This is a genomic window from Pseudomonas sp. FP597, from assembly GCF_030687435.1.
Taxonomy (GTDB): domain Bacteria; phylum Pseudomonadota; class Gammaproteobacteria; order Pseudomonadales; family Pseudomonadaceae; genus Aquipseudomonas; species Aquipseudomonas lactucae.
Genome location: NZ_CP117432.1, coordinates 180,172 through 1,102,917, shown reverse-complemented (window position 1 = coordinate 1,102,917; position 922,746 = coordinate 180,172). Strand labels below are relative to the sequence as shown.

Sequence of the window (922,746 nt, the reverse complement as noted above, 5' to 3'; positions counted from 1 at the left end):
GCCGCCAACTCATGATTGCCCTCGGCCGCCCTGGCCATCACAAAGCTCGCCGCAGCCGTCGGTGCGCCAAAGTACAAAAACAGAATCCCCAGTTCCGGCCCGCGAAAGCCCAGCAGCCAGGCACCCAGGGTGGCGACAACCGGCAACCAGACCATTTTCATCAAGCTCGCGCTCAAGGCCATGTTGCCGCTTTTGCGCAGCGCCGCCAGGGACAAGGTGCCGCCGATGCAGATCAAGGCCAGTGGCAAGGTGGTATCGGCCAAGTACGCCAAGGACTTTTCCAGCCAGCCGGGCAGGCCAATCTGAAAATAGGCGAACGGCGCCGCCACGATCACGCTGATGATCAACGGGTTGGCCACCACGCTCTTGAAAATGCTCCAGGGGTCGGACTTGATCACCGGGCTATACACCGCCAACACAATGGTCGACAGGGTGTTGTAGAACAAAATCACCAGCGCCGCGAGGACCGCGCCCAGCGAGATCCCATAGTCGCCGTACATGCTGGCCGCCAGCGCCAGGCCGATCACCCCGTTATTGCCGCGAAACGCGCCCTGGGTGTAAATGCCGCGGTCTTCACGCTTGCAACGAAAGATCGCCCAGCCCCAGGCCAGGGCAAAGCTCACCAACGTGGCGATTGAAAAATAAATCAGCAGCCCCGGCTTGAGCGCCGAATGCAGGTCGGCATGCAGGATGCCCAGGAACAGCAGCGCCGGCATGGTGACGTTGAACACCAGGGACGAAGCCGTGTGGATGAAGTTGTCGTTGATCCAGTTGATGCGCTTGAGCAGCACACCGAGAAACAGCATGGCAAACACCGGCGCGGTGATGGTGAGGGTGGTGAGGAAGATAACCAGCATGCCGGGAAGAACCTTGGTGAGCGTCGTTAGGTGGCTAATGATAAGCCAGTGTAGGCCGCTTCGTCTGGTCTAGATCCTTGTAATGAGCGGGCTTGCCCCGCGTTGGGTGGCGAAGCCGCCCCAAACCCAAGCGACTGAGTTCCAACTGGAGAAACTCAGTGCCGGAGATGGGGCGGCTTCGCCACCCAGTGCGGGGCAAGCCCGCTCACCACAGTCAGGTAATCGGCGCAGGGTTGAACAGGGTGATGTCGTTATGCAGCTTGTGATGCTCCGCCCAGGTCTGCTTCTTGCCGCTGGCCACATCCAGGTAGAAGTGGAACAACTCCCAGCCCAGCTCCTCGATAGTCGCCCGCCCGGTGGCGATGCGCCCGGCGTCGATATCGATGAGGTCCGGCCAGCGCTGCGCCAACTCCGTACGCGTCGAGACTTTCACCACCGGCGCCATCGCCAGACCGTAAGGCGTGCCACGCCCGGTGGTGAACACATGCAGGTTCATCCCCGCCGCCAGTTGCAAGGTGCCGCACACAAAATCACTGGCCGGCGTGGCGCAAAAGATCAAACCCTTGCCCTTGAACCGCTCGCCAGGGCCCAGCACGCCATTGATCGCGCTGCTGCCGGATTTGACGATGGAGCCCAAGGACTTCTCGACAATATTCGACAACCCACCCTTCTTGTTGCCCGGCGTGGTGTTGGCGCTGCGGTCCGCCTCGCCCTTGGCAAGGTAACGGTCGTACCAGTCCATTTCACGCACCAGCTCTTCGGCAACTTCCTTTGTCTGCGCACGAGAAGTCAGCAGGTAGATGGCATCGCGTACTTCGGTGACTTCGGAAAACATCACCGTCGCCCCGGCCCGCAGCAACAGGTCCGAGGCGTAGCCCAGCGCCGGGTTGGCGGTGATGCCGGAAAACGCATCACTGCCACCACATTGCATGCCCAAAATCAGCTCGGAGGCCGGCACGGTTTCGCGGCGGCGCTGGTCGAGTTTTTTCAGGCGGGTTTCAGCCAACGCCATGATCTGCTCGATCATTTCGGTAAAACCGTGGCTGGAATCCTGCAGCCGGTACAACCACGGCTCGCTCAGGTCGACCGAGCTGTCGTTGTCATGCATCACCTGCCCGGCCTGCAATTTCTCGCAGCCCAGGCTGATCACCAATGCTTCGCCTCCCAGGTTCGGGTTGCGCGCCAGATTGCGCACGGTGCGGATCGGAATGTAAGCGTCAGTGGCGGTGATCGCCACCCCGCAGCCATAGCTGTGGGTCAGCGCCACCACGTCATCGACATGCGGGTACTTGGGCAGCAGCTCGTCCTTGATGCGCTTGACCGCATGGTCCAGCACCCCGGTCACGCACTGCACCGTGGTGGTGATACCCAGGATATTGCGCGTGCCCACAGTACCGTCGGCGTTGCGATAGCCCTCGAACGTGAAGCCTTCCAGCGGCGCCTGGCGCTCCGGCACTTCGGTGGACAGTGGCAGGCTGTCCAGGGGTGGCGCGGTCGGCATGCGCAGTTGATCTTCCTGGACCCAACTGCCGCGTGGAATCGGCGCCAAGGCGTAACCAATGGTCTGGCCGTAGCGAATAATCTCTCCGCCTTCAGGGATATCTTCCAGGGTCACCTTGTGGCTCTGGGGGATGAAATCCACCGTCACCAGGCCGTCCGGGAACTCGGTCCCGGCCGGCACGCCCTGGTCATTCACCACGATCACTACGTTGTCGCGCTCGTGCAAACGAATGGAGCGTGGCGAGTCGGCATGTTCAATCAACTGCATCACGGTGCCTCTCAGGAATGCGCTTGGGTTAGGTTGTTCAACTCTGGCCCCTTGCTTGGCGGCTCTTTGAGTACTACACGCTTGATCGGGCCGACGATGACCAGGTAGCTGAACACCGCCACCAGCGCGTTGGTGCCGACGAACACCAGGGCCCACTTGAACGAGCCAGTGGTGCTGATGATGTAGCCGATCACGATCGGGGTGGTGATCGAGGCCAGGTTACCGAAGGTGTTGAACAGGCCGCCACTGAGGCCGGCGATTTGTTTCGGCGAGGTGTCGGACACCACCGCCCAACCGAGTGCGCCAACGCCCTTGCCGAAGAAGGCCAAGGCCATGAAACCCACCACCATCCACTCAACGTCGACGTAGTTACACGCAATGATGCTGCTGGACACCAGCAAACCGGCAATGATCGGCGCCTTGCGCGCGAAGGTCAGCGAATGGCCCTTGCGCAGCAGATAGTCGGAAATCACTCCGCCCAGCACGCCGCCGATAAACCCGCAAATCGCCGGTAAGGAGGCAATGAAACCGGCCTTGAGGATGGTCATGCCACGGTCCTGCACCAGGTACACCGGGAACCAGGTCAGGAAGAAGTAGGTGATGCCGTTGATGCAGTACTGGCCCAGGTAAACGCCCAGCATCATGCGGTTGGTCAGCAGTTGGCGGATGTAATCCCACTTCGGCCCGTCGGTTTTCTTACCCTTGCCCTTGTCCTGGTCCATATCGACCATCGCGCCATTGGCGGCGATATGATTGAACTCGGCTTCGTTGATCATCGGGTGCTGGCGCGGGCTGTGGATAACTTTCAGCCAGACCAGTGAAAACAGAATGCCAATCACGCCCATCACGATAAACACGTGCTGCCAGCCGAAGCGGTAGACGATCCAACCCATCAGCGGCGCGAACAACACCGTGGCGAAGTATTGCGCCGAGTTGAAGATCGCCGATGCCGTGCCGCGTTCAGCGGTGGGGAACCAGGCGGCGACAATTCGCGCATTACCCGGGAAGGACGGCGCTTCGGCCAGGCCCACCATGAAGCGCAGCATGAACAGCGCAACCACTGCGGTGGAGACACCGAACTCACCGACATAGCCTTGCAGCACGGTGAACAGTGACCAGGTGAAGATGCTCAGGGCATAGACTTTTTTCGAGCCGAAACGATCGAGCAGCCAGCCACCGGGAATTTGCCCGGCCACGTAGGCCCAACCGAATGCGGAGAAGATATAACCGAGGGTGACCGCGTCGATGCCGAGGTCTTTTTGCAGGCTGGAGCCCGCGATGGCGATGGTGGCCCGGTCGGCGTAGTTGATCGTGGTCACCAGGAACAGCATGAGCAGGATCAAATAGCGGACGTGGGTCGGCTTGGTCGCTTGCATGTAGATGTACTCCCACTAATTATTTTTTTTGCGGGTAATAGTTATGTGTGTTCAGTGTGGGAGCCGGCAGGCGTCCGGCTCCCACGGATACTGCGTGTTACGAACCGATGTAGCTGGTTTTCACCACGGTGTAGAACTCTTGCGCATAGCGACCTTGCTCACGCGACCCGTAGGACGAGCCCTTACGGCCACCGAATGGAACGTGATAGTCCACACCGGCGGTCGGCAGGTTGACCATTACCATCCCGGCCTGGGAGTGGCGCTTGAAGTGGTTGGCGTATTTCAGCGAAGTGGTGGCAATGCCCGCCGACAACCCGAACTCGGTGTCGTTGGCCATGGCCAGCGCCGCCTCGTAGTCCGCCACGCGCACTACGTTGGCCACCGGGCCGAAGATTTCTTCACGGCTGATGCGCATCTGGGCTTCGCTGTCGGCAAACAACGTCGGCGCCAGGTAGTAGCCTTCGGTGTCGCAGGTCACCAGGCCGCCACCGCTGACCAGCCGCGCACCTTCGCTTTGGCCGATGTCGATGTATTTCATGTCCTGGTCAAGCTGGGCCTGGGACACTACCGGGCCAATGTCGGTACCGCTTTTGAGCGCGTGGCCGACCTTGATTGACTTCATACGCTCAGCCATGGCTGCGACGAATTGGTCGTGAATACCGGCGGTGACAATCAAACGGCTCGATGCCGTGCAACGCTGGCCGGTGGAGTAGAACGCGCTCTGCACCGACAGCTCGACAGCCTGCTTGAGGTCGGCGTCGTCGAGAATGATCTGCGGGTTCTTGCCGCCCATTTCCAGTTGCACCTTGGCCTGGCGCGACACGCAGCTGACTGCGATCTGACGCCCCACACCGACGGAACCGGTGAAGCTGATGCCGTCGACTTTCGGGCTGTTGACCAGCACATCGCCGACCACACGGCCGCTGCCCATCACCAGGTTGAACACGCCGGCCGGGAAACCGGCGCGGGAAATAATTTCCGCCAGGGCCCAGGCACAGCCCGGCACCAGTTCGGCCGGCTTGATCACCACGCAGTTACCGTAGGCCAGGGCCGGGGCGATCTTCCACGCGGGGATGGCAATCGGGAAGTTCCACGGGGTGATCAAGCCGACCACGCCGAGGGCTTCGCGGGTCACTTCGACATTGACACCCGGACGCACCGACGGCACGTAGTCACCGGACAGACGCAGGCACTCGCCGGCGAAGAATTTAAAGATGTTACCGGCGCGGGTTACTTCGCCGATAGCCTCGGGCAGGGTCTTGCCCTCTTCACGGGCCAGCAGGGTGCCGAGTTCTTCGCGGCGCGCGAGAATTTCGCTGCCGACTTTATCCAACGCATCGTGGCGAGCCTGGATCCCGGAGGTGGACCAGGCCGGGAACGCGGCGCGGGCAGCATCGATAGCGGCGTTGACCTGAGCGACGTCGGCCTTGGCGTACTCGCCGATGACATCGGACAACTCCGATGGGTTGATATTGGCGCAATAGTCGGCGCCGGCCACCCACTGACCGTTGATATAGTTTTCATAACGCTTGGCTTGGGACACGAATCTTCTCCTGACGCAAAAGGCCGCTGATTGCTCAGCGGCCTTGTAGATAAGTTATTGCGGGCCTTGCTTGTCGATCAGCGCGGCCAGGGCTTCGTATTCTTCCGGCAGCAGGTCGGTCAACGGCGTGCGCACCGGGCCTGCGTCATAGCCGACGATTTTTGCACCGGCCTTGACGATGCTCACCGCATAACCGGCCTTGCGGTTACGGATGTCCAGGTACGGCAGGAAGAAGTCATCGATGATCTTGGCAACGGTGGCGTGATCGTCCTTGGCAATCGCGTGGTAGAAGTCCATCGCGGTTTTCGGGATGAAGTTGAACACCGCCGAGGAGTACACCGGCACGCCCAGAGCCTTGTAGGCAGCGGCGTAAACCTCTGCGGTCGGCAGGCCGCCGAGGTAGCTGAAACGGTCGCCGAGACGACGACGAATCGACACCATCAACTCGATGTCACCCAGGCCGTCCTTGTAGCCGATCAGGTTCGGGCAACGCTCGGCCAGGCGCTCCAGCAGCGGCGCGGTCAGGCGGCACACGTTGCGGTTGTAGACCACCACGCCGATGTTTACCGATTTGCAGACCGCTTCAACGTGGGCGGCAACGCCGTCCTGGCTGGCTTCGGTGAGGTAGTGCGGCAACAGCAGCAGGCCCTTGGCGCCGAGGCGTTCGGCTTCTTGCGCGTATTCGATCGCCTGGCGAGTAGCACCGCCGACACCCGCGAGGATCGGCACGCTGGTGGCGCAGGTGTCAACAGCGGTCTTTATCACTTGGGAATATTCGCTGGCGGCCAGGGAGAAAAACTCACCGGTGCCGCCGGCAGCGAACAGAGCAGTGGCGCCGTAAGGGGCCAGCCACTCAAGGCGCTTGATGTAGCCCGCCTGGTGGAAGTCACCCTGGGCATTGAAATCGGTCACGGGGAAAGACAGCAGACCGTGGGAAAGGATGGACTTCAGTTCTTGTGGATTCATTATTCGAACACCCTGGGTAAAGACTTTCTGTCGAAAGATTGTTGTCGGTTTTGGTGATGTCGTACGTCATCGTACAACTATAAAAAGATTCGTCAACTGCAATTCATCGACCTTCATCTTCAGGTTGGTCGATAAGTGCGCCCTTGACGTAGGAATTTCCCGATATATACTCGAATTAACTGTATATACATACAGCTATCAAGGAAGATTCCTACGACATAGCAAGGAGCTAACATGTCAGGTCTTGAACTCGCAGCCCCCGAAAAGAACCCACCTACCCTGCGTTTCGAAGGCGGCGAACACACCGCCATCGGCGACGATACCCTGTTGCGCTTCGCCAAGGACGCCCCGGCGATTCCCGCACGCCAAATCGAGCTGCACCTGCCCAACGGGCTGGCGCTGACCTACGGCCAAGTGATCGCTCTGGGTGGTGATTTCTATGGCATTCCCGGCCACCCCATCAGCGATGGCGCCTCCCCGGCTGAGCGGGTGCAACGCTTCAACGCCGCCTTCAACTCGCTGGCGGTATTGCCGGCATCACGGATGGAGGCCGGCAAGATTCTCGCCGTGATGCAAATGGAGATCAACGCGGTCAACCAGGCGATCAAGGATGGCAAACAACCCCACGAAGCCTACGATGCCCTCGGTGATACGTTGTCCGAGGAATGGAACCGCATCACCGGCGGCGGCAGCGCGGTTTCGGCGCTGATTCCCTTGGGGCGCTACCTGAAACTGGCGGCGGACAATGCCGACCACTTCGGTGAATGGGCCTTATCGGCGTACCTCGCCGGGCATACCGCAGCGCTGCAACAAGCGTTGGTGGCGCACCAGACCGGCACCGACCAGGCATTGGAGCTGGCTTACGCCATGAACGGCTTTGCTGATCACTTTTTGACCGACCTGTTTTCCGCAGGCCATCTGCGCGTGCCACGCAAGCAATTGGCTGCGGTGGTGACACCCAGCGAACTCGGTTCGCTGATCAGCCGCTTCATGCACGACGAAGACAGCAAGTTCGGGCTCAAGGTGCAAAATGCCATGGGCGATGAGTGGCACGCCTATGGGGACAAACGCTACTTCGACACCCTCGATGCGGCTAATCGGGCACAGGTCAAACGTGCGGTTCAAGCTTCCGCTGATGAAATCTTCGAAACCTTTATCAGCGGTGCAACGCCCTCCCCGGCCAATTTCAAGGCGCCGCTGTATGTACCGGACTTGAACGCCGCGCAAAATCCGGCGAACAATTTTTCGCCGTTGTTCAAAGTGGAGGATGACAAGGTGCTGCGTCGCAAGGACGTGAATGACTTGAACGACAAGCGCTGGACCAATGACTGGTGGGGGTGGAGTACGTATTTGTTGCTCAAGGACTATAAGCCAAACCACCCACAGCCCTGACGTAATCGGTCCCGTGTCGCCCTTGAGCAGCGCAGGGGACCGTCTGTCGTAACTGTAATTTCTAACAGTTACAGAACGCCTGGAAGAAGAAGGAGGATAACCCGCTGAAAGCTGAAGCCACGCTTCGGCGCTGATCAACAGCTACCGATGCAAACAAAAGGAGCGATCAACATGGAATACTCAAAACCAACTCTCGATGGAATTAAGCCAACAGGAGAACCGCCCGTTTATGAACTCGACTTCAAGGATTTGCCCGGTTTGACCCTGACGCTGCCTGATAACCCTGTCAGCGTTCGCGCAGTTTTATTGGAAACTGATCCAGAGGACACTCGTGATCTGGACAGCAAAGAGTACTTCGAAGCCCACGCGGGCAATGCGATCGAAATACCACGCATCGTCAGCTTCACCACGGCGCCGGATGACGAAACACAACAACGACTACCAGGCAAAACTGCGTGGCTGGCCTACGAGGTCCAAACCTACGGAGGACAGACTATCCTCTCCAAAAAAGTAGAAGTACGATTCAAAGGCTGAACGTGGTTATTACCCCCGCTGCGCCTGCGCCTCTTCATGCGCATGGCGCAGCCGCTCCCGGCTGTTGGTCAGGTGCAAACGCATCGCCGCACGCGCTGCATCCGAATCCTGACGGGCAATCGCTTCATAAATCTCTTCGTGTTCGCGGCTCAGACGCCCCATGTAATGCTGCTGGTCGTCATGAGCCAGGCGCGCCGAGTTCAGGCGGGTTCGCGGAATGATGCTGGTGCCCAGGTGAGTCATGATGTCGGTGAAATAGCGGTTGCCGGTGGACAGCGCAATTTCGAGGTGGAACGCGAAGTCGGAAGCGACCGCATCGCCCGCATGGGCGGCGCTTTCATTCAAGGCATCGAGCGCCGCGCGCATGGCCGCCAGTTGCTCGTCGCTGCGACGCAGTGCGGCCAGACCGGCCGACTCTACTTCCAGGCTGATGCGCAGCTCCAGGATCGCCAGCACATCACGCAGTGTGACCACCGTGGCCGGGTCGATGCGAAAACCGCTGGGGCTCGGCGTATCCAGTACAAAGGTGCCGATGCCGTGACGGGTTTCCACCTGCCCCGCCGCCTGCAGGCGCGAAATGGCTTCGCGTACCACCGTACGGCTTACACCGTGGGCTTGCATGATCGCCGATTCGGTGGGCAGTTTATCGCCCCGTTTAAGCTCGCCATCGCGGATCTGCTCGGACAACACCGTGACCAATTCCTGGGCAAGGCTGCGGCGCTTGCGGGGAAGACGAGGGGCGGTGTTGGCGTTTTCCATGATGGATCATCTTTCTCGGTGAACTTGAGCACGCATCATAGCCCATGGCGGTTGTACGATCACCGTCCGGGCACGACTTTCATCCATATCCTGCGCGCAAAAAAATGCCCCGACATCAATCGAGGCATTTTTCAGGCAGGTCTGACGGAAAAACCGCTTATTTGACCACTTTCAGACTCGGCCGGCCGCTTGGACGCGGTGGCTCGGAATCGGGCGGCGGCAGATCATCACCGTCTTCACTTTCGATCGTTTCGTCATCCTCGAAAGGCGACTCCAGATCGAACACCATGCCTTGGCCATTCTCCCGGGCGTAGATCCCGAGGATGGCGCCAATCGGTACGTACAGCGTGTGCGGCACACCGCCGAAACGCCCTTCGAAGCTGACTGCTTCATTGTCCATGTGCAGGTGGCGCACGGCACTGGGTGACACGTTCAGCACAATCTGCCCGTCACTGGCAAAACCCTGCGGTACCTGAACCGCAGGAAACTCGGAATTGACCAGCATGTGCGGGGTGCAATCGTTGTCCACAATCCACTCGTAGAGCGCGCGGACCAGGTAGGGTCGACTGGAGTTCATCAGCGGCTCCTTAAGCCTTAGCGCATATCGCGTTCGACACCAGACAGACTCGCCTGGAAAGCCTCACGCGCAAATTGGCGCTCCATGTAATCAAGCAACGGCTTGGCCGGCCGTGGCAGTTCAATGCCCAGGATCGGCAAACGCCAGAGTATCGGCAATAGGCAGCAATCCACCAAACTTTGTTCCTCACTGAGAAAAAAAGGTTTATCGGCGAACAACGGCGAAACGCCTGTCAGGCTTTCGCGCAATTCCTTACGCGCCACAACACGGGCCGCCTCTTTACTGCGCGAATCGAGTATCAGGTCCACCAGCCCACACCAGTCACGCTGGATCCGATGGATCAGCAGACGGCTGTTGGCACGCGCCACCGGATACACCGGCAGCAAAGGCGGATGCGGGTAACGCTCATCCAGGTATTCCATCACCACGGTCGACTCCCACAACGCCAAGTCACGATCGACCAGGGTGGGCAAGCTGCCGTAAGGGTTCACTTCGATCAGCTTCGGCGGATGACGACCCACCTCCACACTGATGATCTCGGCGCTGACACCCTTCTCTGCGAGCACGATACGTACCCGGTGGGAATAGTGGTCGGCGGGGTCGGAGTAACAGGCCAACCGATTGGTCACGCCCATGGCGGTCCTCCTCGCTTGTTGAAATTATTGAAAGCTCAAAAACGAGCGCGCCCAGAGAGCATCTCTGTAGTACCCGATAACCGGGTCGCTACGTGTTCAGAGATGCCGCTGGGCGCGCAAGATTAACAGCAATTGCTTACGGTTGGATCAATGCACATCCTTCCAGTATTCGCGCTTGAGCAGATAAGCGAATACGAAGAAGAAAGCCAGGTACAGCAAGACGTACGTACCGATGCGCTGATGTTGCAGTTTGACCGGGTTGGCCGAGTAGGCCAGGAAGGTCACCAGGTTCTTGACCTTCTCGTCAAACTGCTCTTCGTTCAGCGTACCGGTCTTGGGCACGATGGTCAGTTGATCGCATGCTTCATGAGTCAGAGGCGTACCGGTCAACGGATCATATTGCTTCTTGCCGTTATCAACGACCTGAACCTGCTTGCATCCTACCACTTGGCGACCCTGCAGGCCGACCAGAACGTTAGGCATGCCGACGTTCGGGAACACCTTGTTGTTCACACCCCAAGGGCGCGCCGGGTCTTCGTAGAAGGACTTGAGGTAGCCGTAGAGCCAGTCGGTGCCGCGCACGCGGGCTACCAGGGTCAGATCGGGCGGTGCAGCCCCGAACCAGGCCTTGGCGTCCGCCGGCTTCATGCCGATGTTCATGTGGTCGCCAATCTTGGCGCCGGTGAACACCAGTTTATCCAACATCAACTCGTGGGGGATGCCCAGGTCATCGGCCACGCGCTCATAACGCTGGAACTTGGCGCTATGGCAGCCCATGCAGTAGTTGGCGAAGGTGCGCGCGCCGTCTTGCAGGGCAGCCTTGTCAGACACGTCGATGTCGACTTTTTCCAGTTCCGGGCCACCGTGCTCGGCGGCGAAGGACAGTAGCGGCAGCGCCGCAAGCATCAATGCAACAAATAATTTTTTCATCAGCCAGTCACCCTTTCCGGAACCGGTTTGGTCTTCTCGAGCCGGGTGTAGAACGGCATCAGAATGAAGTAGGCGAAATACAGGAAGGTGCAGACCTGCGACAGCAACGTACGCTCAGGGGTTGGCGCCAGCACACCCAGCACGCCCAGGATCACGAATGCAATGCAGAACACCCACAGCCAGATCTTGCTCAGCCAGCCTTTGTAGCGCATGGACTTGACCGGGCTTCGGTCGAGCCAAGGCAGTACGAACAGCACCGCAATGGCCGCGCCCATGGCGATCACACCCATGAGCTTGTCGGGGATCGCCCGCAAGATCGCGTAGAACGGCGTGAAGTACCAGACCGGAGCAATGTGCTCAGGTGTCTTGAAGGCGTTGGCTTGTTCGAAGTTAGGCTTCTCCAGGAAATAACCGCCCATCTCCGGGAAAAAGAACACGATCGAGCAGAACACGAACAGGAACACTACGACGCCGACAATGTCTTTCACGGTGTAGTACGGGTGGAACGGAATGCCATCCAGCGGGATGCCGTTCTCGTCCTTGTGCTTCTTGATGTCCACGCCATCCGGGTTGTTGGAACCCACTTCGTGCAGCGCCAGGATGTGCAGCACCACCAGGCCCAGGATCACGATAGGCAGGGCCACGACGTGCAAGGCGAAAAAGCGGTTCAGGGTGATGCCCGAGATCAGGTAGTCACCGCGGATCCACTGGGTCAGGTCATTGCCGATCACCGGGATAGCACCGAACAGCGAGATGATCACCTGGGCGCCCCAGTACGACATCTGGCCCCATGGCAGCAGGTAACCCATGAAGGCTTCAGCCATCAGCGCCAGGTAGATCAGCATGCCGAAGACCCACACCAACTCACGCGGTTTCTGGTAGGAACCGTAGAGCAGACCACGGAACATGTGCAGATAGACCACGATGAAGAACGCCGAAGCGCCGGTGGAGTGCAGCAGGCGCAGGATCGAGCCGTACTCGACGTCACGCATGATGTATTCGACGGAGGCAAACGCCTCTTCCGCCGACGGGGTATAGCTCATTGTCAGCCAGACGCCGGTGACGATCTGGTTGACCAGCACCAGCAGGGCCAGGGAGCCGAAGAAGTAGAAGAAGTTGAAGTTTTTTGGCGCGTAATATTTGCTGAGATGGTCTTCCCACATTTTAGTGGCGGGAAAGCGCGCATCGACCCAATCCATGAACTTGCTCATCACGCGTTCTCCTTATCGAGGCCAATGACAATAAGGTCGTCAGTTTCGTAGGTATGTGGGGGCACGGGCAGGTTCAATGGAGCAGGCTGGGACTTGTAGACGCGACCGGCGAGGTCGTAGTGAGAACCGTGGCATGGGCAGAAATAACCGCCAACCCAGTCCTTGCCCAGGTCGACAGGCGCGACCTCCGGGCGAAACGTGGGCGAGCAACCCAGGTGGGTACACAGCCCGACCAGCAGCAGAATCTCTGGCTTGATCGAACGTGCTTCGTTTTTGGCGTAGGCGGGTTGGTCGGATTTCTCGGATTTCGGGTCGGACAACTGACCTTCGATCTTTTTCAGATTTCCCAGGATTTCCTCGGTACGACGAACAATGAATACCGGCTGGCCGCGCCATTCAGCAATCATTTGCTGGCCTGGCTCGATCTTGCTGACATTCACCTTCACCGGTGCACCTGCGGCTTTCGCCTTGGCACTGGGAAACCATGACCCCACGAACGGGACCGCAGCCCCCACCGCTCCTGCAGCACCCACCACGGATGTGGCTGCTACCAAGAAGCGACGCCGGCCTGCATTCACGCCGTCATTGCTCATTCAGTCCTCTCCCATCAGCTTTTTGGCCTGTTAAATCAGGCGTCTACTAAGTGTTGAATCTTTACTTATAAAAATTTTGACGGATGGTAATGAAAAGCCCCACGTATGACAAGGGAATTGCCCGGACCACTACCCCCAGGCCTTGTAGTATAGGGGGTCTACGGATGTGGCAAGTTGTCACGGTAAAAAATGTGCATAAATCGCAGGCAATAAAAAACGCCCAGCTCCGTGAGGTGGCTGGGCGTTTTTGTGGAACGTAAAGCGAATTAACGCTTCGAGTACTGCGGACGCTTACGCGCTTTACGCAGACCGACTTTCTTACGTTCAACTTCACGGGCATCGCGAGTCACGAAGCCAGCTTTGCGCAGAGCGCCACGCAGGGTTTCGTCGTACTGCATCAGAGCGCGAGTGATACCGTGGCGGATTGCGCCAGCTTGACCACTTACACCGCCACCGATAACGGTGACGTAGATGTCGAACTTTTCAACGGTCTCGGTCAATTCCAGCGGCTGACGAACTACCATGCGGGCAGTTTCGCGGCCGAAGAAGTTGTCCAGGGTGCGGTTGTTGATCGAGATGTTACCAGTGCCCGGACGCAGGAAAACGCGAGCGGTTGCGGTTTTGCGACGGCCAGTGCCGTAATTTTGAGTCGCCGACATAATGAACTATTCCGTTAAAACTTCAGTTCTTGGGGCTGCTGAGCAGCATGAGGGTGTACAGCGCCCGCATAGACTTTCAGCTTGCGAAACATATCGCGACCCAGAGGGCCCTTAGGCAGCATACCTTTGACCGCGATTTCGATCGGGGCTTCAGGCTTCTTGGAGATCAGGCCTTCAAAGTTCGAAGACTTGATACCGCCTGGGAAACCGGAGTGACGGTAGTACATTTTGTCTTGCGCTTTATTGCCGGTAACACGTACCTGCTCAGCGTTGATGATCACGATGTAGTCACCGGTGTCAACGTGAGGGGTGTACTCAGGCTTGTGCTTGCCACGCAGACGGCTGGCGACTTCAGTGGCCAGACGACCCAGGGTCTGACCAGCGGCGTCGACGACAAACCAGTCGCGCTGAACTGTTTCCGGTTTTGCAGTAAAAGTTGTCATTCTTTAATAGCCTCAGGGGCCGCCCTGTAAATTAGACGGCGGATCTTACTGAATAGTGCGTACTTTGACAAGTCAAAGGCAGCCGGATACAGACGCTATCGGGGGCTCGGGTCGGCGCGTCCGTTCAACGGCAAGATTCTTCGGCAGACGGCGCATCACTTCCACTGCAGAAAGAGGTGGGCAATTATGCAGATTGCGAAAAAAAATTCAACCTGCTTTTATGATTGTTTTCCCTGAAGGAGTACCCGATGGATTATCGACAGCTGGGCCGTACGGATCTGAACGTGAGCGCGATAGCCTTGGGCACCATGACCTGGGGCGAGCAGAACAGCGAGGCAGAGGCCTTCGCGCAGATCGAGCGGGCCAAGGCCGCGGGGATCAACTTCCTCGATACGGCGGAAATGTACCCGGTGCCGCCCAAGGCCGACACCTACGCCACCACCGAGCGCTACATCGGCAATTATTTCAAAAGCCGTGGCGATCGCGCCGACTGGATCCTCGCCAGCAAGATCGCGGGCCCTGGCAACACCATCGACTACATCCGTGACGGCTACCTGCGTCACAACCGCAAGCACATCGCCCAAGCCCTGGATGCCAGCCTCAAGCGCCTGCAAACCGACTGGATCGACCTCTACCAACTGCACTGGCCGGAGCGCAGCACCAACTTCTTCGGCCAACTGAGCTACAAGCACAAGGACGAAGACGACCTGACCCCGCTGGAGGAAACCCTCGAAGCGCTGGACGAGCAGGTCAAGGCCGGGAAAATCCGCCACATCGGCCTGTCCAACGAAACCCCGTGGGGCACCATGAAGTTCCTGGCCCTGGCCGAAGCCCGTGGCTGGCCGCGCGCGGTGTCGATCCAGAACCCCTACAACCTGCTCAACCGCAGCTTTGAAGTGGGCCTGGCGGAAGTTGCCATTCGCGAACAATGTGGTCTGTTGGCTTATTCGCCCCTGGCATTCGGTATGCTCAGTGGCAAGTACGAGGGCGGCGCACGTCCGGCCAAAGCACGCCTGACCGAATACAGCCGCTTCAGCCGCTATTTCAACCCGCAGTCGGAAACGGCCTGCAGCCGTTATGTGGCCCTGGCGCGCGAGCACGGTTTGGACCCGGCACAGATGGCGTTGGCGTTTGTGACGCAGCAGCCGTTCGTGACCAGCAATATCATTGGCGCCACATCGCTGGAGCAGTTGGACAGCAACATCGCCAGTGCCGAGCTGAAACTCTCGAAAGAGGTGCTGGAGGGGATCGAGGCGATTCAGAAGGATCATCCTAATCCGGCGCCTTGACTGACCTTTAGGCCGCCATCGGGAGCAAGTCGAATCGTCGCACCGCCCCTCCCACATTTGACTGGGTTCACAAGTTCAAGTGTGGGAGGAGCTTGCCCCCGACGAGGCCCTCAAGGGGCACCCCAAAATCAAAGCGCCCGCGCAATGATCTCCTTCATGATCTCATTGGTCCCCGCATAAATACGCTGCACCCGCGCATCCGCCCAGGCACGGGCAATCGGGTATTCCCACATGAAGCCGTAGCCGCCGTGCAGCTGCACGCACTCATCGAGCACCTTGCATTGCAGGTCCGTGGCCCAGTACTTGGCCATCGCCGCCGTGGGTACGTCCAGCTTGCCTTGCAGGTGCAACGCCATGCACTGGTCGATGAATACCCGGCCGATCTGAATTTCGGTGGCCATCTCCGCCAGCTTGAAGCGCGTGTTCTGAAAGTCGGCAATCGCCTTGCCGAACGCCTTGCGCTCGCGGGTATATTCCAAGGTCCATTGCAACGCGGCTTCGGCGGATGACAAGGCACCGATTGCCACCGTCAGACGCTCCTGCGGCAGCTCCTGCATCAAATACGCGAAGCCCATGCCTGCCTGGCCCAGCAGGTTCTCCTTGGGCACGCGTACGTCCTGAAAGAACAGCTCCGAGGTGTCCTGGGCCTTCATGCCTACCTTCTCCAGGCGTTTGCCCTTGGCGAAGCCCGGCGTATCGGCCTGTACCAGGAACAGGCTGGTGCCCTTGGCGCCCGCCTTGGGATCGGTCTTGGCCACCACGATCACCAGGTCAGCCAGATAGCCGTTGGTAATGAACGTCTTGGAGCCGTTGATCACATACTCATCGCCGTCCAGCACGGCGCTGGTCTTGACCCCTTGCAGGTCGGAGCCGGCACCCGGCTCGGTCATCGCAATGGCAGTGACCATGTCGCCGGCGATCAATTTGGGCAGGTACTTGTGCTTCAGCGCCTCGCTGCCGTAATGCAGGATGTAAGGCGCGACGATATCCGAATGCAGGGAAAAGCCGATGCCGGTCAGGCCCAGCCGACTGATCTCCTCGATCACCACCGCACTGTAGAGAAAGTCCGCCCCCAGGCCGCCATATTCCTCCGGCAGATGGGAGCACAGCATCCCGGCCTCCCCCGCCTTGCGCCACAGTTCGCGGTCGATATAACCCTGCTTTTCCCATTGCCCATGGAAAGGCGCGGCGTCTTTTTCGAGGAAGGTGCGCACGCTCTCGCGAAAGAGCTCGTGCTCCGGACTGAATAAAGTTCTGGGAATCATGGGTCACCTGTGTGGATTGTCGGACAAAGGCCAGCCAACAGAGCCTAGGCCGCGAAAGCGTCACGGGACACTGGACACATGCGACAAAAAATAAGACGATCCAGCCGTCTGGTGACCACTTTCCCCTATAAGAATAAATGAAATTATGTCTAACCAAATCTCCACGCCCTTGCGGCGCGTCAGCATTTTGGCCATTGATCGGGTATTCGCGTCCACCCTCATGCAAGCCAAGGATTTCTTCCATCTGGCCAGCCTGCGCCATGGCAAACAACTCGGCCAGGGCCTTACGCCCGCGTTCGAAACGCGCCTGGTCAGCCCCGACGGCAAGTCTGTGCGCAGTTTCAGCGACGTGATCATGCCGGTCGACGGTGGCCTGGAAGACGCCGACATCATCGTACTGCCGGCCTTCTGGGATGACTTTGACGCGCTCTGCGTGCGCTACCCACAAGTGCTGCCGTGGTTACGCGAACAACACGCCCGCGGCGCCGTACTCTGTGGCGAAGCGACCGGCGTGTTCTGGCTGGCCGAGGCGGGATTGCTCGATGGCAAGGAGGCGACCACCTACTGGCGCTTCTTCAACGCCTTCGCCGAACGTTTCCCCAAGGTACAACTCAACCAGGACAAGCACCTCACCGACGCCGACAACCTGTATTGCGCCGGCGGGACCACCTCGGCGTGCGACCTCTACATCTACCTGATCGAACGATTCTGCGGCGCCAACATCGCCCAGGCCGTGGCCCGCGATATTCTCTACGAAGTGCAGCGCAACTATGCGCCGGGGCGTATCGGGTTTGGCGGGCAGAAACTGCACCAGGATGTGATCATCCTGCAGATCCAGCATTGGCTCGAAGAGCATTTCGCCGACAAGTTCCGCTTCGAAGACGTCGCCCGCGAACACGGCATGAGCATCCGCAACTTCATGCGCCGCTTCCAGACCGCTACCGGCGACAAGCCGCTGCACTACCTGCAACGCCTGCGTATCGAGACAGCCAAGGGCCTGCTCTCGGGCAGCCGCAAGAGCATCAAGACCATCAGCTATGAGGTGGGTTACGACGATGCGAGCTTCTTTGCACGGCTGTTCAGGCAGCACACGGAGCTGTCGCCGAACCAGTATCGCCAGCAATTCCAGCAGGCCGCGTAGCCCCAGCCAAACACAGTAAAACAAGTGGGAGGGGGCTTGCTCCCGATAGCAGAGTGTCAGTCACTGAAGATGTTGACTGATCCACCGCTATCGGGAGCAAGCCCCCTCCCACATTTTGATCTGCATTTGACCTAGGGCTTGTGACCGCGCGACAGGAACTCGTGGGACTGCATTTCCAGCAAGCGGCTCAGGGTACGCTGGAACTCGAAGTTCAAGCGGCCACCGGTGTAAAGATCCTTGAGCTCAACTTCCGCCGAGATGATCAGCTTGACGTTGCGATCGTAGAACTCGTCGACCATGTTGATGAAGCGGCGCGCGATGTCGTCGGTGGTGACGCCCATCTGCTCGACGCCGCTCAAGATCACCGCGTGGAAAATCTTGCCCAGCTCGATGTAGTCGTTCTGGCTGCGCGGGCCGTCGCACAGTTGGCGGAATTCGAACCAGGCCACGTCATCACAGGTACGCAGCGCGATCATCTCGCGGTTCTCGATCATCAGCTTGTCGTTTTCCACCGCCTGGGTGCATTCCGGCGTGAGGGCACGGAAGCTTTTGCGCAGGCTGTCGTGGGCCGCTTCGTTCAGCGGATAGTGGTACAGCTCCGCTTGCTCGAGGTGACGCAGGCGATAGTCGACGCCGCTGTCGACGTTGACGATGTCGGTGTTCTGCTTGATCAGCGCGATGGCCGGCAGGAAGCGCGCGCGCTGCAGGCCGTCCTTGTACAGGCCGTCCGGCACGATGTTCGAGGTGGCCACCAGTGTCACGCCGTTCTTGAACAGCTCTTCCATCAACGTGCCGAGGATCATGGCGTCGGTGATGTCGGACACGAAGAACTCATCGAAGCAGATGACCCGCGCCTCGTCGGAAAAGCGCTTGGCGATGATGGTCAGCGGGTTTTTCTCGCCCGGCAAGGTCTTCATCTCTTCGTGCACGCGCTTCATGAAGCGGTGGAAGTGCGTGCGGACCTTTTCCTTGAACGGCAGCGCTTCAAAGAAGGTGTCGACCAGGTAGGTCTTGCCACGGCCCACGCCACCCCAGAAGTACAGGCCCTTGACCGGCGTGCGGTCTTTCTTGCCAAACAGCTTGCTGAGCATCCCTGGCTTGCTTTGCGAGGCCGCGACCAGGTCGTCATACAGGCGCTGCAGATGACGCACCGCCGTTTCCTGGGCCGCGTCATGGAAGAATTCAGGGCGTTTCAGATCAGCTTGATATCGTTCTAGGGGCGTCATAATTTCGTTAGCAAGGCAACAAAAACGGGCCGACACTGTAACGACGGCCCTGGATAATGGCAATCAACCCTTGGTCGGGTTAATCCTCGATGGGGGTCAACGCAGTGCGCAAGGCTTCAATGGCTGCGTCACGCGAGGCGCCGTCGGCGAACTCGGCACTGTCGGCCACCGCGGCGCCGTCCAGCCAGACGCTGAAGCTCAGGGCGTCGGAGCGTACATCCAAAGCATCACCGCTTTGCAGTTGCTTGGTCACCGCGCCCGCCGCTTTGCCGTCGGCAAAGTTGCGTGACAGCAGCAATTGCTCGCCGTCGGCCGCCAGCAGGCGGAAACGGAAGCTGCCGTCGTCTTCGCGAAAGCTCACAAAACGCGCGGCTTTCGCGGCTTTCTTTTTGCTGGCGACCGGCGCCGCAGCCTGGTTGACGAACGAACGCAGGCCCACCGCTTCACGCAGCTCGGCCAGGAACGGCGCGGCCACGGCACGGGCTTTTTTGGCGCCAACCAGCAACAGGTCTTCCATGTCCGATGGGCGCGACATCAGTTGATGGTAACGCTCGCGGGCTTCACCCAACTGGCCGTCGAGCAGTTGGAACAGACGATTCTTCGCCTCACCCCAGCCCAGACCTTGCAGGAGTTCGGCGCGGAATTCCTCTTCCTGGGCCTTGCTCGCAAACGCCTGGTACAGGGTGAACAGGTGTGAGTTATCCGGGTCCTTGGCTTCGCCGGGGGCGCGCGAGTCGGTGACGATGCGCGAGATCGCGTCCTTCATGTCCTTGGCGCTGGTGAACAACGGGATGGTGTTGTCGTAGCTCTTGGACATCTTGCGGCCGTCCAGGCCCGGCAAGGTGGCGACGCTTTCTTCGATCAATGCCTCAGGCATGGTGAAGAATTCTTTGCCATTGCCGAACAGGTGGTTGAAACGCTGGCCGATGTCACGGGCCATTTCCACGTGCTGGATCTGGTCGCGCCCCACCGGCACCTTGTGCGCGTTGAACATCAGGATGTCCGCCGCCATCAGTACCGGGTAGCTGTACAGCCCCATGGTGATGCCCGCGTCCGGGTCTTCGCCGGCTTCCACGTTCTTGTCCACCGAGGCCTTGTAGGCGTGGGCGCGGTTGAGCAGGCCCTTGGCGGCCACGCAGGTCAGCAACCAGGTCAGTTCGGGAATTTCCGGAATGTCGGACTGACGGTAGAAGGTCACCCGGTTCACATCCAGGCCACCGGCCAGCCAGGTCGCGGCGATTTCCATACGCGAGCGCTGGATGCGCTGCGGGTCATCGCATTTGATCAGGGCGTGGTAGTCGGCCAGGAAGTAGAAGGAGTCGGCATTCGCATCCTGGCTGGCAAGAATCGCGGGGCGGATCGCACCCGCGTAGTTGCCCAGGTGCGGCGTGCCGGTGGTGGTGATGCCGGTGAGGATACGGGTACGCGTCGTCATGGGGTAATCGCTTATCAGACTGCTATCAATTCGAGAGGCGCGGCAGCACCAGATCCTTCAGATCGGTGAGCTTGCCATGAAAAAAGTGCCCGCATTCTGCCACTTTCAGCAGCTCATGGGGGCGTTTCAGGGCCGCGGACCAGTCGTAGACGAGTTGCGGGTCGACCACTTCGTCGGTTTCCGGCTGGATCAGGGTCAACGGGCAGCCTTGAGGCAGCGCATCCGTGTCGCGCAGGCGCATCACGGCGGCGGCGACCATGAACAGGTGTGCGAGTTTTTCGCCCTTGGCTTCCAGACGGCCACCGAGGCTGGCGGCCACGTAGCCACCGAAGGAAAAACCGAGCAAGGTGATCGGCAGATTCGGGTGTTTTTCGCGCAACCAGGTGACGGCCGCTTCGGCATCGTCGACTTCGCCGGTGCTCATGTCGTGGCTGCCGGCACTTGCACCGACGCCACGGTAATTGAAACGCAAAGTAATCAAACCGGCATCGCGGGCGGTGCGTTGCAGGGTCGAAACGACTTTATTGAGCATGGTCCCGCCCTGCACCGGGTTGGGGTGGCAGATCAGCGCCAGGCCACGTGGCTCGGGGTGATCGAGGTACAAGGCTTCCAGTTGACCCACCGGGCCATCGATCAAAACGGGGGTTTCACGCATGAGCAAGGATGAACTCCGTGACCTCTCAAAGGGTCGACTCGTCTAGCTAAAAGTCTGTGCATGGCATCATTGCGAGCTTAATCGCGGTATACAGCGCAGGTCCGAGCCGTTAACGTAAAGCAAAGCCGTTTATAGAGGAAGGACTCGTGGAACACTCGCTCTTAGTTTGGTTGTTGCCGACTCTTGCCCTGGTTGCCGGTGTCGCCATTGGATTCCTGGTTGCTCGCCTGCTGCCGAATGCCGCGCCTAACCGCACGCAGCGTCAGCTGGATGACATTCAGGAACGTTTTGACAGTTATCAGAACGAGGTTGTTACCCACTTCAATAGCACCGCCACCCTGGTCAAGAAGCTCACCCAGAGCTACCAGGAAGTACAGGATCATCTCGCCGATGGCGCAAACCGCCTGGCCCTCGACGACATCACCCGTCAGCGCCTGCTGGCCGCGCTGCATTCCGATGCACCGCAAACCCCACGGGAACGCCTGACCCCACCCCGGGAAAACCAGGAGCCACCAAGGGACTACGCGCCAAAAACGCCAAACGCCCCTGGCATGCTCGATGAGCATTACGGCTTGAAGAAGTAAGTTATTTTCAAGCGACACAAAAAAGCCCGGCTGATCGATGATCAGCCGGGCTTTTTTTGTTGCCGCTCACTCGCGAAAACACTGAGGTCAAATGTGGGAGGAGCGGTGCGACGATTCGACTTGCACCCTCCCACATTGACCGAGCAAGGCTTTAAACCGGTTGCTCCTGAAGCCAGCCACCCTCAATCCGCACATGCCGCCCGTGGAAACGCTTGAGACTGCTGCGATGCCCGACGCTGACGATGCTCAGCCCCGGCAGTTCATCGATCAACGCCTGGTACAACGTCGCCTCATCCTCTTCATCCATGGCCGAGGTAGCCTCATCCATGTACAGCCATTGCGGCGCGTACAACAAGGCGCGGGCGAACGCCAGGCGCTGTTGCTCGCCCGGTGAGAGCATGCGCTGCCAGTGATTGGCTTCGTCCAGGCGTTCGACCAGATGTGGCAAGCGGCAAGTTTCCAGGACCTGTGCATAACGTTCTGCCGAGTAGACGCTGTCGTCCTGTGGATAACTCAACACGGCCTTGAGTGTGCCAATCGGCAGGTAGGGCTTCTGCGGCAGGAACAGGTAACGTTTGGCCGGCAGACGAATGCTGCCGTGACCTGCCGGCCAGAGATGGCCCATCGCGCGCAACAGCGTACTCTTGCCGCTGCCGGAACGGCCGCTGAGCATGACGCGCTCACCCGGCTCCACACTCATGTTGGCGTCCGTCAGCAAGTGGCGGCCATCGGCCAGATTCATGCCCAAGCCTTGCACCACCAGGCGTTCGCCCTGCGCACTCACATCGATGGCCGCCGGGCGCTGCTCGTTTTCGGTCATGGCCTGCTGGAAACTCAGCAGACGGTCGCTGGTCGCACGCCAGCCGGCCAGATCGGAGTAGGCGCTGATAAACCAGCTGAAGTTGCCCTGCACATTGCCGAACGCCGAGTTGATCTGCATCAGCTCGCCCAGTTCGATCTTGCCGGAAAAGTAACGTGGCGCTGCCACAATAAACGCAAAGACGGTCGCAATCTGCTCGTAGCCCGCGGTGAAGAACGTCAGACGCTTGGAGACTTTCATGATGTCCCAGTAGTTATGCCAGACCTTGCCGAAACGTGCGCTCAGACGCTGATTCTCGTTGGGCTCGCCGTTGTACAGGGCGATGCTCTCGGCATTCTCCCGCACTCGCACCATGGAAAAACGCAGGTCCGCTTCGAACCGTTGTTGCTGGTTGCTCAAGCCGATCAAACGACGGCCGATCAGGTGCGTCAGCCAACTGCCGACGGCGGCGTAGACCAGCGCACACCAGAACATGTAGCCGGGAATGGTGATACCGAACACTTCAATGCTGCCCGACACGCCCCACAGGATGACGGAAAACGACACCAGGCTGACGACATTGCGCAACAGCCCAAGGCCCAGGCTCAAGGTATTGGAAGTGAAGCTGTTAAGGTCTTCGGAGATCCGCTGGTCCGGGTTATCGGTATAGCCGCCCTGCTCCAGCTGATAGTAGTTCTTGTGCCCCAGCCAGCGCGCAAAGTGCTTTTCGGTGAGCCACGCCCGCCAGCGAATGGTCAGCATCTGGGTCAGGTACAGGCGGTACACCGCGCCGAGAATCGCCACCGCCGCAATGCCGCAGAAATAGAGGATCTGCTGCCAGAAGGCTGCGGTGTCCTTGTTCTCCAGCGCGTTGTAGAAGTCCTTGTACCAATGGTTGAGCCACACGGAAATGGCCACGCTGAACAGCGACAAGCCAATCACCACGGCCAGCAGCAACCAGGCCTTGCCCTTCTCTTCGCTGCGCCAGTACGGCGTGATCATCGCCCAGGTTCGACGGAAAAACTGCCCACGCACCGCGTCGTTGACCGCAGAGTACTCAGCGTTCTGATTCATTGTTCAGGCTCGGTAGGAAAAAGGTGACAGGCGTTTGAACCGATCATAGTTGATCGGTTCAGGGCTCCGTGCGGCCTGAGGCGGGTCGTTCAGCCTAGGTTCAGCGTCGTACCGGGCGCTTTTGCAACTTGCGTTGCAGGGTACGGCGGTGCATGCCCAGGGCGCGGGCGGTGGCGGAGATATTGCCTTCGTGCTCGGTCAGCACGCGCTGGATGTGTTCCCATTGCAGGCGGTCCACCGACATCGGGTTTTCCGGCACCAGGGTGTCGAGGTCGGCGTGCTCGGAGAGCAACGCCGCCAGCACGTCGTCGGCGTCCGCCGGCTTGCACAGGTAGTTGCAGGCGCCGCGCTTGATGGCCTCGACGGCGGTGGCGATGCTGGAGTAACCGGTGAGGATCACCACGCGCATCTCCGGGTCCAGTTCCAGCAGCTTGGGCAGCAGCACCAGGCCGGAATCGCCGTCCATTTTCAGGTCGAGCGCAGCGTAGTCCGGCAGGTCGGCCTGGGCAATGGTCAGGCCCTCCTCGGCGGAGCCCGCGGTGCTCACGCGGAAACCGCGACGGCTCATGGCGCGCGCCATCACGCGGGTAAAGGTAGCATCGTCGTCTACCAGCAACAGGTGCGGCAGTTCTTCGCCTTCGACTTGGATCTCATCACTCATCGATATCTCCTCGTGCGACACGGGGCAGGCGCAGCTCGGTGAGCGTGCCACCTTCCTCATGACTATAGAGCTTCACTGAGCCGCCCGCGCGGGTCACGCTGGCCTTGCTCAAGAACAGGCCCAGGCCGAAGCCTTTGCCCTTGGTGGTAAAGAAAGGTTTGCCGATCTGCTCGGCAATGGCCAGCGGCACGCCCGCGCCGTGGTCGCGAATACTGATGGTGACGTGCTCCAGATCCCAGTCCAACTGTACGCCCAGGCCTTCGGGGCAAGCGTCGGCGGCATTGTTGAGCAGGTTGAGCAGCGCCTGGGTCAGGTCCGGAGGCGGCGCCATGCGCGGCACGGTGCCCTGCCCCAGCAGATGGAAGCGGTAGCTGGCTTCGGGACGCATCAGGTGCCAGCGATTGAGGGCTTCATCGAGCCACTGGGTCACGTCCTGCATCTCCACCGCCAGGCGGCGATTGGCTTCGGCGGCGCGCACCAGTTGTTGCAAGGTCTGCTTGCACTGCTTGACCTGTTCACGCAGTACGCCGAGATCTTCCTGCAGTACCGGGTCGTGATGGTCCTGAGTCATTTCGTTGAGCAAAACGCTCATGGTCGCCAGCGGCGTGCCCAACTCATGGGCGGCACCGGCGGCCTGGGTGGCGACGGCCAGCAGTTGCTGGTCGCGCAGGCCTTCTTCACGGCGAATGGCGCGCAGCTCCTCTTGGCGGCGCAGCTCTTCGGCCATGCGCGCGGCGAAGAAGGTAATGACTGCGGCAGACAGTGCGAAACTCAGCCACATCCCGTAGATCTGCAGGTTTTCGCGGGCGATGGGAAAGGTCTGCAACGGGTAGAACTGCGCCAGCAGCAGGGTGTACAAGGTCAGCGCGATGCCCGACAGCACCACCGAGTAGCGCCACGGCAATGTCACTGCGGCGATGGTCAGCGGCACCAGGTAATAGGAAACGAACGGATTGGTGGAACCACCGGAGAAATACAGCAACACACTGTGGATAAACAGGTCGCAGGCCAGCTGCAGGGCGTATTCCAGCTCAGTCACCGGCCAGGTGGTGCGCAACCGGATCGCGGTAAACACGCAGAGTACGGTGGAGAACCCGAGAGTCACGCCCAGTGGCAACCAGGGCAGCGGCAACAGGTCGAACCAATAGGCAAGCCCCACCGAACCGGCCTGGGCGGCCAGGACCAGGGTACGAATGAACGTCAGGCGCCAGAGGTTCTGGCGGGTGGCGGAAGTCAGTTTTACGGCGGCGAGCATGAGCTCTCCCGGTGGGCGCTGCTGGCGGATCGGCAGGAGTATAAACGAAGCAGACACGCCGGCACGGCGCGTGTGGCTCTTTGACGCAGTCCGCGCAAATGACCGCTCGTCGGCACCACGACATTTTGTAGGTGATGTGTAAACCCGAAGAACCCGATCCCACCGTCTACAGTCATACCGATACGAATAACCTCAAGGAGCTTCCATGTCTCGTTTCACTCGCAGCGCGGCCGTTATCACCCTCAGCATCGGCACCCTGGCCAGCCTTCCGGCACTGGCCGCCGACGAGCTGCATTACAACCAGATCTCCCTGCGCGCCGAAGTCAGCCAGGAAGTGGCCCGCGACAAAATGATCGTCACCCTCTACACCGAGTCGCAAAACGCCGACCCGGCCAAGCTCGCCGCCGAAATCACCACCGCGATGAACCAGGCCCTGGGCCAGGCCCGTGAAGTCAAGGCCGTGACCTTGCGCCAGGGCAGCCGCAACAGCTATCCGATCTACGACAACAAGAGCCAAAAGATCACCGGCTGGCGTGAACGCGCCGAACTGCGCCTGGAAAGCGCAGACTTCCCGGCGCTGTCCAAACTGACCGGCGAACTGCTCAATACCCTGAAAATGGGCAGCATGGACTTTGCCATCGCCGACACCACGCGCAAGTCCAGCGAAGACGCCCTACTCAAAGAAGCAGTGGACGCGTTCAAGGCACGCGCCCAGTTGGCAACCGACGCGTTGGGCGGCAAGGGCTACAAGATCGTCAACCTCAACTTCAACACAAACGGCTACCCGCAGCCCTTTGAGCGCGGTGGGATGATGATGAAAGCGTCCATGGCGGATTCGGCGCCGACCCCCGAAGTGGAAGCCGGCACCAGCAAGGTCAACATGGTCGCTGATGGGGTGGTTGAAGTGCTGCAATAAGCGCTGGTGGATAAATGTCGGTGCGCCCTCAGGGCGCATCGTTTACCGCTAAGCATTACATGCTTTATCAATACACATTGTTTGTTACACACAACAATACTAACAACCACGCTGAAGGCATCTGTTTACCCAGCGAACACTATTCTCCCCCACAATAAGTATTGCAAAAGTTGCGCAAGGCAACATTAGCAAATGGGCCGATCTTCTTGAATCGGAACCCTAACGGTCACTTATCTCACGCAAGTAAAGGAAGCGTTCTACAAACTCCCTACCTGTTGAGGTAACTATCCAATGCTCACAACTACACCCACGCGTAATTTTTCTTCAACCAGCACCCCACCGAAACCTGCCATCAACGACACAAGCCCTGCCGAAACAACCACGACATACCGCCATCCGGTCTCCCGACAAAAGTCTCCAAAACGACGGAATCATCATCAGACGCTCATTCCAGGGCTCCCGCATAACCCGGCCGTTGATAAATTTATCGCGGCCTCAACCCAAGGTTTCAAAACACCCACCCAAAGCACCTCGGACATTATCCGTGCCGAATTGAAAAAACGCTGGGGCAAGGACATTGATCCAGACAATACATTTATCACCACCTTGAACTACGACCCCAAGAAACCAAAACCCGCGGACGGCAAAGTTCTCAATAAAATCTCACTGACCCAAGCCGCGCTTCACAACGTACAACGCGCCAATAAAACCGATGAACATCAGACGGCGGCCGAAAAAAACCGCTCGACCCTGCATACCTGGCTGAACCGCTTTGCACCGCTGGCTCCGCTGCCAGCACTGATTGATAGCATCGACATGCAAGTGCATGCAAAAAAGACTTACGAGGGCATCTTTACCGGTACAGACCCGGATATGCCGCAGCTTTACAACCAGAGGACATTGCTACCCGAAACGCCTGCACAGTTCCGGGACATTGTATGGAACACCGACCGGAGTAAACCGTATGTAGATTTCCTGAACACGTTCTGGCCTGCGCATGAACAAAAATACGCGCAAACGAGCAAGGCCTCGTTTATCGGCGCCGCCCTGGCTCAATTCAACAATGACAGCCTGAACGAGCACAATACCAACCTGGTGATGCGGGCCGCGGGCGTACCGCTGGACACCACCTGGTCGAGCTTGACCCTGGACGATTTGAAGAGCTCGCGCGTGAAAGACCCCAGCGTGGAGGTCGGGTTGCTCAAGATCAATGGTTTCCAGTCCACGGACCTGCTCTACATCACCGACAAAAAATCCAGGACCGCCGCTGACGGTAAAACGATCAACTCCACGCTGCTGTATATCCCGGGCAACTCGTCACCGATCCACAGCTTTGACAGCCCGGCGCAGATGAAGAACTGGTTGGCCGAGCAAGCCGCGGACCCCGTCAAGCGTGAAGCACTGTCGATGCACTTTCCGCTGCGCGACCAAGCCAATCGATACTTCTCCGACGGCGTGAACCAGACGTTGACCGGCCTGGGAGGATGGTCGAGGAAAGACGCCGACGACGCCGGCCCGCTTGAGCGCCTGAATGAATTCGACCCACAAACGTTCATCACCACCGAACCCTTGTCCGACGACCCGTTCAAGGTCATGACCCAGCGGCAAAAGGCACGCTCCTACGTCGACGCCGAAACAGAGATCACCACCGACGGCGATGTCACCAAGGCCACGATCCTTGAAGTCCTGGAAACCACCACCAAGATAGCCCTGCTGATGACGCCGCTTGCCCTGGTCATGCCTGAAGTCGCGGTGGCACTGGAGGTGTTTTACGTCGCGGCAGGCGCCGCCGAAGTTGGAATCGGTGCCGACGACCTCAAGCATGGCAAGCCAGGCGGCGCAGACCATATTGTGTTCGGCGTGCTCAATGCGCTGCCGGTAGTGGCCGGTGGCGCAACCCGGGCCCTCAACGGGGTCGAGACGGGGGAAGCCGCCGCCGGCGAATACCTGGAAACCTCAGAGCTGGCTGAGGAAAATACAACACCTGTCGCACCTGAACCGGCCAAGCCGGTCGGTGAGCCCATCGCAAACCGCCTTCAACCTTCACGAACCGCCGACATCAGTGCCTATGCCGTGCCCGATGGCGAAACCGTTCTTGAGCGTGCCACGCGCAATGCCAAAGGTATCCATCAACTTAAAGACAGTGCCCAGATCGATCACTGGTATATCCAGTACAAGGATGCAACAGGCGTTCTCAAGGTGTACGAAATCAAGAGCGACTTCAAACTGAGTCACGATTACGTACAGATCATTGACCCCGTGACCCGCAAACCGGTGATGACGGTGCATGCCGGCGCGGACGGCGAATGGGTACGCGGTATCGGTCCAGGCGGCGCACGCACATGGCCTTGGCAACGCAAGCCTTCGCCGACCCCCAGCAACGAACTCAAGACACCCGGCAAGTTTTCGGACACGTTTCTCGAACTGGACGGCAGCAAAATCCAGGCGGCTGAAAAATTTGATGACTACCTGCTGATGGATGATCGCATTCGCTATGAATCCTCCAGTGCATTCTTTGAAGAGAGTGGCGTGGTCAAAAGAAAACTCGGCGTGTCCTGGACGCTGGAGGACAAACCGTTCGCCGTCGCGCCCGCAGAAACGGCGCGCACGACACCTTTGGCCAATGGCGAATACTCCGACAGTTTCACCAAAGACATCCACCGCCTGCGATATACCGTGGTCACCAAGGAAAATGGCCGGGTGACTCAGACTGAACTGAGCAGCTCTGCAACGACCGAAGAGGGCCTCAAGCGAGACAGGCTCCAACAACTGGAGACGCTGATCCCCGATCCGGTGTTGCGGGCGCGTATCTCCGAAGTTGCCCACCAAGGCTCCCTGGCCGAAGGCACCACGCACATGAATCAGCCGGATTCCGGTCTCAGGGATGGTTACTATCTGACCGGTGGAGATACGCAGATCACCATTGAATACGACAAGGTGACGCAACAGGCGCAGGTGCACTTCACCTCGAAAAACCCCATTGCCAATCCAGACCAGGATGTCCAACGGGTACCGGGTGCGCTGATCACCACCAAGCGCACGTTCACGATCTCTCCCAGCAATGACATCAACAGCGACGGCGAACAGGTCTATGTCATCGACAAACAGGCACCTACCCAGATAGAGCTGTCTGTCGTAGTGGACCAAGAGCCGGCAACTCAATAAGCCCTACCTGACGCCACTGAACGGCGGTACCCTCGGGTACCGCCGTTTTCGTTTGGGCAGCTTTATACATGCCTGCCACTTCAGGGGTCTTTATGGAAAGAATCGCCTTAAAACCGCTCATCCTCGCTGCCGGCCTGTTGGCTTTCATGCCGATCGCCCAGGCGGCGAGTACCCTGGTCTACTGCTCCGAAGCCAGCCCCGCCGGCTTCGACCCCAGCCAGTACACCAGCGGCACCGACTTCGATGCCTCCGCCGAAACCGTGTTCAACCGCCTGACTCAGTTCAAGCGCGGCGGCACCGAGGTCGAGCCTGGCCTGGCGACACGCTGGGAGGTGTCCAAGGACGGCCTGACGTATACCTTCCACCTGCGCGAAGGCGTCAAGTTTCATACCACCGACTTCTTCACCCCCACGCGCGACTTCAACGCCGATGATGTGCTGTTCACCTTCAATCGCCTGCTCGATGCTCAAAGCCCGTTTCGCAAGGCCTACCCGTCCGAGTCGCCCTACTTCACCGACATGGGCCTGAACACTACGATCAAGAGCGTCGAAAAACTCGACGAGCACAGCGTGCGCTTCAACCTCAACAACGTGGATGCCTCGTTCGTGCAAAACCTGGCCATGAGCTTCGCTTCGGTACAGTCCGCCGAATACGCCGCCCAGTTACTGCAGCAGGGTAAAGCCGAAGACATCAACCAGAAGCCGGTGGGCACCGGACCCTTCGTGTTCAAGCGCTACCAGAAGGATTCGCAGATTCGCTACGTCGCCAATAAACAGTATTGGAAACCCGAGGATGTGAAACTCGACAACCTGGTGTTCGCCATCACCCCGGACGCCGCCTCGCGCCTGCAAAAACTCAAGGCTGGCGAGTGCCAGGTCAGCGGTTATCCACGCCCGGCCGACATCGAGGTGATGAAACAGGACCCCAACCTGCGCGTGCTGCAACAAGCCGGCTTCAACCTGGGCTTTTTGGCCTACAACGTGACCCACCCGCCGCTGGACCAGCTCAAGGTGCGCCAGGCCCTGGACATGGCCATCGATAAACCGGCGATTATCAAGGCGGTATACCAAGGCGCCGGACAATTGGCGCAGAACGCCCTGCCACCGGCGCAGTGGTCTTATGACCCCAGCATCAAGGACGCGCCCCACGACCCGACCAAGGCCAGGGCGCTACTAAAAGAAGCAGGGGTTGCACCGGGAACCACCATCAACCTGTGGGCAATGACCGTACAACGCGCGTCCAACCCGAATGCGCGCATGTCGGCGCAGATGATCCAGCAGGACTGGGAAAAGATTGGCATCAAGGCCAACATCGTCAGCTATGAGTGGGGCGAATACATCAAGCGCGCCAAAAACGGCGAGCATGACGCCATGATTTACGGCTGGACCGGCGACAACGGCGACCCGGATAACTGGCTCGGCGTGCTCTACAGTTGTGCCGCGGTCAAGGGCAGCAACTACGCCAAATGGTGTAACCCGGCCTACGACACACTGGTGCAGCAGGCCAAGCTCAGCAGCGACCGCGAGCAGCGCATCAAGTGGTATCAACAGGCGCAAAAAATCCTTAAGGAACAAGTGCCTATAACGCCTATTGCGAACTCGACGGTTTTCCAGCCGTTACGAAAAGAAGTACAAGATTTCAAAATCAGCCCCTTCGGACTGACGCCGTTCTATGGTGTGAGTCTGGAGAAGTAACAAGAACGCCCCAACCGAGTGCGCCAGACGCCTCGGCTGGGCCGCTTTGGTGCGACCTTTGCACCTAAAAAACCCTCAAAATATACGTAAATATGTCGAAAGTTTCATAATTGCGACATTCCTGTACGTTCGTACCACTCTTTGAGCCTTGCAGCGGTTCAGCATCTTGCAATGGGTATGGCGCCTGCATAAGTATCCGCAGGCCGACTCACGAGGTCGCCCTCACCACCAAAAATGACAACAAATCATGAGGCCAACATGCTTAAACACGCAGTCCTTCCGTTATTAGTGAGCGCGGGCCTTTTGGCCGCGGCCCCTTTTGCCCACGCGGCAACTAACCTGGTGTTCTGCTCCGAAGGGAGCCCGGCCGGTTTTGATCCAGGCCAGTACACCACCGGAACAGACTTCGATGCCTCGGCCGAAACCATGTTCAACCGCCTGAGCCAGTTCGAACGTGGCGGCACCGCCGTGGTTCCTGGCCTGGCCACCCGCTGGGACGTGTCCCCGGATGGCCTGACGTACACCTTCCATCTGCGCGAAGGCGTCAAGTTCCACACCACCCCGTATTTCAAGCCGACTCGTGAATTCTCGGCTGACGACGTGCTGTTCACCTTCAACCGAATGATCAACAAAGACGATCCATTCCGTAAGGCCTACCCCACCGAGTTCCCGTACTTCACGGACATGGGGATGGACACCAACATCAAGAACATCGAGAAAGTCGATGCCCACACCGTCAAGTTCACCCTTGGCACCGTGGACGCCGCGTTCATCCAGAACCTGGCCATGAGCTTCGCGTCGATCCAGTCGGCCGAATATGCCGCCCAGCTTCTGAAAAACGGCACGCCGCAGGACATCAACCAGAAGCCGATCGGCACCGGCCCGTTCGTGTTCAAGAGCTACCAGAAAGACTCCAATATTCGTTACACCGGCAACAAGGACTACTGGAAGCCTGAAGACGTGAAGATCGACAACCTGATCTTCGCCATCACCACGGACCCGTCGGTGCGCATCCAGAAGCTCAAGAAAAACGAATGCCAGATCACCCTGTTCCCACGTCCGGCCGACCTGAAGGCGCTGGGTGAGGACAAGGACCTGAAACTGCCGAACCAGGCCGGTTTCAACCTGGGCTACGTTGCCTACAACGTCATGGACAAGATCAAGGGCAGCGACCAGCCAAACCCACTGGCGGACCTGCGCGTACGCCAGGCGCTGGACATGTCGGTGAACAAGCAGCAGATCATCGACTCCGTGTACCAGGGCGCGGGCCAACTGGCCGTCAATGCCATGCCACCGACCCAATGGTCCTATGACACCACCATCAAGGACGCCAAGTACGACCCTGAAAAAGCCAAGGCGCTGCTCAAGGAAGCCGGCGTCAAGGAAGGCACCGAGATCGTGCTGTGGGCCATGCCGGTTCAGCGTCCGTACAACCCGAACGCCAAGCTGATGGCTGAAATGCTGCAGAACGACTGGTCCAAGATCGGCCTCAAGGTCAAGATCACCAGCTACGAATGGGGCGAGTACATCAAGCGCTCCAAAGGCGGCGAAAACCAGGCCATGATCATTGGCTGGAGCGGCGACAATGGTGACCCGGACAACTGGCTGAACGTGCTGTTCGGCTGCGACTCGCTGGCCGGTAACAACTTCTCCAAATGGTGCGACAAAAAATTCGACGGCATCGTGAAGGAAGCCAAGGCTACGTCGGATGTCGCCAAACGCACCGAGCTGTACAAGCAGGCGCAACATATCCTCAAAGATGCAGTCCCGATGACACCTATCGCGCACTCGACGGTGTATCAACCCATGCGTAACACCGTGCAGGACTTCAAGATCAGCCCGTTTGGCTTGAATTCTTTCTACGGCGTCAGCGTTAGCGGCAAGTAAGGATCATTGGCGGCGACGTTTCATAAACGTCGCCGTTATTGCATTCGCTTGACCCTAGGAAACGGACCACATTCGCAAGCGATGCTTCTTACAGCAACGAACTGCGATAAACGGTCCCGTTGCCTACAAGCTCAATCCATTTTGGCGCATTTACTGCGAAGTCCACGACTCCTAACGTTGTAGGACAGCAGAGGAGCCAACTTAGGAAAGGCACTTGCCGTGCGTGGGATCAGTGATGTCGCCCTGTCCGAAAGGCAGGGTGATTGCTCACTGATGACAACTACAAACAAGGATCGGGATCGTCATGCGCCATACCTCCGTTCTATCCGCTATTTTTGGCACCAGCCTGCTGGCCGTGGCCACCCTGGGCCAGGCCGCCGACAAGAAGAGCCTGGTGTTCTGCTCTGAAGGCAGCCCGGCGGGCTTTGATACCGCGCAATACACCACCGCCACCGATAACGACGCAGCCGAGCCGCTGTACAACCGCCTGGTTGAGTTTGAAAAGGGCGCGACCAATGTGGTGCCTGGCTTGGCGACCAAGTGGGATATCTCCGACGACGGCCTGACCTACACCTTCCACCTGCGTGAAGGAGTGAAGTTCCACAGCAACAAGGAATTCAAGCCGACGCGGGACTTCAATGCCGACGACGTGCTGTTCACCTTCAACCGCATGCTGGACCCCGACCATCCGTTTCGTAAGGCCTACCCCACCGAGTTTCCGTACTTCAACGGGATGAGCCTGAACAAGAACATCGCCAAGGTCGAGAAGACCGGCCCGTCCACCGTGGTGATGACCCTCAACACGGTGGACGCCGCGTTCGTGCAGAACATCGCCATGAGCTTTGCATCGATCCTGTCGGCTGAATATGCCGAACAGTTGCTCAAGGACGGCAAGCCCAGCGACATCAACCAGAAGCCGATCGGCACGGGGCCGTTCGTGTTCCAGCGCTACCAGAAAGACTCGCAGATCCGTTATGCGGGCAACAAACAGTACTGGGACCCGAGCCGAGTCCAGCTCGATCAGTTGATCTTCGCCATCAACACCGACGCGTCGGTGCGCGTGCAGAAACTCAAGGCCGGCGAATGCCAGATCACCCTGCATCCGCGCCCGGCTGACATCGACGCGCTCAAGGCCGACCCGAAGCTGCAACTGCTGACCAAGCCCGGCTTCAACCTTGGCTACATCGCCTACAACGTGCGCCACAAGCCTTTCGACCAACTCGAAGTGCGCCAGGCGCTGGACATGGCGGTGAACAAGCAAAGCATCCTCAATGCCGTGTACCAGGGCGCGGGGCAACTGGCGGTCAACGCCATGCCGCCGACCCAGTGGTCCTACGACGACACCATCAAGGACGCGGCCTACAACCCGGAAAAAGCCAAGGAACTGCTCAAGGCCGCCGGCGTGAAGGAAGGCACCGAAATCACCCTGTGGGCGATGCCGGTACAACGCCCCTACAACCCCAACGCCAAGCTGATGGCCGAGATGCTGCAGAACGATTGGGCCAAAATCGGCCTGAAAGTGAAGATCGTCAGCTACGAGTGGGGCGAGTACATCAAGCGCACCAAGAACGGTGAGCACGACATCAGCCTGATCGGTTGGACCGGCGACAATGGTGATCCGGACAACTGGCTGGGCACCCTCTACAGCTGCGACGCCATCGGCGGGAACAACTACTCCATGTGGTGTGACCCGGCGTACGACAAGCTGATCAAGCAAGCCAAGGTCGTCACCGACCGCGAACAACGGACTGTTCTCTACAAACAGGCGCAGCAATTGCTCAAACAGCAAGTGCCAATCACGCCTGTCGCCCACTCGACGGTCAACCAACCGTTAAGCGCCAAAGTCGAAGGGTTCAAAGTCAGCCCCTTCGGCCGCAACGTGTTCTCGGGCGTCAGTATCAACCCATAAGAAAATAACCGGATTGAGCAAGGCTTAACCGCCTTGCTGCAAACGCGCAGGCTTTTATTAGGATTTTTCTTACAGCAAACGTTTGCAACAGCTTGAACGAGTTACACACCCAATAGCCGGTTCACCTAAAAAGACCGGCATAAAAAAGAGAACCAAAGGAGCTCCACCCATGAAACTGAGCAGCAAAGCGCTTCTGGCCCTGGCCATCAGCAGCATCACGGCTACCGCCTATGCTGAGCCCGTCAGCCAGGACTTCGTTCCGACCACACTGGCCGGCGCCAGCGCCCAAAGCGAGGCCAAGGGCTTTATCGAAGATTTCAGCCTGGGCGGCACCACGCGTAACTGGTACTCCCACGAAAGCAAATACCGTGGCGGCACCTTTTCCTACACAAAACACGGTAAAACTGAAACCGACCGTAACCGCACCAACTGGGTACAGGGCACCATCATCAACGCCAGCTCGGGTTTCACCCAGGGCACTGTAGGCGTCAAGACCGAACTGGCGGTGTACAACGCCCTGGTTCTGGATCGTAGCAAGCGTGACATCAAGGGCGGCTCCAACCGCACACTGGCCGACTCGGATGGCAACGCCGTAGACCAGTGGAGCAAACTGGGCCTGGCCAACATGCAGTTCCGCGTGTCCAACACCACTCTGACCGCCGGTCGCCAGAACTTCAGCAGCGGCATCGTCGACACCATCGGCAACCGTGCTCTGCCATCGAGCTTCGAAGGTGTGAGCTTCAACAGCGAAGAGTTCAGCAACCTGTCGTTCCAGGGCGGTATCTTCGATCGCGTTTCGCCACGGACCGAGCAAAGTCTGACGAAATTCGTCTCCGAATACGGCAATGGCCAGAAAACCGACAAGGTCAAAACACTGGGCTTCAACTACCAGCCGTTCAAGAGCCTGAAAACCAGCGTATTCGCGGCTAACGTCGAAGACTTCTGGAACCAGTACTACTTCGGTGCCACCCACGAATTGGGTGATGCACAGACCCTGGCACTGACCACCGGCCTGAACTACTACAAGACCACCGACACCGGCAGCAAGAAGATGGGCAACATCGACAACGATACCTACTCGTTGTCCCTGGGACTGACTCACCAGGCTCACACCCTGACCTTCGCGTATCAGGAAGTGAATGGTGACGAGTACTTCGACTACCTGCACGAAACCAACGGCATCTACCTGGCCAACTCCCTGACGTCCGACTTCAACAGCCCGAACGAGAAGTCCTTCCAGGTGGCCTACGCCATCAACATGGCCGAATACGGCGTGCCTGGCCTGAAGTTCAACGTCTACTCGGCACGCGGCTGGGGCATCGACGGTACTCACTACAACGGCACCGCCTATGGCGAAGCTGGCAAGTCACGTAGCGACTTGCGCTTGATGGATGGCGAGAAACACCAGGAATACGGTGTAGGCGCGGCTTACGCCGTGCAGAGCGGGCCACTCAAGGCCACCGCGATTCGTGCGACTTACGTCGAACACCGTGGCAGCGCTCAACAGGCTGACGGCAACATCAAAGAGTTCCGTCTGGTCACCACCGTCCCATTCAACATTCTTTAACTAGCACCAGGTAAACGGCGGGCTCAGGACGAGCCCGCCGTCTACGTTTGTCTGGTCCCATCGATTGCAGAGGGCTATGAATGAAAATGCTCCCGCTACAAGCTGCCGTTACCGCTGCGCTGTTAAGCGTCGCTATCGGCGTATCGGCCAAACCGCTGGTGGTCTGCACCGAAGCCAGCCCGGAAGGTTTTGACCCGGTGCTGTACACCACCGCCGTCACCGCCGACGCCGCTGCAGAAACCATGTTCAACCGCCTGGTCGACTTCAAGCCCGGCACCACCGAAGTGGTACCGGCCTTGGCCAAGGATCTGCCGCAAATCAGCGCTGATGGGCTGACCTACACCTTCCATCTGCGCGATGACATCAAGTTCCACACCACCGACTATTTCAAACCCACGCGTAACCTGAATGCCGACGACGTGCTGTGGAGCTTCCAGCGCCAGCTGGACCCGAAACACCCGTGGCACGACAAGTCCCTCGTGGGCTATCCGTACTTTGAAAGCATGGGCTTCAAGGAACTGCTCAAGAGCGTGGAGAAGACCGACGATCACACCGTCGTCTTTACCCTGACCCGCCCTGAAGCACCGTTCCTGGCCGACCTGGGAATGGCATTCTCTTCAATCCATTCGAAGGAATACGCCGACCAGTTGCTCAAATCCGGCAAGACCGAAGACCTCAACGCCAAGCCCATCGGTACTGGCCCGTTCATCTTCACCCGTTATCAGAAAGACGCCCAGGCGCGGTTCAAGGCCAACCCCGACTACTTTCGCGGCAAGCCGGCAGTAGACCCGCTGATCCTGGCGATCAGCACCGATAACAACGTGCGCCTGCAGAAGCTCAAGGCCAACGAATGTCAGATTGCGTTGTTTCCCAAGCCGGATGACATTCCAAGCATCAAGAAAGACCCCAACCTGAAAGTCGATGAACTGGCCGCGATGACCACCAGTTACACCGCGCTAAACACCACCCACAAATACATGAGCGATGCACGGGTACGTCACGCGATCAACATCGCGTTCGACAAGGCCGGCTATACCGAAGCCCTGTTCGGCAAAGGCAATGCGGTGGTGGGTACCGGCCCTTATCCGCCGACCCTGCTGGGCTTCAGCGACAAGCTGAAGAACCCGCCACGCGACCTGGACAAGGCTCGTGCCCTGCTCAAGGAAGCCGGCGTGCCGGAAGGCACCGAGTTCACCCTGTTCACCCGTAACGGCGGCGGCCCGACCAATCCTAACCCGATGCTTGGCGCTCAGCGCATGCAGGCGGATTTGGCGCAGATCGGCCTGAAGGTCAATATCAAAGTCATGGAATGGGGCGAGATGCTCAAGCGTGCTAAAAACGGCGAGCACGACATGGTTTCGGCTGGCTGGGTAGGTGATAACGGCGACCCGGACAATTTCCTTACGCCAAACCTGAGTTGCGATGCTGCGAAAAACGGCGAAAACTACGCACGCTGGTGTAACAAAGAGTTTCAAGACTTGATCGACAAGGCGCGCGCCATCGCTGAACCCGCCCAGCGCGCTGCACTCTATGAACAAGCACAGGACGTTTTCGACAAGGACCAACCATGGCTTCCCATGGCTTACCCGAAACTGTTCACTGCCATGCGCAAAAACGTAGAAGGCTTTACCCAAAGCCCTCTGGGTACAAATAACTTCGCCACTACCCAGGTGAAGTAAATAAGAGAAACGCTCGGCACCGTCCACCAGGACGGTGCCGGACCTGCCTAACCGGCTGATTGAGGTACACACCAAGATGTTTAGTTTTATTGCCCGCCGACTGGGGTTATTGATCCCCACGTTTTTCGGCATCACGTTGCTCACGTTTGCGTTGATACGCATGATCCCTGGCGATCCCGTCGAAGTCATGATGGGCGAGCGGCGCGTCGACCCCGAGATGCACGCACAGGCAATGGAACGCCTTGGCCTTAACAAGCCGTTGTATGCGCAGTACCTGGACTATGTCGGCAAGCTCGCCCAGGGCGACCTTGGCGAATCGCTGCGCACCCGCACCAGCGTGTGGACCGAGTTCACCGCCCTCTTCCCCGCGACCCTGGAACTGTCCATGGCCGCCCTGTTGTTCGCCGGTATCCTGGGCCTGTTGGCCGGGGTGATCGCGGCCTTGAAGCGAGGATCCCTGTTCGACCATGGGGTGATGGGCATCTCCCTGGCGGGTTATTCGATGCCGATCTTCTGGTGGGGCCTGATCCTGATCATGTTCTTCTCGGTAAGCCTGGGCTGGACCCCTGTTTCCGGGCGTATCGACCTGCTCTACGACATCGAGCCGCGCACCGGCTTCATGCTCATCGACACGCTGCTGGCTGACGAGCCGGACGCATTCTGGGACGCGCTGCACCACCTGATCCTGCCGGCCATCGTGCTCGGCACCATCCCGCTGGCCGTGATCGCGCGGATGACCCGTTCATCGATGCTCGAAGTGCTGCGCGAAGACTACATCCGTACCGCCAAGGCCAAGGGCCTGTCGCCGGCCCGCGTGGTGTTCGTACACGGCCTGCGCAACGCGCTGATCCCGGTGCTCACCGTGGTCGGTCTGCAAGTCGGCACCCTGTTGGCCGGTGCGGTACTCACCGAAACCATCTTCTCGTGGCCCGGCATCGGCAAATGGCTGATCGAAGCCATTGGCGCGCGGGACTACCCGGTGGTGCAAAACGGCATTCTGCTGATCGCCTGCCTGGTGATCCTGGTGAACTTCGTGGTGGATATCCTCTACGGCTTCGCCAACCCACGCATCCGTCACCAGCGCTGAGATCATGACCATGACCACACCTACACAAGCGTCGGCAGTCGATCAAAGCCTGCTGTACCCGTCCCCGTACAAAGAATTCTGGCAAGCCTTCTCCAAGAACAAAGGCGCGGTTGCCGGCCTGCTGTTCATGTTGCTGATCGTGTTCTGCGCGATCTTTGCGCCCTGGGTGGCGCCGCATAACCCCAGCGAGCAATACCGCGACTTCCTGCTCACGCCGCCGTCGTGGCTCGAAGGCGGGCAGATCCAGTTCCTGCTTGGCACCGACGAACTGGGCCGTGACCTGCTCTCGCGCCTGATTCAGGGTTCGCGCCTGTCGTTGCTGATCGGTTTGTCGTCGGTGGTGATGTCGCTGATCCCGGGCATCCTGCTGGGCCTGTTCGCCGGGTTCTTCCCGCGCTTGCTCGGCCCGACCATCATGCGTCTGATGGACATCATGCTGGCCCTGCCGTCGCTGCTGCTGGCCGTTGCCATTGTCGCGATCCTCGGCCCTGGCCTGATCAACACCGTGATCGCCATTGCGATCGTGTCGCTGCCGTCCTATGTGCGCCTGACCCGTGCCGCAGTGATGGGCGAACTGAACCGCGACTACGTGACCGCCGCACGCCTGGCCGGTGCCGGCCTGCCGCGCCTGATGTTCGTCACCGTGCTGCCCAACTGCATGGCGCCGCTGATCGTACAGGCGACCCTGAGCTTCTCCTCGGCGATCCTCGACGCCGCGGCGCTGGGCTTCCTTGGCCTTGGCGTACAACCGCCAACGCCTGAGTGGGGCACCATGCTGGCTTCGGCCCGTGACTACATCGAACGCGCCTGGTGGGTTGTGAGCCTGCCGGGTCTGACCATTTTGCTCAGCGTGCTGGCAATCAACTTGATGGGTGACGGCCTGCGCGATGCGCTGGACCCGAAACTCAAGAACGCCGCCTGAGGAGATTCCCATGTCACTGTTAGAAATCAAGAATCTCAATGTGCGCTTCGGCGACAAGACCGCCGTGCCGGTGGTCGATGGCCTCGACATTTCTGTCGACAAAGGCGAAGTCCTGGCCATCGTTGGCGAGTCGGGTTCGGGTAAGTCCGTGACCATGATGGCGCTGATGGGCCTGATCGAGCACCCCGGCATCGTCACCGCCGACGCGCTGACCTTCGACGGCAAGGACATGCTCAAGCTGAGCAACCGCCAGCGTCGCCAGATTGTCGGCAAAGACCTGGCAATGGTGTTCCAGGACCCGATGACCGCGCTGAACCCCAGCTACACCGTGGGGTTCCAGATTGAAGAAGTGCTGCGCCTGCACCTGAAAATGTCCGGCAAGCAAGCGCGCAAGCGCGCCATCGAACTGTTGGAAAAAGTCGAGATCCCGGGCGCCGCCAGCCGTATGGACGCCTACCCGCACCAACTGTCCGGCGGTATGAGCCAGCGCGTGGCAATCGCCATGGCCATCGCCGGCGAGCCGAAACTGCTGATCGCCGATGAACCGACCACCGCGTTGGACGTGACGATTCAAGCGCAGATCATGGACCTGCTGCTGGCCCTGCAAAAAGAGCAGAACATGGGCCTGGTGCTGATCACCCATGACCTTGCCGTCGTCGCGGAAACCGCCCAGCGCGTGTGCGTGATGTACGCCGGCCAAGCCGTGGAAGTCGGCCAGGTGCCGCAGCTGTTCGACATTCCGGCGCACCCCTACAGCGAAGCGTTGCTCAAGGCGATTCCGGAGCACAGCCTGGGCGCCACGCGCCTGGCCACGTTGCCCGGCATCGTGCCCGGCCGTTATGACCGCCCGCAAGGCTGCCTGCTGTCGCCGCGTTGCCCGTATGTGCAGGAAAACTGCCGTCAGAGCCGTCCGGGTCTCGACCCTAAATCCAACAGCCTTGCGCGCTGCTTCTACCCCTTGAACCAGGAGGTGGCGTAATGGCCGTCGTTCTTACCGCCCGCGACCTGACCCGTCACTACGAAGTGTCCCGTGGCCTGTTCAAGGGCCATGCGCTGGTACGCGCGCTTAATGGTGTGTCATTTGAACTGGAAGCCGGCAAGACCCTCGCCGTGGTGGGCGAGTCGGGTTGCGGCAAATCCACCCTGGCCCGTGCGCTGACGCTGATTGAAGAACCGTCGTCGGGCTCACTGAAAATCGCCGGCCAGGAAGTCGCCGGTGCCGACAAGGCCCAGCGCAAGCAATTGCGCAAAGACGTGCAGATGGTGTTCCAGAGCCCGTATGCCTCGTTGAACCCGCGCCAGAAGGTCGGCGATCAGTTGGGCGAACCGCTGCTGATCAACACCAACCTGTCCGCCGCCGAACGCCGCGAGAAAGTGCAGGCGATGATGAAACAGGTGGGCCTGCGCCCCGAGCACTATCAGCGCTACCCGCACATGTTCTCCGGGGGACAGCGCCAGCGTATCGCCCTGGCCCGCGCCATGATGCTGCAACCGAAAGTGCTGGTGGCGGACGAACCGACCTCGGCGCTGGACGTGTCGATCCAGGCCCAGGTACTCAACCTGTTCATGGATTTGCAGCAGGAATTCAACACAGCCTACGTGTTCATCTCCCACAACCTGGCGGTGGTGCAGCACGTTGCCGACGACGTGATGGTGATGTACCTCGGCCGCCCGGTGGAAGTGGGCCCCAAGCAAGACATCTACGCCCGCCCGCTGCACCCCTACACCCAGGCGTTGCTGTCGGCGACGCCGACCATTCACCCGGACCCGAACAAACCGAAGATAAAAATCGTCGGCGAGTTGCCCAACCCCCTGAACCCGCCGCCCGGCTGTGCGTTCCACAAACGCTGCCCGTACGCGACGGCACGCTGCAGCACCGAGGAGCCGCAACTGCGGGCGCTGGATAACCGTCAGGTGGCTTGCCACTACGCGGAGCAGTTCGTGGCCTGACACCCCGCCCCGTAGCAGCTGCCTCGCTAAAGCTCGACAGCTGCTACGGGCATTACAGGGAAGTTTTACAGTGTTCTACAGCCCTTCCCGTCAGGTTGCGCATCAGCCTGGCGGGAGGGGTTTCTTTTTAGTAAAGCGTTGCCGCAGGGTTTTGCCCCAGGGCGAGGCCCCCTTGAGTTCACCCTTGCCCTTTATCCAAATCGCCGCTCCCTCAACAGTGACTTTGAAGTTGAAATCAATCACTGCGCGCCATTGATCGGGGTCAGGCGAAGAGAAATCCACCGTTTTGCGAGTGATGGAGCCGCTCTCCCACTCGAAACTCTTCCCGGCGAACTCGTAATAGGCCCCGGCCAGCGAACCATGGAGATAGACTTCGCCGTCCGGATAGCGCTCGGGAATGTAAAACGTCAATTCTCTTGCGCTGTTATCTGTCGTCCACTTGGCCTGAATCACAAAATCCTCGCTGTCAGCATCAGCCGTTAACGTCAACACCGTCGCTTCGAATTCGTCCTCTGCCAACCAACCACTCAAATGTCCCGTCGCCATGGCGATCTCCCGTCAGCAATGCGATAACCACGTCTTGGATAGTAAAAAGCCAACTGAACGAGCGTCTACTGTCAGATCCGACAGGTAGCCTCAGGATTGGCCGGCATCAACGGTTCGGGTTTACGTCAGGCTTCGGGTGTCGTCGTAGGGCTCGCAGTCTTCCTTCTGTGCAGGCTGGGATTGGGGTTACCCAATTGCCATAGTTGACTTCGTTCTGCTTTTTTCTAGATGACGGGGACGGTGACTTTCCATTAACGCGTACCTGAATCTGCCAGAAAGCCGAGAAAGCTCACTACTTAGTGTTATATAATTTAAAAAAAACGAAACAACCCACCAAAAAAAAGACCGGTCTGAAGGAGCTTTCCGAAAAACAAAAAAAAACAACATGAGCGCTTGTTTTTCGAACCGCTCCTTGACTATTGTATATATGAACAACACCCCTAAACGACAAAACACTATTTAATTAAACCCGACAACTAGCCTACACCACCCTCCATACTCGCTCGCAACATTATATTTAAGCCACACGTTTACTTTGGAAATCCGTGTTGATATAGGCCGCCGGAAAATAACATCATGAAAAAAGTGGATAGTTCTGTCCTGAAAAAATGGTACGACCGCGAATACAGCGCGTGCAATAACGGCACTTTATTTGGCGAGCCACGAGATGAGTTCAAGCATTTTCTATCGACCCTTCCCGATGGCCCCGGTAGCGCTCTTGAGCTCGGCTGCGGAGACGGTCGTAACCTTACTGCTTTAGCACGCAAGGGCTATAGCCTAAGTGGTGTAGATATGGTCGACAGTACTGTACACAGTCGAAAACTCAATCCTTGGTTAAAGAATCTGATATTCCAGCAGTCCGACATATTAACCTATACACCCGTACAGGAAGGCTATGATGTGCTTGTTTGCTCAGAAGTCCTACACTTTTTCAGCAAAGACGAACTTCAACGGGTAATGCCAAAAATAATCCACTCAGTAAAACCAGGCGGATATGTTTTTTTAGATCTTCTGTCAGACTTGACTCGCTTTTTTCAGGCGACTGGGGAACCTTTCATCTGGGACAAAGAGGCTGGATTCTCTATCCAAGACACCGAAGGTTTTTTCGACGCTTGGTTGGGTAATTTTGAGATATTTGCTTCCAATCATTTTTTTGACAGACAAAGTTGGCCACTGAGCAAAGCAGAAAATTTGCCAATTGAGCCCTATACATGGCAAGGGACTTATGTCTCCGTGTGCGCCAGAAAGCGCAAATAACTTTGTAAAGTTTTGCGTGAATGGAGATTGGACAATGCAACTTTTCCATCAGGTCATCGCCAACAACGCCGATAGATACCCGACTAAACCGGCCATCATTCTGGACGGGCAAGCAACTACATATAAGGAATTGCAACAGCGGGCGGACGACATCGCATCGGCGGTGTCAACGCTCGGGATCGTCGCCGGCGACCGTGTGGGTATGTATGCGCAAATTTCCATTGATTTGATCGCCGGCTACCTGGGCATGCTGAAAGCTGGCGTGATCACCGCAGCGACTCATCACACTCTAAGTCGCACCAAACTAATTCACCAACTCAGGCACTCTGACGCCCGGGTGCTAATTACTGACTGCGTTGATGACTTGCCGGGGCTAATTGCCGAGGCAGGTCTAGAGCTGGTTTTGCTCACTGTCCCAGTCCGGATAGCGGTGCCTAGGGCCATTCAACTCGCCGATGCCATCGCCGCATATAAAGATAAAACGGATGTCATTATCCCATCGTTGACCGATGATCCTGAACGGCCTACATCGATCTTCTACACCTCTGGCTCGACCTTCAACCCAAAAGGTGTACTAGTCAATCACCGCATCATGTTGGCTGCCTGCCGCCAAGTCACAGCTTACCTGCAAAACGTTCCTGACGACCGTATCCTCAGTTATTCCACATTGGCATCCGATTACGGCGTCTACAACGTGATGATGCCGCTTTATGCTGGGGCCACCAGTGTCATTGAGAGCCGGCCTGCCGGCAGCGCAGAGGACGTACTCACGGTCGTCGAGCGTGAGTCAGTTACGGCAATGCATGTGTTTCCCCCAGTGTTTTTTCTTCTGACCAATACAGGCCCCCACTGGCAGGCGCGTGTGCCAAGCTTGCGTTATATCTCCAGCAGCGGGCAGGCCCTTCACAGCCGTCACATCCAGCGAATTCGTCAAGCGCTGCCCCAGGCGCGGATCTTTTCCAACTATGGGCTTACTGAATGCAAACGCGTGAGCTACCTGCGTCCTGAAGAAATCGACCAGCGTCCGATGTCAGTAGGTAAGCCTTTACCCGGAGTCAGTGTGTACTTGGTGGACGAACAGGGCCGGGTTATCGACCAGCCCGGACAGGTTGGTGAACTGCTGGTGACTAGCGACTGGCTGATGCTTGAGTACTGGAACATGCCCGAAGCGAATGCCAGTGCCTTTGTTCATGATGCGTTCGGTCATTCACGGCTTTATCGCACAGGCGATCTGTTCAAGCGGGACGTCGAGGGCTATCTCTACTACGTCGCCCGCAAGGATGACGTGTTCGCGCGCAATATCTGGAACGTCAATCCGCGGGAAATTGAGCAATGTCTAGCCTCGCACCCGGCGGTCGCCGAGGTATTGGTGGTACCGGTCGCTGACGAGTCGGAAGGACATGTACCAAGAGCCTGCATCGTGCTTGATGTCGATCAAGTTCATACCAGCGGACAGACGCTCATCGACTACTGCAAGAGACATTTGGACTGGCACATGGTCCCGACCCAGTGTGTATTTCTCAAGGCCTTGCCAAAAACCGATTCGGGCAAGTTCACCGCTAAAGGCCTGATCTGATAGTAGGAGCTATGCCATGAAGACGCCCCTTCACACAATGGATGACGCTGCCCTAGACCGGGATCTGCAACAAAGCGCGATGCTGAAACTCGCCGGACACTTCCACAGCCTGGCGACAGGTAAAAGCCAGGTGCCATTGCAGTCCCTTGATAGTCACCTTCGGTCCGAGATCAACGACCCGCATGTCCTTGACTACCATGACCGATTGATCGAAGGGGCAGGACCGTTGTTCTCCCACTTCATGGCCAGCGTGCCATACATCCTCGAAGAATTATCCAGGGTCGGGGTAGCCTTAACCCGCTTGGCTCAGGTCATTACCAGAAACACAGGTCAAACCTTCAATCTGTTTGAAGTGGACGCCTTTGATGGCAGTAACGGCCGCGCTCTTGCTGGTCATTCTCAGGGCATGATCCGCAGCTTTACCTCGTCGCCGAACCAGGCCAATCAGATAGCTTTCGACCAACATGCCGAACCAGCGCTATCGTGGTTCTATCCTCAGTCAGTATTCAAGGTAACGCCGGCCCTGCTGCAATCCCCTAAATACGATAGTTTCAGCGAGGGTTTCGACTTCATTTATGAGATGGCCGCATTCCAATTCTATACCCGTGACCGCGATGGCCAAATCGCCCATATCAAGCAATTTCTCAAACCTGACGGGCTGGTGTTTTTCCTAGAAAAACTCAACCACCCCGATCCGAAGGAATACCTGCGGCGGGAGAGAGTCAAAGACGAGGAATTCAAGACCCGTTACTTCAGCGAGGAAGAAATCTGCTGGAAACGTCAGCAAATGCTCGAGCAAATGCAAAAAGGTCAAGTCACACTGGAAGAACTAGTGAGCGCCCTGTCAGCCCATTTCACATGTGTGCACCTTCTTTGGAACAGCAGCAACTTCTGTGAATTCGTTGCCTCGAACAACCCGGAACAGATGAAGCGATTTCTGAATATTCTGGGGCCAGTGGTTCAACCATCGAGTTTTTGCTTCGAAGGTTCGCGTCTTGGCGCCATAGTTTCTTCACACAACGGTGGTACGGAGCCAGGCAATGTTCAATATTTCTGAGCAGCCGTTCCACCACGACGCATTACCCTCAATGTGTCGGAGGGCAGCTCAATGCCTGCCCACGTGGCGCGAGCGAGCCGCTGCCGCCGTACTCGCTCGGCGTTTGAGTAGCAGCACATTCGATGAACTGTTTGCCGAAGGTTGGTTAGACCTGTTGTCACCACGTGCACCAGCCACAAGTTCCGGACACTGGCTCACACTCGTGGAAAGCGCGCGTATTGCCGCTAGGGCATGTGCTTCTACGGGCTGGGTGATGGCGGTAGTGGGCAGTCACGCCTCAATTGCCAGGCGTCTGCCCACTAGTTGCATAGACCAGTTGTACAACGACGGTCCACGACAACTATTCGCTTCAGCCTCCAGCAGTGCCAATAGCTTGCTGTCATTTGAGTCCGCTGGGGTACGGGTTGACGGACGGTGGCGCTTCAGCTCTGGTATCGAGGACGCCACCTGGTTGATGCTTCACGCTCCCTGCCTCAACCACCCGGATAATGCTCACACTCCGCGCTTTCTCGTTCTGATCGCCGCCAATGAAGTTGAAAGGCTCGACAGTTGGGATAGCTGTGCAATGGCAGCAACGGGTTCTCACGACGTGCTGACCCATCAGTTGTTAGTGCCCCATGATCGCGTGTTTGCGTTGCACAAGATATTTGCGCAGGACCCGCTTGCTATGACGTGCGATTACATAGACCGATTGCCGCTCGCTCCTTACCTCACCACCTCGATTATTGGGCCGCTATTGGGATGTGCCGAGGGTGCCTTTACCGAGTTTGTAGCTATGTTCAACGGGTCGTTAACGAAAAACGATCCTCGGATCGCCGAACAGGTGGCGCACTCGGCTGCGCAGCTAAATAGCGCCTCCCTGTTGTATGACTCGCTAATTACCCAGCTGCATGACGCAGGTGTCAATGACCGTGCGCTGGATGCGCAACAGTTGTTGCAGCTCAAGCGCGATCGCGCCTATCTGGCGAAACAGTGCGTTCAAGTTGTACGCCGGCTGGTGGAAAGGCTCGGGGCGTCGTCTTTGGTTGCAAGCAACCCGCTTCAGCGCCACTGGCGTGATATCCAGGCTATGGCCGCGCACCGAGACGTTGCCTGGAACGAAACGATGCTGGCCTTCGGCGATACCATCCTGCGCTCCCTCGCAGCCGACGCTCTTAAGGACTGATTTATTTCAATAGACTGTTCCAGAGAGGTTTCACATGTTTGTTCGCAACAAATCCGATGTCGAGAAAACCCCTTATTTCGTCGAATGGGGCGCTGGCACCAGCCACCGTTTGCTCACTGAACACGACGCTATGGGCTTTACGCTGTGCCACACCGTTGTCCGCGCAGGTACGGAGTCGCTGCTGCATTACCGAAATCATCTGGAGGCGTGCTACTGCATCGCCGGAGAAGGAGAAGTCGAAGACATGCAAGGGAATGTCTTTTCAATCCGACCTGGAGATCTGTATGTCCTCGATCAGCATGATCGGCATTTCCTGCGCGGCGGAAAGGAACAGGACCTGATTCTAGTCAGCGTCTTCAATCCGCCACTACGCGGAGACGAGCGGCACACTTTGAATAACAGCTCGGGATCGGCCTACTGATGTCTCCTATCACCGACACACCACGCCGCTCACTCACACGAGGCCTTTATGCGTAAGGACTACCTCGCCTTTTTCACCTCACTGTTTCTCTCGAGGCTGGCGGATCAAATCTTGTTGTTCATGGTTCCGCTGGTGGTGTTCCAGACCACCAACAGCGCCTCGTGGGCCGGGCTGGCGTTTTTCGTTGAATCACTGCCGCGGTTTCTCGCGTTTCCGTTGTGCGGCGCGCTGTGCGACAAGTACTCGCCGATCAGGATCCTGCATATCAGCCAGATCTATCGGGCATTGCTGTGTGTGCTGGCGATGGCGTGCTACGCAGCAGTGGGGGGCATCGCCTGGTTGGTGGTGCTGTCAGCCGTGTGCGGGGTGCTGACCACGCAAGGCATCATGGCTCGCGAAGTGCTGATGCCGTCTGTCTTCGAGCATTACAGCTACACCAAGACCCTGTCCTACTCTCAGATCGCTGACCAGACCGGATTGGTCCTCGGCCCCCTGGTGGCGGCGCTGATGCTGGAGGTGTGGGCCTGGCATTGGGTGGTGCTCTGGGTCGCCGGGCTGTTCCTGCTGGCAGACCTGAGCATGCTGGCGTGGCAGCGCCTCAGCCGTATGACGCTACCGGTGTTCGAGCAGCATCAGGACCTCTGGCTGCAGCCTTTGCGTATCGCTTTCGCGCATATCCGTGATTTGGCGCAGTTGAAAAAAATCATTGTTCTGGCGGTCGGCGTCAATCTGATCGTCGGCGTAACCCTGGCCACTTCGGCGGCCATGGTGATCGGCCAGTACAGCGCCGACAAGGATGCTTATGCAGGACTGCAAGCGGCCGGTGCCGTGACAACCATCCTGATCCTGTTTTTTCTCGCTCGGGTGGAGCTGCCGCTGCGGGTATTGGGTTGCGTTGGCTATTCATTGATTGCCATCGGCGCATTCATCAGCGCCCTGAGCCCGAATTTGGTCGGCTATGGGCTCGGTTTTTTGCTGATCGTTGGCTTCGATAAAATGTTCAACGTCTACATGCGTACGATTCGCCAGCGGGTGATTCCACCTCAAGACTTCGGCAAGACCGTGGGCGTGATGACGTTGCTGAACAACCTGTCACAGCCTTTGGCCGGTTTACTGGTGGCCTTGCTGGCAGCGCCTTTGGGCACGCAGCGGGTGATCCTGATGCTGGCCGTGCTGACAACCCTGCTTGGGGCCGCCACGCTGTGGTGGTTTGCAAGAAAAACCAAACCCACACCCGAACTCGAGTGTTGAACCTGACCAGGGAACGTATGGCTTCTTGAGGTGAAATTCACGCCAAAAAAAGGGCGAAGCCACCATCGCTTCGCCCTTCTCTGTACCGCTCAGACCTTAATGGTGCTCGCGGGTCGCGCGGAATTTCACATCCGGCCAGCGCTCTTCCATCAACGCCAGGTTCACCCGCGTCGGCGCCAGGTAGGTCAGGTGACCGCCGCCGTCCACTGCCAGGTTTTCCACAGCCTTGTTGGAGAACTCCTCCAGCTTCTTCTTATCGCTGCACTCGATCCAGCGCGCGGAATACACGGTGATCGGCTCGTAGGAGCATTCGACCTTGTATTCCTCTTTCAGGCGGCTGGCGACCACGTCGAACTGCAGCACACCGACGGCGCCGAGGATGATGTCGTTGCTGCGCTCGGGGAAGAACACCTGGGTGGCGCCCTCTTCCGCCAACTGCTGCAAGCCCTGGCGCAGTTGCTTGGACTTGAGCGGGTCGCGCAGGCGTACGCGGCGGAACAGTTCCGGGGCGAAGTGCGGGATACCGGTGAAGCCCAGCACTTCGCCCTCGGTGAAGGTGTCACCGATCTGGATGGTGCCGTGGTTATGCAGGCCGATGATGTCGCCGGCAAACGCCTCTTCCAGTTGCTCACGCTCGGAAGAGAAGAACGTCAGGGCGTCGCCGATGCGCACGTCCTTGCCGGTGCGCACGTGGCGCATCTTCATGCCTTTTTCGTATTTGCCCGAGCAGATGCGCATGAACGCGATACGGTCACGGTGCTTGGGGTCCATGTTCGCCTGGATCTTGAAGATGAAGCCCGAGAACTTCTCCTCCACCGGTTCCACGGTGCGTTCGTTGGCGACCCGAGCCAGGGGTTTCGGCGCCCAGTCCACAACGGCGTCGAGCACATGGTCGACACCGAAGTTGCCCAGGGCAGTCCCGAAGAACACCGGAGTCAGTTGACCGTCGAGGAATTCCTGCTGGTTGAATTCATGGCAGGCGCCCTGCACCAGTTCCAGCTGGTCGACGAAGCGGTCGTACTCGTCCCCCAGGTGAGCGCGGGCTTCATCCGAGTCGAGTTTCTCGATGATTTTCACATCGGTGCGTTCGTGGCCGTGGCCGGCGGTGTAGACAATGATGTAGTCGTCGGCCAGGTGGTACACGCCCTTGAAGTCGCGATAGCAACCAATCGGCCAGGTGATCGGCGCGGCCTTGATCTTCAGGACCGCTTCGATTTCATCCAGCAGTTCGATAGGGTCGCGAATGTCGCGGTCGAGTTTGTTGATGAAGCTGACGATGGGCGTGTCACGCAGGCGGCACACGTCCATCAGCGCGATGGTGCGTGGCTCGACGCCTTTACCGCCGTCGAGAACCATCAGGGCCGAGTCCACCGCGGTGAGGGTGCGGTAGGTGTCTTCGGAGAAGTCTTCGTGGCCTGGGGTGTCGAGCAGGTTGACCATGTGGTCGCGATACGGGAACTGCATGACCGACGTGGTAATGGAAATACCCCGTTGTTTTTCCATTTCCATCCAGTCGGAGGTGGCATGGCGGTCGGATTTGCGGGATTTCACCGTGCCGGCCACCGCGATCGCCTTGCCCATCAGCAACAGCTTCTCGGTGATGGTGGTCTTACCGGCATCGGGGTGGGAAATAATGGCGAAAGTGCGGCGTTTCGCGACTTCGGCGGCCTGGTGGGTCATGGGAAATCGCCTGGCAGGTGAGTCAAAAAAGGGCGGCGAGTATAGCGCAAACCGGGCGCACCGGACCACCATTCGCCCGGTTGGGGGTGGCTAAATAAGGCCAAGTGTGGAACCTTTTAAAAGGTGGAGACGTCCACTCCCCTGCCAACACACTCGTATCAGGGGCTGAAAAATCAGCAAGTTAGCCTGACGGGGCAGCGCTTATGGCTCGAACTCATGCCGCTTTTGACGGTATTGGCGAGCTGCATTTCGCGACCACATTCCGCTGACAGCCAGCAATGGCATGCCACGCGCAAATGTGTTCGCCGACAAAAGAAAAAAGGAGTCCGCCTGTGGCTATTCGCTATGGCAAAGGGCTGATAGGAGGCGCGGTTGTCGTCGCGCTCCTGGCCCTGCTGGTCCACTGGATCGGCATCAACACGATCGAACTGTACCGCGACGATTTGTTGTTTTACCTGCAAGCTCATCTGATCCTTGTTTTAGTCTCCATGCTGGCCGCCCTGATTGTGGGCATCCCCGCCGGTATCCTGCTCAGCCGACCGAATTGGGTCGGGCGCGCGGAACGCTTCATGCAGGTCTTCAACATCGGCAACACCGTCCCGCCCCTGGCCGTATTGGCCATCGCCCTCGGCGTCCTCGGCATCGGCAGCGGCCCGGCGATCTTTGCGCTGTTCCTCGCCTCCCTGCTGCCCATCGTGCGCAACACTTACGAAGGCCTGAAAAACGTACAGGGTTCCCTCAAGGAAGCCGCCACCGGCATCGGCATGACCCCGCGCCAGGTGCTGTTTCGCGTGGAATTGCCCAACGCCGTGCCGATCATCATCGGCGGTGTGCGCGTGGCCCTGGCGATCAACGTCGGCACCGCACCGCTGGCCTTTCTGATCGGCGCCAACAGCCTGGGCAGCCTGATCTTCCCCGGCATCGCCCTGAACAATCAGCCGCAATTGCTGCTTGGCGCCGCGTGCACAGCGCTGCTGGCCTTGCTGCTCGACGGTCTGGTGACCATGGCCAGCCGCCTCTGGCTGGAACGCGGAGTGCGTGCGTCTTAAGGCTGGGTAAAGGAATTCACATGAAAAAACTAAGCTTGATATTAGGCTGCGTCCTGCTGTTTGCAGGCATTGCGCAAGCCGCCGAGAAACCGGTAATTCGCATCGGCGCCCGGGTGTTCACCGAACAGACCCTGCTCGCCGAAATCACTTCCCAGTACCTGCGCACCAAGGGTTACGACACCCGTGTGACCGGCGGACTGGGCAGCAACCTGGCGCGCAGTGCCCAGGAAAGCGGGCAGCTGGATCTGCTCTGGGAATACACCGGGGTGTCGCTGGTCGCCTACAACCACATCGACGAGAAGCTCGACAGCGCGCAGTCCTACGCACGGGTGAAAGAACTCGACGCGAAAAAAGGCTTGGTCTGGCTGTCGCCGTCGCACTTCAGCAACACTTACGCCCTGGCACTGCCGGAAAAAGTGGCCAAGGAACACCCCGAGATAAACAGCATCAGCGACCTCACCAACGCCATGGCGCAAGACACCAAAGAGCACCGCCTGGTGGCTCTGGACACCGAGTTCGCCAACCGCTCCGACGGTCTGGCCGGCATGGTCAAGCTGTACGACATGAACCTCACCCGCAAGAACACCCGGCAGATGGATGCAGGCCTGGTCTACACCGCACTGCGTAACGGCCAAGTATTTGCCGGCCTGGTCTACACCACCGACGGGCGCCTGAACGCGTTCAAGTTGAAGCTGCTGGAAGACGACAAGCGCTACTTCCCGGACTACACCGCCGCGCCTGTTATCCGCCAGGAATACCTCGACCAGCACCCGCAACTGGCCGCTGAGCTCAAGCCACTGGCGGACCTGTTCGACGACGAAACCATGCGCCAACTGAATGCACGGGTCGACGTCGACCATGAAAGCCCGTCCGCGGTGGCCGCCGATTTCCTGCGCCAACACCCCATCCATTAAAGAGGAGAAGACATGGAATTCCTGAACGCCTTTTCCCATCTTGATTGGGCCCAAGTCCTGCACCTGACCTGGCAGCACATCACCCTGGTCGGCATCGCGGTGATTCTCGCGATCTTTGTCGGTGTGCCCCTGGGCATCCTGATGACGCGCTACCCGACCCTGGCCGGCCCGTTGCAGGCCAGCGCAACCGTGTTGCTGACCGTGCCATCCATCGCCCTGTTCGGCCTGCTGCTGCCGTTCTACTCCAAGTTCGGCCAGGGCCTGGGGCCGATGCCGGCGATTACCGCCGTGTTCCTCTACTCCCTGCTACCCATCATGCGTAACACCTACCTGGCCCTTACCGGCGTGGAGCCGGGCATTCGCGAAGCCGCCAAAGGCATCGGCATGACCTTCGGCCAGCGCCTGCGCATGGTCGAACTGCCGATTGCGGTGCCGGTGATCCTCGCCGGCGTGCGCACCGCCGTGGTGATGAACATCGGTGTGATGACCATCGCCGCCACCATCGGCGCCGGTGGCCTGGGTGTACTGATTCTGGCCTCCATCAGCCGCAGCGACATGTCGATGCTGATCGTCGGCGCCGTGCTGGTCAGTCTCCTGGCCATCTTCGCCGACCTGCTTCTGCAGTCGTTGCAACGCTCGCTGACTCCAAAAGGATTGCTCAAATGATCGAACTTCAAAATCTGTCCAAGACCTTTCAAAGCAACGGCAAGACCGTCACGGCCGTCAACGATGTCAGCCTGACCGTCAACGAAGGCGAAATTTGCGTATTCCTCGGCCCCTCGGGCTGCGGCAAGAGCACCACGCTGAAGATGATCAACCGCCTGATCAAGCCCTCCTCGGGCAAGATCCTGATCAACGGCGAAGACACCACTGGCCTCGACGAGGTGACCCTGCGTCGCAACATCGGCTACGTGATCCAGCAGATCGGCCTGTTTCCCAACATGACCATCGAGGAAAACATCGTGGTCGTGCCCAAGCTGCTCGGTTGGGACAAGCAAAAATGCCACGACCGCGCCCGCGAGTTGATGAGCATGATCAAGCTCGAACCCAAGCAGTATCTGCACCGCTACCCGCGTGAATTGTCCGGCGGCCAGCAACAGCGCATCGGCGTGATCCGCGCGCTGGCGGCCGACGCGCCGCTGTTGCTGATGGATGAGCCGTTCGGCGCGGTCGACCCGATCAACCGCGAGATGATCCAGAACGAGTTCTTCGAGATGCAGCGCGCGCTGAACAAGACCGTGATCATGGTCAGCCACGACATCGACGAAGCCATCAAGCTGGGTGACAAGATCGCGATCTTCCGCGCCGGCAAACTGCTGCAGATCGACCACCCGGACACGCTGCTGGCACACCCGGCCGACGAGTTCGTCAGCAACTTCGTGGGCCAGGACAGCACGCTCAAGCGCCTGCTGCTGGTGAAGGCCGAAGACGCGGCGGACAACGCCCCGTCGGTGAGCCCGGAAACCCCGGTGGCCGACGCCCTGGAGCTGATGGACGAACATGACCGCCGCTACGTGGTGGTCACCTGTGCCGAGAACAAGGCGCTGGGCTATGTGCGCCGTCGCGACCTGCACCGTCAGACCGGTACGTGCGGCCAGTACCTGCGCGAATTCAACGCCACGGCGGCGTATGACGAGCACTTGCGCATCCTGCTGTCGCGCATGTACGAGTTCAACCGTTCGTGGCTGCCGGTGATGGATGCCGAGCGGGTGTTTTTGGGTGAGGTGACCCAGGAGTCGATTGCCGAGTACCTGAGTTCCGGTAAGTCGCGTGGGGGCAAGACCAGTATTGTTTCGCCTGCCGAGACGGCACTGGCCTGATCTTATGTGGGAGGGGCGGTGCGACGATTCGACTTGCTCCCTCCCACATTTGGTCCGTGATCTGTCAGGGAAATACCTTCAATTATCCCCATCCGGGGAACATCAATCCGTCACACCGGTCGGTTACATAAGTAGTTGCACGCCATCGCGCGACGAACGCGTGCAAAAACGCGACATTTTTAGTTGATCCCACGCCCATCAAGCCCTAAAGTTCGCGCCGAACGTCCATGCTGGAAACGATCCATCCGGCTCAAGTACTGACGACGAGACAGCAAGGCCAAGGGAAGCGGTAATTCCCATGGCCTTTTTGCTTTCGGCGACATGCCTTGGGAAGTAGGCGAACCAAAGTGGGGATACGGAGGACGTTCATTTGCACCCATTGCTAATTTCAGTTTGCCCTTAGGAGTTCCCAGCATGTCGATCAACGTCGAAGACTATTTCGCACGCGCCACTTTTGACAAAATGAAGGCGTTTGCCGACAAGCAAGAAACCCCGTTCGTGGTGATCGACACCGCGATGATCAGCCAGGCCTACGACGACCTGCGCGCCGGTTTCGAATTCGCCAAAGTGTATTACGCGGTCAAGGCCAACCCGGCCGTCGAGATCATCGACCTGCTCAAGGACAAAGGCTCGAGCTTCGACATCGCCTCGATCTACGAGCTGGACAAAGTGATGGACCGTGGCGTCAGCGCCGACCGCATCAGCTACGGCAACACCATCAAGAAATCCAAAGACATCCGCTACTTCTACGAGAAGGGCGTGCGCCTGTTTTCCACCGACTCCGAAGCCGACCTGCGCAACATCGCCAAGGCCGCGCCGGGCTCGAAAGTGTACGTACGTATCCTCACCGAAGGCTCGACCACGGCTGACTGGCCTTTGTCGCGCAAATTCGGCTGCCAGACCGACATGGCCATGGACCTGCTGATCCTCGCCCGCGACCTGGGCCTGGTGCCGTACGGCATCTCGTTCCACGTCGGTTCGCAACAGCGCGACATCAGCGTGTGGGACGCAGCGATTGCCAAGGTCAAAGTGATCTTCGAACGTCTGAAGGAAGAAGACGGCATCCATCTGAAGCTGATCAACATGGGCGGCGGCTTCCCGGCCAACTACATCACCCGCACCAACAGCCTGGAAACCTACGCCGAAGAGATCATCCGTTTCCTCAAGGAAGACTTCGGCGACGACCTGCCGGAAATCATCCTGGAGCCGGGCCGTTCGTTGATCGCCAACGCCGGCATCCTGGTCAGCGAAGTGGTGCTGGTGGCGCGTAAATCCCGCACAGCCGTCGAGCGTTGGGTGTACACGGATGTGGGCAAGTTCTCCGGCCTGATCGAAACCATGGACGAAGCCATCAAGTTCCCGATCTGGACCGAGAAGAAAGGCGAGATGGAAGAAGTGGTCATCGCCGGCCCCACCTGCGACAGCGCCGACATCATGTACGAAAACTACAAGTACGGCCTGCCGCTGAACCTGGCGATCGGTGATCGTCTGTACTGGCTGTCGACCGGCGCGTACACCACCAGCTACAGCGCGGTTGAATTCAATGGCTTTCCACCGTTGAAGTCGTTTTATGTTTAACAGCAGCCGCAAGTTTTAAGCTGCAAGAAAAACCCATGACGTGTCATGGGTTTTTTTATGCGTGCGCCAGGCATGGCGCGTTGCGCGTAAGCGCAACCAGCTTGGCTGTGGTGGCCACGCTGGTGACTTGGAGGTGAAAGTCCTCTACACACCCGGCAAGGGGAAGTGTTAGCCAGAGGCAAGGGTGTCGCGGGTGACTGCGAATCTGAAGGAAGCCCGAGGCAAAATGCTGGCCTGACGAACAGGAAGCGGATAGAGGCGGCGTAGCGGGGTAAGACGGCGCAAATCGTTAAAGCCCAATACTTGCACGGAACGCTACGACGTAGATCCGACAGGCATAAGCAGGAAGGTCGCGCGAATTACCCTGGGAGATCTGTAGGTTTGCCACTGTGCTACCGGGCGTCGAGAGGCGACGGGATGAACCTGCAGAAGTCAGCCGAGGCCGTAGTAAGTGACGAATAACCACGTCATCAAGGGCTGAACAGGTTATGCCGCCGGTAGGCGTCAGAGTCTCGTTGAATACCGAAATGCAGAAATTTCTCCCAGAGAAAACTGTTACTCCGAGTTCCGGACAGTATCCGAGGATGACGGCTGACAGCGCAGAGGTATCGGCGGCGTCTGTGGCGCGGACGAAAGCGGAGCCGGACACGCTGATGGCGCGGGTGCTCGCACCCGTCAACCTCAAGCGTGCGTATCACCGTGTGGTCAGCAACAAGGGCGCGCCGGGTGCCGATGGCATGACGGTCGAGCAATTGGCGGACTACACGAATCAGTATTGGCCGATCCTCAAGGCTCGGTTGCTGGCCGGTGAGTATCACCCGCAAGGTGTACGCGCCGTTGAAATCCCCAAGCCCAAGGGAGGAACGCGACAGCTGGGCATTCCCAGTGTAGTGGACCGCCTGATCCAGCAGGCTTTGCTGCAACAGCTCACACCGATCTTCGACCCTCTGTTCTCGGATTACAGCTACGGCTTTCGTCCGGGCAGAAGCGCTCACCAAGCTATCGAAACAGCTCGCGCCCATGTGGCGGCGGGGAACCGCTGGTGCGTGGAGCTTGATCTTGAGAAGTTCTTTGATCGAGTCAACCACGATGTATTGATGGCCTGCATCGAACGTCAAGTCGAAGACAAGCGAGTGCTCAGGCTGATCCGTCGCTACCTCGAGGCTGGAGTCATGTCGGGTGGGATCGCCAGCCGACGGCAGGAGGGACGCCGCAAGGCGGTCCGCTCTCGCCGTTGTTGTCGAATATCCTGCTCAACGAACTCGACCGTGAACTGGAACGACGGGGCCACCGCTTTGTACGCTATGCCGACGACGCGAACATTTATGTGCGTAGTCGTCGCGCAGGCGAGCGTGTGCTGGCCGGGGTTGAACGCTTCCTGAATCAACACCTGAAATTGACGTTGAATCAGGAAAAGAGCCGTGTGGCACGGCCCTGGGCCTGTGACTACTTGGGTTATGGGATGAGCTGGCACCAACAGCCGAGACTAAGAGTGGCGACGATGAGCCTGGATCGCCTACGCGATCGGCTCAGAGCACTGCTGCGTAAAGCCCGGGGCCACAAGATGGCTAACGTCATTGAGCGGATCAACCCGGTGCTGCGTGGTTGGGCGGGTTACTTCAAGCTCAGCCAGAGCAGGAAACCACTCGAAGAATTGGACGGTTGGGTAAGACGTAAGCTTCGATGTGTCGTCTGGCGTCAATGGAAGCGGCCCTCTACGAGGGCGCGCAACCTGATGCGCCTGGGGATCCATGAAGGACGTGCTTGCACATCAGCGTTCAATGGCAGAGGTCCTTGGTGGAACTCGGGAGCGTCACATATGAATCAGGCGCTGCCGAAGAAACTGTGGAACCAGCTCGGACTGGTCTCGATACTCGATACGATCAACGGCTTATCCGCATGACCTGAACCGCCGTATACGGAACCGTACGTACGGTGGTGTGAGAGGACGGCGGATGTAAATCCGCCTCCTACTCGATCCGCCTGCAAAGTCAGCCGTCTTCACGGACATGCCATAAACGCAAAATATAGACGGTTGATTCTTGAATCTCGTACCGCATCTCGTAACTCCCAACCAACAGCCGTCTTACGTCTCGCGGCTCAAACTCTTCAACTCGTTCGCCGATGCGAGGGTTGCTCAACAAGCTGATAGGCGCCTGAGAAAGCGACTGCACCGTGCGTGCAGCCGCTTGGCGATTTACTACGGCAAGGAAGTCGAAAAGTCGAGCCAGGTCCGATAAGGCCCTACTCGTCCACTTCAACTCCATCAGAGTGGTACCGGAAGCGGGGAATCGGTGCTTAAGCTGTCCGCCCAGGCCTGAACCGCCCGTTGGTCAATCACGCGGCCGGCATCAACATCGGCCATGGCCTCCCGCGTAAGTCGGCTGCGCTCCTCCTCAAGATCGACCCAATCGGCGAGCGCTTGCTTGACGATCCAACCACGCGAACGATTCATTCGCGCCGCCATCTGATCCACTTTTTGCGCAAGTGCCGTGGGGACATGAGCTGTCAGAACTTTAGTGTCGGCGCCCATAAATGCTCTCTTCGCGATACTGCGAAACCAGTGATTAAAATTGAATCAGCCCTAATCAGAGTGATTTAGGTTTGAGCAGCAACCTCGACACCTTGCCGCTCATCGTTTAATTGAGCCAGGCGCTGCGCAAACTCTTTCGCCAAAGCTTTTATTTTGGGTTGTTTGGCATTTAAAAGGGCTGCGTATGCCACCCGCAAAAACTTCAGATTGCCGCCGGCAAGCGCTTTGTGCAGCCACTCCAGCGCCGTCTCGACCTGGCCTCTATCCGCCAGCACCGCCGCATAACTGAACTGCCCACGAAAATCCCCGCCTTCGGCCGAGCGGCGATACCAGTCCACGGCGGCCTGCGGGTCCCTCGGGCAATACTGACCGTCTTCCAGGTAGCGCCCCAGCAGGTTCATCGACTTGGCGTGGCCCTGCTCCGCCGCCCGACGATAGAAGGACAATGCTTGCGGCTGATCCTCAGCAACACCGCGACCGGTCGCCAGCAGGTTTGCGTAGTTGTATTGCCCCCAATCCAGCCCCGCCTCGGCGGCCAGACGGTATTGCTGCGCCGCCGCGGCTGCATCCGCCGGGCAGCCCCAGCCATGCTCCAGGCAACGCCCGGCCATATTGCGCGCCATCAGATGACCGCCCTGCGCCGCGATGCGGAACCAGCGCAACGCCAGCGCTTCATCGCGGGCAATGCCGCGCCCTTCCAGCAGGATTTGCCCGAGCAGGGCCTGGGCATCCACCACGCCTTCCTTGGCCGCGATCAGGATCGCTTGGGCGGCGCGCACCGGCGCGTCGTCGAGCATGCTCTGCAACTGTTCGACATTGAGCACTTCCTGGCGGCGTAACAAAAAGCCCATCTCAGACCTCGACCCAGCGACGCAACAGGTTGTGGTAGGTGCCGGTGAGCTGGATCAACGCAGGGTGGTCGGGCACATCCGCGGTCAATTGCCGGATCGCGCCGTCCATCTCGAACAGCAGGGTGCGCTGGCTGTCTTCGCGCACCAGGCTTTGGGTCCAGAAGAACGAAGCGTAGCGCGCGCCACGGGTCACGGCGTTGACTTTGTGCAGGCTTGAGCCGGGGTACAGCACCATGTCGCCGGCGGGCAATTTGACGCGTTGCAGGCCGAAGGTGTCCTGGATCTCCAATTCGCCGCCGTCGTATTCGTCGGGATCGCTGAAGAACAACGTGGATGACAGGTCGGTGCGCACGCGCTCGTGACTGCCTTTGGGCTGGCGCACCGCGTTGTCGATATGGAAGTCGAAACTGCCGCCTGCGGTGTAGCAGTTGAGCAGCGGCGGAAACACCTTGTGCGGTAACGCCGCCGACATAAACAGCGGGTTTTGCCACAAGCGTTCAAGCATCGCCGCGCCGATTTCCTTGGCCAATGGGTGGCCTTCGGGCAACTGCAGGTTGTGTTTGGCTTTGGCGGACTGGTGCCCGGCGGTGATTTTGCCGTCGGCCCAATCGGCGTCTTCAAGGGCCTGACGGATGCGCTGCACTTCCTCGCGAGAGAACAGGCCGGGAATATGCAGCAACATGAGGGCAACACCTGAAAACAAGGAGGCGCCAATGGTATTGATTCTTATCCGCCATGTAAAACGTGCAGGACGAATGAGAGGCTAAAAACCGTAACGCAGAAGTGTAAAGAATGTAAATTCAATGCAATTAGCAATGTATCGCAATTGATATGAAGTCTTGTTCACCCTATATTCCGCGGCCTCACATCCTTGGGGAAAGGACACGTCATGTCGCGCACTACGCTAAAAACAACGGCCGGTTCACCACGCTTGCTGGCCTCGGCCATCGGCGTTGCCATCGGTGCCAGCTCCGCCGCCCACATGGCGCAGGCAGCCGAAGACACTGAGCAGAAAGGCCAGCGCAACAGCATCTCCCTGGGGGCCACCAGTATCACCGGGGAAGAACAGGACAACACCTCCTACCAGGTCGAAAAAGCTTCATCGCAGAAGTACACCGCGCCACTGGTGGACACTCCGCGCTCGGTCACCGTGGTGCCACAACAAGTGCTCAAGGACACCGCCGCCACCTCGTTGCAGGATGCCTTGCGCACCGTGCCAGGCATCACTTTTGGTGCCGGTGAAGGCGGTAACCCGCAGGGCGATCGTCCGTTCATCCGTGGGTTTGACGCCCAGGGCGACACTTACCTGGACGGCGTGCGCGACACCGGCGGCCAGAGCCGTGAAATCTTCGACATCGAATCGATCGAAGTCAGCAAAGGCCCGAACTCCTCGTTCGGCGGTCGTGGCTCGGCCGGTGGCAGCCTCAACCTGGTGAGCAAGACCCCACAGGCGCGGGACTTCACCAACGGTGGCTTCACCTACGGCTCCGACCAGACCCGCCGCTACGTACTCGACGTGAACCGCCAGTTCCTCGACGACAGCGCCGCGTTCCGCCTGAACCTGATGAGCCACGAGCAGAACGTCGCCGGCCGCGATGCGGTGAACTACGACCGCTGGGGTGTGGCCCCATCGCTGACCTTCGGCCTGGGTACCCCGACCCGCGTCAACCTCAGTTACTACCACGTGGAAAGCAACGACCTGCCGGACTCGGGCATTCCCTACGGTTACGGTTCGGCGACCGCCACCGCCCACGTGCACGACAAACCCACCGACGGCGGTGACAGCAACAACTTCTACGGCCTCAAGGATCGTGACTTCCGCAAGACCCGCGCCGACATCAGCACCGTCTCTGTCGAGCACGACCTGAACGACAACATGACCCTGAAAAACACCCTGCGCCACGGCAGCACCGGCCAGGACTACGTACTCACCCAGCCGGATGACAGCAAGTTCAACGTCAACCGCTTCGGCACCGTGTGGCGCCGCGCCAACACCCGCGTGTCCACCACCACGACCACCACCAACCAGACCGACCTGTTCGGCAACTTCCAGGCCCTGGGTTTCAAGCACAGCTACTCCACCGGCCTGGAGTTCACCGGTGAAGAAACCCGCGTCAGCAGCTACACCGTCAGCCCGAACGCCAACCCGGTCTGCACCGTGGCCGGCGGCGGTCGCGGCGGCCAGTGCACCTCGCTGAGCAACCCGAACCCGGATGACGCCTGGGCCGGCAGCATCGCGCGCAACTACAACGGTACCAACACCAAGGCCACCAGCCGCGCCGCCTATGTGTTCGACACCATCGAGCTGGACCCGAAATGGCTGCTCAACGTCGGCCTGCGCTACGACACCTTCGACACCGAGGCCAACACCAACGCCGCCACCGGGCGCAGCAAAATCAAGGACGACAGCCAGTTCTTCAACTGGCAGGCCGGCCTGGTCTGGAAGCCTGTGGAGAACGCCAGCATCTATGCCTCCTATGCCACCTCGGCGTCGCCGGCCGGTGGCCTGGTGGGTGAAGGCGCCGACGGTAATCCGCTGTCGGCGGGCGCCGCATCGAGCGACCTGCAACCGGAAGAAACCGTCAACTACGAGTTGGGCACCAAGTGGGACCTGTTCCACGACCGCCTCTCGCTGACCGCTGCGGTGTTCCGTACCGAGAAGAAAAACACGCGCATCCTGGTCGACGCTCTCACCTACCAGAATGCCGGTGAATCCCAAGTCGATGGCGTCGAGCTGTCCGCCAGCGGCAAGATCACCGATCAATGGCAAGTATTCGCGGGCTACAGCTACCTGGACAGTGAACTGGTCAAGGCCGGCCGTAACGGTCGCAACGGGGTGATCAGCGCAGGTTCCAACGAAGGCAACCAAATGCCCAACACGCCGAAGAACAGCTTCAGCCTGTGGACCACCTATGACATCACCTCGAAGCTGACCGTCGGCGGTGGCGCGTTCTATGTCGACGACGTTTACGGTGATGTGGGCAACACTGTTTACGTGCCGTCCTACACCCGCTACGACGCCATGGCCAGCTACAAGTTGACCAAAAACGTCGACCTGCAACTGAACGTGCAGAACCTGACTGACAAGGTCTACTACGACAAGGCCTACAGTTCGCACTTCGCCAACCAGGCGGCGGGGCGCACGGCGCTGCTGACCACCAGTTTCCACTTCTAACCAACGGCGTCACCCGGCAAACGGCCCCACGCATCGGATGCGCGGGGCTTTTTTGTGTAAAACAGAATGTTTCTCGACAAGCCACGGCATAATGCGCGCCGTGCCCTACATATCCGGATAGACGAGGCGGTCAGACGTGTTGAAGAAAACCCTGTTCCAGTTGCACTGGTTCTTCGGCATCAGTGCCGGGCTGGTGCTGGCCTTGATGGGGATCACCGGGGCTGCGGTCTCGTTTCAGGATGAAATACTGCGGGCGCTCAACCCCAGCGTACTGAGCGTAGAAAAACGCGAAGCCGGCGTGCTGCCGCCCGCCGAACTGGTGCGCAAACTGGAAGCCACCGAAGGCAAGACCGTGGCCATGCTCTGGGTCGAACGCGACAGCGGCCTCGCCGCGCGCGTGGCCTTCACCCCGCCGCCAGGCGAGCGCCGGGGCCAGATGCGCTACTTCGATCCCTACACCGGCGACTACCGGGGTGAGGTGGTTGGACAGGACGTCTTCGGCTTTATCCTGCAGTTGCACCGCTTCCTCGCCATGGGCGAAACCGGCCGACAGATCACCGGCGCCTGCACCCTGATCCTGGTGTTTTTCTGTCTCTCTGGCTTGTACCTGCGCTGGCCGCGCCAGGTCGCGAACTGGCGTGCATGGCTGACCCTGGACTGGCGAAAAAAAGGTCGCAGTTTCAACTGGGACCTGCATTCGGTATTCGGCACCTGGTGTCTGCTGGCCTATCTGCTGGCGGCGTTGACGGGATTGTCCTGGTCCTACGACTGGTACAGCCAGGGTCTGACCAAACTGTTGTCCGACGCCCCGCAAAACGAGCGGGTACGCACACGTGGCCCCGCGCCCGCGGGCCCGGCGCCGATCGCCAATTACGATGCGATCTGGAGCAGCATCTACAGCAACGCCGGTCCCGGCTTGAGCGCCTACAACATCCGCATGCCAGCGGTTGCCGGCCAGCCCGCCACCGTTTATTACCTGCTGCAAAACTCGCCCCACGACCGCGCGCTGAACCAGATCAACCTCGACCCGGCCACCGGCGAGGTCAAATCCCATGATCAGTACGCCAACAAAAGCGTCAAGGCGCAGTTGCTGACCAGCATTTATGCACTGCACACCGGCAGCTACTTCGGCCTGATCGGGCGCATCATCCTCACGCTCAGCGCGGTGCTGATGCCGCTGTTCTTTATCACCGGCTGGCTGCTGTACCTGGACCGTCGCCGCAAAAAACGCCAGGTGCGCGATGCCCGCCAAAGCCTGGCCGCCAACCACAGCGATGCGCCCGCCTGGCTGATCGGCTTTGCCAGCCAGAGCGGCTTTGCCGAGCAACTGGCCTGGCAGACCGCCGGGCAATTGCAGGCGGCCGGCCTGCCGGTGAAGGTGCAGCCTCTGGGTAGCGTCAGCCAGGCCGACCTGCGTCAGTCGCACAATGCACTGTTTGTGGTGAGCACCTTCGGCGACGGCGAAGCCCCGGACAGCGCCCGTGGTTTCGAACGCAGCGTGCTCGGCCAAACCCTGTCCCTCAAGAGCCTGAACTACTCGGTACTGGCCCTGGGTGACCGCCAGTACGAACACTTCTGCGGCTTTGCCCGGCGCCTGCATTTCTGGCTGACCAACCAGGGCGGCAACCCGTTGTTCGCCCCGGTGGAAGTGGACAGCGGTGACACCGCCGCGCTGCTGCACTGGCAACAACAGCTGGGGCAACTGACCGGCCACGCGCCCGCAGCGGCATGGCCCGCCGCGCAATACGAACACTGGACACTCAGCCAGCGCCGCCTGCTCAACCCGGACAGCAGCGGCTCGGCCGTGTACCTGTTGGGCCTGACCCCGTCCTCGCCACACACCTGGCAAGCCGGCGACCTGGTGGAAGTGCTACCGCGCAATGGCCCCCGGGCCATCGAGCACTTCCTTGAAGGCCTGGGCCTGGCGGGCAACGACGATGTGCTGATCGACGGCCTGGCCCAACCCCTCAACCAGGCCCTGGCCAGTCGCCAATTGCCGGACAACCGCACTCATCTGGTCGGCCTGCACGCCCAGGCGCTGGTGAATGCCCTGGTGCCTCTGGGCATGCGCGAATACTCGATTGCCTCGATTGCCAGCGACGGTGTACTGGAACTGATCGTGCGTCAGGAATGCCACCCCGACGGCAGCCTGGGCCTGGGTTCGGGTTGGCTCACCGAGTACGCGTCCATCGGTTCGGGCATCAGCCTGCGGTTGCGCCGCAACAGCGGCTTCCACCTGCCGGACGCGCCGGTGCCGTTGATTCTGCTGGGCAACGGCACCGGCCTCGCCGGCCTGCGCAGCTTGCTCAAGGCGCGTATTGCAGACGGCCAACAGCGTAACTGGCTGTTGTTCGGCGAACGCAATATCGCCCACGACTATCTGTGCCAGGACGAACTGCAAAGCTGGCTGGCCAGTGGTGATCTGGCCTTGCTGGACCTGGCCTTCTCGCGGGATCAGGCAGAAAAGATCTACGTACAGGACCGACTGCGTGAATCGGCGGATGTATTGCGTAAATGGCTGGCCGATGGCGCGGCGATCTATGTGTGCGGCAGTTTGCAGGGCATGGCCGCGGGCGTGGATCAGGTGCTGCACGACGTCCTCGGACGTGAGACGGTGGAGCGCTTGATTGAGCAAGGCCGTTACCGTAGAGACGTGTACTGATGCGATCCAATGTGGGAGCAGCCCCTCCCACATTTGGACCGCATTTCAGGTCAGACTGGTTGTAGTTTTTGCTCAAATACTGAGACGCCATCCAAGTCCCGCAGGACCACCGTCAACTCCGCCGTCTGCCCATCAATATTCACCTCGCCAAAAAACTGAAACCCGGCAAACGGCGAGGTGTTCTGCGCAGGCGGTGCCTTCTCGAACACCACCTCTGGGCCAAAGGTCTTATCCAGCGGATTGGGTCCAAAGCTCCCCGCATTCAGGGGCCCGGCGACAAACTCCCAGAACGGCTCAAAGTCCTGGAACGCCGCGCGATCCGGATGGTAGTGATGCGCTGCGCAGTAATGCACATCCGCCGTCAGCCACAGATGATTGCGCACCTGCTGCGCCTTTAAAAAACCCAGCAGCTCGGCGATTTCCAGTTCGCGCCCTTGCGGCGCGCCCGGGTCGTTGTTGGCAATCGCCTCCCAACGCGCCACACCGGGGCTGACCTCACCGTCGGGCACACCAAGGCCAATCGGCATATCGGCGGCAATCACCTTCCACTGCGCCTTGGAGGCCTTGAGTTCGCGCTTGAGCCAGTCCAACTGCTCGCGGCCAAGGAAGGGTTTTTCGCCGCCCAGGTTGTCATCGTTGCCGCCGCGATAGCTGCGCATGTCGAGCACAAACACATCCAGCAGCGGGCCATAGCTGAGCTTGCGATAAATGCGGCCGCCACCGTCGGCGCTTTGCCGGCGCATGGGGGAATATTCCAGCCAGGCCTGACGCGCACGGCCCACCAGGGTGTTGATGTCCTTGGTCTGGTAGCGCTCATCGAGTTGCTTGCTCGGCGACCAGTTGTTCACCACCTCATGGTCATCCCACTGCCAGATCTGCGGCACCTCGGCATTGAAGCGGCGCACGTTTTCATCCATCAGGTTGTAGCGGTAATTGCCGCGATAGTCGTCGAGGGTTTCGGCGACTTTGCTCTTGGCCTCGGTGGTGATGTTGCGCCAGATGCGCCCGCCCTCGGTGGGCAGTTGCGCCGGCACCGGGCCGTCGGCATAGATGGTGTCGCCGCTGTGGATAAAGAAGTCCGGCAGGCGCAGGCGCATGGCTTCGTAGATGCGCATGCCGCCGATGTCGGGGTTGATGCCGAAACCTTGTCCGACAGTGTCGCCACTCCAGACAAAACGGATGTCGCGGCGCTGTTGCGGCACGCTGCGCAGGTGGCCGAACCAGGGCTCGCTGGCGATACCGGTCTGGGCATCTTCGAAGTGCACACGGTAGAAAATCGCTTGGTCGGCAGGCAGTCCGCTGAGTTCGACGCGCGCGGTAAAGTCGCTGCCTTTGTCGGCCAGCGGCGAGACGAAGCGACGCGGGTTGCTGAACACGCTGCGGGTGTCCCACTCCACCACCATGCGCGCCGGGCGGTCGCTGCGGCTCCAGATCATCGCACGGTCGCCGAGCAGGTCGCCGGACTGCACGCCATCGGTGAGTTGCGGCCGGTCCTTGACCGACGCGATCACTGCCGGCGCCAGACCCGGCAGCAACAGGCCGGCACCGACGACTTGCATCACACGGCGACGGCCGAGATCGAAGTGACTCATGCGAGTGCCCTCTTGAGAATCAAAAGGGCACTAAAGCATGGTGGGATGAAGCCCATGTGACACATCTAAAGACACCGTTTGAATGGCGTCAGACTTTGGCGGTGGTGACTGCCAGCTCCACCGCTTCCGGGCGCTTGATCAGTGCGTACACCACCCCGGTCAGCAGGCTGCCGGCCACAATCGCCAGCAGATACAACAGCGCATGGTTGATCGCATTCGGGATCACCAACACGAACAACCCACCATGGGGCGCCGCCAGCACGCAGCCGAAGTACATCGACAAGGCACCGGTCAATGCACCGCCGGCGATGCAGGCCGGGATTACGCGCAGCGGGTCTTTGGCGGCAAACGGGATCGCGCCCTCGGAGATAAAGCACAGGCCGAGGATCATCGCGGCCTTGCCGGCTTCGCGCTCGGTCTGGGCAAATTTGCGCCGCGCCAGGAACGTGGCGATGCCCATGCCAATCGGCGGCACCATGCCGGCAGCCATGGTCGCTGCCATCGGCGCGCCGCTGGACGCCGCCAGCAATCCCACCGAAAACGCATAGGCCGCCTTGTTGATAGGCCCACCCAGGTCCACGCACATCATGCCGCCCAGCAGGATACCCAGCAGCACCGCATTGGTGGTGCCCATGGTGCTGAGGAAGCCGGTCAGCCCGGTGAGCATGCGCGCCACCGGCGGCCCCACCAGGTAGATCATCGCAAGACCGGTGAACAGGCTCGCCAGCAACGGGATGATCAGGATCGGCTTGAGCGCCTCCATGCTTTGCGGCAAGCGCACGGCACGGCTGATCAGCTTGACGCTGTAACCCGCCAGGAAACCGGCCAGGATGCCGCCGATAAACCCCGCGCCCAACGTGCCGGCCAACAGGCCGCCGATCATGCCCGGCGCAATGCCGGGACGGTCGGCAATCGAGTAGGCGATATACCCCGCCAGTAGCGGCACCATCAGCGTGAAGGCACTGTTGCCGATGGTTTTCAACGCGGCTGCGAGGGTGCCTGGCTGTTCGAACGCATGAATGCCGAACGCGAACGACAGCGCGATCAACAGCCCGCCCGCTACCACCATCGGCAGCATGAACGACACACCGGTGAGCAGGTGTTTGTACACACCGGTTTTTTCTTGCTTGGCCACCGCGCCGCTGGCCGCGCTTTCCACGGCACCCTCGGCCAGGGCCTTGTTGAGGGTTGCTTCGGATTGCTTGAGAGCAATGCCGGTGCCACAGCGATAGATCTTCTTGCCGGCGAAGCGCTCGGTGGCGACTTCGATGTCGGCGGCCAACAACACCACGTCGGCATCGGCGATGGCCTGCGGGCTCAACGGCGTACGCGCGCCGACCGAACCCTGGGTTTCGACCTGCAGGTCATAGCCCAGGCGCTTGGCGGTTTGCTGCAAGGCTTCGGCGGCCATGAAGGTGTGGGCCACGCCGGTCGGGCAGGCGGTAATCGCGACGATGCGCGGAGCATTTTTCGCACCGGCGGATGCATCGCTTGCGACGAATACCTGGGCCTCTTCAGCCCCGCGCCGCAGCACCGCGTCGACATCCGCCAACGCCTGGGCCGGGGTACTCTGGAACACGCGTTTGCCGACAAACCGCTGCATGTCCACCGGGGTGCTGCTGACCAGCAATACCCACTCGGCATCGTTGAGGGTCGCCTCGGACAATTGGCGTTCCGGGTGCTGCACATCCACCACTTCGACGCTGGTGCTCCACCCTTGGCGCTGCGCGGCGGCATCCAACAAGCGGGCGCACAGCACACTGGTGACCATGCCGTTGGGGCAGGCAGTAACAATGGCTAACTTCATCACAAACCCTCTTATTGTTCTGTCAGCGTGCGTACGACAACGCCGCTTTCGAGGCGCGCCAACTGCGCGTCATCGCTGATGCCAAAACCGATCTGCGTCACCGCCATCGCGGCAATCGCGGTGGCGCGGCGCAGGGTCTGCTCGGGCGTGTCGCCGCTGAGCAGCCCGTGGAGCATGCCGGCCAGCAGCGAGTCGCCGGCGCCAACAGTGCTGGCTACCGTCACTTGAGGCGGCGTGGCATGCAGAGTCGCAGCCGAGCTGTACCAGGTCACGCCGGCGGCACCGTCGGAAACCACCACGTGTTCCACACCCTGTCGATGCAGTTGGCTGACGGCATCGGTGGCGTTATCCAGCGCTTCGGCCAGCTCTTCAGTATTGGGCTTGACCATCCATGGCCCCGCCTTCAAACCGGCGCGCAGCGCTTCGCCGCTGGTGTCCAGAACCACCTTCAGACCGAGCGCCTTCAGTTGCTCCAGCATGTTCTGAAACCACTGCGGGCTGACGCCACGCGGCAAACTGCCGGCCACCACCACCGCATCGAAGTCAGGGCCGACGGTTGTGATCAGTGTCAGCAAGTCTTGTTGTGCCTGCTCACTCACCAGTGGCCCCGGCGCATTGATATCGGTGACCCGGCCGTCCTGTTCGGCAATCTTGATATTGCTGCGGGTCTCGCCCGGTACGCGAATGAACGAGTCGCCAAATCCCCGGCTGGCGATCAACACATCGAACGCCTGGGGGTTGGCACGCCCGAGAAAACCGCCCACGTTGACCACGTGACCGAGATCGGCCAGCACCTGGGCGACATTCACCCCCTTGCCGGCGGCGTGGGTGAGCAGGGTTTCGCTGCGGTTGACTTCACCGGGCGTCAGGCGCGGCAGGCGCACCGTCAGGTCCAACGCCGGGTTCAGCGTCAGGGTTAGAATCCTTGCCATTTACACGGCCTCCACTAGGGCACGCACTTCGGCGGGGGAGCCCACCGCCAGTGCTTGTTGCGCCAGGCTCTGGGCCTCGCTCAGACTGAATTCACGCACGCGCGCCTTCACTTCGGGAATGCTGCGGGCCGACACGCTCAACTCATCCACACCCAGGCCGATCAGCACCGGCACCGCCAGCGGGTCCGCCGCCAGCTCGCCGCACACACCGACCCATTTGCCATGGGCATGGGCCGCGCGCACGGTGATGTCGATCAGTTGCAACACCGCCGGGTGCAGGCCATCGGCCTGGGCCGACAAGGTCGGGTGGCCACGGTCGATGGCCAGGGTGTATTGGGTCAGGTCGTTGGTGCCGACGCTGAAGAAGTCGACTTCCTTGGCCAGCACCGGCGCCAGCAACGCGGCCGACGGGACTTCGATCATGATGCCCAGTTGCAGGTCCGCCACCGGAATTTCCAGGCGCAGGCGCTCGGTCATGTCGCGGGCCGCACGCCACTCATCGACGCTGCCGACCATCGGGAACATGATGCGCAACGGGCGGCTGTCCGCAGAACGCAGCAACGCGCGTAATTGCGCTTCCATGATCTGTGGGCGTTGCAGGGTCAGGCGAATGCCGCGCACGCCGAGGAAGGGGTTTTCCTCCTCGGCAATCGGCCAGTAAGGCAAGGGTTTATCGCCACCCACATCCAGGGTCCGCACCACCAGCGGACGCCCGCCGAGGCCGTCGAGCACGCGGCGGTATTCGGCCTCCTGGGTGGCTTCGTCCGGCGCTTGGGGATGCGCCATGAAAATCAGTTCGGTACGCAGCAGGCCGATGCCTTCGGCGCCCTGCTCCACCGCACTCGCCACACCGGCGCTTTCGCCGATGTTGGCGAACACTTCCACGGCATGACCGTCGCGAGTCACGGCCGGTTCGTGGCGCTGGGCCGCAGCGGCTTGCAGGCGCTGTTCGCGGGTGTCGCGTTCGACGGTGGCGCGTTGCAGGGTCGCGGCGTCGGCGTCCACATGCAGGCGGCCGCGCTGACCATCGAGCAACAGCGGCGTGCCGGCGGCCAGCAGCAGCACGCCGGGGCCGGCGCCGACCAGCGCAGGGATGCCCAGAGCACGCGCGACGATGGCGCTGTGAGCGGTGGCGCCGCCACGGGCGGTGAGGATACCGGCGACGCGAGTCGGGTCCAGGCGCGCGACATCGGAGGGGCCGACTTCGTCCATCACCAGTATGTAAGGCTCACTCGGCTCCTGGGCGCTTTCGACGCCGCACAATTGCGCCAGCACACGCCGGCCGATATCCCGCAGGTCGGCGGCACGCTCGGCGAGCAAGGCGTCCTGCAATGACTCCTGCTGCCTGGCGGCGGCTTCGATCACGCTCATCCAGGCGGCTTCGGCGCTCTCGCCCTGCTTGAGGCGGGTGTCGACTTCGTCGGTCAGTTCCGGATCGTCGAGCATTTCCTGGTGAGTGATGAAAATCTCACGGATCGCCTTGGACGGATTGCGTTCGATCAGGCCCTGGATATCGCGGCGCACGTCCGCCAGGGCGGCTTGCAGGCGCTGGCGCTCAATGGCCGAGGACTCGCCGCGCAGGGGGTAGTCGAATACTTGCTGGATCTGAATGTGCGCAGGACCGATGGCAATACCCGGCGCGGCCGCAATCGCCTGCACCTGGCTGCCGGCTGGCGGCGCGCTGACCACCGGCTCGATATCGAGCACTTCGGGCTGGGCGCTCACCGTCGGCAACGCCTCGACCTCTTCGCCAAGACCCTCCTGCACCGCCGCCAACAGCGCGGGCAGCGCATCGCCGGCGATGCTCGGCTCGGCGACAAATTCCAGCACCTGCCCGCGACGCGCACCGAGGCTGAGCAGCTTGCTCAGGCTTTTCACCGACACAGCACCCACTGAGCCATCGACGATGCGCACACGCAGGTCGCCTTCAAAACTCTTGGCCAATTGGGCGAGGATCTTCGCCGGGCGCGCATGCAGGCCATGGGCGTTAGCCAGGGTAATACGGGCACTCGGCCAGTCCGGCGGCAGTTCGCCGCCCAGCACTTCGAGCACCGCACGGCTGCTGGTGGCACGGCCCAATTCCTGGCCGCGGCCTTCGATCAGCAATGCGCATAGGCGCTCCAGCAGGGCTTGATGGGCCTCCCCCAGACTGGCCAGGCAGAACAGACCATTGAGCGGCTGACCGAGGTAACGCATCGGTTTATCCGGGGTCACAAACGCCAGGCCCGGACGTTTTACCGTCTGCTCGCTGTGCAGCCACCACAGGCCATCACCCAGGGGCAGCGCATCGACCTGCTGCAACACGGCGGCGAACCCGTTGCTCACGCAGTCGGCCTGGCGCAACAGGCGCGCACCTCTCCAGACCAGCTCTTCGAAGTCGTCGGCAGACACGCCCAGGCTGATCATCTGCGCATCCAGCGCCAGTTCCTGCGGCGCGCCTTGCAGCAGTTTCAGCAAGGCTTCGGCACTGCCGGCACGGCGCAGCGCCTGGCCCAGGTCGGTTTCACCCAGGGCGCGGGTGAGCAATTGCAGCAGGCGCAGGTGTTCATCGGATTGCGCGGCGATGCCGATCGCCAGGTAGACGATCTGGCCGTCGCCCCAGTCCACCCCTTCGGGGAACTGCAGCAGGCGCACGCCGGTGGCAAACACCTGGTCGCGGGTTTCGGGGGTGCCGTGGGGGATGGCAATACCTTGGCCGAGAAAGGTCGAACCTTGGGCTTCACGGGCTTGCAAACCGCTGAGGTAACCCTCGGCGACCAGGCCATCGGCCACCAGTTTGTCAGCGAGCAAGTGCAAGGCAGCAGACTTATCCACAGCCACCTGGCCCATGGATATCTGCTCGTGGGTGAGCTCAAGCATGCCGTTCTCCTAGTTAGTGCGCTGGTGCACTAGGTATTGTTTTGAATAAAACAGTGTAAAGGTGTTCTGCGATAACTGACTGAGCAGTCAATTGGCAGTAGCCACTCAGTCGCGAACATCGTAAAAATACGCCTGCTGAAACGTTTAATCTAGATTTTATGGCAGATTACGCGTTAATTGGCCATCCTTGAAGACCCACTCGGCACTTGAGCTGGGACATGGGTCCCGGGCTGGAATCGGTTAGGATTGGACAAAATGTCGGGGCAAGCTCTAAAAAACAAGGAAATCCCGGTTTGAAACTCAGTGATATCGCGCGTCTCGCCGGTGTGTCCGTGACCACCGCCAGCTACGTCATCAACGGCAAGGCCGAACAGCAACGCATCAGCAATGCCACCGTCGAGCGGGTGCGTGCCGTTGTCGAGGCTCATGGCTTTACCCCAAACCCACAGGCCGCCGGGCTGCGCAGCCGGCATACGCGCACCCTGGGCTTTATTCTGCCCGACCTGGAAAACCCCAGTTACGCACGTATCGCCAAGCTATTGGAACAAGGCGCCCGAGCGCGCGGCTATCAGTTGTTGATCGCCAGTTCCGACGACGATGCGGACAGCGAGCGCCAGTTGCTGCAACTGTTCCGCGCCCGGCGTTGCGACGCGTTGTTCGTGGCCAGTTGCCTGCCCGCCGACGACGACAGTTACCGCGAGCTGCAAGCCAAGGGCCTGCCGGTGATCGCTATCGACCGGGTGATGGCGCCGGAACAGTTCTGCTCGGTGGTCAGCGACGACCGCCAGGCCTGCCAGCAATTGACGGCCAGCCTGCTGCAACCGCTGCCCAAGCAGATCGTGCTGATCGGCGCACGGCCCGAGTTGAGCATCAGCCAGGAGCGCGCCGCCGGTTTTCGCGAAGCGCTGCAGGGGTTCACCGGTGAAATCATCGTCGAACACGCCGAAGCCTTCAGTCGCGAGGGTGGCCGCCAGTTGATGCAGCAATTGCTCCAGCAACTGGGGCACCTGCCTGATGCGCTGGTGACCACGTCCTATGTGTTGTTACAGGGCGTGTTCGACGCACTGCATGACTATCCGCTCAAATCACGCCCGCTGCGCCTGGGCACGTTTGGTGACACCCAGTTACTGGACTTTTTGCCACTGCCGGTCAACGCCATGGCCCAGCAACACCAGTTGATCGCGGACGCCGCCCTGCGCCTGGCGCTGGCGGCGATTGAAGAAGAGCAGTACCAGCCGGGCGTACACGCCATCGGCCGGACCTTCAAGCAGCGCATTATCGAGGCGTAAGCGTGGAGCTGATCGACACCCACACTCACCTGGACTTCGCCGACTTCGACACGGATCGGCGCGAAGTCCTCGCCCATAGCCGTGAATTGGGCGTGCGGCGCATGGTGGTGTTGGGGGTGTATCAGCAGAACTGGCAGAGGCTGTGGGATCTGGTGCAGGCCGATGAAGGTTTGTTCGCGGCCTTCGGCCTGCATCCGGTGTACCTCGACGACCACCGCCCCGCCGACCTGACCACCTTGGCCGACTGGTTGTCACGCCTGCATAGCCATCGGCAACTGTGCGCGGTCGGCGAAATCGGCCTGGATTATTTCCTGCAAACGCTGGATCGCGAACGCCAGCAAGCACTGTTCGAGGCGCAGCTTCAGCTGGCGGTGGATTTCCAGCTCCCGGCGCTGCTGCATGTACGCCGCAGCCACGCGGCGGTCATCGCCACGCTCAAGCGCATCCGCCTGCCACGCGGCGGCATTATCCACGCCTTTGCCGGCAGCCGCGAAGAGGCACACGAGTACATCAAGCTGGGCTTCAAGCTCGGCCTGGGCGGCGCCGCCACCTGGCCGCAGGCCTTGCGCATGCACAAGGTGCTGGCGCACCTGCCGCTGGACGCCGTGGTGCTGGAAACCGACGCGCCGGACATGGCCCCCGCCATGTACCCAGGCCGGCGCAACAGCCCTGAGCACTTGCCGGCGATCTGCGGCGCCCTGGCCGAGCGCATGGGCACAAGCCCGCTAATGCTGGCCGAGGCGAGCACACGCAATGCGTGCGAGCTGTTCAACTGGTAACGGCGCGGCGGCGATTTGCAGTTGCAGCGTCATTCTCTGCCGGTAACGGGCATAGCGCAGCGTTAGAAAGTGCATCAGGATCACCACCAGCGACACATTGAGCTGCCCGACCAGACTGATCAGCCCCAGCCACTCCGCCGCCAGGGCCACAATCAACACCGCACAGGTCAGCATGGTCATGCTCGGGCGTACCAGGGCCCAGTGGCCCAGCGACTTGAATTGGCGCATCTGCCGCGGGCATCTCAACTGCAGGATCTGCTGGCAATACGGGCAATCGAAGGGCTCCTCGATCGCGATGGCATTCAATTGCCAGGGTTTGAGTACAAACGTGATGTCGCAATGGGCGCAGTGCCCTTTGATGCCGATTGCAGCGGTCATCGTCGTGCCTCCCTTGGACCGTTAATAAGGTGAAACAAATTCTCACCTACTTACGCGTTCAAAAAAGACACACCGTGAAATACAGAAAAACGCCACACCGCTCGAAGACCGTTCTTACTCCCGCGTCCTACACGCGAAACGCCCCGATCAAATGCTTCAATTCGACCACCAGCAATGACAACTGCCGGCTCGCCGCTTCGGTCTGATGCGCCCCGTCGGCAGCATGTTCACCGGCACGGTTGATTTCGACGATGTTCTGGTCGATATCGTGGGCAACCGCGGTCTGCTGTTCCACGGCGGCGGCGATCTGCTGGTTCTGATCGACGATCATGCCGACGGCACCGAGGATGTTTTCCAGGGCCTGCTGTACCTGCTCCGACTGGCCCACGGTGCCATTCGCCATTGCATGGCTGGAGCCCATGGCGGTGACCGCCGCCGCCACCCCGTCGTGCAGACGGCTGATCATCTGTTCGATTTCCTCGGTGGACTGCTGGGTCCGTCGAGCCAGGGTACGCACCTCGTCGGCCACCACCGCAAAACCGCGCCCTTGCTCCCCCGCACGGGCCGCTTCGATCGCCGCGTTGAGCGCCAGCAGGTTGGTCTGCTCGGCGATGCTCTTGATCACCTCCAATACGCTGCTGATGGCCTGGCTGTCGGTGGCCAATTGGTTGATGACCCGCACCGACTGGTCGATTTCCAAGGCCAGCCGCGCAATGCTGCCTTGCTGGGATTGCACCAGGCTACGGCCACTGACGGTCTCATCGTTGACACTGTGGGCGCTGCTGACCGCCGCTGCGGCATTGCGTGCGACTTCCTGGGCCGTCGACGACATCTGGTTCATGGCAGTCGCTACCTGTTCGATCTGGCTGCGCTGACCGGACACCGCCTGGTTGCTCTGCGCCGAGACCGCTTGCACCTGGCCAGCCTGGCGCTCGACCTGGCTGACCGTGTGCCCGACACGTTCGATCAAGTCATGGATTTTCGCCACGGTGCCGTTGAACACCTGGCCCAGGTCGCCCAGTTCATCGCGACTGCGGGCAACGAAGGTCACGGTCATGTCACCGGCCGCGACCTTGTCCATCATGGCCCCCAGGCGCCGCAGGGTGGTGCGGGTAGAGGCGTAGAAACCGGCGTAAAGATAGAAAATCAGCAAGAACACCGCCGTCAGGCCCGAGATCAGCACCAGCATGTGCGTGCGGTTCTGCGCCAGCCGCTGCTCCAGTTGCTGGCCCAGGAAGGCCAGCGTGGCTGCATCGAGTTCATAGGTAGTGGCCATCAATTGACTGACCTCGTCGTAGAAGGCCGGCCAGGGCGCGTCGAGAGTTTCGGCCATCACCACCTGCTCTTCAAAAACTGCGCTGCCTTGCTTGAGGCTCCCATTGCTGGCCTTGGCCAGGCCATCGAGGGCGGCATGCGCGGCGCTGCTGGAACCCAGGGCGTCCTGCAACTTCAAGGCGTATTCGGCGTGGAGTTTTTCCAGCTGCTGCAACAATTCATCAAAGCGGGTGCTGGACGATGAGTTGAGGAAACCCTGGCCCAGGGAATACGCGCCCATCGCACGACCTTCGCCCAAGGTCTGGGTGACTTGCGGGGTGACACTGGTGATCAGCTCACTGAGTTGGCGCAGGTCGCTCTGGGAATCGCGGCTCAGGCCGGATTGGCTGGCGATGATCTGGCTGAGCATTTGCGCCTTGTTCAGCAGTTTGCCGATCAGCGCGCTTTTACTCATCAGCGAGGTTTCCTGTTGCTGGGCCGTAAAGGCGGCGATCAGTTCGTCGCGCTTGCCTTCGAAAACGACTATTTGCTCAGGCTCGCCGGCCACTGCGTTGAGGGCTTGCAAGCGGCTGAGCAGACTCTGTTCGAGGGTGCCGATCTGGCTCTCCAGGTCACCGGCCTTGCCCGATTGGCCGAGGGTTGCGTTGATCTGTACCTGGTTGTTGAGGGTTTCCAGATCACGACGCAACGCCAGGCTGCCGCCAAGCAGATCGAGGCTTTGCAGCTCGACTCGGGTGCCTTGGAATTCACGCCAGGAATCGCGCACCAGGTAATAGTTGGTCGCCAGCATCGGCAGCAGGAACAGCACGCTGATCAGGCTGAACTTCATGCTGAAGGTCAGGCGATTCATCAATGCGACAGCGGGATAGAGCAAGCTCTTCACAGGTGAACTCCCTTGTTTTTATTTTTATTGAGGCGCAGGGCGGCGGCACAAAGCCACTATTTGGCGCTCTGCCTGTATAGCTCAATTTGAAGGGGAGTTTTGTAACTTAAGGTTAACGAGGGGGGGAGTCCAGGGGGCTGCTAAGCAGCCCGGCGCGGGGCAAGCCCGCTGATGACAAGGATCAAGGCAATACGGTCCAGATGGCAAACCCGGCGTACCACAGCACCGCCGCGCGCAGCAGCAGTTCCCACAGGCGATCGAGGCTGCTGATACCGTCGGCCCCCACCACCGGAGCCGGAATTTCGGCGGCCACCAAGCCGACCTTTTCCACCAGTTGAGCCGCGCTGATGTCCCAGCTCAGCAGCTCATGAAGCATCACGCGGCTGACCGCAACAAAGTTGCCCACCAGCGCAAAGCTGGCCGCCAGCAAGCGAACCGGCAACCAATCGAAGGCATGTCGCAGTTGCCCGGCGCGCTCGGCCACCAACGGGTTGCGACTGTGCTCGCTGGCCAGCGCCAACAGGCGGTAAGCCAGGGCGGCGACGGGACCCAACAGGAAGTACCAGAAAATCACCGCGAAAAAACTCTGGTACGCCTGCCACAACAGGTGGCCCTGAACGCGTTCCAGCAACTGCTCGCCGCTGTCCGCGCCCAGCGCCAGATCGCGCTCGGCCACATGCTCGGCAGCCTGCAAGTCACCACGCCGCCAGGCATCGCGGAACGGGCCGAGCCCGGCCAGTAGATCGCCGCGCCCCAGGCTGTAGATCACCACCAACAGATGCACCGGCAGTGCCAACAAGCCATACGCCACCGGCTCCAGCACCAGAAGCAACAACGCCAGCAACGCCACCGGCAGCAGCACCAACAGGGTCAGAATCAGCCACGGCTGTTTGCCCATGCGCGGGCTCGATTCCAGCTTGGCCAATTCGCGCAACCAGCCACCATCACGCTGCAAACGTTGACGCAGGGCCGAGAATTTCTCGATCCACACGGCCAGTACCAATACCAGGAAACTCATCGTGCGTGTCCTCCATCCTGCAGGGCGCTGCGAAAGCGCGTCCAATCAAAAGCGGGGCCGGGATCGGTCTTGCGTCCAGGCGCAATGTCACTGTGGCCACAGATACGTTGCGGGGTAATACCGGGGTAAGCGCCGAGCAACTGACGGGTCAACTCGATCAGCGCCTCATACTGAGCATCGGTGAATGGCAGTTCATCCGTGCCTTCCAGCTCGATTCCCAGGGAAAAGTCATTGCAGGTTTCCCGCCCTTCGAAGCACGAAATCCCGGCATGCCAGGCACGATCGAGGCACGACACAAACTGCGTCACGGCGCCGTCACGCTCAATCAGAAAATGTGCAGATACCCGTAGGTCGGCAATCCCTTCAAAGTAGGGATGTTCCGTGACATCCAGGCGATTCTGGAAAAATTCCTGCACTTTACCCGTGGCGAACTGCGCCGGTGGCAGGCTGATGTTATGCACCACCAACAGTGAGACTTCGCCTGCGGGGCGCTCGTTGAAGTTGGGCGAGGGGCAATGACGGATGCCCTGGCACCAACCGCTGATGGGGTCCAACTGCATACAGGTTCCCTGAGTGAGACAACGTGTGACCAGTATGCCGCGTTCGACCCTGTGGTTGCGATCACTTGCCGCGATTGAGTTGCTGCAATCTGTCCACCACGGCGGCCAGCGCCCGTTCGAACAGGGGGCCGTCGTCCAACGTCTGCAGCGCGCCGCGCTTGAACGCCAGTGCCAACTGACCGGCGCTTTGCTCCAGGACCTTGAGCCCGGTGCGACTGACGAATATATAGGTGTCGGCCGGCGCCATGATCGCCGTCAACTTGCAGCGCAGGGTGTTGGCCTGGTCCTGCTGGTACATCACCCAGCCGCCGATGCGCAATTGGTGAACCTTGAGCAGGTCGGGATCATCGGCCGGCAGGTGTTCGCCTGAATCGGCGGGCAAGGTGCTGAGCACGAACGGCTCGCGCACTTCGATTAACGCCTCCACGCCTTCGGGCGCCTGGACATGCAGGGCCTGCAGGCGAACAAAGAAATCGCGCGTGCTGAAGGGGTCGAAGGCGGCACTGGTCAAACCGTCACGCAAGGCCTTGAGCAAGCCCGGCAATTGCTCCATCAGGTGCCGACCTGCCTCGGTATCGTCCGGCAGACCGACGCTCCAGACCAACTCGTCCATGGTGCGCAGCGCGGCCTGCCATTGCACCGATTGCTCACCATGCTTGAGGCTGGCCAACAGCATCACCTGGCTCCAGGCCTGTTGCAGGAACTGCACGACCGCTACCGGCAACACCTTGCCCAACAACCGTTGATTGAGCACATCCGCGACCCGCTGGCGGGCCGCTTCGGTGCGCATGCGGCCTTGTTCGGCGTCGCGCGTGTGTTGTTCCAGCAGCTCGCTGCGGCGCCACTCATCGGCCGTAAACGCGCTGAACTCGGTGAGCAGCTGGGAAAAAATCGCCGGGTCTTCGATGAATTCGTTGAGCAAGCGCTGCACCACCTGCTCGATGCGCACATACAGGTTGTCACGCGAGCAATCATCCCTGGAGCTCCAACCCAGGGCCGCCGCCGCAATTTCATTCAACAGGCGCCGCGCCGGATGGCTGGCGCGGCTGAGAACACTCTTGTCCAGCACCGCCACTTTCAGCATGGGTATCTGCAAACGTGCGATCAACGCCTTGAAGGCGTCCGGCACGCTGCGGTCATTGAGGATGAACTCGAACAACAGGGCGACCAGGTTGATCACATCCTCGTCCGCAACTTCCACCACCCGTGACCTGCCACTCTTGACGCTGACACGCGTCAGTAGCTGCTCGAGCTGGTTGCGCAGGTCGAAATCGTCCTCGGCTTGCGGCTCCGGCACGTACTGCTGCAGATGCGACAGCAGACGCAGCAGATCACGGCTGGAAATGGGCACAGGCTCGGCACTGGCCTCCAGAGTCGGCGCCACACTGCCGCGCACGGCGACCAGCAATTGCTGCAAGGCCGCAAAGGCTTCCTGGCCGGTTTCGTCAATGGCCAGGTCGGCGGTCGGCAGTGCCGGTTCGCGCTGGCAGTCACGTCCATCACGCCCACCGGGACGACGGGAGGGCACCGCCTTGAGTTCGGGCAACACGCCTGTGGCGATCAGCAATTGATTGGCTTCGCCATACAGTTGGTCGGCGTCACTGAGTACGTACTTTTCAAACAGCTTGAGCATGATCAGCTTGACGCGGATTTCCACCCCGAGGCTACGGCCCGCGCGCAGGAAAAACTCGCACAGCAGCGCCGGACCCAGGGGGTTCTCATGCTCATCCAGGTGCTTGCCCAGCACCGCGCTCAAGCGTGCGGTGAGCTGCGACAAGGCAAGACCATCACGGTTATGCACACGGCCCAGCATGGCCTCAAGTGCCACGGTTTTTTCCTGATCATCCCTGGACGCGCCCGAGGCCGTGTCATAGGACACCACCGGCAACAGTTGCCGGTCACCCAGCCCCGCATGGCCCAGGCCGGAAAAGGCTTCGAACAATTGCTCCATGAACACGCGCTCGAAATTCTTGCGCTTGAGGCGCAGGTCACGCATGGCTTCAAAGAAAATATGATGGTCGACGTCGTTGCGGGCCCTGTCGGCCATTTCAAACAAGGTGTCGTCGGCGTTATCGAACAGGTCCTGCAGCCCTTGCTGCAACTGCTGCGCAGCCTTGTCGCGAACCTGCAGCAACACCACCGGCAGGCGCGCGAGCGGCGATGGCGTGGCGTAGGCCTTGTTGAAGGGCAGCACCTTTCCGTCATTGTGCATCCTGGCCTCCTGAAACGGCGGTATCGGCTGGGGAGAAATCGGGCACAGGCCGGGTCAGGTCCTGTGGATCACCGGTCATCACCATGACGTCAAAGCTATGACGCCAATTGCAAGGCGCAGGATTATCTGGCAATTGGAGGGGCTTACGCCAGTAAACTCTGTTATGTGCCGGTAAATGAGCGGGTCGCTGGGTTCGAACGCACACTGCCCCTATAATCGGGGCACTTTGTTTGTGGAGCCTGTTATGCCGAATCTCCGTCTTGCCGACCTCACCGCCGAAATCGAAGCCAACGTGCGCCGCGCACTGCTGGAAGACATCGGCAGCGGCGACATCACCGCCCAGTTGATCCCGGCCGAACGGCTGGCCACGGCCACTATCATTACCCGCGATGCCGCGGTTATCGCCGGTACGGCCTGGGTGGATGCGGTATTTCGCCAGCTGGACCCGCGCGTCGCCGTGCATTGGCAGGTCACCGATGGCGAGCGTGTCAGCCCCAACCAGGCACTGTTCCACCTCGAAGGCCCGGCGCGCTCGCTGCTCAGCGGCGAACGTTCGGCGCTGAATTTCCTGCAACTGTTGTCGGGGGTGGCCACACGCGCGCAATTCCTGGCGGATGTTGTCGCCAGCACCCAGGTCAAGCTGCTGGACACCCGCAAAACCTTGCCGGGCCTGCGTCTGGCGCAGAAATATGCAGTGACCTGCGGTGGCTGCCACAACCATCGCATCGGCTTGTATGACGCGTTCCTGATCAAGGAAAACCATATCGCCGCCTGCGGCGGTATTGCCCAGGCCATCACCGCCGCGCACAAAATCGCCCCCGGCAAACCGGTGGAAATTGAAGTGGAAAGCCTGGATGAACTGCGCGAAGCCCTGGCGGCGGGCGCCGACATCATCATGCTCGATGAGTTGAGCCTGGAGGATATGCGTGAAGCCGTGCGCCTGAACGGCGGCAAGGCGAAGCTGGAGGCCAGCGGCGGGATCAATGAAAGCACCCTGCTGCCCATCGCTGAAACCGGTGTGGACTACATCTCCATCGGCGCGATGACCAAGGATGTGAAGGCAGTGGATTTGTCGATGCGCCTCAGTATCTGAGGGCTGATCGTTGTAGTGAGCGGGCGGTGCGACGATTCGACAAGCCCGCTCACTACGGTGTACTCAGACGACCAGGTTATTCATCTCGCAATATTCGTCCCATTCGACACCCAGCACCTCGGCCGCTTCCTTGTGCAGAGCCAGCCTTGCTGCTTCGAACTCTTCCGGGGTCGAGGTGTATTTGAGGGTCAGTTCCCAAGGCTGGAGGCCCTGGCTCTCGGCCTCGTCCTCGAATGCCCACTGAATCTGGTCGCGCTGATCATCGGCGCTCAGGTCCTTGATCTCTTCTTTAAGCTGCGACGTTTCCTCAAGGTAGTTCTTGAGCGCTTGTTCGTGCCGAGCTTCCTGGGTCATCTCTTTAGTGGTCATGTCTGTTCTCTTAGATCAAGGAATGGGGATGCATCTGGGTCATCAAGGTTGCGCAGATACAAAAGAACAGGCACATGTGCCGGCTCGTCTGGCCTTCAGAACCATTCTGGGATCATCTGAAAACGTTGCCTTTGCAGCGGTGTTGCCTTTGTGCCCGAGACAGGAATCGAACCTGCGACCTTCGCGTTACGAGTGCGCTGCTCTACCGACTGAGCTACACGGGCGGTGGGCTAAAGCTAGCACCGCATCGGGCGTGCAGCAACTTGCGCGCGTCAGCGGGCAATCACGCCTTGGGCCCAGAAGCGTGGCTGCAAGTAATGGTCGTGGGTTTTCCTGTACTGCTGCTGGGCCTGGTCGATGTGCGGTACATCGCGCACCGCTATCCCGATCAGCAGACCAACGGCCAATACACTCAGCACATTCCACGCCCCCCACGCCAATGGCAGCGTTGCGGTCGCAGAGGATCGCCACACATGCAGGCCCATAAGCCAGCCGACGACCAGGGCCAACCAGACCTGGGAGTTGGGCATGACGATCACACCGTCGACCATGGACTGCACCAGCGCACCGACCAACGCCGCAAACAGGCATAACCGCACCAGGTCCGCACGTTCGCGGGACAGCGCTCGCTCGCGCAACACCGCCACCGTGGCCCACCCGCCCCGCCCCGCCAGGAACGCCACGCACAGCGCTGATGGCACGCCCCATTCACTGGCCCACTGCAAAACGGACTGGTGTGGATGAGCAGCGATCCCGTTGTCGATATCGGCAAAATGCATCGGACCGAAGCCAAGCCACGTGCGCTCCACGAGCATATGCCAGCCTTGCCACCAGATCGGGCCGCGCCCCGACAGCGACGTGGTGAGACGATCCGCGGCGGCATTGGACAAGTCGAGGTTCAAGTAATCCGCCAGCACCGTAAATGCCAGCCAATACAGCAATAGCCCGCCCAACACGGCGGCCAATTGCCAACCCAGCCAGCGCCGCCCCCACGGCCCGAGCACCGCCAGCACCATGCCCGCAGCCCCCATGCCCAGCCACGTACCGCGCGTGCCACCACTGATCGCGATCAGCCACCAAACGCACAGCAACGCGAACACCGCACCGCGAAGGGGGCGCGAGACCGTGGGTATCAGCAGGGGCAGTGCCAGCAGCGGCAGGGTGAACGTCTGGAACTGACCGTAGAAACGTTTGTTGGAAAAGCCGGACAGCAACAGGTCAGGATCGAGCATGCGCCCGCCACCGGTGAACGCATGCGCGGCGGCATAGAGGTATTGCGACGACTTGATCAGGCACAGCAACAGCACAATCAGGATCAACACACGATCCAACGACTCACCATTGCGACGGCGCAGCACGGCAAACGCCGCGGCAATCGCCGCGCAACCGACAAACAGCGCCACTTCGGTGAACGCCCAGAGCGGCTGGTGGGCCAGCGCCGAGGACACCAGGCCCAGCCCGGCAATCAGCGCCAGGCCCAAGGCCGTAGGCCGGTCCACCAACCGCTCCACCGGGACAACCGACAGCCCATACAGCACCGCACAAAAGCCGAGTGCGATTTGAATCACACGCTGCAGATCGTGCCCGCTGAACGGCGCGCAAATCCCAACCGTCAGCAGGCACACCGCTACCACCAGAAAAAGACTGCCACGCTGCTGTACGGTTATTGCCATCGGCCACCTCGTCGCAGGGTTCAGCAGTTACGCCCCGTCAGCACCGCAGCCCTTGGCGACATATTTTGCGTCGGCGTTGGTCGTGCATTTCCAGCCCGTGGTAGCGCTGCGCGTCAGAGTGATGATCTTGCCCAATACCGGCGCGGGTGCGTCGAGGATTTCGCAGTTGATGGCGCCTGCGCCGCTGGTTACGTCACCCGCTACATCGATCTTGCAGTTGGCGGTTGGGCTGGTACCACCGATCAGTGCCAATGTAGGGACGGTGCCTTCGTTGATGACGCTTTCGTACCCGGCCTTGAGCGCGGCGACCTCGGCCAGGCCGGCGGTGAACTTGGCCTTGGCCTGATGCGTGGTGTACATGGGCAAGCCGATGGTGGCCAAAATGCCGATGATTGCCACGACGATCAACAACTCGATCAAAGTAAAACCTTTCTGACGCATCACATTCACTCTCCAGAACAGAACTCATGACAAGGCGCGTCCTGCGCCCCGTAGTGTGCAACGGCGCCAGTGTACTCACCCGCAAGCGCTTGATCGCCTGCACGACGCACATTCTGACATTTTATCCGGCGCCACCGCCCGGCCCGGTGCCGTCACCTGACTAAGCTGTAAATCTTCGACGACCTGTGTGCGGAACCGTGACATGAACAACGCTTCGACCATTTACGCCTGGGAAGGCATCAACCGCAAAGGGCGCAGGGTGTCCGGGCAAACCACGGGGCACAACCCTGCCCTGGTCAAGGCGCAACTGCGCCAGCAAGGCATCAGCCCCGGCCGGGTGCGGAAGAAAACCGCCGTGTTGCCCAGCCTCGCCCCTTCGGTCAAAGCGGCCGAAATCACCCTGCTTACGCGCCAACTGGCGACACTGCTCAAAGCCGGAATCCCCCTTCTGCAAGCCTTCGACATCATCGGCGAAGGCTTCGACAATGCACCGGTTCGTGACCTGGCCCAGGGCCTTAAACAGCAGATCGCCGCCGGCAGCAGCCTGGCGGAGGCGTTGCACAAACATCCGCGCTATTTCGATGACCTGTACTGCAATCTGGTGGCTGCCGGCGAACAGGCCGGCGCACTGGAAACCTTGTTGGAACGCGTGGCGGTTCACCGGGAAAAAAGCGAACAGCTCAAGGCCAGGATCAAAAAGGCCATGACCTACCCGATCGCAGTGCTGGTGGTTGCCGGCCTTGTCACGGGGGTACTCCTGATACATGTGGTGCCGCAGTTCCAGAGCCTGTTTGCCGGGGTCGACGGGCAACTGCCAGGCTTTACCCTGCAGGTCATCGCCCTGTCCGAGTTCATGCAGCGCGCCTGGTGGGCAGTGATGCTGGGCCTGGGCGCAGGCGTGATGGGCCTGCGCCAGGCGTATCGTACTTCATCGGCTTTCCATTACTGGCTGGATGCCGGTTTGTTGAAAGCGCCGCTGGCAGGCAAACTGCTCACCAGATCGGCCGTAGCTCGCTACGCCCGCACACTTTCCACCACCTTCGCAGCCGGTGTCCCGCTGGTGCAGGCGCTGGATTCGGTGGCCGGCGCCACTGGCAGTCAGCCGTTCAAAAAGGCAATCGAACATATGCGTCGCGACGTATCCACAGGCATGCAGCTGAATCACTCCATGGCCAGCAGCGGCTTGTTCCCCGCCATGGCGATCCAGATGACAGCCATCGGCGAAGAATCGGGCACCCTGGAGCGAATGCTGGAAAAAGTCGCCAGCCACTATGAGGCCGATGTGGACAATCAGGTCGATAACCTCACCAGCCTGATGGAGCCCGTGATCATGGTGGTGCTCGGGGGCATTGTCGGCGCGCTGGTCATCGCCATGTACCTGCCGGTCTTCCAACTGGGGAATGCATTTTGAGCGTGCTGTTGAGTGAACATCCGTGGCTTTTTGTCGCGTTGGCGGGAGTACTGGGTTTGATCGTCGGCAGTTTTCTCAACGTGCTGACGTGGCGCCTGCCGAAAATGCTCGAACGGGAATGGCGTGCCCAGGCCCATGAGGTGCTGGGATTACCCGCCGAACCCACGGGCCCGACCTACAACCTCATGCACCCGAACTCCTGCTGCCCCCAGTGTGATCATCCGATACGCCCCTGGGAAAATATCCCGCTGCTCAGCTATCTGTTCCTCAGGGGCCGCTGCGCGCACTGCAAGGCCCCCATCAGCGCACGCTACCCGCTCACCGAACTCGCCTGCGCGCTGGTCTCGGCGTCGGTGGCCTGGCAATTCGGCTTCGGCTGGCAAGCGGGCGCGGTCATGCTGTTGAGCTGGGGGCTGCTGGCGATGAGCCTGATCGATGCGGATCATCAGTTGCTGCCGGATGTGCTGGTGTTGCCGCTGCTGTGGCTGGGGCTGATCGTCAACGGCTTCGGATGGCTGACGACGTTGTCCGACGCCCTGTGGGGCGCGGTGATCGGCTACATGAGCCTGTGGAGTGTGTTCTGGCTGTTCAAGCTGGTCACCGGCAAGGACGGCATGGGCCACGGTGATTTCAAATTACTGGCGCTCCTAGGTGCCTGGGGGGGCTGGCAAATATTGCCGATGACGCTGCTGATGTCGTCGCTGGTGGGGGTGTTCGTCGGCTTGATCCTGATGCGCCTGCGCAGGGCCCAGGCTTCGACGCCGATGCCGTTTGGTCCGTATCTGGCCATTGCCGGCTGGATTGCATTGCTCTGGGGTGGTCAAATAACCGACTTCTATTTGCAGTCTGTCGGTTTCAGATGACCACTTCTGTTGCAACTCCCTGGATTCTTGGCCTTACCGGCGGCATCGGCAGCGGTAAAAGCGCCGCAGCTCAACACTTTATCGACTTGGGCATCGACCTGATCGACGCCGACCATGCCGCCCGCTGGGTGGTCGAACCTGGCCGGCCGGCACTGGCGCGTATCGCCGAGCATTTTGGCGGTGGCGTACTGCAACCGGACGGCCAACTGGATCGCGCCGCGTTGCGCAAGTTGATCTTTGAAGTGCCCGAAGAGCGCCTGTGGCTGGAAAGCCTGTTGCACCCACTGATCGGCGAGGAAATCCGCAGCCACCTGGCGCGAGCGCGCTCGCCGTACGCGATCCTGGTGTCACCGTTGCTGATCGAATCCGGCCAGTACAGCATGACCCAGCGCATCCTGGTGATCGATGTGCCGCAATCGCTGCAGATACAGCGTACCCTGCAGCGCGACGGCATCAGCGAGCAACAGGTGCAGGCGATCCTCAAGGCCCAGTCAAGCCGCGAAGACCGCCTGAACCATGCCGATGACGTGCTGGTCAACGATAAGGACCTCGCCTGGCTGCACGGCGAGGTCGAGCGACTGCACCACTTTTACCTTACTTTGCGTGGAGGCCGATCATGAGCCAACCCTTGACCGTCGACTGCCCAACCTGCGGCGCCCCCGTGGAATGGAAAGCGACCAACCTCAACCGGCCGTTCTGCTCGGACCGTTGCAAACTCATCGACCTGGGTGCCTGGGCCGCTGAAGAACACAAGATTCCGGTGGCGCCGGACGCCGAAGACGAGCTGTTTTCCGAAGACCTGCCGCCGCGCCATTAAGGACGCATAAAGGCATACTCCTGCTGGTCGTCGAGGTTCTCTGCAAGGTATTGCAGCTCGTCGGCCAGGTCTTCGAAACTGCGCACGCCCTTGCTCTGCTGCACCACCGCGCTGAGCATCGCGCGCAGGGTCAAACCTGGGTCGAAACCGATTTCCTGTGCCGCATCCTGGCTTCTGCGTAGCTCCTGCCGTGCCCATTCATACACACTCATGATCCGCGCTCCCGCTTTGCTCATAGACAATTTGGCAGAGCATGGGCCTGCTTGGCCGCAGGGCATTTGACCTGGATCAACGCGGCGAATCGTCGTCTTTCCAAGGCGCCGAGAGGTAGCGCGTGCGGTTGAAGGTCTCCAGCCATTCCGGACAAAACACCACCAGCGCGCTGATCACCATGCCGTTGATAAAGGCCTCGGGGAAGATGATCAGCCACAGGTAGCCGACGAAATCTTCCAGCCATTGCGGCATGGCAAAACGCCCGTCGAACCACAGCAAGCCCAGCCCCAGCAACAGGCAGAACAAGGCCGACAGCGCGGCGGCAAAAAAACCGGAACAGAAGATATACACGAAGGGATTGCGCGGTTGCGCTCGCTCAACCAGCAGTGCGCAGCCTTCGGTGATCAATACCGGTAGCCCGATAAACAACAGGCCGTTGACGCCCAACGCGGCCAGGTCCTGGCGCCCCGACAGCATCAAGCCCAACTGGGCGGCGAAACCACCGACGACTGCCAGGGGCCAGTCGAGCAACAGGGTCACAGCGGTCATGCCGATAAAGTGGTAGGACACGCCGGTGTCGAAATCCCGCCGCACCAACCACAGCATGAACAGCGCGAACACCGTCCCGAACAGCAAATGTTGGCGCCGCCGGTCGGCAAACACCTCGACCCAGGGCGAGCGCAGGATCGCCCAGATGAGCACCGGGGTATAAAGCAGCCAGCCGATACCGAGCGTTCCCGGTGCCAGTACTGCTGCGCTGATCACGGTTGCAATCCCACTGCACAAAAACTCACCCGACACCTCTTCGCTGGCGTTGAAGTCGAATCGTCAGTCTACACCGACCTTTTGGAGCGGGACTTCCTGCGGTCATCATTTGAGCGCTAAGCTGCAAGCATGGATGACTCAGACTACCTGCGCCTGCTCACCGTAGCGGCCGAACAAGCCAACGCCTTTCTGTCCAATGCCCGCAAATGGGAGCGTGAGCGTTGGGTCTGCCAGCGCCTGCTGCAAGGCCTGAACGTGCCTTACCGCGCCGAAGAGTTCCACGCCGCCGGGCAAGAACCGCCGGACGTGCTGTTTCGTGATGCCAGTTTCGAAGTGTTTTTTGTGCTGGATGAAGGCCGGCGCCTCAACGATGAATGGCGCGATGAACTGCTGCGACGGCGCAGCGCCTTTTCCTTGAGCCAGTTGGTACGACGCGAAGCCAAGCCACGACGCATCCCTGCTCACGAATTCCTGCTGCGCCTGGCGCCCACGTTGCGTAAAAAGACGCGCAACTACAAAGAGCGCGGGATGGACCTGGGCGAGCTGGATATCGTCGCCTTCACCAGCCTCAAGCGCGAAGTGCTCGACCTCAACAGCCATTTCCCGCCCCCCACGGAATACCTGCGCCAGGGCTGGCGCTCACTGTCCCTGGTGGGGCCGACGTTTGCACGGGTGCTGTTCGCCCACCCGGACGCGCCGGATTTCTTGCGCAACAACCTGGGCCGCAGCATAGTGTTCGATGTAGGCATCAGCCTCTGATCCCTTGACTGTAACGTGGCGCCCTTTTGCAACGTCTACCCGACGAGGCCTTATATGACCAGCCGCCTGAAACCCGACGACCAACAGCGTGTCGAAGAGTACCTGCAACTCTCCCAGAACAGAGTCGAGCGCAAGCCTTTCCGGCCATGGCTGCTCCTCTGCGTAGTGCTGGTGGTGGTGATCGGGCTCGGCCTGCTGAGCCGCCTTTTGAGTTACCTGACGCTATGAGCTGCCTGGCGCTCGCGGGGGTAACTGCTCCGATTTCTTTTAGCCTTGCGAGATATCCCCATGACCCATCGTATTATTATCGTCGGCGGCGGCGCCGGCGGCCTGGAGTTGGCTACCCGCCTGGGTAAGACTCTGGGCAAGCGCGGTACCGCCAGCATCACGCTGGTGGACACCAACCTGACCCACATCTGGAAGCCCCTACTGCACGAAGTGGCGGCTGGCTCATTGAACTCGTCTGAAGACGAACTCAATTATGTTGCCCAGGCCAAATGGAACCACTTCGAGTTCCAGCTGGGGCGTATGAGCGGGCTGGACCGTGAACAGAAGAAAATCCAACTGGCCGCCACCCTCGACGAAGAAGGTCGCGAACTGGTGCCGGCGCGCGTGCTGGGCTATGACAGCCTGGTGATCGCGGTGGGCAGTACCACCAACGATTTCGGCACCGAGGGCGCGGCGCAGCACTGCCTGTTCCTCGACACCCGCAAGCAGGCCGAGCGCTTCCATCAACAACTGCTCAACCACTATCTGCGCGCTCATGCCGGGCAGACTGATGTGGTGGAGAAAATCAGCGTCGCCATCGTTGGCGCCGGTGCAACCGGGGTTGAACTGGCCGCCGAGCTGCATAACGCCGCCCATGAACTGGCGGCCTATGGCCTGGACCGCATCAAGCCGGAAAACATGCACATCACCCTGATCGAAGCCGGCCCACGGGTGCTGCCTGCCCTGCCGGAACGTATCGGCGGGCCTGTGCATAAAACCCTGGAGAAGCTCGGCGTGACCGTGCTGACGGACTCGGCGGTCAGTGAGGTAACGGCCGACGCGCTGATTACCAGCAGCGGCCAGGTGATTCCGGCCAGTTTGAAGGTATGGGCCGCCGGCATTCGCGCGCCGGCGTTCCTCAAGGACATTGATGGGCTGGAAACCAACCGCATCAATCAGTTGCAAGTACTGCAGACGCTGCAGACCACCCGTGATGAAAATATCTTTGCCTTCGGCGACTGCGCGGCCTGTCCGCAACCGGGCACGGACCGCAACGTGCCGCCTCGCGCACAAGCCGCTCACCAGCAGGCATCACTGCTGGCCAAGTCGCTGAAACTGCGGATTGAAGGCAAGGAGTTGCCGAACTACAAGTACACCGACTACGGCTCGCTGATCTCTCTGTCGCGTTTTTCGGCAGTGGGTAACTTGATGGGCAACCTGACCGGCAGCGTGATGCTGGAAGGCTGGCTGGCGCGGATGTTCTATGTGTCGCTGTACCGCATGCACCAGATGGCGTTGTATGGGTTCTTCCGCACGGCGATGTTGATGCTGGGCAGCAAGATCGGACGTGGGACTGAGCCGCGCCTCAAACTCCACTAAAAACGCATAACACCTGTGGGAGGGGCGGTGCGACGGTTCGACTTGCTCCCTCCCACACCTACCTCGCGGCGAGTTCAGGATTTGTGCACGCAAAAAAAATCCCCGTATGTTTCGATACGAGGATTTTTAATATGGTCGGGGTAGGGGGATTCGAACTCCCGACATCCTGCTCCCAAAGCAGGCGCGCTACCGGACTGCGCTATACCCCGGTAATAAAAAGGCGACCTTTCAGTCGCCTTCTTCGATCAGCGCTTTTGGCCTCTGATCTTAAGATTCGATTCCAGCGTTAACTGGTCTCAAAAATGGTGGGTCGTGTGGGATTCGAACCTACGACCAATTGGTTAAAAGACAATTGGTTTTAGCGGTTCAGAGCTCAGGATTGTGTTCGCTATAGAAAAATATTGCCGTGGCCTAGCAGCCTCTAATGAACCCACATTAGAGGCTCCAAACCATGAAAATCACTTCGGTCGTTTCGACCAAAGGCGGCGTTGGTAAAACCACCATAGAGGCCAACCTCGGCGCATTCTGCGCGGACGCAGGCCTTCGTACCCTCCTGATCGATCTGGATCCAGCCCAGCCTTCGCTCTCTTCGTATTACCAATTGGTCGAGGAAGCTCAGGGCGGCATCTATGATCTGCTCGCTTTCAATATCACCGACTCCCTCAAGATCATCTCCAGCACGACAATTCCCAATCTGTCCCTGGTGATCTCGAACGACGAAAATAACCAACTGAACAGCTTGCTCCTGCAGGCACCGGACGGAAGATTGCGCCTATCCAATCTGATGCCGGCATTCGAAGGTCATTTCGACCTGGTACTGATTGACACCCAAGGTGCTAGATCGGCCATGCTGGAAATGGTGGTTCTGGCGTCTGACCTGGTCATATCCCCTCTTCCACCCAACATGCTCGCCGCACGCGAATTTAGCCGCGGAACCATGCAGATGTTGGATGGGCTCCGCGCCTACGGGCGCCTGGGGATGAAAATCCCTCCCGTGCGGATCGCCATAAACAACCTCGATCAAACCACCGACGCGCAGGTGATCGAGCAGTCAGTGCGCGAAATATTCCAAGACAATGAAGAAATCAGCGTTTTGGACAGCATTATTCCTACTGCAGTGGTGTTTCGCAGCGCTGCATCCCTCGGCGTTCCAGCACATCGCCTGGAATATCGCCAGCCTTCCAACCGCAAATCCCCAGCAGCCCTAGTCGTCATCCGCCAATTGGCCATTGAAATCTTCCCTGAATGGCGCGAGCGCTTCGAGGCCATGACCGAAGAGAGGGTAGCCAAATTGGTGAGGGAGGATCGTTGAAATGGCAAAGCCTTCTATCACCGATGCTCGCAGCATTACTGCAGACGTCATCCTTGAGATTGGCAAGTACTACAGCGCCCAACAATTACGCAGCTTGCAAGCCAAACTAAGTGGGACTGCTCGTGACATCCACTCTCTGACGAGCGGTACACATCTACCCGGCCGCATTGGTGCCCATTTGAGCTTTGAACAGCGTCAGCTTTTGCAGGACGCCGCGAAGCTTATCGAGTCATTGAATTCGAACATAAAGCACGCAAAGGAGAAGCGCGGCCGCGACGAAAGCGTGGCCAAGCGGCGTCAACAAGCACGAGATGCAGAAGCGAAGCGACTGGTAGCTGATACATATCTGAAACCTTTTGTCCCTGATCCAGCTGCTCTGGAACCTCTCCTGGAGATTCTTAAAACCGCGCTGACGCTCAATCGCGCAGACGTTTTCAAGAATGGTTATTCCCCTGGTGAGTTCAATCTCAGGCTCCGTGACTACCTGTCGCCTGCCTGCACACGAAAGCTCATTGGCTGGACCAGCCCAAGTGCGTTCTGGGTAAACACGGTCCTCTCTCTGCGTAATGACGTTGTGCAAGCTATCGAGCAGGAAATTGCTTACGACGATGGTTCCAGCGTCCAGGACCGTCTCAATGTGCTGAAACAGAAGGTTTCGGACTGTCGCGCCCGGGTTTATCTCTCAGTGGATGAAGAGGAAACATTGCGTCTTTGGTCAGAGGCGCTCTCCCCTCGTGCCCAGCAGGAAGGGGATGAGTGATGGATAAGCAACGAGTTCTTGAAAAAGTTGCTAAATGCTTTGCACTGGCCAACTCCAACGGTGCATCGCCTAATGAAGTTGAAACAGCGCTTCGCCAAGCCCGAAACCTGATGAAACAGTACAACCTCGAAGCCATCGAAGTTGCGGCTCACACGGTTGATGAAGCGAGCGTTCCCACACATACCCGCCGAGCTCCCCAAGATTGGCTTCACCTGCTCGCTCAGACGTGTGCGCGAGCGTTCGATAGCCAACACATTGCCTACTACAACCCTTTACAGGGCTGGTCTTTCAAGTTCTTGGGCAAAGGTATTTCGCCAGAGCTCGCTGCGCATGCGTACTCCGCACTGCATCACCAATTGGTGGCAGCACGCCGTGAGCATGTAGCCCAACAAAAGCGATGCCAACTGAAAACCAAGCGCCGTAGAGGTGCCCTGTTCGTAGAAGGTTGGATAAACGCCGTGAGTTACAAAGTGGCTGAATTCGCCGGCTCAATGGACAGTGAAACAAGCAAAGCTATCAGCGCTTACTTGGAACACCACCATCCAATGCTGAAAACCTTCGAGATCCAGTCCCGCGAAGCCAAAGGCCACGATACCGGGTCGATGACCGCAGGTTGGAATCAAGGGCAAAACGTCCGGCTCCATCGCGGCGTAGGGAAAACAGGCCACCCCGCTCTTATTTCCGGAGGTGGGCAATGACACGTCAATGTCTGTCCCCTCTGGGTAAGGCTACCTTGGAGCATGCGCGCTCCCGATTGGGATTGGTGCCGATTCAAAAGCATCACATTTGGAGTGAGGCTGAGGAGCGCATGCTCGTTGCTCGCTACCCCAACGAAACTACCCAAGCACTGGCCGATGAAATCGGACTCAGCGTCTATCAGGTTTACGCAAAGGCCAAACGCCTTGGCTTATCCAAAAGCGCTGAATTTCTAAGCAGCAATCTCTGTGGCCGATTTGATGGCAGAACTGGCACTGAGCACCGCTTTGCCAAGGGCATGACCCCTTGGAACAAAGGCGTTAAGGGGCTCCCCTCAGTCGGCCGCATGGGAACAACACAGTTCAAGGCAGGAAACCGGCCCGAGAACTGGCTTCCGATTGGCAGCCTGCGCACAACACCAGATGGGTATCTGCAGCGAAAAATCACTGACACCGGTTACCCACCAGTTGACTGGCAAGGTGTGCACATTTTCCTGTGGGAGGAGCATTACGGTCCCGTCCCTATCAACCATTGCGTGTGCTTCAAGGACGGTAATAAGGCCCAAATCGCTATCGACAATCTTGAGCTGCTCAGTCGAGCGGAGCGTATGCGCCGCAACACCATCCATCGCTATCCGGAAGAGCTGAAGTCCGTAATCCGCGCCGTCGGCAAACTCAAGCGCACCATTCGTGAGGCTGAACATGAAAAACAAGATTGAGGATCTTCGCAATCACCTGTTCGTCGCCATTGAAGGCCTGCTGGATCCTGACAAGCCAATGGAAATCGATCGCGCCAAAGCCGTGGCCGAAGTTGCGCAGGTGATGATCAATTCGGCCAAGGTCGAAGTGGACATGGTCAAAGCTCTGGGTGCAGCTACCGGCAGCGGCTTTATGCAGATAGATCAGGGGCGGTTGAAATGAATCATCTCGACCTATCTCCACCACACTCCGTCGAGGCCGAACAAGGCGTATTAGGCGGGCTGCTTCTCGACAATAACGCCTGGGATCTCGTCGCGGACAAGCTGGAATACTCCGATTTTTTCCGGCACGACCACCGCTTGCTGTTCGGGACCATTGCCAGCCTGGCCGACAAGGCCATTCCGTTCGATATCGTCACCATACATGACGCATTGGAGAATCCCGAAGAAGCGGGTGGCCTCGCCTACCTCGCCGAACTTGCGAAAAATACTCCTTCAGTGGCCAACATAGAGCACTACGCATTCATCGTACGTAACCGCTCTCAGCTCAGGCAGCTCATGACCCTTGGCTACCAATGCTCTCGCGAAGCTACAGATCCGCAGGCAAATGCCACGGAGGTTCAGGAGTCCATCGAGCAGCAACTCTTCGCCCTGGGGGAAGGTAAAAGCGCATCGGAATTCGTCAACATCAACAAGTGCCTGACAGCGGTCGTCGAACAAATCGATGAGCACTTCAATGGTGATGTAGTGGTGACCGGTGTGCCTTCAGGCCTGGACGATCTAGACGATCTGACCTCGGGTTTTCAAGAAGCAGACCTGATCATCCTCGGTGCACGTCCGTCGATGGGTAAGACCTCCCTGGCATTGAACTTTGTGGATAAAGCGCTCCAGGCGAAGCTAGACCGGACAGTTCAGGTTTTCAGCATGGAAATGCCGGCAAAAGCGCTGCTCTATCGATTGATGGCCATCCTTGGCCATATCGATCTTGGGAAGCTGCTGAAGGGCAAGCTCGATGACGAAGACTGGCCGAAACTGACCGCAGCTGTTTCGCGTATCAACAGCTACGGCGAACGATTGGTCATTGACGACTCATCGGAACTAACACCTGCTGCGATCAGGGCCAAATCCCGTCGTGCAGCTCGCCGATTTGGCCACCCGAGCCTGATCCTGATTGATTACCTGCAGCTTATGCGCTGCGCGGGTCAGGAAAACAGAGCCAACGAAATCAGCGCAATCTCTCGGGCCCTTAAAGCCCTTGCCAAGGAAATGAACTGCCCAGTGGTAGCGCTATCGCAGCTCAATCGATCCCTAGAGCAACGTCCGAACAAGCGCCCGATCAACTCAGACTTACGGGAATCCGGAGCAATCGAACAGGACGCAGACGTCATCATGTTCGTTTACCGCGACGAGGTGTATCACCCGCAGACCGAATACAAAGGCGTTGCCGAGATCATCATCGGCAAGGCACGCAACGGCCCCACTGGGACCGTTCGAACCGCGTTCATCGCAAATCAGACTCGCTTTGCCAACCTGGCGCCTAGTTCCTGGCAAGGGGGTCAGCCATGAAAAATACTCCCGCTATCTCTCATTGGTGCCGTCATTGTGGCGGTCACCATCCGATACATCAGGTGAGTGGAGCTGTACCGGCCTCCCCTGACTGTGAAGCGGCGGTGCTGATTTGCCCAACCTGCAATAGCTATGACATCGAGGAGCTTCTGGAGGTGCCAGATGCACAGTAACGCCTCGCTTTTCCCAAGCATTCATGCCGGTGCAGGATTCGAATCTTCGGCCGTGGTTCACGCTCATAAAACGGGGATCAACCCCGTTGAACTGGACGCTCTTGCTCAAGCTATTAGTCGCCTTGCTCGTGACCACAGCACAGTGGTCCCGTTGAGTATGCGTGGCGATCTTCGTGAGTTTCAGGAGCTCGGCTACATCGAGGTATCAGAAACAGCAAGTTCAACGCTCACCGTCGAACTGCTCTGCGCAGGCGCGTTGCTCTCAAGCTACTTCTGGTCGGTTTGGGTCCCCCGTCATCTCCAAAGCTGCTCTTTGAAAGTGGCTGTGATGTCCCACCTGCAACATTCAGAGCCAGTTCAACACTGCAGCGTTGTGTTTCGCGTGCCAGGCGCACGTGAAGCAACACGTCATTTTATACATGAGCTGGGTACCAAGTTTCCTGGTGACCAGGCTGAAATCATTGCGATTCAGGCAGGCAACGTACTGGCAGACAAGGATGTTGATCAATGACTGTCAGCCGTTTACGTGGACAGCACGAGAACCTTCGCCAGTTGGTGGAGTTTGCTGAGGCAAACGGCTGGACCGTCTCTCGAACTCACGGTGGCCACATCAGGTTTTCCAAAGCCGGGCTTGGTTCGATCTACACCTCTTCGACCTCCAGTGATCGCCGGTCTGGCCTCAATGCAAAGGCACGGCTTCGTCGAGCCGAACGAACTCAAATTAACGTTACTCAGGAGGCAATTTAATGCCTATCCGTCATCGCATCGTTCACCTGATCGACAAAAAACCCGACGGCACACCCGCAATTCTTCACGCCCGCGATACGGAGCTGGGCGACAAGATCGAGTACGACGAGGCTTCCAGCACACTCACCATCAAAGGTTTGCCTACCCAGCTCAGTGATCAGTTGAAACGTCGCTGAAATCAACCCTGCCCGATAAGTAATGGAGAACGCCATGAGCAATGAAACCAAACGTCAACTCGAAGAAAAATTCGTAGTCCGCCTTCCGGACGGGATGCGCGAGCGAATCGCACTGCAGGCACGTGAAAACACCCGGTCAATGAACTCGGAAATCGTTCACCGCCTTGAAGCGACCGCAGAGCTTGAGGCCGCTTTGGATCGAGCCCACAAGATCATTGACCAACTGTTGGCTGCAGCTCCGGCCAATGAGCAAGCTGGGGCAAGAGTATGAAACCGTCATTGGCCCAGAGCATGAAAGAAAAGCTGCAGCTTCCTGGCTTTGAATCCAAGTCGCCAGCTGCCGCTCGCTTGAGCGACCCCATCGTCGACACACCGATGTTGCTGACATTGGACGAGACGCTGCCGTATGACGAAAACCCAAGGACCACGCGCAACCCAAAGTACGACGACATCAAAGAGTCGATCCGTCAGCGTGGCCTGGATACGCCACCGCCCGTGACCCGAAAGCCAGGTGAGGAGAAGTTCCGGATCAGGAACGGTGGTAACACTCGACTCGCGATTCTCAATGAATTGTATCGTGAGACCGGGGACGAGAAATTCTTCAGGTTCCACTGCCTGTTTCGTCCATGGGATGCAGTCCGTGGGGAGATTATTTCTCTCACCGGCCACTTGGCCGAAAACGATCTGCAGGGGCAGCTTCTTTTCATCGAGCGAGCCATAGGTGTCGACAGGGCAAGAGCTCTGTATGAGGAGGAGATTGGGGGTCCAATATCTCAAAGTGAGCTTTCTCGCCGATTGAAAGCAGATGGTTATCCGGTTTCACAACCTCATATCAGCCGCATGCAGGACACTATTCGGCACCTGCTACCCGCTATTCCTGCAACCCTTTATTCCGGGCTTGGGGTAGATCGCATCTCGAAGATACTTGCGCTACGGAAAACAGCTCAACAATGTTGGGATCGAAATTATTCAAGTACGGAACACGATCAGCTATTGGACTTCGACACAGTATTCCAAGATGTTCTGTCTCAGTTTGAGGGTGATGCCGAAGAGTTTCTGTTCCAGCGATTCCAAGACGAATTGATCGACCAGCTCAAACAGCCGCTGAATCTCGGGTACGAAAAAATTCTGCTGGAGATCACGCAAAACCAGGACCAACTACGTCGCTCAACGCCGATCTTGGAGATTCCTTCCTCTGTAGCGCAATTTGACGTAGAGCCTCAGCCTAGTTCAACAAATGGCAATCTGGTTGCCCCAGCCATAACCATCACTAACGCAGAAGGCACGCCGAAAACTACCCCTACATCTGCAACAACGCACCCACAAGGAAAAGGCCAACAGCAGTTGGCCCCTCCTCCACATGAGCAAATGACGCCTCAAGAAAAACAGAAACGCATTGATGGGCACGTGGCGAGCCCTGTGAAAACATCTCCCAAAGTCGACAAAATGAAACGAGAACTCGCTGCGCTGGACGGTGAGATTTTGCCTGACTTTGCATCCAATGCCTTGGTAGCAATCCCGGTTCAAGCGGGCGGGCTTAATCCTATTTCGGACCTCTGGTACATCGAGCGCGAGATAGATAACACCGCCACCCTTCGCAAGCACATTGCCCAATTAGCACGCGAAATAGCTAGTGCCGTGAAGGCACCTGGTGAGTTTATGGACATTGATGGGGGTGTTGGTTTCAGCTACTGGCACCCAGAAGTCGATGTTGAAATCACTGCCACAGCCCAACATACCTTGACGCTGCTCCAGTCTTTGAGTGGCTCGATGGCCATTGTCTTAAACATGATCCATCAGCAGCCCGAACTCCAGGCTGATGCTTTGGCCGACTTTGAATTTGCAGCTGGTCTGGGCCAGATCCTAATGGGCCAGCCCCGCACGAAAGACCAGTCCCCGGAAAATGTAGAGCGTCTTAGCGACGGTGCTTTGGTGAAGCTTTTTAGGATTATTCGTCTTGCCAGGCGGTTGATTGACCTGGAGGTCGAGTCAGTCGCCAACAACGGTCCGAACCCTGTCAGCTAACTCAGGACTACTACTAAGGGGAGTCGTCATGTCCAAAACACCGCTCAACGAAGCCATCTTGTCTCAGGTGCTTCATCACATGCGTAACGGCCAACTTAGGCGCTGTATCGAAATGGGGCTTGAACCCGAGATACTTGCCCAGTTGCAACAGCCGTCCGTATTGAGCCTGTTACTCAATACACCTGTTTCCTGGTGCAACGTCACCATTGATGGGGACATGGTGAAAAAACTTCTTACAGGTGCCCAACGCTCCGACGAAGAAGTGCGCATGATCGAACGCGCTTTGCGCCTGGGCGCAACGACTCAAATGCTGCAACAGTTCTTTGGGTTGTCCCCGCAGGACGTAGCCCTTCAACGTCTAATGATCGGTGTATCAGCGCGACGCGGGCGGTGGCGTGAGTTCAGTGAAGAGATGGACGCTCATCTTTGGCATCGATGGACGCACCTGATGCAGGAGCATCAGGTTGAGCTTGAAGACAGTCTCGCTCTACTAGACATCGCCATGCTTGTAGCTGAAGAGCTCAGCAGCCCACCTGATTCCAACCCAGACGAAAAGACTGAGAGCCTGAGCCTGGCCGTCATATGGCATCGAGTACAGTCCTGGATTAAAGAGGGGCTTTACCCCCCATCAAATGGTGGGACGCACAAAAGACTGCAACTGGTTTCCAATCAAAGGAAGGCTCAGCCTGCATCTTCTTCGTCAGAAGGTGACCCCGTGCTATGAGGTTGTCTCGGCTGCCATTGTCGACGCTTTTGGATTCGGCCTCAGGGCACCTTGAGGCTCACTTGCTTCAGAAAAAAGAGTCGGTACCTCCAGGGATCGAAGGTTCAGCACCTTTCTCTGGAATTATTTTCAGTGGGAACCCTCATGAAACGGTTCCTCGCAGGCTACTTCTGGATGACCGTCTGACACCGCTTGAACGAAACACATGGCAGGTATTCCGCCTACTTATAAACGACGACGGTCTAACGGCGTTCCCTACTTATGACCAACTGCGGCCATATCTAGGCATGCAACCCGGCAGGCCGGCTTCGCGTGAAACCGTGTCTAAAGCATTGGTCACTCTCCGCCTCACACGTTGGCTGAGTCTTGGTCGACGCGTTCGTAATGACCTTAGTGGGCAAGTCCAAGGCAACGTCTATCTGCTTCATGACGAGCCGGTAACACCTGCTGAGGCCATGGAGTTTGATAAGGATTATTTGCAGCTCTTAACTCAGTCAATGGAGCACCAAACAAAGGTCATTAGGGAAGTCGCAGAGGTTGCTTGGAAAGAGTTCGCTGCCGACCCAGACGTTGGCCAGCGTTTACCTAGCAGATTGGACGTAATTGAATCTCGTATTAACAGCCAAACCTGGGTGGCGGAACAGTCCTCCGGTGCATCACAAGCAGCTGAGTTCGGAGTCCGAACCCAGCAAATTTCCATGCTGCCGCCGCTTAGTTCGGCAACCGAACTAAGCAAAAAAGAAGGTAAGCGAAGCACTTCTGACCAGAGTTCGGATGCCGAACTCAGTCTGAAATCAATGAGTTCGGCCTCAGTTCGGCATCCGAACTCATATAGTACGTATACAGATACAAACCATGATGTTTGTAAAAGCTCTGTACATGTACCGCACACTCCAAACGATATCGAGGCTGAATTACTCGATGCGCTGCATCGCCTTCCAGGCGACCAAAAACAGAAAGCAGTGTTGGCACTGCAAAAGGTGCCAACTGATCTTAAATCCGCTCTCATCAAACAATGGGTACACCGTTGTGAAAAGGGATCAGTTAGAAATCCGCTTGGTTACCTTATGACGTTGGTGGGCATGGCAGTCCGTGGGGATTTCAACAGTGATTGGCTACCCGAAGGCCAAACTGCCGCGGAAACAGTACTGCAAATCGCGCTTAATCCGCACGAGAGCACAGGTAAGTCATCCAAACCTGAACCCCTAATCCGCAGTCCAGAATCGATGCAAACGGCACAGAAAACGCTCAGTGGGATGTTGCAATTGTTGAACCCCCAACGAGGAACACAGCCATGATGTCGAGCAATCAAGACAATATTCTTACAAGGACCAGCATTGGTAGTCGCTGCCTGCAGTATCGGGACACCCAGAGCTATGCGGCCCGCATAGATCAACCCAGTGCCAACATTTGTAGTGGCAGTCCAACTGTCTTGGTCGACTGCACCTATACGGCCCGCATAGCTCAACCCAATTCACCTAATTGTGATACCAGCCAAAGAGGGTGGGAGGGTCAACGCTATGCGGGCCGCATAGCTCTACGAAAAGAGGGTGTGACTTATATCAAGATGCCTATTAAAGCAGTGAGCAGAGTGGGCTTTGCCCGCTTCCACCTATAAACAGAAGTCTCAACAAATTCCCTTCCGTCGAACTATGGATTTAATGCTGCAGCTATAACGACCAACTCGCAGCATGGAGACGTCATCCTCTCTCCAAGGAAAAACTGCACCATGGCTGATAACTTCCGGCTCAACATCGGATCACTGCGCAGCGATGTGAAGCTCACACTTCACACTCACCACGCTGCGCGCATCTGGATGGGGCGCCCAAAAAATGACTTAAAGGTAGGCATCATCGGCTTGTCTGGTTTTTGCACAGTCGTCAATCGTATCTCGAGAGGTGCACAACAAGATGATCCATACTCTGATTGGTGGATGATTCTTCTTGAAGAAAAAATTAATGTTTCAAAGGAGGCGTTGAAAGCAATCGAAGAACGCCTGGACACAGCTATGGCTTCCCTCCCCCCGGCCATCAGCATCAGTGAGAATCTGTCCATCCAGCCTGTCAGCCTCCCTCTATATATCGCAAATCCACTCGGCTTCCAGGCCGTGTACCTGCTGACTAACTACGACGAAATTGTCAGGCGCATTTTGCTGGCCCAGCATGTCGGCCTGGTCGGCCGTCACGACATGGAAACTTGGATTGATGAAGGAGCAGCCGTACTGCGCAGACTCTTTGGTCTGGCCCAGATCTACAAATACTCCGGCGCTGCACGCGATGACTTCGCCGCCAACAATGCCAAGGCTGAAGCAGCCCGCAAAATGTACGAGCGCTACGGTGAACTGCCGCAGGACATCCTGGAAGGCACCCGCCGTTCGAACTTTGCTCCCCCCATCATTCGCGGCCAACAGCAGTCCGAGGTGAGTGATCACTTTGATGATACCGAAGAAGGCTGATGTTCATGGGCCAGAACACGTCAAAGGACAGCGTGCTGCAACAGACAGTCTTCCGACCACTGCAACAGGATGCCTTCCAGAGACTGCAACAGGCTGCCTCACTAAAAGGCCTTTTAAAACCTTTTAAAGGTAAGGGGGAGCTGAGCCAATTTGCCGATCTGTGCCGAGCCCAAGAATCGGACTTAAAAGCTCTAGCCCAGGAAGTGCTGAACCAGGCACGCCAATATCCATTCACCCTTGTTCCAGTGCGACTCACTGAACAGAACACCCAGGCCGGGACCCAGTTTCTGCGCTGGCAGAAAGTGACGGACCGTCGGATGGGCGTGGGAGTTTGGGCAGAGATGATGAGCTCACCCAGAACACCGGAATCCATGCTGCAGGACCTCTACGTGATGGAGCTGCAGCGCATCACCTTGAACATGCAAATGAGTTTGTTGCACTCGATTACCAAACAGGCCGACGAGTGCGCCGAGAAAATGGGCCAGGCAGAGGCCGTGTACACCGCTCGACTGCAGCAGCTCACCAATCAAACGCAACATCCCTAACGTCGGAGAACACTCATGTCCACACCCGTACAAGGCTGGGAAGGCAATATCGGCTCCACCCCGGAATTCAAAGAGTTCGCCAACGGCAACAAGGATCCACGGAGGCTCATGCGGGCCAACGTCTACTTCGACAACTCGATTCCGGACGGTAAAGGCGGATACGAAGATAGAGGGGGATTCTGGGCGAACGTCGAGTGGTGGCACAAAGACGCTGAACACTACTCACATCTGTTTCAGAAAGGTATGCGCGTAATCGTTTCCGGTCGAGCCGTAATGGATCGCTGGGAAAAAGACGGTGAGGAAAATGCGGCTCTGAAAGTTCAAGCCTCGCGGGTCGCCATCTTGCCGCACAGGATTGCGAGCGTGACCTTGTCACCGTCGCAGGGTCAAGGCAACCCGTCACGTGATCAATCCAGTCCGCAACCTGCCCCTGATTTCGACGACTACCCGGACCCCGACCGTCAGTTCTGATTGCAGGGGCTTAATTTCGGCCCCCCAATCGTGAAGCTCGTGGTGGAGGGAAAAACATCAACGTCTTTCCCTCCCCAATCGTGAAGCCTTAAGGTGTATGAAAATGCGGGACGATGATGAAGAGAGGTGTCCAGATGGCTGGCTTCTGGTAGCAGCGGATCACCCCACGTTGGGACGGCTGTACTGGCGGTACTGTGATGAGAGCGACGTAAACGCAGCAGACTTCTACGGTATTACCGATAACATTAAACTCGCCTCCTGGATAAAAGCTGGTTGGCGTGATAAAGACGTCTGGTCGAATGACTACAGTGACATGAGTTCATTCGTTGCACGAAGATTCATACAGGAGCTTTTAAATCCGGATCGCTACGACACCAACTACTTCGAACTTTTCAACTGGGATGATGAGTCTGAAGATCTGGAGCTTCATGGCGATTTACACGATTTTCAACGACGAAGTGGTCAATCTGTCGAGTTCTTCGTACATTGGCTAAGAGCCGCCGATTGGTTCGACGCCCCGGCATCTGACTGCAACAATTTCCCGTAAAAAATCGCGCCATGCACCGATCTGCTGGAAGATGAATTAGAGCATCGTGGAGCAACCGCCATGGGTGATAACGCTTTCTTGCCTAGGACCTCTGACAAGCGAAGTTGCAACAACCCTCACCTGACGGTTATTGCCACTGGTGCGGCCGCTGCGCGGAAAGGGCTACAGGTGTATGACTGCCCTTACCAACACCCGGCTATGCGTGCGTCGTGGCTAAAGGGCTTTGCCCAGGCACAGCAGCTATCGCTGGACCTATAGCCGCATAATGCCCTCCCCCTCGCATTGACCATTTCCTATTGAAGCCCAACCCGCCTGACGCAACAGTCCCAATCTGATTATTTGAGAGGGACACACCGTGAAGCTATTGATCATCGAGGCACCTGGTAAGCTGAAAAAGCTCCAGCCAATGATGAAGAAGCTACGCCCAGGCGAAGACTGGCAGGTGGTTGCCAGTGGTGGGCACATCCGTGACCTGCCGGCCAAAGGTCAGGACGACAGCATGATCACCACCGGAGTACGTAAAAACTACACACCGGTGTACGAGATCCTGGATAAGAGCGCCAGGGCCGTCAAAACGATCAAGTCAGCAGCGAAACAGGCCAGTGAAATTTACCTTGCAACCGACCCTGATCGTGAAGGTGAAAGCATCAGCTGGCACATCCAGCAGGTACTGGCGGTAAAAAACTACAAACGCATTACCTTCAACGAGATCACTCTCAAGCGCGTTGAAGAGGCGCTGGCCAATCCACGACAAATCGATCTGAACAGGGTTGCCTCACAGGAATGCCGGCGTGTGCTTGACCGCTTGGTGGGTTACCTGGTGACCCAAGAGTTGCGGCGCCTGATGGGCAAACCTACTTCCGCTGGCCGCGTTCAGTCACCCGCCGTGTTTCTTGTGGTCTTGCGCGAACGCGAGATCCGCAACTTTCAGGTGATCAATCACTTTGGCGTGCGTCTGTTCTTTGCCGATCTAAGTCGGGGCACCACTTGGTATGCCGAGTGGCAACCGGTACCGGATTTCGCAAGCAAGGACTTCCCCTATGTTCAGGATAGCAACCTGGCTCAGCACGTCGCCGGCACTCGAAATGTGGTCGTGGAGTCCTGCGAGGATCGCAAGGCCGAGCGTCATCCTCCCGCACCATTCATCTCATCCACTCTTCAACAGGCCGCCAGCAACGCGTTGAAATGGGATCCGGACAAAACTATGCAGGTGGCCCAGCGCTTGTACGAGCAAGGCGTGATCACTTATCACCGGACGGACAACCCCAATGTTCCGGATGAAGCCATGGCGGATATTCGAACAGTAGCCAATGCCCTTGACATGAAAGCCGTAGATGACCGGCGCACGTTCAAAGCGGCTGAGGGCGCGCAGGAAGGCCACCCTGCCATCACACCAACATATTGGTCCGAAAGATCCGCCGGTGAAAACGATGACGAACTGGCCCTGTACAAGTTGATCTGGATTCGGGCATTGGCCAGCCAGCTCGAAGCCGCTATCTACGACGTGCGTACTGCGAAACTGCTCGCCGTTGGTCCTGGCGGCAAAGCACTGCGGTTCACTGCATCGGGCAAAACACTCTGCCACCAGGGATGGCTGAAGGTGCTCAAGGGCGATGATACGGATGAGGAGGAAGACGCAGAAGCAAACAACCCCGTGCCAGCGCTCACTCCAAAACAGATTCTTTCGGTCCACAGCGGCGAACTGCTGAAGAAGAAGACACAACCACCGTCACGCTACACTAAGGCCAGTTTGATCAAGGAAATGGAACGACGCGGGATTGGTCGTCCCAGTACGTTCGCCTCGATCTTGAAGAACATCACCAGCAAAGGCCTGATCGAGGAAAAGAGCCGAAAACTGGTACCGGCGTCGCTGGGGGAGGAAACGATCGCGAAACTCGAAGGGTTCTTCAGTTTCGTTGAGCTGGATTTTACCAGGGAGCTGGAGCGCGACCTGGACAAAATCGCCCAGGGCCAAGACACCTATGGCGCCGTCGTTGAACGTCTGCATAGGCGCCTGGAAGAGGAACTGTCTCAGCAACGTGGAATGCCGAGTGTGCCAATGACCTCCGCTCCACGTGCAGCTGCATCTGGTGGCGCTTTCAGCTGTCCCAAATGCAATCAACCCCTCGCGAGGCGGCAGAAGAAAGGGGATGGTGGATATGACTTTTGGGGGTGCACGGGCTTCAAATCGAATGGTTGCAAGGTGAGTTTTCCAAACTTGAATGGCAAACCCGATCTTAATAAACCCAGAGGGGTTTGACCTCTGCCATTGTTGATACAAATCACCGTCAACGCCGTTACGCATTAACCCTGGAAGCCGACCCCGCCTATACCTGACATTCCTCTGCGAAATTGCAGAGGAGGTCATGGGTGAGCGAACAGAAGAGACAATCGGTAATGGGTCTGCGCCTCTTAGCGCCGAAACTGGAGAAGTTCTCTGACCGGCAAATTGAAGTAGCCCAGACCTGGGCTTTGCATTTTAGCGTGCCGCCCGCCCGACTGACCTCATTCATAGAAACCTACCTGAGTTCAACCGTTCACACTCGGTGCTGGTGCGTCACCCTACCTTCACCAAATGATCAAAAACGTCCAGTGTTGGCCAGAATCGGCGATCACCTCCAGTACTTCGATGGTCATCAGGTAAAGGCCTGCAAAATCACTGGCAAGGACCGCGTCCACAAGAAAAAACCCACCGCAATAGTGGCCCAACAGCTCTTGCTCAGATTTGAAAAACGCTGGTATGCAAACGTCCTCCTGACCTCTTTCTGCAGGTCGGCTGCAGATAGGGCGCAAGACCTATCGATTGAAGATCTCGGGAGCTTCAATCGCAGTCGCTACGATGCAACGGTGAGCAACAATCGGTACTTCAATCCTCGAAACCGATTTTACCTGAAGCAGATTGGCAGCACGCTGAAGCAGTTTTGCCAGTGCCTGGACCAGAAGCTTCTGTTCGCTATCCGTTCAGCGCAATGCCCTTCCCCAAAGCTCTATAACTGGCTGGCTCAAGGTGACCGGACACGCCGAATGCAGGCACTTAAAGCTCAACCGGTGCTGGTCCCCCTCTTATTGTTGGTAAATCAGTGGCCGTGGCCGTGGGATGGTCAGCAACAGGTGTTCCTAGACAGTCCCTGGGAACAACTCCAAGAGTTTAGACCCACCTGGTGCGACGACACCTACGTGGTGGAATCCAGAGAGTGCCTGGTAGGCCGCATCGCGGACGCTGGCCTCCCACTTATCGACATCTTGGCATGGCTCTTACAAGCGCCAAGAACATCAGTTCGGTACTTGGGCCAACAACGCGTTTTTGATACCGGTAGCGCATTGACGCGAATAAGCCGAGAAGGTCCGGAAACTCCGTGGCATCGATTGCTGCTTGGAGCATCAATTGGCAACCGCCGCCCCTCGACTAAGAAGCACTGGAAAACCTTTTTTGCATTATTGGATAAGATTCCCTATCAACTTTTGGAGCAGACAAAAGACTGGAGCAGGTTGTTATCAGGATGCCCGACAGAGTGGTCCAACCCTGATTGGCCTCAAATTGCTGATCAGTTGCAAGATCTTAATGATGTTTTTAATAGCATTGATGAAAGCGTAGGACCCGATGCCCGTGACGCACTGCAAAAACTCAAAAGCTTCATTGCTACTGCAACTTATCACCAGATCGCCAGCTTGGTAGATGCCTTCCACTTGGCATTGATAGACATACGTGAAGCTCTTGATGCCGCAGATCCACAAACAAAAGCAGACTCTTCAACACCCTGGAGGACGCTGCTTAATTCGAACGACACCCTTCTCGTAAGCCCGAATGGGCTGCAAATTGTCGAACTGAAATGCCCAGCGGACCTTGATGCTGAACATCGAGCGCTGGGCCATTGCATTGATGGTTACGATTACAGCGCTTATCGAGGCAACTGCCGTCTTTTTTCGGTGCGTGAAAACGGGCAATCATTGGCCTCTGCCGAAATTCAAATGGATGAGAGTGCCTGGGGCGAAACGCGAGAAAGACTGACTCCCAAACACCTGGTGACGACACAACTGCGAGGGCTACGCAATCGCACGCCAAAGTCGGGCTCCAGGGTTGACCGGGCTTATCAATGGTTTTGGGCACAGATCAAATCGGGTGAGCTCGCAGTCAACCTGGAATGGCCGGACCAAACTCTGACCATGTCTCGCTATACAAATCGAAACCGGAAAAAGCTGCATGCTCAAGCGTGCACAGAATGGATCAACCTGCGCCTGAGCAGAACATGAGCCGCCCGCGTCTCATGAACGGCCGGCAGGACTTGGTCGAAAAGGTGATTTACGACGGCTATGACTTCGGGATCCTGCTGCACTACGTCGAGGGGGCCAACCGACTGTTTCTTGAGCGTGATGGTTTCTACATCCGTCGTGCCGAGCATCCGCAGCATCGATATTGGCGATTGCCGAAAGGCAAGTTATTGGATGACCTGAATCTGCTCTTTCACCGACTGATGGAGTTAACCGAAAGCCGATTCAACGAGAGCTGGCAGACCTTCTCCGCAAAATTTGCAGCCGCGCAACAATCACCAGACCGGCAAGCATTCACCTGGGGTTTAACTTTCCGAATTGCCCCTCTGGCACAGGGCGGTGTTCTGCTGTCGGGCGATTATCACCCTGGCGCAGTCGCTGTATCACGGCGAATGCACGGCGTGTTCCTTGGTCAGTCCAAGTCTTGGCGCATTGATTCGACTGCCGAACTGGTGCGCTCAAACCTCATACTTGAGCTGGGGCTTTCTGAAGATCAGTTTGAGATCCTGGACACCGTGCAGGAGCTGCTAACCGACGGATCCATTGTTCCGGCCGATGAAGTCGCCCGAATCAGCCTCGGAGGTCCGCCGCAAGAGCGCGTAGCACCAGCCGGAAATGAAGACGTCTCAACAGACGTTTACCTTGCCGCTGTGCCATCCATCCAGCGAACCGAGTTCACTAGCGAGCAAATCGACCAGGCGTTGACGGGGCATTCATTGCTGGGCCATCAACCGGCAGGCATCCGGCATTTGCTGCAACGAACGAGCGCTTTACTCGCTGATGACATGGGCTTAGGAAAAACACGTCAGGCCATCATCGCCGCCGCTATTCGAGCGGGAGACGGCCCCATCCTCGTCATCACCTTGTCGACTCTGATTATCAACTGGCAACGTGAAATCCAGATGGTGTATCCCGAAGCCAGAATAGGCCAGCAGGTCTTCGATCCCTCGTTGCAGTGGACCATCGTTAACTACGAGCGCTTGGGCGAGTATGTCCTGCAGGCCGGCCATTTTGAAGTAATGATCATTGATGAGGCTCACCGCCTGAAAGAGCCCACCGCGGCGTGGACTCGCCATGGTTTCGACATTGCCGCCAAGGTACCCAATCGCTATTTGTTGACCGGTACACCCGTCCTGAATCGAGAGTCAGAACTTCACACGTTATTGCGGCTTTCAGGCCATCCCGTTGGAAAGCTGTCACTCAAGGAGTTCTGTGAACAGTTCGCCGGCAGTCCGGAATTTCGCAAGAACCTTCGAGAGGCGATTGGCGACTGGATGCTTAGGCGCCGCAAAGACGTGCTCACGGAGCTCAAGGGTAAGCAACGGCAGACTTTGTCGGTAGAGCTTTCAGTCGAGGAACGTCGTGAATACGACCGTATACGCCTTGAAGACAGACCAAGTCTTGCCAGGCTGGGATCGCTGCGCCAGTTGCTGGAGCAGGTGAAGGTTCGGGTCGTTATGGAGCTGCTGTGCGAACTGGATGTGGATGACAAAGTCATCTTGTTCTGTGAGTTCAGGGACACGGTCAGCACCCTGCGTACGCAGTGCGAGAAGGCCGGACACGGTTGCGTTACCGTGGTAGGCAGTGACTCCATAGGCAAACGCCAAAAGGCGATCGACCGATTTCAAAGTGATCCTGACACCAGAGTGTTCGCAGCGACCACCTCTGCCGCTGGTACCGGCAACAACCTGACGGCTGCCAACTATGTGATGTTCCTCGGGCTGCCATGGACGCCTGGATTACAGGATCAGGCTGAGGACAGAACCTACAGGAATGGGCAGCTACGGATGGTCGTTGTGAAAATTCCTCTGGTGGAAAACACTATTGATCAAATGCTCTGGCAAATGCTGCTGGATAAGCGACAAATAGCCAATGATCTTATAGAGCCCGATGCAGCCGCCAACAACAGACAAACGTTGGCGACCCATTTATGATTTGCAATGAATCGCTACTGAAAAGCCTTAATGTTTAAGACATATTTGGAACCATTGCTTTGACTCTCAGGAACTTGAATGGTCTCGCCGTTTGCAACCGTAGTATCGCTGGCTATTTGGAATACCTCCGTATGTGGCAAATCTAACTGGAGCTTTCCGACCTTAGTCGTGTTCATCTCAAGCAATCGAACATACTTTACATGGTAACGAATCAGAATCTTTCCATTGCTCATGACGGCTGGGGTTATAAAACCGATTGTGCCAATATCAACATTATCAACAACAGGCATACCGTTCTCCACGGACTTGTTGAAAGTAATAGTTTTCACATTCCGATATGGAAAAGTTACACGATCCATTGTGTCACCTGAAAACCTCGCGACACTTTCACCATTACGAGTCAACTCAGCAGTCAGATGTACTGCTTCAGCAGCTGAGGCGCCGGTTGCCAAGGTTGCTAATGCCATAAAAAGAATTCCCTTCATACAATTTTGCTCCGCTTCAATTTTTTCTGATTTTCTAAGAGATAACATACGACCTGGGCTTTTTTGACCCCGGCCAGATGCGTAGTCCGCGCCTTCTTTATACACCCTTGAAATACCTAGAGACGCGGCTTTCTATTTCCTACTGCGCCACCAATGACAGGCTGTCACTGTGCCTCCATCATCAAAGGGGGCCTTTTGGCACATGATCAGGCACTTCACCACTCTCTCCCTGCTCGCGCTCGTCGCCAGTTGCGCAACCCACACGCCACAGACGCCTAAGCCGGCGTTTGATAGCAGCCGTAACCCGGATATGTTGACACCGGACCTCTACCCAAGCGGCGCCGTGCCTGAAAAGGAACCGGTCGTGCGCTACGGTCGTTACACCTTGGTCAGTACCTTGCCTGACTCGGGTCAGCGTGACCTGATGGCTCAGATCATTGACATCAGCATTCCAGCCAACATGCACCCCAATGTGCGCGATGCCATGCAATACGTCGTGGATCGTTCAGGCTACACGCTGTGCTCGCCCGACACCGGTCACGTCAACATCCTTTACACGCGACCACTCCCAGCGGCCCAGTACAAGCTTGGACCAATGACACTGCGTAATACGCTGCAAGTACTCGCGGGGCCGGCCTGGCAGGTGAAGGTGGATGAAGTGAATCGCCAGGTGTGTTACGTGCTGCGCCCTGGTTACCAGCTCCCGGATTCATCGCGCACCGTGCCAACACAAATGGCAGCCACCTCCGCACCTTCCACTACATCGGTTTCAGCGGCTCCGAAAAGCACTCCTATCGGCGAAATGCCCAGTAACGTTGTCGTCGCCGCCGTACCGACACCGACGCCAATCAACACGGCTTCTGCGGCACCTACAGCTGCAACGCCAGTATCTACCCCAGCAGTGCCCGCCAAGGATGGCTCCATTACGACCTCGTCAGGTATGCCCACAGCGAGCCGGACGGTCACCTCCCCAACTCCTGCGTCCACTCAGCCCGCAAGCATTGGGAAATCTGGAAACGTTGCACCAAGTACCACCGTCGCGCCAAAACCTGCTCTCGCAGTGGTAACCGCTCCTAAGCCGCTGGCCCAGATATGGACGGCGACCACTGGCTCAACACTTCGGCAAACCGTAGAAGCCTGGGCGGCTAGGGCTAAGTGGACGCTGATCTGGAAGGTCGACGACTTGGATTACCCCATAGACGCTCCACTCCGATTCGAGGGCAGCTTTGAGGAGGCTATCAAAGAGATCTTTCCGCTGTACGACTCAGCCCCTCGCTCATTCGTCGTAGACGGAAGCCCAGCACAGTTGGTGCTTTACATCGCAGAGAGGAAAAAATGATGACTGCAGGCCTCTGGATCCGAGGCACAGCCTCATTACTGGTCATGGCTCTGATCAGCTCCTGCTCGCTGCTGCGCGTGAATGAGTCGGCCAGCCGTGCCGAAAACGACGCAGCGACCGCCTCCCAATACAGTCGTTTCCTTCGCAATCAGCAACAAGAGCCGGCACGCGAAACGGTAGTGTTCAGCGACAAGCCATGGGTTTCAAAACAACCCATGGTCGCCAAGCGCGGTTTGCCGCTGGCCATGGATTGCGACATTACTTATCGACCTTCATACAACGTTGGGATCGCAGAGGTCGCGAACTACATCACCAGCGAGTGTGGCGTTCCAGTCATCGTGGCTCCAGATGCGATCGATCCGAGCGTTCTATCCATTCGTAATCAAGGTAACGCAGGGGCTAAATCGCCACCGGTTATGGCTTCACCGGATAACCTATCCAGTTTCATGCCAGCCGGTGTCATCGGCACCATGCCGAGTAACGCCCGATCTTCGGGTATGGATGGGCTCTATGCCCCTCGTACATTCCCAGTTAAGTACAGCGGCAAGCTTTCTGGTTTGTTGAATCAGGTGACCGCTCAACAGGGCCTGGCATGGAACTATTTATCCGATGATCGCAGCGTGCACGTCACCTACTTCGATACCAAAACCTTCGACGTCTGGGCGTTTGGTGATGATCAGGTCATCGAAAGCACTGTGAAATCCGGTTTGCTGACATCCACTGGCAGCGGGAGCTCAGGAGGGGGCGGCGGATCTTCATCATCAGGCGCTTCCGGCGAGTCTGGCAGTAACCAGAGCACCACCATCTCAATCAACACATCATTGATCGGAGATATCGAAAAAAACGTCACGGCGATGCTCAGCCAACAACCACCAGGCCGGATGTTTCTCTCTCGGTCGACCGGCACCTTGACGGTTAGCGACCGACCAGAGGTCCTTTCCAACGTTTCGAAATACTTGAGCTCAATCAACCGCAGCATCACTCGCCAGGTGCTGTTCAACGTCAAAGTCTTCGAGGTGACCCTCAGCGATAAGGACCAGAATGGGCTGGACTGGACCGCGGTCTATACCAACCTGAACAACAAGTGGGGCTTTTCTCTAAAAAATGCCACCACCGGGATTGGCGCAAATGCGGTCTCAGGCTCTCTGAGCATCTTGGACACCTCCAAGTCGCCCTGGGCGGGATCTAACTTGATCATAAAGGCACTGTCGGAGCAGGGCAGAATTTCAAATGTCCGTTCACCGTCGGTGACTACGCTCAATTTGCAACCGGCCCCTATACAGATCGGCAACGTCCAAAGCTACATCGCCTCGAGTTCGACAACCACGACAGCCTCTGTCGGATCTTCAACCTCACTGACTCCGGCGACGATCACCAGCGGTTTCAACATGATGTTGCTTCCTCGGATTATTGATCAGGACAATCTGCTGCTGATGATCACCCTGAGCATGAGCAGCAAACCCACCTTCACCCCCTTCACCAGCAATGGTTCCAGCGTTCAAACCGCCGATTACGACACCAAGAACCTGTCTCCCAAAGTCAAATTGCGTAGCGGCCAAACCTTGGTTTTGACCGGGTTTGAGGAGAACAGTGAAAACGCGACCAAATCCGGTGTCGGTGATCCTGGATTCTTCGGCCTGGGCGGTAGTCGCATCCGCAACACCGAGCACAATGTGTTGGTCGTGCTGATTACACCTGTTGTTGATAGCGACACTGGCAGCCCGAGCGCCCTGAATTTTCCAGCCGCCAACGATCCGTGGGGCTCTTGCCCCAGCCCTTTGCTGCGTTGCAGCGCATTCAAGGGGTAAGCCATGGTCGCGGAGATCGCCAAAAGCCCTCGCTCGGCGCGCGTGCAGGTGCTGCAGCACAAAGGAAAATCGTTCGTCACAGGCCTACGCTGGCATCCATTGGGTAGTGTCACTGGACACATGAAGGAAGCGCGGCAGTACGGCCGTGAACACCAGTTAGATATCGTCGCCATTCGCAGAACACCGGCCATCATCCAGGCTGGTTTCGTTGCGCGCAGCGACGAAGTCACCAAAGGCATGTACTCCCTCGCAGCGACGCTCGCGGGTCAATTGGGAGACTCGTGGATTGCGGCCTGGAGAACGGACGCTGACCTCGACCAATATGCCCTTGTCGCGGTGTTTCAAGGCGGCGTGATATCCGGGTGCGACATGATCGGCACCGGTGCCGAAGTTCGTCGTAGAGTCGTTCAGCAACGCAGTCGCGGCATCAACTTCGAACAGGAGTACCTGCCCACAGATTTTGAAATGGGTGGTCAACCACTGGACGTGGAAGAGCTACTGCAACCCTCGCACCTGAGACGTGAATATCGGCTTCGACCACTTGTATTTGGGCTATCCAAAGCAGAACTGGTGCAACTGGTGATTGTTGGTGCGCTGATCGCTGCCGGCATCATCGGGTGGGTTCAATGGCAAAGTCATCAGGACCGGATTGCCAAAGAAGCAGCTTTCCAGGCCGAACAACTTCGCCTGGCAGAGTTAGCCAGGCTGCAGCAAGAATCTGGCGTGGAGCAGTTGCCTCAGGCGCTGGAGCACCCTTGGGCTAAACGCCCATCTGTCCAAGACTTCCTTGAGGGTTGCAGCAGCGGCATTTATCAGTCTCCCCTGTCCATTAAAGGATGGTTGTTCACAAGTGCCGCCTGCGACGGTGCAAAGGTCTTGTCTTCGTACAAACGCACGGGCAATAGCACAGCAGACGATCTGATACAGGCAACACAGGGCCACTATGCCGATCGGCCGGTCTTCTTTGACGACGGCAACTCGGCCACGTTGAAACTCGACATTTCCTTGCCAGCAGCCGGTGATGAACCACTCAAGGAAGCGATCGTCATGCTGGCGAATTTGTCTTCCTGGCTGCACAGCTTCGGCCAGAGCCCCGTTTTGAAAGAGGTGCCGGTCGTAGTGCCCATCCAGCCGGCACTTCCTGGTCAGCCTGCTCCACCACCCCCACCTCCTCCTCAATGGAAGCAATTCGAGCTGCGTTACACCACAGGTATTACACCAATCGACTCTTTATCCGGCGCTCCAAGTCAGGGGCTTCGTCTTACAGAAATCAAAGCGGATTACAAAGCCGACCATCTTGAGTGGTCAGTTATAGGTGACCTTTATGCGAAGTAAAATTCTGCAGTTTTTCTGCCTGGTTATTGCTGCCGGATCCTCTATTGGCTGGGCAGAGGAAAACAGTGTCTCCGGTGTAAACGTCGGCGAGCTAGCCATTGTTCAGAGTCAGACGATCCTCCTCAAAGCGCAGGCGGAAAGGGCTCAGGCTCAGCGGTCAATCAATGGCGATGACAACCATTCAACAGCTCAGTCTCCATCCTCATTCGTCCCTCAAGGCCTCCTTCCAGCCCCTATTACCGCCACACGCGCTACCGATACCCAGCAAGAACTGCCCGTCGTCAAAGCCATATTTGGCTCCGCAAAGCGGCTTCGTGCCACGTTGCTCTACAGCAGCGGATTTGAAGTTGAAGCTGACGCCTCTGCGCGGGAGCTACCTGGAGGCTACCGAGTAGCGAACCTCACCATGGACAGCGTGACACTGGAACGTGATGGCAAGCGCTTCCCCCTCGGGTTTTCCAATATTCCACCGGGAAGCGCCTCCAGCACCAACAACCCGGCCTCCAGCAGTATCCCGTCAGCCACCACGCTGCCCGGGTTTATCCAAGGACAGCGGTGAGGGTACGAGCCAATGACGACTTTGACTGAAATACAAACTGAAGCGGAACCAGTTCTCGATGAGGCCGCTGCCGCGCTGCTGAATTCGCATCAGCAATTGCTCACTGCGCCTGGCGGATCTTTCGAGCTGAAACCGGAGCTACGTCAGCTGTGCGCATTGACCAGCGATGGAATCCTGTATGTGTCCGCCCAGCACCAAACGGATGCCTATGTCATGGCCTTCGAGGATGAGTTGGAACACAAGAATCATCCGTTTGAAGTCAAGATCTGCCCGATGAGCACGATCAAGGCGCTCTACCAGGCGAATGACGACGCGAACGGTAGAGCCCTCTCGACCACAGAGACCAAACGCCAGGCGCAGGTGGTACAGCTGCTAGGCAAGGCCCATCGGGATAATGCAAGTGATGTTCACTTTGTGGTGGGCCACGACATCACCAGGATCTTCTTTCGCATCCACGGGCTCTTATGGGAGGCAGAGCAGCATCAAAGTCAGGTGGGTCTTGAGCTCTGCTCATCCCTCTACAACAGCATGTGTGATGTTGCGAAAGACCACTACCAGCCACAAGTCAGCCAGGACGCACGTATAAAACGATCCTACGTGGATCAACTTGGTCTGTTCGGTGCCCGGGTTGCCACCAGACCGCTCGTAGAGGGTCCTTTGATGGTTCTGCGTCTGCTGTATGACGACAAAACCAAAATGACCCTTGAGGCTCTCGGTTTTCTCCCCGAGCAAATTGAGGCGTTTAGCCGTATCCGCAGCTTTCCTTATGGCGTGAACTTGGTCACCGGCCCTACAGGTTCCGGCAAATCCAAGACTCAGCAGGTCAACCTGAACCTGCTCTATGAAGAGTGTGGTGGCACAAAACACATTTTGACCATGGAGGATCCGCCCGAATATCCAATCATGGCCAACCAGTCCCCTTTAGGCGCAGGAGAAACCTGGAGCGACGGCATCACCAACACGATGCGACTCGATCCGGACGTTTTGATGTATGGGGAAATCAGAGACCTGGCCTCGGCCCAAGCGGCTTTCCGTGGTGGGATGACCGGGCACCTGGTGTCCTCCACATTGCACACCAATAACTCAGTGGCAGGGCTTCAGCGGCTAATCGACATGGGGGTAGACCGCTACCTCGTGACAGATCCCGCACTGATGACCAGCATCGTCAATCAGTCCTTACTCCCCGTGCTATGCCCTCACTGTCGTGTACCTGCCGCAGCTCACCTGGACCAGCTCAACGGAGCATTGGTGCAACGCCTGCGCGGCCTGGACGCGGTCGACCTGACCTACCTCAAAGGTCCTGGATGCCCACACTGCAAAGGTTTGGGTGTCGTTGATCGTACAGTAGCCGCGGAAGCCCTCATCACCGACCTCAATTTCATGCACGTTTTCAATAAGAAAGGGGCCAGTGCAGCACGTCGTTACTGGGTGAAGGAAATGGGCGGCATCACCAAAACTGCCCACACAATCCTCAAGCTCAAACAAGGTTTGGTAGATCCACGTCACGCCGAAATGATGGTGGGGCCGTTGGACTTTGACCGGCAAACCCTGGAGCTCGCCCATGCTGAGTGACGTCAGAGCGGTGCTAAACCGCTGGGCAGAAACCTTCTACGCCAAACAGTTCGGCAAAAACGAGCGAATCCAATTCTATGAAAGCCTTATGGGCATCCACGGGGATGGCGTTTCACTTGAAGATGCCTTGAATACCGTTGCGCGGGCATTCAGTGATAACGGCCAGAAACGCCACCCTGTATCGATTGCCTGCCGTGAAATCGCGCAATCGGTCAAAGGAGGCAAGTCGTTCAGCGTGTCATGCGAAGGCTGGGTGCCTTATGACGAAAACTCTTTGATCGCTTCCGGGGAAGATACCGGCAACCTGGTGCAGGCCTTTAGAGATTGCGTGAGGATTATTGAAGTACGCCAGAGGATCGGCAAGCTGGTGGCCTCAGCCACGGTTTACCCTTCGGTGGTATGGAGCGTTATGGCAGCGCTGCTGTATGTGATCGCCGCGTGGATGGTGCCATCAATGACAAAGCGCTCCAATCCCGATGCCTGGACAGGTGTACCGGCGTTTCTTTACGCACTATCCAATTTCGTAACTCACTACGGGCTGGTGACGCTGATCGCGGTCGTCATCTTCATCCTCGTATCGATCTTCACCCTGCCTGTGTTTTGCGGACTTCAGATCACGGCCGCCAGCCCGTCATGGAAGCTACAGTTGAACAAATTGCTCCAGGTCCTGAGAGTCCGAGCAGAGCGCCTTCCCCCTTGGTCGGTCTACAAGGCTCTTCACGGTTCCATCTTTTTGCTCAACATGGCCGTGATGTTGCGCTCAGGCATCAACCAGCTCGACGCATTGAAGTCGCTGCAGCGCAACGCATCTCCGTGGCTCAAGGAACGGTTGAGCGCCATTCATTACGGCGTCAGTGCCGGCAAAAACTTCGGTACCGCCTTGAAACTTGCTGGCCATGAATTTCCAGATCCAATGGCCATGCATTTTCTTGAAGTGCTCGCCACCCGCAAAGGCTTCGCCGAGTCGATGGAAAGGTTTTCCAACCGTTGGCTGGAGCAAACGCTCCAGCGTGTCGAGGCCATCGCGAAGTCGCTTATTGGGGTGTCCTCGATGGCGATGGGAATCATGATGATTCTGGTGGTGATCGGCATCTTCCAGTTGGCCGGCAATGTGACAGAAACGCTTAAATAAACCCAAATGAGGTCGTAAAGATGAGAACTAATACCCGCCAAAACCAACGCGGATTTCTTTCCCTGGACGGGATGTTCTGGCTGATGCTGATCGCCGTGGCACTCGGTTTCATCGTGTTCATGGGGTACAGAACGTTCGGTAGCTCGGACGTCACCATTGAACAGAGCAACCTCGGAACATTGCTGAGCAATACCAAAAGGCTGAAAAGCACAACCGGGTACGCAACAGCCGGTACCAACCTGGCCCCGTCCTTGATCAACCTGGAGGCCACGGGCGGTATGAGCATTAACGGCAACGCCTTATCCAACCGTTGGAACGGAGCCGTGACTGTGACCAGTAATGGTATGACCTTCACCATCACAGAATCCAACCTTCCGAAGAATGCCTGCATCACGTTGGCTTCCAACATGGCCAAGGACAAACAGACCACGACGGCGATCAACGGCGGCACTGCAATTGCCGGCGAAATCACTGCGGTGGCCGCTGCGACCAGTTGCTCATCGGATGCCAATACCATTGCCTGGACTTCGTACTAAGGAGTCCAGTGTGAGCGTGATCTCCGAAGCAGAATTCGTCGACCTGTACCTTGGCGACGGTTTTGCCGACGCCAAAGGCCTGCCGGGACAGGCGCGAAGGGTTGAAGCACCTGTCGAGTGGCGAACAGCGCTTGAGCGCTTACGTATGCAATGTGAAGCGAAATACGCTGAGACAAAGGATCCTGAGTTCGCTCTGATCGAAGATGGAGTGGTCCTTCGTGTCACCCAGCTACAGGACTTGAACGGCAAGCCCGTTTTCGTCCTAAGCAAATCATCGGTTCAGATCCGCCCCCTGGACATGTTGGGCTTGCCAGATTACCTCCAGGACGAACTGATGAGAGACACAGTCCGTGGCCTGATTCTTATCTGCGGCGAAATGGACTCAGGGAAAACTTCCAGCGCGGCCTCGCTGGTAAAGGCGCGCCTTGAAACCTGGGGGGGGATCTGTGTCGCTGTAGAGGATCCACCGGAACCCTATTTGAACGGTCAACACGGCGATGGCCGCTGTATCCAAGTTCCTGTCTCACGCCGGATGGGCGGCTACGAGGAAGCATTGATATTGGCATTGCGCACCCGAGCCGATTTGTTGTTTGTCGGTGAGATTCGCGACAGTGCAACCGCCGCACAAGTTATCCAGGCGTCCATCAACGGGCATCTAATTATTTGCACCGGCCATGCCGGCAGCGTCACTCAAGGTATTGAGCGTATATCAGCCCTAGCTCAGCCCCTGCTGAATAACGCCCGTGAATTACTTTCCAAAGGGCTTGTAGCCGTCATTCACCAGGCTTTGTCGACGGGCAGTGAAGGCAGTCGTCGACTGACACTGCAGAGCCTGCTCTTCACGGGAGCTGACAGTGCCAGCATTCGAGAAAAAGTCCATGCAGGGAAGATCACACTGCTGGAACAAGATATCGCCCACCAATCATCAAGGAGCCTCTGGAATGACCAGTAAAAATAAACAGCGAGGCTTCCTAAGCCTGGATATGGCAATCGGATTGCTCGTATTTGGTGTCGTTGTGACCTTGGCGATGGTATGGCAAATCAAACAAATGGATGACCAGGATTATCGAATTGCGGCCGATCAACAGCGAACAATTTCAGAGGCCCAGGCCAAGTACCTGAAAGACAATTTCAACGTAGTGCTCGCCAACGCGTCGGCGACCGTGCCAGTGCAAATTACGGTGCCGATGCTCATCAACGCTAATTACCTGCCTGCCGGTTACAGTTCCACCAACGTTTTCGGGCAGACCATCCTAGGCCTTGCCCGAAAACCCAATCCCAATCAGCTAGAAGCGATTGTCGTCACCACGGGCGGACAGACGCTCCCAGAAATGGGCGTGCGCGCCATTGCTGAAAACCTAGGAGGACCTGGTGGTTTTATATCTACAACCAACCCGAACGTCGTTCAAGGCATCCGCGGTGGCTGGCAAGTCGCGCTGAGTAATTACTCCATTGCGCCTGGGCCAGGCCACACCGCCAGTGCACTGTTTCTCATGGACGGCGCCTTGGCCAACGACTACTTGTATCGAAATGCTGTGCCAAACCACCCTGAGCTCAACACGATGAATACTGACCTCGGTATGGGCAACCACAACATTAATAATGCGGGGAGCATCTCCGCCTCTGGCAACGTTACGACTGGTGCCGACGTGACAGCGCGCAACGTCACAGCCTCCGCGAATGTGAACGCGGCGACCGCAAACGTCACGGGCGAAACGTACACGGGTGGATGGTTCAGAACTCGGGGCGACACTGGCTGGTACAGCGAAAAATGGGGAGGTGGTATCTATCAGAACAGCCCCGATTGGGTCCAGGTGTACAACGACAAAAATTTCTCCACCGGCGGCCAGCTTTGGGGTGGAAAGATCACGTCAACAGGCAAGATAACAGCCTATGATCGGATCGCTACTAACGAATTCATCTCCGTCGGTGGTCTTGCTACAGAAGGATCGGCCTGCAGTGATCGCACGCTCATCGCCAAGAGTGCAGTGGGAATAGTGCTCTCTTGTCAGAACGGCGTATGGAAAGGCGTGGGCGGCGCAGGCAGATGGGGCGGTTCATTTTGGACAGCCACGCACACTGCAGGTGGCTGCCCAGGGCCAAATCCATATACAGGTTCTTGCAGTTGCCCAGTTGGCTACCGAACAAATACCCAGTTTGCCGTTGCCATCGGAGGCTGCAATCCGTGCGTCTCTTATTCTTGCTACAAAGAAGAATGAGCCATTTTCAGCCTTCTCATTCACGCTGATAAATCGTACGCCAAAGAGATCACCGATATGACATTGCAATGGGCTGTTTTGATGATTCTGATCATTGCAACGGGGATCTTGATGGAAACCCAACAGCAAGCGCAAACCGCTTCCGACTTCGCCACTATTGACTCGCTAGGACGCAACTTTCTGATTTACCGATCCGCCGCCGCTGGGTTCGCGCAGTCCAATCCAAGCTTCTCTGGAATACCTGATGACGCTGCGCTGAACCTGCCGACGTGGTTTGTAAAACCGCTCGGTATTGAGGTCTACATCAATGCCGGAACAACCTATACCTTTTACAACGGCACGGCGCCGGCAGGGATGCCATCGACGCTGGTCGATCTAACTCAGTCGACTACCGTTGGTGTAAATCGCGCGGGAGTTCTTGTCTCCCCGAAAGCTGGAGTGACCGGTATCCCCATTCCATCTGTTATACCTGACGGTGCCGTCACTGCAGTGAACTGACCAAAGCCCAGGTCAACACTGGCTATGTTGCATATCGCCCAGCCTAACAACATAATGCACGCAACAACGTTTCCACCCCGTTGGCTACTGGCGGTCATCAGTAGCGCCCGGGGATGAGGTTCGCCTCATCTCCATCCCCAAAGCACGCTGAGCTCCGGGAAGGGCGTGCGGACCTGGTACAAAGCTTTCCCTGTGTCTCCCTGTCCAAGCCAGACACGCAGCCGTCTAACTCGTGAATTGCGAGTTCATAGACACACAGGGCTTTGCCGAGGTTCGAAGCACAGTAATCCCAGGGCCACACTGGTGTTGTGGCCCAATCTTTTTTAAGCTCACACAATGGGTAGCCTGATCATCCTGTAAAGGATTATGAGGCTACCCATTGGTAGCGGCTTTTCCCTGCCGGTGGCCCGCCGGCGAAACGCAGGGCTCCTTTTGTGCGCGGATGCGTGCCTTATGATTGCTGGCCTCAACCACGATAATCGGCCAGGTGTAGGAAGTGAGACGTTCAGATCACAGCCCAGGGATCGATGACGCCTTTACACCACACAGGTGGTATTTTTTTCTGAAAGACGCTTTGTACTAAATCCGAGAGTGACTGTTGAACCAGCTACTCTCGGTAGCTTCTCCTGCAAAACTGGACCTGCTTTGACCTCCCCGAAATATCCCTCCCCGCTTGACACATCACTATCCCCCCTTCAATGATATGGACGTGTTTTGCTGACGTTGTCAGCATCATGCCCAGGCAACCAGGATCTTTAAGGTTGCGACACGTCAATCGTGTTGATTCGCCCAAGACCGCTGAGCTTCTGGTAGCGCGGTCGGTCGACAATCGTCGATAGAAGCATCTGATGTTACTCACCTCGCGGGGAATCACTTCCCCGACAGGGCCAGTGCTTTCTCCGCATCCCAACCTGCAGGAGAATCACCATGTCCAAACTCACTTATAACTTCGGTTTTGCACTCGGCGTTGTTACCCGAGAGTTTTTGCGCGCCATGAAGAAGTCGAACATACGTCCAGCAGATCAGCCACTGGCGAAGTCTCACGTCCAGCTTCCACCACCCTGCGTTTCTGACAGCATGGTGCGTGATATGGATCACTTGCCAGCGATGGTTCGTGCCAAGGGTGTTGATTTGAACCTGTGGTATGCAGCAAATACCCGAGTGATCGAAAAGACAACGCGCAAACCGCGCTCACGAGGCAAGGCTCAACAACTGACACCTGCTGCTTGCTAAACCTCCCTCATTCACCCCAGCAGGAAACCTCCCGCTGGGGAGGTTTCTCTGAAACCCTTCACCTGGGGCTTGACAATCAGCAACAGGATTTTCATGCTGTATCCATGTATAGCTGACGTCGTCAGCAACATGCCCGTGTAGTCTGGATCCGAAAGACTACGATGCGGTTTACCGCATTGATCCACTCCCAAGATCGCCATAGCTTCCGGTAGCGCGATCAGTCGACTCAGTCGATGGAAGCACCTTTCCCACCCATGACGGGCCTTTCCCGTCAGGGCAGGCCTCTCAATTTTCTGGAGGTCTGATGAAAACTGAACTGGCTCTCTACCAAGCGCTGATTTCGATCAACGTTACGGAACAGAAAGCAAATGCTGTTATTGAAGCTTTGGAGACCGACATGCTTTCACGTTTGGCTACCAAATCGGATTTAACCGCCCTGACTGCCGAGCTTAAAACTGAGATTTCTCAGCTTGAAGTCAAGCTCACAATTCGCATGGGTGTCATGTTGTCAGCTGCCGTCGGTGTGATGATTGCTGCAATGAAACTGATGCACTAACAAAACCTTTTAGCTCTACCACCCTCGCGGGGAATACTTTCCCCCAAGGGCGAAGTGTTTCTCCGCTTTCTGCTATTTCGAAATTGGAGAATCACCATGAGCACTACTCAAACCAACGAAATCAAATTCTTCGACCTGCACACTACTGGTATTGGTTATCTCAACCGTATCCGTGAAGTGAAACCTCGCGGCAAGGGCAAGCCATTCATGGCTGTCACTGTTGCTGCATTACGCGGTTCGTCTGACGATACCGAGTACTCCTACATCGACTGCAATGTCGTCGGCGCCGAAGCTGAAAAGCTGATTCGTCGTTGCCAGGAAGCCGTCGATGCCAAGAAGAAGGTTCTTGTCAGCTTTCGCATTGGTGACATCTGGACCGACTCATTTGTCTATGAGAGCGGCGATAAAAAGGGTCAACCTGGGGCAAGCCTCAAAGGACGTCTTCTTTTTATCGGCTGGATCAAGGTAGATGGCGATACTGTCTACCAAGCCAAACCGAAAGACTCTGCTGAAACCCTGCCAAACCAGGAGGGTAACGCTGAAGAAAATTCGGAAGATGACCAACAACAGCCTGACGCGCAAATGCGTGAGTCCGCATGATTGAGAACAAGGCATCCCTCGGGGTGCCTTTCAACTCTTATATTTCGAAGGGAACACCTCCCTTTGGGATAGGTGATTTCCGTACCTAGGAGATTCACCATGATGCACTTCGTCCCACGCCTGGAGCTGTTGATCGAGATCGGTCTACTTGCAGCTCAAGCTCGCACTTACACTGAGTTAGATAAACAACTTCGACTTGAAGTGGCTCTCGATTCACAGGATGGCCCAAGATACCTTGAGTCTCAATTTCTTTGGGATGAAGCGTCGTTCATGATCAGTATCCTGGCAGAGATCGACGTCCGAACAGGTGTCACTCCGAAAGCTAACCCAATGCTGTCGGAATTCGGGCTCCTCGAAGAGTACTGGAAAGCCCGCAGTCGTATTGATCTGCATCCAGATCCAGACGATTTCGACGATTGCTGACGACCGAAAACACCTGCTGCTTTACGCACTGGCTCTAATACACCCTAAACACACCCTACGGGAAATCACCTCCCGTACGGGCCAGGTGTTTTCTCACCTGGAGTAAACCATGCAAAACACCAATAACCTCGTGTCGTCTGACTTGCTCAAACTCCCGGTCGTTCTGACGCCCCGGGCCTGGCAAGAAGCGGTGCATATCGAAAACCCACAGGATGTATCAGTAATCAGTAACCGATTGGGCGATGTCGTCCTGGAGGCCTACCGAGAACTGCATATGCAGCCTGACTGTTCACAAATCCATTTCGGGCTCTATCGGTTGCTGCCTGCCGGCGACAATTCGGATCGAGTCTGGTTGGACCTGAAACTTGACCGCATAGAATCGCCGCCAGGTTCATTCTATCTATACATCTCACTCAAGGAAGAAACCCATACCTCCTGCCCATAAACCATTCTGAACTCACTGCACCACCCCAAGCCCGACACTGTCGGGCTTTTTTTATTGTGCGAGTCATGCACTCGTAGCCTTACACCCATGCAGTGTGGAGCTGCCCATGATCAACATCCCAGGCCAGTTGGCCATCCGCACTATCAGCGGCCGCAATGGCGACTTCAACGTCGGCCGGCTATCCACCTCAATCGGCGAGTTCGTTATCAAAGACGCGCTTCTCGACCAATACGATGAAGGCAAATACAGAGGCGATTTCCTCATCACTGAAATACGCCCCTCCTACTACTCAACCGCCGGCCGGTTAGTGGTTGAGATCCGGGCCAAGCTCGAAAGCATGAGTCTCGACGATGTGGACAACTTGACGGCGGAAGACGCTGCAAAGCTTTCACCGAGCGAGCCAGATCCCATAGATGAAGAGTCGTCTTCAACTCCAACAAGGCCTGCGCGACAGCGCAAAGCGCTGACCACCACAACAGCGGTAAACAACGTCGACAAAGCGTCATCACCAGAGGACGCCCCCTTTGGGATGCCATTACCCAGTTCGAAGAGCGCCATAGAGCAAGACGCGATTCTGTTTGGCACGATCTGGCCACTGGGGGATGCGGTCAAACTTGACACCACCGTTGACCGGCAGCGCTTACGTCAGCAATGCACTCGCCTCGGCGAGCTTGGCTACGTGCTGGACTTCAAACAACAAACCTGGAGCTGCCAATCTCCCACATTGCGGGAGCTCCACCACCAAGGAAACACTCCATGAATCCGATTTTCTCAGCCATCGGTGAGCACATCCTGCTGACCGTCGAAGACCAACTGACCAACAACGAAGTATCCGATGATGATGAAATGCACGAGCACTTCATCGAAATTGGACTGACAGAGGCACAAGCAGACGCTGCCTTGCAACTGCGGCCCCTGTACCGGCTCAACCTCTACATGATAGGTCAGTCGCCATTGTTCCAGGGCGACACGACCACTAGCTTCGATCCACACACCCGCTCATTCAAGCGCACTCAATAACACATCATCCATAAACCCAGATGGGCAGCGTCCTGCCCTTCTGGGACTGGAGCTGCCCTCCATTCCGGAGGCTGCAAAATGTCCACCCACTCATTCACACGACTCTATCAGGTCGACGAATGTCCTGATCTGTATGTCGATGCCTGTGCCTGCGACGAGCAGCGCAACTTAGTGTTTCTGTCGGCCTGGGGCCGTGACACAGCACTGCAGGAGTTCTTGGCCAGACTGACCCTCGACTCCGCAGAAAACGGCTTGGACCAGTTTCATATCGTCGTCGACGGCCGGAGTCATCCAGTCTTCCCCAACGTCGACATGCTGGAGAAACGAACCACCCGGCAATTCCGCGGGACGTTATTCGGCAGCCTGGTACACCTATGGCTGTTCGACCGGCGCTGCGCGCATCCCGACCGGGCCAATCATTTCTCCTACGCCCTTCTACAGAACGGGCAGTCTCCTCACCAAAAGCTTTGGCCCCTGGTCATGGACACATGCCCATTACCGCTGCTACCGCATTGGCATAACCATGTTATGGAAGTGCTCACCCAACACGACATGTTGCAGTCCTTACCGGGATCGTTAGGTGCTATCTCTGCCTGGCGTTTGTCGCTGCAGCTCGACGTACTTGAACCCGCCCTGGGTGATCTGATCCGCCAGGGGCATCTCTCAACCCACGCTCAGTTGTGAGCCTTGATTCAGGAGCCTCATCATGGCTTTGATGTTCCCACGCCTGGCGCGCAACTTCGCTCGCAATGGCTACTACCCTACCGACGAAACGACTCTGGAACGGACCCTGCAGGCATTGGCTCCCTCTCCAACCGGCAAGATGCGGATCTGCGATCCATGTGCCGGCGAAGGGGTCGCCCTGGCCGAAGCAGCTCATTTTCTTGGGCGAGACCGCACGGACACATTCGCAGTTGAATACGACAAAGAGCGTGCCGAGCATTGCAGGACGCTGCTGGATCGCGTGCTGCACAGCGACCTCATGGACACCATGATCAGTCGTCAGGCCTTCGGTCTACTCTGGCTCAATCCACCTTATGGAGATTTGGTCTCCGATCACTCTGGCGCGTCGCAGTACCAGGGCAACGGACGCCGACGCTTGGAGAAGATGTTCTATCAGCGAACGCTGCCGCTGCTGCAATACGGCGGCGTGTTGGTATTCATCGTTCCGCACTACGTCCTGGACGATGAGCTGTGCGGTTGGCTCTGCAATCACTTCACCGAACTGCGGATTTACAGCGCAGCGGATCCAACCTTCAAACAGGTGGTGATATTCGGTATTCGTATCCGACGACAGGATCTGGCTCGGCCAAAAGACGTGAAATATACACGTGCACGACTTCAGGCGATCGGCGCCGGGACGTTGAATGCAGAAGTGTTACCTGAATATTGGTCTTGGGAACCCTATAGGGTCCTGTCGTCGACCAGCGAACTGGAGCACTTCTATCGCACCAGCCTCGAACCGGAGCAGCTCAGCGCTGAAGTCAAACAGCTGCGCGGTATGTGGCCTGACTTCACCCTGCACTTTGGTCAAACGGGTGTTCAACCACGACCACCCGTACGAGAGCTGTCCCGGTGGCACTTGGCATTAGCCCTGGCTGCCGGCGCAATATCGGGCGTCGTTACCTCGAAGTCCGGGCGAGTGCTGGTGCTCAAAGGCGATACTTACAAAGACAAGGTTCGCAAGACCGAGTTTACCGAAGACCAGGACGGTAACGTTTCTGAGGTAAGGATCCTGACCGATCGTTTCGTGCCGATCATTCGGGCATGGGACATGACGCCGGGATCTGCCAACCAAGGACGCGTTATCACCATCACCTCTTCGGCGGATCGACAACCTGAACCTGTTGAAGTAAGTGCAACGGCGGTTCCGGACACCACCTCACGCCTGTCGTTTGAAGCTGGACAATTGGTACTGACCCAATCCGTGCACCACCTGGTGGAGCATGGACTCCTCGATCCGAGTACCTACTTGCGACGGCATTTCTCCGGCGACTGGGGGGAACTGCCCCAGGCAGACTGGAGCAGTAACCAACGAGCCCTGGCTACCGGAGAGCGACTGTTCTCAAGCTACGACATCAACGCCGGGGATGAAACCCGGCTCTGGATCATCACTGAAGCCGACCGAAGCGTAACAACCTTGTTGCTGCCATCGGACTACTGACCCACCAACCCAATAGGGAAATCCCCTATCCAACCCACAGGGTATTCACAATACCCGTGGGGGTGTCGTGCATGCCCTGTTTTATCCTTTTTAGGAGAAACAACCATGAACGATTTGGCACATGCTCCAATTTCACCTCTTTCCATCGGTTTGACCGAATTCATCGAAGAGTTCGGTGATGAGCTGCTGGACTCACTCAACCGATCAAACCCACCGGTCTACGCCTGTCACATCGACCCAGCCCGTCAACGGGTGATGGATGAACTCAAACGTCAGCCATTTTCCGCTCAGGCCGAAGTGGTACAAGCCGTTGCAGCGTTACTGCTGGATCGTAACGAGCAGGCTGCGGTGATCAACGCAGAGATGGGGACTGGCAAAACCATGATGGCCATCGCTGTAGCCGCCGTCATGCACAAAGCTGGCTATCGCCGTACGCTGGTCGTTTCTCCCCCACACCTGGTCTACAAGTGGCGGCGAGAGATTCTCGAAACCATCCCAGACGCCCGCGTCTGGGTACTCAATGGACCCGACAGCCTGGTCAAGCTACTCAAGATGCGCGACCAACTGGATGAGCCCTACGACGGGCGACAAGAGTTCTTCATCCTCGGGCGCGTGCGCATGCGGATGGGGTTTCATTGGCGCTCGGTGTGTTGGCCACGTCGTGCCGGTGGCGACCATCGCCTTGCAGGTTGTCCAGACTGCGGACGCCTACTGGAAGACCAGGAAGGCAACCGGATAACCGTCGAAGATTTTCACCAAGAGGAACGCCGTCGCAGCTGCCCTCACTGTCACAGCCCACTCTGGACGCTTATGCGCCCAGGCAAAGCTGAAAACGGAACACGCCGAGCAACCATTCTGAAGTCTATGTGCCGGATTCCGACCATTGGCCCAGTGCGCGCTGACAAACTACTGAACGATTTTGGAGAAGACTTCCTCGCCTCGATGCTGATCGATAACGTCAGCGAGTTCATCAACCTGATGGACGCTCAAGGCAATTTCATCTTCAACGACCGTCAGGCCAAGCGTATGGAGCGTGCGATGGCCAACATCGAGTTTGGTTTTGGTGAGGGCGGTTACCAACCCACTGAATTCATCAAGCGCTACTTGCCTGATGGGTATTTCGACCTGCTGGTGGTGGACGAAGGCCATGAATACAAAAACAGTGGTTCGGCTCAGGGCCAGGCCATGGGTGTACTGGCAGCCAAAGCACGCAAGTGTGTTTTGCTGACCGGTACGCTTATGGGCGGCTACGCCGACGACTTGTTCTATCTACTGTTTCGGATCCTTACCCGCCGCATGATCGAGGACGGTTATCGACCAAACGCACGAGGCAGCATGGCCCCTGCGGCCATGTCGTTCATGCGGGATCACGGCGTATTGAAGGATATCTACACCGAGAGAGACAACGAGTCACACAAAACCTCCAAGGGTAAAAAGCTATCAGTGCGTACGGTAAAGGCCCCGGGCTTTGGCCCTAAAGGTATTCACCGCTTCGTGCTGCCGTTCACCGTGTTCCTGAAACTCAAAGATATTGGTGGGAACGTGTTGCCGGCGTACCAAGAGGAGTTTATTGACATAGGCATGTCTGCTGAACAGGCTTCGGCCTATCAGCAGTTAGCAGGAAAACTTACTCAGGAGCTTCGCCAGGCATTGGCACGTCGAGATACGACCCTCCTGGGGGTTGTACTCAACGTACTGCTGGCCTGGCCGGACTGCTGTTTCCGGCCGGAGATTGTCAAACATCCACGCAGCAAGGACACGCTGGCTTTTGTGCCTTCGATCTTTGCAGATGAAAAACGTATGCCCAAGGAACAGGCACTGCTCGACCTCTGCCTCGCGGAAAAAGCCAAAGGCCGCAAAGTCCTGGCCTACACCGTTTACAGCGGCACTCGTGACACCACTTCACGTCTCAAACGGTTGCTGGAACAGGCCGGTTTGAAAGTGGGGGTGTTAAGGGCGTCAGTCGATACCGCCAGGCGCGAGGATTGGATTCTCGACCAGGTAGACCGAGGTATCGATGTGCTGATCACTAACCCGGAGCTGGTAAAGACTGGTCTGGATCTGCTCGACTTTCCGACCATCGTGTTCCTGCAGACGGGGTACAACGTGTACACCCTTCAACAGGCAGCTCGACGATCATGGCGGATAGGGCAGAAGCAAGCCGTGCGGGTTATTTTCTTTGGCTATGCCAACAGCTCTCAGATCACATGTCTGCAGTTGATGGCCAAAAAGATCGCCGTGGCGCAAAGCACATCGGGAGATGTGCCCGATTCGGGCCTTGATTCGTTAAACCAAGATGGGGATTCGGTTGAAATGGCACTCGCTAGGCAATTGATAGCTGCATGACTATATGGCCACCTCCGGGTGGCCTTTTTTTGACCAGGCAACAATCCAAAGATTGTGCACACACCGTCAATGCGCACCCAGGTCCTCTTATCCTCCAACATCGCTGATAAAAACTATTGAAGCTGAACACTAATTTCTTATTCAAATATGACCCCATGGCCACTACAATGCCACCCCACTTGAACGTGATCATGGACGCGAAGATGCAATTCAGGAAAAGTATAAATTCACTACGAGCACTGGCGGTTCTATCCGTAGTGTTTTTCCACTTCAAGATCAGTGGATTTGGTGGGGGGTTCATAGGGGTCGACGTTTTCTTTGTTATTTCCGGGTTCTTGATGACCGGAATTATATTCAACGGTTTGCAAGCACAGACCTTCTCGCTTCTTAGTTTTTATGTATCGAGAGCGCGGCGTATCATTCCGGCTCTCCTAACGTTGTGCGTGGCATTACTGATATTTGGATTCATATATCTCCCTTTAGATGACTACCGTGACGCTATCCGGTCGATCAAAAGCAGTCTTTTCTTCAACTCAAATTTTATGTTCGCCAAAACTGGGAACTACTTTGATGCTCCGCTGCATGAAAACTGGCTACTGCACACCTGGTCACTATCTGTCGAATGGCAATTCTACCTCGTATATCCACTGCTTTTGATGGGGCTTTACAAATTACTTGGAACTCAAAAAACCAAAGTATCTTTGATTGTTCTTGCCCTTGCATCTCTCGGAACTTCTATCTACCTTTCTAAAGCTGACCCAGTCCTCGCTTTTTATATGCTGCCTACTCGTGCCTGGGAGCTAATCGTCGGCGGATTGGTATTTTTGTACCCGCTGCACTTCAGTAGACGAATTGGATACGCGTGCGAAGGCCTTGGCCTGGCCGCTATTCTCTTAAGTATTTTTTGCTTTAACGAGCAAGACCTTTGGCCGGGTTATCTTGCCTTGGTTCCTGTTCTTGGTGCGGCCCTTGTAATTTCAGCAAATTCGCAATCGATCTTTGGCAATAATCAAGTATTACAGTATACAGGCACGGTTTCATATTCTGTATATATATGGCATTGGCCACTAGTTGTATTCCTGTACACCTGCGGATTGCTAAATAGCCCTCCCCATGTGGTAGCCGCAGTTATTCTTTCCTTTGCACTGGGCACACTCTCTTTTTACTATATCGAATCGAAAACAAATAAAAAAATATTGCCACGCAAAGCAGCAATACAATATGCATTTGCTGTTTTGGTCATGGTTGGTATCTCTGCAATCCTATCCTCCGTGGTCAAAGACCATCCTGGAGTACGGTTTGCTTACGTCGACTTAGGTAGACCGGAATACACCAGCAAGCTTTATGAGCGAGAATGCTACCCCAACCCTTATGGTGCAGCTGATTGCAAGCTTGGCTCAGGAGACATATCTGTCATATTGTTCGGTGACAGTCACGCAGAGTCCACTGCAGCAGCAGTGCAAATGGAGAATAAACAAGCGGCTTTGTCTTGGGCACGTGGCGGCTGCCCGATACTGCAAAATTTTGAGATGCATGACAAAGAGCTAGCTGATAAATGTCATGGCTTTATGCGCGAAAAAATGGATACGTTGGCTAAGTCCTACCACGGAATTCCAGTTGTCCTGTTTAGTCGGGCAGCGATGTACTTAGACTCAGACCGTGGAAACAGCTATCGCACCTATATTACTGGACAAGAGCATCTTAAAGGCCAGAATTTTGTCAGCGCCTATACAGCAGAATATGCGAACGCCGTATGTTCAATCTCTAAAAATCACCCTGTATATATCGTTAGGCCTATTCCAGAAATGCCATTTAGCGTTTATAAAGGTCTAAACCTGCATAAGCGAATATTCCGACATGAATCAGATATTTCGGTTCCTCTGCTGAGCTATCAGAAGCGCAATCACGATGCTAACACTGTGATAGATATTGTAGCTAAACAGTGCAATGCCACAGTTATTGATCCGACTCCTTACCTATGCCCAAACGGTCAATGCATGGGATCCAAAGATGGAGTAGCTTTGTACTATGATGACAACCATTTGGTTGACTCGGGCAATCAACTGCTGAAGGGCTTATTCAGCAATATCCCAAAAGTAGACGTCCAGAACAGCGGTCCAGCCCAGCTGTCATTAGGCAAATCATTTACAACGGGCAGGCCCTAAAAACAAAGCGGTCTGGAAAACGTATTTCCTACTGCACTCCACAAGCCCGTTTGAGAGGGTGTCTTCGCGCAACGCGAGGACGCCCATGAACCTACCACGACCGACTCGAACCACTGTGATACTCAGCCTCTGCATCGTCGCTCTGACGGGCATGCTGGGCTATGAGCATCATCAACTCTCCCAACTCAGTATCAGCATGTCTACGACCGCTGATAAAGAGTCGCTCGATGCAATGCTGACGCGACTGAGTAAGGTCGATGAACGGCTTGACGCAGTGGATGGCAAGCAGTGGGTCAACAACGATGACTTCCGCTCCGGACAACAAGCCTTGTCGAATCGGATCGATGCGGCACAAGCGTATGCCAAGCAGGCAACCGAATCGGTGCAAGAGCTCTCAAGAAATGCTGCCTCTTCAGGCGAACTGGTGGTACTCAAGGCCAGCGTCGAAACGCTCGATGGCCGTGTTCACGAGTTGAGCCAATCCCAGATCAAGCAAGTTGCCGTCCCTCCCTCCAAACCCAAAACCGTCGCTCGCAAACCTCGACCTGCCCAGAAGCCCAGTACCAGCGTTGTTACACCGCAAACACCGCCCTTCACTGTCGTCGGTATCGAGTACCGCGGAGGTGAACGCTTTTTGTCTGTAGCCCCTCCTGGCAGCACGCAGTTGAACCAGATCTACCTAATTCGACCAGGTGATGCCGTGGCTGACACCGCCTGGCGCCTCAACGCTTTGGACGGTAGGTCTGCACGTTTTGATGTGGCAGGAACACCGCAAACTGTAACCGTCGCTCAATAGGACATAGCATATGTGCATCCCCAGCACCCTCCACTTGAAAACGAATGCGACGATCATCTCGCGACTCATTGCAGGCTTGGCAACTCTAGCAATTGCTTTGGGCTGCCATGCAGCCCCAGGACAACCAACCTCCATTTCGGATACACAGAACAGCCAAACCCAAAACTCCTCCCAAGGAGCCAACCAGACAGAACTCTCCCGTGAATGGGGGCTAACTCCCCAAGAGTGGACTCGCTATAAAACTGTGATGGAAGGCCCTCGCGGGATCTATTCGCCTGGTCTGGATCCTCTCACGGCACTCGGTATCGAAGCCAAATCGGAAGATGAGCGGCGACGCTATGCCGAACTTCAAGTGCAAGCTGAACGGAAACGAATAGATAAGGAACTTGCTTACCAGCGAGCCTATGACCAGGCCTTTTCCCGTCTCTACCCCAATGAAAAAGTCATCCAAATTTCATCGAATCCAACAACTGCTCCAGGCTCGAGCACGATCACTGCATTGAAAGGCACAGGACGATTAGCCGTATTTGTGCAAGACAGTTGCACCAGGTGTATTGCTCGGGTGACCGACCTTCAGGCTCAGAAACAATCCTTCGATCTGTACTTCGTTGGTAGCCAAGGGGATGACGAGACTATCCGCCGCTGGGCCATCCTGGCTGGGATCGAGCCAGCAAGTGTGCGCAGCCGCCAGATAACACTGAATCACGACGCCGGCCGCTGGCTCGGGCTTGGGCTCGGCGGCGAGCTCCCAGCTGTGGTGCGCGAGGTGAATGGGCAATGGCAGCGTCAGTAGTACGCGCAGTAATGGCTAGCTCTCTTCTGCTGGGCGCGGCGTTGGCCAACAGTGCGGAAGTCCCCCCACCGGCCTACCAATTGATTGCCTTGCCTGCCGGAGTTCCGTCCGAGGTGCTGTATTCCGTCGCGCTGCAGGAAAGCGGTACGCGGCTACGCGGCCAAATTGTGCCCTGGCCCTGGACATTGAATGTCGCCGGCGCAGGCTACAGGTTTGCGACCCGAAGCGATGCCTGCAGGGCACTTATGCTTGCGCTTCAGACCGCTGGTCCCAGTCGGGTCGACGTCGGCCTAGGGCAAACCAATATTGGTGCCAACGGACATCGTTACAGCTATCCGTGCGAAGGGCTGGATCCTTACAAAAACCTTACTGTTACAGCCCAAATTCTGGCCGAGCAGAAGGCCAAAGGCGGGGATTGGATCACGGCCGCTGGCCGCTACCATCGCCCGGCCGGGGGCGAACCTGCTGCCCGCTACCGCCGAGCATTTGCCCAACATCTCAGCCGTGTAACCGGCATCAACCTGATGGCGAATAACCCATGAGTAGACTGTTGAATGTAATGCTATTGCTGGGTTTGACCTCGCCGATATTGGCGCATGGCAGCCCATTGATCGTGGTGGAAGACCGTGGCGGGGTTTCAGCGCTGCCCTACTACCAGGATCTCGCACCCGAACCTGATAGCCACACCACCCAGCCCGAAGATATAGGGGTACGAGGGGTGGGATCTTTCCCCGTGCGCTCTGACCAACTGACACCAGGTCAGATACAGGGTCGAGTAATCAATGCGCCAGGCCTGCAACCCTTGTTCCTTGTGGGTGACGATGAAAGCTCAAGGGTTTGGCTATCGCAACGCCTCGAACAGCTCCAGCACCTGAATGCCGTTGGCCTGGTGGTCAACGTGATCAGCGCCGAGCGATTTGCCGAAGTGCAACGTTGGGGAAGCGGCCTTCAAATGGTACCGGCCCCTTCGGATGACCTGGCGCAACGTCTTGGAATCAAGCACTACCCGCTGCTCATCACTGCTACAGCCATTCAGCAATAGGGGGCCAGGGATGCCACCACCTCAGTCACTCACCGTAGTGATCAGACAACCTGAAGACCCGAGAACATGCCAACTCATCCTGGAGCAAGTGAGGTATGTGGTCTGGCTTTATGGCGGTCGTGTGACCTCGACAGAACCAGGTGATGCCATAGCAATGCGCTTGAAATTAGCTGATCGATTGGCTTCACACGAGATATCCCAAGAAAGCCAGGAGCTGGACAAACAGTTCCCATTGAAAACCCCTTAGCTATAGAAGGTCCAACCATGGCCGGTTCTTTCACCATTGAGGCATTGCTCCGTCCTGCCGTCGAGCTTTACACGGTCTGTGTCTGTGCCGCAGCAGCTCTGCTCTGTATTTTCGCGCCCTGGGCCTTTGCGATGACACCCTTATTTGGAGTGATTTCAGCCCTTGGTTTTTTGGGTCTTGGATATGTTCGCCTGAGACAAGCTCTGGTGGTGCTGCGATACCGTCGCAATATTCGGCGGCTCCCCCACTACACCATGACCAGTAAAGACATTCCCGTTAGCAATGAGCGACTGTTCATTGGTAAAGGCTTTCGCTGGAGTCAAAAACATACCCAGCGGTTGATGGACACTTACCTCCCCAAATATGCCGAATATATCGAGCCAACATCGATCTACAACTGGGCGCGGCGTATCGAGGAACGATTGGAGTTCGCTCCCTTCCCGCTCAAATTAATCGCCAAGGCCACATCTTGGGACGTTGCGATCAACCCAGCACGCCCACTTCCACCTGTTGGGGGCTTACCGCGCTTGCACGGTATAGAACCGAACGAAGGTGACGTCAGCTTGCCGCTGGGGGAGCGCGTAGGGCACTCCCTGGTACTGGGTACGACGCGGGTGGGCAAAACCCGCCTGGCCGAACTGTTTATCACCCAAGACATCAGGCGAACCCGCAGACGGCCCCGGCGGCGCGTGCAGATGGGACGCCGTGTTCAGCCTGTTCATCGAAGCCAGCGCAGCGTAGATAAAATTGATGAGATGAACCTTGATCGCGAGGTGGTGATTGTCTTTGACCCCAAAGGCGACGCCGACCTACTGAAACGCATGTACATAGAGTGCAAGCGTGCCGGCCGATTGGATGAGTTTTACGTATTTCATTTGGGCTGGCCCGACCATTCAGCGCGCTACAACGCGGTTGGCCGCTTTGGGAGGATCTCCGAGGTGGCAACCCGGATCGCCGGTCAACTGTCAGGGGAAGGCAATTCCGCTGCGTTCCGTGAGTTCGCCTGGCGGTTCGTCAACATCATTGCACGCGCCCTCGTGGCCCTCGGACGTCGGCCGGACTATGAGCAGATCCTCAAGCATGTGACCAACATCGATGCGCTATTCATCGAGTATGCACAGAAGTACTTTGCTGAACATGACCCCCGGGCCTGGCTAGCTATCGTCGATCAGGAAGGGAAGATCGATCGCAAAAATCTCAGCTTCGCCATGAAGGATCGTCCGCTACGTGTGATCGCATTGGACCAGTACTTGACTCAAAAGCGTATCTCCGACCCTGTGATGGAGGGGCTGCGATCAGCAGTGCGCTATGACAAGACCTATTTCGACAAGATTGTTGCCAGCCTGTTGCCGCTGCTGGAGAAGCTGACCACTGGGCGAATCGCTGAACTGCTGTCACCTAACTACATGGACCTCGAAGACCCACGCCCAATCTTCGATTGGATGCAGGTCATCCGCAAACGGGCAGTTGTCTATGTGGGCCTGGACGCGCTGTCCGATACAGAGGTAGCGGCAGCCGTTGGTAACTCCATGTTCAGCGACCTGGTTTCGGTTGCGGGTCACATCTACAAATTCGGTATCGATGACGGGTTACCCGGAGCGGCCGTAGCCGGTACCAAGGTTGCGATAAACGTCCACGCTGACGAATTCAACGAACTGATGGGCGAAGAATTCATCCCGATGATCAACAAGGGTGGCGGCGCCGGCATGCAAGTAACCGCCTATACCCAGACAATGAGCGACATTGAAGCGAAGATCGGTAACCGGGCAAAAGCTGGCCAGGTCATCGGTAACTTCAACAACTTGTTTATGCTGCGTGTACGCGAGACCGCAACTGCCGAGCTGCTGACGAATCAATTACCCAAGGTTCAAGTGTTCACCAGCACACCGGCCAGCAGCGCCAATGATGCGATCAACGGCAAAACTGCCTTCACCTCTAACACCCATGACCAAATCCAAAGCGTCAGCGTGCCGATGATTGAACCGGCACACGTCGTTGCACTGCCCAAGGGCCAATGTTTTGCCCTAATCGAGGGCGGCAATCTTTGGAAGATTCGTATGCCGTTGCCTGCGAATGATCCCGATGAGGTCATGCCTAAAGACCTTCAAGCACTGGTCGAAGGGATGCGAGACGGCGCAGGAAACAACAACGAGTGGTGGCAGGCGCCAGGTTATCAAGCTTTGGGTGAATCTTTGCCGGACGACCTGATTGAAGACTTCCGGCAGATGGCCAATGACGGCAAAGCCGCATAGGCTTGGGGGAATAGGCCATGGCCGATATTGCGGAAAAAGCCCAACAGCAGCAGGAAGGGCAAAAGTCCTTTCTAGGCATGATGATCTCAGCGCCCTTTCACTTCCTGGGGATGATGTTTGGCTCACTACTGGGCGCCATTCTCGTTGAGTGGTTGTGCATGTACGTGTTCTGGCCGGATGCTGGATGGAAGCACGCCCAGCAGATGTTTGAGCATGAGTTGAGCTGGTTGTCCCAAGACTTGTTACATAGCGTTGTCATCAAAGAACCGGGGCGCACCGCAACCTGGCTGGCAAAAACGACCTATGACTGGCTGATGGTTAAAAGCGGCCTGCAAGACAGCATTAACACATTGACCGAATACGCACGCTCCACGTCGCCTCAGCAAGCCGGCACGTTCAATCTGCGCTACGAACTCGGTCGGGTGATGATCAAATTCCAGGACTATGGTTTGGCCACGCTTTATACCGTGCTCACTTTTTGCGTACGAATGGTCATCCTGACACTGACAATCCCACTGTTTGCACTGGCGGCTTTCACGGGCCTAGTGGATGGCCTGGTTCGACGTGATCTGCGCAAGTTCGGTTCCGGCCGCGAGTCGAGCTACCTGTATCACAAAGCACGCGGAACAATTATTCCGCTAGCCATCGTGCCATGGACGATCTATCTGGCCATCCCCATCAGTATCAGCCCACTTTTGATTCTCTTGCCCTGTGCGGTGCTTTTGGGCGTGTCCGTCTTCATCACCGTCTCAAGCTTCAAGAAATACCTTTAATTGAGGACATCACCATGGGCCATCAGAAATTTGAATACCACACCGAGTTCTCCCCGTTTCAGTACATCGTCCGAACCAAAAAACTTTTCATGTTCAAGTCCGAAGAACCCACCACTGAGCCCGATACTCAGGGGTTTCTGGAGGACCCTGAACGTCAGCAGCGCCTTTCGCAACTGGGCAGCGATGGCTGGGAACTGATCAGCGTTCAACCCGTAGTCAGGGGTGAAGTCCAGATTGGCAATCAAAACGCCCAGAGCTGGGCCTACGGCATGGCATTGCCAACCGGCTACCTTCTTTTCTTCAAACGCCCAATCTCCAGAGAATGAGGGTTTAGTTACCGCATGAAGAAATCCTAACACCCCGGAATATGGTTTTCTTGCGGCGACTCTAGATCGATCACGGCAAGCTGACGGCAACAGGAATGAATTGAGCCCAGCCGTGATCCAGACCCTGCGCCTCCCCGAACTTACTTGCCGACTTGTACTGACAGGACTGATCTCAATTTCCGGGATCGGCCTGTCAGCCTCCCAAGCGGTAGCTGCTTCTGCCTCCGAACAAGCCAACCTGGACGTGATGATCCGCCAGTTGAACGCCTTGGAGGACACAGCACGTCGTAGCGCTCAAGTAGCTGACGAACCGGGCAAACGGTACTTCTTCGACTACCAGCGTTTGGCGGGTGATATCGCCCGGATCCGACATGGTTTGGAGGGTTATTTGACCCCAAGCCGAGCCCAGCCTCGGGATCCAGCGGAGCTATCGGGTCAATACACCACCGAAGGTCGCAAGCCATGAGTATGAACGGCGCTCAGGCGTCTGCCTTTCAAGCTGCGAGTGGTTTTCCGGCCTCGTCGAGCTACCTATTTTTCGTCGGCGTGTCCGTGGCCATCATTTTCGTGTGGGGGGCCTGGGCCGTCTGGAGCTGCTACCGAGGATGGGCCACTGGCAACCTTGACCGGACGATTGCTTCAACCTCATTGGTTCGCATCCTGCTGCTTTGCATGATCCTCACCACCTTTGTACTCAGTTGATCGTATTGGAGACTCATCATGAATTTGCTTCAACAAACACGCTACATGCTGATTGGCATGCTTGCTCTTCCGCAACTGTCCATGGCTGCCCTTCCACAGTCCCAGCCTCCGACTCGAGGTGAGGGTTCTAACCTGATGCAGACCATGCAGAACTACGCCTTTGACGGCATGTCCCTGCTCGGCCTCATCATCTGCGCCGTTATCTTCTGTGGAGTTGCGTGGCATGCCTTCGGCGTTTACCACGAGATCCAACTCGGCAAAAAGAAATGGGGTGATCTAGGAGCAACGGCCGCTGTCGGTGTGGCCATCCTGGGTGTCGCCATCTTCCTGATCACTAAGGCAACTACCATTCTTTAAAGAGCCTTGGCCATGACAGAACTCTCTGACGACGGAACGCTTATATTCCTACCGGTACGATTGAACAATCAGCCAGTCATCATGGGCGGTCTCACCGCCGATGAGATGTGGGCCACCTTGGCGATCAGTTCCGGCACCGGGCTGATTGTAGGCGTTCTGGCAGCGATCCTGACCCATATCTGGGCGCTTATCATTGCCACTGCCATGCTCTTCACGATCCTCGGACTGACCCTATCCAGCCGTTTTTTACGGCGTTGGAAGCGCGGTCGACCTGACACCTGGCTATATCGCCAGATGCAACTGAACCTCGCACGATATCTTCCGACCTGGAACAAGGCCCACCTGATTACACGCACGGGTGCGTGGACCTGCCGTAGAACGGGGGCTCAATGACTTACCGAAAAAAAGTGGACGCACAACTGTCCCATATCAACAGCCTGCGCTTGGTCATTGGCCTGCTGATTGCCTTGGGTCTGTACATGGCATACGGCTGGCAGAGCGCACCGCGTGATTTGACTATCCATGTACCGCCAGACCTCCGGTCGGGCAGCACCCGTCAGTGGTGGGATATCCCTCCAGAGTCTGTCTATGCCTTCGGTCTGTATATCTTCCAGCAAATGAATCGTTGGCCCGTCGACGGTGAAACCGACTACGAAGACAACATCGCCCGTTTGGGTGGCTACCTGACGCCCAGTTGCAAAGCTTATCTGCAAAAAGACTTCGAACTGCGCCGCAACAGTGGGGAGCTGCGCAAGCGCGAACGTGGGGTCTTTGAAATACCAGGTCGAGGCATAAACGATACCTCCGAGCAGCATATCGAACAGCACAGCATTAATGACTGGACGGTGAACCTGGATATCACCGCTGACGAGCACTACGGCGGGGAACGCGTTAAGCGAGCGCTGGCTCGTTATCCCTTGCACATCATTCGTTCCGATGTTGACCCCGAAAAGAATCCCTTTGGCTTGGCTTGGGACTGCTACAGCGGCAACCCTCAGCGCATCGAAGTCTCCGCTGAACCTGTCCGGTCAGGAGGTAAATGATGATGCGCCGGCTGCTGATTATCGGACTGCTCATGCTCAACTTCTGCGGGACGGCCAGAGCCGTTGAGATTTTACGCTGGGACCGAATTCCACTGGCAGTGCCCTTGATCGTCGGCCAGGAACGCATTGTTTTTGTCGACCATAATGTTCGAGTGGGTCTGCCCCGGAACCTGGTCGATAAACTGCGCGTACAGAGCACTGGAGGCGCACTGTACCTGCTGGCCAAAGAACCCATACCTCCGACTCGCCTGCAGCTCCAAAATATGAGCAGTGGCGAAATCATGCTGGTGGACATCATTGCAACAGAAGGCAAACCAAATCAGGCCGCGGCCGAGCCTGTAAAAATTGTTTCCGGTGAAGGTCCCTCGCCTCGCTACGGTCAGGCCAGCTTAAAGCCGACGAGCAGCCGCGCTCCGGCCCCCACTTCGGAGCCCAACGTTCAAGACGAAGATCCGCCGACTCAGCGCCGTGAGACGCCTTTGCCTGTGGTCATTACACGCTATGCCGCGCAGATGCTCTACGCCCCTCTGCGCACCGTGGAGCCTGTGGACGGTATCGCCCAGGTCAATCTCAAGCGGGGCCTGAACCTCACCACGTTGCTGCCGACGTTGCCGGTCGAGACCTCTGCATTAGGAGCATGGCGCTTAGACGACTACTGGGTGACGGCAGTGAAACTGCGCAACACCAGCACCCAGCACCTTGCGCTGGACCCTCGGGAACTGATGGGAGACTTCATCACGGCGACGTTTCAGCACCCTTACCTCGGCACCAAGGGTGATGCAAGTGACACCACAACGGTCTATCTGGTGACACGCGGCCATGGCTTGGCCGAATCGTTACTGCCGGTGGCCGTCAGCCAGATTGATCCGAAAGGAGGTCGCCGTGAAGAGTAATCCCCTGGTCAAATTCCTGGTCATCCCTTTCGCGATCCTGGCGTTATTCATGGTGGTCAAACTATTCAGTAAGGACAGTTCTGAGAAAAAGGCCCAGGCTCCAGAAACGCTCGTGCTCAGTACGGGTGAAGCCAAAAAGCTTGGCGTTGACGGCGATACCCCCGGCGACACGCTGCGCACCATCGTAGTGGAAAGCAGACAGCTCAAAGACCAGGTCTCCAATGCGTTGAAGAACAATGATGAGCTGAAGCAACAAAACCAGGAGTTGCAAAGACGCCTTCAGTCGATCAACGACAATGTTGACAGCAAGCTGCAAAACGTCCAGCAAACAATGAAACAGGAGTCACAACAACAAAGCCAGACCATCCTGGATACGCTGCAGCAGCAATACAACACCCTAAGCAGCAAATCAGTTGGCAGCAATCCATCTGGATCGGATTTGCCGATCGGATTCGGCGTACAGCCAGGTGATGGGCAAGACTTCAAAGGAGCGCCTGGACCGGATGTTGTATGGATCGAGCCGCAGGACGCTACCCCTGTCGATATCAATGGGAAGCCTATTGCTGCCGGCTCCAATCAAACCGCCTCGAGATTCAACTTCCCAACCTCCTTCGGCGAGTCAGTAGACCGAGGGCAAAATGCTCTTCGTACGGGTGCCCAGAACGTCTCGAACGAGATCTCGCCACAGGAGGCCCGCAAACAGGTACGCAAGGTCTACACGCTGCCACAGAACTCCACATTGATGGGTTCGGTGGCCATGTCCGCGCTGATCGGCCGGGTACCCATCGACGGCACGGTCAACGACCCCTACCCCTTCAAAGTACTGATAGGCCCGGACAATCTGACCGCCAACGGTATTGATTTGCCCGACGTCGCCGGCGCCGTGGCCAGCGGAACAGCTTCCGGCGACTGGACCTTGTCTTGCGTACGCGGGCAGATCAAAAGCCTGACCTTTGTTTTCAACGACGGCACTGTGCGCACGCTGCCACAGCCCCAAGAGGAAACGAATGGCAGTCAGAACAGCAATAACCAGAACAATGGCTACCAGAACACCATACAGGGAGGCCTGGGCTGGATCAGCGATGCCTACGGTATTCCGTGCATAAGTGGCGATCGTAAGAGCAACGCCTCGCAATACATCGGTTCCCAGGTACTGATTACCGCGGCCGGAGCCGGCGCTGCCTCCCTCATCAAATCGGACGGAAACAGCAGTTCATTTATAAATCCGCAGTCCGGGACCATCGGTTCAGTTGGCGGCTCAGGCAGTGACGCAATGGGCAAGATCATTGGCCAAGGCGTCAATGATGTGTCCAGTTGGGTGAACAAGCTCTATGGGCAAGCCTTCGCGGCAGTGTACGTGCAGCCCGGGGCAAAGGTAGCGGTGCACCTGGATCAGCAGCTGACCATCGATTACGAACTCCAAGGCCGCAAGGTCAACTATCGCTCAGGAGCCCGTCATGCCTCGACTTCGCTTGACTAACTGCCGCCTCAAATTAGGTGCATACATCGTCATCTCACTCATTGCCTCGGGCTGCTCTACTAGCAAGGACGAGCTACTTCCCCATGGCGACAACACGATGATGGACGTTTGGGATCAAGGCGCCAGTGGTTCAGGCAATAGTACGAGTAGCCGCCAGTTGCTCGATGCGCGCCAAGACCTCCGTCGACCTCTAGAGGCGGGTGAAACAGACAACGCCAAATTCACCCGTACAGCCCAAAACGAGATCTACAGCCAGTTCAAGCGTCTGCCCAACCCCGACCTGGTGATGTATGTGTTTCCTCACCTGGCAGGCTCGGATCCAGCACCGATCCCTGGCTACACCACAGTATTTCCACTGTACCAACGCGTGCAATACGCCATGCCCGGTGAACGCACGGAGGCCTATTAATGAGGTTTTTTGAGCGGTTTAAAACACGACGTGGCTCAGACCGAGTCGAGCCGGATCTCGCCGCTAATGCTACCGAGCACGTCGACGTGCTGGCATCGGGGACTGAATCTTTTGAGGCGGCGACTGAACGCTATTTCGCACGCCTGGCTGCCATGGGTGTTCCCTCGCCGAGTGATTGGCGTAACCCAAAGAAAAAACCTGCCACTACCGCTGACGTCGACCGCATGTATGACGTGAATCCCTCATTTGTGGATCTTCTGCCGTGGGTGGACTATCTGCCGGCGGAAAAAGCCATGCTGCTGGAAGACGGCGTTTCTCGTGCCGCATTCTTCGAGCTGATACCAATTGGAACCGAAGGTCGAGATCCCGAATGGTTACGTAAAGCCAGGGATGCCCTGGAAAACGCCCTTCAAGACTCTTTCGATGAGCTGGAAACCTCTCCGTGGGTCGTGCAGTTGTACGCACAAGATGAAACCAGTTGGGACAATTACCTGCAGCAGTTGCACGACTATATCCAACCCCGGGCGCAAGGCAGTGACTTCACCGAGCTGTACTTGAAGCTGATCAAGCAGCACCTCGAAGCCATTTCCAAGCCAGGTGGGCTGTTTGAAGACACCAAGGTCAGCCAACTGCCTTGGAGGGGCCAGCAACGCCGTGTCCGCATTGTCATCTACCGACGCACTCAGGGGTCTCAGGCTGACGTGCGCGGACAAGCACCGGCCCCCTACCTGAAAATCATCTGCGATCGCCTGGTAGGCGGCCTGGCGAACGCCGGCATAAAGACCCATCGCATGGATGGTCACGCTATACGTCACTGGTTGATTCACTGGTTCAATCCACGGCCTGACCATCTCGGCCCTACAGACGCTGATATCCGCCGTTTCTATGAGGTGGTTTGCAAGCAAGTGCCGGCAACAGAGGAAGGCGAATTACCGCTGGCCAGCGGAACCGACTTTTCGCAAAACCTGTGTTACCGCGAACCGCTCTCGGACACTGAGAAAGGCTTGTGGTACTTCGACGGTCTGCCCCACCGCGTGGTGATGCTCGATCGCCTACGCGAAGCGCCCAAGACAGGACACCTGACCGGTGAAACACGCAAGGGTGGTGATGCGCTCAACGCGCTGTTCGATAAAATGCCAGAGGACACCATTCTCAGTATCACCCTCGTGATCACTCCGCAGGACATCCTTGAAGGCCACTTGGAACAGCTCTCACGCAAGGCCGTTGGTGATACCCAGGCGTCGATCCTGACCCGCGAAGACGTTGCTGTCGCACGCCAGTTGCTTGGCCGCAAGCACAAGCTGTATCGAGGCAGCGTAGCGTTTTACCTACGCGGGAAAGACGACTTGGAGTTGCAGGAGCGCAGTTTGCAACTGAGCAGTGCCTTGCTGGGAGCGGGTATGGAACCCGTGGAACCTCGGGATGAGGTAGCACCCTTAAACTCGTACCTCAGATGGTTGCCCGGCAATTTTGATCCCAATGAGCGCAAAGCCCTGGAGTGGTACGCGCAACTCATGTTCGCTCAACACATTGCGAACCTGGCTCCCGTCTGGGGACGTTCAACCGGAACCGGGCACCCAGGCATCACGCTGTTTAATCGTGGGGGAGCGCCGATAACCTTCGATCCGCTGAACAAGCTGGACCGCCAGATGAACGCGCATCTGTTCATCTTCGGCCCCACGGGTTCAGGAAAGTCAGCCAGCGCAACGAATATCCTTAGTCAGATCGTTGCCATCTATCGGCCGCGACTGTTCATCGTTGAAGCCGGCAACAGTTTTGGTCTGCTGGGTGACTTTGCCAAGAAGCTCGGTTTGACGGTTAACCGTGTCCGGCTTGCACCAGGATCAGGGGTTAGCTTAGCGCCCTTCGCCGATGCTGAAAAACTCATTGAGCCCACCGCAAACGTCAAAACTCTCAAGGCTGATGACATCGAGGCCTCGGACGAACACCTGGCAAGCCAAACCGAAGACGAACAGCGCGACATCCTGGGAGAGATGGAAATTACAGCCAGGCTGATGATCACTGGCGGTGAGGATAAAGAAGATGCGCGCCTTACCCGGGCTGATCGCAGCGCCATCCGCCAATGCATTCTCAATGCGGCACAGAAGTGTGTCGCTGAACAACGCATTGTGCTTCCCGAAGACATCCGTGAGGCACTGCGAGAGATGGGGCATGAACCGGGTATACCGGCTGCTCGAAGCTCACGCTTCCTGGAGATGGCTGAAGCGTTATCCATGTTCTGCATGGGCACCGAAGGCGACATGTTTAACCGCCCAGGTACACCATGGCCAGAAGCGGATATCACCATTGTGGACTTGGCCACCTATGCCCGAGAAGGCTACAGCGCACAGATGGCCATCGCCTACATTTCGCTGCTCAACACGGTCAACAACATCGCAGAGCGGGACCAATTCAAAGGCCGTCCCCTGATCTTCTTCACCGACGAAGGCCACATCCAGTTGAAGGTTCCACTGCTGTCCCCCTACTCCGTCAAGATCACAAAAATGTGGCGAAAGCTGGGAGCCTGGTTTTGGATGGCCACTCAAAACGTTGACGACGTGCCACCAGAGGCCTCGGCCCTGCTCAACATGATCGAGTGGTGGATCTGCTTGAATATGCCGCCTGATGAGGTGGAGAAGATCGCACGCTTTCGTGAACTGACCCCCGCTCAGAAGTCGATGATGCTGTCCGCACGCAAAGAAAGCGGGAAGTTTACCGAGGGGGTAGTGCTATCCAAAAGCATGGAAATGTTGTTCCGGGTGGTTCCGCCTAGTTTGTACCTGGCCCTGGCCATGACAGAACCGGAAGAGAAGAAACAACGCTACGACATCATGCAGGCCACAGGTTGCAACGAGCTCGACGCAGCCATTGAAGTTGCCGCAACGCTAGACCGCTATCGCGGTATCGAACCTCACATCATTACTTTTCCCGAGCAAGTAACGGCCTTGGAGCGCCACGTATGAGAACACTGAATTCTTTGACCCAGAACCTGATTGAAAGTCTGACCCAGTTGCTTGAACAACCTGGTGAGGATGCTCTACAGGCTCTGGAGGTTTGCGCCCCCGTCCTGATAGAAGAACTGCAACAGGTTTTGATACGTGCGGTAGATCGTCGTGACATCGAGCACCAGCTTCAAACAGCTTTAGCCAACTGGTTTCGACAGCACCCTCAGCCCGAGAGCGCTGAACACGCCCTCCTTGAAGCACTGCGTAAACAAGCACTATTGTCACCGAAGTCCGCGGCCGAGCGCCACACATGATTCGGTATATGGGGGTAGTGGGTTTTCTAGCATTATTTTTGTTTACTGTCGGTTTTGACGTCCTCAAAAGCGAGATGCAAACACGACAACATTCAGGCCCTTGGACGTTCGGGCAGATAAATGCTCGCTGGACTGTGACTGAGTTTGCGGATATGGAATGTCCGTACTGCAAGATCTATACACCAGCTCTGAAGGCCTGGGTCCAAAAGCAGAAGAACGTAAACCTGCAGTGGCACCACCTGCCACTGGATTTCCACGGTTCGGCCGCGATTCACGAAGCCAGAATCGTTGAATGCGCGGGAGAGTTGGGCGGCGTGTCAGCTTTCTGGCAAGCCGTCGACCAGGTCTTTGAGCAAACCCGTAGCAATGGCATAGGCTTCAATGGTCAGCTGGACATAAGCCATGTCAATCGCCAAGCGCTAATGGACTGTGCCGTTAACAATAAGCAGATTTCTCTGCGCATCAGCCGGCAGGCAGAAGAAGCCATAAAGTCCGGGGTCACAGCGACACCGACCGTGCTGATTAGAGACAACAAAACAGGCAGGTCTCTAAAACTGGAAGGTCCTGCCGATGATGTGATGTTGCTGTCGGCAATTGACTTGTTGATACAAAAAAATAACTAGCTCCGCACCATATTTGCACTACCGAGTAGCACGGCAGACGACGACACCTCGTGTCAGGTGTCAGGTGAATACCGTATCTGTACAAATTTTGCGATGACCTGCACGCCCGCTTCGATGGACTAGTACATTTGTACTATTGTTTGATAATCAAAGTTCGCAGAATGTAATCCACACCTATTTCAATAGGTAAGAGTCTGCAATCTCAACTCAAGATATATAAAATATGACATAGAGAATCTTCAATGCATTTTGGCGTGAAAAACCAAGAGGACTGAACAAGATGAAAATAATTTCCACGCTTGACCTGCTGTTCGTTGCGATCATGGGCACTTCGCCGGCTGCTTTCGCCGCCGACCTGGTCGATGTGTCCAAACCTCCCAGCCAGGTTGCCCAAGGCGCGACCGCGCCGGTTAGCCTGCAGGCGGAGCACGGTAGCGACTACGGTCCGCTGATCGCCTGCGGCACCGGGGGGTCATCCTCGGTCCGAGGGTTGGAGGAAGTGGGGGGTAGCTGCTCAACCTCCGTCCGAGGTTGAACGCGGCGGCACGACTCTGCGATATGTCCCTCGGGATTAAGTGTCTGCTCTGCGAGGATCAGTCACGCGCTTGCGAATTATTGGATTACTTTTAGGCAAGGTACGAGCAATTTCGCTCAGGGAGAGACTTATGAAACTGCGCTATGTCTTTTTTTCCGCTCTGTTAGCTTTTTGCTTCGGCGCTAATGCATCGGCTGCCGGCAAAAATCCTTTCACTCAGCCATGTCGTGCAGATGATGGCTGTACTATTCCTTATGTTCACTGGGAAGAGGGTTAATTTGCAAGGTATCTAACCCGTGCAGAATCCTGTCCCATCCAGCAGTTTTTTGCCTCGGCCAGCTCCGGCCGAGGCAACCCCTTGCAACCCCCCTTCACCAGGTTGGCCTGCGCTGATTGATCTGGCCCACTGCCGGCCGTTAACACACCTCCAATGCGGCGATGAACAGCGCGACCTGGAACAGCAACGCTGGCAGCACCAGGTACCGGAACCGGCACACGAACGCGCCCAGAGCAAATACGCGGAATGGGTCGCCGCTGAACACGCCGCAGGGCGCCCGGCCGGGCCGGAAGTTCGATGAACGAGCTGATCTCCCCGGCGCCGGCGAACGACGCCTGACCGCCACCGAGTTCCAGCCGCTGGCCGCTGTGCCGGCGGCCGTGGAATGGTTTGCCAATATCGACGCACCCGCCCGCCGATCAAAACGACCTGGAAGACTTCTGCAGCTTTGTCGGACTTACCGGCGCCGATGAGTTCCGCTTGGTCACGCGTGCGCACGTCCTCCCCTGGCGCGACCAGCTGGAAGCCAGAAACCTGGCCGGGGTCACGATCCGGCGCAGACTGGCGGCGCTGGCCAGCCTGTTCGACCACCTCCTGGAGCACAATGCCTTCGCCTGCGGCAACCCCGTGCACTGCGTCAAATGGCCCCCGGTCGAAACGATGAGGGCAAGACGCCGGCGCTGGCTGACCAACAGGCCAAGGCCCTGCTCGATACGCCGGATCCAGACACCCAGAAAGGTCGACGCGACCGGGCGATTTTGGCGGTACTGCTGTACCACGGCCTGCACCGTGAGGAAGCCGCGCAGCTGATGGTAGGGGATCTGCAGGAACGCCGAGGCATTAAGCACCTGCGGGTGAGAGGGAAAGGGGGAAGACGCGGTATTTACCGCTGCACCCGGTCGCCGCCGAGCGGATCTATGCGTACTTGGAGCGCGACACCGACCGCTCGGCGGGCAACGGCCCGCTGTTCCGCTCGATCCGGGGCAAAACCACCGGGGCCAGCGTAACGGGTAACGGGATTTACGCAGTCGTGGCTCAGTGGGCCAACGCCGTGGGGATCGAGGTGGACGGCCTGGGCGTGCATGGCCTGCGGGCCACGGCCGCGACCAATGCCCAGGAACATGACGCCGATATCGCCAAGGTCCAGGTGTGGTTAGCGCATGCCAATATCAGCACGATGCGGATCTATGATCGGCGCGACCAGCGTACGGAGGATTCACCCAGCTACAAGGCGAGGTACTGACAGCTCGGTGCGGGCTTGTGAAGCATGCCACCAAGGGGGGCAAGTCATCGAAGTCGCTTACCCTGGAACGTCTCCAATTCCAAGCTCGACGTGATAGTTAACCAGGGTACTGAATCGGTATTCGCGCTGCAGAACCATGGAAGCCGGATCTTCCGAGGCGTATTTGACGTACCGCTCGACATACTTACTGAACTGTTTTCCGATGATGTGCTCCTTATCTCGGAGTTTTTTGATCTCATCGTTTGGGATCTGAAACGGTACGTTGGAAACGTAATCCGCCTTAGCCAAGAGCACGGCCTTGCTGTAGTCCAGGCCCTTCCTATCTTTCGTTATAAAGCAGTGTTTGTTTCCCTTCCAAATATGCGACCTCAGGGGGATACCAAACGTTAGGCCATTCAACTCGATAATTACGATACCGTATCCGCGGGTCTTTCCTGAGGCGTCCCAATGCGCGCCTGTCTTGTCTAGAACCTCGACGAGATGAGTATTCTCATCGTAAAAAAGTGCTTCGAGTTTCCTAAGTAGCATGCTATTCATCTTTCCCTGGATAAAAAAAAGCCCTTCAAGGGAAGGGCTTTTATCGTGCTTTCTGTCTGGAGATTTCTTTTTTTAACGTGGGGATCATCCTTCCACCACAGCTTTCGGTTTGGAGATTTCTTTTTTTAACGTGGGGACTCTCCTTCCACCACTCACGGGGTAAAAGATACGGGCTAATTGACAATTTGTCAATTGTGTCCGGAGACCTCACTGACCCAGGAGACGAAACGCTGATGGCCACACTGGTCAGATCGGAGGCCAATCCGGCGTATACAACAACGCGAGCCATCCCGCGCCGGCCAAAAACGGACCAAAGGGGATAGGGGTTGTACGGTCGATTTTGCTCGATGCGATACCCGCGCAGACGACCAGAGTTACCGCGAGGGTAGACAGCATCAAAACGACTGGCAGTATCTGCAAACCACCCCAAGCGCCGAGCATGGCCATCAGTTTCAAATCGCCTTGGCCCATCCCTTCACTGCCGCTGATCATCTTGAACAGACCGCGTATGAACCACAGCAGCAGATAACCACCCACGGCCCCCCATACCGCATGGGACAGCGTAGTGAACAGTTCGAAGCTGTTCAGAATCAAACCCAGCCATAACAGCGGCAACATCAGCAGGTCTGGCAGCAACTGGTGATCGAAGTCAATCAAGCTCAGGGTCAGCAATCCGCTGGCCAGTACTAAGGCAGCAAATGTTACGGGACCATCCTCATAGTGCAGCGCTGCCCAGGTCGACAGTAGCCCCATAGCCAACATCGTAATGCAGGTCCGTAGAGTTATGGGTCTAGCGCGAAACAGCAGAAAGGAATTGGGCAGGCGTTCGGTGGCTGAGTCTTGTACAAGCATCTGATCGGCATCCAATCGCCATTGAGTTTCTAGATAAGCCGGAATACCTACAACGAGCGCGCTGATAGGTACTCCGGCTAGAAGGCCAACCACGGAAAGGCCGATCGTTCGTGAGTCGTACACCTGAATGTCCTTGATCATGTAACTGCATTGGTAAAGCGATCAGTGACTGTCCCCGGCCAGCTTAATAGTGCTGGTTACGTAGGGCTGCTTTCGAGGCATCCCGCTCGATAGCGTCCTGAGAATTGAGGATCGGGTACGAGCCGCTCAAGCCAGAATCGCTCACGACCGCTTTGCTGCACCTGGTGCATTCGTGAATGCAGTAACCAAGCTTGCCGTCAGGGTGGTCATGGGCGATTTGGAAGTTGTGTCGGCCTAGCATGCACAGAATCTTCATAGCGTTTTCCGTTAGCTGGTTGGGTCGATCGAAGGGCACTCAGGAAACCTCAACTGGCGGACGCGCCTTCCTTCGCAAACAAGGCGTGTATGTGGGCAAGGTTGATCGCCCGACAGAGATCAACAGCACGACCTTCTACACTGGTCACATCACCAGCTCGCACGCCCGGAAGCTTTTCACCGTCGATCCACTCCTCCTCCTCCACAATCGTCGTGTAGCGTGCCATGTAGTCCGCAATATCGCTGACGTCCAACTGGTGAGCCCCCGCATGGGCCACCGCATCGGCGTAGTGAATGAGGTTCCAGCCAAATCGTTCTTCAAATCCAGCCACGCGCACAGCTAATGGGTCAGCAATGGTCAAATGCGGGGCGTTATCGAGGATGAGCTTGCGTATCCACTCGGCAGTTTTCATCCCTGCGCTGATGGCGGCAAACTGTATACGCTGCGTCTCAAGTGCATTAAATCGTAGAGTTGGTTTGTACTCTGTTGACATATTCTCGTACCTCAGGCGGCTAGCCGGCAAATGCCGGCATCAATGCGTGAACAGTGCCGGCATTTGCCGGCGCTGTCAATGCCTGTTTTCCGGGTGGTTTTAACGCAAAAAAGTAAAGGAGTGGATCTGTCATGGACCTACGTTCGACCCGTATGCCTTGACGTCAAAAAACCGACTAGCGGCACTCATCAGTTAAGAAAAGCTCAGCATGCCGGGGAAAATTACGCCTGTCAGGAAATAGCTCCGTGACAAACGGAAAAGGTTTTTCCGGACCCGCAAGGGCAGTCTGCTGATCCATTCTCGACCACTACGCGTGGAAGAATCCCATCTATTCGAAATGCGTGAATCGTTTTGCAGTTATGGATGATTTTGAGCTGAGTCTGAATTTCTTGCCGTTGTCTTTCTGTGAACCCAGACGAATAGGGCATTAGTCTCGCCATCTCAGCGTCGGCAGCATCAAACTCTTCGCAATAGGCTAAGAACACAGCGTATTGGCTTCTCACGCCGATCGCTTGATCTACCATGCCGTGATCTCCCAATAACGGCAGCAGGGCCTTCTCAATCACTAGCTTGGCGTGGGTGAAGCGGCCTCGGGCGGAAAGATCATCCGCTAGGTCTTGGCCCACCCGGATCTGTGAGTCAATTGCGCCCACCATCTCGTAGAGTATCAACGCGCCATACCTGTAAACCAGTTGCTCAGGATCCGTGTCGCTAAATAGCTTTGCCCGAAGCTCTAATGCGTCAGCAAGGCGCTTGATATTATCGCTAGCATTCCGCTTCCCGACTCTTTCCCAGAGCTGTTTAGGATTGAGTTTACGAATGTCTGACAGGTCAAATCCCAGGATTGCGAAATATTCGTTTATGACAGGGTTCAGCATCCGTAACGTATCTTTGGTGTTTCCAAGCTGCCAGAATGAATTGGCTGCATTGTATTGCAGTACTCGCCTTTCAACTGGCTTGTCTGGAAGCAACTCCTTTACCCGGGCAAAGCTCTCAAGCGCCAAATCGCCACGGCCAAAGAGTGCGTGGTGTTGCATCAACTTCATGTGGTAAGTGACCTGAATTTCACTATCCAGCGCGTAATCCGAGATGAGCTTTTGCATTTGGTCGAATCGATCGGCGAGGTTTCCATGCCGCCCGTTTTTTACATCCGAGAAAACCAACCCATCCAAAGCCCAAAACCGTTGTGTGGGTTGAATTTCTGGGGAGAGCGCAATTTGGTCCAGGTATGTTAAAAACTCAATGTTTGGGCCCATCTCATGGAACAATTCTTCTCCAGCAAACTGGATGATGGTCTCTACATCCTCCAGCTGGAGTAATACAGAAATCAAGGTTGCTAAACGAGAGGGTTCTCGCCGTACGCTCAGGTACTCAAAAAGTATGCTTTTGAGATGTTGCAGGGCATTAGCTGTGACTGCTGGATCAAGCGTGTGCAAATGCCGGCGACCTAGCAGCCTCAGAGAGTCATGGATCTTTAACTGATCTGCATCGATAGACTGGAGAATCCCTTGAGCACGCAATGTTCTTAGCAGAGATAGCGTTTGCTGTTTGGTCGTGCCTACGCTGACGCTCATCAAATTGCAGACTTCTTCCCTGGTAAGGCCAACATCTACAAGGCTCCAAACTGCTAGGACGTTACGTGTCGCTTCGGAAAGGGAGTTGAATAACCTTGAGAGAATAATCTCTTGAGCGGTCTCGTCGACGTTGCTTTGTTCTGATACCTCTGAGCAAAGCTTTGCCAGATCGCCCCTGTAATGCGTCTTGGAGAGCCTTAGAGCGCTTTGTACATAGAGAGGAAGCCCTGCGGTAAGCGAGCTGAGTTTCCTGAAGGTGTTTGCACTTCCCTTCACGCCTAGGTGTTGGGCCTCCGCAGCGATTGAATCAACATCCCACCCTAGAAGGATTTCTTGACTAACCCCAAGTAAAGCCGCTATCTCTTGCACCGCAGGGCCAGGCTGGCAGAGCAAAATGAATTTCAAATGCTTGGTGCTTTCTACTAAAGCGCGAAGGCTGTCAACGGGAACGCGATGAGCGTTGTCCAGCACCACCAGGGCCGACAGATTCTGATGACCTATGTGTTCATCAAGCACTTGAAGCGATTCGTTCCCTGTACTGCCTATGGTGAGAACTTTTCTTATTGCCGGACTACTTGGATCGAGAACTAGTGGTGCCAACTCTCTAACAAGCGATGAAGCTATCGCGGGGCCAGGCAGATCCCCAACATCGTAGTAGGCACAAGTGCTAGTTGAGTGCATGGCTGATTCTGAAGCCCAGGATGTTTTCCCCGAGCCTGAAAAGGCGCAGATTATTCTGATGCGATCAGCGTTTTCGATGGGCGGCTCATTTCTTTGCGGGCGGTACACAGCCGGCGGGCTTGGAAATGCCTGCATTTTAACAATGAGCTGGTCGAACAAAGTCTTCAAATCAGCAGTTTTGAAAGTATGGGTCGAGTAAGGCGCGGTGCCACTGGACGCTAACTGCACACAGCCAGCCAACTTCCACACAAGTGATTCTGGTAAGATCAGGGTGTAGGGCAGTGTTGCTGCGAGCTGGGCGCACCACTCAGTCGCTTGATCAATACTGCTCCAAGCAGGAGGCAACGACTGCGGCACGCGACCCTCTAAACCTGGCCATATTAATTTCACATCCCCAGACATCTCGCCGGATTGGACGGTTTGAAGCAGCGCAGGGCCTGGTGGTTGATTCATTACAACAAAGAACTGGGCTTTGCCTCGTCTAAGGCCTGCATCATGATCTGCACGCAATGTATCGAATCGCTTTAGCGCATCTGCAATGTCGCTAGGAATTATCGGCTTAATTCGGGTTTTGACCTGGACGTAAGTCCGCCCCTCATGTTGAAGCTCGATATCTTCGTCTCGCTCAACAGAAACAGAGCTAATCCCATGTTTATCTGCAAGCAGGAGACAGCCAACGGCATAGAGGTGCTGGTAAAGGTAGCCACGATGGACTGCCTCAATTCGCGTGGTTTGCAGGGGATCAAGAGCAGGGGGTAGATTGTCAATCAAGTCCGTTTGAGGTGGCAATGCGTAATTCCTTTTTGATCAATTTGCGTGGCTGTCGACTTTGCGGAAAGGTGGCCTACAGACATCTCGATGATATCCCATGGACTGCGTTGGCAGTGTGCCACTATTGCCACCATGGGTCACCGCCGGCATGCCAATAAACAAGGCTGCGGGTGATTGCTTAATGTTGGCCTATGGTTAAAACCAAGCCCGGAACGAAATCTAATTGTTTTCTCGTTCTTTTAGTCAAGACACGGCTGTGGCGGGCACCCAGTGAATTTTTTTTACAATGCAGGTATGCGATGTGTCAGCCGATGTTGCGTGAGCATGTGGGCAATTGCATGAACTTGACCAGCCATTTGCATTCGACTTGACCAGTCGTTTGCATCCGACTTGACCAGTGCGCATGATGCCAGTGTGAATCCTGCCCGGGTGGCAATGACGGCTGCCGGGCTTCTGTCCTATCAAATAATCAGCACGCGCTTAGGAGAGGAACATGAAAGGTTTTCTGGTGACTTTCTTTACTCAACAGAATCGTCGCTATCAGGGAAAGATGCTCGGCGACTGGATCGTTGATTTGGCGAAAGAAATGGGACTGCGGGGTGCGACTCTGTCCACAGGTATCGAAGGCTTTGGGCATACCGGCCGGCTGCATTCCTCGCATTTTTTTGAACTAGCGGATCAGCCTACCGAAATTCGTATGGCCATTACCGAGGACGAATCTGTGCAGTTATTCAAGCGATTGGAGCTTGAAGATATCTCGTTATTTTACATAAAAACCCCAGTTGAGATGGGCTTCGCCGGAACAGAAGTCACCTAGTCTGGCCTGCTTTCATAAGCGGTGACTCGAAGACGCCTACGCTTGCCTCGTGCTCCGAAACACGATTTTACATTTTGGACAGAGCTCGCTAAGATCGGCTCATTGGAGATGGCATTCCTCCATTAACCAACCGCTGTGCCCGTAGCAGCTGATGATGCCTACAGAAACCTGATCAACCAGGTCTGTAGGCGTTCGCGCCCAGAATCCCCTTTTTGGTCAGGCCCACTTACATTTTTGTGGCTGGCCAAATGTCTAAATTTCGACGACCTGAACAACTCGACTTACTGCCCTATATTGCGAAATGGCTTGCGCTTGCTGGTCTTGTAGCTCTTTTGGCAGGCTCTGCCTCTGCGTTATTCCTCCTTTCTTTGGATCATGCCACCCAGTGGCGAGAAGCCCATCCCTGGGTGCTCTGGCTCCTGCCAGTTGCTGGCTTTGCCGTGGGACTTGCGTATCACCTGATAGGCAAACCAGTTGATGCCGGAAACAACCTGATCATCGATGAGATCCACGATCCTAAAAAGACTATTCCCTTGCGCATGGTGCCGATGGTGCTAATCGGAACCGTGGTTTCCCACCTCTTCGGTGCATCTGTGGGACGTGAGGGAACGGCGGTGCAGATGGGCGGCGCTCTTGCGGATCAATTGACGCATGTCTTTCGGCTACGCCGCGAAGATCGCCGGGTGATTCTCATGGCCGGTATCAGTGCTGGCTTTGCGTCCGTCTTCGGCACCCCTCTTGCCGGGGCTTTGTTCGGACTTGAAGTGTTGGCCATCGGACGCATGCGTTACGACGCGCTTTTCCCTTGCGTGGTTGCGGCAATCGTTGCTGACCAGGTGGGGAAAGCCTGGGGAGTGGTTCATACGCATTACGTCATTGGCGAAGTGGTTCCCGTGCAGCTCTGGAGCGTCATGGCTGTGGTCGCCGCTGGGATTATCTTCGGCCTCACTGGCCTGCTATTCGCGACGACCACCCATAAGCTAGGGGCTTTCGTTAAACGACTTATCTCCTATTCGCCATTACGACCATTCGCCGGCGGCCTTCTGATCGCAGTGGCAGTGTGGGCGCTTGGTAGCAACCATTACACCGATGTCGATAAGTACATCGGACTGGGGATTCCGAGCATCGTCCAATCCTTTCAAATGCCAATGGCTCCTTGGGACTGGCTTGGAAAGATGTTGTTCACCGTTGTCTCCCTGGGGACTGGATTCAAGGGCGGCGAAGTCACTCCGCTGTTTTACATTGGAGCCACCTTGGGGAACGCGCTAGCGCCCCTCTTACATCTTCCCTTCGGCATGCTGGCTGGTATCGGTTTTGTCGCTGTCTTCGCTGGTGCAGCTAATACGCCACTGGCAACCATTGTCATGGCCATGGAGCTCTTCGGGCCTGAAATTGCTCCGCTTGCAGCCATTGCCTGTATCGCAAGTTACCTCGTATCCGGGCATACCGGGATCTATCACGCCCAGCGCGTCGGTCACAGCAAGCATCACCGTCCTCTGCCGAAGGAAATCCGGCTCTCCGATATCAAGCAATTTCATGCTCAAAGTGAATCCGCCAGCGAGCGCAAAGTGACTTTTATTGGGGAAGAGAAATGACCGAACATCGCCAAGATCGCCTGACAGCTTTGCAGCTCTATTTCCCTGGCGCTAGTCGGGCTCGAGTTACAAATTTCTGGCATCACCTGAGTGCGCCCGCACTTGCCCAACACCTTCTTAAAGTCGCGCAGAAAGCCAAGATTGATCAGGTCATGCTCAAACCGATTTCTGCGGGCTATTTGACGGGCCATCGCATTTCCCATCATCACCCGGAGCTTGGTGATATGCGTCATCCGCAGTGTCTGGAATTGCTGGATACAGAGGTCAAGCTGCGCACCTTCCTGCGCGACCACGCTGACGAGTTGCGCAAGGTGCGAGCAGTTCTTCTCTTATGCGAGTTACCGCTCAGTGAAGCCTTGTAATTCAGTTCGAAGAAACAGTTCGCAAATGAAGAGGCATAGCCGACTAACCGTTGGTCGCTCTCGCCACATTAGAGGATGTTGCCATGAATGGCTTTCAACTGACGTTTTTCACTGAACAGAGTACCAACTACCAGCATCTTCCACTCGGGGAGTGGCTGGTTGAGTTCGCCAAACGAGAGGGCATGTTGGGAGCGACGCTGGTGAGCGGTACGGAAGGCCTGGATCATTTAGGACATTTGCATACCGCGCATTTCCTCAGCGGTGCTGATCATCCGGTCACAGTGACGATATCCACTGATGAGCCCGGGTGCGAGAAGTTGCTGGAAGCATTGGCCAAGGAGGCGTTTTCGCTGAGCTTTATCAAATTGCCCATCGAGTACGGTCGAGTGGGCCAGGCGAAAAGCTGAAAACCACGGTTTGTTGGACAACCAGTAAAAAGGATAAACGCCATGTACCGAATTTATAACCTGCGTCCACAGCCAGCCCCCGTCAACTGGGCTCGTGACAACAGGCCGCTCCTCGTAGGACTGGTTTTTTGGGCGCTTTTTTTGGCGGGCATTGCAGGCAGCCAAAAGGTATCGAGCGAGGGTTGGTACATCGTCACCTCGCTCGAAGGCGCCTTGGTCACGATGCGCATGCCCAGTGAGAAATCCTGCAAGGCAGACGTGACCATCACCTGCGTACCTGGCTACGAGCTGAGAGCACAGCAACGTTGAACGTTACGAGCGCGATGGTGGTGGGCAATCCAAAGATGAGATTGCGAAATGGAACTCACCGACGTCGGCTCATCAAAACCACTTTAGAGAAATGGGATACCACATGAGCGCAGTGATGCTGAGCATCGTATTCGGGCTTGTGATGGGCAGGCTTTTTACAGGATCCGTCTATGAATTCGTCGCGCTTTTCATCGTAAGCATTGGAGTGTCGTTGCTGACGTTTCATCTGCTAGATCAAAGGCGGGCCATGCTACAAGCCCAGACTGCGTACTGCTGTTCTGTGATGGTTGCGTCAAACCAAATGCTGGAGCTTTTCCAGATGGCAAAGGGAGGGCAATTCATGCCCTTGGTGGGAGAGATTCCTGAGCTAATTATTGGAGGCTTCTTGGTTCCCGCAATTGCGGTGTCGGCAGTGCAGCTGTTCAGAATACTCATGGAGAGCTGACTTCCGAAATCGAGGCCTCTCGACTTATTCACATGGTTAATGACGTTCCCGAATCGTCCCTTGGAGAAAATCAATGAAAACGCAAATCCAGGCTATTCATGCACGTGAAATTCTCGATTCACGCGGTAACCCTACCGTTGAAGTCGACGTCACCTTGGAGTGCGGAACACTGGGCCGGGCTTCAGTCCCGTCCGGTGCCTCTACAGGCGCTCACGAAGCTGTTGAGTTGCGTGACCATGATCCAAAGAGGTATTCCGGCAGAGGAGTGTTAAAGGCCGTTAGCAATGTGAATACCGAAATACTTGAGTCTCTGAGAGGCCAGGATGCAGTTGACCAGGAACAGATTGATCATCTGATGATTAAGCTGGATGGAACACCTGATAAGTCTAGGCTTGGAGGAAACGCCATCTTGGGCGTCAGCCTCGCCGTAGCCAGAGCGTCGGCTTCTGCGATGAAAGTGCCCTTGTTCCAATATCTGGGCGGCGAGCAAGCAGCAAGAATGCCCGTCCCAATGTTCAATATTCTCAATGGCGGTGTTCACGCAAACTGGCAAGGCCCTGACTTCCAAGAATTTATGATTGCACCTACAGGGGCTGGCAGTTTCAAGGAAGCCTTGCGTTGGGGCGCTGAGGTGTACCACGAGCTGAAAGCGGTGCTTAAGGACGCCGGCTACTCAACAGCGGTCGGAGATGAAGGCGGCTTTGCGCCGACGCTCAAGAAAAACTCAGATGCCATTGAGCTGATCATTAAGGCAATTGAAAGGGCCGGTTATACCCCTGGATCTCAGATCGAGATCGCTATCGACCCAGCATCCAGCGGTTTCTATGAGAACGGTCTTTACCATCTGCGCTCTGAAGGTCGTAAGGTCGATGCTCAAGAGCTGATTAGTCTCTATTCCTCCTGGGTCGACAAGTACCCGATTGCGGTACTGGAAGATGGCCTCGCGGAAGACGATTGGTCGGGCTGGAAGCAATTGAATGCTGCGCTGGGTAACCGGATCGAGTTGGTTGGAGATGACCTGTTTGTCACCAACGTCGAACGGATTCAACGAGGCATCAAAGAAAACGTCGCCAATGCTGTACTGATTAAACCCAATCAAATCGGAACCCTGACTGAGACCAAAGCCGCCATCGTAATGGCTTACGGGGCAAATTGGGGAGCTATGGTTTCTCATCGTAGCGGGGAGACTGTAGACAGCTTCATCGCAGATCTGACTGTTGCCATGGGTACTGGCCATCTCAAGACGGGCGCTCCATGTCGAGGGGAGCGGGTCGAGAAATACAATCAGTTTCTGAGAATAGAAGAGCATCTTGGCAGCCATGCGTTTTATGCAGGACATGATGCATTCGTGCGCTGACGGCCTATAGCCGGTAAACCTGTTGTACTGGTTACCGTAAAAAACGAACCACATATCGCTGTTGGCAAAAACGTCAGTGGCATTGGCCTTTCCTAGACGCTTGGAGATATGAGCATGAGCTACACGGATATTCCAGCTGGTAACGCGATCCCCGATGACTTCTTCACCGTTATCGAGATTCCTGCAAACCACTCGCCGATCAAGTACGAGGTGGACAAGCCGAGTGGACAAATTTTCGTAGACCGCTTCCTCAGCACGCCCATGTTCTATCCGGCCAACTACGGGTTCATTCCAAATACGTTGAGCGATGACGGAGACCCGTTGGACGTCTTGGTGATTTGCCCTTACCCGGTATCGCCTGGCGTTGTCATTCGTAGTCGCCCGGTTGGCGTGATGTACATGACGGACGAAGCTGGAGCGGATGCCAAGGTGATCGCGGTGCCTCATGAAAAACTAAGCTCTGTGTACAGCAACATAAAGGAATTCTCTGACCTCCCTGCATTACTCCTCGCACAGATCCAGCACTTCTTCGAAAGCTACAAGGCATTGGAGCCGGGTAAGTGGGTAAAGATGGGCCGTTGGGGGAGCGCAGATGAGGCCCGAGAAGAGATTCGCAAATCGGTAGCTACGTATAAACCAAAAAAGGGGGACCACTCGCCACATTAAAGGATGTGGCCACCTGTGTACCGAGCTACGCTCCAAGCACTGCAATAATGTCACTGATGGCGAAGTAACCCAAGGACTGCATTCCTGAACGGACTAGAGATTCCCGAGGCATTTAAAGGGTGTCAGTTCACTCAATGATAGCCTGCCTGATCGTTAACCTTTCCTCGGAACACGGAGTAGCTCCAAATGGTGTAGCCCAGAATGATCGGGATAATGAGCAGAGCACCTACAAGCATAAAACCTTGGCTTTGCGGGGGGGCTGCGGCATCCCAGATCGACGTCAACGGTGGGACGATGTTCGGCCACAGGCTGATGCCGAGGCCGCTGTAACCCAGAAAGATCAATACCAGGGTCAAGATAAAAGGCGCGTAGTGAGCACTGCTCGCCACGGCCCTGAACAACCCCCACATAGTCACCAACACTAGGACTGGCACCGGCAGGAACCAGAACAGGTTCGGTAGGCAGAACCAGCGTGCAGCGATATCGCCATGGGCGAGCGGCGTCCATAAGCTGACCACGGCGATCACAGCCAGCAGTGCCAACGTCAAAGGACGGGCCAGGTTATGCATGGCTTTTTGCAGCACGCCTTCAGTTTTCATGATCAGCCAGGTGCAGCCAAGCAAGGCATACGCAACTATCAGCGCAGCGCCGCAGAACAGACTGAACGGCGTCAGCCAGTCTAGGCCGCCCCCGGCGTACTGGCGATCGACCACCGGGAGGCCGTCGATGTAGGCGCCCAACGCCACGCCCTGGAAGAAGGTCGCCACCAGGGAGCCGCCGATAAAGGCCTTGTCCCAGATGTGGCGCTTCTCGTCAGTGGCCTTGAAACGGAACTCGAAGGCCACGCCGCGGAAAATCAGCCCGAACAGCATGAAAATCAGCGGCAGGTACAGGGCCGACAGGACCACCGAATAGGCCAGCGGGAAGGCGCCGAACAACGCCGCGCCGCCAAGCACGAGCCAGGTTTCGTTGCCGTCCCAGACAGGCGCGACCGTGTTCATCATTACGTCGCGATCGCCCGAGCCCTTCATGAAAGGAAAAAGAATGCCAATCCCTAGGTCAAAGCCGTCCATAATTACGTACATCATGATGCCGAAGATGATGATCACGGCCCAAATCAGCGGAAGATCAATGCCCATGAGTCAATGCCCCTTGTGATGGCTATCAGCATCGCCACCGTGGGCGGCAGATAGAGGACGGGCAGGTGTTCGCAGATGGCCAGGCCCACCGTGGCTAAGCGCGTCGCCTTCGTGATTTTGGGGTCCTTTACGTACCAGGCGCATCATGTAGCCCAAGCCGGTTCCGAAAAGCGCGAAATAAACCAGGACAAACAGCACTAAGGTAATGCTCATCTGCGCCACGCTATGGTTCGACGAAGCATCGGCAGTGCGCAGCAGTCCATACACTACCCAAGGCTGACGACCGATTTCAGTGGTAAACCAGCCGGCCAATAGGGCGATCAGCCCTGACGGCCCCATAAGCATCAGGAAGTATAAGAACGAGCGGCACCGGTAGAGCGTGCCGCGCTTTCGCAACCATAGACTCCACAGTCCAGTGAAAATCATCAGCATTCCCAAGCCAACCATGATACGGAACGACCAGAACACGATAGTCGAGTTGGGGCGATCCTCCGGCGCAAAGGATGCCAAGGCAGGAATCTGACGATCCAGGCTGTGGGTAAGGATCAAACTGCCCAAGTAGGGAATCTCGACGGAAAACCGGGTCTTCTCAGCCTTCATATCGGGCCAGCCAAACAGGATCAACGGCGTCGGCTCATTGCCCACGTTTTCCCAGTGGCCCTCTATTGCCGCAATTTTTGCCGGCTGATGCTCCAAAGTGTTCAACCCGTGAGCATCGCCCACCACGGCTTGTATCGGCGCCACAATCAACGCCATCCACATCGCCATTGATAACATTCGACGGACGGCCGGGTTATCGCGACCTCCCAACAGGTGCCAGGCTGCTGAAGCGCCGACAAAGAACGCCGTTGCCACGAAGGCAGCAATCGACATGTGCACCAGGCGGTAAGGAAAAGACGGATTGAAGATAATCTTCAGCCAGTCCATCGGAATCACTTGACCATGATCAATTTTGAAGCCCTGTGGGGTTTGCATCCAGCTATTAGAGGCGAGAATCCAGAACGAGGAAACCAAGGTGCCAACGGCCACCATCACGGTAGAAAAGAAATGTAGGCCACGGCCGACTCTACTCCAACCAAAAAGCATCACACCCAAGAATCCAGCTTCAAGAAAGAAAGCCGTCAGTACCTCGTAGGTCAGTAGGGTCCCCGTTATAGGGCCGGCGAAATACGAAAATCTGCTCCAATTGGTACCGAACTCATACGCCATGACCAATCCTGACACCACACCCATACCGAAGTTGACTGCGAAGATTTTGATCCAAAAGTGGTATAAGGTCCGATAGGTATTGTCATGCGTCCTCAACCAAAGACCTTCCAACACTGCTAGATAAGCAGCCAGCCCGACGGTAACTGCCGGGAACAGGATGTGGAATGAAACGGTGAAAGCGAACTGCATTCGCGCGAGGTCAAGAGCTTGAAGATCGAACATATCGTGGCCTCCTAATGGCAATTTCGTATCAATAGAGGAAGCGTCTTGTCAGTGTCGACTCACCAAGGCACCGCCCCCCTCGGGATTTCGCTTGAAGCGCGAGAAATTTTTCTGCTGATGCCGAACGTTGCGCAACTGACGCGCTGGGTGATTTCCCAGTCCACGGGCGACAAAACCTTGCCGTATTTCGATCCGTTGGATGGCGGCGTCTACGCCAAAATATTGATATTGCTAGAGTCACCCGCGCGAACGGTCAGTCGTGCACGGTATGTCTCACGAGACAATCCGGGGCCTGCACAACGCAACCTCAAAAGTTTCATGGAACAGGTTGGGTTGGAACGCCGAGAGACCGTTATCTGGAATCTATATCCTTGGCTGCCCGATCTTGAAAAGCCCAAGGCGTCGCTCCGCAGGGCGCAAATTGAGGAGGGAATTGAGAAGCTAATCACGCTGCTTCCGCATTTTCCTGATCTCGCGACTGTCGTATTTGCCGGACGTGTCGCTCAGCAGGCGATGCTGCGGGTTCGACACGCCTTTCCCGATATCTCATTGCTCGAGATGCCACACCCCAGCCCGCTTTCTGTTTGCACTCACCCGAGTGTTCGGCAACGCATCCTATCCACGCTGCGTGACGCCAAACAGTCGATTGAGTAGCCAAAGGTTCAGGGTTTGCTCATCTTGTTCAGCGAGGCGATGCAGGGCGAGATGAACAAGTTGCCGCGATACGCGCCTACCAAAGTTTTGGCCGCGACGATGATCCACATGATCGCAAGCAGCAATACCAGTACCACGCCCACAAAATTGAAGAACGCGAGGTGCAACATGGAGCCCAATTTAAGGGTAGTCACCGCATACACGCCTAGCGGAAAGGTGAAACCCCACCAGCCGAGGTTGAAAGGAATACCCTCCCTGAAGTAGCGACCGGTAATCAGCAGCGCCAAAACCATCCACCACAATCCAAGCCCCCAAAACAGCACACCACCGATCAAGCCAATGCCCTCGGCAACGCCTCCGATGCCGGCCATTCCATGAGCGGCGAAGATCGCCGGAGCGTCGCTGCCGAGTACCAGCATCCCCAACGCACCAGTACCAATGGGCCCTAATGAAAGCCAGCTCGATGCCGCCATGCTCTCATGAGGCAATTTATGCAATGCCATGCGCAGCAGCAGAATCACCAGAATACTCAAGGCAACGGGCACTGAGTATGCCCATAGCACGTAGCTGGTGATCAACAGGGTGAACTGTGCACTCGCATCAGCAAGGTGCGGCGCCAGTAGCCCACCACTGGCGGCGGCTACCTCGGCCGCAACCACAGGTAGCAGCCATACTGCTGTCATCTGGTCGATACTGTGCTGCTGGCGGGTAAACATCATGAACGGGATCAGAACCCCGCACGCCAACGCCATGGCGACATCGATCCACCACAGGACTTCAGCTAAAGCGACAACCCCATCCCCCCAGCGTGGCAAGCCATAAAGGAGAAATCCGTTGATGATTGTCGCCAGCCCCATGGGGATGGTTCCAAAAAACATCGACACGGTGGAGTGACCGAAGATCTGTTTGGCTTCATTAAAGAACAGGGCCCAGCGGCTTGCGTACAACACCGTAAAGAGGCAAAACAACGCGATATTGAAAAACCACAAGGCTTCACCTAACACTTTGGGCCACTGCGCGGCAAATGGCAGTTGGCCCAAAGCCAGAGCCAGAATCCCGGTGCCCATCGTGGCGGCGAACCAGTTAGGTGTGAACTGCCGGATCGCTTCTCGTGGATTGGACAATGCTGCCAGTGGATGGCTGCCGCCCATAATCGCTGCGAGTCGTGTATCACTCATTTTCGCGCTCCCGCTTCAGTGTTCATTCAATGTGACTTGCCTGAAGTATAGCTTGATGAGGTTAGCGGCTAAACGGATAGTATAGGTTTACGTTACCTGTTAAAGAGGTAGAAAATTGAAGTTAAGCCTACGTCAATTGCAGATCTTCTGCGCCATTGCGCAACAGGGCAGCACCACCAGCGCGGCCATCGCTGTGTCACTTTCGCAATCGGCCACCAGCGCCGCACTCAACGAGTTGGAAAGCGCCTTGGATACCCGGCTTTTCGATCGCGTAGGCAAACGCTTGGTGTTAAACAATAACGGCCAAGCATTACTGCCCCAGGCCAGAAGCATGCTTGAGAACGCGTTGCAGATAGAAAACAGCTTCCTTCCAGGGCATGCAGAGCTGAAGACTCGCTTGCGGGTAGGCTGTAGTACCACTATAGGCAACTATGTTTTGCCATTGATACTTGGCGAGTTACGCCAATCGGCTCCGCACCTGCGGGTCGATGTTGATATGGCCAACAGCATGGCTATCGCCCGGAAGGTCGCAGATTTCGAGATTGATATGGGACTGATTGAGGGACCGTGCCACTTGCCCGAACTGAGTGCCGAACCTTGGCTTGTAGATGAACTGCTCATTGTAGCGGGCCAACGTCACCCTTTAGCACTCAAGTCGCAGGTCACCCTTGATGACCTGCGTACTGCTGAGTGGCTTCTCCGCGAACCTGGCTCGGGCACTCGGGAGGAAGTCGAACAGTTGCTGTTGCGTCACCTGCACGACCTCGCTGAAACCCGCCAGATCGGCAGCTCAGAAGCCATCAAACACGTCCTTGCACAAGGCATCGGCATCAGTTGCCTGTCGAGCTGGGTCGTTCGGGATCTGCTGACTTCTCAAGACCTGATTGAACTGCCGCATGCGTTGCCTGGGCTGAGCCGGCGCTTTTTTCTGATCCGCCACCGGGAAAAATTCATCTCGTCCGGACTTGAACGGTTCTGGCAAAGTTGCACTCAGTTTGCGAGCCAAAGCTAACGAAATCTATTTGAAAAGTAGGTAACTACTACCACAACAACTTGTTTTCGGAATTTATCCCAAGCGCTTAAGGTCAACTCATTGTCTAGCAGCAATCAGCGAGCTGCATTTGCCAAGGCGCAATCTCACGCCTGGCTGCCCCTTGTGAGGAACCTCTGATGAATGTGATCAAGAAAACAGTGACTGCACTGGCGTTGGGTATCGCGCTCGCCGCATCAATGAGTGCGTCGGCAGCGGAAGATCGCTGGACCTTCGATGGTGATATTCATAACAACTCACTGGCTGTCAGCCCTGACGAATCGACAGCCGTAGTCTCCTACAGTCAGCGTCCTGACGTGGTGGTCTACGACTTGAAAACCGGCAAGGTTCGTCAGGTTCTCACCGGCTATATCACGCCACGCAACATTGTCTTTTCTCCAAACGGCGATGTGTTCTACCTTTCCGACAGCAGCTTAGGGGTCGTTCGTAAGATCGACACCAAAACATTAAAAGTCATCGCAGATCTTCCGTTAGGTGCAGGTGCTTTTGGTACCACGCTCAGCAAGGATGGGAGCCTGCTCTACGTCAACAACGAGGCCGCCAGCACCTTGTCGGTTATTGACCTTGATCACCAACGACCAGTAGCTGTGGTACCTGGCTTCTCCCAACCGCGCCAAGGCATCCGAGTAAGCCCTGACGGCAAAACCGTCTATGTCACCAACTTTCTTGGCGACAAAATCACCCTGGTCGACAGCAAGACCAATAAGATCGAAGGTGAGATCACTGGCTTCAACAAGTTGCGCGCCATCTCCATATCGGCCGACGGCAATACGCTGTACGCGGCTAACAGCGGCAGTAACAGCATCGCAGTTGTCGACACTCAAAAACGCGCTATCACAACCACCGTTATGGTGGGCAAAGACCCCTACGGTGCAGCCCTGACTCCAGACGGACTGCACGTCTACTCGGGTAACCTGGGTGACAACACCCTGTCAGTGATAGACACCAAAACGCTGAAAGTGACGACCACTGTGACCGGTTTGAAGGCACCCCGCCAGGCCATTGTCTTCACCAAAGACAAGTCGAAGGCTTATGTCCTCAACGAGGACCTGAGCATCTCCACCGTCGATCTCGCCAGCAACAAGGTGGTATCGACGCTCAAGGCTGACTGATCGAAACAACGCAGGCCTTCTCGAGGGCCTGCTGATACTCCACGACCTGGTGAATAATAATGAATGGAAGTGATGAGTTCTGGATGATGAATCGCCGTCGTTTACTCGGGTTGGCCACTAGCGCTGGTCTCGCTAGCCTGCTTCCGCGCCAAGCCCTTTCTGGAACGGACTTGGCGCAACTAGATAGGATCGAATCCGCAGAGTCCGAACGACGCCTTGTACGTTTTCCAGAGAAAACGGGACTGATTCTGATTACTGATCGTCCGCCGCAGTTGGAAACGCCGCTGCATTATTTTCGCCAGGACCTGACGCCTAACGAAGCCTATTTTGTTCGGTGGCATCTGTCGGGGTATCCAACTCAGGTCGATACGCGAACCTTTCGACTGCGTCTCGATGGCCAGGTTGCCAATCCTCAGTCTTTTTCTCTTGATGCCTTGGTCAACGAGTTCGAGCCCGTGACACTGGTGGCCATGAACCAATGTTCAGGCAATGCCAGAAGCTTGTTTGGTCCTAAACCTCCTGGTGGGCAATGGCAATTTGGCGCGATGGGAAATGCACAGTGGACAGGCGTTCGCCTCAAGGACCTCCTTGATCGTGCAGGTGTTAAAGCAGGAGCAGTCGAGGTGGCAATTTCTGGGCTGGATGAGTCGCCAATGCCAGGCTTGCCAAAGATCGTGAAGTCATTGAAGTTTGACCATGCCAATGATGGTGATGTGATGGTTGCATACGCAATGAATGGCGCACCACTGCCGATGCTCAATGGCTTTCCATTGCGCTTAGTGGTACCCGGTTGGTACGCGACTTACTGGATTAAATCATTGGCTCACATTGAGGTGCTAGATAAACCTTTAAGCAATATTTGGATGAACCAAGCCTACCGAATTCCTGATAATCCAGAGATCAACGAGGAGCCAGGAAACCTCTCCAAGAAAACGGTACCCATCAACCGCTTTGTCACTCACTCCGTATTCGTACGTCCAGAACCCGAAGAACTATTGCTTGTAAATCATCCATACATGCTAGAGGGCTTAGCCAATGATGGCGGCGATGGTATCGCTCGGGTTGAGGTTTCAGTTGACGGCGGGCGTACTTGGGCAGATGCGACGCTCGACCCCGAGATCGGCCGGTTCTCTTGGCGTCGGTGGCGCTTCGTATGGACCCCCCTTGACAAAGGCCGATACACGTTCAAGGTCCGCGCCACCAACCGCGCCGGGCAAGGTCAACTGACCACCCAGTGGAATCGGGGAGGCTATGCGCGCCGGGTTATCGAACAAACCACTGGAATGGTGGTGTGAGATGACGACATTTCTCCAGCCTAGAATGCTCTTTTTTGCCTTGATGTGTAGCCTACCTATTTGGATACCAAGCGCCTTTGCGGCCGAGGAACCGAAGGTCGATTTTGGTGCTCCCGTGCACTCAATCACTGTTCCCCACGACGAGCCCTACTTGCCGGACGGTCCGGGGCGCAGCGAATTTCTGGCACAATGCGTGATCTGCCATTCTCCTCGTTACGTTACCAACCAACCTGCATTTCCGCGTAAAACCTGGGCGGCTGAGGTCGCCAAAATGCGCGACGAATATGGAGCGCCCATCCCCGACGAAGCCGTACAACCAATCATCGATTATCTGATGTTCTTCAATGGCAAGGAGACACCATGAGTGATCCTGTTCGCGACACATCGGCCCATGGGATTTCCCGAACTGCATTGGCTATGTTGATTGGTGTATTGGCGCTCGGCACGTTGATATCTTGGAAGGTCATCGGCACCCACGGCGCCTCGGATATCACCCGACGAGGAGATGCTCTCCCGTCGCGAGTGGACTCAACAGATAAGGTCGAGTTGACCACTGCATTGGTCGGCGCAGGCGCAATTGTGGTCCAACAGCGTTGCGCAGGGTGTCATGACGCGACTCAACGTTCGGTAGGTCCTAGCTGGAATGCAGTCCTTGCACGATATAAATCTGTAATTGGGACGAAGCCGCTTAATCACGAAGCGTTGGCTGTCATGGTCGCTGCCATTTCCCATCCCCAACCAGGATGGGATGGTTATTCTGCAGGGCCTACGGACATAACACTGACGCCGGAGGAGCGATCAGGAACGGCAGCATGGATTCTAAGCCGCTCCAAAACCGTTTCGTTGAAGGAGCTAAGCCATGAGTAGACTGATAGCTGGAACAGAGCATGCTCTAGACGCGAATCAACCCTCGGATATTTTGCCGCGCATTGATTACGATCTTATCAAAGCCCACGGTTATGCAGCAGTGATCACACTGTTTCTATCAGCTCTTGCGGGCCTGCTTGTTGCTCTGAAGCTGACAATGCCCGATCTGCTGAGTAGCCACGCAGCGCTGACCTGGGGTCGCCTGAGGTTCGATCACACACAAGGTATTTTTTTTGGTTGGCTTGCCAATGCTTTCTTTGCGTTCTGTTACCACATGGTCCCGCGCCTGGCTGATCGCCCGGTGTTCAGTCGCAGATTGGGCTGGGTCATTTTCTATATTTGGAATCTTGGTGTCCTTTTGCCCGGATGGTTACTTATTTCCCTCGGGCTCGATAGCCCATGGTTCGCAATACAGTCTTTAGAATGGGCGGAGTTCCCAATGATCGTGGACCTAGTGGTAGTACTCGGTCTGATTTTGGTATGTGCCCAATTCGCGGGGCCTTTCTTGCTTAAGCGGCAACGAGGAGGCTTGTATATTTCGGCTTGGTACCTGATCGGCGGAGCCGTATTTACGCTGCTTGCATATCCAGTAGGAAATTTCGCGCCTGCATTTATCCCCGGCGCGCAAGGTGCTGCATTCAGCGGGCTTTGGATTCACGACGCAGTGGGTTTGTTCGTTACGCCATTTGTACTTGCGATCTCTTACTACATTATTCCGGCCGCCACCAATCGACCTATCTATAGCCACTTTTTGTCAATGATCGGTTTCTGGTTTCTATTCTTTTTTTATCCGCTCAATGGCACTCACCATTACGTCTATTCGGCTATCCCCATGGACGCGCAGAAGGCGGCCATTATCGCCTCCGTGTATTTGGGCATGGACGTGATACTAGTTGTATTCAACCAACTGATGTCACTGCGAGGCCAAGCTTCGACAGTCGCAAGCGATGTCCCTCTGAGGTTTGTCTGGACGGGCACGGTGTTCTATTTAATCGTCAGTTTGCAGGGCGCGTTCCAGGCTCTGATGCCGGTCAACCGATTGACTCACTTTTCCGATTGGGTAATTGGCCATTCGCATCTCGCGATGCTGGGTTTTGCAACCTTCGTTGCCGCTGGCGGGATTGCCCATGCCTGGCAGCGTATACCAAACAACCGCTACAGCGCAGCGGCGATGAATTGGGCTTACTGGCTGATAACTATCGGCCTACTGGCCATGTTCACCACACTAACGGCCGGCGGTTTGGTACAGGCACAAATATGGGAAACCACCGCGCCGTGGATGGACTCTGTACGCGCATCTCTGGCGTACTGGTGGATCAGAGACCTAAGCGGATTGCCGATTCTGGCAGGCTTCATCGCGTTTTTCCTGGGCCTAACTACAGGAGCCCGAAACAACGGTGCTGCCGTAAGTACCTCTCCCGTCATTCACCCTACGTTAGCGGGAGTTTAAGGTATGCAAACGGTTACCAAGCATCGCCTGTTCAATAGCGCCTATCTGATCATATTTGTAGCCGGTATCGGCTTCTTTATCTTGTCGTTTATGCTGCTCGGGATATTGCCTGGGAAGCAACTGCAAAAGGAAATCGAGGCCCGTGCACCTGCCAACATGCAACAGTATTCCGCGAAAGAAGAACGAGGGCGCATTGTATATGCCCGCGAAGGGTGCGGTTATTGTCATACTCAACAAGTACGATTCGTAGCTCAGGACGTCAGTCGCTGGGGGGCGCCCACTGAAGCATGGGAAACGAAATACGACTACCCACAACTCTGGGGGACTCGCCGCATTGGTCCTGATTTAGCTCGGGAAACCGAGGTACGAAGTAATGATTGGCATCTGACCCACCTATTCAATCCTCGATATGTCGTTCGTGACTCTGTAATGCCTGGCTATCCCTGGTTGTTTAAAGGTGATGCCAACAAACCGACATCGGATGGAATTGACCTCGTTGCCTACTTACAGACGCTTGGTAGAGCTAGAAAAGTTTCGGGTTATGACGATCCGCTTCAGGCGCAGGTTGAAGCTCAACAATCAACCCAGAAGAGCAGTAACGCGATGTCGCACGACAGCATGGCAGATGAAGAAATGTCGGCGTCACTCAATGTAAGCCAAGATGCAATCGCCGCGCGACCTCGCTTGGATGGGCCAGTGCCTGGCTTTGTGATACCTACTAACGCAAATGACCGCTCGATCGCATTACGTCTGGGACAAGCGGCTTTCGCGGAGAACTGCGCCGGGTGCCATGGTCCGAGTGGAACAGGTGATGGCTTAGCGGCGCCGACGTTGCTGCCACGTCCGGCTAACCTGCGCGATGCACAATTTACAACCCGGCATTTAGCCGATGTTTTGTGGAACGGCAGGCCCGGGACAGCAATGCCCGCTTGGAGAGACCTTGATAACTCAACGCTGGTGGCACTCACGCTTTATGTGCAAAGCCTGCATACAGCGGACGAGCGCGCCTTGCCGTCTAGCGACGTAGCGCTTGGGCAGTCTCTATTTTCCACCAATTGTGCTAGCTGCCACGGTGCCAGTGGCCAGGGCAATGGGCCTGCATCTCGCGGGCTCTCCCCACGCCCCGCGAACTTCTGGGAGAAGAAAGGCAACACGGCGTATCTGGAGAACGTCTTGCGTGAAGGCATACCAGGTACGGCAATGCCTCCCTGGAAAGCAGTGCTCTCGGACGAACAACGAACTGCTGTAGTTACCTATTTGCGTACGCTATACCAACCTACCGAGCAGGAGTGAATCATGTTTGCTTCAATGGTAATTGTGATGACCCTGATCGTTTCTGCATTCGTTGTAGCTTGGTGGGTCAGCCCTGAACTTCGGCTGTGGAGTGAGGCGCCCAAGCTCGTGATGCTTGAGCGTGAACGTCGTTTTGCTCAAATAAGAACGCCATTGGATCAACAGGGGGGGAAAGATCAGGGTTCCGGTAAAACATAATATTGGGAAGTTTTTTACGGAACTGGAATAGAACTGTCTGGCGTTCGTCTACTGTCTGGTCGCGTACTATTTCAAATAGCAGGCGAGCCTACAAAAATTCACAAAAACCAAAGGAATACGTATGTTCAAAAAAATGATCCTCACCGCTGCTGTTGCCGTCTGCTGCATATCTGGTTTTGCGTTCGCCGACGCGCCAGTCAAGGTTGCTGAAACAGACAAGGGAAAAGTACTCGTAGACGCGAAAGGAATGACTCTGTACACGTTCGGTAAGGACACCTCGGGCAAGTCGGTCTGCACTGGGCCATGCGCTGCAAACTGGCCACCTCTGGCAGTGTCGGCAAACGCCAAAGCGGATCATGATTATTCTGTCGTCACTCGAGACGATGGCACAAAACAATGGGCTTACAAAGGCATGCCACTTTACAGCTGGGTCAAAGATACCAAGCCAGGGGATACAACCGGCGACGGTGTCAACCAAGTCTGGCACGTTGCTAAACCGTAACCTCATTAATTAACAGGCTAGCATGCGCCCTGGCTTTGTCAGTGGCGCAAACTAGAAGTTTAACTACCTGATAGTTCCGCCAACGTGCGGCCGCTGCGCCTCACAAAGCATGATGGATCAGATCAACGTAAAATGGGGCCGAGGCACCGTACGCTCTTGAGATGTTCCCATAACGCCATACTGGGGTATGAAGCGCCAGATGCTAAGCCCCATTTGCACAACCCAGCTGGATCACCTCTGGACTGTTAAATTTAAATAGGGCTAGCACTGGGGCTGGGACTTACTAAAGGTTTCAACCCTCAGATCTGATTAAGGTAGGATGATTCAAAGAGCATAGCAAAAATCTTAATCCCGCCAATTATACATTATTGAAAAAACAGGTGATTGCGTTGCATTTGACCAACTGCTTGCATTCAATTTGACCAATTGCATTCGTATTGCCCACCTGGATAAACACCGGATCCTATTGCAACCGTTTGCGACTTTTGATCCTTCGCATTGATTCGCCTTTCAGTTCTATAACGTGGGACTTGTGAACGATACGGTCAAGAATTGCATCGGCAATCGTGGGGTCGGAGAACAGGTCATACCATTTTTCTTTAGGGTACTGACTTGTAATCAACAATGAGCCGTTCTGTGACTGCTCGTCGATAACGTCCAGGAGGAACGGGCCCAACTGGGCGTCAATGCCACCGATGCCCAAATCATCTATGACTAATAATTCTGCGCGGATCAAATGCCGACGTAGTTTAGGCGTGGTGTGGTCAGCGTAAGAAAGTGAGATTTCTTCAAAAAGCTTCGTGGCAGTGCGATACAGCGTCGCTCGCCCAAGGCGGCAGGCTTGGTTTCCGAGTGCGCAAGCGAGCCAGGTTTTGCCAGTGCCCGTAGCGCCCGTGATGATCACATTCTGACGTCGCGCTAACCACTCGCACTCACCAAGGGACATGACCGTATTGCGGTCTATGCCTCGAGACGCCTTGAATTCAATGCTGTCTATTGTGGCTTCATTCTCACGAAGCCTTGCGTTCTTTAGCAAACGTCCAACCTTTCTGCTCTCACGCTCGCTATTTTCGGCATCCATCATTAAACCAAGCCTTGTTTCGAATGGTTCTTTCAGCAGCGCCGGTGTTTCAAGCTGACGCTCGTAGGCTGCTGCCATCCCGTGCAGACCAAGAGACATAAGGTTTTGGGCAGTATCGAGGATTGACTTCATAGCGGCTCATCTCCCTGTGAGGCGTAGTATTCAGCACCACGTATGTTGGCGTGTTCGACCAAGGGGGCGGATCTTCGGTAGTTGGGGCGCAGGTCAGATTCGTTCCGAAGGATCGAACGCAGCCGCTCAGAACTTAGTATGTTCAAGCTATTCGCATAGCCGCACGCGGACTCAAGGCGTGACGGTGTGATTGCCCCTTTGCGAACGTCACGTTTCAGGCCAACAACGACCTTCAAACCGGTCGAGAAATCTTTCCGCAGGTTGAGGTTGTCCTTCACGAAACGGAGCGTTTCCGGCCCAATAGTCTCAGCCCAGACAATCAGAGCTTCCGGCTGGGAGTCCTGGAAATATCTGTGATTCGGGGCCAAGTGCTCTTTGAGAGTGCTAGTGCCCCGCTGACGATTGAGCTTGTGCGAGCCGATGAGACGGCGCTGATGAATGATTTCGAGCCAATCGTCTCGCACGCGCAAATCGACAAGAAGATTCGCGAAGTGGTAAGGAACCGAGTAGCTGTGCTCTTCAAATTGTACGTGGTAGTCGCTGCCTACCCTAACCTGATACACCCACTTGCTGTAGCTGTACTTATGTTCTGGGAGCGGCTTGAGGGCTGGATAGTCAAGCTCAAGGAAGCGGCTGGTTCGGCTCTTAGGGTACGTTCGAGTGATTCGACTGTTTAGCTCATCAACCCAGTAGCTGATTTTCTCGTTGAGCTCTTCTAAGGAAAAAAAGGTGCTCGCTCTCAGCCTTGCGAGAACGAATCTTTGTACCAGTTGAACAGCAATCTCACCTAGCGACTTGTCTTGCGGTTTACGCGGTCTGGCGGGGTAAATTTGAAATCCGTAGTGCTCAGAAAACTCGGCGTAGGCACGATTTAGGGTCACCACATCTCTCGTGTTTTTCGTCACTGCTGACTTCAAATTATCAGGCACAACGAACCGTGGAACCCCGTCGAAGAACTCCAGGGCCAGAATGTTGCATCTGAGCCAGTCTGGGATCGTTTGACTTCTCACGGCGGTGGCAAAAATGTATCCCGAGGCACCTAGCGTTGCCACGAACACCTGAGCTTGGCTGATTGCTCCAGTATCCGGGTTGGTCACAGGCATTGTCCTGCCACAAAAGTCCACGAAGCACTTGTCTCCGGGGAGGTGAGTCTGTCGCATGCTCAGCTTTTGCCTATTGACCCATTCACGATAAATCCGTGTGAACTGAGCATAAGACACGCCTTCTGGCTCGCTTGTACGAAACTCTTGCCATAGGAGTTCCAAGGTGATGTCAGGAAGTTTTAGCTGTTCATGGATGGCAGGCCATGACGGGTAAGCCTTCCTTTGAGATGAGACTTTTGGCTGGGTATGCAGACGCTCCGCCAGCGCTTTGTCGTCAAGGTGCTTCAGTTCTTCCCAGCTTTGTCCACACTGTGCCAACTGATCCCGAATGGTGCGAACAGTGTTATGGGACACTTTGGCTAATAGGCCAATAGCCCTATTCGACAGCTTGGGGTCGCTCGTAAGGCGTAGCACCTCGCGCTGCGTACTTATTGGCAGCCTCATATGTTCTCCTCGCGACAGGTGTGTGAACACCTCACAGGTCGCGCCGTGTGAAAATTGCAGACAAACGGAATGTGATCGACTTGACGCCGAACGCGAGGGAACACAGAATGACGGCGCGTAGGGCTGAAACCTAACACCATCAAAAAAGCCTAGGGCTCCACCCCTGGGCTTTTTTGTGCTCCAAATCCACCGGCTAGCTCCTATCCTGATCTCATTGTGATACTCCTCATATGCTTAGTTCATACGGCCTGCTGCCGTGCGCAGCGCTGCGTAGCAATCCACCAAGCGACCTCTTTGGACAGAGCAAAGAACCCCCGACGATTAGGCACTTCAAATAGCGGCACCTCAATTGTCCCTCGCTGTTTAGCTTTACGAAACGCGTCGTACGATGTGTAACCCAACTCTCTCCACAGCGCGCTGCCACCCACCATCAGGCCATATCGCTGTTTGAGGTCGAGCTCTAATTCGAATGACAGAAATTGGATTTCAAGGGGCTCGCGCATCGCACTTAATGTCCGGTTTGGTCACAGTTGATAGTAATAAACCGCCCCCTTGCGCTCCAGCCGTAAGACTTCTACATTTTTTACGGTACAAAGATCGTTCGGGGATTTTTAAGTGTCTGATTTTAAGAGAATTGCAAACATTTATTCGGAGTTCGCAGGCAGCTTGCGCGAACAAATTCCGGAAAATAGCCGCCCCCGAAGCAACACAGTGGAAATGCTCGCAGTGGGCTACTGGTTCGAAGGACTGAGGCAGCGGACAGGCCTCAAAACTGCCTATGCCCTTGAGCTGTATTTCGAAAAAGAGTCATTTCGAAGAAATACGAATGGCACGATCCGGCATTACCGAAGCAAGTGGTCTAGGTACGAACAGAAAATGATCTCCCCCAAGGCCAAGACCTTGAGTAGGGTGGAACTGCTAGCACCTGGATCGTCCCGCGACCTGAATCATCCCATATGGACTTTGATGAAGCTGATCTCCCGGCAACAGAAAATCAGCTTCGACAGCTACTTCCGTGCGTTAAATACCGATGTCCAACTGGTGCTTTATCGCAGCACCAGCAACATGATTTGGGACAGTGTTCAGCGCGAACCAATCACTCAAGTTCTACTCGAAAAACTCGAACGCAGGGCAAGCTTGGATGCCCTCGCTGCGTTGATCGCGATAGTGGTCGAAGCAGATCTCCTAGGTCGAAAAACCGTTGCTATCAAGGCAGCAGGCACCTTGCACAAAGTACTTCTGATGCTGGCAATGGAGCTTCAAGCGCGCGGTGTTGCCGTTGGCCTAATCGATTGGCTCGTGTTCAACGTCCTACCCCTTGGAGTGCCTGCCCATCTGCATATCTGGATGAGCAGCGCTGACTACATCCACGCGTCGGCGCATTTGAACACCATGGTTTACCAGCATCCGGAAAGGCGCGGAAAAGCCCTACCTTGGAAGCTTCGTAATAAGCTGATGTGCAAGCTGCTTGCCGGGGACATGGGAATTGACGTTTTGCACGCAATGCGCCCTCAGTTCGAGTTGCGGACGGACATAGGGGAAATTGCGGCCGAGCTGGTCGAGGAGTTTAAGAAGACGTCGGCACTGAGAACTTGGGGATGGATGTGCATCATCGATGGCGCGCCACAGACAGTGCCACCAGTACCGCTGCTTTAGCCTTTCAAATGACTCGCTAGGCGAGTGGTCAAGTCCAATGCAAATGCCTGGTCACTTCCGATGCAAACGACTGGTCAAGTCGAATGCAAACGACTGGTCAAATGGGTTGCAATTTCCCAAGCATGTGTAAATTTCCAAAATTGACGTAGCCGCGTCAAAATATTCCACGAACCGTTCGATGTGCGCTTTGGCAGTAGCATTTGGAGAATGATGATGCCTGAAGTACCTGTACCACTTACTCCGCTCGAGTTCAAAGCGGAGCTTAAGCGTCGAGGTTGGACAGGGCGTGCACTAGTATTGCGCAGGGGAAACCCGAAACCTGGATCAGCAAGCTGACCAACGAGCCAGAGCGCGGCGCTCATTGGGATGACGCCTTGAGGGGTCTTCCTACTGTCAAAAAACAGAAGAAAGCATAGGGCGATTCAAGGCCGGCTGATTTTTAAATGGATGACATAATGGCAGAGTTTCCTGAGCCGTTTTATGCAACTGGTCCTGCGCCGGAAGGGAAGGTCATGGTTGGTGAAAAACCTCCCGAGTTGGTCGCCAGTGATCTGGCTGCCGGTGTGGCTCGTATTGGGGGATTCTGGAGGCATCCCAACTACTTTGAAGCTTATCTGTATTCAGCGACACTGCTCATTGAGCAAGGCCAGATCAAAGGAACCCTGGATGAGATCGGCCTTCCAGCTTTTTACCTTCAACGGCACGCAGTTGAGCTATTGCTCAAAGACCTGCTTCATTGGCTCATCTATATCGCAGATCTCCGCACCCAGCTTCACGTGTCGACCTATGAGCCACCGCAAGGCGCTGTTAAGGCCCAGGCAACTAGCCATAACCTGAAGAAACTGCTCGAGTTCATAGTTCAGGTGAGCACAGAAATGGCGCTGCCGGCTCCGCCAGTCGAGCTCGGAATCTTGATCGCCGATATGTCACAGTTCGAGCTAACAGAAACCTGGGCGCGTTATAGCTCTTCCTACGTCCTGCAAAAAAGTGAGGTGGCCACCACCAAACTTCACGTTAAGCACGTAGAAGAGGTGATCGAGATCCCGATCGTGGCCTTCCAGCAGCGGCTTGTAGCTGTTGCCAAATTGGCAATATCGAGAGAGCCGGGTGGTGAAAGCTATGAGGACATTCTGTATGACGAGTGGTCCCCCCTTAATTCGGCATTGAACCATATACGGTTAGACGACTAACGCCGGCGACCGCCTACTTTGGTGATGGCTTATTATCGCGATCCTTTGAAAAAAGCTACAACCGCGTTCGCCGCATCAATCCCTCCCATCAAGACCACGCCACTCATTAGGCCTATTGCGAATAGGGCAATGAACATTGGGATGTTTACCATCCTCACCATCATTTTGAGCCTGCCACGAAGCCGAGCTCCCCTAATGCTTTCCCACCTCACGCGTGTTTGAAGGCGTCCCACCATTGCACGCTCCTTCTCAAGGTCCTGCCAACAATCTTGCAGAACCTCAAATCCGCTATTCGCAGTGATGTGAGGCCAGGTTCCGTGTGCTTGCAATTGAGCTACCGTGAGGTTCGGATCCGACCGGCCGCGCTCATCAATTAGCCCCTGGCTCCAGATAAACGTGATGCCGAAGTTTCCGTAAAATTTGTTCCTTCGAGCTTTGTTATCACTCGTCGCATCCGCCTCGGTCACGCTGATAGGGACAATTTTGAATGCCTGATCAAAACCGCGTGCCCAGTCAACGATTTTCCTGAACATGTACGAGCCTAAGCCCAAACCTCTTACCGCTGGATCTATCAGAACACTGCCGTTTGTAAGCCTAACCGACTGACTGTGGCTCGACATATTTCCGCCCATGGTGGAGATGTGCGCGCCTGCATTCATCGCCCCTCCAGAGAGGTAGGTTGCTCTTACTTCAATCGAGGCGCGGTCAAAAGTTGATGCACCTTGCGAAGTGGTGTGTGTTTTAGTTGTAACCTCGATCATCACCAAGTGCCTTGCACGTACCCCGGAGTCGGTTATGACCAGGATCTCAAAATTACACTGTTGATCTGAGGTACGGATATCAATCACGGGCAAAGTCATTTCAATGGTTCGCATTAATCTGATGAAGCACCACTTCTGTTTTGAGCAAAAGCGTTCATAAGGGTGCTGAAATGGGAAACGCCGGCTTCGAGCGTCGGCGTTGATTCGTATTGGTGTTCACTACCGCTGCAAGCCGGTGAGCTTTGTTATACCTCACGCGGTGGTGACCTATGATTCAGGCAATGGCGTTGTGTGGTCCCTTGGAGGTTTTCAATTCCAAATAGGGTACCCCTTCTCATTCACCGCAGCTTTGATGTTCAGCTCGAACCCGTTCTCAAGAAGTCAGGTTGCGGCTCTGCGGCATAAACCGTAACAGCATCAGGATTCACCTGCAGGTGCTGCTCCAACTGCTCCTGCAGCTATTTTCTGAGTTCTTCTTTGGTCATTCAATCGCTCTCATTTTTGTTTGCAGGCCATGGCGTGGCCTCTGTCCTGGACTACCTGGCTACAGCCATGCGGTCGGCCGGGTACTGACGCATGAACTCCATGCTTTCGCCTGCAGGAACTTCAAGCCAATCGCCGTACAGCCCCCGGGGCAGAATCACCACCATGCGTTTTTCATCCTCGGGCTTGTGGTAGTTGCGCATGAACGGGTGATCATCCGCATTGATGGTCAGCATGGTGAAGCTGTGCAGTTCCTCCCCGGTACCGGGATCGCGCCATTGCTCCCATAGGCCCGCTATGCCCATTAACTCACCGTCTGCCCGCACAATCCGCGTTGCAATCGGTTTACCCGTTCGCCAGTCAGGTTCATAAATGGCCTCGGCAGGGATAATGCAGTGCTGAGCCTTTCGCCAAGCTGTGCGGTACGACGGCTTTTGACTAGCCGTCTCCGAACGGCAGTTGTAGGTGCTGCGTACGATTTTGGTGTCCTTGCTCCAGGTTGGAATCAGCCCAAAGGCGCCTGACAGCACCTCCAGCAACGCAGGCGATTCTTCGTCGACGTGCTCCGCACGGCGAATGAAAGGCCCGGTATAGCCTGGGTACAGTTGCAACTTACCCTGCTCGAACGGCTCAACGCCGAATGTCTCGGCCACCCGCTCCGGCGACGGCGCTTCGTAATGGCTGCACATACACAAACTCCTTCCAGATCCTGACGCCTCAATTGGCGTTTACCGTCCATAACTGGTCGAGCCGAGTGGTGTAGCTCGGGCTTTTCAGCTCACGACGCATGCCCCAGGCCGGCGCCGCCGGCACCGCGGCCGTACGCAGCGTACCTCGGCCCCAGCGGTTATTGATTTCGTCCAGGACGCTCATCACCTTGTCAGCCGTAGCAGGCTGCGTGTGCGCAAACAGATCATCGGTGAACTCACCAGGTTGACGCAGATCCATCAGCAACACTTCGGCCTTGCTGTATCGGAACCCAGGACGGAAAAGGCGTTCCACCGCATGTGTTGCTTCGCGGGTGATCAAGCGCACATCATTGGTGGGGTAAGGCAGCTCGACCAAGACGCCGTTGGCGTAACGCGCCTCGTCAGGGTTAAACATGCCGGTGCGAATGCTCACGCGGATCTTCTTGCACAGCGAATGCTGGGCTCGTAGCTTCTCCGATGCCCGCTGCGCGTAGGTGGCCACCGCTTCCTTGATGGGCTCAATCGTCGTCAGCCGGGTACCAAACGCTCGGCTGCAGCAGATCTCCTGCTTGGCCGGTGCCGCATCTTCCAGGGCCAGGCACGACGTGCCGGCGAGTTCACGCACCGTCTTCTCCAGAACCACACTGAATTTACGGCCGAGCAACCCAGGGTCGGCCTTTGCCAGGTCCATGGCCGAGTGAATCCCCAAGGCGTGCATGTGCGCCGTCATACGTCGACCAATGCCCCACACCTCTTCAACGGCAGTATTGCGCAGCACCCAGTCGCGTTTAAAAGGGTCGCATAGATCCACGACGCCGCCGGTCTGCGCCTGCAGGCGCTTCGCGGTGTGGTTGGCCAGTTTGGCCAGGGTTTTGGTGTGGGCAATGCCCACACCGACAGGGATACCGGTGTGTTTTAGGACTTTAGACCGAATCGTCCGCCCAAACTCTGTGAGGTCGCCAGGCATCCCCGTGAGGTCGCAGAAAATTTCGTCAATAGAATACACTTCGCTGTCGCAAACCATTGATTCTATTAGGGTCATGACCCTTTCGGACATTTGGCCGTACAACGCGTAATTGCTGCTGAACGCCACAATTCCGTGCCGGCGCAGCGTGTCTTTGATCTGGAAATACGGCGCGCCCATTTTGACGTAAGGTTTGGCGTCGTAAGTACGGGCGATCACGCATCCGTCGTTGTTACTGAGAACCACAATGGGCGTTTGAGCCAAGTCCGGTCGAAACACCCGTTCAACGGCCCCGTAGAAATGATTGCAATCAACAAGGCCGAACACGGGCAAGCCCGCGTACAGCGCAGTTCTAACGTGCATGGTCGCGCACGCTGTAGTTCACCACACCCCATATCACAAGTTCATCTCCCTCCATGACGTACCTGGGCGGAAATTTGGAGTTTTCGGCCATCAACACCACTTGGCCATCGCGGCTGTGAAAACGCTTGCACACGCACTCGGTATTAAGCGCAGCAATGACGATATCGCCATGCCGCGCCGTTTTGCTTCGATCAACCACCACCAGGTCACCACTGAAAATCCCGGCACCTTGCATGCTGTCGCCTTGGATCTTGGCCAGGTACATGTGCGGGGCTCGGATTTCAAACAGCTCATCGAGCGAAATCAATTTTTCAAGGTGGTCCGCTGCCGGCGATGGAAAACCGGCAGACACCTGGGAGGAATACAGCGGGAGTGATACCCCACCTCCGGCAATGGGACCAAGAAGGGTCACGCTCATAAACCTGGCCTGAACAAATAACTGTATGGATACACAGTTAACGTTGCCGCTGAATGCGCGTCAATTTGAGCCGACCAAATGCCCTTCGCCCTAAATTCAGCCCTGCCGAAAACCCATACTACTCGAACTCCTATTTCTTACTGCAACGGACGCGGCCATCGGGTTTCCTGTACCTGAATTCACTTCAGGTACGGTGCGATGAACCATATCCATAAGCCTTCCCGCACGTCGAGGCATTGGCTTGCCGCCATAGCCTTAACGTTCCTGTCTGCCGCAGCACACGCGGAAACATGGGTCATCACTGATCAGGCACATCCTGTTTCCGCACCCACTGGCGTGCGCATCATTCGTCTCGACGACCAGCAACGCCTCGAGGAGCTGCTATCTCGACAGCTCCCTGCCGACCCGCGCCAGGCTGAAGCAACCATTCAACATTTCCTATCAAGCCCTGCCGGCAAACGTCTTCAAAGCGAGCTTGCTCAAGCCCAGCAGGGCGTCACAGATGCCTGGAGTGTGGGTGTAGCAAAGGTCCCTGCAGTCGTCGTCGACCGCCGATATGTTGTGTACGGGGAGACAGACGTGTCTAAAGCCGTCACGCAGATTGATCGAGCTCGGAGCTTGTCACGATGAGACGCTCACGCTTTGCGATCCGCCCACTGTCACTGGCCATCACCTTCAGTTTGTCTTTCAGCGCTTCAGCAGCGATAACCTCGGCGACAATCATCGCGTCGACGCTGTCACCTACGTGCCTAGAATACAGGGTAGTCGGCATTTGCTATTGGCTCCTCTGCACGCCTTTCGGTTGCAAGGTCAAAACGTCGACCAAGGTTCGTCACTACGTGCCGGACGCCGTGGTATCGGCCTACTCAAATACGGGAGCAAACCCGTGGATTGAGATGTCGCCTCTCGGCACGCCAAATCCTATGGCCCAAGCCGGTAATGACGGCACCACCAACCACGTTGCTGAAAACAACATCATCAAGTTCAAGGAGGCCGACGTTATTGGCCATCCTGGTGGTGCCACGTTAAGCCAATTCGCCAGCACCTCGGGTTATGTCTGCAAAGGCGCAACATTACCGCTCGTTCCTTATTTCCTCAGCACCCTGGACCCGATTGCATGGAGATATGGCGTCCCGGAGGCCGTCTACCCCGAAGCACTCATCCCAGGTCTGCGCGAGGTAGGCAGCCTGCTATCCGCAAGCAGTTGGGGAAACGTTTATCCCCGTAGCGGTTTTCTCAACCAGACAGATGACTACAAGACGGGTGCTGTCATCGCACAGCGCGCCGGCGACGTAGTTACTCGTCTCGGCCAAGCACATGTCTATTTGCCGATGCTCGCCCTTCCCTATCCCGGCTATTGGCCAGCGGGAGCGCTGCGTGAAGGTGACGCCTCGACAGGAAAGTGGCAAGAGCTTACCCCTGTGCTTAACCCCACCTGCGCGACATTCCCAACAATCCTACCCAACATCGACTCGCAGGATGGCGGATATGCATGGGCACTCTGGCGCCCTTACTCATGCTGTCAACGCCGTGGCCAAACCTTCCTCGGCAGCACTGACTTCCTATGAACCTAAGCGACCGGAGCACCACATGAAACTCACCCCTTTGGCGACCTTCTTCATTTGCTGTTTTAGCAGCGCAATAGCGCAATCTGCCGACCCAATCAACGTCTCGTCCTCCGGCAGCGTTATCGGTGACGACGTGCTCTACAACATCGGCGGAGGAAATGCCGTGACCATGGGGAGCGCCGGCAACATGGATAGTATTTCCGTCGGCGGTGGCTGGAATAACAACCTGGTCTGCGGAAACATGAGCATGAGCAACACCCTGCAAAACCAGTTGAACGGTGCCACCTCTGGATTCCAGAACATCATGAGCTCGGTGGTACAGAACGCCACCAGCGCCGTCGCCTCGCTGCCAGCCTTGATCCTCCAACGCGCTAATCCAGCGCTGTACAACCTCATCACGAATGGCATCTTGCAAGCCCGATTGGACTTTGACCGGTCCAAAGGCACCTGCCGGGCCATCGGCGAAAAAATGGCGGATATCGCCGGCAATCAAATGGGTTGGGGCAAGCTCGCAGAGGGCCAGGCGATGAGTCAGGCGCTGACCTCCAACACGGACGCAGTGTCGGCTGTGGAACAAGTCGAAAAGAAAGGCGGCAATGATGGCGTCACCTGGGTCGGGGGGGATCGAGCAGGCGGTTCCGGCCAAAAGCCTATTCGTATTGTGGGGGACGTCACCAAAGCAGGCTACAACCTGCTGAACAAACGTGCCGCCGGCGACACCTCATCGATCAATAAAGACAGCTGCAACAATGGAATGGTGTGCAACGTCTGGTCATCGCCGCAAGAGGCCACGACCTTCGCCAATCGCGTGCTGGGGGAACAGCAACAACAGACCTGTGACAGCTGCCCTAAAACGGTTACAGCCGCAGGCGTAGGCCTCACACCGCTGATCCAGGAAACATACGACACCAAGCTGAAGGCCCTGCAGGAGTTACTGAGCGGAGGCAAGACTCTGTCGGTCGACAATCTGGAAGCTGCAAGCAGCAATTCGCTGCCAATCACCCGGGGCGTCGTAGCGGCACTCAAGGATGAGCGGGATCAGGATGTACTGGCTCGCCGGCTTGCCTCCGAAGTCGCGCTGTCCGACGTTTTGGAGAAGGCCCTGACGCTCCAGCGCACCTTGATGGCGGGCAGTCGGGAACCGAACGTTGCAGCCAATGACCTCGCCGTCCAAGCGGTAGGCCAGCAAAGCTCATCACTGCAACAGGAAATTGGCAATCTGAAGATGGAACTGGACATGCGCCAGCAGCTCGCGAAGAACTCACCACTGACCATCATTGAACGTGGCAAAGCTCGGGCCGAAGACTCACGCGGCGTGTTTCCAGGAGATCCAGAAACGGATCGACTGAATCAGTTGCAATCACCTACCAAGAGCAAACAGTGAGGTGTAGGCCATGACTCACAATCAGGATCCTGTCGTCCCCCCCAACCATTCAATGACTCGCCGAATCGGGCGGGGACTTCTCGTGATGACGGGTATTTTACTCGCAACCACCTGCCTCGTAGTTCTACTCAGCAGCGTCCTGATGAGCATGTTCGACAGTGTCGAGGAATGGCAAGGATGGCGTGTCGACAACTACTGGCCGCTCTTCACCTGGCGACTGATGCTCTATATCGCACTGGCAGTTGCCTGGCTCAAGCTCAAGGCTCGATTGCCGCAGTCGAGGCGCAAAGGCCTGCTGAAGATCGAGGTCATGGTGGCTTTATTGTTTGCCATGGTTGAGATGAGCAAAGTGCTGTATCAGGCAGGAGGTGTCCAGTGACGCTCTACACCAATGACTATTTAGAGTACTACCTGACGCTGGTCGGCTGGATCATCAACAACGGTATCTGGGATATGGTTTCAGATACCGGCTTGTTCGCACTGCCCTTCTGCATAATCGTGATTCGGGAATGGATCAAGGTGCGTGGAGAAGGGGCTGACGAGGGTAATAAAGGCGTACTTTCACTGGCCCGGATCGAGACCAACATCTATGTTGGCTACGTCGTCGTAGCATTCTTCGCAGTCCCTGCCGTCAATGTAAGCTTCGATACCTTGGCGTTCGATCAAAGTAGAGCCCAGCAATGTCAGTACAACTTACCTAAACCAGCTGACACGGGTTGGAATACCACATTCAGCTCACTAGCAGGAAAAAGCGCACAGATGCCCATGTGGTGGGCCTTCATGCATGCGCTGTCAAAAGGATTAACAAACGGGGCTGTCGCAGCCATCCCTTGTGGGACCGACCTGCGTCAAGTCCGGATGGAGGTGAACAACACCAAGATCAACAACCCGCTACTGGCCCAGGAAATCGGCGACTTTACACACGACTGTTATGGCCCATCGCGTGCCCGGCTCTTCATGCGTCAACCAGACTTGGGCACAAAAGCCAATGATCCCCAGTTCTTACAGGACCTCAGTTGGATCGGCTCACACTTTTTGCTGAACACCTCGGGCTACTACGACACGGACTACTCCAAGACACCCAGATCGTCTTGGCCATACAACGCTTCGCGTGATGTGGGGTTGCCGCAGGTAAGCGGAGGTGGAGGATATCCAACGTGTAAACAATGGTGGTCCGATAGCGGGGTAGGCTTACGAGATCGTATTAAAGATCAGGTATCACCTGATCTTATGACAAAAATGCTTGGTTGGGCGAAGTGGCTGTCCCAGGACGAAGTGACCGACTCGCTTGTTAGACAACTGGTCTCGCCGTCGAACCAAGTGAAAGGGGATGTGTATACGGACTACGGGGGACAAATCAATGGAACAGTGTGGAATGGAGCAGCTCGCGCAGCCGGCACTCTAGGAGTTGCATTAGGATCAATGGCGTACTTCCCGGCAATGGACATGGTGCGGCAGGCACTGCCGATGGTCATGGCGTTCTTGAAGATGGCGATGGTGATTTGCATACCGCTGGTACTGATCGTCGGCGCTTATCAGTTGAAAGTGGCCATGACCATGACCGTGGTGTTTTTTGCGCTGATTTTCGTAGATTTTTGGTTTCAACTAGCCAGGTGGGTCGATACCACAATCTTGGATGCATTGTATGGTTCGGGTTCACCGCATTTATCATTTGACCCAATAATGGGTTTGAATGCCACAACTCAAGATGCAATCTTGAACTTCGTTATGGGAGCCATGTTCATCATCCTACCGATGTTTTGGATAGGCGCACTGGGATGGGCGGGAATAAGTGCAGGCAAGGCGCTGGAGGGTCTAACGCGTGGCACGCAACCAGTTGAAAAAGCAGGTTCAGGAGGAGGAGACATTATCAAGAAAGCAATATAATAAACTCAGGAAGTTACGGATCCATTCATTCTGGATAGATCCGTAAGCGAGTTTTATGCCCTGAATTAATGGGAAAAATTATCTTCATCAGAAATTTCACCCTCAACATTACCCCATGGATCTAATGGTTGACCAAATACGTTTCGCCCGTACGGCGCATCTCGATCTTCAGAATTGCCAAGGCCACGTAGCCGGGAAAAGTCTCCTACAACCAAGGCCAGCAAGATAAGACCAACAGTCAGGACAGCCATGAACGCATGAGCCAACCAGACCGAGGAATAAACCGCAATTGAAATCAGAGCCAGACGCTTAATCCAACGCATTGTGGGTTTCTGACTGAACCAAGCGGCGCGCACGATCACACCCAAGCCATAGCCCAAGCGGCTTGCAACTCCCGGAGTGGTGTGTGTAGTCATGATGCTCATCCTAGACTGCCTCATCACTAGAGGCGCTTTGATACTATTTATAGTCTTGATTTATCGCTGCTGCAAGCCATCTGACACATAACTACACAGGCGGCTCCTGTCACATACCCAACTTCAGAGCAAAAATGGCCCAAAAGGTAAAGGGGTCTGTAAGAGCGAATGGAATGGTTCACAAGGGTAAAAGCCCTACCCGAAAGGGCCGCCGGTAGCGGGAAGAAGCAAAAGGCTGCACGGCACGAATACGTCACTCCTGGAGAACATTCATCACCGCAAGGGCAAAAGGTGGCAAGTAGCCAAAGAAATACGTGCGACCACTAATGTTACTTTTACCTTGTTCGCTGCACCTCGGATAGGCGAAAAGCCCGCCCCATAGATCATTTATGGAGCAGGTGATGTTCTCTATTTTCCGTCGCAGAAAAGCGCTACCCGCCCAAGGCCCCTCTCCTAACGGTTTCATGCAGCCAGCCTCTAGCCAATCCCTGTTGGCATCGCCGCGCCGCCAGAAACTACTGGAGAACATCTGGCAGCGGGCCTCGTTATCCCGCACACAGTTTGCGGAACTCTATAAGCGTCCACTCGAGCGCTACGCTGAGTTGGTCCAGCAGCTCCCTGCATCGCAAAACCACCACCACGCACACCCTGGAGGCATGCTGGATCACGGGCTTGAAATCGTCGCCTACGCGTTAAAAATTCGGCAGACCTATCTGTTACCTGTAGGGGCGCCACCGGAGTCTCAATCGGCCCAAGCTGAGGCATGGACCGCAGCAGCAGCTTATGGCGCATTGATCCATGACCTCGGCAAAATTGCCGTCGACGTGCATGTCGAGCTGGAGGGAGGAAGAACATGGCACCCCTGGCATGGCCCGATCAACCGTCCCTATCGTTTTCGCTATGTGAAGGGACGTAACTATCAACTTCACGGTGCCGCTGCAGCACTGATCTACGCGCAGATCCTCACCGCAGATATTTTGGACTGGCTCAGTGAATTCCCAGAGGTCTGGTCAGAGCTTGTTTTCGTTTTAGCCGGACATTATGAGCACGCCGGTATTTTGGGCGAAATCGTGATCAAGGCCGACCAGGCCTCTGTCGCTCAAGAGCTTGGCGGAAACCCAGCTCGCGCAATCACGGCACCTAAACAATCACTGCAGCGGCAATTGGCCGACGGATTGCGACACCTGGTGCGTGACACGTTCAAGCTGAATCAGCCTGATGGCCCGTCAGATGGATGGCTGACACAGGATGCCTTGTGGCTAGTGAGCAAACCGATTGCTGACCAACTTCGAGCCTATTTGCTGACCCAGGGAGTTGAGGGTGTGCCGAGCTCAAATGCTCCCTTCTTCAACATGCTCCAGGACCAAGGCGTGATCCAGACCAACGCTCAGGACAAGGCGATCTGGAAAGTCACGATCGACAACGGCCGCGGCTGGCGAAACACCTTCACCCTACTCAAACTTTCACCGGCGTTGATTTGGACTGACCCAAACGATAGACCCGAAGTTTACGGAGGCACAGTTGAGTTGGAATCCAACGATCCGGTGAGTGAAGCGTCGCCGGTGAGTAACGTTGCAAATCCAATTTCCGCAGCTTTGAAAAAAGCTACATCTGACTTTCCCAAATCGGAGGTCGATCGGACAACGTCGCAGACTCCAGCAGCCGAACTCATGAAGAATTCTTCACACAATTCCGCAGAATTTGACGAGCTACTGGCGCTGCTTGGTAATATCAATGAGCCATCAGAAGACTTCAACAATAATCAAGTCTCAGCGGCACAAACCGCGCCCGTGCAACTGGATAATACCCAGCCCCCCCAGCCAGACATTCAAGTCGGCGCGCCTCAAGAAACGATCGAAGAAGTCGCCCAGATGCCAAGCAGCAACATGGAAATAGGCCAGGGATTTGTCGAATGGCTGAAGAAAGGCATCGCATCCCGAAAAATCATCATCAACGATGCCAAAGCGCAGGTTCATACCGTAGCAGGTACAGCGATGTTGGTGACACCTGGAATATTCAAGCGATACGTCCTTGAGTTCCCCCACATTGAACAACAAGCCAAAGTGCAGAACGTTAATGCCTGGCAACTTGTTCAGCGTAGTTTCGAGAAGCAAAAACTTCATCGAAAAACATTAAAAAGTTTAAATATATGGACGTGTGACGTGGTCGGACCGAGAAAATCAAAGCAGCTCAAGGGGTACTTGCTGCTGGATCCATTGACCATCTTCACCGAGGTTCCCTTCGATAACATCAGCCTCTCCTTGAAAGCAGAAGTGGCAGAAGTGAAGGTGACGCTACAATGACGACTCCCTTAACGCTGACGGAAGAGTACATTTTTGCTCATGATCTGCGCTCCTCCAGCGCGAAGATCTATCGCGCATCCACCAAGGCTTTGCTGAAACATTTCCGAGCGTCACCAATTGAGGAAATCGATCATCGTGCGGTACTCGGGTGGCGGAAAAAAGTTCTTGAAAATGGCTTATCAAAGCGTAGCTGGAACACTTATTCAAATCATCTACGTACTGTCTGGGGATATGCCATAGAACACGGCCTAGTCACTCACACCACCATCAACCCATTCAGGAAAACCAGCGTTATCCCTCCAAAGAGGGCTAGCAAGACCATCAATGGAGATTCCATACAGAGAGGACGCAACTGGCTGATATCTCTTGTTGGGCAGGAGCGCTGTACTCAAGAGCGAAGCAAAATCACACCTGCATGGTTCTGGCTCGCGGTGTTCGAAATGTTTTATTACACCGGTATTCGCTTAAACGCTTTGTTATGTCTCCGCTATAAGGATATTGACTGGGACAGCCAAATGATCCTGGTTCGAGGCGAAACAGAAAAAACCCACCGTGAGTTTTTCCTACCCATCATGGAGGGGCTCGCCCCTCACCTTTGCAGAATTCTTGGAGAGGCAGAAAAGATTGGTTTTTCACCGGATGACCAGTTGTTTAACGTCAACAGGTTCTCCCGGCATTTTCACGGCAAGGAAATGAACATCGACCAAGTAGAAGCGATGTACCGCAAACTCACCGACAAAGTCGGGGTACGTATGACTCCTCATCGCTTTAGACATACGCTCGCCACAGACCTGATGAAACAACCAGAGCGAAATATCCATCTCACCAAAAGCCTGCTGAACCACTCGAATATCGCTACAACACTGAGTTACATCGAAGTTGACTACGACCATATGCGTGCAGTGCTGCATGAGAGAAGTCTGGCTCAGGGTGCTTTGAGTCGCGTTAGGCGGGTTGACACAAGCGGTACGCCGCAGCTGCCACTCACAAAGGCAAGGCTACCTGCACCCGATATTGAAAAGCTGGAGCCCAAAAAGCTGTCAGCACCGAAACAATCAAGTCATTCGGTGGAAAGGGATAGCCGCCCTATCAGATCAACAGGTCCGAGCGCGCTACAGAAGGCCCTTGAGTATGCATCAGCACAACTGCGTCCGGAATCCATTCCGGATAATGCAACTGATCAGATCTCAGATCACTTAGATCAGAGTCTCTTGTTGACGTTGATGGCTGGAGGACTCGGCGCGGGAACATTCAGAAAGCACGCTTCATCTGATCGATCAATGGGAATAGCTCAATTTCCACAAGCATCCCCATAGCACCAGAAAGAATCACAGCGCCCTAAAAAAAATTCTGGCTTACCAGAGGCTTTCGGCTGCCCGTAAAAAATATTTATGAATGCCTGGGCCTTGGGTCACAGGTTACAAAGCGAGCCCCCCCCAAAAAAACACAAAAAAAAGGCGCCAAAAAGGCGCCTTTTTCTTCAAATATGGTCGGGGTAGGGGGATTCGAACTCCCGACATCCTGCTCCCAAAGCAGGCGCGCTACCGGACTGCGCTATACCCCGGAATGTGCAACGAAAAACGATGCACATTGACATCATGACGAAGCGAAACTACTGTTCGCCTCAGACGGCTGCATGTCTACGACAATTTCAAAGTGCGCTAACACTTTCCAAAATCGTAAAAACCGCCATGATCAGAGCTCAAACCTCTGATCCTAAGATTTGAGTCCAGCGCTAACTGGTCTCAAAAATGGTGGGTCGTGTGGGATTCGAACCTACGACCAATTGGTTAAAAGCCAACTGCTCTACCAACTGAGCTAACGACCCAAATATGGTCGGGGTAGGGGGATTCGAACTCCCGACATCCTGCTCCCAAAGCAGGCGCGCTACCGGACTGCGCTATACCCCGATTTGAAATTGGCTCCGTGACCAGGACTCGAACCTGGGACCCAATGATTAACAGTCATTTGCTCTACCGACTGAGCTATCACGGAACTACATATTTCAATTTTACTGCTGTGTAACCTTCCTCTTCGACCCTGTCCGTATCGCTACGTTAGCGTCTCTGAGGCGCGCTATTCTACAATCTTAAAAACCCCTGTCAACCCTTTAAATTGCTTTTAAGACAATGATTTGCGCTTCTTTCTGATTTCTTCTTGGGGAGAAGAAACCCGTGGGCTGACGTTGCTGCGGGGCGCACTTTACAAGCCTTTGCCTTACAGTTCAACGCCCTATCGAAAAAAAAGGCCCGGCGATGCAGGGCCTTCTCTTATAGCAGTGCAATCCAGACTTAGTGGAAGACGATTTCGTCGTTCTCCACAGTCGCCTCGACGCTGGTGCCAGGCATAAAGCTGCCCGACAGGATCAACTGCGCCAGCGGGTTCTCGATCCAGCGCTGGATCGCACGTTTCAAAGGCCGTGCGCCATACACAGGGTCGTAACCGACCGCGATCAGCTTGTCCAACGCCTCGCGGCTGAGTTCCAGCGACAGCTCGCGCTCAGCCAGGCGACCACGCAGACGGCCCAGCTGGATCTCGGTGATACCGGCGATCTGATCCCGCGCCAACGGTTCGAAGATCACCACTTCGTCGACCCGATTGATAAATTCCGGGCGGAAATGACTGGTGAGCGCATCCATGACAGCGGCACGCTGCGCCTCACGATCCCCTACCAGCTCCTGGATCTGCGCCGAACCCAGGTTGGAAGTCATCACGATCACCGTGTTGCGAAAGTCCACGGTACGCCCGTGGCTGTCCGTCAACCGGCCATCTTCCAACACTTGCAGCAAGATGTTGAACACATCCGGGTGCGCCTTCTCGACCTCATCCAGCAGGATCACCGAGTAAGGTTTGCGCCGCACGGCCTCGGTCAGGTAACCGCCCTCTTCATAGCCCACGTAGCCTGGTGGGGCACCGATGAGACGCGCCACCGAGTGTTTTTCCATGAATTCGGACATGTCGATCCGCACCATGGCCTCTTCGGTATCAAAGAGGAATTCGGCCAGGGCCTTGCACAACTCGGTCTTACCCACGCCGGTCGGGCCGAGGAACATGAACGAGCCGCTCGGACGGTTAGGATCGGACAAGCCGGCCCGGGAACGCCGCACCGCGTTGGACACGGCCACCACCGCCTCTTCCTGGCCGATCACACGTTGGTGCAACAGGTGCTCCATCTTCAGCAGCTTGTCACGCTCGCCTTCGAGCATTTTCGACACCGGAATGCCGGTCCACTTCGAGACGACTTCGGCGATTTCTTCCTCGGTCACCTTGCTGCGCAGCAGCTGGTTTTCAGCCTTGCCGTGCTGGTCGACCATTTGCAGGCTGCGCTCCAGGTCCGGGATGACCCCATACTGCAACTCGGCCATGCGGTTCAGGTCACCTTTACGGCGTGCGGCTTCCAGCTCCTGGCGCGACTGTTCGATCTTTTGCTGGATCTGAGCAGAGCCCTGCACTTCGGCTTTTTCCGAGGTCCAGATTTCTTCGAGGTCCGAATACTCACGCTCCAGACGCAGGATTTCTTCCTGAAGTTTTTCCAGGCGTTTCTTCGCCGCGTCGTCCTCTTCCTTTTTCAGCGCCTGGGATTCGACTTTCAGTTGAATCAGGCGCCGATCCAGACGATCGAGCACTTCCGGCTTGGAGTCGATCTCCATGCGAATACGGCTGGCCGCTTCGTCGATCAAGTCGATGGCCTTGTCGGGCAATTGACGGTCGGTGATGTAGCGATGGCTCAATTTGGCCGCCGCGATGATCGCGCCGTCGGTGATCGCCACCTTATGGTGGACCTCGTAGCGTTCTTTCAGGCCACGCAGGATCGCAATGGTGTCTTCTTCGCTCGGCTCTTCCACCAGTACTTTCTGGAACCGCCGCTCGAGGGCCGCGTCTTTTTCAATGTACTGGCGATACTCGTTGAGCGTGGTCGCACCGACGCAATGCAGCTCGCCTCGTGCCAGAGCGGGCTTGAGCATGTTGCCGGCGTCCATGGAGCCCTCGCCTTTACCGGCGCCGACCATGGTGTGCAGTTCGTCGATAAACAGAATGATCTGCCCTTCCTGCTTCGACAGTTCATTGAGCAGGGATTTCAGGCGTTCTTCGAACTCGCCACGGAACTTGGCGCCGGCAATCAACGCCCCCATGTCCAGGGACAGCAGGCGCTTGCCTTTGAGACCGTCCGGCACTTCACCATTGATGATGCGCTGGGCCAAACCCTCGGCAATCGCGGTTTTACCCACGCCAGGCTCACCGATCAGTACCGGGTTGTTCTTGGTGCGACGTTGCAGGACCTGGATGGTGCGACGGATTTCATCATCACGGCCGATCACCGGGTCGAGCTTGCCCTCTTCAGCCCGCTTGGTCAGGTCGACGGTGTATTTGTCCAGGGCCTGGCGCGACTCCTCGTGGTTGGGGTCGTTCACCGCGTCGCCGCCACGCAGGTTGTTGATGGCATTTTCCAGGGCTTTCTTGCTTACGCCCTGACCCAGCAGCAACTTGCCGAGCTTGCTGTTTTCGTCCATGGCGGCGAGCAGCACCAGTTCGCTGGAGATGAACTGGTCGCCTTTTTGCTGGGCGAGGCGGTCGGCCTGGTTAAGCACGCGCGCCAAGTCCTGCGACATGTTCACGTCGCCGGTCGGGTTCTGGATTTTCGGCAGTTGGTCGAGCTCTTTGCTCAACTCCTTGCGCAGGCTGTTGACGTCAAAGCCCACCTGCATCAGCAAAGGTTTGATAGAACCACCTTGCTGCTCCAGGAGCGCCTGCATCAAGTGCGCAGGCTCGATGGCCGGGTGGTCGAGGCCGACCGCCAAGGATTGGGAGTCCGATAAGGCCAACTGCAATTTGCTGGTTAAACGATCAATACGCATTAGTCACCTTCCTTTTGAGCAGGCCGGAGCTATAAAACATTCCTGAATGAAGAAACCTGCCAGATACCCTTATAGATGGGGTGGATTCTGGAGGATTCAAGCGGGCGATGCTTGATATGGATCAGGAGAGTCTAGCGTTCCAGCCAGATAAGGGAGGCAAACCGACCGGTGCGCGGGCTGCGGCGGTAAGAGAAGAAACGCGGGTCGGTCACCGTGCACAAACCGCCACCGTAGACAGCCGTGACACCCCGCGCGGCGAGGCGCAGGCGCCCCAGCTTATAGATGTCGGCCATGAACTTGCCAGGGTTGCGGCTCGGCACAAAGGCGTCGACGGTACCCGGCAGTTGCCCCATGAAGGCTTCACGCACCTCCGGGCCCACTTCGAAAGCCTGCGGACCGATTGCCGGGCCCAGCCAGACCAAAACATCGGCAGGCTTTGCGTCCAGGCTTTCAAAAGCAGCTTCCAATACACCCGCCGCCAGCCCGCGCCAACCGGCATGGGCCGCCGCGACGCGGGTACCCGCACGGTTGCAGAACAGCGCGGGCAGGCAATCAGCGGTCATCGCAGTGCAGGCGATGCCTGGGGTGCTGGTCCAACTGCCATCGGCTTCAGGCGTGCGGCCAGGGTCGGCTTCGACCACCGTCACGCCATGGACCTGGAGCAGCCAGGCCGGCTGAATACTAAAGGCTTCGGTAAGACGACGGCGGTTCTCGAGGACGGCCTCAAGGCTGTCCTCGACATGATCGCCAAGGTTGAGGCTGTCGAACGGCGCCTGACTGACGCCGCCCGCGCGCGTGGTGACGCAAGCTTTAACCCAAGCCGGCGCGGGCCAGTCAGGTATCAGCCATTCACTCATCCGACAAACGCCTCGCGATCCTGCTTGAGCAGCGACAGCAGCCAGACAAAATCGTCCGGCAGTGGCGATTCCCAGCTCATGCGCTGACCGCTCGTCGGATGATCCAGTTCCAGGAAGCGTGCATGCAATGCCTGGCGCGGGAACGTCTTGAGCGATTCAACCATGGTCTGGCTGGCCGCAGGCGGAATGCGGAAGCGACCACCGTAGGCAGGATCGCCGACCAACGGGAAGTTGATGTGGGCCATGTGCACGCGAATCTGGTGAGTACGACCGGTTTCCAGCTTGACCCGCACATGGGTATGGGAACGAAAACGCTCCAGTACCCGATAGTGGCTAACGGCCTGCTTGCCACCTTCCATCACCGCCATACGCTGGCGCTGCTGGCCGTGACGGCCGATCGGGGCGTTGATCTTGCCACCGGCCACGACCACGCCGATCACGATGCACTCGTAGATCCGGCTGACGCTGCGGCTCTGCAATTGGGTTACCAACTGCGTTTGTGCCTGAATGGTCTTGGCCACGACCATCAAGCCGGTGGTGTCCTTGTCCAGACGGTGCACGATGCCGCAACGCGGCACATTGATAATGTCGGGGATGTGGTGCAACAGGGCATTGAGCAAGGTGCCATCAGCGTGCCCGGCCGCCGGGTGAACCACCAGGCCTGCGGGTTTGTTGATGACCAGGATGTCGTCGTCTTCATAGACGATATCCAGCTCGATGTCCTGGGCGACCCATTCTCCCTGGGCTTCCTGCTCGGCAGTCAGCTCAAGAATCGCACCGCCATGGACTATGTCTCGCGGGCGGATAACCGCTCCATCCACAGTCAGGCGGCCGTCTTTGATCCAGGCGGAAAGGCGCGAGCGCGAGTGCTCAGCGAATAATTGTGCGGCGACTTGATCGAGGCGTTGGCCGCCCAATTCGGACGGCACCTCTGCGCGAAGTTCAATTTTATCGGACATGCTCAGACTAGGCGTGGCACAGCCTTTGGTTTCGGCTGCGCGCTTGTGGTTAAATACGGCGTCTTTTGCCCCGAGGCTTTCAACGGGGCGCTCATCATAACAGGACGGCCCCGCCCAAGACAGCGGCCGTCATAGGGACGCAAGCCGCCATGCAAGTGAAACACCTGCTGCTGATCGCCATCCTCGCCATGACTGCTGCTTGCTCGTCAACAAAGGAAGTCGTCGACGAAAACCTGAGCGAAGTCGAGCTGTACCAACTGGCTCAGAAAGACCTGGACAATAATAGCTACACCAGCGCCACAGCGAAGCTGAAGGCACTGGAGTCGCGCTATCCGTTCGGGCGCTACGCTGACCAGGCCCAGCTTGAGCTGATCTACGCCAACTACAAGAACGCCGAGCCGGAAGCCGCCAAGTCCGCCGCCGAGCGTTTTATCCGCCTGCACCCGCAGCATCCGAACGTCGACTACGCCTACTATATGAAAGGCCTGACTTCGTTCGACCAGGATGTTGGCCTGCTGGCGCGCTTCCTGCCGCTGGACATGACCAAGCGTGACCCGGGCGCTGCCCGCGACTCCTACAACGAGTTCGCCCAGCTGACCAGCCGCTACCCCAACAGCCGCTACGCACCGGACGCCAAGCAGCGCATGATCTACCTGCGCAACCTGCTGGCCTCCTATGAAATCCACGTGGCCCATTACTACCTGACCCGCCAGGCCTACGTCGCAGCCGCCAACCGTGGTCGCTACGTGGTCGAGAACTTCCAGGAAACCCCTTCGGTGGGTGACGGCCTGGCCGTGATGACCGAGGCTTACCAGCGCCTGCATCTGGACGAACTGGCCAGCACCAGCCTGGAAACCCTGAAGCTCAACTACCCCGATCACCCAAGCCTGAAAGACGGCCAGTTCGTGCCGCAGGTTGCCGAAGCGGACAACCGTTCGTGGCTGAGCAAATACACCCTTGGCCTGATCGAGTCCCGCCCACCGTTGCCGCCGGGCGAAACCCGCGCCAACCAGGATGTGATCAAGCAGTATCAGGACGCCAAGGAAGCCATCCCGGCCGATCTCAAACCGCATGATGAGAACGGCGACGTGATCGAAGAGCAAGAACCGCAAGCCCTGGGCAACAACCAGGACCGCTCGTGGTTCAGCTACATGACCTTCGGCGTGTTCGACTGATCAGTCGAGACCACGTAAAAAGGGAGCCCCTTGAGGCTCCCTTTTTTGTGGGTGAGCATTATTGCTCTGTGCGCCTGCCACGTCCTTGCTAAACTGGCGCATTCCTCGTCGAGAAACTGCTCATCATGCTTCGTCTTCTGTTCTGGATTGCCGTTATTGCTGCCGCGGTGTGGTTCTGGCGCAAGTTCAAAAGCCCTGCGGCTAAACAGCAACGCGCCAGCGAACCCGGTGCGGCATTGATGGTGCGTTGCGCCCATTGCGGGGTGCACCTGCCGCAGGATCGCGCCCTCAGCTTGCGCCAGGAGTGGTACTGCACCCAGGCGCATCTGGAACAAGGGCCCAAGTCTATCCAGCGTTGAGGCGACCTTCGGGCGCGTAAGGCGCCGGGTCGATGATTGGAGCACGGTCCAGCAACAAGTCGGCAAACAGCTGGCAGGACGCCGGCGCCAGCACCAGGCCATTACGGTAATGCCCGCAATTGAGCCACAGCCCCTTGAAGCCCGGCACCTGGCCGATATAGGGAATGCCCTCCGGCGAGCCGGGCCGCAAGCCGGCCCAATGCCCGACCACCTCTGCGTCCGCCAGAGCGGGAATCAACTCTACAGCCGAAGCCTTGAGGCTTTCCAGCGCGGTTTCAGTGGGGGTCTTGTCGAAGCCTTCATGCTCGAGGGTGCTGCCAATCAGGATATGCCCGTCGCGTCGCGGGATCGCATAACGCCCCTTGGCCAATACCATGCATGACAGGAAATCCGCAGCGCACTTGTACAGGATCATCTGCCCCTTGACCGGCTCTACCGGCAACAACAAGCCCAACGTGCCCAGCAACTCACCACTCCACGCACCTGCCGCCAGCACGACTTGATCGCCCAGGATCGGGCCATCGAGCGTATTCACCCCCACTACATTGCCATCGTCCAGGACAAAGCCGCTGACTTCGCACTGCTCATGAAGGGTCACGCCGGGCAGTGCCAGCAACGCGGCCTTGAGCGATTTGACCAGACGCGGGTTGCGCACATTGGCCACGTTGGCCATATGGATCGCCCGGGCATACCCGCCACCCAGCACCGGCACTGCGTCGTGGGCGGCAGACACGTCCACTTTGCTCAACGGGCGACCTTCCCGGGCCGCCCAGGCCAGTGCCTCGGCTTCGTCGTCCAGGTCCAACCAGTACAAGCCAGTGGTATGCACCTCTGGGTCGACGCCGGTGGCGGCAAACAGTCGCTCAGCCAGTTGCGGATAAAAATCCTGGGACCAGTGGGCCAGCGCGGTAACCGCCGGGCTGTAGCGCCACGGATACAGGGGCGAAACAATACCGCCACCCGCCCACGACGACTCCTGCCCCACACCCGCGCGCTCCAGCAGCACTACCGCCTGCCCCTGGGTTGCCAGGTTGTATGCCGTCAACAAACCGATGACTCCGCCACCGACGATCACCACTTGCTGTTGCTTAGCCATCATTCGATCCAGTCGATAAAAAGGAACAAGCGCACCCGGCGCCCAATGATCGAGCATCCTCATCATTGCCCCCAGCACGTGCGGCGCGACATTTCAGGCGCCGCACCCGGATTCTCCCGCGCACCGGTACTGGTCAGGCTGAAGTCACCACAGGGGTCGCCAACCATCATGGATCCAGCGACCGGTGTCGCCACCAGGAGGAAATCCAAAGGGTTCAATGCAACGGTGATTCTATAGCGATCATTGCCAGTACTGACGTTGCCTGCATCAATAAAAGTGCCGTTCCTCGTATAAAACCGCTCCAGATGCTGGGCCTGCTCCAACAGAAGGGCGACAATTTCTGCGCGATAAGCTTTTTTTACCTGGCCGGTATAACCGGGGTAAATAACCGCGGCCAACACCGTGATGATCGCCACGGCGATCAATAGCTCGATCAGGGTGAAACCCTGGCTGTCCCTGCCCATCCCATTGCTCCTTATTGAAGTTGCCGCCATGACACCCGTCGAAAACGCGGACCATCCTCCTCCACCTGCGCATACAGGCTCTCCAGCACCGTACGCGATTGACCACTGAGCCCGACCGCCGTCACCCGGTACAACCTCGCAGAAACGCGCGGCGGCAGATTCGCCACCCCGACGCCAGCGCCCAGGGATTGCACGGCGTAGACGCCGCCCTTGAAGGCAAACCAGGCAACCGTCGAAACAGGGTCCGTCCCGGCGCCAGTCACCGAAAACGCTTCCGGCGGCGGCGCACAGGCCACAATTGACGAACATTGCGGCCATGCGCCCCCCGCTCGCTGCGCGTCCCCCTCCCCCCGCCTCAAACCGCTTTCTGCCGCCTGAAGTGACTGGTTACGATGCCAGAAGCTGCCGCTGTTCTTTTGCTGCGCCACGGCGCCTTGCATCGACGACAGCCCGAGCAGTGATAACAGCAGCAGAAACACCAGACTGATCAGCAGTGCCATCCCCCTCTGCAACGAATGCAAATTATTGAAAAACTTCATGGACGCCCTACCCCAAACGGTTTCGTAGCGCCGCCACGACGCTGTAGGTTTGATCCTTTACCCGATCTGCCGGGTCCTGCAACGTCATGCGGATGCGCACGCTGCGTATCAGGGCCTCGTTGGCCGGGCGACTGTCATAGCGCACGACCTGCATGGAATCCATTTTGGCGGCCATGCCAAAACTGATGTCGAATGCCCGCACGTTATCCACCAACACCGCCTTGGCCGGCGCGGCAGGCGTGCTGACCTTCAACTGGCCCGTCTCAAAGGTGTAAGTGAGCTGACGTACGGCAAAACGAATCTGCCCAGGCGCAGGTGCAGGTGCGTTCCCGGCATAGGCTTGAGCCGTACCGACGCAATCGGACAACACCGTCCAGTCGGGCTTGTCGCCACCTTCACCCCGATCGGCGGTTATCAGCGTCAGCGACGTCGCACTGCCAGCGGCAGTCCAACCAATCGGCCGTTCGAACGCCGCCGGGGCATTCTCGATAAACGCCGTGGCCAGGCAGCCAAACATGCCCGCCTGGCGAATGTCCCGGATCATCTTGCCCAGCACGAACCGCGCGTCATCCTGCAATAACATGGCGGCTTGCTGGCTGGCATGGGTCGCCCGCGAGCTGATCAACACCTGGCCGATCCCCAGTACCAGCAACAGCCCGACAGCCAGGGCCAGCAGCAGCTCCACCAGGCTGAAACCTCGATTTGTGCTTCTCACTGCCCCACCTGCGACTGATCGCCGATACGGCTGGTGAGGGCGAAGGTTTCCCGCGCGCCAGGCCTGTTGGTACCTCGGCTGTCATCCCAACTGATGCTGACGGTCACCTCGTCAGCGCTGATCGCCACCGTGCCCTTGGCGCTCTCTCCGGCAAAGCCCAGGATATTGGTCTCGAAATCATGCAAGTCCAGGTCGCGCACGCTGGCGGCGGCGCTATCGGCCGGCGCGCGTTCGCCCCGTCTCCATGAGTAATCGGCCCCGGCGTTGGCGCGGATTCGGTCGAGCATGTCGTAGGCGATAAAACTGGCCTGGCTGGTCATTCTTGAGCTGTCGGTGTATTTGAGCGCATTGAGCTGGATCACCGCAGCGCCCAACAGGCCGATGGCAAGGATCAGCACCGCCACCAGCACTTCAATCAGCGTCATGCCGCCTTGAAGCCGAGGGAAAGTGCGCAGGGAAAACAGGTTCAGGCCGTCAAGCATTATCGTCGCCATCCATGTCGAAGGCCAAAAAGAAGCAGGTAAATTCTGCCGTGCGACCCAAGACTAGCGGCGGTTTTCCAGCCGTGCCGTCGGCGGAACAAAGGGAAATACTTTGGACATAAATGCCATCACTCGGCGCCAGCGGCTGGACGCTATACCTAGGGCTGTACTGAATATTGACTCACGTCCACGGAGGGACGGCCCATGCGACAACGTGGTTTTACCCTGATCGAACTGCTGCTCGGGCTACTCGTAAGCGGCATCCTCGCGCACTTGGCAGTGCCCAGTTTCAAGGGTTTGCTGGAGTCACAGCAGCGGTACAGCGCAGCACACTCATTGGCGAACGGCCTTCGCCTGGCACGTACTGAAGCCATTGCGCGCAATCGGGCGGTGGTGATCCATGCCCGGCACGACGATTGGAGCCGGGGCTGGCGGGTGATCGTGGATATCAGCGGGCGCGGCCCTCTGGACGAAGACAATCCGGTGCTGCTGGAGCATCAGGACAACGGGCGCATCCCGATAGTCGGCAACGGACCGGTCAAGCGCCAGGTACGCTTCAGCGGGTTGGGCGAACCGGTATTTGCAGGCGGGGGGTTCCGTGCGGGCACCTTGCACGTGTGCACAGTAGATTCGGCGCAGAGTCTGCACCAGGTGGTGCTGGCACCCAGCGGGCGCATCAGCCTGCGCAGCGATAGAGCTGAGCAGGCATTGTGCCGCGGCGACGGCACCGTGGCCGTCAGAGCAGCGAGCGCACCCGCAGCTCCTTGGGCATGGAGAAAGTAATGTTCTCTTCACGCCCAGCCAACTCATCAGCGCCGGTCGCGCCCCAGGCGTGCAGTTGCTGGATAACACCACGCACCAACACTTCCGGGGCCGAGGCACCGGCGGTAATGCCGATACGCTCGACGCCGTCGAACCAACCGCGCTGCAGGTCTTCTGCACCGTCGATCAGGTATGCCGGTGTCGCCATACGCTCGGCTAATTCGCGCAGTCGGTTGGAGTTGGAGCTGTTGGGGCTACCGACCACCAGCACCACATCGCACTCGTCGGCCAGTTGCTTGACTGCATCCTGGCGGTTTTGGGTGGCATAGCAGATGTCATCCTTGCGCGGCCCACCGATGGCCGGGAAGCGCGTGCGCAGGGCGTCGATCACACGGCTGGTGTCGTCCATGGACAAGGTGGTCTGCGTCACGAAGGCCAGGCGTTCGGGGTTGCGCACCTGCAGGGCGGCGACGTCTTTTTCGTCTTCCACCAGATAAATCGCGCCGCCATTACTGGCGTCGTACTGGCCCATGGTGCCTTCCACTTCCGGGTGGCCGGCATGGCCGATCAGGATGCACTCGCGGCCGTCGCGGCTGTAGCGGGCGACCTCGATATGCACCTTGGTGACCAGCGGGCAGGTTGCATCGAAGACTTTCAGGCCACGGCCTGCCGCTTCGGTACGCACAGCCTGGGACACGCCGTGGGCGCTGAAGATAACGATTACGTCGTCGGGCACCTGATCGAGCTCTTCGACGAAGATGGCACCACGTGCGCGCAGGTCTTCGACCACGAACTTGTTGTGGACGACCTCATGACGCACGTAAATCGGCGGCCCGAAGACTTCCAGGGCGCGATTGACGATTTCGATCGCCCGGTCCACGCCGGCGCAGAAGCCACGGGGGTTGGCGAGTTTGATTTGCATGCTGTGCCTCGTGTCTCGCAGCTACTATGGATCAGGATTGACGCTACTCAACTGATAATTAAGATCAAAGGTGGGAGGGGCGGTGCAACATTGACGTCGCACCGCCCCTCCCACACTTTTAATTGTGCGTCGTCAGTCAGAGCGCTTTAACGTCGATGATTTCAACGTCAAACGTCAAGGTTTTACCGGCCAACGGATGGTTGAAGTCGATGGTCACTTGCGCGTCATCAAATGCTTTCACCACGCCAGGCAATTCAGTATTCGCCGCATCGTTGAAAATCACCAGCAGGCCTTCCGACAGGTCCATGTTCTGGAACTGCGAACGCGGGATGATCTGTACGTTTTGCGGGTTGGGCTGGCCAAAGGCGTTTTCCGGCAGGATCTGCAAGGTGCGCTTGTCGCCGGCCTTGAAACCGAACAATGCCGCTTCGAAACCCGGCAGCAGGTTGCCGTCGCCGACCCTGAAGGTCGCCGGGGCTTTGTCGAACGTGCTGTCGACCGTGTCGCCATTTTCCAGGCGCAGTGCGAAATGCAAAGTGACTTCCGTGTTCTGGCCGATGCGTTGCTCAGCCAATACCTGATCAGTCATTGACGGTCTCTCCGGTTTTCTTACTTTTGAACATGTCCAGCGCCAGCATGATTGCACCGACGGTGATGGCACTGTCGGCAAAGTTGAACGCGGGGAAATAATGACGGTTCTGCCAATGCACCAGGATAAAGTCGATCACATGGCCCAGGGCAATGCGGTCGTACAGGTTACCCAGCGCGCCGCCCAGCACCAGGGCCAGGGCGATCGCCAGCCAGGTGTCATCGCGCCCAAGACGCTTGAGCCAGACCACCAGTATCGCGCTGACCACCAGCGCGATAACCGCGAACAACCAACGCTGCCAGCCACCGCCATCGGCGAGAAAGCTGAAGGCGGCGCCGGTGTTGTAGGCCAGGGTCCAGCTGAAGTAATCCGGGATCACCACGATTTGCTGGAACATTTCCAGGGAGCCTTCGAAGTGAGCCTTGCTGACCTGGTCAATGACCAGGACCAGCACGCTCAGTACGAGCCAGCCCAGACGTCCGAAACGACTGGCTGCATTAGGCATAGTGGCGAACCTCGCCTTCACCGCTGATGTTGTCGACGCAACGACCGCAGATTTCCGGGTGTTCCGGGTTCACGCCGACATCTTCACGGCAGTGCCAGCAACGGGCGCACTTGGGGAAGGCCGACTTGACCACTTTGAGCTTGAGACCCGGCACTTCAGTGGCCACGGCGTCCGCCGGGGCCTGGGCGAATGGGGCCAGGCTCGCAGTGGAGGTGATCAGCACGAAGCGCAGTTCGTTGCTCAGCTTGGACAGGTCAGCGGTCAGGCTTTCTTCGGCAAACAAGGTGACTTCGGCTTGCAGGTTGCCACCCACGGCCTTGGCCGCACGTTGAACCTCCAGCTCCTTGTTCACCGCGACTTTAACGGCCATCACGCCTTCCCAGTATTCGCGGCCCAGTTCGAAGTCGGCCGGCAGTTCGGTCAGGCCTTCATACCAGGTGTTGAGCATCACCGATTCGTTGCGCTCGCCCGGCAGGTATTCCCACAGTTCGTCGGCGGTGAACGCCAGGATCGGTGCGATCCAGCGTACCAGCGCTTCGCTGATGTGGTACAGCGCGGTCTGCGCCGAACGACGCGCCTTGCTGTTGGCGGCGGTGGTGTACTGGCGGTCCTTGATGATGTCCAGGTAGAAACCACCCAACTCCTGCACGCAGAAGTTGTGGATCTTCGAGTACACGTTCCAGAAACGGTATTCGCCGTAGTGTTCCTGCAACTCGCGCTGCAGCAACAGGGTACGGTCCACGGCCCAACGGTCCAGGGCGAGCATGTCCTCGGCCGGCAGGAGGTCGGTGGCCGGGTTGAAACCGGTCAGGTTCGACAGCAGGAAACGCGCGGTATTACGAATACGGCGGTAGGCATCGGCGCTGCGGGCCAGGATCTGGTCCGACACGGCGATTTCACCCGAGTAGTCGGTCGATGCCACCCACAGGCGCATGATGTCGGCGCCCAGGGTGTCGTTGATTTTTTTCGGTTCGATCACGTTCTTCAGCGACTTGGACATCTTGCGGCCCGTCTCGTCGACGGTGAAGCCGTGAGTCAGCAGTTCGCGGTACGGGGCGTGGTCGTCGATGGCGCAACCGGTCAGCAACGAGGAGTGGAACCAGCCACGGTGCTGGTCGGAGCCTTCCAGGTACAGGTCGGCGCGCGGACCGCTCTCGTGGCCCATCGGGTGCGAACCACGCAGCACGTGCCAGTGGGTGGTGCCCGAGTCGAACCACACGTCCAGGGTGTCGCTGATCTTGTCGTACTGCGGCGCTTCGTCGCCCAGCAGTTCGGCGGCGTCCAGCTTGAACCAGGCTTCGATACCCTCCTGTTCAACGCGCTGGGCCACAACTTCCATCAGCTCGACGGTGCGCGGGTGCAGCTCGCCGCTTTCCTTGTTGAGGAAGAACGGGATCGGCACGCCCCAGTTACGCTGGCGGGAGATGCACCAGTCCGGGCGGTTGGCGATCATCGAATGCAGGCGCGCCTGGCCCCAGGCCGGGACGAACTGGGTGTCTTCGATGGCTTTGAGCGAGCGCACGCGCAGGGTGTCGCCGCTGGTCGGCTCTTTGTCCATGCCGATGAACCACTGCGCGGTGGCGCGGTAGATCAGCGGGGTCTTGTGGCGCCAGCAGTGCATATAGCTGTGCTTGATGGTAGCGGTCTGCATCAACGCGCCGACTTCGCTCAGCTTGTCGATGATTGCCGGGTCGGCCTTGAAGATGAACTGGCCGCCAAAGAACTCCAAAGACGGCACGTAGACGCCGTTGCTCTGGACCGGATTGATGATGTCATCGTTGACCAGGCCGTACTTTTTGCAGATCACGAAGTCGTCGACGCCGTAGGCCGGCGAGCAGTGAACCACACCGGTGCCCGAGCCCAACTCGACGTAGTCGGCCAGGTACACCGGCGACAGGCGGTCATAGAACGGGTGACGGAAATTGATCAGCTCCAGCGCCGAGCCAGTGGTGGTGGCGATCACCGAACCTTGCAGCTCGTAACGGGCCAGGCACGACTCAACCATTTCTTCGGCCAGCACCAACAGACGGTCGCCGACGTCCACCAGGGCGTAGGTGAACTCAGGGTGCACGTTCAGCGCCTGGTTGGCCGGGATGGTCCACGGGGTGGTGGTCCAGATCACGATAGCCGCCGGTTTGCTCAGGCTGGCCAGGCCGAATGCCTGGGCCAGCTTGGCCTCGTCGGCCACCGGGAAGGCCACATCGATGGTCGAGGATTTCTTCTCTTCGTACTCGACTTCCGCTTCAGCCAGGGCCGAGCCGCAGTCGAAGCACCAGTTCACGGGCTTGAGGCCCTTGAACACGAAACCACCCTTGACGATTTCGGCCAAGGCGCGGATTTCACCGGCCTCGTTCTTGAAGTTCATGGTCTTGTACGGATTGTCCCAGTCACCCAGCACACCCAGGCGGATGAACTCGGACTTCTGCCCTTCGATCTGCTCGGTGGCGTAGGCACGGCACAGCTCGCGGGTTTTATCGGCGCCCAGGTTCTTGCCGTAGGTCACTTCGACCTTATGTTCGATCGGCAGGCCGTGGCAGTCCCAACCCGGGACATACGGTGCGTCGAAACCCGACAGGGTCTTGGAACGCAGAATCATGTCCTTGAGAATTTTGTTCAGCGCATGACCGATGTGAATCGTGCCGTTGGCATAAGGAGGGCCGTCGTGCAGGACGAATTTCGGACGATCCTTGCCAATTTCGCGCAACTTTCCGTACAGGCCAATACTGTCCCAGCGCTGCAGGATCTGCGGTTCGCGCTGTGGCAGGCCGGCCTTCATTGGGAAGGCGGTGTCCGGAAGGTTTAGCGTGGCTTTATAGTCGGTCATTTAAGGCTCTTCGGTTAGCGATGGGCGCTAGGTGCGGCTAGTGCACGGGCGGCGGCGACATCCGCATTGATCGCCGTTTTCAACGCCTCGAGGGAGGCGAAACGCTGCTCTTCACGCAGCTTTTGGTGGAAAACCACCGTCAAACGCCGGTCGTATAAATCACCGGCAAAATCCAAAAGGTGAACTTCCAGGTGGGCCTTGCCATCACCCGCAACCGTGGGTCTGACGCCTATATTGGCGACTCCCGGCCACGATTGGCCGTCGATGTCGACGCTCACCAGATAAACGCCGGTCAGCGGCACACGACGGCGCTTGAGTTGCACATTGGCGGTTGGCGTGCCCAGTTGGCGCGCCAGCTTCTGGCCGTGCAGGACCCGACCGGCAATGCGGAAGGGGCGGCCGAGCAAACGCTCGGCCAAGGCGAAGTCGGCAGCGGCCAGGGCGTTACGCACCTGGGTACTGCTCACGCGCAGGCCATCGAGTTCGACGGTTTGCGCGGCTTCGACGGTGAAGCCCTGTGCAATACCCGCGTGTTGCAGGAATTCGAAATCCCCGACCCGGTCGCAACCAAAACGGAAGTCGTCGCCGACCTCCAGGTGTTGTACGCCCAGGCCATCCACCAGGATACGGTCGACGAACTCGGCGGCGCTGAGGCTCTGCAAACGCTGGTTGAAAGCCAGGCAGAGGACGCGGTCCACACCTTCTTCAGCCAGCAGTTGCAGTTTGTCCCGCAAGCGGGCCAACCGGGCCGGCGCCGTTTCGGGGGCGAAATACTCCCGCGGCTGAGGCTCAAAAATCACCACGCAGCTGGGCACGCCCAACTCGACCGCACGCTCGCGCAGCCGGGCCAGGATAGCCTGGTGGCCACGGTGAACACCGTCAAAGTTGCCAATAGTGGCGACGCAGCCCCGATGCTCGGGGCGCAGGTTGTGGAGACCTCGAACCAGCTGCATAACGCGCTTCTTGCTCATAAAGTGGTCGATTATAACCACACCCGGCCCCGGACGACAGGCAACAGCGCAGGGCAAATGGATCGAATCGATAAAACAGCCGCTTTATCGCGGCAAACTCTCTAACTCAGCGACTTGCGATTGAAATCCCGCAGGCGGAAACCCTGCAGCAGCAACATCCCGAAGTACACCACCACGCCAGCGACGACCAGCACGCCCAGGCGCATGAAGCGCTCCAGCATACGGCCCTCGCTCCAGGCCGGCATCACATGCATCAGGCCGAGCAATACCGCCGACATCATTGCCACCGCCACCAGCAGCTTGAGGGCAAATACCCCCCAACCCGGCTGCGGCTGGAACATCTGCTGTTTGCGCAGTTGATAAAACAGCAGGCCGGCGTTGATGCAGGCACCGGCGCTGATCGCCAGGGCCAGACCGGCGTGGGCCAGCGGGCCGATAAACACCAGGTTGAGCAGTTGCGTGACGATCAGAGTGAAGATCGCGATTTTCACCGGCGTACGGATGTTCTGCTGCGCATAGAACCCTGGCGCCAGCACCTTGATCACGATAATGCCGAGCAGACCGACGGAATAGGCGACCAGCGCATGCTGGGTCATCAGGGCGTCATGGGCGTCGAATTGTCCATACTGAAACAGCGACACTGTCAGCGGCTCGGCGAGGATTCCCAGGGCCAAAGCACAGGGCAATACCAGGACGAAGCACAGCCGCAGGCCCCAATCAAGGATGCGTGAGTATTCCTGGCGATCCTTGCTGGCGTAGGTGCGCGCCAGGGTCGGCAGCAGAATCGTGCCGAGAGCCACGCCGAGCACGCCGGACGGCAGCTCCATCAGACGGTCGGCGTAGTACATCCACGACACCGAGCCCGACACCAGTAACGAGGCGAACGCAGTGTTGATGATCAGGGATATCTGACTGACCGACACGCCCAGGATCGCCGGCAGCATATTGCGCATCACGCGCCACACGCCGGTGTCCTTGAGGTTCAGGCGCGGCAGCACCAGCATGCCGATCTTTTTCAGGTGCGGCAGTTGGTAGAGCAATTGCGCCAGGCCACCGGCCAGCACGGCCCAGCCCAGGGCCATCACCGGCGGATCGAAATACGGCGTGAGGAACAGCGCAAAGATGATCATGCTGACGTTAAGCAAGGTCGGCACGAACGCCGGCACCGAAAAACGGTTCCAGGTGTTGAGGATGGCCCCGGCCAGGGACGACAGCGAGATCAGCAATATATAAGGAAAGGTTACGCGCAACAGGTCTGTGGTCAGCGCGAATTTTTCCGGGGTGTTGGCAAAACCGGGCGCCGTGGCCCAGATAACCCAGGGCGCCGCGAGCATGCCGGCAATCGTCACCAGCATCAGCACCAGGGTAAGCAGGCCCGAGACGTAGGCAATAAAGGTGCGGGTCGCCTCCTCGCCCTGCTGGGTTTTGTATTCCGCCAGGATCGGTACGAAAGCCTGGGAGAACGCCCCCTCGGCAAAAATCCGCCGCAGCAGGTTGGGCAATTTAAAGGCAATAAAGAAGGCATCCGTGGCCATACTGGCCCCAAAGATGCGCGCCAGCAGGGTGTCACGCACAAATCCCAAAACCCGGGAGATCATCGTGATAGAGCTGACGGCGGCCAACGATTTGAGCAGATTCATTGAAAGAGTTTGCGCCTATAGATAAACAGCAGGCGAACTAAGCGCCCACTTATGCGATACTGCGCGCCTGCAACAGCACAGAGCCAAAGCTCGCGAGTTTACAGGTCAAGCGCCGGAAATAAATCACCCGCCTCTTCAGATCGACCACTCAGCAGTTCGCATCAGCCGCCCTTGACAACCCGTCAAGTCATCGGCATGATTCGCGGCCTATTTTGTTTGCTATTTCCTAAAAAGTCTTTCGAGGAGCTCGACGGTGGCCAACACACCTTCCGCCAAAAAACGTGCAAAACAGGCTGAGAAGCGTCGCAGCCACAACGCCAGCCTGCGTTCCATGGTTCGTACCTACATCAAGAATGTAGTTAAAGCCATCGACACCAAAGACGCTGAAAAAGCTCAAGCAGCTTACGTTCTGGCTGTGCCTGTTATCGACCGTATGGCCGATAAAGGCATCATCCACAAGAACAAGGCCGCTCGCCATAAGAGCCGCCTGAATGGCCACATCAAGGCTCTGAACGTTGCTGCTGCAGCCTAAGTGGTAACAACTGCAACGCAACCCAGGTTGTGAAACAGTTAAGAAATGCCCCGTACCGAAAGGTCCGGGGCATTTTTGTTTTCTGGAATGCGGTGAATTTCAGATAAAAAAACGCCCCGAACCAGTCGGGGCGTTTTTGCTACCACCTGATCAAAATATCAATCAATGGTGGTGACCGCCTTCGCCATGGACGTGGCCGTGAGCCACTTCTTCCTGGGAGGCGTCGCGGATGGCCACGATCTTCACTTGGAAGTTCAGGCGCTGACCCGCCAGCGGGTGGTTGCCGTCGACCGTCACGTCGTCGCCGTCCAGATCGCGGATGGTGACGATCTGCATTTGGCCGTCCGGCGCCGAAGCGTGGAACTGCATGCCCACTTCCAGCTCATCAACACCTTCGAACATGCTACGGCTCAGGGTGCTGACCAGTTCGGCGGAGTATTCGCCGTAGGCATCTTCAGGTTCTACGGCAACGGTCAGTTCATCACCGACTGCTTTGCCTTCCAGCGCCTTTTCCAGGCCTGGGATGATGTTACCTGCGCCTTGCAGGTAGACCAGCGGCGCGCCGCCGGCTGAGCTGTCGATGACCTCACCAGCGTCGTTGGTCAGGGTATAGTCGATGGAGACAGCCTTGTTAGCGGCGATCGTCATGGGGCGAGACCTTTTGCATAAGAATGAAGAACGGACAAGTCTAAACAAGGATTTGCCCGAAAGCGAACAGAACCCGGACAAACGGGACCGACCAACGGTCTCGACGATCACCGGCTTCCATCAGGACGACGACCTTCATTGGGTAGCCGAGCTGTCTTGCGGTCATACCCAGCACCTGCGCCACCAGCCGCCCTGGCAATCGCGCGCCTGGGTGCTCGACCCCGCGCAGCGCCTGGAAAAAATAGGCCAACCCTTTGCCTGTGGCTGGTGTGCGCAGGGGCCGAATAACGATAACCTTGGCGCTTGATTCCCGGTAGGCACTCAGCCATAGAGCGCCACCGAAGCCATGCACCTCAAGAGAATTCGCATGCAGACTTTTTTTATCGCGCCCACCGATTTTGGTGTGGGCCTGACCTCCATCAGCCTTGGGCTGGTGCGTACCCTTGAGCGGGCCGGGCTGAAAGTCGGCTTTTTCAAGCCGATTGCCCAGCCGCACCCCGGCGACACCGGCCCCGAACGCTCCACCGAACTGGTGGCACGCACCCACGGCCTCAAACCGCCGCAGCCCTTGGGCCTGGCCCATGTCGAGCGGATGCTCGGCGACGGCCAGCTCGACGAATTGCTCGAAGAAATCATCACGCTGTATCAGCAGGCCGCGGTGGGCAAGGATGTGCTGATCGTCGAAGGCATGGTGCCGACGCGCAGCGCCAGCTATGCGGCACGGGTCAACCTGCACTTGGCCAAGAGCCTGGACGCCGAGGTGATCCTGGTCTCGGCGCCGGAAAACGAAGTGCTCACCGAACTCTCCGGCCGCGTGGAATTGCAGGCGCAACTGTTCGGCGGCCCTAAAGATCCGAAAGTCCTCGGCGTGATCCTTAACAAGGTGCGCACCGAAGAGAGCATGGAAGCCTTCTCGGCGCGCCTTAAAGAACATTCGCCGCTGTTGCGCAGTGGGGATTTCCGCCTGCTCGGCTGTATTCCCTACCAACCGGAACTCAATGCGCCACGCACCCGCGACGTGGCCGACCTGATGAGCGCGCAGATCCTCAACGCCGGCGACTATGAAACCCGGCGCATGACCAAAATCATCATCTGCGCGCGCACCATGCGCAACACTGTGGAGCTGCTCAAGCCCGGCGTGCTGGTGGTAACTCCCGGCGACCGCGACGACATCATCCTCGCCGTCAGCCTGGCCGCAATCAACGGCGTCCCCCTGGCCGGCCTGCTGCTGACCAGCGATACCCTGCCCGACCCGCGCATCATGGAGCTGTGCCGCGGCGCGTTCCAGGCTGGGTTGCCGGTTCTGTCGGTGAGCACCGGCTCCTACGAGACCGCCAATCTGCTCAACAACCTGAACAAGGAAATCCCGATCGACGACCGCGAGCGGGCCGAGATCATCACCGATTTCGTCGCCAGCCACCTCGACGCGCGCTGGCTGCACCAGCGGTGCGGCACGCCACGGGAAATGCGCCTGTCGCCGGCGGTGTTCCGCTATCAGTTGATCCAGCGCGCCCAGGCCGCCAACAAACGCATCGTACTGCCCGAAGGCAGCGAACCGCTGACCGTACAGGCTGCCGCCATCTGCCAGGCCCGGGGCATTGCCCGTTGTGTGCTGCTGGCCAAACCCGAGGATGTGCAAGCGGTGGCCCGCGCTCAGGGCATCGAGTTGCCTGAAGGCCTGGAAATCCTCGACCCGGACCTGATCCGCCAGCGCTATGTCGAGCCAATGGTGGCGCTGCGCAAGAGCAAGAGCCTCAACGCGCCGATGGCCGAGCAGCAACTGGAAGACACCGTGGTGATCGCCACCATGATGCTCGCGCTGGATGAAGTCGACGGTCTGGTGTCCGGGGTTATCCACTCCACCGCCAATACCATCCGCCCAGCCCTGCAACTGATTAAAACGGCGCCGGGCTGCACGCTGGTGTCGTCGGTGTTCTTCATGCTGTTCCCCGAGCAGGTGCTGGTGTATGGCGACTGCGTGATGAACCCGCACCCGAGCGCCGCGGAGCTCGCGGAAATCGCCCTGCAAAGCGCCGATTCGGCGTCGGCGTTCGGCATCACCCCGCGCGTGGCGATGATCAGCTATTCCAGCGGCGATTCGGCCAGTGGCGAGGAAGTGGAGAAAGTCCGCGAAGCCACCCTGCTCGCCCATGAACAGCAAAGCTCGCTGCTGATCGACGGCCCGCTGCAATATGACGCCGCCGCCAACGAACATGTGGCGCGGCAGTTGGCCCCCAACAGCCTGGTCGCCGGCAAGGCCACGGTGTTCGTGTTCCCCGACCTGAACACCGGCAACACCACCCACAAAGCCGTGCAACGCAGCGCCGATTGCGTAAGCCTGGGGCCGATGCTCCAGGGGCTGCGCAAACCGGTCAACGACCTGCCGCGCGGCGCGCAGGTGGACGACATCGTGTACACCATCGCCCTGACCGCGATCCAAGCCGCCAACCGACCTATGGATATCTAAATGCTGGATTTTCTACCTGCCGCCGTGCGCGGGGTAATCGCATCGCTGTTGTTGGCGCTGAACACGATCCTGTTGTGTTCGTTCCTGTTTATCGTCGCGCTGTTCAAGGCGCTGCCGTTTGCCAAACGCTTCAGCGAATGGCTGATGAATCACACTCACGAAGCCTGGGTGACCAACAACAAAGGCTGGATGAACCTGGTGCAACGCACTCGCTGGCACCTCAAAGGCCTTGAGGGCCTGGACTATCAGCACTCATACCTGGTGACCAGCAACCACCAGAGCTGGGTCGACATCATGGTGCTGCAATACGTGCTCAACCGCCGTATTCGCCCGCTGAAGTTCTTTCTCAAGCAGGAGCTGATCTGGGTCCCGGTGATTGGCCTGGCCTGGTGGGCGCTGGGCTTTCCGTTCATGAAGCGCTACACCAAGGCCTACCTGGAGAAGCACCCGGAGAAGAAGGGCAAGGACCTGGAAACTACGCGCAAGACCTGTGCGAAGTTTCGCGACAACCCGGTAGGCATCTTTAACTTTGCCGAAGGCACGCGGTTTACGCCGGGTAAGCACGCCCAACAGAACTCGCCGTTCCGTTATCTGCTCAAGCCAAAGGCCGGCGGTATCGCGTTTGTGCTGGATGCCATGGGGGAGCAGCTCAAATCACTGGTGAACGTGACCATTCACTACCCCGGCGGACGTCCAGGGTATTGGGATTTGCTCTGCGGCAAGGTGAAGGACGTGGTGGTGCAGTTTGAAGAGGTGCAGATTCCGGCTGAGTTTATCGGCAAGAACTATGAGCAGGATGGGGAGTATCGGTTGGCGTTCCAGGGCTGGATCAACCAGCTGTGGGAAGCAAAGGATGCGTTGCTGGATCAGCTTCACACCGAATTCCCAGACAAAAGATGATCAAAATGTGGGAGGGGGCTTGCCCCCGATTGCTGAGTGTCAGTCACTGCATCTTTTGACTGACACACCGCCATCGGGAGCAAGCCCCCTCCCACATTTGACTGCAGCGCGCTTTAGATCGCGCCGCGCTGACGCAACAGCTCCAGCACTTGCTTGACGCTTTCTTCCAGCGACAGGGCCTGGGTGTCGATTACCAGATCGGCATTCAACGGCACGTCGTACGGGAAGGATTCACCCGGAATGTTATCCCCGCCGGCAGCGTACAGACCTTGCGGATCACGCTCGGCACACACCAGCGGCGACGCCTGCACATACACGGTCAGCAGACGATCGGCACCAATCAGCGCCTTGGCCTGCTCACGGCCTTCGGCATCCGGGGCGACGAACGCGGCCAGGGTCAGCAGGCCCGCTTCGTTGAACTGACGCGCGACGTGAGCCGCACGACGCCAGTTCTCGGTGCGGCCGGCACGGTCCTGGGCCAAGCCTTTGTTCAGGTCGTGACGCAGGTTCTGGCCATCCAGGACGAACACCGCGCGGCCCATGTCGAACAGCTTGCGCTCAACCGCATAGGCCAGGGTGCTCTTGCCGGCACCCGACAAACCACTGAACAACACGGTGGCCGGCTGCTGACCGAAACGCTGGGCGCGCTCCTCGGTGGCGACATGGGCCAACTGGCCGTGATGCGCCGCACTGCCATGGGACACTGGCGACGCGATGATCATACCGGCGGCCACGGTGCCATTGGTCAAACGGTCGATGACGATAAACGCACCGGTGGTGCGGTTGCTGTCATAACCGTCCAGGGCGATGGCGGCGTCGAGGCTGACCTTGACCCGGCCGATCTCGTTCAACTGCAGCGAACTCGCCGGACCTTCGGCCAGGGTGTTCACGTCCACGCGATGCACGATGCTGGTGATGGAGCCCGGCACGTAGCTGGTGGCGCGCTTGATGTCGTATTTCTTGCCCGGCAACATCGGTTCTTCGGCCATCCACACCAGCATGGCGTCAAAGGCGTCGGTCACCTGCGGCACGTTGTCGGCATGTACCAGCAGGTCGCCACGGGAGATGTCGATCTCGTCTTCCATGGTCAGGGTCACGGCCTGGCCTGGGCCGGCGTGCTCCAGCTCACCGTCGAAGGTGACGATGGATTTGACGCGGCTGCTCTTGCCCGACGGCAATACCACGACTTCGTCGCCCTTGTGCACGATGCCGCTGGCCAGGGTGCCGGCAAAACCACGGAAGTTCAGGTTCGGACGGTTGACGTACTGCACTGGGAAACGCAGGTCGGTGTAGTTGCGGTCGTTGGCGATCTCGACGGTTTCGAGGATCTCCATCAGCGACTGGCCGGTGTACCAAGGCGAACGCTCGCTCTTGTTCACCACGTTGTCGCCCTTGAGCGCCGACATCGGCACGAACGCCATGGTGCTCGGCTTGAAGGCGATGCCTTCGGCGAACTTCAGGTAATCGGCCTTGATCGACTCGAACACGCTTTGGTCGAAGCCATTGATGTCCATCTTGTTGACGGCAATCACGATGTGCTTGATGCCCAGCAACGAGGCGATATAGCTGTGGCGACGGGTCTGGGTCTGCACGCCGTAGCGGGCGTCGATCAGGATGATCGCCAGGTCACAGGTGGACGCACCGGTGGCCATGTTACGGGTGTACTGCTCATGGCCGGGGGTGTCGGCGATGATGAATTTGCGCTTGGCGGTGGAGAAGTAGCGGTAGGCAACATCAATGGTAATGCCCTGCTCACGCTCGGCCTGCAGGCCGTCGACCAGCAACGCCAGGTCGATATCATCGCCCGTGGTGCCGGATTTTTTCGAATCACGGGTGATGGCTTCCAGGTGATCTTCGTAGATCATCTTGGAGTCGTGCAGCAGGCGCCCGATCAGGGTGCTCTTGCCGTCGTCGACATTGCCGCAGGTCAGAAAGCGCAACATCTCTTTGCGCTCGTGCTGGCCCAGGTAGGCGAGGATGTCCTCGCTGATCAAATCAGATACGTGCGACATGACAGCCCCTTAGAAATAGCCTTGACGTTTTTTATCTTCCATCGAGCCTGCGCCATCGTGGTCGATGACACGGCCCTGGCGCTCGGAAGTTCGCGTCAGGAGCATTTCCTGAATGATGTCCGTCAGCGTCTCGGCTTCGGACTCCACCGCGCCCGTCAATGGGTAGCAGCCAAGGGTGCGGAAACGTACTTTCTTTTTGACGATACGGGCTTTGTCTTCGTCGGACAGGTGTTCGAGGATGCGGTCGTCGTCGATCATGATCAACGTGCCGTTCTTCTCGATCACATCGCGCTCGGCGGCAAAGTACAGCGGCACAATCGGGATGCCTTCGAGGTAGATGTACTGCCAGATGTCCAGCTCTGTCCAGTTGGACAGCGGGAACACACGGATCGACTCACCCTTGTTGACGTTGCCGTTGTAGACGTTCCACAGCTCCGGGCGCTGGTTCTTCGGGTCCCAGCGGTGTTTGCTGTCACGGAACGAGTACACGCGCTCTTTGGCGCGGGACTTCTCTTCATCGCGACGGGCACCGCCGAAGGCGGCGTCGAAACCATGCTTGTCCAAGGCCTGCTTGAGGCCTTCGGTCTTCATGATGTCGGTGTGCTTGGCGCTGCCGTGGGTGAACGGGTTGATGTTCTGCGCCACGCCATCGGGGTTGATGTGGGTTATCAGGTCCAGGCCCAGCTCTTCGACCATTTTGTCGCGGAACTTGTACATCTCCTGGAATTTCCAGCGGGTGTCGACGTGCATCACCGGGAATGGCAACTTGCCCGGGAAGAAGGCCTTGCGTGCCAGATGCAGCATCACGGCGGAGTCTTTACCGATCGAGTAGAGCATCACCGGGTTGTCGAACTCGGCGGCGACCTCGCGGATGATGTGGATGCTTTCCGCCTCCAGCTGTTTCAGATGCGTCAGTTTGTCGACCATGGTTACTCACGGAAAAACGATCTTATGGACGGCCAAGCGGGCCGTGTTCGAGCGGGGCATGCTAGCACAGCACCTGCTTCTATTCAGGGAGCTGGCTAGATCGAAACGGTATATGAATATGCCCCTGAGTTTGGCCTGCAATGCAGGCAAGCCCCCTCCCAGATTGGGGTTAATTAGATCGGGTTGGGGCAGTCGATGAATAAATGCTCCAGGGCAAAGCGCCGCGCCAGGTAATCGCCCAGCGCCTGCACGCCGTAGCGCTCGGTAGCGTGATGGCCGGCGGCGATAAAGCTGATGTCATTTTCGCGGGCGCTGTGGAAGGTTTGCTCGGAGGCTTCACCACTGAGGAACAGGTCGACGCCGGCGGCAATCGCGTCGTCGATATAACCCTGGCCACCGCCGGTGCACCAGCCGACGCGGCGGATCATCTCGCTGCCTTCGATCAACAGCGGCTCACGCCCCATGACGTCCTGTACACGGCGGGCAAAATCGCGCGGCGACAGGGGCTCGGCGAGCGAGCCGACCAGGCCGACGATCTTGGGGTTGCCTGGGTCCAGCGGGCCTTCGACGGTGATATCCAATTGGCGGGCCAGTTGCACGTTATTGCCGACGTCGGGGTGCAGGTCCAGCGGCAGGTGGTAGGCCAGCAAACTGATGTCGTGCTTGAGCAACGTTTTCAGGCGGCGTTGCTTCATGCCGGTGATGCAGGGGTTTTCGCCTTTCCAGAAATAGCCATGGTGCACCAGGATCAGATCGGCCTCGGCTTCGACAGCGGCGTCCAGCAGGGCCTGGCTTGCGGTCACGCCGCTGACGATGCGCATCACCTGCGGACGACCTTCGACCTGCAGGCCATTGGGGCAATAATCGGCAATTTTTGCGCTGGCGAGGTAGCGGTCCGCTTCCTCAACGAGGGTGGTCAGGGGGACGGCCATAAAAGACTCCTAAATATCCGGTTCCGAGGTGCTCGCAGCCTCGTATAATGCGCGACATTATGGGCGCTCTCCCGCCCCCTGCAACCTGTCAGGACTTACTTGATGCTCAAGGCACTGCGTTTTTTTGGATGGCCATTGTTGGCTGGCGTGCTGATCGCGATGCTGATTATTCAGCGTTTCCCACAGTGGGTGGGCTTACCAAGCCTTGATGTATACCTGCAACAGGCCCCGCAAACCACTACGGTGGTACAAGGCCCGGTGACCTACGCGGATGCGGTGGTCATCGCCGCGCCGGCCGTGGTCAACCTGTACACCACCAAAGTTATCAACAAACCGGCGCACCCGTTGTTTGAAGACCCGCAGTTCCGCCGCTATTTCGGCGACAACGGTCCCAAGCAGCGACGCATGGAGTCCAGCCTGGGTTCCGGCGTGATCATGAGCCCTGAAGGCTACATCCTCACCAACAACCACGTAACCACCGGCGCCGACCAGATCGTGGTGGCCCTGCGCGACGGCCGCGAAACCCTGGCCCGCGTGGTGGGCAGCGATCCGGAAACCGACCTGGCCGTGTTGAAAATCGACTTGAAGAACCTGCCATCCATTACCCTCGGCCGCTCCGATGGCTTGCGGGTAGGTGACGTGGCGCTGGCCATCGGCAACCCGTTTGGCGTGGGCCAGACCGTCACCATGGGCATCATCAGCGCCACCGGGCGTAATCAGCTGGGGCTAAATAGCTACGAAGATTTCATCCAGACCGACGCCGCGATCAACCCCGGCAACTCCGGCGGCGCGCTGGTGGATGCCAATGGCAACCTGACCGGCATCAATACGGCGATTTTTTCCAAGTCAGGCGGCTCCCAGGGCATCGGTTTTGCCATCCCGGTGAAGCTGGCGATGGAGGTGATGAAGTCGATCATCGAGCACGGCCAGGTGATTCGCGGCTGGCTGGGGATCGAAGTCCAGCCGTTGACCAAGGAATTGGCCGAGTCGTTTGGCCTGACCGGGCGTCCTGGCATCGTGGTCGCAGGGATCTTCCGCGACGGTCCGGCGCAGAAAGCCGGTCTGCAACTGGGGGATGTGATCCTCAACATCAACGGCGAACCGGCCGGCGACGGACGCAAATCAATGAACCAGGTGGCACGGATCAAGCCAAGCGACAAGGTGGCGATCCTGGTGATGCGCAACGGTAAAGAGATCAAATTGTCAGCGGAAATCGGCCTGCGTCCGCCGCCGGCACCGGTGAAAGAAGAGGAATAAGCCGCGGTTCCAGGTGCTCCTGTGCGGGCACCTGATATTTCAAGGCAATTCATTCTCATTAGACATGTTATATTGTTTCAATATCGACATTGGAACGCTCTATCATGCCGTCTCGAAGAATTGCCCCCTTGGCTGGCCTTGCCCTGGGTTTGCTGCTGGACCCCGCCTTCGCCGAAGAAAACACCCTGGAACTCGATACCATCAGCGTCACCTCCGACGCTTATGAGTCCGCGACAGGCCCGGTCAACGGCTACCGCGCCACCCGCTCGGCCAGCGCGACAAAAACCGACACGGCTCTGCGCGATATCCCACAATCCATCAGCGTGATTCCCGCCACGGTACTCAAGGACCTGGGCAGTACCAATGTAGAACGCGCCCTGGAATTTGCCGGCGGCGTGTCCAAGCAAAACAACTTCGGCGGCCTGACACTCTACGAATACAGCGTGCGTGGCTTCACCACCTCGGAATTCTACCAGGACGGTTTCAGCGCCAACCGGGGCTACCCGAGCACGCCGGATGCGGCCAATATCGAGCGCATCGAAGTGCTCAAAGGCCCCGCCGCCAGCCTGTATGGGCGTGGCGATCCGGGCGGCACGGTGAATATCGTCACCAAGAAGCCCCAGCCGCAAGCCTTCACCACCCTGCAAACCAGTGCCGGTAGCTGGGACCGCTATCGCACCGCCCTCGACGTCAACACACCGCTGGACGCCGAGGGCAATGTGCTGTCACGGGTCAACCTGGCCGTGGAAGACAACCACAGCTTCCGCGATCACGTGCAGAGCAAACGTGTGTTCGTCGCGCCCTCGTTCAGTTGGCAACTGGACCCGGACACTCACCTGCTGGTGGAAAGCGAATTCGTGCGCCACAGCTCCACCTTTGATCGCGGCATCGTCGACGCCCCCGGCGTATCCCGCTCCACCTTCCTTGGCGAACCCAACGACGGCGACATCGACAACCACAACAACCGCATCCAGGCCACGCTGGAACATCACCTTAACGACGCCTGGAAACTGCGCCTGGCCAGCCACTACAAACAGGGCAGCCTGTGGGGCGACGCTTCGGAAAACCGTGCACTGAACGCAGACGGCCACACCCTCAACCGCCGCTACCGCGAACGCTCCACGGGCTGGCATGACAGCATCACGCAACTGGAACTGCGCGGCCTGTTTGATATCGGCAGTTGGCAGCACGAACTGCTGGTGGGTACCGAATACGAGGATTACCGCAAGAAGGAACGCGTAACCGCGATCGCGGGCAGCTACCCCATTGACCTCTACAACCCAGTCTATGGCCAGCCCAAGCCCAACGGCGCGCGCTCCGGCACCGACTTCTTCGAACAGACCAAAAGCCACGCGCTGAACCTGCAGGACCAGATTGTCTTCACCGAGCGCCTGCGTGGCATGGTCGGCGCGCGCCTGGAGCATTTCGAACAAAGCACCGACGATTTCACCCGCAACCACGCCAAGAGCCGACAAACCCACGACGCCCTCACCCAGCGCGCCGGCTTGCTTTACCAGCTCACGCCCGAAATCGGCGTGTTCGCCAATGCCTCGACCTCGTTCAAGCCCAACAGTGGCCTGGACGCGACCGGCAACACCTTCAAGCCCGAAGAAGGCGTGGGTTATGAGGTGGGGATCAAGAGCGAGCTGTTCGACGACCGCCTCAGCACCACCCTCGCCGCGTTCCATATCGAAAAGGAAAACGTACTGGCGCTGGATCCCGCCACCAACACCAACCGTGCCATGGGCAAGGCGCGCAGCCAGGGCGTTGACCTGCAACTGACCGGGCAACTCACCGACGCAGTACGTGTGATCGGCGCCTTCGCCTACATCGACGCCGAAGTGACCAAGGGGGACAAAACCATTCCAACGGGCAGCCGCATCCTCGGCGTGGCCAAGCGCAGCGGCAGTCTGTTGGGCGTGTATGAATTCCAGGATGGCGCGTTGCGCGGTTCAGACCTGGGCGCGGCGTTCACCTATGTGGGCGACCGCTCGGGCGAAGCAGGCGGCAGCTTTGAACTGCCGGCCTACCACACCGTGGACTTACTGGCTCATTACAAGGCCACCGAAAACGTGACCGTGGGCCTGAACCTCAACAACCTGTTTGATGAAAAATACTACGAGCGGTCCTACAGCAATTACTGGGTCAACCCCGGTGAACCGCGCAACTTCACGGTCAGCCTGACCCTCAATCTGTAACACGGATCAAAAATGTGGGAGGGGCGCCAGGCTCAATTACAGTGAAAGAGGCGCTCTTTCACACAGCGTATTGAGCGCCACCGCCCACTGCGGGTCATCATTCAAGCACGGCACCAACACCAACTCCTCGCCCCCCGCCTCACGGAACTGCTCACGACCACGATCGCCGATTTCCTCCAGGGTCTCGATGCAGTCGGCAACAAACGCCGGGCACATTACCAGCAGCTTTTTCACGCCTTGCCGAGCCAGTGCGTCCAGGCGCGCCTCGGTGTAGGGTTCGATCCACTTCGCACGGCCCAGGCGCGATTGGAAGGCCACCGACCATTTACCGTCCGGCAAGCCCAGACGCTTGGCAACGTCACGCGCAACGCTGAAGCATTGCGCCCGGTAGCATTTGGCAAGCACCTCGGCAGAGGCGTTCTTGCAGCAGTCGGCGTCCTTGAAACAATGCTGGCCGGTCGGGTCGAGCTTCGTCAGATGGCGCTCGGGCAAGCCGTGGAAACTCAGCAGCAAATGATCGTAATCCTGCTCGACGTACGACCGTGCGCTCGCCGCCAGGGCATCGAGGTATTCCGGCTGGTCGTAGAACGGCTGCAGGATCGAGAACTGCACAGGCAGTTTTTTCTCTTGCACCACGCGGCGCGCCTCTTCGATCACCGTGGTCACGGTGCTGTCGGCAAATTGCGGATACAACGGCGCCAAGGTGACTTTCTGAATACCCTGTGCGGCCAGGCGGGTGAGCGTGGTTTCCAGCGACGGCTCGCCGTAACGCATCGCCAACTCCACGGGCCCCTGGGTCCATCGAGTGGTCATCTGCTGTTGCAAGCGGCGACTGAGCACCACCAGCGGCGAGCCCTCGTCCCACCAGATCGATGCATAGGCATGGGCCGACTGCTCGGGGCGCTTGATCAGAATCAGCGACACCAGCAGGCGCCGCACCGGCCATGGCAGGTCAATCACGTAAGGGTCCATCAAAAACTGATTCAGGTAGCTGCGTACATCGGCCACCGAAGTGGACGCCGGTGAACCCAGGTTGACCAGTAACAACGCGTGATCCGTCATGCAACATCCTATGGCTAGAGGCGGCTGGACAAGTCGTCCAAGGCCGCACGCAACTCAGTGAACTGGAAAGTGAAACCGGCGGCCAGCAAGCGCTCGGGCACCGCCTTCTGCCCGCCCAGCAATAAACCGGACAACTCCCCCAAGCCAACCTTCAGCGCAAACGCCGGCATGGGCATGAACGCGGGGCGGTGCAACACCTGGCCCAGGGTCCTGGCGAACTCGCGGTTACGCACCGGGTGTGGCGCGCAGGCATTATAAGGACCGCTGGCATCATCCTTGTGCAGAAGAAAATCAATCAGGGCGATTTGATCCTTGATATGCACCCACGGCATCCACTGCCGACCCGTGCCTATCGGCCCGCCCAGCGCCAGTTTGAACGGCAGCAACAGCCGCGACAAAAAGCCGCCCTCGGCCGCCAGCACCAGGCCGGTACGCACCATCACCACACGCATCCCCAGGGCTTCGGCGCGCTGGGCGGTTTCTTCCCAGGCGATGCAGAGCTGGCTGGGGAAATCGTCCAGAACCGGGCCGCTGGCTTCGGTCAATTCACGCTCGCCGCCGTCGCCGTACCAACCCACCGCAGAACCGGAGATCAAAACCGCCGGTTTCTGTGCAAGGCCTTCCAGCCATGCCAACAGGGTTTCGGTGAGCCCGATACGGCTGCTCCACAACAACGCCTTGCGTTTGTGCGTCCAGGGGCGGTCGGCAATCGGCGCGCCGGCGAGGTTGACCACCGCATCCACCGTCCCGATCACTTCGCGCAGCTCGCCGATGCCAAGCACCTGGGCACCGCAGAGCCTGGCGACTGTTTCGGGGCGGCGGCTCCAGACCGTCAGGCGATGGCCCTGGGCGAGCCAGTGTTGGCAGAGCTGGCGACCGATCAAACCGGTACCGCCGGTCAGCAAAATATGCATGGGACACTCCTCATGTAACGTTCGCCGCCGATCACTGGTCTATTTTAATAAGCAGGGATCAATTTAATAATCGGGCGTAACGTTGGTTTTAGCCTTAGCTTTAACCATAGGTCACGCCACACGATCAGGTACGCAAAAACTTATACCAAAAAACGATATTGTACAGCTATTGGTGTCGGCGTAGTCTGTACCCAACGGTAAACGAGGCCTCCCATGACTGTCCCCATCGCGATCATCGGTACCGGCATCGCCGGTCTCTCCGCCGCCCGAGCGTTACAAGAAGCCGGGCACGTCGTACAACTTTTCGATAAAAGCCGCGGCAGTGGTGGCCGCATGTCCAGCAAGCGCAGTGATGCCGGCGCACTCGACATGGGCGCGCAATATTTCACTGCCCGCGACCGGCGCTTCGTCAACGAGGTGCAACGCTGGCAAAGCAACGGCTGGGCCGAGCAATGGAAGCCCCAGCTGTACAATTTCAAATCCGGCCAACTCACACCCTCTCCCGATGAGCAAATCCGCTGGGTCGGCACGCCGCGCATGAGCGCCATCACCCGCGCCCTGCTCGACGACCTGCCGGTCGAGTTCGGCTGCCGCATCACCGACGTATTCCAAGGCACGCAACATTGGAACCTGCTCGATGCCGACGGCGGGCATCACGGGCCCTTCAGCCATGTGGTCATTGCCACGCCGGCGCCGCAGGCCACCACGCTGCTGGCCGCCGCGCCGAAACTGGCGAGTGCCGCCGCCGGGGTGAAAATGGACCCCACCTGGGCCATCGCGCTGGCCTTCGACAAACCGCTGGAAACGCCCATGGAGGGCTGCTTCGTGCAAGACAGCCCGCTCGACTGGCTGGCGCGCAACCGCAGCAAGCCCGGACGCGACACCGCTCTGGACACGTGGGTACTGCACGCCACCAGCACCTGGAGCAAGGCGCACCTGGACCTGTCCAAGGAGGCCGTGATCGAACACCTGCACGGCGCTTTCGCCGAGCTGCTGCACAGCGCCATGCCCGCGCCGTCGTTCAGCCTGGCGCACCGCTGGCTCTATGCGCGACCGGCCAACGCCCATGAGTTTGGCGTACTCGCCGACGCCGACCTGGGCCTGTATGTGTGCGGCGACTGGTGCCTGTCCGGTCGAGTCGAAGGCGCGTGGCTCAGCGGCCAGGAAGCGGCGCGACGTTTGATCGAGCACCTGCAATGAATCGCATCAACCCGGCCAAGCTGCTGCTGTCGAAATGGACAGCCACGTCCCCGCAAAACAAAGAAAAACACTTTCTCGTCACGGAACTGTTTCGTGACGAGGAAAACACGGTACTGGAAATCGAACTGCAGGCTGTCATGACCCTTCGCACTGAGCGTATGGCGTGGCAAACCCTGCAAAACCCCGACTGCTGGAAAATGGGCTGGAAATAATCTGGCCGCAAAAACCTGTACAAATAATTTGACTTGTACAGCATCAAACCTATGATGCAATTAGTTGTACAGCCCCTTAAACCTGTACAGGAATTTTTGCAGAGGTTTGCCCATGTCCAGCACCGCAAAACCCAAGATCGGTATCAGCGCCTGCCTGCTGGGTGAGAATGTGCGGTTCAATGGCGGGCACAAACAATCGCTGTTGTGCAGCCAGACGCTCGTCGAGTATTTCGACTTCGTGCCACTGTGCCCCGAAGTCGCCATCGGCCTGGGCATCCCTCGCGAAACCATCCGCCTGGTGGGCGACCCCGTCCAACCGCAGGCGGTCGGCACCGTGCACCGTGAACTCAACGTCACCCAGCCGCTGGATGAATACGGCCAACAGATGGCACTTGAGCACACCGATCTGTGCGGTTACATCTTCATGCAGAAGTCGCCGTCGTGCGGCCTGGAGCGGGTCAAGGTCTACCGCGAAAACGGCGCCCCTGTGGATGGCGGTGGGCGTGGCATCTATGCCCAGGCGTTTTGCGCGCGCCACCCCAACCTGCCAGTGGAAGAAGACGGCCGGCTGAATGACCCGGTGCTGCGGGAAAATTTCCTCACTCGCGTGTTCGTGTATGCCAGCTGGCAACAGTTGCTGGCAGAAGGACTTACCCGTCACCGCCTGCTGGCCTTTCATTCCCGTTACAAATACCTGCTGATGGCCCACAGCCCGGCGCACTATAAAAGCCTCGGCCACGTATTGGGCGGCATGGACAAAAGCACCGACCTTGAAGCACTGGCCTCCTGCTACTTCAGCGACTTGATGACCGGCCTTACAAAGTGCGCCACACGCGGCACTCACACCAATGTGCTGCAACACATCAGCGGCTACCTCAAGCAAGCCATCAGCGCCGACGACAAGCAGGAAATGCAAACCGTGATCGGCCAGTACCGCCACGGTATCGTGCCGCTGGTGGTGCCGTTGACGCTGCTCAAGCATCACTTTCGCCAACACCCGGACCGCTACATCGCGCAGCAGGCGTACCTGCAGCCGCACCCGGAAAACCTCAGCCTGCGCAATGCGATCTAGACCATGAAGCCTGCCCCGCAAGACGAACCCGGCGAAGACATCGCCCAAGCCCTCCAGGATGGCTGGCTGCCGATCCGTGAAGTGGCGCGCCAGACCGGCGTCAACGCCGTGACCCTGCGCGCATGGGAACGCCGCTATGGCCTGGTCGTGCCGCAGCGCACGCCCAAGGGCCATCGGCTGTTCAGCGCCGAACATGTGCAACGTATCCATGCCATCCTCACCTGGCTCAACCGTGGCGTGCCGGTCAGCCAGGTCAGAGCCCTGATCGACTCGGCCCAGGCCAGCCCAGACGCCGTCGAAAATGAATGGCACGCGCTGCGCCAGACCTTGGTCACCGCCATCAGCGAACTGGCCGAGCGCCGGGTCGACGACGCCTTCAACCAGGCCATGGCGCTGTATCCGCCGCGCACCCTCTGCGAGCAACTGCTGCTGCCGTTGATCAACGAGCTTGAACAGCGTTGGCAAGGCCAGTTCGGAGCGCAAATGGAACGGGTGTTTTTCCTGTCCTGGCTGCGCAGCAAGTTCGGTGCGCGCATTTACCACAACAATCGCCAATTGCAGGGCACGCCATTGCTGCTGGTCAACCAGTCCGACCTGCCCCTGGAGCCGCACCTGTGGCTCAGCGCCTGGCTGGCCAGCAGCGCCGATTGCCCGGTGGAAGTCTTCGACTGGCCATTGCCCGCCGGCGAACTTGCCCTGGCGGTGGAGCACCTGCAACCGCGCGCGGTGCTGCTGTATTCGAGCAAGGCCCTGAACCTGCCGGCGTTGAACAAACTGCTGGGCGGCATCGACTGCCCAACCGTGCTGGTCGGGCCCGCGGTGTGCATCCACCAGACCGAGTTGGCCGTGTTAACCCATGACATCCCGCAATTGTTCGTCGCCGAAGATGCGTTGGCGGCCCACCAGCAACTGATCCAGCGTGGACTCCTGTAATGCATCTGATCTGGCTGCGCACCGACCTGCGCCTTCACGACAACACCGCCCTGGCCGCCGCGAGCCAGCGCGGCCCGGTAGCGGCCGTGTACCTGATCACGCCCGAGCAGTGGCGGGCCCATGACGATGCGCCGTGCAAAGTGGATTTCTGGCTGCGCAACCTGCAACGACTGAGCCTGGCCCTCGGCGAGTTGAACATTCCCCTGCTGATCCGCAGCGCTGCAACCTGGCAGCAGGTGCCCGCCGTAGTCAGCGAACTGTGCCGGGAACTGTCGGTGAAGTCGGTGCACGTCAACGAGGAATACGGCATCCACGAAAACCGTCGCGATGCGGCGGTAGCCCAGCAATTGGAAGCCTGCGGCGTGACTTTCCACCGCTATCTGGACCAACTGCTTTTCCAGCCGGGCAGCGTGCTGACCAAGACCGGCACCTATTTCCAGGTGTTCAGCCAGTTCCGCAAGGTCTGTTATTCGCGCCTGCACAGCGCCTTGCCGCGCATCGTGGCCACGCCCAAGGCCCAGCAAAAACTAGCCTTCAACAGTGACCCGGTACCGCAAACCGTCGACGGCTTCGAACCACCGAGCGACAGCCTGCGCGCGCTGTGGCCCGCAGGTGAAGACGAAGCCCGGCGGCGCCTGGACGCGTTTGCCGAGCAGCAGATCAGCTACTACAAAGACGAACGCGACTTCCCCGCCAAACCCGGCACCAGCCAGCTGTCGGCGTATCTCGCCGCCGGCGTGGTTTCGCCGCGCCAGTGCCTGCATGCCGCGCTGCAAAGCAACCAGGGTGAGTTCGAAAGCGGCGACATCGGCACTATCACCTGGATCAACGAACTGCTCTGGCGCGAGTTCTACAAACACATTCTGGTGGGCTACCCGCGGGTGTCGCGCCACCGTGCGTTCCGCCCCGAAACCGAGGCCGTGGCCTGGCGCCATGCGCCCAAGGACCTGGCGGCCTGGCAAGAAGCGCGCACCGGCCTGCCGATCATCGATGCCGCGATGCGCCAATTGCTGGAAACCGGCTGGATGCACAACCGCCTGCGCATGGTGGTGGCGATGTTCCTCACCAAGAACCTGCTGATCGACTGGCGCGAAGGCGAGCGCTTTTTCATGCGCCACCTGATCGACGGCGATCTGGCGGCCAACAACGGTGGCTGGCAGTGGAGTTCGTCCACCGGCACCGATTCGGCGCCGTACTTCCGGATTTTCAGCCCCTTGAGCCAATCGGAAAAATTCGACAGCGACGGCGTGTTCATCAAGCACTGGCTACCGGAGCTGGCCGCGTTGAATAAAAAGGACGTCCACAACCCCGAAGCGGTCGGCGGGCTGTTTGGCATGGCGGATTACCCGCGCGCCATCGTCGACTTGAAAAAATCCCGCGAGCGCGCATTGGCCGCCTTCCGCAGCCTGCCTTCACGCCAGGAGGTGGCCGAGCATGAGTGATTTCCTGCCGCGCTTCGCGCACACCTTCGCCACGCTGGACAAGCACAACCTGCGCCTGCTCGACAGCCTGTACAGCCGGGACATCGCGTTCACCGACCCGCTGCACGCGTTACACGGCCTGAACGCGCTGCACGGTTATTTCGAATCGTTGTACAGCAACGTCACACAGCTACGTTTCGATTTTCATGGCTTCGATCAGGTTGCCGAAGGCGAAGGCTACCTGCGCTGGAAAATGAGTTTTTGCCACCCACGCCTGGCCAACGGCCAAGTCATCCGGGTGGAGGGCTGCTCGCACCTGATGTGGCGCGACAACAAGGTGTACCACCATCGCGACTACTTCGATGCGGGCGCCCTGCTCTACGAACATTTGCCGGTATTGGGCCGGGTCGTCCGTTGGCTGAAAAGGAGAATGGGATGAACGCAACGTCGCCCCGCCGTTATTGGCTGACCGGCGCCAGCAGTGGCATCGGTGCCGCGCTGGCCGTGGAATTGCTCGACAGCGGTGCCCATGTGGCGCTGAGCTCGCGGTCGCGGGAGCCGCTTGAAGCCCTCGCCCAACGCTACCCCGGCCAAGTGCTGGTGGTAGCCGGCGACTTGACCAACAGCCAGACCGTGCGTGAAATCGGCGAGCAGATCCAGACCGCCTGGGGCGCGCTGGACACGGTGATCCTGAATGCCGGCACCTGCGAATACGTGGATGCGCGGCAGTTCGATGCCTCGATCATCGAGCATGTGGTGCGCACCAACCTGCTGGCCAGCAGTTATTGCATCGAAGCGGCGCTGCCGTTGTTACGCGCAGGGCTTACCCCGCATTTGGTGGGGGTCGCCAGCGCGGTGACCTACCTGCCGATGCCCCGCGCCGAAGCTTATGGCGCGTCCAAGGCCGGCCTGCGCTACCTGTTCGAATCCCTGCGCATCAGCCTGTCGCCGGAGAACATCGACGTCACCGTGATCAGCCCAGGCTTTGTCGACACCCCGCTGACCGAGCGCAATGATTTCCCGATGCCCCTGAGCTGGCCGGCCGACAAAGCCGCTCGGCACATCTTCGCCAAGCTGGAGAAACGTCCGCTGGAAATCGCCTTCCCCGCGATGTTCATCGCCACCCTGTGGCCGCTGTCGAAACTGCCCAACCGCGCCCAACTGATCATCGGCAAACGCATGCTGCGCAGCCCGCCGCCGAAGAAGGACGACCTGTGAAGATCGCCATCATCGGCAGCGGCATCGCCGGGCTTACCAGCGCCTATCTGCTTGATCGCCAGCACGACATCACGCTGTTTGAAGCGGGTGACCGCATCGGCGGGCATACCCATACGGTCAATGTCACGGTGGAAGGCAAAAGCTACGCGGTGGACACCGGTTTTATCGTGTTCAACGACTGGACCTACCCCAACTTTATCCGCCTGCTGGGGCAGATTGGCGTGCGATTCAAACCCACCGAGATGAGCTTTTCGGTGTGCGACGAAAGCACGCGGTTCGAGTACAACGGCAATAACCTCAACAGCCTGTTCGCCCAGCGGCGCAATATTCTGTCGCCAGGGTTCTGGGGCATGTTGCGCGACATTCTACGTTTTAACCGCGAGGCGCCAAGGGACTTGCAGGAGCAACGCATCAACGCCGAGATGACCCTGGGCGACTACCTCGCCGTCGGCGGTTACGGCGAGCGGTTTGTGCGGCATTACATCGTGCCGATGGGCGCGGCGATCTGGTCGATGTCCCTGGCGGACATGCTGGGTTTCCCGTTGCAGTTTTTTGTGCGTTTTTTCAAGAACCACGGTTTGCTGTCGGTGAACAACCGCCCGCAATGGTGCGTGATCGAAGGTGGCTCCTCCCGCTATATCGAGCCGCTGACACGCAGCTTTCGCCAGCATATCCGCCTCAATTGTCCCGTACACCGGGTGGAGCGCAACGCCGACGGCGTGATTATCCACAGCGCCGCCGGCACCGAGGCCTTCGACAAGGTGGTGTTCGCCTGCCATAGCGACCAGGCACTGGCGTTGCTCGTCGACCCGAGCCAGGCCGAACAGGAAATCCTCGGTGCCCTGCCCTACGCCGACAACGACGTGGTGCTGCACACCGACACCCGCCTGTTGCCCGACCGCAAACTGGCCTGGGCCAGCTGGAATTACCGACTGGGCAGCCATACGCAGACCCAGGCGGCCGTGACCTACGACATGAACATCCTGCAAGGCATCGACAGCGCCACCACGTTTTGCGTCAGCCTCAACCAGACGGCGATGATCAACCCGCTGAAAGTCCTGGCGCGCTATACCTACGCCCACCCGCAATACAGCCTGGCGGCGGTGGCCGCGCAAAGCCGTTGGGAAGAATTGGCCGGCGCACAACACACCTTTTATTGCGGCGCGTATTGGGCCAACGGTTTCCATGAAGACGGCGTAGTCAGCGCCTTGCGCGTGGCCCAGGCGTTTGGGGAAGCCCTGTGAACAGCGCCTTGTACAGCGGCTGGATCGCCCATCGTCGGTTTGCGCCCAAGGCTCACGCCTTTCGCTACCGCATCGGCCTGCTGTACCTGGATTTGAGCGAAGAAGACGCCGTGCTTGGGCTGTCCCCGCTGGCCGGACGCAGCCTGTTCGCGCCTTTCGGCTTTCGCCAGCAGGATTACCTGCGTGAATTGACGCGCCATGGCATGAGTTTGAGCGATGCCGTGCGCCAGGAAGTCGGCAAGGCCCTGGGCCATACACCCCAGGGCGTTATCTGCCTGCTGACCCAGGCCCGCAGTTGGGGCCTGGCTTTTAATCCGGTGAGTTTCTTCTACTGCTTCGAGGCCGATGGGCAACTGGCCGCGATCCTGTGTGAAGTGACCAACACCCCATGGCGCGAGCGCTACCACTATGTGCTGCCGGCCCAAGCCTCGGGCGCCGACGAGCACCAACACTTCGCCGTGGCCAAGGCTTTTCATGTGTCGCCATTTTTACCCCGCGACCTGGAATACCGCATGAGTTTCAGCCCGCCCGCTGCGCGACTTGGCGTGCACATGGCCGACTGGCAGGGCGATCTGAAAGTCTTCGACGCCACCCTGAGCCTGCAAAAAGAAGCATTGAATCGCGCCAGCCTGCATCGCTATTTGCGGCATTTCCCGTGGATGACCGCCAAGACCTGCCTGGCGATTTACTGGCAGGCCCTGCGTCTGCTGCTCAAGCGCACACCGATTTTTTCCCACCGGGCCGCCGATGGCGCCTCTCGCACAGCCGTCGGTTACACCAAGGATCGCCGCCATGAAATCCCCTAGCTTATCGGTCAAGGCCAACCGCCTGAACGTCAACAGTATGACCACCGCGCTGCTGCGCAAAGGTGTGCTGCGTCAACTCAGCCAATTGCGCCACGGGCAGTTGGTGGTGATCGAGGACGGCGAGCGGCAAGTTTTCGGCGCACGGGAAGCGCAGTTGCTGGGAGAAATCCAGATCGTCGATTCGGCAGTCTGGGGGCTGGTGGCGGCCAACGGTTCCATCGGCGCCGGCGAGGCGTTTATCCACGGGTACTGGAGCAGTCCGGATCTGACCGCCGTGGTCCGCGTGATGGTCAGCAACCTCGACGTACTCGACGCGTTGGAGGGTGGCCTGGCGCGCCTGGCTCGGCCACTCACCCAAGGGCTGCACTGGCTGAACCGCAACACGCGCAAGGGCTCGCAGAAAAACATCGCCGCCCACTACGACCTGGGCAACGACCTGTTCGAAGAATTCCTCGACCCGACGATGATGTATTCGGCCGCGCAATTCTTGAACGCCGACGACACCCTGGAACAAGCGCAACTGAACAAGCTGGAGCGCATCTGCCAGAAGCTCGCCCTCAAACCCACCGACCACCTGCTGGAAATCGGCACCGGCTGGGGCAGCATGGCGCTGTATGCGGCGCAGCATTACGGCTGCAAGGTCACCACCACGACCTTGTCCAAGGAGCAATTCGCCTACACCGAACGGCGCATCGAAGCCTTGGGCTTGCAGGGCAAGGTCACACTGTTGCTGCAGGACTATCGCGATCTGACCGGCCAGTACGACAAGCTGGTGTCCATCGAGATGATCGAAGCGGTGGGGCATCGCTTTCTGCCGACCTACTTCAAGCAATGCGCGCATCTGCTCAAGAGCGACGGCCTGATGCTGCTGCAGGCCATCACCATCCGTGAGCAACGCTTCGAACAGGCCAAAAACAACGTCGACTTCATCCAGCGCTATATCTTCCCCGGCGGCGCCCTGCCCAGTGTGCAGAACATGTTGAACATCGTCAGCCGCGACACCGACATGAACCTGCTGCACATGGAAGACTTCGGCCTGCACTACGCACGCACCCTGCGTCTGTGGCACGAGAACTTTCGCCGCGCCCACGGCCGCCTCGCCCAATTGGGCTACGACGAATACTTCCTGCGCTTGTGGGAGTTCTACCTGTGCTACTGCGAAGGCGGCTTCATGGAGCGCACCATTGGCACCGCGCAGTTATTGCTGGCCAAGCCCTCGGCGATCACCCCGCCGCTGCTGGGGCGTTTCAGTGCTTAAAACCCTGGCCAATGCCGCGCTGTTCCAGTGCGGCTGGTTTGCCTGTGTACTCGGCGGTGACAGCCCATGGCTGCTGGTCGCAGTGGCCGTGCTGATCATCCACCTGCTGTGGATAAGTTCGGCCGCCGAGGACGGTGTATTGATCATCGGCGTCACGCTGGCAGGCACGCTGTTGGATACGCTGCTACGCAGCCTGGGCGTCTTCCACTTCAGCGAACCGGGGCCGTTGATTCCTTTCTGGTTGATGTTGCTGTGGGCGTTGCTGGCGACCACGCTGCACCATTGTCTGGCCTGGAGCGCCAGGCCCTGGTGGCGCGCGGCGTTGTTGGGCGCTGTCGGCGGGCCGTTGTCCTATTACGCCGGGAGCCAGTTGGCTGGCGTAGAGTTCGGCTACGGGCTGGGGCCGACCATGGCCTTGCTGGCCGTGCTGTGGGCCGGGGTATTCGTCGGGCTTCATCGGCTGGCACGCTGACGTCCGTCAGAGCATTCATACGCATATCCCTGGCTTGCCTTACACTGCGCGCCTATGAACACCATACCCCACACCCAAATCACCGAACCCGCCGTCACCTGCTCAACGTGCGCGGCCTGCTGCTGCCAGCTGGAAGTGATGCTGATCACCGACACCGGCGTGCCGGAGCGCTATATCGACACGGATGATTGGGGCGGCGAAGTGATGCTGCGCCTGGACGACGGCTGGTGCGCGGCGCTGGATCGAGACACGATGATGTGCACGATTTATGAACGGCGGCCGCTGATTTGCCGGGAATTCGAGATGGGAGCGCCGGAGTGCCTGGACGAGCGCGAAGGAATCGCCACGGCCTACCGCTGATCTAAAGACTGATGAAGATCAAATGTGGGAGGGGGCTTGCTCCCGATATAGGTGTTTCAGCCAGCAATCCAGTGACTGAACCTCCGCTATCGGGAGCAAGCCCTCTCCCACAGGGGACCTGCAGTGTTCTGAGGAATTACAACGGCATGGTGTAGTGCAGCGAGTAGCTCTCTACGCCATCGTTGTTGCTGCTGATCCCGGCATTGGAGTAATGCGTGGCGCGAATGCCCACTTCATGTCCGCCAGTAAACCGCAGGCCGAAACCCAAGCGGTCTTCGAACTGGAAGGCCTGGCCGATGTTGTTGTCTTCCAGTTTGGTGCGGGAAAACACCGCCACCCCGATCCCGGCCTCGATGTAGGGTTTGACCGACTGCCCGGCAAACTCATATACAAAGACCGGCGAGAAGGACAGGCTGCTGGCGCCGGCCCGCTCGTCACCCTCCCAGTAGGTGTAGGCGCCGCTCCAATAGCCGGTCAAACGGCCCACGTCGCTCTGCCACCAGCTTTTATCCCAGTCTGAAGTCAAGCCAAGCCGGTACGTCATGGTGGAGTCGCTGGTGCTTCCCACGCCAAATTCCAGGCCGGCAGCCTGGGCCGAAACCGAGTGTCCCACCACGACGGCCGCAAACGCGGCCAAACAGAACAAGCGCTTCATAAGAAACAGTCCTTTGAAAACGGAAAAGGTGTGATTTTTTACAGGCAATCTCGCTATAGAAGCTGACTCACAACCAGAAGTTCAGCGAATTTTCACGAAATTTTCACGAGCCAAAGCTTCGCACAACTCCGGGATGTTTCCATAGTGTCGGTAGGATATTTCTGAGATGACACACATCCCCGCTGGTCCAGAACTGCGCAGGCGCTGGATTTGCGACGGCCAACAGGTCGCGCTCCCCCAGCAAACGCTTGAGTTGGCGGGCCACGGCGGCGCCGGTGTCGATGAGAGTGATGCTGGAGGGCAGCATTTGCGCCAGGAGCGGCTTGAGGAAGGGATAGTGGGTGCAACCGAGAATGATGGTGTCGCAGCCGGCGCTGAGCAGCGGGTCGATGTAACCCTGTAACAGCGTGCGCAAGGCAGGGTTGGTGAGGTCGCCGGTTTCAATCAATTCAACCAGGCCGGGGCACGGCTGGGTGATCACCCGCACATCGGTGGCGAAACGGTCGAGCAAGGCCGCGAACTTGGCGCTTTGCAGGGTGCCGGTGGTGGCCAGCACCCCAACGACGCCAGTGCGGGTGGCGGCGGCGGCGGGCTTGACGGCGGGTTCCATTCCAACCAGCGGCCAGTCGGGGAAATCCTGGCGCAGGTCGGCCACCGCCGCGACGGTCGCCGTGTTGCAGGCGATCACAAATGCCTTGGCGCCTTTTTCGCGGAAAAACTCGGCAACCCGCCGGGAGCGCTCAAGAATAAAGGCTGGGGTTTTCTCGCCGTAGGGGATATGCCCGCCATCGGCGACATACAACAGCGATTCGTGAGGCAGTAGCCGCTGGATTTCATCGAGCACCGACACACCGCCGACACCGGAATCGAACACACCGATCGGCGCGTCCTTAACCATGTGGCGTCCCGCAGACACTGCAGCCAGGGTCACGTTTGACGCGCAATTCGCGAAACCGCGTGGTCAAGGCATCGATCAGCAACAGGCGGCCCACCAGCGGTTCGCCGAAACCGGCCAGCAACTTCAAGGCCTCCAGCGCCTGCAGGCTACCCACCAGGCCCACCAACGGACCGACCACGCCGGCTTCGCTGCAGGTGAGTTCGGTGTCGCTGCCATGCCCATATAAACAGTGGTAGCACGGGCTATCGGCGCGGCGCGGGTCGAACACCGACAATTGCCCCTCAAGGCGAATCGCCGCGCCGCTGATCAACGGCTTGGCACCCGCAACACAGGCGGCGTTGACCGCTTCGCGGGTGGCGAAGTTGTCGCTGCAATCGAGCACCACGTCCACCGCCGCCACGGCCGCCGCCAGGGAGTCAGCATCCAGTGCACGGCGATGAGGAATCAGGCTGATATCAGGGTTGATCGCTGTCAGGCGGCGCATGGCCGAATCGACCTTGGTCTGCCCGACACTGTCGGTGTCATGGATGATCTGGCGTTGCAGGTTGGTCAGGTCGACGGTATCGAAGTCAGCCAAATGCAGCTCGCCCACGCCGGCGGCCGCCAGATACAGCGCCACTGGCGCGCCCAGGCCACCCAGGCCGACGATCAACGCGCGGGCCTTTTTCAGGCGCAACTGGCCGTCGATGTCGACATGCTGCAACAGTATCTGGCGGCTGTAGCGCAACAGCTCCTGATCGGTCAGCACGGGCGGCGTCCCAGGGTAATGCGTTCGTGACCGCCCAGGTCGATGCGGCTGTGAACATCCTCAAAACCTTGGGTCAGCAACAGGTCACGCACGGCCTCAGCCTGGTCATAACCGTGTTCGAGCAGCAACCAACCGCCGGCATTCAAGTGCGCCGGGGCCTCGTTGATGATCAAGCGCAGATCGTCCAGACCATCACGGCCTGCCACCAGCGCACTGGCCGGCTCGAAACGCACGTCGCCCGCCACCAGGTGCGGGTCGTTCTCGGCGATGTACGGCGGGTTGCTGATGATCAGGTCGTAGCGATGACCTTGCAGGGCGCTGAACCAATGGCTGTTCAGCACCATGGCGTTATGGAGGTGCAGGCGCTGGCGATTGCGTTCGGCCAAGGCCACGGCTTCGAGCACGCGATCGACGGCGGTGACGTGCCAGGCCGGGCGCTCGCTGGCCAAGGCCAGGGCGATGGCGCCGCTGCCGGTGCCCAGGTCGAGAACTCGAGTCGGCGTGGCCGGCAACAACTCCAGCGCGGCCTCCACCAGCAATTCGGTGTCCGGGCGCGGGATCAGCGTGTGCGGCGCGACCTCCAGGTCGAGTTTCCAGAAACCTTGCTGACCGAGAATGTAAGCCACCGGTTCACCGGCGCGACGGCGTTGCAGGTAGCCGGCGAAAGTCAGCGCGTCTTCACTGCTGACGATTTTTTCGGGCCAGGTGTGCAGATAGCTGCGCGACTTGCCCAGGGCAGCGGCCAGCAACAGTTCGGCATCCAGGCGCGCGGTGGGCGAGTCCGGCAGGTCCGCAGCGCGCAACAGACTGGCGATGATGGTCATTTATTCACCTATCGCTGCCAGTTGATCGGCCTGGTATTCGGCGAGCAACGGCTCGATGACCGCATCCACACCGCCGGCGAGAATTTCGTCGAGTGAGTACAGGGTCAGGTTGACCCGGTGGTCGGTGACCCGGCCCTGGGCGAAGTTGTAGGTACGAATACGCTCGGAACGATCGCCCGAGCCCACCAGCAATTTACGCTCGCTGGCAATCGCATTGGCGGCGGCGCTGGTCTGCTGGTCGTTGAGCTTGGCCGACAACCAGGACATGGCCCGCGCACGGTTCTTGTGCTGGGAACGCTCTTCCTGGCATTCCACCACGATGCCCGACGGCAAGTGGGTGATGCGGATCGCCGAGTCGGTCTTGTTGACGTGCTGACCACCGGCGCCCGACGAGCGGTAGGTGTCGACACGCAGGTCCGCCGGGTTGATCTCGATAGCTTCCTGCTCGTCCGGCTCGGGCAACACCGCCACGGTGCACGCCGAGGTGTGGATACGCCCTTGGGATTCGGTCGCCGGTACTCGCTGTACGCGGTGGGCGCCGGATTCGAACTTCAGCTTGCCGTAGACGTTCTCACCTTCGACCCGCGCGATGACTTCTTTATAGCCGCCATGCTCGCCTTCGTTCTCGGACAGGATCTCCACCCGCCAGCCACGCCGCTCGGCATAGCGCGAATACATGCGGAACAGATCGCCGGAAAAAATCGCCGCCTCGTCGCCACCGGTACCGGCGCGGATTTCGAGGAACACGTTGCGCCCGTCGTTGGGGTCCTTGGGCAACAGCATGCGTTGCAGGTCGCCTTCCAGCGCAATCAGCTTGTCCTTGGCTTCGCGGACTTCTTCCACGGCCATTTCACGCATGTCCGGGTCGCTGTCCTTGAGCAGCGCCTGGGCGCCTTCAAGGTCGGCGTGGGTTTTCAGCCATTGCCCGTAGGTGGTCACGACAGGCTCAACTTCCGCGTACTCCTTGGAATAGGCGCGGAACTTGGCCTGATCGGAGATGACTTCGCCGTCGCCAAGCAAGGCGGTCAGTTCTTCGAAACGGTCCTGGAGCACGTCCAGTTTATTGAGCAGTGACGCTTTCATTGCGGTTTTTTATCCGAAGAGCTTTCTGACGCGCCCTCACCGAGGGCAAAGAGTTCCTGGGCCATGGCCAGCGCATCGAGGCGGCCTTCGGCGGTAAGCTTTTTTAATTGTACGCTGGGCGCATGCAGCAGCTTGTTGGTGAGGCCACGGGCCAGTTGCATCAGCACTTCTTCGGCGCTGCTGCCGTTGGCCAGCAAGCGCTGGGCCTTGATCAGCTCCTCGTCACGCAGGCGTTCGCCCTGTTGACGATACGCCTTGAGCACATCCACCGCCGCCAGTTCACGCAGGCGCACCATGAAGTCTTCGGCGCCGGTACTGACCATCTCCTCGGCGGCCTGGGCAGCGCCCTGGCGGCTCTTGAGGTTTTCGGCGACCACTTCGTGCAAATCATCGACGCTATAGAGGTAAACGTCGTCCAACTCGCCGACTTCGGGCTCGATATCCCGCGGAACGGCGATATCCACCATAAAGATCGGTTTGTGTTTGCGCAGCTTCAACGCGCTTTCCACCGCGCCCTTGCCAAGGATAGGCAACTGGCTGGCGGTGGAGCTGATCACGATATCGCTGCGCACCAGTTCGGCCGGGATATCCGCCAGCAGCACGGCGTGGGCGCCAAACTGTTCGGCCAGGATGCTCGCGCGCTCCAGGGTGCGGTTGGCGACCACGATGCGCTTGACCCCCAGATCATGCAGATGGCGGGCAACCAGGGTGATGGTTTCACCGGCACCGATCAGCAAGGCCTGGCTGCGCTGCAAGTCGCTGAAAATCTGTTTGGCCAGGCTCACCGCGGCAAACGCCACGGACACCGGGTTTTCACCAATGGCAGTGTCAGTGCGCACCTGCTTGGCCGAATTGAACGTGGCCTGGAACAGGCGCCCCAACAGCGGGCCGACGGTACCGGCCTCGCGCGCTACGGCATAGGCGGATTTCATCTGGCCGAGGATCTGCGGCTCGCCAAGTACCAGCGAATCGAGACCGGCGGCCACACGCATCATGTGACGAACTGCCGCATCGTCTTCATGCACGTAAGCGCTCGCGCGCAGGTCATCGAGGCTCAAATGGTGGTAATCGGCCAGCCAACGCAGCACGACATCCGGCGAAAGATGTTCCTGCTCTATATAAAGCTCACTGCGATTGCAGGTTGAAAGGATCGCAGCTTCGCGGCTGTCGGTGAGCCGGCAGAGCTGCTGCAAGGCCTCAACCAACTGCTCTGGCGTAAACGCCACGCGCTCGCGCACGTCTACGGAGGCAGTCTTGTGGTTAATACCGAGTGCGAGGAAGGCCATTCAATATCGCTGATGATGTCGGGAAGCCGACAATTGTCCTACTTCGATAGATTCAGAACAACCACCGTCGTCTATTGTCCCTATACCTTGTGCCTATAAAAGGTATCCACTGAGTCTCGGTTATGTTTGGCCGAAGGCTTGTGTCATGATGATCCGACCGCAGGTTAGTCGTCCTCTTCCTATATGAATAGATCTTCCGCGTTGCTCCTTGCTTTTGTCTTTCTCAGCGGCTGCCAGGCCATGGCACCCGTGTCGCCGGACGGTACGCCGCCGGTAGAAGACAGCACCCCCGCCCCTGAAAAGCCCAAGGTTTACTCCTCGTTTACTGAAGAAACGGTGTTCAGCCTGCTGAGTGCGGAACTGGCCGGCCAGCGCAATCGCTTCGATATTGCGCTGGACAACTACGTGACCCAGGCCATCAACACCCAGGACCCGGGGATTTCCGAGCGGGCGTTTCGCATCGCCGAATACCTGGGCGCCGATCAGGCCGCGCTGGACACCTCGCTGATCTGGGCGAAGAACGCGCCGGACGATCTGGAAGCGCAGCGCGCGGCGGCCATTCAACTGGCGCGGGCCGGGCGTTACGACGACTCCATGGTTTATATGGAGAAGGTCCTGCAGGGCAAGGGCGACACGCATTTCGACTTCCTCGCGCTGTCGGCCGCCGACACCGACCAGGACACCCGCAACGGGCTGATGAAGAGTTTCGACCGCCTGCTGCAAAAGCATCCGAAGAACAGCCAGCTGATTTTCGGCAAGGCACTGCTGCTGCAACAGGATGACGAAGCCGAAGCAGCCCTGAAGCTGCTGGAGCAGAACCCGCCGGAAGAGGGCGAAGTTGCACCGATCCTGCTGCGCGCGCGCCTGCTGCAGAACCTCAATCGCGGCAAGGAAGCGATTCCGCTGCTGGAAAAAAGCATCAAGAAGTACCCGGACGACAAGCGCCTGCGCCTGACTTATGCGCGCATGCTGGTCGAACAGGACCGCATGGAGGATGCCAAAGTGCAGTTCGCCAATCTGGTCCAGCAGTACCCGGACGACGACGAACTGCGTTATTCCCTGGCGCTGGTGTGCCTGGAGGCCAAGGCCTGGGATGAGGCCAAGGGTTATCTGCAAGAGCTGATCGAACGCGAAAGCCATGTGGATTCGGCGCACCTGAACCTCGGCCGTATCGCCGAAGAGCGCAACGACCCGCAGGCCGCGCTGCTCGAATACGCTCAGGTCGGCCCCGGCAACGACTATCTGCCGGCCCAGTTGCGCCAGGCCGATATCCTGATGAGCAACGGCCGCACCGACGAGGCCGAAAAACGCCTGGCCGCGGCCCGCGACGCCGAGCCGGATTACGCAATCCAGTTGTACCTGATCCAGGCCGAAACCCTGTCGGCCAACAATCAGGGCGAGCGCGCCTGGAAACTGCTGCAGCAAGCCTTGCTGCAATTCCCCGACGATTTGAACCTGCTGTACACCCGCGCCATGCAGGCGGAAAAACGCAATGACCTGGCGCAGATGGAAAAAGACCTGCGCCTGATCATCAAGCGCGACCCGGACAACGCCATGGCGCTCAATGCCTTGGGCTATACCCTGTCCGACCGCACCACGCGCTATGACGAAGCCAAGGTGCTGATCGAACAGGCGCACAAGCTCAACCCCGAAGACCCGGCCGTGCTCGACAGCCTGGGCTGGGTGAATTACCGCCTGGGTAACCTGGATGAAGCGGAACGCTTGCTGCGCCAGGCGCTGGAACGCTTCCCCGACCAGGAGGTCGCCGCTCACCTGGGCGAAGTGCTGTGGGCCAATGGCAAGCAGCGCGAAGCACGCCAAATCTGGGAGAAGTTCCTCAAGGAACAACCCGAAAGCCCCATCCTGCGCGGCACCATCAAGCGCCTGACCGGTTCCGAGACTCTTTAAGCTTATGTTCTTTCGCCACATTGCAGTATTCAGCCTTATCGCCCTGCTCGCCGGATGCGCGGGCATCGGCAGCCGTGAATCCGTTGAAGGCCAGGGCAACCCGGCGCAATGGAAGCAGCACAAGGATCAGCTCGCCAGCATCGACGGCTGGCAGATCGAAGGCAAAGTCGGGGTTCGCGCCCCCAAGGACTCCGGCAGCGGCACCTTGTTCTGGCTGCAACGCCAGGACTACTACGATATTCGCTTGTCGGGCCCGTTGGGCCGTGGCGCGGCCCGCCTGACCGGTCGCCCGGGGCAAGTCAGCCTGGAGGTGGCCAATCAGGGCCGCTATGAAGCGACTTCGCCGGAAGCCTTGCTGGAAGAACAGATCGGCTGGAAACTGCCCGTCTCGCACCTGGTGTGGTGGGTGCGCGGCCTGCCTGCACCAGACAGCAAGAGCCGCCTGAGCCTCAATGGCGACAGCCGCCTGGCCACCCTGGAACAGGATGGTTGGCAGGTCGAATACCTCAGTTATGTGCAGCAAAGCGGCTATTGGCTGCCTGAGCGCATCAAGCTGCATGGCACCGACCTGGACGTCACGCTGGTGATCAAGGACTGGCAACCGCGCAAGCTGGGGCAATGACGTGAGCGTAGAAACACTGACCCTGCCCTCCCCGGCCAAATTGAACCTGATGCTGCACATCCTCGGACGCCGCGAAGACGGCTACCACGAGTTGCAGACGCTGTTTCAATTTCTCGACTATGGCGATGAGCTGACGTTCGCCGTGCGCGACGATGGCGTGATCCGGTTGCACACCGAATTCGAAGGCGTGCCCCACGACAGCAATCTGATCGTGCGGGCGGCAAGAAAACTCCAGGAACAATCCGGCTGCCCGCTCGGCATCGACATCTGGATCGATAAAATCCTGCCCATGGGGGGCGGGATCGGTGGTGGCAGTTCGAATGCCGCGACCACATTGCTGGGCTTGAATCACTTGTGGCAACTGGCCTGGGACCAGGATCGCCTGGCCGCGCTTGGCCTTACCCTGGGCGCCGACGTCCCGGTTTTCGTGCACGGACACGCGGCTTTTGCCGAGGGCGTCGGGGAGAAACTGTCCCCGGAATTCCCCGAAGAGCCGTGGTATGTCGTGCTTGTCCCGCAAGTATCTGTAAGTACAGCAGAAATTTTTTCAGATCCGTTGTTGACACGTAACTCTTCTCCCATTAAAGTGCGCCCCGTTCCCAAGGGAAACAGTCGAAATGACTGCTTACCGGTTGTAGCAAGGCGTTATCCAGAAGTACGTAACGCTTTGAATTTGTTAGGTAAATTTACCGAAGCAAAATTAACCGGAACTGGAAGTTGTGTGTTTGGGGGCTTCCCAAGCAAAGCTGAAGCTGATAAAGTCTCGGCCCTTCTTACAGAGACCCTTACAGGGTTTGTAGCAAAAGGAAGCAACGTTTCGATGTTGCATCGCAAGCTGCAAAATCTGCTCTAAAAGGAATCGAGTACTGGGTACTCGTTGCAACAGATACAGGGGCGTCGCCAAGCGGTAAGGCAGCAGGTTTTGATCCTGCCATGCGTTGGTTCGAATCCAGCCGCCCCTGCCATTTTCTATACTCATCCAGGTTACCCTCAGCCTCTAGGTACTGCGCGTGTCCAAGATGATGGTCTTTACGGGGAACGCCAACCCCGATCTGGCTCGACGTGTCGTACGTCAGCTGCATATCCCTCTCGGTGACATCTCTGTCGGTAAATTCTCCGACGGCGAAATTACAGCCGAGATCAATGAAAACGTTCGCGGTAAAGACGTCTTCATTATTCAGCCGACCTGCGCTCCGACCAACGATAACCTGATGGAACTCGTCGTGATGGCTGATGCCTTCCGCCGCTCCTCAGCGACTCGAATCACAGCTGTAATCCCTTACTTTGGTTATGCCCGTCAGGATCGCCGTCCGCGTTCCGCACGTGTAGCTATCAGCGCGAAAGTCGTGGCTGACATGCTCACCGTGGTAGGCATCGACCGTGTTCTCACGGTTGACCTGCACGCTGACCAAATCCAGGGGTTCTTCGATATTCCGGTAGATAACATCTACGGCTCCCCCGTATTGGTGGACGACATCGAAGATCAGCGCTTTGAAAACCTGATGATCGTGTCCCCGGACATTGGTGGCGTCGTGCGTGCACGGGCCGTTGCCAAATCCCTGGGCGTGGATCTCGGGATCATCGACAAACGCCGCGAGAAAGCCAATCACTCTGAAGTGATGCATATCATCGGTGATGTCGAAGGGCGTACCTGTATTCTGGTTGATGACATGGTCGACACCGCCGGCACCCTGTGCCACGCGGCTAAAGCCTTGAAAGAGCACGGTGCGGCTAAAGTCTTCGCCTACTGCACACACCCTGTGCTGTCGGGCCGAGCGATCGAGAACATCGAGAATTCCGTGCTGGACGAACTGGTGGTGACCAACACCATCCCGTTGTCCGCCGCAGCTCAAGCCTGTGCGCGTATCCGTCAACTGGATATCGCACCGGTCGTTGCCGAAGCGGTTCGCCGTATCAGCAATGAAGAATCGATCAGCGCGATGTTCCGTTAAGGGTCAAACCTTAGCGACATCAACCTGACGAAAAGCGCCCCGCCCCAGCACTCTGTTGGGGCGGGGCTTTTTTGCCCATATCGCCTTTAGCGCTGGTCGCAAACGCTGGGGCGAATGTGGTTAATTTGGAGATACAACATGAACAACTTTACTTTGAATGCTGAACTGCGTTCCGACCTGGGGAAAGGTGCGAGCCGCCGCCTGCGTCGTCTCGCAAGCCTGGTTCCAGCTGTAGTGTACGGTGGCGACAAAGCCCCTGAATCCATCAGCATGCTGGCTAAAGAAGTTGCCAAACTGCTCGAAAACGATGCTGCCTACAGCCACGTTATCGAACTGAACGTTGGCGGCAAAAAGCAGAACGTCATCATCAAGGCCCTGCAACGTCACCCGTCCAAGGGTCACGTACTGCACGCTGACTTCGTACGCGTCGTAGCAGGTCAGAAACTGACCGCTATCGTTCCAGTACACTTTGTTGGTGAAGAAGCTCCGGTCAAGAAAGGCGGCGAGATCTCTCACGTCCTGAACGAAATCGAAGTGACCTGCCTGCCGAAAGATCTGCCTGAGTTCATCGAAGTCGACCTGTCGGCTCTGGAAATCGGCGCAATCGTTCACCTGTCCGACCTCAAAGCCCCTAAAGGCGTTGAGTTCGTTGCACTGGCTCACGGTGACGACAAAGCTGTTGCAAACGTACACGCTCCACGCGTTGCACCGGAAGCTGAAGAAGGCGCTGCAGAGTAATTCACTCTGTATTGCCGGAGCTTGAGGCAACATCGCGGACCGGAACGTAGCGAGAAAGCGGGCGACAACGCGAAGTTTATCTCTGGATAAGTGAGCTCCTGTCATCCACTTTCGCCGCACCCAGGTCGGCGATGTTATCCACAACTCCAAAGGAAGGGCCCCTGTCGTGACTGCCATTAAACTGATCGTTGGCCTGGGAAATCCAGGCGCCGAATACGAACAGACCCGGCATAACGCGGGGGCCCTTTTTGTTGAGCGTATCGCCCATGCCCAGGGCGTAAACCTGGCGGCCGATCGCAAGTATTTTGGCCTGACCGGGCGCTTCTCGCACCAGGGTCAGGATGTTCGACTGCTGATTCCCACCACCTACATGAACCGCAGCGGCCAGGCTGTCGCGGCGCTTGCGGGCTTCTTCCGGATCAAACCCGAAGAAATCCTGGTGGCCCATGACGAACTGGACCTGCCGCCCGGCGTTGCCAAGCTCAAGCTGGGCGGCGGGCACGGTGGGCACAACGGCCTGCGCGACATCATCGCGCAGCTGGGTAATCAGAATAATTTCTACCGCCTGCGGCTCGGCATTGGCCACCCAGGCGTTGCCAGTATGGTTTCAAATTTCGTCCTGGGTCGTGCGCCACGCGCCGAACAGGAAAAACTCGATGCCAGCATCGACTTTGCCCTCGGCGTGCTGCCGGATATCTTCGCCGGTGAATGGAACCGCGCGATGAAAAACCTGCACAGCCAGAAGGCCTGACTCTTACCGAGGGGAAACACCATGGGATTCAATTGCGGCATCGTCGGCCTGCCCAACGTCGGCAAATCCACCTTGTTCAACGCTTTGACCAAGTCCGGTATTGCGGCGGAGAACTTCCCCTTCTGCACCATCGAACCCAACAGCGGTATTGTGCCGATGCCTGACCCGCGTCTTGACGCACTGGCGGCCATCGTGAACCCCAAGCGCATCCTGCCGACCACCATGGAGTTCGTCGACATCGCAGGCCTGGTCGCCGGCGCCTCGAAAGGTGAAGGCCTGGGCAACAAGTTCCTGGCCAACATTCGCGAAACCGATGCCATCGCCCACGTGGTCCGCTGCTTTGAAGACGAGAACGTGATCCACGTCTCCAACAGCGTCGATCCGAAACGCGACATCGAAATCATCGACCTGGAACTGATCTTCGCCGACCTCGACAGCTGCGAGAAACAACTGCAGAAAGTCGCGCGTAACGCCAAGGGCGGCGACAAGGATGCAGTGGTCCAGAAGGGCCTGCTGGAGCAGTTGATCGCTCACTTCACCGAAGGCAAGCCTGCGCGCAGCTTGATGAAGAACATGGGCGCTGATGAGAAGGCCGTGATCAAAGGTTTCCACCTGCTGACCACCAAGCCGGTGATGTACATCGCCAACGTCGCTGAAGACGGCTTCGAGAACAACCCGCTGCTGGATGTGGTCAAGGCCATCGCCGACGAAGAAGGCGCCATCGTGGTTCCGGTGTGCAACAAGATCGAAGCGGAAATCGCCGAGCTCGATGACGGCGAAGAGAAAGACATGTTCCTCGAGGCCCTGGGCCTGGAAGAGCCTGGCCTGAACCGCGTGATCCGCGCCGGCTACGAAATGCTCAACCTGCAGACCTACTTCACCGCCGGTGTCGAAGAAGTCCGCGCCTGGACCGTCAAGGTGGGTGCCACCGCACCGCAGGCAGCGGGCGTGATTCACACTGACTTCGAAAAGGGCTTTATCCGTGCCGAGGTGATTGCCTACAACGACTTTATCCAGTTCAAGGGTGAAGCAGGTGCCAAGGAAGCCGGTAAGTGGCGCTTGGAAGGTAAGGAATATATTGTTAAAGATGGCGATGTGATGCATTTCCGCTTTAACGTATAAGCTTTATTGACGGCCTCGTTCGCAAGCAAAAAGCCGATGCTCTGCATCGGCTTTTTTGTGGCTGTAGATTTTACAGTCCGTCGCCGCTTAATGCAGCAACGTCCATATAAAGACTAAAACATTAAGTACTTTCCTACATAAAAAAGTACAACCACAATAAAAATCCTATTAAAGATCTCACTCACGCATCCTACTCATTTTTCGTGCAACACTCTTCCACTTTAGATATGCAATTCGCGATGACAAGAACTCAAAAATACGTTTTACTGCCTCTTCCTGACTCCCGTAACCTCAAGCGATTGTGGAACAGTAGCTATGTCGGCCTTTTATTCTCATGAACACCAAACGGATATAGCAATCACTGAAGACCCTTATATTGAAGTAATGCTAAATACTACCGCCACACGAAATATTGACGTTCTATTAATGGGCGAGACCGGCACGGGCAAAGACACCCTGGCGCAACGGATTCATCGGTTGTCGGGCCGACGCGGGCACTTTGTCGCCGTAAACTGCGCCGCGATCCCCGACAGCCTCGCAGAAAGCCAACTTTTTGGTGTGAACAGCGGAGCTTACACCGGCGCCGTACAATCCCGGGCAGGCTTCATCGAAGCCGCGCACCTGGGCACCCTGTATTTGGATGAAATCGACAGTATGCCCCTGACCCTGCAGGCCAAGCTGCTGCGGGTCCTGGAGTCCCGAGGCGTGGAGCGACTAGGCTCGACGCGCTTCATTCCCGTAGACATGCGTGTCATCGCCTCAGCCCAGCAATCGTTGCACGACATGGTCGAACAAGGCGCTTTCAGACGCGATCTTTACTTTCGCCTGAACGTCGTCAGCATTCATCTGCCCGCACTGCGCAACCGTCCTGAACGAATCATTCCCTTGTTCCTGAATATGGTTCGAGAGGAAGCCGAATACTTCAAGTGCAGCATCACACGCCCTTCCGGAGCGCTGATACAACAACTGCTTTGCCACCCCTGGATGGGTAACGTTCGCGAGCTACGCTCCACGGCCAAACGTTTCGCCCTGGGGATTTCGCCGCTATCGTCCGCCTCGGTGACAACCCACCCCGACACCCAATTGAATTTGAAAACACGCCTTCAACAGTTTGAAAAAACATTGATTGAGGAGTCATTGCGTCGTCACGCTCGATGCGTGGATGAAGCCGCAGAAGAATTGGGCATGGCCAAGAGAACGCTTTACTACCGAATGAAACAACTGGGCATACCACTGGGTCCACTGCCACGGAAAAACTAAATATCCAGATCTTCTACAAAACATGGAACTCCATCGAGCGTCACGACCACACAAACTACGAGCTTGGGGCCTTTAGCGCAGGCCGTATGTTTCGGTGTGCAACAAGGCATCCACCAAGCCAAAAAGTCAAAACTCACTAATAACGGAGAGCCACTATGTCCGGTCCAGTTAGCTACAGCCCATATACTCCACCATCCTACTACGGTGGTATCGGTGACAATAACGAAGACTTGAAGCAAGAGAGGAAGTTGGAGGCTCGTGAGTCGCTGAAAGAAGGTATTGAGGCCTTCAGGATCAGCGAACAGAAAAAAAACATCGACGCCATACGCTAAGTGAAAAACCGTCCTTGTTTATAGACAAGGACGGCCTCCCCCCATTTCCAGCCTGAGGTCCTGTATGAAAATAGAACGTCCACTTCAGCAGGAAAATACAGACAGCCTTACGCGTCACAATGATCACAACCCGTCATCCTCCCGACACGAAGACGCGAATTTCTTTGCTTCACTGCTGGAGCCTTCCACGAGGCCGATCACCCCAGCGCCAGCATCGAGTGGTGTCGCGGCTGCCGCCCTGAACTATTTAGACAAATCATCGGATGAAATGAAAAAAAGCCTGAAAGCCTTCAACTCCGAACTCAGCGAAAAAAACCGACTCAGCTATTCATCTCACCTGTCAAACACGATGCTGATGACGCAAATGCTGGTCAAGAGCGTGGGAAAAGGTGCACAACTCGTCGAAAAAATCAGCAATTTGCAGTAGGTCACCATGATTCGCTTTTTGTCCACGGGGTTGGTTTTATCGCTGGTGTTATGGCTCTCGGGCTGCTCTGAAAGTGTTGAACTTCATCGCCAACTTTCCGAACAGGAAGCCAATGAGGTCATCGCGGAGCTGGCAGACAAGCACATACGTGCGCAAAAGGTTCCAGCCAAGGACGGTGTCGTTGTTCGTGTCAACGCACCTGACATCAGTCGCGCCGTTCGCACGCTGGAAGCTGCGGGACTTCCTCGGATGGCCCGCACAACAATGGGAGATACCTTTCGTAAAGAAGGCGTTATTTCCACACCAATGGAGGAGCGCGCTCGCTACATCTACGCATTGTCTCAAGAGTTGGAGGCCACCCTGTCCAATATCGATGGCGTTATCGTCGCCCGGGTCCACGTGGTGCTGCCCGAACGCGTTGCACCGGGCGAACCCGTCCAACCCGCGTCCGCTTCGGTGTTTATCAAACACGATCCTAGGCTTGAACCTGATAGCATCCGGGCACGTGTGCGCCGAATGGTTGCCAGCAGCATCCCCGGCATGACGAACGCAACCGAAAACTCACAAAAACTGACCGTCATCTTTGTTCCGGCAGCGGCTTATCAGGAGCAGCAACGGCTGAGCTATTTCGGCCCGTTCCTGCTTCCCGAGCAGGACCTCATGTTTTGGCGCGTCACTGCACTACTGGCCCTCCTCGCCGGTGTAATGAGCGTCTTGGCTGCGGTGTTCTGGTTCAGACGCAGGCAGCGCACGCAGGCGGTAACCAATGAGTGAGCCACTGGCATGGGCGCGTTGGTGGTTTTACCCTTGGAACCACGCGCATGACGGGTGGGAAGAACCTAAATCGGTCCGGGTGGATGCCCTGTGCCGCGCTGAGCATGTTCGGGCAAGCATCGCCTTGAACATCACCCCTTCTCCGCCGCCTCCCCCTCATCTCACGATTCTTCGACTGGCGCTTGCCTCCAACGAGCAACTGCAGCAGATGCTGGCACTACTGGGACATATTTGTCACAGCTCCTTCGATGGGGCTGTGAGCGAAGCCCAGCACTTATGGTGCATGCGCCTTTCCAAAGCGATAACGGTCGACGCCCTGCTACCCAGCGATGCCGATCCCTTGCACCTGATGCTGGTTTGGGTGGACCCGGCCGTTTGGCAGCGTCTTCGGCTGCGATTTGCCCCACAGCGCGTATTGCAGCTGGAAGCACAACGCCCTGCTCTGCACGAGACACACGGGCGACTGGATACGTTATGGAAAGCACTGGTCTGGCGGGTCACGTCGCCCATTGACGAAGACTACCGAACCCCATAAAGCAAGGCGCGATCATGCTCAGACGACGCAAGATTGAATTATACGAAGGTGCCTCTGGCTCCACTCAAGTGCTGGTAAAGCGCGAAATGCTTGACCAGAGTGCGCGAGCCAACGAACTGGTGGAACATGCCAAGGCACACGCCGACCAATTGGTCAGCGAGGCCTTGCAGCACCGTGACGCTCTCGCGGAACAGGCGCACATAGCATTTTGGCAACGAGCCAACCTCGTGCTGGCACAATGGGAACATCAGCGAAACAGTATGTGCGAACAACTGGAACGGTACGCGGCGGCAATCGCCAGCCAAGCGTTTCGCTGTTTGTTGGACGACGTTCCGCCCGCTGCACGCCTCACCGCGCTGGTCAGGCAACTGGCAGCCAATCAACTGCCCGTGGTCCAGGCCACCTTGTTGTGCCATCCAGCTGAGCGCAATGACCTGGAACACTGCCTTATCGCCCTGGACATCACGCTATGGGCTCTGCGGCCTGACGAAAGGATCAAGCAACAGACGCTGGTGTTGGAAACGGCTGATGGTGATTTTCACATCGACTGGTATTTGCTGCGTGACATGCTGTTGATACGTGAAGCACCGCAGTCAAGTCCGTAGCCTCTCGCGACCGACGTGTCAAAAATTCAGGCTCAGGTGGAACTGGTGGCAATCCATATGCCACACAGCACACACACATCTTGAGTAAATATCCATGGAAATTTTCGGTGCCCAGAGAAACCACCTGTTTAGACAAGCCACCCTTAAATCGGAGCGGCTGGATAAGCGTTTAGAGGATCCGAGCACCCTGGATGGGGACGTCGCTTTTTTTGAACAGGTCAAGAACCACCGCATGGCGTTGTTTGCTTATAACGAGCAAGTCCGTGCGGAACATATGCTGCTCAAAACTGCGCTTGACGGCGTTCAGTAATTTGAATGAGCTGATTGCAGGTTGGATGCCTCCCAGGGAGTTCAGCCTCAGCCATTTTCAGGACACTTGCGCCCAGGCTCCGGCCACTGGCGAACTATGGCGGGTTCGCGGCCTGCGGGGCGGACGGGACGCGAGTCTCGAGTTCAATGGCGTCACACCGTTGCTGAATCAACGTGATATCTGGCGCGCAACAGTGACGCGCCAGGCCGCTCCAGCCCTGAAACGCCCCTCCTCGCCGCTACGCTCGGTGGCGCTCTAAACAGAGAACTCAACATGTACAACAAGACTGACAAGCATTGTGGCTTGTGCCGCCCCTTGCCCATAAACCTGTCCAGACCAACACCCTGGCGCGGCCTCTTGATACTGCCCTGGTTGCTGGCGCCCACGGCAGGCAGCTTCGCCGCCATCCCACCCGAATGGAAAAACACCGCCTACGCCTATGAAGCCGAACACAAACCCTTGCGCGAAGTGCTCGAAGACTTTGCGCAGACCTTTGGCACGCAACTGCAGGTGGAGGGTCTGCTGGAAGGTAACGTCAACGGTAAGATACGCGCCAATACTCCGCAGTCGATGCTCGATCGGCTGGGCGTAGAGCACCGCTTTCAGTGGTACCTGTACAACAACACCCTGTATATCAGCACCCTGGACCAGCAAGAATCGGCACGCCTGGAGGTCTCTTCCGAAACCCTTGCAGACCTCAAGCAGGCACTGACCGATATCGGCCTGCTGGACAGCCGCTTCGGCTGGGGCGAGTTGCCCGAGGACGGGGTCGTCCTGGTTTCCGGTCCGCGGCGCTATATCGAACAGATCAAGCATTTCAGTACCCAGCGCCGTTCCTCGGATGAAAAGCAAAGCGTGCTGACCTACCCGTTGAAGTTCGCCAACGCCGCGGACCGTCAAATAGAGTACCGCAGCGAAAAGATCACCCTCCCAGGCGTTGCCACCATGCTGCGCGGCCTGCTGGAGCCACGCTCAACTTCGACGCTCTCGGGGCTGGCACAACATTCCGCCGCACAGTCCCAGCCCGCACCTGTAATGCCCGCTTTTCCACGCCTGGGTAACCCGCTGCTGGGGCAGATGCTGGGCACAAACGCCGGCACCGCGCCTGTCGACACCGGCATGGCGATCACGCCTCGGGCACAGGTCAACACCAGCCGGATCCGCGTAGAAGCCGATGTGCGCAACAATGCGGTGCTGATTTATGACGTTCCGGAACGCCAGGCCATGTACCGCGAACTGATCAGCCAGCTCGACGTCGCGCGCAAGCTGGTGGAAATCGATGCGATCATCCTCGATATCGAGCGCACGCAATTGCACGAATTCGGCATCAAGTGGGGCTTCCAGAACAGTCGCTTCCGTGGCGGCGTCAACATGGCGCCCGGCACCTCTTCGCAATTGTCGATCGAGCACCGCGACCGTTTCTACGCCGATGTGCGCGCATTGGAATCCCGCGGGCTGGCAACCATGGTGTCCAACCCCTCGGTCCTGACCCTGGAAAACCAGCCCGCGGTCATCGATTTCAACCGCACCCAGTACCTGACGGCCGGTCGCGAGAACGCGACCATTCTACCGATTACCGTGGGTACCAGTTTTCAGGTAGTGCCCAGGGTCATCACCAGCCGCGGCGGGCACCAGATCCATCTGGCGGTGGATATCGAGGACGGCAACTTTGACGAATCCAATCCGGACCGCCTGGGCCCGGATGTCCGTCGAGGCAAGGTCAGCACCCAGGCCGTCATGGCGGAAAAGCGCTCGCTGGTCGTCGGAGGGTTCCACGTCACGGAAAGTAGCGACAAACAGCGCAAGGTCCCGCTGCTGGGCGATATACCGCTGCTGGGCAAGGCGCTGTTCTCCTCGACCGAACGCCAGAACAACCGACGCGAACGGCTGTTCATTCTTACCCCGCGCGTCATCGGCGATCAGTCCGACCCCTCGCGCTACTTGCCGGCGGACGATCAAGTCGAGCTGCAGGCAGCGCTCGAGCCCTTGGCCAGACGCCTGGCGCCGCACCAACCGATCATCAGCCGCAGCGATATCACCAGCACCCTGGCACACCTGGTCAGCGGCGAAGTCCCCAGAGGCTTCAAGACCTCGCCGATGCCTCTGGAACTGGGCACCTTGTGCAACACCCGCAATTTGCTGGCGCTGAACAGCGAACGCAGCCAGTGGTATGCCGGCCCGCAGTACAACGTAGCGGTGGTGGTAGTGCGTAACCAGTTCATGCGCAATGTGCGTATCGATGAAAAGGAATGCAGCAATTCCCAGACGCTGGCAGTTGCCGTCTGGCCAAATGCCTGGCTCAAGCCGGGAGAGGAAGCGGAGGTGTTTATCGCCATGCGTCCGGTGGCGAAGGATGAACACCTCGACGTGCACCGCCCCTCCCTGATCACTCCACCCCAAAAGGCCGTGCGATGAAACACCGTTTGCTTTACGTCACCCTGATCGGCGCAGCGCTGCTTGCCGCCGGCTGTACACCGACCTGCAAGGGCGACTCCTGCTCTCGCCCACAGTCGAACAAGGACAAGCTGGTGATCTGGTGGCCGCCGCAGATGCGCGTCGAGCCTGGCCCCGCCGGGGAGCGAGCGGATTATCAGACGGTGTCGCTGGAACGTTGAGAACGCCGGGTGGGCGGCGCCGCCGCTCACCCAAGGCAGGTGCCTGGCCGACTGCCGCTTGGGGTGACTAACGTTGGTCAAGTTCCGGCAATTGGAGGGTCTCACGCTTGGCTTCATCATCCAGCTCACGCAAGGTTCGGTAGATCAACGCCACGGCCTGCAAGGTTTCACGGGGAATGTTGGCACCCCGTTTTTTCGTATACAGCGTCCTGGCGAGCCACACACACTGGATCACGGGCACGTCAGCCGCTTTTGCACGGGCAATCAACCGACGCGCGCCAGCGTCAGTCCCCTTATCCACCAGTAAAGGCAGCGGCGTTTTACCGGGGCGGTAATACAAGGCCACGGCAAAGTGCGTCGGGTTGACCACCAGCATGTCCGCCTCCTCCAGTTTGGGCAGCTTGACCTTCGGTTCCTCCTGCGCCAATTGATAAGCCAGCGAGCGGCGCTGGCCTTTCACATGAGGATCGCCCTCCATGTCCTTGTACTCTTTGACGACCTCGACTTGGGTCATGCGCATGCGCTTGGCGAAGAAATGTTTCTGCAACGCCAGGTCGATCAGCGCCAGCACCAGTAACAGCCCAAGGCAGGCATGCAGCAGATAGCGAAACAGCGCGATCAGCGCCAACACGTAGCTTTGCAGATCGCTGGTCGCCAGGTTGATCAGCGCTCCCAAGGAAGGCCAGACCACCAGGTAAACGACCAACCCCAGCAGAAACGCTTTGGCGATGCTCATCAGCAGGTTCATCAGCGACTGGGCAGAGAACATTTGCTTGAGTTGGCTGAGCGGATTAAGGCGTTTGAAATCGAGCTTCAAGGTCTCTGGGGCAAATAAGATTCCGAACTGCATCCAACTGCTGATCAGCTTAACCGTGATTGCCACCCCCACCATCAGCAGGGCAAATGAGAAAAATACCAGCAGGCCCTCCAACAGCACTTCTTCCAGCGTTCTTACAAAGGGCTGAGTCAGGCGCGCCATCGGCAGCACCATCAGTTGCTGGAAACGCTGCAAACTCGTCTCGGCGGTGAATAATGCAATTTCGCTGATGGCCGTGAGCACCAACAACTTGCCCACATCCTGGCTTTGAGCGACCTGGCCTTTTTTGCGTTGGTCACGCAGTTTCTTGGCGGACGCCGGGTGTTTTTTCTCGCCGGAGTCACTCATGGCATCGCCGCCCGGAACAACAGTCCCAGTGAGTGTTTAAGGTCGCTCAGTTGGCTCATCCTGCCGACGATCAAGTCCTGCAGCAGCGCGAAGTAGAGCAATAGAATCCCGATGCCCGCCAGGCACTTGACCGGTGGCGCCAGCGTACTCACCTGTAACTGTTGGCTGTAGACCCCCAGCAGTGCAATGCCGAACTCCAGTAACAGCAGGACCGCGATGAAGGGCGCTGCGTAGAGCATCATATGCGTGAAGGTGTCACCCAGCAGGTCGACAAACAGGCTCATCCCATTGGCCGCCGGAAGCGGAAACCACGCCGTGGGCGGCCATATGCGGTAGCTGTCCCAGATCACTTGGGTCAACGCCCCCAAGCCCAGGGTGACCATCAACAGAAAGATCGCCAACTGCTTGAACAAGTGCCCGACCGGTGTCGCGTCCGGCCCCAGTGAGGGATTAAGCTGCCCGCCGGCCAAGGCTCCGCGCTGGTTATCCAGCAATGCCCCCACCGACTCGAACATCCAGAACGGCATCGACAGCAGCACTCCCAGCAGCAACCCCAGGGCTATTTCCTTGAGCACCAGAGCGCTGAGCATCAGTGCCGAGTAGTCCAGCCCCTCCAGCGCCGCGTGAATTCCGGGGGCGGGTATCAGCGCCATGACCATCACAATCGTATGCCTGGGCATGCCGCGTATATGCTGAAAACAAAACGCGGCCACCAGAAAGGCGCAGGGGTAGATACGCGCCATGCCAACGACCAGGCTGGGCAGGAACTCAAGATACAGCAGCACAGGCAAGCCCTCAGTTCTGGCCCGAGCGGCCGATCATTTCGAAGGTCAGGTTGATCAGTTGAATCAACTCCACGCCAATCCAGCGACCGGTCATGATCAACGTGACGCCCACCGCTACCAGCTTGACGCCAAAGGGCAGCGTCTGGTCCTGCACCTGCATCAGCGCCTGCACCAGCGAGGTCAGCACGCCGACCACCACGGCCACAATCAGCGGCGGCGCCGACAACACCACCACCAGCAACATGCCCTGCTTGAACAGCACGATCGGTTCCATAGGCCACTCAGAGATAGGAAAGGAACAGGCTGTCGAGCAGCCGCGACCACCCGGACACCAGTACGAACAGGAGCAGTTTGAGCGGCAGGGAAATGGTCATCGGCGAGACCATTTGCATGCCCAGCGCCAGCAGCAGGTTGGAGACGATCAGGTCGATCACGATGAACGGGATGTAGATCAGGAAACCGATCTCGAACCCCGCCTGCAGTTGCGACAGTACAAAAGCAGGAATCAGCAGGATCAGGTCTTCGCGCTGCACCTCCTCGGCCATTTGCGCCGGCCAGAGACGCGCAGTGTTCTCCAGCAGATGCGTCAGCACATCCGGGTCGACATTGCGCAGCATGAATGCGCGCAGCGGCATGATGGCTTCGCCCCCCGTTTGCAACACCGTTTGCACATTGCTCAGGTCAAGCGGCGAAACCTTGATGCTCTCGGCGATTTCATAGCCCACCGGCGCCATGATAAACAGCGTTGCCGCCAACGCGATGCCATTGATGGCCATGCTGGGCGGCACCTGCTGCACACCGATGGCATTACGCGTAATCATCAGCACAATCACAATTTTCAGGAACGATGTGCAGATGATCAACAGCATGGGCATCAACGAGAGTGCCCCCAGAAACATCGCGAGTACGAGGGGATCAAGCCCCTGAAGCATCATCGACCGAACAACACGCGGGACACCTGCAACCCCAGGCGGCCGTCGACTTCAACCAACTGCCCCTGGCCAATCGGCCGGTCGCCGTAATAAAGACCGGCCACGCCAGGCGCGTAGCCCGTGATGCCCAGTACCGAGCCAGGCCCCAGGTTGCGTAACTCGCCCAGGGTAAGGTTCAGTGTTCCACAGCGAACCGTGAGCGCCATGCTCAACTCGTCGAACGGCTCGTGTCCGAATACATCGACCACGGGCTCATCCTCCACAGGCTCCGAGTAATCGGGCGCCGTAAAATGCTCGTCCACAAACGTTTCCTCGATAGAAGTAAGGGTCAGGCACGCCGTGCCGGTTTCATCGTCAATGTCGCCATGCAGCCGACGCCTGCCAACTTGCACATGACCGCGACCCTGCACCTGGAAAAGCGCCGCCTCCAACACCAGCACATCACCCGGGCGCAGGCTGAATGCCTGCGCAATCGTCAGTCGCAGGTGTCCCAGGGTTACGGCAATTGCCAATTGAAATTTCGCCGGCAGGGGAGCGGCGATGGAGCGCCAGGGTGCGGCCTCGCTCAACATCAGGAGGCTTTCGGGCGTCAGCCACACATAACCCACGACCCGTGAGGCATCCAGACTCACACTGACTCGGCAACCGAACCCCGCAGGGCAATCGGTCTGCAGCAGGCGAAAATAACCGAACAGGGTTCGCACCTCGGGGCTCAGATAGTGCTGGAATAACGCCCAGAACCAGGAATCCGGATCGTTGCCGGCCTGGGCCAAGGTGACCGGGCATTCCCCCATCAGGCTGAGCAATGGTCCGGCCTCTGCCAACGCCAACACACCGCATGCCGTTTCGAAACACAACACCTGCGCACCTGCCGGTTCACGGCCGGGTTCCAGACGCAACTCGCCTTTCTGTCCGGCCACACTGAATGGCAGGCGCAAGCCGCGTCCCAGTCGACGAAGCGCTGCTACCCTGTCTTCTCTAACCAGGGGTACTGTCAGCGGCGGCATCATCATGCCGAGCCGAAGACAGGCAGATGCAGACTGACCGACTGCCCCAGCGCCGCGGCCAATCGCTCCTGGCACGGTTGCCGCACGCCGCTGAGCCAGCGCGACGTCGCCTCGAGTTCGGCATCCAGGTCGATGGACCACGTACCTTGCTCACGCCGCACAACGCTGTTGATTCGCCCCAGCCGCGGCAGGTACAACACCGCGTGAAGCGGCCACTGAGCACCTGCCAGCACGCGCGGCGCCAGTTGCTCGGCGAGCGCCTCGATCATCGCGATACCGGCCGAAGCCATCTCTCCCGACGCAAAGGACTGCGCGCCCGCGCCTTCATCGCCAAGGGTAAACAGCTGCGCGAACAATCGTCCCTGCTCCCAAGGCACTTGGCCCAGGGCGCCCGGCTCGCGCTCCTCGTGCAGCTCACGCAAGCGTGCACGTTCAGTGGGTTTGTTTGAAACCTCAGTCATGTGGGCTCCTCAGCCAGCATCAGGGACAACTCCTGAAGTTTTTCCACCTGTCGCAGGCATTCGGTAGCCTGCTTTTGGGCACTGCCCACCTGGGCCTGTTTTTCCACCTGCTGGCGTTGCAACGCCTCCAGCTGCCCCTGGTCTCGCTGGGTACTGGCCGATAACGAGCGCTCCTGTGCCCCCCAGGACTTGAGCGCTTGCAGGCTCAGGACCTGGCCCTGGTACTGATCGAGCAGTTGGGCACTTTGTCGGATTTCTTCCTGCCGGGCTTTGTCCAGCGCTTGCTCGGCCAGCTGGATATGGGCGACCAGCGCCTGCTGGGCGCGCTTGACCTCGCGCAGGGCGCGCTCGGCACGGTCCGCTCGATGCCGACGCAAACGCCGCAGGGTCTCGATCTCCCCCAGTAGTTCTTCAGAATGGGACATGGGCGGTCAGCGTCTTGAGCTGGTCCAGCGTCGCCAGCATCGGTGACGGCTCACGCAAGTCCTGGCGCAGGAAACCATCGACCGCCTGGCGGCTGTCCACCGCCAGGTCGGTCAAGGCATCGCTGCCAGGCTGATACTCCCCCAGCTTGAGCATCAGCTCGATCTGCTGATACGCCGACAACAAACGTCGCAACGCGGTACCCGCCTGGATATCGGCCGATCGCGCGACGTTGCTCAAGATCCGTGAAAGGCTCGCCAGCACATCCACGGCCGGGTAGTGCCCACGCTCGGCCAGCTTGCGCGACAGTACGATATGCCCGTCAAGCAGCGAACGCACTTCATCGGCCACCGGGTCGTTCATCGAGTCCTGCTCGATCAGCACCGTATAGATCGCCGTGATTACGCCTTCACGCGTCAATCCGGCACGTTCCACCAAGCGCGGCAACAGGCTGTAGACCGAAGGCGGCAAGCCGCCGCGCCCCAGCGGCTCACCGGCGGCCAGGCCGATTTCGCGCTGGGCCCGGGCAAAACGGGTCAAGGAGTCGATCAGCAACAACACTCGCTGGCCCTTGCGCCGGAAACCTTCGGCCAAGGCCGTTGCCGTGAACGCGGCGCGCGCCCGTTCCATGCTGGAGCGATCGGAGGTGGCGCATACCAGCACGGCTTTGGCACGCAGCTGATCATCCAGTTCGTGATCAAGAAACTCGCGTAACTCCCGGCCCCGCTCACCAATCAAGCCGAACACGATCACATCGCACTCCACGTTACGCGCAATCTCGGCCAGCAAGGTGGTCTTGCCGCAGCCGGCGCCGGCAAACAGCCCGACGCGCTGGCCTTCGCCCAACGTGATCAGGCCATCAATCGAACGGACCCCGGTGGCCAACGCGCGGTTGATTCGTGGTCGCTCCGTGGGTAAAGGCGCCTCGCACAGCACTGGGGTCGCATCGGATGCCTGCGCGTCGGCGAACGCACTGGGACCGTCGCCCGCAATCGGACGCCCAAACCCATCCAATACCTGCCCCAACAGCTCGTCACTGACCTGCACCCGGTGTGGCACCCCCAGGCGCTCCACACTGGCACCGACACGCACGCCCTCCAGATTGCCCAGCGCGCTGAGCACCGCATCCTGCTGATCAAACCCGATGATTTCGGCCAGCATGTCATCGCCGGGATTTTTTTCGACTCGACACAGATCACCGATACGTGCCTGCGGCAGCCGGCATTGCAGCAACATGCCACTCACCCGCTGGATACGACCACGTGCCGTAACCGGCGCGAAGGCGATCAACGCCTGTGACTGCTTGCGTTGCCAGGCCTCAAGGCGCTCTTGCAGTGCGGGGGTCACCAGCGCACCTCATACCGATGTGCGCCATCAAAAATCACTTTGCCGTTATCGATCAAGACCAAACGCAGGCCATCCACTTCGTCGCCCACAAACAGTCGCGTGCCCTCCTCGAGTACGACGTGGCCGTTCGCTCCGCCAACGATCTGCAAGATCTTGAACGGCAGCGCGCCGTCGCGGACCCGGACCCGACTGATTACCGGCACAGTCGTGTCGAACCGCTCGGCAAAACGGTCGAGCATGCGCGCGACCAAGTCCACTTCCTCCTGGGAGACTTCGCCATTGAGGGCAACCTGTTCATTGATCACCTGCAAGCTGACACGCTGGACCAACTCGCGCTCGCCGAGCATCTTCAACAACTGCTGGCGCACCTCGAAGGGTGAGTCCAATCCAGGCCTTTTAATCACCACGGGCATCAGCGACGCCTGGGCTTGGCGCTCACCGGTAAAGGCAATGCCGGCCCCCACGATGATCACGGCACACACCAGCACAAGACTGATAATGCGCTTTTGTTGCAGCATCGAAATGGAGGACAACACCGGCGCCAACGGCGCGTGCTTCACGGAGACGGGAGCTGGCCCCGCACGCTCGGCGGCCGGGGATTGTGGCCAGGGCTGATCGGCCAACATGACACACAGGCGCACAGGGCCAATGAAAAAAGGCGTATTGAGCGCCAGGTCGCTGATCTGGGCCAACATAAGACCGTTACTGTCTTGCAGTAGCCCCGCTTCAGCCTGTACCGACCAGCGTCCTACGGCCAACCGCAGGCTCGCGTGATGCTCGGCGATACCTGGGTCCTTCAAGAGAAGATCGGCGTCCGCACTGGCCCCCAGGCTCCATTGTTCGCCAAACAAGGGCAACGCCGCGCCCTGGTGCAGGCCATCGAGTACTCGAAGCTCGAACATCAGCGCACCCTCCCCTGCGCGGTGGGCAGCACTACGCTCATGCCATGGCTCCGCGCATCAACTCATCCTGGCCCACGTCAAAACGCCCCAGCACCTTAACCTTGGAATGACTCCCAAGCTCTGCAAAGGACAACACCGGCACATGGTTGAACTCGTCCATCAATAAGGTGCGCAAGGGACTGCGCAGATCCTGCGCAACCAATATCACGCTCTTGCTTTTGGGACGCGCGGTGAACGCCTGGTTGAGCAAGTTGACCAACGCCGCGCTGTGATCAGTATCGAGGGCAAAGAACACCCCGGTCTGGGTCTGGCGCAAGGCATCACGCAAGATATTTTCGGTTTGCGGCGAGAGCAGCCAGGCATGCAGTCCATCGGCCTCGCTGTACTGGTGGTAGATCTGTGATTTGAGCGCGATGCGCGCGTAATCAGCCAATGCCTCCGGCTCGCGCTCATGCTGGCCGTACTCGATCAACGACTCGACAATCAAGCGTACGGCACGCAACGGCACCCCTTCACCGGCCAAGCGCTGCAGCACCGCCGAAAACCGCGAAAGCGGCATGATCCGCTGCAGCTCCTGCACCAGTTCCGGCTGGCTGTGCTCCAGCCAACTGAGAATGGCCTTGCTCTCCTGTATCCCGAGAAAACGCGGCCCGCTGAGCATCATCGCGCGTGTCATTCGCTCGACGATCAGGCTTTGCGCGGTGAAGCGCTCCACCTGCGGATCGTCAAGCAAGGGATGTTCGGGCGTCAGCCATAGCCAGCCTTCCTCATCGCGCTCAGGCAGCCCGTGCACGGCATCGTCCGGCGGTGACGCCAACGCGTCGTGCGCTACGGCGATGCGGTCGCTCAAGGTGGCTTGCATCACCGGTACCTCATGGACGCAAAAACGTATCTCGTCCGGCGCCAGCAACTCGATGAACTCAGCTTCAAACGGTGGCAACGTCAAGCCGATATTGGCTACCAGCGTATTCCGCGCCTGGCGGATTTTCTGGACGATCTCAATGACCTGAGGCGTTGCATACACAGAAGGATGAAACTGCAACACGTACGGCCGCGACGGATCAAACCCACGCAGGTCTTCTTCACCGTTCTCCTCCGGCCGCACCGCAGCAGGGGCTTCGGCTGACGGACGCTCCTGGCGCTCACGCTGCCGGGCCAGGTAGTAACCCAGTCCTCCGGTCATCATGGAAATAAAAATGAACACCATTGTCGGCATGCCAGGCACGGCCGCAAACGCGAGCATCCCCACCGAGGCAATCATCCAGCTCTTGGGTTCGCTGGTCATTTGCCGGGCAATTTCCGCCCCCATGTTACTGATGCCTTTGCGCCCGTCCGGCGCCACGCGGGTGATGATCATGCCGGCGGTCAGGGAGATCAGCAGCGCGGGTATCTGTGCAATCAGGCCGTCACCGATGGTCAGCACCGAATACAGCGCCATGGACTCACCGGCGCTCAAACCATGCTGGAACATGCCAGTGGAGAAACCGCCCAACAGGTTGACCACCACGATGATCAAACCGGCAATGGCATCGCCCTTGACGAACTTCATGGCGCCGTCCATGGCCCCGAACAACTGGCTTTCACGCGACAACTGCTCACGCTTGTCCCGCGCTTGCACACCGTCGATCAACCCGGCGCGCAGGTCGCTGTCGATGGACATCTGCTTGCCCGGCATCGCATCCAGGCTGAAACGCGCCGCCACTTCGGCGACCCGCTCCGAGCCCTTGGTGATCACCAGGAAATTGACCAGGGTCAGGATCAGGAAGATCACCATCCCCACCGCGAGGTTGCCCCCGACCACAAAATTGCCGAAGGCCTCGACGATATCACCGGCGTCCTGCTCCAGCAGAATAAGGCGCGTGGTCGCAATCGACAGCGCCAGGCGAAACATGGTGGTCAGCAGCAGAATCGAAGGGAAAGAAGAAAACGCCAACGGCCCGGGCAGGTAGAGCGCCAGCACGATCAACAGGCAGGAAATACAGATGTTCAGCGCAATCAGGATATCCACCAGCCAGGTGGGCAGCGGCACGATAAAGATGAACACGATGGCCAGGACCACCACGGCACCCAGCACCTCGGCGCGCCGCGCTATCGTGAGCAACACACCGTTGACGGCGGCCAACGCACTCACCCGTCGATCCTCGTCTTGTCGAAAAATTGCAGGCGCCCACGTTCGACGCGGGCAAACTCGTCCATCACCAGCAGAAAGCTACGCAGAGCCTCTTGACGACTGCGGCTGTCGTCCCACAACGCCAGGGGCAAACGTTGGATGACCGGATACAGGCTGTTGAGGCAAACCAGTTGATCGACCGCCAAATCGCCGCCCAGGTCATAGGCCAGACGCTGCACTTCAGCTGACTCGATGCCGCTGCCGGCGTAGCCCAGCAGGCGCTGCAGCAAACCGACCGGTTCCTCCTGCGCGCCAAGGCGCAGGATCAGTGCCTGGCAATTGGCCAACACCGCGCCCAGCTGACCGCAGCTCTGCAGCCCCCTGAGAAGCGCACGCAAGCGCACATCAGGCACCGACGGTGCATGTGCCGCGACATCATCGGCCAAGGCCCGGCGCATCACGTTGAGGCCGTCGACAAACCGCTCGCCCCCATACATGCCCAGCAGCGCGTGCATCATGGTCGACAGGGATTGGCGAGTGACCACACTGGCGTAATACAACGTGCGTATGGCCTGGCGCTCCTGCGGGTCATCCGTGGCCCGTTGCAGCGCCGCGGCAATGTTCAGGCCGGCCTGGATTTCCCGTTTGAAACGCATCTCCAGCCTGGCAATGGCATCCCTCGCCAGTGCCGCTTGCGCACCGCGGGTTTCGTCCTGCGCCTGCGCGGCCACCTGCTTGAGTACCACGAAGGTACGCGCCGGATCGCCCCCGCCGAGGTCCAGCAACTTGTCCAGAGCCGGTTGTTGCAATAACTGAATGCGCATGCGCCGAGCAACCACCGCCAGGCTCGCCTGGGCCGGATGTCCGAGCATGTCATAGAGCTGCGCGAGCTGCTCAACGGGAGGCACCCGTATCGGCATGAACCGCTTGGGGAAGGCGTTAGCGTCGGCCGCCACGTCCTGACTGAAGATCAGCGCAATGTCCTCGCTCCCCTTCGCAGGGGTTGGCGCTTCGACAGGGCCGATACGAGACGGGTCCAGGCGCTGAATCTGCTCCATATCGTTGCTGGATTCGACTTTCATGGTTAAGCCAGAACAGGAAGAGTGTGTCTCTGTGTGGCAAGCCCCGCCCACCTGGTTCCATCGAAATCAACAATCTCACCGCCTGTGAAAATACCCGCACAAACTCACGGCGCACTTTGCAAAGCGTTGCGCAAAAAACGCTTAATTCAAGATATTTATTTATACAAATCAATAAGTTGAACGATTTTTTCATTTGGCACAACCGGTGCAAAAGGGCTTCCCGTCGAAACCATTTCGACCGCGTCTACCCTAAGGAAAAAATCATGAATATCCCTATTGAAGCTTTAGCGCACCTAGTTGGCAGCTCGCCTCAATTCATGCTTCACCTGACAGACGACCAGCAAAAGAAACTACGCCGTTTCATTCACAAGCGTGTTCTGAACCCGGAAGATGCGGACGATCTTCTGCAATTGACTTACCTTGAAGCCTGGCGCAACCGCGAGCGTTTCAGTGGCACTGCCACGCTCAGTACCTGGATGTGCGGCATCGCGCAGAATCTGATCCGCAACCACTTCCGGCGCCTGTATGCCAAGCCGGTGCATTGTGAATTGATGAGTCGTTGTGGCATGGGCAAGAGGACAACCACAATCTGGACTGGGAATTCGAGGTCAACCGGCGTCTTGAAAAAACCCTGAACGCCATCGACCACCTGCCCACGGAAATGCGCAAAACGCTGTACGCCTCGCTGGAAACCGACGGCAGTTACCAGGACACGGCCGACGCACTGGACATTCCTATCGGCACGGTTCGCTCACGCCTGTCTCGGGCGCGTGAACAGCTCAAGCGCATCACCCACACCTCGCTGCATTCGTAAGGCAAGCCACGTGTTGGGCGGCAGGGATATCTGCCCAACTCGATCAGGCTCCCTCGCGCCGACATCAATCGATGCCCCAGTGGAACCCACGTCCACCCCGCCACTCGTCGCCGTTTAGCCAGGTTTGGGTTAAACAATTGAAAGCGTAGAAAAAATTCTCAACAAAACACTTGACGCATCGGCGCCCGAAGCGAATAATGCGCGCCACTTGGCTACATAGCTCAGTTGGTTAGAGCATAGCATTCATAATGCTGGGGTCCGGGGTTCAAGTCCCTGTGTAGCCACCAAGTACCGGTTTATAGAGATCCAAGGATGTCTGTAAATCACCTCAAGAAGCCCGCCTCGTGCGGGCTTTCTTGTATCTGGACATCCAAGCTGATCCACCCACATCCTTCACATCCTGTATGCCCCCATGTATGCTTCAATGAAAATTGAACTGGAGGCATACACGGGTGAAACGCAGCGATATTAAACGCCGTCCTCTCTCCGATACCGCACTAGTCAACCTCGCTCCTGAAGCGGGGGCCTACCGCGAGCTAGACAGCTCGGGGCTTTATTTCAGAGTAAAGCCTAACGGGCAGAAATCGTGGGAGTTGCGCTATAAGAAGCCCGACGGCAAATGGTCGTGGCTTGGCCTTGGTGGTTACCCAGAAGTCAGCGGCGCCGTTGCTCGGCAAAAAGCTGCCGAATTGAGATCGGATGCAGCAGAAGGCAAAAATCCGATAGCCGCCAAGAAAACTAGAAAAGCTGCGGAGGTAGCAGCAACAAACGAAACCTTTGAAGCCTTGGCTCGTGAATGGCATACGTCTCGCTTGGCTGGCTGGGATGCCGGCACAGCAAAAAGAGTCCTTGGAGCCTTGGAACGCCACGTGTTCCCTCTTGTCGGAAAACGTCCATATGTGTCCATCATGTCAATGGAGTGGATGGAGCTTTTGAGAGGGCTCGAACGTCAGGGAATCCTCGAGCAGATGAGTCGCGTGAGGGCATACTGCAAAGACATTTACGACCTGGCTCGCGTAACCGGTAGGGCGATGAACAACCCCTTAGAGGGGGTTCATAAATTTCTCTCATCGGGAAAGGCCGAGAACTACGCCCATGTCTCACTGGAAGAGCTTCCCGCACTGCTCAGAGCAATACGATCATACCCACACGCCAGGGATGTCCAGCTAGGCCTCCAACTGCTTACTCTCATGGCTGTCCGTCCCAGCGAGCTTCGAGAGGCATACTGGGCTGAGTTCGACTTTGACAAAAGGCTTTGGACCGTCCCCGTTGAACGCAAAGGCCGTAAAAAAGGGCGTGAACACCTTGTACCACTCTGCAAGCAGGCGCTAAGCGCTCTTACTGAACTACGAAAAATCACGGGAGCGTACCCATTGTTGTTCCCTGGTCGAAGCGATCGAACCAAGCCTCGCAGCGATACCGTTTTTCTGATGGCGCTAAGACGCCTTGGTTACGAAGGACGACAGACCGGACATGGCTTCCGTCACATTGCCAGCACGGTACTCAACGAGCACGGTTTTCCAGCGGACCACATTGAAGCCCAGCTCAGTCACAAGGCGTCAGGTGTACGCGGGATCTATAACAAGGCTCAGTATCTGGAGCAACGTACGACAATGATGCAGTGGTACGCCGATCATCTTGACGGGCTTGAAGCAGGAAATATCAGAGCCGTATAAAACTACGGCCTCTTAGCTTCTTGCCCAGTAAAGAGCGTCCTGATAGGCCTAGCTTGAAGTCGACCATTTAGGCTGCGGGATGCCACAGTTCGGTGAGCACTTATCCAAATGGAGCTGACTGTCAGCTTTAACACTTTCACGCCGCCTACGAATTAACGCTGCTGTTAACTCGTAATAATAAACGGTAGACGGCGCTGAGCATCGCAGGTAGTGCTCCAGAAACCATTTCAAGTGCTTGTCTCTCCAAGACCAGGGCGTCGCACATCCCCAGCGCTCCCGAATCGCCTCGTGCATCCTTTCTGCTTGCCTGATGTGCCGCTGCTGCGTGGCATGTGCACCTTTGAGCACGGGGCGCAGGAACAACGCTATGTCGAACTCGGCCGTCATCGCCGGCCTCCGATGTAGGCACTCACCACATCGATGCGGTTATGTCCCAACTCGCGGCTTATCTGCTTACGGGCTCGCTGATCGAGTGCTCGATCCTCTTGATGAACACGACCACCATTAACGGGTGCAGGAAAGCCTATTAGTTGCTCATAGCGCTCACAGGCGTAAGCCGCCCGCAGCTCATGAAAGCCTTTCAATCCATGTTCATGCAGGAGGTCCCGTGCCGGTCGCACAACTGATTGCGTAAACTCTTTGTAGCTCTCGTTGGGAGCCAACAGGTTCCGACTGCCGCTGGGTGAAGCCTCCCAGGCCCTATCCAAGGCGCCACGGATTTGATCAGTGACCGCGATCCAGCGCGGTGCTGACGCGCCTGATCGACCACCTTTGGTGCCGTCTTGGATGTTGATCTTGCCCAGTTGCCGAACCTCGCGCTGCAGTCGGGGCAGATCGGCCAGGATCGCTTCGCGCAGGCGCATACCAGTCTCACGGGCGAGGAGCACAATGGCACTCACCCTCGATTGCTGACGATCTGACAGCGCCCGTGCGATCAACTCGACCTGCGCACGGTCTTGGCCTTGCGGGGCCTCACTACGCACGCTTGAGCGCTGCATACCCAGCGCCTTGCTCGGACTGGGGATTTTGACGTACTGATCACCGCGCAGCGCAGCCATCGTTCGGTTCACGCTTGACAGTCGGTTCTGCGCGGTGGCGATGCCGACGTTGCCCTGGTCAACCTGCTGCCTCATATAGGCGGCGTACAGCATGAGGACCTCGCGGTCGATCTGACGCGCGTCATTGAGCCTCGGCCCTTCCTCGGATCGACACCAATTCACGAAGGCCTGCCACCGATCGCTATGGGCTTTGACGGTAGCAAAATGGCCGTCGCCAAACAGATCTTTCAGGGCTTGCGGTCCGGCATAGCTGAGCTGGCGACCGAAGCCGAAATTGCGCCCCGCTCGCTTACCGACGCGAGCCATTTTTCTGTTCCTGATCGACTGCAGCAAGCTCATGTAGAAGGGCTTGCCAGTGCGCACTTACAATCGTGAACTGAGCCCAATCAGTCGGGCGAAAACACAGCGTGTTGTCAGTAACGTAGAGATGCACGCCCTGCTCTTTCAACAACTGAATGATGGCTGTCGTCGAGGTGATAGTTTTACGGGTGGTGGCGACACCGGCGACAGCGGCGACATCCCTTGCCCTGCCTGGCTTTAAGCGTGGCGACAAAGTGGCGACAGTAGCGGCGACAAATCGCGCTTTCGGCTCCTTTTGGCGCTGAGCCAGATGGTTGCGTAGCGCTTCATCAATATTGAACATGGCGCACCTCGAAGGTGTGGCCGTCAGTGATGAGCCACTGATGATCAATCAATTCGACCAACAGCTTGGCGGTATGACGACTGCTCTTACGGGCAAAGCGGGGACCGTTGCGATTCAATTCACGAATACTGAAACGCTTCCAATCTTTGACCTGTAGCCATCGCAGCAACCGGTCCGCCTCTTCCTTTACCCGACACACTGGCTCCTGCTCAGTCAGGCGCTGGATCTCGGTGAGGTGGTAGCCGACTAAAGCGGAGGCCCGTTGGATATGGTCGACCTCCACGACGCTGCTCTCCTCCACAACTGCAAGAATGCCGGCGACGCGCAGCAGGTTATCGGCGGCCTTTGATCCGCTGGGCCGTACGCTGGCCAGCTCGCCAAACTCCCCCAGTTGAGCTTCGATAGCGTCATGCAGATCAATCCAGCGACGACGAGCCAATGCACTGAGGCTCAGCGTTGAAAGCAACAGAGCACCGTCAGCCGAAAGTGACCATGGCTGATGAAACAGTGCCGAAAGGCGGTGGTGATATCGCTTCAGGGCAGGATCTTTGGACAAGTCGACAGACTGATAGCTACGTTGTCCGGCAAGGCTGGTGGGCCAGGTGATGAGGCAGCGACCGAGAATGCCTTGCCCCTGCAGCAATGGGTCACTGAGTAACTGCATGGCTAGATACGGTTGCAGCATCAGGTGCAGGCTTAAGCGTCGATCGTAAGCTCGCAAGCTTTCACCCGCCATAGACCGCGCGCGATCTATCGGACTGCCGTCCCAGAGTGACGACAAGGTCGTGACCGCTTTCAAACGGTTATCCCGACTCATGGTGCTGCTACCGAGGAATTGTCCTCCTTCATCGCAGAACAGACCCATGCTGGGCAAGTCATGACAGAGCCCCTTGATCAGCGCCTCGATAGTCGGGTCCGTGGTGATCAGCCTCGGGGCTGAAGGCTCCGCTTCGCGTGGCACCCCGTTCGCGGGCTCAGAATCGGCAGGCTTGATACGCTGCGCTTCCCGCTGTGCAACACGGTGCCGTGCAAGCTGTTCTCGGTAACGCTGCCACTGCTCACGCTCCCATTGGCGTGCTGGCAGCAATGCAGATCGGTCTGTCGCTGTTTTGCGATCACCGGACGCAGCCACCGTGATCAGGTACAGCGACAGCGGATAACTGCGTCCGTCGAGCTGTAAGCCCGCATGGCCTTGAGTGGCCAGCGCCGAGGCAGCCAACACCGATTGCGCAGCAAGCGCCTGGGGCACGCCGATGACTTCGGCCATGCGCTCTACCGCAGGCCCAAGAATCCCACCCAGTGCCTGCACTGGATAAGGCTGGGCCACGGGATTCGACTCAATCAGCGGTCGAGGCGGTCGTGGTAGTTCAAGCTTCGGATCTAACTGCTGCATGGGCCCTCTCCTCGTCTATTGCAGGTTGTCCTCACGTAGTCCCGCCACGGCTGTTGAGTGTTATCAGGGATCAAGGCCCCTGCGGCCTGTGAGGTGTTCACTGACGCGGAACGAACGGCTCCTTACGACCGGGAGCGAGGGCATAGCCCCATGAATCTGGCCTCCTTAGACGCATCAGAAAATGCGGGCGGGTGGAGGCTGCGCCGACTGACAAGTTCGGCACCTGGAGATCCTGGGTGGGAGAAGGCAAAGACCTAGACACCTGGGGCATGCCTGACCGTCAGTCAGGTACAGCCTTTCCATAGGCTGCGGCACTGGTACCTGTGTCGTTGCGGATGGCGACGAATCGGATTTGTCAGGCCGATTGTCACGAGGAGAGATGCGGCAATGCCTTTTTCGACGTGGCTTGCAGCAGTGGTACGAGCGCCCGTCTCTTTCCGGGAGAAAGAGACGGGCGCAGTCTGGCGCAGCGAGATGTGCCGAAAGGTGAGGTTGCTGCAGCGCAGTGAGGAAGGTCCATCGTCTGCCGCAGTGGGCAGATTAAGTCGAGTGAGCACCCATCACTCTTGGGGAGTGACCGTGCGAGCCGCCGGATGCTAATCGCACTTTGGGAGAACCACCACAGAAGTGGCGTAGCCTTGAAGGTTCTGGCTACCTGGGCAGGTGCTGCCAACGACAGCGATCCGTGCGCCAATTTTTATACCCACTCGAAAAGGCGGTCAAGCGTCACGGCCAAAGCGCTCAGAAAGTGGCGACTGTCGCCACTTTTGTCGCCATGCTCTAGGCCATGTTCTACGTGGGTTGTCGCCGCTGTCGCCATACCTATATCCGTGTCCAACGAAAGGATCCACTTTGACACTGAAACGGCTCTGCGCCCGGTACAGATCACGAGCAACTGCTGACGGGTAAAAGAAGGCTGGCGCTGATCAAATTTGAAATGAAAGGGAGGAACGGCGGTGGCTGCGAGAAAAAGCGAGTGAACCCTCCGATCGGCGCGATCAAAGATCGCTGGATCGGAGGGTTGGGCGAGAAAAGCAACATGTCAAACGCCAAATATAGCCTCAAGCGCCAAAAGCAGGATGATTGAGAGACGACTGCTTGAGGACGCATGATCAGCGTATGAAAGCGAGCTTCGAACGCTTCTGGGGGCTCCCCCGGTGATGGCGTATTCGGTTCTGCGTCAGTGCATGAGTAATACACCCTGGAAGCAATTCGGTGCGACAGCCCCAGGCTCGGTGATCGTCTCGAATCCGAATAAAGAACACACAGGCAACTTAATTTTGTTTACTCCATCTTTAGTTAGCGGGTAACCGTATATAAAACAAGCACATGTCGTGTTGAGGTTGATTTAGTGAAGAGCCATGCACAGCATTGAAGCCGCGACGAACCAAAAAAGGGCACTCTGATAGCTTATTCAGTGATTGCGAATTTCATTTGCTTTGCTTTGAAGCGCTGGCGTAACGTCGTAACAAAATATTTCAGCGGAGGTTGAACACATCTCAGACGGATGCGAACCAAGCATAAGGAATGTATGGGCTCGCAAGCATCACCTCCTGTCAGTTGGCATGTAATGGCGACTTGAGAGCGAGTGACCTTGCGCAACGGAAATAAATAGTGTGAGTAAGGATGAGTGAAATGCAAGGAACGAAAGGTTTTGTAAGTTGGTGGAGGGATTTTCTTGCAGAGATTAGTACAACACCAAACGCGCAATGCGCACTGAACGTGGTGGAGGGAGAAGCTAGAGAGCTGGATTTTGATTTCTACTCTTATGCTGTTAAACAGGGCACTCCGTTTACACAGCCGAAAATGGAAATTAGAGGGAACTATCCTGCCGCCTGGCTGGATCGATACCAGTCCAAAAACTACGGTGCCACTGACCCAACCATTGCGATAGGAGTCAGTGCATCGACATTTGTCGTGTGGAGCCAGGACGTGAAGGAGAAGCACCCGATGCTCTTTCGCGAAGCAGAGGAGTGGGGACTAAAGTTTGGCGCAACGCTGACTATTATAGGGGTAGGGAATACTACCCGTATGCTATCGTTTGCCCGTAGAGACAAAGATATCCAGGATGCACATATAGCTGAGTTGGAACTACGAATGAATTGTGTTCTGGCTGCACTGACTCGCAGACTCAATACCCTGGAAAGCTCAGGGGAGCGGGCGCCGATAAGCTTGAGCTTCAGAGAGACAGAAATCTTGAAGTGGACTGCCGATGGAAAAAGTACTGATGAGGTCGCCATTATATTGTCGATTTCTATTAACACAGTAAACTTCCATATAAAAAATATTCAGAAGAAATTTGGCGCATGCAACAAACTGTCCGCCGCCGCACAGGCTGCAGCATGGAGGCTAATCTAGAAATTTTTACGGTGCCCTACCAAATTTAGTAGGTTGTGCGAAAACTTAGCCCTGATCATAGTGTAAGTGTACTGCTTGCGCCCAGCTGGCAGTTACGAATACTTACAGCTAAGTCGCACATGCGGAATAAAAAATCTCAGCTATTAATTTAGTTATATAGATCGGATCGCTCGAGGTTGTCCTTGCAGTTTTCGGACTGCTCTTGCCTGCAGTACCGGTACGTGTAAATAAATTTCCGTCAGCGCTAAGGAGTACCAAATGAAAAAGCAGACTGTTGCAGTGTTGACCAATGATCTTCAATACGACCTGGTGGAAAAGACCAACGAACGGGTCGCTGCAGTAAAAGAAGCCACTGGGAAGTTTCAAACGTTTCTTGGAGACATGAGGGACTTGGGTTGCCCTATATTTCATCTACAATTGATTAATATGCCGGACGACCCGAATATCGAGCTGCATCAAGGCCGGATGCTGGCGGCAAAAGGGTCGAAAGGGGCGGAAGTGATGGCAGAGTTTGTTGCCGAAGGTGACGTCATTGTCGAGAAAAACAAGGACAGCGGCTTTTATGAAACTGCTCTTGAAGGGTTGTTGAAAGAGCACGGCATCGAGACCGTGGTGATTACCGGCATGCAGACGCAAATCTGTGTGCAAACGACCGCAGCAGATGCCTTCTTCAGAGGTTACAACGTTTGGGTGCCCGAGGACTGTGTGGTTTCGGCTCGGTCAGAAGACAAGATCCGCTCTCTCGACTGGATGGCGGGCTACTGTGCCACTGTTGCTACCGGTCCAGAGATTGTAGCGAAATTAAGTAAAGGTGAGACGCTCCCCCGCATGTCCAGCGTGACGCCATAAATCGCTTTAAATAAAACCGCGCAAGGAGCCCTCTGTGAGCAAGATCATTAATAACTCGATCAATACCGCCGTTACGGCAGACGTTACTAAAATCCAATTGGACCATGGTACAGGAGCCAAGCTTAGCCGCGAATTAGTTGGTTTGATTGTGGATGAGTTGGGTGATGTATACATTGGAAAGATGGAAGACAGCGCGGTATTGGACCTTGATTGCACGCGGATTGCTATCACGACAGATTCTTTCGTCGTAGCCCCTTATCTTTTCGGTAATGGAGATATAGGAAAAATTGCGGTGTGTGGAACAGTTAATGATCTTGCCGTTGTTGGAGCGACACCGGTCTATTTAACACTGGCACTGATTCTTGAGGTCGGGTTCCCTATCGCGGACCTCAAGAAAATACTTCGTTCCATTCGATTGTCCGCATTAGAAGCAGGAGTCAAGATTGTCGCTGGTGATACAAAGGTTGTGGGTCAAGGAGAGGCTGACGGAATATTTATTAACACGACCGGCGTCGGTATTGTGAAGTCCCAAGCACTGCAAATGACTTCAGTGAAGTCGGGCGACAATATTATTGTGAGCGGCTTTTTGGGTAACCATAGCGTGCATCTTTTATCGATTCGCGAAGGCTTGGGGTTTGAAACACGAGTTCTAAGTGATTGTGCTGTATTGAGCAATGCTATTGCCTCTTTGATGTCGGCGACGAAGGTCGGGGCCGTCAGATCTATGCGAGATGTTACGCGAGGGGGGCTGTCAGCAGTTCTGCATGAGTATGCGGCGGTGCTGAGCAAAACTATAATTTTTGAAGAGCATTTATTACCGATACAACATGAAACGCTGATGGCTACCGATATGTTGGGTGTAAACCCACTAAATTTAGCAAATGAAGGTTGCTTGTGCATTTTTGTGAGCCCGGACGAAACTGACGCCGTTATGACAGTACTTAGAAACATTAAAGAAACTTGCCACGCGTCGGTAATAGGTCGTGTGTCTGATGTGAAGGGTGCCAAAGTCCAGATGATCACCCACAGTGGTGATCAAGTTGAAATAGAAGAGTTAGTGGGTGCGGAGTTACCTAGACTTTGCTAAGAGCGCTGTAAGTAAGAAGCGAATTTGGGTGTGCTCGATTCGATATGGACAACAACATGAATCTACAGCGTTGGGTCATTCGGGTAACAGGTATCGTTCAAGGAGTAGGATATCGGCCCTTTGTTTATAAATTGGCTGGCAACACTGGTGTTCTTGGATCTGTCTGGAACGATCAGGCAGGCGTAGTGATTGATGCCGTAGGCCTACCCGCTACATTGCAAGCCTTCAAGATTAGCTTGGAGTTCAGCGCGCCGCCTTTGGCGGTTATTAACTCGATATCACATGTTGAGTGTGCGCTTTATGAAATACCCGAATGTTTTAAGATTGCTGAGTCCGTCAAGTCCACGGAAGTCAGTTCTTGGGTCGCGCCGGACTATGATGTCTGTGAAGAATGTTTGCAGGAAATGCGTGATCCACGTGATCGCCGCTATCGATACCCATTTATAAACTGCACAAATTGTGGTCCAAGATATTCAATTATTCGGAGTATGCCCTACGATCGTATAAAGACGACCATGTGCACTTTTACTATGTGCTGCGATTGCGAGCAAGAGTACCTTGATCCAGCAAGCCGCCGATTTCACGCCCAGCCTATTGCTTGTCCAAACTGTGGGCCGGAAGTTGAACTGCTGGATGCCGGAGGGGCCCTGTTTCACAAAACCGAAGCCATTACTGAAGCCCGACGCTTGCTTTTTGGTGGGAAAATACTCGGTGTTAAAAGCATAGGCGGATTTCATCTGGCGGCTCGCGCCAACGATGAGGTGGCCATCAAGATATTAAGAAAAAGGAAAAAGCGGGACTCCAAGCCTTTTGCGGTGATGGTTCGGGATGTTGAGACTGCAAGAACATGGGCTGACGTCTCTGATCAAGAGGCGGCAGTTTTGACAAGTTCCGCACGGCCCATTGTATTGCTGCGAAAAAAAACGGGAACGGTGGCTGAGGCTATCGCGCCGAGAAACCCCATGATCGGCTTAATGTTGCCTTCCGCTCCCTTGCATTACCTTCTTTTAGAGGATCCCACGCTCGGTTCGCTAGTAATGACAAGTGCGAACCTTTCGGGAAGGCCTATTTGTTATGAAAACCATGAAGCACTTGGCTTGTTGAAGGGCATGGCGGACTGTCTCTTGGTTCATAACCGTGACATACAGCGTCGTGTCGACGATTCGGTCGTCAGAGTCACTCTGCTTAAAGGTTCGAATGAACCATTTTTGACCTTTGTCCGAAGATCTCGGGGGTACGCACCGTTTCCGGTATCCGTGGCGCTGGAAGGGAAAAACGTCCTGGCCTATGGCGCAGAACTGAAAACCACCATCGCAGTTTCCAAGCAACAACAGGTGTTTGTGAGCCAGCATATCGGCGATTTGAAGAACAACCTTACGCTAGCCGCTCACGAACAATGCGCGAAAGATCTTTGTCAGCTCAACGATGTGCGCCCTGCGGTTATTGCGTGTGATATGCATCCTCTTTTTAGTGCGACTCGAAGCGCGATGGCCAATACTGAGCTTCCAGTGGTGCAAGTTCAACATCATCATGCACACATGGCATCGTGTATGGCTGAAAACAATCTTGCGGGTTTGGTCCTAGGCGTCATTTTTGATGGGACCGGTTACGGCACTGACGGAACCATCTGGGGGGCTGAGTTCCTTTTAGGGGATTACACCGACGTACGCCGAGTTGCGACTATCAGGCCTTTGAAATTACTCGGTGGGGATGCGGCGATAAAAGACCCCAGTCGCGTTGCGGTGGCGTTGCTCTGTGATGCGTTTGAGAGCTTTGGGGACATTGCAAACTGCAATCTTTTTCAGCGCTTGGGTGCTGAAAAAATGAGGGTCTACGAGGTGATGTATCGGCGAAATGTAAATAGCGTTAGTTGTACCAGCATGGGGCGATTGTTTGATGGCATCGCCAGCCTGATCGGTGTATGTGATAACGCCGAGTACGAAGCGCAAGGCCCTATAGAACTGGAAGGTCTACTGGGGCGTGATCACTCCCTAGCGTGTATTTATAGCTACGGACTGGTTCAGTCAGAGACCGGCCTAATAACGATTGATTACAGAGCGATGGTTCGCCAGATAGTCACCGACCTTGCTGAAAGTATTTGCCGTGCAACCATCAGCCGGAAGTTTCATTCCACGATTGTTGACATGATACGAACTGTTTGTAGAGAGCTATCAGCGCGCTTTCAGGCCAACCAAATTGTATTAAGTGGAGGTGTTTTCATGAACGAGTTTCTACTGGTCAACGCATATCAACAGTTGAAGGCGCTAGGACTTAACCCTCACTTGCATAAAAATTTGCCATCCAATGACGCCGGAATTTCCTACGGGCAGATTGCAGTAGCCACAGCGTCTATGAAGCCATGATCGATCAAAGGTCAATTTTTTCTAAAATCAGGTGATGTCATGAAATCGATCGGCACTGTTTGGGATATCGTTGGCGTCGGCTTGGGCCCTTCAAACCTCAGTTTGAGTGCATTAATCAACGGGTCCACTCATGCTGTTAAATTGAAAGCAGTATTTTTTGAAAGACAGAACGACTTTCAGTGGCACTCAGGCATGATGCTGTCAGACGCGTCCATGCAAACCTCCTTCATGAAAGACCTGGTGACTCTGATAGACCCTTCGAATCGATATTCATTTCTTATGTATCTGCAGAGAATCGGAGCATTGTATCATTTCTTAAATACAGATAGAGGAAAGCTAACTCGGCAAGAGTTTAATCGGTATTGTAAATGGGTGGTGGAACAGTTGCCTTGGTGCAATTTTAGTGAGCATGTTGTTCGCATAAATCATGTAGAGCATGGGTTTAAGGTCGAAACAAATCGTCGTGCCATTCTTGCAAAAAACGTTGTTATTGGAACCGGCCGCATGGTCAATATTCCGGAATTATTCAAGCCTTATATGGGAGAAAAATTATTTCATTCATCAACTTACTCATTCCGTCGCGCATCGCTAGATTGTAGCGATTCGGTCTGCATTATTGGCGGGGGGCAAAGCGGAGCTGAAATTCTTCTTGATTTACTTAAAATGGAAAAGCCTCCTAAGGAGATTTACTGGTTATCGAGACGGAGTATATTTGCCCCTCTCGATGAATCTCCGTTCGTTAACGAATTATTTTCTCCCGGTTACGTGCGCTTTTTTTTCAACGCTCCGGAAAGCCAGCGCGACCGACTTTTATCAGAGCAAAAACTTGCAAGCGATGGTATTTCTCCCGACACTCTCAAGGATATATATAAGGCGATATACCTAAATAAATTCGTACAGCACAGTCGTAGCGAGGTACGCCTGATACCCTCCAGCACGCTGGATGAATTTTTACTAGAGCGGCAAAAGTATCGACTAACCTATCGTTACTCTAGCGGTGCAAAGGGGGCGCTTTTAGCCGATTATGTGGTGCTGGCGACCGGTTATAAACAATCGGACTTCGAGTTCTTGAAACCTGTTGATGCGTTGCTTGTCCGAGAGGTTTCGGGATACTGTGTCAATGATGATTACTCTATAAAGTCCCGTCGACCAATGAGCAACAAAATTTACTTGCAGAATGCCGCGAAACACACCCATGGCGTGGCCGATCCAAACTTGAGTCTTCTGGCGTGGCGCAGTGCGAATATTATCAATAGCATTGCTAGAGTTAGTGTTTTTGATACAACTACCGCTGAAAGTTTCATGACTTGGGATGAATTAGCCTTGCAGGAGGGTAGACGATCCCATGTTCAATAAAAAAGTCTTCTCCGCCATTTCTCTAGGTCGGAAACTTATTCGCGAAAATGGCATATTGATCGTTGAACACAAAATGAAAAACCGGTGCGGCGCGGGATTTTTTATCGTTTCATCAGGGCAAACGACGGGTATCGATACACATAAGGTTCGGGAACTTTGGATTGTGCTTTCAGGACAGGGGTGTTTGTCCAGAGGTACCGATGAATACGAAGTTTCGCCTGGATCCGTATTTGCTTTTTCACCTTTTCAAGAACACCAACTTTTTGCGTCTAAAGGCCAGGCCGTGACCGTCTTCAACATTTGGTGGCACGATGAGTAAAAAGTGGGATCTTATTGTTATTGGTGCGGGGATCATCGGTGTAACGACCGCATGGATGGCGCGAAAATTTCATCATAAAAATGTTTTGCTTATTGAGCAGAAATTTGCCAGTCGAGGGGCCACGGCTTATGCCCTAGCGCTGCGCACACCTTATTTTGAATCTGCCAATATGCAGGCGTTGGTGGCCAAGTCGAAAAAGATCTACGAAGAGAGGATTGACGTCCTGCCTGAAAGTGCCTCTGCTCGTATCCCTTCATTTTGGGTCATTCCGGAAGCTGCCCAGGACACGCTTAGACGCAGGCTCGCCAGCGATCAGTTGCAAGTAGCATCGCGTGCCACACAAAAGGAGTTACTCAGATATCTGCCGGGATTGCAAGTCAGTAAAGACGAACGATTGATGTACGATCCTGACGACAGAGTTGGCTCACCTATTAAAACCTCGGAAGCCCTTCTCCGTGACTTCCTACATGATGGAGGCACTATTATTGAAGGTGTACGGTACGCTTCATGTTTGGAAGATTCGCGGGGCGTGAATGTCGTACTTTCAGACGGCACATGCTTATCTGGAACCAATGTCGTCGTTGCCACTGGGCCGTGGATGGCCCGTGAATTTTCCTCTTATCTTCTGCCACCCGTACGCTCTAAGAAAATCATCGCATTTCATATTGATGAAGCTCTACGCCAGGGAAGTCCGATTGTTCAATGGTTGGAGGATGATGTATTTCTTGCTCCCGACTATGCCAGAAACAGATACCTGCTATCAATACGTAGCAATGAGTGGGATGTTGTCCCCGATGATTCCAGGCTGTCTATTTCTGAAACAGAAACTGCATATGCGCGGTGTTTTTTGAGTCAACACTTTCCGCGCTTTTTGAATGCAATCCGCGGTGGGCGAGTTTTCTGCGATGGTTATTCGCGAACTTCCGTCCCCTATGTTTCCCGCGATCCATTTACCAAGGGTGTCTATTACGCGGGGGCCGCAGGAGGGGCTGGCTATCGCTTGGCTCCTGCCATTGCCGATAATGTACTAATGCTGCTTGGGACAGGGAGCCTAATCACTAATGCCTAATCAATATCTTATTGTTCCAAGTCCGCCAACGCCCAACGGACGGCTTCACTTAGGGCACATGGCCGGCGTTTACCTACCACTTGACATTTTAACCCGAACGCTGCGGCAACACGGGAAAACTGTATTTTTTATCGGTAGTACCGATGCATATGACTCATATGTATCATTACTTCACGACGAAGAACAAGAACGTAAGCGGCGAGTGCTTGATCTACACGCTAGTATTACGCATGATTTGAAACTCTTGGCTATCGACATGGATGATTTTTCCTGTCCGGTGGACAAGGTATGGCATGAGCTCTATGTTCAGACTCAGACAAACGTATTCAATACCCTGGCGACCTTGGGTAAAATACAGGCTATTTCTGAGGCATATCTTGAAGATATTGAAACGGGGTCCATATGTAGTGGGAGGAGGATCAGTGGGAATTGTCCGCATTGTTTTTCCAGTCTACGGGGTTTTATCTGTGAAGAATGTGGAGCTATAAACTCTCCAGAGCATTTGATAAATCCCTCCGCAGTAAGTGGCAGGCCGACGCTTGAACGACAGCACATCTCCAAATTCCTTAAATTGTCTTACGATACTCTTAACTATTTAAGAAAGCGTATTGCCGAGCAATTTGCTTCCAGTGAGATCACCAATACGCCATTGTGGTTTCTTACGCAGCAAGATACACTTGTCAGATTGACCTACGCTGGTGAATACGGCTTAAGCTTGAAAGGATTTTCAGCGAACGAGAAAGTATTCAATTACTCCGGCTTCGCGGATTATATTTTTGCGGGTGAACTATATAAAAAACTGACTGGGGACAAGGTTAATCCATTTGAGCGTGCGTCTGATTTTGTGACAGTCGGGATGTGCGGATTCGATAATGTACTAAGCTCCCTAGTATTTGAATCCGCAGTCGCACTGGAATCGCAGATATGGAAATGTGTCGACTACCCGATCGTTTCCAAACTTTTAACTTTTGAAGGTTCAAAATTTTCAACAAGTAGAAAACATGGCATTTGGGCCTACGAACTACTGAGCTGCAATAAAGTTGATCGTGATATTTTAAGATACTACCTTGCGGATCTTTGCACGAAAGAAACCACATGTGATTTTTCGGTAGCTCGCTATATTGAATTTAGTAATACCGGGGCGGGGCGCTATTTCTATAACAGTATTCAGCGTACTCACGACTTTCTCACAACGGTGGAGCTCGTTACGTCCGTGCAGATTGATTGTCCACCCAGCCTGACTCAGCTATTTTCTGCGTGCTGGTTTAATACAGAACTTAACGATTTAAGCGTGTCTGCGGTTATAGAAGGAATTGAAAATTGGATGGCGCAGCAGGCAATGCTGATGGAAAATCAGGAAGGAGCATTGGTTTATCTGTACGGATTGGCGATACTTGCTTATCCGGTGCTGCCTGGTGTGGCTTTGGTTTTATGGACTAGTCTAGGACTCACGGGCCTGCCAACACTCACGCAATCTCCGCCCCCCCTCTGTTATCGCGGCGTTTTTTTGTCGTTGCCGCTGCTCGATAAAACTGATATAGCGTTTTCCATACACCAAATGCAGGATGCGGAATGAAAATTTCAGCTATAACCCAAGCAACATTGGCCATGGCGATTCTTTGTATGATGGACCCGTTGGTTAAGAGCCTTGCGACCCGATACCCGGTGATGGAAATTGCATTCTTCCGATTTGCCGGAGGATTGGTGGTCAGTGCGTTGCTCGCGCTGTATTTTCGTCCAGCGTGGCCCGACAAGAGGTCCTTTGTTACCAATGGCGCACGTTCGGTGTTGGTAGCGATTTCAGTGTTAACACTGTTCTACTCACTGAAGCTTCTTCCCATTGCTACGGCTGTTGCTGTGTCCTTTATCTCGCCGGTGGTTATTGTAGTCCTGGCGGTCTTGGTGCTTGGTGAGCGTTTGACTCTGCGAATTCTATTCGCACTGGTGCTCGGGATTTCTGGTTTGCTACTGATACTGGGCAACTCTGTTTTGGGTGTTGAGTCTACTACGGCGTCATGGATAGGAGTGGCGGCAGGGATTATTTCAGCGGTGGCTTATGCGGTTTCCATGATTATCCTGCGTTCAAGAGCGACCCAGGATCCCATCGTGACCATTATCATTTTTCAGAACCTCACACCGACCTTGCTGTTGCTGATTCCATGCCTAATTTTGGGTTGGATAATGCCCGACTATAAAGATCTTCTGATTTTTCTTTGTGTCGGGCTTCTCGGTGCTTCCGGCCACTATTTACTGGCCCAGGCTTTTAGCCGGGCGAATGCCTCGAAATTGGCGCCCGTTGAATACACGGCACTTGTTTGGGGCGTATTTTATGGTTTCGTTTTCTTTAATGAATGGCCGCAGATCATCACAATCATCGGGGCTGCAGCGATCTTGCTGGGAGTGATTACGCTAAATCACACCGCGCCCCAGTCTCTGCCAGTCAACTCGGGATCCCTTGACTAGCCTTTCTGCGTGTGAGAGTTATCGTTCAGTGGTTGGAGGAACCTCGTGTATGCCCATATGTATGCCCACTATTATATTTTCATATAAAATCGATTAAAAACATAGAATTAAAAACTCAGTTCAAATGACTGTGTAGCCACCAAGTACTAAAAACGGCTTACCGAAAGGTAGGCCGTTTTTTTATGCCTGCAGAAAAGGCTGGGGCATACTCGCATCGTTACGCCCCACCACCATCGACTCACGCCCTGCGCCCGCATGAACCTCAATGTGACAGAAGCGCTCAAAAAAACCGCCCATCTGTATTTTGACGCTCGCTTGACCCCGCTGTTAGTGTCCAGCCTCCCCACACACGGAGTGCACCACGGTGAAACTGGACATCTATCAAGTCGACGCCTTCAGCCAACACCCCTTCGGCGGCAACCCCGCGGCGGTGTGTCCGCTTACCGAGTGGCTGCCCGATGATCAGTTGCAAAACATCGCCGCTGAAAACAACCTCTCCGAAACCGCTTACTTCGTGCCTCGTGACGGGTTCTATGAGTTGCGCTGGTTTACCCCGCAAGTCGAGGTCGATCTGTGCGGTCATGCCACCTTGGCGGCAGCGTGGGTGTTGATTCACCGGTTGCAGAATGCGCCTGAAGTGCTGCGTTTCGCCACGCGCAGCGGTGAGCTGCGGGTCACGCGCGATGGCGATGAACTGGCGATGGATTTCCCGGTCAGGCAGCCCGAGCGCTGCGAGCCGCCGGCCGGGATGCTCGACGCCCTGGGGATTGAACACGCCGAAGTGTTCGGCACCGATGACTACATCGTGCTGGTGGACAGCGAAGCCCGGCTTGCGGCGCTGAAGCCGGATTTTTCGCGCCTCAAGGGCCTGCCTAAACGCGGCATTGCGGTGACAACCAAAGGCACACAGTTTGATTTTGTTTCGCGCTGGTTCGGGCCGAATGTGGGCATCGATGAAGACCCGGTCACCGGTTCGGCGCACACCTCGCTGGCGCCGTTCTGGGCCGGACGCCTGGGCAAGACAACACTCACGGCCGAGCAAGGCGGCAAACGGCGTGGCCAGTTGCGCTGCGAATTCAAGGGCGACCGCGTGATCATTTCCGGCAAGGCCGTGCTGTATCTGCAAGGCCAGATCTACCTGTAAAAGCAGCTCCCCAAGGACAACAGATCATTTTAGAAATGAACGGAGTTCAGCGCGTGTTTTCGATTTCCCGCCGTCACTTGTCCATCGCTGCCACAGCCCTGGCCCTTGCCGCCTGCCACACCCTGGTCAACGAACAGCCACCGGCACCGGAGCTGGGCTCAGGCTATCGCACCGATCTGACCACCCAGCACGCCACACGCCATATGGCCGCCGCCGCCAACCCGCTGGCCGCCGAAGCCGGGCGTGAGATGTTGCGCCAAGGCGGGTCGGCGATCGATGCAGCCATTGCGATGCAAGCGGTGTTGACGCTGGTGGAGCCGCAGTCCTCCGGCATCGGCGGCGGCGCGTTCATCATGCTGTGGGATGGGAACCAAGTGCACGCTTATGACGGCCGCGAAACGGCCCCGGCCGGGGCGACTGAGCGGTTGTTCCTGAACGCCGACGGCACGCCGATGGCCTTCAGCGATGCGCAGATTGGCGGGCGCTCGGTGGGCACGCCCGGCGTGTTGCGCGCGCTGGAAATGGCGCACAAGAAGACCGGCCATCTGCAATGGGCCACGCTGTTCGAGCCGGCGATTCGCTTGTCCGAGCAGGGCTTCGCGATCTCCCCGCGCTTGCACAGCTTGATCGCCGCCGACCGTTTTATCGCGCAGTCGCCAGAGATGGCCGCCTACTTTCTGAATGCCGATGGCACGCCCAAGGCCACCGGTACGCTGTTGAAAAACCCGGCGCTGGCCGCCGTGTTCAAGCGCATCGCCAAGGAAGGGCCGGACGCGCTGTACCACGGTGCGATTGCCGATGAGATCGCCCGCAAAGTGCAGGGCCACCGCAATACGGGCAGCCTGTCACAGGCGGACCTCAAGGGCTACGTCGCCAAGGAACGCGCGCCGCTGTGCACCGATTACAAACAATGGAAAGTCTGCGGCATGCCGCCGCCGTCGTCGGGAGGGATTGCCGTGGCGCAGATCCTGGGGACGTTGCAGGCGCTGGAAACCCGCGACCCACGCTTGGCCATCGCGCCGATGAAACCGCTGAAGAACGCCTCCCCTGCCGGGCTGGAACCCACCCCCGGCGCGGTGCATCTGATGGCCGAAGCCGGCCGCCTGGCCTTCGCCGACCGTGCGCTGTATGTGGCCGATTCGGACTTCACGCCAGTGCCGGTCGCCGGTCTGGTCGCGCCGGATTACCTGGCCCAGCGAGCCACCTTGATTGGCGAGCGCAGCATGGGCATTGCCAAACCCGGCCAGCCGGCCGGAATCCAAGTGGCGTACGCGCCGGACCGTTCGCCACTGCGCATCTCCACCTCGCAAGTGGTGGCGGTGGATGACCAGGGTGGCGCCGTGTCGATGACCACCACGGTGGAAGCCGCGTTTGGCGCCCATGTAATGGTCCAGGGCTTCTTGCTGAACAACCAGATGACCGACTTTTCGTTCATCCCTGAAGAAAACGGCCAACCAGTGGCCAACCGTGTCCAACCCGGCAAACGCCCGCGCTCGGCCATGGCGCCGACCCTGGTGTTCGACCGTCGGAGCGGTGAATTACTGGCGGCGGTCGGCTCGCCCGGCGGTTCGCAGATCATCGAGTACGTGAGCAAATCCCTGGTGGCGATGCTCGACTGGCACCTCGACCCACAAGCCGCTATCAGCCTGCCCAACTTCGGCAGCCGCAATGGGGCTACGGAGCTGGAGGCCGGTTTGTTCAGCCCAGGGTTGAAACAGGCGCTCAAGGATAAAGGCCACGCAATGAGCGAAATTGAGATGACCAGCGGTATCCAGGCGATTGTTCGTACGCGGGATGCGCAGGGGAAAGTATCGTTGAGCGGTGGTGCCGACCCACGACGTGAAGGCGAAGCGGTCGGCGACTGAGGTTATCGAGCGGAGGTATTCCCTTGCACCAGGCAAAAAATCTCGGCGCCATTGCAGGCGTCGATCACGGTTTCTGTTCGATCAACGATCCGCTGCGTCCGGATGACCTGTTCATTTGCAAGCAGGTGCACAGTGCCGCAGTGATTGAGTGGCAGGCAGGGCTGGTGGCCAATACGGTCGAAGCCGATGGGGTGCTTACGCACACCCATCAGCCGGTCGCAGTGATCACCGCAGATTGCCTGCCCGTTCTGCTCGCATCGCAAGACGGTCAGCATGTGGCGGCGATTCATGGCGGCTGGAAGGGACTGCAACGCGGGATCGTGGCGAATGCGCTGCAACGTTTTGCCGATGTAGGGGTTGCGGCCGACCAGCTGCAGGTTGCAATCGGGCCGTCGATCAAGCCCTGCTGCTATGAAGTGAGCGAAGGGTTTATTACCGAGTTCCAGATGGATCAAGGGCACGTGTGGCGTGACGGCGAAGCGCCATGGAGCGTTGCGCAACCCCAGCCGTTATTGTCACCGCAGATCACCCCACCGCATGCGCGGCAAGCACGAAGTGCCTGGTTTGACTTGAGCGGATATGGGCTCATGCTGCTGCAAGCGGCCGGGGTTCGACGGGAACAGATCGAGGTGAGTGAGGTGTGTACCTACTGCACTTCAACGATGTTTGCCAGCTACCGCCGAAGAACGCATCACCCGGAGGAGGCGAAGACGTTGTTGTATTCGTGGATTGGTCGTACTGCCCCGTGACATGACTCCTATAACCTTCGCTCTCAGGTCCGACGCAGAGCCCAAAATACAAAGTGCCATGTCATTTTTTGCGATAAAAAGCACCTTGAGCAGCAACTTTTCACCTGCGATTTTCTGGCTCGCACTTTCTTGCCAGAGGCTACGTCAAAGACGTAGAATTTCGCGTGTTAACGATCATAGAGTCTCCGCTATTCAGCAAGCTGTGGCCCGATTACTGGACCGAGGAAGAACGGGGCATTTTCATGGCGTTTCTAGCCAGCCATCCTGATGCGGGGACGGTTGTACCTGGCTCCGGCGGCTGCCGAAAAGTACGTTGGAACCTCGAGGGGCGAGGAAAAAGTGGGTCGGTGCGAATTGTCTATACCGCGCAGCTGATTTGCGGATCACTGGTAGCACTGCTGATTTATGGCAAAGGCGCCACCGAGAATATTCCAGCGCATGTCCTGTATAAAATCGCGAAGGAAATGAACCATGCCACTCACTGAGAAACAACTGAGAGAACGCGACGCCAAGCGCAATATTGGCGAGGAATTGCTCGCTGCCATCGTGGACGTAAAGGCGGGCCGTCATGGCGGCGTCCATCACGTAGAAACCACTCAAGCTGCCGAAGCAAGAAGTAAAACAGGCTTATCACAACCCAAATTCGCCGAGTTGCTGGGGGTTTCTGTAAGAACGCTTCAAGAATGGGAGCAAGGCCGGCGCTCACCCTCGGGCGCAGCACGTTCACTGCTGCACATTGCCACCATCCGACCAGATGTTTTTCGTGAGGTCCTCAGTAACGCCTGATGGCGTTACTGGCCTCTTCTTTAAGAATCAGCGACTGATCTTCAACCCCTTGCGCCCCGTATGCCGCTCAAGCGCCAGCTCGATCAAGCGGCTCACCAGCTCGCTGTAGCTCATTCCCGCCGCCTGCCACAGCTTGGGGTACATGCTGATACGGGTAAAACCGGGCAGTGAGTTGATTTCATTGATCAGTACTTCGCCGTCATCGGTGAGGAATACATCGACCCGCGCCAAACCTGCACAGCCCAGTACTTCAAACGCCTCAAGTGCCAGGCGACGAATTCGCTCGCTGGCCTCATGGCTGATATCCGCCGGCACCACCACCTGAGCCGCCTGGTCGTCGATGTATTTGCTGTCGTAGGAATAAAAGCCGTTGCTCACCACGATCTCACCGCAACCGCTGGCGATAGGGTTATCGTTGCCCAGCACCGCGCATTCGATTTCACGGCCCTGAACGGCGGACTCCACCAGCACTTTTTCATCGAAACCCAGGGCCAGCTCAACCGCGGCGTGGTACTCGGCCTCACTGGCGACTCTGCTCACGCCGACCGACGAGCCCTGGCTGGCCGGCTTGACGAACATCGGCAGGCCGAGCCTGTTCACGGCGGCCTCAAAAGAGGTGTGCGCGGCGTTGCGGCGGGTCAGGGTGATAAACGGAGTAACGGCAATGCCGGCGTCGCGCAGCAGGCGTTTGCTGATGTCTTTGTCCATGCACACGGCCGAGCCGAGTACGTCGGAGCCGACAAAAGGCAAGTCCGCCATGCGCAGCAGGCCTTGCAGGCAACCGTCTTCGCCGAGGGTGCCGTGGACGATGGGGAAGATCACGTCGATGTGTTCCAGCACGCCCTGGCCCGTGGTTTCCACCACTTGCTGGTTGGCTTTGCCGGGCACCACCGCCAGTTCGCGGTTGGATTGGTTGAGGGCAATGAGCGCCGGGTTTTCGCTGTTGAGCAGGAAGTTCGAGGTGTCGTTGAGGTGCCAGTGGCCGGCCTTGTCGATACCGATCAACACCGGCTCGAAGCGCGAACGGTCCAGCGCATCGACGATATTGCGCGCCGACTGCAACGAGACTTCATGTTCCGCCGAACGGCCCCCGAAAATAATCCCTACCCGCACCTTACTCATGACCCAGCCTCACTATTGAACGTAAGGCTTCTTACCACGGGCCGTCAGCGATTCGCTACCAGATGTGCGCCGAACAGCATGTAGCAACCGCCGGCAAAGCGATCGAGCCACTTGCGCGAACGGCTGTACACGTTGGCCATGCGCTGGCTGGAAAAAACCAGGGCCACACTGGAATACCAGCTGAACGACAAAGTGGCCATGATGATCACCGCCAGGGTGAGCAACATCGGCGAGGGCGACGGCGGCATGGTGGAGGCGAAGATGGTGGCAACGAACAACGCAGCCTTGGGATTCGACAGGTTGCCCAGTAAACCCAGGCGCCAGGCAGAGAACAACGACCGCGTGGGTTCATCCGGCAACAGGCGCTGCCCCATGGCCGGGGCCGAGCGTTTGAACAGCTTCAGCCCCAGGTAGATCAGGTAGCAACCGCCGATGATCTTGAACGCCAGGTACAACATCGGCGCGGCGGTAAACAGCGACTTGATCCCCAGGCCGCCCGCCAGCCCCCACATGATCGTGCCCGTAGCCACTCCGGCCGACGCCACCACGCCATGGCGACGCGAACAGCTCACGGCCAGTTGCGCGGTATTGAAGAAGTTGGGGCCGGGTGTGACCACCGCCACCGTCCATAGAAGGGCCAGCGAGACCAGCGGTGCCACATAAGCAGGGTTGAGAAATTCCACGGCAGTCAGCTCCATCAGCGCAGCGCACGAGCCAGAATCATAGGCCTCGCCCAGCGCCTGCACAATCGTACAAGACCCCGGCAGACAAGGCCCTGCAGACTGGGTTAACGTGTTTCCACCTCTTTTTGTGACAAGTCACCATGGGCAACCCGACCCACACGCTCGACTGGCTGCACCGCGCCCCGCACGCCAGCGGCCTGGACCGTATCGAGGCGTACTTTGCCGGTTTCGCCTTCGACCCGCATCGCCATGACACCTACGCCATCGGGCGTACGCTGTTCGGCGTGCAGAGTTTTCACTATCGCGGCGGCACGACCCACAGCCTGCCGGGCACGACCATGGTGATTCATCCCGACGAAATCCACGATGGCCGTGCGGGCAGCGAGGAAGGCTTCAAGTACCGGATGATTTATGTGGAGCCGGCGCTGATCCAGCAGATCCTCGGCGGCAAGCCGTTGCCGTTTGTCCCTGGCGGTTTATCCACCGACCCAAGGCTGTTCCGCGCCAGCGAAGTACTGCTGCAGAGCCTGGATTGCCCGATCGATTCGTTGCAGGAGCAGGACGCCCTGTTCGACCTGGCCCAGGCGCTCAGCGCTGCCTCGGGAGCGATCGTGAGCCGCAAGAGCTTCGATTACCTGGCGGCCGAGCGTGCCCGGGAATTTATCCACAGCGCCCTGGGCCGCAGCATCACCCTGGATGAAATGGCCGACCACGCCGGCCGCGACCGCTGGGCCTTGTCGCGGGATTTTCGTGTGCTGTTCGGTACCAGCCCCTACCGCTACCTGACCATGCGCCGGCTCGACCTGGTGCGCAGCCTGCTGGCCCAGGGTCATTCATTGGTGGATGCGGCAATGACCGCCGGCTTTAGCGACCAGAGCCATATGACCCGACAGTTTCGCAGCACGTACGGCATGCCGCCGTCACGCTGGGTGAAGATGCTCGGGCGCTGATAGTCCCAACGTAGATGTTCAGACACCTATGCCATCGCAGGCAAATCTGCACCCACATGTCTGAGAGTACAGAGCGACTGCCCGACATTAACTGCCATGGTTGCGGCATAAGCCCATCACTTGATATTGCAGGGTAATGAGCTTGCCGCTGGAGTCTTCGTAAGTCATGCGCGAAGGCACCGCGTTGCATGCGCGAATCGGCGGCGTCACGTTGACCACCTTGGCAATGTCCAACTCCATGCCATAGCGGTACGTCTGTACCACGGGCGCCGGCTTGCCTTGTTTCTCGGCGTACGCGGCCATGGCTTTTTCGTTGCGTTCCATCATCAGCGCGAAGGTACGATCCCCTCCGCCTTCGGCCATCGCGGCGAATGACAGGATGGCGGTTAATATGCCCAAGGCAACTTTATAAATAATCATGGTGAGTTCCTGATTGAAAAGTTCAATACGGAGACTAACCCGCCCATCCTTTCACTATATTCACCACAAGATTACTTATTTGTCAGGTGGGCGAAAGTTTCCAACATTGTAATGTTCGCGCCATGTCGTTGTTATTCGCCGTTTGCAACTATCAGTCCGGGCCAGATCAATAAGAACGCCCACCTCCATAGACGCTGATAACTGCCAACACTGAGGAGCGACCCCATGAGCATCCGTAGCCTGACCTTCCCTCTTTCATTGTGTGCGGCACTGCCGCTGTCCGCTGTGGCGGTGGAGCAGCGGCCTGAAGGTTTTGTCGAAGGCAGTCGCATGAATGTGCTGATGCGCAATTTTTATTTCAATCGCGATGACCGCAAGGGTCAGTCCAGCCCCACCGGCAATGGCTATTCAGAGGCCTGGGCGCAGGGCCTGATCGGCACCTTCGAATCCGGCTTTACCCAAGGCCGTGTGGGGTTTGGCCTGGATGCCTTTGCCATGGTCGGGTTGAAGCTGGATTCGGGCAGCGGCCGCAGCGGCGGCAAAGGCTCGTTCAGCGTGATGCCGGTGGACAGCGACAACCATCCCGAAAGCCGCTACAGCAAAGTCGGCGGCGCCGTAAAAATGCGCGTGCTGGACACGGTGATCAAGGCCGGTGACGTGTTCCCGACCACACCGGTGGTAGCCTACGGCGACTCGCGGGTATTGCCGGAGAGTTTTCGCGGGGTGACCGCGCAGAACACCAGCCTGGCCGGGCTGACCCTGCAGGGTGGGCGCCTGAGTGGCATGAGCCAGCCCAGCCAAAGCGGCATGAACAAAGGGTTCGTGACGTTTTATGCCGGCCCGGTGGATGCGCCCTGGTTCGGTTATGCCGGCGGCGATTACCAGCTCAACCAGCACCTGAGCGTCAGCCTGTACGGCAGCCGTCTGAAGGACGCCTGGAACCAGTACTATTTCGGCAGCGCCGCCACTTACCCGCTGAATGACGAGGTTTCGTTGTTCGGCGATTTCAACTACTACAACGTGTCGGACGACGGCAGGAAACTGCGTGGAGCGCTGAACAACAACATCTGGAGCGCAAGGCTCGGGGTGAAGCTTGGCGCCCACAGCCTGGCCGTGTCGCACCAGCGCAACAACGGCGATAACGACTTCGATTACCTGCGCCAGTCAGATTCGATCCTGCTCAATAACTCAATCCAGTACAGCGACTTCAACGCCCCCAAGGAACGCTCGTGGATGCTGCGCTACGATCTGGACATGCAAGCCTTCGGCATTCCCGGCCTGTCGTTCATGACCCGCTACGGCAAAGGCACCGGGGCCGACTACAGCAATGCGAATGCGGTGTATATGCGCCGCGATGCGGCCGGTAACCCGCTGGCCGATCAGCGTCGCTGGGAGCGAGATATCGAAGCCAAGTACGTGGTGCAAAGTGGCAACTTGAAAGATCTTTCGCTCAGGTTGCGCCAAGCCACCGTGCGTTCAAGTGCATTTGAGTCAGACCTGGAAGAAGTTCGCGTCATTATCGAATACCCATTGGCTGTGCTCTAAGTCGTGCGCTTACATTCATTTGCCAATGCGCTACATCTCTTCACAGGTTGAAGTCTTTCAGAACTGTAATATCCGCTTCACCTTCTTGTTAAGTTGCACTTTCTAGACTGCTCAATCTACACACTTCATCTCTGCGGCTTTTGTGTAGCTCCTTTGGAACAGAGATGAGCTTTATGCGCCCCGTTATCGGGGCGTTTTTTTGGGCGCTGGCCTGGCGACGAATCGTCGCACCTTTCCTACATGGCTTGACCCTAAAGCTACTTTAGGCTTCAGGGTTTTCCGACAGCATCGCCGGACGCATCTATGAGGCCATGCCCCTTTCGTTTGATTTGAAGGTAAATCCCCATGCGTATCCTTGTGGTTGAGGACGAGCAAAAAACTGCCGACTATGTGCAACAAGGCCTGTCCGAAAGCGGTTACGTCGTCGACTGTGCCCCCAGTGGCGTCGACGGTCTGCACCTGGCCAGGCAACACCGTTATGAACTGGTGATACTCGACGTGAACCTGCCCAACACCGACGGCTGGGAGGTGCTGGAGCAGTTGCGCCGAGACGGTGATCAGCGCGTGATGATGCTGACCGCACGCGGCCGTCTGGCCGACAAGATCAAGGGCCTGGACATGGGCGCCGATGATTACCTGGTCAAGCCCTTCGAATTCCCCGAGTTGCTCGCTCGCGTGCGCACCCTGCTGCGCCGCAGCGAACATATCCCGTTGCCGGAGGTGCTGCGCGTCGCGGACCTGGAACTGGACCCGCGCCGCCATCGCGCCTATCGCGGCAACCGGCGCATCGACCTGACCACCAAGGAATTCGCCCTGCTGCATGTGTTGATGCGCCAGACCGGTGAAGTGATGACGCGCACCCAGATCATTTCCCTGGTGTGGGACATGAACTTCGACTGCGACACCAACGTGGTGGAGGTCTCTATCAGCCGCCTGCGGGCCAAGGTCGATGACCAGAGCGAGGTCAAGTTGATCCACACCATTCGCGGCGTGGGGTATGTGTTGGAAGCGCGTCAATGAAGACCAGCAGCCTGTCGATGCGCCTGGGCTTGACGGTCAGCCTGATGGGCGCCGGGCTGGTGCTGCTGCTGGCCACCCTGGCGTACCTGGCCCTGACCCACGAGCTGGAGAATCTGGCGCGCAAGGGCCTGGAGAACAAACTGCAACAGTTGGAGCACAGCCTGCGCCAGGACCTCACGCCCCTCGACATCGCCGCCCGCCCCCATTCGCTGCTGGACCTGGTGATGGGCCACGACAATATTTACCTGACCATCACCGGCATCCAGCCCGACGCACCGGTGCTGCTCAGCGTCGGTGCCAAACCGCAGCAGCCGTTGTTGCGCGACGCCCCCGCCAGCACAACCCTGACTTACCTGAACTGGACGGACAGCAGCGGCAATCGCATCCTCAGCGCCACGCACCTGATGCCCTTGCGCGGCGGCGAGCCGGTGCGAGTGTTGCTGTCGCTGGACCGCTCCGACGATGACGCATTGCTGAGCGCCTACCTGCGCTCCACGATCATCGCCGTGCCGTTGCTGCTGATCCTGATCGGCATCGGCGCCTGGTGGCTGGTACAACGTGGCTTGGCGCCGTTGAAACAGTTCAGCCAGGTGGCGGCGCAAGTGACCACCCAAGACCTGACCCATCGCTTGTCCGTGGATAACCTGCCCAAGGAACTGGCCGAGCTGGCCCAGGGCTTCAACGTGATGCTCAAGCGCCTGGATGCGGGGGTGCAACAGCTGTCGCAGTTCTCCGATGACCTGGCCCACGAACTGCGTGCGCCACTGACCAACCTGATGGGCAAGGCCCAGGTGACCCTGTCTCGCGAACGTCCCTTGGAGCAATACAAGGCCGGGCTGGAATCCTGTACGGAGGAAATGGAGCGCTTGTCGCGCATCGTTTCCGACATGCTGTTTCTGGCCCAGGTCAGCCATCCGGCGGCGCGGGCCGGGTTCACTGCGGTGTCGCTGGGTGAAGAAGCACAGCGGGTAATGGCGCTGTTTGCCCTGAGTGCCGAGGACAAGCAGGTGACCCTCAATCTGCGCGGCGACGCCCGGGTGAAGGGTGATCGCCTGATGATCCAGCGTGCCATTTCCAACCTGCTGTCCAACGCGATTCGCCATACGCCCAGTGGCGCCAGTGTGTTGTTGCTGGTGGAAACCTACGACCAGAACGTCACGCTGTCGGTGGGCAACCCCGGCCGGGGCATTGAAGCGCAGCACCTGCCGCACCTGTTCGAACGGTTTTACCGCGCCGACAGCAGCCGCACCCGCGCCGAAGGCGGCACCGGGCTGGGGCTGGCCATCGTCCAGTCGATCATGCATTTGCATCAGGGGCACGCCGACGTCAACAGCCAGCCCGGACGTTTCACACGGTTCAACCTGGTGTTTCCCCGGAACCTGCAAACAGCGCCGGATCAGGGTGGGAGGAACGGCGCGGCGTTTTCAGAGGTCAGGCCGCCTCCTCTTCACGACGATGCGCCCATTGATACAACGCCGGCAGCACCAGCAGGGTCAACAGCGTCGAGGAAATAATCCCGCCAATCACCACCGTCGCCAGCGGCCGCTGCACCTCGGCACCGGTGCCGGTGGCCAGGGCCATGGGAATAAAACCCAGGGACGCCACCAACGCAGTCATCAACACCGGGCGTAATCGGGTCAGCGCGCCTTCGTTGATCGCCATCGCCAGCGAGCGCCCTTCCTCGCGCAGGTTGCGGATGAATGCAATCATCACCAGGCCGTTGAGCACCGCCACGCCGGACAACGCAATAAAGCCCACCCCCGCCGAGATCGACAGCGGGATATCCCGCAGCCACAGGGCCATGATCCCACCGGTCAACGCGAACGGAATCCCGGTGAACACCAGCAGGCCGTCCTTGAGATTATTGAACATCATGAACAGCAACCCGAACACCAGCAGCAGCGCCACCGGCACCACGATGCGCAAACGTTCGCAGGCCTCCTTGAGCTGTTCGAACTGGCCGCCCCAGGTGGTCCAGTAGCCGGCCGGCACATTCACTTGGGCATTGATCGCCGCTTCGGCTTGCGCCACAAACGAGCCGATATCACGTCCGCGCACGTTGGCGCTGACGATCACCAGGCGCTTGCCGTTCTCACGGCTGATCTGGTTGGGGCCGAGCATCAGGTCCAGGCTGGCGACCTCGGACAAGGCAATAAAGCCCAACCGCCCGGACGTACTCCCGGCCAGCGCCGGCACCGGAATCAACAGCCGCGACAGCCCGTCGATATCGGTGCGCAGCGCGTCGGACAAACGCACGACCATATCGAAACGCCGGTCGCCTTCGTACAACGTACCGGCCCGCCGACCACCGACGGCCACGGCAATGGTGTCCTGCACATCGCCGACATTCAGGCCAAAGCGAGCCGCCTTGTCGCGGTCGATATTGATCGTCAGCACCGGCAGGCCGGAGGTCTGTTCCACCTTCACTTCCGAGGCGCCATTGAGCGTTTGCAGCGTCTCGGCAATTTCCCCGGCGGTGCTGTTGAGCACCGCCATATCATCACCAAACACCTTCACCGCTACATCGCTGCGCACCCCGGAAATCAGCTCGTTGAAGCGCAACTGGATCGGTTGCGAGAGCTCATACGCGCTGCCCGGCATGATCGCACTGGCGCGCTGGATATCGGCGATCAGCGCTTCGCGGGATTTGTTCGGATCAGGCCATTGGTCCTTGGGTTTGAGCATCACGTAGCTGTCGGAAATATTCGGCGGCATCGGATCGGAGGCGATCTCCGCGGTGCCCGTGCGTGCAAACACACGCTCGATTTCCGGCACTTGAGCCAGCAATATTTTTTCAAGCTGCTGCTGCATCTGCACCGATTGCGTAAGGCTGGTGCCAGGCACGCGCAGGGCTTGCTGGGCAAAGTCGCCTTCGCTGAGGCTGGGGATGAATTCACTGCCCATGCGGCTGGCCACCACGCCCGACGCGACGATGGTCAACATGGCCAGGCCGAAGACCAGCGGCCGGCGGGTCATCACCCAATCCAGCACCGGGGCGTACACGCGCCGCGCGCCACGCATCACCGCGTTTTCTTCCTCCTTGACCTTGCCGGTGACAAACAACGCAATGGCCGCGGGCACGAAGGTCACTGAGAGAATCATCGCCCCCAACAAGGCGATCACCACCGTGAACGCCATGGGGTGGAACATTTTTCCGGCCACCCCGGTGAGCGCAAAGATCGGCACGTAAACGACCATGATGATCAGTTGCCCGAAGATCAGCGCACGCCGCGCTTCCTTGGCGGCGGCGAACACTTCATGCAGGCGTTCGCTGCGGCTGAGCAGGCGGCCATGGCGTCGTTGCGCGTGGGCCAGGCGGCGGATCGCGTTCTCGACGATCACCACCGCACCGTCGACGATAATGCCGAAATCCAGTGCGCCGAGGCTCATCAGGTTGGCGCTGACCTTGTTGGTGAACATGCCGGTAAAGGTGAACAGCATCGCCAGGGGGATCACCATCGCCGTGATCAACGCCGCACGGATATTGCCCAGGAACAGAAACAGAATCGCCACCACCAGCAGCGCACCTTCGAAGAGGTTCTTCTTCACGGTGGCGATGGCTTTTTCCACCAGGTGGGTGCGGTCGTAAACGGTGACGGCCACCACACCTTCCGGCAGCGAACGGTTGATGGCTTCGAGTTTTTCCGCCACTGCCTGGGACACCGTGCGGCTGTTTTCGCCGATCAACATGAACACCGTGCCGAGTACCACCTCACGGCCGTTTTCGGTGGCGGCGCCGCTGCGCAGTTCACGACCGATCTCGACCTGCGCCACATTGCGCACACGGATCGGCGTGCCATCGGCAGAGGTGATGACAATATTGGCAATGTCGTCGATGGACGCCACCTGCCCCGGTGCGCGAATCAGTAGTTGCTCGCCGCTGCGCTCGATAAAGCCGGCGCCGACGTTGGCATTGTTGCGCTCCAGAGCCGTGACCAGATCGGTCAACGTCAGGTTGTAGGCCGCCAGGCGCTTGGGGTCGGGGGCGATCTGGTATTCCTTGGCGAAGCCGCCAATCGTATTGATCTCGGCCACGCCCGGCACGTTGCGCAGTTGCGGCTTGATGATCCAGTCCTGGATCACCCGCAGATCCGTCGCCGTATAGGCCGTGCCGTCCTCCTTGCGCGCGCCGTCCGTGGCTTCCACGGTCCACAGGAAAATTTCCCCGAGGCCGGTGGAGATCGGTCCCATGGCCGTTTCGATGCCGGTGGGCAATTGTTCTCGGGCCACTTGCAGGCGTTCGTTGACCAGTTGGCGGGCGAAGAACAGGTCGGTGCCGTCTTTGAATATCACCGTGACCTGGGAAAGACCCGAGCGTGACAGCGAACGCGTCTGTTGCAGGCCCGGCAAACCGGCCATCGCGGTCTCGATGGGAAAGGTGATGCGCTGCTCGGTTTCCAGCGGCGAAAAACCGGGCGCCGCCGAATTGATCTGTACCTGCACATTGGTGATGTCAGGCACCGCGTCGATGGGCAATTTCTGATAGCTGGCGATGCCGACACCGGCCATCAACAGCACCGCCAGCAGCACGACGATGCGTTGCTCGATGGCGAATTGGATAAGGCGCTCAAACATGAGAACTCACTCGCAGGATCAATGGGCGTGCTCGGCCGAGCCTTTGCCCAACTCGGACTTGAGGATGAAACTGCCAACCGTCGCCACCTGCTCGCCGGCGTCCAGGCCCTGGCGCACTTCGACATAGCCGTTTTCACTGACGCCCAGTTCAAGATGACGGGTGATAAAACCCGCTGGGGTGCGCACGAACACCGAGGGTTTGTCCTCGACAGTCTGGATAGCGGCCTGCGGCACGGTGACCTTCGCTTGCGTGGTGTCGGTAGCCAATTGCACGCTGACAAACAGCCCTGGACGCCAGACAGCGTGCGGGTTGGGCACGCTGACGCGCACGGTGGCGGTGCGCGCCTGCTCGCCGAGCAAACTGCCGACATAGGCCACAGTGCCGCGTACCTCGGTGCCCATTTCCGTGGAGCTGACAGTCACCGGTTTGCCGACGCGAACCTGGTTCAGGTCCTTGGGAAACACGCCGAACGTGACCCACACCTGGGACAGATCCGAGAGGGTCAAGGCATTGCTGGTTTCACTCACCACTTCGCCGACGCCCAGGTGTTTTTCCACCACCACACCGGCGAAGGGCGCACGCAGCTCATAGCGATTGCCGCCCACCCGCACGCGGCTGCCGCCGAGGGCAGCAATCTTTTGGCGGGCATTGTTCAGGGCGATTTCGGCTTCTTGCAGGGCCTGGCGCGCCAGCAGGTAATCCTGCTCGGCGGAAATTCCGTCCTGCCACAACTGACGCTCGCGCTGGAAGGTGGTACGCGCCAGTTCAAGCCGCCGCTCGCTGGCGGCCAGTTCGCTGCGCTGATCGGAAATCTGCTGGCTGGCGATCACTGCCAACAGCTGACCTTTTTCCACTGATTGACCGAGGTTGACCGTCACCGCCTCCACGACACCGGCCGCACGCGGCACGATATGCGAGGTGCGGTCCTCGTCGAAACGCACCTCGCCCGGCAGTGTCAGCAGCGTGTTGATCGGCCGCGGTCGGGCCTGATCCAGTTGTATGCCGGCGGCCTCGATTTGCTGCGCGGTGAGTTCGATTGCGCGCTCGTCTTCGTCCGCGTGTGCAACGCTCGAAAGCAGCAGGCCCAGGACGACGGCAACCATCACGCCGTGTTTGTTGTGCATGTAGAACTCCCGAAAAATCAAAAAAGGGTGAGGTCGCCGTAAATACGTTCGAGGCGCAACCAGGCGTCAGTGGCCTGGGCCGTGGCGGCCAGGTATTGGGTGCGCGCGGCGATCAGCGTGCGTTGGGCGTCGAGCACATCGAGGAAGTTGAACTTGCCCATCTCGAAGCCACGGCTGGCGGCGTCCACCGCGCGTTGAGCGGCGGGCAGGATCTGCTGGTTGAAGGCGCGCACTTCGCTCTCGGCGGTTTGCCACAGGTCCAGGGCCTGGCGGGTTTCGGTGCGCAGACGCAGTTCGGTGGCGTTGCGCAGGTCACGGGCCTGGTCCGCACGGCGCGTGGCAGCAAGCACATTGCCCTGGTTGCGGTTGAACAGCGGGATCGGCAGGGATACGCCGACCAGGTTCACCCGCTCGCGCACGCTGGCGTCGTATTGGCTGCCGATGGACACGTCTACATCGGGAATACGTTGGGCTTTTTCCAGGCCCACATTGGCTTCGCTTTGCATGATCTGCAGCTCGGCCAGGCGCAGTTCAGCGGTTTGTTCAAGGCGCGCGAGCAATTGCGCTGCGGACGGCAACGCCGGTGCGGATTGGCTTGGCGGGGCAACGGACTCGAAGTCGGTGGCGGCGTTACCGGTGCTGGCCGCCACGCGTCGATAAGCGTCGGTGAGGTCGATGCGCGCGCGGTTGAATTCCAGGCGAATTTCCGCCACCTGCACCTGGGCGCGGGTGGCTTCCACCGGGGATGACTTGCCGGCGGCGACGCGGCTGTCAGCGACCACCAGGCCGCGTTTGGCCAGGGCCAGGGAGCGTTGTGCGAGGTCGAGGCGTTCCTGGGCGCGAAGGGCGAGGTAATAGCTGTCGATCACATCGGCGCGCAACGTGTTGCGACGCTGTTGCAGGGTCAATCCTGCGGCGTCCTGGGCGCGAGAGGCCACGTCGATGCGCGCGCCGCGTTTGCCGCCCAGTTCCAGGGTTTGGCTGAGGGTGACGGTGGTGGTGCGGCTGTTGCGCCGGGTGTCTTCGGCCTCCCAGGAGGCGACCGGGTTGGGGATCAGCCCGGCCTGTTGGCGACCGCCGGCGGCGATGTCGATTTCCCATTGCTCGGCGGCCAGGTCCGGGTTGTTGGCGAAAGCGGTTTGCAGGGCGGCATCGAGCGTCAGGGGTTGCGCCTGGGCAGCGCCGATGGCCGCCCACAGCAGCGTCGCCCCTATGAGTTTTTTAACGAAAATTGCCATAACGAGAGTTCCACGACCATAAAGTCCAAGCCCGGAAAAGGTAGCGGTCGCGACTTATCAGGGCGGTGGAGCAACGATTACAAAGTCGACAGCAAGGGCTCTGTGTCAGGCGTTATCAGGTATGCTTTTCAACCAAGAAATATAAAGAAACAATTTCCCTAACCTGTTCGATAAGGAGTCCCATCTTGGAGTTATCGACTGTCGCGTGGATGGTTCACGACACCCGCTTGATGTTCTGCGTACTGTTGGCCATCGCCAGCATCATCGTGCTGATCAGTGCGACCAAGTTGCCGCCGTTCCTGTCGATCCTGATCGGCACCTTTATCGCCGGGGTCGGCGCCGGGCTGCCGCCGGAGGAAGTGGCCAAGGCCTTCAGCAAAGGCGCCGGGGCGATCCTGGGTGAAGCCGGGATCATCATCGCCCTGGGCGCGATGCTCGGCGCGCTGATGGCCGAGTCTGGCGCAGCCGACCGCATCGCCACGACCCTGCTGGGGTTGGGCAAGGGCAAGTCATTACCGTGGGTGATGGCGCTGGTGGCGATGGTGATCGGTTTGCCGCTGTTTTTTGAAGTGGGCCTGGTGATGATGGTGCCGATCATCTTCGTGATGGCCAAACGTTCGAACCAGCCGTTGCTGAAAATCGCCATCCCGGCGCTGGCGGGCATGACCACCCTGCACGCCTTGATGCCGCCGCATCCGGGGCCGCTGATCGCGGTGGGCGCATTGCACGCCGACCTGGGCCTGACCATGTTGCTGGGCTTTTGCCTGGCGGTGCCGGCGGTGATACTTGCCGGCCCGATCTATGGCAATTGGCTGTCCAAGCGCCTGCTAGTGGATGAACCGGCGGACATTGGCGCACTGTTCAGCGCCCCGCCCAAGGCCCCGCGCCAGCCAAGTTTTGGCGTGTCGTTGCTGATCATTCTGTTGCCGGTGATCTTGATGCTGGGCAGCACCTTGGCCAAAGTCGCGCTGCCGGCGGAAAATCCCGTCGGCCTGACCCTGAAGTTCCTCGGCGAACCGCTGATCGCCCTCGGCCTGGCGGTAATCGCCGCCGTGATCTGCCTGGGCTGGGCCGCCGGCATGCCGCGCACCGACGTCGGCAACACCCTGCGCAAGGCCCTCGCGCCCATCGCCGTGCTGCTGCTGACCATCGGCGCCGGCGGCGGCCTCAAGCAAACCCTGCTTGACGCCGGCGTGAGCCAGACCATCAGCAAAGTCGCCGAAGGCGCACACATGCCGTACCTGCTGCTGGCCTGGCTGATCGCCGTTGCACTGCGCCAGGCCACCGGCTCGGCGACCGTCGCGACCACCACCACGGCCGGTATCCTCGCACCGATGATGGCCGGGTTGGCGGCCACCCAAAGCTCACTGGTGGCGCTGGCAATTGGCGCAGGCTCGGTGTTCTTCTGCCATGTCAACGACGCCGGGTTCTGGATGGTGCGCGAGTACTTTGGCTTGCAGTTGAAACAGACGATCTGGGTGTGGTCGGTGTTGCAGACGATTGTGTCGGTGGTCGGGTTGGTGGGGACGTTGGTGCTTTGGCATTTTCTGACTTGACTACCCCTAGGCAGCCAACGCGTGGCGCTTGCCAAACAGCGCCACACTCCCCACCCCCACCGCCCCCATCACCACGCAATACCCCACGCAAATCCACGGGCTGGTGGGCATCAGCGCGATCAGCATCAGCGGCGTGGTGCTCGCCCACAGCGCATAGGCAATGTTGTAGGTGAAGGAGATCCCCGACACCCTTACCTGCGCCGGAAACAGCCCGACCATCACCGACGGCACCGCGCCCACCACGCCGCAACTCAAGCCCGCCACGGCATAGGCCGCGCCCAACCAGACGCCGCCGCTGATCAGGCTGGCGTACAGGATAAACACCCCCACCGGCAGCAACAGGCTGTAGACCAGTACCGCGCGCCAGGCACCGATGCGGTCCACCAGCAGGCCGGCGAGCACGCAGCCGATGTTCAGGAACACGATGCCCAAGGCGCTCAAGGCGAAGGTGCGGCTGGGGCTCATGCCGAAGGTTTTTTGCATCATGGTCGGGGTGATGACGACGAGGACCACCACGGCAGAGGTGAGCACGCAGGTGAGAATCATCGCCGGCAACAACACCGCGCGGTGGTCGCGCAGTACGGTGCGCAGCGGCAGCTCAGCGGCTGCCTGGCGGCGCGCCTGCATTTCGAGGAACACCGGGGTTTCGCTGAGCCAGCGGCGCAGCCACACGCCGATCACGCCGAACACACCGCCGAGCAGGAAGGGAAAACGCCAGGCGTAGTCGAGGATTTCGGCGGGGGTGAAGATTTGCGCCAGGCATGTTGCCGTCAGTGCGCCGAGCAGGTAGCCAAATGTCAGGCCGGCTTGCAGGAACCCCAAGGCATAACCCCGATGATGGCGTGGTGCGTGCTCGGCCACGAAGGTCCAGGCGCTGGGCACTTCGCCGCCCACCGCGGCGCCTTGCAGCACGCGCAGCGCCAGCAGGATCAGCGGTGCGAAATAACCGATTTGCGCGTAGGTCGGCATGATCCCGATCAGCAGGCAGGGCAACGCCATCATCAGGATGCTGAGGCTGAACACGCGCTTGCGTCCCAAGTGATCGGCAAAGTGCGCCATCAGGATGCCGCCCAACGGGCGCGCCAGGTAGCCGGTGACGAAGATGCCGAAGCTTTGCAGCAGGCGCAGCCACTCGGGCATTTCGGGCGGGAAGAACAGTTGGCTGAGGGTCAGCGCGAAAAACACGAAAATAATGAAGTCGTAGATTTCCAGGGCCCCGCCCAGGGCGGCCAGGCCCAGGGTTTTGTAGTCGGAGCGAGAGAAACGCTGCGCCTGCGGGGAAAAGGTGGCAGTCATGGCAAGGCTCGGCAGACAAACAAAAATAGCGTGCAGGTTATGAGCTGAGCCGGGTGATGGCAATCGCGGCAGATATATTTGTTTTCCTCATGGATCGATGAAGATAACTGCATTCCCATATCAATTGACGTGGAGGAACATGCGCGAAAACTGCCGCCACCCTAATAATTACAAGAGGTATATCTCGTGGCCGACGCTATCGAAGAAAGCCGCTATGCCCGTTTTGCTCTGCGCTGCTCCAATTTCGCCGAGCGCTGGTTCCCTGACTCCTGGGTATTCGCCGCGCTTGCGGTGATCATCGTCGCCGTGGCGACCCTGGGCATGGGCGCCGCACCGACCGACGCCGCCAAGGCGTTTGGCGATGGGTTCTGGAGCCTGATCCCGTTCACCATGCAGATGGCCTTTGTGGTGATCGGTGGATACGTGGTCGCCAGCTCGCCGCCGGCAGTGAAGCTGATTGACCGCCTGGCGCGCATCCCGAAAAACGGCCGCTCCGCCGTGGCATGGGTAGCGTTGATTTCCATGGTCGCCTCCCTGCTCAATTGGGGCCTGTCCCTGGTGTTCGGCGGCTTGCTGGTACGTGCGCTGGCCCGCCGTACCGATTTGCGCATGGACTACCGCGCGGCCGGTGCCGCGGCTTATCTGGGCCTCGGTGCCGTGTGGGCGCTGGGCTTGTCGTCGTCGGCCGCGCAGTTGCAAGCCAACCCGGGCAGTTTGCCGCCGTCGATCTTGTCGATCACCGGGATGATCCCCTTCACCGAGACCATCTTCCTGTGGCAATCCGGCGTACTGCTGCTGGCGTTGATCGTGGTGTCGCTGATCATCGCCTATGCCACCGCGCCCGGCCCGAACAGCGCCCGAGACGCCAAGGCTTGCGGTGTCGACCCGGCCTTCAACCTGCCCAAGCCACAAGCGCCGAGCCGCCCCGGCGAATGGCTGGAACACAGCCCGCTGCTGACGATTTTGCTGGCGCTGCTGGCGGCCGGTTGGCTGTTCCATGAGTTCTCGACCAAGCCGGCAATCAGCGCGATTTCGGGGCTCAATACCTATAATTTCCTGTTCATCATGGTCGGCGCACTGCTGCACTGGCGCCCGCGCAGCTTCCTCGATGCCGTGGCCCGTGCGGTGCCGACCACCACCGGTGTGCTGATCCAGTTCCCACTGTACGGCTCGATCGCCGCACTGATGACCGTGGTCAAGGGCGGCGACGGCCAGACCCTGGCGCACCATATCTCGACCTTCTTCACCTCCATCGCATCACACGATACCTACGCGCTGCTGATGGGCGTGTACTCGGCGGTGCTGGGCTTCTTTATCCCGTCGGGCGGCGGCAAGTGGATCATCGAAGCGCCATACGTGATGCAAGTGGCCAATGACCTGCAATACCACCTGGGCTGGTCGGTACAGATCTACAACGCCGCCGAAGCGCTGCCGAATTTGATCAACCCTTTCTATATGCTGCCGCTGCTGGGCGTGCTGGGGCTGAAAGCGCGGGACTTGATCGGATTTTCGTTTGTGCAGTTGCTGGTGCACACGCCGTTGGTGCTGTTTTTGTTGTGGGCGCTGGGGACGACGTTGAAGTATTTGCCGCCGGTGATGCCTTAGAAGCAGCGAAAAGCTTCAAGTTGTCAGCTTCAAGCTTGCCGCTTGAAGCTCGGGACTTGAAGCTGCCTTAATTCCGTCACATTGCATTGCTACCGTCCTGCGAAATATCTTGCAACAACTCGCCAAGGACTCTCCGCAATGAGTGATGAGCACGAAGACCGCCCTTCCTCCGATTCCGCCATCCAACCGGCGGTAGACACCAGCCGTCGACGCTTCCTCGGAGGCGCGGCGGTGCTGGGGGTTGGCGCGACCTTGAGTGCCTGCGGCAATACCAGCGAAACACCGGGCAAACCGGTGACGCGGCCGCTGACCCCACAAGAATTGGACAAAGCCCTGCGCGACCAGGTGAAAACCGTGGTGGTGATCTATGCCGAGAACCGCAGTTTCAATAATTTATTTGCTGACTTCCCAGGCGTTGAGAAACCACTGTCGGCCCTTAAGGCCAACGATTACCAGCAACGCGACCGCGATGGCAGCGTCTTGTCCACCCTGCCCCCGTCCTGGGGCGGCGTACTGCAGGTCGGCCCGCAAACGGTGGACGGGGTCACGTACCCCAGCGAAGTGCAATTTCAGGACAACCTGCCCAACGCGCCCTATGCCCTCAAAGGCCCGAATGGTGAAGACCTGCCCTTGAGCCTGGTCACCCGCGACCTATGGCACGTGTTTTACCAGAACCAGATGCAGATCAACGGCGGCAAGAACGACGGTTTTGTCGCCTGGGCCGATTCCGGCGGCCTGGTGATGGGCCATTACGCCCAGAGCCGTTACGCCCTGCGCCTGTGGGACGTGGCCAAGGAATTTGTGCTCTGCGATAACTTCTTCCAGGGTGCGTTCGGCGGCTCGTTCCTGAACCATCAATACCTGATCAGCGCCACCGCACCGGTCTACCCGAATGCCGCGCAATCGGTGGCCAAGGCGCAGATCGCCACGCTGCAAAGCGACGACCCGACCGACACGCGCCTCAAGCCTCTGGAAAAATCCCCGGCCAGCGCCATGGCCGGCCCGCCGCAGTTCGGCCCCAGCGCGTTGACCCCGGACGGTTACGCCGTGAATACCCTGGCCCCGCCGTACTGGCCGACCTGGATTCGCGACCCGGAAAAACCGGACTACGCCAAGGCCGACCTGCCCAACGTGCTGGTGCCGCAAACCCACGAGCACATCGGCGACAAGCTGTCGAAAAAGAACGTGGACTGGGCCTGGTACGCGGGCGCCTGGCAGGCGACGCTGGATCAATTCAAGGACTCGGGCGGCATCCCGAAAATCCCGAATTTCCAGTACCACCATCAGCCGTTCAACTATTTCAAGCAACAGGGGCCCGAGAACCGCGCCGAGCGTAACAAGCGCCTGCGCGACGCCGGCCTGGGCGATGAGTCCAGCACCAACAAATTCTTTGCCGACGCACAGGCGGGCAAGCTGCCGGCCGTGACCTTCTACAAACCCCAGGGCAACCTGAACATGCACGCCGGTTACGCCGACGTGGCCTCGGGCGACCGCCATATCGCGCGCGCCTTGAAAGTGCTGCAGGAAAGCCCACAGTGGAAAAACATGGTGGTGGTGGTGACGGTCGATGAAAACGGCGGCTGGTGGGACCACGTGGCGCCGCCCAAAGGCGACCGCTGGGGCCCAGGCACACGGGTTCCGGCGCTGGTGGTGTCGCCGTTCGCGCGAAAAGGCACGGTGGACCATACGGTGTACGACACTGCGTCGATCCTGCGTTTGATCACCCGGGTATTCGGGCTGGAGACCCTGGATGGCCTCAAGCAGCGCGATGATGCCATGACTGCACGCGGACAGAAGCCCATGGGCGATTTGACTAATGCGCTGCTGTTTAACCTATAGGACGCTTATCCAATAGCGACATGCCCGGCGATTTAGCACGCGGTTTTCCTGGTCAACCGCTACTGTGTGGGAGGTGGGCCTTCAACCCGCGCAGACGGGCTTTCGCTGACAAGGAATCAATTATGTTCAAACCGACCAGGCTGTCCCTAGCCCTGGCCGCACTGATGGCCAGTGCGGTCGTACAGGCGGACGTCGAAGTACCCCTGGGCAGCACGCAACGCGTCACCCAGTTGTTCGCTTATCCCAATAATTGCAACGTGATCTGTTTTCGGCCCTGGACGCTGGAGCAGACTGCCGAGCATTACCTGAACCAGAGTGTGCAGCGCGACGGCTACAGCCGAGCCAAGGTCAGCGTCAAGGTCCATGAGGGACAGGTAACGGCCACCTTCAGCGGCGTGCCCGACAATTATGGCCAGCCCCTGACGATGCTGCTCGATACCGCCGACCTCGCCTACCAGGGCGCCAGCAAACTCAACAGCGATGGCAAATGGGCCTATAACTGGTACCTGTTCCTGCCGTTGGGCATGGCCCTGGAAAATCGCAAGAGTATTGAGTTGCTGCACTTCCCACCGGACTACTCGCTGACCCAGGCCCAGGATTATCTGGAATCCAAAACCACCGACCGCTGGGCCGCGTTGCTCACCGACAACGGCGTACCGATGGCCGAGACAGCGGCCTACCAGACCATCATCGATATCGCTCCCATCGCGGCGCCGTCCAACGCGGGCAAAGACCTGGAGGGTGTCTACAGCTATTTCACCGATTACCAGACGCGCATGGTCAAGGAACTGAGCCTGCGCCCCACCGGCTCGTTGCCGATGGTGGCGTTCGGCGCGCCGGTGCGCAACTGGATCAAACAGCAATACGGGCAAACCGTAGGCGTACTGGGCCTGGCGCAGATCAGCCCGGAAACCGGCAGAAGCGTTTCGGTATTGGGCTCTAACCATCCCAGCTATATCTGGTATGCCGCCGACCCCGCGACCTATGAAGGCAACGAGCAAAAGGCCGACGATGCCGGCTTGAAGGTGATGGGCCAGGATTTGAGCGCCGCTTGCTGGCAGGCGGGAATGGGCCAGAAGCCGGCGAGCGACCCGAATGTACTGCTCAAGGCCTGCATGAACACCTGGCAAGTCACGCGCAAGGAGCAGACCTGCGAGTTGTTCTACACCTCGGTGCGCGAGCTGAGCCCGGAGCAGGCGAATGCCAAATGCGCTACGCCAGCGATCAAAACTCAGTTGAAACAGCTGAAGAACGCAGCGCCAACCCCCACAATCACGGTTCCAGCGCTATAAGCCGCACAAAAAACGATCGACTTCTACTGTCATATTTGACAGTAGAAATCGGATCCAAGTTAAGCGAGTCTTGAGCTGAGTCCATCCGCTGCAAGACTGGAAGTCAAGCACCACTCGCAGGTCGATGCAGCCTAACCAAGGAGAGTTATGAAGACTCGCCCCCTGGATAAGGCCAATACCGCTGTCAGTGACTGTCTTTACCCCTTCAAGACGCTGTTGATTGAACACGGCTACCCGTCGACCGAGTTATTTCGGGTCGTGCCGACCGCGGCTGACAAGGAGGGTGGCATCAAGGCTCGCCGAGCCCTGGACGGGCGTATACGCATCGCCAAAGTCTCCGGCTATGCCGTGGGCGAACGCCGTCTGCACACGCTGCAGCTATCGCCACGCATCCACTTGTACGATTGTTGGTTCTGCGGCCGGTTGCAGCATTCCTGCAACCCGAATGTATTCTTCGACACCACCTACCTGGAGCTTTGGACCCTGGTGCCCATCGCCGCCGGCGCCCTGCTGACCCTGGACTACGCCAGCACCGAGGACGCCCTGTTCCGGCAGTTCGCCTGCCAATGCGGCGAGCTGAACTGCCGGGGCTGGATCACCGGCAGCCAGGAGCCGTTGAACGCCGAGGGGCAGGCGTTCATGGCTCAGTGGCGGATGCGCAAACGGCCTTAGGCTTCGCCCAACGGGCGCAGGCGATATTGCGGCGGCAATTGCTCGAAGCCACTGATGGTCGTGTTCAAGCTCTTCCAGCGACCATCCTTGATGCCGTAGATGCAGCCATGGATCGACAGGCTCTGCCCACGGTGCCAGGCGTTTTGCACAATGCTGGTATGACCGACGTTGGCCACCTGCTGAATCACGTTCAGCTCGCACATGCGGTCCACGCGCTCCTCTTCGGTTGGCAACTGAGCCAGCACGTCGCGGTTTTCGTAGTAGAGGTCACGGATGGTACGCAGCCAGCCGTCGATCAGGCCGAACTGGCGGTCCTGCATCGAGGCCCGCACGCCGCCGCAGCCGTAGTGGCCGGTCACGAGGATGTGTTTGACCTTGAGTACATCGACCGCGTACTGGATCACCGACAGGCAGTTGAGGTCGGTGTGCAGCACGACGTTGGCGACGTTGCGGTGTACGAACAGATCACCCGGCAGCATGCCGACGATCTCGTTGGCCGGTACGCGGGCATCGGAGCAGCCAATCCACAGGTATTCCGGGGTTTGCTGGCGGGCGAGCTTGGCGAAGAATTCGGGATCTTCCTGTTTGATCGCATCCGCCCAGCGTTCGTTGTTATCAAGCAGGTCTTGTAGTTCGTTCATCAGGAAAGCCTCAGGAATGATGCGCAGGTGTGTGACTGACGACCCGTCGTCCGGGTCACGCCGAACGCCAATCAGCTTGAATCTTTGGGTAGCTGTGCCTGTCCACACACTATATGCCCCACAGTATGAGGATTGGCCATGACTGAATCACGACGTCCCTACGGCGCTACCCAGCCCGAACCGATTGATGACAATGAAGACCGCATGGGTGAGATGCGTGAGCTGGATTTTGACGAGCAGGACCAGACAGCGGAAATCGGCGACGAACTGCCGCGCCGCGAACGCGACCATCTGATGCCCGGCGAACGGGTACGCGAGGCTGGGCTGACCGGGGCGTCGACGGATGACCATGAGTCGACCGATGACGATATGAGCCCGGAAACGCTGATCCATGAGGACGGTGCGCGGGATGCGCGGGAGGAAGGTGAAGATAACGCGGCGGACTATGACTTGAGCGTCGTTGGTGAAGATGACATCGGCGGCGGAAACGGATTGGATGAGGCCGAGCTGGCCGATCTGGACCCGCTCAACTGCAAGCGCTGATTGAAATGTGGGAGGGGCTTGCTCCCGATAGCAGGGGTCAGGGACTGATAGGTCACTGATACACCGCTATCGGGAGCAAGCCCCCTTCCCACATTGGCGCTGTGTTTAATCGACGAGCGTGCAAGCCATGACCACCGCATCTTCGCGGCCACCGACCGCGGGGTAATAGTCCCGCCGACGGCCAATCTCGTTGAAGCCATAGCGCTCATACAGGCGAAACGCGCCGGTATTGCTGTCACGCACCTCCAGGAAGCACTCCCGAGCGTTCGCTGCGTAAGCGCGGGACATCAGGTGCTCCAAAAGCGCCAGCCCCAGACCACGCCCCTGGTTTTCCGGTTTGACGGTGATGTTCAGCAGGTGCGCCTCATCGAGGATGATCTGCACCACGCCGTGCCCCACCTGCTGCTCACCTTCGAACATCAGCCAGATCTGGTACTTGCCCAGCCCGTCGAGAAAGATCCCGCGCGTCCAGGGATGGCTGAACGCCGCGTATTCGATTTTCAGCACGGCATCGAGGTCGGCCTCGGTCATCGGGCGGAAAGATAAAGCCTCACTCATCGGTTGTTTTCCAGCGCGCCATCAGCCGGCGCATGGCTTGCCAGACATCAGCCTTACGCTGTGGCTCTTCCATTAATAATTCCAGGCCCGGCAGGGCCCACACCGAACCCAGGCCTTCGACCTGCAGCTCGCGGTACCAGGCTTCGGCATTCGCCTCGCCGGCAAACCGTACGGCGGGCAGGCCGATCAGCCACAGGCACACACAGGGTTCGTCTTCCAGGCGCGCCGAAACAAAACCCTGTACAAAATCTCGCGCCGCTTCGGGGCCCTGGTCCATGTTGCCGCGTACCAGCAGCGGCCAGCGCACCGGGTCGCCGACAATTTGCGGGCTGTCGGGCAGGCCGGCGGCGCGCAACATGTCTTTGAGCAGCATGTAGGCAGGGTCGCGGGTCTGGAAACGCTCGCCGGTGGGCAATTCCACCAACAGCAGGCAGCGACCGGCGCGCAGCAATTGCAGGGCAAAGCGCGGCGGCGGCACGACGGGCGCCTTGACCACCGTGACAGCCTCTTCGGCAACCACAGGCTTGGCCACGGCGGACGGGCGCGGCACCTCGATCCTGGCCCGCTCGACCACCGGGCGCGCCTGGGGCTCAGGCTTGACCAGCGCCACCGGCGCGGCGGCCTCCTCGCCCGACGACTCGAACGCCTCATAGGGCTCAAGCGCCTGCAGCAGCTGCGGCCGCGACGGCGCGGCAAACGGCAGTTCAGTGCGGGGCAGCCAGTTGACCACCTGCATGGCGGTCAAGTAAGCGCGACGTCGGGACTCGATAAGCACAGCTCGGCCACTTGTGGATAAGTTAAGAGCGAGGATTCTACCGCTGTTCGGTAACAATCGCCCACTGCGCACTGACCGGCTGTGGATAAATCCCGCGCCTGATGCAGTACAATCGCGATTTTTAATCGCCAACCAGCCGGCCATTCCCATGATCGAACCCAAGCGCGTCCTGCGCGCCCTCGCCGAACACTGGGCCTTACTTGAGCCACTGTGCGAACACTTCGACCAAGGCACCCTGAGCCTCGGCGAGCTGCGCGCGCAACTGGCCGCCCAACAATTGGACAGCACGCCCCAGGACATCACCAGCCTGCTGGACGTGTGGATCCGCCTGGATATCCTGGTGCCCGTCGCCAAGAGCCCGAACCGTTTCGAGCTCAACGCGCAAATCCACGACTTCCTGGCGTACCTGCGCAAGGAGCACCGGCTCGGCCTGTGCCTGGAGATTGAAGCCTACCTGCGCCACCTCGAGCGCCTGGCCGGTTATATCCAGGATGCCTTCGACATCCGCGACGGCCACGACCTGGCCCGTCAACTGCGCCTGTTGGACATGCGCGTGCGCGATGTACTGAAAAAGCTCGCCAACGACGAACAGGCCCTCGCCGCCGTGGCCGACCGCGCCAAGACCAGCGACCGCCAGATCCCATTGCGCCAGCGTTACGCCGAAGTCCTGGCAACCTGGGACGAATACGTCGAACCAATGATCCAACTGGTGAACGCCGACGGCGCCTTCGAGCAAGGCGTGCGCAAGGTGGAAAACGTACTGCTGCGCATGCTCACCGAGCAGCAGCGCCTCGGCCACCTGGTGGATGACGACATGCTGCTGCGCACCCACGCGCGCATCCTCGAAATGCAGACCAGCGCCCAGTTGACGTTGCGCCATGCGCGGGAGCTGCTGCTGCCACTGCGTGAAGAGGCGCGCCGGCACAATGCCGTCACCCGTGGCGCAGCGCTCGCCTTATCGGCCATCCGCCGTAAAGGGCTGGATGCGGTCCCACAGGCCGCGATGCCGATGTTCACCCGACCGCAAAGTACGTTCCTCGGCAGTGCCAGCCAGGTCGAAGCCTATGTGTATGCACTGGCGAATTTCGAGCCGAAACCGGCGCGTTTTCCCAAGGCGCACAAATCCCACAAGGGCGAAGCCCAGCGCGCGCCGCGCACGGTCAAGGAAATGCTCGAGCGCTGCGAAGACGCGCTGCCAATGCCGGACCTGATGACCTGGCTGCTGGAGCAGGAACCGGACGGCGCCACCGACGAATTGCTGTACTGGTTCTCGCGCCTCTCGCGGGAAAAACGCTTCAAACGCGAACGCCTGGAACGCCGCGACTACCACACACACGAGCATCAGGTCAGCCTGCGCTCATTCGCCCTGCTCCCGGCCAGCCCTGATGCGGCCGAGACTTCTGCGAGCACCCCTTATGCATCTTGATCTTTCCGAACTGTCCCAGCTGGCGCCGATCTTTCGCGAGCTGTTCAAGGGTTACCACGTCAGCCGCCGTGATCCGGAGCTGTACACGCAACTGTCGAACTTCCAGGACCAGTACCGCACGCTGTTCAAAGCTCTGGGCTTTGAGCTGGTCTGCGATACCCGTGGTTTCTACTATTTCGTGCCGGACTCCGCCATCGCCAGCGCGCAGGTGAACAAGACCGCCCAGCGCCTGGCGCTGTTCACCTTCATCATCGTCGAGCACCTGGCCGATCAGGGCCGTGACCCGATCGCCGTGCTCGACGGTGGCAGCCTGGGCCGCGATGAGTTGCCGTCCCTGCTGGAAAAATACCGCGACCTGTTTATCCAGGCCGAAGTGCAGACCCAGGAAGAACTCGAAGAAAAAATCATGCGCCGCATGACCCAACTGGGTTTTGCCAGCGAAGACAGCGGCATCTATCGCTTCCTGCCGCCCATGCACCGTTTCCTCGACGTGTGCCTGTCGGTGCAGCAGGACCGTGACCTGGCGGCCAGCGTGCACAGTGTGTTGCCGTTGCCTGCGCCAGTGATCATCGACGAAGACAGCGATGAAAAACTGCTGAAGACCGATGACCCGCTCGACTTGAGCGACTTTGCAGACGAAAGCGAAGAAGACGCCCTGGCCCGCGCCATTGCCGAAGAACAGGAGACCGATGCATGAGCAAGGAACGCTACGGCATCCGCCGCTTCGCCCTATTGAATACCGCCGGTTACAGCCTGGGTTTGTTCCCGCTGGAAGAACCGTTGTCGGTGTATGGCGCCAACAACCTGGGTAAATCCGCGTCGATCAACGCCTTGCAGTTCCCGATCCTGGCGCGCATGTCGGACATGAGTTTCGGCAAGTACACCCTGGAACAATCGCGGCGCTTCTACTTTGCCACCGACACCAGCTACATCCTGGTGGAAGTCTCCCTGCCACACGGCCCGCATGTCATTGGCGTGGTCGGTCGCGGGCCGGGCGGCGGTTTCGGTCACCAGTTCTTTGCCTACGCGGGCAAGCTGGACCTGGCTCACTACCAGAAGAACGACACCTGCCTGCGTCAGAAAGAGCTGTTCACCAACCTTGAGCGCGAAGGCCTGAAAGCCTACGAACTCAAGCCCGATGAACTGCGCCGTTTGCTGGTCGGCGGCCACACGTCAATCCCGCTGGACCTGACACTGATCCCGTTGCGTTCCACCAGCGAACAGAGCCTTAAGACCTTCCGCGCGCTGTTTATCAACCTGCTGCACATGCGCGAAATCACCGCGGCCAAGCTCAAGCAATTGTTTCTGGATGCCTTCGAACACAGCCTGCGTTCCGGCAGCGTGGATTACATCGCCGCATGTGAAGAAGCCTTCCGCGATGTACGACGCATGGAACAGGACTACAACTCACTGGTCGCCGCCGGCCCGTTGGTCGAAGCACTGGCCAATGGCGTGAAACAGCGCGACATCCTGCGCGGCAAACTGCATCGCCTGTCGCCGCTGCTGGATTCGCTGCTGGGCACCTGGTCGGACTACGCAAGTGCACGCAAGGAGGAGCTGACTATCCAGGCCGAGCACTACCGCAACGAGCAGGACGCGCTGCAGAACGACCAGCGTGGCGGTACCCAGGAGCTGATGCGCCTGGAGCGCGAAATCAGCGGCATCCAGCGCTGGCTGGGCGAGCTGTCGGTGCTCAAGCATCGCTTTGCCCTGGTCGATGACGTGAAAGTGCTGGAACAGCAATTGCTGGCGGCCAAGGATGCTCACGATGAACTCGCGGGTGCTCTGGCACAGTCGCGGCAGTTCAGCGCCGAAGATCTGGACGAGCGTCTGCGCGACCTGGAAAAACGGTTGAAGTCGGTCAGGCAGCAACTCGATCACGCGGATAACAACAGTTACGCCAAGCTGCGCGAAGAATTCTCGCAGCAGGATGTCGAGCGCCTGATGCGCCTGTTCAACAGCGCGTTGTTCAGCCTGCCGTTGGGCGAGCATGGCATCACGCTGGATGAGGACGGCCAGTGGGTCAAATCCCTGGAGCAGATCCTCGATGGCTTCAAGGGTGAGCGTTTTGAAGTGCCGGGGCTGTCCATCGACATCTCGCACATCGAGCCGCCGGCATTGCAGGCTCTGGCGGACCGCGCGGCCTTGCGTGACCAGAAGGAACGTCTGGAGAAAGAACTCAAGCAGCTCAAGACGCAGCAGGCGGTAGCGTCTGACCGCGCGGCGAGCAAGACCCAGACCGAAGCGCTGTATCAGCAAGTGCTGGATGCGCAAAAGGCCCTGGAAGACTTCCGTCGCGCGCAAACCCTGAGCGCCGAAGAAGGCGAGAAGCTGGAAAACCTGGCGCAGATGGAAGCGGCGCAGGATGAATTGAAGCGCTCCAGCGACGCCTTCACCGAACGCGTCCAGCAATTGTCGGCCAAGCTGCAACTGGTCGGTCGCCAGATCGGTGATATGGAAGCCAAGCAACGAACGCTGGATGACGCCTTGCGCCGTCGCCAGTTGCTGCCGGCGGACCTGCCGTTCGGCACGCCGTTCATGGACCCGGTCGACGATTCCATGGACAACCTGCTGCCGCTGCTCAACGACTATCAGGACAGTTGGCAGGGCCTGCTGCGCGCCGATGGCCAGATCGAGGCGCTGTATGCTCAGGTGCGTCTCAAGGGGGTGGCCAAGTTCGACAGCGAGGACGACGTCGAGCGCCGCCTGCAACTGCTGATCAACGCCTATGCACACCGTACCGACGAGGCGCTGACGCTGGGCAAGGCACGCCGCGCAGCCGTCACCGATATCGCACGGACCTTGCGCAATATCCGCAGCGACTACGACAGCCTGGAACACCAGTTGGCGTTGTTCAACCGCGAGATCAACAAGCGCCAGGTGTCCAACCTGCAAAGCTTCCGCATCGTACTGGCGCCGAACAAGGAAGCGCTCAAGCATATCGACCAGATTATCCACAGTGCCGGTCAGTATGAAGAAGGCGAAACCCTGTCGGTATTCGACCTCAGCCAGAGCGCCGAACAGGACAACAAGAACGAAGAAGCCAAGGAATACCTTGCTCGCCTGGTAGCCGCCAACCATAACCAGTTGGGCCTCAAGGACTTGTTCGAGTTGGCGTTCGAAATCACCAAGGTCCACGGCCAACCAGTGATCCATACCGACATCGACGGCGCGGCCTCCAACGGCACCACCATGACCATCAAGGCGCTGACCAACATGTACTTGTTGCTGCACTTGATGGACCGCGACCAGGCCGGGCGCGTGCGTTTGCCGTACTACCTCGATGAAGCGGCAGACATCGATGAAAAGAACCAGGCAGCGCTGTTGGAAACCAGCCTGCAACTGGGCTTTGTGCCGATTCTGGCCAGTGTGAAGCCACAGGTGTCCGCCCAGGTGGCGATCGACCTGGAAGGCGGCAGCGGGCCGAACGGGATCTACATCGATGAGGCGGACTGGAAGTACATCCGTCGTCACGATGTGGTGAAGGCCACTGTGAATGTGCAGGCGGATGAACCGGAGCTGGATGAGGTTTAATTTTTTCCGCTGAAACGCAAAGGCCCCTGGGGAGAATCCAGGGGCCTTTTTTGTGTCTGTGCCGGTCCCATCGGGAGCAAGCCCCCGATGGCGGCGCCTGGGTCTACTTACCGAGCGGAATTTTAGGCGCCCAGGTCAGCCATTCATCTTCAAACTTGTCGAACAGCGGGAAGGTCTGCTGCGGTCGCGCAGCATTGCCCATGCGCTCGCCGTCCGGGGTGGCAAAGGCAATGCCACCGGCGACCAGGGTTTCCAGAGACTCAGTGCGTACGGTCGCGCCTTTGAATAAGCCGAAGTCCAGGCCAAACCCACTGGTGTTCCAGAAGCGGCTACCGCTGCGCACCAGCGGCGCGTATTTGGGCTCGATCAGGATGTGCACCAACACGCGGTCGGCGGTCTGGCCCAACTCGTAGCCGGTGACTTTGCCCACGGTGACTTCGCGGTAGGTGACCGGTACGCCCTCTTTCAGCGATCCACGCCGCGCGGCGCTGAGGACCAGGCTCAAGCCTTGTTCCTGATGGACGGCTTCGGGCGGTTGGTCCAGGGCGACGAAACTCTTTTGTGGGCCTGCACTTTTCGCTGCTGGCTGCACTTCGATGTACTGACCGGTGACCAGGGTTTCCAGGTTGGAAGTCTTCATCAAGCCCAACTCAGGCTTGACGACCCAGAACTGAGTGCCGACGCGCGCAATACGGTCCGCCACTTGGGTAATACGTGCACTGAGCAGCACCGATTGCATGTCGGCACTGAGGTCGACGCTTTCGATCTTGCCCACATCCAGGCCTTTAAAACGCACGGCAGTGCCAGGGCGCAGACCATCAGCGCGGTCAACCTTGAGAGTGATCAGCGTACCGTGTTGATTCGCGGCCTCGCGGTCAGCAAACAGGCGGAAACGCGGGATGCGCTTTTTCAGCGGTACGTTTGGCTCCGGCGTTTCAAAGGCGATGCCCCCGGCCATCAGGCTGGCCAGGGATTCACTCTTGACCTGGATGCCACCAGTAAGACCTCCGGTCAGCGTGACACCGCTGGCATTCCAGAACCGCGTTGAGCCGTTCACCAGGTTTTCGTATTCCTTCTCGATGTGAACACCGATCACCAGTTGCTTGTTCTTACGCGAGAACTGGTAGCTCTGCACCGAGCCGACCTTGACCTGTTTGTAGAGGATCGGACTGCCGACATCCAAAGACCCGAGGCTGTCGGTGAACAGCACCATGTGCAGGCCCGGGGAGCGCAGATCCAGCGGTGGCGCCTTGGCGCGGGCCACATATTCGCGCTGGGGTGCAGTCCCTTTGTCACCCGGACGAACAGCGATGTAGTTACCTTTTACCAGCGCTTCCAGGCCTGTGATGCCGGCCAGGGAGATGGAAGGCTTGACCACCCAGAATTGGGTGTCCTGTACCAGATAGTCTTCGGCCAAGGGGTCGAGGGTCAGCTCCGCGTTGGCGCTGGAGAGGTCCGGGTCTATCTTCAGGGTTTTGAGGGTACCGACCTGGATGCCTTTGTACATCACCGGCGTACGTCCAGCCTGCAAGCCCTCGAAGTCGGTGAGCTTGACCTTGACGCGGATGCCGGCGGCGGCGGCATCGAAGTCTTCGTACAGACGGAAGGGCAGGCTCGGATCGGTGGGTGGGCTGTCTTTGCGGTTTTCGGGTGTGGCGAAAGCGATACCGCCAGCGACGATGCTGGAGAGTGATTCGCTGCGCACTTTTACGCCGGACAGGTTGGCGTCGATGCTGATGCCGCTGGCGTTCCAGAAGCGCGTGTGTTTACGCACCAGGCTGGCGTAGGTCGGCTCGATGTAGACCTTGATTTCGACGGTGCTCTGGTCCTCGGACAGCAGGTAGCTTTTGACCTGGCCGACCTGGATCTGTTTGTAGAACACGGGACTGCCACGGTTCAACGAACCGAGACGGTCGGCCTTGATGGTCAGGTGCAGACCGGGTTTGGCGTCCGATAACGGCGGTTCCTCGGACAGCGCCTTGAACTTGCGTGTCGGCTCGCCATCGCCAGGGCTGGCGGCGATGTAGTTACCCGAAACCAGGGTTTCCAGACCGGTGATGCCGGCAAGGCTGACACTGGGCTTGACCAACCAGAAGCGCGTGTTGGTCTTGAGGTATTGATCGACATCCTTGTTCATCTCGATGGTGGCGATCACCCCGCGATTGTTGCCTTCGTCGTCCAGGGCCAGCGCCTTGACCTTGCCCACCGGCATGCCTTTGTAGACCACTTCAGTCTTGTTGACCTGAATACCTTCGCCGCTTTCGAAGCGCACCTGGATCTCGATGCCCTGTTGTGAATAGGCGCGCCATCCCAGCCAGCCACCGATGATCAAGGCGATCAGGGGCAACACCCAAATGGCCGACCAGTTGGAAGCTGGGCGTGTTTTAGCTTTAGGCAAATCACTCATGGTCGTCGTCCGACTCCGTGTTATCCCAAATCAGTCGGGGATCGAAAGTTACTGCGGCAAGCATCGTCAAGATCACCACACTGGCGAACGCCGCCGCACCGAGGTTAGCCTCGACGCTGGCAAGCCGTCCAAAGTTTACGACCGCCACCAGAATGGCGATCACGAAGATGTCCAACATGGACCAACGTCCAATGAACTCGATAAAACGGTACATCACAATACGTTGTTGCGCGGACAGCGGTTGGTGACGCTGCACCGAAAACAGTAGCAGACCAATGCCCACCAGCTTGAATGTCGGTACCAGGATACTGGCGATAAATACGACAGCGGCGATGGGAAACATACCGTGCTGAACCAGTTCTATCACCCCGGACATGATGGTGCTGGGGCTGCCCTGGCCGAGTGAATTGATGGTCATGATCGGTAACAGGTTGGCGGGGATATACAGAATCGCGGCGGTGATCAGCAGGGCCCAGGTACGCGTGAGGCTATTGGGGCGACGTGCATGCACGAGCGCACCGCAACGGGTGCAGGTCTGCTCGTCCGCATCCGGTTCTTGTTTGTTCAATTCATGGCATTCGGCACAAATCAGAATGCCTGCATCAATCGCCCGCATGATCATCCTCTCCTGAAAGCGCTTGCCAGATTTGGTGGGGCGACATCACCACCTCAAGCAGAACTTGAACCATTAATAAACTGACGAAGCAGACCAGACCCAGGCCTATCGTAATGGAGGCCATGTCGGCGAGTTTGACGATCGCCACCAGCACTCCCATGAGGTAGACCTCCAACATCCCCCAATCTTTCATGTGATGGTAAATGCGGTATAGCAGCAGACCGTAACTTCGCCCGATCTTCCAACGGATGCTGAGTAGCACGGCCAATTGACACAGGAGCTTGAGCAAAGGAATCGCCATGCTGCACAGGAATACGACGGCTGCAACGCCTTGCATGCCGGTATCGAACAAGCCGACTACGCCGCTCCAGACGGTGTCCTCCGAGGACTGCCCGAGTAGATTGAGCTGCATGATCGGAAGAAAGTTCGCAGGGATGTACAACAACAACGCGGCGAGCACCAAGGCGAGACTGCGCTCCACGACATTGTGGCGGTGAGCGTACAACTCGTAACCACAACGTGGGCATTGGGCTTTTTCACCGAGGGCGAGCGCGGGTTTACGCATCAGCAAGTCGCACTCATGGCATGCCACCAGATCGTCCAGTGGTAGATCCGATACCTCAATGGCATCAACTGGATCGGGCATAGATAGGGCTCGTACTCTAAAAAAGGTTAGGTGCCTATTCTAGTGGTCTGTTTCAGAAATAACTGTGCAAATTTGTCGGGGATAATCGTCGTGCAGGCCGACGAGCGAACCTCTCAATACTTTCCGAGCGCCCAAAACAAAACCCCACCTGCTTTCGCAAATGGGGTTTCGGAATTTAATCTTGACGATGACCTACTCTCACATGGGGAAACCCCACACTACCATCGGCGATGCATCGTTTCACTTCTGAGTTCGGGATGGGATCAGGTGGTTCCAATGCTCTATGGTCGTCAAGAAATTCGGGTACTGAGTCGTGACCTGATGGCCTCGCTTCAGCAAATTGGGTATGTGATAGCAATTGGTGTTTTGTGAGCGTCGAACTTTCGGTTCATCTCGTCTTCACACACCGCAATCTGGCGCCTTCTCAGGTCAGCAAATTGCTTGGGTGTTATATGGTCAAGCCTCACGGGCAATTAGTATTGGTTAGCTCAACGCCTCACAGCGCTTACACACCCAACCTATCAACGTCGTAGTCTTCGACGGCCCTTCAGGGGACTCAAGGTCCCAGTGAGATCTCATCTTGAGGCTAGTTTCCCGCTTAGATGCTTTCAGCGGTTATCTATTCCGAACATAGCTACCCGGCAATGCCACTGGCGTGACAACCGGAACACCAGAGGTTCGTCCACTCCGGTCCTCTCGTACTAGGAGCAGCCCCTCTCAAATCTCAAACGTCCACGGCAGATAGGGACCGAACTGTCTCACGACGTTCTAAACCCAGCTCGCGTACCACTTTAAATGGCGAACAGCCATACCCTTGGGACCGGCTTCAGCCCCAGGATGTGATGAGCCGACATCGAGGTGCCAAACACCGCCGTCGATATGAACTCTTGGGCGGTATCAGCCTGTTATCCCCGGAGTACCTTTTATCCGTTGAGCGATGGCCCTTCCATACAGAACCACCGGATCACTAAGACCTACTTTCGTACCTGCTCGACGTGTCTGTCTCGCAGTCAAGCGCGCTTTTGCCTTTATACTCTACGACCGATTTCCGACCGGTCTGAGCGCACCTTCGTACTCCTCCGTTACTCTTTAGGAGGAGACCGCCCCAGTCAAACTACCCACCATACACTGTCCTCGATCCGGATAACGGACCTGAGTTAGAACCTCAAAGTTGCCAGGGTGGTATTTCAAGGTTGGCTCCACGCGAACTGGCGTCCACGCTTCAAAGCCTCCCACCTATCCTACACAAGCAAATTCAAAGTCCAGTGCAAAGCTATAGTAAAGGTTCACGGGGTCTTTCCGTCTAGCCGCGGATACACTGCATCTTCACAGCGATTTCAATTTCACTGAGTCTCGGGTGGAGACAGCGCCGCCATCGTTACGCCATTCGTGCAGGTCGGAACTTACCCGACAAGGAATTTCGCTACCTTAGGACCGTTATAGTTACGCCGCCGTTTACCGGGGCTTCGATCAAGAGCTTCGCGTTAGCTAACCCCATCAATTAACCTTCCGGCACCGGGCAGGCGTCACACCCTATACGTCCACTTTCGTGTTTGCAGAGTGCTGTGTTTTTAATAAACAGTCGCAGCGGCCTGGTATCTTCGACCGGCATGGGCTTACGGAGCAAGTCCTTCACCCTCACCGGCGCACCTTCTCCCGAAGTTACGGTGCCATTTTGCCTAGTTCCTTCACCCGAGTTCTCTCAAGCGCCTTGGTATTCTCTACCCAACCACCTGTGTCGGTTTGGGGTACGGTTCCTGGTTACCTGAAGCTTAGAAGCTTTTCTTGGAAGCATGGCATCAACCACTTCGTCGTCTAAAAGACGACTCGTCATCAGCTCTCGGCCTTAAGATCCCGGATTTACCTAAGATCTCAGCCACCTACCACCTTAACTTGGACAACCAACGCCAAGCTGGCCTAGCCTTCTCCGTCCCTCCATCGCAATAACCAGAAGTACAGGAATATTAACCTGTTTTCCATCGACTACGCTTTTCAGCCTCGCCTTAGGGACCGACTAACCCTGCGTCGATTAACGTTGCGCAGGAAACCTTGGTCTTTCGGCGTGGGTGTTTTTCACACCCATTGTCGTTACTCATGTCAGCATTCGCACTTCTGATACCTCCAGCAAGCTTCTCAACTCACCTTCACAGGCTTACAGAACGCTCCTCTACCGCATCACTTACGTGATACCCGTAGCTTCGGTGTATGGTTTGAGCCCCGTTACATCTTCCGCGCAGGCCGACTCGACTAGTGAGCTATTACGCTTTCTTTAAAGGGTGGCTGCTTCTAAGCCAACCTCCTAGCTGTCTAAGCCTTCCCACATCGTTTCCCACTTAACCATAACTTTGGGACCTTAGCTGACGGTCTGGGTTGTTTCCCTTTTCACGACGGACGTTAGCACCCGCCGTGTGTCTCCCATGCTCGGCACTTGTAGGTATTCGGAGTTTGCATCGGTTTGGTAAGTCGGGATGACCCCCTAGCCGAAACAGTGCTCTACCCCCTACAGTGATACATGAGGCGCTACCTAAATAGCTTTCGAGGAGAACCAGCTATCTCCGAGCTTGATTAGCCTTTCACTCCGATCCACAGGTCATCCGCTAACTTTTCAACGGTAGTCGGTTCGGTCCTCCAGTTAGTGTTACCCAACCTTCAACCTGCCCATGGATAGATCGCCCGGTTTCGGGTCTATTCCCAGCGACTAGACGCCCTATTAAGACTCGCTTTCGCTACGCCTCCCCTATTCGGTTAAGCTCGCCACTGAAAATAAGTCGCTGACCCATTATACAAAAGGTACGCAGTCACCCAACAAAGTGGGCTCCCACTGCTTGTACGCATACGGTTTCAGGATCTATTTCACTCCCCTCTCCGGGGTTCTTTTCGCCTTTCCCTCACGGTACTAGTTCACTATCGGTCAGTCAGTAGTATTTAGCCTTGGAGGATGGTCCCCCCATATTCAGACAAAGTTTCTCGTGCTCCGTCCTACTCGATTTCATGACTAAGAGATTTTCGCGTACAGGGCTATCACCCACTATGGCCGCACTTTCCAGAGCGTTCCGCTAATCTCAAAGCCACTTAAGGGCTAGTCCCCGTTCGCTCGCCACTACTAAGGGAATCTCGGTTGATTTCTTTTCCTCAGGGTACTTAGATGTTTCAGTTCCCCTGGTTCGCCTCTTGCACCTATGTATTCAGTACAAGATAACCATCTTATGATGGCTGGGTTCCCCCATTCAGACATCTCCGGATCAAAGTCTGTTTGCCGACTCCCCGAAGCTTTTCGCAGGCTACCACGTCTTTCATCGCCTCTGACTGCCAAGGCATCCACCGTATGCGCTTCTTCACTTGACCATATAACCCCAAGCAATCTGGTTATACTGTGAAGACAACATTCGCCGAAAATTCGAATTTCTCGTTAAGAGAACTCACAAATTTTACCTTAGCCTGATCCATTACCAGTGAAAGTAACGGTCAGTCTATCTTTCTATCACATACCCAAATTTTTAAAGAACGATCTAATCAAAGACTAGAAATCAATATTCATCAACGAATATTCATTTCTAAACTCTAACAGCAGAAACAGTTAATGGTGGAGCCAAACGGGATCGAACCGTTGACCTCCTGCGTGCAAGGCAGGCGCTCTCCCAGCTGAGCTATGGCCCCATAACAAAATTGGTGGGTCTGGGCAGATTCGAACTGCCGACCTCACCCTTATCAGGGGTGCGCTCTAACCAACTGAGCTACAGACCCAATTTCGAGCGCAACTGATTAGCTAAGAGCTATCAGCTTGGAGCTTAAAGCTGCTTCTATCGTCTTCTTCAATGAATCAAGCAATTCGTGTGGGAACTTATGGAGCAGCTGATGTCGTCGATTAAGGAGGTGATCCAGCCGCAGGTTCCCATCCCCTACGGCTACCTTGTTACGACTTCACCCCAGTCATGAATCACACCGTGGTAACCGTCCTCCCGAAGGTTAGACTAGCTACTTCTGGTGCAACCCACTCCCATGGTGTGACGGGCGGTGTGTACAAGGCCCGGGAACGTATTCACCGCGACATTCTGATTCGCGATTACTAGCGATTCCGACTTCACGCAGTCGAGTTGCAGACTGCGATCCGGACTACGATCGGTTTTGTGGGATTAGCTCCACCTCGCGGCTTGGCAACCCTCTGTACCGACCATTGTAGCACGTGTGTAGCCCAGGCCGTAAGGGCCATGATGACTTGACGTCATCCCCACCTTCCTCCGGTTTGTCACCGGCAGTCTCCTTAGAGTGCCCACCATAACGTGCTGGTAACTAAGGACAAGGGTTGCGCTCGTTACGGGACTTAACCCAACATCTCACGACACGAGCTGACGACAGCCATGCAGCACCTGTCTCAATGTTCCCGAAGGCACCAATCTATCTCTAGAAAGTTCATTGGATGTCAAGGCCTGGTAAGGTTCTTCGCGTTGCTTCGAATTAAACCACATGCTCCACCGCTTGTGCGGGCCCCCGTCAATTCATTTGAGTTTTAACCTTGCGGCCGTACTCCCCAGGCGGTCAACTTAATGCGTTAGCTGCGCCACTAAGAGCTCAAGGCTCCCAACGGCTAGTTGACATCGTTTACGGCGTGGACTACCAGGGTATCTAATCCTGTTTGCTCCCCACGCTTTCGCACCTCAGTGTCAGTGTTGGTCCAGGTGGTCGCCTTCGCCACTGGTGTTCCTTCCTATATCTACGCATTTCACCGCTACACAGGAAATTCCACCACCCTCTACCACACTCTAGTCAGTCAGTTTTGAATGCAGTTCCCAGGTTGAGCCCGGGGATTTCACATCCAACTTAACAAACCACCTACGCGCGCTTTACGCCCAGTAATTCCGATTAACGCTTGCACCCTCTGTATTACCGCGGCTGCTGGCACAGAGTTAGCCGGTGCTTATTCTGTCGGTAACGTCAAAATTGCAGAGTATTAATCTACAACCCTTCCTCCCAACTTAAAGTGCTTTACAATCCGAAGACCTTCTTCACACACGCGGCATGGCTGGATCAGGCTTTCGCCCATTGTCCAATATTCCCCACTGCTGCCTCCCGTAGGAGTCTGGACCGTGTCTCAGTTCCAGTGTGACTGATCATCCTCTCAGACCAGTTACGGATCGTCGCCTTGGTGAGCCATTACCTCACCAACTAGCTAATCCGACCTAGGCTCATCTGATAGCGCAAGGCCCGAAGGTCCCCTGCTTTCTCCCGTAGGACGTATGCGGTATTAGCGTCCGTTTCCGAACGTTATCCCCCACTACCAGGCAGATTCCTAGGCTTTACTCACCCGTCCGCCGCTCTCAAGAGAAGCAAGCTTCTCTCTACCGCTCGACTTGCATGTGTTAGGCCTGCCGCCAGCGTTCAATCTGAGCCATGATCAAACTCTTCAGTTCAAACATCTTTGGGTTTTTAAGAAACCCTAAACTTGGCTCAGCAATCGTTGGTTACATCTTTGATTTCTCGCGGAGCAACTTGTGATGCTGATAATCTTGTTGACTATCAGTCTGACCCCACAAGCACCCACACGAATTGCTTGATTCAGTTGTTAAAGAGCGGTTGGTTAAGAGCTTTCGTCTCAACCGAGGCGCGCATTCTACAGCAGCCTCATTTGCTGTCAAGCGGTTATTTTCAGAAGCTTTCGAAGATTTCTTCAACAACTTCAACCACTTGCGCTTCAGATCTCTCGTCAGCGGGAGGCGAATTCTACAGCGTTACACGCTGCTGTCAACACCTCTTTTTCAACTTCCTTTTGGCTTCGATGAACTGAAGCGACTTGCTGTCGAAAACCACTTAACTCATTGTTTACCAAGGAGTTTTCCGTTTCGACTGCGCCGGAAGTGGGGCGAATTATAGGCTTCCAGAATCTGCCGTCAACCTTCTTTTTCATATTTCTGTCATATAGGTCAAAAACGCCCAGAAACGCGAAAGCCGGCCCCAAGGGGCCGGCTTTGCGTTTACCGAGCCTTACAAGCTGGGAAATGCGAACTGCGATGCTTCATGGCTGGCCCGTTGCGGCCAACGCTGGGTAATCGCCTTGCGACGGGTATAGAAACGCACCCCATCCGGCCCATACGCATGCAGATCGCCGAACAGCGAGCGCTTCCAGCCGCCAAAGCTGTGATAGGCCACAGGCACCGGCAAAGGAACGTTCACGCCCACCATGCCCACTTCAATCTCGTCACAGAACAGACGCGCCGCTTCACCATCGCGAGTGAAGATACAGGTACCGTTGCCATATTCATGATCATTGATCAATTGCATCGCCGCTTCCAGGCTGTCCACCCGTACCACGCACAACACCGGGCCGAAGATTTCCTCTTTGTAGATGCGCATCTCAGGCGTCACACGATCAAACAAGCTGCCGCCCAAGAAGAACCCTTCCTCATGCCCCGCAACACTCAAGCCACGACCGTCGACGACCAGTTCCGCCCCCGCAGCCACACCGTCTTCTATATAACCGCTGACCTTATCCCGCGCCTGCCCCGTCACCAAAGGCCCCATATCCAGGCCGCAGGACGTACCCGCCCCGATCTTCAGCGCCTTGACCTGCGGCACCAGCTTGGCGATTAACGCATCCGCCACCTGATCACCCACACACACAGCCACCGAAATCGCCATGCAGCGCTCGCCGCAGGAACCATATGCCGCGCCCATCAAGGCACTGACCGCATTGTCCAGATCCGCATCCGGCATCAGCACGGCATGGTTCTTCGCCCCACCCAGCGCCTGAACGCGCTTGCCGCGCTTGGTCGCCTCGGAATAGATGTACTCGGCAATCGGCGTTGAGCCCACAAAGCTCAGCGCTTTCACTTCCGGCGCTTGGATCAATGCATCTACCGCGCCCTTGTCGCCGTGCACCACACTCAGCACGCCTTTAGGCAGACCGGCTTCCTGCAACAGTTGTGCGATCAGCAGCGTTGAGCTCGGATCACGCTCCGAAGGTTTGAGGATGAAGCAGTTGCCGCACACAATCGCCAGCGGGTACATCCACAGCGGCACCATCGCCGGGAAGTTGAACGGGGTAATACCCGCCACCACACCCAACGGCTGGAAATCTGACCAGGCATCAATGTTCGGCCCGACGTTACGGCTGTACTCGCCCTTGAGAATCTCCGGTGCCGAGCATGCGTACTCCACGTTCTCGATCCCGCGCTTCAACTCGCCAGCAGCATCTTCCAAGGTCTTGCCGTGTTCCTCGCTGATCAATTGCGAGATACGCGCTTCGTTCTGCTCCAGCAACTGCTTGAAACGAAACATCACCTGGGCACGCTTGGCCGCCGGCGTATTGCGCCACGCGGGGAAAGCTGCCTTGGCCGAGTCAATTGCACGCTGGATAGTTTCACGACTGGCCAACGGCACCTGGTGAATCACCTGACCGGTGGACGGGTTGTATACGTCGGCACTACGGCCGCTGTCGTCGACCAGCTCGCCGTTGATCAAATGCTGGATAAGGCTCATGCAGGGCTCCTGAGAAATTGTTCTATATAGAAGGAGAAATCAGTCGATTTTGTTCAGCACTTCGCCGACCGCATCGAACAGGCGATCCAGGTCTTGCGGTTTGCTGTTGAAGGTTGGCCCGAACTGCAGGGTGTCGCCGCCAAAGCGCACGTAGAACCCGGCCTTCCATAAGGCCATGCCAGCCTCGAATGGGCGCACGATGGGGTCGCCGTCGCGTGTGGCGATCTGGATCGCACCGGCCAGGCCGTAGTTGCGAATGTCGATCACATTCTTGCTGCCCTTCAAACCATGCAGTGCATTCTCAAAGTGCGGCGCGACTTCGGCCACGCTCTGCACCAGGTTTTCCTTCTGCAACAGATCCAACGCCGCCAGACCGGCAGCGCACGCCACCGGGTGTGCCGAGTAGGTATAGCCGTGGGGGAATTCCACCGCGTACTCCGGCGTCGCCTGGTTCATGAAGGTCTGATAAATCTCGCTGCTGGCAATCACCGCGCCCATTGGGATCGCGCCGTTGGTGACTTGCTTGGCAATGCACATCAGGTCCGGGGTCACGCCGAAGCTGTCGGCGCCGAACATCGAGCCGGTACGGCCGAAACCGGTGATCACTTCGTCAAACACCAGCAGGATGTTGTGCTGGTCGCAAATCTCACGCAGACGCTTGAGGTAACCCTGCGGCGGCACCAGTACACCGGCGGAACCGGCCATCGGCTCGACAAATACGGCGGCAATATTGGAAGCGTCATGCAGTTCGATCAGCTTGAGCAGCTCATCGGCCAGCGCAATACCGCCCTGCTCCGGCATGCCACGGGAAAACGCATTGCTCGCCAGCAAGGTGTGCGGCAGATGGTCAACATCCATCATCGCCTGACCAAACATCTTACGGTTACCATTAACACCGCCCAGGCTGGTACCGGCGATGTTCACGCCGTGGTAGCCACGGGCACGGCCGATCATCTTGGTCTTGGTCGCCTGGCCTTTCAGGCGCCAGTAGGCACGCACCATCTTCACCGCGGTATCGGCGCACTCGGAACCGGAGTCGGTGAAGAACACATGATTCAGGTTGCCTGGGGTCAGGTCGGTAATCTTTTCCGCCAGTTGGAAGGACAACGGATGACCGTACTGGAAGCCCGGAGAGTAGTCCAAGGTGCCCAGTTGCTTGGCCACCGCCTCCTGGATTTCCTTACGCGTATGCCCGGCGCCGCAAGTCCACAGGCCCGACAACGAGTCGTAGACCTTGCGCCCCTTGTCATCCGTCAACCAGCTGCCTTCGGCGGCCACGATCAGGCGCGGGTCACGCTGGAAGTTACGGTTAGCGGTGTAGGGCATCCAGTGAGCATCAAGCTTCAGTTGGCTGGCCAGGGACGATGGGGCGTTTTCGGGCATGTTCATCAGCAAAACCTCGCAGGGCAAACGACGGCGTCGGGATTGAAAAGCATTGTTGCAGCTAAATTGCCACGGGGATAAAGTTGATGAAATCCAACTTTTCTAACCTTCAGTCAGACCACGACTAAACTATGAGCCTGCGTCGACCCGATCCCCTGGCCCAAGTCAGCGACTTCGATATCCGCCTGCTGCGCATCTTTCGCAGTGTAGTGGAGTGCGGCGGTTTCTCCGCGGCGGAAACGGTACTCGGTATCGGTCGTTCAGCCATCAGCCAACAGATGAGCGACCTTGAGCAGCGCCTCGGTCTAAGGCTTTGCCAACGGGGCCGCGCCGGGTTCTCCCTGACCGAAGAAGGCCGGGAGGTCTACCAATCTGCTCTGCAACTACTGAGTGCGTTGGAAAGTTTCCGCACCGAGGTCAACGGCCTGCACCAGCATTTGCGCGGCGAATTGATCATCGGCCTCACCGACAATCTCGTCACCCTGCCGCACATGCGCATCACCCACGCCTTGGCGCAGTTGAAGGAGCGCGGCCCGGATGTGCAGATCCAGATCCGCATGATCGCGCCCAATGAAGTCGAACAGGGCGTGCTCGACGGGCGCCTGCATGTCGGCGTGGTCCCTCAGGCCAGCGCCCTCTCGGGGCTGGAGTACCAACCGCTGTACAGCGAACGCTCCCTGCTCTACTGCGCGGTCGGTCATCCACTGTTTTATGCCGACGACAAGCAACTGGACGACGAACGCATCGACAGCCAGGACGCCATCGCCCCCACCTTCCGCCTGCCTGCCGAGATCCAGGCCCACTACCAGGCGCTCAACTGCACGGCCAGCGCCTCGGACCGCGAAGGCATGGCCTTCCTGATCCTCACCGGCCGCTATATCGGCTACCTGCCCGATCACTACGCCAGCCTATGGGTGCAACAAGGCCGACTGCGCGCGCTGAAATCGGCTACGCGTTTTTACGATTTAAGCCTGGCATCGGTCACGCGCAAGGGCCGTCGCCCTCATTTGGTGCTGGAAAGCTTCCTGGACAGCCTGGCCGCAACACGTTGACGCGGGCCTCGCGCAAAAAGCTGAGCAATTGGACAGCTTTTTGCAAGAGCACTTGGACCTAGAATCGTCCGCCTCGAGTTAGCCCGCCATGCCACCAGAATCCTCCAGCCCCAGCGACCTGATCTACGGCCTCAACGACCGTCCGAAACCCGCCCCGGCCTTTTTGGCCGCACTGCAACATGTGCTGGCCGCTTTTGTAGGCATCATCACCCCGCCACTGATCATCGGCTCCACCCTGGGCCTGACCGCGCATTTGCCCTACCTGATCAGCATGGCGTTGATGGTGTCCGGGGTCGGCACCTTCATCCAGGCGCGCAGGCCGTTTGGCATCGGCGCCGGGATGATCTGCCTGCAAGGCACCAGCTTCGCCTTTCTCGGCGCGGTACTTTCAGCCGGTTTCCTGGTGAAACAACGCGGTGGCAGCCCGGAAGACATCATGGCGATGATCTTCGGCGTGTGCTTTTTCGGCGCAGCGGTGCAGATCGTGCTGAGCCGTTTCATTGGCCAACTGCGCCGCGTAATCACGCCACTGGTCACCGGCATCGTGATCACCTTGATCGGTATCAGCCTGATCAAAGTCGGCATCACCGACCTCGGCGGCGGCTTCAATGCCCCTGACTTCGGTGCCCCCACCAATCTGGCGCTGGGCCTGTTCGTGGTGTTGACGATCATCCTGCTCAACCGCTCGAACACGGCCTGGGTGCGCCTCTCGGCCATCATCATCGGTCTGATACTCGGCAGTCTGGCCGCCTGGCTCAGCGGTAAACTGGTACCCCAGGCACTTGCGGACTTGCCCTGGATCAGCGTGCCGATACCGTTTCGCTTTGGCTTCAATTTCGACTGGAGCGCCTTCCTACCGATCGCGCTGATTTATCTGATCAGCAGCATCGAAACGGTCGGCGACCTCACCGCCAACTGCATGATCGCGCGCCAACCTATCAGCGGCCCTTCTTATATAGGCCGACTCAAGGGTGGCGTGCTGGGTGATGGTGTCAGTTGCATGATCGCCGCTACGTTCAGTGCCTTCCCCAATACCACCTTCGCGCAGAACAACGGTGTGATCCAACTCACCGGCGTGGCCAGCCGTTACGTCGGCTTATATATCGGTGTGGTGCTGTTTTGCCTCGGTTTGTTTCCGTTGATTGGCGCCGTGTTGCAGCAACTTCCCAAACCGGTCCTGGGCGGCGCGACCCTGGTGATGTTCGGCAGTGTGGCCGCCGCCGGCGTGCGCATCCTCGCCCAGGCACCGCTGGATCGACGTAGCATGCTGATCATCGCCACATCGTTTGGCGTCGGCCTGGGCATCGCCGCCCAGCCAAACCTGTTGCACCAGATGCCGACATTGGTGCAGAACCTGTTCGACTCCGCCATCACCAGCGGTGGCCTGACCGCCATTGTATTGTGCCTCTTGTTACCGGAAGCCAAAGCGACCCACACAGGCGCAAACCACTCGCCCGAAAGCGACACACTGGAATCGCTTTGACGGTTTTATTGCATCGGGACTTGTCTGGGGCTTGAGGGTGGGTTATCTGTGCACACGTCGTCTCTCTCGATCAGCACGGTACTCTCCATGAGCCTCGAAGTTCCCGCCCACAGCAACCACGCCGGTAAACCCGCCAGCCGCATTCGGCAAAAGAATGAACAAGCGATTCTCCAGGCTGCTGAGGATGAGTTCGCGCGCCATGGCTACAAGGGCACCAGCATGAACACCATTGCTGCGAGTGCGGGGCTGCCCAAAGCCAACCTGCATTATTACTTCACCAACAAGCTGGGCCTGTATATCGCGGTGCTCAGCAATATCCTCGAACTGTGGGACAGCACGTTCAATACGCTGACCGCCGAAGACGACCCGGCCGTGGCCCTCTCTCGCTACATCCGCACCAAGATGGAGTTCTCGCGGCGCCAGCCCCAGGCCTCGCGGATCTTTGCCATGGAGATCATCAGCGGCGGCGAATGCCTCACCGAATATTTCAGCCAGGACTACCGCGCCTGGTTCAGTGGCCGTGCGGCGGTGTTCCAGGCCTGGATCGACGCGGGCAAGATGGACGCCGTCGACCCGGTGCACCTGATCTTCCTGCTGTGGGGCAGCACCCAGCATTACGCCGACTTCGCCACCCAGATCTGCCGCGTGACCGGTCGCAGCAAGCTGACCAAGCAGGACATGGAAGACGCCGGCACCAACCTGATCCACATCATTCTCAAAGGTTGCGGCATCAAGCCCGCCCTCTAGACGAAGCCACTCATGCCTTTCACGCTCACAGGCCTGTGCGAATTTCGCGAAGAAATACGCAAAAGCCGCTTTATCACCCTCGCCGTGCCGATTACCAGCCCGCAGGACGCCCAGGCGTTTTTCGAGCAGCACAGCGATCTGAACGCCACGCACAATTGCTGGGCCTGGAAGCTGGCCGATCAATACCGCAGCAATGACGACGGCGAACCCGGCGGCACCGCCGGGCGGCCAATTCTGGCGGCCATCGAGGCCCAGGGTTTCGATCAAGTCGCAGTGCTGGTGATTCGCTGGTACGGCGGCATCCAACTGGGCACCGGTGGCCTGGCCCGTGCCTACGGTGGCGGCGCAAATAAATGTCTGCAAACAGCCGAGCGCATCGAACTGATCAGCCGCGTAGCGCTGAGCTGCGCCTGTGGCTTCTCCGAGTTGAACCTGGTGAAGCTGCGCGTTGCCGAACTGGACGGATTGGTTATAGAGGAAACCTTCACCGCCAACGGTGTAGAACTGCAACTGGCCCTGGGCGAAGCCCACATCGATACCCTGCAAACCCAGCTCGCCGACCTGAGCCGTGGGCGTATCCTGCTGCAACGCTGAAACTGCTACTGTTGTTCCGCGCCATTCCCTGAACCGCGACTCCCAAGGAAGCTATTCATGTCTACGCCAAAAACCGCACTGATCATCGGCGCCTCGCGCGGGCTGGGCCTTGGCCTGGTCAAGCAATTGTTCCAGGACGGCTGGGACGTGACCGCCACCGTGCGTGACCCGAGCAAGGCCGATGCGCTGAAAGCCGTGGGCCCGGTGCAGATCGAAAAACTCGACATGGACGATCAGCAAGCCGTGATTGCCCTGGCCCAACGCCTCAAGGAGCGGACTTTCGACTTGCTGTTCGTCAATGCCGGTGTCAAAGGCCCGGCCAACCAGGAGCCTGGTCACGTCACATTGGCCGAAGTCGGCCAACTGTTTTTCACCAACGCCGTGGCACCGATCAACCTGGCACAGCGCTTTGTCGGGCAGATCCGCAAGGACAGCGGCGTACTGGCCTTCATGAGTTCGGTGCTGGGTAGCGTGACTATCCCCGACGGCTCAGACCTGGCGCTGTACAAGGCCAGCAAAGCCGCGCTCAACTCCATGACCAACAGTTTCATCACCCAGCTGGGCGACCACAAACTCACCGTACTGTCGATGCACCCGGGCTGGGTCAAGACCGACATGGGCGGAGAAAACGCGCATATCGATGTCGACACCAGCGTGCGCGGCCTGGTCGACCAGGTGAACGCCTACACCGGCAGAGGCGGCCATCACTTCGTGGACTACAAAGGCGACACCATCGCCTGGTAAACACCACGGATCGAAATGTGGGAGGGGGCTTGCTCTCTCTCACATTGATAGCGTCTATTTTCCTACAGCTAGACCAGCCCCAGAACTACACGTAATCTAAGCACTTCGCCCTCACCGGCGACCCTGGATCAGCAGACAGGGCAACACTGAGCTGGCAAACCTGAACCCATCATTCAGAGGAGCCGGCCAATGCCTGCGACCCGTATCTGGTTAAAAAACCCCCTCGCGATTTTTACTGCCAATGGCCTCGACGCCCGTGGCGGCCTGGTGCTGCAGGACGGTGTGATCACCGAAATGCTGGCCCTGGGGCAAGCACCTGCACAGCCCTGTGCACAGGTGTTCGACGCTCATGAACATGTGGTCCTTCCCGGGCTGATCAACACCCACCACCACTTCTACCAAACCCTGACCCGCGCCTGGGCACCGGTGGTCAACCAGCCCTTGTTCCCTTGGCTCAAAACCCTGTACCCGGTCTGGGCGCGGCTGACGCCGGAGAAACTCGCCCTGGCCAGCAAAGTCGCGCTGGCCGAGTTGCTGCTCTCAGGCTGCACCACCGCAGCCGATCACCACTACCTGTTCCCCGATGGGCTGGAAAACGCCATCGATGTACAAGTCGACAGCGTGCGTGAACTGGGCATGCGCGCCATGCTCACCCGGGGCTCCATGAGCCTGGGCGAAGCGGACGGCGGCTTGCCACCGCAGCAGACGGTGCAACAAGGCCAGGTGATTCTCGACGATAGCCAACGTCTGATCCGCAACTACCATGAGCGAGGCGAAGGGGCACAGATCCAGATCGCCCTGGCGCCCTGCTCACCGTTTTCCGTCACGCCGCAAATCATGCGAGCCAGCGCCGAGATGGCCAACAGCCTCGACGTGCGCCTGCACACCCACTTGGCGGAAACCCTCGATGAGGAAGACTTTTGCCTGCAGCGCTTCGGCCTGCGCACCGTGGACTACCTCGACAGCGTCGGCTGGCTCGGCCCGCGTACCTGGCTGGCTCATGGCATTCACTTCAATCCGGATGAAATCGCGCGCCTGGGCGCCGCCGGTACCGGCATCTGCCACTGCCCAAGCTCGAACATGCGCCTGGCCTCCGGCATCTGCCCGACCCTGGATTTGCTCGCCGCCGGCGCGCCTATCGGTCTTGGCGTGGATGGCTCCGCATCCAACGATGCGTCGAACATGATCCTCGAAGCGCGCCAGGCGCTGTATATCCAGCGCCTGCGTTACGGCGCCGAAAAAATCACTCCCGAAGGCGTGCTCGGCTGGGCCACCAAAGGCTCGGCGCAATTGCTGGGACGTACGGATATCGGCGAATTGGCCGTCGGCAAACAGGCCGACCTGGCGTTGTTCAAGCTTGATGAGCTGCGCTTCTCCGGTAGCCATGATCCGATTTCGGCGCTGCTGTTGTGCGGCGCCGACCGAGCGGACCGGGTGATGATCGCAGGCAAGTGGCGAGTGATCGACGGGCAGGTCGAAGGCCTGGATCTGAAGGGCTTGATCGCCGATCACACCCAGGCCGCACGGCAGTTGATCGCCGGCACCTAAGCAAACACAGTTCAAATCCTGCAGTGCTTATAGGCCTAGCAGAGACAACATGATAAAGGTCGCAAACAGCACAAAATGGGTCATCCCTTCGATGGCGTTGGTTTCGCCATCGTTGAGGTTGATCGCACTCACGATCAACGTAATAAACACCATCACCGTCTGCACCGGGGTCATCGCCATCTGGAACGGTTGGCCGGTGTAAAGCGCCACGGCCTCCATCACCGGCACCGTCAGAATCACCGTCGACAAGGAAGCACCCAGCGCGATGTTGACCACCGACTGCATGCGGTTGGCCAACGCTGCGCGCAACGCGGTCAGAATTTCCGGCGCCGCCGAAATAGCGGCCACTACAATCGCCGTGATCACCGGCGGTGCGCCCGTGCCTTCCAGGCCCAGGTCGAGTGTCTTGGACATCACCTCGGCCAGTGCGCCAATCACGATTACACCAAACACCAGGGTACCGATGGAGAACGCCAGGTTCACCGGCGTTTCCTGCTCTTCTTCGGGCAGTTTCCTGCGACGTTTTTCCGGGTAGCTGTAGCTGAAGAAGTAACTGTGCGGCCCCACCTGCATACGCAGGAACAAGGTGTAGAGCACCACCATCGCGCCGATGGTGAAGGCCGAGTAAATTTTCCAGTCAGCTTCGGGGATAAATTCCGGCACCACCATCGACACGCCCATGGCGGTAAGAATCATCACGCTGTAGGTGCGTGCTGAATCATCGTTGTAGGACTGCTCGCCATGCTTGATGCCGCCCATCAACGCGGCCAGGCCGAGGATGCCGTTGATATCGAGCATTACAGCGGAGTAGATCGTATCGCGCACCAGGGTCGGCGATGGTTCGTTACTCATCATGATCGCCAGGATCACCACCTCTACCAACACCGCCGCGAGGGTCAGGATCATGGTGCCGTAGGGGTCGCCGACTTTTTCCGCCAATTGCTCGGCGTGGTGGGCCACACGCATCGACGCCAACACGATGAAAGCGATCAGCGCCACACCGGCCAACAGCGCCACCATTTGCCCGCTGTGCAGCATCCAATGCTCCAACGGGTACGCAGCAATGGCAGCAATCAGCGCCAGCAGCATGAATTTTTCTTGCTTGAGGAGTGTAAGCATTACGGGCCTTTTCAAACGGCAAATCAGTCATTGATGGGGTACAGACTGCGCCACGCTGCTAACGTTTCGTTACATCTTAGTTGACGCCGCCCTTGTACGAATAAAACGAATACTCTCCTGCCGGTCAGGTTTTACCGATTATTTCGGCCATGCCCTGTAGAATGCCGCCATTGCACCTGATGAGATTTTAAAAATGTACGATTGGCTCAACGCCCTGCCCAAGGCAGAACTGCACCTGCATCTGGAAGGCTCGCTGGAGCCTGAATTGCTGTTCGCCCTGGCCGAACGCAACAAAATCGCGCTGCCGTGGAACGACGTTGAAACCCTGCGCAAGGCCTACGCCTTTAACAACCTGCAGGAATTTCTCGATCTGTACTACAAAGGCGCCGACGTGCTGCGCACCTCCCAGGATTTCTACGACCTGACCTGGGCTTACCTGCTGCGCTGCAAAGCGCAGAACGTGATCCATACCGAACCTTTCTTCGACCCGCAAACCCACACCGACCGTGGCGTGCCGTTCGAAGTGGTGCTTAACGGCATCGCCGCTGCGCTCAAAGATGGCGAACAGCAACTGGGCATCACCAGCGGCCTGATCCTTAGCTTCCTGCGCCACCTGAGTGAAGACGAAGCGCAGAAAACCCTCGACCAGGCGCTGCCGTTCCGTGACGCGTTCGTCGCCGTCGGCCTGGACAGTTCGGAAATGGGCCACCCGCCGAGCAAGTTTCAGCGCGTGTTCGACCGTGCCCGCCACGAAGGCTTCCTCACCGTCGCCCACGCCGGCGAAGAAGGCCCACCGGAGTACATATGGGAAGCCATCGACCTGCTGAAAATCCAGCGTATCGACCATGGCGTGCGCGCCATCGAAGATGAGCGTCTGATGCAACGCATCATCGACGAGCAGATCCCGCTCACCGTGTGCCCGCTGTCCAACACTAAGCTCTGCGTATTCGACGACATGGCCCAGCACAACATTCTCGACATGCTTGAGCGTGGCGTGAAGGTAACGGTGAACTCCGACGATCCGGCGTACTTCGGTGGTTATGTGACCGAGAACTTCCACGCGCTGTACACCTCGCTGGGCATGACCCAGGATCAGGCCAAACGCTTGGCGCAGAACAGCCTGGACGCTCGGCTCGTAAAACCGTAACTGGATAACACAGGCCAAAACTGTTAGCGGGCTTGCCGTGGCGAGCCCGCATTTACCTTGTATTGACTGCTTGAACAGCGAAAGGCATCTACGACAGGGCCAATCGGGCGATTTCCACCAGCCCGAGATCGCTCACCTCTAGCGCCTGGGACTCATTGATCAAACTCACCCAGTTCGACTGCAAAAACAGTTGACAGCCCCGTACCCAACGTCCCCCCCAGATGCGGTTGCTGCCGACTCCAATCAAAACAATCGCACACCAGCGGCGACGCCAGCGCCTGGATGAAAATGCCCAGGTCCGCCAACTGCTGCGCGCCCTTGACCGTGACCTCGATACGCTGCTCAAGGCGTTCAATCCAACCCGCCGCCATCATCCGTTCGTAGAGCGCCGCCGCCAACTCGCCGCCGAGGTGGCCATGGCACAGGCGGGCATGCCGCAATGAAAGTGGCGCCAGCAGCAGCGGTGGTGAAGTTCCCGACGCTCGGCGTGCCGCACTGGCGAAGGTGGTGTTTGCCAATGCATCGATGGCAACCCTCACATCCGGGGCCGCCACGCGGAACAAACGCCCGCCGCGGCGCGCCTCAATGCGAAGCAAGCCACTGCCGGTCAACCGCGCCAGATGCGCATTGGCCGAGGCCGGTGACAGCCCGGCCAGCGTTGCCAGCTCCTGCGACGATCGGGCCGAACCGTCCATCAACGCCCAGAGCATGGCCGTGCGTTTTGGCTCGGCGAGCAAACTGGCGATCTGGCTGATGCAAGGTGCTTCTTCCATCGATTCACTCCCTGTCGAATTATTTTTGTGCTGCGGTTGGCGCCAAAGTATAGGTGCGCCGACCGCCAGTTCCGCGGCGTCTGACAGCGCGGATAGGGACAGGCTCTGAGTGAAACTTCCTGCTGTGATGAAGGTTATTGCCCCGTGCCCACGCGCGCCGGCAACTGCGCGGTCAATGTCGCACAACGGGACACGAGCATTTCGCGCAGCAGGTTGATGGGTTTGCTCAACTGGGCGCGGTGGGCGCACAGCAGATTGAGCGGCGTACGCTCGCCACGCAGCTCCGGCAGGATCAGGCGCAAGCGCCCGGCCAGCACGTCGGTACTCACATCCAGCCAGGACTTGTAGGCAATGCCCACACCCGCCACCGCCCAGCGGCGCACCACATCGGCATCATCACTGAAGCGGTCGCCGCCAACCGTCAGGCTGACGTCACGTTTGCCGTCATGAAACGCCCAGTGGTCATGCACGCGACTGCCGAGCATATACAGCAGGCAATTGTGCTGGGCCAACTGCTCCAGGTGTCGAGGTTCGCCGTGCCGCGCCAGATAGACGGGGGCCGCGCACAATACGCGGATATTGTCCGGGGCCACAGGCAGCGCGATAAGGCTGGAATCCTCCGGCTCGCCATAGCGCAGGGCGATGTCCACCGGCTGACGGAACAGGTCGGCAATCCGATCGCCCAACAACAGGCGCACGGTGAGCTGCGGGTATTCGCGCTGGAACTCATCCAGCCACGGCAACAACTGGTTGCGGCCAAAATCGGAGGGCGCCGACAGTTGCAACACGCCGCTGACATGGTCCTGGCCACTGGCCAATAACCGCCGCCCCTCATCCAGCGAACTCAGCGCAGCGCGTGCATAGTCCAGGAAGCCTTCACCTTCGGCGGTCAAACGCAGACTGCGAGTGGAGCGCGCCAGCAAGCGCGCACCCAGTTGCTGTTCGATGCGTTTAAGCGCAGCGCTGGCCACGGCGGGCGACAGTTCCATCACCCGCGCCGCCGCCGACAGGCTGCCCAAGTCGGCCGCGCGCACAAACAACTGCAAATCATCAAAGCGCAGCATCTATCTGCCCATTATCAAAATTTTATTGAAACAGCCTAGTGTTTTAGCGGCTTTTATCTTCGTAGGAAATAGCCAATTATCTGCCCATCCCATTTATCACGTGTCTGGAGTCGACTATGTCCACCGCCTTTAACGTCATTGCCACGCTGATCGCCAAACCCGGCCAACAAGCCACTCTGGAAACCCTGCTGCGAGGCCTGCTGGAACCCACCCGCCTCGAAGCCGGCTGCGAGCAGTACGACCTGCACCAGGACCTGCAACACCCAGAGACCTTCTACATGCTTGAACGCTGGAGCGATGACGCCGCACTGGCCGATCACGACCAGAGCGCGCATATCCAGGATTTTCGCGCCAAGGCTGCCGACGTGCTCGAACATTTCGAACTCAAGCGCCTGACATTTCTTGCCTGATCACCATCCTTTTTCCGGAGTCCCCATGAAAGCCATTGCCTACTACGCCTCTCTGCCCATCAACGACGAACAATCGCTGCAAGACATCGAACTGCCAGCGCCGGTCGCCGGCCCGCGCGATCTGCTGGTGGAAGTCAAAGCCATTTCGGTCAACCCGGTGGATACCAAGGTGCGCCAGAACGTCGCCCCGGAAAACGGCGCCGCCAAAGTGCTGGGCTGGGACGTGGCCGGTGTGGTCAAGGCGGTCGGCAGTGACGTGACCCTGTTCAAGGCCGGCGACAAGGTGTTCTATGCCGGCTCCCTGTTGCGCCCAGGCGGCAACAGCGAACTGCACAGCGTGGACGAGCGCATCGTCGGCCATATGCCCAAGAGCTTGAGTTTTGCCGAAGCCGCCGCGCTGCCGCTGACCGCCATCACCGCCTGGGAACTGCTGTTCGAACGCCTGCAAGTGCGTGAGGGTAAACAGGATGAAGGCCAGAGCCTGCTGATCGTCGGCGCCGCCGGTGGCGTGGGTTCGATCCTGACCCAACTGGCCAGCCAGCTCACCGCCCTGAAAGTGATCGGCACCGCCTCGCGTCCGGAAACCCAGGCATGGGCCAAGGCACTCGGCGCCGACCTGGTGATCGACCACAGCCAACCGCTGAGCGAAGCGCTGGAACAGGCCGGCCACCCGCAAGTGACCCACGTCGCCAGCCTGACCCAGACCGACCATCACCTGGACCAACTGGTCGAAGCGCTGCAGCCTCAGGGCAAACTGGCGTTGATTGACGATCCCAAGGCATTGGACGTGAGCAAGCTCAAGCGCAAGAGCCTGTCACTGCACTGGGAGTTCATGTACACGCGCTCGATGTTCGAAACCCCGGACATGATCGAGCAGCACAACCTGCTCAACCGCGTGGCCGAACTGATCGATGCCGGCACCCTGGAAACCACGGTGGGCGAGCACTTTGGCCTGATCAATGCGGCGAATCTGCGCCGGGCCCATGCACTGCTGGAAAGCGGCAAGGCCAAGGGCAAGATCGTGTTGGAAGGGTTCTAGGAAGCGTCTGTCGGTGTCGTCCATTATTCACGTGAGTCATGGACGACACCGCTAGTCAGAGACTTGATCCTTGTCACATTTGTGAGCGTATTCAGGTTTATATTGGCCGCCTTTGCCACGATTCTTTTACGTGAGGAAGTCAGCAATGAAAATCCTGATAAAAGCGTTAGCAAAATCCCAGTGGGAGGTCCGGCTGGATCAGAAAGCCATTATTTTCCACACCGAAGCCGAGGCTCGCGCCTTTGCCGATACCCTGCAGGCGCGCATCCAGGCGCCCCATCGCTTTCCTGTCAGCCAGCCACAGTCCGCCGCTGGCTGAACCGCCCTTCAGACCTGCGCCTGCAAGGCTCTGGTTCGTTGCAGGCGCTGGGTCGATACGGCCACCGTCACCGCCAACACACCGCACAAGCTGATGACCATCGCCATCGGCATGGCGGTGCCATCGTGCAACAGTCCCACCAACGACGCCGCGCCCGCCGCCACGCCGAACTGGATGCAGCCGAGCAACGCCGACGCGCTTCCCGCTCGGGCGCCCTGCCCGCTCATGGCGCAGGCCGAGGTGTTGGGCAAAATGCAGCCCAGGCTGGCAATGCAGATAAACAACGGCACCAGCAATGGCCACAATGCGTCAGTGTGCAGCGCCGAAATGCCCAGCAGCGTCATGCCTGCCAACGCATAGAGCCACACCGTGCGCGACAGCAAAAACGCCGGGCCACGCTTGGCCAGCAAGCGCGCGTTGAGCTGTGCCACCAGAATAAAACCGGCGGCGTTGGAACCGAACACCCAGCCGTAATGCTCGGCGGGCACGCCATAGAGCTTGATAAACACGAACGGTGAACCGGCGATGTAGGCAAACATCCCGGCAATCGACAGCGCGCCGGTCAGCGCGTAACCGAGATAAACCCGGTCCGACAGCAGCCCCAAGTAGCGGCGCAGCGAGCCGGACAACGGCTGGCGCGGCTGATGGGCCGGGAAGGTTTCCGGCAAACCGACCGCCACGGCGACCGCCGCCATCACACTGAAGATCGACAACGCCAGGAAGATCGACTGCCAGCCCCAGAGTCCTACCATCAGGCCACCGGCCAGTGGCGCAAGGATCGGCGCCAGGCCGGTCACCAGCATCAGTTGGGAAAACACTTTGGCCGAACCCACCGCATCACACTTGTCGCTCACCACCGCACGGGAGATCACCATGCCTGCGCAGCCGCCCAGCGCCTGCACGAAGCGCGCGCCGATCAGCCAGTCCAGGGAAGGAGCATAGGCACAGGCGAAAGACGCCAGGGTAAACAGGGTCACGCCGCTGAGCAGCGGCCCGCGTCGACCAAAACGGTCCGCCAGCGGGCCGTAGATCAATTGGCCGATGGCCAGGCCGGCAAAATACACAGCCAGGGTCAGCTGGATATGTTTTTCATCGGTGGCGAACGCCGTGGCCATTGCCGGAAAGCCCGGCAGGTAAAAATCGATCGCCAGCGGCGCGAAGGCGCTCAAGGCGCCCAGGATCAGAATTATGCGAAGGTTCATCAGGCACCCAAGTGAGTCGGCAGCCCCACAGTCTAGCCGGGCCAGGGTGCCTTGAACATAAAGATAGCTCGCTAACTATTAAAATCAGGCGAGCTTGGCTTTATAGCCTTCTTCTGTAATGAGGTTGATCACTTGGTCGGCAGACAAACGGCTTTCCACGCCCACTTCCCTGGCGGCCAGATCAACCTTCACACTGGCCGCCGGGTCCTGGCTCTGCACCGCCTGGGTCACCGCCTTGACGCAATGGCCGCAGGTCATTCCTTCAACGCTGAATACTTGCATGACATGACTCCTTTGATGAGGTTGACGCCAGTCTCGACCTTGCCACGATGGCAAGGTCAAGTTTTGAAAACTTTGGCCGGGCTGGTATTCGACGCCACTGTCGGCCAAGCTTGACGCATCGTTGATTCAACCCTCGGAGCATTCGCCATGCGCTGGTCGTTTTTTGGCCTTGTCGGCCTGATGAGCTTGTCTGCCGCTGCGCCCCTGGCCAGCGCCGCCGAAGACTATGCGGTCCTGATTATTTCCCGCGAACGCCTGGAAGTACTGACCAACTGTGAGATCGGCCTGTACCTCAATGACCAGTTGGCAGGGCGGCTGTTCCAGGAGCAGGCCACCTCGTTCAACTTGCCGGCGGGCGATCTGTCGTTGCGCTTGAAGCTCCTGCCGGGCCAGGCACGCGGATGCCTTCCAGGCCTGCTGGCGCCGCCGGCGCAAAACATCAAGCTCAAGGTCGGTGAAGTACGCAAGTTACGTATCGCCCAAGGCCCGGACGGCATGTACCTCAAGCCCGCTGCACTGGAATACTGAAGGCGCTTGACCTTCCCCACAGGTCAAGGTTGATCCTAGGCGCAACTTCTTCTGGAGGACCGCCCCATGAATGGATCCACCACCTTTGACCTGCCCATCAGCGGCATGACTTGCGCCAGCTGTGCCGGGCGTGTCGAGCGCGCATTGGGCAAGGTGCCGGGGGTGCAAAGCGTCAGCGTCAACCTGGCCAACGAACGCGCCTATGTTGAAGTACTCGGCCAGATGGACCCCGCGGTGTTGATCGCTGCCGTCGACAAAGCCGGCTACACCGCCACCCTGCCCCAAAGCGAAATTGTCACCGACGCCCACCAGGCCCAGCACCTGCACCGCGAGCGTTGGGCGCTATTGTTGGCCATTGCGCTGGCACTGCCGCTGGTATTGCCGATGCTGGTGCAACCCTTCGGCGTGCATTGGATGTTGCCCGCCTGGGTGCAATTCGCCCTGGCCACCCCCGTGCAATTCATCTTCGGTGCGCGCTTTTATATAGCGGCCTGGAAAGCCGTGCGCGCCGGTGCCGGCAATATGGACTTGCTGGTGGCCATCGGCACCAGCGCCGGTTACGGCCTGAGTATCTATGAATGGCTCACCGCCCCCACCGACAGCATGCCGCACCTGTACTTTGAAGCCTCGGCCGTGGTGATCGCCCTGGTGCTGCTGGGCAAATACCTGGAAAGCCGCGCCAAACGCCAGACCGCCAGCGCTATCCGTGCGCTGGAAGCCCTGCGTCCTGAACGCGCGATTCGCGTGCAGGACGGTCACGAAGAAGAGGTCGCCATCAGCGCGCTGAAGCTGGATGACCGGGTACTGGTCAAACCCGGCGAACGCTTCCCGGTGGACGGTGAAGTGATCGAAGGCCAAAGCCATGCCGATGAAGCGTTGATCAGCGGCGAAAGCCTGCCGGTGCCCAAACAACCGGGCGATAAGGTCACTGGCGGCGCCATCAATGGCGAAGGTCGCCTGCTGGTGCGCACCACCGCGCTGGGTGCCGAAAGCGTATTGGCGCGGATCATTCGCCTGGTGGAAGATGCCCAGGCCGCCAAGGCGCCGATCCAGAAACTGGTGGATAAAGTCAGCCAGGTGTTCGTACCGGCGGTGCTGGTGCTGGCATTGATCACTCTGGTCGGCTGGTGGTTGTACGGCGCCCCGCTGGAAACCGCGATCATCAATGCCGTGGCGGTCCTGGTGATCGCCTGTCCTTGCGCCCTCGGGCTGGCCACCCCGACTGCGATCATGGCCGGCACCGGCGTTGCCGCCCGCTACGGCATCCTGATTAAAGACGCCGAAGCCCTGGAGCGCGCCCATGAAGTGAGCGCCGTGGTATTCGACAAGACCGGCACCCTCACCTCCGGCGCGCCGAAAATCGCCCATTTGGCCGCAGTGGATGGCAATGAAGCCCTGCTGCTGCAACAGGCCGGTGCGCTGCAACGTGGCAGCGAACACCCGCTGGCCAAGGCTGTACTGGACGCCTGCGACGAACGAGGGCTGACGGTCGCGGATGTGAGCGCCAGCCAATCCCTGACCGGACGCGGCATCGCCGGCACCTTCGACGGCCGGCGCCTGGCCCTGGGCAACCACCGCTTGTTGCAAGAGAGCGGCTTGAGCGCCGGCGACCTGGCTACCCGCGCCCAAGACTGGGAGGCCGAAGGCCGCACTCTGTCGTGGCTGCTTGAACAAGGCGCGCAGCCCAAGGTGCTGGGGCTGTTCGCGTTTGGCGACACCCTCAAGCCCGGCGCGCTGCAAGCGGTGACTCAACTCAAGGCACGCAATATCAGCAGCCACTTGCTCACCGGCGATAATCGCGGCAGCGCCCGAGTGGTCGCGCAGGCGCTGGGCATAGACGATGTACACGCCGAAGTGCTGCCCGCCGACAAAGCCGCTACCGTCGCCGAACTGAAAAAAACCGCTGTGGTGGCCATGGTCGGCGACGGCATCAACGACGCCCCGGCCCTGGCCGCCGCCGATATCGGCATCGCCATGGGCGGCGGCACCGATGTGGCCATGCACGCGGCCGGGATTACCTTGATGCGCGGCGACCCTCGTTTGGTGCCGGCCGCGTTGGAGATCAGCCGCAAGACCTACGCAAAAATCCGCCAGAACCTGTTCTGGGCCTTTGTGTATAACTTGATCGGCATTCCTCTGGCCGCGTTCGGCCTGCTCAACCCAGTACTCGCGGGCGCGGCCATGGCCTTGTCCAGCGTCAGCGTGGTGAGCAATGCATTGCTGCTAAAAACCTGGAAGCCCAAGAACCTGGAGGATCAACGCCCATGAACATCGGCCAAGCCGCCCGACAGAGCGGGCTGAGCGCAAAGATGATTCGCTACTATGAGTCCATCGGCCTGCTCAAGGCCGCCCACCGTACCGACAGCGGTTACCGCGTGTACGGCGCGGAAGACCTGCACACCCTGGCGTTTATCAAGCGATCGCGGGATCTGGGCTTTTCATTGGAAGAGGTCGGCAAACTGCTGACCCTGTGGCAGGACCGGCAACGGGCCAGCGCCGACGTAAAAGCCCTGGCGCGTCAGCATATCGAAGAGTTGAATCAGAAAATTGTGGAACTGGGGCAGCTGCGCGACACGTTGCAGGACCTGGTGGACCACTGCCACGGCGATGATCGGCCGGATTGCCCGATTCTCAAGGAGTTGGCGTCCGGTAGCTGCTGCGCCTGAGGGGTGTAACTGACCACACAAAACCGCCCCTCCCACATTTTTCAGATCTCGATTAGCTGGGAGATCACTGCATCCAAGGCGGAGGCGGTGGCTCTTCGGACGCTTTGCTCGCCGGCGCATCATCCGCAGCCCGAATCGCCTGACGACGCTCTTCATCCAAACGCGCCGCTTCGATCTCGCGGATCACACCGCCCACATCCGCCAACTCTTCCGGCTCATCGAACTCGCCGGTCAATAGGCTGGCCGGGTGCAAGGTGCCGGCTTCGTACAGCGCCCACATTTCCTTGGCGTACTTGGTCTTCTTCAACTCCGGGGCAAAACGCCCGAAGTAGGAGGCCATGTTGCCCACATCCCGCTCCAGCATGCTGAATGCGTGGTTGTTGCCGGCCGCATCCACCGCCTGGGGCAGGTCGATGATCACCGGGCCCGTGGGCGTGAGCAGCACGTTGAACTCGGACAAGTCACCGTGCACCAGGCCGGTACACAGCATCAGCACGATCTGCGAGATCAGGAAGGCGTGGTATTCACGCGCCTGATCCGGATCCAAGGTCACGTCATTCAGACGCGGCGCTGCGTCGCCGTACTCGTCGGCCACCAGTTCCATCAGCAGCACGCCTTCAAGGAAGTCGTAGGGCTTGGGCACGCGAACGCCCGCACCCGCCAGGCGGAACAACGCCGCGACTTCAGCGTTCTGCCAGGCATCCTCGGTTTCTTTCTTGCCGAACTTGGAACCCTTGGCCATGGCACGGGCCTGACGGCTGTTGCGGACCTTGCGGCCTTCCTGGTATTCGGACGCCTGACGAAAACTTCGTTTGTTCGCCTCCTTGTAAACCTTGGCGCAACGCAGTTCGTTGCCGCAGCGCACCACATAAACAGCTGCTTCTTTACCACTCATGAGTGGGCGCAGCACTTCGTCGACCAGACCGTCTTCGATCAGGGGTTCAATGCGTTTAGGAGTCTTCATCAGCTTTTATTGTGGGTCCTTTATTACCAAATACGCGTATGGCACTCGTTATACGGCAATCGGCCCGCCGGGGGGAGAGGCGACCGACCTTTGACCACTCAAGAATGCATCCTATATGCCAGTTTCACGGGTAATCAACGCTCAATGATTGCCGTGACGCCCTGCCCACCGGCGGCGCAGATCGAAATCAACCCGCGCCCTTTGCCCGCCACGTCCAGCAGCTTGGCCAGACTGGCGACGATACGCCCACCCGTGGCCGCGAAAGGATGCCCGGCGGCCAGGGAACTGCCCTTCACATTCAAGCGGCGCCGATCAATGGCACCCAGCGGCGCGTCCAGCCCCAGGCGGGTCTTGCAGTAGTCCGCATCTTCCCATGCCTGGAGCGTGCACAACACTTGGGCAGCGAAGGCTTCATGAATCTCATAGTAATCGAAGTCCTGCAGCGTCAGACCATTCCTCGCCAGCAGGCGCGGCACGGCGTACACCGGCGCCATCAGCAGGCCTTCGGCACCGTTGACGAAATCCACCGCCGCCGCTTCGCCATCGCGCAGATAGGCCAGGATCGGCAAACCACGCGCCTTGGCCCAGGCTTCGCTGCCCAGCAGCACCAGGGATGCACCATCGGTGAGCGGCGTGGAGTTGCCGGCGGTGAGGGTGCCCTTTTCACTGCGTTCGAACGCGGGTTTGAGCGCGGCGAGTTTTTCCAGGGTCAGGTCGGGACGCAGGTTGTTGTCACGGGTCAGGCCCAGGAACGGTGTGAGCAGATCGTTGTGCCAGCCCTCGGCGTAGGACGCGGCCATTTTCTGGTGGCTCTCAAGTGCAAGCTGGTCCTGCTCGGCACGCGGGATCTGCCAGGTCTGCGCCATCAATTCACAATGCTGGCCCATGGACAACCCGGTACGCGGCTCGCCATTGCGCGGCAGTTCGGGCTTGAGGTGATGGGGACGAAGTTGTAACAGGAGTTTTAATTTATCCGCCATGGATTTGCTGCGATTGGCTTGCAGCAGAATCTTGCGCAGCCCTTCATTCACGCCGATCGGCGCGTCGGACGTGGTGTCCACCCCACCCGCGATGCCGCATTCGATCTGGCCTAACGCAATCTTGTTGGCCACCAGCAACGCCGCCTCCAGCCCGGTGCCGCACGCCTGCTGAATGTCATAGGCCGGGGTTTGCGGCGACAGGCGCGAGCCCAGCACGCATTCGCGGGTGAGGTTGAAGTCACGCGAGTGCTTGAGCACGGCGCCGGCGGCCACTTCGCCCATGCGCAGGCCGTGCAGGTTGTAGCGTTCGATCAGGCCCTCCAGCGCCGCCGTCAGCATCGCCTGGTTGCTCGCCGTGGCATAGGGGCCATTGGAGCGGGCGAACGGAATGCGGTTACCGCCAATGATCGCCACACGGCGCAATTGAGTCATGGAAAGCTCCCTTTGTCTGTTATGGACCTGATCACTGAGCCTAGTCGAACGACTGCTACCCTGGGATTGTCAACCCTTTGAACCCCAGCCTTCGGAGAGCGTTCCATGTCTGACCGTTATATCGACTTCGCCAATTCAAGCCTCGGCCATCGTCTGGTCGCCGCCCTTGGCCTGCCGTCACCGGTACGCCTGGAGCGCTGGCAAGCCGGGCGCCTGCGCCCGGTGGACGGTGCGCTGCTGCTGGGCGGCGGCGCGCTGGCAAACCGGGTGCAGGCGTTTGCCAACAAACTCACCGATGCCATTTACAGCTATGGCACCGAGACGTCGACATGGATTCCCGGGCACGGTCCCAAGCTCAAGGCCGTGGTGTTCGACGCCAGCCACTTGCAGCACACCGACCAACTCAAGCAACTGCGAGAGTTCTTCCAACCGCTGCTGAAAAACCTGGATAACAGCGCGCACCTGGTGATCCTCGGCCGCGCTCCGGAAAGCCTCGGCGATCCGTTTGCCGCCAGCGCCCAGCGCGCCCTTGAAGGCTTCAGCCGCTCGCTGGCCAAGGAGCTGCGCCACGGTGGGGTGTTGCAATTGCTCTATGTCGGCAACGGCGCCGAAGACCAGTTGGAAGGCGCGCTGCGCTTCTTCCTCTCGCCCAAAAGTGCGTACATCTCTGGCCAAGTGATTCGCCTGCAGGCCTGCGCTACGCCTGTCGAGGACTGGACTCGCCCCTTGGCCGGTCGCAAAGCGCTGGTTACCGGTGCGGCCCGTGGCATCGGCGCGTCCATCGCCGAAACCCTGGCCCGCGATGGCGCCGAGGTCATCCTGCTGGATGTGCCCCAGGCCAAGGCCGATCTCGAAGCGTTGGCCGCGCGACTGGGGGCGCGCACGGTGGTGCTGGATATCTGCGCCGAAGACGCCGCCGGCCAATTGATCGAACACCTGCCCGATGGCCTGGACATCCTGGTGCACAACGCCGGGATCACTCGCGACAAGACCTTGGCCAACATGACGCCGGAATACTGGGACGCGGTGCTGGCGGTGAACCTCAACGCCCCCCAAGTGCTGACCCAGGCCCTGCTCGACAGTGGTGCCCTGCACGACAACGCCCGCGTGGTGCTGCTCGCGTCCATCAGCGGCATCGCCGGTAACCGTGGGCAAACCAACTATGCCGCGAGCAAGGCGGGCTTGATTGGCCTGGCCCAGGCATGGGCACCGCTGTTGGCGGAACGCGGGATCAGCATCAACGCCGTGGCCCCAGGCTTTATCGAAACGCAGATGACCGCGCACATTCCATTCGCGCTGCGTGAGGCCGGGCGGCGCATGAGTTCGCTGGGCCAGGGCGGTGTGCCGCAGGACGTCGCCGAGGCCGTGGCGTGGCTGGCCCAGCCGGGCTCCGGTGCGGTCAGCGGGCAAGCGCTGCGGGTGTGTGGGCAAAGTCTGCTGGGAGCATAAGCATGCATTGGCAAACCTTAGGCAGTACCCCGTTTCTGCCGCCGCTGTATTGGCGCGCGGCGCTCAAACGCAAGATCACTGGCAGCACCTTGCCTGAACAGGGCTTGCGCTGCAGGGTCAGCGTCAACCCCAGGGACGTGGCGGCCTATTGCAAGGTCTGCGGGTTTATCGACAGCCCGATGTTGCCACCCACTTACCCGCACATCCTGGCGTTCGGTTTGCAGATGAAATGGCTCACCGACACGCGCTTCCCCTTTCCCCTGCTGGGGTTGATCCACCTGAGCAATCGCATCCGCATTCATCGGCCGATGGGCAGCGTCAGTGACCTGTCCATTGGCGTGCACGCGCAAAACCTGCTGCCTCACGCCAAGGGCGCGACCTTTGACCTGGTGACCACCGTTGAAGATTCCCTCGGCCTGCTGTGGGAAGCCGAGAGTCGCATGCTGTGCCGAGGTGTGAAGCTCGAAGGCGAAGCAACGGATGATTCGCAAGCCACATCCGCACAGGTCAGCGAACTGGCCCGCTGGAATGCCCCTGCCGATATCGGCCGCCGCTATGCCCGTGTCTCGGGCGACTACAACCCGATTCACCTCAGCGCCTTGAGCGCAAAATTGTTCGGTTTCCCCCAGGCCATCGCCCATGGGCTGTGGAACAAGGCGCGCACGCTCGCCGCCCTGGCTGAGCATCTGCCCGCCGCCAATATCGAAATAGCGGTCGAATTCAAGAAGCCGGTGCGCCTGCCCGGCGACGTGGTGTTGTTCGCCAGCGCTGCGGGCTCCAGCGGTGATTTGTGCTTGAAAGGCGCGGGCAATATTGAACATATGGTGGGTCGGTGGCGGCCAATCAGCCCATGAATGACTGACAGAGCCCCCTCCCACAGGTTTTGCAGTGAGCTTCAGTGTGGAGGGTAGGCAGAGAGTATCCGGGTGACCGTCGTGCGAACGGCGTTGCTGCGCTCCTGGGGGTTGGGCGTACTGCTCATCAGTTGTTCGTCGCTGCCGCGCCACACCAGTTTGCCGTCCTTGCCGTCGAGCAGGTCGATCTGCAGGGTGGCGACCTTATAGGTGATGTTGCGCGTTTCGTTGTACATCGGCGCGCCCCAGTAGCCGTTCCACGGGCCGCCCCAGGCGCCGCCGTAGTTGGTGGTGACTTGTTGCTGACGGTCTTCGACGATCAGGTAGGCCTGCACGTTCACATCAGCCCGGGTGCCGGCCGCCGCCGGGCGCAGGCCGCGCTGGTCGAGTTGTTCGCCAACGGCCTGGCGGATGCGTTGTTCGGTGAGGTCACTCTTGATACGCGGATCATCGGGGCGGTATTGCAACGCCGGGTCTTTCCAGGCCCAACTGCGGTAGGCGCCGAAATCTCGGCTGGCATCAAAATCGTGGTTGACCTGGCTGGTCTGACAACCGCCCAGCAGCACGACAACGGCAAGCATAGCGATGCGACGAAACATGATGATCTCCAAAACGACCCAGGCTTTAAATGAGAATAGCGGTTAACGCGGAGGATACGCCGCCATCGCCTTTTGCACCGCCTGGCGCAGTGCATCCGCACGTTCGCCGAGGCTGCCCTGGCTGGCGGTTTCAGCACTGGTGCTCCACACCGGTTGGCCAGTGCGCGCGTCGAACAGATTGACCCGCACCACGGCCACCGTCACCTCATAGGTGCGCACGATCGGCGCCGAGTTGTACATGCCGTAGCCGTTGCCATAGCGGTTATAGCCGCCGTAGCCGTAGCCATAGTCGTCCTGGACTTGTCTGAGGCGCTTCTCCAGACGCACATCGGCGCTCACCAACAGGTCGGGCGCGCGCGCGTCATGCAACGGGCGCAAGCCGCGCTGGTCGAGGGCACCGCTGACCGCTTCGGCGATTTGCGCCGAATCCGCCCACGCCGTGCCCGCCGGCAACTGGCCGTTGCGCCAGGCCCAATTGCGATAGGCGCCGTAATCGCGCACCGGCGCCGGGTAGGCGCTGGCATCAAAGGTGCTGGCCGCCTGGGCCGGCGCCGGCGGCATCGGGGCCGAGGCTGCGACATAGGGATTGGGGCTTGAGCAAGCGCCCAGGCCGAGGGATAACAGGATCAAACAGAGACGACGCATTTCGACCTCCGCAGACTGGGCCGCTTAAACCGGACGGCAGATCCAGTGCAAATAACGCCCAAGCCCGGCAAAGCTTGGATGACGACGGTGAGCGAGTTCCATCTCTACAAGGTCCTGAAGATTGGCGCGGGCCTGGAATTCAACCGGCATATAATCGTGGAACACCCGCACCCCACTTTGGCTTTCGACCTGCCACAGTCCCTGGAGTTGCGCCGCCAATTCGCGTGGGTCGAGGGGTTGTTGCGGGGTGAGGCTTTGCTTCTCGCCGGCCATATCGTTCTTGCGCATTTTGCGGAAGTGGCCTTTGAGCAGATTGCGGTAAATCAGCGCATCGCGGTTGTAGAACGCCAGGGACAGCCAACCACCGGGCACCGTCAGCTGATGCAGCACCGGCAGGATCGCATGGGGTTCGGCCAGCCATTCCAGCACGGCGTGGCACAGCACCAGGTCGTAGGGTTCGGTGAGTTGGCCGAGCAGGTCTTGCCAGGGCGCATGGATAAAGGTCGCGGTCTGCCCGGCGTCGGCAAACCGCTGGCGCGCGCCGTCGAGCATCGGCTCGGCGGGTTCGGCCAGGGTCACCTGGTGCCCGCGCTCGGCCAGCCACAGCGACATATGCCCCAGGCCTGCGCCAATATCCAGCACGTGCAAGGGGCGGTCCGGCAGCGCTTCGGCCAGGTCGGCCTGCAACACCGCCAGGCGGATCGCGCCTTTGGCGCCACCGTAGATTTTCTCGGCAAAGCGCGTGGCCAACAGGTCGAAATGACGGTCACTCATGGGTAAACCGCCGCTCGCTGTCGGCCAGTTTGGCGCGCACCACTTCGTTCATGTCCAGGCCCAGTTCGCTGCACAGCAACAGCAGGTACAGCACGATATCGCCGACTTCCTGCCCGGCGTGGGCAAGTTTATCGGCAGGCAACTGGCGCGATTGGTCTTCGGTCAGCCATTGGAAGATTTCCACCAGTTCGGCCATTTCCACACTGGCCGCCATGGCCAGGTTTTTCGGGCTGTGAAACGGCTTCCAGTCGTTGGTATCGCGGATGCGGTGCAGGCGTTCGGTGAGGTGTTCGAGGTTCATGCTGGGCTCCTGAAGGTGTGTAGCTTCGGGGGGATGCGCCTTGAAGGCAAGTGAATCACTTGGAGTGACCTTCAGGCCCCCATCGGGAGGGGCGGTGCGACGGTTCGACTTGCTCCCGACGGCTATTTAATCAACAACGCTGAATTCCAAGCGGGCAGTTTGGCCAGCCTCGTCAAGGACACTGAGCTGATAACGCCCCAACCGCTCGAAACTGGTATTGATAAAGTCCTGATTGGCACTGTCCCCCAGCGGCTCACCGTTGAGAAACCACCAGCGTCGGCCGCTGCCGCCCAGGGCGGAGAGTTTCAGGCGCAGGACTTGCTGGCTGCCGGCGGGCAGGCGTAGCTGGTCGCCTTCGCGGATACCGACAATCGACAACGGCGAAGAGGCCGCCAAGGCCGGCGGCGGGCAGTCCGGGTCGGCCGCCGGGATGCGCGCTTCCCGGCGCTCCGCCCTGGGCAGCCAGGGTTCCAGTGGCGCCGGCCACAAGGCGATATTCCGGGCGACCGCGCCTGGGCAATGGGCATCCACCCGCAGCCCCTTGGCATTGACCCAGACATTGTCCATCAACCCCACGCTCAGCGGTTGGTCCAACGCCTGCAAGGTCGGCGGCGTGGTGTTGTCCAGCGTCCAGGCGAAGCGTTGGCGGCGGCAATTGGGATCGCTGCGGCTCATGGGCTGGCCCAGCGGCCAGCAGATCGCCGCCACGCCGACATTTGCCGGCACCGGTTTCACGGGGGCGCTGATGCCGCGCTGGCTGTCGCGGTTGGTCAGCACGTCGTGCACCTGCAGCATCAGCGGCGCCGCCGAAGCCAGGCCGAACTGACCCGGCACCGGCGTGCCGTCCGGTCGGCCGATCCATACGCCGATCAAATAGCGCGGCCCCACGCCAATTGCCCAGGCATCGCGAAAGCCATAGCTGGTGCCGGTTTTCCAGGCCAGCACCGGGCGCTGTACCAGCTCGGCACGCGGATCGCGGTCCGGTCGCGCCTGGCCACTGAGGATACGCCGCACAATCCAGGCCGACCCTGGCGACAGTAACGGCCGTTCTCTAAGCGTGTCGTCCGGTTGAAATCGCAGGGTCGCGCTCTTGCCGTCGCGGGCGAAGGCGCTATAGCCGCTCACCAGGTCTTCCAGCCGACTGCCCGCGCCGCCGAGGATCAAGGCCAGATTGGGCTCGGCCAACGCCGGCAATACCAACGGCACACCGCCGATGCGCATCTGCGCGGCAAAGCGCTTGGGCCCGTAAGCCTCCAGCAACTGCACCGCCGGCAGGTTGAGTGAACTGGACAACGCCGTACTCGCCGGCACCGCGCCGGTAAAGCCCATCGAGAAGTTGCCCGGCCGGTAGTCGCCGTAACGCCGGGGTACGTCCTGCAACAGCGATTCGGAGTGAATCAGCCCTTCATCCAGCGCCATGCCGTACAGGAAGGGTTTCAAGGTGGAACCGGGCGAGCGCAGCGCGCTGATCATATCCACATGGCCGAAACGTTTGGCGTCGCTGATATCCACCGAGCCCAGGTAGGCGCGCACGGCCATGCTCTCTTCCTCGACCACCAGGATGGCGGCGGAGGTGTGTTCCGGCAACCGCGCACGCCAGCCGAGCAGCAGGTCTTCGAGGCGGCGTTGCAGGGTAGCGTCCACGGTGGTGCGAATCAGCGGCGGGCTGTCGGGGCGGTTCAGGCGGCGCGCGAGCAACGGGGCAAGGCTCGGCTCCAGGCGCGGGGCGAGCAGCAGCGGTTCTTCCAGGGCTTCATCCACGGCCGGTTGCGGCCATACCTGAAACTCGCCCAGGCGGCGCAGCACTTTGTCCCGGGCGGCCTGGGCGCGTTGCGGGTGACGGTCCGGGCGCAGGCGGCTCGGCGCCTGGGGCAACACCGCGAGCAAGGCGGCTTCGGCATGGGTCAGTTGCGCCGGGGACTTGCCCAGGTAGGCCCAACTGGCCGCCGCTACACCCTGCAAGGTGCCGCCAAACGGGGCACGGTTCAGGTACAGGTTGAGAATCTGTGCCTTGGACAGGTGCCACTCCAACTGCGCGGTGCGCCACAGCTGGCGCAGCTTGCCAAGGAAGGTGCGCGGGTGCGGATCGAGCAAGCGCGCCACCTGCATCGACAAGGTGCTGCCACCCGACACCACCCGCGCGCCGGTGAGGTTCTGCCAGGTCGCACGGGCCAGCGCCAGCGGGTTTACGCCGGGGTGCTGGTAAAACCAGCGGTCCTCATAGGTGAGCAGTGCGTCCAGGTAGTACGGCGAGACCTCGCTGGTTTGCACGGGGTAACGCCACACGCCATTGGCATCGGCAAACCGCCACAACGGCGTGCCATCCTCGGCCAGCACTACCCGCGCCAGGTCGTCCTGAGGCAGGGGCAAGGGCCAGATGCGGTCGGCCAGCCACACCAGCGCAGTCACCAACACCACAAAACCTAAAGCCCAGCGCAGTAAACGCCCTTGGATGATTAATCGAAACCTCAAACCGGCAAACCTCTATGCTTGTAGGGAACTAGCCCGTCGCAATAACAACCAAAGGCACAGACACGCCCACCCTCTCATCAGGACACACACATGCAGGTAGAAAGCTTTTTCGAATGGTTGGGCCAGGCGCTCGGTTCCATCATCCGTTTTATCGTCGATGGCCTCAGCGGACTGTTCGGTGCCCTGACCCATGCCGGTGGCAACTTTATCGAAGGCCTGTCCCGCACCCTGGGCATGGATACATCGATCATCAGCATCCTCACCCTGATCATCGGCCTGATGCTGCTGTACTCGGCAGTACGTGCGTTCATGCGGGCGTCGGTGATCATGGGGATTATCTGGTTGATGCTGGGCCTGTGGCTGCTCAGTTGGGTCGTGCACTGATCCTGAACGTGCCACAGTCCCCTGTGGGAGTGGGCTTGCCCCCTCCCACATTCATCTTCATTCCAAACTGAATTATCAGCGGCCCTTGATCACCAGGTCCGCCGGCGTTTCCCCCACCGCCTGCCAGTTCGGCCGGTACATCGACTCCACCTGCGGCGGCGGCACGCGGTAAGTGCCTGGCGTCACAGCACGCGCCAGGTACAGCAGGTGCGTGGTGCCATCGCTCTCCAGGTTGATCGCCGCCACATAACGGTCATCGCGGAACTCCTGATGCTTGAGCGCCGCGTTCTGCATCGACTCGCGCCACTCCTTCACTTGGCTGCTGGCGTTTTCCAGGCTGGCGGCGCTTTGCGCCAGGTTCTGGTTTTCCAGTTCCAGGCCGGCGGGCAGCAGGTCGACCACCAAGGCATCTGGCACACGCTGCTTGGCACTGACCGCCAGATGCACCAGTACCAGGTCACCGCTGTTGAGGTTGCGCAGGTTCAGCGGCTGGCCGTTCATGCCCAGGTATTCGCGGCGGATGCTCAGGTTGTCGCCACCCGGTGCCGGGGGCACCTGCGGGTAGCCCGAGATCGTCAGTTGTTGGTATACCGGCGTATCGCCTTGATTGCCCAGGCTCAAGTCGCTGGACAGCAGTTTGTCGTCCAGTTGCAGCGTCGATTGCTGGTTGTTCAACTCACGCACGCCGCCGCTGCCAGTCAGCGACACCTGCCAGCTCGCCTCAGGCTGGGCAAACCCAAGCCGCCCGGCAAGGAACAGCGAATTGCGTTCCTGGGTCGACAGGTACGGGCTGGCCGCCAACTGGTCCGACAGGCTGAACAAACGTTCCTCGCGCTTGCCCTTGGCCAAGTCATTCTCTTCCAGCAAGGCCAGGATCATCGCCTGGTCCCGCAGCGGGCTGCCATAGTCGGCCAGCCATTCCTTGGCGCTGCGCTGCGCCGCCAGACCGGCCTGCAACGCTTGGTCCGCGCGTGGCTGGTCGCCCATCTTTTGCAGGGCGATCGCCAACTGCACCAGTGGCAACCCGGAACGCGCGTCGCTGCGCCGCTCGAAAATACTGCGCAACGCGCCCAACGGCGCCTGCTGACTGCGCGCCAACACCATGCCTGCATAGGCCTGCACGGCAAAGCGCGTGTGTTCGGCGTTGTCGCTGTAATCAACCTCGATCAGGTTGCGCTCCTGCACATACCGCAACAGGCGTTCGCTGGCCTTCTTCAGCGCTTCAGGCGGCACGGCGAAGCCCTGGTCGCGGGCGCGCAACAGGAAGTCGGTGACATAGGCGCTCAGCCAATACTCTTCTTCGCCATCGGCGCCCCACAAACCGAAGCTGCCGTTGTAGCGCTGCATGCCCAACAGGCGTTCGATGCCCAGCTCGATCTTGCGTTTACGCTCGGCATCCGGCTCGCCCTTGATGCTCAGGCGCTTGAGCAACGCGTCATCGGCATACAAGGAGGGATAGAGGCCGCTGGCGGTCTGCTCCAGGCAACCGTAAGGGTACGCCTTGAGCGCTTTGATCTGTGCCCCGAGATTCAGCGGCGGCCGGCTCGACAGACTCAACAGCGCTTCGCGCCCCGAGGTATCGAATTGATCAAGGGTTCCGGCAGGCAAGTTCCACGGTTCGCTTTTAAGCACCGCGCGGTAATGCTTGAGCAGCGCCGGGTAGGCAGGGCGCACGCCCAAGGTCCATTCACGGCTGAACGGCGGCAGGTTTTCACCCGGCAGGTCCAGCCCGTTAACTGTCACCTTCACCTTGCCCTGGCCCAAACCGCCCCAGGCTTTGACCGGGATGCGCAACGTGGTGCGCTGGCCTTGCTTGAGTTCAACGGTTTGCGCGGCACTGTTGACCAGCTCCAACTGGCCGTCGGCACTCAGTTGTACCTCCAGTTTCTGCGCCTTGCCCGACAGGTTGGACAGGTCCAGCGCCAGGGTGGTCTGGTCTCCGCCCGCCAGGAAGCGCGGCGCCGACAGCTCGGCGATCAGCGGCGCGGCGATCACCGTCTTGGCTTCGGCCATGCCATAGCGATCATCGCTCCAAGCCTGGGCCATCAGGCGCAGTTCGCCGTTGAAGTCAGGGATATTGACGCTGACTTCGCCCTCGCCTTTGTCGTTCAGGGTCACCGGCGCGCTTTGCAGGGCGACGATGGTCACGCTGGTGTCCGGGCGCTTGCCGCCCTTGGCCAATGCCGCGTCACCACCGAAGGCCAGGCTGGCCAGGCGGCCCTGACCGGCTTCGATCAACTGGCCGTAGATATCGAACTGGTCCACACCATAGGCCTTGCGGCCGAACAGGCTGGAGTAGGGATCGGGCGTCGGGTACTCGGTGATATTGAGGATGCCCACGTCCACTGCCGCGACCAGCACATGCACCTGCTTGGGTACGCTGCCGTCGGCATTTTTGGCCGCCACTTTCACCGTCAACGGTTGTTTGGGGCGCATTTTTTCCGGCGCAGTGAGGGTCACGCCGAGCTTGCGCTGGGTACGGTCCAACGGCAGATGCAGCAGGCCCACCGCCCGTTTGGGGGTGATATTGGCTTTGCGCTCGCCGGGACGAATCACCAGCGCACTCACGTACAAGTCATGGCGTGACCATTTCGGGTCGAGCTTGACCGCAAAGCTTTTGCCTTCGGCCGGCACGTCGATTTCCTGCCACCACAACGGCCCTTCGGCGGACTCCACCAGCAGGTAGCCTTTACCGGCGGCGGGCGGCGTGACGGTGACGTTGGCGGTATCGCCGTCGCCATACGCCGGTTTATCCAGCGCCAGCTTGACCTGATCGGGGCGCATGGCACCGCCTTCGGTGTTGTCCTGGGCCTGGTAACCGGCCCAGAAACGCAGGCTGCTGACCAAACCGGTCTGCGGGTCCTCGACTTCCACGCGGTACGGCCCCCACTCCACCTGGAAGCTGACCTTGGCGGTGTCGCCGGCCTTGATGTTCAAGGTCTGCTCGTCGAGGTTGAGGAATTTCTCGTTGTAGTGATAGCTCCAGCCGTCGCTGTCCGAGTAGTTCCAGTAGTAATCGCGACGCTCACGAACCAGGCGCACCTTGAGGTTCTGCGCGGCGAGTTTCTGCCCGTCCGGGTTGGCCAGCAGCACTTCGAATTCCGCCGGGCCATCGCCATTGGTTTCAGTGCCGTCAAACAGCCCACGCAGGCCCGGCAACCGCTCGGCCGGCCAGATCGGCTGCACCAGGCGCCGAGTGATCGGCCGCCCGCCTGACTCCTGCAGGCTGGCCTGCACGATCAGTTGCAGCGGCGACTTGGCCTCGGTCCATTTGCTTTCCAGGGTCAGCTTTTCCTGGCCCTTGGCGTCCAGTACGCTCTCGTCCAGTTCGAAATCCTGGCTCAGCTCCTCTTCGGTGACTGAACCAAACTGGTAACCCGGCAAGGCCTTGACCGCCTCACGTAACGGCCGCACATACACTTGCCCGCTGACCCGATTGCCGGAAGCCGGCGCGCCGTACAGGTAGCGCCCGTTGACCTGAATCACTGGGTTATCCGCCGGGCTCAGCGGCGTGTCGCTGCCCTTGAGTTCCAGCGCCAGACGCTCGGGCAGGAAGTCTTCGACGAGGAATTCATACAGCTGCGGCTTGCCATCGCCCAGGTCAAACACCAGCTGCCAGCGCCCGGTCGGTGCTTCGCCGGCCAGTTGCAGTGAGTATTGATAGAGGCCGGACGCGTCGGCGTCCCACACGAACTTGCGGCTGACCTGTTCGTCCGGGCGGCGCACTTCGACACTCACCGGTTGCGGCTTGACCGCCTTGCCGTCCTTGTCGCGCAGCAGCGCATTGAGCAGCACGGTTTCGCCGGGGCGATACAGGTCTCGTGGACCGAACACAAAAAATTGCAGCGGGTGCGACGGCTGGCCGCCGATATCGAACTCAGCCAGGTCCAACGCGGCGCTGTCGAGGCGCAACAGGCTGGTCTGCTCGCCCTGCTTGGCCAACAGCACCTGGGCTTTTTTCGGCAACGGCAACTCGGCGTGGCCGCCCTTCTCGGTCTTGCCCTGGCCCACGACGCGGCCGTCGGCATCTAGCACTTCCAGGTCCACGCCATCCAGCGCCTTGCCGCCGTCCAGGGCCTGGGTAAACACATCCAGGCGATTGGCGTAGCGGTGCACCGACAGGCCGATATCACTCAAGGTAAACAGCGTGGCCGGTTGCGAATAGTTGTAGGTGCCCGAGGCGCGCATCACCGCCAGATACACGCCCGGCTGCTGCAGTTGCTTGAGGCCGGCGATGGGCAGCAACAGGGTTTCGCGGGTGTTGCGTGCCGGGTTCAGGTCGAAACGGCCGCCGTAGACCAGATCGGCCAGCGGCAGCAATTCGCGGGACTCATAACTTTGCAAGCTGGTATTGCGCCCCCATTGCGCCAGGAATGACGGCAGCGATTCGGGCTTGATGCGGAAGAATTCGACGTCGATCTTGTCGACGTTCAGCGCGATCACCGGCAGCCCTTCGGCCAGGCGCGTGGGCAACAGCGTGCCACGGCTGGCGAAGCCGACGGTGGCTTGCAGGTCGCGGGTTTCCAGGCGGGCGGTGTACTCGGCGGCGAGCTTGTTATCGTTGACCGCCTTGACCCCGGCGTCCACCGTCAGCACCAGTTTGCGCTGCGGTTCGAGATGGCGCAGGCGCAGTTCCATCAGGTTATCGGACAGTTCCCAGGCGCCGTCGACCTTGCCGGACTTGCTGTCCACCAGATGCAGTTTGTCGGCGAATTTCTGATCAGGGTCCAGGGGAATGGAAAAACTCACCGACAAGGTGCTGGCGCCGTCCAACTGCACCTCGGACACGTCCACCACGCTCAACTCACGCCCGGCGTAACGCTGCTTCAACGCCGCCACATCCACCGCCGCCTTGACCGGTTTCGGTGTGGCGGTCGTGGCCGCCGCAGGCGCTGTGGGGGCAGCCGGTTTGTCGGAAGAATCGCAGGCACTCAGCATGGCCAGCGCGCAGGCGAGAAACAGTCCTTTGTTAAGCATGGGGCACTCATCGTCAGAGGGAACCGGGGGGGTGAACTATATATCAGCGCCGGCACAGCCGATGTGGCGCTGGTCACATTGACCGACGGAGGGTGGTTTTGTTCTGGATGAGCCTGAAGCCAAGACAAATCCCACAGCCTCTGAAGATCAAAATGAGGGAGGGGGACTTGCCCCTCCCACATTGGTTCTACTGCGTAGCTGATGGACAGTTACAATGCCGCTCCCCCGAAGGAGCCCGCATGCCCACCTTACTCACCGACTGGCGCCATCGCCCCACCCACCGCCGTGTATGGGCGTTGGCTGCGCCGATGATCCTGTCGAATATCTCGGTGCCGCTGGTGGCCCTGGTCGACAGCATGGTCATCGGTCACCTGCCTCATGCCCATCAGCTGGGCGCGGTGGCCGTCGGGGCCAGCCTGTATACCTTTCTCGCCTGGGCCATGGGGTTTCTGCGCATGGGCTCCACCGGTTTCGCCGCCCAGGCCGCCGGGCGCAACGACGGCGCGGCATTGCGGCAAATCCTGCTGCAAGGTTTGCTGTTGGCGCTGGGCCTGGCGCTGCTGCTCGGCACCGTGGGCATTCCCCTGAGCCACCTGGCCCTGGAATGGATGCAGCCTTCGCCTGCACTGAACCTGCTGACCCGCGACTTCTTCCACACTCGCCTGTTTGGCCTGCCCGCGGCGCTGGCCAGCTATGCCCTGGTCGGCTGGTTCCTCGGCACGCAGAACGCCCGCGCGCCGCTGGCGATCCTGCTGACGACCAACCTGGTCAACATCGCCCTGAACCTGTGGTTCGTCCTCGGACTGGACTGGGGCGTGGTCGGCTCCGCCCGCGCCTCGGTGATCGCCGAATGGACCGGCGCCCTGCTCGGCCTGGCCCTCACGCAAAACGCCCTGCGCGCCTATCCCGGACACATCGCCTGGGTTGCGCTGAAGCGGTGGCAAAGCTGGCGCCCGCTGCTGGCGGTGAACCGCGATATTTTTATCCGCAGCCTGGCATTGCAGTCGGTGTTTTTCATGATCACGGTGCAGGGCACGCGGCTGGGGGATGCCACCGTCGCCGCCAATGCGCTGTTGCTCAACGGCCTGTTGCTGACCGCGCATGCACTGGACGGCTTGGCCCACGCAGTTGAAGCGCTGTGCGGTCACGCCATCGGCGCACATGATCGCCACGCGTTAAGGCGATCATTGGTAGTGGCTTGTGGTTGGTCACTGATCGCCAGCCTCGGTTTCGCCCTGCTGTTCACCTTTGGCGGGCACCTGTTTATCGCCATGCAAACCGATATTCCCAGCGTGCGCGAAACGGCGGACATTTACCTGCCTTACCTCGCGGTACTGCCGTTGATTGCGGTGTGGAGTTATTTGCTCGATGGCTTGTTTATCGGCGCAACGCGCGCACGGGAAATGCGCAATGGGATGGTGCTGACGGTGCTGTTGGTGTTGCCGGTTGCGTGGGGGTTGCAGGGGCTGGGTAACCACGGGCTGTGGATAACCTTCCTGCTGTTCATGGCGGTACGCAGCCTGACCCTGTGGGCGATTGCCTGGCGCCTGAATCGGCAGGGGCTTTGGCTGGGCGTTAACTGAAGAAATGCAATCCAAATGTGGGAGGGGGCTTGCTCCCGATTGCGGTACATCAGCAACAATTAGTTGTCTGACACACCGCTATCGGGGGCAAGCCCCCTCCCACATTTTTAGACCTGCATCAGCTGATGTTATGAGGACAGGTAGGACGAACGCGTCAGGCCCAAACGCAAGGCGTCGAGGAACTGCGTGCGCTCAGACGCGCTGATCTTCGCGCTCGCGCACTTATCACGGTAGTGAGTCATCAACTCCTCCGGCGACAAGTGCACGTAGCGCAGCATGTCTTCGATGGTGTCGTGGGTCTCGATCCCGGCGCTGTACACCGAACCGTCTTCACGCTGGTAGATGTTCACCGAGTCGGTGTCACCGAACAGGTTGTGCATGTCGCCCAGAATCTCCTGGTAGGCGCCCACCAGGAAGATGCCCAGCAGGTAGTCTTCGCCCTCGTTCAAGGCGTGTACCGGCAGGCTGGTTTCGATGCTCTGCTCGTCGACGTATTGCTTGATCTTGCCGTCGGAGTCGCAGGTCAGGTCTTGCAGCACGGCACGACGCAGCGGTTCTTCGTCGAGGCGGTGCAACGGCAGAATCGGCAGCACCTGGCCGATCGCCCAGGTGTCGGGCAGGCTCTGGAACACCGAGAAGTTGCAGATGTACTTGTCGGCCAACTTGTCATTGAGTTCGTCCAGCACCTGGCGGTGCGAGCGCTGGCGGGCTTTCAACGAGTTATGCAGGCGGCGGCATACCGCGAAGTAACACTGCTCGGCCAGGGCTTTTTCGGCCAGGGTCAGCTTGCCGTCGGCGTACTGGGTAGCCACGTCGCTCATGTAGTGGGTGGCGCGCCAGTAGGTTTCGGTGACCATTTCGATGTCGGTCGGGCCGAGCAGGTCCACCAGCCACTGCACGGTTTCAGGCAGGCTTTCCTTGTTTTCGATCTTTGGGATTTCGTCGTTGTGTTTCTCGACGTCGGTAACCTGCACCACCAGCATGGCGTGGTGGGCAGTCAGCGAACGACCGCTTTCGGAGAAGATATTCGGGTGCGGCAGGCTCTGCGCATCGCAGAACTCCTTGAGCATGCCCACGACCACACCGGCGTAGTCGTCCATGTCGTAGTTGATCGAGCTGGCGTTGCGCGAGTGAGTCCCGTCGTAGTCCACGCCCAGGCCGCCACCGACGTCGATGTGGTCCACCGGCAGGCCGAGGTTGCGCAGCTCGCCGTAGTAACGGATGGCTTCCTTGAACCCGTGCTGGTAGTCGGCCAGGTTGGCGATCTGCGAGCCCATGTGGAAGTGCAGCAGGCGGATGCCCTGGTCCAGGCCGGCAGCGCGGAAGCGCTCGACCACCGACAGCAACTGCGCCGCCGACAGGCCGAACTTGGATTTCTCGCCACCGGTGTCCGCCCACTTGCTCGACGCCAGGGACGACAAACGCACGCGCAGGCCGACCTGCGGCTTGACCTTGAGGCTCGCGGCCTCTTCGATCACCAGGCCGACTTCGGATTCTTTCTCGATCACGATAAACACGTTGTGGCCGAGCTTCTGGCCCATCAGCGCCAGGCGGATGAATTCACGGTCCTTGTAACCGTTGCACACAATGGTGCCGCCCTTCGGCGCCAGGGCCAGCACGGCCAGCAGCTCAGGCTTGGAACCGGCTTCCAGGCCGATGGACACGTTCTGGGTAGCGATGATGTTTTCGATCACCGCTTCCTGTTGGTTCACTTTGATCGGGTACAGCGCGGTGTACTTGCTCTGGTATTCCAGGCGCTCGATGTTCGAATCGAAGGCGCCGGTCAGCTGGCGTACACGGTCTTGCAGGATGTCGGGAAAGCGCACCAGCAGCGGCAGCGACAGGCCGCTTTTACGCAGTTGGTCGACTTGCTCGTACAGATCGACCGGCGTGCTGTTCGGGCCGTTCGGACGGACTTCAACGCGACCGGCTTCATTGATCGCAAAATACCCGGCCCCCCAATGGCGAATCCCGTAAACACTGCGGCTGTCCGCAACTGTCCATTGGCTGCCATCGTCTTTGCGTGTGCGTCGTACGGACATCGAAGTCCCCTATAAATGAAGGCGAAGGCGCCACCTCTCGTTCGAGGCTGGCGCAGTCTAAAGAATGAAAATGACGATTTGCCTGTAAGAAGGTGAGACCCCACTTGCAGGACAGAGTTTAGACACAGGTTGGGAAGAGGCCTTCAGCCGCCGGACTTCTTGGCCTTGTAACCGAGCTTGATCAGCTCGGCCAACAGCAGTTCGACGTGATCGCCCTGGATCTCGATGACACCATCTTTCAACGCGCCACCGGTGCCACAGCGCTTTTTCAGCGTGGTGGCCAATTCCTTGAGCGCGTCCTCTGGCAGCGGCACGCCGGTGATGGTGGTCACCGTCTTGCCGCCACGGCCCTTGCTCTCGCGTCGCACGCGGGCAATACCGTCGCCTTCGGGGATCAGGGTCTGTTTGCAGGTGCACGAATCCACGGGCTGACGGCAGTCCGGGCAGTGTCGACCTGCGTCAGTGGAAAATACCAGGCCACCAAGGGCGGCGAAGGATGCGGCTTTCTTGGCCACCGGCAATCCTCTAGGGGGATGAAAAGTGGCGCAGTGTAACGGCAAAAAGCGAAGTTGCTAAGGGCCAAATGGCGCCATTTCATGCAACTTTAGCGACGTAACGCCAGATAGCGTCGCAAGCCCTCTTGAGCGTCCGGGCAGTAAGGCTTTTGCCGCGCCTCGCTCAAGATCGTTTCAATCGGTAAAAAGCGCGCCTCCATGACTTCTTCCGGTTGCAGGCACAGTAGCCCGTCCCATACGGCAGAGTAAGACTTGCACCACAGCCTGCTGTCGCCGTCTTCAAAGAAGAAGTGGTCATGTTCGTTCAATACCACCCCGCTGACGCCTAGTTCTTCTTCAAGCTCACGGGCCGCCGACTCGGCGTAGCTCTCCCCCGCCGCCACCATCCCGCCGGCCGCCGTATCCCAGAAACCGGGATACAACGCCTTGCTCAAGGTGCGCCGATGCACACACAGCTCACCCTTGGAGTTGAACAGGAAGATAAAGGTGCAACGGCCAATCAGGCCGCGCCGGCGCAGGTCGGACCTGACAAGGTGCCCGAGCAGGTTGTCCTGAGCGTCGACCCAGCAGATCAGTTCAGCATCGGAGGCCGCGCGGTGGGCGGCCTCCCGTTGAGTAGCGTCCATCATCAACCCTGGTTGAGGAGCTGACGCAAATCGATCACTGCAGCGTTGGCCCGGGAAATATAATTGGCCATCACCAGCGAGTGGTTCGCCAGTACACCGAAGCCACTGCCATTCAGAATCATAGGACTCCACACCGGCTCCTGCGAGGCCTCCAGCTCACGAATGATCTGGCGCACGCTGACCGTGGCGTTTTTCTTGGCCAGTACGTCGGCAAAGTCGACTTCGATGGCACGCAGCAGGTGCGACAGGGCCCACGCCTGGCCACGGGCTTCGTAGAACACGTTGTCGATCTGCATCCATGGGGTTTCCACCACTTCTTCGTCGACCTGCGGCACTTCACCCGGCGCCAGGGCTTCGGTTTTCAGGGCGGTGTTCAACTTGACCCGACCAACACTGGCCGAAAGACGTTGCGACAGCGAGCCCAAGCGGGTGGCCACATCGCCCAGCCAGTTGTTCAGGTTGTCGGCGCGTGCATAGAACAGCGCGCCGCGCTGGTTCGGGTCGGACAGGCGCGCTTCGTAGCGGCTCAGGGAGTTGATGCCTTCCTGGTATTCCGACTCGCTGGAGGGCAGCACCCAGCTCTTGTTGTCGAAGTTGAAACGCGGCTCGGCCTTGGCCAAATCGGCGTCTTCGGCCGACTGCGACTGGGAGCGGGCAAAGTCTTTACGCAGGGCGCGGGTCAGGTCGCGGACCTGCACCAGCACGCCGTATTCCCAGCTCGGCATGTTGTCCATCCACAGGCCTGGCGGGAAACGGTCGTTGGAGATATAGCCACCGGGTTTGTTCAGCAAGGTGCCGACCACGGTCTTGAGGGTTTCGACGGTGGTGTAGCCCACCACCATTTGCTTGCCTTCCTTCTCGGCCGCAATTTGCGCGTTTTGCTGGACCGGGAACAGCGCCGGTTCTTCGCTCCAGTACCAGCCCAGGGCGCCGGTGACCAACAGGTACAGGCCGAGGACGCTGAGCACCGCTCGGCTCATCAGCAGAGTACGAAAATAGCTGCGGTTGGCCGACTTGGGCTCAGGGGCGGGGCCTTTGGTACTGCCTGCGCGGTTTTTCCAGTCCAGCATGGCGATATCCTTTCAATCACTTGAGTTCATGCACTTCAACGGGCGGCGTGCGTTCACACACTCCGACAGCAACCCTACCCCATCGTGCCAGCCAATGCGGGGCTTTTCATCAAACTGGCGCGTGCGGGAAGTTCGACTATAAAGGATGCACGCTTTTTACGCTGCGTGACCATCAGGTCATTAACTGAATGCCAGGGCCTCACAGTTAATTGATGTATGACACTCATACGATCGAAAAGAGGTGCTAGCATAGAGCCATCAGTTCGACCTCTGCATGCACCCTCACTAGTAGTCAGGATATGACCGAGCCAGAAGACCCCAGCCGCGAGCGCCTCAAGCAGCATTTTGCCCAGCGGGTAATTCATCAGGCACGTCAAATTCTTGAGATCTGGCAGCGCCTGCAACGCAGCGAATGGTCGAACACCGACCTTTGCGAACTCAGCGAAGCCAATCTGCGCCTGCTGCGCTTTGCCGAGCGTTTCGAACAACCCGAGCACGGCCAGCTGGCGCGCCATATCGGTGAATCGCTCAAGGCCGTGGACGAAAATCGCGGGCGCCTGAGCAGCCAACTGATCACCGAACTCAACCGCTTGATGCAGCGCCTGTCCCGTACCGGCCTGCGTCAGGGCGACCAGCTGGAACAAACCTTCCTGCCGCCGATGCGCAAGCCGATCTACGTGATGCTGGCCGATCACGACCGCGCCGAGCGCCTGGCCAAGCAACTGGAATTCTTTGGCATGAGCGCCCAGTCGCTGGACAGCGTGGCGGCGTTTCGCGCGTCGATGGCCGAGCGCCTGCCCTCGGTGATTGTGATGGATGTGGACTTCTGCGGTGCGGGCCTGGGCCTCAAGCTTGCCGCCGAAGCCCAGGAAGGCCTGGAACACAAGCTGCCGCTGCTGTTTTTCAGCCTGCATGAAACCGACACCCCGACCCGCCTGGCCGCCGTGCGCGCGGGCGGCCAGGAGTTCCTTACTGGCACATTGGAAGCCTCCAGCCTGCTGGAAAAGATCGAGGTGCTGACCTGCATCGCCCAGTACGAACCCTATAAAGTATTGATCATCGACGACTCGCGGGCCCAGGCGCTGCACACCGAGCGGCTGCTCAACAGCGCCGGCATCGTCACCCGCACCCTGATCGAGCCGATCCAGGCCATGGCCGAGCTGGCGGATTTCCAGCCCGACCTGATCATCCTCGACATGTATATGCCGGCGTGTACCGGTACCGAGTTGGCCAAAGTGATTCGGCACAATGATCGCTATGTGAGCGTGCCGATCATCTATCTGTCGGCCGAAGATGACCTGGATAAACAACTGGACGCCATGAGTGAGGGCGGCGACGACTTCCTCACCAAGCCCATCAAGCCGCGCCATCTGATCACCACCGTGCGCAACCGCGCGGCCCGCGCCCGCCATCTCAAGGCGCGCATGGTGCGCGACAGCCTGACCGGGTTGTACAACCACACCCATATCCTGCAACTGCTCGAAGACTGCAGCTTCCGCGCACGCCGCGAGAACAAGCCGCTGAGCTTTGCCATGCTCGATATCGATCACTTCAAGCGCGTCAATGACAGCCACGGCCACCCCATGGGCGACCGCGTGATCAAGAGCCTGGCGCTGTTCCTCAAGCAGCGGCTGCGCAAGACCGACTACATCGGGCGCTACGGCGGCGAAGAATTCGCCATCGTGATGCCCGACACCGACTTGGAGTCGGCCTGCAAGGTACTGGATGAGATTCGTGGGCGCTTCGCCGAAATTCATTACCCGGCCCAGCCCCAGGATTTGTGGTGCACCTTCAGCGCCGGGCTGGTGGAGCTGTGCGATGACTCCGATAGCTTGATGATGGCCGCTCAGGCGGACGAAGCGCTGTACCGCGCCAAGGGCGCCGGACGCAATCGCGTACAAGCCGCACGCACATCAAGGCAGAGTGCCACCTTTTCACCAGAATCCACTGACTCCGTCATAACGCTGTAATGGAAACGCAATAACTTCAGGCACTTATCTTTTGCTGTCGGTTGAAACCACGCATGCGCCTGAAGCTGCTGACCAATCTCAATACCCTTCTGCTGGTGGCCGTGTGCCTGGCACTCGGGGCGACGCTGTGGTGGTCGCAACGCGCGCTGGAACGCCCGTATTTGTTGATGGAGCGCTACCTGGGGCTGTCGCAGAGTTTCCAGAACCAGGCCGCGCGCAATATCGACGACTACCTGGCCAGCGGCGACGCCCTGCGCTTGAGCGGCGCCAGCCAAAGCCTGGAAAGCCTGCTGCAGCACCTGAATGAATTGCCCGCCGAGCTGACGCAAAACCTGCGCCCCAGCCTGGTGGACCTGGATGCCTTCAGCAAAACCGACCTGCTCGCCGCCGGCAAGTTGGCCGGCGACCCGCAAGCCCTGTTGCTGCAAGCCGAACGTGAGCTGAGCGCGAACCTGGAGCAATTGAGCCAATACGCCATGGGCGTGAACACCCCCGAAGCAGCGCGTTATCTGCCGCCGTTGTTGGTCGCGTCCCAGCATCTGGGCAAGCTGTCCCTGGCCCGCGACAAACTGGTGAGCAGCGGACGCGCGGAACTGGCCGCCGACGTGGAGCGCGAAGTCGGCAGTATCCGCAGCCAGGCTGACCTGCTGGAGCAACTGCCTTTGCTCGGCGTCAAAGCCAGTACCGAATCCAACACCGACGATTTTTCCGCCCTGATGGGCCTGGAAAACAGCGAAAAAGCCGAAACCCAGGACACCGGCGTCGATCTCAAGCGCGAACTCAACAGCTTGCTGACCCGCTACCCCGCCGAACTCAAGCGTACTCGCGAGCAGATCCAAAAACGCGCCGACCTGGCCGCCGCCACCCATCTGAAAATCAACGCGGTGCAGCAGGCCATCGCCGCTCTTGAGCCGGTGGTGCGTGCACAACACGCCATTATCCAGGGCGAAGTGCGCCTGATGCAGGGCGTGATGATCGGCCTGATCCTATTGATTGCGCTGTTGATCGACACCTTGCAACGGCGCCTGGCGCGCGTGCTGACCAACCTGGCGCCGGCCTTGTCGACCTGGGGTGAAGGCAACTTCAGCCAGCCGATCGCCCTGGGCAAGACCAACCGCGAACTGCACGACATCGAAGCCTCCCTCAACCGCTTGCGTGCCTATCTGGTGGATCTGGTGGGCACCATTCGCGGCAACGCCCAGGAAGTGGCCGGCAGCAGTCGCGCCCTCGCCGAACTGAGCAGTGGCTTGCACGACGGCGCCGAGCGCCAGGCCGGGGATACCGCGCAGATTCGCGACTCCCTGGGCGAACTGGAAGCCACCATCCAGCAAGTGGCCGGCGATGCCAGTCAGGCCGCCGGTGCCAGCCGTAGCGCGGGCCAGGCCGTGGAACAAGGCCAACGGGTGATCGGCTTGAGCCTTACCGGCCTGCATGCACTGGTGGGCGAAGTGCAGCAAAACGCACAGATGATCGAGAAACTCGCCGCCGAGTCCGCCACCATCGGCGGCGTGCTCACGGTGATTCGCTCGATTGCCGACCAGACCAACCTGCTGGCACTCAATGCGGCGATTGAAGCCGCGCGCGCCGGTGAAGCGGGACGCGGCTTTGCCGTGGTCGCCGACGAAGTACGCACACTGGCCCAACGCACCGCTGGCGCCACCGCCGAAATCCAGGGGTTGATCACGGGTTTGCAAACCGCTGCCCACCAATCGGTGGAAGGCATGCGCGCCCAGGTCGAACACGCCGAGGCCACCGCCCAGCAAGCCCAGGCGGCGGACGGCGCGCTGGACGAAATTGTCGGGGCCATCCAGACGATTTCCGACACGGCAGTGCGGATTGCCGACGTGACCGCACAGCAGAGCGGCGCCGTGAGCGAAATTCGCGACAACAGCGAACGGATTCACCAGCTGGGTGAGGATAATTTGCTGCGCATCGGCGAGGGGCGCCGCCAGGGCGAGCACCTGTTGGTGCTGGGTGGGCAGCTCAATACGGCGGTGCAGGCATTCCGCGTCTGACCTGCCCCCATGCCAGATACAGTTCAAAATGTGGGAGGGGGCTTGCTCCCGATATCGGTGGATCAGTTACAGATATTGAGACTGACACGCTGCAATCGGGAGCAAGCCCCCTCCCGCATTTGATCTCCACGGGACTCAAGGGCGTATTACCCATGACCGGATCCCGCCCCCTAGTCACAAATTTCGCGCAATCCTCGCTAATCGTGCGGCCTACTGCATAGAACTGGACAGTCACAAAGGCTTTGCGGCATAGTCGCCGGGTTCTGCCGTACTCCCATCAATAACAAGGAACAGCCGATGGCGACCTTACTGGTTCTTCACGGACCCAACCTGAACCTGCTCGGCACCCGTGAACCGGGCGTCTACGGGGCAGTGACCCTGGATCAGATCAACCTCGATCTGGAACGACGGGCGCGTGAAGCCGGCCACCATCTGCTCTATCTGCAAAGTAACGCCGAGTACGAATTGATTGATCGCATCCATGCCGCGCGCGGCGAAGGCGTGGACTTTATCCTGATCAATCCCGCCGCTTTTACACACACAAGCGTTGCATTACGTGACGCGCTGCTGGCGGTGAGCATCCCATTCATCGAAGTGCATTTATCGAACGTGCACAAACGCGAACCTTTCCGCCATCACTCTTACTTCTCCGACGTAGCGGTAGGAGTGATCTGCGGCCTTGGCGCCAGCGGTTACCGACTGGCCCTGGAGGCCGCCCTGGAACAGCTTGAAGAACAGGCTAAACGCCCCTGACCGACCCTTGGGAGTTGATGATTCATGGATATCCGTAAAGTTAAGAAATTGATCGAACTGCTGGAAGAATCCGGTATCGACGAGCTGGAAATCAAGGAAGGCGAAGAGTCCGTACGGATCAGCCGTCACAGCAAGACCCCGGCCCAACAGTTCTACGCACCGCAGATGCAAGCACCGGCGCCAGCCCCTGCCGCGCCTGCCGCCGCCGCTCCAGCTGCCGCGGCGCCTGCCGCTCCAGCAGCGCCTGTGCTGAACGGCTTCGTGGTCAAGTCGCCAATGGTCGGTACTTTCTACCGCACCCCGGCACCGACTTCGCCAGCCTTCGTTGAAGTGGGCAAGACCGTGAAAGTGGGCGACACCATCTGCATCGTTGAAGCGATGAAAATGATGAACCACATCACCGCAGAAAAAGCCGGCATCATTGAATCCATCCTGGTAGAAAACGGTCAGCCGGTTGAGTACGACCAGCCGCTGTTCACCATCGTTTGAACCGCGGAGCGCCTTCGATGTTGAAACCTGCGAAGAAACTGCAAAAAGTCCTGATCGCCAACCGCGGCGAGATCGCGCTGCGTATCCTGCGCGCCTGTAAGGAAGAGGGCATCAAGACCGTCGCTGTTTACTCGACGGCCGATACCGAATTGATGCACGTGAAACTGGCGGACGAAAGCATCTGCATCGGCCCGCCACTGGCCACGAACTCGTACCTGAAAGTCTCGAACATCATCGCCGCGGCAGAAGTGACCGGCGCCGATGGCATCCACCCGGGCTACGGCTTCCTCGCGGAAAACGCCGATTTCGCCGAACAGGTGGAAAAATCCGGGTTTGCCTTCATCGGCCCGAAAGCCGAGACCATTCGCCTGATGGGCGACAAGGTCTCGGCCAAGGACGCCATGATCGCCGCCGGCGTGCCGACCGTTCCAGGTTCCGACGGCCCACTGCCTGAAGACGAGGAAACCGCGCTGCGCATTGGTCGCGAAGTCGGCTACCCGGTGATCATCAAGGCTGCCGGTGGCGGTGGTGGTCGCGGTATGCGCGTGGTGCACAAGGAAGAAGACCTGATCGAAGCCGCCAAGCAGACCCGTTCCGAAGCGGGCGCCTGGTTCGGCAACCCGATGGTCTATCTCGAGAAATACCTGACCAACCCGCGTCACGTGGAAGTGCAGGTATTGTCCGACGGCCAGGGCCACGCCATCCACCTGGGCGACCGCGATTGCTCGCTGCAACGCCGTCACCAGAAGGTCCTGGAAGAAGCGCCGGCACCGGGTCTGGACGAAAAGGCCCGCCAGGAAGTCCTCGCGCGCTGCGTCAAGGCGTGCATCGACATCAACTACCGTGGCGCCGGTACCTTCGAGTTCCTCTACGAGAACGGTCGTTTCTACTTCATCGAGATGAACACTCGTGTGCAGGTAGAGCATCCGGTTTCGGAGATGGTCACCGGTATCGACATCGTCAAGGAGATGCTCAGCATCGCCGCCGGCAACGTGCTGTCCTTCACCCAGGACGACGTGAAGATTCACGGCCACTCCCTGGAGTGCCGGATCAACGCCGAAGACCCGAAAACCTTTATGCCGAGCCCAGGCCTGGTCAAGCATTTCCATGCCCCGGGCGGCAACGGCGTTCGCGTCGATTCGCACCTGTACAGCGGCTATAAGGTACCGTCCAACTACGACTCGCTGATCGGCAAGCTGATCACCTGGGGCGCCACTCGCGACGAGGCCATGGCCCGCATGCGCAACGCCCTGGACGAAATCGTGGTCGACGGCATCAAGACCAACGTCCCGCTGCACAGGGACCTGGTTCGTGATGAAGGCTTCTGCGAAGGTGGTGTGAACATTCACTACCTGGAACACAAGCTGGCCAATCAGTAAGTGCTCCACCCAACAAAGCCGCCTTCGGGCGGTTTTGTTGTTTGTGGGTAGCGTTTTTTATGAATGTATACGGTCCAAATGTGGGAGGGGGCTTGCTCCCTATAGCGGTGTGTCAGACAGCAGATGTATTGACCGACACCCAGCAATCGGGAGCAAGCCCCCTCCCACATTTGACGGGCGTGCAGTCAGCAGTGTCGTCTTCTGCCGTTCGCTCGCGTAAACTTGCGCCCTTTCGCAGCCCCTCCCCGCTGCAGACTCATTCTTTTCAAAGGTGCCCGCCATGCCTTGGCTGCAAGTCCGTCTCGCCATCAGCCCAGAACAAGCCGAAACCTACGAAGACGCGTTCCTCGAAGTGGGCGCTGTTTCAGTGACCTTCATGGACGCTGAAGACCAGCCGATTTTCGAACCCGAACTCAATACCACCCCGCTGTGGTCCCACACCCACCTGCTGGCCCTGTTCGAAGACGGCACCGACGCCGCCGCCGTGCTGGCCCATATGGAGTTGCTCACCGGCGGCCCGCTGCCCGAGCATCACAGCGAAGTGATCGAAGACCAGGACTGGGAACGCAGCTGGATGGACAATTTCCAACCGATGCGTTTCGGCCAGCGCCTGTGGATCGTGCCGAGCTGGCACGCTGCTCCCGAGCCAAACGCAGTCAACCTGCTGCTCGACCCGGGCCTGGCGTTCGGCACCGGCACCCACCCCACCACCGCACTGTGCCTGGAATGGCTGGACGGCCAGGACCTGACCGACAGCCACGTGCTGGATTTCGGCTGCGGCTCGGGGATCCTGGCGATTGCTGCGCTGTTGTTGGGCGCCAAGGAAGCCGTGGGCACCGATATCGACGTGCAGGCGCTGGAAGCCTCCCGCGACAACGCCGGGCGCAACCACATCCCCGAAGGAAAATTCCCACTCTACCTGCCTGAGGACCTGCCCCAGGTACAGGCTGATGTGCTGGTGGCCAATATCCTCGCCGGGCCGCTGGTCTCCCTGGCGCCGCAGTTGTCGAGCCTGGTCAAGCCGGGCGGCCGTCTGGCGCTGTCGGGCATTCTCGCCGAGCAAGGTGAAGAGGTTGCCGCCGCCTATGCCAGGGATTTCGAGCTGGACCCGATCGCCAACCGCGATGGCTGGGTACGCATCAGCGGTCGTCGGCGCTAGAATGAGCGCTTGCCTGAATCGGATGGCCGCATGACCGACAGTTTCGTCACCCAGTGCCCGCATTGCCAAGCCCGTTTCCGCGTCAACCATGCCCAGTTGAGCGTGGCCCGCGGCGTGGTGCGTTGCGGCTCGTGCCTGCAAGTGTTCAATGCCGCTCGCCAGTTGCTGGAGCAGCGCGCCCACGCGCCCGCACCCGAGCAGCCGGCGGCGGCTGAACCTGCGCCCGAGACGGCGCCCCAGGCACAGCGGGCGATCAGCCAGAAACAGTGGACTGCCGAAGAACTGGACCTGGACAACCTGGACCTGGACGTAGAACTTGCCAAGCTGGAGCGCCGCGAGATCCAGCATACGCAGCCGGCCGGCACAGAGCGTCGCCAAGCGGGTTCCGACCGTCGACAGAAGGAAGATGCCCTCAGCGCCAGCCGCGATACGGTCAAGGCCGAAGAGGAAAAATGGGCCGCCAGCCTGTTCAGCGAACCGCCTGAAGAACGCACCCACGTAGTCGAAGACGAGCCGGAACCGACCAAGGCCCCTGCGACACGGCAGCGCACCGAACCGTCCATGTCGCTTCACGTCGACGATATCGACGACGAACCGCCGATGCGGGCAACCCTTGGCGATGAACCCGTCGACCCGCCCGTCACCCCCGTGACGGTAGACGCGGACGACACGGAGCCCGAAGAACACCCCCAGCAGCGCCGCAAGCGATTGCGCGCGCCTGCCAGCGAACACGACGACCTGCTGCAGGACCTGGAAGACGATCCGCTGCACCTTTACGCGCAAAAGCGCCCGTCGAGCTGGGGTCGCCGCCTGATCTGGCTATTACTGGTACTGATCGCCGCCGCCGGCCTGGCAGGTCAGTATATTGCCTATCAATTCGACGACCTGGCTCGCCAGGACGCCTATCGCCCGTGGTTCCAGCAACTGTGCCCCACGCTGGGCTGCACCGTGCCATCGCGGGTCGATATCGCCCACATAAAGAGCAGTAACCTGGTGGTGCGCAGCCACCCGGAGTTTGCCGGGGCGCTGGTGGTGGACGCGATCATCTATAACCGCGCGACGTTCTCCCAGCCCTTCCCGTTGCTGGAGCTGCGTTTTGCCGACATCAACGGCGGGCTGATCGCCAGTCGTCGCTTCAAGCCGGCCGAATACCTCAGCGGCGAGCTGGCCGGAGTCAGCGAAATGCCATCACAAACGCCGATCCATATTTCCCTGGACATCCTCGACCCAGGCAATAAGGCCGTGAATTACAGCCTGACCTTCCACTCGCCCGAGTGAATCGGCTTATGTACAAGGGTTTGGCGGCAGATTGTTGACTGCGCGCGGCACAACCAAACCAGCGGCGATAAAGAAATAACTGTTCAGATTTTATCCAATTCAGCCTTTATCCAGTCATCGAGAGCGGGTATCATGCCAACCCTTTTTCGAACTCTAATGATCCGGCCCCACAACAGGGAAGTCCTATGTCGGCGGTACGCATCGGCCCATACACATTGCAGAACGGCTTGATTCTCGCCCCGATGGCGGGCGTCACCGACCAGCCCTTTCGTCAGCTGTGCAAACGTTTGGGCGCGGGTCTTGTAGTCTCGGAAATGGTCACCAGCGACATGAGCTTGTGGAACACCCGCAAATCGCGGATGCGCATGATCCACGAAGGCGATCCCGAGCCCCGCTCGGTACAGATCGCCGGCGGTGATGCGCAAATGCTGGCGGATGCGGCGCGGGCCAACGTGGCGTTGGGCGCGCAGATTATCGACATCAACATGGGCTGCCCGGCCAAGAAGGTCTGCAACAAGGCCGCCGGTTCCGCCCTGTTGAAGGATGAGCAGTTGGTTGCCGAGATCCTGCAGGCCGTTGTCGCCGCAGTGGATGTGCCGGTCACCCTGAAGATTCGTACCGGCTGGGACCGGGACAACAAGAACGGCCTGACGGTGGCGAAGATCGCCGAACAGGCAGGCATTACAGCGCTGGCAGTGCATGGCCGCACTCGCGCCGATCTGTACACAGGTGAAGCCGAATACGACACCATTGCCGCCATCAAGCAGGCCGTGTCGATGCCGGTATTTGCCAATGGCGATATCGATTCAGCTGAAAAAGCCCGGCGCGTGCTGCACGCCACCGGTGCCGATGGCCTGTTGATCGGCCGGGCCGCTCAAGGGCGACCGTGGATTTTTCGTGAGATCGAGCACTTTCTGCGTACCGGTGAAACCCTGCCGGCACCGGAGCTGTTCGAGGTGGAACGTATTCTGCTTGAGCATCTGGCTGCCCTTCACACTTTCTATGGGGATGTGATGGGCGTGCGCATTGCTCGCAAGCATGTGGGTTGGTATCTCGCAACCCTGCCGGGCGCCAGGGAGTTTCGCGCCGGGTTCAATCGTTTGGATGAAACGCAAGCACAGGTCGCCGCCGTTCGTGAGTTCTTTGCCGAACGAGACAAGAGCCTGAGAGCAGGGGACGGACAAGGGGTGGCCGCATGACGATGATGACCGAGACTTTAGTGAGTGGAACAACACCCGTGAGCGACAACGTCAATTTGAAACAGCACCTGAACACGCCGAGCGAAGAAGGCCAGACCCTTCGCGGGAGTGTCGAGAAGGCGCTGCACAATTATTTCGCCCACCTTGAGGGCGCTTCCGTCACGGACGTGTACAACCTGGTGCTCTCCGAAGTCGAGGCGCCCCTGCTCGAAAGCGTGATGAACTACGTCAAGGGCAACCAGACCAAAGCCAGTGAGCTGCTGGGCCTCAACCGTGGCACGTTGCGCAAAAAGCTCAAGCAATACGATTTGCTGTAAGCATTCAATCAAACCAGAAAGGCGCCCGCGTAAAACCGGTCGCCTTTTTTGCTGACTCCTTTGCTTTTGATGGAAATTGAAATGACCGACCAGACTACCCGCCTGCCGATCCGCCGCGCCTTGATCAGCGTTTCCGACAAGACCGGCATCCTCGAATTTGCCCGGGAGCTGGAAGCCCTGGGTGTGGAAATCCTCTCCACGGGCGGGACCTTCAAACTGCTGCAGGACAACGGCGTGGCCGCAGTAGAAGTCGCGGACTACACCGGTTTCGCAGAAATGATGGACGGTCGGGTCAAGACCCTGCACCCGAAAATCCACGGCGGCATCCTCGGTCGTCGCGGTATCGACGACGCCATCATGAACGAGCACGGCATCAAGCCGATCGACCTGGTGGCCGTCAACCTGTACCCGTTCGAAGCCACCATCAACAAGCCAGGCTGTGACCTGCCGACCGCCATCGAAAACATCGATATCGGCGGCCCGACCATGGTTCGCTCGGCAGCCAAGAACCACAAAGACGTGGCCATCGTGGTCAACGCCAGCGACTACACCCAAGTGCTCGAAAGCCTGAAAGCCGGCGGCCTGACCTACGCCCAGCGCTTCGACCTGATGCTCAAGGCGTTCGAACACACTGCCGCCTACGACGGCATGATCGCCAACTACATGGGCACCGTGAACCAGGCCGCCGAAACCCTGAGCACGGAAGGCCGCAGCCAGTTCCCGCGCACTTTCAACAGCCAGTTCGTCAAGGCCCAGGAAATGCGCTACGGCGAGAACCCGCACCAGAGCGCGGCGTTCTATGTGGAGGCAAAACCGGCCGAAGTCGGCATCGCCACCGCGACCCAACTGCAAGGCAAGGAACTGTCCTACAACAACGTAGCCGACACCGACGCCGCACTGGAATGCGTGAAGAGCTTCGTCAAGCCGGCCTGCGTGATCGTCAAGCACGCCAACCCGTGTGGCGTGGCCGTGAGCCCGGACGCTGAAGGCGGCATTCGCCAGGCCTACGAACTGGCCTACGCCACCGATACCGAATCGGCCTTCGGCGGCATCATTGCCTTCAACCGTGAGCTGGATGCCGAAACCGCCAAGGCCATCGTCGACCGTCAATTCGTTGAAGTGATCATCGCACCGAGCGTGAGTGAAGAAGCCCGCGCCATCGTTGCCGCAAAAGCCAACGTGCGTCTGCTGGCCTGCGGCGAATGGTCGGCTGACCGCGCCGCTGCCTGGGACTACAAACGCGTCAATGGCGGCTTGCTGGTACAGAGCCGCGACATCGGCATGATCGGCAGTGAAGACCTGAAAGTCGTGACCCGGCGCGCTCCGACCGAGCAAGAGATCCACGACCTGATCTTCGCCTGGAAAGTGGCCAAATACGTTAAATCCAACGCCATCGTCTACGCCAAGAACCGCCAGACCATCGGTGTCGGCGCCGGCCAGATGAGCCGCGTGAATTCGGCGCGTATCGCCGCGATCAAGGCTGAGCACGCCGGTTTGCAGGTGGCGGGTTCGGTGATGGCGTCCGACGCCTTCTTCCCGTTCCGTGATGGCCTGGACAACGCCGCCAAGGCCGGTGTGACTGCCGTGATCCAACCGGGCGGCTCGATGCGCGATGCTGAAGTGATTGCTGCTGCTGATGAAGCCGGCATCGCCATGGTCTTCACCGGCATGCGCCATTTCCGCCACTGATCCGACGCAATAGAAATGTGGGACCCGGTTTTTGTGGCGAGGGAGCTTGCTCCCGCTGGGGTGCGAAGCGCCCCCAAAAGCTGGCGACCGCTACGCGGTCGAACGGGAGCAAGCTCCCTCGCCACAGCAAGCCCCCTCCCACATAAAGCGCCCTAGCAGCGCCTACAGAATTTGAGGTTTTTGAAATGAATGTTTTGATTATTGGCAGCGGTGGCCGTGAACACGCCCTGGCCTGGAAAGTTGCCCAGGACCCGCGCGTCCAAAAAGTTTTCGTCGCCCCCGGCAACGCTGGTACCGCGATTGAAGCCAAGTGCGAAAACGTCGCCATCGACGTATTGGCTCTGGAGCAGCTTGCGGATTTTGCCGAGAAAAACGTTTCCCTGACCATCGTCGGTCCGGAAGTGCCGTTGGTAGCCGGCGTCGTGGACCTGTTCCGCAGCCGCGGCCTGGACTGCTTCGGCCCAACCGCCGGTGCCGCGCAGCTGGAAGGCTCCAAAGCATTCACCAAGGACTTCCTGGCACGCCACAAGATCCCGACCGCCGACTACCAGAACTTCACCGAGATCGAGCCGGCCCTGGCTTACCTGCGTGAAAAAGGTGCGCCGATTGTGATCAAGGCCGATGGCCTGGCCGCCGGTAAAGGCGTGATCGTCGCGATGACCTTGCAGGAAGCCGAAGACGCCGTGCGCGACATGCTCGCCGGCAATGCCTTTGGCGATGCCGGTTCGCGCGTGGTGATCGAGGAGTTCCTCGACGGCGAAGAAGCCAGCTTTATCGTGATGGTCGACGGCAAGAACGTCCTGCCGATGGCCACCAGCCAGGACCACAAGCGCGTCGGCAACGGCGACAGCGGCCCGAACACCGGCGGCATGGGCGCCTACTCCCCTGCCCCGGTGGTCACCAGCGAAGTGCATCAACGCGTAATGGACCTGGTGATCTGGCCAACCGTGCGCGGCATGGCCGATGAAGGCAATGTGTACACCGGTTTCCTCTATGCCGGCCTGATGATCGACAAGGCCGGTAACCCGAAGGTCATCGAGTTCAACTGCCGCTTCGGCGACCCGGAAACCCAACCGGTGATGCTGCGCCTGCAATCGAGCCTGGTGCTGCTGGTGGAAGCCGCCCTGGCCCAGGCCCTGGACAAAGTCGAAGCGCAGTGGGACCCGCGTCCGAGCGTTGGCATCGTGCTGGCGGCCGGCGGTTACCCTGCCGACTACGCCAAGGGCGATGTGATTGAAGGCCTGGACGCGGCGGCGTCGCTGGAAGGCAAAGTGTTCCATGCGGGCACCGCGCTCAAGGATGGTAAGGTCGTGACCGCCGGTGGCCGTGTGCTGTGCGCCACCGCCATGGGCGCCAGTGTCGACGCTGCGCAACAACAGGCGTACGCACTGGCCGCGAAAATCGATTGGAAAGGCTGCTTCTATCGCACCGACATCGGCTACCGCGCCATTGCCCGTGAACGTGGCGAGAACCAGTAACCTGCTATCCGTTCGGTCAGGCAAGGGCCTCAGGCCCTTGCCGTACACCGGCTACCCCGCGCATAGTTAACCCGTGCATCAACCTACGAAGGGATTTCGCCGTGCGCTGGCTCAGGATCGCCATAGGTTTCACTGTCAGTCTGCTGACGCTGCTCTGCCTGTTCCCGGCCCAAGCCGCCGCGCAAGGCAGTGGCTGGGCAGTATTGCTTGATGAGCAGGCAGACCTGCAACTGAGCGATATTCGCTCCTCGCGCTACACCAACCAATTCAGCCCCATCGAACTGGACCGTATCACGGCGGCACCGCCGGACGGTGCGTTGTGGGTACGTTTCAAACTGCAACCGGGCAAGCACGAGCAAGTGCTGCGGGTATTCGCCCCGGACCTGTCGCACCTGAGCCTGTACGTCCTGGACGGCGACACGCTGGTGGAGCAAACAAGCACCGGCGCCCGCCAGCCACAGGAACAACGTCCGCTGCCCAGCAGTGATTTCATGCTACCGATGCCCCAGAGCCAGCAGCCCCTCGAGGTCTACCTGCGCCTGGTGTCGGAACACGAGCTGCGCCCCTATATCACCCTTGAGCCGGCCGTGCTGGCCGCCGCCGACCAGACCCAGACACTGATCTACGGCCTGCTGTTCGGCTGCCTGCTGATGCTGATCCTGCACAACGTTTCACGCTTTGCCTACCATCGCTCACGCAGCAGCCTGTGGCTGGCGGCGTGCGAAATACTGTTGCTGCTCAGCCTGGCGCTGCTGCTCAACCTGCCAGGTCCCTGGTTGCCGAACTGGCATGCGTTGCAAACGCCGGGCGCCTACCTGGCCTTGCTGCTGACCGCGCCGTGCGGACTGATGTTTGCCTATCGCTTCTTCATGCCACTGGGCCCGCACCCGCTGAACAAACTGTTGATGGCCGACATCCTGTTTATCGTGCTGTGCGGCCTGCTGCTGTTGTTCGTCAACACCCTGCCGCTGAACATCATTACCTACGCCCTGGTGGCCCTCGCCGGCCTGAGCATGCTGTTTGTCTCGGCCTATCACTGGCAGAAGGGCTACCGGCCGGCACGGTTGTTCGTGGCGGGCATGGTGGTGTTCAACATTGGCACACTGATCATCCTGCCGGCGTTGCTGGGCCTGACGATGGTGTCGCCGCAGGGGTTGATCGTCACCCTGCTGGCGTTCATCTGTCTCAGTGGCCTGTTGATGAGCCTGGCCCTGGGCGAGCGCCAGCGTGCAATTGTCGAGGCGCGCTTCAGCCTCAGCCGCGACCTGGCCGCCAGCAATGCCGAAATCGCCGCCAAGGCCGAGTTCCTGGCCAAGATCAGCCACGAAATCCGCACCCCCATGAACGGCGTACTGGGCATGACCGAACTGCTGCTGGGCACGCCGCTGTCGGTGAAGCAGCGCGATTACGTGCAGACCATCCACAGCGCCGGCAACGAACTGCTGACGCTGATCAACGAGATCCTCGACATCTCCAAGCTCGAATCCGGGCAGATCGAGCTGGACGATGTGCAGTTCGACCTCAACGCGCTGCTCGAAGACTGCCTGAGCATCTTCCGCGCCAAGGCCGAGCAGCAGAACGTCGAGTTGATCAGCTTTATCCAGCCCCAGGTGCCACGCGTCATCAGTGGTGACCCGACCCGCCTGCGCCAGGCACTGCTGAGCCTGCTGGAAAACGCCCTGCATAAGACCGATGAAGGCGAAGTGCTGATCGTCGTCGCCCTGGACGACCGCAGCACCAAGCCGCGCCTGCGCATCGCCGTGCAAGACAGCGGCCTGCCGATGGAAGCCGTCGAGCGCGAGGCCCTGTTGCACAGCGAACTGCACAGCAAGAACTTCCTCTCGGCCACGCGCTTGAGCGGCCACCTTGGCCTGGTCATCGCCCGTCAGTTGATCCTGTTGATGAACGGCGAGTTCGGCATCAAGAGCGGCAGCCATCAAGGCAGTACCCTATGGCTGACGCTGCCGCTGGACCCGGAACGCCTGGAGCACCCGACCTCCGACCTGGACGGCCCGCTCAAGGACGCACGGGTGCTGGTGGTGGACGACAACGACACCTGCCGCAAAGTGCTGGTGCAGCAATGCACGGCCTGGGGCCTGAACGTCAGCGCCGTCCCCTCCGGCAAGGAAGCCCTGGCGTTGCTGCGTACCAAGGCGCACCTGCGCGACTACTTCGATGTGGTGTTGCTGGACCAGAACATGCCCGGTATGACCGGCATGCAACTGGCGGCGAAGATCAAGGAAGACCCGAGCCTGAACCACGACATCCTGCTGATCATGCTCACCGGCATCAGCAACGCGCCGAGCAAGATCATTGCACGCAACTGCGGGATCAAGCGCATCCTCGCCAAGCCGGTGGCCGGTTATACCCTCAAGACCACCCTGGCCGACGAACTGACCCAGCGCAACAAAGGCGGTCTGCCGTCTCGCCCGGCGCTCAGCGCACCACCCGTGGTGACGGTGCCCGGTGACTTCAAGATCCTGGTGGCCGAAGACAACAGCATTTCCACCAAAGTTATTCGCGGCATGCTCGGCAAACTCAACCTCGACCCGGACACCGCCAGCAACGGCGAAGAAGCGCTGGAGGCGATGAAAGCCCAGCGCTACGACCTGGTGTTGATGGACTGTGAAATGCCGATTCTCGATGGCTTCTCCGCCACCCAGCAACTGCGTGCATGGGAAGTCAGCCACCAACGCATCCGCACGCCGGTGGTGGCGCTGACGGCGCATATCCTGTCGGAACACAAGGAACGCGCGCGCCAGGCCGGCATGGACGGGCACATGGCCAAGCCGGTGGAGTTGTCGCAGTTGCGCGAGCTGGTGGAGTTCTGGGTGGCGCAGCGTCAGCAACGCCCCGAGCACGAACCCTCCTGATCTGAAATACACTTCCAAAGTGGGGGGGACTTGGCCCCTCCCACATTTGATCTCTATCGCCTGATAGACTCTGCACACTTTCCCCTCCCGCGAGCCACCCCCATGCTCCACGTGTTGTTCAGCGTTTACCTGAAGATGCTGGTGCTCTACAGCCCGTTCTTCGTGCTGTCCTGCTTTATCAGCCTGACCCGTGGCTACTCCAGCAAAGAACGGCGGCGCCTGGCCTGGAAAGTGGCGCTGGCGACCCTGGTGTCGAGCGTGCTGCTCTACCTGTTCGGCCGCGTCATTTTCAGCGTGTTCGGCATCACCGTGGATGCGTTCCGCATCGGCGCAGGCAGTGTGCTGTTTATCTCGGCGCTGGGCATGGCACAGGGCAAGTCGGCGGTGCAGACCGACAACGTGCAGCAGGACGTGACCATCGTGCCGCTGACCATCCCCCTCACTGTCGGCCCCGGCACCATCGGTGCGCTGCTGGTGATGGGGGTCAGCCAGCCTCACTGGGATGACAAGCTCACCGCCATCCTCAGCATCGCCCTGGCCAGCCTCACGGTGGGCGTGGTGCTGTACCTGTCCAACCGTATCGAACGCATTCTCGGTGACCAGGGCCTGCAAATTGTCAGCCGGCTGATGGGCCTGTTTGTGTGCGCCCTCGCCGCGCAAATCATCTTTACCGGCGTGCGCGGTTATCTGGTGCCTTAGATACGGTACTTGGCGATCGCCAGTTGCACCTTGTCGCCCGCGCTTTCGCGCATCATCTGGACGGTTTTTTCGTTGACCAGCGAGGTATTCAGCACCAGGCAGGTCTGCCCGCTGAAAGCCTCGACCGAGGCGCTGTCCCATTCCAGGAACGGCAACCCCACCTGTTTATTCACGCCCTGGGTGCTGTAGGTCACCAGCACCATCATCAATTCCCCATCCGCTTCGACGCAGGACGCCAGGCCAAAATCACCGCCCTGGTGCAGCGTCGTGTTGCGCTTGAACAACGCCAGAGACGCCGGCTGCTGTTTCAACGCCTCCAGCGCATCGGCCGCCAGTTTAGGCAACGCATTGACCAGCGGCCCGGCCCATGAGGACGACGCCAACAGCGCCGCGATGATGTTCAATGCCGCCACCTGTACCGTCAGGCCCTTGTCCGAACGCGAGACCCGCTCGAAACGGCTGCGCAGCGGCAGCCAGCCCAGGCTGAGCATCACGTTGATAAACGCGTCGTACCAGGCCTCGGTACCGCGCTTAACATTCAACACATCGCTGACATAACTGCTGGCCAGCAAATAGCTTTTGCGAATGTATTCCCGGTGCAGGCCCGACACCCCCTCGGCAAACGACATGACACTGTTGTTGACCACGGCCGCATTGCTGTCGTCGGTGTCAGCCGGCACAGCGGCCGACGCACCCGGCGGCTTGTGCGCGGCAATCAGTTTTCGCCTTTTCGTGTTGTTGATCCTTCTGTGACGTCGCTCCATGTTCAGTTCTCCACAAACACCCCACATGGGGCTGCTTTCCACACTAGTCCACGGGCAGTCGAGCTTTCCAGGCGACAAACATGCCTTGGCCGACCACGCCGGATCGCGCCCTCCAGCAATCACGCGGGGTCGCTGCAAGCGTTCGGGTTTTCATCGCGCAAAAAAGAAAAAGCCCCGAACACGCGCAGCACAATCACTGCGTCATTCGGAGCTTTCCAGCGGTCGCCGGGGCGTATTCAGGACGCGGGTTTTTCGCCGTACCAGCGTGGCGTATACACCCACTCACCGCCACCGGCACGCGGGAACGTGCAGGTGGTGGACGAGCCGATCAGCACCATGGTGCGCATGTCCACCTGTTCCGGGGTCAGTTGCCCCAGCGTGGTGACACGCAGGGTCTGGCCCGGGCGACCGATATCACGGCCCAGCACCACCGGTGTCCGCGGCTCGCGGTGCAGCGCGACGATTTCCAGGGCGCGCCCCAACTGCCAAGGTCGCGCGCGTGAGATCGGGTTGTAGAACGCCAGGGCCAGGTCGGCCTGGGAGGCGAGATCCAGGCGTTTTTCGATGATTGACCAGGGCTTGAGGTTGTCCGACAGCGACATCACGCAGAAGTCATGCCCCAACGGCGCACCCGCCTGGGCAGCAGTGGCCAGCGAGGCCGAGACGCCCGGCAGGATTTGCAGATCAACCTGATGCCAGGCCGGGTCGCTGGACTCGTGAAGCGCCTCGATCACCGCCGCCGCCATGGCGAACACGCCAGGGTCACCGGACGACACCACCACCACCGAACGGCCCGTGGCGGCCAGTTCGAAGGCATGGCGCGCGCGCTGCATTTCTTCGCGGTTATCGGTGCAATGCTGCACTTGATCGTCACGGAACGGCCCGGCCATGCGCACGTAGGTCTCATAACCCAGCACATCGGTGCAGCGCGCCAGTTCGGCCTTGACCGCCGGCACCATCAATTCCGCCGCGCCAGGCCCCAGGCCGATCACGGCGAGGCGGCCACGCGGGCGCCCTACCTGGGACAGGTCCAGCGGTTGCTCGGCAACGTGAATCACGATGTCGGCGTCTTGGCTGATGCGGGCAAAACGCAGCGGCACCGCCAGCGCCGATGCCGCGTCATGCAGCGACGCATCGGCCATTTGCGTATCACTGGCAAGCAGGCACGCCAGGGACTGCACAGCGATGCCCGCGTCATGCAACGCCGCCCGCACGCGCTCGGCCAAATCCGCGCCCGGCTTGCAGGTCACACTCACGTTCTTCGGGTAGATCAGCAACTCATTGGCCACCGGCACGCGCTCGGCGCTGCCCACATGAATCGCCAACCGTGCGTGCCGGTCCTGCGGCAGATTCGCTTGCTCCAACCATGGCGCCGCGCCTTCGATGCGCACGCTTTCGCCGGCCAGCAAGTCGGAAACGAAACGCTTGCCCAGCTCCAGGTCGGCCAGTTCATAGCCCGTGGGTGGGTTGAGCAGGCAGGTGCCAAAACGCAGCTCGCCGCTGGTGGTGATCGCAGCGGATACATTCAGCGCAGCGCCGATTTCCCGCGCCATCCGGTTAACGCCGCCCAGGCCACCGAGCAGCGGCACCACGGCGCTGCCGTCTTCGGCCACGGCCAGCACGGCGGGCTCTTCACCTTTTTCCAGCAGCAACGGCGCCAGGGTGCGGATCACAATGCCGGCGGCGCACAAGGCAACCAGCGGCGTGCCTTGTTGATACAACCGGCGCAGGGTAGCGCCGAATTCGTTGTAGGCCTGGTCCGCACCTTCAACTCGCCCGGCCAAACCGTAAATCACCGCACCGGGATACACCTGCTGGATTTTGCGCGCCGTCGCCAGGCTGCCCTGGCCCAGGATGACAATCGCTGCAGTCATCACCCTTGCCACCGTTCACCGGGCACGATGATCAGCGAGAAGTACGGCGACGACATCGGCTCCACCTGATCCAGCGGCACGATCTTCTGGTTGGCCATGGTGGCGCGCTCCACATACAGCGCCCGCTCGGCCAGGCCGAGTTCTTCCAGCACCTGACGCACCTTGGTGAAGTTGCGGCCCAGTTTCATGATCACTGCGGCGTCGGCATCCCCCAGGCGGCGCTTGAGGTCGTCATGGGGCAATACCCCCGACAACACCGACAGGCTCTGGTTGCGATACACCAACGGCGCGCCGAGCACCGACGCGCCGCCGAGCATCGAACACACGCCGGGGATGACCTGGGCGTCGTAACGCTCGGCCAGACGGTCATGCAGGTACATGTAGGAGCCGTAGAAGAACGGGTCGCCTTCGCAGATCACCGCCACATCGCGGCCGGCGTCCAGGTGCGCGGCCACGTTGACGCTGGCGGTGTCGTAGAAATCGCTGATCACCTGCTCGTACGACAGCGGCGCCGGCAGCGCTTCGGTGGTCACCGGGTACACCAGCGGCATCAGGGTCTGTTGCGGCACCAGGTGATCTTCGATGATGCCGAACGCATTGCCCTTCTTGCCCTTGGCCACGAAGTACGCCACCACCGGCGACTCGCGCAGCAGGCGCAGGGCCTTGAGGGTAATCAGCTCCGGGTCGCCGGGGCCCACGCCCAGGCCGATCAAACGTCCGCGTGCAGGCATTATTCGACCTCCGTGGCGAGTGCATTGACTGCCGCCGCGGCCATGGCGCTGCCGCCCAGGCGGCCTTGCATGATCACGAACGGCACGCCACGGCTATCGGCCGCCAGCATCGCCTTGGATTCGGCGGCGCCGACAAAACCCACCGGGAAGCCAAGGATCAACGCCGGTTTCGGCGCACCGGCGTCGAGCATTTCCAGCAGGTAAAACAAGGCGGTCGGCGCATTGCCGATCACCACCACACTGCCTGCCAAATGCGGGCGCCACAACTCCAGGGCGGCAGCGGAGCGGGTGTTGCCCAACTCCCGCGCCAACTCAGGCACGCTGTCGTCACGCAGGGTGCAGATCACCGGGTTATTGGCCGGCAGGCGTGCGCGGGTCACGCCCTCGGAGACCATCCGCGCATCACACAGGATCGGCGCGCCCGCCGCCAAAGCATCGCGTCCAGCCTTGCCGGCGCCTTCGGAGAACTGCAGGCCGTCGATGGCATCCACCATGCCGCATGCGTGAATCACCCGCACCGCGAGTTTTTCCAGGTCGGCCGGAATACGCTCCAACCTGGCTTCCGCGCGAATAATGGCGAAGGAGTTGCGGTAGATCTCCTGACCGTCGCGGATGTAATCAATCATTGGTGTTGCTCCGTGGACGAGCGCGCAACAGGGCGCCCGCCGCTTCAATGGAAAGGTTGCGCGCGTGCAGCCGGCCGAAACCGGGCTGGGCTGCCTCGCGAAAATAGAGGTCGTAGTGACCAGGGCTCACCGCCAACAAGGTGACCGGCGCGGTGTGCGCGGCGGCGCAGGAGCGCGGGCAGCCGGACAGGTGGACGTCGAAGCCCGTGTGCAACGCAGCCAGTTGCACCGCATCGGCCTTGGTATCGGCCAGCGCTTTGGCGCAGCCGCTCGAACCGGTGCAGGCGGTCATGCGCGCCAGGGGTTGGTCGATTGAACAGAGAAAGCCCAGTTGCGCCAAGCGTTCCGTCACGCCGTGGGGTTTTTCGACATTGGGCAGCAGCACGCCTTGCCAAGGGGTGAAGCGCAAGGTGCCGTCACCGTAATCGCTGGCAAGCTGTGCGGCGCCCTTGAGCATCATCGAATCCAGGCGGCCCAAGGGGGCGACGGCGGCGACATAGAATTGATTTTTTTGTTCCTGTGGATAAGTGCCGAGGTGAAGCAAAGCGCCGCTGGGCGGGCGTTTGAAACCTTCGATCGGCAGCAGCGGCAGGCTCAGGCGGCCCAGCATGTTATCCACAGGTAAATGCCGCATGCGGGTTTGCTCTGGGGTGGCGAGTTCAAGGAACGCGTCGAGGACAGCCACCACCAACGCGTGCCCCTGGTCCAATCGCACGGCGGCCAATGGCGCATCCAGGCCCGGACAACCCGCCAGGCCAAACGCGAGCAACGTCTGGCCATTGCGCACGAATGCCGACAGCCACAGGTCATGATGATGTTCGAGCATCGCCAGGGCCTCGCCGCCATCCAGTTGCACGGCGAACTTGGCCGACAGCGCATGAAAGCGCGGATGATTTTCCAGCGTGGCGAGGATCTGCCCGGCCAATGGACGGGTGTCGAACAGCATCTGCGGGTCGATACCGGCGCTGGGGCTGAGCATCAGGTTGCGCACGTCGTCGCCGGCGGCGTTGTTCGGGCCCAGGCCCGCAGCGAGCAACATCGCGATCAACGCGTCCTGCTCGGCGCCGATCCCACGGATCTGCAGGTTGGCGCGGTTGGTCGCCTCGATCACCCCGCCGGCATAGGCTTGGGCAGCATCGGCCACGGCGTTCGCCTGCGCGGCGGTGATCGAACCACCGGCCAGTTTGATCCGGCAAATGCCGCCGTCCAACGCCTGGACGATACGCAGCAACCCCGGACAAGCCGAGGGGCGCAAGGTATTCAGAGCGGGCGTTGGGTTCACGGGGCTACCGGTTGACGGGTAAAGGCGCGGTATTATGCCTGCTTTGTCCGGCGGCATGAAAAGCCTGCCCGTCGGATGTCGCTCAAGGAATTGCTATGTCGCCCTGGCTGACGGTTGTAGGCATCGGTGAAGACGGCTTCAAGGGGCTGGGCAGGAATGCCCGGCACGCCCTGTTGCGCGCCACGCGGATTATAGGTGCTCAGCGCCAGTTGGACCTGTTGCCGGTGTGTATTCGTGGCGAGCGCCAGCTGTGGCCGAGCCCGTTTTCCCTGGAACCGGTGCTGGCAAAGCGTGGCGAACCGGTGTGTGTGCTGGCCAGTGGCGACCCGATGTTCTATGGCGTGGGCGCCAGCTTGGCGCGGCAGATCGCGGCTGAAGAGTTGCTGATCTTGCCGGCGCCGTCATCGGTGTCCCTGGCCGCCGCGCGTTTGGGCTGGCCGTTACAGGACGTGGTGACATTATCCGTGGTGGCGCGGCCCTTCGCGGCAATCAATGCGCACCTGGCCAGCGGTGTGCGCTTGTTAGTGCTGAGCAATGACGGTGGCAGCCCCGCGTTGATTGCCGCGTTATTGACGGAGGCCGGGTTTGGACCCAGCCAGTTAACGGTGTTTGAACACTTGGGCGGCGCGAACGAGCGGCGCCTCGACGGCCTGGCCGCCGACTGGCAACACTTGAGCACGGCCGATCTGAACCTGGTTGCCATCGACTGCCTGGCCTCCAGCGACACCCCACGCCTGTCGCGTCTGGCCGGCCTGCCGGACTCCGCCTTCCGGCACGACGGCCAACTGACCAAACGCGATGTGCGCGCCATGACCCTCGCCCGCCTCGCGCCGATGCCGGGCGAACTACTGTGGGACGTGGGCGCGGGCAGCGGCTCCATCGGTATCGAGTGGATGCGCACGCATCCCAGTTGCCGAGCGCTGGCGATTGAAGCCGACGAAGGCCGCCAAGGCCTGATCGAACACAACCGCGACGCCCTCGGCGTGCCCGGCCTGCATCTGGTTCGCGGCACAGCCCCGGACGCGTTGCACGGGCTGCCGACACCCGACGCCATCTTCATCGGCGGCGGCGTCACCCGCGACGGCGTGCTCGACGCCTGCTGGCAACAATTGCGGCCCGGTGGACGGTTGGTCGCCAATGCCGTGACCCTGCAAAGCGAAATGACCTTGATGAACTGGCGCGCTCAACATGGCGGCGAACTGACCCGCATCCACGTGGCCCAGGCGCAGCCGTTGGGGGAGTTTGATACGTGGCGCCAGGCGTTGCCGATTACGTTGTTGGACGTGGTCAAGCCGCTATGAAACGGATTCTGTTGCTGGGGGGCGTGACTGAAGCGTTGGCCATCGCCCGCACATTAGGCCCGCAACATATCTACAGCCTGGCCGGGGTCGGCCGTGTGCCGACTGACCTCACCTGCCAGGTGCGTGTCGGTGGTTATGGCGGTGCCGAGGGGTTGGCGCAGTTCGTTGGCGATGAAGGTATCAGCTTGATTCTCGACGCGACCCATCCGTATGCCGCGCAGATCAGCCGCAATGCCGCCGAGGCTGCACAGTTGAGCGGTGTGCCGTGCTGGGCATTGCGTCGCCCGGCGTGGCAACCGCAGGCCGGTGACGATTGGCGGGAGGTCGCTGACTGGGCTGAGCTGAACGAAGCACTGAAACCCTTCAAGCGGCCACTGTTCACCTTGGGCCGCGAACCGTTGCAGCATCTCCATGAAGTCCCCGTCGAGCAGTTCTGGACATTGCGGGCGCTGGACGTGTATCCGGGCAATGAACGGTGTGAAGTGATAGGGGCGCGTGGGCCGTTTCTGATTGAGGACGAACGGGCGTTGTTTGAACGACGAAAGATTGATGTGTTGATCAGCAAAAACAGCGGCAGCACGGCCACCGAACCCAAGCTGGAAGTGGCACGGGAGCGTGGTGTGCCGGTGTTGGTGTTGAAGCGGCCGGTGTTGGCGCGCGTAGACCGGGAGTTCCCAACGGTCGCGTCGGCATTACAGGCAATCACCCTTCTTTAAACACCACCGATCCAATGTGGGAGGGGCTTGCCCCCTCCCACATTTAAAACTGCGTCATCCAGCTACTGCTGCCGTCTGCACGCGATCCGCCAGCAACTGCGCCAGCTCGATCAACTGCGCAACGCCGAGCAACTCCTCTCGTTTCGGGCCCTCCAAATCAAACGCCAGGTCACAGCTAAGCGCGTTGGCCGATGCCAGTGTTTCGCTAAGGTTGACCAGCAGGTCTTCGGCGCTGATGCCGTCGGCAATGGTGAACAGGCGGATGGGCGGATTGGGGGTGTGTTTAATCATTGTGAAGTTCCATTGGTAAGTGGAGCTGCCACTGATCGCCGCGACGCGATAGGGGGTGGCAGCTGTACGCAGGTTCGCGGACCGGTTACCAATGAACCCGGCATACCCGAAGGTATCCCGCGCACAGCCACCATAACGCCGCACAGTAGACGATAAAAAAGCGCCAACTGAAAGCGGACAATGGCGCATAGGCGCATTGGTAAACCGGGCCGCGACGCCCGACCGCTGCGCTTGCAGCGGTGTACGGAGACTAGAGATCGAGTGTCCTAGGGACAACCTCAAAACCTTGTCGGAAATTTCTGTTTATACGAATAACCAGCCGAACGGCCGGCTCTCAGGCTTGACCGTAGAAAGCCGAATCCCCCTACAAACACTTCCGAACAAGCTGGCTGGCTCAGCCAAAAGCTCCCGCCCTAACCTCCCCTCTCGCGGTTTTGCTCCGGCGCCCGCGATGGGGATGCACTGCTTTTGCAGCGCGTCACAACTTGCCAATATGTATCCCAAGGAATACGATCCTAGATGATTCACTTCAAGAGATCTGATGAGTTTCAGGAATGGCTTTATTCGCTACGCAGTAAACCCGCCCATGGACGCGTACTGACAAGATTGGATAACGCAAGAATGGGCAATTTTGGAGACTGCGTAAACGTCGGAAATGGCGTATCCGAAATGCGCATCCACTACGGCCCTGGATACCGGGTGTACTTCAAGCGTATAGGTGAGGTGGTTTACCTACTGTTGATAGGTGGCGATAAATCAACGCAAAAACGCGACATCGAGCGCGCTAAAGAAATTGCCGATGAATTTGAGAAAAAGGAGTGACCCATGACTCAATTTAAAGATTTCGATATAGCCGAGCATCTGACGACCCCTGAGGACATGGCGGAGTATCTCGAAGCTTCTTTCGAGGAGGACGCCGGTGACGGATTGCTGATTCGCTCAGCGCTCAACAATATCGCCCGCGCCCAAGGCATGACCCAAATAGCCCGCGACGCCGGCCTCGGACGAGAAAGTCTGTACAAAGCCCTCTCCAGCACTGGCAATCCCGAATTCGCGACTATCATGAAAGTTATGAAAGCTCTGGGCCTCAAGCTTCACGCCAAGGCGGTCTGAGCCACTGCGACACCAAACCACACCGCCCCTTTTTACTTATCCCCTGCGATCAGGCTAAATACCCGCCTGCTCCTTTAACCCTACGGATTGTCCGCCATGGCCCGTCAACGCTTTGCAATTGCCTGGATCGCCTGCCTTGCAGTGCTGTTCAACGCCTTTGCCATGCCGCTGGCCAGTGCGATGCAGCAGACGGACGATCCGCTCAAGCAGCTGATGTGGGGCGGGTTCTGCTCTTCCAATGGCGCAAGCCTGAAGACGATTGCCCTGGGCAAACTGGAAATTCCGGCGCCGCAACAGGACGATCATTCCACCATGCAGCATTGCTGGTGTTGCTCCGGCGGGGCGCCGTTGGTGGCGTTGCCGGGGCATGTGCCGCAGTTGTATGTCACGCGGTTCGAGGCGGTCCAGAGCCTGCCGCCACCGTCAACGGCGCCGCCAACCCCGCGCCAGCAATGGCCGAGCCTCAACCCACGCGCCTCTCCAACGGTCTGATCTTCTTCGCAAGTGAACTGCGTTTAGAACCGTTCTGGAGAACTGCCATGCTTAAATCTTCCCTGCTTCTGGCCGCATTGCTGCTGCCGGTGTTCAGTGCCGCCAATGCCGAAGACTACAAGACCGGCGACCTGCTGATCAGCGATCCCTGGTCCCAGGCGTTGCCGCCCAATGCGCCCACCGTCGCGGCGTACTTTGTGATTCATAACACCGGCGCCACCCCGGATCGCCTGCTCGGCGCCGACACCTCCTTGGCGGAAAAAGCAGAGCTGCATGAGCATGTGATGCAGGGTGACCTGATGAAAATGCAACAGGTGCCGAATGTCGCCGTACCGGCCAAAGGCGAGTTGACCTTCGCGCCCATGGCCTACCACGTGATGTTGCTGGGCATCAAAGACCGCAGCCTGTTGGCCGACGGCAAACAATTCCCACTGACCCTGACCTTCGAAAAAGCCGGCAAGGTCGAGGTGCAAGTGTCGGTACAAAAGATGCCGCCGATGGCCACTCACGAGCATAAGCACGCTCAATAGGCCAACACCCAATGGGCGCCCCTCGCGCCAGGCTCTCTCCACACCACCGCGTGAAGCGCGGCAGTTGGATCAGCCTGTTCGCCATGCTGATGATCTTTATCGGTCCGCTGATTTCCCAAGCGATGCCGATGGACCATCACGCCGGTATGTCGATGCCGATGAGCATGTCCATGGACATGCCGGGCGAACATGGCGAATCCCATCACCCTAAAGCCCCGGCCGAACATCACGCCCTGTGGGCCAAGTGCGGTTATTGCGACCTGCTGTTCAGTTGCCCCGCCCTGCCCGGCAGCGTGTCATTCGTGGCCCTCGGCACCCCGCCGCCGGCCAATGCCCTCACCCCCGCCACGCGCCTGGGCCATGCCCGGCGGAGCATCTTCCCCGGCGCCCGCAGCCGCGCGCCGCCCATCGCCGCGTAAGCACCTGACACCGTTACTTCACCCCGGCCGACTTTAGACAGACAGCCATAGGCTGCTGGCCGTGTTGTTTACGATTTGATTGATGGAATTTGTCATGTCCAGGTTTTCTGCCGACACCCGATTGGGATGTACCCCCGTGCTCGCCGTTTTATGCGGCGCGTTGCTGACGCCCCAGGTCCATGCCGACGAGCATGAGCACGAACTGAGCCCCACCGTGATCACCGCGATCGCTCCCAGCTCGCCGCTGACCGTGATCACAAACCCCAAGGACCCGCGCCAACCGGTGCCCGCCAGCGATGGCGGCGACTACCTCAAGACCATCCCCGGCTTCGCCCTGGTGCGCAACGGCGGTACCAATGGCGACCCGGTGCTGCGCGGCATGTTCGGCTCGCGCCTGAATATCCTCACCAACGGCAGCATGATGCTCGGCGCCTGCCCCGGCCGCATGGATGCGCCCACCTCGTACATTTCCCCGGAAACCTACGACACCCTCACGGTGATCAAGGGCCCGCAAACCGTACTCTGGGGCCCCGGCGCCTCGGCCGGCACGATCCTGTTCGAGCGTGAGCCGGAACACTTCGGTGAGCTGGGGACACGGCTCAATGCGAGTGTGCTGGCCGCCTCCAACGGACGTTTCGACAAGGTCATCGACGCCGCCGCCGGCGGGCCGCTGGGCTATGTGCGGGTGATCGGCAACCAGGCCCACGCCGACGATTACAAGGACGGCAACAATGACACCGTCGCCTCGCGCTACGACAAGTGGAACGGCGACGTGGCGGTGGGGTTCACCCCGGACGCCGACACCCTGCTGGAACTCACCGCCGGCCGTGGCGACGGCGAAGCGCGCTACGCCGGGCGCGGTATGGACGGCTCGCAGTTCCTGCGCGAAAGCCTCGGCCTGCGCTTCGAAAAATCCAATATCGGCGAGGTGCTGGACAAGGTAGAAGCCCAGATCTACTACAACTACGCCGACCATGTGATGGACAACTACAGCCTGCGCACGCCCTCGGGCACCGGGATGATGGCGGGGCCGATGGCCTCCAACGTCGACCGCCGCACCCTCGGTGCGCGGGTCAAGGCCACCTGGCGCTGGGCCGACCTGCAATTGATCGGCGGCCTGGATGCACAGACCAACGAACACCGCGCACGCAGCAGCATGGGCATCGACACCTACAAGGACCTGCCGCGCACCAAGGACGCCAACTTCCACAACTATGGCGTGTTCGGCGAACTGACCTGGTACGCCGCCGACCGCGACCGCCTGATCAGCGGCGCGCGCCTGGACCGCGCCTCGGCCAAGGATTTTCGTCAACGCACGGGCTCGGGAATGATGTCACGCCCTAATCCGACCGCCGACGACACCCGCGCCGACACCCTGCCCTCGGGTTTTGTGCGCTACGAACACGACCTGGCCGACAGCCCCACCACCCTCTACGCCGGCCTGGGCCACGCCGAACGTTTCCCGGATTATTGGGAGCTGTTCTCCCCCAACACTGGCGCCGCCGGCTCAGTGAATGCCTTCGACGGCGTGAAGCCGGAGAAGACCACCCAACTGGACTTCGGCGCGCAGTACAAAACCGACAACCTCGAAGCCTGGGCCTCGGGCTATGTCGGCCAGGTGCGCGATTTCATCCTGTTCGACTACCGACCGGGAATGATGGGCACCACCTCCCAGGCGCGCAATGTCGACGCGCGCATCATGGGCGGCGAACTCGGTGCAGCGTACACGCTGACCCGCCACTGGAAAGCCGACGCCACCCTCGCCTACGCCTGGGGCAAGAACAGCAGCGACGGCAAGCCCCTGCCGCAAATGCCGCCGTTGGATGCACGCCTGGGCCTCACCTACAGCGAAGACGACTGGAGCGCCGGTGCCCTGTGGCGCGTGGTGGCCGCGCAAAACCGTATCGACCCGAACAAGGGCAACGTGGTCGGCAAGGACTACGACAAGAGCGGCGGTTTTGGCGTGTTCTCGCTGAACGCGGCGTACCGCATCAATAAAAACTTCAAGGTCAGCACCGGCGTCGACAACCTGTTCGGCAAAGCCTACGCCGAGCACCTGAACCTGGCGGGCAATGCAGGGTTCGGCTACCCGGCCAACGACCCGCAGGCCATCAAGGAGCCGGGGCGGACCCTTTGGACCAAGGTGGACATGAGCTTCTAAAAGCATCGGGAGCAAGTCGAATCGTCGCACCGCCCCTCCCACATTTTGATATGTGAACGCATTCAAATGTGGGAAGAGGCTTGCTCCCGATGGCGGCCTGAGTCACTACAAAAATTTAAGCTTTGCGGAGCATCCTTGATGAACAAGCAAAAAATCTCCTTCTACAACCTGGCCTGGCGCTGGCACTTCTACGCCGGCCTCTTCGTCGCCCCCTTCATGGTGCTGCTGGCAATCACCGGCATCATCTACCTGTTCAAACCGCAGCTCGACCCACTGATGTACGGCCACCTGCTGACCGTCCCCGCCGCCGAACACGCACTGAGCGCCGACGAACAACTGCAACGCGCCAAGGCGACCTACCCCCAAGGCGCAATCAGCAAATACCTGCCACCCGCCGACGCCACCAGCAGCGCGCAATTTGTGATGCACAACGGCGGCCGCGAAATCACGGTGTTCGTCGATCCCTACCGCGGCACCGTGCTCGGCGAGCAGGACGCGAAATACAACCTGCAAGCCATCGCCCGCGCACTGCACGGTGAGCTGATGATTGGCACCGTCGGCGACCGACTGGTGGAACTCGCCGCCGGTTGGGGCGTGATGCTCGTCGTGTCGGGCCTGTACCTGTGGTGGCCGCGCGGCAAGTCTTCGGGGGGGGTGTTGTGGCCACGTTTTAACAGCCGTGGCCGGCTGTTCTGGCGCGATATGCATGCCGTCGCCGGCTTCTGGGGCGCGGCGTTCTTGCTGGTGATGCTGCTCAGCGGCATGACCTGGACCGGCTTCTGGGGCAAGCAATACGCCGACCTGTGGAACCGCTTTCCGGCCGCCATGTGGAACGACGTGCCACAGTCCGATCAGCAGGCCCGCGTCCTCAACACCGCAACGCAACAGACCGTGCCCTGGGCCATGGAAAACACGCCGATGCCGATGTCCGGCGACCATGCCGAACACATGAACCACGGCGCGATGCACTCGGCCCCCGCCGCGCCCACCCTACGCCTGCAACAGGTGGTGGACCTGGCCACCGCCCGCAAGGTCGAGCCCGGCTACAGCATCACCTTCCCCACCACCGCCGACGGCGTATTCACCATTGCCGTGTTCGCCGACGACCCGCGCTTTGATGCCACCCTGCACGTGGACCAGTACACCGGCAAGGTCCTGGCCGACGTGCGCTGGGAACACTACAACCTCGTCGCCCGCGCCACCGAGACCGGCGTGATGCTGCACGAAGGCAAGATGTTCGGCTGGGTCAACCAACTGATCGTGCTGGTGGTCTGCCTGATGATCCTGCTCAGCGCGGTCAGTGGCGTGGTGATCTGGTGGAAGCGCCGGCCCCAGGGTGGCCTGGGCGTTCCGCCGTTGCGTCATGACGTGCCGAAGTGGAAAACCGCGATGGTCATCATGCTGGGCTTGGCGATTATGTTCCCTCTGGTCGGCGCTTCATTGATCCTGATTTGGGTTCTGGACCGCCTGGTATTGGCGCGGTTGTTCAGCCAAAGGGATAGCACACCTGCTTAGCGTTCATCAGCGCCGCACCCTCCACGCACCGTGACGGTGCCGCCCACGCACCGCCGTGCATTTGTGGCGCCATTTCGGTGCTTGCTCGCATATCACCAGGCGCTCAAAGCGGCGCCGCACACGCCTGCCACGGAGCAGGCACAACCCTTGCAAACGCCCTGATCAACCTCGCGCTACTCAACAACAACACCGGGTTCACGGAGAACACACCAATGAAGCGTCGCAGCTTGATCAAGGCTTTCACCCTGTCGGCATCCATCGTCGCCATGGGCCTGACCTGGACCGTACAGGCCGCCGAGACCATCAAGGTCGGCATCCTGCACTCGTTGTCCGGCACCATGGCCATCTCCGAAACGTCCCTCAAGGACATGGCGTTGATGACCATCGACGAGATCAACGCCAAGGGCGGGGTGAATGGCAAGATGCTTGAACCGGTGGTGGTCGACCCGGCGTCCAACTGGCCGCTGTTCGCCGAAAAAGGCCGGCAGTTGCTGACCCAGGACAAGGTCGCCGTGGTGTTCGGCTGCTGGACCTCGGTGTCGCGCAAATCCGTGTTGCCGGTGTTCGAAGAACTCAACGGCCTGTTGTTCTACCCGGTGCAATACGAAGGCGAAGAGATGTCGCCGAACGTGTTCTACACCGGTGCGGCGCCGAACCAGCAGGCGATCCCGGCGGTGGAGTACCTGATGAGCGAAGAAGGCGGCGGCGCCAAGCGCTTCTTCCTGCTGGGCACTGACTATGTGTACCCACGCACCACCAACAAGATCCTGCGTTCGTTCCTGCATTCCAAAGGCGTGGCGGACAAAGACATCGAAGAGGTCTACACCCCGTTCGGCCATGCGGACTACCAGACCATCGTCGCCAACATCAAGAAGTTCTCCGCCGGCGGCAAGACCGCGGTGATCTCCACCGTGAACGGCGACTCCAACGTGCCGTTCTACAAAGAGCTGGCCAACCAGGGCTTGAAGGCCACCGACGTACCGGTAGTGGCGTTCTCCGTGGGCGAAGAAGAACTGCGCGGCATCGACACCAAACCGCTGGTGGGCAACCTCGCCGCGTGGAACTACTTCCAGTCGGTGGAGAACCCAGTGAACAAGAAATTCGTCGCCGACTGGAAAGCCTACGCCAAGCAACACAACCTGCCGGGCGCCGACAAAGCGGTGACCAACGACCCGATGGAAGCCACCTACGTGGGCATCCATATGTGGGCGCAGGCGGCGGAAAAAGCCAAGTCCACCGACGTCGACAAAGTGCGTGAAGCGCTGGCCGGCCAGACCTTCGCCGCGCCGTCGGGGTTCACCCTGACCATGGACAAGACCAATCACCACCTGCACAAGCCGGTGATGATCGGTGAAATCCAGGCCGACGGGCAGTTCTCGGTGGTGTGGCAGACCCAGGAGCCGATCCGCGCGCAGCCGTGGAGCCCGTACATTCCGGGTAATGACAAAAAGCCGGACTACGCGGTGAAGAGCAACTAAGTCTCACGACAGATCAAAAATGTGCGAGGGGGATTGCCCCCGATAGCTGAGTGTCAGGCACTGCATGTGCTGACTGATGCACCGCCATCGGGGGCAAGTCGAATCGTCGCACCGCCCCTCCCACACTGTCCCCCGCAAGATCAGGACAACCTGTTATGCCCACTGCCCTGCACCGTTTCATCCTCACGGCCCTGCTATTGCTGCCTTTGGCGGTACATGCCGGCGACGCCGAAGACTTCCTGGCCGCCAACCCGACGCAACAAGCCAAGCTGCTCCAGGACTGGGCCGCCCAGCCCGACCCGGCGCGCATCGAGTTGGTGGACGCCCTGCAACAAGGTCAGCTCACGCTCAACGGTGAAACCAAGACCGTACGCCTGAACAACCGCCTGCGTGGCTTGATCGACAACGTACAAGCCAGCCAGCAATTGCTCGCCGCTGACCCCAAGGTGCGCCTGGCGGCTGCGCAAACCCTGCAAAAGAGCGCGCAACCGGCGCAACTTAAATTCCTCGACCAGCAAGTCGCCGCTGAAACCGATGAAGGCGTGCACACGGCCCTGAGCCTGGCCCTGGCCAACCTGCAACTGGTCGATCCCGACCCCGTGGTGCGCCTGGCCGCTGTACGCTTGCTCGGCAGCACCGGCGACCCGCTGGCGCGCACGCGCCTGGAAGCCCTGCTCGCCCCCGGTGTCGAAACCGATGCCGGCGTGCACACCGCCGCCGAGACCAGCCTGGCCCAGGTCAAACGCAAACTGATGCTGGGCGAGATCCTCGGCCAGGCCTTCAGCGGCATGTCGCTGGGTTCGATCCTGTTGCTCGCGGCGCTGGGGCTGGCGATCACCTTCGGCCTGCTCGGCGTGATCAATATGGCCCACGGCGAGATGCTGATGCTCGGCGCCTACTCGACCTATGTGGTGCAGTTGCTGATGCAGCGCTACGTACCCGCGGCCATCGAGTTCTACCCGCTGATTGCGCTGCCGGTGGCGTTTTTTGTCACCGCCGCCATCGGCATGGCGCTGGAGCGCACGGTGATTCGTCACCTGTACGGCCGCCCCCTGGAAACCCTGCTGGCTACCTGGGGCATCAGCCTGATGCTGATCCAACTGGTGCGCCTGGTGTTCGGCGCACAGAACGTTGAAGTGGCCAACCCGCAATGGCTGTCCGGCGGCATCCAGGTGCTGCCCAACCTGGTGCTGCCGTACAACCGCATCGTGATCATCGCCTTCGCGCTGTTCGTGGTGGTGCTGACCTGGCTGCTGCTGAACAAGACGCGCCTGGGCCTCAACGTGCGCGCGGTCACGCAGAACCGCAACATGGCGGCCTGCTGCGGCGTGCCTACCGGGCGCGTGGACATGCTCGCCTTTGGCCTCGGCTCCGGCATCGCAGGCCTGGGCGGCGTGGCGCTGAGCCAGATCGGCAACGTCGGCCCGGACCTGGGCCAGAGCTACATCATCGACTCGTTCCTGGTGGTGGTGCTCGGCGGTGTCGGCCAGTTGGCCGGCAGCGTCACGGCGGCCTTCGGTCTGGGCATCGCCAACAAGATTCTTGAGCCGCAGATCGGTGCCGTGCTCGGCAAGATCCTGATCCTCGCGCTGATCATTCTGTTTATCCAGAAACGCCCGCAGGGACTCTTCGCACTGAAAGGACGGGTGATCGACTGATGAACCAGCCATTGATGCTTACGGCCGCTCGAAAGGCCGGCCCCAAGGCGACGATTGCCGTCGGCACGGTCATCCTGGCCCTGCTGCTGGCCTTGCCGTTGTGCTCGCTGCTGTCGCCGGAAAACCCGCTGCACGTATCAGCGTACACCCTGACATTGGTGGGCAAGATCCTCTGCTACGCCATCGTCGCGCTGGCCCTGGACCTGGTGTGGGGCTACGCCGGGATGCTGTCGCTCGGCCACGGTTTGTTTTTTGCCCTCGGCGGTTATGCGATGGGCATGTACCTGATGCGCCAGGCCGCCGGCAGTGAGCTGCCGGCGTTCATGACGTTTCTGTCGTGGACCGAACTGCCCTGGTATTGGGCCGGCACCGATCACTTCCTCTGGGCCTTGTGCCTGGTGGTCTTGGCGCCGGGGTTGCTGGCGTTGGTGTTCGGGTTCTTCGCCTTCCGCTCGCGGATCAAGGGCGTGTATTTCTCGATCATGACCCAGGCCCTGACCTTCGCCGGGATGCTGTTGTTCTTTCGCAACGAAACCGGCTTTGGCGGTAATAACGGCTTCACCAACTTTCGCAGCATCCTGGGCTTCGGCATCACCGAACCGGGCACCCGCGCGGTGCTGTTTACCGCCACGGTACTGCTGTTGGTGGCCAGCCTGTATATCGGCTGGCGCCTGGCGCAAAGCAAGTTCGGCCGCGTGCTGACCGCGCTGCGCGATGCCGAGAACCGCCTGATGTTCTGCGGCTACGACCCGCGTGGTTTCAAGCTGTTCGTGTGGGTGTTGAGCGCCGTGCTGTGCGGTTTGGCCGGGGCGTTGTATGTGCCGCAGGTGGGCATCATCAACCCCAGCGAGATGTCGCCGACCAACTCCATCGAAGCCGCCGTGTGGGTGGCCTTGGGCGGGCGCGGCACGCTGATCGGCCCGTTGCTCGGCGCCGGAGTGGTCAATGGCATGAAGAGCTGGTTCACCGTGGCCTTCCCGGAGTACTGGCTGTTCTTCCTCGGGGCGCTGTTCATCATCGTCACCCTGTACCTGCCCAAGGGCGTTATCGGCCTGCTGAAGAAATGAGGAACGTCATGCTTGAACCTATCTTCGATGCAGGCAGCGGCCGCGATGCGATCGGCATCGGCCAGGCCGCGGGCAAGGGCCTCAACACGCGTCACGGCACGATCCTGACCCTGGAAGACATCAGCGTCAGCTTCGACGGTTTCAAGGCGCTCAACGACCTCAACCTGTATATCGGCGTGGGTGAGTTGCGCTGCATCATCGGCCCCAACGGCGCGGGCAAGACCACGCTGATGGACGTGATCACCGGCAAGACCCGGCCCAGCCACGGCAATGCCTGGTTTGGCGAAACCCTGGACTTGACCGGCATGAGCGAAGTGCAGATCGCCCAGGCCGGCATCGGCCGCAAGTTCCAGAAACCCACGGTGTTCGAAGCCCTCAGCGTGTTCGAAAACCTGGAGCTGGCGCAGAAGACCGACAAGTCGGTATGGGCCAGCCTGCGTGCACGCCTGAGCGGCGAACAGAAAGACCGTATCGATGAAGTGCTCGACACCATCCGTCTTACCGCGTCGGTGCATCGCCCGGCCGGCCTGCTGTCCCACGGCCAGAAGCAGTTCCTGGAAATCGGCATGCTGCTGATGCAGGACCCGCAACTGTTGCTGCTGGACGAACCGGTGGCGGGCATGACCGACGCCGAAACCGAATTCACCGCCGAACTGTTCAAGCGCCTGGCGGGCAAGCATTCGTTGATGGTGGTGGAACACGACATGGGCTTTGTCGGCTCGATTGCCGACCATGTGACGGTGTTGCATCAGGGCAGCGTGCTGGCTGAAGGCTCGCTTGCGCAGGTGCAGGAAAACGAGCGCGTGATCGAGGTGTACCTCGGCCGCTGAATAAGCTTTATGTAGGCGCCGGCTTTTGTGGTGAGCGGGCTTGCCCCGCGCAGGGCAAGCCTGCTCACCACAAAAGCCTGGATACTTGCACGATTTGAGGAGGTTTTGAGAATGCTGCAAGTCGACAAGCTGCACCAATACTACGGCGGTAGTCACATCCTGCGCGGGCTGTCGTTTGACGCGAAGATTGGCGAAGTGACCTGCCTGCTCGGCCGTAACGGCGTGGGCAAGACCACCCTGCTCAAGTGCCTGATGGGTTTGCTGCCGGCCAAGGAAGGCGCGGTGAATTGGGAAGGTCGCGCCATCACCGGTTTCAAGCCGCACCAGCGCGTGCACGCGGGCATCGCCTACGTGCCCCAGGGCCGCGAGATTTTCGGGCGGCTGACGGTGGAAGAAAACCTGTTGATGGGCCTGTCGCGTTTCCCTGCCTCCGAAGCCAAGGAAGTGCCGGCGTTCATCTACGATCTGTTTCCGGTGTTGCTGCAGATGAAGCATCGGCGCGGCGGCGACTTGTCCGGCGGCCAGCAGCAACAGTTGGCCATCGGCCGCGCCTTGGCCAGCCGCCCACGCCTGTTGATCCTCGATGAACCCACCGAAGGCATCCAGCCCTCGGTGATCAAGGAAATCGGCGCGGTGATCAAGAAGCTCGCGGCACGCGGTGACATGGCGATTCTATTGGTGGAGCAGTTCTATGACTTCGCCGCCGAACTGGCCGACCAGTACCTGGTGATGTCGCGGGGTGAAATCGTGCAGCAGGGCCGTGGCGAAAATATGCACAGCGACGGTGTACGCGGCCTCGTAACGATCTAATCTGTAGCGTCCTGACGATAAGCCCATAACCATGAACCTGCCCGTTTCCCCTGCCCTGTTCACCCCCAGCTGGCACGCCGCGCTGGAACTCGGCTACGCACGTTTCGGCGACACCACGCGCCCGGTAATGCGCCGCCACCTCGGCCCGCTGCGCGTGCAAAAGCACCTGTACGCCGAAGGCCCCGAGGTGTGCCAGCACATCATCGTGCACCCACCCGGCGGCATTGCCGGCGGGGATCGCCTGGACATCAGCGCCGATGTCGCCGAGGGTGCCTGGGTCCAATTGACCAGCCCCGGCGCGGCCAAGTGGTACCGCGCCGGCGGCCCGGCGTATCAGCAACTCGAGCTGAGCGTCGCAGCGGGCGCCACGCTGGAGTGGCTACCCCAGGAAACCATCGTGTTCAGCGCCGCCCAGGCCGAACTCACCACACGCATCGACCTGCACGGCGACGCCCGCCTGTTCTACTGGGACGTGGTCGCCCTGGGTCGCCCAGCCAGTGGCGAGCGCTTCGACCTTGGCCATTTTCAATCCCATCTGGATATCCGCCGCGACGGCCAGTTGCTCTGGCACGAACGCCAGCGCATTGTCGGCGGCGACGGCTTGCTGGATTCGCCGATCGGCCTGGATGGGCAGCCGGTGTTTGCCACGCTATTGGTGACCGGCGAAATCGCCCCTGAATTGCTTGAACAATGCCGCTCGCTGCCGAACACCGTGCGCGGCGATTTGACCCAACTGCCGGGCTTGCTGGTCGCGCGCTGCCTGGCCGGTGAAGCACTGCTGGCGCGGGGCTGGTTGATTGATTTATGGCGGCTGTTGCGGCCGGCAGTGTTAGGCCGGGAAGCTGTTTCACCACGAATCTGGAGCACATGAAGATCAAAATGTGGGAGGGGCAAGCCCCCTCCCACAGGGATCTCCATTGTATTTAAGAATGCATTTAAAGGACCTTGAACCATGGACCTCACCCCACGGGAAAAAGACAAACTGCTGATCTTCACCGCAGGCTTAGTCGCCGAGCGCCGCCTGGCGCGTGGTGTGAAGCTCAACTACCCGGAAACCATCGCCTACATCTCCGCGGCGCTGATGGAAGGCGCCCGCGATGGCCGCACGGTGGCCGACCTGATGCACTACGGCACCACCCTGCTCAGCCGCGAGCAGGTGATGGAAGGCATCCCGGAAATGATCCCGGACATCCAGGTGGAAGCCACCTTTCCCGACGGCACCAAGCTGGTCACCGTCCACCAACCGATTGCCTGAGGCCCGGCCATGATTCGTGATGCAACCGAAAAGGACCTTCCCGCCATTCGCGATATCTACAACGATGCGGTGCGCAACACTACGGCGATCTGGAACGAACAACCGGTGGACCTGGCCAACCGCCTGGCATGGTTCAACGCGCGCCAGGCCCTGGGCTACCCGATCCTGGTGGCGGTGGAAAACGATGCAGTCACCGGCTACGCCTCGTTCGGCGATTGGCGGCCCTTCGAAGGTTTTCGCTACAGCGTCGAGCACTCGGTGTACGTGCGCAATGACCAACGCGGCAAGGGCCTGGGCCCGCGCTTGATGCAGGTGTTGATCGAGCGCGCGCGCAGCGGCGGCAAATACGTGATGGTCGCCGCCATCGAAAGCGGCAACCAGGCCTCGATCCGCCTGCATGAGCGCCTGGGGTTCATCACCACCGGGCAGATGCCGCAAGTGGGCATCAAGTTCGGCCGCTGGCTGGACCTGACCTTTATGCAACTGGCCCTGAACCCGGGCGCCGAACCGCCCCAGGAGTAACAGCGATGAGCACTGCGCAACTGCGTCGAGTCAATGCCGAGAGCTTTGCCCATTACCGCCAGGGGTTGATCGAGCTGTTGCTGGACGCGGTCAAGCATGGCGCCTCGGTGGGTTTCATGGCCGACTTCGATGAAGCCCAGGCCCGCGCCTACTTGAGCGGCGTGCAGGCGAGTCTCGAAGACGCCAGCCTGTTGCTGTGGGTGGTGGTGCGTAACGAGCAGGTGCAAGCCAGCGTGCAATTGGCGCTGTGCCAGAAAGCCAATGGCCTGAACCGCGCCGAAGTGCAAAAACTGCTGGTGCACAGCAGCGCCCGTCGCCATGGCCTGGGCCAGCAATTGATGCACACCCTGGAACTCGCCGCGCGCCAGCACAAGCGCGGCCTGCTGTACCTGGACACCGAAGCCGGCTCCGGCGCCGAAGCTTTCTACCAGGCGCTGCGCTACACCAAGATCGGTGAACTGCCCGATTACTGCCAAAGCCCGGACGGGCGCTACAGCCCGACCGCCATCTACTTCAAGACCCTGGGGCAACCTGCATGATTCCTGGCGAATATCGGATCCAGCCTGGCGAGATCGAACTCAACGTCGGCCGCCGTACCCTCACCCTCAGCGTGGCCAACAGCGGCGACCGGCCGATCCAGGTGGGTTCGCATTACCATTTTTTCGAGACCAATGACGCACTGGAGTTTGACCGTGCCGCCAGCCGGGGCATGCGCCTGAATATTCCGGCGGGGACGGCGGTGCGGTTTGAGCCGGGGCAGGCGAGGACTGTCGAGCTCGTCGACCTGAGCGGGTTGCGGCGAGTTTATGGGTTTGCGGGAAGAGTCATGGGCGAGCTTTAGGTCGACTGCAAGCTATCAGCCGCAAGCTGCAAGAAAAAGCGGCTCGCGGCGCCCCATTTGCTTTTACTTGAAGCTTGCAGCTAATAACTTGCAGCTCATATCCGAGGACCGAGGTTATGAAAATCACCCGTCAGGCATATGCCGACATGTACGGCCCCACCGTCGGCGACAAGGTGCGCCTGGCCGACACCGAGCTGTTCGTCGAAGTCGAGCAGGACTTCACCGTCTACGGTGAAGAAGTCAAATTCGGCGGCGGCAAGGTGATCCGCGATGGCCAGGGCCAGAGCCAGTTGCTCGCCCACGAAGTGGTCGACACCCTGATCACCAACGCGCTGATCATCGACCATTGGGGCATCGTCAAGGCCGACGTCGGCTTGAAGAACGGGCGCATCCACGCGATCGGCAAGGCCGGCAACCCGGACATTCAACCGGGCGTGACCATGGCCATCGGCGCCAGCACCGAAGTGATTGCCGGTGAAGGCATGATCCTCACCGCCGGTGGCATCGACAGCCATGTGCATTTCATCTGCCCACAGCAGATCGAAGAAGCGCTGACCAGCGGCGTCACCACCATGATCGGCGGCGGCACCGGGCCCGCCACCGGCACCAACGCCACCACCTGCACCTCAGGCCCATGGCACCTGGCGCGCATGCTCCAGGCCAGCGATGCATTCGCGATGAACATCGGTTTTACCGGCAAAGGCAACGCCAGCCTGCCCGAGCCGTTGATCGAACAGGTCAAGGCCGGTGCCATTGGCCTGAAACTGCATGAAGACTGGGGCACCACGCCGGCCAGCATCGACAACTGCCTGAGCGTCGCCGACGAATACGACGTGCAGGTTGCGATCCACAGCGACACGCTCAACGAGTCCGGTTTCGTCGAAACCACCCTCGCCGCGCTCAAGGGCCGCACCATCCACACCTACCATACCGAGGGCGCCGGTGGCGGCCACGCGCCGGACATCATCAAAGCCTGCGGCTTCCCCAATGTGCTGCCCAGCTCCACCAACCCGACGCGGCCGTTCACGCGCAACACCATCGACGAGCACCTGGACATGTTGATGGTCTGCCATCACCTGGACCCGAGCATCGCCGAGGACGTGGCCTTCGCCGAAAGCCGCATCCGCCGCGAGACCATCGCCGCCGAAGACATCCTGCACGACCTCGGCGCGTTCTCGATGATCAGCTCGGACAGCCAGGCCATGGGGCGCGTGGGCGAGGTGATCACGCGCACCTGGCAGACCGCCGACAAAATGAAGAAACAGCGCGGCGCCCTGCCCGGCGACGGCCCCGGCAATGACAATTTCCGCGCCAAGCGCTACATCGCCAAGTACACCATCAACCCGGCGATCACCCACGGTGTGAGCCATATCGTCGGCTCCATCGAAGTGGGCAAATGGGCCGACCTGGTGCTGTGGCGTCCGGCATTTTTCGGCATCAAGCCGACCCTGATCCTCAAGGGCGGCGCGATTGCTTCAAGCCTGATGGGCGACGCCAACGCCTCGATCCCGACGCCGCAACCGGTGCACTACCGCCCGATGTTCGCCAGCTTCGGCGGTTCGCTGCACGCCACCAGCCTGACCTTTATCAGCCAGGCCGCAGCGGACGCGGGCCTGCCCGAAGCCCTGGGTTTGAAAAAGCAGATCGCGGTGGTCAAAGGCTGTCGCGACGTGCAGAAAACCGACTTGATCCACAACGATTATTTGCCGGATATCGAGGTGGACCCGCAGACGTATCAGGTCAAGGCCGACGGCGTGTTGCTGTGGTGCGAACCGGCCGAGGTATTACCGATGGCGCAGCGGTACTTTTTGTTCTGACGAGGTGAATGAAGCTCAAAAGCTTATTCACCGCCCGTTTGCGGCAGGGCCTATCTGCCGCACGCGGGAGGCTGCCGGGCAATTAGTGGTTCCAGGCCTCGCGGGGATCGAACGCGGCCTTTTTGGCCAGTTCCTGCCACAGCGCCTTGACTTCTTCATCGCTGTTTTTCGGCATCACCGCCTTGAGCTGCACGAACAGAAACCCGCGCTCGCCTTGCTTGTTCAGCAAGCCGTGGCCCTTGGCGCGCATGCGTTGGCCGTTCTGGCTGCCGGCCGGCACTTTGAGGTTGATCTTGCCGGTCAGGGTCGGCACGGCCACTTCGGTGCCCAGGGCCAATTCCCAGGGTGCCAGCGGCAGGTTGATGATCAGGTTTTCGCCGTCCACTTCGAATTTTGGGTGCGGCGCAAACTTGATGATCAGGTACAGGTCGCCATTCGCGCCGCCACCGATGCCCGGTGCGCCCTGGGCCTTGAGGCGAATGCGTTCGCCGTCGGCCACGCCGGCGGGGATCTTCACGTTCAGGCTCTTGGTGGTGTTGCTGACATGCCGGCCCGAGGCATCGTATTGCGGCACCTGGAAGGTCACCTGCTTGGACTCGCTCGACAGCGTCTCTTCGAGAAACACCGACAGCTGCATCTCCACGTCCTGGCCTTTACGCCCGGCAGGACGGCGCTGACCGCCACCAAAGGCATCGCCGCGCGCACCGAAGATCGAGCTGAAGAAGTCCGAGAAATCCTCACCGCCGCCACCGCCACCAAAGCCGCCACGGCTCTGCCAGCCCGGTGGTCCCTGAAACGGCTGACCGTGCTGACCGTATTTGCGCAGTTCGTCGTACTCGGCGCGCTTGTCGGCGCTTTTAAGCGCTTCGTAGGCTTCGGACGCGTCCTTGAACTTGGCTTCGGCGTCTTTTTCCTTGCTGACATCCGGGTGATATTTGCGCGCCAACTTGCGGTAGGCCGCTTTGATTTCCTTGTCGTCGGCCGATGGCTCGACGCCAAGTATCTTGTAGTAATCTTTGAAATCCATCGGGGTTTCACCTTCCTTTATCAAGATCGCAGAGCCCTGGGCACAAGGTGCGATGGTTTGCACCTGTTGAATCTTGTGGCCGGAGGGGATACGTCAAAGTGTTATCGGCGCTCGCCGTATGCACCAGATGTGGGGGCGAATCCTGCGCTTTCAAGCACGATTTAACGGATGGTCGGCCTACGCATCCGCCCTCGACTGACATACACTGCGCGGCCGTTTTTCGACCGGAACCCGATAGACATGAAAAACCCATCCCCGGCCCGTGCCTGCGGCATCGACTTCGGCACGTCCAACTCCACCGTCGGCTGGATCCGCCCCGGCCAGGAGACGCTTATTGCGTTGGAGGACGACAAGATCACCTTGCCGTCAGTGGTGTTCTTCAACTTCGAGGAGCGTCGCCCGGTGTACGGTCGCCTGGCGCTGCACGAGTACCTGGAAAACTACGAAGGCCGCTTGATGCGCTCGCTCAAGAGCCTGCTGGGTTCCAAGCTGATCAAGCACGACACCAGCGTACTGGGTACGGCGATGCCGTTCACCGACCTGCTGGCGTTGTTTATCGGCCAGCTCAAGAGCCGCGCCGAAGCCAACGCCGGCCGTGAGTTCGAGGAAGTGGTACTGGGCCGCCCGGTGTTTTTCGTCGATGACGACCCGATGGCCGACCAGGAAGCGGAAAACACCCTGGTCGACGTGGCGCGCAAGATCGGCTTCAAGGACATCTCGTTCCAGTACGAACCGATTGCCGCGGCGTTCGACTATGAGTCCACCATCGAAAAAGAAGAGCTGGTACTGATCGTCGACATCGGCGGCGGCACCTCCGACTTCTCGCTGGTGCGCCTGTCGCCGGACCGCCGTCACAACGACAACCGCCAGAGCGACATCCTCGCCACCGGCGGCGTACACATCGGCGGCACCGACTTCGATAAACAGCTCAGCCTGCAAGGCATGATGCCGCTGTTCGGCTACGGCAGCCGCATGAAAAGCGGCGCCTACATGCCCACCAGCCACCACATGAACCTGGCCACCTGGCACACCATCAACTCGGTGTACTCGCAAAAATCCCAGCTGGCCCTGGGCAGCATGCGCTACGACATCGAAGACACCGGCGGCATCGATCGCCTGTTCAAGCTGATCGAACAACGCGCCGGGCACTGGCTGGCCATGGAAGTTGAAGAAACCAAGATCCAGCTGACCCACGAAGACAATCGTCATGTGCCACTGGACCGTATCGAAAAAGGCCTGAGCGTGGATTTGAGCCGGGCGTTGTTCGAGTCGTCCATCGACGCCTTGCTCGAACGCGTGCGCAACAGCGTGACGCAGTTGCTCAACGACGCTTCGGTGAGCGTGGCGCAGGTGGACACGGTGTTCTTTACCGGCGGCTCCAGCGGCATCCCGGCGCTGCGTCATAGCATCGCGGCGATGCTGCCGAATGCGCGGCATGTGGAAGGGAATATCTTTGGCAGTATTGGTAGCGGGTTGGCGATTGAAGCGAGCAAGCGCTACGGCTGCTGACGTCCAAACACCATAAATCAAATGTGGGAGCTGGCTTGCCTGCTCCCACATTTTTGACGTGTGTACACCAAATCCTGAGTCACCACCGTCCCCCTTTGTGGCGAGGGAGCTTGCTCCCGTTGGGCTGCGCAGCAGCCCCAAAACCTGCCTGCACAGAACTTACTTTGGAATGTTGTAACCAACACGCCCTGCGCCTTGCACGATTTCCATGATGAAGCTTATAGTCCGGTCGTCGCCCTCACGGCGACCAGGTTTGGCGACCTGCATCCACGCTCAAAAATGCCTGCTTCGTTGGCAGGCGTTTTTGTACCCGCAAAGCCGTATTTATGGCGGCTGTGCGCGGGAGACCTTCGGGTCTGCCGTCCCCGTGGACCGGTTCGCCAACCTGCGTACAGCTGCCACCCTATTGTTTGGCGACAATGAGTGGGGGCTCCTCTTAGTCCACGGAGTTTCACGTATGAATCGCTACATGCCCCTAACCGGCCACGACTGCACCATCCCCGCTCTAACCATCGACACCCAAGCCCCAGTCGATGTCCTTCTCGACGCCGCTGCCTACCGCATTCGTGCGGTAACTCAATTGCTGGAAAACATCGCCTTTAGAGAAGAATTCAGCAGTGATGCCGTCGTGCTCCACGACTTCGCACAACTGCTGGCCATTCCCTTGCGGGATGGGTGCGATTTGATGGATGTGATTGGCCGCAAGCTAAGTTCGCAAGCGGCCTAAGCGCAAACAGGGTGGCTTTTCAGCCGCCCTGCCTGAACACGATCAAACCATCCCACCCAGCTTCAACTCACTCTTCAAATACGCATAATAAATCGGCCCCGCCACCACTCCCGGCAAGCCGAATGCGGCTTCGAACACCAGCATCGCCAACAACAACTCCCACGACTTGGCACTGATCTGCCCGCCGACAATGCGTGCGTTGAGGAAGTACTCGACTTTGTGGATCACGATCAAATACCCCAATGCCGCCACCGCCACCCAGATCGACAGCGACAGCGCGACGATGGTGATGAGGGTGTTGGACATCAGGTTGCCGATCACCGGCAGCAGGCCGAGCAGGAAGGTCAGTACGATCAGGGTTTTGGTCAGGGGCAGGTGGATGCCGCACAGCGGCAGCACCACGGCGAGGAATATCGCAGTGAATGCGGTGTTGAGCGCGGCGATCTTGATTTGCGCAAAGACGATGTTACGAAAGGCCTGGACCAGCAGGTGCAGACGGTCGAACAGCGCGGCGGCCAGGGGCTTGCGTTTGGTCAGGTCGGGGATGCGTTGCAGGGCGATGATCGCACCGAGCACCATGCCGATCAGCAGGGTGACGAACATGTGCGCGGCGTCTTTGCCGACCAATTGCAGTTCACTCAGGTGCTTGCTCAGCCACTCGCCGATGGCCACGCGAAATTCCGCGGCACTGGCGGGCAGGTAGGCGTCGAGGAACGGCGGCAACTGGCCGCGGGCGCGGTCGACCACACCCATGAACTTATCGAGGGAGGCGCCAGGGTTTTCCGCTTCGTGGAGCAGGAAGCTGATGGCACCGGCGAAGATCAGGGCCAGCACACTGACAATCAGGGTACCGAGCAACGCCACCGCCAGCCAGCGCGCGCGGCGGCCTTCGATCAGCCGTTGCAGTTGGGGGGTGAGCATGTTGACCAGTTCATAGACCAACAGGCCGGCCAGCAGGCTGGGCAGTAGTTTGAGCGGCAGGACCAGCAGCAATCCGCCGAAGATAATGATGTAGCTGGCCAGCAACAACACATGACGCTGAGGAAACGTTGGCATACAGCCTCAAAACGAACGGCGTTAAAGGATGGGCAGTCTGCCAGCGTTCCAGAAATCAAGCGAGAGCTGAAGGTGCGAATGCGATCAAGTGTGGGAGGGGAGGGGCGGTGCGACGATTCGACTTGCTCCCACACTTGTTTTCCAGCGCCTGCTAAATCGGGGTCAGCCCTTGAGGCAGGTGCTCATGAATGTCTTGCGCGCATCGCCGGCCAACGCCTTGGTTTTCGCCGACGCGTTGCAATCCTTCATTTTCTGCTGCTGCGGCGTCAGGGTCTTGGCGTCATTGGCCGCCGGGGCCGACAGGCAGGTCTTCATGAAGGCCTTGCGCTCGTCGCCTTTGAGCGTCTTGGTGGTGGCTTCGGCATTACAGGTGGTCATTTTGTTTTGCTGGGCGGTGGCGGCGAAGCCTTGGGAACACAGCAACAGGCCCATCATCAACAACGGTATACGCAGCATCTTCATGGAGTTTTCTCCCGGTTACCACGCCGAGGGGCGTGGCCTTTCGAGAGTGTAGCCAAATCCTGTTACACCTTCCCGCGAAGAGAGGATAATCCCCGCTCATTCCTCTGTATGGCGATGTCATGCAATACGCGTATCCCTTGCTGGCCATTTTTATCTGGGCCGGCAACACCGTGGTCAACAAACTGGCCGTGGGCTCGATCTTCCCCTCGGAGATCGGTTTTTATCGCTGGCTGCTGGCAGCATTGCTGTTCACGCCATTCATGCTCAAGCCGGTGATCGCCCATTGGGCGCAGATTCGCCCGAACCTGGGCAGGATCGTCATCCTCGGCGTGCTGGGCATGGCCGTTTACCAAAGCCTGGCGTATTACGCCGCGTCGCTGACCAGCGCCACCAACATGGGCATCATCCTGTCACTGATGCCGTTGATGGCGCTGACGTCGGCGATCATCAGCCTCGGCCAGCGCCTGACCTTCGGCGCCCTCACCGGTGCCGTGCTGTCGTTTGCCGGCGTGACCGTGGTGGTGTCAGCCGGCAGCCTGGGCGGGTTGCTGCAACATGGGGTGAACCTGGGTGACGGCATGATGCTGGTGGCAACCCTCGCCTACGCGGTCTACAGCACCCTGCTGAAAAAATGGCAACTGCGCCTGCCGCCGCTGGTGCTGCTGTATCTGCAGATACTGGTGGCGGTGGTGGTGCTGTTTCCGCTGTTCCTGTTTTCGGCCAAAGCCGGTCTGGGCTGGGCGAATATCCCGCTGGTGCTGTACGCCTGCCTGCTGGCCTCGATGCTCGCGCCGTTGGCCTGGATGCATTCGGTGAAGACGTTGGGACCAAGCCGCACCACATTGTTTTTCAACTTGCTGCCGTTGATAACCGCACTGATTGCGGCGGTCGTGTTGAAAGAAGCGTTAGCGTTGTATCACCTGGTGGGCGGTTTGCTGACCCTGGGCGGGGTGATTCTGTCGGAGCGCTGGACGACGCCGGTTGGCCGCAAGGTCAGGCGTGCCTGCGATGAATGATGACACGGTGTTCCTGCTACACCCCGGCGGCCTTTAACCTCTGCGCATGCTCCACAAACAGGCGAATCGGCTCGGCGCCCTTGCCCACCAGCCCCAAGGACTGGTTGACGATATCGAAATGGTCCAGCGCATAGTCATCACCAATCACCCGCCCCAGGTGTGAGCTATAGCGCCCGACCATGCCGTCGCACTGGCCTTTTTCGCGCACAAAACTGCGCGCGAACAAACGGCAGCTGCGGTTGGTCCCGTCGAACAGGTTGCGGCCACTGTCGGTGATGCCCGGCTGCAACGTGCCGGACCAGGAGTAATAGCGCACGCCATTGACCAGCTCGGCGCCCTGCCCGCCCCACGTCTCGGGCAAGCCCTGGGGGTACTGGCGATTGAACAGCGCCACGCCTTCGCGCGTCAGCGACAGGTGCGAGGCGCGCAGGTCAGCCTTGAAACGCGGCCCCCGATAGCCGGTTTCCAGCACGCCCATCACCCAGGCGACCAGATGAAACAGCGCGCTCATGAGGCGACCCTTGGCGCCGTCGACGGGGTAATGGGCATGGATATGGTCCGCCAACTCAGAACCGTGGTTGGGTCCGGCCACCGACGTCACCGACGCCACCCACTCCGGGCGTCTGGCCGCCGCGTAACGCGCGGTGAGCGCGCCCTGGCTATGCCCGATCAGGTTGACCTTGTCGGCGCCGGTCTCAAGGCGAATGCGCTCGATCTGCACCAATAACTGCTCACCGCGCACTTCGCTGGAATCCAGCGGCGCCACCTGCACGGGAAACACTTGCGCCCCACCCGCTCGCAGCGCCGGGACAATGCCGTACCAATAGGGAAACCACCCCAGGCGCACGAAGCCGAGCATGCCGGGCACCAGCACCAGGGGATAACGCGTGGCTGACAACTGCGCCATGAAGCGAACGTCCTTGATCACAAAAGGATGAGTGCAGCGTAGCCGCCGCGCACGACGCGCTTATGACACATGCGGCTAAATCCAATAAAACTTTTTGCTGTGCGCAAGACTCACAACCTGGAGCGATCACGCCGGCAGAGCGTGGCGTAAAACCGGATTAGCCCCAGGAGATTGAAATGACTCAAGCCCAATTGACCGACGTTGCTACCCTGCGCAGCCGCGCCCGCCAGAACGTCGAAAATGGCGCCGTGACCGAAGGTTACGACGCCGACCGCCAGGAAATCATCCGCTTGCTCAACGAGTCGCTGGCCACCGAGCTGGTCTGCGTGCTGCGCTACAAGCGTCACTACTTCATGGCCAACGGCCTCAAGGCAGGCATCGCCGCAGATGAGTTCCTGGAACACGCGACCCAGGAAGCCGAGCACGCCGACAAACTGGCCGAGCGCATCGTGCAACTGGGCGGTGAACCGGAATTCAACCCCGACCTGCTGTCGAAGAACTCCCACGCGCAGTACGTCGCGGGCAATACCTTGAAGGAAATGGTCTACGAAGACCTGGTGGCCGAGCGCATCGCGGTGGACAGCTACCGCGAGATCATCCAGTACATCGGTGACAAAGACCCGACCACCCGTCGCATCTTCGAAGACATCCTGGCCCAGGAAGAAGAACACGCCGATGACATGGCGGACATCCTGCAGGATCTGTAACACCTGAGGTGGGAGGGGCCTTGCCCCTCCCACAGTTGAATCTGTGTTTCGTCAGTCAGCCCTTCACGGTTTTCGGCGCCTTGCCTTCCTTCATCTGTTGCAGCAGCGGCGCGCATTCGTTGGGCTCTCCACCGCTGGGCGCGACCAGTGCAAGCAAGCCAGCGGCAGGCCCGGCAATCACGCCCAGCGCCACCATGCCTGCGCCTCGCAGCGCCAATGGAATGGCTTTGACCCCGGCATTGGGCTTGATGAACGGCCCGTTCACGTACAGCGGCGAGCGCAGCGAAAAAAGGCGAAAGCCCTTGGACTCCGGGTTAATGGTCAGGTCCAGTTGCTCGGTGGCCAGGTTCGCCGTGCCATCGATGTAGATGATGGCGTTCTCGGTATCGAACACAAACAGCCGCGTGGTTGCCAGGCCGGTCTTGATGCCGAAGTCCGCGGCGGCGCAGTTGATCTTCACTTCCTTGTCGCCGAACAGGCGGCCCACCACGTAGTTGCCCACGTTGAGACCGGCGATTTCCATCAGCCCCCGGCTTATCGCGCCGTCGTTGATCAGCATCTTCAGGTCACCGTTGGAGCTGCCCAGCAGCGCCGCGACGGAGTTGCCGCGCCCGGCAATATCGGCGTCGCCGTTGAGTTCACCGAAGCTGGTCTTCATGGGCTCGAAGGTCGGGAACAGTTGCTTGAGCTTGAAGTTACGCGCGGTGAGTTTGGCGCGGCCCTCCATCGGTGTGATGCGGCCGTTCAAGCGAATCTGCGCATCGAGCTTGCCACCGGCCACGCCGAAGCGCAGGGGCACAAGGCTCAGCTCACCGTCGTTGAGCACCAAGTGCGTGTAGAGATCGGTGAAGGGCAAGTCGGCGCTGTGCACAATGCGCTTGCCGGTGAATTCCACGTCGGCATCCATGTCACGCCAACGCTCGGTGCGGAACTCTTCCACCGGCAGTACTTTGGTCGCCGGTTGTTTGCTTGCTCCGCCACGGGCCTTTTGCTTGGCGTTGGAATCGGCACCGATCAGGGGCGCAAGGTCAGCCATCAGCAACTGGTTGGACACCAGCGCGCCGCTGAGTTTGGGCCGTGGCTGGCTGGCGACATAGGCGAGGTTGCCGTGGATGTCGCTGTTGCCGATCTTGCCGTTGAAATTCTCATAGCGAAATGACGCGCCATCGGCTTCGTGCAATTTGGCGATCAGGTGACCATCGGTGGAATACGCCGGCGAATCCGGCAGGGTCACGCCGGTCAGCGGGTACAGGTTGCCCAGGCTTGCGCCTGCCAGTTTCAGGCGCAGGTCAAGGGCGCCAAGGTTGCGGGGGTCGGTCAGGGTGCCGGCCAGAGCGATGCGGGTGTCAGCGATGTTCACCTGGGCCTGCAGCGGGAATGGCTTGGCCGCGTCCTGCAGGGCCAGCAGGCCGCCGATCTTGCCGGCGCCGTCGAGTTTCTGGCCGTGGTACTGGCCTTTGACCTTGAGACCAAACGCGTAGTCCTGCGGCGCGGCGCCTTTTTCCAAGGCCTTTTTGGCATCGGCGTCGCCGACGATCTCACCGAAGGGGATGGGTTTGCCCAACGGGTCGACGATCACATCGAGTTGGGTCTTGAGGGTTTGGTCGTCGAGCGTCACATGCCCCTTGTCGAAGCCGATGGCACCAATGTCCACCACCCAGCTGGAAGGCTCGGCGTCCGGGTCCTTGGGATCGAACTCAAAGGTCCAGTTGGCGCGGCCGTCGGCCAGGCGCTGCAACTCGGCGCTCGGCTCGGTGAGGTCGATACGCGGGATGACCACGCGCTGCACCAGCAGGGCCAGGGGTGAAATACGCAGTTCGACTTTCTTGAGCGTGACCATCTGCGGTTTTTTCGACCAGTCGGGGTTGCCCAGGGTCAGGTCTTGCGCAATCACGTGAGGCCACGGCACCCAGGCGCGCCAGCCGCCTTCATCGGGCTCGCGCCGCCACACCACGGCGAGGTCGCCATTGATAGCGAACGGACGATGCAGCTCTTCGGAGACTTTGGCGTTGAGGGGCGGCTTGATGCGATTCCAATCAAAAAACACCAGGAACAACACGGCGACAGCGATTAACAGAACGAAGCTGGCGCAGATCCAGGCAACGATTTTACGGGTGCGCGTCATTGCACAAAGCTCCTCAACACGGCTAGCAGAACGACTGTTCATAAGGGTACGACTGGCAAACCGCCTGGGGGTTTAGCCCTGCGGTCAATTTAATCGCAAAAAGCCATTTTCCTGATCGACCAGACACATTCAATCATCAACGGCGCACCATTGTTACCCGGGCACGTGTCGAAAATACCCACCCCGGTGCAAAACCGCGTGCTTGAGAGGCGCGTGCTAGAGCCTCCGGCGGGAACAATCAATTCTGTTGATTATTACCATTGTGTTTATGAACTTTTATATCGACTTATCGAGAGTAGCATTAGCCCCGTACCCACTTTATCGCCCTCCCAAGGAGCAACCCATCATGAAACGCCAAGTACTCGCTACCGTTCTACTGTCCATCCTGGCTTCCAGTGCCTTTGCCCTGCCAGCCGCCGAACAAGTCACCCCACAAGTCAAAGCCGACGCCGCGCACTTCAACCAGACCCTGGCTCGCAGCGGCTCGCAAGAAGATGAGAACCGTGACTACGCCAAAGGCGCCGTCGCTGAAAGTGGTTCGGACCGCGCCAACAAACGTGCTTATGCCGAAGGCGTGACCGAAAACGGCCGTAACCGCCTGGAACAGAAAGGCCTGGTTGAAGGTGGCGCTGATCGCCTGCAAGAACGCAACACTGTCGCCGAGGGTGGTGCCGACCGTCTGCAAGAACGCAACACTGTCGCCGAAGGGGGTGCCGACCGTCTGCAAGAACGCAACACTGTCGCCGAAGGGGGTGCCGATCGTCTGCTGGAACGCAATGCCGTTGCCGAAGGTGGTGCCGACCGCCTGGAAGAAATGCATCAAGCACAGAGCTAACCCTGTGGTGGCCCAGAAAAAAGCCCGATCAGTCGATCGGGCTTTTGACTTTTTGCAGTAAGCGTCACGTCTCCCCCCGCCAAGTTCGACGCCAGCGAAGCGGTTTTGCTAGAGTGCGTCGCTGTACTTGACCACAAAGCTCGCCCGCCCATGCTGCCCCGCGCCGAACAAAAGCAACAGACCCGCCTCGCCCTGATGGACGCAGCCCGCCATTTGATGGAGTGTGGCCGTGGGTTTGGCAGCTTGAGCCTGCGTGAAGTGGCGAAGACGGCCGGCATCGTTCCCACCGGGTTTTACCGACACTTTGCCGATATGGACCAGCTTGGCCTGGTATTGGTGAGTGAGGTCGGGCAGACCTTCCGCGCCACGATTCGCCTGGTGCGCCACAACGAATTCGTGATGGGCGGCATTATCGACGCCTCGGTGCGGATCTTTCTCGATGTGGTGTCGGCCAACCGCTCCCAGTTCCTGTTCCTGGCCCGCGAGCAATACGGCGGCTGCCTGGCCGTGCGCCAGGCCATCGCCGCCTTGCGCGAGGACATCACCCGCGACCTCGCCGCCGACCTGACGTTGATGCCCAAGCTGCAGCACCTGAATGCCGACGGCCTGCACGTGATGGCCGACCTGATCGTCAAAAGCGTGTTCGCCACCCTCCCCGACATCATCGACCCACCGCCTCACGCCCTGCCTGCCCACCTCACGCCCCAGGCAAAAATCACCCAGCAACTGCGGTTTATCTTCATCGGCCTCAAGCATTGGCAGGGCCTGGGCAGCACCGAATAGTCGATCAGCCCTGCGTATGAAAACGCTTGGCGGTGGTGTAGTGCTTGTTCCAGTAACTATTGCTCAGTGAATCGATACGCACGTTTTTGCCGGTACGCGGCGAATGGATGAATTTACCCTCGCCAATATAAAGGCCGACATGGCTGACCTGACCGCGTCCGTTCCCCTTGAAAAACACCGCATCGCCGGGCTTGAGCGCGCTGCGCTTGATGGTGGCGGCCGTTGACCGGTGCATTGCCGCCGTGGTTCGCGGGATTTTGATATTGGCCTGGGTCTTGAACAGGTAGACCAGCAAGCTGCTGCAATCGAACCCTTGCTCCACCGAATTGCCGCCCCACTTGTAAGGCGTGCCCAGCAACTCGTGCGCGCGGTCGATCACGTCGTCGATGGAAGACGACGGCAGGCTGTGCAGCGAGGAGCCGAAGTCGGCGCGAGGTTGATAGGTAGCCGACGCCGAGGTAACGACGAAAGACAGGCTGGCCAGGATGAGATAGAGAAATGACTTGATCATGATGAACGTCGCAGTGGGTTAAACACGGCGCACAGACTAATGATCGGCTGGGCAAGGGCTTGAACGCGAAATCCTGAGCAGGTGTAGGAAATATCCGAAATGCCCACAGGGAGTGCATCGCAGGCCTTGGCGCACCAATCTGGTTCACGTCAGAAATTTCCCGCGCCCTGTTTGGTGGCATCAACGCGCTTATCCACAGGCGTTTGCGGTACCCCGGCACGGTTGGCAAGCCCCTTGCTCTAGCTGTTTCATCGCTCATAGCTGGAAGCTTCCTGATGCTGGTGATCCACCGCCGAATCGCCCCCCAACCCCTCTGGGCCGCTGAGTTGCTGCTGAATTTCGAGGCCCGCAGCAAAAGCCGCCTGCGCTGTTTCAGTGCCGACGGTGAAGACGTCGGTCTGTTCCTGGAACGCGGTCAGCCACCGCTGCATGATGGTGAATTCCTACAAGCTGAAGACGGACGTGTCGTACGCGTGTGCGCCCGGCCTGAACAACTGCTGCACGTCACCTGCGCCAGCGCCTTTGAACTGACCCGTGCGGCCTATCACTTGGGCAACCGCCATGTGGCGTTGCAGGTCGGGGATGGCTGGTTGCGCCTGCTCGATGATTACGTGCTCAAAGCCATGCTCGAACAGCTGGGCGCCCATACCGAAACCCTCGAAGCGCCATTCCAGCCGGAACACGGCGCCTATGGCGGCGGTCATCATCATTCGCGCCATGGCGATGAAGACTTCAACTATCCGCCCAAGCTGCATCAGTTCGGCGTGCGGGTATGAACCCAGCCTGGGCGCTGCTGCGTCTGGCCAGCCCGCAATTGCCGATTGGCGGCTACAGCTATTCCCAGGGCCTGGAAATGGCGGTGGACGATGGCCGCGTGAATGATGCGGCCAGTGCCCGCCGCTGGATCAGCGACCAGCTGCTGCTCAACCTTGCGCGTTTCGAGGCGCCGTTGTTGCTTGCCCATTGCCGCGCCGCGGCGGAGCAGGATTGGCCGGCGCTGGCGCAACTGTGCCAAGCGCATCAAGCCAGCCGCGAAACCCGCGAGCTGTATCAGGAGAGCCGCCAGATGGGCTATTCCCTGCAGCAGTTGCTCAATGGTTTGCCGGAACTGGACGACGCAGCCCGCAGCTTTCTTGAACAACGCCATGAGCCGCATCTCGCCTTGGGCTGGGCCCTGGCCGCGCGTGCCTGGGCCATCAGTCCCGATGACGCCCTTGCCGCCTGGTTGTGGAGCTGGCTGGAAAACCAATTGGCCGTGCTGATGAAAACCCTGCCCCTGGGCCAGCAGGCCGCCCAGCGGCTGACCAGCGAACTGCTGCCGCTGCTGCAACAAGCCCAGCAGGATGCCGCTCGCATCGACCCTCAGCATCTGGGCAGCGCCGCTTTCGGTCTGTCCCTGGCGTGCATGGCCCATGAGCGCCAGTACAGCCGCCTGTTCCGTTCCTAAGACCTTTTTGGAGAAGCACATGAACACACAACCTCTGCGCGTCGGCATCGGCGGCCCGGTCGGCTCCGGCAAGACCGCACTGACCCTGGCCCTGTGCCTGGCCTTGCGCGACCGCTACAACCTGGCGGTGGTGACCAACGACATCTATACCCGCGAAGACGCCGACTTCCTGGTGCGCAACGAGGCCCTGGCGCCGGAGCGCATCATCGGCGTGGAAACCGGCGGCTGCCCGCACACAGCGATCCGTGAAGACGCCTCGATCAACCTGGAGGCGGTGGACCAGCTCAACCGCCGCTTCCCCGGCCTGGACCTGATCCTGGTGGAGTCTGGTGGTGACAACCTGTCGGCGACCTTCAGCCCGGAACTGTCCGACCTGACCATCTATGTGATCGATGTGTCGGCCGGTGACAAGCTACCGCGCAAGGGCGGCCCGGGAATCTGCAAATCCGACCTGCTGGTGATCAACAAGATCGATCTCGCGCCGTTGGTCGGCGCCTCGCTGGAACTGATGAACAGCGACACCCAGCGCATGCGCAACGGCAAACCCTTTGTGTTCAGTAACCAGAAAACCGGCGTAGGACTGGATGACATCGTCGCCTTTATCGAACGCCAGGGCTTGCTGACCGCCGCATAAATCAACCCATAAGGAATCTGCTCATGAGCCTCAAAAAACTCTTCGCAGCCGCTGCCTTGCTGCTCACCCCGGCCCTGGCCTTCGCTCATCCGGGCCACGGCGACAACGGCCTGGTGGCCGGTATCAGCCATCCACTGGGCGGCATCGACCACTTGCTGGCCATGCTCGCGGTCGGCCTGTGGGCGGCGCAGCAAAAAGGCGCTGCCCGCTGGGTGCTGCCGTGTACCTTTGTCGGCACCCTGCTGATCGGCGGCATGCTGGGCTTTGAAGGCCTGGCGTTGCCGGCGCTGGAAAGCGGGATTGCCGCCTCGGTGCTGGCCCTGGGCCTGGCCGTGGCGCTGGCGGTGCGCCCGCCATTGTTCATGGCGGTGGGCGCGACGGCGTTGTTTGCGCTGTTCCACGGTGTGGCGCATGGCTTGGAACTGCCGGACATGACCAGCCCTTGGACGTATGCGGCGGGGTTTGTCGGTGCGACTGCGGTATTGCACGCGGCGGGTTATGCGCTGGTGCGTTGGCTGCCGGCTGCTGCGGCGCCGCTGGTGCGGGTGGCTGGGGCGGCTTCGGCGGTGACTGGGGCTTGGTTGCTGGCGGGCTGATTCGCGGCGCAGTGGAGGGCCTCATCGGGGGCAAGCCCCTCCCACATTTGAACTGTGTTCACAAGTCTGAATGTGGGAGGGGGCTTGCTCCCGATAGCGGTCACACAGACACCACTGTTCCCAAGCCTGCTACCATGCGCGGCAAACACCCCTGCCGTGACGACGCCAGCCAATGCCCATCGCTTCCCCGCCTGCCTTGAATACCGTGCTCACGCACTTCCACACGCTGATCGTGCCGCTCTGGCAGGGCCCGGGCTGGAATGCCGACCTGGCACTGCCCTACGAGGCGCTGGATGCCGATCACCGGCCATTGCCCCCACAACGCTACCGCGCGATGGCCTGCGCACGGCAGTTGTACCTGTTCGCCAGCCTGATCGGCGAGCCGGGGGCCGCGTTCGCCGAAGAACGCGCCGCAGCACTGTTCCGTTCCCTGCAACGGCACTTCCATGACGCCGAGCACGGCGGCTGGTTCTACAGCATCGACCCGGCCGGGCAGCCGCAGGACAAACGCAAAGACCTCTACACCCACGCCTTCATCATCTTTGCCTGCGCTCATTACTGGGCCAAGGTGCGTGAGCCATTGGTAGAGTCGGTGCTCAATGCCGCCCTGGAAGTGGTGGCCCAGCGTTTCGCCACCGGCGATGGCCTGTACGAGGCCGTGCTGGAGCGCAATTGGTCGTCCCTCAAGTCGGGCCCGCTGCAAAACCCATTAATGCACCTGGCCGAAGGTTTCCTCGCCACCCTCGCCGTACGGGAAGACGCCGACGTGCAGGCCGCCCTGCTCAACCTGGCGACGGCCATGCAGCAGCGCTTCATTGATCGCCAGCACGGCGTGATGATGGAGAAACCGCTGGGCGCTGTGGATAACTGGTTTGAACCGGGGCATCAGTTCGAGTGGTTCTTTTTGCTGGAATCGTCGGCGGTGCTGCGCGGCACAGCGCTGCATGCCTCGCTGACACGGGCGTTTGCCTACGCCGAGGAAACGGGCGTGGATAAGTCAAGCGGTGCGGTCAGCGGCATGCTCGCCCTCGATGGCAGCATGCGCGACGGTACTCAACGGATCTGGGCTCAGGCCGAATACCTGCGGGCGTTGACCTTGCGGCCTGGCAGTGAGGCGGTGTTGCAACGCCAATTGCTCGCGCTGCAACAGCATTTCCTGCATGAGCAAGGCTGGCATGAATGCCTGGATGCCAATGGCAAGGTGAGTCGGCGGGATATGCCGTCGACCACGCCGTATCATTTGGCGACCTGCTATCAGGGGCTGATCCGGCATCTCGGGTGATCTTCAGGGCCTCATCGGGGGCAAGCCCCCGATGGCAACGATTCGATCTAAAGCCCTACTTGGCCCCACGTTCGATGGCGAACCCAGCCCAGGTCTGGCTCACCGGCATCAGCTCCAAGCGGTTGATATTCACATGCGCCGGCGTGTTCATGACCCAGAATATCGTGTCGGCAATGTCCTGCGGCTGGATCGGCTCGGCACCGGCATAAGTGGCGTCATAGCGCGCCTGGTCACCACCAAAGCGCACCAGCGAAAACTCGCTCTCGCACAGGCCCGGCTCGATGTTGGTCACGCGCACGCCGGTGCCTTGCAGGTCACACCGCAGGTTCAGCGAAAATTGCTTCACGAACGCCTTGGAGCCGCCATACACATGGCTGCCCGGGTACGGGTAGCTGCCGGCGATGGAGCCCAGGTTGATGATGCCGGCACCACGGCCGTGGGCGATCAAGCGCGGCAGCAGCAGATGGGTGGTGGTCAGCAGGCCCTTGATGTTGGTGTCGACCATGGTCTCCCAATCGTCGAGGCTGCACTTGGGCGCCGGGTCAGTGCCCACGGCCAGGCCGGCATTGTTGATCAGCCCGCGCAGGGTGGCGAACGACGGCGGCAGGTTGGCGATGGCGTCTTCCATGCCCTTGCGGTCACGCACGTCCACCACCAGGCCATGCACTTCGGTCTGCTTGGAAAGCTCTTCGACCAGCGCATTCAAGCGTTCGGCACGACGGCCGGTGAGCACCAGTTTCCAGCCGGCCTCGGCAAATCGACGGGCGCAGGCTTCGCCGAAACCTGAAGTGGCGCCAGTAATAAACAGCGTGTTGGACATGGTGTTCTCCTTGCGGGCATCGGGAAAAAAGTTGCCAGCAGAATGCCCTTACCCCGCCGTCGCGGCAACCGCTGTGCGCACTTCTTTACGCCCGACTGATCACTTTTTAACCATGCCGGGCAAAGCCATATAAACCGTGGTGTGTAGCGATATGCACGCAGGTTATCCACAACTGCGCCCACAGTCTTTGGGGGCAAGTGCAAAACCACACAGGCCTCTATTCACAAGGCTTGCAGGCGATTTTAGAAAGTTTTTTGCTTGACCTTGGCGGGGGCGTATGTAGGCCCATCGATGGCGTGGAAATCCAGACGATGGCTCCAGGCCAGTCATTCCGGCCTCTGCGGCGGTCTTTCCAGAGTTTAGTCACAGACTTATCCACAGGCTGAACAGACATATTCCGGTCATATACCTGTGTCTTTAAACAGGTTGACAAACCCCTTGGACGGTCGCGAAAAAGTCGCTGATCAAAAAACAACCGTCGCGCTGTAAGCCACGGTTTTAAAGGCGTTCAGCCAGCTACTCCCACGTTACCCACAGCCGGTTCCACAGCGGATGGGGACAAGTCAAAACGGTGACAAAACAGGGATTTGCGGCGGCTATATGTCGCGCTTTGGGAGGTAGCCGGATTTGTTTTCCACAATTTGGGATCGCACTTGTGGGCACCCTAAAACCCAATGTGGGAGGGGGCTTGCTCCCGATGGCGGTAGGTCAGTATCAGATGTGCTGACTGATACACCGCTATCGGGAGCAAGCCCCCTCCCACAGGGGTATTGCGTTGTTATTTAGGCTAGTGGCCGCCGAGGTAGGCGTTGCGCACGTCCTCGTTTACCAGCAATTCCTTACCGGTGCCCGTCAGGCGAATCTCGCCGTTGACCATCACATATGCCCGATCCGACAGGCGCAGCGCGTGGTTGGCGTTCTGTTCCACCAGGAAGATGGTCATGCCGGTGGATGCCAGTTCGCGCAGGGTGGCGAAGATCTGTTTCACCACGATCGGCGCCAACCCCAGGCTCGGTTCGTCCAGCAACAACAGCTTGGGTCGGCTCATCAGCGCGCGGGCGATGGCGAGCATTTGCTGCTCGCCGCCGGACATGGTCATGGCGCGCTGGTTACGCCGTTCCTTGAGGCGCGGGAACAGCTCGAACATGCGCTGCATGTCTTCGCTGGCAAACTTGTCGCCAATCGGGATGGTGCCCATCAGCAGGTTTTCCTCGACGGTCATGTCGGGGAACACCCGCCGCCCTTCCGGCGACTGCGCAATACCGTTGGAGGCGATGTAGTGGGATGACTTGTGGGTAATGTCGACGCCGTTGTAGATGATTTGCCCCGACTCGGCCCGCGGCTGGCCGAAGATCGACATCAGCAAGGTGGATTTGCCCGCGCCGTTGGAGCCGATCAGGCTGACGGTTTCGCCTTCGTTGATCTGCAGCGAGACTTTTTTCAGGGCCTGGATCGGGCCGTAGAACACGTCCAGGTCCTTGATTTCGAGGATAGGTGCGCTCATACCAGCTCCTCTTCGTCCGCGCCCAGGTAGGCGGCGATCACTTTCGGGTCGTTGCGGATTGCATCCGGCCCGCCTTCGGCGATCACGTTGCCGTGGTCCAGCACCACGATGTGGTCGGAAATACTCATTACCATGCCCATGTCGTGTTCGATCAGCACCACCGTGAGGTCGTGTTCGTCGCGCAGCAGGCGAATCATCGCGCTGAGGGCTTCGGTTTCCTGGGGGTTGAGGCCGGCAGCGGGCTCGTCGAGGCAGATGATCTGCGGCCGCGTGCACATGGCGCGGGCGATTTCCAGGCGGCGCTGCTGGCCGTAGGAAAGCTCACCGGCCAGGCGGTTGGCGCAGTCCACCAGGTCGACCACTTCGAGCCAGTAGAACGCGCAGTCCAGCGCGTCGCTCTCGGCCTTGCGATAGCCCTTGGTGTTGAGGATGCCGGCCAGCATGTTGCGGTTGACCCACATGTGCTGGGCCACCAGCAGGTTTTCCAGCACCGACATTTCCTTGAACAGGCGAATGTTCTGGAACGTGCGCGCCAGGCCGGCGCGGTTGACCAGGTGGGTGCCACCGAACATCTTGTAGTACACGCGGCTGAGAAAGCTTTTCGGCGACACGAAGTCGGTGGCCCGGAAGCGTTCGCCAAGCAGTTGGATCACATTGGTCTGCTTGCCGCGCACGTTGAGTTCGATCTTGCCGCCACTGGCTTTGTAGAAGCCGGTAAGGCAGTTGAATACGGTGGTCTTGCCGGCGCCGTTGGGGCCGATCAGGGCGAAGATCGAGTTGCGTTCGACCTTGAGGCTCACATCGCTCAGGGCCTTGATGCCACCGAAGTGCATCATCAGGTGTTCCACGGACAGCACGATTTCCTTGCTCATGGTGCCACTCCTTTACGTGGGGTCACACCCGTCCGGCTGATCCGTATCAGGCCGCGTGGCCGCCAGATCATCATCACCACCATCAGCACGCCAAACAGCAGCACACGGTATTCGCTGAAGCTGCGCAGCAGTTCCGGCGCCACGGTCAACACGAACGCCGCAATCACCACACCGACGGTCGATCCCATGCCACCCAGTACCACAATGGCCAGGATCAGCGCCGACTCGAAGAAGGTGAATGACGACGGGTTGACGAACCCCTGGTAGCTGGCAAAGAACACCCCGGCCAAACCGGCGGTGGAGGCACCGATGGTGAACGCCGAGAGCTTGACCAGTACGTGGTTCAGGCCCATGGAACGGCAGGCGATTTCATCTTCACGCAGGGCTTCCCAGGCGCGGCCGACCGGCATGCGCGTCAGGCGGTGCTTGATGTACAGCACGGCCAGCACCACCAGGAACAGCACGATATAGATGAACATGAACTTGATGTTGGGGTTGTAATCGATACCGAAGAACTCATGGAAAGGAATGCCACCATCCTTGGCACGCTTGCCGAACTCCAGCCCGAGGAAGGTCGGCGAGGGCACCGGCATACCGTTCGGCCCGCCGGTGAACGACAGCCAGTTGTTGAGCACCAGGCGGATGATTTCACCGAAGCCCAGGGTCACGATGGCCAGGTAGTCACCGTGCATTCGCAACACCGGGAACCCGAGTATGCACCCCGCCAGCGCCGCCGCGATGGCCGCCAATGGCAGCACCGTCCAGAAGCCCAGTCCCAGATATTGGTAGCCCAGCGCCAGGCCATAGGCGCCGATGGCATAGAACGCCACGTAACCCAGGTCGAGCAGGCCCGCCAGGCCGACCACGATGTTCAGGCCCAGGCCCAGCAGTACGTAGATCAGGCCGAGGATGACCACGGTGAGCAGGTACTTGTTGGCGAAGATCGGAAACACGATGGCGATCACGATCAGCGCCGGGATGATCCAGCGCAGCCGCGATTTGTAGTCCGGTGCCAGCACGTGCACGCCGGAGCCACTGCTCTCGAAGCCCTGCAGGATCTTCACGCCCTTGGGGGTTTGCAGGAACAGGCTCATGGCAAAGCGGCCGACCATCACGATGGCGACCAGCAGGCCCACGCGGGCCGGTTCCAGGTTGAAGCTGTAGCCGTCGAGGACCACGCCGACGATCGGACCGAACACGATCAACGAAATCAGCCCGGCAAGGATCGTATCGACGACACTTTTCTTGATATCGATAGGTTTGGCAGCAGACATGTTTTACACCTTCGCCACGAGTGGGCGACCAAGCAGGCCCTGGGGACGGAAAATCAGAATCACCACCAACAGGGAGAAACTGAACACGTCTTTGTAGTCAGAGTTGATCAACCCCGAGAACAACGACTCGGAGATACCGAGGATGATCCCGCCCAACATAGCCCCAGGCAGGGAGCCGATGCCGCCGAGTACCGCTGCGGTAAATGCCTTGATGCCGATGATGAAGCCGGCATAGAAGTCGAAGGTGCCGTAGTTGAGAGTGATCAGCACGCCGGCCAACGCGGCCATGGCGGCACCGATGACGAACACGTAGGAAATGACGCGGTCGGTGTTGATCCCCAGGATCGAAGCCATCTTGCGGTCTTGCTGGGTGGCGCGGCACATGCGGCCGAGCTTGGTGTACTTGATGACGTAGGTGAGCAAGGCCATGCCGGCGAACGCCGCCACGAGAATGAACACCTTGGTGTAGGTGAGCTGGACGAACCCGCTGCCGATATCGACACGCCAGGCCCCGGCCAGCAGGGTCGGGATGCCTTGTTGCTTGGCGCCCTGGGCGATCTGTGCGTAGTTCTGCAGGATCAGCGAGATACCGATGGCGCTGATCAGCGGTGCCAGTCGGGTGGAGTTGCGCAGCGGTTTGTAGGCGACCCGTTCAATGACCCAACCGTACACGCCGGTGACGACCACGGTGAAGATCAGGGTGCCGAGTATGAGCAGCGGGAAGGATTCGATGCCGAAGTAAGCCAGCAGTGCCAGACTGATCGCCGCGAGGTAAGCGGAAATCATATAAACCTCGCCGTGGGCGAAGTTGATCATGCCAATGATGCCATAGACCATTGTGTAGCCGATGGCGATCAGGCCATAGACCGACCCGAGGGTCAGGCCGTTGACCAGTTGCTGCAGGAAAATACCATCCATAACGCAATCTCACGCGGTGAGCACCTGCACACCGGTGGGTGTGCGGCGCTTCTGGAGGAAAAGACAGATCTCAATAACCACACTGTCCCAATATGGGAGGGGGGCAAGCCCCCTCTCACATTGGATCTCTAGTGCTTGTGCTTACTTCTGCTTTTCCAACTGGTGGTATTTGCCTTCTTTATCCCACTGGTAAACCACGTAGTCGGACACTTTCAGGTCACCCTTGGCGTCCCAGGTCTTCTCGCCCATCACGGTCTTGACCGGGTGAGCCTTCAGCCATTTGGCGGCGTCTTCGCCCTTGTTGGACTTGGCGCCGTTGAAACCGGCGGCCAAGGCCTGCAACGAGGCGTAGGCATACAGGGTGTAGCCTTCAGGCTCGTAACCGGCCTTGCGGAACTCTTCCACCACGGCCTTGCTGTCCGGCAGCAGGCGCGGGTCGGCGCCGAAGGTCATGTACACACCATCGACGTACTGCGCGCCGCCGGCGGTGGCCACCAGTTCGTCGGTCACGACACCGTCGTCGGACATGAACTTGACGTCCTTGAGGCCTGCTTCACGGATCTGGCGGACCAGTGGACCGGCTTCCGGGTGCAGGCCACCGAAGTACACCACGTCGGCGCCCAGGGAGCGGATCTTGGTGACCAGGGCACTGAAGTCTTTCTCGCCACGGGTCAGGCCTTCTTCCAGCACCGGCTTGACGCCGCGCTTGGTCAACTGGGCAGCGGTGGCGTCGGCCAGGCCTTTGCCGTAGGTGTCCTTGTCGTTGATGACCGCGACTTTCTTGCCCTTGAGCACGTCGACGATGTAGTCGCCGGCGACGATGCCTTGCTGGTCGTCACGCCCGCACATGCGGAACATGGCGCCGAGGCCGCGCTCGGTCACTTGTGGGTTGGTGGAGCCTGGGGTGATCGCGATGATGCCCGCCTCGTCGTAGACCTCGGAGGCCGGGATGGTGTTGGACGAGCAGAAGTGCCCGACCACGCCGATCACTTTGTCCTGGTCGGCCAGACGGTTGGCCACGGCCACGGCCTGCTTGGGTTCGCAGGCGTCGTCGCCGGCCACCAGCACGACTTTCTCACCGTTGATGCCGCCGGCCTTGTTGATGACTTCGGCTGCCGCCTGGGCACCCTTCATGTACTGCTCACCGAACGACGCGTTGGCGCCCGTCATGGGCCCCGCCACGCCAATCTTCACATCAGCTTGAACAAACGTAGAAACACCCAGCGCCGCTGCAACGGCGAGGGCCAGAAAACCTTTCTTGTAAAACGTCTGGGACATGAGTGGTGCTCCGATATTTTTGATTTTTGGCACGACAACTTGCATTCAAACCTTTCACCGAAAGCTCAGAGCAAGCGTCGTGCCAGTACGTTTTTATTCTTCAAAAAGACACGGTGTCATTGTTATTACAGGCGTTTCGCTGCCGCTTGCCAGTACGTGCAACCCTCTAGCTCACAGAGGTGCAACCGGCAGCCATAAAAAGTACAACCCTTGCGGGTCGCACCTGCAACCGGATGCATAAACGACTGTTCCTGCACTTGTTACAACATGCGTAACGGAACTGCACATTTACAGTGCGCGACTGCTACGACTTGCACCAATACAGATTAGGCGCCCGCGCACGGGATGCGGTCTTTTGCGCGGTATTTCGCTGATCAGATCACGATTCGCAGGCATTGCCCGGCGTGATACAGCGAGAATCCCGCCTCATACAAACAGCTACGCAGACCCACGCCGGCCAAAGGTTGCATGGGCGCGAACGGAATCGGCAACGCCTGGGGATTCTGGTGACACAGATAGTCGGCAAACGCCTTGCCGACCACACTGCCGGTGGTCACGCCCCGCCCGTTATAACCGGTGACCGCCACAAGGCCCGGCGCCGGCTCGAACAGACGCATCAAGTGATCGGGGGTGAAGGCAATGCAACCGGTCCAGGTGTATTCCCACTGCACCGATTTGAGATACGGGAAATAGTGCTGCTGCACCCGATCGGCCCACGCCTTGAGGAACCAGGCCGGCTTCTGGTTGCCGTTGCCCAGGCTGCCGAGCAACAAACGACCATCGGCGTCGCGGCGGATGCTGCTCAATACCTGACGCGTGTCCCACGATCCCTGGCCGCCAGGCAGGATTTGTCTGGCGGCGTCGTCGGTCAGCGGTGCCGACGCGACCTGATAGTAATAACCGGGGAAAAAGTTACGCCGCAGGTCGGTCCATTCGCCTTCGGTGTAGGCGTTGGAAGCGATGACTACCTGTGCGGCCCGCACTGCCCCCTGGGCAGTCTGCACCGACCAGTTCGAACCCTGGCGTTCGAGTTGAGTGACGGGGGAATGGTCGAACAGTTGCCCGCCAAGGCCGACGGCGGCCGTGGCCAGCCCCGAGGTGTAGGCCATTGGATTCAACGTGCCCGCACGTCGATCCAGCAAGGCGGCGGCGATCTTTTTCGTGCCGGTGGCCTGCTCGCAGGCCTGGCCGGTGAGCAGTTCCACCGGTGCGCCACGGCGTTTCCATTGTTCTTCACGGCTGCGCAAATCCGCCTCGCCACGGGCGTTGTGCGCCATGTGCAACGTGCCCTCGCGGCGCAATTGGCAATCGATGTTGTACTTGTCGATCAGGCTGAACACCAACGACGGCGCCGCGCCCAACATGCGGTTGAGCTGGCTGCCCACCGCTTCGCCGAAACCGGCTTCGATGTCATCCGGCGGGATCCACAGCCCGGCGTTCACCAGCCCGACGTTGCGCCCCGAGCCACCATGGCCGGTGCGATGGGCTTCGAGCACGGCGACGCTTTTACCCTGTTCCAGCAAATGAATGGCCGCCGACAAACCGGTGATGCCGGCGCCGATCACGCACACATCCACGTTGACCTCACCCTTGAGCGCGGTACGGTCCGGCCGGCTGGGGGTAAGATGTTCCCACAAACATGTTTCGCGTAGTGCCATTGCCAGACTCCGATGAGACCCAACAAACAACAATCCTGATGTGTAATGCGATCGTATGTGAGAGGGAGCAAGTCGAATCGTCGCACCGCCCCTCCCACATTTTGATCTCACTCCGACTTGAGGGATCAGTCGAAAGTGATGCCCTGCGCCAGCGGCAACTCCAACGAGTAATTCACGGTATTGGTCTGCCGACGCATATACCCACGCCACGCATCCGAGCCCGACTCACGCCCGCCGCCGGTATCTTTCTCACCGCCAAACGCGCCGCCGATTTCCGCGCCACTCGGGCCGATATTGACGTTGGCGATGCCGCAATCACTGCCCACCGCCGACATGAACTGCTCGGCTTCACGCACATCCGTGGTGAAGATGCACGATGACAAGCCTTGCGGTACAGCGTTGTTCAGGCGCAGGGCTTCGGCGAAGTCGGTGTAGCCGACCACGTACAGGATCGGCGCGAAGGTCTCGGTACACACCACGTCGCTTTGCTCGGGCATTTCCACAATCGCCGGCGACACGTAGTAGGCATTGGGGAAGGTGTCTTCCAGTTGGCGCTTGCCGCCGAACACCTTGCCGCCTTCGCTCAAGGCTTGCGCCAGGGCGTCCTGCATGTTGTCGAAGCCGTGTTTGTCGATCAGCGGGCCGATCAGGTTGCCTTCCAGCGGGTGGCCGATGCGCACTTTGGCGTAGGCCGCCTTGAGGCGCGTGACGATTTCTTCCTTGACCGACTCATGGGCGATCAGGCGGCGCAAGGTGGTGCAGCGCTGGCCGGCGGTGCCGACGGCGCTGAACAGAATGGCGCGTACGGCCATGTCCAGGTCGGCGCTTGGGCCGAGGATCATCGCGTTGTTGCCGCCCAGTTCGAGGATGCTGCGGGCGAAACGCGCGGCGACTTTCGGTGCGACTTCGCGGCCCATGCGGGTGCTGCCGGTGGCGCTGATCAACGCTACGCGTGGGTCATCCACCAGCGCAGCGCCGGCATCGCGACCACCAATGATCACCTGACTGAGGTACTGCGGGGCATCGTTAAAGTTCTTCAGCACGCGCTCGAACAGCGCCTGGCACGCCAGGGCGGTGAGCGGGGTCTTTTCCGACGGTTTCCAGATCACGGCGTTGCCGCACACCAGGGCCAGGGCGGTGTTCCACGCCCACACCGCGACCGGGAAGTTGAAGGCGCTGATCACGCCGACCACGCCCAGCGGGTGCCAGGTTTCACGCATGTGGTGGCCCGGGCGCTCGGAGGCGATGGTCAAGCCGTACAACTGGCGCGACAGGCCGACGGCGAAGTCGCAGATGTCGATCATTTCCTGTACTTCACCCAGACCTTCCTGGGTGATCTTGCCGGCTTCCCAGGACACCAGCTCGCCCAGGTCGGCCTTGTATTCACGCAGCATGTCGCCCAATTGCCGTACCAACTCGCCACGACGTGGGGCCGGCACTTTGCGCCAGGCCTCGAATGCATGCTCGGCGCGACTGACCTGTTGCTCCACCTCGGCGGCGCCTTCCCAGTGCACGCTGCCGATCCGGCTGCCGTCAATCGGCGAATGCACGGGCTGTTTACCCGCCTGGTACAGGGCCGGGTTTACCCCGAGACGATCAAGCAATGCGGCAACCATGGGTCACTCCTTCAAATCTGCGTACAAAAAATCGCGCCGCAACACGCACGGCGATCCAGACCTTATTTGTAGCTGGCCCAAGACTTGCCAACAAACGACGATTAGGCGAGATATCATTCCGTTTATTCATGCAAAGCATAAAAAGAGGCACGCCGTGCTGAACAAAAGACATTTGCCCTCGATCACCGCCCTGCAGTGTTTCGAAGCCGCCACCCGCCACCTGAGCTTCACCCGCGCCGCCGAGGAGCTGAACCTCACGCAGAGCGCGGTGAGCAAACAAGTGGCGCAGTTGGAGGAGTTGCTGCAACACCTGTTGTTTCGCCGCGTGCGTCGCCGCCTGCAAATGACTCCGGCGGGCGATTTGTACCTGGTGGAAGTGCGCAAGATCCTCACCCAGGTGGAGATGTCCACCCATTACCTGCGCTCCTACGGCGGCGAAACCGAAGTGCTGCGCGTGTCCACGCCCTACACCTTCGGCGCACGCTGGCTGGTGCCGCGGCTCAAGGGCTGGCGCCTGCGCCACCCACAGATCCACCTGGACCTGTGTAACGAGCAGGAACCGGACGAATTGCTGCAGGGCAAGGCCGACCTGGCCTTCTATTTTGGCCAGGGGTCACGCCCCGGCACCGAGAGCTTGAAGCTGTTCAGCGAAGAACTGGTGCCGGTGTGCGCACCGGAAAGCCTGCCGGCCAAGCCGCTGACGGACCCCACGCAGCTGAGCGAGTTGGTGTTGCTGCAAAACGCCTCGCGCCCCCAGGGCTGGCACGACTGGTTCGCCAGCCAGGGTTACCAGACCGAACACAGCTACCATGGGCCGCGTTTCGATACGTTCTATATGTGCATTCGTGCGGCACAGGTGGGGTGTGGCGTGGCGCTGCTGCCGCGCTTCCTGGTGGAAGAAGAACTGGCCGACGGCAAGTTGGTGATCCCTTGGCAGCATGCGATGCCGAGCCAGGATGCCTACTACCTGGCGTATCCGGAGCATTCGGCGGAAGTGCCCAAGGTGCGCGATTTTGTGAAGTGGATGATGGCTCAGGTTATTTAGTGCCCGATAGCGTCAGTAGCTTTGGCGAAAAAATCACTGGCAAAAACCCACAGGTCTATGCGCCACTAGCCACCTTCCTCAATTGCGCGTAAAGGCCGGCGCCATCGCCGACCCGTCTGGAGATTCCCGTTATGAGCGAGAGTGTGTTTGCCGATCGCATCGTGCAGAACCTGCTCGACACCGACTTCTACAAGCTGACCATGATGCAGGCGGTGCTGCACAACTACCCCAACGTGGAAGTTGAATGGGAGTTTCGTTGCCGTAACAGCGAAGACCTGCGCCCGTACCTGGCGGAGATCCGCTACCAGATCGAGCGCCTCGCCGAGCTGAGCCTGAGCCCGGACCAGCTGGGGTTCCTGGAACGCATCAGTTTTATGAAGCCGGATTTTCTGCGCTTTCTGGGGCTGTTTCGCTTCAACCTGCGCTATGTGCAGACCGGCATCGAGAACGGCGAGCTGTTTATCCGCCTGCGTGGGCCGTGGCTGCATGTGATCCTGTTCGAAGTACCGCTGCTGGCCATCGTCAGCGAAGTGCGCAACCGCTACCGCTACCAGACCGTGATCCTCGAACAGGCCCGCGAGCAGTTGTACCGCAAGTTCGACTGGCTGACCGCGAATGCCGGCAGCGATGAACTATCGGAACTGCAAGTGGCCGACTTCGGCACGCGCCGGCGCTTTTCGTACCGGGTGCAGGAGGAGGTGGTCAATGTGCTCAAGCACGACTTCCCCGGGCGCTTTGTCGGCACCAGCAACGTACACCTGGCCCGCGAGCTGAACATGAAACCCCTGGGCACCATGGCCCATGAGTGGATCATGGCCCACCAGCAACTCGGCCCGCGCCTGATCGACAGCCAGATCGCCGCCCTCGACTGCTGGGTCCGCGAATACCGTGGCCTGCTGGGCATCGCCCTGACCGATTGCATCACCACCGATGCGTTCCTCGGCGATTTCGACTTGTACTTCGCCAAGCTGTTCGACGGCCTGCGCCACGACTCCGGCGACCCGGTGCAGTGGGCCGAAAAAGCCATCGCCCATTACCACAAGCTCGGTATCGAACCAATGAGCAAGACGTTGGTGTTTTCCGACAGCCTGTCGTTGCCCAAGGCCCTGGAGATTTTCCGCGCGTTGCGTGGCCGCATTAATGTGAGCTTCGGCATCGGCACCAACCTGACCTGCGATATTCCAGGGGTGGAACCGATGAGCATCGTGCTTAAAATGACCGCCTGCAATGGCCAGCCCGTCGCGAAAATCTCTGATGAAGCGGGCAAGACCCACTGCACCGACCCGAATTTTGTCGCCTATTTACGTCACGTTTTCAAAGTACCTGCCATTTCCAGCAAGGAGTGAATCATGCAAGCCGTACAGCGTGAGATTGCGCAGCAGCTCAAGGTGCAAGCGCCATTCAAAGACCAGGCCGCCCTTGAAGCCGAGGTGGCCCGGCGCGTGACCTTTATCCAGGACTGCCTGCGCAATTCGGGCCTCAAGGCCCTGGTACTGGGCATCAGCGGCGGTGTCGACTCCCTCACCGCCGGCCTGTTGGCCCAGCGCGCCATGCAGGAACTGCGCGCCCGTACCGGTGATGCGGCGTATAAATTCATCGCCGTGCGCCTGCCCTACGAAACCCAGTTCGACGAAATCGACGCCCAGGCCTCGGTGGACTTTATCGACCCGGACGAGCGTCACACCGTGAATATCGGCCCGGCGGTGAAATCCCTGGCCAATGAAGTGGCGGCGTTTGAAGGCAAGGCCGCAGTGTCCCGTGACTTCGTGCTGGGCAACACCAAGGCGCGCATGCGCATGGTGGCGCAGTACACCATTGCCGGCGCCGCCGGTGGGCTGGTGATCGGGACTGATCATGCGGCGGAAGCGGTGATGGGTTTTTTCACCAAGTTCGGTGATGGCGCGTGCGACCTGGCGCCCCTGAGCGGGCTGGTGAAGAACCAGGTGCGCGCAATCGCACGCCACTTTGGCGCGCCGGAGTCGTTGGTGGAGAAGGTGCCGACGGCCGACCTCGAAGACCTGTCGCCGGGAAAGCCGGACGAAGCGTCACATGGCGTGACTTATGCCGAGATCGATGCGTTCTTGCAGGGTGAACCGGTGCGTGAGGAAGCGTTCAGGATCATTTGCGACACGTATCGCAAGACCGAGCACAAGCGGGTGATGCCGTTTGCGCCGTGAGGTGAGTCAGACAGCTTTGCAGTGACTGTCAGATAGCTATCGGGGGCAAGCCCCCTCCCACACTTGGCCGAGTTCCAGCATGTGAATGCGGTCGAATGTGGGAGGGGGCTTGCCCCCGATAAACGATAACGCGGTCTTATTTGACGACCACAGTGCCTTTCATCATCGAGATGTGGCCTGGGAACGAGCAGAAGAACGCATAGTCCGTCCCGGCGGCCAGTTTCGCTACATCGAAGGTCACCGAATCTTTCTCGCCGGCACCGATGATCTTGGTGTGGGCGATGATGCGGGCGTCACCTTCTTTCAGGTAGTTCTTGTCGATACCGGCGGCCATGCCGTCAGTGGCCACAGGCTGCATGTCGGCAGCGCTGGTCAGCACCCAGTTATGCCCCATGACATTTTTCGGCAAGCTGCCGGAGTGAGTCAGCTCAACGGTGAACGTCTTGCAGCTTTTGTCGATTTCAATGGCTTTGGTGTTAAAGGACATCTGGTCAGTGGAGTCGACGGTGACCTTGCACTCTGCAGCAAGCAACTGGCCACTCGCCAGAGTCAGCAGGGAAACAGCAAAGATTTTCGCAAACATGTGAATCTCCAAGGCAGGGTTTAAAAACGCGGATTGCGGTAAGGGTGCCTCATACGGGCTTGAGTTCTTATGATCTGAATCAACAAATTGTATACAACTTTAGGCTATCAGACTTATCAACACAATCTACCAGCCAAAGTCGCAGCACCCGCCTATGATCGGCCCCATCACCCACTGGAGCCCGAGCCATGCCCTTCAATCAATTCTTCAACGGCCTGTTGGCCGCGTATGCCTGCGGTAAGTGAAGGCCAAGCGCGCTGCTAAGCTGCTACCATAGCGACCCAAGGCAGCCGCGCGCCGCCACCCTCACCTTCGACCCTAGAGGATCGCCCATGGCCAAACCCAATTACTCCTTCGCCAAACGTCAGAGAGACCTGGCCAAGGAACAGAAGAAAGAGGAAAAGCTGCAACGCAAGAAAGCCGCTGCCGATGAAGAAGCCGGCGCACTGAACCCGGACGTCGACGCAGAAGAAACGAGCGACGAGACTGAAGCACCAAAAGATCCGGCTGAATAATTTCCTTTGTGGTGAGCAGGCGCGCCCTGCTCACCACAATCCACCGCTACTCCAGCGGCATCACCGTCACCCGCACTTCCGGGTCATGGCTCCCTCCCCCCAGAATCACCCCCCGCAACGGCGACACATCGGAAAAATCCCGGCCCCAGGCCAGGGTGATGTGCTCCAGTGCCGGCTGTACGTTGTTCGTCGGGTCAAAATCCACCCAGCCCGCCACCGGGCAAAACACCGAAACCCACGCATGGGACGCATCGGCGCCGATCAGTCGTGGCTGGCCGGGCGGTGGCTGGGTGAGCAGGTAGCCGCTGATATAACGCGCCGCCAGGCCTCGCGAACGCAGGCAGGCGAGCATCAGGTGGGCGAAGTCCTGGCACACGCCGCGGCGGCGTTCCAGCACTTCCACCAACGGCGTGGCGACTTGGGTGGCTTCGGCATCAAAGGTAAATTCACTGAAGATTTTTTCCATCAGTGCCTGCACGCCAAGCAACAACGGCTCGCCGGGCGGGAAACAACTTTCGGAGAACTCGACGAAGGTTTTCTTCAGGTGCACGTAGGGGGATTCGAAGCGATAGCGGCACGCTTCGATCCGCTCAGGGGTCATTGCCTGGCTGCTGTAGGTCAGGCTGTCTCGCGTCCGGTCCCAGGGCGGCGACTGTTGGAAGTCCAGCAGCGGCCGTGCCAGCACTTCCACGGTCAACCCGGCATTGACCAACAACTCATCGTGGGGCCGCTCGAAGGCCAGGCGCGTGATCGGGTTGCCGAACACATCCAGCTCATCGCGTCGCGACGATGGCTGCGGGCTGATCTCCAGCTGTTGCGAGGTGCAGCGCTGCCAGGCACATGGCCGTGGCCACAAATGCGCCAGCTGCTGGGCCAGGGACACCGGGCTGTCGTAGTGGTAATGGGTATCGTGAAAAATCTGGTAGCGCGCGCTCATTACACCGACACCGTTTGCTGGCTGACATCATCCACGTGGGCAAAATGGCGCAGCGCCAGGCGATCCGACACTTGCCCGCTTTCATCGGCCACCGCTTGCAGCAGGTCGGCCAGGCCATCCAGTGCGGCACGCACGCTGGTTTCGCCGAACAGTCCGTTCTCCAGGCAACCCAGGTCGAAACGCGCCAGGCGCTCCACCAAGGGCGCCAGGCCAGTCTCGCGGGGCACGCCGAAGTCATCGTTGAGACGACGCAGGGTACGGCTCACCAGCTTGAGCTGGAACAGCACCGCATGGGGGTTCTGCTCGTCGAGCAGCAACAGGTCGAGCACCGGAATCAACTGCGGCACCGCCAGGTAGCGCGAGCGATAGGTGATGCTGCTGTTGCCCAGCTCCAGCAACCAGTCCAGCCCCGCCTGATCGAATACCGCCACGCCGCGCAGGAACGCCGCGAGGCTGCCGCTCAGAAATTGCAGGCGCTCGATACGCCGGCCCATCATCAGGAAACGCCAGCCTTCGTCGCGGGTCATGTCGTCCAGGGCAAAGCCGGACAACGCCGCGAGGGACATCACCAGGCGGTTGAGGAAATCCAGCAACTCGCCAAAGTCCGGGCTTTCACGCTCCAGCTCCATGGCTTCGCGTTGCAGCTCGACCAGGGCCTGCCAGTTCTCTCGGGACAACTTGCCCCGCACCTGGGACGCCGCCCATTGCAAGCGCTGCAGGTTGGCGCGCAGGCTTTGCGGCCAGTCATCGCCGAGCAACGCCGCCATCAGGCGTTCGGGCAGCTCGTCTTCCTCCGGCAACAGACGCAGGTTTTCACCCAACTCCACCGCCGCCTGCAACGCCAATGGGTCGTCACCATCGACATAGCGCGCCAGCACGATACGCAGCCAACGTGCGCTGTCATCACAGCGCTCGCAATAACGGCCGAACCAGAACAGGTTCTCTACCACGCGCGACGGCAGATAAGGATCGCGGCGCACCAGGTCATGGGCACCAATCGTGCGCTGCGCGCGCCACTGCTCGCTGCCCGGTGCGCGTTCGCCGAGCACCCAGGTGTCTTTGCTTGCGCCACCGCGTTGCATCGACACCACTTCGGCATCGGCCTCGGCCGCCACGCGGGTCAGGCCGCCGGGCAGCACGCGGTAGCCCTCGGCGCTGGCCACGGCGTACACGCGCATGCCGATGGCGCGGTGTTGCAGGTGGTCATCCACGGTGTGCCACACCGGCGCCTGGGACAGTTGCGCCAATTCCTGGGCGACGTAGGCGTAGGGCCGCGCACGCATGCGTTCGGCCAGGGCCTGGCGTTGCTCATCGTTCAAATCGCGGCCAAACACCGGGGCGAAACTCTGCGACGGGAATGCCGGCTTGATCAGCAGCTCAGGCAGTTTCTCCAGGGCTTCGGCGAGCACCGGCGCTTCACCGCACCACCAGGTGGCGATGGACGGCAGGATCAGTGCTTCACCGAACAGGAATTCATTGATCTTGGGCAGAAAGCCCAGCAGGCCCGGGGACTCCAGCACGCCGCTGCCCAGGGCATTGGCTACCAGCACATTGCCCTGGCGCACGGCATCGAGCAGGCCGGGCACGCCCAGGGCCGAGTCGGTGCGCAGCTCCAGCGGGTCGCAGAAATCGTCGTCCAGGCGCCGCATGATCGCGTGCACCCGGCGCAGGCCGCTGAGGGTCTTGAGGAATACGGTGCTGTCGCGCACGGTCAGGTCGCCGCCCTCCACCAGTGGGTAGCCGAGCTGGCGGGCGAGGTAGAGGTGTTCGAAGTAGCTTTCGTTGAAGCGGCCAGGGGTGAGCAGCACGATCAGCGGCGGCTGGTTGTCGCTCGGCGCCTGGCGGGCCAGGGTTTCCTGGAGTGTGCGAAAGAACCCGGTGAGGTGCTGCACCTGCAAGTCGCGGTACAGGTCCGGGAAGGCACGGGACACGATGGTACGGTTTTCCAGCGCATAACCGGCGCCCGACGGCGCCTGGGTGCGGTCGGCGGTGACCCACCAACGACCATCCGGGGTGCGCGCCAGGTCCACGGCGTACAGGTGCAGAAAAGTACCGTCGGGCGGTTGGATGCCCTGGCACGGCCACAGGAAATTGTTATGCCCGAACACCAGTTCCGCCGGCAGCAAGCCTTCCTTGATCAGGCGCTGCGGGCCATAGAGATCGGCGAGCACGGCATTGAGCAGGCGCGCACGCTGGGCGATCCCGGCGGACAACTGCTGCCATTCATCGGCGGCCAGCACGTGGGGCAGCAAATCCAGCTCCCACGGGCGGTCGGCGCCCTTGGGGTCGGCGTAGACGTTGTAGGTCACGCCGTTTTCCTGGATCTGCCGCGTCAGCAGCGCCTGGCGCTGGGCCAGTTGCGCCGGGGTGCTGCGCTGCAGGTGATCGAGCAGGCGCCGCCAATGGGCACGCACGGCGCCGCTGTCGTCCAGCAGTTCGTGATAAGTCCCCGTGGTCAGCGGGTAACGGTCGAGCAAGTCGGACATGGAACGCTCGGCAGAGGCAAAGGGGCTCAGATTAACTCAACAAACACTGCAAATCCCCTGTGGTCGCCGGGCTTTTGTGTTGAGCGGGCTTGCCCCGCGCGAGGCAAGCTCGCTCACCACAAAAGCCCAGGGGCCCAGTGAAATCGCATTCAGTCTTTTTTATTGGAGAAACGTCGTAGATCCAGAGTCATCGGCAGCTCGTCATTAATCTCCAGGTTTGGCACCGGCAGTTTTCCAGGCGTATGCCCCAAGCGGAAAAACCGCTCCTGCCGCCGGCTCTCAGCGCCGTTGGCGTTCACCGGCAAGCTGTCGTAGTTGCGCCCGCCCGGATGCGCCACGTGGTACTGACAGCCGCCCAGCGAACGTTGCATCCAGGTGTCCAGCAGGTCGAACACCAACGGCGCGTGCACCGCAATGGTCGGTTGCAGGCAGTTGGCCGGTTGCCACGCGCGGTAGCGCACACCGGCGACAAACTCACCCACGCGACCGGTCGGTTGCAGCGGCACTGCAATGCCGTTGCAGGTCAGCAGGTAGCGCTGCGGCGGCAGGCCGCTGAGTTTGACTTGCAAGCGTTCCAGCGACGAGTCCACATACCGCACGGTACCGCCCACCGCGCCCTCCTCGCCCAGTACATGCCAAGGCTCCAAAGCCTGGCGCAGTTCCAGTTCGATACCGTTGACGGCGTAGTCGCCCACCTTGGGGAAACGGAACTCCAGGTGCGCGGCAAACCATTCTGCGCGCAGCGGGTAGCCGGCGGCGTTGAGTTCGACGATGACGTCGGCGAAATCCTGCTCGATAAAGTGCGGCAGCAGGAAGCGGTCATGCAGTTCGGTGCCCCAGCGCGCCAGTTTTGGCGGTGCATAGGGTTCACGCCAGAAACGCGCGACCAGCGCCCGCAGCAGCAGTTGCTGGGTCAGGCTCATACGCGCGTGGGGCGGCATTTCAAAGGCGCGCAGCTCCAGCAGGCCCAGGCGGCCTGTGGCACCGTCGGGCGAGTAGAGCTTGTCGATGCAGAATTCGGCGCGATGGGTGTTGCCCGTCACGTCGATCAGCAGGTTGCGCAACAGGCGGTCTACCAGCCACGGCGGGCATTCTTCGCCGGGGGCGGGCATCTGTGCGAAGGCGATTTCCAGCTCATATAACGCATCGTTACGTGCTTCATCCACCCGTGGCGCCTGGGAGGTCGGGCCGATAAACAGGCCGGAAAACAGGTAGGACAGCGATGGGTGGTTATGCCAGTAGCTGATCAAACTGCGCAGCAAGTCGGGGCGACGCAGAAACGGCGAATCCTTCGGCGTGGCGCCCCCGAGCACAAAGTGGTTACCGCCACCGGTACCGGTGTGGCGCCCGTCGATCATGAATTTTTCAGTGGTCAGGCGGGTTTGCCGGGCCTCTTCGTAGAGGAATTCGGTGCGCTCGACCAACTCGTCCCAGGTCGCGGACGGCTGCACGTTGACCTCGATCACACCTGGGTCCGGGGTAATCCGGAAGTTGCTCAGGCGCATATCGAACGGCGGCTCATAGCCTTCCAGCAACACCGGGCAATGCAACTCTTCGGCGGTGGCCTCAATGGCGGCCACCAGTTCCAGGTAATCCTCAACGCGCTCCAGAGGCGGCATGAACAAGTACAGCCGGCCCTCACGTGTTTCGGCGCACAACGCGGTACGGGTCAGCCAATCGGCGGATTCGTCCACCTGCGGCACGCGGTCTTCACTGGGAGCAGGCTCACCGTGGCTTTGCAGTTGCGCGGTGGTGGGCAGCTCCGGCTGCTCCTGATTCGGGTCGGTGGGGTGCACGAACGGATATTCCGCCGCCGTCACCCACGGTTGCGAGGCCAGCGGCAGGCGATAGCCCAGCGGCGAATCTCCCGGCACCAGGCGGCAGTGGTTGTCGCGCAGGTACCAGCGGCCGCTTTGCCAACGGTCATTGGCCGCCGTGCGCGCCAGCGGCAGTACCTGGCCGATGACCTTATCCAGGCCCTGGCTGAATACTTTGCGCAGGCGCGCGCGCTCCAGATCGTCGCTCAGGCGCGGGTCCTGGGCGGTGACGTTTTGCGCCAGCGCGCCTTCACGCCACAGGTAGTAGAAATTATCTTCGAACGCGGGGAATACAAAGCGCGCCGGCAGCTTGAGGCGCTCGGCGACGCTGGCCAGGAAACGCCCGGCCATCACGCCATCGGCGCCGTAGTCCTGCTGTTCATCGGCGATCAACGCGCTGTTGTGCCAGATCGGCACGCCGTCGCGGCGCCAATAGCAGTTGAGCGACCAACGCGGCAGTTGTTCGCCGGGGTACCACTTGCCCTGGCCGAAATGCACCAGGCCCTTGGGCGCATAGTGCTGGCGCATGCGCTGGAACAGCTCGGCCGACAGGCGACGCTTGTCCGGGCCGAGGGCGGCGGTGTTCCACTCGGCGCCGTCGGGGTCGTCGATGGACACGAAGGTCGGTTCGCCGCCCATGGTCAGGCGTACGTCGTCCTTGAGCAGGTCGCCATCGATCTGTCGGCCCAGGGCCTGGATCGCCAGCCATTGTTCCTCGGTGTAGGGCTTGGTCACCCGAGGGGCTTCCCAGATCCGCTCCACCGACATTTCGTGAGTAAATTCGCACTCGCACGGTTCCACCAGCCCACTGATCGGTGCGGCGGACGATGGGTCAGGACTACAGGCCAACGGGATATGCCCTTCACCGGCAAACAAGCCGGACGTGGCGTCCAGGCCGATCCAGCCGGCGCCGGGCAAATACACTTCGCACCAGGCGTGCAGGTCGGTGAAGTCCACCTCAGTGCCGGATGGGCCGTCGAGGGCTTTGACGTCGGCGGTCAGCTGAATCAAGTAGCCGGACACAAACCGCGCCGCCAAGCCCAGGTTGCGCAACAGTTGCACCAGCAACCACGCCGAATCGCGGCACGAGCCGGAGGCGTTTTCCAGCGTGAACTCCGGGGTTTGCACGCCCGGCTCCATGCGGATCAAGTAGCCGATATCGGCGGCCAGGCGCTGGTTGAGACCCACCAGGAAATCCACGGCGGGCAACGGCGTACGGTCGATACCGGCCAGGTAGGCGGCGAATTTAGGCGTCAGCGGCAGGGTTTCCAGGTACGGCGCCAGCTCGCGCTGCTCATCGGCGGCGTAGCTGAAGGGGATTTTCTCGGCGTAGGGCTCGAGGAAAAAGTCGAACGGGTTGAACACCGCCATCTCGGCGACCAGGTCGACTTCGATACGCAGTTCATCGGTCTTTTCCGGAAACACCAGGCGCGCCAGGTAATTGCCCTGGGGGTCTTGCTGCCAATTGATGAAGTGCTGTTCGGGCAGCACTTTGAGTGCGTAGGACAAAATCCGCGTACGGCTATGGGCCGCCGGGCGTAAACGCACGATCTGTGGGCCGAGTTCAACAGCGCGGTCGTAGCGGTAATGCGTAACGTGGTGCAACGCGACATGAATCGACACGGCGGCCTCCTGCGAGCCAGGGCATGGACACAACGTGCGCAAGACTTATGCCAGAGCGGAGGTCATTGCGCTTTATCGTAAGACCCGGTGCAGTAGAGCACCAAAACGGCGCCAATGTACGTACCGTGGTGCAAGAGCTGCACATATTTGTGGCGCAGGGTGGCGAATCTACCCACCTAGCGTGCTTTGTGTGTTGCGATGATGGCTTGGCGCAGCCGCCTCACTTCAACGAGTTTCTGGCGCATTTCGCGGTGACGTTTACTGTTGAGCAGCAGCAACCCCAGCAGCGGGAACAGCAGGCTCAAGCCATAGGAAAGCGGATGCGGACCAAACGCGATGGTGGGCAGCACCACCAGAACACAGAGCGCAAGCAATATCACCAGCGGCCATACCCATTGCGGCCGCCCGCGCGCGATCATGAAATTGCACTGCACGATGCCCCACGTCAGCGCGAGGCCACCCAGAAAGGAATATTTGAGGTTGTCGTCCATCGGCAAGCGCGGGAAATAACTGTCGAAAATCAGTGGCACCGCAAACACCAGGCTGAACACCGCCGCGAAAATCGCGCCCATGAAGACCGGAAAGTACTGCGCCAGAAAACTGCGAATACCGGGTAGCTCATTCATTGCTCATTTCCTCATACAGTCCCACGGCAATGGTGCGCACATTCCCCGAGATTGCACTGCCGGTGAATCCGATGGCCGCGCCCAGGGCATCCTGTATCTGGGTCACCGTTGCATGCTTGACCTGGGCGGGGGTGAAACGCTTGGTCGCCTCGCCGGACAGTTGCTTCAACTTGAGCATTTTGGCGGTCATGCGCGGGTCCTGGATGCTGAGCAGCTCCTTCGTGAGCTTGGCGCGCTCTTGCCGGGTCAAGCCTCGCAATACGTCCCGCACGCTTTTGCCCGTGGCGGCCTGGTTCATCCGCACCAGCTTTACCGTGGTCAACGTCGATGCGCCGACCCCGATCAACGACGCCGCATCCAGCGCGATCATCGTGTACTGATACCAATCCGAGCTGTCGAGCTTGTCGTTTTTGGAGGGGTCACTGATCTCATTGCTGACGCGATAGCCACTGGCAAAACACTGCAGTGTGCTGGCCGTGGCGGCGGTATAGCCGATGGCCGTGATCACGCTGCTGGCGCCCGCCGTGAACGGCACGGCGACGGTACCGCTGAGCACGACGATCCAACCGATGATCGCGCCTGCGCAGGACAGGGACGTGTTGATCGCCTCTCCCACCAGGCGCGATTCGCGAGGGTTGTCCTGGACCTGTTGCGCAAACTGCGCCGGGGCAATGTACTTCTGCGCTTCACGCAAAATAATGCGTTTGGGGGCAATGCTGCAGATCGGCTGGAACTCACGCAGCGTGACCACGTTGAACTCGGCATCGATATACACGACGCCCGCCCCTACGATGGCCGGATCGGCATCAATGGCCGCAAACAGGCGCGGCAGGTTGATCTGGCTTTCGATGCGCTGGCGCGCCAGGAACTGGGAGCGGTTGGAGTCCATGCCGATATTGAGCAGGGGGTTGCTCATTGGGGTGCTCTTCCTTGAAGGGGGTGGTGACTGGACTGACGCTATCGGGAGCAAGCCCCCGATAGCGATCTAATGGGCGCCACATTAGCAAACAGGCAACCCACTCGCCACACAGCAAAACGCCAGCTCAAGGCTGGCGTTCTGCATATTCAAGCGACGATCAACGCGGCACAACCGGCTTGCGCGCTGGCTTGCCGCCCTTGCCCTTGGCCGCATCGCTGCGCTCTTTGGCCGCCTGCTTGTTACGCGCCTGCGCGGCGGCCTTGGCTTGTTCGCGCTTGTCCCACGGGTTGCTGCCATCGCTGCCACGGGGTGGCAGGCCGGTGTGCTGGGTGAGGATTTTGGTCGTCGTTTCCTTGGCGACCTTGTGGCTGCCGGCCGGCGTCGAGTTCTTGCGACGGGCGCTCTGGTAGCTGTCGGTGCTCGGCTGATGCAGCGGGATCAATTGGTCTTTGCCCGGCCCGATCAGGTCGGCGCGGCCCATGCGGGTCAGTGCTTCACGCAGCATCGGCCAGCCTTTCGGGTCGTGGTAACGCAGGAACGCCTTGTGCAGACGGCGCTGCTCCTCGCTCTTGACGATGGTCACCGCGTCACTCTTGTAGGTGACCTTGCGCAGCGGGTTCTTGCCCGAGTGATACATCGCGGTGGCGGTGGCCATCGGCGACGGGTAGAACGCCTGCACCTGGTCGGCGCGGAAGCCGTTGCCCTTGAGCCACAGGGCCAGGTTCATCATGTCTTCATCGGTGGTGCCGGGGTGGGCGGCGATGAAGTACGGGATCAGGTACTGCTCCTTGCCCGCTTCCTTGGTGTACTTCTCGAACATGCGCTTGAACTTGTCATAGCTGCCGATGCCCGGTTTCATCATCTGGTTGAGCGGACCTTCCTCGGTGTGTTCCGGGGCGATCTTGAGGTAGCCACCGACGTGGTGGGTGACCAGCTCTTTGACGTATTCCGGCGACTCCACGGCGAGGTCGTAGCGCAGGCCGGACGCGATCAGGATCTTCTTCACACCCGGCAATGCACGGGCGCTGCGGTACAGCTGGATCAGCGACGAGTGGTCGGTGTTCAGGTTCGGGCAAATGCCGGGGAACACGCACGACGGCTTGCGACACGCCGACTCGATCTCAGGGCTCTTGCAGGCGATGCGGTACATGTTCGCGGTCGGGCCGCCGAGGTCGGAAATCACGCCGGTAAACCCGGGCACTTTGTCACGGATCTCTTCGATTTCGCGAATGATCGACTCTTCGGAACGGTTCTGGATGATGCGGCCTTCGTGCTCGGTGATCGAGCAGAAAGTGCAGCCGCCGAAGCAGCCGCGCATGATGTTCACCGAGAAACGGATCATGTCGTAGGCCGGGATTTTCTCCTTGCCGTACACCGGGTGCGGGACTCGCGCGTAGGGCATGCCGAACACGTAGTCCATTTCTTCGGTGGTCATGGGAATGGGTGGCGGGTTGAACCACACGTCCACTTCACCGTGCTTCTGCACCAGGGCGCGGGCGTTGCCTGGGTTGGTTTCCAGGTGCAACACGCGGTTGGCGTGGGCGTAGAGCACCGCGTCACCGCGGACTTTTTCCACCGACGGCAAGCGGATCACGGTCTTGTCGCGGGTCATGCGCGGGCTGGCCAGGATCTGTACGACCTTGGCTTCTTCCGGATCATCGACCGGTCCCTTTTCCTGCTCGATGGCGCAGGCCTGGGTGTCCTGGGTGTTCACGTACGGGTTGATGATCTTGTCGATCTTGCCCGGACGGTCGATGCGCGTGGAGTCCACTTCGTACCAGCCCGCCGGCGTGTCACGGCGAATGAACGCAGTACCGCGCACGTCGGTGATGTCTTCGATCTTGTGGCCCCACGACAGGCGTTGGGCGACTTCGACGATGGCCCGCTCGGCGTTGCCGTACAGCAGGATATCGGCGGTGGCGTCGATCAGGATCGAGTTGCGCACACGGTCCTGCCAGTAGTCGTAGTGGGCAATACGGCGCAGCGAGGCTTCGATGCCGCCAAGCACGATCGGCACGTTCTTGTAGGCTTCCTTGCAACGCTGGCTGTACACCAGGCTCGCACGGTCCGGGCGTTTGCCGGCCATGCCGCCAGGGGTGTAGGCGTCGTCGGAGCGGATTTTCTTGTCGGCGGTGTAGCGGTTGATCATCGAGTCCATGTTGCCGGCCGCGACGCCGAAAAACAGGTTCGGCTCGCCAAGCTTCATGAAGTCGTCTTTGGACTGCCAGTTCGGCTGCGCAATGATCCCGACGCGAAAGCCCTGGGACTCCAGCAGCCGACCGATGATCGCCATGCCGAACGACGGATGGTCAACGTAGGCATCACCGGTGACGATAATGATGTCGCATGAATCCCAGCCAAGCTGATCCATCTCCTCCCTGCTCATCGGCAGGAATGGTGCAGGGCCGAAACATTCGGCCCAGTACTTGGGATAGTCAAATAACGGCTTGGCTGTTTGCATGACGGTGACCGGTGTTGAGATGAAAAATCGCGGGCGCGAAATATAGCACAAAATTTGACCAATTCCGACGGTGGTGGTGGGTTTCTATTTTCAGCGCACTCAGGGGCTACCGGGCTAGGCATTGTTCAAAAAAATCGTGAGTAGGCTACCGACGATCGATCACTGCTCTGCATGGCCCACTCATGAATCACCCAGACACACAGGTTGCAACACCCACCCTTAGCCTTCACAAAGACTTCATCGACACGCAATTGCCGTACTGGCTCAGCGAAGCGTCGTTGGAATCTCGCCAGCAATTGCGTCGACAACTGATTGCCAGCAACCAGGCCCGGCACACGCTCAAAGCGCTCATGGACGAACTGAAAAGCCCCGAAGCTTACGCTCGTCCATTGATACGCGATCTCATCGACACACAATTCTCCTTGTTCCTGAAGGATGAAACATCCCTGTTAGTGCGCGAATGGAAGAACAGTCATTTACTGGGCCTGATAAAAAACCACGCGAGGACCACTGAACAAAACTTGCTGGAAGCAGCCCTGCAAAATTTTGAAGCCTCTGAAGCCGAAAAAGAGGGCATGGAACAAGGCTCCGGTCTTTATAACCTTACTGAAAGCGGCCGAACACTGAGCATGCTTGCACCAACGGATTTCGCCACTGCGTGTCGCGAACTGGATATCGGTGGCAAGTACCTGAAACACCTGACTGACGTGCTTGAACCCGCCCCCACGCCTGGCAGCAAGCGCACCGCCGCAACGGTGCTTGGCTTGTTCAGTGAGAATGACCGGCTGGCCTTCGGCGTCGCACTGAACATCAGTTATATGAAGGGGCATTTAAACACCCGACTCTACGCACACCTGCAGAGCCTGCAACAGACAGGCAATCACGTGGATCTGCCGTGCAGCCACCTGACCCTCGGTGGTGTGGTGCTGCCCAATGTGCTGATGATCCATGCAAGCAAGCACGTCAACGAATACCTGCTATAAGTCCCGGAAGATCCGATTACGCCCTTTCTTGCGTACCGTTCACTGCACGAGGTCGAGCAAACATTGGTTTCGCGCTTGAGCGATCCCGAGTACCTGGTGTTTTTCAATCGCCTGGTCCCCTTGCAGCATCAAGGCACGTTGCTGGCCCTGAAGCAGGGAGGGATTGACTGGATCGACAAAGGGCAACTGATCGGAAAGCCAGTGGTCTGCGCGTGCGCCCGCCTGAATGAACCGGTGACGCTCACGCCCATCCAGGGCAACGTGTTCCAGGCCATGGCCCGTCAGCGTATCGCACAGATCAAAAACGATGCGCGCATCCTGGCAGTCTCCACCGCCGATATCGATATCCTCAGCCGGCAAAAGCGTTTGCAACGCTGGAAAGACTTGGGCCAGTCACTGCTGTTGTTCGCGGCTTCATTTATCCCCATCGTCGGGGAAGTGTTGCTGGTCGTCACGGCCGGCCAACTGATTCATAGCGTTTATAACGGTTTTGCCGCCTGGAGCCGCGGCGACAGCGACGAGGCCTTGAATGACCTTCTGGATGTGGTGGACACCGTCGCCCAGGCCGTGGTCACGGCCGGCGCCATCAAAGCCACGGGGTTTACCGCAGGGCTGGTGAAAGTCCACTTGCGCAATAAAGGCTATCGTCTCTGGAAACCTGACCTGGCCCCCTACCTGCACCCGACGACGCTTCCGGAGGGGCTTGCCGCCGATAGCCAGGGCATCTACCGGCATAAACAACAGCAGTTTCTAAAAATCGATGATGGCATTCACGCCGTACAACAAACCGCTAAGGGCGGCCAGTGGGAATTGCCTCACCCTACCGACCCGCAAGCTTACAAGCCGCCATTGCTCAGCAACGGTGTTGGCGGCTGGCGCCATGCCCACGAAACCTCGCAGGACTGGGACGACCTCAAGCTGATAAAACGGCTGGGCCCCGACGCCGCGAATATCAAGCAGCCCATGGTCGAGCCGATTTTGTTGATTGGCGGCGTCGACACGACTGCCCTGCGCGAGGTCCATCAGGATGTCCTACGCCCCCCGCCGGCGCTGCGTACCACCGTCAAGCACTTCAACCTGCAACAGGAAATCCAGGATTTCGATCTGAACCGCGCCGAAGGTACGAGCGTGACGCCACACTCACCTTTCATTCAGCTCTACCTGGTGTGTTCACTGCGTGACTGGCCAACGAATCGCACGCTGAAAATCGTCGATGAACAGCAAAACGTGCTGATCAGTCAGGGCACCGGCCCGATTGAAATACGGATCCCAGAAGCACGCTTCAGAAAAGGCGAACTGCTGCACGCCTTGGAACAACAGTTGTCACAATCCGAATTCAACCGGCTGATGCCCAGTCTCTACCTGACATACCTGACCAAAGTGGAGAACCTGGCGAGGAACCTTCAGGCCACTGCGCAGACCCGGCATCAACCCTTGTTTACTTGGCTCAAGTCGATCAATGACAAGACAAACGACCCGATTCAAACCGATATTCGCGCACTCGTTCCCGAGCTTTCGAAAAGCCATCTTGAGGAGATGGCTGCCGTGCTGGCTCCACAAGAGCGAGCCCGTCTGCACCGCGAAAAAACGCTGAGCCCCTTGCAGCGCTGGGAAGCCGAGCAGTACGTTGGCAATGCTCGCAACCGTGCGACCTACGAAGGCGTCTATTTGGACTCGATGAACAATCCCGACAGCCTGCCGCTGATATTGCATAGTCTGGAGCAGTTGCCCGGCTGGCCGCCGTTTCGGCAGATCGAGGTCAACCAGAGCAACGGCCAGTTGCTGTACCGCATCGGCGACAAAGGCGCTGCTACCCACCACATTCTGGTCATGGAGCGGGGCCTTTACGCGACCTACGACGGCGCAACCAAAAACCGCCTGCACGAACCGGCGACGCTCTTTGACGCCGTTGATCAAACATTGTCCGACACCGAACGCGAGAATCTGCTCAAGCAATCTGGGGCTAAAGACTTGCGTGAAGCCGTGCGCAAAGCCTGCTCGCAGTCGCAGGTCAAAGCCCCACCTTTGCGTGCAGCGATCAACCGCCCGCAAGCGGTCGCCAGCGAGGGTCGGCCTTTCGATCCGCTTTTCGCAGACTCCGCCCCACCCCAGGGTTTGGCACTGCGCGCTGACGGGACCTATCAAAGCCCCGCGCAACCGGACGGCAGCTATCGTTATTACGTACAGGAACAGGGCGCTTACTTTCAAATCAAACCCGATGGATCAGACTGGCGATTGATCGACGCCCGCAGCCGATTCAGGGCTTACCAGCCTTATGTGCGCCGCAAACCCGGCGGCGGCTGGGAAATAGATCCGGTCAACGGTGCGCTGCTGGGAGGCCTGAAAGAACTGCCGTCCTCCCCGGACGAATCCATGGATACCGGTAGCAATGACTTCATCTCCGCCGAGTCCTCTGCCAGCGAGTATGAGTCCGCTACAGAGGGTACGGTGGAACCGCGCTACAGCGCCGCTGAGTCAGCGTATATGCGCTCGATGCGTGGCTATCAGTACAGTCAGAACCACCGCCGCCTCTACGACCGCGCCAACAATGGGCGCTACCCGCTGCGTGATGAACAGGGCCTTCCCATGCGCATCAGACAAATACAAAGCCACTCGAGATCGTTGAGCACTGGCGAGGTGCGAAAGAGCGACGTACTTCGGCCTTATATCCGCTGGGAAGGTTTTGAAGACGTCGCACGCCTTTATGAAGACAAGTTGGAGCTCGTGACCTTCACCGCGGCTCATCAAAAATTTGCACCGGAGGCCGTCATGATCGGCGAGGCTACCGTGGTCAGCAGACGCCCGATCAGCAAAGGCGAGCCTCTGGGTGTTTATGGTGGAGGGGTGTTGCCATTTCAGATTGCCCGAGCACGGCAAGACCCTTATTTGATGCAGATCAAAATCATGCAACCAATCACACCCCACGCCCCGAGCATGCAACCCGTGCTATCGGGAGACAACATCCTGTCCAGAATCAATACGATTTTTGAATATGAAAACGGGCAGCCGGTCAGGCAGGCGGCCACCGGTTACAACGCCGAGGCGGCGCAATTTTGGGTAATGACCCAGGTCGGCCAAAACCCTCAGGAAAAGGCGATTCTGACCGCGCTGTTCGCCACTGAAGATATACCCGCCGCCACCGAGCTGCGTTGGAACTACCAATACGACGAAGCAACGATCAGAGCGATTTTTCCGCGCTGAGCAGCTTATTCGTCGTCATCAAAGTTGTAACTACCCGGCGCCAGGTTCTCGAAGCGTGTGTATTTACCGATGAACGCCAGCCGGATAAAGCCGATCGGGCCGTTCCGCTGCTTGCCGATGATGATCTCGGCAATGCCCTTGTGTTCGGTTTCGGGGTGGTACACCTCGTCGCGGTACACGAACATGATCACGTCGGCGTCCTGCTCGATCGCGCCGGATTCACGCAAGTCGGAGTTCACCGGGCGCTTGTTCGGGCGCTGTTCCAGAGAGCGGTTGAGCTGGGAAAGCGCCACCACCGGACAGTTGAATTCCTTGGCCAGGGCCTTGAGGGAACGCGAGATCTCGGAAATCTCGTTGGTACGGTTGTCGCCGCTGGAGCCGGGGATCTGCATCAATTGCAGGTAGTCGATCATGATCAGCGCGATCTCGCCGTGCTCACGCACCAGGCGGCGGGTACGCGCACGCATTTCCGACGGGCTGATGCCGGCGGTGTCATCGATAAACAGCTTGCGATCGTTGAGCAGGTTGACCGCCGAGGTCAGGCGCGGCCAATCGTCGTCTTCCAGCTGGCCGGAACGCACCTTGGTCTGGTCGATTCGCCCGAGGGACGAGAGCATACGCATGATCAGCGACTCACCTGGCATCTCAAGGGAGTACACCAGTACCGCCTTGTCGCTGCGCAACACGGCGTTTTCCACCAGGTTCATTGCAAAGGTGGTCTTACCCATGGACGGACGGCCGGCGACGATGATCAAGTCAGAAGGCTGCAAGCCGCTGGTCTTCTCGTCGAGGTCGGTGTAGCCGGTGGAAATACCCGTAATGGCGGCGTCGGTATTGAACAGCGTGTCGATGCGGTCGATGGCCTTGGTCAACAGGTCGTTGACGCTGACCGGGCCGCCGGTTTTCGGACGCGCTTCGGCGATCTGGAAAATCTGGCGTTCGGCCTCGTCAAGGATCTCGGCAGCGGTGCGGCCTTCGGGGTTGAAGGCACTGTCGGCGATTTCGGTGCTGATGCCGATCAACTGGCGCAGGGTGGCGCGCTCACGAACGATCTGGGCATAGGCCTTGATGTTGGCGACGGAGGGCGTATTTTTCGCCAGCTCGCCGAGGTAGCCCAGGCCGCCGACTTGGGAGGTTTGACCCTCTTTGTCCAACTGCTCGGCCAGTGTCACTACGTCGATCGGCGAGTTCTGGTCGGCCAGTTTGGCGATGGCGCGGAAGATCAGGCGGTGGTCATGGCGATAGAAGTCACCGTCCGAGACTTGATCCAGCACGCGCTCCCAGGCGTTGTTGTCCAGCATCAAGCCACCGAGCACGGCCTGTTCGGCCTCGATGGAGTGCGGCGGCACCTTCAGGGCAGCGGTTTGCAGATCGTATTGCTCAGGAGCTGAAATATCGTTCATGGCCACTTGGAATTTGGGGGTTGTAGAAAAACAAAAGGCACGACCTGTAAACAGGATCGTGCCCGATGTTAACCGCCTGGCACACGAGGTGCCAGTCAGTTAGGTGCTGCTTAAGCTGCTACCACGACAACGCGTACGGTGGCTTCAACTTCGGCGTGCAGGTGCACGGCTACGTCGAATTCGCCTACGTTGCGGATGGTGCCGTTCGGCAGACGAACTTCGCTCTTCTGCACTTCAACGCCGGAGGCGGTCAGTGCATCAGCGATGTCGTGAGTACCGATCGAACCGAACAGCTTGCCTTCGTCACCGGCGGTGGCAGTGATAGTCACTTCCAGCTCAGCCAGTTGGGCAGCGCGCGTTTCAGCCGAGGCTTTCTTGTCTGCTGCGGCTTTTTCCAGCTCGGCACGACGCTCTTCAAACGCAGCCAGGTTGGCAGCGGTTGCAGCGGTGGCTTTGCCGTATGGCAGCAGGTAGTTACGACCGTAGCCGGCCTTAACGTTTACTTTGTCGCCCAGGTTGCCCAGGTTGGCGACTTTTTCCAGAAGGATCAGTTGCATGTGAAAATCCTCTAACTTTTAACCTTCACCGTTCGCGCCATCGGCATCTTTCGACGCCAGACGTCCGCGAAAATCAATCAGGCCGTCGACAATGGCAATCACCACGAGTAACGGATAAATCAGCTGCATGAACGGCAGTATCGTGACGTACAACCCCACCAGCCAGAACTTGGCCAGGCGCTTCTGCGCGACCAGCCCATGAATCAGGGCCAATCCGGCAAACACCAGCGGTACGCTGCAAAACAGCATCAAAAAGGCCATCTGTGGACCGAGATTCGGTCCGACAACCATCAATGCCAGCAGCAACATCGCCGGGCCCACGGGGATTCTGATACTGCGAAATTCGCGACCAAAACCACCCGGGTTGTACAACAACGCCTGCCAATAACGCCCAAGTATCAGGCTCAGCACGCTGACGACCTGCATTATTGCCGCCATAAGGCCGGTCAGGACCGGTGCAATCAGTGTTGCCAGACGCGCTCGCTCATCTACCGAAAGCTGCTGGTAGAGTTCCCCGAGGGCCAGCGGCAGGACCTTGACGATCTCCTGCGCCACCACCTCGATTTGCGGGCGGAAAGCCGCGTCAATCAACAGCGAAAACACCAACCCCAATGCCACGCTGACCAGCAGCGTACGGACCCAGGACTCACTTGCGCGCAGAACCAACGCAAGGCTCGATGACCCCAGCAGTACCAGAAGTACCTTGGGCTCATCCAGCTTCAGCCACCAGAACAAAGCGGCCAGCAATCCCAGGGCGAGGACACCAACGGCGTCCTGCAAACCGCGCCGCAGCAGCACAAGGCAACCTGCGGCAGCACCCAACCAATAAAGCAACGGCAATGCCGCACAGCCAGCCACTACCAGAGTGGCCTGCATACGACCGCGCATGATGAACTCAGCTAAGGCGCGCATGCATTCAATCCTTTACTACTTGTCGACTGCCCGGTCTCAGCGGCCGTGGCTGTCGGTGTAGGCCAGCAGGGCCAGGAAGCGGGCGCGCTTGATAGCGGTGGCCAGCTGACGCTGATAACGAGCTTTGGTACCGGTGATGCGGCTTGGAACAATTTTGCCGGTCTCGGATACGTAGGCTTTCAGAGTGTTGAGATCTTTGTAGTCGATCTCCTTCACTTCTTCAGCGGTGAAGCGGCAAAACTTACGACGACGGAAGAAACGTGCCATTTGATAGGCTCCTTAATAAGGTCCGTGGATTACTCGTCAGCGTTATCGCTGCTGTCGCTGTCATCACTGTCAGCGCTATCAGCGCCTTCGTGCTCAGGACGGTCGCGACGCTCACGGCGCTCACTGCGGTTTTCTTCAGCCTTGAGCATCTCGGATTGGCCGGTAACGGCTTCTTCGCGACGGATGACCAGGTTACGGATCACTGCATCGTTGTAGCGGAAGTTGTCTTCCAGCTCGGCCAGGGCCTTGCCAGTGCACTCAACGTTCAGCATCACGTAGTGAGCCTTGTGAACATTGTTGATTGCGTAGGCCAGTTGACGACGGCCCCAATCTTCCAGACGGTGGATTTTGCCGCCGTCTTCTTCGATCAGCTTGGTGTAACGCTCAACCATGCCGCCGACTTGCTCGCTTTGATCCGGGTGGACCAAAAAGATGATTTCGTAATGACGCATGAATGCTCCTTACGGGTTGTAGCCTGCCGCTCAAAAACGGTCAGACAAGGAGTGAATGACACTTATGGATCTTGCCGCAGGGGAGGCACATGCGTGCCTGCCAGGTGGGCAAGGGGCGCAATTGTAGAGAAGGGGAAGAAAGGGCGCAAGGTGATTGGTGATTATTTGAACAATCTCCACACACCACAAAAACAAATGTGGGAGGGGGCTTGCTCCCGATAGCAGTGGCTCATTCAACACAGTTGTTGAATGACATGCCGCTATCGGGGCAAGCCCCCTCCCACATTTTGGTTCTATGCCAGCTCAGAATTACTTCTTGGCCTTGGCCTTGGCGCCACGCTGACGCTGGGCCTCGAACAAGCACACGCCGGTCGCCACCGACACGTTCAGGCTGCTGACGCTACCGGCCATCGGCAGGTGCACCAGGTAATCGCAATGCTCACGGGTCAGACGGCGCATGCCTTTGCCTTCAGCGCCCATGATCAGGATGGTCGGGCCGGTGAGGTCCTGGTCATAAATGCTGACCTCGGCCTCTCCCGCCGTGCCCACAATCCACAGGCCGCGCTGCTGGAGTTTCTCCAACGTGCGCGCCAGGTTGGTCACGGCCACCAGCGGAATCACTTCCGCCGCACCGCAGGCCACTTTACGTACCACTGGCGTCAAGGTAGCCGACTTGTCCTTCGGCACGATCACCGCCAGCGCACCGGCCGCATCGGCCGAGCGCAGGCAGGCGCCGAGGTTGTGCGGGTCGGTGACGCCGTCCAGCACCAGCAACAGTGGCGCGCCTTCGGTACGGTCGAGCAGCTCGTCGAGCATGGCTTCGCCCCAGACCTGGCTCGGGCTGACATCCGCGACCACGCCCTGGTGAACACCTTCGACCCATACGTCCATTTCACGACGCTCGGCCTGGCCGATGGCAACCTTGTTTTGGGTGGCCAGTTCAACCAGCGCTTGCACGCGCGGCTCGCTGCGACCTTCCGCCAACCACACTTGCTTGACGCGTTTAGGGTGGTGACGCAGCAGTGCTTCTACGGCGTGTACGCCGTAGATTTTTTCCAGACTCATGGCTTGGCCTTAGGTTTGCGCGACCCGCCGCTTTTCGCGGGAGCCGAACCCGCTTTGGGCGGGCCTTTACGGTGTTTACTTGGCTTGCTCGACGGCTTTTCCGCCCCGTGGGACTTTCCCCCAGACGCCGCTTTACCACCGCTTTTGGCTTCGTTGAGCAACTGCTGCTTCAACTCGCGACTCTTGCGCAGCTCGGCATTTTTTGCCGCGGCATCGCTTGGTCGGTAGGCTTCGGGCGCCTTGTCTTTGGCAGACGAGCGGCGAGCGGCCTTGGCGGGTTCAGGCTCTGCGGTTTTTGCAGGCGTACCTTTGCCCTTGGTCGCCGGCGCGGCGGTTTCGCTGCCACGTTTTTTTCGGCTATTGGGCGATTCAGCGGGTTTGTCAGGCATGCCGAAGTCGATCTTGCGCTCGTCGAGATCGACGCGCATGACCTGCACTTCCACCGTGTCGCCCAGACGGAAGCTGCGACCGCTGCGCTCGCCCGCCAGACGGTGATGCACAGGGTCGAAGTGGTAGTAATCGCCTGGCAATGCGGTGACATGCACCAGGCCTTCGACGTAAATGTCGGTCAATTCGACAAACAGGCCAAAGCCGGTCACGGCGGTAATCACGCCTGGGAACGATTCGCCGACACGGTCCTTCATGAATTCGCACTTGAGCCAGTTCACCACGTCGCGGGTGGCTTCGTCGGCGCGGCGCTCGCTCATGGAGCACTGCTCGCCCAGCTGTTCCAGGGCCGCTTCGTCGTACGGATAGATCCGTGCCTTCGGAATGGTCATGGCACCGGCGCGCTTGACGTGCGGGGTGTTCTGCTTGGAATGGATCACGCTGCGGATCGCGCGGTGCGTGAGCAGGTCCGGGTAACGACGGATCGGAGAGGTGAAGTGAGTGTACGCTTCGTAATTGAGGCCGAAGTGGCCCTGGTTGTCGGCGCTGTACACCGCCTGGCTCAGGGAACGCAGCATCACGGTCTGGATCACGTGGTAATCCGGACGGTCCTTGATGCTGGCCAGCAGTGCCTGGTAGTCCTTCGGCGTCGGACCTTCCTTGCCTTTATGCAGGGACAGGCCAAGCTCACCGAGGAAGGCGCGCAGTTTTTCCAGGCGCTCCGGCGGCGGGCCGTCGTGCACACGGTACAAGGCAGGAATCTCGTGTTTCTTGAGAAATTCCGCAGTGGCCACGTTGGCCGCCAGCATGCATTCTTCGATCAGCTTGTGCGCATCGTTGCGGGTCGTCGGGGTGATCGCGGCGATCTTGCGCTCGGAACCGAAGACAATCCGGGTTTCCTGGGTCTCGAAGTCGATCGCGCCACGCACGTGACGAGCCCCCAGCAACACCTTGTACAGCGAGTACAGTTGCTTGAGGTGCGGCACCACGCCAGCATATTCGGTACGCAGGGCCTTGGCTTCGCTGGTCTTCGGCGTTTCCAGGATGGTGCTGACCTTGTTGTAGGTCAGGCGCGCCTGGGAGTGGATCACCGCTTCGTAGAACTGGTAATCGGTCATTTCGCCGGTTTTGGAGATGGTCATCTCGCAGACCATGGCCAAACGGTCGACTTTCGGGTTCAGCGAGCACAGGCCGTTGGACAGCTGCTCAGGCAGCATCGGGATCACGCGCTCAGGGAAGTACACGGAGTTGCCGCGCACCTGGGCTTCGTTATCCAGGGCCGAACCGATCTTCACATAGCTGGAGACGTCGGCAATCGCCACGTACAACTTCCAGCCGCCGGAGAACAGGCGCAGCTTGCCGGGCCTGGCTTCGCAGTAGACCGCATCGTCGAAGTCGCGAGCATCTTCGCCGTCAATAGTGACGAACGGCAGATGACGCAGGTCGATGCGTTTTTCTTTGTCCTTCTCTTCGACTTCCGGCTTGAGCTTGGCGGCTTCCTTGAGCACGGCATCAGGCCAGACGTGAGGAATATCGTAGGTGCGCAGCGCCACGTCGATTTCCATGCCCGGCGCCATGTAGTTGCCGACCACTTCAACGATATCGCCCTGCGGCTGGAAGCGCGCGGTTGGCCAGTGGGTGATTTTCACCTCGACGAACTGACCGACCTTGGCGGCGCCATTGCGGCCCGGGGTGATCAGCACCTCCTGCTGCACCTTCGGGTTATCCGGGACCACAAAGCCGATGCCGCCTTCTTCGAAGTACCGACCGACGATGGACTCGTGGGCACGGGACACCACTTCAACGATCACGCCTTCACGGCGACCGCGACGGTCCAGGCCGGAAACGCGTGCCAGGGCACGGTCGCCATCGAACACCAGGCGCATTTGCGCCGGGCTCATGAACAGGTCGTCACTGCCGTCGTCCGGGATCAGGAAGCCGAAGCCGTCACGATGGCCGGCAATGCGGCCGAGGATCAGATCAAGCTTGTCCACCGGCGCATAGGTGCCACGACGGGTGTAGATCAGCTGAGCGTCGCGCTCCATGGCACGCAAACGGCGGCGCAGGGCTTCGAGTTGGTCTTCGGTGGTCAGACCGAACTCTTCAACCAACTGCTCGCGGCTAGCAGGCGAGCCCCGATCGGCGAGATGCGCCAGGATCAGTTCGCGGCTAGGAATAGGGTTTTCATATTTTTCCGCTTCACGAGCGGCCTCGGGATCGAGGGACTGCCAATCGGCCATTAGAGAGTTTTCACCTTGTCTATATGCGGGTTAGTTTGGCATACGCGTATTGAAACGGGAAATTTCAGGTATCAACAAGCGTTTAAAAGCCCTTTATCGCCCTCGGCGCGCACCTTGCGCGACCATTGGCGAAATTTTCCAGGCTTTTTTAATGCCAGGGGTTTACAGCCAAAATTCCACTCCGTATAGTGCGCGCCATCGACGACGGCAACGTTGAAGATACTGCCCAGATGGTGAAATTGGTAGACACGCCAGCTTCAGGTGCTGGTGGCCGCAAGGCCGTGGAAGTTCGAGTCTTCTTCTGGGCACCATATTCAGATCAAACCCGCGAAAGCGGGTTTTTTCGTTTCAGGCCTTTGATTTTTAACGGGAATCTCGATTTATTTTTTTGAATCAGGGGTTTACAGATCAAAAAGCCCGCCGTATAGTTCGCCCCATCAACAGCGGCAACGTTGCTTGATAATGCCCAGGTGGTGAAATTGGTAGACACGCCAGCTTCAGGTGCTGGTGATCGCAAGGTCGTGGAAGTTCGAGTCTTCTCCTGGGCACCAAATTCAGATCAAACCCGCGAAAGCGGGTTTTTTCGTTTCCGAGGGTTTAAAAACCCTACCCGCATCGGCCGCCATACCGCACCTGAGAAACTTTATCGTTTATCCTTGCAATGATTTGTTGCATCTCAAGTGAGGAAAACCCCGGATGATGATCCGCGACCCCCATCTCAAGACCTCCGTTCTGCGCGGCCTGACCATCACTCTGCTGGGCCTGATCCTGCTCTCGCCCGCCGCCTATTCTGCCGACAAGGTTTCCCTGACCTTGTACAACGGCCAACACAAAGAGGTCGGCGACGAACTCGCCAAGGCCTTCGAAGCCAGGACCGGCATCCACGTCAATGTGCGCAAAGGCAGCAGCAACCAGTTGGCCAGCCAAGTCGTCGAAGAAGGTGATCGCTCGCCCGCCGACGTGATCTATACCGAAGAATCGCCACCGCTGAACAAACTCGGCGAACAAGGCCTGCTCGCCAGGATCGACGCCGGCACCCTCGATGTACTGCCCAAGGATTACGTCGGCCGCAACGGTGACTGGATGGGCGTGACCGCACGCACTCGCGTGGTGGCGTTCAACCCGAAACTGATTGCCGAGAAAGACCTGCCCAAGTCGGTGCTGGATTTCGCCGCCCCCGAGTGGCAAGGCAAAGTCGGCTTCGTCCCGACCAGCGGTGCATTCCAGGAACAAGCCGTGGCAATCATCAAGCTGCACGGCCGTGACGCCGCAGAAGAATGGCTCACCGGTCTGCGCGCGTTCGGCAAGGTGTACAGCAACAACATGGTGGCCCTAAAAGCCGTGGAGAACGGTGAAGTGGCCACCGTGCTGGTGAACAACTATTACTGGTTCGCCCTGAAGAAAGAAAAAACCAACCTGGACTCGCAACTGCACTACTTCAGCGACGGCGACGCTGGCGGCCTGATCACGGTGTCGTCCGCCGCCGCACTGAAATCCACCAAGCACCCCAAGGAAGCCCAGCAACTGCTGGCGTTCATGACCAGCGAAGAAGGCCAGCGCGTAATCACCAACACCTCGGCGGAATACCCGCTGCGCAAAGGCATGGAATCCAGCCGTGGCCTCAAGCCGTTCAGCGAGCTGCAGCCGCCAAACGTTACGCCTGCGGACCTGGGCAACGCCGAAGAAGCGCTGGATCTGGAACGTGACGTTGGCTTGAACTGATGACCACATCGCTGCCCGCCCTCGCCCTGCGCGGAAGTTTTAGCCTTCGGCGCAAACGTCCTTCCATCTGGCTGCTGCTTCCGGTCCTGTTCCTGGTGGGCTTGAGCCTGCTGCCGCTGGTCTATGTCGGGCTCAAAGCCTGGCAGGCCGGCTGGGCAGAGGCGGTGCATTTGTTGTGGCGGCCTTATGTATTCGGGCTGCTGCGCAACACCCTGGCGCTGATGATCGGCGTAACGGTGGCCTGCTGCGTGATCGGGCTATCACTGGCCTGGCTGCTGGAGCGCAGCAACCTGCCGGGGCGGCGTATCTGGGGCGTGATCCTGTGCCTGCCGTTTGCGGTACCGGCGTTTGTCAGCAGCTTTACCTGGGTGTCGCTGAGCGCCCATTTCGAAGGGCTGGGCGGCGCGATCCTGGTGATGAGCCTGTCCAAATACCCGCTGGTGTTTTTGCCGGTGGCGGCGACATTGCGCAATCTTGACCCTTCCCTTGAAGAATCCGCCCGCACGCTGGGTCTGAACCGCTGGGGCGTGTTCTGGCGCATCACACTGCCATTGCTGTGGCCGTCGCTGTTGGCCGGGGCATTGCTGATAGCCCTGCACATGCTGGTCGAGTTCGGCGCCTTGTCGATCATCGGCCTGCAAACCTTCACCACAGCGATCTATCAGCAATTCGAACTGGAATTCAGCAATGCCAATGCCGCGATGCTCTCGGCGGTATTGCTGGTGATGTGCCTGACCCTGCTGTGGCTGGAGCTGCGCCTGCGCGGCAAGGGCCGCCATGTACGTATCGGCCAGGGCGCGGCGCGGCATGCCGGGCAGGTCAAACTGGGCAAGTGGGCGTTATTGGGTCAGATGTATTGCCTTGCACTGGCAATCATTGGCAGCGGCGTCCCCCTGGGGATGCTCGCTTACTGGTTGGCGGTCGGTTCGTCGGCGGCGTTCCCGGTGGCCGAGATCAGCGAGGCGCTGCTTTCCTCATTGGCATTGTCACTCGGCGGGGCGGCGTTGTGCCTGGTACTGGCGGTGCCGGTCGGGCTGCTGGTGGTGCGTTACAAAGGCCAATTGGCGATCTGGGCCGAGCGCCTGCCGTATCTGCTGCATGCCCTGCCCGGCCTGGTGATTGCATTGACGCTGGTGTATTTCGCGCTGCATTACGTGCCGGCGCTGTACCAGACCTCGACGCTGTTGCTGATTGCCTATGCGCTGCTGTTTTTGCCGCTGGCCCAGGCGCCGATTCGTACGGCGCTGAACAAGGCGGCACCGCAGCTGGAAGAGGCGGCACGCACGCTGGGGGCAACGTCGTTCAGTGCGTTTTGCCGAGTGACCTTGCCGATTATCTTCCCGGCGCTGGGCGCGGCGTTTGCGCTGGTGTTTCTGGATGCGATGAAGGAGCTGACCGCCACGCTGCTGCTCAGCCCGACCGGGCTGAACACCCTGGCGACGGCGGTGTGGGCGCACACGTCGAATGTGGAATTTGCGGCGGCAGCGCCTTATGCGGCGTTGTTGATTCTGGTGTCGGGGTTGCCGGTCTATCTGTTAACAACTCGGATGTATCTGAGTCGCTGACATCGCTATCGGGAGCAAGCCTCCTCCCACATTTGTGGGAGGGGGCTTGCTCCCAATGAGGCCAGACAGACAACGCTAAGCCCGAAACTGCCCCAAACTCGCCTTCAACTGCGCCGCCAAGCCATCGAGCACCTTGCCACTGGCGGTCGTCTCGACCACCGCCTGCGCAGCGCGCTCAGCCTGGGCATGGATCACCTCGACCCGCCCACGCACCGCATGTGCGCCCTGGGCTTGATGCTCGGCCGCTCGCGTCGCCAGGCCGATTGCGGCATGAACCTGCTCCACCGACGCCTGTACCGTCTGCTGCAAGCGCACGCTGTCGCGCAGCACCAACAAGCCCTCGCTGGCCTGGCGCCCGGCTTTGCCGATGGTCTCCACCGCCTCACGCGCGCCCTGCTGCAACGCGACGATATGCGCCTGGATATCACCCGTGGAACTTTGAGTCTTGCTGGCCAGCGCTCGCACCTCGTCCGCCACCACCGCGAAGCCGCGCCCGGTTTCACCGGCGCGTGCCGCCTCGATGGCGGCGTTGAGGGCCAACAAGTTGGTTTGCTCGGCGATGCCGTGAATCACCGTCAACACTACCTCGATCTGTTCGCTCTGCTGAGCCAGACGCTCGATCACCTGCGAACCCGCCTGGACCTGCCCCGCCAATGCCTCGATCAAACTGCCGACCTCGGCCGAGGTACGCGCGTTCTCATCCGTGGCCTGGCGAATATCAACCACCTGCTGCAAGGCCGCCTGCATGGCATGACTTTCAGCCTGGGCTTCGTCGGCCATTTGCGAGAGTGCACGCAAGCTTTCCGCCACTTCATCACGCTGCAGGCCTGCCGCCGCATCGGCGCCGGCATTGCGCAACGTCATGGCGCCGATCTCTACGCCGGTACGCTGGGCCACATCGCCCGCCTCACGCACGATCGGTTGTAACTTATCCACAAAGCGATTGACCGCCGAGGCCATGTCGCCGATTTCATCCTTGCTGCTGATCTGCACACGCTTAGTGAGATCGCCCTCGCCCGCCGCCAGGTCGTCCATGGCGGCAATCAGCAGTTTCAGGCGATTGACCACACGACGACCCAGCACAACGGCGATCAGCAGCAACACACCAAAACCGACGGCCGCCAGGCCCATGCCGATACGCCAGCGCAAAGTGCCGGCGGCCTCTTGCACGGCGCCAGTGGTGTTGGCGGTCATCTGAGTGGCGGTGGCTTGCGCCGATTGCAGGCGGGCGCCCATGGCGGCAGCACTGTCCGCGGCGGCGCCTTTGAGGCTGTCGCCCACCAGTTGATCACCGCTGGCGATCAGCGCGGCAAAACGCTTGTCCAGCGCCTGCAGGTCAGCCTCGACCGATGCGGTCGACACGCCCATGAGCACTTTGCCGATTTCTACGCCATTGGGGCTGATGGATGCCTCGACGTAGAACACCGAGGGATCATGCCTCGCGGCATTCAGGACCTTGTCCAAGGCGCGGTCGCCCTGGCCTTTTTCCAGCAGCGCCTTGTTGATCGGGTTTTCGCGGTTCAGGTAACGGGTCAAGTGCTCACCCGCAGCGTCGTCGTAGACCACAAACAGCACGTTGGGATTGCGCTGGGCACGCCGGGCAAACTCAGACAGCGTCGGTACATCGCTATCCCACATGGCGCGCGGTGCCACCGAGGCGAGCAGTTGCGCCATATCGTTGGCGGAGTCTTGCAGGTCTTTTTCCAGGGTCGCGCGCAGTTGTTTCTGCTCTTCCTGCAAACGCGAGGAAAGCCCGGCGGTCAGACGCTGGCGTGTGCTGGCGGACAAGTTGTCCAGGCTCGACGTGACCTCCTTGCCGGCCTGCGCCAACTCGCCAGACAGTTTCTGGCTATCCACACCCAGACGCGCGCCTAAATCGGCTTCCAGCGCAGTGACCGTGCTCCGGGTCAGCGCGACCGCCACCAGCACTTGCACCAAAAGGGCGATACCAAGGGTAACGAACACCGGCCGCAACAGACGGCTTTGTAACAATGAGAGAACGGCAGACATCGGTAATCCCTCCACCACGGGTGCCAGTAATTTGATAGCACCGCGAAAGAAGGAAACACAGCAAGGGTCGTGCCGCTTGGCGAATACAAACGAAAAAGGACTCCCGAAGGAGTCCTTTTCTTTTTACATCAACAGCTTATTAAGCGAACGGATGACGCAGAACGATAGTTTCGTTGCGGTCCGGCCCCGTCGAAATAATGTCAATCGGCGCACCGATCAGCTCTTCAACGCGCTTGATGTAAGCACGAGCGTTGGCAGGCAGCTCTTCCAGGGTCTTGGCACCCACGGTCGATTCGGTCCAGCCCGGCACTTCTTCGTATACCGGCTGCAGGCCCACGTAGCTGTCAGCGTCGGTCGGCGCAACAGCGTTGCCTTGTGCATCTTTGTAGCCGGTGCAGATGTTGATGGCTTCAAGGCCGTCGAGCACGTCCAGCTTGGTCAGGCAGATACCCGAGATGCTGTTCACGTCGATAGCGCGACGCAGGATAACGGCGTCAAACCAACCACAACGACGAGCACGGCCAGTGGTCGCACCGAATTCGTGGCCTTGTTTAGCCAGGTGCGCACCGACGTCGTCGAACAGTTCAGTCGGGAATGGACCCGAACCGACACGAGTGGTGTAAGCCTTGGTGATGCCCAGGATGTAGTCCAGGAACATCGGGCCCACACCCGAACCGGTCGCCACGCCACCAGCGGTGGTGTTGGAGCTGGTCACGTACGGGTAGGTGCCATGGTCGATGTCCAGCAACGAACCTTGGGCGCCTTCGAACATGATGTCCTTGCCGGCGCGACGCAGGTCGTGCAGCTCGGCGGTCACGTCCAGCATCAGCGGCTTGAGCAGCTCAGCGTATTCCTTGCACTCGGCCAGGGTCTTGTCGAATTCGATGGCCGGCTCTTTGTAGTAACCGACCAGCATGAAATTGTGGTAATCCACCAGTTCACGCAGCTTGTCTTCAAAACGCGGCATGTTGAGCAGGTCGCCCACACGCAGGCCACGACGCGCAACCTTGTCTTCGTAGGCCGGGCCGATGCCACGACCGGTGGTGCCGATCTTCAACTCGCCACGCGCCTTTTCACGAGCCTGGTCCAGCGCCACGTGGAAGGACAGGATCAGCGGGCAGGACGGGCTGATACGCAGGCGCTCGCGCACCGGCACACCTTTCTCTTCCAGCTTGGTGATCTCGCGCAGCAGGGCATCCGGCGCAACCACCACGCCGTTGCCGATCAGGCACTGCACGCCTTCGCGCAGGACACCCGACGGGATCAGGTGCAAGACAGTTTTTTCGCCATCGATGACCAGGGTGTGGCCAGCGTTGTGGCCACCTTGGTAGCGCACTACGGCGGCAGCATGTTCGGTCAGCAGATCAACGATCTTGCCTTTGCCCTCATCACCCCATTGGGTGCCCAGGACTACGACATTCTTACCCATAACACTTGTCCTCATTCGCGCAAACTTGGTGCCGGCGATGGCCGGCAGGAAAACTCAAGAAGCCAGTGGCGATACTTGCCAAAGCCCGTTCTGCAGAATCAATTGCCGGTCGCAGTCCGCTTCACGGGCGGCGGCCAATGGCTGGCCAGGCAAAGCCTGGACAACACGCTGACCCTCACTGCGCAACTGGCACACCTGCTGCCAGAGTGCTGCGTCCGTACTGTCGGGCATCCAGATGCCACCAGACGGCAGCTCGACCTCAGCACGCCCCAGGGTCACCAGGGTTTTCAAATCGGTGGAGAAACCAGTGGCCGGACGCGCACGACCGAAGTCGGCACCGATATCGTCATAACGACCACCTTGGGCGATGGCCTGGCCAACACCCGGAACGAACACCGCGAACACCACACCCGTGTGGTAGTGGTAACCGCGCAGCTCGCCCAAATCAAAGTACAACGGCAGCTGCGGGAAACGCGCGGACAACCGCTCGGCAATCGCCAGCACGTCGTCCAATGCCGCCAACACTGGCGCAGGCGCATTCGCCAGGCGCTCACGGGCAGCGACCAGCACCTCAGGACCACCGCACAGGTTGACCAGCGCCCGCAGCATGCCGGCCAGGTCGGCAGGCACGCCCTCGGTCAGGGCAATGACTTCATCGATCGCCTTGCGTTGCAGGGCATCGAATAACTGTTGCTCCACTTCACCGGACAAACCGGCGGCGCGCGCCAGGCCACGGTAAATGCCGACGTGACCCAGATCCATGTGAACATCCGGTACATCAGCCAGTTGCAGCATGGCCAGCATCAAGCTGATCACTTCAACGTCGCTGCTCGGGCTGGCGTCGCCGTACAACTCCGCACCCAACTGGATCGGGCTACGGGACGACGACAAGGCACGCGGCTGGGCGTGCAGTACGCTGCCGGCGTAGCACAGGCGGCTCGGGCCTTCGCGACGCAGGGTGTGCGCATCGATACGCGCCACTTGCGGCGTGATGTCGGCACGAAAACCCATTTGCCGGCCCGATTGCGGGTCGATGACCTTGAAGGTGCGCAGATCCAGGTCCTGGCCCGCACCGGTCAGCAGGGATTCCAGGTACTCGATATGGGGGGTCACGACAAACTCGTAACCCCAGCTCTGGAACAGATCCAACACCTGGCGACGCGCTACTTCAATGCGCGCAGCCTCCGGTGGCAGTACTTCTTCGATGCCATCTGGCAGCAGCCAGCGGTCTACCGTTGCCATTACGCCATTCCCCTATGATCCGGGCGGCCAGCCCTCGGCCGAGCCTTGAGTGAAGCAGAAAATACCCGCAGCCTGCATAAACCACGCGCAAGAGCGACGTGACGAACGACCTGTCACCGGCCTCGTCGGGCACTTTCCTCGAAAAACCTGTCACGCCTGCCGAATCAAACATGCAGACGCAAAAAAGCCGGGAATTTCCCGGCTGCCGCATCATACACCCGTTTTCTGAAAGGATCACCCCGCCAAGCGTTTTAGCCGCCCGACGGAGTGTGTCCTACACAGTGACGAGCTGATTACTTGGATTTTTCCAGGTAGCGGAAGAAATCGCTACTTGGGTCCAGCACCATGACGTCGGTTTTGTTCGCGAAGCTTTCACGGTAGGCACGCAGGCTACGGTAGAACGCGTAGAACTCCTGGTCCTGGCCGTAGGCCTTGGAGTAGATCGCCGCCGCCTGAGCATCACCATCACCACGGGTCTCTTCAGACTCGCGATACGCTTCTGCCAGCAGTACACGACGCTGACGGTCGGCATCCGCGCGGATACCTTCAGCCAACTCGTTACCCTTGGCGCGATGCTCGCGGGCCTCACGTTCACGCTCGGTGCTCATACGCTCGAACACGCTGCGGTTCACTTCCTTGGGCAGGTCGATGGCCTTGACCCGAACATCGACCACTTCGATGCCCAGCTCTTTTTCCGCCATCGTGTTCAGCGAGCGGGTGATATCCGCCATCAGCGCATCACGCTCACCGGAGACCACTTCGTGCAGGGTGCGCTTACCAAACTGGTCGCGCAGGCCCGACTCGAGACGACGCGACAAGCGATCGTCGGCAAGCTGCTTGAGACCGGAGGTCGCGGTGTAGAAGCGCTCGGCATCCTTGACGCGCCACTTGGCGTAGGCGTCAACCATCACGGCTTTCTTTTCTAGGGTCAGGAAACGCTGTGTCGGTGCATCCAGGGTCATCAGGCGGGCGTCGAACTTGCGCACCTGGTTGACGTAGGGGACTTTCACATGCAGGCCCGGCTGGACGTCCGCCTGGACCACGCGACCGAATTGCAGCAGCACCGCGCGCTCGGTCTGAGCCACGATGTAGAAGCAGTTCCAGGCAGCGATGACCACGACGACGCCCACAATCAGGGCGGTCAGCGATTTATTGCTCATCAACGACTCTCCCTGGTACGTGTTTGCTGTTGCAGCAAGTCAGCGGCCGCACGGGCGCTCGCTTCGTTGGCAGCGGCATTGGAGCCGGCGGACGGTGCGCTGGAGCTGCTACGACCACCTTCGATCATCTTGTCCAGCGGCAGGTACAGCAGGTTGTTCTGCCCACCCTTGCTGCCGGTCACGAGGACCTTGCTGGTGTTGCTGAAGACTTCCTGCATGGTGTCCAGGTACAGACGCTCACGAGTCACTTCAGGGGCCTTGCGATACTCGGCTACCAGCTTGGTGAAACGATCCGCCTCACCCTTGGCGCGGGAGACCACTTCGTCGCGGTAACCGTTGGCATCTTCAAGGATGCGCTGGGCCTGACCACGCGCTTCCGGCACGACGCCGTTGGCGTAGGTTTCCGCCTGGTTGCGCGAACGCTGCTCGTCTTCACGGGCGCGGATCACGTCGTCGAAGGCTTCCTGCACTTCACGCGGTGCCGCTGCGCTCTGTACGTTTACCTGGGTGACGGTGATACCGGTGCGATAGGTATCGAGGAACCGTTGCAGGCGCTCCTTGATTTCGCTGGCCATCAATTCACGACCTTCGGTCAGCACCTGGTCCATGGCGGTGGAACCCACCACGTGGCGCAGGGCGCTTTCGGTTGCGTGTTGCAAGCTGATTTCCGGCTGATCAACGTTCAGCACGAAGTCCTGCAGGTTGCTGATTTTGTACTGCACGGTCAGCGGCACTTCGACGATGTTCTCGTCTTCGGTCAGCATCTGGCCCTGCTTGGTGTAGGCACGCTCACGCGTGACGTTCTCCATGTACTTCTTGTCGATCGGCGGGAAGTAGATGTTCAGGCCCGGACCGACCGTCTCGTAGTACTTGCCGAAGCGCAGCACCACGGCCTGCTCCTGTTCGTCGACTACGTAGACAGCGCTGTACAGCCAGACGGCCGCCAGCACGACAAGACCCAGGCCCAGCAGGCCGTAGCCGCCGCCCTTGCTTGTGCGACCGCCGTCGTCACCACCGCGTTTTTTCCCACCACCGAACAACCCATTCAGGCTTTCCTGCAGCTTTCGGAAGGCCTCGTCGAGATCTGGTGGCCCCTTGCGGTCGCCATTATTGCGGCGTTTACCACCCCAAGGATCCTGATTATTCGAGTTGCCACCCGGCTCATTCCAAGCCATAGCGCTCTCCATCTGATAAAGCAAAGACGCACCCACGGCGCGCCGACCAATGCTACAGAATGCCTGCTACTGCGGCACAACCGCTTTCGGAGGCTTTTATTGCAAAGTGTGTTGTTCGATGAACTCTGCCGGAACCACACCTTCACGGCTGACCAGCCGATTCAGTTCCGAGCGCGGCAATCGAACGGCCAGCAAGCTGACACCTTCTTCGTCGTGTTCTTCTTTCTGTACCGCGCCCAGCTCGAAAAACTGTGCACGCAGTCGAGCAAAACGCTGAGGCAAGCGCAAGGTGCCGACGAACAAATCGCTGCCGAGCAGTTCGGCAATGGCTTGTTCAAGCAGCTCCAAACCACTGCCATCGCGCGCCGACAGCCATACCCGCTGGGGCTTGCCGTTCTCGTCGCGCTGGATTTGTGGCTCAACGCCTTCAAGCAAATCGAGTTTGTTATAGACCTCGAGGATCGGCAAGTCCTGGGCCCCAATCTCGCCCAGCACCACCATCACCTGCTCGATCTGCAACATGCGATCCGGCTCAGCCGCATCGATCACGTGCAACAGCAGGTCGGAATTGCTCGACTCTTCGAGCGTAGACCGAAATGCCTCGACCAGCTTGTGGGGCAGATGACGGATGAAGCCCACGGTATCGGCCAGGACAATCGGCCCCAGGTCGTCGATGTCCAGACGGCGCAAGGTCGGATCGAGGGTGGCGAACAATTGGTCGGCCGCATACACATCGGACTTGGTCACGTTGTTGAACAGCGTGGACTTGCCGGCGTTGGTGTAGCCCACCAGGGACACGGTCGGGATATCCGCACGCGAACGGCCGCGTCGCGATTGCTCGCGCTGGCTGCGTACTTTTTCGAGGCGGCCCTTGATCTGGCGCAGGCGAACCCGCAGCAGGCGCCGGTCGGTTTCAAGCTGGGTTTCACCCGGGCCGCGCATGCCGATACCGCCACCTTGACGTTCAAGGTGAGTCCAGCCGCGAACCAGCCGGGTGCTCATGTGGTCAAGCTGGGCCAGTTCAACCTGGAGCTTGCCTTCATGGGTACGGGCGCGCTGGGCGAAAATATCGAGGATCAGGCCGGTACGGTCGATCACGCGACACTCGAAAACACGTTCGAGGTTACGTTCCTGACTGGGCGTGAGGGTGTGATTGAAGATCACCAGATCGGCTTCTTCGGCGTGGACCAGGTCGCGCAATTCCTCGACCTTGCCGCTGCCAATCAGAAATTTGGCGGTTGGCCGATGACGCGGCACGTTAAAAAACGCAACGGTCTCGGCGCCGGCCGAATTTGCCAACTCCTGAAACTCCTGCGGATCTTCGCGCGCCTCAGGGTCCTGTCCATCCAAGTGAACGAGGATCACTCGCTCACCACCACCGTGGCGCTCAAAGAACAAAGGAGACTCCTATCAGGCGTTACCTGGCTCAGCGTCAGCTGCATCATCACCTGCTGCGCTAGGCAGACGGATTGGACGAACAGGGACGACTGTCGAGATAGCGTGCTTGTAGACCATCTGGCTGACGGTGTTTTTCAGCAGGATCACGAACTGGTCGAACGACTCGATCGTGCCTTGCAGCTTGATACCGTTGACCAGATAGATGGAAACCCCCACTTTCTCTTTACGTAAAGTATTCAAGTAAGGGTCTTGTAGCGAATGCCCTTTTGACATGTGCCGCACTCCTTTAAGGATCAATAATAAAAAATCGGAAAATAGGTAGCTCAGGGCCGTCACACCCCTAAGGATAGACGGCAATTGCAAGGACTCAGCTCAATATGGAGACCGTTCCCAAGTATTTCAAGGCGCGTGACAGATTGTCGCTGTCCAGGCTGTCCAACCAGTGCAAATCGCTCCAGCTGCGCAGCCAGGTGAACTGGCGCTTTGCCAATTGGCGCGTGGCAATGATGCCGCGCTCCTGCATTTCGGCTGACGTCAGCTTGCCATCCAGATGATCCCAGACTTGGCGGTAGCCTACAGCACGTATCGAAGGCAGCCCTGGATGCAGGTCACCTCGTGAACGCAGTGCTACGACCTCGTCGATAAACCCCTGTTCCAACATAATTGTGAATCTTTGTGCAATTCGTTCGTGCAGCACCTGGCGATTTGCCGGAGCAATCGCCAGATTTGCCACAGTATAGGGCAATTGTGACTGTCCAGATGCGCCTGCGTCAGCACTTTGCGCAGTTTGTTTCAGGCGTAGTTCAGTCATGGTCTGACCGCTGACACGCCAGACTTCCAGCGCGCGACTGAGACGCTGGGGGTCATTGGGGTGAATGCGCGCCGCCGATACCGGGTCCACCGCCGCTAATTGGTCGTGCAGGGCTTGCCAGCCAAGGCGTGCAGCCTCTTCTTCGAGTTCGGCGCGCACCTGGGCATCGGCGGCAGGCATGTCGGCCAAGCCTTCCTGCAAAGCCTTGTAGTAGAGCATCGTGCCGCCCACCAGCAGCGGGATATTGCCCCGCGCGGTGATTTCGGCCATGGCGGCCAGGGCGTCGCTGCGAAAATCCGCGGCGCTATAGCTCTCGGCCGGGTCGATGATGTCGATCAGGCGGTGCGGATGCTGGGCCAGCAGTGCTCTGGAAGGCTTGGCCGTGCCGATGTCCATGCCCCGGTAAACCAGGGCAGAGTCGACACTGATCAGCTCGCACGGCAGCACCTTGGTCAGTTCGATGGCCAGGTCGGTCTTGCCCGCGGCCGTGGGGCCCATCAGGAAGATCGCGGGGGGCGAGGCACTCATCAACGGCCGCGCAAGAACAGTTTGTCCAGATCGTCCAGGCCCATCTGGGTCCAGGTTGGTCGACCATGGTTGCATTGGCCGCTGCGCTCGGTGTTCTCCATGTCTCGCAGCAAACCGTTCATTTCCGGCAGGGCCAGGCGGCGATTGGCGCGAACGGCACCGTGGCAGGCCATGGTGCCGAGCAATTCGTTGATATGCGCCTGGATACGGTCACTGGTGCCGTACTCCATCAGGTCCGCCAGCACATCAGCCACCAGCCGGTTGGCTTCGGCTTGCTTGAGCAAGGCGGGAATCTGGCGAATCGCCAGGGTTTCCGGGCCGAGGCGTTGCAGTTCGAAGCCCAGTTTCTGGAATACGTCGTGGTGTTCTTCGGCGCAATCGGCTTCACGCTGGCTGACCGCCAGGGATTCCGGCACCAGCAGCGGTTGGCCGCTGAGACCTTCGCTGGCCATGGCGATCTTCAGGCGCTCGTACATGATTCGCTCGTGGGCGGCATGCATATCCACCAACACCAGGCCGTGGGCGTTTTCCGCGAGGATATAAATGCCCTTGAGCTGCGCCAGCGCATAACCCAACGGCGGAATGTCCCCACCGCCTTCCGGCAAGGACACCGCCGCACCTGGCTCAGCCCCTGGCAGCGGCGCGAAGAACTCCCGATAGGCCGCCTGGGCCTCGGCTACCGGTACGGTCGATTGCGGACGCGGAGTGTATTGGTATTGATAACCCGCACCCGAGCCGGAGCCCGGCGTAGACGAGTAGGAAGGCTGTGGCGCTGGTGATTGCAGCAGGTTGCCCGCCAGGCTCATTTCACCCTGGGGGCCGAACTCTCCGGCCTCGGGGCCGCTGGGGCGCACCACCGCGGTCACGATCGGCGCCGACAACTGATCATCCGGGCGCACATCTCCAAGAGCGCGATGCAAGGTGCCATACAGGAAGTCGTGCACCATGCGCCCATCACGAAAGCGCACTTCGTGCTTGGTCGGGTGCACGTTGACGTCGACCACGGCAGGGTCGACCTCGAAAAACAGTACGAACGTCGGATGCCGCCCATTGAACAGCACATCGCGATACGCCTGGCGCACCGCGTGGGCCACCAGTTTGTCGCGCACCGCGCGGCCGTTCACGAAGAAGTACTGCAAATCCGCCTGGCTTCGGGAGAACGTCGGCAACCCGACCCACCCCCACAGACGCAGGCCATTGCGTTCGATCTCGATCGGCAGCGCCTGCTCCAGGAAGCCCGCGCCGCAGATCGCCGACACACGACGTGCCCGCGCGGCCTCGTCATGGGCTTCGTGCAGGCTGAGGATAGTCTTGCCGTTATGGCGCAGGTGGAACGCCACGTCGAAACGCGCCAGGGCCAGGCGCTTGATGACTTCTTGCAGATGATCGAATTCGGTTTTTTCGGCCTTGAGGAATTTACGCCGCGCCGGCGTATTGAAGAACAGGTCGCGCACTTCCACCGAGGTGCCCACCGGGTGCGCCGCCGGCTGGACCCGAGGCGCCATGTCACGGCCCTCGGTTTCCACTTGCCAGGCCTGCTCGGCGTTGCGCGTGCGCGAGGTGAGGGTCAGGCGCGCCACGGAGCTGATCGACGCCAGAGCTTCACCGCGAAAACCCAGGCTCATCACCCGCTCAAGGTCTTCCAGGTCGCGGATCTTGCTGGTGGCGTGGCGGGCCAGGGCCAGCGGCAGGTCATCGGAAGAGATGCCGCTGCCGTCGTCGCGCACGCGCAACAGCTTGACGCCGCCCTGCTCCACGTCGACATCGATGCGCTTGGCGCCGGAGTCGATACTGTTTTCCAGCAGCTCCTTGATCACCGATGCGGGACGCTCGACCACCTCACCCGCAGCGATCTGGTTAGCCAGGCGCGGGCTGAGCAATTCGATGCGCGACCCGCTATCCAAGGTTGATTCGCTCATTACTGTGCCGCCAATTCAGTGCCAGGGATGGTCAATACCTGTCCGACTTTCAATTCATCGGTTTGCAGATTGTTGGCGCTGCGCAAGGTCGCCGCCGACACCTGGAAGCGCACCGCCAGCATCGCCAGGGTATCGCCGGGCTGGACGCGATGGTCACGCGAGCCCTGGGCGATTTTGCCGGAATCACGCAGCCAGGCGATGTAAGTGCCCGGCGGCGGGTTCTGCTGGAAGAACTGGCGCACGCCGGCGCTGATGGAGCGCGCCAACGCCTGCTGGTGGCTGGCGCTGGCCAGCTTGGAGGCTTCGTTGGCGTTGGAGATAAAGCCGGTTTCCACCAGGATCGACGGGATGTCCGGCGATTTCAGCACCATAAACCCGGCCTGCTCCACACGCTGTTTGTGCAACGACGTCACGCGGCCGATATTGCTCAAGACCTTCTGTCCCACGTTCAGGCTGGAGGTCAGCGAGGCGGTCATCGACAGATCGAGTAATACCCCGGCGAGCATCTTGTCCTTGTCATCGAGGGACACGTTACCGGCGCCGCCGATCAAGTCGGAACGGTTTTCGCTGTCGGCCAGCCAACGGGCGGTCTCGGACGTCGCGCCGCGATCCGACAGGGCAAACACCGAGGCACCGAACGCAGCGCTGGAGGGCGCGGCATCGGCGTGGATCGACACGAACAGGTCGGCGCCCTTCTTGCGCGCAATTTCGGTACGGCCGCGCAACGGAATGAAGTAGTCGCCGGTACGGGTCAGTTCGGCGCGGTAGCCTTTCATACCGTTGACCTGGCGCTGCAGCTCGCGGGCGATGGCCAGCACCACGTCTTTTTCATGCTGGCCGCGCGAGCCGGAGGCGCCCGGGTCTTCACCGCCATGGCCGGCGTCGATCACTACGATGATGTCGCGCTTGCCGGCCGGCGCCGGTGGCGGCGGCGGCAATTTGACCTGGGGCTGCGACGGGTTGACCGGCACGGCCGGCACCGTCGCCACGCTCGGAGTCGGCGCAGGCGGCGGTGCGGCATCGGCGGCGTTGTCGAACAGGTCGACCACCAGGCGGTTTCCGTACTGGGCATTCGGGGCCAGGGAGAAGCTTTTCGGCGTCACCACCTTTTTCAGGTCGATGACCACCCGCAAGTCGGTCGGCGTGCGCTGGGCCGAGCGCATAGAGGTGATCGGGGTGTTGGCCGTGGACACCTTCAACGGCGCGGCCAGGGTCGCGCCGTTAATGTCGATGACCAGGCGATCAGGCGCCGTGAGGGTAAAAACACTGTGCTGGACCGGGCCAGACAGGTCGAACACCAGTCGCGTGTTATCCGGTGCTCGCCACAGGCGCACACTTTTCACCTGTGAAGCAGCCAGAGCATTGACAGTCATTGCCGCAAGCAACACCCCTACGACAGCAACCAACGCGCGAAAGCGCATACCTAACCCCACCAATTATTTGAATTCCAATGCCAGAGCCACACACCACGTTTCACCGCGCGAGCTCTGGGGCAACAACTTCAGCTGACGTCCGTGCTCATGCGGCGTAATGGTAATGGTCAGGTCCGGCTTTGGCAAAAAGCCTGTGCCTTTATTTGGCCACTCGATCAGGCACAGCGTATCGTCCTCGAAATAATCACGGATGCCCATGAACTCCAGTTCTTCGGGGTCGACCAGCCGATAGAGGTCAAAGTGAAAAGCGCGCAGGTCGCCGATCTCATAGGGTTCGACCAAGGTAAATGTCGGACTTTTCACCGCCCCGGCATGGCCCAACCCGCGGATGATCCCGCGTGACAGCGTGGTCTTGCCCGCCCCCAAATCGCCTTCGAGAAAGATCAGCCCCCGCCCCTGTGCGGCCCACGCAAGACGATGACCAAACGCCACCATGGCGTCTTCATCGGCCAGGAAAAGGATTACTTCAGACACGGAGACTGCTCCTCCAACAATTGACGAATGGCAGGTATCAGGTCACTGGCCGCCAAGCCGCGACCCAAGGTGCCCTGGCGCTCTCCCGCCGTGGCATGCACCCAAACCGCCAGGCAGCTTGCCTCATAGGCGGGCATGCCCTGGGCCAGCAACGCACCCACCAGGCCGGCCAGCACATCGCCCAGCCCCGCCGTCGCCATCGCCGGGTGGCCTTGATCACACCGCGAAACGCGTCCATCCGGGCTTGCAATCAAACTGCCAGCCCCCTTGAGAATAGCCACTGCATTAAATGCCTGGCTCAACGCGCGCGCCACCTTAAGACGGTCAGCCTGAACCTCGGCTGTCGAAATGCCCAGCAAGCGCGCGGCCTCGCCCGGATGCGGTGTAATCACACAATTGGCTGGAAGGCTCACGCTGCCGGTTGCCAGCTGATTCAACGCATCGGCGTCCCACACTTGCGGCTGACGCGCATTGGCGGCGACTGACAACAGGCTTTTACCCCAGGACGCCTCGCCCAGGCCTGGACCAATGACGATGACCGAGATTTTTTCCAGCAGGCCCATCAATTGGTTGGCCGAGCTCACGCCGACCGTCATGACTTCCGGCAGTCTTGCCAGTGCCCCCGACACGTTTTCGGGCCGGGTCGCCAACGAGACCATGCCGGCACCGCTGCGCAAGGCGCTTTCGGCGCTTAGCAATGCCGCGCCGCCAAAACCATGGTCACCGCCGACCACCAGCAGGTGGCCGAATTGGCCTTTATGGGCACTGGGGGAACGTGCAGCCAGTTGCGGCAAATGGCCGAACAACAGCGGCTGAACGTCAGTTATTGGGTGTTTTGTCTGAGGCATGCGTCTTCAAGCTCCGATGTCTGGCAGAATTATACGCATCTAACCTGTGGTTTCCCCTGTCTCATGCCCGCTATTACCTTCGATCTGCCCGCCCTCGCCCAATCGATCAAAGACTGGGGCCGCGAGCTGGGCTTTCAACAAGTCGGCATCAGCGGCCTTGACCTGGCTGAGCATGAACAGCACCTGCAACGCTGGCTCGACGCGGGTTACCACGGCGAGATGGATTACATGGGCGCCCACGGCAGCAAACGCTCCCACCCCGAAGAACTGGTGCCGGGCACCTTGCGCGTGGTGTCGCTGCGCATGGACTACCTGCCCGGCGACACGCACATGGCGCAATTGTTGGCCCAGCCGGAAAAAGCCTATATCTCTCGCTACGCCTTGGGCCGCGATTACCACAAGCTCATCCGCAAGCGCGTGCAGCAACTGGCCGACCGCATCCAGGCGCAAATCGGCCCGTTTGGCTTTCGTGCCTTTGTCGACAGCGCGCCCGTGCTGGAAAAAGCCATTGCCGAACAGGCGGGCCTTGGCTGGATCGGTAAAAACACCCTGGTACTCAATCGCAAGGCCGGCAGTTATTTCTTCCTGAGTGAACTGTTTGTCGATTTACCGCTGCCGCTTGATGAGCCCCACCGCACTGAACATTGCGGCCGCTGCACCGCGTGCCTGGACATCTGCCCGACCAACGCCTTCGTCGGCCCCTACGTGCTGGACGCCCGGCGCTGTATTTCCTACCTGACCATCGAATTGAAGAGCGCGATCCCTGAAGACCTGCGCGCCCTGATCGGCAACCGTGTATTCGGTTGTGATGACTGTCAGATCGTTTGCCCGTGGAATCGTTTCGCCCGATCCACCGCCGAGGGCGATTTCAAGCCACGGCATAACCTGGATAACGCGGAACTGGCCGAATTGTTTATGTGGGACGAGGATAAATTCCTCAGCAGCACCGAAGGCTCGCCCTTGCGCCGTGCCGGCTACGAGCGCTGGCTGCGCAACCTGGCGGTGGGCCTGGGCAATGCACCGTCGAGCATTGTGGTGCTGGAAGCCTTGAAGGCGCGCCGGGATTACCCGTCGGAGCTGGTACGCGAACATGTGGAGTGGGCGCTGAACCAGCACGCCACGCGCTAGTGCACGTCGTCGTTGTAGACGAACTTGGGCATTTCCCAGTGGAAACGGATCGCCAGCAGGCGCAATAGAAAGCCGCTGAACAAGGTCAGCAGAATCGCTTGCTCACTGGGCAGTTCCAGATAAAGACAGAGCAAATAGAACCACGCCGCGAGGAACGACACGCTGGCGTACAGCTCACGCCGGAAGATCAACGGAATGTCGTTGCAGAAGATATCCCGCAGAATCCCGCCGAACACCCCGGTGATCACGCCGCTGACCGATGCCACCAGCATGCCGTGGCCCATTTCCAGGGCAGTCATGCAGCCGATCAGGGTAAAGGCCACCAGACCAACGGCGTCCAGCGCCAGAAACAGCGAGCGCAGGTGGCGCATCAGCGGCGCGGCAAAGATCGTCACCAGCGCCGCAACCGAGGTCAGCACCAGGTATTCAGGGTGTTTGACCCACGTCAGCGGGTAATGCCCCAGCAACACGTCGCGCACCGAACCGCCCCCCAAAGCCGTCACACAGGCGATCAGCACCACGCCGAACCAGTCCATGCCGCGACGCCCCGCAGAGAGGGCACCGGTCATGGCTTCAGCGGTGATGGCGATGAGGTAGAGCATCAGCAACATGATGGCGATCCTTGTAGTGAGCGGGCTTGCCCCGCGCTGGGCTGCGCAGCAGCCCCAAATACTTGGCGATGATATCTATAGGGAGAAATGCGGCAACGGCAGTGGGGCCGCTACGCAGCCCAGCGCGGGGCAAGCCCGCTCACCACAGGAAGCCCGGACACGGTAAGAAACCGTTTCAAGCCTTGATGAAATGCTTGCGGTAATGCTGCAGCTCGGCAATCGACTCGCGAATATCATCCAGCGCCAAGTGAGTGCTGCCTTTATGGAAGCTGTCTTTGACCTCAGGCGCCCAGCGTGCGGCCAGCTCCTTAAGCGTCGACACATCCAGGTTGCGGTAGTGGAAGTAGCTTTCCAGCCCCTTCATGTGGGTATAAAGGAAGCGACGATCCTGGCAGATGCTGTTGCCGCAGATTGGCGATTTGCCCTTGGGCACCCACTTTTCCAGGAAGGCGATGGTTTCGGCTTCGGCCTCGGCCATGCTGATACGGCTGTCGCGCACACGCTGGGTCAGGCCGGAATTGCCGTGGGTGCGGGTGTTCCACTCGTCCATGGTGGCCAGCACCGCGTCGCTGTGGTGGATCGCGATCACCGGACCTTCAGCCAAGGTGTTGAGGTTGCTGTCGGTGACAATGGTCGCCATCTCGATGATGACGTCGGTGTCGGGGTTCAGACCGGTCATTTCCAGATCGATCCAAATCAGGTTCTGTGGGTTTTGCATGGTTTGATTCTCTTGGCACCTTGGCGTAGCTGCGCAGTTTAGCAGGCGGGGCCGTGCTAGACTCGCGACCGTTTTACCCAAACCTTTGCATTATCGACACGGAACACCAATGGCCAAACGCCAGCTCAATCGTCGCCAAAACTGGCGCATCGAAAAGATTCAAGGTGAACGCGCCGCGCGCGCCGCCAAACGTGAATCCTCCGCCGTGGAAGCGCTTGAAGGCGGCGACCTGGGCCCCGAACAGACGGGCCTGGTGATCGCGCACTTCGGGGTGCAGGTCGAAGTCGAGGCACTGGAAGGCGAACTCGCGGGCTCAGTGTCCCGTTGCCACCTGCGCGCCAACCTGCCTGCGCTGGTGACCGGCGACAAAGTGGTATGGCGTGCCGGCAACCAGGGCATCGGCGTGATCGTCGCCCAGTTGCCGCGCACCACCGAACTGCGCCGGCCCGACAGCCGCGGCCAGCTCAAGCCGGTGGCGGCCAACGTCGACATGATCGTGATCGTGTTCGCGCCACTGCCCGAGCCGCACGCCAACCTGATCGACCGCTACCTGGTGGCCGCCGAGCATGCCGGCATCCGCCCGTTGTTGCTGCTGAACAAATTCGACCTGATCGACGAGCAGAACGCTCCGGCGCTAAATGCGCTGCTGGCGGTCTACCGCACCCTCGGCTACCCGGTGCTGGAAGTCTCGGCCCATCACGGCAATGGCATGGAACAACTGCAACAGCAGCTCGACGGGCGTATCAGCGTGTTTGTCGGCCAGTCCGGCGTGGGCAAATCGTCGCTGGTCAACAGCCTGCTGCCGGAAGTCGACACCCGCGTAGGCCCGCTGTCGGAACTGTCCGGCCAGGGCACCCACACCACGACCACGGCGCGGTTGTTCCACTTCCCCGGCGGCGGCGAGCTGATCGACTCCCCGGGCATTCGTGAATTCGGCCTCGGCCACGTCAGCCGCAGCGATGTGGAGGCGGGCTTCATCGAGTTCAACGACCTGATCGGCACCTGCCGCTTCCGCGACTGCAAACACGACCGCGAACCGGGCTGTGCCTTGCTCAAGGCCCTGGAAGACGGCCGCGTGCAGCAGCAGCGGATGAACAGCTATCGGTCGATTATTGCGAGTTTGCCGGAGAGCAGTTACTGACAGGGCATCTCTTGATACCTATAAATTACAGTGCAAAGCGCCCTACTCCATTGAATTAATGGGAGTTGGCATCAAGAATTCAGCACAACTGGGTGGCTCGTCGACACAAGCCCGCTTGAATTCGGAATTTCTGATGCTCATAATCACTCCGTCACCAGCGAAAGCTGGCAGGAGTCTGGGTCCCTTTCGGGGTTGATCCAGCGGCGCAGAAGGGGCGAAGCAAGCTCAACTGCGTGTCGAATGAAGCCGCCTTCGGGCGGCTTTGCTTTTTGTGGGACATTCACGATTGGCTCTCTACTATCACCCCAAACAAGGCGACGTTCTTCTCTGCGACTTCACCCGAGGCTTCGTGGCACCGGAGATGCTGAAGATACGTAAAGTCGTCGTGATTTCTCCTACCGCAACTCACAATCGCAAACTCTGCACCGTGGTGCCCATCTCATCTACCGCCCCTGACATCCAGCATGACTGGCATCATTTGCTACGTACCAATCCACTTCAATCCGATGGTTATAAAGAGCTGTGGGTGAAGTGCGACATGATTTACACGGTCAGCTTCGAGCGTCTCGATAAACTCCACAGAAAAACCCGGTCCAAAGGACGAGAGTATTTCGTGCCCCGCCTGTGCACCAATGACATGCAGGGTGTGATCAGTGGTGTTAAGGCCTACCTTCCGCTTTGACCAAAAAAAACGCCCCGATCAGTCGGGGCGTTTTTGTTGAAGAAGTGCGGAGATGATGACTTAAGAACCTGTCCCAGGCACCGTAGGGTCTTTCACCCCACCATCATCAAACAGGTTCAGCTTCTGCCGCAGCTCGTGGGCCGGCAACGGCTCCTGCCCCGGCGGGATCGCGTTCGGGTCGGCAGGCACTTCGCCTGGCGCACCGGCACCTGGGGTTGGCTGCGGTGGCGGCGGCTGATCGCCTTCAATCGCGCGCTGGGCCTTTTTGGTCAGCACGACAATGTCGATGCGCCGGTTGGCCGGGTTGAACGGATCCTTGTGATCGAACAGCTGCGAGGAGGCAAAACCCACCACGCGAGCGACCTGCGGGTCCGGGTAGCTACCGGCCACCAGTGCACGGCGCGCAGCGTTGGCGCGGTTGGCCGAAAGCTCCCAATTGCCGAAGTCGCCCTGGCCTGCATACGGCTTGGCGTCGGTGTGGCCGCTGATGCTGATCTTGTTCGGCACCGTCTTGATGGTGTCGGCCATGGCCAGCAGGATGTCTTCGAAGTACGGTTTCAAGCGGGCGCTGCCAGAGTCGAACATCGGCCGGTTGGCGGCGTCGGTGATCTGGATGCGCAAGCCTTCCGGAGTGATTTCGAACGAAATCTGATCCTTGAACTTCATCATCTGCGGATTTTCTTCGACCTTGTTCTGCAACTCTTGCAGCAGCAGCTCAAGGCGCTCCTGCTCGACCTGCTCGGCCATGGTCTCGACGGTATCGCGTTCGATCGGGATTTTTTCCTGGGGCGCTTCGGTCTTGACCTCGGGGTTGATGGTGCGCTCAGGCGCCAATTCAGGCGAGCCGCCCAGGTCGATCACAAAGGGCGTGCCGCTTTCCGAAAAGCCAATCGGGTCTTTGAAGTAGCCGGCAATGGCGATCTTCTGTTCAGGCGTGGCCGTAGACATCAGCCACAGCACCAGGAAGAACGCCATCATCGCCGTGGCAAAGTCGGCGAAGGCGATCTTCCAGGCGCCACCGTGGTGCCCCGCAGCGAAGCGCTTGACGCGCTTGATGATTATCGGCTGGTTGTTTTCCATGGCTTAGCGACCGCGAACCGCTTGTTCCAGCTCGGCGAAGCTTGGGCGATGCTTCGGGTACAGGACCTTGCGACCGAACTCCACCGCCAGCGACGGCGGCATGCCGGAAGCGGATGCCACCAGGCTGGCCTTGATCGACTCGTACAGATTGATTTCTTCCTTGGCGTCGTGGGCCAGGGAGGTCGCCAGCGGGCCGAAGAAGCCGTAGGCCGCGAGAATACCGAAGAAGGTCCCCACCAGGGCCGCACCGACGTGCATGCCGATGGCCGCCTGGTCACCCTCGCCCAGGGAAGCCATGGTCACCACGATACCGAGTACCGCCGCAACGATACCGAAACCGGGCATGCCGTCAGCGACGCCGGTCACGGCGTGGGACGGATGCTCCAGTTCCTCTTTAAGACTGAACAGCTCCATGTCGAACAGGCCTTCAAGCTCATGGGGAGCCATGTTGCCGGACGACATGATGCGCAGGTAATCACAGATATAAGCGGTCATGCGCTCGTCTTTGAGCACCGCCGGGTACTTGGCGAAAATCGGGCTGGCCGCAGCGTCTTCGATGTCGGCCTCAATGGCCATCATGCCTTCGCGGCGGCTCTTGTTGAGGATCTCGTACACCAGGCCCAGCACTTCCAGGTAGAAGGTGTGGGTGAAGCGCGAGCCGAACATGCTCAGCGATTTTTTGATCACGTGCATGGTCATGTAGCCGGGGTTGGCCTGCAGGAAAGCACCCAACGCCGCACCACCAATAATCATCACCTCAAAAGGTTGGATCAGTGCCGCAATTTTACCGTGGGACAGGACGTACCCGCCGAGCACGCTCGCGAAGACGACGATGATGCCGATAATTTTAGCCATAGGAGATGAGTACTTGCGCCGTCGGGTTCATGGACATATTTGGGGGAACTGAAAAACTCTTGTTCTACTTATCGGCAAAACTGCGCCAGACTATAGGCCGTTAAGGCGAAAAGCCAGTTCGGCCCGCTCCGGGCGTGTTGACCGCAAGTGATGATCGCGCCCCAATCATGGCAAATGAAACGACAGTCCCACCTGTAAGACCTTTCTCTCTCGCCGCTTGGATCAAGCGCCTGGACGAGGTGTTGCTGCCTGTTCCCCAGGCCAGCCACGACCGCGTGTGCAAGGCAATCCGCGACAGCCGTAGTTCGTTGCGAGATATTGCCGAACTGATGCAAAACAGCCCGGCCTTGGTGCTCAGTGTGATGCGCGAGGCCAACAGCCACACCCATGGCAGCCTGGCGGAACCGGCTGAAAACCTCGAAGTGGCGCTCAACCGCCTGGGCCTCAAGCGCGCCGAAGAACTGTTGGCGCGCCTGCCCTCGGTGCCGGCCCATGAGATTCCCGTGGCGCTGCGCCAGTTATTGCTGGTGAGCCAACACGCGTCACAGCAAGCCAATGGTTTGTTCGGCAACCGCCTGGCGCGACTCTGGCAGGACATTCATTGGGGCAGCCTGCTGTTTCTGTCGCCGCTGTGGCCGATGGCCGTGGCTTATCCCAAGTTGCTGGAAGAATGGGAGCTGCGCGTCATCCACAAGGGCGAGTCGGCACGCAAGGTCGAGCAGGAGCTGTTCGGCGTGCGTCTGCTGGACCTGTGCCTGGGCATGAGCGACGCCTGGCACCTGCCGATCTGGGTCTCGCAAGGCTATACGCTGATGCAGAGCGAACAGCGTTTGTTGGTCAAGGCGCTGCATATCGCCCGCGAGGACGACGCCCTGCGCCACCAGCAACTGCTCGACGCCGAACCCAACCTGCGCCGCTGGCTGAACCAGCCGGCCAATACCGTGCTGCTGGCCAACGGCCTGGCGATGTCCGCCCAGGAATCCTGGACCTGCCCGCACACCCAGCGCTGGCAGTACCTGACCGCTTTGTACCTGCAACAGCCCTTGGCCGAGGTGCAGCAACATTCCCATCAACAAGCCGTGACCAGCGCCCGCACCACCCTGATGCCCGACCTCTGGCACCCGGCGCTGTCGTTGATCTGGCCATGGCATGTACAGAAGATTCATCGCGGCCTGCTGCCGGCAGCACCACCTACCGCCGAGGCACTGGCGATCTGGCGCAAGCGCTGCACCGAACTGCTGGTAGAGCCAAGCCGCTTTGCCAACGCCATGCACCTGACTACTTGCGCCAAGGAAGCCCTGGTGGCCAGCGGCATGCAGCGGGTCATGCTGCTGATGACCGACCGCGCCCAGAGCACCTTGCGTGTGCATCAGGTCGACGGCCTGCCGAAGGACGCCGCCAACCTGAGCCTGGACGCGGTCAACAGCACGCTGTTGCAGCGGCTGCTGGAAAAGTCCGCCCAGGTACGCCTCACCCCGGATAACCATGCCCAGTTCTCGGCCTTACTGCCGCCGATCCTGCGTCGCCTGTTCAACGGTGAACACCTGCTGCTGCGCTCGCTGAGCTGCAACGGCAAGGTAGTCATGCTGATGGTGGCCGACCAGGGCGGCGGACCGTTCTCGGAAACCACCGTGCAGGCCTTCGGCAAAACCGCCCAATGCATCGAAAAAGCCCTGCACTGCTTTACCAACCGCAGCGTCTGATGCTTGCGCTACAATCGCCCTCCTTTATCGCCAACATTTGTGCCCAGGAGACCTCACATGCCTGACTTCTCTGGCTTGCCGCTGGTGATCGAATCCAGCGACCTGATCGGTCGCCTTGATGCCGAACACCTGATTCTGGTGGACCTCACCAGCGCCGCCCGCTACGCCGAAGGACATATCCCCGGCGCGCATTTCGTTGACCCCAAACGCACCCAGCTGGGCCAGCCGCCGGCACCCGGCCTGCTGCCCCACAAGGCCGACCTGGAAAAACTCTTCGGCGAACTGGGCCACACACCCGACGCCACGTACGTGGTCTACGACGACGAAGGCGGCGGCTGGGCCGGGCGTTTTATCTGGATGCTCGACGTGATCGGTCACCAGAAATACCACTACCTCGACGGTGGCCTGCTGGCCTGGCTGGACGCTGAGCATCCCGTGTCGACCGACGTACCGGCCGCGCACGGCGGCCCGGTCAGCCTCACGCTGCACGACGGCCCCACCGCCACCCGCGAATACCTGCAAAGCCGTCTCGGCGCCGCCGACCTGGGCATCTGGGACGCACGCGGCCCGCTGGAATACTCCGGTGAGAAGGTGCTTGCCGCCAAGGGCGGGCACATCCCCGGCGCCGTGAACTTCGAATGGACCGCCGGCATGGACAAGGCGCGCAGCCTGCGCATCCGTCGCGACATGCCGCAGATCCTCGAAAACCTCGGGCTGACCCGCGACAAAGAAATCATCACCCACTGCCAGACTCACCACCGCTCTGGCTTCACCTACCTAGTGGCCAAGGCGCTCGGTTATCCGCGAGTCAAAGGTTATGCCGGTTCCTGGGGCGAATGGGGCAACCACCCCGATACCCCCGTTGAGATTTAAGGTTTAAGGACAGTTATGAAAAAGCAGTTGTTTATCCTCAGCCAGTACTTGCTGCCGCACCATTTGCTGTCGCGCCTGGCCGGCTGCATTGCCGAGTGCCGCGTACGCTGGTTCAAGAACGCGTTCACCACCTGGTTCGCCAAGCGCTATCAAGTGGACATGTCCCAGGCCCTGGTGGAAGACGTGACCGCGTACGAGCACTTCAACGCCTTCTTCACCCGCGCCCTCAAGGACGGCGCGCGCCCGCTGGATCAAACCCCAGGCGCGGTGCTGAGCCCTGCCGATGGCGCGGTCAGCCAGCTGGGTCCGATTGAGCACGGGCGTGTGTTCCAGGCCAAGGGCCACAGTTTCAGCGTGCTGGAATTGCTGGGTGGCGATGCGGCCGTGGCGGCACCGTTCATGGGCGGCGATTTTGCCACCATCTACCTGTCACCGAAGGACTATCACCGCGTGCACATGCCATTGGCCGGCACCTTGCGCGAAATGGTCTACGTGCCAGGACGGATTTTCTCGGTCAACCAGACCACCGCCGAAAACGTACCGGAACTGTTTGCGCGCAATGAGCGTGTTGTCTGCCTGTTCGACACCGAACGCGGCCCAATGGCCGTGGTGCTGGTGGGTGCGATGATTGTGGCGTCGATTGAAACCGTGTGGGCTGGCCTGGTCACGCCGCCGAAACGCGAGCTGAAAACCTTCCGTTACGACGAAGCCGCGCGTGCGCCGATTCATCTGGAAAAGGGTGCAGAGTTGGGACGCTTCAAGCTGGGTTCGACCGCAATCGTGCTGTTCGGGCCGGATCAGGTGAAGTGGGCCGAAGAACTGGTGGCCGGTTCGCCTGTGCAGATGGGCCAGGGTATCGCGTTGCCTAAAGCCTGATCTGAAAACTGCAAGGATCAAATGTGGGAGGAGGCTTGCTCCCACATTTTTTTACTGCATTTCTTCAGTTACAACTGACCGTCGCGGTCGCGAAAGCCCAGCAGGTAAAGCACGCCATCCAGCCCCAGGGTTGAAATCGCCTGCTTCGCCGATTGCTTGACCAGTGGCTTGGCGCGAAACGCCACGCCCAACCCGGCAATCGCCAGCATCGGCAAGTCATTCGCTCCGTCGCCGACCGCAATGGTCTGCTCCAGACGCAAGCCTTCCTTGTGAGCCAATTCCTTCAGCAGGTCCGCCTTGCGCTGGGCGTCGACAATCGGCTCCACCGCTACGCCAGTCACTTTGCCGTCCACCACTTCGAGTTCGTTGGCGAACACATAGTCGATACCCAGCTTGGCCTGCAATTGCTTGGCGAAGTAGGTGAAGCCACCGGACAGGATCGCGGTCTTGTAGCCCAGGCGCTTGAGTTCGGCGAACAGGGTTTCGGCGCCTTCGGTCAGGCGCAGGGATGCACCGATGGAATCCAGCACGCTCACATCCAGGCCCTTGAGCAACGCCAGGCGCTCCTTGAAGCTGGCGCGAAAATCCAGCTCGCCGGCCATGGCGCGTTCGGTGATCGCCGACACCTGCTCGCCCACCCCGGCGGCCTTGGCCAGTTCGTCGATGACTTCGGCTTCGATCAGCGTGGAATCCATGTCGAACACCGCCAGGCGACGGTTACGGCGGAACAGCGAGTCTTCCTGGAAGGCGATATCGACGTTCAGCTCCTGGGCCACGCTGAGAAACTCGGCGCGCAGGGCTTGCGGATCGGCCGGTTCACCGCGCACGGAGAACTCGATGCAGCCCTTGCCTTGATCAGCCGGTGTGTCCAGCGGCATGCGGCCCGACAGACGGTCGATATGGTCGATATTCAAACCGTAGTGCGCGGTGATCGAGCTGACGCGCTGCAGCTGTTCAGCCGTGACCTTGCGCGTCAGCAGGGTGACGATGTGGCGTTTCTTGCCCTGACCGGCCACCCAATGCCGATAATCCTGTTCGGACACCGGGGTGAAACGCACCTGCTGATCGAGTTTGTACGCGGTAAACAGAATGTCCTTGAGCACGGACGAGGCCTGCTCGGTGCTGGGAATTTCCACCAGGATGCCGAACGATAGCGTGTCGTGGATCACGGCCTGGCCGATGTCGAGAATGTTCACACCACCCTGGGCCAGGACACCGGTAATGGCGGCGGTAAGACCCGGGCGGTCCTCCCCGGTGATGTTAATCAGGACAATTTCGCGCAAGGCGCACCCCCAGGCTGGAAAAAAACCGCATTCTACCCACTTTCAGTGACCATCGGGCACAGCCAGCGCTTTGCCGGTGTTAGGCCTGTCGCTATACTGCGCGTCAACTTCACGGACCAAGAGCCGAGCTCAAGTGAACCGGCCCACGCCAGTAAAAACCGATAACTTCTTCCTGCTGATCTTCCGGGCACTGCGCCACCGCCGTGTACCGATCGCATTACGCATCGCCAGCCATAACGTGATCCTGGTCGCCCTGGCCCTGGTGATCTACGCCTGTGTGATGGGTTTGCAGTTCAAGCAGGCCATGCATGAGCAAGCCGACGCCCTGGGCGAGAGCCTGACCACCCAGACTGCCACCTCGGCGACTGAGTTGCTGGTGTCCAATGACATCCTCAGCCTCAACGTGCTGCTCAATAACCTGACCAAGAACCCGCTGGTGGCCCACGCCGCCATCTACAGCGTGGACAACCGCATCATGGCCGAAGCCGGGCAGCGCCCGAAGAATGGCCTGCTGGGTGAAGCCGAAGGGTTGTATCAGAGCAACATTACCTTCCAGGATGTTAAAGCCGGTCAACTGCGCATCAGCCTCGACATGCAGCAGTTCCAGCAGCCGATGACCATCAGCCTGCAGAGCATGGGCATCCTCAGCGCGATCCTGCTGGCATTGGCCCTGGCCTTGAGCCTGCGCCTGGGCCGGCATATCTCCACGCCATTGATGCAGCTGCGCATCTGGCTGCGGGATATCGACGAACACACCCCGGCCACCGATCGCCAGGATGAAATCGGCGACCTCGCCCGCCAGCTCCATGCCAGTTTCGCTCCGGAGCCGGTGGTGCCTGAGGTAGAACCCGAGCCCGAGTTCGATGACGGCGACTACGACGAAGCGTTTGAGGTAGAGGACGCTCCGGTGGCCGGCTTGAAGCCCGCTACGCGCAAGGCGTTCAAGGCCGAAGAGGACGAGCCGGACGATGAAGACCCGTTCGCCGACCTGCGCGACACCTCGGCCAGCGCGCCGGCTGTCGCCCCCAAACCGCTGCCGGTCAAGAGCACCGAACCCCAGTACAGTGCCGTACTGGCTGTGCAACTGGGGGCCCAGGACCAACTGCGGCGCCTGCCCCGCGCCCGCCTGACCGAATTGCTCGAGCGCTACCGCGATTGCCTCGACCAGGCCGCCTCGCTGTACCAGAGCGAACTGCATACCCTCAACGATGGCAGCACGCTGATGCTGTTCCACAGTGAAGACAGCGGTGAGGACTACCTGACCAACGCCATCTGCTGTGGCGAACTGCTGCGCGCCCTGGGCCATGCCCTGCAGATTGAAGTGGCCGACAGCGGCATCACCTTGCAATTGCAGCTTGGGCTGACCGTGGGCGATGACCTGTTTGGCATGAGCCAGATAGACCTGCTGCTCACCGAGATCGCCCAGGACGCCCTGGCCCTGTCCCAGCACAGCCGCAATCTGCTACTGGTAGAGCGCAAGATCAGCGAAGACACGCTGATCCGCCAACGCGCGCGCATCCGCCCGATTGCCAGCCCTGAAGGCGCCAGCTGTGTGGAGCGTTTGATGGAACCGTATCCGTCGATGCTGGAGCGGCAGTTGGCGCGGATGCATGAGACCCGCAAGCCCTGAAGCGCAATGAAGGACCAATGTGGGAGGGAGCAAGTCGAATCGTCGCACCGCACCTCCCACCTTTGGATTCCACAAGCCTTAAGTAAATCGTACACAAACAAAAGGCCCGCTGAGTCAGCGGGCCTTTTTTTGTCTGCGTTTCAGGTCAGAACCTGAACACTTCCATATCCGTACGAATCGGTGCAGCCATTGGCATTTTTGGCCTTTGCGGTGCGGCCGGCTTGGCCTGCGCCGGGGCTTGCTTGCGCGGCGCCTCGGCAATCGGCGGCTGGTTGGCCAGTGGCTTGAGGGCCACCGACAACTGTTGCGCCAGATGCTGCAACAGCACGCCCTGGGCCTGGACCTGGGACGCGGTAGTCCCGGCATGCTCTTCCTGCAGGTGCACGATGCGGTTATCACGCACCTGGCCGCGACGGTCGATCAGGCGCCACTGCGCGTCGAGGATCGCCGGTTGCGACTTGCCGGAATCGAGCCGGGTGATGGTCAACAGCACCTGCACATCCGGGCTGAAACCAGTCGGTGCGGGCGCGAGGACGACGCGCTGGCTATCGAGATGGCCAGCGACCTGGCGCAAGACCAACTGGTTGATATCGGACGACAAACTGCCCGCCCAACGGCCATCGGTTGAACCTTGCAGGCTGCCGTCACTCTGACGCTGCAGCAGGGTTTCGCGTTGCAGGTAGTCCGCGACGACCACCGGTCCCAGCAGGACGGCCATGCCGGCAGCTTGTTCTGGCTGTGCCGGACTTCCGCTGTCCAGCTGGTACAGCGACACCGGTTGGTGCGTGCTGCAACCCGCCAGCCCCAGTAGGCCAGCGAGCATGAAAATAAAAGGAAGGCGTGGAGCAGTCATCATCCCATCCAGGTGGCTGCCACAAGGCGAACCACAATGTAATACTAAAAATAACCTAAATACGCTCGGCCACGCCGGCGCTGGAAAGGCCATATCATCCGTGAATATGCGCCATGACTCCAGCGCCAAAGCGTCGATCTACGGGTTAAATCGTAGATCGAGCCCTCTAGTACGCCTTAAACCGGCGTTTCCACCAACAAGGCATCCACCCGCTGGAAGCCCCGAGGCAGTTTGTTACCGCGCCGGCCACGCTCGCCCTTGTAGTGTTCAAGGTCATCCGGGCGCAATGACAGCGTGCGCTTGCCGGCCTGGAGCACCAGGGTCGCGCCTTCCGGGATCACCGCAATGTCGGTCACGTACTCTTCGCGACTGGCCACGCGCTCACCAGGGATACCAATAATCTTGTTGCCCTTGCCTTTGCCCAGTTGCGGCAAGTCACTGATCTTGAACACCAGCAGCCGCCCTTCGGTGGTCACCGACGCCAGCCAATTGCTCTCACGGTCGTCCACCGGCCGTGGCAGGATCACCTTGGCGTTGTTCGGCAGGCTCAACAACGCCTTGCCCGCCTTGTTCTTGGCCTGCAGGTCTTCACCCTTGACCACAAAGCCGTAGCCCGCGTCAGACGCGATCACGTACAGCGAATCATCGTCGGGCAGTAACACACATTCAAAATTCGCCCCCGGCGGCGGCGTGAGCCGCCCGGTCAGGGGTTCGCCCTGCCCTCGTGCAGACGGCAGCGTATGCGCCGGCACCGAATAGCTGCGTCCAGTTGAATCGATAAACACCGCAAACTGGTTGGAACGCCCGGCCGCTGCGGTCTTGAAGCCATCGCCGGCCTTATAGGAAAGGCCGGTGGCGTCAATATCATGCCCTTTGGCGGAGCGAACCCAACCCTTTTCCGACAGAACGACGGTAATTTTCTCGTTCGGTAGCAGCTCGGTTTCCGTCAGCGCTTTCGCCTCTGCACGCTGAACGATAGGCGAACGGCGATCATCACCGTAGGTTTCGGCATCTTTGATCAGCTCGCTGCGCACCAGCTTTTTCAGCTTGGCCTCGCTGCCCAGCAGGGCTTGCAGCTTGGCTTGTTCCTTGAGCAGCGCGTCCTGTTCGTCGCGCAGTTTCATTTCTTCCAGCCGCGCCAACTGACGCAGACGGGTGTCGAGGATGTAGTCAGCCTGGATCTCGCTCAGCTCGAAACGCGCGATCAGTTCGGCTTTCGGGTGCTCGGCGGTGCGGATGATGTGAATCACTTCATCCAGGTTGAGGTAGGCGATCAGCAAACCGTCCAACAGGTGCAGGCGGCGCTCGACCTTGTCCAAACGGAATTGCAGGCGGCGACGAACGGTCTGCACCCGGAACGCCAGCCATTCCACCAGCAGGTTGCGCAAGTTCTTCAACTGCGGCTTGCCGTCGAGCCCGATGATGTTGATGTTGACTCGGTAGCTGGACTCAAGATCCGTGCTGGCAAACAGGTGCTGCATCAGCACTTCGTGGTCGACCCGGCTGTTGGTCGGGATGATCACGATACGGCAGGGGTTTTCGTGGTCGGACTCGTCACGCAGGTCGGCGACCTGCGGCAGTTTCGACGGTTTGGCCTGCATCAACGCGGCGATCTGCTCCAGCACCTTGGCACCGGACACCTGGTGCGGCAGTGCGGTAACGATAATGTCGCCATCCTCGACGTGGTACACGGCGCGCATGCGCACCGAGCCCTTGCCGGTCTCGTACATTTTCAGCAGGTCGGCGCGCGGCGTGATGATTTCCGCTTCGGTCGGATAGTCCGGGCCCTGGATATGCTCGCACAGCTGTTCGACGGTGGCCTTTGGCTCATCGAGCAGGCGCACGCAGGCCGTGGCGACTTCGCGCAAGTTGTGCGGTGGCACGTCAGTCGCCATGCCGACAGCGATGCCGGTGGTGCCATTGAGCAGGATATTCGGCAAACGTGCAGGCAACACCAGGGGTTCGTCGAGCGTGCCGTCGAAGTTCGGGCCCCAGTCGGCGGTGCCCTGTCCCAACTCGCTCAGCAGAACTTCCGAATAACGCGACAGGCGCGCCTCGGTATAGCGCATGGCGGCGAAGGACTTCGGATCATCCGGCGCACCCCAGTTGCCCTGGCCATCCACCAGCGTGTAGCGGTAGCTGAACGGCTGGGCCATCAGCACCATGGCTTCGTAGCACGCCGAGTCGCCGTGGGGGTGGAATTTACCCAGCACGTCACCGACGGTACGCGCCGACTTCTTGTGCTTGGAATCGGCGTCCAGGCCCAACTCACTCATGGCGTAGATGATGCGCCGTTGCACGGGTTTGAGGCCGTCGCCGATATGCGGCAGGGCACGGTCCATGATCACGTACATGGAGTAGTTGAGGTAGGCATTTTCGGTGAAGTCAGCCAGCGACCGGCGCTCTACGCCATCTAAGCTGTCTGCGAGGATGTCACTCATGCGGGCCTCATCAATGTTTGGTCAGGCGCAGCGCAAATGCCGCTGTGCCGGGTCGTGTCAAAAAAGGGATGGCTCATGGCTGGGCGCCCCAGCCACCGGCCGGGGCGGCAAAACGGTAGACCATTGGACGTTTTTCACCATCGGCGCGTGGGCCGAAGTTGTTGTCCAGGCCGATCCAGGCACCGCCGTCATCAATGACCAGCGCCTCGGCCAGGCCGTAGGGCTGATCATATTGGCGTTGGGGTGCGAGCATGTCGGCGGCAAACGACCAGCACCGCTCCACCGCAGCGGTCACGGCATCGCGGCGACACAGTTGGTACTGGCTGCTCTCAAGGGTGAACAACTTGCCCTTGAACAGCGCTACATCGGAGAAATTCCTGGAGATGGCCTTGGCCTTGGGCATCTGGCCAGGCTGCATTTCAATCCCTGCCTCGCTCAGCAACACGCATGGACCGTCGCAATCCCACAGGCTTTGCGGGCGCTTGATCGAGACGAGCCCGCGCCGCTCACGTTCGGCCGCCAGCCAGATCTGGTTACCCTCAGGGTTGATCGCCACGCCTTCGAACAACGCGTTGAAGTGCAATAACAGGCCACTGGCGCGGGCTTCACGCACCATGCCCGGGGCGATTTTCAGCCACTGCGGCGCGCCGGCCATCGGTACCTGCAGCACCGCCGCATGGGCTTCGCTGACGATGTAGCGGTTACCCACGGCATCACAGGTGATGCCTTCAAAATCCAGGTCCCCGCCTCGAACGAACGAGGCAGCCTTGGTGCGCGAGCGCAAGCCCCAGGGCAGCCCGGACTCCGGCACCGGCGGCACATCGATGTTCAGTGCCTGGGCCTGCCAGGTTGCTGTACGGGTATCCAGAAGGTAAATCTGATCGTCATCACGATCAGAAACCGCCCACAACTCATCACCGCACAAGGCCAGGCCCGACAGGTTACCGCCACGCATGCCCTCCACCGGGTGCTCGGCGATCAAGCTGAGCTCGGTCTTGGGCTCGGCGACAACCGGGGCGGTCTCCAAGGCGCAGAACAACAGTATCGCCAGGGCGAAACCGCTGCGCATCAACCCAGCACCTCGGCCAGGTTGCCTTTGGACTCCAGCCAGGACTTGCGGTCAGGCGCGCGTTTCTTCGCCAGCAGCATGTCCATCATTTCCGAAGTGGCGGCAAAGTCCTCCAGTGTCAGCTGCACCAGGCGCCGAGTGTTCGGGTCCATGGTGGTTTCACGCAGCTGCGGTGGGTTCATCTCGCCCAGGCCCTTGAATCGCGTGACTTGCGGCTTGCCGCGTTTCTTCTCGGCCACCAGGCGGTCGAGGATGCCATCGCGCTCGGCTTCGTCCAGGGCGTAGAAAATCTCCTTGCCCAGGTCGATGCGGTACAGCGGCGGCATGGCGACGTAGACGTGACCGGCATCCACCAGCGGACGGAAGTGCTGCACGAACAGCGCGCACAGCAAAGTCGCGATGTGCAGGCCGTCGGAGTCGGCGTCGGCGAGGATGCAGATCTTGCCGTAGCGCAGTTGCGTCATGTCCGCCGCGCCAGGGTCGACGCCGATGGCCACGGCGATATTGTGCACTTCCTGGCTGGCCAGCACTTCGCTGCCATCGACTTCCCAGGTGTTGAGGATCTTGCCGCGCAACGGCAGGATCGCCTGGAATTCCTTGTCCCGCGCTTGCTTGGCGGAACCACCGGCAGAGTCACCCTCCACCAGGAACAGTTCGGAACGCATCGGATCCTGTCCGGCGCAGTCAGCCAGCTTGCCGGGCAGTGCCGGGCCCTGGGTGATGCGTTTGCGCTCGACCTTTTTGCTGGCCTTGAGACGACGGCCGGCGTTGTTGATCGCCAGCTCCGCCAGGGCCAGGCCCAGTTCCGGGTGCTCGTTAAGCCACAGGCTGAAGGCGTCCTTGACCACACCGGACACAAACGCGGCGGCCTCGCGGGACGACAGGCGCTCCTTGGTCTGGCCGGAGAACTGCGGCTCCTGCATCTTCATCGACAGCACGAACGCAATGCGCTCCCACACGTCTTCCGGCGCCAGCTTCACGCCACGCGGCAACAGGCTGCGGTATTCGCAGAATTCGCGCATGGCATCCAGCAGCCCCTGGCGCAAACCGTTGACGTGGGTACCGCCCTGGGCCGTGGGGATCAGGTTGACGTAGCTTTCCTGCACGCTGTCGCCGCCCTCGGGCAACCACAGCAGCGCCCAGTCGACGGCTTCTTTATTACCGGCCAGGCTGCCGCAGAACGGTTCGTTGGGCAGGCGTTCGAAGTCACTGACCGAATCTTCCAGGTAAGAGCGCAGGCCGTCTTCGTAATGCCACTCGACCTTTTCGCCAGTGCCTTTGTCTTCAAAGGTGACCAGCAGGCCCGGGCACAACACGGCCTTGGCCTTGAGCACGTGCTTGAGGCGGCTGATGGAGAATTTCGGCGAATCGAAGTATTTCGGGTCCGGTGCGAAGTACACGCTGGTGCCGGTGTTGCGCTTGCCAACGGTGCCGATCACCTGCAGGTCGGTGGCTTTGTAGCCATCGGCGAAGGTCATCTCGTACTCGTTGCCGTCGCGCTTGACCTTGACTCGCACCAGGGTGGACAGGGCGTTGACCACCGAAATACCCACGCCGTGCAAACCGCCGGAGAACTGGTAGTTCTTGTTGGAGAACTTGCCGCCGGCGTGCAGCTTGGTGAGGATCAGCTCGACGCCCGACACACCCTCTTCCGGGTGAATGTCCACCGGCATGCCGCGACCGTCGTCGGACACTTCCAGGGAGTGGTCAGCGTGAAGAATGACATGCACCGACTTGGCGTGCCCGGCCAAGGCTTCGTCGACGCTGTTGTCGATGACTTCCTGGGCGAGGTGGTTCGGCCGACTGGTGTCGGTGTACATGCCGGGGCGTTTACGCACCGGGTCGAGGCCCGAGAGGACTTCGATGGCGTCGGCGTTATAAGAGCTAGCGCTGGGAGTGGCCATGGGGTCTCGTCGTGAGTCGTTCGATTAAAAAGTGACCTGCGATTTTCAAGGCAATTACAGTGCCGAAAAATCGAAGGATTGGTACTGATCCGCGCCAATGCCGGCAAAGCTCAGAAGCGCCGGCAATTGCTGGGCGAACCCCTGGTAACCATGGTCGCCACCGGCCTGGATACGCAAGGCACAGGCCCGGTAATACTGCTGGGCGAGGCGATAATCCAGGGTTTCATCCCCGGTCTGCAACCACACCTGATAACGCGCGGCATCCTGGGGGGCCGGCACTTCCAGCTCGGCCAGCGCCGTCACATGATCATGCGTCAGCTCCCAGCTTTCATCGGTGTAGAGGTTCTTCTGGGTGCCCAGGTAACCGTCGAACATCCGATGGGGGCTCACCGCCGGGTTGACCAGCAGCGCCTTGAGGCCATGGCGTTCGGCAAGATGGGTTGCATAGTAGCCGCCGAGCGAGCTGCCGACCAGCAGTGGCCGGCCCAGTTGCGCAATCGCGTCTTCCAACTGAGGAATCGCCTGACGGGGATGGTGATGCAGGGCCGGCACACGCAGTTGGTCGGCCAGGCCGAGGGCGTCCATCACGCGGATCAACTGGCTGGCCTTGTTGGACGCCGGCGCGCTGTTGAAACCATGGATGTACAGGATCGAAGCGGACATGCCGGGCTCTCCGTGCTTGCGCCAAAAGGGCGCAGTTTACAGGGATCGGAGCCCTGTGTGACTGATACAACGCCATCGGGGGCAAGCCCCTCCCACATTAATAGCCGTTGCTGCCGTAATCCACGGTGAAGGCGAAGCCTTGGACCCGCTCCACGCCCGTCTCCAACCGCCCGTCGGCATGCAAACGCAACCAGCGATACCCCGGCGCCTGCTCGCTGACCTTGAAGTCTTCACTGCCCGGCGCGAACTGGATGCAGGTCGATGGCGACGCCAGCAGGCGCACGCCGTTGCGTTCGCGGTCGATTTCCTGGTGCACATGGCCCCAGAGCACTGCCCTCACCTGGGGAAAACGGTCGAGTACGGCAAACAAAGCATCCGGATTGCGTAGGCCGATGGGTTCCATCCATGCGCAGCCGATGGACACCGGATGATGGTGAAAACACACCAGATGATGGCGAGCAGGCGCTTCGCTCAACGCCTGGGCCAGCAATTGCAACTGTGAATCCTGCAGGTAGCCCGGCACCGAGCCCGGCACAGCGGAGTCGAGCAGGGTAATGCGCCAGTTGCCCACATCCACCACCGGCTCCAGCAGGTCGCTGTGCACGGCGGCCTGCGCCATGATCTGCGGCTCATCGTGATTGCCGGGAATCCAGCGTACCGGGGCGTCGAGCAGCGCGGTCATCTCGCGAAACCGCTGATAGGAAGCCAGCGTACCGTCTTGGGACAAATCGCCCGTAGCCAGCACCAGGTCGATCTGCGGCTGCTGCTCGCGCACCAACTCGACCGCCCGTCGCAGGCTCTCACGGGTATTCATGCCCAACAGCACAGCGTCGGCCTCGGCAAACAAATGGCTGTCGGACAGTTGCACCAGCAATACCGGTGCATCGGGGTTCACGACGGATACGCTCGGCAAGGCGTTCTCCCAAGGCAATCACAAAATGGAGGTGTGGCGTGATTATGCTGGGGCAGGACACAAAGAGGAAACCCAGAGAAGCAAACGCAGTTCACATCTAGCGCACGACTTCAAACTCATGGCCCAAGGCCAGGCAGTGGCTCAACCATTCACCGAGGAACACATTGAGCTGTGCTTTCTCATCGGGCTGGTGCATGAACACATTCGGGTAAGGATAGATGCTGCGAAAGCGCCGCGCATGTTCGGCGCTGATCACCTCGGCCATGCGCGCGTCGTGATACACCTGCACTTCCAGTTGCGGCACCGGCAGCCACGGCAGGCTGTGCTCCTGGCGCACGCGCAAGGTGGTGGTGTACGGGCAATTGACGATGACTTCCAGGGCCAGCACGCCGAGCATCTGATCGCCGTGGGTCACTCCGATGCGCCGCGCCTCGGGCGCGTGGCGCATGTCGGGCAGCAGGCGCATCAGCCGCGCATAGTTGGCCTCGCAGGCCGCTTGCAGCCCGATCAGGTCGACTCGATAACGTTCCCGTGCCTTTACTGCCATAACCCCCTCACTTCCGCGCGATTAAGCGCAAGCCATTGCAGGGCGATAATGCTGGCTGCGTTGGAAATCCTGCCGTCGCGCACAGCTTGCAGGGCGTCTTCGAATGCCCAGACCGTCACGCGGATGTCTTCAGCCTCTTCTTCCAACCCATGGACGCCACCTGCCCCCGAGCTGTCGCAACGACCCAGGAACAAATGCACGAATTCGGTACTGCCGCCGGGCGACGGGAAATACTTGGTGATCGGCCACAGCGCGGAGAAGGTCAGCCCAGCTTCCTCCTCGGCTTCGCGGTGTGCAACCTCCTCCGGTTCTTCGTCCTTGTCGATCAGGCCGGCGACCATTTCCACCAGCCACGGATTATCGGTACGGCCCATGGCGCCTATGCGGAACTGCTCGATCAACACCACTTCATCACGCTGCGGGTCGTAGGGCAGCACGCACACGGCGTCATGACGGACGAAGACTTCACGGTTGATCACCCGGCTCATGCCACCGTCGAATTTCTCGTGACGCAGTTGCACGCGATCAAGCTTGTAGAAGCCCTTGTAGGCATTTTCGCGCTGAACGATTTCAATCGTGCTCGGCGTCGACTTTGCAAAGTCCGTCATATCCCTTCCTCGTTATGCCTGGGCAATTCGCGCCATCCTAACGCGCTCCTGCCCCTTGGCGCAGCCCCTTTCCGGTTGCCGGGATAGACGGCGGGCGTCAAATTCACTCTAATGAGCTTAGTGGCGAACTGACTGCCTTGCCGGTAGTCGAAGCTGCACAATTTCGCTCTTATCGATAGACGAAGGACTTCCATGTCGCTGTTAAAAATCGCCTCCGTGACCTGCATCGCCCTAACCCTCGGCGCCTGTCAAAGCCTGTTCCAACCCAGCTGGCGCACCCCGCTGGAGGCCACCCGTGACACCACCGAACAAACTCGGCCGGGTTGTGCCAGCGCCGATTGCGCGCTGGTAAATATCGACACCGTGCACTTTGCCAAGGAACCCAAGCTGGACGCGCTGATCGAACAGCGCCTGCTGGAAATGACCGGCGCCAACCCGCTGCCGACCAGCCTGGAGACGTATCGCGAGCAATTCCTGAAAACCGCCGCGCCGAACAACAGCATGTACTTGCAGGCCAAAGTACGTGAGCAGCATGACGGCTTGGTGATCATCGAGTTGTCCAGCTATCTGGACCAGGGCGCCACCCATGGCGAGCCGGGCCGCGCGTTCATCAACTATTCGCGCCAGCAGCAAAAGGCCCTGTCACTCACCGACATGCTGCTGCCGGGCAAGGAAGACGCGTTCTGGAAAGCCGCCCAGGTGGCGCATAACAGCTGGCTGATCAGCACCCGCCTGAGCCTGGAAGCGGAATTCGTCAAAAAATACCCCTTCCAGAAAACCCCGAACGTGGCGCTGACCTACGGTGGCGTGATCCTCAAGTACCCCACCACCACCATCGCGCCGTACGCCCTGGGCCATGTCGAGTTGCAGATCCCCTACTCGCGCCTCGACGGCATCCTCAGGCCTGAGCTGGTGCCCGCACGCCGCTGAAGGCCCGACCCAGGATGAACTGCAACAGCCCTGCCAGCACCAGCGCCGGCAGGGTTGCGCCAACATCCGGGTAGAGGTTGGCCAGCAGATGATAGGTGGCGATGCCTCCCAACCAGGCCAGCAGCGCCGGCCAACGCAGGCCGGTGAGCACGCCCTGGCCACGGCGGCGCAGGACGAAATGATCCATCAGCACCACGCCGAACAGCGGCGCGAACACCGAACCGATCAACAGCAGGAAGTTCTGGTACTGCGCCAACGGGGCAAAACAGGCGATCAAGGTGCAGATCACGCCAATTGCCAATGCCAGGTGCTCGACCTTCAAGCGCAATAGAATCCCGCTGGACACCGCCGCCGAGTGGATATCGGCAAACGCGTTCTCCGACTCATCCAGCAGGATCAGCAACAGCGGAATCCCCAGGCCCGCGCCGGCCAGCGCCAGCAACAGCGCATTCACCTCACCGCTCGGCGCAAACGCCAGGGTATAGGCCACGCCCAGGCTCATCAGCCAGAAATTACCGATAAAGAACCCCAGCGCGGTGCCGCCGAACACGCTTTTGGCGCGTTTGCCGAAACGTGAGTAGTCGGCGATCAACGGCAACCACGACAGCGGCATGGCGATGGCAATATCAAAGCCCACCGCAAACGGCATCGAACCGTCACCGGCCTGGGCCCAGAGCGCGGCCAGGTCAGCCTTGGCGAACAGGTTCCAGGTCAACCACAGGCACGCGCCGAGCAGCAGCCAGATGCCCCATTTGCGCAAAATCTGGCGCACGAAGGTCAGTGGGCCACTGACCGCCAACAACGTCGCCAAGCCACCGAAAAACAGCGTCCACACCAACGGGCTGGCCATCAGGCTGGCATCGCTGAACGCCCGCGCGCCCAGGAGGCTGGCGGCATCGCGCATGACGATGATTTCAAACGAGCCCCAGCCGATCAGTTGCAGCAGGTTCAGCAGCGCCGGCAGGCTGGCACCCTTTGCGCCGAGGCTGAGCTTGAGCGCGGCCATGGCGGACAGGCCGGTGTCACTGCCGATCACGCCGACGGCGGCCAGCAACAGCACGCCCACCAGCGTGCCGAGGAAAATCGCCAGCAAGGCGCCGGACAGGCCCAGGCCCGGCGCGAGCAAAGCGCCGGTTTGCAGGACCATCAGGCCGATGCCGAGGGAAAACCACAGGGAGAACAGGTCGCGGGCGCCGAAGACGCGTTTGTCAGCAGGCACCGCGATGTCGGGGGAGTAGGTGCTGGGTTGAATGTTCAAGGGTGTTGTCTCTGAGGAACATTTGTTGTTTGGGAGATAGCAATCGGGGGCAAGGCCCCTCCCACACTTGAATGTGTTCGCAATTCAAAATGTGGGAGGGGCGGTGCGACGATTCGACTTGCCCCCGATGACGGCGGTACAGGCACCGCCTGTCTCTGGATCAGACCTTCTTGTACAGCTGACTACCTTCCTGCTTGAACCGCTGCGCCTGCTCCGCCAAGCCCTTGGCCACGTCCACATCCACCGCATCAATGCGCTGGTTGGCCGCGTACTCGCGCACTTCCTGGGTGATTTTCATCGAGCAGAACTTCGGCCCGCACATGGAGCAGAAGTGCGCGACCTTGGCCGAATCCTTCGGCAGGGTTTCATCGTGATAGGAACGCGCGGTGTCCGGGTCCAGGCCGAGGTTGAACTGGTCTTCCCAGCGGAACTCGAAGCGCGCCTTGCTCAAGGCGTTGTCGCGGATCTGCGCGCCTGGGTGGCCTTTGGCAAGGTCGGCGGCATGGGCGGCGATCTTGTAGGTGATGATGCCGGTCTTTACGTCATCCTTGTTCGGCAGGCCCAGGTGTTCCTTGGGCGTGACGTAGCAGAGCATGGCGCAGCCGAACCAGCCGATCATCGCCGCACCGATACCGGAGGTGATGTGGTCGTAGCCCGGCGCGATGTCGGTGGTCAGCGGGCCGAGGGTGTAGAACGGCGCCTCGTCGCAGCACTCCAGTTGCTTGTCCATGTTCTCCTTGATCAGTTGCATCGGCACGTGGCCGGGGCCTTCGATCATGGTTTGCACGTCGTGCTTCCAGGCGGTCTTGGTCAGCTCGCCGAGAGTTTCCAGCTCGCCGAATTGCGCGGCGTCGTTGGCGTCGGCAATCGAACCGGGGCGCAGGCCGTCGCCGAGGGAGAAGCTGACGTCATAGGCCTTCATGATTTCGCAGATTTCGTCGAAATGCGTGTAGGTGAAATTCTCTTTATGGTGCGCCAGGCACCACTTGGCCATGATCGAACCGCCACGAGAAACAATACCGGTGACGCGCTTGGCCGTCAGCGGCACGTAGCGCAGCAGGACCCCGGCGTGGATGGTGAAGTAGTCGACGCCCTGCTCGGCCTGTTCGATCAGGGTGTCGCGGAACAGCTCCCAGGTCAGGTCTTCGGCGGCACCGCCAACCTTTTCCAGGGCCTGGTAGATCGGCACGGTACCGATCGGCACCGGCGAGTTGCGGATGATCCACTCGCGGGTTTCGTGGATGTGCTTGCCGGTGGACAGGTCCATCACCGTGTCCGAGCCCCAGCGAATGCCCCAGGTGAGTTTCGCCACTTCTTCTTCGATGGACGAACCCAGGGCGCTGTTGCCGATGTTGCCGTTGATCTTCACCAGGAAGTTACGGCCGATGATCATCGGTTCCAGTTCGGTGTGGTTGATGTTGGCCGGGATGATCGCGCGGCCGCGGGCGATTTCTTCGCGTACGAATTCGGGGGTGATGATTTTCGGCACGCTGGCGCCGAAGCTGTAGCCAGCGTGTTGCTGGTCGAGCAGGCCGCTGGCGCGGGCTTCTTCAAGCTTCATGTTTTCGCGGATGGCGACGTATTCCATCTCGGCGGTGATGATGCCTTTGCGCGCGTAATGCATCTGGGTGACGTTGGCACCGGCCTTGGCGCGGCGCGGGTTTTTCACGTGGGCGAAACGCAAGGCGGTCAGTTCGGCATCGCTCAGGCGCTGTTGGCCGAAGTGCGAAGTGAGGCCAGGCAGGCGCTCGGTGTCGCCACGCACTTCGATCCAGGGTGAGCGCACATCGGCCAGGCCTTTGCGCACGTCAATGATCACGTTGGGGTCGGTGTAGGGGCCGGAGGTGTCATACACCACCACTGGCGCGTTGATCTCACCGCCAAAATCGGTAGGCGTCACATCCAGGCTGATTTCGCGCATCGGCACGCGGATATCCGGGCGAGTGCCCTGTACGTAGATTTTTTGCGAGCGGGTAAAGGGTTGCACAGAGCCTGCGTCGACCTTGGCCGACTCACTCAAATGCACGGTGTTTTTTGGTTTTGTGCTCATCACGGGCTCTCCAACTTATCCAGGCGGTGGATTGTTGTCGGAGCGAACCTGAGACGGACGGACGCACTGGAAGCAGTGCTGTGCTCAATACAAGAGGACTGTTCGATTGTCGAACAGCATCCCGGACGAAGCACAAGAGGACTCGCCGGGTGACGAGAAATCTTGTTCCCTACGCAGGCGCTAACCTGATCAGGTTCAACGGGATCCGGTATTTACCGATCTCAGCCTTCCAACAAGGCACCCCGACAAGAACCCGGCCAGTCTAGACCAGGGTGGGGGCAAATTGCCAACGGCGGTGCGTTCAGCGTGATGAATGGCGTGATTACAGGATTGTTGCGCCGGGATCTCACCACTACACTCGTGTGCTGCCTCAATGCTTGACGCCAGGATTGGCCAGCCGTAGCCTTGAGCGCTAAATTATCATCGTAATATTCATACTAGGGATCGCCTCATGCTGCGCAAACTCTCACTGGCTGTTGCCGTGTCTTGTGCGACCAACGGAATGGTCTGGGCAGCTGAAGCGCCCTTGTCCGCCAGAACCGATCTGGTCAGCGTCTACCAGGAGGCCGTCGACAACAACGCCGACCTGGCCGCCGCGCGCGCCCAGTACGGCGCGCAAAAGGAAGTAGTGCCCCAGGCCCGGGCCGGCTTGCTGCCGAATCTATCGGGGGGGGCCGATATCAACAATGTGCGTACCCAGATCGACACACCCGCGGCCACCGCCAACCGCGATGCGCACTCCTGGCGCGCCACCCTGAGCCAGCCGCTGTTTCGCGCCGACCGCTGGTTCCAGCTGCAAGCCGCCGAAGCCGTCAACGAACAGGCCGCGCTGCAACTGTCGGCCACCGAACAGAACCTGATCCTGCAAAGCGCCGAAAATTACTTCGCCGTGCTGCGCGCCCAGGACAACCTGGCCTCTACCAAGGCCGAAGAAAATGCCTTCAAGCGTCAATTGGACCAATCCAACGAACGCTTCGACGTGGGCCTGTCGGACAAGACCGACGTGCTGCAATCCCAGGCCAGCTACGACACCGCACGGGCCAACCGCATCCTTGCGCAGCGTCAGGTGGAAGACGCCTTCGAAGCGCTGATCACCCTGACCAACCGGCAATACAATTCGATTCAGGGCATTGTCCATACGCTGCCGGTATTGCCACCGCTGCCGAACGACGCCAAGGCCTGGGTTGAAACCGCCGGCCGCCAGAACCTGAACCTGCTCGCCAGCAACTACGCCGTGACCGCCGCCGAAGAAACCCTCAAGCAGCGCAAGGCCGGGCATGCGCCGACCCTGGACGCGGTGGCGCAGTATGAAAAAGGCGATAACGATGCCCTCGGCTTCAGCAACCCGAATGCCTTCGGCACGCCGTATCGTGGCGATGTGGAACAACGCACCATCGGCTTGCGCCTGAGCATCCCGATCTACAGCGGCGGGCTGACCAGTTCGCAGGTGCGTGAATCCTACTCGCGCCTGGGCCAGACCGAGCAGCAACGCGAAGGCCTGCGCCGCCAGGTGGTGGAAAACACCCGCAACCTGCACCGCGCGGTGAACACCGATGTGGAGCAGGTGCAGGCGCGCCGGCAGTCGATCATCTCCAACCAGAGCGCGGTGGAAGCCACGGAAATCGGTTACCAGGTGGGCACGCGCAACATCGTCGACGTGCTCGACTCCCAGCGCCAGCTGTACGCGTCGGTGCGCAACTACAACAACAGCCGCTACGACTACATCCTCGATAACCTGCGCTTGAAGCAGGCGGCGGGTACGTTGAATCCGGGGGACCTGCAGGATCTGGCACGCTACCTCAAGGCCGACTACAACCCGGACAAGGACTTCCTGCCACCGGACCTGGCCAAAGCCGCGGCCGAACAGCTCAAGGCTCGCCCAGGCTACTGAACACCCTCCCACAGTCAGCGACTTAGCAGTCTGCCCAGCCCATCCAACAACCGCTTCAGCGCGCCCTGGTTCGCCTGCATCACCTTAAGCCCCGCCTGCGCCATCCTGCGGGCGTCCTGCGGCAGCTCGAACAGCTGCCGCACGGCTTCGGCCAGCCCGTCGGCGTCATCCACTTCGCGCAACGCCCCGGCGTCACGCAGCATTGCGGTGATTTCGAGGAAGTTGAATACATGCGGCCCCATGATCACCGGCTTGGCCAGTGCCGCCGGCTCCAATGGGTTATGCCCGCCGGTTGCGACCAGGCTGCCGCCGACGAAGGCGCTGTCTGCCAGGGCGTACAGAAACAGCAGTTCGCCCATGGTATCGCCAAGCAACACTGAGGTGCCCGCGTTCACAGGCTCACCCGTGGAACGGCGCACCGTGGCAAAACCCTGCTGCTCGCACAACTCGAACATCGGCCCGAAGCGCTCTTGGTGACGCGGCACCAGAATCAGCAACGCATTGGGATAGTTGGCGAGCAGCTGACGATGCGCCGCCAACACCACCTCATCTTCACCTTCGTGCGTACTCGCGGCGATCCACACCGGACGCTCGCTGGCGCCCCACTGCTCGCGCAAGGCGGCGGCCCGCTCCAGTAGTTGCGGGTCGATGGTCAGGTCGAACTTGATCGAGCCCGTCACCTCCACCGTTTCCGGCCGGGCGCCCAGGCTCAGGAAACGCTCGGCCTCGGTCTGCGTCTGCACGGCGAACAAACTCATTTGCGCCAGCATCGGCGCCGTCAGCCTGGCAAACCGCCCATACCCCTTGGCCGAACGCGCCGACAGCCGCGCATTGGCCAGCGCCACCGGAATGTTGCGCCGGGCACAGGCGTGGATATGGTTGGGCCACAGCTCGGTCTCCATGATCACTGCAAGCCTGGGCTGCACGTGGTCGAGAAAACGCTTGGCGGCGCAAGGCAAGTCATAGGGTAAATAGCAGTGCTGGATACGCGGCTCATTGGCGAACAACGCCTGGATACGCTCCGAACCGGTGGGCGTCATGCAGGTGACGGTTACTGGAAGCTGTGGATACCGTTCCAGTAGCCCACGGATCATGGGCGCTGCGGCAATGCTTTCGCCCACTGACACGGCATGCACCCAGATCCCGCCAGGCTGCATGGCCGGCAAGCCGTAGGAAAACCGCTCACCGACACGCTTGGCATAAGCCGGTGCCTTGCGCGCACGCAGCCATAGACGTAAAGCCACCAACGGCAGCGCCAGGTAAAACAGACAGCTGTAGAGAGTTCTATTCATGGCGGCGGAGTTTATCGGCTTTTTCAGTCAATGGCCCGCAGGCACTCGGCAAAACGTTGGGCGAGAAATTGTGCGGCGGGGCCGAGGGGCTCGTCGCGGCGCCACACCAACTCGACCACCAGCGCCGGCGGCGTCCATTCGCTGTCGAGTTCGACCATGTGGTCTTGATAGGCGGGGTACTGCACCACATGCCGAGGCAACCAGGCCCAGCCCAGGCCGCGCATCAACCATTCGGCCAGTACATAGAAGCTGTCGGCACGCCACACCTGTGGGCTGGCGGCTTCGCTACCGGGGTAAACGCTGGTCTGGGTCGACATCAGCAACTGCCGAAACTGCGCCAGGCGCTGGCAATCCACGGTATTTCGCGCCGCCAAGGGGTGGTTGCGCCCGCACACGGTGACCATCTCGACACTGCCCACCACCCTGCGCTCCAGCGCTTCCGGGATCTGGTCGTGATAGAACAACATGCCCAGGTCAGCCTTGCGCTCCACCAGCTTGCGGGCGACATCGCCCTGTGCGGCGCTGGAAAGCTGCACCTCCAGGTTCGGAAATTTCCCGGCCAGGGCATCCAGGCTGTCGAGTACCGGCTGGTACAGCATCGCCTCGTCCTGGGCCAGGCGCAGGCAGGCTTCTTCGCCGCGCATCAACGACAGCGCCCGGCCGTTGAGGCGCTCGCATTGGCGCAACACTTCTCTGGCCTCTTCGAGCAGCACGGCTCCGGCTTCGGTAAGGCGGGGCTGACGGCCGCTGCTACGGTCAAACAGGCTCACGCCCAAGTCGGCCTCCAGCAAGGCAATCCCATTGCTCACCGCCGATTGGGCCTTGTGCTGCCCGCGCGCCACCGCCGAAAACGAGCGCTGCTCGGCAACACTCACAAACAGCCGCATCTGCTCCAGGTTCCACTGTACGCTCATGCCACAACCTATCTTCAATTCGGATAGGTAATGACTTTACCGCATCTGAGCAACCTCTAGAATAGCGGCCATATCAAAGCGCTCTACACCGAGGAACAACGCCATGAACATCGCTTACTACTACCTGGCCATTGCCATTTGCTCGGAAGTGATCGCCACCGTTTCCATGAAAGCCATCAAAGGCTGGAGCACACCCATCCCGCTGCTGTTGGTGATCGTCGGCTACGGCGTGGCCTTCTGGATGCTGACGCTGGTGGTCCGTACCGTGCCGGTGGGCGTGGCCTACGCGGTGTGGGCCGGGATGGGGATCGTGATGGTCAGCATCGCGGCGCTGTTTATCTACGGGCAAAAGCTCGACGTGCCGGCAATGCTGGGGATGGGCCTGATTGTGCTGGGCGTTGTGGTGATTCAGCTGTTCTCGAAAACCGCCGGGCACTAGAAAAGCAGCGCGCTATACTAGCGTCCCTTTTTCTACGCCAGAGGTCCCGCGCGCATGTCTATTTCCACCGACGTTCTGATTGTCGGCGCCGGGGTTGCCGGCCTTTGGCTGAATGCGCGCCTGCGCCGCCAGGGCTTTTCCACGGTAGTGGTGGAAAGCGCCACCTTGGGTGGCGGGCAGAGCGTGAAGTCCCAGGGCATCATTCACGGTGGCGCGAAATACGCCCTGCATGGCGCCCTCACCGGCGCCTCCGAAGCGATTGCCGATATGCCGCGCCGCTGGCGCGAAGCCCTGGCCGGTACCGGCGAGCTGGACCTGTCCGGCGTGCGCGTGCTGTCCCAGGCCCATTACCTGTGGTCCCCTGGCACGCTCGCCGGCAACCTCACCAGCTTTTTCGCGAGCAAGGCCGTGCGCGGCCGGGTCGACCAGGTCAAGGGCGACGATTTGCCGCCGGCACTGCAGGACCGCCGCTTCAAGGGCAAGGTGTATCGCCTGGCGGAACTGGTGGTGGATGTGCCCAGCGTGATCAACCGCCTGGCGCAATTGGCCGGTGACGGCCTGCTCGCCGGGCAACACATCGAACCGCTGCGCGAAGGCGACACCTTGGTAGGCTTGAAGGTCGATGGCCGCGAGATCCGCGCCCAACGCATCGTACTGAGCGCCGGCGGCGGCACCGCCGACGTGTTGGCCGCCCTGGGCCTGAGCCAGCCGGCCATGCAGACCCGCCCACTGCACATGATCATCGCCAAAGGCCCAGGCCTGAAGCCGTTGTACGCTCACTGCCTGGGTGGCGGCACCAAACCGCGCCTGACCGTGACCACTCACCCCGCGGCCGATGGCAACTGGGTGTGGTACATGGGCGGCGATATCGCCGAGGCCGACGGTGTGGCGCGCACCCCCGACGAACAAATCGCCACCGCGCGCAGAGAACTGGCGCAACTGCTGCCGTGGATCGACATGAGCCAGACTCAGTGGACCACCCTGCGCGTCGAACGGGCCGAACCGCTGCAGTCGGGCCTGAGCCGTCCCGACAACGCTTTCCTCGCTGAAAACGACCGCCTGCTGGTGGGCTGGCCGACCAAGCTGGCCCTGGCGCCGGACTTCGCCGATCGAGTAATCAACAGCCTCGAACGTGACGGCATCCACCCAAGCGTAACAACACCGCTACCCGACCTGCCAAAACCCACCATCGGCGTACCGGCTTGGGAGCAACTGTTGCCATGAGCCTGCCGACCTTGCACGACCTGCATCGCCCCCTGGGCAGTACCGGCCTGCTGGTTTCGCCACTCGGCCTGGGCACCGTGAAGCTGGGCCGCGACCAAGGGGTGAAGTACCCCAGCGGCTTCCAGATTCCCGACGACGATGAAGCGCGGATGCTGCTGCGCCAGGCACGTCAACTGGGCATCAACCTGATCGACACTGCGCCTGCCTACGGGCGCAGCGAAGAACGCTTGGGGCCGCTGTTACGCGGCCAGCGCAAGGACTGGGTGATCGTCAGCAAGGTCGGCGAAGAGTTCGACGATGGCGTGTCCCGCCACGATTTCAGCGCTGCCCATACACGCCTGTCGATCGAGCGCAGCCTGAAACGATTGGAAACGGATTTTATCGACCTGGTGCTCGTGCATTCCGACGGCAACGACCTGCATATCCTCAACGACTGCGAGGTTTACCAAACCCTGGCGCAGTTGAAGCAAGAGGGTAAGATTCGTGGTTTCGGTTTCTCCGGCAAAACCGTCGAAGGCGGCGTGAAGGCGCTGGAGCAGGGTGATTGCGCGATGGTCACCTACAATTTGAACGAACAGGCCGAGAAAGCCGTCATTGATTACGCGGCGGCCCATGGCAAGGGCATCCTGGTCAAAAAGGCGCTGGCCAGCGGCCATGTCTGCCTGGAGCCTGGAATGGATCCAATACACGCCAGTTTCATGCTGTTGTTTGCGCAAACGGGCGTTGCCAGTGCTATTGTCGGGACCATCAATCCGCTGCACCTGGCCCATAACGTGGCAACCGCCGCCAAGGTCATTCGTCAACTCTGATGCCGCCGACGCGGCCGACCCCGTCGCACAAAGGAGCCGACATGCCGCGAACGCTCATTAGAAAAAACCCGAGCAACTTTAAAACACTGCCGCTGCACGTCGAAGCCACACCCGAAGGCCTGAGCTACCAAAGCGTGGGCATGCCGCTCAACTTCGCCCAGACCCTGCAACGACGCAAGCCGGTCGACGTGCCAGACCCTGAACGCTTCGCCGTTGAACTGGCAAACCTCGGCGTGTCGGTGCGACTGACCCTGCACTGGCAAAATCGCGACTACTGGGTACTGGTGCGCCAGCGTCGCCAGGACCGTGGCGATGTGGTGCTCAAGCTGATCTCCGGCTACGTCCCGGCCCATGAACTGAACCTGCCGCTGCACACCGCCATTCAGGAAATTGCCGAGGAGTGTCTGCTGGAAACGCCCGAAGGTTGGCTTGGCGGACGCTTCAATGACACCTGGCTACCCGCGCCCTACTCCGCCGCGCTGCATTACCGCGAAGCGCTGCCGTTTCGCTTGAGCCCGCTGTCTGGCGCGGCCCGCCCGGTGCGTTGCGCCACCACCCAATTGATCGAGCGGCCACGGGCCTACGTGCATTTGCCCACGGCATCGCTGCAACTGATTTATGACCTGCGCCTGGAAGTGCCCAAGGAAGCCAAATCCTTGAGCCTGTTCCATGTGGACGAACGCTTGGAGGGCGACCAGTTGGTAGCGCGCCTTGATCGCAAGCGGCCGGACCTGTACCTGATGCCGCTCAAAGATGGCCAGCCCCTGCCGGAGCTTTACACCGTCAAGAAAGACCAGCTGTACCCGGCCAGCACACGGGGCCTGTATCTGGCAGAAAGCTTCGCCCAGCAGGAAGGCTGGCTGGTACGCGAGGAACGTATTCGCTGGAAGGATTGGCTGAGGCAGCAAGGGCTGGCGGAGCCTGAGAAAGAATCGAAATTGAAGGGTTTGGCACGGCGGGTACTGCGCAAGATTGTGCCGAAGAAAAAGGCCAAGGGCTAAAGACTGATGGACCAGGACCCAACTGTGGGAGGTGGCGTGCCCCTCCCACAGTTGGATCGCGGTCAGCCGTTAAGCAATCGTTCCAGCCCGACCTTCAACGGCGTAGGTTCCGGCAACGTGAAGCTCGCCAACAACCGCTGGTTGTTCGCTCGCGAATGCCGGATGTCCCCCGAACGCGCAGCCCCGTAGGTCACGACAGGCAGCGCGCCCAGCGCGTCTTCCAAGGCCTGCAACACCTGCTTGAGCGTGGTGGTGCGGTTCCAGCCTACGTTGATCGCGCCCAAAGGTGCATCCGGCGCTTCGATGGCCTGCACCAATACGTCCACCAGGTCTTCCACGTACATGAAGTCACGGGTCTGCTCGCCATCGCCAAACACGGCAATCGGCAAGCCCTGCCGGGCCCGCTCGCAGAAGATGCTGATCACACCGGAGTACGGCGATGACGGGTCCTGGCGCGGCCCGAAGATATTGAAGAAGCGGAAGATCACCGGCTCCAGAGCATGCTGGCGGCGGTAGAAATCAAAGTAGTGCTCACCGGCCAGTTTGTCCGACGCATAGGGCGTCAACGGTGCCTTGGTGGTCTCTTCATCGATGGAAGCACCTTCGCCATTGTTGCCGTACACCGCTGCGCTGGACGCATACACCACGCGCTTGACGCCCGCCTTGCGCATGGCTTCGCAGACATTCAGGGTGCCGACGAAATTGCTCTGGTGCGTGCTGACCGGGTCATCCACCGACGCCTGCACCGACGCCACCGCCGCCAGGTGCACCACGGCCATCGCGCCGACGGCGGCACGCGCCACCAGCTCGGCATCGGCCACGTCACCTTCGATCAGCTCGACACGCGGGTTATCCAACGCCAGGTTGCCGCGCTTGCCCGTCGACAGGTTGTCCAGCACACGCACGGCATAGCCATTGGCGAGCAACGCGTCGACCAGGTGCGAGCCAATAAAGCCCGCGCCGCCGGTGATCAGAACCCGTGGTTCAGCCTTACTCATTGTTGCGGATCTTCTCGACAATCGCCGTGGTCGAGCTGTTCTCAACCAGGCCCAGCACTTTGACCGTTCCGCCGTAGGCGCTGACGATATCGGCGCCGACCACTTGGTCGACGGAGTAGTCGCCGCCTTTGACCAGCACGTCCGGCTTGACCTGGGCCAGCAGGTTTTCCGGCGTGCCTTCAGGGAAACTGATCACCCAGTCCACCGCCCCCAACCCGGCCAGCACGGCCATGCGCCGGTCGACGCTGTTGATCGGACGGCCCGGCCCTTTCAGGCGGCTGACCGATGCGTCGTCGTTGACCGCAACGATCAGGCGATCGCCTTGGGCGCGAGCCTGCTCCAGGTACGTCACGTGCCCGGCGTGCAGGATGTCGAAGCAACCATTGGTGAACACAATGCTTTCGTTGTGTGCGCGCGCATCGTCAATCGCCAGCAGCAGTTGCTCGATGGTCAGCACACCGCGCTCCGAGCCTTCGGAGCGCTGGATGGCCCGTCGCAGTTCGGGCGCGCTGATGGCCGCAGTACCCAACTTGCCGACCACGATGCCCGCCGCCAGGTTGGCCAGGGCCACGGCGTGGGGCAGTTCTTCGCCGGCCGCGATGGAGGCGGCCAGGGTGGAAATCACGGTGTCGCCGGCGCCGGTGACGTCGAACACTTCACGGGCACGTGCCGGCAGGTGCATCGCCGGGTGACCGGGACGCAGCAGGGTCATGCCGTGTTCGCCACGGGTCACCAGCAGGGCGCCGAGGTCGAGATCGGCCATCAACGCGGCACCTTTGCTCACCAGCTCATGCTCGTCGGCACACCCGCCAACGATGGCTTCGAACTCGCTGAGGTTCGGCGTGATCAAGCTGGCGCCTCGATAAATCGAGAAGTCCTTGCCCTTGGGATCGGCCAGCACCGGAATGCCCTTGGCCTTGGCGGCCTGGATGAGCATCTGGTGATTCTTCAACGCGCCCTTGCCGTAATCGGACAGCACCAGCACCTTGACGCCTTCGAGCAGCTCGTCGACCTGCTCACTGAGGACCAGGGCGTCGGTGGCGAAAGGTTCTTCGAAATCGATACGCAGCAATTGCTGGTGGCGACTCATGACCCGCAGCTTGACGATGGTCGGCTGGTGCGCAATGCGCTGGAACAGCGCACGCACGCCGGCACCGCGCAGGCTGTTGGCCAGGCTATCGGCGGCTTCGTCGTCGCCGGTCACCCCCACCAGGGAGGCCGGGGCACCGAGAGCGGCGATGTTGAGGGCAACGTTGGCAGCGCCGCCTGGACGGTCTTCGATTTGCTCGACCTTGACTACCGGTACCGGCGCCTCAGGGGAAATCCGTGAGGTACCACCATGCCAGTAACGGTCGAGCATGACATCGCCGACCACCAAGACAGGGGCTTGATCGAATCGCGGCATGGACAACTTCATGGAGCAACCCACTACAAAAAATGAACAGGGGCGCGATATTAGCACAGGGTGAGCGCCGCCCAACTCCGGCGCGTTCACCCTGTTTTCAGAAACACGGGGCGCGTTGCACGCCCCGGCGCGTCAAGTGATGTTTTGGGTGGCCGGTTCATCCAGCCCCATGGCGTGCAGGCGCGAGTAATAGCCGCCCATGGCCAGCAATTGGACGTGTGTCCCACGCTCGACAATTTCGCCGTGGTCCATCACCAGAATCAGGTCGGCCTTCTCGATGGTCGACAAGCGATGCGCGATCACCAGGGTGGTACGCCCTTTCATGACCTTGTCCAACGCCGCCTGGATATGCCGCTCGGACTCGGTATCCAGCGCCGACGTCGCCTCATCGAGGATCAGCAGCGGCGCGTTTTTGAGCAGGGCGCGGGCGATTGCCAGGCGCTGGCGCTGGCCACCGGAGAGCAACACACCGTTCTCACCGACTTCGGTGTCCAGGCCTTTGGGCAACTCGGCGATGAAGTCCATGGCGTAGGCATCGGCGGCGGCTTTTTCGATGTCGGCACGCGGTGCGTCGGCCAGGTCGCCGTAGGCGATGTTGTTGGCCACGGTATCGTTGAACAGGGTGACATGCTGGGTCACCTGGGCCACATGCCGACGCAGGTTGCGCAGGCGATAGTCTTCGATTTCCACCTCATCGAGCAGGATTTCGCCTGCTTCGTGGTGATAGAAACGCGGGATCAGGCTGGCCAGTGTCGACTTGCCGCTGCCCGAGCGCCCGACCAGGGCGATCATCTGCCCCGGCTCCGCGCTGAAGGAGATGTTCTTGAGCACCTCGCGTTCGGTTCCCGGGTAAGTGAAGCTCAGGTTGCGCACGTCAAGGCGGCCGCTGACGCGGTCACGCTCAACTGTGCCGGTGTCGACCTCAGGCTCTTCATCCAACTGCTCGAAGATGCTCTCGGCACCCGCCACGCCTTTCTGGATCGTCGAGCTGACTTCGGACAGCTGGCGGATCGGCTTGGGCAACAGGCCCGCCGCGGTGATGTAGGCCACCAGGTCACCGGCCGTGGCGTCGCCGCGCAGCAGCAATACCAGGAACATCAGCGTGGCCATGGCGGTGTAGATCACCAGTTGCAGCATCGGGGTGTAGACCGCGCCGGTCTTGTTCATGCGCAGTTGCTTGTCGGTGTTGCCTTGGCTGGCGGCGGCAAAGCGGCGCTCTTCATAGCCTTCGCCACCGAAGCTGCGCACCACGCGGTAACCCTGAATGGTTTCCGAGGCCACGTGTGTCACGTCACCCATCGCCACCTGGATTTTCTTGCTCTGCTTGCGAAATTTCTTGCTGGTGCTGCCGACCATGATCGCGATCAGCGGCAGGATCGCCAGCATCACCAGGGTGAGTTTCCAGTTCATCCACAGCAGGTAGCCGAACAGGAACACCACCGTCAGGCCCTCGCGGATCACGACCTTGATCGCATCCGTGGCCGCGCCGGTGACCATGGTCACGTTGAAGGTGATACGGGAAATCAGATGCCCCGAGTTATGGGTATCGAAATAACGGTTGGGCAGCACCAGCAGCTTGTTGAACAACTGCACGCGCAAGTCATGCACCAGGCCCAGGGACACCTTGGCCAGGTAGTAGTTGCCCAGGAAGGAACCCAGCCCTTGCCACGCAGCGATCAGGATGATCAGCAACGGCACGGCCATCAGCAGTTTCAAGTCCTTGAACAACGGGACCTTGGGCATGAACACCACGTCGGGATTGCTCAGGCCATCCACGAAGTATTTGAGGATCCCGGCGAGCATCGGCTGGGTGGACGCAAAGATCACGAAGCCCACGATACTCAGCAAGAACATGCCGATGTAGGGTTTCACATAGCCCAGCAGCCTGAGATAGATTTTCAGGCTGGACTCCTGGTCCGCTTTGGGCGGGGCGTCACTCATGGTCAAGCTCACTGATGGGATGGGACGCGAACTTTATCACAAGCGTCGGGTTTGGCCCGAGCCCAGACCAAAACACTGGCCAGCGCGATCGGCAGCCAGGAGATGAACCACTCGGCCCGTGGCGTACCGGTCAGGCTGGCGGCATCGAACTGCATGGCCAGGAACGAGAACACCCAGACGCCGATCACGCCCTTGCCGTAAAGCGTGTCGCGCGCCTTCCAGGCCTGCCACAGCACGCCGAACCACAGGCAGCACCACAGCAGCAGGCCCGGCAGGCCCAGCTCGATCGTCACATGGGTGAACAGGTTGTGGGAGTGATCGAAATAGAGGTTATCGGCAAACACCCTGTACTCGCCGCCCAGGCCCAGCCCGGTCCAGGGACGCTCGCTGATCATCTGCATGGCCGCCATGAAGATCTGTGGCCGGTAGGACACGCCACGGGACAGCATCAACGACTGCATGGCGAAGAACACCGCCAGCGCCGCCACCGCCGCACCAATGGCAATCACGCTGGAGCGACGGTCGCGGCACCAGGCGGGCATGGCGACGATGGTCAACAACAACGCCAGTGCCGCGCCGCGGCTTTGGCTCAGCACCACGAACAGCCCAAGAAGCCCGATGGCCAGCGCCCAGCCCACCTGCATCCAGCGGCCACGCGGCATCCAATGCAGCAGCCAGACCGCCGCCACGCCAATCACATAGGCGCCCAGGATCGGATGGGACAACTCACCCAGGCCTTCGAGGCGGGCGTACCAGACGTTGTGCTCCAGGCCGTAGAACTTGATGATCGCCACCAATGACGACAACGCCAGGCCAGCACCGCCCCATTGCATCACGCGGATGACCTGCTCGGTTCGGCCACAGGCAAACACCGGGAAAAACAGCAGGAACACGCCGATATACAACAGGCGCTTGGCCTCGCGCGAAGGGTCGTGGGCGTTGGTCCATGTCAGGCTGATCATGCCCCAGGCCGCCAGCAACACCACCATCACGCACAGCCAGCGCTGTTCACGCCAGACCTCCTTGAGTCGTTCTCGCGCCGCCCAGGCAAACACCATGGCCGGCAACCAGAGAAACAGTGTCAGCCCTTGTTGATAAAGCTTGTTGGTCGGTGCGAAGGCAATTGCCAGCAAAAACCAAAGCAGCCCCAAAATCATCCATACCTGCGCCCCACGACTTGCCTGCATCACCCGCTCCTGAATACGTTCAACCTGCCACCCCGGCATGGTTAAAACCCAAAACTTTCGGCATTATTGCCGATCACTGTGCCCGCGACTCCCACAAGGCTTTCCGACGATGCAATGTTCAAGGCTTCCCCAAGCCGATTTAAACGCGATGATTGACGGTGCCAAAATCCTCGAAAAGGACAGCTACGGCCCCAAAGTCTACCTGCTGACCGACGGGAATATCCTTAAACTGTTTCGCCGCAAGCGTCTGTTTTCGTCCGCGCTGTTTCGCCCCTACTCCAAACGGTTCATCGACAACGTGGCGCAATTGCAGCAGCGCGGCATTCCAACCTTGACCGTACTGGCGTTCTACCAATTGACAGCTCCCGGCATGACGGCCGTGCTGTATCGCCCGTTGCCAGGGGAAACGTTGCGCCAGATTTCCAACCAGGAAGGTTTTGACTGGCAGACGAACCTCGACCCGCTGGTGGCGCTTATTCGCCGCCTGCACGGCGCGGGGATCTACTTTCGCTCCCTGCATCTGGGCAACATCGTGGTCACGCCCGATAACGAGATGGGCCTGATCGACGTGGCTGACATGCGTTTTCTGCGCGCGCCGCTGAACCCGGAACTCGCGCGGCGCAACCTGCAACACTTCGCACGCTATATTGCTCGTGAGAAGCTGAACGAACGCTTTCCAATGCAAGCATTGGAGCAAGCGCTGCTAGCGGCATGAGAACAGCCGCCGGGTAGTCTGTGTGAACTCGTCCCAGGCCTGGTCCGGTGCCAGCACCCGCGACTGAGCCTCGACGACCTGCGCACCGGACGTCGCGAACGCACGCGCCATAAGGTCGCCCCACGCGGCTGCATCATCGGCGGGGGCGTACCAGCCGGCGTCCCCCAGTTGCTCGCGGAACACCGCCAGTTCACTGGTCAGCACGGGAACGCCGGCCATCACCGCTTCCTGCAGGATCAGTCCCAAGCCCTCTTCGGTTGACGGAATCGCCACCCAGTCAAACGCCCGGTAAAGGGTCGCCGCCTCAGGCAGGTGTCCCGCAAGCGTCACCTTGCCCTGCAAACCAAGCTGCTCGATACGCGCCTCAAGCGCTTCCCGAGCCGGCCCTTCGCCAATGATCACCAAGCGTGCGTGCGGTTTATCGGCCGACACACCGGCAAAGGCCTCCAGCAAACACGCAAACCCCTTGCCCTCGACCAACCGACCGACCGCGCCCAGCACCGGCGAGCCCGTCAACGGCAACTCCAGACGCGTTCGCGCCTGTTCGCGGGACAACGCCGCCGCTCGGAAAGCGGCAGGGTCGAAGGCACTGCGCAACACCGCCACCGGCCGCTGCAGATGACGCTCAAGTGCGTCGGCCAGGGTCTGCGACACTGCGGCCAGCGTGAGTTGCGACGCGGGAAACTGCGCCACCAGTTGTTGATCAGCGCGGCGCAAACGCGTGGCGCCATGAAAGATCACCACAGCGCGCACGTGCGGCAAACGCTTGAGTACCGGTAAGAGCACGCGTGCGACACCGATGCCGTCAAGCAGTACAACCTGCACGTCCTCAGGCAAGGCCTTCTGGAAACGTGCGCGCATCCAGGGCATCAGCAACTTCCACAGGTGCCGCCCCTTGAGCCTCGCAGAGGAAAGGTTCCACTCCACGGCCTGTTCGACCAGGCCCTCACTGTCGGTCGCGCGGCCTTGAAGCAACCAGGTGTGCACAGGTACGCCGCTGTCTGCGTGGGACAGTATTTGCTGATGAACCTTCTGCACCGAAGCAAATGCAGTACCACCAGCCCACATGACGTTGAGGATACTCATCAAAAAAACCTTATGCGGCGTGGGTATGACTAATCGGGTCTACAGATGGATCAACCAACCGATGCCGACCCCAAGGACCAGCATGACCGCCAGCTTGATCCGCTCTCGCCGCTTGCGTCGCGCTTTGGTCAAGCGCTCTTCCGCCGTCGACACATGCAAACCGAAACCGGTATGCAGGACCGCATCGCCTTCCAGGGTCACGGCCGCCAGGTTCAACTGTGCGTAACGCTTGGAAAGCCCCTTCTCGCCCGCGAACCCCGCATAGGGCGCGCACAAGCGGTACTCCTTGATCCGCCGCAGGCCAGGGTTCAGCGAGAACCCCTGCCACTCGGGCTTGTCGGACAGCAACGGATAACACGGCACCCCGCCGATCACTTCGCGCGGCCCCAGATGAATATAGGGGCTGTGCACCTGCAAGTCGTACACATAGTTGCGCAACCAGACCTGGAGAATATCGGGACGCTGCTCCAGTACCGTCTTGGAGTCCTCGACAAAACCCGGTCGATAAAACGCCCAGTCATCCTCGCAATGGAAGATGTAGGGCGTCTTGACCGACGCGTAAGCCAGGTCGATGGATGCCAGTTGCCCAAGCTTTGGCCGGTTGACGAAAAAAGTACAATGACTGCGCCAGTGTTCGGGAATCGCCAGACGTACCGCGTCGTCACCGGCGTCTTCGGTAATCAGGACTTCACGGATATCCGCCGTGTTGAACAGGTCGAAGCTCTCAAGCGTGCGCTTCAACAAATCGAAACGGCCGCAACTGGTGACGACAAGCGTTATGTCGCTCTGATCTGAGAATTGCATCCAAGCCTCGATAATATTATATGGCCGTCATTTGGCCTTAATCACATGCCCAGTTTCAGGCGCAGCCTTTCCATCAAGCTCAATGGAGCACGCGCCCGCAGCGGGGGAGCAAGTGCCTCGACAATGCGCTGGCCAATACGTGCAAAACTGAACTCGCTCACAGCCAGCGTTTGCCCGCTGCGCGCAATGTCCGCGGCCAACTGCGGATTGGCGCGCAAGATCGCGAGCTTTTCCTGCAATTGAGGGATGTCCTTGTAGAACACCACATTGACCATGTCTTTGAAACCCAGCGCCGCGTTTTCCGCCGCGCCCTGGTCAAATGCCAGCAACACGCAGCCGCAGGCCATGGCCTCGAAATTCTTGATCATGTATTCGCCCATGCCCACATCGGCACTGACGAAAAAACGGATGCGGTTGAGGGTCGCGCAGTATTCCTCACCGGATTTGGTGCGCGTCACCACCAAAGGTTCAACCTTGGCCAGCTCATCGAGCAACGCCTTGCGACCACTGTAGGCCACGCTGTTGGTACTGCCGACAAACGCCAGTTCGATGTCCCGCTCACGATCCTGTGGCTGCAGCAGTGCCTGGTCGTAGCCCTTGGGCACGAACACCGCGTCGAAGCCTTCGGCGCGCAGGCGCTCGGTGACCATGTACCCCGAGCTGATCACCCGCGCCCAGGGCAAGCGGCGGTAGTGCGCACTGAACTTGCCGGTGTATTTGCACGGGATGTAGTTCTGATAGGCATCGTGTTCGAGGATCACCAGGTTCGGGATGGTGCGGATAAAACCGGCCTGGCGAATCTCCTGTTTGAAGCGCAGGAAGAACACAATGCGGTCATAGCGGCTCACATCGACTTCACGCCGGAAATATCCGCGCAGGTTGCGTTGCTCGTCACTGCTCAACCAGCGGGTATCGCATTCGCAGTGTTCGGCAATGCCGTCGTACAAGCGATCCAGAATGGCGCGCTGTTCTTTCTGGACCAGAAACAAAACTCTCATGACTTTTCCTTTCACAAACGCCAGAACAACTCATGCCGTCGTACGGCCTTGCGGAAAAACTCGTTCTCACCATACGGCGACCGCGACCGCCCCGCCAATACGCGCTGCAGCCAGCGCCGCACACGGCGCTTGAACGGCGCTGGGGGTTGCAGGTCGTGCATCATGCCAAGCGCCATGGCCTTGTCGCGCTGCTGCGCCAGCGACAGCGGCAGGCTGCACGGACGTAACTCAAGCGCGTCGTCGAACTGCGGCGGCAAGGCGATACCGGTGCCGGCGTCGCCCATGGGCCAGCGGTCGTTGTCATGCAGGTGATTGGCGTAACCCAGGACAGTCGCCGGTTGCCACTCCAACCCCGCCAATGCCTCCATCACGGCCTGCTGCGCGCAGATGTGATCCGGATGTGGGTCGAGGATCGGATGAGGCAATACGATCACCTCGGGGCGTGCGGTCAACAGTAACTGGCGAAGATCGGCCAGCAGGTTGTTCCAGGTCGGCAAACCGTCTTGATCCGCCGGCAAGGGGAACGGATTGAACTGGCGAAACAAACGAATATCCGTCAGGTCGGCTTCCCGTGAAGCAACCGGCTGATCCGGCGTAGCGCGCATCGCCGGCAGTTGCAGGCAGAAGTAGCCCAACTGCACACACTGCGCCTCGGGCACCCCGGCCCAACGCGGCACGGCGATGCTGTCCCAGGCACGCAAGCGACCTTTGAGCCGCGAGGCTTCGACCGGGTCCAGGCCCATGTGCCGATAGTGCTCGGCTTCGATTTCACCGGCCGTGAGGGTCACGATCCACGGCGCTTGCGCCTGGCTGTAAAAACCGAACGCGGCCAGTTCCGCATCGTCGGCATGGGGCGCGATCACCATCACGCGCTGCGCCGAGTAATCCGGATGGCGCCAGGCCCATAGCCTTGGTGTGCCCTGCACGCTGCAGAACCGCCCGCGCAACCGCAGCTCACCCGCCATCAGCACAGGCGCCAAGCCACTGAGGTTAAGGTAACGCACACCGTTCACGCCGCGCTCGAATGCCTGGCGATCCGGGCTGTCGCCTCCCGAAACCTCAACGACGGGGTCGAAAAAACGCCCCAGCCAGCCGCCCTTGATTTTAACGGCCAGCACCAGAGTCGCATCGGCCGCCAAGGGCTGGTCCGCCAGCAGTCGCCCGCCTTCAAAGCGAACCCCGGCCACCTCGGCGTCCGCCGCAAACCGGTATTGATAGTCTTCGCCAGGGGCATAAAACAGGTGGTCGGCAAACCAGGCCTCATGGGCGACCCAGGCCAGCACGCCAAGGACAAACGGCAACCACCAGGCCACCCAGACACCGATGATCACCAGCAGCAACAGACCGATCAGCAGGCCAACCCGCTTATTACGCCGATGGCGCTTGAGCAACTGCTGTTTGCGGCTCATACGCTCAGCACCGGTACAGCGTTGCACCAACGGTCCTTGTATTCACGGTCGGCGCGCCCGAAGGAAAAGCGCAGCGGTTTGCCGACTTCGCGGGCCTGTTCCCAAGCGCTCTGCGTATTGAGGAAGCTCAACACGCTGCCCGGACTGAACGCACGGGTCTCGGGGTCGACGCCACCGTTGACGTACTCCACGCTGATCCACTCGGGCGACTCGACCCGGTACACCAACTGCACCGCAATAGGTGCGTCGTTGAGGAAGATGACCGAACCGATCAGCCACTCGCGCAGCAGCTCGATTACCTCGGCCATGTGCTCGGCGCCCGTGGCGACAAAGCCCCAGCGGCGCAGGAACAGATCGCAATAGATGGCCGCCAGCTCGGTACTGGAAAACTCGCTCACCGGCCGCACCACACCGCCGGCCTCTTCCAGCAGGCGCAGTTCGCGGCGCTGGTTGTAGCGAAACTTCTTCGACAGCTCTTCCGGAGTGCGGGCCATGGCCAACTGCTCGGCCTGGGGCCTGAGACCGCTGAAACGGCCTTCGTTCAAGGTCGACAGGTAGCGCGCCCGATGCCGCAACGGCACCTGGGCATTGGCGGCGGCCGGCAGGATCAACTCGGCATTACCCAGGTCGAACAGGCCTTTCTTGCCGTTTTTCTTGAGGACATCCTTGGACAGCGCCAGGTCGCGGCCCCAGGTGGCGATGCAGGCCTGGCGTTCCCCGCCCGACTCCCAGGCCAGGTAACGCACCGGGATATCGGCCAGCCCGGCCAGGCGCTCGATCACCTGCGGATGGGTCGCGACGCTGCCGCCAAAACGCTGCCATGCCTCGCTGTAGGCCGGTGCGTCGACGACGGACCAGCCCCGCTCGCGCCAGCCTTGGAATCGATTGAGCATCAAGCCCCCGCGGTCAGTTCAATAACGTGCGGCAGTTGCCAGAAGGTATCGCGTACCGCCTGATCCGAGAACTGCGTGCGCAGGCGCTCCAGCATCATCTCGGCGCACTGGCGTTGCTGCTGCCGATCCATGGCCGCCAGGTGCCGCAGCCCCTGGGCGAGGTGCTCGGCGTCGCCGAAGGGAAACAGGATACCCACGCCTTCGACCACTTCTTTCGCCCCGCCACAGGCCGTAGCCAGCAACGGCACGCCGGCCGCCATGGCTTCGAGCAGCACCATGCCGAACGGTTCATGGTCGGAACTCAGGGCAAACACATCGAACGCGCGGAAATAGCGGCGCGCATCCGGCACCTGGCCAAGGAACAGCACCTTGTCGGCTATCCCCAACTCACGCGCCTGGTCCTTGAGCGCTTGTTCAAGACGCCCGGTGCCGAGGATCGCCAGGCGGCTTTGCGCCGGCAAATGCGGCAACGCCAGGGCAAAGCCCTTGAGCAGCGTGGACTGGTCCTTGTCCGGGTGCAAGCGGCCGACATTGCCGATCACCCATTCATCCGGCGACAGCCCCAAGGCATCACGCGCTTGGTCCACAGGTGCCTGGATGGCCTGTAACGCGTCAACATCGATACGGTTGTACAAGGTCTGGATACGCGCCGCAGGCCACGCCGGCAGGCAGCGGCGCATGTCGTCACGCACCGCGTCGGATACGCCCAGCAGGCTCAGGCGCTTGCGGAAAATCCCGGCAAACAGCCTGCGGCTGCCGCGTTGATAATCACCAAAGGCGTGATGCACACCGATCACCGGCAGGCGCGTGCCGAGCAAGGCGATGTAGATCGGCTTGAAGCGGTGAGCGATACACAGACTGAAATTGCGCGATGCGGCGATCCTGCGCAGTTCACGGATGGCGCCCAGCTTCAGGCCACGAATGGCCTTGGAGCTGAATTCCATGAACAACACCTCGTCCGAGGCACAGCCGGCGGCGACACGCGGATCGGCGACCCCGGTGAGAAACACCGTGGTCACCTTGTAGCCTGTGCCTGCGAACAAACTGGCGTATTGCCGCGCGCAGTCCAGGAACGGCCCGTCATAACCGTGGCAGAACTGCAGGACGTGGCGGTCAGCCGAGCGCGTCATAAGGGTCCACGCCGTCTTTGACGACCAGGATGTCTTCCATGATCAGGTATTGCAGGTCGGAACCAAAGAACATGTCCAGCGCGTCTTTCGGCGAGCAGATCATCGCTTCGCCACGACGGTTGAGCGAGGTGTTCAGCGACACGCCGTTGCCGGTCAGCACTTCGAGCTCTTTCATCATGTCGTAGTAACGCGGGTTGTATTCGCGCTTGAGCACCTGGGCGCGGGAGGTGCCATCTTCATGGACCACTTCCGGCACACGGGCCTTCCATTCTTCGGCGACTTCAAAGGTGAAGGTCATGAACGGCGCAGGGTGATCGACCTTGATCATCTGCGGGGCCACGGTGTCGAGCATCGACGGGCAGAAAGGCCTCCAGCGCTCGCGGAACTTGATCTGGTGGTTGATGCGATCCGCAACGCCGGTTGCGCTCGGGCACCCGATGATCGAACGACCGCCCAACGCACGCGGGCCAAACTCCATGCGGCCCTGGAACCAGGCCACCGGGTTGCCGTCGACCATGATCTTGGCGATGCGCTGGGGCATGTTCTCGATCTTGCGCCAGTTCGGCTTGCTCTCGTGCCTGGCGCACGCGGCGATCACATCCTCGTTGCTGTAGGACGGGCCGAGATAGACGTGTTCCATCTTCTCCACCGGTACACCACGGGCATGCGACACATAGGCAGCCGCACCGACGGCGGTGCCGGCATCACCGGACGCCGGCTGCACGAACAGCTCCTTGACGTCGTCGCGGGCAATGATCTTCTGGTTCAACTTGACGTTCAGCGCGCAGCCGCCAGCGAAGGCGAGTTTGCCGGTGTCCTTGAGGATGTCGCCCAGGTAGTGGTCGATCATCTGCAGGGCCAGCTTCTCGAACAAGGCTTGCATGCTGGCGGCATAATGGATGTAGGGTTCGTCGGCGATATCGCCTTCGCGCTTGGGCCCCAGCCACTCGATCAGTTTTGGTGAGAAGTAGAAACCCTTGCCCTTTTCTTTATAGCGGCGCAGGCCGATGACGTTGGCGTAGTCGGTGTTGATCACCAGTTCGCCGTTTTCAAACGAAGCCAGGCGCGAGAAATCGTATTTGCTGGCGTCGCCGTACGGCGCCATGCCCATGACCTTGAACTCACCGTCGAGCATCTCGAAACCGAGGAACTCGGTGATCGCGCCGTACAGGCCGCCGAGGGAGTCCGGGTCGTAGAATTCCTTGATCTTGTGGATCTTGCCGTTTTCGCCGTAGCCGAAGAACGTGGTGGCGTACTCACCCTTACCGTCGATACCGAGGATCGCGGTTTTTTCCTGGAAGCCCGAGCAGTGGTAAGCACTGGAGGCGTGGGCCAGGTGGTGCTCAACCGGTTCGATCTTGATTTTCTTCGGATCGAAGCCCAGTTGCTCCAGGCACCAGACGATCTTGTTGCGGTAGCGCTTGTAGCGACGGTTGCCCATCAGGATCGCGTCGAGGGCGCGGTCCGGGGCATACCAGTAACGCTTGGCGTAGTGCCAGCGCGCCTCGCCGAACAGGCTGATCGGGGCGAACGGGATCGCCACCACGTCAACGTCGGAAGGCTTGATGCCGGCCTGTTCCAGGCAGAACTTCGCCGACTCGTAGGGCATGCGGTTCTTTGCATGTTTGTCGCGTACGAAGCGCTCTTCTTCGGCGGCCGCGATCAGCTTGCCGTCGATATACAGGGCTGCGGAAGGATCATGGCTAAGGGCGCCGGACAGGCCAAGAATCGTCAATGCCACAGGGGTCTAGCCTCTTTTAGTCTGCATGCAGGCGGGTCGCGCCTGAAAAAAGTGTGCTTCCCGCCTGGGCAGGAAACAGCTAAAGGGCGGGATTATAGCTTAAAAGCAGACGAAAGCTGTTAGCGGCAAGCGGCAAGCCATTAGGAACTCGCGGAGTTCAAGGCTGCCGTGGGCACTTTGCCGTTAGATCGTATAGGGGAGAATGAGCGTGTCGAGGACGCCGGAGACAGGCAAGTCGAGAACGGCCCAGGGCACGCCGGGAATGAATCCGGTAATACGATCGTTCCCACGCGCGCGTGGGAACGATCAATACAGGCCTCTCACGTGAAGCACGGGGAACCATCACACTTGCCTGGGCAACCGCTGATCAATCAGTTGGTACAACGCACTGTCCTGCGGCCAGTTACGCATGAACCGCGCCCGATCCCTGGCATACGCCGGTGCGAAACTGGCGGCTGAGCTGTGCTGACAGACCGAATCCAGATCAATCAGCGCCCAGCGGTCCTCGTGCCAGAACAGGTTGTGGCCCTTGAAATCCCCATGGCTGATGCGCTCGCCAATAAGTTGGGCAAACAGGTGGTCCAGGGCCAGCAATTCGTTTTCCGGCACGTCACCGTTGTCGATGTAGGGCGCAAAGCGCTCGATGATGTCCGGGCCCGGCAGGTATTCGGTGATCAGGTAGGCACGGCTGCGCAGCCAGAAAACGCGCTTTTCCAATACGGCCAGTGGCTTGGGCGTGGCGATACCCAGGAACGCCAGGCGGTTGCCTTCACGCCAGGAGTGCCAGGCGCGGCTTGGGCGCCAGAAGCGTTTGAGCCAATGGGCGAACCCCTTGATGTTGTAACGCTTGATCACCAACGGACGACCGGCCACCTCGACCTTGGCCACGCTGGCGGCACCGCCGGTCTTGTACAGGTGGCCGCGGTCGAGCAGCGCATCGGCCTGTTCCAGCACCGGCAGCATCGCAGGCTCTTCTTCGCGACGAATCGCGCGCAAACCAAACGCACCGCGCACTACGCTGAACAGCGTGCATTCACGGCCGACCTTGTTCAAAAAGTCCTTCAAGCGCCAGGCACTGACCTTGCGCACCTGTTTTTCCAGCGCTTGCAGCGGCAACGCGTGCTCACTGTTGCCGAGCAGGTAATACACCAGCAGCTCCTCGGTAAACGGCTCGAGGTTTTTCGGCAATTGGGCGAAAAACACACCGAGGTTTTCCAGTACTCGGTTGCGCGACAGCGGTTTACCAGCTTCTTCGACACGGATGCCCGCACCGTCGATCAAGTACAGCTTGCCGTCCTGGCGCAGCAGGTTGTCCAGATGCAGGTCTTCCTGCCACAGCCCTTTGCTGTGCATCTGCGCGATCGCACCCAGCGCTTCGGCGAGCACCGCGGTTTGTTCGTCGGCCAGCGGCGGCAGCGCTTCGACGGCCTGCCAGGCATCGGCCAGGCTTTCGGCGCCTTCGAGGAACTCGAACAGCAACCAACCGCCCTCGCCGTCCTGCAAGCCATCGGCGAGCAACCGGGGGGTGGTCAGGCCGTGTTCGGCCAGCAGGCGCACGCCCGTGAGTTCACGCTGAAAATGCCGCGCGGCCTTGCTGCCCACCAATAACTTGGCCAGCACCGCACGCCCGCGCCAGACCGCCGCGCCCACGTAACGCTCGCCCGGCAATACACGCAACAGGCTCAGCAGTTGCAACTGGCCGGGGCCGACGGCGTCCGCAAGATCGAGGGTCAGGGGCAGGCTCAGGGTGCGGCCGGCCTTTTTCAGCTCGGACAGGCGCATCAGCGGTTCTCCTTGTGGCTACGCCGCTTCGTCAGGCGCTGCAGCCAGGTGGCGACCAGCGGACTGTCTTCAGGCTGGTCGAGATAAGCCGCCAGCAATTGGCGCACCTGCGCGTTCGACCACTGCGGTGCGCGGCGCAACAGCGGCTCCAGGTCCTTGACCCGGTCACGCCAGCCGAACAGCAACGGGCGGGTTTTCTCCAGGTCGATCAACTGCGCGGCGTAACCGTCACCGGTCGCCTGCAAAAAAATATGCTTGGGGTAAAAACAGCCATGCACCTGGCCCACGCCATGCAGCCGGCGCGCCAGCCGGCCACAGGCCAGCAGGATGGCCCGGTGTTGGGCGTCGCTCAGTTGCGGCCATTGCTCCAGCACCGAATCCAGGTCGTTCCAGCCATCCAGGGCACGGGTCAGCAACATCGCGCGGTGTTCGCCAGCCACCTTGCGTTCGCCATAGAACGCCGCCTGCAACGCCGGGATGCCCAGCGTGCGATAACGGCTGATATTGCGAAACTCGCGGGAGAAACTCGGCTCGCCCAACGGCCGGTGCAGACTGCGGGTGAGGTAGTTGCTCTGGCGCTTGAGGTAATACCCGTGGCCCTCTATCTCCAGGCGGAACACACTGCTCCAACCGCCGCGACTGGTGTTCGGCTCGTCGACGGCGTCCAGTTGCTTGGCCCACAGCGCGTCGAATGTCGCCAGGCCGTTACGCTCCAGCACGGCACGGTCTTCAGCCGCCAGAAAATCACTCATTCGCGCCCCTCGAAAAACTTCACCACGTGGCGAATCCGCCGTTTGTCCGAATCACTCAGGTGCCGACTGCCACGGTACTGCAAGTAAAAACGCAGGCGCTGGGTGGCCGACAGGTGATACTTGGCCACTTTGTCCAGGCAAGCCAGATCCTTGGTGATGCGGTATTTGAGCCAGAAACCACGCCAGAAATCGCCGTTGGGGCAGTCGATCAAATACAGAGTCGACTGATCATCGACCAGCAGGTTGCGCCACTTCAAATCGTTATGGGTGAAGCGATGATCGTGCATGGTGCGCGTGTATTCGGCGAGCTGGCGGCTGACCGCATCGACCCATTTGGGATCGCGCAGGCGCGCATCGCGGTGCTCGGCCAGCACCGAGAGGTCTTCGGTGCGTGGCAACTCGCGGGTGATCATCGCGCCACGGTCATAGGCCAGGCCGTTACGCTCCAGGCCCCAGGCCACCACGTCGGCGGTGGGTATGCCCCACTTGGCGAAGCGCTTGAGGTTCTGCCATTCGGACTTGACCCGCGGCTTGCCCAGGTAGCGTCGCAGGCCCTTGCCGGCGCCGACGTAGCGCTTGACGTAGTAATTGACCCCACCGCGCTGCACCCGGATCACCTCCGACAACGGGTCGCGGGTCAGGCGCTCGCCTTGCAGGGCGAACACCGCTTCGAGGCTGCCGAAATCATCCGCCAGGTTGGCGTACGCAGGTTCCAGGATCCAACCCGCCATCAGAGCGCATCTCCATATCGCTGCTTGCGTGCGTAGAGCTTGTCGGCCTTGGCTTGCAGCCACTGCAACAACGCGCTTTCTTCGGCCAGGATCTGGCGCAACGGCTGCTGGAAGTAGCCCTTGAGAAAGCGCAGCTTGTCACGGCGGGTCAGGCCGATGTCCAGCGCCGAGAAGTACAGCGCGGCCAGGTCCTTGTCGCGCCAGCGATGACTGATCTTGTCGCGGGTCTGGGCGCGGTGCAGGTCGATCACCGAAAGTTTGAAGTGGTCGGCGGTCACCGGCGTGTCAGTGTGCAACAGGAAATGGCAGATGTAGCAGTCGCGATGGTTGACCCCGCCGCGATGCATCATGCCGGTCATGCGCGCCACTTCGGCGATCAGCGCACGCTTGAGACGTGGCTCGGGCGGCTGTTTGCGCCAGTCGATGCTGAAATCTTCCAGACTGACGGTGGGCGCCAACTCCTCGGTGACGATGAACGAATGCTGATCGGCCGGGTTGCTGCCGCGCTCGCCATAAGCCACCGCGGTCATGGTCGGCACACCCAATGCCTGCAAGCGCTGGATCGCCAGCCATTCCTGGCCGGCGCCCAATACCGGGAGTTTGGCGGTGACCAGGTTCTTGACGATCTCGCCCCAGCCGATGCCACGGTGAATCTTCACGAAATAGCCACGGCCATCCACCTCGGTACGCAAGGTGCGACGCGCTTCGAGTTCACGGTACACCTCGCCTTCCAGCGCCTCGACGGCGGCGAACGCATCGCGCCCGGCCCAGAGGGTCTTGAACGGTTCGGCAAGCATCAACTTCATGGTTTTGGCTCCGCCAGAATCACATCCGCAGCGTGCTGCGGCATGCTGTAGAGGTCGGCCGTCTCGGCGAAGGCCAACCCATTGCGGCTCCAGGCCGCGCGCTGTGCAGCGTCACTCAACATACGTACCAGGTAGCCGTTGAGCTGCGCTTGTTCAAACGGCTCATCCAGCACCAGGCCGCTGTCGGCCTCATTGATGTAATGGGCATAACCACACACCGCCGAGACCAGCACCGGCAGGCCGGCCACCAGGGCTTCGAGCAACACGGTGCCGGTATTTTCGTTGTACGCCGGGTGGATCAACAGGTCGGCGCCCAGCAGGAAACGCGGAATGTCGCTGCGTCCCTTGAGGAACTGCACGTTATCGCCCAAGCCCAACGTGGCGCTCTGCAATTGGAATACTTTGGGGTCGTCCTGGCCGATTACAAACAGACGGGTGCGTTTCTTCAGTTCCGCGGGCAAGGCGGCCACAGCCTTGAGGCTGCGGTCGACGCCCTTGGTCTTGAAGCCCGAGCCGATTTGCACCAGCAACAGGTCGTCATCGCCGAGGTTGAATTCCTTGCGAAACCCTTCGCGGATCTCGGCCGCGTTCGGCGGTGCGCGACGGTCCTGGGCGATACCCGGCGGCAGCAGGTGGAAGCGTTCCAGCGGGGTGTCGTAGTGTTTGATGAACAGCGGCTGCTGCACTTCGGAAATCATCAGGACTTCGGTCTTGGCGTCTTTGGCGAACACTGCGCGTTCGTAGTCGGCAAAGTGCTTGTAGCGGCCAAAATAGCGGTACAGCGAATGCCGCAGGTTTTGCGCCTTGTCTTCAAAGCAGCCATCGGCGGCGTAGTACACGTCCAGGCCGGGCATTTTGTTGAAGCCGATCAGACGATCCACCGGGCGCTTGGCCAGGTCGGCTTCCATCCAGGCACTGAGTTTCTCGTTGCGCCGATGATTGAGGAACGCCTTGACCGGCGCCACCAGCACTTCGAAACCGGGCGGGATATCGCCCTCCCAGATCAGCGTGTACACACGAATCTGATGGCCGCGCTGCTGACACTCCAGGGCGATGCGCATGAAGTCACGCTGCAGGCCACCGAAGGGAAAGTATTTGTACAGAACAAAAGCCAGTTGCATCAGTGCAGCTCCTCAGCCAATAACAACGTGCTCAGTCGGCTGGCCACACGCTCAGGATTCAGGCGCGTGAAGCACAGGGGCGACTCGCGCTTGATGTCGAACCGACGCAGGTCGTCGGCCGTCGGTTGATAGGTACAGTGCTTTTGCAGGCACGGCGCGCACGACCAGTCGCTGGCCAAGTGAATCTGGCCCTTGCCGTAGGCACCGGTCAGGCCGGGATTGGTGGGGCCGAACAGGGAAATGGTCGGCACATCCAATGCGGCGGCCAAATGACCAAGACCCGTGTCCACCGCTACGCAGGCACGGGCACCGGCCAGTACGCGGGCCACACCGGCCAGGTTGAGCTTGGGCAACACTTCGGCATTGTCCAGGCCTTGGGCCAGGCGTTCGGCGCGGGCCTTTTCGGCGGAGTTACCCCAGGGCAATTTTACGTCCACGCCCAGCCGCCCCATGCGCTCGGCCAGCTCGCGCCAGTAGGCTTCGGGCCAGTGCTTGGTGTCCCAGGTGGTGCCGTGCAATAGCAGCACAAATGGTTTTTTGGGCGGCAGGCCGAGCAGCTTGTCGGTGCTCAAGCCGTAGTCGCCCAGGCCTTTGGGCAAGTCATACCCCAGCGCCACGGCGAACAATTGGCGCAGACGCTCCACCGCATGCTGCCCACGGGCCACGGCCAGGCGTCGCGAATAGAAACGCGCAGCGAGCGGTTCACGGGCGGAGCTTTTGTCGAAACCCGCCACCGGCGCGCGCACGTAGCGAGTCAGCCAGGCGCTTTTGAGCAGGCCCTGGGCATCGATCACCAGATCGTATTTGGTCGACTGGACTTGCTGCTTGAAGCGCCGCCACTCACCGTTCTTGAGGGTTTGCCAGAGGTTCTTGCGCCAGCGGCGAATCGCCACCGGGATCACTTTGTCCACCGCCGGGTGCCAGGTGGGAATTTCGGCAAAGCCCTCTTCCACCACCCAGTCGAATTGAATGCCGGGGATCGCCCGCGCCGCGTCGGTGAGTGCCGGCAATGCATGGATCACATCGCCCAGGGATGAGGTCTTGATTACCAGTACCCGCAACTCAGTTAACCTCGACCACAGTGCCCTGCAACCGCTGCAAAGCCTCGTTCACCGGCTGCGGCAACAGCTGGCGCATGCAATTGTAGTGGCCGAAACGGCAGGTACGGTCAAAGCACGGGCTGCAATCGAGGCCCAGGCGCACCACTTCGACCTGGTCGGCCAACGGCGGGGTAAAGCCTGGCGAGGTGGAGCCATATACCGCCACCAGCGGGCGATTCAGCGCCGCTGCCACGTGCATCAGGCCGGAGTCGTTGGACACTACCGCATCAGCGCAGGACAGCAAATCGATGGCCTCGGCCAGCGACGTGTCGCCACTGAGGTTGACGGCCTCTTCGCGCAGGCCGGGGATCAGGCGCTGACGAATGTCTTCACCCACCGGATGATCTTTTTTCGAGCCGAACAGCCACACCTGCCAGCCTTCGCGAATCTTCGTCTCGGCGACTTTGGCATAGTGCTCCGCCGGCCAGCGCTTGGACTCGCCGAACTCGGCACCGGGGCACAACGCCAACACCGGGCGATCCAGGCTCAGGCCGAACTTGGCCAGCGCCGCATCGCGGGTCAGCGGGTCGATCTGCAAACTCGGGCGTGGGTACGGCTTGGGCAACTCGGCACCCGGCGCGTAGGCCAGGGCCATGAAGCGCTCGATCATCAGCGGGTAGCGCGCTTTGTCGAGCGTGCGCACATCGTTGAGCAGCACGTAGCGGAACTCGCCGCGCCAGCCGGTGCGCTTGGGGATGCCGGCAAAATACGGCACCAGCGCCGACTTGAGCGAGTTGGGCAGCAGGATCGCCTGGTCGTACTGGCCGGCCAGGGATTTGCCGATGCGACGGCGCGTTGCCAGCTCCAGGGCGCCGTGGCCGAGCGGGAAGCTCAAGGCCTTGCGCACTTGCGGCATGCGCTCAAGGATCGGCCGGCTCCACTCGGGGGCGAGCACGTCGATCTGGCAGTCTGGATGGCGTTGGCGCAGGCACTGGAACAGTGTCTGTGCCATCACCATGTCACCGACCCAACTGGGCCCAACGATCAGAATATTCATGTAGTTTCCACAAACGATGCGGGGAGGCTTATGCCTCCCCGCCCTAATAGTGTTTCAGCTCAACCCCAGCGTCTGCCAGATACGCATCACTTGTCGCCGTTCGTCAGCGAACTGATCACCGGGCACCGTACCGGCCTCGTTTTGCAAAGCCTGTCGATGCGCGGCGGAACGGTAGGCCTTATACACCTCGCGCAGCAGATGGGCATCGGCGGCGGGCATCAACCCCACCTGCTCCAGGCCTTCCAGAATGCGAATATTGTCGGTGTAGCGCAGCAACGATGGATGTTGCGCAGACCACGCCAAAGCGGCGTATTGCACCATAAATTCAATATCGACGATACCTCCGGCGTCCTGCTTGAGGTCGAACACCGTCGTCGCTTCGAAGGCATTGGCGCCGGTACCGGCCGCCGTGCCCTTGGTACCCAGGTTGTCACGCATCTTGGCGCGCATCTCGCTGACCTCCTGGCGCAGCTTCGCCAGGTCGCGTTCACGCCCCAACACCTTGGCCCGAACCTGCTCGAAGGCCTGGCCCACATCCTGACTGCCGACCAACACCCGCGCACGGATCAGGGCCTGATGCTCCCAGGTCCAGGCTTCGTTTTCCTGATACCGCTCAAAGGCGCCAAGGGAACTCACCAGCAAACCGGAAGCACCGGATGGTCGCAGGCGCATGTCGACTTCGTACAACTGGCCCGAGTTGGTCTGAGTGGTCAGCAAATGAATGATGCGCTGGCCCAGACGGGTGAAGAATTGCGCGCCATCGATGGGCTTGGCCCCATCGGTTTCAGCATGGGGATCGCCATCGTGGATAAACACCAGGTCCAGGTCCGAACCATGCCCCAGTTCGATCCCGCCGACTTTCCCATAACCGACAATGACGAATCCAGGATCGCACAGGGTGCCGTCCAGGCGTTGCGGCGAGCCATGGCGCGCCACGGTCTGGCGCCAGGCCAGGGCCAGCACTTGTTCGAGGATGGCTTCGGCAAGCCAGGTCAGGTAATCGCTGACCTTCATCAACGGCAGGCTGCCGGCGATTTCCGAGGCGGCCACGCGCAGGCGGTGGGCGAGCTTGAAGTGACGCAACGCTTCCATCTGCTGCTCAAGGTCATCCTCGGGGATGCGTGTAAGGCGTTCGCGCAGTTCGGCGGCCAGTTCCGGGGCCAGCGGCGGCTTGAACAGGCGGCCTTCGTTGAGCAGTTCGTCGAGCAGCAATGGGAAACGCGTGATCTGCTCGGCGATCCACGGGCTGGCGGCGCACAGGGTCAACAGGCGACGCAGGGCGTCCGGGTTTTCGGTGAGCAGCACCAGGTAAGCGGAACGACGGGCGACGGCCTCGACCAAGGGTAATACGCGCTCCAGCACCAGGTCCGGATCGGCATGCTCAACCGCCTGGGCCAGCAGGCGCGGGATAAACGCGTCCAGCCGCTCGCGCCCCAGGCGTTGCATGGCGCGCAACTGCGGGCTGCCACGCAAACCGGCCAGGGCCTTGAGGGCCTTGGGCGCATCGCTGAACCCCCCTTCGGTCAATTGACGACAGGCGGCGTCTTCATCCTGCGACTCTTCCCACAGCGGCAACCACTCGCCGCCCACGACCAATTCGCTCTCCTCGCCCTCTTCTTCATCGGGGTCGGCAATCACTTGGCGGAAGTGCCAGTCCACCCGACCGCGCCAGTACATCAGGCGCTCATGGAATGCCGACCAATCGGCAAAGCCCAGCATAAAGGCAATGCGCGCCTGGTCTTGCGGGCCGTCCGGGAGCATCTGCGTCTGTCGGTCGGCAATCGCCTGGATCGCGTGTTCGGTGTAACGCAGGAATTCATAGCCGTTGCGCAGCTCGGCGATCACCGCGGGCGGCAGGTAGCCCTGGCCTTCGAGGGTGCCGAGCACGTTGAGCAATGGCCGCTGCTGCAGGCTGAGGTCGCGGCCGCCGTGGATCAGCTGGAACGCCTGGGCAATGAACTCCACCTCGCGAATGCCGCCCGCGCCCAGCTTGATGTTGTCGGCCATGCCTTTGCGCCGCACTTCCTGCTGGATCAGCTGCTTCATGGTGCGCAGCGCTTCGATGGCGGAGAAATCCAGATAGCGGCGATAGACGAACGGCCGCAGCATGTCCAGCAACTGCGCACCGGCTACCTGATCACCGGCAACCACGCGCGCCTTGATCATGGCGTAGCGTTCCCAGTCGCGGCCCTGGTCCTGGTAGTACTGCTCCAGTGCATTGAAGCTGAGCACCAGCGCACCGGCCGAACCGTAGGGACGCAGGCGCATATCGACGCGGAACACGAAGCCGTCGACGGTCATCGGATCGAGGGCCTTGATCAGTTTTTGACCAAGGCGAATGAAAAATTCCTGGTTATCCAGCGAGCGTTTCACACCCACCGTTTCACCGCCCTCGGGGTAGGCGAAGATCAGGTCGATATCCGATGACAGGTTCAGCTCCATCGCACCGAGCTTGCCCATGCCGAGGACGACCATGTGCTGCGGCTCGCCGCTGCGCCGGCCGGTGGGCGTGCCGAACTGCACGCAGTGGCGCTGGTACAGCCAGTGGTAGGCCTGGTCGATGCAGGCGTCGGCCATGTCGGAGAGGTCACGACAGGTTTGCACCAGGTCGGCCTGACGCGTCAGGTCGCGCCAGATGATGCGCACCTGCTGGCGAGTACGCTGGCGCCGCAAGAGGCGACCCAGTTGCTCTTCTGTTTCAGCCTGTTGCACGGCACCGGCGATTTGCCCGCACAGTTCGCCCGGGGCGAAGCCACGGTCCAGTTCGCCCCAGGCGACCAGTTCGAGCAACATCAAAGGGTCACGAACACTCTGTTCAATGACGAAATCACTGGCGCCGCACACGCGGGCGAAGTCGGCCCACCGTTGCGGCGTCCACGCAGAAAGGCCATGATCGTCGTCCAGCGTGGCCACGGCGTCACGAAATGACTGCTCGGCACGCTGGGCAATGGGAAGAAGAATGGCAGGCAAGTCGGCCAGCGTTGGAAGGCTCATGGTCTATCCTTGTTCGGCGCGTAGATGGCGTGTAGCTGTGAACGCGGGAACCACGTTCGGTGACGGACTGTCGAACAAAGGTTATAAATAGCTGAAAATTCATAATTTTTGGCAGGCAACATTAAATCCATACCTTTTCTTGTTCGCAAAAGATCAACAATAACGATTATGCTCACCAGCCAGACCGAGCAATCCGCTCAGTCTTGTGTAGTTTTACTACTCGTATATACATTCGAAAGGCTGAAATGGCCGACGATTTGTAGTAAAACTACAGGACGCCGAAGCAACCTTCGGCCATCCAAGAATTTATGTCGTCTGCCCACAAGGCCAGTCGCAAACTTCAGGCAACCGATTCTGGTAGCCTTTCCGCCCTGGAGCAAGCCATGCAAGACCTCGATCCCGTCGAAACCCAGGAATGGCTGGACGCCCTGGAATCGGTTCTCGACAAAGAAGGCGAAGACCGTGCTCACTACCTGATGACCCGTATGGGCGAACTCGCGACCCGCAGCGGCTCGCAACTGCCCTACGCCATCACCACGCCATACCGCAACACCATCCCCGTTACCCACGAAGCACGCATGCCTGGCGACCTGTTCATGGAACGCCGCATTCGCTCGCTGGTACGTTGGAACGCCATGGCGATGGTAATGCGCACGAACTTGAAAGATTCTGACCTGGGCGGTCACATCTCCAGCTTCGCCTCCAGCGCAACCCTGTATGACATCGGCTTCAACTACTTCTTCCAGGCCCCGACCGACGAACACGGCGGCGACCTGATCTACTTCCAGGGCCACACCTCGCCAGGCGTCTACGCCCGTGCGTTCATGGAAGGTCGCATCAGCGAAGAACAAATGAACAACTTCCGCCAGGAAGTCGACGGTCAGGGCCTGTCGTCCTATCCGCACCCTTGGCTGATGCCTGATTTCTGGCAGTTCCCGACCGTATCCATGGGTCTGGGTCCAATTCAAGCGATCTACCAGGCACGCTTCATGAAGTACCTGGAAGCCCGTGGTTTCATTCCTGAAGGCAAGCAGAAAGTCTGGTGCTTCCTGGGCGACGGCGAGTGCGACGAGCCGGAATCCCTGGGTGCCATCTCCCTGGCTGGCCGCGAGAAGCTGGACAACCTGATCTTCGTCATCAACTGCAACCTGCAGCGCCTCGACGGCCCGGTTCGCGGCAACGGCAAGATCATCCAGGAACTCGAAGGCGTGTTCCGCGGCGCGCAATGGAACGTGACCAAAGTCATCTGGGGCCGTTTCTGGGACCCACTGCTGGCCAAGGATGTCGACGGTATCCTGCAACGCCGGATGGACGCAGTCATCGACGGCGAGTACCAGAACTACAAAGCCAAAGACGGCGCGTTCGTGCGTGAACACTTCTTCAACACGCCTGAACTCAAGGCGATGGTTGCCGACCTGTCCGACGACGAGATCTGGAAGCTCAACCGTGGCGGCCACGACCCGTACAAGGTCTACGCGGCGTACCACGAAGCGGTCAACCACAAGGAACAACCGACCGTTATCCTGGCCAAGACCATCAAGGGTTATGGCACCGGTGCCGGCGAAGCGAAGAACACCGCGCACAACACCAAGAAAGTCGACGTCGACAGCCTGAAGTTGTTCCGCGACCGCTTCGACATCCCGGTCAAGGACGAAGAGCTGGAGAACCTGCCGTTCTTCAAGCCGGAGCCAAACAGCGCCGAAGCCCGCTACCTGAGCGAGCGTCGTACCGCACTGGGCGGTTTCGTGCCACAGCGCCGCGCCAACAGCTTCAGCGTACCGACCCCGGACCTGAGCACGCTCAAGGCCATCCTGGACGGCTCGGGCGACCGCGAAATCTCTACCACCATGGCCTTCGTGCGGATCCTCGCGCAGTTGGTCAAGGACAAGGACATCGGCCCGCGCATCGTCCCGATCATCCCGGACGAAGCCCGTACCTTCGGTATGGAAGGCATGTTCCGCCAGTTGGGCATCTACTCCTCCGTCGGCCAGCTCTACGAGCCAGTCGATAAAGACCAGGTGATGTTCTACAAGGAAGACAAGAAGGGCCAGATCCTCGAAGAAGGCATCAACGAAGCGGGCGCCATGAGCTCCTTCATCGCAGCCGGTACGTCGTACTCCAGCCACAACCAGCCGATGCTGCCGTTCTACATTTTCTACTCGATGTTCGGTTTCCAGCGTATCGGCGACCTGGCATGGGCAGCCGGCGACAGCCGTACCCGTGGCTTCCTGATCGGCGGTACCGCAGGCAGAACCACGCTGAACGGCGAAGGCCTGCAACACGAAGACGGTCACAGCCACATCCTGGCTGCCACCATCCCGAACTGCCGCACCTTTGATCCAACCTACGGCTACGAGCTGGCGGTGATCATCCAGGACGGCATGAAGAAGATGACCGAAGAGCAGCAGGACGTTTTCTACTACATCACCGTGATGAACGAGTCCTACCAGCAGCCAGCCATGCCGGCCGGCGTGGAAGAAGGCATCATCAAGGGCATGTACCTGCTCGAGGAAGACACCAAGGAAGCGGCGCACCACGTACAGCTGATGGGCTCCGGCACCATCCTGCGCGAAGTGCGTGAAGCGGCGAAGATCCTGCGCGACGAGTTCAATGTCGGCGCCGACGTGTGGAGCGTTACCAGCTTCAACGAACTGCGTCGCGACGGCCTGGCCGTGGAGCGCAACAACCGCCTGCACCCTGGTCAGAAGCCACAACTGAGCTATGTCGAAGAATGCCTGAACGGCCGTAAAGGTCCGGTCATTGCTTCCACCGACTACATGAAACTGTTTGCTGAACAAATTCGCCAGTGGGTCCCGTCCAAGGAATTCAAAGTCCTGGGCACCGACGGTTTCGGCCGCAGTGACAGCCGCAAGAAGCTGCGTCACTTCTTCGAAGTCGACCGTCACTTTGTGGTGTTGGCAGCCCTGGAAGCCTTGGCTGACCGTGGTGAGATCGAACCCAAGGTGGTGGCTGACGCTATCGTCAAGTTCGGGATCAACCCGGAAAAACGCAACCCACTGGACTGCTGAGGAGACTTTTTGTGAGCGAACTCATTCGCGTACCTGACATCGGCAGCGGTGAAGGTGAAGTAATCGAGCTGTTTGTGAAGGTCGGCGACAAAGTCGAAGCCGACCAGAGCATCCTGACCCTGGAATCGGACAAGGCGAGCATGGAAATCCCTGCTCCCAAGGCCGGCGTGGTCAAGAGCCTGAAAGTGAAGCTGGGCGACCGCCTGAAAGAAGGCGACGAATTGCTGGAGCTGGAAATCGAAGGTGCCGCCGATGCGGCGCCTGCGGCCGCCGCTCCTGCTGCCGCACCAGCACCTGTTGCTGAAAAACCTGCTGCCGAGGCCCCAGCCCCGGCCGCCGCACCTGCCGCCGCCACCGTCCAGGACATTCACGTCCCGGACATCGGTTCGTCAGGCAAGGCCAAGATCATCGAGTTGCTGGTCAAGGTCGGCGACACCGTCGAAGCCGACCAGTCGCTGATCACCCTGGAGTCCGACAAGGCCTCCATGGAAATCCCATCGCCGGCTGCCGGCGTGGTGGAAAGCATTGCAGTCAAGCTGGAAGACGAAGTCGGCACCGGTGACTTCATTCTCAAGCTGAAAGTACAAGGCGCTGCGCCTGCCGCGGCTCCCGCTCCGGCGGCGGCCAAGGCTGAAGCGGCGCCAGCGGCTCCAGCCGCTGCCGCCCCTGCGCCTGCTGCAAAAACCGAAGCCGCACCGGCCCCTGCCGCTCCAGCACCAAGCGGTGCCAAGGTTCACGCCGGCCCGGCTGTACGCCAACTGGCGCGTGAATTCGGCGTCGAGCTCAACGCTGTATCGGCCACTGGCCCACACGGTCGCGTGCTGAAAGAAGACGTGCAGGTCTACGTCAAAGCCATGATGCAGAAAGCCAAGGAAGCCCCGGCGGCCGGCGCTGCAACCGGCGGCTCGGGTATTCCGCCGATCCGCACCGTGGATTTCAGCCGCTTCGGCGAAACCGAAGAAGTGCCGATGACCCGCCTGATGCAAATCGGCGCGGCAGGCCTGCACGCCAGCTGGCTGAACATCCCGCACGTGACTCAGTTCGACCAGGCCGACATTACCGACCTGGAAGCTTTCCGCGTTGCGCAGAAAGCCGTGGCCGAAAAGGCTGGCGTGAAACTGACCGTACTGCCGCTGCTGCTCAAAGCCTGTGCGCACCTGCTCAAGGAGCTGCCGGACTTCAACAGTTCGCTGGCGCCAAGCGGCAAAGCGATCATTCGCAAGAAGTACGTGCACATCGGCTTTGCCGTCGACACCCCGGATGGCCTGCTGGTCCCGGTCATCAAGAACGTTGACCAGAAGAACCTGCTGCAACTGGCTGCCGAAGCGGCTGCGCTGGCTGCCAAGGCCCGCGACAAGAAGCTCACCCCGGACGACATGCAGGGCGCTTGCTTCACCATCTCCAGCCTCGGTCACATTGGCGGCACTGGCTTCACACCAATCGTCAACGCGCCGGAAGTGGCAATCCTGGGTGTATCCAAGGCCACCATCCAGCCTGTCTGGGACGGTAAAGCGTTCCAGCCGAAGCTGATGCTGCCTCTGTCGCTGTCCTACGATCACCGTGTGATCAACGGTGCGGCGGCTGCGCGCTTTACCCAGCGCCTGAGCCAACTGCTGAACGACATCCGCACCATCCTGCTGTAAGCAACTACGGGCCTCCCTTTCACCGGGGAGGCCCGGTTGCATCGATTTCCGAGCGCCACGCTCGTACCTCAACCCCGCCAATTGGCGGGGCTTTTTTTACTCTTTCAGCCACCAGAAACTGGACAAACCGAACAGGTTTGTACACCTTCTGTCAGCGCACCTACAGAAATCCCCCACGCGGCCGATAACACCCTTATAGCACTTAGCCTTCATCCTCTCTTGTCAGTCCGCGCTGCATGATGCAACCTTGCCGCAGGCAGCAGAAAAGAGGGCGTGAGCCCGGCGCCGTGCGCGTTATTTCAAGTGAGTTCCCCCCCATGAAAAGCCAGCCCGATGTCGCCCGAATGGCGGCCGAGGTAGTGACGCAGTTACCGGTGCCTTCGCGCCTCGGTATGCTGCGCTTCGAGCGGCTTAATGAGGCGAGCTGGGCCCTTCTTTACCTGGACCCCAATTGCGAGCGCCAATTCGGCCTGTCGGCGGTGGAGCTGTGCGCGCTGCTGGGCACACCCTACGCCAGCCTGATGGAGCCCCAGGCGCGCTATCAACTGCACGACACCATCCAGCAGCAACTGACCCAGAGCCCTCACTACCTGGTGCGCTACACCCTGCACACCAACGACGGCCCCCTGAGCCTGCTGGAAATGGGCGAGGCCTACAAACAACACAATCGCCATCTGCTGCGCGGCTACCTGATGGTGGTCGACGGCCTGTTCAGCGAATTGCCCTCGCCAGCTCCCACCGCGGACCTGGAGAACCAGAACAGCCGCCTGCAAATTGCCCTCGAACTCAACCAGCGCGCCCAGCGGGAACAGTTGCAGCACCTGGAACGGGTGCGCGCGCAGCAGGAGTTGATCCTCCTGCTGGCCCGCCAGCGCTACACCATAAACAATTCGCTGCAGGAAGCCGCCGAGCTGATTACCCGCAGCGCCTGCGACATCTACCAGATTGACTGCGCCAGCATCTGGAACCTCGAAGGCCAGCACCTGGTGCCGATCTCGGCGTACCACCGCGCCGACCAGAAATACCATCTGCCCGACGCCATCGATGCCAGCTGCTTCCCGGACTATCTGGAAGCCCTGCACGCCAGCCGCGCCATCGACGCCAACCATGCCCTGCGCGATCCGCGCACCCGGGAAATGGCCGAACACCTACGCGCAAAAGGCATCCACGCCGTGCTCGACGCGAGTATCCGCGTGGACGGCCATGTGGTCGGCGTGCTGTGCCTGGAACAAGCCGGCAGCCCACGCGACTGGCAGGCAGATGAAATTGCCTTTGCCGGCGAGCTGGCAGACCAGTTTGCGCAGGTGATCAACAATCACAACCGGCGCACCGCCACCAGCGCCCTGCACCTGTTCCAGCGTGCGGTGGAGCAAAGCGCCAACGCCTTTCTGCTGGTCAATTGCGACGGCGTGGTGGAGTACGTCAACCCGAGTTTCACCGCGATCACCCAGTACAGCGCCGAAGAAGTCCACGGCCACCGCCTGGCGCAATTACCGGCGCTGGAGAATCTCAGCGAACTGCTGTTCGACGCGCCGTCGAGCCTGGCCAAAAGCAACAGTTGGCAGGGTGAGTTCAAGAGTCGGCGTAAAAATCTGGAACCTTACTGGGGCCAGCTGTCGATCTCCAAGGTGTATGGCGATAACCGCGAGCTGACGCACTACATCGGCATCTACGAAGACATCACCCAGACCAAGCTGGCCCAGCAGCGCATAGAGCGTCTGGCCTATACCGACAACCTGACCAACCTGGGCAACCGTCCGGCGTTTATCCGCAACCTCGACGAACGCTTTGCCCGCGACAGCGACAGCCCGATCAGCCTGCTGCTGGTGGACATCGACAACTTCAAGCGCATCAACGACAGCCTCGGCCACCAGACCGGCGACAAGCTGCTGATCAGCCTGGCCCGACGCCTGCGCAACAGCCTGAGTACCGGCGGCAGCCTGGCGCGCTTTGCCAGTAATGAGTTTGCGGTGTTGCTCGACGACACCGACCTGGAAAGTGGCCAGCAAGTCGCCAGTCAACTGCTGGCGACCCTCGACAAGCCAATGTTCGTCGACAACCAATTGATCAGCGTCACCGGTTCCGTGGGCCTGGCCTGCGCACCGCTGCATGGCCGCGACCCGCAAACCCTGATGCGCAACGCCGGCCTGGCGCTGCATAAGGCCAAGGCCAACGGCAAACACCAGGTACAGGTGTTTACCGAAGCGCTGAACGCCGAGGCCAGCTACAAGCTGTTCGTGGAAAACAACCTGCGCCGCGCCCTCACCCAGAACGAGTTGGACGTGTTCTACCAGCCCAAGCTGTGCCTGCGCAGCGGCCGCTTGCTGGGCATGGAGGCGCTGCTGCGCTGGAACCACCCGGAGAAGGGCATGATCCGCCCCGACCAGTTCATCAGCGTGGCCGAAGAAACGGGCTTGATCATCCCCATCGGCAAATGGATCGCGCGCCAGGCCTGCCGCATGAGCAAGCGGCTAAGCGCCGCCGGCATGGGCAACCTGCAGGTGGCAATCAATCTGTCGCCCAAGCAGTTCTCCGACCCGGACCTGGTGGCGTCGATTGCCGCGATCCTCAAGGAAGAAGACCTGCCGGCGAACCTGCTCGAGCTGGAACTCACCGAAGGCCTGCTGCTGGAAGCCACGGAAGACACGCGCCTGCAACTGGACCAGTTGAAGAGCTTTGGCCTGACCCTGGCCATGGACGACTTCGGCACCGGTTACTCGTCGCTGAGCTACTTGAAAAAATTCCCCATCGACATCATTAAGATCGATCGAAGCTTTATCCATGAGATCCCGGACAACCAGGACGACATGGAAATCACCTCGGCCGTAATCGCCATGGCTCACAACCTCAAGCTCAAGGTCGTGGCCGAAGGCATTGAGACCGCCGAACAACTGGCGTTCCTGCGCCGGCATCGCTGTGATGTAGGCCAGGGCTACCTGTTCGACAGGCCAATCCCCGGCGCGGAGCTGCTGAAAATGCTCAAACGTTACCCGCGCGGGCCAATCGCCTGACAGCGCTGTAACACTCGGGCACACTGGTTGTCTGACTTTTACTGCTAACTCAACCTGACGAGAGGACTGATCATGGTCTTGCGCTCGGAAATTCTGGTGAACAAAAACGTGCTACCTACTCAAGAACAAGCGCTGCCTGGGCGTGAAACGCCGATGACCCTGCCCGAAACGCACTTCGTCAACGGCAACCCGCTGCTGGGCCCGTTCCTCGACGACGTCGGTTTTGCGATCTTCGGCCTGGGCTGCTTCTGGGGCGCTGAGCGCAAATTCTGGGAGCGCGATGGCGTGGTCAGCACCGTGGTGGGTTACGCCGGCGGCTTCACGCCGAACCCGACCTACGAAGAAGTCTGCTCCGGCCTGACCGGTCATAGCGAAGTGGTGCTGGTGGTGTATGACCAGGCCAAGGTGAAATACGAAGACCTGTTGAAAATGTTCTGGGAACTGCACAACCCGACCCAGGGCATGCGCCAGGGCAACGATATCGGCAGCCAGTACCGCTCAGTGATTTATGCCACCACGCCGGAACAGTTGGCGGCGGCGAAGGCCAGTGCCGAGGCTTACCAGCAAGAACTGAGCAAGGCTGGCCTGGGCGAGATCACCACTGAAATAGACGAAGCACCGACGGTGTACTTCGCCGAGGCGTACCACCAGCAGTACCTGGCGAAGAATCCGCAGGGCTACTGCGGGATCGGCGGTACTGGCGTGACGTGCCCGATCTAAAGCCGACGCAAATCAAAATGTGGGAGGGGCGCCAGGCGTTATTCAGCGATCAACCAATCCATCTGCCACCCACCCTGGGTCTGGCCCAGCTTCCTGGACAGCCACGGCAGCAGCTCACGCAACTCCTCCTCCAGGCCCCACGGCGGGTTGGCAATCGCCAGGCCCGAGCCGGTCAGGGTGTTGGGCGTGTCCAGTGGATGCACCAGCAATTCCACCCTCAGCAATTTCGGCGCGCCGGTACCGGCCAGGTCCTGGTAGAAGCGGCGCAGCATGCGCTGGTCCTTCACCGGGTACCAGATCGCCGCGACGGTCTGGCGCATACGACTGACAGCCTCCTTGAGGGACGCGGCGCAACGCTGCATTTCGTCGAGCTTTTCGAACGGCGGGTCGATCAGCATCAACGCGCGTTTTTCCGGCACCGGCAACAAGGCGCGCGGCACATGCCAGCCTTCGCCCAGGTGCACCTTGACCCGGCGGTCGCCCTTCATGTTGTCCTTGAGCAGCACGCCGTCTTCGGGGTGTTTTTCATTGAGCAACACACGGTCTTGAGGACGCGTGAGGCGCCGCGCCAGCTCCGGCGAACCTGGGTAGTAGCGCAACAGGCCATCCGGGTTCATCTCGTGCAGCACGCGCATGTAGTCGGCGGTCAACGGCGGCAGGTCGTCCTGATCCCACAGACGGGCGATGCCTTCGAGGTATTCACCCGTGCGGTTGGCCTGGTCGCCTTTCAGGTCATACAGACCGATCCCGGCATGGGTGTCGAGATAGGCGAACGGCTGCTCCTTGCGCGACATCAAGGCGATGAGGCGGGTCAAGGTCAGGTGTTTGAAGACATCGGCGTGGTTGCCGGCGTGAAAGGCGTGACGATAATTCATGGTTGCTCCTGCGCAGGGGGCGAAGTTTACCTTCTACACGGGCAAAGGTGCAGGGCTGCGTGTCGGGCGGTGCTTATGCCCTAAACACAGAAAGCCGGCTGAAAAAAATCTAAATGGCGGTGCCTGGGCGGATTTATTGTGGCCATCCATTCTCCAGGGAGGTCAACAACCATCATGAAAGACGCCACCATCGCGCTGCACCACGGCTTCAAGTCGGACCCGACCACCAAGGCCGTCGCGGTGCCGATCTACCAGAACGTCGCCTTCGAATTCGATAACGCCCAGCACGGTGCCGACCTGTTCAACCTCGACGTGCCCGGGAATATCTACACGCGCATCATGAACCCCACCAACGATGTGCTGGAGCAGCGCCTCGCCGCCCTCGAAGGCGGTATAGCAGGCCTGGCCGTGTCAGCCGGCAGCGCGGCGATCCACTATGCGATCCAGACCCTCACCCGGGCCGGCGACAACATCGTCACCACCCCGCAGCTCTACGGCGGCACCTACACCCTGTTCGCCCACCTGCTGCCCAGTTTTGGTGTGGATGTGCGTTTCGCCCGCGACGACTCGGCCGAGGCCATCGCTGAACTGATCGACGACAACACCAAGCTGGTGTACTGCGAAAGCATCGGCAACCCGGCGGGTAATATCGTCGACCTCGAAGCCTTGGCCAATGTAGCCCACGACCGTGGTGTGCCGTTGATGGTGGACAACACCGTGGCCACGCCGATCCTGTGCAAGCCGATCCAGTTCGGCGCCGACATCGTGGTGCATTCGGTGACCAAATACATCGGCGGCCATGGCAACTCCCTGGGCGGCGTGATCGTCGACAGCGGCACTTTCCCATGGGCCCAATACCCGGAGAAATTCCCCGGCCTCAACACCCCGGAGCCGGCCTATCACGGCGTGGTCTACACCGAAAAATTCGGCCCTGCCGCTTTCATCGCCCGTGCCCGCACCGTGCCGCTGCGCAACACGGGCGCGGCGCTGGCGCCGATGAATGCGTTCCTGCTGCTGCAAGGCCTGGAAACCCTGGCCCTGCGCATGGAACGCCACACCGAGAACGCGTTGAAGGTCGCGCAGTTCCTGCAAGGCCATACGGCCGTGGAATGGGTCAGCTACGCCGGGCTGCCGGACCACCCGCATCACGCACTGGCGCAAAAATATCTGCAGGGTAAACCCTCGGCGATCCTCTCCTTTGGCTTGAAGGGCGGCTTTGATGCCGGCGTGCGCTTCTACGATGCGCTGCAAATCTTCAAGCGCCTGGTGAATATCGGCGATGCCAAATCCCTGGCCTGCCACCCGGCGTCCACGACCCACCGGCAAATGAACGAGCAAGAGCAAGCCAAGGCCGGCGTGAAACCGGAGATGATTCGCCTCTCGGTGGGCATCGAGGCAATTGAAGACCTGATCGATGACCTGCAGCAGGCACTGGGCTCAACTCGACTCTGAGGCGAGGTAGTCGGCCAGGGTTCCATGACTGATAGCCGGCCTGCGCACAAAGTAGGCGACCTTATGCTGCAAGGTCGCCGGCGTGAACGCGGTGTACAGGTCGGGACGCTGCTCTTGCAGCCATTGCAGCAGATTGTCGATCAGGGTTTGCGGTGATTGCTCTGCCAGGTGTTCGAGTAACGATACGGGCACGTGCCACCAAGGGCTGGCCTTGGCCGCAGTGACTGGCGCCGTCGCCACCGTGAGTGGCCGGCCATTGATCAGGTAGCGTTGGAACACCGGCAACAACTCACCCGCCTCGTCGCCCAGGTGTTGCACGATCGGCAGAAATTGAGCCCCATCCCAGAAGCGTAAAAACACATCCTGTCCATCGGGAAGCAGCACCTTGGTCAGGCCTTGCAGGTGAGCAACGACGGTTTCCAGCGGACTGGACGATACCGCCAGCCAGCCCCAATCCGTGGCTTCAGTGGCTGCGACCCAGTCAAGGACGGCACTGCCGGGCTCGACGATCCCCACGTAAGGCATCACCTCATCCCATTGTGCATAAGCTGTATCGGCCCAGATCGATTGAGGTGGCATTCCCGTTTCCGTGGTTTGCCAGGCGGCAAGCGGTGTGGCGTCGCTGGCACCGCTCAGCACCACAAAGAGCTTTTGATTGGGCAGCAAAGGCGACTGTGCAAGCCAGGCGCCGGGGGACAAGGGCTGAGACATCAAAGTAAATTCCTTTTAGGGTTGAATGGAATGGGGGAGATAGCACTGCCCGTTCTTACAGCGCTCACATTCTTCGCAAAACGGCGCACTGCGCTTGAGGCTGGCCACCTGCACCCCACTCAACGGGGCAGGAATGACCGCCAGCAATTTTTCCTTCACTCCCGGCATCAACGGGGACGCGACTGGAGCCGGTGCGCTGCCCAGCTGAATCGGCACGCTGCTGAAGATCCCACCCGCCGACAGCGTGATCGACTGACCGCCAGCCTGAACCGTCACGCTGGCGCCCGCATCGATCACCACGCTTTGCCCGGCGCCGATCCGAATGGTCCGCCCGGCGCGCATCTGCTGCGAACCACCTACTACAAGGTGATCGTCCTGCTTGAGTTCGGTCAGGCGATTGCCATGGGTGATGCGCTGTTCTTCGCCCTGCAGTTCATGATGCGATTCACCGCCGACCCTCACCCGCCGCTGGTTATCGACCTGCACCTGCTGGTCACGCAACACATGCTGAGTCCAATCGCGCTGAGCACGCAGGTAGATTTCCTCAGCACCCTTACGATCTTCAATACGCAGCTCGTTATAGCCGCCACCACCGGGGCTGCTCTGACTGCGGAAAATGCTGCGGGTCTTGTCCGCCGGCAGATCGAGTGGCACGGCAGTGGCCGCGTTGGGCAGGCAACCCATCACCAGCGGCATGTCCAGGTCGCCATTGACGAAGCCCACCAATACCTCCATGCCGACCCGGGGAAGCAACACTGCGCCGTAACGATCATGCGCCCAACCGCTGGCAACTCTCAGCCAGCAACTGGAATGGTCGTTGCGCTCCCCGGCACGGTCCCAGGCCAATTGCACCTTGACCCGCCCGTACTCGTCGCAATGAATCTCGCTGCCCTGAGGCCCGGTGACCACCGCATTCTGATAACCCGAAAGGGTCGGTCGCGCCTGCTCGGGCATGGATGGACGAAAGATCACATCCCACGGCGCTGCGACGAACTCATTGCGATAGCCTTGACGAGAATCCCCACCGGCAACCTCGGTGACCGCCTCTTCCAATACCTGGGGTTGCCGGCCCTCGTGAGCAACATGGGTCACCAGCCACACGTCATTCCATTGCTCGCGCGGGTGCCCGGCCAGCCTGAGGAACCGCCCGCTGCTCAATGCAGGCTCATCACCGTTGCCACGGGCGATTCGATAGTCACTCCGACGTCGCTCCAGCCCCCGTTGCGCGAGATATTTACCATGGGCGCGATCAGAAAAATGACCGGGGTACACCTGCTCTTCAAGCCGTGGCAACGGGTCGCCGGCAACGCCGCTCTCCAGCACCAGGTCAGGTTTACGAAAGTCGTAATCGCGCAGGCTGACGGCGGTCGCACGGGTTTCCAACTGCACCGCAAAACGTTTGATTGCCGGGGTATCCGCCACCATCCCGGAACCCGGCATGTAAGGGGTGGGCTGATCGGCCTGGGCAAATACCGTCTGGTCGTCCCCGAACACCAACCGGTGCCCATCGGGCGAATGCTGAAAGTGGTAATGAATGCCCAGCTCGGCACACAGCCGTTGAATGAACGCCAGATCGGTCTCGCCGAACTGCACGCAATATTCGCGCTCGGGGTAAGTACCGCTCAGGCGGAAATCGAATTGGTCACTCAGAATCCCCTGCTGCACCAGCACCTGCGCAACGATCTGCGGCACCGTCTTGTGCTGGAAAATCCGCTGGTGACTGCTGTGCATCAGGTACGCCAGCTGCGGCACAAGGCTGATCTGATAGCGGGTCAGGCGCCGCCCCGAGTCGCCCTGCGCTACGCGGTGGACCAGGCCATGCACACCATGGCCCTGATTATCGAAACCCAGGTAGACCTGGCGATGCAGCAAGCCGTCCAGATCAAGGTCAGGCTGTTCGCTGACCAGCTCCAGGTCAAAACGATAGGGTTGGCTGATGGCTTCGGTGCCTTGGAACTCAAAGACCTTGAGTTCGCTTGGCACACCGTCGAGGGTCAGGGTAAAGGCGCTTTGATTGGCAGGAGCGAACATCCGGTGTTTCTCTGCGAGGGGTGGGCGACAGATTCTGCCTCACGGCCGCGCCCCGCTGAGCACACCCCAGACAAATCAGTAAAACCCTACACGCAGGCGCCTGAATCTTCTTCAAGTCATCCCCAAATCACACCCAAAAAAAGGCCCGCCATCCGTAGGACGCGGGCCTTCTTTCAACTCAACCGGCACTTAACGCCCGGCGAATTACTTATTGAGGTTGTAGTCTTTTTCCGCAGCATCAAAGCGCTCGACCATACCGGCCGTCGGTGCGCCCATCTTGCTCACGAAGTAGATCGCCAGGCTGGCGAAGATGAAGCCTGGGATGATTTCGTACAGGCCCAGCAGCGAGAAGTGTTTCCACACGATCACAGTGATCGCACCCACCAGGATACCGGCCAGCGCGCCGTTACGGGTCATGCCTTTCCAGATCACCGAGATCAGCACCACAGGGCCGAACGCAGCGCCGAAACCGGCCCAGGCGTAACTCACCAGGCCCAGCACGCGGTTTTCCGGGTTGGCGGCCATGGCGATGGCAATCAGGGCAACCACCAGCACCATCAGACGACCGACCCACACCAGCTCAAGCTGGGAGGCGTTCTTACGCAGGAAGGCTTTGTAGAAGTCTTCGGTCAGAGCGCTGGAGCACACCAGCAACTGGCAGCTCAGGGTACTCATGACAGCCGCGAGGATGGCCGACAGCAGCACACCGGCGATCCATGGGTTGAAGAGGATTTTGGCCAGTTCGATAAACACACGCTCAGGGTTTTCGGTCACGGGACCTGCCACTTCCGGGTGCGCCGAGAAATAGGCGATACCGAAGAAACCTACCGCCACGGTACCGGCCAGGCACAAGATCATCCAGGTCATGGAGATACGACGCGCGTTGGCGATCGACTTGACCGAATCCGCCGCCATGAAACGCGCGAGGATATGCGGCTGGCCGAAGTAACCCAGGCCCCAACCCATCAGCGAGATGACGCCGATGAAGGTGGTGTTTTTCAGCATGTCGAAGCTGGTCGGGTCCTTGGCTTCAATCGCCAGGAACGTGGTGTCCACACCGCCGGTGGCCAGCAATACGATGATCGGCGTCAGGATCAGCGCGAAGATCATCAGCGTGGCTTGTACGGTGTCGGTCCAGCTCACGGCCAGGAAACCACCGATAAAGGTGTAGGCAATGGTCGCCGCAGCCCCCGCCCACAGCGCGGTCTCGTAGGACATGCCGAAGGTGCTTTCGAACAGGCGGGCGCCGGCCACGATGCCGGAAGCGCAGTAGATGGTGAAGAACACCAGGATCACGATGGCCGAAATGATCCGCAGCAGGCCGCTTTTATCTTCGAAACGGCTGGAGAAGTAGTCAGGCAGCGTCAGGGCGTCGCCGTTGTGCTCGGTCTGTACCCGCAGGCGACCGGCCACGAACAGCCAGTTGAGGTAGGCGCCGGCGATCAGGCCAATGGCGATCCAGCTTTCCGACAGGCCGGACATGTAGATCGCGCCCGGCAAGCCCATCAACAACCAGCCGCTCATGTCGGAAGCACCGGCGGACAAGGCTGTCACCACGCTACCGAGGCTGCGACCGCCAAGGATGTAATCGGAAAGGTTGTTGGTGGAGCGATAGGCCATCAAGCCGATCAACACCATTGCTGCGATATAGATCACGAACGTGATCAGGGTTGGGTTACTAACGCTCATAAGAGTGACGCCCTGGCATTGTTTTTATGTGGCAGCGGTCTGTCGGACGCTACCCACTGTATAGCTGGGTAAACGAACCTGCGTGCCGCGCATTTATGACTGACGTTTCCCCAGGAAAGCCGTCAGCCGATGAACCCCCCGGCTTTCAGGATGGTTGCACCTTGGGCACGAATGCTATTCAACAAAGCAAATAAGGTGCAACCTGTTTCTTGCGAATAAGTTGCACCCGGATGTGAATTCGACCAAACGCTGTGTTTTTGCTCCTTTTCGGAGCAAGAACAGCCGATCTCAGAAGCAAACGCACCAGCGCAAAGCGTATTCCGCTGGCGGGAAATTTTTTTCGGATGAACGTCGAAAATTTCATGCATAAAAAAGGTTGCACCCGGTTGCACCTCTTCATGGGCAAAGCTAATCTTGCCGCCAGCTAATGCCACTCGGTAGTGGCACCCATGAGGATAAGAAAATGGCGACGACCACCCTTGGGGTCAAACTCGACGACCCGACCCGCGAACGCCTGAAGGCTGCCGCGACCTCCATTGATCGCACGCCGCACTGGCTGATCAAGCAGGCGATTTTCAATTACCTGGAGAAACTCGAGGGTGGTGCAACCCTGAACGAGCTCAATGGCTTGAGCAGCAAGGACGCCGACGATGCGGGCGAGGTCCAGGCCGACCATGCACACCAGTGCTTCCTTGAGTTCGCCGAGAGCATCCTGCCGCAATCGGTGCTCCGCGCCTCGATCACCGCCGCTTACCGCCGCCCGGAACCGGAAGTGGTGCCGATGCTGATCGAGCAGGCCCGCCTGCCGGCTCCAATGGCCGAAGCCACCAACAAGCTGGCCGCCACCATTGCCGAAAAACTGCGCAACCAGAAGAGCGCCGGCGGCCGTGCCGGTATTGTTCAGGGCCTGCTGCAGGAATTTTCCCTGTCATCCCAGGAAGGCGTAGCGCTGATGTGCCTGGCCGAAGCGCTGTTGCGCATCCCGGACAAGGGCACCCGCGACGCGCTGATCCGCGACAAGATCAGCACCGGCAACTGGCAGCCGCACCTGGGCAACAGCCCGTCGCTGTTCGTCAATGCCGCCACCTGGGGCCTGCTGCTGACCGGCAAACTGGTCGCCACGCACAACGAAGCAGGCTTGACCTCGTCCTTGAGCCGCATCATCGGCAAGAGCGGAGAGCCGATGATCCGCAAGGGCGTCGACATGGCCATGCGCCTGATGGGCGAGCAGTTCGTCACCGGCGAAACCATCGCCGAAGCCCTGGCCAATGCCAGCAAGTTTGAAGCCAAGGGCTTCCGCTATTCCTACGACATGCTCGGTGAAGCCGCGCTCACCGAACACGACGCCCAGAAGTACCTGGCCTCGTACGAACAAGCCATTCACTCCATCGGCAAAGCCTCCAATGGCCGTGGGATTTATGAAGGCCCGGGCATCTCCATCAAACTCTCGGCCCTGCACCCGCGTTACAGCCGCGCACAGTACGAACGCGTGATGGATGAGTTGTACCCGCGCCTGCTGTCCCTGACCCTGCTGGCCAAGCAATACGACATCGGCCTGAACATCGACGCCGAAGAAGCCGACCGCCTGGAACTGTCCCTGGACCTGCTCGAACGCCTGTGCTTCGAGCCGCAACTGACCGGCTGGAACGGCATCGGTTTCGTGATCCAGGCATACCAGAAGCGTTGCCCGTACGTGATCGACTATGTGATCGACCTGGCTCGCCGCAGCCGCCACCGCCTGATGATCCGCCTGGTAAAGGGCGCGTACTGGGACAGCGAAATCAAGCGCGCCCAGGTCGAAGGCCTGGAAGGCTACCCGGTCTATACCCGCAAGGTGTACACCGACGTGTCCTACATCGCCTGCGCACGCAAGCTGCTGTCGGTGCCGGAAGTCATCTACCCGCAGTTCGCCACGCACAACGCCCATACCCTGTCGGCCATCTACCATATCGCCGGTCAGAACTATTACCCCGGCCAGTACGAATTCCAATGCCTGCACGGCATGGGTGAGCCGTTGTACGAGCAGGTTGTAGGCAAGGTTTCCGAAGGTAAGCTGAACCGTCCGTGCCGCGTGTACGCACCGGTCGGCACCCACGAAACGCTGCTGGCGTACCTGGTACGTCGCCTGCTGGAAAACGGCGCCAACACCTCGTTCGTCAATCGTATCGCCGACCAATCCATCTCGATCCAGGAACTGGTGGCCGACCCGGTAGCCAGCATCGAGCAAATGGCCACGCAGGAAGGCGGCTTCGGCTTGCCACACCCGCGCATCCCATTGCCGCGCGACCTGTACGGCAGCGACCGCGCCAACTCGGCCGGTATCGACCTGGCCAACGAACACCGCTTGGCGTCGCTGTCCTGCGCCCTGCTGGCCACCGCTCACAACCACTGGAAAGCCGCGCCGATGCTTGGTTGCGACGCCAGCGAACAAGCGGCGACGCCAGTGCTGAACCCATCCGACCTGCGTGATGTGGTCGGCCAGGTACAGGAAGCCACCGTCGAAGACGTCGACAACGCGATCCAGTGCGCCATCAATGCGGGCCCGATCTGGCAGGCCACCCCGCCCGCCGAACGCGCCGCGATCCTGGAACGCGCCGCCGACCTGATGGAAGGCGAGATCCAGCCACTGATGGGCCTGTTGGCTCGCGAAGCCGGCAAGACCTTCGCCAACGCCATCGCCGAAGTGCGTGAAGCCGTGGACTTCCTGCGCTACTACGCGGTACAGGCACGCAACGATTTCACCAACGATGCCCACCGCCCGTTGGGCCCGGTGGTCTGCATCAGCCCGTGGAACTTCCCACTGGCGATTTTCAGCGGCCAGGTGGCGGCTGCGCTGGCGGCCGGCAACCCGGTATTGGCCAAGCCTGCCGAGCAAACCCCGCTGGTAGCGGCCCAGGCCGTGCGCATCCTGCTGGAAGCCGGCATTCCGGAAGGCGTGCTGCAACTGCTGCCGGGCCAGGGCGAAACCGTCGGTGCCCGCCTGGTGGGTGATGACCGCGTCAAAGGTGTGATGTTCACCGGCTCCACCGAGGTGGCGCGCCTGCTGCAACGCAATGTCGCCGGCCGCCTGGATGCACAGGGCCGTCCGATCCCGCTGATCGCCGAAACCGGCGGCCAGAACGCCATGATCGTGGACTCCTCGGCACTCACCGAACAAGTGGTCATCGACGTGGTGTCGTCGGCCTTCGACAGCGCCGGCCAGCGTTGCTCGGCCCTGCGTGTGCTGTGCCTGCAGGAAGATTCGGCCGACCGCGTCATCGAAATGCTCAAGGGCGCCATGGCTGAATGCCGCCTGGGCAACCCGGAGCGCCTGTCGGTAGACATCGGCCCGGTGATCGACGCCGAAGCCAAGGCCGGCATCGAGAAACACATCCAGGCCATGCGCGACAAAGGCCGCAACGTTTACCAAGTGGCGATTGCCGACGGTGAAGAGATCAAGCGCGGCACCTTCGTCATGCCAACCCTGATCGAACTGGAAAGCTTCGACGAGCTGCAACGCGAGATCTTCGGCCCGGTGCTGCACGTGGTGCGCTACAAGCGTAAAGAGATCGACCAGTTGATCGGCCAGATCAATGCGTCCGGCTATGGCCTGACCCTGGGCGTGCATACCCGCATCGACGAGACCATCGCCAAGGTGATCGACAACGTCAATGCCGGCAACGTCTACGTCAACCGCAACATTGTTGGGGCCGTGGTCGGCGTGCAGCCGTTCGGCGGCGAAGGCCTGTCGGGCACGGGTCCGAAAGCCGGTGGTCCGCTGTACCTGTACCGCCTGCTGTCGACCCGTCCTACCGATGCGATCGAGCAATCCTTCGTACGCGGCGACAAACTGGCCGCTCCGGACGTGCGCCTGCGCGACGCCATGAGCCAACCGCTGACCGCCCTGAAAACCTGGGCCGACAGCAATAAGTTCAGCGAGCTGAGCGCCCTGTGCACTCAATTCGCCGCGCAATCGCAAAGCGGTATCACCCGCCAACTGGCCGGCCCGACCGGCGAGCGCAACAGCTACGCCATCCTGCCCCGCGAGCACGTGCTGTGCCTGGCGGAAGTGGAAGGCGACCTGTTGACCCAACTGGCCGCGGTGTTGGCGGTCGGTGGCTCAGCGGTATGGCCGGAAACCGACCTGACCAAGGCAGTGTTCCCACGCCTGCCGAAGGAGATTCAGGCGAAGATCCAGCGCGTGGCCGATTGGACCAAGGACGAGGTGGTGTTCGACGCCGTCCTGCACCACGGCGATTCCGACCAACTGCGCGCGGTGTGCAAACAAGTGGCCCAGCGTGGCGGTGCGATTGTTGGCGTGCATGGTTTGTCGCAAGGTGAGACGGCGATTGCACTGGAGCGCCTGGTGATTGAGCGGGCGTTGAGTGTTAACACGGCGGCAGCGGGTGGTAACGCCAGCCTGATGACCATCGGTTAAGCAGCAGCGGCAAGTTTTAGGCTACAAGCTGCAAGTAAAAGCATCGCGCTCTTACTTGTAGCTTGAAGCTTGCAACTTGTGCCGCCCCATCACCCCCATCTATCTTCCTTCCCCGTTTTTATTAGCGCTCCTAGACTGCGGCATACTTTTCTAAAGGTAATCCGCCATGTCCGAGACGCTGCTCAGTTCCCGCAATCTGGCTTTCGAGCTGTACGAAGTCCTCGATGCCGAGGGCCTGACCCAGCGCGAACGGTTTGCCGAGCACAACCGCGAAACCTTCGATGCGGCCATCAGCACCGCGCGCTCCATCGCCGAAAAGTACTTCGCGCCGCACAACCGCAAGAACGACGAAAATGAACCGCGCTACGAGGACGGCAAGGCCCTTCTGATTCCTGAGGTCAAGCCGGCCGTGGATGCGTTTCTGGAAGCGGGTTTCCTCAACGCTGCGCGCAGTTTCGACGCGGGCGGCATGCAGTTGCCCACCCTGCTGTCCCAGGCGTGTTTCGCACACTTCCAATCAGCCAACGCGGCGTCCACGTCCTACCCGTTCCTGACCATGGGCGCGGCCAACCTGATCGAAAGCTTCGGCACCGAAGAGCAGAAACAGCGCTTCCTGCAACCGATGATCGACGGTCGCTTCTTCGGCACCATGGCCCTGACCGAGCCCCACGCGGGCTCATCCCTGTCGGATATTCGTACACGCGCGGAACCTGCGGCTGACGGCACCTATCGGCTCAAGGGCAACAAGATCTTCATCTCCGGCGGCGACCATCCGCTATCGGAAAACATCGTGCACATGGTGTTGGCCAAACTGCCGGATGCACCGGCCGGGGTGAAGGGTATCTCGCTGTTTATCGTGCCCAAGTTTCTGGTCAATGATGACGGCAGCCTCGGCGCGCGCAACGATGTGCTGCTGGCCGGGCTGTTTCACAAGATGGGCTGGCGGGGCACCACGTCCACCGCGCTGAATTTCGGCGATAACGGTAACTGCGTCGGCTATCTGGTGGGCAAGCCGCATCAGGGCCTGAGCTGCATGTTCCAGATGATGAACGAGGCACGTATCGGCGTCGGCATGGGTGCGGTGATGCTCGGTTATGCCGGCTATCTGTATTCTTTGGAATACGCCCGCGAACGCCCGCAAGGCCGCCTGCCCGACAGCAAGGACCCCACCACCGCGCCGGTGTCGATCATCCAGCACGCCGATATCAAACGCATGCTGCTCATGCAAAAAGCCTACGTGGAGGGCGCCTTCGACCTGGGCCTGTACGCCGCACGGCTGTTCGACGACACCACCACGCTGGACACCGAAACCGAGCGCAAGCAGGCCCACGAACTGCTCGACCTGCTCACGCCCATCGTCAAATCCTGGCCGTCCGAGTTCTGCCTCAAGGCCAACGAACTGGCGATCCAGATCCTCGGCGGCCACGGCTACACCCGAGAATACCCGGTGGAGCAGTACTACCGTGACAACCGCCTGAACCCCATTCATGAAGGCACTCACGGCATCCAGTCCCTGGATTTGCTCGGGCGCAAACTGGCGCAGAACGGCGGCGCGGGGCTCAAGCAACTGATCCGCCTGATCGCCGAAACCGCTGCGCGGGCACAGAAATACCCATCACTCACAGCCTTGAGAACACCTCTGGAACAGTTGGTGGCGCGCCTGCAGGACGTCACACTGGGACTGCTGACGGATCTCGCCCAAGGCCAGGTCAACAGCAGCCTGGCGAACTCGGCGCTGTACCTGAAGGTGTTCGGGCACACTGTGATTGGCTGGCGCTGGCTGGAACAGGCAATTCACGCCGAAGAAGGGCTGGCCTTGGGCAATGCGGCGGATGTGGCCTTTTATAAAGGCAAACTCCAGGCCGCCCGTTACTTCCTGACCTGGGAAGTACCGGGCTGCCATCATGAACTGGCGATTCTGGAGGCACGTGATGATACGTGCCTGGGGATGCAGGATGCGTGGTTCTAAGGCTGGATCGCCTTGGAAATCACTTCGACCGTGGCGCTGACTTGCTCTTGGTAACGGTCGAGTTCCTGTTGATGGGCCTGCTGCATTTCGATCTGCTCGGCGCACAGGTTCAGCGCCGCCAGCACCAGTAATTTGTCACCGATCAGGGTCGGGTACTTTTTCTTGGTGGTGGCCAGGGAAGCCTTGAGCATGGTCACGGCGTGCATCAGGGTTTTATCTTCCCCGACCGGCGCCTTGATCGAGTAATCCTCTCCGAGAATCGAAACGACCTTTATCCCTTCATTCATGCGCTGACAGGACCTGCGCTCACGCGCTCAACCAACGCCTGAATACGCGCCGCGGTGGCGCCGTGCTTCTCTTCCTGTTCCATCAGGCTCAGTTGCAGGCTGTCGTTCTCATCCTTGGCGCTGGCGAGTTCGGCCTTGAGGGATTGATTGGCGCCCAACAGGTCCTGGTTTTGCTGTACCAGGTCGTTGACCAGTTGTTCCAATTGGCTGAGGGATGCTTCTAACATTTTGATTTCTCTGGCTTTTTCAAAGGGCGGTGACGATAAAGAAAAATCACCTCGGATGCCAGGGTTATCCCCGGCGCGCGGCCCGCTTTTTAAGGGCCGGGCCACACTTTCGAGCCTTAGTGACTGCATTTCCCCCATCTGGTTCCTGAAACCGTAAAACCCCTGGTCGGGCGCTTGCGTCTCCAACTGACTGTACTCAGTTAAAAATGTGCCAGAGGGCCTTGCCCCTCCCACATTTGGGTCCATGCGAATCAGGAAAAGCTTTTTGACAGCGCAGCAATTCAACAGGTTAGAATCGCTGGCACGCAGACTGCATGGTCAGCCTGCGCCCTGTCTTGTTTGCTTATGGAGTACTGCCTTTGAATGCGACTACCATCAACAGCCTGTTCTTGATCGGCGCGTTGCTGGTGAGTGCGAGCATTCTGGTGAGTTCTCTTTCGTCGCGCCTGGGCATCCCGATCCTGGTGATCATCCTGGGCGTGGGCATGCTGGCCGGTGTCGATGGTGGCGGCATCATCTTCGATAACTACCCGACCGCTTACCTGGTGGGCAACCTGGCACTGGCCGTGATTTTGCTCGACGGCGGCTTGCGCACCCGGGTAGCGAGTTTTCGCGTGGCGCTCTGGCCGGCGTTGTCGCTGGCCACGGTGGGGGTGTTGATTACCACCGGCCTCACCGGCATGGCGGCGGCGTGGCTGTTTAATCTCAACATCATCCAGGGTTTGCTGATCGGCGCCATCGTCGGCTCCACCGACGCCGCGGCGGTGTTCTCGCTGCTCGGCGGCAAGGGCCTGAACGAACGGGTCAGCGCCAGCCTGGAAATTGAATCCGGCAGCAACGACCCGATGGCGGTGTTCCTCACCGTGACCCTGATCGACATGCTCGCCAGCGGCCAGACCGGCCTGCACTGGAGCCTGCTGACCCATCTGGTGCGCGAATTCGGCATCGGCGGCATCGTCGGCCTCGGCGGCGGCTGGTTGATGCTGCAGATGGTCAACCGCATCAATCTGGCCAACGGTCTCTACCCGATCCTGGTGATCGCCGGCGGCCTGTTCGTGTTCGCCCTGACCAACGCCCTGCACGGCAGCGGCTTCCTCGCCGTGTACCTATGCGGCCTGGTGATCGGCAACCGCCCGGTGCGCAGCCGTCATGGCATTTTGCATATGCTCGACGGCATGGCCTGGCTCGCGCAGATCGGCATGTTCCTGGTGCTGGGCCTGCTGGTCACCCCCCATGATTTGCTGCCAATCGCCCTGCCGGCGCTGGGCCTGGCGCTGTGGATGATTCTGTTTGCGCGACCGCTGTCGGTACTGGTCGGCCTGCTGCCATTCAAAGCGTTCCACGGCCGCGAAAAAGCCTTTATCGCCTGGGTCGGCCTGCGCGGCGCGGTGCCGATCATTCTGGCAGTGTTCCCGCTGATGGCCGGGCTGCCCCATGCACAGCTGTATTTCAACCTGGCATTCTTTATCGTGCTGGTGTCACTGCTGGTGCAGGGCACAAGCCTGCCGTGGGTGGCGAAGTTGTTGAAGGTCACGGTACCGCCGGACCCCGCGCCGATCTCCCGCTCTGCCCTGGAAGTGCATGTCACCAGTGAGTGGGAACTGTTCGTCTACCGCCTGGGCGCGGAAAAATGGTGCATCGGCGCGGCCCTGCGTGAGCTGAAAATGCCCGAAGGCACGCGTATCGCCGCCCTGTTCCGTGGTCAGCAACTGCTCCATCCGTCGGGTAGTACGGTGCTGGAAGTCGACGATCTGCTCTGCGTGATCGGCCACGAACACAACCTGCCGGCCCTGGGCAAACTGTTCAGCCAGGCACCGCAACGCGGCCTCGACCTGCGCTTCTTCGGCGACTTCGTCCTCGAAGGCGACGCCCAGCTGGGCGCGGTGTCGGCGTTGTATGGCCTCAAGCTCGAAGGGATCGACCCGGACATGCCGTTGAGCCGTTTCATCACCCAGAAAGTTGGCGGCGCGCCGGTGGTCGGCGACCAGGTGGAGTGGAACAACACCATCTGGACCGTCGCGGTCATGGACGGGAACAAGATCGGCAAAGTGGGCGTCAGATTCCCCGAAGGAAGTCGCCCGGGCCCCGGACTCTTCCTCTAAACTGCGGAGCGACGCCACGCTCCCGACTCTTCACCTTGCTCAATCGGTCTCTATGCCAACCCTGCGCACATTTCTCGCCACCGCCCTGCTGGGCCTGACTCTCTGTGTCGGCAACGTCTACGCCGCCGACCCGCCCAGCGCCGACGCCATCCAGCAAACCCTGGACAAGCTGCCCGACCGCAAACTGCCCGACGCCGACATGAAGGCGCTGCAAACCATCCTGCAGCAGACCCTGACGTACCTGGGCAACCAGCAGGATTACGAACAGCGTCTCGCCGACGTCAAGCGCCAGCTGGAAGATGCCCCGCGCCAGACCAGCGAAAACCAGCGCGAGCTGACCCGGCTCAAGGCCACCAAAGTCATCCCGGTAGCCCAGCGTTACGCGACGCTGCCTATACCGCAGCTGGAACAACTGCTGGTGCAGCGCAGCACCCAGCAAGGCGACCTGCAAAAAGAGCTGGCCGACGCCAACAGCATGACCATCGCCGCGCAGACCCGCCCCGAGCGTGCGCAGACCGAAATCAGCAGCAGCCAGGCGCGCATCCTGCAGATCAACGCGACCCTCAAGGCCGGCAAGGACAATGGCAAAACCCTCAGCGGCGACCAACGCAACCAGTTGAACGCCGAGCTGGCAGCCCTCAACGCCTTGATCCCGCTGCGCCGCCAGGAACTGGCCGGCAACAGTCAACTGCAAGACCTGGGCAACAGCCAGCACGACCTGATCCAGGAAAAAGCCGCGCGCCTGGAACAAGAGATCCAGGACCTGCAAAACCTGATCAACCAGAAACGCCTGGCCCAGTCCCAGCAGACAGTCACGCAGCAGTCCATCGAGGCGCAGAAGTCCGGCGGCAGCGCCATCCTGGCCACGGAAAGCGCAGAGAACCTGAAGCTCTCCGACTACCTGCTCAAAAGCACCGACCGGCTCAACGAGCTGACCCAGAAAAACCTGCAGACCAAGCAGCAACTGGACACGGTGACCCAGAACGACGCGGCACTGGACGACCAGATCAACGTGCTCAGGGGCAGCCTGCTGCTCTCCAAGATTCTGTATAAGCAAAAACAGGCACTGCCGCGCCTCACGGTGGATCGCGACCTGGCCGACGACATCGCCAACATTCGCCTGTACCAGTTCGAGGTCAACCAGAAACGCGAGTTGATCAGCTCCCCCAGCGCTTATGTGGATAACCTGCTGGCCAACCAGCCGCCGGATGACGTGACCCCGCAACTGCGCCGCACCTTGCTGGAACTGGCGATTACCCGCAGTGACTTGCTGGAGCGCCTGAGCCGTGAGCTGAGCGCGCTGCTCAACGAATCCATCACCCTGCAACTGAACCAGAAACAACTGCTGAGCACCGCCACCACCCTGCGCGCGACGCTCGATGAACAGATGTTCTGGATCCCCAGCAACAAGCCGCTGGACACAGAATGGCTGGAAACGGTGCCGGCGCATCTGAGCAAGCAAGTCACCAGCCTGCCGTGGGCCTCCAGCGTCAGCGAACTGTATGACGGCCTCACCCAGCGCCCGCTGCTGTTCCTGCCGTTGCTGCTGTTGATCGGCGCCCTGCTGTGGCGACGCAAGGCGCTGTACCAGCGGTTGAGCAAGGTTCACCTGGACATCGGCCACTTCAAGCGCGACAGCCAGTGGCACACGCCGCAGGCCATCCTGATCAATATCCTGCTGGCCCTGCCGGTGTCCCTGGGCCTGGCCTTGTGCGGCTATGCGCTGCAGATCGACGCCCGCGGGCAAAACGCCAACCTGGGTTCCGCCCTGCTGCAACTGGCCCAGGCGTGGCTGGTGTTCTACACCGCCTACCGGATTCTCGCCCCAGGTGGCGTGGCCGAACTGCATTTTCGCTGGGAAAAACCCCAGGTTGAATTCCTCCAGGGCTGGGTGCGCAAGCTCGGGCTGGTGGTACTGGCCCTGGTCGCCGTGGTGGCGGTTGCCGAGCATCAGCCGGCGGCGCTGGCCGATGACGTGCTGGGCATCGGCGTGGTGCTGACCTGTTATGCGCTGATGGCTTGGCTGCTGGGCCGCCTGTTGCTGAACAGCCCTACCCACGAAAAAGCCTCACTGTTTCGTAAAGCCATGGGCCTGCTGTTTACCGCGCTGCCCGTCGCACTGTTTATCGCCGTGTGCTTCGGCTACTACTACACCGCCCTCAAGCTCAGCGACCGTCTGATCAACACCCTGTACCTGCTGATGTTCTGGCTGGTGGCCGAAGCCACCTTCGTGCGCTGGCTGAGCGTCGCCGCACGGCGCCTGGCCTACGCGCGCGCCCTGGCCAAACGCCAGGCAGCCAAGGAAGCCGGTGAAGGTGAAGCGGTGGTTGAAGAACCGACCCTGGACATCGAAAAGGTCAATGAACAATCCTTGCGCCTGATCCGCCTGGCCCTGCTCGGCGGTTTTATCGCCGCGCTGTACTGGGTGTGGTCGGACCTGATCTCAGTGTTTTCCTACCTGGATAACGTCACGCTGTACGAATACACCAGCGGTACCGGTGCGAATATCAGCATGGTGCCCATCAGCATCGGCGACTTTCTGGGCGCGCTGATCATTATCGGCATCACCTTCGCCCTGGCGCGCAACCTGCCCGGCTTGCTGGAAGTGCTGGTGCTGTCCAAGCTCGACCTGGCCCAGGGCAGCGCCTACGCCACCACCACGTTGCTGTCCTACGTGATTGCCGGCGTGGGTTTTGTGTCCACGCTGTCCACCCTCGGCGTGAGCTGGGACAAGTTGCAATGGCTGGTGGCCGCGCTGTCGGTGGGCCTGGGCTTCGGCATGCAGGAGATCTTCGCCAACTTCATCTCCGGCATCATGATCCTGTTCGAACGCCCGGTGCGTATCGGCGACACCATCACCATCGGCAACCTGTCGGGCACGGTGAGCAAGATCCGCATCCGCGCCACCACCATCACCGACTTCGACCGCAAGGACATTATTGTCCCGAACAAGACGTTCATTACCGGGCAACTGATCAACTGGTCGCTGACCGACACCATCACCCGCGTCACCCTCAAACTCGGCGTGGACTACGGCTCCGACCTGGACCTGGTGAAGGAATTGTTGCTCAAGGCTGCCAGGGAAAACCCACGGGTGCTCAAAGACCCCGAGCCTCACGTGTACTTCCTCAACTTCGGCGAAAGCACCCTCGACCACGAACTGCGCATGCACGTACGTGACCTGGGTGACCGCAACCCGGTGCTGGACGAGGTCAACCGCTACATCAACCGTGAATTCAAGAAGCAGCACATCAACATCTCGTTCCGACAGATGGAGGTGTACCTCAAGAACATGCACGGCCAGGAGTACAAACTGGTCCCGGTCGAGGATGATCGCAAGACCATCGCCGGCCCCACCCAGGAGCAGGACGCACCCGAACCGCCTGCCGGAAAAGTCGCGGATGCACCGGAGCCACCACCGAGCAAACTCGACTAACGCGCCTATCCCCAGCAGAATGCTCGGACATTCTGCTGGAGATGGCCGGTGAAAGCCCTCGACGAACTGACCTTCGACAACCGCTTCGCACGCCTGGGCGACGCGTTCTCAACCCACGTCCTGCCCGACCCCCTCGATGAGCCGCGCCTTGTCGTGGCGAGCGAGGCCGCCATGGCCCTGCTCGACCTCGACCCGGCGGTGGCTGAAACGCCGGTATTCGCCGAGCTGTTTGGCGGTCACAAACTGTGGGCCGAAGCCGAGCCGCGCGCGATGGTCTATTCCGGGCATCAATTCGGCGGCTACACGCCGCAACTCGGCGATGGCCGTGGGTTGCTGCTGGGCGAGGTGTATAACGAAGCCGGCGAACATTGGGACCTGCACCTCAAGGGCGCCGGGATGACCCCGTACTCGCGGATGGGCGATGGCCGCGCGGTGTTGCGCTCTTCGATTCGTGAATTCCTCGCCTCCGAAGCGCTGCATGCGCTGGGTATTCCCACCAGCCGCGCCTTGTGCGTGATCGGCTCCAGCACGCCGGTATGGCGCGAGAAACAGGAGCGCGGCGCGATGGTGTTGCGCCTGGCGCCCAGCCATATCCGCTTCGGACATTTCGAATATTTTTACTACACCAAGAAATCCGAACAGCAGGCCGAACTGGCCGAACACGTCTTGAACCTGCATTACCCCGAATGCCGCGAACAGCCCGAGCCGTATCTGGCGATGTTCCGCGAAATCGTCGAGCGCAACGCCGAACTGATCGCCAAGTGGCAGGCCTACGGTTTCTGCCATGGCGTGATGAACACCGACAACATGTCGATCCTCGGCATCACCTTCGACTACGGGCCGTATGCGTTTCTGGATGATTTCGACGCGCACTTCATCTGCAACCATTCGGATCACGAGGGGCGTTACTCCTTCAGCAACCAGGTGCCCATCGGCCAATGGAACCTCAGCGCGTTGGCCCAGGCGCTCACGCCGTTTATCAGCGTCGACGCCTTGAAGGACGCCCTTGGCCTGTACCTGCCGTTCTACCAGGCCCACTACCTGGACCTGATGCGCCGCCGCCTGGGGCTGACCACGGCCGAAGAAGACGACCAGAAATTGGTGGAGCGCCTGCTCAAGCTGATGCAGAACAGTGGCGTGGATTACACGCTGTTCTTCCGCCGTTTGGGGGATGAATCGGCGGCGTTGGCCGTGGCACGGCTGCGCGATGACTTTGTCGATAGGGCCGGGTTTGATGCCTGGGCCGAGCAGTACAAGGAACGTGTCGCACGGGACGGGGAATACAGCGAAGTGCAGCGCCGTGAGCGGATGCACGCGGTCAACCCGTTGTACATCCTGCGCAACTACCTGGCACAGAACGCTATCACCGCTGCTGAGTCAGGCGATTACAGCGAAGTGCGGCGGTTGCATGAGGTCCTTTCCAAGCCGTTTGAGGAACAAGCGGGAATGGAGCAATACGCACAGCGGCCGCCGGATTGGGGCAAGCATTTGGAGATTAGTTGTTCGTCGTGACGGGAAATATCCAGAAATAAAAACCGGACGCGCCTGACATCATTGAACATCGCTTCGCCTTAAGGTCGCCTTGTTGCAACCACGCAACAAACCTTAAGCAGATATGAAATACGGAGGTGCGTCATGGGCGTCGATGTTCCGAACCTGGAATCGGTGTGCGATCACGCTACACCCGATAAATATTCCGCTGTTCGTCTACATATGGACCTGTCCTTTCCTCATCGCGAGCTGTCCCAAGTCAACCATTGGCTGGAGCAGCGCGCTTGGAAGGAACTTGAGCTGTTTTTGATCGAGCGATACCCACAGCACAGGGAAGTGATAACGCTATGGCTCGAAGGCAGCCAGGCCAGAGCTGAGGCTAACGAGCCAATCACTACTCTACGCGCAGTGAACACGTAGCAATGACACGGAGGGATTGGAGCATCACCCAGTGACAACAGCCCTTAAAGTAGTAATGGCCAGAACACTGATCAGCGCTGTTGTATTCGATGCTTTGGTCCCTCTTTCCCCGTTTATAGCCCAAGACCTGAATGTGTCGGCGGCTTACTTTCAAAGCATGCTCGCTCTTTGCCTCGCTGTTTTCGCCTTGAGTCAGTGGCTCTCAACGCCTTTAATCAACCGAGCAGGCGCCTCACTCAGTCTAGCCACCGGCTCAACACTGGTTGCGCTTTTATGCTTGGCGACGACTTTCACCGCAAGCCGCTCGATGCTTTCAATCGCCCTTATTGCAATGTTTGCGGCCAACGCCCTGGCAACTACAGCCTCGCGCTTATGGCTTCACCAGCACCTGGGTCAGACGAAATTTCAAAGTACGACGGCTTACCTGTACGCCGGCATCAGCGTACTTGCTGCGTTGGGTCCGCTGGTACTGATGCTTTCAGCCTCAGCCTGGGGTTGGAGAGGGGTAATGGGCACGCTGGCGGGAGGGCTTCTAGTTGTCAGCCTCTGGCTTTTCTTCCAGCGCACAGAAGAGCCCAGGAATCCACTCGGCTCAACTGCAGCTACCGCCCTTTGGAGGCAGTCGAGGTTCGTCAGCGCATTGCTGATGGGCATATTGATTCAAAGCGCCTTTACCCCGTTAAACCTCAGCAAGGCATTCATCCTTGACGGTGTATTTCAGTTATCTACATCGACCATTGGGGCGATCCTTTCAGCCTGGGCAGCGCTGGTTGCTTCGGCATTTTTTGCCGCAGGCAAAGCGGTCGCGTATTTTACCGAGGCGCAGCGTCTCAAAGTGGGCTTGCTCGTTCAGGGCCTAGGTGCCATAGGAATGGTTGCGGCATGGTTTCAATACGATTTGAGCCTGTACCTGTTTGCCGCTGCGTCGACCAGTTTCGCCTTTTGCATTCTGCTGCCGTTAACCATTGCCCGTGCACTAGACGTAGCACCTTCGCAGCAAGCTGGAGCCTCGGCTGTGTTTGGAAGCGTCACAGTCGCCACCGCTGGATTGACCACAGGGTTGGGTGCTCAGATGCATGCGTCATTATTTTTTATATTGATGCTTGTCCTGGGTGTATGCGCACTGGGGCTCCTACTGCTCAATTTTATTCACCCCGGTGTATCGAATTGTCCTTCGCAAGGAGCCGCACCATGAAATGTTCCGACATCCCGACAAAACTAATAAGCGACACCCGCTTGCGCCTCCTGGCGCCGGTGCTGGATAAAGCCGCTGACATGCACCGGCTGATCGTCTACTTCAGCCAGCCCCATACCGACTTTCTGGCGTGGGCCAACGGCAGCAACCGCTTGGAAGATGCCCGCGCCAATATGCAAACGGCTGTGGATAACTTTAAAACCGTTCAAGGTGGCGCAACGTTGCGGTTTTGAGTACGAGGCGGTGCTTTCCAATACACAGATCGATAACGCAGGGGTAGTGGACGACGCCTGTGTTTATTTATTCACAGGCGCCTCATCTAGATAAAGGTTTCCACTGACACTCCAAAGCGCTCAGCCAGCCAGTGAATCTGATGCAGGTTGAGTCGACGTTTACCGCTAAGGATTTCAGAAACAGCAGACTGCGGAGCAACTCCCGGCAAATCGCTCTGGGTCAGACCGTGCTCTCGCATCATTGAACGCAACACATCGACACCACTGGCAACCGGCATCGGCCAGTGCTCATGATCGTAGCCTTCAATCCAGTCACCAATAATATCCACCAGACCCATTAGTGGGTGAGCTTCGTCTTCGCCCACGATATCCAGTAATTTATCGAGTGCCGCGACCAAAGCGTCATAGTCGTGCTCAGTTCGAGGCCTGCTTAACAACGGAGAAACAAAGGGCCAGTATTCAATAGCCAGTTTTAGATCGTCGTTCATGCTTCATCCTTTTGATCTGATCTTGATAAATCTTGTTGTCGACTCCAGATTGAATCCATTGGCCACCCCCAGGAGCCCCGGATGTCCGAACCTCTTGTAATCCCCTGCCCTCACTGCAACGGCCTCAACCGCATCCCCGACGAACGTTTGGGTGACGCGCCCAAGTGCGGGCGTTGCAAGCAACCCGTGTTGCTGAACAAACCTTTTGAATTGAAACAAGGCGACTACGCCAGCCAGATCAAGGGCGACCTGCCGTTGCTGGTGGATGTGTGGGCCGACTGGTGCGGGCCGTGCAAGTCGTTTGCCCCAGTGTTTGAACAGGCGGCTGGGCAGCTTGCGGGCAAGTGCCGGCTGGCCAAGCTCGACAGTGAGGCCAACCAGCAGTTGTCGGCGCAGTTGGGGATTCGGTCGATCCCGAGTTTGATTCTGTTCAAGAATGGCCGCGAAGTGGCACGCCAGAGCGGGGCGTTTCCGTTGCCGCAGTTGATGAGTTGGTTGCGTAGCCAGGGCGTGTAACCGATCAGGAAAGCACCACCGGACAGTGTGGGAGGGGGCTTGCTCCCGATGGCGGTGTATCAGTGACACATAAGTGCCTGACACTCTGCCATCGGGAGCAAGCCCCCTCCCACATTTTTAACCGCGTTTTACCGTGGGGATAGCGGCGTTTCGCGGTCCATCACCTGGCCGACGAGCATGATGCCCAGCTCACTCAATTGGTGGATGGCCAAGGCCACATCGCGGTGTTCACCGGTGAGGTCGTTGGACAGGCGGAGCAAGAGGGTGCGGACGGAGGAGAAGGTTTCGTAACTGTTGAGGATGAGGGTTTCGGTGGGGAGGTTGGGTGTAACGGTATAAATATTAACCATGAATCGTCTCCGAGTAAGGGAGCCGCAACCAGCCCGCTACTAAACGGAGGGTGGCAGCTGTACGCAGGTTAGTAGACCGGGGAGACGCAACCGGCGCGCTCGAAAGCGCCCTCCGTACAGCCACCATCAATTACCGATGATTTGCTGTACGTCTCACCACGGGCTACTAAACCCGATCACTGAACATTCAGTGACCGGAGAACCTTAAGAGAAGCCCATCCGGACGCACAAGCCGGCCGATTCTGGCTTAGCTGTAGGCATAGAGACAAGGCACAAGGTCCATTGCCAGACCCTTCCTACAGCTTCTGTGGGACAAATCCATTTCCCCTGCTGGAACGCCATACAAGCCCCCCCCCACAGTTTTTTGTGTCGTCGGCAAAATCAGCCGTTTTCCAGCAAGTTATGCAATTCGACAAACTGCTGCGTCAGCTTGTGTCGCGGGTCCAGGTGAATCAGCGGCTTGCTCTCCTGGTGCGACTCGCGCATGCGCACCGAACTGGCCAGGTACACCGGCAACACCGGCAGGCCTTCGGCAATCAGTTCATCGAGTATCTGTTGCGGCAGGCTCGCACGGGCCTGGAACTGGTTGACCACGATGCCTTCCACTTCCAGGCCTTCGTTATGGTCGTCCTTCAACTCTTCGATTTCCGCCAGCAGGCCATACAGCGCCTGGCGCGAGAAACTGTCGCAATCAAAGGGGATCAACACGCGATCAGCGGCAATCAACGCCGAAACCGCATAAAAATTCAACGCTGGAGGCGTGTCCAGATAGATTCGGTCGTAATCCTCGCCCAGCTCATCGAGCAGCTTTCGCAGCTTGTTGATCTTGTGCTTGGCCTCAAGCTTGGGTTGCAGGTCGGCCAATTCCGCCGTGGCGGTAATCACATGCAGGTTATCGAACGGCGTTTCGTAGATATCCACCTTGTTCTTCTTCGAAAACGGCCCGGAAGACAGGGTTTGCTTGAAAAAATCCGCGATCCCCATGGGGATGTCGTCGCCGGTCAACCCGGTGAGGTACTGGGTAGAATTGGCTTGTGCATCGAGGTCCACCAACAGGGTTCGATAGCCTTCGCTGGCGCTGACCGCCGCCAGGTTGCAGGCGATGCTGGACTTGCCCACGCCGCCTTTCTGATTGAACACCACACGCCGCATGGAAAAACCTCCGTGTATCAATAATTATCCGAGTGTAGAGGGCAAAAGCGCCTGTTAGCTACCTCGTTCATCGATGCATCGCTGCAATAAAGTCAGGTCACGTACAGGTGAACAGGAACGGTCCGACAATCCAACCCGACCTTGGGTAAAGGACAATCTGTAAATTCCTCCCACTATTTTGTAATCAGCCGTGAACAATTATTTACCAAAGTTTGCTAGAACCCCACGGCACCGGGATAATGCGCGCCATTCGGCGATTGCTCCCTGTCCCGGTATTCGGGGCCAAACGCTGCACATGGAAGCCCGCAGGGGCGGGATAACTTCTCAGTGATCAACTTCAACATCGCCCAATGGCGCGCCTGGGCCCCTGGCCTGGAGAGTGCGGACGACTGGCACGCCTGGTGCCAGGCCCCGGTGTCGCTGCCCGCCAGCGAAGCCTCGCCCGACGTGTCGTTCTTGCCAGCCATGCAGCGCCGCCGCCTGAGCCGTCTGGCGCGCATGGCCTTCAGCGTGGGCTGGCCGCTGGCCGAGGGCTTGGCGGATCTGCCGCTGGTGTTTATTTCCCGGCATGGCGAAACCCCGCGCACCCTCGACATCCTCAGCGATCTGGCCAACGACCAGCCGTTGTCGCCGACCCAGTTCAGCCTGTCGGTGCACAACGCGGTGATTGGCCTGTGGTCGATCCTGCGCAATGAAACCAGCGAAATGACCGCCCTCGCCGCCGCCGGCGACGGCCTGGAACACGGCGTGCTTGAGGCCGCGGCGCTGCTCAACGAAGGCGCGCCCGCGGTATTGCTGGTGATCACCGAAGAACAACCACCCGAAGCCTATGCCAACTGGATCGTCGATGTGCCCTTTCCCTACGCCCTTGGCCTGCTGCTGACATCAGGCGACGAGTGGCAACTGGAACTCACCCCCGGCACTGTCCAACCCACTCGAACCCAGTGGCCCCACGCCCTGAACCTGCTGCGCACCCTGCTCACCGAACAGGGCGCCTGCCAACATGCCTGGAAGAACCGCGTATGGAACTGGCAACGCAAGGCCTGACCGACAAACCACGGGACGCCTATTACTGGCGCCTGTTCGCCACCGCCGCCAGCTTCACGCTGTTCGGCTTCGGTGGGCTGTGCCTGCGTTTGCTGGTATTTCCATTACTCAGTTGCCTGCCGGGCAGCGCGGAAAAACATCAACGGCGTGTCCGCCACACCATCAGCAAACTGTTCTGGTTCTTTATCCGCATGATGTTTCGTGCCGGTGTGCTGACCTACAGCGTTGAAGGCGCGCAAAAGCTCGGTCGCCCCGGCCAGATGATCATCGCCAACCATCCATCGCTGATCGACGTCGTGTTCCTGATCGGCCTGATGCGCCAGACCAACTGCGTGGTCAAGCAGAGCCTGTTTCAAAACCCATTCATGCGTGGCCCGGTGCGCGACGCAGGCTACATCAGCAATGACGGCAGCGCGGACATGCTCGATGCCGCTGCAGACGCCCTGCGCGCGGGCCAGACCTTGATCATTTTCCCCGAAGGCACTCGCACCACACCCGGCGCGGCGCCTGCCTTTCATCGCGGTGGCGCCGCCATTGCACTGCGGGGTGCGACAATCATCACCCCCGTGGTGATCAAGGTCAGCCCCACCACGCTGACCAAGGCCGAACCCTGGTATCGCATCCCCAAACGCCGTTTTCACTTCAGTTTGCGCGTGGGTGCCGATATAGAACCACAGGCGTTCGCAACACTGGGGCCCGCGCCCCAGGCCTCACGCAAGCTCAACGATTACCTGCATGACTATTTTATTAAGGAGCTCGCCGAAGATGAGCGACCAACACTGCCTTGAGCACGACATAAAGACGCTGATCATCGAGGCCCTGGGCCTGGAGGACATCAGCCCCGACGACATCGGCAGCGAGCAGACCCTGTTCGGCGAAGGCCTGGGCCTGGATTCGGTAGACGCCCTGGAACTGGGCCTGGCAATCCAGAAAACGTACGGCATCAAGATCGATGCCGACGCCAAGGACACACGCAATCACTTCACCAACGTGGCCAGCCTTGCGGCGTTCGTCACGGCCAGACAGGCAGCTTGAGACCGGACCATGCAAACTCGTGACGATATTTTCAACACCCTGCGCGATGCCTTGGTGGAACTGTTTGAACTGCCCCAGGAGCGCGTCACCCTTGACGCCAACCTGTACCAGGACCTGGAAATCGACAGCATCGATGCCGTGGACCTGATCGACCATATCAAGCGCCAGACCGGCAAGAAAATCGCCGCCGAAGAGTTCAAGGCGGTGCGCACTGTGAACGACGTGGTTGAGGCGGTGTACCGTCTGGTCCAGCCCGCCGCATGAGCCGGCTGATCGGCCTTGGCCTGTTGTTGGCGGGGCTGTTGTACCCCTTTGCGGTGTATTACGGCACCGAACACTTTGCGCCATGGCAATTCGGCCTGTTGCTGGGCAGCCTGTGGCTGTTGCGCGCCTTCACCGGCGCACGCCGCCCCGGCAGCCGCTGGATGGCGTTGGCGGTGATCGTGTTCTGCCTGTTGCTGGCCTGGTTCGATAACCCGCATCTGCTGCGCTGGTACCCGAGCCTGGTCAGTGCGTTCATGTTGGCGCTGTTTGGGCTGAGCCTGAAATACGGCCCGCCGATGGTCGAACGCCTGGCCCGCATGACTGAACCGAACCTGCCTGCGAATGCGGTGGTGTATACGCGCCGGGTCACCGTGGTGTGGAGCGTATTTTTTCTGTGTAATGGCCTGCTCGCCGCCGCCCTGACCCTGTGGGCGCCGCTGAGCTGGTGGACGTTGTACAACGGCCTGATCGCCTACGGGCTGATGGGGCTGTTGTTTGCCGTGGAATGGCTGGTACGACAAAGGGTTCGAGGCCGCGTATGAATGGGTTGAAACTTGAGCACCTGCTGCTTGAGCCGCTGCAACAACGCAGGGTCACGACCGAGCCTGCGATGAATCACGCCCAGCTGTGGGAATATTCCCTGAGCCTGGCGGCCGGCCTGCAAGCGCGCGGCATTCAGCGCCTGGCGGTGTACCTGGAAGATGCCGGCAGCCTGGCGATCGCCCTGCTGGGGGCCTGGCGGGCCGGGGTCAGCGTGCTGCTGCCCGCCGATTTGCAAGCGCAAACCCGCCAACGCTGGGCCGATGCCGTCGACGCCTGGTTGACGGAAACGGCAGACCTGGAGGTGTTGTATCAAGCCCCCTTGAGCCCGGCCGCGCTCGACCTCGACACTTGCCAACTAAGCCTGTGTACGTCCGGCTCCAGCGGCGAACCCAAGCGCATCGACAAGACCCTGCGCCAGTTGGCCAACGAAGTTCAAGCCCTTGAGACGCTGTGGGGCGCCGACCTCAAGGATGCGTGCATCATCGGCAGTGTCGCCACCCAGCATATCTATGGTCTGCTGTTCCGCGTGCTGTGGCCGCTATGTGCCGGGCGCACCTTCGTGCGCAAGCAACTGGCCTTCCCCGAAGATTTGCAACGCGCCAGCCGCGAGCACGCGCAGTTCGCCTGGGTGGCGAGCCCGGCGCTGCTCAAGCGCATGGGCGACAACCTCGACTGGCCCGCGCTGAGCCAGGTGTCACGGGTGTTTTCCTCCGGTGGCGCGCTGCCGATCGAAGCGGCCGGCAGCTTGTATGATCGCTTGCACCAATGGCCGACGGAAATCCTCGGCAGCTCGGAAACTGGCGGTATCGCCTGGCGCCAAGGCGCGCAACCCTGGCAGCCGTTTGCCGATGTGCAACTGAGCCAGGATGCCGACGGCGCCCTGCGCATCGCTTCGCCCTACCTGCCCGCCGGGCATATCGAGCACACTGCCGATGCGGCGCGCATCCATGCCGATGGCCGCTTCGAACTGCTCGGCCGCCTGGATCGCATCGTCAAGCTGGAAGAAAAACGCATCTCCCTGCCCATGCTCGAACAGGCGCTGATGACTCACCCGTGGGTCGCTGAAACGCGCCTGGGCGTGGTGCAGGAAAACCGCGCCTCCCTCGGTGCGCTGGTGGTATTGAGCGCCGCAGGCCTGCATGCGCTGCGCAACCAGGGCCGGCGCAGCCTCACCCAGTCCCTGCGCCAGCACCTGAGCCAACATTGCGAAGCCCTGGCGCTGCCGCGTCGCTGGCGTCTGCTGCGCCAACTGCCGCTGAATGCCCAGGGCAAACTGCCCCAGGCCGATATCGAAGCCCTGTTGCTGGCACCACGGCCCAAGGCGCCGGAAGTGCTGGAGCAGGCCGAAACCGATGGCGAATGGACCTTGCAACTCAGCGTTCCGCCGGACCTGGCCTACTTCAGCGGGCACTTCCCGGTCACCCCGGTGCTGCCGGGCGTGGTGCAGGTGGAATGGGCGTTCAACCTGGGCCAGCAACTGCTTGATCTGCCCACGACCTTTGCCGGCATGGAAGTGCTCAAGTTCCAGCAACTGGTGCGCCCCGGCGACACCGTTGAACTGCACCTGCGCTTCGACCGCGAACGCGGCAAGTTGTATTTCGCCTACCGCAACGGCGTTGCCGCCTGCTCCAGTGGCCGGATCCAATTGGTGACCGCGCATGCATAAGCTCTTGTGGCGAGGGAGCTTGCTCCCGCTGGAGTGCGCAGCACTCCCAACCCAGGCACTGCATCTTCCCAAGAGTATTTCGGTCGCCTGCATGGGGGCTGCTGCGCAGCCCGGCGGGAGCAAGCTGCCTCGCCACAAGGTGAGCGGTAATCTTGAGAAGGTCCATCATGCATAACCCCTGCGCCCTGATCCCGGTCTACAACCACGAGGCCGCCGTGCCCGCCGTGGTCAGCAGCCTGTTGACCAGTGGCTTGCCGTGCCTGCTGGTGGACGACGGCAGCAGCCCGGCGTGCGCGGCGGTGTTGGCGCAACTGGCAACCCTGGATAACGTCACCCTGCTGACCCTGCCCCACAACCAAGGCAAGGGCGCCGCCGTAATGGCCGGTTTTCGCGAAGCGGCGCGCCTGGGCTACAGCCATGCCTTGCAAGTGGACGCCGACGGCCAGCATGACCTGCGCGAAGTCGAGACCTTTATCGACACCTCGCGCCGGCACGCCGACGCGATCATCTGCGGCTATCCCGAATACGACGACAGCGTGCCCAAAGGCCGCCTGTACGCGCGCTACCTGACCCACGTGTGGGTGTGGATCAACACGCTTTCGCTGCAGATCCGCGACTCGATGTGCGGCTTTCGCGTGTACCCGCTGGTGCCGGTGCTGGCGCTGATGGACTCGGCCTACATCGGCACGCGCATGGACTTCGACTCGGACATTCTGGTACGCCTGGCCTGGCGCAATCAGCCGATGCGCTGGCTGCCGACGCAGGTGCACTACCCCGCCGACGGCCTGTCGCATTTCCGGCTGTTGCGCGACAACGTACGCATCTCGGCCATGCACACTCGGCTGTTCTTCGGCATGCTGATCCGCGCGCCGATGATCCTGTGGCGACGGTGGCAGGCATGAACGACAGCACCAAGCACTGGGCCGACCGCGAAGAACGCGGCAGCTACCTGCTGATGAAGCTCACCGCCGTGGCCGCCAAGGTCCTCGGCCGCCGGCTGCTGAGCCCGGTGCTGTATGGCATCGTGCTGTACTTTTTCCTGTTCGGCCGTGCCGCGCGCCAGAGCGCCTGGGACTACCAGCGGCGCCTGGCCGAGTGGAGCGGGCGCGACGAGCTGCGCCCGAACCAGCGCAAAGTCTTCGGCCAGTTCATGGCCTTCGCCGACACCCTGCTCGACAAGCTCGACGTATGGAACGGCAAGCTGCGCATCGAGCAGATCGAAATCAACGACCCGGCCAAATTGCGCGGGCAACTGCGTGGCGGGCGCGGGCAGATGCTGGTCGGCGCACACCTGGGCAATCTCGAAGTGTGTCGTGCGCTGGCGGAGATCGGCGAACAAGTGACCATGAATGTGTTGGTGCACACCAAGCATGCCGAACGGTTCAACCGCTTGCTCGGTGAAGCCGGCGCGACCCATTTACGCCTGATCCAGGTCAGCGAGCTGGACCCGGCCACCATGCTGCTGCTCAGCCAGCGCCTGGACGACGGCGAATGGCTGGCGATTGCCGGTGACCGCGTGCCGCTGCATGGCGGTCGCACGGTGCGCGTGGATTTCCTCGGGCATGCTGCGGCGTTCCCCCAAGGGCCGTGGCTGCTCGCCGGCCTGCTCAAATGCCCGGTGAACCTGCTGATGTGCCTCAAGCGGCAGGGCCGTTATCACCTGACCATCGAGCCGTTTGCCGAATCGATCGAATGGAAGCGCAGCACCCGCGAACAGGTGATCGCTCAGTGGACCGCGCGCTACGCCGCTCGCCTGGGCCAGTTCTGCCTGCAAGCGCCTCAACAATGGTTCAACTTTTACCCTTTCTGGAAGACCGATGACGACGCATCTTGAGCCGGTAACCTTTGGCGAACGCCCTCTGCGCATCGAAGACGTGCTGGCCCTGGCCAACCGTCAGGCGCCCACGCAGTTGCAGGGCGATGCCGCGTATCGCCAGCGCATTGCCAAGGGCGCGCAGTTCCTCGACTCACTGCTGGACAAGGAAGGCGTGATCTACGGCGTGACCACCGGCTACGGCGACTCGTGCGTGGTGGCGGTGCCGTTGCAGCACGTCGAAGCGTTGCCGCGTCACCTGTACACCTTCCACGGCTGCGGGTTGGGCAAGCTGCTCGATGCCCAAGCCACCCGCGCCGTGCTCGCCGCGCGGTTGCAGTCGCTGTGCCACGGCGTGTCCGGGGTGCGCGTGGAACTGCTGGAGCGTCTGCATGCCTTCCTTGAGCATGATGTACTGCCGCTGATCCCGGAAGAGGGCTCGGTGGGTGCCAGCGGTGATTTGACGCCGCTGTCCTATGTGGCCGCGACACTGTCCGGCGAGCGCGAAGTGATGTTCCGTGGCGAGCGCCGCCAAGCCGCGGATGTGCACCGTGAACTCGGCTGGACGCCGCTGGTATTGCGCCCCAAGGAAGCCCTCGCGCTGATGAATGGCACCGCCGTAATGACCGGCCTCGCCTGCCTGGCCTTCGCCCGCGCCGATTACCTGCTGCAACTGGCCACACGCATCACCGCGCTCAACGTGGTGGCGCTGCAAGGCAACCCGGAACATTTCGACGAACGCCTGTTCGCCGCCAAGCCGCACCCGGGGCAGATGCAAGTCGCCGCGTGGCTGCGCCAGGACCTGGCCATCGACGCGCCCACCGCGCCGCTGCACCGCTTGCAGGACCGCTACTCGCTGCGCTGCGCGCCCCACGTGCTCGGTGTGCTGGCTGACAGCCTGAACTGGCTGCGGTCCTTCATTGAGATCGAATTGAACAGCGCCAACGACAACCCGATCATCGACGCTGAAGAAGAGCGCGTGCTGCACGGCGGGCACTTCTACGGTGGGCATATCGCCTTTGCCATGGACAGCCTCAAGACCCTGGTGGCGAACGTCGCCGACCTGCTGGATCGCCAGCTCGCGCTGCTGGTGGACGTGCGCTACAACCACGGCCTGCCGAGCAACCTGTCGGGCGCCCCGGCCGACCGCGCAATGATCAACCACGGCTTCAAGGCCGTGCAGATCGGCACCAGTGCCTGGACTGCCGAAGCCCTTAAAAACACCATGCCGGCCAGCGTGTTCTCGCGCTCCACCGAGTGCCATAACCAGGACAAAGTCAGCATGGGCACCATCGCCGCCCGCGATGCGATCCGCGTGCTGGAGTTGACCGAGCAGGTCGCCGCCGCCACCTTGCTCGCCGCCAACCAGGGTGTGTGGCTACGCGCCCAGGCCGAGGACGCGCGCCCGTTACCGCCCGCACTGGCCGCAATGCACGCAGCACTGGCCAAGGATTTCCCACCGGTGATCGAAGACCGCGCCCTGGAAGGCGAACTGCGCCTGTGCCTGCAACGCATCGCCGACCAACACTGGAGGCTGCATGCGTAGCCAAGGCGTATTGCACAGCGACACCGAAATCCTCGTGCCGTTTTTTGATATCGACACCATGAACGTGGTGTGGCACGGGCATTACGTGAAATACCTGGAAGTGGCGCGCTGCGCGCTGCTGGACAAGATCGGCCACAACTACACGGCGATGCTCGAAGCCGGCTACGCCTGGCCGGTGATCGACATGCAACTGCGCTACGTGCGCGGCGCCACCTTCGGCCAGACGATCAACGTGCGCGCCAGTCTGGTGGAGTGGGAGAACCGCTTGAAGGTCAACTACCTGATTACGGACCTGGCCAGCGGCGAACGCTTGACCCGCGCCAGCACCGTGCAAGTGGCGGTCGAGATCGCCAGCCGCGAGATGCAGTTGGCCTCGCCCAAAGTGTTCATCGATGCCGTCGAAAGGGCCTTGTCATGAAATTGATCACCTTCCTCGGCGCACTGCTGCTGTCACTTCAAGCCCAGGCTTTCGACCTGCAACAACTGAGCGACCAGTTAGCCAAACCCAGCGTCATCCACGGCAGCTTCACCCAGGAAAAACACCTGCGCGCGCTACCGCAGCCGCTGGTCAGCAAGGGCACCTTTGTCCTCGCCAAGGACCACGGCCTGCTGTGGTTGCTCAAGACACCGTTGCAACAGGACTACCGCATCAGCGCCCAGGGTATCGCCCGCCGTGACGCCAACGGCTGGCAACTGCTGCCGAACAAGAGCGCCGGGGCCGAGCAGAATCGTTTGTTCCTCGCCGTGCTGCAGGGCGACAGCAGCGGCTTGCAGCGTGACTTCGAACTGCAACTGCAGGGCGAGGCCACGCAGTGGAAGCTCACGCTGATCCCGCGTTCGATGTTGCTCAAACAGGTGTTCAACCAGATCAATATCGACGGTGGCGCGCTGGTGCACAGTATCGAACTGCTGGAAACCCAGGGCGACAGCACCCTGTTGCGCATGCAGGACAGCACCGCCGAGCAACCGTTAAGTGAAGCGGAGCAACACGACTTTGCCCAGTGAGCGCTTGTTGCCGCGCCTGTTTCTGATCCTGCTGGTGGCGGTGCTGGCCCTGGCCGGCTGGCAATGGCGCCATGGCGCGCCGCTGTCGGCCAACCTGATGGAGCTGGTGCCGGGCAGCACGCCGGATGCCCTGGAGCTGCTGGCCGAACAGCGCATGCAGGAGCCGCTCAACCGCGAGATGCTGGTGCTGGTGGGGCACACCGACCGCCAGCAAGCGGTGGCCGTGGCGCAACAACTGGGTGAGCGCTGGCAGGCCAGTGGCGTGTTTGAAAAGGTGCAGTGGAACCTGCAGGCCGACCTGCCGGCACTGCGCGAACAATTGCTGCGCGGCCGCCTGGCAATGCTCTCGGCCAAGGACCGCGAGCAACTGATCGAACAGCCCGACGCGTTTATCCAGCAACGCGTACAGTCATTGTTCGACCCCTTCACCGGCTTCAGCCTGGTGCCGAGCCAGGAGGACTGGCTGGGCCTGACCGGGCGCATCCAGAACAGCCAGCCGCAACGCGGCGCGGTGCAGTTGGATATCGGCAGCGGTGCATTGATCGCCGATGCCGACGGCAAAAGCTGGGTGCTGTTGCGCGCGCGCACCACCGGCAATGCCTTCGATATGAAACTGCCGCTGCAGGTGGCGGATTTGCTTCAGGCCAGTCGCGAACAAGCCGGCCAGCAAGGCGCACAGCTGCTGGCGGCCAGCGGTTTGCTCTACGCGGCCAACGGTCAGCGGCAGGCGACCCGGGAAATGACCTGGGTCGGCGGCGGCGCGACCGTGGGCATCCTGGTATTGCTGCTGCTGGCGTTCCGCCGCTGGCGGGTGTTGCTGGCCTTCGTGCCGGTGCTGGTGGGCATGCTGTTTGGCGCGGTGGCCTGCGTGGCGCTGTTCGGCCATATGCATGTGATGACCCTGGTGCTGGGTTCCAGCCTGATCGGCGTGGCGGTGGATTACCCGCTGCACTACCTGTCGAAAAGCTGGAGCCTCAAGCCGTGGCGCAGTTGGCCGGCGTTGCGCCTGACCCTGCCGGGGCTGAGCCTGAGCCTGGCCACCAGTTGCATCGGTTACCTGGCGCTGGCCTGGACGCCGTTCCCGGCGCTGACACAAATCGCCGTGTTCTCCGCCGCCGGCCTGGCCGGTGCCTACCTGTGCGCCGTGTGCCTGTTGCCGGCGCTGCTCAAGGGTGTCGAACTGCGCCCGGCACAATGGCCGTTGCGTATCGCCGAATGCCTGTGGTTGCTGCGTGAGGCCTTACTCAAGCGCGTCCCCAGCCCGGTGTTGCTGGCGCTGGTGCTGCTGTTCTGCGCCGGTGGCCTGTGGCAGTTGAACAGCAAAAACGATATCCGCCAGTGGATCGGCGCACCGCCGCAATTGCTGCAAGAAGCCCAGGCCGTGGCGCGCATTACCGGGTTCCAGCCCACCAGCCAGTTCTTCCTGGTGCGCGCCGAGAACCCGCAACAGTTGCTGGAGCGCCAACGTGCCTTGGGCCAGCGCCTGGATCAATTGGTGAACATGGATAAGCTCCAGGGTTACCTGGCGCTCACTCAACTGGTCAACCTGCCGGCCGAGCAGCAACAGCTGCGCGATGCCCTGAACACACTCGCGCCGCATTGGCAGCCGTTGCTGGACCTCGGCGTACCGGCCAGCGCCCTGCAAGCCGAAGTCGCACATCTGCAAGCGTTGCCCACCGAAGACATCGACGCCGCGCTGGCAGGTCCGTTGGCCGAACCCTGGCGCACGCTGTGGCTCGGCCCGGTGGACGGCGGCGTGGCGGCAATGGTCAGCCTGCAAGGTTTGAACAACCCGGCGCTGCTGCGCGTGCAGGCGGTGGACTTGCCCGGCGTGCAGTTGGTCGATCGCCTCGGTGATTTGAACCGCGTCTTCGCCGCCACGCAGATCAGCGCCGCCGAATTGAAACTGATGTCGTGTGGGTTGATCGTGCTGCTGTTGATTCTGCCGTTTGGCTTCAGCGGCGCCTTGCGCATCGTTGCCCTGCCCTTGCTGGCCGCGCTGTGCAGCCTGGCGAGCCTGGGTTGGCTGGGCCAGCCGCTGACGTTGTTCAGCCTGTTCGGTTTACTGCTGGTCACGGCGATCAGCGTCGACTACGCGATCCTGATGCGTGAACAGATTGGCGGCGCTGCTGTCAGCCTGTTGGGGACGCTGCTGGCGGCGCTGACGACGTGGTTGTCGTTCGGCCTGCTGGCGGTGTCCACTACCCCGGCGGTGAGTAACTTCGGTTTATCGGTGAGCCTGGGCCTGGCGTTCAGCTTTATGCTGGCGCCCTGGGCCGGTCATCGCAAACACGCCTTATGAATCTGATTATCGCCCATGCGGCAAGGAGCCCTCGTGCCCATAGTTGAAATGGAACGCCGCCAGGTCGTGGTGATCGGTGCCGGTCCGTCCGGCGCCATCGCCGCCGCGCTGCTCAAGCGTAAAGGGCATGATGTATTGATCATCGAGCGCCAGCATTTCCCGCGTTTCTCGATCGGCGAAAGCCTGCTGTCCCACTGCATCGACTTTATCGAAGAAGCGGGCATGCTCGACGCTGTGCAGGCGGCGGGCTTCCAGGTAAAAACCGGCGCGGCGTTCGCCTGGGGCGAGCGTTACAACGCCTTTGATTTCAGCGACACCTTCAGTAACGGCAAGCCGACGACCTTCCAGGTGCAGCGCGGTGAGTTCGACAAGTTGCTGGCCGACCAGGCCGCGCTGCAAGGCGTGGAGATTCGCTACGGCCAGACCATCGTCGGCGTGGACCTCAAGGGCGAAACCCGCTACCTGCACGTGCGCCGTGAGAACGGCAGCGAGTACCACCTCAAGGCCAAGTTCGTGCTCGACGCCAGCGGTTACGGCCGCGTGCTGCCGCGCCTGCTGGACCTGGAAGCGCCGTCGAACTTCCCGGTACGCCAGGCGGTGTTCACCCACATTGAAGACCGCATCGAACACCCGGGCTTCGATCGCAGCAAGATTCTTGTCACCACTCACCCGACGAAGCGCGATATCTGGTTCTGGACCATCCCGTTCAGCAACGGCCGCTGCTCGGTGGGGGTGGTCGCGGCCAAGGAGCATTTCGACGGTCGTGACACCGACCTCGACGCCTGCCTGCGCGGTTTTATCGACGAAACCCCGAGCCTGGCCGGCGTGCTGCAAAATGCTGTGTGGGACACCCCGGCGCGCACCATCGGCGGCTACTCGGCCAACGTCAAAACCCTGCATGGCCCGGGCTTCGCGCTGCTGGGCAATGCGGCGGAATTCCTCGACCCGGTGTTCTCGTCCGGCGTGACCATCGCCATGCGTTCGGCGAGCATGGCCGCGGGCCTGCTGGACCGTCAGCTCAAAGGCGAAACCGTGGACTGGCAAACCGAGTTTGCCGAGCCGTTGAAACGCGGCGTCGACACCTTCCGCTGCTACGTCGAAGGCTGGTACGCGGGCACCTTCCAGGACGTGATTTTCCATATAGGCGGCTCACCAGAGATCAAGACCATGATCAGCTCGATCCTCGCCGGCTACGCCTGGGACGAACGCAATCCGTTCGTCAGCGAGCCCAAGCGGCGGCTGCGGATGTTGTCGCAGATTTGTGCGAGTGAACCGGTATGACGTCCCGGTACCTGAGTAAAAACTACGTCGAAGAAACCCGATTCGGATTCTGGTTCCTGCGCAGCCACACCTGGCAGCATCATGTGTTGCGCGTGGCGATCAACGACCTGCGCAGCCTGTTCAGCGAGCCCCTGCCAGACGCGCCGGTGCTGCTGGACGCCGGATGCGGCCAGGGCAAGTCCTTCAAGCTGCTGCAGCAGGTGTTCGCGCCTGGGCGCCTGATCGGCGTGGACGCCGACCCGCACAGCCTGGAGATGAGCCGGGAGGAAGCGACCCGCCAACACCTGGCCGTCGAGCTGATCGGCAGCGATTGCGCCACCTTGGACCTGCCCGATGCCAGCGTCGACATTGTGTTCTGTCACCAGACCTTCCACCACCTGGTCGAGCAGCACCGCGCATTGCAGGAGTTCTACCGGGTGCTCAAGCCCGGCGGCTACTTGCTGTTTGCCGAGTCCACCGAAGCCTATATCGACACCTGGGTGATTCGCTGGCTGTTCCGTCACCCCATGCATGTGCAGAAAAGCGCCGAAGCGTACCTGCAGATGCTCCGCGAGCAGGGCTTTGAGTTCGCCGCGCAGAACGTCTCATACCCGTATCTGTGGTGGAGCCGCGCCACCGATTTCGGCCTGCTCGAGCGCTGGGGCCTGCGTCAGCCAAAACCGGTGGGCCAGCGTGAGGAAACCCTGGTCAACTGCGTAGCGCGCAAACCCCTGCGGAGCGCCGCACCATGACTCGCGGGTTGCTGCTCGGTTGCCTGTTGCTGCTGAGCGCCTGCGCCAGCCAGCCGCCTCTGCCGCAAAGAACACCGGCCCTGGCCTTGCCGATGCAATTGCATGTGCAGCGCCTGGCGGACGGCCAGAGCCAGGACTGGCTGCTGGTGATCCAGCGCGAAGATGGCGCGGTCCGCTGGTCGATGATGGACCCGTTGGGCATCCCCCAGGCCCGGCAGAAGCTGGTCGATGGCCAGTGGCAAGCAGACGGTTTGCTGCCGCCCAACCCCCAGGCACGCGAGCTGTTCGCCGCGCTGCTGTTTGCCCTGACCTCGGCGGATGAGGTACGCGCGCTTTACCCCAGCGCCCAGGCGATGGACCTGACGCGTACGTTGCCGGGCCATTGGCAGATCGTTTACCAATCCTCAGAAGTGTTCAGCGTGAACATGACCGGGCAGCCCTTGCGCTATCGCATTACACCGCTTGGGGCCAGCCGATGACCGCGTACCTCAATGCCCTTGGGGTGATCTGCGCACTCGGCCGTGGCCAGGCGGATGTCAGCCGCAGCCTGTTTGCCGGCGATTGCTCGGGCATGCGCGCCGAAAGTGGCTGGGTGCCGGAGCGCGTGCTGCCGGTGGCCGGCGTGCACGGCAAACTGGCGACCATCCCGCCGGAGCTTGGCCAGCAGAGCAGCCGCAATAACCAGTTGCTGCTGGAGGCTGCGCTGCAGATCGAGGGCCAGATTCGCCAGGCCATCCACACCTACGGTGCCTCGCGGGTCGGCGTCGTATTGGGCACCAGCACCTCGGGCATCGACGAAGCCAGTCGCGGCATCGCCCAGTACCTGCGGGAACAGCGGTTCCCTGGCGGCTACGATTACCAGCAACAGGAACTCAGCGCCCCGGCGAACTTCCTCGCCGACTGGCTGCAACTGAGCGGTCCGGCCTATGTGATCTCCACCGCCTGCACCTCCAGCGCCCGTGCCTTGATGAGCGCCCAGCGCCTGCTCGACCTGGGCGTGTGCGACGCGGTGATCTGCGGCGGCGTCGACAGCCTGTGCAAGCTCACGCTGAACGGGTTTACCGCACTGGATGCGGTCTCTAACACGCGCTGCAATCCATTTTCGGCGAACCGCGATGGCATCAATATCGGCGAAGCGGCGGTCCTGTTTCTGATGAGCCGCGAGCCGGCGCCCGTGGCCTTGCTGGGCGGTGGCGCCAGCTGTGACGCTCACCATATTTCCGCGCCCGAGCCCACCGGCAAGGGCGCGTTGCAGGCGATGCGCAAGGCCTTGGCCTGCGCGAACCGGGTGCCTGGGCAGATCGGCTACCTGAACCTGCACGGTACCGCCACCCAGCACAACGACGCCATGGAAAGCCTGGCCGTCGCCAGCCTGTTCCCCGACGGCGTGGCCTGCTCATCGACCAAACCCATGAGCGGCCATACCCTGGGCGCGGCCGGTGCCTTGGAGGCGGCGTTCTGCTGGCTGAGCCTGGCCCACGGCCGGGTGCCGCCCCACGTGTGGGACGGCGAGCCCGACCCTGCGCTGCCCGCCTTGCACTGGGCGCGCCTGGGCGACACCCTGGAAAAACCCTGCCTGATGAGCAACTCGTTTGCCTTCGGCGGCAATAATGTCAGCCTGATTATCGGAGAGGCCCCATGATCGATTGGCCACTCGCCGAACTGCTGCCCCATGCGGGCGACATGATCCTGATCGACCAGGTGCTGTCGTTCGATGAAGAGCAGATCCGCACCCGCACCACCATCAAGCCCGGCGGCCTGTTCAACGCCGCCGACGGCAGCCTGCCGGCATGGGTCGGCATCGAGTTGATGGCGCAAAGTGTCGCCGCCTACGCCGGTTGCCATGCGCGCCGCAAAGGCGAAGCCGTGGCACTGGGCTTCCTGCTGGGCACCCGCAAGTTCGAGTGCAACGTGGCGCACTTTCCCGCCGGCGCCGAGCTGACCATCCACGGCCTGCGCTCCCTGGAAGACGACAACGGCATGGGTGTGTTCGAATGCCACCTCACCGGCAGCGGTATCCAGGCCAGTGCGCGCTTGAACGTATTTCGACCGCCCCAGGCGGCCAACTATTTAGCTGAATCGAAGGACCAAACGTCATGACTGAATCCGTACTGGTCACCGGCTCCAGCCGTGGCATCGGCCGCGCCATCGCACTGCGCCTGGCCCAGGCCGGGCATGACATCGTGCTGCACTGCCGCAGTGGGCGCGCCGAAGCCGACGCGGTACAGGTCGAAATCGAGGCCCTGGGACGCCAGGCGCGGGTGCTGCAATTCGACGTGGCGGATCGCGCCCTTTGCAGAGAAATCCTTGAGGCTGATGTGGAGCAACATGGCGCCTACTACGGCGTAGTGCTCAACGCCGGCCTGACCCGCGACGGCGCGTTCCCGGCCTTGTCGGACGACGATTGGGACGTGGTGATGCGCACCAACCTGGACGGTTTCTACAACGTACTGCACCCGGTGATGATGCCGATGATTCGGCGTCGTGCCGCAGGGCGTATCGTGTGCATCACGTCGGTTTCCGGGCTGATCGGCAACCGTGGCCAGGTCAACTACAGCGCCTCCAAAGCCGGCCTGATCGGCGCCGCCAAGGCCCTGGCCATCGAACTGGGCAAGCGCAAGATCACCGTCAACTGCGTAGCACCCGGCTTGATCGATACCGCGATGCTGGATGAAAACGTACCGGTGGAAGAACTGATGAAGATGATCCCGGCGCAGCGCATGGGCACCCCGGAAGAAGTCGCCGGTGCGGTGAATTTCCTGATGTCGGCCGAAGCCGGCTATATCACTCGCCAGGTGTTGGCGGTGAATGGGGGCCTGTGCTGATGAAACGCGTGGTCGTCACCGGCATGGCCGGCATCACCTCCCTGGGCGGCGATTGGGCCACCATCTCGGCCAACTTTCGCGCCAACCGCAGTGGCATTCGACGCATGGACGAGTGGGACCGGTTTACCGAGCTGAACACGCGCCTGGCCGGGCCGATCGATGATTTCGTGGTGCCCGCGCACTGGACGCGCAAGCAACTGCGCAGCATGGGCCGTGTCTCGCGCTTGGCGGTGTGGGCGGCGGAGCGGGCGTTGCAGGACGCCGGCTTGCTCGGTGACGAGTCGATCAAGGACGGGCGCATGGGCGTGGCCTGTGGTTCGTCCACCGGCAGCACCGACGAGATCAAGGCCTTCGGCAATATGTTGCTCAACTCGGTGGCCGAGGGGCTCAACGCCAACTCGTATGTGCGCATGATGCCGCACACCACGGCGGCGAATATCAGCATCTTTTTTGGCCTGACCGGACGTTTGATCCCCACCTCCAGCGCCTGCACCAGCGGCAGCCAGGGCATCGGTTACGCCTACGAGGCGATCAAGTTCGGCCGCCTGCCGCTGATGCTCGCCGGTGGCGCCGAGGAACTGTGCCCCACCGAAGCCATGGTGTTCGACGCGCTCTACGCCACCAGCCTGAAAAACGACGCACCGCAGACCAGCCCACGCCCCTACGACAGCGGCCGCGATGGCCTGGTGATCGGCGAAGGCGGCGGCATGCTGGTGCTGGAAGAGTTGGAGCATGCCCTGGCCCGTGGTGCGCATATCCACGCAGAGCTTGTCGGCTTCGGCAGCAACGCCGATGGCCAACACACCACCCGTCCGGAACAGAAAACCATGCGCCGCGCCATGGAGCTGGCCCTCGAAGATGCCGGGCTTGAGCCGTCCGCCATCGGCTACGTGAATGGCCACGGCACCGCCACCGACCAGGGCGACATCGCCGAAACCCTGGCCACCAGCAGTCTGTTCGGCCCCCGTATGCCGATCAGCTCGCAAAAAAGTTTCCTCGGCCACACCCTGGGCGCATGCGGGGCGTTGGAGTCGTGGTTCAGCATCGAGATGATGAACCGCGACCAGTACGTGCACACCTTCAACCTGGACTCAGTCGACCCGCAATGCGGTGAGCTGGATTACCTGCAAGGTGGGTTTCGCCAGATGCACCACGATTACGTGATGAACAACAACTTTGCCTTTGGCGGCGTCAACACCTCGTTGATTTTCCGCCGCTGGTCCTGACTTTTTAATCGATTGGAGAATACGGAATGTCTTCCTTGCTACGCGCCACCCTGATCACCCTGGCCCTGCTGACCGCCGCCGGTTGCACCAGCAAACCCGTGCTCAACACCCAGCACGACCTGCAGGCCGACACCCAGGTCAGCGAAGAAAAAATGAAACAGGTCATCGTCAACGCCCTGCAAAAACGCGAGTGGACCGTACAGCGCCTGAGCCCACAACTGGTGCAGGCCGAAATCACCGTGCGTAACCAGTACTACGCGGCCATCGACATCCGCTATACCCGCAGCAGCTATGCCATCACCTACCGCGACAGCCGTGCGCTGGGCTACAAGGACGGCAAGATCCATCGCAACTACAACCGCTGGGTGAACAACCTGGACAGCGACATCATGGCCGGCTTGCGCAGCAATGGCGTGAGTGGCGAGCAGGGCTCGGCGGCGCAATTGTTTGAGCAGACCGGGACGTCCAAGCAGAACTGAGGCGTTCAATCCTTCAGAAACGACAAAGGGCGCCTTTCGGCGCCCTCTTCACAAACAGGTTGGCTTGTCATCGCCGCCTCCTGCCTGGCTCTGCGACGGCTGGTTGCCCAGGATCCTCAGAGTCTCACAAGCCCCTTTCGGGAACTCGGGCAGTATGCCTGAAATCAGCTCTCCTGCAACACGTGGCAAAGTGCCGTTCGTGCACCGCTCAGCTCATCACACCCCCAAAGCACTACGTACTGCCACCTTTACGGCTGAAAACTGCTCATGGGAAAGCTCCGCAATTTTGTAAGTTCGTTTGCCCTGCCGGTCTTTGCTTTTAATTCTATCGAGTCGCCCCAGACTAACGGTCGCTACGATGTCGCATTTCGCCCAACAGATCGGGCTCGCGCCTTGAAGATGACTGTCGAGCTGTAAATGATGCGCCAGCACCGTTTGCGGAGCAGTCGTACTCAGAGGAACAACCGTCACCAGCAACTTATTGGTTCGGTGCTTACGTATCACAATAACCGGCCGGATCTTGATGATTTCCGGGACCTCATAGCCTCGGAAATCACATATCAACACGCTGCCCTCCTTGGGCTGATACAGAAGTGCCACCCCTATCACTCGCTTGAAAAAAGCGATTCTGCGCAAGTTTCCGGCGAATAGCTAAGCCCGTTGCGTTACCTGATATGTGACAGGGCCTACACCACCGTCTTACGCGTCAACAGCTCCACAAACGCATTCGCCATCGGCGTCTGCGCACCCTTGCGCTGTACCAGCCACACCGACGTCACCGCCTCCGGGTCGAGCAAGGTGCGATACACCACTCCATCGATGCGAATGCGCTGGTAAGACGCCGGCAATACCGATACGCCCAATCCCGCCGCCACCAGGCCGATGATGGTCATCGCCTCTGCTGCTTCCTGGGCGACGTGCGGGCTGAAGCCGGCGTCGCGGCACAGGCTGAGCAGTTGGGCATAAAGGCCGCTACCGTAGCTACGTGGGAAAAACACAAAAGGCTCGTCAGCCAACTGCCGCAGACACAGGCCACCGTCGCTGCCTTCCACCAGCGGGTGACCGGCGTTCAATACGGCGACCAAGGGTTCGCGCATCAGCTCGATCACACTTAACGAATCCGGCAGCGGCAATGGCCGCATCAACCCGACCTGGATCGACTCATCCACCAGCGACTCGGCCACTTCGGTGCTGCTCATTTCCTGCAGGTTCAGATGCACCGCCGGAAAGGCCTGGCGAAATGCGAAGATCGCCTGGGGAATACTGGCGTTGAACGGTGCGGAAGAGGTGAAGCCAATCTTCAACTCCCCCAACTCACCCAACTGTGCGCGCCGCGCTACATCCGACGCCTTATCCACTTGGGCCAGCACCAACCGCGCTTCGTGCAGGAACAGGCGCCCTGCCTCACTCAGCTCAACCCGACGATTGGTGCGCTCGAACAACCGCGCGCCCACCTCCTGCTCCAGCGCCTGGATCTGCTGGCTCAGTGGCGGTTGCGAGATGCCCAGCACCTGCGCGGCGCGGCCAAAGTGCAGCTCTTCGGCGACGGCGATGAAGTACCGCAGATGACGCAATTCCATGTAAACCCCATTAGGTCGCAAAAGCTATCAAACAGGTCGAACAATATATTGGAAAGAATCATTAGCCAGCTATATTCTTTTTTGCATTGCCAGCACTGCCAGGCTTTGCTCCCGAGGTCCCCGTGAAATCTGCCGCCGCTTCACTTGCTCAAGAAGTCCCGCCCACCGCACTGGATGAGGTGGTGGCTCAGCTCAATGACGAGTTCATCGAAAAAGGCACGCCGATGTTCATGCGTACCGTGCTGGCGCTGTTCTCCGGCGGTTTTGCCACCTTTGCCCTGCTGTATTGCGTGCAGCCGATGATGCCCGCGCTGTCCCACGAGTTTGCCATCAATGCGGCGCAAAGCAGCCTGATTCTGTCGGTGGCCACTGCGATGCTGGCCCTGGGCTTGCTGATCACCGGGCCGATTTCCGACACCTTGGGGCGCAAACCGGTGATGGTCGCTGCGCTGTTCTGCGCAGCGCTGGCCACGATTGCCAGCGGCCTGATGCCGTCCTGGGAAGGAATCCTGCTGATGCGTGCACTGGTGGGCCTGTCGCTCAGCGGCCTGGCTGCCGTGGCGATGACCTATCTCAGCGAAGAGATCCACCCGCAACACATCGGCCTGGCCATGGGCCTGTACATCGGCGGCAACGCGATTGGCGGCATGAGCGGCCGCCTGATCATCGGTGTATTGATCGACTTCGTCAGCTGGCACACCGCAATGCTGATCATCGGCGCGCTGGCGCTGATCGCGGCCACGGTGTTCTGGAAGATCCTCCCCGAATCGCGCAACTTCCGCGCTCGCAGCCTCAAGCCGCGCAGCCTGCTGGACGGCTTTGTCATGCACTTCAAGGACGCGGGCCTGCCGTGGCTGTTCCTCGAAGCCTTCCTGCTGATGGGCGCGTTCGTGACCCTGTTCAACTACATCGGCTATCGCCTGTTGGCCGCCCCCTACGACCTGAGCCAGGCCGCGGTCGGCCTGCTGTCGTTGGTGTACCTGTCGGGCATCTACAGCTCAGCCAAGATCGGCTCCCTCGCCGACCGCCTAGGCCGCCGTCGCGTGCTGTGGGCGACCATCGTGCTGATGCTCGGCGGTATGGCGCTGACCCTCTTCACGCCGTTGTGGCTGGTGATACCCGGCATGCTGGTGTTCACCTTCGGCTTCTTCGGCGCCCACTCGGTAGCCAGCAGCTGGATCGGCCGCCGTGCGCTGAAAGCCAAGGGGCAGGCGTCATCGTTGTACCTGTTCAGCTATTACGCGGGGTCGAGTATTGCCGGGACGGCGGGCGGATTTTTCTGGCACTTGGCCGGGTGGAATGGGATTGGCGGGTTTATCGTGGCGTTGTTGATTGGCGCGTTGATGGTGGCGTTGAGACTGGCGAAGTTGCCGCCGTTGGGGCATGTGAAGGCCTGACGCGATTTTGCTTTTGATGTGGGAGGGGGCAAGTCCCTCCCACATTTTTGATCAGTGTTTTATTCGTGATATTGCGCGGACAGTTCGTGCACCGCACGCAGGAACGCGCCCGCATGCTCCGGGTTCACTTCCGGCGTAATGCCATGACCCAGGTTGAACACATGCCCGGTGCCCTTGCCATAGCTGGCCAGGATGCGCCCGACTTCGGCGCGGATCGCTTCCGGCTTGGCATAGAGCACGGTCGGGTCCATGTTGCCTTGCAGCGCAACCTGGTTGCCGACACGACGGCGGGCCTCACCCAGATCGCAGGTCCAATCCAGGCCCAGTGCATCGGCACCCGCGTCGGCAATGCTCTCCAGCCACAGGCCACCGCCCTTGGTGAACAGGATGACCGGCACTTTGCGGCCTTCGTGTTCGCGGATCAGGCCGCTGACGATCTTGCGCATGTAGGCCAGGGAAAACTCCTGGTACGCTGCCGCCGACAGGTTGCCGCCCCAGGTGTCGAATATCTGCACGGCTTGCGCGCCGGCCATGATCTGGCCGTTGAGGTAAGCGGTGACCGACTGGGCCAGTTTGTCGAGCAGCAGGTGCATGGCTTGGGGGTTGTCGTAGAGCATGGCCTTGGTCTTGCGGAAGTCTTTCGACGAGCCGCCTTCGACCATGTAGGTGGCCAGGGTCCAGGGGCTGCCGGAGAAACCGATCAGCGGCACGCGGCCGTTCAGCTCGCGGCGAATGGTGCTCACGGCGTCCATCACGTAGCCGAGGTCTTTGTGCGGATCGGGGATCGGCAGGGCTTCGATATCGGCCAGGGTGCTGACGACCTTCTTGAAACGCGGGCCTTCGCCGGTCTCGAAGTACAGGCCTTGGCCCATGGCGTCAGGGATGGTGAGGATATCGGAGAAGAGGATGGCCGCGTCCAGCTGCGGGTAGCGGTCCAGCGGCTGCAGGGTGACTTCGCAGGCGAACTCCGGGTTCATGCACAGGCTCATGAAATCGCCGGCGTGGGCGCGACTGGCGCGGTATTCCGGCAGGTAGCGACCGGCCTGACGCATCATCCATACGGGCGTGACGTCTACGGGTTGCTTGAGCAGGGCACGAAGGAAACGGTCGTTCTTGAGGGCAGTCATGTCGGCATCCGCAAAAAAAGTGCGGGCATTTTCTCAGAGCGCGACGCAAAAGGCACGGAGTGAGCCGTGCCTTTTGTCTATCGGGTCAATTTGTAGCGGACATGAAAGCGCTGCAAATCAAATGTGGGAGGGGCGGTGCGACGATTCGACTTGCCCCCGATTGCAGTGTGTCAGTCTCAGTATCTTTAACTGAACCACCGCTATCGGGCCAAGCCCCCTCCCACACTTTAAACCCATTTCAACCCGGGATCGGGGTCAGACTTGCAGATAGTCCAGGATCCCTTCGGCGGCATTGCGGCCTTCGAAGATCGCCGTCACCACCAGGTCAGAGCCGCGCACCATGTCGCCACCGGCGAAGATTTTCGGGTTGCTGGTCTGGTGCTTGTACTGGCCTTGTTCCGGGGCGACGACGCGGCCCTGGCTGTCGGTCTGGATTTCGAATTGCTCGAACCACGGCGCCGGGCTTGGGCGGAAACCGAAGGCGATGACCACGGCGTCGGCCGGGATGATCTCTTCGGAACCCGGGATCGGCTCGGGGCTGCGACGGCCACGGGCATCCGGTTCGCCGAGACGGGTCTCGACCACCTTCACGCCTTCGACGCGGTCTTCACCCACAATCGCGATCGGCTGGCGGTTGTAGAGGAATTTCACGCCTTCTTCCTTGGCGTTCTTCACCTCTTTACGCGAGCCGGGCATGTTGGCTTCGTCACGACGGTAGGCACAGGTCACCGACTTGGCACCCTGGCGGATCGAGGTGCGGTTGCAGTCCATCGCGGTGTCGCCACCGCCGAGCACCACGACCTTCTTGCCTTTCATGTCGACGAAATCTTCCGGCGACTTTTCAAAGCCCAGGTTGCGGTTGACGTTGGCGATCAGGAAGTCGAGCGCGTCATACACGCCCGGCAGGTCCTCACCGGCAAAACCGCCTTTCATGTAGGTGTAGGTGCCCATGCCCATGAACACGGCATCGTATTCGGCGAGCAGTTGTTCCATGGTGATGTCCTTGCCGATTTCGGTATTGAGACGGAACTCGATACCCATGCCGGTGAACACTTCACGACGGTTGCTCAGTACGGTTTTTTCCAGCTTGAACTCGGGGATGCCGAAGGTCAGCAGGCCGCCGATTTCCGGGTTCTTGTCGAACACCACCGGGGTCACGCCGCCGCGCACCAGCACGTCGGCACAACCCAGGCCGGCAGGGCCTGCGCCGATGATTGCGACACGCTTGCCGGTCGGTTTGACCTTGGACATGTCCGGGCGCCAGCCCATGGCGAACGCGGTGTCGGTGATGTACTTCTCCACCGAACCGATGGTCACCGCGCCGAAGCCGTCGTTGAGGGTGCACGCACCCTCGCACAGACGGTCCTGGGGACAAACCCTGCCGCAGACTTCCGGCAGGGTGTTGGTCTGGTGCGACAGCTCGGCGGCCGCGAGGATGTTGCCCTCGGCCACCAACTTGAGCCAGTTGGGAATGAAGTTGTGCACCGGGCACTTCCATTCGCAATACGGGTTACCGCACCCCAGGCAGCGGTGGGCCTGGTCGGCCGAGTGCTGGGGTTTGAAGGGTTCGTAGATTTCCACGAACTCTTTCTTGCGTTGACGCAACAGTTTCTTCTTCGGATCTTTGCGCCCGACATCGATGAACTGGAAGTCGTTATTCAGACGTTCAGCCATGTTAAAACCTCATCAAACTCTTCAGGCGCATATCACTGCGGGTTGGCACGGATGCTGGAAAGCAACGATTTCAGGTTGGCAGCCTTGGGCTTGACCAGCCAGAAACGACGCAGGTAATCATCGAGGTTCTCGGCGAGGTTACGACCCCATTCGCTGCCGGTTTCCTCGACGTACTCGTCCAGCACGTGCTGCAAGTGGTTCCGGTAGGACTCCATGGCTTCGCCGCTGATGCGCTGGATCTCGACCAACTCGTGGTTGACCTTGTCGACGAAGGTGTTGTCCTGGTCGAGCACGTAGGCGAAACCGCCGGTCATGCCCGAGCCGAAGTTGTAGCCGGTCTTGCCCAGTACCGCGACAAAGCCCCCGGTCATGTACTCGCAGCAGTGATCGCCAGTGCCTTCCACCACGGTGTGGGCACCGGAGTTACGCACGGCGAAACGCTCACCGGCGGTACCGGCGGCGAACAGCTTGCCGCCGGTGGCGCCGTACAGGCAGGTGTTGCCGATGATGGCACTGTCCTGGGTCTTGTACACGCTGCCTTTAGGCGGAACGATCACCAGCTTGCCGCCGGTCATGCCCTTGCCCACGTAGTCGTTGGCGTCGCCTTCCAGGTACATGTGCAGGCCGCCGGCGTTCCACACGCCAAAGCTCTGGCCCGCAGTGCCCTTGAAGCGGAAGATGATCGGTGCCTTGGCCATGCCTTGGTTACCGTGCTTGCGCGCGATTTCGCCGGAGACGCGTGCGCCGATGGAACGGTCGCAGTTGCAGATATCCAGGGCGAATTCACCACCGCTGGCGTCGCTGATCGAGGAACCGGCCATCGCGACCATCTTCTCGGCCAGCAGGCCTTTGTCGAACGGCGGGTTGCGCTCAACGCCACAGAACTGCGGCTTGTCGGCAGGGATGTGATCGCTGCCCAACAGCGGCGTCAGGTCCAGGTGATGCTGCTTGGCGGTCTGGCCTTCGAGGATTTCCAGCAGATCGGTACGCCCGATCAGCTCTTCCAGCGAACGCACACCCAGCTTGGCCAGCCACTCACGGGTCTCTTCGGCGACGTAGGTGAAGAAATTCACCACCATGTCGACGGTGCCGATGTAGTGATCTTTACGCAGCTTTTCGTTCTGAGTCGCAACGCCCGTCGCGCAGTTGTTCAGGTGGCAGATGCGCAGGTATTTGCAGCCCAGGGCGATCATCGGCGCGGTGCCGAAGCCGAAGCTTTCGGCGCCGAGGATCGCAGCCTTGATCACGTCGAGGCCGGTTTTCAGGCCGCCGTCGGTCTGTACCCGCACCTTGCCGCGCAGGTCGTTGCCGCGCAGGGTCTGGTGGGTCTCGGCCAGGCCGAGTTCCCATGGCGCACCGGCGTACTTGATCGAGGTCAGCGGCGAAGCGCCGGTGCCGCCGTCGTAGCCGGAGATGGTGATCAGGTCGGCATAGGCCTTGGCCACACCGGCGGCAATGGTGCCCACGCCAGCTTCCGCCACCAGTTTCACCGAGACCAGCGCCTGCGGGTTGACTTGCTTGAGGTCGAAAATCAGCTGCGACAAGTCTTCGATCGAATAGATGTCGTGGTGCGGCGGTGGCGAAATCAGGGTCACGCCCGGCACCGCATAACGCAGCTTGGCGATCAGGCCGTTGACCTTGCCGCCTGGCAGCTGGCCGCCTTCACCGGGCTTGGCGCCCTGGGCGACCTTGATCTGCAGCACTTCGGCGTTGACCAGGTATTCCGGGGTCACACCGAAACGACCGGTGGCGACCTGCTTGATTTTCGAGCTCTTGATGGTGCCGTAGCGCGCCGGGTCTTCGCCGCCTTCGCCGGAGTTGGAACGCGCACCCAGGCGGTTCATGGCTTCGGCCAGGGCTTCGTGTGCCTCCGGCGACAGGGCACCCAGGGAAATACCGGCGGAGTCGAAGCGCTTGAGGATCGATTCCAGCGGTTCGATTTCGCTGATGGCCAACGGTGTGTCCAAGGTCTTGACCTTGAACAGGTCGCGGATCATCGACACCGGGCGGTTATCCACCAGCGCGGTGTATTCCTTGAACTTGGCGTAGTCGCCCTGCTGCACAGCAGCTTGCAGGGTGCTGACCACATCCGGGTTGTAGGCGTGGTATTCGCCACCGTGCACGAATTTGAGCAGGCCGCCTTGCTGGATCGGCTTGCGCGCGCTCCAGGCTTCGGCTGCCAGGGCTTTCTGTTCGGCTTCGATGTCGACGAAACGCGCGCCCTTGATGCGGCTTGGCACGCCACGGAAGCTCAGGTCGCAGACTTCTTCGGACAGGCCGATGGCTTCGAACAGTTGCGCACCGCGATACGAGGTAACGGTAGAGATGCCCATCTTCGACAGGATCTTCAGCAGGCCCTTGGTGATGCCCTTGCGGTAGTTCTTGAACACCTCGTAGAGGTCGCCCAGTACTTCACCGGTACGGATCAGGTCACCCAGCACTTCGTACGCGAGGAACGGGTACACCGCCGAAGCGCCGAAGCCGATCAACACCGCAAAGTGGTGCGGGTCGCGGGCAGTGGCGGTTTCGACGAGGATGTTGGAGTCGCAGCGCAGGCCTTTTTCGGTCAGGCGGTGGTGCACCGCGCCAGTGGCGAGCGACGCGTGGATCGGCAGCTTGCCCGGCGCGATGTGGCGGTCGGTCAGCACGATCTGGGTACGCCCGGCGCGCACGGCTTCTTCGGCCTGGTCGGCGACGTTGCGCACCGCGGCCTCAAGGCCGAGGCTCTCGTCGTAGTTCAGGTCGATGATCTGGCGGTCGAAGCCTGGGCGATCCAGGTTCATCAACGAGCGCCACTTGGCCGGGGAAACCACTGGCGAGCTGAGGATCACGCGGGAAGCATGCTCAGGCGATTCCTGGAAGATGTTGCGCTCGGCACCGAGGCACACTTCCAGGGACATCACGATGGCTTCGCGCAGCGGGTCGATCGGTGGGTTGGTCACCTGGGCGAACTGCTGGCGGAAATAGTCGTACGGCGTGCGCACGCGCTGGGACAGCACGGCCATCGGCGTGTCGTCGCCCATGGAGCCGACCGCCTCGTAGCCTTGCTCGCCAAGCGGACGCAGCACCTGGTCGCGCTCTTCGAACGTGACCTGGTACATCTTCATGTACTGCTTGAGCTGGTCGATGTCGTAGAAGGCCGAACCGTGGTCGTTGTCTTCCATGGTTGCCTGGATGCGCAGGGCGTTCTTGCGCAGCCATTGCTTGTACGGGTGACGTGACTTCAAACGGTTGTCGATGGCGTCGGTGTCGAGGATCTGCCCGGTTTCGGTGTCCACGGCAAGGATCTGGCCTGGGCCGACACGGCCTTTGGCAATCACGTCTTCGGGCTGGTAGTTCCACACGCCGATTTCCGACGCGAGGGTGATGAAGCCGTTGGTGGTGGTGACCCAGCGCGCCGGGCGCAGGCCGTTACGGTCGAGCAGGCACACCGCGTAGCGACCGTCGGTCATGACCACGCCGGCCGGGCCGTCCCACGGCTCCATGTGCATCGAGTTGTACTCGTAGAAGGCACGCAGGTCCGGGTCCATGGTCTCGACGTTCTGCCACGCAGGCGGAATGATCATGCGCACGCCACGGAACAGGTCGATGCCGCCGGTGACCATCAGTTCGAGCATGTTGTCCATGCTGGAGGAGTCGGAGCCCACGCGGTTGACCAGCGGGCCGAGTTCTTCCAGGTCCATCAGATCGTTGGCGAACTTGGTGCGACGGGCCACGGCCCAGTTGCGGTTGCCGGTGATGGTGTTGATCTCGCCGTTGTGGGCGAGGAAGCGGAACGGCTGGGCCAGCGGCCATTTCGGCAGGGTATTGGTGGAGAAGCGCTGGTGGAACACGCAGATCGCGGTTTGCAGGCGCTCATCGCTCAGGTCCGGATAGAAGGCGGTGAGGTCCGCCGGCATCATCAGGCCTTTGTAAATGATGGTCTTGTGGGAAAAGCTGCAGATGTAGTGGTCGGTGTCGGCGGCGTTGGCCACGGACGAGCGACGACGCGAAGTGAACAGCTTGATCGCCATGTCCTGATCGCTCAGGCCGTCGCCCGCGATGAACACTTGTTCGATCTGCGGCAGGCGCTCCAGGGCCAGGCGGCCGAGGACGCTGGTGTCGATCGGCACTTTGCGCCAGCCGACGAGTTGCAGGCCGGCAGCGATGATCTCGCGGTTCATGTTCTCGCGAGCGGCTTCGGCCTTGACCGGGTCCTGGTTGAAAAACACCATGCCCACGGCGTACTGCTTGGGCAGGTCGATCGCGAAATGCTCTTTGGCGACTGCGCGCAGGAACAGGTCGGGCTTTTGAATCAGCAAGCCGCAGCCGTCACCGGTCTTGCCGTCGGCGTTGATCCCACCGCGGTGGGTCATGCAGGTCAGGGCCTCGATGGCCGTTTGCAAAAGGGTATGACTGGGCTCGCCCTGCATATGGGCTATCAGGCCGAAACCGCAGTTATCCTTGAATTCATCGGGTTGGTACAGACCTGCTTTCATAGACACTTTCTCACCAGGCTGCCTCTTATACCGAGGCAAATTTCTTTTCAATTCAACCGGTTACCTTCCACGCCGAACGTACGCCGGCTTAGCGGGGGCAAAAGGGAGGTCATTGTACACACCGACACAGAGGCTCACAAATTTAGCGACGAAATGTCGCAAATCTATGTCGCATTTATGAAAGGTTTAAAGCGATATGCTGTGCTAGTCAAAACTTTTTTAATTCTGACCGCTACGACTCAAAAGCTACTATGACGCAGACACCACAAAGCGCGCGGCCTGTAGAGGTCGCACGCACTTGCGGTTTTAATTTTGAGGTGCCGGGAGGGCGGCCTGGGTAAGGCCGCCGGATCTTCAGCGAGTTGTCGCGAGTTCTTGTTGAACGCTGGCGACAGTGCGAGGCCAAGGTTTACCAGCCTGAACCTTCGCTGGCAAGGCTTTGATCGCAGAATCGGCGGCGGCGCGGCTTGCGAAGTTGCCGTAGGTGATCACGTAGAGAGGCTTGCCGTTGAGCACTTTCTTGAAATAACGGTACTCGCCGCCCTGCTCTTTCACGAACGCCTGGGCGTTGGCTTCGGAGCTGGTGCCGAGGATCTGCACCACGAAGTTGCCGCTTGGCTGGCTGGCGTACCAGCTACCGCCAGCAGCGCCGGCCTTGGCGACGGTGACCGGTTTTTCCGCAGGCTTGGCCGCAGGCGCCGGTTTGGCGGCAGGAGCCGGTGCCACAGGCTTGGCAACCGGTGCCGGCTTGGCGGTCGCGACCGTCGGTGCAGGTGTCTGCGCCGGCACTGGCTTGGCGGCCGGTTGACCCGCTGGCACGCCCGCAGGCGGCGCGGTGGTGGTCACGGTCGGCGGGGTGGCGCTGGAGCCTTCCACCGGCACGCCGTCGTCGCCCTCGGCGATGCCACCGGCTTCTTCGGCGAGCGGGCCGCGCATCACCGGCTGGCCGACCATTGGCAGGTTGGTGGGTTGGCCGGAGTTGGCGAACTCAACGTTAGGAGTAGGCTTGCCCAGTGGCAACTGCGCCTGTTCGGTTGGCGCGCCGGCGGTGGTCGGTGCCTTGTTGCGACCCGGGATCAACCAGGCAGCGGCTACAGCGACCACGACAACAGCGGAAATCGCCAATACGTGCTTCTTAGGCATAGTGAACCCCATCTTTGGACGCTTGACCGCAGAGCGGCTGGCAATCATGGCTTCGATCATCGCATCGCGGGCAACCTGGTTGATGGTGCCGGGCCAGCCGCCTGCGCTGTCGTGAATATCAGAGATCTGTTGAGCGGAGAAAAGTTCGATACCGGCCCCGGCGCCTTCGAGGCGTTGAGCCAGGTATTCGCGGGTTTCGTCCTCTTCGTACGGCTGCAATTCGATGACGTGGAACAGCTCCTGATCGCCGCTCAATTGCTCAAGATCGGCGATCAGCGATGATTCACCGAACAGGAATACGTGCGGACGGCCTTCGGGCGTACCCGCCGCCAGCGCCAGCAGCGCTTCCAGGGCCGATTCGTCGAGCTGCTCGGCGTCATCCACCAGCAGGTAGACTTCCTGGCCGGTCAGGCCCAGTTGCACCACTTGCTTGAGGATCGCATTCGGCTCGGCATTGGCCACATCCAGAGCCTGGGCAACCTGGCCCAATACGCCCGCCGCATCACCGACGCCACGGGCCGACACCACCACGCTCTGTACTGACTGCTTGTTGGTGCTGGCCACCAGGGCCTGGCGCAGCAAGGTCTTGCCGCTGCCCAGCGGACCGGTCACAACCAGCAGCAATTGGCTGTAGCGCGCCAGGTGATGCAGTTGCCCCAGCACTGGCTTGCGCTGGGCCGGGAAAAATTTGAAGCCAGGCACCCGTGGCGCAAAAGGGTCGTGGCTCAGGTGGTAATGGCCGAGGAACGCCTCGTCGGCATGCAAACTAGTCATCGCGATCTTATTAACCTTTAAGCTGGGCCAGGGCGCGGTAATCCGCTCCCAGCGTGGCCTGTAAAATCTCTTTCGGATAATCGTCGGTCACCACCGCTTCGCCCATGTGGCGCAGCAACACCAGTCGCAGTCGACCGTCGATCACTTTCTTGTCTATCGCCATATGCTCGAGGAAGTCCGCCTCGGTCATCTCCTGCGGCGGAATAACCGGCAAGCCGGCGCGCTGGAACAGGCGGATACCACGATCACGCTCCTGGGCACTGATCCAGCCCAGGCGGTGCGACATCTCCAATGCCATCACCGTGCCAGCCGCCACGGCCTCACCATGCAACCACACACCATAGCCCATGTGCGTTTCGATCGCATGGCCGAAGGTATGCCCCAGGTTCAGGGTAGCCCGCACGCCGGACTCCCGTTCGTCTGCATTCACCACCAGCGCCTTGGCGGCGCAGGAGCGGGAAATGGCTTCGGTCAGCGCCGCCTGGTCGAGGTTGCGCAGCGCATCCACGTGCTCTTCGAGCCAGGTCAGGAACGGCTCATCGCAGATCAGCCCGTACTTGATGACTTCCGCCAGACCGGCCGACAGCTCGCGCGGTGGCAGGGTGTTGAGGGTCGCGGTGTCGATCAGCACGGCCTGCGGCTGGTAGAACGCACCGACCATGTTCTTGCCCAGCGGGTGGTTGATGCCGGTCTTGCCGCCCACCGACGAATCGACCTGGGACAGCAGGGTGGTCGGCACCTGGATAAAGTCTACGCCACGCTGGTAGCAAGCCGCCGCAAAACCGGCCATGTCGCCGATCACACCGCCGCCTAGGGCGATCACAGTGGTACGCCGGTCATGACGTGCCGTCAGCAGGCCATCAAAAATCAGTTGCAGGGTTTCCCAGTTCTTGTGGGCTTCGCCGTCGGGCAAAATCACGGAGATCACCGAGTAGGCCGCCAGGCTGCGACTCAAACGCTCAAGATACAGTGGCGCGACCGTTTCATTGGAAATGATCGCCACTTGTCGCCCGGCAATGTGCGGCGCCAACAACTCGGGCTGGTCCAGCAGACCTTCGCCAATGTGGATCGGGTAGCTACGCTCGCCTAGATCGACCTTAAGTGTCTGCATGTGTCCCCGCGTTAGAGATAGTTGACGGTCGGCAACGTCCGCTGCCTGATGGCTCTACGCCACACCTCACAGGGTCATGGCGCGCCGCCGAGAATAGCGCATTTCGGGCCTGGCTTTAACGGGGTGGCAGCCGTTGCAGACGCTCGAGGATATCGAGAACCACCATCCGGGGCGGCCGCTCATCGGTTTCCACCACCAGATCGGCGATTTCCCGATACAGCGGATCGCGCAACGCCAGCAGGTCGCGCAAGGTTTTTTCCGGGTTGGCCGTGCGCAACAACGGGCGATTGCGATCACGGGCGGTGCGGCCCACCTGTTGTTCGACCGACGCATGCAGGTAGACCACCCGTCCGCCGGCATGCAGCGCCCGACGGTTTTCATCGCGCATTACCGCGCCACCGCCAGTGGCCAATACTACGCCGTCGCAGCCGCACAGCTCGGCGATCATCGCCTGCTCGCGGTCACGAAAGCCCAGTTCGCCTTCTTTATCGAAGATCCATGGGATATTGGCACCCGTGCGCAATTCAATTTCCTTGTCGGAATCTTTGAACGGCAGGCGCAACTCTTTGGCCAGCAAACGGCCGATGGTGCTTTTTCCAGCCCCCATCGGCCCTACAAGAATCAAATTTCGCACAGAATCAACGACTCACAGCAATCGCCTGGTTATTCATGATACGCGGAGTCAGGAATACCAGCAGCTCGGATTTTTTCTCCGCCAGCACATTGCGCCGGAAAAGGCGGCCAAGATACGGCACATCGCCCAAAAATGGCACTTTATCTACCACTTTGCTCTGGGTATTGGAGAAAACCCCGCCGATGACGATGGTTTCGCCATCCTTGACCAGCACCTTGGCGTTGACCTCGTTTTTCTTGATCGGCGGCACATCGTTGAGTTTGTTCAGGTAGTCAGGCTCATCCTTGGTGACTTTGACCACCATGATCACATGGTTGTCTGGGGTGATTTGCGGGGTAACCTCCAGGGACAGCGAGGCCTCCTTGAACGACACGGAGGTGGCGCCCTGGGAGGTGGACTCCTGATAGGGAATTTCGGTGCCCTTGAGGATGCGTGCGGTCTCCTTGTCGGAGGTGACCACCTTGGGCTGCGAGACGATTTCACCGTTGCCGGTTTTCTCCATGGCCGTCAGTTCCAAGTCCAGCAGCAGGTTGTCAGTGATGTAGGCAATGCCCAGGCCGGAGGTGCCGGTGAGCGAACCCAGGTCGACAAACGGCGAGCTGGGCAGGTTTTCCGGCGGCGCCTCACCGTCCGGCACAGGCTTGCGGATACCGCCGGCGGCCCAGTTGCCACGGTTGATCGCGCCGCCCCAGCGTGCGCCCAGGCTTTTGTCATAGTCGACATTGGCCTCGACGATCCGCGCCTCGATCATCACCTGGCGCACGGGGATATCCAGTTGCGCCACTATCCGCCGCAGCTCCTCAAGCCGCTCACTGGTCTGGTAGGCGATGATGTTGTTGGTGCGGTCATCCACCGCCACCGAGCCGCGTTCGTCGGTGGCGCCTTCAAACCCTGTCATCGACTGAAACAGCTTGGCCAGGTCCGCCGCCTTGGCGTAGTTGACCTGCAACAGCTCCCGGCGCAACGGCGCCAGGTCGGCCATCTGCTTGCGTGCTTCCAATGTCAGCAGTTCGCGAGCGGCCAGTTCCTCGGCGGGCGCCACCAGCAAGACACCGGCCTTCACCCGTTTATCCAGGCCCTTGGCCTGCAGCACCAGATCCAGCGCCTGGTCCCAGGGCACGTCCTTCAGACGCAAGGTGATCGTCCCCTGCACATCATCGCTGGCCACCAGGTTGAGGCCCGCGACATCGGCAATCTGTTGCAATACGGCGCGCAACTCGATGTTCTGGAAATTGAGATTCAATGTGTCGCCGGTATAGCCGTCCGACATCGCACGGCCGGGGGCCGGCAGTTGGATCAGATCCACACGATTGGGCACAGCGGCAGCCATCGGTGCCGTGAACGCTATCCATAGCGCCACACCGAAGGACAGGAAAGTCCTTTTCATTTGCTTGATTCCGTTAAGAGTTGACGTTTAACACGAGGATTCGCGAGCGCTCCAGCCATGCGCCCTGTTCATCGGGAAACGATTCGACCAGTTCGATATGGCCATCATGAATGGCGGTGACGCGGCCATGATCAGGCCCCAGATAATCACCGACCGCCAGGCGGTGTACCGTTGATGCCGCGCGCAACAGTGCATAGGCGCGCGCCCCACGTGACAGCGTGCCGACCATTTGGAAACGGTCCACCGCCAGGTTTTCCAGGGCTCCACGCGTACGCGAGAGATCCGGCGCGCGGGCCGGCCGCCCAAGGGCATGCACCACCTGCAGGGCAAGTGGCTGGAACGGGTCACGCAGACCGCCAGCCGCATAGACAAAGCGCTGCCCCTGCATGGCCGGCTCGCCCAGCCGGGCAACCGGTTGCGTATGCCAATAGGTCTTGGCCACCAGTTCAAGCCGAAGCAACGTGCCCTCAGTGCGCAGGGCAACGTCATGCACCGTGGCGATCCGGGAAAGACCACCCAGGCCGCTGACGAACATTGCCAGGTCGTGATAGGAGCCGGTAGCGTTGACCTGCACGGGTTGCTCGACGTACAGCGCCCGAGGCTGCTCATCCAGCGGCGTGACACTTTCGACCACTACGCCATTGGCCAACGCCAACCGCGCGATGTCTTCGAGCAGACGAGGCATTTCGGACCTGCCGGGCAACTGCTGCAACAGCCCGTCGGACTTCCCCTGCATCAGCTGTAGCTGACGAGTCAGCGCCTCCAGACCCGCCGCCTGGAGCGTTTTTTCCGCGAGTTGGCGCTGCAGCGTCATTTCCCGCGCTTGTGCCTGGTGCAAGCGCTCGCGCGCAGGGCTCAGGTACGCCAGATCACCCACCAGCAGCACCAGGCCGGCCAGCGCACAGCCGGCCAGAACCTTGCCGGGCAAGGGCCATTGTGCAGCGTTGTGAGCAAGCGCGGAAAAGTAGAGCCTGGGCAGGCTCATGGCTGGGCCTCGGCGGATTCTCCATGGCGCACCATCAGTTGGAATTCATTGCCGCCGCGCGCCGCTTCGGTTCGGACATGCCGCAGCTGGGCGGCACCTGGCCCCTGCGCAGTTTCCAGGCGGCGCATCAGCTGCGCGATATCCTGGCTGGATTCGGCACTGCCGCTGATACTCAGCGTGTCGCCCTTGGCCACCACTTCGTGCAGATGCACGCCATCGGGTACCGCTCGCGCCAATTGATCCAACAGCTGGGCACCGGAGGAGCGGGCATCGTGCAGATCCTGCACGACCTTCATGCGCTCGGCCAGTTGCTGGCTCTGCTCCTGCAAGTCATCGATGGTCTTGATGCGCTGGTCCTGCGTGGCGACCCCTCTGTCCAAATGGTCGTTGCGCGTCACTTGCCGGTCAATCGCCCGATCGATCACCTGGTCCGCCAGCCACACCGCCGCCAGCGCCACACAGGCGAACGCCAGCAACAACGCCAGAAAGTACTTGCGCCGCCGCTCCGCCAGCGCCTGGCGCCAGGGCAAAAGATTGATTCGTGTCTTCAAGCGAAACTCCTCAGGGCCAGCCCGCACGCAACTCCCATCCCTTGTATATCCACGGCCCACTGTGCGCTATCAACTCGACGGCCCGGCGTGAAGCTGACGAAATCCTGACCGCTCGCGCGCGCCAATGCAAACGCTTCAATGTCGACCACCCGCGGCACCAGCCCCGCCAGCGCCAAAACCGCCTCGCGGGATTCGACCTGTGCCTTCAGGCAGGCCGCCAGCAATACCTCGACCCGCGCCGGGTTTTGGGCGCAGCGTCCTTGTACCTGGAAGTCGATGGCCACGTCATCCAACGCGTAAGGAATGTATTGCTCAGCCTCCATCTGGATCACCCAGGCCATCTCGTCGTCATTGAGCCCAGCCTGCAGTTCGACCACTCGCGTGATGACCGAAGGCCCCGTTACCGCTACCGCCGCACCACGCGCCGGGCTTTGCAGCCTCGACAAAGCAGCGGTCAGCGCGCGCGCCACCCCGTCGATGTCGAGCACTGCGCCGTCGACCACCGCATGGGCCGGCAGATCCTGCGTCGCATAGGCCTGGATGCTGTAACCCGCAGCTGAACGCCCGAGTTCGACCAGTTTGAGGCTGGTGTCATTGATGTCGATACCCAGCAAGGTATCGGCTTTTCGCCTGAAAAATCCCTTTACCATAAAACTCCCTAACCCTTTCCCTGTCATACCGCCTGATTGCCGCCGGCACCGTGCATTCGGTCGACATGTCGGGGAGCCATGCATGACGCCCCGAGCCGAAAATGCTTTAATGCCCAGCGTTTTTTCCCGCTTTTTATCTGCAGCTCGGGTTGATCCATCGTTCGCCATGCATGCCCCGACGCCTAACCCATTCTTTTCTCTGGAAATCCAAAAGCCTTGATTCGTCTGCTGAAGTTTTTCGGGTACTCCATTGTCGCCATCGTCTGCGGGCTGCTGCTCGTGCTCAGCGGGGCCTACCTCTACCTTAGTCCGGGTTTGCCCTCGGTAGAGGCCCTTAGAAGTATCCAGTTGCAGATTCCTTTGCGGGTCTACAGCAGCGATGAAAAGCTGATCGCGGAGTTCGGCGAAATGCGCCGCACACCGATCCGTTTTGCCGACATTCCGCCCAATTTCATCAGCGCCCTGCTGTCGGCCGAAGATGATAATTTCGCCAACCACTATGGCGTCGACCCCAGCAGCCTGGTGCGCGCCGCCACGCAGTTGGTAAAGAGCGGACACATCCAGTCCGGTGGCAGCACCATCACCATGCAGGTGGCGAAGAACTTCTTCCTCACCAGCGAGCGCAGTTTTTCGCGCAAAGCCACCGAGATCCTGCTGGCCCTGCAGATCGAACGCCAGCTGACCAAGGACGAGATCCTTGAGCTGTACGTCAACAAGATCTACCTGGGTAACCGCGCCTATGGCATCGAAGCCGCATCCCAGGTGTACTACGGCAAGTCCATTCGCGACGCCAGCCTGGCGCAGATGGCGATGATCGCCGGCCTGCCCAAGGCCCCTTCGCGCTTCAACCCCCTGGCCAACCCGGCGCGCAGCAAAGAGCGGCGCGACTGGATCCTGGGGCGCATGTACAAGCTGGGCAAGATCGACCAGGCCGCCTATGAAAGTGCCGTGGCCGAGCCGTTGAATGCCAGCTATCACGTTCCGACGCCGGAAGTGAACGCGCCGTATATCGCTGAAATGGCCCGCGCCGAAATGGTCGGCCGCTATGGCAGCGACGCCTACACCGAAGGCTTCCGTGTGACCACCACCGTTCCGAGCAACCTGCAGGAAATCGCCAATGAATCGGTGCATTCCGGCCTGATCGCCTACGATCAGCGTCACGGTTATCGCGGCCCGGAATCACGCCTGCCGGGCAAGACCCTCAGCGCCTGGACCGCCGAACTGGGCAAGCAGCGCGCAATCAGTGGCCTGGAGCCGGCCATCGTGACCCAGGTGAACAAAGACGGCGTGCAAGTACTCACCCGCACCGGCGAAGCCCGTGTGGCCTGGGACAGCATGAAGTGGGCCCGCCCCTTCCTGAACACCAACAGCATGGGCCCGATGCCCAAGCAGCCGGCTGACGTCGCCCAAGTGGGTGACTTGATCCGCGTGCAACGCCAGAAGGACGACAGCCTCAAATTCAGCCAGGTGCCAATGGCCCAGAGCGCACTGGTCTCCCTCGACCCGCAAAATGGTGCGATCCGTGCCCTGGTCGGCGGCTTCGCTTTCGAGCAGAGCAACTACAACCGCGCCACCCAGGCCAAGCGCCAGCCGGGTTCGAGCTTCAAGCCGTTCATTTACAGCGCGGCGCTGGATAACGGCTACACCGCCGCCAGCCTGGTCAACGATGCACCCATCGTGTTTGTCGATGAGTACCTGGACAAGGTCTGGCGTCCGAAGAACGACACCAACACCTTCCTCGGCCCGATCCGCATCCGCGAGGCGCTGTACAAGTCGCGTAACCTGGTGTCGATCCGCCTGCTGCAAGCGATGGGCGTAGGCAAGACCATCGACTACATCACGCGCTTTGGCTTCGCCAAGTCGGACCTGCCGCCGAACCTGTCGCTGGCCCTGGGCACCGCGACGCTCACGCCGATGGAAATCGCCACCGGCTGGAGCACCTTTGCCAACGGCGGCTACAAGATCTCGCCGTACCTGATCGACAAGATCGAAAGCCGCAACGGCGATACCCTGTTCACCGCCAACCCGCCACGGGTGCCGGGCGATGTGGTCAACGGCATGGCGGCCACCGATGGCCTGGCGGCGCCGAGCAATGGCGGCATTACCATTGAGCCGACGCCAGGTACCGCGCCGACCACAGCGGCCGCCCCGACCGAACCGCAAGCACCGGCCGTTGCCGAGCGCATTGTGGATGGCCGCACGACGTATATCCTCAACAGCATCCTTGAAGACGTGATCAAGAAAGGCACCGGCCGCCGCGCCCTGGCCCTTGGCCGCGCGGATATCGCAGGCAAGACCGGTACCACCAACGAATCCAAGGACGCCTGGTTCTCCGGCTACAACGCCGACTACGTGACCACCGTGTGGACCGGTTACGACCAGCCGGAAAGCCTCGGCCGCCGTGAATTCGGTGGCACCGTCGCACTGCCGATCTGGATGAGCTACATGGGCGCAGCCCTGAAGGACAAGCCGCTGCACACTCAGCCGGAGCCGGAAGGCATCCTCAGCCTGCGAATCGACCCGGTGAGTGGCCGTGCAGCCTCTCCAAGCACGCCGAACGCGTACTTCGAACTGTTCAAGAGCGAAGACACGCCGCCGTCGGTCAATGAATTGGGCAATGGCGCGGTACCGGGCAGCCCGTTGCCGGCGGACGAGGCCGCGCCGATCGATCTCTTTTAGAGAGCGGCAAGCTGTCAGCTACAAGCGGCAAGTTGAGAGCGGTGATGTGCTGCTCTTGAACTTGCCGCTTGCAGCTTGAAACTCCCCATAAAAAAACCCGGCGTTCCGAGCCGGGTTTTTTTATGGGTCTACGGCTTAGCCGTTGAACACATCATCCACGCTTTGCAGCGGGTAGTTCTTCGGATACGGCAGGGTGGCCACACCGGTCTCGATCGCGGCTTTGGCCACGGCGTCGGAGATCAGGGTGATCAGGCGCTTATCCATCGGTTTCGGAATAATGTACTCACGACCGAATTCCAGCTTGGCGCCACCGTAGGCGTCGCACACGTCCTGTGGCACCGGCAGCTTGGCCAGTTCGCGCAGGGCATTGGCGGCAGCGACTTTCATCTCTTCGTTGATACGCTTGGCGCGAACGTCCAGGGCACCACGGAAGATGAACGGGAAGCCCAGAACGTTGTTGACCTGGTTCGGGTAGTCCGAGCGGCCGGTGGCCATGATCACGTCGTCGCGGGTGGCGTGGGCCAGTTCCGGGGCGATTTCCGGATCAGGGTTGGAGCAGGCGAACACGATCGGGTTGGCCGCCATGGACTTCAGGCCTTCGGCGCTGAGCAGGTTCGGGCCGGACAGGCCGACGAACACGTCTGCACCGTTGAGGGCATCAGCCAGGGTGCGCTTGGACGACGGGTGGGCAAACATCGCCTTGTACTGGTTCAGATCGGTACGCTCGGACTGGATCACGCCCTTGCTGTCGACCATGTAGATGTTCTCAAGCTTGGCGCCCATGCTCACGATCAGCTTCATGCAGGAGATCGCGGCAGCACCGGCGCCCAGGCAGACGATCTTGGCGTCAGCCAGGGTTTTGCCGGCGATTTCCAGTGCGTTGATCATGCCGGCGGCGGTAACGATTGCAGTACCGTGCTGGTCATCGTGGAATACCGGAATGTCGCACTGCTCGATCAGGGCCTTTTCGATCTCAAAGCACTCAGGTGCCTTGATGTCTTCCAGGTTGATGCCACCGAAGGTGATGGAGATGCGCTTGACGGTGTCGATGAAAGCCTGTGGGCTTTCGGAGTCGACTTCGATGTCGAAAACGTCAATGCCGGCGAAGCGCTTGAACAGCACGCCTTTACCTTCCATGACTGGCTTGGACGCCAATGGGCCGAGGTTGCCCAGGCCGAGAATCGCGGTGCCATCGGAAATCACTGCAACCAGGTTGCCTTTGCCGGTGTACTTGTACGCCAGTTCTGGATCGCGGGCGATTTCGCGTACGGGCTCGGCAACACCAGGGCTGTAGGCCAGCGACAGGTCGCGAGCAGTGGCAGTGGCTTTGGTGAGCTCTACACTCAGCTTACCTGGACGAGGATGGGCATGATATTCGAGAGCGGCAGTTTTCAAATCAGACATATCGGCATTCCGCTTTTACTGTTGGTCGACGGACCGCCGAGGATACGCGTGTCGTAAAGCCCCTACAAGACTGGGCAGTCACAGGTGTCAAGGCCCCGCAGCGCCGTACTTTGGTCTAAGGCCACGGGATACAAGGGCTCAACTGTTCACAATCGAATAAAAAAATGTCTACAATTTTTTATTCATCTATCGATTTGAGCATGCCGGGATCCGTCAGCGGCAGCAACCAACGCGCCTGGTCGCTTTTGCGGCCACCGCGTTTGGCGCGATCTTGCACCCAGCCACGCGCCTCGACTTTCTTGCCTTGCAGACCATTGAGCAGGCTGCTATCGAATTGACGGGCCAGGTCGGGCGCAATGCGCAATACCACTGCGCCCTGCAATTCGATCCAGATTCCGCCGCGATTACGTTCGATACGGCTCACACGGCCGCTGACCAGGGCAAAGCCGGATTGGCGCAACTGCGCCACGGATTGCACCGGCGATTGCCGCCATACGCCCAGGCGCGCCGAGCGGGCGCTGTCTTCAGCGGCCTGCTGGCAGGTGGCGAGGTCGACATTGGGAGCGACGCCGACCTGGAATCCCAGGCCTTCGGCCAGCAATTGCGCCTCCAGGTTCTCGCCATCGGCGCCATAAAGGTGGGCCAGGGTGCGCCCGTAGTGATCCTGGCGCTCCCGCCCCGGCAACAATCCCACGCGACCGCCGCTGGCCTGCACCAACGCCTGCAGACGCTGGCGGGCGGCGACGGCAAAAGGCTCGTCGGTACGGCCTTTCTTGCCGGTTTCCGGCGCATTGAGCCCGATCATGCGCACACTGCGGCCATCCTTGAGGCGCACCGTGTCGCCATCCACCACCCGCTGCACCTCGACCTGGGCCAGGCCAGCAGGCGCGGGGCAAAATACTTCGGCCTGGGCGGCCGACAGCCAAATCGCGGATCGAGTAGGAGGCGGATTTACATCCGCCGTCCTCTCACACCACCGTACGTACGGTTCCGTATACGGCGGTTCAGGTCATGCGGATAAGCCGTTGATCGTATCGAGTATCGAGACCAGTCCGAGCTGGTTCCACAGTTTCTTCGGCAGCGCCTGATTCATATGTGACGCTCCCGAGTTCCACCAAGGACCTCTGCCATTGAACGCTGATGTGCAAGCACGTCCTTCATGGATCCCCAGGCGCATCAGGTTGCGCGCCCTCGTAGAGGGCCGCTTCCATTGACGCCAGACGACACATCGAAGCTTACGTCTTACCCAACCGTCCAATTCTTCGAGTGGTTTCCTGCTCTGGCTGAGCTTGAAGTAACCCGCCCAACCACGCAGCACCGGGTTGATCCGCTCAATGACGTTAGCCATCTTGTGGCCCCGGGCTTTACGCAGCAGTGCTCTGAGCCGATCGCGTAGGCGATCCAGGCTCATCGTCGCCACTCTTAGTCTCGGCTGTTGGTGCCAGCTCATCCCATAACCCAAGTAGTCACAGGCCCAGGGCCGTGCCACACGGCTCTTTTCCTGATTCAACGTCAATTTCAGGTGTTGATTCAGGAAGCGTTCAACCCCGGCCAGCACACGCTCGCCTGCGCGACGACTACGCACATAAATGTTCGCGTCGTCGGCATAGCGTACAAAGCGGTGGCCCCGTCGTTCCAGTTCACGGTCGAGTTCGTTGAGCAGGATATTCGACAACAACGGCGAGAGCGGACCGCCTTGCGGCGTCCCCTCCTGCCGTCGGCTGGCGATCCCACCCGACATGACTCCAGCCTCGAGGTAGCGACGGATCAGCCTGAGCACTCGCTTGTCTTCGACTTGACGTTCGATGCAGGCCATCAATACATCGTGGTTGACTCGATCAAAGAACTTCTCAAGATCAAGCTCCACGCACCAGCGGTTCCCCGCCGCCACATGGGCGCGAGCTGTTTCGATAGCTTGGTGAGCGCTTCTGCCCGGACGAAAGCCGTAGCTGTAATCCGAGAACAGAGGGTCGAAGATCGGTGTGAGCTGTTGCAGCAAAGCCTGCTGGATCAGGCGGTCCACTACACTGGGAATGCCCAGCTGTCGCGTTCCTCCCTTGGGCTTGGGGATTTCAACGGCGCGTACACCTTGCGGGTGATACTCACCGGCCAGCAACCGAGCCTTGAGGATCGGCCAATACTGATTCGTGTAGTCCGCCAATTGCTCGACCGTCATGCCATCGGCACCCGGCGCGCCCTTGTTGCTGACCACACGGTGATACGCACGCTTGAGGTTGACGGGTGCGAGCACCCGCGCCATCAGCGTGTCCGGCTCCGCTTTCGTCCGCGCCACAGACGCCGCCGATACCTCTGCGCTGTCAGCCGTCATCCTCGGATACTGTCCGGAACTCGGAGTAACAGTTTTCTCTGGGAGAAATTTCTGCATTTCGGTATTCAACGAGACTCTGACGCCTACCGGCGGCATAACCTGTTCAGCCCTTGATGACGTGGTTATTCGTCACTTACTACGGCCTCGGCTGACTTCTGCAGGTTCATCCCGTCGCCTCTCGACGCCCGGTAGCACAGTGGCAAACCTACAGATCTCCCAGGGTAATTCGCGCGACCTTCCTGCTTATGCCTGTCGGATCTACGTCGTAGCGTTCCGTGCAAGTATTGGGCTTTAACGATTTGCGCCGTCTTACCCCGCTACGCCGCCTCTATCCGCTTCCTGTTCGTCAGGCCAGCATTTTGCCTCGGGCTTCCTTCAGATTCGCAGTCACCCGCGACACCCTTGCCTCTGGCTAACACTTCCCCTTGCCGGGTGTGTAGAGGACTTTCACCTCCAAGTCACCAGCGTGGCCACCACAGCCAAGCTGGTTGCGCTTACGCGCAACGCGCCATGCCTGGCGCACGCACAAAAAAGGCGCCCGCAAGGGACGCCTTTTTTAACAGCTGGCAAAAGCCCATAAGGCTTTCGAGCCTTACTCTGCTGGAGTAGCAGCAGCCGGCTTCTTGCCGAAAGCACCGAAGCGATCTGCGAAGCGCTGTACGCGGCCGCCGGTGTCCAGAGTCTTCTGCTTACCGGTGTAGAACGGGTGGCACTCGTTGCATACGTCAGTACCCAGTGGCTTGCACAGGTTCGAGCGAGTTTCGAACTTGTTGCCGCAGCTGCAGGTAACTTCGATGGTTTCGTACGCTGGATGGATATCGGCTTTCATGGCACTTCCTCGGGCTAGCGTGCCGCCACTCGACACTATTGTCGAATACCGCACGTAATTAGGCCGCGGATTCTACCAGACCTTTTCAATCGCGCAAGCGGCGACACCTCTCTCGTATCCACATAAAAGCACCTTTCATCAGAAAACCGTGGCATACCCAACACTCCCCTCGTCTGCTAGTCTCGCGCCCCTGCGCCACCCCTGTCTTTACTATGAGATCTCCCCGCGTGCCCGACGCCATTTTGCGCCTAGCCCTGCCTTCGCCCCTGCGCCGCCTGTTCGATTACCGGGCCCCGGCCGGCGTGCTGCGGGCGCAATTGCAGCCGGGCATGCGCGTGCGCGTGCCGTTTGGCCGACGGGAAATGATCGGCATCCTGATCGAAGTCGCCGACCACAGCGAAGTGCCCGCCGATAAACTCAAGCCCGCCCTGGCCATGCTCGACGCCACGCCCCCCCTGCCGCCCGCGCTGTTCAAGCTGTGCCTGTGGACGGCTCAGTATTACCAGCACAGCCTCGGCGACACCTTGAGCTGGGCCCTGCCGGTACTGCTGCGCCAGGGCGAGCTGGCCGAAGCGCGTCAGGAACGGTTCTGGTCGAGCGTGCCCGGCGCCAGCCTCGATGACCCGCGCATCGCCCGTGCCCCGCGCCAGCGTGAAGCCCTGGCCACCCTGGCCCAGCACCCTCACGGCGTGGCGCATCAGCTGTTGAGCAAGCTGATGCTGAGCAAAGACAGCCTCGACCTGCTGCTGGCCAAGGGCTTGGTACAGGTTGAAATTCGCAAGCATGCTCCCGATCCGCGCCACGAACATTGGCTGGCCCAGCCGGAGTTACCGCTGAACCCCGAGCAACGCGCCGCGTATGAGGCGATTCGCGCAGGTTTCGACAGTTTCCACGCGTTCCTGCTGGCGGGCGTCACCGGCAGCGGCAAGACCGAAGTGTATTTGCAGTTGATCCGCGAAACCTTGCAGGCCGGCAAACAGGCGCTGGTGCTGATCCCCGAGATCAACCTCGGCCCGCAAACCCTGGCGCGCTTCGAGCAGCGCTTCAATGCGCGCATCGCGCTGGTGCACTCGGCGGTCAACGACCGCGAGCGCCTGGAGTCGTGGTTGGCGGCACGCGATGGCGAGGCCGACATTATTATCGGCACCCGCTCGGCGCTGTTCACCCCGATGAAAAATCCCGGGCTGATCATCATCGATGAAGAACACGACGGTTCTTATAAGCAGCAGGAAGGCCTGCGCTACCATGCCCGCGACCTGGCGCTGGTGCGCGCCCGCCAGGAAGACATCCCGATTGTGCTGGGTTCGGCCACGCCATCCCTGGAGAGCCTGCACAACGCCTACACCGGCCGTTACGGGCTCCTACGCCTGAATGAGCGCGCCGGCGGCGCCAAACAACCTCGCTTCCTGCGCCTGGACGTAAAAAGCCGTCCGCTGGACAGCGGTATTTCCGGGCCGATGCAACAGGCCATCGGCCAGACCCTCGCCGCCGGCCAGCAAGTCCTGGTATTTCTCAACCGTCGCGGCTTTGCGCCGACGCTGCTGTGCCATGACTGTGGCTGGATGTCCGAATGCGAGCGCTGCGACGCGCGCATGACCGTGCACCAACGCTACGGCGAGTTGCGCTGCCATCACTGTGGCCATGTGGAGCGCGTGCCCCGCCACTGCCCGCAGTGCGGCAAGGTCGACCTGCGCCCGGTTGGCGCGGGCACCGAGCGCGCCGAAGAGCGCCTGGGCATTCTGTTTCCGGATTACCCGGTGCTGCGGGTCGACCGCGACAGCACTTCGCGCAAGGATGCGATGAACCAACTGTTCGCCACTATCCAGAAAGGCCAACCGTGCATATTGGTGGGCACGCAGATGCTCGCCAAAGGGCACCACTTTCCCCGGGTGACGCTGGTGTCGATCCTGGATGCCGACGGCGGCCTGTTCTCCGGCGACTTCCGCGCCAGCGAGCGCATGGCGCAGTTGATCGTGCAAGTCGCCGGGCGTGCCGGGCGTGCCGAAGAGCCGGGCAAGGTGATTATCCAGACGCACCTGGCCGACCACCCGCTGCTGATCCAACTGACCGAACAGGGCTACTTTGCCTTCGCCGAACAGGCATTGAGCGAACGCCGTGCCGCGGGCCTGCCACCCTTTTCCCACCTGGCCTTGCTGCGCGCCGAAGCCCATAAACCCGGGCAAGCCGAAGCGTTCCTGGATGAAGCATGCAGCGCCGCCGAACGTTTGCTCGGCGAACTGGGTCTGAGCGGCATCGAACTCCTCGGCCCGGTACCCGCGCCCATGGAACGCCGCGCCGGGCGCTACCGCGCTCAGCTACTTTTACAAGCCACCTCGCGTGCGCCGCTGCATCGGTTATTAAGTAGCTGGTTGCTTGCTCTGGAGCAAATGCCCAGCGGGCGACAGGTGCGATGGTCGTTGGATGTGGACCCGGTAGATTTGTATTGAATTTCCCTGTGGCGAGGGAGCTTGCTCCCGCTGGGCTGCGTAGCGGCCCCAAGTTTTTGGGAGCGCTTCGCACTCCAGCGGGAGCAAGCTCCCTCGCCACAGGTTAATCGTCTGTAGAGATCCGACGAAGGTTGGCAAGCCCGCCCTCGCCACGGATAATGCCCAGTTTTTCCACCTGCGCATCGCGCGCCGCCGCTTGCGGTCGAAAGAGAACACCATGAAAGACACCATTCGCCAGCTGATCCAACAAGCCCTCACCCATCTCGTCAACGAAGGTGTGTTGCCTGAAGGCCTGACGCCGGCGATCCAGGTGGAAAACACCCGCGACAAGACCCACGGTGACTTCGCCAGCAATATCGCGATGATGCTGTCCAAGCCGGCCGGCATGAAGCCGCGCGACCTGGCGGAAAAAATCATTGCCGCACTGCCGGCCGACGAGAGTGTGACCAAGGCCGAAATCGCCGGCCCTGGCTTTATCAACTTCTTCCAGAACACCCAGGCCCTGGCGTCGCGCCTGGACGCCGCCCTGGCCGACGCCAAAATCGGCGCGCGCAAGGCCGGCGAAGCGCAGCGCGTGGTCGTCGACCTGTCGGCGCCGAACCTGGCCAAAGAGATGCACGTGGGTCACCTGCGTTCCACCATCATCGGCGACGGCGTGGCGCGGGTGCTGGAGTTTCTCGGCGACAGCGTGATCCGCCAGAACCACGTCGGCGACTGGGGCACCCAGTTCGGCATGCTGATGGCGTACCTGCAAGAGAACCCGATCACCAGCAACGAGCTGTCGGACCTGGAGAACTTCTACCGCGCCGCCAAGAAGCGCTTTGACGAATCCGAAGACTTCGCCGACCGCGCCCGTGGCCTGGTGGTCAAGCTGCAAGCCGGCGACGCCGAATGCCTGGCGCTGTGGAACCGCTTCCGCGATATCTCGCTGTCCCATTGCCAGGAAATCTACGAGCTGCTCAACGTTAAATTGACCATGGCCGACGTAATGGGCGAAAGCGCCTACAACGACGACCTGATCAATGTGGTCAACGACCTCAAGGCCAAGGGCCTGCTGGTCGAGAGCAACGGCGCGCAGTGCGTGTTCCTCGAAGAATTCAAGACTGCCGACGGCGAACCGCTGCCGGTGATCATCGTCAAGGCCGATGGCGGCTACCTCTACGCCACCACCGACCTGGCCGCCGTGCGTTACCGCAGCGGCGTGCTCAAGGCCGATCGTGCGTTGTACTTCGTCGACCAGCGCCAGGCCCTGCACTTCCAGCAAGTGTTCGAAGTGGCGCGCCGTGCGGGCTTCGTCACCCACCCGATGCACATGGAGCACATGGGCTTCGGCACCATGAACGGCGCCGACGGCCGCCCGTTCAAGACCCGCGACGGTGGCACGGTCAAACTGATCGACCTGCTCAACGAAGCCCAGGACCGCGCCTACAACCTGGTGAAGGAAAAGAACCCGGAACTGGCCGAGGCCGACCTGCGCAACATCGCCCGCGTGGTGGGCATCGGCGCAGTCAAATACGCTGACCTGTCCAAGCACCGCACCAGCGACTACAGCTTCAACTTCGAACTGATGCTCAACTTCGAAGGCAACACCGCGCCGTACCTGCTGTACGCCTACACCCGCGTGGCCGGTGTGTTCCGCAAGCTGGGCAAGGACTTCAGCGAAGTCGAAGGCCGGATCGTGCTGGATGCGCCCCACGAACAGGAATTGGCCGCCAAACTGGCGCAATTGGGCGAAGTGTTGAACAGCGTCGGCGAGAAAGGCACGCCGCATATCCTGTGCACCTACCTGTATGAAGTCGCCGGCCTGTTCTCCAGCTTCTACGAGAACTGCCCGATCCTCACTGCCGACGACGAAGCCCAAAAGCAGAGTCGCCTGCGCCTCGCCGCACTGGCCGGACGGACCCTCAAGCAAGGCCTGGAACTGTTGGGCCTGGAAACTCTGGAGCGTATGTAAGTTGGCTGCCAAGAAAAAACCTGCACCCAAGCGCGGCGCCAGCCGCTACCAGGCCCCGGCGAAGAAGCCGATCCCAGGCTGGTTGTGGATGGCTATCGGCCTCACGGTCGGTGCGTTTGTGGTGTTTCTGATGAAGCTGGATCCGGGCCAGGGCGATGACGTCAAACGGGTCAAGCAGGAACAGCAGAAAGCCAGCAAAATTGCCGAAGCCAACAAGACTGCGCCAAGCCCGACCGCACCGGTGAAGCCGAAATATGACTTCTACACGCTGCTGCCGGAATCGGAAGTGATCGTGCCGCCCGACGCCGTGCCGGAGAAAACCCTGCCGACGCCGCAGGTACCGACCACCCCGGTGACGCCGGCGGAAGCGGCGAAAATCGACACCGCCCGCGCCCAGGCGGCGCTGGCCGGGATTACCCCGCCGCCAGCACCACCGGTGGCAGAGACCAAGGCGGCGCCGGTGACCAAGTTCTTCCTGCAGGCGGGCTCGTTCCCCAAACAGGCGGACGCAGATCGAGTGCGGGCGCAGATCATTCTGCTGGGGCAGTCGGTGACGGTGGAGTCCGGCACGGTCAAGGATGCGACGTGGTATCGCGTGCTGGTGGGACCGTTCAGCAACCGTGAACAACTGACCGTGGCGCAGAAACAATTGGCCGGTGCCGGGTTTAGCAACCTTTTGCTACAACAACGCCAGAGCCGCTGATTTAGAAGACACAGCAGGACTAATGTGGGAGGGGGCTTGCCCCGATAGCGGTGGGTCAGTCAGCTTATCTGTAGCTGACCCAATGCAATCGGGAGCAAGCCCCCTCCCACATTTGGTTTTGTAGTGTTCTTAAATAGGTGTCGGACCGATAAACACCACTCGTCCGCCATAACCCTCTACGCTTGAAATCACCCCCACTACCCCCATATCAGTTTCCATCAGGGCATTTTCGCCCCGCTGCGTGGAGACTCTCCTCTTGACCACCATCGTTTCAGTACGTCGCCACGGCAAAGTCGTCATGGGCGGCGACGGCCAGGTTTCCCTGGGTAATACCGTGATGAAAGGCAACGCGAAAAAAGTGCGCCGCCTGTACCACGGCCAGGTACTCGCCGGCTTCGCAGGCGCCACCGCCGACGCCTTCACCCTCTTCGAGCGTTTCGAAGGCCAGCTTGAGAAACACCAGGGCCACCTCGTGCGCGCCGCCGTCGAACTCGCCAAGGAATGGCGCACCGATCGCTCCCTCAGCCGCCTGGAAGCCATGCTGGCCGTGGCCAACAAAGACGCGTCCCTGATCATCACCGGTAACGGCGATGTGGTTGAGCCCGAGCATGGCCTGATCGCCATGGGCTCCGGCGGCGGCTACGCACAGGCGGCGGCCAGCGCGTTGTTGAAGAAAACCGACCTGTCGGCCCGTGAAATCGTCGAGACCGCCCTGGGCATCGCCGGCGATATCTGCGTGTTCACCAACCACAACCAGACCATTGAGGAGCAGGACCTCGCCGAATAAGCCGTAGGCTTATTCCCGCTTGAGGCCGCCAAACACTATGTCCATGACTCCCCGCGAAATCGTCCACGAACTCAACCGCCATATCATCGGCCAGGACGATGCCAAGCGCGCCGTTGCCATCGCCCTGCGAAACCGCTGGCGCCGGATGCAACTGCCCGAAGAACTGCGCGTTGAAGTGACGCCCAAGAACATCCTGATGATCGGCCCGACCGGTGTCGGTAAAACCGAGATCGCCCGGCGCCTGGCCAAACTGGCCAATGCCCCGTTCATCAAGGTCGAAGCGACCAAGTTCACCGAAGTCGGCTATGTGGGCCGTGACGTCGAGTCGATCATCCGCGACCTGGCCGACGCCGCCCTGAAGATGCTGCGCGAACAGGAAGTGACCAAGGTCAGCCACCGCGCCGAAGACGCCGCCGAGGAACGCATCCTCGACGCCCTGCTGCCACCGGCACGCATGGGCTTTAACGAAGACGCCGCGCCGTCGTCGGACTCCAACACCCGCCAGCTGTTCCGCAAGCGCCTGCGTGAAGGCCAGCTGGATGACAAGGAAATCGAGATCGAAGTCGCCGAAGTATCTGGCGTGGACATCTCCGCGCCGCCCGGCATGGAAGAAATGACCAGCCAGTTGCAGAACCTGTTCGCCAACATGGGCAAGGGCAAGAAGAAAAGCCGCAAGCTCAAGGTGAAAGAGGCGCTGAAGCTGGTGCGCGACGAAGAAGCCGGGCGCCTGGTCAACGAGGAAGAACTCAAGGCCAAGGCCCTGGAAGCGGTCGAGCAGCATGGCATCGTGTTTATCGATGAGATCGACAAGGTGGCCAAGCGCGGCAATTCCGGCGGCGTCGACGTGTCCCGTGAAGGTGTGCAGCGTGACCTGTTGCCGCTGATCGAAGGCTGCACCGTGAACACTAAACTGGGCATGGTCAAGACCGACCATATCCTGTTCATCGCCTCCGGTGCGTTCCACCTGAGCAAGCCAAGCGACCTGGTGCCGGAGCTGCAAGGCCGCCTGCCGATCCGCGTGGAGCTCAAGGCGCTGACGCCGGGCGACTTCGAACGCATCCTCAGCGAGCCGCATGCATCGCTCACCGAGCAATACCGCGAGTTGCTGAAAACCGAAGGCCTGGGGATAGAGTTCCAGGCGGACGGCATCAAGCGCCTGGCGGAGATCGCCTGGCAGGTCAACGAAAAGACCGAGAACATCGGGGCCCGTCGCCTGCACACGCTGCTTGAGCGTTTGCTTGAGGAAGTGTCCTTCAGCGCCGGCGACATGGCCGGGGCGCAGAATGGCGAAGCGATCAAGATCGACGCCGACTACGTCAACAGCCACCTGGGTGAATTGGCGCAGAACGAAGACTTGTCGCGGTATATCCTGTAAGCCTCACACCGAACTGCTTTGCTTCAATGTGGGAGGGGCGGTGCGACGATTCGACTTGCTCCCGATGGCGGTGTATCAGTATCAGATGTGCTGACTGACACACTGTAATCGGGAGCAAGTCGAATCGTTGCACCGCCCCTCCCACATTTTTAAGCCGGTTTATTCAGGAGCACCTCATATGGCCAAGTTTCCTACCGCAGTAAACCTGCACAAAACCTCCAATACCCTCGGCCTCACCTACGGGCCCGAAGAAACCTACCAACTACCCGCCGAATTCCTGCGGGTGCACTCCCCCTCCGCCGAGGTCCAGGGCCACGGCAAACCCATCCTGCAATTGGGCAAGCTCAACGTTAAATTGACCAAGGTAGAACCGGCCGGTCAGTACGCACTGAAATTGACCTTCGACGACGGGCATGACAGCGGCCTGTTCACCTGGGACTACCTCTACCAACTGGCCGTGCGTCAGGAAGCGCTGTGGGCCGATTACCTTGCCGAGCTCAAGGCGGCCGGAAAAACCCGCGACCCGAGTCAGTCGGTCGTGCGGCTGATGCTCTAGCCAAGGCTTCTTGCGCTTTAGAGGGCATTTTCTAATTTCATTTGCTTGAATGCCCTGTCGCGTGGTCAACGATTGGCCCGCTTGCGAAAAAAATTAAACTCGGGTAACCAATGGAACTGGCAAGTTCCCTGCATTTGACGATGCGGTATCAACGGTCACCCGAGTCGCAGTACCTGAGGTGTGTTGTGTATCGAAACTGGGTGCGCAGCGCCAGCCGGTACTCGTCTTCCGGACAATGGAGCGTCGTAGATGAGTAACAAGAACAACGATGACTTGAAACGCCAGGCCTCGGAAAACACCCTGGGGCTGAACCCGATCATCGCGTTACGCAAAAAGGATTTACTCGCCTCGGCGAAGATGGTGCTGACCCAAGCCATCAAGCAACCGTTGCACAGCGTCAAACACGTCGCGCATTTTGGCGTCGAGTTAAAGAATGTGATGTTCGGCAAATCCGCGCTGGTGCCAGAGAGCGACGACCGTCGCTTCCATGACCCGGCCTGGAGCCAGAACCCGCTCTACAAACGCTACCTGCAAACCTACCTGGCGTGGCGCAAGGAACTGCACGACTGGATTGGCGACAGCAACCTGTCTGCACAGGACATCAGCCGCGGCCACTTCGTGATCAACCTGATGACCGAAGCCATGGCCCCCACCAACAGCGCGGCCAACCCGGCGGCGGTCAAACGCTTTTTTGAAACCGGCGGCAAGAGCCTGCTCGACGGTCTGTCGCACCTGGCCAAGGACATGGTGCACAACGGCGGCATGCCGAGCCAGGTCAACATGGGCGCCTTTGAAGTAGGCAAGACCCTGGGTACCACCGAAGGCGCCGTGGTGTTTCGCAATGACGTGCTGGAGCTGATCCAGTACAAGCCAATCACCGAGCAGGTGCATGAGCGCCCATTGCTGGTGGTGCCGCCGCAGATCAACAAATTCTATGTCTTCGACCTGAGCCCGGAGAAGAGCCTGGCGCGCTTCTGCCTGCGCAACGGCCAGCAGACGTTTATCGTCAGCTGGCGCAACCCGACCAAGGCCCAGCGCGAGTGGGGCCTGTCGACCTATATCGAAGCGCTCAAGGAAGCGGTGGACGTGGTCACGGCGATCACCGGCAGCAAGGACATCAACATGCTCGGCGCCTGCTCCGGCGGCATCACTTGCACCGCGCTGCTCGGCCACTACGCGGCGCTGGGAGAGAAGAAGGTCAACGCCCTGACCCTGCTGGTGAGCGTGCTGGACACCACCCTGGACACCCAGGTGGCGCTGTTCGTCGACGAGCAGACCCTGGAAGCGGCCAAGCGCCATTCCTACCAGGCCGGCGTGCTGGAAGGCCGCGACATGGCCAAGGTGTTCGCCTGGATGCGCCCCAACGACCTGATCTGGAATTACTGGGTCAACAACTACCTGCTGGGCAACGAGCCGCCGGTGTTCGACATCCTGTTCTGGAACAACGACACCACGCGCCTGCCGGCGGCGTTCCACGGCGACCTGATCGAACTGTTCAAGAACAACCCACTGGTACGCGCCAACGCCCTGGAAGTGTGCGGCACGCCCATCGACCTCAAACAGGTCACGGCCGATATCTACTCCCTGGCCGGCACCAACGACCACATCACGCCGTGGCAGTCATGCTACAAGTCGGCACAGCTGTTTGGCGGCAAGGTAGAGTTCGTGCTGTCCAGCAGCGGGCATATCCAGAGCATCCTCAACCCGCCGGGCAACCCCAAGGCACGCTACCAGACCAGCGACAGCCTGGCGGGCAAGCCGCTTGAGTGGCAGGAGAATGCGACCAAGCACACTGACTCGTGGTGGTTGCACTGGCAGGCGTGGCAGGCGGAGCGGGCAGGGAAATTGAAGAAGGCACCGACGGCTTTAGGTAACAAAACCTACGCAGCAGCGGAAGCAGCCCCAGGAACTTACGTACACGAACGCTAGATTGAAATGGGGTCAAGTGTGGGAAGGGGCTTGCCCCGATAGCAGTGTGTCAGTCAGCTGATCCATTGGCTGATCAATTGCAATCGGGAGCAAGCCCCCTCCCACATTTGGCCTGCATTCCAACCGTCACATCTCACAGGGCTTGAGCATGCCGCAACCGTTCATCTTCCGTACCATCGACCTGGATGGCCAGACCATCCGCACGGCGGTACGCCCGGGCAAGCCTCACTTGACGCCGCTGCTGATTTTCAACGGTATCGGCGCCAACCTTGAGTTGGTGTTTCCGTTCGTCCAGGCCCTGGACCCGGACCTGGAAGTGATCGCCTTCGATGTGCCCGGTGTGGGCGGTTCATCCACACCCAACCGGCCCTACCGCTTTCCCGGCCTGGCCAAACTCACCGCGCGCATGCTCGATTACCTGGATTATGGCCAGGTGAATGCGGTGGGGGTTTCCTGGGGCGGCGCGCTGGCGCAGCAGTTTGCCTATGACTACCCGGAGCGCTGCAAAAAGCTGATCCTGGCGGCGACCGCCGCCGGCGCCTTTATGGTGCCGGGCAAGCCAAAGGTGCTATGGCTGATGGCCAGCCCCCGGCGTTATATCCAACCGTCCCACGTGGTGCGCATCGCGCCGATGATTTATGGCGGCTCGTTCCGCCGCGATTCCAAACTGGCCGCCGAGCATGCCAGCAAAGTGCGCTCGGCCGGCAAGCTCGGCTATTACTGGCAGCTGTTCGCGGGGCTTGGCTGGACCAGCATCCACTGGCTGCACAAGATCCGCCAGCCGACCCTGGTGCTGGCCGGGGACGATGATCCGCTGATCCCGCTGGTCAATATGCGCATGCTCGCCTGGCGCATTCCCAACGCACAGTTGCACATCATCGATGACGGCCACCTGTTCCTGATCACCCGGGCCGAAGCCGTGGCGCCGATCATCATGAAATTTCTGGAGGAGGAGCGCCTGCGCGCCGTGATTCACCCAAGACCTGCGGTGTAAGGACCACACCGCCGCGCAACTTGCCAGGAACCGACTATGGTTCTGAATTGGCGTGCCTGTTGAAGGCTTGACGAAGGAGTGTTGGCTCATGCGAGAAAGACCCGTGACGAACCCGGCGCCCACCCCGGCCGCGTTCATCAATGCGCAAAACGCGATCACCGGCCTGCGCGGTCGGGATTTGCTGTCCACGCTGCGCAGCGTCGCCGCCCACGGCCTGCGCAATCCGGTGCATACCGCCCGGCATGCCCTGGCCCTGGGCGGCCAGCTGGGTCGCGTGCTGCTCGGGGAGACGGTGCATGAACCCAACCCCCGCGACAGCCGTTTCGGCGACCCGACCTGGGCGCTCAACCCGTTCTACCGGCGCAGCCTGCAAGCCTATTTGAGCTGGCAGAAACAAACCCGCCACTGGATCGACGACAGCAGCTTGAGCGACGACGACCGCGCCCGAGCGCACTTTGCGTTTGCGCTGTTCAACGACGCGGTTTCGCCGTCCAACACCTTGCTCAACCCACTGGCCGTCAAGGAGCTGCTCAACTCCGGCGGCAACAGCGTGGTGCGCGGCGTGAGCAACCTGTTCGAAGACCTGCTGCACAACAACGGCCTGCCGCGCCAGGTGAGCAAGCACGCGTTCGAAGTCGGCAAGACCGTCGCCACCACGCCCGGCTCAGTGGTGTTTCGCAACGAGCTGCTGGAGCTGATCCAGTACCGGCCCATGAGCGAAAAACAGTACGCCAGGCCGTTGCTGATCGTGCCGCCGCAGATCAACAAGTACTACATTTTCGACCTGAGCCCGGCCAACAGCTTTGTGCAGTACGCCCTGAAAAACGGCCTGCAGACCTTTATGGTCAGCTGGCGCAACCCGGACGTGCGCCATCGCGAATGGGGCCTGTCCACCTATGTGGCGGCGCTGGAGGAAGCGCTCAACGTGTGCAGGGCAATCACCGGCGCTCGCGAGGTCAACCTGATGGGCGCCTGCGCCGGTGGCCTGACCATCGCCGCGCTGCAAGGCCATTTGCAAGCCAAGCGTCAGCTGCGCCGCATCTCCAGCGCCAGCTACCTGGTGAGCCTGCTCGACAGCCAGATCGACGGCCCCGCCATGCTGTTCGCCGATGAACAGACCCTGGAAGCCGCCAAGCGCCGCTCCTACCAGCAAGGCGTGCTGGACGGCCGCGACATGGCCAAGGTGTTCGCCTGGATGCGCCCCAACGACCTGATCTGGAACTACTGGATCAACAACTACCTGCTGGGCAAGGAACCGCCGGCCTTCGACATTCTGTACTGGAACAACGACAACACGCGCCTGCCCGCCGCGCTGCATGGTGACCTGCTGGACTTCTTCAAGCACAACCCGCTGAGCCATCCCGGCGGCCTTGAGGTGTGCGGCACGCCCATCGATTTGCAGAAGGTCACAGTGGACAGCTTCAGCGTGGCCGGGATCAACGACCACATCACGCCATGGGACGCGGTGTATCGCTCCACGCAATTGCTCGGCGGTGACCGGCGCTTCGTGTTGTCCAACAGCGGGCATATCCAGAGCATCCTCAACCCGCCAGGCAACCCCAAGGCTAACTACGTCGAGAACCCCAGGCTGAGCAGCGACCCGCGCGCCTGGTACTACGACGCCAACCACGTCGAGGGCAGTTGGTGGCCGCAGTGGCTGGAGTGGATCCAGCAGCGCTCGGGCACGCAACGCGAAACCCTCACCGCCCTGGGCAACCAGAATTACCCACCGATGGAAGCCGCGCCGGGCACCTACGTGCGCGTGCGCTGAGCTCAGCGATCAGATTAAGAAGACTGGATGAAGACCCGCGACCGTATCCTTGAATGTGCCCTGCAGTTATTCAACCAGAAGGGCGAACCGAATGTGTCGACCATGGAGGTGGCCAATGAAATGGGGATCAGCCCCGGCAACCTCTACTACCACTTCCATGGCAAGGAGCCGTTGGTACTCGGGTTGTTCGAACGTTTTCAGCATGAGCTCACCCCCTTGCTCGACCCGCCGGCGGATGCGCAACTGGAGCCACAGGATTACTGGCTGTTCTTGCACCTGATCATCGAGCGCATGGCCCACTACCGGTTTCTGTTCCAGGACCTGTCGAACCTGGCCGGGCGGTTGCCGAAACTGGCCAAGGGCATTCGCCACCTGCTCACGGCACTCAAGCGCACCCTGGCGTCATTGCTGGCACGGCTGAAGGCGGCGGGGCAGTTGACCAGTGGTACGCAGGCGCTGGGCCAACTTGTGGAACAGATCACCCTGACCCTGCTGTTTTCCCTCGACTACCAGCGGATTCTCGACCGCGCGGGCGAGGTACAGGTGGTGGTTTATCAGATCATGATGTTGGTGGCGCCACACCTGTTGCCGCCGGCGCGGGAGGCGACCGAACGGTTGGCGCTGCGTTATCTGGACAATCCAGTTTAATACTCGATTTTTGATAGTTGCTGCGTCATCCCGCGCCTCTAAAGTGCTGGGTAAATTTGAAAAGCTCACTATCGGTTTTAATACCCAGCTTTCGATATGCCGATTGTTTTTGCGTACTAATGGTACTGGTACTGCGCGAAAACTTTGCCGCAATTGAACTCACGGACATACCATCGAGAAAACATCGCAATACTTCCCGCTCTTTGGGCGTGAGGCATGCGCTCAATTGTAACGGCGTAGAAACCTCAACTTTCGACTTTAGGTTTTTCACCTCACACACCGACTGCGGCCCTTGCAGTACCGACAACATGCACGACTGCAGGTAAACTCGGCCCTGCGCGGCCGTTCGAATAGCCGTAATCAATTCACTCAACTTTTCGTTCTTTCCCAACACCCCCCAACTTCCGGCTTTCAATGCCAATGAAACAATCGCGGGGGTGTAGTGTGAACACACGACGATAGGCCGGCATTGTTTGAAACGTCGATTCAGCGCCTGGATCAGGCTAAGGCCGTCAATATCCGACGAGCCCAGCGCAAAGTCCATCACCACCACATCCGCCAGCCGCACGGCAAGCGTCTCAAGCAACTCCCTGCCGCTGCCGAAGGAGCCGATCACTTCAATGTCGGCCTCCTTGTTAAGGCCCAACTCAATACCCTGCCGCACCATCTCGTGGTTATCTAACAGCATGACGGTATACCGGGTGGAATGTGAAGTAAGCATCAAAAAACCCGCATAAGTGAGTGGCGCTCATTACCAGCAATGCCTAGTTGCTCCGAGCACGGTATATCGCAGCCACCCCCGAGGATCAACACCGAAAAACAACCAGCCACTCTTTCAGAGCTTTCCTACAGTCATAACTTACAAGAAAAACTCAATACAATTACTTTTAAAAACCATGGCAAAGTTAGACGCTTTTCGAATAATCACGAGACAAAATTCGTTATCCATCTATAGGCGTCAATGTGTTTTAGAGACACATTACGTCGCCCGCCAAATTTGGCTTTTCAACAAATACAAGTGCAGCGCTTAACTTGCGGCGGGAACCGCCAACCTCACGATAAGGAATACTATGAAAATCAATGCCCTCTCCGCCGTAGCGGCCGCTGTCGTACTGACCGCCGGTGTTTCACAACCGACCTACGCCGCCCCCGACGGCACCATCAACTTCAGCGGTCAGGTCAACGACGTGACCTGCACCATTGAAGGCTCCCCGCCAGGGTCGGGCTCTGTGGTCAAGAACGTCAACCTGGGCGGCGTCTCTGCCGCACGCCTGGCCAAACCCGGCGATCGTGCCAACCTGACCGGTTTCACCATTCGTATTGGTGCGCCGGGCGAGGGCAGTTGCAGCAACGGCCGTACCGCGATGGTTGCGTTCGACCCCACCAGCGCGGCGATCGATGTGGCCACCGGGCGCTTGAACATCGACGGTTACGATGACCCGAACGACACCACCAACGCGAAGAATGTCCAGGTTGAAGTGACTAACCGCGATGGCACGCCGATCAACGTCTACACCGAAAAATCCGAAGGTGTGGTGATCGCCGACAACCAGGCCGTCATCCCGCTGGCAGCGCAAATGTATGCCAGCGGAGCCTCCACCGAAGGTGCGGTGAAAACCCGTGTCGGCTTCATGGTCCAGTACACCGACTAAAGGGAGCGACGGCCCGCACTGGCGGGCCCCGCCTGCAAAGACCTGCACCCGGCGTGCAGGTCCCTCTCCCGGACTCGAAGAACACTGAAGACGATGAAAAGTATGGCCTGCCTCGCTTTCGCTACCCGCGCCCTTGGGTTGTTGCTGATGTACGCGCTGCCCGCCCATGCCGGCGTGATCATTTACGGCACACGTGTGATCTACCCCGCTGAACAGCAGGAAGTGGTCGTGCGCCTGGAGAATAAAGGTGACCGCCCCGCCCTGGTTCAGACCTGGCTGGATACGGGCAACCTGGACTCGACACCGGCGACCGCGCAAACGCCCTTTACCCTGTCACCGCCGATCTTTCGCATCGAGCCGAATCAGCAACAGGCAGTGCGTCTGCGCCATATCGGCGGTTCGTCCCCCACCGACCGCGAAAGCCTGTACTGGCTGAATGTGCTGGAAGTGCCCCCACGCTCAGCCGATGCAGCACAAAACAACCAGCTCGAATTGGCCTTCCGTACCCGCCTGCGCGTCTATCTGCGTCCGCAAACCCTGCCCTATTCGGTGAGCAGCGCCCCGGCGAAAGTGCAATGGAAACTGGTACCCCACGACCAAGGGTTTGCCCTGCAAGCGACCAACCCCACGCCGTACCACATCTCCCTGACGTCGGTTGATCTGGTCAGTGACGGCAGACGCTTCAGCAAGACGCCGAACAAGGCGGCCAACGACAGCCTGTTGATGCCGGCCGGCGACGTCAAACGCTTTGCGCTGCCCCTGCTGCGTGATCGCCCGGTCCGCGCGGCCAAAGTCGAGTTCACCACCGTCAGCGACTTCGGTGCCCGCGTGCGCCATTCGGTTGACCTGCCCTTTTCAGACGCACGATGAGCCTCCCATGAACGCCGCCTCGATTTCACACCTGCCCGCCAAGCTCATCGCATTGACGCTTGCGCTGTTCGTCAGCGCCTCAGTCCACGCGAGCGTCGTCATCAACAGCACCCGGATCGTCTACCCGCAGAACGCCAAGGAAGTGACGGTGCGCCTGGAAAGCAAGAACCAGTCGCCGGTGCTGATCCAGGCCTGGCTGGACGACGGCAACGAGCACTCGACGCCGGAACTGGGCGGGATCCCTTTTGTTGCGACGCCGCCGATCTTCCGCATGGAACCGGGCAAGCAACAAGTGGTGCGCCTGGCCTATACGGGCGAGGCCCTGCCGTCGACGCAGGAAAGCCTGTTCTGGTTCAACGTGCTGGAGGTGCCTTCACAATCGCAAGGGGCTCAGGAACGCAACCAGTTGCAGCTCGCCTTCCGCTCGCGGATCAAACTGTTTTTGCGTCCGCCAAACCTGCCGTACGCCGTCGAGGATGCGCCTGCAAAACTGCAATGGCGTCGCATCGCCACAGAGCAGGGCCAGGCGCTTGAAGTCTATAACCCCACGCCTTACCACGTGACCTTCGAGCAGATCGACGTGGTGGACGCAGGGCAGCGCCATACACGCAAGAACGGCGCGGCCGACGGCGACAACATGGTGATGCCCGGCAGCCGCAACCGCTTTGAGCTGCCCAGCCTCAAATCGCCGCCCAACAGCGCAACGACCGTGGAGTTCCACACGCTCGACGATTTCGGCCTCAAGGTTGCCCACAGCGCGAAGGTCTCGTCATGACCGTCCGGATGCGCGACCACCCGTCCTAGCGTTGCGCCACTCGACCGGCACGTGGCCAAGCCGGCGGAGCGAGTCAATCACTGCATGACACCCGTTCGATCGATGCCTTTTTATCGAGGCAGGGCCCCTGTTCGCCCGCATTCGGACAGTACCTATTTGGAAAACGGTAAACATGAGTCTGAACATCCGCGTCAGCGCAAGAAACTGGTCCCTGATACGTGGTCGCCTGACGCTGACGACGCGCTGCCTTTTGCTGCTCGGCGTCGCGCAGGTCGCGGGCGTCCAGGCCGCCGAGGACGTCGAGTTCAACCCGGCCTTCTTTCCTGATGGCGCGGGCGGCCTGCAGGTCGATGTTTCAAAGTTCAGTCGGGGCAATATCGTACTGCCCGGCAGCTACCGTGCCGAGGTTTACCTCAATGGCCAGTGGATCGGCCGTGAAAGTCTGACCTTCGTCGCAGTGAACGGCCAGGACTCCGCGCAACTGTGCCTGGAACGCGAGGCGTTGCTCAGGTTCGGCGTTGACCTGGACGCCGTCGAACGACGCTCCGTCGAAGCCGACACTACCCCGGCGTTACCCTTCGACAGCTGCGCCGATATCGCCACTTACCTGCCCGGTGCCATCAGCCTGTTCGACAACGGCGAGAACCGCCTGGACCTGCAGATTCCGCAGCTCTTCCTGTCACGCAAGGTGCGCGGCTACGTCGACCCACGCCACTGGGACAGCGGCATCGACGCCGCCTTCGTGCGCTACAACGCCAATACCTTTACCACGCGCACCAGCGGTCGCTCGCTCGACTCGCATTACCTGGGCCTCAATGCCGGCCTCAACCTGGGCGACTGGCACTGGCGCCACAACGGCAGCTACAGCCAAGCCGAAACCAGTGCGGGTTATCAAGGCAGCTCGACCTATGTGCAGCGCGAATTGGGCATGCTCAAATCCCAGCTGATGGCGGGCGAAATCTACACCGGCGGCGAGCTGTTCGACAGCGTGCGCCTGCGCGGGGCCAGCCTGTTCAGCGATGACCGCATGCTGCCCGACTCCCAGACCGGTTTTGCGCCGGTGGTGCGCGGCATCGCCGAGACCAACGCCCGGGTCACCGTGCGCCAGCGCGGCGTGCTGCTGGATGAGGTGTCGGTACCGCCGGGCCCGTTCGTGCTCAACGACTTGTTCCCAACCGGTTACGGCGGCGACCTGAACGTCACCGTCACCGAGGCCGACGGGCGCCAGCGCGAATTTATCGTGCCGTTCGCCGCCAACGCCAATCTGCTGCGCCCCGGCAACCGCCGCTATGCGCTGAGTGTCGGCCAACTGGATGAAATCGGCCTGCGCCATCCGCCCACGCTGATGCAAGCGACTTACCAGCACGGCCTGAGCAACCTGCTGACCGGCTACACCGGCACGGTCGTGGGCCAGGATTACAACTCGCAACTGCTGGGGGCCGCGTTCAATACGCCGCTGGGCGCGCTGTCGTTTGACCTGACCCGCTCCAGCGCTCACCTTCCGGGGCATGGCTCGCGTGACGGGCAAAGCGTGCAACTGCGCTACAGCAAGAACTTCGCCGATACCGGCACCCACTTTGCCCTCGGTGCCTACCGCTACTCCACCGAAGGCTTCCTGAGCGTCGCCGACGCCGCACGCGTACGCGACCTCGCCCTCGACGGGCGCAGCCTGGATAACGTCTCACGCCTGCGCGACAGGATGGACATCAGCCTCAACCAAAGCCTGGGCAACGGTTCGGTCTACCTCACCGGTTCATCGCAAAATTACTGGAACCGCAAAGGCGGCAACCTGACCTTCACCACGGGGTACGCCGCGTCCTGGAAGGGCCTGCACTACACCGTCAGCGCCCAGCGTACCCATGATTTGCTCAGTGGCCAGGTCGACAAACAAATCGATCTGACCCTCAGCCTGCCCCTGGGCAGCACGCCACGTTCGCCCACCCTGACGACCAGTGCCTATCGCGGCAACCAGAGCAGCGGTGAACGCGTAAGCCTGGGTGGCAGCCTGGGCGAGCGCAGCGAGTTCACCTACGGCGTGGATACCAGCCGCAGCCAGGGCAATGGCAACGCCACCAGCGCCGACGTGAAATACCAGGCCAGTGTCGGCGTGCTATCGGCCAGTTATGGTCAGAGCAATGCTTACCGCTCGACCTCCCTGGGCATGACCGGCGGCATCGTCGCCCATGCCGGCGGCGTGACCTTCGCCCCGGAGCTGGGCGACACCCTCGGCATTGTCCAGGCCCCCGATGCCCAGGGCGCACGCATCAACGGCAACCACAGCGCGCAAGTAGGCAAAAGCGGCTTCGCCGTGGTGCCTCACCTCACGCCGTACCGCCAGAACGTGGTCGAGCTGGACCCCAAGGACCTTTCCGTCGATGTGGAGCTCAAGAGCGCCGCACAAAACGTCGCACCGCGCGCCGGCTCGGTGGTGAAGCTGCAATTCGAAACCGTCAGCGGCCAGGCCCTGTTGATCACCGCGCTGCGCGAAGACGGTAGCCCGCTGCCGTTTGGGTCGGATGTGTTCGATGAAGACGGTGCCAGCGTTGGGGTCGTCGGGCAGGGCGGGAAAGCGTTTGTGCGCGTGGCCCGGTCCCAGGGGCACCTGATGGTCCAGTGGGGGCCGCATGCCGATGCCAAATGTCGGGTGAGTTATGACTTAAGTACGAAGCCTTCCTCGGAGACCGCCAAACGGTTGCTTCAGTTGGATGCAGGGACGTGCAGGGCGTATAGCGCCAACGCGCCTGCCTGAAAAACCCAATCGGCACCGACGTCGCCATACTTATTTATGCGCTTGTTTTTTTACGGGGAAAACACATGAAGCAATCCACTACGTTGATGTTGACGCTGCTGATTTTAACTCTGCCTATCACCGCTCAGGCGGCTTGCAGTCCATACCCCAATTTTTCCAACGGGGTCTCGTTTCCGACCACCGTCAGCGTGCCGAGCTCTCTGCCCGTTGGGGGCCTGATTACAAGCGCGGTGTTTAACGGACCTTTCCCAATTTTTCAGATGAACTGCCCCACACCGACCCTGAGAACGATCATCGGCAGATATGGCGGCGCGGGAGGTGGAGCACTCCCAAATATGCCCTACCTTTATAAAACCAACGTGCCTGGCATCGGCATGCAAATCCAGGTGACGTTGCCTAGCGGGCAAATTGGGAATGCGACGCTGGCGAGCATGGATTGGACAATGCACCCCGGGAACTTTCCCTATGGTTATCGCAGCCTACAGTTGCAATTTTATAAAATAGGTCCGGTTACCACGGGTACCGTTCCCAGCGGGAACCTTCATGACCATCGATGGGATAGCATCCAAGGGCGCCACCAGATGCTGCTCAACAACTCGATACGCTTCGTTAACCCGACCGCCACCTGCGACCTGGCCACCGGCGACGTCAACCGTTCCATCACCCTCGACACCGTCAAAGTCAGCGCATTTGAGAACGCAAGTTCCGCAGGCGCCCGCGAGTTCGAGTTAACGGCCAACTGCACCAACGCCTCCAATGTCACCTTTCGCTTCTCCGGCACACCCGCCGTGGCGGATACCTGGCGTTTCGCCAATACCGGCACGGCCGGGGGGATCTCGCTGTGGCTGTATTCACGCATTGGCGGAACGAACCAAACCATTCGTGCCGACGGCACCGACAGCGCTCGCGCCGTCACGGTATCGAGTAACCGCGCGGTCCTGCCCCTGGGCGCCGCGTACTTCAAAACCGGTACGGTCAGCCAAGGCACGCTCGCCAGTACCGCCACCGTCAACATCACCTATAACTGAAACCCCGAGGACGCTCCGATGCGAATTCCAATGCTCTCCCTGTTGCTGGCAACCACTGCGGCACTGGCCGCCCAACCCGCCCAGGCGGCAACCACCGGCACCTTGAAATTTGCCGGCCAGGTCAACGCCGGCACCTGCAACCTTGCCGCTGGCGACGTAAACCGCACCATCACGCTGCCGCCCGTCAAGATTTCCGACTTCGATGCCAACACCAGCGCAGGCGCGCATGATTTCGAACTCACCGCTGATTGCGAATCGGATCTGCGCAACGTCATTTTCCTGTTCGCTGGTACGGCATCCGCCGGCAATCCCGCACTGTTTTCCAATACCGGCACCTCGGGTGGCATCGCCCTTTACTTGGCGCATCGCTCATCCCCGCTCTACGTTATCCCGGCAAACGGCACCGCCGCCCAGCGCAGTCGAACGATTGCCACGACTAACAAAAAGGCCGTGATCCCCCTCAGAGGGGCGTATCACAAAACCGGTGCAGCCATTACCCAAGGCACCCTGGCCAGCACCGTCACCGTTGCGATCACTTACAACTGAGGAAGAAGGGGGGTTACTCCTCGTTCGGCACTGAAATGAAACACGTCATTACACTCATTTCAACACTGACGGTCTTCTGCCTGCCTATCACGGCTCAAGCGGCCTGTGACAGGTATCAGAACGCCACGCTTACTCTCAACCTACCCAGCACGATAACCGTGCCGGACAGTATCCCGGTGAACGGTGAAATCATCAGCCGTTCATTCAGCGGTACGGCCCCCGCCTTCTTTATGGACTGCTCCACTTGGACGCAAAGAATTATCACCGGGCGCTACCAGACAACCCAGCCAGGCACACTGATCTATCGCACCGAGGTCCAAGGTGTCGGTGTACGCCTCAACCTCACGGATGCCCGGGGGATAAGCAATTTCTATGCAATGCATAATCAACAAGCCCCGTTCACCGGGATAATTCCCAGCTTCATCGCCGGGCAGTTGAGGTTTTACAAAATCGGGCCCGTAACCGACGGAGTGGTACCTGCTGGAACCCTGCGCGTGGACGGAATGGACAATCACATTCGCCCAGAGCGTTTCACCCTGCTGCTTGGAAACTCAGTACGTTTTATCAGACCCTCCGCTACCTGCGATCTGGCTGCCGGCGACGTCAACCGCACCATTACACTGGATCCTGTAAAAGTCAGCGCATTTGAAAATGCCCAATCCGCAGGCGCACGCGACTTTGAATTAACGGCGAACTGCACCGACGCCTCCACTACCACCTTCCGCTTTACCGGTACACCTGCCGTGGGCGATGCCTGGCGCTTCGCCAATACCGGCAATGCCGAGGGTATCGCGTTGTGGTTGTACTCACGCATTGGCGGGGCGAATCAGACCATTCGCGCAGACGGCACCGACAGCGCTCGCACCGTTGCGGTGTCCAACAACCGTGCGGTATTGCCGCTGGGCGCCGCGTATTTCAAGAACGGTACGGTTCGCCAAGGCACGCTGGCCAGTACCGCCACCGTCAATATCACTTATAACTAAAAACCTGAGGACTCTTTGATGAGCATTCGAACGCTACCTCTGTTGTTGGCAATCACTGCGACCCTGGCCGCCACCACGACCCAAGCCGCCACCACCGGCATCCTGACGTTTGCCGGCCGGATCGACGCGGGCACGTGCAACCTGGCTGCCGGCGATGTGAACCGCACCATTAACCTGCCGACCGTCAAGGTGTCGGACTTCGATTCGGCCACCATCGCCGGCGCGTTTGATTTCGAGATTTCCGCCGAGTGCGAATCGGATCTGCGCAACGTTATCTTTCGGTTCACGGGCACACCTGACCCGATCAGCAACTGGCGTTTCGCCAACACCGGCACCGCTAATGGCATAGCGTTGACGTTGTATTCGCGCATTGGCGGGGTGAACGAGACCATTCGGGCCAACAACACCAACAACACGCGCACGATTGCGACGTCCAGCAATCGCGCGATATTACCGCTGGGCGCCGCGTATTTCAAAACCGCGGCCGTGAGCCAGGGCACGCTGGTCAGTACTGCCACTGTTTCGATTACTTATAACTAGGAGGATTGGCGCGACCGCCAAGGCAGGTACATCGCGAGCGAACAAACGCCCTGTTTTCATGGAGCCACAGATGCAGCATTCCACCCTGAAATTGATAACCGCACTGCTGACCACCGGCCTGCCGATCAGCGCCAAGGCGTTATGCAATGCCTACCCGAATGTCCAATACGGCGTGTCCTTTCCCAACACCATCACCGTACAGAAATCCCTTCCGGTCGGCGGGCTGATCACCAGCCAGGCGTTCAACGGTCCTTTTCCAAACCTTGTATTCAGATGCGGCACTGGCATGTATCAGGTCTGGACCGGACGTTTTTCAACCAGCATGTCCGCGCCGGGCGGAGAGATCTATCACACGAATGTGCCCGGCATCGGCATGAGGATCATACAAAGCGACAACTATGAGCCGGCCTACAGCGTGTCATTGCGCAATGGCAGTCGAACCTGGCCCTCAAACAGTACCTACACTCACTTCATCACAACGTTACGGGCGGAGTTCTACAAAACCGGCCCCGTCACCACCGGAACATTGCCTGGCGGAAGGCTTCAGGACTCGATGCTGGATGGGAGTCGGGGGCGTATTCTGAAACAGCTCAATAACGCGATACGCTTCTTCGATCCGGCCGCTACGTGCGATCTGGCGGCCGGTGACGTCAGCCGTACCATTACGCTCGACTCCGTGAAGGCCAGCGCCTTTCAAAATGCCACTTCCGCCGGTGCGCGTAATTTTGACTTAACCGCCAACTGCAGCAATGCCTCCAGTGTCACCTTCCGTTTTACCGGCACCCCTGCCGTGGGCGATACCTGGCGCTTCGCCAATACCGGTACGGCTGCAGGTATCGCCCTGTGGCTGTACTCACGCATTGGCGGAGCGAACCAGACCCTGCGCGCAGACGGCACCGACAGCGCTCGCACCGTTGCGGTTTACAACGACCGTGCGGTGTTGCCGCTGGGGGCTGCGTATTTCAAGACCGGCACGGTGCGCCAAGGCTCACTGGCCAGTACTACCACCGTGAACATTACCTATAACTGAGTGGTTCACGCTGGCAAAAAAATGCCCGACCTTCACAGGCCGGGCGTTTTTTTGTGCGTCCTGAAAGGATCAGGACTGACTGGATGGCGTCGGGGTTACCGGCGTTGCAGTCGGGGTGACAGCAGCAGGCGTCGGCGCGGACACCGAGTTGGCGCTCGAAGCGACCGGGGTCGCTGGCTTGGCCGTGGCAGCAGGCTTGGAGGCCGCTGGTTTTTTCGCGACGGCCGGTTTCTTCGCGGCAGCAGGTTTGGCTGCTGGTTTCGCGGCGGACTTGGCAGCCGGCTTGGCGGCAGCTGGCTTGGCCGCAGGTTTCGCCGCCGCCTTGGCCACCGGCTTGGCAGCCGCTTTAGCGGCTACAGGCTTGGCGGCAGTCTTGGTGGCGGGTTTGGCCGCTGCGGTTTTCGCTGCTGGCTTGGTCGCAGGTTTAGCGGCGGCTTTGGCAGGGGCCTTGGCCGCTGGTTTTGCAGCCGGCTTGGCCGCCGCTTTCACCAGGGGTTTGGCAGCGGTTTTCGCAGCGGGCTTGGCGGCTGCGGTTTTAGCGGCGGGCTTGGCCGCCGGTTTGGCCGCTGCGGTTTTCGCCGGAGCCACTTTGGCGCCGGTGAGTTTTTCGATTTGCCTGGTCAGCGTATCGACCTTGCTGTGCAGCGTTTTCAATTCAGCTTTGCTGGGCACGCCCAATCGCGAAATGGCACTGTTGAGGCGCTTGTCGAAAGTTTCTTCCAACTTGCCCCAAGTGTCAGAAATGCTCGACTTGGCGGAACCGGCAGTGGCCTTGGCCGCTTCAACTTTTTTACCGACTGTGCTTTTGGTCAACTTCTCGGCCTTCTCGCCGTCCTTGACCAAAGTCTCGAAGTATTTACCGCCGTCACTGCTCACCTTCGAATACACGCCTAAACCAGCCAGCCAGATCTTGCGGGAATATTTTTCAACTTCCCCGACCCACGAGCTGCCTTCTTTTTGAGTAGTCTTTTTAACAGCCATCCCGATGTCTCCTTAGTGTTTGCGCGCGACACGTTCGAGCAATGCCGTCAGCTCTTCGAGCTTAGCAGAGAGTGTCTCCACGTCATGTTTAGACGCAATGCCGATTCGATTCAAGGCACTTGCAACACGCGTGTCAAAAGCTTTTTCAACTTTATCCAACTGAACTTCTACCAGACCTTTGACGTTGGAGACATTACTCTTTACTTGGTCAATCTGACTGTTGGCGGCATCGAGTTGTTCAATGGCAACTTTTTTACCTTTACTTTCAACATGTTGACCGCTCTTGACCAGCTCTCTGAAGTACTCGCCGCCCTCGCTGCCGACCTTGGCATAAGCCCCCAGACCGGCCAGCCAGATCTTGCGGGCATAGCGTTTAACGTCACTCAAGGCAGTGGTTTGAGCGTCGATTTTTTTCTTCAAAATAACGTTGGCCATGGTGCACCTCACGCAGGATAGGGTGGAGGAACGGCCCGCAGGAGTTGAGGGCTTGGGCACAAAGTAGGGTTAAAAATTAGAATCGGCACCCTAACGACCTTCAGTTCAAGCCAATGCCTTGTCCAGTGCCTTCTCGATTTCGGACTTGATCGTGCCACTCATGGCCGACATCAACAGGCCCAGTTCCACATCGATGCGCAGCGAATCATCGGCCACTGTTACCGTGCCTTTAACCCCGGAGCGCTTGAGGTTCAAGGTATCGCCGGACCACGACGGTTCAAGGCCATATTGATCCTTGAGTTTTTGCGCCAACTTGTCGGCCTTCGCCCGAGCGCCTTCTTTACCCAGGGAATGTGCACGCTCAACGGTAATACGGGCCATTGCAATGGCTCCTCTTTAAAGGGACGTGGAAACCTTCGATGCGGCAAAAGGTCTCGATAAGCACCTATCTTACCTGCAGCCTTGCCAAGACAAAGCAGGCCCTGGGGATTATCATGTCCCGCATTCTCTTTTGGTGACAGCGATATGACTGATCAGCGCAAAGGCAGCGATGCCGAACCCACCACTCACTTCGGTTTCAAGAACGTCCCGGAAAGCCAAAAGGCGGAAAAAGTCGCTGAGGTGTTCCACTCCGTCGCGGCCAAGTACGACCTGATGAACGACGTACTCTCGGGCGGCATGCACCGCCTGTGGAAGCGCTTCACTATCGAGTTGTCGGGCGTACGCACCGGCAACCGCGTGCTCGACATCGCCGGTGGCACCGGTGACCTGGCGGCCAAGTTCTCCAAGCTCGTTGGCCCCACCGGCCAGGTGGTGCTGGCGGACATCAACGGCTCGATGCTCAAGGTCGGCCGCGACCGCCTGCTCGACAAAGGCGTGGCCGGCAATATCGAATTCGTGCAGGCCGACGCGGAAAAGCTGCCGTTCCCCGACAACCATTTCGACTGCGTGACCATCGCCTTCGGCCTGCGCAACGTCACCCACAAGGAAGACGCGATCCGCTCGATGCTGCGCGTGCTCAAGCCGGGTGGCCGCCTGTTGGTGCTGGAGTTCTCCAAGCCGACCAATGCGCTGATGTCCAAGGTCTACGACACCTACTCCTTCGCGTTCATGCCGCTGATGGGCAAGCTGATCACCAACGATGCCGAGAGCTACCGCTACCTGGCCGAATCGATCCGCATGCACCCCGATCAGGAAACCCTGAAGTCGATGATGGTAGAGGCCGGTTTCGACCGCGTGACCTACCACAACATGACCTCCGGCATCGTCGCCCTGCACCGCGGCATCAAGCCCTGATGCTGCTGCAAGGCCTGCTCGCCAGCGTCGAACACGGCCTCAACCGTGCGCTGCGCCTGGACAGTACCGCCCTGGCGCGGCTCGCGCACTTGAACGGCAAGATCATTGTTGTCGACTGCACCAGCCCCGCCTTGCAGCTGTTTATCCTGCCCAGCGATGAAGGCCTGCTGCTCGCCAGCCATTGGGCCGCCGACGCCGACTGCACCCTGCGCGCGCCGGCATCGAACCTGTTGCACCTGGCCTTGAGCCGCAACAAGAGCGCGATCCTGCACAGCCCGGAAGTGGAACTGGAAGGCGACAGCGCGGTGCTGATGGACCTGGCCGCCGTGCTGCAGGACCTGGAGCTGGATTGGGAATACGAGCTGTCACGCTGGATCGGCCCCGTCGCCACTCAGTTGATCAGCGGGCACCTGCGCAGCCGCTCGCGCTGGTACCAGCAAGGGTTCGCCAGCCTCAACCAGAACCTCGCCGAATACCTGAGCGAAGAATCGCGCACCCTGGTCGGGCAGCGGGAAGCGCAAGCGCGCTTTCGTGAACTCGACAAGGCCAAAATCGACCTGGAACGCCTTGAGGCGCGCTTCGAGCGCCTGAGCCGTTCCCTTGATCCAAGCGATAACGCATGAAGCTGCTCGCCGTCCGCCGTTTGTTTCGTATCCAGCGCGTCGTAATCCGCTACCGTCTCGATGACCTGCTGTTCGCCCTGCCCCTGCCGTGGTTCCTGCTCGCGGTACGCTACGTACTGCCGTGGCGCTGGTTCCCCCGCAAACAACTGGAGCTGAGCCGTGGCGCGCGCCTGCGCCTGGCGCTACAGGACCTGGGACCGATCTTCATCAAGTTCGGGCAGATTCTGTCCACCCGCCGCGACCTGCTGCCCGAAGACATCGCCGACGAACTGATGCTGTTGCAGGACCGCGTACCGCCGTTCGATTCCAAGCAGTCGATGGCGTTGATCGAAGCACAGTTGGGCAAGCCGATCAGCGAAGTGTTCAGTCGCTTCGACGTCGAGCCGCTGGCCTCGGCCTCGGTGGCGCAAGTGCACGCCGCGCAGCTCAAGAGCGGCGAAGAAGTGGTGGTGAAGGTGATCCGCCCCGGCCTCAAGCCGATCATCGGCCAGGACCTGGCGTGGCTGTTCATCCTCGCCCGCGCCGCCGAGCGCTTCAGCGCCGATGCACGCCTGCTGCACCCGGTGGACGTGGTCGCCGACTACGAAAAAACCATCTATGACGAACTCGACCTGCTGCGTGAAGCGGCCAACGCCAGCCAGCTCAAGCGCAACTTCGAAGACTCGCCGCTGCTGTACGTGCCGCAGGTGTATTGGGACTGGTGCCGCCCCAAGGTACTGGTGATGGAGCGCATCTACGGCGTGCAGGTCACCGACCTCGCGACCCTGGCCGACCAGCGCACCGACATGAAGATGCTCGCCGAACGTGGCGTGGAGATCTTCTTCACCCAGGTGTTCCGCGACAGTTTCTTCCACGCCGACATGCACCCCGGCAACATCTTCGTCAGCACCGTCAACCCGTGGAGCCCGCAGTATATTGCGATCGACTGCGGCATCGTCGGCAGCCTCACCCCCGAAGACCAGGATTACCTGGCGCGCAACCTGTTCGCTTTTTTCAAGCGTGACTACCGCCGTGTCGCGCAGCTGCACATCGACTCGGGCTGGGTGCCGGCGGAAACCAAGCTCAACGAATTCGAAGCGGCGATACGCACCGTGTGCGAGCCGATCTTTGAAAAGCCGTTAAAAGATATTTCATTTGGCCAGGTTCTGATGCGCCTGTTCCAGACCGCGCGGCGCTTCAATATGGAAGTGCAACCGCAGCTGGTGCTTTTGCAGAAAACCCTGCTCAACATCGAAGGCCTGGGCCGCCAGCTGTACCCGGACCTCGACCTGTGGAACACCGCGCAGCCGTTCCTGGAACGCTGGATGCGCGAGCGCATGAGCCCCAAGACCGTGCTGGGCAACCTGCACAGCCAGATGGAACAACTGCCGCACCTGGCCAACATGACCCGCGACCTGCTCGAGCGCATGTCCCAGCCGCACGCCAAGGACCCGGAACCACCGTGGCGCAGGCGCAAGGACGATTGGTTCCTGCGCCTGCTCGGCGCCGCGCACCTGGTGGGCGGGGTCATGCTGGCGATTGGCGGCCCGTTGAATCAGCTGGGCCACTGGCCGGCTGGCATCATGGTCGCCGTGGGTATTTATCTGATCGTGCGTCGATAGCCAATCCGGTTATACACTGTCGCAAATTGCCGGAGCCGAACATGAAAGACTGGCTGGACGAAATCAAATGGGACAGTGACGGCCTGGTGCCGGCCATTGCCCAGGACCACAAGACCGGGCGCGTGCTGATGATGGCCTGGATGAACCGCGAGGCCCTGAGCCTCACTGCCGCTGAGCAGCGCGCCATTTACTGGTCACGTTCGCGTGGCAAACTGTGGCGCAAGGGCGAAGAGTCCGGGCATGTGCAGACCCTGCATGAGATACGCCTGGACTGCGACGCCGACGTGGTGATCCTGATGGTCGAACAGATCGGCGGCATCGCTTGCCACACCGGTCGTCACAGCTGCTTCTATCGCGTGTTCGAGAACGGCGAATGGAAGATCGTGGAGCCGGTGCTCAAAGACCCGCACGCCATTTATTCGGCAGGACACTGACCATGAGCGATACCCTGAACCGTGTGGCCCAGGTGCTGGAAGACCGCAAAGGCGCGGACGCCGACAGCTCCTATGTCGCCAGCCTCTACCACAAGGGCCTGAACAAGATTCTGGAAAAGCTTGGCGAAGAATCCATCGAGACCATCATCGCCGCCAAGGACGCGCAAATCAGCGGCGACTGCAGCGATGTGATCTACGAAACCGCCGACCTGTGGTTCCACAGCCTGGTCATGCTCGCCCAACTGGGGCAGCATCCCCAGGCTGTACTGGATGAACTGGACCGTCGCTTCGGCTTGTCCGGGCACGCTGAAAAGGCCTCGCGCCCGTCCGCCTGAATAACTTTTATCGAGGATTTGCAGCATGGGCATTTTTGACTGGAAACACTGGATCGTCATTCTGGTGGTGGTGGTACTGGTGTTCGGCACCAAGAAACTCAAGAACCTGGGCACCGACGTGGGCGAGTCGATCAAGGGCTTTCGCAAAGCCATGAACGATGACGAAAAACCCGCCGACCCTGCGGCCAATCCTGTACCGCCGGCTCAGCCTGTGCACCCTCAGGCCACTCAGCCGATCACCGAGCGTCGTACCTTCGACGTGCAGGCTGAGAAAGTCGAAGAGCCGACCCGCAAAGACTCGTGAGCACTGACTAATGTTTGGTATCAGCTTCTCTGAACTGCTGCTCGTCGGCCTCGTGGCCCTGCTGGTACTGGGGCCGGAACGCCTGCCCGGTGCCGCGCGCACCGCCGGCCTGTGGATCGGGCGCCTGAAACGCAGTTTCAATGCGATCAAACAGGAAGTTGAACGTGAAATTGGCGCCGACGAGATCCGCCGGCAATTGCACAACGAACATATCCTGTCGTTGGAGCAGGAGGCGCGCAAGATTCTCTCGCCGGTGCAGGAGCCGGCCAAGCCGGTGGCGCCGGTGCCCGAGCAGAGCATCGCACCGGCCATCGACGCCACGCCAGCCACGCCGCCCCCAACCGAGCCTGCGCCGACGTCCGTTGCGTCGCCCGCGCCCCATGACCCTACATTGCCGCCGCGAGCCCCATGAGCGCTGATAAACCGGAAAACGACCAGCACATGCCACTGGTCTCGCACCTCACCGAGCTGCGTACCCGCCTGCTGCGTTGCGTAGCGGCCATCTTCATCATCTTTGCCGGGCTGTTCGCCTTTACCCAGCAGATCTACACCTTCGTCTCCACGCCGCTGCGCCAGTATTTGCCGGCCGGCGCGACGATGATCGCCACCGACGTGTCGTCACCGTTCCTGACGCCGTTGAAGCTGACCATGATGGTCTCGCTGTTCCTGGCAATCCCGGTGATCCTGCATCAGATCTGGGGCTTTATCGCACCTGGCCTGTACAAGCACGAGAAGCGCATTGCGGTGCCGTTGCTGGTGTCGAGCATCCTGCTGTTCTACACCGGCATGGCGTTCGCCTACTTCCTGGTGTTCCCGTTGATCTTCAAGTTCTTCGCCGCCGCCACCCCGGCCGGCGTCGAGATGATGACCGACATCACCAGCTACCTCGACTTCGTGATGACGCTGTTCTTCGCCTTTGGCGTAGCCTTCGAAATCCCGGTGGCCGTGGTGTTGCTGGTGTGGATCGGCGTGGTCAACGTGCAGTACCTGAAGAAGATCCGCCCGTACGTGATCATCGGCTGCTTCGTTGTAGGCATGATCCTCACCCCGCCGGACATCTTCTCCCAGACCCTGCTGGCCGTGCCGATGTGGATGCTGTTCGAGATCGGCATCCTGTTCAGCAGCCTGATCAGCAAGCGCGGCGAACACCCGGATGACCAACCCGCCGACGACGACCAGCCGCCAGCGACCCAGCCGTGAACCTGCTGCTGCTTGAGGAGGCCGACTTTATCGCGGCCGACCGTGTGGTGCTGCGTGATCGGCGCCTGGTGCATATGCAGGAAGTCCACCGCGCCAGCGTGGGCGACAGCCTGCGCGTCGGCCGCATTGGCGGTTTGATGGGCAATGCACACTTGCTGCGCCTGGAAGCCCGTGAAGCCGAGCTGCAAGTGAGCTTCGACCAACCGCCGCCGGCCAAACTGCCGCTGACCCTGCTGCTGGCCCTGCCGCGCCCGAAAATGCTGCGCAGGGTGCTGCAAACCGTGGCGGCCATGGGCGTGCCGAAGGTGGTGCTGGTCAACAGCTACCGGGTCGAAAAAAGCTTCTGGCAAACCCCGCTCCTGGAGCCCGAGGCGGTTCGCGAGCAACTGATCCTCGGCCTGGAACAGGCACGGGACACGGTGCTGCCCGAGATCATCATCGAGAAGCGCTTCAAACCGTTCGTCGAAGACCGCCTGCCGGCGATGACCCAAGGCACCCTGGGCCTGATCGGTCACCCCGGCGATTACCCGCCCTGCCCTCGCGGCCTGGATGAACCGGTCACGCTGGCGATCGGCCCCGAAGGCGGCTGGATTCCCTACGAAGTCGACCTGCTGACCAAGGCCGGCCTGCAACCGGTGCAGCTCGGCGCACGCATCCTGCGGGTTGAAACCGCCGTCACCGCCCTGCTCGCCCGACTCTTCTAAACGCCGCGGTCTCCTGTGGGAGGGGCGGTGCGACGATTCGACTTGCTCCCTCCCACACTTGACTTGTGTGGCTATAGAATCCTGCGCTCATGCCGATAACCCCTGCAATAAGTCCAAGCCGTGCTCCAGGGGAGTTGTAACATGTACCGTGCGTTAGCCGAAAAGCTGGGTAATGTCAGCGTCAAGACCAAGCTGGGCGTAGGCTTTGGCCTGGTACTGCTGTTGACGTTGATGACGACGTTCACCGGCTGGACCGGGCTCTCCGGCGTGATCAGCCGTGGCGACAAGCTGGGCTATATCGCCAGCCTCAACGACCTGACCAAGGACCTGCGCATCGCGCGCCTGGACTTCGAGATGCGTCGCGGCGAACAGGGCCCGACGGCGGTCAATGGCTTCCTAGGCCAGCTGGAAAGCGGCCTGAAAAACGCGCGCACGCTGATCGAGCAACCCGCCGACATCGCCTTGATCGATGACCAACTCGCCGCTGTCGACCAATACAAGCGTGCATTCGACGCCATGGTCCAGGCCGGGGCCAACCGCGAAAACGCCCGCAGCAAACTGGGCGACACCGCCGACAATGCGGTACTCAAGGTCGGCGAAGTGGAAAAAACCCTGTTGCAGGGCGACAGCGTCAGCCAGTTCAACAGCATCGTCAGCCTGAGCAAACTGATCCAGCAGGCGCGCTTCCAGGTGCGCGGCTACACCTACAGCGGCAAGGTCGAGGCTGAACAGCCCGCACTGGACGCCATCGACAACGCCTTGAAGAAAATCGCCGAACTGACCGGCCAACTGCCTGAGCAGTTTTCGTCCAACCTGCAACAGGCCGGCGTTTCTCTGCAAGCCTACCGCGCAGCCGTCAGCCAGTATCGCGACTCCCAGGTGGCAAGCACCGCCGCCCTGAAAATCATGAGCGCCCAGGGCGACATCCTGTTGGACCGCAGCGAAAAGCTCACCAAGTCACAAACGGTAGTGCGCGATACCGACGCCGCGCACGCAAGACAACTGTTGCTGATCGCCACCATCTTGGCGCTGATCTTCGGCCTGGTGGCCGCCTGGGCAATTACCCGCCAGATCATCATCCCGCTGAACCAGACCCTGCAAGTGGCCGAGCGCGTCGCCTCGGGCGACCTGAGCCACAACCTGACGTCCTTGCGCCAGGACGAACTGGGCCAACTGCAACGGGCCATGCAAAGCATGACCCTGGGCCTGCGCGAGCTGATCGGGGGCATCAGTGAAGGCGTCACCCAGATCGCCAGCGCCGCCGAGCAATTGTCGGCCGTGACCGAGCAGACCAGCGCCGGGGTCAACAGCCAGAAGGTCGAGACCGACCAGGTGGCCACCGCCATGAACGAGATGGCCGCCACCGTACAGGAAGTGGCGCGCAACGCCGAGGAAGCATCCGAGGCAGCCGTGGCCGCCGACCAACAGGCCCGCGAAGGCGACAAAGTGGTCGGCGAAGCCATCGCCCAGATCGAACGCCTGGCCACCGAAGTGGGAAATTCCACCGCGGCCATGGGCGACCTCAAGCGCGAAAGCGACAAGATCGGCAGCGTGCTCGACGTGATCAAATCCGTGGCCCAGCAAACCAACCTGCTGGCGCTCAACGCGGCCATTGAAGCAGCCCGTGCCGGTGAAGCCGGGCGTGGTTTCGCGGTAGTGGCCGATGAAGTGCGCAGCCTGGCGCAGCGCACCCAGAAGTCCACCGAGGAGATCGCGGAACTGATCGTCGGTCTGCAGAACGGCACCCAGCAGGTGGCGACCATCATGGACAACAGTCGCGGCCTCACCGACAGCAGCGTCGAGCTGACCCGTCGCGCCGGCAGCGCCCTGGAGAACATCACCCGCACGGTCTCGACCATCCAGGCAATGAACTCGCAGATTGCCACCGCCGCCGAACAGCAAAGCGCCGTAGCCGAAGAGATCAACCGCAGCGTGTTGAATGTGCGCGACGTGTCGGAACAGACCTCCGCCGCCAGCGAAGAAACCGCCGCCTCCAGTGCCGAGCTGGCGCGCCTGGGCAACTACTTGCAGACCCTGGTCGGACGCTTCCGGATCTGACCCGCGCTTCACGGCGGCCAGACGTGGCCGTCGTACGCCAGCAACTTGTGAAATTTCCTACGCAGTTATCAGCCCGCCGTCACTCCGAATCGATTTAGCGTTGGTTTAAGCGCTGTTCGGATTCGGAGGTTCATCATGTTTTCTCAACTGACCCGTCTACTGGTCAATGCCAGCATCCGCGTCAAGCTCGCCCTGGGGTTTGGCCAAGTGTTGATCCTCAGCCTCGTCATCGCCATGACCGGCTGGCAAGCCCTCAACGCCGTGCTTTCGCGCTCAACCAACCTGACGACGCTGGGCCAACTGACCGCCGACGCCGAGGCCATGCGCGCTGATCGCATCGTGTATCGCACCCTGACGGACCCTGGCAGTCGCGGCAAAATCACCCTGCAGATCGAAAAAATCGAACAGCACCTGGCCGATCTTTCAACCCGAATGAACGCACCTGCCGACCGGCGACGCCTGGAAGAGGCCACACAGCTGGCGGCAGGTTTTCGAGAGGCGCTCGCCCAGTTGCCGGCCTTGATCGAAAACCGTGAGACCGCCCGACGCCTCCTTGAACAACTCGCCCTGCAGGCCAGCGACACCCTGGCGCAACTGGCCAGCGACTTGCCCGACCAGAACGACCAGCCTGCCCTTGATGCCATCGAAAACCTGCGCCGGGCGATAGCACAGGTAGACGATCGCACCCAGAACCCCGCCTGGGCCGCCGACACACTCCAGGCCTATGCCGAAGGGGTGAGCACCGCGCTCGATGCACTGGCCGTTGCCCAGTCGCCGGTGATGCGCCTGCCGGTGAATGCGGACCGGTTCGACAGTGACCTGGTCAATTATCGCGAGCAGTCGATCACACTCAAGGAGGCGCAACTCAATACGGAAGCCGTGCAGAATCGGTTCGAACAGCAACTCGATCAGCTCCTGGAGCACAGCGACCTGTTAAGCCAGGCGCAAATAACCCAGCGTGACCGCGAAGCCAGCCAGACCCGCACCCTGCTGGTCAGCGTGACCTTGGGGGCGCTGGTGCTCGGCGCCCTGGCCGCCGGGTGGATCACGCGGCAAATCACCGTGCCACTGCGCCAGGCCCTGGCAGCCGCCAACCGCATCGCCCAGGGCGACCTGAGCCACGACATCCAGACCCGGCGCCGTGACGAACTGGGCTTGTTGCAGCACAGCATTGGCGACATGACCCGTCATCTGCGCACGCTGATCAGCGGCATCGGTGAAAGCGCCCGGCAGATCGCCAGCGCCGCCACCCAGTTGTCGGCCGTGACCGAACAGACCCGCACGGGGGCCAGGCACCAGCAGGAAGAAACCGATCAGGTCGCCACCGCGATGAATGAAATGCTCGCCACCGCCCAGACGGTGGCGCGTCACGCCGAACAGTCTTGCATCGCGGCGGCAGAGGCCGGTGAGCAAGCCAATTGCGGGGATCAGGTGGTGACACAAGCCGTTGAGCACATCGGCCACCTGGCTCATGAAATGGCACGCTCCAGCCAGTCAATGCTGGCGTTGCAGCGCGAAAGCGAAAAAATCGGCGGCGTGCTGGAAGTGATCAAGTCGGTGTCCCAGCAAACCAACCTGCTGGCGCTCAACGCCGCCATCGAAGCCGCGCGCGCGGGCAGCGCCGGCGAAGGGTTTGCGGTGGTGGCCGACGAAGTGCGCAGCCTGGCCCAGCGCACGCAGGAATCGGCAGAGGAGATTGAAGGGTTGATCAGCGACCTCAACAAGGGTACGCAGCAGGTAGCTGATATCCTGGACGGCAGTTGCGCGCTCACCGACGTCAGCGTGGACCTGACCCGCGATGCGGGTGATGCCTTGGCGGCGATTGCGCGCACCGTCTCGATCATCCAAGACATGAACCCGCAAATCGCCGCTGCCGCCGAAGAACAAAGCGCGGTCGCCGAAGAGATCAATCGCAGTGTGTTGAAGGTGCGCGATGTCTGCGAACAAACCGCCGCCGCCAGTGAGGAAACGGCGGCCGCGAGTGTTCATCTGGAGCGCTTGAGCCTGGATCTACAGACGCTGGTCGGCAAGTTCAGGTTTTGAGGCTTACACCCCATAAACCATTCAGCGGTTTTTACAGGACCTGACGCAGAAACGCCTGGGCGCGCGGGTCCTTCGGCGCCTCGAAGAACTCGGCCGGGGCCGCGTCTTCCAGCAGTTTGCCATGGTCGAAGAACAGCACCCGGTCGGCCACTTCGCGGGCAAAACCCATTTCGTGGGTAACGCAGACCATGGTCATGCCTTCCAGGGCCAGGGTCTTCATCACGTCCAGCACTTCGCCGACCATTTCCGGGTCCAGCGCCGAGGTGGGTTCGTCGAACAGCATCACCTTGGGCTCCATCGCCAGTGCCCGGGCAATCGCGACCCGCTGCTGCTGGCCGCCGGACAGCCGCGAAGGAAACTCGTTGGCCTTCTGCGCAATGCCGACCTTCTCCAGCAGCGCCAGGGCCTTGGCTTCGCGCTCCTGCTTGCCGCGCTTGCGCACGACCTTTTGCGCCAGGCACAGGTTTTCCAGCACGGTCATGTGCGGGAACAGGTTGAAATGCTGGAACACCATGCCGACTTCGCGGCGATAGGCGTTCACATCGGTCTTCGGATCAGCCAGTTGCAGACCGTCGATGCTCACCGAGCCCGAGTCGAATGCTTCCAGGCCATTGAGGCAGCGCAGGAAAGTGGACTTGCCCGAGCCGGATGGGCCGATCACCACCAGCACCTCGCCCTTGGCCACCTGGGTGGTCACGTGGTCCACCGCGCGCACCACCTGGCCACGGGTCTCGAAGACTTTTACCAGATCGCGGACTTCAATCACTTTGCGCGAGCCTCCGCTCAAGCCGGCTGGCCATCTTCGACAGCGGCAGGTTGATCAACAGGTACAGGCCTGCGACGCAGAACAGGATTTCAAACGGCGAGAACGAGGTGGTGATCACTTCGCGACCGCTCTTGAGCAGTTCGGTAATCGCGATCACCGACACCAGCGAGGTGTCCTTCACCAGGCTGATAAATTGCCCGGCCAACGGCGGCAGTACGCGCTTGAACGCTTGTGGCAGCACCACATGGCGCATCGACTGGCCGGCACTCAGGCCCAGGGAGCGTGCGGCTTCGTTCTGGCCACGGGTGATCGACTGCACGCCGGCGCGGACGATTTCCGCCACATAAGCCCCCGTGAACAACGACAACGCGGCGATCCCGGCAAATTCCCGGGACAGGTTGAGCACCGTACCGATAAAGAAATAGAAAATGAAGATCTGCACCAGCAACGGTGTGCCGCGCACCAGTTCGACGTAGATCGTCGACAGATCGCGCAAGGTCGGGTTGCTGGACAGCCGGCACAGCCCCGTGGCCAGGCCGATCGCCAAGCCGAGGATGCCCGACACCGCCGACAGCCATAGCGTGGTCCACAAGCCCCACATCAGCGGGCCCAACGCCCAATGACGATTGACACCGATGACATCGCCTTCGGCCACATCATCGCCACGCGCGACTTGCAGGCTGTTGTCGGCGACCGTCACCTTTTGCTCGGTGCCTGCGTCATTGCGCAGGGTCACTTCGGCCACGTCGCCTTTGCGGGCCAGCTCGATGACGGTGGAGATATCGGCCGCCCGCTGGGCTTCTTCGGCCTGGTAGGCGAAATATTGCGGCACGCGGTTCCAGCGCCATTCATAGGACATCAGCGACGTGGCGTAGTACAAGGCGCCCGCCAGGCCAACCAGCACGACCACAGTCAGCAGGTGCCAGGGCCATTGGGCTTTTTTCTGTTTCATTACTCAACATCCAAAAAAGTCGAAGGCAAGCACCTTTGTGTAGTGAGCGGGCTTGCCCCTAAATCCAGGCACCGCAGTGTTTTAGAAAGACCGAGGCGTATGGTTTTGGGGCGGCTACGCCACCCAGCGCGGGGCAAGCCCGCTCACTACAAGTCAGCCTTATTCCATGTCCTTGAGCCACTCGGAGCTCTTGAACCACTTGTCATGGATGCGATCGTAGGTGCCGTCGTTCTTGATCTGGTGCAGGAAATTGTTGATGAAGTTGATGCTGTCGTAATCACCTTTCTTCAGGCCGAACGCCAATGGCTCAAAGGTGAAGGGCTCGTCGAGGAACACCAGCTTGCCGTTGCCGACTTTCTTCTCGGCCACTACGTTGTACGGTGCGTCATACACAAAGGCGTCGGCCTTGCCGTTGACCACGTCCAGCACACCTTCCTGCTCGTTGTCATAGCCGTGGTACTTGGCTTTGGCGATCAGTTTCTTGGCGACCATCTCACCGGTGGTGCCGAGCTTGGAGGTCAGGCGGTATTTCTCGTCGTTCAGGTCTTTGTAGGACTTGATGGTGCCTTCCAATTCCTTACGGATCAGCAGGGTCTGGCCGACCACGATGAAGGGTTCGCTGAAGTTCAGGCGCAGGTTGCGTTCCTGGGTCAGGGTCATGCCGCTGCCGATCATGTCGAACTTGCCGGTGAGGAAGGCCGGGATGATGCCGTCGTAACCGGTGGACACCAGTTCCAGCTTGACGCCCATGGACTTGGCCATGGCCTTGAGGATGTCGACTTCAAAACCGATGATGTCGCCGCGTTTGTCGGTCATTTCGAACGGCATGTAGGTCGGGTCCATGCCGACTTTCAACGTGCCGCGCTTGACCGCATCATCGATGGCGCCGGCCTGGGCCGCAGTGGCCGCAACCAGCGCGGTGACGCCGAGCAGCAGCATCGAAAGATACTTTTTCATCATCAAGTCCCCTGAACCATTCTTATAAGGTCGGTGCGCAAAAGGGCTGCACCATTTCGGGGTGCGATCCTAACCCACTCGCTGCCCGTCACAAAGGTTTCAGGGGGAATTGTTGTCGGGGTATGTCAGAAAAACCCTACAGCGTTGCGCACAAGCACAGGGATAGACGCGTGCGCGGAACGCAGTTGCAAAGGATTGATGTGTAAGCAGTTATGACTTTCAGTCGATTTCCGCCAGCCAGGCGGTGTCCCGGAACCACTTGTCGTGCAGGCGATCATAGGTGCCGTCCTGGGCGATCTGGCTGAGGAAATGGTTGATCCAGTTGAGGCTGTCGAAATCGCCTTTTTTCACGCCAAACGCCAGGGGTTCGAAGGTGAACGGCTGCTCCAGCGCCAGCAGCTCGCTGTTCTCCGGCCGGCTCAGGGCGATCAGGTTGTAGGGCGCGTCGTAAATAAACGCATCAGCCTGGCCCCGCACCACTTGGCGCACGCCTTCTTCCGGTGTGGCAAAGCTCAACAGACGCGCCGCGCCGAGCAGCCGCTGCGCCACCGCCTCGCCGGTCGTGCCTTCGGTGACGGCGATGCGGTAGCCGGCATCGTCGAGGTCTTCCACGCTGGAAACCTTGCCAAGCAGGCTGGGGTGCAGCAGCACGGTCTGGCCCACCACGATAAAGGAGTCGCTGAAGTTCAGCTTCAGGTTGCGCTCCTGGGTGACGGTCATGCCGCTGCCGATCAGGTCGAATTTTTTCGCCATCAACCCCGGCAACAGCTCCGTGTAGGGCACTGAAACCAGTTCAAGCTTTACGCCCAGCGCCTGGCTCATGCTCGCCAGCAAGTCGATCTCAAAGCCGACGATGCGCCCTTGTTTATCCGTCATTTCGAAAGGTACGTAGGTGGGTGTGGTGCCGACTCTCAGCACGCCGCGCCGCGCCGCATCATCAATTGCGCCCGCGTGCGCCAGGTTGTGTTGAATTAATGCGGCAACGCAGATCAGCGCTGCCAGACAATACCTCTTGATCATGAAACTCCCCTGTGACCGAGACAAATTCGGGGGGCGATCCTAACCCAGTCGCGGGCACGCCAATACGCCTCGAAAGAGGGTATTTTGTTTCGAAATAACCAGGGATTGGAACAACAGGGAAGAGGCGAAAAACGCTGTAGGACCAGCGTTTGAAACACCCCCGAGGTGAGCCCTCGGGGGTGTCTGAATCAGGCCGGTTGGGCCTGGGACGACAGTGGTTGCAGCGGCAGCAACGGCGCGTGCGGGTCGGACTTGATCGAGTCACGCCAGGCGGCCAGCCACTCGGCATGCCCTTCGCTCCAGACCTGCTCGTGCAGGCGGCCCAGGGCCACCGGATCACTGAGCAAGGCGACGCGTTCGGCGTTGTTGAGGCCGGTCGGGCCAACCTTCAACGCATGACGCACGCGTTCGGTACGCAGGTACTCGATCGGCTCCGCTTCACGGTGACGCGAAGTCGCCAGGGCACAAGCCAGGGCGTTCTGCTGCGGGTCGACCACCGAACGCACGAACCCGTCGTGCAGGGCGTGCCAGCGGTTTTCGTGGGTGTACTTCTCGGTCGACTGCAGCGCTTGCGGCGGGTTGTATTCCTCGGGGATGAGAAACAGGCTCTCGTCGCGGGACTTGAGGCCCAGGTTCACGCGGCTGGAGATCACCGAGACCGGGATCGACAGCATCAGCGAACCGACGATCGGCACCAACCACCACAGAAAGCTGGGATTCAACCACACCACCAGCAGGGCCCACAGGAAGCCCAGCAAGGTCTGGGTACCATGACGCTTGAACGCTTCGCCCCAGGTGGTCGAGTCGTCGTCACGCTTGGGTGAGTTCCAGGTCGCGGCCCAGCCGAGGAACGCGGCGAGCACGAAACGGGTGTGGAAGATCATCCGCACTGGCGCCAGCAGCATGGAGAACAGCATCTCCAGCAGCATCGACATCGTCACCTTGAACTTGCCGCCGAACTCTTTCGCGCCCTTGGCCCAGATCAGGATGATGCTCAGTAGTTTAGGCAGGAACAGCAACACGATGGTGGTGGAGAACAGCGCCACCGCCTTGTCCGGGTGCCATTGCGGCCACAGCGGGTACAGCTGGCGCGGAGCCATGAAGTACTGCGGCTCCATCAGCGTGTTCACCGCCAGCAACGCGGTGGACAGCACCAGGAACAGGAACCACAACGGCGCCGACAGGTAGGACATCACACCGGTCAGGAACACCGCACGGTGCACCGGGTGCATACCCTTGACCAGAAACAGGCGGAAGTTCATCAGGTTACCGTGGCACCAGCGACGGTCACGCTTGAGTTCGTCCAGCAGGTTCGGCGGCAGTTCTTCGTAGCTGCCCGGCAGGTCATAGGCAATCCACACGCCCCAGCCGGCACGGCGCATCAGCGCTGCTTCAACGAAGTCGTGGGACAGGATGGAACCGGCGAACGCGCCTTTGCCCGGCAACGGCGCCAGGGCGCAGTGCTCGATAAACGGCTTCATGCGGATGATTGCGTTGTGGCCCCAATAGTGGGACTCACCCAGCTGCCAGAAGTGCAGGCCGGCGGTGAACAGCGGGCCGTACACACGCGTGGCGAACTGCTGCATGCGCGCATACAGGGTGTCCATGCCCGACGCGCGCGGCGCGGTCTGGATAATCCCGGCATCCGGCGTGGCTTCCATCAAGCGCACCAGGCTGGTCAGACATTCGCCGCTCATCACGGAGTCCGCGTCGAGCACGACCATGTACTTGTAGTCACCGCCCCAACGACGACAGAAGTCATCAAGGTTGCCGCTCTTGCGTTTGACGCGACGGCGACGGCGGCGATAGAAGATCTTGCCGAAACCACCGGCTTCGCGGCACACATCGAGCCAGGCTTGCTGCTCGGCCACGCAAATGTCGGCGTCGTTACTGTCGCTGAGTACGAAGAAGTCGAAACGGTCAAGGTCACCGGTGGCGGCCACCGACTCGAACGTCGCGCGCAGGCCTGCGAACACACGCGGCACGTCTTCATTGCAGATCGGCATCACCAGCGCGGTGCGGGCGTTTTGCGGAATCGGCTCGTCGCCGGCACTTTTACCGGAGATGCGGTATTTGTCGTGACCGGTCAGCAGTTCCAGAAAGCCCATCAGCGCCGTCCAGAAACCCGCCGACACCCAGCAGAACAAGATCCCGAACATGATCAGGATGCTGGTCTGCAGCGCGTAAGGCAGTACCTGGGTGGCGGTTTGCAGCAGGGTCTGGTTGCGGATCTCGTCGAAGTCGACCAGCGACCAACCCTGGTACGGCATGATGCCTTTCATGTACCAGCCGGCCACGATGGTCTGGCCGAGCATCAGCACCAGCAGGATGTAACGACGGATCGAACCCACGGTACGCCAGCGCGCGGCCGGCAATACACGTTCATCCTTGGGCGGTGTCGGCGGATTGCTGCGCCCGGTGATACGGCGCCAGCCGCGCACCAGGATATTGGTGCGCCACGGCTCCGGTACCACGCGGGTACGCCGGATCGGCGGCGTGGCCTTGAGGCACACGCGGCCGCTGGCGTCGAGCGCGAGCATTTCGGCGTCTTGCAGCTCTTCGGCCGTGTTGAGGGTCAACCGACGGCCAACCGACGCCTGGGCGGCGTCGATGGGCGCGTCGAAGGTCTTGGACGACAACCGCTCGTGCAACTCGGTGAAGGATGCGCAGCCTGCCAGTTCGGCACGCTGCTCAGCGGTCATCGGTAGGTGCGCCAGGTACTCGGACAGAGTCTCTGGCCGGGCTTGAGAATTACTCATCGGCAGGCAACTGATAGCTCCAGGTTTCGGTCAGGACTTGCTCGGTCTTGATCGGCTCCGGTGTGGCTGGGGCAGCTTCTGGCTGCTTGGCTTCCTTGTCTTTCGCGTCTTTCTTGGCCTGTTTCTCGTGCTGCTTGGCCAGGACCTTGTCGGCCTTGAGCACCTGGGTGGACACATGCTCAGGCTCGGCCTGAGGAATGTCCTGCACCAGCGCCGCACGCATCTCGGTCGGCTTGCTCGCGTCCTTGATCTTCATGCGCAGGGTCAGGCGCCAGCCTTTGGTGTGCTCGTTGTAACGCACGCTGTTCTCGACCAGCTCAGCATTGTCACCCACGCTCACCTGGCTGCGCACCGGGGCGTCCGGCAGCAGTTTTTTCAGGGACGGACCTTCGAAGTCCACCAGGTACGCAACGCTGCCATCGGGCTGACGGATCAGGTTGGATTGCTTCACGTCACCGGTGGAACGCAGGGTCTGCTTGACCCAGGCGCTGTCCGGCGAGTGGAACGCGGCGTCGTCCAGGGTCCAGTGCAGGCGGTAGGCCACGTCCAGTGGCTGGCCGACTTCCGGCAGTTTTTCCGGGCTCCAGAAGGCAACGATGTTGTCGTTGGTTTCATCGGCGGTCGGGATCTCGACCAGATCGACGGAACCCTTGCCCCAGTCGCCTTCAGGCTCGATCCAGGCGCTTGGGCGCTTGTCGTAGTTGTCGTCCAGGTCTTCGTAGTGGCTGAAGTTGCGACCGCGTTGCAGCAGGCCGAAACCGCGTGGGTTTTCTACGCTGAAGTTGCTGACCGACAGGTGTTTGGGATTGTTCAGCGGGCGCCAGATCCACTCGCCATTGCCGGCATGGATCGACAGGCCGCTGGAGTCATGCAGTTCGCGACGGTAGTTGAGGACCTTGGAAGGCTGGTTCGCACCGAACAGGAACATGCTGGTCAACGGGGCAACGCCCAGCTTGCTGACCTTGTCACGCAGGAACATCTGGGATTTCACATCGACCACCGTGTCGGTGCCCGGACGCAGGATCAGGCGATAGGCGCCGGTCGCACGTGGGGAATCGAGCAGGGCGAAGATCACCAGGTGCTTGTCACCCGGCTTCGGACGCTCGATCCAGAACTCGGTGAAACGCGGGAATTCTTCGCCGGACGGCAGCGCGGTATCGATCGCCATGCCACGGGCCGACAGGCCATACACCTGGTCCTTGCCGACGACGCGGAAATAGCTGGCGCCGAGCATGGTCATGATTTCGTCTTGCTTGTCACCCTTGTTGATCGGGAACAGCACACGGAAACCGGCATAACCGAGCTGTTCGGTGGCCTTGGGATCGAACTTGACGTCGCCGAAATCGAAGCGCGACGGGTCGTATTTGATTTCCTGAACGCTGTCAGCCGTCACTTCGTTGATTTTCACCGGTGTATCGAAGTGCATACCCTGGTGATAGAAGGACAGCTTGAATGGGGTGTTCTGGTCGGCCCACTCGGCTTTTTCGTTGCGGAAACGAATCTTCTGGTAGTCCGCGAATTTCATTTCACGGAATTCGTTCGGCAGATTGCTGCGCGGAGCTTCGTACTTCTGCCCGGCCAGCTCTTTTGCCTTGGCCGACACATCGTCCAGACTGAATGCCCACAGTTGACCCGCGCCGAACAGGCAAAACAGGGCAGAGCCCGTCACCAGTGCGTTTCGTAACCGTTTGGCAGACAATTTTGGTGCATTACAGGGACTAACAATCACGAGCAACCCTCGCCGAAAACAGATCAAAAAACCAACGGCCAGCTATCTATATGCCAGGTTGGCGAGCATTGTTCCGACTCCCCTGGGTCAAAATGATTCCCCAATAGATATCGGACAAGTCTCTACCTAAATCAAAAATGGACCAAACAACGCTGATCCCCGTAGCGCGCGATTATCTAGTAGCCCGCGAGACAACGCATCAGGGGCAACGAAGTATTTGTAGCGAAAACCTGCGTTTTTAGGCATTAAAAGTCGTTTTTAATACATTCACGTCTGCAACAGAAAGGTCACAGGGCCATCATTGACCAAATGCACCTGCATATCGGCGCCAAAACGCCCCGAAGCCACCTTGCCATGTAATTGTTGCGCTTGTAACAACAGGTGGTCAAAAAGCGCCGCTCCCAGGACCGGCGGGGCCGCTGTCGAGAAGCTCGGCCGCAGCCCGCTCCGGGTATCCGCCGCCAGGGTGAACTGCGACACCAGCAGCAAACCGCCGCCAATGTCCTTGAGCGACAGGTTCATCTTGCCCTCGTCGTCACTGAAAACCCGATAGTTGAGCAATTTGTGCAGCAACTTATCGGCGCTTTGCGGCGTATCTGAAGGCTCGACCGCTACCAGCACCAGCAAACCCTGGTCAATCGAGCCGACAATTTCACCCGCCACCTCGACCCGGGCGCCACGCACCCGTTGCAACAGGCCCTTCATGCTTCTTCAGGCGGCAAATCAAGCAGGCGCCGTGCCATCTCGCCGGTCGCGCGCACCAATGCATCGGTGATGCCGGGCTCGGACGCCGCATGGCCCGCTTCGCGGATGACCTGCAGCTCGCTGTTCGGCCAGGCTTGGTGCAGCTCCCAGGCATTATCCAGCGTGCAGATCATATCGTAGCGGCCATGGATGATTACGCCAGGCAGGTGAGCGATCTTGTGCATGTCGCGGATCAGCTGGTTGGGTTCCAGGAAGGAGTTGTTGGTGAAGTAATGGCACTCGATCCGTGCAATGGACAGGGCGCGTTGCGGCTCGGAAAACCGCTCCACGTGCTGCGGGCTCGGACACAGGCCCAGCATGCGACCTTCCCAGCCGGACCAGGCCTTGGCGGCGTGCATCTGGGCGATCTGGTCGTTGCCGGTGAGGCGCTTGTGGTAGGCCGCGATCATGTCGTGGCGCTCGTCCGCGGGAATCGGCGCGAGGTAGTCCTGCCAGTAATCCGGGAAAAGGCGGCTGGCGCCGGCCTGGTAGAACCATTCGATATCCTGCGGGCGCGCCAGGAAAATGCCGCGAACGATCAACCCCAGCACACGCTCGGGGTGGGTTTGCGCGTAGGCCAGGGCCAGGGTGGAGCCCCAGGAACCACCGAACAGCACCCATTTGTCGATGCCCAGGTGCTCGCGAATGCGCTCCATATCGGCGACGAGGTCCCAGGTGGTGTTGTTTTCCAGGCTGGCCCGGGGGGTGGAGCGCCCGCAACCGCGCTGGTCGAAGGTGACGATGCGGTACAGGTTTGGATCAAAATAGCAGCGACTCTGAGCATCGCAACCCGCGCCGGGGCCACCGTGGATGAAGACGACGGGCAAGCCTTCGGGGGAGCCACTTTCATCGACGTACAGCGTATGGGTGTCATCGACAGCCAGATCGTGCCGGGCGTAGGGTTTGATCTGCGGGTACCAAGTCTGCATTGCGCGCTCCGTAGGGGGTCGGGTTCATCCCTGGGGGGACGTCTTTTATTCTGCCGTCTGGCACTATAAACCCGAATGGTGCAATGAGCATGCCCTTGAGCGCTTGGACTTGTGTCAACGCGTCCCCCGGCCGTACCCGCAGAGACGCTCTATCGCGAACGACGTACATGCCCAAACGGTATAAACGACTGTCACATATGACAGTAGATGTCCGGCGTCATCCTCCTCCTAATGAATATTGGCCAGGGACACCCGCGACAAGGACGATCTTATGAACACTTCATCCGCTCAACGCTACGTTGAAACGTTTACCGCAACGCTGAATTTCGCCAATAAAGTGGAGCCATTCAAGGCAAACCGCGTAGAGATACAAGAAAGCACTGACATTGCAGGTATCCGTTGCTGGACCATCAAAGCGTTCGAAGACAGGCTCAACAGCGCAACCGCCACCTGGACAATCAATACCTTGCGCATTTATTTGGCCAAGGGTCATACAACCGGCCGCTCCGAACTGGCCCCCGCACTGCGCCCTCCTGACCTGCGTGCCGACAGCGCGGGCTACTATAAGCTGGACAGCCCGGCAAACAATGACGATGAGATCGACACAACCCTTCAATTCCCGAGCCTGGACGGCAGCATTATCTACACGTGGACGCCCGGTAATAAAAACCTCAGTGCGGTGTTCATCTTCCGCGCCGCACACCCTGACAAGACCTCCTTCAGGGTCTGCGGAAACTTCAGCATCAACAACAATGGATCGCACTCGATTTAAAAGACGAGCGCGCCGCCCTTACTTTCCATGTCGTTGCTCGCCCCACTGCAATAGAGCTTTGAGCAGCGCTTGTAGTACGGCCCGTGTCGGCTCGGCCAGGTCGGGTCGGTAATTGAAGGGTTCGAACTCCTCCATATACGTGCTCTGGCACAACTCCAGCTGCACCGCATGAATATCCTGCGCCGGGTTGCCGTAGTGCCGGGTGATATGACCGCCCTTGAAGCGCCCATTGAGTACATGGGTGTACCGCGGATGCTGGGCGCAGATGGCCTCCAGTTGGCCGGCCAGCTCCGGATCGCAGGCAGCGCCATTGAAGGTGCCGAGGTTGAAGTCCGGTAGTTTGCCGTCGAACAGGTGCGCAATCACCGAGCGGATCGAGTGGGCATCGAACAACAATGCGTAACCGAACTCGGCCTTGAGACGCGCGAGTTCCTCTTGCAACTGCCGGTGATACGGGCCCCAGATTTTTTGCAGGTAGGTGACGCGCTCCTCTTCGGACGGCACCTGGCCTTCGCGAAACAGCGGGACCCCATCGAACAACGTCTCCGGGTAGAGACCGGTGGTGGCGCCGGCATAGAGCGGCTTGTTATCGGAGGGTCGGTTCAAGTCGATGACAAACCGCGAGTACTCCGCCGATAGGGTGCTGGCGCCCAGTTCCTCGGCAAAGTCATACAGCGTCGGGATGTGCCAGTCGGTATCCGGCAGGCTTTGTGCCTCGGGAATCAACCCGGCCTCGACCGCAGGCGTGAGACGCAGCCCGGCATGGGGCATGCTGATCAGCAGCGGCACACGGCCTTGTTTGAAGTTCAGAACCTTATCCACAACGGTACTCCTTTAAACAGTGACGTCGACGCCATGGCGCACGACGCGTTTATCCAACTCACCGCCCAGCCAGTAAGCCAGGTCGGCCGGGCGATCGATCTGCCAGGCGACAAAATCGGCGACCTTGCCCACTTCCAGCGAACCATGGGTGGCGCCCATGCCCAGGGCGGTGGCCGCATGTTGCGTGGCGCCGGCCAGGGCCTCTTCCGGGGTCATGCGAAACAGGGTGCAGGCCATGTTCAACATCAGGCGTACCGACAGTGCTGGCGAGGTGCCGGGGTTGAGGTCGCTGGCAATGGCGATCTTCACGCCGTGTCTGCGCAGCGCGTCCATCGGCGGCAATTGGGTTTCGCGCAGGAAGTAGAACGCACCCGGCAGCAGTACCGCGACGGTGCCCGAGGCAGCCATGGCGATGGCGTCTTCTTCGGTCATGAATTCCAGGTGGTCCGCCGACAACGCCTGGTAGCGTGCCGCCAGGCTGGAGCCGTGCAGCGACGACAGTTGCTCGGCGTGCAGCTTCACCGGCAGGTCGAGTTGCTGGGCGACCTTGAACACACGTTCCACTTGCTCGGTGGAAAACGCCAGGTATTCGCAGAACGCGTCCACTGCATCCACCAGCCCTTCGGCCGCCAGCGCCGGCAGCATTTCGGTGCAGATGTGCTCGATGTAATCGTCGGCACGGTCCTTGTACTCCGGCGGCAACGCATGGGCCGCCAGGCAGGTGGCGCGCACGCTGACCGGCAGCGCTTCACCCAGGCGACGGGCCACGCGCAGCATCTTGCGTTCGTTGGCCAGGTCCAGGCCGTAGCCGGACTTGATTTCCACCGTGGTCACGCCGTCACGCAACAGACTGCGCAGGCGCGTTTCAGCACTGGCAAACAGTTCATCTTCGGTCGCGGCGCGGGTGGCGCGCACGGTGCTGGCAATACCGCCGCCCTGGGCGGCGATCTCGGCGTAGCTCACGCCCTGCAGACGTTGCTCGAATTCGCCGCTGCGATTGCCACCGAACACCGTGTGCGTGTGGCAGTCGATCAGCCCGGGGGTGACCCACGCGCCTTGCAGGTCCTGCACCTGGGCGTAGTCCGCCGTCGGCACTTCGCTGCGCGGGCCGATCCACTCGATGAGCACACCGGCGGTGACCATGGCGGCATCCTCGATGATCGAGTAATTACCGTTGGCCATGGTTGCAATGTGGCAGTGCTGCCAAAGCGTTTTCATCAACGCCTCCCTAAGTTATCGATGAGACACAGCCGGTTCGTAATGGACCCTGGCGGCTTGCCCGGCGGCGGGTTTGACCCACAGCAGGTAGGCAACCACCAGCAGCCCGATCCACACGGCGCCGACCAGCAAGGCTGCCTGAGTGTCCGGGAAGTAGCCCAGCACACCAAATACAAACAGCATGAACACGATGGCCGCCGCAGGCGCGTAAGGCCAGAACGGCACCGGGAATTTAAGCTCGGCTACCTGCTCGCGGGTCATGGAGCGACGCATCGCGACCTGGGTGAACAGGATCATCAACCACACCCACACGGTGGCGAAGGTAGCAATCGAGGCGATCAGCAGGAATACGTTTTCCGGAATCAGGTAGTTGAGCACCACGCCGCCGAGCAACGCTGCGCCCATCACCAGCACCGTCATCCACGGCACGCCTTGTTTGGACAGTTGCGCAAACCCTTTGGGCGCCTGCCCTTGCTGCGCAAGGCCGTACATCATGCGGCCGGCACCGAAGATGTCGCTGTTGATGGCCGACACCGCCGCCGAGATCACCACGATATTCAGGATAGTGGCGGCCGAACCAATGCCGAGGTTGCTGAATATCTGCACGAACGGGCTGCCCTGGCTGCCGATCTGCGGCCAGGGGTAGATGGCCATCAGCACAAACAGGGTCAGCACATAGAACAGCAGGATGCGCAGCGGCACCGCATTGATCGCCTTGGGGATCACACGCTGTGGGTCCTTGGCTTCACCGGCGGTGATGCCGATGATTTCGATGCCGCCGAACGCGAACATCACCACCGCGAACGAGGCGATCAGGCCGCCGATACCGTTGGGCATGAAGCCGCCATGGGCCCACAGGTTGCTCAGGCCACTGGCCTGGGTTTCACCGGCCGAATGGATGCCGAACAGCATGATGCCGAAACCGCCGAGGATCATCGCGACAATCGCGCCGACCTTGAGCAGCGACAGCCAGAACTCCATTTCGCCAAACACTTTGACGTTGCACAGGTTCAGGCCGCCGATCAGGAACACAATGCCAAGCACCCAGACCCAGCGCGCGACCTCGGGAAACCAGAAGCCCATGTAGATACCGAACGCGGTGACGTCGGCGAGGCAGACGATGATCATTTCAAAGGCGTAGGTCCAACCGAGGATAAACCCGGCCATCGGGCCCAGGTAGGTGCTGGCGTAATGGCCGAAGGAACCGGCCACCGGGTTGTGCACGGCCATCTCGCCAAGGGCGCGCATCACCATGAACACTGCCGCGCCGCCGATCAGGTAGGCCAGCAGCACGGCGGGGCCGGCCATCTGGATAGCCGAGGCAGAGCCATAGAACAGCCCGGTGCCGATCGCGGAACCGAGTGCCATGAAGCGAATATGTCGGGCGGTTAGCCCGCGTTTCAAGCCCTTTTCTTGCTGATGCATTTCTCGTCCCTATTATTTTTATCCTGAGAAAAACGAAGCCCTGAGACAGGTGGTTTTTTTGTGGCGAGGGAGCTTGCTCCCGCTGGGCTGCGCAGCAGCGCCAAAACCGTGCGAGCGCTTCGCACTCGAGCGGGAGCAAGCTCCCTCGCCACAAGAGCATCCAATCTCAAACAGCCTTACAGACTCGGCAACAACTTCGCCGACACCAGCTCATTCAGGCAGCGGCTGGCGAGCAGTTCGCTGGCGGCGATGATGTCCGGGGCGAAGAAGCGGTCCTTGTCGTAGAACGCCACTTTGTCGCGCAGAAGGCCGCGGGCCTTTTCCAGTTTCGGCGAGGTCTTCAGGCCTTCGCGCAGGTCCAGGCCCTGGCAGGCGGCCAGCCATTCCACCGCCAGAATCCCACGGGTGTTCTCGGCCATTTCCCACAGACGCTTGCCCGCAGCCGGAGCCATGGACACGTGATCTTCCTGGTTGGCCGAGGTCGGCAGGCTGTCGACGCTATGGGGATGCGCCAACGCCTTGTTTTCGCTGGCCAGCGCGGCGGCGGTGACCTGGGCGATCATGAAACCGGAGTTCACGCCGCCATTGCCGACCAAGAACGGCGGCAGTTGCGACATGTGTTTGTCCATCATCAGCGAAATACGGCGCTCGCTCAGGGAGCCGATTTCAGCGATGGCCAGCGCCATGTTGTCGGCGGCCATGGCTACCGGTTCGGCGTGGAAGTTGCCGCCGGAGATCACATCGCCTTCGGCGGCGAAGACCAGCGGGTTATCCGACACGGCGTTGGCTTCGACCACCAGCACCTCGGCAGCCTGGCGGAACTGGGTCAGGCACGCGCCCATCACTTGTGGCTGGCAACGCAGGGAGTACGGGTCTTGCACCTTGTCGCAGTTCTGGTGCGACTGCGAAACCTGGCTGCTGTCGCCGAGCAGGTCGCGGTAGGCGGCAGCCGAATCGATCTGCCCACGCTGGCCACGAGCGGCATGAATGCGTGCGTCGAACGGCGAGCGCGAACCCAGCACCGCTTCCACGGTGAGGCCACCACAGGCCAGGGCGCCGGCAAACAGGTCTTCGCCTTCGAACAGACCACGCAGGGCATAGGCCGTGGAGACCTGGGTGCCGTTGAGCAACGCCAGGCCTTCCTTGGCGGCCAGGGTCAGCGGCGTAAGGCCGGCGACTTTCAGCGCATCGCTCGCCTCCAGCCATTCACCTTTGTAGCGCGCCTTGCCTTCACCGAGCAGCACCAGGGACATGTGGGCCAATGGCGCCAGGTCGCCGGAAGCGCCAACGGAACCTTTCAGCGGAATATGCGGATACACCTCGGCGTTGATCAGCGCGATCAACGCATCGATCACCTGCCGACGAATCCCGGAGAAGCCACGGCTGAGGCTGTTGACCTTGAGCACCATGACCAGCCGCACCAGCGCATCGCTGATCGGCTCACCGACGCCGGCGGCATGGGACAGCACCAGGGAACGCTGCAGGTTTTCCAGATCTTCGCTGGCGATGCGGGTCGAGGCCAGCAGCCCGAAACCGGTGTTGATGCCATAGGCGGTGCGGTTCTCGGCGAGAATCTGCTCGACGCAGGCCACGCTGGCTTCAATCTGGGCCGAGGCACTGTCATCCAGGCTGAGGGTTACCGGCTGCTGGTAGATGGCACGCAGTTGGGCGAGGCTCAGTTGGCCTGGAATCAGGTTTAGCGCAGTCACATTCGTTCTCCTTGTGAATTATTCTTGGTGTTCAGTGCAAATTCGGCAGTGCGGTGTCTTTGAGCAATGCAGCGGCGGCCGCGATGTCCGGCGCCAGCCAGCGGTCCTGCTCATACGCGGGGACCACTTCGCGCAGCAAACGCCAGGCGCGGTCGGTGCCGGCGCCGAAGCGCTGGCCCTTGAGGAACTCGAAGGCCTGGGCCGCCAGCAGGTACTCGATGGCGAGGATCTGAGTCACGTTGGCCAATACCTGGTGCAACTTGAGCGCAGCATTGGTGCCCATGCTCAGGTGGTCTTCCTGCAAGCCCGAGGTGACGAAATTGTCGAGCACCGCCGGCTGCGCCAACTGGCGGTTTTGCCCGCACAAGGACGCGGCGACGTACTGCACGATCATCATCCCGGAGTTCACCCCAGGGTTGCTCACCAGAAACGCCGGCAATCCGCTGACATGCGGGTTGATCAAGCGGTCCAGGCGACGTTCGGCCACCGAGCCGATTTCGGCCATGGCGATGGCGAGCAGGTCGGCGGCCAGCGCCACGGATTGGCCGTGGGGGTTGGCCTGGGACACTACCCGGTAATGCTCCGGAGTGCCGAGCAGCAGCGGGTTGTCGGTGGCGCTGTTGAGTTCGGTCTCGATCTGACGTGTGGCGTGCGCCACCTGGTCACGCGCGGCGCCGTGGATCTGCGGGATCGAGCGGATGCTCAAGGCGTCCTGGGTGCGAATGCCTTTGCTGCCGGCGATCACTTCACTGCCATCGAGCAGCGCACGCAGGTTGATGCCGACGTGTTGCATGCCGGGGTGTGGCTTGAGGGCGATGATCTCAGCATCGAACGCGTCGATCTGGCCGCGCAGGGCCTCGAAACTCATGGCGCCGATCACGTCGGCCCATTGCAGCAAATGATGCGCGTCGGCCAGGGCCAGGCAGCTCAGGCCAGTCATGCACGGCGTGCCATTGACCAGGCACAGGCCGTCCTTGGCGCCGAGTACCACCGGCTGCAAACCTTCTTCGTCCAGGGCCTGTTGCGCCGGGACGATCTGGCCGCGATAGCTCACATGACCGACACCCAGCAGCGCCACGCCGACATGGGCCATATGCGTCAGATAACCCACCGAGCCCTGGGACGGCACTTGCGGCGTGATGCCGTGGTTAAGCAGCGCCAGCAACGCCTGCACCACCTGCGGATGCAGGCCGGATTTGCCGTGGCTGTAGTTGATTACCGCCGCGCAAATGATCGCGCGGGTCTGCTCATCGCTGAGTACCGGGCCGACGCCGCAGGCATGGCTGAGCAAGGTATTGCGCGACAGCTGGCTGAGTTGCTCACCTTCGAGCGAGACATTGCACAGCGCGCCCAGGCCGGTGTTCACGCCATAGGCGCGTTCGCCGCTGGTGACGATGCGTTGCACGATGGCTTGGGCATTGTCGATGCGCGCCCAGGCCTGGCCCGAGAGTTCGAGCGCAGCGCCGTGGCGGGCGACGGCGACTACGTCCTGCCAGTGCAAGGGTGTATCGGCGATGATGATTTTTGCTGCCTGGGACATTGTTGACCTCTTCATATTCTCTACAGCTTTGCCAGCCCCACCACAAAACCTGGATCAGACCACCGCCGCCCGTCGCTGAACAAACCGGTCCACATACTCATCCGCCGGCGAATGCAGGATCTCCCGAGGCGTGCCGACCTGGATCAGCCTGCCGTCCTTGAGGATCGCAATGCGGTTGCCGATACGCACCGCCTCGTCGAGGTCATGGGTGATAAACACGATGGTCTTGTGCAGGGTCTTCTGCAGCTCCAGCAACTGGTCCTGCATCTCGGCACGGATCAGCGGGTCGAGGGCGCTGAAGGCTTCATCCATCAGGATGATGTCAGTGTCGGCGGCCAAGGCGCGGGCCAGGCCGACGCGCTGGCGCATGCCGCCGGACAGCTGGTGCGGGTATTTGTTTTCGTAGCCCTTGAGGCCCACGGTTTCGATCCAGTGCAGCGCACGCTCGGCGCACACCTGCTTGGTTTCGCCACGCACCTTGAGGCCGTAGGCGACGTTGTCGAGCACGCTCTTGTGGGGCAACAGGCCGAAGCTCTGGAACACCATGCTGATCTTGTGGCGACGGAATTGGCGCAGGGCGTCCATGTCCAGTTGCAGGATGTCTTCGCCGTCCACCAGGATCGCGCCGCTGGTGGGGTCGATCAGGCGGTTGAAGTGGCGCACCAGGGTCGACTTGCCGGAACCCGACAACCCCATGATCACAAAGATCTCGCCGGTGCCGATGCTCAGGGACAGGTCGTTCACGCCGACCACGCAGCCGGTCTCGGCCAGGACCTGATCCTTGGTCTTGCCCTGGCCGACCAGCGCCAGGGCTTCTTTGGAGCGGTTGCCAAAAATTTTGAAGACGTTTTTGACTTCGATTTTGCTGACAGTAGTCATTTGCTCGCCTCATGCCGTGGACGACCGTAGGCCTGGGTAATGCGGTCGATGACCACAGCGAGAATTACAATCGCCAGCCCGGCTTCAAGGCCACGGCCGACGTTGAGGGTCTGGATGCCGACCAGAACGTCTTCACCCAAGCCACGGGCGCCGATCATCGAGGCGATCACCACCATCGACAACGCCATCATGGTGGTCTGGTTGATGCCGGCCATGATGCTTGGCAGCGCCAGCGGCAGTTGCACGCCGAACAGTTGCTGCCAGCGGTTGGCACCGAAGGCGTTGATGGCTTCCATGACTTCGCCGTCGACCTGGCGAATGCCCAGGTCGGTGAGGCGAATCAAGGGCGGTGCGGCGTAGATCACCGTGGCGAAAATCGCCGGGACTTTGCCCAGGCCGAACAGCATCAGCACCGGGATCAGGTACACGAAGCTAGGCATGGTTTGCATGATGTCGAGCAGCGGCATCAGCACCGAACGCAAGCGATTGCTGCGCGCCGACAGGATGCCCAACGGAATACCGATCAGCACCGAGATCACCGTGGCGACCATCATCAGCGCCAGGGTTTGCATCAATTTGTCCCACAGGCCAACCGCGCCCACCAGGAACAGCAGACCGACGATCACCGTGGTGGTGACCACCTTGCGCGTGGCGTGCCAGGCGACAGCGCCGACAATCGCCAGCATCAGCCACCAGGGCGCCGCGCGCAGCAGGCCTTCCAGGTTGACGATGGCCCACAGCAGAGTGTCGGAGATCTGCCGAAATACATCGCCGTAATTGGTGACAAGTGAATCCACCCAACCGTTGACCCAGTCGGCAATGGAAAACGTAAAACTCTCAGGAAACATAGCGTGCTCTCGATCCAGTGGGTTGCAGCCGGTCGCCCGGCCACCCCTCAGGGTAGCCGGGCTCACTTGGCCTACAAGGCCGCGTCGATTTTCTTGGCTGCGTCGTCGCTCACCCAGGCGTGCCAGACTTCAGGATGTTCCTTGAGGAAGATCTTCGCCAGTTTCGGCGACTCAATGCGTTCCTTGGCCATGCGCCCCAGGTTCTGGTTAAGCAGGTCGATCGGCAGGTTGACCTTCTCCAGCACGGCCACCAGTTCCGGGGCTTGCTCATGGAAGGTCTTGGACAGACCGACCTTGATGCTAACGGTCTTGTCCACACCGGGTTTTTCTTCGAGCTTGACCAGGTCGACCTGGCCCATCAGCGGGGTTGGCGACCAGTAGTAGAACAGGATCGGCTCGCCGCGCTTGTAGCTCGACAACACCGCCGCATCCAGCGCCGGGCCGGTGCCTGGACGGAAGTTGGTGTAGGTGCTTTCCAGGCCGTAGCTCTTGAGCATTTCGCTGTTGTCCAGCTCGCAGGTCCAGCCGGCCGGGCAGTTGTAGAAACGGCCCTTGGACGGTTCTTCCGGGTCCTTGAACACAGCGGCGTACTTGGTCAGGTCAGCGATGTTTTTCAGGTCCGGGGCCTTGGCCGCAAGCTTGCGCTTGGCGTCGCCTTCGATCACATAGCGCGGCACGTACCAGCCTTCGATCGCACCGACGATCGGCGCACCGACGCCGACGACTTTGCCGGCCTTCTCGGCCTTGTTCCAGACTTCACTGCGGCCGACCCACTCTTCGGCAAACACTTGGATGTCATTGCTGCTCAGGGCGTTTTCCATGGTGATGGAATTGCCCGGCAGGCTGTCGGTTTTGCAGTCGTAGCCTTTTTCCAGCACGGTTTGCAGGATGTCAGTGAGCAACATGCCGCTTTCCCAATTCAGGCCGGCGAACTTCACCGGTTTGCCCGATTCGCACCAACCGGCCGCATAGGCGCCGCTGCTTGCCAGTAAGCCCGCAGAGAACAACGTGGTCAGCAGGGTCTTATTCATTTTCATTGTGTGACGCTCCCAATCATGAAATGGATTACGGCAGTCAAAAGGCATCCTGCCCTGTCCACGTCCCGTCAGGCCTGCGCCGCAGCGCGACCGGCTCCGCTTTTTTCAGTGGCTACAACGCTGTCCCGCTCGACCGGCAGGATCAGTTGATCGGGCACGCTGCCGTGCCATTTTTTTGCGCACAGGTAATACAGGGCGGCGGGCAATACCAGGCCGATGATCCAGGAGATATCCACATCCCCCAGGGTGCTCACCAGCGGGCCGGTGTAGAACTTGGTAGAGATAAACGGCAACTGCACCAGCACGCCGAATACATAGACGCTGATACCCAGCGGGTTCCAACGACCGTAGCGCCCGTTTGGATCGGACAGCGCCGGCACGTCATAGCGCTCGCGGGTGATGCAGTAGTAGTCCACCAGGTTGATCGCGCTCCACGGCGTAAAGAAGGCGAGCAGAAACAGGATGAAGGACTTGAACGCGCCCAGGAACGAATGCTGGCCGAGCAAGGCGATCAAGGTCGCGGTGCCGACAATCGCCAGTACGAACACCAAGCGTTGCAAGCGCGTGACCTCCAGGCGGCCACGGAAGCCGCTGATGATGGTCGCGATGCACATGAAGCTGCCGTAGGAGTTCAGCGTGGAGATGGTGACCTTGCCAAACGCGATGCTGAAATACAGCAGCGCCGCAGTGGCACCCGTACCACTCAAGCCGACGATGTAGGCCACTTCGTGACCGGCGAATTGCCCGTTGGACATGGCCGCGGCAAACACGCCGAGGACCATCGCCACCTGCGCGCCGATCACCGAACCGGCACCGGCGGCGAGAAAGGTTTTTACCGAAGAGGTCTTGCTCGGCAAATAGCGCGAGTAGTCCGCCACATACGGCCCGAAAGCGATCTGCCAGGAAGCCGCGAGCGACACCGCCAGCAGGAAGCTGCTCCAGCTGAAGTGGCGGATCTGCAGGAGTGCGCCAACGTCGGTCTGGCTCATCAGACGGCTGAACAGGTAGACAAAGGCGATCACGCCAATGACGCTGGCAACGCGACCGATGAAGTGGATCACCCGATAACCGAGCACCGTGACCAGCACGATGACACTGGCGAAAATCAAGATGCCGGTGCTGTCGCTGACCCCGAACAACTGGCCCAGCGCCTGACCGGACAATACCGTGCCGGTGGCGGTGAAGCCGAGGTACATCAGGCACACCAGCACGATCGGAATCGCCGCGCCGTACACGCCAAACTGCACCCGGCTGGAGATCATCTGCGGCAGGCCCAGCTTGGGCCCTTGCGCCGCATGCAACGCCATCACGCCGCCACCGATCAGTTGACCGACCAACAGGCCGATCAACGACCAGAACACATCACCGCCCAGCACCACGGCCAAGGCCCCGGTGACAATCGCGGTGATCTGCAGGTTGGCACCCATCCACAGGGTGAACTGGCTCAATAGACGACCGTGTCTTTCCGCTTCCGGGATGTAGTCGATCGAACGCCTTTCGATCAACGGGGTGGTGTCGTTTGCAGCCATGGGTGTTCAACCTCTGATGGATTGTTTTCAGGGGGGTGCTGGCTTACTTGATCATCGGCAGGTTCAAGCCCTGCTCCTTGGCGCAATCAATCGCGATCTGGTAGCCGGCGTCTGCGTGACGCATCACCCCGGTGGCCGGGTCGTTGTGCAGTACGCGGGCAATACGCTCAGCCGCTTCGTCGGTACCATCGCAGACGATGACCATGCCGGAGTGCTGGGAAAAGCCCATGCCCACGCCGCCACCATGGTGCAGCGAGACCCAGGTCGCGCCGCTGGCGGTGTTGAGCAAGGCGTTGAGCAACGGCCAATCGGACACGGCGTCGGAGCCGTCCTGCATGGATTCGGTTTCGCGGTTGGGGCTGGCAACCGAGCCGGAGTCGAGGTGATCACGACCGATCACCACCGGTGCCGACAGCTCGCCGCTGCGCACCATTTCGTTGAATGCCAGGCCGAGCTTGGCGCGCTGGCCCAGGCCGACCCAGCAGATACGTGCCGGCAGACCCTGGAAGCTGATGCGCTCGCGGGCCATGTCCAGCCAGTTGTGCAGGTGGGCGTCGTCGGGGATCAGTTCCTTGACCTTGGCGTCGGTCTTGTAGATGTCCTGCGGATCACCGGACAGCGCCGCCCAACGGAACGGGCCAATGCCACGGCAGAACAGTGGGCGGATATACGCCGGTACGAATCCCGGGAAATCAAAGGCGTTTTCCACACCTTCTTCCTGGGCCATCTGGCGGATGTTGTTGCCGTAGTCGAAGGTCGGGATGCCTTGTTTCTGGAATTCCAGCATGGCTTTGACGTGCACGGCCATCGACTGCTTGGCGGCCTTGATCACGGCAGCCGGCTCGGTCTTGGCGCGAGCGCGGTATTCGTCCCAGGTCCAGCCGGCCGGCAGGTAACCGTTGAGAGGGTCGTGGGCGCTGGTCTGGTCGGTGACCATGTCCGGACGCACGCCGCGCTTGACCAGTTCCGGCAGAATTTCCGCGGCGTTACCCAACAGGGCGATGGAGATGGCCTTGCCTTCCTTGGTGTACTTGGCGATACGCGCCAGGGCGTCGTCGAGGTCGGTGGCTTGCTCGTCGACATAGCGGCTGTTCAGGCGGAAGTCGATGCTGACCTGCTGGCACTCAATGTTCAGCGAGCACGCGCCGGCGAGGGTCGCGGCCAACGGTTGCGCGCCGCCCATGCCGCCGAGACCGGCGGTGAGTACCCAACGGCCCGTCAGGTCGCTGTTGTAATGCTGGCGACCGGCTTCGACGAAGGTTTCGTAAGTGCCCTGAACGATGCCCTGGCTGCCGATATAGATCCAGCTGCCGGCGGTCATCTGGCCGTACATGGCCAGGCCCTTGGCATCCAGTTCGTTGAAGTGTTCCCAACTGGCCCAGTGCGGCACCAGGTTGGAGTTGGCGATCAGCACGCGCGGTGCGTTGCTGTGGGTCTTGAACACGCCGACCGGCTTGCCCGATTGCACCAGCAGGGTTTCGTCGTCGTTCAGGTTCGTGAGGCTTTCGACGATCTGGTCGTAGCACTCCCAGTTGCGCGCCGCACGGCCGATACCGCCGTACACCACCAGTTCTTTCGGGTTCTCGGCCACTTGCGGGTCGAGGTTGTTCATCAGCATGCGCAGCGGCGCTTCGGTCAGCCAGCTTTTGGCGGTGAGCTTGTTACCGCGGGCGGCGCGGATTTCGACGTCACGGTATTTTGTAGGCTTGGTCACAACTCAGACTCCTCGGCGATCGATGCGCGAACAGGGATGGTGCGAAGCAGGGTCTTACGCACACATCTTTACTTGTATGTACAAGCATATGCAATCGAGCGGCCAACTTGAGGAGTGGGATGTTGAAGTTTTTTTGAAGCGCAGCTGTAAGCCTTGGAAATTAAGGCTTCGGGACGTGATGAAATTTCTTGCGGAAGGGTTTTGCAGTCAAAGGGATTTGTGATGACAGCGTGACGTTGCGCCACACTGGGGCATTCGGTAACACGTTGGTGCGCGAGCCGGAAACAGATCGCAAGAACAATGGGAAACAAATATGGGAGGGGCTTGCCCCTCCCACATTTTTTACCCGCGCGGGGTCAGTTCGATGATGCAGCAGCGGCCAGTGACGCAGACGTCCAGCAGCTCGCTGTTACCGTCCACTTGCAGACAATCATGATGACCGAGCTTCTCGCCCAGCACCTTCACTTCATCCGCCACGCTGAACACCAGCACGGTCTGCGCCGTACTGAAAAACCGCTGATCACCGTCAACCCACTGCAACCGCGCATGGTAATGCTGGGGCGAATAGATCAGGTTGAAGTCGCGGATCGGCCCGGTGATCAAGCGGCACGACACTTGGCTGTCGCCGTTGAACGCGAATGGCTGCAGCGGTAACAGGCCGCGCTGCTCTTCGCCATCCACGGTCAACACCATGCCGGCACCCTGGATTACCGTGATCACGCGCTGGTAGCCGGCGAAGGTGGAGAACCCACCCGACTCGCCAATATCGGCAATCGACAGGCGCCAGCCAAAACCATCCAGGCCGGCGCCTGCGTCACGGGAAATTTCTTCGGTGCTGCCGCCGCCGTTTTTCCATGGCATGCGCACGTAATCGGCAGCGCGCCAGATATTGACTGCACTCATTTGCTGAAACGTCCTTCCAGGCTATGACGGGAACCTGGGTGGATCAATCGCGCGGCGGTCACCGGCTGGCGACCCGACCAGGTACGCCGACGAATCAGCAGGCACGGCTCGCCAGGCTCGATCTGCAGCAGCTTGCACTCGGAGGCGTCGGCGAGAATCGCTTCTACGACGTGCTCGCCTTCCGTCAAGGGTGCAACCTGGTTCAGGTAGGCATACGGCGTTTGCTGGGTGAAATCCTGCTGCAAGTAGTCCGGTGCGACCAGGGCGTTGACGAACCGGTCTTCAATTTGCACGGGAATATCGTTTTCGTAATGCACGATCAACGAGTGGAACACCCGCCCGCCTTCGCGCATTTCCAGGGCCACGGCACGTTCGGAACCGGCGGCCTCTTCGCCCAGGTGGATGACCTGGCAGGTATGCCGATGACCGCGGGAGGCGATCTCATCGGCAATGTTGTGCACCTCGAACAGCGCCGACTGGCTCTTGGGCTCGGCGACAAAGGTGCCGACGCCTTGCATGCGCACCAGCAAACCTTCAGCGGTGAGCTCGCGCAGGGCGCGGTTGATGGTCATGCGGCTGAAGCCCAGTTGGCTGACCAGTTCGCTCTCGGACGGCACGCGGTAATGGGGCGGCCAGTTGCCGGTGAGGATCTGCTGGCTGATCATCTGTTTGACGCGGGCATACAAGGGCGCCGGACTTTCGTCCATGTGGGCAGCCAGCGAAGAGTTGGCGGGCGGAGTCGGCACAGGGAATCCTTGCAGGGGGAAAAGATGCATAGATTGCCGGAGTTTACCGAGCAGGCAAACGTCTGTATATGTATATACAAATAAACACACGACCGGAGTGCTCTGATCATGTCCGCTTTCTTTGCCGAACGCGCGCTGCTGCCTAGTGGATGGGCCAACGATGTACGTCTTGAAGTCAGCGCTGACGGGCTGCTGACACACGTCACGGCCAATGCCAGCTCCGATGCCGCCGAACGGCTGAGAGGCCCGGTTTTGGCGGGCATGCCGAACCTGCACTCCCACGCCTTCCAGCGCGCCATGGCGGGTTTGGCCGAAGTGGCCGGCAACCCCAATGACAGTTTCTGGACCTGGCGCGAGCTGATGTACCGCATGGTCGGCAAGATCAGCCCGGAGCAATTGCAGATCATCGCGCGTCAGCTGTATATCGAGATGCTCAAAGCCGGTTACACCTCGGTGGCCGAGTTTCACTACGTGCATCACGATGTCAGCGGCCAGCCGTATAGCGATCGCACCGAGCTGTCGCGGCAGATCAGCCAGGCGGCGGCCAGCAGTGGGATGGGGCTGACGTTGCTGCCGGTGCTTTATACCCATTCAGGCTTCGGCGGCCAGGCGCCCAATGAAGGCCAGCGACGGTTTATCAACAGCACCGAACACTATCTGGAGTTACAGGCGCGTTTGCAGCCGATTCTCGCGGCCCAACCGGCGCAGCAACTGGGCCTGTGTTTCCACTCCCTGCGCGCGGTTACACCGCAACAGATCAGTGACGTGCTGGCCGCCAGCGACAAGAGGTGCCCGGTGCATATCCACATTGCCGAGCAGCAAAAGGAAGTCGACGACTGCCTGGCCTGGAGCGGCAAGCGTCCGCTGCAATGGCTGTATGACAACGTGGAAGTCGATGAGCGCTGGTGCCTGGTGCACGCAACGCATGCCGACGCGGACGAGGTCACACGCATGGCCAGGAGCCGCGCGATTGCCGGCTTGTGCCTGACCACCGAAGCCAATTTGGGCGATGGAATTTTCCCGGCGGTGGACTTCCTCGCCCAAGGTGGGCGCCTGGGCATTGGCTCCGACAGCCATGTATCGCTGAGCGTGGTGGAAGAACTGCGGTGGCTGGAATACGGCCAGCGCCTGCGCGATCAACGGCGCAACCGTTTGTATCGCAGCGATCAACCGATGGTCGGGCGGACGCTGTTCGATGCCGCGCTGGAGGGCGGCGCGCAGGCACTGGGGCAGCCGATTGGTCGGTTGGAAGTGGGTAAACGTGCGGATTGGATTGTGCTGGACGGTAACGATCCCTACCTGGCGACTGCCAGCGAGGATGGGATTCTCAACCGCTGGCTGTTCGCCGGCGGTGATCGGCAAGTGCGCGATGTGCTGGTAAACGGCAAGTGGGTGGTGCGCGATGGGCGGCATGCCGGCGAGGAAGAAAGCAACCGGGCGTTTACGCAGGTACTGAAGGATTTACTCGGTTAAAAAATGTGGGAGGAGCTTGCCCCCTCCCACAATGGATCTGTGGTGATTCTGGGTTACTGCGAAGTCTTGGCCATCTGCTTGTCCGACGTACGCCAGATCAACCGAGTGGTGTCATAGCCCTGCTGCCGCGCCCGGCTCAGCAGGTCTTCGCGGGTATCGGCGCTCACTGTAGGCGTGCGCGACAAAATCCACATGTAGCGCCGGCTCGGGCTGCCGACGATGGCGGTCTTGTAGTCATCGCTGACGTACAGCACCCAGTAATCGCCCTTGGCCACGCCCGGTAACAAGGCGGTAAACCAGTTATTGAATTCCACCCAGAGCTTGTCGGTCTTGCCGGGCACTTGCGGCGTCGCTGTGCCCTTGGCTTCTTCCCACTTCCATTCGCTGGTCAGGCAGCGGTTGAACACCGACACGTCGCCGTCAGGCAACAGGGTGTAGCGAGCTTCGGATTGCGCGCAATTGCGCTGGAAGTACATCGGCAGTCGGGCCAGCTCATACCAGGTGCCCTGGTAACGCTTGAGGTTGACGCTGCCGGCAGTCTTGGGTTGCAGATCATCGCCAGAATGGCTGGCGCAGCCCGCCAAAAACAGGCTGGCGCAAAGGAACACAACAAAACGCATCATTCTTCTTCTCCCGCAGGCTTGCGCCCCGGTTTACTTCAGGCCTTGCCCGGAAAACATCAGAACCTTGTCACCGGCATATTGAACGCTGATAAAGCTGGTTTTATCGCCCCAGGTGCAACTGGACATGCCCAGTGCGCCGGAACAGTCAGTAGGCTTGCCCAGCAACGACTCGACCTCAGCCTTGGGCATTCCGGCCGACAGTTTTGCGTAATTCTCTTGATTGACCTTGCTGCAGGCGGCCAACAGCACGCAGAAAGTCAGCAGGGCAAGACGGCGTAACGACATGGAATAACTCCTGGAGGGACAAGGCAGCGTGGGTATCTGCCAGAAGCTTAGAAGGGAAAACAGGTGTCTGGTTCCCGATGCGGGGTGGTATTTCTTTTTTCTGCACAGGGACTGCGCTGTCCTGCCAAAATCGCAAAGTTTGCACTTGGATGAGGACTCCAGCTCATGAGTGAAGAAAGCAAATTCGAGCTATACGCTTCAGAAACAAAAGTGATGTTGGAACGACTCGCTTCAGGCGCGCAGGAAATCGAGTCAGGACTTTATCAGGACCTCGACGACGTCTTCATAGAGCTGGACCAGAGCCAAACCGCTGATACCCGCAAAAATGAAAAAGCCCCGAAACGCTGAAACGTTTCGGGGCTGTTTCAAAATGTAGGAGCGAGCGTGCTCCTACAGTTAGACCTTACTTCTTGTGATAAGCCGTCACACGCTCAACTTCTTCCTTCGAACCCAGGAACACCGCCACACGCTGGTGCAGGCCTTCGGGCTGGATGTCGAGGATGCGCTGGTGGCCGTCGGTGGACGCGCCGCCCGCCTGCTCGACCAGGAAGGACATCGGGTTGGCTTCGTACATCAAGCGCAGTTTGCCCGGTTTGGACGGCTCGCGGCTGTCGCGTGGGTACATGAACAGGCCACCACGGGTCAGGATACGGTGCACGTCGGCCACCATGGCAGCGACCCAACGCATGTTGAAGTTCTTCTTCAACGGGCCTTCTTCGCCTTCCATCAATTCGTTGACGTAGCGCTTGACCGGTTCTTCCCAGTGACGCTGGTTGGACATGTTGATCGCAAATTCCTGGGTGGATGCAGGAATGGTGATGTCTTCGTGGGTCAGCACGAAGCTGCCCATTTCGCGGTCCAGGGTGAAACCCTTGACGCCGTCGCCCAGGGTCAGCACCAGCATGGTCTGTGGGCCGTAGATCGCGTAACCCGCAGCCACCTGCTCAGTGCCTGGCTGCAGGAAGGCCTTTTCGTTCAGGGCTTCGTTCTGGCTCAGGTATTCGTTCGGGCAGCGCAACACGGAGAAGATGGTGCCGACCGGTGCGTTGATGTCGATGTTGGACGAACCGTCCAATGGGTCGAATACCAACAGGTAGGCGCCTTTAGGGTATTTGCCCGGGATCTGGTAGGCATTGTCCATTTCTTCGGACGCCATGCCGGCCAGGTGACCGCCCCATTCGTTGGCTTCAAGCAGGATCTCGTTGGACAGCACGTCGAGCTTCTTCTGCACTTCGCCCTGCACGTTTTCTGTGCCCATGCTGCCCAGGACACCACCCAGTGCGCCTTTGGAGACGGCGTGGCTGATTTCCTTGCAAGCACGCGCCACCACTTCGATAAGGAAGCGCAGATCGGCAGGCGTGTTGTTGCTGCGGGTCTGCTCAATCAAATAGCGACTCAAGGTAACGCGGGACATGTAAGGCTCCGGAGAATGGGGGGCTTGAAAACCCGCGCAGTTTAACGCGAGTCGGGGCGTATTTCCTCCTATCAGAGGATTAAAACCCAATAGAGTTCATGGACTTTATCTAACCTGCCGCCGGCGGCTTGCGCAGCAAACTGTAGGCCATGGCGCCCAGCGCGGCCACGCCGAGCAATAATACGGCCCAGAGGGCGTACTTTTTCCAATTCGGCCCGCTCTCGACAGCCGTCACAACCGCAGGCGGCGTGGCGGCGATCTGCCCGGCTATTTTGGCTTGTCCCAGTGCCTTGAGGCGCTCGGCGCTGTAGTCCGGGATCAGCGTCGACAGTGGCAGGTTCGCGGCCTTCACCGAGGCATTGCCCAACGCCAGGCTGAACGGCGGCTCTCCACGGGCCAGGAACACCAGTTGGGTCGTGCGCACCGCCAAGCGCAAGGCTGGCGCTTGAGCACCCAGGCCACCGCCGCGCTCATCCACCTGCAACCTGAGCTGGTTGACCACCTGGCCGGGCAACTGCAACTCATCCTGCACCACGTCCTGGCCGTTCTGGGTCAGGCGGTACAACAGGCCACTGCTCAAGGGCTGCCACGCTTGCTTGGCATCACTTCGCCCCGACAACGTCACCGGCGCCAGCGTATTGGGCTGCTGCAGCTCAATACGCAAGCGCTCCGCATTCAGCCCCGTGGGCAGCTGCCAGCTGTATTCGCCGGCACTGAGTCGCGTGCCGGCCAACGGCTGCGACCACACCAGCGGCATCGGCAGACTGCTGCTGGTGGCGCTGGTCAGTTTGGCCGAAGTCAACAGCGGCGCCGCCTGGCCTTGCCATACCAGGCGCAGGTAACGCGCCGATTGCCCCGGCAAGCTGACGTCATGCTGCTCGACCCGCTCGTCGGCAAACGACAAGCGCGCCACTTGCCCATCGCCCCAGGATTCCCAATGTTGCAGGTCGTCGCTGGCTTCCATGCTGAAACGCTGGAAGCCGTCCCGCTCGCGACTCCAATCGAGACTCAGCTGCTGCAAGGGCGCCTTGATCGCGCTGGCGTCCAGCACCCAGCCGCGCAGGACCTGCTTGCCCGGTTTCGCGGCGGTGCTCGGTTTGATTTCCACCAGGGTGCCTTCGGCGGTGGTTTTCATCACCACACCGGGCAAGGCCTGCTGGGTGTCGGCGGCGTACAGCGGGAACCACTTCACGTCGGTGACGTTGCGGCTTTCGGTGCGCAGGGACGACTGGCGCGACAGCGCATACGCCTGAGGCTCACCGGCAGCGTTGAAGACGCGCACATCACCGAGGTCCGCCTGACGCGCATTCAATTGCACGTCCAATGGCAACTCAAGACGATACCAGGGGCCGTTGCCGCTGACGCTCAGCGGCACCCGGCTGGCGAAATCCGCCGGGACTTCCTGAGCCCACGCCGACACCGCCGCACACAGGCCCACCAGGGCCACGCTCAACTTACCGATCAAGAGGCTGCTCCTTCAGTTTCCAGCACAGGTTCGACACGTTTGGGCGGCAGCGGCGCGAAGTAGCCCACCACCAGCAACAACCCGCCCACGCCGATAAACGACACGATTCGCGCCAGGCCGCCGCGATTGCTCAGCTCGACAAAGAACAACTTGGCCACCACCAGCGCAATCAGCGCCGCGCCGATCAGCCACACTTCGCGACGATGGCGCAAATGGCCACCGATCATCAGGCCCAGGGCGATCAACGTCCAGACGATCGACAGGCCGGCTTGCACCAGCATCGATTCAAGCAACGCGTCCAGCTGGAAGGGGACGCCGCCCCAATGGTGAGCCGTGCGCATCACCAGTGCGGTGAAGAACGCAAACAGTGAAAGCCCCGCGACACCCTGGGCGAGCAACTCGGCCCTTGGCCCGCGTTGCGGCGCGACGCCGCGCGACCACACGTACACACCCAGCAACGCGAACAACAGGCCAAGGTCCAGCGGGTTGAGCAGCGGTACATAGGGCAACGGCTCAGCCGTGCCGTCGCTGAAGCTGTTCGCCAGCCAGAACCAGCCGAGCATCAGCAACGCCAATGGCAATGCCGCGAGCACGCGATACTCTCGTGGATACGCCGACACCGGCCACGGCCAGTTGCGCGGCGCAGCCGCCAGCACCAGATAAAGGCTTGGCAGCACCGCCCAGCCCAACCAGCGCCAGGCGTTGTATTCGGCCGAGAAACGCAGCAGACCGTAGCGCAGTTCCAACGCCAGCACGCCGATCAGCATCCAGCAGCCCACTACATGGGCGATGCTCAGCGCCCTGCCCGGCACTACCGCCGCCAAGCGCCGCAGCGAGATGAAATGCACCGCAAACACCGCCAGCCACGCCAACCATCCGTACTGCGCCGCCGGGTGGTAATAGGTGTGCGCCGAGGCCAGCAGCACGATGCCCGCCGCCGGCATCAGCAAGGTGCAGAGCATGCCCAACGACGCCCAGCGCAGGCGTGTCGCCAGCAGCGTCCAGATCGCCACGCTGATGGCAGCGATGCCGAGCAGGAAGGCGCCTTGCAGCTCGCCGGGAACAAAACGCAGTACTTCGCCGGCCAGGGCCATCGTCCACCAGGCCGCGCCCCACACCAGCAGCAAATCGGACAAACGTTGCAATTTGAGCACCGAAAACACGGGTGCATGGGGCTCACGCTGCAAGCGCCAGGCGCCGACCATGGCGGCCAGCCCCAGCACCATGGGTGTCCAGAAACCGCTGTGGGCCAGTGGGCTCAATGCGTCGCGGCTCAAAGACCCGAGCAGGTCCGGCACCGCCAGCAGGAACGAGCCACCGCCGATCAGTTGCAGCAGCAAGCCGAAGATAAAACTCACGCGCTGTTGCAGATACAGGCTCAACCAGATGATCAACAACCCACTGGCCGCCCAGACGCCACTGGCGCTTTCCCACGGCAGCACGAACAGCACGGCGAGGTTGATCAGCACCAGTCCGGCCAGCAGCACCACCGACAGGCCGCGCAACAGGCGCACATCGTTGCGCACCATGTCGTCACGCGCCGCCAGCAGCATGCCGCCGATCAAGGCCAGGCCGATCAGCGAGGCCGTGAGCAAGCCGCTCCAGCCGGCATCGAATACCGCCGCGCCCTCACCGCCCTGCAAACGCAGCAGGAACAACGCGCCACCCAACAACTGCACGGCAAACGCAGCGAACAGGAAGGTGCGCGAGCCAATGCGCAGACCGATGAACAGCGTCACCAACCCGGCGATGGCCCAACTGACAGCGGTGCCTTGGGTCAGCAACAGCAACGGCGCCAGCAGGTACAAGAAACCCAGGCCCAGGCTCGCCAGGACCGGCAGGCCGCGGCGCTCCCAATCCGCCGCCTGCTCGCCGGGCGCCTGGCGCAACTGCTGGAAGCTGAACAGCAACGCCGCGCCCAGCAGCAAGGCTCCCAGTGGCGCGCCATCAAGCAAGGTGTGCTCGCCGATGCGCAACTCGCTGAGGAACGCCAGTGCCGAGCCCAACTGCAGCAACAAGCCAAAGGCTCGCGCCAACGGTCGTTGTTGGCGCAGACCCAGCCAGAAGATCCCGGCGCCTTCCACTGCCCAGGCTGCAGCGGTCCAGCGCGCATCGAGGCCCAGCGGAATCGCCAGGCTGGCAAAGATCACGCCCAGGGCCAGGCAGGTTTCCGCCAGCAGCAAGGCACGCCCGCCGCTCAACAACCGCGCCAGGCCCATATAGATAATGCCCAGGCCCAACGCGCTGAACGCAGCGGCAAACTCCAAGTGCTGCACCAATGCGAATTGCAAGCCAAAGCCCACCAGCGGCGGGCCGAACAGCATACTGCCGTCGACATAATCGCCCTTGGCCGCCGACCAGCGCAGCAAGGCATCACGGCCCTCGGGCGCGTCGCCCATTTCCTGCAATTTGCGCCGGGCGAACAACAGGCCGATGGCCAGGTACATCAGGAAAAACACCATCAGGAACGGTTCGGTGCTCCACAGCAGCTCCGGCGTGTAGGAGCGCATGCCCCAGGCGAAGCCGATGCCGAACGTGCCGACAAAACCGATCAGGTTGAGCAAACGCCAGGCCTTGAACCAGGCAATGGCGAGGATGCCGGTATTGAGCAGGGCAAAATAGCTGAACAGCGCCACATGGTTGCCGGCACCGGTGGACGTGAGGATCGGCGCGGCAAAACCACCGAGTGCCGCCGCACAGGCCAACCCCAGCGCGTCCTGGGTAACCGCCAGGATCGCCGAGAACACCGTGACCGCCACCAGCAGGCCCAGGGCCGCGCCGGGGTCGATCAGCGGGTGCAGGCGCATCGCCGCAAATACCGTCAGGTACAACACCGCGATGCCGGTGCCCTGGAGCATCAACCCGTAATTGCTGTTACGCAGCCGCAGCCACCAACCCAGGCCCAACAGGCCGAGGGCGGCGGCGGCCACACCGGCGTAACGCAGCTCGATCGGCACCACCATGCCTTCCGTGGCATAGCGCAGCAGGAACGCCAGGCCGAGGAACAACAGCACCACACCGACCCGCAGCACAGTGTTGCCGCCAAACAGCCAATTGCGCGCACCGCTGATGGCGCGTTCGATCAGGTTGGGGCCACGCGGGGCGGCAGGTTCCTGGAGACGTGGGGTGGCGACCCAGACATCATCCGGCAGCGGTTGGCTCGGTTCGGCAACGGCGGCAACGGGCGCCAATTCGGCCGGCAACTCCCAGACAAGCTCGGGGGCCTGGGCGACAGGTGCGGGTTCGGGGGTAAATTGCGGGACGGGAGCTTCGACAATGGCGCTGCCAGGTGGCGCGGGGACTTCCAATTGCCGCAGCCGCTCGCCCAGCGCGATCAGGGCCTTTTGCGTGGTTTCCAACTGGAGCGCTTGTTGATTTGCCTTGGATGACAGCTTCGACAGGCCAATCGCCTGGCCAATGCCCAACCCCAGCAGCGCACCGATGCCCGCATCATAGAACGACTCATCGAGCGTCCAGCCGAGCACCAGGCCAATCAGCATGAAAATCCATTGCATCGTCGATATTCCCTGAGCAGCCCGAGGTGGGCAAACCGGGGCCTAGTATATCGACGCGCAGCCAATGTGGGAGGGGGCTTGCTCCCGATAGCGGTGGACCAGTCGACATATCTGCAAACTGACACTCCGCCATCGGGTTCAATCCCCCTCCCACATGTTGTATTGCGGTGTTTAGTCGAGCGCTTTCCAGATCTCCGTAGCGTACTCGCGGATCGTGCGGTCGGACGAGAACCAGCCCATCCGCGCCGTATTGAGCACTGCCGAACGCCACCACGCCTTGGAGTCGTGCCAATGCGCTTCGACCTTGGCCTGGGCGTCCCAGTACGAGTCAAAGTCGGCGCAGACCAGGAAGCGGTCGTAGTCGATCAAGCCGTCGATCAAGCCCACGTAGCGGCCCGGATCGTCCGGCGAGAACACCCCGCCACGGATCGCCTGCAGCACATCGCTCAGACGATGGGACGCAGCAATATCGGGCCCGGCGCTGAATTCACCGGCATGTTTACGCGCCTCGACCTGTTGAGCACTGAGACCGAAGATAAACATGTGCTCGGCGCCCACGCGCTCGTGCATCTCCACGTTGGCGCCGTCCATGGTGCCGATGGTCAACGCGCCGTTGAGGCCGAACTTCATGTTACTGGTGCCCGATGCCTCGAAACCGGCGGTGGAGATCTGCTCCGACAGGTCCGCCGCCGGAATGATGCTCTCGGCCAGGCTGACGTTGTAGTTGGGCAGGAACACCACCTTGAGCAAGCCGCGTACGGTCGGATCGTTGTTGACGGTGCGGGCGATGTCGTTGGTCAGCTTGATGATCAGCTTGGCCTGGTGATAACTCGCTGCAGCCTTGCCGGCAAAGATTTTCACACGCGGCACCCAGTCGGTTTCGGGCTCGGCACGGATCGCCTGGTACAACGCCACGGTGTGCAGCAGGTTGAGCAACTGGCGTTTGTACTCGTGGATCCGCTTGACCTGCACATCGAACATCGCCGCCGGGTTCACCGAAATGCCCAGGCGCTCGTGGATGATCTCGGCCAGCGCCCGCTTGCTGTGCAGGCGCTGCTCGGCGAAGGCTTTGCGGAATGCCTGTTTCTCGGCGAAGGTTTCCAGCTCGCCCAGGCGCGTTTCCATATTGTCGAGGATGTCCGGCCCCAGGGCGTCCACCAGCATCGACGTGAGCTTGGGGTTGGCCTGGTACAGCCAGCGGCGGAAGGTGATGCCGTTGGTTTTGTTGTTGATGCGCTCCGGGTAGAGCTTGTGCAGTTCGGAAAACACTGTGCTGCGCATCAGCTGGGTGTGCAGGCCGGACACGCCGTTGACGCTGTGGGAACCGAGGAACGCCAGGTTCCCCATGCGCACGCGGCGGCCGTTGTCCTCTTCGATCAGAGACACGGCGCGCAGCACGTCGAAATCGTGGATACCCTTGGCTCGCAGCGAATCAATGTGCTGGGCGTTGATCAGGTAGATGATCTGCATATGCCGGGGCAACATGCGCTCCATCAAGCCGACCGGCCAGGTTTCCAATGCCTCGGGCAACAAGGTGTGGTTGGTGTAGGAAAGCGTTTCAACGGTGACGTCCCACGCGGCTTCCCACGGGATGTCGTGCAAGTCCACCAATTGACGCATCAGTTCGGCCACGGCGATGGACGGGTGAGTGTCATTGAGCTGGATGGCGGCGTGTTCGCCCAGGCTCAGGACCGAGCCATGCATGTTCTTGTGGCGGCGCAGCAAGTCTTGCAGGGAAGCGGAGACGAAGAAGTATTCCTGGCGCAGGCGCAGTTCCTGCCCCGCTTCGGTGCTGTCGGCCGGGTAAAGCACGCGGGAGATGCTTTCGGCGCGGGCCACTTCGGCAACTGCGCCCAGGTGGTCACCGGCGTTGAAGCGTTCCAGGTGCAGGTCTTCCACCGCTCGTGCGCGCCACAGGCGCAGGGTATTGACGCTGGCGCCGCGCCAGCCGACTACCGGGGTGTCGTAGGCCACGGCACGTACAGTTTCGTTGGGCGACCACACCTGGATCATCTTGCCCGAGGCGTCCGCCACGGTTTCGACGCTGCCGCCAAAGCCGATCGGGTAAATCACCTCGGCGCGCTCGAATTCCCAGGGGTTACCGAAATCCAGCCAGCGTTCGGTCTGCTCCTGTTGCCAGCCATCGACAACCGCCTGGCGGAACAAGCCGTGCTCATAACGAATGCCATAGCCGTGGCCGGCGATGCCCAGGGTCGACATGCTTTCCATGAAGCACGCCGCCAGACGACCCAGGCCACCGTTGCCGAGCGCCGCATCGGGCTCCAGCAGGCGGATGCGCTCCAGGTCGACGCCCAGCTCCGCCAGCGCATCGCGAGCGATCTCCAACACCCCAAGGTTACTGAGGCTGTCGTAGAGCAAGCGGCCGATCAGGAATTCCAGGGACAGGTAATAGACCCGCTTCTGGCCTTTGCGGTAGATACGCCGGGTGTGGTCCATCCAGTGATCGACCATCTGGTCACGGGCGGCCAGGGCGATGGCTTCGAACCAGTCGTGGTCGAAGGCGTGATCGGGGTCCTTGCCCACCGCGTAGGTGAGTTTGGTCAAGACGGCATCGCGAAATGCGGCTACCTCTGCTTCTCGTGCAAGTGGTTCCTGAGACATCAATTGCGACCTCGGGCGAGATAGAAGGAGTTGCTAGAGCCTAGACGGTCTGACAAACGGTAGAGGCTGCGGTTCGTCAGTTTTTTAACTCATTCATCAATGCGTGAATTAGATGCAGGGGCCGTGCCCGATCATGACTGGAGATGAAATCTTGAAAATATTGTTCAAAAAACCACCAATCCCGGTATGATCGCGCGCCCTGATACCGCCTCACCCTGGAACCTTGATGAAGCCTCAACTGATCGCCGCCGCGGAACTCGACCGCCTCGAAACCTGGCAGAAATACTCCGCCCACATGTGCGGTGGCTGCGTATCCAGCTGCTGCACGCTGCCGGTTGAGGTGAAGATCAAGGACCTGATCCGCATTGGCATCGTCGATGAATTCGAGCGCGGCGACCCGCCGAAGAACATCGCCAAGCGGCTGCAAAAGGAAGGCATCGTCGAGCGCTACAACTCCAAGTCGGAAATTTTTACCCTGCAGCGCATGAGCAACAACGATTGCCTGTATCTGGATCGTAAGACGCGCTTCTGCACTATTTATGACAAGCGCCCGGATACTTGCCGCAACCACCCCAAGATCGGGCCGCGGCCGGGGTATTGCGCGTACAAGCCCAAGGAAGTGGTGCGCGAGACCAAGTTCAAGACCCTCGACAAGTTCTGATCCAGGGTTTGTAGTGTTTTGAAGGGCCTCATCGGGAGCAAGCCCCCTCCCACATTTTGATTTGTGAACACATTCAAGTGTGGGAGGGGGCTTGCTCCCGATGAGGCCGGTACAGGCACCATAAAACCAGCAGGCATAAAAAAACGCCCCCGGCCTTTCGACCGGGGGCGTTTTTCATTCAGCCTGAGTTAACTCAGTTCTTGGCTTTCTTGGCAGCGCGGGTACGCTCGCCTTCATCCAGGATCTTCTTACGCAGGCGGATCGACTTAGGCGTGACTTCGCACAGCTCGTCGTCCTGGATGAATTCCAGGGCCTGTTCCAGGGTGAAGCGAACAGGTGGAACCAGAGCGATGGTTTCGTCTTTACCCGAAGCACGCATGTTGTCGAGCTTCTTGCCTTTGGTTGGGTTGACGCCCATGTCGTTGTCACGGCTGTTCAGACCAACGATCTGACCGTTGTAGATCTCTTGACCGTGTTCAACGAACAGCTTGCCACGCGCCTGGAGGGTTTCCAGGGAGTAGGTCAGCGCCTTGCCGGTTTCTACCGATACCAGTACACCGTTCTGACGGCCGGACATGTCGCCGGACTTCATGGTGTCGTAGCGATCGAAGATCGAGGTCAGGATGCCGGCACCGTTGGTCAGGGTCAGGAACTGGTTACGGAAACCGATCAGACCACGAGCAGGGATGTTGTATTCCAGACGTACACGGCCCTTGCCATCCGGCACCATGTTGGTCAGGTCGCCCTTACGCAGGCCCATCTCTTCCATGACCTTGCCCTGGGATTCTTCAGGGGTGTCGATGGTGACGTTTTCGAACGGTTCCTGCTTCACGCCGTCAACGGTACGGATGATCACTTCCGGACGACCAACACCCATTTCGAAGCCTTCGCGACGCATGGTTTCGATCAGTACCGAGAGGTGCAGCTCACCACGGCCGGAGACCTTGAACTTGTCAGCCGAGTCGCCTTCTTCAACGCGCAGAGCAACGTTGTACAGCAGCTCTTTGTCCAGACGCTCCTTGATGTTACGGGAGGTCACGAACTTGCCTTCTTTACCGCAGAACGGCGAGTCGTTTACCTGGAAGGTCATGGAAACGGTTGGCTCGTCAACGGTCAGAGGCTTCATCGCCTCGACGTTGTCTGGCTGGCACAGGGTGTCGGAGATGAACAGCGAGTCCATACCGCTGACGCACACGATGTCGCCGGCGAAGGCCTCTTCGACGTCGATGCGGTGCAGGCCGTGGTGCCCCATCAGCTTCAGGATACGACCGTTACGCTTCTTGCCGTCGGCGCCGATAGCCACAACCGGGGTGTTCGGCTTGACGCTGCCGCGAGCGATACGGCCAACGCCGATAACACCCAGGAAGCTGTTGTAGTCCAGTGCCGAGATTTGCATCTGGAACGGACCTTCACGGTCAACTTTCGGCGCAGGTACGTTGTCGACGATCGACTGGTACAGCGGGGTCATGTCTTCAGCCATGTCGGTGTGGTCAAGACCGGCAATACCGTTCAGGGCCGAGGCGTAGACGACTTTGAAGTCCAGCTGTTCTTCGGTGGCACCCAGGTTGTCGAACAGGTCGAAGATCTGGTCCAGAACCCAGTCCGGACGCGCGCCTGGACGGTCAACCTTGTTGATGCACACGATCGGACGCAGGCCGGCTTCGAAAGCCTTCTTGGTCACGAAACGGGTTTGCGGCATAGGGCCGTCTTGAGCGTCAACCAGCAGCAGAACGGAGTCGACCATCGACATTACGCGTTCTACTTCGCCGCCGAAGTCGGCGTGGCCCGGGGTATCCACGATGTTGATGTGGTAGCCGTTCCAGTTGATGGCGGTGTTTTTTGCCAGGATGGTAATACCGCGCTCTTTTTCCTGGTCGTTGGAGTCCATCACGCGCTCGTCGTTGAGCTCGTTGCGCTCCAGGGTGCCGGATTGACGCAGGAGTTTGTCTACCAGGGTGGTTTTACCATGGTCAACGTGAGCAATGATGGCGATGTTACGTAGATTTTCGATCACTTGTGTATCTCGATCAGAGGATTCGGTGTGCTGACAGGTCGTGGCAGCGATTAACAGTAGAGTCAGGCCTTGCCGTTACAGCTTGACGGCAGAGTCGGGGGGCCGGTGACGCAGGCCACAGGCAAACAGCCCCGGGCTCTTAGCTCGGTCGATAAACGCGCACATTGGCATGCCCCTCACTGAGCAAATGGTGGGCATGCAGGCGACTCATCACGCCTTTGTCGCAATACAGCAGGTACTGACGGCTGTTATCCAGTTCCTTGAAACGCGCGTTCAGTGCATAGAACGGCAGCGTTTGTACGTCGATGCCGGCGATGTCCAGCGGCTCGTCCTCAGCGGCATCCGGGTGACGGATGTCGATGACGATCTGGCCGGCCAGGGCTTCGCTGACTTCTTCGATCTGCACATCCTGGCCCAACTCATCGATCACGCGATCGATCGGGACCAGTTTGGCGTTCTCGAGCGCACGCTCCAGAATCGCCATGTCGAACTGTTGTTCTTCGTACTCCACGCGGTGACGCTTGGCGTGGGTCTTGGGGTTCACCGAGATGACCCCGCAATATTCAGGCATATGCTTGGCGAAGTCGGCGGTGCCGATTTGTTCTGCCAGGTCGATGATGTCCTGCTTGTGGCTGGCGATCAGCGGGCGCAATACCAGCTTCTCGGTCACGCAGTCGATCAGCGACAGGTTTGGCAGCGTCTGACTGGACACCTGGGAAATCGCTTCGCCAGTCACCAGCGCGTCGATCTGCAGTTGATCGGCAATACGGGACGCAGCGCGCAACATCATACGCTTCAATACTACGCCCATATGACTGTTATCGACTTTACCGAGAATTTCGCCCAGCACTTCCTCGAACGGGACGCTCACAAATAGCACGCGCTGGGAGCTGCCGTACTTCTTCCAGATAAAGTGCGCGACTTCCATCACGCCCAATTCATGTGCACGCCCGCCCAGATTAAAGAAGCAGAAGTGGCTCATCAGGCCGCGGCGCATGATCTGGTAGGCCGCCACCGTGGAATCGAAACCGCCGGACATCAGCACCAGGGTCTGTTCCAGGGCACCCAGCGGGTAGCCGCCGATGCTGTTGTGCTGGCTGTGGATCACAAACAACCGTTGGTCGCGAATTTCCATGCGCACTTCAATTTGCGGCGCTTTCAGGGAAATTCCAGCGGCGCCACACTCGCGACGCAGCTTGCTGCCGACATATTTTTCCACATCCATGGAGCTGAACGGGTGCTTGCCGGCACGCTTGCAGCGCACCGAAAAAATCTTGCCGGCAAGCGAGTTGCCGAAGTGCAGCTTGCATTTTTCAGTGATGTCGTCGAAGTCGCCCAACGGGTACTCGTCGACCTGCAGGAAATGCGCGATGCCCGGCATGCAGCTCAGGCGCTCGGTCATGTCCTTCAAGGCTTTGGCGTCGGTCAGGCGGGTTTCCAGCTCGAGGTTGTCCCACACGCCATTCACCACCACAGCCGGGTCCAGATCGCGGAGCACGGCACGGATGTTCTTGGCCAACTGACGGATGAAACGCATCCGTACCGGTCGGCTCTTGATGGTGATTTCGGGGAAGACTTTAACGATTAATTTCATGGAAACAGCGCGCGCCGGGCCTGCTGAAAAAGGGGGGCGCGGATTATAGCGGAAATCGCTCAAGGTTTAACCAGTTAATATGCACGTCAGTCGCAACGCACTAAAGAGGTGCATTTGCAGGCGACCGCGCCACATTGCGGTGCGCTATTTTCAGGCATTTGTCGCTACGCACCTTTATAGGGTCGCTTTTGGCGCAAAAAACCCATGTTGGCGCACTGGCATGCAATTTGCTCTCTTGTGAGGCAGGTTGCCATGGCGGACTATCCGCGCCGGCATCACCCACATTCTAAGGGCTAACTCCACTACCCCAGCCCGAAGCCACCCGGAGGACACTATGTCGAAGTCGGTTCAACTCATCAAAGATCATGACGTTAAATGGATTGATCTGCGCTTCACGGACACCAAAGGCACTCAGCACCACGTGACCATGCCGGCTCGCGACGCGCTGGATGATGCTTTCTTCGAAGAAGGCAAAATGTTCGACGGTTCCTCCATCGCCGGCTGGAAAGGCATCGAAGCCTCCGACATGATCCTGATGCCGGATGACAGCACTGCCGTGCTGGATCCGTTCACCGAAGAACCGACCCTGATCATCGTCTGCGACGTGATCGAGCCTTCGACCATGCAAGGCTACGACCGCGACCCACGTGCGATCGCCAAGCGTGCCGAGGAATACCTGAAGTCGACCGGTATCGGCGACACCGTATTCGTAGGCCCGGAGCCAGAGTTCTTCATCTTCGATCAAGTGAAGTTCAAGTCCGATATCTCCGGTTCCATGTTCAAGATCTACTCCGAACAAGGTTCGTGGATGTCCGACCAGGACGTGGAAGGCGGCAACCATGGCCACCGTCCAGGTATCAAAGGCGGCTACTTCCCGGTTCCACCGTTCGACCACGACCACGAAATCCGTACCTCCATGTGCAACGCCATGGAAGACATGGGCCTGGTCATCGAAGTGCACCACCACGAAGTGGCGACTGCCGGCCAGAACGAAATCGGCGTGAAGTTCAACACCCTGGTGGCCAAGGCTGACGAAGTTCAGACCCTGAAGTACTGCGTACACAACACTGCCGTAGCCTACGGCCGTACCGCGACCTTCATGCCTAAGCCACTGTACGGCGATAACGGTTCGGGCATGCACGTTCACTTGTCCATCGCCAAAGATGGCAAGAACACCTTCGCTGGCGAAGGTTATGCCGGCCTGTCCGACACCGCCCTGTACTTCATCGGCGGCATCATCAAGCACGGTAAGGCCCTGAACGGCTTCACCAACCCGTCGACCAACTCCTACAAGCGTCTGGTTCCAGGTTTCGAAGCACCGGTGATGCTGGCCTACTCGGCTCGCAACCGTTCCGCCTCGATCCGTATTCCTTACGTGTCCAGCCCTCGCGCTCGCCGTATCGAAGCACGTTTCCCGGACCCGGCAGCCAACCCATACCTGGCCTTCGCGGCTCTGGTCATGGCCGGCCTGGACGGTATCCAGAACAAGATCCACCCTGGCGACGCCGCCGACAAAAACTTGTACGACCTGCCGCCTGAAGAGGCCAAAGAGATCCCACAAGTGTGCGGCAGCCTGAAAGAAGCCCTGGAAGAGCTGGACAAGGGCCGTGCGTTCCTGACCAAAGGCGGCGTGTTCAGCGACGACTTCATTGACGCATACATCGAGCTCAAAAGCGCAGAAGAAATCAAAGTACGCACCTTCGTACACCCACTGGAATACGAGCTGTACTACAGCTGCTGATCCGGTAGCGCTGCTTAAGGTGGCGTGATGAAAAAGACCTCCTGTTCGGGAGGTCTTTTTTTTGCCTGGGAATTATCAGCTGGCTACTTGGCGGTCGAGCATACGGCTGACCATCAATGCGCCCAATGCACTCAGTTGGTGAATGGCCAGCGCGACATCGCGGTGTTTGCCATCCAGATCTTCAGAAAGGTCCAGCAACAAGGTGCTGACCGAGGAGAAGGTTTCGAAACTGTTGACCATCAGGGCTTCGTCGTCGATATCGGCGGCGATGGTGAAGATGCAGGGGGGTGGATTTGGGGTTGGCTTGAACATTTTCTACATTCCTCGAATGAGGCCGCTTTCATTTCGCTACTAAACGAAGTGGAGGCAGCTGTGCGCAGGTTAGTAGACCGGTGAATGTAGAAGCCCGGCGCATCCGAAGATGCCCTGCGCACAACCGCCATCAAGCGTGATGGAAAATGCACGACCTACAATTCGAGTCCAGGCTACTAAACCTGATCGCTGATGAGCAGCGACCGAGCAACCTTAGAGACGACAAGCCAGCCGTACAAGCCGGCGGATTCTGGCGCACCTGTAGGCAACCGCGCAAGATAAGGTAGCCTGAAACTGACACAGCTCTAAACCTGCAAACCCAATCAAAAACTGTGGGAGGGGGCTTGCTCCCGATAGCTGTATATCAGTCAGCCTATTTCCAGCTGACCCACCGCTATCGGGAGCAAGCCCCCTCCCACAAGGAGATCACCCTTGAAACATCGATTTGTGTTCGCTCTGTTGTTTATCAGCGCCACCGCCACCGCCGCGCCGCCCACGCTGCAACCACTGCTCAACAGCATCGCCGAACGCCTGGCGATTGCCGACCAGGTGGCCTTAAGCAAATGGGACAGCCACAAAGCCGTGGAAGACAAAAAACGCGAGCAAGAAGTGATTGCCAGCGTCGTCGCCCAGGCGCCGAGCTACAAGCTGGACCCCGCAGCGGCCGAGCAATTTTTTGCGGCGCAGATCGAGGCCAACAAGCTGGTGCAGTACAACCGCCTGAACGATTGGCAGCAGATGGGCAAAGCGCCTGACCTGCCGCGTCCGGACCTCAGCGGCCAGATCCGTCCCCAACTCGACCAACTGCAAAAGCGCCTGCTGCAGCAATTGGCCGACTTCACTCCGTATCGAAAAGACCCGAAGTGCCCACACTGGGTCGCCCTGGCCACTCTGGAACCCATGCACGAGCCGCTGATGCAGATTGCGATGGCCCGCGCCACTGGCGAGCTGTGCGTTTACCCGTAGTGAAACGCGCACAGAGCGGTTATGCACGGTGAATTGAGCAAATGTCCGATACCCACCGGGCAGCCGAGCGACCAGAATGCAGCATTCGGCAGCCACTTACGACGAATCTCGCAATGAACCGCACCTGCAAGCCCCTATGCTCAATGATGCTGATGCTCGCAGTATTGGGTCAGGCACACGCCACCCCGCCGCCCCCAAAACCCTACATCTGGACGGTCGATGCCCTGCATCCAGACAGTCCGACGTGGGTGGCCAACCTCAATGGCGTAGCCGTCCATGGAGACAAAACCGGTAAGGCGATGCTGCAGGTCATGTGCAATCACTCCGAGGGGAGCGCCTCGATCTCGCTGTTGGCCCCCACCGATCGGCTGCACTTCAAAACCGACATTTATGAAGGCAAGGAAGCCTCGTCAACCGGACCGCTCAGCATCACTACCGATAACCGTCCCACTCGTCACTACGCTATAAATGGCTATCACATCGGCGGATCTCTCGCGCTGTTCACGTTTATCACACAGGTCAATCAGCAGGCGTTAAGTGAGTGGGCAACTGAGAACAGGGGCGGTCAGCTAATCAGGATGAAGCTGACTTCGGCGATCCCCGACGATGGACCATTGACCGCTGAGTTTGTGTTGCCACACGACAGCGCCGCGCTACGCGAAGTCATCGATCCCTGTCTCACCGCGCGAAAAAAATCATCACACGACACACTCTAAAAACGCACAGCGAACAGCACCGCCCGGCAATCCCGCCACCGGCTAAGGCCGTCGCCCCGTCCACGTCCGGCAACTTGGCCACTCTCAGGATAGCCTTTGAGCGTTCCTGAACAGCTCGCGCAAATTCGCACTATATTGGTGCAACATACTGCACCCTACCCACCTCACCAACCCATTTTGGTTCGAAACTTCCCGCAAGGGCTGGCTAAACGCCACAGTTTCGAGCCTTAAACCCCTATTTCAGGGCTTTAACGCTTCTTTTCGGAGCCTTGGTTTGGTTTTTGCATTTTCCTTGTATCAGCGTGTGCCTCAAGCCCGCGCCTTGCTCCAAAAGAGGTCCTGATGACCATCAGCGATGCACTGCACCGTTTGCTACTCGACAACCTGACCACCGCGACCATCCTGCTCAATGACGACCTGCGTCTTGAGTACATGAACCCGGCGGCGGAGATGCTGCTGGCCATCAGCGGCCAGCGCAGCCATGGGCAGTTCATCAGCGAATTGTTCACCGAGTCGGCCGAGGCCTTGAGCTCGTTGCGCCAGGCCGTGGAGCAGGCTCACCCGTTCACCAAGCGCGAAGCGATGCTCACCGCCCTCACCGGCCAAACGCTGACCGTCGACTACGCCGTGACCCCGATCCTGAGCAACGGCGCCACCCTGCTGCTGCTCGAAGTGCACCCCCGCGACCGCCTGCTGCGCATTACCAAAGAGGAAGCGCAGCTGTCCAAGCAGGAAACCAGCAAGATGCTGGTGCGCGGCCTGGCCCATGAGATCAAGAACCCGCTGGGCGGTATTCGCGGCGCCGCGCAGTTGCTGGCCCGCGAGCTGCCGGAGGAGCATCTCAAGGACTACACCAACGTCATCATCGAAGAAGCCGACCGCCTGCGTAACCTGGTGGACCGCATGCTCGGTTCCAACAAGCTGCCGTCCCTGGCGATGACCAACGTGCACGAAGTGCTCGAGCGCGTCAGCCAGTTGGTCGAGGCAGAAAGCCAGGGCTGCATCACCCTGGTGCGCGACTACGACCCAAGCATTCCCGATGTGTTGATCGACCGCGAGCAGATGATCCAGGCGGTGCTCAACATTGTGCGCAACGCCATGCAGGCCATCAGCAGCCAGAACGAGCTGCGCCTTGGCCGCATCAGCCTGCGCACCCGCGCCCTGCGCCAGTTCACCATCGGCCATGTGCGCCATCGCCTGGTGACCAAGGTCGAGATCATCGACAACGGTCCGGGCATTCCCGCGGAACTGCAGGAAACCATTTTCTTTCCCATGGTCAGCGGCCGCCCGGACGGTACCGGGCTGGGCCTGGCCATTACCCAGAACATCATCAGCCAGCATCAGGGCCTGATCGAGTGTGAGAGCCATCCGGGTCACACCACGTTCTCGATCTTTCTGCCACTGGAACAAGGAGCCCCTTCGACATGAGCCGTAGTGAAACCGTCTGGATCGTCGATGACGACCGTTCCATCCGCTGGGTCCTCGAGAAAGCCTTGCAACAGGAAGGCATGACCACCCAGAGCTTCGACAGCGCCGACGGCGTGATGAGCCGCCTGGCACGTCAGCAGCCGGACGTGATCATCTCCGACATCCGCATGCCCGGCGCCAGCGGCCTGGACCTGTTGGCGCGCATTCGCGAGCAGCACCCGCGCCTGCCGGTGATCATCATGACCGCGCACTCGGACCTGGACAGCGCTGTGGCGTCCTACCAGGGTGGTGCGTTTGAATACCTGCCCAAGCCGTTCGACGTGGACGAGGCCGTGGCGCTGGTCAAGCGCGCCAACCAGCACGCCCAGGAACAGCAGAACCAGGAAGCCCCACCGGCCCTGACCCGCACCCCGGAGATCATTGGCGAAGCGCCGGCGATGCAGGAAGTGTTTCGCGCCATCGGGCGGTTGAGCCATTCCAACATCACCGTGCTGATCAACGGCGAGTCGGGTACCGGTAAAGAGCTGGTGGCCCACGCGCTGCACCGTCACAGCCCACGGGCGGCCTCGCCGTTTATCGCGCTGAACATGGCGGCGATTCCGAAGGACTTGATGGAGTCCGAGCTGTTCGGCCACGAGAAAGGCGCGTTCACCGGCGCGGCCAACCTGCGTCGCGGACGCTTTGAACAGGCCGACGGCGGCACGCTGTTCCTCGATGAGATCGGCGACATGCCGGCCGACACCCAGACCCGCCTGCTGCGCGTACTGGCGGACGGCGAGTTCTACCGCGTGGGCGGGCACACACCGGTCAAGGTCGATGTGCGTATCATCGCTGCGACCCACCAGAACCTGGAAACCCTGGTGCACGCGGGCAAGTTCCGGGAAGACTTGTTCCACCGTCTCAACGTGATCCGCATCCACATCCCGCGCATGTCGGACCGTCGCGAAGACATCCCGACCCTCGCCCGCCACTTCCTCAGCCGCGCCGCCCAGGAACTGGCCGTCGAGCCGAAGCTGCTCAAAAGCGAAACCGAGGAGTACCTCAAGAACCTGCCGTGGCCCGGCAACGTGCGCCAGCTGGAGAACACCTGCCGCTGGATCACCGTAATGGCGTCCGGGCGTGAAGTGCATATCAGCGACCTGCCACCGGAGCTGTTGAGCCTGCCGCAGGACTCGGCCCCCGTGACCAACTGGGAACAGGCGCTGCGCCAATGGGCTGACCAGGCGCTGGCACGCGGCCAGTCGAACCTGCTGGACAGTGCCGTGCCTGCCTTTGAACGGATCATGATCGAGACCGCGCTGAAGCACACCGCCGGCCGCCGTCGCGATGCCGCGGTGTTGCTGGGCTGGGGCCGCAATACCCTGACGCGCAAGATCAAGGAGCTGGGGATGAAGGTCGACGGTGGGGATGACGATGAAAGCGACGACGCCTGAATCTCAGCTCCACTGAAAGCCCCCTCCCACATTTGGATCTTCACAAGATTTCAGGGCTGTGCACCGCTTCAATGCACCATGAACCGGCATCGGGCATGGACCCAACGCCTGAAATCTCAGAGCCTCTGAAAAAATCCTGGGGCCCAAAAACACCAAAGCCCCGTATTCCGGGGCTTTGCGCTTTCTGAAAATTTTTTTGGCACATCTCGACGAATCTGGCACGCGCCCTGCAATAACCCCAGTACTACCCAGTTTTGGGGACCTTGGTACAGGCAGGCCGAGAATCCCCCTCTTTACACCCGGGGTGCTTGATGCGAACCGCGTCGCGCTCCACACCGCTTTGGGGAACCTCGGTACAGGCAGGCCGGGAATTCCCTCTTTAACACCGAAGCCCTTGGCTTCACCCCGTTTTGGGAGCCCTGGTACAGGCAGGCCGGGAACTCCCTCTTTTATTGCTCCTGGAGATGGATCTCCAACCGCCAACGGTCATCGACCTCCTCGCCTTTCCACGCCCCGCGCAATGGCCGAGCCGCCACCAGGTTCAGCAGCAAGCCACCATCGGTCTTGCGAATGCGCCAGTTCACGTCCTTGTCATTGACCTTGAGTTGCCCACTGGCGGCCTTGCCCTGGGCGTCGAACAGCAGCGCCACCGTGCCGTCGATGTGTTCGCCGTGCAGTTCAGGCTCGCGGCTGAACCACACCACCACGCCGTCCGTCACCGCCTCCAGTTGTTGCAGCTCCACGGGGTCGGGGATGGTCAGGCGGCCGATCATCAAGCCCACCATCAGGCCGACAATTGCCAAGGAGCCCATGACCTTGGGCAATAGCTTCGGCCTTGGGTCGTCTTCAGGGGTAGAATGCAGCGCATCTTTGCCTTCGGAGCCGTGCATGTTTCACGTCATCCTTTTTCAACCAGAAATTCCGCCGAATACCGGCAACGTTATCAGGCTGTGCGCCAACAGTGGCTGCCACCTGCACTTGATCGAGCCCTTGGGCTTTGACATGGACGACAAGCGCCTGCGCCGCGCCGGGCTCGACTACCACGAGTACGCCACGCTCAAGCGCCACGCCGACCTGGCCAGTTGCCTGGAAAGCCTGGGCCACCCGCGCCTGTTCGCCTTCACCACCAAGGGTTCGCGGCCGTTCCATGATGCCAGCTTTGCCGAGGGCGACGCCTTCCTGTTCGGCCCCGAGAGCCGCGGACTGCCGGCCGAAGTGCTCGACGCCCTGCCCGATGGGCATCGCCTGCGCTTGCCCATGCGCGAGGGTTGTCGCAGCCTGAACCTGTCCAACACCGTGGCCGTCGCAGTCTACGAAGGCTGGCGCCAACTCGGTTTCAAATAACGCACATAGCAAAATGTGGAAGGGGGCTTGCGCCCGATGAGGGGTTGCCAGCCGACACTGACGTGACTGGTACACCGCTATCGGGAGCGAGCCCCCTCCCACATTTTTACCGCATCGACTTACTGAACCGTCGACGAACCTTCCTGTTGCATGCGCTGCAGCTCTTGCGCGTACAGGGCATCGAAGTTCACCGGCGCCAGCATCAATGCCGGGAACGAGCCACGGGTGACCAGGCTGTCCAGGGTCTCGCGGGCATACGGGAACAGGATGTTCGGGCAGAACGCGCCCAGGGTGTGGCTCATGGAGGCTTCGTCCAGGCCCTGGATCAGGAAGATACCGGCCTGTTGTACTTCAGCGATGAAGGCCACTTCTTCGCCATTCTTGACGGTGACCGACAGGGTCAGCACGACTTCGTGGAAGTCGCCTTCCAGGGCTTTTTGGCGGGTGTTCAGGTCCAGCGCAACGCTTGGGGTCCATTCCTGGCGGAAGATGGCCGGGCTTTTCGGCGCTTCGAACGACAGGTCACGCACATAGATGCGCTGCAGCGAGAACTGTGGGCCTTGGTCTTGCGCTGCTTCGGTGTTCTGTTGATCAGTCATCGCAGATCCTTCTTTATCTTGGGGTCTTTAAGGGGTTAGGCGGACAGCAGCGCATCCAGTTTACCGGCGCGCTCCAGGGCGAACAGGTCATCGCAACCACCGATATGCCGAGTGCCGATCCAGATCTGCGGCACCGACGTGCGGCCAGCCTTCTGGGCCATTTCGGCGCGCACCTGGGGTTTGCCGTCGACCTTGATCTCTTCAAAGGCGACCTTCTTGCTCTGGAGCAACTGCTTGGCTCGAATGCAATAAGGGCAGTAATCGCTGGAATACACGACGACCTGGCTCATATCACTTCACCAGCGGCAGGTTATCGGCGCGCCAGCTGCTGATGCCACCGGACAGCTTGGCGGCGGTGAAACCGGTCTTGAGCATTTCGCGGGCGTGGGTACCCGCGTGCTGGCCTTGGGCGTCAACCAGAATGATGGTCTTGGCCTTGTGCTTTTCCAGCTCGGGCAAGCGCGCGATCAGCTTGTCCTGGGGAATGTTCAGCGCACCGACGATATGGCCGGTGGCGAAATCCTTGGCGGGGCGGATGTCCACGACAATGGCCTCATCCTTGTTGACCAGCGCGGTCAGCTCCGATGTGCTCAGGCTGCGGCCACCACGGCTCATCTCGTGAGCGATCAGCAGCGCCAGCAGGATGACGAAGGCACCCACGAGCAGATAGTGGGCAGTGGCAAATGCAATCAGGTGATCAACCATCAAGGAGGTTCCAGGGCGTTAAAATGGCGGTAAGTATACACAGCCGTCAGGGGGGGCCAACCCCCGTAAAGCGGTGACGTGGTCGGAACTTCGCTTTAAACTGCCACTCCCTTTTCAATTGCCTTCCTTTATTACCGCCGCGAGAGGATCTATGACTACTACGCCTAAACCTTTGGTCCTGATAATTCTCGATGGCTTCGGACACAGTGAAAGCCACCACGACAACGCGATCTACGCGGCGCGCAAGCCGGTACTGGACCGTTTGACGGCCACCGTGCCCAACGGGCTGATCTCAGGTTCCGGCATGGACGTAGGCCTGCCGGACGGCCAGATGGGCAACTCGGAAGTCGGCCATATGAACCTCGGCGCCGGACGAGTGGTGTATCAAGACTTCACCCGCGTGACCAAAGCGATCCGCGATGGCGAGTTCTTCGAGAACCCGACCATTTGCGCGGCGGTGGATAAAGCCGTGGCCGCCGGCAAGGCCGTGCACTTCATGGGCCTGCTGTCGGACGGCGGCGTACACAGTCACCAGGACCATCTGGTGGCCATGGCCGAACTGGCCTTCAAGCGCGGTGCCGATAAAATTTACCTGCACGCCTTTCTCGATGGCCGCGACACGCCGCCCAAAAGCGCGCAATCGTCCATCGAACTGCTCGACGCGACCTTCGCCGCCCTGGGCAAAGGCCGCATCGCCAGCATCGTGGGCCGCTACTTCGCAATGGACCGCGACAACCGCTGGGACCGCGTATCCCAAGCCTACAACCTGATCGTCGACGGCCAGGCCGAATTCAACGCCGCTACCGCCCAGGAAGGCCTGGAAGCCGCCTATGCCCGCGGCGAGAGCGATGAATTCGTCAAGGCGACCACCATCGGCGAGCCGGTAAGAGTCGAAGACGGCGACGCCGTGGTGTTCATGAACTTCCGCGCCGACCGTGCCCGCGAGCTGAGCCGCGTGTTTGTCGAAGACGGCTTCAAGGAGTTCGAGCGCGCGCGCCAGCCAAAAGTCCAATACGTAGGCCTGACCCAATACGCCGCCAGCATCCCGGCGCCTGCCGCGTTCGCAGCCGGCAGCCTGGACAACGTGCTGGGCGATTACCTGGCGAAAAACGGCAAGACCCAACTGCGCATCGCCGAAACCGAAAAATACGCCCACGTGACCTTCTTCTTCTCAGGCGGGCGTGAAGAACCGTTCCCGGGCGAAGAACGCATCCTGATCCCGTCGCCAAAAGTCGCCACCTACGATTTGCAGCCGGAAATGAGCGCCCCGGAGGTTACCGACAAGATCGTCGATGCCATTGAGCACCAGCGTTATGACGTGATCGTGGTCAACTACGCCAACGGCGACATGGTCGGCCACAGCGGCAACCTGGAAGCCGCGATCAAGGCCGTGGAGTGCCTGGACCTGTGCGTCGGCCGCATCGCCGACGCCCTGGAAAAAGTCGGCGGCGAAGCGCTGATCACCGCTGACCATGGCAACTGCGAGCAGATGTCCGACGAATCCACAGGCCAGGCCCACACCGCCCACACCACCGAGCCGGTGCCGTTCATCTATGTCGGCAAGCGCGATTTCAAAGTGCGTGACGGCGGCGTGCTGGCGGATGTGGCGCCGACCATGTTGATGCTGATGGGGTTGGAGAAGCCGGTGGAAATGACGGGTACTTCGATTCTGGTCTAAATCCAAAACACACCATAAAACAGTGTGGGAGGGGGCTTGCTCCCGATGGCAGTGTGTCAGTCACTGATGAAGTTGACTGATCAGCCGCTATGGGGGCAAGCCCTCTCCCACACTGGAGCTCAGTGTTTGATAGATGTCTTTTTGCCATACCTGCGCCACTCGGCACCTAACTTGCCCGCCAGCCCCAATTGGGCGTTTTTTTTGCCGCGCTTGGCGGGCATACTAGGCCGTCCCTTTCCCTGGTGTCGCCCGCCTCTATGCTTCGCGCCTTGATTACCCTTGCTCTTGTCTGCCTGCTTCAACCGGCGTTTGCCGATGAGCGCGCACAAACCCAACAACAGTTGGACGCTACGCGTCAGGACATTACCGAGCTGAAAAAACTGCTCGGCAAGCTCCAGGAAGAAAAATCCGGGGTGCAGAAAGACCTGCGCGGCACGGAAACCGAAATGGGCAAGCTGGAGAAGCAGGTCCAGGAGCTGCAAAAAGAACTAAAGAAGAGCGAGTCGGAACTGGAGCGACTCGACGCTGAGAAAAAAAAACTCCAGAGCGCACGCGTTGAACAGCAACGCCTGATCGCGATCCAGGCCCGCGCCGCCTACCAGAGCGGCCGCCAGGAATACCTCAAGCTGCTGCTCAACCAGCAGAACCCAGAAAAATTCGCGCGCACCCTGACCTACTACGACTACCTGAGCAAGGCCCGTCTGGAGCAACTCAAAAGCTTCAACGAGACGCTGCGCCAGTTGGTCAATGTCGAGCAGGAGATCGCCAACCAGCAATCGCAGTTGCAGGACCAGAAAAGCGCCCTCGACACCCAGCGCGACGAACTCGACAAGGTCCGCAAGGAACGTCAGCTGGCCCTGGCCAAGCTCAACGATGACGTAAAAGCCCGCGACGCCAAGCTCCAGGCCCGCGAGCAGGACCAGGCCGACCTGGCCAAAGTGCTCAAGACCATCGAAGAAACCCTGGCGCGCCAGGCACGTGAGGCAGAAGAAGCGCGACAAAAAGCGCTGATCGCCCAGCAGGAAGCCGAAAAAAAGCGCCAGCGTGAGGCCGAACTGGCAGCCACCACGGATGCTCCGGCACCGCGTAAACCGGCACATTCAGCCCCTGGCCCGCTGGTTTCCAGCGCTGGCGAGTCCTTCGGCGGCCCATTTGCTTCAGCGCGAGGCAAACTTCCATGGCCAGTTGATGGTCGATTGCTGGCACGCTTTGGGGAAACCCGTGGCGATGACACCCGCGCCAAGTGGGATGGGGTGATGATCAGCGCCTCCGCCGGCAGCCAGGTGCATGCCGTCCACGGTGGGCGCGTGGTATTTGCCGATTGGCTGCGGGGCGCCGGTTTGTTGGTGATTCTCGACCACGGTAATGGCTATTTGAGCCTTTATGGCCACAATCAGACATTGCTCAAGTCGGCAGGTGATGTTGTAAAAGCCGGTGAATCCATCTCCACTGTCGGTAACAGTGGCGGCCAGGACACCCCGGCGCTGTACTTCGCTATTCGTCAGCAGGGCCGCCCGAGCGACCCTGCACAATGGTGCAGATCCCAAGGATAGGGTCTCATCTACATTAGGAGTTCGTTCGACATGCTGCATTTGTCCCGCCTCACTTCGCTGGCCCTGACGATCGCCCTGGTGATCGGCGCGCCGCTGGCTTTTGCCGATCAGGCCGCCCCGGCTGCAGCCGCCTCTGCCGCGACCACCAAGGCACCGTTGCCGCTGGACGAACTGCGCACCTTTGCCGAGGTCATGGACCGGATCAAGGCAGCTTATGTCGAACCCGTAGACGACAAGACCCTGCTGGAAAATGCCATCAAGGGCATGCTCAGCAACCTCGACCCGCACTCCGCCTACCTGGGCCCGGAAGACTTCGCCGAGCTGCAGGAAAGCACCAGCGGTGAATTCGGCGGCCTGGGCATTGAAGTCGGCGCCGAAGACGGCAACATCAAGGTCGTGTCGCCGATCGACGATACTCCGGCGTCGAAGGCCGGCATCCAGGCCGGTGACTTTATCGTCAAGATCAACGGCCAGCCGACCCGCGGCCAGACCATGACCGAAGCCGTCGACAAGATGCGCGGCAAGATCGGCCAGAAAATCACCCTGACCCTGGTGCGCGACGGCGGAAACCCGTTTGACGTGACGCTGACCCGCGCGACCATCGTGGTCAAGAGCGTGAAGAGCCAACTGCTGGAGTCGGGCTACGGCTACATCCGCATTACCCAGTTCCAGGTCAAGACCGGCGACGAAGTGGCCAAGGCCCTGGCCAAGCTGCGCAAGGACAACGGCAAGAAACTCAGCGGCCTGGTGCTTGACCTGCGTAACAACCCAGGCGGCGTACTGCAATCGGCGGTGGAAGTGGTTGACCATTTCATCACCAAAGGCCTGATCGTCTACACCAAGGGCCGTATCGCCAACTCCGAGCTGCGCTTCTCGGCCACCGGCAACGACCTCAGCGAAAACGTGCCATTGGCGGTGCTGATCAACGGCGGCAGCGCCTCGGCCTCGGAAATCGTCGCCGGCGCACTGCAGGATCAAAAACGCGGCGTGCTGATGGGCACCACCAGCTTCGGCAAAGGCTCGGTGCAAACCGTGTTGCCGCTGAACAACGAGCGTGCGCTGAAGATCACCACCGCCTTGTACTACACGCCGAATGGCCGCTCGATCCAGGCCCAGGGCATCGTGCCGGACATCGAAGTACGCAAGGCCAAGATCACCAACGAGATCGACAGCGAATACTACAAAGAGGCGGACCTGCAAGGTCACCTGGGCAATGGCAACGGCGGCGCCGACCAGCCGACCGGCAGCGGCGCGAAAGCCAAGCCGATGCCGCAGGACGATGACTATCAGTTGGCCCAGGCGCTGAGCCTGCTCAAGGGCCTGAGCATCACGCGCAGCCGTTGATATGCGCGTTGCCCTGATCATCGCTGTGCTGTGCAGCCTGGCCGGAGTCGCCCACGCGACCCCGGCCGGCGAGCCTCATAAAGCCTACCTCACCTTGATCATCGACGACCTGGGGCAAAACCTGCCACGGGACCGGCGCGTGCTGGCCCTGCCCGGGCCTGTCACCACCGCGATCATGCCCGACACACCCCACGCCGCCGAATTCGCCCGCGAAGCCCACAAGGCCGGCAAGATCGTGATCCTGCACATGCCCATGGACCCGGCCACCGGGCCGTTCGCCTGGCACCCCGAGCTGTCTGTCGAAGAACTGGGCAAACGCCTGGACGCCGCCTTCACCGCGGTGCCCTACACCGCCGGCATCAACAACCACATGGGCAGCCGCATGACGGCACAACCGGCTGCCATGGCCTGGTTGATGGCCGAGCTGCAACGACGCCACAAATTCTTCGTCGACAGCCGCACCAGCGCACAAACCGTGGCCGCCGCCGAGGCACAGAAGATCGGCCTGGCCAGTGTCTCGCGAGATGTGTTCCTGGACGACGAACGTACCGAAGCGGCAATCACCACGCAGTTGCAGACGGCGATCAAGCTCGCCCACAAGCAGGGCTCGGCCGTGATGATCGGCCACCCCTACCCGCAAACCCTGGCGGTACTGGAGCGCGAGTTGCCCAAACTCAAGGCGCAGGGCGTGGAGTGGATTGATATCAAGCTGATGATCAGTGTGCGCAGCAATCAGGCCATGACCGCACACGGTAAAAATGGCGCGTATCGCTGACCAACCACTGTGGCGAGGGAGCTTGCTCCCGTTGGGCTGCGTAGCGGCCCCCAAGAATGTTGGGAGCGCTGCGCACTCCAGCGGGAGCAAGCGCCCTCACCACAGTGGTTCGCGTTTACAGGTAGTTAGCCACGATCTCCTCTACCCGACCGTCCTTGCGTAACTCATCCAGCGCAGCCTGAAGCTTGGTCACCAATTCGTCCGGTACCTCTTTGTTCAACGCGAGGTAAAGCTCGGCACTGTTGAACCGCAACACCGTCCTGAGCCCCGTCACACCCACCTGCCGCGCCAGGTAACGCCCGGCAGGATCGCCCGTGGCCCACAAGTCGATCTGGCCATCCTGCAGCTTTTGCGCATTGTCCTGGTCGCGCAACACCACTATCGGGTTGAGGCCCTGTTTCTCCAGGCTCTCGGCGATGGCATCGCCCTTGTAGGCGCCGATCTTGTAACCCCTCGCGTGCTCCAGGTCATCGAGTTTGAGCGTGCTGTCGGCCTTGGCCAGCAGCACCCAGTCATCCGGACCGATGGGGCCGACCCACTTGAACAGCGCTTCACGATCCGGCAGACGCGCCATCACGAATACGCCATAGCCGGGTTTCTCCAGGGCGAGCTTGTAGATTCGCTCCCAGGGGAAACGCAGGGTGAGGTTGTAGGAAATGCCGGCACGCTTGAAGGTCTCGCGCACGATGTCCACGGCGATGCCTTCGATATTCTCGTCCTTGGCGAAGTTCTTGCCGTTTTTTGCCATGTTGTAGGGCGGGAAATTTTCCGTCAGCAACACCAGGGTGGTGTCAGACGGTTCTTCGGCGTGGGCAGTACCGGCCATGAGCACGGAGGTACTGGCGAGGGCGAGCAGCAGCTGTTTGAACATGAAAAGTTACCGGAATCCATGGCAAGCGCAGAGAGTGCCGCGCACTTGCCATGGTGTCCAGCGGCGTTTAGCGCACGACGATACCGCGCGCCGCCATATAGGCTTTTGCCTCGGGAACGGTGTATTCGCCAAAGTGGAAAATACTCGCCGCCAGCACCGCGCTGGCGTGGCCTTCGATGACGCCATCGGCCAGGTGCTGCAGATTACCGACACCCCCGGAGGCGATCACCGGAATGCCCAGCGCATCGCTGATAGCGCGGGTCACGCCCAGGTCGAAGCCGTTCTTCATGCCGTCCTGGTCCATGCTGGTCAGCAGGATTTCACCGGCGCCCAGGCCTTCCATCTTCATCGCCCACTCCACTGCGTCCAGGCCGGTGGGTTTGCGCCCGCCGTGGGTGAAGATTTCCCAGCGCGGGGTTTCACCCGGACCCGAGACTTTCTTGGCGTCGATGGCCACCACGATGCACTGCGAGCCGAAGTGCTGCGCGGCTTCGCCAACAAACTCCGGGTTGAATACAGCGGCCGTGTTGATCGAGACCTTGTCCGCGCCGGCATTGAGCAGGTTGCGGATGTCTTGCACGGTGCGCACGCCACCGCCCACGGTCAGCGGGATAAACACCTGGCTGGCCATGCGCTCGACGGTATGCAACGTGGTATCGCGGCCGTCGACGCTGGCGGTAATGTCGAGAAAGGTAATCTCGTCGGCGCCTTGCTCATCGTAGCGACGGGCGATTTCCACCGGATCGCCGGCGTCACGGATGTTCTCGAACTTGACGCCCTTGACCACGCGACCGTTGTCGACGTCCAGGCAAGGGATGATGCGTTTGGCCAGCGCCATGGTCAGTCCTCAGCCGTTGTAGGCATCGCAGTAAGCCTGGGCTTGCGCGACGTCCAGGGTACCTTCGTAGATCGCGCGGCCGGTGATGGCGCCGATGATGCCGGGTGCCTTGGCGTCCAGCAGCGACTTGATGTCGCCCAGGTTGTGGATGCCGCCGGAAGCGATCACCGGAATCTTCGTCGCCGCCGCCAGCGCAGCGGTGAACGGTACGTTGCAGCCCTGCATCATGCCGTCTTTGGCGATGTCGGTATAAACGATGGCGGACACGCCGTCGGCTTCGAACTGCCTGGCCAGGTCGATGACCTGCACGGTGCTGATTTCAGCCCAACCGTCGGTGGCGACGAAACCGTCTTTGGCGTCCAGGCCGACAATCACTTTGCCTGGGAATGCACGGCACGCCTCGGCGACAAAGGCAGGGTCTTTCACCGCCTTGGTGCCGATGATCACGTAGCTCACGCCCGCTTTCACGTAGTGCTCGATGGTTTCCAGGGAGCGGATACCGCCACCGATCTGGATCGGCAGGTTCGGGTAGCGCTTGGCAATCGCGGTGACCACTTCGCCATTGACCGGCTGGCCTTCGAAAGCGCCGTTCAGGTCCACCAGATGCAGGCGACGGCAGCCCCCTTCCACCCATTTGGCGGCCATGCTCACCGGGTCATCGGAGAACACCGTGGAATCTTCCATACGGCCCTGGCGCAGACGTACGCAGGCGCCGTCCTTGAGATCGATAGCGGGGATAATCAGCATCTGGCAAACCTTATTCGATATTCAGCAATGCTTGGAAAATCAGGGTTTCTCAAGCGACCACAGGTCGCTTTCGATGCTTTCGAACCTTTCTTTAAGGAGCGTCTGCGTATCGAAAATCGCCCTGTTGTAATAATGCGGCGCCACTTCGTGGGTGAACAGGTCGAGAATCTCCGCGACCTCGAACGAGCCCAACTTGAGTTCGAAGCGGTCTTCCATGAAACGCTTGATCTTGAGGGTAGCCTCACTCTCCTGTTCGGGGGTGAGGCGCAAGATCGGCTGCTTCGGTTTGCGGGCCATTTACCAGCGACCATCCCAGGCGGCGAAGTTCTGCAGTAATTGCAGGCCATGGGTATGGCTCTTCTCCGGGTGGAACTGCACGGCGAAGCGCGAACCGTCGGCCAGCGCGGCGGCAAAGTCGACGCCGTAGTGCCCGCCACCCACCACTTGGCGCGGATTACCGGCGGCGATGTAGTAGCTGTGTACGAAATAGAAGCGCGCCAGGTCCGGAATATCGTGCCACAGCGGATGGTCCACTGTCTGACTGACCTCGTTCCAGCCCATGTGCGGGACTTTCAGGTGTTCGCCGTCTTCATGCAGGTCCTTGCCGAAAAACTTCACCTGGCCCGGAAACAGGCCGATGCATTCGACGCCGGCGTTCTCTTCACTGCTGTCGAGCAGGGCCTGCATGCCCACGCAGATACCGAGGAACGGGCGGTCCTGGCTGACTTCGCGCACCAGGCTGTCAAAGCCCAGGCGGCGGATCTCGGCCATGCAATCGCGAATCGCGCCAACGCCCGGGAATACCACGCGATCGGCTTCGCGAATCACCTTGGCATCGCTGGTGATCAGCACCTTGCCGGCACCTACGTGCTCGAGGGCCTTGGCCACCGAGTGCAGGTTACCCATGCCGTAATCGATAACCGCGACCGTCTGCATTACAGAACGCCCTTGGTCGAGGGCATTTGCCCGGCCATGCGGTCATCCAGCTCCACAGCCATGCGCAGGGCGCGGCCGAAAGCCTTGAACACGGTTTCGATCTGGTGGTGGGTGTTGGTGCCGCGCAGGTTGTCGATGTGCAGGCTGACGAGTGCGTGGTTGACGAAACCCTGGAAGAATTCCTGGAACAGGTCGACGTCGAAGCCGCCCACGGTGGCGCGGGTGTAGGGCACGTGCATCTGCAGGCCTGGACGGCCGGAGAAGTCGATGACCACACGCGACAGCGCTTCGTCCAGCGGGACATAGGCGTGGCCGTAGCGACGGATGCCTTTTTTGTCGCCGATGGCCTTGGCAAATGCCTGGCCGAGGGTGATGCCCACGTCTTCCACCGTGTGGTGGTCGTCGATGTGCAGGTCGCCCTTGCTGACGATATCCAGGTCGATCAGCCCGTGACGGGCGATCTGGTCCAGCATGTGCTCAAGAAAAGGAACACCGATATCAAATCGGGCCTTTCCGGTGCCATCCAGGTTGATCGAGGCTTTGATCTGGGTTTCCAGAGTGTCGCGCTCGACGGACGCCTTACGTTCGGCCATCACCAGCTCCGCAAAATCATTGGGCGAAAAAGGCAGCCATTATAGGGGCGCGGGCGCTAAACAGAAACATCGAAGGGGATAAGACTGATGGAGTGTCGGGGATAGACATGTGCATACAGGTGGGACCGACTGATGAAAACTCCACACATCCAAGGTGGGAGGGGGGCAAGCCCCTCCCACTCTTGATGTCAGTGGAACAGTACCGCGGTCTTCTGCAGGGTCACCCACACACCCCACGCCAACGGAATACCCACCACCAGCCAGGCGGCAATCGCCAAAGGCTTGCTGCCGGCAGAGGCTTTCCACTCCAGCACGGTAGTGGCGTCAGCCCCTTTGTCATGGCCCAGCGCTTGCTCGGCGGCCAGTTCCGCATCGGTCATGAAGTACTTGTCGGCCACCGGGCGCACCAGCAGGTTGCAGATGAAACCCAGCACCAGCAGGCCGGCGAGGATGTACAAGGTGATGTCATAGGCCGCGGCGCGTTCGACGCCGATGCTCAATTGATATTCACGCAGGTAGTTCACCAGCACCGGGCCCAGCACACCCGCCGCGGCCCATGCCGTCAGCAGGCGGCCGTGGATCGCGCCCACCATCTGGGTACCGAACAGGTCGGCCAGGTAGGCCGGGACGGTCGCAAAACCACCGCCGTACATCGACAGGATGATGCAGAACGCCGCCACGAACAGCGCTACGTTGCCCAGGTGACCGAGGTTCGGGATCAGCGCGTACAGGGCAAAGCCCAGGGCGAAGAACACAAAGTAGGTGTTTTTACGCCCCAGGTAGTCGGAGAACGACGCCCAGAAGAACCGGCCACCGATGTTGAACAGGCTCAACAGACCGGTGAACCCCGCCGCGATGGCAGCAATGGATGCAAGCTGCCCGGCGTCCAGTTGGCCGAACGGCACATCCACACCCAGCAGCTTGCCGCCGAACACTTCCTGCAGCAGCGGCGAAGCCATGCCGAGGATACCGATACCGGCCGACACGTTCAGACACAACACCAGCCAAACCAGGCGGAACTGCGGGGTTTTCCAGGCCACGTTCACGTGCACGTGACGGTGAGTGATCATCGCGTTGCTGGCTTTTTTCGCCGGCGCGCTCCAGCCCTCAGGCTTCCAGCCGGTCGGTGGCACGCGGTAGGACAGCGCGCCGCCGATCATGAACACGAAGTAGATCGCCGCCATCACCAGGAAGCTCTGCCATACGCCCACGCTGGTCGGCGAAGCGAAGTGCCCCATCAGCGCCGCAGCCAGGGGCGCGCCTACCATTGCGCCGCCGCCGAAGCCCATGATCGCCATGCCGGTGGCCATGCCGCGCTTGTCCGGAAACCACTTGATCAGGGTCGACACCGGCGAGATATAGCCCAGGCCCAGACCGATACCGCCGATCACGCCGGAGCCGATCCACATCAGCCAGATCTGGTGGGTATAGATCCCCAACGCCGAGATCAGCAGGCCGCCGCACCAGCAAAGCGCCGACACAACACCGGCCTTGCGTGGTCCGGCATGTTCCAGCCAGCCGCCCCAGATCGCTGCCGAGCAGCCCAGGAAGATGAAGAACAGGGTGTAGATCCAGCCCAGCATGGAGATGGGCCAGTCGCATTGGGACGAAAAAACCTGCGCGATAAAACCCATGTCCGGCGCGCAGGCCACGGGCGCGGTGATACCCAGTGCCTTGGACAGCGGCAACCAGAACACCGAGAAACCGTAGGCCATGCCGATGCACAGATGGATGGCCAGGGCGGCCGGTGGAACCAGCCAGCGGTTGAACCCTGGCTTGGCGATAATGCGCTCCTTGGACAGGAACGCAGGCTGCTCGGCGGTGTGACCCGTCGCAGTGCTGGTGCTCATTGATGTTTCCCCCAGTTATTAGTCGTTGTTCGTCAGGCGCTCTCTCCCTCGGCCTTGCACGCAAAGCGTGGCCGTTTTTTTGAGTGAAACTCCATTTTGGCGCGACGATAGGTCGCAGAAGGCGGACGAACGCGCAGAGATTAGCATTTGAGAACGCCAAAAAAACCAAAACGCCATCACCTTTCCGGTTTTTTTGTTTTTATTGACGTCAAATTCCCGTTCCGCCTGGCGTGGATACAATGTAACGATCGGTGAACTGACGAAGGCCGTCGGGCGTTATACTCTGCGGCTAATTTTTGAAATCGACATACAAGGACTCGCCCATGAAAGCGTTCGGCAAAATCCTGGGTCTGGTACTTCTCGGGCTGTTGCTGATCATCGTGGCTCTCGGCTTTGCCCTGACCCACCTGTTCGATCCCAACGACTACAAAGAAGAGATTCGCCAGATTGCCCGCGACAAGGCCCACATCGAGCTGACGCTCAATGGCGACATCGGCTGGAGCCTGTTCCCCTGGCTCGGCCTCGAGCTGCATGAAGCCAGCGTGGCCACCCTGACCGCCCCGACCCAACCTTTCGCAGACCTGCAAATGCTCGGCCTTTCAGTGCGCGTACTGCCACTGCTACGCCGCGAAGTGCAGATGAGCGACGTGCGCGTCGAAGGCCTGAACCTGCGCCTCACCCGCGACAAGCAGGGTCATGGCAACTGGGAAGACATCGGCAAGAACGTACCCGACGCCACGGCGGGTGCCCCCGCGCCAGCTCCTGCGGAACCGGTTGCTGAAACCAAGCCGGAAAAGCCCGCCCAGCCGATCCGCCTGGATATCGACAGCCTGACGATCAACAACGCCCGCATCGAATACAACGACGAGCAGACCGGCAAGCAGTTCAGCGCCGAAAGCATCCAGCTGAGCGCAGGCGCCGTGCATGAAGGCGCAAGCATCCCGGTGAAACTCACCGCCTTCTTCGGCAGCAACCAGCCGGTCATGCGCGTCAAGACCGAGCTCAACGGCAACCTGCGCATCCAGCGTGCCCTCAAGCGTTACCAGTTCGAAGACATGCGCATCAGTGGTGAAGCCACCGGCGAGCCGCTGCAAGGCAAGACCGTCACCTTCTCCACCCAGGGCCAGTTGCTGGTGGACCAGGCGGCCAATATCGCCGAATGGACCAACATGAAGCTCTCGGCCAACCAACTGCGCGCATTGGGTGAACTGAAGGTCAACGACCTGGACAAGACCCCGCAGCTCAGCGGCGCCCTGTCCATTGCCCAGTTCGACCTGGCCAAGTTCCTCGACAGCATCGGCAGCCCATTGCCGCCGATGGCCGAGGGCAGCCTGAGCAAGGTCGAACTGGTCAGCCGCCTCAAGGGCACGCCGACCAGCGTGGCCCTGGAGGACCTGAACCTGAAACTCGACGGCAGCACCTTCACCGGCCGCGTGGCCGTGGACGACTTTGCCAAGCAGTCATTGCGCGTGCAGCTCAAGGGCGACACGTTCAACGCCGACAACTATCTGCCGGCGCAATCCGAATCCGCCAAGGGCGCAACCGCTGCGCGCCAGGCCGAAGTGCAGAACAGCGAAGCCGGCGCCATGGCGGCCGGCGGCACCACACCGCTGCCGGATGCACCGACCAAAAGCGCCTGGAGCACCGACAAACTGCTACCGCTGGCGCACCTGCGCAAGCTGGACGTAGACGCCGATCTGGCCTTCGGCCAACTGACGCTGAGCAAACTGCCGATCCAGAATGCGGTGCTCAAAGCATCCGGCATCAATGGCCAGCTCAAGCTCGACACGCTCAGCGGCGGGCTCTACGACGGTACGTTCCAGGCCAACGGCACGCTCGATGTGCGCCAGGACGTACCGGTACTGGCGCTGCAAAGCCGCATCAGGCAAGTACCGATCGAGCGCATCCTGCAAGCCCAGGGGCAAACGCCGCCGGTCAAAGGCCAGGTCACGCTCGACAGCAACCTGACCGGCCGTGGCAATAGTCAAAAGGCACTGATCGACAGCCTCAACGGCACCGCCAGTTTTGCGATCAACAACGGCGTGTTGCTCAACGCCAACCTTGAGCAGCAACTGTGCACTGGCATCGCCATGCTCAACCGCAAGACCTTGAGCGGCGAACAGCGCGGCAAAGACACGCCATTCCAGGAGTTGAAGGGCAACCTGACGTTGCGCAACGGCGTGGCCAACAACCCCGACCTGAAAGTGCGCATCCCAGGGCTGGCGGTCAATGGCAACGGTGACGTCGACCTGCGCGTGCTGGGCATGGACTACCGCGTCGGCATCATCGTCGAAGGCGACCAGCGCGAAGTGCCGGACCCGGCCTGTGAAGTGGGCGCCAACTTCCGCGACATCGAAGTACCGCTGCGCTGCCGCGGCCCGTTGGAGCTGGGCGCCAAGGCCTGCCGCCTGGATAAGGACGGCTTGAGCCAGGTGGCGCTCAAGGCCGCCGGCAACAAGCTCAGCGACAAGCTGGAAGAGAAGCTCGACAAGGTCAACCCACAGCTCAAAGATGCTTTGAAAGGCCTGTTCAAACGATGAGAAACGAGCAGTTTTCAACGGCGGTGCTGGACTGGTACGACCGCCATGGCCGCCACGACCTGCCTTGGCAACAGGGCATCACGCCTTATCGGGTGTGGGTGTCGGAGATCATGTTGCAACAGACCCAGGTCAGCACCGTGCTCAATTACTTCGACCGCTTCATGGCCTCGCTGCCAACGGTCGAAGCCCTGGCCGCCGCACCGGAAGACGAAGTGCTGCACCTATGGACCGGCCTGGGCTACTACACCCGGGCGCGCAACCTGCAAAAGACCGCAAAAATCATCGTGGCCGAATACGGCGGCGAGTTTCCCCGTGATGTGGAAAAGCTCACCGAATTACCCGGCATCGGCCTGTCCACCGCCGGCGCGATCGCCAGCCTGAGCATGGGCCTGCGCGCGCCGATCCTCGACGGCAACGTCAAGCGCGTACTGGCGCGCTTTACCGCGCAAGAAGGCTACCCAGGCGAGCCCAAGGTGGCCAAACAGCTGTGGGCCACCGCAGAACGCTTCACGCCCCATGATCGGGTCAACGCCTACACCCAGGCGATGATGGACATGGGCGCCACGCTCTGCACCCGCAGCAAACCCAGCTGCCTGCTGTGCCCGCTGGAAAAAGGCTGTGAAGCCCACATGCTCGGCCTGGAGACGCGCTACCCGATCCCCAAGCCGCGCAAGACCATCCCGCAGAAACGCACGCTGATGCCGATGCTGGCCAATGCCGACGGCGAGATCCTGCTTTATCGGCGCCCGTCCACGGGGCTGTGGGGCGGTTTGTGGAGCCTGCCCGAACTGGACGACCTGGCAGACCTCGATCACCTCGCCGACCAGCACGCGCTCGAACTGGGCAAGCACCAGGAGCTGCCGGGGCTGATCCATACCTTCAGCCACTTCCAACTGGCCATCGAACCCTGGCTGGTGCGGGTCGAGGAAACCGCCCTTCACGTGGCCGAGGCCGACTGGCTCTGGTATAACCTCGCCACCCCGCCGCGCCTGGGCCTTGCCGCCCCGGTCAAGAAACTGCTGAAGCGCGCGGCCGACGTATTGAATGCAGGAGAGTCGTCATGACCCGCACCGTAATGTGCCGCAAGTACAAAGAAGAACTGCCAGCTCTGGAGCGCCCTCCGTATCCGGGCGCCAAGGGCCAGGACATTTACGAGCACGTCTCCGCCAAAGCCTGGGCCGACTGGCAAAAACACCAGACCCTGCTGATCAACGAAAAACGCCTGAACATGATGAACGCCGAAGACCGCAAATACCTGCAGGGCGAGATGGACAAGTTCTTTTCCGGCAAGGAATACGCCCAAGCCGAAGGTTACGTGCCACCTGCTCAATAATTGATCAAAAACCGGGGTCGGCACGTAAGCGACGGTAATAATTAAATATTTTTTGAAAACTTGCTTGACGACCCCCTGAAAAACCCGTTTAATGCGCCCCGTTGCCCAGATAGCTCAGTCGGTAGAGCAGGGGATTGAAAATCCCCGTGTCGGCGGTTCGATTCCGTCTCTGGGCACCACCTTTCGTTTTCAGGTGATGCCAAGCCCACCTGAAAGCACACAAGAAACCCGCCTAGTGCGGGTTTTTTGTTGTCCGGGATTTGACTTATCCAAGCGGCGATTTTGAGATAATGAATTCACTTCCCATCCTCTCGTGCCTTATGCCGCAAGGGCTGCGGCATCGGCTTTTTGAGATAACGCTCCGCGCAGTTAGAGATACTCATCGCTTACTCAAGCAAAAACACCATCAGCGGATTGTCGTTCAACCGCCCTTCAAAACTTGGCACCAGATGCTCAACGGGCGTGCCCTTCAACAGCGCGGTCTCCTTGCGCGCCACAATCACCCAGGCCGGCCGCGGCACAGCGTCCAATCGCTCAAGCTGGTTGCCGCCGACAAACAGCGGCTGCTCATCATGGTCCAGGTTCATCATGTAGCGCACCGCCCAGGTATCGCGACCGAGGTTGATAAACACCAGGGGCCCCGGCTGTGCCTGGCGCAACGTCTCCACCTGGCTGACAAAGGTGCGGGTGTCGAACTGTAGATCCTTGGCCGGCTCGACCACGCTCACCAGCAGCAGCCATTGCGCCACCAATGCGATCAAGCTGAGCCACACCAGCCGCCCCGCCCGGCGCCAGGCAATCAACGCCAACACTTGCAACACCACCAGTACGCCAATCAACAACGGCAGCGAAACGTCCGGCCAGTAACCGTGCTTTTGCCACCCGTGCCGACACACAAACACCACAACCACGCACAACGCCGGCAGCGCCGCGACAAGGCCCTCGTAGCAGCGACGCACGCCCACGAGCCAGCCTTGCGCTTGCAGCAGCCCATAGGCGGCGACAGCGGCAAACAGCGGCACCATCGGCAGGATGTAATAAGCGCGCTTGAAGTGTGGCACCGACAGACCGAGCAAGATCATCAAGCCGCAGGCGCCAAGCCTGACCACCCGTTGCACATCGTCATCGCTGTGTCGCACGGACCAGCGATGGCGCAAGGCAACCAGCGTGGCCAGTGCCAGGGGCACCACGGGGAAATAGCGATACAGACTCAACTGAAAGTAAAAGTAGAAGGGCTCGCCGCTTTCATCCAGGCGCCCGCCGACCTGCATCTTGAACACCTCATCGGCAAACGCCTCGCCGCCGCTGATGCGCGCCAGCTTCACCAACAACCACCAACACGCCGCCAGCAACACCAGGCCGACGACACCGTGGATCAGCACCTGCCTGACTCGCTCCCCCGGCTTGCCCAGCGCCCAATACACGCACACCACGCCGCAGACCTCGATCAACCCCAACGGCCCGCGTATCGCAAAGCCGAGGATGAACAGCGGGAACACCGCCAACCGCCGGAGCCGCGAACCCAGGCGCTCACCACTGTGCAGCAGGTAGAAACTGCCGACACACAGCAACGCCACCATCTGGTCCAGGCATACCGAACGCGACTTTTCCAGCAGTTGAGTGGTGAGCAGGGTCAGCAACACAGTGAGCAGCGCCCACTGCCGACTTGACGGGACCAGCAGGCGATACATCAATGCGACGACCCCGGCGGACGCCAGGGCGGTGGGCAGCACGTTCGCCAGATGGTTGGGCGCGCCGAACAAGCGGGCACATATAAAACTGAGGAAGGTCGCGGTGCCAGGGTAGTCCGCGTAAGGCTGCCCATAGGTGGTGGGGAAAAGACTCGCGCCATGGCGAAACATTTCCTGCATGAACAGCGCCCAGCGCCCGTCAAATCCCTGGGGCTGCTGATCCCAGATGCCCAAGGTAAACAGCAACAAGGCAAACAGGAAAATGCCCAGGGATTCGAGGCGAAAACGGTTGTGGTGACCCATCGATTGACCTGCCAGGTGGAGAACGCCGACGTATGTTGCCGACCACGTCCCTGAACAGCGCCTGAACAGGCTTGAACATTTACCGGTTCAGCGTTTTAAGGGCCACACCACTACCGGGATCAGGCGGATGTAGATCAATTCGGCCACCAGCTCGACCAGGGTTTGCAGGATCACCGCCGTCGCCGCCAGCCCGCGCACGTCTTCGGGCAGCGCCAGCGCCAAGGGCAACACCACCAGCGAGTTGCGTGTCGATGCACTGAACGTCACCGCACGCGCCGTGGGCGCCGGCAACGCCAACAGTCGCGCAGCCAGCATTCCCACCAATGGCGCCAGCAGCACAAAGGCCACATAAATCGGGATCACCGGCATCAGTAAGCCGATATCACGCACCACCGAGGTGATTTGCGAGCCGATCACCACGAACAGCACCAGCGCCATCGCGGGCACGGGCAACCAGGCCCACGCGTCATTCCAGGCATTGATAACCGTCGAGCGTCGTGCCAGAGCAGTGGTCAGCACCGCGAGCACCATCGGCAGCAAAATCAGCGCCACGAATGCCTCGATAAACGGTCCCGCCTGCACCACTACCTGCGACTGCGTCCCCAGCATCAAACCCAGGTACACCGGCAACAACGCCAACTGCAGCAACAACAGCAACGGCGTGGCCGCCAGCATTAATCGCGAGTCGCCCTTACCGATGTGAGTGAACACCACCACGTAGTCGATGCACGGCGTCAGCAACACCAGCAACGCCCCCACCAGCAACGCCGGGCGAGCCACCAGGCCACGGGTCAATACCCACACCAGCACCGGCACCAGAATGAAATTGGCGAGCAACAACGCCGACAGGAAGCGCTTGTTGCTCAAGCCTGTACGCAGGTCCAGAAAGGGAATTTGCAGGAACATCGCGTACATCAGTATCGCAATGGCGGGCGTGATCCATACGCTGAGAGTGTGAGCCGATAGAGGCGCGAGCAGGCCAACGACGGCAGCCAGGAGGACGGTGACGAAGTAGAGGGGGATCTGGTGGTGTTCGAGGGTGTCGCGGGTCATGGAGTGGGCTCTGGCGTATCGCAAAAGTGCGAGGCTATGTGCCTACTGACTTAAGGTCGAGCGAAATAGTCGACAAAGCCAGAAGGATCTCCCGGAGTTCAGCCCGCGCCTCGGGCCGCCAAACAACTTGCATCACGCTCTTTACGCTTGGATTCGATCAGCGCGCGCATCTCAGCCATAACCTGATCATGCGGAATACTCGGACGAGGATCATCAATTGACGCCTGCACCTTGGCCCTAAACCAACGGTCGTAGCTTGCGGCCTGCTCTTCTGTTTCAAATTCCGAAACGATAGGAGAAAGTGGGATGCTCATAGAGACCTCCGTAATGGATGCCTGCAAGTCTAATCTGTCCATGGTTTGCTGTCGTTTCTCTCAGATGTAAGGTTTTGCCAAAGCCGTGCGCCGGAACGATCCACGGCCCGCCAACGAGTGGCGCGAGCGTCGAAGGTTAATGACCCTGCCAAAGCCCGGACAAGTGCTGGCAAACCGCTTAACTGGTACTAAAAATAAAACCAAAACACAGGGCTGCGTGTGACGAAACACACCCGCAACCCTTGGGATTTGCCCCAACCTGCGCTTCAATACCCCACCCAGATCCTTCACCCCAGGACGCAAGCCCATGGCCTCGCCGAACAAGCAGCAAAAACGTGCCCAACGGGCCAAGACCAAGGCCAAGCAGAACCGCACCCAACGCGCCGTTGCGCCCAAACCGGATGCCTTCGCGGGCGATGACAGCCGCATTGACCTTGAGTCGGTGGATTTGACCGAGCTGTTCGTGGAGATGCGCGCCGCGGGCGAGATCAGCCAACAGGCGTTGTGCGCGGCATTCCTGGCCCACCCGCTGCTGGCGCTGGTGCTGGAACAGGAAGGCGAAGAAGAAGCCACCGACTTTATCCTGGCGGCGCTGATCGAGTATCGGCAATGGGCCACGGACAGTGATGATGAAGCGGCGGCGCTGGCGTGGATTGAATCGCCAGCGTTCCAGGCGGACTACGTGGCGGCGTCCCAGGCACTGACCAACTCGCCAGACTGATGCAAAACAAATTGTGGGAGGGGCAAGTCGAATCGTCGCACCGCCCCTCCCACATTTTTACCGCATTTCGTCAGTTGAGTACCGCAGCCCCCGCTCGCTGCGCCTTGCGGCGACTCGACACAAACAGCCCCGCCATCACCACCAGCAAGCTCAAGATCCCCGTCGCAATGATCTCGACCCGGTGCGCTTCCTGGAACAGCATGAAGGTCAACGTCCCCACGATGAACACCATCACCGCGTAGGTCAGGCCGGGGAACAGCCACATCTTGAAGACGATCTTCTCGCCCGCCGCCGTACGCTTCTGGCGCATGCGCAGTTGCGATACGGCGATCACCAGGTACACCAGCAACGCAATGGCGCCGGAGCTGGCCAGCAGGAATTCGAACACCGCCGCCGGTGCCACGTAGTTGGCAAACACGGCCAGGAACGCCGCGCCGGTGGACAGCATCACCGCCCAATACGGCGTGCCGCTTTTATTGGTGCGCTTGGCCACAGCGGGTGCATCACCACGACGGCTAAGGGAGAACAGCATGCGCGACGCGGTGTACAGCGCCGAGTTCAGGCAGCTGGTCACAGCAACCAACACCACCAGGTCGACGATCAGCTTGGCGTTCGGGATGCCCATGCGTTCCAGCACGGTCTGGTAGGAACCTACCGCCGCCAGGGTCGGATCGTTCCACGGCACCAGGGACACGACGATGAAGATCGACAGCAGGTAGAACAAGCCAATCCGCCAGATCACCGAGTTGGTGGCCTTGGTGATTTGCTGACCCGGGTTCTTCGATTCGGCCGCGGCGATGGTGACGATCTCGGTACCCATGAACGAGAACATGGTGGTCAGGATCGCCGCCAATACCGCACCCATGCCATTGGGCATAAAGCCCTGGGTGTCAAACAGGTGCGACACGCCACTGACCTGGCTGGTGGGCAAAAAGCCGAAAATCGCCGCCAGGCCGAGGATCACAAAGCCCACGATCGCAACGACTTTAATCAGCGCAAACCAGAACTCGAACTCACCGTAGTTCTTCACGCTGAACAGGTTGGTCGCCGTCAACAGCAGGGTGATGACCAGCGTGAACGCCCAGATCGCCACATCCGGGAACCAGGCATGCAGGATGGTCGCGGCGGCGTTGGCCTCCAAGGGAATCACCAGCACCCAGAACCACCAGTACAGCCAGCCAATGGTAAAACCGGCCCAGTGACCGATCGCACGGTCGGCGTAAGTGGAGAACGAACCGGTGTCCGGCGACGCCACGGCCATTTCGGCCAACATGCGCATGACCAAGACCACCAGCGTCCCCGCAGCGGCATAAGCCAGCAGCACGGCAGGGCCGGCGGCGGCAATCGCGTGGCCGGAGCCGACAAACAAGCCGGCACCGATAACGCCGGCAATCGAGAGCATGGTGACATGACGCGGTTTGAGCCCCTGTTCGAGGTCATTGGAGCTTTGCGTACTACTCATTGACACACCTTTGCGAGGAATTGCGAAAACGGTCCACCCTGCGTGGAACCCTCATCGTGAAAAGAAACCAACAGGGCGTTCTTTATTTTTTACGCAAGTTTTGCGCCAAAATGTTACAAACTCCCAATTGACGAGGCTTGTAGGACATTTCAGCAGTCATCGCAAGTCATTGAGAACAATGGCATTCTGCTATTTCGTTACCGGGCGACCCACATTCAACACGCACAAGCGCACCATAAACACACACAAAGCGTGCGCGACGCCCCACAAAAGGGCCGATAGGTACCGTTTGCCCGTTTAACCCTTCCAACACCCGGCCAAAGCTGGCACCATCGCGCCCTTTTTTACGCGAAGCCTGCGGTTTCTCGGGTTCAAACGGTTGTTCGGTTGTTGATGGCGCGACACCCTGCTGTATCGATGCGACACCCCGCCGCACACCGTCTGTTTACCGTCCGCGGCGCTGTTGGTGTCATCCGGACGCTATGCTAGCTTGGCGCCTCGCCAGGAAGGCGCCCCAACAGCGCAGATCGCAACGAACACAAGAGGTACGCACATGGCCGAGGCCACGCCCGCGCTTGAAATCCGCAACTTGCATAAACGCTATGGTGAGCTGGAGGTACTCAAGGGTATCTCGCTGACCGCTCGCGACGGCGATGTGATCTCGATCCTGGGTTCCTCCGGTTCCGGCAAGTCCACGTTCCTGCGCTGCATCAACCTGCTGGAAAACCCGCACCAGGGCGAGATCCTGGTGGCCGGCGAAGCGCTCAAGCTCAAGGCCGCGAAAAACGGCGAGCTGATGGCCGCCGACGGCAAGCAGATCAACCGCCTGCGCAGCGAAATCGGTTTTGTGTTTCAAAACTTTAACCTGTGGCCGCACATGAGCATCCTCGACAACATCATCGAGGCCCCTCGCCGTGTGCTCGGCCAGAGCAAGGCCGAGGCGATAGAAGTGGCCGAAGCCCTGCTGGCCAAGGTCGGCATCGCCGACAAGCGCCACGCCTATCCCGCTCAACTGTCCGGTGGGCAGCAGCAACGCGCGGCCATCGCGCGCACCCTGGCGATGCAACCCAAGGTCATCCTGTTCGACGAACCGACTTCAGCCCTTGACCCCGAAATGGTCCAGGAAGTACTTAATGTGATCCGCGCGCTGGCCGAAGAAGGCCGCACCATGCTGCTGGTCACTCACGAAATGGGCTTTGCCCGCCAGGTGTCCAGTGAAGTGGTGTTCCTTCACCAAGGCTTGGTCGAGGAGCAAGGATCGCCACAGCAGGTGTTTGAAAACCCGCTTTCGGCGCGCTGCAAACAATTCATGTCCAGCAACCGCTAACGGAGCAACATGCATGCAGAACTATAAAAAATTCCTTCTGGCCGCGGCCGTCTCGATGGCGTTCAGCGCCACGGCCATGGCAGAAACGTTGAAGATGGGGATCGAAGCGGCCTACCCGCCGTTCAATAACAAAGACGCCAGCGGCAACGTCGTGGGCTTCGACAAGGACATCGGCGACGCCCTGTGCGCCAAGATGAAAGTCGAGAAGTGCGAAGTGTATGTGTCGGACTGGGACGGCATTATCCCGGCCCTGAACGCCAAGAAGTTCGACTTTCTGGTGTCCTCGCTGTCGATCACCGAGGAGCGCAAACAGGCCGTTGACTTCACCGACCCGTACTACTCCAACAAGCTCCAGTTCATCGCACCTAAAGCCACAGCGGACTTCAAGACCGACGCTGCTTACCTGAAGGGCAAAGTCATCGGCGCACAACGTGCGACGCTGGCCGGTAGCTACCTGGAAGACAAGCTGCCGGACACTGAAGCCAAGCTGTACGACACCCAGGAAAACGCCTACCTCGACCTGACGTCCGGCCGCCTCGACGGGATCCTCGCCGACAAGTACGTGCAGTACGAATGGCTCAAGAGCAAAGACGGTTCCGCCTACGAGTTCAAGGGCGACCCGGTTGTAGAAAGCGACAAGATCGGTATCGCCGTACGCAAGGGCGACCCGCTGCGCGAGCGCCTGAACAAAGCCCTGGCAGAGATCAAGGCAGACGGCACCTACAAGAAAATCAACGACAAGTACTTCCCGTTCAGCATCGAATGACCTGAGCGACCTGACCGGCGCGCTCCCTTGGGCGCGCCGGTTTTATGCAATGCCTGCCGCGATATGAAAACACCATGAATTTCGATCTCTACGGATTCGGCCCCGCGCTTGCCGCCGGCGCGCTGATGACCGTCAAACTGGCGCTCACGGCCCTGTGCCTGGGGCTGGTATTGGGCCTGGCCGGCGCCTTGGCCAAGACTTCGCCGTACAAGCCGCTGCAATGGCTGGGCGGCACTTATTCGACCATCGTTCGCGGCGTGCCGGAGCTGTTGTGGGTGTTGTTGATTTACTTCGGCACCATCAACGCCATGCGCGGGCTGGGCGAACTGCTCGACATTCCCGACCTCTCGCTCAGCGCCTTCGCCGCTGGCGTGATCGCGCTGGGCCTGTGTTTCGGCGCCTACGCCACAGAAGTACTGCGCGGCGCGATCATCTCCATCCCCAAAGGCCACCGCGAAGCCGGCGTGGCGTTGGGCCTGTCGAAGGTGCGAATCTTTACCCGGTTGATCATGCCGCAGATGTGGCGCATCGCCCTGCCAGGGCTGGGCAATCTGTTCCTGATCCTGATGAAGGACACCGCACTGGTCACGGTGATCGGCCTCGAAGAAATCATGCGCCATGCGCAAATTGCCGTCACCGTGACCAAACAGCCGTTCACCTTCTATATGGTCGCCGCGCTCATTTACCTGGGCCTGACGTCACTGTCGATGGTGGCGATGCACTTCCTGGAAAAACGCGCCGCACGCGGCTTCGTGAGGACGACGTAATGGAATGGGAAGTCATCATCAAGTGGCTGCCGAAGTTTATCCAGGGCGCCATCCTGACCCTGGAACTGGTGGGCATTGCCGTGATTCTTGGCCTGATCCTGGCCATCCCACTGGGTATCGCGCGCTCGTCCAAGCGCTGGTACGTGCGCTCGCTGCCCTACGCCTATATCTTTTTCTTTCGGGGCACGCCGCTGCTGGTGCAGCTGTTCCTGGTCTACTACGGCCTGGCGCAATTCGACAGCATCCGCTCAAGCTTCATGTGGACGTACCTGCGCGACCCGTTCTGGTGTGCCACTGCCACCATGACGCTGCACACCGCGGCCTATATCGCCGAGATCCTGCGGGGCGCCATCCAGGCCATTCCCCCTGGCGAAATCGAAGCAGCCCGTGCGCTGGGCATGTCCAGGCCCAAGACGCTGCTCTACATCATCCTGCCCCGCGCCGCGCGCATCGGGCTGCCGGCGTACAGCAACGAAGTGATCCTGATGCTCAAGGCCAGCTCGCTGGCAAGCACCGTGACCCTGCTGGAACTGACCGGCATGGCCCGCACGATCATTGCGCGCAACTACCTGACCGTGGAAATGTTCTTCACCGCCGGCGTGTTCTACCTGCTGATCTCCTACCTGTTGGTACAGGGCTTCAAACTGTTGGAACGCTGGCTGCGCGTCGATGCCTGCCAGGGACGTTGAAGCGCGCTTTGCCGCGCTCGATGCGTTCCTGATCGAGCATCAAAGGCTGTGGCGACCACGGCCTTTTACTCATCAACGGTTACCTTGGGAAAGCGAGCTGCCTGAGCTCGCCCAATGGCTGCGCCAACGCACCTTGACCGAGGCCGAAACCAGCCACAACCAACCTTACCAACTGCCCGCACCCGCGCCTTTCCCGGCATTGGCCGCCGAGGCCGTGCGTCTCAGTGCTGTGGATAAGTTACCGGCCCAGCCCCTGCAACCCGCCGCGCACCGCCTGAACGTCGACGTACCGGGGCGCAAATGGCAACAGATCGAAGCCTTCGGCGCAGCCCTGCACTTTGCGCAAACGCCGAACCATTGGCTGGACTGGTGCGCCGGCAAGGGCCACCTTGGCCGGCGCCTGCTAGGCACAGGCCAGCAACTGACCTGCCTGGAACACGACCCGGCCCTGATCGCAGCCGGCCAAGCCTTGAGCGACCACCATCGACTGCCCGCTACCCATCGCCTGCAAGATGTGATGGCGCCGCTGACGCTCAGCTCCGAACACACGCCGGTCGCCCTGCACGCCTGCGGTGACCTGCACGCCCGCCTGCTGCAACTGGCCAGCGTCGCCGGTTGCAAACAACTGGCGCTGGCCCCTTGCTGCTACAACCGCATCAGCGCAGACGCCTACCAGCCGCTGTCCGAAGCGGCTCGCGCGTCATCCCTGCAACTGTCGCTTGACGATCTCGGCCTGCCCCTCAGCGAAACCGTCACCGCCGGCAAACGCGTCCGCCTGCAGCGCGACACATCCATGGCCCGTCGCCTGGCTTTCGATCAGTTGCAACGCCGGTTACGTGGCCTCGATGAATACCTGCCCACGCCCTCCCTGCCCGCCAGCTGGCTGGACAAACCCTTCGCCGACTACTGCCAGGCATTGGCACACCTCAAAGGGTTATCCACAGGTGAACAGGACCGGACGACACTGGAGGCAGACGGTTGGCGTCGCCTCGCCGAGGTCAGAAACCTGGAATTGCTGCGTGGTCTGTTTCGGCGCCCGCTGGAGCTGTGGCTGGTGCTGGATCGGGCACTCTTTCTGGCAGAGCGCGGCTACAGGGTTGAGGTGGGCAGTTTCTGCGAGCCCGCCCTGACGCCGCGCAACCTGATGGTGCTTGCCGAGCGCGATTAAGGGGCAAAATTGTCGCACCCCGCCCTGTGGATAACTCTGTTGATGGATTCTTTGCGAGACCTTTAACTACCTACGTTTCACCGCAAAAGCGGCGCTGGTCATTTTTTGTTCACAAAATAAAACGCCCGTAAAACAGGCAGTTGCGGGGTGATGAGAACGGCTCCGCCAAATGGCTGTTTCGAGCCGGCCCCATCCATCCGATTGTGCATAAGCATCTGGCGTTAGCGTCTAAACCGCGCTTTGCAAGGTGCGTTTTCGGCTGATCAACAACCGGCACAGGTCGTTGATATCGTCTGCCGCCAGGCTTGGCGCCGTGCGTTCCAGCGGGTCCGTGGCAAAGGCCAGCGCCTCGCTGATCGCCGGATCGCGGTGCACAACCTTCAACGGAGACTCGCCCCGGCGCAGCGTGAAGGCTTTGAGCATATCCAGGTCAAACGCCGAGCTTTCATCCAGCTGATTGATCACCCAGTGACAACGGGCCGCACGCTCTCGCTCAAGATGAGGCGCCAGCAGCTCATCCAATTGATCCAACGTACCGAGGCAGGCGGCATTCGGCTGGGCAACCACCAGCACAATGTCGGCCACGCCGAGGGCTTGATTGAGATAGACGTTGTTACCCGCGGGCGTATCGACGATCACCATATGCCCTTCGCTCAGCCCCAGCGCCGACAGATGCCGCGCCAGCCACTGGGGCTCGCCTGCGAGCCAGCGCTGCAGGTTTTCCTTCTGTCGGGTATCGGTATCCCCAAAAGGCAGCACCTGGCAACCGCAAAAGCCCGCTTGCAGAACTGTCGTCCACGGCGCCTTGAGCAGGCTGCTGCGACCCACGCCGAGTCGCTCATGTTCGACCCCAAAGTGCTGGCGCAAAGCGTTTTGTGGGTCCAGGTCCAATGCCACCACCGACTCCCCAAGACGCTGCAAGCCGCTGCTCAACGCCGTGGCGAGGGTGCTGCGGCCAACGCCGCCATTGATGGATATCAACGCCACCACGGTCGGGCGCAGCACGAACCGTTGATGACTCGGGGGTGCGTCATCGGCGCAGGACGGCTGGCCCCCTGCGCGCACACCATTTTTTGGGTTCGCGCGGGTGCCATCATCAAACGGGAGGGTGCCGAAAAAGTGCAGTCGAGCTTTTTTCCCGCTGGGATCACGGGTGACGCGCTGGCCGGACACGGCAAACAGGTCATCGGTGCGACTCATGGCCGGGACTCCTACGAGGCGTCCGATAAAGACCTCAAAGGTCGGTAAGACAAGGATTTACCGCAGTCTTTTTGTAGGCGCTCAGGTCGCTACATTCTGTGACAGCGGGGGGGATGTGTCATTATTTTGATGAAATAGCCACAACTGTTTCGGACGAGCGGAAAATAGCCAATTTACTGACGATTAAGTTCACGCACTTCCAGCGCCGATGATTTCATCGTGCCATTGTTTTTTGCCGGCTATCACCGCACCATTGCCGCACCTTCTATGCTGCAAGCTCTGGTAATCGCAGTGGCGATACGCTTTAAACTCCCGCGCATTCTGTACAGCGTCGCCATCGCGTTGTTGCTGGGTGGCGGCCTGCTGGGCGATTTGCTCGCCGATTGGGATTTCAGCCAGATCAGCCGCCGCGCCGAATCGCTTTACGGACCGCTCGGCCCCGGTCGTCAGCGCATCGACGCCTGGCAACAATTGCTGGCGACACAAAGGCAGGTCAGCGAGAGCGAGCAGCTCAAAGTGGTCAACTTGTTCTTCAACCGTCAGCTGCACTATGAAGAAGACATCGATCTGTGGCACGAGATTGATTATTGGGCGACCCCCATTCAATCCCTCTGGAAAGGCGCCGGCGACTGTGAAGACTATGCCATCGCCAAATACTTCAGCCTGCGACACTTGGGTGTGCCGGCCGAAAAGCTGCGCATCACCTACGTCAAGGCCTTGCGCCAGAACCGCGCGCACATGGTGCTGACGTATTATGCAAGCCCAGAAGCCATGCCCCTGGTGCTGGACAGCCTGATGGACCCCATTCTGCCGGCCAGCCAACGCACAGACCTGCTGCCCGTATATGCGTTCAACGGCGAGGGGCTGTGGCTGACCGGCGCGGCGGGCAATAAAAAAGTCGGTGACACCAAGCGCCTGTCACGCTGGCAGGATGTCTTGAAAAAAATGACCGCTGAAGGGTTTCCGGCCAGTTCGGACAATTAACAGGAGCTACGATGTCACTGTTCAAACAATTGCTGATCGCTATCTGCGTGTTCCTGGTGGTCGCATTCAGCGGTAGCTTCATGGTCAGCCTGGAAAGCTCGCGTACGCAGTACGTCAATCAACTGCGCTCCCACGCCCAGGACGCAGCCACCGCGCTGGCGCTGTCGCTGACCCCGAACATCGATGACCCGGCGATGACCGAGCTGATGGTCAGTTCGATCTTTGACAGTGGCTACTACGCGAGCATCCGCGTGATAGACCTGAGCAATAACCAGGTTCTGGTAGAACGCGCCGCCGAGCCGGACGCGAGCGGCGTACCGGCCTGGTTCGTGAAAATGATCGGTCTGGAGCCGGCCGGCGGCGATGCCATTGTCAGCCGCGGCTGGCAACAGGCGGCGCGGGTTGAAGTGGTCAGTCACCCGATGTTTGCCTTGGCCAAGCTGTGGCGCAGCGCATTGGGCAGCCTGGGCTGGCTGTTGGCCTGCGGTGCCGTGAGCGCGATATTGGGGGCGCTGTTGCTGCGCCGTCAACTGAAGCCGCTGGACTATATGGTCGAGCAGTCACACGCCATCGCCCGTCGCGAGTTCCTGAGCTTGCCTGACCTGCCCCACACCCCCGAATTGCGTCGGGTGGTGCAGGCCATGAACCAGATGGTGGAGAAGCTCAAGGCGCTGTTCCATGAGCAGACCGAGCGCAGCGAGCGGCTGCGTGTGGAGTCCTATCAGGACAGCCTGACAGGCCTGGCCAACCGTCGCTATTTCGAGATGCAACTGCACTCCCGGGTCAGCAATCTGGAAGAGTCCAGTTCAGGCTACCTGCTGATGTTGCGGGTCAACGATCTGAGCGGCCTCAACCAGCGCCTTGGCGGGCAGCGTACCGACCAACTGCTGCAAGCCGTCAGCCAGCAACTGGTGCGCACCTGCGCCAAATATCCCGAGACCCAAAACCTGATCACTCGCAGCCGTGGCGGCGAGTTCGCGGTGCTCGCCCCTGGCCTGGTACGCGACGAAGCGGTGCAACTGGCACAGGCCCTGGAAAGCACCCTGCAAAGCCTGTACGAAACGGGCGCCACCGACATGCCGATCGTGGCCTACATCGGGCTTGCGCCGTACAACCCCGGCGATGCCTCGGCAGACCTGCTGATGCTGGCCGACCAAGCGCTGACCCAGGCCGAGGCCAGCGCAGGTCAAACCTGGGTGTGCCTGGAGCACCGGGTCCCTGGCACGGTCAGCGATGACCCGCACAGCTGGCATACCTTGCTCGACGACGCCTTGAATCAAGGTCGCTTCCGCTTGTTTTTCCAACCCGTGCTCAGCAGCAGCGACATCCGGCAGGTGCTGCATTACAAAGTGTTGTCACGCTTGCTCGACAACCAGGACCAGACCATTGCAGCGGGCCAGTTCCTGCCCTGGCTGGAGCGCTTTGGCTGGACCGCGCGGCTCGATCAACTGATGCTCGACCTGGTGATCAAACACCTGACACAGCACAACCACTCGGTGGCGCTGAACCTGTCCGCCGCCACCTTGAACGACCCGCAAGCGTTGGAGCGTGTATTCGAACGCCTGGCCCAACACCCGGCACTGGGGCCGCGCCTGACGCTGGAAATCGGTGAAGAGCAAGTGCCCGAGCAAACCCAGCTGGAGCGCCTCACCCGGCGCATGCGCAGCCTCGGCTACAGCCTGGGCCTGCAACGTTTCGGCGGACGTTTCAGCATGATCGGCAACCTGGCGAACCTTGGCCTGGCCTACCTCAAAGTCGACGGCAGTTACATCCGTGCAATCGATCAGGAAAGCCACAAGCGCTTTTTTATCGAGGCAATCCAGCGTGCCGCCCACAGCATTGATCTGCCGTTGATTGCCGAGCGGGTGGAAACCGAAGGTGAGTTGCGGGTGATCCGCGAGATGGGTATCGAAGGGGTACAAGGCCAACTGGTCGGCGAACCGGCGCCCTGGCAGTAAAGCACTGAACGCTCATGCCTCCCTGACGGTCTTGCCGTGAAGGAGGTGTGCCGTGTCAGATCAAACCGGTTTCATCGTCATTGATCAGCTCGCTCAAGCCGCCCAACGTCGCCCTCGCCTTGGTACGCTCCAAAAACTTGGCCTGCGCCGCCGGCGGCAAGTCAGTGATGCTCATCACGTTCTTGGTGATCAGCACCTGGATCAAGTCATCAAGCACTCGAATCATCTCAAGGTCGCTTTGCTTGAGCTGTTTGAGGCTGCTATCGACCGCATCGTCGGCAAACCACGCCAGAATCTCATGATCGCCGGACGGTAGCGTCTCGGTGGCGCCGGCGAAGGCCTGCGCCTCGACGCGAACCAAAGCGTTGTGTTGATCGCGTTGCACGTAGAACATCAGCCCTCTCCCAATAAAAAATCCCTGCAGGCGCCGCACACGGCTCCCACAGAGATTACACACATTTCCCTGACGCTGATGCCCATGCAGCGCCAATCCCGAAAGATTGACGCCGCCAGAGTGATCAGTCGTGGTGCTTGACGGTCAAGTCGCCACCGGCGATCAGGTTGTTGATCGCGGTACTGCCATTGCCCCAGTTGGCGCCATCGATCTTGATCGTGACATCGGCCGTACCGCCCTGGGCGGTGAACGAACCGGTGCTGCTCACGCTCAGCGTCGAGTTGCCGGATGCGTCGGTGGTCAACTTCAAGTAGCTGGACAAGTTGGTGTCGTTGTTGCCTTGCAGCAAGTCGGACAGGTCCAGCTTGTCACCATCGCCATGCTTGAAGTCGGTGATGCGATCAAAGCCACCGCTGGTGTTGGTGTCGCCTTTGAGCCATACAAAGGTATCGGCACCCGCGCCGCCGGTGAGGACGTCATTGCCCCTGCCGCCCACCAGGATGTCGTTGCCTGCACCGCCGTTGAGCGTGTCGTTACCGCCCTGGCCGAACAGGATGTCATCGCCGGCGTTGCCGATCAGGGTGTCGCCGCCATCCTTGGTACCGTAAATGTTCGACGCGCTGGCCAGTGCACCGATGTCCTGCACATGCTCGGTGATGTACTGATGCAGCGTACGGTCATCGATGTGATCGACCGTGGTGGACAGCTTCTCGGCAGCGAACGCCTTGAGTGCGGCATTGCCTTCCTGGCCGTTGTAGCTGATCAGGTCACCGAACAGGATGTCGTTGCCCGAGCCGCCGGAAACGTTGTCTGCACCGGTATCGGCGGTGTGGCCGGTGATGGTGTCCGCCAGCTTCGCGGTATCGATGGTGCTGACGGTCTTGTCGGAATCGAAGTACTTCTGAAGCATGTCTTTGTCGACGTTGCTGCCCAGGCCGATGGCCTGTACTTCCACGCCGCCTGGAACCGAAGTCGTCAGCGCGGTGTAAGCCGCCTTGGCGTTGTCCAACGCATAGTCATAGCGACTGCTGCTGGCAGCCCCCGCTACGTCGAAACCACCATGGCCGTCGGACACGACGTAACCTTGCAGGATCCGGGTGCCGGACGAGTCATACGAGTAGACCTTGCCGTCAGTGTCGACGATGACCCGTGTCTGGTCATAGACGGTTGCGGTGAGTGCGGTGGTCTGGCCCAAGGTGTAGGTGTTGCCGTTGACCTTGCTGTCGAAGTCGACGTTACCGCCCCACCAGTAGCTGGCAGACCCCAGGCTGACGCTGGCATACGTATAGTTGTAGACATTCGGCTCACCGTCGGTAATGAAATACGTCAGGTTTTTCGCGCCGATGTTGCTGGTGGCGTCAGTGCTCTTGAACCAGGCCGTTGCCGCATTGAAGGCGTCCTGGTAGTTGGTCATGTCGTTCGGGTTGGAAGCCATGTTATTCAACACGACCTGCAGAGCGGCCTTGGCGGCGGCCTGGTCCGCCAGGTTGACCGACACCAGCGACTCGACCTTGGTATCGAAATCGACCAGCAACACCTTCACTACACCCGACCCCGTCAGCTTCGCGTTAGCGATCAGCGTGTCGAAAATGCTGGAGAGCTGGCCTTTGATCGAGTTCATCGCCGACGACCCGATACTGCCCGAGGTATCGACGACAAAGGCGATGTTGTAGTTGGAGCCTGGCGTGGTGATACCACCCTTGTCGCCCACCACGATGTTATTGGCTGAGCTTGTGCCCAGATCGATGGTGTCCGCCGCCGCGCCGCCTTCGGCGACAGTGTTGTAGACCTGGGACTTGACCGTGATGGTGGTCGTTGCCACGGACGAACTCAGGCTGTTGCCACCCTCGTTGTCAGTCACGGAGACATCAATGGAGCGATCACCGATGGCGGGATACTTGCTGGTGCTGGAGTACTGGAACGACTCAAGCAGCGCCTTATACGTAGCCGCATCCGCCGCACCCGACAGGGTCAGCACGATCTTGCCGCTGACGTCAGTGCCGACGCTGGTCAGGGTAATGCCTTTGTAGGTGCCGCCTACGGTCACCAGGCTGGAGCTGAGCTGATCACCCGCACTGGCGTTTTTCAGGGTGATGGTCGCACTTTGCATCTGGGTGCTGTCGACATCAGCGATGGCCACGCTGCCGGCAATCGCCACACCGGTTTTGCTGCGCTCGGTGTACGAGGTGTTGTAGCCGGTGGCAATGGCACCGTCGACGGTGCTGAGGTCCAGGGTCGGCGCGTCGTTGACCGCGGTGACCACGATGGTGATTTTGCCGGTCGTAACCTCTTCAACCCCAGTGCTCAACTCTTTGGCCGTCGCTTTGACGGTGATATCGAAGCTGGCGGTCGAATCCTTGAACGGCGTGACCGTCAGGGTTTTCAGGTTCCAGTTGCTGACATCGTAGAGCGCGGTGGTGCCGGTGGAGGTGTAGCTGTGGCCAGTGGCGCCATCGGTAATCACGGTGCCTTTTGGCAAGCCGCTGATTTCGACCTTATGGGATTCGGAGCCGTCGTTGTCGACAAACGTGGTGGTGATCGGAGCGACCTTGATGGCGGTGTCTTCCAGCCCACGGTTGTAGACGTAGCCGGTGTAATAGCCTTCGCCATTGACCACGTGGCTATCGCCCAGCACCGCGCCGGCGGCTTTCAACGCGTCCACGCTGGTGTAGGTCTGCACGCCGCTGTTGCCCAGCGACATCGACGGGCCGTTGTTGATCGACAGATTGACGTCGTAGTTACCGCCGCCTGCCTGGTTGTAGTGGTAAATATCGAGGGTGTAGTAACCCGATTCGGTCGGCGTATAAGCCGAGCCGGTAATCGCGCTGCCTTTGCTCCAGGTTTCGGAAGCAACCAACTTGCCGCCCACGGTGATCGCCAGGCTGTCGTCAGCCGTACCGGTGAAGGTATAGCTCTTGCCGGCTTCGAGGTAGATCAGGCCAGAGACTTTGGTCGCCGTGCCCTCCGCCACACCACCGTTGCTGACACTGCTGATCACACCTGTAGAGACCGCGCTGGCGGCGGTCTTGGCGTCGATCACCTTGATCAGGTCGCTGGACTGCGCAACACCGTTACCGTTGGTGCCCAGGTCTTTAGCGAGCGTGCCACCGGTCCAGGTCTGAATGACCAGCCCTGTCGGCACTGCGCTGAATTGGCCAACGGTCACAACCGGCACATCCGTCACCGGGTGGATATCCACCGTGATGGTTTTGGTGTCGCTGTAGGAGTTGCCATCGGTAGCCTGGAACTTCAGCTCAGTGTAATCACCCTGCTTGTTACCCACGCCAGTGCCGCCGAAGCTGTTATCGCCCGACTCGTTGGCCGCCGGGGTGTAACGCACATTGTGGTTATCGAAGTCAGCCTGGCTGAACGACTTACCAGCCGAGGTATCGGTTTTCAGATCCGCCGAGGTCAGCGCGAACCACTGGCCGTTGACTTTGTACTCGATGGAACCGGCAGGCAGGCTGGTGAACACCACTTTCGGGTTCGCGGAGTCTTCATCCTTGACACCGAAGTTTGCCCAGGCCAGTTCGACCGAGGTGTCTTCGTTGCTCTGGATGCTGCTACCGGTGGCGGTCGGGGTGTCGTCGACCAGGGTTACGGTTGGCGTGGCACTGTTGTGCGAAGTGGCGTTGTCGGCGTCGGTAACGGTCAGGTCGATTTTCGGCAGTTGATTGCCGGCGTTGACCCAATCGGCGCCTTTCTGCGTCAGGACTACGTTGGTACCCGAGAGGGTGTAGTAAGCATCGACGTTAGTGCCTGTGGTGAACGCAACTTTCAGGTTCGCAACCGGGGTCTCTTCGTCGGACGCGGTGAAGGTACCGGCGACGGTGCCCACCTTGGCGCTGTTCTCGACAAGGGTGTTGGCAGCCACGGTGATGACCGGGATGTCGTTGACCAGGGTGACCGTTGGTGTCGCTTCGCTGTGCGAAGTGGCGTTGTCCGCGTCGGTAACGGTCAGGTCGATCTTCGGCAGTTGATTACCGGCGTTGACCCAGTCGGCGCCTTTCTGCGTCAGGACTACGTTGGTACCGGAAATCACGTAGTAACCATCGGCGTTAGCGCCTGTGGTGAACGCAACCTTCAGGTTGGCAACCGGGGTCTCTTCGTCGGACGCGGTGAAGGTACCGGCGACGGTGCCCACCTTGGCGCTGTTCTCGACAATGGTGTTGGCAGCCACGGTGATGACCGGGATGTCGTTGACCAGGGTGACCGTTGGCGTCGCTTCGCTGTGCGAAGTGGCGTTGTCCGCGTCGGTGACGGTCAGGTCGATTTTCGGCAGTTGATTGCCGGCGTTGACCCAATCGGCGCCTTTCTGCGTCAGGACTACGTTGGTACCGGAAATCACGTAGTAACCATCGGCGTTAGCGCCTGTGGTGAACGCAACTTTCAGGTTCGCAACCGGGGTCTCTTCGTCGGACGCGGTGAAGGTACCGGCAACGGTGCCGACTTTCGCGGTGTTTTCGACGATGGTGTTGGCAGCCACGGTGATGACCGGGATGTCGTTGACCAAGGTGACCGTTGGCGTCGCTTCGCTGTGCGAAGTGGCGTTATCGGCATCAGTCACGGTCAGGTCTATCTTCGGCAGTTGATTACCGGCGTTGACCCAGTCGGCGCCTTTCTGCGTCAGGACTACGTTGGTACCGGAAATCACGTAGTAACCATCGGCGTTAGCGCCTGTGGTGAACGCAACTTTCAGGTTGGCAACCGGGGTCTCTTCGTCAGACGCGGTGAAGGTACCGGCAACGGTGCCGACTTTCGCGGTGTTCTCGACGATGGTGTTGGCAGCCACGGTGATAACCGGGATGTCGTTGACCAAGGTGACCGTTGGCGTCGCTTCGCTGTGCGAAGTGGCGTTATCAGCATCGGTAACGGTCAGGTCGATCTTCGGCAGTTGATTACCGGCGTTGACCCAATCGGCGCCCTTCTGCGTGAGGACCACATTGGTACCGGAAATCACGTAGTAACCATCGGCGTTAGCGCCTGTGGTGAACGCAACCTTCAGGTTGGCAACTGGGGTTTCTTCGTCGGTCGCAGTGAAGGTACCGGCGACAGTGCCGACTTTTGCGGTGTTCTCGACGATGGTGTTGGCAGCCACGGTGATAACCGGGATGTCGTTGACCAAGGTGACCGTTGGCGTCGCTTCGCTGTGCGAAGTGGCGTTATCGGCATCAGTCACGGTCAGGTCTATCTTCGGCAGTTGATTACCGGCGTTGACCCAGTCGGCGCCTTTCTGTGTCAGGACTACGTTGGTACCGGAAATCACGTAGTAACCATCGGCGTTAGCGCCTGTGGTGAACGCAACTTTCAGGTTGGCAACTGGGGTTTCTTCGTCGGTCGCAGTGAAGGTACCGGCAACGGTGCCGACTTTCGCGGTGTTCTCGACGATGGTGTTGGCCGCTACGGTGATAACCGGGATGTCGTTGACCAGGGTGACCGTTGGCGTCGCTTCGCTGTGCGAAGTGGCGTTGTCCGCGTCGGTAACGGTCAGGTCGATCTTCGGCAGCTGATTACCGGCGTTGACCCAATCGGCGCCTTTCTGCGTCAGGACTACGTTGGTACCCGAGAGGGTGTAGTAAGCATCGACGTTAGTGCCTGTGGTGAACGCAACTTTCAGGTTCGCAACCGGGGTCTCTTCGTCAGACGCAGTGAAGGTACCGGCAACGGTGCCGACTTTCGCGGTGTTTTCGACGATGGTGTTGGCAGCCACGGTGATGACCGGGATGTCGTTCACCAGCGTGACCGTTGGCGTCGCTTCGCTGTGCGAAGTGGCGTTGTCAGCATCGGTAACAGTCAGGTCGATTTTCGGCAACTGGTTACCGGCGTTGACCCAATCGGCGCCCTTCTGCGTGAGAACTACGTTGGTACCCGAGAGGGTGTAGTAAGCATCGACGTTAGTGCCTGTGGTGAACGCAACTTTCAGGTTCGCAACCGGGGTCTCTTCGTCGGACGCGGTGAAGGTACCGGCAACGGTGCCGACTTTCGCGGTGTTTTCGACGATGGTGTTGGCAGCCACGGTGATGACCGGAATATCGTTCACCAGCGTCACGGCTGGCTGAGCATCAGCGTGCGAAGTGGCGTTGTCAGCATCAGTAACGGTCAGGTCGATTTTCGGCAGTTGATTGCCTGCGTTGACCCAATCGGCGCCTTTCTGCGTCAGCACAACATCGGTGCCCGAGAGGGTGTAGTAACCGTCTTTATTGCTCTCGCCGGTGAATGCGACTTTCAGATTGGCAACCGGAGTTTCTTCGTCGGACGCGGTGAAGGTACCGGCGACGGTGCCGACTTTCGCGGTGTTTTCGACGATGGTGTTGGCAGCTACGGTGATAACCGGGATGTCGTTCACCAGCGTCACGGCAGGCTGAGCATCAGCGTGCGAGGTGGCGTTGTCAGCATCGGTAACGGTCAGGTCTATCTTCGGCAGTTGATTACCGGCGTTGACCCAATCGGCGCCCTTCTGCGTGAGGACCACATTGGTACCGGAAATCACGTAGTAACCATCGGCGTTAGCGCCTGTGGTGAACGCAACCTTCAGGTTGGCAACTGGGGTTTCTTCGTCGGTCGCAGTGAAGGTACCGGCGACAGTGCCGACTTTTGCGGTGTTCTCGACGATGGTGTTGGCAGCCACGGTGATAACCGGGATGTCGTTGACCAAGGTGACCGTTGGCGTCGCTTCGCTGTGCGAAGTGGCGTTATCAGCATCGGTAACGGTCAGGTCGATCTTCGGCAGCTGATTACCGGCGTTGACCCAATCGGCGCCTTTCTGCGTCAGCACAACATCGGTGCCCGAGAGGGTGTAGTAACCGTCTTTATTGCTCTCGCCGGTGAATGCGACTTTCAGATTGGCAACCGGAGTTTCTTCGTCGGACGCGGTGAAGGTACCGGCGACGGTGCCGACTTTCGCGGTGTTTTCGACGATGGTGTTGGCAGCCACGGTGATGACCGGGATGTCGTTGACCAGGGTGACCGTTGGCGTCGCTTCGCTGTGCGAAGTGGCGTTATCGGCATCAGTCACGGTCAGGTCTATCTTCGGCAGTTGATTACCGGCGTTGACCCAGTCGGCGCCTTTCTGCGTCAGCACAACATCGGTGCCCGAGAGGGTGTAGTAGCCGTCTTTATTGCTTTCGCCAGTGAAAGCGACTTTCAGGCTCGCAACCGGAGTTTCTTCGTCAGACGCAGTGAAGGTACCGGCAACGGTGCCGACTTTCGCGGTGTTCTCGACGATGGTGTTGGCAGCCACGGTGATAACCGGGATGTCGTTGACCAAGGTGACCGTTGGCGTCGCTTCGCTGTGCGAAGTGGCGTTATCAGCATCGGTAACGGTCAGGTCGATCTTCGGCAGCTGATTACCGGCGTTGACCCAATCGGCGCCTTTCTGCGTCAGCACAACATCGGTGCCCGAGAGGGTGTAGTAACCGTCTTTATTGCTCTCGCCGGTGAATGCGACTTTCAGATTGGCAACCGGAGTTTCTTCGTCGGACGCGGTGAAGGTACCGGCGACGGTGCCGACTTTCGCGGTGTTTTCGACGATGGTGTTGGCAGCTACGGTGATAACCGGGATGTCGTTCACCAGCGTCACGGCTGGCTGAGCGTCAGCGTGCGAAGTGGCGTTGTCGGCATCAGTAACGGTCAGGTCGATTTTCGGCAGTTGATTGCCGGCGTTGACCCAATCGGCGCCCTTCTGCGTCAGCACCACGTCGGTGCCGGAGATCGCGTAGTAGCCGTCCTTATTGCTTTCGCCAGTGAAAGCGACTTTCAGATCGGCAACCGAAGTCTCTTCGTCAGTCGCGGTGAAGCGGCCGGCAACAGTACCTTCTTTGGCGTCATTTTCTGTCAGCGTGTTGGCTTCAACGGTGATGACCGGAATATCGTTCACCAGCGTCACGGCTGGCTGAGCATCAGCGTGCGAAGTGGCGTTGTCGGCATCAGTAACGGTCAGGTCGATTTTCGGCAGTTGATTGCCGGCGTTGACCCAATCGGCGCCCTTCTGCGTCAGCACCACGTCGGTGCCCGAGAGGGTGTAGTAGCCGTCTTTATTGCTTTCGCCGGTGAAGGCAACCTTCAAGTCAGCAACCGAAGTTTCTTCGTCAGTCGCAGTGAAGCGACCAGCGACTGTACCTTCTTTCGCATCGTTTTCAGTCAGCGTGTTGGCTTCAACGGTGATGACCGGCACGTCGTTCACCAGCGTCACGGCTGGCTGAGCATCAGCGTGCGAAGTGGCGTTGTCGGCATCAGTAACGGTCAGGTCGATTTTCGGCAGTTGATTGCCGGCGTTGACCCAATCGGCGCCCTTCTGCGTCAGCACCACGTCGGTGCCCGAGAGGGTGTAGTAGCCGTCTTTATTGCTTTCGCCGGTGAAGGCAACCTTCAAGTCAGCAACCGAAGTTTCTTCGTCAGTCGCAGTGAAGCGACCAGCGACTGTACCTTCTTTCGCATCGTTTTCAGTCAGCGTGTTGGCTTCAACGGTGATGACCGGCACGTCGTTCACCAGCGTCACGGCTGGCTGAGCATCAGCGTGCGAAGTGGCGTTGTCGGCATCAGTAACGGTCAGGTCGATTTTCGGCAGTTGATTGCCGGCGTTGACCCAATCGGCGCCCTTCTGCGTCAGCACCACGTCGGTGCCGGAGATCGCGTAGTAGCCGTCCTTATTGCTTTCGCCAGTGAAAGCGACTTTCAGATCGGCAACCGAAGTCTCTTCGTCAGTCGCGGTGAAGCGGCCGGCAACAGTACCTTCTTTCGCATCGTTTTCAGTCAGCGTGTTGGCTTCAACGGTGATCACCGGAACGTCGTTGACCAGGGTGACCGTAGGAGTCGCTTCGCTGTGCGAAGTGGCGTTGTCAGCATCGGTAACAGTCAGGTCGATTTTCGGCAACTGGTTACCGGCGTTGACCCAATCGGCGCCCTTCTGCGTCAGCACAACGTCGGTGCCGGAGATGGCGTAGTAGCCGTCTTTATTGCTTTCGCCGGTGAAGGCAACCTTCAAGTCAGCAACCGAAGTTTCTTCGTCAGTCGCAGTGAAGCGACCAGCGACTGTACCTTCTTTCGCATCGTTTTCAGTCAGCGTGTTGGCTTCAACGGTGATCACCGGAATATCGTTCACCAGCGTCACGGCTGGCTGAGCGTCAGCGTGCGAAGTGGCGTTGTCGGCATCAGTAACGGTCAGGTCGATTTTCGGCAGTTGATTGCCGGCGTTGACCCAATCGGCGCCCTTCTGCGTCAGCACCACGTCGGTGCCGGAGATCGCGTAGTAGCCGTCCTTATTGCTTTCGCCAGTGAAAGCGACTTTCAGATCGGCAACCGAAGTCTCTTCGTCAGTCGCGGTGAAGCGGCCGGCAACAGTACCTTCTTTGGCGTCATTTTCTGTCAGCGTGTTGGCTTCAACGGTGATGACCGGAATATCGTTCACCAGCGTCACGGCTGGCTGAGCATCAGCGTGCGAAGTGGCGTTGTCGGCATCAGTAACGGTCAGGTCGATTTTCGGCAGTTGATTGCCGGCGTTGACCCAATCGGCGCCCTTCTGCGTCAGCACCACGTCGGTGCCGGAGATCGCGTAGTAGCCGTCCTTATTGCTCTCGCCAGTGAAAGCGACTTTCAGATCGGCAACCGAAGTCTCTTCGTCAGTCGCGGTGAAGCGGCCGGCAACAGTGCCTTCTTTCGCGTCGTTTTCAGTCAGCGTGTTGGCTTCAACGGTGATGACCGGAATATCGTTCACCAGCGTCACGGCTGGCTGAGCGTCAGCGTGCGAAGTAGCGTTATCGGCATCAGTAACGGTCAGGTCGATCTTCGGCAGTTGATTGCCAGCGTTGACCCAATCGGCGCCCTTCTGCGTCAACACCACGTCGGTACCCGAGATAGCGTAGTAGCCGTCTTTATTGCTTTCTCCGGTGAAAGCGACTTTCAGGTTCGCAACCGGAGTTTCTTCGTCGGACGCGGTGAAGGTACCGGCGACGGTGCCGACTTTCGCGGTGTTTTCGACGATGGTGTTGGCAGCCACGGTGATAACCGGGATGTCGTTCACCAGCGTCACGGCAGGCTGAGCATCAGCGTGCGAGGTGGCGTTGTCAGCATCGGTAACGGTCAGGTCGATCTTCGGCAGTTGATTGCCTGCGTTGACCCAATCGGCGCCCTTCTGCGTCAGCACAACGTCGGTGCCCGAGATAGCGTAGTAGCCGTCTTTATTGCTTTCGCCGGTGAAGGCAACCTTCAAGTCAGCAACCGAAGTTTCTTCGTCAGTCGCGGTGAAGCGACCAGCAACAGTGCCTTCTTTGGCGTCGTTTTCAGTCAGCGTGTTGGCTTCAACGGTGATGACCGGAACGTCATTGACCAGGGTGACCGTTGGCGTGGCCGCATCGTGCGCGCTGCCTTTGTCTGTGTCCGTCACGGTCAAATCAATCGCGGGCAGCTTATTGCCTGCGTTAACGAAGTTTGCGCCCGCCAATGTCAACACCACGGCGTTGGCAACAATGGCGTAGTAGCCATCTTTGTTGCTATCGCCTGTGAAGGTGACCTTCAGATCGGCGACCGGCGTCTCGACATCGCTGATGGTAAAGGTGCCAGCAACGGTCCCTTCCGCGACGCTGCCTTCCACCAGAGGATTGGCGACGACATCGATGACCGGCAGGTCGTTGACCGCAATCACATTGATCGGCAGGGTAATCGACTCAGACTTCGGCGCCGCATCGCCATCTTGCGCGATGGCGGTCACGGTGAGGTTCACCAGGCCGTTGGCGTTTGGCGCCGGGTTGAAGACCAGTGTGGCCTTGTTCCAGTCGCTGATATCGATGCTTTGGCTGCCGGCCGTCGCGGTGAAGGTATGGCCCGCGCCGTCGGAGAGGGTCGCGCCGTCCGGAATACCGCTGATCTGCAGCTTGAGCGTCTCGGAGCCATCCTTGTCGGTGGCGTAGGCGTCAATCGCGGACAGCTTGATCGCGTGGTCTTCCAGGCCCGTGTTCAGTACCTGGGTAACGCTGATGTTATCCAGCACACCGCCCAGCGAGTTGCTGGTCGGGGCCTTGAATTCGAGTTTGGCGTCACCGTCAGCGGTGACCGGCACCACGAAGGTGTAGGTCTTCATGCCAACGGTGGTTGCGTCCAGGGTGCCGACTTTGACGCCGCCCCAGAACACATCGATCACCGAATTGTTTTCGGCGCCCGCACGCGGCGAGTAGTCGACACTGATGCTGTACGCCGTGCCGGATTCGGCCTTGATGACGGTGTACAGGCTGGCGTCGTCGCCGGTGTTTTTCTCAAGCTCGATGACTTGGCTGTTGCCTGGAGTCGTTACGCCGTAGACGCTGCTTTGGCCGATTTCGACTTTGCCGTCGCTGTTACCGGTCAACCACTGGGTGGTCGGGGTGGTGCCGGCGGCATTATTGGCAGCGCCGACCGCGACCGTGCTCCACGAACCGTTGAGGGCTGCGCCGTCGAAGTTGATCGAACTCACCACGCCGCCCCCGAGCAAGCCCAGGTGTGGGGTATCGGTCACTGGTGCGATGGTGACTGCAGCGGTGGTTTCGCCACTGGTTTTACCGCCATTGTCGACCGCGGTGAAGGTGAGCGAGGTGCTGCCGCTCCAGTCGCCGGTTGGCGAGAAGTAGACCGACGCCTTGCCGTCAGCGCCTGCCGGCACTGAATCACCGATCTTGAGCTCGGTTGTCAGGGTGGCGTCGCTGTACAGCTTGCCGTTTTCCGGCAAGGTGGTAATGACGAAATTGGCGACAGTACCGTCCACATCGGTGCCGCTCAGTACGATCGTGGCCGCGTGGTCTTCATCGGCGCCGGCAGGGGTAGCCGCTGCGGTCGGTGCGTCGTTGAACAGGTCAATGGCGACCTTGCCGGTGGCGCTGCCAGTTTGCGCTGGCTCACGGTCAAGGTTGCCACCGCCGATATCGGTCACGGCGATGGTGACGCTGCGATCCGTACCGACCGGGTTGTTGCCCGGGCTCTGGAAGGTGATCGCTTCAACCACTTTGATGAAGTCAGCCGCGCTGTTGCCGGCTGGCGAATCGCTGGTGAGGGTGTAGACGATTTTACCGTCGGCGGCACTGCCGCTTTGGGTGATGGTGATACCGGCAACGGCCAGGGCCTTGAGCACATCGGCGCTGCTGAGCAGGTCACCGGACGCCAACTGGTCAACGGTGACCACCACTTTGCTGTAGGTGGTGTTGTCGACGTCGCTGATGCTCAGGTTTTCGACCAATGCCACCGCCGCTTTTTGCTCGACGAACGTGGTGCTGTCGAAGCTGACCACGGGTGCATCGTTGACCGGAACCACGTTGACCACGGAGGTCACAGGCGCCGAGTTCAGTTGGCCATCGTTCACGGTGATGGTCAGGGTGCGGTCGGTAGCGACCGGGTTCTGGCTTTCGCTGGCGAAGTGCACCGAACGCAGCACTTCCTGGTATTCGGCCTTGGTGGCTTCGCCGGACAGGGTCAGTACACCGGTGTCCTTGTCATAGCTGACTGTGATCTTGGCGTTGCTGGCATCTGCGATCAAAACGTCATCGGCCAGGTGGTTGACCAGCGTGACTTTGGCACTTTGCAGGGTGTCGTTGTCGACATCACTGATCGTCAGGTTCGCTGCGACGTAGCCGCCTGGCTTGCCTTCGATGTAGGTGTCGCCGAAGGCGTTGGTCGAGGCGTTGCCGAGTACCGGGGCGTCGTTGACCGGCGTGATAGTCAGTGTGAGGGTGCTGCTGGAGCCGGTATTGGTGGTGTAGCCGATCTGCGGCACCGCACCGTTGTAATCCTTGGCCGGAGTGAAGGTGTATTCGCCAGTGCTGGCGATGGTGAGGGTACCGACATTGGCGATAATCGCCTGCTGGCCCGCATCGTACGTGACGTTATCCACGGTGAACGACTTGACCGTCAGAAGGTTGTCTTCATCAGTGTCGTTGTTCAGCACGTTGCCGGTGACGTTGTTGTCTTCCAAGGCGCTGCCCGTGTCCGGGAGCAGTACGCTCGGGTCGTCTACCAAGGTGACGTCCGGCGTAGCAGCGGCGTTGGCGCTGCCTTTATCGGCGTCGGTCACGGTCAGGTCGAACGCAGGCAGCTTGTTGCCTGCGTTGACGAAGTCGGCACCGGCTTGGGTCAGGACCACGTTATTGCCGGAGATGGCGTAGTAGCCGTCTTTATTGCTGTCGCCGGTGAAGGTGACAACCAGGTTGGCAACTGGGGTTTCTTCGTCGCCAACGGTGAAGGAACCGGCGATGGTGTCTTTGCTGACGGTGTCTTCAACCAACGGGTTGGCAACCACTTCGATGGTTGGCAGGTCGTTGACCAAAGTAACGTCAGGGGTAGCAGCGGCGGTTGCGCTGCCTTTGTCTGCGTCGGTCACGGTCAGGTCGAAGGCTGGCAGTTTGTTGCCTGCGTTGACGAAATCAGCACCCGCTTGGGTCAGCACGACGTTGTTGCCGGAGATCGCGTAGTAGCCGTCTTTGTTGCTGTCGCCGGTGAAGGTGACAACCAGGTTGGCAACTGGGGTTTCTTCGTCGCCAACGGTGAACGAGCCGGCGATGGTGTCTTTGCTGACGGTGTCTTCAACCAACGGGTTGGCAACGACTTCGATGGTTGGCAGGTCGTTGACCAAAGTAACGTCAGGGGTAGCAGCGGCGTTGGCGCTGCCTTTATCGGCGTCGGTCACGGTCAGGTCGAAGGCTGGCAGTTTGTTGCCTGCGTTGACGAAGTCGGCACCCGCTTGGGTCAGGACCACGTTGTTGCCGGAGATGGCGTAGTAGCCGTCTTTGTTGCTGTCGCCGGTGAAGGTGACAACCAGGTTCGCAACCGGGGTTTCTTCGTCGCCAACGGTGAAGGAACCGGCGATGGTGTCTTTGCTGACGGTGTCTTCAACCAACGGGCTGGCAACGACTTCGATGGTTGGCAGGTCGTTGACCAGGGTGACGTCCGGGGTAGCGGCGGCGGTCGCGCTGCCTTTGTCTGCGTCGGTCACGGTCAGGTCGAAGGCAGGCAGCTTGTTACCTGCGTTGACGAAGTCGGCACCGGCTTGGGTCAGGACCACGTTATTGCCGGAGATGGCGTAGTAGCCGTCTTTGTTGCTGTCGCCGGTGAAGGTGACAACCAGGTTGGCAACGGGGGTTTCTTCATCGCCAACGGTGAACGAGCCGGCGATGGTGTCTTTGCTGACGGTGTCTTCAACCAACGGGTTGGCAACGACTTCGATGGTTGGCAGGTCGTTGACCAAAGTAACGTCAGGGGTAGCAGCGGCGGTTGCGCTGCCTTTGTCTGCGTCGGTCACGGTCAGGTCGAACGCAGGCAGTTTGTTGCCCGCGTTGACGAAGTCGGCACCCGCTTGGGTCAGGACCACGTTATTGCCGGAGATGGCGTAGTAGCCGTCTTTGTTGCTGTCGCCGGTGAAGGTGACAACCAGGTTCGCAACCGGGGTTTCTTCGTCGCCAACGGTGAAGGAACCGGCGATGGTGTCTTTGCTGACGGTGTCTTCAACCAACGGGTTGGCAACCACTTCGATGGTTGGCAGGTCGTTGACCAAAGTAACGTCAGGGGTAGCGGCGGCGGTTGCGCTGCCTTTGTCGGCGTCGGTCACGGTCAGGTCGAACGCAGGCAGTTTGTTGCCCGCGTTGACGAAGTCGGCACCGGCTTGGGTCAGGACCACGTTATTGCCGGAGATGGCGTAGTAGCCGTCTTTGTTGCTGTCGCCGGTGAAGGTGACAACCAGGTTGGCAACCGGGGTTTCTTCGTCGCCAACGGTGAAGGAACCGGCGATGGTGTCTTTGCTGACGGTGTCTTCAACCAGCGGGTTGGCCACCACTTCGATGGTTGGCAGGTCGTTGACCAAAGTAACGTCAGGGGTAGCAGCGGCGTTCGCGCTGCCTTTGTCTGCGTCGGTCACGGTCAGGTCGAACGCAGGCAGCTTGTTACCTGCGTTGACGAAGTCGGCACCGGCTTGGGTCAGGACCACGTTATTGCCGGAGATGGCGTAGTAGCCGTCTTTGTTGCTGTCGCCGGTGAAGGTGACAACCAGGTTCGCAACTGGGGTTTCTTCATCGCCAACGGTGAACGAGCCGGCGATGGTGTCTTTGCTGACGGTGTCTTCAACCAGCGGGTTGGCCACCACTTCGATGGTTGGCAGGTCGTTGACCAGGGTGACGTCCGGGGTCGCACTGGCTTGGGCCGTGGTGTTGGCCGCATCCGTCACGGTCAGGTCAAAGGCCGGCAGTTTGTTGCCTGCGTTGACTAAATCGGCACCGGCCTGGGTCAGGACCACGTTATTGCCGACAATGGCGTAGTAGCCGTCTTTATTGCTGTCACCCGTAAAGGTCACGACCAGACCGGCAACTGGCGTTTCCGCATCGCTGACACTGAACGTGCCGGCCACAGTCCCGGCCACGGCGGTGTTTTCGACCAGTGTATTGGCCGTTGTTTCGATCACGGGCAGGTCATTGACGGGTGTAATCGTCACCGTCAGCGTGCTGCTCGACCCGGTGTTGGTGGTGTACCCGATCTGCGGCACTTCGCCGCTGTAGTCCTTGACCGGGGTGAATACATACGCACCATCAGCACCGATGGTGATGGAGCCAATACCCTCGATCTGAGCAGTCTGGCCTGCGTTAAAAGTGCGGCCGTCCACATTGAACGTCGCAACGGTCAACACGTTATCGATGTCGCTGTCGTTGCTCAGCACGTTGCCAGTGGCGGAACCATCTTCTGCAATCGTGGCGGTATCGGCGACCAAAACGCTTGCATTGTCCACGGCGACGACTGTCGAGGTGGCCGCAGCAGGATTGATTGCCAGGTTTTCGTAGTTACCACCGGTGGCGCTGGTGATCGTGGCGCTGACGGCAAGGTCTTTGCCATCGGCCAGGTTGGCAGGCGTGTCGACACTGACCGTACCGCTGGTTTTACCCGCTTCGATGGTAATGGTCTGATCGTTGGACAGCTTGATCACGACGTCAGTCTGCGCCGCGTTGGTCACGGTCGCGGTGTAGACGATCTTGCCGCCTTCATCCACCGACGCGGTCGCGGTCAGCGTGACGGTGGTGGTGTCGATGGTGTCGTTGATCTGGGTGACCGCTGGCGCCGGGTCAGTGGTGATGATCAGGTTGCCGCCGCCGGCGGTGCCGGTGATGGTGGCGGAGATCGACGAAGCATCCAGGTACGGCGTGTCATTGCCTGCAAACGTGACGTTCAGTGCACCCGAGGTCTGGCCGGCGGCGATCACAACCGCGAGACCGTTGGACAAGGTGACGGTCAGGTCGCTGGTGGGTGCCTGGGTAATAAACGCCGTGTAAACGACAACACCACCGGCTTCGGTGATGGTGGGCGTGGCGGTCAGGGTAATGGTGACGTTGCGCGGGTCGACGCCATTGTTATCGCCGGCGGTGAGCGTATTGCCCACGGCATCAGCGGCGTTCAGACCGGTCGTCGGGTAACCGATGGTAGGGTCAACCACACCAGCGGTGGCTTCCAGCACGACAAAGCTGTGGCCGCCGCCAACGGCGCCGTCCGCGCCTGCAGCGGTCGGACCGGCCGCAGTGGGCTCAAGGTTCTGGGTCGGGTCGACGCCGGCAGCGATAGCTTGCTGCAGTTCGGCGACGGACGGTGCGGCTTGAGCAGTGGCGGCACTCAGGTCGATGGCCGAGTCAGGCGCGTTGGCACTCCACTGGCTGTCGCGGCCCAGGTCGATCACTCGACCATCGGCCAGCTCCAACGATATGGCACCCGCAGGGCCGGTATCGACCTGCTCCCCGGCAACCAGGCGATCCCCTTCTACCAGCAGGCGGCGAATCCCTTCCGGGGAAACTGCGAACACTTGACCGACAATGCTTTTGACGACCGCAACGCTGCTCATAAAAGACTCTCCGTGTATTACCGTTCGGGGGTATCCATCAAGGAGACCGGCCCGCTCGCCGCTGCCGATTCAGATAGTTGGAGTACACATTTTTTCGAAAATATATTGGCGTCAATATTTTGTTGTTTCGTGAGAAAAATTACTTTCCCGTCAAGGTATTGACCTATTGGACGCCATCCTAAACAATCCGCCTCGTAATGTCACATTGATATTTAAGCGGCCTCGCGACTTTCTGTTTGCGCCTTTCGGCGTCCAAGAAAAACGGGCATTTCGAGTTGCCACTCCAATTTGTTGCGGTTTTTCAGGCAACCAATCCTCGGGAAAAAATAGAATGCGTTTGCACCTTCTTAAAGTTATGCCTTTTGCTCTGGCCGCCGGTTTCGTCCAGGCTCAAACCCTTCCCGAAGCGATGCAGGACGCGGTGAAAAACCATCCGGAGATCCAGGCGGCTATCAATGCGCGTATTGCCGCCGACTACCAGGTCAGAGAGGCCCAGGGCGGCTACCTGCCTAAAGTCGACCTGCTGGGCGGTTATGGCCGTGAAAGCTCGGACAACACCTCGACCCGCGCCGCGAGCAATAGCCATGACTGGAAAACCCTGAACCGCGGCGAGTCGACCATCCGACTTCAGCAAAATTTGTTCCAAGGTTTCGGCACCATCAATGAAGTGGGCCGCCAACAAGCCACCGCCAACTCCCGTGGCTATGCGCTGCTCAATACCTCCGAGCGCACCGCACTGACGGTTGCCCAGGTTTATCTGGATGTCTTGACCCGTCGCGAGATGGTGCAACTGGCAGAAGACAACCTGAAAAGCCACGAACGTATTTTTGACCAGATCAAACTGCGCACCAGCCGTGGCGTCGGCAGAATGGCGGACATGGACCAGGCCGAAGCCCGACTGGCTCAGGCTCAAAACAACCTGATCACCGAACAGACCAACCTGGCGGATGCCAATACCAACTTCCTGAGCGTAGTCGGCAAAGAGCCCGATCAGCTCGAAAAGCCAATGGGCATTGTGACCGCGCTGCCGGCCAGCCTGGATGAAGCACGCCGCCAGATGGTTGCGGACAGCCCGGTATTGCGCTCGGCCGAGTCGGATATCGCCGCTGCCGAAAAGCAGTACGAAGCCGCCAAGTCGACTTTCTACCCGCGCTTTGATGCCGTGCTGCAACGCTCAGCCAATAACAACATCGGCGGCGAAGAAGGCCATGACAATGGTTATTCCGCCATGCTGAACATGCAGTTCAACCTGTACAACGGCGGCAGCGACAAGGCCAGCCTGCAGTCCAAGGCCTCCCAGGCCAGCCAGGCGCTGGATATTCGCAACAATGCGCTGCGCCAGCTGAATGAAGAACTCGGTTTGGCGTGGAACGCCTACAATAACGCGAGCCAGCAGGTGCCGATCGCACAGCAATACGTGGACCGCAGCAATAAAGTGCGCACCTCGTACCAGCAGCAGTTCAGCCTGGGCGAACGTACACTGCTCGACCTGCTCGACAGCGAGAACGAACTGTTCACCGCTCAGCAGCGCCTAGCACAGATCAAAAACCTGCACATCTATACGCAGTACCGCATCAAGGCCGATATGGGCCAATTGCTGAGAAGTCAGGGCGTCGTTGCGCCGCTGGCATCGGTTGTGCAGAACGAAGTCAAAACGAAGGTAAACCTGCCAGGGATGAACTGATTCTTGACGGCGTGAACCACTCAACCGTTTAAGAGAGAGTCAGCTTGGATTCTGAAATAGGTGTGGCGCAGCTCAACCATGACCCGCGCAGTCAGCATGACGACCCCTTGCTGGACGGGTTGTTGACGCTCTGCTCCTTGCATTACAAGCCTGCCAGCCGGGCTATGCTCACCACAGGCCTGCCCCTGGCGGGGCAGCGCCTGAGCCCGGATCTACTGCCCCGCGCAGCGGCCCGGGCAGGTTTGCAGGGCCGTTTGCTGCAGCGCAAGCTGGAGCAGATCCCGTCCATTGCATTGCCGGCCTTGCTGTTACTGAAGGAAGGTCGCAGTGCGGTGCTGTTGGGATGGGAGGGGGACACCGCCCGCCTGCTGCTCAGCGAAAGTGACGGCGGCGAAGTCCAAGTCACCCGTGAAACGCTGAGTCAAGATTACAGCGGTCGGGTTTTTTTCGCGCAGCCGCAACATAAATTTGACGTCACCAGCGGCACGTTGATCCCGCGCGCGCGCTCGTGGTTCAAAGACACCCTCAAGCGTTCGCGCTGGCTATATGCCGACGCCATCGCCGCCAGCCTGGTGATCAACCTGATCGCCCTGGCCGCGCCACTGTTTGTGATGAACGTGTATGACCGCGTAGTGCCGAACCAGGCCACCGCCACCCTGTGGGTGCTGGCCATCGGTATTTGCGGCGCCTACCTGTTCGACCTGTTGCTCAAGAGCATGCGCAGCCTGTGCCTGGACCTGGCGGGCAAGAAAACCGACCTGATCATTTCCGCGACGCTGTTCGAGCGCATCGTGGGCATGTCGATGAAAATGCGCCCGGCGCGCGTCGGCAGCTACGCCTCGAACATTCATGAGTTTCAGGGGATGCGCGACTTTCTCACCTCCCTGACCCTCGCCAGCCTGATCGATTTGCCGTTTACCCTGATCATCCTCGCGGTGATCGCGCTGCTCGGCGGCCACCTGGTCTGGATCCCCATCGTCGCCTTCCCGCTCGCCCTGGGCATCGGCCACTTCCTGCAAAAACCGCTGACCGCGACACTTGAGCGCACCATGGCTCTAGGGGCCGAACGCCAGTCGAGCCTGATCGAAACCCTCGCCGGGCTGGATGCGGTGAAGGTCAACAACGCCGAAAGCGAACGCCAATACCAGTGGGAACAAACCATCGGCACCCTCAGCCGCCTGGAGCTGCGGGTCAAGGTGCTGTCCGGCCTGGCGATGAACATCACGTTGCTGATCCAGCAAGTGGCGGGCGTGGCGATGATTATCTTCGGCGTGTACCAGATCATCGATGGCGTCCTGAGCATGGGCGGCCTGGTGGCGTGCTACATGCTCAGCGGTCGCGCACTCGGCCCGTTGGCGCAGCTGTCGGGCCTGCTGACGCGTTACCAGCAAGCCAAGGTGACGATGGTGTCGGTGGACCAGATGATGGAACTGCCGCAGGAACGCAACTTCGACGAACGCCCCCTCAGCCGCAAAACGCTGCAAGGCGCGATGGCGTTCCGCGAGGTCGACTTCACCTACCCGAACCAGCAGAACCTGGCGCTGCGAGGCATCAACCTGACTGTTCGCCCTGGCGAGAAAATCGGCATCATCGGCCGCAGCGGCTCGGGCAAAAGCTCGCTGGCCAAGCTGCTGGTGGGCCTGTATCAGCCGGACTCCGGCTCGCTGCTGGTGGACGGTGTCGACATCCGCCAGATCGACGTCAGCGAATTACGCCATAACATCGGCTACGTGGCCCAGGACATCCAACTGCTGGCCGGCACCTTGCGCGACAACCTCGTGTCCGGTGCCCGCTACGTGGACGATGAAATGGTGCTACAGGCGGCAGAACTCGCCGGCGTGCACGAATTCGCCAGGCTGCATCCCCAAGGCTACGAACTGCAAGTGGGCGAGCGCGGGCAAAACCTTTCCGGCGGTCAACGCCAGAACGTCGCCCTGGCCCGCGCACTGCTGCTGAACCCACCGATTCTGCTGCTGGACGAACCGACCAGCGCCATGGACAACACCGGTGAAGAACGCCTGAAACAACGTTTGCAGTCGGTTATCGAAAACAAGACGGTGATTCTCGTCACCCACCGTGCTTCGCTGCTGAGCCTGGTCGATCGCCTGCTGGTGATCGACCGTGGCCAGATCCTCGCAGACGGTCCAAAAGCGGCCGTCATGGAAGCGCTGAAAAAGGGGCAGATCAGTGTTGCTTAAGTCCGGTGCAGGCGGTTGGAAGAACGTTATCTTCCGCTATTTCAAAGGCAGCGACTCGCTCGATGACCAGCCATTGCCCGAGGTCGAAAAGGCGCTGATCGACGATGCGCCGCGCATCGTGCGCCTGACCATCTGGGGCGTGATCGGCTTTTTCGTGTTCCTGCTGTTGTGGGCGCACTTCGCGATTATCGACGAAGTCACCAAGGGTGACGGCAAGGCGATCCCGTCGTCGCGCATCCAGAAAATCCAGAACCTGGAGGGCGGCATCGTCGCGCAGATCTACGTACACGAAGGGCAGATCGTCGAAGCCGGCGCGCCGCTGGTGCGCCTGGACGACACGCGCTTTGCCTCCAACGTCGGCGAAACCGAAGCCGACCGCGTGGCCATGGAACTGCGCGTGGAACGCCTTAGCGCCGAGATCGAAAATCGCCCGCTGAACATCACCGAGGACGCGCGCAAAGCCGTGCCCAACCAGGCCTCGAACGAAGAATCGCTGTACCTGAGCCGTCGTCAGCAACTGGCGGACGAAATTGGCGGGCTGCAACAGCAACTGCTGCAACGCCAGCAAGAGTCGCGTGAATTCAGCTCCAAGCAGGAGCAATACCGCAACAGCCTGAACCTGCTGCGCCAGGAAATCGGCATGTCCGAACCCTTGGTCAAACAAGGCGCGATCTCGCCGGTAGAAGTGCTGCGCCTCAAACGCTCCGAAGTCGAAACCCGTGGCATGCTCGACGGCACCACCCTGGCCATCCCCCGCGCCCAGGCCGCCATCAACGAAGTGCAGCGCAAAATCGACGAAACCCGCGGCAAGTTTCGCAGCGAAGCCCTTGCCCAGCTGAACGAAGCCCGCACCAACCTGAGCAAGGCCCAAGCGACCTCCAAAGGCCTGGAAGACCGCGTCAGCCGCACCATGGTCACCTCCCCCGTGCGCGGCATCGTCAAACAGATGCTGGTCAACACCGTCGGCGGCGTAATCCAGCCCGGCAGCGACATGGCCGAAGTCGTCCCGCTGGACGACACCCTGCTGGTGGAAGCAAAGATCCGCCCACAAGACATCGCCTTCCTGCACCCCGGCCAAGAGGCGATGATCAAATTCACCGCCTACGACTACACCATCTACGGCGGCCTCAAAGGCAAACTCGAAACCATCGGCGCCGACACCGTGATGGACGAAGAGAAGAAAAACACCTTCTACATCATCAAACTGCGCACCGACCGCAGCCACCTGGGCACCGACGAGAAGCCATTGCTGATCATCCCGGGCATGGTGGCCTCCGTGGACATCATCACCGGCAAGAAAAGCATCCTGAGCTACCTGCTCAAACCGATCATCAAGTCCCGCGCAGAAGCACTGCACGAACGCTGATTTTTCGCGGGTGACGTAGGGAAATGCGGGGAGATTTGCGAAAACTTGGGTTTTCGCAAAAATAGTCAGATTTCAGGGGTTTACAGAACTCTGGCAGTCGCTATAATCGTCGCCCTAACACGCCGGTATAGCTCAGTTGGTAGAGCAACTGACTTGTAATCAGTAGGTCCCGGGTTCGACTCCTGGTGCCGGCACCACATTAGGCTCCATTGCATTCCACCGAATGCTCTGGAAGCCCCGAAAACCCGCCCTTTGGCGGGTTTTTTCGTTCCAGGACCCTCTGTCGGGATCCAACAAAATCCCCCTTCCCCAAGGGTATGTTAGGGGTACTGCGATTTCCCGGTCAGGAGCGCGTACCCCCATGCCACGTCTAGCGATCCCCCTCAGCGACCTGCAATGCCGCACGGCCAAAACCCGCGAACGCGCCTACAAGCTGTTCGACGGCGGAGGCATGTACCTTTTCGTCAAACCCAATGGCGTGAAGACCTGGCGCTTGAAGTACACCAAGCCCAGCGGCAAGGAAGGTACGCTCATCATCGGCAATTACCCCATCGTTACCCTTTCCGTCGCACGACGTAAGCGAGACGAAGCCAAGGCGTTGCTGCTCGACAACCTCGACCCAATGGAAGAAAAGAAGAAGGCCAAGATCGTAGCCCAGCGAGCGGCACTGCTTTTCCAAACCGTTGCCCTGGAGTGGCACGCCGACATGTCCCGTCGCTGGACCGAAGGACACGCAAAAACCGTGATGAGCCGACTGCGTACCCACGTCTTCCCGCTGATCGGCCAACGACCCATCGCTGAACTCGATACCCATGACCTGCTAGAGATCACCCAGCGCATCAAGGAACGCGGCACCATGGATGTGGCGTTACGGGTACAGAACTACTTATCCACCATCATGCGCGGGGCCAAAAGGGCCCGGCAGATCACCATGAATCCTGCACTGGATCTGGCAGGCTCGATTCACGCGCCGCGCACAGTCCATCGCCCGGCCCTCTCCCTCAACCGCCTACCCGAACTGCTAAACCGTATCGACAACTACAACGGCCGCGAACTGACGCGCCTCGCCGTCCTGCTGACGTTGCATGTATTCGTCCGCTCCAGCGAACTGCGCTTCGCTCGATGGAGTGAATTCGACTTCCAACGCGCCATGTGGGAAATCCCCGATACCCGCGCACCGATTGAAGGGGTACGCAACTCCACACGAGGGACCAAGATGAACGGCGACATTCAAATGGTCCCGCTCTCGCCGCAGGTCATCGAAATACTGGAGCGCCTGCGTAGCCTCAGTCGCTTCTCAGAGTTAGTGCTACCGGGCGACCACAAGTACTGGAAGCCCATGTCCGAGAACACGGTGAACACCATGCTGCGCAACGTCGGATATGACACCAGCAAGGACGTGTGCGGCCACGGCTTCAGGACTATGGCCTGTAGCGCCCTGCTGGAGTCCGGGTTATGGACCGACGCAGCCATCGAAAGACAAATGAGCCACAAGGAACGCAACCGTGTGCGCGCCGCGTATATCCACAAAGCTGAATTTCTGGAGCAGCGCCGGCTGATCATGGCGTGGTGGAGCAACTACATTGATGCCAATCGCAGCGGCCATGTAACGCCTCACGAATTCGCTCACCCAGTCGGCGACAACATCACGGCCCTACAAAATAACCGTGGCGCATCCAAACGTGGGTAAGCCAATGAGATCACCGCAATCCGCCCTTCCACGCGGGTCCATCCAAGCGGGGCTGCAAAGCCGCCCTGCTTGGATGGACCTCACTTAAAAAATCTAAAGCCCACGCAACTGTCTGTGGAAAACCACTGATTTCCACCGGTGGATAATTTCATCCACAGCCTCAGAACTCCCGAAAATTAGAGCCTTGACCCAAATTATCCACAGGCGTAGAAAAGATCGGGCAAAGCGCTGTCTTTGACAGCAACCCAGGTAGCCAGAACCTTTAAGGCTACGCCACACCGTGGTGGTTCTCCCAAAGTGCGATTAGCGTCCGGCGGCTCGCACGGTCACTCACCGAGTGATGGATGCCTACTTCAGATCATTGCCATTGTGGCAAATACATCCCTCTACCCAACTGCGCTGCAGCAACCTTTCCGCTTGGCCATTTCACTGCGCCAACCTGCGCCCGTCTCTTTCTCCCGGAAAGAGACGGGCGCTCCTACCGCTGCTGCAGCCCATCTCGTACGAGGCTTTGCGGCATTCCTCCTTGTGACAATCGGCGTGACAAACACCGAAGTCACCAGCAACAGCGATGCAGATGATGGTGCCGCAGCCCAAGGAATGGACTGCACCTGACTGACAGTGAGGCACGCCCCGGTCATCGCATTACTGCCTTCACCCGACTCAGAATCTCGCGGCACCGGTCTCGTCAGCCAGCGCAGCCTCCACCCGCCCACTTCCTAGGAAGTGCTCAGGAGACCAGATCATGAGATGCCCAAGCTCCCGGTCGTAAAGAGCCGTCAGTCCCGCGTTAGTGGACAACCCTCACAGGTCGCAGGGGCCTTGATCCCTGATAACACTCAACATCCTAGGCGGGATGACGTGGGGAAGGTTTCAAAGGTTTTGGCTTCGAGAGGAGTTTGATCATGGCATTGGTAGGTAGACGGGATGGACGAAATTTTGGCTATGGCCGACAACTGAGTTATGCCGGGCCGCAGGCGCTACGTGATCTGTTTGGCGGCGGGCATTACGGCACGGTGAAGGCGCACGGTGATCGCTGGCAGGCGTTTGTGCGGTGGTGTCGGTCGGAGGATGGGCCGGGGTTTAACGATGCGCGGCATATAAATCGGCAGATCTTATTGGACTATGCCGGACATCTGCGGCAGCAAGTTGAACATGGGGCTATAAACATCGCCACCGCACAAAACCGGTTATCCAGCGTGAACCGAACCATGGCTGCGCTTCGCGGTGATCAGTATGTGAAAGTGCCGAGTCCGAGCAAGGCGCTGGGAATGCGGCGTACCAGTGTTCGTCGCTCGGAGCCGCAAGGCCAGGACCGCGAACACGTGAAGCGGATCGTCGACGTGCTCTGCGAACATAAAATGCCGCGCGCCGCGGCCATCGCTCAGTTGGCGCGAGCCACCGGTATGCGCTTGCGCGAGGCCATTTTGGCCGACCTACCGCGTCTAAAACGAGAGGCTGAACAATACGGCAAGATCAACATCCAAGAGGGTACCAAAGGGGGCCGCTCAGGTGCCTTGGCACCTCGCTGGATTACGGTAGATGAGCATATTCGTGACGCTCTGAAGTTTGCCGAACAGGTCTCGCCTGAGGGTAGCCGCAACCTGCTTGCACCGGATGAACGCTATCTCGATTTCCAACGGGGAATCGTTCGTCCGGCACGGGACATCCTTCATACGCACAACCTAAAAGGCTTCCACGAGTTGCGGGCGGCCTATGCGTGCGAACGCTATGAGCAAATCACCCGGCATCTCGCACCCATCAACGGTGGCCGCTGCTACCAGCTCGACCGACGCCTCGATCAGGAGGCCCGAGCACAAATTAGCTGCGAATTGGGGCACGGTCGTATCGACGTGGTATCGGCTTACATCGGTGGCCGAGCATGAGCACGGCATTCGATATGGAGCTTTTCCTTGCTGGGGTGCTGACCGGGGCACATGTCACACGCGAACGTCACATCCGCCAGGCCAAGACTATTCAAGCAGCCATTTCTGAACGCTGGAACCGAGATAATCCATGGACATGGCAAAGAAAACATCTCGTTTGGTTTTTAAACCACCATATGAACTCAAACTCGAAATCGACGCGCTACTACTACCTGCTGACCGTGCGCTTGCTTGCTCATCGCCTAGGTAAGTCCTGGCGGTTCACCGCTAGTAGAAGGTAAAAGCCGGCCAATAGACGTCATTCAGATATGTCTATGAAATCGGAGTCGGCTCAGGTCTCCCAAGCCAAGACCTGCTTTGGTAAAAAGATCTGGTAGTAGTTCGATCATGACATCGCCGCCTCCATTTGCAGTGTCCAAGGATTTAACGGTCCGACGATCCTCAAGACTTTCGACCTTCAGTCGTTAAATTTACCTACGGTTTCCGACAGACTCTGTCCGAGCAATCGAAGGCCCTCACTGGATCTCTCCAGGCGTTCTCCAACATTTGCACTGCTTTCGCTAACTTCACGAACACGAGTCATACTTAGCGCCACCTGAGTCGCCAGGGTTCTCTGGGACTCGGCGGCAATGGCAATGTGCTGGTTGAGTTCATCAATACTCGCGATGGCCAGCGAGATGTCGTCGAGAGCCGTTGCTGCATGGTCGGCCAGCAGGACAACGTTACGGGTCAACGCCCTACTACTTTCCATGCGCTCCACGGCGGTATCTGCTCCGTTCTGGAGCTGTTGCATGAGCTGTTCAATCTGCACCGTCGACTCGCGCGTGCTCATAGATAAAGCACGAACCTCATCGGCGACTACGGCAAATCCTCGCCCCTGTTCACCCGCCCGTGCAGCCTCGATAGCAGCATTGAGTGCGAGCAAATTGGTTTGCTCGGAAACAGACTTAATGACATCGAGAGCTTTGCCAATCTGGATGCTCTCGTGACGCAGGTGACGCATCGCGTCAGTAGAGGCTTCGATATCGCCCGACAGATGAATTATTTGCTGAGTGACACGCTGAACAACCTCTCCCCCGCTACTGACCCTGTTACGCGCCTGCTCGGTTTCAATGCTTGCGCGCTCGGCATTGAGGGCGACTTGCTCAGCCGTTGCGGAAACCTTGCACATGGCTTCCAGGGTCTGCTCGGTTTCCAGGAGCTGTTGCCTGACATCACGTTGCGTCTGAGCAGATATCAACGAAAGCTCTGAGGTATCAGCCCCCAATTGTGCGATGCCTGACCCCATATGGCTGACCAGCCCCCGAATGCTTGCCACCATGACATGCACCGTGGACTGGAGGTCGCCAAGCTCATCCTTGCGCGCTACAGTGAAAAAAGGATCGCCCAGCCTTCCCGCAGCTACCCGTTTGGCGAGGATCAGGATTTCATTCAACGGGGACACGATCGAGCGCCGGATAACCCAACACGCCAGCAGGCTGACCACGATGGCCATCACCGCCGCCCCGAGCAGCAATTTCTCTGCCCGGCTCCCGGCATTGAGCATCAGCGCCTGCTCCTCGGACGATGCATGGCGAGCCAACGCCAAGACCTGATCAGCCTGACCCCGCATTTTTTGCGCGCTCAATCGACTCTCTGCCTGGCTGTCACTAAAGGTGTCGAACCGCAGCCGATATTGCTCCAGATTTTCCTTGGCCATTTGCAGGGGTTGCTGCTGGGCTGGAGGTAAATACGTGAGCAAATGGTCGATGGCTGTTTGGGTATCAGCCATTGCCATGTCCCAAGCGGCACGGTGGTCATCGTCGGGTTCGAGAATGAAGGAGGCTTCACGATCACGCACACTCAATAGTTTGCGCATCAATGCCGCCGTCTGATCAAGATCGGTCAGCCTGTCGCTGGATATGGCAGCCTGCCTGGCGTCACCGTTCAAGTTATCGAGCAGATCAAGAAAGACCAATTCGAAGCTTTCTGCCGCCGTACGCGCCTGATCCTGCATCCCCAATTGCGCGAGATATCCAGCGTTCAACAGGCCGGCATAAGCTTCGAATTGCGCTTGATAGAGATCGATAGCCTCCAGCATCCCTGACCAGGGTTTATCAGGCGTTTTCTGTTCAAGCAGCAAGCTTTTAAGCGTTTCGACAGCGACGGCAAGCGACTGCTTGATCTCTTGCTGTTGATCATCGGCACGACTCAACGCAAAGCTGTTTTCGGCGACTCGGGCACGCAGCACCCGTTCATTGATAACCATGACCTTGTTCAGCTGTTCATTGCCATTGAACAGAGAGTGCTGACTCACTAAAGCCGTAGCAATAACCCCAATGGTTACCAACACGGCGAGCGCAAAACCAAACGCCAGTTTGCCGCCGACCGGGAGGTCGCCAAGAGCGCGTTTAAAAAATCCAGGCGATATCGGGCCAGGCCGAGACTCACCCGTGAGGCGGGAATCAAGCATTGTCATAGGGGTTTTCTTGTTTTAGTGGCTGTAGGCACTCGTTACAACGAGTGCAAACGGATCGCGGCGCGCCAGGGCTAAAGCTTCAAACCAAGCCGTTCCATGGCCTCATGGGCCTCGATGATCATCCCGGACACCTCGGCGACGGTTACATGCAGCTTGGTTGCCCGAGATCTCATGTGTTCGTAAGCCTGAGTCTCGGTCAGGTTTTGGCGTTCGACCAACACCCGAATGGCTTTTTCGATCTGTCGACGGGATTTTATGGTCAACTCCAGTTTGTCGATCTTCCCCTGCAAGCGTTCCTGGTAGCTGTACGAGGCTCTGGCCAGTACCAGCGTGCTAAGAATTCCGGAAGATCGAAACGGTTTTGAAATCACTCCGTGAGCGCGCGTATCGAGCAACAACTTCAAGATGGTCGGGCTTTCGTAGTCGGAAAGCGCGATGAGTGCCGCGTTGACGGAGGCGCCCGACCAGATCTTATTGCCTTCCAGCTCTTGCGTAATCTGAAAGAGAATGACGTCGACGTCCGCAGGCGGCTCTGAGGGGAATGGCCAGACGATCTTCACGCGGCAGCCAATTCTTTTCAGTTGCTGCATGACAATATCGCGGTCATCCCCAGGGGGATAAACAAACGCAACGCAGATGCTGCGCAAATCTTCATAGAGACGGCGAAGGCTGGAACTCATGGCGTTACCTCAACCAAAACTCAGAGAACCCGAAAGTGGAGAGGTAAGGATCGGGTTTGACCGGCCCCGAACCTTCCCATACGACGTCGAACTGCCCATCACTGCGGCAGATGCCGATCCGGGGCGTCAGGGCGCAATGGTTATTTTCCGCATCAATCGCTATTGGCCCTTCTGGCGAAGCGAACTTCACCTTGTGTACAGCGTCGACTAATTTGCGCCTGTCCAGACTACCAGCTCGCTCCAGAGCACGCGCAAACAGGTGAACCTGGGAATAGGCCATTTCCGACCAGGTACTGGTTGGCCGATCACCGAATCGTGTGCGCCAAAGCTCAATGAACCGTTGATTACTGTCGTTGCGCAGCGAACCGAAATAGGTGGCGGCGGTGATGTGGCCTTCACACAGTTGCGGCCCGATCAAACGGATTTCTTCTTCGGTCATGGAGAGGCTGGCAATGGGCATTTTTTTGGGATCTAGCCCATGCTCGCCATACAGCTGATAGAAAGACCGGGCCGACTGTCCGACCAGGGTCGAGAAAACAACATCCGGCTGGGCTTCGCGGATTTCATTCAAAACGTCCTTGAGCTGCTCTACGCCTGCGTCGATGGGCAGGTAGACCTCATCCACAATTTCGCCGCCGTATTGTTCAACGACGTCCCTCATGATGCGATTGGATTCACGCGGATAGATGTAGTCCGCGCCCACCAAAAAGAACCGGGTGCCCTTGTTTTGCAACAGGTAGGCGGCCAGTTGAATGCTGTTCTGATTGGGTACGGCGCCGGTATAAATGATGTTTGGTGAATATTCGAACCCTTCATAGAACGAGCAATACCAGAGCAACGCGTTATGGCGTTCGATGAGCGGCAGCACCGCTTTTCGGCTGGAAGATCGGGAACAGCCAAAAATTACGTTGATCTCATCTTCGATCAGCAACTTGCCGGTCAAGCGTCGGTATTCTTCCGCAGACCCCTTCGGGTCATATGCGGTTGGAATCAACGGCAGATTCAGGACGCCACCCAGGGAGTTTATTTCCTCGATCGCCAGCGCAGTACCAAAAAAATGTTCGGACTCGGTGACACCGGTAGCACCCGAGCGCGAGTACAAGATGCCGATAGGCCACCCCTGATCTTTAGTGACTGCTGTCTTGGTGCTTGGCATGACGCTCACCTATTGATCAAAAATGTCTTGTAGTTCGGTTGCGGACCTGAGGCTTTGGATAGCCAACATCAACAATATCCTCGCTTTCTGCGGACTTAGGTCATTGGCGAAGATGACACCAGCCTCTTTCAAAGTACTGCCGCCCCCGGCAAAGCCATAGAGAGGCCTGACCCGACCACGAGGTACGCGGGTGGCAACGACCACCGTGATACCGGCGTCGATGGCCTGCGAAATGGCCGCATACACCTCGGCATTCACATTTCCCGCCCCCAGCGCCTGGATGACGATCCCCCTGGCGCCCGCCTGCACGGCAGCGTTCAACGAGGAGGCGTCGGCGCCGGCGTACATAGCTACGATGTCAACGCGAGGCAAGCTGTCTCGCCCCAGCGACAAGTATTGTCGACGACAGGATGAGCGATAAAAAATGACCGTATCGCCGTCCACTCTTCCGAGAAAACCGGCGTCGCCCGAGTTGAACGACTCAACGTCCGAGGTGTGGGTTTTGCTGACTTCCCGTGCGGCGTTGATCTGATCGTTCAGGACCACCATCACGCCCTTGCCCGAAGATTCAGGCTCAACGCAGACCCTGGCACCGCTCATCAGGTTGCGTGGCCCGTCGAAGTCCGATTCGGATGCATTGCGTTGAGCACCGATAAGCACAACAGGCTTGCGGCACGTCAATGTCAAGTCGAGAAACCACGCGGTCTCTTCAAGGGTGTCGGTGCCGTGTGACACCAGCACACCCGCGATATCCTGACGGGCCAACGCGGCTTCAATGATCTGATGCAGCTGTACCCAGCGCTGCGGCCCCATTTCGACTGACGGGACATTGGACAGGTTGTTGATTTCGAGCCGCGCGATCTTCGCGATGGCAGGAACGACCTTGATCAAGTCGCTGCCCGACAACGCAGGTATCGGGGCTGACGTCGAAGGGTCAACTTGCATGGCAATTGTTCCGCCTGTTGCGATGAACAGGCACAACGGAAGGTCGTCAGAGCTGGACAGGGCCATAAGCGTCACACCCTCAGATGGTTGAAAATGGCTTCGGTAGCACCCGGCGCGCGGGCGTCGCCTTCCTCTTCGATCTCACCTTGTTTAAGCACCAAGTATCGATCCGCCACCTTCAATGCGAACGGCACATTTTGCTCGATAAGCAGCAGGGTCGTGCCGTGGAGTTGCCGCTCGTGCACCAGTGCGACAGCGATCCGGTCAATCACCGAGGGCTGCAAGCCTTCAGTGATTTCGTCCAGCAAAATGATGGAGGGGCGCATCATTAACGCGCGCGCCACCAGCAGCATTTTTTGCTCACCTCCCGACAGCGTGCCGGCGTACTGCTTCAGACGGTCCTTGAAAACCGGGAACACGGATTCTATGGCAGCGAAACGCTCATCGAACAACGCGTCTTTCTCGAGCCCCATACGCAGGTTGTCCCGGATGCTCAGTTCGGTGAAAAGCGCTTTTTCCTGAGCCGCATAAGCAATACCTACTTGTGCGACTCGATGAGGCGACAGTCGGGTAATGTCACAGGCGTTGACTTGAACAGTGCCTTGTTTCTTGGGCAGGTACCCCATGATGGTCTTGAGCAACGTCGTCTTGCCCATGCCGTTCTTGCCCAGCAATGCGACCGCTTCGCCGGCCGCGACTTTGAACGACATATCCCGTAGGACGACGGACGCCCTGTAACCGCTCGTGACTGAATTCAGTTCCAATGTGGCACCGTTCATACGACCTCCTGTGGAGCAAGTGCAGATCCGGCATAAATCGTCTTGACCAAATCCGAATTGACGACTTCTTCGAAAGTGCCCTGCATGACCATCGTCCCTTGGTGTAATACCACGATTCGGGTAGCGATCTGTTCCACAAAATCCAGATCGTGTTCAACCAGCAGGCAGCACAACTTGTAGCGGTTTGCGAGCATGGAAAGCACCACACCGATTTGCGTGCGCTCGGTCTTTGTCAGCCCTGCGGTAGGCTCGTCGAGCAGCACGATACGAGGTTCCAGGGCCAGCACCATGGCCAGTTCCAGCGCTTGCTGTTCACCGTGCGACAAGTCTCGAGCGACCACGTCCAGCATGCTATCCAACCCGGTAACCCGCAGAACGTCCAAGGCATAGGATGGCAAGGCCAACGTATCCGCCCGAGTGAAAAACAAGGGTCGTTCGTGAAGGGTTCCGGCCATACGCAGACACTCGGCGACGGTCAGGGATTCGAAAATATTGGCATTTTGAAATTTGCGCCCGAGACCAAAACGGACGCAGGCCTCAGCCGGAAGCCGACGGATATCGTTACCGCACAGATGCACCGTCCCGGATGTACGGTCAGCCCCGTCGCTCATGCACCGCATCAGCGTTGTTTTACCGGCACCATTGGGGCCGATCAGTCCAACCAGATCACCGGCCTCGGCCTTGAGGTTGATCCCCTGCAGTACCTTGAGCGAACCATAACTCTTGGTGACGTCCTCCATTAGAAGCGCAGGCACGCCATCCGATTCGGGAACCGCTTTCCCTTCACGTTCAACCAGCGCCGGTACTCGCCGCGAACGTGCACCGAAACCGAGGGGCTTGAGCAGAGCCGGGACGATCCCCTGCGGCAACAAGACGATCACAAGCACGAAAGAGAGGCCGAGGATCAGTTGCCACAAAAACGGCATGCGGCTGCCGAGATAGGCCGTTGCGACGTTAATCAGAATCGCCCCCGCCATGGGCCCCCACAACGTGCCGCGTCCACCCAGCGCAACCCAGATGATCAGCTCGGTACCCAAGACGAAACCGGACAACTCGGGCGCCACCACGCCACTGAAAGCGCCGTAGCCAAAACCTGCGATCCCTGTAATCGCCGCAGTGGCGATCAGCAGAAGGATTTTGATGTTCGGGACGTTGATCCCCAGGTACGCACATCTGGACTCGTTGTCACGTATCGACGCCAGCACACGCCCGGCATCACTGCGCACGAACAGCCAGGCGAAAAGCCCTATCAGCGCCACGCCACTCCCGGCGATCCAGTACCAGGCATTGAGCGACAAGTCGAAGGTGTCATAGCCGGTCAGGCCCGAACTGGAGCCCGTCCACTCCCCACCGGACAGCAGCAACTGGGTCATTACGATGGGCAACACCAGCGAGATAACCGTGGCAAAAAACGGCGAGGCGCCCCGGTAGAAGGACAGCCACCCCACCAGCCCTGCAACCATCATCGGGACGACAATCGCGAGCCCGATGGCGATAGCAATGGAGCCAGGCGACAGGCCAAAGTGAGTAAAAACCAAGCCTGCGGCATACGCACCGATACCAAAAAACGCCGACTGCCCAAAGGTGAGATATCCGGTATAGCCCCACAGCACATCCACCGTGATAACGACGATCGCAAACAGAAAGGCCTTGATCAGCAGGTTGAGAACGTAGCTGTCGAAAATCCATGGGCCAGCGACCAGCAATGCGATGGCGATCAAAGCCAGCACGCCCGAACGGCCCCATGCTCCCTGACGACTGGACCCCGTGGATTGGGGGTTTGCCGCCTGCAACGTAGTGTTAGTCATGTGCGAACCCCTTTGGACGAATACGCAAGGTCAACGCCGCCAACACGGCAATCGTGAGTCCGCCAAGTACCGGGTTCGCATAGGTGCTCACGATAACTTGGCACGCACCAAATACCGCGCAAGTCACGAAAAGGCTGGGCATCGAATGCCCGGAGACCATGACGAGCATGAAGGCAGAAACCAGCCAGATAATCCCCATGCCTGGGTCAATACTCGAAAGCGGACTAATCAAGGCTCCGGCCAATGTGCCCAGGCCCGCGCCCAGGCTGAAGGTAATGAAGCGTATGCGCCCGGCATGGATGCCCAGGCCACTGGCCAATTCCTCGTTCATGATGACGGCGCGGGTTTTGACACCGAAGCGGGTGCCGTTGAGTAGCGCCGTCAGTAAGGCGCACAGGCCGAGAGCCAAGGGAATCAGCAGCAATCGATAGGCAGAGTAATCCGTTCCACCCAGCGACCAGGTTCCTGTCAGGGGCACGTCTGCAAACTTCACGTCCCGGCCAAAGGCGAGAATGATCAGCTGACCGATCACGATGCCCAGCCCCCAGGTTGCCAGGATGGCATCCAGAGGGCGTTTATAGAGTGGCCTAACAATCAAGTATTCGATGATCGCGCCAACGATCATTCCGGTCGCGAGAGCCAACGGCCACGCAAGCCAGGGACTCCATCCCAGTTGGGTCACGACAAACGCCGCATACCCTCCCATTGTCAGCAAGGCACCATGGGCGAAGTTGACGATTTTCATTATTCCGAAAATCATCATCAGGCCCGCAGTAACAATGAACAGCATGGCTATTGTTGTTGTTATATCTAGAATTAACACCATGACGTCTCCCTCCGGGGAGAATGCAACGTGAAGCGTTACTTAGTAATCAAGCAATGGACTATTTAAAATTCGGGCATTGAATACCTGGGCTGACTCCTTCTTGGGTTTCAAGAATGCGAATAGAACCATCGCTTTGTATTTGGCCCAAGCGCATGGCCAGGGGGGTATGACGGCTGGCATTCATCTGCACAACGCCGCGCGGTCCGACGATCGAGACATCTTTCAACGCATCTACAACCGCAGCGGAGTCGATGGAGTTGGCTTTTTCCACCGCGGCCTTGTAGAGAAAGAAGGCTTCATATTGCGGTTCGGAAAGTTCGTTTGGCGTGGACAGGTTCCCGGCAAACTTCTGGCCGAGGTCACTCAGGAATTTTTTATTTTCCGGTGTGTCGATGCTGGTCAAGTACGAAGCCGACATATACATGCCTGTTGCGACATCCCCCATGGTCTTGCCGGTGCCTTCGTCAATGGCCAGGTTGCCGTAAGGCAGTGTCAGCGCCGCTGCTTTCAACTGTTTGGCCAATGAGACGTTAGGTGCGCCACCTGCTGTGGCACTGATAAGCGCGTCAGGTTGCGTCGAGCGAATTTTTGAAATAACGGCGGTCCAGTCACTCCCGTCCATCGGCAAGTACTCTTCACCGATAACCTTTCCACCGTGTTGCTCAATGTACGCTTTAGTAAACTTGAGCATGCCCCGGCCAAAGGCGTAATCGCTACCGACAAGAAAGTAGTTTTTTGCCCCGAGCTTCTGGCTGAAGTAATCCACTACAGGGGCAACTTGCTGTTCTGGTACCCAACCGTTGACATACATCCACTTATTGCAAGAACGGCCTTCATAGAACGAGGTATAGATATAGGGCACGCGCCCACGGGAAATAACCGGCAAGGCGGCATTGCGCGCGGCGCTACTTTCCATCGCGATAATGGCGTTTACTTTCTTTTCCAGCACCAGCGTATCAAAGGCTTTCTGTGCACCTATTGCGCCGGAAGCATCATCAACAATCTCCAACTGCACCGGGCGACCGAGGATTCCCCCGGCGGCGTTGATTTGCTCCACAGCGAGTTCTGAGGACTGGACTACAGCCGGTGCCACGACACTATTGGCTCCTGACAACCCCACCGCGACACCAATCTTGATCGGTTCAGCGGCATGTCCCTGAGTTGCTACGAGTGCTGTAGCGGCAAGAACGGCGATGCGGATGAGGGTATAAGTGGATTTCATGTGAGTATCCTCAATCTTTTTTATTGTAGATAAGGGGGGTTAGTAGCGAGGTAGCTGCCAGCCGGTGCCCAGCATGGGGTCGTAGATATCGGTGCGTCGGTCACGCAGGACCGTGTTGAATGTCGTGAGGTGCCGGGATTGGCGGGACGCCTTCAGATTGATATCGGCGTAAAGGATTTGCTGGCGGTCTGCGCTGCCTGGGGCAGCCAATGGCCAACCGTCGGCGCCGACAATGATGCTGTTGCCCACAAAGAGCTGACCGCGCTCGGTGCCTACACGGTTAGCGCAAATGATGTTCAGACCGTTGACGTGCGCATTGGCCATGGCCAGGGTATTGGCCATGATCATGGCGCCGTTACCCTGCCCCGGCATTGGTACCCAGTTGGTTGGCATGCAGACGATATCCGCGCCTTGCATGGCCAGCAGCCGATAGACTTCCGGGAACCAGCCGTCATAGCAGATGATCATCGCCAAGCGGCCAAAAGGCGTATGGAACACCGGTAAACCAAAGTCGCCGACTTCGAAATACAGATGTTCGTCACCCCACAGATGGAGCTTGCGATAAGTCCCCACGTAACCTTCGGGGCCGACCATGACGGCAGCGTTGTAAAGCTTGTGACCCACTCGTTCGGCAACGCCGCCAATGACGTAAACATTGTGCTGACGGGCAGCGTCTTCCCACGCCTGGGTGCTGACGCCTGCCGGTACTGATTCCGCCAGTTCAAATGCCTCTTCACGACTGGAAAAGACATAACCGCTACTGACCAACTCGGGCAGTACAACGATCTGCGCACCGGCGCTGGCCGCTTCGGCGATCAAGCGCAGCGACACTTCCAGGTTTTCAGCCTTGCAGCCCACTCGTGGCTCCATTTGTACGGCTGCCACCGTGATGCTCGGAAATTCCTGGGTTTCGTCAGAGGATTTCAAAGTCGACATTTAAATTTTTCCAAAAAAAAACCCCCGACTGCGCTATTCACGCAAATCAGGGGCTTCTATAGCCGATATGTACTCAGCAATATTGCTGAGGGTCTACGATTTCTGACAAGAAAAGGCGACCTATGTGATGGAAGTTATACCGACCTTTCGAGCTATGTCAACGAATTTTTTAACGACAGAACCGAACCCTGCTGATGTGGCTACGCTCCAGCGTCAATCTTGCCAATCCTGCACCTATTCGCTTGTATTGAGTGGTGCCATCGAACCTAGCGAACACCTCCGGCTTGATTAGGATAATCGTAGGGATAGAAGCCTCTATAAATTAGCGTAATTACATTGTAAAACAGGTACTTATTTTTCTATTCGACTCCTGGTGCCACCATACAAAACGAAGCCCCTGCAGAAATGCAGGGGCTTTGTTGTTTCTGGGATATTCATCCTCGATCAACCCCTTCCCGCCTCACGCCGCCTCCTGTTGAATCACCTCTTTACACGCCAAAATTCCAGATTTCATCCTTCTAAATTATGTCCTGGCAATAATTATGGCGTATTCATAAAAAGGGATAATTGCATGAGCAGCATATTTCAGCGCGCTGAACTGGCCGAATCGATGGCAAACCAGCTTCTCAATCCAGGCGTATTGGATGAAGGTCTGCGCTCGGGTCTGTTTCTGTCCGGCCTGCGCCGCACGGGCAAAACGACATTTCTGAGAAACGACCTCATCCCAGCCCTGGAAGCAGCTGGCGCGCTGGTGATATACGTCGACCTCTGGAGCGACACGCTGGCCAACCCTGCGACCCTCGTGCACAACGCCATCTACAAAACCCTGACAGAACTGCAAACGCCGGGCTCGTCCGTCCTGGAAACGCTCAAGCGCGTCAGCAACATTGAGGTCGACGCAGCCGGATTCAAATTCGGCTTCAAACTCGACCGCATCGGCAACGCCAACGGCCCAACATTCGCGCAGGCATTCACAGAAGTCGTCGACCAAGCGAAGACCGATCTCGTGTTGATCATCGACGAAGTGCAACACGCTATTTCCTCGGATGACGGCAATCAGTTGCTCCTTGCACTCAAGGCTGCTCGTGACGCAATCAATCCGCGCCCCAATACACCGGGCTACTTCCTCTTTATCGGCACTGGCTCACACAGGGCGCAAGTGAGTGAGCTGACAGCTAAACGTAACCAGGCATTTTCCGGCGCGACATCGGCCGCGTATCCCCTGCTAAAGGGTGATTACGTTGAATTCCTGCTCAACCGACTGGCAATGACGGTGAAGAAGGAAAAGCTCCCCTCTCTCCAAGCCGCTACCGAAGCCTTCAACACCTTGGGGAATCGACCGGAGGAAATGCTTAAGGCCCTGCGCCAGCTCTTGCAACAGGACGGTGATCCTGATCTTTTTCTCCCCGTGATTGCCAGTACTTTGCGTTCGGCAGCGGCGAGTATTGAGCTGGAAAAAGTCGAACAGCTGGGCAGACTGGCTCAGGCGATTTTCAACAAGATCGCGGCTACGGAGGGTGATGCTCGGGGGATTTTCTCTACTGATGCAGCGGCGGAATATTCCAAGACGGTAGGTCGCGAGGTGCAAGTTGAAGAGATTCAGCCGGTGGTGATTGCCCTAGTGGCAGAGAACATCATCATGCGGCGCGGGCATGGGATTTATGCGATTACGGACCAGTTTGTTCAGGAGATTTGGTTGGAGGAGCGGGCGTTGATTGAGGGGAGTTAGGGGCACGCATAAAACACCTTTTTCTCGAGAATCGGAGAATCGTGGTTTGACCCCATTTTACGATTATCGTACCAATTCCAAAAACCCGGCCCGCTTGCGTAGTACCCGCTCAATTCACTGCACTTGGTTAGCAAAGTGGGGATGAGCGTAGACTATGCGGACATGGACTGGCGCACAGCTAATTTATCCACACTCATCAAAGTATTCGCGGGGAATGCACAAAAGCAGTGCATCGATTTACCCATGGTCACGCCTGGCGACTGGTAGGCATATCACATGTTTGAAGAGTGCACCGGTTCGCGGCGTTTAATTTCATAATGCCATGTGCGTTTTGGTGCGCGCTGACTAGACTTCGCAAACCCGGTGCATCCCGCCCGGTTCGATGCAGGCACGCCATGAAAAAATTAATTCTAATCGGCTGTTTGTCGTACATGAACCTCGCTTTGGCAGACTGTGATGCGAGTATGAAGGAAGGGCACCAACAGGCCAGCTCTGGAAATACTGCGTCGTCCATGGCTTCTGAAAGCCTCAAGCATTTCCAGCAGCTTATAGCCGACAAGGCCGACGACAGTATTATTTGTGATGCTGGAAAAGATACCCGAATGAAGACATACCTCACCGGGATCAAGTACAAGCATGCACGGCTCGCGTTCGTCAGTGCGATCAATACCTGTAGTGCTCCTTATGATGCTGAAGCGGCAAGCAACGCTGATTCTATGACATCGGCATACAACGCCAGCTTGGATCTGGTCAAAAAATATGACGGGATCCTTGGAGCACAGTGTGGAGCGCTGCCAACTGCACCGTTGTTGAATAATGCAAAATGACTTTCTGATCATCAAAGGGAAATAGGGAGGTCAGACCACGTTTTCAATTAACGAAAACCGTGGTCTGAGCCCCGTTTTTTCTCCAAAAACCATTGAAAATCTCAGGTCGTGTACAAAACAAAGGCGAATTGCCATTATGGCCGTATATACGATTGCGCCCTGCCAATCGTCCAGGGGGTTTTAATGTTCGCACACATCTCGAAGTCAGCCCGCTATTGGGTTATAACCTCGTGCTTTTCAAGCATAAGTGGCTGCTCTTCAGATGGGGGCTTGAGTGAGATGGCCGCGATGGGCATGTTGGTGGGCGGGGCGGCGACGGGTGACACGGGGCTGGCGGTTGCCGGGGTAGCCGGTTACGTTGGCGTTATGATCGTTGCGCCAATACTTGCTGACGGCTCAGAATCCGAGACGCTACCCGCTTCCTCACCTGGCACTGTCGCACCTGCAAGAACTACCTCAGCAATGGCTACTCCATTAGCAGCGCAGCAAATGATCGCCGCACCAGCCAAACCCGAGAGCACTTCAAATTATTGCTATGCCTATCTGACTGTCGGAGAGGAAAGAGGATCTACCTGCAGTCCAGTGGTTGAGATTAATGATGCCGACAGGACGGGAGCAGCATTTCAGACCCGATTGAACAACTATGTGGAAAAGGTGAAGCAATCCCAGCCAGGTGTATGGGGTGACTTCGAGTATTCCCAAACACTTAAAATGCAGAACGCGTTCATCTATCAGATGAAGCCAAAAACCGATGTTTCATCGAAGCAGGACGCCGGATTGATTTGCTATGTTTCCCGCGCGGATGCGGAAGCTCAGTTGAAACGATCACAAAAGATTGATTCGTCGATGAAAATCGTGGCATGGCCTTAGTCTGGCGCCGGGCTTCTTGTTTCTGGCAATCCCCTGCTCTGATAGGGTTGCACCCTCAGACAACAATGGAAGCATCAAAGCATGGGTTCATGGAAGACTCTGGCAATCGCCGTCATGGTATCAATCAGCGCTCAGACCGTTGCGGAAGATAGGGGCTCGTATCAAAACTCAATGATGATGATAACTATGGCTCCCACTCTCGTCCTTGTTGCAACGACGGGCATTTCTCTAGCCGTCACAAAAAAATTCAAGCCCGCCAAGGATGATGCGCTCGCGTTTATTGGCTCAGATGGCGAGATTCGCGGCGCTCGGTTTGAGCAGGCCTCCAGGTACTACCAGTCGGCGTATCCCTCCCCCCGCATGTCAGACATGCAGCTGGCCCAGGCGATAGTTACATCATTTTGAAAGCGACCTTCGAATCGGCACAGTGATTTTCGCTCGCCCTGAGACTCGCCCAGACCAACCGTTCTATTTTCCCGATTGCTCCTTGCGCCCCACCACGCTACCCTCCCTCCATCGCTGCCAATTCAGCGATCGGGCCTGAGAACCCGGCAAGATGCAGGCGCACCAAGCTCCCCCAAAACCCGATTTTGAAGGCGTTTTTTTTGCCTTAAAATTCGTGCAATGGCGGCTGTGCGTGGGAGACCTTCGGGTCTGCCGGGTTCCTGTATCTCCGGTTTCTCAGCCTGCGCACAGCTGCCACCCATTCGCCTGAGAACGAACGTGGTAGCTCTCACTCGATATGGGAGTTTTACCGATGACCGCTACACCCGCGTCTGCGTTAACCACCCTCGGCGTCACCCCCTTCTCCTTTCACTCCGACCAACCTCTGTTCCGCGTTAACAGCGGTGTTTCCCTGCATGAAGCCTTGCACCACGTTTCCGACCTGCTCCACGTCGCCAAGCTGCTCGCCGAAGATGCAGCGATGACGAAGGAGACGGACCGTTATGCCTGGGCGTCGCATTATTTGCAGGAGATGAGCAAGGCGGTGATTGATGATGTGGTGAAGGTGTTGGAGTCGCCAGGCAATACCGGGGGCGGGCAATAAGAAGGGCTGTGGTGGCTGGGCGAGCTCGGCTCCCACAGCATGAGCGCCCCGGCTTGGGGCGCTTTTTTCGGTATAACCCTGATCATCCGCGCGTCGTGAATGACCGCCGCTGAACGCCCTGAAGTTGATCTGCCTGCGGGTCGTTGCAACTAGACATCCGTTCTTTCTTGGGCGTTCGCGCTCTGCACAATCACCCCAAAATCGCGCCGTCTCCATCGCGGTATCGCCACGTCTCCCGTCACAGCTTTCTCAAAATAGGGCAATGCTCCCCACAGTTTGATATCCCCCACAAGGTAGATGCGGTGCTGGGCTCGGGTCAGCGCCACATTCAACAGATTGGGTTTGGAGGAGGCCCAAGTTGCGCCACCGGCATTCTCCATGTCAGTGCCCAATAGCATGAACACCGTTTTTTCCTCTTTGCCTTGAAAGGTATGGACGGTGCCGACGCTTCTTTTAAGCCAGCGTTTCAATTCATCCCTCTTGGGTACAGCCTGCTTCCACGTACAGCTCAGCAGACCTTCACGCAACGCTGTACGGATCGCCTTGAAAGGCGAGATGACGTAGAGCTCAGGCAGTGCCGTGTCGCGGTGGAAGAGGCTGACGATCACCTTGATCATGAACTCGATCTGCTCGGGCACTACCTGTTTGCGTTCGACGGCGCCGCGGATGTCGACCCAGCCACTGGGGAGGTCGATCAATGGCGCAGCGCTGGGGTTTCGCTCAGGTAGGCCATAGACCATTTTGTTGTCGTAGGCGATACGGTTGGCCAAGGTGAACATGGGTTCGTGACAGCGACGGTGTACACGCAATGGGCTGCCAACCCATATTGTCTCGTCCAAGAAAGGTGCATAGGCACCAAAGCGATTGGCCTGGTCGGCGAGACGCTGGACAGACACGCAATGAGGCGCATAGGCATTGCTGGCGGTGACAGGGTTGAGTTCGCCCAGCGCGTTGAGCAAAGGCGTTGGAAGTGTAAAGACGGGTTCAATCTGCAATGGGTCCCCAACCACCACACAGCGTTGTGCCCGCCAAAGCGCCCCAACTGCAGCTTGCGGAACGGCCTGGCCTGCTTCATCAATGAAAACCCAGCCCAAAGCGTTTGGGCCCAGGCCGGCGAATTGTTTGGCGAAGGAGGCAAACGTGCTGGAAACCACTGGCACCACCATGAACAGGTTTTGCCAGATGGGCAAAGCGTGGCTTGGGTCTTCCGGTGTTTTGTTGGAAAGCAGCGCAGAGATGGCTACAAGGTTTTTTCTCAGCGCCCCTCTCTTTTGACCCACCGTGTGCAGCCAGGCTTGTTGCAGTGCAAGTGCAGCCGCGAACAAGCTGGACCGCAGTTCAGCAAGCGTTCTATCGTGCCATAGTCCTTCGATCTGAAACCGATCGTTCTCCCTTAGCTCCAGCGGATCAGCGGGCAAATGAGGTTTGCCCAACCTTGCCAGCAATTGCTCGCATTCTTCACTCTGTCGTTGCCATTGCTGAGCGAGTTCCGCTTGCTGGTGCTCGTGAAGCCGGACGCGCTCCATGGCATCGCGAAGTTTTTCCACCAACGTCTGCTGGTCCTGGCGAACACTGCGGATTTCTTCATGGGTGTGCAGTTGGCTATTGGCATTGAGCTTGCGTCGCTCAAGGTAGGCCTTAGCCTCTTTCGTACGCCATAAACGTGCCCACCAGCCCGGTGCAGTGCGGTCGATCAGGCGCTGTTCTTCGGTGAGTTGTACGAAGTTTTGCTGCGCCACTTGAAGACGCTGAAGATGGCGTTCATGCAATGCATTCAGGCTGGCGACTTCGCTATTAGCCTCTTTGACTTGAAGCGTCGCAGTGGCGACGTAGTCAGCCTCGGTTCCTTGACTCAGCACGTCCAACAGTTCGGCCAGTCGCTCACGCTCGTCGAGTGCCTCGCACAATTGGCGATCAGCCTCCTTGAATGCATCGCAGGCTTGGTTGAAGGTCAGTGCATTGGGCCTGTCGAACCACTCCCAGATCCGCATAGCCTTTTCCTTGCTGGCGGTTTCAAGGCTGAACATGCTAAAGCGTTCATTGAAGTTGCGACGGTTAGTGGAGTTACCCAGCGCACAGCTGATCAGCCCCCAAGGCATCTGGTCACCTTCGGGAGAAATGTTGCCGCGCTTGGTCTGCTCAATTGCCATGTTGTGCGCTATCGGCTGCAAATAGCCGAAATGCCGCCATTGCTCGCCTAACGCCTTGCGCTTGACCAGATCGACAGAGATGTTTTCGACCGCTGCATTGTTGGTCGAAGCTACAACCATTTCGAACCCGGTCAGAGCGTTGATCAGAGGGCGTAGTTGGACAGTGCTTGAGTCGCTTTTGAAGCGCACCGTGAGTGCGTGTTTTTCAAAGGCATCGTCAGCTTTGGCCAAACCCGCCAGTATCCGAGTGCGTTGGACAATGTTGTCCGCGAACAGGTCTCGCAAAAGCGTGGTCTTGCCAGTGCCGGGTGGGCCGTTGACCGAAAAAAGCCCGCTGCGCTCAAGGTCCTGCCCTATCTGATTGAGAGCGAACTGTTGCATTAGGCTCATCGGTTGACCTGGGTCGGCCATCCAGTGTCCAGGGTTCATAAGCCTCGGACGCAGTGCCTGCAATAATGCTGAGCAGCCCTCTCTGGAATACAGGTCGATACGTTTGTCGGTGGCAAGCGGAATCAGATACTGCCCGAGTGCTTGCGTAATATCGCCGGTGCGCACGCTGTTGATCGCCCGTTCGATATCGCGAATATAAAAGCTGTTCAGGATATCCAGTTCTTCCTCCGGCGCTTCACCCTCTTCGTCGTCGTCGAAGTCGGGAGTTATGGCTTCGGGGGACGCTTTTTCCGTTGTCGTGACGGGCGTGCGCGCTTTGACCTTTGCCGTAATGGCTGCAATGGGTTGCGTTGCCGAGGGCGTGAATCCCGCCCATCTGCACAGCAATGCCTGCAACGAAAGCACCTCGGATGCATCCAGCCCCTTATCCGCAAAGCAGCCACGCTCACTCATGAAGTCGCGGAGCATCATCTTCAGCTCTTTTTGTGCTGAATCGAATACGTCATGGTTTAGAGCGTTCAGGCCATCATTAAGTGTTTGTCCCAACGCCCAAGGGGCCGTTGAAATGGAGATTGAATCGATGATGGGATAGCCGGCTCTATCCAGTGGCAACTTGGCAAAGCAGGTCATGCCCTCCAGGTCTGCACGTGCCTCTTCCTCAAAAACACCTGTGCTATCGGTGGCGTCGATTGAAGGGCGGATACATTCGCAGATCTGACTGATAGAGGACTTGTCGAAAACTCCCAGGAACAAGTTATAGCCAAGCAGTTCCTTGTCTTCAGGCACATCAATGGTCAGCCAACCGGTGTCTGTACTTTCCAGGCGATTACGCAAAAGCGTCTTGGACTGCCACTCTTCAAGGTCATCGAGATATTGCTCCAGCCCATAGGGGACGAAGAACTCGACCTTATGCCAGTATTCCAGTATCGCGAGGAGGGTTGCTTGGTCGTAGGATGCCAATGTGTAGATTCCCGAAAGTCCGTGTTCGTTTGGCGATTGTACATTGGTTCATCCAAGCACCATCCTCTGGCCTCAACTCAAGTGGCCAACTTCCGGGTGGTGGGACGGAAGACTTCACTCATGCGGTTTGCCAGCCTCTATCGCGCCCTGCGCATTTTTCGGTATAACCGACAACCCCGCGTCGTGAACAAACGCCCATGAACGCCCTGAAATTGATTGCCCTGCTGGTGATTTTCCCGCTGCTGCTCACCGCCCTGGGCGGCTGGGAGCGTCAGCGTGCTGACGAAACCACCACCGCGATGAACGATTACCACAGCACTGTGAATATCGCTAAACGGCAGCTTCAAGCTCTGGCGGCAAAAGACCCGGCGGCCACGGTCAAGCTGGTCGATGAAACAATCGGCGTGCACCTGGCGCTCAGCCGTCTGGCAAAAATCGAAACGGAACTGCCCATCGCCCATCGCGTGAACAATGCGATGCGTGGGCTGGCGCTGTGGGTGATGGGCCTGGGGTTGTTGGCGGCGTTGATTGGCGTGGCGGCGTTGGCGGGTACGCACTGGGCGGGGCGGCGGGCACGGCAGTCGCGGGAGAAGTTGTGGCAGGTGTTCTCTCTGGGCAGCCGCTTGTTGCCCTATGTGCTGGTGAGTCATGGGGTGGCGATGGCGGCGGCGGTCGCGGTCGCGCTGAGTTTTGAAGGCTTGGCGATGTGGCACATCGGTCGGTTGGGCAGTGGCGAAGTCAAGTTGATGGCGGTGCTGGGGGTGATCGCGGCGTTCTGTCTGTATTCGATCTGGCAGTTGCTTAAACAGCTGCGCCACATGCTGGGGATGTTCAAGCCCGTGCCGCTGGAGATGTTCGGCCAGTTGGTCAGCCCCGAGCAGGCACCGGGGTTGTGGCGTCAGGTAAATGCGTTGGCGGATAAACTTGGCGCGCTGCCGCCGGACCATATCGTGGTGAGCCTGGCCCAGGGTTTTTACGTGACCTCCAGCGAGGCCAGTGTGCAACCGGCGGATATTTCGTTGCACGGTCGCACCCTGCACGTGCCGCTGCTTTACCTGGGCCTGCTGAGCCACGACGAAATCGACGCGGTGATCGGCCACGAGCTGGCGCACTTTGCGGGGCAGGACACGGAGTACAGCCTGCGCTTTTTGCCGATCTACGATGGGGTCAATCGTAGCCTCGAAGCGCTGTTGGACACCCTGCAGGCCAGCGACTTTATCCAGGGACGTTTGATGCGACCGTCGTTGATGTTCGGTGTGTTTTTCATGCAGCGCTTTGACCAGGCGGTGAACCACTGGAGCCGTGAGCGCGAATTGCTGGCGGATGCCGCTGGCGCGCGGTTGGGGGGCAATAGCGCGGCAGCCTCGGCGCTGTTGCGGGTGTCGGTGTTGCAGCCGCATATTGAGGACTCACTGATGGCCTTGTGTGACGCCGCGTCAGCGACGGACCTGCCCGACGCGGTACTCCGCGCCTTGCGCGAGTGTGAGCTGCAGCTACCGCCCGAAGCCCTGGAAATTCATCAACCGCACCCGACCGATTCCCACCCGTCCAACGGCGAACGCCTACAGGCACTGCGCGTGTCGCTGGACGATGCCTTGCACAGCGCCACTCGCGCAGTGGATTGCGACACGGCGAATGCGCAAATCGATGCCTGCTTCAGCGCACCCCACAGGCTACGCGATCAGTTGTCGGGCGATTTGATCGACGTCGCCGTATTGGAGAATGCCGAACATACCCATCTGCTGGAAACCATGGTCGCATCGGCCCAGGGCGAGCATGCGTTGCACGAAGGTGGGCGGCGAGGCGCTGTGCTGATGGCGGTGCTGTCGGTCCCGTTCGTGCTGCTGGGGCTGTGGGTCATGGCTCAACCCTGGCTTGCCCCGGAACGCATGAAAGGCACGCCGTTGTCCGCCCTCGGCGCCGGTGCGGCCATCGGTAGCATCGCGCTGATCTTTCTCTGGCTGGGCGTGCGCCGGTTCAAACGCGCCCCGCAAATTGCGTTGCGCCTGACGCCGGAGCATTTTGTGTTTGCCAACCTGGCGCAGCCGTTGCCCATCGAGCACATCGACAGCGTCACGTTGCAATTTATGCAAGGCATCTGGGTAACGCTGGATCTGACGCCGGAAGCGCCCTTGCCCGAGTTGCGCAAAACCGCGTTCGGCGTGCCCGGCGCACGGGTCAACAAGAAGAAGCGCCAGGTGCTGCTGCAGATGGCGCAGCTGTGCATCGACAACAAAAAGATCGAGCCATACGACGGCCTGGTGTTGATGACTGACTACGTCAACGCGTCGCTGGCGCGCAAGATTTTGCAGAGCGGCGAGGGCTGATCGGCGCCCATGAAAAAACCCCGAACCAGTCGGGGTTTTTTATCGCCTGGCGTCAGGCGCGACGTGCGATCACTTAGAAAACGTTGATCGGGTAGTCGGCGAACAGACGCAGTTCGTTACCGCCAACGTTGTAGTTGCTGGCGTTGTTGGAAACGCGCAACCACGAGGCACGGGCACGCAGGCTCAGGTCTTTGGCCGGACCGCTCTGGACCACGTATTTGAACTGGTTCCAGATTTCACGCTCGGTGCCATCGCCACGGCCAGTGCCGTCGTCGATGTTGGTACCGCGTACATACGCAACGTTGTAGGTCAGGCCCGGCACGCCGAAGGTGGCGAAGTCGATACCGTAGCCTGCTTGCCACGAACGCTCGTCCTTGCCGTTGAAGTCGGACCAGTAGGAGTTGGCCAGCAGGATGGTGTTGCCGCCGTCGCCGATGCCGGTGTCGCGGGTATTGTCGCGATAGCCGCCGTACAGGTAGCCGGTGTCGCCGGTGCTGCGCTGGTGGGCCAAGGTGAAGCTGTGTGCGCCCACTGCCCAGGTGGCGCCCAGGCTCCAGATTTTGTTGTCACGCGCGTCGGCATCGCCGCGTTGCTCGGCGAAGCTCTTGTCCAGCTTGGTTTTGTAGCCGTTGAAGTCAAAGGTCAGCGACTGTTTCTCTGGCAGGGCCAGCACGTAGTTGACGTTGACGTATTGCTTCTTCAGCACGTCTTCCATGTCGGAAGCGTACAGCGCAGCGGACAGGCTTTCGGTGAACTTGTAGCTGCCGCCCAGGTAGCTGATGTTTTTCAGGTTGCCGCTGTCGGTGCCTTCAGCACTCTTGCGGGCTTCCTTGGTGAAACGACCCGCGTCCAGTTGCAGACCTTCAATCTCCTTGGAAACGATCGAAGTACCGGTGTAGGTTTCCGACAACAGACGGGAGTTGTCGTACTGCAGCACAGGCACAGCCGGCATTTGGTCGCCGTACTTGAGCACGGTGTTGGACACACGGAATTTCACCGCCGCGCCGCCTTTGGTCAAATCGTCGGCCGCCGCACCGCTGTCACCTTGTTTAAAGAAGTCGATGCCGCCCGCGCCGCTGCGACCTTTACCACCGTCCAAACGGATAGCGTACTGACCGATCACGTCCACACCCACACCGACGGTGCCTTGGGTGAAACCGGACTCGAACTTACCGATGAAGCCCTGGCCCCATTCGGCTTTGTCCTGCTTGCCGTTTTTGTAGTCGCGGCTGATGTAGGCGTTACGTGCGGCGATGTTCAGGTGGCTGTCTTCAACGAAACCCTTGGATTGCTCCTGGTCGTTTGCCATTGCTGTCGATGCGCTCAAAATCCCCAGAGCGATCAGACTCATCCGTTGCTTCAACATGTTCTTGTATTCCTTATTTCTGGTTGAGTACGCGCGGTGACACCAGGCCCCATGTCGCTTTCTGGTGTCGACTTTCTCCGGAAAAAAGAAGGCCCGCGGACGACTGAACATACCGCGGGCCTTTTCTTATTGGATGAGTCATGGCTGTTAGCCACAGGCGTTGGGCGCAATCCTAGTCGCGCGTTGAACTATGTGTCAATTTCGTGAATCGTCTGTATTTAGGCGAAATAATTCTAAGCAAAGGCTGATGGCCTTTCTAAAAACGACATGTATCAGCTTCCAACGACGCTGAAAACACATCTCGTAACACATTCAAAGCGGATACGTTTGGCAATAGATAACGCGCGCAAATGCAAAGCATTACCATTAACGCGCTGTTCTTCTCCCAACCCCTCTGGATGCATTTTCCCATGCCTGCCCCTCGCCTGACGCCCATCACCCTTGGGCTCTCTGTCCTGCTGTCTGCCGGTTTTGCCTGTGCTGCGACCACGTTGCCCGAAACCGCGATCAGCGCCGAAGCTGACGAAGACGACCCGCGCATCAAGGAAACCAGCACCGCTACCCGCACTGCCACACCGGTGCGCTATGTGCCCCAGGCCATCGATTCGGTGAAGACCGAAAGCCTGCGCTCCTACGGCACCAATGACCTGGGCCAGGCCTTGAGCGGCATCCCCAACGTGAGCAGCGGCGCCGACACGCGTTTCGACAGTTTGCGCATCCGTGGTTTTGACGCGAGCAACGATTTTTACCTGGACGGGATTCGCGACGACAGCCAGTACGTGCGCGACCTGCATAACATCGAGCGCATCGAAGTGCTCAAGGGGCCGGCAGCCGTGCTGTACGGGCGAGGCGGTCAGGGAGGGATCGTCAACCGTGTGAGCAAGTTGCCAACGGCCGGGCGTACATCGAGCATCGAGGCCCAGGGTGGCAGCAATGATTTGCGCAGTCTGTACGCCGACCTGAGCACCGATCCCACGGAGAACATCAGCTTGCGCCTGAACATGGGCAACCAGGACAACAACAGCTTTCGCGACGGCGTCAGCGGCAATCGCCAACTGTTTGCGCCGTCCATGAGCTGGCAGCTCACGCCGGACCTGAACTGGCTGGTGCAATACGAATACAGCCGCTACAACCGCACGCCCGACCGTGGCATTCCCGGCGTCAACGGCCGCCCCGCCGATGTGAGCCGCAGCACCACCTACGGTGACAGCCGTGATTACATTGACGACAAGACCCAGTCGCTGCGCTCCAAACTGGCCTATGAACTCAATGACAACTGGCAACTGCGCCAGACCCTGGGCGTGTTCAAGCTCGACAGCGACTTCGACAACACCTACCTCACCGGCTACACCCCAGCCACTAATAGCGTCACGCGCCAACGCTGGCAGCAGGACCTGACCACCTTAAACATCTTCAACAATGTCGAGCTGGAAGGCGGCTTCAGCACCTTCGGCCTCGACCATCGCCTGCTCACCGGTCTCGAACTGGGCACCCAGCGCCGCGATCCTACGTTGTATACCGCCACTGCCGTGAACCGAGGCGGCCAGGCGGTGCCGAGCCTTGACCTCAACCGGCCCAACCGCAATCTCAGCCACACCGGGCGCATGAGCGTATCGAGTGATAACCACACCGAAGTCGACAGCCGCGCCCTCTACGTACAAGACCAATTGCGCCTGAATGATCAGTGGCAAGTGCTGGCCGGCCTGCGCTACGACCGCTTTGAAGTGGACACCGAAAACAAGCTGCTCAACACCCGGCAAGACGTGAAAAGCCACAGCACCAGCCCGCGCTTCGGCCTGGTGTGGACGCCGCTGGAAAACCATTCGTTCTATGCCTCGTGGAGCAAAACCTTCTCCCCGGCGGGCGGCGGCCTGATCGGCATCACCCCGAACGCCGCCGGCAGCATCAACGACCTGAGCCCCGAGCTGACCAAACAAAAGGAGATCGGCGTCAAAAGCGACTGGCTCGATGACCGTCTGAGCACCACCCTGGCAGTCTACGAACTGGAACTCTACAACCGCCGCACCAGCGACCCGCTGGACCGCACCATCACCTTGCTCAGCGGCCTGCAACGCTCGCGCGGCGTGGAGCTGACCGCCACCGGCAAGCTCGTCGACAACTGGTATGTACGCGGCGGCATCGGTCTGCAGGATGCCAAAGTCGAGAAGGACAACAACGGCTTCGAAGGCAAGCGCGTCAGCGACGTGGCCAAGCGCAATGCCAGCCTGTTTATCACCTGGAAACCGGAAATGGGCTGGTACGCGGAAACCGGCCTGACGCTGGTGGGCGACCGCTATGCCGACAGCCTCAACACCGTGGTCCTGCCGGGCTACGGCACTTGGGACGGGTTGGTCGGATTCCGTCAGAAAGCCTGGGATGTGCGGGCGGCGCTGAACAACATCACCGACAAGACCTACTATGAATCGGCGACCAGCGTGGCGCAGATTCAGCCGGGAGAGCCGCGTAACCTGGTGGTGACGGGCACTTACACCTTCTAAAAAGCTACACAACTCAACAATGTGGGAGGGGGCTTGCTCCCTCCCACACACGTTACCAGCGCTGCCTAGTTTTTCAGTAAGTCACACAACGCATGCACTTCATCCTCACTGAACAACCCCACCGGGTAACGTTCATTCATCACGCTGCGCAAATCCGGCGACTGCCTGACCTGCCGTGAGCCGTGTTCCTTCAACCAGAGTCCCAGCGCCTGGATCGCGTCGCCGTTGACCCGCAAAGGGTGAAACGTACGGGTATTCATCAGGTTGATATCGGCGTTCATTTCAGCGCTCTCTCCTACTGCGTGAGCGGCTAACTTACTCAAGGTTTATGACAGAACTACGCAGTCATGCCCCCGAACCACTGTGACAATCAACGATACAAGAGCTATGCCAATGTCCTGTGTTTGCAGGCATGCACCCACAAAAAAGCCCGCAACCGTGCTGGGCCGCGGGCTTGCTGTGGGCACTGAAACCGAGTAGCGCCCCCGTTGCATGAAAGGCGCTGTTACAACTGCACTCAGTTTCTGTGCGGGGCGGGCTGTTGTTGGGTCAGGCAGTGGATATTGCCGCCCCCCAGTAACAGTTCACGGCCCGGCACCATCACCACTTCGTGTTGCGGGAACAGGTTCTGCAGGATCGCTTTGGCCTGGCTGTCCAATGGGTCGTCGAAGCTTGGCGCAATGATGCCGCCGTTGACGATCAGGAAGTTGACGTAGGAACCCGCCAACCGCACGCTCGGATTACGCTCCTGGGAACCGTCCACCGGGTCGACGCCTGCGCATTCTTCTTCAGTGGCATACAGCGGCCCCGGAATCGGCATTTTATGCACCGTAAACGCTCGGCCCCGGGCATCCGTGCTGCTTTGCAGGACATCCAGCGCGGCGTGGCAACGTGCGTAGTTCGGGTCCTGCGGGTCATCGGTCCAGGCCAGCAATACCTCGCCCGGACGCACGTAGCAGCAGAAGTTATCCACATGGCCGTCGGTTTCGTCATTGAACAGGCCGTCCGGCAGCCAGATGATCTTATCCACAGCCAGGTTGGCGCTCAGCACCGCTTCGATCCGGGCACGGTCCAGGTGTGGGTTGCGATTGCGGTTGAGCAGGCATTCTTCGGTGGTGAGCAGGGTGCCTTCACCGTCGACGTGAATCGAACCGCCCTCCAGCACAAAACCTTCGGTGCGGTAGCGCGGCGCGCGTTCGATTTCGAGGATCTTGCCGCCCACCTGCGAGTCGCGGTTCCACGGTGCATACAAGCCGCCGTCAAACCCGCCCCAGGCGTTGAAGTCCCAGTTCACGCCGCGCACTTCGCCGTTGTTGTTGATCACGAAGGTCGGCCCGGTGTCACGCACCCAGGCATCATCGCTGGACATTTCCACCACACGGATATTCGGCACGTCCAAACGGGCGCGGGCGTTCTCGTACTGGCCGGCGGACACCGCCACGGTCACCGGTTCGAAGCGCGCAATGGCCTTGGCCACGGCCACATGTGCCGCTTGCGCCGGCTTACCGCCCAGGCGCCAGTTGTCCGGGCGCTCTGGCCAGATCATCCAGGTTTGCGTCTGTGGCGCCCATTCGGCAGGCATATGAAAGCCATCGGCGCGGGGGGTGCTGTGCAGGGTGGTCATGGCGATCAGGACTCCGAATGGGGTAAAGGCCGACTTTATAACGGATAAAAATCGGCTTTAATAGCGATCAAAGAGCATGATCGATAAATATGACAAGTCGTAACCGATAACAATCGATTAATCACAACTGTTCGTCCAGCACCTTCGACAGCATGTCGACGAAGAAATCCACACTGCGTTTGGAGGTCACCATCGGCGGCTTGATCTTGAGGATGTTCAGGTAATCGCCAGTGGGCTGCATGAAAATGCCCAGCTCGCGCAAACGGTCGCACAGCCGTGTGGTTTCTTCGGTGGCGGGCTCCAGGGTTTGCCTATCGCGCACCAGCTCCAGTCCCAGATAGAAACCCGAACCGTGTACGGCCCCCACCAAGGGGTGACGGTCAATCAATGCCTCCAGGCGCGCCTTGAAATGTCCGCCCACCACTTGGGCGTTTTCCCACAGTTTCTCTTCCTCCATGACATCCAGCACCGCCATGCCGATGCGGCAACTGACCGGGCTGCCCCCTGACGACGAGAAGAAGTAACCCTCGGCTTCCAGCGCTTCGGCGATTTCGCGGCGGGTAATCACGGCACCCAGTGGCTGACCGTTGCCCATGCCTTTGGCCATGGTGATGATGTCGGGCACTACGCCCTGCTCCTCGAAGCCCCAGAAGAAATGGCCCATGCGGCCGTAGCCCACCTGCACTTCATCGGCGATGCACACGCCGCCTTGTGCACGGACCAGGCCATACACCTGCTGCAGATAGCCGGGCGGCAGGGAGATTCCGCCAGCATTGCCATACACCGGCTCGCAGATGAACCCCGCCAGTTGGCGTTTACTTGCGGCGATTTTCGCCAGGTTGTGCTCCACGCTTCTTACGTAGTCCGGCGCGCTGTCCTGCCCGCGAAACTCACCGCGATAGGTATTCGGCGCCGTCACCGGGTGTACCCACTCGGGGCGGCTGCTCAGCGCCTGGGGGTTGTCGGCAATCGAGGTGGACACCGCATCCGCCGCCACCGACCAGCCGTGGTAGGCCTCCAGCACACTGAGCATGTCGCGCCCGCCGCTGTAGGCCCAGGCCAGGCGGATGGCCAAGTCATTGGCCTCGGTGCCGCTGTTGACCAGAAACACCCGGTCCATGTCCTTCGGCGCCAGCGCCAGCAGCCGTTCGGAAAATTCGGCAATCGCCGCGTAGTGGAACCGCGAGTTGGTGTTGAGCAGCGACCACTGCCGCGCCGCCACCGCCGCCATGCGCGGGTGACCATGGCCCAAGACCGCGACGTTGTTGAGCATGTCCAGGTAGGAACGGCCCTGCATGTCGATCAGGTGGTTGCGCCAGCCGCGCTCGATGCGCGGCGGGTCGACGTAATAGTGCTTCTGTGAACGGGCGAAACTGGCGTCCCGGCGAGCCAGCAAGGCCGCGGGGTCCAACTCGGGTTCGGCATCACAGGCCAGCCCGAGCAAAGCGGCGGGCGATGGGCACAGGGTTTGCCAGGCCAACGCGCGAGACGGCGTGCAAAACAGCGGGGGTTCCAGGTCGGCACGGCACAATTGCACGATCAGCGGGGCGTGCACCTCACCCAACACCTGCCCTTTGACCAGAAACGAGCCAGGATTCAATCGGGTGTTCACCCCCCACAAACGCACACTCGCCTCGGCGCCCTGCACACTGACCAGGCCGTCGGCGGCCTGGCGCAATGTCCCGGCAAAAGGCGCTTCCACCACGGTGCCATGGGGTAAATGCAGCTCAACATGCAGCGCGAACGTGTCCGGCTCGTCGGCACTGTCCGGTCGGGTGCGTGACAGTCGGTATTGGCCATAACGACTGGCCGCCAACCCATGCACCGCCGCCGCTTCATCCAGCAACTGGCGATCGATGCCGGGAGCCTCCCAGTTGCCCGCCTCGAAATGCGGGCTGAGCACCCCCAGGTCGATCAACGCAAATGTCTGCCCCACCAGCCCCGGCAGCAAGGGCGCGAAGTCCTGGCTGGCCATCGGCACTGGCACTTCGCCGACACCGCTGAGGATCGCAGCCTCCATCAGCTCGAACGGCACCGACGTCGCGACCTGGAAGATTTCCCACTCATGCTCGGCGTTTTTCAGCAGGTAGGTGCTGTGCGGGTCCAGGCGTTGCTGCTGTTCGCTGCTCAATACCAGCACCGCCGCACGCGCCACGACCAGCGGCCACAGCGCCAGCAACTCTTCACGCTGCAACGGGGTAACAGCGTGGCACGCCTGGATCGCCGGCAGGATGGCAAAGGGGTCGCCCTCGGCATGGTGCAACAGCGCGGCGCAGGTCACCGACAGGTCGGCAATGCGCCAGGTGTGTACCAGGTCGCCAAAATCAATCACGCCCTGAATCTGCCAATGCCGCTGGGCATCGCGCTGCCACACCACATTGTCATCGGTGATATCCATGTGCACCGCCTGCCAGGGCAGGCGCTCGGCCAAGGGGCGGATGCGTGTCGCGACCTGCTCGGCGACCTGCTCCAGCGCGTCTCGATGGGGCAGGTTTTCCAAGGTCGCCAACAAATGAGTGATCAGCTCCCCGGCGTGGCGCGGGTCCCATTGCAGGGTCCGGTCCAGGCCAGGGTGGGTGAACTCAGCCAGCGCCCGGCTCATGCGCCCGCACAGCTCGCCAAAGCCCGCGATCACGTCGCGTCCCAGATGCGGCAGATGGGTCAATGGCTGCCCGTCGATATAATCCAGCACCCGCAGGTGCAAGGTTTGGCCGTCGACCCTCAGGGTCAGCAACTCTTCGCCCGCCAGGGATTCGATCACCCTCGGCACGCGCACCGCCTGCAAATGCTTGAGCGCGGCATGCTGGGCCTGCAGCTCCAGCGCTGCATAGTCACCGTGGCAGATTTTCAGTACAAACCGACCGCGAGGGCTGTCGACTTTGTAGTTGAGGTCTTGCTGGCTGCCCAGAGACTGCAACGTGCCGGCGAGGCCGTAATGCTGTTCGAGAAGTTGAGCCGCCTGATCGGGGCCTACGTACGGGCAGGGTAGACTGGCGCGGTGGATCAACGTGGCGAGCGGCATGGGGGTGGCCTCGGTTTTTTAGGTGTGTATATCGCCATTGTTCGGGGGGCTTGCGCAACCCCCCTCACATCCACACCCACCCGCTCCCCCAACACAGGCTATGCTCCCCTCGCTAAGCGTCCGGTTACGAAAGAGGCCCCCGACATGCGCATTTTGATCACCGGTGGCGCCGGTTTTATCGGTTCTGCGTTGATACGCCATCTGATTCAACACACCGAGCACGAAGTGCTCAACCTGGACAAACTCACCTACGCCGGCAATCTGGAATCGCTGGCCAGTATCGCGTCCAACAGCCGCTATGAGTTCGTCCAAGCCGACATCATCGACCAGGCGACTGTGAGCGCCGTGCTGGCGCGCTTCGAGCCCGATGCCATCATGCACCTGGCTGCCGAGTCCCATGTCGACCGTTCGATTGACGGTCCATCGGACTTTGTCCAGACCAATATCGTCGGCACCTACAGCCTGCTGGAGGCCGCCCGAGGCTACTGGCTGCAACTGGCCGAACCGGCCAGACGCGCGTTTCGCTTCCACCATATCTCCACCGACGAGGTGTACGGCGACCTGCATGGCGTCGACGACCTGTTCACCGAAGCCACGCCGTATGCGCCCAGCTCGCCCTACTCGGCCAGTAAAGCCGCGTCCGACCATCTGGTGCGTGCGTGGCGACACACCTACGGCCTGCCAGTGCTGCTGACCCATTGTTCCAACAATTACGGACCGTTCCATTTCCCGGAGAAGCTGATCCCGTTGGTGATTCTCAACGCTCTCGCAGGCAACCCCTTGCCGGTCTACGGTGATGGCTTGCAAGTGCGCGACTGGCTGTACGTCGAAGACCACGCACGGGCACTGCTCAGCGTCGTCACCCAAGGCGTGGTCGGCGAGACCTACAATATCGGCGGCCACAACGAGCAAAAAAACATCGACGTGGTCCGCAGCATCTGTGCGCTGCTCGAAGAGCTGGCGCCACAGCATCCACAGGGCGTGAACACCTACATCGATCTGATCACGTTCGTTAAGGACCGTCCGGGCCACGACCAACGCTATGCGATCGACGCCAGCAAGATCCAACGCGAGCTGGGCTGGGAGCCCATGGAGACGTTTGAAACCGGCCTGCGTAAAACCGTGCAGTGGTACCTCGATAATCTGGAATGGTGTCGCAGGGTCCAGAACGGCAGCTATCAGGGCCAACGATTGGGCAATACCGACATGCGGGATCTGATTGCATGATGCGCATCACCATTGAGCAGATCGGCATGCCGCCAGTTTGCCAACACGCATTGCGCGAGTGTCTTGCCGGGCGGCGCTAGGCATAATGCGCCTGTACCCACAGGCGCACGATTCCCATGACTCCACCCCTTCCGCGAAGACCCCGCTGGCGCAGCCTCGCCCTGCTGGCGTTGTGCCTGGCACCGCTGCTATGGCCGCTGGAGCATTTGGCCGAACGCTATTACCGCAATGAACTGGCCGGGCAGAACCGCCAGACCCTCGACCTGTACGTCGCCAACCTGCTCGGCACACTGCATCGCTACGAAGTGCTGCCGCAGATCCTCGGCGATTTGCCCGCCCTGCGCACCGCACTGGATGCGCCGCACGTCAGCACCAACCTGGCCAACGCCAACCAGTTGCTCAAGGACGTCGCCGCCCAGGCCGGGGTGGAAGTGATGTACCTGATGGACACCACCGGCAAGACCCTCGCCGCCTCGAACTGGGATAAACAGGACAGCTTCGTCGGGCGCAACTTCTCGTTCCGCCCGTATTTCAGCGAAGCCATGGCCGGGCACCTGGGGCGGTTTTTCGGCCTGGGCACCACCTCGGCCAAGCGTGGTTACTTCTTCGCCGCCGCCGTGCGCAATGGCGACACCATCATCGGCGTGCTGGTGGTCAAGGTCGATCTGGACCACACCGAAAGCCTGTGGGGCAACACACCGGAACAACTGCTGGTCACCGACCACAATGGCGTGGTGATCCTGACCTCGCGCCCGCAATGGCGATTCCGCGCCACCCGTCCACTCACCGCCGAAGAACGCCAGGCCATCATCGCGATCCAGCCGTATCCAACGCGTGACCCACAACCGCTGAGCCTGAGCAGCAGCGCCTGGTTGCGCCAATCCACGGCGATTGCCGAGACCGGCTGGAATGTAGAGATTCTCGCACCGCAATCCCTGATCAACCGCCCGGTGCGTACCGTGGTGGCGGTGGGCGGGGCGACGTTGCTGGTGCTGATGCTGCTGCTCGGTCTGCTGATGCAACGCCGTCGCCACTACCTGGAGCGCATCGCCTTCGAAGCCAAGGCCCGCCGCGAGCTGGAAATGCGCGTCGCCGAACGTACCAGCGACCTGGAAGGCTTGAACCGGCGCCTCAAACAGGAAGTGCTGGAGCGCGAACATGCGCAACAGGAACTGGTGCGCGCCCAGGACGACCTGGTGCAGGCCGGCAAGCTGTCGGCGCTGGGCACCATGTCGGCGAGCATCAGCCACGAACTCAACCAGCCGTTGGCGGCGATTCGCAGCTATGCGGAAAACGCCGAGATCCTGCTCGACCATGAACGCACGGCCGACGCGCGGGGCAATCTCAAGCTGATCAGCGAACTGACCGGGCGCATGGCCTCGATCATCGCCCACCTGCGCGCCTTTGCCCGCCGCGACCGGCATGCGCCGGAGAGCGTGGCGCTGCAACCGGCGCTGGACGATGCGCTGGCGTTGCTGGCCAAGCGGCGACGTTCGATGGAAGTGGAGCTGATCCGCGATCTGCCGGAGGCGACCTTATGGGTGCAAGCCGGGGAAACACGCCTGCGCCAGGTGTTGGGCAACCTGCTGGCCAACGCCCTCGACGCCCTCACCGAGAAAGGACCGCCGCGCAAACTGTGGCTGAGTGCCGAAACCACCGCACAGGGCGTCAACCTGTACATTCGCGACAACGGCCCAGGCTTTTGCATGGAAGCCCTGGGCCGTGCCAGCGAGCCCTTCTACACCACCAAGACGCGCACCCAGGGCCTGGGGCTGGGCCTGGCAATCTGTGAAACGCTGATGCGTGCGTTTGGCGGCGAATTGCTGTTCGCCAACCACAGGGAAGGCGGCGCGCTGTTAACCTTGAAATTGCGTGCCGGCTCGCCGGGCGTCAGTCTGCAACCGTCCGAGGACCGCAGTGTATGAGTATCGATAACCAGATTCAGGTGGTGTTGATCGACGACGATCCACACCTGCGTCAGGCGCTGTGCCAGACCCTGGACCTGGCCGGGCTGAAAGTCCTGCCCCTGGGTGAAGCCAGCGGCCTGACCGCGCGCCTGACGCGGGACTGGCCCGGCGTGGTGGTCAGCGATATCCGCATGCCGGGCATGGATGGCCTGGAGCTGCTCGCCGAACTGCACGGCCAGGACCCGGACCTGCCGGTGCTGCTGATCACCGGCCACGGTGACGTGCCGCTGGCGGTGCAGGCCATGCGCGCCGGCGCCTATGACTTCCTCGAAAAACCCTTTGCCAGCGACGCGCTGCTCGACAGTGTGCGCCGTGCCCTGGCCCTGCGCCGCCTGGTGCTGGACAACCGCAGCCTGCGCCTGGCCCTCAGCGACCGCCAGCAACTGAGCACGCGCCTGGTGGGGCATTCGCCGCAAATGCTGCGCCTGCGCGAGCAGATCGGCGCTCTGGCGGCGACCAAGGCCGATGTGCTGATCCTCGGCGAAACCGGGGCCGGCAAAGAGGTGGTGGCGCGTGCCCTGCACGACCTGTCGAGCCGCCGCAGCGGGCCATTCGTGGCGATCAACGCCGGTGCCTTGGCCGAATCGGTGGTGGAAAGCGAACTGTTCGGCCATGAGCCCGGCGCCTTTACCGGCGCGCAGAAACGCCGCATCGGCAAGTTCGAATTCGCCAACGGCGGCACGTTGTTCCTCGATGAAATCGAAAGCATGAGCCTGGACGTGCAGGTCAAGCTGCTACGCCTGCTGCAGGAGCGTGTGGTGGAGCGCCTGGGCGGCAACCAACTGATCCCGCTGGACATCCGCATCATCGCCGCCACCAAGGAAGACCTGCGCCAGGCGGCGGACCAGGGCCGTTTCCGCGCCGACCTGTATTACCGCCTCAACGTCGCGCCGCTACGTATTCCGCCGCTGCGCGAGCGCGGTGAAGATGCCTTGATGTTGTTCCAGCATTTCGCCGACGAAGCCAGTAGCCGCCACGGCCTGCCGCTGCACGAATTGCAACCTGGGCAACGCGCCTTGCTGCTGCGCCATAGCTGGCCGGGCAATGTGCGCGAGCTGCAAAACGCCGCCGAGCGCTTTGCCCTGGGCCTGGAACTGGCGCTGGACAACACGCCGGACAACCCCGCCAGCGGCGTGCTCATCTCCACACCGGGCGGCTTGAGCGAGCAGGTGGAGCAGTTCGAAAAAAGCCTGATCGCCGCCGAACTGACCCGCCCCCACAGCTCCATGCGCAGCCTCGCCGAAGCCCTCGGCGTACCGCGTAAAACCCTGCACGACAAACTGCGCAAGCACGGCCTCAACTTCGCCAACCAAAGCGCTGACGACGAATGATCCTGCCCACCCACCAAGAGGCCGCCATGAGCCGCGACAGCCGTTACCTGGAATCGATCCTCCACCACGACATCCCCCTCACCCGGGAAATGGGCCTCAAGGTGCTCGATTGGCAGCACGGGCAGCTGCAACTGCATTTACCCCTTGAAGCCAACATCAACCACAAGAGCACCATGTTCGGCGGCAGCCTGTATTGCGGCGCCGTGCTGGCAGGCTGGGGCTGGCTGCACCTGCAACTGCGCGAGGAAGGGATTGAAGACGGGCATATCGTGATCCAGGAGGGGCAGATCAGTTACCCGCTGCCGGTGACTCAAGACGCAACCGCGATTTGCGCCGCGCCGGAGGAAAAGGTGTGGAAGCGTTTTTTGGCGACGTACAAGCGCTATGGCCGGGCGCGGTTGACGCTGGACACGTGGATTGTGAATGAGGGCCATGAGGACCATGCAGTAACCTTCACCGGCCAGTACGTCCTGCACCGCTGAAAGCCATCACACAAAACAAATGTGGGAGCAAGCCCCCTCCCACATTTTGATCTGCGGTGGTCTTAAGACCGAGCCAGGGCCAACAACCGCTCACGCCATGCCGCCTTAGCCGGCAACGCCAGAAAGAACGGGTTCAACAACGACGCCCGCGCCGGGTAACTGAACGGCTCGCCACTCAACTCCAGCACCTCGCCGCCCGCGCCTTCCAGCACGCCCTGGGCCGCTGCGGTGTCCCACTGCGAAGTCGGCGCCAGGCGCGGGTAGCAATCGGCGCTGCCCTCGGCCAGCAGGCAGAACTTCAACGAACTGCCGATATTTGCCAGCTTCAACTCACCCAACCCCGCGCTCAAACCGTTCAACAGGCTTTCCTGCTCAGGGCTGGTGTGTCGACGGCTGGCAACCACGGTAAACGCCTCACCGGCCGCCGGTGCCTCGCGCACCTGGATCTGCCGAGGCGCTTCGTTCACATCGGAGCGCCATGCGCCCAACCCCGCGCCACCGAAATAGCAACGGCCACTGGTAGGCATCGACACCACGCCGAACACCACCCGCCCGTGCTCGATCAGGGCGATATTGACGGTGAACTCTTCACTGCCGCTGATGAACTCCTTGGTGCCATCCAATGGGTCCACCAGCCACCAGCGCGTCCAACCGGCGCGCACGCTCTGGTCGATATCGGCATCTTCCTCGGACAGTACCGGGATGCTCGGTTCCAGGGCCGTGAGGCCCGCGAGAATCAGGTGGTGAGCGGCCATGTCCGCTGCCGTCACCGGGGAATCATCGGCCTTGGAGGTCACGGCCACATCGACACGCCAGTACGGCAGGATCACTTCACCGGCCTTGCGAGCCAGCTCGATCACAGGGGCGATAAACGGGTGGCCTAAAAACAGTTCGCTCATGCGACAAACGCTCCACGCTGGGTCAACAGGTCTCGTACCAGGTACAGCGCCGCCAGGGCGCGACCTTCACTGAATTGCTCGTTTTGCGCCAACTGCGACAGCTCGCGCAGGTTGACCTTGTCCACGCGCATCGGCTCAGGCTCATCGCCTTCCAAGCGTTCTTCGTAGAGATCGGTGGCCAAGACCACCTGAATTTTCTGGCTCATGTAACCGGGCGACAACGACAGTTCGGTAATGTGCTCCAACTGCCGCGCGCCATAGCCGGCCTCTTCCTTGAGCTCCCGGTCCGCGGCGGCCAGCACGTCTTCGCCGGGTTCGATCAGGCCCTTGGGCAAGGACACCTCATATTCGTCGGTGCCGCCGCAATACTCTTCCACCAGCAGGGCATGATCTTCGTCGATCATCGCCACGATCATCACCGCGCCGTAACCGGCACCCCGGCCCACCAGGCGCTCGTAGGTCCGTTCGACGCCATTGGAAAAGCGCAATTGCACTTCCTCCACGCGGAACAAACGGCTACTGGCGACTATTTCGCGGGCGAGGACGGTGGGTTTCTGGCGCATAAGCGGCTCCTTGGCGTGATCGGGTTACTATACCGTGGCTTTTCCGATTGTCTGTGTCGGATATCTTTACTTACGTGAGAACGCCCCATGCCCTCTTTGCCCTGGCACGCCATCGACACCGTCCTGCTGGACATGGACGGCACCCTGCTCGACCTGCATTACGACAACCACTTCTGGATGGAGCACCTGCCCCAGCGCTACGCCGAACTGCACGGCGTAAGCCGGACCATGGCCGAGATGGAGCTGCTGCCACTGTTCGAGCGTAACGCCGGACAGTTGCAATGGTATTGCCTGGATTTCTGGAGTGCGGAACTGAAGATCCCGGTGCGCGAGCTGAAGCTGGAAACCGCCCACCTGATCGCCCTGCGCCCGGATGCCGATACCTTTCTGGCGGCAATCAAGCAGGCCGGCAAACGGGTGATCCTGATCACCAACGCCCATCGTGACTCGCTGTCGCTGAAGATGGAGCGCATTGAACTGGCGCCGTATTTCGAGCGGCTGATCAGCTCCCACGACTACGGTTTTGCCAAGGAAAACCCGCAATTCTGGGATGCCCTGCAAGCCGATACCGGCTTCGACCCGTCGCGCAGCCTGTTTATCGATGACACCCTGCCGATTTTGCGCAGTGCGCGGGAGTTTGGCGTGGGGCATTTGCTCGCGGTGAAAGAGCCGGATAGCAAAAAGGGGCCCAAAGACACGGCTGAGTTTGCAGCCGTCGATGACTACCGAGACCTCATTGCCGGACTCTGAACCATGTGGGAGGGGGCTTGCTCCGATGGCGGAGTGTCAGTCACTGAATGTGTATCTGACACTCCGCCATCGGGAGCAAGCCCCCTCCCACATTTTGCCCTGCGTTTTTACTCAGGAATGCGCAGCGTCTGCCCTGGGTAGATTTTGTCCGGATGCGACAGCAACGGTTTGTTGGCCTCGAAGATTTTGTTGTACTGGTTGGCAGTGCCATACACCGCCAGGGAAATCGCGCTCAGCGTGTCGCCCTTTTTCACTACGACGAAACGGGCAGCGGCAACGGCCGGGCCGGTTACGGTGATCTGGTCATCCACACTGGCCACGCCTTGGATGTTACCCAGCGCCAGCAAAATCTTCTCTTTCTCTTCCTGGCTGGCGACTTCACCGGTTACGGTCACCTTGTCGCCATCCACCGTGGTCTGCACATTCGGATTCCCCAGACCGACTTTGGCCACGTGCTCCTTCAACTGCTCACTGGCATTCGCATTACCCGGCGTCAACAGGTCGATCAACTTCTCGCCGGCTTCCTTAACAAAACTAAAAAGACTCATGGTGCACGCTCCTTGGTATTTAAGTTCCAGATGCCCAAGACTAGACCAATCCCACACAATTGGGTTCCAGACCGGCCCAAGACCCAAACGCGCTAGAATCCCACCGCCATTGGAATAAGCCCTGGAGCGAAGATGGACATCAAACAGCTGAAATTCCTCATCGCCCTCGACGAAACCCGTCACTTCGGCCAGGCCGCGGCGCGTTGCCATATCACCCAACCGACCCTGTCGATGCGCCTGCGCAGTCTGGAAGAAGAGCTGGACTTGCCTCTGGTCAATCGCGGCCAGCGCTTCGAAGGCTTCACCGCCCCTGGCGAGCGCGTGCTGGCCTGGGCGCGCACGGTGCTGGCGGCCTATGACGGCTTGCAGGCCGAAGCCGCTGCCTGTCGCGGTAACCTGGTCGGTACGTTGCGCCTGGGCGTAGTGCCACTGTCGAGTTTTGATCCGTTGGCGTTGATGCAACAATTGCATAAAGAGCACCCGAGCCTGCGCTTCGAGCTGTCGGCCCTCAGCTCGGAACAGATTCTTGAGCAATTGGCGAGCAATCGCCTGGACCTGGGCGTGTCATACCTGGAGCGCCTGGACAACGAACGCTTCGACTCGCTGGCCCTGGGTGAAACCCGCATGGGCCTGCTCTACGATCAACGTTTTTTCAGCTTCGGCGACACGCCGTTGAGCTGGGAGGCGCTGATCGAACTGCCCCTGGGCATGCTCACCAGCGGCATGCATTTTCGCCAGTCCATCGACCACAACTTCCACAGCCGTGGGCTCCATCCGCAACCGCTGCTGCAAACCGATGCCGTCCATCAGTTATTACAAGCCGTACACGGCGGCCTCTGCTGCGCGGTGATGCCATTGGACGGTGGCCTGGAAGCGCTCACCGAACACCTGCGCCTGCAACCGATCGAAGACGCTCACACCCTGGCGCGCCTGGGGCTGATCATGCGTCGCAGCGCACCCCGTTCGGCGTTGGCCGAGGCCTGTTTCGCGCTGTATCAGAAATTGCACATCGAGCCTTGATCGACGTCATCTATCGGTAGATCAGTACTGGCAATTAGACGCGACGCTTTGTCGCGCCTAGTCTAAACACTGATCAATCCGCCGGTGGTACTGCCTCATGAACGCCAAGCGCCCTGTCTGCGCGGCGCCCGCTCTCCAAATGCCCGCGCCCGCCGCCAGCCAGAGCTACCAGTATTGCAATCTCGAACACACGGATGTCGGCAGCACTGCGCTGGCCGAAGAAGTGGCGTTGGCCATTGCCTATAACGACATCAGTCAGGCAGTCATGCTGGTGACGCCGACGGACCTGGAAGACTTTGTCGTCGGTTTCAGCATCGGCAGCGGCATCATCGCCGACGTCAGCGATATTTATGACCTGAAACTCAGCGGCTCGGGCTCTGCCCAGCAGGCTCAGGTGCAGATTTCCAGTCGCGCGTTCTGGAACCTCAAGCAACAGCGCCGTCAGTTGGCCGGTACCAGCGGCTGTGGCCTGTGCGGCGTGGAAGCGGTGGAGCAGGCCCTGCCGGATCTTCAGGCACTGCCCGGCGCGCCCTTGCCGCCGGCCGAATGGCTCGATGGCCTGCGCCAACGCATCGGCGCGTTCCAGCCCTTGGGCCAGTACAGCGGCGCGGTGCATGCGGCAGTGTTTATGAACCACCGGGGCGAATTGCTGCTGGGCCGCGAAGACATCGGCCGGCACAACGCCCTGGATAAATTGATCGGTGCGCTGATCCGCCAAAAGATCCCCACCGAAGGTGGCTTGGCGATTGTCACCAGCCGTTGCAGCCTCGAATTGATCCAGAAAGTCCTGCGTGCGGGCATCCAGACCCTGGTCAGCCTGTCGTCGCCCACAGGCCTGGCCCTGCAATGGGCCCGCCGGCACAACCTCAATCTCATCCACCTGCCGCAAAAAAGTGCGCCGCGGGTCTACAGCCCTGCGATGGAGAACCAGCCGTGAGCAATCATCATCAAGCCGACCAAACCCCGACCCCGCGCTACAAGCCTTACAAAGGCCCGGCCGGCGGCTGGGGCGCACTGATCAGCGTGGCACAGGCCTGGCTGACCAGCGACAACGCGCTGAAAAACCTGCGCATGATGCTCAAGACCAACCAGAACGGCGGCTTCGATTGCCCAGGCTGCGCCTGGGGTGACTCGCCGGAAAGCGGCATGGTCAAGTTCTGTGAAAACGGCGCCAAGGCGGTCAACTGGGAAGCCACCAAGCGCCGTGTGGACGCTGCGTTTTTCGCCAAGCACAGCGTGACCGCGTTGCTGGAGCAGAGCGATTACTGGCTCGAGTACCAGGGCCGCCTGACCGAACCGATGCGCTACGACGCCGAGACCGACCGCTACACACCCGTCAGTTGGGAAGCGGCCTTCGACCTGATCGGCAAGCACCTCAACGCCTTGCCAAGCCCGGACATGGCCGAGTTCTACACCTCGGGCCGGGCCAGCAACGAAGCGGCCTACCTGTATCAGCTGTTCGTGCGCGCCTACGGCACCAACAATTTCCCGGATTGCTCGAACATGTGCCACGAGGCCAGCGGCGTGGCCCTGGCGCAGAGCGTGGGCGTCGGTAAAGGCACCGTGACCTTTGATGATTTCGAACACGCCGACGCGATTTTCGTGTGGGGCCAGAACCCTGGGACCAACCATCCGCGCATGCTCGAACCCTTGCGCGAAGCGGTTAAGCGCGGCGCGCAAGTGGTGTGCATCAACCCCTTGAAAGAACGCGGTCTGGAACGCTTCCAGCACCCGCAGCACCCGCTGGAAATGCTCACCAACGGCGACAAGCCAACCAACACCGCCTATTTCCGCCCGGCGCTGGGCGGCGACATGGCCATCCTGCGCGGCATGGCCAAGTTCCTGCTGCTGTGGGAACGCCAGGCCCAGGCCGAAGGCAAGGAAGCGGTGTTCGACCACGACTTCCTCAACGAACACACGGCCAACGTGCTGGATTACCTGGCCAGGATCGACGACACCTCATGGGACGAAATCGTCGAGCAATCCGGCCTGCCGCTGGTGCAGATCGAGCAAGCGGCGCGCATGTACGCCAAAGGCAAGAACGTGATCATGTGCTGGGCGATGGGCATTACCCAGCACCGCCACTCGGTGCCGACCATCCAGGAACTCGCCAACCTGATGCTGCTGCGCGGCAACATCGGCCGCCCGGGCGCCGGCCTGTGCCCGGTGCGTGGCCACAGTAACGTGCAGGGCGATCGCACCATGGGCATCAACGAACGTCCTCCGGTGGCGTTCCTCGACTCGCTGGAGCGTCGCTTCCAGTTTCGGGTACCGCGCACCAACGGGCACAACGTGGTCGAAGCGATCCACGCCATGCTTGAAGGGCGCTCCAAGGTGTTTATCGGCCTGGGCGGCAACTTCGCCCAAGCCACGCCGGACAGCACCCGCACCTTCGAGGCGCTGCGCAACTGCGACCTGACCGTGCAGATCAGCACCAAGCTCAATCGCAGCCACCTGACCCACGGTAAAGACGCACTGATTCTGCCGTGCCTTGGCCGTACCGATATCGACATCCAGGCCGAAGGCCCGCAAGCGGTCACGGTGGAAGACTCGTTCAGCATGGTTCACGCCTCCAATGGCCAACTGCAACCGCTGTCCAAGCTGATGAAATCCGAGCCTGCCATCCTCGCCGGTATAGCCGCCGCTACCCTGGGCAGCAAACCGGTGGACTGGAACTGGCTGGTGGCTGACTACGGGCGTATCCGCGACCTGATCGCCGACACCATCCCGGGCTTCAAGGATTTCAACGAAAAGATCAAGCACCCGGGCGGGTTCTATCTGGGTAACTCCGCCGGCGCACGCCGCTGGAATACCCCGTCTGGCCGCGCCAACTTCCGCCCGAACAGCCTGCCCAAGGACCTGATCCACGAGCGGACCCACGCCACAGGCCGTGTGCCGGACCTGATCATGCAATCGATGCGCTCCCACGATCAGTACAACACCACCATTTATGGTCTGGACGATCGCTACCGTGGGGTCAAAGGCCAGCGTGACGTATTGTTCGTCAACGAAGCCGACATCATCCGACTGGGCTTCAAGCCAGGACAAAAGGCCGACATTGTGTCGCTGTGGGAAGACGGCCGTGAGCGCCGCGTCAAGGGCTTTACCTTGCTGGCATTTGATATTCCGGCGGGGCAGGCAGCCGCTTATTACCCGGAAGTGAATCCGCTGGTGCCGCTCGAAAGTACCGGCGATGGCAGCCATACGCCAACCTCGAAATTCGTGGCGATTCGCCTGGAAGCCGCGAGCGAGAGCGGTTTGATCATGTCGCGCTCGGCCTGATCGATCATTTTGGACACAAAAAAAGGCCGCTTTTGCATAAAAGCGGCCGTTCCGAAGAGCTAATGACTCGCAAAAATCACTTAAGTTCCGCAGTTAAAACAGTAACTTAGAGAATTGTGTACAACTCGTGTTACTGGTCGGATTTCTATTGTCAGCATGTCAATACGGCCTCAGGATCGCGCCGTCATCCCCTTGAGGTTTACCTGAATGAAGCTTTCCTCGATTCTCTTGTTGTCCCTTGGCCTGGTCAGTGGCGCAGCCATGGCCGGTGGCACCACCGAAGCCGGTGTAGGCGGCGCATTGGGCGGGGTTCTAGGTTCAGTTGTCGGCCAACAACTGGGCGGCAACACAGGTTCGACCATCGGCGCGGCCCTTGGCGGCGCGGGTGGTAGCGCGGTCGGCGCCGACAAGCGCAGCCGTGGCGAAGCCGCCATTGGCGGCGCACTGGGCGCAGCCGGCGGCAACGTCGTGGGGCGCAGTGTCGGCGGCAGCACCGGCGCACTGGTCGGCTCCGCAGCCGGTGGTGGCGCAGGTGGCGCGCTGGGCAACTACATGGGTAACAAGAGCGACGACGATGACCGCCGTTATCGTGGACGCGACCGTGACGACCGTCGCTACTACCGCGATGACCACCCAGGCCGTGGCCATGCCTATGGGCATCGCAAGAACAAGCATCGTTATCGCGACTGATCCATACGCAGTCTGAAGATCACAGCAGTATCCATGTGGGAGGGGGCAAGTCGAATCGTCGCACCGCCCCTCCCACATTAGTTTTGCAGTATTTTTTTTGGGGGGGCCGGCTACACCACCAACCGCTGCAATGCCTCACGCAACATCCCCGGAATCGTCACCGGCTGGTTCGTCCCCCTGTCCACAAACACATGCACAAAACGCCCCGCCGCACAGGCTTCCTCTTCGCCTGTCTTGAACACCGCCAACTCATACTGCACTGAGCTGTTGCCCAGCTTGCCCACTCGCAAGCCGATTTCAATGCGCTCGGGAAAGGCGATCGACGCGAAGTAATCGCACGCCGAACTCACCACAAATCCCACCACCTCGCCGTCATGAATATCCAGCCCGCCCTGCTCGATCAGGTAGGTATTCACCGCCGTGTCGAAGAAGCTGTAATAGGTGACGTTGTTGACATGGCCGTACACATCATTGTCGTGCCAGCGCGTAATGATCGGCTGGAAGTGAGGGTAATCGGCACGTTGCGGCACGGAGTCAGGCATGTAGACCTCTGGTGAAAGGGAATTTACAGGTCGTTCAAATGGGCCTCGGCCCACTCGCGCACTTCGGCGTAGGGGTAGTCCTCCAGCGCAGCAAAACCCGGAATGCCCCGCGCCTTTAACTTGTTGAACAACGGCACACTGATCCCACCCAGGAACCGCGTCAGCCGTTCCGCGCCGGGCAGTTGGCCGGTGTGCACATGATGCCTGTGGATAAAATCACCGCACAGCCCCATGAAGTTTTTATCCACAAGCGGCGGCAGACTCGGCGGCGGTGGCAGATGCGCGACGTGCCCGTGGCACACCGAGCAATGTCCGCAGCGCTGCGGTGCGTTCTCATCACCGAAATACCGCGCCAACCGTTGCCCCAGGCACTGTTCAGTGGCAAACAGATCAAGCATGGCGTGAATCCGCGCCACCTCCGTCACCTCGTGCTGCTTGAAGCCTGTGTATAACTCGGCGCTCAGCACCAGTGGATCAAAATCGGTATTCAGCAGGCTGTAGACCTCCGTCATCTGCTTGCTTTCCAGCTCGATCAGGCCCTGCTCCTGGAAGTAATCCAGCGCCTTCACCACGCGGCCGCGCTCGGCGTTGTGCTGCTGGTAAAGCGCGTCGAAATCCACCGTCGCCCAGGTTTTCGCGCGCTTGCACACCTGGATAATGGCCGCGACAAACTGCTGCCGCTCACCCGAGAAGCGCGCCAGTAAAGCCTCTGGCTCAATCAGGTACTTGAAGCGGTATTCGGCATAAAACGCATAGCGCGGCGCGATCACGCCTTTGAGTTCCAGTTGCACCAACAGCGTCTTGAGCGGCAACTCACGAATATTGCTGTGGTCCGACAGCGACCTCAGCACAAACTCCCACTGCCCCTCGCTGCGCGCCGCCTGCAAGTCTTCGAGCACGTGGCGGATGCCCTCCTGCTCGGGCGTATCGCCGTAGATGAAGTTCTCCAGCACATTGAGACTGTCGCGGTTGGCCAACACCAGGCAGTCCGAAGGCTGGCCATCACGCCCGGCGCGGCCGATTTCCTGGCTGTAGTTCTCGATGGATTTGGGCAGGTCGAAGTGCACCACATTGCGGATGTCACTCTTGTCGATGCCCATGCCGAACGCGATGGTGGCGACAATGCAATTGGAGCGACCGCCCATGAAGCGCTGCTGGATACCTTCGCGTTTGTCATGGGGCAAACCGGCGTGATAGGCCTCGGCCTGGATGCCGTTGCGATTCAAGTGTTCGGCGATCTGCTCGGCGGTTTTCTGCAGGGTGACGTAAACGATGCTCGGCTGGTTGGCGCGCTCGCTCATCCACTGCACCAGGCGTCGGCGCTTGTCCGCCCCGCTGACCGGCTCGACCAACAGGTTCAGGTTCGGTCGATAGAAACCCGTGGTCACCACATCGTCCGGCGCAATAGCGAACTTGGCCTGCATATCGGCAATCACCTTGGGCGTGGCGGTAGCCGTCAGCAGCAGCGCTTGCGGGATCTTGAACTGGCGTTGGTAGTCCGGCAGTTTCAGGTAGTCCGGACGAAAGTTGTGGCCCCATTCGGAAATACAGTGCGCCTCATCCACCACCAGCAATGAGATCCGCACGCTTTGCAGAAAATTACGAAAGCGCTCGTTCTTCAGGCGCTCCACGGAAATCATCAGGATTTTCAACTCGCCGGAACGGGCGCGAGCCATCACGTCATTGGCCGCCTCGCGACTCTGCGCCGAATCGATGCTGCCCGCCGAGATACCGTGGCGTTGCAAGAAGCCCAACTGGTCCTGCATCAACGCCAACAGTGGCGACACCACCAATGTCAGGTGTGGCAGCAGTACGGCAGACAGTTGATAACACAGGGACTTGCCCGACCCGGTCGGGAAAATCGCGGCCGCCGAACGACCTGCCAGAACGGCGCTGACCGTTTCTTCCTGGCCCAAACGAAACTGTGGATAACCGAAGACCTGCTGGAGGGTGTCGTGCATAGGCTGTCACTCCATTGACCGTTGAACGTGGCTTAAAAACGTAGCCCAGTCGGCTCAGCGGATCGAGAAAGGTCGCATGAAAAAAAGAGACAGGATGATACACAGGGTGGGGGATGGCCCAGGGCCGAAGTGGGAATAATATGAGCAGGTAGCAGGAAGACACAGATCCAAATGTGGGAGGGGCTTGCCCCCTCCCACATTTTCAGAACCGCGCCATGGCTGAATCAGCGGTTCCGCACGCGCTCAATCGCCGTGTCATACACCGGATTGGCCTTCTGCTCCTTGGCCAACTGGTAATGACGCAACGCATCCGCAAACTGCCCCGCCGCTTCATAGATCCGCGCAATGTTGTAGTAGGCGCCGGCACGTACGGTGGCCGCATTGGCACCGGTCGCCAGGGCGATGGCCTTGCGATTGGCCCAGATCGACTCGGCAGTGTTACCGGCCTTCTGATATGCCAGACCGAGGTTGCCGTAGGCCTTGCCAAACCCATTGTCCAGATCGATAGCCTGACGGAACAGATCAATCGCCTGGTCCAGGTTACCCGCTTGGTAGGCCGCTTCACCCTGTACGTTCAGACGCTTCGCATCAGCTTGTGCGGATGAGCTGACAGCTACTGCGGTGACTGCAACGCTGTCATCCAGCAACGGCTTTACTTCGTTCAGTACGTTCTTGGCATCGACCTTCACACCGCTGAACGTGTTGATGTCCTGGAAGTCGCCGCTACCGGTCATGCGGAACACTGTCCACAGGTTACCGCTGCGGTTTTTCGGCACATAGTAGGTGCGTACCAGCGATTGGCCCATGTACACGAACACTTTGGCTTCGCTGTTGGACAACTGGCGCGAGCTTGGATTACCGCCGTTGCTGTAGTCGTGCACGGCGTAAACGTAGCTTTCGCCGTAGTGTTTTTTCTGCAGGGTGATGGTTTCAGGGCCGTAGCTGTCGGTGTCATCCACGTCCAACTCGGCGTCGGTGCCGGTCTTGTTCTCGAAGTAGATATTGTTGCCGGGGAAGATCATATGGGAGTCGAGATCGTCCGGCGTCTGGCCCCAGGTCAGCACCACACGCAGGCCATCGAGGTTTTCCATCACCGGGCTGATGGCATAGGTCATGCCCTTGCACGGGCACTTCACCACCAGGTTGGAATAACCAGGCTTCTTGATGATTAGCAGGTTGCTGGCATCATCAGCCGCCTCGCTGGTCAAGGTCACCTGGCCCTGGGCGTTGGTACGACCCACCACGTTCTGCGCGCCGTTGCGTTGCAGCAGCACTTCGGCGTCGGCGATTTTCTGGTCCTTGACCACCGCGCTGAGCACTTCAATCGGCAACTGTTCGGCCTGAGCGGAAAAAGCCACCGCACACAAAGACATCGCCGAAGCGACACGAAGCAAACTCATGCTTAACTCCCTTTAAGTAACGGGCGGAATCGCCCTACAAGATTTTGCGGTGAAACATACGCTGAATTCAGCCTGCTGGCGGACTTTTTATACAAAATGTGACGCGTTTTTTATCCCGCCTGCCCGCTGACGCATTGCGCTACAATCAAGCCTTGCTACCCAGGAGGACGCTGCGATGAGCGAGCTGACGTTTGAGCAAAAACAGGATCACTACCATAAGATCCGCCGTTCCAATTACCTGGCCAGCCTGCGCCTGGAAGGGTTCGAGACCCAACCCGCCGACGTCGACAAACCCTTGCCGACCCGCGAAGCCGTGCTTGCCAAGTACCGCAACACCTCACGCTGATGCTCGACAAATACCGGGTGGGCCAGGACCCGTACTGCTATCCCGGTAGCAGCGTCCTGCGCAACCGCCTCGATTTGCTCGACGAGCACCGCCTGCATCAGGCCGAGCGGGAATTATCCGAAATCGCCGTAGGCAACCTCCCGCTTTTCCCACCACCCTACGACCTCGAGCGCCTGCAACACATCCACCGTACGCTGTTCGGCGACATCTACGACTGGGCCGGTGAACTGCGCAGCGTCAACATCCAGAAAGGCGACACACTGTTCTGCACCCCGGAGCGCATCACACCGGAAGCGGCGAAGATCATTCGGCATATGGAACAGGCGAACTGGTTTGTCGGCGCGAGCCAGGCCGAACTGGTGACACAAATTGCCGAGGCGTACGGCGACCTCAATGTTGTTCACCCCTTCCGCGAAGGCAACGGCCGGGCGCAACGGATTTTGTTCGAACAGATCATCGTGAATGCGGGGTTTTCGGTGAACTGGTGGCTGGTCAAACATGCAGCGTGGATACCGGCGAATATTGATGCGGTGGCGTGCGATTATCGCGGGCTGGAGGCCATATTCGAGCGGTGTATCAGCAGGCCGGCCAACTAAGGAAGTTGGCTTTTCGGGGCGCTACACCGCCATCGCGTGGCAAGCCCGACTCCCATAGTTTGAGCCGTTTTACCTGTCAAATCGCTGCCAAGCCGAAAATGCCAGAAACTACTGTAGGAAACGGCCAAGCACCGCGCAATCCCATTCCTAAACTGCAAAAAACACCTGCTCGCCCCTCTACAGAACGTCCCTCTTTCTGACCGAAACTAGCGCTCTCTCAATTTTTTCGGCAAAAAAATGTGAACATCGAAAGGACTCAACACGTCGGCCATTACGGCGTCACGTTCAGCGTGATTCGCCTTACCCCAGCGATACAGCATCTCAATGCATGTGTACTCAGATGAATCATAGTCAGCTGCTTTACCTACAACTGGCGATATTTCTCGGCCTTTACCTTTTGCTGTACTACAAGATCACCGACTGCACGCTCAGAAAGCGCTTCGCCGTCACTTTTATCGCAACCGGCTTGATGCTTATGTTCTGGCTACCCGTCGCTGCCATCATTTTAAGTATTGAGCTCCTACCCTTCGCCCTGTTCTTGATAGGCTTGGCGCTCTTGATCACTCGAAACAAATACCGTCTCCAACGCAACCATCCCCCTCACCCACTCCTGCGTGCCCCCACCATGAACCTGGCCCCCAACTTCCCCGAAGACCCCGCGATGCAACAGTTGCTGCAACTGCTGCACGAAGAAATCGGCCTGCCGAAACACAAGACCCTCCGCCTGCAAACGGCGATCAACTTCGACCTGGGTTGCGACGGCAGTGAGGCCAAACAACTCATGGAAGCACTGGAACAGGATTTTGGCGTCGACCTGGGCGACTACGACGCTTATCGTTACTTCAACCCGCCGATGTTCGACGTGTTCATGAAACACCGCGCCAAGGGTCGTGGCGAAAAAGTGCCACTGACCATCGGTATGCTGTATCTGGCGATCAAGACCCACAGCTGGGACACGCAGACGCTGGAGAACCTGAGCTGAGCGAACACCGACTCCAGGCACACCGCAACCCCTCCCACATTGGATCTGCGCGAGCCCAAGGGGCCGCGTTCAAAACAACAAGGATCTTGCATGGACGCAACAATGGGCCTGCTGGCCGCCCTGCTCTGGGGCGGCACGGATTTCCTCGTGGGCCTCAATGCCCGCGCCGTCGGTGTTAAACGCGCCGTGTATTTCGGTCAGGCACTTGGCTTCCTGATCATGACCTTGCTGCTGGTCATCTTTCCGATCTTCCTCTTCAAAGCCCTCGACGCGTCACTGAGCGTCTGGCTGCTGGGCATTGCCGCCGCACTGCTCACTGTGTCCGGCGCGCTCGCGCTGTCCAAGGCTTTCGCTCTGGGCAAAGCAGCCATCGTTGCGCCGCTGGTGACGTCATACGGCGTGGTCACCACCCTGCTGTCCTGGGCCAGCGGTGAACACATCAATCTGATCCAACTCGGCTGCATCGCCCTGTGCGTGCTCGGTGTGATCCTCTCCAGCCTCCACAAGGACAACGGCGTCCCTCATAACAACCCACGTCTGTCCATCGCCTACGCCATGCTCGCCGCATTGCTGTACGGCACCAGTTTCTGGTTGCAGGGCCGCTATACATTACCGGCGCTGGGGCCGATTACCATGCTGTGGCTGGGTTATCTGGTGGGCGTGTGCGTACTGGTGATGATGGTGCTGAGGATCAAGGACGGCCTGAAAATACCACCGTTGAAAAACTGCGCAACGTTAACCGGCGCCAGCGTGATGAACCTCGGCGGGTTCTCGGCGTTTTCATGGGGAGCGATGGCCGGATCGGTCTCGGTGGTAACAGTGATCAGCACGTTGTCGGGTGGGATTGCGGCGATTCTGGGGTTTGTGTTTTTCAAGGAGCGATTGGCGGCCGTGCAAGTGCTGGGGGTCGTGTTGGTGCTGGTCGGGGCGGTGCTTTTGCACATTGCTTATTAACCCATCGCGCACAAAAAAGCCGCCCACAAGAGGCGGCTTTTTCACAACATGCGAATCTTACAACTTGGGACCCGCAGCCTTGATCGCATCGCTCACTTCAAATTTCTTGAAGTTCTCGATGAACAGGCCGGCCAACGCCTTCGCCGCTTCATCGTAAGCCGCCTTGTCAGCCCAGGTGTTACGTGGGTTCAACAGGCCGGTTTCAACGCCCGGTACGGCCAATGGCACGTCAAGGTTGATGGTGTCGAGGTGTTCGGTTTCGGCACCGATCAGAGCGCCGCTCTGGATCGCTGCGATCACGCCGCGCGTGGTCGGGATATTGAAGCGTTTGCCGACACCGTAGCCGCCGCCGGTCCAGCCGGTGTTGACCAGGTAGACCTTGGAGCCGAAGCCGCGGATGCGCTTGATCAACAGCTCAGCGTATTCACCAGCCGGGCGCGGGAAGAATGGCGCACCGAAGCAGGTGGAGAAGGTCGACTTGATGCCGCTGCCCGAACCCATTTCGGTCGAGCCCACCAATGCGGTGTAGCCGGACAGGAAGTGGTAGGCCGCTTGCTCTTCGCTGAGGATCGACACGGGCGGCAGTACGCCGGTCAGGTCGCAGGTCAGGAAGATCACCGCGTTTGGCTCGCCGCCCAGGTTCTTCTCGGAACGCTTGGCAACGTGCTCCAGCGGGTAGGCGGCACGGCTGTTCTGGGTCAGGCTCACGTCGGCGTAGTCAGCGTGCTTGGCTTCGTCGATCACGACGTTTTCCAATACCGCGCCGTGCTTGATGGCTTTCCAGATAACCGGCTCGTTCTTCTCGGACAGGTCGATGCACTTGGCATAGCAACCGCCTTCGATGTTGAACACCACGCCCTCGCCCCAGCCGTGTTCGTCGTCACCGATCAGGTAACGGCTTTCGTCGGCCGACAGGGTGGTCTTGCCAGTGCCGGAGAGGCCGAAGAACAGGGTCACGTCGCCCGCTTCGCCAATGTTGGCGGCGCAGTGCATCGGCAGTACGTCGGCGGCCGGCAGCAGGAAGTTCTGCACCGAGAACATGGCTTTTTTCATTTCACCGGCGTAACGCATGCCGGCGATCAGCACTTTTTTCTGGGCGAAGTTGAGGATCACGCAACCGTCGGAGTTGGTGCCGTCACGCTCTGGCACGCACTCGAAGTTGGCCACGTTGAGCACTTGCCACTCATCCCGGCCGGCCGGGTTGTACTGTGCCGGGTTGATGAACAGGCAACGACCGAACAGGTTCTGCCAGGCAGTCTGGGTGGTCATTTTGACGGCCAGGTAGTGGTCTTCGGCAGCCCCTACGTGAACGTGGGAAACGAAGTGCTCTTGCGCGTTGTTGAAGGCTTCTACGCGGTTCCACAGGGCATCGAACTTGTCGGCCGGGAACTTGCGGTTGATCGGGCCCCAGGCGATGGCGTCCTGGGTGGAAGGCTCTTCAACGATGAAACGGTCAACCGGCGAACGACCGGTGCGGTGACCGGTTTCCACGACCAGCGCGCCAGTATCGGCAAGCACGCCTTCACCGCGCTGCAGGGCTTCTTTGACCAGATCGTCAACACTCAGATCGGTGTATACGGCGTTATTGGCTTGCGTCATGAGGTTCCCCGTCGGCCTGTGGCCGAGTGCTCCAAACGTTTTGTAGTAGAAAGTTGCGCACTACTACCGCGAAAAAAGTGGGCCGGATTATGCCAGAAAAGCCCAAAAAGAGTAGGGCCCTCCCGTCAGAACACCTCTAATCCGGCATTTGTCAGGTGATTTACCTGTGCTTAAACGTTTTAGTGGCGGGTGTCGGAAGGCGTGTCGATGCCAGCGCCGGCGAACAATTGAGCGACATCAGCCGCATCGAACAGGTAGCGCTCGTTGCAGAACTGGCAGTCGATCTCGATATGGCCACCGTGTTCCACCACCAGATTTTGCGCATCTTCCAGGCCCAGGCTGACCAACGCATTGGCCGAACGCTCGCGCGAGCAGCTGCACTTGAAGCGCAGGCCCTGTGCATCGAACAAGCGCACGGCTTCTTCGTGGTACAGGCGATGCAGGATGGTTTCGTTGTCCAGGCCCAGCAGTTCTTCGGCTTTCAGGGTGTCGGCCAGGGCAATGATGTGCCGCCAGCTTTCGGCACGGTCATCGTCGTCCTTGATACGGTCGGCCGGCAGCTGTTGGACCAACAGGCCACGGGCGCGCTTGCCGTCGGCGTTGAGCCAGAACTTGGTGCCCACCTGCTGGGACATCACGAAATAGTTGGTGAAGCAGTCCGACAGCGTTTCGCCGTCAAGGTCGACGATGCCCTGGTAACGCTGGCCTTCCGTCGGGTCGACCGTAATGGCCAATACACCATTGGCCATCAGGTCGCTGAGCGTGGCGTCCGGAGCGATCCGGTCGGCCTCATAACGAGCCAGTCCACGGATCTCACGCTCGCTGGAGCACTCGATCATCAGCATCGGCACCGGTCCTTCGGAGCGGGCCTGCAGGATCAGCAAGCCGTCGAATTTCATGGTGCCGACCAGCAGCGCGGCGGCCGCCATCAGCTCACCAAGCAGCTGTGCGACCGGCTCCGGATAGGGGTGCTTGGCAAGGACTTCGGCATAGCTGCGCTCCAACGAGACCATCTCGCCGCGGGCGTCGCTCTCGTCGAAAATGAAGCGTTGGGTGAAGTCGGTATCCGGTAAATCAGTCATAGGTCTGGGTATCTGAATTGATGACAAATTGGTTACAGCGTTTATAAAATTAAACGCTTTAGCACCATTCTGGTGCGGTTTTCTCTTGGAAACAGAGAACTTAATAGAGCGAAGAGGGACAGTTTATGAACAATCCGGGTTTGTTCCAAGCCAAGTGGAACCTCCGGCGATGGGCTCTTTGCAATCTACTCGCTATCGGACTGCTGTGTTTTTGGCTGTGGCCCACGGGGCAGATGCTGTGTGTGATTTTCGACGAGTGGCTGTTTCATCTGCTCAACGACCCGCTGGCGACCAATGCAACGTGGCTGCATCTGTGGGCTGTCGCCAGTTTGCGGCCGTTTGACGCGGTGGTCGGGGTGATTCTGCTGACCCTGCTGATTCGCGGCGACTGGGTATTCAAGGCCGTGCAGGTGCGCCAGGGGCTGTTAGGTTTTGTCGGCATTTTGTTGCTGCTGTTGTTCATCCGCATGCTGTTTTCCAAGCTGGCCGCGCAGATGGGCTGGCAACACAGCAGCCCCTCGATGATGATTGGTGGGGCAGTGCAAATGAGTGACTTTTTCCCTGGCCTGGAGAAGACCTGGGAGCTGAAGGACCGTTCGAGCCAGAGCTTTCCGGGGGATCATGCGTCGGTGCTGTTGATCTGGGGAATGTTCATGACGGTATTTGCCCGGCGTGTCGGCCAGGTGCTGGTGATCTGGGGGCTGGCAGTGTTGTTCATGATGCCGCGCCTGGTGGCAGGCGCGCATTGGGGCCAGGACGATTACATCGGCGGGGTGCTGCTGGCGCTGTTGGCGTTGGGTTGGGGGTATTACACGCCGTTTGCGGCGGTGGTGTCGGGGGCGCTGCTGAGGGTGACGACGCCGATCTTCGAGTTACTCGGCAAGTTGCCGGTGATCGGACAATTGAGCATCGTGCGCACAGCCCCTTAACGCCCCCTCCCACAGGGGGATCTGCGCGATCAGTCATCATTGCCACTGCCGCGAAACTTGAACAGATCGCGGCGCTGCTTCTTGCTTGGCTTGCCATCGGTGGTCAGACCTGAAGCCCCCGCCTTGCGCATCGCCGCCGCATTTTCGCGCTTGGCGATGCTGGCTTCGGTCTCGGTGTACAACGCCTGCGCTTCAGGTGCGCTCCGGCGCACGATGGACAGCGCCTGGACCACAATGGTCTTTTCGTCGAAACCGGTACGAATCTGCAACTCGTCGCCGATGCGCGGCTCCTTGCCCGGTTTGCAGCGCTCACCGCGATGATGCACCTTGCCACTCTCAATGGCGGCCTTCGCCAGGGCACGCGTCTTGTAGAAACGCGCGGCCCACAACCACTTGTCCAACCGGACCTTTTCTTCCTCTTCCTGCTTTTGAGCCACTTGAATTCCTCGCTCTGAAAAATGTCGCAACTTTACCGTTGAAACCCTTCGACGCATAAACCCCAAGGCTCACCTAAGATACGCCAGGTAGCATTCTGTTTTCGCGAGGACATGCCGTGACCGACTTTCCGATTTCACTGACCTCGCCAAACCAGCGATGCGTGGGATGCCAGCAAAGCGAGCCCCTGGGGTTCGATTTTGCTTTCGCCTACCAGCCCATCGTAGACCTTCGTGACCATTCGATCTTCGCCAACGAAGCCTTGGTGCGCGGTGTCAACGGTGAAGGGGCGCTGTCGGTGCTCGATCAAATCACCGAAGCCAATCGTTACCGCTTCGACCAGCGCTGCCGTACCCAGGCGATCGCCGGCGCTGCGGCATTGGGGATGCAGACCTACCTTTCGATCAATTTCATGCCCAATGCTGTCTACCGTCCGGAGCTGTGTATCCGCAGCACGCTGGAGGCGGCCCGTGCACATAATTTCCCAGTGGACCGGCTGATTTTCGAGACCCTCGAAAGCGAGCATGTAGATAACTATCGCCATTTGACGAATATTCTGCGTGAATACCGCGAATTCGGTTTCAAGACCGCCATCGATGATTTCGGCGCGGGCTATTCGGGGCTGAATCTGTTGGCCGATTTCCAACCTGACCTGATCAAACTCGATATGGCGCTGATTCGCGATGTCGACCAGGACCGTGTCCGTCAGGTGATCGTCCGGGGGATTGTCACAATCTGTGAGCAGTTGGGCGTTACTGTCATTGCCGAAGGCGTCGAAACTGCCGGCGAGCGAGACTTTCTGTCCGACTGTGGAATATTTCTGATGCAGGGTTACTGGTTCGCCAAGCCCGCATTCAATGCCCTGGCCAAGGTCTCACCTCAGGCCTGGGCGAACTGATCGGTTACCCATATTGAAGACATTTGACCATTTGACCGTTGTGGGTCTGCGTGAGTGGGTGGCACTTCCCGACCTGGGAGTGGCAGGCCTGCGCGCGAAGATCGACACCGGTGCCAGCACCTCCAGTCTGCACGCCACCGATATCGAGCCCTTTGAGCGCGACGGTGAAAAGTGGGTGCGCTTTACCGCACACCTGGGCAGCGTGGTGCAGCTGCGTCATCGCCGCTGCGAAGCCCCACTGGTGACAATGAAAACCATCAAGAGCTCCAACGGCCATGCGCAGGTGCGCTATGTGATCAGCACCACCCTGGCGCTGGGGGATGGGGTATGGCGGGTGGAATTCACCCTCGCCTGCCGCAAGGCCATGCGCTACCGCTTATTGCTGGGCTCCAAGGCGTTGATTGACGGCCAGTTGGTAGTCAATCCCGGCCTCAAGTACGTTCAAGACAAGCCGGTGTTCCCGGTCTCTACTATTTCTGCCCCAGGTGCTGCATGAAGATTGCTGTGCTGTCGCGAAACCCGCGTCTGTATTCCACCCGCCGCCTGGTCGAGGCCGGCACCGAACGTGGCCACGAAATGGTGGTGATCGACACGTTGCGTGCCTACATGAACATTGCCAGCCACAAGCCGCAGATCCATTACCGCGGTAAGCCGCTGGAGGGCTTTGATGCGGTGATTCCGCGTATCGGCGCTTCGGTGACGTTTTATGGCTGCGCGGTGCTGCGCCAGTTTGAAATGATGGGGGTGTTCCCCCTGAATGAATCGGTCGCCATTGCGCGCTCGCGAGACAAGCTGCGTTCGCTGCAATTGCTGTCGCGTCGAGGCATCGGCCTGCCGGTCACCGGTTTCGCCCACTCCCCCGACGACATCCCCGACCTGATCGAAATGGTCAATGGCGCACCCTTGGTGATCAAAGTGCTGGAAGGCACCCAGGGTATCGGTGTGGTGCTGTGTGAAACCGCGACGGCCGCCGAGTCGGTAATCGAGGCGTTCATGGGCCTCAAGCAGAACATCATGGTGCAGGAATACATCAAGGAAGCCGGGGGTGCGGATATTCGCTGCTTCGTGGTGGGCGACAAGGTGATTGCGGCGATGAAGCGTCAGGCCAAGCCTGGCGAGTTTCGCTCCAACCTGCACCGCGGCGGCAGTGCCAGCCTGATCAAGATCACCCCGGAAGAACGCATGACCGCGCTGCGGGCGGCCAAGGTCATGGGTCTGGCCGTGGCGGGTGTGGATATCCTGCGGTCAAACCACGGGCCGCTGGTGATGGAGGTGAATTCATCACCAGGCCTGGAAGGGATCGAGACCACCACGGGCAAGGATGTGGCGGGGATCATCATTCAGCATCTGGAGAAGAATGGTGGGCCGAATATGACCCGGACCAAAGGCAAGGGCTAGAAAAGCAGTGGGTAGCCTCAAGCTGTAAGCTGCAAGAAAGGGCAAAAGTGACATACCTTTCTCTTGCAGCTTTAAGCTTGCGGCTTGCAGCTGTTCCTAGACCGCGTCTCTAGGCAGCATCAAGCCTAACGGCAAGCGCACCCGCGCCTCCAGACCACCGCCCTCGCGGTTGCGCAGTTCGACATTGCCGCCATGCATCGAAGCAATGCGCCGCACAATCGCCAGCCCCAGGCCAGTGCCTTTGCCACCCCGCGCACGATCACCACGGGTGAACGGGTTGAAAATGCCTTCCAGCTCGGCCGGATCAATCCCCGCGCCACGGTCCATCACACTCAACACCACATAAGGTGCCGCATTGTCGCCGGATACATACGCCGCCACTTCCACATCGGAGCCGGCATGGTGCAAGGCGTTGCCAATCAGGTTGTTCAGCAGGCGCTTCATCGAGATCCGACGCAACGCAAACGGCTGAATCGGCTCAAGACGCATACGTACCTGTTCGCTACTCTGGTTGTAAGGCGCTACCACTTCACGCACCAGGTCGGTCAGGTCGACTTCTTCCACTACTTCGTCACGGCCATCGCGGATAAACGCCAGGAACTGGTCGAGAATCGCGTCCATGTCCTCGATATCGCGGACCATGTCGTCGGTCAGGTCGGTATGGTTGTCCATCAACTCCAATGACAGGCGCAAACGCGTCAATGGCGTACGCAGGTCATGGGACACGCCCGCCAGCATCAGCTCGCGTTCGCGCCCGGCCTGTTCGACGTCTTCCGCCATCTGGTTGAACGCGCCATACACCTCGGTCATCTCACTGGGCGTATCACTGACCGGCAGGCGCACGCTGCGCCCCTGACCCAGCTGGCGCGCGGCAAACACCAGGCGTTTGAGCGGCTGGTTGAGCTGACGCACGAAAATCCAGGCGGAGGCCGTTGAGAGCAAGCCGATCGCCAGGAACCAGCCCAGCACGTTCCAGATCTTCTGCCCCCGCAACGGATGCGGATACAACGGCACCTTGATCCAGGCATCCCCCAGGCTCGGTGCCCTCACCCAGAGCGCGGGCGAAACATGCATGCGCAATCGCACCTCGGTATCCTCGCCCAGCTCGGCCTGCATCTGGCGCTGGTAAATCTCGCTGTAGGGCCAGTGCTGCTCGCCTTCGGGGACGCCGGCGCCGTCGACCCGGGTCAACGTCGAGGCCTTGGCCACCTTTTCGCGGTTCTCGGGGTCTACGGCCCAATAACCACGCAACGTCAACGCGACACCATGGCTGTATTGCCGATCCACCAGCACGTCCTCGTTCATCAATAGATAAACCAGTGTGAGTGCCTTGGAAAACAGAACGACGATCAACACCAGCCAAAGGGTGCGCGAGAAGAAACTTTGAGGGAACCACAGCGGGGTTTTCATAGATGACAGCTGGACACCTTGCAGGAACGAGCGGTGCTCGCAGAATTGCAGACGCCGGGCATCGCGTCGACCCTTATAAAGTCAAACGCGAAAATGCCCGCCTCGGCAAATCATTGGTCACTTGGTTGCGGTGCCATCCGGCACAAACACATACCCCACGCCCCATACCGTCTGGATATACCGTGGCTTGGACGGGTCCGGCTCGATCATCCGGCGCAGACGGGAAATCTGCACGTCGATGGAGCGCTCCAGGGCGTCCCACTCGCGGCCACGGGCCAGATTCATCAGCTTGTCGCGGGTCAGCGGCTGGCGGGCGTTCATCACCAGGGCCTTGAGCACGGCAAATTCGCCGGTGGTGAGCATATGCACTTCGTCGCCACGTTTAAGCTCACGAGTTGCCAACGACAACTCGTAGTCGCCAAAGGTAACGCTTTCGTCTTCGCTGCCAGGTGCACCGGGAACCGGTGGTGCCTGGCGACGCAATACGGCCTTGACCCGCGCCATCAGCTCATCCGGATTGAATGGCTTGGCCAGATAGTCATCGGCGCCCAGTTCAAGGCCCTTGATACGGCTCAGCTCATCGCCCTTGGCGGTGAGCATGATGATCGGGATCTGGTTGTTCGCGCCGCGCAGACGCTTGCAGGCCGTAAGGCCGTCTTCGCCGGGCAGCATCAGGTCGAGCACGACCAGGTTGAATACTTCACGCCCCAGCAGGCGGTCCATCTGCTCGGTGTTCGGCACCGCGCGGGCACGGTAGCCTTTGGAATTGAAGAAACGCTCCAACAGGCTGCTCAGCCCCGGATCGTCATCAACGATGAGAATTTTTTCGCCTTCAGCAGTTTGTGCAGTGCTGCTCATTGGATGCTCCTCTTATCTCGGCGCGCATTATGGCCTAGCTGCCGTTATACGCACCGTGTGCATTGTTAGCAGATTTTTCCTCCACTGCCAGCGAACCCGCGCCCTACAACCCTGCGTGCAGTAGCCCTCAAGGACAGAACGCTGGTTATAATGCGGCGCCTTCGTGCAGGGCAACGTCAGATCGTTACCGTTTACTGCCGGGCTTTTTTTACCCGCTTGTCGTGATTTTTTCGATTTCGAGGGTCAATAGGCTGCCTCTTGACCCAGGTAGCGGCGCCAGTCGGGCCGCTCAACCAGCCGCGCAAGGCCTTGTTTTCCGGGCCTGCGAGCTGCTTTTCAGAATTTCAGGTGGTTTTATGGACAGCATCAACAGCCGCATCGCCGAGGAACTCGGCGTACGCCCACAACAGGTCGAAGCGGCCGTCGCTCTACTGGATGAAGGCTCCACGGTGCCCTTCATCGCCCGTTACCGTAAAGAAGTGACCGGCAGCCTCGACGACACCCAACTGCGTCACCTGGAAGAGCGCCTGCGCTACCTGCGAGAACTCGACGAACGGCGCATCAGCATCCTGGCCAGCATCGAGGAACAGGGCAAGCTGACCCCGCAACTCGAGCGCGACATCAAGCTTGCCGACACCAAGACCCGCCTCGAAGACCTCTACCTGCCGTACAAACAAAAGCGCCGCACCAAAGGCCAGATCGCCCTCGAAGCCGGCCTGGGCGAGCTGGCCGACGGGCTGTTCAACGACCCGTCGTTGACCCCGGAAGCCGAAGCCGCGCGTTTTGTCGATGCCGAAAAAGGCATCGCCGACGTCAAGGCCGCCCTCGAGGGCGCCAAGTACATCCTCATGGAGCGCTTCGCCGAAAACGCCAGCCTCCTGGAAAAACTGCGCACCTACCTCAAGCAGGAAGCCATCCTCAGCGCCCGCGTCATCGCCGGCAAAGAGGAAGAAGGCGCCAAGTTCCGCGATTACTTCGAACACGACGAACCGCTGAAAAGTATGCCATCGCACCGCGCGCTGGCGATTTTCCGCGGCCGCAACGAAGGCATTCTCAGCTCGTCGCTGAAAGTCGGCGACGAGTTGCCGGGCACCATGCACCCGTGCGAAGGCATGATCGGTCAACAATTCGGCATCCAGAATCAGAACCGTCCTGCGGACAAGTGGCTCGGCGAAGTCGTGCGCTGGACCTGGAAGGTCAAGCTCTACACCCACCTGGAAACCGACCTGCTCGGTGAGCTGCGCGACGGCGCCGAAACCGAAGCGATCAACGTGTTCGCCCACAACCTGCACGACCTGCTGCTGGCCGCCCCGGCCGGCCCGCGCGCCACCCTGGGTCTCGACCCGGGCCTGCGCACCGGCTGCAAGGTCGCCGTGGTCGACGCCACCGGCAAGCTGCTGGACCACGCCACCGTGTACCCGCATGTGCCACATAACAAGTGGGACCAGACCCTCGCCATCCTGGCCGCGCTGTGCGCCAAGCATTCGGTGGACCTGATCGCCATCGGCAACGGCACTGCCAGCCGTGAAACCGACAAGCTGGCCGCCGAGCTGATCAAAAAATACCCAGCGATGAAAATGACCAAAGTCATGGTCTCCGAGGCCGGCGCTTCGGTGTACTCGGCGTCGGAGCTGGCGTCCAAGGAATTCCCGGACCTTGACGTCTCGATCCGTGGTGCGGTGTCCATCGCCCGCCGCCTGCAGGACCCGCTGGCAGAGCTGGTGAAAATCGACCCCAAATCCATCGGCGTCGGCCAGTACCAGCACGATGTGTCGCAGTTGAAACTGGCGCGCGGCCTGGATGCCGTGGTCGAAGACTGTGTGAACGCCGTCGGCGTGGACGTCAACACCGCCAGCGTGGCGTTGCTGGCGCGGATCTCCGGCCTCAACGCCACGCTGGCGCAGAACATCGTGACCCACCGTGACGAAAACGGCGCCTTCAAAACCCGCGCCGCGCTGAAAAAAGTTGCGCGCCTGGGCGAGAAAACCTTCGAACAAGCCGCCGGTTTCCTACGCGTCATGAACGGCGATAACCCGCTGGACTCTTCGGCCGTCCACCCGGAAGCCTATCCGCTGGTGCAACGCATCGCCGCCGAGACCGACCGCGATATTCGCTCGCTGATCGGCGACGCCGCCTTCCTCAAGCGCCTGGACCCGAAGAAGTACACCGACGAAACCTTCGGCGTGCCGACCATCACCGACATCCTGCAAGAGCTGGAAAAACCCGGTCGCGACCCGCGCCCCGAGTTCAAGACCGCCGAGTTCCAGGACGGCGTCGAAGACTTGAAGGATTTGCAGCCGGGCATGATCCTCGAAGGCGTGGTGACCAACGTGACCAACTTCGGCGCCTTTGTGGATATCGGCGTGCATCAGGACGGTTTGGTGCATATCTCCGCGCTTTCGGAGAAGTTCATCAAAGACCCGCGCGAAGCGGTGAAAGCCGGTGACGTGGTCAAGGTCAAGGTCATGGAAGTCGATATCCCGCGCAAGCGCGTCGGCCTGTCGATGCGCATGAGCGACGAGCCCGGCGAGAAAATCGACGGTGCCCGTGGCGCACGCCCTGGCTCCGCACCGCGTCAGTCGCAGAACAACGCACCGCGCAAGGAAACCGCGACCGCAGCGCCAAGCAACAATGCCATGGCCTCGCTGTTCGCCAACGCCAAGCAATTGAAGAAACGCTGATGGAAATGCCCGCCGGGTTGACCCAGAGCGCGTTCAGCGAACTGATCGGCTGCCGCCTGCAACGCCTGGAAGACGGCGTTGCCGAGGTGGCCCTGACCCTGGAGCCGCACCTGCGTAACCGCGCGGGCAAGCTGCATGGCGGGGCTATTTTCAGTCTGGTCGATATCACCATGGGCCTGGCCTGTTCCAGTGCCCATGGCTTTGACCAGCAGAGCGCGACCATCGAATGCAAGATCAACTACATCCGCGCCGTCGAAGACGGTGACGTACTGTGCACCAGCCGGGTGATTCACGCCGGCAGGCGCACCCTGGTGGTCGAAGCCGATGTGTATCAGGACGAAAGACTTGTCGCAAAAGCGCAGGGCACGTTCGCTGTCCTATAGCTCCCCACCCTTGATTTGAGTTAATTTCGGCGCTGCGATAACAGCGTCGGAATTTTCCTGCTGTGCTGTAGCCCAATTCATGGAATGAAGTAGGCTTATTAGTAGCGGGTCAAATCGACTCAAAACCAGGCGATCACGCCAGTTTTAACTTCACCCTTGTAGACCGTCCTGCCCACCCCCATATTGGGGCGACTGACGCGTGAAGGAATCCAACTTGAGCGAACTTCTCAACCGCCGCCTGGCCCTGCTCGGCAAGCGCGAACACCTCTCCCTGCTAGAGCACTGCCTGCACGGCATCGAGCGTGAATGCCTGCGCGTCACCGGTGAGGGTCGCCTGGCACAAACGCCGCATCCCGAAGCCCTGGGCGCCGCGTTGACCAACGAATTGATCACCACCGACTACTCCGAATCGCTGCTGGAGTTCATTACCCCGGCCCTGCCCAACCCGGCCGATACCCTGAGCAGCCTGGACAAGATCCACCGTTTTGCCTATTCCAAGCTCGGCAGCGAATACCTGTGGAGCCCGTCGATGCCATGCCCGTTGCCGGCCGAGGAAGATATTCCGATTGCCTACTACGGCACCTCCAATATCGGCCAGCTCAAGTACGTGTACCGCAAGGGCCTGGCCCTGCGATACGGCAAGACCATGCAGTGCATCGCCGGCATCCACTACAACTTTTCCCTGCCGGAAACGCTGTGGCCGTTGCTCAAGGAGACTGAAGGATTTGTCGGCACCGACCGCGATTACCAGTCCAACGCCTATATCGCGCTGATCCGCAATTTCCGCCGCTACAGCTGGCTGCTGATGTACCTGTTCGGTGCCTCACCGGCGCTGGACGCGGGGTTCCTGCGCGGTCGCTCGCACCAGTTGGAAGTCCTCGACGCAGACACCCTGTACCTGCCCTACGCCACCAGCTTGCGTATGAGCGACCTGGGTTATCAAAGCAACGCCCAGGCCGGCCTGACGCCTTGCTACAACGACCTGGCGAGCTACACCGACAGCCTGCGCGAAGCGGTGGCAACGCCCTACGCGCCCTACGTCGAAGTCGGCACGCACAAGGACGGTGAGTGGGTGCAGCTCAACACCAACATCCTGCAGATCGAAAACGAGTACTACTCCAACATCCGCCCCAAGCGCGTGACCTACACCGGCGAACGGCCGATCCAGGCGCTGATGGCCCGCGGCATTCAGTACATCGAAGTGCGCTGCCTGGACATCAACCCGTTCCTGCCGATGGGCATCGACCTGCCGGAGTCGCGTTTCCTCGATGCGTTCCTGCTGTACTGCGCTCTGAATGACAGCCCGCTGTTCGCCAATAACGAATGCGGTAACGCCACGTCCAACTTCCTCAGCGTGGTCAAGGAAGGTCGGCGTCCGGGCCTGGAGTTGCAGCGTGACGGTGCGTCGGTGGACATGAAGGCCTGGGCCACCGAGCTGCTGGAGAAGATCGCACCGTTGGCCGCGCTGCTTGACCAGAGCCATGGCATCGGCGAACACAGCCAGGCGCTGGACGCCCAGCTGGCCAAGGTCCAGGACCCGTCCTTGACCCCGTCGGCCCAGGTGTTGGCGGCGATGGCCGAGCGTAAGGAGAGTTTTGCGCAGTTCTCCCTGCATCAGAGCCAGCTGCACGCCGAGCATTTCCGCAAGGAGCCGCTGGCGGCCGAAGAGCAGGCACGCTTTGAAGAACTGGCGCGCGCGTCGCTGGCGCAGCAGGCGGAGCTGGAGCAAAACGAAGTGGGCGATTTCGATGTGTTTGTCGGGTCGTACCAGGCGAGCATTCTGGCCATCAGCAACTAAGGACCTACACGGTCTCCTATGGGAGGGGGCTTGCTCCCGATAGCAGAGTGTCCGTCACCCAATCAGTGACTGAACCACCTATATCGGGAGCAAGCCCCCCCCCACATTTAATCCTCCATCAGGCTCAAGATTTGCTTCAACCTTTCGCCCATAAGCTAATTCGAAAAAGTTATTTATTTTCGAATTCTTAGATCATTTAGTCTCCTCGCATGCCGACCCTCGGCCGCACGATTGAGGAGCTTCCCCTTGAAACTGTTAACCCCTCTGCGCCTCTTGGCCGCATTGTCCCTGGCCGGTGCCAGCCTGTTTGCCCAGGCAGCGGATGTGACCATCGCTTACCAGACCACCGTAGACCCGGCCAAAGTCGCCCAGGCCGACGGCGCGTACGAAAAAGCCACTGACGCCAAGATCGACTGGCGCAAATTCGACAACGGCGCCGACATCATCGCCGCCATTGCTTCCGGCGATGTGCAGATCGGCTACCTCGGTTCCAGCCCGTTGACCGCCGCCATCACCCGCAAGGTGCCGGTGGAGACGTTCCTCGTCGCCACCCAGATCGGCGGTGCCGAGGCTCTGGTAGCGCGCGACGGTTCGGGGATCAACAGCCCTCAGGACCTGATCGGCAAAAAAATCGCCGTGCCCTTCGTGTCCACCGGACACTACAGCCTGCTGGCCGCATTGAAGCACTGGAACATCGACCCTTCGAAAGTCACCATCCTCAACCTCGCGCCGCCGGCGATCATCGCCGCCTGGAAGCGCGGTGATATCGACGCCACCTACGTCTGGGACCCGGCCCTGGGCGTGGCCAAGGAAAACGGCAAGGTGCTGATCACCTCTGGCGAGCTGGCCAAGTTCGGTGCGCCGACATTCGACGCGTGGATCGTGCGTAAAGACTTTGCCGAGAAACATCCGGAGATCGTCACGGCCTTCGCCAAGGTCACTCTGGATGCCTACGCCCAATACCGCAAAGACCCACAAGCCTGGCTCGCCGACAAAAGCAACGTCGACAAACTGGTGAAGCTCTCCGGCGCCAAGGCCAGTGATATACCGCTGCTGCTGCAAGGCAATGTCTACCCGCTGGCCACTGACCAGGTGACCCTGCTGGGCGCACCCACCACCAAGGCCGTGACCGACACGGCTGCGTTCCTCAAGGAACAAGGCAAAGTCGACGCCGTGCTGCCGGACTACGCCCCTTACGTCAGCGCCAAGTTCATCACTCACTGATTCAGGAGTTCATCGCGATGGCCTTGCTACAACTGGAGCGCATCAGCGCACAGTACCCAGGCGCCCCGGAACCGGTACTGGCGGATATTTCACTCGAACTTGGGCCCCGGCAATTGCTGGTCGCCCTCGGCCCGTCCGGCAGCGGCAAGACCTCGCTATTGAATCTGATTGCCGGTTTTGTCGAACCCTGCGCCGGGCGCATCACCCTCGATGGCGTGCCGGTCAAGGGCCCGAGCGCCGAGCGTGGCGTGGTGTTCCAGGACGACGCATTGCTGCCCTGGCAGGACGTCCTGGCCAACGTCGGTTTCGGCCTGGAACTGGCAGGCGTGCCCAAGGCGCAGCGGGAAGTACGCGCACGGGAAATGCTCGCCCTGGTGGACCTGGCCGGCTTCGACAACCGCCGTGTCTGGCAGCTTTCGGGCGGCCAGAAACAACGTGTCGGCCTGGCCCGCGCCCTGGCGGCCGACCCGCGCGTATTGCTGATGGACGAACCCTTCGGCGCCCTCGATGCGTTCACCCGCGAGCAGATGCAGGAATTGCTGCTGCAAGTCTGGCGACGCACGGCCAAGCCGGTATTCCTGATTACCCATGACATCGAAGAGGCCGTGTTCCTCGCCACCGAGCTGATCCTGCTGGCGCCCAACCCCGGCCAGATCGTCGAGCGCCTGCAGTTGGACTTCGGTCAACGCTACGCGGCCGGTGAGTCGGCGCGGGCGATCAAGTCCGACCCGCGCTTTATCGAAACCCGCGAACACGTACTGGGCAAGGTGTTCTCGCAACGGCAGGTGTCCGCATGAGCAGCTATGAACTCCCCGCCACTGCCGTCAAGCCGGCGGCGCGCACAGTCATTCCCGTACGGCGCAGCCTGAGCACACGCTGGATCAGCGTGTTGACCCTGGTCGTGTTACTGGCGATATGGTGGGCCGTGACCGCCACCGGTTTGATCGAACCCCTGTTCCTGCCACCGCCGTCTGCCGTGCTGCAAAAAGGCTGGCTGCTGGCGACCACCGGTTATATGGACTCAACCTTGTGGCAGCACCTCGGCGCGAGCCTCAGCCGGATCGGCCTGGGTTTGGGCTTTGCGGTACTCACCGCGGTACCGGTGGGGATTGCCATCGGCTCCAACCGCATCGCCCGCGGCATTCTCGACCCGTTGATCGAGTTCTACCGGCCGATTCCACCGCTGGCCTATCTGCCATTGATCGTGATCTGGTGCGGCATCGGCGAGCTGTCCAAGGTACTGCTGATTTACCTGGCGATTTTTGCGCCAATCGCCATCGCCACCGCGACCGGCGTGCGCACCGTCGACCCGGCCAAACTGCGTGCGGCGCAATCGCTGGGCGCGAGCCGAGCCCAGTTGATTCGCCACGTGATCCTGCCCAGCGCCCTGCCCGACATCCTCACCGGTGTGCGCATCGGCCTGGGGGTGGGCTGGTCGACACTGGTGGCCGCCGAACTGATCGCCGCCACCAGCGGCCTGGGCTTCATGGTGCAGTCGGCGGCGCAGTTCCTGGTCACCGACGTGGTGGTGCTGGGGATTCTGGTGATCGCCCTGATCGCCTTCGCCATGGAAATGGGCCTGCGCGCCCTGCAGCGTAAACTGGTGCCCTGGCATGGCCAGGCACATTGAGTGATGGACATTAAATGACCCGCCTGACCGTTACGCCATTAAGCACCGCCCTGGGCGCCCAGATCAGTGGCGTCGATATCACCCAGCCGCTCAGTGTCGAACACCGCGATGCCATTGAGCAGGCGTTGCTCAGCCACTCGGTGCTGTTCTTTCGCGACCAAGCCATCACGCCGCAGCAACAGGCGCGATTCGCCGCGAATTTCGGCGACCTGCACATCCACCCGATCTACCCCAACGTGCCGGAACAGCCCGAAGTACTGATCCTCGACACCGCCGTCACCGATGTACGCGACAACGCCGTGTGGCACACCGACGTGACCTTCCTGCCAACCCCGGCGCTCGGCGCGGTGCTCAGCGCCAAGCTGCTGCCGGCGTTCGGCGGCGATACGCTGTGGGCCAGTGGCATTGCGGCGTATGAGGCGTTGTCCGAGCCGTTGAAGCGTTTGCTCGATGGGTTGACGGCTACCGACGACTTCACCAAATCCTTCCCGCTGGAACGCTTCGGCAACACTGCCGAAGACCTGCTGCGTTGGGAAGAAACCCGCAGTAAAAACCCGCCATTGTCACACCCGGTGGTGCGTACGCATCCGGTGAGCGGGCGTAAGTCGCTGTTTGTCAGTGAAGGGTTTACTACCAAAATCAATGAGCTTGAACCGGCGGAAAGTGAAGCGATTCTCAAGCTGCTGTTCGCCCACGCGACGCGCCCGGAATTCACCATCCGCTGGCGCTGGCAGGAGAACGACGTGGCGTTCTGGGATAACCGCGTGACCCAGCATTACGCGGTGGACGATTACCGGCCGCAGCGGCGGGTGATGCATCGGGCGACGATGCTTGGGGATGTACCGTTCTGACGATCCGATAAGCGGGCTCGCGGCACTCGAAAAGAAGCCGCTATGCTATCAATGATTTCATTGAGAGCAGGAGGGCATTCACATGGCGAGCCTTACCATTCGTAATTTAGATGACGGTATCAAAGAGCTTCTGCGCATTGAAGCAGCCCACAATGGGCATTCCATGGAAGAAGAGGCTCGTATTATTTTGCGCAAATCACTCGTGAGCGTCGGTAAAGGCCGGGGGTTGGGCAGTAGGATTCAAGCACGCTTTGCACAGGCGGGAGGGCTGGATGTGGACTTGCCGGCACGTAATTCCCCCATCAGGACGGTGGAGTTCGATGAATGATCGTACTCGACACCAATGTCTTATCTGAATTGATGCGACCCGAGCCGGCAGCAGCGGTGCTTCGTTGGATTGACAGCCATGCCGCCGAAGATTTGTTCACCAGTTCAATTACGATGGCAGAGATTCTTCATGGCATTGAGCGGTTGCCCGACGGGAAGCGTAAGCACAGCCTACATAATCATGCATTAGCAATGTTTGAAGACGACTTTGCCGATCGCATCCTTACGTTCGATGCTTACGCAGCCGTCCACTACTCAAAGCTAGTGACCGCTCGCGAACAATCTGGAAAGCCCGTTGGACTCGCAGACGCTCAGATAGCCGCAATCTGTCGTGCCCAGAAGGCAAAACTCGCAACAAGGAACGTTAAGGACTTTGAAGGCACAGCGGTGGATATCATCAATCCCTGGACGGCAGCAATGGCTAGTTAACCGCGTGCCGACATAGCTCCCCTACCAGCAATCAAATGTGGCAGGGACTTCTCCCTCCCACATTGACCCAGTGCTATCAGGTTATTCAGCGGTCGATGGCTTTTCCCACAGGTTAATCCCGCCTTCCTGCGCAAACCGATCGATCTCCGCCAGTTCTTCGGCACTGAAGCTCAGGTTCTTCAACGCCCCGACGTTCTCGATAATCTGCTCCGGCCGACTCGCACCGATCAGCGCGCTGGTCACCCGTGGGTCACGCAGCGTCCACGCCAGCGCCAATTGCGCCAGGCTCTGGCCACGGCGCTGGGCGATTTCGTTCAGCGCGCGCACGTGGGCGATGTTGGTTTCAGACAGGTGCCTGGCCTGCAACGAACCGCCGCCCGGGCGGTTGACCCGTGCGTCGGCCGGCACGCCGTTGAGGTATTTGTCGGTCAACAAACCCTGGGCCAGCGGTGTGAATGCGATCACTCCGGCGCCCAGCTCCTCGGTGGTGTCGAGCAGGTCTTTTTCCACCCAACGGTTGAGCAGGTTGTAGGCCGGTTGGTGGATCAGCAACGGTACTTTCCATTCCTTGAGCAGCGCCGCCATTTCACGGGTTTTTACTCCGGAATACGAAGAGATGCCGATGTACAACGCCTTGCCCTGTTGCACGGCGGTGGCAAGGGCGCTGGCGGTTTCTTCCAGGGGCGTGTCGGCATCAAAACGGTGGGAGTAGAAGATATCCACATAGTCGACGCCCAGACGCTGCAGGCTCTGGTCCAGGCTTGCCAGCACGTATTTGCGTGAGCCGCCGCCCTGGCCGTAAGGCCCCGGCCACATGTCCCAGCCAGCCTTGCTGGAGATGATCAATTCGTCGCGGTAATGCTTGAAGTCTTCGCGCAGCAAACGGCCGAAATTGATCTCGGCGCTGCCGTAGGGTGGGCCGTAGTTGTTGGCCAGGTCGAAGTGGTTGATCCCCAGGTCGAACGCGGTGCGCAGCAGGGCGCGCTGGGTGTCGATCGGCGCGCTGTCGCCAAAGTTGTGCCACAGCCCCAGGGACAGTGCTGGCAGCACCAGTCCACTGCGGCCTACGCGGCGATAAGGGATAGATTCATAGCGGTTTTCGGCAGCAATGTACGTCATCGAATCCTCTCTGGGCTTGGGGCAAATAAGGCCTGGGAATAAGGTTATTCCCAGACCTTTTAACCCGCTGAATCGCTTAAGTCTGCCCCTTCCTTTTACAGCAAAGACCTACTTGAGAGGAACGGTACGACGCACATCCATGAGCCATTTGCTCAACGCACCAAGTGCAGGAACTGCAGGTGACGCTCGTACTGGTCGAGGATGTCGTTGATGATCTGCTCCTTGGTGTAGCCCACCAGGTCGTAGTCCTGGCTGCCTTCGCTCAAGTGCACTTCCGCACGATAATAGCGGCGGTTGTTGATCTCTTTGGAGCCCATGCCGCCACGGGCGAACGACGGCGTGAAGTAACCGCGCATCTGCACTTGGTAGATGAACGGATGCTCCTCGCCATGGCCGATTTCCAGGCTGACACTGTCGTTGGACGGGTCCGGCTGGGTGACCACGCTCAGGCCCTTTTCGACGAACACGGCGGTCACTTCTTCAATCGCCGGGCGCACTGTCGATTCGAGGAAACGATACACCTCATCGCGCGACGGGAAGTGCACCGCCTGGCTCAGGCGCTGGCGCCAGCCGCCCTTGCCTTTGCGCGAGGCCGAGATCGGCGCCAGCGAATGCAACTGCGCGATCTGCTTTTGCGATTCAAGGTAGAAGGCTTTATGCAGGCCCCACATCATCAGCAGCAGGATCAACGAGAACGGCAATGAAGTCAGCACCACCGCCGATTTCAGCGAGTCGATACTGCCGGCAAACAGCAAGGCACTGGTGACCAGCGCGGTCATTGCACCCCAGAACACGCGCAGCCATTTCGGCCCGTCTTCATCGGCGTTGCCGCCCTTGGACGACAAGGTCGACAGCACAACGGTGCCCGAGTCCGCCGAGGTGACGAAGAACACAAAGCTGATAAACACCGTCACCGCGATGACGGTTTTGCTCCAGGGGTAGGTTTCCAGCAGCAGGTAGAGGCTCATCGAGGGATCATCGATAGCCGACTGACCGAGCGCCGCCATGCCGTGGTTGAGCACCTGGTCGATGGCGCTGTTGCCGAAGATCGACATCCACGCCAGGGTGAAGCCCAACGGGATCAGGAGTACGCCGAACACGAATTCGCGGATGGTACGACCACGAGAAATCCGCGCGATGAACAGGCCCACGAACGGCGACCATGCGATCCACCAGGCCCAATAGAACACCGTCCAACCGCCCAGCCAGTCGCTGGGTTTGTCGTAGGCGTACACATCGAAACTCTTGGTCGGCAAGGCGCCGAGGTAGTCGCCGATGTTCTGGATCAAGGTGTTGAGCAAATGCTGGGTGGGCCCGGCGAACAACACGAACAGCAGCAGCGCACAGGCCAGCAGCATGTTGATGTCGGACATCACCCGCACGCCCTTGTCGACGCCGGCCACCGCGACCAGGATCGCCGCGCCCATCATCAGGGTGATCAGGCCGACCTGGATCCACTGGGTGTGGGCGATGCCGAACAGATAGTCCAGCCCCGAGTTGAGGTGCAGCACCCCAAAGCCCATGTCGGCACCCAGACCGAACACCGTGGCGATGATGCCGAAGCCATCCACCGCGTAGCCGATGGGGCCGTTGATGCGCTTGCCGATCAGCGGGTACAGCGCCGAGCGCAACGCCAGCGGCAGGTTATGCCGGTAGGCGAAATACGCCAGGGCCATGCCGACAAACGCAAACACGCCCCAGCCGTGCAGGCCCCAGTGCAGGAACAGGACCTGCATGGCCTGGCGCGCGGCGTCGGCGTTGAGTGGCGCGCCCTGGGGCGGTTGCACCAGGTGCGTCAGCGGCTCGGACACACAGAAGAAAAACAGCGTGATGCTGATCCCGGCGGCGAACAACATGCCGGCCCAGGACAGGTAACTGAATTCGGGCTCGTCGTGGTCGGCACCGAGTTTTATCTTGCCGTAGCCCGATAGCGCGGTGACCACCACGAAGACCAGATACAGGGTCATCGCCAGCATGTAGTACCAGCCGACCGTATTGGCCGCCCAGTTTTGCGCGGCCAGCAGCCAGGCGCCGGCCTGTTGCGGGATAGCGATGACGGTGATGCCGAACAGCAGGATGAAGGTAGCGGCAAAGTAGAAGACCGGCGCATTCATGCGCACCAGGCCGCTGGCAGGGGTGGACGATGCACTCATGAACGATGCACCCCGAGGTTGAAGGATGTGGCTGTAAAAAACGGACTCAGCAAAGGTAAGCCTCCTGTTGTGAGCGGGCAGCGAACCACCGGGTTTAACTTGAACGAACGTTCAAGTTAAACATGAATAGGCAGTTTTGGACTAATCGCAGGGCTGAGCGGTAGACAATTCCTACGCTAGCTCAAGGATTGGTATGACGGGCGGGGGAGGACAATCGTTCAGCGATTGCAGGGAGAAATCCGGTAAAAATCTGCAATGCAATCAACTGTGGAAGGGAGGCTTGCCCCCTCCCACAGGGGATTTGTGCAGGATCCTTACTTCTGCGCCCCATCATCATGCTGCAAATTCGCCTGCGTGATATTCGCCTCGGCCGGCACGCTGCGGGTCAGCCACACATTGCCGCCAATGGTCGAGCCCTTGCCGATGGTGATACGCCCCAGGATCGTCGCCCCGGCATAGATCACCACATCATCCTCGACGATCGGATGCCGCGGATGGCCCTTCTGCAACTGCCCGTCCTCATCCGCCGGGAAGCGTTTAGCGCCCAATGTCACGGCCTGGTAAATGCGCACCCGCTCACCGATGATCGCGGTCTCGCCGATCACCACACCGGTCCCGTGGTCGATGAAAAAGCTCGGGCCGATCTGCGCGCCGGGGTGGATATCGATGCCGGTGGCCGAGTGGGCGATTTCCGCGATGATCCGCGCCAGCAGCGGCAAGCCGGCGCGGTACAGGTGATGGGCCAGGCGATGGTGAATCACCGCCAGGATCCCCGGATAGCACAGCAGCACTTCGTCCACGCTGCGCGCAGCCGGGTCGCCGTGGTAGGCGGCCAATACATCGGTATCCAGCAGGCTGCGCAGCGACGGCAAGGCCAGGGCGAAATCCTGGATCAGGCGGATGGCATGAGCGCCGATCCGGCTGTCGTCCTCGCCACCCTGGCGCGCGGCGTAGCGCAGTTCCAGGCGGGCCTGGGCGAGCAAGGCATTGAGCGCCACATCGAGGGTATGGCCCACGTAGAAGTCTTCACTTTCTTCGCGCAAGTCCACCGGCCCCAGGCGCATCGGGAACAGCGCACCGCACAACGCTTCAAGGATCTGCGCCACCGCTTCACGCGACGGCAACTCCCGGCCGCCGTGCTCGCCACTCAAGCGTCCATTGCGCGTTCGCCACTGGTCACGGGCGCCGCGCAGCTGGCTGACGATGGTCTGTAATTGCCAATGACTGGAACGCTCACTCACGGTTTTCACTCCTGACGAAATGCCCATCACTTTACGGTATCCACCCAGGCCGGCCTTAAGAACCAATGGTGTGATGCTCAGAACCATCGGGCATAAGCGATTGACGGTTGCCCGATGAAAAGTGCCTGCCTATAGTCGCTCCATCCCTTCAACAACCGTGCGTAGCCATGATCAAGCAACAGCTCGACCGCTTTAACCGTCTGGAACTGCTGGGCGGCGCCACTGCCCTGGAAAAACTCGAACGGCTGTCGACCTGGCTGGGCCGGGACATTTACGTCAAGCGCGATGACACTACGCCCCTGGCCATGGGCGGCAACAAGCTGCGCAAACTCGAATACCTGGCGGCCGATGCCATCGCCCAGGGCGCCGACACCCTGGTGACCGCCGGCGCCATCCAGTCCAACCACGTACGCCAGACCGCCGCACTGGCGGCCAAGCTTGGCCTGGGCTGCGCCGCCCTGCTGGAAAACCCCACCGACACCGACGACGCCAACTACCTGCACAACGGCAACCGCCTGCTGCTGGAGTTGTTCGACGCCAAGGTGGAGCTGGTGGAAAACCTCGACAACGTCGACGACCAGCTCAACGCTCTCGCCGATCGCCTGCGCAGCAGCGGCAAGAAGCCTTACCTGGTGCCCATCGGTGGCTCCAATGCCCTCGGTGCGTTGGGGTATGTGCGTGCGGGCCTGGAGCTGGCCGCGCAGATCGAAGACAGCGGCCTGGAATTCGCTGCGGTGGTCCTGGCCTCCGGCAGCGCCGGCACCCACAGCGGCCTGGCACTGGCGTTGAGCGAAGCGCTGCCGAATCTGCCAGTGGTGGGCATCACCGTGTCGCGCACCGACGAAGCCCAGCGCCCGAAAGTGCAGGGGCTGGCCGAGCGCACGGCCGAGTTGCTGGGTGTGGACATTCCCGAAGCGTTCAAGGTGATCCTGTGGGACGAATACTTCGGCCCGCGCTATGGCGAACCGAACGCCGGCACCTTGGCCGCGATCAAACTGTTGGCCAGCCAGGAAGGCCTGCTGTTGGACCCGGTCTATACGGGCAAGGCCATGGCCGGTCTGCTGGACGGCATCGGGCGTCAACGCTTTGAAGATGGGCCAATCATTTTCCTGCACACCGGTGGGACGCCGGCGTTGTTTGCTTATGACTCGGTTTTCAACTGAATAAACGCGGGCTGAATGGACCTTCTTCATATTCATAAAAAGAATATGAATTAAGATTTATATTATTTTCAAGTCTTAAAAACCGCCTTTATCATCGCGCCGAAGGCGAAGACGCGCTTCGCGCTTTAAGGCAGGATACGCCTACCGCGTCACCTGCTTCGCTCAACATAAAAACACAGGGGCTCTTCATGACTATTTCTGCATTCCGTCGCACATTGCTGGTTGGCACATTGGGTCTGGCGCTCGGCGCCGGGTGGCTGGGCCAGGCGGTTGCCGGTGAGCAACTGGGCAACATCAAGAAGGCCGGCGAGATCAAGATCGGCCTGGAAGGCACCTACCCGCCGTTCAGCTTCGTCGATGAGAGCGGCAAGCTCAGCGGTTTCGAAGTGGAGTTGTCCGAAGCCCTGGCCAAGGAGCTGGGCGTGAAGGTCAAGCTGCAGGCCACACCATGGGACGGCATCCTCGCGGCCCTGGAATCCAAACGTCTGGACGCGGTGGTCAACCAGGTGACCATTTCTGAAGAGCGCAAGAAGAAGTACGACTTTTCCAAGCCTTACACCGTCTCCGGTATCCAGGCACTGGTGCTGAAGAAAAACGTCGATACCATCAAGACCGCCGACGACCTGGCCGGCAAGAAAGTCGGCGTAGGCCTGGGCACCAACTACGAACAATGGCTCAAGGACAACCAACCCAAAGCCATCATCAAGACCTATAACGATGACCCGACCAAGTTCCAGGACCTGAAAGTCGGCCGTATCGACGCCATCCTGATCGACCGCCTGGCCGCTCTGGAATACGCCAAGAAAGCCCCGGACACCGCGGCTGCCGGCGACGCCTTCTCGCGTCAGGAATCCGGTATCGCCCTGCGCAAAGGCGAGCCTGAGCTGCTGGACGCGGTGAACAAGGCCCTCGACAAGCTGCGCGCCGACGGCACTTTGAAGAAGCTCTCCGAGAAGTACTTCAACGCTGACGTCACTCAATAATGGAAGCAAGTTTCCAACTCGCGCTGGACTCCGCGCCCTTTCTGCTCAAGGGCGCGTATTACACGGTGATCCTGAGCCTGGGCGGGATGTTTTTCGGTTTGCTGCTGGGCTTCGGCCTGGCCTTGATGCGCCTGTCGCGCTTCAAGCTGCTGCGCTTGCCCGCCCGCGTCTACGTGTCGTTCTTTCGCGGCACGCCCTTGCTGGTACAGCTGTTTTTGATCTACTACGGCTTGCCGCAAGTGGGCATCGAGCTGGATCCGATCCCGGCGGCCATGATCGGTTTTTCGCTGAACATGGCCGCCTACGCCTGTGAAATCCTGCGGGCCGCCATCGCCTCCATCGAGCGCGGCCAGTGGGAAGCCGCCGCCAGCATCGGCATGACCCGCGCGCAAACCCTGCGCCGGGCCATCCTGCCGCAGGCCATGCGCACTGCCCTGCCACCGTTGGGCAACAGCTTTATTTCGCTGGTCAAGGACACGGCGCTGGCCGCCACGATCCAGGTGCCCGAGCTGTTTCGCCAGGCGCAACTGGTGTCGGCGCGCACCTTCGAAATTTTCACCATGTATCTGTCCGCCGCCCTGATCTATTGGGTGCTGGCGAGCATCCTGGCGTATTTTCAAAATCGTCTGGAAGACCGGGTCAACCGGCATGACCTGGAGCCTTGAAGCATGATCGTGGTTGAAAAGCTGACCAAACAATTCAACGGTCAGGTGGTGCTCAACGGCATCGACCTTGAGGTCAAGGAAGGCGAAGTCGTCGCCATCATCGGCCCCAGCGGTTCCGGCAAGACCACCTTCCTGCGCTGCCTCAACTTCCTCGAAGAACCCACCAGCGGTCGCATCAAGGTGGGCGACATCCAGATTGACGGCAGCAAACCGCTCAACCAGCAGCAAAGCCTGGTGCGGCGCTTGCGCCAGCATGTGGGCTTTGTGTTCCAGAACTTCAACCTGTTCCCACACCGCACCGCGCTGGAAAACGTCATCGAAGGCCCCACCGTGGTCAAGAAGATGCCACGCGAGGCCGCCCTCGCATTGGGTCGCACCCTGCTGGCCAGGGTTGGCCTGGCGGGTAAGGAAAACGCCTATCCACGACGCCTGTCCGGAGGCCAGCAACAGCGCGTGGCGATCGCCCGCGCATTGGCCATGGAGCCCGAGGTGATTCTGTTCGATGAACCCACCTCGGCGCTGGACCCGGAACTGGTCGGCGAAGTGCTGGCGACCATCCGCAGCCTGGCCGAAGAGAACCGCACCATGGTCATCGTCACCCACGAAATGAGCTTTGCCCGGGACGTGGCCAACCGGGTGATCTTCTTCGACAAGGGCGTGATCGTCGAACAGGGCGAAGCCAAGGCGCTGTTTGCCAACCCCAGGGAAGAACGCACCCGGCAGTTTTTGAGCAAATTCCTCGCCCACTGAAGCGCCTCCGAGTAGCAGCTGTCGAGCCCTGCGAGGCTGCGTCGGCGGTGTGTCAGGCACGCCGCAAACGCAGCCTCGCCAGGGCTCGACAGCTGCTACGGATGTCGTGTCGACAGGCATGCTCCCACACAAGCGCGTTCCTACAGGAAGTCCTCATTCCACACTGTAAAACATCCCGCCATCTGCGTCTGAAACGCCCCGGCCCAGTCAGAACCTTCTGAATCTTCTCCAACTCGCCGTTTAGCCCTTGGCCGCCATTGACGCCCCCGCGCCAACGCTCTTATCTAACGCCCAGAGGATTGGATCCTATCCCGGCTACTCACTGAATCGTTCCTTTCAGCCCCTGCGCGCACCCGCGCCGAAGGGCTGGAACGATGGCTGCTGGCTGCATCAAGGAGATTACTTATGACGCGCACTGAAACCCCGGCGATGCTCACCGCACCGACGCTGCCCCAGGCCCTTCGAAACGGCATCAATGCCCTGGCCGCCACCCAGTTGCAAGTCGACATCGCCCCCTACCCCGGCATGGATGAGGGCGACCTGATCGAGCTGTTCTGGAACAACTGCTTTGCTGCCTCGCGCCGAGTGACCGCGGGCAAAGTCGGCACGGCCACCCACCTGCGCGTGCCGGAAAGCTTTGTGCAGGATGGCCAGGCGCGGATTCACTACCAGGTCATGCAGATAGGCTATGGCCCCGCGCGCTCGGCGGTGACCACGGTGCGGGTCAAGACCAACTACCCGGGCGGCCAACCTGCGGCGTTGTGCGGCGATGAGAACCAGAACCTTGCCCCTGTCGGCCTGCCCGAAACCATCCGCCGTTATGGCGTCAACAGTCGCCAGGTGCAGCGGGGTATCCCGCTGACCATCGGCCCGTACCTGAACATGACGCGCGGCGACGCCATCACATTGCGCTGGGGTGACATACGTATGGACTTGCCCAGGATCCAGGCCAAAGCGGTTGGCATGGCGGTGCAGGTCTGGGTGCCTTCGAGCGTGATTGTCGACGCTGGCGACGACTGCCGGCTGGAGGTGACTTACTGCATCCTGGACCGCGTCGGCAACAATTCGCGCTGGGCGCCGGCCCGCATGCTCCGTATTGCCGCGTGCGCGCCAACGCGCCCGGCCCAGGCCGCGGCGGTGTATCAACCCCGCCCTCTCGGCTCCCCCTGCGAACCAGGGTGATCGTCCTTCTATGTATATTCCCAAAAGTTAGTTTATTTAATTATTTAACACGTTTAGGGTATATAAACCGGACCACCGGACATCTCTGATTTTTCTGTTTTTATTTCATTGAATGCGAGGTCGGTATGGTCAGGATTACCCCGGTGCACAACGCCAGGGCATTACGTGCAGCCAAGGAGCGGCGCTGATGTCTAACTTGGCTCTAACACCCCCCCAGAGTGATCTGGATATCGCCCCCCTGCTGTTGCCGGCCACCGTGCTGCGCAACGATGCAGAGGCGCTCGACGCAGCCCATGCGCTGGCCCAGGCCGCACGCCTGCAGGCCGCCAAGCGCGACCAGCAACGCCAGTTGCCGTGGGCGCAGCTTGAACAGTTCACCCGCAGTGGGCTGGGCAGTATTTCCATCCCCCGCGAGTACGGCGGCCCACAGGTTTCGTTCGTGACCCTGGCCGAGGTGTTCGCGATCATCAGCGCGGCAGACCCGGCCCTCGGGCAGATCCCGCAGAACCATTTCGGCATCCTGCACCTGTTGCAGGGCACTGCCACCGAACGCCAGAAAAAGCAGCTGTTCCAGAGCGTGCTCGACGGTTGGCGCATCGGCAACGGCGGCCCGGAGCGCGGCACCAAAAACACCCTGCAGCTCAAGGCGCGCATCACCGCCCAGGGCGATGGTTATGTGGTCAGCGGCCAGAAGTTCTACTCCACCGGCGCCCTGTTTGCCCATTGGGTGGCGATCAAGGCGTTGAACGATGACGGCAAGCAGGTCATGGCCTTTGTGCGCCGTGGCACCCAAGGCCTGCGCATCGTGGATGACTGGTCAGGCTTCGGCCAACGCACCACCGCCAGCGGCACCGTGCTGCTGGACCGAGTGCCGGTGGACGCCGAACTGGTGGTCGACAACTGGCGCATCGGCGAAAGCCCGAACATCCAGGGCGCCGTCTCGCAATTGATCCAGGCCGCCATCGATGCCGGCATCGCCCGTGGTGCGCTGGATGACACCCTCGCCTTCGTGCGCGAACGTTCACGGCCATGGATCGACGCCAAGGTCGAACGCGCCAGCGATGACCTGTATGTGATCGCCGACATCGGCAGGCTGAAGATCGAACTGCACGCCGCCGAAGCGCTGTTGCGCAAGGCCGGCCAGGTGCTGGACCAGGTCAGCGCCGCGCCGATCACCGCGCAGTCCGCGGCCCGTGCATCCATCGCGGTGGCCGAGGCCAAAGTGCTGACCACCGAAGTGTCGTTGCTGGTCAGCGAAAAGCTTTTCGAGCTGGCCGGCAGCCGCGCCACCCTCGCCGAATTCAACCTCGACCGTTACTGGCGCAACGCCCGGGTGCACACGCTGCATGACCCGGTGCGCTGGAAATACCACGCAATCGGCGCCTATCGGTTGAACGGCACGCTGCCGGCTCGCCATTCCTGGATCTGACCGACCAGAACACTTTTCCACGAGATTCTGGAGAACACACATGACTTTCTCTGCAAACGTCGCGGTCATCACCAGCGATGAACACGCCCTCGTTGTCGCCAGCGACCTGGCCGAAGACTTGCGTCGCGACAGCGCCCAGCGCGACCGCGAGCGGCGCCTGCCACTGCCCGAGCTGGATGCGTTTTCCCGCTCCGGCCTGTGGGGCGTCAGCGTGCCAAAGGCCTTCGGCGGCGCCGGCGTGTCCAGCGTCACCCTGGCCAAGGTCATCGCGCTGATCGCCCAGGCCGACGCGTCGCTGGGGCAGATCCCGCAAAACCATTTCTATGCGCTGGAAGTACTGCGCGTGAACGGCAGCCCGGCGCAGCAACGACGCCTGTACGCCGAAGTACTCGCCGGCCAGCGTTTCGGCAATGCCCTGGCGGAGCTGGGGACCAAGACCGCCCATGATCGCGTCACCACACTGACCCGCGACGGCGACGGATTCCGTATCAGCGGCCGCAAGTTCTACGCCACCGGCGCGCTCTACGCGCAGCGCATCCCCACCTCGGTGGTGGATGAACACGGCGTGCAGCAACTGGCCTTCGTGCCGCGCGACAGCGCAGGCCTGAGCGTGATCGACGACTGGAGCGGCTTCGGCCAGCGCACCACCGGCAGCGGTTCGGTGGTGTTCGATAACGTGTGGGTCGCCGCCCACGACGTGATCCCCTTTCAGAGCGCCTTCGAACGCCCGACCACCGTCGGCCCGCTGGCACAGATCCTCCATGCCGCCATCGACACCGGTATCGCCCGCGCCGCCTTTGAGGATGCGCTGCACTTCGTGCGCACCAAGACCCGTCCGTGGATCGACTCCGGCAGCGACCAGGCCACCGAAGACCCACTGACGCTCAAGAGCTTCGGCCACCTGAGCATCCGCCTGCACGCCGCCGAAGCCTTGCTGGAGCGCGCCGGTGAATTTCTTGACCTGGCCCAAGCCGACAGCAATGCCCAAAGCGTCGCCGCCGCCTCGATTGCCGTGGCCGAAGTCCGCGCCTTGAGCACCGAAATCTCTCTGGCCGCCGGCAGCACCCTGTTCGAACTCGCCGGCAGCCAGGCGACCCTGGCCGAGCATGGCCTGGACCGCCACTGGCGCAATGCGCGCGTGCACACCCTGCATGACCCGGTGCGCTGGAAGTACCACGCCGTGGGCAATTACTACCTCAACGATGAACACCCGCCGCTGCGGGGGACGATCTGATGGCGCAGCCTTTGAAAACCAAAAAAAAGATCCTGCTCAATGCTTTCAACATGAATTGCATCGGGCATATCAACCACGGATTGTGGACCCATCCACGGGACACCTCGACCCGGTACAAAACCATCGAGTACTGGACCGACCTGGCGCAAACCCTGGAGCGCGGGCTGTTCGACGGTTTGTTCATCGCCGACATCGTCGGCGTGTACGACGTCTATCAGAACTCCATCGACGTGCCGCTCAAGAAGTCGATCCAACTGCCGGTCAACGATCCGTTGCTGCTGGTTTCAGCGATGGCCGCCGCGACCAAAAACCTCGGTTTCGGCCTCACCGCCAACCTCACCTATGAGCCGCCGTACCTGTTCGCCCGGCGCATGTCCACGCTGGATCACCTGAGCCGTGGCCGGGTGGGCTGGAACATCGTCACCGGCTACCTCGACAGCGCCGCCAAGGCCATGGGCCTCACCGAACAGGTCGAACATGATCGGCGCTACGACCAGGCCGATGAGTACCTGGAGGTGCTGTACAAGCTCTGGGAAGGCAGCTGGGAAGACGACGCCGTCATCAACGACCCGACGCAACGGGTCTACGCGCAACCAGGCAAGGTGCACAAGGTGCAGCACCACGGCGAGTTCTACCAGGTGCAGGGTTATCACCTGTGCGAACCCTCGCCGCAGCGTACGCCGGTGCTGTTCCAGGCCGGCAGTTCGGACCGCGGTTTGCTGTTCGCCGGGCGACATGCCGAGTGCGTGTTCATCAGCGGGCAGAACAAGGCCGCGACCAAGGTACAAGTGGACAAAGTACGCGCCAGCGCGGTCGAGGCCGGGCGCAACCCGGACGACATCAAGCTGTTCATGGGCCTTAACGTGATCGTCGCCGCCACCGAGGAACTGGCCTGGGCCAAGCACGCCGAGTACTTGAGCTACGCCAGCGCAGAGGCCGGCGTGGCGCATTTCTCGGCGTCCACCGCGATTGATTTTGCCCAGTACGCGCTGGACGAACCGATCCAGTACGTCAAGAGCAACGCCATCCAGTCGGCCACCAAGAACCTGCAGAACAATGACTGGACCCGGCGCAAATTGCTCGAACAGCACGTTCTGGGCGGGCGCTATATCACCCTGGTGGGTTCGCCCGAGCAGGTGGCCGATGAGCTGGAGTCCTGGATCAGCGAGACCGGCCTGGATGGCTTCAACCTGACGCGCATCGTGACGCCGGAAAGCTATGTGGATTTTATCGACCTGGTGGTGCCGCAGTTGCAGAGGCGCGGGTCGTACAAGACCGAATATGCGTCCGGAACGCTGCGCGAAAAAGTCTTTCATGGCACGGCGCGATTACCCGAACAACACACCGGCTCAACTTACCGACGCTGATCAGAAACATTGAATCTCCACGGCTTGCACTAATAACTTATGACTGGAAATCAACCATGAAAAAAATACTGCTCTCTCACCCAGTCAAAGCACTGGCCATGGCCCTCGGTCTGTTCAGCTCGGCGGTGTTCGCCGCTGACGCGCCGCTCAAGGTCGGTACCACCGCCGCCTTCGCGATTCCCCTGGAAGCCGCCGTGGCCGAAGCCGACAAGCAAGGCCTGAAGGTCGAACTGGTGGAGTTCACCGACTGGATCGCGCCCAACGTCAGCCTGGCGGCCGGCGATATCGATGTGAACTACTTCCAGCACATCCCCTTCCTGGAAAACGCCAAGGCCGCCGCCGGGTTTGACCTGGTGCCGTTCGCGCCGGGCATCATCAACAACGTCGGGCTGTATTCGAAGAAGTACAAAAGCTTCAACGACCTGCCCGAAGGCGCCAGCGTGGCGATTGCCAACGACCCGATCAACAGCGGTCGCGGCCTGCAACTGCTGGCCAAGGCCGGGCTGATCACGCTCAAGCCGGGCGTAGGCTACAAGGCCACCGAAGAAGACATCGTCGCCAACCCGAAAAAGATCAAGATCCTGCAAGTGGAAGCCGTGCAACTGGTGCGCGCCTATGACGACGCCGACCTGGTGCAGGGCTACCCGGCATACATCCGCCTGTCCAAGACCTTCGATGCCGAATCGGCGCTACTGTTCGATGGCCTCGACCACCCGGAATACGTGATCCAGTTCGTGATCCAGCCCAAGAGCAAAACCGACCCGCGCGTGATCAAGTTCGTCGACATCTACCAGCATTCACCAGTGGTGCGCGCGGCATTGGATAAATCCCTGGGCAAGCTCTACCAGGTCGGTTGGGAAGCTAAAAAATGAGCGCCGCCAACGCCCGACTGCGTGACCTGGACACCGCGCCCAGGGACGCCGAGCAGACTGAACTGCATCCGGACTTGAACCGTGCCCACGTGCGCTTTATCAATCTGGGCAAAACCTACGACGGCCAGGTGCACGCGCTGCAAGGCATCGACCTGGCGATCCAGCGCGGTGAAGTGTTCGGCATCATCGGCCGCAGCGGCGCCGGGAAATCCTCGCTGATCCGCACCATCAACCGCCTGGAACAACCCAGCAGCGGGCGTGTGCTGATCGATCAAGTGGACATCGGCGACTTTGACGAAGACCACCTGGTGGCGCTGCGTCGACGCATCGGCATGATCTTCCAGCACTTCAACCTGATGTCGGCCAAGACGGTGCGGCAGAACGTTGAGCTACCGCTCAAAGTTGCCGGCGTGCCCAAGCCCCAGCGTGAACAAAAGGTGCGCGAACTGCTGGAACTGGTGGGCTTGCAGGACAAGCACAAGGCTTACCCGGCACAACTCTCCGGTGGGCAGAAACAACGCGTGGGCATCGCCCGTGCGCTGGTGCACGACCCGGAGATTCTGCTGTGCGACGAAGCCACGTCGGCGCTGGACCCGGAAACCACGCAATCGATCCTCGGCCTGCTGCGTGAGATCAACCAGCGTCTGGGCCTGACCATTGTGTTGATCACCCATGAGATGGCGGTGATCCGCGACATCTGCGACCGCGTGGTGGTGCTGGAGCACGGGCACATCGTCGAGCAAGGCCCGGTGTGGGAAGTGTTTGGCAACCCGCAGCACGACGTCAGCAAAACCCTGCTGGCACCGTTGCAACATGGGCTGCCGCAAGAGCTGCAAAGCCGTCTGCATCCCACGCCGCCGTCGCCTGACGCGGCCGTGGTGCTGCGCCTGCAACTCACCGGCAATGGCCGCGACGAACCGGACCTGGCCGCGCTGTTCGGCGCCCTGGGTGGGCGCGTCCGCCTGCTGCAAGGCGGTGTGGAACGTATCCAGGGGCATGCGCTTGGGCAACTGTTGCTGGCGGTGAATGGCTCAACACACAGCGCCGAGGAATTGCGCACGCGCGCGGCGAACTGGGCACAACAGGTGGAGGTGCTGGGCTATGTGGTTTGATCGTTTAGTACAGGGCGCCATCGATACCTTGTTGATGGTCGGCGTGTCGTCGCTGATCGCGTTGCTGGTGGGGATTGCGCTGGCGGTGTTTCTGGTCACCAGCGACAAGGGCGGCATCTACCAGGCACCGGCGTTGAACCGCGTGCTGGGGGCGTTCGTCAATCTGTTCCGTTCGATTCCATTTCTGATCCTGATGGTGGCGCTGATCCCGTTCACCCGCCTGATCGTCGGCACCACCTATGGCGTGTGGGCGGCCGTTGTACCGCTGACCATCGCCGCCACGCCGTTCTTCGCGCGCATTGCCGAGGTTAGCCTGCGCGAGGTCGACCACGGCCTGATCGAAGCCGCGCAAGCCATGGGTTGCCGGCGCTGGCACATTATCTGGCATGTGCTGTTGCCCGAGGCGCTGCCGGGGATTGTCGGCGGGTTCACCATCACCCTGGTGACCATGATCAACTCGTCGGCCATGGCCGGCGCGATTGGCGCCGGTGGCTTGGGCGACATAGCCTACCGCTACGGCTACCAGCGCTTCGATACGCAGATCATGCTCACAGTGATTGTGCTGCTGGTGGTGTTGGTGGCGGTGATTCAACTGGGCGGCGATCGCCTGGCGCGGGTGCTGAACAAGCGCTGAGCTCCACAAGGTATAGTCGGGCCATCTCCGCATTCGGTATTGCCCGTCATGACCCTGAAACCCGACGACCTCGACCAGATCACCTCCACCACCCTCGGCCACTACAACAAGGTGGCCGAGGACTTTCGCGAAGGCACCCGCGACCACGATGTGAGCCAGAACATCGACGCGTTGCTGCGGCATATCCAGGGCACGCCACCGTTTACCGTGCTGGACTTTGGCTGCGGGCCAGGGCGGGATTTGCAGACCTTCACCCGCATGGGTCACGTTGCCGTGGGCCTCGATGGCTCCGAGCGCTTTGCGCAGATGGCACGCGAAGACAGCGGCTGCGAGGTGTTGCAGCAGGACTTTCTCAAACTGGAATTGCCCGCCGAACGCTTCGACGGGATCTTCGCCAACGCGGTGCTGTTTCACATTCCCAAACAGGAACTGCCGCGTGTGCTCAAGCAACTGCACGCGGCGTTGAAGCCTGGAGGCGTGCTGTTCAGCTCCAACCCACGGGGTGAGAACCAGGAAGGCTGGAATGGGCCACGGTATGGGTCGTATCACGACCTGGCGGCGTGGCAGGCATTGCTGACGACGGCGGGGTTTGTGGAGTTGGAGCACTACTACCGCCCCGCCGGATTACCGCGTGAGCAGCAGCCATGGTTGGCCAGCGTGTGGCGCAAACCTTAGAGACAACGCATTACAAATGTGGGAGGGGGCAAGCCCTAATGCCAGTCAGTTAAGGCTTTGAAGGAGTAAAAAGTGACCTGTGGCGAGGGCGCTTGCTTCCGTTGGACTGCGCAGCAGTCCCATTCTTTGTAAACAAAGAGCGGGGCCGCTTCGCGGCCCAACGGGAGCAAGCTCCCTCGCCACAGATACAGTGTTGTCCCTCAACTGACTGGCATTAGGGCTTGCCCCCTCCCACATTTTTAACCGCGGGTTTGCTGTTGCTCCTGCTTGGGCTCGCGAATCTTGTACCAGGCCACATACAGCGCCGGCAAAAACAGCAGCGTCAGCAAGGTGGCAATGATGATCCCGCCGATCATCGCGTAGGCCATCGGCCCCCAGAACACCTCACGCGCGATAGGAATCATGCCCAGGCTCGCCGCAGCCGCCGTGAGCAGGATCGGTCGGCGCCGGTGCTCGGTCGCTTCCACCACCGCATCCCACGGGGTGTAGCCTGCCAGCTCGTATTCATGGATCTGCGTCACCAGGATCACCGAGTTACGGATGATGATGCCGATCAGCGCCAAAATACCCAGGATCGCCACGAAGCCCATCGGCGTGCCCGTCGGGATCAGCGCCAGCACCACGCCAATCAGGCCCAGCGGCGCAACACTTGCCACCAGGAACATCTTCTGCACGCTGTGCAATTGGATCATCAGGAAGGTCGCCATGAGGAACAGCATCAACGGCACCACGCTGGCAATCGGGCCCTGGGCCTTGCCGCTTTCTTCCACGGTGCCGCCGGTAGCGACTTTGTAGCCCACCGGCAGGCCCGCGCTGAACCTGTCGATATCCGGCTGGAGTTGCTTCACCAAGTCCGTCGGCTGCATCTCATCGCGCACCGACGCCTTGATGGTGATGGTCGGCTTGCGGTCGCGGCGCCACACCAGCGGCTGCTCCAGCTCATAACGCACGGTGGCGAAGGCCAGCAGCGGGATCGAGCCGCCGTTGGGCGTCACGATCTGCAGGTTCTGCAAGGTTTCCGGGGTGCCACGCTCGGCGTCTTCGGCGCGGCCAACCACGTTGATCAGGTAGATATCGTCGTGCACCTGGGTCACCGAGGCACCGCTGACCACGCTGTTCATCAACTGCGCCACGTCTTCCGACGACAGCCCCAGTTGGCGCGCCTTGTCTTGGGCGATGTCGATACGCAGCACTTTGCCCGGCTCGTTCCAGTCGTAGATGATCTCGCCCAGGTGGGTGTTTTTATCCAGCATGGTCGCCAGCTCGATGGCGTGTTTGCGCACCTGGTCGGTGTCTTTGCCGGACACCCGGTATTGAATCGGACGCCCCACCGGCGGGCCCATTTCCAATGGCTGCACAAAGCTGCCGATGCCGACAAAATCATCACGCAGGCGTTTTTGCAGGCGCGCAATCAAGGCGCCGCGTTCTTCCAGGCCCTTACTCACGATGACCAGTTGCGCGTAGTAGGGATTTTCCAATTGCTGATCGAGGGGCAAGTAAAAACGGATCGCGCCCTGGCCGATGTAAGTGCTCCAACGGACGATGTCCGGGTCGTCCTTGATGATCGCTTCCAGGCGGTCGACGGCCTTGCGCGTCTCGTTGATCGAGGCGTTTTGCGGCAGGTTCAGGTCGACCAGGATTTCCGGGCGGTCCGACGACGGGAAGAACTGGTTCTGCACGAACTGCATGGAGAACACCGACGCCGCGAACAGCGCCACGGTGATGCCGATGGCCCACCAGCGGTTGCGCATGGCCCACAGCATGCCGCCATTGAAGACCCGGCCAATGCGCCCCGGCTCGGCGTTGTGCGGTTTCACATTGGCGCTGAGGATATGCACGCCGATCACCGGCGCAAACAGCACCGCCACCACCCACGACACCAGCATCGCCACCGCGATGACCGCGAACAGGGTGAAGGTGTACTCGCCCGCCGAACTGGCGTTGAGGCCAATCGGCACAAAACCGGCGACGGTCACCAAGGTACCGGTGAGCATCGGGAACGCCGTCGAGGTGTAGGCGTAAGTGGCCGCCTGTTCCTTGGTTTCGCCTTTTTCCAGGCGTGTGATCATCATCTCCACGGTGATCATCGCGTCGTCCACCAACAGGCCGAGGGCGATAATCAACGCGCCCAGCGAGACCCGCTGCATGGTGATACCGCTGTATTCCATGAACACGAACACCAGCGCCAGTACCAATGGGATCGAGCACGCCACCACCAGCCCGGCACGCATACCCAGGCTGATAAAACTCACCACCAGCACGATGATCACCGCTTCGAACAAGGCGCTGGTAAAGCCGCCGACGGCCTCTTCCACCACTTCGGCCTGGTCGGACACTTTGTGCACACCGACGCCCACCGGCAGGTCAGCGGTCAGCTCATCCATGCGCGTGTGCAGGGCCTTGCCGAACGACTGGATATTGCCGCCCTTCTGCATGGCGATGGCCAAGCCGATGGCCGGCTTGCCATTGAAACGAAACATCGGCCGCGCCGGGTCGACGTAGCCACGGCTGATGTCGGCGATATCCGCCAGCCGATAGAAGCGATCATTGAGACGCAGATTGACGTTGGCCAAGTCCTTCTCCGAGGCGAACTGCCCCGAGGTGCGCACGGAAATCCGCTCCGGCCCGGCTTCGATCACCCCGGCCGGCGTCACGGCATTCTGCGATTGCAGGCTCTGCACCACTTGGCGCTGATCCACACCCAGCGCCGCCAGTTTGCGCGTGGAGAAGTTCAGGTAAATCACTTCGTCCTGCTGGCCGATCATCTCGACCTTGCCCAACCCCGGCACCGAGCGGATTTCGGCGCGGACCTGCTCCACGTAGTCGCGCAGCTGGCGCATGGACAGACCATCACCGGTAAAGGCGTACACCGAGCCGAACACGTCACCGAATTCATCGTTGAACGATGGCCCTTGCAAGCCCTGGGGGAAGCTGCCGCGAATATCGTCGATCTTCTTGCGGACCTGGTACCAGATCTCCGGGATGGCCTTGGCGCTGGTGGTGTCCTTGAGGAACACAAATACCGTGGACTCACCCGGCCGGGTGTAGCTTTTCACGTAATCGAGGGCATCGAGCTCTTCGAGTTTTTTCTCGATGCGGTCGGTGACCTGCTTGAGGGTTTCTTCCTGGGTCGCGCCCGGCCAGCGAGTCTGGATGACCATGGTCTTGATGGTGAACGAGGGGTCTTCCTCGCGGCCCAGGTTCATGTACGAGAACACGCCCATCAGCAGCGCGACGAACATCAGGTACCACACGAAGGACTGATGTTTGAGGGCCCAGTCGGATAAGTTGAAGCTGCGTTTCATCGCGGACTGTCCTCGTCGATTTTGACTTTCTGCCCGGGTTTCAGGCTGTTCACGCCGGCGGTGACTATCCGTTCGCCGGGTTTGACCCCGGCGTTGAGCAAGGCGTTGCTGGTGTCACGGCTGACCACGCTGACGTCACGCGGTTGCACGGTCTGGCTCTGGGTGTCGAGAATCCAGATGCGGGTCTTGCCGTCGACTTCCTGCAAGGCGCTGACCGGCACCTCAAGGCGCGGCGCGATGGCGCTGCTCAAGGTCACGCTGATCGCCGTGCCCAAGCGAAACGCGGCGGGCGTCTCGCTCAGGCTCAGGCGCGCGCGCCGGGTACGCGTGGCGCTCTGGGCCTGGGGTTCGATCTCGCGCACGATGGCGGTGGTGTTGACGCTGGGGTCCAATTGCCCGGCAACAAGGAACACCACGTCCGGCGGCAAGCGCTCGGCGAGGCCGGCGGGCAGATCGATCACCGCTTCCTTGATGTCCGGGCGGGCCAGGGTCACCACTTGCTGGCCAGCGCTGACCACCTGGCCGGCCTCGGCGTTCCAGGCAGTGACGATGCCGGCGTGGTCGGTGCGCAGTTCGGCGTAATTGAGCTGATCCTTGGCCTGGTTGACCGAAGCTTGGGCCTGGTCGAGGCTAGCCTGGGTGGTTTTCAGGTCGGTCTGGGCCACATCCAGCTGGGCCTGGGCGCCGACACCGCGATTGAACAATTCCTGCTGGCGCCGCGCGTTGGCCTGGGCATTGATGTACTGCGCCTGGACGCGGGCGAGGTCGCCCTGGGTGGCGCGCAACTGGTTTTGTTGATCGGTGGGATCCAGCACCGCGAGCAAGGCGCCCTTCTCCACTTCGGCGCCCACATCCACGGCGCGGCGGGCGATACGCCCTGGCACACGAAAGCCCAGGTTGCTTTCGTAGCGCGCCTGGATGGTGCCGGCGAAACGGCCAAGGGTTTCCTGGTCTTCGGATTTCACTTCCATGGAGAGCACCGGGCGCACGGGCTCGGGCGGCGGTTCTTGCTTCGAACAGGCGACCAGCAACAGACTGGCCGCGAGTAACACCGTCAGGCGCTTCATGGCTGGGCTCCTGGCTGAGCGATCTCGACGATCATGCCGGGGTGCAGCAATTGCCCACCGGCCACCACGACTTTTTCGCCGCCCTTGAGGCCGTCGCCGATGATGACTTTACCGGTCAGGTAGCGCGCCACGCTGACCTTGTGCAGTTGCGCCTTGCCGTCACCGTCCACCAGCCACACAGCAGGTTCGCTGAGGTCCTTGGTGAGTGCCGACCACGGCAATTCGATGCTCGGTTTGGCCGGCCCATTGGCGGTGGCGCTCACCACCGAGCCCAACTCCATGCCCTTGGGCAAGGCTTGCAGAGCGATCTTCACTTGCACGGTGCCGGTGTTGGCGGCCACGGCGGGGGTGACTTCCCGCACTTTGCCTTGGGCCGTGATCGCAGGGTTATCCAGCAGGCTGACGGTGATCGGCGCGTCGGTCGGCGGTTCCACCAGCAGCGACTCATAGACGTTGAACACCGCATCGCGCTCGCCATCGCGGGCCAGGCTGAAGATCGGCACGGTGGCCTGCACCACCTGGCCGACCTCGGCCTGGCGCGCGGTGATCACACCGGGGGCTTCGGCGATCAACGCGGTATAGCCCAGTTGTTCGCGGGCGTTGGCGAGTTGGGCCTGCGCCGCGGCCAGCGCACTTTGGCTGCTGCGCAAGGCGGCCTGGGCCGAATCGTATTCGCTGCGACTGGTGTAGCCCTTGGGCAGGAGTTTTTGCTGGCGCACAAAGGCCGCAGCCGTCTGCTTGACCCGCGCCTGCTCGGCCACCACCTGGGCCTGGGCGGAATCGACGTTGGTCTGCAAATCCTTGGGGTCGAGCTTGGCCAGCACTTGCCTGGCGCTGACGCGGTCGCCCACGTCCACCATGCGCTGGATGATCTTGCCACCCACGCGAAACGACAGATCGGTTTGCACGCGGGCCTGGATATCCCCGGTCAGCGTGACGGCCGCGGCGAAATCCGCCGGCTGCACGGTTTGCACAAAAACGCGTGAATGCTGCTTGGGCTCGGTCTTTTCCTGACCGCACGCGCTCAGCAGCATCAACAAGCCAAATCCGAAAATACAAGTGCAAATACGACCGCCCATGCAGGCTCCTTTTGCGCGATGCGATTGTGCCAGTGTGTATGCGACTGTGAGCTTAGTTCAGGGTTCCTTATCTGCATGGAGACTCCCATACTCCAAGGGTTCCCAAACCGACTGAATGCTCATGCTCAAAACCCTCGCGGTGGCCAATTACCGCTCAATCAATAAATTGGTGGTGCCCCTGGGTCGCTTGAATCTGGTGACCGGACCCAATGGCAGTGGTAAGTCCAACCTTTACCGAGCGTTGCGCCTGCTGGCCGAAACCGCACAGGGCGGGGTGATCAATGCACTGGCCCGTGAGGGCGGTCTGGACTCGACCTTCTGGGCTGGCCCGGAAACCATCAGTCGACGCATGCGCAACGGCGATGTGCCGGTGGAGCCCATCGTGCGTCACGGCGTGAAGCGCTTGCGCCTGGGCTTTGCCGGCGAAGATTTCAGCTACGCGATCTCCCTCGGCCTGCCGGAGAAGACCCTGTCCTACTTCTCCCTGGACCCGGAGGTGAAAAAAGAGTGCATCTGGGCCGGCCACCTCTACCGCCCGGCCAGCCTGTTGGTGCAACGCTCGGGCCCTATGGTGCGCGCCCGCGATGGCCGTGCCTGGGACGTACTGGCCCAGCACACCCCGAACTACCACAGCCTTTTTGACCAGGTCGGCAGCCTGCGCGGTTCGCCGGAAGTGCTGCTGCTGCGCGAAAGTATCCGCGGCTGGCGTTTTTATGATCACTTTCGCAGCGATGTGGATGCACCGGTGCGCCAACCCCAACTGGGCACGCGCACGCCGGTGCTGCATCACGATGGCCGCGATCTGGCCGCCGCGTTGCAGACCATTCGCGAAATCGGTGACCCCGAAGCGTTGCAGCGCGCAGTGAGTGATGCGTTTCCTGGGGCGCGGTTGAATATCGAGCCCTTGCAGGGTGGACGCTTCGCCATTGAGCTCTATCAAGAGGGTTTGCTGCGGCCGTTGTCGGCGGCCGAACTGTCGGACGGCACCTTGCGCTACCTGCTGCTGATCGCCGCGCTGCTGACGCCAAGACCGCCAACCATGATGGTGCTCAACGAACCGGAAACCAGCCTGCATCCGGATCTGCTGCCGGCGTTGGCGCGCTTGATCATCCAGGCGTCACAGCAGTGCCAGGTATGGGTGGTGTCCCATGCCAGTCGGTTGATTGCAGCGTTGCAGCAGGATGAGGCGTGCAATTCGATTGTGCTGGAGAAGGTGATGGGCGAGACGCAGATCGTCGGGCAGGGGATTCTGGATGCGCCGGCGTGGCAGTGGCCGGAATAAGGGCTGACCGGGCCGGCCTCATCGGGAGCAAGCCCCTCCCACATTTGAATGTATTCACAAATAAAAATGTGGGAGGGGGCTTGCTCCCGATAGCGGTATAAGATCAGTTGGGAGTCAGCCCTGCCATTTACCGCCTTCAACAATCACACTCTCAGGCTTGGTCTCATCGCTCAGCTCTTTACGCACATATTGGTCGTACAGCTTGAGCAAAAACTTTTCTTCGCCCAACTTCGCCAACTCGGCATTCACCCAGTCGCGCAGTTCGATATTGCCCTTCTTCACCGCTGGCGCAATCGGTGCTTCGTCGCCGAGTTTTTCTTCCAGCACACGGTAGCCAGGGTTCTGCTTGGCCCAGCTGAACAGCACCAGATTGTCCTGCGCATAGGCATCGCCACGCCCGGCCGACAGCGCTTGCAGCGACTCGGAGTTTTTCTCGAATTTGAGCAGTTTCCAATCCGGGTGGTTCTTGGTCAGCCAGATATCGGCAGTGGTGCCGGTGGTGACAATGGTGGTACGGGTGGCCAGGTCGTTCAGGCTTTTGACCGCGCTGTTATTCGGCACCAGGGCCTGTACCGCGACTTTCAGGTTGGGGTTGGTGAAGTCCACCGCTTCCTTGCGCTCCGGCGTGACGGTCATGTTGGCGAGGATCAGGTCGACCTTGTCGCTTTGCAGGAACGGAATACGGCTGGCCGGCTCCACCGCGACGAATTCGACTTTGTTCTCGTCGGCCAGCAGGTCCTTGGCGAATTGGCGGCCGATGTCGGTATCGAAGCCGACGTAGCGACCGGCCTCATTCACAAAGCCGAACGGCGGTTTGTCGGTGAACACGCCGACAATCAGCTTATCGCGCGCCTTGATTTTATCGATGTAGCTGACAGCCGCAGGTTTAACCGGCTCTTCGGCCTTTTTATCGCAGCCGGCCAGCAAGGCGACGGCCAACAGTGGCAGCAGTAACTTTTTCATATCAGTTCCAGTTCCTTGATCTTTTTGGGCAGTGTTGAAACAAAGGAGAACTTCTCCAGGAACTGCTGCGCGCGTGCGGTTTGCGGGTTCGTAAAGAATGCCTCGGGGGTGTTGTGTTCGAGGATGCGGCCGGCCTCCATAAACACCACGCGGTCGGCGACGGCGCGGGCGAAGGCCATTTCATGGGTGACGATCAGCAGGGTCATGCCCTCGCGGGCCAGGCCCTGGATCACCTCCAGCACTTCCTTGACCATCTCCGGGTCGAGGGCGGCGGTGACTTCGTCAAACAGCATGACCTGCGGGTTCATGCACAACGAGCGGACGATGGCGATGCGTTGCTGCTGCCCGCCGGAGAGCTGGCGCGGGAAGGCGTCGCGCTTGTCGGCCAGGCCCACGCGTTCAAGTAGTTTTTCGGCCTGGGCACGCGCTTCACGGGGGTCGCGCTTTTGCACTTTGAGCGGGCCGAGCAGGATGTTGTCGAGCACGCTCATGTGCGGGAACAGGTGGTAGCTCTGGAATACCATGCCGATGTCCTGGCGCACCTGGCGCCAGTCGGTGGTTTTATCCAGCAGCTCTTTCCCTGCAAAGCGCAGGCTGCCGCTGTGGGCGACTTCCAACCCATTGAGGCAGCGCAGCAAGGTGCTTTTGCCGCAGCCGCTGGGGCCGAGGATCACCACCACCTCGCCGCTGTGCACGCTCAGGTCGATGCCCTTGAGCACCTGCTGCTCGCCAAAGAATTTGTTGAAACCCTGAAACTCGATCAATGCGCTCATGCTTGGGCCCAGCGCCGTTCCAGCACCTTGGAGGCAGCCGACAACGGGTAGCAGATAAAGAAGAAGAACAGGAACAGCGCGCCGTAGATCAACACAGACTCATAGGTACGCTCGATGATTTGCTGGCCGACCTTGATCACGTCCACCACGCCGATCAACACCGCCAGGGAACTGGTCTTGATGATGCGCGTGTAGACGTTGATGGTCGGCGGCGTCATACGCTTGAGGGCCTGGGGCAGCAGCACATAACCGTAGAGCTGCGGGTCCGACAGGCCAATCGACAAGCCGGCTTCACGCTGGCCACGGGGCAGCGAGTGCAGGGCGCCGCGTACCACCTCGCCCACCTCGCCCACCTCGCTGGCACCCCACAGCGACAGCACCAGTACCGCGCACCAGAAGCTGGGGATGCTCAAGCCAAAGAAAATCGGCATCCCGAAGAACAACAGGTACAACCACACCAGCACCGGAATGGCGCGGAACAGCTCCAGATACACCCGCAGCACGGCGTTGATCAGCTTGCTGTTCAGCGTGCGCAACACGCCATACAACACACCGCCCACCGTACTGAAGGCGATGCTCAGGAAAGAAATCGACAGGGTTTGTGCAGCGCCCTTGCCCAGTTGCGGCAACGACACCCACAACAATTCAAGACCCGAACTGGCCATGCTGGAGCCTCCTTTCCAGGCGGCTGAGCAGCAGCGACAGCGGCAGGAACAACAGCACGCAAATCAGCGTCAGCACGGCGAGCATCTCGTAGGTTTTGTAGTAGAGAGCGATGTAGCTCTTGGTGGTGTAGAGAATTTCCGGCACCGCCACGGCGGACACCACGGTGGTTTCCTTGAGCAGGAAGATGAAATTGGCGAACAGCGCCGGCAGGCTGAGGATGCCGGCCTGGGGCAGGATCACATGGCGCAGTAACTGCCAGTCGGACAGGCCGATGGACTTGCCCGACTCGATCTGTGCCAGCGGCACCGCTTCCACCCCGGCGCGCAGCACTTCGGTGAGGTAGGCACCGCCGAGAAAGGTCATGGTGATGATCGCCGCCCAGAACCCGGAGATATTCAAACCCAGGGCCGGCAAGGCGAAGTACACGAAGAACAGTTGGATCAGCAGCGGTGTGTTACGCGCCAGCTCCACGTACAGCGCCACCAGGCGCGACAGGTAGGGCGTGCGAAACACCAGCAGCGCGGCGTTGATCAGTGCCACCAGCAGTGAGGTGGCAATGGCGATCAGGCCCACTTGCAGCGTCACCCCCACGGCGTTCAGAAACGCCGGCAAGGTGCTGAGGATAAAAGCGAAATCGAAGGTCATGGGTAGTCCATATCGCCGCATGGGTAATGCCGCGAGCGCAGTCCGTTCCGACGTGGGTAACGTCGGGTAGCGCGAACTTTAAAGGTATAAAAAGTAAAATTTAAATACCAAAATAGCATATTGATATCACCCAAAAAGATAACCTCGGAATTCGCGGGATTGGCGGGTGACGGCTATGGTTGGGGGGTCTGCTTTTCGAAGGATTGAACCATGAACAAAGCGAAACCGATTGATCCGCAGGAGTTGGTGAAATGGTTGGTGGCGTTGCGTCGGGCGATCAATAGCCGGGGTCTCTAAACCACCGAAAATCGAATATGAGATGAAAATCAAATGTGGGAGGGGGCTTGCTCCCGATAGCAGTGTGTCAGTCAGCTCATCTGTTATTGATACACCGCTATCGGGAGCAAGCCCCCTCCCACAGTTTTTACCGTATTCCAAATGCCAGATATAAAAAAACGCCGACGCTATGCAAGCCATCGGCGTTGAAACCTTGAAGGGGTTTTACCGCTCGATCAGAACGCCGGCACGACCGCGCCGTTGTACTTCTTCTCGATGAAGGCTTTGACTTCCGGGCTGGTCAGGGCCTTGGCCAGCTTCTGGATAGCGTCGCTGTCCTTGTTGTCCGGGCGGGCCACCAGGAAGTTCACGTATGGCGACTTGGCGTCTTCGATGATCAGCGCGTCTTTCGCCGGGTTCAGGCCGGCTTCCAGGGCGTAGTTGGTGTTGATCACATCCAGGTCAACCTGATCCAGCACGCGTGGCAGCAGGGCCGATTCCAGCTCCTTGAATTTCAGGTGCTTGGGGTTTTCCTTGATGTCTTTGGGCGTGGACAAGGCATTGGTCGGGTCTTTCAGGGTAATCAGACCGTTCTTTTGCAGTAGCAACAGGGCACGACCGCTGTTGGAACCTTCGTTGGGAATGGCTACGATGGCGCCATCCTTGAGGTCTTCAATTTTCTTGATCTTTTTCGAATAGCCGCCGATGGGTTCTACGTGCACGCCGATCACGGTCACCAGATTCGTGCCCTTGCCCTTGTTGAAGTTTTCAAGGTACGGCAGGGTCTGGAAGTAGTTGGCGTCCAGGCGTTTCTCGGCGACCTGTGTGTTGGGTTGCACATAGTCGGTAAAGACCTTGATCTGCAGGTCCACGCCTTCTTTGGCCAGGGTCGGCTTGATCAACTCAAGGATCTCGGCATGCGGGATCGGAGTGGCAGCCACCACCAGTTTCTCGTTGGCTTGGGCGAAGCCGGCAGTCAGGGCAGCCGCCAGTGCGGTAAACAACAGAACCTTTTTCATACAGTGTCCTTATCGGAATTCCGGGTCGTCTGTGACGGCCCTTGTTATGTGGGGTGCCAGCGAAGTGCTATCGCGGCGTGAAGCGGACAATACCTAGATTTTTTATTCCCGAACAATATCTTTTATTCACGTTGATATTCCATTTTGCTCATGTAGGAATTTGCGCAGGCTTTCCTGCTCCGCAGGGCTGGCAGTGTTAAAGATGCGCTGCACCTGCTCCAACGGCGAACCGGCCACCGGCAGGTTCAAATGTTCGGGCAAAATCTCGTCGCCACTGCTCACTAGCAAGGCAAAGTGAATGACGTTTTCCAGTTCACGGGTATTGCCCGGCCAACTGTGACGCTCCAGTACACGCTGGGCATCGTCGCTGATCAGCGGCACCGGCAGGTCCAGGCGCTGGCTGTAGATGCCGAGGAAATACTCGGCCAGCGACAGAATATCGCCGACCCGCTCGCGCAGCGCCGGCAGATCCAGTTGCCCTTCACTCAAGTAATGGAACAGGCGCTCATTGAATTTGCCCGCCGCCACCGCCTGGGCCAGGTCGATGCTGGTGGCCGCCACCAGGCGCACGTCCACCGGGCTGGGTTGATGGGCGCCAACGCGGGTGACTTCGTGATTTTCCAGCGCGGCGAGCAACTTGACCTGGATCGGCAGCGGCAAGTCGCCGATTTCGTCCAGGTAAAGCGTGCCGCCATTGGCCGAACCGAACCATCCGGCGCGGCTGCTGGCCGTGCCACTGTGGCTACCGGCGGCATAGCCGAACAACTCGGCATCGGCATACGTAGGGCTGATCGCGCCGCAATTGACCGAGACAAACAAACCGGTACGGTCACTGCCACGGTGGATATGCCGCGCCAGCAATTCCTTACCGCTGCCGGTCTCGCCACGAATCAACACGGGCAAGGCGCGGGGTGCAAGGCTTTCGAGGTCTTCGCGCAACTGGCGGGAGCGGGGATCGACGAACACCAGCGCCTTGGCGCGGATGCTCAAAGGGCTTTTTTCGGCGTCGGGAAAGGTCAGCAGTGGCTGGCCGAAGGTTTCATGCAGACTCATGGCAGGCTCCCGCCCCAATCCACTCAGGGACGGGGCGTTGAAAGAAGGTTACGCACTACGCCGGGCGTGATGCTCAAGGCGGTGTTGCAGACGATAGAGGTAGGCGAACCCCTGCTCCCAGCGCTGATGACCGGACTTCACATTGATATGCCCGGCGCCGGAAAGGATGCCGGCTTCGGCGCCCCAGTTACGCGCCAGTTCCAGCGCACGCGGGGTGCTGACGGCACTGTCGTTGTCGGAGCTGACCACCTGGCTGGGAAACGGCAGCAGGTCGGTCGGGATGGGGGCGAAGTTGCGCAAGGCAGGCGAGCAGGCTGGCCGTTCGACATCCGCCGGCGCCACCAACAGGGCGCCGCGCACCTGGCGCAGCACGTGCGCCGGCGCGGTGGCCGCCCAATGTGCCACGGTGATGCAACCCAGGCTGTGGGCGATCAGGATGACCGGCGTGCTGTCGGCGGCGATGGCCTCGGCCAGCGCCGCCACCCAATCTTCGCGGCGCGGCGTCAGCCAATCGGCCTGCTCCACGCGCGCACTGTTGGGCAGGCTGTTCTGCCAATGGGTTTGCCAATGATCTTCTGGCGATCCTTGCCAGCCCGGCACGATCAGGTAACGAATCGATTCGCTGTGCATGGGTGTGCCCTCCTGCAGCGTTTAACGTTGTTGATCAGTATAGGGAGGAGGATTATGTTCGCTAAGGAATAAGAAGCTATTTATTAATAACCAAAAAGAAGCTTCAAGTTTTCAGCGGCAAGCGGCAAATCAGAAGCAAAAAAAAGGCCGCACCCTGCCAAGGAGACGGCCTGAAAACAGCTTAACTATTAGCTGCACGCTACAAGCACGAAGCAAATCGGCTTTTACTCGCAGCTTGCAGCCCAAAACTCACAACTGAGCGCTACCGTGCCGTAATCACCGACAACTTGGTGATGCCCGCGCGCTCGATAGACGCCATGGCTCGCGCCACTTCGCCGTAATTCACACCGTCGTCGGCCTGCAGTTGCACCCGTACATCGGGGTCCTTGGCCTTGGCCGCCTGCAGGTTGAATTCCAGCAGGCCGGGCTGGATTTCGTCCTTGTTGATAAACAGCTTGCCGGCGCCGTCGATGCTTACCACCAGCGGGTCCTTCTGCTCCACCGGCGCCACGGCTTCGGTCTTGGGCAGGCTGATCGGAATAGCGTTGGTCAACAGCGGCGCGGTGACGATAAACACCACCAGCAGCACCAGCATCACGTCCACCAGGGGCGTGACGTTGATCTCGCTCAGTACCTCATCACTGTCCTGCGTGGAAAAGGCCATTTCAGGACGCCTCCTTCACTTTTTGCGGGTTGCCGGCGCCGGCTTTGTTCAGCGTGGGATGCAGCAGCACGCGGAACGAGTTTTTCTGCGCGAGGCTGTAGAAATCGTGGGCAAAGTCGTCAAGGTCCGCGGCCGTCAGCTTCAAGCGACGCAGGAAGTAGTTGTAAACCAGCACTGCCGGTACCGCGACCGCGATCCCCACGCCCGTGGCGACCAGCGCCGCGCCAATCGGCCCGGCCACGGTTTCCAGGCTGGCGGACCCGGCGGCGCTGATGCCCTTGAGCGCTTCCATGATCCCCCACACCGTGCCGAACAGACCGATAAACGGCGAGGTGCTGCCGATGCTGGCGACCACGGCCAGGCCGGTTTCCAGTGAACGACGCTCGCGCACGATTTGCTGGCGCAAGGCGCGTTCGAGGCGGTCCTGGTGGTTGATCGCCTGGCTCAGGTCGGCAGCGTGGGGCGCATCGCCCACCTGGATCGCCGCGTAACCGGCCTGCGCCACGCGGGCGGCGGCGCCGGGTTGGGTCTCGGCCAGTTCGGCCGCGGAGTCAAGGCTCGATGCCGCCCAGAACTGTCTGTGGAACTTGCGATCCTGGGCCTTGAGGCGACCGAACTGCACGCCCTTGAGCAGCGCCAGGCCCCAGGTAACGACCGAAAAGACCACCAGCAGCCAGATCACCGTGCTTTCGATGGATTCAAGTGGAGATGCCAATGCCATGATGTTTTCCCTCTGTGCAAGTCGCGGCGCGTGCAACACCCCGCAGCGCAATAGTTAGTGAATCTTGAAATCGATCGGTACGCTGACCCAGCCGTTCTGGGCCACATCGCCCTGCTTGGCCGGCACAAAGCTCCAACGCTTCACGGAGGCCAGGGCGGCGTCGTCGAGTTGCTGGCGGCCGCTGCTTCTCTGGATCTGGATCTCGCCCGGCTTACCGCTGGCCAGCACCTGTACCCGCAACACCACCGTGCCCTCCCAACCCCGGCGCTGGGCCAGTGAGGGGTATTCGGGCGCCGGGTTCTTCAAGTAGGCGGCGTTGGCCGAAGCAGGCGTTACCGGGGCCGGCGCAGGCGGTGCGGCGGGCGCGGGAGCAGGTGGCGCAGGCGATGGCGGCGCAGGTGGCTGCTCCACCGGTTTGGCGACCGGCTTGGGCACGGGTTTAGGCACCGGCTTGGGTTTCGGTATTTTTTTCGGCGCCGGCTTGGCGGCCACTTCATCCACAACCGTTGGCGGTGGCTCGACCACAGGCGGTGGCGGCGGCACGTGCGGTAGCGGTTCCACCACAGGTGGCGCGGGCCTGGAGAATTCGATGGTCATCGGTGGAATCTCCGGCGGCACAATCGGCAGCACGGGGGTGGGCTTCTGGCTCACCCAATAAATCACCGCACCGTGCAGGGCCAACACCAGTAACCCCAACAGAACGCCTTCGCGCCGACTCGAAAAGCGCTTGGGAGTTCGCTGCAAACGCAGTTGCCCCAACGGCGCGCGGTGCGGCCGGCCAAGGTCGACCAACTCGCCACCCGGTGCCTGGCGCCATGGCGCCTCGTGTGCACCGGCGGCGGTCTGGACATTGCCCATTGATTCACTCCCTACGGTGTTTGAAACAAAAACCGACGGGCCTGCGTGGAAGGCCGTCCAGGGCTGAATCATCGACGCCGCACACTTATCTCTTAAAGTAATCTTTAAAGTTATACATAGACAAAAATCGAATAAATAAAAGCCATGCACACGGCGAAGCCACGACCTGCGCGGCCTGGCGTAAAGGCGGCGTTTTTCAATGCATTTCAGGCATTCAAAATATTCAGTAGAGGCATGGCTCAACGGGGCTGTTTGCGCACAAATCGAACAGTTCAGCCTGTAAACACTGCCCCGCCGCGCTCAGACCGCCGCGTGCATACAACGCCAGGCGCACGCCCTGCACCACGGGCAAACCGCTCTCTGCGCCGACTATTACATGTCCGGCCTGCACCACCCTCAGCGGCAATAGACTCACACCCAACCCCGCCGCCACCGCCGAACACACGCTGGCCAGGCTTGCGCTGGAATAGCCGATACGCCAGCGCCAGCCGCTCACTTCCAGGTGGTGCAGCATTTCATTGCGGTACAGGCCGCCCACGGGGAATGCCACCAACGGCAAAGGATCGCGCCCCAGGCACGGCGTGCTGCGGCTGTCTACCCAGCACAACGGCTCGGGCCACGACGCCAGGCAGTCATCGCTGCTGCCCATCTGCTTGACCAGCAACACGTCGAATTCACCATTGCGGTACTGGCGCTGCAACTCGGGCCCCAGGCCGCTGGTGACCTCCAGGCGCACCCGTGGATACGCCAGCACAAACGCCGACAGCAACGGCATCAGTCGCTGCGCCGCAAAGTCTTCCGGCACGCCCAGGCGCAGCACACCGTCACTTTGCTGGTTGATCAACACATCGGCAGCCTCTTCGTGCAGCGCCAGAATGCGTCGCGCGTAAGCCAGCAAGCGCTCGCCCTCGGCGGTGGCGACGACGCGCCGTTGATCGCGGTCCAGCAACTGGCACGCCACTGCGTCTTCCAGGCGGCGGATCTGCTGGCTGACGGTGGACTGGGTCAAATGCAGGCGCTCGGCGGCGCGGGTGAAGTTGCCGCAATCCACCACGGCGACGAAGCTGCGCAGCAATACGGGATCGAACATGATCATTCTCGTTGCCACTGGTTGGCATGGTTATATTTAATTTCAGAATACCGGGGGCGCTGGCCATACTCACGCCTCTTTTACCGAAGTGCAAAGGCGCTGCATGACCCTCAATAAATCCTTCGCCGGCTGGGGCCTGCTGGTGGTGCTGGGCCTGAACCTGCGGCCGATCCTGAGTTCCATCAGCCCGTTGCTCGGCGAGATCCGCCAGGCCACCGGCCTGAGCTTCCAGAGCAGCGCCCTGCTCACCAGCCTGCCGGTGGTGTGCATGGGCCTGGTGGCGCTGGTAGGCGTGCGCGTGGAAGCGCGGTTGGGTGAACGACGCGGTATCGCCCTGGGCTTGATGCTGATTCTGCTGGCTTGCCTGGCGCGTTGGTGGATGGGCCAGGGCTCGGTATTGCTGGTTACGGCCTTGCTCGGTGGCGCCGGTGTGGCGCTGATCCAGGCCTTGGTGCCAGCGATGATCAAGCGCGAATTCCGTCATCGCGTGCCGGTGGCGATGGGTGTGTACTCGGCCTCACTGATGGCCGGCGGCGGGCTGGCAGCGCTGCTCAGCCCGCTGGTGGCCACGCATTTCCAGCAATGGCAGGCGGGGTTGGGCGTGTGGCTGTTGCCGGCGCTGGGCGCCTTGTTGTTGTGGGCCTGGCTGCCGCTGGGCGCGGCGAGGAATCCACAGGTGGTGCCCGCGTTCAAAGGCCTGCGCAATCGGCGCGCGTGGCTGCTGGCGCTGTATTTCGGGCTGGTGAACTGCGGCTACATGAGCCTGGTGGCGTGGCTGCCGGCCTACTATCAGCAATTGGGTTGGGACGTGTTGCCCAGTGGCTCGTTACTGGCCTTCATGACGATCTTCCAAGTGATCGCCGCGCTCTTGATGCCCGTGCTGGCGCAACGCGGCATCGACCGTCGGCCGTTGCTCGGTATCAGCCTGCTGGCCCAGACCATCGGCTACCTCGGCCTGCTGCTGGCGCCGCTGCAATTTCCCCACCTGTGGGTGGCCTTGTGCGGCTTCGGCCTGGGCGCCTGTTTTGCCCTGAGCCTGCTGCTGACCCTAGACCATCACCGCGACCCTCGCCAAGCCGGGCAACTGGCGGCCTTCGTGCAGGGCGTGGGCTTTCTGATCAACGCGGTTTCGCCATGGATGACCGGCTGGCTGCGCGAACTCACCGGCCACTTCACCAGCGCCTGGGTGGTGCTGACGGTGACCGCGCTGGCGATGCTGGTGGTGACGCGGGTGTTCAGCCCGGCTACCTATCGCAGCGCACCTGCTCTATAGATATGCATTTTAGGTCTACTTAAATTAATAGAGCTTCGTTGACGGAATAAGCCAGGCCCCTAAAATCCCTATTCTTCCCAAGGACGCCGGCATGCCATGGATCTTCGCCAACTGCGCTACTTCATCGCGCTGAATGAGCACCGCAGCTTTGTGCGCGCCGCCGACGCCATGGGTATTACTCAACCGGCGTTCAGCCGCAGTATTCAGGGGCTGGAACAGGAGTTCGGCTGCGTGCTGGTCGACCGCGCCCACAAGGATCTGCGCCCCACGCCAGAAGGCGAGGTGGTGTTGCAACATGCCCTGAGCCTGGTGCAAGGCGCCGCCCGGCTCAGCCATGAGGTCACATGCATGACCAAGCTCGACGCCGGTGAAGTGCGCTTCGGCAGCGACGCGGTGGCGGCGGTCAATCTGGTTCCACAGGCCATGGCGCGATTTATCACGGCCTATCCCAAGGTACGCAGTGCGTTGCAGGTGGATAACTGGGAGAGGCTCGGGCACAGCCTCAATCGTGAAGAGATCGAGTTTTTTATCGCCGACGTGCGCCACTTCGAGGCCGATCCGAATTTTCGTACCCAAACACTCATGCCTCGGCGCAGTGTGTTTTTCTGCCGCGCGGGTCATCCGCTGCTGGCCAAGGACAGCCTGTCCACCAATGACCTGTTCGACTACCCGTTGGCCACGCCATTGATCGCGCCAGGCATTCGTAAATTGCTCGCCAACCTCAGCGGGCGTATCGACTTTGCGCCCGCTATCGAGTTGGAACAGTTCACCGCACTGGCGAGCATCGTGCGCCAGTCCGACACCATTGGCCTGGGGGCCGAAGAAGCCTTTGTCGACTCATTGGCCAGTGGCGAACTCAAGGCGCTGCACTGGCGCAACCTGCCCCATACACTCGACAGTTTGAACAACCGCTGCGGCGTGATCAGCCGCGCTGGGGGTCGCTTGTCGCCAGCGGCGAAGGCGCTGATCGAGAGCTTGCGGGCGGTGGAAAACCGAACCGATTGGCCCGTGCAAACGTCCCGAAGTCATTGAAGCGCACGCCCATCTCGGCCATGACCTTATGCGCCACCCTGGTCGTCATCTGGCGAATGTAGAACGGCTCCTTCACCACAAAATGATGAATCCCGTGGGTGCTGCCGAAGTTGAAGCAGAACGCCTGCAGCGGCCACAGCCACCAAGGGTTGAGCACTTGGGTTTGCTGGATCACATTGCCCAGTTCCACATCGCCGTAGTAGTGCATGTTGGAGCTGACAAAGTGCAGGCAAAAGGTGCGCAGCACGTTGGGGCCGATGATCACCACGGCGGCGATGTCGATCATCTGCATCATCTGCAAGGTGCCGGCGGACCAAGCGATTGGCGCGCCCAGCAGGCTGGCGATGCCATTGGCGACGTGGAAGCCGAGAAACACGTACCACGCGCCCCAATGCAGCAGCGCCAGCGGTGCGTAGACCAGCAGCGAGCGTTTGAGAATCTTGAGTTTGTGGCTCCAGGTCCTGGCGCGCAGCATGCGGATAAACGCCGACATCACGTTATCGCCCACCATCAGCAAGCGCGCAACCCCCCAGGGTTCGCCGTTGGTGATCGCACGTTCCTCCATATCGGTTTCGGTGCCGGAGACTTTGTGATGGTTGAGGTGCAAATGGCGGCGGATCCACGGGTTGATGGTGCTCGGCCGCGCCAGCCACACCAGGCCCATCATCAGGTTGTGCGGCAGGCGCTGCTTGCGAAAGTACATGCTGTGGATCAGGTCGTGTTCCAGCTCGTGGGTCAGTGAGGCGAGGAACGCATTGAGCAGCAGGCAGGCCCACCAAGCCATGTGACCGGTGATATAGAGCGCCGCCGAGCCCAGCATACCCAGCAAGGCGAACGCCAGGATGCCCGCGCCCAGAGCGTCCTGATGCAGCAACCAGGGGTGTTGCTGGCGCAGGCGCGCACCTTCGGCGAGCACCACTTCGCGGATATGCGCCGAACGCTGTTGCGCGTTCATCTGCTGGGGACTTGCAGAAGTACCGTCCATGCTCCCATCCTCTTGTTCAATGAAGGGTTACATCCTGCCTCAGGTCACGCGGCAGGACGCTAGCCCCACACGCCAACCTGTTGACCGCAAGCGCCAATCGCCATGACCGAACCCACGTCCCTCGCCAGTTGGACCCGTGCCCTGCGCAAGCAGCTCGACGCTCTGGGCCTCGACAGCGCCGCACTGTGCGCCCAGGCCGGGCTCGACCCGCAGCAGATGGACGACCCCAATGCACGCTATCCACTGTCGGCGACCACGCGTTTGTGGGCGCTGGCCGTGCAGGCCAGTGGCGATCCGGCGATTGGGTTGCGCGTGTCACGGTTTGTCAGCCCGACGACGTTTCATGCGCTGGGGTATGCGCTGGTGGCCAGCGGCAGCCTGCGGGAAGTGTTCGAGCGCATCGTGCGTTATCACCAGGTGGTCAGTGATGCGCTGACGCTGGAGCTTATTCGCGACGGCGAACGCTATCGTTTTCGCCTCATGCAACCCGAAGGCAGCCCGGCGCCGGCCTTGGAAGCCATCGATGCGTTTGCGGCGATCTATGTGCGCACCTGCCGCAACCGCCTGGGCCGGGATTACGCGCCCTTGGCCGTGCACTTGCGGCGCCCGGAACCGGCCGATCCCAAACCCTGGCACACGGTGTTCCGCGCGCCGGTATTTTTTGGCGCCGATGAGGACCGCCTGGAGTTCGCGGCCCAGGACTTCGACAGCCACCTGGACGACGCCAACCCGGAGCTGGCCGAGCACAACGAAACCGTGCTCAAGCGCACCCTCGCCCAGCTGCAACCGCTGACCTGGGAGCGCAAGGTGCGCGCGGCGATCGAAGCGCAACTGCCCGAAGGCGAGCCGAGCGCCGAACGGATTGCCCAGGCGCTGCACTTGAGTCTGCGCAGCTTGCAGCGGCACCTGGCGGATGAGGGATGCCGGTTCGATGCGCTGCTCAATGAATGCCGGCAGAACCTTGCGCTGCTGCACTTGCGCGACCCGCAGTGCTCATTGGCCGAGATCAGCCATCTGTTGGGGTTTGCTGATACCAGCAGCTTTAATCGGGCGTTCAAGCGGTGGACGGGGATGACACCGGGGCAGTTTCGGGATGGGTTGCAGTAGGCCGATGTGGGGGGGCTTGCTCCCGATAGCGAGGGTACAGGCACTGCAAATTCCGAATCCATCAGCGCCCGCGATCGCGCCGCAACAACTTCCTCACCCGCGCCACCAACGCCTTGGCCTCGAACGGCTTGAGCAGGTAATCATCCTCATGCAACTCCAACCCGCGCAGGCGATCCTCGATCCCGCCCGGCGTGGTCAGGAACAGCACTGGCGTGTCGCCCTTGTGCCGAATCGCCTGCTGCAACTTCCAGGCGTTCAAGCCCGGCAGCATCACGTCCAGGATCACCAGGTCGTACGCGGTGCTTTCCACAAAGCGCTGCGCCGCCATGCCGTTGGCCGCGACTTCCACGCCGAAACCGGCCTCGCTCAAGCCTTGGGCCATGAGCTGCGCCAATTGCGGCTGGTCTTCCACTAACAACACCTGCATGCCTTACCTCTGGGTTCGATTACAAACCTGTCATCAAATTGTGCGGTTTCTGACCACGTTCACTGACTACCGTGACGGCCTGCCGTATGGAGCCTTCACCATGTCTCGCCCTGCCTTGTTCTTGAGTCTCGCCTTGTGCACCGCCGCACAGGCCACACCGCAATTGCCCCGCCATGCCGACCTGGATCTGCGCACGGCCCGCCAACTGGCCGATGCCGGCCTTGCCCACTGCAGTGCCGCGCTGACCGTGTTGGACCGCGGCGGCAACCTGTTGCTGAGCCTACGCGCCGATGGCGTCGGCCCGCATAACAGCCTCGCCAGCCAGCGCAAAGCCTACACCGCGCTGTCGAGCAAAACCGCGACGCGGCTGTTTGCCGAACGTGCGCGCAACAACCCCGAGGCCGCCAACCTTAACAGCTTGCCCGAGTTGCTGTTGCTCGGTGGCGGCGTACCGCTGTTTGCCGACGCCGAGCTGGTCGGCGCGCTGGGGATCGCCGGTGCCGGCGGCGCCGCGCAGGACGACGCCTGCGCCACCCAGGCCGCCGAGCAGTTGGGCCTGAAAACTTCTCTCTGATTCCCCTCTGGAAAGGACCTGTCGATGAAAACCCTCAGCATGACCCTCGCCGCCCTCAGCCTCAGCGGCCTGTGCAACCTGGCCCTGGCCGCCGGCAACCCCCTGAGCGTGCATGTGCTCAACCTGGAAAATGGCCTGCCGAGCGCCGGTGTCGGCGTTACCCTGGAGCAACAGGTAGGCGATAAATGGCAGCCACTCGCCAAAGGCGTCACCAACGAGCAGGGACGCATCGCCGAACTGTTCCCAGCCAACCAAACCCTGCAACCGGGTGAGTACCGCGTGGTGTTCAAGACCGGCGACTACTACAAAAAGGCCAACCGTGAAACGTTCTTCCCCGAAGTGCCGGTGATCTTCCAGGTGAAACAGGCCGACCAGCATTACCACATTCCGCTGTTGCTCAGCCCTTATGGGTTCTCCACGTATCGCGGTTCATAGGCCCGCGGCCTGCCGCAGACGCTTGAGGTCAAGTATCTCAATCGCGCCGTAACTCAGGCCGATGATGCCCTGTTGTTCCAACGCCTTGAGCAGGCTGTTGGCGGTCTGGCGCGACAGGCCCAGCATCGCCGCCAAGTCCTCCTGGGGCAGTTGCAACGTGCGACGCGCCTGGTCTATTTCGCCGTAGCCCTGGGCGATCATCAGCAACCGATGGGCCAGGCGCGCCGACGCGGGCATCAGGCTCATCTGCTCGATATTGATCAACGACAGGCGCAGTTTGTGGCTCATCAACAGGGCCACGTCGCGCCAATACGCCGGATGGGTTTCGAGGATGTCGAGCATGGCTGCATGCGACACCTGCAACAGCGTGCACGGCCCCGAGGCCTGGGCATCGTGGGTGCGCGGCAGGTTGTCGAACAGGCAGATTTCGCCGAACCAGTAAGGCGTTTCCACCAGGCTCAACACCGCCTCCTTGCCCTGCGCGTTCACCGCGCTGATGCGCACCGCGCCTTCCAGCACCGCATACAACCCACACGGCGGGTCGCCGCGCTTGAACAGATACTGCCCCGCCGTCAGCGCGCGCAGCCGTGCGGCCGCCAGCAAACGGTGCTGTAGCTCGACCGGCAGGTGGCTGAACCAGTGGCCGTTGGCCAACCGGGCATACCATTGCTCTGCGTCCATGAGAACTCCGAAGATTGTCGCCCAGCTGACAGTCAGGCGCTGGCTGACAGGGCATGATCAAACATCCTACAGGAGGAACAACAATGAAAAGCCTCGTCGACCACCTCAGTCAATACGCCGCCTACCACCGCGATCCACGCAATATCGCCAGCCACTTTATTGGTATCCCGTTGATTGTGGTCGCCGTGGCCGTCCTGCTGTCGCGCCCGGAATGGGCAGTGGGAGGCGTGTGGATTTCACCGGCAGTGATCGTGGCGTTGTTGTCGGCGTGGTTTTACCTGCGCCTGGAACCGGCCCTGGGCGTGCTGATGACGGTACTGATGGGCTTGTCGGTATGGGCCGGGCATGTACTGGCGGCGCAGAGCACCCTGGTATGGCTGAGCAGTGGCGTGGGGATGTTCGTGGTGGGCTGGGTGATCCAGTTTGTCGGCCATTACTACGAAGGCAAGAAGCCCGCGTTTGTGGATGATGTGTCGGGGTTGATTGTGGGGCCGTTGTTTGTGGTGGCGGAGGTGGCGTTTTTGCTGGGGTTGCGGCAGGGCTTGAAGCAGCAGATCGAAGAGCGTTCGGGGCCGGTGGTTCGACGCGATCTGAAGCCTAGAGAGGTCTAAATGTGGGAGGGGGCTTGCTCCCTCCCACATTGGCCCCCATTTTCACATTGGGTATTGCGGTGTGTTCAGGCTTTTTGCCAGACCTTGGGTTTGAAGAACAGGGTCTCGCCACGCGCCAGGCCGGTCAGGCTGTCATGGTCCTTCACCACTTCAGCCTCGATCAGCTCGGGCTGGCCTTCGACCTTGAGCGTCACCCGCGTCGTCGCGCCCAGCGGGCGAATATCGCGCACCTCGGCGGCATGGTGATCCTCCAGCTCATGGCGCGACAGCGACACTTCGTGAGGACGGAACAGCACATGCTTGTCCTCGCCCAGGTGCAGGCGGTTGGAGTCGCCGAGGAAGTGGTACACAAAATCACTGGCCGGGTTTTCGTAGACGTCACCCGGTGACCCGATCTGCTCGATCACGCCCTTATTCATCACCACGATACGGTCGGCGACTTCCATGGCCTCTTCCTGGTCGTGGGTCACGAATACCGAGGTCAGGTTGATGTCTTCGTGCAGGCGCGCCAGCCAGCGACGCAGCTCCTTGCGCACCTTGGCGTCAAGGGCGCCGAAGGGCTCGTCCAGCAGCAGCACTTTCGGCTCCACCGCCAGGGCGCGAGCCAGGGCGATCCGTTGGCGCTGGCCCCCGGAGAGTTGTTCCGGGTAGCGGTCGGACAACCAATCGAGCTGCACCATGTTCAGCAGTTCATGCACCTTGGTTGCGATCTGGCTTTCAGTCGGACGCTGGTTTTTCGGCTTCATGCGCAGGCCGAACGCGACGTTGTCGAACACGGTCATGTGGCGGAACAGCGCGTAGTGCTGGAACACAAAGCCGACGTTGCGATCACGCACGTCGTGGCCGGAGACGTCTTCACCGTGGAACACGATGCTGCCGTCATCCGGGGTTTCCAGGCCTGCGATGATGCGCAGCAAGGTGGTCTTGCCGCAGCCTGAGGGCCCGAGCAACGCCACCAGCTCGCCACTCTGGATGTCCAGATTGATGCTGTTCAGGGCCTTGAAGGCGTTGAAGTTCTTGCTGACATTACGGACTTCGATCGACATGACTTATTCCTCACCGGCGCTGTTGCGCAGGCGGTTGATACGGTTCTCGCTCCACTGCTTGAGCAGCAGGATGAAGAGCGCCAGGATCAGCAACAGGCTGGCCACCGCAAACGCGGCAACGTGGTTGTATTCGTTGTAAAGAATCTCGACGTGCAGCGGCAAGGTGTTGGTCACGCCGCGTATGTGACCGGACACCACCGACACCGCGCCGAACTCACCCATGGCCCGCGCGGTACACAGCACCACGCCGTAGATCAGGCCCCACTTGATGTTCGGCACGGTCACATGCCAGAACATCTGCCAGCCATTGGCGCCCAGCAGGCGCGCCGCCTCTTCTTCCTGGGTGCCCTGCTCCTGCATCAGCGGGATCAGTTCACGGGCCACGAACGGCACGGTGACGAAGATGGTGGCGAGCACAATGCCCGGCAGGGCGAACACGATCTGGATGTCGTGCTCTTGCAGCCACGGCCCGAACAAGCCCTGGGCACCGAACATCAGCACATACACCAGGCCCGCGATCACCGGAGAGACCGAAAACGGCAGGTCGATCAGCGTCACCAGGATGCTTTTGCCACGGAACGAGTACTTGCTCACGCACCACGCGGCGCTGACGCCGAACACCAGGTTGAGCGGTACCGAAATCAACACGGCGATCACCGTGAGTTTCAACGCCGACAGCGCGTCGGGCTCCAGGATTGCGGTGAAGAACGCGCCGAGGCCGTTCTTCAAGCCCTGGGACACCACGATAAACAGCGGCAGCAACAGGAACAGGAAGAACACCAGCCAGCCAAGGCCGATCAGGATGCGTCGCGAGGTGGCACTGCCACGCCGGGCGGCATTGGCCGAGGACGCGGCGGAAATAGACGATTGGGACATGTTCCGCGCCTCCTTATGGACGTTCGATGCGCCGCTGCAACAAGTTGATCAGCAGCAGCAAGACAAAGGAAACCACCAGCATCAACACACCAATGGAGGTGGCGCCGCGGTAGTCGTATTGGTCGAGCTTGACCATGATCAGCAGCGGCAGGATCTCGGTTTTCATCGGCATGTTGCCGGCGATGAAAATCACCGAACCGTACTCTCCCACGCCACGCGCAAACGCCAGGGCAAAGCCAGTCAGCCAGGCCGGCAACAGCGCCGGCACGAGGATGTAGCGGAACACCTGCAACGGCTTGGCGCCCAGGCAGGCGGCGGCTTCTTCGATTTCCCGGGGGATATCGGCGAGTACCGGCTGCACCGTGCGCACCACGAACGGCAGGGTCACGAAGGTCAGCGCCAGGGTGATGCCCAGCGGCGAATACGCGATCTTGAAGCCCAGGTCGGCGGCGAACTGCCCGACCAGGCCGGTCGGCGTGTACAGCGCGGTGAGCGCGATACCGGCCACGGCGGTAGGCAAGGCGAACGGCAGATCGATCATCGCGTCGATGATCTTGCGGCCGGGGAAGGTGTAGCGCACCAGCACCCAGGCCAGCAGGGTGCCGATCACGCCGTTGATCAGCGCGGCGTACAACGCGGTGCTGAAGCTCAGTTTCAACGCCGCCACCACCCGCGGCGCGCAGATGATGGCCCAGAACTGATCCCAGGTGAGTTGAGCGGCGTGTACAAACATCGCCGCCAGCGGGATGAGTACGATCAGGCTGAGGTACACCACGGTGTAGCCCAGCGTCAGCCCGAAGCCGGGTATGACGGGGGAAATACGACGCGACATAAGAGTCCTTGGTTAGCGGGAACGGTGACTGACTGTGGCGAGGGAGCTTGCTCCCGCTGGGCTGCGAAGCAGCCCCAAAACCAGGCGACCCAGTGGCATCAGATACACCGCAGATACCGGTTTTGGGAGCGCTTCGCACTCCAGCGGGAGCAAGCTCCCTCGCCACAACAAGCCGAGCACACAGTAGCGGTGTTGTTTACTGCGCCGTGTAGATCTGGTCGAACACGCCACCGTCGTTAAAGAATTTCGGTTGGGCAGTTTTCCAGCCGCCGAAGTCTTTGTCGATAGTCACCAGGTCCAGTTTCGGGAACTGCTGGGCGTATTTGGCGGCCACTTTTGCATCGCGTGGGCGGTAGAAGTTCTTTGCCGCAATCTCCTGGCCAGCCGGGCTGTACAGGTGCTTGAGGTATTCGGTGGCGATCTCGGTGTTGCCCTTTTTCTCGGCGTTCTTGTCGACCACCGCCACGGGCGGCTCGGCGAGGATCGACAGGGACGGCACGACGATGTCGAACTTGTCGGCGCCGCCGTCTTCCTTGAGCGCCAGGAACGCTTCGTTTTCCCAGGCCAGCAACACGTCACCCTGACCGTTGTTGACGAAAGTGATGGTCGAACCGCGCGCGCCGGTGTCGAGGATCGGCACGTGCTTGAACAGCTCTTTCACGTATTCCTGGGCCTTGGCTTCGCTGCCGCCGCTCTTGAGGCCGTAGGCCCAGGCGGCGAGGAAGTTCCAGCGCGCACCGCCAGAGGTTTTCGGGTTCGGCGTGATCACCGACACGTCTTTCTTGATCAGGTCACCCCAGTCCTTGATGCCTTTAGGGTTGCCCTTGCGCACCAGGAACACGATGGTCGAGGTGTACGGGGTGCTCGCATCCGGCAGGCGGGTCTGCCAGTTCTCGGGCAAGGTCTTGCCCAGTTTGGCGATTTCGTCGATGTCGCCGGCCAGGGCCAGGGTCACGACGTCGGCGCGCAGGCCGTCGATCACCGCCCGGCCTTGCTTGCCCGAACCGCCATGGGATTGCTGGATCTTGACGTTGTCGCCTGGGTGGGACTGTTTCCAGTAGCTGGTGAACTCAGCGTTGTAGTCCTGGTACAGCTCACGGGTAGGGTCGTACGAGACGTTGAGCAGCTCGTAGTCCTTGGCAACGGCGGAACCGGCAAACACGGCACTGGCCAGTGCGGCCAGGGCATAACGGCGAATCGACGACATAGAAGCTCCTAGAATGCTGGGGTGTTGGCTTTTTCTTATAGTTGCGGGTCTTGCGAATCGCCGTTGCTGCTTAGCTCGGTTTGTTACCGGGGTTCTGCAAACGGAATTTTTCCTTGCGTTCGATCTGTACCACTTGAGCGTTATGCACAGTGATTTCCACCGCGCCAAACCGCAGATCGCGCAGGGCGCTCTGAATCTCACGCAAAATGGCTGCTTCGTCCTGGCCGTCGACGCTACGTAGAGATGCGCTCATGGTCTCGCTCCTGAAATGAATAGTGCCTGGCAGTGGCGGCACTGCTTGCGGCGTGAGAGCGATAGTAGATAAGCGCGGATATTCTTAAAAATACTATTTAAGAATGTTTATATAACCAGAAAGAATTTTCTGGTGGGGCGTGGGGTTGCGTGCCGATCTAGGCATCAAGTGGTGCGCGGATTCAATGTGGGAGGGGGCTTGCTCCCGATAGCGGTGGGTCAGTTGGCTGATTAATCAGCTGACTCACCGCTATCGGGAGCAAGCCCCCTCCCACATTTGGACTGCATTTCAGGTTTTGACTGCATTTCAAGGCTGGATAGCGGGAGCGCGGTCCCAGTCAATTTCATTCGCCGGCACCGGCCGGCCAAACCAATACCCCTGCCCCATATCGCAATCCTGTTCCAACAAAAACCGCGCCTGCTCGACCTGCTCGATGCCCTCGGCATGTACCTGCATGCCCATGCTTTTCGCCAACGCGATCACCACACGCACAATGGCGACATCGTCTTCGTCCCATGGCAAGCCGGCGACAAAACCCTGGTCGATCTTGAGTTTCTGTACCGGCAGGCGCTTGAGCCGCAGCAGCGAGGAATACCCGGTGCCAAAATCGTCGATAGCCAGGCGCAGGCCCAGCTCGCGCAGATGGTGCAATTGCTCCAGCGCCACTTCGGGGTCGTCCATTACCGCGCTTTCGGTGACTTCCAGCTCCAGGAAAGCCGGGTCCAGGCCCGTATCGCGCAGTACCTGGGCCACTTGCCCGTACAGTTCACGCCGGGCAAACAAGCGGCTGGACACATTCACCGCGATAAAGCTCAGCGGCACACCGGCGGCCAGCCATTGGCACATCTGGCGGCAGGCCTGGTCCATCACCCAGGCGTCGATATCGGCAATCAACCCGGTGCGCTCGGCGATGGGGATGAACTCGGCCGGTGGCACCAGGCCGCGTTCCGGGTGCTGCCAGCGCACCAGGGCCTCGACGCCGATCAGGCGGCCGCTGTGCAGTGCGTAGACCGGCTGGTAGTAAACGCGCAGCTCGTGTTGGACGAGGGCGCGGCGCAGCTCGCTGGCGATCTCCACGCGGTTCTGGGCATGGGCGGTGAGTTCTTCGGTGTACAACGCGTAGCCTTCGCGCCCCACACTTTTGGCCTTGAACAACGCCGAGTCGGCGTTGCGCAGCAACTGTTCGGCGCTCAGCGCATCGCTGGGGAACAGGCTGATGCCGATGCTGGCGCTGACAAACAGCTGGTGACCATCGAAGATGAACGGTTGCTTCATCACATCCAGCATGCGCTGCGCCAACGCGGCCGCCTGCACCACCTGTGGACAACTTTCCGCGATCACCGCGAACTCATCGCCGCCCAGGCGCGCCAGGGTCACGCCGGGCCCGAGCAGGCCCTTGAGGCGCTCGCCCGCCAGCTTGAGCAACTGGTCGCCGACGTTATGCCCGAGGCTGTCGTTGATGATCTTGAAGTGGTCCAGGTCCAGCAACAGCAAGGCGCAGCCGCGTTTATGCAGTTGCGCCGAGGCCAGCGCCTGTTCGGCACGGTCGGTGAACAGCAGCCGGTTAGGCAGGTCGGTCAGTGGGTCATGATGGGCCAGGTGGGCCAGTTCGTGTTCGGAGTCCTTGATGGCGCTGATGTCGGAAAACACCGCCACGTATTGGCTGACCTTGCCATGATCGTCATGGATGACCCGGATGGTTTGCCACTGTGGATAAATCTCGCCGCTTTTGCGTCGGTTCCAGATTTCACCGCTCCATTCGCCGATGCGCTCCAGCGTCTGGAACATCTGTTGATAGAAACTCGACGAATGGCGCCCGGATTTGAACAGGCTGGGCTGCCGGCCCATGACGTCTTCGCGCTGGTAGCCGGTGATTTCCATAAAAGCCCGGTTCACATGCACGATCAGGCCCTGGGCATCGGTGACCAACACCCCTTCGCGGGTGCAGTCGAACACGGCGGCGGCCTGGCGCAGACGTTCACGGTTGTCGTGATGGGACTGCGGCAGCGGGTGGCCCTGCGCAAAACGAGCGCCCATCAGGTAGATCAGCACAGCGCTGAACGTTACCCATACATAGCCGCGCACCTGCAACCAGAGGTTGAGCTTGCTCGGATCATCGAGAAACTCGATCAATGCGTGTTCTGTGAGCCCGATCCAGGCTATCGAAACCAGCAGGTATACCAGCCCCGTCCCCAGGGCTCTTCGGTATGAAAACGGCATAGGCTCAGCAATCCTTACCAAGAAAACAGAATTCCCCTACAAGGGCTGCGGATTATAGAATAAGAAACATCCAGTCACTCCTATCTGAAAGAGCGGCTGGTTTTCTGTGTAGGCTTAGTGATAATGCGTGAGCTGTTCTTTTCTTTATCTGAGGGCCATACAGCCTATGTGGTACAACGGTTTTCTTGACTTGTCAGCCTGGCAACTGGTGGCAGTCACTCTGTTGATGACCCACGTGACCATCGTTGGGGTCACGGTTTATCTGCATCGCTATTCAGCCCATCGCTCCCTGGAGCTCAATGCTGGCCTGAAACACTTCTTCCGCTTCTGGCTGTGGCTGACCACGGCGCAGAACACCCGCGAGTGGACCGCCATCCACCGCAAGCACCATGCCAAATGCGAAACCGTCGATGACCCGCACAGCCCGGTAATCAAAGGGCTATCCACTGTCTTGCGCAAAGGCGCCGAACTGTACCGCGCCGAAGCGGAAAACCCCGAGACGTTGCGCATTTACGGCAAGAACTGCCCGGACGACTGGATCGAACGCAAAATCTACACCCCTTACCCGTTGCTGGGCGTGGCGATCATGGGCGTGATCGACCTGCTGCTGTTCGGCACCATCGGTATCACCATCTGGGCCATCCAGATGATGTGGATCCCGTTCTGGGCCGCCGGCGTCATCAACGGCCTGGGCCATGCCGTGGGCTACCGCAACTTCGAGTGCCGCGATGCGGCGACCAACCTGGTTCCGTGGGGCATCATCGTCGGCGGCGAAGAGCTGCACAACAACCACCACACCTACCCCAACTCGGCCAAGCTGTCGGTGAAGAAGTGGGAATTCGACCTGGGTTGGGCGTGGATCAAGCTGTTCAGCTTTTTGCGCCTGGCCAAGGTGCAGCGCGTGGCGCCCATCGCCCACCGTGTGGAGGGCAAGGGCCACCTGGACATGGACACCGCCATGGCGATCCTCAACAACCGCTTCCAGATCATGGCCCAGTACCGCAAGTTGGTGATCGGCCCGCTGGTCAAGCAGGAGCTGGAAAAGGTCGATCACTCGGTGCGTCACCAGTTCCACCGCGCCAAGCGCCTGTTGTCACGCGAAACCAGCCTGTTGGATGACCGCCATCACCTGCGTATCCAAGGCATGCTGGAGCACAGCCAGGCCTTGAAGGTGATTTATGAAAAGCGTCTGGCGCTGCAGCAGATCTGGCTCAAGACCAGCTCCAATGGCCACGATATGCTTGCCGCCATCAAGGAATGGGTGCACGAGGCCGAGGCCAGCGGCATCCAGTCGCTGCGCGATTTTGCTCATCAACTGAAGACCTATTCGCTGCGCCCTGCAGCGGTCTGACAGTGCAGTGGGAGGGCCTGTCCTCCCACTCTCCAGCTTTTTGACGTCATTTCTCGGGCAGCGCCAATCGCGCCTGTTGACGGAACTTCACTGCAATTACCCTCTCTCAATGAACACTTCGCCATCATGGTGGCCCCTTTTAGTGACCGCTGCTACATCCTGCGGCGCGCCCAGAGAGAGTTGTGCCGATGGTTCACGAAAAACCCTACTCGCCAGACCCACCCGTCGCGGAGCATACGCGTCCGGCTGCGGCCGAAACCTTGCTGGCGTTGATGCACGCCCAAGGGGAAGTCGAGCGGTTGAGTGAGCGTGAACAGCTGCTCAGTACGCTGCTGGTCAGCGTCAACGCGGTGCTGTGGGCCATCGATTGGGAGACGCGCCGCGTGCTGTACGTAAGCCCGGCCTACGAGCGGGTATTCGGACGCGCCGCCGGCCTGCTGCTCGCCGACCATCGAGAATGGCGCAACAGCATTCACCCCGAAGACCTCGACTACGCCGAGCACAGCCTGGCCCGCGTGTTGGAACAAGGTGCCGTGGAGGACCGCGAATATCGCATCATCACCGCCGATGGGCAGATCCGTTGGCTGAGCGACAAGTGCTACATCAATCAGCAGGCCGAGCCCGGCGAACCGGTGGTCGTGGTGGGCATGGCCGAAGACATCACCGAAAAGAAGCAGCTGGAGCTGGAGCTGCAGCGCCTGGCCACCACCGACGTGCTGACCCAGAGCAGCAACCGCCGGCATTTCTTCGAATGCGCCAACCAGGCGTTCGACACCGCCTGCGCCCAGGGCGCGCCGCTGGCCTTCCTGCTGCTGGACATCGATGACTTCAAGGACATCAACGACAGCTACGGCCATCTGGAAGGCGACCAAGTGCTGCGACGTATCGCCGAGAGCGGTCGAGGGGTGTTGCGCCGTGGCGATTTGTTCGGGCGTATTGGTGGTGAGGAATTTGCGGCGGTGCTGCCCGGTTGTGCGCCCGAGATGGCACTGCAGGTGGCCGAACGCCTGGGCAAGGAGATTCAGGCGCTGAGCTTCAACTACGAAGGGCGAGCATTCAGCGTGACCATCAGCCAGGGCCTGGCCAGCCTGACCGAGGACGATGCAACCCTGGACAGCCTGTTCGCCCGCGCCGATACCGCCATGTACGAGGCCAAGCGCCTGGGCAAGAACCGCGTCGTCGCGGGCTGACGCCGATCACAAAATGTGGGAGGGGGCTTGCGTAGTGGCATCCACTGCGGCCAGCACACAAAAAACCCGCTGCGAGGCGGGTTTTTTGTGTCGATCAGGTCTACGTCCGCTTACAGCTCGGAGAAGCACTCTTCGATGATCGCCAAGCCTTTGTCCAGCTGCTCGTCCGGCGAGGTCAGCGGCACCAGTACGCGCAACACGTTGCCGTAGGTACCGCACGACAGCAGGATCAGACCCTTGTCACGCGCCTTGGCCACCACGGAGGCAACCGCCGCCGCGTTTGGCTTGTGGCTGTCGCCATCTTCGAACAGCTCGAGCGCGATCATCGCGCCCAGGGCACGCACTTCGCCGATCACCGGGTACTTGGCCTGGATGGCCTTGAGGCCGGTGACCAGACGCTCGCCAACCGCCTTGCAGCGGTCCAGCAGGTGCTCTTCCTCGAAAACGTCCATCACCGCCAGCGCAGCGGCGCAGGCGATCGGGCTACCGGCGTAGGTGCCGCCCAGGCCACCTGGGGCAATGGCGTCCATGTATTCAGCCTTGCCGCACACACCGGCCAGTGGGAAGCCGCCGGCGATGGACTTGGCGAAGGTGGTCAGGTCGGCGCTGACGCCCATCTGTTCCATGGCGAAGAAGGTCCCGGTACGGCCGGCACCGGTTTGCACTTCGTCGGCGATCAGCAGGATGCCGTGCTTGTCGCACAGTTCGCGCAGGCGCTTCATGAAGGACTTGGGCGCGACGTAGAAACCGCCTTCGCCCTGTACCGGCTCGATGATGATCGCAGCGATATCACGCGGCTCGGCATCGTTCTTGAAGATGCGTTCGATGCTGGCGATGGCGTCGTCGTCGCTCACGCCGTGCAGTTCGTTCGGGTACAGCGCGCGGAAGATACCGCCTGGCATCAGGCCCATGCCGGCCGAGTAAGGCACGACTTTGCCGGTGAGGCCCAGGGTCATCATGGTGCGGCCGTGATAGGCACCGGTGAAGGCGATAACGCCGGCACGACCCGTGGCGGCACGGGCGATCTTCACGGCGTTTTCGACGGCTTCGGAACCGGTGGTGACCAGCAGGGTTTTCTTGGCGAAATCACCCGGGACCTTGGCGTTGATTTTCTCGCACAGTTCCACGTAAGGCTCGTAGGCCAGTACCTGGAAGCAGGTGTGAGTCAGCTTGTTCAGTTGCTCGGTCACGGCCGCGATGATTTTCGGGTGCACGTGGCCGGTGTTCAGCACGGCGATACCGCCGGCGAAGTCGATGAACTCACGACCTTCAACGTCGGTCACGGTGGCGTTCTTCGCGGATTCGGCGAAGATCGGGTGAATCTGGCCAACACCGCGCGGTACAGCGGCTTCGCGGCGTTTCATCAGGGAAGCGTTGGTCTTGCTCATAAAGTCCTCATTCGCCACTCATCGGGTGGCGTGGTTCAAGGAATACGTGGCGGGGAGGCAACTGCGACAGCATGCGATGATCGACTGCCACAGCGTTCCCGGCCACTACGAATAACAGGGTGAAACACACAACGGGTCAGCGCTCTCGTGCCCGTTGCGTTTACAGCCATGCCAAACCGGGGCTTAGATGCCCAGGCAGAGGTATTTGATTTCCAGGTAATCCTCGATCCCGTACTTGGAACCTTCACGGCCCAGGCCCGAAGCCTTGATGCCGCCGAACGGCGCCACTTCGTTGGAGATCAACCCGGTGTTGACGCCGACCATGCCGTATTCCAGGGCTTCGGCCACACGGAAGACACGGCCCAGGTCACGCGCATAGAAGTACGAGGCCAGGCCGAACTCGGTGTCGTTGGACATCGCGATCACTTCGGCTTCGTCTTTGAAACGGAACAGCGGCGCCAGTGGGCCAAAGGTTTCTTCCTTGGCGACTGCAGCGTTCTTCGGCACGTTGGTGAGGATAGTCGGTTCGAAGAAGTTGCCTTCCATCACCTTGCCACCGGCCAGCAGCGTAGCGCCTTTGCTCAGCGCATCGGCGATGTGCTCCTGAACCTTGGCCACGGCTTTCTCGTCGATCAACGGGCCGGTGGTGGTGCCGTCTTCCAGACCGTTGCCGATCTTGAGCTTGGCCACCGCGACTTTCAGCTTCTCGGCGAACGCGTCGTACACCGAATCCTGGATGTACAGGCGGTTGGCGCAGACGCAGGTCTGGCCGTTGTTGCGGTACTTGGAAATGATCGCGCCTTCGACGGCCTTATCCAGGTCGGCGTCGTCGAACACGATGAACGGCGCGTTGCCGCCCAGCTCCAGGGAAACTTTCTTGATGTCCTTGGCGCATTCGGCCATCAACTGGCGACCGATTTCGGTCGAGCCGGTGAAGGACAACTTACGCACGATCGGGTTGCTGGTCAGCTCGCCGCCGATGTCGCCGGCACTGCCGGTGACCACGCTCAGCACGCCTTTGGGGATACCAGCACGGTGCGCCAGCTCAACCAGGGCCAGGGCCGAGAACGGGGTTTGCGAGGCTGGCTTGATCACCATGGTGCAACCGGCGGCCAGGGCCGGGCCGGCTTTACGGGTGATCATCGCAGCGGGGAAGTTCCACGGGGTGATCGCAGCGGTCACGCCGATTGGCTGCTTGATCACGATCAGGCGCTTGTCGGGCTGGTGGCCGGGAATCACGTCACCGTAGATGCGCTTGGCCTCTTCGGCGAACCACTCGATAAAGGACGCGGCGTAGACAATTTCGCCCTTGGCTTCAGCCAGCGGCTTGCCTTGTTCGAGGGTCATCAGGCGACCAAGATCGTCCTGGTTTTCGATCAGCAGTTCGAACCAACGGCGCAGCTTGTTGGCGCGCTCCTTGGCAGTCAGTGCGCGCCAGGCCGGCAGCGCCTTGTCGGCGGCTTCGATGGCACGGCGGGTTTCCGCGGCGCCCATCTTCGGCACGGTACCGAGAATCTCGCCCGTGGCCGGGTTATTGACCTTGATGGTCTGACCATTGTCCGCATCGACCCAAGCGCCATCGATAAAGGCTTGTTGGCGGAACAACTGGGAATCTTTGAGCTGCATGTCGGCTTTCCTTAACAGCACCGCGCGCACGCGGAGCGAATTAGAGTTGTTGAAAGGCGCCTTGTGGGCTGCCGTCAGGGAAATCAGCCTCAGTGCGCAAGATCAATAAAGCGCGCACGGGAGACAGAGCGTTTGAAATCTCAAACGAATCCTAGGATCAATGGGGGTACAGGGCAATAGTCTGTTCGAAAAAAAGAACGAAAACGGCGCATTTCGCGGGTGTTTCGGATCAAGCGCATAAACGACGACACCCCCGGCGCCTGGTGGGCACCGGGGGTGTCGGGACGTTGCGATTTACGATTGGAACGATTTGAGGATGGTCAACAGACTGGTCAGGTTGTCGGCCACGCCGCCCTGGGCGACTTTTTCGGTGGCGGCGGCGCCTGCCGTGGTGTCAACGCTGTAGATCTGCATCACGCCCTGGTTGGTGGCCGCCTGTGCCAGGGTGTTTTGCTGTTGCTGGGCCGAGACCGAGTTCTGGAACAGGATCGCAGTGGCCTGGCCCATGGATTGGTAGATCGTGCTCATGGCCATCGCGGGCGATTCGGCCACGACCTTGACGTTGGTCTGGGTGACGGCGTCGGTGATTTGCGGGCTGACTGTGCTCATGGTTGAAACTCCTGGTTTGAAAAAGAACAACATCCGTTATCGCTCAGTGCTTAAGACTGGAAGGACTTGAGCACGGTCAACAGGCTGGTGAGGTTATCCGACACGCCGCCCTGGGCGACTTTTTCGGTGGCCGCCGCGCCCGCGGTGGTATCGACGCTGTAGATCTGCATCACGCCCTGGTTGGTGGCCGCCTGGGCCAAGGTGTTTTGCTGCTGCTGCGCCGACACAGCGTTCTGAAACAGAATCGCCGTGGCCTGCGCCATCGATTGGTAGATGGTACTCATCGCCATCGCGGGCGATTCGGCGACTACTTTGACGTTGGTCTGGGTGACCGCGTCGGTAATTTGTTCGCTGACAGATGCCATGATTAATTTCCTTATTGAGTACACGGTGCATTCCGTGTTCATGAATGAACGTTGCGAAACAGCGGCTGTGAAGCCCAAGTGTTCAGGATTTGCCGGCCTGGGCCAGGGCCGCTTCAATCTGCTTGATCAGTGCCGCGATCAGGCCCTGCACTTCCTTGCGTTGCGCATCATGATCCGGCGCCACGCCGTCCAGCACTTGGCGCAATGCGGCCTCACGCTGCTTGGCCGCCGTCATGAGCGCCTGCTCGTTGGCTTTCGACTGTTCAAGCACCTGAGTTGCGCGCTTGAGGGTTTCGTCGACGATGGCCTGCGGCGTTCCGGCGAAAATCTGCGGGTTGCGCAGCAATGCCTCCAGCCGTTGACGGTCAGCGCCGGACAAGACTGGCGGGGGCAATGGCTGAGCGGCTTCAGGTTTCGGGCGCAAGGGCGCGCTGGCGCCGCTAAAGCCGCACCTCATTGTTGTCCTGCCAAAAACCGGCGAAATAGAAGTTATCGTCGTTGTCGCAACTTGAGGCGAGCTCCCACGGTGTCATGACGGTGGCACGTGTATCGAAGATCGGCGCCGGGACCGGCACCAGGTTGGCACTGGTGTAAAGGCTGCCTACCTCATAGGCGTTGGCCACAAATTGCGAGCAGAACGCGGCATTGCCGATTGACACCGATTCATTGATACGCGCCATAAGACCGGGCTCATAGCTCGACAGCTTGAAAATCGACAGCATTGCATTCCACTTGCTGTATCGACCCGAGATGTCCTTGCTGGCCACATCGCCATAAAACTGGTCGGCGGCATAGGCGGCAGCCCCGGCGAGCTTGGCGTTCTTGCACGTGAACACCATGGCCCCGCGAGGTACAGCCTCAGTGGTCAGGTCGGTGACTTGAATGCCACCGCCAACACTTTCCACAACATGGGTGGCGTCGATGGCAATGGCCGCGTGCACCACCGGCACATTGGGATCGCCGGTTCCGAAAATCTTGGCTTTAAGCCATTGCCCCGCCTGAATGAATGCACGGGGAATGCTGGTGGACAGCTTGTCGTCCACTTGTGCCACTGAAAAAACAATATCTCCAGGCTGCATGATGTCGCTCCTCACTTAAGAAAAGTTGCTTTCAAGTTGCTGTTGCACCGCTCCAGAAGAACTCTGGAACGCTGTGCTCGGTTCAGGCCGCTGGCGCGGCCCGGTTAGCCAAGGTGTCGGCGTACTTGGCGATGCTCTGGTCGATCTTGTCGATGGCCACGCTGGCCGCCTCGGCTTCCATCGCCCCGGCGGCGGCGGCCACGGCGGCAGCGGCGCCCACCAGCAAGTCGGTGGCCAACGCGCCCAGCGCGTCCTCGGCGGCAGCCGGCAGGTTGTCCTTGACGATGTTCTCGGTCATTTGCTGCAGCAGCACGGCCTGGGCCGCCAGCGCGATCTTGCTGACCCCATCGAAATACCCCGCCGCCGCCTGCGCCACCAGCCCCGCCGCCTGACTGATCATCATGTCGGCCGGCACTGCAATCTGCGCCGGGGCATAGGCAAAGTTCTGCGCATTCGTAAATTGCACGGCCTGCACAATCTGACTGTTGAGGGCCGCCGTGCTGTCGGACGAGGGCGTGCTCGCCTGGGTCATCAGATGCTTGTTCATCATCTCCATGACGGAAGGCCGGGCAGGCGCGCGTGGTGTGGACGTGGAGGTTGCGGGTGTCGGCGCATCGTCGGGTTTTTTATTGCTGTTGAATGGCCACATGATCAAATTCCCTCAGGCCTCAGCCTTTTTCGCCAATCTGCATGATCAGCGCCACAGCCTTGGAGATCACGGCGTTGGAAATCTGGTTCATTGCCTGCTGGCTGTTGACCGCGTTCTGCAACGACAGGCCCGCCGCGCTGCTGGCCACCTGGTACAGCGACGCGATGGCCTGGGCCGGCGCCTCCGCCACCACCTTGACGTTGGTTTGGGTTACCGCGTCGGTGATCTGGCTATTGACCTCTGTCATACATCTCTCCTTGATGGCATTCACCCCGGCATGGGCGTGGATGGTGGCGGCGTGACGCGCTCATACAACTAGAACGCCCCACGCCGGCGTCTGTGAATCACATTCAGCGCAAGGCGCTGCGCAGCAGTTGTACACGTTTGCGCACCAGCGGCAGCTTGACCTGCAGTTCGGCGGCAATTTGCGGATACGGCAGGTCATCGATAAAGCGCATCTCGAACAACCGCTGCTGCACAATCGGCAACTGCGCTACCTGCGCCTCGATCTGTTCAAGGCGCTCATACCACTCCACCCGCTCCAGCACCGACGCGCAGGGGGCGGCGAGTGCGGCCAGGTGATCGTGCTCAAGATCGATGGAGTCATCGAACAGCCGCCCCTGGCGCTTACTGCGCCGCAGACTGTCGAGAAACACATGCTCAAGCACCAGAAACAAAAAACCCTCGGGGTCGCGAATGCGCTCCGGAGAACGCCGAAAAAACAGCAGCGCCTTGATGGCCGTGGCCGATAACCACTCCTGCGCCGGGTCCAGATTGCCCTTGGCACGCCGCAACGCGCGGCACTTGAGCTCGGTGTAAACTGCGCGCCAACTCGCTTCGAACAAGCGGTCATCAGCGCCCCATTGATCCTTGAACTGAACAGTCATCCCCATCGCAAGCACTCCTGTGCATCCTTGATGAAGGGTCAGTCTGCGAGGACTCGACAAGGGGACGCTGTTACCTGGGGAACATCGCAGCGACTAATTCAAGGCAAATGCCTTGCGGCGCAAATGCTCCAGATCGTTGATCACCATCCGCTCCAAGTTGCCGCTGATCACGCCGTTGCGGCGCCATAATTGCAATTGAACATTGAGCTTGGGCCGGCTGGTGTTGAGCATCGACGCCAACACCCCCTGGCTGGCGGGTAACGACACGCTGGGCAGGGTTAGGGCCAGGTCAATATCGCCCATATTCGCCAACAAAAACCGCGCCAGTCGCGACTCCAAGCGATACAGACACACCAACTCCAGCAACTCGATGGCATGCAGCAAACGCACCATCATCAGCATCAACAGGCGCCGCAGAAATACCGGTTCTTCAAACAACAGCGCAAAGTGTCGACTTCCCAGTTGCAGCAAGCGCGTCGGGCCACTGGCAAAGGTCGAAGATTCGCGGCCATGGTCCTTGATCAATGCCGTCTCCCCCACGACCTGCCCAACGCCCGAACTGCCGATGATCTGCTCCCGACCGTCCGGGCCGTGCACCACCGAGTAAATCCGGCCCTCCACCACCAACGCGATAAATTCGAGAGTGTCGTCCTTGAAATAGAGGAGTTCACGATCATCCAGCGTGCGCTCCACCATATGGGTGGCGACGTAACGCAAAAGGTGCTCCGGCATACCCCGAAACAAATCGGAGCGAGCGAGCAGGGTTTGTCTCAACGGGAGATCGAGCATCACGGTTCCTTTGGAATGCATGCGTTCACCTGGGGAATTGCGGCGTTGAAGCGGTTCTAAAGCCACAAGAGCAAAGCAAACAAAGGGACGTACGGCACAATCAGTTGTGAAAGAAGATGGCTATTAGCTATCTTTTACCGGAAACAGCCTACCGTGGCGGCCAAAACGCCAGAATGGACGCCCATGGTCGACATGGGTATGATGTCGCCCGCACAAGCATCCGTAGCTCAGCTGGATAGAGTACTGCCCTCCGAAGGCAGGGGTCGTGGGTTCGAATCCCGCCGGGTGCACCATATAGCAGTCTCGCGCTGTCTCAGACAGTCTACGAAACACCCCAAGAAGCCCGCCCCGTGCGGGCTTTCTTGTTTCTGCAGCTCCCCACTACCGCCCCTCCACAAATCCCACCCAACGATAGCCTGGCATCCAAACAAACCACTAACGTACGATACCCCCTCACCCTCCGGAGCCCCCACGGATGAGCACCCCCACCCCCCAACCCTTCGCTCTCTGGCTACGCTCCTACTCCGGTCAGGTCGAGCTTCACCAGCATGACTTCCATCAAATAGTGCTCTCCCAATCCGGGTCGATGGAGATTGAAGTCGACGGGCGAGGTGGCAAGGTTGATGCGGGCCAGGGCGTGGTGATTTCGGCGGGCTCCCGGCATACCTTTCTGGCCGACACCCATAACAGTTTCCTGGTGGTGGATGTGCCCACCGGCCTTGGCGAGGCGCATAAAAGCGCTGCCGCGGAATTTGACCTGCTCAATGACAAGCGCTTTTTTGCGGTCAGGCCGGATATACGGCATTTGCTCGATTACGCCAGCAGCAACGGGGCACGGTTGATCGGTTCACTTGCGATGGCCGAGTCATGGAGTCGGTTGCTGTTGGGCTCTTTGCTACAGCCCGACGTGGCGCCGAATGACCTTGGGCAGCTTATTCTCGCGAAGGCGTTGGCCTATATTGAGCAGCACCTGGGCAACGCTCTGACAGTGCGTGATATTGCGCGCTATGCGGGCACCAGCGAACGGCGATTATATGTGTTGTTTGGGCAGCATCTGCATACAACCCCGTTCGCGCATATCGCGAATTTGCGCTTGAATCTGGCCGTTGACCTGCTGCGCCAGACGTCTTTGTCGATCATTGATATTGCGCATCGCGCCGGGTACGCCGACCAGAGTGCGTTAAACCATGCCTTGAAGAAAGCGCGCGACATGACGCCGGCCGCTGTGCGTAAACAAGCGCGACACCACTGAAAAAAATAGCAGCCCTGAACAATTTTTTGGCGGGTCTGATCAATACTCGCTCGCCTGAGCTTTCTATTGTTCCCGCTTGAGGTTTATCCGCAGACGGGGTTTGCATGAGCACTTCCAACCCATCCATCACCCTTACCAAGGGCGCCGCCGGTGCGACGCTGATTGGGGTGATTGCCGTGTTTTTGTGGGCGTCCCTGGCGCTTTTGACCACTTTGACCGTCGGGATCCCGGCCTTTCAGTTGCTGGCGTTGAGCTTCGCGGTCGCGTTCGTGGCCAGCCTGTGCATGCTGGGGCTGCGTGGCGCTGCGGGGTTCAGCAGTTGGCGCCAGCCCTGGCCGGTGTGGGCAACGGGCTTTGCCGGTATCTTCGTCTATCACGCGTTGTATTTCTTTGCCCTGAAAGCCGCACCTGCGGCTGAAGCCAGCCTGATTGCTTTTTTGTGGCCGCTGCTGATCGTGCTGCTGTCGAGCTTTGTCACCGGCGAATCGTTGCGCAAGCGCCAGTTGCTGGGCGCTTTGCTCGGCTTAGTGGGGACGGCCTTCATCATGCAGTTGCGGGCGCGGAATGACAGTGCGTCGATGCCGGTGATGGGTTACGCCGCTGCCTTTGCCTGCGCCTGGGTCTGGGCGATCTATTCGGTGTTCAATCGGCGCTTCAGCCATGTTCCGAGCAGCATCATCGGGGGGATTTGCGGGCTGGTGGCGGTAGCCGGGGGGCTCTGCCACCTGGCTTTCGAAACCACGGTGCGGCCTGACCCAGGCCAGTGGGGAGCAATCATCGGCCTGGGGCTGGGCCCGGTCGGCCTGGCTTTTTTCGCCTGGGACCACGCGACCAAGCACGGCAACCTGTCGATGCTTGGCGCGCTGTCTTACCTGGCGCCGCTGTTCTCCACGCTGCTGCTGATTGCCATGGGGCAAAGCGATGCCAGGCCGATCCTAATGATTCCCGCGGTGTTGATCATTAGCGGTGCGGTTATCGCCACTTCACGCTCACGCGCGACCTCAGGGTGATTTCGACGGGCAAGGAGGCAGACAATGGATCCTGCCTCACTTGCGCCCCTCAGACCCGAGCCGGCGACACAATGATCTTCACATTGTGTTCCTTGTTTTTGACCAGTTCCTCGAAGCCCTGGCCGACGATCTGCTCCAACTGAATACGCCCCGTCACCAGCGGCGTGATATCCAGCCGGCCATCGGCAATAAACGCGATCACGTCGGCGAACTCGCCGTTATAGGCCAGCGCCCCCAGCACCTGTTTTTCCGTCGCCACCAGTTCGAAAAAGTTGAATTCGCTGGGCTCTTCGAAGATCCCCACCAGCACGCATTTGCCGGCCTTGCGGATCAGGTCGATGGCGAGTTTGGCCGTGTGCTTGTTGCCGATGCATTCAAAACTGACATCGGCACCGAGCCCGCCCGTAAGGCGGCGGACTTCGGCCAGGGCGTCGCATTGGTTGGGATCGAGCACGTGGGTCGCGCCCACTTCATGGGCCTTGGTTTTGCGCGCGCCGGACATTTCCAGGGCGATCACCTGCGCCGCGCCCGCCGCCTTGGCGCACATGATGGTGCACAGGCCAATGGTGCCGGCGCCGACCACCACGACGTTTTGCCCGAGCAGGCTGCCGGCTTTTTTCACCGCGTGCATGCCCACCGCCAACGGCTCGATGAGTGCCCCGGCTTCGGCCGGGAAGTTCGCCGGCAATTTGTACAGCAGGTTGGCCGGCACGTTGACGAGCTCGGCGAAGGCGCCATTGTTCATCAGGCCGGTGAAGGCCAGGTTCTCGCAGATGTTGTACAGCCCGTGGGTGCAGTAGTAGCAGGTGCCGCAATGCTGGCAGGCATCGGCCGCCACCGGTTCGCCGACGCTGAAGCCTTGCACACCGGCACCAAGTTCGACGATCTCGCCACAGAACTCATGACCGAGAATGCACTGGCCCTTGATGCCGGTCAGCGGGTGCGGGGCGTCGACTGGGATGAATACCGGGCCGGCCACGTATTCATGCAAGTCGGAGCCGCAGATGCCGCACCATTGCACGCGGATCTGCACCCACCCGGCAGGCGGCGAAACGGGCAGGGGAACGTCTTCGACGCGGATATCGTGACGGCCGTGCCAGACAGCGGCACGCATGCTGCGTTGCGGGGTGTTCGAAAGGCTCATCGCGAAGTCTCCTTGAAACGGTGGGTACCGGCGCATCGGGCGGGTTGCCAGAGCCAGAGCAAGGCCGGTGCCAGGTCCGCAAAAAACCCTGGACAGGCGTTTTTTAGAGCACTCCGATGGGTATCCGGGGATGGCCGTTATCGCCGTCCAATGAGACGCGCCATGTCAGCGCGCACGAGGCCGCGACGAGACGCTGAGACGTTGCGTCTCGCGGTCTAAATCAGCCCACCGCGCCTGTATGACGTTTTGTCCTTCCATCTGTATCTAACGCGCGCCCTCCGACCGCCCTACCATCAGGCGCATCCAACCCGCGCAACGAAGTACCTACAGGAGTTAACCCATGCCCGAACTGTCGAACCTGCTGGCGTATGGGCTGATTTCGCTCGGGATGGTGCTCACGCCCGGCCCGAACATGATCTACCTGATCTCGCGATCGATCTGCCAGGGGCCGCTGGCCGGGCTGATTTCGCTGGGCGGTGTGGCGTTGGGTTTTGTCGTTTACATGCTGTGTGCGGCGCTGGGTATCACCGCGCTGCTGATGGCGGTGCCGTATGCGTATGACGCGCTCAGGCTCGGCGGCGCGCTCTACCTGTTGTACCTGGCCTGGCAAGCGCTCAAGCCGGGTGGGCGCTCGGCGTTTCATGTGCGTGAGCTGCCGCGCGACGGGCCACGGAAGTTGTTCACGATGGGCTTTGTGACCAACCTGTTGAACCCGAAAGTGGCGGTGATGTACCTGTCGTTGCTGCCCCAGTTCATCACCCCCACCGGCCACGGCAGTGTGCTGATGCAGTCCATCGTGCTGGGTTGTACCCAGATCATGATCAGCGTGAGCGTCAACGCGGTGATCGCGATCATGGCGGGTTCCATCGCGGCGTTCCTGGCGGGCAAGCCGGTATGGCAGTTGGTCCAGCGCTGGCTGATGGGCACGGTGCTGGCCGGCCTGGCCGTGCGCATGGCCATCGATGCGCGGCGCTGAGATGGGCTGTTGTAGTGAGCGGGCTTGCCTCAATGCCAGTCAGTTACGCGCAGATCCAATGTGGGAGGGGGCTTGCTCCCGATAGCGGTGGGTCAGTAGATATCTACGTGACTGATTCACCGCTATCGGGAGCAAGCCCCCTCCCACAGGGGATCTTCGTTGCCTTGAGCATTGCGTTCGCTTAACTGATCGGCATTGGGGCTTGCCCGCTCACCACAGTGGGGAGATAGCTATGCTGCCAGGGCCTCGCGCAGCACCTGCTCCAGCAGGGTGAAAAACCCGTGGATGTGCGCCTGTTTCAACGCCTGGGGCCGGGTGACGAGGTAGACGTCCAGCGACGGCAGTTCAATCTCCGGGAAAATTTCGCTCAGGCCCTCTGCCAGGAGACGCGGCAGCACCGCGACGCCCATGCCGCGCCTCACCGATTCAAGCTGCACGTTGAACGAACTCACGCGGATCGCGGCATGGTCCAGCCCCGCCGCCTTCGCCGCGCGCATGGGCGGCAACAGGTCCAGCGGCGGCAGCAAGGCGATACTGGCCGCCGTGGCGGGGGTGAGCGCTGGGCATCGCTGCAGGTAAGCAGCCTGCGCAAACACGCCGTAGTCGAGTGTGCCCAGCGCTCGATAGATCAGCGAAGGTTCGCCCAGATGCGCGGTGCGCACGGCGATGTCGGCCACGCCGCGCACGATCTTGTGAAAGTCGGTGGTGACCAGTAATTCCACGGCGCAGCCAGGGTGCAGGGCGGTAAAACGATTGGCCGCTTCCAGTATCGAGGCCGAAAAGCCTTCGCCGGCACTGACCCGTACCGTGCCACTCAGCGCGGCCTGCGTCCCGTCCCCCTCGACCATCGTCTGGCGGCGCAGGCCGGCCTCGGCCGCCAGCGCGACGTCCACCAACGATTGCCCGCGTGAGGTCAGCCAGCAGCCCTCGACCCCGCGCTCCACCAGCGGCTCCCCCAGGGCGGCTTCCAATTGGGTCAAGCGCCGAGAAACGGTGGACGCCGCCACCCCCAGCAACTGACCCGCTTGCAGAAAACTGCCACGCCGCGACACGGCCAACAGCAGACGAAGATCATCCCAATTTGCTTGCGACGCCATACCCGTGCTCATCCCTGGTCTGCAAATATGCAAAGCCATTATGCAGCAGTCGCCGTTTTTCACACGCGGTCTCAGCGGTATATCTAGCGGCCTTCTGAATACTTGGTATGGCCTGTATGAACACAAATCCCCACCGTCTGCGCAGTACCTTCGTGACCGGCGCCACCGGCTTGCTGGGCAACAACCTGGTCCGCGAGTTGGTTGCACGCGGCTACGCGGTCAAGGCCCTGGTGCGCTCGCAAACCAAGGCTGAACAGCAGTTCAGCGACCTGCCGGGCGTGGAATGGGTAGTGGGCGACATGGCCGATGTCGGCGCCTTTGCGTCGGCGCTGCAGGGCTGCGACACGGTGTTTCACTGCGCGGCGTTCTTTCGCGATAACTACAAGGGCGGCAGCCACTGGGACGCGCTCGAACAGATCAACGTGACCGGCACACGAGCGCTGCTCCAGCACGCCTACGACGCAGGGGTCAGACGGATTGTGCACACCTCTTCGATTGCCGTGCTCGACGGCGCACCCGGTACGCCTATCGATGAAACGTGCCTGCGCGCCGAAGCCGATGCGGATGACTACTACCGCAGCAAAATCCTCGCTGAGCGTGAAGTAATGAGGTTTCTGCAAACCCATCCCCGGATGGATGCGTGCATGGTACTGCCCGGCTGGATGTGGGGGCCGGGCGACCGTGGGCCGACGTCCTCGGGGCAATTGGTCAAGGACGTGATCAACGGCAAGCTGCCGGGGCTGATCCCCGGCACCTTTTCGCTGGTCGACGCCCGCGATGTGGCCTGGGCCCACATTGCCGCCGCCCAGTACGGGCGACGCGGCGAACGTTATCTCGCGGCCGGCCGCAACTTGACCATGCGCCAGTTAGTCCCGCTGCTGGGACGTATCGCCGATGTGAAAACACCGTCCCGACAACTGCCACTGCCCGTGCTTTACCTGTTGGCCGCCGTGCAAGAGACCTACGCCTACCTCACCGGTAAACCCATTTTGCTGAGCATGGCGACCCTGCGGCTGTTGATACGCGAGGAGCACCGTACCTCGTTCAACCACCGCAAGAGTGAAAAGGAGCTTGGCCTGAGCTTTCGCGCGCTGGAACAGACCGTCACCGACACGGTGGCTTGGCACCAGCAATACGGAGGGGTGTAAAAAAGCCTCAGGTCGACAGGCCTGGGGCTTTTTTGTGGGCAGAATATACGTCTGCCGCTGAACGCCTATATCATGCGTGAGCCCGTATTTTTGAAGCTCAATAAGCAAGCGACGTGACTACACGTCGTGCGACGACCGCCGGTAAAGGTCGAAGGAATTGCCATGAACATCGAATCAATCACTATCAAAGGATTCAAAAGCCTCACAAGTCTGACGCTTGAGGGGCTGACACCCTTTACCGCCCTGGCTGGCTCCAACGGCGCCGGGAAAAGTAATATTACCGATGCCCTGGCGTTCTTCGGTGCCGTTGTAAAGCGCGGAGCGGCTACCGCCATTCGCGATTTCGGTGGTTTCCAACAAATCCACTGTTTCAAATACCGCAAAGAAAAAAGAACTTCACTGTCCTTTGAAATAAAAATAGAGATCGATAGTGAACAATTTGAATACGCGCTCAAGCTTATTGATATCGACAAAACCCCTCAGGTCATTGAAAGCCTGAAGGTCAATGGAGAGCTGTGCATTGACCGGCGCCAAAACGGCGAAACACGACTGACGCTTTCTGGCTACTCTCCACTCACACCGCTTCTGCAATACCCTCAAGACATGACGGCACTGATGTTGTTCAGCAACTCACCGCTCTATAAGTTCCTTACAAACATACGGGTGTTTCGCATTGATCCAATGGCTGCAAAAGAGCCGGACAGCTCGACCGCCGATGCCACAATGTTGGACAGCCATGGTCGAAACGTCGCAACCATGCTCTCCGTACTCGAAAAGGACGACGATTTCAGAACCCAAGTCCTCGAGTGGATTGAGCTGATTGTGCCCGGTCTGGAAAATGTCTCGACTGAAAAACAACGTCTCGACAGTGCTACGGTCATCACATTCAAAGAAGAAGGCACCCGAACTCACTTTCCTGCGCGCTTGATTTCCGACGGTACTATTTATGCCCTGTGCATCATGACCGCCGTGTTGAGCCGCACGGCTCAGGCGGGTCTGACCATTATTGAAGAACCTGAACGCGGTATTCATCCGAAAGCCATCGGCGAACTCGTTACGCTCATGCGTGACAACGCGACGGTTGAGCATCCCGTTTTCATTACTACGCACAGTGAGTCCGTAGTGCGTAACTTGAATCCGGAGGAGCTTTGGCTTGTGAATAAAATCGAAGGCCGTACAGGCGTCAAATGCGCTGCGGAATCCGGCGTGGATAAAACCCAGATCCCTCTGGACACCGCATGGCTGACGAATCTGCTTAATGGGGGGCTTCCGTGGTGAAAGTTGGTTTTATCGTGGAAGGCGACTGTGAAAGGATCGTGGTCGAGTCCGCAAACTTCACTAAATTCCTGAGTGACTGCGGACAGGAGCTGGTAGCCCCTGTGATTGACGCGAAAGGAGGTGGGAACCTTCTTCCACACAATATTGATGCGTTCATTCAGGTGTTAGAGATGAAGGCGGTGAGCAAAATCTACGTTCTCACCGATCTGGAGGAAGAGGTCTCGGCTGATGTCGTTCGTGACCGTATAAGCAACGCCAAAGTCAAAACCATATTCATCGCAGTAAAAGCCCTCGAGGCATGGTTCCTCGCTGACAGCCAGGCAATGAGCAACTGGCTGAAGCAGCAGTATCATGAGCCCTATCCTGAAGCGACCCTCCACAAACCCTATGATCGCCTTAAAGAAATTGCCAAAGTCACAGGCGTCTCAGGACCCGGCAATAAACCAGCGTTCGCCAAAAAAATGATCAAGCACTTCGATTTCAGTATCGTTCGCGCAGCGCAGCATCCGCAGTGCCCCAGTGCACGCGAGTTGGTTGATTACTTTCAAGGAAAGTGAACCCACCACCTGCATCTCCTTTTCCAGGAGCGCTGTCAGTTGATCGACGCCAGCGCTCTCTCCAGGCAGCCAAAACTCACATACCGGACAGGTATGGCAACCCGGAGATACAAACGAGCGCCCGAATTTGCACAACCTGCCACGCGAGCCGAATCACTGTTTGTGAAGGGCCTCCAACCTCGCCGGCAAATCTTCGTCGGGAAAACGCTCGTGCAACGCCAGCAACTGTTCGTCCGCCGCTTTGGTTTGCCCCGCCTCACGCAACCGGATAATTTCCCGCAGCCCCTCCTCCAACGAAGGCAGTGCAACCGGTGCGCGCTTGCTCATTTTTGCCATGGACTGATCTGCCAGCGCGCCGGCAATTTCAGCCTGAACCGGCGCACGTTCGGCCTGGGGCGCGGTGGCGATTCGGGCCATTGGCGCGGGTGCCGGCGCCGGTGCGGAAAGCGCTGGAGGTGCGGGCCGTGCGGCTTCTTCGTGCAAGGCGGAGAACGTCGCGGTGGAGATTTCCGGTTGCGGCACCGGCGAGCGCATGACCACGCCGATCATCAGTGCCAGGCCGGCCACGGTGGCGAATGCCATTTGCCAGCGCGGGCGTTGGCAGGCGTGCAGCCAGCGTTGCCACAGGTTCGGTTGCGGTGCCGGGGCTTCGCGGCGGGCGGCGTTGAGGATGAAGGCGTCGAGCGAAGCAGGCGGCTCGCCCGTGCTGTGTTGACGGAAATGCTCGATCAGCTCGTCGTCAGGGGTGTGTCGGGAGTCAGTCATACAGGTACCTCCTCGGCCAGCAGGCGACGCAATTTCTGCTGGGCGTAGCGCAAGCGACTTTTTACAGTTTCCAGCGGGGTTTGGGTGAGCGCCGCAATCTGCGGAACTTCGAGGTCGCCATGCAGGCGCAGCAGGAACACTTCACGCTGGTCTTCGGGCAAGTCTTGCAGGGCCGCGTCAAGGCGCGCCTGGTCGCGGCTCAGGCTCAACTGTTGCTCAGGGCCGGCGCTGTCGTCGGCCTGGGCGTGCAGTTGCTCATCGTAGCTGTCGTGCAGCGGGTTGTGGATGCCGTGCTTGCGCCAGTGGTCGATCAAGCGGTTGCGGGCAATCTGGAACAACCACGTGCGAAAACTCGCCCGGCCTTGTGGCTGAGTGCTGCTGCGGATCAGGCTGAGCCAGGTCTCCTGGTAGATTTCCTCGGCCAGCTCGGCCTTGTTGCACAGCGACACGAGGAAACGGTACAGGCCCTGGCGATGGCGCGCGTACAAGGCTTCGAACGCCGCGGCGTCGCCGGTGCGGTAGCGGGCCAGCAGGGACTCGTCGCTGGGTGGTTTGTCGGGTACGGCCATCTAATGGGTGAACTCCTTTCTGTCAGCCGCAGCTGATCTAACTGTGGGAGGGGCGGTGCGACGATTCGACTTGCTCCCGATGGCGGTGGGCCAGATATCGATAAGCTGACTGACACTCCGCTATCGGGGGCAAGCCCTAATGCCAGTCAGTTAAGGGACAACACTGTATCTGTGGCGAGGGAGCTTGCTCCCGTTGGGCCGCGAAGCGGCCCCTCTCTTTGTTTACACAGAATGGGACTGCTGCGCAGTCCAACGGGAGCAAGCTCCCTCGCCACAGGTCACTTTTTACCCCTTCAAAGCCTTAACTGACTGGCATTAGGGCAAGCCCCCTCCCACATTGGATCATTGTCGTATGTGGGTTCAGTGTTTCAGGCTTTGGGCCAATTCCACCAGTTGCACAAATTCGTTGCGCAGGCCAAAGGGATCATCACCCCGCGCCGAGCGGGCCAGTGCGGCGGTGTCTTTCAAACTCATGCTGCCAGTGTAGCGGCCATCGCCCTTGAGCTGTTGGGCGAAGGCGGCCACGGCGGCCGAGAAGCGCAGATCGTCGCTGGCCTTGGCGGATACGTTGCCAACCGGCCGCTCGATCAAGCGGCTGTCACCGCCCGCCGCAGGCTTGTAGCGCACCCGCACCATCGCCAGCTCATCGGATTTTCCTTCAGCGGCAGGCGCGACGGCGTAGCGCAGCGGCTCCAGCCAGCCCTTCTGTCCTTTCGGCACGATTTCGTACAGCGCGGTGACGGTATGGCCAGCGCCGATTTCACCGGCATCCACTTTGTCGTTGTTGAAATCCTCACGCTTCAACGCGCGGTTTTCATATCCCAGCAGGCGATATTCGCTGACCTGGGCCGGGTTGAATTCCACCTGCAATTTTACATCCCGCGCCACCACGGCCAGGGTCGAGCTGAGCTGGTCCACCAGCACTTTGCGGGCTTCGCGCAGGGTGTCGATATAGGCGTAGTTACCGTCGCCGGCGTCGGCCAGTTGCTCCATCAGGTGTTCGTTGTAGTTATCCACACCGAAGCCGAGGGTGGTCAGCGAAACGCCGCTTTTACGCTGCTCGGCGGCCATCTGCTTGAGGCCGTCGAAGTCGCTGATGCCCACGTTGAAGTCGCCGTCGGTGGCCAGCAGGATGCGGTTGATGCCCTTGTCGATAAAGCCTTCGCGGGCCATCTGGTAGGCCAGTTGAATACCGGACGCGCCCGCGGTGGAGCCGCCGGCGGTGAGTTGATCGATGGCGTTGCGGATTTTGGCTTTATCGCGGCCCGAGGTGGGCGGCAGCACCACGCGTGATTCACCGGCGTACACCACTAACGACACGCGGTCCTGCTCGCGCAGTTGATCGACCAGCAATTTCAGCGTGCTTTGCACCAGCGGCAAGCCTTCGCGGCGGTCCATGGAGCCGGACACATCCACCAGAAACACCAGGTTGGCCGGCGCCAGCTCCGCCACGGCACGGTCGGACGCCTTGATGCCGATGCGCAGCAGTTGCGTGCGCGGGTTCCACGGCGTGGCGGCGACTTCGGTGGTCACGCCGAACGGCGAGCCATCGGTGGGCAGGGCATAGTGATAGGGGAAATAGTTGACCATTTCCTCCAATCGCACAGCGCCTTCGGGCGGCAGGCTGCCTTGATTGAGGAAACGTCGGACGTTGGCGTAGCTGCCGGTGTCGACATCCACGCTGAAGGTGGAGACCGGTGTTTCGGCGACGCGATGCACCGGGTTGTCGGACAGGTTGGCGTATTGCTCACGGGGTTCGCTGCGGTAGTCCAGCGTTGCGGACTCCTGCTTCGCCAGGCGTGCGGTCATCGGCGCGGGCATCGGCATGGGTTTGCTCCGCGCGCCCGGTACGGGATAGGGCTCAAGCACGGAGAGCGGGCCCGTATCGACCGGGGCGACCACATCCGGCGCGGGCGACACCCCGCAGCCGGCCAACGCCAACAACAGGGTAATGCTGAAGCCTTGGGTAGCAGGACGCAGGAAGAGCAGAGGGCGGGACATGGACTGAACCTCGTGAATGAATGATCCGTTCACAAGGTCAGACGCAAGGTGCGGGATATTCGGGTTAACCCGAATTCAGATAACACCACAGATCAATGGTGGGAGGGGCTGTGGTGTTTTCGGAACCGGGATCAGTCCGTGCCGTACTTGGGGTTGCGCGGGCCGTACAGGATCCCGGTGCGCTGCCCCGCCGACAGCAACCGAGCACTGGTGATACCGGCAATCGGGTGCGCCGCATCGGTGGAGCTGTTGATCACCTGCTTGACCGCTGCGGTGATCAGCATGCCCACCAGGCCGCCGCTGTTGTTGTTGCCCTCTTCGCTGGACGCCCGTGCCGAGCCGGTCCACAACGTGGTGCCGGTGCGCAGGTCGACCAGTTTGGCCGAGGCGGTCACGGCGGTGTCGCTGGAGATCAGCATATACTTGGTGCCGTACTCGCTGACGGTGATGTACAACGCCGCGTCCGCGCCGAAGATCTCATGCAGCTTGGTCGGCGGCAGGCCCTGGATGTCGTTGGCGGTGGTGAGACCGTTCTGGCGGAAGGTTTCGTCCACCAGGGCGATCGGCATCACGTAGTAACCGGCTTCGGCCAACGGGTAGGTCACTTGCGAGACCAGGCTGTACGAGGCCTGTACTTCCGGCGATTCGTTGATCGGCGGCAGCACCAGGATCGACTTCGGTCGCGCCTGTTTGTACGCCGTGTAATCAATGGTCTTGGGTGCCGCGCAACCGCCGAGCAAAGCCAGGGCCAGCAGGGCGCCAGTGAGTTTCAACAGGCTCATTTGGTAGCCACTCCGGTCTTGGCGTTTTTCAGCAGAAAGTCCATGTACGCGGCGGACTCAGGGAACAGGGCCTTCTCGGTGCGAAATTCCTGCACCATCTGGTCGTCCTTGCCCATGCTCAGGTACAGCATGCCCAGGTGGGCGTGGTAGCCCGGCGGCGCCTTGCGGCCACTGGCGTTGATCTTTTGCAGATCACGCTCCAGCGCCTCGACCTGCGCTTCCTTGGGCTCGCCCTTGAAGTACTCGTAAACCTGCGGCTGGTAGCTTTCCCATTGATACAGGGGTGGGGGCGCCGTCTGGCACCCGGCGACCGCCGCGATTGCTGTCAGCATCAGCGCTAACTTCACTGCCTTGCTCATCCGTGTACTGCTCCTTTAAGGGTTGCTGATCAGTTGCGCGGGTTCCAGGCACCGGCGTTGATACCATCGACCAGACGGTTGATCGCTTCGCGCATGGCCAGGTCCAACACCTTGCCATTGAGGGTGGAGTCGTAGCTGGCGGTGCCGCCGAAGCCGACCACTTCACGGTTGGACAGCGCGTACTCACCGGCGCCCTGGGTGGAATCCACCACTTCGGAGGTGCTGATGTTGACGATGTTCAACGCCACTTTGGCGTAGGCCACCTGGGTCTTGCCACGGCCGAGAATGCCGAACAGCTGGCGGTCGCCGGTTTCCTTGCGACCGAACTCGGTCACGTCGCCAGTCACTACGTAGTCCGCGCCCTTGAGCTTCTGCGCAGTGCCTTTGATCGCGGCTTCCTGGGAGATTTCGCCCATGTTGTCGCGGTCCAGCACGCTGAAGCGGTTGGTCTGCTGAAGGTGGGTGATGAGGATGGTCTTGGCCTGGCCGCCGAGGCGGTCGACGCCGTCGGAGAAGATGCCACGCATGTAGCTGGAGCGGTTGTCGAACTTGCCCACGGCAATCGGCACGCGCACGCCGGAGTAAGCGACGTTGGCGCTGGCGACTTGCTCCACCGGCATCGCGCGATTGCTCTCGGTGGCGCAACCGGCCACGCTCAGCAGTGCTGCGCCGGTGAGGCCCGACAGCAGGATTTTGGAGAGTATTTTCACAAGGTGCTCCTAAGTGGGAAATCGGGTGCAGCCGAAAACACTAGCGGGACGGAATATCGCGCAGGTCATCGACAATGAAACGGCTCAATAAACCGGTGTAGAACGTCTCGACGCTGGAGTTACCCGTATTGGTCAGCACCCCGGCCATGGTCTTCATGTTCTGCCAGTCACCCACGTATCCGCGCGGCATCAGCCCCTCGCGCACCTGGGAAAAATGCAGCACCTCGGCACCGGCCTTCTTGACCTTTACCTGGTAGTTGAAGTCGACACTGGCGAGGATGGTGTTGTCATCCACAATGTTGGTGATGAAGCCGCCCTTGGAGTCTTGAATGCGACGGGTGTAGACCACGTTCACATCCAACAGGTAATCGGCTTTGTCTTTGCTGGTGGCGTAGCGCTTGGCCTTGAGCAGACGGTCGACCAGATCGACGCCCAGTTGCTGGCGAACCTTGTCATCGGGCAAGAAGCGTTCGTTTTTGCCGACTACTTCGACGTCAAAGGTGTCGAGCCAGTAAGTGGCGGTCTTGGGAATGGTCACAGGCGCCGGAGAAATGTAGTAATCCGGCTTGGAGGCGCAGCCCGCCAGTAGGCAGACGGCGAGGAATACGGCAAATGCGCGCATGTCTGAATTCGTCCCTGAAAAGTATCGTGCTTTAAACAATCGCGGCATTTTACGGGGTTGAGAGCGGTTCTCAAGGTGTTTCGTCGGTTGGTGTGCGGTGGTGCACGTTACTCAATGTGACAAGGGAGCTTGCTGCTCAAGCCTTGACCACAATCGTCTTGGCCAACATATCGCCCAGGCGACGACGCAGCCCGAACAGCACCAAAAATCCATCCAGCGGACTGAACAACAGCTTGCATGCGTTGCGCAAAAACGACTGGGGAATCGTACAGATCGTGGGATACGGAAAACCCACAACCGTTATACGACACAAGCGTTTACCAAGGCTTTGACCCTTGGGCAAAGCGTCGCAAAACAAAAAGTACCCGAAAGCCAGCAGCGTTAACCCGGAGTGAACGACCTGCAGAAGCATCGGCCCCAGCACATCGTAGTAACGCATGCCGACCCAAACCAGGACATATTTCAACAGTAAGATGAACACAACCACGGCCATATCGATGCTGAAGGCAAGGAGCCGATTGACACGGCTGGCCCGGTTGTAAGTGTCCGCTGTGGTGGCTGGTGAACTCATCGCGATAAACCTCTGATGTAAAAGGTGGCCAAGTACCGCCCGGCGTGAGAGCCGCGCGGTAACCTGGCCAATCGGCGCAAGCCAGGATTACTTGACCAGGTCCGGGCGAGTAATCCTTGCAGCGCAGGCGCCGCTAAGCGGCGGTTTAGAACGCGTAGCGCGCTTTGAGCATTACGCCATCGGCGTCGAAACCACTGCGAGCCTGGCGGGTGTAGCTGGCGCCGACGGTGAAGTCCGACACGTTGTAGTTCACGCCCACGCTGGCCTCGTAGCTGTCACGCGCCACCGATGCACCGGTCACGGTAAACGCCGAACCGCCCGCTACGAAGCTGGAGGTTTGCGCCACGCGGTCACCCATCAGGTCGTGATAGGCCATCAACGTCGCTTCCGGCTGCAAGCGGCCGGCGCCCATCGGCAGGTTGCCGGCCAGACGCACGCCCGCGCCCAACTCGCCCACTTCATAGCGCTGCGAACGCGTGCTCAGGGCGGCCGAAGAACCTTTCTCGTCGTAGCCATCCATGCGCACATTGGAATAACGCGCGGCCACACGCGGCTCGATCACCACGGCTTGGGACGGCTTGAAGCTGTAACCACCGATCACGCTGGCCGACAACACGTTACTGTCGTAGCTGCCTTTGGCCGTGGTGCCAGCGATGTGGCGCTTGCTGTCGTTTTCGTTGTGGCCATAGCTGAGGCTGCCGTCGACGAACCAGTTTTGCAGGGCAACGTTACCGTACAGCGACAGCGCGTGCCCTTCGACGTCGGTCTTGTTGCCCAGGTCGGAATGGATGTTGGAATTGAGGTAGCTGTAGGCCACGCCCAAGGTGGTGGTGTCGTTCAAACGACCGTCCACACCCACCGCCATGCCGCTGCTGTTGGCCGAGTAACCGTTGTTGCCGCCACGACCGTCCTGGTCCATGTTGCTGCTCAGGCCCTGCACCCACACGCCGCCAACCTGATGGCTTTCACGCTGGTCGGTGAGGCGATTGAAGATCGCGCCGTTAACCACGGACTGCCCCGACAATGCCACATCGAGGGCGCCACGGTTGACGTCCGGCTTGAGCTGGTCGCCGATCTGCGCCAGTTGCTGCGCGGTGCCGGCGTTGGCCAGGGCCTGGAAGACTTGATCGTCCTGGCTGAGGGTGCTCAACACGCCGTTCTTGAAGCGGTTGACGGCCAAGGCCGAGGCTGCGCCGGCGCCCACGCCTGCCAGGTCCTGCTGAACCTGTTGGTCATTTTTAACCGCTACCACGGCCTTGACCGTTTGCGCATCGGCCGAGTAGCTGAGCACGTCCAGCAGCGATGAAGCGCTGGTCACGGACAACCCGTTGTTCTGCACGCTGGTGGCTTGCAACAGGGTGTACTGGGTGCCGTCGTTGGTGCTGGCGAAATCGCCCGGGTTGGCGCTGACCGTCAGCTTCGACGCTTGGGCGAAGTTGGCGGTGCCGTTGACGGTCAGGTACGGCGTGGTCGGCACGACGCTGTCGGACAAGTGCATATCGATGCCGGCGCCGCTGGCAACGTTGAGGTTGCCGGTGATGGCGGTGCCAGGCGCCGACAGGTTCAGCGAGCCCGCGTTGACCGACACCGGTGCGATGATGCGGCTGCCGGTGAAATTGGCCTGGCCTGCGACGTTGACCGCATTGAGGTTGAGCAGGTCGCCGGTGATTTGGCCGCCGGTCCAGTTCAGGGTGGCGAGGTTATTGGCGTCGATGGCCGTGCCGGAATTGCTGCGGATTTCGCCGGCTTGCTGGTTGATTTCGAACGACGACGTTTGATCGGGGCCGACCAGAATCGCCGTGCCATCGGCGGTGATCGTGCCACGGTTGATGATGCCGCGCGAACCGCTGGCACTGTTCTGGGCAAAGGTTGCCTCCAGAAACTCGAAAGCATTGGCGTTGGTGCCCTTGGCCTCAAGCGTGCCGGTGTTGAGGATGTAATCGATGGTGCCGTTATAAAAAAACATACCCTTGGCGTCATTGCCATTGGCAGAAATCAAGCCGCTGTTTTCGATACGCAGCGGGCTGGTATCGGTTTCCACTTCAATGCCCCAGGCGCCTTCACCCGTGGCGGTAATCGAACCCGAATTGAGCAGCTTACCGCCGATAGTAGTTGGCGTGCCGCCGTTGACGTCCAGGATCAAACCAATCGCATCCGGGCCTGCCATATCGATCACACCCGTGTTTGAAACATCACCCGCGATGGTCGTGCCATGCAGATAAATGCCTTCACCGCCGCCCAGGTAGCCGGGGGTCGTCACGGTTCCCGTCGGAGGCGTCGAGCGGATAGTGCCGGAGTTGATAACACTGCCGCCAATGGTCGTGGCGCCGATCTCAAGCCCTTCATAGCCGCCGTTGCGCATCAGAACGTTGCCCGCCTGAATCACATCTCCCGTGATAGTGCCGGGGTTCAAATTGGCGGGGCCCGTCCAGAACATCGGGTCGATAGCGATTGCACGAACAGTGTTGCCTTGTGACTCCACCGTGATATCTGCGCGATTGATCAACGAACCCTGGATATGAGTATCGGCGACACCCAGCCCGGCCGGGGGCGAATTGGTCGGCGTGGTGATCTGCGTGGTCTGCCCGGTGAGGATAAGCGACTCGTTGTAGCTCTCGCTGACAAACTGGGTCTTGCCTGCGCCAAGGTCAACTTCCACCGCCAGCACCTGCGTGCTGATTGCGCCAACCATGATTGCCAACAGACTTTTCTGGAACGGCTTACGCTTCATTTCAAACTCCATGAACTACAGGTCAAAGCCGCCAACAGGCCCGGCGGCAGTAGGTGTATCGAACGAAGGGATCAAAGGTCCCGAATGCATGCCCTCGGCGCGTTTGCCGAATGCGCGGGCGCGCACCTTCGCACCGCACAAGGCAGTGGCGAAAAAGGGAATAAAGGGGGAAAAAGCTCACATCAATCCTTAATGTCTTTGAAAACGCTGCAGTCCATGCAGCCGACCGCGTGCGGGTAGGCGCGGTAAAGACCTCTGAATGTACGAAAAGGTTCAGGATTGTGTAGGAAAGTTGTGCAGTCGGTCACAGGGTGACGAGGTAAAAGAAGCTGGCCGGCCATGAACCGCAGCGTTGCCCACCCGGCAACCCAGGCTCGAAAGCTTCATGGAAAAGTCGTCCCAATGCGCGCGCGCTCGTTCGAGAACCAGATGCCGGTGACCTTGCCCACCACGTCCTCCACCGCGACCTGGCCCATGAAGCGGCTGTCGTTGCTGTTGTTGCGATTGTCGCCCAGTAAAAAGACATGACCCGGCTCGACCTTGATCGGCGCCATTGCCTGCGATTGCGGCCCTTGCACCCGGTCGGCCGGTGCGTGAAACAGCCCGAGGTTTTCACCGTTATGGATCAGCTCACCGTTCACGATGGCTAACGTATCCCCTGCCACACCCGCCACCCGTTTGACCGCTTCGGTGCCATTCCAGCGATACACCACCATATCCCCGACCTGCGGCGCGCCGGCTTGCAGGTCGGCGACGATGTAGTCGCCAATGGACAGCGTCGGCACCATCGAGCCCGACGGAATGTAATAGTTCTTGAAGCCCAGCAACGGCACCCGAAAGACATCCAGCATCAGCACCAGGACCAGCACCCCGCCGACGTACAGAGCATGAACACGTTTACGCGGCACATTGGGCGCGCCGCTGTAGCGACGCGCCAATACGGCGGACACGATGGCGGAGGTCAGCTTGACCGTGATGACGAACGCGAAGAAGGCATACAGCCCAAGCGGTGTGGTGATCCACCCCAAGGCGCCCATCAGCGCGACCCCGCCGAGCAACAACGCGGCGACCCGCATGCCCCACTGCAGGCGGCCCACATACACCAGGCCCCAGCCGGGGATGAGGCAAGCCATCAGGAAGGCCTGGAGGGAGAGTTTTGCGGGTTTCATGGAAGGTCCTTTTTATCCGGCGAATGCCTACTTCAGCTCTTGCACCAGATAACGCCCGGAAATCTGCGTGATCCCGGTGAGCGCCCGACGCAAGGCCTCGGGGTCTGTGCGGTAGGTGAGCGGCGTGTAGCCGTAGACATTCTGACCATTGAACGGCGTGACCGCCTCGCTGGTGCGCCAGATCATTTCATCGCCGCGGTTCATCTGCGCCACCACGTTGAGGGTGGGGTAAATCACACTGCTGAAGCCCTGAGTCAGGCGAAAGCCCCACTCGGCCACGGTCAGTTGGATCTGCGCATCGGCGGGCTCGTCGTCACCGACCACCTTGAGCGTTGAAGCCTTGCCCAGCGCATCGATAAAGCCCTGTTTGAGCAACACGCCTACGTCGATTTTTTCCGCCTCCATCACCGTCAAAATCGCCACGGGTGTCGGCATCTCGGCCAACTGCCCGACCTTCATGCCGGCCGCGAACCCCGCGCCGCTCAACGCCGCGGTGCCGACCTTGGAGGCACCGCTGGCCATGCCGACACCCGCACCAAGCCCGGCCCCCAGGGCCGCGCCCCAGGCTTGCTCACGGCCGAAGTACACCATGTTCTTTTCCCACTTCACGGGCAGGACTTTGACGGTCTTGATCTGCGCGCGGTTTTCGGGCGTCAGGGGGTGGCTGACGCAACCGCCGAGGATGAGGGTGGTGAGGAGGATGAAGAGGAAGTTTTTCACATCAGTCCTTTAATGTTTGCAGTTGAACAGCAACTGCCGGCAGAGCCTCGGCCCGGCCGGCACCCAAGGGGTTAGCTCATTTGCTTTCTTTGGCAATGGTACCCAGAGAAGCATCCTTGACCAGATAACGGCCTTCCAGATCGCTCAGCATTTTGAGGCTGTTGCGCGCCACGGCGAAACCCATTTCGACTTCCTGCTTGAGGTAAACCACCTGACCGGCCTTGACGTCGATTGGCATGTCCGCCCAGTTTTCAGCCTTGGAGCTGATCACGTGCTTGCCCGGCGTCACGAAAAAATAGATGTACTGGTTACCGCGGTTGTAACCCATCTCCGAGTTGGCTTCCTTGTCATCCAGGAACACGTTGAACCGTACCAGCATCCCAACGTTGCTAGGACGAACGACGTAAACCAGGCCCTTATCGGCCACGGCAGCCTTGGGCAACGAATAGCTCGCCACGTCAGCCTGCATTTTCTCCACCGACGGCGTCGAAGAACAGCCAAACAGCGTGGCCAGGGACAGAACAACAGCGGCTTTGCAGAACAACTTGATCATGTATTTCTTCCTTGTGGGTAGCGGTGCAGCGGTTTGAAAACACCGGCGAAGGCCGGGGTACTTTGGTGACGCGTTTGGGCATCGCCAGTGTTTCGGCAAGGGATGGCAGAACATGAGGCATTGTGCCATCACTCTGATGCCTTGCGCGGTTTTGGGTGCGGGGCTTATAGTCCGGCCGTCGTCCCTATGGCGATCAGGTTTGGCGACCTGACAACAGAGTGCAAAAGCAATCCGCTTTCATGCAGGTGTTTTTGCACCCGCAAAGCTGTGCTTGTTATGGCGGCTGTGCGCGGGAGACCTTCGGGTCTGCCGGTTTACTCTGTTGCCGGTTCGCCAACCTGCGTACAGCTGCCACCCATTCGTTTGGCGACGATTGCGTGGTGGCCTCGACCACCAAAACAGAGTGTTAACTATGAATCGATACATGCCCCTAACCGGCCACGACTGCACCATCCCCGCCCTGCTCATCGACACCCAGGCGCCCCTCGACGTCCTTCACGACGCCGCCGTGCACCGTATTCAGGTCGTCACCCAGTTGCTAGAAAACCTAGCCTTCCGAGAACAGCTCAGCAGCGATGCCGTAGTGCTTTCAGACTTCGCCCATTTGCTGGCCATTCCGCTGCGCGATGGGTGTGATTTGCTGGATGTTATCAGTCGTAGGCTTAATGCTGATCCGTCCTGAGTGAAAGCCGGGCGGCCGTAGTGTCGCCCGCTTTGTGCGTGAGCAGTACAACCAAATAAATCAACTAAATAAATCCGTCCCATTTATCACTCTACTCCCGACCCCCACAAGGATTAACCAACTGCAGTACCTTCGTCCTCGTCGCATAGGGAATAGTAGTGTTAGCAATATAACCCCCGCCATAATTGTACCGCCCGGTGTTCTCCACGAAGTTACCTTGGGGGCCGACGAAGGTTTTTTTACCCTGCGTCATTGCATCCAGCATGAGTTTCTTCTTCAGTAAGTCCGGTTTTGCGTCGGGGGTAATCGGCCATATTTGCAGGGCGTAGTCTTTGGTAAACATGTAGAAGTTCGGCGCTGTGTCGAGGGATGCCTGTGCGTGGGCGCACATGACTTCGCTTGCCTGGGGCTGCAAGACCGGCCTGTAGTGCTTATTGCTGTAACTGGCAAGAATCAGCTTTGTGCGGGTCTGCACGGCCAGTGCATCCTGCAACTGACAGGGGGTTATGTCACCGTATGGGTGGGCGCACCACGCCACCTGGGTCATCGTGACAACATCTTCTGGTTTCACCGCTAGGTCTTTCTGAATGGCCGCACGATCTTCGGGTTTTTCGTAGGGAATGCCGGCGCACCCGGCGAGTAACGCAGGCGGGAGCAAGACGGCTAAGAGCAGGCGCATTTGGGACTTCCTTGCGAGAAAGATATTTGGAGCGCAGCAGGATAGCCAGGCATGATTAGCCGGGCAAGCGCAGCTTAACTATCCAGTGTTTACTTTCGACGCCTGATTTCTGGTTCATATTTCCCCCCAGTGATTAAATCGCAATATGACTACAAAAGGGACGACTACAAAAGGAACAGATTTATTTAATGACTTACCAACCAACACCACGCCTAAACAAATCAGTCCCCTTTACTGCTATTTTTTCAGCAGGATCAGAGGGTTACCTGTTAAGTAAGTGCCATTCAAATCCGTCCCATTTTCCCTTTTCCAGTCACCTTTTCCGTCCTTTTCCTATAAAATACCTACCCGTTAATAAAATCGTAGGCTGACCGTCGTTCCCTCAACTGCCGCCCTGATTCAAAACGTTTATCTCGCGCCAGCAAATACTTTCTGGTAAAACCTGATTCTTATTAAACAGGGAAAAAACCTCAATCACATCATCAATATTAAACCACTCATCTTTTTTTAATGGAACCCGCCCCGCACTAAACGACAACAAGGTTCCATCTTCAAAGTTCGTGCTGGAATTTGAATGATAACCTCTAAACAGCTTTTTACTTTTAGCGTCATATCTTTCAATAAAACAAGTAAATCTGCCTCCAGCCACTTGAACGTAGTTACCGTCATCATCAGTCATGCATGCGAACGAACTAGGGCCGTAGCTTTTTAATTTCTTCAGCGCTTTTATAAGCTGCGCCTGATTAACATCATCTATTACAGGACTATTTTCAGCTTCTAGCTTCATACTTACCACCGTCACGGGACATAGACTGTTGTAGCGCTTTCGATGACTTGGCCATTTAGCCCTCCTTTCCCTTGCGCCCCAAACTTATTAACAAAATAATCGGTAAATTCTTGATAGCTAGTCTTGCTAGCGGTTCCGCTTTTCACTTCAAGACCGTGCAATTTTCCGTTTGTGTCACGTACCACAATGTCATACCTACGATCACCGAGAGGCCCTTTAACAACCATCTCAGTTCCCACAACTTCCATTCCATTTGATTCTAAATGTTCAGCAAATTCATTTGCCTTGACTGTTCCCGGAGGAGATACACCAGTCGGGCTTGAAAATTTTCCGTCAGGGGTTCGATAGCTCCCGTCTGAATGCAGTTTTATTTCGGGAGCAATATTAGTCTCTAGGCTAACTTTCGTCCCACCTGCCGAAGCTGTACCTGCTACCTCCTTTGCACCACCAATCGCTTCTGCACCAAAATACCCCTCCGGCAACCAACACGGCCCCGTATTGTGCACCCACGTCTTCAAATCCCCAACGTAGAACGTGTGCCCCACATCCACTGTCAGGTTGAAGGTCTGGCCCACTGGCAAGTAAAGCTCCAGCGACTCCACTTCAGACGACGTGTTGTCGGTATCGCCATCGGCCAGGGATTGCAGCAGATCTCCCGGTTTAAGATCGATAACCGGTATGAAGTCGCGCTTGGCCGGTACGTAGAACGGGTGACCCGGTGTAACCAGCAGGGTCTCGCCTTCGGCTTTACCGTCTGCGCGAACACTTTTCAGCTTAAGGCGGTAAATCGGTTGGTCGGAGCGCTGATGGGTGGCCAGAATTTTTTAGTGGAAAATTAGCTGGAGAAGCGTCCAGCGCAGCGGCGACGAAAGAACTTCCGGCTCCTAATCGAAGTGGGTTGGACCTTTCCAAGGTCGACGTTTTGACTATAAGGGATGCGTGGAAATTAGATGGCGAAAACAGAGGTCTGATTTTCGTCCAGGAACCTCAAGGAGACTTTGCTAAACCGTTCGTTAAGTTCGAAGCGGGTACAACAGGGGCATTTTCCGATGTTCTATCGCAGCGTAAAGCAGTCCCTGCAATTAGATTTGACAATCCAAATCCGAACGGCAACAATTTTGTGAAGTTTGACGGCATAGAGGATATTAACGGTATCACCTTGATTGATCGAAAAACGGCGCTAACTACATTTGATAAACAGATACAGAGCGTTCAGCGAGTATCGGCAGCGCTAAAGCAGAATCCGGGAGTTAAGGCGGTTTTTGAATTTCCCAATCAAAAAAGCAGCTGATAGGGCAACAGATATCCTTGTTGAGCAAAATATCAGAAATATTTCTGTAAGGGTGGCACCTTAATGACTAAATATAAGCTTGAATTTCGACATAGACCTAATTTTTCAGAGTCTATCGAAGAGAGGCATAATAATTTTTTGAGAGCTGTAAGCGATTTGGGCGTTCCATGGGGTTTGAACGATTCCCTTAAAATTCCCCCTATTGGAAGCGAGTTGGTGACCTCGGTGTCATTAGATAAGCTACTTCCAGTCGGCGTTAAAGGTCGTATTTCATACGCTCTGCGAGATCAGAAGTATCTGGAAGATGATGCGCAGTTTGATGATACTCTATTTATTGAATTTACTGCTTCAAAAGTCGACTATTCAGATTTGTTGAAAGTTGTTTTTCCTAGATATATTAAGGCGTTTGGTTCCTATCGCTCGGCTTTGCATGATTGGAGTGTTACGAGAAGCGATTGGCCTTTAGTGGTAGAAGCTTGTGAAGCTACAAAGAAAGACGTCAATGGTAGGGATGGCGTTTTACGTATAAATGCAGCGAATTATTTCGATAAGGAATTGTGTTTTCGTGCTTTTGGAAAGGGACCTCGTGAACTTGTTGATTTAATAAGTGGTTATGTAGAAGAAGTGCGTGAGCTTGAAGATGGAATCTTGATTGTGATTAGTTATAATCCGCTATCTGCCGACGAGCTCCTCAGTGCGGGTGATCGACTAAAAAGCTTGGTGATTTGATTGTTTTTTTGGTCAAGATGGTCGGTGTAGGGCTGTTTTGACTGGGCCTGGTAGAGTTGTTGGGAAGATTCTGCTTTTATGGTTCTTTAATAAAATGGTTTTATATATCGACCGGGCAGTTATGGTTTAACTGCCCGGATTCTGCTTTAGATTTTCGAGTTTAATTTCTGTCCAATAACATCCAGCAGATCACACCCATCCCGCAGCGGGATAGCCAGCAACAGCGTGAAATCATGTAGCACAACGGCATCACTGCTGATCTCCTCCCGAAATGTCAGATTCTCCAAAAATTGCGTCGCTGCGCGAATACGATACGCGCCGCCGTCATAGAGAACATCAATGGGAACTTGCGAAAAAAGGGGACCGAAAAAAGGGGACGGATTTGAATGGCACTTACTTAACCTTCTTCGGGTGTCCATTTTTCCTGACCTCGGCCCTGGCCGCCGAACGCTTCTGCATCAGCATCGGGTAAGGCTTGGGCCTTCGCTTTATGGCACGAGGCTCAATGCGCCCAGTCCGGTTTCCCACACGTTTCCTGGCGATCAATTTGAGCAAATTCTGGGCCCCATCGCCTCGTGCATCGGCACCGTACTGGCACATCGCAAGGCATAATTGAAGGCTATGTTTGAAGCTCAGCTGTCGCGGCAAACAATCAGCTAATAGCGCTGATTGGGCCATTACCATCCGAATCAAATTGTGCGCCAGCAGATACATCCATAACTCTTTGACGGCCATGTCAGGCGTCTTGCAGCTCAGCGTTTCAAGCCCCAACGTTGTCTTGAGATTGCGCAAGTCCAGCTCAACATGCCAGCGGTCTTTGTACAGTGATTTTAGCGCTGCCTTGGATGCTTGTTGTGGGCACTTCAAGGTGGTTACCAGGATTTTTCCGCCGGTTTTCAGTTCACGTACTGTCAGTGTTTCAGGTACATCGTCGTAATAAGTTTGGCTCATCCAGGAAGGCCGTTGCTTGGGCTTTTTCAACACCACCAAATGATCTTCCGATCCCAGTGATTGCCCTAGTTGAAAGTCCGTACTGCGCCGCCTGGCACCGTATTGTTCGAATACACCGTCGATTCCACGACGATGCAGTTCACACAGCAAAAAGTACGTCGCGTAGTAGGCGTCGCCCAACACAACGTCGCCTCGATTAAGCGTGTCGAGCATCGTTCTGAGCAGTGTCTGCTCATCGCCACCCTTGCCCCGAAAGCGCCCCAGCGAGGCATCTAAAACGGCACCGCTGGCCAGGCAAATGATCCCCACCAAACGGCAGATGGGGAAACCCAACCCGACTTTCTGGCCACGAGACTGCGGATAGGCATTTTGGTTGGCCGTGGTGTCCGGCATGGTCACCGTGGTGCCATCCACTAGACGCACTGGGCGCCCCATCCAGCGCCATGATGGTGGCGCGTTGTGACTCATTGATGATCCCGTGGAGCGCAACAACGTTGAAACCATTTCTACCGGCAACCGCGCCCGTGCTTTGCAATAAGCGCCGGTGTACACGCTGTTGGGCTTCAATCCATCGCAGCAACGTTTGATCGAGAAGTCATTCACGGCATTCTGGCAAGAACGGTCGGCATTCATGGCCTGGGCCAGAAACATCGACAGGGTCTCGGTTGGTGTGAACAACCGTTGACGATGCTTGGGCATCACGGGCTCGACACGCTGTAGCAGCTCTGGGTCGGCGAGCAACTTGAAGAATGCTGGAGCATTGCTGTTTTTGGCGTGCTGATGAATGCGCTGCTGTTGATGATTGACGATTTGACGTCTACGATTCACGCGGGCTGTGTCCTTGTTCTATTGGTGTGTGTTCGCAACTATCACCGTAGACCAAGGCCAGCCTTTTTCAATTTTTTCAGCAGGATCAGAGGGTTACCTGTTAAGTAAGTGCCATTCAAATCTGTCCCCTTTCTGCGTTTTCTGTCCTAGACCAGCCCCAAGATTGGCTTGAACTGCTCATTCATTTTTAAAAAATTTTCATATGACATATTCGGGTCATCGTTAAGAACTAAATAAACCCCATCCATCAGACGTACCGCCATACGACACATGCCTTGCAGTCGTGCAATTACTTCATCAGGGCCATAACCTAGAGCACGCTGACAAAGAGTCGCATCCCAGAACTGGGCAGGATAGAGCGTATAGATATTGTTGCGCCCATCAACATCTACAGTTTTGTCCTCACGCAACCCGTTATAAATTGAATTATCATCGTTTAGTCCCCCTTGATAATACAGACCATACAGATCATAGGATACGTGAGCCTTATACCCTCTGAACGCCTCAACCACATTCGGAAAATACTCATTCAAGACAACGGCATAATTAATAGCTTTGTTTGATATCTTAAACCCGAAACGCAAGTGCTCGTCATAGGAGGCCATATCTTCATATACGTATCGATCACCACGATACGCATAGTCCCCCACAAACCGGAGCCCTCTGATCGGAAGCTTAACTGTATAGGTAGCAACCAACCCGTCGCCGCAATCCGGGGTATCCGGAAGCTCAAGACCTGCGAAGCCTAAAGGTGCACCGATCCGAGACATCCTATCCATTACATCAGCATGTCGCTGGCTAATAGATAGAGTTCTGTCAGGACGTGCGTGAATCCATAGTTCTATATCTGCTGCACTCATGGGGCTCTTGTCCTAGTACTAACAATTTTATCAAAACCATTGGAACGAATAAAAGCCTTGGCCTGTGCCTCAACTTTTTGATTCGGAAACTCATATACAACTTTATACCCAGGATTCTGTTCCACGGCGGCTTTCACACGCTGCAAAGTATCCATAACCGACTTTTGCGTTGAAGGGCTCCAAATAGCCAATTTTGTCTTTGCATCAATTAACATAACGGATGAACCATCAACAGTCGCCTCAATTCCGTCAAACTTAACGAAATTTACACCTTTGTCGTTGGGATTGGTATAGCGCAGAGCCGGCACCCCTCCTTTACCTGTAGTTAAATCACTGAACGCGCCATTGGTACCGGCCTGAAAGTCCTGCGCAGCCGGCTTTCCTTTCGGACCTTCAGCAACATAAATCAGACCTTTATTCTCACCACCCAAGGCTCTTGCTTCAGTCTCGGTAAGTACGCGGGTATTGAGGTTTGGCAGTAAGTCATCAACCTCACCTCCAAGCCTTTTTGCACCTTGCTGATCAAGTACCGAATTAGGCAGTTTCTCCGTCAAATCAGGCCCTTTCGGGTTGCCTCCGATGCGCTCCAAAGCGGCCTTTTCAGCATTAACTAATGCCTCTGCCTCTTTTGCATCAGGATACCCGTCAGCCGGAGCTTCGAATTGGATGGTAATGGCCTAATCAGCGCTATTAGCTGATTGTTTGCCGCGACAGCTGAGCTTCAAACATAGCCTTCAATTATGCCTTGCGATGTGCCAGTACGGTGCCGATGCACGAGGCGATGGGGCCCAGAATTTGCTCAAATTGATCGCCAGGAAACGTGTGGGAAACCGGACTGGGCGCATTGAGCCTCGTGCCATAAAGCGAAGGCCCAAGCCTTAACCGATGCTGATGCAGAAGCGTTCGGCGGCCAGGGCCGAGGTCAGGAAAAATGGACACCCGAAGAAGGTTAAGTAAGTGCCATTCGGGACAGATTTATTTAATCTCAAACTTATTCAAATAAATCCGTCCCCTTTTTTGCTCTTTTTTGCTTTTTTGTCGCGATGACTTGCCTGCCGCTGCTAATGGACAAACCTGGGTCAGACCAAAATCTGTCTCCTTTTATCACTTTTATCCAAATTGACAAGTTTGAATATGCCCCCCAACGTCCGTGGGCAACCACTCTTTTCCAACAGCCGTTTGGCACGTCGAGCTATACGTAATTTTATCCACATAACCGTTTATAGAGAAAATGGACAAATTTATTTAATTGGCTTTTCTACCGCTACCTCGAATTCAAAATAAATCGATCCAGTTTTCTTCCTGAAACTAGAATTTCATCTATTTAATTTAACAACACCGGAGTATTTACCGAATTCAGGAGCATTTTCGTAGTTACCAACGGGATCAAACGTCGATTTAGATTTTTCCAAATTATGGGGATTAAACCCCTCGCGGCGTATGATCAGCTCACCATTTTCCTTAAAAATGTAGCTCGTTCCAGAAACTACTTTATCTTCGTCCCCGTAATACTCGCGATGTGTTGCCATGGTCAAAAATAGCTTTTCCGCATCAATATACTTAAATTGATAAGTAAGATATTCGCGACCTTTATCGTCCAGAAAACCTACCCCAACCATTTTTTTATCTATCAACATCTCTACAAAACATGAGGGTTGTGAGTCAGAGCCTATCAAAGCCACATATGACTTACCTGCCAGGTGTTTCGCCCTAGCCGCCTGCTCGTTCATCGGACCGATAGCAATACGTTTGAGACGAAACCAGTTATTACAATAAAACACCGACAACCCCATCAGTACACCTTCCCATTGACATCTCTGATAATGACTCCAGCCTTATTCGCAGCATCAAGAATCGACTGAGGTATAGCTTAAAAGGGGACAGCCTTATTTAATTTGCATCTGTACTGCCTCATCAAATTCAAATAAATCTGGCCTATCCCTTCCTGCTTCCTTTTATTCTTAAATCCTCTAAAAACTCTCCGCCCAAAGTATGACCACTTCACTTCCGCCACTATTCGGCCAACTAGGTAGCGGTTTCTTGATCACCATTGACAGAGTCAAACAGGGCGCCGACAACACCAGCTGCCATAAACCGCCGTTTCACTTCCTCACTAACAATGACCGCGCCCAAATATTTTTTTAACCTAAAAATATGACTTGACCCCACCTTATCCCGGTCAATTACCAAATTGTAAAAGGCACGGTAATTGCCGGCCATATCTGGCCTAACAGGATCATTAATTTCAAATTTTTTGAAGCGCGAGTTTTTTTCATCTACACAATCAATTTGCGTTTCGATGATCATTAAGAAATAATTATGACAAACTTTTTTATTATTTATTTCAACTGGCGCAAAAACGACATTTCGATAAGGCTCATCAACCTCTTGCAAGCCGGCGAGCGAATTTCGTGCTTTCTCGCTTAAGACGGGAACACTCGCATATCCAGCGAGGGAATAATCAACCTCTTTACCGTCGACTTTGACATCAAGAGTATACGTTCCTGCCTCCATGAAATTAACTGGAGGATCACTAAAGTGCCAGTTATTTACATGATGTACGCCCCCAAGTTTCCACTTATCACAGACAGTCACATCTTGCCGCATTAGATAATATTTCATCTCAGTCCCTCGTGAGCCATTTATAACTTCACTACCCACGATTACTGCCTCTATTTTAATCCCTTTCAATGTCCTCGTCACAGTAAACGAATAAAAGGAGAAAGGGGACAAAGTTTCTTTTAACTCAGCTCGTTTAAATAAATCCGTCCCCTTTCTTTTTTGAAAGTACAAAAGGGACAGTACAAAAGGGACAGATTTATTTAATGACTTACCAACCAACACCACGCCACGCCTAAATAAATCCGTCCCCTTTACCTTTCTTTACCTTTCTTTTTCCCTTTTCTGTATTCACCCATTAAAATTCGAAATTAATGTCACCTTCCATAAGTCGCCGTTTTTAGAAAATTCCATACGTACTGCATGCGTCTTGAGCTCATACTTAAGCCACTGCTGAATATAGCCAATTAGCATGTCTACTCTGCCTGGTGCCGCTTTGTCAGCAGGACCTAACTCCTCAAGGACAGTTTGTACATTCCAGAGCTTACCAATTCGATCAATCACATCACCTTTATACGCGGCATAGCCTTCATGATCTTGAATAAAAAAATGAATATGATTTAACTTTCCGGCACGAAACCCAAACTCAATTCCGGTTTTAATAAACTTATAAAACCTCGTCTTCCCCATCGGATCGTTATAGCTATCCGGCGTTTCTGTAATAACTGGTAATTCGCCCAGTTTTCGGCATAACTCCGTCACTATCGGCCCACCTTCATCTTGACCAAGAGCTTGAATAAAATCTGACCAACTGTTCATTATTTAATAACCCCAGTCTTACGGTTTCTCTCAACGATTTTTTGAATGGTTTCATCCACTAGTTTCGAGTCGTAGCCTCGGATACTCAAATTTATCCTCAGTTTTTCTGTGTCACGGCACACTGCTCCGCACAGGTCGGCTGCATCTTGTTGAATCTGCGCAGGAGTATTTTTCCCGCCATAGGTACGACCAGCGATGTGCACCTCTCTCGGAACCTCCACAGCTGTCGAGTTTTGATAAAGAACTCTATATTCCGCATCTGTAAGCGGACGGCCTAATTCTGCTTCTTTCGACGTACGCAACGCAGCAATTGAGGGTATATGGTCATGTTCTAGACGATCTCCTACCACTTCCCTTGCCTTAAGACTTTTTAACGCGTCCACCTCAAGCTCTTGTACTGCCGTTTTCGAAGGCGTGGCTCCGCCAAAATACCCCTCCGGCAAAAAACACGGCCCCGTATTGTGCACCCACGTCTTCAAATCCCCAACGTAGAACGTGTGCCCCACGTCCACCGTCAGGTTGAAGGTCTGACCCACCGGCAAGTAAAGCTCCAGCGACTCCACTTCAGACGACGTGTTGTCGGTATCGCCATCGGCCAGGGATTGCAGCAGATCTCCCGGTTTAAGATCGATAACCGGTATGAAGTCGCGCTTGGCCGGTACGTAGAACGGGTGACCCGGTGTAACCAGTAGGGTCTCGCCTTCGGCTTTACCGTCTGCGCGAACACTTTTCAGCTTAAGGCGGTAAATCGGTTGGTCGGAGCGCTGATGGGTGGCCAGAATTTTAGCGGCGAAGGGTTTGCCGCCTTTTTCGGGTTTGCTCCAGACCACGTCGCCGACTTTGAGCGACTCGATGGTGCGGTCGCCGTTGGGGGTCGAGACTTTGGTGCCTGCCGCGAAGCAGCAAGGCTCTTTGTAGTTCGTGAGGATGACGTCGTTGCGTCTGGTCGCGAACAGGTCATCGGCCCTGGCGTAGCCGCCCACATCACCGGTGTAGGCGGTCTGCTCGTATTTCCCAAGCGAGGTTGTCGGCGCTGTCGCATTGGCGCCTGTGCGCTCGAACCGCACTGCCGAGTCAAGGCTGTTGGGGCTCAGGCCATAGTTGGGCACGTCATCCGCGACGCGTGCGATGCCGCTGCTGCCAAGCGCTTCCTGCCGGCCGACGCTGGTCAAACCGGCGACTGACTCGCTTCGCGCTATGAGTGCACCGTCAGCTCTTACGAGGGTAGAGGCCTCGCCTGCCTTCCCAAGCATCCCGAGTTTTGACCAGGCTCCTGCTGGAGTGAAGTTAGCCGCCACAGAGCTGCCGATTTCTGTGATTTGCGCGGCGGATTCATAGCTGTTGCCTTGATAATCAGAGACAAATTTCCTACCCGCCTGCCGGGTTCGACAAGGCCACCGGTGTAGATGCTGCCGCTGCTGACGGCGGAGAGATTGTTGCTGACGCGTAGGGTACCAACGTTGATCAGGTCGCCGCCGGTGATTAGGGACAAAATAAAAGCCAAGTTTTTAAAGAGCTACTTCAGACCAGTTTTATAAACTCTAAAAACACAAATTATGTTCTGTATTTGTTTTTTCACCGAAATGCGTCCACGCGCAAATAGATCTTTCCCCTTTGACCTCCTGATGAAAACGCGTCGACCAGCAAGGGCCGAGGTCAGGGAGAATGAGCCACTCGAAAAGTATTTAAGCAAGTTTCATTCAAAACAGCTTTATTTCAACTAAAATTTATTTAAATAAAAATCTCCCCCTCTCTCTATATACATCTATTCCCTTTCCTTACGCAGACTGCTAATAATTTTATTCCAGTAGCGTACTGCTTCAAAGTGCTGCTGTCTCGTCAACCAAGTTTTGTTCTCAGGGTTAGTGGGATCACCACCAAGAATAATCGGCGTAATCTCGAATAACTCCATGCCCTTGGGGCGTGAGTGCTCATTCAGGCCACTCATTTCAGTCTGCCAATCGAGCAAATAGATCAAGGAGGTCGCGCGCTACCAGAATGGCGGACTGCCGATCCATGCCTACGAACGGGATGCGCACTATGGGCATTGCTGCATCCTCGGTGTCGAATCCATACCCCTCCCCTCCTCCGTTAGAAGCGAACAAAATGATTCCCGGCGCATATGTCTCGACATCATATTCGCAATTGAAATCGGCTAATTCTTCCGCTCTCCAAAAAATGATGTAGTTGTCGCCAATGAAGCCTTCGCCGCCGTCATGCTTCTTGAGGAAGTTAATATAACTCTCAGGAAGCGCGACTCCCAAGCGTGTTGACAGACCATTAACAGCCGAAATTTCAGCCGGACCATTGAGTTGCCCCTCTGTCAGATCATATCCCATTGCTATCTTCCTAGGTCTTTCTGCAATTGATTCCACCATGGAGTTACCTGCTGCCTATGAACATCGCGAGGCAGAATAACTTTGTTGGTGGACTCGGTCGGACTTCCGCCAAATTTCACCGGGTTAATTTCATGCACGTCTACAGGCTCACCTATAAGTCCTTGTTCTCGGCGGAAAGTGCTATTAGCCTTGTTGGCCGCATTTCTGGCGGCATTATACTCTGCCCCCTCCAATAATCTGAAGGGCCCTTGCGGTACCGGGACGCCCGCTGGGTAGCCTGTCCAATCGGAAATCGAAAAACTTCCTTCCGGGAGATCGATAGCAACGGGAGGTACTGAGCTTTTGGCGGCGCTGTTAGCGGTCGCGTCTGCACCTCTGGCCACATCGACTTCGATATTTGCGAGTTTGGAGTCACCTCTACCGCCAAAATACCCCTCCGGCAACCAACACGGCCCCGTATTGTGCACCCACGTCTTCAAATCCCCAACGTAGAACGTGTGCCCCACGTCCACCGTCAGGTTGAAGGTCTGGCCCACCGGCAAGTAAAGCTCCAGCGACTCCACTTCAGACGACGTATTGTCGGTATCGCCATCGGCCAGGGATTGCAGCAGATCACCCGGTTTAAGATCGATAACCGGTATGAAGTCGCGCTTGGCCGGTACGTAGAACGGGTGACCCGGTGTAACCAGTAGGGTCTCGCCTTCGGCTTTACCGTCTGCGCGAACACTTTTCAGTTTGAGGCGATAAATCGGTTGGTCGGAGCGCTGATGGGTGGCCAGAATTTTAGCGGCGAAGGGTTTGCCGCCTTTTTCGGGTTTGCTCCAGACCACGTCGCCGACTTTGAGCGACTCGATGGTGCGGTCGCCGTTGGGAGTCGAGACTTTGGTGCCTGCCGCGAAGCAGCAAGGCTCTTTGTAGTTCGTGAGGATGACGTCGTTGCGTCTGGTCGCGAACAGGTCATCGGCCCTGGCGTAGCCGCCCACATCACCGGTGTAGGCGGTCTGCTCGTATTTCCCAAGCGAGGTTGTCGGCGCTGTTGCATTGGCGCCTGTGCGCTCGAACCGCACTGCCGAGTCAAGGCTGTTGGGGCTCAGGCCATAGCTGGGGACGTCATCCGCGACGCGTGCGATGCCGCTGCTGCCAAGCGCTTCCTGCCGGCCGACGCTGGTCAAACCGGCGACTGACTCGCTTCGCGCTATGAGTGCACCGTCAGCTCTTACAAGGGTAGAGGCCTCGCCTGCCTTTCCAAGCATCCCGAGTTTTGCCCAAGCCCCTGCTGGAGTGAAATTAGCCGCCACAGAGCTGCCGATTTCTGTGACTTGCGCGGCGGATTCATAGCTGTTGCCTTGATAGTCAGAGACAAATTTCCTACCCGCCTGCCGGGTTCGACAAGGCCACCGGTGTAGATGCTGCCGCTGCTGACGGCGGAGAGATTGTTGCTGGCGCGTAGGGTACCAACGTTGATCAGGTCGCCGCCGGTGATCAGGAAGACAAAAATAAAAGCCAAGTTTTTAAAGAGCTACTTCAGACTAGTTTTATAAACTTTAAAAACAGAAATATGTACTGTATCTGTTTTTCACCGAAACGGTTCCACGAGCAAATAGATCTTTCCCCTTTGACCTCCTGATGAAAACGCGTCGACCAGCAAGGGCCGAGATCAGGAGGAATGATCCACTCGAAAAGTGATTAAGTAAGTTTCTTCGAAAATTTCTTCGGGACAGGTTTATTTAGCTCAGGCCTTTTAAATAAATCCGCCCTCTTTTTTCCGCCGTATTTTTTCCTTTCCCCATGTAAAAATTAGATTTTCTACAAATTAGCGACGCCAGAACGGTAACTCGTCAGAAGCAAGAGATTCATACAAGTCTTCGGAACGGCTCACATCAAAAATGTAGTCAGGCGCGTCGGTGAAGCCAATTCTTAAAGGGACGTACTCGTTAAATTCTTTATAGAAAACATCTGAACATTCGATAGCCTCAAGAATAACTTCGAAGAAGCGAGAAAAAACGTCGGCCAGAGTATTACCGTTCAAAAGCAAGCGAGTATTTTCCTTATCTAGCCCAAAAGCGCTTATATCAAAATTACCTGCAGGAATTTTATCAAACTCAGACATTACGCTTTTTAAACTCACCTTTAACTCAGCCAATTCGTTTTTTTTTAAAGAGCGGCAATAAAGCTTCTCTGTAACCAAGGGGTATTTACTTCCTTTTTTACCATCCTCAAGGAAAAAAACAACTGACTTAAAAAAACAGTCAACGTCAGAGACTGAGCCTAAGACAGATATTGTCATTGCGGCAAGAACACCTACATTTTTTTTCATTCTGCTTTAAACCTAATGGATGAGGGAGATATTGCTCCATTTGACTTATCAACTATTCCACGGACGATTTGCGCACGTTGCATAGGCGTAACAGCTTGCCCTCGAATATCGATGACGACTTGCTGCTGCATTCCTTGGGGTAAATTCTCAGCTCGCTGAAGAGCTTGTTTGGAAACATTACTAATTAACCCGTTTTGATTTTTTGCAATATTGTAGTTCTTCACTTCAACGCTGCATACGTTACCTACACACCAATCTGGACGAACACTACCCGAAGTGCCGTAAGGGACTTCTTGTCCGTTTTTATAACTGATTTGTGGTCGAGCTCCAGTTCCAAGATCAACGCCGACATCATTCTCAGACTTTTGGGGTGAGGGACGAACAGGTGTCCCCGTAGAAGCAAGACCATCTACTTTTCCGGTAGCGCTACCAAAATCCGCAGCGCTATCAACAGAAATCGGCCCCCGATTGCCGCTTGCAGACAGCTCGTCGCTATATACACCCTTCGAAGTGGCCCCTGGTGCAGAGGCAGAGCCTTTTGATGCAACGGCTTCGCCTGCCCCATTTGCACCAAAATACCCCTCCGGCAACCAACACGGCCCCGTATTGTGCACCCACGTCTTCAAATCCCCAACGTAGAACGTGTGCCCCACATCCACCGTCAGGTTGAAGGTCTGGCCCACCGGCAAGTAAAGCTCCAGCGACTCCACTTCAGACGACGTGTTGTCCGTGTCGCCATCGGCCAGGGATTGCAGCAGATCTCCCGGTTTAAGATCGATAACCGGTATGAAGTCGCGCTTGGCCGGTACGTAGAACGGGTGACCCGGTGTAACCAGCAGGGTCTCGCCTTCGGCTTTACCGTCTGCGCGAACACTTTTCAGCTTAAGGCGGTAAATCGGTTGGTCGGAGCGCTGATGGGTGGCCAGAATTTTAGCGGCGAAGGGTTTGCCGCCTTTTTCGGGTTTGCTCCAGACCACGTCGCCGACTTTGAGCGACTCGATGGTGCGGTCGCCGTTGGGGGTCGAGACTTTGGTGCCTGCCGCGAAGCAGCAAGGCTCTTTGTAGTTCGTGAGGATGACGTCGTTGCGTCTGGTCGCGAACAGGTCATCGGCCCTGGCGTAGCCGCCCACATCACCGGTGTAGGCGGTCTGCTCGTATTTCCCAAGCGAGGTTGTCGGCGCTGTCGCATTGGCGCCTGTGCGCTCGAACCGCACTGCCGAGTCAAGGCTGTTGGGGCTCAGGCCATAGTTGGGCACGTCATCCGCGACGCGTGCGATGCCGCTGCTGCCAAGCGCTTCCTGCCGGCCGACGCTGGTCAAACCGGCGACCGACTCGCTTCGCGCTATGAGTGCACCGTCAGCTCTTACGAGGGTAGAGGCCTCGCCTGCCTTTCCAAGCATCCCGAGTTTTGCCCAAGCCCCTGCTGGAGTGAAATTAGCCGCTACAGAGCTGCCGATTTCTGTGACTTGCGCGGCGGATTCATAGCTGTTGCCTTGATAGTCAGAGACAAATTTCCTACCCGCCTGCCGGGTGGATGCTTGATCAATTGCATCGTTCGAAGGGTCGAGTATTGGGCCCAGGATGGCGTCGGTGGCCACCAGCGGACGATTTTCTGATAGCTCCAGCCCCACCTTGACAATGCCCAACACCCCTCCCCACAGAGCGCGACCTGCCCCTGCGGCTCCACCCTTGGCCAGCTCGACGTAGTCAGTCGGTTTGCCACTGTAGTCCAGATTAGTCTTGTAAAAATCTACCGTCCCTTGGGATTTGTACCGTTTAGGGTCACCCAGGTAATCGATGTTTCTATCGCTGTCTTGGTAGGCAGACGGGCGCGTGTCCTTGAAGTCAATAATTAACGCCGCCGTCTCATTGCCACTGTATCCACGCCGGCTTCCGTCTGCGGACGCATCGGTTCGGGCGTAGTTATTCGCAATTGGGGCCAGAGCCACACCTAAGTGCTGCAAGGTTGCTGTATCGATCTTGCTTGCATCTTCAGCCGGGATTGATTTGCTCCAACGATCATCGGTGTAGTAAACCAGCGCAACCGCCATGCGCCGCTCAGCCTCTTCCTGAGTGATCTTTAGGTCCGCCGCCATTTTTGGCGCTTGTTCTTTGATCAGGTCTGCGGCTCGTGGGTGCAGTTGCTCGTTGTAACGTTCAACATTCCCCGCCACCCAAGCGGCATCATTCGGGTCACCGTTAACCAGAGACGCGGCCGCAATACCGATGAGTTGCGCGGTGGCGACTTTGAATTGATCATCTTTTGCGAAACGCTCATCCAGGTACTTACCGAGGTTCTCGTTCGCAATCGCTGTCAAGCCTTGAGCCGCACCGGCGGCAATGGCGCCGGTCTTGAAGTCACCCCCTCGAGCGGCTACAAGCGTGCCACCCAACATCGCATGCAGAAAGACCTTCTCTGCCGAACCTGGGCTCAAGTCCATGTAGTCCGCGAAGTCGCCAAGGCCCTTGTCACCGGCGGAGACAACCATGTCGAAACCTTGCGACACCAAGGCGGAGCCCAGATTGTCTTTCAAGCTGCCGCCGTTGATGGCGGTAGAGATGCCACTTCCGATGACGGCATGGGTGCCGCCGCGCAGTACCGCATCCTGCGCTTTCTGCCAACTGAGCCATTCATTGGAATAGCCCGGGTTCTGCACCGGCCCCGCCGTAGTGACTTTGGCACCCGCACCGTCGGCCGGGCTAGCGCCCTTGAACCAAGTACTGTCTGCGTAGTTCAACGCCCCGGTTGCCAGCCCCGCGATGGCGGCGTTCTTGAGGCTGCTGCTGCTGAAGGTGTCCTTGAGCGCAAGGCCGATGTTGCCTTTGTTGTTGATCGTGCTCACAGCACCGGTACTGGCCAGCGAGGTCAGTGCGGCGGTGGCCATCATGTTACCGAGCCCCGCACTTGTGGCTGCAACCGCCGCCGACGTACTGGTCGCTGCAACGGCTGCGGTGCCGGCGGCCATGGCAGTCCCTGAGCCCGCTGTCGCGCCTGCTGCCCAGCCAGCCATCGCACTCGCACCGCCTGCCGTCAGCACGGTCACGATAATAATGATCGCCAGCATTACACCCTGGCCCATGCCCGAATTGCTGTATTTGAACGAGTCGTGCAGCTCTTTAACCTGCCGCCAATCTACATCCCCGCGCTTTTCGGCCTCTTTGATCCAAGCCAATTGCGGGTCGGCCTTGACCATCGCGTCGATGGTCTGGCTGACGGTTTGCTGGTCGACTTGCTTGATGTCGATTTTCAAGCCGTTGACGGCCTGGATGACGGTTTGACCCTGTGCTACCAGCTCACTCTGACGCAAGGTTTCATCGGTCTTGCCTTTGCCCTTCATCGAGAACCAAGCCATGTTGCTCTTGCTCTTGGTATGGCTCTCGTCGTGATAGTCCTTCACGCCTTCGAAGGTGATGGCCCCGCCGCTTTTCAAAATCAGGTCGTTGCCGCTATTGAGCTTGGCGACCTGGTAACGCTGGTCGCCGTTGCTGACCAGCGTCAGGTTGCCGGCGGTTTTGATTTCGGTGCCGACGTTGGTGGTCTGGGTGACTTCGTCACGCTTGGCTTTTTTCGCCCCCCAGCCTCCGTTCTCCTTCATGTCATACAAGGTATGCGTGCTGTTCTGCGCCGCCAGCAAATTCAACTTATCCCCGCTATACAGATAAGCCTCATTCCCCGCACTGATCCTGCTCGCCACAATCGTGGTGTCACGCCCGGCCTGGCTGGTGAAATTCCCACCCGCCGTCAGCACGCTCGCCACTTGGGTGGTCTGCTCGTCCGCTGTCTTGATGCGTTTCTTGCCGTGCTTTTCCTTGCCCTCGACGTTGTGCACATCGCTGACCGACGACACGTTGAAGTCACGTCCGGCGTCGACGTTGAAGTCTTTGCCGGCGGTGGCAGTGCTGCCGATGATGTTGACGTCTTGCCCGGCCTTCATGTTCAGGTTGCCGCCCGCGGTGACGGTGGCGGCGAGGTTTTTGACGTCGGTGGTGATGGTGGATTTTTCGCCGCGTTCACGGGTTTCGTGCTTGACGCTGGTGTCGCTGGCGGCGATGAGGTTGAGGTCGCGCCCGGCGGTGAGGTTGGCGTCGTTGCCGGCGGTGAGGGTGCCGCGGCTGGTCATGTCACGCCCGGCGTCCATCGCGAGGTTTTCGCGCGCAACGATGGTGCCGGCGCTGGTGTCGGTGAGGGTGCGCATGCCGGCGCCGTCGCGCACCTGGATGGCGGTGTTGTCGTTGGTGATGTCACCTCGGACTGCGGCCATGCTCACTTGCTTGCCGCGAATTTCACCGGCCATGGCGTTGCGGATGCTGTCTTGGGCCAGCAACGTCAGGTTGTTGCCGGCTTCGATCAGGCCGCCGTTGTAGAGGCTGCCGGCGGCAGTGGCAGAGAGGTTGTTGCTGGCGCGCAGGGTGCCGACGTTGATCAGGTCGCCGCCGGTGAACAGGTTGAGGTCGCGGCCCTGGATCAGGCTGTTGCCGCGCACGTTGCGCGACTCGGCCTGGGCCAGGTAGAGCACCGGCACGAGGACGGTCTGGCCGTCGACCACGCGGTTTTCCATCCACACAATGTCGTGGGTCAGGGCGCCGACTTGCTGGCTGGTGAGGGTTACGCCGAGGCTCAGGCGCAGGGCGTCTTTGCTGGCGAGGGCGTTGTCCATCAGGTAGCGGAACTGGTCGGCGTCGCTGGTCAGGCCGCCGGCGAGGAAGCGTTGGCCGGTTTGGGCGAGCACGGCGTCGCGGATCAGGCGGGTTTCGTATTGGCCATCGCCGAGGCGGCGCCAGGCGTTATCGCTGGTGAAGCCGAGTTTGCCGAGCATGTAGTCGGAGCTGAAGAAGCCCGTGAGGGAGGCGAACTCGGGGTTGGTCTCGATCAGGTAGTGGCTGGTCGGGTCAGGATTTTTAACGAACAGGCCGTACTCGCCCTTGGGCAGCTGGAAGTTGGGCGCGGTGGTGGGGTCGACCGGGGCGAAGGCGGTGCCGGTGTAGTCCACGGGCACGAAGCCGCCGCCAGGTGCAACGCCGGCCACAGGCAATACGCTGCCGGGCGCCTGGGCGCTCGGGTCGTTGGCGTGTTTGCTCAGATTGATGTTGATGCCACCGACGGGGATGCCGGTCTGGTCATCGCCAAGGGTGCCGGTCAACTGGGCCAGGGTGTTGTTATGCAGCGTGCCGTTTTGCAGGGTGCGGGTGACGTTGAGGTTGACGGTGCCACCGGCTTGCATCGTGGCGTTGTAGCCGGGGCCGCTGTTATCGGTCCAGGTGGTGACGTCGCTTGAGTGGGCGAAAGGCCAGATATTGGGTGAGCGGTTTTTCAGTTCTTCGAAGCGCGCCTTATCGAAATGCCCAGCCGCCGTGGCCGCATTGAAAGCGGGAACGTCGACATATTGCATGCGTTCAAACAAATCATCAGAAACGTGACCTGGCGTGGCGACGACAAGCTTACGCTGCCCTGTGCGCGTCGCGGCACCCTGGTTCAGCAGGTCACCGGCGGTAATACTCAGGTCGCCATTGGCAGCCATCAGGCTGTAGCGGTTCTGTACATTGTCGCCTTGCAGCAGCATGTTTTTGCCCGCTACCAGGCGCGCCGCTACCGAATCCTTGGTCGCCGCCTCAAGGTACGTCTCGTAGATGGTGATGTCGCCACGTTCCCAGTTGTCTTTCTCACCGCAGTGCTGGTAACAGATCCAACTCAAGCTGCCGGTGGTCAGCGTCTGCCCGAGTTCGAACTCATCCTTGGCGTTTTCGATAAAGCCTGCATTGATGCCGATCGAGCCTTCGCTTTCCACGGTGCCGGAGCGGTTGCTGAACAGCACAGCACGCCCGCCATCGCGTGCAGCAAAACTCAAATTGCCCTTGCTGTAGACATCGCCATACAGGTTGCTGAAACCATTACCGCGCAAGGTCATGTCGCCGCCGCTGAACAGCAGCGAATCGGCGGCGTTGGTGATGCCATTCACGGCGGTGAGGTTCACCGCGCCCTGGGCGCCCAAGGCGCCACGGTTATTGATCTGCGCCGCCGCGATATCCAGCTGCTGACGCGCGGTGAGGAAACCGAGGCTGTCGAGGGTGCCGGTCAGGCTCAGACGGGTGTTGGTACCCGCCAGGCGGCCGCCGTTCTGGCTGAGGTTATTGGCTGTCACAGTGAGTGTTTGCAGGGCCGATACGCGGCCGCTGTTGGTCATGTCGCCGGTGGTGATGCTCAGGTCACCGTCGCTGAGCAGTTCGCCACCGTTGTCCAGGCTGGCCACGTCGAGGATCAAGCCCTTGCCGCTGGCCATGCGGTCGCCGACCTTGAGGCTCAGGCCCTGGGCGCTTTTGTAGGTGAGGACTTCGTTGAGTTGCACACGGCCCAGGCCATCGACTTTGCCGAAGGCCCAGTCGGCGGTGCCCATGCCGTTGATGGTGCCCTGGCTGCCGGTGAGGCTGGCGGTATTGATGCGGAACAGGCCACTGCCGGCGTGCTGCAACAGGCCGGCCTGGTTGTTCAGGCTGGCGGCGTCGAGGCTGAAGCCTTGGCTGCCGAATTCGAGAATGCCGTTCTGGTTATTGACGGCGCCGCTGAGGTTGAGGCTGCTGGTGACGCCGTTCAAGGCGCGCAGTTGACCACTCGCGCTGTTGTCGAGGTTGCCGCCGCTGACGGTCAGGCCCTGGTTGGCCTCGATCAGGCCGCCACGGTTGGTCAGGGTGTCGCGTGAGGTGAGGGTGAGCAGGTTGCCGCTGATCTGGCCGCCCGCGCTGTTGTCGAGGGTGGCGCCGCTGACGGTGACTTGTTCTTTGCCGAACAGTTTGCCGCCACGGTTGGCCAGGGTTTCGACCGTCAGTTGCAGATTGCCGATCAGGCTTGCCATCAGGCCGTCGCTGCCGTTGTCGACCTTGTCGGCGGTGACGGTCAGGGTATCGCCTTGCACGGTGCCGCCCTGGTTATCGAGGCTGCCGGTGGTCAACTGGGTGACGGCGCCGCCGCTGAGGATCAGGCCCTTGCGGTTGCTCAGGTCCTGGCCGCTGTAGCTCAAGCCCCCGGTGCCGGCCAGCAGTTGGCCGCCGTCGTTGTTGTTCAGGTGCTGGGCGGCGATATCCAGGCGTATGCCGCGCAGGGTGCCGCCGGCGTTGTTGAGGGTGGTGAGGGCCTTGACCAGGACGCTTCGCTCGCCGGCATCGACCACGCCGCCAACGTTGGTCAGCAGGTCGCTGACGTTGAGGGTGACGTCGCCGCCATCGCTGACCAACGCGCCCTTGGCACTGTTGTTGAAGCTCTGCGCCGTCACGTCGACCGTTTGGCCAAGCAGGATGCCGGCGCTGTTGTCGAGGCGCTCACCGCGCAGTTGCAGCAGGCCTTCGCTCTGGATGCGGCCTTGGGCATTGAGCAACTGGCCCGGGCCCTTGAGCAGCAGGCTCACGCCCTGGATGCCGCCGGCCAACAGGCCGGCATTACGGTTGTCGAGACCGGAAGCGCGCACGTCGAGCTGGTCGCCCACTACGCGCCCGGCGCGGTTGTCGATATCGCCGCCAGCGACGTCGAGCAACAGTTGTTTGCCGACGATCACGCCGCTCTGGTTATCCAGGCTCGCGGCATGCAGTTCGATATTGCCCTGCCCGGCCTGCAAACGGCCCTGTGCGTTATTGAGCTGTTGCGCGGTCACGAGGGTGAGCTTGCCGGTGTCGGCGCTCAGCACACCGCCTGCGTTGCTGCTGAGGCTGCCGGCGTTGAGGTTCAGGTCGGTGCTGGCCTGGGCAAACCCTTGGCTGTTGTTGAAGGCGTTGGTGACATTGAGGGTGAGCGCGCCGGCGTCGGCCTGGATCAGGCCCTTGAGGCTGTTATCCAGCGAGGCGGCGTTCACCGTGGTAGCGCCGGCGACCACTACGCCGTTCTGGTTGTTGAGACTGCCCGCGTTCACGGTCAGGGTGTTGGCGATGATTTGCCCGCCGCTGTTGTTCAGGTCGGCACTGGTGAGCACCAGGCTGCCGCCGGCCATTTCTATGCGGCCTTGGCGGTTATCCAGCAAGGCGCTGTTGAGGCTTGCGGCCTGGCCGTCACCAAAACGAATCAGGCCGCCGAGGTTGACGATGGCCGGCGAATTGATCGCCAGGCTCTGTTCGCCGAACAGGCGTGCGGTAGCGCCCTGGTTGGTCAGTTTGGCGCTGCTGATGTCGACGGTTTTGGCCTGGATGATCGCACCCTGGTTGGTCAGCGCTTGCGCGGCGGTGATCGCCAGTGCGCGGCTGGCCAGCAGGTTGCCGCTGGTGGTGACGGTTTGCGCGTTCACCACCAGGTCACCGGTGGTATTGCGGGTGTTGTCGGGGGCGACGCCGGCTTCGATGATGCCGGAGTTGTTGACCGTGGCCGCATTGATGTCGATGCGTTGGCCGGCGGCCACACTCTTCTGGTTGACCAGCGCCTGGGCACTGGTGACCTGGACGTTGCCGGCGGCGTAGACCTTGTCCGTGAGGTCGACGTTCTGCGCGGTGACCCGGATGTTGCCGGCGGTGGCCGCCGTCTGCGCCATGCTCAGGCGCCCATTGGCGTCCAGCTGGATATCGCCGCCACTGGCCGCGAGCGTGCCGTCGAGCTTCACGCCCACACCGGCTTCGGTGCCGACCAGTTTGATCGCGCCGGCATACATGCCGCCCAGGGCGCTGGAGTCGATGGCCAGCTCAGGTTTGGCACTGCCGTCGTCGGCGCGTGCGGTGGCGCTCAGGGTTTGTGCATCCACGTCATTGCGACCGGCAATCACGGTGAGCTGGCGTGCGTTGATCTGCGCGTTGATCTTGGCCGAGCGGGTGATGATTTCGAAACGGTCGACGTCGCTGGCGTTGAGGCCCTGGCCGTCGATGGTCACGGCGCCGCCATCGACCTGGTAGCTCTTGAGTTGGCCGGCCGCGTCGAGCACCGGTTTGCCGGTGGTGAGGGTGACGTTGGGGGTGTTGATAAAGCCGCAACCGCTGCAGGTGATGCCGTACGGGTTGGCGACAATGACCTTGGCCGACTGCCCCGCCACTTCGGTGTAACCGCGTAACTGGCTGGGGTTGGCGCCGGTGACTTCGTTGAGGATGACGTTCGCGGCGCCGCCCTTGAGGTTCGGGTTGCCGACGATGTAGCCGCCAAGCTGGGTGTTGGTCACGGCGCCGTTGGCGTTGTTGAGGATCACGCCGTTGGGGCCGACGTTGTAGTCCGAGAACTGGTTATGGGACACGCCCGCGCCGTTGGGCGTGGCGATGTTCACCACGGGTACGCCATTGCCCGCCGCGCCCACGGTGGTGCCCGGCGCGCTGACCACGATGCCTTCGGCCTGGGCCAGCAGCGGCTGCCAGAACAGCGCGTTGGCCAGGATCAACGCCAGGCCGCGCTTGGGCAGGCCGAGGAACGAATCCCGACGCTTCAACACAGCGGAAGGTTGGCGGACCAGGAAGGCAAATTGGCGAACATCCATTTTCAGATTCTCGTTACGGCGCAGCGTTGAATTACAGGAAGAAATCCATGCGGAAGTAGATCGGCGCTTCGCGCTCGGTCAACACGCTGGGTCTTTCTAACGAATGGGCAAAGGTCACGCTGGTGCTGACATGTTTGCCCCGGGCGAACAGTTCCAGGGAGTTGCTGGACACTCGGCCATGGACGTTGTCGTTGTAGCGATCGTTGCTGATCACACCCTGGTCGTAGCCGACGCTGGCGCCGTATTCGGCGAACGCCGGGCGCATCCAGTCGAGGGTCACCGGGCGCGCCCAGCGCACTTCGTTGCGCCAGTAGCCGCCGCTGTCGCCGGTCAGTTGCTGGTCCTTGAACCCACGCACCGAGGCCGAGCCACCCAGGCTCATGCGCTGTGGGCTGAACAGGACGTCTTCACTGCGTTGGCCGGTCGCCAGGCTGCTGAAGCTGAACGACTCGCCCCACAGGCTGAATGGCTGCAGGTAGCTGACCGTGGCGGTGTACTTGCGGTAGCGCGAATTGGGCTGCCGACGACCCAGCGAGTCACGCTCGTCCTGGGATTGGGCGTCGAGCAAGCCGATGCCGTTTTGCATGCCCAGGTCAAGGTTGACGAAGGCATTGCCGATGCGTCGCCCGTGGTTGATGCCCAGTTGCAGTTCGCTGAGGCGGTTGCTGCTGGGCTCGGTGCGTACGTCGAGCACGTAGTTGTTGGTGCGCAGGTGCGACAGGCCGACGTTGACCGAGGTCTTGCTGACGTCGTCGCGGTGGATGACCCGCTCGGCGCGCAGCTGGTGGTTCTCGTTGTCGCCATTGAGCTTGAATTTGGAGCTGTCGGTCTGGCCGTACGTGCGGTAATCGCTTTCGTTGTAGGTGTAGCTGAAGTTCCACCAGCCCCACGGCACGTTGTAATACAGCATGCTGTTTTGCGAGGTTTTCTGGTGGTCGCTGACAGCGTCGTGGCCGCCGCGCAGCATCAGTTGGTCGCCCAGCCCCAGCGGGCTGTCCCATTCCAGGCCCGCGCCCCACTGCTGTTCGCCGGTGCTTTTCTGGCCGTCGTTGTTGCGCGACAGGCTGGCGCGCCAGGGTTTTTGCGGCACGTTCTTGACCACGACTTCACTGCCGCCGATCTGGGTGCCGGGCATCAGTTCCATTTGCGCCTGCTTGGAGGGCAGGCGGTTGAGCTGGTCCACCAGTTGCTCGATTTCGCGCAGGTTGAGCGCCTCGCCGACCTTGCCGGGAAAGGCCATGGCCAGTTCGCGGTCGGTCACGCTGCTGCCCTCGGCGCTTTTCAACGCTTCGAGCTTGCCTTCGACCACCAGCACCTGCAGGTGACCGCTGGACAGGTCCTGTTGCGGCAGGTAGGCGCGGCTGGTGACGCGGCCCTTGGCGATGTAGTGGTCGGTGATGACCTTGAGCAGTTCATTGAGCTGCGCCACGCCCAGGCACTGGCCGACATAGGGTTTGAGCAGGCGCGCGCGGTCGGTGGCGGACAGGCTGTCGGCGCCCTTGAGTTCGATGTCCTGGATGGGGAAGCAGCGGGTGTCTGCCGGCGTGGCCGGGGCCTCGGGCTTGGCCGCTTTGCCGGGCAGATCCTTAAGTTCCTGCAGGCGCCGCTGCTGCTCTTCGAGCAGGCGGTTCTGGCGGTCGCGGATCAGGTCCTGATCCCCGGGCGTGGGGGCAGCCATGGCACTGTTTGCGCCCATGTAAGCGAGCAGCAACGTGCAGAGCAAATACCGAGTCCGTGGCAATAAAAAAGACATATTCGGTCCGTCGAAAATCAAGGGCCGCGAAACTAACATTGAACTTGCGCCAACCCAAGAAGCCGGGCTAGTTGCACATTCGTACTTGTTATTCACGCAACCTATTGATTATTAACAACAAATAATTATCAAAAAGACGGGCAGCCTGATACTCGACGTATTATTCCGACAGGCGGCAACTCTTTTGATAGCGATTCGTCGGAGAACTTGGAATAGCCATTATTTAGCCATCAAGTTGCTTCCGAGATAGGTTAGTACCGGGAAAGGCAGAAAAGTTCGCGGCGCTTTTGTGAATTGGGTCCCACTTGTCGACATTCATCTTGAAGGGTGAGTGGAGAACCAAAATGTGAGAGGAGGCTTGCTCCCGATAGTGGTGGGTCAGTAGATATCTACGTGACTGATTCACCGCTATCGGGAGCAAGTCGAATCGTCGCACCGCCCCTCCCACATTGGATTGGGTACAACCTTAGCTGACGTCTTTTTTATCAGGCACCAGGCTCAACCCTGGCTTTTCCACATCACGGGAGACATGGGCTTTGACTTGCGACACGCCGCCGTCTTCGTCGTTATGGATTACCAACACCCCCGGCCGGCGCAGTTGCTCCAGGTCGCCTTCAGCCAGCCTGAAACTCTCGTTCAGGTTCTGGTCGCTGAGGGCCTTGGCCTCGGCGCGCCGTTGGGCGAATTTGCGCCCCTTGCGTTGCTGGTAGCGCGCCCAGGTCACCAGGATCACCGCGTTGAACAGCGCAATCCACAAGTAGATCTGCAAGGTGTTGAGCGCCGCGAAGATCGGCGCCTCGATGCGCGGGCCACCGTGGGTCTCCAGCATCGAAGTGATCCCACGCGCCAGCAGCCAGATCAATCCGGCCCAGGCCATCAGGGTCAACAGCACATCGATGATCCACATCAGCGTACTTTGGCGAGTTCTGACCAGTTTCATGATCACGCCTCCTCTTCAACGGGTTTGATACCGCGATCCGGGCTGACCCAGCGCGCGCGCTTCTGATGCTGGTTGAACAACACCTTCGGAAAGCTGACCAGGGTGGTAAACAGGCTCACCAGCCAGAACACCATGGGGTACCACACGGTCCAGAACAGGGTTTTCCACAGGTCTTTTTCGTAGCGACGGTCGATCATGATGCTCACTGCAAACTGCACCAGGCACACCATGGCCAGCACCAACCCGGTAAAGGCCGGCGGCATCAGGGAGTCCACGGCAATCGCCGGCGGCAGCACCACGAATTTGCCCACGCCCCAGAAGATCACCGACAGCATGAAGGTGAAGGCCCAACCGGTGGACAGGCAGTATTCGAACAACAGCGGCCACAGGTAGCGGTGACGCCATTGCCAGATGCCGCGGATGTTCTTGAACAGCACTTCGGCGCCACCCTGGGCCCAGCGCAGGCGCTGCTTCCACAGGCCGCCGACGGTTTCGGGCATCAGGATCCAGCACAGCGCGCGCGGCTCGTAGAAGATGCTCCAGTGGTCCAGCTGCAGCTTCCAACTGACATCGATGTCCTCGGTGATCATGTCGGTGCTCCAGTAATCGATGCGGTCCAGCGCCTTTTTACGGAACGCCACCACCACACCGGATACCGTGAAAATCCGCCCGAACACGCGCTGCGTCCGCTTGATCAAGCCGATGATCGAGGAGAACTCGCCCACCTGCACGCGGCCGATCAGGGTCGAACGTGTGCGGATGCGGGGGTTGCCGGTCACGGCGCCCAGGCGTGGGTTGTCGAGCATCGGCGCGACCAGGTAGGCCGCCGCGTTCTTGTCGAGCAACGCATCGCCGTCGATGCACACCAGGTATTCACTGCGCGCGGCCACGGCGCCCATGCGCAGGGCCACGGCCTTGCCCTGGTTCTGCGCCAGGTGCAGCACGCGCAGGCGGGGGTGCTCCAGCGCCAGGGCATCGAGTGCCGCGGCGGTGTTGTCCTTGGAGCCGTCGTTGACCGCGATCACTTCGATGTTCGGGTACACCTGGCCCAAGGCGGCCGCGATGGTGTCGGCCACGTTATCCCCTTCGTTGTAGCAAGGGATGATGATCGAGATCAGCGGGTTGCCGGCCAGCGTCGGCGCCGGGGTGTCTTCCGCCCAGGGCCAGTGGCGCTCCCAGTGCAGCCAGAAGTACAGGCCGCCGGCGATCCACAACGCCGACATGAACAGCGGATAGAAAAACACGAAGTCCATCAGGAACTGCCCGGTGACCAGGAAGATCAGGCCCAGGGGCACACCCAATACCAATGCCAACACGAATAAAGCCAGGATTCTGTCAAACATGGTCAAGGGTTCCATTGGTTGGAAAGGGCCGGACGCACAGTCTTCAGGTCCGGAGAGTTTTCCAGGAAGTTGTCCGGGTAATAGCCGAAGCTGGTGACGCCCTGGCGCTTGAGTACGCCCATCCATTCGGCCAATTGTTCAGCGCTGATGTCAGGCGCGGCTTTGGTGCGCCAGTCCTTGGCTTGCAGTTCAAACACTGTGCGTTCGAGCGCGCCCCGTGCCTTGACCGTGGCCACCAGTTTTTCCAGCCAGGCATTGGAGGTTTTTACCTCCTGGCCTTCCATCAACGGCATGGCCATCGGCGCGGTCCAGTCGTAGGCCTGGAGGAAGTCATCGAGGTTCTGCGCGAACCAGGTTTCGCTCTGCGGATTGAGCATCGGCTCGGCAAAGATATTGCGTGCGGTCAGCACCTGCGGGCCGCGGATGGCGCGGACCTTGGCGGTCAACTCGTGGGTGAAGTCGATCAGGTAGCGGCTCTTGAAACGCGTCCAGCGTTGCATCACCGCCGGGTCCGCGCGCAGCGCCGCAATGGTGTCGGGCAAACCATTGGCGGCATAGGTTTTCAGCGCGGCGGGGCTGGCGTCCTCGAAATCGTTGAACACCGCATCATCGTGGTAAAGGATGCCGTCGATGGGCCCTACGCGTGCCAGGTCTTCATAGATCTCGCCGATGATCTGCCGCACCTTGGGATCAAACGGCGACAGGCGCTGGTACTGGTCGGGGTCCAGGCCGATGGCGCCGGTCTTGGGGTCCCACCGCGTCACGCGGGCCAGCTTGGGGTCGAGGGCAAAGCTGAGCACCGGCATCCAGGCGTATACGCTGGCATGGGCGCGGGTGCGCAGTTGCCAGGCGACGCGGTTGAACAGGTCGGCCCGCATCGGCAGGTGGCGGTTGGGGAAGTACAGGGAATGCACCAGGCCGTCGCCCTTGGGGTCGGCGAAGGCTTGCAGGAACACCGTACCGGCGCCCATGTCCACCACCCGCTGCACCAACTGGTCGAGGTTGCGCGCCTGTTGAGCCGCGTCGGGGTCATAGACGTTATCCAGGTCGACATGCAACACCCG

The 922,746-nt window shown here is 59.8% G+C and carries 817 protein-coding genes, 15 tRNA genes, 3 rRNA genes, 11 pseudogenes and 2 riboswitches (2 of these 848 cut by a window edge); of the genes and pseudogenes, 448 read left to right on the top strand and 398 right to left on the bottom strand.

The genetic code is table 11. From position 1 onward, the window contains the following. The 5 genes from PSH66_RS05030 to kdgD all read right to left on the bottom strand — a co-directional run. A protein-coding gene (locus PSH66_RS05030) for an AEC family transporter (protein ID WP_003171757.1) crosses the window boundary here: on the bottom strand, nt 1–857 show its 5' portion. It extends 85 nt beyond the left edge of the window; only the first 857 of its 942 coding nucleotides appear in the window; the start codon lies at nt 855–857; its stop codon lies off the left edge, out of view. Between the two features lie 214 nt (nt 858–1,071). Continuing rightward, nucleotides 1,072–2,625, bottom strand: a complete 1,554-nt coding sequence (gene garD, locus PSH66_RS05025) for a galactarate dehydratase (RefSeq protein WP_003171756.1) — start codon at nt 2,623–2,625, stop codon at nt 1,072–1,074. Nucleotides 2,626–2,636: 11 nt separating this feature from the next. Further along, nucleotides 2,637–4,001: an MFS transporter gene (locus PSH66_RS05020; RefSeq protein WP_305428504.1), complete on the bottom strand. Its 1,365-nt coding sequence runs from the start codon at nt 3,999–4,001 to the stop codon at nt 2,637–2,639. Nucleotides 4,002–4,098: 97 nt separating this feature from the next. Continuing rightward, complete coding sequence (locus PSH66_RS05015; RefSeq protein WP_141064362.1) at nt 4,099–5,544, bottom strand: aldehyde dehydrogenase family protein; 1,446 nt, start codon at nt 5,542–5,544, stop codon at nt 4,099–4,101. Between the two features lie 54 nt (nt 5,545–5,598). Next, on the bottom strand, nt 5,599–6,510 hold the full coding sequence (kdgD, locus tag PSH66_RS05010) for a 5-dehydro-4-deoxyglucarate dehydratase (protein ID WP_003171753.1): 912 nt from the start codon (nt 6,508–6,510) through the stop codon (nt 5,599–5,601). A 234-nt stretch (nt 6,511–6,744) separates the two neighbouring features. Between kdgD and PSH66_RS05005 the strand changes: the two genes are divergently transcribed. Further along, a complete protein-coding gene (locus PSH66_RS05005) occupies nt 6,745–7,902 on the top strand; it encodes a phospholipase (protein ID WP_305428503.1) in 1,158 nt (385 codons plus the stop codon). Nucleotides 7,903–8,073: 171 nt separating this feature from the next. After that, the gene (locus tag PSH66_RS05000) at nt 8,074–8,436 is read left to right on the top strand and encodes a hypothetical protein (protein ID WP_305428502.1); all 363 of its coding nucleotides are present in this window, start codon (nt 8,074–8,076) and stop codon (nt 8,434–8,436) included. Nucleotides 8,437–8,445: 9 nt separating this feature from the next. Here the strand turns inward: PSH66_RS05000 and PSH66_RS04995 are convergent, their stop codons facing one another. The 8 genes from PSH66_RS04995 to rplM all read right to left on the bottom strand — a co-directional run bounded on the left by PSH66_RS04995 (nt 8,446) and on the right by rplM (nt 14,243). Then, complete coding sequence (locus PSH66_RS04995) at nt 8,446–9,195, bottom strand: FadR/GntR family transcriptional regulator (RefSeq protein ID WP_078731558.1); 750 nt, start codon at nt 9,193–9,195, stop codon at nt 8,446–8,448. Between the two features lie 157 nt (nt 9,196–9,352). Further along, nucleotides 9,353–9,772 carry a ClpXP protease specificity-enhancing factor gene (locus tag PSH66_RS04990; RefSeq protein ID WP_003171749.1) on the bottom strand — a complete coding sequence of 140 codons (420 nt, stop codon included), beginning with the start codon at nt 9,770–9,772 and terminating at the stop codon, nt 9,353–9,355. Nucleotides 9,773–9,789: 17 nt separating this feature from the next. After that, nucleotides 9,790–10,407: a glutathione S-transferase N-terminal domain-containing protein gene (locus PSH66_RS04985; RefSeq protein WP_003171748.1), complete on the bottom strand. Its 618-nt coding sequence runs from the start codon at nt 10,405–10,407 to the stop codon at nt 9,790–9,792. Nucleotides 10,408–10,554: 147 nt separating this feature from the next. Then, on the bottom strand, nt 10,555–11,337 hold the full coding sequence (locus PSH66_RS04980; protein WP_003171747.1) for a cytochrome c1: 783 nt from the start codon (nt 11,335–11,337) through the stop codon (nt 10,555–10,557). Then, a complete protein-coding gene (locus tag PSH66_RS04975; RefSeq protein WP_003171746.1) occupies nt 11,337–12,548 on the bottom strand; it encodes a cytochrome bc complex cytochrome b subunit in 1,212 nt (403 codons plus the stop codon). The genes PSH66_RS04980 and PSH66_RS04975 overlap by 1 nt, the downstream gene beginning before the upstream one ends. Further along, nucleotides 12,548–13,141, bottom strand: coding sequence for a ubiquinol-cytochrome c reductase iron-sulfur subunit (petA, locus tag PSH66_RS04970; RefSeq protein WP_034095877.1), 594 nt, complete (start codon nt 13,139–13,141; stop codon nt 12,548–12,550). The genes PSH66_RS04975 and petA overlap by 1 nt, the downstream gene beginning before the upstream one ends. Before the next feature lie 266 nt (nt 13,142–13,407). After that, nucleotides 13,408–13,800, bottom strand: coding sequence for a 30S ribosomal protein S9 (rpsI, locus tag PSH66_RS04965; RefSeq protein WP_003171743.1), 393 nt, complete (start codon nt 13,798–13,800; stop codon nt 13,408–13,410). Between the two features lie 14 nt (nt 13,801–13,814). Continuing rightward, a complete protein-coding gene (gene rplM, locus PSH66_RS04960; protein WP_003171742.1) occupies nt 13,815–14,243 on the bottom strand; it encodes a 50S ribosomal protein L13 in 429 nt (142 codons plus the stop codon). 248 nt (nt 14,244–14,491) lie between these two features. Here rplM and PSH66_RS04955 point away from each other — a divergent pair, with 248 nt between their 5' ends. Continuing rightward, the gene (locus PSH66_RS04955; protein ID WP_003171741.1) at nt 14,492–15,532 is read left to right on the top strand and encodes an NADP(H)-dependent aldo-keto reductase; all 1,041 of its coding nucleotides are present in this window, start codon (nt 14,492–14,494) and stop codon (nt 15,530–15,532) included. Between the two features lie 128 nt (nt 15,533–15,660). Here the strand turns inward: PSH66_RS04955 and PSH66_RS04950 are convergent, their stop codons facing one another. Next, the gene (locus PSH66_RS04950) at nt 15,661–16,797 is read right to left on the bottom strand and encodes an acyl-CoA dehydrogenase family protein (RefSeq protein ID WP_078823256.1); all 1,137 of its coding nucleotides are present in this window, start codon (nt 16,795–16,797) and stop codon (nt 15,661–15,663) included. A 244-nt stretch (nt 16,798–17,041) separates the two neighbouring features. On the opposite strand from PSH66_RS04950, the gene PSH66_RS04945 reads away from it, so the two are divergent. After that, nucleotides 17,042–17,938: a GlxA family transcriptional regulator gene (locus PSH66_RS04945; RefSeq protein ID WP_181408626.1), complete on the top strand. Its 897-nt coding sequence runs from the start codon at nt 17,042–17,044 to the stop codon at nt 17,936–17,938. Between the two features lie 131 nt (nt 17,939–18,069). On the opposite strand, the gene zapE is transcribed toward PSH66_RS04945, so the two are convergent. The 3 genes from zapE to PSH66_RS04930 form a co-directional block, all read right to left on the bottom strand. Continuing rightward, nucleotides 18,070–19,164, bottom strand: coding sequence for a cell division protein ZapE (zapE, locus tag PSH66_RS04940; RefSeq protein ID WP_078731552.1), 1,095 nt, complete (start codon nt 19,162–19,164; stop codon nt 18,070–18,072). 79 nt (nt 19,165–19,243) lie between these two features. Next, a complete protein-coding gene (locus PSH66_RS04935) occupies nt 19,244–20,599 on the bottom strand; it encodes a tryptophan--tRNA ligase (RefSeq protein WP_141064359.1) in 1,356 nt (451 codons plus the stop codon). A gap of 25 nt (nt 20,600–20,624) precedes the next feature. Beyond that, a complete protein-coding gene (locus PSH66_RS04930) occupies nt 20,625–21,254 on the bottom strand; it encodes an alpha/beta hydrolase (RefSeq protein WP_141064373.1) in 630 nt (209 codons plus the stop codon). A gap of 146 nt (nt 21,255–21,400) precedes the next feature. On the opposite strand from PSH66_RS04930, the gene PSH66_RS04925 reads away from it, so the two are divergent. Beyond that, nucleotides 21,401–21,838: a YhcB family protein gene (locus PSH66_RS04925; protein WP_003171734.1), complete on the top strand. Its 438-nt coding sequence runs from the start codon at nt 21,401–21,403 to the stop codon at nt 21,836–21,838. A 151-nt stretch (nt 21,839–21,989) separates the two neighbouring features. Here PSH66_RS04925 and PSH66_RS04920 read toward each other — a convergent pair whose 3' ends face one another. The 3 genes from PSH66_RS04920 to PSH66_RS04910 form a co-directional block, all read right to left on the bottom strand. Next, entirely contained in the window at nt 21,990–23,711 is a 1,722-nt protein-coding gene (locus tag PSH66_RS04920) for an ABC transporter ATP-binding protein/permease (protein WP_305428501.1), read from the bottom strand. A gap of 100 nt (nt 23,712–23,811) precedes the next feature. Continuing rightward, on the bottom strand, nt 23,812–24,372 hold the full coding sequence (locus tag PSH66_RS04915) for a response regulator transcription factor (RefSeq protein ID WP_003171731.1): 561 nt from the start codon (nt 24,370–24,372) through the stop codon (nt 23,812–23,814). Then, on the bottom strand, nt 24,365–25,627 hold the full coding sequence (locus tag PSH66_RS04910) for an ATP-binding protein (protein WP_003171730.1): 1,263 nt from the start codon (nt 25,625–25,627) through the stop codon (nt 24,365–24,367). The genes PSH66_RS04915 and PSH66_RS04910 overlap by 8 nt, the downstream gene beginning before the upstream one ends. 205 nt (nt 25,628–25,832) lie before the next feature. Here PSH66_RS04910 and PSH66_RS04905 point away from each other — a divergent pair, with 205 nt between their 5' ends. The 11 genes from PSH66_RS04905 (at nt 25,833) to PSH66_RS04855 (ending at nt 42,403) form a co-directional block, all read left to right on the top strand. Next, complete coding sequence (locus PSH66_RS04905) at nt 25,833–26,543, top strand: SIMPL domain-containing protein (protein WP_003171729.1); 711 nt, start codon at nt 25,833–25,835, stop codon at nt 26,541–26,543. A 291-nt stretch (nt 26,544–26,834) separates the two neighbouring features. After that, on the top strand, nt 26,835–29,708 hold the full coding sequence (locus PSH66_RS04900) for a dermonecrotic toxin domain-containing protein (protein ID WP_305428500.1): 2,874 nt from the start codon (nt 26,835–26,837) through the stop codon (nt 29,706–29,708). 92 nt (nt 29,709–29,800) lie between these two features. After that, a complete protein-coding gene (locus PSH66_RS04895) occupies nt 29,801–31,402 on the top strand; it encodes an ABC transporter substrate-binding protein (RefSeq protein WP_003171727.1) in 1,602 nt (533 codons plus the stop codon). Between the two features lie 258 nt (nt 31,403–31,660). Then, nucleotides 31,661–33,289, top strand: a complete 1,629-nt coding sequence (locus tag PSH66_RS04890) for an ABC transporter substrate-binding protein (protein ID WP_003171726.1) — start codon at nt 31,661–31,663, stop codon at nt 33,287–33,289. 304 nt (nt 33,290–33,593) lie between these two features. After that, nucleotides 33,594–35,198, top strand: a complete 1,605-nt coding sequence (locus tag PSH66_RS04885) for an ABC transporter substrate-binding protein (RefSeq protein WP_305428499.1) — start codon at nt 33,594–33,596, stop codon at nt 35,196–35,198. Nucleotides 35,199–35,367: 169 nt separating this feature from the next. Continuing rightward, nucleotides 35,368–36,765: an OprD family outer membrane porin gene (locus PSH66_RS04880; protein WP_141064355.1), complete on the top strand. Its 1,398-nt coding sequence runs from the start codon at nt 35,368–35,370 to the stop codon at nt 36,763–36,765. A gap of 80 nt (nt 36,766–36,845) precedes the next feature. After that, complete coding sequence (locus PSH66_RS04875) at nt 36,846–38,444, top strand: ABC transporter substrate-binding protein (RefSeq protein ID WP_305428498.1); 1,599 nt, start codon at nt 36,846–36,848, stop codon at nt 38,442–38,444. Between the two features lie 76 nt (nt 38,445–38,520). Beyond that, complete coding sequence (locus PSH66_RS04870) at nt 38,521–39,531, top strand: ABC transporter permease subunit (protein ID WP_003171721.1); 1,011 nt, start codon at nt 38,521–38,523, stop codon at nt 39,529–39,531. A gap of 10 nt (nt 39,532–39,541) precedes the next feature. Then, nucleotides 39,542–40,453 carry an ABC transporter permease subunit gene (locus PSH66_RS04865; protein ID WP_042944169.1) on the top strand — a complete coding sequence of 304 codons (912 nt, stop codon included), beginning with the start codon at nt 39,542–39,544 and terminating at the stop codon, nt 40,451–40,453. A 10-nt stretch (nt 40,454–40,463) separates the two neighbouring features. Further along, entirely contained in the window at nt 40,464–41,432 is a 969-nt protein-coding gene (locus PSH66_RS04860; protein ID WP_003171718.1) for an ABC transporter ATP-binding protein, read from the top strand. Next, entirely contained in the window at nt 41,432–42,403 is a 972-nt protein-coding gene (locus PSH66_RS04855) for a peptide ABC transporter ATP-binding protein (RefSeq protein ID WP_078731542.1), read from the top strand. Before PSH66_RS04860 ends, PSH66_RS04855 begins: the two co-directional genes overlap by 1 nt. A gap of 102 nt (nt 42,404–42,505) precedes the next feature. On the opposite strand, the gene PSH66_RS04850 is transcribed toward PSH66_RS04855, so the two are convergent. Continuing rightward, nucleotides 42,506–42,949, bottom strand: a complete 444-nt coding sequence (locus tag PSH66_RS04850; RefSeq protein ID WP_305428497.1) for a hypothetical protein — start codon at nt 42,947–42,949, stop codon at nt 42,506–42,508. A gap of 576 nt (nt 42,950–43,525) precedes the next feature. Here PSH66_RS04850 and PSH66_RS04845 point away from each other — a divergent pair. The 6 genes from PSH66_RS04845 (at nt 43,526) to PSH66_RS04820 (ending at nt 49,676) form a co-directional block, all read left to right on the top strand. Beyond that, nucleotides 43,526–44,206: a bifunctional 2-polyprenyl-6-hydroxyphenol methylase/3-demethylubiquinol 3-O-methyltransferase UbiG gene (locus PSH66_RS04845; RefSeq protein ID WP_305428496.1), complete on the top strand. Its 681-nt coding sequence runs from the start codon at nt 43,526–43,528 to the stop codon at nt 44,204–44,206. A 34-nt stretch (nt 44,207–44,240) separates the two neighbouring features. Beyond that, entirely contained in the window at nt 44,241–45,782 is a 1,542-nt protein-coding gene (locus PSH66_RS04840; RefSeq protein WP_305428495.1) for a class I adenylate-forming enzyme family protein, read from the top strand. Nucleotides 45,783–45,798: 16 nt separating this feature from the next. Further along, entirely contained in the window at nt 45,799–46,839 is a 1,041-nt protein-coding gene (locus tag PSH66_RS04835; RefSeq protein ID WP_305428494.1) for a class I SAM-dependent methyltransferase, read from the top strand. A 454-nt stretch (nt 46,840–47,293) separates the two neighbouring features. Further along, on the top strand, nt 47,294–48,004 hold the full coding sequence (locus PSH66_RS04830; RefSeq protein ID WP_305428493.1) for an acyl-CoA dehydrogenase family protein: 711 nt from the start codon (nt 47,294–47,296) through the stop codon (nt 48,002–48,004). A 34-nt stretch (nt 48,005–48,038) separates the two neighbouring features. Next, the gene (locus tag PSH66_RS04825) at nt 48,039–48,425 is read left to right on the top strand and encodes an ectoine synthase (RefSeq protein WP_305428492.1); all 387 of its coding nucleotides are present in this window, start codon (nt 48,039–48,041) and stop codon (nt 48,423–48,425) included. Nucleotides 48,426–48,473: 48 nt separating this feature from the next. Beyond that, entirely contained in the window at nt 48,474–49,676 is a 1,203-nt protein-coding gene (locus tag PSH66_RS04820) for an MFS transporter (protein WP_305428491.1), read from the top strand. A 96-nt stretch (nt 49,677–49,772) separates the two neighbouring features. On the opposite strand, the gene PSH66_RS04815 is transcribed toward PSH66_RS04820, so the two are convergent. Beyond that, entirely contained in the window at nt 49,773–51,356 is a 1,584-nt protein-coding gene (locus tag PSH66_RS04815) for a peptide chain release factor 3 (protein WP_003171715.1), read from the bottom strand. A 332-nt stretch (nt 51,357–51,688) separates the two neighbouring features. Here PSH66_RS04815 and PSH66_RS04810 point away from each other — a divergent pair, with 332 nt between their 5' ends. From PSH66_RS04810 to ltrA (PSH66_RS04785), 6 genes and pseudogenes are all read left to right on the top strand, one after another. Next, a complete protein-coding gene (locus tag PSH66_RS04810) occupies nt 51,689–52,405 on the top strand; it encodes an ABC transporter permease (RefSeq protein ID WP_141064352.1) in 717 nt (238 codons plus the stop codon). 20 nt (nt 52,406–52,425) lie between these two features. Further along, nucleotides 52,426–53,319: a glycine betaine ABC transporter substrate-binding protein gene (locus PSH66_RS04805; protein WP_003171713.1), complete on the top strand. Its 894-nt coding sequence runs from the start codon at nt 52,426–52,428 to the stop codon at nt 53,317–53,319. 12 nt (nt 53,320–53,331) lie between these two features. Further along, a complete protein-coding gene (locus tag PSH66_RS04800) occupies nt 53,332–53,985 on the top strand; it encodes an ABC transporter permease (RefSeq protein ID WP_003171712.1) in 654 nt (217 codons plus the stop codon). Further along, on the top strand, nt 53,982–55,139 hold the full coding sequence (locus tag PSH66_RS04795) for a betaine/proline/choline family ABC transporter ATP-binding protein (protein ID WP_305428490.1): 1,158 nt from the start codon (nt 53,982–53,984) through the stop codon (nt 55,137–55,139). Before PSH66_RS04800 ends, PSH66_RS04795 begins: the two co-directional genes overlap by 4 nt. A 414-nt stretch (nt 55,140–55,553) precedes the next feature. Continuing rightward, nucleotides 55,554–56,717, top strand: a complete 1,164-nt coding sequence (locus PSH66_RS04790) for a type III PLP-dependent enzyme (protein ID WP_014716890.1) — start codon at nt 55,554–55,556, stop codon at nt 56,715–56,717. Between the two features lie 488 nt (nt 56,718–57,205). Then, nucleotides 57,206–58,620: pseudogene (gene ltrA, locus PSH66_RS04785) on the top strand (group II intron reverse transcriptase/maturase). An 88-nt stretch (nt 58,621–58,708) separates the two neighbouring features. On the opposite strand, the gene PSH66_RS04780 reads toward ltrA (PSH66_RS04785), so the two are convergent. The 4 genes from PSH66_RS04780 to PSH66_RS04765 all read right to left on the bottom strand — a co-directional run bounded on the left by PSH66_RS04780 (nt 58,709) and on the right by PSH66_RS04765 (nt 60,783). Further along, nucleotides 58,709–58,984 carry a type II toxin-antitoxin system RelE/ParE family toxin gene (locus tag PSH66_RS04780; protein WP_305428489.1) on the bottom strand — a complete coding sequence of 92 codons (276 nt, stop codon included), beginning with the start codon at nt 58,982–58,984 and terminating at the stop codon, nt 58,709–58,711. Further along, on the bottom strand, nt 58,984–59,250 hold the full coding sequence (locus PSH66_RS04775; RefSeq protein WP_305428488.1) for a CopG family ribbon-helix-helix protein: 267 nt from the start codon (nt 59,248–59,250) through the stop codon (nt 58,984–58,986). Before PSH66_RS04775 ends, PSH66_RS04780 begins: the two co-directional genes overlap by 1 nt. Before the next feature lie 65 nt (nt 59,251–59,315). Beyond that, complete coding sequence (locus tag PSH66_RS04770; protein ID WP_141064350.1) at nt 59,316–60,101, bottom strand: tetratricopeptide repeat protein; 786 nt, start codon at nt 60,099–60,101, stop codon at nt 59,316–59,318. 1 nt (nt 60,102) lies between these two features. Next, entirely contained in the window at nt 60,103–60,783 is a 681-nt protein-coding gene (locus tag PSH66_RS04765; protein WP_003171708.1) for a Fe2+-dependent dioxygenase, read from the bottom strand. A gap of 207 nt (nt 60,784–60,990) precedes the next feature. On the opposite strand from PSH66_RS04765, the gene PSH66_RS04760 reads away from it, so the two are divergent. Further along, nucleotides 60,991–63,276: a TonB-dependent siderophore receptor gene (locus PSH66_RS04760; protein ID WP_305428487.1), complete on the top strand. Its 2,286-nt coding sequence runs from the start codon at nt 60,991–60,993 to the stop codon at nt 63,274–63,276. A 136-nt stretch (nt 63,277–63,412) separates the two neighbouring features. Then, nucleotides 63,413–65,938 carry a sulfite reductase flavoprotein subunit alpha gene (locus tag PSH66_RS04755; RefSeq protein ID WP_003171706.1) on the top strand — a complete coding sequence of 842 codons (2,526 nt, stop codon included), beginning with the start codon at nt 63,413–63,415 and terminating at the stop codon, nt 65,936–65,938. A gap of 50 nt (nt 65,939–65,988) precedes the next feature. Here the strand turns inward: PSH66_RS04755 and PSH66_RS04750 are convergent, their stop codons facing one another. The 4 genes from PSH66_RS04750 to ptsP form a co-directional block, all read right to left on the bottom strand. Continuing rightward, nucleotides 65,989–67,530 carry an alkaline phosphatase gene (locus PSH66_RS04750; RefSeq protein WP_003171705.1) on the bottom strand — a complete coding sequence of 514 codons (1,542 nt, stop codon included), beginning with the start codon at nt 67,528–67,530 and terminating at the stop codon, nt 65,989–65,991. 88 nt (nt 67,531–67,618) lie between these two features. Next, nucleotides 67,619–69,337, bottom strand: a complete 1,719-nt coding sequence (locus PSH66_RS04745) for a PTS fructose-like transporter subunit IIB (protein WP_305428486.1) — start codon at nt 69,335–69,337, stop codon at nt 67,619–67,621. An 11-nt stretch (nt 69,338–69,348) separates the two neighbouring features. Beyond that, complete coding sequence (pfkB, locus tag PSH66_RS04740) at nt 69,349–70,269, bottom strand: 1-phosphofructokinase (RefSeq protein ID WP_003171702.1); 921 nt, start codon at nt 70,267–70,269, stop codon at nt 69,349–69,351. Next, nucleotides 70,270–73,128 (bottom strand): phosphoenolpyruvate--protein phosphotransferase, encoded by a 2,859-nt coding sequence (gene ptsP / locus PSH66_RS04735; protein WP_141064344.1) that lies wholly within the window; start codon nt 73,126–73,128, stop codon nt 70,270–70,272. 293 nt (nt 73,129–73,421) lie between these two features. On the opposite strand from ptsP, the gene cra reads away from it, so the two are divergent. Continuing rightward, nucleotides 73,422–74,417, top strand: coding sequence for a catabolite repressor/activator (gene cra, locus PSH66_RS04730; protein ID WP_003171698.1), 996 nt, complete (start codon nt 73,422–73,424; stop codon nt 74,415–74,417). A gap of 2 nt (nt 74,418–74,419) precedes the next feature. Then, nucleotides 74,420–75,196, top strand: a complete 777-nt coding sequence (locus PSH66_RS04725) for a TatD family hydrolase (RefSeq protein WP_305428485.1) — start codon at nt 74,420–74,422, stop codon at nt 75,194–75,196. On the opposite strand, the gene PSH66_RS04720 is transcribed toward PSH66_RS04725, so the two are convergent. The 5 genes from PSH66_RS04720 to PSH66_RS04700 form a co-directional block, all read right to left on the bottom strand. After that, nucleotides 75,143–75,574, bottom strand: coding sequence for a hypothetical protein (locus PSH66_RS04720; RefSeq protein WP_003171696.1), 432 nt, complete (start codon nt 75,572–75,574; stop codon nt 75,143–75,145). The genes PSH66_RS04725 and PSH66_RS04720 overlap by 54 nt on opposite strands. 127 nt (nt 75,575–75,701) lie before the next feature. Next, nucleotides 75,702–76,406 carry a methyl-accepting chemotaxis protein gene (locus PSH66_RS30060; protein ID WP_370694843.1) on the bottom strand — a complete coding sequence of 235 codons (705 nt, stop codon included), beginning with the start codon at nt 76,404–76,406 and terminating at the stop codon, nt 75,702–75,704. Between the two features lie 1,507 nt (nt 76,407–77,913). Continuing rightward, complete coding sequence (gene ampE, locus PSH66_RS04710; protein WP_141064340.1) at nt 77,914–78,750, bottom strand: regulatory signaling modulator protein AmpE; 837 nt, start codon at nt 78,748–78,750, stop codon at nt 77,914–77,916. Continuing rightward, a complete protein-coding gene (gene ampD / locus PSH66_RS04705) occupies nt 78,747–79,310 on the bottom strand; it encodes a 1,6-anhydro-N-acetylmuramyl-L-alanine amidase AmpD (protein WP_078823228.1) in 564 nt (187 codons plus the stop codon). Before ampD ends, ampE begins: the two co-directional genes overlap by 4 nt. 61 nt (nt 79,311–79,371) lie before the next feature. Next, nucleotides 79,372–81,522, bottom strand: coding sequence for a DUF1631 domain-containing protein (locus PSH66_RS04700; RefSeq protein ID WP_305428483.1), 2,151 nt, complete (start codon nt 81,520–81,522; stop codon nt 79,372–79,374). Nucleotides 81,523–81,766: 244 nt separating this feature from the next. Here PSH66_RS04700 and nadC point away from each other — a divergent pair, with 244 nt between their 5' ends. After that, nucleotides 81,767–82,615 (top strand): carboxylating nicotinate-nucleotide diphosphorylase, encoded by an 849-nt coding sequence (gene nadC, locus PSH66_RS04695; protein ID WP_003171690.1) that lies wholly within the window; start codon nt 81,767–81,769, stop codon nt 82,613–82,615. 63 nt (nt 82,616–82,678) lie between these two features. On the opposite strand, the gene PSH66_RS04690 is transcribed toward nadC, so the two are convergent. The 4 genes from PSH66_RS04690 to PSH66_RS04675 all read right to left on the bottom strand — a co-directional run bounded on the left by PSH66_RS04690 (nt 82,679) and on the right by PSH66_RS04675 (nt 85,098). Beyond that, complete coding sequence (locus PSH66_RS04690; protein ID WP_305428482.1) at nt 82,679–82,984, bottom strand: DUF6388 family protein; 306 nt, start codon at nt 82,982–82,984, stop codon at nt 82,679–82,681. Between the two features lie 151 nt (nt 82,985–83,135). Next, nucleotides 83,136–83,208 (bottom strand) — tRNA-Thr (locus PSH66_RS04685). Between the two features lie 48 nt (nt 83,209–83,256). After that, nucleotides 83,257–84,657: an O-antigen ligase gene (locus PSH66_RS04680; protein WP_305428481.1), complete on the bottom strand. Its 1,401-nt coding sequence runs from the start codon at nt 84,655–84,657 to the stop codon at nt 83,257–83,259. A gap of 27 nt (nt 84,658–84,684) precedes the next feature. Next, the gene (locus PSH66_RS04675) at nt 84,685–85,098 is read right to left on the bottom strand and encodes a pilin (RefSeq protein WP_042944156.1); all 414 of its coding nucleotides are present in this window, start codon (nt 85,096–85,098) and stop codon (nt 84,685–84,687) included. Between the two features lie 202 nt (nt 85,099–85,300). Between PSH66_RS04675 and PSH66_RS04670 the strand changes: the two genes are divergently transcribed. The 4 genes from PSH66_RS04670 to yacG are packed head-to-tail and all read left to right on the top strand — an operon-like array spanning nt 85,301 to nt 88,189. Next, nucleotides 85,301–86,509, top strand: a complete 1,209-nt coding sequence (locus tag PSH66_RS04670) for a type II secretion system F family protein (RefSeq protein WP_305428480.1) — start codon at nt 85,301–85,303, stop codon at nt 86,507–86,509. Then, complete coding sequence (locus tag PSH66_RS04665; RefSeq protein WP_141064335.1) at nt 86,506–87,372, top strand: A24 family peptidase; 867 nt, start codon at nt 86,506–86,508, stop codon at nt 87,370–87,372. Before PSH66_RS04670 ends, PSH66_RS04665 begins: the two co-directional genes overlap by 4 nt. Further along, nucleotides 87,369–87,992 (top strand): dephospho-CoA kinase, encoded by a 624-nt coding sequence (coaE, locus tag PSH66_RS04660; protein ID WP_003171682.1) that lies wholly within the window; start codon nt 87,369–87,371, stop codon nt 87,990–87,992. Before PSH66_RS04665 ends, coaE begins: the two co-directional genes overlap by 4 nt. After that, entirely contained in the window at nt 87,989–88,189 is a 201-nt protein-coding gene (gene yacG / locus PSH66_RS04655) for a DNA gyrase inhibitor YacG (RefSeq protein WP_003188437.1), read from the top strand. Before coaE ends, yacG begins: the two co-directional genes overlap by 4 nt. Here the strand turns inward: yacG and PSH66_RS04650 are convergent. Beyond that, the gene (locus PSH66_RS04650; RefSeq protein WP_003171680.1) at nt 88,186–88,401 is read right to left on the bottom strand and encodes a hypothetical protein; all 216 of its coding nucleotides are present in this window, start codon (nt 88,399–88,401) and stop codon (nt 88,186–88,188) included. The genes yacG and PSH66_RS04650 overlap by 4 nt on opposite strands. A gap of 76 nt (nt 88,402–88,477) precedes the next feature. Then, complete coding sequence (locus tag PSH66_RS04645) at nt 88,478–89,167, bottom strand: energy-coupling factor ABC transporter permease (RefSeq protein ID WP_042945574.1); 690 nt, start codon at nt 89,165–89,167, stop codon at nt 88,478–88,480. A gap of 129 nt (nt 89,168–89,296) precedes the next feature. Between PSH66_RS04645 and PSH66_RS04640 the strand changes: the two genes are divergently transcribed. Genes PSH66_RS04640 through PSH66_RS04630 form a run of 3 tightly spaced genes read left to right on the top strand, consistent with a single transcriptional unit; the run spans nt 89,297 to nt 91,513 of the window. Beyond that, nucleotides 89,297–89,926, top strand: coding sequence for a DUF1780 domain-containing protein (locus PSH66_RS04640; RefSeq protein ID WP_305428479.1), 630 nt, complete (start codon nt 89,297–89,299; stop codon nt 89,924–89,926). A gap of 54 nt (nt 89,927–89,980) precedes the next feature. Continuing rightward, complete coding sequence (locus PSH66_RS04635) at nt 89,981–90,154, top strand: DUF3094 family protein (protein WP_003171674.1); 174 nt, start codon at nt 89,981–89,983, stop codon at nt 90,152–90,154. A gap of 60 nt (nt 90,155–90,214) precedes the next feature. Next, on the top strand, nt 90,215–91,513 hold the full coding sequence (locus PSH66_RS04630; RefSeq protein ID WP_003171673.1) for an NAD(P)/FAD-dependent oxidoreductase: 1,299 nt from the start codon (nt 90,215–90,217) through the stop codon (nt 91,511–91,513). A 132-nt stretch (nt 91,514–91,645) separates the two neighbouring features. Here PSH66_RS04630 and PSH66_RS04625 read toward each other — a convergent pair. Continuing rightward, nucleotides 91,646–91,722, bottom strand: a tRNA-Pro gene (locus PSH66_RS04625). A 242-nt stretch (nt 91,723–91,964) separates the two neighbouring features. On the opposite strand from PSH66_RS04625, the gene PSH66_RS04620 reads away from it, so the two are divergent. From PSH66_RS04620 to PSH66_RS04520, 20 genes and pseudogenes are all read left to right on the top strand, one after another. Beyond that, nucleotides 91,965–92,825: a ParA family protein gene (locus tag PSH66_RS04620; protein WP_305428478.1), complete on the top strand. Its 861-nt coding sequence runs from the start codon at nt 91,965–91,967 to the stop codon at nt 92,823–92,825. A 1-nt stretch (nt 92,826) separates the two neighbouring features. Next, the gene (locus PSH66_RS04615) at nt 92,827–93,585 is read left to right on the top strand and encodes a hypothetical protein (protein ID WP_305428477.1); all 759 of its coding nucleotides are present in this window, start codon (nt 92,827–92,829) and stop codon (nt 93,583–93,585) included. Then, the gene (locus tag PSH66_RS04610; protein ID WP_305428476.1) at nt 93,585–94,283 is read left to right on the top strand and encodes a DUF2786 domain-containing protein; all 699 of its coding nucleotides are present in this window, start codon (nt 93,585–93,587) and stop codon (nt 94,281–94,283) included. Before PSH66_RS04615 ends, PSH66_RS04610 begins: the two co-directional genes overlap by 1 nt. Beyond that, the gene (locus PSH66_RS04605; protein WP_305428475.1) at nt 94,280–94,999 is read left to right on the top strand and encodes an HNH endonuclease signature motif containing protein; all 720 of its coding nucleotides are present in this window, start codon (nt 94,280–94,282) and stop codon (nt 94,997–94,999) included. Before PSH66_RS04610 ends, PSH66_RS04605 begins: the two co-directional genes overlap by 4 nt. After that, nucleotides 94,983–95,201: a hypothetical protein gene (locus tag PSH66_RS04600; RefSeq protein ID WP_119737117.1), complete on the top strand. Its 219-nt coding sequence runs from the start codon at nt 94,983–94,985 to the stop codon at nt 95,199–95,201. The genes PSH66_RS04605 and PSH66_RS04600 overlap by 17 nt, the downstream gene beginning before the upstream one ends. After that, nucleotides 95,198–96,544 carry a replicative DNA helicase gene (dnaB, locus tag PSH66_RS04595; RefSeq protein ID WP_305428474.1) on the top strand — a complete coding sequence of 449 codons (1,347 nt, stop codon included), beginning with the start codon at nt 95,198–95,200 and terminating at the stop codon, nt 96,542–96,544. The genes PSH66_RS04600 and dnaB (PSH66_RS04595) overlap by 4 nt, the downstream gene beginning before the upstream one ends. 162 nt (nt 96,545–96,706) lie before the next feature. Beyond that, the gene (locus tag PSH66_RS04590; RefSeq protein WP_305428473.1) at nt 96,707–97,228 is read left to right on the top strand and encodes a hypothetical protein; all 522 of its coding nucleotides are present in this window, start codon (nt 96,707–96,709) and stop codon (nt 97,226–97,228) included. A gap of 235 nt (nt 97,229–97,463) precedes the next feature. Next, nucleotides 97,464–97,556: pseudogene (locus PSH66_RS04580) on the top strand (hypothetical protein); the annotation flags it as partial. Nucleotides 97,557–97,674: 118 nt separating this feature from the next. Further along, complete coding sequence (locus PSH66_RS04575) at nt 97,675–97,911, top strand: Arc family DNA-binding protein (protein ID WP_305428471.1); 237 nt, start codon at nt 97,675–97,677, stop codon at nt 97,909–97,911. Further along, nucleotides 97,908–99,665 (top strand): ParB family protein, encoded by a 1,758-nt coding sequence (locus PSH66_RS04570; protein ID WP_305428470.1) that lies wholly within the window; start codon nt 97,908–97,910, stop codon nt 99,663–99,665. Before PSH66_RS04575 ends, PSH66_RS04570 begins: the two co-directional genes overlap by 4 nt. Before the next feature lie 28 nt (nt 99,666–99,693). Then, the gene (locus tag PSH66_RS04565; protein WP_305428469.1) at nt 99,694–100,389 is read left to right on the top strand and encodes a DUF2857 domain-containing protein; all 696 of its coding nucleotides are present in this window, start codon (nt 99,694–99,696) and stop codon (nt 100,387–100,389) included. Then, the gene (locus PSH66_RS04560) at nt 100,386–101,687 is read left to right on the top strand and encodes an STY4528 family pathogenicity island replication protein (RefSeq protein WP_305428468.1); all 1,302 of its coding nucleotides are present in this window, start codon (nt 100,386–100,388) and stop codon (nt 101,685–101,687) included. The genes PSH66_RS04565 and PSH66_RS04560 overlap by 4 nt, the downstream gene beginning before the upstream one ends. A gap of 431 nt (nt 101,688–102,118) precedes the next feature. Further along, on the top strand, nt 102,119–102,844 hold the full coding sequence (locus tag PSH66_RS04555; RefSeq protein WP_305428467.1) for a PFL_4669 family integrating conjugative element protein: 726 nt from the start codon (nt 102,119–102,121) through the stop codon (nt 102,842–102,844). After that, on the top strand, nt 102,844–103,389 hold the full coding sequence (locus PSH66_RS04550; RefSeq protein ID WP_370694824.1) for a DUF3158 family protein: 546 nt from the start codon (nt 102,844–102,846) through the stop codon (nt 103,387–103,389). Before PSH66_RS04555 ends, PSH66_RS04550 begins: the two co-directional genes overlap by 1 nt. 15 nt (nt 103,390–103,404) lie before the next feature. Further along, complete coding sequence (locus PSH66_RS04545; RefSeq protein ID WP_305428465.1) at nt 103,405–103,860, top strand: single-stranded DNA-binding protein; 456 nt, start codon at nt 103,405–103,407, stop codon at nt 103,858–103,860. Nucleotides 103,861–103,963: 103 nt separating this feature from the next. Continuing rightward, nucleotides 103,964–104,407 carry a hypothetical protein gene (locus PSH66_RS04540; RefSeq protein ID WP_305428464.1) on the top strand — a complete coding sequence of 148 codons (444 nt, stop codon included), beginning with the start codon at nt 103,964–103,966 and terminating at the stop codon, nt 104,405–104,407. Between the two features lie 60 nt (nt 104,408–104,467). Beyond that, nucleotides 104,468–104,665 carry a CrpP family ICE-associated protein gene (locus tag PSH66_RS04535; RefSeq protein WP_305428463.1) on the top strand — a complete coding sequence of 66 codons (198 nt, stop codon included), beginning with the start codon at nt 104,468–104,470 and terminating at the stop codon, nt 104,663–104,665. Nucleotides 104,666–104,762: 97 nt separating this feature from the next. Continuing rightward, the gene (gene topA, locus PSH66_RS04530; protein ID WP_305428462.1) at nt 104,763–106,667 is read left to right on the top strand and encodes a type I DNA topoisomerase; all 1,905 of its coding nucleotides are present in this window, start codon (nt 104,763–104,765) and stop codon (nt 106,665–106,667) included. 110 nt (nt 106,668–106,777) lie between these two features. After that, nucleotides 106,778–108,658: a hypothetical protein gene (locus tag PSH66_RS04525; RefSeq protein WP_305428461.1), complete on the top strand. Its 1,881-nt coding sequence runs from the start codon at nt 106,778–106,780 to the stop codon at nt 108,656–108,658. Next, nucleotides 108,655–110,610, top strand: a complete 1,956-nt coding sequence (locus PSH66_RS04520; RefSeq protein ID WP_305428460.1) for a DEAD/DEAH box helicase — start codon at nt 108,655–108,657, stop codon at nt 110,608–110,610. The genes PSH66_RS04525 and PSH66_RS04520 overlap by 4 nt, the downstream gene beginning before the upstream one ends. 14 nt (nt 110,611–110,624) lie before the next feature. On the opposite strand, the gene PSH66_RS04515 is transcribed toward PSH66_RS04520, so the two are convergent. After that, nucleotides 110,625–111,200, bottom strand: a complete 576-nt coding sequence (locus tag PSH66_RS04515; RefSeq protein ID WP_305428459.1) for a hypothetical protein — start codon at nt 111,198–111,200, stop codon at nt 110,625–110,627. Between the two features lie 97 nt (nt 111,201–111,297). On the opposite strand from PSH66_RS04515, the gene PSH66_RS04510 reads away from it, so the two are divergent. The 41 genes from PSH66_RS04510 to PSH66_RS04310 all read left to right on the top strand — a co-directional run bounded on the left by PSH66_RS04510 (nt 111,298) and on the right by PSH66_RS04310 (nt 148,852). Beyond that, nucleotides 111,298–112,434 (top strand): TcpQ domain-containing protein, encoded by a 1,137-nt coding sequence (locus PSH66_RS04510; RefSeq protein ID WP_305428458.1) that lies wholly within the window; start codon nt 111,298–111,300, stop codon nt 112,432–112,434. Continuing rightward, complete coding sequence (locus PSH66_RS04505; protein WP_305428457.1) at nt 112,434–114,242, top strand: PilN family type IVB pilus formation outer membrane protein; 1,809 nt, start codon at nt 112,434–112,436, stop codon at nt 114,240–114,242. The genes PSH66_RS04510 and PSH66_RS04505 overlap by 1 nt, the downstream gene beginning before the upstream one ends. A 3-nt stretch (nt 114,243–114,245) precedes the next feature. Continuing rightward, nucleotides 114,246–115,577 carry a type 4b pilus protein PilO2 gene (gene pilO2, locus PSH66_RS04500; protein WP_305428456.1) on the top strand — a complete coding sequence of 444 codons (1,332 nt, stop codon included), beginning with the start codon at nt 114,246–114,248 and terminating at the stop codon, nt 115,575–115,577. Next, on the top strand, nt 115,567–116,136 hold the full coding sequence (pilP, locus tag PSH66_RS04495; protein WP_305428455.1) for a type IV pilus biogenesis protein PilP: 570 nt from the start codon (nt 115,567–115,569) through the stop codon (nt 116,134–116,136). Before pilO2 ends, pilP begins: the two co-directional genes overlap by 11 nt. 12 nt (nt 116,137–116,148) lie before the next feature. After that, a complete protein-coding gene (locus PSH66_RS04490; RefSeq protein WP_305428454.1) occupies nt 116,149–117,708 on the top strand; it encodes a GspE/PulE family protein in 1,560 nt (519 codons plus the stop codon). Then, nucleotides 117,698–118,840: a type II secretion system F family protein gene (locus PSH66_RS04485; protein WP_305428453.1), complete on the top strand. Its 1,143-nt coding sequence runs from the start codon at nt 117,698–117,700 to the stop codon at nt 118,838–118,840. Before PSH66_RS04490 ends, PSH66_RS04485 begins: the two co-directional genes overlap by 11 nt. A gap of 20 nt (nt 118,841–118,860) precedes the next feature. After that, nucleotides 118,861–119,376, top strand: a complete 516-nt coding sequence (locus PSH66_RS04480; protein WP_032905001.1) for a type 4 pilus major pilin — start codon at nt 118,861–118,863, stop codon at nt 119,374–119,376. A 10-nt stretch (nt 119,377–119,386) separates the two neighbouring features. After that, complete coding sequence (locus PSH66_RS04475) at nt 119,387–120,328, top strand: ATPase, T2SS/T4P/T4SS family (protein ID WP_305428452.1); 942 nt, start codon at nt 119,387–119,389, stop codon at nt 120,326–120,328. Beyond that, nucleotides 120,318–121,595 (top strand): shufflon system plasmid conjugative transfer pilus tip adhesin PilV, encoded by a 1,278-nt coding sequence (gene pilV / locus PSH66_RS04470; protein WP_305428451.1) that lies wholly within the window; start codon nt 120,318–120,320, stop codon nt 121,593–121,595. The genes PSH66_RS04475 and pilV (PSH66_RS04470) overlap by 11 nt, the downstream gene beginning before the upstream one ends. Nucleotides 121,596–121,652: 57 nt before the next feature. Beyond that, nucleotides 121,653–122,093, top strand: a complete 441-nt coding sequence (gene pilM / locus PSH66_RS04465; RefSeq protein WP_305428450.1) for a type IV pilus biogenesis protein PilM — start codon at nt 121,653–121,655, stop codon at nt 122,091–122,093. A 927-nt stretch (nt 122,094–123,020) separates the two neighbouring features. Beyond that, the gene (locus PSH66_RS04460; RefSeq protein ID WP_305428449.1) at nt 123,021–123,326 is read left to right on the top strand and encodes a hypothetical protein; all 306 of its coding nucleotides are present in this window, start codon (nt 123,021–123,023) and stop codon (nt 123,324–123,326) included. Nucleotides 123,327–123,630: 304 nt separating this feature from the next. Then, nucleotides 123,631–123,882 carry a hypothetical protein gene (locus tag PSH66_RS04455; RefSeq protein ID WP_305428448.1) on the top strand — a complete coding sequence of 84 codons (252 nt, stop codon included), beginning with the start codon at nt 123,631–123,633 and terminating at the stop codon, nt 123,880–123,882. Between the two features lie 96 nt (nt 123,883–123,978). Next, complete coding sequence (locus PSH66_RS04450; protein ID WP_305428447.1) at nt 123,979–124,482, top strand: STY4534 family ICE replication protein; 504 nt, start codon at nt 123,979–123,981, stop codon at nt 124,480–124,482. Nucleotides 124,483–124,581: 99 nt separating this feature from the next. Continuing rightward, complete coding sequence (locus PSH66_RS04445; RefSeq protein WP_305428446.1) at nt 124,582–124,905, top strand: hypothetical protein; 324 nt, start codon at nt 124,582–124,584, stop codon at nt 124,903–124,905. 109 nt (nt 124,906–125,014) lie between these two features. Then, complete coding sequence (locus tag PSH66_RS04440) at nt 125,015–125,350, top strand: hypothetical protein (RefSeq protein WP_305428445.1); 336 nt, start codon at nt 125,015–125,017, stop codon at nt 125,348–125,350. Nucleotides 125,351–125,456: 106 nt separating this feature from the next. Further along, nucleotides 125,457–126,110, top strand: a complete 654-nt coding sequence (locus tag PSH66_RS04435; RefSeq protein ID WP_305428444.1) for a DUF3275 family protein — start codon at nt 125,457–125,459, stop codon at nt 126,108–126,110. Beyond that, the gene (locus PSH66_RS04430) at nt 126,107–126,370 is read left to right on the top strand and encodes a hypothetical protein (RefSeq protein WP_305428443.1); all 264 of its coding nucleotides are present in this window, start codon (nt 126,107–126,109) and stop codon (nt 126,368–126,370) included. The genes PSH66_RS04435 and PSH66_RS04430 overlap by 4 nt, the downstream gene beginning before the upstream one ends. Nucleotides 126,371–126,448: 78 nt before the next feature. Next, a complete protein-coding gene (locus PSH66_RS04425) occupies nt 126,449–127,054 on the top strand; it encodes a hypothetical protein (RefSeq protein WP_305428442.1) in 606 nt (201 codons plus the stop codon). A gap of 22 nt (nt 127,055–127,076) precedes the next feature. Continuing rightward, on the top strand, nt 127,077–128,534 hold the full coding sequence (locus PSH66_RS04420) for a DUF6094 domain-containing protein (protein WP_305428441.1): 1,458 nt from the start codon (nt 127,077–127,079) through the stop codon (nt 128,532–128,534). Between the two features lie 105 nt (nt 128,535–128,639). Further along, nucleotides 128,640–130,880: a DEAD/DEAH box helicase gene (locus tag PSH66_RS04415; RefSeq protein WP_305428440.1), complete on the top strand. Its 2,241-nt coding sequence runs from the start codon at nt 128,640–128,642 to the stop codon at nt 130,878–130,880. A gap of 203 nt (nt 130,881–131,083) precedes the next feature. After that, nucleotides 131,084–133,045, top strand: a complete 1,962-nt coding sequence (locus tag PSH66_RS04410; protein ID WP_305429577.1) for an acyltransferase family protein — start codon at nt 131,084–131,086, stop codon at nt 133,043–133,045. Between the two features lie 85 nt (nt 133,046–133,130). Then, the gene (locus PSH66_RS04405) at nt 133,131–133,841 is read left to right on the top strand and encodes a methyl-accepting chemotaxis protein (RefSeq protein WP_305428439.1); all 711 of its coding nucleotides are present in this window, start codon (nt 133,131–133,133) and stop codon (nt 133,839–133,841) included. 10 nt (nt 133,842–133,851) lie between these two features. Next, nucleotides 133,852–134,634, top strand: coding sequence for a TIGR03759 family integrating conjugative element protein (locus PSH66_RS04400; RefSeq protein ID WP_305428438.1), 783 nt, complete (start codon nt 133,852–133,854; stop codon nt 134,632–134,634). Further along, the gene (locus PSH66_RS04395) at nt 134,619–135,176 is read left to right on the top strand and encodes a lytic transglycosylase domain-containing protein (RefSeq protein WP_305428437.1); all 558 of its coding nucleotides are present in this window, start codon (nt 134,619–134,621) and stop codon (nt 135,174–135,176) included. Before PSH66_RS04400 ends, PSH66_RS04395 begins: the two co-directional genes overlap by 16 nt. Next, nucleotides 135,173–135,676, top strand: a complete 504-nt coding sequence (locus tag PSH66_RS04390; RefSeq protein WP_370694823.1) for an integrating conjugative element protein — start codon at nt 135,173–135,175, stop codon at nt 135,674–135,676. The genes PSH66_RS04395 and PSH66_RS04390 overlap by 4 nt, the downstream gene beginning before the upstream one ends. Nucleotides 135,677–135,940: 264 nt before the next feature. Next, complete coding sequence (traD, locus tag PSH66_RS04385) at nt 135,941–138,175, top strand: type IV conjugative transfer system coupling protein TraD (RefSeq protein ID WP_305428436.1); 2,235 nt, start codon at nt 135,941–135,943, stop codon at nt 138,173–138,175. A 17-nt stretch (nt 138,176–138,192) separates the two neighbouring features. After that, nucleotides 138,193–138,948 carry a TIGR03747 family integrating conjugative element membrane protein gene (locus tag PSH66_RS04380; protein ID WP_305428435.1) on the top strand — a complete coding sequence of 252 codons (756 nt, stop codon included), beginning with the start codon at nt 138,193–138,195 and terminating at the stop codon, nt 138,946–138,948. A 14-nt stretch (nt 138,949–138,962) separates the two neighbouring features. Then, on the top strand, nt 138,963–139,274 hold the full coding sequence (locus PSH66_RS04375; protein WP_305428434.1) for a hypothetical protein: 312 nt from the start codon (nt 138,963–138,965) through the stop codon (nt 139,272–139,274). 157 nt (nt 139,275–139,431) lie between these two features. After that, entirely contained in the window at nt 139,432–139,740 is a 309-nt protein-coding gene (locus PSH66_RS04370) for an RAQPRD family integrative conjugative element protein (protein WP_305429573.1), read from the top strand. Then, nucleotides 139,737–139,976 (top strand): TIGR03758 family integrating conjugative element protein, encoded by a 240-nt coding sequence (locus tag PSH66_RS04365; protein ID WP_305428433.1) that lies wholly within the window; start codon nt 139,737–139,739, stop codon nt 139,974–139,976. Before PSH66_RS04370 ends, PSH66_RS04365 begins: the two co-directional genes overlap by 4 nt. Before the next feature lie 18 nt (nt 139,977–139,994). Continuing rightward, nucleotides 139,995–140,333: a TIGR03745 family integrating conjugative element membrane protein gene (locus tag PSH66_RS04360; protein ID WP_305428432.1), complete on the top strand. Its 339-nt coding sequence runs from the start codon at nt 139,995–139,997 to the stop codon at nt 140,331–140,333. Nucleotides 140,334–140,345: 12 nt separating this feature from the next. Beyond that, on the top strand, nt 140,346–140,726 hold the full coding sequence (locus PSH66_RS04355) for a TIGR03750 family conjugal transfer protein (RefSeq protein WP_305428431.1): 381 nt from the start codon (nt 140,346–140,348) through the stop codon (nt 140,724–140,726). Beyond that, nucleotides 140,723–141,376, top strand: a complete 654-nt coding sequence (locus PSH66_RS04350; RefSeq protein WP_305428430.1) for a PFL_4703 family integrating conjugative element protein — start codon at nt 140,723–140,725, stop codon at nt 141,374–141,376. The genes PSH66_RS04355 and PSH66_RS04350 overlap by 4 nt, the downstream gene beginning before the upstream one ends. Next, complete coding sequence (locus tag PSH66_RS04345) at nt 141,376–142,269, top strand: TIGR03749 family integrating conjugative element protein (RefSeq protein ID WP_305428429.1); 894 nt, start codon at nt 141,376–141,378, stop codon at nt 142,267–142,269. Before PSH66_RS04350 ends, PSH66_RS04345 begins: the two co-directional genes overlap by 1 nt. After that, nucleotides 142,259–143,749: a TIGR03752 family integrating conjugative element protein gene (locus PSH66_RS04340; RefSeq protein ID WP_305428428.1), complete on the top strand. Its 1,491-nt coding sequence runs from the start codon at nt 142,259–142,261 to the stop codon at nt 143,747–143,749. The genes PSH66_RS04345 and PSH66_RS04340 overlap by 11 nt, the downstream gene beginning before the upstream one ends. Beyond that, nucleotides 143,727–144,158, top strand: coding sequence for a TIGR03751 family conjugal transfer lipoprotein (locus PSH66_RS04335; protein ID WP_305428427.1), 432 nt, complete (start codon nt 143,727–143,729; stop codon nt 144,156–144,158). Before PSH66_RS04340 ends, PSH66_RS04335 begins: the two co-directional genes overlap by 23 nt. Beyond that, the gene (locus tag PSH66_RS04330) at nt 144,158–147,121 is read left to right on the top strand and encodes a conjugative transfer ATPase (protein ID WP_305428426.1); all 2,964 of its coding nucleotides are present in this window, start codon (nt 144,158–144,160) and stop codon (nt 147,119–147,121) included. The genes PSH66_RS04335 and PSH66_RS04330 overlap by 1 nt, the downstream gene beginning before the upstream one ends. Further along, entirely contained in the window at nt 147,118–147,417 is a 300-nt protein-coding gene (locus tag PSH66_RS04325; RefSeq protein ID WP_305428425.1) for a hypothetical protein, read from the top strand. The genes PSH66_RS04330 and PSH66_RS04325 overlap by 4 nt, the downstream gene beginning before the upstream one ends. After that, a complete protein-coding gene (locus PSH66_RS04320; protein ID WP_305428424.1) occupies nt 147,414–148,040 on the top strand; it encodes a DsbA family protein in 627 nt (208 codons plus the stop codon). Before PSH66_RS04325 ends, PSH66_RS04320 begins: the two co-directional genes overlap by 4 nt. A gap of 280 nt (nt 148,041–148,320) precedes the next feature. Next, nucleotides 148,321–148,575: a hypothetical protein gene (locus PSH66_RS30055; RefSeq protein WP_370694822.1), complete on the top strand. Its 255-nt coding sequence runs from the start codon at nt 148,321–148,323 to the stop codon at nt 148,573–148,575. Between the two features lie 130 nt (nt 148,576–148,705). Then, nucleotides 148,706–148,852: a hypothetical protein gene (locus PSH66_RS04310; RefSeq protein WP_179029968.1), complete on the top strand. Its 147-nt coding sequence runs from the start codon at nt 148,706–148,708 to the stop codon at nt 148,850–148,852. Nucleotides 148,853–148,991: 139 nt separating this feature from the next. On the opposite strand, the gene PSH66_RS04305 is transcribed toward PSH66_RS04310, so the two are convergent. Beyond that, complete coding sequence (locus tag PSH66_RS04305) at nt 148,992–149,117, bottom strand: hypothetical protein (protein ID WP_305429675.1); 126 nt, start codon at nt 149,115–149,117, stop codon at nt 148,992–148,994. A gap of 70 nt (nt 149,118–149,187) precedes the next feature. On the opposite strand from PSH66_RS04305, the pseudogene PSH66_RS04300 reads away from it, so the two are divergent. Continuing rightward, nucleotides 149,188–150,095, top strand: a pseudogene (locus PSH66_RS04300) (tyrosine-type recombinase/integrase). A 57-nt stretch (nt 150,096–150,152) separates the two neighbouring features. On the opposite strand, the gene tenpIN reads toward PSH66_RS04300, so the two are convergent. The 4 genes from tenpIN to PSH66_RS04280 form a co-directional block, all read right to left on the bottom strand. Next, complete coding sequence (gene tenpIN, locus PSH66_RS04295) at nt 150,153–150,623, bottom strand: type III toxin-antitoxin system TenpIN family toxin (protein ID WP_305428423.1); 471 nt, start codon at nt 150,621–150,623, stop codon at nt 150,153–150,155. Nucleotides 150,624–150,878: 255 nt separating this feature from the next. After that, nucleotides 150,879–151,625, bottom strand: a complete 747-nt coding sequence (locus PSH66_RS04290; RefSeq protein ID WP_305428422.1) for an A24 family peptidase — start codon at nt 151,623–151,625, stop codon at nt 150,879–150,881. Between the two features lie 305 nt (nt 151,626–151,930). Next, nucleotides 151,931–152,374, bottom strand: a complete 444-nt coding sequence (locus tag PSH66_RS04285) for a hypothetical protein (RefSeq protein ID WP_305428421.1) — start codon at nt 152,372–152,374, stop codon at nt 151,931–151,933. Nucleotides 152,375–152,604: 230 nt separating this feature from the next. Further along, entirely contained in the window at nt 152,605–155,418 is a 2,814-nt protein-coding gene (locus PSH66_RS04280; RefSeq protein ID WP_305428420.1) for an SEC-C metal-binding domain-containing protein, read from the bottom strand. A gap of 475 nt (nt 155,419–155,893) precedes the next feature. On the opposite strand from PSH66_RS04280, the gene PSH66_RS04275 reads away from it, so the two are divergent. The 8 genes from PSH66_RS04275 to ppa all read left to right on the top strand — a co-directional run bounded on the left by PSH66_RS04275 (nt 155,894) and on the right by ppa (nt 161,358). Beyond that, entirely contained in the window at nt 155,894–156,217 is a 324-nt protein-coding gene (locus tag PSH66_RS04275; RefSeq protein WP_012723172.1) for a DUF190 domain-containing protein, read from the top strand. Nucleotides 156,218–156,312: 95 nt separating this feature from the next. Then, nucleotides 156,313–156,385, top strand: a riboswitch (Fluoride riboswitch). Between the two features lie 80 nt (nt 156,386–156,465). After that, entirely contained in the window at nt 156,466–157,812 is a 1,347-nt protein-coding gene (locus PSH66_RS04270; RefSeq protein ID WP_012723171.1) for a voltage-gated chloride channel family protein, read from the top strand. Continuing rightward, on the top strand, nt 157,809–158,174 hold the full coding sequence (locus PSH66_RS04265; RefSeq protein WP_012723170.1) for a hypothetical protein: 366 nt from the start codon (nt 157,809–157,811) through the stop codon (nt 158,172–158,174). The genes PSH66_RS04270 and PSH66_RS04265 overlap by 4 nt, the downstream gene beginning before the upstream one ends. 83 nt (nt 158,175–158,257) lie before the next feature. Beyond that, entirely contained in the window at nt 158,258–158,581 is a 324-nt protein-coding gene (locus PSH66_RS04260) for a DUF190 domain-containing protein (protein WP_012723169.1), read from the top strand. 42 nt (nt 158,582–158,623) lie between these two features. Beyond that, nucleotides 158,624–158,890 carry a hypothetical protein gene (locus PSH66_RS04255; protein ID WP_012723168.1) on the top strand — a complete coding sequence of 89 codons (267 nt, stop codon included), beginning with the start codon at nt 158,624–158,626 and terminating at the stop codon, nt 158,888–158,890. A gap of 103 nt (nt 158,891–158,993) precedes the next feature. Next, a complete protein-coding gene (locus tag PSH66_RS04250) occupies nt 158,994–159,335 on the top strand; it encodes a hypothetical protein (RefSeq protein ID WP_032657050.1) in 342 nt (113 codons plus the stop codon). A gap of 73 nt (nt 159,336–159,408) precedes the next feature. Continuing rightward, the gene (gene eno, locus PSH66_RS04245) at nt 159,409–160,692 is read left to right on the top strand and encodes a phosphopyruvate hydratase (protein WP_012723166.1); all 1,284 of its coding nucleotides are present in this window, start codon (nt 159,409–159,411) and stop codon (nt 160,690–160,692) included. Nucleotides 160,693–160,806: 114 nt separating this feature from the next. Then, nucleotides 160,807–161,358 carry an inorganic diphosphatase gene (gene ppa, locus PSH66_RS04240; protein WP_012723165.1) on the top strand — a complete coding sequence of 184 codons (552 nt, stop codon included), beginning with the start codon at nt 160,807–160,809 and terminating at the stop codon, nt 161,356–161,358. A gap of 131 nt (nt 161,359–161,489) precedes the next feature. Here ppa and cydB read toward each other — a convergent pair whose 3' ends face one another. After that, nucleotides 161,490–162,497: a cytochrome d ubiquinol oxidase subunit II gene (cydB, locus tag PSH66_RS04235; RefSeq protein WP_012723164.1), complete on the bottom strand. Its 1,008-nt coding sequence runs from the start codon at nt 162,495–162,497 to the stop codon at nt 161,490–161,492. Nucleotides 162,498–162,500: 3 nt separating this feature from the next. Then, on the bottom strand, nt 162,501–163,928 hold the full coding sequence (locus PSH66_RS04230) for a cytochrome ubiquinol oxidase subunit I (protein ID WP_012723163.1): 1,428 nt from the start codon (nt 163,926–163,928) through the stop codon (nt 162,501–162,503). A gap of 45 nt (nt 163,929–163,973) precedes the next feature. Here PSH66_RS04230 and PSH66_RS04225 point away from each other — a divergent pair, with 45 nt between their 5' ends. Further along, the gene (locus PSH66_RS04225) at nt 163,974–164,582 is read left to right on the top strand and encodes a uracil-DNA glycosylase (protein ID WP_012723162.1); all 609 of its coding nucleotides are present in this window, start codon (nt 163,974–163,976) and stop codon (nt 164,580–164,582) included. Nucleotides 164,583–164,590: 8 nt separating this feature from the next. On the opposite strand, the gene PSH66_RS04220 is transcribed toward PSH66_RS04225, so the two are convergent. Then, nucleotides 164,591–165,760, bottom strand: a complete 1,170-nt coding sequence (locus tag PSH66_RS04220) for a TDT family transporter (RefSeq protein WP_012723161.1) — start codon at nt 165,758–165,760, stop codon at nt 164,591–164,593. 115 nt (nt 165,761–165,875) lie between these two features. Between PSH66_RS04220 and PSH66_RS04215 the strand changes: the two genes are divergently transcribed. From PSH66_RS04215 to PSH66_RS30050, 10 genes are all read left to right on the top strand, one after another. Then, nucleotides 165,876–166,772 carry a LysR family transcriptional regulator gene (locus PSH66_RS04215; protein ID WP_058417011.1) on the top strand — a complete coding sequence of 299 codons (897 nt, stop codon included), beginning with the start codon at nt 165,876–165,878 and terminating at the stop codon, nt 166,770–166,772. A gap of 158 nt (nt 166,773–166,930) precedes the next feature. Further along, nucleotides 166,931–167,923: a beta-propeller fold lactonase family protein gene (locus PSH66_RS04210; protein ID WP_012723159.1), complete on the top strand. Its 993-nt coding sequence runs from the start codon at nt 166,931–166,933 to the stop codon at nt 167,921–167,923. Nucleotides 167,924–167,982: 59 nt separating this feature from the next. Continuing rightward, nucleotides 167,983–169,218 carry a molybdopterin-dependent oxidoreductase gene (locus tag PSH66_RS04205; protein WP_103388956.1) on the top strand — a complete coding sequence of 412 codons (1,236 nt, stop codon included), beginning with the start codon at nt 167,983–167,985 and terminating at the stop codon, nt 169,216–169,218. Between the two features lies 1 nt (nt 169,219). Then, on the top strand, nt 169,220–169,582 hold the full coding sequence (locus PSH66_RS04200) for a hypothetical protein (protein WP_224265906.1): 363 nt from the start codon (nt 169,220–169,222) through the stop codon (nt 169,580–169,582). Then, nucleotides 169,579–170,085, top strand: coding sequence for a hypothetical protein (locus tag PSH66_RS04195; RefSeq protein WP_012723156.1), 507 nt, complete (start codon nt 169,579–169,581; stop codon nt 170,083–170,085). The genes PSH66_RS04200 and PSH66_RS04195 overlap by 4 nt, the downstream gene beginning before the upstream one ends. Continuing rightward, the gene (locus tag PSH66_RS04190) at nt 170,078–171,535 is read left to right on the top strand and encodes a cbb3-type cytochrome c oxidase subunit I (protein ID WP_046722265.1); all 1,458 of its coding nucleotides are present in this window, start codon (nt 170,078–170,080) and stop codon (nt 171,533–171,535) included. The genes PSH66_RS04195 and PSH66_RS04190 overlap by 8 nt, the downstream gene beginning before the upstream one ends. 3 nt (nt 171,536–171,538) lie before the next feature. After that, nucleotides 171,539–172,828, top strand: a complete 1,290-nt coding sequence (locus PSH66_RS04185; protein ID WP_058417012.1) for a cbb3-type cytochrome c oxidase subunit II — start codon at nt 171,539–171,541, stop codon at nt 172,826–172,828. A gap of 3 nt (nt 172,829–172,831) precedes the next feature. Further along, nucleotides 172,832–173,026 carry a hypothetical protein gene (locus PSH66_RS04180; RefSeq protein WP_032657047.1) on the top strand — a complete coding sequence of 65 codons (195 nt, stop codon included), beginning with the start codon at nt 172,832–172,834 and terminating at the stop codon, nt 173,024–173,026. 121 nt (nt 173,027–173,147) lie between these two features. Beyond that, nucleotides 173,148–173,528, top strand: coding sequence for a hypothetical protein (locus PSH66_RS04175; RefSeq protein ID WP_012723153.1), 381 nt, complete (start codon nt 173,148–173,150; stop codon nt 173,526–173,528). Between the two features lie 187 nt (nt 173,529–173,715). Then, entirely contained in the window at nt 173,716–173,787 is a 72-nt protein-coding gene (locus tag PSH66_RS30050) for a hypothetical protein (protein ID WP_074883859.1), read from the top strand. Between the two features lie 204 nt (nt 173,788–173,991). Here PSH66_RS30050 and istB read toward each other — a convergent pair whose 3' ends face one another. The 3 genes from istB to PSH66_RS04160 form a co-directional block, all read right to left on the bottom strand. Further along, nucleotides 173,992–174,741 (bottom strand): IS21-like element helper ATPase IstB, encoded by a 750-nt coding sequence (gene istB / locus PSH66_RS04170; RefSeq protein WP_012723152.1) that lies wholly within the window; start codon nt 174,739–174,741, stop codon nt 173,992–173,994. After that, a complete protein-coding gene (gene istA, locus PSH66_RS04165) occupies nt 174,738–176,288 on the bottom strand; it encodes an IS21 family transposase (RefSeq protein WP_032657045.1) in 1,551 nt (516 codons plus the stop codon). Before istA ends, istB begins: the two co-directional genes overlap by 4 nt. 239 nt (nt 176,289–176,527) lie before the next feature. Continuing rightward, nucleotides 176,528–176,791, bottom strand: coding sequence for a hypothetical protein (locus PSH66_RS04160; protein WP_012723150.1), 264 nt, complete (start codon nt 176,789–176,791; stop codon nt 176,528–176,530). A gap of 112 nt (nt 176,792–176,903) precedes the next feature. Here PSH66_RS04160 and PSH66_RS04155 point away from each other — a divergent pair, with 112 nt between their 5' ends. Next, complete coding sequence (locus tag PSH66_RS04155; RefSeq protein WP_012723149.1) at nt 176,904–177,944, top strand: hypothetical protein; 1,041 nt, start codon at nt 176,904–176,906, stop codon at nt 177,942–177,944. A gap of 455 nt (nt 177,945–178,399) precedes the next feature. Beyond that, nucleotides 178,400–179,134 carry a hypothetical protein gene (locus tag PSH66_RS04150; RefSeq protein ID WP_305428419.1) on the top strand — a complete coding sequence of 245 codons (735 nt, stop codon included), beginning with the start codon at nt 178,400–178,402 and terminating at the stop codon, nt 179,132–179,134. Between the two features lie 32 nt (nt 179,135–179,166). Here PSH66_RS04150 and PSH66_RS04145 read toward each other — a convergent pair whose 3' ends face one another. The 4 genes from PSH66_RS04145 to PSH66_RS04130 all read right to left on the bottom strand — a co-directional run bounded on the left by PSH66_RS04145 (nt 179,167) and on the right by PSH66_RS04130 (nt 182,812). Next, nucleotides 179,167–179,982, bottom strand: a complete 816-nt coding sequence (locus PSH66_RS04145; protein WP_305428418.1) for a hypothetical protein — start codon at nt 179,980–179,982, stop codon at nt 179,167–179,169. 449 nt (nt 179,983–180,431) lie between these two features. Then, nucleotides 180,432–181,067 carry an SOS response-associated peptidase gene (locus PSH66_RS04140; protein ID WP_305428417.1) on the bottom strand — a complete coding sequence of 212 codons (636 nt, stop codon included), beginning with the start codon at nt 181,065–181,067 and terminating at the stop codon, nt 180,432–180,434. A gap of 28 nt (nt 181,068–181,095) precedes the next feature. Beyond that, nucleotides 181,096–182,394 (bottom strand): translesion error-prone DNA polymerase V subunit UmuC, encoded by a 1,299-nt coding sequence (umuC, locus tag PSH66_RS04135; protein WP_305428416.1) that lies wholly within the window; start codon nt 182,392–182,394, stop codon nt 181,096–181,098. Continuing rightward, nucleotides 182,384–182,812, bottom strand: a complete 429-nt coding sequence (locus PSH66_RS04130) for a LexA family transcriptional regulator (RefSeq protein WP_305428415.1) — start codon at nt 182,810–182,812, stop codon at nt 182,384–182,386. The genes umuC and PSH66_RS04130 overlap by 11 nt, the downstream gene beginning before the upstream one ends. A gap of 198 nt (nt 182,813–183,010) precedes the next feature. On the opposite strand from PSH66_RS04130, the gene PSH66_RS04125 reads away from it, so the two are divergent. Beyond that, the gene (locus PSH66_RS04125) at nt 183,011–183,442 is read left to right on the top strand and encodes a TIGR03757 family integrating conjugative element protein (RefSeq protein ID WP_305428414.1); all 432 of its coding nucleotides are present in this window, start codon (nt 183,011–183,013) and stop codon (nt 183,440–183,442) included. On the opposite strand, the gene PSH66_RS04120 is transcribed toward PSH66_RS04125, so the two are convergent. After that, complete coding sequence (locus PSH66_RS04120; protein WP_305429674.1) at nt 183,405–183,584, bottom strand: hypothetical protein; 180 nt, start codon at nt 183,582–183,584, stop codon at nt 183,405–183,407. The two genes, PSH66_RS04125 and PSH66_RS04120, sit on opposite strands and share 38 nt — an antisense overlap. Between PSH66_RS04120 and PSH66_RS04115 the strand changes: the two genes are divergently transcribed. Genes PSH66_RS04115 through PSH66_RS04100 form a run of 4 tightly spaced genes read left to right on the top strand, consistent with a single transcriptional unit; the run spans nt 183,517 to nt 187,651 of the window. Further along, nucleotides 183,517–184,380, top strand: coding sequence for a TIGR03756 family integrating conjugative element protein (locus tag PSH66_RS04115; RefSeq protein WP_305429571.1), 864 nt, complete (start codon nt 183,517–183,519; stop codon nt 184,378–184,380). The genes PSH66_RS04120 and PSH66_RS04115 overlap by 68 nt on opposite strands. Before the next feature lie 22 nt (nt 184,381–184,402). Beyond that, nucleotides 184,403–185,764, top strand: a complete 1,362-nt coding sequence (locus PSH66_RS04110; protein WP_305428413.1) for an integrating conjugative element protein — start codon at nt 184,403–184,405, stop codon at nt 185,762–185,764. A gap of 10 nt (nt 185,765–185,774) precedes the next feature. Continuing rightward, the gene (locus PSH66_RS04105) at nt 185,775–186,143 is read left to right on the top strand and encodes a hypothetical protein (RefSeq protein ID WP_305428412.1); all 369 of its coding nucleotides are present in this window, start codon (nt 185,775–185,777) and stop codon (nt 186,141–186,143) included. After that, nucleotides 186,140–187,651, top strand: a complete 1,512-nt coding sequence (locus PSH66_RS04100; protein WP_305428411.1) for a conjugal transfer protein TraG N-terminal domain-containing protein — start codon at nt 186,140–186,142, stop codon at nt 187,649–187,651. Before PSH66_RS04105 ends, PSH66_RS04100 begins: the two co-directional genes overlap by 4 nt. 65 nt (nt 187,652–187,716) lie before the next feature. On the opposite strand, the gene PSH66_RS04095 is transcribed toward PSH66_RS04100, so the two are convergent. After that, nucleotides 187,717–188,067, bottom strand: a complete 351-nt coding sequence (locus PSH66_RS04095; RefSeq protein ID WP_305428410.1) for a hypothetical protein — start codon at nt 188,065–188,067, stop codon at nt 187,717–187,719. Nucleotides 188,068–188,468: 401 nt separating this feature from the next. Here PSH66_RS04095 and mobH point away from each other — a divergent pair, with 401 nt between their 5' ends. Both mobH and xerC read left to right on the top strand, forming a co-directional pair. Next, on the top strand, nt 188,469–190,370 hold the full coding sequence (mobH, locus tag PSH66_RS04090) for a MobH family relaxase (protein WP_305428409.1): 1,902 nt from the start codon (nt 188,469–188,471) through the stop codon (nt 190,368–190,370). Further along, the gene (xerC, locus tag PSH66_RS04085) at nt 190,367–191,686 is read left to right on the top strand and encodes a tyrosine recombinase XerC (RefSeq protein ID WP_305428408.1); all 1,320 of its coding nucleotides are present in this window, start codon (nt 190,367–190,369) and stop codon (nt 191,684–191,686) included. The genes mobH and xerC overlap by 4 nt, the downstream gene beginning before the upstream one ends. 171 nt (nt 191,687–191,857) lie before the next feature. On the opposite strand, the gene PSH66_RS04080 is transcribed toward xerC, so the two are convergent. The 7 genes from PSH66_RS04080 to rluD form a co-directional block, all read right to left on the bottom strand. Next, nucleotides 191,858–191,934 (bottom strand) — tRNA-Pro (locus PSH66_RS04080). Between the two features lie 188 nt (nt 191,935–192,122). After that, nucleotides 192,123–192,198 (bottom strand) — tRNA-Lys (locus tag PSH66_RS04075). A gap of 5 nt (nt 192,199–192,203) precedes the next feature. Further along, nucleotides 192,204–192,280: transfer RNA gene (locus PSH66_RS04070), tRNA-Pro, on the bottom strand. A 9-nt stretch (nt 192,281–192,289) separates the two neighbouring features. Further along, nucleotides 192,290–192,365, bottom strand: a tRNA-Asn gene (locus PSH66_RS04065). A gap of 296 nt (nt 192,366–192,661) precedes the next feature. Then, nucleotides 192,662–195,226, bottom strand: coding sequence for an ATP-dependent chaperone ClpB (clpB, locus tag PSH66_RS04060; RefSeq protein ID WP_305428407.1), 2,565 nt, complete (start codon nt 195,224–195,226; stop codon nt 192,662–192,664). A gap of 131 nt (nt 195,227–195,357) precedes the next feature. Beyond that, on the bottom strand, nt 195,358–196,083 hold the full coding sequence (gene pgeF, locus PSH66_RS04055; protein ID WP_305428406.1) for a peptidoglycan editing factor PgeF: 726 nt from the start codon (nt 196,081–196,083) through the stop codon (nt 195,358–195,360). Then, on the bottom strand, nt 196,080–197,042 hold the full coding sequence (gene rluD / locus PSH66_RS04050) for a 23S rRNA pseudouridine(1911/1915/1917) synthase RluD (RefSeq protein ID WP_003171668.1): 963 nt from the start codon (nt 197,040–197,042) through the stop codon (nt 196,080–196,082). The genes pgeF and rluD overlap by 4 nt, the downstream gene beginning before the upstream one ends. 149 nt (nt 197,043–197,191) lie before the next feature. Between rluD and PSH66_RS04045 the strand changes: the two genes are divergently transcribed. After that, on the top strand, nt 197,192–198,217 hold the full coding sequence (locus PSH66_RS04045) for an outer membrane protein assembly factor BamD (protein WP_003171666.1): 1,026 nt from the start codon (nt 197,192–197,194) through the stop codon (nt 198,215–198,217). 125 nt (nt 198,218–198,342) lie between these two features. Next, nucleotides 198,343–198,576, top strand: a complete 234-nt coding sequence (locus PSH66_RS04040) for a PP0621 family protein (protein WP_003171665.1) — start codon at nt 198,343–198,345, stop codon at nt 198,574–198,576. Here PSH66_RS04040 and thiO read toward each other — a convergent pair. From thiO to pilV (PSH66_RS04015), 5 genes are all read right to left on the bottom strand, one after another. Next, the gene (gene thiO / locus PSH66_RS04035) at nt 198,563–199,672 is read right to left on the bottom strand and encodes a glycine oxidase ThiO (protein ID WP_042944151.1); all 1,110 of its coding nucleotides are present in this window, start codon (nt 199,670–199,672) and stop codon (nt 198,563–198,565) included. The genes PSH66_RS04040 and thiO overlap by 14 nt on opposite strands. A 62-nt stretch (nt 199,673–199,734) precedes the next feature. Next, nucleotides 199,735–200,136 (bottom strand): type IV pilin protein, encoded by a 402-nt coding sequence (locus PSH66_RS04030; protein WP_305428405.1) that lies wholly within the window; start codon nt 200,134–200,136, stop codon nt 199,735–199,737. Nucleotides 200,137–200,147: 11 nt separating this feature from the next. Further along, nucleotides 200,148–200,675 (bottom strand): PilX N-terminal domain-containing pilus assembly protein, encoded by a 528-nt coding sequence (locus tag PSH66_RS04025; RefSeq protein ID WP_141064332.1) that lies wholly within the window; start codon nt 200,673–200,675, stop codon nt 200,148–200,150. A 7-nt stretch (nt 200,676–200,682) separates the two neighbouring features. Beyond that, on the bottom strand, nt 200,683–201,390 hold the full coding sequence (locus tag PSH66_RS04020) for a PilW family protein (RefSeq protein WP_003171659.1): 708 nt from the start codon (nt 201,388–201,390) through the stop codon (nt 200,683–200,685). Next, a complete protein-coding gene (pilV, locus tag PSH66_RS04015; protein ID WP_003171658.1) occupies nt 201,387–201,872 on the bottom strand; it encodes a type IV pilus modification protein PilV in 486 nt (161 codons plus the stop codon). The genes PSH66_RS04020 and pilV (PSH66_RS04015) overlap by 4 nt, the downstream gene beginning before the upstream one ends. A 204-nt stretch (nt 201,873–202,076) precedes the next feature. Between pilV (PSH66_RS04015) and PSH66_RS04010 the strand changes: the two genes are divergently transcribed. Beyond that, nucleotides 202,077–202,655: a GspH/FimT family protein gene (locus PSH66_RS04010; protein WP_042944148.1), complete on the top strand. Its 579-nt coding sequence runs from the start codon at nt 202,077–202,079 to the stop codon at nt 202,653–202,655. Here the strand turns inward: PSH66_RS04010 and ispH are convergent. The 6 genes from ispH to murJ all read right to left on the bottom strand — a co-directional run bounded on the left by ispH (nt 202,609) and on the right by murJ (nt 210,085). Then, nucleotides 202,609–203,556, bottom strand: a complete 948-nt coding sequence (gene ispH / locus PSH66_RS04005) for a 4-hydroxy-3-methylbut-2-enyl diphosphate reductase (protein WP_003171655.1) — start codon at nt 203,554–203,556, stop codon at nt 202,609–202,611. The genes PSH66_RS04010 and ispH overlap by 47 nt on opposite strands. A 136-nt stretch (nt 203,557–203,692) precedes the next feature. Beyond that, entirely contained in the window at nt 203,693–204,130 is a 438-nt protein-coding gene (fkpB, locus tag PSH66_RS04000) for an FKBP-type peptidyl-prolyl cis-trans isomerase (RefSeq protein WP_181408625.1), read from the bottom strand. Between the two features lie 7 nt (nt 204,131–204,137). Continuing rightward, on the bottom strand, nt 204,138–204,650 hold the full coding sequence (lspA, locus tag PSH66_RS03995) for a signal peptidase II (RefSeq protein ID WP_003171652.1): 513 nt from the start codon (nt 204,648–204,650) through the stop codon (nt 204,138–204,140). After that, the gene (gene ileS, locus PSH66_RS03990) at nt 204,643–207,474 is read right to left on the bottom strand and encodes an isoleucine--tRNA ligase (RefSeq protein WP_141064329.1); all 2,832 of its coding nucleotides are present in this window, start codon (nt 207,472–207,474) and stop codon (nt 204,643–204,645) included. The genes lspA and ileS overlap by 8 nt, the downstream gene beginning before the upstream one ends. Before the next feature lie 14 nt (nt 207,475–207,488). Then, the gene (gene ribF / locus PSH66_RS03985; RefSeq protein WP_042944146.1) at nt 207,489–208,427 is read right to left on the bottom strand and encodes a bifunctional riboflavin kinase/FAD synthetase; all 939 of its coding nucleotides are present in this window, start codon (nt 208,425–208,427) and stop codon (nt 207,489–207,491) included. A gap of 119 nt (nt 208,428–208,546) precedes the next feature. Beyond that, entirely contained in the window at nt 208,547–210,085 is a 1,539-nt protein-coding gene (murJ, locus tag PSH66_RS03980; RefSeq protein WP_305428404.1) for a murein biosynthesis integral membrane protein MurJ, read from the bottom strand. 253 nt (nt 210,086–210,338) lie between these two features. Between murJ and rpsT the strand changes: the two genes are divergently transcribed. Continuing rightward, on the top strand, nt 210,339–210,617 hold the full coding sequence (rpsT, locus tag PSH66_RS03975; protein ID WP_003171647.1) for a 30S ribosomal protein S20: 279 nt from the start codon (nt 210,339–210,341) through the stop codon (nt 210,615–210,617). A gap of 162 nt (nt 210,618–210,779) precedes the next feature. Here the strand turns inward: rpsT and PSH66_RS03970 are convergent, their stop codons facing one another. Then, on the bottom strand, nt 210,780–211,265 hold the full coding sequence (locus PSH66_RS03970; protein ID WP_003171645.1) for a peptidylprolyl isomerase: 486 nt from the start codon (nt 211,263–211,265) through the stop codon (nt 210,780–210,782). Here PSH66_RS03970 and PSH66_RS03965 point away from each other — a divergent pair. The 3 genes from PSH66_RS03965 to PSH66_RS03955 are packed head-to-tail and all read left to right on the top strand — an operon-like array spanning nt 211,234 to nt 214,632. Beyond that, nucleotides 211,234–211,572: a DUF3565 domain-containing protein gene (locus PSH66_RS03965; RefSeq protein ID WP_078823208.1), complete on the top strand. Its 339-nt coding sequence runs from the start codon at nt 211,234–211,236 to the stop codon at nt 211,570–211,572. The two genes, PSH66_RS03970 and PSH66_RS03965, sit on opposite strands and share 32 nt — an antisense overlap. 60 nt (nt 211,573–211,632) lie before the next feature. Next, complete coding sequence (gene pta / locus PSH66_RS03960) at nt 211,633–213,732, top strand: phosphate acetyltransferase (protein WP_003171643.1); 2,100 nt, start codon at nt 211,633–211,635, stop codon at nt 213,730–213,732. After that, complete coding sequence (locus PSH66_RS03955) at nt 213,733–214,632, top strand: acyltransferase (protein WP_305428403.1); 900 nt, start codon at nt 213,733–213,735, stop codon at nt 214,630–214,632. It abuts the gene before it with no gap. A gap of 113 nt (nt 214,633–214,745) precedes the next feature. On the opposite strand, the gene cysN is transcribed toward PSH66_RS03955, so the two are convergent. The 3 genes from cysN to PSH66_RS03940 all read right to left on the bottom strand — a co-directional run bounded on the left by cysN (nt 214,746) and on the right by PSH66_RS03940 (nt 218,503). Beyond that, nucleotides 214,746–216,644 (bottom strand): sulfate adenylyltransferase subunit CysN, encoded by a 1,899-nt coding sequence (gene cysN, locus PSH66_RS03950; protein WP_003171641.1) that lies wholly within the window; start codon nt 216,642–216,644, stop codon nt 214,746–214,748. A 9-nt stretch (nt 216,645–216,653) separates the two neighbouring features. Further along, nucleotides 216,654–217,571, bottom strand: a complete 918-nt coding sequence (gene cysD, locus PSH66_RS03945; RefSeq protein WP_003171640.1) for a sulfate adenylyltransferase subunit CysD — start codon at nt 217,569–217,571, stop codon at nt 216,654–216,656. Nucleotides 217,572–217,744: 173 nt separating this feature from the next. Then, nucleotides 217,745–218,503: a Nif3-like dinuclear metal center hexameric protein gene (locus PSH66_RS03940; protein WP_003171638.1), complete on the bottom strand. Its 759-nt coding sequence runs from the start codon at nt 218,501–218,503 to the stop codon at nt 217,745–217,747. Nucleotides 218,504–218,605: 102 nt separating this feature from the next. Here PSH66_RS03940 and algW point away from each other — a divergent pair, with 102 nt between their 5' ends. Beyond that, nucleotides 218,606–219,760 carry a Do family serine endopeptidase AlgW gene (algW, locus tag PSH66_RS03935; protein ID WP_003171637.1) on the top strand — a complete coding sequence of 385 codons (1,155 nt, stop codon included), beginning with the start codon at nt 218,606–218,608 and terminating at the stop codon, nt 219,758–219,760. A 104-nt stretch (nt 219,761–219,864) separates the two neighbouring features. Beyond that, complete coding sequence (locus PSH66_RS03930) at nt 219,865–221,958, top strand: TonB-dependent siderophore receptor (protein ID WP_305428402.1); 2,094 nt, start codon at nt 219,865–219,867, stop codon at nt 221,956–221,958. 36 nt (nt 221,959–221,994) lie between these two features. Here PSH66_RS03930 and hemH read toward each other — a convergent pair whose 3' ends face one another. Then, nucleotides 221,995–223,020 (bottom strand): ferrochelatase, encoded by a 1,026-nt coding sequence (hemH, locus tag PSH66_RS03925; RefSeq protein ID WP_003171634.1) that lies wholly within the window; start codon nt 223,018–223,020, stop codon nt 221,995–221,997. Nucleotides 223,021–223,034: 14 nt separating this feature from the next. Beyond that, the gene (locus PSH66_RS03920; RefSeq protein WP_003171632.1) at nt 223,035–223,934 is read right to left on the bottom strand and encodes a TIGR01777 family oxidoreductase; all 900 of its coding nucleotides are present in this window, start codon (nt 223,932–223,934) and stop codon (nt 223,035–223,037) included. A 213-nt stretch (nt 223,935–224,147) separates the two neighbouring features. Between PSH66_RS03920 and PSH66_RS03915 the strand changes: the two genes are divergently transcribed. The 12 genes from PSH66_RS03915 (at nt 224,148) to PSH66_RS03860 (ending at nt 234,130) form a co-directional block, all read left to right on the top strand. Next, complete coding sequence (locus PSH66_RS03915; protein WP_003171630.1) at nt 224,148–225,134, top strand: NAD(P)/FAD-dependent oxidoreductase; 987 nt, start codon at nt 224,148–224,150, stop codon at nt 225,132–225,134. Beyond that, nucleotides 225,131–225,346 carry a TIGR02450 family Trp-rich protein gene (locus tag PSH66_RS03910; protein WP_003171629.1) on the top strand — a complete coding sequence of 72 codons (216 nt, stop codon included), beginning with the start codon at nt 225,131–225,133 and terminating at the stop codon, nt 225,344–225,346. The genes PSH66_RS03915 and PSH66_RS03910 overlap by 4 nt, the downstream gene beginning before the upstream one ends. A 112-nt stretch (nt 225,347–225,458) precedes the next feature. Next, entirely contained in the window at nt 225,459–226,418 is a 960-nt protein-coding gene (locus PSH66_RS03905; protein WP_305428401.1) for a DUF523 and DUF1722 domain-containing protein, read from the top strand. Nucleotides 226,419–226,421: 3 nt separating this feature from the next. Next, nucleotides 226,422–227,351: a MerR family transcriptional regulator gene (locus PSH66_RS03900; protein WP_003171626.1), complete on the top strand. Its 930-nt coding sequence runs from the start codon at nt 226,422–226,424 to the stop codon at nt 227,349–227,351. After that, nucleotides 227,351–228,793 carry a deoxyribodipyrimidine photo-lyase gene (gene phrB, locus PSH66_RS03895; RefSeq protein WP_305428400.1) on the top strand — a complete coding sequence of 481 codons (1,443 nt, stop codon included), beginning with the start codon at nt 227,351–227,353 and terminating at the stop codon, nt 228,791–228,793. Before PSH66_RS03900 ends, phrB begins: the two co-directional genes overlap by 1 nt. Beyond that, complete coding sequence (locus PSH66_RS03890; protein ID WP_141064323.1) at nt 228,786–229,211, top strand: nuclear transport factor 2 family protein; 426 nt, start codon at nt 228,786–228,788, stop codon at nt 229,209–229,211. Before phrB ends, PSH66_RS03890 begins: the two co-directional genes overlap by 8 nt. Beyond that, nucleotides 229,208–229,990 carry an SDR family oxidoreductase gene (locus tag PSH66_RS03885; protein ID WP_305428399.1) on the top strand — a complete coding sequence of 261 codons (783 nt, stop codon included), beginning with the start codon at nt 229,208–229,210 and terminating at the stop codon, nt 229,988–229,990. The genes PSH66_RS03890 and PSH66_RS03885 overlap by 4 nt, the downstream gene beginning before the upstream one ends. Then, the gene (locus PSH66_RS03880) at nt 229,987–231,234 is read left to right on the top strand and encodes an NAD(P)/FAD-dependent oxidoreductase (RefSeq protein WP_305428398.1); all 1,248 of its coding nucleotides are present in this window, start codon (nt 229,987–229,989) and stop codon (nt 231,232–231,234) included. The genes PSH66_RS03885 and PSH66_RS03880 overlap by 4 nt, the downstream gene beginning before the upstream one ends. Further along, a complete protein-coding gene (locus PSH66_RS03875) occupies nt 231,231–232,040 on the top strand; it encodes a DUF1365 domain-containing protein (protein ID WP_003171618.1) in 810 nt (269 codons plus the stop codon). The genes PSH66_RS03880 and PSH66_RS03875 overlap by 4 nt, the downstream gene beginning before the upstream one ends. Continuing rightward, nucleotides 232,027–233,298: a cyclopropane-fatty-acyl-phospholipid synthase family protein gene (locus tag PSH66_RS03870; RefSeq protein WP_141064320.1), complete on the top strand. Its 1,272-nt coding sequence runs from the start codon at nt 232,027–232,029 to the stop codon at nt 233,296–233,298. The genes PSH66_RS03875 and PSH66_RS03870 overlap by 14 nt, the downstream gene beginning before the upstream one ends. Then, nucleotides 233,291–233,770 (top strand): DUF2878 domain-containing protein, encoded by a 480-nt coding sequence (locus PSH66_RS03865; protein ID WP_003171616.1) that lies wholly within the window; start codon nt 233,291–233,293, stop codon nt 233,768–233,770. Before PSH66_RS03870 ends, PSH66_RS03865 begins: the two co-directional genes overlap by 8 nt. Nucleotides 233,771–233,824: 54 nt before the next feature. After that, on the top strand, nt 233,825–234,130 hold the full coding sequence (locus tag PSH66_RS03860) for a YkgJ family cysteine cluster protein (RefSeq protein WP_003171615.1): 306 nt from the start codon (nt 233,825–233,827) through the stop codon (nt 234,128–234,130). Between the two features lie 136 nt (nt 234,131–234,266). Here PSH66_RS03860 and PSH66_RS03855 read toward each other — a convergent pair whose 3' ends face one another. From PSH66_RS03855 to hemA, 6 genes are all read right to left on the bottom strand, one after another. After that, nucleotides 234,267–234,785, bottom strand: a complete 519-nt coding sequence (locus tag PSH66_RS03855) for an acyloxyacyl hydrolase (RefSeq protein WP_003171613.1) — start codon at nt 234,783–234,785, stop codon at nt 234,267–234,269. Between the two features lie 103 nt (nt 234,786–234,888). Continuing rightward, complete coding sequence (gene murI, locus PSH66_RS03850) at nt 234,889–235,683, bottom strand: glutamate racemase (protein WP_305428397.1); 795 nt, start codon at nt 235,681–235,683, stop codon at nt 234,889–234,891. Continuing rightward, entirely contained in the window at nt 235,676–236,431 is a 756-nt protein-coding gene (locus tag PSH66_RS03845; RefSeq protein ID WP_141064318.1) for a molybdopterin-synthase adenylyltransferase MoeB, read from the bottom strand. The genes murI and PSH66_RS03845 overlap by 8 nt, the downstream gene beginning before the upstream one ends. Beyond that, entirely contained in the window at nt 236,425–237,255 is an 831-nt protein-coding gene (prmC, locus tag PSH66_RS03840; protein WP_141064317.1) for a peptide chain release factor N(5)-glutamine methyltransferase, read from the bottom strand. Before prmC ends, PSH66_RS03845 begins: the two co-directional genes overlap by 7 nt. Next, on the bottom strand, nt 237,256–238,338 hold the full coding sequence (gene prfA / locus PSH66_RS03835) for a peptide chain release factor 1 (protein WP_003171609.1): 1,083 nt from the start codon (nt 238,336–238,338) through the stop codon (nt 237,256–237,258). Then, nucleotides 238,335–239,624: a glutamyl-tRNA reductase gene (gene hemA / locus PSH66_RS03830; RefSeq protein ID WP_003171608.1), complete on the bottom strand. Its 1,290-nt coding sequence runs from the start codon at nt 239,622–239,624 to the stop codon at nt 238,335–238,337. The genes prfA and hemA overlap by 4 nt, the downstream gene beginning before the upstream one ends. A 183-nt stretch (nt 239,625–239,807) precedes the next feature. Here hemA and PSH66_RS03825 point away from each other — a divergent pair, with 183 nt between their 5' ends. The 17 genes from PSH66_RS03825 to hrpT all read left to right on the top strand — a co-directional run bounded on the left by PSH66_RS03825 (nt 239,808) and on the right by hrpT (nt 253,575). Next, nucleotides 239,808–241,532 carry a tetratricopeptide repeat protein gene (locus PSH66_RS03825; protein WP_003171607.1) on the top strand — a complete coding sequence of 575 codons (1,725 nt, stop codon included), beginning with the start codon at nt 239,808–239,810 and terminating at the stop codon, nt 241,530–241,532. Between the two features lie 4 nt (nt 241,533–241,536). Beyond that, a complete protein-coding gene (lolB, locus tag PSH66_RS03820; RefSeq protein ID WP_003171605.1) occupies nt 241,537–242,154 on the top strand; it encodes a lipoprotein insertase outer membrane protein LolB in 618 nt (205 codons plus the stop codon). 1 nt (nt 242,155) lies between these two features. Then, nucleotides 242,156–243,007, top strand: coding sequence for a 4-(cytidine 5'-diphospho)-2-C-methyl-D-erythritol kinase (gene ispE, locus PSH66_RS03815; RefSeq protein ID WP_003171604.1), 852 nt, complete (start codon nt 242,156–242,158; stop codon nt 243,005–243,007). 37 nt (nt 243,008–243,044) lie between these two features. After that, nucleotides 243,045–243,119: transfer RNA gene (locus PSH66_RS03810), tRNA-Gln, on the top strand. 45 nt (nt 243,120–243,164) lie between these two features. Then, nucleotides 243,165–244,106 (top strand): ribose-phosphate pyrophosphokinase, encoded by a 942-nt coding sequence (locus tag PSH66_RS03805; protein ID WP_003171603.1) that lies wholly within the window; start codon nt 243,165–243,167, stop codon nt 244,104–244,106. A 138-nt stretch (nt 244,107–244,244) separates the two neighbouring features. Next, entirely contained in the window at nt 244,245–244,844 is a 600-nt protein-coding gene (locus tag PSH66_RS03800) for a 50S ribosomal protein L25/general stress protein Ctc (protein WP_003171597.1), read from the top strand. 166 nt (nt 244,845–245,010) lie between these two features. Next, nucleotides 245,011–245,595 carry an aminoacyl-tRNA hydrolase gene (gene pth, locus PSH66_RS03795; RefSeq protein WP_003171596.1) on the top strand — a complete coding sequence of 195 codons (585 nt, stop codon included), beginning with the start codon at nt 245,011–245,013 and terminating at the stop codon, nt 245,593–245,595. Nucleotides 245,596–245,616: 21 nt separating this feature from the next. Continuing rightward, on the top strand, nt 245,617–246,717 hold the full coding sequence (gene ychF, locus PSH66_RS03790) for a redox-regulated ATPase YchF (protein WP_003171595.1): 1,101 nt from the start codon (nt 245,617–245,619) through the stop codon (nt 246,715–246,717). A 315-nt stretch (nt 246,718–247,032) separates the two neighbouring features. After that, nucleotides 247,033–247,977: a sigma 54-interacting transcriptional regulator gene (locus tag PSH66_RS03785; RefSeq protein WP_305428396.1), complete on the top strand. Its 945-nt coding sequence runs from the start codon at nt 247,033–247,035 to the stop codon at nt 247,975–247,977. A gap of 155 nt (nt 247,978–248,132) precedes the next feature. Then, on the top strand, nt 248,133–248,309 hold the full coding sequence (locus tag PSH66_RS03780) for a type III secretion effector protein (protein ID WP_305428395.1): 177 nt from the start codon (nt 248,133–248,135) through the stop codon (nt 248,307–248,309). Between the two features lie 64 nt (nt 248,310–248,373). Beyond that, a complete protein-coding gene (locus tag PSH66_RS03775) occupies nt 248,374–248,736 on the top strand; it encodes a hypothetical protein (protein WP_305428394.1) in 363 nt (120 codons plus the stop codon). A 6-nt stretch (nt 248,737–248,742) separates the two neighbouring features. Further along, nucleotides 248,743–249,510, top strand: a complete 768-nt coding sequence (sctJ, locus tag PSH66_RS03770; protein WP_305428393.1) for a type III secretion system inner membrane ring lipoprotein SctJ — start codon at nt 248,743–248,745, stop codon at nt 249,508–249,510. Beyond that, nucleotides 249,503–250,045, top strand: coding sequence for a hypothetical protein (locus PSH66_RS03765; protein ID WP_078823185.1), 543 nt, complete (start codon nt 249,503–249,505; stop codon nt 250,043–250,045). The genes sctJ and PSH66_RS03765 overlap by 8 nt, the downstream gene beginning before the upstream one ends. A 14-nt stretch (nt 250,046–250,059) precedes the next feature. Then, entirely contained in the window at nt 250,060–250,650 is a 591-nt protein-coding gene (sctL, locus tag PSH66_RS03760; RefSeq protein ID WP_078823184.1) for a type III secretion system stator protein SctL, read from the top strand. Nucleotides 250,651–250,744: 94 nt separating this feature from the next. Then, nucleotides 250,745–250,960, top strand: coding sequence for a hypothetical protein (locus PSH66_RS03755; protein ID WP_078823183.1), 216 nt, complete (start codon nt 250,745–250,747; stop codon nt 250,958–250,960). A gap of 273 nt (nt 250,961–251,233) precedes the next feature. Then, entirely contained in the window at nt 251,234–253,375 is a 2,142-nt protein-coding gene (gene sctC / locus PSH66_RS03750; protein WP_305428392.1) for a type III secretion system outer membrane ring subunit SctC, read from the top strand. Next, on the top strand, nt 253,372–253,575 hold the full coding sequence (gene hrpT / locus PSH66_RS03745; protein WP_003171582.1) for an HrpT family type III secretion system protein: 204 nt from the start codon (nt 253,372–253,374) through the stop codon (nt 253,573–253,575). The genes sctC and hrpT overlap by 4 nt, the downstream gene beginning before the upstream one ends. A 67-nt stretch (nt 253,576–253,642) precedes the next feature. On the opposite strand, the gene sctU is transcribed toward hrpT, so the two are convergent. The 11 genes from sctU to sctW are packed head-to-tail and all read right to left on the bottom strand — an operon-like array spanning nt 253,643 to nt 263,789. Then, entirely contained in the window at nt 253,643–254,740 is a 1,098-nt protein-coding gene (gene sctU, locus PSH66_RS03740; protein WP_078823181.1) for a type III secretion system export apparatus subunit SctU, read from the bottom strand. Then, nucleotides 254,737–255,525: a type III secretion system export apparatus subunit SctT gene (sctT, locus tag PSH66_RS03735; protein ID WP_305428391.1), complete on the bottom strand. Its 789-nt coding sequence runs from the start codon at nt 255,523–255,525 to the stop codon at nt 254,737–254,739. Before sctT ends, sctU begins: the two co-directional genes overlap by 4 nt. 10 nt (nt 255,526–255,535) lie before the next feature. After that, nucleotides 255,536–255,799 carry a type III secretion system export apparatus subunit SctS gene (sctS, locus tag PSH66_RS03730; RefSeq protein ID WP_003171579.1) on the bottom strand — a complete coding sequence of 88 codons (264 nt, stop codon included), beginning with the start codon at nt 255,797–255,799 and terminating at the stop codon, nt 255,536–255,538. 7 nt (nt 255,800–255,806) lie between these two features. Beyond that, the gene (gene sctR / locus PSH66_RS03725) at nt 255,807–256,460 is read right to left on the bottom strand and encodes a type III secretion system export apparatus subunit SctR (RefSeq protein ID WP_042944139.1); all 654 of its coding nucleotides are present in this window, start codon (nt 256,458–256,460) and stop codon (nt 255,807–255,809) included. After that, nucleotides 256,457–257,470: a FliM/FliN family flagellar motor switch protein gene (locus PSH66_RS03720; RefSeq protein ID WP_042944138.1), complete on the bottom strand. Its 1,014-nt coding sequence runs from the start codon at nt 257,468–257,470 to the stop codon at nt 256,457–256,459. The genes sctR and PSH66_RS03720 overlap by 4 nt, the downstream gene beginning before the upstream one ends. After that, nucleotides 257,467–257,925 carry a type III secretion system HrpP C-terminal domain-containing protein gene (locus tag PSH66_RS03715; RefSeq protein WP_305428390.1) on the bottom strand — a complete coding sequence of 153 codons (459 nt, stop codon included), beginning with the start codon at nt 257,923–257,925 and terminating at the stop codon, nt 257,467–257,469. Before PSH66_RS03715 ends, PSH66_RS03720 begins: the two co-directional genes overlap by 4 nt. Continuing rightward, the gene (locus PSH66_RS03710; protein ID WP_305428389.1) at nt 257,922–258,350 is read right to left on the bottom strand and encodes a YscO family type III secretion system apparatus protein; all 429 of its coding nucleotides are present in this window, start codon (nt 258,348–258,350) and stop codon (nt 257,922–257,924) included. Before PSH66_RS03710 ends, PSH66_RS03715 begins: the two co-directional genes overlap by 4 nt. Continuing rightward, the gene (locus tag PSH66_RS03705) at nt 258,337–259,695 is read right to left on the bottom strand and encodes a FliI/YscN family ATPase (RefSeq protein WP_003171574.1); all 1,359 of its coding nucleotides are present in this window, start codon (nt 259,693–259,695) and stop codon (nt 258,337–258,339) included. Before PSH66_RS03705 ends, PSH66_RS03710 begins: the two co-directional genes overlap by 14 nt. Beyond that, nucleotides 259,692–260,597: an FHA domain-containing protein gene (locus tag PSH66_RS03700; RefSeq protein ID WP_003171573.1), complete on the bottom strand. Its 906-nt coding sequence runs from the start codon at nt 260,595–260,597 to the stop codon at nt 259,692–259,694. The genes PSH66_RS03705 and PSH66_RS03700 overlap by 4 nt, the downstream gene beginning before the upstream one ends. 37 nt (nt 260,598–260,634) lie before the next feature. Next, entirely contained in the window at nt 260,635–262,728 is a 2,094-nt protein-coding gene (sctV, locus tag PSH66_RS03695; RefSeq protein ID WP_305428388.1) for a type III secretion system export apparatus subunit SctV, read from the bottom strand. Next, entirely contained in the window at nt 262,725–263,789 is a 1,065-nt protein-coding gene (gene sctW / locus PSH66_RS03690) for a type III secretion system gatekeeper subunit SctW (RefSeq protein ID WP_305428387.1), read from the bottom strand. Before sctW ends, sctV begins: the two co-directional genes overlap by 4 nt. Before the next feature lie 263 nt (nt 263,790–264,052). On the opposite strand from sctW, the pseudogene PSH66_RS03685 reads away from it, so the two are divergent. From PSH66_RS03685 to PSH66_RS03675, 3 genes and pseudogenes are all read left to right on the top strand, one after another. Continuing rightward, nucleotides 264,053–264,603, top strand: a pseudogene (locus tag PSH66_RS03685) (RNA polymerase sigma factor). Nucleotides 264,604–264,813: 210 nt separating this feature from the next. Further along, a tRNA-Met gene (locus PSH66_RS03680) sits at nt 264,814–264,890 on the top strand. 165 nt (nt 264,891–265,055) lie between these two features. Beyond that, on the top strand, nt 265,056–266,279 hold the full coding sequence (locus tag PSH66_RS03675) for a tyrosine-type recombinase/integrase (protein WP_305428386.1): 1,224 nt from the start codon (nt 265,056–265,058) through the stop codon (nt 266,277–266,279). Nucleotides 266,280–266,417: 138 nt separating this feature from the next. Here the strand turns inward: PSH66_RS03675 and PSH66_RS03670 are convergent. The 4 genes and pseudogenes from PSH66_RS03670 to PSH66_RS03655 all read right to left on the bottom strand — a co-directional run. Continuing rightward, nucleotides 266,418–266,666 (bottom strand): annotated as a pseudogene (locus tag PSH66_RS03670) (hypothetical protein); the annotation flags it as partial. Beyond that, nucleotides 266,663–267,643 carry an integrase domain-containing protein gene (locus PSH66_RS03665; RefSeq protein WP_305428384.1) on the bottom strand — a complete coding sequence of 327 codons (981 nt, stop codon included), beginning with the start codon at nt 267,641–267,643 and terminating at the stop codon, nt 266,663–266,665. The gene PSH66_RS03665 and the pseudogene PSH66_RS03670, both read right to left, overlap by 4 nt. Further along, entirely contained in the window at nt 267,627–267,980 is a 354-nt protein-coding gene (locus PSH66_RS03660) for a hypothetical protein (protein WP_305428383.1), read from the bottom strand. Before PSH66_RS03660 ends, PSH66_RS03665 begins: the two co-directional genes overlap by 17 nt. Then, on the bottom strand, nt 267,967–269,373 hold the full coding sequence (locus tag PSH66_RS03655) for a YfjI family protein (protein WP_305428382.1): 1,407 nt from the start codon (nt 269,371–269,373) through the stop codon (nt 267,967–267,969). The genes PSH66_RS03660 and PSH66_RS03655 overlap by 14 nt, the downstream gene beginning before the upstream one ends. Before the next feature lie 1,635 nt (nt 269,374–271,008). Here PSH66_RS03655 and PSH66_RS03650 point away from each other — a divergent pair. From PSH66_RS03650 to PSH66_RS03585, 14 genes are all read left to right on the top strand, one after another. After that, complete coding sequence (locus PSH66_RS03650) at nt 271,009–271,731, top strand: autoinducer binding domain-containing protein (protein ID WP_305428381.1); 723 nt, start codon at nt 271,009–271,011, stop codon at nt 271,729–271,731. 258 nt (nt 271,732–271,989) lie between these two features. Continuing rightward, the gene (locus tag PSH66_RS03645) at nt 271,990–272,580 is read left to right on the top strand and encodes a cysteine hydrolase family protein (protein WP_305428380.1); all 591 of its coding nucleotides are present in this window, start codon (nt 271,990–271,992) and stop codon (nt 272,578–272,580) included. 34 nt (nt 272,581–272,614) lie between these two features. After that, nucleotides 272,615–273,667: a hydrogenase expression/formation protein HypE gene (gene hypE / locus PSH66_RS03640; RefSeq protein ID WP_305428379.1), complete on the top strand. Its 1,053-nt coding sequence runs from the start codon at nt 272,615–272,617 to the stop codon at nt 273,665–273,667. Nucleotides 273,668–273,723: 56 nt separating this feature from the next. Next, a complete protein-coding gene (gene hypF, locus PSH66_RS03635; protein ID WP_305428378.1) occupies nt 273,724–276,030 on the top strand; it encodes a carbamoyltransferase HypF in 2,307 nt (768 codons plus the stop codon). Nucleotides 276,031–276,069: 39 nt separating this feature from the next. Further along, on the top strand, nt 276,070–277,386 hold the full coding sequence (locus PSH66_RS03630) for a lysine N(6)-hydroxylase/L-ornithine N(5)-oxygenase family protein (protein WP_305428377.1): 1,317 nt from the start codon (nt 276,070–276,072) through the stop codon (nt 277,384–277,386). After that, on the top strand, nt 277,376–277,705 hold the full coding sequence (locus PSH66_RS03625; RefSeq protein ID WP_305428376.1) for a cupin domain-containing protein: 330 nt from the start codon (nt 277,376–277,378) through the stop codon (nt 277,703–277,705). The genes PSH66_RS03630 and PSH66_RS03625 overlap by 11 nt, the downstream gene beginning before the upstream one ends. Beyond that, entirely contained in the window at nt 277,698–278,774 is a 1,077-nt protein-coding gene (locus PSH66_RS03620; RefSeq protein ID WP_305428375.1) for an FAD-binding oxidoreductase, read from the top strand. Before PSH66_RS03625 ends, PSH66_RS03620 begins: the two co-directional genes overlap by 8 nt. Then, nucleotides 278,767–280,350, top strand: coding sequence for a class I tRNA ligase family protein (locus PSH66_RS03615; RefSeq protein WP_305428374.1), 1,584 nt, complete (start codon nt 278,767–278,769; stop codon nt 280,348–280,350). Before PSH66_RS03620 ends, PSH66_RS03615 begins: the two co-directional genes overlap by 8 nt. Continuing rightward, the gene (locus PSH66_RS03610; RefSeq protein ID WP_305428373.1) at nt 280,347–281,237 is read left to right on the top strand and encodes a DMT family transporter; all 891 of its coding nucleotides are present in this window, start codon (nt 280,347–280,349) and stop codon (nt 281,235–281,237) included. The genes PSH66_RS03615 and PSH66_RS03610 overlap by 4 nt, the downstream gene beginning before the upstream one ends. Nucleotides 281,238–281,601: 364 nt before the next feature. Then, complete coding sequence (locus PSH66_RS03605; protein ID WP_305428372.1) at nt 281,602–282,381, top strand: PhzF family phenazine biosynthesis protein; 780 nt, start codon at nt 281,602–281,604, stop codon at nt 282,379–282,381. Between the two features lie 35 nt (nt 282,382–282,416). After that, complete coding sequence (gene ggt / locus PSH66_RS03600; RefSeq protein ID WP_305428371.1) at nt 282,417–284,246, top strand: gamma-glutamyltransferase; 1,830 nt, start codon at nt 282,417–282,419, stop codon at nt 284,244–284,246. Nucleotides 284,247–284,269: 23 nt separating this feature from the next. Then, nucleotides 284,270–284,995, top strand: coding sequence for a polyphenol oxidase family protein (locus PSH66_RS03595; protein ID WP_305428370.1), 726 nt, complete (start codon nt 284,270–284,272; stop codon nt 284,993–284,995). Nucleotides 284,996–285,237: 242 nt separating this feature from the next. Continuing rightward, nucleotides 285,238–285,480: a hypothetical protein gene (locus PSH66_RS03590; RefSeq protein ID WP_232291286.1), complete on the top strand. Its 243-nt coding sequence runs from the start codon at nt 285,238–285,240 to the stop codon at nt 285,478–285,480. After that, nucleotides 285,467–285,781 carry a DNA-binding transcriptional regulator gene (locus tag PSH66_RS03585; RefSeq protein ID WP_042944135.1) on the top strand — a complete coding sequence of 105 codons (315 nt, stop codon included), beginning with the start codon at nt 285,467–285,469 and terminating at the stop codon, nt 285,779–285,781. The genes PSH66_RS03590 and PSH66_RS03585 overlap by 14 nt, the downstream gene beginning before the upstream one ends. A 27-nt stretch (nt 285,782–285,808) precedes the next feature. Here PSH66_RS03585 and ddlA read toward each other — a convergent pair whose 3' ends face one another. Beyond that, entirely contained in the window at nt 285,809–286,903 is a 1,095-nt protein-coding gene (gene ddlA / locus PSH66_RS03580; RefSeq protein WP_305428369.1) for a D-alanine--D-alanine ligase, read from the bottom strand. Between the two features lie 44 nt (nt 286,904–286,947). After that, nucleotides 286,948–287,586 carry a LysE family transporter gene (locus PSH66_RS03575; protein ID WP_305428368.1) on the bottom strand — a complete coding sequence of 213 codons (639 nt, stop codon included), beginning with the start codon at nt 287,584–287,586 and terminating at the stop codon, nt 286,948–286,950. A gap of 140 nt (nt 287,587–287,726) precedes the next feature. Between PSH66_RS03575 and PSH66_RS03570 the strand changes: the two genes are divergently transcribed. Beyond that, nucleotides 287,727–288,536 (top strand): AraC family transcriptional regulator, encoded by an 810-nt coding sequence (locus PSH66_RS03570; protein ID WP_003171560.1) that lies wholly within the window; start codon nt 287,727–287,729, stop codon nt 288,534–288,536. An 87-nt stretch (nt 288,537–288,623) separates the two neighbouring features. On the opposite strand, the gene PSH66_RS03565 is transcribed toward PSH66_RS03570, so the two are convergent. Beyond that, on the bottom strand, nt 288,624–288,956 hold the full coding sequence (locus PSH66_RS03565; RefSeq protein WP_003171559.1) for a DUF2790 domain-containing protein: 333 nt from the start codon (nt 288,954–288,956) through the stop codon (nt 288,624–288,626). 225 nt (nt 288,957–289,181) lie between these two features. Here PSH66_RS03565 and PSH66_RS03560 point away from each other — a divergent pair, with 225 nt between their 5' ends. The 3 genes from PSH66_RS03560 (at nt 289,182) to PSH66_RS03550 (ending at nt 293,035) form a co-directional block, all read left to right on the top strand. Next, on the top strand, nt 289,182–290,501 hold the full coding sequence (locus PSH66_RS03560; RefSeq protein ID WP_003171558.1) for an OprD family porin: 1,320 nt from the start codon (nt 289,182–289,184) through the stop codon (nt 290,499–290,501). Between the two features lie 345 nt (nt 290,502–290,846). Beyond that, nucleotides 290,847–291,521 (top strand): heavy metal response regulator transcription factor, encoded by a 675-nt coding sequence (locus tag PSH66_RS03555; RefSeq protein WP_003171555.1) that lies wholly within the window; start codon nt 290,847–290,849, stop codon nt 291,519–291,521. Then, nucleotides 291,518–293,035, top strand: coding sequence for a heavy metal sensor histidine kinase (locus PSH66_RS03550; RefSeq protein WP_141064304.1), 1,518 nt, complete (start codon nt 291,518–291,520; stop codon nt 293,033–293,035). Before PSH66_RS03555 ends, PSH66_RS03550 begins: the two co-directional genes overlap by 4 nt. Here PSH66_RS03550 and PSH66_RS03545 read toward each other — a convergent pair. From PSH66_RS03545 to PSH66_RS03535, 3 genes are read right to left on the bottom strand one after another with little or no spacing between them, the layout of a single operon-like run. Next, nucleotides 292,953–296,096: a CusA/CzcA family heavy metal efflux RND transporter gene (locus tag PSH66_RS03545; RefSeq protein WP_305428367.1), complete on the bottom strand. Its 3,144-nt coding sequence runs from the start codon at nt 296,094–296,096 to the stop codon at nt 292,953–292,955. The two genes, PSH66_RS03550 and PSH66_RS03545, sit on opposite strands and share 83 nt — an antisense overlap. An 18-nt stretch (nt 296,097–296,114) precedes the next feature. Continuing rightward, nucleotides 296,115–297,221, bottom strand: a complete 1,107-nt coding sequence (locus PSH66_RS03540) for an efflux RND transporter periplasmic adaptor subunit (RefSeq protein WP_305428366.1) — start codon at nt 297,219–297,221, stop codon at nt 296,115–296,117. 17 nt (nt 297,222–297,238) lie between these two features. Then, nucleotides 297,239–298,459 carry a TolC family protein gene (locus PSH66_RS03535; protein WP_305428365.1) on the bottom strand — a complete coding sequence of 407 codons (1,221 nt, stop codon included), beginning with the start codon at nt 298,457–298,459 and terminating at the stop codon, nt 297,239–297,241. Nucleotides 298,460–298,644: 185 nt separating this feature from the next. Between PSH66_RS03535 and PSH66_RS03530 the strand changes: the two genes are divergently transcribed. Further along, nucleotides 298,645–300,015, top strand: a complete 1,371-nt coding sequence (locus PSH66_RS03530; RefSeq protein WP_042944133.1) for a gluconate:H+ symporter — start codon at nt 298,645–298,647, stop codon at nt 300,013–300,015. A gap of 6 nt (nt 300,016–300,021) precedes the next feature. On the opposite strand, the gene PSH66_RS03525 is transcribed toward PSH66_RS03530, so the two are convergent. Beyond that, the gene (locus PSH66_RS03525) at nt 300,022–301,311 is read right to left on the bottom strand and encodes an MFS transporter (protein WP_003171548.1); all 1,290 of its coding nucleotides are present in this window, start codon (nt 301,309–301,311) and stop codon (nt 300,022–300,024) included. A gap of 186 nt (nt 301,312–301,497) precedes the next feature. Here PSH66_RS03525 and PSH66_RS03520 point away from each other — a divergent pair, with 186 nt between their 5' ends. From PSH66_RS03520 to PSH66_RS03505, 4 genes are all read left to right on the top strand, one after another. Beyond that, nucleotides 301,498–302,916 carry a short-chain fatty acid transporter gene (locus PSH66_RS03520; protein ID WP_003171547.1) on the top strand — a complete coding sequence of 473 codons (1,419 nt, stop codon included), beginning with the start codon at nt 301,498–301,500 and terminating at the stop codon, nt 302,914–302,916. Nucleotides 302,917–303,054: 138 nt separating this feature from the next. Continuing rightward, nucleotides 303,055–304,755, top strand: a complete 1,701-nt coding sequence (gene acpA / locus PSH66_RS03515; RefSeq protein WP_305428364.1) for an acid phosphatase — start codon at nt 303,055–303,057, stop codon at nt 304,753–304,755. Between the two features lie 122 nt (nt 304,756–304,877). Beyond that, on the top strand, nt 304,878–306,047 hold the full coding sequence (locus tag PSH66_RS03510) for a hypothetical protein (protein WP_003171545.1): 1,170 nt from the start codon (nt 304,878–304,880) through the stop codon (nt 306,045–306,047). A 147-nt stretch (nt 306,048–306,194) separates the two neighbouring features. Continuing rightward, entirely contained in the window at nt 306,195–306,719 is a 525-nt protein-coding gene (locus PSH66_RS03505; RefSeq protein ID WP_205491637.1) for an SET domain-containing protein-lysine N-methyltransferase, read from the top strand. On the opposite strand, the gene can is transcribed toward PSH66_RS03505, so the two are convergent. After that, on the bottom strand, nt 306,716–307,360 hold the full coding sequence (can, locus tag PSH66_RS03500) for a carbonate dehydratase (protein ID WP_003188288.1): 645 nt from the start codon (nt 307,358–307,360) through the stop codon (nt 306,716–306,718). The two genes, PSH66_RS03505 and can, sit on opposite strands and share 4 nt — an antisense overlap. Before the next feature lie 138 nt (nt 307,361–307,498). On the opposite strand from can, the gene PSH66_RS03495 reads away from it, so the two are divergent. Beyond that, complete coding sequence (locus PSH66_RS03495; RefSeq protein WP_305428363.1) at nt 307,499–307,903, top strand: serine kinase/phosphatase; 405 nt, start codon at nt 307,499–307,501, stop codon at nt 307,901–307,903. Between the two features lie 105 nt (nt 307,904–308,008). On the opposite strand, the gene rimI is transcribed toward PSH66_RS03495, so the two are convergent. Next, on the bottom strand, nt 308,009–308,461 hold the full coding sequence (gene rimI / locus PSH66_RS03490; protein ID WP_003188286.1) for a ribosomal protein S18-alanine N-acetyltransferase: 453 nt from the start codon (nt 308,459–308,461) through the stop codon (nt 308,009–308,011). Next, nucleotides 308,454–309,197 carry an energy transducer TonB gene (locus PSH66_RS03485; protein WP_205519801.1) on the bottom strand — a complete coding sequence of 248 codons (744 nt, stop codon included), beginning with the start codon at nt 309,195–309,197 and terminating at the stop codon, nt 308,454–308,456. Before PSH66_RS03485 ends, rimI begins: the two co-directional genes overlap by 8 nt. A gap of 187 nt (nt 309,198–309,384) precedes the next feature. Between PSH66_RS03485 and mksB the strand changes: the two genes are divergently transcribed. Genes mksB through mksF form a run of 3 tightly spaced genes read left to right on the top strand, consistent with a single transcriptional unit; the run spans nt 309,385 to nt 314,196 of the window. After that, entirely contained in the window at nt 309,385–310,662 is a 1,278-nt protein-coding gene (mksB, locus tag PSH66_RS03480; RefSeq protein ID WP_003171539.1) for an Mks condensin complex protein MksB, read from the top strand. Continuing rightward, nucleotides 310,652–311,359: an Mks condensin complex protein MksE gene (mksE, locus tag PSH66_RS03475; RefSeq protein WP_003171538.1), complete on the top strand. Its 708-nt coding sequence runs from the start codon at nt 310,652–310,654 to the stop codon at nt 311,357–311,359. The genes mksB and mksE overlap by 11 nt, the downstream gene beginning before the upstream one ends. After that, nucleotides 311,356–314,196 (top strand): Mks condensin complex protein MksF, encoded by a 2,841-nt coding sequence (gene mksF, locus PSH66_RS03470; protein WP_003171537.1) that lies wholly within the window; start codon nt 311,356–311,358, stop codon nt 314,194–314,196. The genes mksE and mksF overlap by 4 nt, the downstream gene beginning before the upstream one ends. A gap of 103 nt (nt 314,197–314,299) precedes the next feature. On the opposite strand, the gene PSH66_RS03465 is transcribed toward mksF, so the two are convergent. From PSH66_RS03465 to PSH66_RS03420, 10 genes are all read right to left on the bottom strand, one after another. Then, the gene (locus PSH66_RS03465) at nt 314,300–316,603 is read right to left on the bottom strand and encodes a PqiB family protein (protein WP_305428362.1); all 2,304 of its coding nucleotides are present in this window, start codon (nt 316,601–316,603) and stop codon (nt 314,300–314,302) included. Further along, a complete protein-coding gene (locus PSH66_RS03460; RefSeq protein ID WP_305428361.1) occupies nt 316,596–317,219 on the bottom strand; it encodes a paraquat-inducible protein A in 624 nt (207 codons plus the stop codon). Before PSH66_RS03460 ends, PSH66_RS03465 begins: the two co-directional genes overlap by 8 nt. Further along, a complete protein-coding gene (locus PSH66_RS03455) occupies nt 317,206–317,865 on the bottom strand; it encodes a paraquat-inducible protein A (RefSeq protein WP_003171533.1) in 660 nt (219 codons plus the stop codon). The genes PSH66_RS03460 and PSH66_RS03455 overlap by 14 nt, the downstream gene beginning before the upstream one ends. A 179-nt stretch (nt 317,866–318,044) precedes the next feature. Further along, nucleotides 318,045–318,160: ribosomal RNA gene (rrf, locus tag PSH66_RS03450) — 5S ribosomal RNA — on the bottom strand. 157 nt (nt 318,161–318,317) lie between these two features. Continuing rightward, a 23S ribosomal RNA gene (locus tag PSH66_RS03445) occupies nt 318,318–321,210 on the bottom strand. A 236-nt stretch (nt 321,211–321,446) separates the two neighbouring features. Beyond that, nucleotides 321,447–321,522, bottom strand: a tRNA-Ala gene (locus PSH66_RS03440). A 10-nt stretch (nt 321,523–321,532) separates the two neighbouring features. After that, nucleotides 321,533–321,609: transfer RNA gene (locus tag PSH66_RS03435), tRNA-Ile, on the bottom strand. A 122-nt stretch (nt 321,610–321,731) separates the two neighbouring features. Continuing rightward, nucleotides 321,732–323,273, bottom strand: a 16S ribosomal RNA gene (locus PSH66_RS03430). The 16S, 23S and 5S rRNA genes sit together here with 2 tRNA genes alongside, the layout of an rRNA operon. Before the next feature lie 571 nt (nt 323,274–323,844). Further along, entirely contained in the window at nt 323,845–325,338 is a 1,494-nt protein-coding gene (locus PSH66_RS03425) for a CoA-acylating methylmalonate-semialdehyde dehydrogenase (RefSeq protein WP_003171530.1), read from the bottom strand. Between the two features lie 39 nt (nt 325,339–325,377). Then, nucleotides 325,378–326,727 carry an aspartate aminotransferase family protein gene (locus PSH66_RS03420; RefSeq protein ID WP_003171529.1) on the bottom strand — a complete coding sequence of 450 codons (1,350 nt, stop codon included), beginning with the start codon at nt 326,725–326,727 and terminating at the stop codon, nt 325,378–325,380. Between the two features lie 125 nt (nt 326,728–326,852). On the opposite strand from PSH66_RS03420, the gene PSH66_RS03415 reads away from it, so the two are divergent. The 6 genes from PSH66_RS03415 (at nt 326,853) to PSH66_RS03390 (ending at nt 332,889) form a co-directional block, all read left to right on the top strand. Beyond that, nucleotides 326,853–327,773 carry a LysR family transcriptional regulator gene (locus tag PSH66_RS03415; protein WP_003171528.1) on the top strand — a complete coding sequence of 307 codons (921 nt, stop codon included), beginning with the start codon at nt 326,853–326,855 and terminating at the stop codon, nt 327,771–327,773. 88 nt (nt 327,774–327,861) lie between these two features. After that, on the top strand, nt 327,862–329,256 hold the full coding sequence (locus PSH66_RS03410; protein ID WP_305428360.1) for a uracil-xanthine permease family protein: 1,395 nt from the start codon (nt 327,862–327,864) through the stop codon (nt 329,254–329,256). 87 nt (nt 329,257–329,343) lie between these two features. Then, the gene (locus tag PSH66_RS03405; RefSeq protein WP_042944128.1) at nt 329,344–330,003 is read left to right on the top strand and encodes a TetR/AcrR family transcriptional regulator; all 660 of its coding nucleotides are present in this window, start codon (nt 329,344–329,346) and stop codon (nt 330,001–330,003) included. Between the two features lie 12 nt (nt 330,004–330,015). Continuing rightward, nucleotides 330,016–330,597, top strand: coding sequence for a YigZ family protein (locus PSH66_RS03400; RefSeq protein WP_078731408.1), 582 nt, complete (start codon nt 330,016–330,018; stop codon nt 330,595–330,597). Between the two features lie 57 nt (nt 330,598–330,654). Continuing rightward, a complete protein-coding gene (locus PSH66_RS03395; RefSeq protein ID WP_003171524.1) occupies nt 330,655–331,341 on the top strand; it encodes an SDR family oxidoreductase in 687 nt (228 codons plus the stop codon). A 189-nt stretch (nt 331,342–331,530) separates the two neighbouring features. After that, nucleotides 331,531–332,889, top strand: a complete 1,359-nt coding sequence (locus PSH66_RS03390) for an 8-oxoguanine deaminase (protein ID WP_141062987.1) — start codon at nt 331,531–331,533, stop codon at nt 332,887–332,889. 27 nt (nt 332,890–332,916) lie between these two features. Here the strand turns inward: PSH66_RS03390 and PSH66_RS03385 are convergent, their stop codons facing one another. After that, complete coding sequence (locus tag PSH66_RS03385) at nt 332,917–334,008, bottom strand: calcium:proton antiporter (protein ID WP_305428359.1); 1,092 nt, start codon at nt 334,006–334,008, stop codon at nt 332,917–332,919. 193 nt (nt 334,009–334,201) lie between these two features. Between PSH66_RS03385 and PSH66_RS03380 the strand changes: the two genes are divergently transcribed. After that, nucleotides 334,202–335,155 (top strand): adenosine deaminase, encoded by a 954-nt coding sequence (locus PSH66_RS03380; RefSeq protein ID WP_003171521.1) that lies wholly within the window; start codon nt 334,202–334,204, stop codon nt 335,153–335,155. Nucleotides 335,156–335,243: 88 nt separating this feature from the next. On the opposite strand, the pseudogene PSH66_RS03375 reads toward PSH66_RS03380, so the two are convergent. Further along, nucleotides 335,244–335,928 (bottom strand): annotated as a pseudogene (locus PSH66_RS03375) (ArsR/SmtB family transcription factor). 134 nt (nt 335,929–336,062) lie between these two features. Further along, nucleotides 336,063–336,992, bottom strand: a complete 930-nt coding sequence (locus PSH66_RS03370) for a LysR family transcriptional regulator (protein WP_141062990.1) — start codon at nt 336,990–336,992, stop codon at nt 336,063–336,065. 116 nt (nt 336,993–337,108) lie between these two features. On the opposite strand from PSH66_RS03370, the gene PSH66_RS03365 reads away from it, so the two are divergent. From PSH66_RS03365 to PSH66_RS03355, 3 genes are all read left to right on the top strand, one after another. Then, entirely contained in the window at nt 337,109–337,402 is a 294-nt protein-coding gene (locus PSH66_RS03365) for a putative quinol monooxygenase (RefSeq protein ID WP_003171517.1), read from the top strand. A 25-nt stretch (nt 337,403–337,427) separates the two neighbouring features. Next, nucleotides 337,428–338,441: a zinc-binding alcohol dehydrogenase family protein gene (locus tag PSH66_RS03360; RefSeq protein ID WP_003171515.1), complete on the top strand. Its 1,014-nt coding sequence runs from the start codon at nt 337,428–337,430 to the stop codon at nt 338,439–338,441. A gap of 145 nt (nt 338,442–338,586) precedes the next feature. Continuing rightward, a complete protein-coding gene (locus PSH66_RS03355) occupies nt 338,587–338,760 on the top strand; it encodes a hypothetical protein (protein WP_003171514.1) in 174 nt (57 codons plus the stop codon). A gap of 8 nt (nt 338,761–338,768) precedes the next feature. Here PSH66_RS03355 and PSH66_RS03350 read toward each other — a convergent pair whose 3' ends face one another. Continuing rightward, entirely contained in the window at nt 338,769–339,962 is a 1,194-nt protein-coding gene (locus PSH66_RS03350) for a multidrug effflux MFS transporter (protein ID WP_078731401.1), read from the bottom strand. 84 nt (nt 339,963–340,046) lie between these two features. Next, the gene (locus PSH66_RS03345) at nt 340,047–340,244 is read right to left on the bottom strand and encodes a heavy-metal-associated domain-containing protein (RefSeq protein ID WP_003171512.1); all 198 of its coding nucleotides are present in this window, start codon (nt 340,242–340,244) and stop codon (nt 340,047–340,049) included. 147 nt (nt 340,245–340,391) lie between these two features. Between PSH66_RS03345 and PSH66_RS03340 the strand changes: the two genes are divergently transcribed. The 3 genes from PSH66_RS03340 (at nt 340,392) to cueR (ending at nt 343,438) form a co-directional block, all read left to right on the top strand. Continuing rightward, on the top strand, nt 340,392–340,772 hold the full coding sequence (locus PSH66_RS03340) for a hypothetical protein (protein ID WP_305428358.1): 381 nt from the start codon (nt 340,392–340,394) through the stop codon (nt 340,770–340,772). Between the two features lie 66 nt (nt 340,773–340,838). Continuing rightward, on the top strand, nt 340,839–343,040 hold the full coding sequence (locus PSH66_RS03335) for a cation-translocating P-type ATPase (protein WP_305428357.1): 2,202 nt from the start codon (nt 340,839–340,841) through the stop codon (nt 343,038–343,040). After that, a complete protein-coding gene (gene cueR / locus PSH66_RS03330; protein WP_141062993.1) occupies nt 343,037–343,438 on the top strand; it encodes a Cu(I)-responsive transcriptional regulator in 402 nt (133 codons plus the stop codon). The genes PSH66_RS03335 and cueR overlap by 4 nt, the downstream gene beginning before the upstream one ends. A gap of 64 nt (nt 343,439–343,502) precedes the next feature. On the opposite strand, the gene PSH66_RS03325 is transcribed toward cueR, so the two are convergent. Next, entirely contained in the window at nt 343,503–344,402 is a 900-nt protein-coding gene (locus PSH66_RS03325; protein ID WP_003171507.1) for a PA4780 family RIO1-like protein kinase, read from the bottom strand. A 134-nt stretch (nt 344,403–344,536) separates the two neighbouring features. Continuing rightward, nucleotides 344,537–345,814 carry an acetyl-CoA C-acetyltransferase gene (locus tag PSH66_RS03320; RefSeq protein WP_305428356.1) on the bottom strand — a complete coding sequence of 426 codons (1,278 nt, stop codon included), beginning with the start codon at nt 345,812–345,814 and terminating at the stop codon, nt 344,537–344,539. Between the two features lie 105 nt (nt 345,815–345,919). Here PSH66_RS03320 and PSH66_RS03315 point away from each other — a divergent pair, with 105 nt between their 5' ends. After that, entirely contained in the window at nt 345,920–347,263 is a 1,344-nt protein-coding gene (locus tag PSH66_RS03315; protein ID WP_003171505.1) for a 3-oxoacyl-ACP reductase, read from the top strand. A gap of 2 nt (nt 347,264–347,265) precedes the next feature. Then, nucleotides 347,266–348,117 carry a MaoC family dehydratase gene (locus tag PSH66_RS03310; protein ID WP_305428355.1) on the top strand — a complete coding sequence of 284 codons (852 nt, stop codon included), beginning with the start codon at nt 347,266–347,268 and terminating at the stop codon, nt 348,115–348,117. A gap of 41 nt (nt 348,118–348,158) precedes the next feature. Here PSH66_RS03310 and PSH66_RS03305 read toward each other — a convergent pair whose 3' ends face one another. The 5 genes from PSH66_RS03305 to pbpC all read right to left on the bottom strand — a co-directional run bounded on the left by PSH66_RS03305 (nt 348,159) and on the right by pbpC (nt 352,854). Further along, on the bottom strand, nt 348,159–348,716 hold the full coding sequence (locus PSH66_RS03305; RefSeq protein ID WP_305428354.1) for a DUF4136 domain-containing protein: 558 nt from the start codon (nt 348,714–348,716) through the stop codon (nt 348,159–348,161). A 42-nt stretch (nt 348,717–348,758) separates the two neighbouring features. Beyond that, nucleotides 348,759–349,361 carry a DUF4136 domain-containing protein gene (locus PSH66_RS03300; protein WP_003171500.1) on the bottom strand — a complete coding sequence of 201 codons (603 nt, stop codon included), beginning with the start codon at nt 349,359–349,361 and terminating at the stop codon, nt 348,759–348,761. A gap of 24 nt (nt 349,362–349,385) precedes the next feature. Continuing rightward, a complete protein-coding gene (locus PSH66_RS03295) occupies nt 349,386–350,135 on the bottom strand; it encodes a methyltransferase (RefSeq protein ID WP_305428353.1) in 750 nt (249 codons plus the stop codon). Next, entirely contained in the window at nt 350,128–350,436 is a 309-nt protein-coding gene (locus tag PSH66_RS03290; protein ID WP_003171497.1) for a MazG-like family protein, read from the bottom strand. The genes PSH66_RS03295 and PSH66_RS03290 overlap by 8 nt, the downstream gene beginning before the upstream one ends. A 126-nt stretch (nt 350,437–350,562) precedes the next feature. Then, a complete protein-coding gene (gene pbpC, locus PSH66_RS03285; RefSeq protein WP_305429568.1) occupies nt 350,563–352,854 on the bottom strand; it encodes a peptidoglycan glycosyltransferase PbpC in 2,292 nt (763 codons plus the stop codon). A gap of 144 nt (nt 352,855–352,998) precedes the next feature. Here pbpC and PSH66_RS03280 point away from each other — a divergent pair, with 144 nt between their 5' ends. After that, the gene (locus PSH66_RS03280) at nt 352,999–353,292 is read left to right on the top strand and encodes a hypothetical protein (RefSeq protein WP_003171495.1); all 294 of its coding nucleotides are present in this window, start codon (nt 352,999–353,001) and stop codon (nt 353,290–353,292) included. A gap of 75 nt (nt 353,293–353,367) precedes the next feature. Here PSH66_RS03280 and PSH66_RS03275 read toward each other — a convergent pair whose 3' ends face one another. Next, nucleotides 353,368–358,269 (bottom strand): alpha-2-macroglobulin, encoded by a 4,902-nt coding sequence (locus PSH66_RS03275; protein ID WP_305428352.1) that lies wholly within the window; start codon nt 358,267–358,269, stop codon nt 353,368–353,370. Between the two features lie 239 nt (nt 358,270–358,508). Here PSH66_RS03275 and PSH66_RS03270 point away from each other — a divergent pair, with 239 nt between their 5' ends. Continuing rightward, the gene (locus PSH66_RS03270) at nt 358,509–359,852 is read left to right on the top strand and encodes an MATE family efflux transporter (protein WP_141062998.1); all 1,344 of its coding nucleotides are present in this window, start codon (nt 358,509–358,511) and stop codon (nt 359,850–359,852) included. A 128-nt stretch (nt 359,853–359,980) separates the two neighbouring features. On the opposite strand, the gene speA is transcribed toward PSH66_RS03270, so the two are convergent. The 4 genes from speA to PSH66_RS03250 form a co-directional block, all read right to left on the bottom strand. After that, a complete protein-coding gene (gene speA / locus PSH66_RS03265; RefSeq protein WP_003171491.1) occupies nt 359,981–361,894 on the bottom strand; it encodes an arginine decarboxylase in 1,914 nt (637 codons plus the stop codon). A 143-nt stretch (nt 361,895–362,037) separates the two neighbouring features. Beyond that, entirely contained in the window at nt 362,038–362,409 is a 372-nt protein-coding gene (locus PSH66_RS03260) for a translation initiation factor Sui1 (RefSeq protein WP_042944123.1), read from the bottom strand. A gap of 89 nt (nt 362,410–362,498) precedes the next feature. Next, nucleotides 362,499–363,035, bottom strand: coding sequence for an NUDIX hydrolase (locus PSH66_RS03255; RefSeq protein WP_003171487.1), 537 nt, complete (start codon nt 363,033–363,035; stop codon nt 362,499–362,501). 2 nt (nt 363,036–363,037) lie between these two features. After that, entirely contained in the window at nt 363,038–364,015 is a 978-nt protein-coding gene (locus tag PSH66_RS03250) for a DUF2333 family protein (RefSeq protein WP_370694842.1), read from the bottom strand. 389 nt (nt 364,016–364,404) lie between these two features. On the opposite strand from PSH66_RS03250, the gene PSH66_RS03245 reads away from it, so the two are divergent. The 13 genes and pseudogenes from PSH66_RS03245 to PSH66_RS03185 all read left to right on the top strand — a co-directional run bounded on the left by PSH66_RS03245 (nt 364,405) and on the right by PSH66_RS03185 (nt 381,403). Next, entirely contained in the window at nt 364,405–366,075 is a 1,671-nt protein-coding gene (locus PSH66_RS03245; RefSeq protein WP_305428351.1) for a PleD family two-component system response regulator, read from the top strand. 1,499 nt (nt 366,076–367,574) lie between these two features. Continuing rightward, a pseudogene (locus tag PSH66_RS30045) lies at nt 367,575–368,090 on the top strand (methyl-accepting chemotaxis protein); the annotation flags it as partial. 297 nt (nt 368,091–368,387) lie between these two features. Continuing rightward, nucleotides 368,388–368,843 carry a type II 3-dehydroquinate dehydratase gene (gene aroQ, locus PSH66_RS03235; RefSeq protein WP_003171482.1) on the top strand — a complete coding sequence of 152 codons (456 nt, stop codon included), beginning with the start codon at nt 368,388–368,390 and terminating at the stop codon, nt 368,841–368,843. A gap of 24 nt (nt 368,844–368,867) precedes the next feature. Then, entirely contained in the window at nt 368,868–369,332 is a 465-nt protein-coding gene (accB, locus tag PSH66_RS03230; RefSeq protein ID WP_305428349.1) for an acetyl-CoA carboxylase biotin carboxyl carrier protein, read from the top strand. 17 nt (nt 369,333–369,349) lie between these two features. Then, entirely contained in the window at nt 369,350–370,711 is a 1,362-nt protein-coding gene (accC, locus tag PSH66_RS03225) for an acetyl-CoA carboxylase biotin carboxylase subunit (protein WP_305428348.1), read from the top strand. A 280-nt stretch (nt 370,712–370,991) separates the two neighbouring features. Next, on the top strand, nt 370,992–371,870 hold the full coding sequence (gene prmA, locus PSH66_RS03220; protein ID WP_003171479.1) for a 50S ribosomal protein L11 methyltransferase: 879 nt from the start codon (nt 370,992–370,994) through the stop codon (nt 371,868–371,870). A 30-nt stretch (nt 371,871–371,900) separates the two neighbouring features. Beyond that, nucleotides 371,901–373,148 (top strand): DUF3426 domain-containing protein, encoded by a 1,248-nt coding sequence (locus tag PSH66_RS03215; protein WP_305428347.1) that lies wholly within the window; start codon nt 371,901–371,903, stop codon nt 373,146–373,148. 185 nt (nt 373,149–373,333) lie between these two features. Then, nucleotides 373,334–374,347 (top strand): tRNA dihydrouridine synthase DusB, encoded by a 1,014-nt coding sequence (gene dusB, locus PSH66_RS03210; RefSeq protein WP_078823109.1) that lies wholly within the window; start codon nt 373,334–373,336, stop codon nt 374,345–374,347. Continuing rightward, nucleotides 374,344–374,664: a DNA-binding transcriptional regulator Fis gene (fis, locus tag PSH66_RS03205; protein WP_002555375.1), complete on the top strand. Its 321-nt coding sequence runs from the start codon at nt 374,344–374,346 to the stop codon at nt 374,662–374,664. The genes dusB and fis overlap by 4 nt, the downstream gene beginning before the upstream one ends. Nucleotides 374,665–374,745: 81 nt before the next feature. Then, entirely contained in the window at nt 374,746–376,353 is a 1,608-nt protein-coding gene (gene purH / locus PSH66_RS03200) for a bifunctional phosphoribosylaminoimidazolecarboxamide formyltransferase/IMP cyclohydrolase (RefSeq protein WP_305428346.1), read from the top strand. A gap of 185 nt (nt 376,354–376,538) precedes the next feature. Then, complete coding sequence (gene purD, locus PSH66_RS03195; protein WP_003171470.1) at nt 376,539–377,831, top strand: phosphoribosylamine--glycine ligase; 1,293 nt, start codon at nt 376,539–376,541, stop codon at nt 377,829–377,831. Between the two features lie 101 nt (nt 377,832–377,932). After that, nucleotides 377,933–380,704 (top strand): hybrid sensor histidine kinase/response regulator, encoded by a 2,772-nt coding sequence (locus PSH66_RS03190; protein ID WP_141063005.1) that lies wholly within the window; start codon nt 377,933–377,935, stop codon nt 380,702–380,704. Nucleotides 380,705–380,806: 102 nt separating this feature from the next. After that, nucleotides 380,807–381,403, top strand: coding sequence for a MarC family protein (locus PSH66_RS03185; RefSeq protein WP_003171467.1), 597 nt, complete (start codon nt 380,807–380,809; stop codon nt 381,401–381,403). On the opposite strand, the gene PSH66_RS03180 is transcribed toward PSH66_RS03185, so the two are convergent. The 5 genes from PSH66_RS03180 to cobG all read right to left on the bottom strand — a co-directional run bounded on the left by PSH66_RS03180 (nt 381,400) and on the right by cobG (nt 386,737). Then, a complete protein-coding gene (locus PSH66_RS03180) occupies nt 381,400–382,167 on the bottom strand; it encodes a hypothetical protein (RefSeq protein ID WP_305428345.1) in 768 nt (255 codons plus the stop codon). The genes PSH66_RS03185 and PSH66_RS03180 overlap by 4 nt on opposite strands. A gap of 236 nt (nt 382,168–382,403) precedes the next feature. Further along, nucleotides 382,404–384,041 (bottom strand): precorrin-3B C(17)-methyltransferase, encoded by a 1,638-nt coding sequence (gene cobJ, locus PSH66_RS03175; protein WP_305428344.1) that lies wholly within the window; start codon nt 384,039–384,041, stop codon nt 382,404–382,406. Beyond that, nucleotides 384,041–384,772 carry a precorrin-2 C(20)-methyltransferase gene (locus tag PSH66_RS03170; protein ID WP_305428343.1) on the bottom strand — a complete coding sequence of 244 codons (732 nt, stop codon included), beginning with the start codon at nt 384,770–384,772 and terminating at the stop codon, nt 384,041–384,043. The genes cobJ and PSH66_RS03170 overlap by 1 nt, the downstream gene beginning before the upstream one ends. Then, entirely contained in the window at nt 384,772–385,398 is a 627-nt protein-coding gene (locus PSH66_RS03165) for a precorrin-8X methylmutase (RefSeq protein ID WP_078731372.1), read from the bottom strand. Before PSH66_RS03165 ends, PSH66_RS03170 begins: the two co-directional genes overlap by 1 nt. Next, complete coding sequence (gene cobG, locus PSH66_RS03160; RefSeq protein ID WP_003171461.1) at nt 385,391–386,737, bottom strand: precorrin-3B synthase; 1,347 nt, start codon at nt 386,735–386,737, stop codon at nt 385,391–385,393. The genes PSH66_RS03165 and cobG overlap by 8 nt, the downstream gene beginning before the upstream one ends. A 38-nt stretch (nt 386,738–386,775) precedes the next feature. Between cobG and cbiE the strand changes: the two genes are divergently transcribed. Next, complete coding sequence (gene cbiE, locus PSH66_RS03155) at nt 386,776–387,981, top strand: precorrin-6y C5,15-methyltransferase (decarboxylating) subunit CbiE (RefSeq protein WP_305428342.1); 1,206 nt, start codon at nt 386,776–386,778, stop codon at nt 387,979–387,981. After that, on the top strand, nt 387,978–388,697 hold the full coding sequence (locus PSH66_RS03150) for a cobalt-precorrin-6A reductase (protein WP_305428341.1): 720 nt from the start codon (nt 387,978–387,980) through the stop codon (nt 388,695–388,697). Before cbiE ends, PSH66_RS03150 begins: the two co-directional genes overlap by 4 nt. 54 nt (nt 388,698–388,751) lie before the next feature. Here PSH66_RS03150 and PSH66_RS03145 read toward each other — a convergent pair whose 3' ends face one another. Then, nucleotides 388,752–388,988 carry a DUF6124 family protein gene (locus PSH66_RS03145; protein WP_305428340.1) on the bottom strand — a complete coding sequence of 79 codons (237 nt, stop codon included), beginning with the start codon at nt 388,986–388,988 and terminating at the stop codon, nt 388,752–388,754. Between the two features lie 519 nt (nt 388,989–389,507). Between PSH66_RS03145 and PSH66_RS03140 the strand changes: the two genes are divergently transcribed. From PSH66_RS03140 to ureC, 18 genes are all read left to right on the top strand, one after another. Continuing rightward, on the top strand, nt 389,508–389,810 hold the full coding sequence (locus tag PSH66_RS03140; RefSeq protein WP_003171457.1) for a type II toxin-antitoxin system RelE/ParE family toxin: 303 nt from the start codon (nt 389,508–389,510) through the stop codon (nt 389,808–389,810). 3 nt (nt 389,811–389,813) lie between these two features. Continuing rightward, nucleotides 389,814–390,101: an addiction module antidote protein gene (locus PSH66_RS03135; protein ID WP_078823097.1), complete on the top strand. Its 288-nt coding sequence runs from the start codon at nt 389,814–389,816 to the stop codon at nt 390,099–390,101. Nucleotides 390,102–390,197: 96 nt separating this feature from the next. Further along, entirely contained in the window at nt 390,198–390,593 is a 396-nt protein-coding gene (locus PSH66_RS03130) for a DUF2946 domain-containing protein (protein ID WP_305428339.1), read from the top strand. A gap of 47 nt (nt 390,594–390,640) precedes the next feature. Next, nucleotides 390,641–391,123, top strand: a complete 483-nt coding sequence (locus PSH66_RS03125) for a copper chaperone PCu(A)C (protein ID WP_305428338.1) — start codon at nt 390,641–390,643, stop codon at nt 391,121–391,123. Between the two features lie 11 nt (nt 391,124–391,134). Then, entirely contained in the window at nt 391,135–391,542 is a 408-nt protein-coding gene (locus PSH66_RS03120) for a DUF2946 domain-containing protein (RefSeq protein ID WP_305428337.1), read from the top strand. A 94-nt stretch (nt 391,543–391,636) separates the two neighbouring features. Beyond that, nucleotides 391,637–393,703, top strand: coding sequence for a TonB-dependent copper receptor (locus tag PSH66_RS03115; RefSeq protein WP_305428336.1), 2,067 nt, complete (start codon nt 391,637–391,639; stop codon nt 393,701–393,703). Nucleotides 393,704–393,841: 138 nt separating this feature from the next. Then, nucleotides 393,842–395,218, top strand: coding sequence for a PepSY domain-containing protein (locus PSH66_RS03110; RefSeq protein WP_003171446.1), 1,377 nt, complete (start codon nt 393,842–393,844; stop codon nt 395,216–395,218). A gap of 212 nt (nt 395,219–395,430) precedes the next feature. Next, nucleotides 395,431–396,696, top strand: coding sequence for an urea ABC transporter substrate-binding protein (gene urtA, locus PSH66_RS03105; protein ID WP_003171445.1), 1,266 nt, complete (start codon nt 395,431–395,433; stop codon nt 396,694–396,696). A gap of 155 nt (nt 396,697–396,851) precedes the next feature. Beyond that, complete coding sequence (gene urtB, locus PSH66_RS03100) at nt 396,852–398,354, top strand: urea ABC transporter permease subunit UrtB (RefSeq protein WP_003171444.1); 1,503 nt, start codon at nt 396,852–396,854, stop codon at nt 398,352–398,354. Next, nucleotides 398,354–399,421: an urea ABC transporter permease subunit UrtC gene (urtC, locus tag PSH66_RS03095; protein ID WP_305428335.1), complete on the top strand. Its 1,068-nt coding sequence runs from the start codon at nt 398,354–398,356 to the stop codon at nt 399,419–399,421. The genes urtB and urtC overlap by 1 nt, the downstream gene beginning before the upstream one ends. Next, on the top strand, nt 399,418–400,251 hold the full coding sequence (gene urtD / locus PSH66_RS03090; protein WP_176156592.1) for an urea ABC transporter ATP-binding protein UrtD: 834 nt from the start codon (nt 399,418–399,420) through the stop codon (nt 400,249–400,251). The genes urtC and urtD overlap by 4 nt, the downstream gene beginning before the upstream one ends. A 111-nt stretch (nt 400,252–400,362) precedes the next feature. Then, nucleotides 400,363–401,061: an urea ABC transporter ATP-binding subunit UrtE gene (gene urtE, locus PSH66_RS03085; protein WP_003171441.1), complete on the top strand. Its 699-nt coding sequence runs from the start codon at nt 400,363–400,365 to the stop codon at nt 401,059–401,061. A 31-nt stretch (nt 401,062–401,092) separates the two neighbouring features. After that, nucleotides 401,093–401,932: an urease accessory protein UreD gene (locus tag PSH66_RS03080; protein WP_141063016.1), complete on the top strand. Its 840-nt coding sequence runs from the start codon at nt 401,093–401,095 to the stop codon at nt 401,930–401,932. A gap of 81 nt (nt 401,933–402,013) precedes the next feature. Next, nucleotides 402,014–402,316, top strand: coding sequence for an urease subunit gamma (gene ureA / locus PSH66_RS03075; RefSeq protein WP_003171437.1), 303 nt, complete (start codon nt 402,014–402,016; stop codon nt 402,314–402,316). Between the two features lie 9 nt (nt 402,317–402,325). Further along, nucleotides 402,326–402,838, top strand: a complete 513-nt coding sequence (locus PSH66_RS03070) for a GNAT family N-acetyltransferase (protein WP_003171435.1) — start codon at nt 402,326–402,328, stop codon at nt 402,836–402,838. Nucleotides 402,839–402,843: 5 nt separating this feature from the next. After that, entirely contained in the window at nt 402,844–403,377 is a 534-nt protein-coding gene (locus PSH66_RS03065; RefSeq protein WP_003171434.1) for an N-acetyltransferase, read from the top strand. Beyond that, nucleotides 403,374–403,679, top strand: coding sequence for an urease subunit beta (locus PSH66_RS03060; RefSeq protein WP_003171432.1), 306 nt, complete (start codon nt 403,374–403,376; stop codon nt 403,677–403,679). Before PSH66_RS03065 ends, PSH66_RS03060 begins: the two co-directional genes overlap by 4 nt. 116 nt (nt 403,680–403,795) lie before the next feature. After that, complete coding sequence (gene ureC, locus PSH66_RS03055; RefSeq protein WP_003171431.1) at nt 403,796–405,496, top strand: urease subunit alpha; 1,701 nt, start codon at nt 403,796–403,798, stop codon at nt 405,494–405,496. Nucleotides 405,497–405,578: 82 nt separating this feature from the next. On the opposite strand, the gene PSH66_RS03050 is transcribed toward ureC, so the two are convergent. Further along, a complete protein-coding gene (locus tag PSH66_RS03050; RefSeq protein ID WP_078823085.1) occupies nt 405,579–406,523 on the bottom strand; it encodes a DnaJ C-terminal domain-containing protein in 945 nt (314 codons plus the stop codon). A 240-nt stretch (nt 406,524–406,763) separates the two neighbouring features. Here PSH66_RS03050 and PSH66_RS03045 point away from each other — a divergent pair, with 240 nt between their 5' ends. Next, on the top strand, nt 406,764–408,032 hold the full coding sequence (locus PSH66_RS03045) for an Hsp70 family protein (protein WP_003171428.1): 1,269 nt from the start codon (nt 406,764–406,766) through the stop codon (nt 408,030–408,032). 457 nt (nt 408,033–408,489) lie between these two features. Beyond that, nucleotides 408,490–408,759 (top strand): hypothetical protein, encoded by a 270-nt coding sequence (locus tag PSH66_RS03040; RefSeq protein WP_305428334.1) that lies wholly within the window; start codon nt 408,490–408,492, stop codon nt 408,757–408,759. Nucleotides 408,760–408,801: 42 nt separating this feature from the next. Here the strand turns inward: PSH66_RS03040 and PSH66_RS03035 are convergent, their stop codons facing one another. Continuing rightward, nucleotides 408,802–409,815 carry an AI-2E family transporter gene (locus tag PSH66_RS03035; RefSeq protein WP_003171426.1) on the bottom strand — a complete coding sequence of 338 codons (1,014 nt, stop codon included), beginning with the start codon at nt 409,813–409,815 and terminating at the stop codon, nt 408,802–408,804. A gap of 162 nt (nt 409,816–409,977) precedes the next feature. Next, complete coding sequence (locus tag PSH66_RS03030; protein ID WP_003171425.1) at nt 409,978–410,277, bottom strand: PsiF family protein; 300 nt, start codon at nt 410,275–410,277, stop codon at nt 409,978–409,980. A gap of 119 nt (nt 410,278–410,396) precedes the next feature. Between PSH66_RS03030 and PSH66_RS03025 the strand changes: the two genes are divergently transcribed. Then, nucleotides 410,397–411,293, top strand: a complete 897-nt coding sequence (locus PSH66_RS03025) for a DMT family transporter (RefSeq protein ID WP_141063018.1) — start codon at nt 410,397–410,399, stop codon at nt 411,291–411,293. A gap of 16 nt (nt 411,294–411,309) precedes the next feature. Here PSH66_RS03025 and PSH66_RS03020 read toward each other — a convergent pair whose 3' ends face one another. Further along, the gene (locus PSH66_RS03020; protein ID WP_305428333.1) at nt 411,310–412,200 is read right to left on the bottom strand and encodes a triacylglycerol lipase; all 891 of its coding nucleotides are present in this window, start codon (nt 412,198–412,200) and stop codon (nt 411,310–411,312) included. Nucleotides 412,201–412,376: 176 nt separating this feature from the next. Between PSH66_RS03020 and PSH66_RS03015 the strand changes: the two genes are divergently transcribed. Further along, the gene (locus PSH66_RS03015) at nt 412,377–412,907 is read left to right on the top strand and encodes a bacterioferritin (protein ID WP_003171419.1); all 531 of its coding nucleotides are present in this window, start codon (nt 412,377–412,379) and stop codon (nt 412,905–412,907) included. Between the two features lie 55 nt (nt 412,908–412,962). Here the strand turns inward: PSH66_RS03015 and PSH66_RS03010 are convergent, their stop codons facing one another. Then, nucleotides 412,963–415,032 (bottom strand): AsmA family protein, encoded by a 2,070-nt coding sequence (locus PSH66_RS03010; protein WP_305428332.1) that lies wholly within the window; start codon nt 415,030–415,032, stop codon nt 412,963–412,965. 346 nt (nt 415,033–415,378) lie between these two features. Between PSH66_RS03010 and PSH66_RS03005 the strand changes: the two genes are divergently transcribed. Both PSH66_RS03005 and PSH66_RS03000 read left to right on the top strand, forming a co-directional pair. Next, nucleotides 415,379–415,867 carry a hypothetical protein gene (locus PSH66_RS03005; RefSeq protein WP_305428331.1) on the top strand — a complete coding sequence of 163 codons (489 nt, stop codon included), beginning with the start codon at nt 415,379–415,381 and terminating at the stop codon, nt 415,865–415,867. A 150-nt stretch (nt 415,868–416,017) separates the two neighbouring features. Beyond that, entirely contained in the window at nt 416,018–416,650 is a 633-nt protein-coding gene (locus PSH66_RS03000) for a TetR family transcriptional regulator (RefSeq protein WP_003171415.1), read from the top strand. A gap of 4 nt (nt 416,651–416,654) precedes the next feature. On the opposite strand, the gene PSH66_RS02995 is transcribed toward PSH66_RS03000, so the two are convergent. Next, entirely contained in the window at nt 416,655–417,161 is a 507-nt protein-coding gene (locus PSH66_RS02995) for a C40 family peptidase (RefSeq protein WP_003171414.1), read from the bottom strand. Between the two features lie 275 nt (nt 417,162–417,436). Here PSH66_RS02995 and ureE point away from each other — a divergent pair, with 275 nt between their 5' ends. The 5 genes from ureE (at nt 417,437) to PSH66_RS02970 (ending at nt 421,120) form a co-directional block, all read left to right on the top strand. Then, nucleotides 417,437–417,937, top strand: a complete 501-nt coding sequence (gene ureE / locus PSH66_RS02990; RefSeq protein WP_003171412.1) for an urease accessory protein UreE — start codon at nt 417,437–417,439, stop codon at nt 417,935–417,937. After that, the gene (locus tag PSH66_RS02985) at nt 417,934–418,608 is read left to right on the top strand and encodes an urease accessory protein UreF (protein WP_141063021.1); all 675 of its coding nucleotides are present in this window, start codon (nt 417,934–417,936) and stop codon (nt 418,606–418,608) included. The genes ureE and PSH66_RS02985 overlap by 4 nt, the downstream gene beginning before the upstream one ends. A 19-nt stretch (nt 418,609–418,627) precedes the next feature. After that, complete coding sequence (ureG, locus tag PSH66_RS02980) at nt 418,628–419,242, top strand: urease accessory protein UreG (protein ID WP_017526387.1); 615 nt, start codon at nt 418,628–418,630, stop codon at nt 419,240–419,242. 23 nt (nt 419,243–419,265) lie between these two features. Further along, nucleotides 419,266–419,838 (top strand): HupE/UreJ family protein, encoded by a 573-nt coding sequence (locus PSH66_RS02975; protein ID WP_003171405.1) that lies wholly within the window; start codon nt 419,266–419,268, stop codon nt 419,836–419,838. A 172-nt stretch (nt 419,839–420,010) separates the two neighbouring features. Beyond that, entirely contained in the window at nt 420,011–421,120 is a 1,110-nt protein-coding gene (locus PSH66_RS02970) for an AGE family epimerase/isomerase (RefSeq protein WP_003171403.1), read from the top strand. Between the two features lie 55 nt (nt 421,121–421,175). On the opposite strand, the gene PSH66_RS02965 is transcribed toward PSH66_RS02970, so the two are convergent. The 8 genes from PSH66_RS02965 to PSH66_RS02930 all read right to left on the bottom strand — a co-directional run bounded on the left by PSH66_RS02965 (nt 421,176) and on the right by PSH66_RS02930 (nt 431,060). Beyond that, a complete protein-coding gene (locus PSH66_RS02965) occupies nt 421,176–421,940 on the bottom strand; it encodes an SDR family oxidoreductase (protein WP_003171401.1) in 765 nt (254 codons plus the stop codon). A gap of 787 nt (nt 421,941–422,727) precedes the next feature. Continuing rightward, nucleotides 422,728–423,444: an ABC transporter ATP-binding protein gene (locus PSH66_RS02960; RefSeq protein WP_305428330.1), complete on the bottom strand. Its 717-nt coding sequence runs from the start codon at nt 423,442–423,444 to the stop codon at nt 422,728–422,730. After that, nucleotides 423,441–424,316, bottom strand: coding sequence for an ABC transporter ATP-binding protein (locus tag PSH66_RS02955; protein WP_003171398.1), 876 nt, complete (start codon nt 424,314–424,316; stop codon nt 423,441–423,443). Before PSH66_RS02955 ends, PSH66_RS02960 begins: the two co-directional genes overlap by 4 nt. Further along, a complete protein-coding gene (livM, locus tag PSH66_RS02950; RefSeq protein ID WP_003171396.1) occupies nt 424,313–425,590 on the bottom strand; it encodes a high-affinity branched-chain amino acid ABC transporter permease LivM in 1,278 nt (425 codons plus the stop codon). The genes PSH66_RS02955 and livM overlap by 4 nt, the downstream gene beginning before the upstream one ends. A gap of 3 nt (nt 425,591–425,593) precedes the next feature. Further along, entirely contained in the window at nt 425,594–426,508 is a 915-nt protein-coding gene (locus PSH66_RS02945; RefSeq protein ID WP_010213575.1) for a branched-chain amino acid ABC transporter permease, read from the bottom strand. 141 nt (nt 426,509–426,649) lie between these two features. Beyond that, entirely contained in the window at nt 426,650–427,786 is a 1,137-nt protein-coding gene (locus tag PSH66_RS02940) for a branched-chain amino acid ABC transporter substrate-binding protein (RefSeq protein WP_003171394.1), read from the bottom strand. A gap of 374 nt (nt 427,787–428,160) precedes the next feature. Next, complete coding sequence (locus PSH66_RS02935) at nt 428,161–429,444, bottom strand: FAD-binding oxidoreductase (protein WP_003171393.1); 1,284 nt, start codon at nt 429,442–429,444, stop codon at nt 428,161–428,163. Nucleotides 429,445–429,569: 125 nt separating this feature from the next. Continuing rightward, entirely contained in the window at nt 429,570–431,060 is a 1,491-nt protein-coding gene (locus PSH66_RS02930; RefSeq protein ID WP_305428329.1) for an aldehyde dehydrogenase family protein, read from the bottom strand. 154 nt (nt 431,061–431,214) lie between these two features. Between PSH66_RS02930 and PSH66_RS02925 the strand changes: the two genes are divergently transcribed. The 3 genes from PSH66_RS02925 (at nt 431,215) to nadE (ending at nt 434,282) form a co-directional block, all read left to right on the top strand. After that, complete coding sequence (locus PSH66_RS02925) at nt 431,215–432,105, top strand: LysR family transcriptional regulator (protein ID WP_003171390.1); 891 nt, start codon at nt 431,215–431,217, stop codon at nt 432,103–432,105. 131 nt (nt 432,106–432,236) lie between these two features. Continuing rightward, nucleotides 432,237–433,451, top strand: coding sequence for a nicotinate phosphoribosyltransferase (pncB, locus tag PSH66_RS02920; protein ID WP_003171388.1), 1,215 nt, complete (start codon nt 432,237–432,239; stop codon nt 433,449–433,451). Nucleotides 433,452–433,454: 3 nt separating this feature from the next. After that, on the top strand, nt 433,455–434,282 hold the full coding sequence (gene nadE / locus PSH66_RS02915; RefSeq protein ID WP_003171387.1) for an ammonia-dependent NAD(+) synthetase: 828 nt from the start codon (nt 433,455–433,457) through the stop codon (nt 434,280–434,282). Nucleotides 434,283–434,418: 136 nt separating this feature from the next. Here the strand turns inward: nadE and azu are convergent, their stop codons facing one another. Then, the gene (gene azu, locus PSH66_RS02910) at nt 434,419–434,865 is read right to left on the bottom strand and encodes an azurin (RefSeq protein WP_305428328.1); all 447 of its coding nucleotides are present in this window, start codon (nt 434,863–434,865) and stop codon (nt 434,419–434,421) included. Nucleotides 434,866–435,197: 332 nt separating this feature from the next. Here azu and PSH66_RS02905 point away from each other — a divergent pair, with 332 nt between their 5' ends. Then, nucleotides 435,198–435,380 (top strand): hypothetical protein, encoded by a 183-nt coding sequence (locus PSH66_RS02905; RefSeq protein WP_003171385.1) that lies wholly within the window; start codon nt 435,198–435,200, stop codon nt 435,378–435,380. 46 nt (nt 435,381–435,426) lie between these two features. On the opposite strand, the gene PSH66_RS02900 is transcribed toward PSH66_RS02905, so the two are convergent. From PSH66_RS02900 to PSH66_RS02875, 6 genes are all read right to left on the bottom strand, one after another. Continuing rightward, on the bottom strand, nt 435,427–436,317 hold the full coding sequence (locus PSH66_RS02900) for a transglutaminase family protein (protein WP_003171384.1): 891 nt from the start codon (nt 436,315–436,317) through the stop codon (nt 435,427–435,429). Then, nucleotides 436,317–438,803, bottom strand: a complete 2,487-nt coding sequence (locus PSH66_RS02895; protein WP_003171383.1) for a circularly permuted type 2 ATP-grasp protein — start codon at nt 438,801–438,803, stop codon at nt 436,317–436,319. Before PSH66_RS02895 ends, PSH66_RS02900 begins: the two co-directional genes overlap by 1 nt. A 149-nt stretch (nt 438,804–438,952) precedes the next feature. Next, a complete protein-coding gene (locus tag PSH66_RS02890) occupies nt 438,953–442,243 on the bottom strand; it encodes a DUF2126 domain-containing protein (RefSeq protein ID WP_305428327.1) in 3,291 nt (1,096 codons plus the stop codon). A 176-nt stretch (nt 442,244–442,419) separates the two neighbouring features. Continuing rightward, a complete protein-coding gene (locus PSH66_RS02885) occupies nt 442,420–442,869 on the bottom strand; it encodes a hypothetical protein (RefSeq protein WP_141063024.1) in 450 nt (149 codons plus the stop codon). Beyond that, complete coding sequence (locus PSH66_RS02880) at nt 442,862–443,785, bottom strand: NAD synthetase (RefSeq protein ID WP_141063025.1); 924 nt, start codon at nt 443,783–443,785, stop codon at nt 442,862–442,864. Before PSH66_RS02880 ends, PSH66_RS02885 begins: the two co-directional genes overlap by 8 nt. A gap of 160 nt (nt 443,786–443,945) precedes the next feature. Further along, complete coding sequence (locus PSH66_RS02875; protein ID WP_078823065.1) at nt 443,946–446,249, bottom strand: YgiQ family radical SAM protein; 2,304 nt, start codon at nt 446,247–446,249, stop codon at nt 443,946–443,948. Between the two features lie 251 nt (nt 446,250–446,500). Between PSH66_RS02875 and PSH66_RS02870 the strand changes: the two genes are divergently transcribed. Both PSH66_RS02870 and PSH66_RS02865 read left to right on the top strand, forming a co-directional pair. After that, on the top strand, nt 446,501–447,232 hold the full coding sequence (locus tag PSH66_RS02870) for a dermonecrotic toxin domain-containing protein (protein ID WP_305428326.1): 732 nt from the start codon (nt 446,501–446,503) through the stop codon (nt 447,230–447,232). Between the two features lie 75 nt (nt 447,233–447,307). Beyond that, complete coding sequence (locus PSH66_RS02865) at nt 447,308–450,433, top strand: DUF6543 domain-containing protein (RefSeq protein ID WP_305428325.1); 3,126 nt, start codon at nt 447,308–447,310, stop codon at nt 450,431–450,433. A 5-nt stretch (nt 450,434–450,438) separates the two neighbouring features. On the opposite strand, the gene dnaB (PSH66_RS02860) is transcribed toward PSH66_RS02865, so the two are convergent. The 7 genes from dnaB (PSH66_RS02860) to rnr all read right to left on the bottom strand — a co-directional run bounded on the left by dnaB (PSH66_RS02860) (nt 450,439) and on the right by rnr (nt 457,716). Further along, nucleotides 450,439–451,836 carry a replicative DNA helicase gene (gene dnaB, locus PSH66_RS02860; protein ID WP_042944101.1) on the bottom strand — a complete coding sequence of 466 codons (1,398 nt, stop codon included), beginning with the start codon at nt 451,834–451,836 and terminating at the stop codon, nt 450,439–450,441. 110 nt (nt 451,837–451,946) lie between these two features. Next, on the bottom strand, nt 451,947–452,393 hold the full coding sequence (gene rplI, locus PSH66_RS02855; protein ID WP_003171376.1) for a 50S ribosomal protein L9: 447 nt from the start codon (nt 452,391–452,393) through the stop codon (nt 451,947–451,949). An 18-nt stretch (nt 452,394–452,411) separates the two neighbouring features. Continuing rightward, nucleotides 452,412–453,305 carry a hypothetical protein gene (locus PSH66_RS02850; RefSeq protein WP_003171374.1) on the bottom strand — a complete coding sequence of 298 codons (894 nt, stop codon included), beginning with the start codon at nt 453,303–453,305 and terminating at the stop codon, nt 452,412–452,414. 36 nt (nt 453,306–453,341) lie between these two features. Then, entirely contained in the window at nt 453,342–453,572 is a 231-nt protein-coding gene (gene rpsR / locus PSH66_RS02845) for a 30S ribosomal protein S18 (protein ID WP_003171373.1), read from the bottom strand. A 29-nt stretch (nt 453,573–453,601) separates the two neighbouring features. After that, entirely contained in the window at nt 453,602–454,024 is a 423-nt protein-coding gene (rpsF, locus tag PSH66_RS02840) for a 30S ribosomal protein S6 (protein WP_003171371.1), read from the bottom strand. Nucleotides 454,025–454,333: 309 nt separating this feature from the next. Next, complete coding sequence (gene rlmB, locus PSH66_RS02835; protein WP_003171369.1) at nt 454,334–455,089, bottom strand: 23S rRNA (guanosine(2251)-2'-O)-methyltransferase RlmB; 756 nt, start codon at nt 455,087–455,089, stop codon at nt 454,334–454,336. Then, nucleotides 455,086–457,716, bottom strand: a complete 2,631-nt coding sequence (gene rnr, locus PSH66_RS02830) for a ribonuclease R (protein ID WP_141063027.1) — start codon at nt 457,714–457,716, stop codon at nt 455,086–455,088. Before rnr ends, rlmB begins: the two co-directional genes overlap by 4 nt. A gap of 224 nt (nt 457,717–457,940) precedes the next feature. Between rnr and PSH66_RS02825 the strand changes: the two genes are divergently transcribed. The 4 genes from PSH66_RS02825 (at nt 457,941) to PSH66_RS02810 (ending at nt 461,003) form a co-directional block, all read left to right on the top strand. After that, a tRNA-Leu gene (locus PSH66_RS02825) sits at nt 457,941–458,027 on the top strand. 153 nt (nt 458,028–458,180) lie between these two features. Continuing rightward, nucleotides 458,181–458,267: transfer RNA gene (locus tag PSH66_RS02820), tRNA-Leu, on the top strand. 145 nt (nt 458,268–458,412) lie between these two features. Next, on the top strand, nt 458,413–459,438 hold the full coding sequence (locus PSH66_RS02815; RefSeq protein WP_305428324.1) for an extracellular solute-binding protein: 1,026 nt from the start codon (nt 458,413–458,415) through the stop codon (nt 459,436–459,438). Beyond that, nucleotides 459,438–461,003: an iron ABC transporter permease gene (locus PSH66_RS02810; protein ID WP_003171365.1), complete on the top strand. Its 1,566-nt coding sequence runs from the start codon at nt 459,438–459,440 to the stop codon at nt 461,001–461,003. Before PSH66_RS02815 ends, PSH66_RS02810 begins: the two co-directional genes overlap by 1 nt. A gap of 75 nt (nt 461,004–461,078) precedes the next feature. On the opposite strand, the gene PSH66_RS02805 is transcribed toward PSH66_RS02810, so the two are convergent. The 12 genes from PSH66_RS02805 to PSH66_RS02750 all read right to left on the bottom strand — a co-directional run bounded on the left by PSH66_RS02805 (nt 461,079) and on the right by PSH66_RS02750 (nt 475,430). Next, entirely contained in the window at nt 461,079–463,013 is a 1,935-nt protein-coding gene (locus PSH66_RS02805; RefSeq protein ID WP_305428323.1) for a methyl-accepting chemotaxis protein, read from the bottom strand. A gap of 139 nt (nt 463,014–463,152) precedes the next feature. Beyond that, a complete protein-coding gene (locus PSH66_RS02800; RefSeq protein ID WP_003171362.1) occupies nt 463,153–464,442 on the bottom strand; it encodes an adenylosuccinate synthase in 1,290 nt (429 codons plus the stop codon). A 54-nt stretch (nt 464,443–464,496) separates the two neighbouring features. After that, a complete protein-coding gene (locus tag PSH66_RS02795; RefSeq protein ID WP_003171360.1) occupies nt 464,497–465,684 on the bottom strand; it encodes an ATP phosphoribosyltransferase regulatory subunit in 1,188 nt (395 codons plus the stop codon). Between the two features lie 293 nt (nt 465,685–465,977). Then, nucleotides 465,978–466,844 carry a protease modulator HflC gene (gene hflC / locus PSH66_RS02790; protein WP_003171359.1) on the bottom strand — a complete coding sequence of 289 codons (867 nt, stop codon included), beginning with the start codon at nt 466,842–466,844 and terminating at the stop codon, nt 465,978–465,980. Next, nucleotides 466,844–468,019, bottom strand: a complete 1,176-nt coding sequence (gene hflK / locus PSH66_RS02785; protein ID WP_003171357.1) for an FtsH protease activity modulator HflK — start codon at nt 468,017–468,019, stop codon at nt 466,844–466,846. Before hflK ends, hflC begins: the two co-directional genes overlap by 1 nt. A 96-nt stretch (nt 468,020–468,115) precedes the next feature. Next, nucleotides 468,116–469,417 (bottom strand): ribosome rescue GTPase HflX, encoded by a 1,302-nt coding sequence (gene hflX / locus PSH66_RS02780; protein ID WP_003171356.1) that lies wholly within the window; start codon nt 469,415–469,417, stop codon nt 468,116–468,118. A 12-nt stretch (nt 469,418–469,429) separates the two neighbouring features. After that, nucleotides 469,430–469,690 carry an RNA chaperone Hfq gene (gene hfq, locus PSH66_RS02775; protein WP_003171355.1) on the bottom strand — a complete coding sequence of 87 codons (261 nt, stop codon included), beginning with the start codon at nt 469,688–469,690 and terminating at the stop codon, nt 469,430–469,432. A gap of 94 nt (nt 469,691–469,784) precedes the next feature. Next, nucleotides 469,785–470,756, bottom strand: a complete 972-nt coding sequence (gene miaA, locus PSH66_RS02770; RefSeq protein WP_305428322.1) for a tRNA (adenosine(37)-N6)-dimethylallyltransferase MiaA — start codon at nt 470,754–470,756, stop codon at nt 469,785–469,787. Further along, entirely contained in the window at nt 470,756–472,675 is a 1,920-nt protein-coding gene (mutL, locus tag PSH66_RS02765) for a DNA mismatch repair endonuclease MutL (protein WP_141063031.1), read from the bottom strand. Before mutL ends, miaA begins: the two co-directional genes overlap by 1 nt. Continuing rightward, a complete protein-coding gene (locus tag PSH66_RS02760; protein ID WP_003171350.1) occupies nt 472,675–474,096 on the bottom strand; it encodes an N-acetylmuramoyl-L-alanine amidase in 1,422 nt (473 codons plus the stop codon). Before PSH66_RS02760 ends, mutL begins: the two co-directional genes overlap by 1 nt. 15 nt (nt 474,097–474,111) lie before the next feature. Further along, the gene (gene tsaE / locus PSH66_RS02755; RefSeq protein ID WP_305428321.1) at nt 474,112–474,582 is read right to left on the bottom strand and encodes a tRNA (adenosine(37)-N6)-threonylcarbamoyltransferase complex ATPase subunit type 1 TsaE; all 471 of its coding nucleotides are present in this window, start codon (nt 474,580–474,582) and stop codon (nt 474,112–474,114) included. Further along, nucleotides 474,570–475,430, bottom strand: coding sequence for an NAD(P)H-hydrate dehydratase (locus PSH66_RS02750; protein WP_003171348.1), 861 nt, complete (start codon nt 475,428–475,430; stop codon nt 474,570–474,572). The genes tsaE and PSH66_RS02750 overlap by 13 nt, the downstream gene beginning before the upstream one ends. 63 nt (nt 475,431–475,493) lie before the next feature. On the opposite strand from PSH66_RS02750, the gene queG reads away from it, so the two are divergent. Further along, entirely contained in the window at nt 475,494–476,558 is a 1,065-nt protein-coding gene (queG, locus tag PSH66_RS02745; RefSeq protein ID WP_042944092.1) for a tRNA epoxyqueuosine(34) reductase QueG, read from the top strand. Here the strand turns inward: queG and PSH66_RS02740 are convergent. After that, a complete protein-coding gene (locus PSH66_RS02740; RefSeq protein WP_175404229.1) occupies nt 476,555–477,172 on the bottom strand; it encodes a trimeric intracellular cation channel family protein in 618 nt (205 codons plus the stop codon). The genes queG and PSH66_RS02740 overlap by 4 nt on opposite strands. Before the next feature lie 172 nt (nt 477,173–477,344). Then, nucleotides 477,345–477,887 carry an oligoribonuclease gene (gene orn / locus PSH66_RS02735; protein WP_003171343.1) on the bottom strand — a complete coding sequence of 181 codons (543 nt, stop codon included), beginning with the start codon at nt 477,885–477,887 and terminating at the stop codon, nt 477,345–477,347. Between the two features lie 109 nt (nt 477,888–477,996). Here orn and rsgA point away from each other — a divergent pair, with 109 nt between their 5' ends. Next, nucleotides 477,997–479,028 (top strand): small ribosomal subunit biogenesis GTPase RsgA, encoded by a 1,032-nt coding sequence (gene rsgA, locus PSH66_RS02730; protein ID WP_003171340.1) that lies wholly within the window; start codon nt 477,997–477,999, stop codon nt 479,026–479,028. Nucleotides 479,029–479,314: 286 nt separating this feature from the next. After that, nucleotides 479,315–479,710, top strand: coding sequence for a type II toxin-antitoxin system PemK/MazF family toxin (locus PSH66_RS02725; protein ID WP_042945566.1), 396 nt, complete (start codon nt 479,315–479,317; stop codon nt 479,708–479,710). 60 nt (nt 479,711–479,770) lie between these two features. Here PSH66_RS02725 and motB read toward each other — a convergent pair whose 3' ends face one another. Both motB and motA read right to left on the bottom strand, forming a co-directional pair. Then, nucleotides 479,771–480,790, bottom strand: a complete 1,020-nt coding sequence (gene motB, locus PSH66_RS02720; protein WP_003171339.1) for a flagellar motor protein MotB — start codon at nt 480,788–480,790, stop codon at nt 479,771–479,773. A gap of 3 nt (nt 480,791–480,793) precedes the next feature. Further along, the gene (motA, locus tag PSH66_RS02715; RefSeq protein ID WP_003171338.1) at nt 480,794–481,645 is read right to left on the bottom strand and encodes a flagellar motor stator protein MotA; all 852 of its coding nucleotides are present in this window, start codon (nt 481,643–481,645) and stop codon (nt 480,794–480,796) included. Nucleotides 481,646–481,812: 167 nt separating this feature from the next. Here motA and PSH66_RS02710 point away from each other — a divergent pair, with 167 nt between their 5' ends. The 3 genes from PSH66_RS02710 to asd are packed head-to-tail and all read left to right on the top strand — an operon-like array spanning nt 481,813 to nt 485,097. After that, nucleotides 481,813–483,348: an HDOD domain-containing protein gene (locus PSH66_RS02710; protein WP_003171336.1), complete on the top strand. Its 1,536-nt coding sequence runs from the start codon at nt 481,813–481,815 to the stop codon at nt 483,346–483,348. A 57-nt stretch (nt 483,349–483,405) separates the two neighbouring features. After that, entirely contained in the window at nt 483,406–484,221 is an 816-nt protein-coding gene (locus PSH66_RS02705; RefSeq protein WP_141063035.1) for a rhodanese-like domain-containing protein, read from the top strand. Nucleotides 484,222–484,236: 15 nt separating this feature from the next. Continuing rightward, nucleotides 484,237–485,097 carry an archaetidylserine decarboxylase gene (gene asd, locus PSH66_RS02700; RefSeq protein ID WP_003171334.1) on the top strand — a complete coding sequence of 287 codons (861 nt, stop codon included), beginning with the start codon at nt 484,237–484,239 and terminating at the stop codon, nt 485,095–485,097. A 68-nt stretch (nt 485,098–485,165) separates the two neighbouring features. On the opposite strand, the gene serB is transcribed toward asd, so the two are convergent. After that, complete coding sequence (gene serB / locus PSH66_RS02695; RefSeq protein WP_003171331.1) at nt 485,166–486,380, bottom strand: phosphoserine phosphatase SerB; 1,215 nt, start codon at nt 486,378–486,380, stop codon at nt 485,166–485,168. 133 nt (nt 486,381–486,513) lie between these two features. Between serB and PSH66_RS02690 the strand changes: the two genes are divergently transcribed. Next, on the top strand, nt 486,514–488,010 hold the full coding sequence (locus tag PSH66_RS02690; RefSeq protein WP_003171330.1) for an AhpA/YtjB family protein: 1,497 nt from the start codon (nt 486,514–486,516) through the stop codon (nt 488,008–488,010). A gap of 145 nt (nt 488,011–488,155) precedes the next feature. Here the strand turns inward: PSH66_RS02690 and PSH66_RS02685 are convergent, their stop codons facing one another. The 8 genes from PSH66_RS02685 to PSH66_RS02650 form a co-directional block, all read right to left on the bottom strand. Next, nucleotides 488,156–488,863, bottom strand: coding sequence for a membrane integrity-associated transporter subunit PqiC (locus tag PSH66_RS02685; RefSeq protein ID WP_042944087.1), 708 nt, complete (start codon nt 488,861–488,863; stop codon nt 488,156–488,158). A 176-nt stretch (nt 488,864–489,039) separates the two neighbouring features. Further along, the gene (gene parC / locus PSH66_RS02680; RefSeq protein ID WP_003171328.1) at nt 489,040–491,304 is read right to left on the bottom strand and encodes a DNA topoisomerase IV subunit A; all 2,265 of its coding nucleotides are present in this window, start codon (nt 491,302–491,304) and stop codon (nt 489,040–489,042) included. Nucleotides 491,305–491,377: 73 nt separating this feature from the next. Beyond that, on the bottom strand, nt 491,378–492,373 hold the full coding sequence (locus PSH66_RS02675; RefSeq protein WP_003171327.1) for an esterase-like activity of phytase family protein: 996 nt from the start codon (nt 492,371–492,373) through the stop codon (nt 491,378–491,380). Continuing rightward, nucleotides 492,373–494,277, bottom strand: coding sequence for a DNA topoisomerase IV subunit B (gene parE / locus PSH66_RS02670; RefSeq protein WP_003171326.1), 1,905 nt, complete (start codon nt 494,275–494,277; stop codon nt 492,373–492,375). The genes PSH66_RS02675 and parE overlap by 1 nt, the downstream gene beginning before the upstream one ends. Before the next feature lie 54 nt (nt 494,278–494,331). Continuing rightward, nucleotides 494,332–494,940 carry a YqiA/YcfP family alpha/beta fold hydrolase gene (locus tag PSH66_RS02665; RefSeq protein ID WP_003171325.1) on the bottom strand — a complete coding sequence of 203 codons (609 nt, stop codon included), beginning with the start codon at nt 494,938–494,940 and terminating at the stop codon, nt 494,332–494,334. Between the two features lie 97 nt (nt 494,941–495,037). Beyond that, on the bottom strand, nt 495,038–495,853 hold the full coding sequence (gene cpdA / locus PSH66_RS02660) for a 3',5'-cyclic-AMP phosphodiesterase (RefSeq protein WP_003171324.1): 816 nt from the start codon (nt 495,851–495,853) through the stop codon (nt 495,038–495,040). Nucleotides 495,854–495,950: 97 nt separating this feature from the next. Then, nucleotides 495,951–496,400, bottom strand: coding sequence for a DUF1249 domain-containing protein (locus PSH66_RS02655; protein WP_003171323.1), 450 nt, complete (start codon nt 496,398–496,400; stop codon nt 495,951–495,953). Further along, nucleotides 496,391–497,008, bottom strand: coding sequence for an NUDIX domain-containing protein (locus PSH66_RS02650; protein WP_003171322.1), 618 nt, complete (start codon nt 497,006–497,008; stop codon nt 496,391–496,393). The genes PSH66_RS02655 and PSH66_RS02650 overlap by 10 nt, the downstream gene beginning before the upstream one ends. Before the next feature lie 192 nt (nt 497,009–497,200). On the opposite strand from PSH66_RS02650, the gene PSH66_RS02645 reads away from it, so the two are divergent. Further along, entirely contained in the window at nt 497,201–497,938 is a 738-nt protein-coding gene (locus PSH66_RS02645; protein ID WP_078823049.1) for an RsiV family protein, read from the top strand. Here the strand turns inward: PSH66_RS02645 and cytX are convergent. Then, on the bottom strand, nt 497,907–499,196 hold the full coding sequence (gene cytX, locus PSH66_RS02640; RefSeq protein ID WP_305428320.1) for a putative hydroxymethylpyrimidine transporter CytX: 1,290 nt from the start codon (nt 499,194–499,196) through the stop codon (nt 497,907–497,909). The genes PSH66_RS02645 and cytX overlap by 32 nt on opposite strands. 160 nt (nt 499,197–499,356) lie before the next feature. Beyond that, a complete protein-coding gene (thiC, locus tag PSH66_RS02635) occupies nt 499,357–501,246 on the bottom strand; it encodes a phosphomethylpyrimidine synthase ThiC (protein ID WP_141063036.1) in 1,890 nt (629 codons plus the stop codon). Between the two features lie 149 nt (nt 501,247–501,395). Then, a riboswitch (TPP riboswitch) is annotated at nt 501,396–501,501 on the bottom strand. Between the two features lie 196 nt (nt 501,502–501,697). Here thiC and PSH66_RS02630 point away from each other — a divergent pair. Further along, complete coding sequence (locus tag PSH66_RS02630) at nt 501,698–503,137, top strand: TolC family outer membrane protein (protein ID WP_078731301.1); 1,440 nt, start codon at nt 501,698–501,700, stop codon at nt 503,135–503,137. 14 nt (nt 503,138–503,151) lie between these two features. Here PSH66_RS02630 and waaA read toward each other — a convergent pair whose 3' ends face one another. Beyond that, the gene (gene waaA / locus PSH66_RS02625; RefSeq protein ID WP_305428319.1) at nt 503,152–504,429 is read right to left on the bottom strand and encodes a lipid IV(A) 3-deoxy-D-manno-octulosonic acid transferase; all 1,278 of its coding nucleotides are present in this window, start codon (nt 504,427–504,429) and stop codon (nt 503,152–503,154) included. A gap of 23 nt (nt 504,430–504,452) precedes the next feature. Beyond that, nucleotides 504,453–505,343 (bottom strand): LysR family transcriptional regulator, encoded by an 891-nt coding sequence (locus PSH66_RS02620; RefSeq protein WP_003171318.1) that lies wholly within the window; start codon nt 505,341–505,343, stop codon nt 504,453–504,455. 103 nt (nt 505,344–505,446) lie between these two features. On the opposite strand from PSH66_RS02620, the gene PSH66_RS02615 reads away from it, so the two are divergent. The 4 genes from PSH66_RS02615 to PSH66_RS02600 are packed head-to-tail and all read left to right on the top strand — an operon-like array spanning nt 505,447 to nt 508,816. Continuing rightward, nucleotides 505,447–505,782 (top strand): multidrug efflux SMR transporter, encoded by a 336-nt coding sequence (locus PSH66_RS02615; RefSeq protein WP_003171317.1) that lies wholly within the window; start codon nt 505,447–505,449, stop codon nt 505,780–505,782. A gap of 54 nt (nt 505,783–505,836) precedes the next feature. Beyond that, complete coding sequence (locus PSH66_RS02610) at nt 505,837–507,006, top strand: FAD-binding oxidoreductase (protein ID WP_003171316.1); 1,170 nt, start codon at nt 505,837–505,839, stop codon at nt 507,004–507,006. Continuing rightward, nucleotides 507,003–507,815, top strand: a complete 813-nt coding sequence (locus PSH66_RS02605; protein WP_078823042.1) for an aldo/keto reductase — start codon at nt 507,003–507,005, stop codon at nt 507,813–507,815. Before PSH66_RS02610 ends, PSH66_RS02605 begins: the two co-directional genes overlap by 4 nt. 41 nt (nt 507,816–507,856) lie before the next feature. Next, complete coding sequence (locus PSH66_RS02600; protein ID WP_003171312.1) at nt 507,857–508,816, top strand: hypothetical protein; 960 nt, start codon at nt 507,857–507,859, stop codon at nt 508,814–508,816. Between the two features lie 62 nt (nt 508,817–508,878). Here PSH66_RS02600 and PSH66_RS02595 read toward each other — a convergent pair whose 3' ends face one another. The 4 genes from PSH66_RS02595 to PSH66_RS02580 all read right to left on the bottom strand — a co-directional run bounded on the left by PSH66_RS02595 (nt 508,879) and on the right by PSH66_RS02580 (nt 514,347). After that, nucleotides 508,879–509,814 (bottom strand): NAD-dependent epimerase/dehydratase family protein, encoded by a 936-nt coding sequence (locus tag PSH66_RS02595; protein WP_003171311.1) that lies wholly within the window; start codon nt 509,812–509,814, stop codon nt 508,879–508,881. Continuing rightward, nucleotides 509,807–511,231: a bifunctional D-glycero-beta-D-manno-heptose-7-phosphate kinase/D-glycero-beta-D-manno-heptose 1-phosphate adenylyltransferase HldE gene (hldE, locus tag PSH66_RS02590; protein WP_305428318.1), complete on the bottom strand. Its 1,425-nt coding sequence runs from the start codon at nt 511,229–511,231 to the stop codon at nt 509,807–509,809. Before hldE ends, PSH66_RS02595 begins: the two co-directional genes overlap by 8 nt. Nucleotides 511,232–511,351: 120 nt before the next feature. Further along, nucleotides 511,352–513,160 (bottom strand): lipid A export permease/ATP-binding protein MsbA, encoded by a 1,809-nt coding sequence (msbA, locus tag PSH66_RS02585; RefSeq protein WP_078731294.1) that lies wholly within the window; start codon nt 513,158–513,160, stop codon nt 511,352–511,354. A gap of 8 nt (nt 513,161–513,168) precedes the next feature. Further along, nucleotides 513,169–514,347, bottom strand: coding sequence for an O-antigen ligase (locus tag PSH66_RS02580; protein WP_305428317.1), 1,179 nt, complete (start codon nt 514,345–514,347; stop codon nt 513,169–513,171). 148 nt (nt 514,348–514,495) lie between these two features. Here PSH66_RS02580 and PSH66_RS02575 point away from each other — a divergent pair, with 148 nt between their 5' ends. Then, a complete protein-coding gene (locus PSH66_RS02575; RefSeq protein WP_003171302.1) occupies nt 514,496–515,062 on the top strand; it encodes a hypothetical protein in 567 nt (188 codons plus the stop codon). On the opposite strand, the gene PSH66_RS02570 is transcribed toward PSH66_RS02575, so the two are convergent. The 16 genes from PSH66_RS02570 to glnE form a co-directional block, all read right to left on the bottom strand. Beyond that, nucleotides 515,051–516,148 (bottom strand): glycosyltransferase, encoded by a 1,098-nt coding sequence (locus tag PSH66_RS02570; RefSeq protein WP_003171301.1) that lies wholly within the window; start codon nt 516,146–516,148, stop codon nt 515,051–515,053. The genes PSH66_RS02575 and PSH66_RS02570 overlap by 12 nt on opposite strands. A gap of 39 nt (nt 516,149–516,187) precedes the next feature. Continuing rightward, nucleotides 516,188–516,952, bottom strand: coding sequence for a glycosyltransferase family 2 protein (locus PSH66_RS02565; protein ID WP_003171300.1), 765 nt, complete (start codon nt 516,950–516,952; stop codon nt 516,188–516,190). A gap of 41 nt (nt 516,953–516,993) precedes the next feature. Continuing rightward, nucleotides 516,994–517,950 (bottom strand): glycosyltransferase, encoded by a 957-nt coding sequence (locus tag PSH66_RS02560; RefSeq protein WP_305428316.1) that lies wholly within the window; start codon nt 517,948–517,950, stop codon nt 516,994–516,996. An 11-nt stretch (nt 517,951–517,961) separates the two neighbouring features. Further along, a complete protein-coding gene (locus tag PSH66_RS02555; protein ID WP_305428315.1) occupies nt 517,962–519,359 on the bottom strand; it encodes a PIG-L deacetylase family protein in 1,398 nt (465 codons plus the stop codon). After that, nucleotides 519,356–520,252: a GNAT family N-acetyltransferase gene (locus PSH66_RS02550; RefSeq protein WP_003171296.1), complete on the bottom strand. Its 897-nt coding sequence runs from the start codon at nt 520,250–520,252 to the stop codon at nt 519,356–519,358. The genes PSH66_RS02555 and PSH66_RS02550 overlap by 4 nt, the downstream gene beginning before the upstream one ends. Continuing rightward, nucleotides 520,252–521,382 (bottom strand): glycosyltransferase, encoded by a 1,131-nt coding sequence (locus PSH66_RS02545; RefSeq protein WP_003171294.1) that lies wholly within the window; start codon nt 521,380–521,382, stop codon nt 520,252–520,254. Before PSH66_RS02545 ends, PSH66_RS02550 begins: the two co-directional genes overlap by 1 nt. Beyond that, on the bottom strand, nt 521,366–523,123 hold the full coding sequence (locus tag PSH66_RS02540) for a carbamoyltransferase (protein WP_141063045.1): 1,758 nt from the start codon (nt 523,121–523,123) through the stop codon (nt 521,366–521,368). Before PSH66_RS02540 ends, PSH66_RS02545 begins: the two co-directional genes overlap by 17 nt. 183 nt (nt 523,124–523,306) lie before the next feature. Then, complete coding sequence (locus tag PSH66_RS02535; protein ID WP_305429566.1) at nt 523,307–523,378, bottom strand: YceK/YidQ family lipoprotein; 72 nt, start codon at nt 523,376–523,378, stop codon at nt 523,307–523,309. Nucleotides 523,379–523,465: 87 nt separating this feature from the next. Then, entirely contained in the window at nt 523,466–524,905 is a 1,440-nt protein-coding gene (locus PSH66_RS02530; protein WP_305428314.1) for a lipopolysaccharide kinase InaA family protein, read from the bottom strand. Beyond that, nucleotides 524,905–525,657: a lipopolysaccharide kinase InaA family protein gene (locus PSH66_RS02525; protein ID WP_003171290.1), complete on the bottom strand. Its 753-nt coding sequence runs from the start codon at nt 525,655–525,657 to the stop codon at nt 524,905–524,907. Before PSH66_RS02525 ends, PSH66_RS02530 begins: the two co-directional genes overlap by 1 nt. After that, complete coding sequence (locus PSH66_RS02520; RefSeq protein WP_003171289.1) at nt 525,654–526,388, bottom strand: lipopolysaccharide kinase InaA family protein; 735 nt, start codon at nt 526,386–526,388, stop codon at nt 525,654–525,656. Before PSH66_RS02520 ends, PSH66_RS02525 begins: the two co-directional genes overlap by 4 nt. Next, nucleotides 526,388–527,194 carry a lipopolysaccharide core heptose(I) kinase RfaP gene (rfaP, locus tag PSH66_RS02515; RefSeq protein WP_078731283.1) on the bottom strand — a complete coding sequence of 269 codons (807 nt, stop codon included), beginning with the start codon at nt 527,192–527,194 and terminating at the stop codon, nt 526,388–526,390. The genes PSH66_RS02520 and rfaP overlap by 1 nt, the downstream gene beginning before the upstream one ends. Beyond that, nucleotides 527,191–528,315, bottom strand: a complete 1,125-nt coding sequence (locus PSH66_RS02510) for a glycosyltransferase family 4 protein (RefSeq protein ID WP_003171286.1) — start codon at nt 528,313–528,315, stop codon at nt 527,191–527,193. Before PSH66_RS02510 ends, rfaP begins: the two co-directional genes overlap by 4 nt. Further along, nucleotides 528,315–529,376 (bottom strand): lipopolysaccharide heptosyltransferase I, encoded by a 1,062-nt coding sequence (gene waaC, locus PSH66_RS02505; protein WP_003171285.1) that lies wholly within the window; start codon nt 529,374–529,376, stop codon nt 528,315–528,317. The genes PSH66_RS02510 and waaC overlap by 1 nt, the downstream gene beginning before the upstream one ends. A gap of 1 nt (nt 529,377) precedes the next feature. Further along, nucleotides 529,378–530,412, bottom strand: a complete 1,035-nt coding sequence (gene waaF, locus PSH66_RS02500; protein WP_141063048.1) for a lipopolysaccharide heptosyltransferase II — start codon at nt 530,410–530,412, stop codon at nt 529,378–529,380. Nucleotides 530,413–530,466: 54 nt separating this feature from the next. Next, complete coding sequence (gene glnE / locus PSH66_RS02495; protein ID WP_003171283.1) at nt 530,467–533,406, bottom strand: bifunctional [glutamate--ammonia ligase]-adenylyl-L-tyrosine phosphorylase/[glutamate--ammonia-ligase] adenylyltransferase; 2,940 nt, start codon at nt 533,404–533,406, stop codon at nt 530,467–530,469. A gap of 383 nt (nt 533,407–533,789) precedes the next feature. Between glnE and aceE the strand changes: the two genes are divergently transcribed. The 4 genes from aceE to msrA all read left to right on the top strand — a co-directional run bounded on the left by aceE (nt 533,790) and on the right by msrA (nt 541,809). Next, nucleotides 533,790–536,435 carry a pyruvate dehydrogenase (acetyl-transferring), homodimeric type gene (gene aceE, locus PSH66_RS02490; protein ID WP_305428313.1) on the top strand — a complete coding sequence of 882 codons (2,646 nt, stop codon included), beginning with the start codon at nt 533,790–533,792 and terminating at the stop codon, nt 536,433–536,435. Between the two features lie 11 nt (nt 536,436–536,446). Then, nucleotides 536,447–538,078 carry a dihydrolipoyllysine-residue acetyltransferase gene (aceF, locus tag PSH66_RS02485; RefSeq protein WP_003171280.1) on the top strand — a complete coding sequence of 544 codons (1,632 nt, stop codon included), beginning with the start codon at nt 536,447–536,449 and terminating at the stop codon, nt 538,076–538,078. Nucleotides 538,079–538,395: 317 nt separating this feature from the next. Further along, entirely contained in the window at nt 538,396–541,089 is a 2,694-nt protein-coding gene (locus PSH66_RS02480; protein WP_003171279.1) for a bifunctional diguanylate cyclase/phosphodiesterase, read from the top strand. A gap of 72 nt (nt 541,090–541,161) precedes the next feature. Continuing rightward, on the top strand, nt 541,162–541,809 hold the full coding sequence (msrA, locus tag PSH66_RS02475) for a peptide-methionine (S)-S-oxide reductase MsrA (RefSeq protein ID WP_003171278.1): 648 nt from the start codon (nt 541,162–541,164) through the stop codon (nt 541,807–541,809). A 38-nt stretch (nt 541,810–541,847) separates the two neighbouring features. Here the strand turns inward: msrA and PSH66_RS02470 are convergent, their stop codons facing one another. Then, complete coding sequence (locus PSH66_RS02470; protein ID WP_305428312.1) at nt 541,848–542,684, bottom strand: 23S rRNA (adenine(2030)-N(6))-methyltransferase RlmJ; 837 nt, start codon at nt 542,682–542,684, stop codon at nt 541,848–541,850. 174 nt (nt 542,685–542,858) lie between these two features. Here PSH66_RS02470 and PSH66_RS02465 point away from each other — a divergent pair, with 174 nt between their 5' ends. Next, nucleotides 542,859–544,136: an O-acetylhomoserine aminocarboxypropyltransferase/cysteine synthase family protein gene (locus PSH66_RS02465; RefSeq protein WP_003171275.1), complete on the top strand. Its 1,278-nt coding sequence runs from the start codon at nt 542,859–542,861 to the stop codon at nt 544,134–544,136. On the opposite strand, the gene PSH66_RS02460 is transcribed toward PSH66_RS02465, so the two are convergent. The 4 genes from PSH66_RS02460 to PSH66_RS02445 all read right to left on the bottom strand — a co-directional run bounded on the left by PSH66_RS02460 (nt 544,122) and on the right by PSH66_RS02445 (nt 549,001). Next, nucleotides 544,122–544,847 carry a DUF4123 domain-containing protein gene (locus tag PSH66_RS02460; protein WP_003171274.1) on the bottom strand — a complete coding sequence of 242 codons (726 nt, stop codon included), beginning with the start codon at nt 544,845–544,847 and terminating at the stop codon, nt 544,122–544,124. The genes PSH66_RS02465 and PSH66_RS02460 overlap by 15 nt on opposite strands. Nucleotides 544,848–544,862: 15 nt before the next feature. Then, nucleotides 544,863–546,878: a type VI secretion system tip protein VgrG gene (locus PSH66_RS02455; RefSeq protein WP_305428311.1), complete on the bottom strand. Its 2,016-nt coding sequence runs from the start codon at nt 546,876–546,878 to the stop codon at nt 544,863–544,865. A 204-nt stretch (nt 546,879–547,082) separates the two neighbouring features. Next, on the bottom strand, nt 547,083–548,567 hold the full coding sequence (gene putP, locus PSH66_RS02450) for a sodium/proline symporter PutP (protein WP_305428310.1): 1,485 nt from the start codon (nt 548,565–548,567) through the stop codon (nt 547,083–547,085). A gap of 122 nt (nt 548,568–548,689) precedes the next feature. Further along, a complete protein-coding gene (locus PSH66_RS02445; RefSeq protein ID WP_181408570.1) occupies nt 548,690–549,001 on the bottom strand; it encodes a hypothetical protein in 312 nt (103 codons plus the stop codon). A 29-nt stretch (nt 549,002–549,030) separates the two neighbouring features. Between PSH66_RS02445 and putA the strand changes: the two genes are divergently transcribed. Both putA and PSH66_RS02435 read left to right on the top strand, forming a co-directional pair. After that, complete coding sequence (gene putA, locus PSH66_RS02440; RefSeq protein WP_141063054.1) at nt 549,031–552,984, top strand: trifunctional transcriptional regulator/proline dehydrogenase/L-glutamate gamma-semialdehyde dehydrogenase; 3,954 nt, start codon at nt 549,031–549,033, stop codon at nt 552,982–552,984. Nucleotides 552,985–553,150: 166 nt separating this feature from the next. Continuing rightward, nucleotides 553,151–554,953, top strand: a complete 1,803-nt coding sequence (locus PSH66_RS02435; RefSeq protein WP_305428309.1) for an acyl-CoA dehydrogenase — start codon at nt 553,151–553,153, stop codon at nt 554,951–554,953. Here the strand turns inward: PSH66_RS02435 and PSH66_RS02430 are convergent. Further along, on the bottom strand, nt 554,950–555,240 hold the full coding sequence (locus PSH66_RS02430; RefSeq protein ID WP_003171269.1) for a cell division protein ZapA: 291 nt from the start codon (nt 555,238–555,240) through the stop codon (nt 554,950–554,952). The two genes, PSH66_RS02435 and PSH66_RS02430, sit on opposite strands and share 4 nt — an antisense overlap. Then, complete coding sequence (locus PSH66_RS02425; RefSeq protein WP_042944076.1) at nt 555,237–555,467, bottom strand: hypothetical protein; 231 nt, start codon at nt 555,465–555,467, stop codon at nt 555,237–555,239. Before PSH66_RS02425 ends, PSH66_RS02430 begins: the two co-directional genes overlap by 4 nt. A 359-nt stretch (nt 555,468–555,826) precedes the next feature. Between PSH66_RS02425 and PSH66_RS02420 the strand changes: the two genes are divergently transcribed. The 6 genes from PSH66_RS02420 (at nt 555,827) to PSH66_RS02395 (ending at nt 564,344) form a co-directional block, all read left to right on the top strand. After that, on the top strand, nt 555,827–557,569 hold the full coding sequence (locus PSH66_RS02420) for a potassium/proton antiporter (protein WP_078823016.1): 1,743 nt from the start codon (nt 555,827–555,829) through the stop codon (nt 557,567–557,569). Between the two features lie 52 nt (nt 557,570–557,621). Then, complete coding sequence (gene mscK / locus PSH66_RS02415) at nt 557,622–561,005, top strand: mechanosensitive channel MscK (RefSeq protein WP_141063056.1); 3,384 nt, start codon at nt 557,622–557,624, stop codon at nt 561,003–561,005. Nucleotides 561,006–561,053: 48 nt separating this feature from the next. Beyond that, entirely contained in the window at nt 561,054–562,517 is a 1,464-nt protein-coding gene (gene selO / locus PSH66_RS02410) for a protein adenylyltransferase SelO (protein WP_305428308.1), read from the top strand. Between the two features lie 123 nt (nt 562,518–562,640). Next, nucleotides 562,641–562,916 carry a hypothetical protein gene (locus PSH66_RS02405; protein WP_141063058.1) on the top strand — a complete coding sequence of 92 codons (276 nt, stop codon included), beginning with the start codon at nt 562,641–562,643 and terminating at the stop codon, nt 562,914–562,916. Between the two features lie 31 nt (nt 562,917–562,947). Then, complete coding sequence (locus PSH66_RS02400) at nt 562,948–564,111, top strand: MFS transporter (RefSeq protein ID WP_305428307.1); 1,164 nt, start codon at nt 562,948–562,950, stop codon at nt 564,109–564,111. Then, entirely contained in the window at nt 564,108–564,344 is a 237-nt protein-coding gene (locus PSH66_RS02395) for a hypothetical protein (RefSeq protein WP_305428306.1), read from the top strand. Before PSH66_RS02400 ends, PSH66_RS02395 begins: the two co-directional genes overlap by 4 nt. A gap of 86 nt (nt 564,345–564,430) precedes the next feature. Here the strand turns inward: PSH66_RS02395 and PSH66_RS02390 are convergent, their stop codons facing one another. Further along, nucleotides 564,431–564,832 (bottom strand): type II toxin-antitoxin system HigA family antitoxin, encoded by a 402-nt coding sequence (locus PSH66_RS02390; protein WP_003171259.1) that lies wholly within the window; start codon nt 564,830–564,832, stop codon nt 564,431–564,433. An 81-nt stretch (nt 564,833–564,913) separates the two neighbouring features. Between PSH66_RS02390 and trxC the strand changes: the two genes are divergently transcribed. After that, entirely contained in the window at nt 564,914–565,348 is a 435-nt protein-coding gene (gene trxC / locus PSH66_RS02385; RefSeq protein ID WP_078731264.1) for a thioredoxin TrxC, read from the top strand. A 128-nt stretch (nt 565,349–565,476) separates the two neighbouring features. Here the strand turns inward: trxC and PSH66_RS02380 are convergent, their stop codons facing one another. Further along, complete coding sequence (locus tag PSH66_RS02380; protein ID WP_305428305.1) at nt 565,477–565,698, bottom strand: DUF6124 family protein; 222 nt, start codon at nt 565,696–565,698, stop codon at nt 565,477–565,479. 381 nt (nt 565,699–566,079) lie between these two features. Further along, nucleotides 566,080–566,850 carry a ParA family protein gene (locus tag PSH66_RS02375; protein WP_003171256.1) on the bottom strand — a complete coding sequence of 257 codons (771 nt, stop codon included), beginning with the start codon at nt 566,848–566,850 and terminating at the stop codon, nt 566,080–566,082. Nucleotides 566,851–567,177: 327 nt separating this feature from the next. On the opposite strand from PSH66_RS02375, the gene PSH66_RS02370 reads away from it, so the two are divergent. From PSH66_RS02370 to PSH66_RS02275, 20 genes are all read left to right on the top strand, one after another. Then, entirely contained in the window at nt 567,178–567,897 is a 720-nt protein-coding gene (locus PSH66_RS02370; protein ID WP_003171255.1) for a beta-ketoacyl synthase chain length factor, read from the top strand. Next, the gene (locus tag PSH66_RS02365; RefSeq protein ID WP_305428304.1) at nt 567,873–568,685 is read left to right on the top strand and encodes a 1-acyl-sn-glycerol-3-phosphate acyltransferase; all 813 of its coding nucleotides are present in this window, start codon (nt 567,873–567,875) and stop codon (nt 568,683–568,685) included. Before PSH66_RS02370 ends, PSH66_RS02365 begins: the two co-directional genes overlap by 25 nt. After that, complete coding sequence (locus tag PSH66_RS02360) at nt 568,663–568,932, top strand: phosphopantetheine-binding protein (RefSeq protein WP_305428303.1); 270 nt, start codon at nt 568,663–568,665, stop codon at nt 568,930–568,932. The genes PSH66_RS02365 and PSH66_RS02360 overlap by 23 nt, the downstream gene beginning before the upstream one ends. Before the next feature lie 9 nt (nt 568,933–568,941). Then, nucleotides 568,942–569,196 carry an acyl carrier protein gene (locus PSH66_RS02355; protein ID WP_003171252.1) on the top strand — a complete coding sequence of 85 codons (255 nt, stop codon included), beginning with the start codon at nt 568,942–568,944 and terminating at the stop codon, nt 569,194–569,196. Further along, on the top strand, nt 569,193–569,738 hold the full coding sequence (locus PSH66_RS02350; protein ID WP_003171251.1) for a hypothetical protein: 546 nt from the start codon (nt 569,193–569,195) through the stop codon (nt 569,736–569,738). Before PSH66_RS02355 ends, PSH66_RS02350 begins: the two co-directional genes overlap by 4 nt. Further along, on the top strand, nt 569,735–571,405 hold the full coding sequence (locus tag PSH66_RS02345; RefSeq protein ID WP_003171250.1) for an acyl-CoA synthetase family protein: 1,671 nt from the start codon (nt 569,735–569,737) through the stop codon (nt 571,403–571,405). The genes PSH66_RS02350 and PSH66_RS02345 overlap by 4 nt, the downstream gene beginning before the upstream one ends. A 167-nt stretch (nt 571,406–571,572) precedes the next feature. Continuing rightward, entirely contained in the window at nt 571,573–572,307 is a 735-nt protein-coding gene (locus PSH66_RS02340; protein ID WP_003171249.1) for a glycosyltransferase family 2 protein, read from the top strand. Further along, nucleotides 572,304–573,239, top strand: coding sequence for a glycosyl transferase (locus PSH66_RS02335; RefSeq protein ID WP_305428302.1), 936 nt, complete (start codon nt 572,304–572,306; stop codon nt 573,237–573,239). The genes PSH66_RS02340 and PSH66_RS02335 overlap by 4 nt, the downstream gene beginning before the upstream one ends. Continuing rightward, on the top strand, nt 573,223–574,764 hold the full coding sequence (hutH, locus tag PSH66_RS02330; RefSeq protein WP_305428301.1) for a histidine ammonia-lyase: 1,542 nt from the start codon (nt 573,223–573,225) through the stop codon (nt 574,762–574,764). Before PSH66_RS02335 ends, hutH (PSH66_RS02330) begins: the two co-directional genes overlap by 17 nt. Next, nucleotides 574,757–575,182 (top strand): thioesterase family protein, encoded by a 426-nt coding sequence (locus PSH66_RS02325; protein WP_003171244.1) that lies wholly within the window; start codon nt 574,757–574,759, stop codon nt 575,180–575,182. The genes hutH (PSH66_RS02330) and PSH66_RS02325 overlap by 8 nt, the downstream gene beginning before the upstream one ends. Further along, nucleotides 575,179–575,769 (top strand): outer membrane lipoprotein carrier protein LolA, encoded by a 591-nt coding sequence (locus PSH66_RS02320; protein ID WP_003171243.1) that lies wholly within the window; start codon nt 575,179–575,181, stop codon nt 575,767–575,769. The genes PSH66_RS02325 and PSH66_RS02320 overlap by 4 nt, the downstream gene beginning before the upstream one ends. Next, nucleotides 575,759–578,071 (top strand): MMPL family transporter, encoded by a 2,313-nt coding sequence (locus tag PSH66_RS02315; protein WP_042944071.1) that lies wholly within the window; start codon nt 575,759–575,761, stop codon nt 578,069–578,071. Before PSH66_RS02320 ends, PSH66_RS02315 begins: the two co-directional genes overlap by 11 nt. A 33-nt stretch (nt 578,072–578,104) precedes the next feature. Continuing rightward, nucleotides 578,105–579,352 (top strand): NAD(P)/FAD-dependent oxidoreductase, encoded by a 1,248-nt coding sequence (locus tag PSH66_RS02310; protein ID WP_078823001.1) that lies wholly within the window; start codon nt 578,105–578,107, stop codon nt 579,350–579,352. Next, the gene (locus tag PSH66_RS02305) at nt 579,349–580,083 is read left to right on the top strand and encodes a class I SAM-dependent methyltransferase (RefSeq protein ID WP_003171240.1); all 735 of its coding nucleotides are present in this window, start codon (nt 579,349–579,351) and stop codon (nt 580,081–580,083) included. Before PSH66_RS02310 ends, PSH66_RS02305 begins: the two co-directional genes overlap by 4 nt. Next, on the top strand, nt 580,080–580,562 hold the full coding sequence (locus tag PSH66_RS02300; protein ID WP_003171239.1) for a hypothetical protein: 483 nt from the start codon (nt 580,080–580,082) through the stop codon (nt 580,560–580,562). Before PSH66_RS02305 ends, PSH66_RS02300 begins: the two co-directional genes overlap by 4 nt. Then, entirely contained in the window at nt 580,559–581,725 is a 1,167-nt protein-coding gene (locus PSH66_RS02295; RefSeq protein ID WP_003171238.1) for a beta-ketoacyl-[acyl-carrier-protein] synthase family protein, read from the top strand. Before PSH66_RS02300 ends, PSH66_RS02295 begins: the two co-directional genes overlap by 4 nt. Continuing rightward, complete coding sequence (locus tag PSH66_RS02290; protein WP_003171237.1) at nt 581,722–582,183, top strand: hotdog family protein; 462 nt, start codon at nt 581,722–581,724, stop codon at nt 582,181–582,183. Before PSH66_RS02295 ends, PSH66_RS02290 begins: the two co-directional genes overlap by 4 nt. Next, entirely contained in the window at nt 582,180–582,908 is a 729-nt protein-coding gene (locus tag PSH66_RS02285) for a 3-ketoacyl-ACP reductase FabG2 (protein ID WP_003171236.1), read from the top strand. The genes PSH66_RS02290 and PSH66_RS02285 overlap by 4 nt, the downstream gene beginning before the upstream one ends. Continuing rightward, on the top strand, nt 582,908–584,134 hold the full coding sequence (locus tag PSH66_RS02280) for a beta-ketoacyl-ACP synthase (protein WP_305428300.1): 1,227 nt from the start codon (nt 582,908–582,910) through the stop codon (nt 584,132–584,134). Before PSH66_RS02285 ends, PSH66_RS02280 begins: the two co-directional genes overlap by 1 nt. A gap of 26 nt (nt 584,135–584,160) precedes the next feature. Beyond that, nucleotides 584,161–584,613, top strand: coding sequence for a hypothetical protein (locus PSH66_RS02275; protein ID WP_305428299.1), 453 nt, complete (start codon nt 584,161–584,163; stop codon nt 584,611–584,613). Nucleotides 584,614–584,829: 216 nt separating this feature from the next. On the opposite strand, the gene PSH66_RS02270 is transcribed toward PSH66_RS02275, so the two are convergent. Both PSH66_RS02270 and PSH66_RS02265 read right to left on the bottom strand, forming a co-directional pair. Continuing rightward, a complete protein-coding gene (locus PSH66_RS02270) occupies nt 584,830–585,213 on the bottom strand; it encodes a type II toxin-antitoxin system PemK/MazF family toxin (protein WP_042944068.1) in 384 nt (127 codons plus the stop codon). Nucleotides 585,214–585,299: 86 nt separating this feature from the next. After that, a complete protein-coding gene (locus tag PSH66_RS02265; protein WP_305428298.1) occupies nt 585,300–586,193 on the bottom strand; it encodes a LysR family transcriptional regulator in 894 nt (297 codons plus the stop codon). A gap of 170 nt (nt 586,194–586,363) precedes the next feature. Here PSH66_RS02265 and PSH66_RS02260 point away from each other — a divergent pair, with 170 nt between their 5' ends. Beyond that, entirely contained in the window at nt 586,364–587,590 is a 1,227-nt protein-coding gene (locus PSH66_RS02260; protein WP_370694841.1) for an MFS transporter, read from the top strand. Nucleotides 587,591–587,649: 59 nt separating this feature from the next. On the opposite strand, the gene hemE is transcribed toward PSH66_RS02260, so the two are convergent. From hemE to pilM (PSH66_RS02210), 10 genes and pseudogenes are all read right to left on the bottom strand, one after another. Next, nucleotides 587,650–588,717 carry a uroporphyrinogen decarboxylase gene (hemE, locus tag PSH66_RS02255; RefSeq protein WP_003171229.1) on the bottom strand — a complete coding sequence of 356 codons (1,068 nt, stop codon included), beginning with the start codon at nt 588,715–588,717 and terminating at the stop codon, nt 587,650–587,652. 255 nt (nt 588,718–588,972) lie between these two features. Further along, the gene (locus PSH66_RS02250) at nt 588,973–590,391 is read right to left on the bottom strand and encodes an FAD-dependent oxidoreductase (RefSeq protein WP_003171228.1); all 1,419 of its coding nucleotides are present in this window, start codon (nt 590,389–590,391) and stop codon (nt 588,973–588,975) included. 32 nt (nt 590,392–590,423) lie between these two features. After that, complete coding sequence (gene gltB / locus PSH66_RS02245; RefSeq protein ID WP_305428296.1) at nt 590,424–594,869, bottom strand: glutamate synthase large subunit; 4,446 nt, start codon at nt 594,867–594,869, stop codon at nt 590,424–590,426. Nucleotides 594,870–595,223: 354 nt separating this feature from the next. Next, a complete protein-coding gene (locus PSH66_RS02240) occupies nt 595,224–596,786 on the bottom strand; it encodes an SPOR domain-containing protein (RefSeq protein ID WP_003171224.1) in 1,563 nt (520 codons plus the stop codon). Nucleotides 596,787–596,796: 10 nt separating this feature from the next. Then, nucleotides 596,797–597,897: a 3-dehydroquinate synthase gene (gene aroB, locus PSH66_RS02235; protein WP_003171223.1), complete on the bottom strand. Its 1,101-nt coding sequence runs from the start codon at nt 597,895–597,897 to the stop codon at nt 596,797–596,799. A 115-nt stretch (nt 597,898–598,012) separates the two neighbouring features. Further along, nucleotides 598,013–598,531: a shikimate kinase AroK gene (aroK, locus tag PSH66_RS02230; protein ID WP_003171222.1), complete on the bottom strand. Its 519-nt coding sequence runs from the start codon at nt 598,529–598,531 to the stop codon at nt 598,013–598,015. 4 nt (nt 598,532–598,535) lie between these two features. Further along, nucleotides 598,536–599,783, bottom strand: a pseudogene (locus tag PSH66_RS02225) (type IV pilus secretin PilQ); the annotation flags it as partial. A gap of 148 nt (nt 599,784–599,931) precedes the next feature. Beyond that, on the bottom strand, nt 599,932–600,903 hold the full coding sequence (locus PSH66_RS02220; RefSeq protein WP_003171220.1) for a pilus assembly protein PilP: 972 nt from the start codon (nt 600,901–600,903) through the stop codon (nt 599,932–599,934). Next, on the bottom strand, nt 600,900–601,454 hold the full coding sequence (locus PSH66_RS02215; protein WP_042944063.1) for a PilN domain-containing protein: 555 nt from the start codon (nt 601,452–601,454) through the stop codon (nt 600,900–600,902). The genes PSH66_RS02220 and PSH66_RS02215 overlap by 4 nt, the downstream gene beginning before the upstream one ends. Beyond that, entirely contained in the window at nt 601,451–602,104 is a 654-nt protein-coding gene (pilM, locus tag PSH66_RS02210; RefSeq protein ID WP_003171218.1) for a type IV pilus biogenesis protein PilM, read from the bottom strand. The genes PSH66_RS02215 and pilM (PSH66_RS02210) overlap by 4 nt, the downstream gene beginning before the upstream one ends. Before the next feature lie 219 nt (nt 602,105–602,323). Here pilM (PSH66_RS02210) and PSH66_RS02205 point away from each other — a divergent pair, with 219 nt between their 5' ends. Continuing rightward, complete coding sequence (locus PSH66_RS02205; RefSeq protein ID WP_370694840.1) at nt 602,324–604,783, top strand: penicillin-binding protein 1A; 2,460 nt, start codon at nt 602,324–602,326, stop codon at nt 604,781–604,783. Between the two features lie 135 nt (nt 604,784–604,918). Here the strand turns inward: PSH66_RS02205 and PSH66_RS02200 are convergent, their stop codons facing one another. The 4 genes from PSH66_RS02200 to rpmE form a co-directional block, all read right to left on the bottom strand. Then, complete coding sequence (locus PSH66_RS02200) at nt 604,919–606,187, bottom strand: malic enzyme-like NAD(P)-binding protein (protein ID WP_027605010.1); 1,269 nt, start codon at nt 606,185–606,187, stop codon at nt 604,919–604,921. 178 nt (nt 606,188–606,365) lie between these two features. Then, a complete protein-coding gene (locus PSH66_RS02195) occupies nt 606,366–607,037 on the bottom strand; it encodes a thermonuclease family protein (protein WP_305428295.1) in 672 nt (223 codons plus the stop codon). A 159-nt stretch (nt 607,038–607,196) separates the two neighbouring features. Continuing rightward, nucleotides 607,197–608,612, bottom strand: coding sequence for a group II intron reverse transcriptase/maturase (gene ltrA, locus PSH66_RS02190; protein ID WP_305427415.1), 1,416 nt, complete (start codon nt 608,610–608,612; stop codon nt 607,197–607,199). A 496-nt stretch (nt 608,613–609,108) separates the two neighbouring features. After that, nucleotides 609,109–609,345, bottom strand: a complete 237-nt coding sequence (rpmE, locus tag PSH66_RS02185; protein WP_003237330.1) for a 50S ribosomal protein L31 — start codon at nt 609,343–609,345, stop codon at nt 609,109–609,111. Between the two features lie 227 nt (nt 609,346–609,572). Between rpmE and PSH66_RS02180 the strand changes: the two genes are divergently transcribed. The 10 genes from PSH66_RS02180 (at nt 609,573) to PSH66_RS02135 (ending at nt 622,509) form a co-directional block, all read left to right on the top strand. Continuing rightward, nucleotides 609,573–611,792, top strand: a complete 2,220-nt coding sequence (locus PSH66_RS02180; protein WP_003171212.1) for a primosomal protein N' — start codon at nt 609,573–609,575, stop codon at nt 611,790–611,792. Nucleotides 611,793–612,009: 217 nt separating this feature from the next. Beyond that, entirely contained in the window at nt 612,010–613,746 is a 1,737-nt protein-coding gene (gene argS, locus PSH66_RS02175) for an arginine--tRNA ligase (RefSeq protein ID WP_141063074.1), read from the top strand. A 1-nt stretch (nt 613,747) separates the two neighbouring features. After that, complete coding sequence (locus PSH66_RS02170) at nt 613,748–614,449, top strand: SPOR domain-containing protein (RefSeq protein ID WP_078731217.1); 702 nt, start codon at nt 613,748–613,750, stop codon at nt 614,447–614,449. A 256-nt stretch (nt 614,450–614,705) separates the two neighbouring features. After that, nucleotides 614,706–615,236: an ATP-dependent protease subunit HslV gene (gene hslV / locus PSH66_RS02165; RefSeq protein WP_003171209.1), complete on the top strand. Its 531-nt coding sequence runs from the start codon at nt 614,706–614,708 to the stop codon at nt 615,234–615,236. Between the two features lie 37 nt (nt 615,237–615,273). Next, entirely contained in the window at nt 615,274–616,611 is a 1,338-nt protein-coding gene (gene hslU, locus PSH66_RS02160; protein ID WP_003171208.1) for an ATP-dependent protease ATPase subunit HslU, read from the top strand. A 178-nt stretch (nt 616,612–616,789) separates the two neighbouring features. Further along, the gene (locus PSH66_RS02155; RefSeq protein ID WP_003171207.1) at nt 616,790–617,167 is read left to right on the top strand and encodes a gamma-butyrobetaine hydroxylase-like domain-containing protein; all 378 of its coding nucleotides are present in this window, start codon (nt 616,790–616,792) and stop codon (nt 617,165–617,167) included. Between the two features lie 249 nt (nt 617,168–617,416). Continuing rightward, nucleotides 617,417–619,096, top strand: a complete 1,680-nt coding sequence (phaC, locus tag PSH66_RS02150; protein WP_003171206.1) for a class II poly(R)-hydroxyalkanoic acid synthase — start codon at nt 617,417–617,419, stop codon at nt 619,094–619,096. Between the two features lie 148 nt (nt 619,097–619,244). Continuing rightward, nucleotides 619,245–620,090 carry a poly(3-hydroxyalkanoate) depolymerase gene (phaZ, locus tag PSH66_RS02145; protein WP_003171205.1) on the top strand — a complete coding sequence of 282 codons (846 nt, stop codon included), beginning with the start codon at nt 619,245–619,247 and terminating at the stop codon, nt 620,088–620,090. Nucleotides 620,091–620,178: 88 nt separating this feature from the next. Beyond that, nucleotides 620,179–621,861 carry a class II poly(R)-hydroxyalkanoic acid synthase gene (gene phaC / locus PSH66_RS02140; protein ID WP_003171204.1) on the top strand — a complete coding sequence of 561 codons (1,683 nt, stop codon included), beginning with the start codon at nt 620,179–620,181 and terminating at the stop codon, nt 621,859–621,861. 27 nt (nt 621,862–621,888) lie between these two features. After that, nucleotides 621,889–622,509 carry a TetR/AcrR family transcriptional regulator gene (locus tag PSH66_RS02135; protein ID WP_003171203.1) on the top strand — a complete coding sequence of 207 codons (621 nt, stop codon included), beginning with the start codon at nt 621,889–621,891 and terminating at the stop codon, nt 622,507–622,509. A gap of 25 nt (nt 622,510–622,534) precedes the next feature. Here PSH66_RS02135 and PSH66_RS02130 read toward each other — a convergent pair whose 3' ends face one another. After that, on the bottom strand, nt 622,535–623,197 hold the full coding sequence (locus PSH66_RS02130) for a response regulator transcription factor (RefSeq protein WP_042945562.1): 663 nt from the start codon (nt 623,195–623,197) through the stop codon (nt 622,535–622,537). Between the two features lie 382 nt (nt 623,198–623,579). On the opposite strand from PSH66_RS02130, the gene PSH66_RS02125 reads away from it, so the two are divergent. The 9 genes from PSH66_RS02125 (at nt 623,580) to PSH66_RS02085 (ending at nt 632,682) form a co-directional block, all read left to right on the top strand. Continuing rightward, nucleotides 623,580–624,161 (top strand): fimbrial protein, encoded by a 582-nt coding sequence (locus tag PSH66_RS02125; protein WP_003171201.1) that lies wholly within the window; start codon nt 623,580–623,582, stop codon nt 624,159–624,161. A 93-nt stretch (nt 624,162–624,254) separates the two neighbouring features. Next, nucleotides 624,255–625,031, top strand: a complete 777-nt coding sequence (locus tag PSH66_RS02120) for a molecular chaperone (protein WP_141063078.1) — start codon at nt 624,255–624,257, stop codon at nt 625,029–625,031. A gap of 7 nt (nt 625,032–625,038) precedes the next feature. After that, nucleotides 625,039–625,806, top strand: coding sequence for a molecular chaperone (locus tag PSH66_RS02115; RefSeq protein ID WP_003171197.1), 768 nt, complete (start codon nt 625,039–625,041; stop codon nt 625,804–625,806). Nucleotides 625,807–625,978: 172 nt separating this feature from the next. Continuing rightward, entirely contained in the window at nt 625,979–628,555 is a 2,577-nt protein-coding gene (locus PSH66_RS02110; RefSeq protein WP_305428294.1) for a fimbria/pilus outer membrane usher protein, read from the top strand. A gap of 581 nt (nt 628,556–629,136) precedes the next feature. Then, nucleotides 629,137–629,583: a fimbrial protein gene (locus tag PSH66_RS30040; protein ID WP_370694821.1), complete on the top strand. Its 447-nt coding sequence runs from the start codon at nt 629,137–629,139 to the stop codon at nt 629,581–629,583. An 18-nt stretch (nt 629,584–629,601) separates the two neighbouring features. Continuing rightward, nucleotides 629,602–630,129 carry a fimbrial protein gene (locus PSH66_RS02100; protein WP_305428292.1) on the top strand — a complete coding sequence of 176 codons (528 nt, stop codon included), beginning with the start codon at nt 629,602–629,604 and terminating at the stop codon, nt 630,127–630,129. 35 nt (nt 630,130–630,164) lie between these two features. Further along, nucleotides 630,165–631,112, top strand: a complete 948-nt coding sequence (locus tag PSH66_RS02095; protein WP_305428291.1) for a fimbrial protein — start codon at nt 630,165–630,167, stop codon at nt 631,110–631,112. 18 nt (nt 631,113–631,130) lie between these two features. Next, nucleotides 631,131–631,652: a fimbrial protein gene (locus tag PSH66_RS02090; protein WP_305428290.1), complete on the top strand. Its 522-nt coding sequence runs from the start codon at nt 631,131–631,133 to the stop codon at nt 631,650–631,652. A 70-nt stretch (nt 631,653–631,722) separates the two neighbouring features. Further along, nucleotides 631,723–632,682 carry a fimbrial protein gene (locus tag PSH66_RS02085; protein WP_305428289.1) on the top strand — a complete coding sequence of 320 codons (960 nt, stop codon included), beginning with the start codon at nt 631,723–631,725 and terminating at the stop codon, nt 632,680–632,682. Nucleotides 632,683–632,751: 69 nt separating this feature from the next. On the opposite strand, the gene PSH66_RS02080 is transcribed toward PSH66_RS02085, so the two are convergent. From PSH66_RS02080 to PSH66_RS02070, 3 genes are all read right to left on the bottom strand, one after another. Next, nucleotides 632,752–633,663, bottom strand: coding sequence for a phasin family protein (locus PSH66_RS02080; protein WP_141063084.1), 912 nt, complete (start codon nt 633,661–633,663; stop codon nt 632,752–632,754). Nucleotides 633,664–633,675: 12 nt separating this feature from the next. Beyond that, nucleotides 633,676–634,098: a phasin family protein gene (locus tag PSH66_RS02075; protein WP_003171189.1), complete on the bottom strand. Its 423-nt coding sequence runs from the start codon at nt 634,096–634,098 to the stop codon at nt 633,676–633,678. Between the two features lie 105 nt (nt 634,099–634,203). Beyond that, nucleotides 634,204–634,479, bottom strand: coding sequence for a polyhydroxyalkanoic acid system family protein (locus tag PSH66_RS02070; protein WP_078822966.1), 276 nt, complete (start codon nt 634,477–634,479; stop codon nt 634,204–634,206). Nucleotides 634,480–634,623: 144 nt separating this feature from the next. Between PSH66_RS02070 and ubiE the strand changes: the two genes are divergently transcribed. From ubiE to PSH66_RS02015, 12 genes and pseudogenes are all read left to right on the top strand, one after another. Further along, the gene (gene ubiE, locus PSH66_RS02065) at nt 634,624–635,394 is read left to right on the top strand and encodes a bifunctional demethylmenaquinone methyltransferase/2-methoxy-6-polyprenyl-1,4-benzoquinol methylase UbiE (RefSeq protein WP_003171186.1); all 771 of its coding nucleotides are present in this window, start codon (nt 634,624–634,626) and stop codon (nt 635,392–635,394) included. Then, a complete protein-coding gene (locus PSH66_RS02060) occupies nt 635,394–636,017 on the top strand; it encodes an SCP2 domain-containing protein (protein ID WP_305428288.1) in 624 nt (207 codons plus the stop codon). The genes ubiE and PSH66_RS02060 overlap by 1 nt, the downstream gene beginning before the upstream one ends. After that, on the top strand, nt 636,014–637,618 hold the full coding sequence (gene ubiB / locus PSH66_RS02055) for a ubiquinone biosynthesis regulatory protein kinase UbiB (protein ID WP_305428287.1): 1,605 nt from the start codon (nt 636,014–636,016) through the stop codon (nt 637,616–637,618). The genes PSH66_RS02060 and ubiB overlap by 4 nt, the downstream gene beginning before the upstream one ends. Nucleotides 637,619–637,659: 41 nt before the next feature. Then, nucleotides 637,660–638,052, top strand: coding sequence for a phosphoribosyl-AMP cyclohydrolase (gene hisI / locus PSH66_RS02050; protein WP_003171182.1), 393 nt, complete (start codon nt 637,660–637,662; stop codon nt 638,050–638,052). A gap of 2 nt (nt 638,053–638,054) precedes the next feature. Continuing rightward, the gene (locus PSH66_RS02045; protein WP_027605032.1) at nt 638,055–638,387 is read left to right on the top strand and encodes a phosphoribosyl-ATP diphosphatase; all 333 of its coding nucleotides are present in this window, start codon (nt 638,055–638,057) and stop codon (nt 638,385–638,387) included. A gap of 25 nt (nt 638,388–638,412) precedes the next feature. Beyond that, nucleotides 638,413–638,691 (top strand): twin-arginine translocase TatA/TatE family subunit, encoded by a 279-nt coding sequence (locus PSH66_RS02040; RefSeq protein WP_003171180.1) that lies wholly within the window; start codon nt 638,413–638,415, stop codon nt 638,689–638,691. A gap of 10 nt (nt 638,692–638,701) precedes the next feature. Then, entirely contained in the window at nt 638,702–639,103 is a 402-nt protein-coding gene (gene tatB / locus PSH66_RS02035; protein ID WP_003171179.1) for a Sec-independent protein translocase protein TatB, read from the top strand. Then, nucleotides 639,100–639,891, top strand: a complete 792-nt coding sequence (gene tatC / locus PSH66_RS02030) for a twin-arginine translocase subunit TatC (protein ID WP_141063088.1) — start codon at nt 639,100–639,102, stop codon at nt 639,889–639,891. Before tatB ends, tatC begins: the two co-directional genes overlap by 4 nt. Then, on the top strand, nt 639,888–640,595 hold the full coding sequence (locus PSH66_RS02025) for a 16S rRNA (uracil(1498)-N(3))-methyltransferase (RefSeq protein ID WP_305428286.1): 708 nt from the start codon (nt 639,888–639,890) through the stop codon (nt 640,593–640,595). The genes tatC and PSH66_RS02025 overlap by 4 nt, the downstream gene beginning before the upstream one ends. Before the next feature lie 141 nt (nt 640,596–640,736). After that, nucleotides 640,737–641,747 (top strand): annotated as a pseudogene (locus tag PSH66_RS30035) (methyl-accepting chemotaxis protein); the annotation flags it as partial. A 33-nt stretch (nt 641,748–641,780) separates the two neighbouring features. Beyond that, a complete protein-coding gene (locus tag PSH66_RS30030; protein ID WP_370694839.1) occupies nt 641,781–642,653 on the top strand; it encodes a methyl-accepting chemotaxis protein in 873 nt (290 codons plus the stop codon). 135 nt (nt 642,654–642,788) lie between these two features. After that, nucleotides 642,789–644,696, top strand: a complete 1,908-nt coding sequence (locus PSH66_RS02015; RefSeq protein WP_305428285.1) for a methyl-accepting chemotaxis protein — start codon at nt 642,789–642,791, stop codon at nt 644,694–644,696. 31 nt (nt 644,697–644,727) lie between these two features. Here PSH66_RS02015 and PSH66_RS02010 read toward each other — a convergent pair whose 3' ends face one another. The 8 genes from PSH66_RS02010 to pip form a co-directional block, all read right to left on the bottom strand. After that, nucleotides 644,728–645,462, bottom strand: coding sequence for an amino acid ABC transporter ATP-binding protein (locus tag PSH66_RS02010; protein WP_305428284.1), 735 nt, complete (start codon nt 645,460–645,462; stop codon nt 644,728–644,730). After that, complete coding sequence (locus PSH66_RS02005; RefSeq protein WP_003171173.1) at nt 645,455–646,414, bottom strand: amino acid ABC transporter permease; 960 nt, start codon at nt 646,412–646,414, stop codon at nt 645,455–645,457. Before PSH66_RS02005 ends, PSH66_RS02010 begins: the two co-directional genes overlap by 8 nt. 159 nt (nt 646,415–646,573) lie before the next feature. Continuing rightward, nucleotides 646,574–647,371 (bottom strand): transporter substrate-binding domain-containing protein, encoded by a 798-nt coding sequence (locus PSH66_RS02000; protein ID WP_003171172.1) that lies wholly within the window; start codon nt 647,369–647,371, stop codon nt 646,574–646,576. Nucleotides 647,372–647,590: 219 nt separating this feature from the next. After that, nucleotides 647,591–648,391, bottom strand: a complete 801-nt coding sequence (locus PSH66_RS01995) for a transporter substrate-binding domain-containing protein (RefSeq protein ID WP_003171171.1) — start codon at nt 648,389–648,391, stop codon at nt 647,591–647,593. A gap of 188 nt (nt 648,392–648,579) precedes the next feature. Continuing rightward, nucleotides 648,580–651,150: a glucans biosynthesis glucosyltransferase MdoH gene (mdoH, locus tag PSH66_RS01990; protein WP_078822957.1), complete on the bottom strand. Its 2,571-nt coding sequence runs from the start codon at nt 651,148–651,150 to the stop codon at nt 648,580–648,582. Beyond that, nucleotides 651,143–652,822: a glucan biosynthesis protein G gene (locus PSH66_RS01985; RefSeq protein WP_176156595.1), complete on the bottom strand. Its 1,680-nt coding sequence runs from the start codon at nt 652,820–652,822 to the stop codon at nt 651,143–651,145. The genes mdoH and PSH66_RS01985 overlap by 8 nt, the downstream gene beginning before the upstream one ends. Nucleotides 652,823–653,146: 324 nt before the next feature. Next, nucleotides 653,147–653,584 (bottom strand): D-aminoacyl-tRNA deacylase, encoded by a 438-nt coding sequence (dtd, locus tag PSH66_RS01980; protein WP_003171166.1) that lies wholly within the window; start codon nt 653,582–653,584, stop codon nt 653,147–653,149. Then, nucleotides 653,581–654,552 carry a prolyl aminopeptidase gene (gene pip, locus PSH66_RS01975; protein WP_003171165.1) on the bottom strand — a complete coding sequence of 324 codons (972 nt, stop codon included), beginning with the start codon at nt 654,550–654,552 and terminating at the stop codon, nt 653,581–653,583. Before pip ends, dtd begins: the two co-directional genes overlap by 4 nt. Nucleotides 654,553–654,823: 271 nt before the next feature. Here pip and PSH66_RS01970 point away from each other — a divergent pair, with 271 nt between their 5' ends. After that, nucleotides 654,824–655,324, top strand: a complete 501-nt coding sequence (locus PSH66_RS01970; protein ID WP_305428283.1) for a hypothetical protein — start codon at nt 654,824–654,826, stop codon at nt 655,322–655,324. Nucleotides 655,325–655,342: 18 nt separating this feature from the next. Here the strand turns inward: PSH66_RS01970 and hutG are convergent, their stop codons facing one another. The 12 genes from hutG to hutC all read right to left on the bottom strand — a co-directional run bounded on the left by hutG (nt 655,343) and on the right by hutC (nt 669,655). Then, nucleotides 655,343–656,146 carry an N-formylglutamate deformylase gene (hutG, locus tag PSH66_RS01965; protein ID WP_003171163.1) on the bottom strand — a complete coding sequence of 268 codons (804 nt, stop codon included), beginning with the start codon at nt 656,144–656,146 and terminating at the stop codon, nt 655,343–655,345. A gap of 12 nt (nt 656,147–656,158) precedes the next feature. Beyond that, nucleotides 656,159–657,364, bottom strand: coding sequence for an imidazolonepropionase (gene hutI, locus PSH66_RS01960; RefSeq protein ID WP_003171162.1), 1,206 nt, complete (start codon nt 657,362–657,364; stop codon nt 656,159–656,161). Nucleotides 657,365–657,379: 15 nt separating this feature from the next. Then, nucleotides 657,380–658,789 (bottom strand): amino acid permease, encoded by a 1,410-nt coding sequence (locus PSH66_RS01955; protein WP_141063093.1) that lies wholly within the window; start codon nt 658,787–658,789, stop codon nt 657,380–657,382. A gap of 176 nt (nt 658,790–658,965) precedes the next feature. Further along, nucleotides 658,966–660,498, bottom strand: coding sequence for a histidine ammonia-lyase (gene hutH, locus PSH66_RS01950; RefSeq protein ID WP_003171160.1), 1,533 nt, complete (start codon nt 660,496–660,498; stop codon nt 658,966–658,968). 31 nt (nt 660,499–660,529) lie between these two features. Then, a complete protein-coding gene (gene hutH, locus PSH66_RS01945; RefSeq protein ID WP_305428282.1) occupies nt 660,530–662,038 on the bottom strand; it encodes a histidine ammonia-lyase in 1,509 nt (502 codons plus the stop codon). A 54-nt stretch (nt 662,039–662,092) separates the two neighbouring features. Next, on the bottom strand, nt 662,093–662,917 hold the full coding sequence (locus PSH66_RS01940; RefSeq protein WP_003171158.1) for a glycine betaine/L-proline ABC transporter ATP-binding protein: 825 nt from the start codon (nt 662,915–662,917) through the stop codon (nt 662,093–662,095). Further along, entirely contained in the window at nt 662,914–663,765 is an 852-nt protein-coding gene (locus PSH66_RS01935) for a proline/glycine betaine ABC transporter permease (RefSeq protein WP_003171157.1), read from the bottom strand. The genes PSH66_RS01940 and PSH66_RS01935 overlap by 4 nt, the downstream gene beginning before the upstream one ends. A 71-nt stretch (nt 663,766–663,836) precedes the next feature. Next, nucleotides 663,837–664,802: an ABC transporter substrate-binding protein gene (locus PSH66_RS01930; protein ID WP_305428281.1), complete on the bottom strand. Its 966-nt coding sequence runs from the start codon at nt 664,800–664,802 to the stop codon at nt 663,837–663,839. A gap of 68 nt (nt 664,803–664,870) precedes the next feature. After that, nucleotides 664,871–666,331 carry a cytosine permease gene (locus PSH66_RS01925; protein ID WP_305428280.1) on the bottom strand — a complete coding sequence of 487 codons (1,461 nt, stop codon included), beginning with the start codon at nt 666,329–666,331 and terminating at the stop codon, nt 664,871–664,873. Nucleotides 666,332–666,374: 43 nt separating this feature from the next. After that, complete coding sequence (gene hutU, locus PSH66_RS01920) at nt 666,375–668,045, bottom strand: urocanate hydratase (RefSeq protein WP_305428279.1); 1,671 nt, start codon at nt 668,043–668,045, stop codon at nt 666,375–666,377. A 342-nt stretch (nt 668,046–668,387) separates the two neighbouring features. Then, entirely contained in the window at nt 668,388–668,948 is a 561-nt protein-coding gene (locus PSH66_RS01915) for a HutD family protein (RefSeq protein WP_305428278.1), read from the bottom strand. After that, nucleotides 668,945–669,655, bottom strand: coding sequence for a histidine utilization repressor (gene hutC / locus PSH66_RS01910; RefSeq protein WP_225911443.1), 711 nt, complete (start codon nt 669,653–669,655; stop codon nt 668,945–668,947). Before hutC ends, PSH66_RS01915 begins: the two co-directional genes overlap by 4 nt. Nucleotides 669,656–669,802: 147 nt before the next feature. Between hutC and PSH66_RS01905 the strand changes: the two genes are divergently transcribed. Then, nucleotides 669,803–671,167 (top strand): formimidoylglutamate deiminase, encoded by a 1,365-nt coding sequence (locus PSH66_RS01905; protein ID WP_003171146.1) that lies wholly within the window; start codon nt 669,803–669,805, stop codon nt 671,165–671,167. Nucleotides 671,168–671,220: 53 nt separating this feature from the next. Here PSH66_RS01905 and PSH66_RS01900 read toward each other — a convergent pair whose 3' ends face one another. Both PSH66_RS01900 and PSH66_RS01895 read right to left on the bottom strand, forming a co-directional pair. After that, nucleotides 671,221–671,790, bottom strand: coding sequence for a lipocalin family protein (locus tag PSH66_RS01900; RefSeq protein WP_003171144.1), 570 nt, complete (start codon nt 671,788–671,790; stop codon nt 671,221–671,223). 30 nt (nt 671,791–671,820) lie between these two features. After that, nucleotides 671,821–672,075 (bottom strand): hypothetical protein, encoded by a 255-nt coding sequence (locus PSH66_RS01895; RefSeq protein ID WP_003171143.1) that lies wholly within the window; start codon nt 672,073–672,075, stop codon nt 671,821–671,823. Between the two features lie 165 nt (nt 672,076–672,240). Between PSH66_RS01895 and PSH66_RS01890 the strand changes: the two genes are divergently transcribed. After that, entirely contained in the window at nt 672,241–672,423 is a 183-nt protein-coding gene (locus PSH66_RS01890; RefSeq protein ID WP_141063098.1) for a hypothetical protein, read from the top strand. A 55-nt stretch (nt 672,424–672,478) separates the two neighbouring features. Here the strand turns inward: PSH66_RS01890 and PSH66_RS01885 are convergent, their stop codons facing one another. The 4 genes from PSH66_RS01885 to PSH66_RS01870 form a co-directional block, all read right to left on the bottom strand. Next, complete coding sequence (locus PSH66_RS01885) at nt 672,479–673,489, bottom strand: class 1 fructose-bisphosphatase (RefSeq protein ID WP_003171139.1); 1,011 nt, start codon at nt 673,487–673,489, stop codon at nt 672,479–672,481. Nucleotides 673,490–673,598: 109 nt separating this feature from the next. After that, a complete protein-coding gene (locus PSH66_RS01880; RefSeq protein WP_305429564.1) occupies nt 673,599–674,951 on the bottom strand; it encodes a DUF3999 domain-containing protein in 1,353 nt (450 codons plus the stop codon). After that, nucleotides 674,951–678,469, bottom strand: a complete 3,519-nt coding sequence (locus PSH66_RS01875; RefSeq protein WP_305428277.1) for a DUF2339 domain-containing protein — start codon at nt 678,467–678,469, stop codon at nt 674,951–674,953. The genes PSH66_RS01880 and PSH66_RS01875 overlap by 1 nt, the downstream gene beginning before the upstream one ends. 171 nt (nt 678,470–678,640) lie before the next feature. After that, the gene (locus PSH66_RS01870) at nt 678,641–681,091 is read right to left on the bottom strand and encodes a glycogen/starch/alpha-glucan phosphorylase (protein WP_003171134.1); all 2,451 of its coding nucleotides are present in this window, start codon (nt 681,089–681,091) and stop codon (nt 678,641–678,643) included. 226 nt (nt 681,092–681,317) lie between these two features. Between PSH66_RS01870 and PSH66_RS01865 the strand changes: the two genes are divergently transcribed. After that, nucleotides 681,318–681,752, top strand: coding sequence for a YkgJ family cysteine cluster protein (locus tag PSH66_RS01865; RefSeq protein ID WP_003171132.1), 435 nt, complete (start codon nt 681,318–681,320; stop codon nt 681,750–681,752). Nucleotides 681,753–681,945: 193 nt separating this feature from the next. Here the strand turns inward: PSH66_RS01865 and typA are convergent, their stop codons facing one another. Together typA and thiI are read right to left on the bottom strand one after the other, a co-directional pair. Continuing rightward, a complete protein-coding gene (gene typA / locus PSH66_RS01860) occupies nt 681,946–683,766 on the bottom strand; it encodes a translational GTPase TypA (protein ID WP_078822944.1) in 1,821 nt (606 codons plus the stop codon). Nucleotides 683,767–683,905: 139 nt separating this feature from the next. Next, nucleotides 683,906–685,360, bottom strand: a complete 1,455-nt coding sequence (thiI, locus tag PSH66_RS01855) for a tRNA uracil 4-sulfurtransferase ThiI (RefSeq protein WP_141063100.1) — start codon at nt 685,358–685,360, stop codon at nt 683,906–683,908. Between the two features lie 334 nt (nt 685,361–685,694). Here thiI and glnA point away from each other — a divergent pair, with 334 nt between their 5' ends. After that, a complete protein-coding gene (gene glnA, locus PSH66_RS01850) occupies nt 685,695–687,101 on the top strand; it encodes a type I glutamate--ammonia ligase (RefSeq protein ID WP_003171128.1) in 1,407 nt (468 codons plus the stop codon). Nucleotides 687,102–687,176: 75 nt separating this feature from the next. Here glnA and PSH66_RS01845 read toward each other — a convergent pair whose 3' ends face one another. Next, entirely contained in the window at nt 687,177–687,413 is a 237-nt protein-coding gene (locus PSH66_RS01845; RefSeq protein WP_003171127.1) for a DUF6124 family protein, read from the bottom strand. A gap of 432 nt (nt 687,414–687,845) precedes the next feature. Between PSH66_RS01845 and PSH66_RS01840 the strand changes: the two genes are divergently transcribed. The 4 genes from PSH66_RS01840 to ntrC all read left to right on the top strand — a co-directional run bounded on the left by PSH66_RS01840 (nt 687,846) and on the right by ntrC (nt 691,956). Then, nucleotides 687,846–688,379, top strand: a complete 534-nt coding sequence (locus tag PSH66_RS01840) for a chorismate mutase (protein WP_305428276.1) — start codon at nt 687,846–687,848, stop codon at nt 688,377–688,379. 41 nt (nt 688,380–688,420) lie between these two features. Next, nucleotides 688,421–689,095 (top strand): hypothetical protein, encoded by a 675-nt coding sequence (locus PSH66_RS01835; protein ID WP_305428275.1) that lies wholly within the window; start codon nt 688,421–688,423, stop codon nt 689,093–689,095. 342 nt (nt 689,096–689,437) lie between these two features. After that, complete coding sequence (gene glnL, locus PSH66_RS01830; protein ID WP_003171123.1) at nt 689,438–690,523, top strand: nitrogen regulation protein NR(II); 1,086 nt, start codon at nt 689,438–689,440, stop codon at nt 690,521–690,523. Continuing rightward, nucleotides 690,520–691,956, top strand: a complete 1,437-nt coding sequence (gene ntrC / locus PSH66_RS01825; protein WP_141063103.1) for a nitrogen regulation protein NR(I) — start codon at nt 690,520–690,522, stop codon at nt 691,954–691,956. Before glnL ends, ntrC begins: the two co-directional genes overlap by 4 nt. 449 nt (nt 691,957–692,405) lie before the next feature. On the opposite strand, the gene PSH66_RS01820 is transcribed toward ntrC, so the two are convergent. Next, on the bottom strand, nt 692,406–692,846 hold the full coding sequence (locus PSH66_RS01820; protein ID WP_305428274.1) for a hypothetical protein: 441 nt from the start codon (nt 692,844–692,846) through the stop codon (nt 692,406–692,408). Here PSH66_RS01820 and PSH66_RS01815 point away from each other — a divergent pair. Then, nucleotides 692,845–693,300, top strand: a complete 456-nt coding sequence (locus PSH66_RS01815; protein ID WP_003171120.1) for a tRNA (cytidine(34)-2'-O)-methyltransferase — start codon at nt 692,845–692,847, stop codon at nt 693,298–693,300. The two genes, PSH66_RS01820 and PSH66_RS01815, sit on opposite strands and share 2 nt — an antisense overlap. Before the next feature lie 119 nt (nt 693,301–693,419). On the opposite strand, the gene secB is transcribed toward PSH66_RS01815, so the two are convergent. The 3 genes from secB to PSH66_RS01800 are packed head-to-tail and all read right to left on the bottom strand — an operon-like array spanning nt 693,420 to nt 694,604. After that, nucleotides 693,420–693,899: a protein-export chaperone SecB gene (secB, locus tag PSH66_RS01810; RefSeq protein ID WP_003171119.1), complete on the bottom strand. Its 480-nt coding sequence runs from the start codon at nt 693,897–693,899 to the stop codon at nt 693,420–693,422. 35 nt (nt 693,900–693,934) lie between these two features. Beyond that, nucleotides 693,935–694,189 carry a glutaredoxin 3 gene (gene grxC, locus PSH66_RS01805; protein ID WP_305428273.1) on the bottom strand — a complete coding sequence of 85 codons (255 nt, stop codon included), beginning with the start codon at nt 694,187–694,189 and terminating at the stop codon, nt 693,935–693,937. A 1-nt stretch (nt 694,190) separates the two neighbouring features. Continuing rightward, nucleotides 694,191–694,604 (bottom strand): rhodanese-like domain-containing protein, encoded by a 414-nt coding sequence (locus tag PSH66_RS01800; protein WP_078731164.1) that lies wholly within the window; start codon nt 694,602–694,604, stop codon nt 694,191–694,193. Nucleotides 694,605–694,755: 151 nt separating this feature from the next. Here PSH66_RS01800 and gpmI point away from each other — a divergent pair, with 151 nt between their 5' ends. From gpmI to PSH66_RS01780, 4 genes are all read left to right on the top strand, one after another. Beyond that, on the top strand, nt 694,756–696,282 hold the full coding sequence (gpmI, locus tag PSH66_RS01795; RefSeq protein ID WP_305428272.1) for a 2,3-bisphosphoglycerate-independent phosphoglycerate mutase: 1,527 nt from the start codon (nt 694,756–694,758) through the stop codon (nt 696,280–696,282). A gap of 257 nt (nt 696,283–696,539) precedes the next feature. Then, a complete protein-coding gene (locus tag PSH66_RS01790) occupies nt 696,540–697,835 on the top strand; it encodes a murein hydrolase activator EnvC (RefSeq protein WP_017529552.1) in 1,296 nt (431 codons plus the stop codon). Nucleotides 697,836–697,865: 30 nt separating this feature from the next. Further along, entirely contained in the window at nt 697,866–699,179 is a 1,314-nt protein-coding gene (locus PSH66_RS01785; RefSeq protein WP_003171110.1) for a S41 family peptidase, read from the top strand. A gap of 1 nt (nt 699,180) precedes the next feature. Then, nucleotides 699,181–699,954 (top strand): divergent polysaccharide deacetylase family protein, encoded by a 774-nt coding sequence (locus tag PSH66_RS01780; RefSeq protein ID WP_141063107.1) that lies wholly within the window; start codon nt 699,181–699,183, stop codon nt 699,952–699,954. 115 nt (nt 699,955–700,069) lie between these two features. On the opposite strand, the gene PSH66_RS01775 is transcribed toward PSH66_RS01780, so the two are convergent. From PSH66_RS01775 to PSH66_RS01745, 7 genes are all read right to left on the bottom strand, one after another. Further along, entirely contained in the window at nt 700,070–700,825 is a 756-nt protein-coding gene (locus PSH66_RS01775; RefSeq protein ID WP_305428271.1) for an ABC transporter substrate-binding protein, read from the bottom strand. Between the two features lie 67 nt (nt 700,826–700,892). After that, on the bottom strand, nt 700,893–701,663 hold the full coding sequence (gene hisF, locus PSH66_RS01770; RefSeq protein ID WP_003171107.1) for an imidazole glycerol phosphate synthase subunit HisF: 771 nt from the start codon (nt 701,661–701,663) through the stop codon (nt 700,893–700,895). 9 nt (nt 701,664–701,672) lie between these two features. After that, nucleotides 701,673–702,410: a 1-(5-phosphoribosyl)-5-[(5-phosphoribosylamino)methylideneamino]imidazole-4-carboxamide isomerase gene (gene hisA, locus PSH66_RS01765; protein ID WP_003171106.1), complete on the bottom strand. Its 738-nt coding sequence runs from the start codon at nt 702,408–702,410 to the stop codon at nt 701,673–701,675. A gap of 39 nt (nt 702,411–702,449) precedes the next feature. Next, nucleotides 702,450–702,707, bottom strand: coding sequence for a DUF2164 domain-containing protein (locus PSH66_RS01760; RefSeq protein WP_003171105.1), 258 nt, complete (start codon nt 702,705–702,707; stop codon nt 702,450–702,452). After that, the gene (gene hisH / locus PSH66_RS01755; RefSeq protein WP_305428270.1) at nt 702,708–703,346 is read right to left on the bottom strand and encodes an imidazole glycerol phosphate synthase subunit HisH; all 639 of its coding nucleotides are present in this window, start codon (nt 703,344–703,346) and stop codon (nt 702,708–702,710) included. Next, nucleotides 703,346–703,939: an imidazoleglycerol-phosphate dehydratase HisB gene (hisB, locus tag PSH66_RS01750; protein WP_003218037.1), complete on the bottom strand. Its 594-nt coding sequence runs from the start codon at nt 703,937–703,939 to the stop codon at nt 703,346–703,348. The genes hisH and hisB overlap by 1 nt, the downstream gene beginning before the upstream one ends. A gap of 188 nt (nt 703,940–704,127) precedes the next feature. After that, entirely contained in the window at nt 704,128–705,789 is a 1,662-nt protein-coding gene (locus PSH66_RS01745) for an OFA family MFS transporter (protein WP_003171102.1), read from the bottom strand. 323 nt (nt 705,790–706,112) lie between these two features. Here PSH66_RS01745 and PSH66_RS01740 point away from each other — a divergent pair, with 323 nt between their 5' ends. From PSH66_RS01740 to PSH66_RS01725, 4 genes are all read left to right on the top strand, one after another. Further along, nucleotides 706,113–708,329 carry an AsmA family protein gene (locus PSH66_RS01740; protein WP_141063109.1) on the top strand — a complete coding sequence of 739 codons (2,217 nt, stop codon included), beginning with the start codon at nt 706,113–706,115 and terminating at the stop codon, nt 708,327–708,329. Further along, nucleotides 708,326–709,393 (top strand): A/G-specific adenine glycosylase, encoded by a 1,068-nt coding sequence (gene mutY / locus PSH66_RS01735; RefSeq protein WP_305428269.1) that lies wholly within the window; start codon nt 708,326–708,328, stop codon nt 709,391–709,393. Before PSH66_RS01740 ends, mutY begins: the two co-directional genes overlap by 4 nt. Then, entirely contained in the window at nt 709,390–709,662 is a 273-nt protein-coding gene (locus PSH66_RS01730) for an oxidative damage protection protein (protein ID WP_305428268.1), read from the top strand. The genes mutY and PSH66_RS01730 overlap by 4 nt, the downstream gene beginning before the upstream one ends. A 103-nt stretch (nt 709,663–709,765) precedes the next feature. Next, nucleotides 709,766–709,841: transfer RNA gene (locus tag PSH66_RS01725), tRNA-Phe, on the top strand. A gap of 207 nt (nt 709,842–710,048) precedes the next feature. Here PSH66_RS01725 and PSH66_RS01720 read toward each other — a convergent pair. The 3 genes from PSH66_RS01720 to PSH66_RS01710 form a co-directional block, all read right to left on the bottom strand. Further along, a complete protein-coding gene (locus PSH66_RS01720) occupies nt 710,049–711,656 on the bottom strand; it encodes a glycosyltransferase family 39 protein (protein WP_305428267.1) in 1,608 nt (535 codons plus the stop codon). Between the two features lie 87 nt (nt 711,657–711,743). Beyond that, the gene (locus tag PSH66_RS01715) at nt 711,744–712,709 is read right to left on the bottom strand and encodes an arsenic resistance protein (protein WP_305428266.1); all 966 of its coding nucleotides are present in this window, start codon (nt 712,707–712,709) and stop codon (nt 711,744–711,746) included. Nucleotides 712,710–712,807: 98 nt separating this feature from the next. Then, on the bottom strand, nt 712,808–713,023 hold the full coding sequence (locus tag PSH66_RS01710) for a hypothetical protein (RefSeq protein WP_042945548.1): 216 nt from the start codon (nt 713,021–713,023) through the stop codon (nt 712,808–712,810). A 307-nt stretch (nt 713,024–713,330) separates the two neighbouring features. Between PSH66_RS01710 and PSH66_RS01705 the strand changes: the two genes are divergently transcribed. Beyond that, on the top strand, nt 713,331–713,744 hold the full coding sequence (locus tag PSH66_RS01705; RefSeq protein WP_141063114.1) for a hypothetical protein: 414 nt from the start codon (nt 713,331–713,333) through the stop codon (nt 713,742–713,744). 70 nt (nt 713,745–713,814) lie between these two features. Here the strand turns inward: PSH66_RS01705 and gabP are convergent, their stop codons facing one another. Further along, nucleotides 713,815–715,206 (bottom strand): GABA permease, encoded by a 1,392-nt coding sequence (gene gabP / locus PSH66_RS01700; RefSeq protein ID WP_305428265.1) that lies wholly within the window; start codon nt 715,204–715,206, stop codon nt 713,815–713,817. A gap of 553 nt (nt 715,207–715,759) precedes the next feature. Between gabP and PSH66_RS01695 the strand changes: the two genes are divergently transcribed. The 5 genes from PSH66_RS01695 to PSH66_RS01675 all read left to right on the top strand — a co-directional run bounded on the left by PSH66_RS01695 (nt 715,760) and on the right by PSH66_RS01675 (nt 719,923). Then, on the top strand, nt 715,760–716,533 hold the full coding sequence (locus PSH66_RS01695; RefSeq protein ID WP_003171092.1) for an ABC transporter ATP-binding protein: 774 nt from the start codon (nt 715,760–715,762) through the stop codon (nt 716,531–716,533). A gap of 13 nt (nt 716,534–716,546) precedes the next feature. After that, nucleotides 716,547–717,299: an ABC transporter substrate-binding protein gene (locus tag PSH66_RS01690; RefSeq protein WP_003171091.1), complete on the top strand. Its 753-nt coding sequence runs from the start codon at nt 716,547–716,549 to the stop codon at nt 717,297–717,299. 74 nt (nt 717,300–717,373) lie between these two features. Beyond that, nucleotides 717,374–718,066 (top strand): ABC transporter permease, encoded by a 693-nt coding sequence (locus PSH66_RS01685; RefSeq protein WP_042944049.1) that lies wholly within the window; start codon nt 717,374–717,376, stop codon nt 718,064–718,066. Next, nucleotides 718,066–718,755: an ABC transporter permease gene (locus tag PSH66_RS01680; RefSeq protein ID WP_078731146.1), complete on the top strand. Its 690-nt coding sequence runs from the start codon at nt 718,066–718,068 to the stop codon at nt 718,753–718,755. Before PSH66_RS01685 ends, PSH66_RS01680 begins: the two co-directional genes overlap by 1 nt. Then, nucleotides 718,736–719,923: a methyltransferase gene (locus tag PSH66_RS01675; RefSeq protein WP_305428264.1), complete on the top strand. Its 1,188-nt coding sequence runs from the start codon at nt 718,736–718,738 to the stop codon at nt 719,921–719,923. The genes PSH66_RS01680 and PSH66_RS01675 overlap by 20 nt, the downstream gene beginning before the upstream one ends. A gap of 228 nt (nt 719,924–720,151) precedes the next feature. On the opposite strand, the gene bcsQ is transcribed toward PSH66_RS01675, so the two are convergent. Next, complete coding sequence (gene bcsQ / locus PSH66_RS01670; RefSeq protein ID WP_305428263.1) at nt 720,152–721,123, bottom strand: cellulose biosynthesis protein BcsQ; 972 nt, start codon at nt 721,121–721,123, stop codon at nt 720,152–720,154. Nucleotides 721,124–721,390: 267 nt separating this feature from the next. Here bcsQ and lapG point away from each other — a divergent pair, with 267 nt between their 5' ends. Together lapG and lapD are read left to right on the top strand one after the other, a co-directional pair. Further along, on the top strand, nt 721,391–722,107 hold the full coding sequence (gene lapG, locus PSH66_RS01665) for a cysteine protease LapG (RefSeq protein WP_042945546.1): 717 nt from the start codon (nt 721,391–721,393) through the stop codon (nt 722,105–722,107). Nucleotides 722,108–722,118: 11 nt separating this feature from the next. Then, nucleotides 722,119–724,065 carry a cyclic di-GMP receptor LapD gene (gene lapD / locus PSH66_RS01660; protein WP_003171084.1) on the top strand — a complete coding sequence of 649 codons (1,947 nt, stop codon included), beginning with the start codon at nt 722,119–722,121 and terminating at the stop codon, nt 724,063–724,065. Between the two features lie 55 nt (nt 724,066–724,120). Here lapD and PSH66_RS01655 read toward each other — a convergent pair whose 3' ends face one another. Continuing rightward, on the bottom strand, nt 724,121–724,459 hold the full coding sequence (locus PSH66_RS01655; protein ID WP_305428262.1) for a tryptophan synthase subunit beta: 339 nt from the start codon (nt 724,457–724,459) through the stop codon (nt 724,121–724,123). A gap of 124 nt (nt 724,460–724,583) precedes the next feature. Further along, nucleotides 724,584–741,284, bottom strand: coding sequence for a retention module-containing protein (locus tag PSH66_RS01650; RefSeq protein ID WP_305428261.1), 16,701 nt, complete (start codon nt 741,282–741,284; stop codon nt 724,584–724,586). Nucleotides 741,285–741,615: 331 nt separating this feature from the next. Here PSH66_RS01650 and PSH66_RS01645 point away from each other — a divergent pair, with 331 nt between their 5' ends. The 7 genes from PSH66_RS01645 (at nt 741,616) to PSH66_RS01615 (ending at nt 750,389) form a co-directional block, all read left to right on the top strand. Continuing rightward, a complete protein-coding gene (locus PSH66_RS01645; RefSeq protein WP_003171076.1) occupies nt 741,616–742,968 on the top strand; it encodes a TolC family outer membrane protein in 1,353 nt (450 codons plus the stop codon). 44 nt (nt 742,969–743,012) lie between these two features. Beyond that, a complete protein-coding gene (locus PSH66_RS01640; RefSeq protein WP_078731137.1) occupies nt 743,013–745,166 on the top strand; it encodes a type I secretion system permease/ATPase in 2,154 nt (717 codons plus the stop codon). Further along, the gene (locus PSH66_RS01635; protein ID WP_042944044.1) at nt 745,156–746,532 is read left to right on the top strand and encodes an HlyD family type I secretion periplasmic adaptor subunit; all 1,377 of its coding nucleotides are present in this window, start codon (nt 745,156–745,158) and stop codon (nt 746,530–746,532) included. Before PSH66_RS01640 ends, PSH66_RS01635 begins: the two co-directional genes overlap by 11 nt. A gap of 121 nt (nt 746,533–746,653) precedes the next feature. Continuing rightward, nucleotides 746,654–746,729 (top strand) — tRNA-Thr (locus tag PSH66_RS01630). A 164-nt stretch (nt 746,730–746,893) separates the two neighbouring features. Then, nucleotides 746,894–748,222 carry an integrase arm-type DNA-binding domain-containing protein gene (locus PSH66_RS01625; RefSeq protein ID WP_305428260.1) on the top strand — a complete coding sequence of 443 codons (1,329 nt, stop codon included), beginning with the start codon at nt 746,894–746,896 and terminating at the stop codon, nt 748,220–748,222. A 905-nt stretch (nt 748,223–749,127) separates the two neighbouring features. After that, nucleotides 749,128–750,108 (top strand): integrase domain-containing protein, encoded by a 981-nt coding sequence (locus tag PSH66_RS01620; protein WP_305428259.1) that lies wholly within the window; start codon nt 749,128–749,130, stop codon nt 750,106–750,108. After that, nucleotides 750,105–750,389, top strand: coding sequence for a hypothetical protein (locus tag PSH66_RS01615; protein WP_305428258.1), 285 nt, complete (start codon nt 750,105–750,107; stop codon nt 750,387–750,389). The genes PSH66_RS01620 and PSH66_RS01615 overlap by 4 nt, the downstream gene beginning before the upstream one ends. A gap of 176 nt (nt 750,390–750,565) precedes the next feature. Here the strand turns inward: PSH66_RS01615 and PSH66_RS30025 are convergent, their stop codons facing one another. The 10 genes and pseudogenes from PSH66_RS30025 to PSH66_RS01570 form a co-directional block, all read right to left on the bottom strand. Then, the gene (locus PSH66_RS30025; RefSeq protein ID WP_370694838.1) at nt 750,566–751,279 is read right to left on the bottom strand and encodes a methyl-accepting chemotaxis protein; all 714 of its coding nucleotides are present in this window, start codon (nt 751,277–751,279) and stop codon (nt 750,566–750,568) included. Nucleotides 751,280–751,471: 192 nt separating this feature from the next. Then, nucleotides 751,472–752,356: pseudogene (locus PSH66_RS30020) on the bottom strand (methyl-accepting chemotaxis protein); the annotation flags it as partial. 281 nt (nt 752,357–752,637) lie between these two features. Then, the gene (locus PSH66_RS01605; protein ID WP_057722243.1) at nt 752,638–753,246 is read right to left on the bottom strand and encodes an ANTAR domain-containing response regulator; all 609 of its coding nucleotides are present in this window, start codon (nt 753,244–753,246) and stop codon (nt 752,638–752,640) included. Nucleotides 753,247–753,250: 4 nt separating this feature from the next. Then, entirely contained in the window at nt 753,251–754,402 is a 1,152-nt protein-coding gene (locus PSH66_RS01600; RefSeq protein ID WP_122277259.1) for a transporter substrate-binding domain-containing protein, read from the bottom strand. A gap of 9 nt (nt 754,403–754,411) precedes the next feature. Continuing rightward, nucleotides 754,412–755,413 carry an asparaginase gene (locus PSH66_RS01595; protein WP_305428256.1) on the bottom strand — a complete coding sequence of 334 codons (1,002 nt, stop codon included), beginning with the start codon at nt 755,411–755,413 and terminating at the stop codon, nt 754,412–754,414. Nucleotides 755,414–755,418: 5 nt separating this feature from the next. Further along, complete coding sequence (locus PSH66_RS01590; RefSeq protein ID WP_072339208.1) at nt 755,419–756,126, bottom strand: ABC transporter ATP-binding protein; 708 nt, start codon at nt 756,124–756,126, stop codon at nt 755,419–755,421. After that, nucleotides 756,123–757,934, bottom strand: coding sequence for an ATP-binding cassette domain-containing protein (locus tag PSH66_RS01585; RefSeq protein ID WP_305428255.1), 1,812 nt, complete (start codon nt 757,932–757,934; stop codon nt 756,123–756,125). The genes PSH66_RS01590 and PSH66_RS01585 overlap by 4 nt, the downstream gene beginning before the upstream one ends. Next, on the bottom strand, nt 757,927–758,760 hold the full coding sequence (locus PSH66_RS01580) for a branched-chain amino acid ABC transporter permease (RefSeq protein ID WP_305428254.1): 834 nt from the start codon (nt 758,758–758,760) through the stop codon (nt 757,927–757,929). The genes PSH66_RS01585 and PSH66_RS01580 overlap by 8 nt, the downstream gene beginning before the upstream one ends. A 58-nt stretch (nt 758,761–758,818) precedes the next feature. Further along, the gene (locus tag PSH66_RS01575) at nt 758,819–759,982 is read right to left on the bottom strand and encodes a substrate-binding protein (protein ID WP_305428253.1); all 1,164 of its coding nucleotides are present in this window, start codon (nt 759,980–759,982) and stop codon (nt 758,819–758,821) included. 39 nt (nt 759,983–760,021) lie between these two features. Beyond that, nucleotides 760,022–760,918 (bottom strand): nitrilase family protein, encoded by an 897-nt coding sequence (locus PSH66_RS01570; RefSeq protein WP_305428252.1) that lies wholly within the window; start codon nt 760,916–760,918, stop codon nt 760,022–760,024. Nucleotides 760,919–761,489: 571 nt separating this feature from the next. On the opposite strand from PSH66_RS01570, the gene PSH66_RS01565 reads away from it, so the two are divergent. The 5 genes from PSH66_RS01565 (at nt 761,490) to PSH66_RS01545 (ending at nt 765,392) form a co-directional block, all read left to right on the top strand. Continuing rightward, nucleotides 761,490–762,647: an ATP-binding protein gene (locus tag PSH66_RS01565; protein WP_305428251.1), complete on the top strand. Its 1,158-nt coding sequence runs from the start codon at nt 761,490–761,492 to the stop codon at nt 762,645–762,647. 395 nt (nt 762,648–763,042) lie between these two features. Beyond that, nucleotides 763,043–763,474 carry a hypothetical protein gene (locus PSH66_RS01560; protein ID WP_141064601.1) on the top strand — a complete coding sequence of 144 codons (432 nt, stop codon included), beginning with the start codon at nt 763,043–763,045 and terminating at the stop codon, nt 763,472–763,474. Nucleotides 763,475–763,744: 270 nt separating this feature from the next. Then, nucleotides 763,745–764,344 (top strand): hypothetical protein, encoded by a 600-nt coding sequence (locus PSH66_RS01555; protein WP_305428250.1) that lies wholly within the window; start codon nt 763,745–763,747, stop codon nt 764,342–764,344. Between the two features lie 81 nt (nt 764,345–764,425). Further along, a complete protein-coding gene (locus tag PSH66_RS01550) occupies nt 764,426–764,749 on the top strand; it encodes a DUF2388 domain-containing protein (protein ID WP_141064604.1) in 324 nt (107 codons plus the stop codon). Between the two features lie 352 nt (nt 764,750–765,101). Further along, nucleotides 765,102–765,392 (top strand): DUF3077 domain-containing protein, encoded by a 291-nt coding sequence (locus PSH66_RS01545; RefSeq protein WP_141064606.1) that lies wholly within the window; start codon nt 765,102–765,104, stop codon nt 765,390–765,392. Between the two features lie 82 nt (nt 765,393–765,474). Here the strand turns inward: PSH66_RS01545 and PSH66_RS30015 are convergent, their stop codons facing one another. Both PSH66_RS30015 and PSH66_RS01540 read right to left on the bottom strand, forming a co-directional pair. Further along, nucleotides 765,475–765,549: a hypothetical protein gene (locus PSH66_RS30015; protein ID WP_370694837.1), complete on the bottom strand. Its 75-nt coding sequence runs from the start codon at nt 765,547–765,549 to the stop codon at nt 765,475–765,477. Then, nucleotides 765,542–768,892, bottom strand: coding sequence for a DEAD/DEAH box helicase (locus tag PSH66_RS01540; RefSeq protein ID WP_305428249.1), 3,351 nt, complete (start codon nt 768,890–768,892; stop codon nt 765,542–765,544). Before PSH66_RS01540 ends, PSH66_RS30015 begins: the two co-directional genes overlap by 8 nt. A gap of 197 nt (nt 768,893–769,089) precedes the next feature. On the opposite strand from PSH66_RS01540, the gene PSH66_RS01535 reads away from it, so the two are divergent. Beyond that, complete coding sequence (locus PSH66_RS01535) at nt 769,090–771,219, top strand: M48 family metallopeptidase (protein WP_305428248.1); 2,130 nt, start codon at nt 769,090–769,092, stop codon at nt 771,217–771,219. A gap of 73 nt (nt 771,220–771,292) precedes the next feature. On the opposite strand, the gene PSH66_RS01530 is transcribed toward PSH66_RS01535, so the two are convergent. Next, nucleotides 771,293–772,585: an OprD family porin gene (locus PSH66_RS01530; RefSeq protein WP_003171059.1), complete on the bottom strand. Its 1,293-nt coding sequence runs from the start codon at nt 772,583–772,585 to the stop codon at nt 771,293–771,295. Nucleotides 772,586–772,995: 410 nt separating this feature from the next. Between PSH66_RS01530 and PSH66_RS01525 the strand changes: the two genes are divergently transcribed. Next, nucleotides 772,996–775,083 carry a TonB-dependent siderophore receptor gene (locus tag PSH66_RS01525; protein WP_305428247.1) on the top strand — a complete coding sequence of 696 codons (2,088 nt, stop codon included), beginning with the start codon at nt 772,996–772,998 and terminating at the stop codon, nt 775,081–775,083. A 65-nt stretch (nt 775,084–775,148) separates the two neighbouring features. Here PSH66_RS01525 and PSH66_RS01520 read toward each other — a convergent pair whose 3' ends face one another. The 3 genes from PSH66_RS01520 to PSH66_RS01510 form a co-directional block, all read right to left on the bottom strand. Next, nucleotides 775,149–775,364: a hypothetical protein gene (locus tag PSH66_RS01520; RefSeq protein WP_042944036.1), complete on the bottom strand. Its 216-nt coding sequence runs from the start codon at nt 775,362–775,364 to the stop codon at nt 775,149–775,151. 236 nt (nt 775,365–775,600) lie between these two features. Next, on the bottom strand, nt 775,601–776,707 hold the full coding sequence (gene aguA / locus PSH66_RS01515) for an agmatine deiminase (protein WP_305428246.1): 1,107 nt from the start codon (nt 776,705–776,707) through the stop codon (nt 775,601–775,603). Nucleotides 776,708–776,828: 121 nt separating this feature from the next. Beyond that, nucleotides 776,829–779,729, bottom strand: a complete 2,901-nt coding sequence (locus PSH66_RS01510) for an aminotransferase (protein WP_305428245.1) — start codon at nt 779,727–779,729, stop codon at nt 776,829–776,831. Nucleotides 779,730–779,873: 144 nt separating this feature from the next. On the opposite strand from PSH66_RS01510, the gene rfbB reads away from it, so the two are divergent. The 4 genes from rfbB (at nt 779,874) to PSH66_RS01490 (ending at nt 784,736) form a co-directional block, all read left to right on the top strand. Then, a complete protein-coding gene (rfbB, locus tag PSH66_RS01505; protein ID WP_141064613.1) occupies nt 779,874–780,956 on the top strand; it encodes a dTDP-glucose 4,6-dehydratase in 1,083 nt (360 codons plus the stop codon). Nucleotides 780,957–781,072: 116 nt separating this feature from the next. Continuing rightward, a complete protein-coding gene (locus PSH66_RS01500) occupies nt 781,073–782,881 on the top strand; it encodes an ATP-binding protein (RefSeq protein ID WP_141064615.1) in 1,809 nt (602 codons plus the stop codon). Further along, nucleotides 782,878–784,254: a sigma-54 dependent transcriptional regulator gene (locus PSH66_RS01495; RefSeq protein ID WP_003171050.1), complete on the top strand. Its 1,377-nt coding sequence runs from the start codon at nt 782,878–782,880 to the stop codon at nt 784,252–784,254. Before PSH66_RS01500 ends, PSH66_RS01495 begins: the two co-directional genes overlap by 4 nt. A 26-nt stretch (nt 784,255–784,280) precedes the next feature. Continuing rightward, on the top strand, nt 784,281–784,736 hold the full coding sequence (locus PSH66_RS01490) for a YiiD C-terminal domain-containing protein (RefSeq protein WP_141064616.1): 456 nt from the start codon (nt 784,281–784,283) through the stop codon (nt 784,734–784,736). 62 nt (nt 784,737–784,798) lie between these two features. On the opposite strand, the gene cysQ is transcribed toward PSH66_RS01490, so the two are convergent. Then, a complete protein-coding gene (gene cysQ, locus PSH66_RS01485) occupies nt 784,799–785,635 on the bottom strand; it encodes a 3'(2'),5'-bisphosphate nucleotidase CysQ (RefSeq protein WP_305428244.1) in 837 nt (278 codons plus the stop codon). After that, on the bottom strand, nt 785,632–786,198 hold the full coding sequence (nudE, locus tag PSH66_RS01480) for an ADP compounds hydrolase NudE (protein WP_003171047.1): 567 nt from the start codon (nt 786,196–786,198) through the stop codon (nt 785,632–785,634). The genes cysQ and nudE overlap by 4 nt, the downstream gene beginning before the upstream one ends. 87 nt (nt 786,199–786,285) lie before the next feature. On the opposite strand from nudE, the gene yrfG reads away from it, so the two are divergent. Then, a complete protein-coding gene (gene yrfG / locus PSH66_RS01475) occupies nt 786,286–786,948 on the top strand; it encodes a GMP/IMP nucleotidase (RefSeq protein WP_305428243.1) in 663 nt (220 codons plus the stop codon). Nucleotides 786,949–787,055: 107 nt separating this feature from the next. Here yrfG and lysM read toward each other — a convergent pair whose 3' ends face one another. Further along, entirely contained in the window at nt 787,056–787,496 is a 441-nt protein-coding gene (gene lysM, locus PSH66_RS01470) for a peptidoglycan-binding protein LysM (RefSeq protein WP_003171044.1), read from the bottom strand. 132 nt (nt 787,497–787,628) lie between these two features. Here lysM and PSH66_RS01465 point away from each other — a divergent pair, with 132 nt between their 5' ends. From PSH66_RS01465 to PSH66_RS01450, 4 genes are all read left to right on the top strand, one after another. After that, the gene (locus tag PSH66_RS01465) at nt 787,629–788,516 is read left to right on the top strand and encodes a LysR family transcriptional regulator (protein WP_141064618.1); all 888 of its coding nucleotides are present in this window, start codon (nt 787,629–787,631) and stop codon (nt 788,514–788,516) included. A 97-nt stretch (nt 788,517–788,613) separates the two neighbouring features. Further along, the gene (gene fdhD, locus PSH66_RS01460; RefSeq protein WP_003171041.1) at nt 788,614–789,453 is read left to right on the top strand and encodes a formate dehydrogenase accessory sulfurtransferase FdhD; all 840 of its coding nucleotides are present in this window, start codon (nt 788,614–788,616) and stop codon (nt 789,451–789,453) included. Next, the gene (locus PSH66_RS01455; RefSeq protein WP_003171040.1) at nt 789,450–791,798 is read left to right on the top strand and encodes an FdhF/YdeP family oxidoreductase; all 2,349 of its coding nucleotides are present in this window, start codon (nt 789,450–789,452) and stop codon (nt 791,796–791,798) included. Before fdhD ends, PSH66_RS01455 begins: the two co-directional genes overlap by 4 nt. A gap of 207 nt (nt 791,799–792,005) precedes the next feature. Next, a complete protein-coding gene (locus PSH66_RS01450; RefSeq protein ID WP_003171039.1) occupies nt 792,006–792,488 on the top strand; it encodes a glycine zipper domain-containing protein in 483 nt (160 codons plus the stop codon). Nucleotides 792,489–792,598: 110 nt separating this feature from the next. Here the strand turns inward: PSH66_RS01450 and PSH66_RS01445 are convergent, their stop codons facing one another. The 3 genes from PSH66_RS01445 to PSH66_RS01435 form a co-directional block, all read right to left on the bottom strand. Further along, entirely contained in the window at nt 792,599–793,030 is a 432-nt protein-coding gene (locus PSH66_RS01445; protein ID WP_003171038.1) for a thioesterase family protein, read from the bottom strand. A 23-nt stretch (nt 793,031–793,053) separates the two neighbouring features. Next, on the bottom strand, nt 793,054–794,991 hold the full coding sequence (locus PSH66_RS01440) for an ATP-dependent DNA helicase RecQ (RefSeq protein WP_305428242.1): 1,938 nt from the start codon (nt 794,989–794,991) through the stop codon (nt 793,054–793,056). A 224-nt stretch (nt 794,992–795,215) separates the two neighbouring features. After that, nucleotides 795,216–796,391, bottom strand: a complete 1,176-nt coding sequence (locus tag PSH66_RS01435) for a tetratricopeptide repeat protein (protein ID WP_003171036.1) — start codon at nt 796,389–796,391, stop codon at nt 795,216–795,218. 175 nt (nt 796,392–796,566) lie between these two features. Between PSH66_RS01435 and PSH66_RS01430 the strand changes: the two genes are divergently transcribed. The 4 genes from PSH66_RS01430 to PSH66_RS01415 all read left to right on the top strand — a co-directional run bounded on the left by PSH66_RS01430 (nt 796,567) and on the right by PSH66_RS01415 (nt 799,269). Further along, nucleotides 796,567–796,737, top strand: a complete 171-nt coding sequence (locus tag PSH66_RS01430; protein ID WP_003171034.1) for a YhfG family protein — start codon at nt 796,567–796,569, stop codon at nt 796,735–796,737. Next, the gene (locus PSH66_RS01425; RefSeq protein ID WP_305428241.1) at nt 796,737–797,333 is read left to right on the top strand and encodes a putative adenosine monophosphate-protein transferase Fic; all 597 of its coding nucleotides are present in this window, start codon (nt 796,737–796,739) and stop codon (nt 797,331–797,333) included. The genes PSH66_RS01430 and PSH66_RS01425 overlap by 1 nt, the downstream gene beginning before the upstream one ends. Nucleotides 797,334–797,958: 625 nt before the next feature. Beyond that, nucleotides 797,959–798,315, top strand: a complete 357-nt coding sequence (locus PSH66_RS01420; protein ID WP_305428240.1) for a DUF1493 family protein — start codon at nt 797,959–797,961, stop codon at nt 798,313–798,315. A 102-nt stretch (nt 798,316–798,417) separates the two neighbouring features. Continuing rightward, the gene (locus PSH66_RS01415; protein WP_078822888.1) at nt 798,418–799,269 is read left to right on the top strand and encodes a DMT family transporter; all 852 of its coding nucleotides are present in this window, start codon (nt 798,418–798,420) and stop codon (nt 799,267–799,269) included. A gap of 57 nt (nt 799,270–799,326) precedes the next feature. Here the strand turns inward: PSH66_RS01415 and PSH66_RS01410 are convergent, their stop codons facing one another. Continuing rightward, complete coding sequence (locus PSH66_RS01410; protein ID WP_078731105.1) at nt 799,327–800,868, bottom strand: phosphoenolpyruvate carboxykinase; 1,542 nt, start codon at nt 800,866–800,868, stop codon at nt 799,327–799,329. 179 nt (nt 800,869–801,047) lie between these two features. Next, nucleotides 801,048–801,950: an Hsp33 family molecular chaperone HslO gene (hslO, locus tag PSH66_RS01405; RefSeq protein ID WP_003171027.1), complete on the bottom strand. Its 903-nt coding sequence runs from the start codon at nt 801,948–801,950 to the stop codon at nt 801,048–801,050. Between the two features lie 125 nt (nt 801,951–802,075). On the opposite strand from hslO, the gene PSH66_RS01400 reads away from it, so the two are divergent. After that, nucleotides 802,076–802,879 (top strand): phosphatase PAP2 family protein, encoded by an 804-nt coding sequence (locus tag PSH66_RS01400; RefSeq protein ID WP_305428239.1) that lies wholly within the window; start codon nt 802,076–802,078, stop codon nt 802,877–802,879. 29 nt (nt 802,880–802,908) lie between these two features. On the opposite strand, the gene PSH66_RS01395 is transcribed toward PSH66_RS01400, so the two are convergent. Then, nucleotides 802,909–803,316 carry an RNA-binding S4 domain-containing protein gene (locus PSH66_RS01395; protein WP_305428238.1) on the bottom strand — a complete coding sequence of 136 codons (408 nt, stop codon included), beginning with the start codon at nt 803,314–803,316 and terminating at the stop codon, nt 802,909–802,911. 116 nt (nt 803,317–803,432) lie between these two features. Here PSH66_RS01395 and PSH66_RS01390 point away from each other — a divergent pair, with 116 nt between their 5' ends. The 3 genes from PSH66_RS01390 to rimK all read left to right on the top strand — a co-directional run bounded on the left by PSH66_RS01390 (nt 803,433) and on the right by rimK (nt 805,610). Further along, nucleotides 803,433–804,212 (top strand): EAL domain-containing protein, encoded by a 780-nt coding sequence (locus PSH66_RS01390; protein WP_003171024.1) that lies wholly within the window; start codon nt 803,433–803,435, stop codon nt 804,210–804,212. Nucleotides 804,213–804,291: 79 nt separating this feature from the next. After that, entirely contained in the window at nt 804,292–804,708 is a 417-nt protein-coding gene (locus tag PSH66_RS01385) for an ATP-dependent zinc protease (protein ID WP_254854389.1), read from the top strand. Beyond that, the gene (gene rimK / locus PSH66_RS01380; protein WP_003171022.1) at nt 804,705–805,610 is read left to right on the top strand and encodes a 30S ribosomal protein S6--L-glutamate ligase; all 906 of its coding nucleotides are present in this window, start codon (nt 804,705–804,707) and stop codon (nt 805,608–805,610) included. Before PSH66_RS01385 ends, rimK begins: the two co-directional genes overlap by 4 nt. Nucleotides 805,611–805,706: 96 nt before the next feature. On the opposite strand, the gene PSH66_RS01375 is transcribed toward rimK, so the two are convergent. Continuing rightward, nucleotides 805,707–807,020: an ATP-binding protein gene (locus PSH66_RS01375; protein ID WP_003171021.1), complete on the bottom strand. Its 1,314-nt coding sequence runs from the start codon at nt 807,018–807,020 to the stop codon at nt 805,707–805,709. Nucleotides 807,021–807,137: 117 nt separating this feature from the next. Continuing rightward, the gene (ompR, locus tag PSH66_RS01370) at nt 807,138–807,878 is read right to left on the bottom strand and encodes a two-component system response regulator OmpR (RefSeq protein ID WP_015373500.1); all 741 of its coding nucleotides are present in this window, start codon (nt 807,876–807,878) and stop codon (nt 807,138–807,140) included. A 356-nt stretch (nt 807,879–808,234) separates the two neighbouring features. Between ompR and PSH66_RS01365 the strand changes: the two genes are divergently transcribed. The 9 genes from PSH66_RS01365 to PSH66_RS01325 all read left to right on the top strand — a co-directional run bounded on the left by PSH66_RS01365 (nt 808,235) and on the right by PSH66_RS01325 (nt 817,201). Further along, a complete protein-coding gene (locus PSH66_RS01365) occupies nt 808,235–810,559 on the top strand; it encodes a Tex family protein (RefSeq protein ID WP_003171019.1) in 2,325 nt (774 codons plus the stop codon). Then, a complete protein-coding gene (locus PSH66_RS01360) occupies nt 810,559–810,942 on the top strand; it encodes a PaaI family thioesterase (RefSeq protein WP_003171017.1) in 384 nt (127 codons plus the stop codon). Before PSH66_RS01365 ends, PSH66_RS01360 begins: the two co-directional genes overlap by 1 nt. Before the next feature lie 214 nt (nt 810,943–811,156). Beyond that, on the top strand, nt 811,157–812,740 hold the full coding sequence (gene gshA, locus PSH66_RS01355; protein WP_141064631.1) for a glutamate--cysteine ligase: 1,584 nt from the start codon (nt 811,157–811,159) through the stop codon (nt 812,738–812,740). A 246-nt stretch (nt 812,741–812,986) separates the two neighbouring features. Beyond that, nucleotides 812,987–813,964 carry a taurine ABC transporter substrate-binding protein gene (tauA, locus tag PSH66_RS01350; RefSeq protein ID WP_003171015.1) on the top strand — a complete coding sequence of 326 codons (978 nt, stop codon included), beginning with the start codon at nt 812,987–812,989 and terminating at the stop codon, nt 813,962–813,964. 17 nt (nt 813,965–813,981) lie between these two features. Continuing rightward, on the top strand, nt 813,982–814,761 hold the full coding sequence (gene tauB, locus PSH66_RS01345; protein ID WP_305428237.1) for a taurine ABC transporter ATP-binding subunit: 780 nt from the start codon (nt 813,982–813,984) through the stop codon (nt 814,759–814,761). Beyond that, a complete protein-coding gene (tauC, locus tag PSH66_RS01340) occupies nt 814,758–815,594 on the top strand; it encodes a taurine ABC transporter permease TauC (RefSeq protein WP_003171011.1) in 837 nt (278 codons plus the stop codon). Before tauB ends, tauC begins: the two co-directional genes overlap by 4 nt. Nucleotides 815,595–815,608: 14 nt before the next feature. Further along, nucleotides 815,609–816,445: a taurine dioxygenase gene (gene tauD, locus PSH66_RS01335; protein WP_305428236.1), complete on the top strand. Its 837-nt coding sequence runs from the start codon at nt 815,609–815,611 to the stop codon at nt 816,443–816,445. An 82-nt stretch (nt 816,446–816,527) separates the two neighbouring features. Then, the gene (locus PSH66_RS01330; protein WP_003171009.1) at nt 816,528–816,773 is read left to right on the top strand and encodes a hypothetical protein; all 246 of its coding nucleotides are present in this window, start codon (nt 816,528–816,530) and stop codon (nt 816,771–816,773) included. Further along, nucleotides 816,770–817,201: a type II toxin-antitoxin system VapC family toxin gene (locus tag PSH66_RS01325; RefSeq protein WP_305428235.1), complete on the top strand. Its 432-nt coding sequence runs from the start codon at nt 816,770–816,772 to the stop codon at nt 817,199–817,201. The genes PSH66_RS01330 and PSH66_RS01325 overlap by 4 nt, the downstream gene beginning before the upstream one ends. A gap of 81 nt (nt 817,202–817,282) precedes the next feature. Here PSH66_RS01325 and mgrA read toward each other — a convergent pair whose 3' ends face one another. The 3 genes from mgrA to epsC form a co-directional block, all read right to left on the bottom strand. Beyond that, complete coding sequence (mgrA, locus tag PSH66_RS01320) at nt 817,283–818,320, bottom strand: L-glyceraldehyde 3-phosphate reductase (protein ID WP_305428234.1); 1,038 nt, start codon at nt 818,318–818,320, stop codon at nt 817,283–817,285. 152 nt (nt 818,321–818,472) lie between these two features. Then, nucleotides 818,473–820,434: a choline transporter BetT gene (gene betT, locus PSH66_RS01315; RefSeq protein WP_179119871.1), complete on the bottom strand. Its 1,962-nt coding sequence runs from the start codon at nt 820,432–820,434 to the stop codon at nt 818,473–818,475. 353 nt (nt 820,435–820,787) lie between these two features. Then, nucleotides 820,788–821,714 carry a serine O-acetyltransferase EpsC gene (epsC, locus tag PSH66_RS01310; protein WP_003171006.1) on the bottom strand — a complete coding sequence of 309 codons (927 nt, stop codon included), beginning with the start codon at nt 821,712–821,714 and terminating at the stop codon, nt 820,788–820,790. A 167-nt stretch (nt 821,715–821,881) separates the two neighbouring features. Here epsC and PSH66_RS01305 point away from each other — a divergent pair, with 167 nt between their 5' ends. The 12 genes from PSH66_RS01305 (at nt 821,882) to PSH66_RS01250 (ending at nt 833,780) form a co-directional block, all read left to right on the top strand. Then, a complete protein-coding gene (locus PSH66_RS01305) occupies nt 821,882–822,877 on the top strand; it encodes a D-cysteine desulfhydrase (RefSeq protein WP_305428233.1) in 996 nt (331 codons plus the stop codon). A 188-nt stretch (nt 822,878–823,065) separates the two neighbouring features. Beyond that, a complete protein-coding gene (gene tcyJ, locus PSH66_RS01300; RefSeq protein WP_003171004.1) occupies nt 823,066–823,860 on the top strand; it encodes a cystine ABC transporter substrate-binding protein in 795 nt (264 codons plus the stop codon). Next, nucleotides 823,860–824,525 carry a cystine ABC transporter permease gene (gene tcyL / locus PSH66_RS01295; protein ID WP_003171003.1) on the top strand — a complete coding sequence of 222 codons (666 nt, stop codon included), beginning with the start codon at nt 823,860–823,862 and terminating at the stop codon, nt 824,523–824,525. Before tcyJ ends, tcyL begins: the two co-directional genes overlap by 1 nt. A 3-nt stretch (nt 824,526–824,528) precedes the next feature. Next, entirely contained in the window at nt 824,529–825,275 is a 747-nt protein-coding gene (tcyN, locus tag PSH66_RS01290; RefSeq protein WP_003171002.1) for an L-cystine ABC transporter ATP-binding protein TcyN, read from the top strand. A 405-nt stretch (nt 825,276–825,680) separates the two neighbouring features. Continuing rightward, complete coding sequence (locus PSH66_RS01285) at nt 825,681–826,457, top strand: hypothetical protein (protein ID WP_003171001.1); 777 nt, start codon at nt 825,681–825,683, stop codon at nt 826,455–826,457. 187 nt (nt 826,458–826,644) lie between these two features. Next, complete coding sequence (locus PSH66_RS01280) at nt 826,645–827,886, top strand: SfnB family sulfur acquisition oxidoreductase (RefSeq protein ID WP_305428232.1); 1,242 nt, start codon at nt 826,645–826,647, stop codon at nt 827,884–827,886. A gap of 40 nt (nt 827,887–827,926) precedes the next feature. Continuing rightward, nucleotides 827,927–829,120, top strand: a complete 1,194-nt coding sequence (locus PSH66_RS01275; RefSeq protein WP_305428231.1) for an SfnB family sulfur acquisition oxidoreductase — start codon at nt 827,927–827,929, stop codon at nt 829,118–829,120. Next, the gene (locus tag PSH66_RS01270; protein WP_305428230.1) at nt 829,120–830,487 is read left to right on the top strand and encodes an LLM class flavin-dependent oxidoreductase; all 1,368 of its coding nucleotides are present in this window, start codon (nt 829,120–829,122) and stop codon (nt 830,485–830,487) included. Before PSH66_RS01275 ends, PSH66_RS01270 begins: the two co-directional genes overlap by 1 nt. Before the next feature lie 56 nt (nt 830,488–830,543). Next, nucleotides 830,544–831,359 (top strand): MetQ/NlpA family ABC transporter substrate-binding protein, encoded by an 816-nt coding sequence (locus PSH66_RS01265; RefSeq protein WP_003170997.1) that lies wholly within the window; start codon nt 830,544–830,546, stop codon nt 831,357–831,359. Beyond that, nucleotides 831,356–832,471, top strand: coding sequence for a methionine ABC transporter ATP-binding protein (locus PSH66_RS01260; RefSeq protein ID WP_305428229.1), 1,116 nt, complete (start codon nt 831,356–831,358; stop codon nt 832,469–832,471). The genes PSH66_RS01265 and PSH66_RS01260 overlap by 4 nt, the downstream gene beginning before the upstream one ends. Next, nucleotides 832,461–833,105: a methionine ABC transporter permease gene (locus PSH66_RS01255; RefSeq protein WP_003170995.1), complete on the top strand. Its 645-nt coding sequence runs from the start codon at nt 832,461–832,463 to the stop codon at nt 833,103–833,105. Before PSH66_RS01260 ends, PSH66_RS01255 begins: the two co-directional genes overlap by 11 nt. A 48-nt stretch (nt 833,106–833,153) precedes the next feature. Next, a complete protein-coding gene (locus PSH66_RS01250; RefSeq protein WP_141064640.1) occupies nt 833,154–833,780 on the top strand; it encodes a bifunctional 2-polyprenyl-6-hydroxyphenol methylase/3-demethylubiquinol 3-O-methyltransferase UbiG in 627 nt (208 codons plus the stop codon). 239 nt (nt 833,781–834,019) lie between these two features. Here the strand turns inward: PSH66_RS01250 and PSH66_RS01245 are convergent, their stop codons facing one another. The 3 genes from PSH66_RS01245 to PSH66_RS01235 are packed head-to-tail and all read right to left on the bottom strand — an operon-like array spanning nt 834,020 to nt 839,231. Beyond that, nucleotides 834,020–837,085, bottom strand: a complete 3,066-nt coding sequence (locus tag PSH66_RS01245; RefSeq protein WP_003170993.1) for an efflux RND transporter permease subunit — start codon at nt 837,083–837,085, stop codon at nt 834,020–834,022. Continuing rightward, nucleotides 837,082–838,152, bottom strand: a complete 1,071-nt coding sequence (locus tag PSH66_RS01240) for an efflux RND transporter periplasmic adaptor subunit (protein WP_305428228.1) — start codon at nt 838,150–838,152, stop codon at nt 837,082–837,084. The genes PSH66_RS01245 and PSH66_RS01240 overlap by 4 nt, the downstream gene beginning before the upstream one ends. Further along, nucleotides 838,149–839,231, bottom strand: a complete 1,083-nt coding sequence (locus PSH66_RS01235) for an efflux RND transporter periplasmic adaptor subunit (RefSeq protein ID WP_141064643.1) — start codon at nt 839,229–839,231, stop codon at nt 838,149–838,151. The genes PSH66_RS01240 and PSH66_RS01235 overlap by 4 nt, the downstream gene beginning before the upstream one ends. A 121-nt stretch (nt 839,232–839,352) precedes the next feature. Between PSH66_RS01235 and PSH66_RS01230 the strand changes: the two genes are divergently transcribed. Continuing rightward, nucleotides 839,353–840,513 (top strand): AAA family ATPase, encoded by a 1,161-nt coding sequence (locus PSH66_RS01230; RefSeq protein WP_042945533.1) that lies wholly within the window; start codon nt 839,353–839,355, stop codon nt 840,511–840,513. Nucleotides 840,514–840,627: 114 nt separating this feature from the next. On the opposite strand, the gene PSH66_RS01225 is transcribed toward PSH66_RS01230, so the two are convergent. From PSH66_RS01225 to PSH66_RS01175, 11 genes are all read right to left on the bottom strand, one after another. Next, complete coding sequence (locus tag PSH66_RS01225) at nt 840,628–841,476, bottom strand: transporter substrate-binding domain-containing protein (protein ID WP_305428227.1); 849 nt, start codon at nt 841,474–841,476, stop codon at nt 840,628–840,630. Continuing rightward, nucleotides 841,473–842,249: an amino acid ABC transporter ATP-binding protein gene (locus PSH66_RS01220; protein WP_141064644.1), complete on the bottom strand. Its 777-nt coding sequence runs from the start codon at nt 842,247–842,249 to the stop codon at nt 841,473–841,475. The genes PSH66_RS01225 and PSH66_RS01220 overlap by 4 nt, the downstream gene beginning before the upstream one ends. Next, a complete protein-coding gene (locus PSH66_RS01215; protein ID WP_305428226.1) occupies nt 842,246–842,914 on the bottom strand; it encodes an amino acid ABC transporter permease in 669 nt (222 codons plus the stop codon). Before PSH66_RS01215 ends, PSH66_RS01220 begins: the two co-directional genes overlap by 4 nt. Then, the gene (locus PSH66_RS01210; protein ID WP_065941074.1) at nt 842,895–843,560 is read right to left on the bottom strand and encodes an amino acid ABC transporter permease; all 666 of its coding nucleotides are present in this window, start codon (nt 843,558–843,560) and stop codon (nt 842,895–842,897) included. The genes PSH66_RS01215 and PSH66_RS01210 overlap by 20 nt, the downstream gene beginning before the upstream one ends. Nucleotides 843,561–844,072: 512 nt before the next feature. Beyond that, nucleotides 844,073–844,855, bottom strand: a complete 783-nt coding sequence (locus PSH66_RS01205; protein WP_305428225.1) for a MetQ/NlpA family ABC transporter substrate-binding protein — start codon at nt 844,853–844,855, stop codon at nt 844,073–844,075. Between the two features lie 126 nt (nt 844,856–844,981). Beyond that, nucleotides 844,982–845,908, bottom strand: a complete 927-nt coding sequence (locus PSH66_RS01200; RefSeq protein ID WP_078731071.1) for a sigma 54-interacting transcriptional regulator — start codon at nt 845,906–845,908, stop codon at nt 844,982–844,984. Nucleotides 845,909–845,956: 48 nt separating this feature from the next. Next, nucleotides 845,957–846,538: an alpha/beta hydrolase gene (locus tag PSH66_RS01195; protein ID WP_141064646.1), complete on the bottom strand. Its 582-nt coding sequence runs from the start codon at nt 846,536–846,538 to the stop codon at nt 845,957–845,959. A gap of 262 nt (nt 846,539–846,800) precedes the next feature. Continuing rightward, entirely contained in the window at nt 846,801–847,202 is a 402-nt protein-coding gene (locus PSH66_RS01190) for a biopolymer transporter ExbD (RefSeq protein ID WP_003170977.1), read from the bottom strand. A gap of 1 nt (nt 847,203) precedes the next feature. Next, complete coding sequence (locus PSH66_RS01185; RefSeq protein WP_003170976.1) at nt 847,204–847,923, bottom strand: MotA/TolQ/ExbB proton channel family protein; 720 nt, start codon at nt 847,921–847,923, stop codon at nt 847,204–847,206. Nucleotides 847,924–847,977: 54 nt separating this feature from the next. Further along, nucleotides 847,978–848,781, bottom strand: coding sequence for an energy transducer TonB (locus PSH66_RS01180; RefSeq protein ID WP_305428224.1), 804 nt, complete (start codon nt 848,779–848,781; stop codon nt 847,978–847,980). A gap of 223 nt (nt 848,782–849,004) precedes the next feature. Beyond that, the gene (locus PSH66_RS01175; protein ID WP_003170974.1) at nt 849,005–849,871 is read right to left on the bottom strand and encodes a LysR family transcriptional regulator; all 867 of its coding nucleotides are present in this window, start codon (nt 849,869–849,871) and stop codon (nt 849,005–849,007) included. Nucleotides 849,872–849,974: 103 nt separating this feature from the next. On the opposite strand from PSH66_RS01175, the gene PSH66_RS01170 reads away from it, so the two are divergent. Beyond that, nucleotides 849,975–851,144: a CynX/NimT family MFS transporter gene (locus tag PSH66_RS01170; RefSeq protein WP_305428223.1), complete on the top strand. Its 1,170-nt coding sequence runs from the start codon at nt 849,975–849,977 to the stop codon at nt 851,142–851,144. A gap of 96 nt (nt 851,145–851,240) precedes the next feature. Further along, nucleotides 851,241–852,176 (top strand): LysR family transcriptional regulator, encoded by a 936-nt coding sequence (locus tag PSH66_RS01165; RefSeq protein ID WP_141064652.1) that lies wholly within the window; start codon nt 851,241–851,243, stop codon nt 852,174–852,176. Here the strand turns inward: PSH66_RS01165 and PSH66_RS01160 are convergent. Continuing rightward, nucleotides 852,067–853,161 carry a fatty acid desaturase gene (locus PSH66_RS01160; RefSeq protein ID WP_003170970.1) on the bottom strand — a complete coding sequence of 365 codons (1,095 nt, stop codon included), beginning with the start codon at nt 853,159–853,161 and terminating at the stop codon, nt 852,067–852,069. The genes PSH66_RS01165 and PSH66_RS01160 overlap by 110 nt on opposite strands. Nucleotides 853,162–853,263: 102 nt before the next feature. On the opposite strand from PSH66_RS01160, the gene PSH66_RS01155 reads away from it, so the two are divergent. Beyond that, complete coding sequence (locus tag PSH66_RS01155; RefSeq protein ID WP_305428222.1) at nt 853,264–854,268, top strand: AraC family transcriptional regulator; 1,005 nt, start codon at nt 853,264–853,266, stop codon at nt 854,266–854,268. Nucleotides 854,269–854,329: 61 nt separating this feature from the next. On the opposite strand, the gene PSH66_RS01150 is transcribed toward PSH66_RS01155, so the two are convergent. After that, nucleotides 854,330–854,695 carry a response regulator transcription factor gene (locus PSH66_RS01150; RefSeq protein ID WP_003170968.1) on the bottom strand — a complete coding sequence of 122 codons (366 nt, stop codon included), beginning with the start codon at nt 854,693–854,695 and terminating at the stop codon, nt 854,330–854,332. Between the two features lie 100 nt (nt 854,696–854,795). On the opposite strand from PSH66_RS01150, the gene PSH66_RS01145 reads away from it, so the two are divergent. Next, nucleotides 854,796–855,269 carry a heme-binding protein gene (locus PSH66_RS01145; RefSeq protein WP_003170967.1) on the top strand — a complete coding sequence of 158 codons (474 nt, stop codon included), beginning with the start codon at nt 854,796–854,798 and terminating at the stop codon, nt 855,267–855,269. 24 nt (nt 855,270–855,293) lie between these two features. Further along, nucleotides 855,294–855,704 carry a hydroxyisourate hydrolase gene (uraH, locus tag PSH66_RS01140; RefSeq protein ID WP_003170966.1) on the top strand — a complete coding sequence of 137 codons (411 nt, stop codon included), beginning with the start codon at nt 855,294–855,296 and terminating at the stop codon, nt 855,702–855,704. Here uraH and PSH66_RS01135 read toward each other — a convergent pair. Then, nucleotides 855,699–856,385, bottom strand: a complete 687-nt coding sequence (locus tag PSH66_RS01135) for a Crp/Fnr family transcriptional regulator (protein ID WP_305428221.1) — start codon at nt 856,383–856,385, stop codon at nt 855,699–855,701. The genes uraH and PSH66_RS01135 overlap by 6 nt on opposite strands. Before the next feature lie 83 nt (nt 856,386–856,468). Between PSH66_RS01135 and PSH66_RS01130 the strand changes: the two genes are divergently transcribed. Continuing rightward, nucleotides 856,469–856,996: a DUF962 domain-containing protein gene (locus PSH66_RS01130; RefSeq protein ID WP_003170964.1), complete on the top strand. Its 528-nt coding sequence runs from the start codon at nt 856,469–856,471 to the stop codon at nt 856,994–856,996. A 65-nt stretch (nt 856,997–857,061) separates the two neighbouring features. On the opposite strand, the gene PSH66_RS01125 is transcribed toward PSH66_RS01130, so the two are convergent. The 6 genes from PSH66_RS01125 to dibA form a co-directional block, all read right to left on the bottom strand. Then, nucleotides 857,062–858,042: a sulfate/molybdate ABC transporter ATP-binding protein gene (locus PSH66_RS01125; protein ID WP_003170963.1), complete on the bottom strand. Its 981-nt coding sequence runs from the start codon at nt 858,040–858,042 to the stop codon at nt 857,062–857,064. A gap of 3 nt (nt 858,043–858,045) precedes the next feature. Then, nucleotides 858,046–858,918, bottom strand: coding sequence for a sulfate ABC transporter permease subunit CysW (cysW, locus tag PSH66_RS01120; RefSeq protein WP_078822850.1), 873 nt, complete (start codon nt 858,916–858,918; stop codon nt 858,046–858,048). 13 nt (nt 858,919–858,931) lie between these two features. Then, nucleotides 858,932–859,750 carry a sulfate ABC transporter permease subunit CysT gene (cysT, locus tag PSH66_RS01115; RefSeq protein WP_003170961.1) on the bottom strand — a complete coding sequence of 273 codons (819 nt, stop codon included), beginning with the start codon at nt 859,748–859,750 and terminating at the stop codon, nt 858,932–858,934. Between the two features lie 196 nt (nt 859,751–859,946). After that, nucleotides 859,947–860,957, bottom strand: a complete 1,011-nt coding sequence (locus PSH66_RS01110) for a sulfate ABC transporter substrate-binding protein (RefSeq protein ID WP_003170959.1) — start codon at nt 860,955–860,957, stop codon at nt 859,947–859,949. Between the two features lie 70 nt (nt 860,958–861,027). Continuing rightward, complete coding sequence (gene oscA / locus PSH66_RS01105; protein ID WP_003170956.1) at nt 861,028–861,210, bottom strand: sulfur starvation response protein OscA; 183 nt, start codon at nt 861,208–861,210, stop codon at nt 861,028–861,030. A 306-nt stretch (nt 861,211–861,516) separates the two neighbouring features. Further along, nucleotides 861,517–863,430: a phosphodiesterase DibA gene (gene dibA, locus PSH66_RS01100; protein WP_141064657.1), complete on the bottom strand. Its 1,914-nt coding sequence runs from the start codon at nt 863,428–863,430 to the stop codon at nt 861,517–861,519. A gap of 166 nt (nt 863,431–863,596) precedes the next feature. Here dibA and desA point away from each other — a divergent pair, with 166 nt between their 5' ends. Next, on the top strand, nt 863,597–864,781 hold the full coding sequence (gene desA / locus PSH66_RS01095; protein WP_042944020.1) for a delta-9 fatty acid desaturase DesA: 1,185 nt from the start codon (nt 863,597–863,599) through the stop codon (nt 864,779–864,781). A gap of 188 nt (nt 864,782–864,969) precedes the next feature. Further along, complete coding sequence (locus tag PSH66_RS01090; RefSeq protein WP_003170952.1) at nt 864,970–865,971, top strand: sensor domain-containing diguanylate cyclase; 1,002 nt, start codon at nt 864,970–864,972, stop codon at nt 865,969–865,971. A gap of 110 nt (nt 865,972–866,081) precedes the next feature. Here the strand turns inward: PSH66_RS01090 and gabT are convergent, their stop codons facing one another. The 10 genes from gabT to PSH66_RS01040 form a co-directional block, all read right to left on the bottom strand. Continuing rightward, on the bottom strand, nt 866,082–867,359 hold the full coding sequence (gabT, locus tag PSH66_RS01085; protein ID WP_141064659.1) for a 4-aminobutyrate--2-oxoglutarate transaminase: 1,278 nt from the start codon (nt 867,357–867,359) through the stop codon (nt 866,082–866,084). A 183-nt stretch (nt 867,360–867,542) separates the two neighbouring features. Further along, nucleotides 867,543–868,985 (bottom strand): NADP-dependent succinate-semialdehyde dehydrogenase, encoded by a 1,443-nt coding sequence (gene gabD, locus PSH66_RS01080; protein ID WP_078822846.1) that lies wholly within the window; start codon nt 868,983–868,985, stop codon nt 867,543–867,545. Between the two features lie 294 nt (nt 868,986–869,279). Then, complete coding sequence (locus PSH66_RS01075) at nt 869,280–869,594, bottom strand: RebB family R body protein (RefSeq protein ID WP_078731054.1); 315 nt, start codon at nt 869,592–869,594, stop codon at nt 869,280–869,282. A gap of 50 nt (nt 869,595–869,644) precedes the next feature. Next, nucleotides 869,645–869,959 carry a RebB family R body protein gene (locus PSH66_RS01070; protein ID WP_078731053.1) on the bottom strand — a complete coding sequence of 105 codons (315 nt, stop codon included), beginning with the start codon at nt 869,957–869,959 and terminating at the stop codon, nt 869,645–869,647. A gap of 82 nt (nt 869,960–870,041) precedes the next feature. Beyond that, the gene (locus tag PSH66_RS01065; RefSeq protein ID WP_305428220.1) at nt 870,042–870,416 is read right to left on the bottom strand and encodes a hypothetical protein; all 375 of its coding nucleotides are present in this window, start codon (nt 870,414–870,416) and stop codon (nt 870,042–870,044) included. After that, nucleotides 870,400–871,038 (bottom strand): hypothetical protein, encoded by a 639-nt coding sequence (locus PSH66_RS01060; protein WP_305428219.1) that lies wholly within the window; start codon nt 871,036–871,038, stop codon nt 870,400–870,402. The genes PSH66_RS01065 and PSH66_RS01060 overlap by 17 nt, the downstream gene beginning before the upstream one ends. An 82-nt stretch (nt 871,039–871,120) precedes the next feature. After that, nucleotides 871,121–871,687 carry a hypothetical protein gene (locus tag PSH66_RS01055; protein ID WP_078731050.1) on the bottom strand — a complete coding sequence of 189 codons (567 nt, stop codon included), beginning with the start codon at nt 871,685–871,687 and terminating at the stop codon, nt 871,121–871,123. A 19-nt stretch (nt 871,688–871,706) separates the two neighbouring features. After that, nucleotides 871,707–871,934: a RebB family R body protein gene (locus PSH66_RS01050; RefSeq protein ID WP_003187543.1), complete on the bottom strand. Its 228-nt coding sequence runs from the start codon at nt 871,932–871,934 to the stop codon at nt 871,707–871,709. Nucleotides 871,935–872,037: 103 nt separating this feature from the next. After that, the gene (locus PSH66_RS01045; RefSeq protein ID WP_305428218.1) at nt 872,038–872,580 is read right to left on the bottom strand and encodes an RNA polymerase sigma factor; all 543 of its coding nucleotides are present in this window, start codon (nt 872,578–872,580) and stop codon (nt 872,038–872,040) included. 87 nt (nt 872,581–872,667) lie between these two features. Next, nucleotides 872,668–873,384, bottom strand: a complete 717-nt coding sequence (locus PSH66_RS01040) for a Crp/Fnr family transcriptional regulator (RefSeq protein WP_078822844.1) — start codon at nt 873,382–873,384, stop codon at nt 872,668–872,670. A gap of 195 nt (nt 873,385–873,579) precedes the next feature. Here PSH66_RS01040 and PSH66_RS01035 point away from each other — a divergent pair. From PSH66_RS01035 to PSH66_RS01025, 3 genes are all read left to right on the top strand, one after another. Then, nucleotides 873,580–873,656, top strand: a tRNA-Arg gene (locus PSH66_RS01035). A gap of 182 nt (nt 873,657–873,838) precedes the next feature. Further along, complete coding sequence (locus PSH66_RS01030) at nt 873,839–874,615, top strand: AraC family transcriptional regulator (protein ID WP_305428217.1); 777 nt, start codon at nt 873,839–873,841, stop codon at nt 874,613–874,615. Nucleotides 874,616–874,719: 104 nt separating this feature from the next. Then, entirely contained in the window at nt 874,720–875,625 is a 906-nt protein-coding gene (locus PSH66_RS01025; protein ID WP_305428216.1) for a DMT family transporter, read from the top strand. 49 nt (nt 875,626–875,674) lie between these two features. Here the strand turns inward: PSH66_RS01025 and PSH66_RS01020 are convergent, their stop codons facing one another. Beyond that, on the bottom strand, nt 875,675–876,739 hold the full coding sequence (locus tag PSH66_RS01020; RefSeq protein ID WP_225908637.1) for a 2,3-butanediol dehydrogenase: 1,065 nt from the start codon (nt 876,737–876,739) through the stop codon (nt 875,675–875,677). 370 nt (nt 876,740–877,109) lie between these two features. Between PSH66_RS01020 and PSH66_RS01015 the strand changes: the two genes are divergently transcribed. Next, entirely contained in the window at nt 877,110–877,745 is a 636-nt protein-coding gene (locus PSH66_RS01015) for a LysE family translocator (protein WP_003170926.1), read from the top strand. 230 nt (nt 877,746–877,975) lie between these two features. On the opposite strand, the gene PSH66_RS01010 is transcribed toward PSH66_RS01015, so the two are convergent. Continuing rightward, nucleotides 877,976–878,842, bottom strand: a complete 867-nt coding sequence (locus PSH66_RS01010) for a LysR family transcriptional regulator (protein ID WP_305428215.1) — start codon at nt 878,840–878,842, stop codon at nt 877,976–877,978. A gap of 116 nt (nt 878,843–878,958) precedes the next feature. Here PSH66_RS01010 and PSH66_RS01005 point away from each other — a divergent pair, with 116 nt between their 5' ends. From PSH66_RS01005 to PSH66_RS00995, 3 genes are all read left to right on the top strand, one after another. Further along, nucleotides 878,959–879,990, top strand: a complete 1,032-nt coding sequence (locus PSH66_RS01005) for an SDR family oxidoreductase (RefSeq protein ID WP_305428214.1) — start codon at nt 878,959–878,961, stop codon at nt 879,988–879,990. Nucleotides 879,991–880,152: 162 nt separating this feature from the next. Beyond that, nucleotides 880,153–881,268: an AAA family ATPase gene (locus tag PSH66_RS01000; RefSeq protein WP_141064668.1), complete on the top strand. Its 1,116-nt coding sequence runs from the start codon at nt 880,153–880,155 to the stop codon at nt 881,266–881,268. Beyond that, nucleotides 881,262–881,825: a hypothetical protein gene (locus tag PSH66_RS00995; RefSeq protein WP_305428213.1), complete on the top strand. Its 564-nt coding sequence runs from the start codon at nt 881,262–881,264 to the stop codon at nt 881,823–881,825. Before PSH66_RS01000 ends, PSH66_RS00995 begins: the two co-directional genes overlap by 7 nt. Nucleotides 881,826–881,978: 153 nt before the next feature. On the opposite strand, the gene PSH66_RS00990 is transcribed toward PSH66_RS00995, so the two are convergent. The 12 genes from PSH66_RS00990 to PSH66_RS00935 form a co-directional block, all read right to left on the bottom strand. Then, nucleotides 881,979–882,590, bottom strand: a complete 612-nt coding sequence (locus PSH66_RS00990; RefSeq protein ID WP_141064892.1) for a hypothetical protein — start codon at nt 882,588–882,590, stop codon at nt 881,979–881,981. Further along, complete coding sequence (locus tag PSH66_RS00985; RefSeq protein ID WP_305428212.1) at nt 882,587–883,159, bottom strand: RNA polymerase sigma factor; 573 nt, start codon at nt 883,157–883,159, stop codon at nt 882,587–882,589. The genes PSH66_RS00990 and PSH66_RS00985 overlap by 4 nt, the downstream gene beginning before the upstream one ends. A 360-nt stretch (nt 883,160–883,519) precedes the next feature. Further along, entirely contained in the window at nt 883,520–885,160 is a 1,641-nt protein-coding gene (locus PSH66_RS00980; protein ID WP_305428211.1) for a VWA domain-containing protein, read from the bottom strand. A 131-nt stretch (nt 885,161–885,291) separates the two neighbouring features. After that, entirely contained in the window at nt 885,292–885,942 is a 651-nt protein-coding gene (locus PSH66_RS00975) for a DUF799 domain-containing protein (RefSeq protein ID WP_305428210.1), read from the bottom strand. Beyond that, a complete protein-coding gene (locus tag PSH66_RS00970) occupies nt 885,939–886,301 on the bottom strand; it encodes a DUF4810 domain-containing protein (protein WP_003170917.1) in 363 nt (120 codons plus the stop codon). The genes PSH66_RS00975 and PSH66_RS00970 overlap by 4 nt, the downstream gene beginning before the upstream one ends. Nucleotides 886,302–886,330: 29 nt before the next feature. Continuing rightward, a complete protein-coding gene (locus tag PSH66_RS00965; RefSeq protein WP_305428209.1) occupies nt 886,331–887,011 on the bottom strand; it encodes a CsgG/HfaB family protein in 681 nt (226 codons plus the stop codon). A gap of 40 nt (nt 887,012–887,051) precedes the next feature. Then, on the bottom strand, nt 887,052–887,633 hold the full coding sequence (locus PSH66_RS00960; protein ID WP_141064896.1) for a hypothetical protein: 582 nt from the start codon (nt 887,631–887,633) through the stop codon (nt 887,052–887,054). 136 nt (nt 887,634–887,769) lie between these two features. After that, entirely contained in the window at nt 887,770–888,204 is a 435-nt protein-coding gene (locus tag PSH66_RS00955) for an RDD family protein (protein WP_141064897.1), read from the bottom strand. 145 nt (nt 888,205–888,349) lie between these two features. Next, complete coding sequence (locus tag PSH66_RS00950) at nt 888,350–890,935, bottom strand: autotransporter outer membrane beta-barrel domain-containing protein (RefSeq protein ID WP_305428208.1); 2,586 nt, start codon at nt 890,933–890,935, stop codon at nt 888,350–888,352. A 383-nt stretch (nt 890,936–891,318) separates the two neighbouring features. Then, a complete protein-coding gene (gene lepB / locus PSH66_RS00945) occupies nt 891,319–892,104 on the bottom strand; it encodes a signal peptidase I (RefSeq protein ID WP_305428207.1) in 786 nt (261 codons plus the stop codon). Nucleotides 892,105–892,131: 27 nt separating this feature from the next. Further along, nucleotides 892,132–892,824 carry a hypothetical protein gene (locus PSH66_RS00940; protein WP_305428206.1) on the bottom strand — a complete coding sequence of 231 codons (693 nt, stop codon included), beginning with the start codon at nt 892,822–892,824 and terminating at the stop codon, nt 892,132–892,134. A 76-nt stretch (nt 892,825–892,900) separates the two neighbouring features. After that, nucleotides 892,901–893,293 (bottom strand): DUF2846 domain-containing protein, encoded by a 393-nt coding sequence (locus PSH66_RS00935; RefSeq protein WP_176156587.1) that lies wholly within the window; start codon nt 893,291–893,293, stop codon nt 892,901–892,903. 508 nt (nt 893,294–893,801) lie between these two features. Between PSH66_RS00935 and PSH66_RS00930 the strand changes: the two genes are divergently transcribed. Continuing rightward, on the top strand, nt 893,802–894,059 hold the full coding sequence (locus PSH66_RS00930; protein ID WP_078822827.1) for a hypothetical protein: 258 nt from the start codon (nt 893,802–893,804) through the stop codon (nt 894,057–894,059). 91 nt (nt 894,060–894,150) lie between these two features. Here the strand turns inward: PSH66_RS00930 and PSH66_RS00925 are convergent, their stop codons facing one another. The 3 genes from PSH66_RS00925 to PSH66_RS00915 all read right to left on the bottom strand — a co-directional run bounded on the left by PSH66_RS00925 (nt 894,151) and on the right by PSH66_RS00915 (nt 896,100). After that, nucleotides 894,151–894,738 carry a hypothetical protein gene (locus tag PSH66_RS00925; protein WP_305428205.1) on the bottom strand — a complete coding sequence of 196 codons (588 nt, stop codon included), beginning with the start codon at nt 894,736–894,738 and terminating at the stop codon, nt 894,151–894,153. Between the two features lie 382 nt (nt 894,739–895,120). Beyond that, nucleotides 895,121–895,525, bottom strand: a complete 405-nt coding sequence (locus tag PSH66_RS00920; protein WP_305428204.1) for a hypothetical protein — start codon at nt 895,523–895,525, stop codon at nt 895,121–895,123. 11 nt (nt 895,526–895,536) lie between these two features. Further along, nucleotides 895,537–896,100 carry a hypothetical protein gene (locus PSH66_RS00915; RefSeq protein WP_305428203.1) on the bottom strand — a complete coding sequence of 188 codons (564 nt, stop codon included), beginning with the start codon at nt 896,098–896,100 and terminating at the stop codon, nt 895,537–895,539. Nucleotides 896,101–896,423: 323 nt separating this feature from the next. Here PSH66_RS00915 and PSH66_RS00910 point away from each other — a divergent pair, with 323 nt between their 5' ends. Then, on the top strand, nt 896,424–896,816 hold the full coding sequence (locus PSH66_RS00910) for a hypothetical protein (RefSeq protein WP_305428202.1): 393 nt from the start codon (nt 896,424–896,426) through the stop codon (nt 896,814–896,816). Nucleotides 896,817–896,879: 63 nt separating this feature from the next. Beyond that, nucleotides 896,880–897,545 (top strand): hypothetical protein, encoded by a 666-nt coding sequence (locus tag PSH66_RS00905; protein ID WP_305428201.1) that lies wholly within the window; start codon nt 896,880–896,882, stop codon nt 897,543–897,545. A gap of 146 nt (nt 897,546–897,691) precedes the next feature. On the opposite strand, the gene PSH66_RS00900 is transcribed toward PSH66_RS00905, so the two are convergent. The 4 genes from PSH66_RS00900 to PSH66_RS00885 all read right to left on the bottom strand — a co-directional run bounded on the left by PSH66_RS00900 (nt 897,692) and on the right by PSH66_RS00885 (nt 900,738). Continuing rightward, nucleotides 897,692–897,886, bottom strand: a complete 195-nt coding sequence (locus PSH66_RS00900) for a hypothetical protein (protein ID WP_370694836.1) — start codon at nt 897,884–897,886, stop codon at nt 897,692–897,694. A gap of 52 nt (nt 897,887–897,938) precedes the next feature. Then, nucleotides 897,939–899,324 carry an IS4 family transposase gene (locus tag PSH66_RS00895; RefSeq protein WP_305428199.1) on the bottom strand — a complete coding sequence of 462 codons (1,386 nt, stop codon included), beginning with the start codon at nt 899,322–899,324 and terminating at the stop codon, nt 897,939–897,941. 146 nt (nt 899,325–899,470) lie between these two features. Further along, nucleotides 899,471–900,184, bottom strand: coding sequence for a hypothetical protein (locus tag PSH66_RS00890; protein WP_305428198.1), 714 nt, complete (start codon nt 900,182–900,184; stop codon nt 899,471–899,473). Continuing rightward, nucleotides 900,181–900,738 (bottom strand): hypothetical protein, encoded by a 558-nt coding sequence (locus PSH66_RS00885; RefSeq protein WP_305428197.1) that lies wholly within the window; start codon nt 900,736–900,738, stop codon nt 900,181–900,183. The genes PSH66_RS00890 and PSH66_RS00885 overlap by 4 nt, the downstream gene beginning before the upstream one ends. A 127-nt stretch (nt 900,739–900,865) precedes the next feature. Between PSH66_RS00885 and PSH66_RS00880 the strand changes: the two are divergent. Next, nucleotides 900,866–901,141: pseudogene (locus PSH66_RS00880) on the top strand (IS4 family transposase); the annotation flags it as partial. 359 nt (nt 901,142–901,500) lie between these two features. Here the strand turns inward: PSH66_RS00880 and PSH66_RS00875 are convergent. From PSH66_RS00875 to pgaB, 12 genes are all read right to left on the bottom strand, one after another. After that, nucleotides 901,501–901,977 (bottom strand): lytic transglycosylase, encoded by a 477-nt coding sequence (locus tag PSH66_RS00875; RefSeq protein WP_305428196.1) that lies wholly within the window; start codon nt 901,975–901,977, stop codon nt 901,501–901,503. A 232-nt stretch (nt 901,978–902,209) separates the two neighbouring features. Beyond that, nucleotides 902,210–903,028 (bottom strand): imm11 family protein, encoded by an 819-nt coding sequence (locus PSH66_RS00870; RefSeq protein ID WP_305428195.1) that lies wholly within the window; start codon nt 903,026–903,028, stop codon nt 902,210–902,212. A gap of 66 nt (nt 903,029–903,094) precedes the next feature. After that, nucleotides 903,095–903,562: a hypothetical protein gene (locus PSH66_RS00865; RefSeq protein WP_305428194.1), complete on the bottom strand. Its 468-nt coding sequence runs from the start codon at nt 903,560–903,562 to the stop codon at nt 903,095–903,097. Then, nucleotides 903,562–904,734: a Hint domain-containing protein gene (locus PSH66_RS00860; protein WP_305428193.1), complete on the bottom strand. Its 1,173-nt coding sequence runs from the start codon at nt 904,732–904,734 to the stop codon at nt 903,562–903,564. The genes PSH66_RS00865 and PSH66_RS00860 overlap by 1 nt, the downstream gene beginning before the upstream one ends. Before the next feature lie 777 nt (nt 904,735–905,511). After that, nucleotides 905,512–905,901 (bottom strand): SMI1/KNR4 family protein, encoded by a 390-nt coding sequence (locus tag PSH66_RS00855; protein ID WP_305428192.1) that lies wholly within the window; start codon nt 905,899–905,901, stop codon nt 905,512–905,514. Nucleotides 905,902–905,903: 2 nt separating this feature from the next. Beyond that, on the bottom strand, nt 905,904–907,073 hold the full coding sequence (locus PSH66_RS00850) for a Hint domain-containing protein (RefSeq protein WP_305428191.1): 1,170 nt from the start codon (nt 907,071–907,073) through the stop codon (nt 905,904–905,906). Between the two features lie 641 nt (nt 907,074–907,714). Further along, complete coding sequence (locus PSH66_RS00845) at nt 907,715–908,218, bottom strand: Imm70 family immunity protein (protein ID WP_305428190.1); 504 nt, start codon at nt 908,216–908,218, stop codon at nt 907,715–907,717. Further along, nucleotides 908,215–917,646, bottom strand: coding sequence for a DUF637 domain-containing protein (locus PSH66_RS00840; protein ID WP_305428189.1), 9,432 nt, complete (start codon nt 917,644–917,646; stop codon nt 908,215–908,217). Before PSH66_RS00840 ends, PSH66_RS00845 begins: the two co-directional genes overlap by 4 nt. 31 nt (nt 917,647–917,677) lie before the next feature. After that, nucleotides 917,678–919,399: a ShlB/FhaC/HecB family hemolysin secretion/activation protein gene (locus PSH66_RS00835; RefSeq protein WP_305428188.1), complete on the bottom strand. Its 1,722-nt coding sequence runs from the start codon at nt 919,397–919,399 to the stop codon at nt 917,678–917,680. Nucleotides 919,400–919,865: 466 nt separating this feature from the next. Then, the gene (gene pgaD / locus PSH66_RS00830) at nt 919,866–920,339 is read right to left on the bottom strand and encodes a poly-beta-1,6-N-acetyl-D-glucosamine biosynthesis protein PgaD (RefSeq protein WP_003170895.1); all 474 of its coding nucleotides are present in this window, start codon (nt 920,337–920,339) and stop codon (nt 919,866–919,868) included. A 2-nt stretch (nt 920,340–920,341) separates the two neighbouring features. Continuing rightward, nucleotides 920,342–921,682, bottom strand: coding sequence for a poly-beta-1,6-N-acetyl-D-glucosamine synthase (gene pgaC, locus PSH66_RS00825; RefSeq protein ID WP_003170894.1), 1,341 nt, complete (start codon nt 921,680–921,682; stop codon nt 920,342–920,344). Between the two features lie 2 nt (nt 921,683–921,684). Beyond that, nucleotides 921,685–922,746 carry the 3' portion of a poly-beta-1,6-N-acetyl-D-glucosamine N-deacetylase PgaB gene (gene pgaB, locus PSH66_RS00820; RefSeq protein ID WP_003170893.1) on the bottom strand. It continues 933 nt past the right edge of the window, so only the last 1,062 of its 1,995 coding nucleotides appear in the window; its start codon lies beyond the right edge, outside the window — the gene reads right to left on this strand; it ends in the stop codon at nt 921,685–921,687.

Excerpts from the sequence above, each read along its gene's own strand:
- waaA (WP_305428319.1), bottom strand. The coding sequence starts at position 504,429 with ATGAATAGAACTCTCTACAGCTGTCTGTTTTACCTGGCGCTGCCGTTG.
- PSH66_RS30030 (WP_370694839.1), top strand. The coding sequence starts at position 641,781 with ATGCAAAGCATGACCCTGGGCCTGCGCGAGCTGATCGGGGGCATCAGT.
- glnA (WP_003171128.1), top strand. The coding sequence starts at position 685,695 with ATGTCGAAGTCGGTTCAACTCATCAAAGATCATGACGTTAAATGGATT.
- PSH66_RS04560 (WP_305428468.1), top strand. The coding sequence starts at position 100,386 with ATGAGGTTGTCTCGGCTGCCATTGTCGACGCTTTTGGATTCGGCCTCA.
- PSH66_RS01845 (WP_003171127.1), bottom strand. The coding sequence starts at position 687,413 with ATGTTCAAGCCAACCCCAAATCCACCCCCCTGCATCTTCACCATCGCC.
- PSH66_RS01275 (WP_305428231.1), top strand. The coding sequence starts at position 827,927 with ATGACTTTCTCTGCAAACGTCGCGGTCATCACCAGCGATGAACACGCC.
- PSH66_RS03130 (WP_305428339.1), top strand. The coding sequence starts at position 390,198 with ATGGCCCGTCAACGCTTTGCAATTGCCTGGATCGCCTGCCTTGCAGTG.
- PSH66_RS04980 (WP_003171747.1), bottom strand. The coding sequence starts at position 11,337 with ATGAAAAAATTATTTGTTGCATTGATGCTTGCGGCGCTGCCGCTACTG.
- PSH66_RS05000 (WP_305428502.1), top strand. The coding sequence starts at position 8,074 with ATGGAATACTCAAAACCAACTCTCGATGGAATTAAGCCAACAGGAGAA.
- PSH66_RS04220 (WP_012723161.1), bottom strand. The coding sequence starts at position 165,760 with ATGAGTGATACACGACTCGCAGCGATTATGGGCGGCAGCCATCCACTG.
- PSH66_RS01870 (WP_003171134.1), bottom strand. The coding sequence starts at position 681,091 with ATGTCTCAGGAACCACTTGCACGAGAAGCAGAGGTAGCCGCATTTCGC.
- PSH66_RS02850 (WP_003171374.1), bottom strand. The coding sequence starts at position 453,305 with ATGCGCGCCTTAGCTGAGTTCATCATGCGCGGTCGTATGCAGGCCACT.
- PSH66_RS01125 (WP_003170963.1), bottom strand. The coding sequence starts at position 858,042 with ATGTCGATCGAAGTCCGTAATGTCAGCAAGAACTTCAACGCCTTCAAG.
- PSH66_RS04995 (WP_078731558.1), bottom strand. The coding sequence starts at position 9,195 with ATGGAAAACGCCAACACCGCCCCTCGTCTTCCCCGCAAGCGCCGCAGC.
- PSH66_RS00865 (WP_305428194.1), bottom strand. The coding sequence starts at position 903,562 with ATGAACAGTTGGTCAGATTTTATTCAAGCTCTTGGTCAAGATGAAGGT.
- PSH66_RS01250 (WP_141064640.1), top strand. The coding sequence starts at position 833,154 with ATGACCCTGAAACCCGACGACCTCGACCAGATCACCTCCACCACCCTC.
- orn (WP_003171343.1), bottom strand. The coding sequence starts at position 477,887 with ATGCAAAACCCACAGAACCTGATTTGGATCGATCTGGAAATGACCGGT.
- PSH66_RS03615 (WP_305428374.1), top strand. The coding sequence starts at position 278,767 with ATGCCTAATCAATATCTTATTGTTCCAAGTCCGCCAACGCCCAACGGA.
- PSH66_RS04915 (WP_003171731.1), bottom strand. The coding sequence starts at position 24,372 with ATGAGTGATGAGATCCAAGTCGAAGGCGAAGAACTGCCGCACCTGTTG.
- zapE (WP_078731552.1), bottom strand. The coding sequence starts at position 19,164 with ATGACGCCCCTAGAACGATATCAAGCTGATCTGAAACGCCCTGAATTC.
- PSH66_RS01730 (WP_305428268.1), top strand. The coding sequence starts at position 709,390 with ATGACCCGCACCGTAATGTGCCGCAAGTACAAAGAAGAACTGCCAGCT.
- PSH66_RS03000 (WP_003171415.1), top strand. The coding sequence starts at position 416,018 with ATGCTGCCCCGCGCCGAACAAAAGCAACAGACCCGCCTCGCCCTGATG.
- PSH66_RS03410 (WP_305428360.1), top strand. The coding sequence starts at position 327,862 with ATGCCACCAGAATCCTCCAGCCCCAGCGACCTGATCTACGGCCTCAAC.
- PSH66_RS02750 (WP_003171348.1), bottom strand. The coding sequence starts at position 475,430 with ATGCCTCAGACAAAACACCCAATAACTGACGTTCAGCCGCTGTTGTTC.
- PSH66_RS01330 (WP_003171009.1), top strand. The coding sequence starts at position 816,528 with ATGGCGAGCCTTACCATTCGTAATTTAGATGACGGTATCAAAGAGCTT.
- PSH66_RS01265 (WP_003170997.1), top strand. The coding sequence starts at position 830,544 with ATGAAAAAAATACTGCTCTCTCACCCAGTCAAAGCACTGGCCATGGCC.
- PSH66_RS01760 (WP_003171105.1), bottom strand. The coding sequence starts at position 702,707 with ATGGCCCGCAAACCGAAGCAGCCGATCTTGCGCCTCACCCCCGAACAG.
- PSH66_RS04910 (WP_003171730.1), bottom strand. The coding sequence starts at position 25,627 with ATGCTCGCCGCCGTAAAACTGACTTCCGCCACCCGCCAGAACCTCTGG.
- PSH66_RS01235 (WP_141064643.1), bottom strand. The coding sequence starts at position 839,231 with ATGGGCGGTCGTATTTGCACTTGTATTTTCGGATTTGGCTTGTTGATG.
- PSH66_RS04485 (WP_305428453.1), top strand. The coding sequence starts at position 117,698 with ATGCTGAGTGACGTCAGAGCGGTGCTAAACCGCTGGGCAGAAACCTTC.
- PSH66_RS03245 (WP_305428351.1), top strand. The coding sequence starts at position 364,405 with ATGACCGAGCCAGAAGACCCCAGCCGCGAGCGCCTCAAGCAGCATTTT.
- gpmI (WP_305428272.1), top strand. The coding sequence starts at position 694,756 with ATGACTACTACGCCTAAACCTTTGGTCCTGATAATTCTCGATGGCTTC.
- PSH66_RS00890 (WP_305428198.1), bottom strand. The coding sequence starts at position 900,184 with ATGAGTGCAGCAGATATAGAACTATGGATTCACGCACGTCCTGACAGA.
- PSH66_RS02665 (WP_003171325.1), bottom strand. The coding sequence starts at position 494,940 with ATGTCCGCTTCGATCCTGTACATCCATGGTTTCAACAGCGCGCCGGCG.
- dnaB (WP_042944101.1), bottom strand. The coding sequence starts at position 451,836 with ATGAACGATATTTCAGCTCCTGAGCAATACGATCTGCAAACCGCTGCC.
- PSH66_RS04545 (WP_305428465.1), top strand. The coding sequence starts at position 103,405 with ATGTCCACACCCGTACAAGGCTGGGAAGGCAATATCGGCTCCACCCCG.
- PSH66_RS04865 (WP_042944169.1), top strand. The coding sequence starts at position 39,542 with ATGACCACACCTACACAAGCGTCGGCAGTCGATCAAAGCCTGCTGTAC.
- PSH66_RS04205 (WP_103388956.1), top strand. The coding sequence starts at position 167,983 with ATGAATGGAAGTGATGAGTTCTGGATGATGAATCGCCGTCGTTTACTC.
- PSH66_RS04975 (WP_003171746.1), bottom strand. The coding sequence starts at position 12,548 with ATGAGCAAGTTCATGGATTGGGTCGATGCGCGCTTTCCCGCCACTAAA.
- PSH66_RS01015 (WP_003170926.1), top strand. The coding sequence starts at position 877,110 with ATGCCCGAACTGTCGAACCTGCTGGCGTATGGGCTGATTTCGCTCGGG.
- ureE (WP_003171412.1), top strand. The coding sequence starts at position 417,437 with ATGCTGGTGATCCACCGCCGAATCGCCCCCCAACCCCTCTGGGCCGCT.
- PSH66_RS02975 (WP_003171405.1), top strand. The coding sequence starts at position 419,266 with ATGAGCCTCAAAAAACTCTTCGCAGCCGCTGCCTTGCTGCTCACCCCG.
- PSH66_RS03110 (WP_003171446.1), top strand. The coding sequence starts at position 393,842 with ATGAACAAGCAAAAAATCTCCTTCTACAACCTGGCCTGGCGCTGGCAC.
- PSH66_RS01025 (WP_305428216.1), top strand. The coding sequence starts at position 874,720 with ATGAGCACTTCCAACCCATCCATCACCCTTACCAAGGGCGCCGCCGGT.
- PSH66_RS05005 (WP_305428503.1), top strand. The coding sequence starts at position 6,745 with ATGTCAGGTCTTGAACTCGCAGCCCCCGAAAAGAACCCACCTACCCTG.
- PSH66_RS03370 (WP_141062990.1), bottom strand. The coding sequence starts at position 336,992 with ATGCTGCGCTTTGATGATTTGCAGTTGTTTGTGCGCGCGGCCGACTTG.
- PSH66_RS03505 (WP_205491637.1), top strand. The coding sequence starts at position 306,195 with ATGAAGACTCGCCCCCTGGATAAGGCCAATACCGCTGTCAGTGACTGT.
- PSH66_RS02595 (WP_003171311.1), bottom strand. The coding sequence starts at position 509,814 with ATGAGTAAGGCTGAACCACGGGTTCTGATCACCGGCGGCGCGGGCTTT.
- PSH66_RS04680 (WP_305428481.1), bottom strand. The coding sequence starts at position 84,657 with ATGGCAATAACCGTACAGCAGCGTGGCAGTCTTTTTCTGGTGGTAGCG.
- PSH66_RS03325 (WP_003171507.1), bottom strand. The coding sequence starts at position 344,402 with ATGAAGACTCCTAAACGCATTGAACCCCTGATCGAAGACGGTCTGGTC.
- PSH66_RS03380 (WP_003171521.1), top strand. The coding sequence starts at position 334,202 with ATGTACGATTGGCTCAACGCCCTGCCCAAGGCAGAACTGCACCTGCAT.
- PSH66_RS04790 (WP_014716890.1), top strand. The coding sequence starts at position 55,554 with ATGTCGATCAACGTCGAAGACTATTTCGCACGCGCCACTTTTGACAAA.
- PSH66_RS04590 (WP_305428473.1), top strand. The coding sequence starts at position 96,707 with ATGCACAGTAACGCCTCGCTTTTCCCAAGCATTCATGCCGGTGCAGGA.
- tcyL (WP_003171003.1), top strand. The coding sequence starts at position 823,860 with ATGGAAGCAAGTTTCCAACTCGCGCTGGACTCCGCGCCCTTTCTGCTC.
- rnr (WP_141063027.1), bottom strand. The coding sequence starts at position 457,716 with ATGGCCGATTGGCAGTCCCTCGATCCCGAGGCCGCTCGTGAAGCGGAA.
- PSH66_RS01925 (WP_305428280.1), bottom strand. The coding sequence starts at position 666,331 with ATGGCTGCAAACGACACCACCCCGTTGATCGAAAGGCGTTCGATCGAC.
- PSH66_RS03280 (WP_003171495.1), top strand. The coding sequence starts at position 352,999 with ATGCAGGTAGAAAGCTTTTTCGAATGGTTGGGCCAGGCGCTCGGTTCC.
- cobJ (WP_305428344.1), bottom strand. The coding sequence starts at position 384,041 with ATGACTGCAGCGATTGTCATCCTGGGCCAGGGCAGCCTGGCGACGGCG.
- tauB (WP_305428237.1), top strand. The coding sequence starts at position 813,982 with ATGGCCTTGCTACAACTGGAGCGCATCAGCGCACAGTACCCAGGCGCC.
- PSH66_RS01835 (WP_305428275.1), top strand. The coding sequence starts at position 688,421 with ATGTCCGATACCCACCGGGCAGCCGAGCGACCAGAATGCAGCATTCGG.
- lepB (WP_305428207.1), bottom strand. The coding sequence starts at position 892,104 with ATGAAACCCGCAAAACTCTCCCTCCAGGCCTTCCTGATGGCTTGCCTC.
- sctJ (WP_305428393.1), top strand. The coding sequence starts at position 248,743 with ATGATTCGCTTTTTGTCCACGGGGTTGGTTTTATCGCTGGTGTTATGG.
- PSH66_RS03040 (WP_305428334.1), top strand. The coding sequence starts at position 408,490 with ATGAATCGCTACATGCCCCTAACCGGCCACGACTGCACCATCCCCGCT.
- PSH66_RS04285 (WP_305428421.1), bottom strand. The coding sequence starts at position 152,374 with ATGTCAACAGAGTACAAACCAACTCTACGATTTAATGCACTTGAGACG.
- PSH66_RS02090 (WP_305428290.1), top strand. The coding sequence starts at position 631,131 with ATGAGCATTCGAACGCTACCTCTGTTGTTGGCAATCACTGCGACCCTG.
- PSH66_RS04255 (WP_012723168.1), top strand. The coding sequence starts at position 158,624 with ATGTACCGAATTTATAACCTGCGTCCACAGCCAGCCCCCGTCAACTGG.
- motA (WP_003171338.1), bottom strand. The coding sequence starts at position 481,645 with ATGGCTAAAATTATCGGCATCATCGTCGTCTTCGCGAGCGTGCTCGGC.
- PSH66_RS00845 (WP_305428190.1), bottom strand. The coding sequence starts at position 908,218 with ATGAAAAAAAATGTAGGTGTTCTTGCCGCAATGACAATATCTGTCTTA.
- gabD (WP_078822846.1), bottom strand. The coding sequence starts at position 868,985 with ATGCAGCTCAAAGATTCCCAGTTGTTCCGCCAACAAGCCTTTATCGAT.
- rpsI (WP_003171743.1), bottom strand. The coding sequence starts at position 13,800 with ATGTCGGCGACTCAAAATTACGGCACTGGCCGTCGCAAAACCGCAACC.
- PSH66_RS04770 (WP_141064350.1), bottom strand. The coding sequence starts at position 60,101 with ATGGGCTTTTTGTTACGCCGCCAGGAAGTGCTCAATGTCGAACAGTTG.
- PSH66_RS01885 (WP_003171139.1), bottom strand. The coding sequence starts at position 673,489 with ATGTCCCGCGTTACCTTGAGTCGCTATTTGATTGAGCAGACCCGCAGC.
- PSH66_RS04830 (WP_305428493.1), top strand. The coding sequence starts at position 47,294 with ATGCTTCACGCTCCCTGCCTCAACCACCCGGATAATGCTCACACTCCG.
- PSH66_RS04720 (WP_003171696.1), bottom strand. The coding sequence starts at position 75,574 with ATGACCGCTGCAATCGGCATCAAAGGGCACTGCGCCCATTGCGACATC.
- PSH66_RS04210 (WP_012723159.1), top strand. The coding sequence starts at position 166,931 with ATGAATGTGATCAAGAAAACAGTGACTGCACTGGCGTTGGGTATCGCG.
- PSH66_RS04835 (WP_305428494.1), top strand. The coding sequence starts at position 45,799 with ATGAAGACGCCCCTTCACACAATGGATGACGCTGCCCTAGACCGGGAT.
- PSH66_RS04425 (WP_305428442.1), top strand. The coding sequence starts at position 126,449 with ATGTCCACCCACTCATTCACACGACTCTATCAGGTCGACGAATGTCCT.
- PSH66_RS01940 (WP_003171158.1), bottom strand. The coding sequence starts at position 662,917 with ATGACTACTGTCAGCAAAATCGAAGTCAAAAACGTCTTCAAAATTTTT.
- tauD (WP_305428236.1), top strand. The coding sequence starts at position 815,609 with ATGACCCGCCTGACCGTTACGCCATTAAGCACCGCCCTGGGCGCCCAG.
- PSH66_RS04920 (WP_305428501.1), bottom strand. The coding sequence starts at position 23,711 with ATGAATCAGAACGCTGAGTACTCTGCGGTCAACGACGCGGTGCGTGGG.
- PSH66_RS03610 (WP_305428373.1), top strand. The coding sequence starts at position 280,347 with ATGAAAATTTCAGCTATAACCCAAGCAACATTGGCCATGGCGATTCTT.
- PSH66_RS01200 (WP_078731071.1), bottom strand. The coding sequence starts at position 845,908 with ATGAGTCTGCATGAAACCTTCGGCCAGCCACTGCTGACCTTTCCCGAC.
- PSH66_RS04350 (WP_305428430.1), top strand. The coding sequence starts at position 140,723 with ATGACTTACCGAAAAAAAGTGGACGCACAACTGTCCCATATCAACAGC.
- fdhD (WP_003171041.1), top strand. The coding sequence starts at position 788,614 with ATGAACGCCAAGCGCCCTGTCTGCGCGGCGCCCGCTCTCCAAATGCCC.
- eno (WP_012723166.1), top strand. The coding sequence starts at position 159,409 with ATGAAAACGCAAATCCAGGCTATTCATGCACGTGAAATTCTCGATTCA.
- hisH (WP_305428270.1), bottom strand. The coding sequence starts at position 703,346 with ATGCAGACGGTCGCGGTTATCGATTACGGCATGGGTAACCTGCACTCG.
- PSH66_RS04045 (WP_003171666.1), top strand. The coding sequence starts at position 197,192 with ATGCAAGTGAAACACCTGCTGCTGATCGCCATCCTCGCCATGACTGCT.
- PSH66_RS01890 (WP_141063098.1), top strand. The coding sequence starts at position 672,241 with ATGAGTGAAGAAAGCAAATTCGAGCTATACGCTTCAGAAACAAAAGTG.
- PSH66_RS00985 (WP_305428212.1), bottom strand. The coding sequence starts at position 883,159 with ATGGCCGTACCCGACAAACCACCCAGCGACGAGTCCCTGCTGGCCCGC.
- PSH66_RS03185 (WP_003171467.1), top strand. The coding sequence starts at position 380,807 with ATGCTCCACGTGTTGTTCAGCGTTTACCTGAAGATGCTGGTGCTCTAC.
- PSH66_RS04885 (WP_305428499.1), top strand. The coding sequence starts at position 33,594 with ATGCGCCATACCTCCGTTCTATCCGCTATTTTTGGCACCAGCCTGCTG.
- PSH66_RS03720 (WP_042944138.1), bottom strand. The coding sequence starts at position 257,470 with ATGATGATGCCGCCGCTGACAGTACCCCTGGTTAGAGAAGACAGGGTA.
- mobH (WP_305428409.1), top strand. The coding sequence starts at position 188,469 with ATGTTCTCTATTTTCCGTCGCAGAAAAGCGCTACCCGCCCAAGGCCCC.
- tatC (WP_141063088.1), top strand. The coding sequence starts at position 639,100 with ATGAGCGCTGATAAACCGGAAAACGACCAGCACATGCCACTGGTCTCG.
- PSH66_RS02130 (WP_042945562.1), bottom strand. The coding sequence starts at position 623,197 with ATGCTGTTAGATAACCACGAGATGGTGCGGCAGGGTATTGAGTTGGGC.
- PSH66_RS04990 (WP_003171749.1), bottom strand. The coding sequence starts at position 9,772 with ATGAACTCCAGTCGACCCTACCTGGTCCGCGCGCTCTACGAGTGGATT.
- PSH66_RS03550 (WP_141064304.1), top strand. The coding sequence starts at position 291,518 with ATGAAGACCAGCAGCCTGTCGATGCGCCTGGGCTTGACGGTCAGCCTG.
- PSH66_RS04950 (WP_078823256.1), bottom strand. The coding sequence starts at position 16,797 with ATGATTCCCAGAACTTTATTCAGTCCGGAGCACGAGCTCTTTCGCGAG.
- PSH66_RS01050 (WP_003187543.1), bottom strand. The coding sequence starts at position 871,934 with ATGACAGAGGTCAATAGCCAGATCACCGACGCGGTAACCCAAACCAAC.
- PSH66_RS02125 (WP_003171201.1), top strand. The coding sequence starts at position 623,580 with ATGAAAATCAATGCCCTCTCCGCCGTAGCGGCCGCTGTCGTACTGACC.
- PSH66_RS01525 (WP_305428247.1), top strand. The coding sequence starts at position 772,996 with ATGCCTGCCCCTCGCCTGACGCCCATCACCCTTGGGCTCTCTGTCCTG.
- PSH66_RS04860 (WP_003171718.1), top strand. The coding sequence starts at position 40,464 with ATGTCACTGTTAGAAATCAAGAATCTCAATGTGCGCTTCGGCGACAAG.
- PSH66_RS02970 (WP_003171403.1), top strand. The coding sequence starts at position 420,011 with ATGCCCATCGCTTCCCCGCCTGCCTTGAATACCGTGCTCACGCACTTC.
- PSH66_RS02525 (WP_003171290.1), bottom strand. The coding sequence starts at position 525,657 with ATGAGTGATTTTCTGGCGGCTGAAGACCGTGCCGTGCTGGAGCGTAAC.
- PSH66_RS02555 (WP_305428315.1), bottom strand. The coding sequence starts at position 519,359 with ATGAGCCGCAAACAGCAGTTGCTCAAGCGCCATCGGCGTAATAAGCGG.
- grxC (WP_305428273.1), bottom strand. The coding sequence starts at position 694,189 with ATGAGCCAGGTCGTCGTGTATTCCAGCGATTACTGCCCTTATTGCATT.
- PSH66_RS01365 (WP_003171019.1), top strand. The coding sequence starts at position 808,235 with ATGGACAGCATCAACAGCCGCATCGCCGAGGAACTCGGCGTACGCCCA.
- PSH66_RS02880 (WP_141063025.1), bottom strand. The coding sequence starts at position 443,785 with ATGAGCAACCCCCTGCTCAATATCGGCATGGACTCCAACCGCTCCCAG.
- PSH66_RS04535 (WP_305428463.1), top strand. The coding sequence starts at position 104,468 with ATGGGTGATAACGCTTTCTTGCCTAGGACCTCTGACAAGCGAAGTTGC.
- PSH66_RS02610 (WP_003171316.1), top strand. The coding sequence starts at position 505,837 with ATGTCTATTTCCACCGACGTTCTGATTGTCGGCGCCGGGGTTGCCGGC.
- PSH66_RS02120 (WP_141063078.1), top strand. The coding sequence starts at position 624,255 with ATGAAAAGTATGGCCTGCCTCGCTTTCGCTACCCGCGCCCTTGGGTTG.
- PSH66_RS01595 (WP_305428256.1), bottom strand. The coding sequence starts at position 755,413 with ATGGCCCTGTCCAGCTCTGACGACCTTCCGTTGTGCCTGTTCATCGCA.
- PSH66_RS04775 (WP_305428488.1), bottom strand. The coding sequence starts at position 59,250 with ATGGGCGCCGACACTAAAGTTCTGACAGCTCATGTCCCCACGGCACTT.
- PSH66_RS02380 (WP_305428305.1), bottom strand. The coding sequence starts at position 565,698 with ATGGTTAATATTTATACCGTTACACCCAACCTCCCCACCGAAACCCTC.
- nudE (WP_003171047.1), bottom strand. The coding sequence starts at position 786,198 with ATGCGCCAGAAACCCACCGTCCTCGCCCGCGAAATAGTCGCCAGTAGC.
- PSH66_RS01175 (WP_003170974.1), bottom strand. The coding sequence starts at position 849,871 with ATGTTCGATCCCGTATTGCTGCGCAGCTTCGTCGCCGTGGTGGATTGC.
- PSH66_RS02095 (WP_305428291.1), top strand. The coding sequence starts at position 630,165 with ATGAAACACGTCATTACACTCATTTCAACACTGACGGTCTTCTGCCTG.
- PSH66_RS04365 (WP_305428433.1), top strand. The coding sequence starts at position 139,737 with ATGAGTATGAACGGCGCTCAGGCGTCTGCCTTTCAAGCTGCGAGTGGT.
- PSH66_RS01180 (WP_305428224.1), bottom strand. The coding sequence starts at position 848,781 with ATGGGCAATGTCCAGACCGCCGCCGGTGCACACGAGGCGCCATGGCGC.
- pilP (WP_305428455.1), top strand. The coding sequence starts at position 115,567 with ATGCGAAGTAAAATTCTGCAGTTTTTCTGCCTGGTTATTGCTGCCGGA.
- PSH66_RS04330 (WP_305428426.1), top strand. The coding sequence starts at position 144,158 with ATGAGGTTTTTTGAGCGGTTTAAAACACGACGTGGCTCAGACCGAGTC.
- ureG (WP_017526387.1), top strand. The coding sequence starts at position 418,628 with ATGAACACACAACCTCTGCGCGTCGGCATCGGCGGCCCGGTCGGCTCC.
- PSH66_RS04110 (WP_305428413.1), top strand. The coding sequence starts at position 184,403 with ATGAAACTCACCCCTTTGGCGACCTTCTTCATTTGCTGTTTTAGCAGC.
- coaE (WP_003171682.1), top strand. The coding sequence starts at position 87,369 with ATGACCACTTCTGTTGCAACTCCCTGGATTCTTGGCCTTACCGGCGGC.
- PSH66_RS01135 (WP_305428221.1), bottom strand. The coding sequence starts at position 856,385 with ATGGACGCAGAGCAATGGTATGCCCGGTTGGCCAACGGCCACTGGTTC.
- PSH66_RS30060 (WP_370694843.1), bottom strand. The coding sequence starts at position 76,406 with ATGTCGTCGACGGCCCAGGAAGTCGCACGCAATGCCGCAGCGGCGGTC.
- PSH66_RS01130 (WP_003170964.1), top strand. The coding sequence starts at position 856,469 with ATGAAAAGCCTCGTCGACCACCTCAGTCAATACGCCGCCTACCACCGC.
- PSH66_RS01680 (WP_078731146.1), top strand. The coding sequence starts at position 718,066 with ATGGAATGGGAAGTCATCATCAAGTGGCTGCCGAAGTTTATCCAGGGC.
- secB (WP_003171119.1), bottom strand. The coding sequence starts at position 693,899 with ATGACTGATCAACAGAACACCGAAGCAGCGCAAGACCAAGGCCCACAG.
- PSH66_RS03145 (WP_305428340.1), bottom strand. The coding sequence starts at position 388,988 with ATGATTAAACACACCCCCAATCCGCCCATCCGCCTGTTCACCATTGCC.
- PSH66_RS04900 (WP_305428500.1), top strand. The coding sequence starts at position 26,835 with ATGCTCACAACTACACCCACGCGTAATTTTTCTTCAACCAGCACCCCA.
- PSH66_RS02570 (WP_003171301.1), bottom strand. The coding sequence starts at position 516,148 with ATGAGTATCCTCAACGTCATGTGGGCTGGTGGTACTGCATTTGCTTCG.
- PSH66_RS01020 (WP_225908637.1), bottom strand. The coding sequence starts at position 876,739 with ATGCGTGCCGCTGTCTGGCACGGCCGTCACGATATCCGCGTCGAAGAC.
- PSH66_RS02070 (WP_078822966.1), bottom strand. The coding sequence starts at position 634,479 with ATGGCCCGTATTACCGTTGAGCGTGCACATTCCCTGGGTAAAGAAGGC.
- PSH66_RS03870 (WP_141064320.1), top strand. The coding sequence starts at position 232,027 with ATGAAATCCCCTAGCTTATCGGTCAAGGCCAACCGCCTGAACGTCAAC.
- PSH66_RS01110 (WP_003170959.1), bottom strand. The coding sequence starts at position 860,957 with ATGTCGTCGATTCGCCGTTATGCCCTGGCCGCACTGGCCAGTGCCGTG.
- PSH66_RS04480 (WP_032905001.1), top strand. The coding sequence starts at position 118,861 with ATGAGAACTAATACCCGCCAAAACCAACGCGGATTTCTTTCCCTGGAC.
- ubiB (WP_305428287.1), top strand. The coding sequence starts at position 636,014 with ATGAAGCTGCTCGCCGTCCGCCGTTTGTTTCGTATCCAGCGCGTCGTA.
- PSH66_RS03005 (WP_305428331.1), top strand. The coding sequence starts at position 415,379 with ATGAAACGCCAAGTACTCGCTACCGTTCTACTGTCCATCCTGGCTTCC.
- ileS (WP_141064329.1), bottom strand. The coding sequence starts at position 207,474 with ATGACCGACTATAAAGCCACGCTAAACCTTCCGGACACCGCCTTCCCA.
- PSH66_RS01720 (WP_305428267.1), bottom strand. The coding sequence starts at position 711,656 with ATGGGTCACCACAACCGTTTTCGCCTCGAATCCCTGGGCATTTTCCTG.
- PSH66_RS02805 (WP_305428323.1), bottom strand. The coding sequence starts at position 463,013 with ATGTCTGCCGTTCTCTCATTGTTACAAAGCCGTCTGTTGCGGCCGGTG.
- hfq (WP_003171355.1), bottom strand. The coding sequence starts at position 469,690 with ATGTCAAAAGGGCATTCGCTACAAGACCCTTACTTGAATACTTTACGT.
- PSH66_RS02605 (WP_078823042.1), top strand. The coding sequence starts at position 507,003 with ATGAGCCTGCCGACCTTGCACGACCTGCATCGCCCCCTGGGCAGTACC.
- pta (WP_003171643.1), top strand. The coding sequence starts at position 211,633 with ATGCAGACTTTTTTTATCGCGCCCACCGATTTTGGTGTGGGCCTGACC.
- PSH66_RS02435 (WP_305428309.1), top strand. The coding sequence starts at position 553,151 with ATGTCCGAGACGCTGCTCAGTTCCCGCAATCTGGCTTTCGAGCTGTAC.
- PSH66_RS04105 (WP_305428412.1), top strand. The coding sequence starts at position 185,775 with ATGACTCACAATCAGGATCCTGTCGTCCCCCCCAACCATTCAATGACT.
- PSH66_RS02240 (WP_003171224.1), bottom strand. The coding sequence starts at position 596,786 with ATGACTAGTTTGCATGCCGACGAGGCGTTCCTCGGCCATTACCACCTG.
- PSH66_RS04320 (WP_305428424.1), top strand. The coding sequence starts at position 147,414 with ATGATTCGGTATATGGGGGTAGTGGGTTTTCTAGCATTATTTTTGTTT.
- PSH66_RS30055 (WP_370694822.1), top strand. The coding sequence starts at position 148,321 with ATGAAAATAATTTCCACGCTTGACCTGCTGTTCGTTGCGATCATGGGC.
- pilV (WP_003171658.1), bottom strand. The coding sequence starts at position 201,872 with ATGCTTGACGGCCTGAACCTGTTTTCCCTGCGCACTTTCCCTCGGCTT.
- PSH66_RS03140 (WP_003171457.1), top strand. The coding sequence starts at position 389,508 with ATGATTCACTTCAAGAGATCTGATGAGTTTCAGGAATGGCTTTATTCG.
- PSH66_RS04260 (WP_012723169.1), top strand. The coding sequence starts at position 158,258 with ATGAATGGCTTTCAACTGACGTTTTTCACTGAACAGAGTACCAACTAC.
- PSH66_RS01055 (WP_078731050.1), bottom strand. The coding sequence starts at position 871,687 with ATGTGGCCATTCAACAGCAATAAAAAACCCGACGATGCGCCGACACCC.
- sctW (WP_305428387.1), bottom strand. The coding sequence starts at position 263,789 with ATGAAAGTCGAATCCAGCAACGATATGGAGCAGATTCAGCGCCTGGAC.
- PSH66_RS03335 (WP_305428357.1), top strand. The coding sequence starts at position 340,839 with ATGAATGGATCCACCACCTTTGACCTGCCCATCAGCGGCATGACTTGC.
- msrA (WP_003171278.1), top strand. The coding sequence starts at position 541,162 with ATGGTCTTGCGCTCGGAAATTCTGGTGAACAAAAACGTGCTACCTACT.
- PSH66_RS02335 (WP_305428302.1), top strand. The coding sequence starts at position 572,304 with ATGAACGACAGCACCAAGCACTGGGCCGACCGCGAAGAACGCGGCAGC.
- prfA (WP_003171609.1), bottom strand. The coding sequence starts at position 238,338 with ATGAAAGCGTCACTGCTCAATAAACTGGACGTGCTCCAGGACCGTTTC.
- PSH66_RS01650 (WP_305428261.1), bottom strand. The coding sequence starts at position 741,284 with ATGAGCAGCGTTGCGGTCGTCAAAAGCATTGTCGGTCAAGTGTTCGCA.
- PSH66_RS03120 (WP_305428337.1), top strand. The coding sequence starts at position 391,135 with ATGGGCGCCCCTCGCGCCAGGCTCTCTCCACACCACCGCGTGAAGCGC.
- PSH66_RS04570 (WP_305428470.1), top strand. The coding sequence starts at position 97,908 with ATGAAACCGTCATTGGCCCAGAGCATGAAAGAAAAGCTGCAGCTTCCT.
- ispH (WP_003171655.1), bottom strand. The coding sequence starts at position 203,556 with ATGCAAATCAAACTCGCCAACCCCCGTGGCTTCTGCGCCGGCGTGGAC.
- tcyN (WP_003171002.1), top strand. The coding sequence starts at position 824,529 with ATGATCGTGGTTGAAAAGCTGACCAAACAATTCAACGGTCAGGTGGTG.
- PSH66_RS02600 (WP_003171312.1), top strand. The coding sequence starts at position 507,857 with ATGCCGCGAACGCTCATTAGAAAAAACCCGAGCAACTTTAAAACACTG.
- prmC (WP_141064317.1), bottom strand. The coding sequence starts at position 237,255 with ATGACCATCATCGCCAGTCTGTTGCGCGCTGCGGACCTGCCGGACTCG.
- PSH66_RS03905 (WP_305428401.1), top strand. The coding sequence starts at position 225,459 with ATGTCCAGCACCGCAAAACCCAAGATCGGTATCAGCGCCTGCCTGCTG.
- aceE (WP_305428313.1), top strand. The coding sequence starts at position 533,790 with ATGCAAGACCTCGATCCCGTCGAAACCCAGGAATGGCTGGACGCCCTG.
- PSH66_RS03355 (WP_003171514.1), top strand. The coding sequence starts at position 338,587 with ATGAAAATCCTGATAAAAGCGTTAGCAAAATCCCAGTGGGAGGTCCGG.
- PSH66_RS04120 (WP_305429674.1), bottom strand. The coding sequence starts at position 183,584 with ATGCCGACTACCCTGTATTCTAGGCACGTAGGTGACAGCGTCGACGCG.
- PSH66_RS03890 (WP_141064323.1), top strand. The coding sequence starts at position 228,786 with ATGAGTGATTTCCTGCCGCGCTTCGCGCACACCTTCGCCACGCTGGAC.
- PSH66_RS01535 (WP_305428248.1), top strand. The coding sequence starts at position 769,090 with ATGAACGCCCTGAAATTGATTGCCCTGCTGGTGATTTTCCCGCTGCTG.
- accC (WP_305428348.1), top strand. The coding sequence starts at position 369,350 with ATGTTGAAACCTGCGAAGAAACTGCAAAAAGTCCTGATCGCCAACCGC.
- PSH66_RS00840 (WP_305428189.1), bottom strand. The coding sequence starts at position 917,646 with ATGGATGTTCGCCAATTTGCCTTCCTGGTCCGCCAACCTTCCGCTGTG.
- PSH66_RS01620 (WP_305428259.1), top strand. The coding sequence starts at position 749,128 with ATGGCATTGGTAGGTAGACGGGATGGACGAAATTTTGGCTATGGCCGA.
- PSH66_RS02615 (WP_003171317.1), top strand. The coding sequence starts at position 505,447 with ATGAACATCGCTTACTACTACCTGGCCATTGCCATTTGCTCGGAAGTG.
- PSH66_RS03715 (WP_305428390.1), bottom strand. The coding sequence starts at position 257,925 with ATGACTGAGGTTTCAAACAAACCCACTGAACGTGCACGCTTGCGTGAG.
- PSH66_RS04030 (WP_305428405.1), bottom strand. The coding sequence starts at position 200,136 with ATGGGCAGGGACAGCCAGGGTTTCACCCTGATCGAGCTATTGATCGCC.
- PSH66_RS02300 (WP_003171239.1), top strand. The coding sequence starts at position 580,080 with ATGACTCGCGGGTTGCTGCTCGGTTGCCTGTTGCTGCTGAGCGCCTGC.
- PSH66_RS00855 (WP_305428192.1), bottom strand. The coding sequence starts at position 905,901 with ATGGGATATGATCTGACAGAGGGGCAACTCAATGGTCCGGCTGAAATT.
- PSH66_RS02815 (WP_305428324.1), top strand. The coding sequence starts at position 458,413 with ATGATGATCCGCGACCCCCATCTCAAGACCTCCGTTCTGCGCGGCCTG.
- PSH66_RS03420 (WP_003171529.1), bottom strand. The coding sequence starts at position 326,727 with ATGAACATGCCCGAAAACGCCCCATCGTCCCTGGCCAGCCAACTGAAG.
- PSH66_RS03460 (WP_305428361.1), bottom strand. The coding sequence starts at position 317,219 with ATGCGGGCGATTGATGCAGGCATTCTGATTTGTGCCGAATGCCATGAA.
- PSH66_RS04620 (WP_305428478.1), top strand. The coding sequence starts at position 91,965 with ATGAAAATCACTTCGGTCGTTTCGACCAAAGGCGGCGTTGGTAAAACC.
- PSH66_RS04430 (WP_305428443.1), top strand. The coding sequence starts at position 126,107 with ATGAATCCGATTTTCTCAGCCATCGGTGAGCACATCCTGCTGACCGTC.
- urtB (WP_003171444.1), top strand. The coding sequence starts at position 396,852 with ATGCCCACTGCCCTGCACCGTTTCATCCTCACGGCCCTGCTATTGCTG.
- mscK (WP_141063056.1), top strand. The coding sequence starts at position 557,622 with ATGCCAACCCTGCGCACATTTCTCGCCACCGCCCTGCTGGGCCTGACT.
- cysN (WP_003171641.1), bottom strand. The coding sequence starts at position 216,644 with ATGTCGCACGTATCTGATTTGATCAGCGAGGACATCCTCGCCTACCTG.
- rfbB (WP_141064613.1), top strand. The coding sequence starts at position 779,874 with ATGCGCATTTTGATCACCGGTGGCGCCGGTTTTATCGGTTCTGCGTTG.
- PSH66_RS01195 (WP_141064646.1), bottom strand. The coding sequence starts at position 846,538 with ATGCACAGCGAATCGATTCGTTACCTGATCGTGCCGGGCTGGCAAGGA.
- tauC (WP_003171011.1), top strand. The coding sequence starts at position 814,758 with ATGAGCAGCTATGAACTCCCCGCCACTGCCGTCAAGCCGGCGGCGCGC.
- purD (WP_003171470.1), top strand. The coding sequence starts at position 376,539 with ATGAATGTTTTGATTATTGGCAGCGGTGGCCGTGAACACGCCCTGGCC.
- PSH66_RS01915 (WP_305428278.1), bottom strand. The coding sequence starts at position 668,948 with ATGAGTGCAGTCAATATCTGGCGCGCTGCCGATTACGTGCGCATGCCA.
- PSH66_RS02545 (WP_003171294.1), bottom strand. The coding sequence starts at position 521,382 with ATGACGCGCTCGGCTGACCGCCACGTCCTGCAGTTCTGCCACGGTTAT.
- mutL (WP_141063031.1), bottom strand. The coding sequence starts at position 472,675 with ATGAGCGAATCAACCTTGGATAGCGGGTCGCGCATCGAATTGCTCAGC.
- PSH66_RS03010 (WP_305428332.1), bottom strand. The coding sequence starts at position 415,032 with ATGACGCGCACCCGTAAAATCGTTGCCTGGATCTGCGCCAGCTTCGTT.
- PSH66_RS03060 (WP_003171432.1), top strand. The coding sequence starts at position 403,374 with ATGATTCCTGGCGAATATCGGATCCAGCCTGGCGAGATCGAACTCAAC.
- PSH66_RS04630 (WP_003171673.1), top strand. The coding sequence starts at position 90,215 with ATGACCCATCGTATTATTATCGTCGGCGGCGGCGCCGGCGGCCTGGAG.
- PSH66_RS01800 (WP_078731164.1), bottom strand. The coding sequence starts at position 694,604 with ATGGTTGATCACCTGATTGCATTTGCCACTGCCCACTATCTGCTCGTG.
- PSH66_RS03825 (WP_003171607.1), top strand. The coding sequence starts at position 239,808 with ATGAATAGATCTTCCGCGTTGCTCCTTGCTTTTGTCTTTCTCAGCGGC.
- PSH66_RS02325 (WP_003171244.1), top strand. The coding sequence starts at position 574,757 with ATGCGTAGCCAAGGCGTATTGCACAGCGACACCGAAATCCTCGTGCCG.
- PSH66_RS04840 (WP_305428495.1), top strand. The coding sequence starts at position 44,241 with ATGCAACTTTTCCATCAGGTCATCGCCAACAACGCCGATAGATACCCG.
- PSH66_RS01875 (WP_305428277.1), bottom strand. The coding sequence starts at position 678,469 with ATGCAATGGATTTTCATGCTGATTGGCCTGGTGCTCGGCTGGACGCTC.
- cobG (WP_003171461.1), bottom strand. The coding sequence starts at position 386,737 with ATGCCGCCGGACAAAGCAGGCATAATACCGCGCCTTTACCCGTCAACC.
- PSH66_RS04640 (WP_305428479.1), top strand. The coding sequence starts at position 89,297 with ATGGATGACTCAGACTACCTGCGCCTGCTCACCGTAGCGGCCGAACAA.
- PSH66_RS03900 (WP_003171626.1), top strand. The coding sequence starts at position 226,422 with ATGAAGCCTGCCCCGCAAGACGAACCCGGCGAAGACATCGCCCAAGCC.
- hutH (WP_305428282.1), bottom strand. The coding sequence starts at position 662,038 with ATGTCCCAGGCAGCAAAAATCATCATCGCCGATACACCCTTGCACTGG.
- PSH66_RS01070 (WP_078731053.1), bottom strand. The coding sequence starts at position 869,959 with ATGGCATCTGTCAGCGAACAAATTACCGACGCGGTCACCCAGACCAAC.
- PSH66_RS04670 (WP_305428480.1), top strand. The coding sequence starts at position 85,301 with ATGAACAACGCTTCGACCATTTACGCCTGGGAAGGCATCAACCGCAAA.
- PSH66_RS03165 (WP_078731372.1), bottom strand. The coding sequence starts at position 385,398 with ATGATTGATTACATCCGCGACGGTCAGGAGATCTACCGCAACTCCTTC.
- PSH66_RS04325 (WP_305428425.1), top strand. The coding sequence starts at position 147,118 with ATGAGAACACTGAATTCTTTGACCCAGAACCTGATTGAAAGTCTGACC.
- PSH66_RS03965 (WP_078823208.1), top strand. The coding sequence starts at position 211,234 with ATGGAGACAGCCTTGTTAGCGGCGATCGTCATGGGGCGAGACCTTTTG.
- PSH66_RS00970 (WP_003170917.1), bottom strand. The coding sequence starts at position 886,301 with ATGAGCAAGGCAGTGAAGTTAGCGCTGATGCTGACAGCAATCGCGGCG.
- cysQ (WP_305428244.1), bottom strand. The coding sequence starts at position 785,635 with ATGAGCGAACTGTTTTTAGGCCACCCGTTTATCGCCCCTGTGATCGAG.
- nadC (WP_003171690.1), top strand. The coding sequence starts at position 81,767 with ATGCCGAATCTCCGTCTTGCCGACCTCACCGCCGAAATCGAAGCCAAC.
- PSH66_RS04850 (WP_305428497.1), bottom strand. The coding sequence starts at position 42,949 with ATGGCGACGGGACATTTGAGTGGTTGGTTGGCAGAGGACGAATTCGAA.
- PSH66_RS01820 (WP_305428274.1), bottom strand. The coding sequence starts at position 692,846 with ATGCACGGCTCCGAAGGCAAAGATGCGCTGCATTCTACCCCTGAAGAC.
- PSH66_RS02085 (WP_305428289.1), top strand. The coding sequence starts at position 631,723 with ATGCAGCATTCCACCCTGAAATTGATAACCGCACTGCTGACCACCGGC.
- PSH66_RS01445 (WP_003171038.1), bottom strand. The coding sequence starts at position 793,030 with ATGCCTGACTCCGTGCCGCAACGTGCCGATTACCCTCACTTCCAGCCG.
- PSH66_RS03395 (WP_003171524.1), top strand. The coding sequence starts at position 330,655 with ATGTCTACGCCAAAAACCGCACTGATCATCGGCGCCTCGCGCGGGCTG.
- PSH66_RS04310 (WP_179029968.1), top strand. The coding sequence starts at position 148,706 with ATGAAACTGCGCTATGTCTTTTTTTCCGCTCTGTTAGCTTTTTGCTTC.
- PSH66_RS02520 (WP_003171289.1), bottom strand. The coding sequence starts at position 526,388 with ATGGCGGGTTGGATCCTGGAACCTGCGTACGCCAACCTGGCGGATGAT.
- clpB (WP_305428407.1), bottom strand. The coding sequence starts at position 195,226 with ATGCGTATTGATCGTTTAACCAGCAAATTGCAGTTGGCCTTATCGGAC.
- PSH66_RS04635 (WP_003171674.1), top strand. The coding sequence starts at position 89,981 with ATGACCAGCCGCCTGAAACCCGACGACCAACAGCGTGTCGAAGAGTAC.
- PSH66_RS04160 (WP_012723150.1), bottom strand. The coding sequence starts at position 176,791 with ATGCGCGAGCCCCTTGAAATCCAATTTCTGTCATTCGAATTAGAGCTC.
- PSH66_RS02480 (WP_003171279.1), top strand. The coding sequence starts at position 538,396 with ATGAAAAGCCAGCCCGATGTCGCCCGAATGGCGGCCGAGGTAGTGACG.
- PSH66_RS04600 (WP_119737117.1), top strand. The coding sequence starts at position 94,983 with ATGAAAAACAAGATTGAGGATCTTCGCAATCACCTGTTCGTCGCCATT.
- PSH66_RS01865 (WP_003171132.1), top strand. The coding sequence starts at position 681,318 with ATGAAGCCTCAACTGATCGCCGCCGCGGAACTCGACCGCCTCGAAACC.
- pncB (WP_003171388.1), top strand. The coding sequence starts at position 432,237 with ATGAGCGAGAGTGTGTTTGCCGATCGCATCGTGCAGAACCTGCTCGAC.
- PSH66_RS01655 (WP_305428262.1), bottom strand. The coding sequence starts at position 724,459 with ATGTTCTACGTGCAACGCGATCAACACAACGCTTTGGTTCGCGTCGAG.
- PSH66_RS02250 (WP_003171228.1), bottom strand. The coding sequence starts at position 590,391 with ATGGCTGAACGTCTGAATAACGACTTCCAGTTCATCGATGTCGGGCGC.
- PSH66_RS01790 (WP_017529552.1), top strand. The coding sequence starts at position 696,540 with ATGCTTCGCGCCTTGATTACCCTTGCTCTTGTCTGCCTGCTTCAACCG.
- PSH66_RS01930 (WP_305428281.1), bottom strand. The coding sequence starts at position 664,802 with ATGAAAATGAATAAGACCCTGCTGACCACGTTGTTCTCTGCGGGCTTA.
- PSH66_RS02985 (WP_141063021.1), top strand. The coding sequence starts at position 417,934 with ATGAACCCAGCCTGGGCGCTGCTGCGTCTGGCCAGCCCGCAATTGCCG.
- PSH66_RS04555 (WP_305428467.1), top strand. The coding sequence starts at position 102,119 with ATGGCTGATAACTTCCGGCTCAACATCGGATCACTGCGCAGCGATGTG.
- glnL (WP_003171123.1), top strand. The coding sequence starts at position 689,438 with ATGACCATCAGCGATGCACTGCACCGTTTGCTACTCGACAACCTGACC.
- PSH66_RS01205 (WP_305428225.1), bottom strand. The coding sequence starts at position 844,855 with ATGAAAAAGGTTCTGTTGTTTACCGCACTGGCGGCTGCCCTGACTGCC.
- putP (WP_305428310.1), bottom strand. The coding sequence starts at position 548,567 with ATGAGCGTTAGTAACCCAACCCTGATCACGTTCGTGATCTATATCGCA.
- purH (WP_305428346.1), top strand. The coding sequence starts at position 374,746 with ATGACCGACCAGACTACCCGCCTGCCGATCCGCCGCGCCTTGATCAGC.
- PSH66_RS04405 (WP_305428439.1), top strand. The coding sequence starts at position 133,131 with ATGAACCTACCACGACCGACTCGAACCACTGTGATACTCAGCCTCTGC.
- PSH66_RS01155 (WP_305428222.1), top strand. The coding sequence starts at position 853,264 with ATGACCGAACCCACGTCCCTCGCCAGTTGGACCCGTGCCCTGCGCAAG.
- glnE (WP_003171283.1), bottom strand. The coding sequence starts at position 533,406 with ATGAGCCTTCCAACGCTGGCCGACTTGCCTGCCATTCTTCTTCCCATT.
- istA (WP_032657045.1), bottom strand. The coding sequence starts at position 176,288 with ATGAGGCTGCCAATAAGTACGCAGCGCGAGGTGCTACGCCTTACGAGC.
- thiI (WP_141063100.1), bottom strand. The coding sequence starts at position 685,360 with ATGAAATTAATCGTTAAAGTCTTCCCCGAAATCACCATCAAGAGCCGA.
- PSH66_RS04410 (WP_305429577.1), top strand. The coding sequence starts at position 131,084 with ATGCAATTCAGGAAAAGTATAAATTCACTACGAGCACTGGCGGTTCTA.
- ureA (WP_003171437.1), top strand. The coding sequence starts at position 402,014 with ATGGACCTCACCCCACGGGAAAAAGACAAACTGCTGATCTTCACCGCA.
- mgrA (WP_305428234.1), bottom strand. The coding sequence starts at position 818,320 with ATGACGTACATTGCTGCCGAAAACCGCTATGAATCTATCCCTTATCGC.
- PSH66_RS02350 (WP_003171251.1), top strand. The coding sequence starts at position 569,193 with ATGAGCCGGCTGATCGGCCTTGGCCTGTTGTTGGCGGGGCTGTTGTAC.
- PSH66_RS01565 (WP_305428251.1), top strand. The coding sequence starts at position 761,490 with ATGAGCAGCATATTTCAGCGCGCTGAACTGGCCGAATCGATGGCAAAC.
- PSH66_RS04040 (WP_003171665.1), top strand. The coding sequence starts at position 198,343 with ATGCTTCGTCTTCTGTTCTGGATTGCCGTTATTGCTGCCGCGGTGTGG.
- PSH66_RS03885 (WP_305428399.1), top strand. The coding sequence starts at position 229,208 with ATGAACGCAACGTCGCCCCGCCGTTATTGGCTGACCGGCGCCAGCAGT.
- PSH66_RS03970 (WP_003171645.1), bottom strand. The coding sequence starts at position 211,265 with ATGACGATCGCCGCTAACAAGGCTGTCTCCATCGACTATACCCTGACC.
- dtd (WP_003171166.1), bottom strand. The coding sequence starts at position 653,584 with ATGAAGGGCCTGTTGCAACGGGTGCGTGGCGCCCGGGTCGAGGTGGCG.
- PSH66_RS02405 (WP_141063058.1), top strand. The coding sequence starts at position 562,641 with ATGGGCGTCGATGTTCCGAACCTGGAATCGGTGTGCGATCACGCTACA.
- PSH66_RS01690 (WP_003171091.1), top strand. The coding sequence starts at position 716,547 with ATGCAGAACTATAAAAAATTCCTTCTGGCCGCGGCCGTCTCGATGGCG.
- PSH66_RS02705 (WP_141063035.1), top strand. The coding sequence starts at position 483,406 with ATGCCTGACTTCTCTGGCTTGCCGCTGGTGATCGAATCCAGCGACCTG.
- PSH66_RS04460 (WP_305428449.1), top strand. The coding sequence starts at position 123,021 with ATGTCCAAACTCACTTATAACTTCGGTTTTGCACTCGGCGTTGTTACC.
- hslU (WP_003171208.1), top strand. The coding sequence starts at position 615,274 with ATGTCCATGACTCCCCGCGAAATCGTCCACGAACTCAACCGCCATATC.
- PSH66_RS03510 (WP_003171545.1), top strand. The coding sequence starts at position 304,878 with ATGTTCAAACCGACCAGGCTGTCCCTAGCCCTGGCCGCACTGATGGCC.
- PSH66_RS04745 (WP_305428486.1), bottom strand. The coding sequence starts at position 69,337 with ATGAAGTTAGCCATTGTTACTGCCTGCCCCAACGGCATGGTCACCAGT.
- PSH66_RS04435 (WP_305428444.1), top strand. The coding sequence starts at position 125,457 with ATGATCAACATCCCAGGCCAGTTGGCCATCCGCACTATCAGCGGCCGC.
- PSH66_RS01065 (WP_305428220.1), bottom strand. The coding sequence starts at position 870,416 with ATGAGGTGCGGCTTTAGCGGCGCCAGCGCGCCCTTGCGCCCGAAACCT.
- PSH66_RS04895 (WP_003171727.1), top strand. The coding sequence starts at position 29,801 with ATGGAAAGAATCGCCTTAAAACCGCTCATCCTCGCTGCCGGCCTGTTG.
- PSH66_RS04650 (WP_003171680.1), bottom strand. The coding sequence starts at position 88,401 with ATGAGTGTGTATGAATGGGCACGGCAGGAGCTACGCAGAAGCCAGGAT.
- PSH66_RS02080 (WP_141063084.1), bottom strand. The coding sequence starts at position 633,663 with ATGGCTGTTAAAAAGACTACTCAAAAAGAAGGCAGCTCGTGGGTCGGG.
- PSH66_RS04130 (WP_305428415.1), bottom strand. The coding sequence starts at position 182,812 with ATGAGCGTGACCCTTCTTGGTCCCATTGCCGGAGGTGGGGTATCACTC.
- PSH66_RS02955 (WP_003171398.1), bottom strand. The coding sequence starts at position 424,316 with ATGAGCAAGGAAATCGTGCTGTCCGTGGAACACCTGATGATGCACTTC.
- ppa (WP_012723165.1), top strand. The coding sequence starts at position 160,807 with ATGAGCTACACGGATATTCCAGCTGGTAACGCGATCCCCGATGACTTC.
- PSH66_RS01375 (WP_003171021.1), bottom strand. The coding sequence starts at position 807,020 with ATGAAAACCCCGCTGTGGTTCCCTCAAAGTTTCTTCTCGCGCACCCTT.
- rplM (WP_003171742.1), bottom strand. The coding sequence starts at position 14,243 with ATGACAACTTTTACTGCAAAACCGGAAACAGTTCAGCGCGACTGGTTT.
- lapD (WP_003171084.1), top strand. The coding sequence starts at position 722,119 with ATGTCACTGTTCAAACAATTGCTGATCGCTATCTGCGTGTTCCTGGTG.
- rimI (WP_003188286.1), bottom strand. The coding sequence starts at position 308,461 with ATGAGTGAGGCTTTATCTTTCCGCCCGATGACCGAGGCCGACCTCGAT.
- PSH66_RS01970 (WP_305428283.1), top strand. The coding sequence starts at position 654,824 with ATGAACACTTCATCCGCTCAACGCTACGTTGAAACGTTTACCGCAACG.
- PSH66_RS01285 (WP_003171001.1), top strand. The coding sequence starts at position 825,681 with ATGACGCGCACTGAAACCCCGGCGATGCTCACCGCACCGACGCTGCCC.
- PSH66_RS01580 (WP_305428254.1), bottom strand. The coding sequence starts at position 758,760 with ATGGTGTTAATTCTAGATATAACAACAACAATAGCCATGCTGTTCATT.
- PSH66_RS02005 (WP_003171173.1), bottom strand. The coding sequence starts at position 646,414 with ATGAAACAGAAAAAAGCCCAATGGCCCTGGCACCTGCTGACTGTGGTC.
- PSH66_RS03910 (WP_003171629.1), top strand. The coding sequence starts at position 225,131 with ATGAATCGCATCAACCCGGCCAAGCTGCTGCTGTCGAAATGGACAGCC.
- PSH66_RS01255 (WP_003170995.1), top strand. The coding sequence starts at position 832,461 with ATGTGGTTTGATCGTTTAGTACAGGGCGCCATCGATACCTTGTTGATG.
- PSH66_RS04355 (WP_305428431.1), top strand. The coding sequence starts at position 140,346 with ATGACAGAACTCTCTGACGACGGAACGCTTATATTCCTACCGGTACGA.
- PSH66_RS01410 (WP_078731105.1), bottom strand. The coding sequence starts at position 800,868 with ATGACGCAAGCCAATAACGCCGTATACACCGATCTGAGTGTTGACGAT.
- PSH66_RS01780 (WP_141063107.1), top strand. The coding sequence starts at position 699,181 with ATGCGCGTTGCCCTGATCATCGCTGTGCTGTGCAGCCTGGCCGGAGTC.
- PSH66_RS03415 (WP_003171528.1), top strand. The coding sequence starts at position 326,853 with ATGAGCCTGCGTCGACCCGATCCCCTGGCCCAAGTCAGCGACTTCGAT.
- PSH66_RS01500 (WP_141064615.1), top strand. The coding sequence starts at position 781,073 with ATGACTCCACCCCTTCCGCGAAGACCCCGCTGGCGCAGCCTCGCCCTG.
- PSH66_RS02645 (WP_078823049.1), top strand. The coding sequence starts at position 497,201 with ATGTCGCTGTTAAAAATCGCCTCCGTGACCTGCATCGCCCTAACCCTC.
- PSH66_RS01625 (WP_305428260.1), top strand. The coding sequence starts at position 746,894 with ATGCCACGTCTAGCGATCCCCCTCAGCGACCTGCAATGCCGCACGGCC.
- PSH66_RS03930 (WP_305428402.1), top strand. The coding sequence starts at position 219,865 with ATGCCGTCTCGAAGAATTGCCCCCTTGGCTGGCCTTGCCCTGGGTTTG.
- PSH66_RS01165 (WP_141064652.1), top strand. The coding sequence starts at position 851,241 with ATGGATCTTCGCCAACTGCGCTACTTCATCGCGCTGAATGAGCACCGC.
- PSH66_RS01710 (WP_042945548.1), bottom strand. The coding sequence starts at position 713,023 with ATGAGCATCCCACTTTCTCCTATCGTTTCGGAATTTGAAACAGAAGAG.
- PSH66_RS02935 (WP_003171393.1), bottom strand. The coding sequence starts at position 429,444 with ATGGCACTACGCGAAACATGTTTGTGGGAACATCTTACCCCCAGCCGG.
- PSH66_RS03345 (WP_003171512.1), bottom strand. The coding sequence starts at position 340,244 with ATGCAAGTATTCAGCGTTGAAGGAATGACCTGCGGCCATTGCGTCAAG.
- PSH66_RS03860 (WP_003171615.1), top strand. The coding sequence starts at position 233,825 with ATGAACACCATACCCCACACCCAAATCACCGAACCCGCCGTCACCTGC.
- ampD (WP_078823228.1), bottom strand. The coding sequence starts at position 79,310 with ATGCAGTTGGACCCCATCAGCGGTTGGTGCCAGGGCATCCGTCATTGC.
- PSH66_RS02365 (WP_305428304.1), top strand. The coding sequence starts at position 567,873 with ATGGAACTGGCAACGCAAGGCCTGACCGACAAACCACGGGACGCCTAT.
- PSH66_RS02320 (WP_003171243.1), top strand. The coding sequence starts at position 575,179 with ATGAAATTGATCACCTTCCTCGGCGCACTGCTGCTGTCACTTCAAGCC.
- hflK (WP_003171357.1), bottom strand. The coding sequence starts at position 468,019 with ATGGCTTGGAATGAGCCGGGTGGCAACTCGAATAATCAGGATCCTTGG.
- hisA (WP_003171106.1), bottom strand. The coding sequence starts at position 702,410 with ATGCTGATTATCCCCGCTATCGATCTCAAGGACGGCGCCTGCGTACGT.
- PSH66_RS04450 (WP_305428447.1), top strand. The coding sequence starts at position 123,979 with ATGAGCACTACTCAAACCAACGAAATCAAATTCTTCGACCTGCACACT.
- PSH66_RS02565 (WP_003171300.1), bottom strand. The coding sequence starts at position 516,952 with ATGCAATTCTCAGATCAGAGCGACATAACGCTTGTCGTCACCAGTTGC.
- PSH66_RS01220 (WP_141064644.1), bottom strand. The coding sequence starts at position 842,249 with ATGAGCGCATTGATCGAGTTTCAGGGTTTCAACAAATTCTTTGGCGAG.
- PSH66_RS01450 (WP_003171039.1), top strand. The coding sequence starts at position 792,006 with ATGAAGCTTTCCTCGATTCTCTTGTTGTCCCTTGGCCTGGTCAGTGGC.
- PSH66_RS03485 (WP_205519801.1), bottom strand. The coding sequence starts at position 309,197 with ATGCAGGTGGTCAACTGGCTGCCCCGCACTGAACTGCCGTTTGCCGCG.
- bcsQ (WP_305428263.1), bottom strand. The coding sequence starts at position 721,123 with ATGAGTCGCACCGATGACCTGTTTGCCGTGTCCGGCCAGCGCGTCACC.
- PSH66_RS03630 (WP_305428377.1), top strand. The coding sequence starts at position 276,070 with ATGAAATCGATCGGCACTGTTTGGGATATCGTTGGCGTCGGCTTGGGC.
- cysT (WP_003170961.1), bottom strand. The coding sequence starts at position 859,750 with ATGTCGCGTCGTATTTCCCCCGTCATACCCGGCTTCGGGCTGACGCTG.
- PSH66_RS03045 (WP_003171428.1), top strand. The coding sequence starts at position 406,764 with ATGAAAAACCCATCCCCGGCCCGTGCCTGCGGCATCGACTTCGGCACG.
- pilO2 (WP_305428456.1), top strand. The coding sequence starts at position 114,246 with ATGGTCGCGGAGATCGCCAAAAGCCCTCGCTCGGCGCGCGTGCAGGTG.
- PSH66_RS01160 (WP_003170970.1), bottom strand. The coding sequence starts at position 853,161 with ATGGACGGTACTTCTGCAAGTCCCCAGCAGATGAACGCGCAACAGCGT.
- ggt (WP_305428371.1), top strand. The coding sequence starts at position 282,417 with ATGAACGGAGTTCAGCGCGTGTTTTCGATTTCCCGCCGTCACTTGTCC.
- PSH66_RS01245 (WP_003170993.1), bottom strand. The coding sequence starts at position 837,085 with ATGAAACGCAGCTTCAACTTATCCGACTGGGCCCTCAAACATCAGTCC.
- PSH66_RS01090 (WP_003170952.1), top strand. The coding sequence starts at position 864,970 with ATGGTTCACGAAAAACCCTACTCGCCAGACCCACCCGTCGCGGAGCAT.
- urtA (WP_003171445.1), top strand. The coding sequence starts at position 395,431 with ATGAAGCGTCGCAGCTTGATCAAGGCTTTCACCCTGTCGGCATCCATC.
- PSH66_RS01995 (WP_003171171.1), bottom strand. The coding sequence starts at position 648,391 with ATGATCAAGAGGTATTGTCTGGCAGCGCTGATCTGCGTTGCCGCATTA.
- PSH66_RS04800 (WP_003171712.1), top strand. The coding sequence starts at position 53,332 with ATGGAATTCCTGAACGCCTTTTCCCATCTTGATTGGGCCCAAGTCCTG.
- PSH66_RS00925 (WP_305428205.1), bottom strand. The coding sequence starts at position 894,738 with ATGCGCCTGCTCTTAGCCGTCTTGCTCCCGCCTGCGTTACTCGCCGGG.
- PSH66_RS01440 (WP_305428242.1), bottom strand. The coding sequence starts at position 794,991 with ATGCACGACACCCTCCAGCAGGTCTTCGGTTATCCACAGTTTCGTTTG.
- PSH66_RS02075 (WP_003171189.1), bottom strand. The coding sequence starts at position 634,098 with ATGGCCAACGTTATTTTGAAGAAAAAAATCGACGCTCAAACCACTGCC.
- lspA (WP_003171652.1), bottom strand. The coding sequence starts at position 204,650 with ATGCCTAATGCAGCCAGTCGTTTCGGACGTCTGGGCTGGCTCGTACTG.
- rsgA (WP_003171340.1), top strand. The coding sequence starts at position 477,997 with ATGGCCAAACGCCAGCTCAATCGTCGCCAAAACTGGCGCATCGAAAAG.
- PSH66_RS04615 (WP_305428477.1), top strand. The coding sequence starts at position 92,827 with ATGGCAAAGCCTTCTATCACCGATGCTCGCAGCATTACTGCAGACGTC.
- PSH66_RS04180 (WP_032657047.1), top strand. The coding sequence starts at position 172,832 with ATGTTTGCTTCAATGGTAATTGTGATGACCCTGATCGTTTCTGCATTC.
- ptsP (WP_141064344.1), bottom strand. The coding sequence starts at position 73,128 with ATGCTTGAGCTCACCCACGAGCAGATATCCATGGGCCAGGTGGCTGTG.
- murI (WP_305428397.1), bottom strand. The coding sequence starts at position 235,683 with ATGGTTAAGGACGCGCCGATCGGTGTGTTCGATTCCGGTGTCGGCGGT.
- PSH66_RS03300 (WP_003171500.1), bottom strand. The coding sequence starts at position 349,361 with ATGCGTCGTCTCTGTTTGATCCTGTTATCCCTCGGCCTGGGCGCTTGC.
- tenpIN (WP_305428423.1), bottom strand. The coding sequence starts at position 150,623 with ATGCTACTTAGGAAACTCGAAGCACTTTTTTACGATGAGAATACTCAT.
- PSH66_RS03390 (WP_141062987.1), top strand. The coding sequence starts at position 331,531 with ATGCCTGCGACCCGTATCTGGTTAAAAAACCCCCTCGCGATTTTTACT.
- PSH66_RS01590 (WP_072339208.1), bottom strand. The coding sequence starts at position 756,126 with ATGAACGGTGCCACATTGGAACTGAATTCAGTCACGAGCGGTTACAGG.
- PSH66_RS04400 (WP_305428438.1), top strand. The coding sequence starts at position 133,852 with ATGTGCATCCCCAGCACCCTCCACTTGAAAACGAATGCGACGATCATC.
- PSH66_RS04890 (WP_003171726.1), top strand. The coding sequence starts at position 31,661 with ATGCTTAAACACGCAGTCCTTCCGTTATTAGTGAGCGCGGGCCTTTTG.
- PSH66_RS02795 (WP_003171360.1), bottom strand. The coding sequence starts at position 465,684 with ATGGCAACGGTAGACCGCTGGCTGCTGCCAGATGGCATCGAAGAAGTA.
- PSH66_RS03350 (WP_078731401.1), bottom strand. The coding sequence starts at position 339,962 with ATGAACCTTCGCATAATTCTGATCCTGGGCGCCTTGAGCGCCTTCGCG.
- pilM (WP_003171218.1), bottom strand. The coding sequence starts at position 602,104 with ATGGTAAAGGGATTTTTCAGGCGAAAAGCCGATACCTTGCTGGGTATC.
- PSH66_RS04335 (WP_305428427.1), top strand. The coding sequence starts at position 143,727 with ATGCCTCGACTTCGCTTGACTAACTGCCGCCTCAAATTAGGTGCATAC.
- PSH66_RS00990 (WP_141064892.1), bottom strand. The coding sequence starts at position 882,590 with ATGACTGACTCCCGACACACCCCTGACGACGAGCTGATCGAGCATTTC.
- xerC (WP_305428408.1), top strand. The coding sequence starts at position 190,367 with ATGACGACTCCCTTAACGCTGACGGAAGAGTACATTTTTGCTCATGAT.
- PSH66_RS02280 (WP_305428300.1), top strand. The coding sequence starts at position 582,908 with ATGAAACGCGTGGTCGTCACCGGCATGGCCGGCATCACCTCCCTGGGC.
- PSH66_RS01145 (WP_003170967.1), top strand. The coding sequence starts at position 854,796 with ATGTCTCGCCCTGCCTTGTTCTTGAGTCTCGCCTTGTGCACCGCCGCA.
- PSH66_RS04270 (WP_012723171.1), top strand. The coding sequence starts at position 156,466 with ATGTCTAAATTTCGACGACCTGAACAACTCGACTTACTGCCCTATATT.
- gltB (WP_305428296.1), bottom strand. The coding sequence starts at position 594,869 with ATGAAAGCAGGTCTGTACCAACCCGATGAATTCAAGGATAACTGCGGT.
- PSH66_RS01430 (WP_003171034.1), top strand. The coding sequence starts at position 796,567 with ATGAGCGAGCTGACGTTTGAGCAAAAACAGGATCACTACCATAAGATC.
- PSH66_RS00905 (WP_305428201.1), top strand. The coding sequence starts at position 896,880 with ATGACTAAATATAAGCTTGAATTTCGACATAGACCTAATTTTTCAGAG.
- PSH66_RS02155 (WP_003171207.1), top strand. The coding sequence starts at position 616,790 with ATGGCCAAGTTTCCTACCGCAGTAAACCTGCACAAAACCTCCAATACC.
- PSH66_RS03525 (WP_003171548.1), bottom strand. The coding sequence starts at position 301,311 with ATGACTGCCACCTTTTCCCCGCAGGCGCAGCGTTTCTCTCGCTCCGAC.
- sctL (WP_078823184.1), top strand. The coding sequence starts at position 250,060 with ATGCTCAGACGACGCAAGATTGAATTATACGAAGGTGCCTCTGGCTCC.
- hslO (WP_003171027.1), bottom strand. The coding sequence starts at position 801,950 with ATGACTGATTTACCGGATACCGACTTCACCCAACGCTTCATTTTCGAC.
- dusB (WP_078823109.1), top strand. The coding sequence starts at position 373,334 with ATGTCGGCGGTACGCATCGGCCCATACACATTGCAGAACGGCTTGATT.
- PSH66_RS04605 (WP_305428475.1), top strand. The coding sequence starts at position 94,280 with ATGACACGTCAATGTCTGTCCCCTCTGGGTAAGGCTACCTTGGAGCAT.
- PSH66_RS04675 (WP_042944156.1), bottom strand. The coding sequence starts at position 85,098 with ATGCGTCAGAAAGGTTTTACTTTGATCGAGTTGTTGATCGTCGTGGCA.
- msbA (WP_078731294.1), bottom strand. The coding sequence starts at position 513,160 with ATGAGTGACGCCCCGCCCAAAGCGGACCAGGAGTCCAGCCTGAAAATC.
- ribF (WP_042944146.1), bottom strand. The coding sequence starts at position 208,427 with ATGCAGCTGGTTCGAGGTCTCCACAACCTGCGCCCCGAGCATCGGGGC.
- PSH66_RS01150 (WP_003170968.1), bottom strand. The coding sequence starts at position 854,695 with ATGCAGGTGTTGTTAGTGGAAGACCAGCCGCAATTGGCGCAGCTCATG.
- PSH66_RS01775 (WP_305428271.1), bottom strand. The coding sequence starts at position 700,825 with ATGTTCAAACAGCTGCTGCTCGCCCTCGCCAGTACCTCCGTGCTCATG.
- PSH66_RS02905 (WP_003171385.1), top strand. The coding sequence starts at position 435,198 with ATGGCCAAACCCAATTACTCCTTCGCCAAACGTCAGAGAGACCTGGCC.
- pfkB (WP_003171702.1), bottom strand. The coding sequence starts at position 70,269 with ATGGCAAGGATTCTAACCCTGACGCTGAACCCGGCGTTGGACCTGACG.
- PSH66_RS03080 (WP_141063016.1), top strand. The coding sequence starts at position 401,093 with ATGAACCTGCCCGTTTCCCCTGCCCTGTTCACCCCCAGCTGGCACGCC.
- pgaD (WP_003170895.1), bottom strand. The coding sequence starts at position 920,339 with ATGAAACTGGTCAGAACTCGCCAAAGTACGCTGATGTGGATCATCGAT.
- PSH66_RS02995 (WP_003171414.1), bottom strand. The coding sequence starts at position 417,161 with ATGATCAAGTCATTTCTCTATCTCATCCTGGCCAGCCTGTCTTTCGTC.
- PSH66_RS04815 (WP_003171715.1), bottom strand. The coding sequence starts at position 51,356 with ATGACCCACCAGGCCGCCGAAGTCGCGAAACGCCGCACTTTCGCCATT.
- PSH66_RS00960 (WP_141064896.1), bottom strand. The coding sequence starts at position 887,633 with ATGCGCGCATTTGCCGTATTCCTCGCCGTCTGCCTACTGGCGGGCTGC.
- PSH66_RS04490 (WP_305428454.1), top strand. The coding sequence starts at position 116,149 with ATGACGACTTTGACTGAAATACAAACTGAAGCGGAACCAGTTCTCGAT.
- PSH66_RS04955 (WP_003171741.1), top strand. The coding sequence starts at position 14,492 with ATGGATTATCGACAGCTGGGCCGTACGGATCTGAACGTGAGCGCGATA.
- PSH66_RS03540 (WP_305428366.1), bottom strand. The coding sequence starts at position 297,221 with ATGCACAACAAACACGGCGTGATGGTTGCCGTCGTCCTGGGCCTGCTG.
- garD (WP_003171756.1), bottom strand. The coding sequence starts at position 2,625 with ATGCAGTTGATTGAACATGCCGACTCGCCACGCTCCATTCGTTTGCAC.
- PSH66_RS04985 (WP_003171748.1), bottom strand. The coding sequence starts at position 10,407 with ATGGGCGTGACCAATCGGTTGGCCTGTTACTCCGACCCCGCCGACCAC.
- pilM (WP_305428450.1), top strand. The coding sequence starts at position 121,653 with ATGACATTGCAATGGGCTGTTTTGATGATTCTGATCATTGCAACGGGG.
- PSH66_RS03625 (WP_305428376.1), top strand. The coding sequence starts at position 277,376 with ATGTTCAATAAAAAAGTCTTCTCCGCCATTTCTCTAGGTCGGAAACTT.
- PSH66_RS02265 (WP_305428298.1), bottom strand. The coding sequence starts at position 586,193 with ATGGAATTGCGTCATCTGCGGTACTTCATCGCCGTCGCCGAAGAGCTG.
- PSH66_RS04700 (WP_305428483.1), bottom strand. The coding sequence starts at position 81,522 with ATGCACAATGACGGAAAGGTGCTGCCCTTCAACAAGGCCTACGCCACG.
- pip (WP_003171165.1), bottom strand. The coding sequence starts at position 654,552 with ATGCAGACTTGGTACCCGCAGATCAAACCCTACGCCCGGCACGATCTG.
- hutC (WP_225911443.1), bottom strand. The coding sequence starts at position 669,655 with ATGGACGAAAGTCCGGCGCCCTTGTATGCCCGCGTCAAACAGATGATC.
- hisB (WP_003218037.1), bottom strand. The coding sequence starts at position 703,939 with ATGGCCGAACGTAAGGCGTCCGTCGAGCGCGACACTCTGGAAACCCAG.
- PSH66_RS01510 (WP_305428245.1), bottom strand. The coding sequence starts at position 779,729 with ATGCCGCTCGCCACGTTGATCCACCGCGCCAGTCTACCCTGCCCGTAC.
- PSH66_RS04175 (WP_012723153.1), top strand. The coding sequence starts at position 173,148 with ATGTTCAAAAAAATGATCCTCACCGCTGCTGTTGCCGTCTGCTGCATA.
- ubiE (WP_003171186.1), top strand. The coding sequence starts at position 634,624 with ATGACTGATCAGCGCAAAGGCAGCGATGCCGAACCCACCACTCACTTC.
- PSH66_RS00935 (WP_176156587.1), bottom strand. The coding sequence starts at position 893,293 with ATGCAGGCTGACGTGGCGAGCTATTCGTTGCCCAAGGCTGCCGTGGCC.
- PSH66_RS04190 (WP_046722265.1), top strand. The coding sequence starts at position 170,078 with ATGAGTAGACTGATAGCTGGAACAGAGCATGCTCTAGACGCGAATCAA.
- PSH66_RS02800 (WP_003171362.1), bottom strand. The coding sequence starts at position 464,442 with ATGGGTAAGAATGTCGTAGTCCTGGGCACCCAATGGGGTGATGAGGGC.
- PSH66_RS03295 (WP_305428353.1), bottom strand. The coding sequence starts at position 350,135 with ATGAGTGACCGTCATTTCGACCTGTTGGCCACGCGCTTTGCCGAGAAA.
- PSH66_RS04275 (WP_012723172.1), top strand. The coding sequence starts at position 155,894 with ATGAAAGGTTTTCTGGTGACTTTCTTTACTCAACAGAATCGTCGCTAT.
- trxC (WP_078731264.1), top strand. The coding sequence starts at position 564,914 with ATGTCCGAACCTCTTGTAATCCCCTGCCCTCACTGCAACGGCCTCAAC.
- PSH66_RS03250 (WP_370694842.1), bottom strand. The coding sequence starts at position 364,015 with ATGAGCCGAGCGGTGCTCAGCGTCCTCGGCCTGTACCTGTTGGTCACC.
- PSH66_RS04765 (WP_003171708.1), bottom strand. The coding sequence starts at position 60,783 with ATGTTGCTGCATATTCCCGGCCTGTTCTCTCGCGAGGAAGTGCAGCGC.
- PSH66_RS04870 (WP_003171721.1), top strand. The coding sequence starts at position 38,521 with ATGTTTAGTTTTATTGCCCGCCGACTGGGGTTATTGATCCCCACGTTT.
- argS (WP_141063074.1), top strand. The coding sequence starts at position 612,010 with ATGAAAGACACCATTCGCCAGCTGATCCAACAAGCCCTCACCCATCTC.
- speA (WP_003171491.1), bottom strand. The coding sequence starts at position 361,894 with ATGTCCGTACGACGCACACGCAAAGACGATGGCAGCCAATGGACAGTT.
- PSH66_RS04905 (WP_003171729.1), top strand. The coding sequence starts at position 25,833 with ATGTCTCGTTTCACTCGCAGCGCGGCCGTTATCACCCTCAGCATCGGC.
- PSH66_RS01600 (WP_122277259.1), bottom strand. The coding sequence starts at position 754,402 with ATGCCAAGCACCAAGACAGCAGTCACTAAAGATCAGGGGTGGCCTATC.
- PSH66_RS04510 (WP_305428458.1), top strand. The coding sequence starts at position 111,298 with ATGATCAGGCACTTCACCACTCTCTCCCTGCTCGCGCTCGTCGCCAGT.
- PSH66_RS02135 (WP_003171203.1), top strand. The coding sequence starts at position 621,889 with ATGAAGACCCGCGACCGTATCCTTGAATGTGCCCTGCAGTTATTCAAC.
- PSH66_RS03700 (WP_003171573.1), bottom strand. The coding sequence starts at position 260,597 with ATGTTCGAGCTTCGAGTACTCGATGGCCTGCACCAGGGCGCGGCGTTG.
- putA (WP_141063054.1), top strand. The coding sequence starts at position 549,031 with ATGGCGACGACCACCCTTGGGGTCAAACTCGACGACCCGACCCGCGAA.
- PSH66_RS01260 (WP_305428229.1), top strand. The coding sequence starts at position 831,356 with ATGAGCGCCGCCAACGCCCGACTGCGTGACCTGGACACCGCGCCCAGG.
- PSH66_RS02285 (WP_003171236.1), top strand. The coding sequence starts at position 582,180 with ATGACTGAATCCGTACTGGTCACCGGCTCCAGCCGTGGCATCGGCCGC.
- PSH66_RS03765 (WP_078823185.1), top strand. The coding sequence starts at position 249,503 with ATGAGTGAGCCACTGGCATGGGCGCGTTGGTGGTTTTACCCTTGGAAC.
- PSH66_RS02040 (WP_003171180.1), top strand. The coding sequence starts at position 638,413 with ATGGGCATTTTTGACTGGAAACACTGGATCGTCATTCTGGTGGTGGTG.
- PSH66_RS03170 (WP_305428343.1), bottom strand. The coding sequence starts at position 384,772 with ATGCCTGCACGCGGACGTTTGATCGGCCTGGGCGTGGGCCCCGGCGAC.
- phrB (WP_305428400.1), top strand. The coding sequence starts at position 227,351 with ATGCATCTGATCTGGCTGCGCACCGACCTGCGCCTTCACGACAACACC.
- PSH66_RS03015 (WP_003171419.1), top strand. The coding sequence starts at position 412,377 with ATGACTCAAGCCCAATTGACCGACGTTGCTACCCTGCGCAGCCGCGCC.
- PSH66_RS01435 (WP_003171036.1), bottom strand. The coding sequence starts at position 796,391 with ATGAGTTTGCTTCGTGTCGCTTCGGCGATGTCTTTGTGTGCGGTGGCT.
- PSH66_RS03565 (WP_003171559.1), bottom strand. The coding sequence starts at position 288,956 with ATGATTATTTATAAAGTTGCCTTGGGCATATTAACCGCCATCCTGTCA.
- PSH66_RS03025 (WP_141063018.1), top strand. The coding sequence starts at position 410,397 with ATGCAATACGCGTATCCCTTGCTGGCCATTTTTATCTGGGCCGGCAAC.
- parC (WP_003171328.1), bottom strand. The coding sequence starts at position 491,304 with ATGAGTGACATCCTCGCAGACAGCTTAGATGGCGTAGAGCGCCGGTCG.
- PSH66_RS02345 (WP_003171250.1), top strand. The coding sequence starts at position 569,735 with ATGAATGGGTTGAAACTTGAGCACCTGCTGCTTGAGCCGCTGCAACAA.
- PSH66_RS03275 (WP_305428352.1), bottom strand. The coding sequence starts at position 358,269 with ATGCTTAACAAAGGACTGTTTCTCGCCTGCGCGCTGGCCATGCTGAGT.
- PSH66_RS01305 (WP_305428233.1), top strand. The coding sequence starts at position 821,882 with ATGATCAAGCAACAGCTCGACCGCTTTAACCGTCTGGAACTGCTGGGC.
- PSH66_RS03465 (WP_305428362.1), bottom strand. The coding sequence starts at position 316,603 with ATGAGTGATTTGCCTAAAGCTAAAACACGCCCAGCTTCCAACTGGTCG.
- PSH66_RS04185 (WP_058417012.1), top strand. The coding sequence starts at position 171,539 with ATGCAAACGGTTACCAAGCATCGCCTGTTCAATAGCGCCTATCTGATC.
- PSH66_RS02110 (WP_305428294.1), top strand. The coding sequence starts at position 625,979 with ATGAGTCTGAACATCCGCGTCAGCGCAAGAAACTGGTCCCTGATACGT.
- PSH66_RS03365 (WP_003171517.1), top strand. The coding sequence starts at position 337,109 with ATGTCCACCGCCTTTAACGTCATTGCCACGCTGATCGCCAAACCCGGC.
- PSH66_RS01045 (WP_305428218.1), bottom strand. The coding sequence starts at position 872,580 with ATGGGGATGACTGTTCAGTTCAAGGATCAATGGGGCGCTGATGACCGC.
- PSH66_RS01895 (WP_003171143.1), bottom strand. The coding sequence starts at position 672,075 with ATGTCGTTACGCCGTCTTGCCCTGCTGACTTTCTGCGTGCTGTTGGCC.
- PSH66_RS04200 (WP_224265906.1), top strand. The coding sequence starts at position 169,220 with ATGACGACATTTCTCCAGCCTAGAATGCTCTTTTTTGCCTTGATGTGT.
- PSH66_RS04880 (WP_141064355.1), top strand. The coding sequence starts at position 35,368 with ATGAAACTGAGCAGCAAAGCGCTTCTGGCCCTGGCCATCAGCAGCATC.
- thiO (WP_042944151.1), bottom strand. The coding sequence starts at position 199,672 with ATGGCTAAGCAACAGCAAGTGGTGATCGTCGGTGGCGGAGTCATCGGT.
- gabP (WP_305428265.1), bottom strand. The coding sequence starts at position 715,206 with ATGAGTAGTACGCAAAGCTCCAATGACCTCGAACAGGGGCTCAAACCG.
- PSH66_RS30025 (WP_370694838.1), bottom strand. The coding sequence starts at position 751,279 with ATGTGCAAGGTTTCCGCAACGGCTGAGCAAGTCGCCCTCAATGCCGAG.
- PSH66_RS04930 (WP_141064373.1), bottom strand. The coding sequence starts at position 21,254 with ATGCGTGAAACCCCCGTTTTGATCGATGGCCCGGTGGGTCAACTGGAA.
- PSH66_RS02305 (WP_003171240.1), top strand. The coding sequence starts at position 579,349 with ATGACGTCCCGGTACCTGAGTAAAAACTACGTCGAAGAAACCCGATTC.
- PSH66_RS03360 (WP_003171515.1), top strand. The coding sequence starts at position 337,428 with ATGAAAGCCATTGCCTACTACGCCTCTCTGCCCATCAACGACGAACAA.
- PSH66_RS03940 (WP_003171638.1), bottom strand. The coding sequence starts at position 218,503 with ATGGCCGTCCCCCTGACCACCCTCGTTGAGGAAGCGGACCGCTACCTC.
- hutH (WP_305428301.1), top strand. The coding sequence starts at position 573,223 with ATGACGACGCATCTTGAGCCGGTAACCTTTGGCGAACGCCCTCTGCGC.
- PSH66_RS01955 (WP_141063093.1), bottom strand. The coding sequence starts at position 658,789 with ATGCATCAGCAAGAAAAGGGCTTGAAACGCGGGCTAACCGCCCGACAT.
- PSH66_RS04290 (WP_305428422.1), bottom strand. The coding sequence starts at position 151,625 with ATGATCAAGGACATTCAGGTGTACGACTCACGAACGATCGGCCTTTCC.
- PSH66_RS01190 (WP_003170977.1), bottom strand. The coding sequence starts at position 847,202 with ATGGCCTTTTCCACGCAGGACAGTGATGAGGTACTGAGCGAGATCAAC.
- PSH66_RS02425 (WP_042944076.1), bottom strand. The coding sequence starts at position 555,467 with ATGTTAGAAGCATCCCTCAGCCAATTGGAACAACTGGTCAACGACCTG.
- rplI (WP_003171376.1), bottom strand. The coding sequence starts at position 452,393 with ATGCAACTGATCCTTCTGGAAAAAGTCGCCAACCTGGGCAACCTGGGC.
- traD (WP_305428436.1), top strand. The coding sequence starts at position 135,941 with ATGGCCGGTTCTTTCACCATTGAGGCATTGCTCCGTCCTGCCGTCGAG.
- PSH66_RS03405 (WP_042944128.1), top strand. The coding sequence starts at position 329,344 with ATGAGCCTCGAAGTTCCCGCCCACAGCAACCACGCCGGTAAACCCGCC.
- PSH66_RS02580 (WP_305428317.1), bottom strand. The coding sequence starts at position 514,347 with ATGCAGGCAAGTCGTGGGGCGCAGGTATGGATGATTTTGGGGCTGCTT.
- PSH66_RS01695 (WP_003171092.1), top strand. The coding sequence starts at position 715,760 with ATGGCCGAGGCCACGCCCGCGCTTGAAATCCGCAACTTGCATAAACGC.
- aguA (WP_305428246.1), bottom strand. The coding sequence starts at position 776,707 with ATGACCACCCTGCACAGCACCCCCCGCGCCGATGGCTTTCATATGCCT.
- dnaB (WP_305428474.1), top strand. The coding sequence starts at position 95,198 with ATGAATCATCTCGACCTATCTCCACCACACTCCGTCGAGGCCGAACAA.
- dibA (WP_141064657.1), bottom strand. The coding sequence starts at position 863,430 with ATGCCGTTTTCATACCGAAGAGCCCTGGGGACGGGGCTGGTATACCTG.
- PSH66_RS03030 (WP_003171425.1), bottom strand. The coding sequence starts at position 410,277 with ATGAAGATGCTGCGTATACCGTTGTTGATGATGGGCCTGTTGCTGTGT.
- cydB (WP_012723164.1), bottom strand. The coding sequence starts at position 162,497 with ATGGGCATTGATCTTCCGCTGATTTGGGCCGTGATCATCATCTTCGGC.
- istB (WP_012723152.1), bottom strand. The coding sequence starts at position 174,741 with ATGAAGTCAATCCTCGATACTGCCCAAAACCTTATGTCTCTTGGTCTG.
- PSH66_RS03665 (WP_305428384.1), bottom strand. The coding sequence starts at position 267,643 with ATGGCTCGCGTCGGTAAGCGAGCGGGGCGCAATTTCGGCTTCGGTCGC.
- cysD (WP_003171640.1), bottom strand. The coding sequence starts at position 217,571 with ATGGTCGACAAACTGACGCATCTGAAACAGCTGGAGGCGGAAAGCATC.
- PSH66_RS04010 (WP_042944148.1), top strand. The coding sequence starts at position 202,077 with ATGCGACAACGTGGTTTTACCCTGATCGAACTGCTGCTCGGGCTACTC.
- PSH66_RS01325 (WP_305428235.1), top strand. The coding sequence starts at position 816,770 with ATGATCGTACTCGACACCAATGTCTTATCTGAATTGATGCGACCCGAG.
- hemA (WP_003171608.1), bottom strand. The coding sequence starts at position 239,624 with ATGGCCTTCCTCGCACTCGGTATTAACCACAAGACTGCCTCCGTAGAC.
- PSH66_RS02560 (WP_305428316.1), bottom strand. The coding sequence starts at position 517,950 with ATGAGAGTTTTGTTTCTGGTCCAGAAAGAACAGCGCGCCATTCTGGAT.
- PSH66_RS02115 (WP_003171197.1), top strand. The coding sequence starts at position 625,039 with ATGAACGCCGCCTCGATTTCACACCTGCCCGCCAAGCTCATCGCATTG.
- PSH66_RS01675 (WP_305428264.1), top strand. The coding sequence starts at position 718,736 with ATGCCTGCCAGGGACGTTGAAGCGCGCTTTGCCGCGCTCGATGCGTTC.
- PSH66_RS03560 (WP_003171558.1), top strand. The coding sequence starts at position 289,182 with ATGAGCATCCGTAGCCTGACCTTCCCTCTTTCATTGTGTGCGGCACTG.
- PSH66_RS03920 (WP_003171632.1), bottom strand. The coding sequence starts at position 223,934 with ATGCATATTTTGCTGACCGGCGGTACCGGTTTGATCGGTCGCCAGCTC.
- PSH66_RS02885 (WP_141063024.1), bottom strand. The coding sequence starts at position 442,869 with ATGAATGAGCTACCCGGTATTCGCAGTTTTCTGGCGCAGTACTTTCCG.
- PSH66_RS05020 (WP_305428504.1), bottom strand. The coding sequence starts at position 4,001 with ATGCAAGCGACCAAGCCGACCCACGTCCGCTATTTGATCCTGCTCATG.
- ltrA (WP_305427415.1), bottom strand. The coding sequence starts at position 608,612 with ATGCCGCCGGTAGGCGTCAGAGTCTCGTTGAATACCGAAATGCAGAAA.
- PSH66_RS03020 (WP_305428333.1), bottom strand. The coding sequence starts at position 412,200 with ATGGCGCAGTTGTCAGCCACGCGTTATCCCCTGGTGCTGGTGCCCGGC.
- mksB (WP_003171539.1), top strand. The coding sequence starts at position 309,385 with ATGATCGAACCCAAGCGCGTCCTGCGCGCCCTCGCCGAACACTGGGCC.
- PSH66_RS04415 (WP_305428440.1), top strand. The coding sequence starts at position 128,640 with ATGAACGATTTGGCACATGCTCCAATTTCACCTCTTTCCATCGGTTTG.
- PSH66_RS02575 (WP_003171302.1), top strand. The coding sequence starts at position 514,496 with ATGATTGACGGTGCCAAAATCCTCGAAAAGGACAGCTACGGCCCCAAA.
- PSH66_RS01210 (WP_065941074.1), bottom strand. The coding sequence starts at position 843,560 with ATGACCTTCGATTTCGCTTTTATCCTCAGCACCTTGCCGGCGTTTCTG.
- cbiE (WP_305428342.1), top strand. The coding sequence starts at position 386,776 with ATGTCGCCCTGGCTGACGGTTGTAGGCATCGGTGAAGACGGCTTCAAG.
- PSH66_RS02940 (WP_003171394.1), bottom strand. The coding sequence starts at position 427,786 with ATGTCCCAGACGTTTTACAAGAAAGGTTTTCTGGCCCTCGCCGTTGCA.
- PSH66_RS03290 (WP_003171497.1), bottom strand. The coding sequence starts at position 350,436 with ATGAACCTCGAACACCTCACCGAACGCCTGCACCGCATCCGCGATACC.
- PSH66_RS03775 (WP_305428394.1), top strand. The coding sequence starts at position 248,374 with ATGAAAATAGAACGTCCACTTCAGCAGGAAAATACAGACAGCCTTACG.
- rpsR (WP_003171373.1), bottom strand. The coding sequence starts at position 453,572 with ATGGCACGTTTCTTCCGTCGTCGTAAGTTTTGCCGCTTCACCGCTGAA.
- PSH66_RS04820 (WP_305428491.1), top strand. The coding sequence starts at position 48,474 with ATGCGTAAGGACTACCTCGCCTTTTTCACCTCACTGTTTCTCTCGAGG.
- PSH66_RS02360 (WP_305428303.1), top strand. The coding sequence starts at position 568,663 with ATGAGCGACCAACACTGCCTTGAGCACGACATAAAGACGCTGATCATC.
- oscA (WP_003170956.1), bottom strand. The coding sequence starts at position 861,210 with ATGAGCGCATCTCTACGTAGCGTCGACGGCCAGGACGAAGCAGCCATT.
- PSH66_RS01530 (WP_003171059.1), bottom strand. The coding sequence starts at position 772,585 with ATGTTGAAGCAACGGATGAGTCTGATCGCTCTGGGGATTTTGAGCGCA.
- mksF (WP_003171537.1), top strand. The coding sequence starts at position 311,356 with ATGAGCAAGGAACGCTACGGCATCCGCCGCTTCGCCCTATTGAATACC.
- PSH66_RS03545 (WP_305428367.1), bottom strand. The coding sequence starts at position 296,096 with ATGTTTGAGCGCCTTATCCAATTCGCCATCGAGCAACGCATCGTCGTG.
- PSH66_RS04095 (WP_305428410.1), bottom strand. The coding sequence starts at position 188,067 with ATGACTACACACACCACTCCGGGAGTTGCAAGCCGCTTGGGCTATGGC.
- nadE (WP_003171387.1), top strand. The coding sequence starts at position 433,455 with ATGCAAGCCGTACAGCGTGAGATTGCGCAGCAGCTCAAGGTGCAAGCG.
- PSH66_RS03065 (WP_003171434.1), top strand. The coding sequence starts at position 402,844 with ATGAGCACTGCGCAACTGCGTCGAGTCAATGCCGAGAGCTTTGCCCAT.
- PSH66_RS03660 (WP_305428383.1), bottom strand. The coding sequence starts at position 267,980 with ATGTTCAATATTGATGAAGCGCTACGCAACCATCTGGCTCAGCGCCAA.
- PSH66_RS01215 (WP_305428226.1), bottom strand. The coding sequence starts at position 842,914 with ATGGCCAGTTCGGGTCTTGAATTGTTGTGGGTGTCGTTGCCGCAACTG.
- PSH66_RS03320 (WP_305428356.1), bottom strand. The coding sequence starts at position 345,814 with ATGACTCAATTGCGCCGTGTGGCGATCATTGGCGGTAACCGCATTCCG.
- ampE (WP_141064340.1), bottom strand. The coding sequence starts at position 78,750 with ATGAGTTTCCTGGTATTGGTACTGGCCGTGTGGATCGAGAAATTCTCG.
- PSH66_RS01740 (WP_141063109.1), top strand. The coding sequence starts at position 706,113 with ATGAAAGCGTTCGGCAAAATCCTGGGTCTGGTACTTCTCGGGCTGTTG.
- hrpT (WP_003171582.1), top strand. The coding sequence starts at position 253,372 with ATGAAACACCGTTTGCTTTACGTCACCCTGATCGGCGCAGCGCTGCTT.
- PSH66_RS04345 (WP_305428429.1), top strand. The coding sequence starts at position 141,376 with ATGATGCGCCGGCTGCTGATTATCGGACTGCTCATGCTCAACTTCTGC.
- sctU (WP_078823181.1), bottom strand. The coding sequence starts at position 254,740 with ATGAGTGACTCCGGCGAGAAAAAACACCCGGCGTCCGCCAAGAAACTG.
- PSH66_RS04025 (WP_141064332.1), bottom strand. The coding sequence starts at position 200,675 with ATGAAGTTTTTCAATAATTTGCATTCGTTGCAGAGGGGGATGGCACTG.
- PSH66_RS03400 (WP_078731408.1), top strand. The coding sequence starts at position 330,016 with ATGCCTTTCACGCTCACAGGCCTGTGCGAATTTCGCGAAGAAATACGC.
- hutI (WP_003171162.1), bottom strand. The coding sequence starts at position 657,364 with ATGAAAACGCTTTGGCAGCACTGCCACATTGCAACCATGGCCAACGGT.
- parE (WP_003171326.1), bottom strand. The coding sequence starts at position 494,277 with ATGGCCACTCCCAGCGCTAGCTCTTATAACGCCGACGCCATCGAAGTC.
- PSH66_RS02395 (WP_305428306.1), top strand. The coding sequence starts at position 564,108 with ATGAAATGTTCCGACATCCCGACAAAACTAATAAGCGACACCCGCTTG.
- PSH66_RS04550 (WP_370694824.1), top strand. The coding sequence starts at position 102,844 with ATGTTCATGGGCCAGAACACGTCAAAGGACAGCGTGCTGCAACAGACA.
- PSH66_RS01935 (WP_003171157.1), bottom strand. The coding sequence starts at position 663,765 with ATGTTTCCTGAGAGTTTTACGTTTTCCATTGCCGACTGGGTCAACGGT.
- PSH66_RS03455 (WP_003171533.1), bottom strand. The coding sequence starts at position 317,865 with ATGCCCGATCCAGTTGATGCCATTGAGGTATCGGATCTACCACTGGAC.
- PSH66_RS04250 (WP_032657050.1), top strand. The coding sequence starts at position 158,994 with ATGAGCGCAGTGATGCTGAGCATCGTATTCGGGCTTGTGATGGGCAGG.
- PSH66_RS01685 (WP_042944049.1), top strand. The coding sequence starts at position 717,374 with ATGAATTTCGATCTCTACGGATTCGGCCCCGCGCTTGCCGCCGGCGCG.
- livM (WP_003171396.1), bottom strand. The coding sequence starts at position 425,590 with ATGTCTGCTGCCAAACCTATCGATATCAAGAAAAGTGTCGTCGATACG.
- PSH66_RS02390 (WP_003171259.1), bottom strand. The coding sequence starts at position 564,832 with ATGAACGACGATCTAAAACTGGCTATTGAATACTGGCCCTTTGTTTCT.
- PSH66_RS01170 (WP_305428223.1), top strand. The coding sequence starts at position 849,975 with ATGACCCTCAATAAATCCTTCGCCGGCTGGGGCCTGCTGGTGGTGCTG.
- PSH66_RS03050 (WP_078823085.1), bottom strand. The coding sequence starts at position 406,523 with ATGGATTTCAAAGATTACTACAAGATACTTGGCGTCGAGCCATCGGCC.
- PSH66_RS02875 (WP_078823065.1), bottom strand. The coding sequence starts at position 446,249 with ATGCAAACAGCCAAGCCGTTATTTGACTATCCCAAGTACTGGGCCGAA.
- ntrC (WP_141063103.1), top strand. The coding sequence starts at position 690,520 with ATGAGCCGTAGTGAAACCGTCTGGATCGTCGATGACGACCGTTCCATC.
- PSH66_RS01040 (WP_078822844.1), bottom strand. The coding sequence starts at position 873,384 with ATGCATTCCAAAGGAACCGTGATGCTCGATCTCCCGTTGAGACAAACC.
- urtC (WP_305428335.1), top strand. The coding sequence starts at position 398,354 with ATGAACCAGCCATTGATGCTTACGGCCGCTCGAAAGGCCGGCCCCAAG.
- PSH66_RS00875 (WP_305428196.1), bottom strand. The coding sequence starts at position 901,977 with ATGGGGTTGTCGGTGTTTTATTGTAATAACTGGTTTCGTCTCAAACGT.
- PSH66_RS04565 (WP_305428469.1), top strand. The coding sequence starts at position 99,694 with ATGTCCAAAACACCGCTCAACGAAGCCATCTTGTCTCAGGTGCTTCAT.
- PSH66_RS04575 (WP_305428471.1), top strand. The coding sequence starts at position 97,675 with ATGAGCAATGAAACCAAACGTCAACTCGAAGAAAAATTCGTAGTCCGC.
- PSH66_RS02655 (WP_003171323.1), bottom strand. The coding sequence starts at position 496,400 with ATGGCAGTAAAGGCACGGGAACGTTATCGAGTCGACCTGATCGGGCTG.
- hemH (WP_003171634.1), bottom strand. The coding sequence starts at position 223,020 with ATGACGGATCACGCGTTGTTACTGGTCAACCTGGGTTCACCGGCGTCC.
- uraH (WP_003170966.1), top strand. The coding sequence starts at position 855,294 with ATGAAAACCCTCAGCATGACCCTCGCCGCCCTCAGCCTCAGCGGCCTG.
- PSH66_RS04855 (WP_078731542.1), top strand. The coding sequence starts at position 41,432 with ATGGCCGTCGTTCTTACCGCCCGCGACCTGACCCGTCACTACGAAGTG.
- PSH66_RS03710 (WP_305428389.1), bottom strand. The coding sequence starts at position 258,350 with ATGTCCCATTCTGAAGAACTACTGGGGGAGATCGAGACCCTGCGGCGT.
- ddlA (WP_305428369.1), bottom strand. The coding sequence starts at position 286,903 with ATGAGTAAGGTGCGGGTAGGGATTATTTTCGGGGGCCGTTCGGCGGAA.
- urtE (WP_003171441.1), top strand. The coding sequence starts at position 400,363 with ATGCTGCAAGTCGACAAGCTGCACCAATACTACGGCGGTAGTCACATC.
- PSH66_RS02340 (WP_003171249.1), top strand. The coding sequence starts at position 571,573 with ATGCATAACCCCTGCGCCCTGATCCCGGTCTACAACCACGAGGCCGCC.
- pilV (WP_305428451.1), top strand. The coding sequence starts at position 120,318 with ATGACCAGTAAAAATAAACAGCGAGGCTTCCTAAGCCTGGATATGGCA.
- PSH66_RS01010 (WP_305428215.1), bottom strand. The coding sequence starts at position 878,842 with ATGGCGTCGCAAGCAAATTGGGATGATCTTCGTCTGCTGTTGGCCGTG.
- PSH66_RS03125 (WP_305428338.1), top strand. The coding sequence starts at position 390,641 with ATGCTTAAATCTTCCCTGCTTCTGGCCGCATTGCTGCTGCCGGTGTTC.
- PSH66_RS01615 (WP_305428258.1), top strand. The coding sequence starts at position 750,105 with ATGAGCACGGCATTCGATATGGAGCTTTTCCTTGCTGGGGTGCTGACC.
- PSH66_RS04455 (WP_305428448.1), top strand. The coding sequence starts at position 123,631 with ATGAAAACTGAACTGGCTCTCTACCAAGCGCTGATTTCGATCAACGTT.
- PSH66_RS02930 (WP_305428329.1), bottom strand. The coding sequence starts at position 431,060 with ATGGTTGCCGCATTGCTTGATCGTCTCGGGGTAAACCCGGCCCTGTAC.
- PSH66_RS03585 (WP_042944135.1), top strand. The coding sequence starts at position 285,467 with ATGCCACTCACTGAGAAACAACTGAGAGAACGCGACGCCAAGCGCAAT.
- gabT (WP_141064659.1), bottom strand. The coding sequence starts at position 867,359 with ATGAGCAAGACCAACGCTTCCCTGATGAAACGCCGCGAAGCCGCTGTA.
- PSH66_RS03255 (WP_003171487.1), bottom strand. The coding sequence starts at position 363,035 with ATGGACGCTACTCAACGGGAGGCCGCCCACCGCGCGGCCTCCGATGCT.
- PSH66_RS04540 (WP_305428464.1), top strand. The coding sequence starts at position 103,964 with ATGCGGGACGATGATGAAGAGAGGTGTCCAGATGGCTGGCTTCTGGTA.
- ureC (WP_003171431.1), top strand. The coding sequence starts at position 403,796 with ATGAAAATCACCCGTCAGGCATATGCCGACATGTACGGCCCCACCGTC.
- PSH66_RS04390 (WP_370694823.1), top strand. The coding sequence starts at position 135,173 with ATGAGTAGACTGTTGAATGTAATGCTATTGCTGGGTTTGACCTCGCCG.
- PSH66_RS02430 (WP_003171269.1), bottom strand. The coding sequence starts at position 555,240 with ATGAATGAAGGGATAAAGGTCGTTTCGATTCTCGGAGAGGATTACTCG.
- phaZ (WP_003171205.1), top strand. The coding sequence starts at position 619,245 with ATGCCGCAACCGTTCATCTTCCGTACCATCGACCTGGATGGCCAGACC.
- ychF (WP_003171595.1), top strand. The coding sequence starts at position 245,617 with ATGGGATTCAATTGCGGCATCGTCGGCCTGCCCAACGTCGGCAAATCC.
- PSH66_RS01420 (WP_305428240.1), top strand. The coding sequence starts at position 797,959 with ATGAACCTGGCCCCCAACTTCCCCGAAGACCCCGCGATGCAACAGTTG.
- PSH66_RS04375 (WP_305428434.1), top strand. The coding sequence starts at position 138,963 with ATGGGCCATCAGAAATTTGAATACCACACCGAGTTCTCCCCGTTTCAG.
- mksE (WP_003171538.1), top strand. The coding sequence starts at position 310,652 with ATGCATCTTGATCTTTCCGAACTGTCCCAGCTGGCGCCGATCTTTCGC.
- PSH66_RS04380 (WP_305428435.1), top strand. The coding sequence starts at position 138,193 with ATGGCCGATATTGCGGAAAAAGCCCAACAGCAGCAGGAAGGGCAAAAG.
- PSH66_RS04440 (WP_305428445.1), top strand. The coding sequence starts at position 125,015 with ATGCAAAACACCAATAACCTCGTGTCGTCTGACTTGCTCAAACTCCCG.
- PSH66_RS01415 (WP_078822888.1), top strand. The coding sequence starts at position 798,418 with ATGGGCCTGCTGGCCGCCCTGCTCTGGGGCGGCACGGATTTCCTCGTG.
- PSH66_RS02200 (WP_027605010.1), bottom strand. The coding sequence starts at position 606,187 with ATGTCTGATTTGAAAACTGCCGCTCTCGAATATCATGCCCATCCTCGT.
- PSH66_RS04230 (WP_012723163.1), bottom strand. The coding sequence starts at position 163,928 with ATGTTCGATCTTCAAGCTCTTGACCTCGCGCGAATGCAGTTCGCTTTC.
- waaF (WP_141063048.1), bottom strand. The coding sequence starts at position 530,412 with ATGAATATTCTGATCGTTGGGCCCAGTTGGGTCGGTGACATGGTGATG.
- PSH66_RS02470 (WP_305428312.1), bottom strand. The coding sequence starts at position 542,684 with ATGAATTATCGTCACGCCTTTCACGCCGGCAACCACGCCGATGTCTTC.
- PSH66_RS04505 (WP_305428457.1), top strand. The coding sequence starts at position 112,434 with ATGACTGCAGGCCTCTGGATCCGAGGCACAGCCTCATTACTGGTCATG.
- PSH66_RS01360 (WP_003171017.1), top strand. The coding sequence starts at position 810,559 with ATGGAAATGCCCGCCGGGTTGACCCAGAGCGCGTTCAGCGAACTGATC.
- PSH66_RS01605 (WP_057722243.1), bottom strand. The coding sequence starts at position 753,246 with ATGAGTTCCAGCCTTCGCCGTCTCTATGAAGATTTGCGCAGCATCTGC.
- PSH66_RS01905 (WP_003171146.1), top strand. The coding sequence starts at position 669,803 with ATGTCCGCTTTCTTTGCCGAACGCGCGCTGCTGCCTAGTGGATGGGCC.
- PSH66_RS01520 (WP_042944036.1), bottom strand. The coding sequence starts at position 775,364 with ATGAACGCCGATATCAACCTGATGAATACCCGTACGTTTCACCCTTTG.
- algW (WP_003171637.1), top strand. The coding sequence starts at position 218,606 with ATGCTCAAGGCACTGCGTTTTTTTGGATGGCCATTGTTGGCTGGCGTG.
- aroQ (WP_003171482.1), top strand. The coding sequence starts at position 368,388 with ATGGCGACCTTACTGGTTCTTCACGGACCCAACCTGAACCTGCTCGGC.
- PSH66_RS01465 (WP_141064618.1), top strand. The coding sequence starts at position 787,629 with ATGGACATCAAACAGCTGAAATTCCTCATCGCCCTCGACGAAACCCGT.
- PSH66_RS01000 (WP_141064668.1), top strand. The coding sequence starts at position 880,153 with ATGAACATCGAATCAATCACTATCAAAGGATTCAAAAGCCTCACAAGT.
- PSH66_RS04760 (WP_305428487.1), top strand. The coding sequence starts at position 60,991 with ATGTCGCGCACTACGCTAAAAACAACGGCCGGTTCACCACGCTTGCTG.
- PSH66_RS00835 (WP_305428188.1), bottom strand. The coding sequence starts at position 919,399 with ATGTCTTTTTTATTGCCACGGACTCGGTATTTGCTCTGCACGTTGCTG.
- PSH66_RS03035 (WP_003171426.1), bottom strand. The coding sequence starts at position 409,815 with ATGCCAACGTTTCCTCAGCGTCATGTGTTGTTGCTGGCCAGCTACATC.
- PSH66_RS01075 (WP_078731054.1), bottom strand. The coding sequence starts at position 869,594 with ATGAGCACAGTCAGCCCGCAAATCACCGACGCCGTCACCCAGACCAAC.
- PSH66_RS04795 (WP_305428490.1), top strand. The coding sequence starts at position 53,982 with ATGATCGAACTTCAAAATCTGTCCAAGACCTTTCAAAGCAACGGCAAG.
- accB (WP_305428349.1), top strand. The coding sequence starts at position 368,868 with ATGGATATCCGTAAAGTTAAGAAATTGATCGAACTGCTGGAAGAATCC.
- PSH66_RS01030 (WP_305428217.1), top strand. The coding sequence starts at position 873,839 with ATGAGCACCCCCACCCCCCAACCCTTCGCTCTCTGGCTACGCTCCTAC.
- PSH66_RS00920 (WP_305428204.1), bottom strand. The coding sequence starts at position 895,525 with ATGAAGCTAGAAGCTGAAAATAGTCCTGTAATAGATGATGTTAATCAG.
- PSH66_RS03340 (WP_305428358.1), top strand. The coding sequence starts at position 340,392 with ATGCGCTGGTCGTTTTTTGGCCTTGTCGGCCTGATGAGCTTGTCTGCC.
- miaA (WP_305428322.1), bottom strand. The coding sequence starts at position 470,756 with ATGAGTGCCTCGCCCCCCGCGATCTTCCTGATGGGCCCCACGGCCGCG.
- PSH66_RS04140 (WP_305428417.1), bottom strand. The coding sequence starts at position 181,067 with ATGTGCAGCCATTACGAAGCGCCGTCGCCGGAGCGGGTGGCCGAGACA.
- lapG (WP_042945546.1), top strand. The coding sequence starts at position 721,391 with ATGCTGCAAGCTCTGGTAATCGCAGTGGCGATACGCTTTAAACTCCCG.
- PSH66_RS02510 (WP_003171286.1), bottom strand. The coding sequence starts at position 528,315 with ATGCAACTGGCTTTTGTTCTGTACAAATACTTTCCCTTCGGTGGCCTG.
- hemE (WP_003171229.1), bottom strand. The coding sequence starts at position 588,717 with ATGACTGCCCTCAAGAACGACCGTTTCCTTCGTGCCCTGCTCAAGCAA.
- rfaP (WP_078731283.1), bottom strand. The coding sequence starts at position 527,194 with ATGAAGTTGATGCTTGCCGAACCGTTCAAGACCCTCTGGGCCGGGCGC.
- PSH66_RS03855 (WP_003171613.1), bottom strand. The coding sequence starts at position 234,785 with ATGAAGCGCTTGTTCTGTTTGGCCGCGTTTGCGGCCGTCGTGGTGGGA.
- PSH66_RS02650 (WP_003171322.1), bottom strand. The coding sequence starts at position 497,008 with ATGACGGACTTTGCAAAGTCGACGCCGAGCACGATTGAAATCGTTCAG.
- sctC (WP_305428392.1), top strand. The coding sequence starts at position 251,234 with ATGTACAACAAGACTGACAAGCATTGTGGCTTGTGCCGCCCCTTGCCC.
- PSH66_RS01715 (WP_305428266.1), bottom strand. The coding sequence starts at position 712,709 with ATGACCCGCGACACCCTCGAACACCACCAGATCCCCCTCTACTTCGTC.
- PSH66_RS01550 (WP_141064604.1), top strand. The coding sequence starts at position 764,426 with ATGGGTTCATGGAAGACTCTGGCAATCGCCGTCATGGTATCAATCAGC.
- PSH66_RS01005 (WP_305428214.1), top strand. The coding sequence starts at position 878,959 with ATGAACACAAATCCCCACCGTCTGCGCAGTACCTTCGTGACCGGCGCC.
- lysM (WP_003171044.1), bottom strand. The coding sequence starts at position 787,496 with ATGAGTCTTTTTAGTTTTGTTAAGGAAGCCGGCGAGAAGTTGATCGAC.
- mdoH (WP_078822957.1), bottom strand. The coding sequence starts at position 651,150 with ATGAGTAATTCTCAAGCCCGGCCAGAGACTCTGTCCGAGTACCTGGCG.
- PSH66_RS03655 (WP_305428382.1), bottom strand. The coding sequence starts at position 269,373 with ATGCAGCAGTTAGATCCGAAGCTTGAACTACCACGACCGCCTCGACCG.
- PSH66_RS02630 (WP_078731301.1), top strand. The coding sequence starts at position 501,698 with ATGCTGCGCAAACTCTCACTGGCTGTTGCCGTGTCTTGTGCGACCAAC.
- PSH66_RS02465 (WP_003171275.1), top strand. The coding sequence starts at position 542,859 with ATGAAAGACGCCACCATCGCGCTGCACCACGGCTTCAAGTCGGACCCG.
- PSH66_RS02620 (WP_003171318.1), bottom strand. The coding sequence starts at position 505,343 with ATGAGCGTACAGTGGAACCTGGAGCAGATGCGGCTGTTTGTGAGTGTT.
- PSH66_RS01815 (WP_003171120.1), top strand. The coding sequence starts at position 692,845 with ATGTTTCACGTCATCCTTTTTCAACCAGAAATTCCGCCGAATACCGGC.
- PSH66_RS03535 (WP_305428365.1), bottom strand. The coding sequence starts at position 298,459 with ATGGCAATTTTCGTTAAAAAACTCATAGGGGCGACGCTGCTGTGGGCG.
- PSH66_RS04445 (WP_305428446.1), top strand. The coding sequence starts at position 124,582 with ATGATGCACTTCGTCCCACGCCTGGAGCTGTTGATCGAGATCGGTCTA.
- PSH66_RS02710 (WP_003171336.1), top strand. The coding sequence starts at position 481,813 with ATGGCAAATGAAACGACAGTCCCACCTGTAAGACCTTTCTCTCTCGCC.
- PSH66_RS02015 (WP_305428285.1), top strand. The coding sequence starts at position 642,789 with ATGTTTTCTCAACTGACCCGTCTACTGGTCAATGCCAGCATCCGCGTC.
- PSH66_RS03425 (WP_003171530.1), bottom strand. The coding sequence starts at position 325,338 with ATGAGCCTTATCCAGCATTTGATCAACGGCGAGCTGGTCGACGACAGC.
- PSH66_RS04265 (WP_012723170.1), top strand. The coding sequence starts at position 157,809 with ATGACCGAACATCGCCAAGATCGCCTGACAGCTTTGCAGCTCTATTTC.
- PSH66_RS04935 (WP_141064359.1), bottom strand. The coding sequence starts at position 20,599 with ATGACGACGCGTACCCGTATCCTCACCGGCATCACCACCACCGGCACG.
- PSH66_RS02550 (WP_003171296.1), bottom strand. The coding sequence starts at position 520,252 with ATGCTCAATCGATTCCAAGGCTGGCGCGAGCGGGGCTGGTCCGTCGTC.
- motB (WP_003171339.1), bottom strand. The coding sequence starts at position 480,790 with ATGGAAAACAACCAGCCGATAATCATCAAGCGCGTCAAGCGCTTCGCT.
- PSH66_RS04825 (WP_305428492.1), top strand. The coding sequence starts at position 48,039 with ATGTTTGTTCGCAACAAATCCGATGTCGAGAAAACCCCTTATTTCGTC.
- PSH66_RS03650 (WP_305428381.1), top strand. The coding sequence starts at position 271,009 with ATGCAAGGAACGAAAGGTTTTGTAAGTTGGTGGAGGGATTTTCTTGCA.
- PSH66_RS04195 (WP_012723156.1), top strand. The coding sequence starts at position 169,579 with ATGAGTGATCCTGTTCGCGACACATCGGCCCATGGGATTTCCCGAACT.
- PSH66_RS04360 (WP_305428432.1), top strand. The coding sequence starts at position 139,995 with ATGAATTTGCTTCAACAAACACGCTACATGCTGATTGGCATGCTTGCT.
- PSH66_RS04690 (WP_305428482.1), bottom strand. The coding sequence starts at position 82,984 with ATGACCACTAAAGAGATGACCCAGGAAGCTCGGCACGAACAAGCGCTC.
- ompR (WP_015373500.1), bottom strand. The coding sequence starts at position 807,878 with ATGAGCAGCACTGCACAAACTGCTGAAGGCGAAAAAATTCTCATCGTT.
- thiC (WP_141063036.1), bottom strand. The coding sequence starts at position 501,246 with ATGAGCACAAAACCAAAAAACACCGTGCATTTGAGTGAGTCGGCCAAG.
- PSH66_RS02900 (WP_003171384.1), bottom strand. The coding sequence starts at position 436,317 with ATGAGCGCGCGCTACCAGATTTTTCACGATACCCATTACCACTACGAC.
- PSH66_RS04805 (WP_003171713.1), top strand. The coding sequence starts at position 52,426 with ATGAAAAAACTAAGCTTGATATTAGGCTGCGTCCTGCTGTTTGCAGGC.
- rlmB (WP_003171369.1), bottom strand. The coding sequence starts at position 455,089 with ATGAGTCTGGAAAAAATCTACGGCGTACACGCCGTAGAAGCACTGCTG.
- PSH66_RS00975 (WP_305428210.1), bottom strand. The coding sequence starts at position 885,942 with ATGAGCCTGTTGAAACTCACTGGCGCCCTGCTGGCCCTGGCTTTGCTC.
- PSH66_RS01270 (WP_305428230.1), top strand. The coding sequence starts at position 829,120 with ATGGCGCAGCCTTTGAAAACCAAAAAAAAGATCCTGCTCAATGCTTTC.
- PSH66_RS01585 (WP_305428255.1), bottom strand. The coding sequence starts at position 757,934 with ATGACTAACACTACGTTGCAGGCGGCAAACCCCCAATCCACGGGGTCC.
- PSH66_RS03385 (WP_305428359.1), bottom strand. The coding sequence starts at position 334,008 with ATGCTTACACTCCTCAAGCAAGAAAAATTCATGCTGCTGGCGCTGATT.
- PSH66_RS02760 (WP_003171350.1), bottom strand. The coding sequence starts at position 474,096 with ATGCGCTTTCGCGCGTTGGTTGCTGTCGTAGGGGTGTTGCTTGCGGCA.
- PSH66_RS02675 (WP_003171327.1), bottom strand. The coding sequence starts at position 492,373 with ATGCGCAGCGGTTTCGCCCTGGCGATACTGTTGTTCTGCGCCTTGGAG.
- hypF (WP_305428378.1), top strand. The coding sequence starts at position 273,724 with ATGAATCTACAGCGTTGGGTCATTCGGGTAACAGGTATCGTTCAAGGA.
- PSH66_RS04610 (WP_305428476.1), top strand. The coding sequence starts at position 93,585 with ATGGATAAGCAACGAGTTCTTGAAAAAGTTGCTAAATGCTTTGCACTG.
- hflC (WP_003171359.1), bottom strand. The coding sequence starts at position 466,844 with ATGAGCAATAAATCGCTGACCGCCCTGATTGTGGGCGTCGTCGTGGTC.
- rluD (WP_003171668.1), bottom strand. The coding sequence starts at position 197,042 with ATGTCCGATAAAATTGAACTTCGCGCAGAGGTGCCGTCCGAATTGGGC.
- PSH66_RS01225 (WP_305428227.1), bottom strand. The coding sequence starts at position 841,476 with ATGAAAAAGTTACTGCTGCCACTGTTGGCCGTCGCCTTGCTGGCCGGC.
- PSH66_RS02375 (WP_003171256.1), bottom strand. The coding sequence starts at position 566,850 with ATGCGGCGTGTGGTGTTCAATCAGAAAGGCGGCGTGGGCAAGTCCAGC.
- PSH66_RS03780 (WP_305428395.1), top strand. The coding sequence starts at position 248,133 with ATGTCCGGTCCAGTTAGCTACAGCCCATATACTCCACCATCCTACTAC.
- PSH66_RS04750 (WP_003171705.1), bottom strand. The coding sequence starts at position 67,530 with ATGAGTCACTTCGATCTCGGCCGTCGCCGTGTGATGCAAGTCGTCGGT.
- PSH66_RS02000 (WP_003171172.1), bottom strand. The coding sequence starts at position 647,371 with ATGAAAAAGTATCTTTCGATGCTGCTGCTCGGCGTCACCGCGCTGGTT.
- PSH66_RS30040 (WP_370694821.1), top strand. The coding sequence starts at position 629,137 with ATGCTGCTCAACAACTCGATACGCTTCGTTAACCCGACCGCCACCTGC.
- PSH66_RS03180 (WP_305428345.1), bottom strand. The coding sequence starts at position 382,167 with ATGGAGCGACGTCACAGAAGGATCAACAACACGAAAAGGCGAAAACTG.
- can (WP_003188288.1), bottom strand. The coding sequence starts at position 307,360 with ATGAACGAACTACAAGACCTGCTTGATAACAACGAACGCTGGGCGGAT.
- PSH66_RS03135 (WP_078823097.1), top strand. The coding sequence starts at position 389,814 with ATGACTCAATTTAAAGATTTCGATATAGCCGAGCATCTGACGACCCCT.
- PSH66_RS02960 (WP_305428330.1), bottom strand. The coding sequence starts at position 423,444 with ATGAGCGCACCTATCCTCGAAATCAAGGACCTGGACGTGTTCTACGGC.
- PSH66_RS01705 (WP_141063114.1), top strand. The coding sequence starts at position 713,331 with ATGGCCTCGCCGAACAAGCAGCAAAAACGTGCCCAACGGGCCAAGACC.
- PSH66_RS00955 (WP_141064897.1), bottom strand. The coding sequence starts at position 888,204 with ATGAGTTCACCAGCCACCACAGCGGACACTTACAACCGGGCCAGCCGT.
- fis (WP_002555375.1), top strand. The coding sequence starts at position 374,344 with ATGACGATGATGACCGAGACTTTAGTGAGTGGAACAACACCCGTGAGC.
- PSH66_RS02530 (WP_305428314.1), bottom strand. The coding sequence starts at position 524,905 with ATGCGCCTGTCCGAGCTGAAAAAGGCCGGCCGCACCCTGAGCCTGCCC.
- PSH66_RS03590 (WP_232291286.1), top strand. The coding sequence starts at position 285,238 with ATGGCGTTTCTAGCCAGCCATCCTGATGCGGGGACGGTTGTACCTGGC.
- PSH66_RS01495 (WP_003171050.1), top strand. The coding sequence starts at position 782,878 with ATGAGTATCGATAACCAGATTCAGGTGGTGTTGATCGACGACGATCCA.
- PSH66_RS01490 (WP_141064616.1), top strand. The coding sequence starts at position 784,281 with ATGAGCCGCGACAGCCGTTACCTGGAATCGATCCTCCACCACGACATC.
- yacG (WP_003188437.1), top strand. The coding sequence starts at position 87,989 with ATGAGCCAACCCTTGACCGTCGACTGCCCAACCTGCGGCGCCCCCGTG.
- rpmE (WP_003237330.1), bottom strand. The coding sequence starts at position 609,345 with ATGAAAGCCGATATCCATCCAGCGTACGAAACCATCGAAGTTACCTGC.
- cysW (WP_078822850.1), bottom strand. The coding sequence starts at position 858,918 with ATGTCCCAATCGTCTATTTCCGCCGCGTCCTCGGCCAATGCCGCCCGG.
- PSH66_RS03645 (WP_305428380.1), top strand. The coding sequence starts at position 271,990 with ATGAAAAAGCAGACTGTTGCAGTGTTGACCAATGATCTTCAATACGAC.
- PSH66_RS04520 (WP_305428460.1), top strand. The coding sequence starts at position 108,655 with ATGAGCCGCCCGCGTCTCATGAACGGCCGGCAGGACTTGGTCGAAAAG.
- sctR (WP_042944139.1), bottom strand. The coding sequence starts at position 256,460 with ATGATGCTTCAGGGGCTTGATCCCCTCGTACTCGCGATGTTTCTGGGG.
- PSH66_RS03115 (WP_305428336.1), top strand. The coding sequence starts at position 391,637 with ATGTCCAGGTTTTCTGCCGACACCCGATTGGGATGTACCCCCGTGCTC.
- PSH66_RS04150 (WP_305428419.1), top strand. The coding sequence starts at position 178,400 with ATGGCAGAGTTTCCTGAGCCGTTTTATGCAACTGGTCCTGCGCCGGAA.
- PSH66_RS01570 (WP_305428252.1), bottom strand. The coding sequence starts at position 760,918 with ATGTCGACTTTGAAATCCTCTGACGAAACCCAGGAATTTCCGAGCATC.
- PSH66_RS01745 (WP_003171102.1), bottom strand. The coding sequence starts at position 705,789 with ATGAGCACCAGCACTGCGACGGGTCACACCGCCGAGCAGCCTGCGTTC.
- PSH66_RS03270 (WP_141062998.1), top strand. The coding sequence starts at position 358,509 with ATGCCCACCTTACTCACCGACTGGCGCCATCGCCCCACCCACCGCCGT.
- PSH66_RS02045 (WP_027605032.1), top strand. The coding sequence starts at position 638,055 with ATGAGCGATACCCTGAACCGTGTGGCCCAGGTGCTGGAAGACCGCAAA.
- PSH66_RS03620 (WP_305428375.1), top strand. The coding sequence starts at position 277,698 with ATGAGTAAAAAGTGGGATCTTATTGTTATTGGTGCGGGGATCATCGGT.
- PSH66_RS03915 (WP_003171630.1), top strand. The coding sequence starts at position 224,148 with ATGACTGTCCCCATCGCGATCATCGGTACCGGCATCGCCGGTCTCTCC.
- PSH66_RS03310 (WP_305428355.1), top strand. The coding sequence starts at position 347,266 with ATGCATTGGCAAACCTTAGGCAGTACCCCGTTTCTGCCGCCGCTGTAT.
- PSH66_RS02100 (WP_305428292.1), top strand. The coding sequence starts at position 629,602 with ATGCGAATTCCAATGCTCTCCCTGTTGCTGGCAACCACTGCGGCACTG.
- PSH66_RS01900 (WP_003171144.1), bottom strand. The coding sequence starts at position 671,790 with ATGATGCGTTTTGTTGTGTTCCTTTGCGCCAGCCTGTTTTTGGCGGGC.
- mutY (WP_305428269.1), top strand. The coding sequence starts at position 708,326 with ATGAGAAACGAGCAGTTTTCAACGGCGGTGCTGGACTGGTACGACCGC.
- PSH66_RS03150 (WP_305428341.1), top strand. The coding sequence starts at position 387,978 with ATGAAACGGATTCTGTTGCTGGGGGGCGTGACTGAAGCGTTGGCCATC.
- PSH66_RS02290 (WP_003171237.1), top strand. The coding sequence starts at position 581,722 with ATGATCGATTGGCCACTCGCCGAACTGCTGCCCCATGCGGGCGACATG.
- desA (WP_042944020.1), top strand. The coding sequence starts at position 863,597 with ATGTGGTACAACGGTTTTCTTGACTTGTCAGCCTGGCAACTGGTGGCA.
- aroB (WP_003171223.1), bottom strand. The coding sequence starts at position 597,897 with ATGCAGACACTTAAGGTCGATCTAGGCGAGCGTAGCTACCCGATCCAC.
- kdgD (WP_003171753.1), bottom strand. The coding sequence starts at position 6,510 with ATGAATCCACAAGAACTGAAGTCCATCCTTTCCCACGGTCTGCTGTCT.
- PSH66_RS01560 (WP_141064601.1), top strand. The coding sequence starts at position 763,043 with ATGAAAAAATTAATTCTAATCGGCTGTTTGTCGTACATGAACCTCGCT.
- PSH66_RS01785 (WP_003171110.1), top strand. The coding sequence starts at position 697,866 with ATGCTGCATTTGTCCCGCCTCACTTCGCTGGCCCTGACGATCGCCCTG.
- sctS (WP_003171579.1), bottom strand. The coding sequence starts at position 255,799 with ATGGAACCGATCGTGCTGTTCAAGCAGGGCATGTTGCTGGTGGTGGTG.
- PSH66_RS02275 (WP_305428299.1), top strand. The coding sequence starts at position 584,161 with ATGTCTTCCTTGCTACGCGCCACCCTGATCACCCTGGCCCTGCTGACC.
- murJ (WP_305428404.1), bottom strand. The coding sequence starts at position 210,085 with ATGAATCTGCTCAAATCGTTGGCCGCCGTCAGCTCTATCACGATGATC.
- PSH66_RS01060 (WP_305428219.1), bottom strand. The coding sequence starts at position 871,038 with ATGCAGCCTGGAGATATTGTTTTTTCAGTGGCACAAGTGGACGACAAG.
- PSH66_RS04780 (WP_305428489.1), bottom strand. The coding sequence starts at position 58,984 with ATGGAGTTGAAGTGGACGAGTAGGGCCTTATCGGACCTGGCTCGACTT.
- PSH66_RS01400 (WP_305428239.1), top strand. The coding sequence starts at position 802,076 with ATGAACAATCCGGGTTTGTTCCAAGCCAAGTGGAACCTCCGGCGATGG.
- PSH66_RS04845 (WP_305428496.1), top strand. The coding sequence starts at position 43,526 with ATGAAAAAAGTGGATAGTTCTGTCCTGAAAAAATGGTACGACCGCGAA.
- PSH66_RS03495 (WP_305428363.1), top strand. The coding sequence starts at position 307,499 with ATGACTGAATCACGACGTCCCTACGGCGCTACCCAGCCCGAACCGATT.
- rpsF (WP_003171371.1), bottom strand. The coding sequence starts at position 454,024 with ATGCGTCATTACGAAATCATCTTTTTGGTCCACCCGGATCAAAGCGAG.
- PSH66_RS02355 (WP_003171252.1), top strand. The coding sequence starts at position 568,942 with ATGCAAACTCGTGACGATATTTTCAACACCCTGCGCGATGCCTTGGTG.
- prmA (WP_003171479.1), top strand. The coding sequence starts at position 370,992 with ATGCCTTGGCTGCAAGTCCGTCTCGCCATCAGCCCAGAACAAGCCGAA.
- cueR (WP_141062993.1), top strand. The coding sequence starts at position 343,037 with ATGAACATCGGCCAAGCCGCCCGACAGAGCGGGCTGAGCGCAAAGATG.
- betT (WP_179119871.1), bottom strand. The coding sequence starts at position 820,434 with ATGAATGCGCCGGTCTTCTACTTTGCCGCTACCTTCATCCTGCTGTTC.
- PSH66_RS04875 (WP_305428498.1), top strand. The coding sequence starts at position 36,846 with ATGAAAATGCTCCCGCTACAAGCTGCCGTTACCGCTGCGCTGTTAAGC.
- phaC (WP_003171204.1), top strand. The coding sequence starts at position 620,179 with ATGCGAGAAAGACCCGTGACGAACCCGGCGCCCACCCCGGCCGCGTTC.
- petA (WP_034095877.1), bottom strand. The coding sequence starts at position 13,141 with ATGAGCAATGACGGCGTGAATGCAGGCCGGCGTCGCTTCTTGGTAGCA.
- PSH66_RS02455 (WP_305428311.1), bottom strand. The coding sequence starts at position 546,878 with ATGTTCGCTCCTGCCAATCAAAGCGCCTTTACCCTGACCCTCGACGGT.
- umuC (WP_305428416.1), bottom strand. The coding sequence starts at position 182,394 with ATGCACGTTAGAACTGCGCTGTACGCGGGCTTGCCCGTGTTCGGCCTT.
- yrfG (WP_305428243.1), top strand. The coding sequence starts at position 786,286 with ATGCCCTCTTTGCCCTGGCACGCCATCGACACCGTCCTGCTGGACATG.
- PSH66_RS01240 (WP_305428228.1), bottom strand. The coding sequence starts at position 838,152 with ATGAAGCGCCTGACGGTGTTACTCGCGGCCAGTCTGTTGCTGGTCGCC.
- PSH66_RS03785 (WP_305428396.1), top strand. The coding sequence starts at position 247,033 with ATGTCGGCCTTTTATTCTCATGAACACCAAACGGATATAGCAATCACT.
- pgeF (WP_305428406.1), bottom strand. The coding sequence starts at position 196,083 with ATGAGTGAATGGCTGATACCTGACTGGCCCGCGCCGGCTTGGGTTAAA.
- phaC (WP_003171206.1), top strand. The coding sequence starts at position 617,417 with ATGAGTAACAAGAACAACGATGACTTGAAACGCCAGGCCTCGGAAAAC.
- PSH66_RS04420 (WP_305428441.1), top strand. The coding sequence starts at position 127,077 with ATGGCTTTGATGTTCCCACGCCTGGCGCGCAACTTCGCTCGCAATGGC.
- PSH66_RS02945 (WP_010213575.1), bottom strand. The coding sequence starts at position 426,508 with ATGGATGGTATTTTCCTGCAGCAACTGGTCAACGGCCTGACCCTCGGG.
- tcyJ (WP_003171004.1), top strand. The coding sequence starts at position 823,066 with ATGACTATTTCTGCATTCCGTCGCACATTGCTGGTTGGCACATTGGGT.
- hisI (WP_003171182.1), top strand. The coding sequence starts at position 637,660 with ATGAAAGACTGGCTGGACGAAATCAAATGGGACAGTGACGGCCTGGTG.
- PSH66_RS02685 (WP_042944087.1), bottom strand. The coding sequence starts at position 488,863 with ATGACTGCTCCACGCCTTCCTTTTATTTTCATGCTCGCTGGCCTACTG.
- PSH66_RS01185 (WP_003170976.1), bottom strand. The coding sequence starts at position 847,923 with ATGGCATTGGCATCTCCACTTGAATCCATCGAAAGCACGGTGATCTGG.
- PSH66_RS04125 (WP_305428414.1), top strand. The coding sequence starts at position 183,011 with ATGAACCATATCCATAAGCCTTCCCGCACGTCGAGGCATTGGCTTGCC.
- PSH66_RS03570 (WP_003171560.1), top strand. The coding sequence starts at position 287,727 with ATGGGCAACCCGACCCACACGCTCGACTGGCTGCACCGCGCCCCGCAC.
- PSH66_RS02895 (WP_003171383.1), bottom strand. The coding sequence starts at position 438,803 with ATGTCCGACTTGCTCGACCGTTACCCGCTGACCACGGGGACTTATCAC.
- PSH66_RS01575 (WP_305428253.1), bottom strand. The coding sequence starts at position 759,982 with ATGAAATCCACTTATACCCTCATCCGCATCGCCGTTCTTGCCGCTACA.
- tatB (WP_003171179.1), top strand. The coding sequence starts at position 638,702 with ATGTTTGGTATCAGCTTCTCTGAACTGCTGCTCGTCGGCCTCGTGGCC.
- queG (WP_042944092.1), top strand. The coding sequence starts at position 475,494 with ATGCCCGCTATTACCTTCGATCTGCCCGCCCTCGCCCAATCGATCAAA.
- hisF (WP_003171107.1), bottom strand. The coding sequence starts at position 701,663 with ATGGCGCTGGCCAAACGCATCATCCCTTGCCTGGACGTCGACAACGGT.
- PSH66_RS00930 (WP_078822827.1), top strand. The coding sequence starts at position 893,802 with ATGCCCCTAACCGGCCACGACTGCACCATCCCCGCCCTGCTCATCGAC.
- pgaC (WP_003170894.1), bottom strand. The coding sequence starts at position 921,682 with ATGTTTGACAGAATCCTGGCTTTATTCGTGTTGGCATTGGTATTGGGT.
- rimK (WP_003171022.1), top strand. The coding sequence starts at position 804,705 with ATGAAGATTGCTGTGCTGTCGCGAAACCCGCGTCTGTATTCCACCCGC.
- PSH66_RS01645 (WP_003171076.1), top strand. The coding sequence starts at position 741,616 with ATGCGTTTGCACCTTCTTAAAGTTATGCCTTTTGCTCTGGCCGCCGGT.
- PSH66_RS03215 (WP_305428347.1), top strand. The coding sequence starts at position 371,901 with ATGACCGACAGTTTCGTCACCCAGTGCCCGCATTGCCAAGCCCGTTTC.
- PSH66_RS03315 (WP_003171505.1), top strand. The coding sequence starts at position 345,920 with ATGTCTGACCGTTATATCGACTTCGCCAATTCAAGCCTCGGCCATCGT.
- PSH66_RS03955 (WP_305428403.1), top strand. The coding sequence starts at position 213,733 with ATGCTGGATTTTCTACCTGCCGCCGTGCGCGGGGTAATCGCATCGCTG.
- PSH66_RS02060 (WP_305428288.1), top strand. The coding sequence starts at position 635,394 with ATGCTGCTGCAAGGCCTGCTCGCCAGCGTCGAACACGGCCTCAACCGT.
- PSH66_RS02460 (WP_003171274.1), bottom strand. The coding sequence starts at position 544,847 with ATGTCTCAGCCCTTGTCCCCCGGCGCCTGGCTTGCACAGTCGCCTTTG.
- acpA (WP_305428364.1), top strand. The coding sequence starts at position 303,055 with ATGAGTGATGAGCACGAAGACCGCCCTTCCTCCGATTCCGCCATCCAA.
- PSH66_RS01280 (WP_305428232.1), top strand. The coding sequence starts at position 826,645 with ATGTCTAACTTGGCTCTAACACCCCCCCAGAGTGATCTGGATATCGCC.
- urtD (WP_176156592.1), top strand. The coding sequence starts at position 399,418 with ATGAGGAACGTCATGCTTGAACCTATCTTCGATGCAGGCAGCGGCCGC.
- PSH66_RS00980 (WP_305428211.1), bottom strand. The coding sequence starts at position 885,160 with ATGTCCCGCCCTCTGCTCTTCCTGCGTCCTGCTACCCAAGGCTTCAGC.
- hldE (WP_305428318.1), bottom strand. The coding sequence starts at position 511,231 with ATGAAGTTGTCCATGCCGCGATTCGATCAAGCCCCTGTCTTGGTGGTC.
- PSH66_RS01425 (WP_305428241.1), top strand. The coding sequence starts at position 796,737 with ATGCTCGACAAATACCGGGTGGGCCAGGACCCGTACTGCTATCCCGGT.
- PSH66_RS03070 (WP_003171435.1), top strand. The coding sequence starts at position 402,326 with ATGATTCGTGATGCAACCGAAAAGGACCTTCCCGCCATTCGCGATATC.
- azu (WP_305428328.1), bottom strand. The coding sequence starts at position 434,865 with ATGTTTGCGAAAATCTTTGCTGTTTCCCTGCTGACTCTGGCGAGTGGC.
- lolB (WP_003171605.1), top strand. The coding sequence starts at position 241,537 with ATGTTCTTTCGCCACATTGCAGTATTCAGCCTTATCGCCCTGCTCGCC.
- PSH66_RS02810 (WP_003171365.1), top strand. The coding sequence starts at position 459,438 with ATGACCACATCGCTGCCCGCCCTCGCCCTGCGCGGAAGTTTTAGCCTT.
- PSH66_RS02965 (WP_003171401.1), bottom strand. The coding sequence starts at position 421,940 with ATGTCCAACACGCTGTTTATTACTGGCGCCACTTCAGGTTTCGGCGAA.
- PSH66_RS00950 (WP_305428208.1), bottom strand. The coding sequence starts at position 890,935 with ATGAAGCGTAAGCCGTTCCAGAAAAGTCTGTTGGCAATCATGGTTGGC.
- PSH66_RS03305 (WP_305428354.1), bottom strand. The coding sequence starts at position 348,716 with ATGTTTCGTCGCATCGCTATGCTTGCCGTTGTCGTGCTGCTGGGCGGT.
- PSH66_RS04395 (WP_305428437.1), top strand. The coding sequence starts at position 134,619 with ATGGCAGCGTCAGTAGTACGCGCAGTAATGGCTAGCTCTCTTCTGCTG.
- PSH66_RS03555 (WP_003171555.1), top strand. The coding sequence starts at position 290,847 with ATGCGTATCCTTGTGGTTGAGGACGAGCAAAAAACTGCCGACTATGTG.
- PSH66_RS03800 (WP_003171597.1), top strand. The coding sequence starts at position 244,245 with ATGAACAACTTTACTTTGAATGCTGAACTGCGTTCCGACCTGGGGAAA.
- PSH66_RS02220 (WP_003171220.1), bottom strand. The coding sequence starts at position 600,903 with ATGAGCCTGCCCAGGCTCTACTTTTCCGCGCTTGCTCACAACGCTGCA.
- PSH66_RS01230 (WP_042945533.1), top strand. The coding sequence starts at position 839,353 with ATGCTCAAAACCCTCGCGGTGGCCAATTACCGCTCAATCAATAAATTG.
- PSH66_RS02295 (WP_003171238.1), top strand. The coding sequence starts at position 580,559 with ATGACCGCGTACCTCAATGCCCTTGGGGTGATCTGCGCACTCGGCCGT.
- asd (WP_003171334.1), top strand. The coding sequence starts at position 484,237 with ATGAAAAAGCAGTTGTTTATCCTCAGCCAGTACTTGCTGCCGCACCAT.
- PSH66_RS01545 (WP_141064606.1), top strand. The coding sequence starts at position 765,102 with ATGACCGCTACACCCGCGTCTGCGTTAACCACCCTCGGCGTCACCCCC.
- PSH66_RS03755 (WP_078823183.1), top strand. The coding sequence starts at position 250,745 with ATGGAAATTTTCGGTGCCCAGAGAAACCACCTGTTTAGACAAGCCACC.